Origin of the sequence: Capilliphycus salinus ALCB114379 (assembly GCF_047276495.1) — a bacterium.
Classification (GTDB): Bacteria; Cyanobacteriota; Cyanobacteriia; order Cyanobacteriales; family Microcoleaceae; genus Capilliphycus; species Capilliphycus salinus.
In genome coordinates, this window is record NZ_CP178543.1 from 461,371 (window position 1) to 1,135,000 (window position 673,630).

General features: G+C 43.2%; 556 protein-coding genes, 2 tRNA genes, 2 rRNA genes, 2 other RNA genes and 8 pseudogenes (2 of these 570 running past the window's edge). 290 read left to right on the plus strand and 280 right to left on the minus strand.

Annotation, left to right across the window (positions count from 1 at the left end):
• Positions 1-392, minus strand: partial view of a dynamin family protein gene (locus tag ACL6C3_RS01955; RefSeq protein WP_413164860.1) — the start only. It extends 712 nt beyond the left edge of the window; the window shows 392 of its 1,104 coding nt (coding positions 1-392); its start codon is at positions 390-392; its stop codon lies beyond the left edge, outside the window.
• 223 nt (positions 393-615) lie between these two features.
• Here ACL6C3_RS01955 and ACL6C3_RS01960 point away from each other — a divergent pair, with 223 nt between their 5' ends.
• Complete coding sequence (locus ACL6C3_RS01960) at positions 616-741, plus strand: hypothetical protein (protein WP_413164863.1); 126 nt, start codon at positions 616-618, stop codon at positions 739-741.
• Positions 742-1,890 (plus strand): hypothetical protein, encoded by a 1,149-nt coding sequence (locus ACL6C3_RS01965; RefSeq protein WP_413164866.1) that lies wholly within the window; start codon positions 742-744, stop codon positions 1,888-1,890. It begins immediately after the preceding gene.
• A gap of 344 nt (positions 1,891-2,234) precedes the next feature.
• Here the strand turns inward: ACL6C3_RS01965 and pyrF are convergent, their stop codons facing one another.
• Complete coding sequence (pyrF, locus tag ACL6C3_RS01970) at positions 2,235-2,942, minus strand: orotidine-5'-phosphate decarboxylase (protein ID WP_413164869.1); 708 nt, start codon at positions 2,940-2,942, stop codon at positions 2,235-2,237.
• Positions 2,942-4,195 (minus strand): tyrosine--tRNA ligase, encoded by a 1,254-nt coding sequence (gene tyrS, locus ACL6C3_RS01975; protein WP_413164871.1) that lies wholly within the window; start codon positions 4,193-4,195, stop codon positions 2,942-2,944. Before tyrS ends, pyrF begins: the two co-directional genes overlap by 1 nt.
• 440 nt (positions 4,196-4,635) lie before the next feature.
• Here tyrS and ACL6C3_RS01980 point away from each other — a divergent pair, with 440 nt between their 5' ends.
• The 4 genes from ACL6C3_RS01980 (at position 4,636) to folK (ending at position 9,642) form a co-directional block, all read left to right on the plus strand.
• The gene (locus ACL6C3_RS01980; protein WP_413168236.1) at positions 4,636-6,450 is read left to right on the plus strand and encodes a transglycosylase domain-containing protein; all 1,815 of its coding nucleotides are present in this window, start codon (positions 4,636-4,638) and stop codon (positions 6,448-6,450) included.
• A gap of 247 nt (positions 6,451-6,697) precedes the next feature.
• Positions 6,698-6,928 (plus strand): hypothetical protein, encoded by a 231-nt coding sequence (locus ACL6C3_RS01985; RefSeq protein WP_413164874.1) that lies wholly within the window; start codon positions 6,698-6,700, stop codon positions 6,926-6,928.
• A 317-nt stretch (positions 6,929-7,245) separates the two neighbouring features.
• Positions 7,246-9,093 carry an ATP-binding protein gene (locus ACL6C3_RS01990; protein ID WP_413164877.1) on the plus strand — a complete coding sequence of 616 codons (1,848 nt, stop codon included), beginning with the start codon at positions 7,246-7,248 and terminating at the stop codon, positions 9,091-9,093.
• Positions 9,094-9,117: 24 nt separating this feature from the next.
• Positions 9,118-9,642, plus strand: coding sequence for a 2-amino-4-hydroxy-6-hydroxymethyldihydropteridine diphosphokinase (gene folK / locus ACL6C3_RS01995; protein WP_413164879.1), 525 nt, complete (start codon positions 9,118-9,120; stop codon positions 9,640-9,642).
• A gap of 242 nt (positions 9,643-9,884) precedes the next feature.
• Here the strand turns inward: folK and ACL6C3_RS02000 are convergent, their stop codons facing one another.
• From ACL6C3_RS02000 to cofG, 3 genes are all read right to left on the minus strand, one after another.
• Positions 9,885-12,017: a hypothetical protein gene (locus ACL6C3_RS02000; protein ID WP_413164882.1), complete on the minus strand. Its 2,133-nt coding sequence runs from the start codon at positions 12,015-12,017 to the stop codon at positions 9,885-9,887.
• Positions 12,018-12,539: 522 nt separating this feature from the next.
• Positions 12,540-12,610, minus strand: a tRNA-Cys gene (locus tag ACL6C3_RS02005).
• Between the two features lie 16 nt (positions 12,611-12,626).
• Positions 12,627-13,595: a 7,8-didemethyl-8-hydroxy-5-deazariboflavin synthase subunit CofG gene (cofG, locus tag ACL6C3_RS02010; RefSeq protein ID WP_413164885.1), complete on the minus strand. Its 969-nt coding sequence runs from the start codon at positions 13,593-13,595 to the stop codon at positions 12,627-12,629.
• A gap of 199 nt (positions 13,596-13,794) precedes the next feature.
• Between cofG and psbA (ACL6C3_RS02015) the strand changes: the two genes are divergently transcribed.
• From psbA (ACL6C3_RS02015) to ACL6C3_RS02025, 3 genes are all read left to right on the plus strand, one after another.
• Positions 13,795-14,859 carry a photosystem II q(b) protein gene (gene psbA / locus ACL6C3_RS02015; RefSeq protein ID WP_413164888.1) on the plus strand — a complete coding sequence of 355 codons (1,065 nt, stop codon included), beginning with the start codon at positions 13,795-13,797 and terminating at the stop codon, positions 14,857-14,859.
• Between the two features lie 216 nt (positions 14,860-15,075).
• The gene (gene psbA / locus ACL6C3_RS02020; protein ID WP_413164891.1) at positions 15,076-16,140 is read left to right on the plus strand and encodes a photosystem II q(b) protein; all 1,065 of its coding nucleotides are present in this window, start codon (positions 15,076-15,078) and stop codon (positions 16,138-16,140) included.
• 241 nt (positions 16,141-16,381) lie between these two features.
• Complete coding sequence (locus ACL6C3_RS02025; RefSeq protein ID WP_413164893.1) at positions 16,382-19,021, plus strand: hypothetical protein; 2,640 nt, start codon at positions 16,382-16,384, stop codon at positions 19,019-19,021.
• A gap of 191 nt (positions 19,022-19,212) precedes the next feature.
• On the opposite strand, the gene ACL6C3_RS02030 is transcribed toward ACL6C3_RS02025, so the two are convergent.
• The 4 genes from ACL6C3_RS02030 to ACL6C3_RS02045 all read right to left on the minus strand — a co-directional run bounded on the left by ACL6C3_RS02030 (position 19,213) and on the right by ACL6C3_RS02045 (position 23,305).
• Entirely contained in the window at positions 19,213-19,458 is a 246-nt protein-coding gene (locus ACL6C3_RS02030) for a helix-turn-helix transcriptional regulator (protein WP_413164896.1), read from the minus strand.
• A 242-nt stretch (positions 19,459-19,700) separates the two neighbouring features.
• On the minus strand, positions 19,701-22,109 hold the full coding sequence (locus ACL6C3_RS02035) for a glycoside hydrolase family 65 protein (RefSeq protein WP_413164899.1): 2,409 nt from the start codon (positions 22,107-22,109) through the stop codon (positions 19,701-19,703).
• 70 nt (positions 22,110-22,179) lie between these two features.
• On the minus strand, positions 22,180-22,632 hold the full coding sequence (locus ACL6C3_RS02040) for an RNA-guided endonuclease InsQ/TnpB family protein (protein WP_413168237.1): 453 nt from the start codon (positions 22,630-22,632) through the stop codon (positions 22,180-22,182).
• A complete protein-coding gene (locus ACL6C3_RS02045; protein WP_413164901.1) occupies positions 22,526-23,305 on the minus strand; it encodes an RNA-guided endonuclease InsQ/TnpB family protein in 780 nt (259 codons plus the stop codon). The genes ACL6C3_RS02040 and ACL6C3_RS02045 overlap by 107 nt, the downstream gene beginning before the upstream one ends.
• 27 nt (positions 23,306-23,332) lie before the next feature.
• On the opposite strand from ACL6C3_RS02045, the pseudogene ACL6C3_RS02050 reads away from it, so the two are divergent.
• Positions 23,333-23,416, plus strand: a pseudogene (locus ACL6C3_RS02050) (IS200/IS605 family transposase); the annotation flags it as partial.
• Between the two features lie 201 nt (positions 23,417-23,617).
• Here the strand turns inward: ACL6C3_RS02050 and otsB are convergent.
• The 4 genes from otsB to ACL6C3_RS02070 all read right to left on the minus strand — a co-directional run bounded on the left by otsB (position 23,618) and on the right by ACL6C3_RS02070 (position 28,418).
• Positions 23,618-25,177, minus strand: coding sequence for a trehalose-phosphatase (gene otsB, locus ACL6C3_RS02055; RefSeq protein WP_413164904.1), 1,560 nt, complete (start codon positions 25,175-25,177; stop codon positions 23,618-23,620).
• A gap of 344 nt (positions 25,178-25,521) precedes the next feature.
• Entirely contained in the window at positions 25,522-26,745 is a 1,224-nt protein-coding gene (locus tag ACL6C3_RS02060; RefSeq protein WP_413164907.1) for a cation:proton antiporter, read from the minus strand.
• A gap of 204 nt (positions 26,746-26,949) precedes the next feature.
• Positions 26,950-27,165, minus strand: a complete 216-nt coding sequence (locus tag ACL6C3_RS02065; RefSeq protein WP_413164910.1) for an RNA-binding S4 domain-containing protein — start codon at positions 27,163-27,165, stop codon at positions 26,950-26,952.
• 68 nt (positions 27,166-27,233) lie between these two features.
• Entirely contained in the window at positions 27,234-28,418 is a 1,185-nt protein-coding gene (locus tag ACL6C3_RS02070) for a 1-deoxy-D-xylulose-5-phosphate reductoisomerase (protein WP_413164912.1), read from the minus strand.
• Positions 28,419-28,539: 121 nt separating this feature from the next.
• Between ACL6C3_RS02070 and ACL6C3_RS02075 the strand changes: the two genes are divergently transcribed.
• Positions 28,540-29,163 (plus strand): NUDIX hydrolase, encoded by a 624-nt coding sequence (locus tag ACL6C3_RS02075; RefSeq protein ID WP_413164915.1) that lies wholly within the window; start codon positions 28,540-28,542, stop codon positions 29,161-29,163.
• A 64-nt stretch (positions 29,164-29,227) separates the two neighbouring features.
• On the opposite strand, the gene ACL6C3_RS02080 is transcribed toward ACL6C3_RS02075, so the two are convergent.
• Together ACL6C3_RS02080 and ACL6C3_RS02085 are read right to left on the minus strand one after the other, a co-directional pair.
• Positions 29,228-30,454 (minus strand): CBS domain-containing protein, encoded by a 1,227-nt coding sequence (locus tag ACL6C3_RS02080; protein WP_413164917.1) that lies wholly within the window; start codon positions 30,452-30,454, stop codon positions 29,228-29,230.
• 249 nt (positions 30,455-30,703) lie between these two features.
• On the minus strand, positions 30,704-31,093 hold the full coding sequence (locus tag ACL6C3_RS02085) for a recombinase family protein (RefSeq protein ID WP_413164919.1): 390 nt from the start codon (positions 31,091-31,093) through the stop codon (positions 30,704-30,706).
• A gap of 169 nt (positions 31,094-31,262) precedes the next feature.
• Here ACL6C3_RS02085 and ACL6C3_RS02090 point away from each other — a divergent pair, with 169 nt between their 5' ends.
• Entirely contained in the window at positions 31,263-31,601 is a 339-nt protein-coding gene (locus ACL6C3_RS02090) for a thioredoxin family protein (protein WP_413164921.1), read from the plus strand.
• 148 nt (positions 31,602-31,749) lie between these two features.
• On the opposite strand, the gene ACL6C3_RS02095 is transcribed toward ACL6C3_RS02090, so the two are convergent.
• Positions 31,750-33,801 carry a flavin-dependent dehydrogenase gene (locus ACL6C3_RS02095; RefSeq protein WP_413168238.1) on the minus strand — a complete coding sequence of 684 codons (2,052 nt, stop codon included), beginning with the start codon at positions 33,799-33,801 and terminating at the stop codon, positions 31,750-31,752.
• 141 nt (positions 33,802-33,942) lie between these two features.
• Here ACL6C3_RS02095 and ACL6C3_RS02100 point away from each other — a divergent pair, with 141 nt between their 5' ends.
• The 5 genes from ACL6C3_RS02100 (at position 33,943) to ACL6C3_RS02120 (ending at position 38,997) form a co-directional block, all read left to right on the plus strand.
• The gene (locus ACL6C3_RS02100; RefSeq protein ID WP_413164922.1) at positions 33,943-35,322 is read left to right on the plus strand and encodes an aldehyde dehydrogenase; all 1,380 of its coding nucleotides are present in this window, start codon (positions 33,943-33,945) and stop codon (positions 35,320-35,322) included.
• Between the two features lie 49 nt (positions 35,323-35,371).
• Entirely contained in the window at positions 35,372-35,953 is a 582-nt protein-coding gene (locus ACL6C3_RS02105; RefSeq protein WP_413164924.1) for a LutC/YkgG family protein, read from the plus strand.
• A 33-nt stretch (positions 35,954-35,986) separates the two neighbouring features.
• A complete protein-coding gene (locus ACL6C3_RS02110; protein ID WP_413164926.1) occupies positions 35,987-36,730 on the plus strand; it encodes a (Fe-S)-binding protein in 744 nt (247 codons plus the stop codon).
• Positions 36,727-38,106: a lactate utilization protein B gene (locus ACL6C3_RS02115; protein WP_413164927.1), complete on the plus strand. Its 1,380-nt coding sequence runs from the start codon at positions 36,727-36,729 to the stop codon at positions 38,104-38,106. The genes ACL6C3_RS02110 and ACL6C3_RS02115 overlap by 4 nt, the downstream gene beginning before the upstream one ends.
• Before the next feature lie 162 nt (positions 38,107-38,268).
• Positions 38,269-38,997: a Uma2 family endonuclease gene (locus ACL6C3_RS02120; protein WP_413164928.1), complete on the plus strand. Its 729-nt coding sequence runs from the start codon at positions 38,269-38,271 to the stop codon at positions 38,995-38,997.
• Between the two features lie 145 nt (positions 38,998-39,142).
• On the opposite strand, the gene obgE is transcribed toward ACL6C3_RS02120, so the two are convergent.
• A complete protein-coding gene (obgE, locus tag ACL6C3_RS02125; RefSeq protein ID WP_413164930.1) occupies positions 39,143-40,150 on the minus strand; it encodes a GTPase ObgE in 1,008 nt (335 codons plus the stop codon).
• A gap of 119 nt (positions 40,151-40,269) precedes the next feature.
• Complete coding sequence (psb32, locus tag ACL6C3_RS02130) at positions 40,270-40,989, minus strand: photosystem II repair protein Psb32 (protein WP_413164932.1); 720 nt, start codon at positions 40,987-40,989, stop codon at positions 40,270-40,272.
• A gap of 232 nt (positions 40,990-41,221) precedes the next feature.
• Between psb32 and ACL6C3_RS02135 the strand changes: the two genes are divergently transcribed.
• The 8 genes from ACL6C3_RS02135 to ACL6C3_RS02170 all read left to right on the plus strand — a co-directional run bounded on the left by ACL6C3_RS02135 (position 41,222) and on the right by ACL6C3_RS02170 (position 48,137).
• The gene (locus ACL6C3_RS02135) at positions 41,222-42,799 is read left to right on the plus strand and encodes an NAD(P)H-quinone oxidoreductase subunit N (RefSeq protein WP_413164933.1); all 1,578 of its coding nucleotides are present in this window, start codon (positions 41,222-41,224) and stop codon (positions 42,797-42,799) included.
• 88 nt (positions 42,800-42,887) lie between these two features.
• Complete coding sequence (locus ACL6C3_RS02140) at positions 42,888-44,213, plus strand: APC family permease (protein ID WP_413164934.1); 1,326 nt, start codon at positions 42,888-42,890, stop codon at positions 44,211-44,213.
• A gap of 18 nt (positions 44,214-44,231) precedes the next feature.
• Entirely contained in the window at positions 44,232-44,657 is a 426-nt protein-coding gene (locus tag ACL6C3_RS02145; RefSeq protein ID WP_413164935.1) for a GNAT family N-acetyltransferase, read from the plus strand.
• 136 nt (positions 44,658-44,793) lie between these two features.
• Positions 44,794-45,357 carry a Uma2 family endonuclease gene (locus tag ACL6C3_RS02150; RefSeq protein WP_413168239.1) on the plus strand — a complete coding sequence of 188 codons (564 nt, stop codon included), beginning with the start codon at positions 44,794-44,796 and terminating at the stop codon, positions 45,355-45,357.
• Positions 45,358-45,405: 48 nt separating this feature from the next.
• On the plus strand, positions 45,406-45,609 hold the full coding sequence (locus tag ACL6C3_RS02155) for a type II toxin-antitoxin system HicB family antitoxin (protein WP_413164937.1): 204 nt from the start codon (positions 45,406-45,408) through the stop codon (positions 45,607-45,609).
• 14 nt (positions 45,610-45,623) lie between these two features.
• Entirely contained in the window at positions 45,624-45,830 is a 207-nt protein-coding gene (locus tag ACL6C3_RS02160; RefSeq protein ID WP_413164938.1) for a type II toxin-antitoxin system HicA family toxin, read from the plus strand.
• A gap of 111 nt (positions 45,831-45,941) precedes the next feature.
• The gene (locus tag ACL6C3_RS02165) at positions 45,942-47,546 is read left to right on the plus strand and encodes a glycosyltransferase family 39 protein (RefSeq protein WP_413164940.1); all 1,605 of its coding nucleotides are present in this window, start codon (positions 45,942-45,944) and stop codon (positions 47,544-47,546) included.
• Between the two features lie 285 nt (positions 47,547-47,831).
• Positions 47,832-48,137 carry an RNA recognition motif domain-containing protein gene (locus ACL6C3_RS02170; protein WP_413164942.1) on the plus strand — a complete coding sequence of 102 codons (306 nt, stop codon included), beginning with the start codon at positions 47,832-47,834 and terminating at the stop codon, positions 48,135-48,137.
• Between the two features lie 193 nt (positions 48,138-48,330).
• On the opposite strand, the gene ACL6C3_RS02175 is transcribed toward ACL6C3_RS02170, so the two are convergent.
• Positions 48,331-49,146, minus strand: coding sequence for a calcium-binding protein (locus tag ACL6C3_RS02175; RefSeq protein ID WP_413164944.1), 816 nt, complete (start codon positions 49,144-49,146; stop codon positions 48,331-48,333).
• 262 nt (positions 49,147-49,408) lie between these two features.
• Between ACL6C3_RS02175 and ACL6C3_RS02180 the strand changes: the two genes are divergently transcribed.
• Positions 49,409-53,266, plus strand: a complete 3,858-nt coding sequence (locus tag ACL6C3_RS02180) for a hypothetical protein (RefSeq protein ID WP_413164946.1) — start codon at positions 49,409-49,411, stop codon at positions 53,264-53,266.
• A 6-nt stretch (positions 53,267-53,272) separates the two neighbouring features.
• On the opposite strand, the gene ACL6C3_RS02185 is transcribed toward ACL6C3_RS02180, so the two are convergent.
• Together ACL6C3_RS02185 and dprA are read right to left on the minus strand one after the other, a co-directional pair.
• The gene (locus tag ACL6C3_RS02185) at positions 53,273-53,722 is read right to left on the minus strand and encodes a VOC family protein (protein ID WP_413164948.1); all 450 of its coding nucleotides are present in this window, start codon (positions 53,720-53,722) and stop codon (positions 53,273-53,275) included.
• A gap of 184 nt (positions 53,723-53,906) precedes the next feature.
• Positions 53,907-55,064, minus strand: coding sequence for a DNA-processing protein DprA (gene dprA, locus ACL6C3_RS02190; RefSeq protein WP_413164951.1), 1,158 nt, complete (start codon positions 55,062-55,064; stop codon positions 53,907-53,909).
• Between the two features lie 251 nt (positions 55,065-55,315).
• On the opposite strand from dprA, the gene ACL6C3_RS02195 reads away from it, so the two are divergent.
• Positions 55,316-56,428: a patatin-like phospholipase family protein gene (locus tag ACL6C3_RS02195; protein WP_413164954.1), complete on the plus strand. Its 1,113-nt coding sequence runs from the start codon at positions 55,316-55,318 to the stop codon at positions 56,426-56,428.
• Between the two features lie 276 nt (positions 56,429-56,704).
• Here the strand turns inward: ACL6C3_RS02195 and ACL6C3_RS02200 are convergent, their stop codons facing one another.
• Complete coding sequence (locus ACL6C3_RS02200) at positions 56,705-57,562, minus strand: NAD(P)-dependent oxidoreductase (RefSeq protein WP_413164956.1); 858 nt, start codon at positions 57,560-57,562, stop codon at positions 56,705-56,707.
• A 68-nt stretch (positions 57,563-57,630) separates the two neighbouring features.
• Entirely contained in the window at positions 57,631-57,804 is a 174-nt protein-coding gene (locus ACL6C3_RS02205) for a hypothetical protein (protein ID WP_413164958.1), read from the minus strand.
• A 41-nt stretch (positions 57,805-57,845) separates the two neighbouring features.
• Between ACL6C3_RS02205 and ACL6C3_RS02210 the strand changes: the two genes are divergently transcribed.
• A complete protein-coding gene (locus ACL6C3_RS02210) occupies positions 57,846-58,166 on the plus strand; it encodes a hypothetical protein (RefSeq protein WP_413164960.1) in 321 nt (106 codons plus the stop codon).
• A 632-nt stretch (positions 58,167-58,798) separates the two neighbouring features.
• Here ACL6C3_RS02210 and ACL6C3_RS02215 read toward each other — a convergent pair.
• Positions 58,799-59,566 carry a 16S rRNA (uracil(1498)-N(3))-methyltransferase gene (locus ACL6C3_RS02215; protein ID WP_413164962.1) on the minus strand — a complete coding sequence of 256 codons (768 nt, stop codon included), beginning with the start codon at positions 59,564-59,566 and terminating at the stop codon, positions 58,799-58,801.
• A 69-nt stretch (positions 59,567-59,635) separates the two neighbouring features.
• The gene (sir, locus tag ACL6C3_RS02220) at positions 59,636-61,696 is read right to left on the minus strand and encodes a sulfite reductase, ferredoxin dependent (RefSeq protein ID WP_413164964.1); all 2,061 of its coding nucleotides are present in this window, start codon (positions 61,694-61,696) and stop codon (positions 59,636-59,638) included.
• A 232-nt stretch (positions 61,697-61,928) separates the two neighbouring features.
• On the opposite strand from sir, the gene ACL6C3_RS02225 reads away from it, so the two are divergent.
• Positions 61,929-62,186 (plus strand): chlororespiratory reduction protein 7, encoded by a 258-nt coding sequence (locus ACL6C3_RS02225; protein WP_413164966.1) that lies wholly within the window; start codon positions 61,929-61,931, stop codon positions 62,184-62,186.
• Positions 62,187-62,546: 360 nt separating this feature from the next.
• Here ACL6C3_RS02225 and ACL6C3_RS02230 read toward each other — a convergent pair whose 3' ends face one another.
• Positions 62,547-63,101, minus strand: a complete 555-nt coding sequence (locus tag ACL6C3_RS02230; RefSeq protein WP_413164968.1) for a DUF2854 domain-containing protein — start codon at positions 63,099-63,101, stop codon at positions 62,547-62,549.
• 182 nt (positions 63,102-63,283) lie between these two features.
• On the opposite strand from ACL6C3_RS02230, the gene ACL6C3_RS02235 reads away from it, so the two are divergent.
• From ACL6C3_RS02235 to ACL6C3_RS02255, 5 genes are all read left to right on the plus strand, one after another.
• On the plus strand, positions 63,284-63,544 hold the full coding sequence (locus ACL6C3_RS02235; protein WP_413164970.1) for a hypothetical protein: 261 nt from the start codon (positions 63,284-63,286) through the stop codon (positions 63,542-63,544).
• 158 nt (positions 63,545-63,702) lie between these two features.
• Positions 63,703-63,885 carry a hypothetical protein gene (locus tag ACL6C3_RS02240; RefSeq protein WP_413164972.1) on the plus strand — a complete coding sequence of 61 codons (183 nt, stop codon included), beginning with the start codon at positions 63,703-63,705 and terminating at the stop codon, positions 63,883-63,885.
• 420 nt (positions 63,886-64,305) lie between these two features.
• Positions 64,306-64,587: a DUF3288 family protein gene (locus ACL6C3_RS02245; protein WP_413164974.1), complete on the plus strand. Its 282-nt coding sequence runs from the start codon at positions 64,306-64,308 to the stop codon at positions 64,585-64,587.
• A 319-nt stretch (positions 64,588-64,906) separates the two neighbouring features.
• The gene (cobN, locus tag ACL6C3_RS02250) at positions 64,907-68,686 is read left to right on the plus strand and encodes a cobaltochelatase subunit CobN (protein WP_413164976.1); all 3,780 of its coding nucleotides are present in this window, start codon (positions 64,907-64,909) and stop codon (positions 68,684-68,686) included.
• A 221-nt stretch (positions 68,687-68,907) separates the two neighbouring features.
• Entirely contained in the window at positions 68,908-70,455 is a 1,548-nt protein-coding gene (locus ACL6C3_RS02255) for a hypothetical protein (protein ID WP_413164978.1), read from the plus strand.
• Between the two features lie 388 nt (positions 70,456-70,843).
• Here the strand turns inward: ACL6C3_RS02255 and ACL6C3_RS02260 are convergent, their stop codons facing one another.
• Positions 70,844-71,536 (minus strand): alpha/beta hydrolase, encoded by a 693-nt coding sequence (locus ACL6C3_RS02260; protein WP_413164980.1) that lies wholly within the window; start codon positions 71,534-71,536, stop codon positions 70,844-70,846.
• Between the two features lie 519 nt (positions 71,537-72,055).
• Complete coding sequence (locus tag ACL6C3_RS02265; RefSeq protein WP_413164982.1) at positions 72,056-72,217, minus strand: hypothetical protein; 162 nt, start codon at positions 72,215-72,217, stop codon at positions 72,056-72,058.
• 134 nt (positions 72,218-72,351) lie between these two features.
• On the opposite strand from ACL6C3_RS02265, the gene ACL6C3_RS02270 reads away from it, so the two are divergent.
• Positions 72,352-72,570 (plus strand): DUF2811 domain-containing protein, encoded by a 219-nt coding sequence (locus tag ACL6C3_RS02270; RefSeq protein ID WP_413164984.1) that lies wholly within the window; start codon positions 72,352-72,354, stop codon positions 72,568-72,570.
• A gap of 137 nt (positions 72,571-72,707) precedes the next feature.
• Positions 72,708-74,147, plus strand: coding sequence for a protoporphyrinogen oxidase (gene hemG / locus ACL6C3_RS02275; protein WP_413164986.1), 1,440 nt, complete (start codon positions 72,708-72,710; stop codon positions 74,145-74,147).
• A gap of 31 nt (positions 74,148-74,178) precedes the next feature.
• Here the strand turns inward: hemG and ACL6C3_RS02280 are convergent, their stop codons facing one another.
• Positions 74,179-74,880 carry a response regulator transcription factor gene (locus tag ACL6C3_RS02280; protein ID WP_413164989.1) on the minus strand — a complete coding sequence of 234 codons (702 nt, stop codon included), beginning with the start codon at positions 74,878-74,880 and terminating at the stop codon, positions 74,179-74,181.
• Between the two features lie 105 nt (positions 74,881-74,985).
• A complete protein-coding gene (locus ACL6C3_RS02285) occupies positions 74,986-77,172 on the minus strand; it encodes a tetratricopeptide repeat protein (protein ID WP_413164991.1) in 2,187 nt (728 codons plus the stop codon).
• A gap of 582 nt (positions 77,173-77,754) precedes the next feature.
• Between ACL6C3_RS02285 and ACL6C3_RS02290 the strand changes: the two genes are divergently transcribed.
• Positions 77,755-78,216, plus strand: a complete 462-nt coding sequence (locus ACL6C3_RS02290) for a macro domain-containing protein (RefSeq protein WP_413164993.1) — start codon at positions 77,755-77,757, stop codon at positions 78,214-78,216.
• Positions 78,217-78,504: 288 nt separating this feature from the next.
• On the opposite strand, the gene ACL6C3_RS02295 is transcribed toward ACL6C3_RS02290, so the two are convergent.
• The 5 genes from ACL6C3_RS02295 to hmpF all read right to left on the minus strand — a co-directional run bounded on the left by ACL6C3_RS02295 (position 78,505) and on the right by hmpF (position 85,126).
• Positions 78,505-81,423: a tetratricopeptide repeat protein gene (locus tag ACL6C3_RS02295; protein WP_413164994.1), complete on the minus strand. Its 2,919-nt coding sequence runs from the start codon at positions 81,421-81,423 to the stop codon at positions 78,505-78,507.
• 495 nt (positions 81,424-81,918) lie between these two features.
• Positions 81,919-82,092: a photosystem II assembly protein Psb34 gene (gene psb34, locus ACL6C3_RS02300; RefSeq protein WP_413164996.1), complete on the minus strand. Its 174-nt coding sequence runs from the start codon at positions 82,090-82,092 to the stop codon at positions 81,919-81,921.
• A gap of 111 nt (positions 82,093-82,203) precedes the next feature.
• Positions 82,204-83,031, minus strand: a complete 828-nt coding sequence (locus ACL6C3_RS02305; RefSeq protein ID WP_413164998.1) for a thiazole synthase — start codon at positions 83,029-83,031, stop codon at positions 82,204-82,206.
• Between the two features lie 91 nt (positions 83,032-83,122).
• Entirely contained in the window at positions 83,123-83,371 is a 249-nt protein-coding gene (gene sipA / locus ACL6C3_RS02310; RefSeq protein WP_413165001.1) for a regulatory protein SipA, read from the minus strand.
• A gap of 21 nt (positions 83,372-83,392) precedes the next feature.
• On the minus strand, positions 83,393-85,126 hold the full coding sequence (hmpF, locus tag ACL6C3_RS02315; protein WP_413165004.1) for a pilus motility taxis protein HmpF: 1,734 nt from the start codon (positions 85,124-85,126) through the stop codon (positions 83,393-83,395).
• A gap of 418 nt (positions 85,127-85,544) precedes the next feature.
• On the opposite strand from hmpF, the gene ACL6C3_RS02320 reads away from it, so the two are divergent.
• From ACL6C3_RS02320 to ACL6C3_RS02340, 5 genes and pseudogenes are all read left to right on the plus strand, one after another.
• Entirely contained in the window at positions 85,545-86,774 is a 1,230-nt protein-coding gene (locus ACL6C3_RS02320) for a response regulator (RefSeq protein WP_413165005.1), read from the plus strand.
• Positions 86,775-87,010: 236 nt separating this feature from the next.
• On the plus strand, positions 87,011-87,376 hold the full coding sequence (locus ACL6C3_RS02325) for a response regulator transcription factor (protein WP_413165008.1): 366 nt from the start codon (positions 87,011-87,013) through the stop codon (positions 87,374-87,376).
• A gap of 11 nt (positions 87,377-87,387) precedes the next feature.
• Positions 87,388-87,917 (plus strand): annotated as a pseudogene (locus ACL6C3_RS02330) (chemotaxis protein CheW).
• A 241-nt stretch (positions 87,918-88,158) separates the two neighbouring features.
• Positions 88,159-91,671 (plus strand): methyl-accepting chemotaxis protein, encoded by a 3,513-nt coding sequence (locus ACL6C3_RS02335; protein ID WP_413165010.1) that lies wholly within the window; start codon positions 88,159-88,161, stop codon positions 91,669-91,671.
• A gap of 390 nt (positions 91,672-92,061) precedes the next feature.
• The gene (locus ACL6C3_RS02340) at positions 92,062-96,297 is read left to right on the plus strand and encodes a response regulator (protein WP_413165013.1); all 4,236 of its coding nucleotides are present in this window, start codon (positions 92,062-92,064) and stop codon (positions 96,295-96,297) included.
• Between the two features lie 367 nt (positions 96,298-96,664).
• Here the strand turns inward: ACL6C3_RS02340 and recA are convergent, their stop codons facing one another.
• Both recA and ACL6C3_RS02350 read right to left on the minus strand, forming a co-directional pair.
• A complete protein-coding gene (gene recA / locus ACL6C3_RS02345) occupies positions 96,665-97,759 on the minus strand; it encodes a recombinase RecA (RefSeq protein WP_413165015.1) in 1,095 nt (364 codons plus the stop codon).
• A 225-nt stretch (positions 97,760-97,984) separates the two neighbouring features.
• Positions 97,985-98,554: a Uma2 family endonuclease gene (locus ACL6C3_RS02350; protein ID WP_413165017.1), complete on the minus strand. Its 570-nt coding sequence runs from the start codon at positions 98,552-98,554 to the stop codon at positions 97,985-97,987.
• Between the two features lie 249 nt (positions 98,555-98,803).
• Between ACL6C3_RS02350 and ACL6C3_RS02355 the strand changes: the two genes are divergently transcribed.
• The 4 genes from ACL6C3_RS02355 to ACL6C3_RS02370 all read left to right on the plus strand — a co-directional run bounded on the left by ACL6C3_RS02355 (position 98,804) and on the right by ACL6C3_RS02370 (position 102,133).
• On the plus strand, positions 98,804-99,802 hold the full coding sequence (locus ACL6C3_RS02355) for a multicopper oxidase domain-containing protein (RefSeq protein WP_413165019.1): 999 nt from the start codon (positions 98,804-98,806) through the stop codon (positions 99,800-99,802).
• A gap of 120 nt (positions 99,803-99,922) precedes the next feature.
• Positions 99,923-100,816 (plus strand): hypothetical protein, encoded by an 894-nt coding sequence (locus ACL6C3_RS02360; protein ID WP_413165020.1) that lies wholly within the window; start codon positions 99,923-99,925, stop codon positions 100,814-100,816.
• Positions 100,817-100,969: 153 nt separating this feature from the next.
• Positions 100,970-101,635 (plus strand): Fe2+-dependent dioxygenase, encoded by a 666-nt coding sequence (locus tag ACL6C3_RS02365; RefSeq protein WP_413165022.1) that lies wholly within the window; start codon positions 100,970-100,972, stop codon positions 101,633-101,635.
• 18 nt (positions 101,636-101,653) lie between these two features.
• A complete protein-coding gene (locus tag ACL6C3_RS02370; RefSeq protein ID WP_413165024.1) occupies positions 101,654-102,133 on the plus strand; it encodes a hypothetical protein in 480 nt (159 codons plus the stop codon).
• Here ACL6C3_RS02370 and ACL6C3_RS02375 read toward each other — a convergent pair.
• The 3 genes and pseudogenes from ACL6C3_RS02375 to dnaK all read right to left on the minus strand — a co-directional run bounded on the left by ACL6C3_RS02375 (position 102,130) and on the right by dnaK (position 108,051).
• Positions 102,130-102,522 carry a hypothetical protein gene (locus tag ACL6C3_RS02375; protein WP_413165025.1) on the minus strand — a complete coding sequence of 131 codons (393 nt, stop codon included), beginning with the start codon at positions 102,520-102,522 and terminating at the stop codon, positions 102,130-102,132. The two genes, ACL6C3_RS02370 and ACL6C3_RS02375, sit on opposite strands and share 4 nt — an antisense overlap.
• Positions 102,523-102,815: 293 nt before the next feature.
• Positions 102,816-105,776 carry a DNA polymerase I gene (gene polA, locus ACL6C3_RS02380; protein ID WP_413165027.1) on the minus strand — a complete coding sequence of 987 codons (2,961 nt, stop codon included), beginning with the start codon at positions 105,774-105,776 and terminating at the stop codon, positions 102,816-102,818.
• A gap of 345 nt (positions 105,777-106,121) precedes the next feature.
• Positions 106,122-108,051, minus strand: a pseudogene (gene dnaK, locus ACL6C3_RS02385) (molecular chaperone DnaK).
• Positions 108,052-108,573: 522 nt separating this feature from the next.
• Here dnaK and cobU point away from each other — a divergent pair.
• The gene (gene cobU / locus ACL6C3_RS02390) at positions 108,574-109,131 is read left to right on the plus strand and encodes a bifunctional adenosylcobinamide kinase/adenosylcobinamide-phosphate guanylyltransferase (RefSeq protein WP_413165029.1); all 558 of its coding nucleotides are present in this window, start codon (positions 108,574-108,576) and stop codon (positions 109,129-109,131) included.
• A gap of 118 nt (positions 109,132-109,249) precedes the next feature.
• On the opposite strand, the gene ACL6C3_RS02395 is transcribed toward cobU, so the two are convergent.
• The 3 genes from ACL6C3_RS02395 to ACL6C3_RS02405 all read right to left on the minus strand — a co-directional run bounded on the left by ACL6C3_RS02395 (position 109,250) and on the right by ACL6C3_RS02405 (position 112,962).
• Positions 109,250-110,035: a hypothetical protein gene (locus ACL6C3_RS02395; RefSeq protein WP_413165030.1), complete on the minus strand. Its 786-nt coding sequence runs from the start codon at positions 110,033-110,035 to the stop codon at positions 109,250-109,252.
• A gap of 300 nt (positions 110,036-110,335) precedes the next feature.
• On the minus strand, positions 110,336-112,240 hold the full coding sequence (locus ACL6C3_RS02400) for an FHA domain-containing protein (RefSeq protein WP_413165032.1): 1,905 nt from the start codon (positions 112,238-112,240) through the stop codon (positions 110,336-110,338).
• 191 nt (positions 112,241-112,431) lie between these two features.
• The gene (locus ACL6C3_RS02405) at positions 112,432-112,962 is read right to left on the minus strand and encodes an FHA domain-containing protein (protein WP_413165033.1); all 531 of its coding nucleotides are present in this window, start codon (positions 112,960-112,962) and stop codon (positions 112,432-112,434) included.
• Positions 112,963-113,570: 608 nt separating this feature from the next.
• Here ACL6C3_RS02405 and ACL6C3_RS02410 point away from each other — a divergent pair.
• Entirely contained in the window at positions 113,571-114,446 is an 876-nt protein-coding gene (locus ACL6C3_RS02410; RefSeq protein WP_413165034.1) for an SDR family oxidoreductase, read from the plus strand.
• On the opposite strand, the gene ACL6C3_RS02415 is transcribed toward ACL6C3_RS02410, so the two are convergent.
• From ACL6C3_RS02415 to ACL6C3_RS02425, 3 genes are all read right to left on the minus strand, one after another.
• Positions 114,443-114,868 carry a lysozyme inhibitor LprI family protein gene (locus tag ACL6C3_RS02415; RefSeq protein WP_413165036.1) on the minus strand — a complete coding sequence of 142 codons (426 nt, stop codon included), beginning with the start codon at positions 114,866-114,868 and terminating at the stop codon, positions 114,443-114,445. The genes ACL6C3_RS02410 and ACL6C3_RS02415 overlap by 4 nt on opposite strands.
• Before the next feature lie 328 nt (positions 114,869-115,196).
• Positions 115,197-116,462: an MFS transporter gene (locus ACL6C3_RS02420; RefSeq protein ID WP_413168240.1), complete on the minus strand. Its 1,266-nt coding sequence runs from the start codon at positions 116,460-116,462 to the stop codon at positions 115,197-115,199.
• 419 nt (positions 116,463-116,881) lie between these two features.
• The gene (locus ACL6C3_RS02425; protein ID WP_413165037.1) at positions 116,882-118,153 is read right to left on the minus strand and encodes a glycosyltransferase; all 1,272 of its coding nucleotides are present in this window, start codon (positions 118,151-118,153) and stop codon (positions 116,882-116,884) included.
• A gap of 447 nt (positions 118,154-118,600) precedes the next feature.
• Between ACL6C3_RS02425 and ACL6C3_RS02430 the strand changes: the two genes are divergently transcribed.
• The 3 genes from ACL6C3_RS02430 (at position 118,601) to ACL6C3_RS02440 (ending at position 122,630) form a co-directional block, all read left to right on the plus strand.
• Positions 118,601-120,373 (plus strand): fatty acyl-AMP ligase, encoded by a 1,773-nt coding sequence (locus tag ACL6C3_RS02430; protein ID WP_413165039.1) that lies wholly within the window; start codon positions 118,601-118,603, stop codon positions 120,371-120,373.
• A 202-nt stretch (positions 120,374-120,575) separates the two neighbouring features.
• Complete coding sequence (locus ACL6C3_RS02435) at positions 120,576-121,424, plus strand: aspartyl/asparaginyl beta-hydroxylase domain-containing protein (protein WP_413165040.1); 849 nt, start codon at positions 120,576-120,578, stop codon at positions 121,422-121,424.
• Positions 121,425-121,817: 393 nt separating this feature from the next.
• Positions 121,818-122,630, plus strand: coding sequence for an aspartyl/asparaginyl beta-hydroxylase domain-containing protein (locus ACL6C3_RS02440; protein WP_413165041.1), 813 nt, complete (start codon positions 121,818-121,820; stop codon positions 122,628-122,630).
• Between the two features lie 656 nt (positions 122,631-123,286).
• Here the strand turns inward: ACL6C3_RS02440 and ACL6C3_RS02445 are convergent.
• A complete protein-coding gene (locus ACL6C3_RS02445) occupies positions 123,287-124,297 on the minus strand; it encodes a Rieske 2Fe-2S domain-containing protein (protein ID WP_413165043.1) in 1,011 nt (336 codons plus the stop codon).
• A gap of 258 nt (positions 124,298-124,555) precedes the next feature.
• On the opposite strand from ACL6C3_RS02445, the gene ACL6C3_RS02450 reads away from it, so the two are divergent.
• The 4 genes from ACL6C3_RS02450 (at position 124,556) to ACL6C3_RS02465 (ending at position 130,262) form a co-directional block, all read left to right on the plus strand.
• Entirely contained in the window at positions 124,556-126,325 is a 1,770-nt protein-coding gene (locus tag ACL6C3_RS02450; protein ID WP_413165044.1) for a fatty acyl-AMP ligase, read from the plus strand.
• Positions 126,326-126,629: 304 nt separating this feature from the next.
• Positions 126,630-127,106 (plus strand): acyl carrier protein, encoded by a 477-nt coding sequence (locus ACL6C3_RS02455; protein WP_413165046.1) that lies wholly within the window; start codon positions 126,630-126,632, stop codon positions 127,104-127,106.
• On the plus strand, positions 127,106-128,422 hold the full coding sequence (locus tag ACL6C3_RS02460) for an aminotransferase class I/II-fold pyridoxal phosphate-dependent enzyme (protein ID WP_413165048.1): 1,317 nt from the start codon (positions 127,106-127,108) through the stop codon (positions 128,420-128,422). Before ACL6C3_RS02455 ends, ACL6C3_RS02460 begins: the two co-directional genes overlap by 1 nt.
• Positions 128,423-128,678: 256 nt before the next feature.
• The gene (locus tag ACL6C3_RS02465; protein ID WP_413165049.1) at positions 128,679-130,262 is read left to right on the plus strand and encodes a B12-binding domain-containing radical SAM protein; all 1,584 of its coding nucleotides are present in this window, start codon (positions 128,679-128,681) and stop codon (positions 130,260-130,262) included.
• A 198-nt stretch (positions 130,263-130,460) separates the two neighbouring features.
• Here ACL6C3_RS02465 and ACL6C3_RS02470 read toward each other — a convergent pair whose 3' ends face one another.
• The 3 genes from ACL6C3_RS02470 to ACL6C3_RS02480 all read right to left on the minus strand — a co-directional run bounded on the left by ACL6C3_RS02470 (position 130,461) and on the right by ACL6C3_RS02480 (position 134,393).
• Positions 130,461-131,426, minus strand: coding sequence for an SMP-30/gluconolactonase/LRE family protein (locus ACL6C3_RS02470; RefSeq protein WP_413165051.1), 966 nt, complete (start codon positions 131,424-131,426; stop codon positions 130,461-130,463).
• Positions 131,427-131,516: 90 nt separating this feature from the next.
• A complete protein-coding gene (gene selD, locus ACL6C3_RS02475) occupies positions 131,517-133,775 on the minus strand; it encodes a selenide, water dikinase SelD (RefSeq protein WP_413165053.1) in 2,259 nt (752 codons plus the stop codon).
• Positions 133,776-134,153: 378 nt separating this feature from the next.
• Positions 134,154-134,393, minus strand: coding sequence for a YlcI/YnfO family protein (locus ACL6C3_RS02480; RefSeq protein WP_413165054.1), 240 nt, complete (start codon positions 134,391-134,393; stop codon positions 134,154-134,156).
• A gap of 328 nt (positions 134,394-134,721) precedes the next feature.
• On the opposite strand from ACL6C3_RS02480, the gene rpaB reads away from it, so the two are divergent.
• Positions 134,722-135,483: a response regulator transcription factor RpaB gene (gene rpaB, locus ACL6C3_RS02485; RefSeq protein WP_413165055.1), complete on the plus strand. Its 762-nt coding sequence runs from the start codon at positions 134,722-134,724 to the stop codon at positions 135,481-135,483.
• Positions 135,484-135,805: 322 nt separating this feature from the next.
• Here rpaB and ACL6C3_RS02490 read toward each other — a convergent pair whose 3' ends face one another.
• The 9 genes from ACL6C3_RS02490 to ACL6C3_RS02530 form a co-directional block, all read right to left on the minus strand.
• Complete coding sequence (locus tag ACL6C3_RS02490) at positions 135,806-136,156, minus strand: SH3 domain-containing protein (protein WP_413165057.1); 351 nt, start codon at positions 136,154-136,156, stop codon at positions 135,806-135,808.
• Positions 136,157-136,306: 150 nt separating this feature from the next.
• A complete protein-coding gene (locus tag ACL6C3_RS02495) occupies positions 136,307-137,356 on the minus strand; it encodes an SIS domain-containing protein (protein WP_413165058.1) in 1,050 nt (349 codons plus the stop codon).
• Between the two features lie 81 nt (positions 137,357-137,437).
• Positions 137,438-137,710, minus strand: coding sequence for a hypothetical protein (locus ACL6C3_RS02500; protein ID WP_413165059.1), 273 nt, complete (start codon positions 137,708-137,710; stop codon positions 137,438-137,440).
• A gap of 12 nt (positions 137,711-137,722) precedes the next feature.
• A complete protein-coding gene (locus ACL6C3_RS02505) occupies positions 137,723-138,211 on the minus strand; it encodes a hypothetical protein (RefSeq protein ID WP_413165060.1) in 489 nt (162 codons plus the stop codon).
• Between the two features lie 339 nt (positions 138,212-138,550).
• A complete protein-coding gene (locus ACL6C3_RS02510) occupies positions 138,551-138,790 on the minus strand; it encodes a helix-turn-helix domain-containing protein (RefSeq protein WP_413165062.1) in 240 nt (79 codons plus the stop codon).
• A 175-nt stretch (positions 138,791-138,965) separates the two neighbouring features.
• On the minus strand, positions 138,966-139,508 hold the full coding sequence (locus ACL6C3_RS02515; protein ID WP_413165063.1) for a cyclic nucleotide-binding domain-containing protein: 543 nt from the start codon (positions 139,506-139,508) through the stop codon (positions 138,966-138,968).
• A 45-nt stretch (positions 139,509-139,553) separates the two neighbouring features.
• Positions 139,554-140,372 (minus strand): tetratricopeptide repeat protein, encoded by an 819-nt coding sequence (locus ACL6C3_RS02520; protein ID WP_413165065.1) that lies wholly within the window; start codon positions 140,370-140,372, stop codon positions 139,554-139,556.
• A 60-nt stretch (positions 140,373-140,432) separates the two neighbouring features.
• Positions 140,433-140,900, minus strand: a complete 468-nt coding sequence (gene msrA, locus ACL6C3_RS02525) for a peptide-methionine (S)-S-oxide reductase MsrA (protein ID WP_413165066.1) — start codon at positions 140,898-140,900, stop codon at positions 140,433-140,435.
• A gap of 417 nt (positions 140,901-141,317) precedes the next feature.
• Positions 141,318-141,911 carry a thioredoxin family protein gene (locus ACL6C3_RS02530; protein ID WP_413165068.1) on the minus strand — a complete coding sequence of 198 codons (594 nt, stop codon included), beginning with the start codon at positions 141,909-141,911 and terminating at the stop codon, positions 141,318-141,320.
• 206 nt (positions 141,912-142,117) lie between these two features.
• On the opposite strand from ACL6C3_RS02530, the gene ACL6C3_RS02535 reads away from it, so the two are divergent.
• Entirely contained in the window at positions 142,118-142,399 is a 282-nt protein-coding gene (locus ACL6C3_RS02535) for a YiaA/YiaB family inner membrane protein (protein WP_413168241.1), read from the plus strand.
• 70 nt (positions 142,400-142,469) lie between these two features.
• Here ACL6C3_RS02535 and ACL6C3_RS02540 read toward each other — a convergent pair whose 3' ends face one another.
• From ACL6C3_RS02540 to ACL6C3_RS02555, 4 genes are all read right to left on the minus strand, one after another.
• Positions 142,470-143,264 carry a response regulator transcription factor gene (locus tag ACL6C3_RS02540; RefSeq protein WP_413168242.1) on the minus strand — a complete coding sequence of 265 codons (795 nt, stop codon included), beginning with the start codon at positions 143,262-143,264 and terminating at the stop codon, positions 142,470-142,472.
• A gap of 205 nt (positions 143,265-143,469) precedes the next feature.
• Positions 143,470-143,712: a hypothetical protein gene (locus tag ACL6C3_RS02545; protein ID WP_413165069.1), complete on the minus strand. Its 243-nt coding sequence runs from the start codon at positions 143,710-143,712 to the stop codon at positions 143,470-143,472.
• 85 nt (positions 143,713-143,797) lie between these two features.
• On the minus strand, positions 143,798-144,127 hold the full coding sequence (locus ACL6C3_RS02550; RefSeq protein ID WP_413165071.1) for an ArsR/SmtB family transcription factor: 330 nt from the start codon (positions 144,125-144,127) through the stop codon (positions 143,798-143,800).
• Positions 144,128-144,943: 816 nt separating this feature from the next.
• On the minus strand, positions 144,944-145,633 hold the full coding sequence (locus tag ACL6C3_RS02555; protein ID WP_413165072.1) for a Bax inhibitor-1 family protein: 690 nt from the start codon (positions 145,631-145,633) through the stop codon (positions 144,944-144,946).
• A gap of 258 nt (positions 145,634-145,891) precedes the next feature.
• Here ACL6C3_RS02555 and ACL6C3_RS02560 point away from each other — a divergent pair, with 258 nt between their 5' ends.
• Positions 145,892-146,257, plus strand: coding sequence for a cupin domain-containing protein (locus ACL6C3_RS02560; RefSeq protein ID WP_413165074.1), 366 nt, complete (start codon positions 145,892-145,894; stop codon positions 146,255-146,257).
• A 254-nt stretch (positions 146,258-146,511) separates the two neighbouring features.
• On the opposite strand, the gene ACL6C3_RS02565 is transcribed toward ACL6C3_RS02560, so the two are convergent.
• Positions 146,512-147,183, minus strand: a complete 672-nt coding sequence (locus ACL6C3_RS02565) for a hypothetical protein (RefSeq protein ID WP_413165076.1) — start codon at positions 147,181-147,183, stop codon at positions 146,512-146,514.
• A 239-nt stretch (positions 147,184-147,422) separates the two neighbouring features.
• On the opposite strand from ACL6C3_RS02565, the gene ACL6C3_RS02570 reads away from it, so the two are divergent.
• The 3 genes from ACL6C3_RS02570 (at position 147,423) to ACL6C3_RS02580 (ending at position 150,084) form a co-directional block, all read left to right on the plus strand.
• Complete coding sequence (locus ACL6C3_RS02570; protein ID WP_413165077.1) at positions 147,423-148,265, plus strand: SDR family oxidoreductase; 843 nt, start codon at positions 147,423-147,425, stop codon at positions 148,263-148,265.
• Positions 148,266-148,350: 85 nt separating this feature from the next.
• Positions 148,351-149,535 (plus strand): IS200/IS605 family element RNA-guided endonuclease TnpB, encoded by a 1,185-nt coding sequence (gene tnpB, locus ACL6C3_RS02575; RefSeq protein ID WP_413168243.1) that lies wholly within the window; start codon positions 148,351-148,353, stop codon positions 149,533-149,535.
• Positions 149,536-149,886: 351 nt separating this feature from the next.
• On the plus strand, positions 149,887-150,084 hold the full coding sequence (locus tag ACL6C3_RS02580) for a hypothetical protein (protein ID WP_413165078.1): 198 nt from the start codon (positions 149,887-149,889) through the stop codon (positions 150,082-150,084).
• A gap of 179 nt (positions 150,085-150,263) precedes the next feature.
• On the opposite strand, the gene ACL6C3_RS02585 is transcribed toward ACL6C3_RS02580, so the two are convergent.
• Positions 150,264-150,773 carry an MAPEG family protein gene (locus ACL6C3_RS02585; protein WP_413165079.1) on the minus strand — a complete coding sequence of 170 codons (510 nt, stop codon included), beginning with the start codon at positions 150,771-150,773 and terminating at the stop codon, positions 150,264-150,266.
• Positions 150,774-151,170: 397 nt separating this feature from the next.
• Between ACL6C3_RS02585 and crtO the strand changes: the two genes are divergently transcribed.
• Entirely contained in the window at positions 151,171-152,865 is a 1,695-nt protein-coding gene (gene crtO, locus ACL6C3_RS02590; RefSeq protein ID WP_413165081.1) for a beta-carotene ketolase CrtO, read from the plus strand.
• A 215-nt stretch (positions 152,866-153,080) separates the two neighbouring features.
• Here the strand turns inward: crtO and ACL6C3_RS02595 are convergent, their stop codons facing one another.
• The gene (locus ACL6C3_RS02595; RefSeq protein WP_413168244.1) at positions 153,081-153,980 is read right to left on the minus strand and encodes an ATP adenylyltransferase family protein; all 900 of its coding nucleotides are present in this window, start codon (positions 153,978-153,980) and stop codon (positions 153,081-153,083) included.
• Positions 153,981-154,190: 210 nt separating this feature from the next.
• Between ACL6C3_RS02595 and dusA the strand changes: the two genes are divergently transcribed.
• Positions 154,191-155,195: a tRNA dihydrouridine(20/20a) synthase DusA gene (gene dusA, locus ACL6C3_RS02600; protein WP_413165082.1), complete on the plus strand. Its 1,005-nt coding sequence runs from the start codon at positions 154,191-154,193 to the stop codon at positions 155,193-155,195.
• Between the two features lie 165 nt (positions 155,196-155,360).
• Here dusA and ACL6C3_RS02605 read toward each other — a convergent pair whose 3' ends face one another.
• Together ACL6C3_RS02605 and ACL6C3_RS02610 are read right to left on the minus strand one after the other, a co-directional pair.
• Positions 155,361-155,570 (minus strand): TOBE domain-containing protein, encoded by a 210-nt coding sequence (locus tag ACL6C3_RS02605; RefSeq protein ID WP_413165084.1) that lies wholly within the window; start codon positions 155,568-155,570, stop codon positions 155,361-155,363.
• A 383-nt stretch (positions 155,571-155,953) separates the two neighbouring features.
• Complete coding sequence (locus ACL6C3_RS02610) at positions 155,954-156,910, minus strand: 3'(2'),5'-bisphosphate nucleotidase (RefSeq protein WP_413165086.1); 957 nt, start codon at positions 156,908-156,910, stop codon at positions 155,954-155,956.
• Between the two features lie 282 nt (positions 156,911-157,192).
• On the opposite strand from ACL6C3_RS02610, the gene cpdA reads away from it, so the two are divergent.
• Positions 157,193-158,026: a 3',5'-cyclic-AMP phosphodiesterase gene (cpdA, locus tag ACL6C3_RS02615; protein WP_413165087.1), complete on the plus strand. Its 834-nt coding sequence runs from the start codon at positions 157,193-157,195 to the stop codon at positions 158,024-158,026.
• A gap of 69 nt (positions 158,027-158,095) precedes the next feature.
• On the opposite strand, the gene ACL6C3_RS02620 is transcribed toward cpdA, so the two are convergent.
• Together ACL6C3_RS02620 and ACL6C3_RS02625 are read right to left on the minus strand one after the other, a co-directional pair.
• Positions 158,096-159,181: a class I fructose-bisphosphate aldolase gene (locus ACL6C3_RS02620; RefSeq protein ID WP_413165088.1), complete on the minus strand. Its 1,086-nt coding sequence runs from the start codon at positions 159,179-159,181 to the stop codon at positions 158,096-158,098.
• Positions 159,182-159,352: 171 nt separating this feature from the next.
• Positions 159,353-159,670: a hypothetical protein gene (locus ACL6C3_RS02625; RefSeq protein ID WP_413165089.1), complete on the minus strand. Its 318-nt coding sequence runs from the start codon at positions 159,668-159,670 to the stop codon at positions 159,353-159,355.
• Between the two features lie 770 nt (positions 159,671-160,440).
• Here ACL6C3_RS02625 and ACL6C3_RS02630 point away from each other — a divergent pair.
• The 5 genes from ACL6C3_RS02630 to ACL6C3_RS02650 all read left to right on the plus strand — a co-directional run bounded on the left by ACL6C3_RS02630 (position 160,441) and on the right by ACL6C3_RS02650 (position 163,700).
• The gene (locus ACL6C3_RS02630; protein ID WP_413165091.1) at positions 160,441-161,022 is read left to right on the plus strand and encodes a COP23 domain-containing protein; all 582 of its coding nucleotides are present in this window, start codon (positions 160,441-160,443) and stop codon (positions 161,020-161,022) included.
• 229 nt (positions 161,023-161,251) lie between these two features.
• Positions 161,252-161,494 carry a hypothetical protein gene (locus ACL6C3_RS02635; protein ID WP_413165093.1) on the plus strand — a complete coding sequence of 81 codons (243 nt, stop codon included), beginning with the start codon at positions 161,252-161,254 and terminating at the stop codon, positions 161,492-161,494.
• A 292-nt stretch (positions 161,495-161,786) separates the two neighbouring features.
• Positions 161,787-162,713 carry a response regulator gene (locus ACL6C3_RS02640; RefSeq protein ID WP_413165095.1) on the plus strand — a complete coding sequence of 309 codons (927 nt, stop codon included), beginning with the start codon at positions 161,787-161,789 and terminating at the stop codon, positions 162,711-162,713.
• 56 nt (positions 162,714-162,769) lie between these two features.
• Entirely contained in the window at positions 162,770-162,994 is a 225-nt protein-coding gene (locus ACL6C3_RS02645; protein ID WP_413165096.1) for a hypothetical protein, read from the plus strand.
• 127 nt (positions 162,995-163,121) lie between these two features.
• Complete coding sequence (locus ACL6C3_RS02650; RefSeq protein WP_413165098.1) at positions 163,122-163,700, plus strand: SH3 domain-containing protein; 579 nt, start codon at positions 163,122-163,124, stop codon at positions 163,698-163,700.
• An 86-nt stretch (positions 163,701-163,786) separates the two neighbouring features.
• Here the strand turns inward: ACL6C3_RS02650 and ACL6C3_RS02655 are convergent, their stop codons facing one another.
• From ACL6C3_RS02655 to ACL6C3_RS02695, 9 genes are all read right to left on the minus strand, one after another.
• On the minus strand, positions 163,787-164,629 hold the full coding sequence (locus ACL6C3_RS02655) for a class I SAM-dependent methyltransferase (protein ID WP_413165099.1): 843 nt from the start codon (positions 164,627-164,629) through the stop codon (positions 163,787-163,789).
• Positions 164,630-164,692: 63 nt separating this feature from the next.
• Positions 164,693-165,055, minus strand: coding sequence for a response regulator transcription factor (locus ACL6C3_RS02660; protein ID WP_413165101.1), 363 nt, complete (start codon positions 165,053-165,055; stop codon positions 164,693-164,695).
• A 352-nt stretch (positions 165,056-165,407) separates the two neighbouring features.
• Positions 165,408-166,235 (minus strand): transglutaminase-like domain-containing protein, encoded by an 828-nt coding sequence (locus ACL6C3_RS02665; RefSeq protein WP_413165103.1) that lies wholly within the window; start codon positions 166,233-166,235, stop codon positions 165,408-165,410.
• Positions 166,236-166,653: 418 nt separating this feature from the next.
• Positions 166,654-167,808, minus strand: a complete 1,155-nt coding sequence (locus ACL6C3_RS02670; protein WP_413165104.1) for a hypothetical protein — start codon at positions 167,806-167,808, stop codon at positions 166,654-166,656.
• Positions 167,809-167,877: 69 nt separating this feature from the next.
• Positions 167,878-168,504 carry an HPF/RaiA family ribosome-associated protein gene (locus tag ACL6C3_RS02675; RefSeq protein ID WP_413165105.1) on the minus strand — a complete coding sequence of 209 codons (627 nt, stop codon included), beginning with the start codon at positions 168,502-168,504 and terminating at the stop codon, positions 167,878-167,880.
• Between the two features lie 49 nt (positions 168,505-168,553).
• Complete coding sequence (locus ACL6C3_RS02680; RefSeq protein ID WP_413165106.1) at positions 168,554-169,318, minus strand: hypothetical protein; 765 nt, start codon at positions 169,316-169,318, stop codon at positions 168,554-168,556.
• A 235-nt stretch (positions 169,319-169,553) separates the two neighbouring features.
• Positions 169,554-172,694 (minus strand): MFS transporter, encoded by a 3,141-nt coding sequence (locus tag ACL6C3_RS02685; RefSeq protein WP_413165107.1) that lies wholly within the window; start codon positions 172,692-172,694, stop codon positions 169,554-169,556.
• Between the two features lie 516 nt (positions 172,695-173,210).
• Complete coding sequence (locus tag ACL6C3_RS02690; protein WP_413165109.1) at positions 173,211-174,713, minus strand: TrkH family potassium uptake protein; 1,503 nt, start codon at positions 174,711-174,713, stop codon at positions 173,211-173,213.
• 221 nt (positions 174,714-174,934) lie between these two features.
• The gene (locus ACL6C3_RS02695) at positions 174,935-175,306 is read right to left on the minus strand and encodes a phage holin family protein (protein ID WP_413165111.1); all 372 of its coding nucleotides are present in this window, start codon (positions 175,304-175,306) and stop codon (positions 174,935-174,937) included.
• 241 nt (positions 175,307-175,547) lie between these two features.
• Here ACL6C3_RS02695 and ACL6C3_RS02700 point away from each other — a divergent pair, with 241 nt between their 5' ends.
• Positions 175,548-175,733, plus strand: a complete 186-nt coding sequence (locus ACL6C3_RS02700) for a YqaE/Pmp3 family membrane protein (RefSeq protein WP_413165112.1) — start codon at positions 175,548-175,550, stop codon at positions 175,731-175,733.
• A 72-nt stretch (positions 175,734-175,805) separates the two neighbouring features.
• Here ACL6C3_RS02700 and ACL6C3_RS02705 read toward each other — a convergent pair whose 3' ends face one another.
• From ACL6C3_RS02705 to ACL6C3_RS02715, 3 genes are all read right to left on the minus strand, one after another.
• A complete protein-coding gene (locus ACL6C3_RS02705) occupies positions 175,806-176,648 on the minus strand; it encodes a histidine kinase (RefSeq protein WP_413165114.1) in 843 nt (280 codons plus the stop codon).
• 216 nt (positions 176,649-176,864) lie between these two features.
• Complete coding sequence (locus tag ACL6C3_RS02710; protein WP_413165116.1) at positions 176,865-177,338, minus strand: ankyrin repeat domain-containing protein; 474 nt, start codon at positions 177,336-177,338, stop codon at positions 176,865-176,867.
• Between the two features lie 116 nt (positions 177,339-177,454).
• The gene (locus tag ACL6C3_RS02715) at positions 177,455-177,781 is read right to left on the minus strand and encodes a TMEM14 family protein (RefSeq protein ID WP_413165118.1); all 327 of its coding nucleotides are present in this window, start codon (positions 177,779-177,781) and stop codon (positions 177,455-177,457) included.
• A 208-nt stretch (positions 177,782-177,989) separates the two neighbouring features.
• Here ACL6C3_RS02715 and ACL6C3_RS02720 point away from each other — a divergent pair, with 208 nt between their 5' ends.
• The 4 genes from ACL6C3_RS02720 (at position 177,990) to ACL6C3_RS02735 (ending at position 181,985) form a co-directional block, all read left to right on the plus strand.
• Positions 177,990-179,321, plus strand: coding sequence for an ATP-binding protein (locus ACL6C3_RS02720; RefSeq protein ID WP_413168246.1), 1,332 nt, complete (start codon positions 177,990-177,992; stop codon positions 179,319-179,321).
• Between the two features lie 92 nt (positions 179,322-179,413).
• Positions 179,414-179,839, plus strand: a complete 426-nt coding sequence (locus ACL6C3_RS02725; protein WP_413165120.1) for a tellurite resistance TerB family protein — start codon at positions 179,414-179,416, stop codon at positions 179,837-179,839.
• Positions 179,840-179,953: 114 nt separating this feature from the next.
• Positions 179,954-181,003 (plus strand): hemopexin repeat-containing protein, encoded by a 1,050-nt coding sequence (locus ACL6C3_RS02730; RefSeq protein WP_413165122.1) that lies wholly within the window; start codon positions 179,954-179,956, stop codon positions 181,001-181,003.
• A 37-nt stretch (positions 181,004-181,040) separates the two neighbouring features.
• Positions 181,041-181,985: a putative 2-dehydropantoate 2-reductase gene (locus tag ACL6C3_RS02735; RefSeq protein WP_413165124.1), complete on the plus strand. Its 945-nt coding sequence runs from the start codon at positions 181,041-181,043 to the stop codon at positions 181,983-181,985.
• Positions 181,986-182,040: 55 nt separating this feature from the next.
• On the opposite strand, the gene ACL6C3_RS02740 is transcribed toward ACL6C3_RS02735, so the two are convergent.
• From ACL6C3_RS02740 to ACL6C3_RS02760, 5 genes are all read right to left on the minus strand, one after another.
• Complete coding sequence (locus tag ACL6C3_RS02740; protein WP_413165126.1) at positions 182,041-183,459, minus strand: 2-succinylbenzoate--CoA ligase; 1,419 nt, start codon at positions 183,457-183,459, stop codon at positions 182,041-182,043.
• 512 nt (positions 183,460-183,971) lie between these two features.
• Positions 183,972-184,955, minus strand: a complete 984-nt coding sequence (locus ACL6C3_RS02745) for an o-succinylbenzoate synthase (protein WP_413165128.1) — start codon at positions 184,953-184,955, stop codon at positions 183,972-183,974.
• A complete protein-coding gene (gene menH / locus ACL6C3_RS02750) occupies positions 184,956-185,753 on the minus strand; it encodes a 2-succinyl-6-hydroxy-2,4-cyclohexadiene-1-carboxylate synthase (protein WP_413165130.1) in 798 nt (265 codons plus the stop codon).
• 603 nt (positions 185,754-186,356) lie between these two features.
• The gene (locus ACL6C3_RS02755) at positions 186,357-186,545 is read right to left on the minus strand and encodes a hypothetical protein (protein ID WP_413165132.1); all 189 of its coding nucleotides are present in this window, start codon (positions 186,543-186,545) and stop codon (positions 186,357-186,359) included.
• A gap of 322 nt (positions 186,546-186,867) precedes the next feature.
• On the minus strand, positions 186,868-188,367 hold the full coding sequence (locus ACL6C3_RS02760; protein ID WP_413165134.1) for a type II CAAX prenyl endopeptidase Rce1 family protein: 1,500 nt from the start codon (positions 188,365-188,367) through the stop codon (positions 186,868-186,870).
• Between the two features lie 179 nt (positions 188,368-188,546).
• On the opposite strand from ACL6C3_RS02760, the gene ACL6C3_RS02765 reads away from it, so the two are divergent.
• The gene (locus tag ACL6C3_RS02765) at positions 188,547-188,765 is read left to right on the plus strand and encodes a helix-turn-helix domain-containing protein (RefSeq protein ID WP_413165136.1); all 219 of its coding nucleotides are present in this window, start codon (positions 188,547-188,549) and stop codon (positions 188,763-188,765) included.
• Positions 188,766-188,768: 3 nt separating this feature from the next.
• Here ACL6C3_RS02765 and ACL6C3_RS02770 read toward each other — a convergent pair whose 3' ends face one another.
• Both ACL6C3_RS02770 and ilvD read right to left on the minus strand, forming a co-directional pair.
• On the minus strand, positions 188,769-188,987 hold the full coding sequence (locus tag ACL6C3_RS02770; protein ID WP_413165138.1) for a hypothetical protein: 219 nt from the start codon (positions 188,985-188,987) through the stop codon (positions 188,769-188,771).
• A gap of 76 nt (positions 188,988-189,063) precedes the next feature.
• Positions 189,064-190,746 (minus strand): dihydroxy-acid dehydratase, encoded by a 1,683-nt coding sequence (gene ilvD / locus ACL6C3_RS02775; protein WP_413165139.1) that lies wholly within the window; start codon positions 190,744-190,746, stop codon positions 189,064-189,066.
• Between the two features lie 334 nt (positions 190,747-191,080).
• Between ilvD and ACL6C3_RS02780 the strand changes: the two genes are divergently transcribed.
• The 3 genes from ACL6C3_RS02780 to ACL6C3_RS02790 all read left to right on the plus strand — a co-directional run bounded on the left by ACL6C3_RS02780 (position 191,081) and on the right by ACL6C3_RS02790 (position 193,947).
• Positions 191,081-191,914, plus strand: coding sequence for a pentapeptide repeat-containing protein (locus ACL6C3_RS02780; RefSeq protein WP_413165141.1), 834 nt, complete (start codon positions 191,081-191,083; stop codon positions 191,912-191,914).
• Between the two features lie 83 nt (positions 191,915-191,997).
• On the plus strand, positions 191,998-193,014 hold the full coding sequence (locus ACL6C3_RS02785; RefSeq protein WP_413165143.1) for a pentapeptide repeat-containing protein: 1,017 nt from the start codon (positions 191,998-192,000) through the stop codon (positions 193,012-193,014).
• A 27-nt stretch (positions 193,015-193,041) separates the two neighbouring features.
• The gene (locus ACL6C3_RS02790; RefSeq protein ID WP_413165145.1) at positions 193,042-193,947 is read left to right on the plus strand and encodes a ribonuclease D; all 906 of its coding nucleotides are present in this window, start codon (positions 193,042-193,044) and stop codon (positions 193,945-193,947) included.
• 356 nt (positions 193,948-194,303) lie between these two features.
• Here the strand turns inward: ACL6C3_RS02790 and pgsA are convergent, their stop codons facing one another.
• The 4 genes from pgsA to ACL6C3_RS02810 form a co-directional block, all read right to left on the minus strand.
• Positions 194,304-194,822, minus strand: a complete 519-nt coding sequence (gene pgsA, locus ACL6C3_RS02795; RefSeq protein WP_413165147.1) for a CDP-diacylglycerol--glycerol-3-phosphate 3-phosphatidyltransferase — start codon at positions 194,820-194,822, stop codon at positions 194,304-194,306.
• A gap of 171 nt (positions 194,823-194,993) precedes the next feature.
• Complete coding sequence (locus ACL6C3_RS02800; protein ID WP_413165149.1) at positions 194,994-195,692, minus strand: sugar transferase; 699 nt, start codon at positions 195,690-195,692, stop codon at positions 194,994-194,996.
• A 448-nt stretch (positions 195,693-196,140) separates the two neighbouring features.
• A complete protein-coding gene (locus ACL6C3_RS02805; RefSeq protein ID WP_413165151.1) occupies positions 196,141-197,913 on the minus strand; it encodes a hypothetical protein in 1,773 nt (590 codons plus the stop codon).
• A gap of 2 nt (positions 197,914-197,915) precedes the next feature.
• Positions 197,916-199,562, minus strand: coding sequence for a hypothetical protein (locus ACL6C3_RS02810; RefSeq protein WP_413165152.1), 1,647 nt, complete (start codon positions 199,560-199,562; stop codon positions 197,916-197,918).
• 662 nt (positions 199,563-200,224) lie between these two features.
• On the opposite strand from ACL6C3_RS02810, the gene ACL6C3_RS02815 reads away from it, so the two are divergent.
• From ACL6C3_RS02815 to cobT, 3 genes are all read left to right on the plus strand, one after another.
• Positions 200,225-200,884, plus strand: coding sequence for a Crp/Fnr family transcriptional regulator (locus ACL6C3_RS02815; RefSeq protein WP_413165154.1), 660 nt, complete (start codon positions 200,225-200,227; stop codon positions 200,882-200,884).
• 154 nt (positions 200,885-201,038) lie between these two features.
• Entirely contained in the window at positions 201,039-201,737 is a 699-nt protein-coding gene (locus ACL6C3_RS02820) for a DUF2232 domain-containing protein (RefSeq protein WP_413165156.1), read from the plus strand.
• Between the two features lie 9 nt (positions 201,738-201,746).
• Positions 201,747-202,880 (plus strand): nicotinate mononucleotide-dependent phosphoribosyltransferase CobT, encoded by a 1,134-nt coding sequence (gene cobT, locus ACL6C3_RS02825; protein ID WP_413165157.1) that lies wholly within the window; start codon positions 201,747-201,749, stop codon positions 202,878-202,880.
• A 294-nt stretch (positions 202,881-203,174) separates the two neighbouring features.
• On the opposite strand, the gene ACL6C3_RS02830 is transcribed toward cobT, so the two are convergent.
• Positions 203,175-203,558 carry a hypothetical protein gene (locus tag ACL6C3_RS02830; protein ID WP_413165159.1) on the minus strand — a complete coding sequence of 128 codons (384 nt, stop codon included), beginning with the start codon at positions 203,556-203,558 and terminating at the stop codon, positions 203,175-203,177.
• A gap of 894 nt (positions 203,559-204,452) precedes the next feature.
• On the opposite strand from ACL6C3_RS02830, the gene ACL6C3_RS02835 reads away from it, so the two are divergent.
• Both ACL6C3_RS02835 and ACL6C3_RS02840 read left to right on the plus strand, forming a co-directional pair.
• Positions 204,453-204,992, plus strand: coding sequence for a phycobiliprotein lyase (locus ACL6C3_RS02835; RefSeq protein ID WP_413165160.1), 540 nt, complete (start codon positions 204,453-204,455; stop codon positions 204,990-204,992).
• A 4-nt stretch (positions 204,993-204,996) separates the two neighbouring features.
• Positions 204,997-206,175 carry an extracellular solute-binding protein gene (locus tag ACL6C3_RS02840; protein ID WP_413165162.1) on the plus strand — a complete coding sequence of 393 codons (1,179 nt, stop codon included), beginning with the start codon at positions 204,997-204,999 and terminating at the stop codon, positions 206,173-206,175.
• Positions 206,176-206,199: 24 nt separating this feature from the next.
• Here ACL6C3_RS02840 and ACL6C3_RS02845 read toward each other — a convergent pair whose 3' ends face one another.
• A complete protein-coding gene (locus ACL6C3_RS02845; RefSeq protein ID WP_413165163.1) occupies positions 206,200-209,016 on the minus strand; it encodes an EAL domain-containing protein in 2,817 nt (938 codons plus the stop codon).
• Positions 209,017-209,270: 254 nt separating this feature from the next.
• On the opposite strand from ACL6C3_RS02845, the gene sbcD reads away from it, so the two are divergent.
• The gene (gene sbcD, locus ACL6C3_RS02850; RefSeq protein ID WP_413165165.1) at positions 209,271-210,506 is read left to right on the plus strand and encodes an exonuclease subunit SbcD; all 1,236 of its coding nucleotides are present in this window, start codon (positions 209,271-209,273) and stop codon (positions 210,504-210,506) included.
• On the opposite strand, the gene ACL6C3_RS02855 is transcribed toward sbcD, so the two are convergent.
• Entirely contained in the window at positions 210,503-211,705 is a 1,203-nt protein-coding gene (locus ACL6C3_RS02855; RefSeq protein ID WP_413165166.1) for a chemotaxis protein, read from the minus strand. The genes sbcD and ACL6C3_RS02855 overlap by 4 nt on opposite strands.
• 382 nt (positions 211,706-212,087) lie before the next feature.
• Between ACL6C3_RS02855 and ACL6C3_RS02860 the strand changes: the two genes are divergently transcribed.
• Positions 212,088-213,995: an ATP-binding protein gene (locus tag ACL6C3_RS02860; RefSeq protein ID WP_413165167.1), complete on the plus strand. Its 1,908-nt coding sequence runs from the start codon at positions 212,088-212,090 to the stop codon at positions 213,993-213,995.
• Positions 213,996-214,172: 177 nt separating this feature from the next.
• On the opposite strand, the gene ACL6C3_RS02865 is transcribed toward ACL6C3_RS02860, so the two are convergent.
• The 3 genes from ACL6C3_RS02865 to ACL6C3_RS02875 form a co-directional block, all read right to left on the minus strand.
• On the minus strand, positions 214,173-215,408 hold the full coding sequence (locus ACL6C3_RS02865) for a hypothetical protein (protein ID WP_413165169.1): 1,236 nt from the start codon (positions 215,406-215,408) through the stop codon (positions 214,173-214,175).
• A 453-nt stretch (positions 215,409-215,861) separates the two neighbouring features.
• Complete coding sequence (locus ACL6C3_RS02870) at positions 215,862-219,545, minus strand: NB-ARC domain-containing protein (RefSeq protein WP_413165171.1); 3,684 nt, start codon at positions 219,543-219,545, stop codon at positions 215,862-215,864.
• A gap of 377 nt (positions 219,546-219,922) precedes the next feature.
• Complete coding sequence (locus tag ACL6C3_RS02875) at positions 219,923-220,213, minus strand: DUF2949 domain-containing protein (RefSeq protein ID WP_413165172.1); 291 nt, start codon at positions 220,211-220,213, stop codon at positions 219,923-219,925.
• 314 nt (positions 220,214-220,527) lie between these two features.
• Here ACL6C3_RS02875 and ACL6C3_RS02880 point away from each other — a divergent pair, with 314 nt between their 5' ends.
• Together ACL6C3_RS02880 and ACL6C3_RS02885 are read left to right on the plus strand one after the other, a co-directional pair.
• Positions 220,528-221,319, plus strand: a complete 792-nt coding sequence (locus ACL6C3_RS02880) for a DUF362 domain-containing protein (RefSeq protein ID WP_413165174.1) — start codon at positions 220,528-220,530, stop codon at positions 221,317-221,319.
• Positions 221,316-221,909 carry a hypothetical protein gene (locus ACL6C3_RS02885; protein ID WP_413165175.1) on the plus strand — a complete coding sequence of 198 codons (594 nt, stop codon included), beginning with the start codon at positions 221,316-221,318 and terminating at the stop codon, positions 221,907-221,909. Before ACL6C3_RS02880 ends, ACL6C3_RS02885 begins: the two co-directional genes overlap by 4 nt.
• 22 nt (positions 221,910-221,931) lie before the next feature.
• Here the strand turns inward: ACL6C3_RS02885 and ACL6C3_RS02890 are convergent, their stop codons facing one another.
• On the minus strand, positions 221,932-223,302 hold the full coding sequence (locus ACL6C3_RS02890; RefSeq protein WP_413165177.1) for a GH1 family beta-glucosidase: 1,371 nt from the start codon (positions 223,300-223,302) through the stop codon (positions 221,932-221,934).
• A gap of 101 nt (positions 223,303-223,403) precedes the next feature.
• Here ACL6C3_RS02890 and ACL6C3_RS02895 point away from each other — a divergent pair, with 101 nt between their 5' ends.
• Positions 223,404-223,913: a hypothetical protein gene (locus ACL6C3_RS02895; protein WP_413165178.1), complete on the plus strand. Its 510-nt coding sequence runs from the start codon at positions 223,404-223,406 to the stop codon at positions 223,911-223,913.
• Between the two features lie 107 nt (positions 223,914-224,020).
• On the opposite strand, the gene ACL6C3_RS02900 is transcribed toward ACL6C3_RS02895, so the two are convergent.
• Positions 224,021-224,584: a hypothetical protein gene (locus ACL6C3_RS02900; protein WP_413165180.1), complete on the minus strand. Its 564-nt coding sequence runs from the start codon at positions 224,582-224,584 to the stop codon at positions 224,021-224,023.
• Entirely contained in the window at positions 224,472-224,963 is a 492-nt protein-coding gene (locus ACL6C3_RS02905) for a calcium-binding protein (RefSeq protein ID WP_413165182.1), read from the minus strand. The genes ACL6C3_RS02900 and ACL6C3_RS02905 overlap by 113 nt, the downstream gene beginning before the upstream one ends.
• A gap of 353 nt (positions 224,964-225,316) precedes the next feature.
• Here ACL6C3_RS02905 and ACL6C3_RS02910 point away from each other — a divergent pair, with 353 nt between their 5' ends.
• On the plus strand, positions 225,317-226,066 hold the full coding sequence (locus ACL6C3_RS02910; RefSeq protein ID WP_413165184.1) for a hypothetical protein: 750 nt from the start codon (positions 225,317-225,319) through the stop codon (positions 226,064-226,066).
• A 430-nt stretch (positions 226,067-226,496) separates the two neighbouring features.
• Positions 226,497-226,811 carry a DUF2784 family protein gene (locus ACL6C3_RS02915; protein ID WP_413165186.1) on the plus strand — a complete coding sequence of 105 codons (315 nt, stop codon included), beginning with the start codon at positions 226,497-226,499 and terminating at the stop codon, positions 226,809-226,811.
• A 170-nt stretch (positions 226,812-226,981) separates the two neighbouring features.
• On the opposite strand, the gene ACL6C3_RS02920 is transcribed toward ACL6C3_RS02915, so the two are convergent.
• The 7 genes from ACL6C3_RS02920 to moaC all read right to left on the minus strand — a co-directional run bounded on the left by ACL6C3_RS02920 (position 226,982) and on the right by moaC (position 235,045).
• Positions 226,982-228,547: a hypothetical protein gene (locus ACL6C3_RS02920; protein ID WP_413165188.1), complete on the minus strand. Its 1,566-nt coding sequence runs from the start codon at positions 228,545-228,547 to the stop codon at positions 226,982-226,984.
• Positions 228,548-229,042: 495 nt separating this feature from the next.
• Positions 229,043-231,529, minus strand: coding sequence for a CHAT domain-containing protein (locus ACL6C3_RS02925; protein WP_413165189.1), 2,487 nt, complete (start codon positions 231,527-231,529; stop codon positions 229,043-229,045).
• A gap of 565 nt (positions 231,530-232,094) precedes the next feature.
• Positions 232,095-232,952: a transporter substrate-binding domain-containing protein gene (locus tag ACL6C3_RS02930; protein ID WP_413165191.1), complete on the minus strand. Its 858-nt coding sequence runs from the start codon at positions 232,950-232,952 to the stop codon at positions 232,095-232,097.
• 75 nt (positions 232,953-233,027) lie between these two features.
• On the minus strand, positions 233,028-233,684 hold the full coding sequence (locus ACL6C3_RS02935; protein WP_413165193.1) for a hypothetical protein: 657 nt from the start codon (positions 233,682-233,684) through the stop codon (positions 233,028-233,030).
• An 83-nt stretch (positions 233,685-233,767) separates the two neighbouring features.
• Complete coding sequence (locus ACL6C3_RS02940) at positions 233,768-234,067, minus strand: DUF3181 family protein (RefSeq protein ID WP_413165195.1); 300 nt, start codon at positions 234,065-234,067, stop codon at positions 233,768-233,770.
• A gap of 84 nt (positions 234,068-234,151) precedes the next feature.
• Positions 234,152-234,412 carry a 2TM domain-containing protein gene (locus tag ACL6C3_RS02945; RefSeq protein WP_413165197.1) on the minus strand — a complete coding sequence of 87 codons (261 nt, stop codon included), beginning with the start codon at positions 234,410-234,412 and terminating at the stop codon, positions 234,152-234,154.
• Positions 234,413-234,529: 117 nt separating this feature from the next.
• On the minus strand, positions 234,530-235,045 hold the full coding sequence (gene moaC, locus ACL6C3_RS02950; protein WP_413165199.1) for a cyclic pyranopterin monophosphate synthase MoaC: 516 nt from the start codon (positions 235,043-235,045) through the stop codon (positions 234,530-234,532).
• A gap of 89 nt (positions 235,046-235,134) precedes the next feature.
• Between moaC and ACL6C3_RS02955 the strand changes: the two genes are divergently transcribed.
• A tRNA-Arg gene (locus ACL6C3_RS02955) sits at positions 235,135-235,208 on the plus strand.
• 71 nt (positions 235,209-235,279) lie between these two features.
• On the opposite strand, the gene ACL6C3_RS02960 is transcribed toward ACL6C3_RS02955, so the two are convergent.
• The 4 genes from ACL6C3_RS02960 to ACL6C3_RS02975 form a co-directional block, all read right to left on the minus strand.
• Positions 235,280-235,750: a DUF2141 domain-containing protein gene (locus tag ACL6C3_RS02960; RefSeq protein WP_413165200.1), complete on the minus strand. Its 471-nt coding sequence runs from the start codon at positions 235,748-235,750 to the stop codon at positions 235,280-235,282.
• Between the two features lie 520 nt (positions 235,751-236,270).
• Complete coding sequence (locus ACL6C3_RS02965; protein WP_413165202.1) at positions 236,271-236,633, minus strand: DUF760 domain-containing protein; 363 nt, start codon at positions 236,631-236,633, stop codon at positions 236,271-236,273.
• Positions 236,634-236,777: 144 nt separating this feature from the next.
• Positions 236,778-238,040: an MFS transporter gene (locus ACL6C3_RS02970; protein WP_413165204.1), complete on the minus strand. Its 1,263-nt coding sequence runs from the start codon at positions 238,038-238,040 to the stop codon at positions 236,778-236,780.
• Between the two features lie 418 nt (positions 238,041-238,458).
• The gene (locus ACL6C3_RS02975; protein WP_413165206.1) at positions 238,459-239,901 is read right to left on the minus strand and encodes a carbonic anhydrase family protein; all 1,443 of its coding nucleotides are present in this window, start codon (positions 239,899-239,901) and stop codon (positions 238,459-238,461) included.
• 286 nt (positions 239,902-240,187) lie between these two features.
• Here ACL6C3_RS02975 and tnpA point away from each other — a divergent pair.
• Positions 240,188-240,556 (plus strand): annotated as a pseudogene (gene tnpA, locus ACL6C3_RS02980) (IS200/IS605 family transposase); the annotation flags it as partial.
• 52 nt (positions 240,557-240,608) lie between these two features.
• On the opposite strand, the gene ACL6C3_RS02985 reads toward tnpA, so the two are convergent.
• Positions 240,609-242,003, minus strand: coding sequence for an ABC transporter substrate-binding protein (locus tag ACL6C3_RS02985; protein WP_413165208.1), 1,395 nt, complete (start codon positions 242,001-242,003; stop codon positions 240,609-240,611).
• Between the two features lie 701 nt (positions 242,004-242,704).
• On the opposite strand from ACL6C3_RS02985, the gene ACL6C3_RS02990 reads away from it, so the two are divergent.
• The 12 genes from ACL6C3_RS02990 (at position 242,705) to ACL6C3_RS03045 (ending at position 256,031) form a co-directional block, all read left to right on the plus strand.
• Positions 242,705-243,568: an SDH family Clp fold serine proteinase gene (locus tag ACL6C3_RS02990; protein ID WP_413165210.1), complete on the plus strand. Its 864-nt coding sequence runs from the start codon at positions 242,705-242,707 to the stop codon at positions 243,566-243,568.
• Positions 243,569-243,633: 65 nt separating this feature from the next.
• The gene (locus tag ACL6C3_RS02995) at positions 243,634-245,700 is read left to right on the plus strand and encodes a prolyl oligopeptidase family serine peptidase (protein WP_413165211.1); all 2,067 of its coding nucleotides are present in this window, start codon (positions 243,634-243,636) and stop codon (positions 245,698-245,700) included.
• A 187-nt stretch (positions 245,701-245,887) separates the two neighbouring features.
• Positions 245,888-246,220, plus strand: coding sequence for a hypothetical protein (locus tag ACL6C3_RS03000; protein WP_413165212.1), 333 nt, complete (start codon positions 245,888-245,890; stop codon positions 246,218-246,220).
• A gap of 196 nt (positions 246,221-246,416) precedes the next feature.
• A complete protein-coding gene (locus ACL6C3_RS03005) occupies positions 246,417-246,752 on the plus strand; it encodes a hypothetical protein (protein WP_413165214.1) in 336 nt (111 codons plus the stop codon).
• Positions 246,753-246,988: 236 nt separating this feature from the next.
• On the plus strand, positions 246,989-247,546 hold the full coding sequence (locus ACL6C3_RS03010; RefSeq protein ID WP_413165216.1) for an RNA 2'-phosphotransferase: 558 nt from the start codon (positions 246,989-246,991) through the stop codon (positions 247,544-247,546).
• A 2-nt stretch (positions 247,547-247,548) separates the two neighbouring features.
• Positions 247,549-248,124: an exonuclease domain-containing protein gene (locus tag ACL6C3_RS03015; protein ID WP_413165217.1), complete on the plus strand. Its 576-nt coding sequence runs from the start codon at positions 247,549-247,551 to the stop codon at positions 248,122-248,124.
• 28 nt (positions 248,125-248,152) lie between these two features.
• Positions 248,153-248,995: a GNAT family N-acetyltransferase gene (locus ACL6C3_RS03020; protein WP_413165218.1), complete on the plus strand. Its 843-nt coding sequence runs from the start codon at positions 248,153-248,155 to the stop codon at positions 248,993-248,995.
• Between the two features lie 23 nt (positions 248,996-249,018).
• A complete protein-coding gene (locus ACL6C3_RS03025; protein ID WP_413165219.1) occupies positions 249,019-249,855 on the plus strand; it encodes a hypothetical protein in 837 nt (278 codons plus the stop codon).
• 395 nt (positions 249,856-250,250) lie between these two features.
• Positions 250,251-251,255, plus strand: a complete 1,005-nt coding sequence (locus ACL6C3_RS03030; RefSeq protein ID WP_413165220.1) for a BMP family lipoprotein — start codon at positions 250,251-250,253, stop codon at positions 251,253-251,255.
• Between the two features lie 98 nt (positions 251,256-251,353).
• A complete protein-coding gene (locus ACL6C3_RS03035; RefSeq protein ID WP_413165222.1) occupies positions 251,354-253,978 on the plus strand; it encodes an ATP-binding protein in 2,625 nt (874 codons plus the stop codon).
• Positions 253,975-255,327 carry a response regulator gene (locus ACL6C3_RS03040; RefSeq protein ID WP_413165224.1) on the plus strand — a complete coding sequence of 451 codons (1,353 nt, stop codon included), beginning with the start codon at positions 253,975-253,977 and terminating at the stop codon, positions 255,325-255,327. Before ACL6C3_RS03035 ends, ACL6C3_RS03040 begins: the two co-directional genes overlap by 4 nt.
• A 65-nt stretch (positions 255,328-255,392) precedes the next feature.
• Positions 255,393-256,031 (plus strand): ThiF family adenylyltransferase, encoded by a 639-nt coding sequence (locus ACL6C3_RS03045; protein WP_413165226.1) that lies wholly within the window; start codon positions 255,393-255,395, stop codon positions 256,029-256,031.
• 92 nt (positions 256,032-256,123) lie between these two features.
• On the opposite strand, the gene ACL6C3_RS03050 is transcribed toward ACL6C3_RS03045, so the two are convergent.
• The gene (locus ACL6C3_RS03050) at positions 256,124-256,822 is read right to left on the minus strand and encodes a uracil-DNA glycosylase (RefSeq protein ID WP_413165228.1); all 699 of its coding nucleotides are present in this window, start codon (positions 256,820-256,822) and stop codon (positions 256,124-256,126) included.
• 108 nt (positions 256,823-256,930) lie between these two features.
• On the opposite strand from ACL6C3_RS03050, the gene ACL6C3_RS03055 reads away from it, so the two are divergent.
• Positions 256,931-257,596 carry a phosphoribosyltransferase gene (locus ACL6C3_RS03055; RefSeq protein ID WP_413165230.1) on the plus strand — a complete coding sequence of 222 codons (666 nt, stop codon included), beginning with the start codon at positions 256,931-256,933 and terminating at the stop codon, positions 257,594-257,596.
• An 83-nt stretch (positions 257,597-257,679) separates the two neighbouring features.
• Complete coding sequence (locus ACL6C3_RS03060) at positions 257,680-257,988, plus strand: hypothetical protein (protein ID WP_413165232.1); 309 nt, start codon at positions 257,680-257,682, stop codon at positions 257,986-257,988.
• Here the strand turns inward: ACL6C3_RS03060 and ACL6C3_RS03065 are convergent.
• The gene (locus tag ACL6C3_RS03065) at positions 257,976-258,359 is read right to left on the minus strand and encodes a VOC family protein (protein WP_413165234.1); all 384 of its coding nucleotides are present in this window, start codon (positions 258,357-258,359) and stop codon (positions 257,976-257,978) included. The genes ACL6C3_RS03060 and ACL6C3_RS03065 overlap by 13 nt on opposite strands.
• Before the next feature lie 39 nt (positions 258,360-258,398).
• Here ACL6C3_RS03065 and ACL6C3_RS03070 point away from each other — a divergent pair, with 39 nt between their 5' ends.
• From ACL6C3_RS03070 to ACL6C3_RS03080, 3 genes are all read left to right on the plus strand, one after another.
• A complete protein-coding gene (locus ACL6C3_RS03070; RefSeq protein WP_413165236.1) occupies positions 258,399-259,760 on the plus strand; it encodes an N-acetylmuramoyl-L-alanine amidase in 1,362 nt (453 codons plus the stop codon).
• A 376-nt stretch (positions 259,761-260,136) separates the two neighbouring features.
• The gene (locus tag ACL6C3_RS03075; protein WP_413165238.1) at positions 260,137-261,786 is read left to right on the plus strand and encodes an AAA-like domain-containing protein; all 1,650 of its coding nucleotides are present in this window, start codon (positions 260,137-260,139) and stop codon (positions 261,784-261,786) included.
• Positions 261,779-265,300: an AAA-like domain-containing protein gene (locus ACL6C3_RS03080; RefSeq protein ID WP_413165239.1), complete on the plus strand. Its 3,522-nt coding sequence runs from the start codon at positions 261,779-261,781 to the stop codon at positions 265,298-265,300. Before ACL6C3_RS03075 ends, ACL6C3_RS03080 begins: the two co-directional genes overlap by 8 nt.
• A gap of 207 nt (positions 265,301-265,507) precedes the next feature.
• Here the strand turns inward: ACL6C3_RS03080 and ACL6C3_RS03085 are convergent, their stop codons facing one another.
• Positions 265,508-266,284 (minus strand): hypothetical protein, encoded by a 777-nt coding sequence (locus ACL6C3_RS03085; RefSeq protein WP_413165241.1) that lies wholly within the window; start codon positions 266,282-266,284, stop codon positions 265,508-265,510.
• A 250-nt stretch (positions 266,285-266,534) separates the two neighbouring features.
• Here ACL6C3_RS03085 and cobA point away from each other — a divergent pair, with 250 nt between their 5' ends.
• The 5 genes from cobA to ACL6C3_RS03110 all read left to right on the plus strand — a co-directional run bounded on the left by cobA (position 266,535) and on the right by ACL6C3_RS03110 (position 272,692).
• Entirely contained in the window at positions 266,535-268,097 is a 1,563-nt protein-coding gene (cobA, locus tag ACL6C3_RS03090; RefSeq protein WP_413165242.1) for a uroporphyrinogen-III C-methyltransferase, read from the plus strand.
• Positions 268,098-268,134: 37 nt separating this feature from the next.
• On the plus strand, positions 268,135-269,358 hold the full coding sequence (locus ACL6C3_RS03095) for a trypsin-like peptidase domain-containing protein (RefSeq protein WP_413165244.1): 1,224 nt from the start codon (positions 268,135-268,137) through the stop codon (positions 269,356-269,358).
• A 282-nt stretch (positions 269,359-269,640) separates the two neighbouring features.
• On the plus strand, positions 269,641-271,080 hold the full coding sequence (locus tag ACL6C3_RS03100) for a response regulator (protein WP_413165246.1): 1,440 nt from the start codon (positions 269,641-269,643) through the stop codon (positions 271,078-271,080).
• A gap of 147 nt (positions 271,081-271,227) precedes the next feature.
• Positions 271,228-271,665, plus strand: a complete 438-nt coding sequence (locus ACL6C3_RS03105; protein ID WP_413165247.1) for a response regulator — start codon at positions 271,228-271,230, stop codon at positions 271,663-271,665.
• Complete coding sequence (locus ACL6C3_RS03110) at positions 271,637-272,692, plus strand: diguanylate cyclase domain-containing protein (RefSeq protein ID WP_413165249.1); 1,056 nt, start codon at positions 271,637-271,639, stop codon at positions 272,690-272,692. Before ACL6C3_RS03105 ends, ACL6C3_RS03110 begins: the two co-directional genes overlap by 29 nt.
• Here the strand turns inward: ACL6C3_RS03110 and ACL6C3_RS03115 are convergent.
• The gene (locus tag ACL6C3_RS03115; protein WP_413165251.1) at positions 272,678-273,784 is read right to left on the minus strand and encodes a saccharopine dehydrogenase family protein; all 1,107 of its coding nucleotides are present in this window, start codon (positions 273,782-273,784) and stop codon (positions 272,678-272,680) included. The two genes, ACL6C3_RS03110 and ACL6C3_RS03115, sit on opposite strands and share 15 nt — an antisense overlap.
• A 46-nt stretch (positions 273,785-273,830) precedes the next feature.
• Entirely contained in the window at positions 273,831-274,625 is a 795-nt protein-coding gene (locus ACL6C3_RS03120; protein WP_413165253.1) for a hypothetical protein, read from the minus strand.
• 259 nt (positions 274,626-274,884) lie between these two features.
• Between ACL6C3_RS03120 and cobJ the strand changes: the two genes are divergently transcribed.
• The 3 genes from cobJ to ACL6C3_RS03135 all read left to right on the plus strand — a co-directional run bounded on the left by cobJ (position 274,885) and on the right by ACL6C3_RS03135 (position 281,918).
• Positions 274,885-276,759: a precorrin-3B C(17)-methyltransferase gene (gene cobJ / locus ACL6C3_RS03125; RefSeq protein WP_413165255.1), complete on the plus strand. Its 1,875-nt coding sequence runs from the start codon at positions 274,885-274,887 to the stop codon at positions 276,757-276,759.
• A 149-nt stretch (positions 276,760-276,908) separates the two neighbouring features.
• Positions 276,909-279,962, plus strand: a complete 3,054-nt coding sequence (locus ACL6C3_RS03130) for a GAF domain-containing protein (RefSeq protein WP_413165257.1) — start codon at positions 276,909-276,911, stop codon at positions 279,960-279,962.
• 222 nt (positions 279,963-280,184) lie between these two features.
• Entirely contained in the window at positions 280,185-281,918 is a 1,734-nt protein-coding gene (locus ACL6C3_RS03135; protein WP_413165259.1) for an EAL domain-containing protein, read from the plus strand.
• Positions 281,919-282,009: 91 nt separating this feature from the next.
• Here ACL6C3_RS03135 and ACL6C3_RS03140 read toward each other — a convergent pair whose 3' ends face one another.
• On the minus strand, positions 282,010-282,363 hold the full coding sequence (locus ACL6C3_RS03140) for a phage holin family protein (RefSeq protein ID WP_413165261.1): 354 nt from the start codon (positions 282,361-282,363) through the stop codon (positions 282,010-282,012).
• A gap of 118 nt (positions 282,364-282,481) precedes the next feature.
• Here ACL6C3_RS03140 and ACL6C3_RS03145 point away from each other — a divergent pair, with 118 nt between their 5' ends.
• The gene (locus ACL6C3_RS03145) at positions 282,482-282,970 is read left to right on the plus strand and encodes a pentapeptide repeat-containing protein (RefSeq protein ID WP_413165262.1); all 489 of its coding nucleotides are present in this window, start codon (positions 282,482-282,484) and stop codon (positions 282,968-282,970) included.
• Here ACL6C3_RS03145 and ACL6C3_RS03150 read toward each other — a convergent pair.
• The 10 genes from ACL6C3_RS03150 to ACL6C3_RS03195 form a co-directional block, all read right to left on the minus strand.
• On the minus strand, positions 282,967-284,094 hold the full coding sequence (locus ACL6C3_RS03150; RefSeq protein WP_413165264.1) for a glycosyltransferase family 4 protein: 1,128 nt from the start codon (positions 284,092-284,094) through the stop codon (positions 282,967-282,969). The genes ACL6C3_RS03145 and ACL6C3_RS03150 overlap by 4 nt on opposite strands.
• Before the next feature lie 32 nt (positions 284,095-284,126).
• The gene (locus ACL6C3_RS03155) at positions 284,127-285,293 is read right to left on the minus strand and encodes a glycosyltransferase family 4 protein (protein ID WP_413165266.1); all 1,167 of its coding nucleotides are present in this window, start codon (positions 285,291-285,293) and stop codon (positions 284,127-284,129) included.
• A 41-nt stretch (positions 285,294-285,334) separates the two neighbouring features.
• The gene (locus ACL6C3_RS03160) at positions 285,335-286,606 is read right to left on the minus strand and encodes a glycosyltransferase (RefSeq protein WP_413165268.1); all 1,272 of its coding nucleotides are present in this window, start codon (positions 286,604-286,606) and stop codon (positions 285,335-285,337) included.
• A 42-nt stretch (positions 286,607-286,648) separates the two neighbouring features.
• Positions 286,649-287,563, minus strand: coding sequence for a glycosyltransferase family 2 protein (locus ACL6C3_RS03165; RefSeq protein ID WP_413165270.1), 915 nt, complete (start codon positions 287,561-287,563; stop codon positions 286,649-286,651).
• A 14-nt stretch (positions 287,564-287,577) separates the two neighbouring features.
• Complete coding sequence (locus ACL6C3_RS03170; RefSeq protein ID WP_413165272.1) at positions 287,578-288,306, minus strand: glycosyltransferase; 729 nt, start codon at positions 288,304-288,306, stop codon at positions 287,578-287,580.
• On the minus strand, positions 288,236-288,826 hold the full coding sequence (locus ACL6C3_RS03175) for a glycosyltransferase (RefSeq protein WP_413165274.1): 591 nt from the start codon (positions 288,824-288,826) through the stop codon (positions 288,236-288,238). Before ACL6C3_RS03175 ends, ACL6C3_RS03170 begins: the two co-directional genes overlap by 71 nt.
• Before the next feature lie 29 nt (positions 288,827-288,855).
• Positions 288,856-289,986, minus strand: a complete 1,131-nt coding sequence (locus ACL6C3_RS03180; protein WP_413165276.1) for a hypothetical protein — start codon at positions 289,984-289,986, stop codon at positions 288,856-288,858.
• 19 nt (positions 289,987-290,005) lie between these two features.
• Positions 290,006-290,842, minus strand: coding sequence for a sulfotransferase (locus ACL6C3_RS03185; RefSeq protein ID WP_413165278.1), 837 nt, complete (start codon positions 290,840-290,842; stop codon positions 290,006-290,008).
• Between the two features lie 4 nt (positions 290,843-290,846).
• Positions 290,847-292,385: a lipopolysaccharide biosynthesis protein gene (locus ACL6C3_RS03190; RefSeq protein WP_413165280.1), complete on the minus strand. Its 1,539-nt coding sequence runs from the start codon at positions 292,383-292,385 to the stop codon at positions 290,847-290,849.
• Between the two features lie 178 nt (positions 292,386-292,563).
• Positions 292,564-293,916, minus strand: a complete 1,353-nt coding sequence (locus ACL6C3_RS03195) for an O-antigen ligase family protein (RefSeq protein WP_413165282.1) — start codon at positions 293,914-293,916, stop codon at positions 292,564-292,566.
• 105 nt (positions 293,917-294,021) lie between these two features.
• Between ACL6C3_RS03195 and ACL6C3_RS03200 the strand changes: the two genes are divergently transcribed.
• Together ACL6C3_RS03200 and ACL6C3_RS03205 are read left to right on the plus strand one after the other, a co-directional pair.
• Positions 294,022-295,500 (plus strand): SLBB domain-containing protein, encoded by a 1,479-nt coding sequence (locus tag ACL6C3_RS03200; protein ID WP_413165283.1) that lies wholly within the window; start codon positions 294,022-294,024, stop codon positions 295,498-295,500.
• A 75-nt stretch (positions 295,501-295,575) separates the two neighbouring features.
• Positions 295,576-297,807, plus strand: coding sequence for a GumC family protein (locus tag ACL6C3_RS03205; protein WP_413165284.1), 2,232 nt, complete (start codon positions 295,576-295,578; stop codon positions 297,805-297,807).
• 275 nt (positions 297,808-298,082) lie between these two features.
• Here the strand turns inward: ACL6C3_RS03205 and ACL6C3_RS03210 are convergent, their stop codons facing one another.
• The 6 genes from ACL6C3_RS03210 to ACL6C3_RS03235 form a co-directional block, all read right to left on the minus strand.
• The gene (locus ACL6C3_RS03210; RefSeq protein WP_413165286.1) at positions 298,083-298,829 is read right to left on the minus strand and encodes a 4'-phosphopantetheinyl transferase family protein; all 747 of its coding nucleotides are present in this window, start codon (positions 298,827-298,829) and stop codon (positions 298,083-298,085) included.
• 4 nt (positions 298,830-298,833) lie between these two features.
• Positions 298,834-301,053: a GumC family protein gene (locus ACL6C3_RS03215; RefSeq protein WP_413165287.1), complete on the minus strand. Its 2,220-nt coding sequence runs from the start codon at positions 301,051-301,053 to the stop codon at positions 298,834-298,836.
• A 101-nt stretch (positions 301,054-301,154) separates the two neighbouring features.
• A complete protein-coding gene (locus ACL6C3_RS03220; protein WP_413165288.1) occupies positions 301,155-302,792 on the minus strand; it encodes an SLBB domain-containing protein in 1,638 nt (545 codons plus the stop codon).
• A gap of 243 nt (positions 302,793-303,035) precedes the next feature.
• Entirely contained in the window at positions 303,036-303,842 is an 807-nt protein-coding gene (locus ACL6C3_RS03225) for a cyanoexosortase B system-associated protein (protein ID WP_413165290.1), read from the minus strand.
• 49 nt (positions 303,843-303,891) lie between these two features.
• Entirely contained in the window at positions 303,892-304,767 is an 876-nt protein-coding gene (gene crtB, locus ACL6C3_RS03230) for a cyanoexosortase B (RefSeq protein ID WP_413165292.1), read from the minus strand.
• A gap of 234 nt (positions 304,768-305,001) precedes the next feature.
• Positions 305,002-306,150 (minus strand): DegT/DnrJ/EryC1/StrS family aminotransferase, encoded by a 1,149-nt coding sequence (locus tag ACL6C3_RS03235; protein WP_413165294.1) that lies wholly within the window; start codon positions 306,148-306,150, stop codon positions 305,002-305,004.
• A gap of 369 nt (positions 306,151-306,519) precedes the next feature.
• Here ACL6C3_RS03235 and ACL6C3_RS03240 point away from each other — a divergent pair, with 369 nt between their 5' ends.
• Together ACL6C3_RS03240 and ACL6C3_RS03245 are read left to right on the plus strand one after the other, a co-directional pair.
• Positions 306,520-306,897 (plus strand): rhodanese-like domain-containing protein, encoded by a 378-nt coding sequence (locus tag ACL6C3_RS03240; protein WP_413165295.1) that lies wholly within the window; start codon positions 306,520-306,522, stop codon positions 306,895-306,897.
• 513 nt (positions 306,898-307,410) lie between these two features.
• On the plus strand, positions 307,411-307,884 hold the full coding sequence (locus tag ACL6C3_RS03245) for a peptidoglycan-binding domain-containing protein (RefSeq protein WP_413165297.1): 474 nt from the start codon (positions 307,411-307,413) through the stop codon (positions 307,882-307,884).
• 704 nt (positions 307,885-308,588) lie between these two features.
• Here ACL6C3_RS03245 and ACL6C3_RS03250 read toward each other — a convergent pair.
• The gene (locus ACL6C3_RS03250) at positions 308,589-309,263 is read right to left on the minus strand and encodes an MOSC domain-containing protein (RefSeq protein ID WP_413165298.1); all 675 of its coding nucleotides are present in this window, start codon (positions 309,261-309,263) and stop codon (positions 308,589-308,591) included.
• 79 nt (positions 309,264-309,342) lie between these two features.
• Between ACL6C3_RS03250 and ACL6C3_RS03255 the strand changes: the two genes are divergently transcribed.
• Positions 309,343-309,519 carry a hypothetical protein gene (locus tag ACL6C3_RS03255; protein WP_413165300.1) on the plus strand — a complete coding sequence of 59 codons (177 nt, stop codon included), beginning with the start codon at positions 309,343-309,345 and terminating at the stop codon, positions 309,517-309,519.
• Here the strand turns inward: ACL6C3_RS03255 and ACL6C3_RS03260 are convergent.
• Positions 309,509-310,447, minus strand: coding sequence for a UbiA family prenyltransferase (locus tag ACL6C3_RS03260; protein ID WP_413165302.1), 939 nt, complete (start codon positions 310,445-310,447; stop codon positions 309,509-309,511). The genes ACL6C3_RS03255 and ACL6C3_RS03260 overlap by 11 nt on opposite strands.
• 381 nt (positions 310,448-310,828) lie before the next feature.
• On the minus strand, positions 310,829-311,056 hold the full coding sequence (locus ACL6C3_RS03265) for an NblA/ycf18 family protein (RefSeq protein WP_413165304.1): 228 nt from the start codon (positions 311,054-311,056) through the stop codon (positions 310,829-310,831).
• A 439-nt stretch (positions 311,057-311,495) separates the two neighbouring features.
• Here ACL6C3_RS03265 and ACL6C3_RS03270 point away from each other — a divergent pair, with 439 nt between their 5' ends.
• Complete coding sequence (locus ACL6C3_RS03270; RefSeq protein ID WP_413165305.1) at positions 311,496-313,379, plus strand: metallophosphoesterase family protein; 1,884 nt, start codon at positions 311,496-311,498, stop codon at positions 313,377-313,379.
• Between the two features lie 641 nt (positions 313,380-314,020).
• On the opposite strand, the gene ACL6C3_RS03275 is transcribed toward ACL6C3_RS03270, so the two are convergent.
• Complete coding sequence (locus ACL6C3_RS03275) at positions 314,021-314,935, minus strand: ROK family protein (protein ID WP_413165307.1); 915 nt, start codon at positions 314,933-314,935, stop codon at positions 314,021-314,023.
• Positions 314,936-314,985: 50 nt separating this feature from the next.
• Complete coding sequence (locus ACL6C3_RS03280; protein WP_413165308.1) at positions 314,986-315,252, minus strand: hypothetical protein; 267 nt, start codon at positions 315,250-315,252, stop codon at positions 314,986-314,988.
• Positions 315,253-315,504: 252 nt separating this feature from the next.
• On the opposite strand from ACL6C3_RS03280, the gene carB reads away from it, so the two are divergent.
• Positions 315,505-318,744 carry a carbamoyl-phosphate synthase large subunit gene (gene carB / locus ACL6C3_RS03285; RefSeq protein ID WP_413165310.1) on the plus strand — a complete coding sequence of 1,080 codons (3,240 nt, stop codon included), beginning with the start codon at positions 315,505-315,507 and terminating at the stop codon, positions 318,742-318,744.
• A 301-nt stretch (positions 318,745-319,045) separates the two neighbouring features.
• A complete protein-coding gene (locus ACL6C3_RS03290; protein WP_413165311.1) occupies positions 319,046-320,395 on the plus strand; it encodes an AAA family ATPase in 1,350 nt (449 codons plus the stop codon).
• A gap of 459 nt (positions 320,396-320,854) precedes the next feature.
• Here ACL6C3_RS03290 and ACL6C3_RS03295 read toward each other — a convergent pair whose 3' ends face one another.
• The 4 genes from ACL6C3_RS03295 to gap form a co-directional block, all read right to left on the minus strand.
• A complete protein-coding gene (locus tag ACL6C3_RS03295; protein ID WP_413165313.1) occupies positions 320,855-321,043 on the minus strand; it encodes a type II toxin-antitoxin system HicB family antitoxin in 189 nt (62 codons plus the stop codon).
• A 288-nt stretch (positions 321,044-321,331) separates the two neighbouring features.
• Positions 321,332-323,818 carry an ATP-dependent Clp protease ATP-binding subunit gene (locus ACL6C3_RS03300; protein WP_413165315.1) on the minus strand — a complete coding sequence of 829 codons (2,487 nt, stop codon included), beginning with the start codon at positions 323,816-323,818 and terminating at the stop codon, positions 321,332-321,334.
• A gap of 617 nt (positions 323,819-324,435) precedes the next feature.
• The gene (locus ACL6C3_RS03305; protein WP_413165317.1) at positions 324,436-324,798 is read right to left on the minus strand and encodes a DUF1823 family protein; all 363 of its coding nucleotides are present in this window, start codon (positions 324,796-324,798) and stop codon (positions 324,436-324,438) included.
• Between the two features lie 210 nt (positions 324,799-325,008).
• On the minus strand, positions 325,009-326,031 hold the full coding sequence (gap, locus tag ACL6C3_RS03310; RefSeq protein WP_413165319.1) for a type I glyceraldehyde-3-phosphate dehydrogenase: 1,023 nt from the start codon (positions 326,029-326,031) through the stop codon (positions 325,009-325,011).
• A gap of 386 nt (positions 326,032-326,417) precedes the next feature.
• Between gap and ACL6C3_RS03315 the strand changes: the two genes are divergently transcribed.
• Complete coding sequence (locus ACL6C3_RS03315; RefSeq protein WP_413165320.1) at positions 326,418-327,557, plus strand: ATP-dependent 6-phosphofructokinase; 1,140 nt, start codon at positions 326,418-326,420, stop codon at positions 327,555-327,557.
• A gap of 112 nt (positions 327,558-327,669) precedes the next feature.
• Here ACL6C3_RS03315 and ACL6C3_RS03320 read toward each other — a convergent pair whose 3' ends face one another.
• Positions 327,670-328,242 (minus strand): DUF928 domain-containing protein, encoded by a 573-nt coding sequence (locus ACL6C3_RS03320; RefSeq protein ID WP_413165322.1) that lies wholly within the window; start codon positions 328,240-328,242, stop codon positions 327,670-327,672.
• Positions 328,243-328,633: 391 nt separating this feature from the next.
• Positions 328,634-330,304 (minus strand): calcium-binding protein, encoded by a 1,671-nt coding sequence (locus ACL6C3_RS03325; protein WP_413165323.1) that lies wholly within the window; start codon positions 330,302-330,304, stop codon positions 328,634-328,636.
• 419 nt (positions 330,305-330,723) lie between these two features.
• On the opposite strand from ACL6C3_RS03325, the gene ACL6C3_RS03330 reads away from it, so the two are divergent.
• Positions 330,724-330,921 (plus strand): hypothetical protein, encoded by a 198-nt coding sequence (locus ACL6C3_RS03330; protein ID WP_413165324.1) that lies wholly within the window; start codon positions 330,724-330,726, stop codon positions 330,919-330,921.
• Here ACL6C3_RS03330 and ACL6C3_RS03335 read toward each other — a convergent pair.
• The 3 genes from ACL6C3_RS03335 to ACL6C3_RS03345 all read right to left on the minus strand — a co-directional run bounded on the left by ACL6C3_RS03335 (position 330,911) and on the right by ACL6C3_RS03345 (position 335,895).
• Positions 330,911-333,268 (minus strand): CHASE2 domain-containing protein, encoded by a 2,358-nt coding sequence (locus ACL6C3_RS03335; RefSeq protein ID WP_413165325.1) that lies wholly within the window; start codon positions 333,266-333,268, stop codon positions 330,911-330,913. The genes ACL6C3_RS03330 and ACL6C3_RS03335 overlap by 11 nt on opposite strands.
• A gap of 303 nt (positions 333,269-333,571) precedes the next feature.
• Positions 333,572-334,789: an acetate kinase gene (locus ACL6C3_RS03340; protein WP_413165326.1), complete on the minus strand. Its 1,218-nt coding sequence runs from the start codon at positions 334,787-334,789 to the stop codon at positions 333,572-333,574.
• Positions 334,790-335,256: 467 nt separating this feature from the next.
• On the minus strand, positions 335,257-335,895 hold the full coding sequence (locus tag ACL6C3_RS03345) for a histidine phosphatase family protein (protein ID WP_413165328.1): 639 nt from the start codon (positions 335,893-335,895) through the stop codon (positions 335,257-335,259).
• Positions 335,896-336,264: 369 nt separating this feature from the next.
• Between ACL6C3_RS03345 and ACL6C3_RS03350 the strand changes: the two genes are divergently transcribed.
• The 11 genes from ACL6C3_RS03350 to ACL6C3_RS03400 all read left to right on the plus strand — a co-directional run bounded on the left by ACL6C3_RS03350 (position 336,265) and on the right by ACL6C3_RS03400 (position 354,234).
• A complete protein-coding gene (locus tag ACL6C3_RS03350; protein WP_413165330.1) occupies positions 336,265-338,679 on the plus strand; it encodes a phosphoketolase in 2,415 nt (804 codons plus the stop codon).
• A gap of 310 nt (positions 338,680-338,989) precedes the next feature.
• The gene (gene eno / locus ACL6C3_RS03355; RefSeq protein ID WP_413165332.1) at positions 338,990-340,288 is read left to right on the plus strand and encodes a phosphopyruvate hydratase; all 1,299 of its coding nucleotides are present in this window, start codon (positions 338,990-338,992) and stop codon (positions 340,286-340,288) included.
• Between the two features lie 890 nt (positions 340,289-341,178).
• A complete protein-coding gene (locus ACL6C3_RS03360; RefSeq protein ID WP_413165334.1) occupies positions 341,179-342,240 on the plus strand; it encodes a glucokinase in 1,062 nt (353 codons plus the stop codon).
• Between the two features lie 672 nt (positions 342,241-342,912).
• On the plus strand, positions 342,913-344,088 hold the full coding sequence (locus ACL6C3_RS03365; protein WP_413165336.1) for a transaldolase: 1,176 nt from the start codon (positions 342,913-342,915) through the stop codon (positions 344,086-344,088).
• Positions 344,089-344,334: 246 nt separating this feature from the next.
• Positions 344,335-346,893, plus strand: coding sequence for a glycogen/starch/alpha-glucan phosphorylase (locus ACL6C3_RS03370; protein ID WP_413165338.1), 2,559 nt, complete (start codon positions 344,335-344,337; stop codon positions 346,891-346,893).
• Positions 346,894-347,011: 118 nt separating this feature from the next.
• The gene (locus ACL6C3_RS03375) at positions 347,012-347,383 is read left to right on the plus strand and encodes a Crp/Fnr family transcriptional regulator (RefSeq protein ID WP_413165340.1); all 372 of its coding nucleotides are present in this window, start codon (positions 347,012-347,014) and stop codon (positions 347,381-347,383) included.
• Between the two features lie 370 nt (positions 347,384-347,753).
• A complete protein-coding gene (locus ACL6C3_RS03380; RefSeq protein WP_413165342.1) occupies positions 347,754-348,914 on the plus strand; it encodes a DUF2235 domain-containing protein in 1,161 nt (386 codons plus the stop codon).
• Positions 348,915-349,247: 333 nt separating this feature from the next.
• The gene (locus ACL6C3_RS03385; RefSeq protein ID WP_413165344.1) at positions 349,248-350,228 is read left to right on the plus strand and encodes a hypothetical protein; all 981 of its coding nucleotides are present in this window, start codon (positions 349,248-349,250) and stop codon (positions 350,226-350,228) included.
• A 155-nt stretch (positions 350,229-350,383) separates the two neighbouring features.
• On the plus strand, positions 350,384-351,376 hold the full coding sequence (locus ACL6C3_RS03390) for a DUF1822 family protein (protein ID WP_413165346.1): 993 nt from the start codon (positions 350,384-350,386) through the stop codon (positions 351,374-351,376).
• Between the two features lie 57 nt (positions 351,377-351,433).
• Complete coding sequence (locus ACL6C3_RS03395; protein ID WP_413165348.1) at positions 351,434-353,788, plus strand: CHASE2 domain-containing protein; 2,355 nt, start codon at positions 351,434-351,436, stop codon at positions 353,786-353,788.
• A 230-nt stretch (positions 353,789-354,018) separates the two neighbouring features.
• Positions 354,019-354,234, plus strand: coding sequence for a hypothetical protein (locus ACL6C3_RS03400; protein ID WP_413165350.1), 216 nt, complete (start codon positions 354,019-354,021; stop codon positions 354,232-354,234).
• 134 nt (positions 354,235-354,368) lie between these two features.
• Here ACL6C3_RS03400 and ACL6C3_RS03405 read toward each other — a convergent pair whose 3' ends face one another.
• Together ACL6C3_RS03405 and crtD are read right to left on the minus strand one after the other, a co-directional pair.
• A complete protein-coding gene (locus tag ACL6C3_RS03405; RefSeq protein WP_413165351.1) occupies positions 354,369-358,721 on the minus strand; it encodes a cadherin domain-containing protein in 4,353 nt (1,450 codons plus the stop codon).
• 710 nt (positions 358,722-359,431) lie between these two features.
• The gene (gene crtD / locus ACL6C3_RS03410) at positions 359,432-360,979 is read right to left on the minus strand and encodes a C-3',4' desaturase CrtD (RefSeq protein WP_413165353.1); all 1,548 of its coding nucleotides are present in this window, start codon (positions 360,977-360,979) and stop codon (positions 359,432-359,434) included.
• A gap of 129 nt (positions 360,980-361,108) precedes the next feature.
• On the opposite strand from crtD, the gene ACL6C3_RS03415 reads away from it, so the two are divergent.
• The 5 genes from ACL6C3_RS03415 (at position 361,109) to ACL6C3_RS03435 (ending at position 367,030) form a co-directional block, all read left to right on the plus strand.
• Positions 361,109-361,837 carry a Uma2 family endonuclease gene (locus ACL6C3_RS03415; protein WP_413165354.1) on the plus strand — a complete coding sequence of 243 codons (729 nt, stop codon included), beginning with the start codon at positions 361,109-361,111 and terminating at the stop codon, positions 361,835-361,837.
• 287 nt (positions 361,838-362,124) lie between these two features.
• Entirely contained in the window at positions 362,125-363,429 is a 1,305-nt protein-coding gene (locus ACL6C3_RS03420; protein ID WP_413165356.1) for a M16 family metallopeptidase, read from the plus strand.
• 141 nt (positions 363,430-363,570) lie between these two features.
• Positions 363,571-364,260, plus strand: a complete 690-nt coding sequence (locus ACL6C3_RS03425; protein WP_413165357.1) for a Mo-dependent nitrogenase C-terminal domain-containing protein — start codon at positions 363,571-363,573, stop codon at positions 364,258-364,260.
• A 582-nt stretch (positions 364,261-364,842) separates the two neighbouring features.
• A complete protein-coding gene (gene dapF, locus ACL6C3_RS03430; protein ID WP_413165359.1) occupies positions 364,843-365,700 on the plus strand; it encodes a diaminopimelate epimerase in 858 nt (285 codons plus the stop codon).
• 187 nt (positions 365,701-365,887) lie between these two features.
• Complete coding sequence (locus tag ACL6C3_RS03435) at positions 365,888-367,030, plus strand: hypothetical protein (protein WP_413168247.1); 1,143 nt, start codon at positions 365,888-365,890, stop codon at positions 367,028-367,030.
• A gap of 184 nt (positions 367,031-367,214) precedes the next feature.
• Here ACL6C3_RS03435 and ACL6C3_RS03440 read toward each other — a convergent pair whose 3' ends face one another.
• Complete coding sequence (locus tag ACL6C3_RS03440; protein ID WP_413165360.1) at positions 367,215-368,480, minus strand: HhoA/HhoB/HtrA family serine endopeptidase; 1,266 nt, start codon at positions 368,478-368,480, stop codon at positions 367,215-367,217.
• A gap of 541 nt (positions 368,481-369,021) precedes the next feature.
• On the opposite strand from ACL6C3_RS03440, the pseudogene ACL6C3_RS03445 reads away from it, so the two are divergent.
• Positions 369,022-369,669: pseudogene (locus ACL6C3_RS03445) on the plus strand (class I SAM-dependent methyltransferase); the annotation flags it as partial.
• Positions 369,670-369,711: 42 nt separating this feature from the next.
• On the opposite strand, the gene ACL6C3_RS03450 reads toward ACL6C3_RS03445, so the two are convergent.
• Positions 369,712-370,287 (minus strand): Uma2 family endonuclease, encoded by a 576-nt coding sequence (locus ACL6C3_RS03450; protein WP_413165362.1) that lies wholly within the window; start codon positions 370,285-370,287, stop codon positions 369,712-369,714.
• A gap of 83 nt (positions 370,288-370,370) precedes the next feature.
• Here ACL6C3_RS03450 and ACL6C3_RS03455 point away from each other — a divergent pair, with 83 nt between their 5' ends.
• On the plus strand, positions 370,371-371,009 hold the full coding sequence (locus ACL6C3_RS03455; RefSeq protein WP_413165363.1) for a Uma2 family endonuclease: 639 nt from the start codon (positions 370,371-370,373) through the stop codon (positions 371,007-371,009).
• A 1-nt stretch (position 371,010) separates the two neighbouring features.
• On the opposite strand, the gene ACL6C3_RS03460 is transcribed toward ACL6C3_RS03455, so the two are convergent.
• Together ACL6C3_RS03460 and ACL6C3_RS03465 are read right to left on the minus strand one after the other, a co-directional pair.
• Positions 371,011-372,105, minus strand: a complete 1,095-nt coding sequence (locus ACL6C3_RS03460; protein WP_413165365.1) for a sensor histidine kinase — start codon at positions 372,103-372,105, stop codon at positions 371,011-371,013.
• A gap of 193 nt (positions 372,106-372,298) precedes the next feature.
• A complete protein-coding gene (locus tag ACL6C3_RS03465) occupies positions 372,299-373,012 on the minus strand; it encodes a response regulator transcription factor (protein ID WP_413165367.1) in 714 nt (237 codons plus the stop codon).
• Positions 373,013-373,831: 819 nt separating this feature from the next.
• On the opposite strand from ACL6C3_RS03465, the gene ACL6C3_RS03470 reads away from it, so the two are divergent.
• On the plus strand, positions 373,832-374,182 hold the full coding sequence (locus ACL6C3_RS03470) for a hypothetical protein (RefSeq protein ID WP_413165368.1): 351 nt from the start codon (positions 373,832-373,834) through the stop codon (positions 374,180-374,182).
• Between the two features lie 102 nt (positions 374,183-374,284).
• On the opposite strand, the gene ACL6C3_RS03475 is transcribed toward ACL6C3_RS03470, so the two are convergent.
• A complete protein-coding gene (locus ACL6C3_RS03475) occupies positions 374,285-374,938 on the minus strand; it encodes a pentapeptide repeat-containing protein (RefSeq protein ID WP_413165370.1) in 654 nt (217 codons plus the stop codon).
• A gap of 152 nt (positions 374,939-375,090) precedes the next feature.
• On the opposite strand from ACL6C3_RS03475, the gene ACL6C3_RS03480 reads away from it, so the two are divergent.
• From ACL6C3_RS03480 to ACL6C3_RS03495, 4 genes are all read left to right on the plus strand, one after another.
• Entirely contained in the window at positions 375,091-375,795 is a 705-nt protein-coding gene (locus tag ACL6C3_RS03480) for an MBL fold metallo-hydrolase (protein ID WP_413165372.1), read from the plus strand.
• A gap of 238 nt (positions 375,796-376,033) precedes the next feature.
• Positions 376,034-376,759 (plus strand): HAD family hydrolase, encoded by a 726-nt coding sequence (locus tag ACL6C3_RS03485; RefSeq protein ID WP_413165374.1) that lies wholly within the window; start codon positions 376,034-376,036, stop codon positions 376,757-376,759.
• 207 nt (positions 376,760-376,966) lie between these two features.
• Positions 376,967-377,386, plus strand: coding sequence for a DNA-binding protein (locus tag ACL6C3_RS03490; protein WP_413165376.1), 420 nt, complete (start codon positions 376,967-376,969; stop codon positions 377,384-377,386).
• 70 nt (positions 377,387-377,456) lie between these two features.
• Positions 377,457-378,590, plus strand: a complete 1,134-nt coding sequence (locus ACL6C3_RS03495) for a TIGR03364 family FAD-dependent oxidoreductase (RefSeq protein WP_413165378.1) — start codon at positions 377,457-377,459, stop codon at positions 378,588-378,590.
• A gap of 6 nt (positions 378,591-378,596) precedes the next feature.
• On the opposite strand, the gene clpX is transcribed toward ACL6C3_RS03495, so the two are convergent.
• The 3 genes from clpX to tig all read right to left on the minus strand — a co-directional run bounded on the left by clpX (position 378,597) and on the right by tig (position 382,293).
• Complete coding sequence (gene clpX, locus ACL6C3_RS03500) at positions 378,597-379,937, minus strand: ATP-dependent protease ATP-binding subunit ClpX (RefSeq protein ID WP_413165380.1); 1,341 nt, start codon at positions 379,935-379,937, stop codon at positions 378,597-378,599.
• 12 nt (positions 379,938-379,949) lie between these two features.
• Positions 379,950-380,666 carry an ATP-dependent Clp endopeptidase proteolytic subunit ClpP gene (gene clpP / locus ACL6C3_RS03505; protein WP_413165382.1) on the minus strand — a complete coding sequence of 239 codons (717 nt, stop codon included), beginning with the start codon at positions 380,664-380,666 and terminating at the stop codon, positions 379,950-379,952.
• 202 nt (positions 380,667-380,868) lie between these two features.
• Complete coding sequence (tig, locus tag ACL6C3_RS03510) at positions 380,869-382,293, minus strand: trigger factor (RefSeq protein ID WP_413165384.1); 1,425 nt, start codon at positions 382,291-382,293, stop codon at positions 380,869-380,871.
• A gap of 320 nt (positions 382,294-382,613) precedes the next feature.
• On the opposite strand from tig, the gene ACL6C3_RS03515 reads away from it, so the two are divergent.
• The 3 genes from ACL6C3_RS03515 to ACL6C3_RS03525 all read left to right on the plus strand — a co-directional run bounded on the left by ACL6C3_RS03515 (position 382,614) and on the right by ACL6C3_RS03525 (position 386,706).
• Positions 382,614-383,657: an aspartate-semialdehyde dehydrogenase gene (locus tag ACL6C3_RS03515; protein ID WP_413165386.1), complete on the plus strand. Its 1,044-nt coding sequence runs from the start codon at positions 382,614-382,616 to the stop codon at positions 383,655-383,657.
• Between the two features lie 150 nt (positions 383,658-383,807).
• Positions 383,808-384,698 (plus strand): 4-hydroxy-tetrahydrodipicolinate synthase, encoded by an 891-nt coding sequence (gene dapA / locus ACL6C3_RS03520; protein WP_413165388.1) that lies wholly within the window; start codon positions 383,808-383,810, stop codon positions 384,696-384,698.
• A gap of 157 nt (positions 384,699-384,855) precedes the next feature.
• A complete protein-coding gene (locus ACL6C3_RS03525) occupies positions 384,856-386,706 on the plus strand; it encodes a ribonuclease J (protein WP_413165390.1) in 1,851 nt (616 codons plus the stop codon).
• A 745-nt stretch (positions 386,707-387,451) separates the two neighbouring features.
• Here ACL6C3_RS03525 and ACL6C3_RS03530 read toward each other — a convergent pair.
• A complete protein-coding gene (locus ACL6C3_RS03530; RefSeq protein WP_413165392.1) occupies positions 387,452-390,208 on the minus strand; it encodes a phycobilisome rod-core linker polypeptide in 2,757 nt (918 codons plus the stop codon).
• 417 nt (positions 390,209-390,625) lie between these two features.
• On the opposite strand from ACL6C3_RS03530, the gene ACL6C3_RS03535 reads away from it, so the two are divergent.
• Both ACL6C3_RS03535 and ACL6C3_RS03540 read left to right on the plus strand, forming a co-directional pair.
• Positions 390,626-391,867: a class I SAM-dependent methyltransferase gene (locus ACL6C3_RS03535; RefSeq protein WP_413165394.1), complete on the plus strand. Its 1,242-nt coding sequence runs from the start codon at positions 390,626-390,628 to the stop codon at positions 391,865-391,867.
• A gap of 129 nt (positions 391,868-391,996) precedes the next feature.
• The gene (locus ACL6C3_RS03540; protein WP_413165396.1) at positions 391,997-392,632 is read left to right on the plus strand and encodes a GerMN domain-containing protein; all 636 of its coding nucleotides are present in this window, start codon (positions 391,997-391,999) and stop codon (positions 392,630-392,632) included.
• A gap of 467 nt (positions 392,633-393,099) precedes the next feature.
• On the opposite strand, the gene accB is transcribed toward ACL6C3_RS03540, so the two are convergent.
• On the minus strand, positions 393,100-393,633 hold the full coding sequence (gene accB, locus ACL6C3_RS03545) for an acetyl-CoA carboxylase biotin carboxyl carrier protein (protein ID WP_413165398.1): 534 nt from the start codon (positions 393,631-393,633) through the stop codon (positions 393,100-393,102).
• A 104-nt stretch (positions 393,634-393,737) separates the two neighbouring features.
• Positions 393,738-394,295: an elongation factor P gene (gene efp / locus ACL6C3_RS03550; RefSeq protein WP_413165400.1), complete on the minus strand. Its 558-nt coding sequence runs from the start codon at positions 394,293-394,295 to the stop codon at positions 393,738-393,740.
• A 185-nt stretch (positions 394,296-394,480) separates the two neighbouring features.
• On the opposite strand from efp, the gene ACL6C3_RS03555 reads away from it, so the two are divergent.
• From ACL6C3_RS03555 to ACL6C3_RS03575, 5 genes are all read left to right on the plus strand, one after another.
• On the plus strand, positions 394,481-395,605 hold the full coding sequence (locus ACL6C3_RS03555; protein WP_413168248.1) for a peptidylprolyl isomerase: 1,125 nt from the start codon (positions 394,481-394,483) through the stop codon (positions 395,603-395,605).
• Between the two features lie 40 nt (positions 395,606-395,645).
• Complete coding sequence (locus ACL6C3_RS03560) at positions 395,646-395,783, plus strand: hypothetical protein (RefSeq protein WP_413165402.1); 138 nt, start codon at positions 395,646-395,648, stop codon at positions 395,781-395,783.
• On the plus strand, positions 395,747-396,064 hold the full coding sequence (locus tag ACL6C3_RS03565) for a hypothetical protein (protein ID WP_413165404.1): 318 nt from the start codon (positions 395,747-395,749) through the stop codon (positions 396,062-396,064). The genes ACL6C3_RS03560 and ACL6C3_RS03565 overlap by 37 nt, the downstream gene beginning before the upstream one ends.
• Positions 396,065-396,221: 157 nt before the next feature.
• On the plus strand, positions 396,222-396,575 hold the full coding sequence (locus ACL6C3_RS03570) for a hypothetical protein (RefSeq protein WP_413165406.1): 354 nt from the start codon (positions 396,222-396,224) through the stop codon (positions 396,573-396,575).
• Between the two features lie 171 nt (positions 396,576-396,746).
• Positions 396,747-397,172: a hypothetical protein gene (locus ACL6C3_RS03575; protein ID WP_413165408.1), complete on the plus strand. Its 426-nt coding sequence runs from the start codon at positions 396,747-396,749 to the stop codon at positions 397,170-397,172.
• Between the two features lie 3 nt (positions 397,173-397,175).
• Here the strand turns inward: ACL6C3_RS03575 and ACL6C3_RS03580 are convergent, their stop codons facing one another.
• Both ACL6C3_RS03580 and ACL6C3_RS03585 read right to left on the minus strand, forming a co-directional pair.
• Complete coding sequence (locus ACL6C3_RS03580) at positions 397,176-400,793, minus strand: hypothetical protein (RefSeq protein WP_413165409.1); 3,618 nt, start codon at positions 400,791-400,793, stop codon at positions 397,176-397,178.
• 2 nt (positions 400,794-400,795) lie between these two features.
• Entirely contained in the window at positions 400,796-401,674 is an 879-nt protein-coding gene (locus ACL6C3_RS03585; RefSeq protein WP_413165411.1) for an ABC transporter ATP-binding protein, read from the minus strand.
• 283 nt (positions 401,675-401,957) lie between these two features.
• Here ACL6C3_RS03585 and ACL6C3_RS03590 point away from each other — a divergent pair, with 283 nt between their 5' ends.
• The 3 genes from ACL6C3_RS03590 to ACL6C3_RS03600 all read left to right on the plus strand — a co-directional run bounded on the left by ACL6C3_RS03590 (position 401,958) and on the right by ACL6C3_RS03600 (position 404,922).
• Positions 401,958-403,259: a homoserine dehydrogenase gene (locus tag ACL6C3_RS03590; RefSeq protein ID WP_413165413.1), complete on the plus strand. Its 1,302-nt coding sequence runs from the start codon at positions 401,958-401,960 to the stop codon at positions 403,257-403,259.
• 179 nt (positions 403,260-403,438) lie between these two features.
• Positions 403,439-403,621 (plus strand): CsbD family protein, encoded by a 183-nt coding sequence (locus tag ACL6C3_RS03595; protein ID WP_413165415.1) that lies wholly within the window; start codon positions 403,439-403,441, stop codon positions 403,619-403,621.
• Positions 403,622-403,827: 206 nt separating this feature from the next.
• On the plus strand, positions 403,828-404,922 hold the full coding sequence (locus ACL6C3_RS03600; protein WP_413165417.1) for a hypothetical protein: 1,095 nt from the start codon (positions 403,828-403,830) through the stop codon (positions 404,920-404,922).
• 394 nt (positions 404,923-405,316) lie between these two features.
• On the opposite strand, the gene ACL6C3_RS03605 is transcribed toward ACL6C3_RS03600, so the two are convergent.
• Positions 405,317-405,535, minus strand: a complete 219-nt coding sequence (locus tag ACL6C3_RS03605) for a hypothetical protein (protein WP_413165419.1) — start codon at positions 405,533-405,535, stop codon at positions 405,317-405,319.
• Positions 405,536-405,684: 149 nt separating this feature from the next.
• On the opposite strand from ACL6C3_RS03605, the gene ACL6C3_RS03610 reads away from it, so the two are divergent.
• Complete coding sequence (locus tag ACL6C3_RS03610; RefSeq protein ID WP_413165421.1) at positions 405,685-406,494, plus strand: hypothetical protein; 810 nt, start codon at positions 405,685-405,687, stop codon at positions 406,492-406,494.
• A gap of 623 nt (positions 406,495-407,117) precedes the next feature.
• Positions 407,118-407,927: a hypothetical protein gene (locus ACL6C3_RS03615; protein ID WP_413165423.1), complete on the plus strand. Its 810-nt coding sequence runs from the start codon at positions 407,118-407,120 to the stop codon at positions 407,925-407,927.
• Between the two features lie 184 nt (positions 407,928-408,111).
• Here the strand turns inward: ACL6C3_RS03615 and ACL6C3_RS03620 are convergent, their stop codons facing one another.
• Positions 408,112-408,537: a Fur family transcriptional regulator gene (locus tag ACL6C3_RS03620; protein ID WP_413165425.1), complete on the minus strand. Its 426-nt coding sequence runs from the start codon at positions 408,535-408,537 to the stop codon at positions 408,112-408,114.
• A gap of 168 nt (positions 408,538-408,705) precedes the next feature.
• Between ACL6C3_RS03620 and ACL6C3_RS03625 the strand changes: the two genes are divergently transcribed.
• The 5 genes from ACL6C3_RS03625 to ACL6C3_RS03645 all read left to right on the plus strand — a co-directional run bounded on the left by ACL6C3_RS03625 (position 408,706) and on the right by ACL6C3_RS03645 (position 413,473).
• A complete protein-coding gene (locus ACL6C3_RS03625; RefSeq protein ID WP_413165427.1) occupies positions 408,706-409,407 on the plus strand; it encodes a rubrerythrin family protein in 702 nt (233 codons plus the stop codon).
• Positions 409,408-409,686: 279 nt separating this feature from the next.
• On the plus strand, positions 409,687-410,424 hold the full coding sequence (locus ACL6C3_RS03630; RefSeq protein WP_413165429.1) for a glutathione peroxidase: 738 nt from the start codon (positions 409,687-409,689) through the stop codon (positions 410,422-410,424).
• A gap of 313 nt (positions 410,425-410,737) precedes the next feature.
• Positions 410,738-411,124, plus strand: a complete 387-nt coding sequence (locus tag ACL6C3_RS03635; RefSeq protein ID WP_413165431.1) for a hypothetical protein — start codon at positions 410,738-410,740, stop codon at positions 411,122-411,124.
• Between the two features lie 65 nt (positions 411,125-411,189).
• Entirely contained in the window at positions 411,190-412,335 is a 1,146-nt protein-coding gene (locus ACL6C3_RS03640) for a mechanosensitive ion channel family protein (protein ID WP_413165433.1), read from the plus strand.
• A gap of 1 nt (position 412,336) precedes the next feature.
• The gene (locus ACL6C3_RS03645; protein ID WP_413165435.1) at positions 412,337-413,473 is read left to right on the plus strand and encodes a mechanosensitive ion channel family protein; all 1,137 of its coding nucleotides are present in this window, start codon (positions 412,337-412,339) and stop codon (positions 413,471-413,473) included.
• Positions 413,474-413,485: 12 nt separating this feature from the next.
• Here the strand turns inward: ACL6C3_RS03645 and ACL6C3_RS03650 are convergent, their stop codons facing one another.
• Entirely contained in the window at positions 413,486-413,611 is a 126-nt protein-coding gene (locus ACL6C3_RS03650; RefSeq protein ID WP_413165437.1) for a hypothetical protein, read from the minus strand.
• Positions 413,612-413,990: 379 nt separating this feature from the next.
• Here ACL6C3_RS03650 and ACL6C3_RS03655 point away from each other — a divergent pair, with 379 nt between their 5' ends.
• The 3 genes from ACL6C3_RS03655 (at position 413,991) to ACL6C3_RS03665 (ending at position 417,567) form a co-directional block, all read left to right on the plus strand.
• A complete protein-coding gene (locus tag ACL6C3_RS03655; RefSeq protein ID WP_413165440.1) occupies positions 413,991-415,472 on the plus strand; it encodes a SulP family inorganic anion transporter in 1,482 nt (493 codons plus the stop codon).
• Between the two features lie 407 nt (positions 415,473-415,879).
• Complete coding sequence (locus ACL6C3_RS03660) at positions 415,880-416,050, plus strand: hypothetical protein (protein WP_413165442.1); 171 nt, start codon at positions 415,880-415,882, stop codon at positions 416,048-416,050.
• A gap of 308 nt (positions 416,051-416,358) precedes the next feature.
• Complete coding sequence (locus ACL6C3_RS03665) at positions 416,359-417,567, plus strand: CapA family protein (protein ID WP_413165443.1); 1,209 nt, start codon at positions 416,359-416,361, stop codon at positions 417,565-417,567.
• A 76-nt stretch (positions 417,568-417,643) separates the two neighbouring features.
• Here the strand turns inward: ACL6C3_RS03665 and ACL6C3_RS03670 are convergent, their stop codons facing one another.
• Positions 417,644-419,416, minus strand: coding sequence for a choice-of-anchor I family protein (locus ACL6C3_RS03670; RefSeq protein WP_413165445.1), 1,773 nt, complete (start codon positions 419,414-419,416; stop codon positions 417,644-417,646).
• Positions 419,417-420,095: 679 nt separating this feature from the next.
• Between ACL6C3_RS03670 and ACL6C3_RS03675 the strand changes: the two genes are divergently transcribed.
• Positions 420,096-421,037: a phosphate/phosphite/phosphonate ABC transporter substrate-binding protein gene (locus ACL6C3_RS03675; protein ID WP_413165447.1), complete on the plus strand. Its 942-nt coding sequence runs from the start codon at positions 420,096-420,098 to the stop codon at positions 421,035-421,037.
• 59 nt (positions 421,038-421,096) lie between these two features.
• On the plus strand, positions 421,097-423,028 hold the full coding sequence (locus ACL6C3_RS03680) for an ATP-binding protein (RefSeq protein ID WP_413165449.1): 1,932 nt from the start codon (positions 421,097-421,099) through the stop codon (positions 423,026-423,028).
• Between the two features lie 98 nt (positions 423,029-423,126).
• Here the strand turns inward: ACL6C3_RS03680 and ACL6C3_RS03685 are convergent, their stop codons facing one another.
• Positions 423,127-423,498, minus strand: coding sequence for a winged helix-turn-helix transcriptional regulator (locus ACL6C3_RS03685; protein WP_413165451.1), 372 nt, complete (start codon positions 423,496-423,498; stop codon positions 423,127-423,129).
• 114 nt (positions 423,499-423,612) lie between these two features.
• Here ACL6C3_RS03685 and ACL6C3_RS03690 point away from each other — a divergent pair, with 114 nt between their 5' ends.
• The 6 genes from ACL6C3_RS03690 to argJ all read left to right on the plus strand — a co-directional run bounded on the left by ACL6C3_RS03690 (position 423,613) and on the right by argJ (position 428,548).
• Positions 423,613-424,311: a pirin family protein gene (locus ACL6C3_RS03690; protein WP_413165453.1), complete on the plus strand. Its 699-nt coding sequence runs from the start codon at positions 423,613-423,615 to the stop codon at positions 424,309-424,311.
• Positions 424,312-424,420: 109 nt separating this feature from the next.
• Complete coding sequence (locus tag ACL6C3_RS03695; protein WP_413165455.1) at positions 424,421-424,627, plus strand: hypothetical protein; 207 nt, start codon at positions 424,421-424,423, stop codon at positions 424,625-424,627.
• A 6-nt stretch (positions 424,628-424,633) separates the two neighbouring features.
• Entirely contained in the window at positions 424,634-426,226 is a 1,593-nt protein-coding gene (locus ACL6C3_RS03700) for a glycoside hydrolase family 57 protein (protein WP_413165457.1), read from the plus strand.
• Between the two features lie 327 nt (positions 426,227-426,553).
• Complete coding sequence (locus tag ACL6C3_RS03705) at positions 426,554-426,748, plus strand: hypothetical protein (protein WP_413165459.1); 195 nt, start codon at positions 426,554-426,556, stop codon at positions 426,746-426,748.
• 85 nt (positions 426,749-426,833) lie between these two features.
• Entirely contained in the window at positions 426,834-427,028 is a 195-nt protein-coding gene (locus ACL6C3_RS03710) for a hypothetical protein (protein WP_413165461.1), read from the plus strand.
• A 278-nt stretch (positions 427,029-427,306) separates the two neighbouring features.
• Positions 427,307-428,548 carry a bifunctional ornithine acetyltransferase/N-acetylglutamate synthase gene (gene argJ, locus ACL6C3_RS03715; RefSeq protein ID WP_413165463.1) on the plus strand — a complete coding sequence of 414 codons (1,242 nt, stop codon included), beginning with the start codon at positions 427,307-427,309 and terminating at the stop codon, positions 428,546-428,548.
• Between the two features lie 178 nt (positions 428,549-428,726).
• Here argJ and ACL6C3_RS03720 read toward each other — a convergent pair whose 3' ends face one another.
• Both ACL6C3_RS03720 and ACL6C3_RS03725 read right to left on the minus strand, forming a co-directional pair.
• Complete coding sequence (locus ACL6C3_RS03720; protein ID WP_413165465.1) at positions 428,727-430,982, minus strand: GumC family protein; 2,256 nt, start codon at positions 430,980-430,982, stop codon at positions 428,727-428,729.
• A 175-nt stretch (positions 430,983-431,157) separates the two neighbouring features.
• Positions 431,158-432,585, minus strand: a complete 1,428-nt coding sequence (locus ACL6C3_RS03725; RefSeq protein ID WP_413165467.1) for an SLBB domain-containing protein — start codon at positions 432,583-432,585, stop codon at positions 431,158-431,160.
• Positions 432,586-433,204: 619 nt separating this feature from the next.
• Here ACL6C3_RS03725 and ACL6C3_RS03730 point away from each other — a divergent pair.
• Together ACL6C3_RS03730 and ACL6C3_RS03735 are read left to right on the plus strand one after the other, a co-directional pair.
• Positions 433,205-434,410, plus strand: a complete 1,206-nt coding sequence (locus ACL6C3_RS03730) for a glycosyltransferase family 2 protein (protein WP_413165469.1) — start codon at positions 433,205-433,207, stop codon at positions 434,408-434,410.
• A 135-nt stretch (positions 434,411-434,545) separates the two neighbouring features.
• On the plus strand, positions 434,546-435,754 hold the full coding sequence (locus ACL6C3_RS03735) for a glycosyltransferase (protein ID WP_413165471.1): 1,209 nt from the start codon (positions 434,546-434,548) through the stop codon (positions 435,752-435,754).
• Here the strand turns inward: ACL6C3_RS03735 and ACL6C3_RS03740 are convergent.
• Positions 435,736-436,206, minus strand: a complete 471-nt coding sequence (locus tag ACL6C3_RS03740) for an SAM-dependent methyltransferase (RefSeq protein ID WP_413165473.1) — start codon at positions 436,204-436,206, stop codon at positions 435,736-435,738. The two genes, ACL6C3_RS03735 and ACL6C3_RS03740, sit on opposite strands and share 19 nt — an antisense overlap.
• A gap of 107 nt (positions 436,207-436,313) precedes the next feature.
• Here ACL6C3_RS03740 and ACL6C3_RS03745 point away from each other — a divergent pair, with 107 nt between their 5' ends.
• Both ACL6C3_RS03745 and ACL6C3_RS03750 read left to right on the plus strand, forming a co-directional pair.
• A complete protein-coding gene (locus ACL6C3_RS03745; RefSeq protein WP_413165475.1) occupies positions 436,314-437,468 on the plus strand; it encodes a histidinol-phosphate transaminase in 1,155 nt (384 codons plus the stop codon).
• Positions 437,469-437,498: 30 nt separating this feature from the next.
• Positions 437,499-437,780 carry a hypothetical protein gene (locus ACL6C3_RS03750; RefSeq protein ID WP_413165476.1) on the plus strand — a complete coding sequence of 94 codons (282 nt, stop codon included), beginning with the start codon at positions 437,499-437,501 and terminating at the stop codon, positions 437,778-437,780.
• 64 nt (positions 437,781-437,844) lie between these two features.
• Here the strand turns inward: ACL6C3_RS03750 and ACL6C3_RS03755 are convergent, their stop codons facing one another.
• From ACL6C3_RS03755 to ACL6C3_RS03765, 3 genes are all read right to left on the minus strand, one after another.
• Entirely contained in the window at positions 437,845-438,297 is a 453-nt protein-coding gene (locus ACL6C3_RS03755) for a PIN domain-containing protein (RefSeq protein WP_413165477.1), read from the minus strand.
• Positions 438,294-438,578 (minus strand): hypothetical protein, encoded by a 285-nt coding sequence (locus ACL6C3_RS03760; RefSeq protein ID WP_413165479.1) that lies wholly within the window; start codon positions 438,576-438,578, stop codon positions 438,294-438,296. The genes ACL6C3_RS03755 and ACL6C3_RS03760 overlap by 4 nt, the downstream gene beginning before the upstream one ends.
• A 214-nt stretch (positions 438,579-438,792) precedes the next feature.
• Positions 438,793-440,430, minus strand: a complete 1,638-nt coding sequence (locus tag ACL6C3_RS03765) for a DUF2079 domain-containing protein (RefSeq protein ID WP_413165481.1) — start codon at positions 440,428-440,430, stop codon at positions 438,793-438,795.
• Positions 440,431-440,744: 314 nt separating this feature from the next.
• Between ACL6C3_RS03765 and ACL6C3_RS03770 the strand changes: the two genes are divergently transcribed.
• Complete coding sequence (locus ACL6C3_RS03770; protein ID WP_413165483.1) at positions 440,745-441,929, plus strand: histidine kinase; 1,185 nt, start codon at positions 440,745-440,747, stop codon at positions 441,927-441,929.
• 22 nt (positions 441,930-441,951) lie between these two features.
• On the opposite strand, the gene mutY is transcribed toward ACL6C3_RS03770, so the two are convergent.
• The 3 genes from mutY to ACL6C3_RS03785 all read right to left on the minus strand — a co-directional run bounded on the left by mutY (position 441,952) and on the right by ACL6C3_RS03785 (position 444,671).
• Entirely contained in the window at positions 441,952-443,037 is a 1,086-nt protein-coding gene (mutY, locus tag ACL6C3_RS03775; RefSeq protein WP_413165484.1) for an A/G-specific adenine glycosylase, read from the minus strand.
• A 28-nt stretch (positions 443,038-443,065) separates the two neighbouring features.
• Entirely contained in the window at positions 443,066-443,413 is a 348-nt protein-coding gene (locus tag ACL6C3_RS03780; RefSeq protein WP_413165486.1) for a DUF760 domain-containing protein, read from the minus strand.
• 298 nt (positions 443,414-443,711) lie between these two features.
• Positions 443,712-444,671, minus strand: a complete 960-nt coding sequence (locus tag ACL6C3_RS03785; RefSeq protein ID WP_413165487.1) for an RNA polymerase sigma factor, RpoD/SigA family — start codon at positions 444,669-444,671, stop codon at positions 443,712-443,714.
• A 792-nt stretch (positions 444,672-445,463) separates the two neighbouring features.
• On the opposite strand from ACL6C3_RS03785, the gene ACL6C3_RS03790 reads away from it, so the two are divergent.
• Together ACL6C3_RS03790 and ACL6C3_RS03795 are read left to right on the plus strand one after the other, a co-directional pair.
• A complete protein-coding gene (locus ACL6C3_RS03790) occupies positions 445,464-446,231 on the plus strand; it encodes a peptidase (RefSeq protein WP_413165489.1) in 768 nt (255 codons plus the stop codon).
• Between the two features lie 162 nt (positions 446,232-446,393).
• Positions 446,394-447,071: an HAD-IA family hydrolase gene (locus tag ACL6C3_RS03795; protein WP_413165491.1), complete on the plus strand. Its 678-nt coding sequence runs from the start codon at positions 446,394-446,396 to the stop codon at positions 447,069-447,071.
• On the opposite strand, the gene ACL6C3_RS03800 is transcribed toward ACL6C3_RS03795, so the two are convergent.
• Entirely contained in the window at positions 447,046-447,897 is an 852-nt protein-coding gene (locus tag ACL6C3_RS03800) for an SWIM zinc finger family protein (RefSeq protein WP_413165493.1), read from the minus strand. The two genes, ACL6C3_RS03795 and ACL6C3_RS03800, sit on opposite strands and share 26 nt — an antisense overlap.
• Before the next feature lie 188 nt (positions 447,898-448,085).
• Positions 448,086-451,274 carry a DEAD/DEAH box helicase gene (locus ACL6C3_RS03805; RefSeq protein ID WP_413165494.1) on the minus strand — a complete coding sequence of 1,063 codons (3,189 nt, stop codon included), beginning with the start codon at positions 451,272-451,274 and terminating at the stop codon, positions 448,086-448,088.
• A 686-nt stretch (positions 451,275-451,960) separates the two neighbouring features.
• Between ACL6C3_RS03805 and ACL6C3_RS03810 the strand changes: the two are divergent.
• A pseudogene (locus ACL6C3_RS03810) lies at positions 451,961-454,124 on the plus strand (polyribonucleotide nucleotidyltransferase).
• 127 nt (positions 454,125-454,251) lie between these two features.
• Here ACL6C3_RS03810 and ACL6C3_RS03815 read toward each other — a convergent pair.
• On the minus strand, positions 454,252-458,736 hold the full coding sequence (locus ACL6C3_RS03815; protein WP_413165495.1) for a Calx-beta domain-containing protein: 4,485 nt from the start codon (positions 458,734-458,736) through the stop codon (positions 454,252-454,254).
• A 419-nt stretch (positions 458,737-459,155) separates the two neighbouring features.
• Between ACL6C3_RS03815 and ACL6C3_RS03820 the strand changes: the two genes are divergently transcribed.
• Complete coding sequence (locus ACL6C3_RS03820; RefSeq protein WP_413165497.1) at positions 459,156-459,359, plus strand: hypothetical protein; 204 nt, start codon at positions 459,156-459,158, stop codon at positions 459,357-459,359.
• Between the two features lie 420 nt (positions 459,360-459,779).
• Here the strand turns inward: ACL6C3_RS03820 and ACL6C3_RS03825 are convergent, their stop codons facing one another.
• The 3 genes from ACL6C3_RS03825 to ACL6C3_RS03835 form a co-directional block, all read right to left on the minus strand.
• Entirely contained in the window at positions 459,780-460,733 is a 954-nt protein-coding gene (locus ACL6C3_RS03825) for a GDSL-type esterase/lipase family protein (RefSeq protein WP_413165498.1), read from the minus strand.
• A gap of 166 nt (positions 460,734-460,899) precedes the next feature.
• Positions 460,900-461,089: non-coding RNA, 6S RNA (gene ssrS / locus ACL6C3_RS03830), on the minus strand.
• A 408-nt stretch (positions 461,090-461,497) separates the two neighbouring features.
• Positions 461,498-462,004, minus strand: coding sequence for a hypothetical protein (locus ACL6C3_RS03835; RefSeq protein ID WP_413165499.1), 507 nt, complete (start codon positions 462,002-462,004; stop codon positions 461,498-461,500).
• A gap of 166 nt (positions 462,005-462,170) precedes the next feature.
• Here ACL6C3_RS03835 and ACL6C3_RS03840 point away from each other — a divergent pair, with 166 nt between their 5' ends.
• The 4 genes from ACL6C3_RS03840 to ctpC all read left to right on the plus strand — a co-directional run bounded on the left by ACL6C3_RS03840 (position 462,171) and on the right by ctpC (position 469,427).
• Positions 462,171-464,909 carry a valine--tRNA ligase gene (locus ACL6C3_RS03840; protein ID WP_413165500.1) on the plus strand — a complete coding sequence of 913 codons (2,739 nt, stop codon included), beginning with the start codon at positions 462,171-462,173 and terminating at the stop codon, positions 464,907-464,909.
• A gap of 675 nt (positions 464,910-465,584) precedes the next feature.
• A complete protein-coding gene (locus ACL6C3_RS03845; RefSeq protein ID WP_413165502.1) occupies positions 465,585-466,331 on the plus strand; it encodes a glucose 1-dehydrogenase in 747 nt (248 codons plus the stop codon).
• A gap of 315 nt (positions 466,332-466,646) precedes the next feature.
• Positions 466,647-467,870, plus strand: a complete 1,224-nt coding sequence (gene ispG, locus ACL6C3_RS03850; protein WP_413165503.1) for a (E)-4-hydroxy-3-methylbut-2-enyl-diphosphate synthase — start codon at positions 466,647-466,649, stop codon at positions 467,868-467,870.
• A gap of 273 nt (positions 467,871-468,143) precedes the next feature.
• Positions 468,144-469,427, plus strand: a complete 1,284-nt coding sequence (ctpC, locus tag ACL6C3_RS03855; protein ID WP_413165505.1) for a carboxyl-terminal processing protease CtpC — start codon at positions 468,144-468,146, stop codon at positions 469,425-469,427.
• Positions 469,428-469,431: 4 nt separating this feature from the next.
• Here ctpC and ACL6C3_RS03860 read toward each other — a convergent pair whose 3' ends face one another.
• Genes ACL6C3_RS03860 through ACL6C3_RS03870 form a run of 3 tightly spaced genes read right to left on the minus strand, consistent with a single transcriptional unit; the run spans position 469,432 to position 470,586 of the window.
• Positions 469,432-469,905 (minus strand): NUDIX hydrolase, encoded by a 474-nt coding sequence (locus tag ACL6C3_RS03860; protein WP_413165507.1) that lies wholly within the window; start codon positions 469,903-469,905, stop codon positions 469,432-469,434.
• A gap of 17 nt (positions 469,906-469,922) precedes the next feature.
• Complete coding sequence (locus ACL6C3_RS03865; RefSeq protein ID WP_413165508.1) at positions 469,923-470,111, minus strand: DDE transposase family protein; 189 nt, start codon at positions 470,109-470,111, stop codon at positions 469,923-469,925.
• Positions 470,112-470,133: 22 nt separating this feature from the next.
• Positions 470,134-470,586, minus strand: coding sequence for a hypothetical protein (locus tag ACL6C3_RS03870; protein WP_413165510.1), 453 nt, complete (start codon positions 470,584-470,586; stop codon positions 470,134-470,136).
• Positions 470,587-470,734: 148 nt separating this feature from the next.
• Between ACL6C3_RS03870 and pyrE the strand changes: the two genes are divergently transcribed.
• Entirely contained in the window at positions 470,735-471,352 is a 618-nt protein-coding gene (gene pyrE, locus ACL6C3_RS03875; RefSeq protein ID WP_413165511.1) for an orotate phosphoribosyltransferase, read from the plus strand.
• Positions 471,353-471,679: 327 nt separating this feature from the next.
• On the opposite strand, the gene ACL6C3_RS03880 is transcribed toward pyrE, so the two are convergent.
• Entirely contained in the window at positions 471,680-472,411 is a 732-nt protein-coding gene (locus tag ACL6C3_RS03880; protein WP_413165513.1) for a TIGR04283 family arsenosugar biosynthesis glycosyltransferase, read from the minus strand.
• 261 nt (positions 472,412-472,672) lie between these two features.
• On the opposite strand from ACL6C3_RS03880, the gene ACL6C3_RS03885 reads away from it, so the two are divergent.
• The 6 genes from ACL6C3_RS03885 (at position 472,673) to ACL6C3_RS03910 (ending at position 482,941) form a co-directional block, all read left to right on the plus strand.
• Complete coding sequence (locus tag ACL6C3_RS03885; RefSeq protein WP_413165514.1) at positions 472,673-473,989, plus strand: ABC transporter substrate-binding protein; 1,317 nt, start codon at positions 472,673-472,675, stop codon at positions 473,987-473,989.
• Between the two features lie 155 nt (positions 473,990-474,144).
• Entirely contained in the window at positions 474,145-475,764 is a 1,620-nt protein-coding gene (locus ACL6C3_RS03890; protein WP_413165516.1) for an NB-ARC domain-containing protein, read from the plus strand.
• 11 nt (positions 475,765-475,775) lie between these two features.
• Positions 475,776-477,449, plus strand: coding sequence for a protein kinase domain-containing protein (locus ACL6C3_RS03895; protein WP_413165518.1), 1,674 nt, complete (start codon positions 475,776-475,778; stop codon positions 477,447-477,449).
• Positions 477,449-478,627 (plus strand): tetratricopeptide repeat protein, encoded by a 1,179-nt coding sequence (locus ACL6C3_RS03900; protein ID WP_413165520.1) that lies wholly within the window; start codon positions 477,449-477,451, stop codon positions 478,625-478,627. Before ACL6C3_RS03895 ends, ACL6C3_RS03900 begins: the two co-directional genes overlap by 1 nt.
• Before the next feature lie 3 nt (positions 478,628-478,630).
• The gene (locus tag ACL6C3_RS03905) at positions 478,631-481,168 is read left to right on the plus strand and encodes a CHAT domain-containing protein (RefSeq protein ID WP_413165522.1); all 2,538 of its coding nucleotides are present in this window, start codon (positions 478,631-478,633) and stop codon (positions 481,166-481,168) included.
• A gap of 372 nt (positions 481,169-481,540) precedes the next feature.
• Positions 481,541-482,941, plus strand: a complete 1,401-nt coding sequence (locus tag ACL6C3_RS03910) for a hypothetical protein (protein WP_413165524.1) — start codon at positions 481,541-481,543, stop codon at positions 482,939-482,941.
• Between the two features lie 262 nt (positions 482,942-483,203).
• Here ACL6C3_RS03910 and leuS read toward each other — a convergent pair whose 3' ends face one another.
• Positions 483,204-485,780, minus strand: a complete 2,577-nt coding sequence (gene leuS, locus ACL6C3_RS03915; RefSeq protein WP_413165526.1) for a leucine--tRNA ligase — start codon at positions 485,778-485,780, stop codon at positions 483,204-483,206.
• Positions 485,781-486,933: 1,153 nt separating this feature from the next.
• Between leuS and ACL6C3_RS03920 the strand changes: the two genes are divergently transcribed.
• The 3 genes from ACL6C3_RS03920 (at position 486,934) to ACL6C3_RS03930 (ending at position 489,961) form a co-directional block, all read left to right on the plus strand.
• Positions 486,934-487,662 carry a PEP-CTERM sorting domain-containing protein gene (locus ACL6C3_RS03920; protein ID WP_413165528.1) on the plus strand — a complete coding sequence of 243 codons (729 nt, stop codon included), beginning with the start codon at positions 486,934-486,936 and terminating at the stop codon, positions 487,660-487,662.
• 311 nt (positions 487,663-487,973) lie between these two features.
• The gene (locus tag ACL6C3_RS03925; RefSeq protein WP_413165530.1) at positions 487,974-489,299 is read left to right on the plus strand and encodes a hypothetical protein; all 1,326 of its coding nucleotides are present in this window, start codon (positions 487,974-487,976) and stop codon (positions 489,297-489,299) included.
• 185 nt (positions 489,300-489,484) lie between these two features.
• Positions 489,485-489,961: a peptidoglycan-binding domain-containing protein gene (locus ACL6C3_RS03930; RefSeq protein ID WP_413165532.1), complete on the plus strand. Its 477-nt coding sequence runs from the start codon at positions 489,485-489,487 to the stop codon at positions 489,959-489,961.
• A 230-nt stretch (positions 489,962-490,191) separates the two neighbouring features.
• Here the strand turns inward: ACL6C3_RS03930 and ACL6C3_RS03935 are convergent, their stop codons facing one another.
• On the minus strand, positions 490,192-490,737 hold the full coding sequence (locus tag ACL6C3_RS03935) for a Dps family protein (RefSeq protein WP_413165534.1): 546 nt from the start codon (positions 490,735-490,737) through the stop codon (positions 490,192-490,194).
• 264 nt (positions 490,738-491,001) lie between these two features.
• On the opposite strand from ACL6C3_RS03935, the gene ACL6C3_RS03940 reads away from it, so the two are divergent.
• The 5 genes from ACL6C3_RS03940 to ACL6C3_RS03960 all read left to right on the plus strand — a co-directional run bounded on the left by ACL6C3_RS03940 (position 491,002) and on the right by ACL6C3_RS03960 (position 495,779).
• The gene (locus ACL6C3_RS03940; RefSeq protein WP_413165536.1) at positions 491,002-491,256 is read left to right on the plus strand and encodes an Asr1405/Asl0597 family protein; all 255 of its coding nucleotides are present in this window, start codon (positions 491,002-491,004) and stop codon (positions 491,254-491,256) included.
• 118 nt (positions 491,257-491,374) lie between these two features.
• Complete coding sequence (locus tag ACL6C3_RS03945) at positions 491,375-491,941, plus strand: (2Fe-2S) ferredoxin domain-containing protein (RefSeq protein WP_413165538.1); 567 nt, start codon at positions 491,375-491,377, stop codon at positions 491,939-491,941.
• A 548-nt stretch (positions 491,942-492,489) separates the two neighbouring features.
• Entirely contained in the window at positions 492,490-494,511 is a 2,022-nt protein-coding gene (gene tkt / locus ACL6C3_RS03950) for a transketolase (RefSeq protein ID WP_413165539.1), read from the plus strand.
• 157 nt (positions 494,512-494,668) lie between these two features.
• A complete protein-coding gene (locus ACL6C3_RS03955) occupies positions 494,669-494,884 on the plus strand; it encodes a hypothetical protein (RefSeq protein WP_413168463.1) in 216 nt (71 codons plus the stop codon).
• On the plus strand, positions 494,796-495,779 hold the full coding sequence (locus ACL6C3_RS03960; RefSeq protein ID WP_413165541.1) for a three-Cys-motif partner protein TcmP: 984 nt from the start codon (positions 494,796-494,798) through the stop codon (positions 495,777-495,779). Before ACL6C3_RS03955 ends, ACL6C3_RS03960 begins: the two co-directional genes overlap by 89 nt.
• 15 nt (positions 495,780-495,794) lie before the next feature.
• On the opposite strand, the gene ACL6C3_RS03965 is transcribed toward ACL6C3_RS03960, so the two are convergent.
• Positions 495,795-496,553 (minus strand): DUF5131 family protein, encoded by a 759-nt coding sequence (locus ACL6C3_RS03965; protein ID WP_413165543.1) that lies wholly within the window; start codon positions 496,551-496,553, stop codon positions 495,795-495,797.
• A 318-nt stretch (positions 496,554-496,871) separates the two neighbouring features.
• Here ACL6C3_RS03965 and ACL6C3_RS03970 point away from each other — a divergent pair, with 318 nt between their 5' ends.
• Positions 496,872-497,453, plus strand: coding sequence for a Uma2 family endonuclease (locus ACL6C3_RS03970; protein ID WP_413165545.1), 582 nt, complete (start codon positions 496,872-496,874; stop codon positions 497,451-497,453).
• A gap of 214 nt (positions 497,454-497,667) precedes the next feature.
• On the opposite strand, the gene ACL6C3_RS03975 is transcribed toward ACL6C3_RS03970, so the two are convergent.
• The gene (locus ACL6C3_RS03975) at positions 497,668-498,717 is read right to left on the minus strand and encodes a mannose-1-phosphate guanylyltransferase (protein WP_413165547.1); all 1,050 of its coding nucleotides are present in this window, start codon (positions 498,715-498,717) and stop codon (positions 497,668-497,670) included.
• Positions 498,718-498,969: 252 nt separating this feature from the next.
• Here ACL6C3_RS03975 and ACL6C3_RS03980 point away from each other — a divergent pair, with 252 nt between their 5' ends.
• Positions 498,970-499,194, plus strand: coding sequence for a hypothetical protein (locus ACL6C3_RS03980; RefSeq protein WP_413165548.1), 225 nt, complete (start codon positions 498,970-498,972; stop codon positions 499,192-499,194).
• Positions 499,195-500,233: 1,039 nt separating this feature from the next.
• On the plus strand, positions 500,234-501,895 hold the full coding sequence (locus tag ACL6C3_RS03985; protein WP_413165550.1) for a methyltransferase domain-containing protein: 1,662 nt from the start codon (positions 500,234-500,236) through the stop codon (positions 501,893-501,895).
• 416 nt (positions 501,896-502,311) lie between these two features.
• On the opposite strand, the gene ACL6C3_RS03990 is transcribed toward ACL6C3_RS03985, so the two are convergent.
• The 8 genes from ACL6C3_RS03990 to ACL6C3_RS04025 all read right to left on the minus strand — a co-directional run bounded on the left by ACL6C3_RS03990 (position 502,312) and on the right by ACL6C3_RS04025 (position 509,096).
• On the minus strand, positions 502,312-504,378 hold the full coding sequence (locus ACL6C3_RS03990; RefSeq protein ID WP_413165552.1) for an AAA family ATPase: 2,067 nt from the start codon (positions 504,376-504,378) through the stop codon (positions 502,312-502,314).
• Entirely contained in the window at positions 504,375-504,617 is a 243-nt protein-coding gene (locus tag ACL6C3_RS03995) for a hypothetical protein (RefSeq protein WP_413165554.1), read from the minus strand. Before ACL6C3_RS03995 ends, ACL6C3_RS03990 begins: the two co-directional genes overlap by 4 nt.
• 84 nt (positions 504,618-504,701) lie before the next feature.
• Positions 504,702-506,090, minus strand: coding sequence for a DNA phosphorothioation system restriction enzyme (locus ACL6C3_RS04000; RefSeq protein WP_413165555.1), 1,389 nt, complete (start codon positions 506,088-506,090; stop codon positions 504,702-504,704).
• A 138-nt stretch (positions 506,091-506,228) separates the two neighbouring features.
• Complete coding sequence (locus tag ACL6C3_RS04005; RefSeq protein WP_413165557.1) at positions 506,229-506,639, minus strand: hypothetical protein; 411 nt, start codon at positions 506,637-506,639, stop codon at positions 506,229-506,231.
• 106 nt (positions 506,640-506,745) lie between these two features.
• Complete coding sequence (locus ACL6C3_RS04010) at positions 506,746-507,117, minus strand: phasin family protein (protein ID WP_413165559.1); 372 nt, start codon at positions 507,115-507,117, stop codon at positions 506,746-506,748.
• Between the two features lie 35 nt (positions 507,118-507,152).
• Positions 507,153-507,249: signal recognition particle sRNA small type (gene ffs / locus ACL6C3_RS04015), an RNA gene on the minus strand.
• A 28-nt stretch (positions 507,250-507,277) separates the two neighbouring features.
• Complete coding sequence (locus ACL6C3_RS04020; RefSeq protein ID WP_413165560.1) at positions 507,278-507,544, minus strand: YciI family protein; 267 nt, start codon at positions 507,542-507,544, stop codon at positions 507,278-507,280.
• Positions 507,545-507,737: 193 nt separating this feature from the next.
• Positions 507,738-509,096, minus strand: coding sequence for a DUF3370 domain-containing protein (locus tag ACL6C3_RS04025; RefSeq protein ID WP_413165562.1), 1,359 nt, complete (start codon positions 509,094-509,096; stop codon positions 507,738-507,740).
• A gap of 223 nt (positions 509,097-509,319) precedes the next feature.
• Between ACL6C3_RS04025 and ACL6C3_RS04030 the strand changes: the two genes are divergently transcribed.
• The 3 genes from ACL6C3_RS04030 to ACL6C3_RS04040 all read left to right on the plus strand — a co-directional run bounded on the left by ACL6C3_RS04030 (position 509,320) and on the right by ACL6C3_RS04040 (position 511,772).
• Positions 509,320-510,525, plus strand: coding sequence for a DUF4336 domain-containing protein (locus ACL6C3_RS04030; protein ID WP_413165564.1), 1,206 nt, complete (start codon positions 509,320-509,322; stop codon positions 510,523-510,525).
• A gap of 764 nt (positions 510,526-511,289) precedes the next feature.
• Positions 511,290-511,520, plus strand: coding sequence for a hypothetical protein (locus ACL6C3_RS04035; protein WP_323221116.1), 231 nt, complete (start codon positions 511,290-511,292; stop codon positions 511,518-511,520).
• Positions 511,521-511,601: 81 nt separating this feature from the next.
• The gene (locus tag ACL6C3_RS04040) at positions 511,602-511,772 is read left to right on the plus strand and encodes a type II toxin-antitoxin system RelE family toxin (protein ID WP_413165565.1); all 171 of its coding nucleotides are present in this window, start codon (positions 511,602-511,604) and stop codon (positions 511,770-511,772) included.
• A gap of 249 nt (positions 511,773-512,021) precedes the next feature.
• On the opposite strand, the gene ACL6C3_RS04045 is transcribed toward ACL6C3_RS04040, so the two are convergent.
• Positions 512,022-512,945: an isoaspartyl peptidase/L-asparaginase gene (locus ACL6C3_RS04045; protein WP_413165567.1), complete on the minus strand. Its 924-nt coding sequence runs from the start codon at positions 512,943-512,945 to the stop codon at positions 512,022-512,024.
• 669 nt (positions 512,946-513,614) lie between these two features.
• Between ACL6C3_RS04045 and ACL6C3_RS04050 the strand changes: the two genes are divergently transcribed.
• The 5 genes from ACL6C3_RS04050 to ACL6C3_RS04070 all read left to right on the plus strand — a co-directional run bounded on the left by ACL6C3_RS04050 (position 513,615) and on the right by ACL6C3_RS04070 (position 517,334).
• Complete coding sequence (locus ACL6C3_RS04050; RefSeq protein WP_413165569.1) at positions 513,615-514,271, plus strand: pentapeptide repeat-containing protein; 657 nt, start codon at positions 513,615-513,617, stop codon at positions 514,269-514,271.
• Positions 514,272-514,549: 278 nt separating this feature from the next.
• Positions 514,550-515,188 (plus strand): bifunctional 4-hydroxy-2-oxoglutarate aldolase/2-dehydro-3-deoxy-phosphogluconate aldolase, encoded by a 639-nt coding sequence (locus tag ACL6C3_RS04055; RefSeq protein WP_413165571.1) that lies wholly within the window; start codon positions 514,550-514,552, stop codon positions 515,186-515,188.
• Positions 515,189-515,261: 73 nt separating this feature from the next.
• Entirely contained in the window at positions 515,262-515,774 is a 513-nt protein-coding gene (locus ACL6C3_RS04060; RefSeq protein ID WP_413168249.1) for a L,D-transpeptidase, read from the plus strand.
• Positions 515,767-516,501, plus strand: a complete 735-nt coding sequence (locus ACL6C3_RS04065) for a metallophosphoesterase family protein (protein WP_413165572.1) — start codon at positions 515,767-515,769, stop codon at positions 516,499-516,501. The genes ACL6C3_RS04060 and ACL6C3_RS04065 overlap by 8 nt, the downstream gene beginning before the upstream one ends.
• A 116-nt stretch (positions 516,502-516,617) precedes the next feature.
• The gene (locus ACL6C3_RS04070; RefSeq protein WP_413165574.1) at positions 516,618-517,334 is read left to right on the plus strand and encodes a metallophosphoesterase family protein; all 717 of its coding nucleotides are present in this window, start codon (positions 516,618-516,620) and stop codon (positions 517,332-517,334) included.
• Between the two features lie 174 nt (positions 517,335-517,508).
• On the opposite strand, the gene ACL6C3_RS04075 is transcribed toward ACL6C3_RS04070, so the two are convergent.
• Complete coding sequence (locus tag ACL6C3_RS04075; protein ID WP_413165575.1) at positions 517,509-517,712, minus strand: hypothetical protein; 204 nt, start codon at positions 517,710-517,712, stop codon at positions 517,509-517,511.
• 183 nt (positions 517,713-517,895) lie between these two features.
• Between ACL6C3_RS04075 and ACL6C3_RS04080 the strand changes: the two genes are divergently transcribed.
• Both ACL6C3_RS04080 and ACL6C3_RS04085 read left to right on the plus strand, forming a co-directional pair.
• Positions 517,896-518,162: a hypothetical protein gene (locus tag ACL6C3_RS04080; protein ID WP_413165577.1), complete on the plus strand. Its 267-nt coding sequence runs from the start codon at positions 517,896-517,898 to the stop codon at positions 518,160-518,162.
• Complete coding sequence (locus ACL6C3_RS04085) at positions 518,159-518,371, plus strand: hypothetical protein (protein ID WP_413165578.1); 213 nt, start codon at positions 518,159-518,161, stop codon at positions 518,369-518,371. The genes ACL6C3_RS04080 and ACL6C3_RS04085 overlap by 4 nt, the downstream gene beginning before the upstream one ends.
• 106 nt (positions 518,372-518,477) lie before the next feature.
• Here ACL6C3_RS04085 and lpxA read toward each other — a convergent pair whose 3' ends face one another.
• The 8 genes from lpxA to fraC all read right to left on the minus strand — a co-directional run bounded on the left by lpxA (position 518,478) and on the right by fraC (position 528,222).
• The gene (lpxA, locus tag ACL6C3_RS04090) at positions 518,478-519,296 is read right to left on the minus strand and encodes an acyl-ACP--UDP-N-acetylglucosamine O-acyltransferase (protein WP_413168250.1); all 819 of its coding nucleotides are present in this window, start codon (positions 519,294-519,296) and stop codon (positions 518,478-518,480) included.
• A 74-nt stretch (positions 519,297-519,370) separates the two neighbouring features.
• Positions 519,371-520,624 carry an RNA-guided endonuclease InsQ/TnpB family protein gene (locus tag ACL6C3_RS04095; protein WP_413165579.1) on the minus strand — a complete coding sequence of 418 codons (1,254 nt, stop codon included), beginning with the start codon at positions 520,622-520,624 and terminating at the stop codon, positions 519,371-519,373.
• Positions 520,625-520,768: 144 nt separating this feature from the next.
• A complete protein-coding gene (gene fabZ, locus ACL6C3_RS04100) occupies positions 520,769-521,278 on the minus strand; it encodes a 3-hydroxyacyl-ACP dehydratase FabZ (RefSeq protein ID WP_413165581.1) in 510 nt (169 codons plus the stop codon).
• A gap of 77 nt (positions 521,279-521,355) precedes the next feature.
• On the minus strand, positions 521,356-522,216 hold the full coding sequence (gene lpxC, locus ACL6C3_RS04105) for a UDP-3-O-acyl-N-acetylglucosamine deacetylase (protein WP_413165582.1): 861 nt from the start codon (positions 522,214-522,216) through the stop codon (positions 521,356-521,358).
• A gap of 616 nt (positions 522,217-522,832) precedes the next feature.
• Entirely contained in the window at positions 522,833-525,910 is a 3,078-nt protein-coding gene (locus ACL6C3_RS04110; RefSeq protein ID WP_413165584.1) for a DEAD/DEAH box helicase, read from the minus strand.
• A gap of 307 nt (positions 525,911-526,217) precedes the next feature.
• Positions 526,218-527,042 (minus strand): ATP-dependent sacrificial sulfur transferase LarE, encoded by an 825-nt coding sequence (gene larE / locus ACL6C3_RS04115; RefSeq protein WP_413165586.1) that lies wholly within the window; start codon positions 527,040-527,042, stop codon positions 526,218-526,220.
• Positions 527,043-527,083: 41 nt separating this feature from the next.
• Entirely contained in the window at positions 527,084-527,704 is a 621-nt protein-coding gene (locus ACL6C3_RS04120; RefSeq protein ID WP_413165588.1) for a DUF5357 family protein, read from the minus strand.
• 5 nt (positions 527,705-527,709) lie between these two features.
• Complete coding sequence (gene fraC / locus ACL6C3_RS04125) at positions 527,710-528,222, minus strand: filament integrity protein FraC (protein WP_413165590.1); 513 nt, start codon at positions 528,220-528,222, stop codon at positions 527,710-527,712.
• 422 nt (positions 528,223-528,644) lie between these two features.
• Between fraC and ACL6C3_RS04130 the strand changes: the two genes are divergently transcribed.
• Positions 528,645-528,878: a hypothetical protein gene (locus ACL6C3_RS04130; protein ID WP_413165591.1), complete on the plus strand. Its 234-nt coding sequence runs from the start codon at positions 528,645-528,647 to the stop codon at positions 528,876-528,878.
• A 445-nt stretch (positions 528,879-529,323) separates the two neighbouring features.
• Here the strand turns inward: ACL6C3_RS04130 and ACL6C3_RS04135 are convergent, their stop codons facing one another.
• The 10 genes from ACL6C3_RS04135 to ACL6C3_RS04180 form a co-directional block, all read right to left on the minus strand.
• Positions 529,324-529,554, minus strand: a complete 231-nt coding sequence (locus ACL6C3_RS04135) for a photosystem II protein, Psb35-related (RefSeq protein ID WP_413165592.1) — start codon at positions 529,552-529,554, stop codon at positions 529,324-529,326.
• 304 nt (positions 529,555-529,858) lie between these two features.
• Entirely contained in the window at positions 529,859-530,902 is a 1,044-nt protein-coding gene (locus tag ACL6C3_RS04140) for a Gfo/Idh/MocA family oxidoreductase (RefSeq protein WP_413165594.1), read from the minus strand.
• Positions 530,903-531,117: 215 nt separating this feature from the next.
• Complete coding sequence (locus ACL6C3_RS04145; protein WP_413165595.1) at positions 531,118-531,468, minus strand: phenylpyruvate tautomerase MIF-related protein; 351 nt, start codon at positions 531,466-531,468, stop codon at positions 531,118-531,120.
• Between the two features lie 51 nt (positions 531,469-531,519).
• Positions 531,520-531,999 (minus strand): flavin reductase family protein, encoded by a 480-nt coding sequence (locus ACL6C3_RS04150; protein ID WP_413165597.1) that lies wholly within the window; start codon positions 531,997-531,999, stop codon positions 531,520-531,522.
• A 345-nt stretch (positions 532,000-532,344) separates the two neighbouring features.
• Positions 532,345-533,490, minus strand: a complete 1,146-nt coding sequence (locus tag ACL6C3_RS04155; RefSeq protein WP_413165599.1) for a succinylglutamate desuccinylase/aspartoacylase family protein — start codon at positions 533,488-533,490, stop codon at positions 532,345-532,347.
• Positions 533,491-533,916 carry a hypothetical protein gene (locus ACL6C3_RS04160; protein ID WP_413165600.1) on the minus strand — a complete coding sequence of 142 codons (426 nt, stop codon included), beginning with the start codon at positions 533,914-533,916 and terminating at the stop codon, positions 533,491-533,493.
• 40 nt (positions 533,917-533,956) lie between these two features.
• Complete coding sequence (locus ACL6C3_RS04165) at positions 533,957-534,361, minus strand: NIL domain-containing protein (RefSeq protein WP_413165602.1); 405 nt, start codon at positions 534,359-534,361, stop codon at positions 533,957-533,959.
• 305 nt (positions 534,362-534,666) lie between these two features.
• Complete coding sequence (locus ACL6C3_RS04170; RefSeq protein WP_413168252.1) at positions 534,667-535,626, minus strand: lysylphosphatidylglycerol synthase transmembrane domain-containing protein; 960 nt, start codon at positions 535,624-535,626, stop codon at positions 534,667-534,669.
• Complete coding sequence (locus ACL6C3_RS04175) at positions 535,626-536,615, minus strand: glycosyltransferase family 2 protein (protein WP_413165604.1); 990 nt, start codon at positions 536,613-536,615, stop codon at positions 535,626-535,628. The genes ACL6C3_RS04170 and ACL6C3_RS04175 overlap by 1 nt, the downstream gene beginning before the upstream one ends.
• 59 nt (positions 536,616-536,674) lie before the next feature.
• A complete protein-coding gene (locus ACL6C3_RS04180) occupies positions 536,675-536,893 on the minus strand; it encodes a hypothetical protein (RefSeq protein ID WP_413165605.1) in 219 nt (72 codons plus the stop codon).
• A 428-nt stretch (positions 536,894-537,321) separates the two neighbouring features.
• Here ACL6C3_RS04180 and rfbF point away from each other — a divergent pair, with 428 nt between their 5' ends.
• Genes rfbF through ACL6C3_RS04200 form a run of 4 tightly spaced genes read left to right on the plus strand, consistent with a single transcriptional unit; the run spans position 537,322 to position 541,686 of the window.
• A complete protein-coding gene (gene rfbF, locus ACL6C3_RS04185; RefSeq protein ID WP_413168253.1) occupies positions 537,322-538,095 on the plus strand; it encodes a glucose-1-phosphate cytidylyltransferase in 774 nt (257 codons plus the stop codon).
• Between the two features lie 7 nt (positions 538,096-538,102).
• On the plus strand, positions 538,103-539,149 hold the full coding sequence (locus tag ACL6C3_RS04190; protein WP_413165607.1) for an NAD-dependent epimerase/dehydratase family protein: 1,047 nt from the start codon (positions 538,103-538,105) through the stop codon (positions 539,147-539,149).
• A gap of 14 nt (positions 539,150-539,163) precedes the next feature.
• Positions 539,164-540,396: a methyltransferase domain-containing protein gene (locus tag ACL6C3_RS04195; RefSeq protein ID WP_413165608.1), complete on the plus strand. Its 1,233-nt coding sequence runs from the start codon at positions 539,164-539,166 to the stop codon at positions 540,394-540,396.
• Between the two features lie 57 nt (positions 540,397-540,453).
• Complete coding sequence (locus ACL6C3_RS04200) at positions 540,454-541,686, plus strand: class I SAM-dependent methyltransferase (protein WP_413165609.1); 1,233 nt, start codon at positions 540,454-540,456, stop codon at positions 541,684-541,686.
• Positions 541,687-542,215: 529 nt separating this feature from the next.
• Here ACL6C3_RS04200 and ACL6C3_RS04205 read toward each other — a convergent pair.
• On the minus strand, positions 542,216-543,112 hold the full coding sequence (locus ACL6C3_RS04205) for a carbohydrate ABC transporter permease (RefSeq protein WP_413165610.1): 897 nt from the start codon (positions 543,110-543,112) through the stop codon (positions 542,216-542,218).
• A 40-nt stretch (positions 543,113-543,152) separates the two neighbouring features.
• Between ACL6C3_RS04205 and purN the strand changes: the two genes are divergently transcribed.
• Positions 543,153-543,812: a phosphoribosylglycinamide formyltransferase gene (gene purN, locus ACL6C3_RS04210; RefSeq protein ID WP_413165612.1), complete on the plus strand. Its 660-nt coding sequence runs from the start codon at positions 543,153-543,155 to the stop codon at positions 543,810-543,812.
• 2 nt (positions 543,813-543,814) lie between these two features.
• Here purN and ACL6C3_RS04215 read toward each other — a convergent pair whose 3' ends face one another.
• The 4 genes from ACL6C3_RS04215 to ACL6C3_RS04230 form a co-directional block, all read right to left on the minus strand.
• Complete coding sequence (locus ACL6C3_RS04215) at positions 543,815-543,997, minus strand: hypothetical protein (RefSeq protein ID WP_413165613.1); 183 nt, start codon at positions 543,995-543,997, stop codon at positions 543,815-543,817.
• A gap of 293 nt (positions 543,998-544,290) precedes the next feature.
• Positions 544,291-546,402 carry a TIGR00300 family protein gene (locus ACL6C3_RS04220; protein ID WP_413165615.1) on the minus strand — a complete coding sequence of 704 codons (2,112 nt, stop codon included), beginning with the start codon at positions 546,400-546,402 and terminating at the stop codon, positions 544,291-544,293.
• Between the two features lie 379 nt (positions 546,403-546,781).
• Entirely contained in the window at positions 546,782-548,572 is a 1,791-nt protein-coding gene (locus ACL6C3_RS04225) for an EAL domain-containing protein (protein WP_413165617.1), read from the minus strand.
• A gap of 219 nt (positions 548,573-548,791) precedes the next feature.
• Positions 548,792-550,006 (minus strand): 5-(carboxyamino)imidazole ribonucleotide synthase, encoded by a 1,215-nt coding sequence (locus ACL6C3_RS04230; RefSeq protein WP_413165619.1) that lies wholly within the window; start codon positions 550,004-550,006, stop codon positions 548,792-548,794.
• A gap of 187 nt (positions 550,007-550,193) precedes the next feature.
• Here ACL6C3_RS04230 and ACL6C3_RS04235 point away from each other — a divergent pair, with 187 nt between their 5' ends.
• The 8 genes from ACL6C3_RS04235 (at position 550,194) to ACL6C3_RS04270 (ending at position 554,021) form a co-directional block, all read left to right on the plus strand.
• Positions 550,194-550,772: a pentapeptide repeat-containing protein gene (locus ACL6C3_RS04235; protein ID WP_413165620.1), complete on the plus strand. Its 579-nt coding sequence runs from the start codon at positions 550,194-550,196 to the stop codon at positions 550,770-550,772.
• Between the two features lie 109 nt (positions 550,773-550,881).
• Positions 550,882-551,247, plus strand: coding sequence for a translation initiation factor (locus ACL6C3_RS04240; RefSeq protein ID WP_413165621.1), 366 nt, complete (start codon positions 550,882-550,884; stop codon positions 551,245-551,247).
• A gap of 34 nt (positions 551,248-551,281) precedes the next feature.
• Complete coding sequence (locus tag ACL6C3_RS04245) at positions 551,282-551,896, plus strand: 7-carboxy-7-deazaguanine synthase QueE (protein ID WP_413165622.1); 615 nt, start codon at positions 551,282-551,284, stop codon at positions 551,894-551,896.
• A 6-nt stretch (positions 551,897-551,902) separates the two neighbouring features.
• Positions 551,903-552,349, plus strand: coding sequence for a hypothetical protein (locus ACL6C3_RS04250; RefSeq protein WP_413165624.1), 447 nt, complete (start codon positions 551,903-551,905; stop codon positions 552,347-552,349).
• A gap of 106 nt (positions 552,350-552,455) precedes the next feature.
• Positions 552,456-552,545, plus strand: coding sequence for a cytochrome b6-f complex subunit PetN (gene petN / locus ACL6C3_RS04255; protein ID WP_413165626.1), 90 nt, complete (start codon positions 552,456-552,458; stop codon positions 552,543-552,545).
• A gap of 360 nt (positions 552,546-552,905) precedes the next feature.
• Positions 552,906-553,361: a dTDP-4-dehydrorhamnose 3,5-epimerase gene (locus ACL6C3_RS04260; protein WP_413165628.1), complete on the plus strand. Its 456-nt coding sequence runs from the start codon at positions 552,906-552,908 to the stop codon at positions 553,359-553,361.
• 66 nt (positions 553,362-553,427) lie between these two features.
• A complete protein-coding gene (locus ACL6C3_RS04265) occupies positions 553,428-553,673 on the plus strand; it encodes a DUF167 domain-containing protein (RefSeq protein ID WP_413165630.1) in 246 nt (81 codons plus the stop codon).
• Between the two features lie 111 nt (positions 553,674-553,784).
• Complete coding sequence (locus tag ACL6C3_RS04270) at positions 553,785-554,021, plus strand: hypothetical protein (protein WP_413165632.1); 237 nt, start codon at positions 553,785-553,787, stop codon at positions 554,019-554,021.
• A 90-nt stretch (positions 554,022-554,111) separates the two neighbouring features.
• Here ACL6C3_RS04270 and ACL6C3_RS04275 read toward each other — a convergent pair whose 3' ends face one another.
• Positions 554,112-556,121 carry an adenylate/guanylate cyclase domain-containing protein gene (locus ACL6C3_RS04275; protein ID WP_413165634.1) on the minus strand — a complete coding sequence of 670 codons (2,010 nt, stop codon included), beginning with the start codon at positions 556,119-556,121 and terminating at the stop codon, positions 554,112-554,114.
• A 188-nt stretch (positions 556,122-556,309) separates the two neighbouring features.
• Between ACL6C3_RS04275 and ACL6C3_RS04280 the strand changes: the two genes are divergently transcribed.
• A complete protein-coding gene (locus ACL6C3_RS04280) occupies positions 556,310-556,660 on the plus strand; it encodes a DUF433 domain-containing protein (protein WP_413165636.1) in 351 nt (116 codons plus the stop codon).
• Between the two features lie 2 nt (positions 556,661-556,662).
• The gene (locus ACL6C3_RS04285; protein WP_413165638.1) at positions 556,663-557,001 is read left to right on the plus strand and encodes a DUF5615 family PIN-like protein; all 339 of its coding nucleotides are present in this window, start codon (positions 556,663-556,665) and stop codon (positions 556,999-557,001) included.
• Positions 557,002-557,267: 266 nt separating this feature from the next.
• Here ACL6C3_RS04285 and ACL6C3_RS04290 read toward each other — a convergent pair whose 3' ends face one another.
• Positions 557,268-559,481 (minus strand): phosphoketolase, encoded by a 2,214-nt coding sequence (locus ACL6C3_RS04290; RefSeq protein WP_413165640.1) that lies wholly within the window; start codon positions 559,479-559,481, stop codon positions 557,268-557,270.
• A gap of 273 nt (positions 559,482-559,754) precedes the next feature.
• Between ACL6C3_RS04290 and ACL6C3_RS04295 the strand changes: the two genes are divergently transcribed.
• Positions 559,755-560,360, plus strand: coding sequence for a hypothetical protein (locus ACL6C3_RS04295; protein ID WP_413165642.1), 606 nt, complete (start codon positions 559,755-559,757; stop codon positions 560,358-560,360).
• 19 nt (positions 560,361-560,379) lie between these two features.
• Here ACL6C3_RS04295 and ACL6C3_RS04300 read toward each other — a convergent pair whose 3' ends face one another.
• The 5 genes from ACL6C3_RS04300 to ACL6C3_RS04320 all read right to left on the minus strand — a co-directional run bounded on the left by ACL6C3_RS04300 (position 560,380) and on the right by ACL6C3_RS04320 (position 563,211).
• On the minus strand, positions 560,380-560,733 hold the full coding sequence (locus ACL6C3_RS04300; protein WP_413165644.1) for a XisI protein: 354 nt from the start codon (positions 560,731-560,733) through the stop codon (positions 560,380-560,382).
• Between the two features lie 26 nt (positions 560,734-560,759).
• Complete coding sequence (locus ACL6C3_RS04305; protein ID WP_413165646.1) at positions 560,760-561,707, minus strand: ribonuclease Z; 948 nt, start codon at positions 561,705-561,707, stop codon at positions 560,760-560,762.
• Positions 561,708-561,873: 166 nt separating this feature from the next.
• Positions 561,874-562,509, minus strand: a complete 636-nt coding sequence (locus ACL6C3_RS04310; RefSeq protein ID WP_413165648.1) for a restriction endonuclease subunit R — start codon at positions 562,507-562,509, stop codon at positions 561,874-561,876.
• A 95-nt stretch (positions 562,510-562,604) separates the two neighbouring features.
• Entirely contained in the window at positions 562,605-562,994 is a 390-nt protein-coding gene (locus tag ACL6C3_RS04315; protein WP_413165650.1) for a type II toxin-antitoxin system VapC family toxin, read from the minus strand.
• Positions 562,984-563,211 carry a hypothetical protein gene (locus tag ACL6C3_RS04320; RefSeq protein WP_413165652.1) on the minus strand — a complete coding sequence of 76 codons (228 nt, stop codon included), beginning with the start codon at positions 563,209-563,211 and terminating at the stop codon, positions 562,984-562,986. The genes ACL6C3_RS04315 and ACL6C3_RS04320 overlap by 11 nt, the downstream gene beginning before the upstream one ends.
• Positions 563,212-563,283: 72 nt before the next feature.
• On the opposite strand from ACL6C3_RS04320, the gene ACL6C3_RS04325 reads away from it, so the two are divergent.
• The 4 genes from ACL6C3_RS04325 (at position 563,284) to ACL6C3_RS04340 (ending at position 567,587) form a co-directional block, all read left to right on the plus strand.
• Positions 563,284-563,640 carry a DUF262 domain-containing protein gene (locus ACL6C3_RS04325; protein WP_413165654.1) on the plus strand — a complete coding sequence of 119 codons (357 nt, stop codon included), beginning with the start codon at positions 563,284-563,286 and terminating at the stop codon, positions 563,638-563,640.
• 45 nt (positions 563,641-563,685) lie between these two features.
• Positions 563,686-565,056, plus strand: a complete 1,371-nt coding sequence (locus ACL6C3_RS04330) for a helix-turn-helix domain-containing protein (RefSeq protein ID WP_413165656.1) — start codon at positions 563,686-563,688, stop codon at positions 565,054-565,056.
• A gap of 113 nt (positions 565,057-565,169) precedes the next feature.
• Complete coding sequence (locus ACL6C3_RS04335; protein WP_413168254.1) at positions 565,170-566,327, plus strand: SpoIID/LytB domain-containing protein; 1,158 nt, start codon at positions 565,170-565,172, stop codon at positions 566,325-566,327.
• A 30-nt stretch (positions 566,328-566,357) separates the two neighbouring features.
• Positions 566,358-567,587 (plus strand): protein kinase domain-containing protein, encoded by a 1,230-nt coding sequence (locus tag ACL6C3_RS04340; RefSeq protein ID WP_413168256.1) that lies wholly within the window; start codon positions 566,358-566,360, stop codon positions 567,585-567,587.
• A 110-nt stretch (positions 567,588-567,697) separates the two neighbouring features.
• On the opposite strand, the gene ACL6C3_RS04345 is transcribed toward ACL6C3_RS04340, so the two are convergent.
• Together ACL6C3_RS04345 and ACL6C3_RS04350 are read right to left on the minus strand one after the other, a co-directional pair.
• Positions 567,698-567,916, minus strand: a complete 219-nt coding sequence (locus tag ACL6C3_RS04345; RefSeq protein WP_413165657.1) for a DUF4327 family protein — start codon at positions 567,914-567,916, stop codon at positions 567,698-567,700.
• A gap of 466 nt (positions 567,917-568,382) precedes the next feature.
• Positions 568,383-569,456, minus strand: a complete 1,074-nt coding sequence (locus ACL6C3_RS04350) for an HlyD family secretion protein (RefSeq protein ID WP_413165659.1) — start codon at positions 569,454-569,456, stop codon at positions 568,383-568,385.
• 325 nt (positions 569,457-569,781) lie between these two features.
• Here ACL6C3_RS04350 and ACL6C3_RS04355 point away from each other — a divergent pair, with 325 nt between their 5' ends.
• Together ACL6C3_RS04355 and ACL6C3_RS04360 are read left to right on the plus strand one after the other, a co-directional pair.
• Positions 569,782-569,976 carry a hypothetical protein gene (locus ACL6C3_RS04355; protein ID WP_413165661.1) on the plus strand — a complete coding sequence of 65 codons (195 nt, stop codon included), beginning with the start codon at positions 569,782-569,784 and terminating at the stop codon, positions 569,974-569,976.
• A gap of 190 nt (positions 569,977-570,166) precedes the next feature.
• Entirely contained in the window at positions 570,167-572,311 is a 2,145-nt protein-coding gene (locus ACL6C3_RS04360) for a peptidase domain-containing ABC transporter (RefSeq protein ID WP_413165663.1), read from the plus strand.
• Positions 572,312-572,364: 53 nt separating this feature from the next.
• Here the strand turns inward: ACL6C3_RS04360 and ACL6C3_RS04365 are convergent, their stop codons facing one another.
• Both ACL6C3_RS04365 and ACL6C3_RS04370 read right to left on the minus strand, forming a co-directional pair.
• Positions 572,365-572,826 (minus strand): HNH endonuclease, encoded by a 462-nt coding sequence (locus ACL6C3_RS04365; protein ID WP_413165665.1) that lies wholly within the window; start codon positions 572,824-572,826, stop codon positions 572,365-572,367.
• A complete protein-coding gene (locus tag ACL6C3_RS04370; protein WP_413165667.1) occupies positions 572,823-573,056 on the minus strand; it encodes a hypothetical protein in 234 nt (77 codons plus the stop codon). The genes ACL6C3_RS04365 and ACL6C3_RS04370 overlap by 4 nt, the downstream gene beginning before the upstream one ends.
• A gap of 231 nt (positions 573,057-573,287) precedes the next feature.
• On the opposite strand from ACL6C3_RS04370, the gene ACL6C3_RS04375 reads away from it, so the two are divergent.
• Entirely contained in the window at positions 573,288-574,295 is a 1,008-nt protein-coding gene (locus tag ACL6C3_RS04375; RefSeq protein WP_413165669.1) for a tetratricopeptide repeat protein, read from the plus strand.
• A gap of 66 nt (positions 574,296-574,361) precedes the next feature.
• Here the strand turns inward: ACL6C3_RS04375 and cimA are convergent, their stop codons facing one another.
• The gene (gene cimA, locus ACL6C3_RS04380; protein WP_413165671.1) at positions 574,362-575,984 is read right to left on the minus strand and encodes a citramalate synthase; all 1,623 of its coding nucleotides are present in this window, start codon (positions 575,982-575,984) and stop codon (positions 574,362-574,364) included.
• 300 nt (positions 575,985-576,284) lie between these two features.
• Between cimA and ACL6C3_RS04385 the strand changes: the two genes are divergently transcribed.
• Both ACL6C3_RS04385 and trxA read left to right on the plus strand, forming a co-directional pair.
• Positions 576,285-576,620, plus strand: a complete 336-nt coding sequence (locus ACL6C3_RS04385; RefSeq protein WP_413165673.1) for a 2Fe-2S iron-sulfur cluster-binding protein — start codon at positions 576,285-576,287, stop codon at positions 576,618-576,620.
• Between the two features lie 152 nt (positions 576,621-576,772).
• Positions 576,773-577,096, plus strand: a complete 324-nt coding sequence (trxA, locus tag ACL6C3_RS04390; RefSeq protein WP_413165675.1) for a thioredoxin — start codon at positions 576,773-576,775, stop codon at positions 577,094-577,096.
• Between the two features lie 136 nt (positions 577,097-577,232).
• Here trxA and ACL6C3_RS04395 read toward each other — a convergent pair whose 3' ends face one another.
• Together ACL6C3_RS04395 and ACL6C3_RS04400 are read right to left on the minus strand one after the other, a co-directional pair.
• Positions 577,233-578,831: a serine hydrolase gene (locus tag ACL6C3_RS04395; RefSeq protein WP_413165677.1), complete on the minus strand. Its 1,599-nt coding sequence runs from the start codon at positions 578,829-578,831 to the stop codon at positions 577,233-577,235.
• 272 nt (positions 578,832-579,103) lie between these two features.
• Positions 579,104-580,033, minus strand: coding sequence for an RNA methyltransferase (locus ACL6C3_RS04400; RefSeq protein ID WP_413165679.1), 930 nt, complete (start codon positions 580,031-580,033; stop codon positions 579,104-579,106).
• A 61-nt stretch (positions 580,034-580,094) separates the two neighbouring features.
• On the opposite strand from ACL6C3_RS04400, the gene ACL6C3_RS04405 reads away from it, so the two are divergent.
• The 4 genes from ACL6C3_RS04405 (at position 580,095) to ACL6C3_RS04420 (ending at position 583,063) form a co-directional block, all read left to right on the plus strand.
• Positions 580,095-580,262 (plus strand): DUF2256 domain-containing protein, encoded by a 168-nt coding sequence (locus ACL6C3_RS04405; RefSeq protein ID WP_413165681.1) that lies wholly within the window; start codon positions 580,095-580,097, stop codon positions 580,260-580,262.
• A gap of 482 nt (positions 580,263-580,744) precedes the next feature.
• Positions 580,745-581,257, plus strand: a complete 513-nt coding sequence (fldA, locus tag ACL6C3_RS04410; protein WP_413165683.1) for a flavodoxin FldA — start codon at positions 580,745-580,747, stop codon at positions 581,255-581,257.
• Between the two features lie 144 nt (positions 581,258-581,401).
• A complete protein-coding gene (locus tag ACL6C3_RS04415; RefSeq protein ID WP_413165685.1) occupies positions 581,402-582,166 on the plus strand; it encodes an alpha/beta fold hydrolase in 765 nt (254 codons plus the stop codon).
• A 546-nt stretch (positions 582,167-582,712) separates the two neighbouring features.
• Entirely contained in the window at positions 582,713-583,063 is a 351-nt protein-coding gene (locus tag ACL6C3_RS04420; RefSeq protein WP_413165687.1) for a hypothetical protein, read from the plus strand.
• On the opposite strand, the gene ACL6C3_RS04425 is transcribed toward ACL6C3_RS04420, so the two are convergent.
• Positions 583,003-584,859: a hypothetical protein gene (locus ACL6C3_RS04425; protein WP_413165689.1), complete on the minus strand. Its 1,857-nt coding sequence runs from the start codon at positions 584,857-584,859 to the stop codon at positions 583,003-583,005. The genes ACL6C3_RS04420 and ACL6C3_RS04425 overlap by 61 nt on opposite strands.
• Before the next feature lie 398 nt (positions 584,860-585,257).
• Here ACL6C3_RS04425 and ACL6C3_RS04430 point away from each other — a divergent pair, with 398 nt between their 5' ends.
• The gene (locus tag ACL6C3_RS04430) at positions 585,258-585,542 is read left to right on the plus strand and encodes a hypothetical protein (RefSeq protein WP_413165692.1); all 285 of its coding nucleotides are present in this window, start codon (positions 585,258-585,260) and stop codon (positions 585,540-585,542) included.
• A 130-nt stretch (positions 585,543-585,672) separates the two neighbouring features.
• Here the strand turns inward: ACL6C3_RS04430 and ACL6C3_RS04435 are convergent, their stop codons facing one another.
• The 9 genes and pseudogenes from ACL6C3_RS04435 to ACL6C3_RS04475 all read right to left on the minus strand — a co-directional run bounded on the left by ACL6C3_RS04435 (position 585,673) and on the right by ACL6C3_RS04475 (position 594,203).
• Positions 585,673-586,893 carry a caspase family protein gene (locus ACL6C3_RS04435; protein WP_413165694.1) on the minus strand — a complete coding sequence of 407 codons (1,221 nt, stop codon included), beginning with the start codon at positions 586,891-586,893 and terminating at the stop codon, positions 585,673-585,675.
• A gap of 264 nt (positions 586,894-587,157) precedes the next feature.
• A pseudogene (locus ACL6C3_RS04440) lies at positions 587,158-588,690 on the minus strand (CHAT domain-containing protein).
• A gap of 36 nt (positions 588,691-588,726) precedes the next feature.
• Positions 588,727-591,096: pseudogene (locus tag ACL6C3_RS04445) on the minus strand (tetratricopeptide repeat protein); the annotation flags it as partial.
• A gap of 364 nt (positions 591,097-591,460) precedes the next feature.
• Complete coding sequence (locus ACL6C3_RS04450) at positions 591,461-591,850, minus strand: type II toxin-antitoxin system death-on-curing family toxin (RefSeq protein ID WP_413165696.1); 390 nt, start codon at positions 591,848-591,850, stop codon at positions 591,461-591,463.
• A complete protein-coding gene (locus ACL6C3_RS04455) occupies positions 591,847-592,071 on the minus strand; it encodes a hypothetical protein (protein WP_413165698.1) in 225 nt (74 codons plus the stop codon). The genes ACL6C3_RS04450 and ACL6C3_RS04455 overlap by 4 nt, the downstream gene beginning before the upstream one ends.
• 60 nt (positions 592,072-592,131) lie before the next feature.
• Positions 592,132-592,257, minus strand: a complete 126-nt coding sequence (locus ACL6C3_RS04460) for a hypothetical protein (protein ID WP_413165700.1) — start codon at positions 592,255-592,257, stop codon at positions 592,132-592,134.
• A gap of 130 nt (positions 592,258-592,387) precedes the next feature.
• Positions 592,388-592,591 carry a hypothetical protein gene (locus ACL6C3_RS04465; RefSeq protein WP_413165702.1) on the minus strand — a complete coding sequence of 68 codons (204 nt, stop codon included), beginning with the start codon at positions 592,589-592,591 and terminating at the stop codon, positions 592,388-592,390.
• A gap of 5 nt (positions 592,592-592,596) precedes the next feature.
• A complete protein-coding gene (locus tag ACL6C3_RS04470; RefSeq protein ID WP_413165704.1) occupies positions 592,597-592,830 on the minus strand; it encodes a hypothetical protein in 234 nt (77 codons plus the stop codon).
• 170 nt (positions 592,831-593,000) lie between these two features.
• On the minus strand, positions 593,001-594,203 hold the full coding sequence (locus ACL6C3_RS04475; RefSeq protein ID WP_413165706.1) for a phosphoglycerate kinase: 1,203 nt from the start codon (positions 594,201-594,203) through the stop codon (positions 593,001-593,003).
• Positions 594,204-594,376: 173 nt separating this feature from the next.
• On the opposite strand from ACL6C3_RS04475, the gene ACL6C3_RS04480 reads away from it, so the two are divergent.
• The 4 genes from ACL6C3_RS04480 to ACL6C3_RS04495 all read left to right on the plus strand — a co-directional run bounded on the left by ACL6C3_RS04480 (position 594,377) and on the right by ACL6C3_RS04495 (position 599,861).
• Positions 594,377-594,793, plus strand: coding sequence for a universal stress protein (locus ACL6C3_RS04480; RefSeq protein ID WP_413165708.1), 417 nt, complete (start codon positions 594,377-594,379; stop codon positions 594,791-594,793).
• Positions 594,794-595,109: 316 nt separating this feature from the next.
• Positions 595,110-595,949 carry a ribosome biogenesis GTPase YlqF gene (ylqF, locus tag ACL6C3_RS04485; RefSeq protein ID WP_413168258.1) on the plus strand — a complete coding sequence of 280 codons (840 nt, stop codon included), beginning with the start codon at positions 595,110-595,112 and terminating at the stop codon, positions 595,947-595,949.
• Between the two features lie 335 nt (positions 595,950-596,284).
• Positions 596,285-596,452, plus strand: a complete 168-nt coding sequence (locus tag ACL6C3_RS04490) for a hypothetical protein (protein ID WP_413165709.1) — start codon at positions 596,285-596,287, stop codon at positions 596,450-596,452.
• 226 nt (positions 596,453-596,678) lie between these two features.
• On the plus strand, positions 596,679-599,861 hold the full coding sequence (locus tag ACL6C3_RS04495) for a family 10 glycosylhydrolase (protein ID WP_413165711.1): 3,183 nt from the start codon (positions 596,679-596,681) through the stop codon (positions 599,859-599,861).
• A 471-nt stretch (positions 599,862-600,332) separates the two neighbouring features.
• Here the strand turns inward: ACL6C3_RS04495 and ACL6C3_RS04500 are convergent, their stop codons facing one another.
• The 4 genes from ACL6C3_RS04500 to ACL6C3_RS04515 form a co-directional block, all read right to left on the minus strand.
• Positions 600,333-600,644, minus strand: a complete 312-nt coding sequence (locus tag ACL6C3_RS04500) for an HU family DNA-binding protein (protein WP_413165712.1) — start codon at positions 600,642-600,644, stop codon at positions 600,333-600,335.
• A 491-nt stretch (positions 600,645-601,135) separates the two neighbouring features.
• Positions 601,136-601,450 carry a DUF6464 family protein gene (locus tag ACL6C3_RS04505; protein WP_413165714.1) on the minus strand — a complete coding sequence of 105 codons (315 nt, stop codon included), beginning with the start codon at positions 601,448-601,450 and terminating at the stop codon, positions 601,136-601,138.
• Positions 601,451-601,492: 42 nt separating this feature from the next.
• Positions 601,493-602,812, minus strand: a complete 1,320-nt coding sequence (locus ACL6C3_RS04510; protein WP_413165716.1) for a bifunctional folylpolyglutamate synthase/dihydrofolate synthase — start codon at positions 602,810-602,812, stop codon at positions 601,493-601,495.
• 181 nt (positions 602,813-602,993) lie between these two features.
• Positions 602,994-603,326 carry a hypothetical protein gene (locus ACL6C3_RS04515; protein ID WP_413165718.1) on the minus strand — a complete coding sequence of 111 codons (333 nt, stop codon included), beginning with the start codon at positions 603,324-603,326 and terminating at the stop codon, positions 602,994-602,996.
• 378 nt (positions 603,327-603,704) lie between these two features.
• Here ACL6C3_RS04515 and ACL6C3_RS04520 point away from each other — a divergent pair, with 378 nt between their 5' ends.
• The 5 genes from ACL6C3_RS04520 (at position 603,705) to ACL6C3_RS04540 (ending at position 609,768) form a co-directional block, all read left to right on the plus strand.
• Positions 603,705-604,544 carry a photosystem II manganese-stabilizing polypeptide gene (locus tag ACL6C3_RS04520; protein ID WP_413165720.1) on the plus strand — a complete coding sequence of 280 codons (840 nt, stop codon included), beginning with the start codon at positions 603,705-603,707 and terminating at the stop codon, positions 604,542-604,544.
• Between the two features lie 554 nt (positions 604,545-605,098).
• Positions 605,099-605,878 carry an RNA polymerase sigma factor SigF gene (locus ACL6C3_RS04525; RefSeq protein WP_413165722.1) on the plus strand — a complete coding sequence of 260 codons (780 nt, stop codon included), beginning with the start codon at positions 605,099-605,101 and terminating at the stop codon, positions 605,876-605,878.
• Positions 605,879-606,208: 330 nt separating this feature from the next.
• The gene (locus ACL6C3_RS04530) at positions 606,209-606,535 is read left to right on the plus strand and encodes a hypothetical protein (RefSeq protein ID WP_413165723.1); all 327 of its coding nucleotides are present in this window, start codon (positions 606,209-606,211) and stop codon (positions 606,533-606,535) included.
• A 368-nt stretch (positions 606,536-606,903) separates the two neighbouring features.
• Complete coding sequence (locus tag ACL6C3_RS04535; protein ID WP_413165725.1) at positions 606,904-608,043, plus strand: GTPase; 1,140 nt, start codon at positions 606,904-606,906, stop codon at positions 608,041-608,043.
• Between the two features lie 348 nt (positions 608,044-608,391).
• Positions 608,392-609,768 (plus strand): TldD/PmbA family protein, encoded by a 1,377-nt coding sequence (locus tag ACL6C3_RS04540; RefSeq protein WP_413165727.1) that lies wholly within the window; start codon positions 608,392-608,394, stop codon positions 609,766-609,768.
• Positions 609,769-609,821: 53 nt separating this feature from the next.
• Here ACL6C3_RS04540 and ACL6C3_RS04545 read toward each other — a convergent pair whose 3' ends face one another.
• From ACL6C3_RS04545 to ebsA, 3 genes are all read right to left on the minus strand, one after another.
• The gene (locus tag ACL6C3_RS04545; RefSeq protein ID WP_413165729.1) at positions 609,822-609,977 is read right to left on the minus strand and encodes a hypothetical protein; all 156 of its coding nucleotides are present in this window, start codon (positions 609,975-609,977) and stop codon (positions 609,822-609,824) included.
• A 192-nt stretch (positions 609,978-610,169) separates the two neighbouring features.
• The gene (locus ACL6C3_RS04550) at positions 610,170-611,261 is read right to left on the minus strand and encodes a phosphotransacetylase family protein (protein WP_413165730.1); all 1,092 of its coding nucleotides are present in this window, start codon (positions 611,259-611,261) and stop codon (positions 610,170-610,172) included.
• 686 nt (positions 611,262-611,947) lie between these two features.
• A complete protein-coding gene (gene ebsA / locus ACL6C3_RS04555) occupies positions 611,948-612,337 on the minus strand; it encodes a type IV pilus biogenesis protein EbsA (RefSeq protein WP_413165732.1) in 390 nt (129 codons plus the stop codon).
• 345 nt (positions 612,338-612,682) lie between these two features.
• On the opposite strand from ebsA, the gene purF reads away from it, so the two are divergent.
• Together purF and ACL6C3_RS04565 are read left to right on the plus strand one after the other, a co-directional pair.
• Positions 612,683-614,161: an amidophosphoribosyltransferase gene (gene purF / locus ACL6C3_RS04560; RefSeq protein WP_413165734.1), complete on the plus strand. Its 1,479-nt coding sequence runs from the start codon at positions 612,683-612,685 to the stop codon at positions 614,159-614,161.
• Between the two features lie 377 nt (positions 614,162-614,538).
• Positions 614,539-615,006: a helix-turn-helix domain-containing protein gene (locus ACL6C3_RS04565; RefSeq protein ID WP_413165736.1), complete on the plus strand. Its 468-nt coding sequence runs from the start codon at positions 614,539-614,541 to the stop codon at positions 615,004-615,006.
• 415 nt (positions 615,007-615,421) lie between these two features.
• On the opposite strand, the gene ACL6C3_RS04570 is transcribed toward ACL6C3_RS04565, so the two are convergent.
• Positions 615,422-617,149 carry an ABC transporter ATP-binding protein gene (locus ACL6C3_RS04570; protein ID WP_413168259.1) on the minus strand — a complete coding sequence of 576 codons (1,728 nt, stop codon included), beginning with the start codon at positions 617,147-617,149 and terminating at the stop codon, positions 615,422-615,424.
• An 834-nt stretch (positions 617,150-617,983) separates the two neighbouring features.
• On the opposite strand from ACL6C3_RS04570, the gene ACL6C3_RS04575 reads away from it, so the two are divergent.
• Positions 617,984-619,075 carry an ISAs1 family transposase gene (locus ACL6C3_RS04575; protein ID WP_413160293.1) on the plus strand — a complete coding sequence of 364 codons (1,092 nt, stop codon included), beginning with the start codon at positions 617,984-617,986 and terminating at the stop codon, positions 619,073-619,075.
• A 146-nt stretch (positions 619,076-619,221) separates the two neighbouring features.
• Here ACL6C3_RS04575 and ACL6C3_RS04580 read toward each other — a convergent pair whose 3' ends face one another.
• The 5 genes from ACL6C3_RS04580 to patD all read right to left on the minus strand — a co-directional run bounded on the left by ACL6C3_RS04580 (position 619,222) and on the right by patD (position 623,721).
• Positions 619,222-620,874, minus strand: coding sequence for a dipeptide ABC transporter ATP-binding protein (locus ACL6C3_RS04580; protein WP_413165738.1), 1,653 nt, complete (start codon positions 620,872-620,874; stop codon positions 619,222-619,224).
• 154 nt (positions 620,875-621,028) lie between these two features.
• Positions 621,029-621,427, minus strand: coding sequence for a type II toxin-antitoxin system VapC family toxin (locus tag ACL6C3_RS04585; protein WP_413165739.1), 399 nt, complete (start codon positions 621,425-621,427; stop codon positions 621,029-621,031).
• A 5-nt stretch (positions 621,428-621,432) separates the two neighbouring features.
• Positions 621,433-621,717: a prevent-host-death protein gene (locus ACL6C3_RS04590; protein WP_413165741.1), complete on the minus strand. Its 285-nt coding sequence runs from the start codon at positions 621,715-621,717 to the stop codon at positions 621,433-621,435.
• A 120-nt stretch (positions 621,718-621,837) separates the two neighbouring features.
• On the minus strand, positions 621,838-623,352 hold the full coding sequence (locus ACL6C3_RS04595) for a glycosyltransferase family 39 protein (protein WP_413165743.1): 1,515 nt from the start codon (positions 623,350-623,352) through the stop codon (positions 621,838-621,840).
• Positions 623,353-623,364: 12 nt separating this feature from the next.
• Positions 623,365-623,721 carry a heterocyst frequency control protein PatD gene (gene patD / locus ACL6C3_RS04600; RefSeq protein ID WP_413165745.1) on the minus strand — a complete coding sequence of 119 codons (357 nt, stop codon included), beginning with the start codon at positions 623,719-623,721 and terminating at the stop codon, positions 623,365-623,367.
• A 666-nt stretch (positions 623,722-624,387) separates the two neighbouring features.
• Here patD and ACL6C3_RS04605 point away from each other — a divergent pair.
• Positions 624,388-626,664: a RelA/SpoT family protein gene (locus ACL6C3_RS04605; RefSeq protein WP_413165746.1), complete on the plus strand. Its 2,277-nt coding sequence runs from the start codon at positions 624,388-624,390 to the stop codon at positions 626,662-626,664.
• A gap of 360 nt (positions 626,665-627,024) precedes the next feature.
• Here the strand turns inward: ACL6C3_RS04605 and ACL6C3_RS04610 are convergent, their stop codons facing one another.
• Positions 627,025-627,447 carry a CoA-binding protein gene (locus ACL6C3_RS04610; RefSeq protein ID WP_413165747.1) on the minus strand — a complete coding sequence of 141 codons (423 nt, stop codon included), beginning with the start codon at positions 627,445-627,447 and terminating at the stop codon, positions 627,025-627,027.
• Positions 627,448-627,556: 109 nt separating this feature from the next.
• On the opposite strand from ACL6C3_RS04610, the gene ACL6C3_RS04615 reads away from it, so the two are divergent.
• Together ACL6C3_RS04615 and ACL6C3_RS04620 are read left to right on the plus strand one after the other, a co-directional pair.
• The gene (locus ACL6C3_RS04615) at positions 627,557-628,426 is read left to right on the plus strand and encodes a glycerol acyltransferase (protein ID WP_413165749.1); all 870 of its coding nucleotides are present in this window, start codon (positions 627,557-627,559) and stop codon (positions 628,424-628,426) included.
• A 386-nt stretch (positions 628,427-628,812) separates the two neighbouring features.
• The gene (locus ACL6C3_RS04620) at positions 628,813-629,049 is read left to right on the plus strand and encodes a pyruvate formate lyase-activating protein (protein WP_413165751.1); all 237 of its coding nucleotides are present in this window, start codon (positions 628,813-628,815) and stop codon (positions 629,047-629,049) included.
• A gap of 178 nt (positions 629,050-629,227) precedes the next feature.
• Here the strand turns inward: ACL6C3_RS04620 and ACL6C3_RS04625 are convergent, their stop codons facing one another.
• Positions 629,228-630,334 carry an alkene reductase gene (locus ACL6C3_RS04625; RefSeq protein WP_413165753.1) on the minus strand — a complete coding sequence of 369 codons (1,107 nt, stop codon included), beginning with the start codon at positions 630,332-630,334 and terminating at the stop codon, positions 629,228-629,230.
• A gap of 118 nt (positions 630,335-630,452) precedes the next feature.
• Between ACL6C3_RS04625 and ACL6C3_RS04630 the strand changes: the two genes are divergently transcribed.
• Positions 630,453-631,301 carry a helix-turn-helix domain-containing protein gene (locus tag ACL6C3_RS04630; RefSeq protein WP_413165755.1) on the plus strand — a complete coding sequence of 283 codons (849 nt, stop codon included), beginning with the start codon at positions 630,453-630,455 and terminating at the stop codon, positions 631,299-631,301.
• Here ACL6C3_RS04630 and rlmN read toward each other — a convergent pair.
• On the minus strand, positions 631,298-632,344 hold the full coding sequence (rlmN, locus tag ACL6C3_RS04635) for a 23S rRNA (adenine(2503)-C(2))-methyltransferase RlmN (RefSeq protein ID WP_413165756.1): 1,047 nt from the start codon (positions 632,342-632,344) through the stop codon (positions 631,298-631,300). The genes ACL6C3_RS04630 and rlmN overlap by 4 nt on opposite strands.
• 949 nt (positions 632,345-633,293) lie before the next feature.
• On the opposite strand from rlmN, the gene ACL6C3_RS04640 reads away from it, so the two are divergent.
• Positions 633,294-633,848: an REP-associated tyrosine transposase gene (locus tag ACL6C3_RS04640; protein ID WP_413165758.1), complete on the plus strand. Its 555-nt coding sequence runs from the start codon at positions 633,294-633,296 to the stop codon at positions 633,846-633,848.
• 441 nt (positions 633,849-634,289) lie between these two features.
• Here ACL6C3_RS04640 and ACL6C3_RS04645 read toward each other — a convergent pair whose 3' ends face one another.
• Positions 634,290-634,691: a hypothetical protein gene (locus tag ACL6C3_RS04645; RefSeq protein WP_413165760.1), complete on the minus strand. Its 402-nt coding sequence runs from the start codon at positions 634,689-634,691 to the stop codon at positions 634,290-634,292.
• A 261-nt stretch (positions 634,692-634,952) separates the two neighbouring features.
• On the opposite strand from ACL6C3_RS04645, the gene hslO reads away from it, so the two are divergent.
• The 3 genes from hslO (at position 634,953) to ACL6C3_RS04660 (ending at position 638,840) form a co-directional block, all read left to right on the plus strand.
• The gene (gene hslO, locus ACL6C3_RS04650) at positions 634,953-635,885 is read left to right on the plus strand and encodes an Hsp33 family molecular chaperone HslO (protein WP_413165762.1); all 933 of its coding nucleotides are present in this window, start codon (positions 634,953-634,955) and stop codon (positions 635,883-635,885) included.
• A 253-nt stretch (positions 635,886-636,138) separates the two neighbouring features.
• The gene (locus ACL6C3_RS04655) at positions 636,139-638,481 is read left to right on the plus strand and encodes a hypothetical protein (protein ID WP_413165763.1); all 2,343 of its coding nucleotides are present in this window, start codon (positions 636,139-636,141) and stop codon (positions 638,479-638,481) included.
• Positions 638,482-638,516: 35 nt separating this feature from the next.
• A complete protein-coding gene (locus ACL6C3_RS04660; protein ID WP_413165764.1) occupies positions 638,517-638,840 on the plus strand; it encodes a PepSY domain-containing protein in 324 nt (107 codons plus the stop codon).
• A 4-nt stretch (positions 638,841-638,844) separates the two neighbouring features.
• Here ACL6C3_RS04660 and ACL6C3_RS04665 read toward each other — a convergent pair whose 3' ends face one another.
• Both ACL6C3_RS04665 and ACL6C3_RS04670 read right to left on the minus strand, forming a co-directional pair.
• The gene (locus ACL6C3_RS04665; protein WP_413165765.1) at positions 638,845-639,867 is read right to left on the minus strand and encodes an AI-2E family transporter; all 1,023 of its coding nucleotides are present in this window, start codon (positions 639,865-639,867) and stop codon (positions 638,845-638,847) included.
• Positions 639,868-640,012: 145 nt separating this feature from the next.
• Positions 640,013-642,079, minus strand: coding sequence for a thioredoxin domain-containing protein (locus ACL6C3_RS04670; protein WP_413165767.1), 2,067 nt, complete (start codon positions 642,077-642,079; stop codon positions 640,013-640,015).
• 143 nt (positions 642,080-642,222) lie between these two features.
• Here ACL6C3_RS04670 and ACL6C3_RS04675 point away from each other — a divergent pair, with 143 nt between their 5' ends.
• Positions 642,223-643,794, plus strand: coding sequence for a PQQ-binding-like beta-propeller repeat protein (locus ACL6C3_RS04675; protein WP_413165768.1), 1,572 nt, complete (start codon positions 642,223-642,225; stop codon positions 643,792-643,794).
• 133 nt (positions 643,795-643,927) lie between these two features.
• On the plus strand, positions 643,928-644,425 hold the full coding sequence (locus tag ACL6C3_RS04680) for a 2TM domain-containing protein (protein ID WP_413165770.1): 498 nt from the start codon (positions 643,928-643,930) through the stop codon (positions 644,423-644,425).
• A gap of 289 nt (positions 644,426-644,714) precedes the next feature.
• Here the strand turns inward: ACL6C3_RS04680 and ACL6C3_RS04685 are convergent, their stop codons facing one another.
• Complete coding sequence (locus ACL6C3_RS04685; RefSeq protein ID WP_413165772.1) at positions 644,715-645,905, minus strand: class I SAM-dependent methyltransferase; 1,191 nt, start codon at positions 645,903-645,905, stop codon at positions 644,715-644,717.
• A 323-nt stretch (positions 645,906-646,228) separates the two neighbouring features.
• Between ACL6C3_RS04685 and ACL6C3_RS04690 the strand changes: the two genes are divergently transcribed.
• From ACL6C3_RS04690 to ACL6C3_RS04700, 3 genes are all read left to right on the plus strand, one after another.
• On the plus strand, positions 646,229-647,512 hold the full coding sequence (locus ACL6C3_RS04690) for a M16 family metallopeptidase (RefSeq protein WP_413165774.1): 1,284 nt from the start codon (positions 646,229-646,231) through the stop codon (positions 647,510-647,512).
• A 63-nt stretch (positions 647,513-647,575) separates the two neighbouring features.
• Positions 647,576-648,220, plus strand: coding sequence for a peptidoglycan-binding domain-containing protein (locus tag ACL6C3_RS04695; protein WP_413165776.1), 645 nt, complete (start codon positions 647,576-647,578; stop codon positions 648,218-648,220).
• Between the two features lie 701 nt (positions 648,221-648,921).
• Positions 648,922-649,245 carry a hypothetical protein gene (locus tag ACL6C3_RS04700; protein WP_413165777.1) on the plus strand — a complete coding sequence of 108 codons (324 nt, stop codon included), beginning with the start codon at positions 648,922-648,924 and terminating at the stop codon, positions 649,243-649,245.
• 72 nt (positions 649,246-649,317) lie between these two features.
• Here the strand turns inward: ACL6C3_RS04700 and ACL6C3_RS04705 are convergent, their stop codons facing one another.
• Together ACL6C3_RS04705 and ACL6C3_RS04710 are read right to left on the minus strand one after the other, a co-directional pair.
• Positions 649,318-650,223, minus strand: coding sequence for a peptidoglycan recognition family protein (locus tag ACL6C3_RS04705; RefSeq protein WP_413165779.1), 906 nt, complete (start codon positions 650,221-650,223; stop codon positions 649,318-649,320).
• A gap of 115 nt (positions 650,224-650,338) precedes the next feature.
• A complete protein-coding gene (locus ACL6C3_RS04710) occupies positions 650,339-650,542 on the minus strand; it encodes a hypothetical protein (RefSeq protein WP_413165781.1) in 204 nt (67 codons plus the stop codon).
• 365 nt (positions 650,543-650,907) lie between these two features.
• On the opposite strand from ACL6C3_RS04710, the gene ACL6C3_RS04715 reads away from it, so the two are divergent.
• Both ACL6C3_RS04715 and ACL6C3_RS04720 read left to right on the plus strand, forming a co-directional pair.
• Positions 650,908-651,495, plus strand: coding sequence for a DUF4168 domain-containing protein (locus tag ACL6C3_RS04715; RefSeq protein ID WP_413165783.1), 588 nt, complete (start codon positions 650,908-650,910; stop codon positions 651,493-651,495).
• Positions 651,496-651,909: 414 nt separating this feature from the next.
• A complete protein-coding gene (locus tag ACL6C3_RS04720) occupies positions 651,910-655,098 on the plus strand; it encodes an alkaline phosphatase (RefSeq protein WP_413165785.1) in 3,189 nt (1,062 codons plus the stop codon).
• A 60-nt stretch (positions 655,099-655,158) separates the two neighbouring features.
• Here ACL6C3_RS04720 and ACL6C3_RS04725 read toward each other — a convergent pair whose 3' ends face one another.
• From ACL6C3_RS04725 to ACL6C3_RS04750, 6 genes are all read right to left on the minus strand, one after another.
• Positions 655,159-657,759, minus strand: coding sequence for a PAS domain S-box protein (locus ACL6C3_RS04725; RefSeq protein WP_413165787.1), 2,601 nt, complete (start codon positions 657,757-657,759; stop codon positions 655,159-655,161).
• 153 nt (positions 657,760-657,912) lie between these two features.
• Positions 657,913-660,216 (minus strand): tetratricopeptide repeat protein, encoded by a 2,304-nt coding sequence (locus ACL6C3_RS04730; RefSeq protein ID WP_413165789.1) that lies wholly within the window; start codon positions 660,214-660,216, stop codon positions 657,913-657,915.
• Positions 660,217-660,258: 42 nt separating this feature from the next.
• The gene (locus ACL6C3_RS04735) at positions 660,259-661,209 is read right to left on the minus strand and encodes a HEAT repeat domain-containing protein (RefSeq protein ID WP_413165791.1); all 951 of its coding nucleotides are present in this window, start codon (positions 661,207-661,209) and stop codon (positions 660,259-660,261) included.
• 155 nt (positions 661,210-661,364) lie between these two features.
• Positions 661,365-662,147 (minus strand): calcium-binding protein, encoded by a 783-nt coding sequence (locus ACL6C3_RS04740; protein WP_413165793.1) that lies wholly within the window; start codon positions 662,145-662,147, stop codon positions 661,365-661,367.
• A gap of 136 nt (positions 662,148-662,283) precedes the next feature.
• On the minus strand, positions 662,284-664,278 hold the full coding sequence (locus ACL6C3_RS04745) for a glycosyltransferase family 2 protein (RefSeq protein ID WP_413165795.1): 1,995 nt from the start codon (positions 664,276-664,278) through the stop codon (positions 662,284-662,286).
• A gap of 74 nt (positions 664,279-664,352) precedes the next feature.
• Positions 664,353-665,417 (minus strand): glycoside hydrolase family 10 protein, encoded by a 1,065-nt coding sequence (locus ACL6C3_RS04750; protein ID WP_413165797.1) that lies wholly within the window; start codon positions 665,415-665,417, stop codon positions 664,353-664,355.
• Positions 665,418-665,711: 294 nt separating this feature from the next.
• On the opposite strand from ACL6C3_RS04750, the gene ACL6C3_RS04755 reads away from it, so the two are divergent.
• The 3 genes from ACL6C3_RS04755 (at position 665,712) to speD (ending at position 668,078) form a co-directional block, all read left to right on the plus strand.
• On the plus strand, positions 665,712-666,119 hold the full coding sequence (locus tag ACL6C3_RS04755; RefSeq protein ID WP_413165799.1) for a hypothetical protein: 408 nt from the start codon (positions 665,712-665,714) through the stop codon (positions 666,117-666,119).
• Positions 666,120-666,369: 250 nt separating this feature from the next.
• Positions 666,370-667,425 (plus strand): pentapeptide repeat-containing protein, encoded by a 1,056-nt coding sequence (locus tag ACL6C3_RS04760; RefSeq protein WP_413165801.1) that lies wholly within the window; start codon positions 666,370-666,372, stop codon positions 667,423-667,425.
• A 227-nt stretch (positions 667,426-667,652) separates the two neighbouring features.
• The gene (gene speD, locus ACL6C3_RS04765) at positions 667,653-668,078 is read left to right on the plus strand and encodes an adenosylmethionine decarboxylase (RefSeq protein ID WP_413165803.1); all 426 of its coding nucleotides are present in this window, start codon (positions 667,653-667,655) and stop codon (positions 668,076-668,078) included.
• A gap of 196 nt (positions 668,079-668,274) precedes the next feature.
• Here speD and ACL6C3_RS04770 read toward each other — a convergent pair whose 3' ends face one another.
• Positions 668,275-668,925, minus strand: a complete 651-nt coding sequence (locus tag ACL6C3_RS04770; RefSeq protein WP_413165805.1) for a hypothetical protein — start codon at positions 668,923-668,925, stop codon at positions 668,275-668,277.
• Positions 668,926-669,123: 198 nt separating this feature from the next.
• Here ACL6C3_RS04770 and queF point away from each other — a divergent pair, with 198 nt between their 5' ends.
• The 6 genes from queF to ACL6C3_RS04800 all read left to right on the plus strand — a co-directional run.
• Positions 669,124-669,552: a preQ(1) synthase gene (queF, locus tag ACL6C3_RS04775; RefSeq protein WP_413165807.1), complete on the plus strand. Its 429-nt coding sequence runs from the start codon at positions 669,124-669,126 to the stop codon at positions 669,550-669,552.
• 112 nt (positions 669,553-669,664) lie between these two features.
• Complete coding sequence (gene rpmI / locus ACL6C3_RS04780) at positions 669,665-669,862, plus strand: 50S ribosomal protein L35 (protein WP_413165809.1); 198 nt, start codon at positions 669,665-669,667, stop codon at positions 669,860-669,862.
• A gap of 39 nt (positions 669,863-669,901) precedes the next feature.
• Positions 669,902-670,258 (plus strand): 50S ribosomal protein L20, encoded by a 357-nt coding sequence (gene rplT / locus ACL6C3_RS04785; RefSeq protein ID WP_413165811.1) that lies wholly within the window; start codon positions 669,902-669,904, stop codon positions 670,256-670,258.
• A gap of 124 nt (positions 670,259-670,382) precedes the next feature.
• Positions 670,383-670,928, plus strand: a complete 546-nt coding sequence (locus tag ACL6C3_RS04790; RefSeq protein ID WP_413165813.1) for a tetratricopeptide repeat protein — start codon at positions 670,383-670,385, stop codon at positions 670,926-670,928.
• 575 nt (positions 670,929-671,503) lie between these two features.
• Positions 671,504-672,992 (plus strand): 16S ribosomal RNA (locus ACL6C3_RS04795).
• Positions 672,993-673,238: 246 nt separating this feature from the next.
• A 23S ribosomal RNA gene (locus ACL6C3_RS04800) occupies positions 673,239-673,630 on the plus strand (it continues 2,488 nt past the right edge of the window).
• Together the 16S and 23S rRNA genes form the textbook arrangement of a ribosomal RNA operon.

The following is a 673,630-nucleotide window of genomic DNA, read 5'->3' on the forward strand; positions in this document are numbered from 1 at the left end:
TTTTTCTCTCGTTCATCCATATCTCCATCTGCTGCTGACATTTCATATCCAAAAACAATCATTAACAACTTTTCCGATTCCGAAAAAGAAGCAGTCAGCAACGACCAATCATTAGGATTTTGATAAACCTTTTGTTGACGAACTCCTTTCACCATTAATTTCACCAACTCGCTAACATTTCCCGATGGTGGAAGAAACTGACGCAGAGTAATTTTAAGCCGTTGTATTTCCTCTTGGGTGACTTGTTGATCGACGAATATAACACCCAACAACACGGAGACTAAAGCGGCGAGAAAGACAACGGGAGGGCTGAGATCTTCTTCTTCAAGTTCGTGTCCGGTGATGCGAGATAGTAGATTTACGGTATCGGCGTTAATTAATGACATATCCATGAGTTGTCAATCTCCTATATTTTAGTGATTGATAGGTTTTTATTGAGAACTTCCGTAAAAATACGGAGATGAAAATTCTCTAGCGAAAACTAACTAACAAATCAATTTATTTTGATTCACTACAATTCGAGTTAAAGTAAAATTAGAGTAATGCTTCTACACGAAAATAGTATATCATTCGATTAGAAAGCAGGGTCATTCTTCAATAAAAAAGTTAACCATTATGGAATACATCTTCAGTGCAGGAAGTCAAGCACTTTTAGCCGCAGGTAAACTGGTTCAAGTCACCACAAGTACAGGTCAAGTTTTGCCATTAGTACGAGATCCCGCTACGGGTCGATTTGTATAAATGGCAAAAGGTGCATTCATAAACGACTATCATTTATCACCTTTAATTGGTGGAAATATATTTCAAAATCTCAGGGGTTCTCAACAAATATTAGGACAATTAGACGGTATTAAATCTAGCTTGGGAGTCTTGCAAGCAACAACAGCTTTTATCGGCGTGGGTGTGGCGGCGACGGCTGTACTTTCGGCAGTTAATCTATGGCAAACGTTTAAATTGCGAGAAGACGTTAAACAATTAAAATTAGAACTCCGAGGCGGTTTTCTTGACCTCAAACAAGCCTTAAGAAGCCAGGGCGTTGAAATTGTTCAACATTTGGATCAAGTCGCGGAAGATATCAAATTTGAACAGCATCGCCTGGAATATCTCAAAGCCTATTCGCGGTTTATTCAAGCGACTAAATTAATGAAAACCGCCACGACTATCGAAGATTTAGACGCGAGAAAAGTAGAACTTTCTAACGCCCGTCAAACCCTCGGAGAAGCGTTAGCGATTTATAATAGTCCCCATTTGTTATCAGAAACTTCCGCACCCGGAAAACTGCGAAGACACGAATGTGCTTGGGCGATAGAACAAACAATTTGTCTCACCTATCAACTACAAAATGAACCCAAAGCGTTAAAACAGTCCGTTTCTGATTTACAAGAAAAAATTCGTCAAGATTCCTTAGAAGTGATCGAATGTTGCCAAACCGAAGAAGAATTAGACTTTATATTCCCAGAATTGACCCGCATTCACGACCATGATTTAGCAGCGTTGTCAGCGTGGGAAAATCAAATTGATTGGATAATTAGTTTACCGCCCGAAGATTTAAAACTATTAGCAAGTGCAGATTTTCAAGAGTCCGCCGAAACCCCAGAAACAGAATTAGTTCCTGTTACAGAACCGCCCGAATTCCAATATTATCAGGAGTTAAAACAAAAGTCTCACCCTGCATCTTTACACGATCAACTTTTATTTTTAATGAATCCAGAATTGCGGCGAGAGTCAGAACGTTATGTGAGTGAACACGCAAAAAATGCGGGGTTTAAAACTCTCGTTTCTGCGAATTTACAAAAAGCTTCTCACATGACCGTTGCGAATTTGTATTGGTATTTTAAAGTTCAAGATGAGTCGGAAGATGAACTCAAACCCGCAACCGTTCCCGCTTAATTTTCTTGGGATTGATGCGTTTTGGGGCGGGTTTTGATAGGTTGTCTGTAATAGAAAATCTTCTCGGGGCGGGTTTACGTCAACTGAGATTTCTAACAAATAATATGATATCCGACTCATCAATAATTGTGATGTAGGGGCGGGTTCTGTATTGATTTTGACGACTATTCCGAGGTTGAATTAAACCCGCCCCGCAACCCAAAGAAAATTAATCAACACATTAATAAAAAATCCTCTCGGGGCGGGTTTTGATAAATTGTTTGTAATAGAAAATCCTCTCGGGGCGGGTTTTGATAGGTTGTCTGTGAGATGACATAGATTTAGGCCGAACCCGCCCCTACAATTTAGGATATCTCCTCAAAAATGCGTTGTAAAGCCGCTACGGGGTCCTCTGAGGCGGTGATGGGTCGTCCGATGACCAGGTAATCGGCGCCGGCTTTCAACGCCTGAGACGGGGTAAATGAACGCTGCTGATCGCCTTTTTCCGCCCAAGTCGGACGAACACCCGGACAAACTAACAGAAAATCATCCCCACAAGTTCGCCGCAACTGTTCGACTTCTTGGGGCGAACAAACCGCCCCCGCCAACCCGCTTTCTTGGGCGAGTAACGCCATTTGTAGGGCGTATTCGGGTAACTCCAAGGGGATTTTTAAATCAAAGGCTAATTCGCGAGAATTTAAACTCGTTAATAGGGTAATTGCGATTAAATTTGGCACAGGTTTATCTGCCACTTTTGCCCCATCTTCTAGGGCTTTTTGAGCGGCTTTTAACGCCACTTTTCCGGCTGTTGCGTGAATGGTAATTAAATCCACGCCATACTGAGAAGCCGCCCGACAAGCGCCCGCTACGGTGTTAGGAATATCGTGAAATTTGAGATCGAGAAAAATTCGTTTTTTTCGTTGTTTCAGTTGGGTTAATATTTCCGGTCCGGTACTGACAAACAGTTCTAGACCGACTTTCCAGAAAGAAACTTGGGGCAATTGGTCAATTAAGGCAATCGCTTCTGTAATGGTGGGAACATCGAGGGGAACGATTATTTTTTCTGTATTCATTATCCGACTAACCGCACAAATTTCTTTTTCCCAACTTGCAAAACCCGTCCTTTCAAATCATCTATAGAATCAAAAGTTAGGTTAGCATCGGTGATTTGTTCGCCGTCTAGCCGCACGCCTCCGCCCTGCATTTGTCGTCGGGCTTCGCTGCCACTTTTACACAGTCCGCTGGCGCTGAGAATGTAGAATAATTTTGCCGGAAATTCGATTTCAGCCAGGGAAAATTCGGGAACGGCATCGGCCTGTTTAACGTTACCGCCCGTGAGGTTTAAGGCGGCTTTTTGGGCTTCTAATGCGGCATCTTTGCCGTGATATTGAGAAACCACATCTAAGGCTAATAATTTTTGTCGTTCTCGGGGATTTTCGGGAAGCCCGTCGAGGGGAATTAGGGTGAGGAGTTCAAAATATTGTAGAATTAAATCATCGGGAATTTTTTCCAATTTGGAATACATCGTCAGGGCATCTTCTGACAGTCCGACATAATTTCCCAGAGATTTCGACATTTTCTGAACGCCATCGGTACCGATTAAAATCGGCATTAATAAACCAAATTGAGGTTTTTGTCCGAAATGGCGTTGTAAATCTCGACCGACAGCTAGGTTAAACTTTTGATCGGTGCCTCCGAGTTCGATATCGGCTTCGACGGCAACCGAGTCATAACCTTGCATGAGGGGATAGAGAAATTCGTGTAAATAGATCGGTGCTTCTTTTTCGTAGCGCAACGCAAAGCCTTCTTTGGCTAACATTTGTCCGACCGTCATCGTGGAAAGCAAATCCAAAATTTTAGCCAAATCAAGCCTCGATAGCCATTCGGAATTATAGCGAATTTCTAACCGTCCGGGGGTATCAAAATCGAGGATCGGACGAACTTGATCGAGATAAGTTTGGGCGTTTTGTTGAACTTGTTCGGCGGTGAGTTGTTTGCGAACTTCCGATTTTCCGGTCGGATCGCCAATTCTTGCGGTAAAATCACCAATAATGAGAACAGCGGTGTGTCCGGCATCTTGAAAATCGCGGAGTTTGCGGAAAACAACACTGTGTCCGAGGTGAATATCGGTTCCGGTCGGATCGATCCCGAATTTAACTCGTAAAGGTTGATTGGACTGAGCCAATCGTTGGTTAAAATTGTCATCGGGACTGGTCGAATCGGGTTGTTCGGGAAAAATTTCGCTAACACCTCGTCGCAGTCTCGTCATATTATTATCGAGAGATGCTTCTGTTAATCTCTCTTTCGGAGGTTGACTCAATGCCATAATTTGATGAGGATTTTTATTATTGCAAATATTGGCTAAATTCGGCTAATCTTGATCCGGCGATCTTTCAAGTGTTAATCACTGACTTATATTCATAGAGCATCTTACCATTGTCGGTGTACGATTGGGGAATTCTTGCCAGAGTCGAGACGAACACCAAGCCAGAGAAATAAGTTTTCTGGGTTGGGTTCAACAAAAGTGATCCCACAGCAGCAAAACAATGCTGTATGCTATCACATAGCTAATCGCGATCGCCCTGGCGGAGTGATTCTAACCCGTAACCGATCCCCTGTTGCCTCGTTTTCCTGAAGGGAGTGAAATCTAACGTGTCATCAACTAACGCTATCCACCAAAAACCGGAAGTCAACAACTCAGAAGGTATATTTGACTTCGTGCAGTCGGTTAGCAAGGTCACGGCCGGAACGCTGCTGAGTGTTACCATGTTGGCGAGTTCCGTCGTGGCCGGAGGGCTAGTGGGTTTAGCTGTCAGCTTCCGAAATTTACCGGATGTGCGGGTTCTGCAAAGCTACGCCCCGACAGAAACCACCCACATCTATGATATTCAGGGCAGACCTTTAGCCAGTCTTCACGATGAAGCCAACCGGGAAGTGATCACGCTTGACGAGATCTCACCTCACCTCAAGCGTGCGGTTTTAGCAATTGAAGACAGCAATTTCTACTATCACAAAGGGATTTATCCGACAGGAATTATCCGGGCTTTTGTAGCCAACTTAGAGAGCGGAGAGACGGTAGAGGGGGGTTCAACCCTAACCATGCAGTTGGTGAAAAACCTGTTTCTCTCGCCAAACCGGACGATCAGCCGGAAAGCCGCAGAAGCGGTGATGGCGATTCGTTTAGAACAAATTTTAGCCAAAGACGAGATTTTAGAGCTATATCTCAACCAAGTCTATTGGGGTCATAACCTGTACGGGGTAGAAACCGCTTCTCGGAGTTATTTTAATAAATCGGCTAAAGACCTGACGCTCGCCGAAGCCTCCATGCTGGCGGGTTTAATTCCGGCGCCGGAAGATTTCAGTCCGTTTGTAGACTACAAAAAAGCCAAGCAGAGACAGTCGATCGTTTTGGATCGGATGCGGGAGTTAAAATGGATTACGGCAGAAGAAGAAGCCGAAGCCCGCAAACAGCCGTTGTTGGTGGGAAGAATTACTTCGTTCCGTCAGAGTCAGTTACCCTACGTCACCGAAGCGGTGGTTCAGGAGTTAACCCGCAAGTTTGGCCGGGATGCGGTACTCAAGGGCGGAATGCGGGTACAAACAACCATCGACCTCAACTTCCAACGCATGGCCGAAGATGTGGTGAGCAAATGGCACGAACGCCTGTACTATTGGGGCGTTTACCGCAACTGGAATAACGGTCAAATTGCCCTGGCCGCCGTCGATCCGAGAACCCACTTTGTTAAGGCGATGGTGGGCGGCGCCGACTACAAAACCAGTCAGTACAACCGGGCCATCCAAGCTCAACGTCAACCGGGTTCGGCGTTTAAACCGTTTGTATACTATACCGCCTTTGCGACGGGTAAATATTCCCCCGAATCAACCGTTTATGATACGCCGGTGAGTTATCCCGATGGTTATGGTTACTATTCCCCCCGCAACTACGGGGGCGGCTATTCCGGGGCGGTGAGTGTTCGGGCGGCTTTAGAAAGTTCTCTCAATATTCCGGCGGTGAAATTGGGTCAAGAGGTCGGACTCAATCAAGTGATCGAAGTCTGCCGCATTTTGGGCTTTAAGAGTCCGATGGACCCGGTAATTTCTTTACCCTTGGGTTCGGTGGACGTCACCCCGATGGAAATGGCCGGGGGCTTTGCCACCTTTGCCAATAATGGTTGGCATTCTGACCCGACGTTTATTGTGCAAGTCACCGACAGTCAGGGAAATGTATTGTTGGATAACACGCCCAAACCGAGATTGGTGTTAAATCAGTGGGCGGTGGCTTCCCTCAACAGCGCCATGCAAGGGGTAATCACCGGAGGAACCGGAACCCGAGCGCAAATCGGCCGTCCGGCGGCCGGAAAAACCGGAACCACTTCCTCCGAGCGGGATGTGTGGTTTGTGGGGTATACGCCCCAATTGTCCACCGCCGTCTGGGTCGGGAATGATGATTACACGCCTTTGGCGTCTGGGTCTACCGGAGGAACCACCGTCGCTCCCATTTGGCGAGATTTTATGAGTCGCGCCCTCTCGGGTCAGCCCGCTCAAGGGTTCGATCCTCCCTCCAAGTTTGAACGACCCTAAAAAACTGCCGGTGTTGCGGTTGGGGACGGGCGACGGGTGACAACAACTCAGTTTGGTGGATTGTTGAACCGGCACCGTACAATAGAAATAGGCACGGAATCTGAGGTGGCTCTGTCTTGTTGCGAATAAATGAGGCGCAGTGATCTGGGGTAAAGTTGCCCGCAGTTGCAGGTGCAAATCGCACTCAGCCGTGCTGATTCTCCCTAAAGATTTAGTTAGATTTTGATTGGCTAGGATTTTTGACGTTATGAACCAGCAGAACCCCCTATCTTCCTCCGATGCACCCACGAAAGTTGAAGTTTCAATAAAAATAGACCCAGAGCTACTCGATCAGATTAAGCATCTGACTAACGACCCGAGCAAGGTGATCGAAACCGCTTTGCGTCAGTGGCTTAGAGGTGAACGCCCCGAAGATGAATTGGCTTTGACACTCCAGCGAAATCCTCCGGTTCCCCCTCGGGGTGAGTGGAATGACTAAGCTTTTGAGATGGCTCCCCATTCTATCCGATGGGATAGGGCGGGAAGTCCTGTTTTCTTGGTGTTAGTCACCTCTGTCACCCCATTAACACTCTAAACTGAAGACTAAAAGGAGAGAAGTTTGATTACTAATCAACCCAACAATCGATCCGGGATCGAGAATCAAAAGCTAGAATCAAAGGTTAGTAGTCAAAAGTTCCTCTTTTTTAGCTCAGTTAGTCGGTCTGACGCTCTAAAATGCTCAGATTTTTTGAGTCGGAGGTGCGGCTTAACTTTTCTAAATTGCGTTGAGGTAAAGGTTCCCTGTCGCGAACGCTGATGAACTCCAATACAAACTTTCAGCTTTCAAACTCATTTCCTGCCGACATTTGGCGAGAGTTGGGGGCTGATTTAGTATTTATTCAGGATGCCACCGGTAAGTATTTGTCGTTCTATTGGCAACAGAGCGAATCTTACGATCTTGATGCTGACCAAGTTGTGGGCCTTCACATGGGGGAAACCTTTGGGCCTGCTTTGTTGGAACCTTATCTAGAACGAATTCAACGGGTTCTCGAAAGTTCCATTCCAGAGCGATTTAGTTATCCCTTCGTTTATCAAGATCATTACATACCCTTTGAATTGGTGATCAGTCCGATTTTGACCCCCAAAGGTAAAGCAACTCGGGTGTTGGTGATGGGTCGGGGTCTCGAAGCCAGCGAGATGAATTCCGAGGCTGACCTCGAAGAAATTATTGCTTATCGATCTTTACCTTCTAACTTTGATATCCAGCAAAAAATGCTGGTCCAAATTGCCGGAACTATTTGTCGGACGGTTCCTCCGAGTTCTCAAATTTATCAAACCCTTCTCAGTCAAATTACCCAAAAAATTCGCCGCACCCTCGATCTCAAGCAAATTTGGCAACAAACGGTGACGAGTCTGGGTCAGGTTTTGCGCGTTAACCGCTGTATTATTTGCCCCTACAAACCCGATCAGGCTCATGGTGATGTTCGCTTCCAGCACAGCCAAGTTGTCGCTGAATATCTGCAAGACCCCTATGAAAGTATGTTGGGCTTGGAAACTTCTATTAGTCACGAGTGGGGTTGGAGTCAAGCCCTGGCGACTTTGGAACCCATCGCCCTCGAACGCACTTCAGCAGCAGAAGACCTCTACAGACGTCATTCGGTTTTGGTGGTGGCGACTTCTTACCTCGATCAGCCTAATGGTGTAATTCGCCCCAATGGGTTGATCGCTCTCCACCAATGCGATCGCTTTCGTCAGTGGACGCTCGCTGAAATTGATTTTGTTCGGGAACTGGCGACTCATGTCGGAACCGCGATCGCCCACGCGACTTTATATCAAGAACTTGAAGAAGCCCGAGCGGAAGCCGAAGCCTCTTCGCGTCTCAAAAGTGAATTTTTGGCGAATACTTCTCACGAACTGCGGACCCCGCTCAATGGTATTATTGGCTTTCTCAAACTGGTTATTGATGGGATGGTTGACGACCCCGAAGAAGAACGAGAGTTTGTTCAAGAAGGTCATCGCGCCGCTTTACATTTGCTCAATTTGATTAACGATGTTTTAGATATTGCCAAGATTGAAGCCGGGAAAATGGAAATAGATTTGGCTTTGGTCAAGGTGAATGAACTGTTAAAAGAAGTCGAACAGTTTACTAAAACTCAAGTTCAACAAAAGGGATTGAATTTCTCGATACACGAACATTCTTACTCGAAAAGTTTGATTGTTTATGCCAACTATCAACGCCTGCTTCAAGTGATGCTTAACTTGGTCGGAAATGCAATTAAGTTTACTCACGAAGGGGGTGTGAGTATTAGTTTGGGAGTTCTTTATCAAAAAGTTATTGTTCATAATCAAGAATTTCCGGGTTTTGTAGAATTTCGAGTCACCGATACCGGTATTGGTGTACCTTTAGAAAAGCAAGATCGCCTTTTTAAAGCTTTTTCTCAGGTCGATGCCGGATATACTAAACAATATGGCGGTACCGGTTTGGGATTGGTGATTTCTCAGAAGTTGGTACAAGCGATGGGAGGTTATGTTAAGTTCTACAGTCTGGGGGAAGGTTTGGGTTCAACTGTTACTTTTACGGTTCCTTTGTATCAAGATCCTGGACAGAATAAAGCAGATAATAATCAGCTTTTATTTGATCAAGCCCCTAATTCTACATCTTAATTTATTTGATCTTTAATTGTTAATATGAACTCTGCACAAGTGGCAATTGCTCTCGGGAGTAATTTAGGAGACTCCCTGGCTACTGTTAAAATGGCTTTAGAACTCTTGGATAATCGCCCCGGTATTGCGGTAAAATCTTGTTCGAGTTGGTATCAAACCGCCCCGGTTGGACCGCCTCAGCCCAATTATATTAATGGTTGTGCGATATTAACGGTGGAAAACACCCAAGAAACTCCCGCTCAAACCGCAGAAATGTTCATGCAAATTCTGCTTAATGTAGAAGCCCAATTTGGGCGAGTTCGTCGCGAACGTTGGGGACCCAGAACTTTAGATTTAGATTTGCTGCTTTTTGATGATTTGATTCTGCAAACACCAACCTTAGAAATTCCCCATCCGCGAATGCGAGAGCGGGCTTTTGTGTTGGTTCCCCTCGCTGAAATTGCACCCCATTGGATCGATCCGGTGAGCGGAAAAGATATCTCTCAATTAGTTGAATCTTTAGACTGTTCCGGCGTCTATACCCTGTCTCATTCAATAATTGATAATTAATAATGGATAATGGATAATTACCTCGACCATTACGAAGAGGATTGATAGAGAGGAAATAATGGATAATGGATAAGGAGAGGTCTTCAACCTGATTAATTAATGATCAATTATCAATTTTCAATTATCCATTGATAAATTTTCGATAATTTCCTGAAGTTTTAGGACGAGCATAATTTTACCTGTTAAATTGATTGAGAGTCGGCTAAAAAGCGATCAGTTCCTATTTAAAGATAATCTAATCATCACGAAGTCGAAAAATGAATCATATCTTTTGTATAGGATAAATTATTCGCAAGTTCTAAAGTAATGGGAAGTTTAGTCGCTTGAAAAATATTCACCGAGTAACAGTGAGTTAACCAGTAGATTTCTTCGGTTAATTGTTGGATGTTTTTATTTCCAGATATTTTTTTGATGCGAATGGGTTCGGGTGCGGTATTTTTAGACAAAGATTGATCGTTTGTCACCAGATAAGAAAGATCATCATCTAGAAAAATAGAATGTCCTTCAAAGCTATCCAGATATCTGTCTTTTCCATTTACAGTTGACTTAAAGCCAATTACTGGATTACCACTTTTAACAATTTCAACCAAGTTAAAGTTTGCAACTCCTAATTCTTGTAAAATTGTTTGAACCCGATCTTTTTCAGAAAAAATACCATCTCGATGAAGGGTTAAGTTTAGATTTTCCCGATTGATTTTATTCCGAACCTTTTTCAATAATCCTCGCAGACATTTTTCTAAAACTTCATCTGAAATTTGCTCTTTTAGCCGGAGATGATTTTGACGGTACGAGTCAATAAATAAACCTTGATTATCAACCGCAACAAAAGTGAGTTTAGACTGCTTTTTCTTGCTGTCATGTCCCAAGTCAATACCAATAAAAATATGATCGGTATCCTCCGGGTCTATTTGATCAATTTTCCAGGGGATTGCTTCGCGTTTGCATCCCAAGTTCAGCAAAGCGTTAGCAACGGTAAATTCATCTTGAATCTCATTAATAATTCTAAAAACTATTCTTTCGTCTTTTAACTGTTGTTTCAGTTCTTGATTAACTTTGTTAATTTTTTCGGAGGTTGCAAATGAAAGACGTTTGGCTGAGGGTTTGACTAAAACACACAAATAACAAAGGTCTGGATCGATCTGTTCTAACCCGTTAAAATTGTTATAGTCAAAAATAATTATATCTTTTTTCTCTACTTTGGCAACCGCTTCTTTATACAAAAAATCAAGTCTTTTGTTCACTTGTTCGGCGACCCGATTTAATTGATAGTTTTCCAGAGTATTTTGTGGAATTATGACTCCAACTTGTAAATGAATTGGCTTTTGCAAAACACCCGCATGGTATAAACCTTTTTGTGCGGTGTAAAAGGTTTTTCCCTCCGAACAAACAAACTTTTTATGTCGGTGAATAATCTTTTGACAATATGAAAGATTGTTTAAACTCTCAAAATTAATCGCAGAAGGCTTAAACTTTCCCAGGGTTTTGAGTTCTTCTATTAACTCAACGGTCTGACCGAGATTTGTTTGTTCAAAGTAAAACTTTTCTTGAGAAAATCGGTAGTTATTAAACTGTCGATCTGCGGCTTGGGATGTATTAAAGGTCAAATAACAGTTTTCAATAAAATTAACTTCTGATTTCGTTTTAACCCTCTTAGATAATTGACTTCCGGTAACAATATTCACGATTCGGTTTTGTTTATGATCGATGGGTTCGTTCAGGTCTAAATCTGCAATTGAATGATAACTTCTTGAAAAATGAGTAAATTTGAAATTAACCCAAGTTTGACTTCCATTAGACTCTGTAGAAAACTCAATCCCTTTTTTCACAACCAATTGACATTCATTATCTGAAATTTGTCGATTTTTTAAAATTAGAGACGTTTTATTTTTGAGTTCAATGTTATTTTGTCGGTAAAAGCTATCACGAATTGATTCTGTAATGGCTTGAGAAAGTTCTTCAGTGTTGGGTGCAGCTTGAGAGTTCATAAAGTTTTCTTCAACTAAAGTCGCCGTCATAAAAGGCTGAAACTTAGTCATTGAAGAAAAATTTCCTATATCAATTAATTGACTCCGCTTTCTATTCCCCACATTGAACTGTTTAAACCAAAATTCAAGTTCGGATTGATCGGTTAACGTTTGATAAGGCTGGAGGTATAATCTGTATTTATTTTCTTCTGTACTCTCAACATCGTGAACTAGAAAAAAAGATAAACGTAGATCATTAGAACTTTCTTGTTTCCACACCAGATATCTACAATCATCAATTTGAAAACCGTTGCAGCTAACATACTTTAAATCTACCTTATAAAAGTCTTGAATCTCATAAAAACATTTGGGAACGTAAAGAACCAATTTTTTAGAAGTCAGAAAAAACATGATTTAAAACTCATGGTCATCGGTAATAAGGAGATGAATAGAGAACACAATTTTAAAATCAATCTTATTTTTTTCGCTGGCGTTGGCTTGACTTCTCTTGAATAGCTGGGGAAGTCAGTTAAAAACCGCCAGAGGTCAACGAATGACGGCTTTGGCGAGGAAGTCATTTAAAACTCTACTTGTAAGCTTATACTAATCGCCTCGGAAGGGGAACAGTAGACCTACTGAACTTTTATAATTTTATCTGTATTCCCTCTCCGAGTATTTTCCGTAATTTTACGGTTTAATTAATGCTTGGAAAAGCGATTAAAAAAACGGAGTGAATATAACTTCTACTCCCGAATAAATTGGGGAGAATGATCAATTAACAAACTGAAAAGTGGAAAAGTAGGCGATCGCGATCAAAAGTATGACCAATATTTACAACTTCACACAGATATAGCAGTATCAGAGAATGCGATCACCATTTCCCATAACGACATTAATCTGTTAATGACGACAAATAATGTGTTATTCAACTAAAGGCGGCACCCGGATTTGAACCGGGGGTGGAGATTTTGCAGACCTCTGCCTTACCGCTTGGCTATGCCGCCGTATCACGAATTTTTATTATACCAGAGAGGTGCTTGAACTGGCAACCTCTAAATTCTCAATCGCCCTTTTTAATTTGGCGGGCAACCCCGGAATATACTGAGGATAGACGGGTAAGCGTTTTTGCAGTTGCCAACCCCTAGCTTGGAGAATCTTCGCCAGCGCTTGAACATCCGGGTGAGGATAATCGGGATTAACTTCATCATGGGGACTGATACCGCCCAAATCCCTGGCTCCGGCAGTGATACATTTCATTAATATATCGGGATGAGTGACTAAATTCGGGGGAATTTGTAGGCTAATCTCGTTGGCAAGCAACGAACGGGCGATCGCGACGACTTCGGGGAGTTGATGAAGATTAAACGCTTCACCGGGCGACATTTGCTGAGAACCGGGGCTGTGAGGTTGTAGAATCACTTCTTGAATATGTCCCCAACGCTGGTGAACTCCGGCGATCGCTTCTAAGGTTTCCCGCCAGTCGCTCTCATTTTCCCCAATTCCCAATAACAAACCGGTTGTAAAGGGAATTTGTAACTCTCCGGCCCATTCTAACTGTTGTAACCGCAGTTGAGGAACTTTACTGGGGGCGTGGCGGTGGACGGTTTCGAGGAGTTTGGGGGTCAGTTGTTCCAACATTAACCCCATCGACACATTAACCTGTTTGAGTTGTGCCATTTCATCATAGAGCAATAGCCCGGCGTTGGTGTGGGGTAAAAACCCCATCGACAGGGCGAGTTGACAAAGTTGATCAATGCGTTGAAACCAAGCCGGACGTTGGGGACTGTGAGGGTGAACTTCTCCACTTAAGATTAAAATCTCAATCACCCCCCGATCTTTAAGAGAGTTTAAGATTTGTTCGGCTTGCGTCAAACTCAACCCAGGACGGGTTCCCGGTTCCTCTCGGAAATTACAGTAATGACACCGATTAAAACATTCGTAGGTGGGAACGAGAGTATAAGCCGGACTGTAGGTAATTGTAGAAGACATGGTTCGAGGACTCAACAGACTGCCACATCTACTTTACAACCCCCTCAACCGCAAATCATTAGTTTTGTTTATAACTTAGTTAAGTAAAGTTTCTGAAAAAACCCTTTACAAAACTTCATTGACCGTGCCATACTGTAATCACGGTAGAGAAATCACTACCGACGAACCTTGAAAACCATATAGCAATCATACCTAAGATATGACAACTACCTTACAGCAGCGCGAAAGCGCCAACCTGTGGGATCAGTTCTGTAACTGGGTAACATCCACCAACAACCGGATTTACATCGGTTGGTTCGGTGTACTGATGATCCCGACCCTGTTAACAGCAACTATCTGCTACATCATCGCCTTCGTAGCAGCCCCCCCCGTAGACATCGACGGTATCCGCGAACCCGTAGCCGGTTCTTTAATGTACGGAAACAACATCATCTCTGGTGCTGTTGTACCTTCTTCTAACGCAATCGGTCTGCACTTCTACCCCATCTGGGAAGCTGCTTCCTTAGATGAGTGGTTGTACAACGGTGGCCCTTACCAGTTGGTAATCTTCCACTTCCTGATCGGCGTATTCTGCTACATGGGTCGTGAGTGGGAATTATCCTACCGTTTAGGAATGCGTCCTTGGATCTGTGTTGCATACTCTGCACCCGTTGCAGCAGCAACCGCAGTATTCCTGATCTACCCGATCGGACAAGGAAGCTTCTCTGATGGTATGCCCCTGGGAATCAGCGGAACCTTCAACTTCATGTTGGTATTCCAAGCTGAACACAACATCTTGATGCACCCCTTCCATATGTTGGGTGTAGCAGGTGTATTCGGTGGCGCACTGTTCAGTGCAATGCACGGTTCTTTGGTAACTTCCTCCTTGGTACGTGAAACTACCGAAACCGAATCTCAAAACTACGGTTACAAGTTCGGTCAAGAAGAAGAAACCTACAACATCGTTGCAGCACACGGCTACTTCGGTCGTTTGATCTTCCAATACGCTAGCTTCAACAACTCTCGCGCACTGCACTTCTTCTTAGGTGCATGGCCCGTAGTTGGAATCTGGTTTACTGCTTTAGGTGTATCCACCATGGCATTCAACCTGAACGGATTCAACTTCAACCAATCCGTAATCGATTCTAGCGGTCGCGTAATCAACACTTGGGCTGACGTGATCAACCGCGCTAACCTGGGTATGGAAGTAATGCACGAGCGCAACGCTCACAACTTCCCCTTAGACTTGGCTTCTGTTGAGTCCGCTCCGGTTATCAACGGCTAATTCTTTAGCTTAACCTAAAAAACGCTCTCCAACCGGGGGGCGTTTTTTGTTGGTTGAATATATTAGTTTTATTTATAGTTTAGCTAAGTAAACTTTATAACAATTATAGTAATAGCCTTGACAAGCTATTTAACTATGTAGTTATATATTGATATTAATAAGCAGTAAAACCATCGCTGCTCATAAACCTTAAAAATCACATCGCAATCATAGGATATGACAACAACCTTACAACAGCGCGATCGCGCCAACCTCTGGGATAAGTTCTGCAACTGGGTAACATCCACCAGCAACCGCTTTTACATCGGGTGGTTCGGCGTGTTGATGATCCCTACCCTGTTGACTGCAACCATCTGCTTTATCATCGCTTTCGTCGCCGCTCCCCCCGTTGACATCGACGGTATCCGCGAACCGGTTTCCGGTTCCCTGCTGTACGGAAACAACATTATCAGCGCTGCCGTTGTTCCTTCTTCCAACGCCATCGGTTTGCACTTTTACCCCGTATGGGAAGCCGCTTCTGTGGATGAGTGGCTGTACAACGGTGGCCCCTACCAGTTGATCGTTTTTCACTTTTTGATCGGTATTTTCTGCTATATGGGTCGGGAGTGGGAACTGTCCTACCGTTTAGGAATGCGTCCCTGGATCGCCGTTGCCTACAGCGCTCCCGTGGCTGCTGCGACTGCGGTACTGCTGGTTTATTCCATCGGTCAAGGTTCTTTTTCCGACGGTTTACCCCTGGGAATTTCCGGCACCTTTAACTTTATGTTTGTTCTGCAAGCGGAACACAACGTTTTAATGCACCCCCTGCATATGCTCGGCGTGGTCGGTGTTTTTGGCGGAGCGTTGTTCAGTGCAATGCACGGAAGTTTGGTAACATCTTCTTTAATTCGCGAAACCACCGAAAACGAATCTCAAAACTGCGGTTACAAGTTCGGTCAAGAGGAAGAAACCTATAATATTGTTGCGGCTCACGGTTACTTCGGACGTTTGATTTTCCAATATGCCAGCTTCAACAACTCCCGCGCACTGCACTTCTTCTTGGGTGCGTGGCCTGTAGTTGGCATCTGGTGCGCGTCTCTGGCGGTTGCCTGCTTCGCCTTCAATTTGAACGGTTTCAACTTTAACGAATCTGTTCTTGATGCTAGTGGACGGGTGATTAATACCTGGGCTGATGTGATCAACCATGCCAACTTGGGTATTGAAGCGATGCACGAACGCAATGTTCACAACTTCCCCTTAGATTTGGCTGCTGTTGAATCTGCTCCCGTTATCAAAGGCTAATTCTTAGCTAAATAGTCAAAACGCTCTCCTTTGGGGGGCGTTTTTTTGTGCTTAAGCTGTGCGTCATTTTAACCGATTATCAATCCGAGGGACATCCTTTTAGTAAGACTATTTGTCACTACTTATACTCAATCTAAATGCGTGCATACCTAATCTAAATGTGCGATGGCTTATCATCTTGATCAAATCATATAATCTTGGTATCAACTATTATTGTTTTATTTGATTCTGATGTCTTAAAATGTGCCTAAATTCTTTTTTTACCAAATATTCTAGATTATTCACTTCTGTTGCGGCAAACTCGGCTGTGATTGTTGGGTGTGTTCTCAGTTCAACAGTTGTCTATGCAGAAAATCAAACGCCAAATCAAACGCCAAATCAAACGCCAGATCCAATGCAAGTTTTAGATTACCCAACAAAAGTGGTGTCAAAAGATGATGACTGCTTAATTTTAAATGAAGATCGAAAGGATAAATGGACACCTCAAGAAGAGTCAGTAGGAGGGAAATGGACACCTCCAGAAGAGTCGGTACAAGATAACCCGAATGACTCGAAAAAAAAAGGAAAGTGGACAAAAAAAGGAAAGTGGACAAAATCAGAGAAATCGATGTGGAAAGAAATTTGTGAGAAAGGAGTAGTTGATCTCGATCAAGCCGAAATTAACGGAAAATGGTTGCCAACAAAAGTTAGTGCAGAATTTCTGAGGACAATTTTGTTACGAGAGCCTTTTCGGAGTGCTTTACCAGAAAAGATTGTGATCAAAAATGCTGTCTTTTCAGAAGATATTGATCTAGATTCTGCTTCTATTGATGTAGAACTGCATTTCGAGGGTGCTACCTTTAAGGAAAATGTTAATTTATACAAAACAAATTTTTCTAATTCTTTATATTTAGACCGCTCAACTTTCAAAAAAATACTATCTATAAATCATGCTGTGATAAAAGGAGATTTATTCGTGAGATATGCAAAATTTGATCCTAATATTGACGATTTGATTAATAGGTATAAACAAGAAAAAGAAGAAATTGTAATTTTTAATCTCGACAGTATTAATGTTGATGGTTCTCTTGATTTTAGTAACTCAAGTTTAACTGATTTAACTTCTCAGAAGGATACTCAAAGTAATTCGCAAAAAAAAGCCGAACAAAAAAAAGTCACACTTTTAAAGCTTTTAACTGCAAAAGTTGGAAATTCGATATATTTGACAAACTTTAATTTCTTGGGTAAGAAGAATGGGGAGGAACCGAGTCAGGTTCTGGACTTTACAGCGATTCAAGTCTCTGATGCAATTGTAATTGATGATCAAACCCGATTTCAAGAACTAAATTTAAGCAATGCTCAAATCAAAAGTTTTATAATTAAACTCCCAAGAGAACAGGTAGATAATTTTGAAAAAATTAAATTGTCTAAAGAGTTTTATCGTGGAATTAAGTCACTGATAGGCTCCAAGGGGAAGAGTGATAATGTTCTCACTAATATACCAATTGACACCTGGAGAATAATATTTCAAGATGCAGTTTTACAAAACTTTCAAATTCTAGAAAAACAGATTCAAGAAGATCAATCTTTTTCTAAATGTTTACTTGAAAAAGATCAAGGATGTAAACTAGGTAAATACGAAAAGGAACACACTGGTTTACTTGCACCTGTTAGAAATCCATATAAGAAAGCTGATAGTAATATCTTTAAATTTTACGAAAAGGATCAAGAATACAAATACCAATTAGCACAAAAACCAACTTGTTTACTTGAACTTGATGGACTTCAATATAAAAAAGCTAATGATAATGGCTTTAAATTGTTAGCCATTTGCCTTAAGACTCAATACGAAGAGGCTCTAGCAAAAGACAAAAAAGACAAATCGGAAGACCGAAAGGAAGAAACAAAAGACCAAGAAAAGGAAGAAACAAAAGACCAAGAAAAGGAAGACCCAATAGCAAAATATAATAAATTGTTTCAACCCTTTGAACAAGCGGCATCAATTGCTAGACAAGAAGGAAAATACTCTCTAGAAAAAGAGCTACTTTATAGACGTAAAAAGCTTGAGTATTTTATTGCCAAAAATAGCTCAATGCCAATAGAAACATTCGCCCTTTGGGTTGCAGATATTTTTTATGGATTTGGCTACCAGAGATGGAAAAGTTTTATCATCTTTTTGGGTTTCTGGATAATCGGTTTCTTTGTGACGTTCTTTCATCTAAAGTCTAAACAAAATAAAATCAGTGATCAAGCCTGGATTTTGAGAGAAGAGATCGTAAAAAATCTAGAGAAAGTTCTTGAAGGAAAAACAGAAATTCAAGACCAGAGAACTATTTTGACAAACAAAAAAACGTTGCAAACGATTATATTTAAGGGTAAAATTCAATATAAAGAACGTTGCATTTTTAATGGAAAACTATATTTAATAAGCCCTGACAAAATCAAGAAGTCAATATACTTGATTTTTGAAGATGATACTTATTTTATTTTGAAAGATTTAGACCTTAAAGATAAAGTGAAGCGACAGAGATTTCACACTTGGTTGAACTATCTAGAACTCAATAGTCCTAATCATATCAAGTTGGGATTTTGTCAAAATATATTTCCTAACAAAGGACTGTGGATGGTTGAAGATAAAGGAATAACAGGAAATAAAAACGAATACAAATTCTGTGACCTGTATGAAAACGATTTCTATAATACTTTTTGGAAAAATCTTCGCATCGTCTCCTTTTACAGTCTTGATATACTGTTGCCTATTATTGATCTCGATCCAAAGGTTCAAGCTTTTATTTTTGAAGATGCAAACGGTTGGACTAAAATTTATTTCTTATCTCAAAAGCTTTTGGCGGGTATTTTAGGTGCGATTTTAATTCCAGTTTTGTTTATTACAGGCTTGTAAGCTGCGACCCAAATTTTAACTGATAACAAGTAGAATTTCTCACGCTGATCGGGAAAGGAGAAATTGCCCATGCGCGGGTTCTGACGCAGTAAGCGATTCTGGAACTCGGCGATCGCAAATTCAAGTCAAAATTCAATTCAAAATCGTTAACTTTTTGAGGGCAGGCCTTGCGCCCCACGCTGTTGTTATTTTCAGGGTTGATTTTCGTTGGACTGATTGGGAAAACCAAACTGATCGGGCAATTCCTCAACGGTAATTTCCAGAACTTCCAACAATTTTTTATATTGAACGGGGGTTAACTTCGGAACCGAACGCCCCGCTTCCCAATTTCTAACGGTCGTTTCTGTCACTCCCAGTGCTTCGGCTAACTCCTTCTGAGTCAGAAAACGCTGCACTCTCAGTCGCATCAAGGGCGATCGCTCGGCTTTTTCTCGCATGACGTAAATGTATTGACTTTTAAGGTTAAATTAGCATTAAGCTGTCACGCATTTAGATTGGGTATGAGTAGCGACAAAAGGTCGCACTAAAAGGATTTCCCTCGGATTGATCATCGGTTTAAATGAGGAACAGCTTACAACCGATTGTTTATAAGTTGGGGCGGTTTTGGGCGCATTGCCATGCGCCCCTACGTTGTGGGGTCAATTTTCTACCGATTTTGTTGGTTAATTTTGTCGGAGGACTAACAGGAAAATTCTCGGGTTTCATCGGCGCCTAACTCGTAGACTTGTTGACGAAAACCCAATTTCACCGGATGGGGACAGCCCCGCTCGCAAGATACCAGCAACTTTTCATCGGTCAACCGTAACCACAGCCAATGTCCGCGATAGCGAAGCTGGAGTTCAATATCGGATAACTCGTGGGGTAACAGCGGATCGAACCACAACACATCATCCCGCATTTCCAGCCCCATGTAGCAGCGTTGAACCAAATCAACGGTTCCCGCCATCGCACCGAGATGAATCCCTTCCGGGGTGGTACCGCCTTGAATATCTCCAATATCGCTGTGTAAAGCTTGCTCAAACAGTTCCCAGGCGGTTTTGCGATCGCATCGCGCCAACACCCAGGAATGCACGATCCGGCTGAGGGTGGAACCGTGAGAAGTTCGCGACTTATAGTAATTAATATTATCGGGAATTAGCTCGCGATCAAATTTGTAGCCCATGTGTTCAAATAACTCTTGCAGGGCGTCGCTGGAGAAAAGATAAAACAACATCAACACATCGGCCTGTTTGCTGGCTTGGTAGCGATTAATATCGTCATCTTCGGCTTCTAGAATGCGATCGAGTCGCTGAATATCGTCGTATTTTTCCCGATAACCAGCCCAGTCAAATTCTTTTAAATCTTCGTAGCCCTCAAACTGACTAATAATATTGTTGTCGTGAAAGGGAACAAACATCCTCCGGCTAATTTTATCCCATCGCAATAATTCTTCGTCGTCAATTTCTAGAATTTCTCTCAACTCCTGTCCCCGCTTTTTGCCGACAAAATCCAACACGTTCACCGCACAGCGCAGCACCCAAGCCGCCATCACATTGGTATAAGCATTGTTATTTAATCCGGGATTCTCATTGTCTGGATAACCCGTATGAAATTCATCCGGCCCCATCACGCCCCGGATTTCATAGCGATCGCGATCGCCATTGTAAATCACAATACTCGCCCAAAACCGGGCAATTTCTAGCAATAACTCGGCACCGTAGTAGGCTAAAAATTCCCGGTCGTGGGTTGCCTGATAGTATTGCCAAACGTTGTAGGCGATCGCCGCATTGACATGACGCTGAATGTTAGAATTATCGGGAATCCAACGACCTGACCGAGGATTGAGGTGCAAATCCTGGCTTTCTTCCCGTCCGTTGCTGCCGCTTTGCCAGGGAAACATTGCCCCGTCATAACCGGCCTGTTTTGCCGCATAGCGGGCTTCTGGAAGCCGACGATAACGATACATTAACAGCGAACGGGTTAACTCGGGAATTCGCAAGGTTAGGAAGGGGAAAATAAATAGTTCATCCCAAAGAATATGTCCCCGATAGGCTTCCCCATGCCATCCCCTTGAGGGGACTCCAACATCGCGATCGATTGTATTGGTTGAGGTGGTTTGCAGCAGGTGAAAAATATGGAACCGCAGGATAAACTGAGTGTGACTGTTGCCATCGTGGAGGCTAATATCGGCAAGACTCCACAGATGTCGCCACTTGCGCTCGTGCGATCGCAGCAACTCGTCAAAACAATCGGCCCGACGAACGGCTTTACAGGCGTCTAGGGTCGGTTGGCTAATGCCAAAATCCCGAGAGGTATAGATGGCGACAATCTTCTCGATCCGCAGTTCTTTTTGGGACTGACAGGACACGGTTAAATGCTGCACGGTGCGGTCATTTTCCAGGTGGCGCTCCCGAGTCGTGGAAATGGGTTGTTCTCCCTCAAATACGTGAATTTTTGACGCCTGAGCCATCTCAATATGGGACTGATTGGTGCGAACCGTTAGAAAGGTTGCATCTTCCCCATCCAAACCGCGATCGAGGGTTTCTAAGTGATTTCCGTTAAGCTGGCGGTAACGTTCGACGTTTTGGTTGGTCACTGAACCATCCAAACAAGAGCGAATTTCAATTTCCCCGGACCAGTTGTGAGCGGTTAGTCGCCATTCTATGGCCGCCAGGTGGGGTTTTTCCATATGAACGAACCGACGGCTGATTAACGAAAATTCTCGCTCGTCGCCGAAGCGAAACCGCATTTTTCGCTCCAATACACCCCGATAGATATCCAACCGATAGCTAAATTCGAGAATATCCACCGTATCGGGTTTTAGCCAGTCGCCGCCTTTGGGTCGAAAGGTCAGGGCTAACCAGTTCGGCCAATTCACTAAAGCTTCATTTTCGATAAGATGTCCGGCGATTTCGGTTTCGACGCGATTGTAACCGCCCGCCAAATAAGTACCGGGATAATGACATCCTCCGGCGTTGACTTCTTCAAAGGCGCCGCGTGTGACAATGTAGCCGTTGCCCAAAGCACAGAGCGCTTCCCGCAGGGGTTGCTGTTCGGAATTCCAATCGGTATAAGTTAGTTCCCAATCTGAAATTTTTTCTGGCATCATAATCAAATTTAAGTAAATAGTTGGTTAAAATTGACATACTCCCCGCAATAAATTAGCGGGGATTCTAAGTTCAAACAACAGTTGCAGGAAAAACCTGTCTTACACCGTCTAACTTAAGAGTTGATGCCCCAACTCTCTTGATATTTAAAGAAGCGTTTTCATCACGTCCATTAATGCTTGAACATGACGGACAACGCCATTCTCTAATATCTAATTCCAGTTTTTCTAGAACATGACCACAGTGAAAACAAGTCTTACTTGAGGGATACCACTGGTCAATGAAGACGATTAATTTTCCTTTCTTCACTGCCACCCAATCAAGGATTTCAATAAATTCACCGAAAGCTAAATCACCTATCTTTCGTCCCCAAAGTCTCTGCATTCCTTTGAGTTTTAAAGTCTCGAAGCAAAGAACATCAAATTGGTCGGTGAGTTGATGGGCTAACTTCCAGAACCAATCCCGGCGACGGTTTACAACTTTCTCGTGCTGTCTGACTAGATGCGACGCTCGCTTTTTCCCAATTCTTAGAACCTTTACGCTTTTTAGACAGGTTTCGAGAAGCTTTCTTAACATCATTGATAGCCTGCTTTAAAAACTGTGGGGACTGAACAGAAAAGCCTTCAGAGCAAGTGAGAAATGTTTTTAGTCCAAAATCAAATCCGGCAATTTTACCTGTCTCTGACTTGATTTCGGGTTGACTGCCATTATCGACAACAACTACTAAAAATATTTCACCTAAAGGTGTTCTCTTTATCGTTACAGTTTTAACCTTTCCTTCTCTGGGTCGAGAATTCCAGAACTGATAGACTTTACTACCAATCTTAATTCTGTTGCCACCGAGGAATTTATAGCCCGCTTGTTTTAAGGTGAATGACTTGTACTTTTTAACCTTCTTAAAGCTAGGTGGTCTGACTCCTTTCTTGTTGTGTTTAAAGAACAGTTGATAGGCTTTATCAATGCGCTGACAGATATCTTGAACAGCTTGAGAGCCTACTAATTGCCAGAAATTATTACGTTTCCTTAGTTTAGCAATATGTTTCTGAAGCTTTGCACAGTTTAAGTGTTTTCCCCACATCCGATAGTACCGTTTGTGCAAGGCAACACAGTGATTATAGATAACTCCTGCTGCATTAATAGCGCGCTTGAGGTATCTATTTCGCTTGTGTTGGTAGAGCTTAAACTTTAGTGTATTCATAATGATTTATGATACCATAACCTGTAGACTCACTCTTATATGTTCGATACCACTGGGAAAATAAATAGCAAAAGAATACTTGAATACATCAATGATCCAGATCACGGCTAACTTTTTACTGCCAACTGAAGTTGGCTCCCTCGCAGAGCAATCCCCCGTTTAAAAACAGGGGGCTTTACGCTTCGCCACCGTAAATTCAGGCAATAGGGAACAGGCAAAAGGCAATAGGCAATAGGCAATAGGGAACAGGCAATAGGCAATAGTTTTTTCCTGAACTCCTGAACTTCTGACTTCTCCTGTTCCGGTGTTTATTTATTCAGTGCTACATAATGCTTGAAAGAATTGTTTGACTTCATCGGGATCGCGTAATAAATAATCGGCTTGTGTGGGTTCTTCTGGCAGACCGACGCGAATTCCAATCCCTTTATTTTGATCGTGCAGGGCATGAATTGCGTCTTCGTCTGTGGTATCGTCACCTATATATATAGGTATGACATCGGGTTTATTCAGGTTGAGTCGATCTAACAGCCAAAAAACGGCTTTACCTTTATCCCAATTAATATTCGGTTTGAGTTCAAATATCTTTTTGCCTTTTTGTTTGCTCAGTTGGGGATGTTCTTCGAGTATACTATCAACGATCTGTTCAATTTGTTTAACTGCCGATTCTGTTGCTTGTCGGTAATGGATGGCGATCGCAAAGCGTTTGCGTTCGATATTTACGCCTTCGATAGAGTTGAGGCGATCGCGTAATTTTTGTTCGGCTTCATCGAGTTCGGGTAAGGTAGATTTGGCTTCTTCCTGCTGTTGGTGGGTTCCATCTGCACTCAGGATATCAAATCCGTGACTGCCCGCATAGTGTAAATGATCGAGACTGACCATTTTCCGCACGTCGGCGAGATCCCGTCCGCTAATAATTGCAACTGGGAAGCGTTCGGTCAACTGTGTCAGCAGCGATCGCATTTCGTCGGAGAGAATGGCGTCTTCGGGACGGTTAACGATGGGGGTGAGGGTGCCGTCGTAGTCGATAAATAACGCTAGCTGGCGGTTGCTGAGATGTTTGGCAATCGCATCGAATTTTTCGAGTGCGGAGGGCAAGGAGGAACCGGCAGAGGACGCTGAATGCTGTTTTTCGGGGGAGAAGATATCATCGAGTTCGCCCAGGTCTTGAATCACCACATCGGCGCCCTGTTCTCTCATCGACGGGTTAGCGCCCTCGCGATCAACTCCGACGACCAGGCCGAATTTCCCCGCACGTCCGGCTTGAACTCCGGCAACGGCATCTTCGATCACGATCGCCTGTTTGGGTTCAACGTCAAGCTGACGGGCGGCTTCTAAGAAGACATCGGGGGCGGGTTTGCCTTCAAGATTAAGTTCTTGAGAATCAACCCCGTCTATTTTAACATCAAAAAGGTGGGTTAGTTCTGCGGCTTCTAAAATATTTCCACAGTTGCGACTTGAAGAAATGACTGCGGTTTTAATACCCTGTTCTCGCCACTGACGAACTTGAGAAATGGTATCTTGATAGATATCAACTCCTTCTCGATCCATTAGTTGTAAAAAAAGCTGATTTTTGCGGTTGCCGAGTCCGCAAATGGTTTCGGTTTCGGGGGAGTCATTGGGATCGCCTTTGGGCAAATTAATTCCCCGCGATGTTAGGAAACTTTCGACTCCATCATAACGGGGTTTGCCATCAACGTATTTGCGATAATCGGTATCAATATCAAAGGGTTGGTAATTTTCTGAGTTATTTTGCGATCGCTGTTGCAGATATTTATCGAACATCTGCTTCCAGGCTTTGGCGTGTTGGCGTGCGGTTTGGGTGATGACTCCATCGAGATCCAAAATAGCCGCCTTATACGAATTGTTACTCATCAATCTATCTTTTCTGTGAATAGTAATTTACATCGGGGGTGGCTGAATATAGCTTAGAGTTGAATAGATCCACGCTCTAACGAACGCAAGTTTAGTGCAATGACGAATCTAATCTGTTGCTATTTTAAGTAACAACAATAGATCCACCTGCGTTAAGACGATTGCGATGGGTTAGGGCATTGACTCGAATCAAATAAAATAGTATTTAGATTCAGCTTAAGGATTGCCTCTACTCCTAGCTTCCTCCTAAAGTAAGAAATTTGAGTTCGTCTCCAACTAGATTTTAATGAATTCTTGCTCCTAGCGTTTATTGACAACGGTCAAGACCCAAAGTTAAGAACTGTTTAAGTTTGTTGCTCTATCTGTTTTTCATACCAATTCATCAAAGGGGTGGAACTAATCCCGTGAATAACCACAGAAATAATAACGGTGATGTAAACACTCCAAGCCATTAACTCCGCTACCGAACCTTGTAAACCTTCACCGAGGGCGTAGGTTAAATAGTAGATAGAACCCACTCCTCGAATTCCAAACCAACCGAAAAGTAATCGTTTGAGGGGATGATAACGAGTTCCAATTGTAAACAGCCAAGTTCCCAAAGGTCGAATCACAACCAGGAGTAATCCGGCGATTAAAACCGCAGCAGGAGCAAATCGAATCATGGGTTCAATTCGCAGTAACGTACCTAAGATTAAAATGGTCGCTACTTCTAAAAGTTTCTCGATTCGTTCGATAAATTCTAGTTGAGAAAAAGGCTTTTCTTCCTGTTTATAACTCTGTCGTGTAACAATTCCGGCGACAAATACGGCTAAAAAACCATATCCATTAATAATTTCGGTTAAGGAATAGGCGGCGAGAATAATGCTAATTGCAATAAAATCCTCCATAATTGTATCAGTCGGTCGGATTTTTAGCAGTTGTCTATCTATCCAAACAATGAGTTTAGTCACGAGAATTCCCATGACGATTCCGGCGAAAATTGCCCAAACTAAATCCACAGCAACCCACTGTTTAAACCAATTTTGCCAATTCTCATCTTTTAACCAATGGATGCCAAAATAAACAAAAGGAAAAGCCAGCGCATCATTTAATCCGCCTTCGGAGGTTAAACCAAAACGAAGTTCATCGGGATCGTGGGGATGGTTGAGTTGAACTTCTGAGGCTAAAACGGGATCTGTTGGTGCTAAAATGGCTCCGAATAATATGGCTTCACCCCAACTAAATTTGAGGAGAAAGTGACTAATTGCTGCGACTGCAAAGATCGAAAAAGGCATCAAACCGGCAATTAAACGAACGGTTATATTCCAAGAGGTTAGGTTTAGCCGACGGTTCATTTTGAGTCCGCAGCTAAACAGAGAAATGATTACAACAAGTTCGCTTAAACGTTCTAAAAAATTAGCATTGGGTCTGAGGTTTATTAAATTCAATCCGTAGGGGCTTAAAAGTATTCCTACTCCTAAATAGATGAGAGCGTAGGACAGGGGTAAACGGGAAATCCAACCCGAAGCCCAAGTGACTCCCAGTAAAACTAAACTAATTACAAGTAAAATAAGGATGTAAGTGTCCACAGATTAATTTAAAATAGAGTAAACTACTTACTAAACTATTCTATTTGTGATCGATCATGCTCTCTCATTAGGAAGATTTCGTCAGATAGATTAAATTTACTTTTTGATTGTTATTTGAAAGTTTTAGCAATTACTTTGACAAAATGACTCAACCTATAATAAACTGTGATCAAGTTAATTATTACTTGGATTGATAAGATTAAATTAAGATTGACCCTCGAATTCAACAATATAACTTTTGTCTTCAAAAGTAACGCGATCGCCGTGTACCAATTTACGTCCGCGACGGGTTTCTATTTCATCATTTACCAACACCCAACCGGACTGAATAATCAGTTTAGCTTGTCCTCCCGTTTGGGCGCAACCGACGAATTTAAGGAACTGGTCTAATTTAATAGTAGGTTCATCTGGTGGTGTCATTGTTATCTCCTGTTTTGCCTCCAAAAACCCGGTTTCTCTAAGAAACCGGGTTTTTATTAGCCATTTCTCTAAACGGCAACGGTTTGATTGAGTTTGTTTTGTGCGGCTAACACTTCTTGTCTTGCCCAATTATCAACGGCAATAATATCATCTAAAGAGGGATTTTGACAGTTATCGGTTTGATGGCGATCGCAAACGTATTCGATCATTCTGGGAATATCTAAAAACTCTATTTTCTCATCCAAAAACAACGCGACAGCCTGTTCGTTAGCCGCATTTAAAACGGCCGGCATGGTTCCCCCCGCACGTCCTGCGGCATAGGCTAAAGGCATACAGGGATACTTTTGATTATCGGGTGCTTTGAAGGTTAAATTTCCCGCTTTCACCAAATCTAACTGTTCCCAATTGGTATAAATTCGTTCCGGCCAAGACATGGCATAAAGCAACGGCAAACGCATATCCGGCCAACCCAATTGAGCCAAAACGGAGGTATCTTGCAACTCAATTAACGAGTGAATAATACTCTGGGGATGAATGACAATATCAATATTATCGTAATCCAAACCAAACAGAAAATGAGCTTCAATCACCTCCAATCCTTTATTCATCATTGTGGCAGAATCAACGGTAATTTTACGACCCATTGACCAGTTAGGATGTTTGATCGCGTCAGCCACTTTTACTTCTGCCAATTTCTCAACCGGCCAGTCGCGAAATGCACCCCCGGAAGCGGTTAAAATAATGCGTTTTAAACCCCCTTTGGGAACCCCTTGTAAGCATTGAAAAATTGCCGAATGTTCGGAGTCAGCCGGAAGCAATTTGACGCCGTATTCTTGAATTAAAGGATTGACAACCGGGCCGCCCGCGATTAACGTTTCTTTATTGGCGAGGGCGATATCTTTTCCGGCTTTAATGGCGGCTAAAGTGGGGAGTAAACCGGCACAACCGACGATTCCGGTGACGACGGCTTCCGAGTCTCCGTAGCGGGCGACTTCGACGACTCCCGACTCACCGGCGAGTAGAATGGGTTGGGGATCGAGATCGGCGATCGCGGTTTTTAATTCGGGTAGTAGGGTTTCATCGCAGATGGCGGCAATTTCGGGGCGAAAGGTGCGAATTTGTTGGGCCAGAAGGGTGACGTTGCGACGGGCGGCGAGTCCAACGATTCTAAATTTGTCGGGATGATCGGTGACAATATCGAGGGTTTGCGTGCCGATCGAACCGGTTGAACCTAAAAGAGTGATGGCTTTCATATTATTTTAATAAGTTGTCAATTATTACCATAGTACGATGCTTGATCCCCGAATCGTAAAAATCGGAATTTTGAGTCGAACCGTTGTAGCCTAGAGAAGAATATCAACGGGAGAGAGGTAGATGGAACCCCAATGGATCGAGTGGGCAAAGGCGTTACAGGCGATCGCCCAAACCGGATTACATTTTGTTCAAAGCGAGTATGATGCCGAACGTTATCGGGAAATTCAAGAGATTGCCGCTGATATCTTTGCCCATCATACTAACACAAAAAAAGAGGTGATTGTCGATTTATTTTCTCAAGAATACGGCTATGCTACCCCAAAAGTTGATGTGAGGGGTGCGGTGTTTAAAGAGTCTAAAATATTGTTGGTTCGTGAGGTTTTGGATAATCATCGTTGGACGTTGCCGGGGGGTTGGGCGGATGTGAATGAAACGCCGACAGAAGCTGTTACCCGAGAGGTTTTTGAGGAGTCGGGTTTTGAAACAAAAGTGGTGAAATTATTGGCGGTTTACGACCGTACAAAACAAGGTCATCAGCCGACCATGCCCTATCATGTTTATAAGATGTTTTTTCTGTGTGAAATTGTTGGCGGCGAAGCAAAATCGAGTTATGAAACGAGCGAAGTTGGATTTTTTGCCGAAGATAATATTCCCGAGTTATCTATTTCTCGGGTTCTTCCCCATCAAATACAACGCTTTTTTGAACATTATCGAAATCCCAATTTACCGACGGATTTAGATTAAAGTTATAATTTGCGGGAAAGCTATAAGGATATAAAAAGCATGGGTAAGGGCGGTAATTTGCCGTTTAAGAGCAGTAAAAACTGCTGGAATTTTCTAATAAAAAGTTTGCTTGTTTAAGATTGATCAAAATAGCGTTTAAAGAAGCTTTTTGCATTTCCGGAGAAAGATTGGGTTCGGCGAGCAAATCTTCAACTCTAGTTTGAAGTCTGGACAAAAGATCGGTTAAAGCCAGATCTGAAGCTTTATTTTGTTTCGTTTTCAAAGCGTTTAACAATTCATATAACTGAGTTTTAGGTGTTTTTTCTTCTCCGCTAAAAGGTGAGGACTTCAGAGCATTAGGTTTGTAAATTTCTGGAGATTTTTTTTCAAGATTTTCTAAAGTTTGCTGCAAATTAGCCATAATCGTATTCATTTCAATGGGGTCAAATATTTTCAAGATACGAGTTTGGGTGACTAAACCCAATCCTCTCCCCCAATTCCAAGATACAACTAAGCGGCGAATATGACGTTTTTTCATTTCTTGATGTGCTTTCCACAGAGTATCTTCTGGACTGAGTAAAATCAAAGGTTGACTCATAACGTCTCGAACAATAGTCCGAGAAAAATTGATTTTCAGTAATTGAAATTGGACGATATCCCGTTCGGTGACAATTCCTACAGGAAGATAACGATCATCACTTTCCGGTTGAGTAATAACAACGCAACTCACCCCAAAACCGGACATCAATTGAGCAATATTTTCTAAGGTTGCAGTTGGAGGCGCTTGAATAACACTAGAAGTCATTACTTCCGAAACTCGCCACAATCTTAACAGATGAATGGGTTGTAAAGCTTGGCGAATTTGTTCGGGAGAAATTACCCCAATTAATCGTTCTTGTTCATCGACTATGGGTAAATGACGAATTTTATAACGTCGAAATAAAAACAAAGGAGCAAAGATATCTTTAAATGCGGTTTGGGATAAAGTAATCACAGGTTGGGTCATCACTTCGGCAACGGTTGTGCTTTCAAAATCTATCCCTTGAGCGGTTAGTCGCACAAGATCGCGTTCGGTGATAATTCCCATTAGTTTTTCCCCCGTCATAATCAGAAGACAACTGGACTGAAATCGATTAATTTGAGGGATTTTTACCGGGGTATTCTCATTATTAACTAAACAGCTACTTCCCTGATAAGAGTTCATTTGAACGATGGCATCAATCAATAGAACTTCAGGAGAAATAATCAAAGGATGGCGATCAATTGTATCTGTTAACAAGGGTTCTTTGAGAAAAGAATCTTCAAGTTGCATGGTTTACCAGTCCAAACTCACGACTCATTTCTATGCTAAACGGGAATCAGGAAAGGAGCAAAAGCTTTACAGACTTTAAGTGCTTTCAAGCTAGAAAAAGCAGCAGAAGAGGGATGTTACACCCAATCCCCCTAAATGCCCAACTGAATATTTACATTTGTCGTGTTTCGGTGTAATCTAAGGAATGTAACAGTTGAACACCTGTATAGTCTGTTATTTAGGTAACAAAGCCTGTTTTAGGTTAAAAGCTCACTCTTCCTCGGAGCGAACAGACATCAACTGAGGAGATGTTTCCCCTGAGTCGATGTTCGCACTTTCGGAAGCTGAAGTTTTGTGATAGAGCCTATCCAAAACCCGCTTGACTGAAATTCTTCGCCATAGCTGGCCCCGTTTGGTTTTATAACCTTTTTCATTCAGCCAGTTGGCGATTTGTTGTAGTGATTTCCCGGATTTATGATGACGACGAATTAACTCAATAATTTCCTGTTCTCGGGGTTCTTCTACAAGTTCACCGTTAATAGAACACAAACCAAAGGCAGGAGAACCGTAACCTGCATACCCTCCGCGAGCAGCTTTTGCTTTGCGTCCCTCCTCAAGTCGTTGCCAGCTTGAGAGGTCATCTAATTTCTCGGCAGTCATAACTCTGTTGTAAAGCATAGTCCACGATAATGAATCTATACTATACAAAAATCTCTCTGTTTGTCTATATGATCGAAGTTTAATTAATATTATTCAACCCAAAAATGTATACTATTTTACCTAAAAAATAAAATAAAAATGACCAGAAAATATTTTGAGGATTGAACATTTGAGCCAACATTTTTTTCAGAAAAAAGCCGTATTTATTCGAGATGAAGATTTTGATCGATTGATTGGGGAATATCCTTTAGTTGTCGTCTGTTTTGTGCAATCCCGCTGCGATCTTAGCCGTCGAATCCGTCCCATTCTTAACCAACTGGCTAATGATTATTTTCCTCAAGTAAAAGTCGTAAAAATCGATCTGGCAAAATATAAACAAATAGGAGAAAGATTTCAAATAGATTGTCTTCCCAACATTTTTTATTTTAAAAATGGGCAAAGAATGAATAATTTAGTTGGTTTATTGCCCGATGAAGTGATTCGGAATAAACTTGAAGAACTGCTGTAGTTCAAAAAGTTAAAAAGCCTTGTTTTGAGGTTAAATCAAGTCATGCTGAATTCTTCTACGATTAAAAATTAAAATAAATCAAACATTTCAATCGTAGCGAGAACTTCAGCATTTTGTCAAACTTTGACTCGAAAGTTTTTTTAACCTTTTAAACAGGTGATTTCACCTGAACCAATCGATGTCCCGGCGTTTGAGGTTGTCCCAAACCATCTGTTAAGGCATAACTAAGCGCCAATAGCCACATCCACAGCCCCGGATAACGAGGTTCTAACCAAGGTTGAATCCATCGAGAAAACCGGGGAACCCAACCCAAAAGCCCACTAATTAAGGCTAAAATCGTGAAATTCAAATAACTTACCATCCAACGTATGACTTCGTTAAAAGTAATAAAATCGAGAATCCAAAGTAACAGTTTGGGATTGGTTCGTGCGGCTTTTAACGCCAATCGAGTAAACGTCCACCAATCCGCCCGATCTTTAATAAAAGTGTCCGCAACTGCTGTCGGTTCCGAGGCTAATAATCCAAAAAAGGTATTTAAAATCGAGTTGATTCGTTGCGGGGGTAAATGTTTGTCTGTGGGAACCATCATCCCCTTAGAAAATAGCCACGTTACCGAAATATTGCTTTGATAAGCCCGAATTTGATTGAGGTGTTTGATTTGCAAAAGATCGTGTTTTAAAGCGGTATTGAGTAAATCGGTTAAACGGGATAAATTCCGCACCAAAGAACCAAATCCGGTAAACACTAAAGGAGACTGAAGGGAAGCCGCATCTCCGATAGAAATTAAGCGATCATAAGCCACTTTGCGATCGCGACTTCTGGCGCTAAAATGTCCGGGAATATAACCAAAAGTCGGCTTTTTCCAAACTAATTTATCCAAATCACAGCGACGATATTCGGGTAAAATGGTAAAAAAGTCTTCGTACATTTCTAACAGCGAACCGGGATTTTTTGGGTTAACTTGATGATAGTGAAACAGATAAAATGTTAACTCATTTCCCCCGCCCGGAAACAATTCCCAAATCAGTTGACGTCCGCGAGAAATATCGCCGTGACTGTTGAGAACATCGCCATAGTTTGCATCCCAAACATCCGGTTCAAAACCCCCGTCAATCACCGCCCCAACCGTCGGACAAACGCTATCAAACGCCCGTCCTCCGTTCAATTGCCAAGCAATAGGCGAAGCGGTTCCCATCGCATCGACCAACAGGCGTCCGGTGGCAATTCGTTCGGATTTTGTGGGCAGATGAACGGTTTTAACCTGAACGTTTTGAGGTGCAATATCGGCGCGAATAAATTCGGTTTCATCCCAAATTTCACCCCCCGCCTGACGCAATTTTTCCCCGCAAGCACGCAGTAATTTTTCTGCATCCAAAGCCACATTTAAAACCGTGGGAGTGTGGAGAATTGGGGCTTTGGCAATGGGAGGATTATTGGCATCAAAAAACTTGTGAAATCCGTCTTTATATTCTCGGGCGATTAAACTTTCGACCTCGGCTTTTGAGAATAATCCCAAATCAATTAAACTTTGCAATTCGCTGCGAGAAATATTCCACTCCCGATTCATCCGTCCAAAGGGCAACCGTTCAATTAACAAGACTTGATAGCCCAAACGTGCCATCACTGCGGCATGAATGACGCCCAACGCTCCGCCAACATAAATTAAATCATATTTGGGTTTAGAATTGCTGCTAGAATCTTGGGCAGAAAAAATGACCTGTTTGGGCGTTTTCGGATTTCTCACCCCTTCGCGCCACCGTTTTTCCCACCAATAAACCCGCTGAAGATCGTATTCTCCATTGGGCATTTTTTGAAAGTATTTTGTTGTCAAAGGGTAGTGGGGAGCTAACGCTTCAAAAATCAATTGTTGCGAAAGATCGATTTCTGGAGGTTCGGGATATTGATAAGGAAATTGTTGTCTGAGTTCAGTTTCTAGCTGCTTAATCAATAATTTTTCATCATTTTTCGGCGGATTTCCGACTCTAAAAAGTTTTAAATAAGTCGTGCGTTGAACCGACCAAACGAACACTGAAAATTCGTTCAACTCGTCATTTTTAGCGTTAGTAGACGTAAACTTGAGACGAAAACCATCCGGGGTGATGTGTTTTTCTCCGGTTTCGGGTTTAAACTTATCCTGCAACCAGGTACAAACGCTTTCAGTATTGGGTGTGGGGATTTCCAGATAGAGAATTTCCTTCATGGTCATTTGTGATCAATTTGTACCTCAGTTAGGAATCAAGTGACTCATCCTATCAATAGGGTAGGCTAAAAATAGCATTTTAGAAAGAGTCGAACGCTAAAGGTGTAACATTTATTGATGAACCTTTAGAATCAAGATATCATGGCAGAGTCAGTTCAAGTTGAAAAGTTGATCCAACAGCAGCGAGAATTCTTTGCTACAGGTCAAACGAAGAATGTCAACTTCCGTCGGGAACAACTTCAACGCCTTAAACAAGCAATTATAGACCATCAAGGCGATATTATTGCAGGAGTCAAAGCGGATTTGAACCGACCCGAATTTGAAGCTTATTTTGAAATTGCTTCAGTATCCGAAGTTAATTATGCCATTAAACACCTCAAATCTTGGACGAAACCGAAAAAAGTTCGGACTTCTCTCGATCAATTTCCCGCCACCGCCCAAATTTGTCCAGAACCTTTAGGTGTGGTTCTGATTATTGGGCCTTGGAATTATCCCTTTCAACTGATGATTTCCCCCTTGGTTGGGGCAATTGCTGCGGGAAATTGTGCGATTTTAAAGCCCTCAGAAATTGCGGCAAATACCTCTAAAGTTGTCGCGAATATAATTCAAAAAACCTTCGATCCGGCTTACGTTGCTGCGGTGGAAGGCGGGGTAGAAACCAGTCAGGCTTTACTCGCCCAAAAATTCGATCATATCTTCTTTACTGGCGGCACAAAAATCGGTAAAATTGTTATGGAAGCCGCAGCCAAAAATTTAACTCCTGTGACTTTAGAATTGGGCGGAAAAAGTCCCTGTATTGTTGATAGCGATGTTCAGCTTGATTATGCCGCAAAACGCATCGCCTGGGGTAAATTTATCAATGCGGGACAGACTTGTATTGCACCGGATTATGTGTTGGTGAATCGGGAAGTTAAAGCCAGTCTTTTAGAGAAAATAAAAGAAAACATTCAAGAGTTTTACGGCGAAAATCCCGAAAAAAGCCCCGACTATTGTAGGATTATTAGTCAAGGACATTTTAACCGTTTGGCAGGATTTTTACAAAATGGTAAAGTGATTGTGGGCGGACAAACTAACCCGGAAGATAAATATATTGCGCCGACGGTTTTAGATGGGGTTTCTTGGGACGATCCGGTGATGCAAGACGAAATTTTTGGGCCGATTTTACCCGTTTTAGAATATAATAATTTGGGAGAAGCAATCTCTCAAATTAACGCCCGTCCCAAACCCTTGGCGCTCTATTTCTTTTCCAAAGATAAAGCCAAACAGCAACAAGTTCTTCAAAATACTTCATCGGGTGGGGTATGTTTTAACGATACGGTTATGCAGTTTTCAGGAACTTATCTTCCCTTTGGCGGCGTGGGAGAAAGCGGGATGGGAAGCTATCATGGAAAAGCTAGCTTTGATAGGTTTTCTCATTATAAAAGTGTCTTAAAAAACACGTTTTGGATAGATTTAAAATTGCGTTATGCACCCTACAAAGGAAAAGTTTATTTGATCAAAAAGATTATTGCAGGACTTTAAGAGTTTGAGAGAAACTTAGAATCAATCTGTATAATACCCATAAATTAAAATGAACAGCCGCGATTTGATTTTAAATTCCGTTCGGAAAAATCAACCCAATTCAGACGTTAAACTTCCTGAAATTCCCGTATTTAACAACAACTCGGAACCCCTAATTTATCAATTCAAAACTCATCTCGAACGCATGGGAGGACAATCTTTTGAAGTCTCCAATATCGAGGAAATCAAAACGAAAATAACCAAACTTTATCCCGATGCAAAAATCATCTGTTCAACCCTACCCGAAATAACCGGAAATAAACCCATTCAACCCGAAACTTCTCCCCACGAATTAGCCGATGTTGATGTTGCTATTGTCCGGGGAAAATTTGGAGTTGCAGAAAATGGGGCGGTCTGGTTAACTCACGAAGATTTAGTTGTAAATGCCTTGGGTTTTCTCTCTCAACATTTAATCATTTTACTCGACTCCAAACAGCTAGTTAGAGATATGCACCAAGCCTATCAACGCATTGAATTAACTCAAACCTCCTACGGCGTATTTATGGCTGGACCTTCGGCGACGGGAGATGTGGAAGCGGTGATTATTCGCGGCGCCCAAGGGGTTCGGAGTTTAACCGTTTTTTTGCTGTAAAATTAACTAAAAAAATAACCCAAAAAACCAACAATGAAAGTCGGTCTTTTTATTCCCTGTTATATCGATGCGTTCTTTCCAGAAGTGGGAATAGCAACGCTAGAATTATTAGAAAAACTCGGCGTAGAAGTTGAATATCCCCTCGACCAAACCTGTTGCGGTCAACCGATGGGAACCAACGGCACCCAACAACAAGCAGCCGCGACTGAACGGGTGTTTGTAGACTGTTTTAAAGACTATCAATATATTGTTAGTCCTTCGGCGAGTTGTGTTTATCACGTCCGGGCAAATTTAGACGCCATCCCCCAAACTTATGAGGTGCAAAATGTTCGTAAAAATATCTACGAATTGGTGGAATTTATACACGATATATTGCAAATTAACAGCTTTCCTTGGGCAGAATTTCCCCACAAAGTTGGCTTGCACAACAGTTGTAGTGCTATTCGGAAACTCGGAACTTCTCGACCGTCTGAGTTAATGATCGCCTCTTTTTCTAAAAGTCAAACCCTCTTAGAAAAGGTCAAGGGGATAGAATTTGTAACTTTAGACCGTCCCGACGAATGTTGCGGCTTTGGGGGGACGTTTTGCGTGTTTGAAGAAGCGGTTTCTGCCCAAATGGGGTATGATAAAGTTAACGATCATTTCCGCAACGGTGCCGAATATATTGTATCGGGGGACATGAGTTGCTTACTTCACCAAAAAGGCATCATTGACTATTATAAAATTAACCTAAAAACAATTCATATTGCTCAAATTCTCAACGGTTTTCAACTATGACTAAACCCGTTAACCAAGCCGCCGCAGCCGAACAGTTTTTACAGGACCAAAAACGCGCCCAACAGTACGATAAAATTCTCTGGAATGCCAGACTCAAACGGGATATTGGGGCGGCTTCCGTTCCCGAATGGGAAGAATTGCGCGAAATTGCTTCACAAATAAAAGAACATACGCTTACCCATTTGGCGGACTATTTAGAACAGTTTGAAGCCAACGCCAAACAAAACGGAATACAGGTTCATTGGGCGAAAGATGGGGCGGAACACAATCAAATTGTTCATAATATTCTCGGCAGCCATAACGTTAAATTTTTGATAAAAAGTAAGTCCATGCTGCAAGAAGAATGCGGTATGGTTCCCTTTTTAGAAAGCCAAGGAATTAGCATTACAGAATCGGATTTTGGAGAACGTATTCAACAACTGGATCGAGAACCTCCGAGTCATATTGTGATGCCGGCTATTCACAAAACCCGTCAGGATGTGGCGAAGTTATTTGCAGAAAAAATAGACACCGACCCCAACAATGACGATCCCCATTATCTCAACGAAATGATGCGACAAAATACCAGACCCCGGTTTTTAAAAGCCGATGCGGGGATGACCGGGGTTAATTTTGCGATCGCAGAAACGGGCAGTTTTGTAGTCTGTACCAACGAAGGTAACGCCGATATTGGGGCGAACGTTCCCCCGCTTCATATTGCCAGTATGGGGATTGAAAAATTAATCCCAAAAGTCGAACATTTGGGGGTATTTATTCGGTTGCTGTCCCGGAGTGCTTTGGGTTCTCCGATTACTCAATATACTTCCCATTTTACCAAACCCAAACCGGGCGGTGAAATACATTTAGTGATTGTTGATAATGGCAGAAGCGAACGGTTAGGAATGGCGGATTTTTGGTCATCTTTAAAATGTATTCGCTGCGGCGCTTGTTTGAACACTTGTCCGGTGTACCGTCGCAGTGGAGGATTAAGTTATGGGGCGGTGTATTCGGGGCCGATTGGAATGGTTTTAGACCCAACTTTTGATGCGAAAAAATACAGCAATTTACCCTATTCTTCTACCCTTTGCGGTTCCTGTGGGGATGTTTGTCCGGTGAAAATAGATCTCCCCGAACAAATTTATAAATGGCGTCGGGTGATGGCGGAAAAACACTTACTTTCTTTACCCCGTCGGGAGAGTATGAAAGCGGCGGGGATGGTGTTAGGAAATCCTCTACTTTATCGCTTTGCTGAAAATGTGGTAATTCAGAAAGTAATGAAGTATTTCCCGTTTTTATTTTCGAGTAAAATCTTAAATCCTTGGGTGAGACATCGGGCGTTACCAACGGTTCCCAAACAAACGTTTAAACAGTGGTATATAGAAAACCGTCAAAAGTAGGGTGCATCAAAAGTCAATCTTTTGATTTCCTATGCTTGTGTTGGGTTTCGTTGCCTCAACCCAACCTACAGACTGTCAACTAAAAAGACTCATAAAAACACTCAAAAAAATCCGTAATTTATGATATAATTTAATCATCAAGCCGCAATGTTATCTCACGCTATGGCTGTCACCACTACCAGTCTAAAAGTGACTTGGGAAAAGTTACCGGAAGACTATATTTTACCCGACGATCCGGTGGATAATATTACTCAGCCCCTATTGGCAATGGCATTAACAGATGCTTTAAGCACTGCGGGAAAATTGCCCGAAAATTCCCTCACACCGACGAATTATGGCATCTGTGCGACGGTGAATGACAAAATTGTTGTCAAAGCACCCGACTGGGCGTTTATTCGGGAAATTCGAGTCGATCGCTCAGAAGTTGAACGCAGTTATACGCCCCGTTTGGAAGGGGATATTCCTATCATTGTGATGGAATTTATCTCGGAAACCGAGGGCGATGAATATTCGATAAAACCCACCTATCCGCCCGGAAAATGGTTTTTTTACGAGCAGGTGTTGCAGGTTCCAAACTATGGAATTTTTGAGCCAAAAAATGGGGTTTTAGAACTTTATAAGCCCGATGATTCTGGCCGATATAAGGTACAAAAACCCGATAAAAATGGGCGATATTGGATCGCGGAAATGGAGTTATTTTTGGGTGTTTGGCAAGGTACTCACGACAGACGCACCGGCTATTGGTTGCGGTGGTGGGATGAGGCGGGAAACCTGTTGTTATGGGGTTCTGAGTTGGTTCAACAAGAACGCCAACGCGCAGAACAAGCCGAACTTCGCGCCCAACGCCTTTTAGAACGACTGAAGGCCGAGGGTATTGAACTTGAAGAATAGGGTTTTTTCCGATTTTCTAACGCCCCCAATAATCTCCCCTCGCCCCCCTTACAAAGGGGAGAATAAAATGAAGTTAAAAGTCCCCCTTTTTAAGGGGGATTAGGGGGATCAATACTCTAAATTTTAACGCCGGAATGTTGAATTTTCATCCGAGGGATAATTCATCAAGCGATCGCCAAACTTCCTGCATTAAATCATTGAGTCCAATTTGAGCAACAGCCGAAATTAAAAAGACTTTTGATTGGCTAATTTGCCCAATTTTATCGATGATTTCTTGAATCTCCTCGCTGTCGGTATCGACCGCATCAACCTTATTTAACGCCACAATTTGGGGGCGATCGGTTAAACCCCGGCCGTAGGCTTGTAATTCTTGCAGAATTGTGTGATAATTTTCAACAGGAGTGGGATCGGTAATATCGATTAAATGTAGTAAAATTCGGGTGCGTTCGATGTGGCGTAAAAATTCATGCCCCAAACCCAAACCCGTATGAGCGCCTTCAATTAACCCCGGAATATCTGCAAAAACGGTACCGTCTCCCGTCGGTTTGCGAACCACTCCCAAATTAGGAATTAACGTGGTAAAGGGATAATCGGCAATTTTGGGTTTGGCAGCAGATAACGCCGAAATTAACGTTGATTTTCCCGCATTGGGCAAACCGATAATTCCGACTTCAGCTAACAGTTTTAACTCCAGTCTAAGCTGTCGTTGTTCGCCGGGAAGTCCGGGTAAAGCATAGTCGGGGGCGCGATTTTGGTTGCTGAGAAAGTGTGCATTTCCCAAACCGCCTTTACCGCCTTTGGCAACACAAAATTCTTGGTTGGGATGAACCAGATCAACTAAAAGTTCTTCGGTTTCCAAATCATAAACCGCAGTCCCGCAAGGAACCTCAATAATGCGATCGCTTCCTGCGGCCCCGGTCATATTTTTCGGGCCACCCCGCCGGCCATCTTCGGCGCGAAAACGGTGATTGTACTTAAAATCTAACAAGGTTTGCAGGTGTTCAACCGCAACCAAAATCACGGAACCGCCCCGGCCACCATTCCCACCGGAAGGCCCGCCTGCGGGAACATATTTTTCGCGACGGAAGGCGACGATGCCATCGCCACCTTTACCCGCTTCGACTAAAATTTCAACTTGATCGATAAATTGCATCTCTAGGATTTGTAATTGGGACTGGGAATATCGGACATTTAACTGTGAATTTGAGATTAAAAAGATTCTCAGGTCTGCGATCCCTGCCCCTACATCCTCAAAACTTCCCGCTCAAAACATTAAGAGCGTTGGAAATAGAAATAAGTTGCCATCGGCGCAACAGTTGCCACGACCAACACAATTACAACAATAATTGTAGCGGTTTGATCGTCGGTTTCTTCGGCGGATTTAAACGTACCTTCAATTTGAACCTGCTCGTTCACGCTCGGGGGGCCAGGATCAGGATTTCCCGATAACACCGCCACCAAGCGATCGCTAACCCCTTTGAAGGCTTCATTATACTTATTACCATCCCGCAGGGGAACTTGTAACGTTTCGGTGGCTACACTTTCGGCAATCTCATCGGTCAGCAGCGACTTAGCCCCCTCTCCGCTGCGAATGGCGCTATTATTGGTCAGGACATCGAGAACTAACAGCGTTTGATTTTCACCCGCCTCGGGAGTCGGAAACCACTTGTTAAACAACGCCTCGGTAAAACTATCGGCCGTTTCCCCGTAGTCAAAGCGCCGCAACGTGACCAAACGCACCTCATAACCGGTTTTCTCGGTCAGTTGGGACAATTCTTGATTAATTTGACGTTCGGTGCTAAAACTCAGAACATCCCCATCATCAACGATCCGAGTCGGATCGCCCGAGGTTAAATTCGGCATTTGATAAACCCCGGTCGCCTGGGCAGGCGTTGCCCACAGTTGAGCGATGAAAACGGCGAGAACCGTCGGTAAAATCAACGCAACAAAGCGTTTTTTCCAATTTAAGATTTTGTTAAATAGCTGTATCATTAGAACAGTTAACCCGTGCGATCGTTTTTTCTACTCATCCTACCACTATACAAGTTAAGGTGTCCGCTTCATCGATGTTGTCTGTTTTGTTGAGAATGCAAGTGATATCCTAAGTTCTGATAGGCTTGTCGTCTTGAATCGAGACAGACAGAACGTTTATAGTGTCGAATGTGTTTCACTCATCGCTGGCGTTGAAAAACCAGTTGTGAGGTACTATCCAATATGTGAGCTTATGGATTTTTCGAGTGTTGCAGCCCAGTTAAACGCTGGAACAATTCTACCCGAGGGAATAGTCATTATCACCCTCTTAACGGTTTTAATTACCGATCTGATCGTCGGACGGACGGCTTCTTCTCGCCTGACGCCCTACATTGCGATCGCGGGCCTTTTCGCGGCGATCGTCGCCCTGTACTATCAGTGGAATAGTACCGATACCATTGGATTTTTGGGCAGTTTTAACGGCGACGCCCTCAGCGTGGTGTTTAGGGGCATTATCGCCCTGTCCGCCATTGTCACCATTTTGATGTCGGTTCGCTACGTCGAACAAACCGGAACCTCCTTGGCGGAATTTATCGGCATTTTGTTAACCGCCAGCTTGGGGGGAATGTTCCTGTCGGGGGCGACGGAATTGGTGATGATTTTCGTTTCCCTAGAAACCCTCAGTATCTCATCGTACCTGCTGACCGGCTACACCAAACGCGATCCCCGGTCCAACGAAGCGGCGTTGAAATACCTGTTAATTGGGGCTTCGAGTTCGGCGGTCTTCCTCTACGGGTTATCGCTGCTGTACGGACTCTCGGGCGGCGAAACCGAGCTTAATGCGATCGCCGATTCTTTGGCGACCTCCGGGGCGAGCGCCTCTCTCGGCGTCGTCATCGCCCTGGTGTTCGTCATTGCGGGGATTTCGTTTAAAATTTCTGCGGTTCCCTTCCACCAGTGGACGCCCGACGTTTACGAAGGTTCGCCGACTCCGGTTGTGGCGTTTTTGTCTGTGGGTTCCAAAGCCGCAGGGTTCGCCCTGGCCATTCGGCTGTTAGTCAATGCTTTCCCCATCGTTAGCGATGAATGGCGGTTCGTGTTCACCGCTTTGGCGATTCTCAGCTTGGTCTTGGGAAATGTGGTAGCCCTCGCCCAAACCAGCATGAAGCGGATGTTGGCCTACTCCTCCATCGCCCAAGCGGGGTTTGTGATGATCGGGTTGATCGCCGGAACCGATGCGGGTTACTCCAGCATGATCTTTTATCTGTTGGTGTATTTGTTTATGAACCTGGGCGGTTTTACCTGCGTGATTCTGTTCTCCCTGCGAACCGGAACCGATCAAATTAGCGAATACAGTGGGTTGTATCAAAAAGATCCCCTGCTGACTTTGGGGTTAAGTATTTGCTTACTTTCCCTGGGCGGAATTCCCCCTCTGGCCGGATTTTTTGGGAAAATTTACCTGTTTTGGGCCGGTTGGCAAGCGGGATTATATGGCTTAGTTTTGTTAGGATTAGTCACCACTGTAGTCTCGATTTACTACTACATTCGCGTTGTTAAAATGATGGTTGTTAAAGAACCGCAAGAAATGTCCGATGCGGTGAAAAACTATCCTCAAATTCGCTGGAATTTGCCCGGAATGCGGCTGTTACAAGTCGGATTGGTGGCTTCTTTGGTGGCGACTTCCTTGGCGGGAATTTTATCGAGTCCTTTGTTTAACTTAGCCAACAGTTCGGTGAGTCGGACTCCGATGTTGCAAGCGAACATTGTTCAAACCAAAAAAGTCGCTGCTGTTGACTCCAACTCCAGTTTATCGACTTTCCAACAAAACTAATTTCTGCTTTTGTAAATTAACCGAAAGGGGTGTGCTGAATTCATGCCCCTATTTTTTGAACGTAGCCGAATCAAGGAAAGAAAAAAGTATGTCTGCATCCCAGCATTCTCCCCAACAACTTAAACGCGAATTGGGTTGGTTTGGTGCCACCATTATGGGGTTAGGATCGGTCATTGGTGTCGGAATTTTTGTTAGTTTGGGTTTGGCAGCAGGCTTATCCGGTTACGGGGTCATTGGGGCGTTGGTTGTCGCGGGAATTTTGCAAATTGCCAATAGTTTGAATCTCGCCCAACTCGCCGCCAGTCATCCCGTTAGTGGCGGTATTTATGAATACGGTTACAAGTATCTTAACTCTTGGTTTGGTTTTACCGGAGGGTGGATGTATCTACTCGGAAAAACGGCTGTTGCTGCCACTGCTGCACTCGGTTTTTCCAGTTATTTAATTAAGTCTCTTGGCGTTTCCCAGTCGTTTTTAGTTCCCATTGCCGAACTTGCGGTTTTGGGTTTAACTGCGGTGGTTTTGGGCGGAATGCGACGCTCAAAAGCGGCGACGACGGTGATTCTTTCGATTACGCTATTTGCCCTATTCTTTTTAATTATTGCCGGGGGAGTTGTCTTATCTCAAAAGGGATTTTTACCCGTAGAATTAGCCGAGATTGACTTTAAAATAGGCCTGAAAAACTTCCTCGAATCTGTGGCTTTATTATTTGTTGCTTATAACGGTCCCGCCCGAATTACAATGTTGGGGGAAGAAATTACAGAACCCCGGAAAAATATCCCGAAAGCCGTTCTAATAACGTTGGGAATTACCACGATAATTTACATGGGTGTAGCAATTGTGAGTTTGGGAACCATTGGCGCCGAAGCATTGGGAATAGCCTCCGAAGAAGCCGCACCGTTAGAAATTGTCGCCGCCAGTTTAGGAATTCCCGGTGCAAAAACGCTGTTGGCAATTGGGGCGATTACCGCAACTTTAAGCGTGTTATTGAGTATTATTTTAGGTTTATCTCGGTTATTATTGGCGATGGGAAGACGGGGCGATATGCCGAGATTAATTGCACAGTTAAATTCTGCCGGAACTACACCCTATTGGGCGGTGATTTTTATTAGTATTGCTGTCGGACTTTTGGTTTTAACCGGGGATGTAAAAACCACTTGGTCGTTAAGTGCGTTTGGTTCGTTGTGGCGCTGCGGAATTGTCGGTTTGGCGGCGTTGCGTTTGAGTGATGAACAGCGATTATATCCCGTTTGGATGAGTTTATTTGCCCTATTTTCCGGTTTGTTTTTAGCCTTTTGGATCGAGTGGCAAGTTTGGTTAATTGGGTTAGGATTAATTGGGGTGGGTTTGGTTTGGCATTTTGTCGCCTCCAAACTCAAGGAAAGGGAAAGTTTAGCCCAAACCAGCAGCGACTAATTGAATTGATTTAAACCCATGATTCGCCCTTACCAAGAACAGGATCTCAACCGGTTGTTAGAGGTTTGGTATTCCGCCTCGAAAATAGCCCATTCTTTTTTGGATGAAGCTTTTCTGGAAACCGAACGTCAAAACATACCAAAGGTTTATTTACCCGCAGCAGAAACCTGGGTTTTTGAACGGGATAAGCTGGTGTTGGGGTTTATTTCGCTATTAGATAATCAGGTAGGGGCGATTTTTGTAGACCCTCAATTTCAACGCCAGGGAATTGGGCGGGCTTTAATTGATTGGGCGAAAACATTGCGAAGTCAACTTTTTGTGGAAGTTTTTAAAGAAAATCAAGCGGGGCGGGCTTTTTATCAACAATATGGTTTTATTCCCGTTGACGAACATCTCCATCCAGAAACAGGCTATATGTTATTACGTTTGCGGCTAGAATATTAACTCATTAAAGACTCATTAAATTGTCAAAATCAGCCAAAGGAGGTGATGTCGCCCAAACCATTGATGAATCTATTTTTCCGCAAAAATTTTGCTACAATTAAACAAAACTTGCAACCGAAAAAGGAGGGGATGACCTATCATCGAGATTTCTGAACGTCAACTCACGCTAGAAGAATTTTTGGCATTACCAGAAACGAAACCCGGCGGAGAATATATTGACGGTAAAATTATTCAAAAGCCCATGCCCCAAGGTAAACATAGCACCATCCAAGCAGAATTAATTCTTACTATTAATAGCTTGGTTAGTCGTCAGCGCATTGCCCGTGCTTTTCCCGAACTCCGGTGTACGTTTGGCGGACGTTCAATTGTTCCCGATGTAACAGTGTTCTCCTGGGATAGAATTCCCAGAGATGAAAACGGTAATATTGTTAATGTTTTTGAGACTTATCCCGATTGGACAATTGAAATTTTGTCTCCCAATCAAAGCCCGGGTTTAGTTACCGGAAATATTCTCCACTGTTTGAATCACGGTAGCAGTTTGGGATGGTTAATTTACCCGGAAGAAGAATCAGTTTTAGTGTTTCCTCACCAACAACAACCCCAACTCTTTCAAGCCGCAACCGATGAATTAATTGTTCCTAAATTTATGGGAGAATTTAAGTTAACCGTTGGGGAGATGTTTGGATGGTTAAAGCTGTAAATAGGTATCGCTAATTTTCAACGAAATGCCAACCAAGGAGATAGAAATATGAAATGGCGTGTTGTGCTTGAAACTGATTCGGAAACCGGAGATTGGGCTGTTTGGTGTCCAGAATTGCCCGGTTGTGTGTCCGCAGGAGAAACCGAAGAAGAAGCCTTAGAAAATATTCGCGAAGCGATCGCACTTTATCTTGAACCCGATCCGATTGAATTAAAATCAGGTGCAATTTTACGCGAGGTATCAGTAGGATGACTCGCATCCGACCTATGAATGCAGACCAGGTAGAACGCATCTTGTCGCGATATGGATTCGAGTTGGTCTCTCAAAAAGGGAGTCATCGAAAGTGGCGAAATTGGGAAAGTCAACTTCAGGTAATCGTACCCTATCACAAAGGACGAGATCTTCCTGTTGGCACTCTACGCAATATCATGGTGAACGCCAACGTTCCAGAAACGGAATGGAAAATAGCTTAGAACATCTTTTCTCTTAATACTTTTAAGAACTTTTGCGTTAATTAATCGAAGATTGTAATAATTACTCAAATTCAATGTAAAATCAGTGGGCAAGCCGATCGCTCTCAAAGAATGGAAAAATCAAAATCAACGACCCGATGGTTACAACAATTTGCGGCGCTTCTTCTCATCGTAGGAATTGCCTTTCGGTTTGTTAATTTGGGTTATAAAGTCTATTGGTACGATGAAATTCACACCTCATTAAGAAGTTCGGGTTATCTGCTGGATGATGTGATTCCCCAAGCCTATACCGGTCAACTTATTCGCGCCAAAGATTTAGTTGAAATTTATCAATATCCCACCGCAGAAAAAAGTTTACAGGATGCGTTTACCAGCTTTAAAAAACATCCCGAACATTCTCCTTTGTATTTTTTATTAGCTCGGTTTTGGATGCAAACGTTTAGCCATTCCGTCGCAACCATTAGAAGCTTATCGGCGCTGATTAGTTTGCTCTGTTTTCCGGCGATATATTGGCTGTGTTTGGAGCTTTTTCAGTCGGTAACGGTGGGTTGGGTGGCGATGGGAATTTTGGCGATTTCTCCCTTTCATGTTTTGTACGCTCAAGAAGCTCGCGCCTATAGTTTATGGACGTTTACGATTTTATTTTCAAGCGCCGCACTGTTAAGAGCGTTACGAGTTACCCAAACTGAAAAACCGAGAAAATCCAAACGTTTCGCCTGGGTAATTTATGCCTTTAGTTTAACCTTTGGTTTGTATTCTCATCTCTTTTTCACTTTTGTTTATCTGAGTCATGGAATTTATGTATTTGGCTTAAAACAGTGGCGAAAGTTTGAATATATTTTTCCGGCTTTAGCTGCGGTTTTATTGAGCGTTATTTTGTTTCTTCCCTGGTTAATTATTATTTTTACAAATTTTCCCGATTTAATTGATAATACCAGTTCCCACCGGATAACTCGACCAGGAACAATGTTGTTTTGGGGTTTGAATTTAACCCGGCTTATTTTTGATTTTAATCAAGGGTATAGTTTGCTAAATCCGGTTTTATATCCGATCATTTTTCTAGCCGGATATTCGGTTTATTTTTTAGTTAAAAAAACTTCAATAAAAACTTGGTTTTTTGTGATTGCGTTAATGGGAGTGATGGGAACCGCTCTGATTTTACCGGATCTGTTATTCGGCGGACAGCGTTCAACCATTGCTCGCTATGGAATTCCTTCTTATTTGGGTTTACAAATTTGTTTGGCTTATCTTTTAACCCAAAAAATTAGCGATGATTCGCTCAAAATCAAACAAATAAAACGTTGGAAATACATCTTAATTGCCATTGGAATTAGTGGAATTTTCTCTTGTTTGGCGAGTTCTATTCATCCGGTTTGGTGGCATAAAAGTTATACCCGAAGCCGCTATATTCCTCAGGTTGCTGAGATTGTTAACCTCTCGGATAGTCCTTTGGTAATTAGCGATGCAGAACCCGGTAGAATCCTGCCATTCAGCCATCGACTGAAGCCAAATGTTTACCTACAATTGGTGGTTCAATCTAATATTCCTTTTATTCCCGAACAGGATTTTAGTGATATTTTTCTCTACCGTCCTTCCGAGGTTTTAATAGAAGGAATTGAACGAATTTATCAAGCTAATCTCGAAAAAGTGTATAAGAAAGGATGGCTTTGGCGAGTTGAACTTCCGGCAACCGAGGACTCGAATTCTAGCCGTTAAGAGTGGATACCTGCTTAAGTTCATCACTGAGGGAGAAGGGTATAGACTGGAGGCAAACAGTTAGACCTCGCGATAATACATATAGACAAGTGGATTGGGCGATATCCTGACTGCTAATCGCTCTGTTACCTCTACCTTAAACTAGGCGTGTTACAATATCTCTAAAGAATAGATATCGGTCGCTGTTTTTGCTTTCAGTACAAATAATTTTGTTCTGTTCCATCCCGCAAAGCTAGCCTTCCGAAATATCTGTCTTTTGTATTTGTTTGATTTGGGAATTAACCTATGTCCATTTATGTCGGTAATCTCTCCTATGAGGTTACAGAAGATGAACTCCGATCCGTTTTTGCCGAATACGGTTCCGTCCGACGGATCAGTATCCCAACAGACCGAGAAACGGGTCGTCCTCGGGGGTTTGCATTTGTAGAAATGAAAGAAGAATCTCAAGAAGATGCCGCAATTGAAGCGCTTGATGGTGCAGAATGGATGGGACGCGATCTCAAGGTCAATAAGGCACGACCTCGTGAAAATAAAAGTTCATTTGGTGGGGGAGGACGCGGAGGACGCGATCGCTATTCGGACAATTACTAAATCTGAAGCGTTTATTAAATCTCTCTATTGAAAAACTACGCGCAGTAGATGATTTAGGTTGGGTATTTTTGCACCCAAATGTCCGATTAGAGAGATTGCAAAGCTGATAAAGATTGATAGCTTGACTTTGAGGCGCACGTCTAGAGATTCTGCTAGAACGTGCCTCTTAATTTTTCAAGAATGAAGGAGTAAATTATATAACAAAAATATCGGTTCCTACAGTTAAAGCTGTTGTTAAACCTGGGTTTTGTTCAAGAAAAGCAATCGCCACTTCACCGCCTGAACCGATGTCGCCGTCACGAATATCATAGAGAACAAATCCTGAAGAATTCCCGACAGAAGTTAAGTTACTCACTTCTAGAAAATCCGAGTTTATCCCAAAAATTACGATTTCATCCTCGCCGGAAGTAAAGTCTTGAATGGTATCAACTAAGTTGGGATTATTCGTCGGAGTTTCTAACATTAAATCAATCACAAATTGATCTTCTCCTTCCCCTCCTGTTAACACATCAACCCCTCCATCCCCGTGAATAACATCATTTCCGCGATCGCCAAAAACGCGATCATCTCCCTCTCCTCCGCGTACATAATCATTATCTTGACCCCCAAAAATCGAATCATCTCCCAGTCCGCCATCGAGAACAAAATCATCCCCCAAATTTCCAAAAATGAAATCGTTTCCCTCTCCCCCTAAAATATCATCATTTTCTTGTCCTCCAAAAAGAGTATCTTCGTCGGAACTTCCCGTAATAAAATCGTCACCTTTGTTCCCAACAATGATTAAATTTTGACGGTTATCGGTGAGAGTAGAACCATCAAAAATATCATTTCCATCCCGAAGTAAAATTTCTAATTGACTCGCATCTGCATTTGATTCTACAATATTTCCTCGTTCATCGTAGAGTTGAAGGGGAGGGATAATATTATCATCTTCCTGACTTCCCAGTACCACGAAACGACTTGTATCAATCGAACCTAAAAAATCGACTTGAGTTAAAATATTTACCATTGTTCAATTCTTCTCCTCGTTGCATTCAATCCATGACCGTCGATGTTAGTTTTTGTTCCTGAGTTCCCTTAAAAATGAGGTGAATCGATCAGAAAAAGCCTTTATTCTTAGCAATTTTATACTTTATATTGCCATTTTAAAAGTAGATATGTTATGTTAGCCTCACTTGAAGATCTGGGCTTGAGACAATTCTCAACTCAAGAGCAATCAATCCAGTAGATCGGTATTAATTTGGGTTAACTTTTGCAACGTTTCTCAACTTATGTCTTCCCCTATTGTAAAGTTTATTGAATTTAAACTTCGGATTCGTGCTGATAATCCCCGATTATTAGAGGGTTTAGATGCCTGGTTAAATGTAGGTGTATTGTCCGATGAACAAGTGCGTCAAATCTGTCAAGAATACCTGAGTGAACCGCTTCCCCCTCAACCGACAGTTTTAGATGAAATATCCCCATCTGCAACCTCTGAAGAAAGTTCTAATTTAGACGCCTCTGTTCCCATCCGTCAACCTCAACGAAATAGAAATCTCTCGGGTTTACCAAACCATTTATTCCAATCTCTCAAAGCAGAATTTAGCGTGCGATGGCTGCTGTTTTTGGGATTGTTTATGGTATTGGTTTCTTCGGGGGTCTTGGTTGCGAGTCGATGGCAAGAATTACCCACTCTCGGACAATATGGAGTATTGTTCGCCTATACTTTAGGGTTTGGTGTGGCGACAATTTGGCCCGGATTGAACAGTCGTTTACCTCTGACCTCAGAAACTTTAAAATGGGTAACATTGCTGTTAATTCCTCTAAATTTTTGGGCAATTGATGGATTAGGTTTATTGTATTCTACTCCGGTTATTAGTGCATTTTGTATTTTAATTTTAACTCTAATTACAATTTTAATCAACCCGAGTTTATCTACCAGAGAACCCCAAAGGATATTTCTACAACGCTCGGTTATTCTTAATCAATTGGGACTGAGTTATTTACAACTCGGCTGGAAAATTCCTCACGTTCCTTTAATTGCTCTTTATTTGGGTATTATTGCCACCGGAATTGTCACTTTTTATCGTCGCCAAGATAGCGAACAGATTCGTTTAAATAGCCGAGAAAACTTACCTTTATTCTTTTGTCTCGTTCCCCTTGTTTTTCTTTGGTGGCGAGTGATTTTTGTCCTTAATCTTGATCTTTCTCAATTGGGGTTAGCCTTCGGGTTAACGGGAGGATTATTCTATCTCTATTCATCAGTTTGGTTCCAACGATGCGGTTATCTTATTTTACTTGCAGGTTGGCTGGTTTCTCTCGAAAATCAACCTCAACAAGCCTTAGCCGTTAGTGGGATTGCGTTAGGGATTTTTGGGATAAATTTAAAGCAGTTTTGGCGCAAGCAAGATTTAGCTTTAATTTTTATGACCGGACTACAAACCCACTGGTTAATTTGGCGTTTAATTCCGCTAGAAACTCAACAAAAAATTCTAGAAATATCTCTAAAAATAACTCAATCTCCAGTTCAACCTTGGGTATTATTGGGTTTGGTGGGATTAATTTATCTAGTGTTTATGCTTGCGCTAGCAGATTGGATTTATCAGTCTGAACATCCTAAACTTTCTAAAGTTGGAGAACGACTCACCTTAAACTATGGGGCAATTTTAACATTTATTTCCCTTTTTGATCCGGTCGTGCGAACGCTAAATTTATTAATTTCTACCGTTATTTTAATCGTTTATACAAGCCGTCAACCCCTAAGAGTTTTTCTCGTTTATCTCACCCATCTTACAGGTTTACTAACTTTGGGGAGTTTTATTGAGTTATTTTTCCCTCAACTCCCTTTAGAAACCTGGGGGATTTTATCAATCCTATTCATGCTAACAGAATGGATATTTTACATCATTTTTAGCCGACAACAGCGTTTAACTTTCCCCAATTATATTCTGAACAGCGCTTGGTATCTCGGATTAGGATTAGCAGGTTTAAGTTATCAATTTTTCTACAGTCATTCAACCTATAATTTAGATTATTTCTGTCAAAATTTGACTTGTAAAGGGTTAAGTCAATGGGGAATTATTTGGTTAATTACTCCCGCTGCATTAACAACCATTTCGCGTTTAATTCCTCCCCGCCGACAGTTAGCCGCAAAATTAAGTATTCTTGCAGCAATAATGGTGCAATTGTTAGTATTTAGAATCCCCGGAATTCGGTTAATCAGTTGGGGAGTTGCAACCGGATTAATGGTAGCGAATACATATTATTTACAGAATACACTTGCAGCCATAATAACCGTTGGTTTTGGATTAACGTTTTATGGGTTTTTAGTCTGGGAAACCGTTCCCAATTTAACCTTTGCAGGCGGTTTAGTTGTTCTTGCTATTGCTTTAAACAGTTTATGGATTTTTCAAGCGATATTCTACCGTTTATCGACCTCCCTATCCCGTCTGTATGTGACTGCTATTGAAAGCTGGACACCGATTTTATGGGGCGTTCAAATCTTCGGCCTTACCGGGTATGCAGTCGGGATTTATTGGCAACTTTTGACTCCGAACACTTTAGCAGTATTGGCGACAATACTCTCAATTACTGCTGTGATTATTCGTCTTTTAAATAATCCCCAAACCGAAAACTCACAAGATTCTCAGTCTTCATTGATTTATGTATTGGGTTGGGAAGTTGAACTTTTAATGGCTCATACTTTGAGTTTTACAGAAAATAGTCTGTTTAACTTGTCTATTGCCAATCTTATTTTAGGATTAATGACCCAAATTTTAGGAGAGTATTGGCAACGGCGAAATAGAATTCATCATTTATCAAATCCCTGGCAAATTTTACCCCTATTTTATGGAATTTTTGGTGCGGTTTTACGCTCATCAGCAAGTAGTTTTGATAACTGGACGGGAATCAGTTGGTTAATCTTAGCATTGATTTTTCTGGGAATTGGGCGGCGCCGTCCCCAGTTAAAACCTCTGACTTATATTGGTGTTTTTGGCGTTTCTTTGTCCAGCTATCAACTCTTATTTTACAACTTAGATTCTGTCCCAATTGCCGACCAATTAATCGCCTTTGCGGGGTTGGGAACAACAATCGTTTATGTGTATCGTTTATTATCAACTCAGTTAATCCGTTATCTCCATTTAACTGAGAATGAGATTAAATCAATCGCCCATCTTCATTGGGCGGTCAGTAGCTGCTTTTTGATTATTTCTCAACCTCTGCCTTCCCAGTCTAACCCTTGGTTAAGTTTGGGAATTGGTCTCTTTTTAACCCGATATGCAGTTTTTCAAGCCCGTTATAATTCCAACTCTAAAGAAGCGGAGTTTTGGGTTTATATCGGATGTTTAGAAGCGGCAACAATAGCTTATTTTATTAGTGAAGTTTTGAATTTAGAAGGATTTTTAATTCCTTGGGCGGGTGCAATTGTTTCGATTATTGCTTATTTCCTTTATTTTCTACCCTGGGAAAGTTGGGGTTGGCAGATTCAACCCTGGCGGCGAGTAGCCATTTACATCCCGGCTTTTACGGTGGTTTTAACAACAGTTATCGGTGAGTCTAATCTAGAATTATCTTGGTATATTTCGACTTTAACGGCGTTTATTTTGTATTTGGTATTAGCCCAATTTTCTCGCAAAATTCAACTCACTTATTTTAGCGTTGGATTAATCAATTTTGCTTATTATCACTGGTTGCTTTCCACTCAATATGATTTAAGTGCGTTAGCCGATTCATTTTTACCGGGATTATCTCTATTATATTTTGCCCAGGTTGACCCCTTTTTACAACATCCTCAACAAAAACTCCCGCGTCATTGGATAAGAATTTTAGGAATAGGTACGATTTGTTTCGCCGCATTGTTAACCTCTGAAGGGAGCGGTCTTGTAGCCGGTTTTATTAGTTTAATTGCTATTTTTATTGGCTTGGGATTCAGAATTAGAGCATTTTTGTATGTGGGTACTGCAACATTTTTGGTTAACGCGATTAACCAACTTTTGATTTTGAATTCTATTTATTCTTTCTTTAAGTGGATTGTTGGTTTTATTGTTGGTTTAGTGTTAATTTGGATAGCTGCTAACTTTGAAACTCGACGAGAACAAATGGTAACAGCTTTACAAAATTGGATTAACGAATTAGAAGAATGGCAATAAATCAAGTTAATGGGTTTGAGATTTTGTCTCCGCTGCAAAAATTTGACTTTCGTCTTGAAATGATTTAAACTCTAAAACGTTACCGCTCGGGTCTTTTATAAACAACGTTGCTTGTTCGCCTACTTTTCCTTGAAACCGAATTTGAGGTTTAATCAAAAATTCGACTTCCGCTTTCTGTAAACGTTCGGCGAGTTTATGCCATTCCTCCCATTCTAAAATCGCTCCAAAATGACGAATTGGAACATTCTCACCATCAACAGGATTCGTTGAAATCATATCTTCTTCGGTTGAGTGTAAGTGGGCGGTAATTTGATGTCCAAAAAAGTCAAAATCTACCCATATCTCACAACTTCGCCCTTCTGTACACCCCAATAAATCTTTATAAAAACTGCGAGTTTTCTCCAAATCAAATACCGGAAACGCCAGATGAAATCGAGGAAAAGCAGGGTTGGTCATTTTTGTTTGATTTTTTGTTAACTCTTTCGGGTGCATCAAATCCTAAACTTGTTTGTACAAAAGACAAGCTTCTGCTGTTTGATGTACCCTACTATTATACTCTACTTCTTTGTAGAAAAGACAAGCTTCTGCTGTTTGATGTACCCCAGGATTAGAAAAGACAAGCTTCTGCTGTTTGATAACCCTACGAATTTCTTTGATAACGCATTCCGGGTAACTGAGAAACTAACCCCAAAAGTTCTAACTGTAACAACGAACTTGAGACAATACCCGTATCTAATTCTGCTTTTTGAACAATCACATCAAACGCTGTCGGTTCAGAAGATATCACCTGAAAGACTTGGGCTAAATTGGATTCTAAATTAAGTTCTAAATTGGTTTCAGCACTGGGAACAGAAGATGGAGTTGGAGGAGATTCAAATAACGATAATTGTTCGGGTGCATCCAGTTGAGGAATAGCGCCCAATTGTTCTAATAATTCTTCTAAATTTACCGGAATTAAACCCGCACCGCCATTAATTAACTTTAGACAACCCTGCGACTTTTCATCATCCAAACGCCCCGGTAAAACATAAATATCTCGACAAAAATCATTCGCCACATTCGCCGTAATTAACGCCCCAGATTTCTCTCCCGCTTCCATCACAAATACCGCCCGACTTAACCCCGCAATAATCCGATTTCTACTCGGAAAATGTCGGGCATTTGGCTTAGTTCCGGCTGGATATTCACTCATTACTAAACCCTGTTTAATCACTCTTTCAGACAATTTACGGTTATCTTTTGGATAAATAATATCAACTCCCGTCCCAAAAATTGCCAACGTTCGTCCACCCGCATCCAAACAACTCGAATGGGCTTCGGTGTCAATTCCGGCCGCCATTCCTGATATAATTGTAAAGCCACTTTTTGCTAGAATTGTGCTAATTTTCCGCGTCCAACGTCGCCCATATTCCGAAGGTTCACGGGTTCCAACAATCCCAACAGTGGGTTTAATTCCTTGATTTTCTTCGGGTTCAACCGTTCCCCGATAATACAAAACCGGCGGGGGCGTGGGAATTTCTAAGAGTAAACGGGGATAATTTTCATCCGCAGGAGTCCAAAAATCAGGATTTTTTTCAGCGTGTTTTTTGAGAAATTCAACACAGTCAAATTTAGCCCGCTGTTGTGCCACTTTTTCAACGGTCTGTCGCCCAAAACCCTCTACTTTTTGTAAGTTTTGAGTAGAAGCTTCCCAGGCTGTTTTCAAATTACCAAAATGTTGGCAAAGCCGCTGTAAAGAAATTGGCCCAACTCCTGAAATTTGCGACCAACAGACCCAATAATCTCGTTCGCTTAACACATTTTCATCTCCAACGCCAACTTAAGAAGCTTCTCATTTGAATGAAGTAGAGTAGAAACTAAAAAACCCGGTTTCTTCAAAGGCTTCCTCAAATAGGGGATGTGTATTGTTAAAGAAACCGGGTTTTTTTAACACATTTTCATCTCCAACGCCAACTTAAGAAGCTTCTCATTTGAGTGTAACTCAAAAAAGGGACTATTCAACACCTCACATCGGAAGTTAACTTAGAGTTGTAATGCAGCAGGATTGAAATGATGTCTAAACTCTATTCTATTCTTTCTCTTGATGGTGGCGGTATTCGCGGCTTAGTCACCGCTTTAATTTTAAAAGAATTAGAAGCTAAAATTCAACAACGCAGTCCGGGAAAACAACTTAAATACTGCTTTGATTTAATCGCCGGAACCTCTACGGGGAGTTTGATTGCTTGTGCTTTATCTTCTGGTCTTCCCATCTCTGAAATTGTTGGACTTTATACCCTCGATTCTGGAAAACCCCAACGAATTTTTCCGCCAACTATTCTATCTTATTTTACCGGACTTATTAACCGTTGGCATCTGGGAATTAGTCAACCCCTGTACGATGGAAAAGGGTTGGAAGAAGTTCTTCAGGAAGTCTTTGGTCAGCACAATACTTTTAAAAATTTAGAAATTCAAACGCTGGTCACTAGCTATGACGTTTTTAACGGTCAAGCCGTTGTTTTTAATAGCAGACAAGATGAATGTGAAACTTTGCCAATTTGGGAAGTTTGTAGGGCTTCTGCTGCCGCTCCTGTGGCGTTTCCGTCTCATCTTTTAACGGACAAAATATTTTTGAATTATTGGGAAAAGAAACAAAATTTAAAATTAACCCTTTCTCCCGATAATTATCAAAAATGTATTCCTTTAGTTGATGGAGGAGTTGCCGCAAATAATCCTACATTATGTGCGGTTGCCGAAGCGGTTAAAACCCAGAATAATACTTCGGATTTGTTGGTGGCTTCCTTTGGCTGTGGAAAACAAAAAACTAAATCAATTAGTGCTAAACAATCCCGAGAATGGGGGCCGTTAGAATGGATTAATCCTTTAAAGGATATCCCCATTTCAGAAACACTTTCTGATGGTTCTTCCGATGTTATTGATTATATCTCCAAACAGATTTTATCCCGGAACCATTATCGTTTTCAACCTGTTTTTGAACGGGAACATTCGACTTTTAATGCGAATCCTGATAACCTAAATATCATTACAGAAGATACGTTAAAATATATCGCCTCTAAAGAAATTCAAGCTCAATTAAATAATCTAGCTCAACAACTCACTGCTACTCCTGTCGCCGTTTCCGTTGAACGAGAACAAGAATTAGTGGCTGTTTATAATCTCAATTAATAGTGCTTCACTTCGTTATCGGGTTGGGTTTGATCAGGTCTATTTCAAAAACCCAGTTTCTATTGAGAAACCGGGTTTTTAATCTCACCGTGTCTCTAAAAATTAAAAGAGTTATATGATATCCGACTAATTAATAATTATTCTGTAGGGGCGGGTTTATAATAGTTGTTTATGAGAATTCAAAGGTTAGGGGGCGGGTTTATAATAGTTGTTTATGGGAATTCAAGGTTAATTCAGAACCCGCCCCTACACCAAGCCGCTTCTACAGATAACAGCTTACTGAGGTTTAATTGCTTCAAACAAAGCCGAATAATCATCCTCCGCTTTTCCCAATTTCAGAGCGACTTCTATTAAAGATTTTACCCCTTCTAACGAACTCCCATTTAAACCCAACTCATCAGCTTCTTTGAGAAACAAATTCGTATCTTTCAATAAATGCTTTGTGGGAAAATTCGGGTTGGCATAATCTCCCTCTTGCATTCGCTGTAACTTTTTATCAAAAGTGGGAGCATACAAAGCACTTTCGCGGAGAATTTGCATAAACTTCTCCACATCGGCGCCCTGATTTTCAACAAAACTCAAACTCAATCCAAAAGCGCTCGTTAAAGCAGCAATCAGTTGATTTAACGCTAATTTTGTCGCCGCAGCCGCCCCTACAGAGCCAATTAACACCGGTTCTCCAAACACTTTAAGCAAATCGTACCATTTTTGAAATTGCGCCTCTGTCGCCCCTACCATCACTTGCAGAGTCCCGCTTTTCACTTGAGGAATACTTCCGAGTACCGGCGCTTCTAAATAATCTCCTCCGGCTTCTTTTACCCTTTTGGCAATACTTCGGCTTTCTGCGGGGGCTATCGTTCCCATTTGAATTACTGTTTTCCCGGATAATTCCTGTTGCGATTCCGGCGATAACAATACCGTTTCAATTGCGGACGCATCGGCTAACATTAGAATAATACATTCACTTACCGCAATCAAAGACTGGGGAGCATCTACCACCTGTACACCCGACGCCTTGAGAGGTTCCAGCTTGGACGCCGTGCGGTTGTAAGCCATCACCTCAAAATTGGCTTCTATCAGGCGCAGCGTCATGGGTTGTCCCATCAGTCCGGTTCCCATTAAGCCAACTTTCATTAATTTAAAATTCCTTTGATGTCCGACCCTTTTATGTTAACGGTAAATCGGATCGGACATCTAACGCTTTATTCTTGTGGTGTCGGAACCTTTTTGAGCAGTTCAGAACGAATACATCCGCCCATCCAGGGCCATCCTTCCCGTTCTTCTTTGGGGGCGAAATGAGCCACCACCTGATCGGGAGTGGTTTGGTAGAACTTCTCAATTTCAGCAACCGCCCATTTCCCCCAAGGAGATCTCACCCAAATTTGATCGCCAGGGTTAAACGTTTCACCGGCTGTATTTGTGGCTTGAGGAACTTGATCAAGCTGTTTGGGTTTGGGGCCGAGACGGTCGAGACGGTCTATCCGAAGAAAAAGCAGGTCGGGGGCGACGGCTGGGTTTTTCCGGGGCTGACGGTTTGGATTTCGATTCGGGGTTGGATTCGGGGTTGGATTCTGAGTTGGATTCTGTTTTTGAGTCCGTGTTCGATTCCGTCTTCGCGTCAGCTTTAGCCTCTGACTGCTTGATGTCTTCGGGTTTGGGTCTGTTCGGTCTAACGACGGCGAGAATTTTGTTGGGGTTAGTCATTAATTTACGGGGCTTCTGGTTGCCAAACGACTAATGAAATTTTTACTATTTATATTTTGACACTCCTCGTCCTAAAGGAGCGAGGATTCTTGGGCTGAATCTTGCCTCCACTAACTGACGTTAATCCTGGTCTTACAGTTTCATGTCTAGTTCGACTACACTTTTTCAAGCAAGCCTCTTGACGGAACTACTCCCCAAGCGTAAATTCGGGTATGCCCTACCCTATTTGATTTCTTTATTCTCCCACCTATGCCATATCCTTTATTAGAGGGCAGTGAGGTATGGGGGCAACTCTTTGGAGTTGGTGACACTAGCCTTTATACAGCGTGTGAGTTCGCGTGCCACGACTAATCTCGGTCTCCGCTTGTTTTCAATTCTACCTGAAAGCCGTGCTAAAAGCACGGGGTTTTAGACCCAATTTTTCTGAGAAAACAGTCTTCCGAGTCGATGCCAAGATTAAACTTTTAGTTCCCTTCGTTAAATCTTATACTTATTGGGGCGGGTTGTTGAAATCTGTTTCCTTCTATTTTTCCTGAAAGAGTTGATTTGAAGAAGAAATCGATTCGGATTGCATCTCGATAAATTTGATACCAATTGTTGAAAATTTAGCCGAAAAAATTGGAGTTCCTCTTACAGTGACTCTCGCAGATTTTCCGGTTGAACCCATCAACAATCCGGCGATCGCGCTTTCATTTCCGCAATTGTACTCACACAAGATAAAGCCACCACCGGAGCCGTTACCGCTCGCAAAATCCGCCGGCCCAAACTAACCGCTTGGAAACCGCAAGCTGTTGCCATCTCCACCTCGGCACTCGTCCATCCCCCCTCCGGCCCGGTGAAGATCGCGATCGCATCGCCCCCAGACTGACTCATACAGCCGTATAAATGGGGAAGATCGCCCCGCGCCACACAAATATACTGCTGAGAAGTTGAGGTCAAATTTAAACCCAATCCATCGGCCAAAGCCTTCTCAAACGGGAGCGGATCGAGTAGAGTCGGGATGATTTGACGTTCGGACTGTTCGGCGGCTTCTCGGATAATCCGCCGCCAGCGTTCGACTTTTTGCGAACTGGGTTTTAAAACCGTCCGCTGAGAAATCAGGGGAACAATTTGGGAGACTCCCAATTCTGTACAGTAGCGGACGACCTCATCAAATCCCGTTTTCGGGAGACTCACCCCCAACCGGACCTCGATCGCTAACTCCTGATTTTGTACCGAAATCTCCTCTAAAATTTCCGCCTGGGGAGGAGGTGCAGGAAGCATCACCAATAATTGAGCCAGCCACCAATGGCCAGAACCATCAATTACAATAAAGCGATCGCCCGCCTGCAAGCGTAACACCCGACCCAAGTAATGCTGTTGTTCAGCCGTCAGATCAATGTGTCGGTTAGAAATTTGCGTTTGAGCGATCGCGACTCTTTGAAGTTGAACCATTAAGCGGTCAAAAATTAGGTTACAAAATGCACCTTAAAAGTTGAACAACAAACAAATTAAACGTGTTCTTTAAACTTGTTGTTGAGATTTCATGCGAGTGAGATATTCTTCAATCGCTTGAGTAGCAATCTCCACAACCGGTTTACCCTGACGTTTCGATTCTTCTTTCAAATCCAAATAAGTTTGATGGCGAACACTCACCCGATGTCGAATTTTATTGGGATCGCCCCCATCATCCGAAGACGGTTGAGTTGAAATGGCTGCGTTTTGTTTGTCACTGGGTGCAACCACAGAAGGAGAAACGTCTTGAGAAATTTCAGCATCTGAAGTTACAGCTAGCTCTTGAGTCTGAATGTTCATCGAGGGATTCAATGAGTAGTGGGTTACAAACTGACGGATAGAGTCAAATCCCACACGATGGCAAAAATCCCCAAAACGCTCTGCGGGTTTGCGATCCTGTTTGAAATAAACAAAAATCGGCTCTAAGAACGTTTCTAACTCACCCACCGCCAAGCGATCGATGAAAGGTTCAGCCAGTCGTGTTTGATCCGGACAGCCACCTAACCACACTTGGTAAGCGTTAGGCGAACTTCCTACAAACCCCAACTCCGCCATGTAGGGTCTAGCACATCCATTGGGACATCCTGTCATCCGGACGACAAAATGCTCCTGTTCTAGGCCTACCTTGTCCAACAATAACCGAATCCGTTCCAGGATACTAGGGATAATTCGTTCTGATTCTGTAATGGCCAATCCGCAGGTCGGCAAAGCGGGGCAGGCCATCGCATACCGGACTAACGGATCGATTTGGGTTTCTTTGAGAATCCCATTTTGATCGAGAATGGTTTGAATTTTAGCTTGGTCTTGGGGGGAAATTTCGTAGAGAATGATATTGTGATTGGGACTGAGCAACATCGGCAGTTTGAACTGCTCTACAATTTGTTTTAAAGCCGCTTTGAGCCGGAAGTTTCCCTCGTCTTTGACCCGACCATTTTCAACGGAAATCCCCAAAAATAGCTTGCCGTCGCCCTGTTCGTGCCAGCCCAAATAGTCTTGATATTTCCAAGCCGGTAGAGGTTTGTAGGGTTGTAGGGATTTGCCAAAATATTCTTCAACTTTGACTTTGAATTTCTCAACTCCCCAATCGTGGAGCAGATATTTCATCCGGGCATGACGGCGGTTATTGCGATCGCCATAATCCCGTTGAGTGGCGACAACAGCCTTGACAAAATCATAAATATCTGCTTTGTCAACATACCCCAACTCATCCCCGGTTCGCGCAAAAGTTTCTTCTTTGTTGTGGGTGCGTCCCAAACCGCCACCGACGATCGCGTTAAACCCTTCGAGTTCTCCGGCTTGGTTGGTAATCACAACCAGGCTAACATCTTGGGTGTACAGATCGACGGAATTATCGCCCGGGACCGTTACCGCACATTTGAATTTGCGGGGCATATAATGTTCGCCGTAGATCGGTTCCTCCGACTGGCCGAAAATGGTGCCATTGCCGTTGCGCTGACGGGCGGCTTTGACTTCGGGATTTTCTTCGGCGCTGATTGCTTTTTCGCCATCGAGCCAAATTTCATAGTAGGCGCCGGTTTGGGGGGTGAGTAAGTCGGCGATATGATTGGCGTAGAGGCTGGCGTATTCGTACTCCCGACGGTTTCGATAGGGAGCCGGGGGAGACATCACGTTCCGGTTGAGATCTCCGCAAGCGCCCAAGGTTGAACCCATGCTCTCGATAATGGAAGACAAAACCGTTTTCAGGTTCTTTTTCAAAATCCCATGCAGTTGGAAGCCTTGGCGGGTCGTCACCCGTAAGGTATGATTGCCGTATTCGTCGGCCAAACGGTCTAGGGTGAGGTAGAGTTCGGGCGGAACAAAGCCCCCAGGATTGCGGGTTCGCAACATCATCTGATAGTCTTTTTCCTGACCCTTGGCGCGATTATCCCGATTGTCTTGCTGATAGGAACCGTGAAATTTTAGGATTTGAACGGCATCGCTACTAAAGGAGTTTTCGTCGTTGAGCAGTTCGCTGGCTAAAGGCTCCCGCAGGTAGTTACTGCGTTCTTTAATTCCTTCGAGCTTGGAGACTTTGCGATCTTGTGTCGGTGAGTTTACAGAGGTAGTCATAGAAATAGGTCGTACCAGTTTTAACCAAAATTCGTGAGGCGGGTTGAATCTTGTGTGTGATTGACTTGAATACACTTCAACCCAGATGAATCAGAGAAACTCCGGTAATCCGATCGGGATTGTCAGGAATTAGTTTGATCCTATCACGTTACACTTGGACATTTTCCCCCATTGTCAGGGGAGCAAGCCTAAGTCACAATCAAATATTAAGAGTTCACACAACTACAAAAAAATGCCGGATTCGATCATGTACTCCGAAGACCACTATGTGGTTTTGGAATCTAACCAACCGGAGCAGTTCCTCACAACTGCTGAACTTCAACAGAAACTCGAATCAATTTTGTCGGACAGACAGGAAGACCTACCCCGAGAACTCCAAAAGTTTTCCACCGTCTCCCAACAAGCCCAATATCTGCTCAATACTTGTTGTGACTTCGATCTCGGCCCCGGAAAATACCTTCAGTGGTATGCAGTCAGGTTGGAGAAGTGAAGTACCCCACCCTACTTCGTTGAGGGTGGGGTTTCCTACCCTCAAGAACTAACGCTCTTGATGCACAGTGTTTCAACTGTCTGGTTAGGGGTAGATTCGGACACAACAGCCCTATATACCCGTCAGAAAACTGTAGCAAATTATAAGCAATTTACAGTCACCAGTTTTACAGTCACCACCTCACCCTTCGGGTTCAGCAGTCGCGGAAGTTCGCGCATAGAGCAAAGTTTGCAATCTTAGTCACCAGTGAATAGGCAGGGAACAGGGAACGACGGATCAGGGAACAGGCAGTTATCAGTCACCAATTATCACTAGCATGGTACTGGTCACTGTCCTCTATAGCCTGCTGTTCCCGGTCCTCTATTGCTTGTTCTCTGTTTTAATTAAAGCCAAATCAATCTGTTCTTCTTGAGGTTGGGTGACTTCGGCTCGGATATTGGGGCCGAAGAATTTGCTCAGTTTTTCCTGTTTTTCTTGCCAAGTTTCTAGGCGAACAAATGGGGAATCAAACTCTAAAATTAAAGTATAAGCCCCGTCGATTGCCACTTCTCGAATGCCTTGGAGTTGAGGGTGTTCGTCATCGGTTGCCCCCAGTCCCAAGCGTTCGAGAGCGTCGATCAAATGAGCCGTCTGACCGTAGCGGTAACGGGTAACATCCTTACGAACTTGATTTTGAGTGTCGGTGGCTTGTTGTTCTCGCAAAGCCAACACGTTCTCAGAGGTGGGTTCAGAGAAGGGAACGGGTTCCAACTCCGCCGCCTTTAAAGCCAATCCTCCCAATAAGAGCGGTATACCATAAAAGAAGCCTGCTAAATTTAGGGTGGCGTAATCCTTAAAATAGGCAACAAACCCGACAACAGTGATCAGTCCTCCCAATACTAACCCGACTTGAGCTAAAGAAATTTGACGTAACATATATGTTAAGGTAGTCCGCGTAGATTCACTCTTGATGATATACCCCAACTGCCGTTTGATTGAGGAGATCCCAACTTCGTCTTAACGGCTATTGATGGAGAATCTAAACCCTATGCGCCAATGAGTTTAACCCTTGCGCCGTGTTCGGTTTCCCTCTCTGCCCTCGTTACTCAACCCTCAACATGACTATAGACAATGATCTATCCGCTGCCAACGTTGAGCGTAAGCTCCTAGAGCAGATTGACTCTCTTAAAAAGGAAGACGAACGGTTGTACAATATCCTCGCCATTGATATTTGGGCTTTGGCAAAAACAATGGATGAGTTACAACCGGGTTTTTGGGGTGCGTTTATGAAAAATCGCGAGAAAGCACTGAAACGGTATTTAGCGGAAGTGACCAAAAATAAACGCACAGATAGCAAACGCCCCCCCTTCCTGCGCTAGCTCCTGGTCTGCTTGCTGCAATTGGCAACAATCCTAAAATTACTCAAAAATAGTATCAAGGATTCTTGCTGTTTGGCCGATCTTAGCGATCTCCTTTGCAGCTTCGGTGTGCTTGCCGCTATATATTATAGATTATCAGGTAGCAAAGGAAACAAAAAATGGATTCTAATACAATTAGAGAACGAATTGCTTTGATTGAGAGTAAGCGAGAGTCTCTCGTTAAACTCCTAGAGAAACCGGATTTAGGAACGCTGAGAATTGATGTTAATCAAGCGATTGAAGAAATTGACGAGTTGCTCGAAGAGTTTAAGCGTACTTTTCCAGATGCCGACCAAAATTAACTCTAAAATTAGCTTTCTGTAAATCCGCAATCCTACTTACCTTCGTTCAAATTCAGCCGATTCAATTTCGGCTGATAATTTCTATAGCCTTAAAAAAAATAGGCTATCAAACCGAACTCGTGAGTTCAGGAGTTGAGGAGTCCAAGAGTTCAGTAGGGGCGGGTTCTGGATAAATCTATGTTTCCCAGCAATAACTAATATAAACCCGCCCCGGAATCAAGAGAAGTTAGAAGTCAGAAGTTAGCAATATTGCATGATTGCCTTTTGCCTCTTTACTTTTTCCTGTTCCCTCCTCTGGTGTTTTTTATTCGTGGGATAACTTATTTATCAAAGCCTAGTCCCGCAGAGAAATTGATTCTCAAACTGTGCGCCCGGGATAAATTTTTATCGAGTTTTTCTTGATTTTAACCTCCGTTTAAAATGAGCAATCAAGACCAAAAACATCCTCAATATAAAAGCGATCGCGTTACGGTTGAAAATTTAATTCAAGCCCAACCAACCGAATATAATCTCGCCGAACTCGCTCGTTTAAAAATTCGTTATCGAGGATTTCCCGGCGCTTGGGATATCCAAAATGATTTAGAAAAAATAATGCAAAAATGGCAATTAACCGAAGAAACTCTATTTGAAAAAACCCGTGAAATACACGCCAAAGGAAAAGTTTATAAAGGAGGAAAAGAAGATCAAGAAGATTGGCTTTAATACACTGTAGGGGCGGGTTCAAACAGTCACCAGTCACCAGTGATGTAGGGGCGGGTTCAGCAAAAATGTTGATTTTCACACAAATAACCTTTGTAAACCCGCCCCTACAAAGGGGGTTTATTTCCGTTATCGGTTGGAGGGGGCGGGTTTATTTCAGTTATCTGCGGGGAATGATATATTAATTCAGAACCCGCCCCTACAAAGGGGGTTTATTTCAGTTATCTGCGGGGAATGATATATTAATTCAGAACCCACCCCTACAAAACACCCAATTTTTGCGCTTAAGCGCAACTACAAACTTGATAGGATAATATTGTAAATGCACCGAATTTCTGCAACACCTGGCGGTTGGACTCCTGACACGGAAGGCGTTATTTTTATCGAACAAACACCCGCACCGATTATTTTTTTAACCGCAGCAGACACCGATATTCAAACTCTAGCCAGCGCTATCGATCAACTTCCGACTGATTTTCCATCTTTGCGAGTTGCCAACCTTTTACAACTCCAACAACAGCTAACTATCGATACCTACGCCGAGGATATTTTAAGCCAAGCAAAAGTTATTATTATTCGACTTTTGGGCGGACGTTCCTATTGGAATTATGGCTTAGAAGTCGTTGAGGAAACCGTCGAAAAAACCGGGGCGAAATTAATTATTCTACCCGGAGATGATCGCCCCGACCCGGACTTAATGAGTCATTCAACCGTTTCTCTAAAAACGGTTAATCAACTTTGGCATTATTTCACCGAAGGCGGAATAGAAAACTATAAAAATGCGCTATTATTTCTCGCTAATATTTGTTTAGATAAACACTATAACTATCAACAACCCGTTTCCGTTCCTCGGGTGGGAATTTATCAAAATGACTTTAAAAATAATTCTCAAACTAAAACGGTAACAAAAACAGATAATCCTCAAGTTGGAATCCTTTTTTATCGCGCCCATTATCTCTCGGGAAATCTTCGCCCCATCGATGCACTTTGTCAGGCGTTAAGAGAGATAAACTTAAACCCAATCCCCGTTTTTGTTTCATCTTTGCGCGACCCAGACGTACAAGCAGAAGTTATTACCGAACTTCAAAAAAATAGCAATAATAGGATTGAAATTCTTCTCAATACGACCAGCTTTTCTATTGCTTCTATCTCCGAAGATTCAACCGTAAATTCTCCGCTTTTTAGCTTAGATATTCCCATTTTACAAGTCATTTTCAGCAGTCAAACCGTTCAACAGTGGGAAACAGACTTTCAAGGACTTTCACCCCGAGATGTGGCGATGAACGTCGCTTTACCCGAAGTTGATGGACGCATTATTACCCGTGCGGTGTCTTTTAAAGCGGTAGAAACTTGGAACTCGCAGTTAGAAACGGACGTCATTGGGTATATTCCTGTTGGCGATCGCATCAAATTTGTAGCCGATCTCGCCGCAAATTGGGTAAAATTACGCCGAAAAAAAGCTACAGAAAAACGCATCGCGATCGTTCTCGCCAACTACCCCACCGCAGACGGACGGTTAGCCAATGGAGTGGGGCTTGACACACCCGCCAGTTGTGTGCATATCCTCGAAGCATTGCAACAGCAAGGGTACAATATTCAAAATGTCCCAAAAACGGGAGAAGAATTAATTCAACGCTTGACATCTGGTATTACAAATGATCCGGAAGGGCGGGAACTCAGAACCGTGCAACAGTCTTTAAATTGGGAAGATTTTCAACAGTATTTCTCTCAACTTCCTGACACCATACAAACGGCAATTTGTCAACGTTGGAAGGTTAACTTTGATGACAGTTCTTATCCCGAAATCTTCCCTATTTCTGGGATTCAACTCAATAATATTTTTGTGGGAATTCAACCCAGTCGCGGCTATGATCGCGATCCGAGTTTAAACTATCACGCCCCCGACTTAGAACCCACTCCCGACTATTTAGCCTTCTATTATTGGCTGCGATATCAATTTCAAGCCGATGCCATTGTTCATGTCGGAAAACATGGTAACTTGGAATGGTTGCCGGGAAAAAGTGTCGGTTTATCTCAAAATTGTTACCCCGAAATTGCTTTCGGCGCCATCCCCCATTTATATCCCTTTATCGTTAACGATCCGGGAGAAGGTTCCCAGGCTAAACGTCGTTCCCAAGCGGTAATTTTAGATCATCTCACGCCCCCTCTGACTCGCGCCGAACTCTACGGTTCGTTACAGCAGTTAGAAGGAATAGTTGACGAATATTACGAGGCGCAAAGTTTAGATCCGTCCCGGCTACCGATGATTAAAAATAGGCTGCAAGATTTGATTAAAACCGAAAATTTAAATCAAGATTTGGGCTTGGCTGAAAATAAACTCGATGCACAAACTTTAAATACAATTGACGGCTATTTGTGCGAACTGAAAGAAGCTCAAATTCGGGATGGCTTGCATATTTTTGGGCAGTGTCCGACGGGAAAACAGTTAAGAGATTTAATTGTCTCTATCGCCCGCCATCCAAGCACTCAGCGTTTGGGGATTACACGGGCGATCGCGGAAGATTGGCAGTTAGAATTTGACCCGCTTACAACGGATTTATCCGAGGTTTTTAGTCAAAGTTTAACGTTAGACAATCAAATTTGTAGAACGGTTGGCGATGCAGTTGAGGTGATAGAAAACCACGCAGCCAGTTTAGTTGAAAAAATTATTGCAGGCGAAACCGTCAAAACTGGACAATTAACCCAAAAAGAGTTACAATGGATAGAGAATAAACTCTTACCCAACCTGCAAAAAACCCATCAAGAAATCACTCACTTATTAAAGGGGTTAGAAGGGCGATATATTCCTAGCGGTTCATCCGGTGCGCCAACCAGAGGAAGACCCGATGTTTTGCCAACCGGACGCAATTTTTACTCGGTTGATATTCGGGCTATTCCCACAGAAACAGCCTGGAGAGTCGGTCAACTGGCAGCAGACGCATTAATTGAGCGTTATACTCAGGAAAATGGAGAATATCCGCGAACATTGGGGCTGTCCGTTTGGGGAACTTCTACAATGCGAACCGGAGGCGATGATATTGCGGAGGCGCTGGCGTTATTGGGCGTTCAACCGGTGTGGGATGGTCCTTCTCGTAGGGTGGTTGATTTTGAGATTTTACCGATTTCTATTTTAGGGCGTCCGCGTGTTGATGTAACGTTAAGAATTTCGGGTTTTTTCCGGGATGCGTTTCCCAATTTAATTGATTTATTCGACCAAGCGGTTGTGGCGGTTTCTCAACTCGATGAACCACCAGAATTGAACCCGTTAGCGGCGCAGGTGAAGCAAGAAACGGAAGTTTTAATGAAATCGGGATTGACAAAAGAACAGGCGGAAATGCGCTCTCGTTATCGCGTTTTTGGTTCCAAACCTGGCGCTTACGGTGCGGGTTTACAGGGGTTAATTGCGTCTCAAAATTGGACGGATGAACAGGATTTAGCCAGGGCTTATATTAACTGGAGTAGCTACGCTTATACGAGTCAAACTCATGGAATGAGTCAAAGTAAGTTAGGGGGAATTTCCGCACCGGAAGCGTTTAAAAATCGTCTCCAACAAATGCAGATTGTTCTGCACAATCAAGACAACCGAGAACACGATATATTAGACTCGGATGATTATTATCAATTTCAAGGGGGATTAACGGCGTCTGTTCGCGCCATTACGGGTAAAAATCCCAAAACTTATTTCGGGGATAACGCTCAACCGGAACGCCCAAAAGTGAGACAATTAAAACAGGAAATAGCGAGGGTTTATCGGTCTCGGGTTATTAATCCCAAATGGATAGCGGGAGTGATGCGTCACGGCTACAAAGGCGCGTTTGAAATGGCGGCGACGGTGGATTATTTGTTTGCTTATGATGCGACAGCAAACTGTGTGGAAGATTTTATGTATGAAGGGGTTGCTAAGGCTTATTTGTTGGATGAAACGGTGCAGAAATTTATTCAAGAAAAAAATCCTTGGGCGTTGCGAGATATGGCTGAACGTTTGTTAGAAGCCAACCAACGGGGGTTGTGGAAAGCTTCAAATCAGAAAATCTTGGAGGATTTAAGAACAATTGTACACGAAGCCGAAGGTGCCGTTGAAGCGGTGAACTCGCAAAAATGAGTTGGCATCTATCTCGGTTAAAGTTAATATTATCTACAGATCTAAAATGAGGGATTAGATTAACTATAGTTATGGTACGGCCCCATATAAATTAAAATAATTTGATAAAAATTTATTCTCCAGATCCGATCAATTGAAACAACAGACTCTATAATAAAACATTGGACGCTTAGAGTCTTCACTTTCCTATAAAAAGATGGAATATCCCTTTGGAGGCTTCCATGAATCTATTTCGTCGTTTGAAACAATCAAGTTTTTTGGGTTGGATTGTCGCCGCATTCCTATTTGTGGTAACACTGTTTAATTTTCAACAGAAACAAGTTAACAGCACTCCTTCTGTATCTCTGTTTGCAGAACAAAATACTCAAAACTTAGCCGTTGTCAACCCGGAAAATCCGTCAAATTATGCTGAAAACTCCCAAACTGAAACGATAGCTAAATCAAACGCTTGTACACAACAAAGTCCGTTTGATGAGTCCGTTAGATTTGCACTCAGAGGCTCGAATTTAGCCCAAACCGCAAAAACAAAGCAAGAATGGGATGAAGTCGCCCGAAACTGGGTGCAAGCGGTGGCGTGGATGCAGGCGGTTCCTCCCAATAGTCCCAAACGGGCTTTTGCGGAGAAAAAAGTCGTGGAATATATGCGAAATTTAGCCTATTCCCAACAACAAGCCGCAAAAACTCAAATGACGAGTCAGTTTCCGAGTTTTGATAGCGAACTCCTCGATGAACAATTGCAACTTTATCTGTCTTATCTGAGTACCGTTGGAAAACCCGATATTTTAATTGTCGGAAGTTCTCGGGCTTTACAAGGGGTTGATCCGAGAGCAATGAAACAAGCTTTAGCCGCCAAAGGTTATCAAGGCTTGAAAATTTTTAATTTTGGAGTTAATGGCGCAACCGCCCAAGTTGTAGACTATGTTTTAACAGATTTATTAACACCAAATCAACTCCCGAAAATGATTGTTTGGGCCGATGGAGTGAGAGCGTTAAATAGCGGTCGCATTGACCGCACCTATCAATCAATTATCGCCTCAGAAGGACACAGACGTTTAGCTTCCGGCGTTCGTCCTCAACTCGCTTCAACTTCATCGGATAACACACAAATCTGTTATCAATTGCCCCAATCTTGTAATGCCAGACCCAAATGGAGTTTTCCTCAAGCCAGTAAAAATGAGCAACCGTTAGAAGCGGAATTAGCCGTTAAAACAGCCGAAGTCGAACAGTTCCTTCCCGTTCAATTCAACACCTTAGAAACCCCTCAATTGAACGATTTAGTTTATCGTCGGTCCGAACAACCTTCCGAACAAAATACCGCCACACTCGTTTCTTTAAATCCAACCCTGGATGCCAACGGATTTTTTCCCGCACCCAACCGTTTTAATCCCTATACTTACTATCAACAACGCCCCTATGTAGCGGGTCGCTATGATGGAGATTATCGGGCTTTTAACTTGGGCGGAGAACAAGCGAGGGCATTCAGTTCAGTTATGGGGTTTTTAAACACTCAAAATATTCCGGTTGTTTTTGTTAATTTACCCCTAACCGATGACTATTTAGATTCATTTCGCTGGTGGGCAGAACAAGAATTTAGAGGCAATATGCAGCGACTTTCTCAAGAGTATGGATTCATCTTTATTGACCTCTCAGAAGCCGCTTTAACCCGTTATGAATACTTCGTCGATCCCAGCCATTTAAACCGCTACGGGGCGCGAGTCGTCGCCCAAAAACTCGCCGGACAATCTTCCATTCCCTGGCCGCGACAGTAGGCAAGAGGCAATAGGCAGGTAGGGGCGGGTTGATCTCAATGTGTGAGTAGTCATCAAAGATATTGTAGAACCCGCCCCTACAAACCTAACACCCAACACCCGACACCCGACACCTGTTCACTGAAAACACTCTCTTGCAAACTTTGCTACCGACTATTCCGCCGGGTCGCAAGGAACGCGCTGGTGACTGGTGACAGGTGTTGCAGCGAGGGCTTGCGCGGGTTTCCCCCATGAGCGCGAACTCGCGGCCCGGCGGTTTCCGCCGAGAGCGAAGTTCGCAAGAGAGCGACTGCTGAACCCGAAGGGTGACTGGTGACTGTAATGCCACCGCCCGTTAACAAGCGATGGCATTTTCTCTAGGGAGAATTAATCCGTCGGGATAATCCGATTACCACAGTCCTCGAACCGGAGGCGCGGGCGGCGGTGCTGCCGGTGCGGGTGGTGGGGGAACCGGAGGCGCGGGGGGACGGGGTGGCTGCAACGGTGCAGGCCCCGGCAAACTGATTTCTTGCAAAGAACATCCCGCCTGACTGTAGCGAGAAGCAGTCCTCAGCAATGCTTCTAAATCCGTTGCTATACCCTGGAGTCTTTCGACCGTATCGGGAATGTTGCCGACATCGACATACAAACCCGGAACCGGATACTTCTGAATAAAGTCTAGGAAAGAAATCTTGCCATCATCACTCACGGCATTAATTAAAGCCGCGTGTATGGCTGAGACATTTTCCACCCGGCGATGGGTTCGCAATGTCAAAGCAATATCTTCGACAATCTCCATCCCCGTCGGACTACAAATCAAACAGGAAAAAGGAACCAGATCGAAGCCAATTTCCAGGGTCATTAAACCCCGTAAAGTGTCCTCATCGATGTCGGCGGCGCCAACAATCTGGCCAATTGTTTTCGTTTTTTCCCCCGTCTCCGCAAATTCGACCAGATCTCGAACTCGGACCGGAGCTTGGAACGGGCCGTAGGTTAAAACGACTCGATCCGCAGCATTGGCCGCAGGGCCACTCATCACCACACTCGCGATTGCGCCTAGAACTAATCCCGGACGGAACCGTTTGAAACTTGGTCTTTTCATTGTCAACCGATTCGTTGGAATTGATTGGTATTTGGCTTTCAGCTTAAATGGAGTTGCTCAGTTTCACAAGATCTCACCTAAAAATTTAGGGTTTTGACTCGATTGATTGCCGTTTGTGTTCGGTTTGTTACATTTTTAGAGCTTGCGGGTAATTTTACCCTCAAGTCAATCCATTCAGAAATCGGGACTTCAACTGATTTTTGGCCAGATACTTCTGAACAACTCTGCCTCTCCTACTGCTCTTTACTGTTGCGGTTGACCTCACCCTAGTTCTAGCGAGTCACCCCCAAACCGATCGCACTGAAATCCTCAGTCCCGCTTTCACTTTCCCTGCCTCCTCCGAGCGACTGAATTTTTGCCCGAAAAGTTCCCCAAATTTCAAATCAATTTCAGCCAAAACCCAACTTCAAAATTCTTATCTTTTCCTGGAATTTTCCCCATACATTCCACAGATGTTCCACAAACTTACACCCGGTTTTCCACAGTCTGCCCTACACTTTTCCACAGCCAACAACGATATTAGGCGATCTCGCTGCCCTCTTGGGGATTTTGCGATCGCCGACACCAAACCCCAAAAATTCCCCCGTTTGTGTAAACTTTTGTAACAAAAACCCGGCTCAAAGTCGCATTCTTTCGTGAACAATGGGGAAGAAGTCCCGAGGTTGTAACAGTTCTCAACATTGACAACCCCACCCCCTTCTAGCACACAATATCGACTACCGATTTCTAGATTCGAGAGGGAAACTGTACGGCAGTCCTACCCCCGAAAATCTCAAAAAATTAGGTATTGTGTAAATCACCCTGAGAGTAGACCTATGAATACAAGTGTAAGTATCCTGGCGGAAATTCCTGAAATCTTGCACGAATCCCTCCAGGGCTATCTTGACAGCCATCCCGAGTGGGATCAAGATCGAGTCTTCTGTGCGGCGCTATCGCTGTTTTTATTACAACAGAGCAACGAAAACAGCCCAGAAGCCACCCAAAGCTATCGTCAAGCGGCCCGTATTTACTTAGAAAGCTTATTTCAATCCTGAGGAGAGTACCACCTTGTAAGACAATGGTGATAGGCAGTTTACAGTTTACAGTTTACAGTGACCAGTAGCATGGTACTGCACGGTACTGTTCACTGAAATCACCCCATGCCCTCATTGAAAGAACATTTCCACGCCTTATGACTCACGTCCTCGATAGTTTAATCGTCGGTGCTGGCATTAGCGGCTTGAGTTTAGCTCATGGTCTCCATCAGAACCGGGAACATCCATCATCCCCCAACATTCTGATTTGCGAGCATCAGCGACGAGTAGGAGGAAACATAACCACAGTTTCTCAAGGGGAGTTTCTCTGGGAAGAAGGCCCAAACAGTTTTTCTCCGACACCCGAGTTACTGAAGTTAGCGGTAGAGGTAGGCCTCAAACCTGAGTTAGTCTTCGCCGATCGCAAATTACCCCGGTACGTTTACTGGAATGGTCAATTAATGGCGGTTCCGATGAGTCCCCCGGCTTTAGTAAAGACCAAACTCTTAAGTACCGGCGGCAAACTGCGGGCTTTAATCGGAGCGTTGGGCTTTGTCCGGCCGGCGATGGGAGTTCAACTTAGTCAACAAAACGGGGAAGAAACGATCTCGCAATTTTTTGAGCGCCATCTGGGGTCAGAAGTTCTCCGGCGACTGGTTGAACCCTTCGTTTCCGGCGTTTATGCCGGCGATCCGCAGCAACTTGAGATGAGGTCGGCTTTTGCTCGGGTGGCTCGCATGGCCTACAGTGGCGGGGGGTTAGTGGCCGGAGCCGTTTTATCCCGCCGTCAGACCCAATCCTCTAAACCAGCCGCCGATCCGTCGATTCCCCAAACCAAAGCCGGAGAGTTGGGTTCTTTTCGCCAGGGGATAGGAGCCTTACCCGAAGCGATCGCCCAACAGTTGGGAGACAAATTAAAATTAAATTGGCAACTGACCCGACTCGAACGCACGGAAAATCAAACCTATCGGGCCGAATTTTCCACCCCCGAAGGCGTGCAGCAGGTCGAAGCCCGAACCGTCGTGCTGACGACTCCCGCCTATGTCACGGCTGAAATTCTCAAACCCTTGCAGCCCCAAGTCAGCCAAGCACTGGCCGAAATCCCCTATCCTCCGGTTGCTTGCGTCGTGTTAGCTTATCCGGTTTCGGTCCTGAAGCAAAAATTAACCGGATTCGGCAATTTAGTTCCCCGAGGACAGGGTATTCGCACCTTAGGCACGATTTGGACATCCAGTTTATTTCCCGATCGCGCCCCCCAAGGCTGGCAAGTTCTCAGCAGTTATATTGGCGGGGCTACCGCTCCCGAAATTGGAGACTGGGAAGACGATCAAATTGTTGCTGCGGTTCATCAAGATTTGCGTCGCATCCTACTCAAAGAAGATACCACTCCCAAAGTGCTTGCCGTGCATCTGTGGAAGCGTGCCATCCCCCAATACAATCTCGGACACCAGCAGCGCTTAGAACGAATCAATCAGGGCTTACAGACCTTGCCGGGTCTATATCTGTGTAGCAACTATATTGACGGTGTAGCGTTAGGAGACTGTGTACGCCGTTCTTTGGGGCGAGCCGACGAAATTCGGCGTTTTTTGGATAAATAGGGAATAAATGAGGGTGAAATCCCCTCATTTTTTATCTTTCCTTAACTCGCCGGTCGAACATATAACCGACACCGCGAATCGTTTTGATCAGTACCGGTTTATTGACATCCGGTTCAATCTTTTTGCGAATTTGACCAATATGAACGTCAACGACTCGCTGCTCCCCCTCATAATCGTAATCCCAGACCTCTTGTAAGAGTTCCGATCTCCGCCAAGCGCGACCGGGTTTGCTGGCCAAACAATACAGCAAGTCAAACTCCAACGCACTCAGGGGGATTAACTTATCTTGGATATAGACTTCGCGACGAGCCGGATCGATCAGCAGATCCCCGTACACCAAGCTGCGGGGTTCGCTGTCGGCTACACTGCGCTGACGCTTCAAAATCGCCCGTACACGCGCTCCGAGTTCGGCCAAACCAAAAGGCTTGGTAATATAATCATCGGCTCCTTTATCAAAGCCTTTGATTTTATCGGCTTCACCCGTTAAGCTCGTCAGCATTAAAATAAATACACTGGTACGGCTTTGCATTTCCTGACAGAGGATAAAACCCGTTGTGTCAGGAAGATTAACATCCAGTACCACCAAGTCGGGACTAAATTGATCAAACAGTTCCAGCGCCGTATGGCCATCTTTTGCCGACTCAACTTCGTAGTCTTGCTGGCTCAGATAGCGAGCAATTAAATTTCGGATTGCTGGGTCGTCATCAACCACAAGAATCTTTGCAGAAGCCATAACCACAAGGTTGAGCTGAAGGTAGAGCAAGAATAATCAATCATCTCAATGTTAATGTAAAACTCGGGTTCACACCTAGAGATTTATCGATTTAGTTGCATTGTGTTACAGAGAGCGTAATATTTCTGACAGTAAATGAGCCGGAATTTGGGAAAGCGCCCGGTTTTGTCCGGGTAAACCCGCTTCAGTATAAATCGCCCGCATCGTTCGGATAACGGGAGCCAGATCAATTTGATGCCGTCCTGATTCTACAGCATTTGCAGTCGTTTTCGGCTGAACTTGCTGACAGCCCGCTTGCAAATGATGGCGTAAAGCCGCTTCTAAATGAGCCACACGCTCCGTTTGACTCATCAGCAAATGTCGATCTTTTCCCAATTGATAGTGAGCAAGTCCCAGATTATTGTGAGTGGCTAAGGGGTCAAAATTTAGCTGAGTCGGACTCAACTGTTCGACGAGAGTCAGTGCAATCTCATAAGCTGCGATCGCCTTTTTTAAGAATCTAGCACGAATTTCTGAGTCCTGATCTCGAGAAGCCAAATGCCAATAAGCAATTCCCAGGTTATTCTGAGTTGCAGCACAAGCCGGCGCATCGGTTTTTGGGCTGCGATATTTCAAGGCATTTTGATAGGCTTCAATCGCCAGATGCAACCACTTGTCTTCCGGTTCATGTTGGGCTAAATTCCAATAAGCCGTTCCGATATTGGCTTGAATCATTCCTAACTCTCGCCGATCGCGATCGCCAGAGTAATAACGCTCTGCTTGAGTATAAGCTGATATAGCCGCTTTTAAATGATAACTCGGCTGAGTATATTGAGCCAAATTCCAATAAGCCGTTCCGAGATTATTCAAAGTGGCAGCACAACTCAAGGCGATGGGTTGAGTTGGGGTCTGACTTTGACACTCTAACTCACCGCGATCGCCAATGACAACACCAAACAAGCGAATGGCTTCACCATAAGCATTCACCGACTGTTGCCAATTCTCCACCGGATCGCGAATTCTCGCCAAATCTCCGTAAGCGGCACCTAAATTTTTTTGCAGTCTTGGACAAGAAGCCGCTTGTTGAGCGGGATTGGCGTACATTAACGCTTTTTGATAGAAAATGATACTCTGTTCTAGAAAACAAACAGCACCGCGAGCCGTTTTTGCCGCTTTTTCTTGATGAAAACGCATCCAATACAGCGTGCCAAGATCGTTAAGCCAATCGACAATTTCTGAACGCTTTAAAATCGGACGAGAGGTATTTTCTAACTGTTGCCATCCCGTTTCATAAACCTCGATGGCAAGACAAATTTGTTCGGTCGATCTTAATCCTCCCGCTTGCATTTGTTGGCGGACTCGCTCTATTAAAATCCGGTAAGCGCGTGTTAGTTGTTTGGGAGAAGTTTGTATTTGCTGAAGTCGTTTGACTTTTTGTAGGGTTTGAGTCAAATCCAGCGGCTTTTTTACGCTTTTAGGCGGCGAGGTCTGCGGTTGTGTGGCATTCCTCGTTATCGAGTTTTGATCGGCTACAGAAGCCAATTTAACCGCCTCTGCGGTGATGTTTGCCGGTGGTTTGGTATCGGCAAGGCGATCGCTGTCGTCCGAAACAACGCCTTCAACCCCGGAAAACCGAGTTTGTCCAGTTTCTTCTGACTGACTCAGACGGTTCGGCTTCCCAGTATTGGAAACGGGATTTAGATCAAAATCCTGGCTCTGTTGAATTGTAGCAGTCATTGGTGTCGGATCGCCGGCAAACTCAAACACCCCGGTTCGCCACCGCCAAAATTCCGGCGCCGACTGTTCAATACAGCGCAACCAAGGCGAAGGAATCCACAACAACAGGCTAAACTCTAACTGGGGAAGATGGCTTTCTAAATTCCGCAAATGATGCAAAAAAGACCATTGCATCGCCGCCGGTTGTCGCGTTAGTTGCTCAACCCCTAAAATTTGAAAACCGACCACAGACCCCGAAACTGTAGAATTTACAGAACCGTTTTCCGCGAACCACTGCTCAATTTGAGCGATCAGATTCGGTTCTTCTAAGTTTAACGTTAAAGTCACCCAATTCGTGAAACCGGATGAACGAATATTGATCTTTTTTGGAGTAGTAGCAGAACCTTTTGGAGAATTTTCCCGTTTGGTAAACTCTGTTTGTAAGCGAGCGATCATTCGTTGACGCAATGGCAAATCATCGCAGACGGCAATTAAAATTTGACGTCGTAGATTTAACAGTAACGCTCGTTTTAAGCGCAGATAAACCTGTTGATTCACTCCTGACCCGTTAGAAGACGCAATTGAGAGCGCAGTCATGCGACACTAAAATAATAAAATAAAATCACATCAGTTTTGATCGGAAATTCAAACAAATCATCTATTCTGTTGGCACAGAATCATTCACCCATCAAGATAATAAACCATTCATACTCTTTATTTCCTAGCTAAATTTTGTCGGTCAGGATGAGTTAATTCTGACACGCAATTGACATCCGCCAGGGAAATCCCCTACCTTCGAGGCATCCGGCTAACAGCAAGCATTGATCGCACCCTAATTTCTTAGATCGATAGGCAATCCCTCAGGTACAGAGATCAAAAGATAGTAATCTCAATTGATTTTACTTTACAACTTTGACAGGTCGAGCAACTCTGTTATCATTATTCATAATACAGCCAATCAAAAAAAAATCAAGCCAACTGAGATTTTGTCAACCCAGTTAATCCTTAACTCGGGTAAAATTGATAACGGTCTTTTTTTCGTTAAGTTATAAAGTTAATCAACAGGATAGACAGCAACAGAGAGTATCAAATCAATAACACGACTGTTCGAGTCACCTACGGAGATATTACTCAGATTAAAGCGGATGTACTGGTTAGTTCCGATGATAGCAATTTTCAATGAGTAGCGGAGTTTCTGCGGCTATACTCAAAGCGGGGGGTGAGTCCATCAAAACAGAAGCCCGTCAGCATACCGATTTAAATTTGGGAGATGTTGCTGTTACTTCGGCGGAAAATCTATCAGCAAAGTATATTTTTCATGCGATTACAATTGATGTTGATGAAAATTATCTAATCTATGCTTCTGAAGAAAGTATTCAACGCGCAACTTTGAACTGTCTCGAACTCGCCGATTCGCTGCAAGTTAAAACCATAGTATTTCCGGCGTTAGGTACAGGAGTTGCCAAATTTCCTTTAGAGAAAGCCGCAGAAGTAATGATAGAAACCCTATCCAATTATTTAAAAGGTAAAACTCAAATAGAACGGGTAACAATTACTCTATATCCGAGAGAAGGGATAGAACCCAGCCAACTTAATAACTTTTTTGAACCTGCTGTTAGTCTTCTGGCTAGCAACAGTTAACAGATTAAAAACTCGATTTCGTAAGAGTTAATGGGTTTTTGGGGTAAGCTGTTAATCACTTAAATAACATCAACCATAAGTTTGAAACCTTTGTAGTGCAAGCGTCTCGCTTGCCCGACATCTGCAATCGCGTAGGGGTAATAGTTTATGGGGAAATTATAAAGAAACTAACTGTAAGAAGGGCGGGTTTACAAAGGTTGTTTGTAGGAGATATATATTAAGTATGGAACCCGCCCCTACAACACTGGTCACTGTTCACTGTAAACTATAAAAACCCGCCCCTACAGCTTAAAATTCCATCGGGGTCCAATCTCCAACCGGAATAAACGCCGCCCAAAAATAAGGATGTTGATATTGTTGAGAATTTAACATCTCTAACTGGGTTTGACGTAACGCATCTGACCGTCCTTGATTTTCCAACAACCGCCGATAATATTTTATCATTAAATCCTTCGTTCCTTCATCATTTACCTTCCACAAACTCATTAATTGACTTTCCGCACCCGCCAACGTAAACGCCCGTCTCAACCCATAAACCCCCTCGCCATTTTCAATTTCTCCCAACCCCGTTTCACAAGCCGATAACACCACCAATTTAGTTCCCCTCAGCCTTAAATTTGCAACTTCCAACGCCGTTAACACCCCATCATCCAAACCACTTTCACGGGGATTAAAACCCGCCAAAGCCAACCCGGAACGCACCAAAGGATTTTCTTTAATCGGGGTATTTTTTTGAGAACGTTCAGAGATAAAACCAAAAGAATTATCCGGTTCAACTCGGGGAAGATTGGGAAGAAAAAAGCCGTGAGTTGCAATGTGTAAAATTTGCGGTGCTTCTAACTGTTTAACCGCCGTTTCTGTAGCTTTAGATTGGGTAAATAACGTCACCTCAGACAACAAAGGTGCAATAACCTTTGCTTCTTCAGCCGTTCCCGGTAACGCCCCAAAACTCATCTCAACATCTCTCGAAAGTTGATTAACTCCGCGATAATTTGCAACTGCAACTGTTGTTGTTTCTCCCGGTTTTTCATAATCCGGGTTAGCAACAATAACAGGCGGTTGTTTGTGATAATGTTCCTGTTTTAAACGAATTAAATCCCGTCCCGTCGTGAGATAAGTAATTTTATAAGTTTCTATCAAATACCGATTATTTTCATCAACCAACGCCGCAAAGGGAATCAAATTTAACTGGGCATCCGGTGAGATAATAATATGATTAACATCACCCAACTTTTCCCGAATCGGTTGCATTAACAGTTCATCGAGTTGGCGTGCAGTTTGTTTAACTTTATCTGTATTTCCTTGAAAAGCATCCTTTGAACTTTTCAGGTCTAAATTGAAGCGAAAAAAAGCGGCTTTGTGAATGGGTTCAGCTTCTCCTAAATCAACCCATTGCGGTTCACCCGAAGATTTAAGAATATAAGCCGCATAATGAGGTTTTCCTCCTCGATTTCCTCGTTCAGCTTTGGGATTATAAGGTTTATAAAATACAAATTCTATTAATGCAGCATTTTCAGGAATAGCTTGTTGTATTGCTTCAATAGTAACGGGTTCTGAAATCGTTCTAAATTCTGCACTACGGCGAGATAATTCAGCTTCAAGTTGCTCCAATTTTTCTCTGAATTGAGCAACTTTTTCGTTATATTTTGCCGGAGATAATTCTTCAGGTTTCTTATAAATAAGATCAGAAAGTTGAGTTCTAACCGCAGCTAATTCATCGAGAAAGTATTGATTTTCTGGAGTAATATTTTCTCGTAAAAGTTGTAAATCATTGGCAACGGTATCCAAAATCCGACCTTTTCGCCGTAGAACTGTTGTTAGGGCTAAACGTGCTGCTTCTAAGTTTTCAGGTAGATTTTTTAAATGGAGAGAAACTGTAAAATCAGTGGTACTTGAAATCATTTTCATCGAGTCTTGTTTTTGACGTTCTGAACCCGTTGATAGTAGAATATTGAGGTTTTTTTCTTCAACTTCTAGTCCTCGACTCAAGAAGTTTATCGCACGATAAAAATCACCTTCAGCTAAATAGAGTAATGCTAACCGATTCAAACTGTCTGCAACTTGAGGATGAGAACTTCCTAAGACTTTTTCTCGAATGACCAAAGCTTTTTGAAAAAAAGATTCAGCATTCTCATAGCGTCCTTGTTCAAAATAGAGTTCAGCTAAATTATTGAAACTGATAGCGATATACTGGTGTTCTGTTCCTAATATTTGTTGTTGAATCTTTAACGCACGTTGATAAAGGGGTTCGGCTTTTTCATACTGTTTTTGATCGGTATACAACCAGGCTAAATTATTGAGACTTTGAGCAATATTCAGATGTTCGGTTCCGAAGATTTCTTCTCGAATCTTTAACGAACGTTGATAAAGTTCCTCAGCTTTTTCATACTGTTTTTGTTCCGTATACAGCAAAGCTAAATTATTCAGACCGGTTGCATAGTTTGGATGTTCTATTCCCAAGTTTTTCTCATCAATTTTTAAAGACCGTTGCAATAAAACCTTAGCCTTTTCGTAGCGTCCTTGATTAAAATAAAGCAAGGCTAAATTAGCCAAACTGGTAGCGACATTCGGATGTTCTGTTCCTAAGAACTTTTCATCAATCGCTAAAGAACGTTCATAGAAAAGTTCAGCTTCGTCATAACGTCCTTGGTCTGTATAAAGATTAGCTAAATTATTCAAAACAGCCCCCACATCGGGATGTTCTGTTCCTAAAGCCGTCTCTAAAATGGCTAACGAACGCTGATAAAAAGCTTCAGCTTGGTGATAGTATCCTAGAGTTGTGTAGAGTAACGCCAAACCGTTGAGGCTAACAGCGACATGGGGGTGTTCTTCACCCAAAGTTTTCTCTAAAATTGCAATAGAACGTTGATAAAAGGCTTCAGCTTCTTTGTAGCGTCCCTGGTGGCGATAGAGGGATGCAAGCCAACTGATACTCGCTTCAACATCGGAGTGATTTTCTCCTAAAAGTCTCTCTCGTATTTCTAAAGCTTCTTCCGCTAGGGGTATGGCTTCGTTATATTTTCCTTGTTCATACAGTTGAATAACTTCTTCGTTGAGTTGGTTGGCTTGTTCAATTTCATCTAACTGTTGAACCAACAATAGAGAAGAATTTGTTTGTCCGCTAACTGCTTGAGACGTTGCGGTTAACAGTCCAAAACATCCAACAAAAACGGTTAGCCAAAAGAACGGTTTGAGTGTTCGTTTCATCGGGTCGATGAGTCAACGTCAAGTCCATTATCACTTATGTCTGATGACTGTTGAGTTATGCAGTTTTGACCCCCCTCAGTCCCCCCTAAAAGGACCGAAGAAAATTAACTCCCCTCGCCTTACCCCCCCTTTCAAAGCAGGGCCGTTTCGTTCTAGCCCTAAAACTTGATTTGTGGGGAGGTGGGGAGGTAGGGAGGTAGGGAGATTGGGAGAATTTTTATTAATAAAAAGTTATTTTTCATCAGAAAAAAGACCTCTCCCCACCACCCCATCACCCCATCCCCCCATCCCCCCCGGCAATTTTTAACTGAGAATGAAACAGCCCTGCCTTTCAAAGGGGGGATCAAGGGGGGATAGAGAGGGGTTGGGGGAGAGGTTTTTCTATTTATAAAACAAACCAATTATAAAACAAACCAGGTATCTGAACTTTCAAACACCTGGATAAATTACGAACGCCTAATTTTTAAAGAACGATACTAAAAAATCTTCTTTTTTTTAACCCGAAACAGCAACAGCTACAACCATTAAACCAACAACTAAAGCTGCGCCTAAAGATCCTAAAATGATATAATTGCGGATTTGCTTCTTGCTCGGAGGTTCTGCGGTATAAACTTTTGGTTCAACTGCAAAGTTATTTAGGCGTCCACCCTCTTCGGTCGTATAAGGCATAAATTATTGTCCTCGTTTCATCTTATTTAGTCTAGAGTAACAAAAATTTGCCAATTGTTAAATCACTTTAGGAAGAATAAGGGGTTCCCAAGGGTAGGGAACCTCTAAAACTCAAGAATTAATCGTTCCGGTCACCGGAGAAGAAGCTGTGGCATAATTTTTAATGGGAATCCGTCCGGACAGATAAGCCAAACGACCCGCCTGAGTTGCCATTCCCATCGCTTTCGCCATCATCGCAGGCTGTCCGGCTAGAGCGATAGCCGAATTAATCAGTAACGCATCCGCTCCCATTTCCATTGCTGTAGCGGCTTCGCTGGGCGTACCAATACCCGCATCTACCACAACGGGAACTTTGGCATTATCGATGATAATCTGGATATTGGCGGCGTTTTTGATACCCTGTCCGGAACCGATGGGAGAACCTAAAGGCATCACTGTCGCACAGCCGACTTCTTCTAAACGTTTGGCAAGCAGCGGATCGGCGTTAATATAGGGAAGTACCGCAAACCCTTCTTTCACCAGTTTTTCTGCGGCTTCTAAGGTTCCAATGGGATCGGGTAGCAAATATTTCGGATCGGGAATGACTTCTAACTTGACAAAATTGTTATCTTCCTGTCCTAATAATTTTGCCATCTCGCGCCCCAACCGGGCAACCCGAATGGCGTCTTCTGCATTTTGACAGCCGGCTGTGTTGGGAAGCATCCAAATTTTCTTCCAGTCTATTGCTTCGGCGAGTCCTTCATGTCCGGGGGCTTGGGTTTGTACTCGTCGGACTGCGACCGTGACAATTTCACATCCACAGGCGAGGATGCTTTGTTGCATTTGTTCTAGTGTACGGTATTTGCCCGTTCCGGTCATCAGGCGAGAGTTAAAGCTTTTTCCCGCTATGGTTAACGGTTGATCTATTTCTTGTTGCAGGGGTTTGTCGAGTGTTTGCATTGAAGAGCGTTTCCTTTATTTTTCCAGCAGATGCGGATTTTTCACCTAGTTCTTATTGTAGGAGTTTCGGTCGGCTTACCGTAAGTTTAAATTATTCTTCCTCGGAGGAGTTGAGTGAGGGGGAGTCTACGGCTTCGAGGTATTGACTATCAATTAAAAAAGCGCCTTTTTCACAACGAACGCCCCAATATCCGCCCGGACGTCTATCAAGAATTATGCCTTCTTCTCCGAGTTTAATCACGTTTGGGGGTCGCAAAATCGGCATCGGTTCGGCTGTTTTAACGTAGTCCGGAATTCCAATGATTCTGACTTTTTGATGGATTTCAAACTCTTTTACCATAGTTTTTTACCGGGATTGAGTTTAAGTTAGATTAGAAACTATCTGCTGTAATTGTTCGATTTGTTGAGATTGTTCTTGACGGATTTGATGAAGTTGGTTAAACTCAGTTGTTGTGGTTTCAACTCTTTGTTTGAGTTCGGTCCAGTGATCTTGAATGGGTGGCAGCATTTCTTGATATAAATGTACGCTTCCCCAGAGTTGAGAAACCGCCTGATATTGTGAGCGCCAATTTTGTTCTTCGGCTTCTAACTGTTGACGTTTTTGTTGTTGTTCATTGGCCTGACGGTTAACGGTTTCTTCGAGTTGTTGAATCACCGTTTGCATCTGATCAATTTCGGCTTCGAGATCCTGTAATTTTTGCTGTTGTTCCTGGTGTTGAGTATTCAAACCCGCCAGCACCCGTTCAAAATTAATCGGGCCGTCGGTATAAGCATTGGCAGGCAAACCTTGACGTTTTAATAATACCGCCTGATGCTGAATGAGAATCGCTTCTCGTTCTCTGAGGGTGCGACGCTGACCGCTAATGGTGCGATTTAACATTTCATAAGCATCATTTTCATCGGTCAATTCGCTTTCGATGCGAGAGCGATCGCTGTGGCTAGATCGAACTAATTTTTGTTGAATTTCCTCAATTTCTTCCCGTTTAAATTTTAACTCCTCTTCCTGCTCTTTGACCATCTTAAACCAGCGGTCCCATTCTTGTTGAAGTTTTTCCACTTCCTGCTGAAGTTGGTTCATCGGCATCGCTTCTAAAGCCGCAACATTAACAATCACCCCAACATTGTGAGTATCATCAAACTGAGCCGCCAATTTTTCCAACTGTTCTAACAACGTTTGTCGGCTTTGAATTTGAGTTTCCCAGTTCGCCGCCAATTCTTGTTTAACCGTTAACTGAGTTTGTTGGGCGTGTAATTGAGATCGGCGTTCGGTCAGGGCATCTTGAGCATCATACCATTGTTGCCACTGAGTTTGTAGGGAGCCGCGAGCGGTATCAACTTGCTGCTGTAACTGCTCGGCGTCGGTTTGTTTTTCTTGCAGTTGTTGCCAATGAGCTTGTAAAATCGATTGTCCGGCTTCAAAGCGTTCGGTCGCTTGTTGCAGTTGAGCTTGCAACCCCTCAAGAGCAACCGGAGTCGAGAGTTGAGCCAACAAAGCTTGAAGCTGTTGGGACTGTTCGGCATTGAGAGACGGCGCCGCCTGTAGACCCGCTTGTTTTTCTTCAAGCTGCTGCATTTGTTGTTGGAGTTGTTCGCGAGTTTGGGAAATTTCGGCTTGAGAGCGCTCCAACTCCGAGCGAAGACGTTCGCTTTCTTCGCGAGCGGACTCAATTTCTTGGCGTTGTTGTTCGAGGCGTTCAAACTCATCCTCTAACTGTTCGAGTTGTTCGCGTTGAGCCTCCATTTCCATTTCGCGGCGATTGAGTTCTTGACTTTGGTAAGTTAGAGACTCTTTCCACTGTTCAATTTCCTCTTGTTGAGTTTTGAACTTTTCTTGTAAACGAGAGAAATCTTGGAGAATGCTAACCAACTGGCGGGCGGCATCTTGGATGCGTTGAACGTGCTTGCTGCTGTTGAGGTCAACCAGAACCAAAGCCCCATCTTTGAAGTTGTTGGCATCTTCTGCGGGAATCACCTCATCACCCGTGACCGCACTCCAATTATTCTCGCCTCGCTGACAGGCTAGTAATTTGAGTTCGGCTCGACCGCTACCCAAACCAAAGCTTCTCTGCTTTTGTACTTCCGCTAAATACAGCACGGTGATCGTCCTCGTCAGGTGTTTAAGTAGAATCGACAGACAGAAATTATTCAGTCTCAATCGTGGATCGTGATTAGGTGTCCCTGCTCAATTTTACTCTACCGTTAATAGCCACCAGAAGATTTCTAGAAAATATACATCTTGAAATCTTATCAAATTCCGTGACCCAGGGGGTAGCTCGGCGGAAATCGATCCTAGCTTTGAAGTAATTGTCTCAGCGAGTGGGCATGGAATTGCCTACAATAGTAAAGAAGTTGTCCGGGACCGGTCAGCAAGCTCTAGCTGCGGCGAAAGAGGAAGTCGGCCACCCCCCTTGTGGCTCACCTTAGCAATAGGCAGAGTAGACACCAATTTCTCAAGGGGTTGGTATGAGAGGATGTACATAGAATTCAACGGCGATCAGGAGGCCACTTGCTAGATGCAAGGCTCTTTAAGTGAGATTGATATCCGCAGTATTTTGCAACTGATTGAGCTAGGTCAGCGAACCGGAGAACTCATGGTAGAGGCTTATAGCCCTGCATCCGGCACAACGGGCGCTGTACGTCGTCCTCACTTTGGCCGACCCTGTTGGTTGGTGTTTTGCTTTAATGGTCGCATTATCTATGCGGGTCAGAGCGAGGATAGTTTGTCCCGGTTGCGCGACTACCTGCGTCGTTTTCGAGCCGATACCGCCCTCGACCAGATTGAAGTTCCCTCCATTGCTTCGGTGAATGCTCCCGAGTATGGCTATTTGTGGGCGTTGTTGGAGAAAAATTTGATTACTCCGGCTCAGGCGCGTAGCATTATTCACGGGATGGTTTACGAGACTCTGTTTGATTTGCTGAGTTTGCATCAAGGTTCGTTTATTTTTGAAATGGGGCCGCCCCTTGCCCCCCAGTTAACCACCTTAGAAATTAGTTCTCTCTTGGCAAAAATTATGAAGCAAGTCCAAGAGTGGAAAACTTTTCATCCTCATATCCAATCTCCCAATCAATGCCCCTTAATTCCTGACCCGGAAAAGTTGCAGCGCACCTTGCGTGCGAATGCTTTTGAAACCCTCAATCGTTGGGCGGATGGTCAAACCAGTTTTCGTCAAATTGCCCGCTATTTGAATCGGGATATTGTCACCGTCACCAAAGCGATGTATCCTTTTGTACAGCAGGGGTTGGTACAACTGTTAATGCCGAAATCTAACGGCGAAACTCCGGGTAAAAATCAACTGGCTATCTCTACAAAAGTTCCCCGAATTGTCTGTATTGATGATGATGTTGTCATTCGAGAAACGGTAGAATTAATTCTGAATCAACAGGGTTATGAAGCCACCGCAATCAGTCATCCTCTCAAAGCGCTCAGTTGGGTTTTTCAGCTTAAACCCGACTTAATTTTATGCGATATTGCCATGCCCGAACTCAATGGGTATGAAATTTGTGCAATGTTGCGGAACTCGACCGCTTTTCGGCAAACCCCGATCGTTATGTTAACCGGCATTGATGGATTTATAGATCGGCTGCGAGCCAGAATGGTCAGGGCGACAGACTATCTGACCAAACCCTTCGGGGAAAATGAATTATTGACATTAGTTGAAACCTATGTCGGTCTCGGAGATCCGAATCGACTGCCCTCAGAACGGTTGTTAGCTGATGAAATTGACGATATCTTTGAGCAATAGCAAAAAACGGTCGGGGCTTGAAAGCTTAAAATCCTTAAACGTTTTTGGGTATACTTGAATCAAACAATATTATATTAGAGTATTCTTCGCGTGCAGTTGAAATTAACCGTTTGGTCTGAAACCGGAGTGCCTTCCTCGTGCGAGGGCTGACCTCAACCGATGATCGGATCTACTCTCTCCCGCTTCCCCATGACCGCCCGTTCACCCTAAACCCAGGAATTCAGTCAGACAACAGTATGAGTACAGTTATGGTCGTAGAAGACAGTGTCACACAACGGGAGATGATCTCCAATCTCCTCAAAGACAGTGGCTTACACGTAACGGTAGCAAGCGATGGTGTTGAAGCCTTAGAACAGGTGCAGAAACATTGTCCGGATTTGGTGGTGCTTGACATTGTCATGCCTCGCATGAATGGATATGAACTGTGTCGGCGTTTGAAGTCCGACCCGAAAACCCAAAATATTGCCGTCGTGATGTGTTCGTCTAAAGGGGAAGAGTTCGATCGCTACTGGGGGATGAAGCAAGGGGCTGATGCTTATATCGCTAAACCCTTTCAGCCGACTGAACTCGTCGGTACCGTTAAACAATTACTGCGAGGTTGAATCTTGATCCTATGGTCGGTAATCCTGACTTTTTAACCGGTCAAAGTCCAGACAGCCCGGAGTTCCAAGAACTAGAAACCCCCGAAGGAGAACCCCATTTACGATTTTATCTCCCGTCCGGGATGGAACTGGCATTATCGGCAATTGGTATCAAAGAAGTGCTTTCTCAATCCCCCGATCGCATGACTCCCATCCCCAACGTTTCTCCCTTACTCTTAGGAACCCTCAACATTAGAGGTCGAGTCGTTTGGGTCGCCGATCTGGGTCAGTTTCTCGGCGATCAAATCCCATTGAACACCGATCGCACGGAGATTCCGGTGATTGCCATTGAAGATCAAGATACCATCTTGGGTTTAGCCGTCGAAGCGATCGGTGACATTGTTTGGCTCGATATCGACCAGATGAAAATGCCTACCCAAGTCCCCGATACGATGGCTCCCTTTATCAAAGGAGAATGTCAAATGGGTCAAATGAAAGAACCCCTGCGACTGCTAGATCAAATCGCCGTTGTTCGTTCGGGCCCCGATGGGGAGCGGCTTAATCTGAAAAAAATCCTCAGGCTTTCACCCCCAAAACAGCCCCCGTCCCGACGACAGCCCAATCTCAACGATCTCGGATCGAGTATCACCCCCCTTTGGAATTTAAAATTGAAAATAGGACGGCCTTTGATTGCCAGTCTTCAACTCTAACAACCCGAATACAAGGATTAAATTAAAGATTAAATTTGACAGCAAAAACATTAAGCGATAAAGAACTAAAAAAAACGGAAAGGGGAATAGGCAATGCCAGCAAGTACAGACTTCTTGCAAGAATATCAACAAACAGAAGCCGCTTACACTCAAGGCAATTATGAAGAAGCGGCAGCATTAGTATATCAATTAGTTGAAAATTATCCCGAAGATCCATCGGCTAGGCTGCTCTGCGGCCACATCTATGGCTACGGGTTACAGCAATTTGAGGTGGCGAAAGAACAGTATCTCGCCGTTCTTGAACTCACCGAAGACCCGGAACTGGTGGAACAGGCGACCGATGCCATGTCAGAAGCCGAGCAATATCTAGCCGACTCCGCCGCCTATGCTGTTAGCGGCGATCTCGGTTCACAAGTCGATCTCGATGACGCCGATGACCTCAGCGCCGCCGAAACTCGGCTCGAAGAAGACGAAGATCAATCAGGAATCCCCTTCGCTCAAGGAGACCCAGAAGAAGGATTGGGGGACTCGGAAACTGAATTAATTTCCTCATCGGCTCTCGACGAACTCGAAGAACTATCCAGCTCAGATTTAATGTCTTCCCCCCTCGAAGCCGATGTCGATTTAGATGAAGTTGATCTATCTTCGCCTCAACTCCAAGGAATCGGCATGGAGTCAGCAGAAGACTTAGACTTAGAAAGCCTAGATCTGTTAGAAGAAGACTTGGGTTTAGAAGATCTCCACGAAGATCTAAACATCGATGAATTACCCGACAGCGGCAACCTCGGCACCGAACTGTTAGAGTTTTCCATTGAGGACGAGAGTACCGCCAAAAATCCTTCTCTACAAGTGGAGGAACTCTCACAAAACCCCCTCCTAGAAAACCTGACTCCCGATGAGGATGCGATCGCCACTCAACTCGACGCCGACCCCTTCCAACTCGATGACGAACAACTCTCATCTGTCGGCGAAGATCAATTCCTTCAACCCGACCTGGAGGAAGACTGGTCAGCGAATTTCCTAGAAGAGGAGGACTTATCCTTAAGCCAACAAGAGTTAGAATCGCCGGAAAATTATCCAACCAATCCCCAACTAGAATACTCCGAGGCCGCCTCAGAAGAAGCATTCGATATTGATGATATCATGGCGCTCGGCGATCTCGACGACGAAGGCTCACCGGTTGAAAGCGTTGCCGAACACAACCCCAATTTTCAAACCCCACAAGCCCCAGAAGAAATCGAGCGAGCCGCACCCCCCGCCGTTGAGGAAGACTCGGAAAACCTCGATCTCGACGAATTCAACTCCGATTTAGATGATATCTTCCAATCCCTAGAGCTAACATCCAATTTTACCGACTCTGAAGAAATCGGCGATCGCAACAGCACAAAAAACCCCCCTCCCCCGGCTGAGAGCTTCCACGAAGCCGCCAACGGAAAAAGGCCCATCGATGATCCGCCAGAAGAACCCATTGAAGACGATCTTCCCGGTAATGATGCCGAAGCAGAAACCTTGTTGATGGAGCCTTCGGGAACGACGGAGGATGATTTTCAGTTGGACGAAAATGAGGGATTTTCTCTAGAAGATCTGACTCTAGAAGATCACGATCTCGACGAACAAGAAGACTCCACCTCCCCCGTCGTCAAAAACGCTTCTATTCCTTCAGAGTCCTACAGGCCCAACGGTGCCGCTGTCAACGATGCCGTCTTTGATGTGGGCGAAATTCCCGACAGTTTTGGTTTGGATGCCTTTGATGACGAAAGTTTTGGACAAGAAGAAGAATACTCAGCCAGTAATGGCAGCAGTCGAGCCAAAATGAATCAATTCTCCGACGACATTTCCGCCCCCGAAGATTTTGAGACCGACTCCGAAAACCTCGATGAGGATGATTTTCTCGATAATTTTGATGAGTTTGATGATTTAGGAAATTTGCCCGACTTTGAAGCCAGCCGCATGGAAGAAGCCGCCTTTTTGTCGGACTCCTCCGGCTTCAGTGAAGAAGTCAACAGCGATTTTGTGGCAACCGCCAGCAGCGCCCTCGACCGAGATAATTCTGCCATTAGCAACGATGAACTGTTTAACGTTCCCCTCGATCAAGAAGTCGTCACGACTTTTACTTCCCAAATTGACGATCATCCCGAGGCGGCCGTTACCGTTGAACAGGGACCGTTTGCTTTTTTGGAAAATAAACCCTTTAAAGTCAAGTTTCTCTACACCGCTCTCGGATCGGGGGTGGCGACTCTGATTTTGGTGGCAACAGCGACCAATATTATGACCCAAACCGCCGCTCTCAATCAAGACCGGGAACTGGTCAATTCCCTGCGATCTACAGGGTGGATCGTCACGGCGGTGGCCGGAGTCACCAGCTTTTTGAGCGCTTGGGGAATGGGTAATATTGCCGCCCGACAAATGTCGAAAGCATCGATTGATTTACAGCATCAATTTGATGCGATCGCCCGCAATAATTTAAAAGCCCGGGCGACGGTTTATGCAACCGATGAATTGGGTCAAATGTCGGCGAAATTTAACCAAATGGCGCAGTTTATCGAAACCACCACCGCCGAAGCCCAACGCAAAGCCGAAGAACAGGAAGAAGCCAAAGAAAATCTCCAGCGGCAAGTGATTCGTTTACTCGATGATGTGGAAGGGGCGGCGCGAGGCGACTTAACGGTGACGGCAGAAGTGACGGCAGACGTGTTGGGGGCGGTGGCCGACTCGTTTAACTTGACCATTCAAAACCTGCGAGAAATCGTGGTACAGGTGAAACAGGCGGCCCGTCAGGTGAGTAAAGGGGCAACCGATAGCGCCACCTTTGCTAAAGATGTGGCCGGGGATGCGTTGCGACAAGCCGAGGAATTGGCCGCCACTCTCAATTCGGTACAGGTGCTAACCGATGCCATTCAACGGGTTGCCGATAGCGCCCGAGAAGCCGAAGAAGTGGCGCGAAGTGCGGCGGCGGTGGCGACAAAAGGCGGCGAAGCGGTACAAATGACCGTTGCCGGGATTTTGAAGATTCGCGAAACCGTAGCCGAAACGACCCGGGAAGTGAAGCGCTTGGCCGAGTCATCCCAGGAGATTTCCAAAATTGTCGCCATCATCTCGACGATTGCTTCTCGGACGAATTTGTTGGCCCTCAACGCCAGCATAGAAGCCGCACGCGCCGGGGAATCCGGGCGGGGTTTTGCGATCGTTGCCGATGAAGTCCGACAGTTGGCTGACCGATCGGCAAAATCTCTTAAAGAAATTGAACAAATCGTAATGCAAATTCAGAGTCAGACGAACTCGGTAATGATGGCGATGGAAGAAGGGAACCAACAGGTGATCGATGGGACCCGACTGGCCGAACAAGCCAAGCGATCGCTTGATGATATCATTCAGGTAACGAACCGCATTGATGTTTTGGTGCGATCGATCACTGCCGATACCGTTGAGCAGAACGAAACCGCTCGGGCGGTGGCGCAGGTGATGCAAGCGGTTGAACACAGCGCTCAAGAGACTTCTCAAGAAGCTCACCGAGTTTCTAATGCTTTGAGTAACCTGGTGGGTGTGGCTCGAGATCTACTCACCTCCGTAGAACGGTTCCGAGTCGATCCGTCCGATCGCAAGTAGAAAGAGATACACTCGGACTAAAGGGAGGAAAAGCCGGAAACCAGCAGGAGGTGACGCGCGGTCACTGAGAACGGGTCATCGGCTAGGGGTCAGGTGTTCGCAGTTAACTCGATGATCAGGGTAAAATTATAAATTGGGAAAGGAGAAAAAATTCTGAATGTAGAATGATGAATTCTCCAAGGAACTCCCGGATCGGATCATCAAGATCTCGGTCTTTGGAGAATTAATCCTTTTTAGAATTCACAATCGATCGTTCATAATTTTGTACAACCTTTCCGATAATGAATTGAGAAGTTAGACTAGAGAATTCATCATTGCTGTTGATTAATTATCGACTCGCGAACGTCTGAACGGCTCAATGTATAAATCCTTTATTTTTAATCGCGAACTATGCAAGCCGAACAACAACAACGCATCCTGGGATACTTTATAGAAGAAGCCCAAGATCACCTGGATACCATTGAACAAGGATTACTGAAATTACAGTCTACACTAGAAGATCCTGACCTGCTTTATGAAGTTTATCGGGCGGCTCACTCGGTAAAAGGGGGAGCGGCGATGTTAGGATTAACCAGTATTCAAACCACCGCTCATCGCTTAGAAGATAGCTTTAAAATTCTCGAAAAAATTCAAGCTCAGTCTCGTTTACAAGTCGATCAAGACTTGGAATCTTCCTTTTTAGAAGTTTCTGATACCCTCAAAGCTCTAATTGAAAGTTTATCAAGCCCCTACGGGTTAACCGATGAAGTCGGGACAAGTCTACTTCAAAAAGTAGAACCCACCTTTGATCGGCTCAACTCTCAGCTAGAGTCTTTAGCCGAACAGCATGAAGTCGTGTTGACGGAACTTTCTTTGAGTCCGCCCGCGATGATTTCTACTCCCGTTACCGTTGGAGAAAAAACAGCCGAAATTTCCCCCGTTCAGGCAATTAGACCGCCAGAAAATAGCGCGAAAGAGTTGTTTTTCCGCAGCGATGTTCCCGATCAACTTCGGGAAATGTTACAACTGTTTAGACAAGGGGAAAATCCTTCTAGCCGCAAAGCTTTGATTGAAATTTGTCAGAGTTTGGGTCGAGCCGGAGAAACTTTTGATCTGTCCAATTGGACGAAATTTATTAGCACCGTTGAACGGGTGATCGCCAATCCCGCCAATAGTTATTCTACACTGGCTCCGATTATTATTAAAGCCGTTAAGCAAGCTCAAGAGTTAGTCTTAGAAAATCGAGAAGTGGAAGTTGAGGCAAGCTCGGATTTAAAACATCTTTTACTCCAGCCCGCTTTCGTGGAGCATGGTGGGCGATCGCCAAACGGATCTGCATTTGAACCGCCTAAAAAAAATGAGGTGATGTCTTCTGGAATTGAGGAAAATCAAGAGCGGATCTCCGGCAATTCGATCGCGAAAGTTGACTCTCAATGCACCAGATTAAAAGCCCACATAGAACTTGATGAACCCACGGACGAAGAGATCGAGTCCTTCTTGGATGATTGGTCTGCCGGAGAACCGACAATAGATGCTTCCAAACCGCCATCCAAAGGACCCCAAATCGACTCGGAAGAACTAAAACGCCTTGCCGAACTCTTTGAAGGGGAAAATTTAATCGAACAGGGTTGGCAAGAAGAACACCTGATCCAAGGGTCGGAATTAGATTCACGAGAGGGTCAATCTAATGATAACTCTATCGATCGCGACTTTTTGGATTTGTTTGATGAACAAACACAGGAAGAAAAATTACCCGCATCTTCTCAACACGGGGCATCTGCAACGGTGGGAGGATCGAAACCGGTCTCGAGTGTCGATCGGTCTTCATCGAAGAAAGCAGATGCGCGCGGGGTCTTGGATGCAACCGATTTGCACGATCTGCTCAATATTGGGATGTCAAGTTCGTCTGGGAGTTCTCCATCTCGATTAACTTCTGACGAGCCTAGCCCATCTTTAGACGATTTAGAATTAGAAAACCTCTCTTTTGACGATTTATTTGACGAGGGTTCGAGCGCTCGTCCGGCTGCGATCAATAACTCATCAAAAGCACAATGGGTTGATGAAAGTCAAAATTTGGAGACCTCCGACTGGTTCGATCAGCTAATTCAGGGTGAGTCAAAGACGGATTCCGTCTTGAACGCTCAACAGACCCCCGAGTTGGACTCTCGACCCACATCTACAAAATCTACAACTCAACCGATGGCGTCAGCGTCCCCAGATGCAGAACTGGATTCTGAGGACTGGTTTGAGCATCTGTTTGGTACCGCAGACGAAAAAACCGACAGCCAACAACCGCCTGCGACGGTATCGACGAAAGCCCTCAAAACTTATGGAACTTCAGGGGAGACCGATGATCTGAGCGAATTAGAACAGTTATTGGATTCGACTCCCTCGCCTGAACGTTCAAACAGCGGCTTAATTTCTGCAAAAACTTCAGGAGAATCTCAACCCGACGAGTTATTCTTAGCCGAATTGGATGGACTGGATGCTTTGTTACAAGCGCCAGACGAGATCGACTCACAGGACAAGGATGAGGATCTCGAAGAAGAAGAAGAAGAAGAAGAAAATTATTTTGCCGATCTTGAAAGGTTACTTGGGGGTGATGAAGGCTCCCCCGGAACCGGTGCAACAGCGCTCCGACAACGAGGTACGGCGAAACAGACTCGGGTGTTTGAACCGATCGCCAAAGTTCCGGTCAAGCAACTCGACAACCTCAGCAACTTGATGGGTGAATTGGTTGTTAATCGTAATAGTTTAGAGCAAGACCAAGAGCGGATGCGACAGTTTTTGGATAATTTGCTCGATCAGGTGTCGCTGTTGAGCGATGTCGGACAGCGGATGCAGGATTTTTATGAGCGGAGTCTGTTGGAAATTTCGCTGCTGTCGGGACGCAAACAATCGGTTTGGAATAGTCCAGGTCGTGCAGATGATAAACACTCCAAAAATCGGATTGACGATCCGATCGCTCGCTTGTACGAAGATTTTGAATCAACGGAGTTGGATCGGTTTACGCCTTTTCATACTTTGTCTCAAGAAATTATTGAGTTGGTGGTGCGGGTTCGAGAGTCGGCGGCCGATATTGAGTTTTTGGTCGAAGAAGCCGATCAAGTCACCCGTCAGTTGCGACAGGTGACAACTCAGCTAGAGGAAGGGTTGACAAAGGCGAGAATGGAACCTTTCTCCCAAGAAGCGGATCGGTTGGCGCGTCCGGTGCGGGATATTTCGATTAAGTGTGGCAAACAGGCTCAACTTTATGTTGAGGGTCGAGAGACTTTAATTGATAAGATGCTTTTCGAGAAATTGCACGAGGCACTGGTTCATTTAGTCAATAATGCCATTGCTCACGGGATTGAACTACCAGATGTGCGGCAGGCCGCCGGCAAGTCTCCGAAGGGTCGGATTGCCATCAAAGTTTTCCACCAGGGAAATCAGACGGTCATTGCGGTTTCCGATGATGGGGCCGGAATTGATGTCGAGAAAGTCAAGGAAAAGGCGATTCGGAAACGATTGGTGACACCGGAACAGGCCGCTACGATGTCGAATTTGGATGTTTATGATTTGCTGTTCCATGCCGGCTTTAGTATGAAAGAGCAAGCCGATGAGTTGTCAGGTCGGGGTGTGGGGATGTATGCGGTGAGAACCTGTTTAGACGAGATTCGCGGCACGATCACCACCGATTCGACTTTGGGTAAGGGGACGACGTTTACCATTCGTCTGCCGCTGAATATGAGTATTTCTCGGGCGTTGTGTTGTATTAGCGATCGCGCTCGGATTGCGTTTCCGATGGATGGGGTTGAGGAGATGATTGATGTTCCAGCTGTGCAAATTCGGATGATGGCTGATGGGAAACAGGCGATCGAGTGGCGGGGTTCGTTGCTTCCTTTCCGCCATTTGCGCGAGTTGTTGACTTATAAACGGCATTTGGGACGGGGTAATGTTTATGGGACGAATACCGAGGAGGATATGATTTCGGTGATTGTTTTGCGATCGGCGGGAACTTATCTCGGGGTGATGGTCGATCAGGTGTTGGCGGAACAGGAAATTGTGATCAAGCAACTCGAAGGGCCGGTTCCGAAGCCTGTCGGTATTGCCGGGGCGACGGTTTTGGGGGATGGTCAGATTGTGGCGATCGCGGATGTTCTCGAACTTATTGATTTGGCAATGGGTCGGATTCGCAAGGAACCGAGTCCTTGGCCGACGGGTATTTCTGCGCCGACTGAACCGCAGCAACAGAAGAATCAGCCAACGGTGTTAATTGTAGATGATTCGATTACGGTGCGAAGTCTGTTATCGATTACGTTTGAAAAATCCGGTTATCGGGTCGAAGAAGCACGAGATGGTAAAGAAGCTTGGGAAAAACTTAAGTCCGGTTTACCTTGCGATTTGGTCTTCTGCGACATTGAAATGCCCCGGATGGATGGGTTAGAGTTGTTGTCTCGGATGCAGAAAGATCCGGCTTTGATTGATTTGCCGATCGCGATGTTAACGTCTCGGGGTGCGGATCGACACCGCCAGATGGCTTATCAATTAGGGGCGAGAGGGTATTTTACGAAGCCTTATCTCGAAGAACAGTTACTCGAAGCCGCCGGACGAATGTTGCGCGGAGAAGTGGTTGGGAAGCCGATCGGTATGGCTTTAACGTCGTAGTTGAAATAAAACGGTGGAACTTTGACTTTGAGAGGTTCCACCCGGATTAAACCCCGATCGCTTCAAAGGCGAGAGTAAGTCTCGCTTATGCTGGTGCGAAACCCTCTTTTAAGAAGAGAAAGAAGCAGAAACCACCCATCGTAGGGGCGCATGGCAATGCGCCCTGACAGGAATCCCGCTCATTTAATAAATGAAAAACCCCCTCAACACTATGGCTAAGGGGGTTATATTTTCTATGTTTTAATTTTCAAATATTAGAGTTAAAATCAACAGAAATTAGGGCGTTATCACTTCACAATTGAGGATAATTTATAAACCCTAACTCCTAATTTCTAACTCCTAATTCCCAACCTGAAAAACGTTGACTTTATTCTTCTTCTCCTCCGCCTCCATTCTCATCATAATCGTAATCGGAATCCGAATCCTCAGCGTGTCCGACCGAGTTAGAAGAAACGACCGCACCGCCATCTAATTTTTCGCGAACTAATTTCTCAATTTGAGCGGTAAATTCGGGGTTTTCTTCCATGTAAATAATCGTTTTTTCCCGACCTTGACCAATATTATCGCCGTTGTAGCTGTACCATGAACCCTTGCGTTTGATAATGCCGGTTTCTTCGGCTAAATCAACCAAACAGCCCAAAGTTGAAATGCCTTTTCCGAAGATAATATCAAATTCTGCAATGCGGAAAGGAGGAGCAACTTTATTTTTAGCGACTTTAACTTTGGCGCGAATTCCGTACTCATCCGAGCCTTTTTTCAAGGTTTGAATACGGCGAATATCCAACCGCACCGAACAGTAAAATTTCAGCGCATTTCCGCCCGTTGTGGTTTCGGGGTTTCCGTAAGTAATCCCAATTTTTTGACGCAGTTGGTTGAGGAAAATAACCGTACAACCGGACTTACCAATATTACCGGTAATTTTCCGCAGGGCTTGGCTCATTAAACGCGCCTGTAACCCCATGTGAGCGTCTCCCATTTCCCCTTCTATTTCTGCACGGGGAACCAGAGCGGCTACGGAGTCAATAACAACAATATCAACTGCAACCGAACGCACCAGTTGATCAACGACTTCTAACGCCATTTCTCCGGTATCGGGTTGAGACACCAGCAGGTTCTCGATATCAACGCCTAAAACGGATGCGTAACTGGGATCGAGGGCGTGTTCCGCATCGACAAAGGCGGCGACTCCTCCGGCTCTTTGGACTTCGGCGATCGCGTGTAATGCTAAAGTGGTTTTACCGGAACTTTCTGGCCCATAAATTTCTATGACTCGTCCTTTGGGTATGCCTCCACCGAGGGCGAGATCTAGGGTCAATGCACCGCTGGGAATGGTCTCAACTTTCATCCGGGGAGCATCGCCTAAGCGGACGATCGATCCTTTCCCAAAGTTGCGTTCTATTTGGTTGAGAACCTGACTGAGTGCTTTTTGCTTTTCGGCGTTATCACCAATTTTTGTAGCCATTCGCTTTGATCCCATTGTTACGATTTTAGTAGGGGTTTTTCTATACGGAGCCGGGTCAAACGGATATATGCTCGTATCTTACCAGTTTGACTAGGCTTCTAACTAGCGCAGATTTCATCAACTTAACAAGATGTGATGAGGCGACTGTTTCCACAGACCGCGATCTCTCGACTCGTTTTCACTCACGTTCGATTATTGTAGCGAAGTTTGATGCTTTCATCAATATCAAAATTGAGCTAAATCCAGTTCAAATCCCGGTAACAGGCTTTCTCCCGATAAACGGGCGGGAAGCTGTACAATCTCAACAGGCCGATCGGGGCGATAAATCTCTACTTGTTCCTGTTGCGGGTTAACGAGCCAACCTAATTGTAAACCACTATTAAGATATTCTTGCATTTTCTTTTGGAGCGGTTCGAGGGGGTCTGTACGCGATCGCAATTCGATGATAAAATCTGGGCAAATTGGGGGAAATTCTTCCTGTTGTTCGGTGGTGAGGGTTTCCCAGCGGTCTAAACTGACCCAAGCTGCATCGGGAGAACGACTCCCCCCGTTCGGTAAGCGAAAAATTGTCGAAGAACTAAAGACTTTTCCCCGTCCGGTTTTACGGTTCCATAAATTCAAATCAGTAATTAAGTCGGCTTCTCGGTTTCCGCTAACTCCCCCTACGGGTGACATGATCACAAGTTCTCCTGTCGGTGTACGTTCGAGTTTCCATTCGGGGTTGGCGCGACACAAACGATAAAATTGCTCGTCGCTGAAATTAACTGTATCTAGACTTAAAATCAGTGGGGTCATCTTGGGTTAGCATTAGTTGATAATTGATTGCAAGAACTGGAAATTATGGTAAAGTAATAATTGGGGTAGGGGTTAAAAGTTCAGCCTGTTTGTAGTAGGGCTTTAGCCCAATTAACTTGGTAGTAGGGCTGTCTTGGAAGTCCGTTTATAATTAAATTCTACAAATACCAGATTTAGGGCGGTCGCCCAACAACAAGCTTTTTAAAATTTAAACATAATTATAACACCAACTCTTTTAAGGAGCAATCTGTGTCTAATTTATCTGATTATTTGAATACAAAAAGCTGGACTCGTCGCCAAATTCTTACCTGGGGTTTAACTGGCTTGGGTGTAAGTGCGACAGCAGCAATATTGAATTCTCGTTTTCAGGCTTCTTCGCGGGTACAAATTCCGCCGTTAGAAGAACAGATAGAAGCCACAGATATTAATTTTAATCCGATGGCAATTTTGCGGGATTTTGATACGGGTAAAATTATAAAAGAAAACGGTCAAACGATCCGAGTATTTGAAGTGACTGCTAACAGTTCAACTTTACAATTAAACTCAGCAATTTCTTTTGTAAGTTGGAATTTAAACGGACGAGTTCCCGGCCCAACTTTAAGAGCAAAAGCGGGGGAACGGGTGCGAATTTTGTTTCACAATGAAGATGGAAGTTCCCACAGTATGCACTTTCACGGGACTCATACCGCAGAAATGGATGGGGTTAAACCCGTGCGTCACGGAAAGACAGAAATTTATGACTTTGACGCCGAACCCTACGGAGTTCATCCCTATCACTGTCATATTGCACCCGTAACCCGACACATTAGTAAAGGGTTGTACGGACTGTTTATTGTTGACCCCCCGGAAGGTCGTCCTCCTGCTGATGAAATGGTGATGGTGATGGGGGGTTTTGATATTAATAATGATGAAAAAAATGAACTTTATGCGTTTAATGGCATTCCCAATTATTATCGGGATCATCCCATTCGCATTTATCAAAATCAATTGGTTCGGTTGTATTTGTTGAATATGATTGAGTTCGATCCGGCGCTGACTTTTCATATTCATGCTAATATGTTTCAAGTGTATCGCACCGGACGCACGTTAACCCCCAACGAAGAATCGGATGTGATTACAATGGGAACCGCAGAACGTCATATTTTGGAGTTTTCCTATCCTTATCCGGGTCGATATATGTTTCATCCCCACCAAGATGCCATCGCGGAAATGGGTTGTATGGGTTATTTTGATGTGATTCCTACTTGAGAATTTTTCTTAAAAAATTCTAAATGTTATTAGATTTTATTGACAAATCTTTGCATTTAATTTTACCCTGTAGTCCTGAATTGTTGTAATTGTTGTCAATTGAGAAAACGGGCGGTTCAAATGAAAAAGTCGTTAAAATCTGTAGAATTATTCTTAGCAACGGGGTTGGCGGTCTCTCTGGTGGCCTGTAGCAGTCCGTCAACGACGGTGGAAGGAGGAGAGTCGGGAGATGCGGCTTCTGTTGAAACGGTTACTCAAGGTGGAGAAGGTGGAGAAGGCGGGGAAGGCGGGGAAGGCGGAGAAGGCGGAGAAGGCGGAGAAGGCGGAGAAGGCGGAGAAGGGGGTAGCAGTGGCAATCCTGATGTTGATTATATGACAACTTTGGGATTGATGAAAGGTCATTTGATTGTCGCGAAAGAACTCAGAGAAGCGGGAAATTATGAACAAGCCGAACCCCATATCGGACACCCGGTTGAAGAACTCTATGGCGGTTTAGAAGGTCAACTTGGCGATCGCAATGTGCCTCAGTTTAAGTCTACTTTAACCGAATTGAACGATTTATCCAAGACGGCGCCCGACCAACCCCAAACCGAAGAAAAATTTGAGGAAGCGGTACGGTCAATCGATACTGCAATTGTAGCGATTCCCGAGTCTCAGCGTCAATCTCCCGAATTTATAATGAATGTCATTAATCAAATGTTAGCAACGGCAGCCGAGGAATATCAAGCGGCTATTGCAGACGGTCAAGTGGTTGAACTGGCGGAGTACCAAGACTCTCGGGGGTTTGTGTTGTATTCCGAAGAATTATATCAAAATATTGCCGATGAAATGCAGCAAAATTACCCCGAAGATCATCAAGTTATTATGGAAACAATGGCAGAATTGAAAGCGGCTTGGCCGTCTGTTACTCCCCCGGAAACGCCGGTTAAAACGCCGAGCGAAGTTCAAGGACTGGTTTCTAAGATTGAATTATACAGTTCTCGTTTGGCTTCCTCTCCGTCAACGGGTTCATAGGTTGGAATTTTGCCCGAGTTGATGAGTGAGTTTGTAGAGGCCTACTCCGGTAGGTCTTTACGCGAACCCGATTTGTGGGCTGGGACAATTTACGCCCAATCTTAGCATAAGAGTATTATAAAATAGATTTTGACAAAATACAAGTAATTTGAGATGATTTTTTCAATTCCCGATGTTTTGACGAAAGAACAACTGAATTCTATTAAAACTCGTTTAGAAAAAGCGGAATTTGTCGAAGGGAAATTAACCGCCGGTTGGCACGCTAAACTGGTTAAAAATAATCAACAATTAAAATCGGGAACCGGTTTATTAAAAGAACTTACAAGCGAAGTTGAACGGGTTATTAAACAGAATCCTTTGTTTCAAACCGCAGTCCGTCCCCGGTTTATTCATTCTATTTTATTTAGTCGGTATGAGGAGGGAATGTCTTACGGAACCCATACGGATAATGCGTTGATGGGGAATAGTTTTTTACGTTCGGATGTGTCTTTTACCTTGTTTTTAAATTCTCCCGATGAGTACGAAGGGGGGGAATTGGTTATTGAAAGTGCGGATGATGAAAAAGCCTATAAATTAGAAGCGGGGAGGATGATTGTTTATCCGTCTTCAACGTTACATCGAGTTAATACTGTTACAAAAGGAACTCGAATGGTTGTTGTTGGTTGGGTACAAAGTTTGGTTAGAGATGCGAGTCAACGGGAGATTTTATTTGATTTGGATACAGCGAGACGGTCGATGTTTGCCAGAGAAGGAAAAACCCCAGAATTTGATTTAATTTCTAAAAGTGTAGCTAATTTGTTGAGAAAATGGGCGGAATAAGGAATTTAAGGAGATCAGATGTTATCCATTGAAGATACATTTATATTGGTTGAAGAACGTCTTCCCATTTTGGGATTAAAGTTAGCCAGTGGAGTTCCTTCAGATGTTCGCGGAATTAGCGATGTTGATATTAGTTTAGTTCACCCCGAACCGCAAAATTTACTTCATTTAATGCCTGAAAGAACGCTTCAAAAACACAGGAAAAAATTACCTTATCCCGCTTGGGGATATCAATTTATTCTTGCCAATAGACAGATTAATTTAACGGCTTCAACTTCTATTAAAGTTTATGATGCGGTTAAACATCGAGAGTTAGAACTCGAACTAATTCGCTCTTACCCTAGTTTACAACAAAGCGTGATAGAAATCAAGAAAAATACGACTTGGGGAACAGAAAAATGTTGGTGTCATTTGTTAGGATTAGAGGGGAATGAATATGAGATTATGTTAAATCAAGATTTAGTGTTAGCAACAGGAAAAAAGAAAGTTATCTCTTAATATTGAGAGGAATTTTTGGGAAACCACAGTTCTCCGAGTTTATAAAATAAAACAATTCCCAACAAACTCGCCCCCAAATCGAGTAAACTAAAAGTACGATGGGGTAAAATTTGCTGTAGCATTTCCTCAGCAATAGTAACGAGGGTAAACAAAAAAGGTCCAAACGGAATTGGATATTTAAAAACCACCATCATCCGTCTGTTTGTAGCCCGATGACAGACAAAAGAAGCAATTCCGTACAGAAAAAAATGTCCGATAATGTCATAGTAGGGAATTTTTTCAAGTTGCACTTTGGGGAGTTTTCCCAAGTCGGCGACTAACATTATCGAAAAAATAAGCATCAAATAGAGGATAGTAATAACTATCCAACCCCGCTGATTAATTTTCATGTTGGTAAAGGTGATAGTAGGGTGCGTCAAATTCTGCACAGATTTTTGGTGAGTCTAAAGAGTTAACCTATTGACGCACCAAACCCCAAATTAAACTTGATATAATATCCAATTGATTAATAGGTGTTATGGGGCGGGGGGGTTTATGTAAATCTTTGAGTAGTAGTAAAGATTTTATCGAACCCGCCCCTACGTTTGGGATTATTGATTAATTGGATATCATGTAACCCGTTGACGCACCAATTTTTGTCTATCCCTAACTCCAACAGCGCTTGTGACCATTCCGGAAAGGTTTATTTTGCTTCCATCCAGTTGTCACCCGCGTGTATTTCAACGAGAAGGGGAACTTTTAAACTAAAAGCATTTTCCATCGTTTGTTTAATTTGCGGTTGTAATTCTTCCCATTCTTCCGGGGGAACTTCAAACACTAATTCATCGTGAACTTGTAATAATAATTTCGCCCGGTAATTTTGCAAAACATCCCGCAATTTTACCATCGCTATCTTTATTATATCAGCACTCGAACCCTGAATGGGCGCATTCGCCGCAGCCCGTAAAAATTGCGCGTCATTTTGACCTATTTTTTTGAGTTCATCAAGAGGAATATTTTCTAATGGACTTCCTTTGAGGTCTTTCAAACTGGGACTTTCAAAGTGAAAATAACGGCGACGCCCTAACAAAGTTGTCACATAACCCTGAGAAATAGCCTGTTTCTTTTGTTGTTCTAGATAGTCAAAAAGCTTTTCATACTGTTGGTTAAAGCGTTCGATAAATTCTTTGGCTTTATTGGTGTTGACTTTCATTTCTCGCGAAAATCTTAACGCACCCATTCCGTAAATTACCCCAAAGTTAATCGTTTTTCCAAAGCGTCTTTCTTCGGAGGTTACATCGGTTGGGCTGTCTTTTTCAAACAAAAACTGTGCGGTAACGGTGTGGATATCTCGGTTATTTTGGTAGGCTTCAACCAATATCGGTTCGTCGCTTAAATGGGCGAGAATTCTTAACTCAATTTGCGAATAGTCTGCTGAGACCAATAACCATCCTGGTTCGGGAACAAACGCTTGACGTATTTGACGGGAAAATTCCGTGCGAATGGGAATATTTTGTAAATTTGGGTTGGAAGAAGATAATCTTCCCGTCGCCGTTATCGCTTGGTTAAAGTCGGTGTGAATGCGTTGAGTTTGGGGGTTCACCAACTCGGGTAAAGCATCGACGTAGGTTGATTTTAGCTTGGCTAAAGTTCGGTGTTCTAAAATAATATCAATTATCGGATGGTCGCCTTTGAGTTTTTCTAGAACTTTCGCATCTGTCGAGTAACCGGTTTTGGTTTTGCGGCTTTTTTTCTTGCTGAGTTCTAACTGTTCAAATAACAGTTGGCTGAGTTGTTTGGGCGAACCCAAGTTAAATTCTGTTCCCGCTTCTTGATAAGCCTGTTTTTCGATTTCGTCTAACTGTTTTTCGAGTTGTTCTGAAAGTTTTTTGAGATAATCAACGTTTATTCTAATTCCCTGATACTCCATCTCCGCGAGAACGGCTTCGAGGGGTTGTTCTACTTCCAACAAGAGTTTATGAAGTTCGGGAACTTGTTCTAACTTTTCCCGCAGTTTGGGAACGAGTAAATAGGTTGCATAAACATCCAAACCGCAGTATTCAGCAACGGTTGGTATATCTAAATCTGCAATGGTTTGTTTTTTGGAAAGCGAGAGTTCTTTATAACTTTTGGCGACAATTCCCGAGTCTAAATATTGCCAGGAAAGTTCGGTTAAACTGTGACCGGCTTCCGGGTTTAACACGTAACTCGCCAACATTGTATCGAAGACAACGCCAGCCAAATTAATTCCTTGAACTTTGAAAATTAAGCGGTCAAATTTTGCATTTTGTAAGGCTTTGGGATAGTTTTCGCTTTCTAAAATCGGACGTAAGGCTTCTAAAACTATCTCTTTTTTCAGTTGGTTTCCGGTTTTGTGTTCGAGGGGAATGTAAGCGATATCTGTTTTTTCGCTTCCCCAACAGCAGCCAATTCCGACTAATTTTGCATCTCGCGGTTCTAAAGCGGTGGTTTCCGTATCCCAAGCAACGGGATTATTTTTATCGGTAAAGGTTTCTAGGGTTTTAACTAATTCTTGTAACTGTTTTTCGGTTTGAATAATTTGAGGTTGAATGACTTTTGTTTCTGAAGCTTGTTGAATGGCTTGAGTTTCTTCAAAACTCCAAAAACTGAGTTGTTCATCGTTATCTAATCCTTCGGTTGATGAAGGTTCAAACTCGGAAGGTTCGGACTCGGAAGTTTCTAACTCAGAAGTTTCCGACTCAGACTTAATTGTTTCGTCTTCCGTGCGAGTCGGGAAATCATCAAAGGCTTTTTTGTTTTCAATTTGTTCGACAAAAGACCAAAATTCTAACTCTTTCAGCTTGGGAATAATTTTGCCAAAGTCTAACCGGGTAAAATTACAGTCATTAACAGAAATCGTTAGCGGTACATCTTGAACAATTTTAGCCATCCGTTGGGAATGATAGGCGGCTTCTTTTCCGTCTTCTAACTTTTTGCGAGTCGCGCCTTTAATCTTATCCAAAGAAGCATAAATTTCATCTAGAGAATGGTATTCACTCAAAAGCTGAACGGCTGTTTTTTCCCCAATTCCCCGGACACCGGGAATATTATCCGATTTATCGCCACACAACGCTTTATAATCTATCAGTTGTTCCGGTTTTATTTTTAGCTTCTCAACAACATTTTCCGCCCGAAACTCGGCGGTTTGGTTCCCTTTTCCGGGGGATAAATGCAAGACGCTAATTTTTTCATCCCCATCAATTAACTGAAATAAATCCTGGTCGCCCGAGAGAATTTTAACAGTATATCCCGCTTCCCGTCCCTGCTTTGCCAAAGTTCCGATAACATCATCCGCTTCATAACCCGCAGCCGTAACAATCGGAACATTTAACCCTTCTAAAACCTCTTGTAAATGACCGATATCTTCGATAAAATCTTCGGGAGTTTCCGAACGATTCGCTTTGTAGTTGGCATCAGCTTCGTGACGAAAAGTCGGTTCACCTCTATCAAAAGCAATGGCTAAATAATCCGGTGCGTGGGTGTTAATCGTATTCAGCAGCGAGTTGAGAAACCCAAAAGAAACGCTCGTGGGAATTCCCGTCTGGGTTCGCAGTCCTCCCGTCCGACTTTTCGCAAACGCATAGTAAGCGCGAAACGCCAAAGAATGACCGTCAACTAAAATCAAAACTGGAGTATTTGCCACGTCGAACCCAAAAGAACAGCAACTTATTTATTTTATAACATGGATTAAAAACCCGGTAACTTGTGTGAAACCGGGTTTTTGTGGGGTTTTTGTAGAAACCGGGTTTTTGTGAGGTTTCTGATTTTTGGGGTGTAATATGATATCCGACTAATCGATAATGATTATGTAGGGGCGGGTTCTAAACCATCTCTGACAGCCATTACTAAATTAAAAAAACCCGCCCCGCCCCCACCAACACAATTAATCAATCCGATTAAAAACCGGGTTTTTGGGGGATGAGAGAAAGAAAAGAAAAAGGTGCGTTAGATATCTAACACACCCGACTACATTTAAGAGATTAAACGTTTATTTGGTTTCGGTGAAATCGGCATCAATTACATCATCTGGAGAACCGCCACCCGACGACGAGGAAGCGCCAGCATCTCCATTACCAACGTCCGGACCCGCACCGCCTGCGGCTTCAGCGCCACCGGCTTGTTGATACAAGTTGCTGCTGAGAGTATAAAGCGCCTGTTGTAATTCGGTGGTTAAGGTTTGGATTTTCTCATCGTCTTCTTGAGAAATTGCTTCTCGCAAATCCTTAGTCATCCCTTCAATTTTGGTCTTCTCATCAGCAGGAACCTTATCGCCGAGTTCGTTAATTTGTTTCTCGGCTTGATAAGCTAAAGAGTCAGCTTGGTTTTTGCGGTCAATGCGTTCGCGACGTTCTTTGTCAGTAGAAGCATTTTGTTCGGCTTCGCGAACCATCCGTTCAACTTCAGTATCCGGTAACGTCGAAGCGCCGGTAATACTAATAGACTGTTCTTTACCGGTTCCTTTATCTTTCGCGGTAACGTTGAGAATACCGTTGGCGTCGATATCAAATGTTACCTCAATTTGAGGAACACCGCGAGGCGCCGGCGGAATTCCATCTAAACGGAAAGTTCCCAAACTCTTGTTATCGTTGGACATTTCCCGTTCCCCTTGGAGAACGTGAATTTCAACGTTAGTTTGTCCGTCTACCGCAGTCGAGAAGACTTCCGACTTCTTGGTGGGGATGGTGGTGTTGCGGGGGATAATCTTGGTCATTACGCCGCCGAGGGTTTCCACACCCAGAGACAACGGAGTAACATCAAGTAAGAGAATATCCTTAACTTCCCCGGCGAGTACACCGGCTTGAATCGCGGCACCCATCGCCACAACTTCATCGGGGTTAACGGACTGGTTGGGGTCTTTACCGAGTATCCGTTTTACCAATTCTTGAACCGCTGTAATCCGAGTTGAACCCCCAACTAATACGATTTCGTTAATATCGGACTTGTTCAACTTGGCATCGCGCAGGGCGTTTTCAACCGGAATGCGACAACGGTCAATCAAGTCGGCGCAAATTTCCTCAAATTTTCCTCTGGTTAAGGTTGTATCAAGGTGTTTGGGGCCTTCGGGAGTTGCGGTGATAAACGGCAGGTTAATATCCGTTTGAGTCAGGCTAGACAGTTCTTTTTTCGCTTTTTCTGCGGCTTCTGTCAAGCGTTGTAAAGCCTGCTTGTCTTTGCGGAGGTCAATCCCTTCATCCCGCATGAACTGTTCGGCGAGGTAGTCTACAATTTTTTTATCGAAGTCATCCCCACCTAAGTGAGTGTCTCCAGAAGTAGCCAATACTTCAAACACGCCGTCGCCAACTTCTAGGATGGAAACGTCAAACGTACCGCCCCCAAGGTCAAAGACTAAGATGGTTTCGTTGCTTTTCTTGTCTAAACCGTAAGCCAGAGAAGCAGCCGTCGGTTCGTTGATAATCCGTTTAACTTCAATACCCGCAATTTTACCCGCGTCTTTGGTGGCTTGACGTTGGGAGTCGTTAAAATAAGCCGGAACGGTAATAACTGCTTCTTTAACCGGTTCACCTAGATACTTACTGGCATCTTCAACGAGTTTGCGAAGAACTTGTGCAGAAATTTCTTCGGGGGCAAACTGTTTGTCACGGGGCCGGACAATCGAGTTTAACGTTACCGCTGCTATCGCGGATAACTTTGTAGGATACTTCTGTGGTTTCGTTTGTGACTTCGTTTTGTTTGCGTCCGATAAACCGCTTGACCGAATAGAAGGTATTTTCCGGGTTCATCACGGCTTGACGCTTGGCGATTTGTCCCACCAGTTGGTCGCCGTTTTTCGCATAAGCAACCACAGAGGGGGTCGTCCGTAAACCTTCGGCGTTCGCAATTACAGTGGGTTTACCCCCTTCCATTACAGCTACACAAGAGTTTGTGGTTCCGAGGTCAATTCCAACTACTTTTCCCATAAGGGTTATTTATCTCCAATGACTACATAGAATCTGATACTGTTACCGCCCTGTTGTTTGGGCCGCCCAATACTGCAAGTCAAACCTGCTAGTTCGATTGAGTCGCGAGTCCGGTTTGAATACAGTTTTTAAGATAGATTGCATATTTCTATACTGTGGGCGGTTAGTCCTTTTCTTGAAGGTGGGTTTACCGAACCTCGCCTTTCGGACGGTCAAACATACATCGGTTTTGTTCTTGTATGATTGTGTATTTACTACTGTAGGCAGTGGAATTTAATCCGGCCTTGTGGCAAACCGTATCTTACGGTTGTATTTGCCGCCATTTTACAGTCACCAGTCACCAGTCACCAGTCACCAGTTTTTACAGTTAACAGTTAACAAGTAATCAGTGACCAGTGTTGTAGGGGCGGGTTCCGCCTAGATGTATATTTTCCCCAAAATAACTTTCATAAACCCGCCCCGTCATCGTTCATCATTCATCATCTATAATTCCCAATTCCCAATTCCCAATTCCTAATTTTTATGATTGAACCTTTAACACCGTTATCTCGATTAATTTTAGTCACAGGCCCCGCACGTTCGGGTAAAAGTGAATGGGCCGAACGTTTAGCCAAAAATTCCGGTCTTTCTGTTATTTATATCGCAACTTCTCGACTCGATTCTACAGATGTCGAATGGCAAAATCGCATTCAACAGCATCAAGTTCGCCGTCCGCCCGAATGGAAAACCCTAGAAGTTCCTGTTGATTTGGCGGCTACTTTACAAGCAGTTTATAACCCAAATACCTGCATTTTGGTTGATTCTTTGGGAACTTGGTTGGCGAATCTTTTAGAAGAAGATGATAGTAGCTGGCAAACGATTTTAGGAGATTTAATTATCACTTTAAATAAAGCTTCAGGACTGATTATTTTTGTTGCCGAAGAAACCGGCTGGGGTGTGGTTCCAGCTTATCCTATTGGTCGGAAATTTCGCGACCGCTTAGGAATTTTAGTTCAAAAAATAGGAGCAATCTCTAATCCGGTTTATTTGGTAACAGGGGGTCATGTTTTAAATTTAAGTGAGTTGGGTTCGCCGTTATAATAATACCAAAAAATGATGCCCGGTGCAAAAGTTTCGTAACGGCTATATTGATTTGCTAGTGACTTGAGGGTTATTATAGGGTAAGAATGCGTTTGTTTGAGCTTAATATTTTGATTGATTACTGCTGTTTCACAACAATTTTATCGAAATAATCGTCAATAATAGTTGTTGCAGAATCACAAGATTTTTGCAGACTAAAGGTTAATTCTTCAAGCATTTCTTGTTTTTCGATCTGAAGTTGAGCGTACAGAGACTCAGAAATTTTTTTCACAGCTTCACGAGATTTTAAATCCGAAGATGAGAATAAATTCTTCACCGAAGCTAAAGTCGTACCAGCCAGACTAACACCGGAACTCATCCCCGAAATAACAGCCAACAAAACCAAGCTTGTTAAACTGATAAAAAATCCGGTTAGACTGAAAGAACTTTTAATGATTTTAGAATTGTTTTTGACAGCATCAAAGTTTAAATTTACCGATTTTTTTAGAAATTCTAACTCGTCGGTTAGATTTTTTAGAGACTCTTGAAGTTCATTGTTAAACTGTACAAAGGCTTCCTGATACGCTAAATTTAAACGTTCTTCAAAATTCATCGACTGTAAAAATTGACCCCAATTGAGTTCTATTTCCCAGTCATTTAACTGCCAATATTGTTTGGAAAAAGACGGAACTAAGTTCATCGCAACTTGAAAAATAATCTCGATTTGTTGACGCAAATAATCCGATGCTTTTTGGGCGGCTAATTCAACATTTTTTTCCATCTTCTCTTGCTTTTCGCGAAGCATTTCTGATAAAAATGTATAATCGACGTTGCCGTTAGGTTTTGGAGTTTGTTCCTTCTGCCGTCTCGGTTTTTGAGGGACTATTTTATTTAGGACTAAATTTTTTTGAATCGCTGTACTCACGATGGAATTCCTCCGGAAACTCAAGTAATGACTTAAATTTAAGTTTAAGCTGAAGTGTCTGATTCTGCAAGCGTAGAAACACGGAAAAAATTTTTTATGATTTGTTACTTTTATAAACGGTAATTAAGCGGAAATCTCAACACTTCAAAAAAAACTTGACCATTATATCGGTATAAACACTGAAAAATCTCTGCCATTAATACTATCAAAAAATTTGATGTTACGCACCTTTCGGTTTGACATGAACAACCGAGATTTTTTTCTGTATCAAAAGTAACAATATACAAAAAATTACGACTTTTAAGGAGATTGATTTTTGAGCCATTTTAACCACTGACTCAAGGATCTCAACATTCCCAATTTTTTAACATTAGGAGCGGCGATCGCAGCCAAACTACTCACGGACTGTAACGCCGCATATTGTAACCCTAAAAAACTATCAACCGGCGCATATGGCCCGCCCAAAGTAATCGCACCGGCTGCATACATTCGACCTTTTGGAGTCCCATTTCCTGAAGAAACTACCGCCGTTTTTCCCGTTTGTAAAGCCACCGCTACCGATCGCATTTCCAACAACTCAAAATCATTCGCCACCTGTAAACGACCCAAAGCATTGAGAGGTAAATTATAATGAGTCACCAAATCATCTAATAACGGATTTGTCTGCACTTTAGCCTCCAAACCGGTCGCATCAATAATAAAATCAGCTTCCAATTTTATTTGGGCTTCCAGTCCTTTTTCTCGAATGGTGGTAATCGTGCTATTTTCTGTCAGTTTTTCCACTTTTTCAACCGTACCAAACACAATCCGATACCAGCCTTGAGTCAGTCCTTTATTGACAATTTCTCGCCAGTCTTGACGGCTGGCCGTGGTGGTTCCGCCCCAACTTTCTAATAATTGTATTCGCCGCTCAAAATTGGCAGTTTCTAGCTTTTCTCGCAGTTCCCCGCCCCAACAAGCTTTCGGCCAATTAAAGGGTTGAAATTCAAAATGATTTTCGACCCGACGCCGCGATTTCCCAAACTGATTTCCGACGGCTTTTGGCGATCGCATTAAATGCAGAATTTGAATCTTAGAATTATATTTTCTCGCCTCATAAAGTCGCTGAATAATGCGAGAAGCCACAATTCCCCGCCCTCTTAAAATCACGATACCGCCCTGTTTTTCTAGCTGTTGATAAATGTGTTGATGATCTTCGTAGGCATTAACAACCCTGTTAAAATCTCTGGTCATTTCGCGATAAGCTTGTAAATCGGGGAGAAATTGAATCGCAGGATATCCGGTGGCTAAATGAACATATCGGGCTAAAATAAAGGCTCTTTCTCGTTTATTGGCTTGGGTACGAGAAATGGCGATCACGTAGCGGCCATCATTGGTTTTGCGAATTCCTAAAACTCGTCCGTAGCGATAAATTTGTTGCCAATTAATCCGTTTGGCTTCCCGATCTATGGATGCAAAAACATTTTGCGCGCGCGGCGTGTAGGTTTCAGCCAAAGCCGGTTCAGCAAACACCTGCCATAATAATTTTAATGCAGTTTTAACCCGTCCTTGAGCGATTTCTTGATAGGCTTCTCGCAACGCATAACTCGGCCAACCCCAGATATTATCAGGACAAGAATCTGAATTTGATCGCAAACGTTCGTGAGGGGGAATTTGAGAATTTAGACACAACCGTTGATAACGGGCATAGGGTTTTTCTTCGATTCCCAACGCCATAATTTGGTTAACTTTTACCCCGGAAATTCTCAGCAAATCCACCCAAATAAAACTCCCCAACCCCGCCCCTATTGTTAAATAATCTATCTCCTCAATGGGTAATCCTGTGGCTTTTAAGGTGAGGGGAGAAACAAAAGGGGCGTGTAAAAAATCGGCGGGGGGAAACGTTTGATTAACCGGTGCGATCGGTTTGGGTGTACTTGTTAACGGATCGGGTTGATTGGTTTTTGGGTTAAAAAAGATTTGCGATCGGCCCGGTAAAGTATTAGTATGAGTATGGAGAGAACTTGTAACAAAAGAAACGAGTATTTGATAATTCTCAATTTGTAGGGTATCTCCGTCATTTAAAAGGGTTCGAGCTTGAGGAACTCCGTTGACAAAAGTGCCGTTACGACTGCCAATGTCAGTTAAGATGAGATTTCGATTTTCCCAAGTAATTAAAGTATGAAAGCGAGAAACCCGCTCTCCTTTCAAAACAATCCGCGACACCCGATTTCCATCAATTGTACCGGGGCATCCGATCGAATACTCGTCCGATGGCAATGGGAGGGGTTAATACGGGGGTTCGCCAGTCATTTGTTGTCGGATCTTGCCAACTCAATCGAATTTGCATGGGAAAGAGGAAATCAAGATTAATCAGTTTTTAGATTGTGGCATATTCCTAATTTTCCCCTACTGTTTTAATTGTCTCCTAAAACCACACTAATTGCTGAGGCTAAGGACGTTCCACACCAACGACAACCCAAGTCGATCTGTTCGTAGGGAGTTAGGCGATCGCACTTTGGACATTGTAAACCGTATTGGGGACTTGTGGTTTGAGGTTTTATGGGGTAAACGGGATTAGGGGGAAGTAAAATGGTTGGGGGAATTTCTGGGGTTGGGGTTGAAATAGAAACGACTTCGAGTTCAACTTGTCCCAAACAGAGATGACTACCGGGGTTGAGTGTTGCTTCTGTCGAAGATAACAGTTGACCGTCTATCCGGGGTGGGTTGCTGTCTCGCAAACTGCGGACTCGAAATTGATCGGATGTAGTATCAAAAAAGATTTCGACGTGTAACCCGGAAACGGTGGGATGAGAGAGGACGACATCGCAACGATGGGGATCTCGTCCAATGCGAATTGTACCGGGATGTTTACTGGGTTGTTGAGGGTGTAAAGTTCGGATCTGAAGTTGATTAGCTTCTATCCATTTTAAGGTTAGTTCGTTCACCGGACTGTTTATATTTAATCAAGTTGACTTAATTCAAAATGCTTAATCTTCTCGGTTTAATCTCCCTGGTTTTTGACGGGAGTACAACCCTATGTTTGCTGAATTTAATTCTATTTCGATTCTATCCGCACTATTCGTTAAATGCCAATAGATTTAAGGGGATTTTCTTAAATTTTCCTAAATCCCCCGAAGATCGGCAGGGCTGTTTCATTTTCCCTGCTGATTTTTATTTTTGGGGAGGTGAGGATATCTGTAGGGCGGTCTGTAGGGGCGGGTTCAAGTTAAGCTTGAATTCTCACAGAAAACTGTTGTAAACCCGTCCCGTTTCACCGCCTAAAGTTCTCACAGAAAACTGTTGTAAACCCGTCCCATTTCGGAGGGGCGGGTTTACAGAGGTTATCTCTTGGAATAGATAACTTAAGTCAGAACCCGCCCCTACAGAATAATGATTGATTAGAGGGCTGGTTTATATCAGTTGTCTGTGGTCAAACATGAATTAATTCCTCACCCGCCCCAACATGACGGGTGAGGTGGTAACTGAAAATACCCGCCCCTTTCCTACAAACTTTTGATAAAATAGAAACAAAAATCGGTAAACAGCAGTTTAAATGAAAAAATTATTAGTGACGGGCGCGAGCGGTTTTCTAGGCTGGAATATTTGCCAAGTTGCGATGTCTCAATGGGAAGTTTACGGAACTTTTAGTACAAAGCCTGTGGAACTTCCGGGCGTTAATATTATTCAAATCGACCTGACAAATTATCAAGCGTTAAAAACATTAATTTCTGAAATTAAACCAACCGCAATTGTTCACGCAGCCGCCCAATCAAAACCGAACCATTGCGAACTTAATCCCGAGGAAACTTATCCGATTAATGTAACCGCATCTGTAAATATTGCGGGATTATGTGCGGATCATTCTATTGCTTGTGCTTTCACATCAACGGACTTAGTTTTTAATGGTTTAAACGCGCCTTATCAAGAAACCGATCCCGTTTCTCCGGTTAGCATTTATGGAGAACAAAAAGTCGCAGCCGAACAAGGAATGTTAGCAATAAATCCTGAAATAGCGGTTTGTCGAATGCCGTTAATGTTTGGGAAAGCTTCGCCCCATGCGGGTAGTTTTATTCAAGGATTTATAGAGGCGTTAAAAGCGGGAAAAGAGCTACAAGTTTTTACGGATGAATATCGAACCTCTGTCAGCGGAACAACGGCTGCAAAAGGGTTACTATTGGCTCTAGAAAAAGCAAAAAGCATTTTACATTTGGGCGGAAAAGAGAGAATGTCTCGTTATGATTTTTGTCGGCTGCTAGCAGAAGTATTTAACCTCCCCGCTGACAAGATTAAACCCTGTTTACAGGAAGATGTACAAATGCCTGCTTCTCGTCCGCCCGATGTTTCTTTGGATAGTTCTAAAGCGTTTAATTTGGGTTATCAACCCTTATCTATTCGAGAAGAATTAGAAGCGTTGCGAGGTCAAATTTAACGTTGACTTAAAGCCGACAAATACTGTTTTAATTCAGAAGTTCGGTGAGCAGTTACCCGAGTTAAACAGTTGGTTAATAACAGCCCTTCTAAACTTCCTCCTAGAGCTTCACTGGCTTCATAACTACAGGTTTTATCTCGAAATTGAATCCAAGAGCGTTGGGCGGAAATCAGGCGTTGTTTGCGTTGGTTATCATTGAGGTTTGCCATTAATTTTTGATAGGTTTGATTCAGTTCTTTATCAACCTTGACATATTTATCTTGGGCGCATTTTCTCATTTCTATCATCGAACCATCTTCGCGACATTGCACGGTTTGAGCCATTGTCAGTGAGGGTTCAGCTAAACTGCTCGACATCACGATAGAAAAGCCAGAGAGTGCTATCATTAAACTGAGGGAAACTGTCGTTAATGTTTTCAGCATATTTTTCGGTTTAACCTGTTAATTTAAATCTGTAAAATTAATATTACCTTACTCAACATTACTGAGGATTTTAATTTGAATCAGGCTATTTTTTTATTCAAAAACCCGATTTCTAAAAGAAACCGGGCTTTTATCAATTATTAAATTCCGCAGCCTTTACGGGGCGAGTTTATAATAGTTGTTTGTGGGAATTCTAGGCGGTGAACCGGGGCGGGTTGACAAGGATTTTCTGTGAGAATTCTAGCTGAACTCGAACCCGCCCCTACAGACCGCCCCTACAGACCGCCCCCACAACGCTATTCCCTGCAATTTCGTTGAAAAATAGTATCTACCCCGAAACAACATTAGAAGTAGTGATCGCATCAGGAAGTTCTTTTTCAACACGGCGCAGACGGGGAGTGCGATAAGCAATAATAGAAGCGGTGATATTCATCAAACCCAGTAACACCAATAACAGAGAAATTCCCCGTCCCGGACCGACGCCAATCACTTTCCCGATACTATCAGCCAACAAACCATTTTCAGCCATCATCGGTTCAAAGACCCGATCGACTAACGGCCCAATGGTAACTTGAGTAGAAATCATCGAAAAGCGTTCAATTAAACTTTGCAAGGCAAAAACCCGCCCTTGTAAATTAATCGGAATTTTGCATTGCCAAATGGTTTGGTTGGAACTGATAATAATCGGTTGGGCGAATAAATACCCAAAACCGCCAATTCCAGCGACAATGACAGACGCTTTTAAACCGCCCAAACACAAACACAAACCCTGCAACCCAACAAACAATAAAATACTGTAAACTCGCCGTCCGAGTCGTCCTCCCCATGCGCTAACGGCGATGCTTCCAAACAACATCCCGCAGCCACTAATGGATAAAACAATCCCTAATTCTGAACTGCTACCAAAACTCAAAACTAAGGGCCAGAAGACCACCTGAACGACGCCTTCGGTTAAATAAATCACCCCGGTAAATAGAATTAACCGCAGCAAACCGGCCCGTTGAGCCACGTAATTCCAACCGGAAATTGCTTCATCCCAAACTTGAGCCAGAGAAGCGGTTTTTTCGGCCACCGTTTCTTGAGTGGTTCTCTGAACTGGGGGAAAATTCACCGCCAACAGGGTAATAATTCCTACAGTGTAGGTGCAGAAGTCCAGCAACAGAACGCCGCGAATGCCAATGCTTTGGACTAAAAAGCCGGCAATTGTTGGGCCGAGAATTCGGGCCATCGCTCGGGAGACTTGTACCATCCCGTTGGCTCGACTGAGGTGTTGTTTCGGGACCAATTGAGCGATCGCCGCCGTGTATGCAGGCCATTGGAATCCGGTACATAAGGAACTCAGGGAAACGGCAACGTAGATGTGCCACACCTCAAGTTGATTTGAGGAGGCCAGCAGCATCATCACGACCGCCATGACGCTTTTCGTGAAATCGCTCACGAGCATCACCCATTTTCGATTCCAGCGATCGACCAAGATGCCGGCAAAAGCCGAAACCATCAAGTTTGGTAGGTGCATGAACACCACGGTCATGGCAAATTGGGTGATGGAGCCTGTTTGTTGGTAGACCCATACACCCAGGGCAAAGTCTGTGATATAGGTTCCGAGGACGGAAACAACTTGCCCCTAACCAGATAATAAAAAATGTCTGCATAGGCTGCGATCGGTTGTATCTGTTACAGATGAACTTCAGTGCAATTGACCCGAATTTTACAAGGGTTGTCAATCATTATTTTTCATTGTGTCATTGGCAGTTGTCGAAAGGGAAAAAACACCCTATTCTCTTTTGATTGTTGTGCTGTCGTTTTCGTAAAAAAGGGGAAGTTTTCCGGAAAATTCCGCTGACAGTTTGAATGTTTACCGTGGTCGGGTGCAACTCCTGAAACTGTCACATAGTCTGCACTTGTTGGCTCAACTCCGGGTTAAATCACCCTCTCTATCCCTTGTTTGTATCCGGGTTATTGAGTATTAATTCACTCCTCACCTCCTCGATAAAGTATCAATGACAACTAAACTTAATTTTGAGAAATTTTTAAATGGGATGGATGGGGTTGAATCCGTTTTTTCTCGGCGATTTCAGCTTCCCAAATCTCAACTAAATTCTTCACGGTTCGATCCCAACTGTAATCACCAATACAGCGAAAACCGTTGAAACCCATTTCTTTTCTTAACGTTTCATTCTCAATTAACTGCTTTAATTTCTCAGCAAAATCTTCGCCGTCTTGAGGTGCGTATAAAAACCCATTTTTACCGTCTTGGATATTTTCCACCACACCCCCCGCAGCCGGCGCGATCGCGGGTATTCCCACCGCAAAGGCTTCTAATATCGTTAACCCCCTGGCTTCTTTTTCCGAGGCGGTAACGTGGACATCGCTATTGGCCAGGATAGCCGGAACTTCGGCAGGCGGAACCCGACCAAACAGGTGTACACTGGGGATTAACTGGCTTAAATGCTGTTGAATTTGCGATCGCATCGGCCCATCCCCCGCAATCAAAACGGCAAATCGATCCGGATCTACTATTTTAACCAATCGTTCAAAAGTTCTGAGGGTAAACGCCCACCCTTTATCGGGGGTCAGGCGCCCGAGAAAAATCAGTTTCACTTTGCGATCAAAATCAGTTAGTCCGTAACGCTGTTTAAAAAAGCCTTCAGTCCGTAAATTGGGGTGAAATTGACCCGCATCAAACCCTAACAAATTTGCATATTGAAGATTTTTTATCCCCATTTTCCGCAACTTTTCGACGGTTATTCTGCTGGAAACTAAAGTGCGATCGTAAGCATTATAAATCCCGGCAAATATCTTCCCAACAAGTTTTTGAATTGTCGGAATCATAAAATCAGGTGCCGGTAAAAAATCCTCGGCATATTCAATAAAATTCGTTCTAAAAAAACTCACGCAAGGAATCCCGACTTTCTTCGCATAGTTCAGTCCCGCCAAACGAAAAAACCCAAAAAATAAACGTTCGGGTTCATCAACATGAATCACATCCGGTTGAAATCTTTCCAACTCTCTAACCACCGTTGGGTAAGACTTCCAACTGACATTTCGTTCAAAATCAACCCCAAACATGGGCATACTTTCTAACCCAATTACTCGCACCCCGGGCAGAATATCGCCGACATAATCGCTCCAATTTGGATAAAGATCGGCCAGCGGACTATAATCGGGATAACAAACTAAAACTTCATGTCCCCATTGACTTAGCTTTTGAACTCGATACAGTCCGCTGACACTGACGCCATCTAAAACGGGCGGGAAACCCGAGGTAAGAATTGCAATTTTCATCGATTCATTTGGTGTTTTTTTTGAATCCGAGATCTGTCTTATTCTAATTTGATATATCACCCAGACGGGTTCACTTATGCAGCGATCGCCAGTAAAATCTCTCTCGAGAAAGACTAAACCTCAACGTTCACACAACTTCGGTGGTTGTCCATTCCACCTAAAAGGGGAACCCATCCGGACAAAAAACCTTTAGTTTAACTCCGAATCGGTTGAATATTTGCGAGGAATCAATGTAAACTCTACACCAAGCCCATACCACTCGCCAAGAAATTTTGAAATTTATGGGGAATATGGGTGCATTGGACAGAAAACTTCTACTCAGAGTCGGTTTATACTGAACAGACGTTTGATGTGACACCTGTTCAATAAAGGGATGCTATCTTATTTGAACGGTTCAGGAGAAACGGCCTTGAACAACAATCTACTACGGACAATCTACCAGAGTTGATGAATTACGATTTAACGCTCGTTAGCTTGCTGCGCGACAGGGCGCAAAACCTCCCCAACCAAACCGCTTACACGTTTTTACCCGATGGGGAAACCGAGTCGGGAAGCCTCACCTATCAACAACTCGATCAACAAGCGATCGCGATCGCCACTTACCTACAGTCTATCGGAAAACCCGGTTCTAAAGCGTTAGTTATCTATCCCTACACCGATGGACTCGAATTTATTGCGGCGTTTTTTGGCTGTCTGTATGCGGGGTTTGTCGCCGTTACCAACAACCCCCCCCATTCGGCGAAAGATTTGGCGAAAATCTATCATCGCCTCCAGTCTTCCGAGTCTATTGTCGTTTTAACTACTCAAGGCCTATTATCCCATCTCAAGCAGCAAAGCCGCCAATACCCGGAATTTGAACAACTTTTTGATTGCTTTCCCTGCGTCGCCACCGATACTTTACCCCTAACCGCTTCTGAATGGGTCGAACCCGAATTAACTCCCGATGACCTGGCGTTTCTACAGTATACCTCCGGTTCGACGGGAACTCCAAAAGGCGTGATGGTGACGCACCGCCACGTCATGCACAATTCTGCTTTAATTTATCAAGGCTTTGAACATTCTCCCGAAAGTCGGGGGGTGATGTGGTTGCCATTATTCCACGATATGGGATTAATTGGCGGGGTCATTCAACCGCTTTACGGGGGATTTCCGGTAACATTAATGTCGCCCGTTTCGCTAATTCAAAAGCCAATTGGTTGGTTAAATGCGATCTCTCGCTATCAAGCTACAACCAGCGGGGGACCGAATTTTGCCTATGATTTATTGTGCCGTCAAATTAAACCGGAACAGTTAGAAAATCTGGATTTAAGTCATTGGGAAGTCGCTTTTTCGGGTGCCGAACCGGTTCGCGCCCACACGATAGAATTATTCTCTAAAATTTTTGCAAATTGTGGTTTTCGTCGGGAGGCGTTTTATCCCTGTTATGGGATGGCGGAAACGACGTTATTTATTACCGGAGGACGCAAAAGCCAAGCGCCGATTATCAAATATATTGATGCCAAAGAATTAGAGGAAAATCGGGTAATTGAAGTTTCTCCCGAAAGTTCTAATTCTCGGTCAATTGTTGGCTGCGGTAAACCCAGTTTGGGGGATGAAGTGGTGATTGTAAATCCCCAAAAATTAACCGCTTGTGATGATAGCGAAGTCGGTGAAATTTGGGTGAAAGGTACGGGAATTGGTTTGGGATATTGGAACCAACCCGAAGAAACTGAACAGATGTTTAGGGGTTTTCTGGGCGAAAAAGGGCCGTTTTTACGAACGGGAGATTTGGGATTTCTCAACGATGGGGAACTTTTTATTACGGGTCGCATTAAGGAAATGATGATTCTTTGGGGTCGAAATCGTTATCCGCAAGACCTCGAACAAACGGCTGAAAATAGTCATCCGGCGTTGAGGAAAGGTTGCGGTGCGGCGTTTTCTATTGAGGTGAATGACGAGGAATGTTTGGTGATTGCTTATGAGGTGGAACGGCGTTATTTGAGGTCGCTGAATGTTGAAGAAATTGTTACGGCAATTCGGACGGCGATCGCAGAACAGCATACTGTAGAAGTCTATGGGATTGTGTTGTTAAAAACGGCGAGTCTTCCCAAGACAACGAGCGGTAAAATACAGCGTCGAACCTGTCGTCAGCAATTTTTAAACGGAGAGTTGGCGGTGGTTGGTGAATGGATGCAAAATACTCAAGAGAGTAGTTTACAAGATTTGGCAAATCGGATTTGATTTGAAAGCATATGATGGTGTTTTCAAGGTTTGAAAAATTTCGGATTGCTCAAATGATATTTGTGATTTTTTTAACCAATCGGAGAGGGGATTTATCGGAAAAATTTAATATTGTTTTCCCGATAAAATTCTTTTAAACAATTCACAAATTTCAATTCTAATGCTATGCTTTTTATAGAGATTTTTTGGGAAAATATTCAAGATGAATCCGAGTAGAAACGAAGTGATTAAAAATACAGAAAAACAAAGCTTTTGGCAAAAATATAGAAAAAAAGTTATGGAATTTTTGCTTCTGAAAGTCGGAGCAAATTTGCTTTGGACTATTGAAAAGCTAATTCCTAAATATTCTTTAATTGGCAGTAATCCTTTCTTTGAGCGAGAACAGTTTGACTGGGTTCCTGAGTTGGAAGCCAATTGGGAAGTGATTCGGGACGAAATGTATGAAGTTTTGAAATATCGGGATGATTTACCTTGTTTTCACGAAATTTTGCCCTATCAAAATGACCAAATTAGTGCGGATAATGATTGGAGAACCTATTTTCTGTATGGCTATGGGAATAAAATAGAAAAAAACTGCGATCGCTGTCCCGAAACTATCGCCGCGTTAGAAAAAATTCCCGGTGTAAAAACAGCGTTCTTTTCTATCTTTTTACCCGGAAAACATCTTCCCGACCACCGGGGACCGTACAAAGGTTTGGCTAGGTGTTTATTGGGGTTAAAAGTTCCCGAACCCAAAGAACTTTGTCGCATCCGAGTTGCCGATGAAATTCGTCATTGGGAAGAAGGAAAATGTATGTTATTTGATGATTCTTTCCGCCATGAAGCCTGGAACGAAACCAATGACAATCGTGTGGTATTGTTTATTGATTTTGTCAGACCTTTGCGTTTTCCCTTGAATATTGTCAATAAACTTTTAATTGAAGCTATAGCAATTTCTCCGCTGATTGCTGATGCTAAAGTTAATCAAAAATATTGGGATAAACGGTTAGAAGAAGTGTTTACCCAAAAAGCCAAAAAAGAGGAAGAAAATCAAGTCTTATCTTCAAAATAGGCTAAGTTTTATTCTGATAAAATAGCTTACAAAAAAACCCGGTTTCTTTTATAAACTGGGTTTTTTGCCAATAATATTGAAGTTTTTATCTTAAATTATCTACTTTCTTTTTTCAGGATGTTTAGGGCGGGGGAATCTTGAGCTAAATAGATCGGTCTATCTCATAATTGTAATGAGTTTAATTAATCACCGAGAAAACTTAAGCACGGCTTACCCTCCCGCGAATTCAGGGGATTGATCAAGCCCAATACACGAATTGATCGATCAGTTTATAAAATTTTTATTAAAACGAATTTATAAGCACTTAAAACCCATGATAATATGTCATTGGTGTGATTGTAACAGTTAAGTCATGGAACCCTAATTTAATTAGTGTGAGGAGACGTAAGGTTAATGAATAAAATTTCGTTATCTCTCTTACAAGAGAGAGTCAGATGGCTGATTTTACACGGTATCGGTGCGAAACTGCTTTGGAAGTTTGAAAAAATCATTCCCCGATACTGTTTGCTGGGTGATAAACCGTTCTTTGAACGAGAACAATTCAAGTGGGTGCCGCAGCTAGAAAGCAATTGGGAAATCGTTCGGAAAGAACTCGATGAAATTTTACAATATCGAGATCACCTCCCCAACTTCCAAGATATTTCACCCGATCAAATATACCGAACCAGCAAAGATGATATGTGGAAAACATATTTTCTTTTGGGTTATGGGAAAAAGGCAGAAAATAATTGTAAACTCTGTCCGGAAACTACCCGAATCTTAGAACAAATTCCCGGTGTAAAAACAGCTTTTTTCTCCATATTACTTCCCGGCAAACATATTCCCGAACATCGCGGCCCCTACAAAGGCGTAATTCGCTGTTTATTTGGGTTAAGAGTTCCTGAACCCCGAGAAAAATGTCGAATTCGGGTCGCGAATGAAGTGCGTCATTGGGAAGAAGGAAAGTGCATGATTTTTGACGATTCTTTTCTCCATGAAGCCTGGAACGAAACCGATGGAATTCGGGTTGTCTTATTCATTGATTTTGTTCGGCCCTTGCGTTTCCCGATGAATATTGTGAATAAATTGGTGATTAAAATTATTGCCATGACTCCGTTTGTACAAGATGCAAACCGCAATCAAAAATATTGGGATGAACGTCTAGAAAGAGTCATGTCTCAGCAAGCCAAACAACAGCAACCTGAGAAAGTTTTGACTTCTAAATAGATTCAACCTCCTGATTTTTAAGGGAGGCTGTTTCATTCGTTGTAGGGGCGGGTTCTGACTTGGGTTATCTATTCCCACAGACAACCTCTGTAAACCGGCCCCCTCTGGGAAGTCCTGAGGTGTTGTAGGGGCGGGTTCTAACTTAGGTTATCTATTCCCACAGACAACCTCTGTAAACCAGCCCCCCCTGAAAAGAAGCGGGTGCGCGAACAGTTTTCTGTTGGAATTTAAGCCTATAAAAAGGGCGGGTTTATTATCGTTTTTTGTGGGAATTTTCCGGGTGAGGGGGCGGGTTTAGAATAATTATTTTCTAGGAATTCAAGCTTGACGCAGAACCCGCCCCTACGGAACTCGCCCCCTCTGGGAAGTCCTGAGGTGTTGTAGGGGCGGGTTCTAACTTAGGTTATCTATTCCCACAGACAACCTCTGTAAACCCGCCCCCCCTGAAAAGAAGCGGGTGCGCGAACAGTTTTCTGTTGGAATTTAAGCCTATAAAAAGGGCGGGTTTATTATCGTTTTTTGTGGGAATTTTCCGGGTGAGGGGGCGGGTTTAGAATAATTATTTTCTAGGAATTCAAGGTTGACGCAGAACCCGCCCCTACGGAACCCTTAAAGGGAGAAAGGGGGGATAAACAAAGGTTGATGGGGGTTAAATCTTAATTTTTAACGGCGAAATTTTGATCGCTGTTTTCAGAAGAATAAAACTGACTCGCCCAACGCACACTCGGTTTAATCGGCCCATCTTCTTCAAAAAGAATGGGATGAGTTGGGGAGATGCGGTGTTCTAAAATATCAATATCTTGCTTAAACGTCATTTCAACATCCTGCTTCACAAAAGCAGCAAGAAGTGAATTTAGAGGCGGGGGAAGAACTTTTTTAACACAAGAAAAAATCTGAATATCTAAATAATCTTCATCGATAGGAGTTCCGGTAAAAATCGTAAATAATCCAAACTGAATTAAACCTTTTGTCCAATAATAACTCACATCATATCCGGGGCCGTAATAAGTCGTCGTGACCGAACCGTTGGCTTCTCCGACCAATTTACCGACCAACATCGCCGAGAGGTTATATTTTTGAGTAATTCGATGGGTTAAAGTGGGGCCGTCAATTTCAATCCCATTGCTAACGGCATCATCAAACGTTTGGCGGTGTAAACTGTAGAGATGGGAAACATCAACACTATTTTCTAAATATTGAATCAGGTCAGTTTTCACCTTCCAACGCCGCACCGATTGCAACCGAGTCCAATCTTTAGAATAACATTCGGGAACCTGGGGAATTTCCCAGTTTGGTTCTTGATTTTGATGGTGATAATACATGAAAATCAAGCCATTGAGTTCGCGTATCGGCCAGCTTTTAATTTGAGTTTGGGGAGATTTGTCCGCGTAGGGAACCTTAACACAATGCCCCTGACAATTCCATTGCCAACCGTGAAACGGACAGCGAATGGTGTCGCCCTCAACCGTTCCCCCGTATCCCAGATGAGCGCCCAAATGGGGACAGTGGGCATCAAGTAAATGGGGAGTTCCATCTTCGGCGCGAAAAAGGACAAAATCTCGACCAAAATAGCGCAGGGGTAACACGCCTTTGGCGGGGAGTTCATCGCAGGTGGCAATGCGAAACCAACTATTGGGGAAGGGTGAGCGGGAATGGCTTGAGTTCATGGCAATTGTGCTTAAATAGCTCTATGGTATTGGAAATTTTCTACGCCTAAGCGCGATCGCCCTTGAATCGGCTAGAAGATATAGAGCCGCTAAGTTAGAAAATTGTAAATGTTTCCATCGGTTTCGGCAAGATTTCCGCCCAGAATGGGAAGTCACCCGATAAAGGGAGATAGGAACACGACAAAGAACTGCTGTATAATGCTGACGACTGGGGAGAAACTCTGTATCCTGATTAAGTTAAAAAATTACCCTTTCTGAATGAATTGTTCAGATCATCGTGACATCAACACCCTGGTTGACCTCCTGCGGGAGCGAGCAACCCAAAACCCTTCGCTTGTCGCCTACCGATTTTTGGTAGACGGTGAAACTCAATTCGTCAGTCTCACCTATGGAGCGCTCGATCGACAGTCAAAAGCGATCGCGGCCCATTTACAATCGATCTGTCAGCCGGGAGAACGGGCGTTACTGCTGTATCAACCGGGTTTGGAATACATCAGTGCGTTTTTTGGCTGTTTGTATGCCGGAGTGGTGGCGGTTCCGGCCTATCCCCCCCGACCGAACCGTTCCCTAGAGCGGATAGAAGCAATTTTAGCCGACGCCAAAGCAACGGTTGCCCTAAGCAGTCAGTCGATTTTATCAGTCATTAGCCGACAACTTGAGCAAGTTCCGTCGCTTCAAACGCTGCATTGGGTCGCTACGGATACCCTGGCGGAAACGTTGGCCGACAATTGGCAAGAACCGAGTTTAACTTCCGATACCCTGGCTTTTTTGCAATATACCTCCGGTTCGACGGCAACCCCAAAAGGGGTGATGATTGCTCACGGGAATTTATTACATAATTTAGGGGCAATTCATCGCTGTTTCGGTCATTCTCCCGAGAGTCAGGGGGTGATTTGGCTGCCCCCCTATCACGATATGGGGTTAATTGGCGGGGTGTTGCAGCCGCTTTATGGGGGATTCGGCGTGGTGTTGATGTCGCCGCTGATGTTTTTACAGCGTCCCTTGCGGTGGTTGGAAGCGATTTCTCGTTATGGGGCGACCACGAGCGGGGGGCCGAATTTTGCCTATGATTTGTGCGTGCGGAAGATTCCGCCAAACCAGCGAGAAGGATTAGATTTAAGCCGTTGGGAATTGGCGTTTAATGGGGCCGAACCGATTTACCATGAAGTGATGGAACGGTTTACCGAGGCGTTTGCACCCTATGGGTTTAGACGGGAGGCGTTTTACCCCTGTTATGGTTTGGCGGAAGCCACTTTAATTGTTAGCGGGGGTGAAAAGACCGCTCAACCGGTTTTGAAAACGGTACAAGCCACAGCATTAGAAGAAAATCAGGTCAGTTATGATTTTGTGACCCCCGAAAATCGTCGGACTGTGGTGGGATGCGGTCAAAGTCTGGGGGATCAAAAAATTGTGATTGTTGACCCGCAAACCTTAAAACGGTGTGAAGATAATCAAGTGGGAGAAATTTGGGTTTGTGGGCCAAGTATTGCCCAAGGATATTGGGGAAAAACAAAAGAAACAAAAGAAATTTTTAAGGCTTCTATTATAGAATCCTCACAAGAACCGTTTTTACGAACGGGAGATTTAGGGTTTTTAGCCGAGGGTGAATTGTTTGTCACCGGACGCTTAAAAGATGTAATTATCATTAACGGTCGCAATTATTATCCGCAAGATCTTGAACGCACGGTGGAACAAAGTCATTCTCTAATTCGACCCAATTGTTCAGCAAGCTTTTCAGTTGAGGTCAAAGGAGAAGAACGATTGGTCATTGTTGCCGAGGTTGAACGCCACTATCGGGAAAACCGTTGGGATCAAACCCAATCGGAGAATGGGGCTGCCCAATCCTCTAAGGTGAAAGCGGTGATCCAATCCATCCGCCGAGCCGTGTCACAATACCATGATTTACAAGTGTACGCGATCGCATTGCTCAAACCGGGCGGTATTCCCAAAACATCGAGTGGTAAAATTCAACGCCATCTGTGTCGATCCGGTTTTCTGGCCGGAACCCTGAACACAATTGAAGAATAAGGGGTTAGTCGGTCTGGCTCGGCAGGAACTTTTGACCATAAGGGAGGATTCATCCGGAGGAGAATGCCTTCACACTGGAAAAATAGGCTATCTCAATTTTGCTTTTCGGCGAAATCTAGAGATTTTTTGGTCTATCTTTCTAATTTTATGGCTGTCATGGCAAAATAACCATCATGTCTTGCCCAAATCGAAAATTAGAATTCAGTACGGATAAACACAGGGGACACACAGGGCGAGAAATTTCCCAGGGCTACCCCGTAAACTGGAGTGATGCTAAATTTTTAGCGTGATGGAGGAGTGAATCATGCAACTGTTGAACGAGTCATTGAATGGAAAAACGGCTCCAGAGCCAACGGGGATAATGCTCAATCCACAATCTCCTGTGGACTCCCCTGTATTCTCTCAGGATGCTCAGGCAATTCAAGTATGGTTGATCGCACAACTGGCAGAACGACTGGGACTTGAACCGGATGAAATTGATCTCAATGAGGATTTTGCCAACTATGGTTTAAATTCGATCGAGGCGGTTAACCTGTCTGGGGATTTGGAAAATTTACTGGGGCGAAGGTTGCCTCCGACTATTCTCTGGGATTATCCCAATGTGGCAACATTATCGGAATATTTGGCTGAGGACACTTCACGGGATGCCAGCATTAAACCCTCCAAAAACAACATTCCACCCGAAAAAGCACAGGAACTCCTAGAAAAACTGGATCAACTGTCCGATCAAGAGGTGGATGATCTTTTAAATTCCATGTTGTCAGAAGAGGAAAGTCATTAATGACCCACACATCAGAAAAAATTGCCCATCTTACACCGACTGAAAAGCGATCGCTGTTGGCTGAGTTATTGCGTCAGAAGGCAAAATTAGCGCCCTCCGATGATATCCCTCTTGAATACTACCGCTTTGAGCATTATCCGGAGTATCGCAAGCTCAAGCAACAACAGCAGGAAATAGCGGCCCTGGGAATTAATAATCCGTTCTTTACGCCTCAAGAAGCGATCAACAGCAATACGACGATTGTGGCCGGACGGGAACTGATTAATTATGCCACCTATAACTATGTGGGAATGTCCGGCGATCCGGTGGTCAGCCAAGCGGCTAAAGATGCCATTGATCGCTATGGAACTTCGGTGTCGGCGAGTCGGTTGGTTTCGGGTGAAAAACCCCTTCACCGGGAGTTAGAGCGGGAAATTGCCGATTTTATTGGGGTCGAAGATAGTGTGGTGTTTGTTGGGGGCCATGCTACCAATGTAACAACGGTGGGTCATTTATTTGGACAAAATGATCTGATCGTCCACGATTGTCTCAGTCACAATAGTCTTTTGCAAGGCTGTTTGCTGTCCGGGGCTACTGCTGTCGCCTTTCCCCACAATGACTGGGAGGCGGCCCGTCGCGTTTTACAGGAGCGCCGCCACCGTTACAAGCGGGTTTTGATTATCGTTGAGGGGGTTTATAGCACCGATGGCGATATCCCCAATCTCCCCGAATTTATTGAGATTAAAAAGCGTTATAAAGCGTTTCTAATGGTGGATGAGGCCCACTCAATTGGGGTGTTGGGCGCTCACGGTCGCGGAATTAGCGAATATTTTGGGATTGATGCGCGAGATGTTGATTTGTGGATGGGAACCCTCAGCAAGTCTTTCGCCAGTTGTGGCGGCTATATTGCCGGGGGACGGGCGGTGGTTGAATATCTCAAGTATACCGCTCCCGGTTTTGTGTTTAGCGTGGGGATTTCTCCGCCCAATGCGGCTTCGGTGTTGGCGGCAATTCGTGTGTTAAAAGCCGAACCCGAAAGGGTCGCCCGACTCAAAGAACGATCTAAGCTATTCTTAGCGTTAGCCCAACAAAAAGGACTCAACACCGGAACCAGCAAGGATTCTCCCGTGATTCCGATTATTGTCGGCGATTCCCTCAAGTCGGTACAGTTGTCCCAAAATTTATTTAAACGGGGGATTAATGTACCGTTTATGATTTATCCCTCTGTTCCCCATAATGCGGCCCGTCTCCGCTTTTTTGTCACCTGCAATCACACCGAGGAACAAATTCGTTCAACGGTTGATATTCTGGCTGAAGAAGTGGAGAAAATGCCCTAGCCAAGATCGTTCAAGTAGAGGTTAGTTTTTCCTGAGAAAATGCTAACCTCTTATCTGTTAGTTCCGAGTTGGTAGAATCATAGAAAAATTAAAAAATGATAACAAAACAAAAATCTTCATTCTGTTAAAATTTGACAAAAACATCCTCAATTATTTCGTCAAACCATTTGTTTCTCGTTTCTGATGAGAACGCAACTGTTTCGTTTTCTCAAATCGGAACCTTAAATTGTTCAAGATAGTTAGAATTAGGTAAATCATGCGAGTTTTACTGCTCTACCCCATTTTCCCCCCCAGTTTTTGGTCATTTGAAAGAACATTAGCTTTGATTAAACGCAAAGCATTATTGCCTCCTTTGGGCCTAATTACGGTCGCCGCAATTTTACCCCAAGACTGGGAATTTAAACTCGTTGACCGCAACGTTCGCACCGTAACAGAGGCAGAATGGGACTGGGCGGAATTAGTCATTTTGTCGGGAATGATCGTTCAAAAAGACGACCTACTCGAACAAATTCAAGAAGCCAAACGACGGGGTAAACCCGTAGCAGTTGGCGGCCCTTATTCCACATCTTTACCCCACGAAGTTCAAGAAGTGGGTGCAGATTACCTGATTTTAGATGAGGGCGAAATCACCTTACCGATGTTTGTTGAAGCCCTAGAACGAGGGGAAACCAGTGGAGTTTTTACGGCAAATGGCGAAAAGGCAGATGTTACGAAAACTCCTATTCCTCGCTTTGATTTGCTGGAACGAGATGTTTATGAAACCATTTCAATTCAGTATTCTCGGGGCTGTCCTTTTCAGTGCGAATTTTGCGATATTATTGTTTTATACGGTCGCAAACCCCGCACCAAAACACCCGCCCAACTCATTGCCGAACTTGCTCGTTTGAAAGAACTTGGCTTCAGTCGGGCTGTTTTCTTGGTCGATGATAATTTCATTGGCAACAAACGGAATGTTAAACTGTTGCTGAAAGAATTAAAAGTTTGGCAACATGAAAACGGTTATCCCTTCCGTTTCTTTACCGAAGCTTCCATCGATTTAGCCAACGATGAGGAGTTAATGGAATTGATGGTTGAGGCGAATTTCTACTCGGTCTTTATGGGTATTGAAACCCCCGACGAAGCCAGTTTAACCCTGACTAAAAAGTTCCAAAATACCCGGGAATCTCTGAGTGATTCTGTTGAGAAAATTTCCCGAGCCGGTTTAGATGTGATGGCCGGGTTTATCATTGGTTTTGATGGAGAAAAACCCGGGGCGGGCGAGCGCATTGTTCGCTTTGTGGAAAAAACGGGAATTCCGATGGCAATGTTTAGTATGTTGCAAGCGCTCCCAAATACGGCGTTGTGGCACCGTTTAGAAAAGGAAGGACGGTTATTAAATGCGGGTGGAAATATTAACCAAACCACATTAATGAACTTTGTTCCCACCCGTCCCATTGAAGAAATTGCCCAAGAATATGTAGATGGTTTTTGGCATCTTTATGACCCTCAAACCTATCTAGACCGGCTTCATCGCTACTTCCTAAAAGTGGGCGCACCCCGAAACCCCGTGACTCGCCGCAAACTAACAAATTGGGTAACGTTAAAAGCGTTATTAACGGTCTGTTGGCGTCAGGGCGTACTGCGGAAAACTCGTTGGACGTTCTGGATTTATTTAGTAGATATTCTCCGGAAAAATCCCGCACTTTTTGACCGCTATATTTCTCTGTGCGGTCACTCGGAACATTTCCAAGTTTATCGCCAAATTGTTCGCGACCAAATTGAAGCACAACTCGCCGAATATTTGAAGGAAAAAGCAGCAAAAGAAGCCCAAGAAAAAGAAGTGGAAGAAGTTGTTGCTTAATTCCGTTTATTCACAGGGGCAATTGGGGGCGCAAGCAAGAGCGCCCCTACGGGGTCTATATTTTCGTTGCGAATTCGGATGAAATTAGGATAAATCACATTTGTAGGGGGCTATATTTTCGTTGCGAATTCGGATGAAATTAGGATAAATCACATTTGTAGGGGCGCATGGCAATGCGCCCTATTAATTTATTGACATTCAACTTCCCGGTTTAACGCCTTCCACATTTAATTGTATTCGATATAAACCGTTACTCGCCGTAATATAAAGGGTTTTGTAGTCCGCATCTCCCCAAGCCAAATTAGCCGCAGTTTCTGGCGTTTCAATAATCCCCAATTTCTCCCCAGAGGTTGAGAAAACCCAAACGCCCCCCGGCCCGGTACTGTAAACATTTCCCAAACTATCGACTTTCATACCATCAGGAACCCCTTTTTTATTCGGGTCTTTTTGGGTCGCAAAAATACGCCCGTTGGTTAACGTTCCATCGGGTTTAACGTCGAATACGCGAATATGACCTTCCTGAGAATCATTAACATAAAGTCTCGTTTCATCGGGCGAAAATGCAATCCCATTCGGACGCACAAAATCATCAACCAACAGGGTTAATTCTCCGTTGGGTTCAAGTCGATAAACGCCATAAAATCCCAATTCTTCTTGGTCGGATTTAATTCCATAGGGCGGGTCTGTAAAATAAATGCTTCCATCCGATTTTACCACTAAATCGTTTGGGCTGTTTAGTTTTTTATCTTGATATTCACTAATTAAAGTAACAATTTCGCCGTTGGTTTCGGTGCGAGAAACTCGGCGGTTTGAATGTTCGGCTGTAATTAAACGATTTTCTAAATCTAAGGTGTTTCCGTTGGCGTTTCCCGAGGGTTGACGAAATACTTTAACGGGTTGGTTGGGTTGCCATTGATAAATGGTATTTTCGGGAATATCGCTAAATAATAGAAAACCTTCGGGATGCCAAACTGGACCTTCTACAAATCGAAATCCTTCGGCTATTTTCTCTAAGCTGGAATTGGCGTCTATTATTCCGGGGATTTGATTTGACTGTTGGTTTTGAGTCATAATAAATTCAGAATGAGTTGCTGGAATACAGGCGGTTAACATCGGGGTAAACAATACAATAAAACTCGCAATTTTAACGCTAAATTTATTCATAAATATTGGGGTAAGATGTATTTTAGCATTTCTATTTTAAATTGAAATCGGTAACAGGGCGCATTGCCATCCGCCCCTACGGTTGATGTTTTATAAATGGGAAAGGGTAATGGGTAATTTTCCTGCGGTTTGGGGTTGAACCTCGCCGATAATACAACTATCTAGATATCCTAAATCTTTGAGATGATTTAAGCAAGAGTCGGCTTCTTCTTGGGGAATAGCAGCCAATAATCCCCCGGATGTTTGCGGGTCAAATAATAGGGGATAAAGGAGATGTTTACCGATTTTTTGGTGATTTTGAATTTGATGAGAGAAATGATAATTTTCGGGATAGAGGGAACTAAAAATATTTTTTTCTGTGGTTTCTTTCGCGCCTGGTAAAATCGGAATTTTATCTAAATTCAGTTCAACTGCAACGCCGGAAGCCCGAATCATTTCGAGTAAATGTCCGATTAATCCAAATCCGGTAATATCAGTACAAGCGCTAACTTTATGCTGTTTAAAACAGTCCGCAGCCGCTTGATTTGAGAGTAACATAGATTCGATAGCGCCTTCTATCCAACGTCCTTTTGCTTTCAGTTGCATATCCGCAGCAAATAACGTCCCGATACCAATTGCTTTGGTTAAAATTAACGCTTGGTTGGGTTTCATTCCGCTTTTTCTGAGGAGTTTATCGGGCGCCGCCAACCCATTACAGGTTAAACCCAAAGCTAATTCTTCGCCTTCGGTTGTGTGTCCGCCAATTAACAAGGCTGAAGCCGAATTTAATACGGTTTTGACACCGGATAGCAGATGAAAAAGTGTTTCTTCTTGTTTGCTGGAAATCGCGTAGGGAAGCGTTACTATTGCCAATGCACTTTGAGGAGTCGCCCCCATTGCAAATAAATCGTTTAAACAGTGATTGGCGGTAATTTTTCCAAATACAAACGGGTCATCTAATAACGCTCGAAAATAGTCAACAGTTTGCACCATGACCTGTTGATTTGGAATGGTAATGACTGCGGCATCTTCTGCGTCTTTTAGTCCGATTAATACATCTTCTCGCGTTTCGGGCTGAATCTGATTTAAGACTCGTTCTAAAACCGCACTCCCCACTTTTGAACCGCAACCAGAACACCGCATTTTTGGGGTTTCAACTTGTATTTTTTCGGGTTTAACCGATTTTTCTGACATCGGTTCTAGGTCGGAGAATTGATTCATAAATTTTCGATCAATATGATCTTTCCACCGCCACAATAAAGGATAAGGCCCCAATCCAATTATACCCCGAGAGGCGATTGCTTGTTCGTCTCCGGTGCCAATTAAAATTAAAAATTGTTTCTGAGGAATAAACGCTTTTAGGGGTTTTTCTAATAGCGCCCGTCGCAAATTATTAAACAAAGGTTTACCCTCTCTGACCGCAAAAACTCCGGCTTTTGGACGGGGATGATTAACCATTGTGGCGACATCTCCCGCAGCGAAAATATGGGGATGGGAAAGCGAATGCAATTGTTCGTCAACTCGAATAAATCCATTTTCATCTGTCGCCAATCCCGCTTCTTTTAACCAGGGTGCAGCCGAAGCTTGAGTTACCCAAAATAGCTTATCGCATTTTATTGTTAATCCCGATTCACAACTGATTATTTTATCGTTTCCGTCGGCTTCTACTGCATTTACCGTTTGTTCTAAATGTAAGTTAACCCCCCGTTGTCTGAGAATTTCTTCAACCCGTTTACCCACCCATTCGCTGCGTTCGGGTAAGAGTTTTGCACCCCGTTGAAATAGATGTAATTCTAATTGATTTTTTGAGGAGGTTGTGCTAGAATAAATCTGGGATAAACTTCCTTGAATTGAAAAGATTAATTCGACCCCGCCCGCACCGCCTCCAACCACTGCGATTCGCATTTTTTGATTGGGGTTTTCCAGAACTGTATTTTTAACGTTATCCCAATAATCAATAAATTTAGAAATCGGTTTAACGGGGATGGAATGTTCGGTTGCACCGGGAACGGATAAAGTGGCGGGTGTACTGCCAATATCAATCGATAAAATATCAAAGGAAATGGGGGGATGATTTTGACAAAGAACCTGATTTTTTTCTAAGTCCAAACCTATCGCCCGGTCTAATATCATTCTGGCTTGAGAAAATTGGGTTAACGGACGCAAATCAATATGACATTCGTCGAAATCATACAAACCGGCAACATATCCCGGCAACATTCCCGAATAGGGCGTGTGTGAGACATCTGTAATTAGCGTTAAACGAACTCCAGCGATGGGGTTCATGCCAAATTTTTTCAAAACAATTGCATGGCTGTGTCCGCCACCAATAAGAACTAAATCTTTAACAATAGGTGTTGAGGATTTCATGGTTTACTATCGTTTATTCTGCTTTAATTTTAATTTTCGCACCACACCAAACATCCGAAACCGGGGCGGGTTTATATCAGGGGTCTGTGGGTCACAAACATGATGACAGAACCCGCCCCTACAAACCCGACACCCAAAACCCGACACCCGAAACCGGGGCGGGTTTATGTAAATTGTTTGCGGGGTTCGGAAATTTGGACCGAGGAGCGCCCCTACAACTACGGGTAACTTTAAAAGCGTAGCGCCACAATTGTTAAGTATTACTACAATTTGTGATTAAAGGTCTCCTCAGCTTTCACTTGACAAATTAGCTAAGTTTTGCATAGTTGGCCGAAACCCAATTTTTTTGGCCAAATTTTAGGGGACAGTTAAAGTCATTTAATCCTCCTCAATTTCGTGAGGGTGAGACTCACTACTGAGAGTGTCGAGTCGATGTTCAAGTATCGCCAGGCGACTCTCAAGTTCTGCGATTTTATCGGGTTGATGAGCCATTCCTAAATAAGTTCTCAAAGCTTCTACCACGAGGTCTGACTTCGATTGTCCAGTTGCTTTGACCCGTGCCATCAATGCTTCGTGTAATTCAGGAGGAATCCTAACTCCTAAAAAGGGATTTGGCATGGTTTTAGTTGAGAAACATTTGGACAATCAACTTCAACAATGCCTCGATAATACCAGCCTATTGCTAAATCGTTACCCGTCTCATAGTATTAATTTGTAAAAAGAATAGTCAGCCCTCATTTTTGTGTAAATTTTTATTAAATTTTTTGAGTTATTGCAAAAATTTTAAATATTGGTCACAATATATGATAACAATATGATAACAGTTGTTATCAGAGGCACCCCAGATGGCACAACCGACATCTGAAGTGGCTTGAAACTCCTTGTTAATTGAGAACCGATTCAACCTGCACCGAAAGCCGATCCAAAATTATCTATGGGAGCAGACATGACAACGCAATCACAATCTGAACAAAGACGCAACTCCGGGAAAATCCTAATTGCCGATGACGAATCTGCAATTCGACGTATTCTCACGACTCGTCTTTCGATGGTAGGGTATCAGGTTGTGGCCGCAGCCGATGGTCGGGAAGCCCTGAGTCTGTTTGAAACAGAAAATCCCGATCTGGTGGTCTTAGACGTGATGATGCCGAAACTGAACGGTTATGGAGTGTGCCAAAAAATCCGCACCCAATCCGACGTTCCCATCATCATGTTAACCGCTTTGGGAGATGTCGCCGATCGCATTACCGGCTTAGAATTGGGAGCGGATGACTATCTGACCAAACCCTTTTCACCCAAAGAACTAGAAGCCCGTATCCAAGCGATTTTACGCCGCTTAAAAGAGACAAACGCCAATCGCGATGTTAGTGCAGAGACAATTCAAGTAGACGCCCTGCGTATTGATACGGTCAAGCGACGGGTTTACAAAGGCGAGCAACTGATTCCTCTAACTTACATCGAGTTTAATTTACTCGAACTGCTCTTAAAGCATTCCGGCGAGGCGGTTTCTCGATCTGAAATTCTTCAAGAGTTGTGGGGTTACGCACCCCGACGCATTGCCGATATGCGGGTTGTTGATGTTCATGTGGCTCGTTTGCGAGCAAAAATCGAAGAAGATCAGCGCAATCCCGAGTATATTTTAACTGTCCGGGGAATTGGTTACGCTTCTCAACGCTTGCCGATTGTTGAGGAAGCTATTGGGGCTTAAACCCATCTCTTTTTTATCATTTGGGTTCATAACAAACAAGAAACGCTAAAATTTCATTTTCATCTCAACTTTTGTCTGAAAATTGGATTTGATATTAACTCAAAGTTTAGATTAATGCTCTGAACTTTTAGACCGACAAAACAACTTATGGCGATCGCCTTCAGTGTGTTTTCAAAAATGGACTGAAAGCGCTCGCCTCTGTTTTAGTATCTGTTTTAGTCAATTTCACCCCAGTTTTTTTAAATCAAATCTACAAAGCCGCAAGCCTTGCAGTACAACAGATCCATTCAAACCGTTTCCCGATTTTTAAGGGCTTGTCGAATTAATACCTGTATTTACAACTGGTTAAATAATCATTCCAGACATAACCCTCGATCGGACTGATAATTCTTGTCCAATTCTCACCTTCGCTGCCATCGGTCACACCCAGGGCGACAATTGTACCATTTTCAACAGTACCAACAACATTACCATTGGGTCGAGAACGCACATTTAAAGGTGTGCCGGTTGGGTCGGCAACGGTACAAGACCCTACGGGAGTTTGAGCTAATTGATATTCACCCGAGGTAACAAGATCGGCCGAGTTTGTTAACGCTTGAGCGACTGTGTTCAATCCCAACAAAGAAACAGTTGCACAAGTGGCAGCCATTAAGTATTTTTGCCAATGATTCATCTTGGTTTTCTCAAGAGTATTGAGTATTAAATTAACTCCATCATACTCGCAATTTTGAAAAACCCTAATTTTTTGTCCTCCAATTGTTAATCGCTTTCAAGAACTAAAGGGCGATCGCGTTGCTGAAACAAACCGTTAAAAAAACTATCTCTATTGAGTTTTTGTCACTTTTCTCAATCCTCTGGGCCGATCCACATCGTAACCCCGCATTGTCGCCAAATGGAGGGCAAAAAGTTGTCCGGGAATAATCGCACAAATCGGCGATAACCATTCGGGAATATCATCGGGTAAAGGTAAAGTGGTCTGGGCTTGGCTTAAAATTTGCGGATCGTTTCCGAGGGTAATAATTTCGGCGCCCCGTTCAATTAATAACGGCATTAATTCCTGTTGCATCTCATTTAAAATCGGCCCGTGAACGGCTGTTACCACAATGGGAAAACCCGGTTCAATTAACGCCGAAGGCCCGTGTAAAAAATCGGCGCTGCTGTAGGGTTCAACCAGAGTATAGGTCAACTCTTTTAACTTTAAAGCCAATTCAAAAGCCGTCGCGTAATTATAGCCCCGACCGATAACAATACAACGCCTCATCTGACAGTAGGGCTTAATGGCTTGGTAAATATTGGGGTTGAGTTCAAAAGTTTGTTCGACCCAGTGCGGCACCTGTGCTAACGTGGTCCACATCGAGCGATCGCCGGCCAACTGAGAACTCAACATCGCCAAAGCCAACAATTGGGCGGTGTAGGTTTTGGTGGCGGCGATGGAACGTTCTACACCTGCGCTCAAGTTAATCACATGATCGGCTTGTTCGGCCAGGGGGGAGTCGGAAAGATTGGTAAACGCCGCAGTTAAAGCGCCCTGTTGGCGGGCTTCGGCTAAAACCGTGACCAAATCGGGACTTTCACCGCTTTGGCTAATCCCCAAAACCAGGCTATTTCCCAAGCGGGGAGGGCGCTGGTAAAGGGAGTAGAGGCTCGGTGCGGCTAAAGTTACTAAGAATTGGTTGAGACTTCCAAACAAGTATAGGGCATACCGGGCGGCGTTATCGCTGCTTCCCCGGGCGGCGACCACAATATGGGTGATGTCCCGGCGGCGAATGGCTTCGGCTAGCTGTTCAATAGCGGCGACTTGCGTTTCTAGGAGTTGCCTTAAAACTTGGGGTTGTTCTTGAATTTCTTGTGCCAGATTAGAATTAATCGACATGAGAGTTGCTGATAGAAGTGCTTAACTTTATTGTCTCACCTCCTGCCACTTCGATTCGACTTGAGCGCCGCCAGTTTAGATTTATTTTTTAATGTATTGAATGAGCAGCATGATTAATAAAACTCCTGAAATAATCCCCCCAGAAGGTACCGTAATCAAGCCCAACCAATGAAAGATGGTCATGTTTGTTAACAGTTGACCTAAAAAAGGTTGATCCGCACAAACAATAAAGCCCCCCCGGGACTCACAGCCAAACAGAGCAGCCAACGCCACACCTAAAAAGGCGATCAGTAGGGGAAAAATGGTGTAACTTAGTGCGATCGCCAGTAAAATCAGGTTATTTTTGATGGCCATAAACCCTCAAGATTAATATTTATATATGGCTCCCGTGGGATGGAGATGAACGGTACTTTCCCCTGATAAGTCGGAACTGCGCGTAACGGTAACATTGACCAGATTATTCTCGGTTGTAATCTCGAATTGAACGGGTGTAGAACTCGATTGGGCATTAATAATAATATAAGAATCTTTTTCCAAATCCTCTAACTGGGTATTGCTACCATTGGCTACAGTTCGAGTTCCCAGAGGGCTGGTTGTCAGACTGTATTCTATGGGGATTCCACTCTGGTTAATAATATTAGCTGTTACCGGATTATTCGGGTTAACTCGGGCCACCGGTTGCCAAAAACCGGGTTGATAGGTCGAAGCGGGACTTTGTTGTTGGGCGATCGGTTCGTTGGATGGATTCATAATGGTTTGGGCTTTTATCCCCAGGCTAAAGGTCGCGATCAAATAGATGCCTCCACTGACTAGAGTGAGATTGAATAAATGCAAGAGAATAACCTCCAATCTCATAAGATGGTTGTTATTCTAGACTGAAAATCGCCCGAGAGGTTCCATCTTTTTTCAGTTGAGTAAAACCTCAAATGAAGGTGAATTTCAGAGGAACCCAGATCGCCAATTGGACCTGTATTTCTCCGGATTCACCCCCAATTGACTTAAAGGTTTTACTCGGGTGTTATTTATGCTTAAATTTACCGCTTTGAATCCCCAAATCAATGAATGGAATAAGAGCGGTTATTGATGTAGTAATTTGCTAGAAATTCAAGCGGTTGGATTAACATTGATGCACTCAGATTTTTCTTATAAAAATCAATAGGTAAACCAGTCCCCGTTGGGTTGAATTTTCCGCCTCTAGGGTTGCTTAAAATATTTGTGCAAGAGATCGGAACCTTGTCCCCCCATTTCCGCAAGTTTTTGTTCGATCGCGTTTAAAGCCAACTGAGAGGGTTTGGCGTGTCCTCTTTCCCATCGGTTCACCGTTTGGAAGGAAACACCCAGACTCGCGGCTAGTTTTTCTTGGGATAAGCCTAAGCGTTCGCGGAGGGTGCGAACCAAATTGGGGATGTCTGAAACGGGAGTAGTCACTGTCATTTTTTTTCCTAAACTCTATCTCAAAGTTACGATATAACACCCCTTATATTCAACAGTAGTGCTACGGATATTTGCGCCGATTTGATTGTGTCTTTTTTCCAAACCTTCTCAGAGAAATTACGGAGTAAACTCCTACAAGCCTTTATTAATCGAGAATAGTAGCTCGCGACTCTGCTCAATCAATTCCTCGCAAACGTTTCATAATTAAATCGAACCGAGACAGATTTTCTAAACAGCCATCGTCTGATAACACTTGGATGGGGGGGGAGTGGGAAGAGGTGCGAGTCGATTTGTGAGAATCTTCGCTAAAACGGTTGACTGTATTTCGCAACCGAGACGACAGAAACTTTGTCACCGCTCGATAAAATCGCAAAGCAAACAGCACATCGCGATCGAGTTTTTCGGTTAGTTTTTGTCGGGGAATTGCTAAGACAATTGAATCTTCGACGGCTTTGACGGTCGCCGAGGGTAAACGTCCATCTATAAATGACATTTCCCCGAGAACTTCCCCACAGCCAATTTTGCCTATTTCTTGATTTCCAACTGCGGCGACGGAAACGCTTAGAGTTCCCTCCAAAACGATATAAAGTGCTGAAATCGGCTCCCCTTCATGGATAAGAATGGTATGAGCCGTCACTTTTTCTCGGTTTCCATGCGTCACCATCCAATCAATATCGCGATCGTTTAACTCGCTTAAAATGACTAAAGCTTTATTCATTAGAACCCATAAAAAATGATTTTTGAAGGGAAAATGATCGAATTTTTAATACAACTGTAACATCAGCCGTTTTCGATATTCCTTGGTTAATAAATCTTGGTCGCCAAGCAATTCAAACACCGTCAACATGGCTTTGCGTGCCGCATCATTGTTATAACTTCGATTGGTGGTTACGATGTCTAAAAAGATTTTGAGAGCGGGTTCATAATCCTTTTCCAATGTGAGACGACAGGCTTCTGCATAACGTTGGTCGAGTTCGCCTGTTCCTGGGTTTTGAACGATCGCTTCAAACTCGATTAACTGCCTTAAAGCTTGTGAATAAGAGTAATATTCTCGTTGATCTTCCGAAATCCCCGCTAACAGCTTGCTGGCTTCATCGGTTCGATGCACTTCTATAAAAAATTCCGCCGCTTGTAGACTCAAATCCGGCCGATGAGGATAGTTTTCTAGTAACTGTTTAAACAGGTCGCAGGCCCGGTCAAAATCTTCACTGGCGATCGCGATTTCGATGTTAGCTAACCCCTTTTCAAGTTCGGACTTTAAATTGAGTTGGGCTAACACTTGTCGCAGTTGGTTTTCATTTAATGCACCCACAAATCCGGGTTGAACTTCCCCGCGATCGACAATTCGCACATCGGGAACGCCTTCGATGTTGTAAGTATTAGCCAGATCGGGATTTTTGTCAATATCAACTTTGGCTAAGATAAAATCATATTCTTTGACCAGTTTTTCCAATAAGGGCTTCATCAGTTGACAAGGCCCGCACCAGGTGGCAAAAAAGTCTACGAGGATGATCTGTTCGTTTGACTTTTGCAGAACTTCTGCTGCAAAATTGGCACTGTTGACTTCTATGCTATATCCCATTACGATGTCTCTCTCAGCAAATATTAGTTTAGGCCGAAATTGTTGTTTTATTTGTTGTAATTACCGACTTTTACTAATTCCCTGCTTTTCATAGTATTGTTGATGGTAGGCTTCGGCTAGATAATATTCGCCTGCGGCTTGAATTTGGGTGGTAATCTCTTTTTCGTAGCGTCCCGAGGTCTGAAGTTTATGCTTGGATCGTCTGGCGATTTGTTCCTGTTCGGGAGTATGATAAAAAATTACCGAACGATACTGTTCTCCCCGGTCGGCGCCCTGGCGGTTGTAGGATGTCGGGTCGTGAATACTCCAAAAGACTTCTAACAATTCCTCGTAGGAGACCAAATCGGGATTATACTCGACTTGAACGACTTCCGCGTGACCGGTGATCCGGGCGCAGACGTCTAAGTAGGAAGGGTTGGGAAAATGTCCCCCCATATATCCAACCGATGTCGATGTCACGCCTTTAGCCCGACGAAATGCGGCTTCTACGCCCCAAAAGCAGCCCGCTCCAAATGTTGCAACTTTCATGGTTTTGAACCTTTTGAATAGAACTCTGTTTCAATTGGAAAATCTGCGCTCGGATTTTCTCTTTAATTTTAAGCTTAATTTTATATTCTTTTCCAACTCCGATTTTAGCTGTTTACCTTTGTAAGAGACAAGCCATTGACCAAATCTGGATAAATTGTCTTTACTGAAGCTTTACATCCTCCCCAACTTAAATTTACATTACTGACTATTTTTGAAACAAAAAATCTTGTAGGATAATTAATTAATAAGATACTGCTTTGTAAAATTAGCAGATCCTTTGGACTAGACTAGGCGTTCTATCAGGGGCATCAACAACTCAATCCAAGCTTTGTGTTGAAGTATCAGGGAATTTCTGGTTTTTCCAATTCCCTGATCTTTTTTTAGAAAATCACAGGATTTCCGATAATTTCAATGAATTTAATTGACAATCGTTGAACCGTGAGCGCGAGGATCGCTGTTGCTTTTCTGGGGAGTAACCGCAGGTTGAAAAGCGGACATTTGACCGGTTGCTTGGGCGTAAGGGAGGGGATTACCTGCAATTAAAGCCTCTAAATTTGCGGTCATCACCGCCTGGGGAATTTCTCCAATACTTTCGGCGATCGCGGTGGCTTGTTCATCGAGAAAAACAAAGTGAGGAATACCATCAACCCGATATTTCAAAATCTCAGGCAACCATTTACTATTATCAACATTGAGCATCACAAAATTAAGCTGATTTTCGTATTGATGCTTAATTTCATTAAGTTCCGGTGCCATCGCTTGACAAGTGGTACACCAATTGGCATAAAATTCTAGTAAGGTCGGTTTGCCATTGCTCAAAGCTACCTCAAGCGGAATCGAATCTTCTGCCAATTCAGCAACGGAGGTCGAGGTCGCTTCGGTTTGTAAACCGACAAAAATAGCGGCGCTCAAAATAACAGCCACTAGGGTAATTAACAGGTTTCTCAGACGGGTGGCAAAAGTTGAGGGTTGAGTAGCCGAAGATGTGGGGGTTGAGGACTGATCGTTCATTGATACCGAGTTCTAAAATCATTACATCTTGATTTTAGTTTACAAAAAGTCGCGGTTGGCTTAATAACGGGTGAAGGGACTGACTCCGCCCAGACTGGATAAACATTCATGTACCGTTGGTGAAACTGTCCCATAACTGGGCTGAGATGGCGATCGTTGAACTTATGATTGCCCTAAACCACAATCAAGGTCTGGAGTCTGAAACAATGAGCCAAAAACTCTCGCCAACCAAAGACACATCCGCATGGATCATTCAGGTTTGGGCTTCTTTTATCCTGGCTGTTTCTGCGACAACATTCGGAATTATCTACCTACCTGTAGATAACTGGGTGAAAGGGTTTATGGGGATGGGAATAACTTTTTCGATTGGTTCTTCGTTTACCCTGGCTAAAACCATTCGAGATAACCACGAAGCCAATAGATTAATCTCTCGCGTCGATGAAGCCCGAGTTGAGAAATTACTGGCCGATCACGATCTCCTCAAGTAAACCGCAGACAGTGAACAGGTGACGAGCCAAACCCGCGATTCGGTGTCAACTGTTCACTACCTTTCTATCTCTACTCTCTTTTTTTGACCTTAGAACCCCCATTGGTGGTGACAGACTTCTCTGTAGTGGCTTCGGACTCGTCTTCTTCGTTTTGAACCGAACCGTTACTAGGCAATTCTAAACAATAACCGGCCCCATATACGGTTTTGATATAACGGGGATGGCGGGGATCGGGTTCCATTTTGGTTCTCAGGTGCCGAATGTGGACTCGAATGGTTTCGATGTCATCATCGGGATCGTAACCCCAGACCTCTTTGAGAATTTCACTCGGCGCCACCGTTTGGCCGTGACGCTGAAGCAGACAGTGCAGCAGTTCAAATTCGAGGTGAGTCAGCTTAACGGTTTTGTCAAACCAAATGGCTTCAAACCGCTCGGGAACTAGGGTGAGAACCCCATAGTTGAGGATTTCGCTGTGTTTGGCCGCCTGGGGAATGCGATCAGTTCGACGCAGTAAAGCGCGAACTCTGGCGAGCATTTCTTCGAGTTCAAAGGGTTTGGTCAGATAGTCATCCGCGCCTGAGTTGAAGCCTTCGACTTTGTTTTGAGTTTGTCCCAATGCGGTCAGCATGACGATGGGAATGTCTGCGGTGCGTTCATCTCGTCGTAAACGCTGACAGACCGTGAACCCATCTACTTTGGGCAACATTAAGTCTAGAATGATCAGGTCTGGTAACAACTGTAAGGCTAGGGCTTGTCCTTTGATGCCATCTTCAGCTTGGCTGACTTCATAGCCTGCCATTTCTAGGTTGATAGCTACAAGCTCGGCGATCGCCGGATCATCATCGATAACTAATATCCGAGGCATCATTTATATACAGTGGCTACTATGGGCAGTTGGATAAGCTTATACATTGGTATGAGCGGATGATTTCCCGAGGGAGAAAGAATAGGGAAGTTTGTTACCTTTGTCAAGCATCTATAACTTATTCTAAAGTTTTACTGAGAAGTATGCTGTCATCGTAAAGTCAAGTGTAGCGACTCTACAACAGATTAGCAAGTATTAATACTGCCTAAGTTGCCAAAAAGCGGAAAAGAGTTTCCAAAAATTCAGTTTCCCACTGTTTGGGATGAGTGGAGGAGCCGATACTCGGTCTGGTTCGAGGGGAAATTCTCAGACCAAATGCACAAGCTACCCCATCGCCAATATATCGCTTGACGGCGACATCAATGGGGTAATTAACCTCCAAAATGGAGGCTTGGGGATTCTGTTCTGGGGAACTGCCGGCACCGCTCCCCGAGGGAATGTCAGTCAACTCGGGACAATTTGGGTGTTGTCAGATGTTTCGTCACGGTTTGGGAAGACCCCCCACTGAGTGGGGGGACTTTATAAAGTGGGTTTCACTCGAATGCGGAGTAACGACCCGACAATAACCCTGCTGTACGCCGGCGGTAGTCGGAAAGATATTGTTCGAGCATATTAAATTGACCGAGGTTAACGCTGTAGTAGACCCATCGACCTTCTTGACGCGCCCGGACGAGAGACGCCTCTCTTAACGCTTTCAGGTGAAACGACAGCTTGGACTGGCTAACATGAAGTTGCTCGCACAGTTCACAGACACAGTATTCCTGCTGTTGCAGCAATTCTAAGACTCGAACTCGCAAAGGGTCAGACAGGGCATGAAAGCCGGACGCAACCTCAAAGGGTGAAGTTAGAGAAGTTGTAACCATCAATTTTTTTTTCTGTTAACGTCAAGAGTTTTTCCGAAGCCGAAGTCTAATACTACCGCTTGGAAAATAGACAGGATAGGGAGTTTGCTATAAATGCAATCTCCTACTGTCCGTAGAGTTATACTTGCTAAATTATGGGTTTTGCAACCGCCAAAAGTTAATGACTATTTTTAGTATATATACTTTTGCAAATTTTGAAAATGATTAACCGATTTTTTTTCTGCCGACGGATGAAACGATTACAACTTTTTCACATCTTAAGTTACAAAAAATACACCTGATATGAGAACGCCTGATAATAGGTCTATACAATTTTTCTGTGAATCGGGAAACCTATGTATAAGCGGACAAAAATCGGGCGTAGGCAATCCCTAAAAGGGCTGAAACATCCCCCCAGTGGGGATTTATTTCACAAGATTTTCACATTTGAATCAGATTTAAAAGCCGCATATGGAAGTAAAACGACTAGAATTGGAAAAATCAACTCAACTCTAATGAACATTGCCTCTAGAAGATCTGAGCGATATCCTATAATGATAATTCAGATTGAGTCTATCTGAGCAGATCATCAAGGGAAAGCCCGGTCAAGAAAGAACAATATCAGAGGTAAATGAAGGGTTCAGTGCAGTGTAAGCGGTGATTGTGTAGATGTGAATCTCGGCCCTATTGAGGGTAATAGGACTGAGTTGGCGTGCGGTGGGTGATTAACGATTAATAATATTAGGGATTAAATCCCCAAAAAAAATAAGCACGGGCTAGATTGTGAAATTCCCGTGCTAAATTCAATTGAAGAAGACAAGAAGAAGGAAAAAACCTTTAACGCCGACTGGACACAGACATAACAATCCGCAAAACATACCAGAATAGCAAAGCCACAGAAGCAAACAATTCTAGGGAAGCCGCGACATAGTGTTCAGTCGAGTAGTGACGCATGATTTTCGAGGTATCATACAAAATCGCCGCCGAAGCAAAGACAACCATCACCACCGAGAACAGAAGACCGAGGGTAAAGCCGAAAAGGATGCTACACAAGATTAACCCGAGAGCCACGAAGCCGCCTATTTTGAGAATTCCACCCAAAAAGGTAAAATCGGTTTTCGTGGTCAGAGCCACCGCAGTTAGCCCCGCAAACAGCAACAAAGTTAAAATCGCCGCAGTGGGAAGAACCGTCGCATCGGAAAAATAAGCCGCCATGTAAAGCAGGGGAGCAAAAATCAAGGCTTGGGCGAGGACATAAACCCCCAAGCCCGCATATTGAGTCTCTACAGAATCAGCTTTTGCGGTTAAACTTCTAGAAAACCACCCCAAAAGTGAAAAACCCGCCAAAATCGCGAACCAGCTAAACCGACTCGCCATGACAAAATTAGTCAGCGCTTCGGCTATCCCGGTTTGAAACAACAGAATTGAAACCAAAACGAATGAACCCACCGCACCGGCTAGGTGGATATAAGTTTTCTGAATAAACTTGGCCCGTTCACTGGGTCGCGACTGAGCAACTGTTACCATAAAGTTTTTCCTCAATGAGTGAAAACGTTGCGTTATCTATAATTTTTAGGGTAGCATTTGCCTAAAATTCCTGAAGACGGAGGGTTGAGAAACCGGAGTGTTGGCGGGAATTGCTGTTTTTGACGCGGAGAATGAATCTAGGGGTTAAATAAAGCAATGGATTGAGCATCTTAATAAACTCCAAAAAATTGTTACTTTTGGAAATTCGGGCTTTAAACTTGATGTAATTTTTCTGAATTCTCTTTTTTGTTAATCACTATGCCGATACGAATTGAACAGGCGACCCGGATTGAACCGGCGGGAAATAAACCCAAACAGATTGATGAATATATCGGTCGGGTTAATTCTCAAACGGAAGGCGTCAGTATTGCTCATATGCACTCGCCGAGCGGTTGGATTGAACCGGGTCAGCGTCCGGAGTTTGATGAATTTACCGTTGTTTTAAAAGGGATGTTGCGGGTTGAATTTGAAGGGGGCCAGATGGATATTTATGGGGGACAAGCGGTGATTGTCAATCAAGGGGAATGGGTGCGTTATAGTAGTCCGAGTGAGGAGGGGGCGGAATATATCGCTGTTTGTTTACCTGCATTTTCTCCGAGTTTAGTTCATCGAGATTCTGAATAAATTTTTCGGGGTAAGTGATTACAATTTCACCAGTTTGAGAGAACGGGGAACGGGGAACAGTTAACAGTTAACAGTTAACAGTTAACAGTGACCAGTTAAAAGGCAATCTTGCAATAGAGAATTCGGGATTGCCTAAATCATTGATTGTTAGTAGAACTTGCGGGTCTATTTGATCATCAAAAAAACCCCTATTTTGACTAAATAGGGGTTGCATTAGAGTTGAAATTCAAGTGTAATTTAATTGTTTCGATCAATTATCGAGCCGGAACCCCGATATAATCCGAGTCATTGTTGTACTGACTTCCGGGAGTATTTCTAAATCCATCGTTATTAATCTGATTTCCGGGAGTATTTCTAAATCCATCATTATTAATTTGATTTCCGGGAGTATTTCTAAATCCATCGTTTTCAATCTGATCGCCCGGTGAATTAGTAAATCCATCGTTATTATCAAATTGATCCCCCGGTGAATTTATTGTTGCATCCTCATCAAGCTGATTACCGGGAGAATAAATGCCTCTATTATTCTCAAGTTGATCGCCCGGTGAATTATAATCTCTAGTATCAATATTATTTGTAGGTGATGGATTTATGGGAGTAGCACCGGGATAATTTCTTCGGACACCATTCGGATTTGAGGGAACTTGTACCCCACCCGGGTTGACAGGATTTTGAATGTCTCCGGTATTTGTGGTGGGAATATTTCCGGGAGTTGTTGTAGGAACATTTCCGGGAGTTGTTGTAGGAACATTTCCGGGAGTTGTTACCGCGTCTTGAGAAATTAATATTCTATTGTTAAATGGGTTAGAATTGGATCTATTATTGTTAAATTCTGCCAAAGCAGACTGAGCAATTAATGGGGTAAAACCAGCAACCGCAGCGAAAGCAACAATTTTAGAGTTGAGTAAATTTTTGAGGTTAAACATATGGGTTCTCCTTGCTGACAAGTCGGTTGATAAACAATGTACTTATTATTGTGCTAAAATAGAAAGGTTTGTACATCTACAACAAGAAAGATATCTGTAGACAGATTAAAAGAGTTTCTATTTATACTTGAGATGATTGAATTGGGAAGATAATTTCAACCCTCTCTCTATTGATTGTTATTTTTCCAAAATTGTTCTATTTTCTTGAAAAGAGAAGATTTGCACAGAGACAAACGATTATGACTTCAACAAACTCATCAACAGACCGAGTATTAGTTGCGGGTGCGACGGGTGGCGTCGGTCAGCTTACTGTGGCTAAACTGTTAGAAAAAGGCTATAAGGTTCGGGTTTTAAGTCGCAGCGCCGAAAAAGCGGAGAAAATGTTTAAAAATCAAGTTGAGGTGGCTGTCGGAGATATTCGTAATCCTGATAGTTTACCTCCGGCGGTAGAGGATATCTCTGATATAATTTGTTGTACGGGAACGACGGCTTTTCCCTCAAATAAATGGGATTTTGACACCCTGCAACAGTCAACCGGACAGCAAAGTTGGTTAGAATGGCTAAAAATCTATTTTGATAGTGAGCATCGCCGCAAGAATGCCAACAACAGTCCGGAAGAAGTAGACGCCGAAGGGGTGAGTAACTTGGTCTCGGCGGCACCGAAAACCCTGAAACGGTTTGTGTTCGTGTCTTCCTGCGGCGTCCTGCGAAAAGAACAGTTTCCCTACAGTGTCCTCAATAGTTTTGGGGTGTTGGATGCCAAACACAAAGGCGAAGAAGCGATAATCACATCAGGACTCCCTTACACTATTATTCGACCCGGACGCCTCACTGACGGTCCTTATACCTCCTATGACCTGAACACGTTGATGAAAGCGACGACGGGGGGAAGGTTAGGCGTTGAGGTGGGGGTTGGGGATAAACTGACCGGTCAAACGAGTCGGGTTGATGTGGCGTCGGCTTGTGTGGAGTGTCTGAGTATTCCCGAAACGGAAAATCAAATTTTTGAACTGGTCAACAAGGGCGTTAAACCCGACAACGGGATAAACTGGACGGCGCTGTTATCAAAAAATTGGGTCTAAAACCCCGTCCTTTAGCGTAGCGGAGGACGGCTTGACATTGTTGCCCAGATGATTTACCATAGTTAATATAGTTTGGTAAGCAAAACTGTTAAAAGCATTCAAGTATAGAGTCTATCCGACCAGCGAGCAATCAGTTTTGCTCGCTAAGTCGTTTGGCTGTGCAAGATGGTTTTACAATTACGCCCTGAACTTAACATCTGAAACCTATAAGCAAACTGGAAAAGGGTTAAGTAGAAACGAGATAATTAAGCTTCTACCTTCTCTCAAAAAAGAGTATGAATGGCTAACCGAAGCACCATCACAAGTGTTACAACAAGCCGCCCTGAATCTTTCCAGTGCTTTTCTTAATTTCTTTGAAGGTCGGGCTAAATATCCTAACTTCAAGAAAAAACAAAATAGACAGTCAATTAGATTCCCTCAAGGTTGTAAACTGAAAGATGATGTTTTGGTATTACCTAAAATTGGTAAGGTACACTGCAAAGTCTCACGCCAACCAGAAGGAAGCTTAAAGTCGGTTACGGTTTCAGTTAATCCATCAGGTGAATATTTTGCTTCGGTCCTTTATGATGACGGTAAAGATTTACCACGAAAATCAGCAGAAGGAAAAGCTATAGGGATAGATGTGGGACTAACCCATTTTGCTATCACATCGGATGGCACTAAACATGGCAATCCAAAGTTTTACAGAAAACATGAAAAAAGATTGGCAAGAAAACAAAAACAATTAAGCCGTAAGCTAAAAGGTTCTAACAACCGTAATAAAGCTAGAGTAAAAGTTGCCAAGATTCACGCTAAGATTGTTCGATGCCGAGAAGATTTTCTACACAAGCTAAGTCGTAAATTAGTTGACGAAAACCAAGTCATAATAGTAGAAAATCTAGCAGTTAGAAACATGGTGCAGAATCACAAACTAGCCAAATCAATTAGTGATACTGGTTGGGGTCAATTCTGTACAATGTTGAAATATAAGTCCGAATGGTTTGGGAAAACCTATATTGAAGTTGATAGATTTTTCCCGAGTTCAAAGACCTGTAATAACTGCTTAAATCGTGTAGATAGTCTGAGTTTAGATATTCGTAGCTGGCAATGTCCTAAATGTAGAGAAAACCACGATAGAGACATTAACGCCGCCAAGAATATTCGAGATGAAGGTTTACGAATTTTGACGGTAGGGCATACCGCTACTGCTTCGGGAGGGAGAGTAAGACCAAGTAAAGGCACTGCTTTTACAAGGCATTTCCCCGTGAACGAAGAATCCCCACGCCTTTAGGCTGGGGAGTGTCAACGAACCTCGGTTAAGGGAAAGGCAACAGGCAATCTTGCAAGAGGCAATCTTGCAAGAGCGCGGGTTCGCGGGCGGCGGGCGCCCAATAGTCGAGAGCAAAGTTCGCGATCTTAGGCAAAAGGCAAGAGGCAATTCTAAACTTCTGACTTCTGACCTGACGACTTCTGAGTTGTTCCATCTTCCCTATTGTCTACCGAAAGTGACTTCCATCACTACTGTTTACCTGTTGAGTTCACTCGATTTTTTCCATATTCTCACCGAACACTGACAAGACGAGTCACTTCGCGAAATTTGAAAACAGGGGATTATAAAAACATCGAGTTCAACATTTACCCCATGCCTCAAGTTAACTTACTTCCCGGAGCCATCAACGAAATTATCGCCTCTGTCGCTGACAGCCGAAGCCTCACCCAAACTGACCGTTACGGGTTAATGGCGGCGATGCTTGATGAGTCTTTGAGCGAAGACGAACGTCGCTCTATTGATAGACTGTTACGCTCTGTGGTCAGAGGTCGGGTACAAATTCAAGGTTAAATTGTTGCCACCAACTTAGTCTACTTAACCCCTGCACTATGAACTCGATACTAATAGTGCGGGGGTTATTTTTTTTATTAAAAAATCCTAGTAAATTTCTTTTTACAAAAAAAATTCAGTGTTAGAAACTGGGTTTCTTGCTATTTCGTTGAGTTTTGATGAAGTTAAACCCCGGCATTTTAAACGGTGAAAAAACTCCCGATAACGCCATAATATACGCAAGCGCCCGCACCCAAAAGGTAAACAAACCAAGTCAGGAAAAAACCAATCCCACGACCGACAGAAGGGCCGTAAGTTGCTGTGACTCCCCAAGCATGGGCAATTCGTCCAATGGTTAGTGCAGCACCCAACACCCAAAGTAAAGCACTGGGGGCGGCCATTAACTCCAATGCCAAGATAAATAATAGTGCCAAAGGAACATATTCGATAAAGTTTCCGTGAGCGCGAATTTGGCGTTGTAAAATGCCGTCATCTGCCTCTTTTGTCGCGATTAGTTTTTGGGTAGATTTTTCAATTAATGCAGCCCAGGCGTTAGGATTTTCGAGGTAGTTGGGTTGAGTTTTGACTTCGGATTTTGAGGCTCCATGCCAAATTCGGGTGCGAGTTCGCTCCATCACAACTTGGTAGGAAAGTACAAAAGCAATCAATCCGTGAATACCAATAAATAAAGTTGTAATTGGAACTGACATAAGGAGTAGTTATACTAAGAAAAGGATTTCAGCTTTTAGAATTAAACTTTACCAATCAATGAATAAGCTGTCAACTCAGTTGAATGGGATCTCGTTGATGGTTTTCACAAGATGACCGACCGGGAGAGTATTGGAGTAGCTCGCGTTGATCGTGCTACTGTTAATAAAGTTCGTCATTGGTTGTCCGATCCGAGCGGACTGAATGCAGTCTATCTAAATATAGATCTCAGCCGACCCATTGATTGCTTACAATGCAAGAGATCATTATAGTCGGATGAGATTTGTCCGCTGATAGAATGTCTTGAGCAGAGATGATCGCCAGATCGAAAGATGCTTGAAAGATTATTTTCTGCTACCCTCTCTTACCTTCTAATTCACCTTAATTAATGAAATAAACATGGAAACTTACGATGTAATTATTATCGGTGCCGGTCACAATGGTTTAACCTGTGCGGCTTATTTATTAAAAGCGGGATATAGTGTTCTGCTGTTAGAAAAACGCTCGGTTCCGGGCGGTGCGGCGACGACGGAGGAGGTGTTACCGAAAGAAGCGCCCGGGTTTAAATTTAACCTCTGTGCGATCGACCATGAATTTATTCATCTGAGTCCGGTTATTCAAGAACTTGAACTGCATAAATATGGTTTAGAATATCTATTTTGCGATCCGATTGTCTTTTGTCCTCACCCGGATGGTAAATATTTTTATGCTCACAAATCTGTTGAACAAACCTGTGCAGAAATTGCCCGTTATTCTCCACAAGATGCGGAACGCTATCGAAATTTTGTAGATTTTTGGCACCGGTTTATTAGCGCAGCAGTTCCGATGTTTAACGCGCCGCCAAAATCTATTATTGATATTGCCCGAAATTACGACGGTCACAAGTTTAAAGACTTATGGTCGATCATTAATTCAGTTGAGAAAAGCTTGGACTTTGTTCGCACGATGTTAAGCAGCGCTGAGGATGTTTTAAATGAGTGGTTTGACTCGGAATTTGTGAAAGCACCTCTGGCGCGTTTGGCTTCAGAATTGGGCGCTCCTCCGTCTCAAAAAAATCTGGCTGTCGGTGCGATGATGATGACGATGCGACACGATCCGGGTATGGCTAGACCCAAAGGCGGAACGGGTGCTTTAGTGCAAGCTTTGGTGAATTTAGTTCAAGCGAAAGGGGGTAAAATTTTAACGGAACAATCTGTTAAAAAGGTGTTGGTTGATAATGGCCGTGCGGTCGGTGTTCAGGTGCAAAATGGTACTGAATATCGCGCCACAAAAGGGGTTATTTCTAATATTGATGCCAAACGTTTGTTTCTGCAATGTATGGATGAAGCGGATGTGGATGCTGCCGATCCAAACTTGCGCCAACGCTTAGAACGTCGTATCATTAATAATAACGAAACCATTCTCAAAATTGATTGTGCTTTATCGGAAGCTCCCCGCTTTGAACATCACAATCATCGGGATGAATATTTAATCGGTTCGGTATTGGTTGCGGATTCTTTTAAACAGGTTGAAATTGCCCATCACGACTGTTCTATTGGTAGAATTCCTGATTCCGATCCGTCGATGTATGCGGTTGTTCCAACGATGCTTGATCCGACGATGGCGCCGTCGGGAAAACATACGCTTTGGATCGAATTTTTCGCGCCTTATCAAGTAGAAGGGGCGGAAGGAACGGGTTTAAATGGAACGGGATGGACTGACGATTTGAAAAATAAAGTTGCGGATCGGGTTTTAGATAAATTAGCCGATTATTGTCCGAATCTCAAGCGTTCAATTATCGCCCGACGGGTGGAAAGTCCGGCTGAACTTGGGGAACGTTTGGGCGCTTACAAGGGGAATTACTATCATATTGATATGACCTTGGAACAGATGGTTTTCTTCCGTCCTTTACCCGAATTAGCCAATTATCGCACCCCCATTAAAGGATTATATCTTAGCGGTGCGGGAACTCATCCGGGCGGTTCTATCTCGGGAATGCCGGGTCGAAATTGTGCGCGTGTGTTTATTTCTTCTCAACAACCGTTCTATCACATTTTAACTGAAGCCGGACAGTCTGTTCAATCTTTGACTAAATCGGTTTTAGGAATTATTTAGTTGCAGAAAAACCCGGCTTTTGAACGGTTTATTTCGGGATAAAAACACTGCGTAAAACTTCACCAACATCTTGCAGAAAAACCCGGTTTCTTCGAGAAACAGGGTTTTTGAAGTTTATTTAAAAATACAAACATTGCGTAAAACTTCACAAACATCTTGCAGAAAAACCCGGTTTTTTTGAAAAACCGGGTTTTTGTAGTGGGTTTTTGAACGGTTTATTTCGGGATACAAACATTGCGTAAAACGGTAAACGGAGTAATCTCTTTGAGGTGTTGCAGTTGTTCTTCTGTTTTCACCAACATCGCCCCACAACATCCCAAAGAATTCACTAAAATTCCTTCAAAACTTTCTTGAACTCGCGGAATTAATAGCATCCATTCTCGGGTGATCATCAAATTATAAGCGGCCGATTGTTTGCCCACCATGCCATTTTCTCCGTGTATCCCCACTTTCGCTAACAGATTATAATAATACTCTAAAGTCGTGGCTGCGGCATCTTGGGGAGAACGAACTAAAAGCGGATCGAGGCGAATTAAAGCATGAATAAAAGGCAGTTGGGGACAGTTACCAATAGCGCCCAAAAATTGCGCGGAATTAATCGCGGGTTCGATGGGAACTTTGACACCGTTGGGAACCAGGGGAAGCTGAACCAGTTGGAGATGTTTGTGTCGTTGACTGGCGCCGGCGTCGGCACCGGCATTGTAAAAAACAAATCCATCAATTTCGGCCAAACCCATCCACAAGGCTTCAAAATCTTGCAGGGTTAATAAATTTTCCTGGTGTTCAAATTCCCGCGTTACAATTAATAAATGATGATCGACAACATTATATTTATTCAGCAAACATAAATGGGTTGGCGATAAATCAGCGACAAATAAATCTTTTTCGTAGGGAAGAAACGGATTAAAGGGTTTTCCTGAGGTTTCAGATTTTTGGTTTTGTTGTTGTTTGGCTTTCTCTTTTCGTGCTAAATTGGAAACAATCCGTACAAAGAACAAAATGCCATCCTGTTCGATAAACTGATATTCGGTGGGGATAGACTGAAGCGCACCGCATTCGAGTGCAAATTGGGTTTGTTCCTGAGTCCGTTTCCAGAGTGTACCGGGTTGCAACATCATGGAACTCTTTTCACTAAACGACAAAAATCATACTAAGTCTATTATCGCCTAAAATTGAACCAATCGCAGCAACAGGACTGACCCATAAACCCGGTTTCTGTACATCAATTTAACCGGACCGTTGTACACTCAGAATAAACCGGGTTTTTTCGCCCAAATCTGCGGAAATCAAAACTAACTTTTCTGCTGTCTTTTGATATTGATCCGATGAGTTCAACTTCCCAATTGTTAACGCCAATTTCTCTAAAAAATCAAGTTTATCCGTTGAGTGTTGCGCCGATGATGGATCGCACCGATCGCCATTTTCGGTATTTCATGCGCCAAATCACCCGACGGACTTTATTGTACACCGAAATGGTGACTTCTGCGGCAATTATACACGGCGATCGCTCAAAACTTTTAGGCTTTTCCCCCGAAGAAAAACCCCTGGTTTTACAAATCGGAGGAGATCAACCGGAGGAATTAGCAATTTGTGCGGAAATTGCCGAAGATATGGGTTATGATCAGGTGAATTTGAATGTCGGATGTCCGAGTTCACGGGTACAAAATGGCAATTTTGGCGCTTGTTTGATGGCGCAACCGGAGCGGGTCGCCGAAGCGGTTTCTAAGATGCAAAACCGGGTAAAAATTCCGGTAACAGTTAAACATCGCATCGGAATAGACGATCGCGATCGCTATGAAGATATGGCGAATTTTGTAGAGATTGTTTCCGGATCGGGTTGTCAACAATTTACGGTTCATGCGCGGAAAGCTTGGTTGCAGGGTTTAAGCCCAAAAGACAACCGAAATATTCCCCCGCTACGCTACGAAGATGTGCATCGGTTGAAGCAAGAATTTCCCCATTTGTTGATTGAAATTAATGGGGGGTTGACGAATTTTTCTCAGGTTCACGAACAGTTAAAATCTGTGGATGCGGTCATGATCGGACGCGCAGCTTATGATAATCCTTATTTATTTGCAACAGCCGATCGCGAATTTTATGGGGAAGAAACAACCCCTTTAACCCGTCATCAAGTTGTCGAAGCGATGTTTCCTTATTTGGAATATTGGCTGAGTCGGGGTGTGAAATTAAATAGTATGATGCGCCATGTCTTACAACTGTTTACCGGACAACCGGGAACCAAAGCTTGGAAACGTTATCTAAGTGAAAACGGTTGTTTGGCGGGTGCGGGTGTTGAGGTGGTGCGAGAAGCGTTAACTCAAGTTCCTTAAAATTAGGATTGATGTTAATTTGTAGGATGGGTTGAGAAAACCCAACAGGAAACCGGAGAATTGATATTAATTTGTAGGTTGAGTTGAGAAAACCCAACAAAAACCATCATAAATTGGCTGCAAGTTCCACTTAACCCAACCTACAATTTGATCGCGATCTAACGGCTAGTCAACTGCTAAGATCACATTGCTCGCTTTGATGACTGCATAGGCTTCTTTGCCTTCAGAGATACCTAAACTTGCCGCAGATTCTTTAGTAATGATAGAAACCACTTCAACGCCGGGAGCAACTTCCAGAACGACCTCTGTATTAACAGCGCCTTCGTGTACTGCTTTAACGGTGCCTTTTAGAGAATTTCTTGCACTAATTTTCATGGATTCACCCTCCTTATTTTATAACAGGGGTCTGTTTTTTTTGAATAGCTTAAACAGACCATTACCAAAATAAGACTATAGCATAAATCCAGAAAGATCAAATCTTAAATTTTTGTTGACTCGATGCCTGTGAAATTCTAGACGGTTCGATATTATGTCCGGTTGATTAATTCTGTTTGGGGGTGGGGCGGGTTTAACTCAATCTCGGAGTGGTAGCAAAAATCTCGTAGAACCCGCCCCTACGCTTGGGGTTATTGATTAGTTGAAGATGATATGACTCAAAAAAAAGGGGGAAAGTACCCTTTACTCCCCCCAGTTAAAATGGTCAAATTGTCAAGCGAAAATGTTATGAATTCTCCATGAAAACTTGAGAATAATTCCGACTATTTCAAGGCGGCTAATACCGTATCGTGAATAATGCCATTGCTAACAATTACACCCTGATTATCTAACATCTTCGGCCCGGAGGCAAAATCTAACGGTTTACCATACATATCCGTAACGCGCCCCCCCGCTTCTTCGACCACGATCGCACCTGCGGCATGATCCCAAATATTCTCGCGGTAGTTGGGAGACTTGGGAGAGGGTAGCCGCAAATAAAGCGCCGCCTGTCCTGAGGCCACCGCCCCGTATTTGGCTTGAGAGTCCATCCGCACTGAATCAGCTTTAATTCCCACCGCTTGGGCGATCGCGTTTTGTCGATCCTGATCGCCGTGAGAAGATTCCACGCTTTCGACAAAGCGCATATTTGCGGTATCATCGGCTTTAACGACCCGAATCGGAGTTTCTTCGGCCGTCGCAAAGGGCATCATCATCGCCCCTTCACCCCGAACCGCCATAAACAGCATTCCGGGGGGATGATTCGGGACGGGATAAGCCGGACAAGCCATCACCCCGACTTTCACTTCCCCATCTTCAATTAAGGCCAAGGCGATCGCATATTGATCTTGTCGCAAAAAGCCTTTCGTCCCATCAATGGGATCTAACGTCCAAAAACGCTGGCCCACTTGACCATTTCCCCGATCGATCCAATTGATCACCTGTTCGGATGTCGCGTCTGCAATCTCACCTTTAACATATTCGGTGACTTTTGTCAAGTTATCCGCCATTTCCGGCTTGCGTAATTCCGTCGCGTCTTCTTCCCCGACAATGGGATCGTGAGAAAAGACCTCGCTAATGGCTTTACAAATAATCGCCTGCGAACCCAAATCCGCTACGGTGACGGGGCTTTTATCCCCTTTTTCCATTGCGGGGGGAATATCCTTTCGGACTTGTTCACACAATTTGGCGGCCGATAACGTGGCTTGAATTGCAACTTGTTTTTCGCGATCGTAGGACATATAGACTCCTGCTGCTCTCCATATCGAGTATAGCCGCAGTTTGAGAAAATCATTGAATTTTTATTTTCAACTTCAATATTCATCCGGTTATGAATTCTATAATCCGAGATATAAATTAAACCTTTGCAGAGTGATAAAATCAGCTAAACCACAGATCGGGGTGCGATTGCGACCCAATAAAATTTAAAAAAAATCTGTGTACCTCTCCAACCCTCCGAACAATTTGATACACTCAAGTTTAACACAAATGTGTTTCGAGAGAAAAAGTTATGGTCGAGGTTAATGATGTCTCCAACTCTGCCGTTAAAAGTTGTTCAAATTTCCGATAATCATCTGTTTGCGAATCCCGATGAAAAACTGATGGGTTTAACCACTGCGGAGTCTTTGGCTGCGGTATTGAATAGCATTCGTCAGCTTAAAATTAATCCGGATGTTTTTCTGATTACGGGGGATTTATCCCAAGATGAAACTGCCGAATCTTATGAATATTTGCGAGGGTTAATGACACCTTTTAATATTCCAACCTATTGGATACCGGGAAATCACGATGATGTCTCGCTGGCGGAATCTGTTCTTTGTCAAACCCCGATATCGGCAGAGAAAGATTTGATCATGGTAAATTGGAAGTTGATTTTACTCAATAGTCAATGTCACCGAAAAGTTTATGGTGAGTTAACCTCTGAGTCTTTAAATCATTTAGAGTATCAGTTAAAACAACATCCCGAACAACCGACGTTAATTGCTTTGCATCATCCGCCTTTAGACATTGGATCGCGGTGGATGGATGAAATTAGATTGCGGAATGCTGAGGATTTTTTTGCGGTAATTGATCGCTATTCTCAGGTTAAAATAGTCATGTTTGGGCATATTCATCAACAGTTTGAAACGACTCGGAACGGGGTTGTTTATTTGGGTTGTCCTTCGACTTGTGTACAGTTTAAACCCCAAGAAGCGGAATTGACGCTTGATGAGGTTGCGACGCCTGGGTTTCGGATTTTAACGCTTTTTCCCAATGGGGATTATCAGACCGAAATTCAACGCACAAATTATCAATTACCAACCTATCCCGACCCTGAAGTTCTTCGGGCGATGTTGGCTAAAAGTGTGGCGATGTAAATCAAATTTCAAAAGTCCCGGTTTTTTGAAAAAACAGGGACTCGGTACTGTTTTAATTAAACCAATGAACTAAGCAATGGTGACTTCTGAAGACAGATAAACATCTTGAATGAGATGAAAGAGTTTAACGCCTTCAGAAAAGGGACGCTGAAATGTTTTTCGACCGGAAATTAATCCGCATCCCCCCGCTCTTTTGTTAATCACCGCAGTTCGGACGGCTTCCGCAAAATCACTTTTTCCAGAAGCACCACCGGAGTTAATTAAACCATTACGACCCGCATAGCAATTGAGAACTTGATAGCGAGTTAAATCGATGGGATGATCGCTTGTGAGGTCGGAATAAACTAACTTATGAGTGCGACCATATTTTTCACCGAACGCCTGAGAAACGGCTTCGTAACCGCCATTACATTCGGGTAATTTTTGCTTGATAATATCGGCTTCTAGGGTAACACCCAAATGATTCGCTTGACCGGTTAAATCGGCCGCCAGGTGATAATCTTTATCTTGTTGTTTAAAGGCATTATTGCGAAGATAACACCACAATATTGTTGCCATTCCCAGTTTGTGAGCGTGAGCAAATGCTTGACTGACTTCTCGAATTTGACGGCCAGATTCGGGAGAACCAAAATAAATTGTTGCTCCGACTGCAACGGCGCCTAAATTCCAAGCTTGTTCGACATTTGCAAACATTACTTGGTCATAAACATTCGGATAGGTGAGGAGTTCGTTATGGTTGAGTTTGACGATAAAGGGAATCCGATGAGCGTATTTTCTTGACATCATTCCCAACACGCCTAAGGTGGTTGCAACCGCATTACAACCGCCTTCTATTGCCAGTTTGATAATATTTTCGGGGTCAAAATAGAGGGGGTTGGGTGCAAAAGAAGCACCGCCCGAATGTTCGATTCCTTGGTCAACAGGTAAGATAGAAACATAGCCTGTATTGGCGAGTCTACCTGTTGAATAAAGTTGTTGAAGACTTCGTAAAACTTGCGGATTGCGATCGCTTTGAGCAAAAACTCGCTCGACAAAATCCGGTCCGGGTAAATGTAATTGCTCTTTCGGATATTTGGCTTGGTAAGTCAGTAGGCTTTCGGCTTCATCTCCTAACCAAGATTCAATGGAAGAAGGGTTAGATAGAGTGACAGTCATAATATTAATATTTGATCGGGACTACTCAAGAGCAACTCTTTTCAAGATTTTAGCAATAAACTTGGCAGAATTCAAGTTTATAAGCTTTATTTCAACTTTCGCGAACTCCGGTTCTGCTGCCGACTGAAATAGCAGTCTTTCTATTACAACAGAACCTATTTTATATGCGATTTATCGATAGGGATCGCGACATTGGGTATAAACGACTTCCAGATCTTCTCCTTCTTCTGCCGCTTCTTCTTCTAGACGATCAATGCGTTGACCGCGTGCATTTTTAGCCTCTAAACGAGTGGTTCCACTGGCACTCTCTCGTTCCCATCCAACCTCACCAATTTTATATCTATAATCGCAGATAATCGACTGTTGAGTTGGTGAATCGAGAGCTTCTTGTTGCTCCATCTGCTCCGTTTCTCCGAACTGTGCGAATGCGGGTAAACCCAGATTTAACCCGACAAAAGCAATAGTTAGACCGCTTAAAAAATTTTTCATACTCTTCTTCTCCAGACTCTTTATTTTTAGGTTTTTCATGTTTTTTAACCTTATCTTAAATTTATAGTTAACATCACTATTCTTAATCCTTCTATGGATAGAACAATTCCTCCACCTTTAGATAGAAAAGAAATTTGATATTTTTGGGTTAATAAAAACACTCGGGGAAACCGAAAACACCGAAACCGTAGAATGTCCTAAGCTTTAATTGGAGTAAAATCAAGTCTTTTATATTTGTTTGCTGCATTTTACTAAAATTTTACTAAAAAGGAAAAATTTTCTCTGATTTAACTTTTTTAGATTTTTTTTCTTCTGGGAGAGGAGTAGATTTTGACAGCAGTACATGACTAGAGTTGTGCCAACTGTAAACCACCAAACGGTTGTTTTTGATGGGTTCGGTGAGTGAGTTCGATTAAAAACCCGGTTTATATTGAGAAACGGGGTTTTTAACCATCCTATTCGATCTCCAGGGGAACCGAAGGCCAACAGTCTGACCCGGGAGTGAGAATCTGCGATCGCGTTTCGGAAGGCGGAATGGCTTGACAAGCCGGGTGTTAACCCACAGATCCCGAGGAAAACAAGAACATTCGTCACCTCCGTTATGTGATCCCCCTCACTTTTTGATTACTTTCCCCTTACCTCCAGACCGAGATCACTTTGGAACACATCACTTTGTTCTTACTGACAGGGACTCTGATTCTGCCGTACCTTAAAGAGTATCGCAAAGCCAAATAACTCCTTGCTCTGACATCACCACGAGGTAAACAAACATGAAAAGCACCATCAAAGCATTCGTCGCATCGGCCATCATTACCGCAGGATTAGTCGGTACCATTTCTCAAGTAGAAGCCAAGCCTTCTAATACTTATGTAAGAGATCGGGTCGTTTTTGAAGTTGTAGAAATCAACGCCGAAAAAAACGAATATGGTACCGTTCCTATGGTGGTTCGTGAAACCTATGACTTGGATAATCCCGATCTATTGGGTGACTATCCTGTTATTGATACCCAAGTCGTTCAAGTCGGTTCTGAACCGTTAATTATCTGGAGAGAAACCCTTTCGTCTAGCGATCCTAAAGGTTCTTATACACCAGAACGTCGCGCTCATGCTGTTAGCACTCGCTTAACAAATTTAGCGGAATCTTTAGGAATTGACACTCTAGAAGAGATGTATCAAGCTGGAGTTGTCAATAATGAAGTTGTAATTTTTGCTTCCCAAGAAGCAGGTGAAGCTAACACGGATAATGTAGTCTTCACTTTATCCCCTGGAAACCGCGATCAAGGGGACGTCTTTGTTGAACATATGCAAGAATACGGAAATGGAACGGCAAGTGGTGAGCCGCTCTACAACTAAAATTCAGGTGCTTATTAAATGGGAGTTGTACTCTAGTTTCCGTATTATTTGAGTTCAACAAGCAACTCCCATTTTTTTCTAAACAAAGCCCATGCTTAAGCACAGTTTTAGAGGAGTGAACAATGTTAAGTACAGTCGGCCTATTCAATCCTATTCTTGAAATTGGTAGGTGGTTTCTACAAGCGGTTCAAACGCAAACAATCCGAAGTTATTTAGGAGAAAGGAAACGATGAAAATCACACTCACGGAAATCTTACTCACTGCAACTGCTTTGGTTACTACGATTGGTGTTCATGCTGAGATTGTACCTCAAAAAGCAACAGCTACAGTTGAGTTTGCTTCTCTAAATTCCGCTTCTGAATCTTCGAGTTTGATGGGTTGGTCTCCGATCAAAAATACGACCAAAGACACCTACTTGTGTCAGAGTGCATCGCTGGATTTAAACAAGAGTCTGAAGTCTCCGGGAACATAGGCTAAACTCAGTCGTCAAGTCGAAAACTCCTGGCTGTTTCAATCAACTTCAAGCTAATTTTCGGGCAGCATTCAGCTTGAAATTAAATAGAAATAAAACTTTAAACGAAATTCCATAAAATTAAAAGGTTTAAATTAAAAAAGCGTTAGTAAACGCTTGAAACCGGAAAATAAGTCGATTAGAAAAAAAAGACAATTTGACCGCTCTCACCGCAGAACTCAGGGAAATCAAGAGTTGCATGAGATCAACGGAATACTTGGACTCAGAAACGCTTAAATGTGGAGGCACTCTAATGAAACCCAAAACTCAAGAACTGATTTTAATTGTTGATGATAATCCTACAAATATTAAGGTTTTATCAGATTTCTTGAGAGAGTGTGGCTATAAAATTTTAATTGCTAAAGATGGTGAGAGTTGTCTGAAGCGACTCGAAAAAATTACCCCAGATTTAATTTTACTCGATGTAATGATGCCGGGAATTGATGGATTTGAAACCTGTTGTCGGATTAAAGCTTCAAACGCAACACAATCGATTCCGATCATTTTTATGACCGCTTTAGCGGATGAGGTGAATAAGGTGAAAGGTTTCCAAATTGGAGGGGCAGATTATATCACCAAACCTCTACAATACGAAGAAGCGATCGCCCGCATTAATGCTCAGATTAGACAGAATCGTTTGGTGAGAAAACTTGAGCAAGAAAATCAATTATTACAACAGCAAAATCTAGAATGTCAAAAAGAAATTCGCTGTCGAAGCTCGATAGAAGCCGCCCTGAGTTTGTCTGAAGAAAAGTTTTCAAAAGCCTTTCACTTCAACCCCTACCCGATCGCGATCAGCACGTTGCAGGAGGGACGATATTTGGAAGCCAATCAATGTTTTTGTTGTTTAACAGGTTATCAACAAAATGAAATCATCGGAAAAACCGCAGCAGAACTTAAAATTTGGGTCAATCCCGAAGAACGAGAAACCTTAATTACTCAACTTCAATCTCAACGTCGCCTTTCTAATTATAAGTTTAAATATCGTACCAAATTAGGTGAGGTTGGAACGGCGTTACTGTCAGCAGAAATTTTACAAATCCAAGGAGAAGACTGTCTACTTTCTGTGTCTCAAAATCTTCGCGATCGTCAATCCTCCTCGAGTTATCCAGAGTGGACTAAACTTAAAAAAATCGTCCCCAAAACGCGAAAAATTCATAATCTTTCACCCATGATTTGAAACTTTCCCCTAAAGTTTACCCCTAATCTTTACCTGTATTTTCACCAGTAAATCTTATGAAAACACCTAACTTAATTTCCGAAAACGAACGGCGAATCCGGGAATACCAAAACCACCAACTACCCAAGTTAAAACCCCAAACCAAAGTCCGTCAAGCTCAACTCAAATGGTTACAAGAGCAAAATCTAATGATTACCCAAGAAGAACTAGAAGCGCTCGAAACCTACACCTTGATGATCCGCAACAAATTAAGTATTCTCAAGGAAGTTTACGAAGTTTGAGGACTGCCGATTTGTTCTAGGCGATCGCTCCATCTTCACCGAGTTTATCCCCTCAAAATTGATCGGCTTTGTTCTCACCCCAGTTTTCAATCCCAAACCCATTTTTACTCTTAAAGGAGAGCCAAACATGAAACTATTCTTCGGAAAAGTCGCCGCTGTATTTGCTAGCACCGTAATTGCAGGTTTTTCTGCATTTGGCGCCTTCACCTCCGCTGCTTCTGCCAGTCGAGTTTACTACAGCAACCCCGACTATATTTATCTGAAAAACTCTAGATGTTTGACTTACAATGACTACGGACAATCTGTAGGAACGCTGCAAAACGGTTACTACAAAGTCCGTCGCTACGGAAACTTTAGTAATGGTCAACCCTACGCGGAAGTTTTTGCAGATTTTTCCGCTTCTGGACAAGGTTGGGGAACTGTGAATTTACCCTTTTCTTGTTTAGAAATTAGCAGCAACAGACAGTACAATACAATGGTCGCAGACGATAATTTTATTGTTGCGGGTCGAATTACAACCGATGGTCGTCCCGTTAACCTTCGCACAACACCGAGTTTGGCTTCATCCCTCGGTACCCTTCAACACGGAGAAACGGTAGAAGTGGTTGAAAAAGGTCAAAGTAATGATGGTGCAAATTGGTATTATGTCACCTCAGTAGACGGTTTAACCGGATGGGTACGCTCAGAATATGTTGCTTTTGATTAATTCTGAAAACACTTAAAAATTAACCCGGTTTCTCAACGAAAATAATTAGAAACCGGGTTTTTGTGTGTTATTTTTTTGATTGAATATCAGCGAGGTTTGCGACAGCGAACGTGTAAAAAGTAAGCAACAACTTGTGAATCTTGCATCTGTGGATATTGAGCGGTAATCGCATCACTCGCTTTCGGTTCAACGAATTTTTCCAGAACAAAACCGACATCAATCAGTAAATTCAACCACTCGCTTATGGTTTTATGGTAAACCGGAATCCGAAATTTAGGCCATTTTTGTTGAAGATTTTCCGGGGCGGAACTAAATATCCATTCGGCAATTTGTCCGTCAATTCTATCAAAATATCCTCCGACTTCAATGGCGTAAGTTTTCCCGGTTTCATCTCTTAAATTTTTCCGATGCGGCGTCTCAAAGCAAGGATGAGTAATCGAAAACTGCAAGAAGCCTCCCGGTTTGAGAACTCGAAAAGCTTCTCGCAGTGCGATTTCATGATTCGGCATATCCATAAAACTCATAAACGCCGTTGCCAAGTCAAACCTTTCATCTTGAAAGGGAAGTTCTAACGCACTCGCAACTTTAAACTCAATCCCTAAAGGTTCAATATTTTCTAGAGAAATTGCCTCTTGAATGAAGACTGAGGAAATATCAATTCCCACAATTTTAGCCCCCAAACGGGCTAATTTTCGAGTGTTAGATCCTTCGCCACAACCAATGTCTAAACCTTCTAAACCTTTAATTTCCGGTAGAATTTCCAGAAAAGCCGGAGTATTAACTAAATCTCGATAAACATCATAACCCTGACGAGAAAGTGCCGTCCAAGCCGGAGCATTTTTATCCCACAAACGACCAACTTCGAGATGATCCATCCCATTATATTCAACGCAACCTTTACATTGATAGCAGATTTTTGGCGTTCCCATCAGTCGCTTTTTTGAGTGACCAGAATGGACGGCTTTTGTTCTGCATTGACTCAATGGGTTGATTTAACTGGCTAATAAGTCATCTCCTAACAATTTAGCGGTCATTGCGGCTCGGGTGGTTACATCTAATTTTGCAAAAATTCGGCGCAGATAAGTTGAAACGGTCCATTGACTGATACCGAGTTTTTTCGCGATACATTTGTTTGGTAAACCCTCCGCAACTAATTGAGCGATTTCTTGTTCCCGTTGACTCAGTTGGAGCCAAGGATTTGACTTCGGTTGACAGCGGACGAGATAATAGTGAGTGCCATCAATATCAGACTCGAAAATGACCTGATTACTACTTGATTCTGAGGTAGAAACATTCGATGATGTTGCAGAATTCAGTTGAGCAATCAACGAAGGAAGAATATCTTGAAAAGTCATGGCTTGCTGTAAGTGGATATTGTTAATCTTGTTTTCTGTGATTCGGTTGTCAGTTTATACATCTCGCCCAGAGGATGTGATGCACTTTTCTGACGTTTCGATAACCAGTTTCCTGGCTTATTTGCAATTAAACTTCGATTTAAAAGCACCGAAGCCATTACTGGGTATGTTTCTCAACTGACACTCTCTCATCCGGATATTCGCGGATAAATCAACAAATCTTTAAATATATGCAACCGTAGATTTACGGGGTTGAGGAAGATTTTCCCTTCAACCCCGACCCGGACAGTTAGACAATTGTCACTCGATGGCAGTCCGGGGGACTCGTGACCCCCGGACTGCCGCTTATCCCCTAAACCGACGTAATCGCCCCGACTGTTGCTTGTGGGGGGGCTTCGGTTAAACAATCGACGGAAACCTTGAGATCTTCGAGTTGAGCCGATCCAAAAATGGTAGCAAATGATACATCAGCCGCATCTCGTCCGGTACCAATTCGCACAAATCCTTTTCGGGGAATCAAACGAGTCGCATCAAATAAATACCAACGTGACCCTAAATAAGCTTCAAAAGCCGCATGAAAATCGGGCGGTTCTAAACTATAAGCATAGCCACTGACAAAGCGAGCGGGAATGTTTAAAGCCCGACAAAATGCAATTCCTAAATGAGCAAAATCCCGGCAGACTCCAGCCCGTTGAGTGACGATATCATAGGCGGAAGTCTGAGAGTTACTACTGCCGGATAAGTAAGTAACGTTATCATAAATCCAGTTACAAATTGCCGTTACTCGGGAATAATCAGGCAGAAGATGACCAAATTCAGTTTGTGCTAAACGGATTAATCGATCGGACTCACAGTATCGCGAGGGATAGACATAATTTAATACTCTTAAGGGGAGTTTTTCCGGCGGAATTTCTGGAATCAGTTCGGGATTATCTTCTTCTAAAGAAAGAGCGACAGTTGCTTGATAAGAGACTTGTAATTTTCCGGGGGGTGCTGTCAGTCTCAACAGTCGATTTTTAACGGTTGAGGAAACATATTCTTCAGAATTTACCGCCGGTTCGATCTGAAGATGCTCTTCGAGAACCTGTTGGGAACCATTATTAACAGCACTGATATTAAAAATAAAAGTGCTGGCGGTGGAAAGATCGTATTTTAACTGACATCCCACTTGAAACTTCATTTTTTTGACTTCCTTAAGTTAGTGTGTAAAAACAGAAAAAAATTGATTTTAATTTGTTTTTTGAATAAATTGAATCACAGTCAGAGAAGTTTGTGAATGAGTGATGACGCGATCGCCTCAAATTCTACTTTTATATCCGGTTGGGATGCGGTGATCTTAAATTATTCTATCTCTGTCAATTGAGATGATTCCGTCTCACATCCCCATCCCGTAAGCTTTCTCTTAGGTTCTTTTGGCTAACATTTAACTATAGCATGATTTGTGCTATTTTTCATCTATCTAAAGTCGTATTGTTTTCGGATGCAGAGAAACCCTCTCTACATCTTAACCCTTTTCCCTCTCCCGCTCAGAAACCCGATTAAAAAAAACAAAGAAGAAGAGGAAAATCCCCTTCTTCTGTCTCAATTGTAATTAATTTTTAGTAGCGGAATGTGGCAGCAACTAAAGCGCGATCGGGAAGTTTTTCAGGAACATCGGTATAAACTGCGCCGCCATTGAGGAAAGTATGAATTGTGGCAAAATCTAACAGATCCTCATTTTCCGGTTGATCTTCTCGTTGCAAAGTGATTTCATGGGTTTCGGGATTAAACTTACCCCATTGTTCCTCATCGATAGCAACAAACAGAGATTCAATCCGTTTATCATAAGCCGCTGTAATAATTTCCTTGAGATCGCGAGACGCTTTTTCTGGGTTGTTTGCCATCAATTCTTGATACTTAGTTGCGGCTTTTTCTTGAGACTCTTGAAAATAAGGTAGAACAATTTTCCAAGCCTGTTCGTGTAATTCCTTGGGATTAGCCTTGTCGGGATTTCCCGGAATTCCTTCTGACAAAACAAGCGGATAAATCGTAATTTCTCGATACATACTGATCACATAATCTACCCCGGCTAAGATCATCGGAGCTTGTTGATCTTCAATAATCTCATGTAAACCCCGATCAACCTTTTGTAAAAAACGGCGAATTTGATCTTTATTATCGGTCGTTCCTACACCTTGACCATGAAAAACTAGAGATTGACCTTCAGCGACTTGCGGGTTTCCCGTGTGCATTTGAAGCTGTTCTTCTGGATCATCATATTTCAACGCTTCTGCTAAACTCAAAGGCATATCTTCCAGGGGAACTTCATTAATTTTATAATGACTTCCCTGAAATAAACGCACCTGATTTTGGCTCAAAGCTAACAGATAAAACCGCCCATCGTTCATTAATAAAGGCATTAACGGTTTAAGATGAAAGCGATTACTGATAATCACTTCTTCATCAAAATTGAGCGGAACACGGTAATAACGGAACTCATTCGGAGAAATAAATAAAGCGAGTCCTTCGTCTTGATGTCGCCAAAACTCCCCTTGATCGAGTTGGTGAGCCTGTTCTAAAAGTCGTTTAGCATTGGTATCTCGCCAACCGGCTTCTACTAATTTTTCCTCAGCCAAACTGAGAACATTTTTAAACCGAATTGGATCTTGACGAATTTCCGGCCCGGCGGGATGAGTCGGCATAAAAATTGAAATGCAATTTTCATCCCCATATTCCATTAACTCTTTAATTTCGCTGGTTGATAAAATACTCATTCTTGAATAAATCTCCAATTCACTATTTCTTTGATTCTTGTTCTTTGATTCGAGAAAATTAAACCCGTTTTAGGAGTTCCATCCCAAGGGTGTTTCAACTTCAGTTTCCGAAGTTTTATCGGCACTAACTCCCGGTTTATTGACAATTTGCACGGTTGTTGCTTGCGGCCCTTTTTCACCTTCTTCTTCGACATATCTCACCCCAGTTCCGACTGTTAGCCGCTCAAAATCATCGTGTAAAACACTATTTTTATGGAAATAAATCTCGCGATCTTCATCAACAGTTCGCAAGAAACCATATCCTTCTTTGGGGAAAATTTGGGTAACAATCGCAACCATTTGCTGTTGTGACGGTGAGTTTCTATCCCATTGGCGTTGACGTTCAACTAACTCCACCAGTTGGCGACGTGCCGCATCAAAAGCTTCTCGAATTACTGTTTCTAAGGGTTCATATTGAACACCTCGATCGGGACTGCGATCGACGGCAAGTTCGTGGCCCGGAGGAACAGTAATATCGAGCCGCACCCGATAGGGAGAACCACTTTTTGGATGTTCGTGGGTTTTCTCAATTACGACTCGACAGCTATTCATGTAGTCGCAAAATTGCTCAAGTTTGCCGATTTTTTCTCGAACTAAAGAATCAATCGCTTGATTTTTCTCGATATTATGATAGGAAATTTCGGGTTGAATTTTCATGCTTATTCTCCTTAATTTTTGTTCAAACAATGACTCAGTTAACTAAGTCCTACGGACAATATGCTAAAAAGTTAGCGGCGACATATCCCTCAATCGGAGCAAAAACAGGAACCCAACCATTTTCACCTCTATTTCTGATAGAAATGTCTTGTCCGTCTTCTAAACTTCCGATAATTTCTCCTCCCGGTTGCGCTCGCACATTTAACCGGTTATTCACATCAACTTCCCGACAGTTACTTGTAGACAAAGTGGGGCCAATCGTATCACAATAAGCCAAGTTTGCTGAAGTTACATAACCTTCAACCGGATATTGAACTTGCACCCAACCATTCTCACCTTCATCTTGGATATACACTCTTTCATCTTCTTCTAATGTGCTGATAATTTTCCCTTGAGGTCGATCTCTCAGCGTTACCAATGAGGCGTTAACTTTGCGACAACCATTCACGGGAGGAGTAAATAAAGCCTCTCCATCAGGAACTTGAGATGTGGTATTTTCTCCTGTACAATAGCGGAGATTTTGTGCATTTACATAACCACTGGCGGGGTTTTCTATCGGTACCCAACCGTTTCTTCCTTCATTGGCAATGTAGACATTTTCTCCTTCTTGTAAGCGACCGATTTCATTTCCTCCGGGTTCATCTCTAATAATAATATTAGAGGTTTTTGCTTCCCGACAATTACTTCCGGGGACGGTCGCAGTTTGAGCGTTAACACTTGCGCTTGGAAGGATCAAACTTGTTGCTAATGCACCTAATGCGGTTAATCCCAGGGTTTTTTTTAAAGGGTTTAAGTTTATGTTTTGACTGTCCATAATTTAACCTGTTTTCTTAAAAAATTTATTCTTATTTATCTATTATAGTTATTTGAGCAGTTAATTTAATCTATCTGAAGTTGGAAATCTTTCTCTATGTTTTTAGGAGTTTGATGATTTAATTGAATTCAAAAATAACTGTAAAAAATAGATTCGCTCTAACCTTTGCAGAAAATGAGCAAAAAAAAATCCCCTGAAAACAGGGGAAAATTAAAACAGAATCAACTCAATATTCTTACGTCGTTACACCTAATGCTCCGGCTCCAGCAGCAGCTAAACCCGAAACTAATGCTGTTACAAACAACCACCAAGCAGCAGCGGCGGCGGCTTTTTGAGTTTCTTCAACTTGTTTTTGAGTTTGATGTTTGACTTGTTCAAGTCGCATTTCCGCCTGTTTTTGCAGGCGTTCAGCCTTTTGTAAAACTCGGTTGCGAGTCATTTCAACCTGATCAATAATCCGATTCGCATCCGCTTCAGAAATATCTTTGCGAGAACTCATCAGCGCGACCAAAGTATCGCGATCAAACTGAGATAAACGCTCCCGTAAAGCGTCAAAACCCGCTTGCGGATCGTCAAACAAGGTGCGGAAATCATGGCGAATTCCTTCATAGTTTAGTTCGGGTCGATCTAAACTATTGAGATAGGCGCGAATTTTACTAAAGATGCGATCAACCACCAGTTGAACTTGAGTGTTAATCGCCTGTAATTGATCTAAGAAGCGATCGCGAACCCTTAAAATATCATCAACAATTCGATTCGCGTCTTGTTCGGAAATATCATCTCGCTGAGACAATAAAGCCACCAAGGTTGAACGGTCAAATCGTGATAAACGATCCTGCAAACTTTCCATTCCTAAACGCGGATCGTTGACCAGCAAATTCAGATCCCGTTGAATGCCATCGGGATTGAGTTCTGATTTATCCGTAGACCGCAAATAATCGGTGAACGCACTTTGGAAATCTTGCACTTTTTGTTGAGTGCGACGAGCCAAACGACGGGGGGATTTGGCAATCGTTTGCAGCGTGTTTTGTACCTCGTCAATCACTTGATTAACTTGGTCTTCGCTCAAGTCATCCCGTTGCGCCAATAACTGCACCAAAGTATCGCGATCCATCTCCGCCAAACGTCTTTTAATCGCTCGACTTCCCACCGTTGGATCTTCAAGTAACTGAGCTAAATCTCGTTTAATTCCGTCGGGATTTAATTCGGGTTTACCTGTGCTATATAGATAGTCTGCGACCGCCGATTTTGCTTGTTCATACTGTTGTTGAGCTTGAGCGGTCAGTTGCTTGGGTTTGTAAGTTATCCGAGTCCAATTCCGCTCGACTCGATCCAAAACTCGATTGACTTGTTCTTCGCTCAAATCATTCCGTTGACCGAGCAATTTGACCAAAGTATCGCGATCAAATCGAGACGCTCGCGCTCGTAAAGCTGAAACTCCTGCTTGCGGATCATCAAGTAACAGTTTGAGTTCTCGTTCAATGGCTTGGGGATTCAGTTCAGATTTACCCGTATCTCGCAGATGGGACTGAAGTTTAAGCCATTGTTTTTCGACTTTCGCTTTAGCCGCACTATCGAGTTCACGAGCTTCTTGAAGAACCTGATCGCGAGCAATTTCTAACTCGGTTGTAATCGCTGCAACTTCTACAGGAGTTAACTCAGGACGGTGTAATAAAATTCGTTCAAACGTCAACCGATCTAATTGAGCCAAACGGTTATTGAGATGCTCATAATCCGCATCGGGATCTTTAAGAATCGGTCTAAAATTAAGTTGAATTTTTTCGGGAGTTAATTCTTCTCGGGGAGTAGCCAGTAAGTAGCGTTCAACTTCTGCTAATAAAGCAATCGCTTCTTCCCGTTCTTTGGCGGCTACTGCGGTATTTAAGACCTCTAAACGAATTCCGTTTAAGGTATGAGATATATGCTCAATTTCATCCTGAGTTAGCAGTCCTTTATCTTCTAGATAGTCTACAAAGTCGGTGCGATTAATTTGTTCTAATTGTTCGACAACTTGACCCGGATCGGCTTCGGTATCATAAAGCAAATCGCGGAATTCTCGATGTAAATTGGTGGATTTGAGTTGCCACAGATGAGCGTTCGAGAGATAATTTTCAATATCTGCTCGTAAGGGGTTGTAAGTTGGGCGACTTCCGCTCAATTGAGCCTTAACTTTTTCCGGTTGATCGCTCAAATATTCTTTGAGTTGTTGCAGTTGTCCCATGATTTTTTCGGCGTCGAAGTCGGATAAATCTGTCCGTCCCATCACCATACCAACCAAACTATTAAATCCCATCGTTAACCCATGAGTTAGGGGACTGGGATTTTGAGCATGGCGGCGTTTACGCATTTCTTCAATCACCCCATCTAACTTGTCTGAAAATTCATTACCTAGCAATGATTTTCGGGGCGCAGATTTGAGATAATCAACGAATTGGGAGAAGTTATCTCGACTGGGTAATTGAGAGGATGCTTTATGCCAAGCGCCTTCTAATTGTCGAGCAATGCGATCAACTTCTTGTTGGGATAAATCGGTGCGATTGCTAACGAGATCGACGAAAGTTTGACGGTTAACATGAGATAAATCACCGCTTGCTAAAGCGGTTTGGAATTGTGGATCGCGAAGAATATCTTCAAAGTCAGAGCGAATATTTTTTAGGTCAAGTTGGGGAGGACGTAACGCATCAAAATAATCTTCTACTTTTTCTCGTAAATAAATCGGATCGAGTCCGTCTGTTAGTTCCCGACGGACAGCGGCGGCGGTGGCTTCAGCAGTGGCGACGACTTGTTGAGATGCGGCTTTTGATCCAAAGGCGGCGACTGCGGTTCCAAATAAGGCTTGAAATCCAGAAGTTGCACTATTAACGACCGATCCGACTAGCGATCCAACTGTTGTTGAACTCACCCAAACTAATAGTGAGAAATAGGCACCCCAGATGACTAATCCGACAATCGCTCCGGAACCTGCGGAGACAAATAGGCTGAGTTTTACGGCGAATAAACAGGCAAAAAATAGCGAAATTGTAACGCTGATTAAAGTACCTAAACCTAAGGCGAGTCCGATTTTCCGAATTGTTTTTCCAGCGGATTTTAAAGGATTATGAGAATGATCGTGATGATCGTGATGATCGTGATGGTGTTTTGATGATGACGATGAGCCACCCAGTAGCGAAATACCTGTCGCCACTCCCAAATTGGTCAGTAACATTTGAAAGGCAAATGCTAAGACTACCCCGGTAATTAGAGCGGTAAAAAATTGCGGGCCACTAAAGACCATTGCGGCATCTTCTACGGCTTCGGGTTCAGGTTCAAGGATGACTTGAGCCAGCCAACTCAGGTGAGAAATTAGCTTTAATGTAGTGAGTTCTCCTAGATTCATTTTGTTTTTCTGACTGAATGAGTAGGTTTAAAAGCAATGGGTATAAGATTGCTTGTCTGAATATTGAGCAAATCTTATCAAGATGAAAATAGTATCTCGGATTACCCGGCAAAGATCGTCTGTCTGGAGTGGGAACTTTGCGGATTCGTTCGTTTTTGTCCCTCTGTCGTCTGGAATAGTAAAAAGACTGAACCTGTTTCAGTTCAGTAGTAATAAAAAGAAATACTCTATTGACTTTTGATAATACTTTTTTTCTGAATTGAAATATATAGATAAGGGTACGATAGCAAGAATAGAGAGAAGCTAAACGGTTGCGTTCTCACCCATTGTCACTATCTTTTCCCTTACCAAGCCATGCCTTTTAGGTCGGAAATTGAGCTAAAATACATGGGCATCTATATAATAAACCCTGGAAATTTACCACTGTAAATTATGGGTCTTTGAATTTCAAAAGATATGATTGTAGCATATCATTATCAATTTCAAGACTTCATCTATCCCCAGATAGAGATTGAGCTAAAAGATTTTTTCTAATCGGACTCTCACCCAAGTAAATACAGCAGTGAGCAAGATCACAACCGGAATAACTTCCAGTCGGCCCATCCACATGAGCAGAATTAAAACCAGTTTTCCCGCCCAATGAAGCAAGGGATCGGTAATTCCAGTTGATAAACCGACTCCTCCTAAGGCAGAAGTCACTTCAAAAATCACGTCACTGAGGCTATACAAAGGTTTAGCAAAATGAACTAAAATTATTGTTGCCAAAACAATTAAACTAACCCAAAATACAGCTAAAACGGCCGCGCCTTGCACCCGATGATTGGCTTCTTCTTCTGTTAATTTTTGATTGTCGATTTCATAGTCGAGGGAACCATCGGGTTGATTGTGAATGCGCTGGACTCGCCAGATAATTCCTTTTCCTAAGGACACAACACGACTAAGTTTTAGCCCTCCTACGGTTGAACCTGCGGCGGCGCCTGTGAATAATCCCAGAGTCAGAATTAATTTTGCGGCGGCACTCCAATCGTTTATTTTTACGGTATTAAAACCACAAGTTCCCAAGGCTGAAACCCATTGAAATAGGGTATCTAAAATTAAAATATTTCCTTCAAATTGTCTATTTTCCCAAGCTAAAACCAGGATGCCCAAAAATAAGAATAACCAGAATAAGCGGTGTTGCGAGTCACCCCAAAGAGCCGAAATTCGACGATATTTTATAACTTGTGAATGAACATAAAAGCTAATCGCGCCGGCAATCATAATCGGAATCGTTGCGATTTGGATAATCGGATCGTAACTGCCAATACTGTTATCTTTAATCGAAAAACCGCCCGTAGAAATGCCTGTCATCCCATGATTAATCGCATCCCACCAGGGCATTCCAGCAACTCGTAATAAGATAATACTCGCCACCGTATAAAGTAAATAGATTTTCCAAATCCATCGCACCGTATCGGTGACTGAATCTGCTAAATTTTTATTCCGTCCTTCAACTGAATACAGGCTATAATTATCCATGCTCGGTTCGAGTATAGAAAGGATTAATACAATCATTCCCACGCCCCCGATCCACTCCATAAAAGAGCGCCACCATTGCAAACTATGGGGGAGTTGACTGGGGAAAACAGCCATCGATAACCCCGTACTTGTATAGCCTGAAAACGCCTCAAAAAAAGCATTCCAAGGATTATTAAAACCTAATACTGTTAAGGAAATATCAGGACCCGATTGATAGACCGTTAATAAAAAAGGGATTGCTCCGATAATTGGAATCAATCCCCAACTTAAAGCTACGGTAAGCATAGCTTCTCGAAAATGAGTGTCTGCTTTTTTCCGAAATAAACGATACAATAGTTGACCAATAGCCCCGGAAGTAATAGCGGTTACAAGAAAAGGTACAATACAATAGAACTCTTGAAATATTAAGCAGATGGGTAAAGAGACGAGTGCCATTGCACCGGGAACGTGTACTAATAAACCTGTATTACGAAGAATAGTGTGGGTTTCGGCTTTGATCATTCTTTACTAACGTTGAACTTCTTTTTATGAGAGATTTTAAATCAAGAATAAAATTTACTCATTTCTAGGTGAATCCGACGGCAAGACAAACAAACCGATAACATCTATCCATCTTGAACGTCTTTCTGTAAATTCATCCCAAACAGAAAGCGAGTTTATACCGTCGGAAATCGGAATTTAAACGGGGGTCTGAATTGAATCAGATCAATTGAATCAGAAAACTATTCTAGGTTGGCTTCGGGATATTTTTCGACAAAGTAATTTGTTAACAGGGTATTAACAAAAGACAGGATTACAGGCGCCAAAATAAAAGACAGAATCCCAGTGACTCGGAAACCGGGAACCGCAACGGAAGACAGCCAAAAGCAGAGTCCGTTTACAATTAATGAAAAGCCTCCCAAAGTGACTATATTAATCGGTAAAGATAGAACTTGTACCATTGGTCTAACCGCCCAGTTGACAATTCCGATAGAAGCCGCAGCGATCAAAGCCGCCGGAAAGGTTGCTAAATCAACACCGGGAAAAATAATATCAACAACCAACAAACTCAAAGCTGTTGCTAGTAATGGTAAAAGTGATTTCAAAATCATCATATATTTTGTTCTCCGTTTCTAATGTTTCAAAAATTTTCGATCTTTCTTTATGACTCTTGTTTATTATAAGTTAAACAGTTTCTTGAGTTCTTCCTCATTTTGATAGATTTTCTAAAATTAAGTTTTGTCAAGAAATAGAACGGTAGACTTTCAAGAATATAGCTAAAGATAGAGGTTAAAAGCCTTCAGATCGAAGACAATATAACTAAGTGAAAACATTAAAGAATAGGAATAATAAAAGATGAGACTTTTAAGAATTCTTTTGGGTATTGTACTCCCTCCTCTGGGTGTTTTTCTAACGGAGGGTGTAAGTTCGGCGTTAATCATTAACGTCCTGCTGACGATTTTCGGTTGGCTTCCCGGTTCGATTCATGCGGTTTGGGTGATTACAAAACACGCCGAAAGAGCGGACGAAGGAGCATACTAATTTTATTGGTTTAATTGAGTTTTTTGACCCGGTTCTTGGTGAAAAACCGGGTCATTTTTATGTTTATGACGATTAGACGGATTTATCTTTTCCCTCTAAAGCCGGAGGATTTTGCCCTTCTAAAGATTTAGGACTGCCATCGGAGTGTCGGCTGCTAAACGACTCGGAGATCGAATCCCATAACTCTTTAAGACGGAGTTTAAGTTGACGTTCTTTTTTCGCGATCGCGCTTCCAGTTTCCCCAAGTTTCTGTTCAAAACTGGTGCGGGTTTTGGCGACTTTATCATTGACAACTTCGGGATTATCTTTGGCTTTTTCATACCAAACTTTCGCCTCATCGAGATAGTCTTTGACTTGCTCGTACTGTTCGCCATAACGGGCCGATAAATTGGCTTGAACAATAGCTAATTGGGCTTGGAGTTGAGCGTAACGCTTTTTCATTAAGGCGACTTCTTCACTATTTTTAATCGTTTCAACCGCCGAATCAATTGAAGCCTTGACTTGCTCAGATTTATCTTGACTGGACTCGGCGAGATCGCTTAAAGTGCTGTCAATTTCTGCTTGTAATTCCTGTTCTTCGCTGTCAATTTTTTGTTGAAGTTGTTTGACTTCCGCTTGAGTTTTAGAAATGGCTTGGCGTCGGCTGCGACTAATAGCTTCTATCGCCCCTTCTATGGAAGCTGTTACTTCTTCTTTAAGTTCTCCTCCTTTATCACTCAAACTTTCCACCACCGCAGAAATAGCATCTTTAACCACCGAACGAATTTCACTCGAACCGGCTTTGACTTCTGATGTGCTTTGATAAATGGCTTCTTGAACAATTTCTCGAATTCTTTCCGATCGCAGTTGACCTTCTGTTTTGGCTTTTTGTAAATTAGTTGTAATTTTTTGTTTGACGTTTTCGGATTCAGACATGGTTCATCATTCCCCCAATACAACTCAATCCTAGTTCTACTTCATTTATTTTGACAGAACTCTAGTTTAAGTCGGTCTTCCTCAAGATAGAATCACAGCTAATTTCTGCTAATTTCTATCTGAAGATAGAGGACTCACCCCAGAAATATCACTCGATCATAACGTTTAACCTGATCTCTGGGAAGAATTTTTAAAGAATCTCAAAACAATTTGTTTTTAAGTGCGATCGCGAGCTTGGTTGATCAATTTCACAATATCCGAATACCCTTCTGAGGACGCCCAAATTAAAGCTGTCCAAGTATTATGATCTTTCAAGGTTAAATCCGCATTATGATCCAGTAAAATCTGCACAACCTCCCGATGTCCTTTCCCGGCGGCCGTCATCAAAGCGGTCAGCCCAAAGTCCGTTGTGGCGTTAATTTCAGCCCCCGCATCGAGTAACTGTTGAACCACTTCTCGATGTCCGGCCGCCGCCGCTTCCATTAACGCCGTCCAACCGTCGGGATCGCAACCGTTGACCTCCGCACCTGTATCCAACAATGCCGCCACCACCTCAGTTTTTCCCGTCCCGGCGGCGGCGATCAGCGGGGTTGTCCCTTCCTCATCTCGGGCGTTAACGTCCCCGCCTTTTAATTGGGTCTGAACTTCAGCGAGATCCCCTGTTTTGATCGCTTGAACTAACTCCGTCATGCTGATTTCTCCAGTTTTCTTGATCCGTTTTTTTTCTTCTTTTGATATATTACAATTAGGCTGACCCAAGAAACTCTCAGATCAGCAAAAATCGGATAAAAATTCTTCGAGTGAAATTAAGCCGAAATCGAAAATTGCAGTTGATAAATCATGGCAACTGCTGCGGCAAAACCTGCAACAATCATTAATAGGGCTGGCATTAATTTGCGCGTTTTAATTAGACGGACGATAAAAACAACCACTAATAAAATGGAAATGGCTGTTGCTAAAATTAATCCCCAAGGGATACCCTGCCACTGCAAGACACCGCCTCCGATCAGCAAAATCCCACAAATGCCACCCGAAATCAAGGAAATTTTACTGTTTCCTTTGGTATATCCCAAAATTCCGCCCACTAAAGCTAATAACCCATAGGCGATCGCTGCTACAATACCAATATTCATCTGCGACTGTCTCTGATTTGTACTCTCGAACTCCAGTTATACAACCGATGGTGTTGAACTTGATCGGGGTTCTTTCAGAATTTATCAAAACTTGACATCCGGGTGATATAAAACTTATTAAAATTTTAGAATTGAATCGGGCTATAGTATTCAATAAAATAGAGTCGGATAAAATCTTTTTTTTCTGGTGAACTTTTGAATGTCTCGAATGTCTTCCCTTAATCCTCAACTGATCGCCCAGGTGCATTTTCTTCAACGTCAGGCGGCTTCTTTGCTGGTCTATCAATCTGTACTGACTGAAGCGATGGGGCAAGCCTTTCTAAATTTACTAGCAGTCTTAGAACGGGAAAGCAACCCGTTAGATTGTCTGCGGGCTTATGGCTGTTTGTTTCACCAACAAGCGATTCATCAAAACTGTTGGCCGGATTATTTAATTGCTCAAATTATGCGGGCAAATAACCCCTTTAGCCAACAAGCTCAACAAACCGATTTTCAAGATTTGCCTTCCTCTTTGATTGCTGCGGCTCAATCCGATTTACAATGCTTACAAAGCCTTTATAATTGTAGCGGCGAACAACTTAGTCAATGGATACAGCAGTTGATTCCCTCATCAGAACCCGCCGTGATTTGGCAACAAGAACCGGATCTCGTTGATAAAATAGAAGAATTGCCCCTGCGAACTCAATTGAAAAAGTTGGAAAATTGGGCCGATGCCGTCGAAGGATTGGCGGCTCATTATCGACAGTTTGGTGTCGGTTTATTTGCGGCTTCCCAGGCTTTTCGCTGGCAAAATCGAGAATTAATCAGTATTTCTCATCCCGATCCGGTTCATTTGGGTCAATTGGTCGGTTACGAGTCTCAACGGCAAGTTTTATTAAAAAATACAGAGTTTTTATTGGCTGGATATCCCGCTCAAAATGTGCTATTATATGGAAGTCGGGGATCGGGAAAGTCTTCTTTGATTAAGGCTTTATTGCATCAATATGGCGATCGCGGTTTGCGGTTAATTGAAGTCGCAAAATCCGACCTCAAAGATTTACCGGTCGTGATTGAACTGTTGCGGGGAACTCCCCACAAATTCATTATTTTTGTTGACGATCTTTCTTTTGAGGAAGATGATGATACGTTTAAAGCTTTGAAAGTTGTACTCGAAGGGAATCTCACCGCCCGTCCTCAAAATGTGGTCGTTTATGCCACTTCCAATCGGCGTCATTTGGTGCGAGAATATTTCACAGATCGCCCTCAACCGCGAGATATTGATGAGGTTCAAGCATGGGATACCGTGAGCGAAAAGCTGTCATTTAGCGATCGCTTTGGTTTAACCTTAACCTTTGAACCGGCCAATCAACAAACCTACTTAAAAATGGTGCATCATCTCGCCGCTTTAGCCGGTATTCGCCTCAACCGAGAGGAATTAGAATTTCGCGCCCTGCAATGGGCAACCCGTCACAATGGTCGCTCAGGACGCAGCGCCCGTCAGTTTGTAGACTTCCTCAGCGCTGAACTCGCCCTGTTCCCTGTTCACGGTTCACTTTCTTAACTCTATTGGAAAAAATCGCCATCCTCGTTGAACATCTATTATCGTGAGGACATACTCTAAATTGAAAAATAGTAGCAAGTAGGTCTAGAATTATGTCTACTAGCATGACCAATGCTATCGAACTTACTCCCGCCGAAGCTTTTGCGGCGATCGCCTTAACTGCTGTTGCTGCTGATGGCGTGATTACTGATAGTGAATCACAAATCATCAAAAGTACCTTAAAGCGGATGAATTTGTTTAACGATTATACCGCAGAAACCAAAACGGAAATGATGCAGCGATTGTTAGAACAAATTCAAGAAAAAGGATATGAAGTTGTTATGCAGTCGGCGATCGCGAAATTGCCTGCTAATCTTAAAGATACAGCTTTTGCAGTTGCCACTGATATTATTCTTTCCGATGGCGATCTCGCCGATGAAGAAGAAGAGTTATTGAATGCACTTTACAATGCTCTGGGAATATCCGAAGAAATGGCAACTAAAATTATTGATGTCATGCTGATCAAAAATAAGGGGTAGTTTCCCCCTCGTTTGGCCGGCAAAAATCAGCTACAATTAGGAGATCAAGAAACCCGGTAATTTTCGCGATCGCCGGGTTTCACTCACTTGTTGATCTTCTAATTTTAAGGGATTATGGCTTACATCCGAACCGTTCGCTTTCAAGATACGGATGCTGCCGGAGTCGTCTACTTTGCCAATGTTTTAACCATTTGTCACGAAGCCTATGAAGCCTCCCTAGCAGCCGCTAAAATTAATCTGAAAACCTTTTTCTGTAACCCAGATTTTGCCATTCCAATTGTTCATGCCAGCGTTGACTTTTTCCAACCTATTTTTTGTGGCGATCGCCTCATCATTCATTTACAGCCCCAACAAATTACAGAAAACGCCTTTGAAATCAATTATAAACTTAGTTTATCTGAGTCAGAAAAATGGGTGGCAAAAGCCATTACTAAACACGTTTGTATCGATCCCAATCTCCGCAAAAGACAGCAACTTCCCGATCAAATTCTGCATTGGTTAAACGGAGAAACTATCGAGAGAATTTTAAATAATATTGATGCAGTTGTTCCTTGGAATAATGGGAAAGTCTACTTTTTTAAAGATGATGAATACCTCAGTTATGACCACAATTGGAACTGTATTGATTACGGTTATCCCCAAAAAATAGAACGGGGTAAATGGGCAAGTTTTCCCCCGAGTTTTCGTCAAGGAATTGATGCCGGATTAGTTTGGCACAATGGCAAAGCATACTTTTTTAAAGGAGATGAATATATTTGCTATGATTTGTATAAAGAGCAAGTAGAAGTGGGTTATCCTCAAAAACTCAATAGCGGATTTTGGGTGGGATGGCCGAAGCATTTTTACAGTGGGATTGATACGGCTGCCTTGTGGAATAATGGTAAAGCTTATTTTTTCAAAGGAGATGAATATATTTGCTATGATTTGTATCGAGAAGTCACAGAATTGGGTTATCCGAAGAAAATAGCAAACAGTCAGTGGCGGGGATGGCCGCAACAGTTTACCCGCCGCATTGATGCCGCCGCCGTTTGGAAAAACGGTAAAGCTTATTTTTTTCGAGATGATGAATATATTTGTTATGATATTAATCAAAACAGCACCGATTCGGGTTATCCTAAAAAAATTAAGGACAACTGGTTAAGTTTTTGGTGTCAACTCTTGTAAAAAAATTGAACGTCTAAGTTTAGATGAGTTTAGATCAATGTCAACTCGTAGCTATGCCATTTTAGGAACAGGAGCCATCGGGGGTTTTTACGGAGCAAAACTGCAACAACTGGGAATGGATGTACATTTCCTGCTCCACAGTGATTATGAACAAGTTTGTCGTCAAGGTTTATTAATAGAATCACCGATGGGAAGTTTTACCCTCTCTGCGGTTAAAGCTTACCATCATCCCGAACAAATTCCCGCTTGCGATGTCGTTATCGTCGCCTTAAAAACCACTAAAAATTATCTCTTACCCCAGCTTTTACCCCCCGTTCTCAAAGATGACGGTGTGGTTGTCATCTTACAAAATGGATTAGGAATAGAACCCCAAGTCGCCGAAATTGTCAACTCAAAACGAGTTATTGGGGGATTATGTTTTATCTGTTCTAATAAAGTCGGAAAAGGTCATATTCGTCACCTAGACTATGGTATGATTACGATGGGAGAATATCAAGACGATTATCAACCGGGCGGAATTACTCCCCGAATGCAGCAAATTGCCGAAGACTTTAATAATGCCGGAATTCCTGTAGAATTAAGTGAAAATTTACTTCTGGCTCGGTGGAAAAAGTTAGTTTGGAATATTCCCTACAACGGACTTTCTGTGGTTCTCAATGCCAAAACCGATGAATTAATGAACGCTCCAGACAGTCGAATTTTAGTTGAAGAAATCATGCAGGAAGTCGTCAGGGGAGCAAAAGGAAATCATTGTAAAATTTCCCAACAATTCGTTCAAAAAATGCTCAATCATACCGAGAAAATGAAACCCTATCTCACCAGTATGAAACTCGATTATAATGAAAAACGTCCGTTAGAAATAGAAGCCATTATCGGAAATCCCTTGCGGATGGCAACCGAAAAAGGTATAGATTTACCTCACATTGCCATGCTGTACCGGCAACTTAAATTTCTCGATTATCAAAATCTTAACTTTCATTAAATTGAAAACGTTTGTAGTTGGGCTTCAGCCCTCTTTATTCTGCGCTAAAGCGCAACTACGAACTAATGATAAACTTTTCGGCAATTTTTTCCAACTGTTTAAAGTTGAGTTTTCCTTGAGCATTTCGGGGTAAACTCTCGACAGCAACCCAATATTTAGGCTGTTTAAACTTGCTGAGTTTTTCATGTAATGCTATCTGCAAATTCGAGATAGAAACATCGGGAGAATGGGGAACATAAACCGCAGTTACCACCTGTCCCCAATGATTATCAGCTAAACCGATAACGGCGACATCCCCCACCAAACCCGTTGAACGAATAGCGGCTTCCACTTCCGCAGGATAAACATTTTCACCCCCGGTAATTATTTTATAGCTATTGCGTCCAACAATCGTTAAATAACCCCGCTCATCCAGATAACCCAAATCATCTGATTTGAGCGTTTTCAGGGGAAATTCGGGATTGTACAAACCATAATATCCTAACGCCAAAGAGTTAGCTTTTATCGCGATAATTCCCAGTTTATTAACCCCCAATTCTCGCTCATCTTCATCATAAACTTTAATTTTAGCGTGAGGTAAAACTTGACCGTAGCTGTTATTTCCCGTTAAAAAATCATCCGGTTTTAGGGTGGCAATTTGAGAGGCTGTTTCCGTCATTCCGTAGGTGGGAGCGAGTCGAATTTGATGAATTCTCGCCTGTTGCAATAACTCCAACCAAGCAGGCGCTCCCCCCAACAAAACCGTCTGAAATTGCGATAACCAGCGGGTTGTTTTAGAACAATTTAAAAGGCGTTGAAGTTGGGTAGGAACCAGAGAAATAAAAAATTCAGAAGGATTAATGTTCGGAAATTCTCCCCTTTCCACCGCTTTAAACGGAAAAATTGCCAACTTTCCTCCCGTTGTAAAAGAACGCATAAACTGCATTAATCCGCTAACATGATATAAAGGTAAAGTGCAGAAAGAATTGACCTGTTTTATATTAAAATACTCTTGAAATCCTTGCACCGAAGCCGTTAACGTTTCCCAAGTGTGAATCACAAACCGCAGATTTCCCGATGAACCGCCAGTGGGAATCATAATAGAAGCCCCAGGAGTTGAAATAACAGAATTTGTCTGGATGTATGATGGATAGGATTCGGCTAAACTTCCGAAAATAATATCAGGTTGAACGATTTTAAAAACCTGTTTCCATTCCGCTTTTACCCAGTTGGGATTACACAAAAAAACCGGACATTTGGCGACAACTGCGGCTATAAACGTCGCTAAAAAAGCAATGGGTTCGGGTTCGGCGAGGATAACTTTCGGATAGACTCCCTGAGCGTTAATAAACTCGGTCAGTTCTCGAAACCGACACCGATAGATTTTATTAAACTCCAAGCTATTATATCCGATCAACCAATCATCGGTTCTCAAATTGATATAATTTTTAACATCAGTAGATGGGGAACTGATTTTCACTTGTAAAGATACCACGCTAATTTTTGGCTCTAATCTTCCTGTCTGTAACTTTACCAGAAAAAGGATAAAAAAGTTCGATAAATTTGATGACAATAAATTTAGATAGGTAGGGTGCATCAAACTATGAATTTAGTCAGGATTTAACAAAAATTGGGGATTTGATGCACCCTACTTGTAACTGTTTGTAACTTGATCAGAAAAAGGGAATCAATTCCCCGGCTAATAATTCAACTCGGTTAAAATCGACTAAAATCTTAATTTTTAGTCCTATGCGCGAGGACTTTGGTTATCAGACAGAGATTTTAATCTCTGGCTTGATTTGATAATCTTTGAAATAACCTCTCCCCCAACCCCTCTCCTACGAGGCGAGGGGAGTTATTGAACCTCTCCCCCAACCCCTCTCTATCCCCCCTTTGAAAGGGGGGGTAAGGCGAGGGGAGTTCAAAAGTGGCCTCCTCCTTTTAGGGGGAGGTTGGTGGGGGTAAAAGTCGCCTCCTCCTTTTAGGGGGAGGTTGGTGGGGGTAAAATCACCAATGTTCGACGCCAAAACCAACCGCACGTTTGGGATGAGAAAGTTCGGAAGCCAAATTCAAAGCCGCACGTCTACCTACCGCAGTTTCAAATACCGATGAAAATACCGCATCAATATGATTTTCCCTGCACAACTTTCGCAGTTTTCGCGGAGAACCCACAATACAAGGTTTTATCACAAAAATACCCCGCCAACCCCGTTGATAACAGTCTCGAATTTGGGATAAAGTTGCAACAGATTCATCTAAAGCAATAGAAGTAAAATACTGCTGACTCAATGCCAACATTTCCGCAAACTGTTCGACGGATAAGGGTTGTTCTAGATATTCAATTTTGAGAATATCAGATTTTATTTCATCGCAAACCGATAACCATTTGTTCGCCTCCTCCCAACTTAATCCCCCGTTGGCATCCAACCGCAAATTAACCCATTCCGTCTTATCGGTTTCCGAGATAATTGTTTCTAAAATCAGTTTGGTTAACTGTTTAAACATATCCAGTTCGTCAGAAATTGGATAAACCGCGATTTTCCATTTAAACGTTCTAAAACCTTGCTGAAAAAGCGTTTGAAAAACCTGTAACGCCGCCTTTCCAGAAGGTAACAGTCCGCTAAATTTAAGTTCCCTTAAAAACCCGGTTTCAAACCCCTGGCTTAAAAACCCGGTTTCTTTGAGAAACCGGGTTTTTGGATAGGTCACAGCCGACTCAAACCCAAACTGACAGGCGGGAAAGTTATCGGGAATTTCGAGAATATCTTCTAACGTTAACGTTTGGGGAAGTTTCCGACAAAACTCTAACGCTTCTTGTAACGTTTCCGAACCAAACCAACTCAACGGTGCAATTTCACCCCAACCGTTTTTACCCCGTTCGTCCGCAAGCTGAATAATAATTCCCTCCCGTTTCTCCCAAATTCCGTGATGGGTTTTCAACGGTTGTTTGAACGGACGAGAATAGGGATAAAAATTAAACCGATAAACCATTTAACTCAACAAAAACCCTCGAACAACTTGCACCCACCGTTGTGGATTTTCTACATGAATATTATGACCGCAACCGGGAACAATTTCAAGCCTTGCAGTTGAACAAATATTAGCCATTTCTCGATTAATTTTGATAAACTTTTCGTCCAACTCCCCAACCAACAATAAAAGCGGTATTTCGGACGTTGAGAGTTTATCCCAAAGCGGGGGTTGATTTCCCGTTCCCATCCATCGCAAAGATTTCGCCAACTCGGTTGGATTATTTTGCAGGCGTCGTGCTAAAATAGTCTTATAATCGGGATGTTCTTTGAACGTTTTAAATAGCGGCCTGTCGTACCAACGGGTTAAAAATTCTTCCAACTCTAATTTTTCTAATTCTTCGGCGAGTTGAACATCCGATACATAACGTTCGGTTCGTTCTTTTTCCGTTTTTAATCCCGGAGAAGCTGATTCTAAAATAACTTTTTGAAAATATTGGGGATAGTGTAAAGCGAGATAAAGCGCCAGCCGTCCCCCCATCGAATAACCGACGAGAAAACACCGTTTAATGTTCAATTCTTCCAGCCAACAAATTAAACCGTTAGCCGTATTTTCCAGGCTGTAAAATTCATCTTTTGCGTTAACTTGGGTGTTTCCGTGTCCCGGTAAATCAACCGCCAAACAGTCGAATTTTTCGGATAAAAGGGAAATGATTCTATTAAAATCCTTGACATTTCCCAGAAATCCGTGTAAAAATAATAGAACTGGTAAGTTGGGGTTTCTCGTGCGAACCGAGTGAAAGTTATAAGTTGGTGACATTCGCGCCGAGTTTTGATCTATTTTTCGTTCGTTGTTGGGCTTTAGCCCTTGATCTTAATTCGTTGTTGGGATGAACGCCTTTTTATGGTGCGCTGAAGCGCAACTACTAGCGCAACAACTCGCTTTTTTTCAGTTAGTTCGTTGTTGGGAGGAGCGCCCTTCTCTCGTGCGCTGAAGCGCAACTACTAGCGCAACAACTCGCTTTTTTTCAGTTAGTTCGTTGTTGGGAGGAGCGCCCTTCTCTCGTGCGCTGAAGCGCAACTACTAGCGCAACAACTCGCTTTTTTTCAGTTAGTTCGTTGTTGGGAGGAGCGCCCTTCTCTCGTGCGCTGAAGCGCAACTACTAGCGCAACAACTCGCTTTTTTTCAGTTAGTTCGTTGTTGGGAGGAGCGCCCTTCTCTCGTGCGCTGAAGCGCAACTACTAGCGCAACAACTCGCTTTTTTTCAGTTAGTTCGTTGTTGGGAGGAGCGCCCTTCTCTCGTGCGCTGAAGCGCAACTACTAGCGCAACAACTCGCTTTTTTTCAGTTAGTTCGTGTTGGGAGGAGCGCCCTTCTCTCGTGCGCTGAAGCGCAACTACTAGCGCAACAACGAGCGGAACAATTAATCATAAACCCAGTGCAGGAAAGGAACCGCAGCCGCACAAAACGCCATAAATACGAATAAACCGCCTAACATTCCAAAAAATAGGAATTCTTCGCCCCGTTTTTTCGCCAATCTAACGATAAGAAAGCTATAACCGTAGCAAGCGAGAAAGAAAATAACCGTGAAAGCGGTGAAATAATATTCCATAGGATAGATAACAAAAAACTGATCTGAATGTATAACAAAAGGCAAAAGGGATGAGGCAAAAGGCAAAAGTAAAATCCTTGCTGGAATTGGGTTTTAGCTTTTTAGATTTTCCTCTCCTTGTCAGCTTATTGCTAAGTTTTTCATTCAGTGGGAATTGTTTCGACTCTTTTATTGTAACGAAATTGAACACAAAAGGATGATACAAAAGGTAAATATTGTTAAACTATTATCATTTATTTACAAAAGTTTGTATCTCCCCTTTGTCTCTCGAAAAACCGGAGATTCGCGAGAAAAGCGTCTTCTCCTTTTTTTAAGATTTCTATCAGGCTGAACCGCTTCCGAGAATGTACAAACTCAGCAAAGTCCCGCTATTCCACAAACAATGCAACAACATAGATGATAACAAATTTCGCGATCGCGTATAAACAAACCCCAAAACAATTCCTAACGTCATCAAGGGAATTACTTCCGAGATATTCATGTGAGCGATCGCAAAGAATAAACTACTCAATAGTATAGCACTTCCGAGAGACATATATCGAGTCAAAGAAGGAAGTAAAAACCCGCGAAACATAATTTCTTCAAACACGGGTGCCGCAATAGAAGCCGTCACAAAAAAGATCACCAAAGCAACGGGATCTCGATTTTCCAAAGCAATAGGTAAAAGCGGGTTACTTCCCCCCTGTCCATCCCACAATTGTTGGTTAATTAAAGAGACTAAAATCACCAAAGGAAGTGCGGAAACATAACCGCCTAAACCCCACAAAAACCAGTTTGTCTTCCAATTCACATTAAACCAATCTTTGGGTAAAGGGAAAAAAGACTTCAAAGAAAAATATAAAACCGATAATCCACCCGCCGTCAAAAACCCATAATTTGCCAACACATAAAACGCTTTCCTGCGAACATCAAAATTGGCGGGATTGATATTTAAAACATTAAAAATTAAACCAAAGACCAGGGGAACCGCCAACTGTCCCACCAAAAAGAAACCGAGGATAAACACCTGAAGAATTGTTTCCCAATCCCAAGGCGTTAACCATTCAACACCCGTGTTTTTCGCCAGAATAGATTCTTTTCCTTTGAATAAAAATTGAATCCCCAAAACCAACAACAAAATCACACCCGCAAACAATCCCACCCCCGGAATTGCACTGATAATAGTCAGTTTAACAACCGCTTGTTCGGCTATTTCTTGTTCTTTGGCTTGCAGCGCTTGTAAATCTTGTTGTCGTTCTTGCAGTTGGTAGAGTCGAGATAAAGCCTGATAACTAAACCACCCCTCTAAATTACTTTCAATTGTCGATTCTGCATTCGGTAAAATTCGCGGAGGTTCGCTCCAAAGTCCCCGCAACACTTTAGCAAGTTCTACCTGTTGTTGAGTATTTTCTGATGAATTGGATTCTACAAAACTTTGCCAAGTGTTTAACGCTTCCTCTGTTTTTCCCTGTTCTGTTTGTAAAAGTCCGATGCGGATTTCCAATTCATCCTGCAATTGTTTTAACTGTATAATCGATTGCGAAGCCGGTTCTAAGGTTTGAATTCGTTCGAGATTATCTTGAGCGGCTTCCTGTACATTTTCATATTGTTGTAGGGCAGATTTTGCCGCATTTTCCCCGATAATATTATTTCGCAACGTGTCAAAATCGGGTTTAAATTGCTGCTCGGGTTTCCATTCGGTGGCGTGTAGAATTAAATTGGTTTGATAGAGTTCGAGACGGCTTTGAATTTGCGGTTGGGTGATACTATCAATTAATGAACCGCCCACAAGTAAAATCGTCAGTAAGGTGAGAATTCCTAAAATAATTCGCTTCGGTGTCATCGAGTCTCCCCAGAAGGTTCTAGCTTACAAAGACGTTTATTATAACAAATTATAGGCTTCTTTTTTCTCGGGTCTATTAGATGTCCGACCTACCAATAAACTTCTGTTAATTGAATCTCGTCCCAATTGCTACTTATCGTCTGTAGACAGATAGCGATCGCCCGCAGCATTATTGCTCAATGAACAATCAGCCTAGAAAAAAATTGGGCAACAATATTAGAAAACTTCGTATCCAGCAAGGACTTTCCCAGGAGCAACTGGCAGAAAAAGCCGACTTACATCGAACTTATATTGGTGCAATAGAACGGGGTGAACGAAATGTTAGTTTAGATAATATTGTTGCTATAGCTCACGCTCTCGGTGTCTCTGCAAGCCAACTTTTAGACGGAGTTGATTAATTGCTAATATCTCCAATTCGCCATCCATGCAATATAATCTTCTACAGACAACACCGATTCATATTCTTTACCAATGTTATAAGGAGGAGAAGTTACAGTTAAACCCAAACAATTTTCCGGTAATTGATTCATTAACTGTAAACAATCACCCTGATAAATTAATACATCCTCATCTTCATAAGCAGGATTTCCGAGAAAAGACTTAAATTCCCCTAATTCCATTGGTCATTTGTTAATCATCAAATCAACGCCAGATTAGGTAGGATGCCGGATATGATATCAGCACCCTACCCGTTAATTAACAGTCTAAATCCGTCACCGCCCCAACGCTACTCGAAGAAACCAACTTCGCATATTTCGCCAAAATCCCCTTTTTATAACGGGGTTGGGGAGGTTGCCATTTTTGACGGCGTTCTTCCAATTCCTCATCGGAAATATTCACCTGCAATAACTGGCTAGACGCATCAATCGTAATACTATCGCCCTCTTGAACCAAAGCAATATTACCGCCAACCGCAGCTTCCGGGGCGACATGACCGACAACTAAACCGTAGGTACCGCCGGAAAACCGTCCATCGGTAATCAACCCAACGGAGTCGCCCAACCCCGCCCCAATAATAGCGGAAGTCGGCGCCAACATTTCCCGCATTCCCGGACCACCTTTCGGACCCTCATAACGAACCACAACCACATCACCGGCTTGAATTTGACCGGCTAAAATAGCTTCTAAGCATTCTTCTTCCGAGTCGAACACCCGAGCCGGGCCAGTAATAGTCGGCTTTTTCACCCCGGTAATTTTGGCAACGCTGCCCTCTGCGGCGAGATTACCCTTTAGAATGGCTAAATGCCCTTGCTTGTACATCGGATTATCCCAAGGACGAATCACTTCTTGATCCGCAGACGGTTGAGAGGGAACCTCAGCTAACTGTTCCGCAACAGTTTTTCCGGTAATCGTTAACGCATCGCCGTGAATTAACCCCTGTTCGAGAAGCATTTTCATAATCACGGGAACGCCCCCGGCTTTATGAAAATCGGTGGTCACAAACCGGCCACTGGGTTTAAGATCGCACAGGACCGGCACCCGACGGCGTATGGTTTCAATATCATCAATCGTCAGTTCCACATCGGCCGCGTGGGCGATCGCTAACAAGTGTAACACCGAGTTGGTCGAACCGCCGACAGCCATAATCACGGCGATCGCATTTTCAAACGCCTTGCGGGTGAGAATTTGCCGGGGTAAAATCCGTTGACGAATAGCCTCGCGCAGCACAAACCCGGATTTTTCGGCGCTGTCGGCTTTTTCCGCATCTTCAGCCGCCATCGTCGAGGAATACATCAAACTCATCCCCATCGCTTCAAACGCCGAAGACATGGTATTCGCCGTAAACATACCCCCGCAGGAACCCGAACCCGGACAGGCTTTGCGTTCGACTTGCAGGAGGCGATCGTCGTTAATTTTGCCGGCGCTGTATTCGCCCACCGCTTCAAAGGCGCTAACGACAGTCAGATCGCAACCGTCCAAATTCCCCGGTTTAATCGTACCGCCATAGACAAAAATCGCCGGAATATTCATGCGGGCGATCGCGATCATCGCCCCCGGCATATTTTTATCGCAACCGCCAATCGCGAGAACCCCATCCATACTCTGCCCGTTGCAGGCGGTTTCAATGGCATCGGCGATCACCTCTCGGGAAACCAGAGAATATTTCATCCCCTCCGTTCCCATAGCAATCCCATCGCTGACGGTAATTGTACCAAACATTTGGGGCATGGCGCCGGCCTGTTTGAGAGCCGCTTCCGCCCGCAAAGCCAAATCATTTAATCCAATATTGCAGGGAGTAATGGTACTGTAACCATTAGCAATACCGACAATCGGCTTCTCAAAGTCGCCATCCCCAAAACCCACCGCTCGGAGCATCGCCCGGTTCGGTGTGCGTTTCGCTCCTTGGGTGACGGCTTGACTTCTAAAATTATCTGACATGACTCTCTCCCCTCTCAAGGTTTAATGGTATTGTGATCTTTTGCAACTCAGGCGCGATTCTCCCGTTCATCGTCTGTTGCGACTCTCTGCTGTAGTGGTCTAACCTGATTGTGACCCCGTTTCCTTTCTCTGTTTCTATTGTCGCAGAGTGTGGAGATTTCTCCCATACACAGTTGAGGTTGTTCCTGTGCAGATCAATCACCCTGTCAATCTCCGAGTTAAGATAGCAGTGTTTTCATGGTAAATCCTACTTGAAAATTGGGATCATAAAACAGCTACAGTAATTTGAAATATTAACTCGAACTATAGAAAATAATCAATTGAGGCGAATTCTATGCAAGTTGAAGAACTTTTGGAGCGATATAAAGCAGGCGAACGGATGTTTCGGGCGGTTAACTTAATTGGAGTTGATTTAAGGGGGGTAGACTTAAGCGAAGCCATTCTCGTGCGGGCCAACTTGCAAGATACCAGCTTTATTGATGCGAACCTCACCCAGGTTAATTTCCGCGAAGCCAAACTTATGGGCGTCGATCTCAGCAATGCCAACCTAATGGAAGCCAACCTGATCGGCGCCAACCTCACTCATGCTAAATTTAATTGGGCGGACTTGACCGGATCGAATCTGCGGGGGTCTTCCTCTAAGATGGTCAGTCTGACTCATGCCAATCTCACCGATGCCAACCTCACCGAAGCCAATTTGGTCGAGGCGAACTTTGTCGGCGCCAATTTAACCAATGCTACCCTGATTCGCACCAATTTAATGAAAGCCAACCTCACCGGTGCGGTTCTAGAAGGGGCAAATCTCACCAATGTTATCCTCCGAGAGTCTATCTTAGAAGGGGCAAACTTGGTTAATGCCATTCTCAGCGGTGCCTTGCTGATCGGCGCCAATTTTACCGAAGCTGATATGAGTCGCGTTACCATGATTGGGGCGGATCTGAGCGAAGCCAACTTGAGCGGCGTCAATTTGCGAGCGGCGAACGTCAGTTGGACAACCCTGCGGGGCGCTAACCTCAGTCGATCACGACTTTACCGGACCAAACTCAGTTGGTCAAACCTCAGCGGCGCCAATCTCTGCGAAGCCGTACTTCTTGATACTCGCCTCGATCATGCTAACCTCCGAGATGCAGACATCCGAGGGGCTATTTTACCCGAGCGGCGCGAGTAGATAAGTATTTCAAATCGTAACAAATCTGAGCCATCTCATCGGTATAGCGTGCCACAATTAAAAGAGAACTTGGAGGCTTCCGGATGGAGGTTAAAGAACTGTTACAGCGTTACGCGAGCGGACAACGAAATTTTGAAAAAATTAACCTCATTGGTGCGCGTCTGATTCATGCTAACCTCGAAGGGGTTAATTTTGCTGAAGCCTCCTTTGCCGGAGGCAATCTCAGTCATACAATACTCAATGAAAGTAATCTCAGCAATGCCTTTCTTTACGCCAGCAATCTCAGTTATATCAAACTCGGTAAAGGACGACTGATCGCCGCCGATCTGACCAAAGCCAATCTTGAAGGCGCCTTTTTGGTAAAATCCGATTTGCAAGGGGTTAAACTCAGCGGCGCGATTTTGCGAGGGGTAAACTTGCGATCGGCTAACCTCACCGGTGTAAACTTGTGTGGGGCGAATTTGAGCGGGGTCAATTTGCGATCGGCCAATCTCACTGATGCTAATCTCAGTTGGGCAAATCTTAGTTATGCTCGTTTAAATGATGCTAAACTTGACGGAACTCGTCTGAATGGAGTTGTTCTCCATCACGCTCATTTGGTTGAGGTTAATTTATCTGGGATGGATTTAAACGGGGTTGATTTTTCTCATGCAAACCTCAAAAAAGCAGACCTACAAAATACCGATTTAACCGCAGCCAATTTTCATCAAGCCCAAATGTCTCTCATCAATCTTCAAAAAGCCACTTTACACGGCGCCAACCTAACAGAATCCCTTCTCAAACAAAGCAATCTCACCGAAGCCGTTTTACTCAGAGCCGATTTATCTCAAGCCAATTTAACTAAAGCTGATTTAAGCGGAGCCAATCTCAATTTGTCAACCCTCATCGGTACAAACTTAACCAACGCCAACCTCCAACACGCTTATTTTTGGAAAGCTGATTTACGGGGAGCAAATTTATCCGGCGCCCAGTTACAAGGCGCAAGTTTACGAGGTGCAAATCTTGAAGGCGCAAATTTAGAAGGTGCCAATTTAATCGATACCATTATGCCGGATGGTTCGACTTCTAATTCTACCGAAAATTTGCCTCTTTGCTCCTAATTTTAGTTTCAATACTGGTCAACACGAATGCTTTATTTAACTGCACCTGAACCCATCAAAGCCGTTATCGCTCAACTCTCGGATGCTGAAATCTTATGGCTCGATACCGAAGTTGCAGATTATAAACACAAACCCCGCTTGTCTCTCATTCAAGTGTTGACTCCATCCGACGAGAACAGAGACCCTCACATCTACCTTTTTGATGTTTTAGACCAACCCGAATTAACCGATATATTTATCGATAAAATTATGGCAAATTCCGCCATAGAAAAAGTCTTTCACAATGCTAACTATGACCTAAAACTATTGGGGAAAAAACGAGCGAAAAACGTCACCTGTACCCTAGAAATGGCGAAAAAAATCCCCTATTATTTATTACCCGTTGAAAATTATCAACTCAAAACATTAGCCGCCAAACTCGGCAACTTTACCAACATCGATAAACAAGAACAAAGCAGCGATTGGGGACGGCGACCCCTCACCGAAAAACAGCTAGAATATGCTAAAATGGATCTAGTCTATTTGGCTCATATTCATCAACAGTTGCTCGAACTTCAACCCCTCGCCACACCCGATCCGACAGCAGAAGATCTCGACCAACTCGCCGCCCGCTATCAAGAAATCGTCGAACAATGGCAACTGTTAGACTCGGAAATCACTCACCTTCAAGAGCGTTTAAAACAAGCCATGAAAACTCAAGACGTCGCGGAAACAGACCGCTTTAAATTATCCAGTTCACAACGCAAAACCCTAAAAATTTCTTTTGCTGAACTCTCGGAATTTATTCAAACTCAAAACCTCGATTTTGATTTCCCCGTTACCCTCACTCAAGCCATACAAAAACAACTCGGAGAGACAATTAAACAACTTCCCACCCAAGAAGAAAAAACAACCGTTTGGCGTCTGATTCCTAAATCAACAGAAGACTCGTAGGAGCGGGTTATATATTAATTTACCTTTGTTAGAAATAACATTGCTAAAGGAAGGCGGAGCGGGTTTATATAGGTGATTTCGGGGACACATAAATTTGTTCGGAACCGGCCCCTACAATTCGCTATTAATCATTTTTATACCATTTCTTTCTAATCATGCAACTTTTGACGATTCGTTGATCCCTCCAGGCTTCGCCACCCCCCTTTTTAAGGGGGGATTAAGGGGGGATAAATTAGATGAAGCTTCACAAAGAATTGGTATTAGTAAGCTTTTAAGTCTTTCTATTACAAATAACATTAGTAAACTTGTCCTGACTAACTTTGCGGGTGCATCGCCACAACAAGCCGAACAACAAGTTACATTTCTGTTTCGGGTTTAGCCGGTAATAGATAAATAATTCCCGAAATTAACGTTAAAGCCACAGCCGCCCAAAACGCAACTAAACTGACAATTTCCCACTCAACCGGTAAAGGTGCAATTAATAAACAAATGGCGAAAATTTGCGTAACCGTTTTTAGTTTTCCCCAAATATTCGCCCCCGATATTTTAGTTTGATTCACCCGCCAACCCGCGATCGCCAACTCCCGTGCTAAAATTAAAAATACACCCCAAGCCGGAACTTGTCCCAATTCAATCAAGGCCAAAAGCGGTGCCAAAACCAACAACTTATCAACCAACGGATCGAGAAATTTTCCCAAGTCCGTCACTTGGTTGAGTTTGCGGGCGAGGTAGCCATCCAGCCAGTCCGTAGAAGCGGCGACCAGAAAAACCCCAAAACAAACCCACCGACTCTCTAGGGTCGGTTGATGCAAGCCAACCAGGAGTATGGGAACACCCAGTAACCGAGAAAATGTGATCCAGGTGGGTAGGTTCATCTTTAACTCCTTGCCTTGTATTCGACAAATACCAAAGCCGATCTTCAGCTATCGTATTGATTAGTATACACAAAAGAAAACCTAGCCAGGACTGTCCCAAGCTAGATTTGATCTCGGAGTAGATTGAAAATATTCAAGGTAAAAGTCAGGGTAAAGGATGATTAGGAGTTATTAATAGGCTCCGTGTTTGTTGACAACGGCAGTAATTGTTTTGATAATTAGTAGGATATCGTATAAAATAGACCACTTTTTTTGGTAATTGATATCCATCATCACAATTTCCTCAAAGTCATCAATACTCGAACGACCGTTGGCTTGCCATTCTCCGGTAATTCCCGGTTTCACATCTAACCGTCGCCAGTGATGATCTTGGTAGTTTTCAACTTCATCTGGAGTAGGAGGACGAGTCCCCACAATGCTCATTTCTCCCCGCAAAACATTCCAAAATTGGGGAAATTCATCGAGACTGGTCTTTCTTAAAAATTGACCTAAACGAGTAATACGAGGATCGCGATCGTTTTTGAAAATGTGACCTTTGGCTTGATTTTCAACCAAATGCTTCATCTGGTCGGCATTGACCACCATCGATCTAAATTTCCACATCCGAAAGGGTTTACCTCGAAAACCGCAACGAATTTGACTGTACAAAAGCGGACCCGGATCATCAAAACACATGATGATTTTAATCGGAATAGCAATAATTATTGTAATTGTCAACCCGATTAGGGCTAAAAAGATATCTATCAAACGTTTGAGTTTTGAGCGAACCGAAGGATGGATTTTTTTTCCCAGTTTTAAGCAGTTGGAACGGTATCCTTCGATTAAATACTTTTCGGCTGCATGGATAGACGATTTGGAAATTTCAGTCACAACTTTGTTACCCCGGCTTTATATTTTCAAGTGAATTGAAACTTCAATTTTATTCTAAGTAAACTTTTCATAAATTGGAAGTTCTTTGTTTGAGTTTGACCAAATTTTTACCAAAGCTTTAAAAAAAATCTGCGATTTTCACAATTCCCCTAATTTTGTAAAAATTTACCCCTGATAATTTTTTTGATTACCCTGCGATCGCCTAAAAAAAGGGGGATAAACCCTCAGGATATTCGGTACATTGACAACCTAATAGACTCAACCTCCTTTTGATAGAAATTCAAACCTTTGATCAAATCGATCAAAAAGCAATAATGTAGTTTACAATACAATTTTTTTTGAAAAATAATGTATTATATACTCTGAATACCTATCCATGCCCTTAGTTAGATAGTGATGTTTAAAATCTCCTGGCTTTAGGGCGGGAAAGGATGTCAAAGTGAGGATGTCAAAGTAAAGTCACAGCCGGTTCTTCTAGAGACTGGAGATAACCGGAAAACAGTTGGTTCAAATATTGACGAACGACATCCGCCCGTTCAAGATTGAGGTGATAGAGATGATCCTCATCTTCAACAAACAACTTCCCATCACAGAGGTTTTGATAGTCTGGAGTTTGTCGAGAAGCGGGATGAATCAACACCATTTCAGGGTCTTGGGGGACTAAACCGAGAGGAAACTGATCTTTGAGAATAGAAAGAATTCGTTTTTGACAGGAACGTGTATTAATTCCCCGACTTTCCAACACCTGCATCACCCCATCGACAGAGAGCGATCGCCCATCAAAACAGTTTAACAACTCTTTGAGGAGAAAAGAATCTCGATATTGATGTCGGGAACGATCCAAAACCTGAGGATAAAGCGGTAAAGACGCCAAACCCATTGCAACCTGAAGATGGGATTTTGATCGCGAATCAACCCCATCATTGGTGCTATCATTTTGAGAAATAACCGCATTGGGTAATTTTTGACGCAACCAACGATTTAACGCCGTCCAACCGCCATTTCCCCCCACACAAAAGGCTTGATTAATTCCAATACTGGAAATTCCAGCAATCGCTAAAGTATGATTGAGTTGACCATTTAACCCGTGAATAAACGGAGCCAGAACCAACCGTTCGAGATCGCTGAAATTCAGTTCCCAAGTATAACCCTCAACCTCCAAAGTATACTGTTGCTGTTGGGGAAGAACAATTTTAACAGACTTTGCCGCATCCAGCAACGCCACCCCCAAAGGCTGACTCTGTAACCGTTGGCGAAGACGATAACGAAGTTGTAAGTCGGGAGATCCAGCAACCGGCCAAATCAAATCCTCATCCCCAAACATCTGAGATTGTAACCGTTTTCCCGTTGGCGAATTGAGTAATAATTGACAAATTATATCCAGATCGAGAGCATCTCCGCCATAAGCCCAACTGTGACAGAAAAAATCAGAATTTTGCAAATTGTCAATGTGATCGCTGACTTCCACCAAAGCAATTTCTGTCGTTGTCGCCCCCGCATCGATCGCCAAAACTCCCTCTCCCGACATCGAGATCGTTTCCCCATCGCGAAATTGATCCAAAAAAATCGCGATCGCATTTTCCAGCCAAAAAACTTGTTCGGGACGTTTGACCAGGTTAGCATCAACGATCGCCTTTTCTATATTAAACCGATAAGCCTCCGTCGCCACCGAAGGAAAACCCACAATAACTCCCGCTAACCGTTGCATCGCCCAATGTAATGTTTTCAAGTCTAACCCCACCGCTTCAGCCGTGTAAAATTGGGGTAAAATTAAGCCTTTAAACTGTTTTTGGGGATAAGGGGTTAACGTCGAGAGTAATAGCTGTAAAGCCCGTTGAAATTTTCCTAAAAAAACCGTTTGATTGTCGGATAATTGGATTAACGGTACCGGAACTTGGCTGACTTCCGAAGCGCTATCTTGACTGATGCGAATATAGGGAATGGCAATATTGAGATAAGAGATAAAATTTTTGAATTCCCCCAACCCATTCGGTTTTTTCTGGTCGTTGACTTGAGAGGGTAAACGAAAAGTCACTTCGCGATCGCCAGGAATTTCTTCGCGATCGGATAAAAGGGTTGTTTTGGCTTTCCAAAAAATGGGGTAGAGTTTTTGAGTGTTGCGGTTGAGTAAACAGGCGGATAATCCGGTTCCGAGATCGAGGGCAAGATACCATTGATCTTGGAGGGGAATTCGATCTTCTTCGCTGTATTCTGTGGACATAGTTAAGGTTGCAATTTGTGATTCAAAGCCTCAAAATTGAGATCGTCTAAATCGGAGCGATCTTCGTCGGAGTTGCGAGATTTGACCTCCGAGTTATCAATAGTTGTTAGCAGTTCGTCGAGGGTCATTTCAGACGCATTGGCTTCGGCGAAAGGATTGACCTCAGCCGGGGAAGTTTCCGACCATAACTGCTCAAAACTGTCGATTTCCTTCTGTTTTTTCACCGAAGGAACCGAAGAAGTTTCCGGCTGGTCTTCTTCCTCGTAAAAGTCCGCTATACTGTTGTCTTCGCCGAGAAAAGATTGCTGTTCTAAAATTAACAAATCTTCTTCTAGCTGTTGTCGAATATTTTTACCGACCATCAGATGAGTGTCTACCTGATCGTCGTCTTCTTCTTCGGGTTGAGCGTGGGGTAAAAGATTTTCATGGGGTGAAGCCTGTATATAGTCTTCTGGATCTAACCGTTGGTTGTGCTGATTGGGGGACGTTCCAGGCTGAGTAAACTTAACAGAAGATGAGGGTAACATTTGAGATTCTAATACCGATTCGCTCAAGTCCAACACGCCAAAGACATCGTTGAGATCGTTGGGGCGCGCGCCAGCAATTTCCCAGTGATGTTTCTCAGGGGGAGAGTCAGAATCTAAAGAGATAACCGTTGGGGTGGGTTCTTCTGTGGGGGAAGTCGGCGAAATTTCCCCTTGAGCTTCAATCAACTCGTTTTGAACGGTTTCAAAGCTTGGGGGAGTTTGAGCGGGTTGTTGAGCCTGTGGGGGGGCGGAAATTTCTAATTCCGGTGCGACCGACTCCAACTTTTGGGTTGGGACTTCCGAATCTGAACTTGGGGAAAATTCGACACTCTCTCCGGGGGCGGAAATTGGCTCTTGGGCTTCAATTAAATCGTTTTCAAGGGTTTTATCCAAAGGGAGAATTGGATCGGCTTGTTGAGCCTGTGGGTGGGCGGAAATTTCCAATTCCGGTGCGACCGACTCCAATTCTACCGGACGGGTTAAAGCTTGCAAATCAATTTCAGGTTCTCGATCCGAGTCAACAGAGGCGTTCGGTTCAACAGTGGGCTTTGAAACTGCAATCTGTTGAGAGTCTAACCGCATCGAGGGCGGAATTTCTACCCCCGCATAGGGGAACAATTCCGGGGCTTTTGGGTTCGGTGTCGGATAAATATAGGTTTCTTGGGGGGGAATAAACACCGCCCGTCCCGCCGGTTGAGAAGAAAAACCCGGTTGAGTCTCAGCAGAAGGCTTAGAGGCGGTTTGGGCTTCTTGTCGCTGCTTTCTCAACCAACGCAGTTCCCGGATCAAAACGCGGCGCTCTTGCCGCATCGCCCGAATTTCTGCTTCAATAGTTTGAGTCAACTGACTCTGCCACTGCTGCAACTCTTCCCGAATCAGCAACCGGATAGATTCTTCTAACGATTGCAGTTCGGCATCGGTAACAGCAGCCATGAGATTTGGGCTATCTTGATGCTGACTCGGATCGACAGAGAGCAAATAACTTCGCACCTGTTCTAAAACTTGGCGCGATTGAATAATCGTATCTCCCATCACAACCAAAGGTGGCCGGGGATTCGATAAGCTTAAAGCCTCATCGATTTTCGAGATCAGAGCTTGAATGCGATCCGGTTGAACAGTCACGGCTATAATCGCCCCCTAAACTGATACCATGATAGGCTAGGGAAAGAGCCTACTCAAGTCAAACTAGCCCCTATTTTAGACCCTCTGTGACCATCGCTTAACTGTTGTCCGTTAGAAGTCCTCCGCCTGAATATGCCCCCGTCATCCCTAATCATCGTGGGGGTCGGTGGGGAAAAATCGGCTCATTGCAGTAGAAATGTCTGATAAAATAAGACACTTGCTGGAACGACCGCACTCGGGGGCGAAAACCAACTGTACAGAACAATCAGCAATTGTGAAAATGGCTGTCTTGCTGTGGATGCTGAGTGAGTCCGATCAAACTTCGGTTTTTGGACGGACCGGCACTGGCAACCCCAGAAGCCCACACGATAACCCTGCTGAGTTGGTCAGGGTTGGCTCGTTAAACACCCGCTCCCCGAAGGGAATAGCTGATTAATTCCCGCCTGTGGTGTTTCTCCTGGAGACTGTATGGGCGACTTCGGTTAGACCCCGGTTCAGAGTAAGGAACTGGAGAATACTGACCAACACCTTCGGAGCGCACCTTATAGGCTCCGTCCCCGGTCAAAAGACACGGGGGTTTGCAAACTACCGGATTTTTTTTACATGATACCCTCATGCCAGAATGGAATATGCCCCGGGACACCCAATCTGATATAATTCAGATGATCCTCTCTACATCTTTCTTTCAAGGTCTGCCGAGTGAAGCAATAGATAAAGCTACATCTCACATTGTCGGCCGCCAACACCCTCCCAATCAAGTGATTTTGCTCGAAAATGACTGGGGGAGTTCCGTCTATTTTATTCTCAATGGCTGGGTTAAAATACGCACCTACAATCTAGACGGTAAAGAAGTTACCCTGAATATTTTGGGAAAAGGTGAGATCTTTGGTGAGATGGCCGCCTTAGATGAGGTTCCCCGTTCAACCGATGTGATCACCCTCGCACCGACTTTGATTGGAAATATGCCCGCGACTGATTTTGTTGAGTTAATTAGCAGCGAACCGAAAGCGGGAATTCGACTGGCCCAATTGATGGGAAGGCGGCTGCGTCAAGTTAACCGACGGCTGCGCCTGCGGGAGTCAGACAGTACCTCCCGAGTCGCAGATATATTACTATTTTTAGCAGAAGGACAAGGACAAACCACCGATGAAGGAACCCAAATTCCCAACCTTCCCCACCGAGAGTTGAGCGGCTTAAGTGGACTGGCACGGGAGACAGTTACCCGAGTTCTGAGTAAACTGGAGAAAAAAGGATTAATTCATCGCGATCGCGATGTTCTCAGAATCCCTGATGTTCACGCTTTAGAGCGAATGCTAGTCTAGTTAACAACGAAGATTGTCCCTTCGTTTTTGGCCATCGGTGATTCGCTTGGGGTTAACATCAACGGTTTTGAGTCTCGTCGATCGCCCCTGAGCGTCAAAGATCTACCAACTCCCTCAATTTCTGCCCAAGCTGTTCTAGCGGTGTAAATTTTTTGTGACAAAGACCAAAAAACCTGACAATTCTTCGCCCCCACTCTCTCAACCCTCCAGAAACTCTCCACCTTCTTCTCCGAGTCGTTCTCCCCTGCCGATGGTGGAAACTGCATTTTTAGCCAGTGCCGCGAGTTTAATCTGGTTTGTCAATTATTATTTTCCCATCGGCCCGCTGTTAAGGGTATTTTTCCCTTTACCCATTGCTTTACTCTACTTGCGCTGGGGAAAACGAGAAGCTTGGCTCGGCGCTTTAACTTCCCTGCTATTGTTAACGGTGTTAATGGGACCGACTCGCAGCATTATATTTTTAATCCCCTACGGTTGGATGGGGGTCGTTATGGGCCAATTATGGAAACGGGGCGCCAACTGGTTTGTTTCGATCGGCATTGGTGCGATCATCGGTTCGATCGGCTTCTTTTTTCGCTACTGGCTGTTATCGATTTTACTCGGTCGAGATCTGTGGATCTACGCAACCACTCAAATTACAGAATTGGCCGAATGGATTTTTATCAAGTTGGGGATACTCGCTCCCCCCAGTTTAGCTCTCGTGCAGTTGATCGCGATCGCAATGGTAATTGTCAATAGCGCCGTTTACCTGTTTGTGGTTCATTTGGTGGCGCTGTTGTTGCTTGATCGCCTCAAAAGCCCCATTCCTCGCCCTCCCCATTGGGTGCAAGTCTTACTCGACTATGAAGGTTAGTTCCACACTGTGAGTGTTCGTGTCTATACTCAACCCCAACGGGGAAACCGATGGATCGGGCAATATCAAGGATGTCGGCCGATTTTTGCCTGTGTATTGGGCTTTACAGAAACCGGACTGATTCCCGGTATTTCGGCCGCCGGTGCGACTCCCGAAGCGAGAAAATATACCTGTGTCGCCGATGCTGAATTTCTCTACAACGGCCCCCAACCGACGCCTCAATATCCTTTACCGCCCCTGAGTGCGGGGGCTTCTCCGGTTTTGATTTCCCGCACGGTGGTTAACGATCTCAACATTCCCCTTTTTCTATTCAACGCCGGGTTGCCGATTCTTCCTGCTGTTCCTACGATTGATTTGGGCGGAGTTTCGGCAAAATGCGTCACATCCGGTGAGGCGATCGATTTAATTACTGTTAAACACTTATTTGAACAAGGGTTAGTTTGGGGAGAGCGACTCGCAAACCAAGCAACGGGAAGTTATTTGATTCTCGGAGAATGCGTGGTTGGGGGGACGACAACGGCTTTGGCTGTTTTATTGGGTTTGGGGTTGGCTGCGGAAAATAAGGTCAATAGCAGCCATCGCGATTGTAATCATACTCAAAAGTTGGCGATCGCGCGGAGGGGGCTTGCCCGTATCCCAACCGCAGAAGTGCGGGCGGCGAATTTATTCAACTCAACACCGGTTAAAAATTTAGATCCGCTGATCTTAGTGGCTGCGGTGGGCGATCCGATGCAAGTTGTGGTGGCGGGAATGGCGATCGCCGCCAGTCGGACTGCGGGGGTGTTGCTGGCTGGAGGGACTCAAATGTTAGCGGTTTATGGTCTGTGTCAAGCGATCGCCAACTGTTTTGATTTAAACTGGTGTCCCGAAGAAGTGGTGGTGGGAACGACCCGTTGGGTGGCTGAAGATCCCACCGGGGATACTGTCGGACTGGCCGAAGAAATTGGTTCTGTTCCCCTACTGGCGACTTTACTCAATTTTTCAACTTCCCGCTATCCTCAACTGAGGGCCTACGAGCAAGGTTATGTTAAAGAGGGAGTCGGGGCGGGTGGATGTGCGATCGCCTCTCATTTGTTGGGTTGGGACTCGATGCAACTGTTACAAGCCATTGAAGCTTTAGCCGATCGATACAGCAAAGGATAGACAGTCACCAGTCACCATATGCGGGAACGTCCGTTGCTCCGATACGGAAACCGCCAAGTCCGCACTGCCTCACCAGTCACCCTTCGGGTTCAGCAGTCGCTCTCTTGCGAACTTCGCTCTCGGCGGAAACCGCCGGGCCGCGAGTTCGCGCTCATGGGGGAAACCCCCAAGACCGCGCTGCTTCACCAGTCACCAGTTTTTTCAGGGAACACCGGATCAGGGAACACCGGATCAGGGAACACCGGATCAGGGAATAGGGAATAGGCAAGATCTCCCCATCTCCCCACCTCCCCACTAATGATGGGTTCTTTGGGAGAGTAGACGTTCTTCTAGGGCGGCGATGCGGTTATAAGCTGCGGTGAGTTGGGCGGTGAGTCTTTGAATTTGAATGTCGGCGGTGATACTGGGTTCTTCTCGGTGAATCATTCCTTTAGCGGTGACATAATCATCATCGCTTAAAATATCTTTATGTTCTAATTTCGATTCGAGTGAAAGGGGTTGACGGGTCAAAGACCGATGATCGGAAGCTTCTAGGTTGGGAGTATTTAAAACCTGTGTTTGTGCAGAGGTTTGGGAGGCAATCAGGTCGCTGACTCGATCGTTAACTTGCATTAAGATTTCGTAGAGCCGATCAACTTTGTGGTTCAAAGCGATGACTTGTTGATTAAGGGTATCCATAAAAATTCCTTTACTCTCTTTGTTACCGATTTCTCTCTTCAATCCTAGACAGAGAATTGCTCAACTGGTAAATTACTTCTTATTTATTTAACTTTTACCGTCAAATTCTCATTAAAGAAATTTTAATTCTGTATTTTTGACCCAGACCAGAATTTAGCCCAATCTTCTCTGTTGTTACTTAAGGAGTAGCAAGCTGTTTCATTTCTGGCGGAGGATAAAAGCTAGAACGGTCTTCTGACTTGAGTTAGTAATTCTCTGGTCAAGTTCTGAGAGTTTTGAGAAAATTCTGTTTTCTGAAATTGCCGAGTTTATTTTTAAATTTTGACCGACCGCTCCGAAATTGATTAAAAATTAATTAAGTTATTTATGATAGATAAATCGCCGAAAAATTGAAAGCACTTTGAACGAAAATTAACCCCGTGTTTGCCGGAGTTTCGGTCGATTAGTTGCCTATAAATTCTAAGTTTTTACCGGGGAAGGATGGAAGGTTGTTTTTAATCTAACTCAAGGAAAAATTTGATGACCTCTACCTTTTGCAGGATTTATTGATTGGGATTATAGATTAAAATCTGTGACAAACTGAAACAAATATCTAATCTTTCTCATAAAGATTGAGTAACAATCCGTCTAATCTAAACGGTAAATCAAAGTTTTGTATCAAGGGCAACTGCATTATTATTTTTTAGTCGGATATCCTCTGTTATAAATCAATATCAGCAAATCTCTCTCTTATCCTGAAACTGTTAACCGACTCTTGTAGTTGAAAATCAATCACCTTTGAGATTGCCATGTTGAGGTTTTTGTGTGTATATTAAGAATTGTAACACAATGAGAACCCCGGTACGAAACAAACCGTTTTGTATCTCAGTAGAACCGAGAGGAGGACTTTTCTAAATGACATCACCGATCCAACAAATCAAACTAGAGACTAGATCTCAAATCGAACAATATCTACGTCAATCGTCCGGGATGTGGCATTCCGAACGGCGTTACTACACTCTACCCGATGGCAAACCCCAAGAATGGGTGAGCCGTTTAACGGTAAGATTTTTAGAGCAAGGTAGCCCGGAACTGATTAAACTCGCCGAACTGCATGATCTCGACGATCGCAATGCTTTAGTCTGCGGTTCCTACATCGAATGGGAAAGCACCCGCTCGACAACCGATAAATCCCAATCGGAAGGATCGACCATCTTTGGCGTGTTGGGAGATATTCTCTATCGCGATCGCGGTTTTGCAACGACTGAACCGATCAACGCCAAATATTATCTGCCCAATCCTGACACATTATGCTTGCGAACCGAGTACAATGGTTCTGTATTCGAGGAAGAAATTAAACACATCGGCACAAAGTACCGCACCCGTCAGTCAATTATCACCCGGGCTGGCGAACAGCAAATGATTGGTCAGTATCTAGAAAAACGAATTCAGTAAGACAGTGAAGCGACGGAATTTTCTCCAGGGAACCAGTGTCATTCTATTAGGAAGTCTCGCCTTCGGATGTCGTCCTCAGGCGACACCCATAAAAATCGAACTTTTAAAAGACTCAGTTCCCGTGCAAATGGTGAGTAAGTTCCGTCAGGAATTCTCTAATCCTCAGGCGATCAATTTTATTCCTCAAGCGAGACTCAAAGACTTATACAACCTGCTGCAACGGGAGACGGAAAACCCCGAAGCCGATCAATCCTTACTCCAATACTTATACAACCTGCTGGGATGGGAAAAGGAAAATGCCGCCGATCAATCCCGATCGGATCTGGTGATGATCGGGGATTACTGGCTGACAGAAGCCATTCAACAGGGATTAGTCCAACCTCTCGATCCGAAAGCTTGGGAACGCTGGAATCAACTCCCCCCGCAATGGCAGGCTTTAGTCACCCGTAACCGTCAGGGGAAGTTAGATCCCGAAGGAGAAGTCTGGGGGGCGCCTTATCGTTGGGGAACGACGGTGATCGCCTATCGTCGAGATCAATTTGAATCTTTAGGGTGGACTCCTCAAGATTGGGGCGATTTGTGGCGAGAAGAAATTCGCGATCGCTTTTCTGTCCTCAATAGTCCTCGGGAGACGATCGGTTTAACCTTAAAAAAACTGGGTTCATCTTACAATACCACCAATTTAGATCAGGTTGATGGCTTAGAAGAAGAACTGCGTCAACTCAATCGCCGGGTCAAACTTTATGATTCCGATACCTACCTCAAACCTTTAATTACAGGCGATACTTGGTTGGCGGTGGGTTGGTCTACGGATTTTCCCGAAAAATTTCGCCGTCAACACAATATCGGCGTTGTGGTTCCCGCTTCGGGGACGGCGTTGTGGGCGGATGTGTGGGTACAACCGGCATCGGAAAAACCGGTTTCTGAGATTCCCTTAGCCCAAGCGTGGATTGATTTTTGTTGGCGGCCAGAAATTGCCACTCAAATGTCTTTACTAACGGGTACAACTTCGCCAATTGTGGTTAAAATGAACCCCAAGGATTTACCGGAAACGCTACAAACAAATCCGCTTCTGTTGCCAAAAGCGGAAATTTTAGATCGAAGTGAATTTTTACTGCCGTTGGAAGAATCTACGTTAAAACAATATCAATCACTGTGGCAAGAAATGCGCCAGAAGCGGTAATGGGTGAATCATAATCATATTACCTCAGAAGATGGGATTGCGTTGAATCAAAGCGGTGATTTTTTCCACATCAACGGCTTGAGAAAATAAGTTTCCTTGTCCGTATTCGCAACCAATATTTTGAATTAATTGTTTTTGTTCAACGGTTTCAATTCCTTCGGCAACAATACTAAACCCCAAACTGTGAGCAAAATTAGCAATAGCTTCAACAAACTTTTTAGAATTAGAATTGGGGGAAGTCATAGGCGCCACAAAAGAGCGATCAATTTTAACCGTATCGATGGGAAAACGTTGCAAACGATCCAAAGAAGAATAACCGGTTCCGAAATCATCAATGAGAATTTGAATTCCCATTTGTCGGAGTTGACTCAGACGTCGCGCCACCCATTCCAAATGTTCGCCGATCGCACTTTCGGTAATTTCTAGACGCAAATTCGCCGGAGTTAATCCGGTTTCCTGTAAAATTTGTTGAACGAGATTGACGATTTTCTTTTGAGAAAACTGTTGTCCGGCGACATTCACACTCACGGAAACATTGTCATCGACCCAACCTTGAATTTGCCACTGTCGAAGTTGTTGACAGGCGGCTCTTAATACCCATTCTCCCAGAGGAACAATTAACCCGGTTTCTTCGGCAATGGGAATAAATTCACCGGGAGAAATCAAACCTTTTTTGGGGTTGGGTAAACGGACTAAGGCTTCAAAACTTTTTATTTTACCCGTTTTTAAACAAACAATGGGTTGATAGTAAACCTTTAATTTCGACGACTGAATCGCGGCTCGCAGATCGTTTTCTAAACGCAATCGCATCAGCGTATTCATCTGCATTTTGCTATCAAAAATGGCATAATTTGAGCTACTGTGATGCTTGGCGTGGTACATGGCAAGATCGGCATCTCTGAGAATATCGGTGCTGTGTTTGTAGGAATGATCGGCCGCGTAATAGTGACTGAAGGTAATTCCAATACTGGCGGTGATTGAGACAGTTTGATCGGCAATGATAAACGGTTGTTCCAGGACTGCAAGAATCCGTTCGGCGACGAGAATACTATCAGAAATTCCTTGAATGGGATATAATAAAATCGCAAATTCATCGCCCCCCAAACGGGCGAGAGTGTCGTTTGAATTAATACATTGTTGCAGTTTTTGTCCGACTTGAATCAGCAATTCATCCCCGGCAAAATGTCCCAAACCATCATTGACTAATTTAAAGCGATCTAAATCAATAAATAAAACGGCAAAAAGACGATCGCAATATTGGCGGGCTTGCTCGAGGGCTAAATGGAGTCTATCCATAAAAAAAGCCCGGTTGGGCAATCGAGTCAGATCGTCGTGATAAGCATGATAAAATAACTTGGTTTCGGCTTGTTTTCGTTCGCTGAGATCGGTTTGAGAACCGACCATCCGAATCGGATCGCCCATTTCATTCCAAAGGGCTTGACCCCGATGTAAAACCCATTTGTACTGACCATTTTTACAGCGAATTCGGTATTCGGTAGAGTAACCGGAAGTCTTTCGTTCTAAATGGTCCCAAATGGCTTTGAGAACCCGTTCTCGGTCGTGGGGATGAATTCGTTTTTCCCATTCGGTTAGATGCTGAGTCATTTCATGGTCTTCATAGCCTAACATTTCTTTGGCACGGGGCGAGAAAAAAATTTCATTGGTTTGAATATTCCAATCCCAAATGCCATCGTTGCTTCCTTCTAGTGCGAGTTGCCAGCGATCTTCACTGGTTTTTAGGGCTTGATCGAGTTGTTTTAAACTGTAAGTTCGCTGTTGAATTCGCTGTTCGAGTTGTTGATTAATGCGTTTGAGGGTAACGCTAGCTTCGCGAGATGAATGATAATAATCGGGCGGAATATTTTGGATAAATTTGGATTCGGGTGTGACCAATACAATTAACCAGTGCAAGCCCCGATTGTCTTTAAAGGGAAAAATATCGATTAACTGAATTTGATGATCCCAGATGAATTCAAGCTGATATTGACAATCAATGGCGGCGAGATCGTTAAAATAGGTGTACAAATGAGTCATTACGGCTTGAATTAAAGGATCGCCACTTTGGAGGGCATTTAAACAGGTTGCGGTGCGATCGCAATTGAGATCAAAAGGCCGGGTGAGTGTGGAACTAGCGACTAATGTTCCCGAAGGTTCAAGAATAAAGGTAGTAGATTGATCATTGATATTGAGTGTTTTCAGAAATTGACTGATATCAGATAAAGAGAGACGACATCCCAAAACCCCAAGAAAATGATTTGTCGCATCATAACAGGGAAGAACGGCCATTAAACCCAGTTGAATTTCAACGGTATTCGAGTATTGGTAGATTGAACTCCAAGCGGCACAATGGGCGTCTTGGGCGATTTGATACCAAGCCCGAAAACGGGGGTCGTAGTTGGCAGAAAAACCGATGGGTTCAACGGTAGAATTGCCGGTTGGATCGAAAGTGTAGATGTGTTTATTGTGGCTTGTGTTTTCATTTTTAAGCTCTAGAGTCGGGGTGCGATCGCCGAGTAGGGTTATGGCAATATATTTCCCGGTATTGTCAGCCCAGTTCAAGCCACTGACACTATCAAAAATTTGGAGTTGTTGCCAAAAGTATTGCGGTAAACTGTCGCGGTTGTCAAGGTGGCTGTTACCCCATTTTAGAACATTGGCGTTAATTTGATTAATTTCGTGAGGTTTATCGAGATAGGTTTTGAGGTATGCTGAGATACGAGCCGCAATTTCACGGCGCAATTGAGCGGCTAAATCAAGAACGGCTCGTTGTGTAGTTGTGAGGGATTGTGATTCCATTGTGTGACCTAATGCAGCTTGGCGTAAAGCTTTAGATAAAGGCATAGATAACATTACGAGTTGAAAAATGGTTCTAAGATTCGCAGTAAGAAACTCCCTGATTATCCGGTCACTGACTGATCAGATTAGTTTTTGAATAAGGTTGAGTTTCAAAAGCCCTCCTTTATTGATCGTTTTACCTGAAAAGTCAATTAATCGGTAAACTGATCGGTAGATTCAATCAAATCGTAGCAAAACCTACACATCTAGGATCATTATTTTCCGGATTTTCACTAAAAACTGTTTCATTTCTCACTGTTATGATTAAAATTCTCCATTTGTCTGATATTCATATGGGTAGCGGCTTTACTCACGGACGAACCAACCCAGAAACGGGTTTAAATACTCGTTTAGAAGATTTTGTAACCACCTTGGGACGCTGTATTGATCGGGCGATCGCAGAAGCGGTTGATTTGGTTTTATTTGGGGGAGATGCGTTTCCCGATGCGACTCCGGCGCCGTTTGTTAAACAGGCGTTTGCAAAGGAATTTCGGCGCTTGGTGGATGCTGAAATTCCGACGGTTTTATTGGTGGGGAACCACGATCAACATTCTCAGGGACAGGGGGGAGCGAGTTTGGGAATTTATCGGACTTTGGGAGTACCGGGGTTTGTGGTTGGCGATCGCTTAGAAACTCATACAATTTATACTCAAAATGGTCCGGTTCAGGTGATTACATTACCTTGGTTAACTCGTTCGGCGTTGTTAACTCGTCCCGAGACGGAAGGGTTATCTTTAAGCGAGGTTAATGATTTATTGATTGACCGTTTGAAAGTGGCGATGGAAGGATTAATTCGACGATTAGATCCGGAAATTCCGACGGTTTTGTTGGCGCATTTAATGGCGGATAAAGCGAGTTTGGGGGCGGAACGTTTTTTGGCGGTGGGGAAGGGGTTTAATATTCCCTTGTCGCTGTTAATTCGTCCTTGTTTTGATTATGTGGCGTTGGGACACGTTCACAAACATCAAAATTTGAATAAATCTAACGATCCGCCAATTATTTATCCGGGAAGTATTGAACGGGTTGATTTTAGCGAGGAAAAGGAGGATAAAGGGTTTGTTTTGGTGGAGTTAGAAAAAGGTCGGGTTAAATGGGAGTTTTGTCCTTTACCGGTGCGGTCTTTTTCTACGATAAAGGTGGATGTTTCTGAGGCGGAAGATCCTCAAGGACTGCTGCTAAAAGCGATTGGGAAAAAGAAGATTAATGATCAAGTTGTGCGTTTAATTTATCAGTTGCGTTCGGAACAGATTGATTTGATTGAAAATTCCCGTTTACATGAAGCTTTAAGTGCGGCTCATACTTATAGCATTCAAGCGGAATTGGTGAGTCAATTGGCTCGTCCTCGCATTCCCGAATTAGACCGCCACAGTATCGATCCGCTTGGGGCTTTAAAAACTTATTTAGACAGCCGGGAAGATCTCAAAGAAATTGAGCAGGATTTGATGAAAGCCGCCGAAGAATTGTTAGCGGGTGCAACGGTAGAATCGGAGGTTTAATTTTTTCGATCTTCTGTACATTTTAAGGCCCGTTGTATGGATTGAATGATGTAGGTTGCATCGGAGGAATAATGTTGAATGTTTTTTTGATGAATTAAGGAGGAATTAACTAGGTGTTCTAATTGAATAATTACATTTTCTGCTTGTTCGATATAAGACAGGGTTGAGCAGGAAATTCGGGCGTCTTCGAGAGCGGATTCTCTCAGTTCTTGTAAGTTGAATTTCAGTTGACGAGCAATGCTATTCATTTGGTCGCTAACTTTTGAGGTTTCACTAACCAGGCGATTGATTTCCAAGCCTATTTTACTGAGTCCTTCCGGTTGAGAAGAGTCTAGTTGATAGGTGAAAATAGCGGCTTGTACGGCGAGATGGCGAACTTTTTGGATAATTTCTCCTAACAGTTGTGAGGTGGAATTGACCGCCTCAAGATCCCGGGCCATCGCCTGACTGATTTCAAATAAATGTTCGGTATTTCGATAGGTTAAATTGGTATTGAGAAAGATCGAATGAAAGGCTTTTCGAGTTTCGACTAAAATTCTTTCGCTGACTCTAACAAAATGCTGATTCAGTTGAATGATCGGTTGAGTATATTCGGTCAATTTTGCTTGTTGTTGGCTTAAGTCTTGATTGTATTGTTGATGAATTAAACTGGTTTTTTGCTGAAGGAAGGCTTCATATTTTATCACTTTGCTTTTTTCTGCTTCAAACTTTTTATCGGATTGTTTTAATTTCAACTTTTGTTGTTTGATTTTCTGATAAGAAAAGTTGAGAAGTTGATTTTGAGCTAAAAGCAAGTGATGAATATCTAAAAGCCGATACTGTCCGGGTTCAAATTCAATAACGAGGGGTTCATAAACCAGTTGATTGGGTCGGCTTAAAGCTTCGTTAGCCGCGACTAAAATTTTGCAGTCTTTAGACAGAATTAGGGGCGGAACTCGGATGACATCTAAAAGGAGTTGAATCGGTTGACTTAAGTATAAATTTTTGCGATTGAGATAATTCATTTGTTCTCGAAAATTTGCCCGAGAAATCATCCCGATCACCCGCTCATTATCAACAACAATAACGCCGGGTAATTCGGGATTCTGATGAAATTCTTGGGCAACAACGAGTCCGGGGGTAGTAGAATTGATCTGAAAAGTATGGTAAGCCAAGCTTTCCAGAGTAGAATCAAAGGTGATCTGAGATGAACTGCTCATTCAACTGAACTCGCGCTTAGGGATTGTGGGCTGAACCATTTTCCGATATCATACATAGTGGTCGGGGCAGTCCTATTCTGTCAAGTCAGAAAAAGAACGCCACAACTAAGTTATATATCTAATTCGATCTCAAAGGAATATCGGTATTTCTTTGTTCTATTGTTCAACGGAGATCGTTTCTGTCTCGATGGACCTCTAGCAGTCGGTCACAGCCTGAGTCCCATCCCCATCTTCTTGAGCGGGGAATCTAGGCGGTGGGTATAGCCGAACCTATCAACCCCCTGGGGTAGTTTAGTGTTATCTTGGCAGTAGGACTGGAATTAGAATAAATAGATATAATTCCTTTAAAACCTGCGCGTGCTGTTGATTTTGATACAAACCTGTGGATAAAGCCCTGTATCAACAACTTGAACAAGAGAGACTTTTAAATCAAGTCACCAGCCAGATTCGCCAGAGTCTGGAATTGTCTGTTATTTTGTCAACAGCAGTAGAACGGTTGCAACAATATTTGCAGGTTGATCGGTTGTTGATTTATCAGTTTGACTTTCAATGGTCTGTTCCCCCTGGAGAGTGTAGCTTAGAACCCGGATGGGATGTCGAGGAGCGAGAGTACGAGACCCGACCGACTCGAATGGCGAATTTCTCGGGTGAATTTTTAGCGAGTCAAAAGGGTAACAGAGGATGCGTGACTTATGAAGCTCGTTCTTCGGAAAAAGTTTTGTCGGTTCTGCACTTGAGCGAGGCGGATAGTTGTTTTTTTGAAACTCCAGAAGCCCAAGCTAAATATCAAAAAAGCCACGCTTCTTTAATTATTCAAGATGTGGAGAAAACCTATGCCTATTCTTCTTGTTTTCTCCAGTTTTTGCGCCGAATTCAAGTCAGAGCCAAGGTGGTTTTTTCGATTGTCATTCAGGAAAAATTGTGGGGATTGTTAATTGCTCATCAATGCCATCAACCCCGAGAATGGACGGATAACGAAACGAAATTTATGGCTCAAGTGACGGAGCATTTATCTATTGCTATTTATCAAGCCCAACTTTATACTCAATTACAGCAGCAAAAGCACACCTTAGAGCGCCGAGTCACCGAACGCACTCAAGCGCTTCACGATGCTTTATTGGCGGCTCAATCGGCGAACCGAGCCAAAAGCGAATTTTTGGCGACAATGAGCCATGAATTACGAACGCCGCTCACCTGCGTGATTGGGATTTCCGCCACCCTATTAAGACTCTATTCCAACGGTGCGGGTATCAAACAACTTCCGATAGAAAAACAACAAGAATATCTGAAAAGAATTCACGACAGCGGAGAACATTTATTAGAGTTAATTAATGATATACTGGAACTGTCTCAGGTCGAGTCGGGAAAAACGGTTCTACAAATTAGTGAGTTTTATCTGTCAAAACTGGCTCAACATTGCTTAACTTCTTTTCGAGAAAGAGCGCAAAGTAAAAAGGTTTTGTTGAGTGGCGATATTCAAATACAACCTCATCAAGATCGGTTTATTGCTGACCAACGTCGAGTCAAACAAATTTTGTTCAACCTGTTGAGCAATGCCATTAAGTTTACCCCAGAAACCGGACAAGTCACCCTCAGAATTCGAGTTGATGGAAACACGGCGATTTTTCAAATCCAAGATACCGGAATTGGAATTCCTCAAGAACAACAACCTTTATTATTTGAAAAATTTCAACAACTTGATTCGTCCTATCGCCGTCAGTATGGCGGAACGGGGTTGGGTTTAGCCTTAACAAAACAGTTAGTTGAACTTCATGGCGGAGTGATTAAATTTACCTCTACGGAACGGGTAGGTTCAACGTTTACCGTTCATATTCCCGGTCAACCGCTTCCCTCTCTAAATACTCAGCAACGGGTGAAAAATTCTGCGTTTAAAACCTCTCTACCCACCACCTCAACAAATAATCCTGTGGGTCGATTTATTCTGATTGAAAACGATGAGGAAATTGCTACACTCATCTGTGAAATTCTCACCGCAGCGGGTTATCAAGTGGTTTGGCTTGTGGAAGGATTAACCGCATTAGGACAAATTGAACTCTTACAACCGACTGCGGTTATTGTCGATATGCACTTACCGGGTCAAGATGGCTATGAAATTATTCGTTACCTGAAAAATAACACAGCTACGCAAGATATTAAGATTTTAGCCATCACCAATAACTCTGAATCTATTGACTCTGAAAGTGTTTTAGTCACTGAAGTTGATGACTTTATTACTAAACCAATTCAACCCAATCAGTTACTTAATAAAATCATCAGTTTGGAGTTATAAAACCAACCAAAAATGCTTAGTTGGGGATAGGGCGGGTTTATGTAAGTTATTTCTGGCTAAGATAGGTTTTAGCCGAACCCGCCCCTACGCTTGCTGGTGACTCTCTTGCAAAGTTTGCGATGGGAGCGACTGCTGAACCCCTAAGGGTGAGGAGTGACTGTAAACCTGTTCCCTTTTTTAAAAGGATAATTTTTTGGAACCAAAATTTAAACTAAAAGCAATGTTGACATTTTCGAGGGCTTCGACTAACCAAAAGACTTTATCTTGAGGAAAGCTGGAATAATGACTGAATAAAACGGAGAAACGTCTTTCTAAATCTGCTTTGACTTTTCGACAAACTAAAACTAATTTGAGTAACGCTCCAATCACGGAGGTAGCCCCCAAGTTATTGAGCAAGTCTACAAAGACAAAATGACTGGGTTGTTGTAAACTCTCAATCACCATAAAGTTAAATAATTTGCGACAAGTTCCGGCTAGTAAAGCATCATTGACTTTTTGACCATCGTTGTGATTTAAAGTGTCTTGTAAAACTTGATAGAGACGTTGATTAAATCGATTTCTACCATATTTCGGATCGATAGAACTGCTAATATATTCGTAGAGTTCTTCTTTAAAAGTTCGGTAGGAGCGAGTGTTGCGACTTTGTTGGATAAACTGTTTTGCCAACTCGGGATAGGTATGATGGCCATCAACTTTACTGGTAAAATGATTGACCGCAGAGTGATATTTTTTATCGGGGAGTAGGGTGGGGTTTTGAGTGGGGAGTAGAATGATTCCCTGGTCGCGACTGTAAGTTTGATCGCTCATATATTCATATAAATCGTGATCGAACTTTAATTGGCTGCGATGGCGCATCATCCGAATTTCTTGTCGCTGTTCATCGGTGCTGTCATCGGTGAGGAAAAAATGTTCATATAAGTAGGGATATCGAATAATCAGTGAATCTAGACTTTTGACTTCTTCGCTAGATTCTGTATTTTTCGAGTCTTTAAAGGCTTTTGCTAAACGGCGTAAAGCGTGATATTGTTCCGATTGAATAAACCGTTTAACCAGCGATCGCAGACGGTGGGCGGTCCAACAGTGGGGGAGTTTATTGGGTAGAACTTGAAACAGTTGAACCAATTCATAAATCGCCCATTGGCACTTCCGACGTTTCAACCAACGGTTAATTAAAATATAGCAGCAACGGTTGAGAATATGGGAAAATTCTGGCGGAGAAAAATCCCCATCCACAATCCGACCCAATGCGGCCCAAATCTCCGCATCTTGATACTCAACTTCACCTAAAAATAAGTTCCGAAAACGCTCAATTAATTGTTGAGGTGACTCAGTTTCTACACACTTTTGTAGGTGAGCATAAAGTTTATGCTCATCCAAGGATCGAATTGAGTTGAACCCGATAGAGTTAATCACAGTTAGCCCTCTCACAGTCCAGAGAATAAATTTTAGCTAAGTTTACAAATATTCAGGGGGTTTACCTAGAATTCAAGAGATCAGATCTTAATTCGTGATACTTCATCTCTGTCGCTTTCGGTTCCTAACCCGTTATCCAAAGATGCGCCCTTACTTTACTACAGAATAGGCATTAACTGAAATCACTTTTGTCTCTTCCCTCATTCAAAGCAAGAATGTTTTTAGGAAGCTACAAAACAGGAGATACAGGTTAGTTCAGGCTCAATCCAAGAGGTAGATGTGAACGAGGCGTATATCTATTTGTATATACGTTTATAGTCTAATAGAAAGTCTATAACTTAATTGTAAAGCTTTAATCAAGTTGCCCCCACTAATTGTAAAGATTTGGTAAAGGGACTTGGAAAGATCGGGTAATGTAGGGTAGTAGAGGGCCAAATTAACTGTTGAGTTTCATTAATCGCTGCTATTAAGATTTATTGCTCCCAAAGCCTTCAGTGTTGACTTTTGGGCGGTTGTAATTCCTGTCACTCCGGTAATATTCATCCCGTGATAGGGCTTGTCCGTGCGGAGAACTTGCAAACATTCGCCTGTTTCAATATCCCAGATCCGAATGGCTTGATCGTAGCTACCAGTGGCTAAAATTTGGCCTTGGTGATGGAAATAGACCGACCAAACCGGACTCAATTTATCCCCCAAAATCTTAACACATTTTCCGCTGTCAACATCCCACAATCCCACTTGCGCCTCATCACTTCCACTGGCCCAAAGTTGACCACCAACTCGGAAAATCAAAGCGTGAAGACGCTCACTTTCAGCCAACCAACTTTTTTGACATTTTCCAGTTTTAATATCCCATAATTTCACCGTGCGATCGTAGCTAGCGCTGGCTAAACTTTGGCTATCGAGACTAAACGCTAACAGATGAATTCTTTGCAAATGTCCTTCTAAAGTGTGCAGACACTCACCGGTCGCCAGAGACCACAATTTTACGGTGTGATCGTTACTCCCACTGGCCAGATATTGACCATCCCCACTAAAAGCCACCACTCCCACCCAACGGCTATGTCCGGTGAGGGTCTGCAAACATTCTCCGGTTTGAACCTCCCAAACTCGCACGGTTTGGTCATCACTGGCGCTGGCCAGCATTTTGCCATCGGGACTAAAAACCACCGTCTCAATGCGATCGCCATGACCGTGTAGGGTTTTCAAAACTTCACCGGTGGAAGTATCCCACAATTTCACGCTGCTGTCATAACTCCCACTGGCCAGCAGGCGACCGTCGGGACTAAAAGCCACCGACCAAACCCAGTCGGAATGTCCGCTAAACCGCTTGATACATCGACTGGCGTTGAGATCCCAGAGTCGCACTCGGTTGTCATCGCTGCCGGTGGCCAGAGTCTTCCCATCGGGACTGACAACGAAGGACCAGACTTGATGCTTGTGTCCCCGCAGGGTTCTTAACCGTTGACCTGTAGCCACATCCCAAAGTTGTACCATTTGTTCTTGACTTCCGGTGGCAAGTATTTGATGATCTTGACTAAAAGCCACCGAACAAACTTGACTTTCAAACCCTTTGAGAGTTTTTAAACAAGTCCCGGTTTTGATCTCCCAAAGTCGGACGGTTTGATCGTCGCTACTACTGGCTAAAAGTTCACCATCGGGACTAAATGCCACCGCCCAAACGGAATCTTGATGACCTTCTAAACTGTAGAAACATTGACCGGATTCGACATCCCACAACCGCACAATATTTTCATCGCAACTGCTGGCGATCCAACGAATTTTAGACGGTTTAAATTCGAGGTTTAATGAAGAATGTCCGTTTTCTGTTTGATGATTTTCGGCGATATTTTCAATCCGAGTTACCGTCCAATTCCAGGTAGAATTTCCGATAAAACTCCGCAAACATTCGCCCGTATCTATCGACCATAATCTCACGGTTTGATCGTCGCTACTGCTGGCAATAATCCGATTATCGGGGCTAAAAATTACGCTGCGAATTCCTTCTTTATGTCCCTCAAAAACGTGCAGACATTCGCCCGATCGCACATCCCAAACCCTCACGGTACGGTCATCGCTGCCGCTGGCAAGCATCTGACCATCGGAACTAAAATTCACGCATTTAATACTGTCTAAATGTCCGCCCCACCGATCCAAACATTCTCCGGTACTCACTTTCCAAATTCTCACGGTTTGGTCATCGCTGCCGCTGGCGAGTAAGTCGCCTTCTGGACTAAAAGCGATGGATTTTACTCCGGTTGTTTTTCCCTGAAAAATTAGCAGTTTTTGACCGTTTTCGGTATTCCAAAGTAAAATTTTTCCGTCCGCGTCTCCGGTTGCTAATTTGTTGGCTGGACCCAAGGCAACGGCGAGGGTATTTCCTAAGGTTTCGGCAAAAATAGAACGGGATAAATCCGCTCCCGAAAAGTTAACGTTTTGTAGGTTGGCATCTTGAAGATAGGCTTGCCAGACGGCTAAATTTGAGAAGTCATAATCGGCCAAATCTAATTCGAGTTGATGACAGAGATTGATCAGGTTTCCTCCTGCATATCCCGATTTTTCTTGAACTGGATTTCGCAGTCGGTTGAGCAGGTTTTTAAATTTTTCTTGAAGTTCTTTTCGCAGGGGATAACGTTCTAAAAGGCGTTGAACTAAGGGGTTAAGAATGACCCGGGTTTGACTTTCTCTAATGTAATCTTTGGATTGAGATTTAATCAGGGCGTATCGGTTCAGGAAAGCTATATTTTCTGATTGTATTTCTCGGAAAATGTGTTCAATAAATTGTTCGATGATGTATTCCATGACTACGGGCTGTTGGGTGAAGCCGCGAGAATTTTTTTCGATTAGCGATCGCCGTCTGAGAGATTCTAAAGATTCGATCACTTCTGGAGAAGAAACAACCGAGAGTAAATCTTTTCGCAATTCGGGTAAAGAAACCGGTTCTCGATTAATTCCGAGCCAATACATGATTTCGAGTTCTAATTCCGATAGGCGTCCGAGTTGTTGTTCGAGCAGATCTCGAATATCTCCAAAGACGGCGGTTCCCTGTTGAATTTGTTCGATAAATTCGCCGATTTCACCTCCAAAAACATCGTCGATGGTGGTGGTGACAATTTTGATAGCCAGGGGATTTCCGGCGTATCTGGCGATTAATTGATGCCATTGTTCTGATGAGGCGACGATTCCTTTGGCTTGGATTAAAGCTTGACAGTCTGCGGTTTCTAATCCGGTTAATTGTAATGCGCGAACGTTGAGAATTTCTCCTTCTAAAGCGGCGATTTCTCTCGGTTTTTCTCGGCTGGTTAATAGCAGACAACTTTGGTGGCGGGTTTCTCCCAAGCGTTTAATCAGTTCGCCGTAGTTTTCATAACCTTCACAATAGCGTCCGGCGCGATCGCCGGATTGTAAAATCGACTCGGCGTTATCTAAAATCACCAAGCAACGAAACTGTCGCATTAAGTCGATCAGTTGGGAAATTTGCCGGTGAATATCGGAGGATAAATTAACCTGTTGTTTGTCGGATAAAAATTGAATGATTTCCGCTAAAATTTCCGGTAATGGGGGAGCATTTCTCAGGCTTCGCCAAATCACATATTGAAAGTTTGACTGGATTTTTTGAGCCAATTGTACCGATAAAGAGGTTTTTCCAATTCCTCCCATTCCTAAGATCGCCACCACCCGACATCCTTGGGGAACTATCCATTGTTCGAGTTGAAATAGTTCTTGAGAACGACCATAAAATAAGGACACATCTGTTGCTTCTCCCCAATCAATTTGTTGAGGGGTTTTTTCCACAACTCGGGAAACGGGTAAGTCAAATTGAGAGACTCGGGGAGACTGGGGTCTGGGTACAATGGGATGGGGCTGAATGTCTAAGCCGAGTCGTCGTTCTAGAACGGTTCTAAAGTTGGTTTTACTGACTTTTTCGCCAAATTCGTCGGAGAGCAGACGCCATAACTTCGGGCCAACATCTTGTTTGAGATATTCGGGAGTGCAGCGATAGGTTAAGGCGATTTCGTGATATTTTTGGCGATACCAAGTTCCCTGAACGACAGCCCGTTGAGCATCACTCAGGTGTTTACCCGTCTTTTCAAAAACGACAGCATCCGTTAACTTCAGCGCCTCTTCAAAATTCATAACATCGGTTATGCGTTCAGCCCCACGTTTTAGTTTAACCTAAATATTAATCCCTTTTTTTGGCCGAGCAACCTGATTATATAAGAATTTGGACTGAACCAGCAGGGATTTATGACTGTGATTAATAAATGAATTGTAGAGGGATTAGAGGGGTTTAGACAAATTTTAACTAATGATTTAATCTTATTCTCGCTCTTTGATGGAAAAATTAGCTTCTCTCCAGATTGATTACTAATGATTAATATTTAATTTTTTGATGGGCTTTCTTGTTTTCTCCACGCCAGATGATTGAAAGCTTTTCAAAAAGTTTTAACCGTCTAAACTGTACTTAATCCCTCTAGAATTGAGCAGTTTTGTTAATTTCATCTCACCCAAGATTACCCGACAAAAGAAGCCGAAGTTAGATCGACAGATTCATTGAGGACCCGAGTATCGGGATCGGCATTGTTGAATTTGGGTTTGGTTTCTACAGAAGTTCCAAACCGTTCTAACCAATCAAAGATCCGATCCAACTGTTCTAAGCTAATTAAGCCGTATTGCCACAAAATCATGGGCAGTTGACCATAGTCGTGTTCGGGATGACGCAGGGCCATTGCGATGGACGAGGCAGGGATCGCCAATTCAAAGCGTAAAAACTGAACTAATTGAGCTTGTTTGGTAGATAGCATTTTTATTTCCCCTCAAATCTCTCGCAGAGAATAAGTACATAACCGGATCTAATTTTTTACGATCTCAAGTATTATTGATGCTTCCCGACTCTACAGTGATCTAAAACATCCTCTGCTTGTGATTTAACTCGCTTTTTTTCGTGATCGCTATCACACTTAAGTAGTGGAGATCTATTAATCGGGTTTTTTTTATAGAATTCTCAGGCCGGGCTGATGAAAGTTCTGTATATTCACTGAATAACATCTTGTTAAACAGGCTTTATTCAACCTTTATAATATTTTAATACTTTGTAAATCTTTTGTAAATTTATCCGATGAGATCTCTGGATGTGCAAGTCGCGACCCCCTCAACTTTTGTTTATCAACCGCCCCCAAATGCGCTAACAGCAAAACGCATACTTGTCAAGCCCAATTTGGGCTATCCCGTCGGCCCGCCCGTTACCGTGAGTCGGGGGGTTTTGGGGGCGGTTTTACAAGGACTAAGACAGGCGAACCCCGACGCCGAAATTTTAGTGGTTGAGGGCGTCTGTTCTCCGGTCTCGCTGTCTGAAATTATCGCTCGCAATGGTTTGTCTGATTTATTCACCGATAAAATAAAATTGTTAGACGCCGATAAACTCCCCTTGATGGAATATCCCAACCGTTCCCCGCAACCGGTACGCTTCACCTCGATGCACGCTCCGGCTATCCTTCAAGAAGTAGACTGTCGCATCAGTATCGGCGCCCTCAAACGCACTCACCTTAAAAATGAACCGTTAATTTCTGCTTCTTTAAAAAATCTTTACGGCTTATTTCCTCGCAGCAAATATAAAGCCAGAAGTCCCAACTCTCGCGGACAGTTGCATCGTCCCTCGGTTCCGTTAATTTTGCAGGATGTTTATTTTTGTATTGGATATTTATTTGATGGGGCGGTTGTTGATGGCGATCGCAAATTTATTAGTCCAGACTGGAAACCCGACAAAGGAAAATCTATCGAGTTAGGAAAAGTGTTTTGGGGCGAGGATTTAATTAATGTTGATGCTGAGGCTTGTCGCATCGCCCAGGAACCTATTCCCAATTATCTCGACTGTATTGATCGGTTACGACATCAAAAGAGGATATTATGAGATTCAAGAATTTTCTCAGCGTCTCAAAACGGTTAATAATAACAGCAAGCGTTAGTTTATTAACCCCTGCTTGTTTCCAGCCTGTTCAGTCTCAAACTGCTTTAGCCGGACTAACAGAAAATCAAATTAAACTTTTAAAATCCCTAGACCGAAAAATTGCCGTTCCCGCCTATATTCCCGAAGGATTTCGAGTTGCGGATGTTCAAATCAAAAGCTGTCCTGATGACCCTTCCTCCTGTCGGTTTGGGCCGAGTTATGCGATCGTTTATCGAGGAGAAAATAACTCCTGTTTTGCCATAGAAGCAACGGGAGGCGGAATCGGTGGCCCGGTTTTAGAATATGAACTTCCGATTAATTCTCCTGTATTTGGAAATAGTCGGCTTTATTACGGTCGATTTTATCACGAAATGAGAGAGGGAAACGCCTCCCCGACTATTTTTTCGGACTGGCTTGGAGATGTGGCAAATAACCCCAGTTTGTTATTTGTTCGCTTTGCGGGTTCGGGTGCATCCCAGTCCGTACAAAACTGCAATAATATTAGTCCTGAAGAAGCGGTAAAAGTGACAGAATCCCTGGTTTTTATCAATTGAGAATAATTGCTGTTGGGAACCGTTAAACGACTCGATTTTGACGGATACATTCGGCGTACCAATTAAAACTCATTTTCGGAATGCGGCGTTGGGTGGGATAATCAATATAAACTATACCAAATCGGCGATCATAACCCCAAGCCCATTCAAAATTATCCATCAAACTCCACACAAAATAACCCTTCAAAGGATATCCTTCTGAAATTGCCCGATAAGCGGAATTCAAATGTTGACGCAAATAGAAAATGCGATCGCTATCGATGACTTCTCCTTGCGGGTTTAATTCATCTTGGGCGGCGCATCCATTTTCTGTAATTAATATCGGTAAATTGGGCTGATTTAACGTTTCGCTAACGTGTCGAATTCCCCAATAAATCGATTCGGGGACAATATTTAACCAGGGCATATTCATGCGGGGATAACCTTTGGGCAAGCCTAAAAATTCAAAACCAAATCTGTTATTTGCCGCCCTCACATAAGTTGCAGAATAAACATTAAATCCTAAAAAATCTAACGGTTGATGAATAATTTCTAAATCTCCCGGTTGAATATCCGGCGCATTTTCGCCCAAAAGTTCTAACAAAATCGGACTGTAATTTCCCGTTAACGCCGGAAACAAGATTCCGCCATTTTGTCCGCAAAGATGAAAGGCTTTTTTCGCCGCTAAAATATGTTCGGATGATTCTATAATGGGAACCGTTACCGCCCAATTATCCACCAATGCAACCGAACAAGCAACGGGAGAAGCGGCGCGAATAGCTTGCACCCCTAAACCATGTGCAAGTAACGCATGATGAGAGGTTTGCCAAATGTCTTTGATGCGGCTTACACGAGTTCCTGGCGCGTGAGGCGGATCGCTATTTACCGCATAACCAAGATGGGTAAAACAGGGGATTTCATTAATCGTTATCCAGTTGGTAATGCGATCGCCTAACCGACTCACAACAATACTAACATAATCGGCAAAATCTTGGGCAATTTCTCGACTCTGCCAAGACCCATATAAATCCTCTAATGCTTGAGGACTATCCCAGTGAAATAAAGTTGCATGGGGGGTAATTTCATGTTCGAGTAAACAGTCTACTAAACGTTGATAAAAATCGATTCCAGCTTGATTGATTTCTCCTCGTCCGTTGGGAACAATTCTCGGCCAAGCCATACTAAAGCGATAATGTTTAATCCCCAGTTTTGCCATCAGTTTAATATCGCTTTCATAGCGATGATAATGGTCGCAGGCGATGTCTCCGGTATCTCCGTTTAAAACTCGTCCGGGTGTGGCGCTGAAGGTATCCCAAACACTCGGTAAACGTCCATCTTTTTGGGCTGCGCCTTCTATTTGATAGGATGCGGTTGCAGCACCCCAAATAAAGTTTTCTGGAAATTGAGCGCTCATGGTTGACCTCGGAAATTTTTATCAAATCTGTTCTCATTCTAAGGTACAATATAGAGGGGAAAAAGTAACGGGTTTAATTCTAAAATTTGATGGGGTTGATTATGTTTAAGAGATTATCACGGATTTGGAGTTTAATCTTATTGGTTTTGGGATTATTTTTGTTTTGCGGACAGCCTCCGATTTTAGCGAATTCTTTACCTCAACCGGATGAAACTGGAGATTTTAGCGGGAATTTGAATCATTTATATTGGCAGGTTGTCGATCCCGATCCGAATGGTTTAAACTGTCGAATGGGTGAATTTTCGATTAAACAAGTTTGGAGTCTTGATAATCCGGGTTATCCTGAAATTGGCAGTTGGCCACCTGTAACGACGTTACAAACAGATGAGATTTTTCAAGCTCAACGGACTTATGCGGGGTTTGTGGTCACGTTTGATGAGAATTTAAACCCCTGGATTTTTATTAAGAATAAGAGTGATGGTATGCCTGCAAATTGTTTTGTTAGGGCGAATAATGCTTTTGTTCAACCGATAGCTGAGTCGGAGTTTAAACAAACTGCATCGGTAAACAACTTAGATACAGACATATTTAACGATATTGACGATCTGTAGTCTTTTGACTGTTTGTAGAGTCGAGGAATAAAACTGTATAGTATTCACAATCAACTTGTATTCTGAGCGTGATTCTATATATCAACTCTTGCGATCGCTCTGAGTTATTAAAAATTTATCTCAATAAAATCCTCTGCTGAAATCAGGTCAACAGTCAGCCCGGTTCCATTGCCATTCAGAACGCTTAGAACCTCCCCTGAATTTGCCAACCGAATAACGATATCAACTGGTTCATTTAACCAGAAAGATCCTAGCGCATCCAAAGCGGCTGCATCTTCTCCCACTTGAGCAATATCCAAATCTTCAAACGAGACGCCCACCGGAAGAATCAAACGATCAACACCGTCCTCAAAGTCAGTAATTAGATCAAACCCATCAGTAATTTCTAGAGCAAACAAATCCTGGGCTTGGTCAGGTGAAAAACCGGAGAAATCGTTTCCTGTCAAAATATCAAACCCGGAGCCACCCGTTAAAGTATCGCTTCCGGTTCCGGCTGTTATGTTATCATCTCCCATGTCTCCCCAGAGGCGATCATTTCCATTCTCGCTTGAAATGCCATCATCCCCCTGCCCCCCCATAAAGCCAGTTCTCGTCACCTTCTGTACCACCCCTATCACGAATAATGTCGCCATCCATTCCGCCCAATAGGGTATCGCTTCCGGCTTGACCATCCAATCGTTCTCCACCCGACTCCCCAAATATCAAATCATTACCGGGGCCACCTGCAATGCGCTCCTCTCCCTGACCCCCATAAAGGGTGCTATCTCCATCTCCACCTGTGAATACATCGTCTCCAGCATTACCAAAGACTACAGCCCCCGATCCGGAAATGTAAAAGCTATCTCCATCGTCTAAACCAAATATGGTCTTTGCTCCATCATCAGTCACTACAATTTGATCCAATAGTGGTGTACCAATGAAAATCCCCGACCCTCTTAGCTCTACAGACCTTCCGAATCCTGGTGTTCCATCTGGGTTTATTGATGCTGACCCTCCACCCGGTAAAGGAACTTGAATCTGTCCTGCTGCTATTGGGATGACTTCTAACATTTATTTTTCCATAAGTAAACTCATCAAAGAACAGTTTAACTCAGTTTAGTTACACCAAAAATAAGCGATCGCATCTTAAACTTGCCTTTACAAAAATCACTGAATACCCTTTATACAGCGCTTTGATAATTCAACTAAACTTGATGTTAATGAGATTAAGTTTAGCCTTTTTTTGTTTATTTGTCAACTCTCGAAAGAACAGTTTAACCCAGTTTAGTTACACCAAAAATAAGTAATCAAGCCTTAACCTTAATCTTAAAAAAACTTTCTTTAGATGTATTGCCATTGTGATTTTTTCTGTTATGCTTTTGCTAGTGGAAATTCAACCACGCCATTTCAAGGAGAAAACAACAATGGCGATTTATAACGGTACGTCTAATTACACTGGAAATTCCGGTGCTGATACATTCTTTATTGAAGCCGCAGAGCTTGGAAGAATTGCGGACTTTCACAGGGGCGAAGGCGATCGCGTCAACGATGACAGCCCTCCACCACCATCACCTGCTTCTGCTAGCACTAGCTCTTTTGCATTAAGCAGTAGTGAGATAACAACAGAAAAACCATACATCATTGAATTCGCCCGACAAGGAGATGACCTGTTGTTCAGAACCTCCTGGTGGGAAGAAGGTGAATATGATGTCATGCAAAATGCGGGCGATGAGATTGACAACATTCCGTTGTTCTTAGAGTCTATAGGCTCGTTTATCAGTGCAACTCCAATTGAGCAAGCCGTTGAATCGCCTGAACCAGAGGTAGATATTCTAACTGGTCTTTTAGAGACAAGAGCGTTTTTCCAGGAACAACTGGATAACTACGTTCCTGGAGAGAGTGGTTTCACTGAGCAACTGCTCATAGATATAATTGCCGAGTTCGATGCTCGAATCTCTGGTGACAGTGCTTTTATCCCTGTTGAGGAAGTTGAACCGGATTTCTCACTAATTACAGAACAAGTGTTTTTAATGGAAGCTCCTGCTTCTTCTTCTTTCGCAACACTTTCTGGTTTCAGTGATTCAGCCATGACTGAAGCTGTGACAGCTAATCTTGACCTGCCTGAAGATAGCAAGGTCTTTTTCGTCCCATCGGGATACTTTGATTTTTTATAAAAGTTTCACCTGACAATTGAAAGTTAAAGGGAAAGGGGTTTGGGAGTACATCTGTTTAGCAAAGGTGTTACCTCCAAACTTATATTCAGGGTTAATAAAATAATCTTTATTAATGACTTTTAAGTATTTTATTTTTCAGTATTTTCTATATGATCTCTGCGAAACTTACCAAGCATTATCAAACTTTTCCAGTTCAATTTGAACTTTAATTAACAAAACTGTGAACTCTATCAATTAAGTAGATATAGCAATGTTACCTGATTTGTAAAAAGTGATCGAGATCACCGTATAAACACTGATTTCCTTGTCAAATCTTGCTATAGTAAGTGTAGCATAACTTTAAATGTTCTACTGCGTTAGCGTAACGTTAATATTTTTTCTGATGAATTGGAAAACTCTACTAATTTTTTTAACAAAATGCCTTCATTTTTTGACCTTATTTTTTGTGTTGTTTGGATGGATAATTCCGAGTCAATTTTGGAGAATCATTCATCTGATTTTTGTTCCGGTTATGATTATCCAATGGCAATTTAATCAAGGAACCTGTTTGTTAACGAATCTTGAAAATAAACTGCGGGGCGAAACCTCACAAAAACAACAGCAGCAAGGTCAATTTATTAAAAGTATAGTGGGAAAATGTTTTAATCCTTTACCCTCAGATGACACCCTGAAAAAAGGGGTTTATGGGATTATCTTTACCTCTTGGTTGTCCTCAGCAACGGCTTTATTTTTATTCTCGGTTTAACTCAATAACTAATTCCGAGTTTAGAAAGAATGGCTCTCCCGTATTTCTGATGATAACACCAGATTAAAATATAGCCTTGGTTATCCCCTCGGCTGATAGTTTTTAATCCGTATCCGGGAGAGCCGTATTTCGCACTACATTAATGGGATAATCGCCCCAGGAGTGAAGAACTAGACATATTGAAAGATGTCGTCAGTTAATGACAGTCCTGCAGCGGGTTGATCGATGACAATTCCAACTAACTCTCTACTATTTTGACCGTTGGTATAAAAGATGTGGGCGTGAGAGTTATTCGACAGTTGATAATCTTCAGGACTACCATGAAGTTGAATTTTATCTTCTGAGGGATTGAACTGGAGAATTTGACCATAATCACTCCAACCGGAACTGTTAATATCCCCATCCATATAGTAGGGTGTTGTTGCATCTCCAAGAACGAACAAATCCGAACCTTCTTGTCCATTGAGTGCATCGTTTTCGCCCGTTCCGGGTAGGAGATCATTGGGATTAACACCAATCACTTCGTCATACTCAACATTGGGGTTGTTGTTATCTGCGACAGTACCATCATTAACAACATTATCGCCGGCTGGATTTTCATCTGTCCCAGTCTCATTATTGGTTTCAGTTGTTTCTGAATCAGTTGTTTCTGAATCAGTTGTTTCTGATATGTATGTAAAAATGCCGTCAGTTAATGACAGTTCGGAAGCGGGTTGATTAACGACAATTCCAACTAACTCTCTACTATTTTGACCGTTGGTATAGAAGATGTGGGCGTGAGTGTTATTCGACAGTTGATAATCTTCAGGACTACCATGAAGTTGAATTTTATCTTCTGAAGGATCGAACTGGAGAATTTGACCATAATCACTCCAACCGGAACTGTTAATATCCCCATCCATATAGTAGGGTGTTGTTGCATCTCCCAGAACGAACAAATTTTGTCCGTCATCACCACTGAGCGAATCCTTTTCACCCGTTCCTGGTAAAATATCGTTGGGATTAACTTCAATCACCTCCTGATAGTCTGGGTTGCTGTCATTGGAACTATCGGGTTCAGGAGTCGGTTCAGGAGTCGGTTCGGGAGTCGGTTCGGGAGTCGGTTCGGGAGTCGGTTCAGGAGTCGGTTCAGGAGTCGGTTCAGGAGTGGGTGAGGGACTTGATACCGTTCCCGATTCCAGTGTAATCACTCGCAGAGGGTCAACTGCGTTGCGGATGGTAAAATTAACTTTTAAGATATTGTTATTGTCTCCCAAAATTTGAACGGTATCTTCTGGAAGTCCACCGTTAGGCCCTTCTAAACTATGCTTAGGTGGTAATATCCTCGCCGGATAACCAACAAATTCGTTATTACTATTAAAATTTGAACTTTTGGCATTACCAAACAACCGATCATCAGCCATGAAGCCAATAATTGGATTGTCAAAAGTAAAGGTGGCTGTAAATGATTGGCGTTTGGATGTGTCTGGATTTTTCAAAAAGATAAAATGACTATCAACAACAGTACCCGCCTCAATCGTTCCTAAATTATTGATATCATCCCAATCTTGAGGGTTACTGATTTGGATATCTTTTGAAAGGGTGAAATCTTGAACTTCGTCAAAAAACTGTAAGCTATTGGCAGCCGGCGCCCACCAAGTTGAATATTTATACGCTTCGTCCCCCGTGTCATCATTTAGCCAGAACTCCTCAATATCAATTTGTTTTGCTTGTCCGGTAAAATCAATAATTGCCATTGAAATCTCCTGAGAATAATGAGACAGAGAAAGTAATAATCCGTGAAAATACGCTCCTCATTGGTGTTCTTCAAACCTAACATCTACTTTTCCTCAAAAAAATGTTTTTTGTAAAGACTGAGTAAAGACTATGTAAATCTTCTGTAAAGACAATCCGGTTAAACTTCATAAATTGCTCAAAATACTTGCTCCGTCATCTGAAGATTTTGTAAAATCTAGCAGAGCAAAAGATGGGTATTGATAGCGAATTAGTACGAAATTATTAAATGGGTGCTACAGATGATCGGTGGGGTTGTGGGGAGGATAGGCAAATCTTGCCTTCTGCATAAGGGTCTTGTTTTTTGAATTTGATATAACTCTCTTTTTTTCGTCAAACACTCATCTGAGATCACACCCTGAAAAAAGGGGTTTATGGGATTATCATTACATCGGGGTTGGCTTCAGCAATGGGTTTATTTTGGCTCTAAATTTAACTGAATAACACTCAATTAAACATTAGTTTTGTTGTCGCATCAACAGACGCCAATCTCGAATTATAGCATTAGTCCAGAGCCAATTTTGACTCAACAAATGGGGTTTAAATTCTTCGGGAGCCTCGCTCAAAACTTTATTACAAAATTTCACCGCTTTACTCAAACGAATCGCCTGTTCCGGGGGCGGTAAGTCCGTTGTAGACTTCATCAAAACCAACCCCAACCCGGCATAAGCCGTTAAAATTTGCGGTTTATTCGCATCTTGGAGTTGAGCAAGTTTTTGTTGAACTGTTTGTTCATTCAACGTCAGTTCTTCTAAATCTAAAACTTGCAACCAAGTTTGATAAGCCTGATCGAGTTTTCCTTCAGAATAATAAGCAAATCCCAAAGCATTTCGATATTCCAAAGAATCAGGACGTTGCTGTACAGCCCGTTCCCAATAACGCCGCACATCATCCATCATATAATCGGCGCTACCTTGATTAATCGCTTGCCACATTAACCGACCCCAAAGAAAGTTAATGTCGGGCTTATCGCTATCTTGAACCGGTACCGCAGCTAAAGCGGCTTTAGCTTCATTAATTGCACCCCGATTGAGTAATTCTGTTGTGGCTTCGACTCCGGATAAAAGATTTTCTTGATAAAACTGTTCTACCGCAATTCCCAATACATAATCGGTTTTTGCCGTACTTAAATCAAGCGGTTGTTCTGCGGGTGATTTAACCAGTGTCGTGTTGGGTTTTATCGGTTTAGATAACGCGATTTCTGAGTCAGACTTCCCGAACTGAAAAATACTATTGTAAAACAATCCCAGACCCAAACTGATGGGAATCAACAGCAACGCCAAAGGCAGCCAAGGCTTCAAAGCATTTAATTTGAGCAGCTTTACGGACAGAGAATGAACCGTTTGACGACTGTTCGTTTCAGGAAGTCGAGAACGATAAGGCCGATCAATTTTATCTTGATCAATTTTATCTTGATAAATTTTATGTGGTTTTTCAACTAACTTGACATTGTTATTTCCCCTTCCCGGTGGAGAATAAGGTCGAGAACTTTTAAGCTGACGCAAAGCATCACCAATAAATTCGAGATCTTCATCTTCTTCGCCCAAATCATCCGCATATTCAATCGGTTTATCTTTAAGAAACGGATCGATATCGGCTTTAGAAAAGGCAAATTCAAGGCTTTCAGACTGCTTCTTTTCAACTTGCTTTTCAACCGGAGGAAGACTCGATTCACCCCAATTTTGAGCTAAAATCGGAGCAAACTGAGACTGAGACAACGATTTAGCGCTCTGAGTTTCAACCGCATCAGCAGTCAAATAACCATCAAACTTGGGATGTAAATATAAAATCGGTAAACCCCAATAAAGTTGATGGGAACCATAGGCAGAAACTAAACCTTGTCGCGCCCGACTTAAACTAATATCAATCGGATGACCTTGATTGAGATTGCGGTACAGCAGGCGAGTCAGCGTCAGGGCGACTTCATCGGGAATGCGTTCGGCCATCGCCAATACACCCGGAATTCCGCGTCTGACGAGGCTTTCCGCGAGGTTGAGTTGGGCGGTGTCTTCGTCGGAAAGGGAACCCTGAGCGTAAGCCCCCCGACAGGAGTTTAACACGGCCATTTGCACGCCATTATTAACGAGCAATCCCGCCAAGTCGTCTCCGCTGAGGGTTTCGGTTAATCCGGTGCGACTGCTGACGAGGTACAGTTCACCCCCCGACACCCCCAAATTACTGTGTCCGGCGTAGTGAAAGACTTGATATTGACCTTGTTCGAGGGCTTGGGTCAGTTGGTGGCCGTCGGGTTGAGAGAGAATCGTCAGTTGAATTTCCGGGCCGGAGCGATGGGGGACCGAACTGCGTTGAATATCCCGTTGCAGTTCTTCTTGCAAATGCAGAACTTCTCGCTTCAGTTGCAGATTTTCTTGATCGTTGGGAGCGGAAATGGCGACTAAAATTCTGAGCGGTTGGTTAGAAGTCAGAATGGGGGAATGGTGAGTCGAAATCACACCCGGTTGGTAACGGGAAAATCCGATATCCGGCCCGGTTCCGATGGGGCGATCGCCGGCGTATAACACCTCCCAAGGTAAACTCGCCAGACGCTTTCCCTTGACTCCCAACCGCAGGTGCAGAAACTCCCGTCGATTTTGAGCAATGGCTTGGGCGCAGGTCCAGCTTTCGCGCATGGTCCCTTGAAACAAGCCGTTATACAGTTGGCGTCCGAGTTCGACCAAACTCATAATGCTTGATTCTGGCGATAACGCCGAGTTGGGGGAGGCGGTCGTTGCTCCTCGGGTGCGATATTGAGTGAGGTTTTGTCCCTGTAGAACCCCCAGTAGGGGATCTTGCATTAATTGACGAGTGTGGCCAAGCCAGGTGTCTACTGGCCAGCTAACCTGTTCTTCTGCTAAGGGGACACCGGATGCGACTTCTTCGGTTCGCACCAAGTATTCATTGTTCCCGACAGGGGTAACAGAGATATGGAACTCCTGAGTCATCATGTCCAATCCGCTATTTGTTTTTAAACTGAGGGAGGGGAAGCCAGATTTCGATGCCACGCCGGTTGAGTTGAAAGTTTTGACAAAAGGCAGAAGACAGGATTGACTCCCCTATTCAAGATTAGCGAATTTATCTAATTTATTCCCTAAGTTGCCTCTACACTAAAGGTGTCCTTCATTCAGGAGGAAGTCTTGACAGTCACTCATTACCAGTCACCATATGCGGGTTCCTTGCGACTTGCGGTCGGACCCCCTTCGGGTTCACCAGTTGCTTTAAGTCGGGGAACCCGCCCAACGCACTGGTTCACCGCGCCACCTGCGGGCGAATCGCGAATGCCGACCAAGAGAGGCGGAATGGTCGCGAGCGAAGTTCGCGCATAGAGTTTTTACAGTTTACAGTTTACAGTTGTCAGTTATCAGTAGCTTCACGAGGCGCGGACTCAATCGACTTCTGACTTCTGAGAGGGGGCGGGTTTATACCGATTATTGCTCAGAAACATACATTAATTGTGAACCCGCCCCTACACTGGTTACTGGTTACTGCACGGTACTGATCACTGTTAACTATTTACGGCATACATTTTTTGAGGGCGGCTTGGGTGGTTTCAATATAGGGCGAATCACTGCCGTATAATTGACGGAGGATTTCTACGCTTTCTTGAACTAAAATTAGAGAGTTAATTGTATTGACCCAAGATATATCTCCTTCGGGCAGAATCATTCCGTAAAATTCACAGGTTAGGGGTTCGGAGGGAACTAGAGCATAATCGGTTTGACTCACTTCTGGCTGTCTCAACAGTTCTCCTATTAATAACAGTCCGTCACTGGCAAAGGCGTTAATTTCGCCGCTGAGAACATCTTTAACTGCGGCTTGTCGTCCTTCAGTTCCCGGATACTCTATCGGTTCGGCCAGGGAATATCGACTGGTAATAAATCTTTCGGTTAAAGATGCCGGAAGCACACCGATGGATATATTTTCTAAGGCACCTGATGGATTAATATAACCTTGATTATCCGCTCGGACTAACAGATACACACCTGTAGCTAAAAATTGATCCGAGTAAACGATTTCCGATGGCGGTCTGCGAGTAATGGTGTTCGGGCCGCATTCGACATGAACCCTTTTATCTCTGACGATCTGTTCGCGAGTTTCCAACGTAGACTGTATATATTCTATCTTAATCGGTTCGCTTAAATTCAGTTGGTTTTGCAGTCGGCTTGCGAGCAACTCGATCAGTTCAATACAATATCCTTCCCATTCTCCTGATACCGCACGATAACCAAAAGGGGCCGCATCTTCCCTGACTCCGGCTTTAAGAACTCCTGTGGTTTTGATCTCTTCTAATATCGTAGCTCCCAAACTGGGTAAAGGAAAAAAAATAGATAAAGCTAAACTCAGTGCAATTTGAGCCAGTTTTCTTCTCATTGGATGTCCGATTCAGACCAAGCTAGGTTTTAACCGAGTCTAGCTTACCTTAATTTGATTTCCTGGTGTTAACTTTTACTGGGTCCGTAATTGAAAGGAGTTAAAAAATTGGCTCACATCTTGGGTCGCCGGTCCTCCGTCTTTGGCTTTGCTGACTCCTAAAACATAAACTCGTTGTTGAACCAGATAAACTCTAAATTGGTGATTTTCCCGGAAACTTGATAAATTGATTTCTCGACCCGGATAACGCTGTAGAGCAATATTGCGTTCTCCTACTAATTTTACAGGTCTGCCTTTGATATAACTATCTCGAATTTGGTTAAATAAGGCTTCAGGTTCAACTAAGCGAGTTGAGGTCAACGGAACCGAATAGGCGACGGTAAATTGAGAATCACTCTGACGAGTTGCTAAGACTGTAAATTCTAGTTTTCCGCCTGTTGTATCTAGAATTTCTCGTCGCTCTCCTCGAAATGTTCCCGGCATTGCTACAATGATATTACCGGGAAGTTGAGTAATTTCTGTACTGGGTTTTTGGGCTTGTTCAAAAGAGAGAACCGGTTCCGAATTCTTTACTGAAGGATGATCGAGGCGGTTAATTTCTTGGTTGAGTTGTCGTTCCCCGTCGCTAAAAAAGGTAGGACGATCTGGACGATATTGGGCGGTTGTCGGTGCAATAATACTCAGCAGACTGCCGATTGCAATCAGACTTACAAGTCCTAAGTTTCGTTTCATTTTATTTTTCCTAGCCTGTCTGTAATTTTCTATGAATTTGTACTGTTTAGTCTCATACTTTTGGTAGATATTAAACTCGTCCTTTACATCTGGCGCTGATATTCTTCTAACATTTTGAGTAGATCGCTTTCCACTGAGTTGGGAATTAAATTAGCCAGTGATGTGGTCATTTTACCTCCACCTAAGGAAACCGTAATTCCCTGCAACACTTGATTAATGGAACCAGCTTCTAAATTTCCATTTTCCAGTAAAGGATAAAGCTGTTCGGCTACTTGTGTATGCACGTGAGCATCTGATAGGTAAAGATGCCATTTCGCCACATCAATATATATATTTTCGCCGATTTCAGAAGCGAGTTTTTCGATTTCCTGTGTAGTCGCCATAACGCCAATGAGTGATTGTTACTGCATAATAGGCGGAGTACCTTCCGCTCTTAGTGTTCCCCCTTATTCTAGATAATCGATCTTTTAATTGGGTTGATTGGGTCTAACTGAAGAATAGTCCGCGATCGCAAAAATGTAAATGCCGTGAATTCCGAGGAGCAACAGCCATCCCCCCGTTACCCACCAGGCCCAGGGCCATGTTGCCGCTTGAATTTTCTCAAAAAACCATAATCCGGAATTGCAAGCTGCAAATATTGCTACATGAACAGCAAAATTCATCCGGTCATCCAAGCGCCGATAGGCTGGATCTTTGCGATCGGGTTGTCGAGGCCAACGGGGAGGCATTTTTTTTCACTCCTGAACAGTTCTATCTCTATTTTAGAAGGAGATGTTCTACCGAAACATTTACTGAATTTATTTATTCACAAAAAATAGCTTGTAAATGTTAGCGGAGAACTCTTTTTAGTTTTTTTCGTCGGGCTGAGTGTGATAATCTCCTGACTTTCCCCCGGTTTTACTCACCAGACGAATCGATTCGATTTCGATTGATTTTTCTAAGGCTTTCGCCATGTCATAAAGGGTTAACGCCGCTACAGATACGGCGGTTAACGCTTCCATTTCCACTCCGGTTTCTGCGGTGGTAATCACTTGAGCGCGAATCCGATAACCGGGCAGTTCAGGATCGGGTTGGAGTTCCACATTTATTTTACTTAAAGGTAAGGGATGACACAAGGGAATTAATTGGGCAGTTTGTTTGGCGGCCATAATTCCGGCGAGTTTGGCGGTTGCGATCACATCTCCTTTGGGGGCGTTACCTGCCATCAGGCTTTCTAAAGTCGATAGCAACATCCGCACCCGACCCTCGGCAAGCGCTTCTCGGCGAGTTGCGGCCTTGTCGGAGACATCGACCATATTCACTTCTCCCCTCTGATTCAGGTGGGTTAAGGGTTGTGGCTGTTGCGGCGAATTATTTGTCATTTTGGGTTGCTATTCTAAAAAAATGTGTTATGATGATAACTCAGGCAATGAGTTAGGGTTCAGTGTGACCGCTTGACTCAAAGTCGTCAGGGCTTGTAGCTCAGTGGACTAGAGCACGTGGCTACGGACCACGGTGTCGGGGGTTCGAATCCCTCCTAGCCCGTTGAAAATCCGTAAAAGGTTAATCAAGTTGATTCAGCTAGAGGTAAAACGAATAACCCCTAGCTTTTCAATTTATTGGTTCAAATTCCAAAGATATTGTAACTTAATCTGAATATTATTTTGGGCGGTGGCTACCACAACCGCAGTATCATCAAACTGGGGAGGACCGGCGAAAATAGCGGGGTTGCGAGAAAAACCAAAACCTTCGGTGGGAATACCCAAACTGTTGAGGTTAAGGGTTTGATCGCTATTGGCGTCGTGAAAAACCGCAACCGCATAATTTCCCGGAATCAAATTTTCAAACGTAATTTTCGGACTGTCTTTTCCAAGCCGAACACATTGAGTTTGCAAAGCACTTTCTTTTTGATCGGGGAAGCCTTGACTACTTGAAAATAAACTCAAACACACTTGACCGCCTTGGTTTTTTAAACCGTCGAGTTCAACGGTTAAATTGCTTTGAGAAGTGGCTTCTGCATTCGGTAAACTCAAAAAAATTCCCAAACTAGCAAGCAGAAAAGCACGGACTGAAAATCTATTTTTCATTTTAACCTTTTTAACGAGTAATATTCGCGCCAAGCTAACTTTTTCCGCATCTCCTCAAAAGTTAAAGACCGGAAATTAAGCAAGCTAATATCAGTTCACCTTGAATAATCAATAGAACCGATCAGCATATTTTTAGATACAGAGAAACCCAGACAGAATCAGGTGATTCAGCTAAAAATCCGAGTAACAGAGCAACCGATTGTGCGGAATTGAGGGCAGGTTAATAGAACAATTTACAATTGATTTTGGATTTTGTCAAGATTTATTAATAAAAAGATAAAAATTTTATTAAGGATACAAGAACGCCCGGAAATTCCTGGAAAGTGACCCCGCCGATTTAACGGAGATCCTTAATAGTCAATCATTCTACGGATTTGCAATAAAATCAAGCGCAATAATTAAAAACCCGGTTACAATTCAGTGACCGGGTTTCTAGGATCTGTTATGAATAATTAAAAAAAAACAGAGGGCGCAGATTGCACCCCTAACGGTCATTTAAACAAAAGTTAAACGGGTTAAATTAGGAGTTCTTTTCAACTTCGGAAGAACTCTCTTGACGGCTGAAAGAAACAGGTAAAGAACGCTCTAAATTCATGCGTTGATAAGCACTATGTAAGAAATAACCGTTGAGCATGGCTGCGGCTAAGAGTTGTCCTAAATTTTCCCGACTGGTGGTAATAGTGACGCCAAAATTTTGAGGGGGTAAATTCCCTAAAATCCCATTAAGATGAGACTCCATTAATTGACGAACTTCAGAATTCGGCTTAGACAGTTGAGAAATAAATTCGGGGTCAAGAGATTGAATATACTGATGAAGTACATTTTCATTCCCCGACTCATTATCGAACCCGTGCTGATGAGTAGATTGTGATTGATGATTCATTATATTATTCCTCTAGGACTTTCTGTAAACTTTCTATCTACTTTCTAGTTTAAGATACTCAAGGGTGAGGCTGAGTGAGTGTAACCGAACAATTCTATTTCGGATTTCACAGCCTCTCCGGTTGGGAGAAACATCAATTGAGGATTAGTTTTTAAAGACATAAATATCTTCAGCTTTCCCCAGTGCAAATTTAATCGATTCGGAAAGATTGCGGCTAGACTGAGTGATAAATATAATTAAACCCAACAGTGCTAACCCCCCATCTAAAAGATACATATTCGAGTAACCGACTTGTTCGGCGACCCAACCAAAAACCGGACCTGCGATCGCAATTCCGATATCAAATCCGCCAATACAGAGGGAGAAAAATTGCCCTCGTTCATTAGCCGAACATCGGTCTGTTACCAGGGTAATAACGGTAGGAATAAGAATTCCGGCACCGGCCCCTTCTAAAGCCGCAGCCAGGAGAATTTCGGGGATATTATTGGCCGTTCCCAAAAGCAACATTGAGACTAGATAGAACATCAAAGCAATGGTAATAAAAATACCCCGACCATATCGGTCTGAGGCTCGACCGACAAATAAACGAGCGCTAAAACTGGCGATCGCGGCGGTAGAATAGAAAAAGCCGGCATTTAAGTCTAAATTTGATGCGGCGATATAAAGGGGTAAAAAAGTCACCAAACTGCCAAAAATCAAACCAACAATTGCCATCACAAAAGCGGGAGTTCGCAAAGCGGGACTTGCCAGTAATTTAAAGTAGTCAAACAGTTGATGTAAGCGAACTTTGGGGGTAAGAGTCGGGGTAATATTATCTAAAACCGGTTTGGGGCGAGTCGGTTCCCAAACTTGAGAAATACCGAGTCCGGCGAGAAGTCCAAAGGTTGCACTGGATAAAAACAGAACCTTGTACCCCGCCGAAGCTTGCACGAACCCGCCAAAAGCGGGGCCTAGAGCCATACCAATGGAGGTAACGAGACTCATATAACCAATGACCTCACCTCGGCGGTCAACGGGGGCGATATCGGCGACTAAGGCGCTGTAACCAATGGTAAAGGCGGCAATACTAATCCCGTGAAACGCCCGAATAAAAACCATTGCGGAAATTGAAGTCACCAACAAATAGCCCAAAGGGGCAAACATGACCACAGTTGTCCCAATGAGTAAAACGAGTTTGCGACCTTTGGCGTCGGCCAGCGGGCCAAGTCCAAACCGGGAGGGTAAGAGTCCGATGGCAAAAGCCCCCATGACCAAACCCACTTGTCGGTTTGTGCCGCCGAGCGCTTGAATGTAGAGGGGTAGGGTGGGGAGTAGACTGCTGGTGCTTGACCAAAAACACAAGCCTGCAACAAACAGAAGTAACAGGCTGCGGCGTCGTTTGGGGTCTAGAGTTAAAAAAACGTTCAAAATATCGATTCCTCGGAAGACTCAACGGGATCTGCAATTAAGTTGATCTGATCTAAACATCGGACATGATTTCTATTGTGTAACAATTTATTAAAAATTGGGAGTTAACATCTATCCAATCTTTTTGAGAAGTTTAGATTGGTTCTGATTTTTGTTATAAAAAATAGTTACAGCATTTTGCAACTCTATCAAGTACAGCAATAGAAACCAATTCAATTGTTACATGGCTGCTCTTGTACAAGATTAAGTCGCAAACTGCTATAACTAGGGAAGACCCGTGTATGAGAGTCACTCGTACCCTGCGTTAAAGAATTGTCTGATTCCTGAACTCGAACCGGGAGACATTATTATTGTTGATCGTGCCAGCTTTCATCAGGGAGAGTAGATCAAAGAAATTTTGTTTGGGGATTAGTAGTCCCTAAACAGAAACAAAATTAGACTCAGTAAGAGTAGTTGTATCTACTCCTGTGAGCGTGGCTAAAATTTCTTTAGTGCTATCAACAAGAATACTGTTACCCGCGAAAGAAAGATCGCTAAATGTTAAACCTCCTGACAAACCAATTAAGTCAATTCCATCACCTAATAATGGTAAACTTCCTAACAAACCACCAATTAAGCCATTTCCACTATTAAAATCAGTAATGGTATCTGGTCCCTGTCCAGTAGCTAGGACAAAAATATCATCACCTTGATCACCAGTTAAAACATCGCTTCCTAAACCACCGTTTAGAAGATCATCACCTCGACCGCCGTGCATAGTATCATTACCGTCAAGTCCAACAAGTGTATCTTCACCCCGGCCACCGAAAATCAAATCAAAGCCTCCAGTTCCAGAAATATTGTCATTGTTGACAGTGCCGTTAATCTGATTGACCGGAGTATTCCCAAAATCAAGACCGGTAATGGACTCATCAGCCGTTACCCCTATCTGGTGATTAAGTTCGTTAAATTGCCTTCCATTAACCGGTTGTAAATCGCGATTATTAGATTCTACATCAGCTCTTGCTAAAAAAGCTTCATATACATCCATTTGTTCTGAGGATACTTTGATAGGTTCTTCAAAAACAAACCAATTAACATTTTCGCTAAACGGTGGAGTGGTCAACGAACCATTATAAAACCATCCCGAATAGTCTGGTAACAACTCGGCAATCTCAAGTGATTCGGTAAATTCTATGGTCTCTGGCAGTGGTCCACTGTTTGTTTCTTCTAGCTCCGATTCTATAGTATCGAAAATGGGGGCTAATGTTTCGTTGTCTGTGTTGAATAATAATGATGTGTCCTCTTCAAGAAATACGCCAAGGACTGTCAGTCCTCCAGTTTCGTTGCCATGTACGATGTGCATTTCTAGAGCAGAAAGCTCGCTATTTACAGCGTGTTCGCTTCCTGTATGAAAATGAATGTTAATTAGCTCAAACTCTTCTCCGTTGACATTAACAAAGTTATTGTTTCCCGGTCCATAGATCACTTCAAAACCGGTACCTTTATTTTCAATTTCTATTGCTGCCTGACCATCGTAGCTAGTTTTGACAATCTCGTTGAAATCGGTCGGGGAAGTGTTAACAATATCGACACCAGATTGGAAATTGCCAGCACCAGGCTCAATTGCTGTTGTCTGTGTTGCAAAAGTCGGCGAAGTTTGTACGAAGCTTGACTGACCCACTTGGCGAACTACATAGGGACCCGGGGCTAAATTTGAGAATTCGTAACCCCCAGAGGTATCTGTAGTGTCTGTTGCTACGATATTGCCACTCGAATCAAGCAATTGAACTTGAACACCATTTAATCCGGCTTCTTGTGAATCCCGAACTCCGTCAAAATCAGTATCGCTGAAGATTGTGCCTGCAATTGAAGCTACCATGTTAAAAAAAAATTAAGTTATGTCACGTTATCTTAAGATTCTAGTATAATTTGATTGATTTGTAAACCTGCGCTTAATAAAAAACGCTTAATAAAAAACCAAGCTGATCTAATCGACCCAACTCGACAACAGGAGCTATCGCTTGGGAGAAGTTGAGATCGACAATGATCGGCTTGGGATTGGCCAGCAACAATTGGCCAGCAACAGGACGCTGAGATTGAATATAGAGTTACAAAACGCTGTATTGACATCCTCCCCGTCGTAAACAACGGGGTACCTCGGCAGAAGACCAGTTTTGACGAGCGAAGGCTTGGATATTATTCATCAGTCGTTCAAGCGTGTCGCTGAAAAGATGAATTTTAAATTAATTGAATTCAATGGCGAAGACGATCACGTTCATGTGATCATTGAATATCCACCTAAGCTATCTATATCTCAAATTGTTAACACTTTAAAGGGCGTTTCTAGTCGTCGTTACGGACAAGCTGGATGCAAAAAACCCCATAAAGAAGCTTTATGGAGTCCTAGTTATTTTGCTGTATCTGTTGGAGGTGATCCTTTAGAGCTTTTGAAGGAATACATTAGAAATCAAGAAAAGCCGTCAGTCACGGACGGGGCTGGTATCCCATTTTTTCGGTCATCAGGGATAAATTGATCAAAAATATCCCTTGAGGACTGTTCAAGATGAAAAATTATCAAATTAAGTTCTATCTGTTCGCCTCATTTTCAGTCGATTTTTTCGGCCAACTTTTATTAATATCAATCAAAACCGTATCAAGATCTTGACCATCAATATAATTAAGAATTCCGAGCCAGAAAGCACCAGTACCAACTGTTCCCGGCATAATATCGGAGCCATCAAAACGAATGATATCGGCATTTAACAAAATCTCAGCTTGCTTGCGAGTAACAGTATCGGGATAAATCTCCAAACTCACACCCCGATGGGGAGAAAGATAACCGCCCATTTCAGCCGAAATTTCGTGAGGTTGAACCGAAGCCAAATACTGCATTAATTTCCTCGCGGCCGGAGTATCATTAAACATCGCCACCAGATCGCCCCCAACTAAAATTGGTAAGCCAAATTCTTCATTAATGGGGGGTAAAGGAAAAATATCAACATTTTCACCGAGGACCACACCTTCGGGGAAAAAACTGCTAATAAAACTCGCTTGACGGTGCATATAACATTCAGGCGGATCGGTAAACAAACCGTTAGGAGACAACCCGAAGGGAATGCTAACGATGCCAACGGTACCGCCGACAACATACTTAGGATTGAGGGCAATTTGACCAAACTTTTCAAAAGCGTCTTTAATGGGGGGAGAATTAAAGGGAATTTTGTGTTCAACCCACCGGTCGTAAACTTCCGGGCCAGAAGTTCGCAGAACAATATCTTCGATCCAGTCGGTACCGACCCATCCGGTAGCATCTCCGCTTTCCATACCCAAACACCAGGGAACCCGGCCAGAGGCGACAATTTCTTCGGAGAGGGCGACGAGTTGATCCCAAGTTTGAGGAACGGTGTATCCCGCCGCTTGAAAGGCTTGAGGATTGTACCAAACTAAACTTTTAACAGAGGCTCTATACCAAATCCCGTAGATTTTACCATCAACGGTTGCTAACTTCAGCCAGTCGTCGGAAAAGGCTTGGGTGAGATCTTGTTGATCGATCACGGTTTCAACGGGAACCAGCAGACCTCTCTCGGCAAAATCCCTCATCAAACCCGGTTGGGGAAACAGGGCAATATCGGGGGCATTTCCGGCTTCCACGCGGACGGGGAGAAGGGTGCTAAAGGCTTCTGTTCCCTGATAAATGACTTCAATCCCGGTTTGTTTGACAAACGGGGTGAGTGCAGCTTCTAGCTTTTGCTGCTGGGGGCCTGTCATTGCCCCCAAAATGGTGACAGTTCCCTCGGAGGGCGGGTTACTCTCGATGGTCTGGCTTTGATTTTCTGCGGTTTGGCTGCTGTCACAAGCGACCGTCAAAACCGACAGACTCAACAACAAGCCTGTATAGCTGAATAAGCGACGATAGCGACCCCAATAGCACCAAATTTTGTCAATTTGAATAATCACTCTATAAATTTGAGCTTCCCACATTTTAAATTCCTCCTGACTAGACTTTAGCTATTTAGAAAATAAAGAGCAACACAGCCTTTGTGTGTTAGATGGCTCGATGTTTTCTCAAGTAGAGAGTGCAGATTCAAGCGGACCAGTCGGAGGAACAGTGGGAAAACTATCAGTCTGAGACTTCGATCTCCTTTGTCCGACGATTGCTTATCAAATCAGCTTGATCTCACCGAATTATCTGTTATAAAGTTTATCGCTGTAAAGTTTCGGCTCGATTTTCGGCTTTGACAGGGGATTATTGCTATTTTGACTGATGTTAGGGTTTCAGATCGGTTCGAGGGGAAAAGGGCCGCTAATCTAGAGAAAAAACACCGCTCCTGAAGCGAGAGCGGTGCATAGGGGGTGTTATGGGTGTTACGCATACCAGAGTAGCAAAGTTGAAGCCGGCCTGAGTCGGGCGGTTGTGCTAGTTAAAAAATTGTCACAATATTTTTAGGTTGGCGGGGGGGCGGGCGGGAAATTTGGACAAAAAAACACCGCTCTATCCAGCGATAAGCGGTACATAGGGGGTGTTATGGGTGTTACGGTTCCCAAGCTAACAAACGGTTGACCCGGCGATCGCTTCTGCTGTGCAGGTCAGCCAATTGTCACAGTTGCCGATCGCAGATGTTATAATGCCTCAGACTCAATTAATGGCAAAATGGGGGATCAGATGCCAAAAAAGGGTTGCTATGAATTTTAGTCTTTTCGATCTGTTCTGGGTTTTTCTGCTGATTAGCTCTTTGCAACCTGTTATTCAAAAACGTTCAATTGAGTCGCGCCGGATCAAAGCGCTCCGACAGTTTGAACAACAGCGCAAAAGTCGTGTGATCCTGTTGATTCATCGCCAAGAGTCGATCAGCTTGTTCGGAATTCCGCTGTCTCGTTATATTAGCATTGAGGACTCGGAACAGGTACTCAGAGCGATTCGCCTCACCCCTCCTGATGTTCCGATTGATTTAATTCTGCACACTCCGGGCGGTTTGGTGTTAGCCACCGAACAAATTGCTCGGGCGTTAATTCGCCATCAGGCTAAAGTTACGGTGTTTGTGCCTCATTATGCCATGAGCGGAGGGACGATGTTAGCTTTGGCGTCCGATGAAATTGTTATGGATGAAAATGCGGTATTGGGTCCGGTTGACCCGCAGTTGGGAAATTTTCCGGCCGCGAGTATCTTAAAAGTTCTTGAAGATAAACCGATTGGTGAAATTGACGATCAAACCTTAATTATGGCGGATATTTCTCGCAAAGCAATCCGCCAAGTTCAAGACTTTGTGAGAACGTTACTCGAAGATAGTATTCCCGAACAAAAAATTGATCCCAGTCGTATTGATGGGGTGATTAATGCTTTAACAACAGGTCGCATTACCCATGACTGTCCGATTATGGTAGAACAAGCGGTAGAATTGGGATTACCGGTTACACCCGGATTGCCCAAATCTATTTATCATTTGATGGATTTGTATCCTCAGCCGCGAGGAAACCGTCCGACTGTACAATATATTCCCATGCCCTATACTCGACCTCCCGCCCTACCTGAAGGGGCTGAAAAATAATCAGATAGACGCTAATTTTTTTTGAATAATACTCAACCCAAACGGTTATTGAAAGGACATAAATTATGCTAGACTCACAACCTTCTTTGACTTATCCAAACACCCGCAAAGGCGATCAAGTTGATGATTATCACGGGGTAAAAGTTGCCGATCCCTATCGGTGGTTAGAAGACCCCAACTCTGAGGAAACTAAAGCTTGGATTGAAGCTCAAAATCAGGTTTCGTTTGGTTATCTTCAGCAAATTCCCGCCCGTGAAAAGCTGAAACAACGCCTAACTCAACTTTGGGATTTTGCTAAATATAGCGCTCCTTATAAACAGGGAAATCGCTATTTTTATTATAAAAATGATGGCTTGCAAAATCAAAGTGTTTTGTATGTTTTGCAGGATTTAGAAGGTGAGCCGGAAGTGTTACTTGATCCCAATACGTTATCCGAAGATGGTACGGTGGCGTTATCGGGGGTTTCGATTAGTGAAGATGGAAATTTAATGGCTTATGGTTTATCAACTTCCGGTTCGGACTGGCAAGAATGGAAAGTTCGTGATATTAATACAAAACAAGATCTCGACGATCATTTAAAGTGGGTTAAATTTTCGGGTGCTTCTTGGACTCACGACCACAAAGGCTTTTTCTACAGTCGTTACAACGAACCCAACGAAAACACCAAACTCGAAGATGCTAACTATTATCAAAAACTATTTTATCACCGTTTGGGTACGCCCCAATCTGAGGATATTTTAATCTACGAACGTTCCGATCAAAAGGAATGGGGTTTTAGTGGTTATGTGACCGAAGATGGCAAATATTTGATCGTTTCGGTTTGGCGGGGAAGCGATCCCAAAAATCTGCTTTTTTACAAAGATTTAACTCAACCGGATGCGCCCGTTATTGAACTGATCTCCGAGTTTGAAGCCGAATATAGTTTTATTGATTATCAAGGAAGTCAGTTTTGGGTGCAGACTGATTTGAATGCGCCTAAAGGAAAAGTGATCGCCCTTGATATTCACAGCAAAAATCGCACGGAAATTATTCCCGAAACCGAAGATACTTTGCGGGGAATTAATGTTCTTAATAATCAGTTTGTGGCTTTTTATCTAAAGGATGCTCACACTCAAATTAAAATCTTAAATCTCGATGGTTCTTTTGTGCGAGAGGTAGAATTACCGGGAATCGGTTCGGCTGGAGGATTTAGCGGTAAACGTCAGGACAAGGAAACCTTTTATGTTTATACCAGTTTTACCACGCCAACGACGATTTACCGTTATGATATGGTAACGGGAGAAAGCCGCCTCTACCGCCAGCCGGAAGTTGATTTTAACCCCGAAAATTACGAAACCAAACAGATTTTTTATCAAAGCAAAGATGGGACTTCTGTCCCGATGTTTATTACTCACAAAAAAGGGTTATCTTTGAATGGGAATAACCCGACGATTTTGTATGGGTATGGGGGGTTTAATGCCTCCTTAACGCCGAACTTTTCTATCAGTCGTATGGCCTGGTTAGAAATGGGTGGGGTTTATGCGATTCCCAACCTGCGGGGCGGCGGCGAATACGGGGAAGATTGGCACCAAGCGGGAACAAAAAACAAGAAGCAAAATGTCTTTGATGATTTTATTGCTGCGGCGGAATGGTTGATAGAAAATCAATATACTTGTTCGCAAAAATTAGCGATTTCTGGGGGAAGTAATGGCGGTTTATTGGTGGGGGCTTGTATGACTCAACGCCCCGATTTGTTTGGGGCGACGTTACCCGCAGTTGGGGTGATGGATATGCTACGTTTTCATAAATTTACGATCGGTTGGGCTTGGTGTTCTGAATATGGTTCGCCGGATGATCCGGAGGATTTTAAGGCGATTTATGCCTATTCTCCCTTGCATAATTTGAAACCGGAAACGGCTTATCCGGCGACTTTAATTACAACTGCCGATCACGACGATCGCGTGGTTCCCGCTCACAGTTTTAAGTTTGCAGCCGCCTTACAAGCGGCTCACGTTGGGGAGAATCCGGTGTTAATTCGGATTGAAACCAAAGCCGGACATGGTGCGGGTAAACCGACGGCGAAAATTATTGAGGAATTAGCAGATGAATTTGCATTTTTAGTCAGGGTGTTTGAGATGAATCCCACGTTTTAAGGGATTGAGTTCTATTTAAAGGTGGGGGCGGCTTCTAGCCGATCTGACCTGAAATCCCCCCAACTTTTCTAAAAAAATTAGAAAATTTTGGTTTCTAAAATTTGTATTAAGAAAGCCGCAGGATCGGGGAAAATTGTATTGTAAAATAAGGAGGAAACCACGCCACAGAACACACAGAAAAATGACCATGAGCAATCAAGAAGCTCTAACGATTCTGGAACGAACCGGACTCAGACAAAGACATTTTGCCGATCTGATTCGGGCCGCACAAATCATTTTCGATCCCAGCGGAGGGATTACGGGCCGAGTTGTTAACGCCGATTGGCGAGAATTTGGTATTCCGGTTGAAGTGGAGGAAAATCTTAAAATTTTAGGAGAGAAATATCGTTATGCTTCCCCTCATTTACCAATGGATGAAGTTTGGGAACAATTACTTCCAGAAACTCGAAGTTGGTTCATCGAAAATAAGAATGAATTATGGATGTTAGAAGAAGCATTTCCCGCTCTTGACGAAGACTGAATCATCATGTACTGACTCGATCGGATTTCCCGCCGGACGGCCCGATGGGTCGTCTCGAGTTTCGGGTCAATTATCAAACACTTAAAAAAATTTATGAGATAATAGAAATTAATCTTGACTTTAGTTAAAAAATGTATTATATATGTATTATAATAAAGGTAGTCGTTCCATATGCTGATCTGAGGCAAGTTAAACAGTGAGCAATTTCTCACAGAAGGTCAACCCGAAACCCAATCTTCTCTATAAACGACTAGAGGACGCTCTCCAACAGGGGAATGAAGTGCAGGTCGTTTCATCTTGTGGCAGATTTTTTGGAATTCCCTCTGCTCTCGATGAGGAGTTTTTGGAACTCGTTAATCTCTATATTCCCTCGGAAGAAGAAGGTTGGGAAGATGAGCCATACGAACGGACAGTTTGGTTGATTAAAATTTCTGAGATTGTTGCAGTTGCTTATCCAATTCAATCGTTATCAAAAGCTCAATTAGAGTCTTTGATTAATCCGAGTCAAACCGTCTTTGAACCCGAAGATTAATCAAACCGCTCAACGAGGTGGTTTCCCGCGAATTCAAAACGATCACCCTTGACGATCTTCTGGGATGCTATGAGTTCTAATTGATCGCATAAGATTGATTTCAAGGGATTTCCACCTCGGCTATTTTAAACAGACGATTGTTGAGATTTTAGCTGTCAATTTTTACCAAACTTGAATCAAAAAAAGCCTGAAAAATTTATAAATTGATCTAAAATCAATTTGATTGATAACTTAAGATGAATCCCCAACGTTTGGTAAAAGTTAGCAAATATTTGAGCAAACATTTACGACATCAACCCGAACGTTTGGGACTGAAATTAGCACCGGGAGGTTGGGTTAATGTTGATGAACTCTTAGCCGCTTGTCAACAGCATCAATTCCCTCTCACTCGGGCTGAACTCGAAGAAGTTGTGATCAAAAACGATAAGCAACGATTTTCCTTTGATGAAACAAAAACTCGGATTCGAGCCAATCAAGGTCACAGTATTGAGGTAGATTTACAGTTAAAACCGAGAATTCCGCCCGATCTTCTCTATCACGGAACCGGAGAAGGAACTGTTGAGGCGATTTTACAATTTGGGTTGCTGAAAATGTCTCGCCATCACGTTCATTTATCCACCGATATCGCCACAGCCAAAGCCGTCGGAATGCGAAAAGGTCGCCCCGTTATTTTTCAAGTGAATGCGGCTCAAATGTCTCAAGAAGGTTTCAGCTTTTATTGTTCTGATAATGGCGTTTGGTTGGTCGAACAGGTACCCGCAAAATACTTAACTCGCCTAAATTTAGACCGATAAAAATGAATATTAAACAGTATGATTTTTGCTTGGTGATTGATTTGGAAGCCACCTGTTGCGATCGCCAGACTATTGATCGTTCCGAGATGGAAATTATCGAAATAGGGGCGGTGATGGTTGAGACTAAAAACCTGACTTCGGTTAGCGAATTTCAGACTTTCGTTAAACCCGTTCGCCATCCCATTTTAACCGAATTTTGCCAGCAATTAACCTCTATTACTCAAGCTCAAGTCGATCAAGCTCCTCTCTATCCTGACGCAATTAACAATCTAAAAACTTGGTTATCTCCCTATTCAGATTATGATTTAATTTGGGGGTCTTGGGGAGACTACGACCGCAGACAATTTCAACAAGATAGCGAATTTCATCGCTTGCCTTTTCCTCTGGGTTATTCCCATATTAATCTTAAAAATATGTTTTCAAAAAGTCAAGGCTTAAAAGGACGTTATGGAATGGCAAAGGCTTTAAAATTAGCAAATATTCCCTTAGAAGGAACCCATCACCGAGGAATTGATGATACTCGCAATATTGCCAGATTAAGCCCTTATATTTTTGGATTTAAAAAGTTACAGAATTAAGTCTTAAATTGGGAGTTAAATTTTAACTATGAAAATTCATCATTTTAACGATCCTCAGTTATTTTATCAACAAGCCAAAGATTATTTACTGCGGTATGAAGCCGAACATAATCTGTTGCTCGGAATTAGTCAAACCTTAATCCATTCCCCTCAAAGATACGGCAGCGAACCCTATCTAGCAACGGTAGAGGAAGATGATAAAATTGTCGCCATTGCGATGAGAACTCCTCCTTATAATTTTCTGCTTTCCAAAGTCGAAAATTTTGCCGCCATTGAAATGATCGCTCAAGATTTATATCAAGAGAAAATCTCATTACCGGGAGTTAGCGGTTTAACGACTGAAACGGAAATTTTTACTCAAAAATGGCACAGCTTAACTCATCAGCCTTATCGCATCGAAATGCACCTGAGAATTCATCAACTCAAACAGGTTGAACCCACCCCAAAAGTGAGCGGTTTTTTGCGTCAAGCCACAGAAAGCGATCGGGATTTTATTTTAAATTGGTATGTAGAATTTATGCAAGAAGCTGCACCCTCCGAACCCACAAATATAGAAGAAACCGTTGATTATAATTTATATCAAAATCATATTTATCTTTGGGAAAATGAAGTTCCCGTTTCTCTGGCTTCAGCCAGTAAAGCTACCCAAAATTCAAGCCGAATCGGGCCTGTTTATACGCCTCCAGAGTATCGAAAAAAAGGTTATGCAAGCGCTTGTGTTAGCAGTCTCAGCCAGCTATTACTGGATCGGGGCGGTCGGGCTTGTTATCTTTATACAGATTTAGCCAATCCCACCTCCAATCATATTTATAAAAACATTGGATATCAACCGATTTGTGATTGGAATATTTATCAATTTGAAGCGATTTAGTTGTCAAGGTTTAGGTTAAAATTATGACGGATATCTACAAACTCATTAATCAACTGTCTGAGTCTGAAAATCAGTTAAGTTCAACTCAGTTTATCGCGCCTTGTGTTCGGGGTGGAAAGGTAAAAACCCAAATTTTAGGCTTAGTTTATACCTTTGCTCCTCAACCGAATAATTTTGAAGGATGGGGAATTTTTAAACCCATTAATCAAAAAACGGCTGAAGTCTTAGAAGAAGCAATATTACCCGAAATTGCTGAATATTTGCAGCAGTTTAAATCTTGTCGTTTGCGTCTGGCTTATAAACTTCGATTGAAAACTTGGTTGGCTTATCCAATTAATGAAGGGGATTTTAAACAACGTTTCGGAAGGGTTAAACCTGTCGTTGTTCATTTGGTTACAGAAGGGGTTTCTTTTCAACAAATTACTGTCCGTTGGGATGGGAGTAATTTTTGGTTTGAAGAACTGGATCGCCGGGATGATTTGATCACTGTTGAAAATCTACAAAAGGCTTTAAAAGAACTCGTTGAACCCCAAGCTTTACGGTTTGCTGGACTGACTCCAGAAATGCGAACCGTTTATGATTTGGTAATTCAACAAACTGATGAATTTTCTCAACAATATCGGGATGAACGACGGTTAAAAAAAGCTTTAAAACAGGGAGGAGGTGAACTGCAAACGTTTGAAGATCGGGGCGACTATTGGACGGTTGAATGGACAACTTCTGAGGGCGAATTTCATAGCAGCGCTATTTCTAAATCGGATTTAACTGTACTGGGGGCGGGAATTTGTTTAAGTGGATACGATCGCAACTTCGATCTTCAGTCCTTAGTCGGAGTTGTGGAAGGACGAGAGAATGAATAGAGACATTAAAATTGGCAGACCATGTGTTAGGTTAAATTGAGACTTAGTTAGACCGAAAAAGGTTTAAGGTAGTGGTATTTTCAGGGCAACTGATGAACAGATGGAAGCTGAACAGTCTCCAGTTGTCCGAGAGTTTTATCGGTTTATTGTCTGTCAAGTGACTGGCTGAAGGATTAATATAGCGATCGCTACACTGCAAAATTGATTTGAATATAAATCTTTGCAAAACATACTAACTTTATTTTATAATATTTCCTAGAGACTGACAAGCGTAACATGAATAATTGGGGTGTAAGCTAGACTGAGCGTGAAAATCAAAAATCAGTCGGAGGTTATTCATAGAGTAACCAGGACTTGCATTTGCCATTTAATCCCTCTCAACCCCTCTCACTAAAATGTTGAAACCTTTTAAAATATTACGCTATTTGATTCTAGCTGTACTCACCTTTACGTTAGTAAGCTGTTTAAATACAGGGATTGATTCTGGTTACCCAAGCGAAGTTAATCATTCTTCCGCTTTTAAAGTTGCCATTTTATTATCGGGTTCTAAAGCCGATGGAAATTGGAATCAAGGATGTTATGAAGGACTGCTAAAAATCGAAGAAAAATATAACGCTCAAGTTGCCTATTCTGAATATGTGAATGGCAATGAAGGGGAAGAATTTCTCAGACAATATGCTGAACAAAACTATGATTTTATCATCGCCGCAGGGGGTGGATATCTCGAAGCGATTGAAAAAGTTTCTCTGGAATTTCCCCGCTCTAAATTTGCTGTTATTGCCACTTATCCGGGCAACAATAAAAACTTGGGTGCGCTCTCATTTCGAGCGGGAGAAGTGGGTTATTTATCCGGTGTGATTGCGGGGATGAAAACCCAAACGAATAAAGTTGCTTATGTGGCAGGTCAGGACTATCAGATGCCCGTAGAAGCCGCCAAACTTTATCGGCAAGGTGCGAAAGACGTTAATCCTAATGTAGAAGTTTATACCGAATATTTACAAACCTGGACAGATGGGGAAAAAGCTATAAATGTCACTCAAGATTTAGTTAAAAAAGGCGTTGATATTTTTACGATTAATGCAGATGAAGCGGGAGTTGCAGCGATAAAAGTTCTCAAAAAAACCCCTGACGTTTATATGATTGGCTGGATTAAAGATATGCACGAATTTGCCCCTGATCGCATGATTACCAGTGTTTTACATGATTTTCCGGCTTTATTGCTCAATGCCAGCGCTTTAGTCCAGGAAGGACGTTGGCAAGGAACGCTGTATAAATTTGGTTTAAAAGAAGGAATTTATGATTTTGCACCTTTTCGAGATTTACTGACAGAAGAACAACAACAACGCTTTAGGCAGATTCGCGAAAAAGTAGTCAATGGTGAGATTGATATCACCCCTTAAAAACTTAGGATAAGCTATAAATATTGATCGCTAACTTGATCGCTTGTACTAATTTTTAGTTGAATCATTCCAGCCTGAACGAGTTGTCAAAATGACTTATGAAAACATCTAAACCCTCACAACTCCAGAACTCAAACCGTAACTGTCCCGAGCAATCTTCTATTGCGAAACAACTGCGGTTTAGTATTATTTTTCTGGTCGTTTCTAGCCTATTACTCACTGGAAGTATCCTGATTTATTCCAGTTCCAAAACTCAGCTTAAACAATCTCAACTGTTGCAAGAGGAGCGTTCTGAAATTGCGGCTAATCGCATCGATACCTATATTAACGATTTGCAAGGAAAACTGCTTTATCTGGCTAGAGTCAGGGGGTTAAGTGAAGTTTCTCCAGAATATCAAAGGACTTTACTGGAAGGTTTAAGTAGAAACAATGATGCTTATGAAATTATGGCAGTTCTGAACTCCAAAGGCGATGCGGTTGCGGTTTATTCTCCTTATACTGAGGTGAATTTGGGCAATTTTAAAGACACTCCCCTATTTATCAGAACCTTCAAACAGCAAGAAAACTATGTGGATTTGGTAGAAATTGATCCGGAAACAAACGCCTTAGTTACAACTTTAGCTGTTCCCATTCGCAACCAATCAGATGAAGTCGATGGGGTGTTACTCGCTAAAATTAATTTAAAATTTTTAGATTTTGTTGTCTCTCAAACGGAAGTTGGCAAAACCGGCTATGCTTATGTGATTGATTATCGAGATGTTTTGATTGCTAAAAATCATCGGATCGCCAAGATTGATAGACTAGAAAGCCTTTCAGATTGTGGGTTTATTAAAAAACTTAAAGCCACTCAAGATCAGTCTTTAATTACTTATCAAGGTTTAACTGGACAAAAAGTTCTCGGCGCGATCGCTCCGGTGAGAAATGTGTATTGGAATGTGGTGGTTGAATTGCCAATTTCTGAAGCCTACGCGCCTGTACGTCATTTGATTATTAGCATGATTGGATTGCTAATTCTTGCAATTATTAGTGCAATTGGGGTGAGTTTTTTACTGTCTAAATTATTGGTTGATCCTTTGAAAATCCTCACCCAAGCTGCGGCGAATATTCGCGGGGGAAATTTGAAAGCAAGAGTGAATATTAACTTGGAAAATGAACTCGGTATTTTAGCAGAAGCGTTTAACAAAATGGCGCAACAATTACAAGAATCTTTTGATGAATTAGCGAAAACCAATCAAGAATTAGAAGCCCGGGTCGAACAAAGAACTGGGGAATTAGCCCAAGCCAAAGAAAAAGCGGAAGTCGCCAACCTTGCTAAAAGTGAATTCCTCTCTAATATGAGCCATGAACTGAGAACGCCCCTAAATGGTATTTTAGGTTATGCTCAAATTTTACAACGCGATCGCACCCTTAACCCCCGTCAAATTGAAGGTTTAACGATTATTCTCAACAGTGGTAATCATCTCCTGACTTTAATTAATGATATTCTAGATTTTTCTAAAATAGAAGCTCGCCGATTAGAACTTTATCCGAGTAATATTAACCTCACCAGTTTAATCGATAGCGTGATTGCGATTATTCAAATGCGTGCTGTAGAAAAAGATATTGTTTTTCAATATCAACCCGATGAAAAATTACCTCCAGGGATTCTCGCTGATGAAAAACGCCTCCGACAAATTTTGATCAACTTGCTAGGAAATGCAGTAAAATTTACCGATGAGGGTACTGTGACTTTAAAAGTCAGCGTCTTAGATGAGTTAACTTCTCAATCTACTGTACAATTACGTTTTGAAGTGATAGATACTGGAGTCGGAATGAGTTCCGAGCAACTGGGAAAAATCTTTCAAGCTTTTGAACAAGTGGGAGATGTGAAACGCCGTTCGGAAGGAACAGGTTTGGGGTTGGCGATTTCCCGCCAATTAGTTGAAATGATGGGGGGAAAACTGCAAGTCAAAAGTCAACTGAATCGGGGTTCAACCTTTTGGTTTGATCTGATATTTCCTATCGTTGAAGCTTCCTATTCTCCGTCAATAAAAAGCCTTTGTCATCTGGCTGGATATCGAGGAAAACCTCATCGGATTTTAATTGTTGATGATAAAAAAGCGAATTTATTAGTTTTACAAAATATGCTGGAACCGTTAGGATTTGATTTAATCTTGGCAGAAGACGGTCAACAAGCGGTAGAGAAAGCCCAACAATTTCAGCCCGATCTGATTTTAACTGATTTAGTTATGCCCGTTAAAAGTGGTTTTGAAGCCGTTAAAGAAATTCGAGATGATCCTCAACTTAAAAATACTAAAATTATCGCTGTTTCTGCCAGCGTAATGCAACCGGATCTCAAGCGGAGTGCGATCGCCGGATGTGATGGCTTTATCCCCAAACCTGTAGATGAAAAGCAACTCTTATCTATGATTGCAGAACATTTGCAGCTAGAATGGATTTATGAGCAACCCTCTCCGGTCAATTTGACATCAGACATTTTGGGTGAAACGTTATCCAACACGGATGAGTTTATTGTTCCTGATGTTGAAGAAATGAAAGTGCTTTACGACTTGGCTATGTTGGGTAGCATGAAAAAAATTCAGCAGCAAGCGACTTATTTAGAACAACTTGACCCTAAATATACTCCGTTTGCGAAGAAAATAAATCAATTAGCCAAAGGATTTCAAGAAAAAGCCATAATCAGTTTAATTGAAAAATATTTACCTCTAGGAGAAACCAAATGAAGACTCACGCCGCTCCCAACACTCACAAACTGAACTTACAAGATTACACAATCTTGATTGTTGACGATCATCCCACAAATTTAAGAATTGCGGTTGATTATTTAGAAGATTGTGGTTTAACGGTTCTCGTCTCTCAAGATGGAGAAAGTGCGTTAAAACGGGCGAAATTTGCTCATCCCCATCTAATTTTATTGGATGTATTAATGCCGGGAATTGATGGGTTTGAAACCTGTCGCCGTTTAAAAGCCGATCCTGAAACTGAAGATATTCCCGTGATATTTATGACGGCTTTAGCCAGTGCAGAAGATAAAGTGAAAGGCTTTCAATTTGGGGCGGTTGACTACGTGACAAAACCCATTCAACATGAAGAAGTTTTAGCGAGAGTTTCCACCCATTTACACATACAAACTTTATACCGAAAATTAGAGGAACAAAATCAAAATCTACAGCAAAAAGTGATCGAACGGACTGCTGAATTATCCCAAGCTTTAGCCGATTTACAACAGTCTCAAATTCAGTTAGTTCAAAGTGAAAAAATGTCTGCTTTGGGTCAACTGGTGGCGGGAGTCGCTCACGAAATTAATAATCCTCTCAGTTGTTTAACCGGAAACCTACAACACGCCACAGAATATATTCAAGATTTACTCGAACATTTACACCTTTATCAACAGCAGTTTAAAACTCCCGGAGATCGGATTAAAACTCATGCTGAAGATGTTGATTTAGACTACATCACTGACGATATTCCCAAAGTCATTTTATCCCTACAGGAAGCCACCCAACGCATTCACGATATTAGCAAAAGTCTCTACAGTTTTTCTCACTCCGATACCTCTAAAAAAGTTCCCTTTGACCTTCATCAAGGGATTGAAAGCACTCTCACGATTTTAAAACATCGCTTTAAAACCAATCAATATCGGGCAGATATTGAAATCGTTAAAAACTATGGTAATTTACCTTTAGTTCATTGTTATCCCGGACAAATTAACCAAGTTTTTATGAATTTAATTGCCAATGCTATTGATGCTTTGGATGATAAAAACATCGAAAACTCAGCTTTGAGTCAACCGATTGAACGGCCCATAATTCTTATTAAAACCTGGGAAGATATCAAAAACAAAAAGGCGATGATTTCAATCAAAGATAATGGATCGGGAATGTCTGAACTTCTGCAAGAAAAAATCTTTAGCTATTTATTCACCACCAAACCAATTGGCAAAGGAACCGGATTGGGTTTATCCATTTCTCGTCAAATTATTGTTGAAAAACATGGCGGTAGAATTCACTGTATTTCTGAACTGGGAAAAGGGTCAGAATTTATCATCGAACTGCCAATTTTAACCCCATAAATTAAACGGGATTAATTGCTAAAACTGTCTATTATTCATCAAATAAAACTGATAAAAATCCGATTATGTCTATCTTTTTCCACGAACAACTCTATCGCTCACCAAACACCTTAGAAAAACTTCGCAACTCTCCCCTAACAATTTGTGGAGCGGGGGCTTTGGGCGCCAATTTAACTGAAAATTTGGCTCGATCTGGCTTTGCTAGCCTAAAAATTATCGATCGCGATCGCATAGAAGAACGTAACCTTTCCACACAACCCTATTACCGTTCAGATATTGGCGCTTTTAAAGCCCGTATTTTAGCTAACGCCCTTTATCGAGCCATCGCGGTTAAAATTGTACCGGAAACTCAAGAATTAACCGCCGAAAATTATCATAAACTTTTAAACAATTCCGGGTTAATTATCGATACTTTTGACAATAGCATATCCCGTCAAGTTGTTAAAGATTATAGCGACAAAACTCAATGTCCTTGTCTTCATATTGGACTGGCTGGAGACTATGCAGAAATCATCTGGAATTCCGATTATCGGGTTCCTTCCGATGTGAATGATGATGTTTGCGATTATCCCCTCGCCCGCAACTTAGTTTTGTTAGCCGTCGCCGTCGCCAGCGAATCAATTATCACCTTTATAACTACCGGAGAAACAAACAGTTTTACAGTCACTTTAAAAGATTTAACCGTTCAACCTTTTAGTTTTTAGTCGCAACAAAGGAAGTTTATCTATCATAGGAAAAAACCCAGTGTATCATCACAAACCGGGTTTTTCATCGAAGAAATACAGAACTTTTCAGATTATTTCGACATTAATTCATCGTATTTTTTGCGAACTTCTCGAATATCTTCCCACATTAACCATTTGGGTTTTCCCGGTTCCCGAGAAGGATTTCGCAGTAAATAAGCCGGATGAAAAATGGGCATACATAAGCGCCCTTCCCACTCTCGCCACTGACCCCTAATTTTAGAAATCCCTTGCTTTTCTGCTAATAAACACTTCACCGCAGTCGCTCCCGTTAACAAAATAATTTTCGGATCGACCAAACGAATTTGTTCCAATAAATAGGGTTTACAAGCCTCAATTTCTGAAGCGATTGGGGTGCGATTTTCCGGCGGACGACAACGAATCGCATTAGAAATATAAACCTCTCGTTCGGTACTCAACCCCACAGATTCTAAGATTTTATCTAACAGTTGACCCGATTTTCCAACAAAAGGTAAACCCTGTTCATCTTCATTTTGACCGGGCGCTTCTCCCACAATCATAATTGCAGCTTGAGGATTTCCCCGACCGATGACAGCATGAGTCCGATTATTTCCCAGTACGCAACGATGACATTGATTACAATCAACGGCAATTTCATCTAAATTTTGGTAAGTTCCAGGGGGAATTGGAACCCGAGCATCTGTGGGAATTTTATCCCGATCAAAATAAGATGCAGTTGGAGTAGCACCCGACTCGAAGTCAAATAAATTGAGTTGTTGATCGCCAGACATGAATTAAAAAACTAAAATCAAATTATAGCAACTTTATTAAGTCTAGACTGATTGAGTTGCAACTCTCAAGTTTAACCGTCAAAATAGAAAAGATAATGCTCGCCGATCATGTTTTCAAATCCTCCCTTTCGCGATCGCACACAAGCCGGCTTACAACTCGCTGAGGCCATTGAGCGACAAATGACTCGCCACCCCCCCAAACACGGCGATCGCCCCATCGTCTACGCCCTTCCCCGAGGGGGTTTACCCGTTGCCGAACCGGTCGCCCGTCGTTTAAACTGTCCGCTAGAGGTGATCGTTGCCAAAAAAATCACCCATCCCGACAACCCCGAACTGGCTTTGGGCGCCGTCACCGCAGAAGGTTATGTACTCTGGTCTCCCAAAGGTCGCCCGACTGATTTTGAACTCCAGCAAGCCCTGTTGCATCACGCTCACGGTAAAGCTTTAGATCTGCTCGCCCAACTCGCCCCTGACGGCTCCCAAATGAGCCAAGAGAACGCTTTGGCGATTATTATTGATGATGGGATCGCCACCGGGTTAACAATGGCCGTAGCGGTCAAATCTTTGCGATCTAAAAACCCCAGTGAAATTTGGATCGGCGTACCGGTGGCGCCGTTAGACCTGCGAAAAACCTTAGAAAAATCCTGCGATCGCCTGATAGTTTTAAAATCACCCCGAATATTTTACAGCGTCAGTCGCTTTTATCAAGATTTTCCTCAAGTTGATACCGAAACTGCGATCGCTAAATTACAGCGTCAAAGCCAATGGCGTTAGATCAGTGACCTGTGGGGTGTACGCCCAACTCCCGAACCCGATTTTGTATCATATTTGGTAACGAACTTACGAGCAAACGAACCATGAGACTTTGGCAATATTGCTGGCAAACCCTTGTCTTCTCAACTCAATATAATCAGCCTCAATTGATTGAGGTGATCATGTTAATTTTAGCCATGATTTTACTCGGATTTTGGAGTTTAACCGGAGATTTACCTTATTTGGTGTTGTGTTTGAGTTATGTTCTCGGTTCCTCTATTTCCATGTTAGTCCGAGAAGCGATGATACCCTCAACTGATTTTCACATCACCCAAGTGCTTTCTGTTTTGTTACTGTATATTAGTGTGTTTATATTCATTGAATTGATGCTGACTGTTGCTCAAAGATTTTGACGGGAAGACTGATGTAAAATCAGGCGATTTCCCAGAGGATCATAGGCGTAAATTTCTTGACCGTGAGAAGCACTTAAAATCTCTCCGGGGGGTGGATATCCCAGGCGAGATAACTCCGCGATCGCCGCCTCCAAGTTTGGGACTTCTAAACACAGGCTGATTCCGGTTTTTCCCTCAGGTATAAACTCACCCACCTGAGTGGATTTGGGTTTAAATATGCCCAATTTTAAACCCGGAAGCTGGAATTCTGCATAGATTTCCGGGAGGTAAGGCTGAGGTTCAATTCCCAAAAATTGAGTATAAAACTCCACTATAATCTTAATATCCGTTGCGGCTAGCGTGACAAAGGCTTCAAAGCAGTGTACAACCATAATGGCAAAATTGGTAAATCCAACGGTTAAATTGTAAACATGGGACGAATCTTTTTATCCGCAGGTCATGGTGGCTTTGAAAACGGAGTTCGAGATCCGGGAGTGATCGCAGGAGGGACAACTGAAGCCCAAGAAATGATTTGGATTCGGGATTTGGTGGCGGCTGAATTGCGATCGCTCAATTTTGAAGTGTATGTGGTTCCCGATGATCTGTCTCAAGTTGAAACGGTTGACTGGATTAATTATTATTCTCGTCCGGGTGATGTGGCGTTGGAATTACAAGCGGGAGGTTCATCAAATCCAAATGTTCGGGGTGTCACGGTATTTTATATTGCTCATAATGCCGAACGTCAACAGGATGCACAGCAGGTTTTAATGGCTTTGTTACGGCAAGTTCCTCAATTTCCCAGTCGCGGAACTAAACCCGATACCGCTACGGGATTGGGGCGTTTAATTTTTTGTCGCTGGATTATTATTCCTTCATTATACCTTGAAATTGGTTTTTTGACAAACCCTCAAGATCGGGCTTTAATTCAATCTCGACGAAAGGATATTGCCAAAGGAATTGCTGAGGGAATTATTGCTTGGATTCTCGGAGAAAATATTACCCCTGTGCCGACCGTTCCGCCCAATGTGATCGTTTATGGTTCGATTGGGATTAAAATTAATGGTCAGTTTTATGGGGAAGGGGGAATTTTAATTCAGGGGAATTCTTACATTCCCATTGATTTAGTTGATCGCCTCGGAATTAATTTGGCTCAACTGGCTCGGGTGCGTCGAGTTCGTTATCGAAATATTGTTTATGTGCGGGCTATCGATTTGCGAGATTTTGGGATTTCGGTGACTTGGGATAATCCCAATCGTTCTGTTGTTTTACGGTCTTTTTCCCGAGTTTATGCCGAGAAAATTGACCGAATTATGGGCAATGGTATCACCACAGAAATGCAATTAATTGCCTTTATAAAATTGGAACATCCTACGGCTTTATATCAGTTTCCCGAGTTGGCTCTGATCTACCAAGAAGAAGCCAATATCGAAGGGGTTAATTATGATATTGCTTTTTGTCAGATGTGTTTAGAAACGGAATTTTTGCGATTTGGGGCTGAAGTTAAAGCCGCTCAAAATAATTTTGCCGGACTAGGAACCCTCGGGGGTTCGGCAGAAACCGCTTGTTTTGCAACGCCTAGATTGGGGGTAAGGGCGCATATTCAACACTTAAAAGCTTATGCGAGTACCGAACCGTTAGTTCAAGAAATTATCGATCCCAGATTTCATTTTGTGACCCGAGGAATCGCGCCTTCTGTGTTGCAATTAAGCGGACGTTGGTCAGATGATTTGCAGTATGGTAATCGGATTTTAGCCCTGATGCAACGTCTTTATGAAGTCTCTGGAGTTTTGTAGTTAAAAATGACTTTGACTTTGACATCGGAAAAACAATGTATTAAACATGAAAAAATGCGGGATTGCTTGAAACAAAAATCAATAATATAGTCGGGAATTGCAGCAAAAATTAGAGGCTTGGTTTGGCTTGCTGTTTGAAATTTATCAATTTTCTTTACAGAGTTCAAGATCTGGTATAGAATAGATGGAAGCTCACCAAACGACTAATAACTCTAAATCAATCATCATCTGCAAAATCTGGATGCAAAATTGAATAAAACTTCTGCGAACGCCGATTTTTAAACACATCAGTTTAGATTAACCCTTTACTAGACTCATGCCGCCAATGCAAAATCAGTCACCTCTAATGTGTTCTGTTCACCGAGATTCTCAACCTATGGAACAACCCGGCGGACCAATCCCTGCTTTTTCAACGGTATATATCGAGCGTCCCCCCTTAGAAAAACAAGCCAAAGAAGCCATCGAACAACCGGGGTGTTTACTGCGGATCAAAGGCTCTCGAAAAATGGGAAAAACTTCCCTAATTCTTCAGCTAAAAACTCATGCAATTGGCTTAGGATATCGGGTTGTTCATCTGGATTTTCGCCGAGTTGACTCTAGTATTTTAACAGACTTAAATTCCTTTTTGCGGTGGCTTTGTAAAAGCCTAACTTATCAACTTAAACTCGAAGATGAACTCGATGACTACTGGGACGAAGATATCGGCGGCAAAATCAGTTGCACTTCCTACCTCTACGACAGTATTTTAGAACGGCTTGAAACTCCCCTCATACTGGTTCTCTGCGAAATAGATCGCTTATTTGAGCATCAGCAAATTTACCAAGACTTTTTACCTTTATTGCGGTCTTGGTATGAAGAAGCAAAACAAGAAGAAACCGCTCAAAAACTGAGGTTAGTTTTAACCCATTCTACAGAAATTTATGTTCCTTTAAAAATAAATCAATCCCCCTTTAACGTGGGTTTTGTTCTGAAACTTCCCCCGTTGAATTTAGAACAAACTCAAGCCTTAGTTCGCTGCTATGGGTTTTCCTCGCGATTAACTGAAACCCTTGCCAAACAACTCTACGAATGGGTTAACGGACATCCCTATTTAACCCAACTGGCACTGCATCATCTGGCAAAAGAAATTGAAGCCAACCCAGATAATCCCGAAGACAAACTGGCTCATATTTTAGAAGAATCGGCAACACCGTCGGGAATTTATAGCGATCATTTGCGGGGATGTTTGGCGTATTTGCAACAGAGTCGAGAACTGGCAACGGCGTTTAAATACGTTGTTGAAATCGACGATCCCATTTTGCTCGATCCGATTTTAACGTACCAATTGGAAAGTTTGGGTCTGGTTAAAACTATCAGCAATCAAGTTGTTTGTAGCTGCAAGCTTTATCGCGAATACTTTAAAAACTACGAACTCGACATCCAAAATCAACATCCATTAACGAACTATCTCAGAGCGCTCAGATCCGAAAATCAAACCCTCAAACAGCTTTCGGAAACGGACGAATTAACGGGATTGGCTAATCGCCGCTGGTTCAATCGCACGATCCAAGAAGAATGGCAACGGTTAGGAAATCAAGGCAAATTTATATCACTTATTTTGGTAGATATCGATCATTTTAAACTCTATAACGATCTCTACGGTCATCCAGCAGGAGATGTTTGTCTACAAAAAGTTGCTAAAACTTTAGAAGAATGCGTTAACGGTTCAACAGATTTGGTTTGTCGGTATGGAGGAGAAGAATTTGCAATTTTGCTCCCTCGGAGTAACAATCAGAGTGCAATGCAAGTCGCTCAACGCATTCAAGAACAAATAAAAGCCTTAAAGATCAACGTTGAAAATCCTAAGGTGATTTGCTTTCCAGAGAACATCTTGACTGTTAGTATCGGGGTCGCTACTATTATACCTTCACCACAATTTAATTGGCTAGAACTTATAGAAGCTGCCGATCAAGCTCTCTATAAATCTAAGAAAACAGGACGGAATCGGATTACTGTCAGCGAAGCATTTAACTCGTTAAATGAGTGACCGTTTTTATCAAGTTGGAGGTAGCTTAACAGTTGGCATAGAAACCTATGTCGAACGGCAGGCTGATACTGACCTTTATCACGCTCTAAAAGGGGGAGAATTTTGCTATGTATTTAACGCCCGTCAAATGGGAAAATCTTCCCTTTTATGTCAGACTCGTTACCGACTGAAACAGGAAAATATTCGCTCCTCCTTTCTAGATCTTACCCGAATTGGTAGTAACGATGTTACACCCATTCAATGGTATAAAGGAATGATTTCTGAACTCTGGCGGGGGTTTAATTTGCCCAAACGTGGAACTTTAAAAACTTGGTTGCAAAGTCAAGAGGGTTTATCTGGCTTACAACAACTCAGTCATTTTATTGAAGATATCTTATTGGACAAACTGAGCGAAGAAAAGTTGATTATTTTTGTCGATGAAATTGATAGCATTCTGAGTCTAAATTTTCAGGTTGATGACTTGTTTGCTCTCATTCGTTTTTGCTACAACCAACGGGCTAGTAATCCCGAATATAACCGCCTGACTTTTGCTTTATTTGGAGTCGCCACGCCTTCGGATTTAATTCGGGACAAAACTCGCACCCCATTTAATCTGGGAAAAGCGATTAATTTGGATAATTTGAGTCTGGATAAATCGACCAGTCTCTCCGCAGGATTTCCGGTCGATAAAGCCGAAGCAAAGACAATTTTAGCAAAGGTCTTTTACTGGACAAACGGACAACCCTTTTTAACTCAAAAGTTGTGTTATCTTGTTCAAGAAAAATTAGAAGAAATCTCTATAAAAAAGTCAGAATCAGCCCGAGAAGATATTAGTCCAGAACGCTTGGTCTCGGAAATTGTGCGATCGCAGATTATCGAAAATTGGGAATTTCAAGACGAACCCGAACACCTGAGAACCATTCGCGATCGCCTGCTGTACCGTCACCATCAAGTCGGGCGAATTTTAGGAATTTATCAGCAAATTTTGCGGGGAGAAAATATTAAATCCGATGAAAGCCGCGAACAAATAGAGTTATTGTTATCGGGGTTGGTGATTAAACAAAACGGCAAATTGCAAGTGAGAAATCCGATTTATGCCGAAGTTTTTAACCTCCAATGGGTAAACCAACAGCTTCAGAATTTGCGACCCTATTCGCAAGCGTTTGATGCCTGGATCGCTTCCGAAAAAACCGACGAATCTCGTTTATTGAGCGGACGGGCGTTGCGAGATGCTCAAGCTTGGTCGCAGGGGAAAAGTTTGAGCAGTTTAGATTATCAATTCTTGGCGGCCAGCGAGGAAAGCGATCGGCAAAAAACTCGGCAAGCCTACGAAGCCGAACGCGCTAAAATTATAGAAACCCAACTGAAACAAGAGCGTAAAAATGCCAAGTTACAACGCTATTTGCTCGGTTCAATTAGTATAGGGTTTTTGGTCGCCGTTGGTTCGGGATTGATCGCATTTAATCAACGCCAGCAAGCCGTAAAACGGGAACAGCAAGCCACAGTTCAAGAAATTCAAGCCTTAATTGATTCCTCAGAAGGACTGTTTACCTCTCACAATCGCTTAAAGAGTTTGGTGGCGGCAATCCAAGCAAAACGGCGATTAAAGAATCTCAAAACTATTCCAGATCATCTCGATAAAAATGTGACAGACACATTGCGCCAGGCTATTTTAGGAACGGCAGAATTTAATCGTTTGCTGGGTCATCAGGGTGCAGTTGTCGCCGTCGATACGAGTTCTGACGGTGAAATGATCGCCACTGGAAGCACCGATAGAACTATTAAACTTTGGAATCGTCACGGTCAGTTACTTAATAGTTTAGAACACGATGGAACAGTTTTCACCATAAGTTTTAGTCCCGATAATCAAACCCTTGTTTCCGCGACCCTATCCGGTACAATTTATATTTGGAATCGTCGGGGAAAACTGCTGAGAAAATTCTCGGCTCATCAAGGTGCAATCTGGGAGATCAGCATCAGTCCGGATGGTCAAATGTTCGCCTCAGCCAGCGGGGATAAAACTGTTAAATTGTGGAATTTTGAAGGAGAACTCCTCAATACTTTTATCGGACATCAATCAACGGTTTGGGGAGTCGCCTTTCATCCAGAGGGAAATATGATAGCCTCGGGAAGTATTGATGAAACCGTGAGGCTTTGGAAGCTCAATGATCAACAAGTTATAACTATAAAAGCCCACCAAGCAGCCGTTTGGGATGTGGAATTTGCTTGGATAAAAGATGAAAACGGACAGAAGAATCCGATGATTATTTCCGCGAGTGCGGATAATACGATTAAACTCTGGAAAACTGATGGTAAGTTGGTTAAAACATTAGAAGGTCATCAAGGTGAAGTTTTGGAAGTTGAGATCAGTTCAGATGGAAATAAAATGGCTTCTGTGAGTGCAGATAAAACCGTTCGACTCTGGACAACAGAGGGTACTGAATTGAGAACATTTAAAGGTCATCAATCCACAGTTCGGGCGGTAGCATTTGCTGAATATGATCGAACTTTAATTTCGGCAGGTGACGATCAGAAAATTATATTTTGGAAAAATAAAAATCTTTTTTCTCGGCTTTTTCAAGGACATAAAGGATCGATTTGGCAAGTAAATTTCAGTCATAATGGTGAAATCTTAGCATCGTCAAGTAGTGACAATACGGTTAAATTATGGTCGGATAATGGAATATTAAAAGAAACAATAGAGGGAAGAAGAATTAGTATTCAATCAACTCAAAATTATACTTCGGGTTTAGAATATCTACACGCCATCGGAAAAGTTGACGGTACAATAGAGTTTTGGAGTTCGGGTCAACTGATTAACTCTTTCCCCGCTCATTCCAGTCAAATTTGGGATTTGTCCTGGAGTTATAATAGTCAGATATTAGCATCTAGCAGCGATGATAAAACTGCAAAGTTATGGAATATAGACGGAAGTTTAATTGCAACTTTAGTTGGACACACAGCAAGGGTTTATAGAGTTGATTTGACCCCCGATAATCAGACTGTTGTAACGGTGAGTGAAGATGGAACCGCCAAACTTTGGAAAACAGATGGTACTCTAGTAAAAACCTTAAACGCTCATAAGAATTCAACGTTTGGACTCGATATTAGCCCAGATGGTGAAATCATTGCGACTGCGAGTGTAGATGATGCCGTCAAACTCTGGAACCTCGACGGTACACTCCTACAAACTTTTAAAGGAGAATGTCGGGGAATAACTTCGGTTAATTTTAGTCCCGATGGTCAAACTTTAGCAGTGAGTTGTGGTGACGGTTCCGTGAAAGTCTTAAAAATAGATGGAACCGAAATCGTTAAACTGAAAATTCACGAGAGTAATGTTTGGGATGTTGCTTTCAGTCCCGACGGTCGATTTCTTGCTTCTGCTGGAGACGATGAGACTATTATTTTATGGAATTTAGAGGAAATTTTAAAGCTGGATGAACTCCCTTACGCCTGCAATTTTGTTAAAGATTATCTTCAAAATAGTTCCGAAGTTGAAGACAGCGATCGCTCTTTATGTGATGGGGTAAATTAAAACCTCTCCCCTAATCTTTCTCCTGCGAGGAAATCAGAAAACCTCTCCCCCAATTCCTCTCCTACGAGGAGTTAGCAAAACCTCTCCCCCAACCCCTCTCCTGCGAGGAGAGGGGAGTAATTTTAGATTAAGAATTAATTCCCCCTCGCCTTTTTAAGTAAAAACCTAGAGTAAAAACCCGGTTTCTTTGAGAAACCGGGTTTTTGGTTAAGCCTCTTTAAAAAATCTGACAATTTCTCGAACGTGGCTGAGAACTTCGCTATCGGTTGTCAGTTGAGAAATGGCATTTTCTGCATCTCTCGCTAACCGTTGATGTTCGGCTTGGTTGGTTGATTTGAACTGTTTTAAATCTGCCGATAGATTCTCCAAATCTCTTTCTTGAACTTCCCAACGTCTAATCTGTTGAGAAATAAATGAATTGGGATTATTCGTATCCAGAAAAGCTTCTAATTCTTGCAATTTATACTCAAGGGTTGCAAAGCGATCGCGAAGTTCAAGCACATCCTCTCGCGGATAAGAAAACTCCCGTCGAACCATCGCCAAACGTATTGCTAAATATTGATAAGCGCGAATAGCCGGACGCAAAACGGTTAATAACAATGCCGCACCCGAACCAATATAACCTACCACACTAATTCCGGCCAAAGCTAAAGCATAAAGTCCGACCGTAGAAATGATATGTAATCCAATCGCAACCCACAGCGAACGTCGGGAAACCAGCCGAACATATTGAAGCTGTTTGTCATCAATTTTGATTTCTTTTTTAACCGAATCTTCCGCTTCTGCGAGAACTTCCTTGGCATCAAAGTGAATATTCCAAGGAACCGTTACAATTAACAATAACCACCAAAACGTCGCGCCACCAATTACCCAATCTAAAAAGTTACCCGTCGGAATATTTAACCATTGCAAGATCCCGAAGCAGAGGAGAACAAATAGAAAAAGTCCCACACCAAATCCTGCAAAATTAATGGAGTTTCTCATCGTTGAATTCTAGCCAATTCAGATGATACAATTATCTCTGGCTGAGTTCAGCTTACCGAAAATTATGTGACAGTTCTCTAACTTTCATAATTGTGACCATTTAACAATTGGATGCTAACCTATAAACAATGTAGGGGCGTAAGGCTTGCGCCCAAAGCCAAAAAATTTACAAAACTTTTACAGAAACCCGGTTTCTCCGAGAAACCGGGTTTATAGGGTAGAGTCTGTTATTAAATAGCCGAATTTGCAAATGAAAACCTCAAAACCAGGGAAAGTTTATTTAGTGGGTGCAGGATTGGGAGATATTGCTTACCTAACCGTGCGATCGCATCAACTTTTGACCCAAGCGGAAGTAATTGTTTATGATGCTTTAGTTGATGATTCTATCCTGCAAATCATTCCGAAAAATTGCCTAAAACTCGATGTGGGTAAACGGGGCGGAAAACCAAGCACCCCCCAATCAGAAATTAACAATCTTTTGGTAAAATATTGTCAGGAAGGAAAACAAGTCGTGCGACTCAAAGGCGGCGATCCGTTTATTTTCGGACGGACAACCGGCGAAATTCAAGCCTTAATTGCCGCTAATTGTGACTTTGAAGTGGTTCCCGGTATTTCCTCAGCTTTGGCGGCGCCTTTACTGGCAGGAATTCCCCTCACAGATGCCGTAATGAGCCGTTGTTTTGCCGTATTAACTGCCCACGAACCCGACGCAATTAATTGGAAAAATGTTTCCCAAATTGACACGTTAGTTATTTTAATGGGAAGTCGGAATTTAAAAGAAATTATTCATCAATTACAACGTCACGGGCGATCGCCTCAAACCCCAATCGCCATTATCCGCGAAGGGGGACGACCCCAACAACAGGTTTGGGTGGGAACCATTAGCGATATCATTGAAAAAACGGCAAAATTCTCTCTTTCTCCCTGCGTTATCGTTGTCGGAGAGGTGGTAAACTTGCGCGATTTCCTGCAATCTACCCTATATTCTATGTCTAATTCTCAAAAACCCTTATCTGGAAAAACCATTTTAATCACCCGGGCGGCGGGACAGTCCAGTAAATTTACCGAATTGTTAACCGCAGAAGGCGCAACGGTGATGGAAATGCCCGCTTTGGTGATCGGCCCTCCTTCAAGTTGGGTCGCCCTCGATGAAGCGATCGCCCAATTTGATGGCAGTTCTCAACCTTATTTTAACTGGTTAATTCTCACTTCGGCTAATGGAATTCATTTCTTTTTTGAACGGCTAAAAAAACAGGGGAAAGATACTCGTATTCTCCACAAAACTAAAATAGCAGTTGTCGGGAAAAAAACGGCTTCTAGTTTGCAGAAATACGGACTCGAACCGGATTTTATTCCCCCGGATTTTGTGGCGGATTCTTTAGTGTCTCATTTTCCCGAATCTCTAGCCGGAAAACGGGTATTATTTCCCCGAGTCGAAACCGGGGGGCGAGATGTGTTAGTGATTGAATTGACCCAACAGGGTGCCGAGTTGGTGGAAGTTCCCGCCTACGAGTCTCGCTGTCCCGATGCGATCGCCCCCGATATCTTAGAGGCTTTACAACAGCGTAAAATTGATGTAATTACCTTTGCCAGTTCTAAAACCGTGCAGAATTTCTGTCATCTAACTCAAGGTTTGGGGAAAGATTTCTTGGAGGGCGTTTGTATTGCTTCAATTGGGCCGCAAACTTCGGAAACTTGTCTGCAATTATTGGGTCGGTTAGATTTAGAAGCAAAAGAATATACTTTAGAAGGGTTAACGGAGGCTATTGTCGCCTGGGAATTGGGACAGAGAACCATTCAGGGTAATTCGTAAGACTAAAAGATTGATCTTCTCCCTTGGGGGTATAAATATGACTTTTCAAAGATTTCGACCAAGCCATTTTACACCGGATTTTACACGGATTTTATTGGGGACGGTTACTGTTGCTGCCATTGTTGTGACTCAACAACAGATTGTTGTCGCAAAATCGGCTCAAGAAGTCGCAGAAATAGCCGCACCAATTACCGTACAAATTAATAGTATATTGGGTGATGGTTCAGGGGTGATTGTGGCAAAATCCGGCCAGAAATATACCGTTTTGACGGTGAATCATGTCGTTGAAGATGCCAGTACAGAATACAGTATTCGCACCCATGACGGCGAAAATCATTCGGCGACGGGGGTGACTCGTTTACAAAATGACAACACCGAACCGGATTTAGCCATTGTTGAATTTGAGAGTAATTTAGATTATCCGGTCGCCACTTTAGGAGATTCTGAACAGGCTGTTATTGGCGCTCAAATTTATGTTTATGGGTATCCGGCAACGGGAGGATTAACCGGGGCCGAACGAGAACCGGAACTCTCGCCGGGATTGGTCACCAGTCGCCCGAAAAGTCGCCCGGAAGGGTACAATTTGCGCTATCAAGCGGTGACGTGGAGCGGGATGAGTGGCGGCCCGGTCTTTGATGGGGCGGGGCGTGTGGTCGGTTTACACGGTCAAGGGGAGTTTGGATTTGCTCAGACCAGTTCCGGGGATGTGGCGCCGATTAAAACGGGATTTAATGCCGCAATTCCGATTAATTTGTTTATTGTACAACTCTCAGAAACTCCGTTAAACGTTGAGGATCTTCAGATTGATAATCAGCCCACAACTGCAACCGAACCGACGTTATCTTTGGATAATCCAGAGGATGCGAAAACTTTCTTTTTTCGCGGATTAACGTTGTTAGATCAAGGGTATGCTTGGGAGGCAATTGAGGCTTTGAATCAAGCTTTAAAACGCGATCCGAATTTGCCCGAAGCTCATTTTAATATGGGTTTGGCTCGCACGCTGTTGGCGGCGAATGTTACTCAAGAAATTGGTACCGTTCGCGGCTCAAATCCGATTCCTGATTATACCGAAGCGATCCGTTTGAATCCCGGTTATGCTGATGCTTATTATAATCGGGGATTGGCTTATTTAGAGCAGAAAAAGTTGGATTTGGCGCTCGCCGATTTTAAACAAGCAGCCCAACTTTATCGGCAACTGGGACGGGAAGCTTCTTACCAAGATGCGGTGCAGCGAATTCAAGAACTTGAAACCTCGATGTAGTTGATTTAACAACTAAAGTTGGAAAGATTTAGAATCTCCAGAATCTTCATTTCTGGGGTATTTTGCCATTTTTGGAGTTTTGGTTATAGTAGAATTAGAGAGCGCTGAAGTCTAGTCTGTAAAATTGACAACCGATTAGAGATTTCAGACATTCAGGATGAATTTTAAAAAAAATTCAAAGCCATGCACATCAGTAGACTCTCTTTAATTTTAAGTTGAAATCTTTGATATAAACGCCTTTTTTACTTTATTTCTGGGAACATTCAAACAAGGAAATTTAACATGACTTCAGGGACTACAAAAACAGAAAACATAGACAAAGGAAATATTGTTGTTGTTGATGATACTCCGGATAATTTGCGACTCTTGGGTAATATTCTCAGAAAAGAAGGGTACAAAGTTCGATTAATTCCGAATGGAGAGTTGGCTTTATCGGGTATTGAATTATTACTACCGGATTTGATTTTGCTCGATATAATGATGCCGGATATGAACGGTTATGAAGTCTGTCAACGTTTGAAAGCAAACCAACGCACTCAAGATGTTCCCGTGATTTTTATTAGTGCAATTGATGAGGTTGCAGATAAAGTTAAAGCTTTTGAAGCCGGAGGAGTTGATTATATTACAAAGCCTTTTCAAGTTCAAGAGGTGTTAGCCCGAGTTGAAACCCATTTAAAAATTCATTTTCTCCAAAAAAATTTACTTGAAAAAAATCAAGAGTTAGAAATCACCCTCCAACAACTAAAAACCACTCAAAATCAATTGGTTCAGTCGGAAAAAATGGCCGCTCTCGGACAGTTAGTGGCAGGAATTGCCCATGAAATTAATACTCCTTTGGGTGCGATTCGGTCTTCGATAGAAAATATCATCGCCTTTTTTAATGATAATTTAGGACATCTCCCCGAAATTTTACAAACTTTGAGTTTGGAACAACAGCAAGATTTATTTGATCTCTGTCACCAGTCTTTACAACAAAGAGACTGCTATTCTAATAAAGAAAAACGTCAGGCGAGACGGGCTTTGACCCGTCAACTCGAAGCCGATAATATTGCCAATGCCGATACAATTGCCGATACATTGGTCGATCTGGGAATTCTGGAAACTTCCCCTTCAATTGTATCGCTGTTAAAAACTGAAGACGGCAATAAAATTTTGGATTTGGCTTATCAAATTACCAGTGTTAAAAAGAGTTCTAACACCATTAAAACTGCAACAGACCGGGCGGCTAAAGTTGTGTTTGCCTTGAAAACCTACGCCCGTTACGATCACCGGGGAAATGCGATAGAAGCTAATATAATTGAGGGCATAGAAACGGTGTTAACCCTTTACCAAAATAATATTAAGCAAGGGGTAGAAGTGATCAGAAATTATCCCGATTCGTTCCCCTCGATTTTATGTTATCCTGATGAGTTAAATCAAGTTTGGACGAATCTCATTCATAATGCTTTGCAAGCGATGAATTATCAAGGGACCTTGACAATTACCGTCGGACAGGAGAGCGAAAATTTAGTGATCAAGATTACCGATAATGGTGCGGGAATTCCCCCAGAAATTCAATCGAAAATGTTTCAGCCATTCTTTACCACCAAACCCGCAGGTCAAGGAAGCGGTTTGGGTTTGGATATTGTGCAAAAAATTATCGACAAACATCAAGGTGAAATTCGGGTGAATTCGGTTCCCGGAGAAACGACATTTACCGTCTGTTTACCCATCAACAGTTAACTCGAATCTCTCTATTTATAATTGGATGAGTTGCATGGTATCCTATAACCTGTGATGTGCTTTTCTGAAGGAACTGCTTGCGGTTCCCGCTCAGGAGTTGAGTTCAACTGATAACTGCAAATCCTAATTTTACTGAGGTTAGCCCTAATGTCTAAGCCTGTCATTTTGTGCGTAGATGATGAAGCTGTCGTTTTAGATAGTTTAAAAATTCAACTCAAAAATGCGTTTAGAGATAGTTATGGCTATGAAATGGCTGAAAGTTCTGAAGAAGCTTGGGAGATTTTAGAAGAACTTTCAGAGGAAAATACAGATATTGTAGTGATCGTTTCTGATTGGTTAATGCCGGGGGTTAAAGGGGATGAATTTTTAATAAAAGTTCATCAAAAATTTCCTCATGTTTTAAAAATCATGCTGACGGGACAAGCAGATCTCGAAGCTGTTCAGAAGGTCATAAAACAAGCGAGTTTGTATCGATGTTTGGATAAACCTTGGAACAGTGAAGAACTTATTGCCACCATTCAATCAGGGTTAAAGGACTATCAATCTTCTCACAATTATGAGCAAACCAGTGGTGATTTGTGTTGATGATGAACCAACAATTTTAGAAAGCTTAAAAGTTGAACTGAGAAAAGCGCTGGACAATCAATGTATTATTGAAGTTGCTGAAAGCGGTCAAGAAGCTTTAGAACTTTTAGATGAACTCCAAGAAGAAAACTCGGAGATAGCGGTCGTTTTATCGGACTATTTAATGCCGGGAATCCTGGGAGATGAACTGCTGAGAATCATTCATCAAAGATCCCCTAAAACCTTAAATATACTCCTCACCGGACAGGCGGATTTACCCGCTTTGGGGAACGCGATAAAATATGCAAAACTTTATCGATATATTGCCAAACCCTGGCAACCCGATGATTTAAAATTAACGGTAATCGAAGCGGTTAATAGTTATATTCAAGAGAAAAAAATCCAGGAACAAACCCTCAAACTGCAACAAATGAATGAGGAGTTAAAACGATTGGCGAGCGAATTAAAACTAGCCAATCAAGAACTCCAACGTTTGGCGGTAACAGATAGTTTAACTAAACTGGCCAACCGCCGCCAATTTGATGAATATTTAGTGCATGAATGGCTAAGGATGATGCGAGAACAGCAATTTTTGTCTTTAATTTTGTGTGATGTAGACTTTTTTAAAAACTACAATGATAAATATGGCCATCCCGCCGGCGATAATTGTTTACGAGCCGTTGCTAACGCCATTCGTCAGCAAGTCAAACGTCCCGGAGATTTAGCCGCTCGCTACGGTGGGGAAGAATTTGTGATTATCCTTCCGAACACTCAAGCCGAAGGTGCTGTTAACGTCGCCGAAGGAATTCGCCAACAAATAAAATCCCTAAACCTTCCCCATTCTCAATCGAAAATTGCCGATTGTATTACCGTGAGTTCGGGGGTGGCGAGTGTGGTTCCTCATCCAAATTATTCACCCTCTGACTTAATAGCGGCGGCAGATATTGCGCTTTACGAAGCCAAACAACAGGGACGAGATTGTGTGATTTATAAACCCTTTTCTAACTCGTTTGAAGATGAGAATTTCGAGGGTTTAGACTTGGGCTAAATATTCCGATTCTATAGTTACATGACGTTCCTCAAGGGTTTGTTTAAATAAATCCGTCGGTAAGGCTTGCTCAATCGGCCAAACTCCCGGTTTATTCAGTTGGTTTGTCAGCAGAAGTTGACCCACACTTCCGGTACCAATTCCGGCGGCGATGGCTGTATTTTCATGGGTCAGAGTTGAACAAAATTCAACCGGTTTTTTGCCTTTATAACCTTGAGCCGATGCGCGGACAGCCACCCCAATTCCGCTAAAATAATCGGTAACGGTTGTCATCGCATAACTCACCTGAGAAAGAAACTCAATTACTGCGGTATTTTGTAACCAACTCGGCGGCCATTGATGGGCGACCATTCCAGTTAAATAATTATAAAAATCGGGAAAAGTGCCGAATTTCGTCACCACCGTTTTCACGTCAAAAGATTGAGCCAGAGTATAACATTCCGGCATATCAAACCAGTAGACCCCCAATTTACCGTAGGGTGCGGGAAATGGAATCACTTCGCGATCGCTATAAGGTTTAACCTGTTCCCATTGTCCGTTTTTCCAGACCTGAAAAGGACGCTGCAACCCGAGAAAAGTAGTTCGCATCACGGTAATTCCCGCCCCACCGGAACCGCCAACCACATAACTTAAATGAATGGTTTCAACTTCATCTAACTCCTCAACACCCAAACGAACCAAACTATTAGAAATACCGGGAAAAATCCCCGTATTAATCACGGCGGTAATCCCTTTTTCTTGAGCTAAATTGTGAAGACTCAAAGCCTTTAACGTAAAACTGCGGTTATCACTGACATCAATATAATTCACCCCGGCTTCAATACACATTTTCAGAACCGTTGCATCCCGATAGTGAAACGGCCCCGCACAATGAATCACCAAATCAACCGATTCAATTGCCGATTTTAACTGATTTTCTTCGGCCAACTCCAATTCTAAAAACTGCATTCGCGGATCGGGTGAGGGCAGAGTCGGGGAAGCTTTTCGCCCGGTGACAACAATCTCAACTTCTGGCGTAAAATTGATCAAATCTTCAGCCACACGACTTCCAACTCGACCTCGACCTCCTAAAATTAAAATTCGCTTTTTCATCTTTCTATTGATGGTCTATTGTTTGCAATCAGTTTCAGACTTTAATTCAAGTAAATGCAGATAAAATTGCCCGTGCAGTTTGAATATTGGTGGCACAAATCACCTGATAGGTATCACACAGTCTAAAAATAGCATCTAGAGATGCTCGGTTCGACCGGCGGGCTAAGGGTTCTCTCAAACAAACCACAGCTTTAATGTTGCCTAAGATAATTTGGGCGCCAATGGTATCTGCTCCCCCAACTAAAACAAAAGGATGAATCACCTGTTTAACACTCAGATTCACGTTCTGCTTTAAGCTTTGAGCCACCCATTCCGGTGCTATAATCGGGACATTCGAGAGAATATCTATTTCCTTTTTTACCCAGTTTAGCAAGTCTGACATTTTGCTTTCATCTGCCATGAGAATCATATATTTGCGATGCGCTCTCAAACCATTTTTGTGAAGTCTCTCAACGGCCGATTCCGTAATCCGATGAATTAATTTAACGGCTAAATAAGGATTTTTCAGTTTGAGATTTTCAATATCATCAAAAGTCATAATCGCAATTTGACCATCACTGGCGGCAATAAAATCAGCTTGGCGATAGATTGACTCTAATAATGCCATTTCCCCTAAAAAATCTCCGGCGATGCGACTCGGGTTATCAACACGCTCGTCTATAATACTAATTTCTCCACTGAGAATCACGCCGAAAGAAGTATCACGTCCCGTTTTCGGCATGATTTCTTGCAGGTCAAAAAACTTATGGATCGAAAAATATTGACAGATCACCTCGAGTTCTTCCGAGTAAAAATCCTGAAAACTCTTTAAATTTAGAAATAACTCCGCTTTTTCAGACATAAAGCCAGAACCCCAATGATATATTAGGAGAGAAACGATCGCAGTTGGCTTGCAACAAAATCAGCAAAGCTTAACTTTTAGGGAAATACAAACACTCACAAGTAGAGAGTCAGATGCTTGACCTGACGAAACAGAAGATTTGAGAATTGAAAATTTCCCCACGATGAAGCTGACCCAAATCTGCAATCAAAAATCCTCAATTACAACTTATAATTAAGATCAATATAATAACTGAATCCCGCATCAATTCTCAAATTCGATGAGTCTATCACAACTGATTGCATTTAAGCCCATTGCGGCGATCGCCACAACCCCCAACGCCTGCCAACAACTGCAACCTTTGTGTCAGACTGGCGATGTGACGCTGTACGTCCCCCCCGCTTTGGGCGACATCCCCCATACTGAAATTTATTCCGAGTCTCTGCGAGAATTTTTAGCCGAACAGTGGTCCAGTCACCGGGCGATTATTTTCTGTCTGGCTTTGGGAGCGGTTGTCCGGCTGATTTCCCCTTTATTACAGCACAAATCCAGCGATCCGGCTGTGATTGTGGTTGACGAAACCGGTCAATTTGTGATCAGCGTTTGTAGCGGTCATATTGGCGGCGCCGACCAACTCGCCCAACTGGTGGCCCGTCAACTGGGAGCAACCCCCATTTTAACCGGGTCGGCCAACGCCGACCAACTCCCCGGAATTGATATTTTGGGCGTGCCGTTTGGCTGGAAACGGGGAACCGGAGACTGGACGGGGGTGAGTGCGGCCATTGCCCGACAACAAACGGTGGAAGTTTTACAGTCAGCGGGTTCTACCCTCTGGCAACAGCATCTTCCCGAAAATCATCCTTTTAATTTTACCTCGGTTGCCGCTCCCCAAGCGAAAATTTGGATTGGTCCCAAACAGCAACAATTCTCAACGGAAATTTCCACAGACCGTTTACCGCAAGTTCAGTGGCATCCCCGAGTCCTGTGGGTGGGCGTCGGCTGCGAACGCAATACCCCCAAAGCATTGATTGAAAGGGCGATTTTAGAGGTTTTACAGGCTCATCAACTGGCAGAAGAAGCGGTTGCCGGCATTGCCACCCTTGACCTGAAAGCCGATGAAAGCGGATTGGTGGCGCTTTGTCAAGAGCGGAATTGGCCGTTACGCACCTTTGGGGCGGAAGTTTTGGGTCGGGTAACGGTGCCGACCCCTTCTGAGGTGGTTCGTCAGGAGGTGGGGACGCCCAGTGTTGCCGAAGCCGCAGCCCTCCAAGCCGCAGGGGTTCAAGAGTTATTGGTTTCTAAACAGATTTATCGTTTTCCTCAACTCCAACCCTCGGAAGCGGAAAGAATCGGTCAGGCGGTGACGGTGGCCATTGCCCAAGCCGAGCGAGAATATACGGGTCGAGACGGACAATTACTGCTCGTCGGTACCGGTCCGGGCCAACTCAATCAAATGACTCCGGCCGCCCAAACCGCAGTGACTCAGGCGGATGTGGTGATTGGCTATTCGCTGTATTTGGACTTGATTCGGCCCCTATTGCGTCCGGGCCAAATTGTCGAGTCCTACCCCATTACCCAGGAACGTCAGCGGGCGGAACGGGCGATTTTCTTGGCCGAATGGGGGTTAACGGTGGCGGTGGTGTCTTCGGGGGACTGCGGCATTTACGGCATGGCGGGGCTGGTGTTTGAGGAGCTTCGCGCCCGGGGTTGGCAGGGGAAAACCCCCGCAGTGCAGGTGTTTCCGGGGATTAGCGCCTTGCAAGCTGCGGCTTCTCGGGTGGGGGCGCCGTTGATGCACGATTTTTGTGCCATTAGTTTGAGCGATTTGTTGACGCCTTGGGAGGTGATTGAAAAGCGGTTAAAAGCGGCAGCAATGGCCGATTTTGTATGTGCGTTGTACAATCCGCGATCGCGAACTCGTACAGAACAATTGTATCACGCTCGGGCGATTTTTTTACAGTTTCGTTCTCCTCAAACTCCCGTTGCTCTGGTGCGTTCGGCCTATCGAGAAGATGAACAAATTACGTTAACCACGTTAGAGAAATTAACCGAAGTTGATGTGGATATGTTAACCACCGTTTTGATCGGAAATGAAAGTACAACTTTTCACCAGAATTGGATGATTACACCGAGGGGATATTTGGGGTTTACTTAGAAAGTTGATTCTCATAAATTTGTTGACTCTTCACGACCCGTGAGTTAAAGTTGATAGATAATCAGTTAAAGCGGTGCATAATGAGCTTAAATAGTCTTGACTCGGTTTTGAACCGCAGATCAAAATATTAAAGCCGACGAGCGACTCCCATGGCAGAAAATAACCTTGTGTCTGACGACGTTCCGGCTTTGGAACAGATTCTCAACGAATCTCCGCCAATTGTCGCCCCGGAAACCCCCGTAGCAGATGTTATCAGATTGATGAACTCATCCCGAAGCACTCGGGAAACCGATTGTGTTTTGGTGGTTGAAGCCGGGGAATTGGTCGGAATTTTTACCGCAGGGGATGCGGTCCGATGCGCCGCCGATGGGAATCTAAAAAACATTCCGATTAAAATGGCGATGACCACAGGGGTAATTGCCCTAAATGAGAGGGAATATCGCGATATTTTTCAAGTCTTCTCGCTCCTGAACCGCCATGAAATTCGCCACCTTCCCGTCGTGAACGGGCGGGGAAAACTGCGGGGTTTAATTAGCCAAAGCAGCCTGCTGAAATCTTTCGATCCCGTCGCGTTGTACAATCGGGTTCAAAATTTACAGCAAAAAAACTCCCGGTTAAAGTTAGAAAAGCGGGAAATATTAGCACGGCAAACTCCAAACTTAGAAGCAGAAATTCAAATAAAAATAGCCGTATTGGAGCAACAAATCGAGTCCGATCGCATCTTTAGCCAGATCGCTTATAACATTCGGAACTCCCTCAACTTGGGCGAAATTTTGAACACCACCGTCACCGAAATTCAACAGTTGCTCGGGGTCGATCGCGTGGTAATTTATCGCTTTAATCCCGACTGGAGCGGGGTGATTGTTGCCGAGTCCGTCGTCGCCGGGTGGCGGTCAATTTTGGGCGAATTTATTGACGATCCTTGCTTTGAACGCGACTGGGTTGAACCCTATTGCAAGGGTCGAGTTCGGGCGGTTCCCGATGTGTATGCGGCGATGTCCCCCTGCCACGTTGAGCTACTCGAAAGCCTACAAGTTCGCGCTAAAATTGTGGTTCCGCTCGTACTGAATATCTCCGAAAATTCATCCTCTCAACCCCATTTGTGGGGGTTGCTCATCGTCCACAACTGCGGCGGACCCCGCCAGTGGTGGGAGCATGAAATTGAATTGTTGGAAAAATTGGCCCTGCAAATTGCGATCGCCATTCAACAATCCGAACTTTATCACCAATTGGAAGTTTTGGTGACGAAACGAACCCTTAAATTGACCGAAACCAACCGCCAATTATGCCAAGAAATTCAAGAGCGGAGCCGGGTTGAAAGCGCCCTCATAAAAAGCAACGATATTTTGCAGGCGATCGGCGAAGCCCAATCCCAATTTATCGCCGATCCCGATCCGAGCATTTTATTTGATATTCTCCTCGAAAATCTTTTGAATCTGACCGCAAGCGAATACGGTTTTATTGGCGAGATTCTTTACACCGAAGGGGGAGAACCTTACCTGGATGCAAGCCGGCTCAAAATCAAAGGCAAACCCCATCAGAAAACTCGCGCACTTGCCAACAGTTTAGCCCGGGAAAAAAGCCGCGATTTATCTCAAGAAAGTCTCGAAAGAAACCGAGAATTTAACAATTTCAAAAGCCTCTGGGAAGCGGTGAGGGTAACGGGAAAACCCGTGATTGCTAACGGCACAGAAAATCGCCTCAAAACCGAAGAAAATCCGGGGGAAAATCCCGCCTTGAATGCTTTTTTGGGGATTCCATTTTACGGGGCCGATCAAAAATTGGTGGGAATGGTTGGAGTTGCCAACTGTCTCAAGGGTTACGACCAAGGGTTAATTGAATATTTGCAGCCCTTTTTGGCAACCTGCGCCAATATTATAGAAGCCCACCGCAATAATTGTCGCCGCCAAGAAGCCGAAAAAGGGTTGCGAAAAAGCGAAGTCAGATCCCGCCTGTTTACCGACATCACCCTCAAGATTCGCCAATCTTTGCAACTCGACGACATTTTACAAACGACGGTGACAGAAATTCAGAAAATTTTAGAGGTTGAACGGGTATTAATTTATCAAGTCTTTGCCAGCGGTACCGGTCGGGTTGTTTTCGAGGAAGTTCAGCCGGGATGGACTTCGATTTTGAACGTTGATTTTCCCGAAGATGTTTTTCCCCTCGAGTATCAGAAAACCTATTACAACGGACGGGCAAAAGCCGTTTGCGATGTCACAGAAGCTTACGGAAAACTGACGCCCTGCATGGTTGATTTTTGCCGACAATGGCAGATCAGGGCGAAGTTAATTGTGCCGATATTGCAGGAAAATCATCTCTGGGGATTTATGATCGCCCACCAGTGTTCACAGCCCAGAAATTGGAGGCCGTTTGCCATTGAACTGCTCGAACAAATTGCCATTCAAGTGGGGATCGCCCTCGCCCAAGCCGAACGCCTCAAACGAGAAAAAGAACTCGGCGAACTCAAGTCGCGTTTTATTTCAATAGCGTCTCACGAATTTCGTACCCCTTTAACTTGGATTGCATCTTCGGCTGGAATTTTAGAAGATTACGGCGATCGCCTCGCCCCGGAAAAAACCCAAAAACACCTCTGTCGGATTCAATCTTCGGTTCAATACATGACCGAATTGCTGAACGACGTGCTGATTATCAGTCGGGCGGAAGCTCACCGCTTAGAATGCAATCCCGAGCCGCTAGAACTGATCGATTTGTGTTTGGATTTGGTCGAAGAAGTGCAAAGTTTGAGCGGCAAACATCGGGTTTTGTTTAGGGGTTTTGATGCCCAATTTCCCGAAAAGGAAATCAAAACTGTTTCCGCTTATCTGGATGAAAAACTACTGCGTCAAATGCTGACCAACCTGTTGAGTAACGCCATCAAATACTCGCCGTCAGCCGAGTTGGTTCGCTTCGATCTGGCGGTTAAAGATGAGGAAATTCTCTTCACAATTCAAGATTACGGCATCGGAATTCCCCCGGAAGATCAAGGGAGATTATTTGAATCTTTTCACCGGGCTAAGAATGTGGGGAGCGTTTCCGGGACGGGTTTGGGATTGGCGATCGTCAAGAACTGCGTTCAACTTCTGGGGGGGGAACTGAGCTTTAACAGTCAGCTTGGAGAAGGCACAACCTTTGAAGTCAAGCTTCCCCGAATTTTTCCGGGAAAAAAAGCAGAATACCCGTCAAATTTTCCCCCTAAATAGAATCGGCAAAACTTCTCAATCCGGGGGGAAATATTGCCAGATTTCCCGTTTATTTAAGGCTTTTGACCGGGGTATAAACTCCGGAAATTATCCCCGGATAGAACCACCATGCCTTAAAAAAGTTACGAAAAAAAAATCTAAGTTCAACCCAAAATAACGGCCTTATTCAACTATAATATTAATGGATTGGCGATCTGAAGACTCAACAATCGGAGGTTAACAATGGTGACAATTTTGGTGATCGAAGACGACCGACAGGTGCAAGAAAATATTAAAGAAATTCTAGAACTCGAGGATTTCGATCTGCTGTTGGCTGAAAATGGTCGCCAAGGAATTAAAAAGGCGAAACAATTCTTACCCGATTTGATCGTTTGCGATGTAATGATGCCTCAGATGGATGGATTTGAAGTTTTATCAAGTTTACAATCCATAGAAGTAACGAGTAATATTCCTTTCATTTTTTTAACTGCAAAAGCCGATCGCAATGACTTACGCCAAGGAATGGAATTGGGAGCGGATGATTATTTGACCAAACCTTTTACACCCAAAGAATTGCTGAAGGCTATTAGAATTCGCCTTGATAAAAAAGAAAAAAATGCGCGGCAGTACACCGAAAAAATTAAAACCATTTCAGAAAAACTCGGCCGCAAAGTCTACTTGGATCGGGTCACCAATTTACCCAATAGACTCTCACTCAGAGAACAATTTAACCGGAGAGTCGCCGAAAGCCAAGCCCAAATCACCGAGGGAAAAATATTACCCGTCTTATGTGTAAGCTTAGATCGTTTCAATCAAATTCAAATCAACCTGGGATATAATTGCACCGACCATTTACTCAAGGCATTTGCTGAACGACTCAAAAACAGTTTAGATTCAAAAGTGGGTCTGGCTTATCTCGGTGCCAATGAATTTGCAATTATTTTACCTGTTGTTGAGTATAAGGCATCAGTTATCGATCTGGCCAAGCACATTAAAAGTCAGCTAAGTCAGCCGTTTATAATCAATAAAAAAGAAATTTTTGTTACCGCTAGTATTGGAATTAGTCTCTACGATAAAGACGGGAAGGACATTGAGCAGCTTCTTCAGGAAGCCAAGAAAGCCACCCATAGAGTTCAGGAAAATGGCGGAAATGACTGTGAATTTTACAGTTGGGTTCTTGATGTCGATACTGACCGAAAACAGACGTTAGAAAGAGATCTTCGCCATGCCATTGAGCGGGGAGAACTGTCAGTTCACTATCAACCTCAAGTGAACATAAACACGGGAAAGATCGTGGGCTGCGAAGCTTTTGCTCGCTGGTCACACCCTACTTATAATATGGTTTCACCCGATGTTTTTATTTCAATTGCTGAAGAAATTGGTTTAATTGATGAAATCGGAGAATGGGTTTTAGAACGGGCTTGCAAAGATCTCAAACAGTGGCAGGCTTTGGGATTTACAGATCTGAAAATTGCTGTTAATATTTCGGCCCGTCAGTTAAGTAAAGCCAATTTTCGCCAAAAAGCAATTAATATTTTGTTGGCTCACGATATTTTGCCCAAATTTTTGGAGTTTGAATTAACCGAGGGTTATTTTATTGAAAATGTTTTCATGGCAAAACATAGAATTCAAGCTTTAAAGTCTTTAGATATTGGGATTTCGATTGATGATTTTGGCACGGGTTATTCTTCGTTAAAATCATTGGAAAACATCCCTTTTGATAGTTTAAAAATAGATCGATCTTTCATTTCTAATCTTGACAGTAATTTCAGCAATTCTGCGATGACAAGCAATTTAATTAAAATTGCACATAGTCTGGGTTTAAAAGTCGTTGCCGAAGGGGTAGAAACAGTGGGAGAACTTAACTTTTTAAAACGGCATCAATGCGATGAAATTCAAGGCTTTATATTCAGTCCACCTCTTCCGGCTTCGGAACTGACGAATTTACTCAGGGAAGGAAAATGCTTAAAATTTTAGGAATCATCCCGATAAATTCCTGAAAAAATCTAGATTGAAAAAGAATAAGTCGGGTGTGAGGAGAGTTTTGAGTCGAACAAACCAAAAAGATTTAAACTTCCTGGCTGCGATCGAAGACTTTACCAATCAAGCCCGAAACTAAGGATAAAACAATCGAACCGAATAACGCCGGAAAAAATCCATTCACTGTAAATCCGGGTGTAAAATACCCCACGACTGACAGAGAAATGGCGTTAATCACCAGTAAAAATAAACCCAAGGTGAGCAATGTTAAGGGAAGGGTAAATAAAATTAAAATCGGTTTAACAATCGCATTGACCAACCCCATAACCACGACCCCAATTGCTGCGGCTTGCCAAGTGGCTATGGTTAAGCCCGGTACGATATAAGCGGTAATCCACAGGGAAATAGCTGCAAGTAGCCAAGTTAGAAAGAAATTCAGCATAGCAAAGCTTAACTCTATCAGTACCTTATAATTTTAGCAAATTCACCGTTTTTCGGGTTCTGTATCCGGGAATCGCTATGCTGGAATGAGAGATTCTATTTCAATAGGAGATTTGAGGATGATTCGAGGGTTTATTACTTTTTTGGCGATGCTGTTGTTCTTTTGTTGGCCAATGACGGCGCTGGCGGAGGACAATCCGGCGGGTTTGTTTTTTAATCATAGTCTCTTACAAGGACGGGATTTTTCTAATCAATCTCTCCCTGCGGCTGAGTTTGCCAATTCAAATTTAGAGTCTGCTAACTTTGACAATTCTCAGTTAGTGGGATCGGTTTTTAGCAAAGCAATTATGCAAAAGGTTAATATGCGGGGTGCAGATTTGACCTATGGAATGCTGGATCAAGTCGATTTTAGTGATGCTGATTTGAGTGATTCTATCTTTACAGAGGCTCTATTTTTTGGTTCGACTTTTAAGGATACAAAAATCGCCGGTGCAGATTTTACCGATGCTCTTTTGGATGGCGAACAGCTTCGACAATTGTGTGCAAGAGCGACGGGGGTGAACTCAAAAACCGGGGTTTCGACTCGATATTCTTTGGGTTGTCGTTAAGGTTCGAGCCAGGTTGAATAAAACTCTAAATATTGAGCCATAGCTGTTGATTTGGAGAAGCGAAACTCCTCAGTTATAAGTTGGGGGCGAGGCTGTTTTAAGGCGGTAACAATCGCTTGAGAGAGATGATTAACCGGATTATTATCTAAGTTAAAGTAAAAACAGTCAGACTCCCCAACTTCTCGAAAAATAGAGATATCAGAACAAACAACCCGACAGGAAAAATAGAGGGCTTCTGCGAGCGGCAAACAAAAACCTTCGGTTGAGGAAGGAGAAACCACTAATTGACAATTTTGATAGAGCCAGCACAACTGTTGATCGTCAATAGATGAGGTTAAAAAAACTCGATTAGCCAGTGATTTTTTATGAATGAGTGCGATTAAATTGCCAGTTTCAGGACCCGGACTTCCCACCAAAATCAGTTGAGTTGACGGCTCGATATCATTCTGTTTAAGGAGTTTATCGTAAGCTTGAATGAGTAAATCTAAGTTTTTGTTTTTTCGATGTTGAGCCACACTCAAAATAAAGGGTGTGTTTTTTAGGTCAAGCTGATTTGGGAATTGAGGCTGAGTTTTTTCAAAGTCAACATAGTTATAAACTACACGACTTTTGCCCTTGGCATAAACTTTTGGAAAATAGTATTTAAGTCGGTTTAAAGTATCTTGAGAAACGCAAACAATTCCATCGCTGTTGACGACCGCCATATAGGTAAACAGTTGATTAAATAAATAATTGGGAAATCCAAAGTTCTCCGGTTTTTCGTAGGGGTAAAAGTCGTGAATCGTAGAAACAATTGGGACTGAAAATAAAGGGTTTACAAAAGGAATTGGAAAGGAAAAATGAGCGATATCGGGCTTGAGTTTATTGACCAATTGAGGCAGTTTAAACATAAACCAAAAGTTCCGTTTTAAAGAACTATTTTTGATGTTAATTTCTAAAAGTTTAATTTTCTCAGAATTAAGCTGAAAATCTTCTTCAAAATACCGTCTTTGCCAACTTCCTAAAACAAATGTAATCTGTTCAACTTGTTCGGAAGCCGCCAAACATTTGGCTAAATTAGCCGCACCCCGACAAAGACCCGTTGGTTGAGTAAAGCGACTTAATGCTGAAATGAATACGTGCATAAAATTACCTGTTATTAAGAATAACTGTCTTTTTAATTGAGTTTTTGATCGAAAACAAAGGAAACAATTTGAGCAACAACTTCGGCTGCTTTTTGGGGGGTATATTCAGAAATAAACTCCACTGATTTTTTCCCCATTGTTTCAGTAAGATTGGGATGATTGGTGATAAAATCCCTCATGGCTACTGCTAAATCTTCCGGTTGATTGGGATCGAAAACATAGCCATTTTCTCCCTCTCGAACCAGTTCATAAGCACCCGCCCATTTAGAACACAAAACCGGTTTACCAAAAGCCATCGCTTCGGAAACCACCACCGCCCAAACATCTTCTAAAGTCGGTAAAACAAAAACATCGGATTGCTGAAAATAGGTTCCTAATTGATTATATTTGACTTGACCCACCCACTGCACAATTTGTTCTAATCCGGCTTCTTGACTGTAAGTTTTGAGTTCTTCTTTTTGTTCTCCGTCCCCAACCATCAGCAAAGTATAATTTTGATAGCCTTGTTTTTTCAATAGAATACAAGCATCCAGTAAATTCTTGACTCCTTTTCGGGGGATTACTTGACCAACAAACAAAAAAATAGGAGATTTTAATTGCAGTTGAGTTAACTTTTTATCATAATTTTCACATAACGTCTGAATATCTGCCACTTGATAAGGTTGTATAAAAATACAGCTTTCTTTAACGTTTAAATGATTAACCAGATAGGATTTACCCCCCCGATTATTCGTGAGAAAAGCATCGGTAAAGCGAGACATCAGACGGCGAGAATAAAGCCGAACCTTGGAGTTAACAGCATCGACTGTCGGAGAACTTCCATCATAAAAAATGACAACTTTCCAGTTGCCTACCGGCTTAAATAATAGGGCTAAAAGTGTCCAGATGGAAAAATAACTGCTAAAAACTACATCGGGTTTAAATTTTAGCAAATCTAAAATAATAGCAGGGGAAGCATAAATAAAGCTTGAAGTGTATCCGGTTTCAGAATGTTTTTCACTCAAAATTTGCTGACTTTCCCCAACAATTTTGACCGTGAAACTATCTTGAAATCGTTTTAAAAAACCTGACCAATATCCGGTAAACAGAACCATTTGCGGAAAGAGATTGGTAACTTCTTTAAAAAAAGGTTGCCAATAGTATCCGCCTTTGACTGAAGGAATGAGCCATGCTAATCGAATTTCTTCTCTAGTTTTCATGTTCGGATGCCCTCCACTTAAACGCTTAAAAAGGTTTTAATTTAGAGATTGTTAAAAATAGTTTGAGCAAATTTTTCGGTGGAATTTTCCTCTGCAAATTGTTTCATTTGGGTTTGATCGCACAAAACACTTTCGGGTTCTAAAAGAAAACGAGTTAAACCTTTAGAAATTTCAGTCGGAATCGTAGAATCAACCGCCAAACCCAAACCGTAGCGTTTAACTATTTCTCCCATTAAGCCATAGTTTGAACTCAAAACCGGCTTTTGAGTGGCTGCGGCTAAGACTAGGGTTCCACTCATGCCAATATGTTTTTGATGGGGAGATAAAATTACATCGGATAAATGAAAGTAGCCGTGAACTTCTAATTCCGATATAAACTCAAAATGAGTGACAATTTGGACGGGTTTTGACTCTGATATTGCTGCAATTTTTGCCTTGACTAATTCGCGATCGCTATCTACAATTTTTCCCACTAAAAGCAAGCACAATTTTTCACAAAGAGAATCCGGTAACAATGCAATAGCATCTAAAAGTTGATAAATTCCCCGACGTTCGCCTATACTTCCCAGTAATAAAAATATTTTTCGACCCGATTCTACAGGGAGGTTTTCTTTCAGTTTTTCTAAGTTTAATTCCGAATCACGATAATGTTTGACGGGATCGGGCATATAGACGGATTTCTGACAGTTCCAGCTTTGATTGATGGCGTTAACTGCAAAAGGATCGAGAAAAAATAAGCTTTTCAAATACGGATTTTTTACAACCTGAGAGAAAACAAATTTTTCTCGAAAATGTTGAATTTTCTCTTTCCAAGTCGGTTGATAATTGGGAAAAAGAGTATAATGAAATGAAGTTCTGTAGCAAATCCCTGAAACGGCACAAGAAAAATTTAAACGTTGAAAAATGAGCGGGATTAAATAGCGATCCGCAATCATCATCAAGCAATGATTGACAGCCAAAGACTGGGCGTATCGATGCAAGAGTCGCAACTCCTGAAAATCTCGACTAAAACGATTAAATTTAGAGGAAGTTGGTTTTAAAATTGCTTCTTCTGGCTTAACAACAACAAATTCGATCTTTTTAGATTCGTCGTCGCTTGCTGCTAAATTAACTACATCTTGATGCAGATGAATAAACTCCTCTAAGACGAGAATATAAAGTGTTCCGGGAAGCTTTTGGGCTTGCCAATATTCTATTAAATATTGAAGATAGTTGGCATAGTGTCCATCGGTTACGAGATTAAATAACAAAACTTTTGGGAAAGCGTGACTTGGTTGAGATTTTGAGAATTCAGAAGATATTGTACCGGACATAAGCTCGATTTTGAATGTAAATTTTTTCAATTAAAAAGGAAGTTAAGAAGAAATAATTCGTTTTAATTTGTGTCGAAGTTTAGCCAAAAAACTGCGTGTATAGCGATGATCTTGAGTAATTTGATCCGCTTGCTTATCTTCGATAATTTCTGGAGGATGTTTTAACGGAAACTGCATCGCTTCTATTTCCATATTGGCAAAAGGTATATTTTCAGCTTGGGCGATAGTATTGGATGAATCTGTCAAGCTAAAACCCAGATTGGAAACTAAATTAACATTCGGTCTAATTCCCAAACCCTCCTCCACCCAACAGGATAATAACCAGCGATAAAACCAACTGTTAATTTTTCCCTCATAAGTATCTTGAAACTCTTGCTTCCAAAACTTAACTGCTCGTTTATGGGGTAACTTTTGAGTTAGAAATTCGCCATCTCGTAACTCGGGCCAGTGCTTCATTTCAAAATCAAAATATTGCCACGCTCGTCGCCAAGTTGCCCACCCCCAACAGTCGTGAAAACCTGAGTAATAGTAGCTGTATTCAGTCTGTTTCTGTCCAAATTGAAAGTTTGTTCCCGCAATTGACATCACTCGTTCTTCTTGCTGATAATAGTCTAAAAGTTCTTCACAGTACCGAAAAAACGTCGGATGAGCTAGACAATCATCTTCTAAAATAATTGCTGATTCGACTTGATCAAAAACCCAATTTAAACCGCTAGAAACACGCTTGGCACAGCCTAAATTAACATCAGAATAGTTGGTTAATACCTGACAATTCCAGTCAACACCCTCAATAACTGCGCGAGTTTGTTCACATTTTTGAGCTTCATTGGCTCTGTCCGGGCGGGGGCCATCAGCAATTACAAATAACATTGGCGGTTGGGCTTGACGAATGACCTCAAAGACTTTTGCGGTTAATTCAGGACGGTTGAAAATTAGAAACACAATAGGAGTTTTCATGGTTTTTCTAAAAATTAATGGTTTGACGGTTCAGATGATTTTAATAAGTTTTCATAGATTTTTACCAACCGATCATTGAGTAGATTGATATCGTAGTTCTCCTCAACAAATGCCCGACCTACTCGCCCCATCTCCGGCCATTTTTCGGGATTTGTTATTAAATAACTTATCCTTTCTACCAAGGCTTTCACATCGGTTTCTGGAACTAAAAAGCCCGATTTTCCGTCTAAAACCCCGTCGGGAATTCCGTTATGAATTGTTGATAAAACAGGTAAACCCATAGCTTGAGCTTCTTGTAACACTAAACCCTGACCTTCTTTGTCTCCATCTTGGGCTGTCACGCTCGAAAGAATGAAAAGATGAGAGTCCACATAAAGCTGACGAACCTCTTCTTGAGTCATCCATCCCAAAAGTTTAATTTTTTCAGAAACACCCAATTCTCTAATCAGTTCTTCAAGAGAATTCCGTAAAACTCCATCACCAACAATGCGATAAATTAAGTTAGGATATTGTTTTAAAACTTCAGCAACCGCTCGAATTGAATATTCGATTCCTTTTTTCTCAACCAATCGAGCTACAGTAATAATTTTTATGGGTTCATTGGCTTCTAGATAACGAGCTTTAAACTGATAAAGTGATAAATTTAATCCCATCGGCAATTTAACAATTTTATCAGCCGGACATCCTAAAGCAATCGCTCGTTCGGCCCGTAAAATTTGAATTGACTGTAAATTTTTCGCCAAATTGAAACAGTTTTTTATACGTTCCTCCACCTGAATACCAAACAGGTGAGTTAACATCTGCACCATGAAATGAAGTAATTAATCGTCCTTTTATTGCTCCTATTTTTCTTAAATTAACACCTTTTTGACCCCACTGACCAAAGTGAGAATGAATAATATCATAGGGCTGTTTTCCAAGCGTTGGAATCGCCGCATAAAGTAATCGCAAGGAATAGGCTTCTTTTTGGTATTCAAATACATTTAATGAACGCAACAAAACCATTGGATTTTGTGGAAAATATTGTAGGAATAGTCCTAAACCTTTAAATAAAACTTTTGTGTGAGGATAACTCCAACTCGGTCGATAATAAGTCCGATCCCGCAATTGATATTTTTCTACATCGCCGTGAAATTTATCTAGATCGGGAGAATCGGCATAAATATCAACCTGATGACCCCGGTCAATTAAACCTGTAATTTGATTGAGAATAAAAGTTTCTGATAATAAAGGAAATGTTCCGACTAAAAAGGCAATTCTCATATTTTTACTCCAGACTTAATCATAATCGATTATTTGATCAGATGATCTTTTCCGATGACTTTTAGAAACCGAGTAGCTGTGGGAACAGGACTATAATGTTCAATTGCCCACCTTCGCCCCGCAGTGGAAACTTCGGCTAAAATTTGTGTGTCTTCGATGAGACGTTGAATCGTTTCTTTGACGTTTTTTAAATCAATGCCGATATAGTGTTTCCAGTTGATAGGCATTACGGGTAATACAAAGTTATTCCCATCAAAATCCACATGAAAAGTTGCACATCCAGCCCCTAAAGACTCCCAAAATCTCCAACTATCCCACTGTACAATGATTCGGAGTCTAGAATCGATTTTAGAAATCATTTTTCCGTCTAATATATGATTTAAGATTCGACTCATTAAATGTTTGGGGTTTTGGGGAAAAGCGGGAACAAAGACTCCCCCAAAAGCTGCACAAGCAACTGATGATTTTAGGCGTTGATAATAAGAACGATAATGCCGCCTTCCGCTTTGGCTCCATTGTAGATAATCTTCTGCACAGAAAGAACCTGGATTCGCACTATCAATGGTTTCGTCTAAAGGTAATATTTTGTTAATATCATTTTTAAGTAAGAGAGTTTTAACTGTATCTCGCAGAGAATGTTCCACTCTAAAATTGTAGAGTAATGTTTGGTTTCTCTCCTGAAAATCGGGTTGGTCTTTGGTCGCTTCAATAATCCGATTAGATAATCCAAAAGCCCAAGGATAAAAGTTGTTAGGATATTTTATTTTTCGATTATAATGACATTTAAAGATATAGTCAAATTTTCTAAATTCATCGCGAAAAGATGGGGTTCTCAACCCATCTGAATCATCCAAGTATATTGTTATATATTTTCGTTTGGGATGAAAAAAATTTTCAGGAAAAGGATGACCATAGTCAAACCAACGACCACTAATAACGGCAACCTGACAATCATCTGCTCTAATTTCAGGGTGATGACAAACGAGGTAGCTATCCTCTATAACTGATGTTTTCCAATAGTTAATATTTCCGTAAAACGGAATTCCTAATTGTTGCAGACCTTCCGCTAAACAGATAATAGAATGTTGATAGGCGGCTTGTTCTGGAGAAGCTGGAGAAAGGCAGTAGAAGAAGATTTTTTCTTTATTTTGGGAGTACATTTTCGTTTTAATCCTCAAATCAATAATTTAATTTTTTCATGTTATTATTACAAATCGATTCAATTTTACTTAGGTTTTCTGTTCCAAAAAAATCTGTCCATTTGACCTTACGATCTCCTCGGCTTTGAAACTGAATATTGACTTGATCGGAGATATCATTGCTCGGCTTTAATTCTAACTCTTGAGCCAGTGTTTTGATTTGACCAACCTTGTTTTTTAGAAAATCTTCATAACGAATTAGAATCATTCTGTCCGCGTGATTATCATAAAGATCTGCCATATAATTCCAACGATGAGCCATCCTTTCAATATAGTTTTCTCCCGGCAGATTTAACCCCTGACTCTCTATAATTAACCGCCAAGTTGGACTCATACTTTCCCAGTGTTTGGTGTTAAGTTGGGGAAGGTTTCCCGGAAGCTGTAAACGGTTGAGAATACTTCGGAGATTATCTCGGGGATCGCGAACCACAAACACCACCTGAGATTCGGGAAAATATTCTAATAAATTATCATACAGCAGGGTCAAATTAGGTTCTTTAACAATCTCTCTCGAAAAGTCTAATTTATTTAAACGAACAAATTCTTCAAAAGATAATTTTCCTTGAATGACTTGATGATGTAAGGGGTGATCAATCTCCTTGTATAAATCAATAGTGACCGATAAATTGGTTAGCTTTCCTAATAAAGCAGCAATCACCGAAGTCCCCGATTTTTGATTTCCTAAAACTATAATAGGATGGGGATTTATTTTCGCCCTTTGGGTTTTAATTTCTCGCTCAATGTAGTCCCGAAGTTCTCGAACTTTTGAGTATAAGGGTTGAATCGGAGGGGGAATAAACTGATGGAATTTAGCCATGATTTTAAACCGCTTTTTTGCGTTGAAATCCTAACTCTTTAAACAGTTGCGTAATCTCTCGCATTTTTTGGAAACCCCGAGGTAAAATGCACCAGCAAAACAGATAAAATAGAGTATATAATCCGAAGTCAAGCAAGATTTCTAGAAATGGATTGATACTCACAATCACAGCTTGACGGGTTATCCAAAATAATCCACCAGCACCCAGAGAAGCAATCGTTGGCCTCCACAAAATTTCTAGCAAATATTCAGGTGTTAGTGGCGTAGATTTGAAGCAATAAATAATATTGGGATAACGCAAGCCGCAGAAGGTAATACTCGCCGCGATCGCCACTCCCAATGCACCCCAACGCACCCCAATTAGAAATCCAATTACCGTAATGATTGAAGAAAAAACATTCCAATGAAACTGACGATCCGCCCGACCTAAAGAGATAAATACCCAACCGGTCGCCACGTTAAAAGTGCTGATAAATGCTACGGGTGCGAGCGCTCTAAACAGAATAACCGCACCGCTCCATTGAGAACCGAGTAAGTTGATAATCAACCGATCGGCATCCACCGCCATATAAACGGTGATCGGCATTCCTAGCATTACCATTAATTCAACGGCTTTGCCATAATAAGATCGGTAGCGTTCCGGATCGGATTGTACACTACAAAGGCCGGGTAACGCAACAGTTGTTAAGGGAAAATTAATCTGTTGTAAGGGTAAAACCAACAGTTTATAGGCCTGGGCATAAAGTCCTAATTGATCCGCTCCCCAAAATTTTCCAATCAATAAATTATCGAGGTTGCGAGTAAAATAATTCACAACGGTAAAGCCCGTATTCCACCCGCCAAAAGCCAACATCGGCATCACTTCGGAGTCTAACTTTGGCTTTCCCGGACGCCAACCACAACTCACCCAAACCCCAATAAAATTAATAATGGGCATCGCGAGTTGCATCACCACTAATGCCCAATAACCCTTGCCCAAAATCGCCAAAATTAAACCGATTGCAATGCTAACCAGCATGGCGATTATATCTATAATTGCCAAGGCTGTTAAACGCATTTGTCGCTTCAACAATGCCTGATGTTGAACCGTTAATCCTCCAAAGATAAAACCGCTCGCCAGCGCCAATGTAATCGCCACCAAACGGGGTTCGCCGTAAAACCAACCAATCACCGGCGCCAACACCATTGTTAGCACCATTATCGCCGCACTAATGGCAACATTAATCCAAAATAGGGTACTCACTTGAGCGTGGGTAATTTGTTCCCGTTGCACCGTCGCCATTGACAAGCCCAAGTCCTTGAAAATGGAAATAAAGCCTGTAATAACTGTTACCATTCCAATTAAGCCATAGTCTTCGGGAGTTAAAAGACGAGCAATGACAACCAGCGACCCAAATTGCATGATTAGCTTGCTAATTTGAGCCATCATTGTGATTGCACCCCCCCGAATTGAACGCCTTCTGAGATCGGCTTTTAGGTGTTCGGTACGAAAAAAGCGTTCAGGATCGGTGCGAGCAGGAACTTTCGAGTCGGACTCCGGCACAGTTCTTTTATTCCGCTACTGTTGCTGTCAACACTATATCACGAAATTTGCTGTTGACTTGTTATTTTAACTTCCAGATAATAAATATTATAGGACTTTCCTGGAAAAGTTTGATTAAGTTATTTTACAAGAACAAACAATCCCGACAATCAAGACTCAGAAGATTGAAAATTCTATCCTAATCTTGAAGGTTATGCTCCCTTTTCAGTTCTTCCTGAATATGATTTAATTTGACCGTAAACAAAACGTAATAAAACCAGACAAAATTCACCTCAAGCAGTCGGCTTTCTGTAATATTCTGAAGCAACAAATAGCCCATAAAAATCGTCGGAATAAAAGATTCAAGGCTCTTACTTCTCGTTAACAGCATTGAACCCAAAAGCAGATTTCTGAAAAAGGAAATCACAAATAAAGATAATCCAACATAGCCCAAATCTAAACCCAGTTCAATAAATCCATTATGAGCATGAGGCGGTTTAAAACCAACGGGTGTGATAATATCTGCTGCGGGATTATCCACCCCCCGCCAAGGTTGCCAAAAATTGTGATATCCATAACCTAAAACGGGTCTTTGATTAATTGCATCAATCAACATCGGCCAGAATTCTGTACGTCCGGTCAGCGTCGGATCTTTATTTAAACTGCTCAGTAAAGCCACCCAATTTTCCGTAACTAAAATCATCGCGACAATTCCCAAAACTAAAAACAAAACAATTGCAGTAAACGCCTGTTGAAAGGTCAAACTTTTGAGAATCAGCAACAATCCAATCATCATTAACATTAACAAAGCTGTCACAAAAGAACCGGCAGAATTAGCCATCTGTAAAATCAAAAAAGAGAGAATAACAATTCCCCAAGACAGCCAAGGATATTTGGGTTTATTTAAACCGTTTATAGTCCAGAGTAAAATATTTAAAGCCATCATAATTCCCAGAAAATTGGGATGAATTGCCACCCCTTTCCATCCTTTTTCATGGAGTCCGATACTGGGTTGTGCTAAAGCATAAAACAAACTTAAAACCGCGACCAACGTGTAAGAAATTCGCATCATTAGGGCGATCTTTTGTAAACTGTATCGCCGACCAATATGAGCCGCCAAACTGCTGATAAATAAAATAATTAAAGTCGCCCGCAATGTTTTTTCAGTTTCATAAGCCCACAGCGTTGAACAGACAGCCATGACTAATAAACTGCCCAAAAAGGGATCTTTCGATAAAGACAGCGTATGCTCGATATATTGGCGATAATAAAGATGCAACAGAATAAAAGAAGAACCATAAAAAACAATCAGAATGACTCCGGTTGGCGAAGCCACCACAAATTCTGGATTTGCAAAGAAACTTAAATCAAACTTGTTAAACGGAAAAATCGTCAGTTTGGGAAACAAACAAAACAAAAAAATGGTAAATAAATCCCCCAGTAAAAAACCAAATTTTTTATTGCTTGCCAAATGAAAAGATAACAAAGCATAAACGATAAGAATTGCCAAAATCAAAGGTAAAAATAGAGGATCAAAAAGAATTTCTTTCATAAGATTAAGATTTGTGGGTTTAGAGGAAAAAGTGGGGGCTTTCAGAAAAACTTAGATTAAAATTTAAACCAGAGAGCATGATTAATTCTTTTCTATCTTAGCCCTATGGTTAGTTTTGTTCCTACTCCCACCCTCACCCGCACCATGACTAGCCTCTGTTTGGTGATACTCACAACAATGGGAAGTCATCTCAACGGCTTGGCTCAATCCTCATCACCTTCTAATAATAGAATTTCCCCCTCGGAGAATAATCAACCGTTTTTACAATCTCCCTATCTTTTAGGAACGGGTGATCAAATTTCCGTTGATATTTTTGACTCCGAAGATTTTAGTGGAGAAGCTCAAGTTCTCGCCGATGGAACATTACAATTACCCTACATTAAAAGATTGTACGTTCGAGGGATGACCTTAGAACAAGCCACCGAAATGATTAAAATCGAATATGCGGCTATTCTCAAACATCCCCTAATTACCGTTACCCTCACCCAACTTCGTCCGTTAGAAATCGGAATTTCAGGAGAAGTGCAACGTCCGGGATTTTATACTTTGAATTTATTTGACCCCGAGTCTCGTCTTCCCGAACTGCGTTATCCCACTTTAGCAGATGCGATACAAAAAGCCGGAGGGATAACCCTATCGGCCGATATCCGCCAAATACAGCTTCGCCGCCTGCAACCGGGAGGGGGAGAACAAATTATCCCCATCGATTTTTGGGAGTTTCTGCAAAACGGTAATCCTCGTGTTAATGTCACTTTACGGGATGGAGACACCATTATTATTCCCGCAACCACCAATTTTAATCAAGCCGAAATTCGTCAGGTTGCCAATAGTAATTTAGCCACCTCCCCCGATACCCCTCACAATGTTATCGTTGTCGGACAGGTGAACCGTCCGGGGAACTACGTCCTCGTCGGTGGGGATGCCAATACCGAACGTCCCGGAGGATACGCCACCGTTTCCTGGGCCATTCAACAGGCCGGCGGAATTACCGAAAAAGCCGATATCCGTCAAATTGAACTTCACCGCATCACCCAAGCCGGTACCCAACAAATTATACCCGTCAATTTATGGGAACTGTTGCAAACCGGCGACCTCAGCCATGACCCCTTCTTGCAGGATGGAGACACCATTATTATTCCCCAAGCAACCGCCGTTAATTTAGCCGAAATTACTCCCATCGCTCGCGCCAGTTTTTCCCCTGCTACAATTAAGGTGAGCGTAGTCGGAGAAATTGATAATCCCGGCGCCGGTACTATTGATGTCGCCCCGGATACCACGTTGAACCAAGCCCTACTGAAAGCAGGTGGATTCAATCCCAGAGCTAGTAAAAAGTCTGTGGATTTGATTCGCCTCAACCCCGATGGTACCATTTCTCAGCGAAGGATTGTTGTTGATCTTTCTGCTGGCCCCAACGAACAGACGAATCCTTTACTTCGCAACTCCGACATTATTGTTGTTGAACGTTCCGGTTTGGCGAGATTTTCCGACGCGACCAATTTACTTTTGACTCCGACGGGGAATTTATTCACTCAAACCTTATCTATTTTTAGAGTTTTGGAGGTGATTAATAATTGGGAAAGATAATGAATTTTTGAACATTATAGCTCGGATTTTAGCGAGTTTTAAATTTTAAATAACCGGGTATAAATACAGCAAAAAATGGATACCGAACGAGATTTTCAACGATTTTCAGTTCAAAACTACGGCAAGCTTAATCCCGATGCAAATCCCGGGTTTTCGGGGGGCGCATCAGAAGAAGATGAAGAACGATTAGATATCGGTTGGGTTTTTGCTGTCTTTCGGCGAAGATTGCCAATTATTATTTTAGTTATTGCTACCTTGTCCGGGGGGTTGGGGAGTTTAATTGTTTGGAAATCTCGGCAGGTTATCCCCAAATATCAGGGGGGATTTCAACTGTTAATTGAACCCGTAACGGTAGAAGGTCAATTTGCTCAAAAATACTTATCCGCCCAAATTGGAGGGGTAGATATTAATCGAATTCAAGTTGAGAATAGCTTGGTTGATTATGAAAGTTTGATTCGGGTTTTGAAAAGTCCGAGTTTGATGGAACCGGTTCTCGAAACCATCCAAAATCGCTATCCCGGGCTGAGTCGCCGTTCCTTAATGGAAAACTTAGAAATTGTTCGCATTATGTATGAAAAAGATGCGAAAGAAGAAGGAACAAAATTGGTTAGAGTTACTTATCAAGATGCCGATCCGGAAAAAATACAGTTTGTTTTGGAGCAACTCTCTACCGCTTATTTGAATTATAGTTTACAAGAACGTTTAACCAGTATTAAGCAGGGAATTCAGTTTATCGATCAACAGTTGCCCAGTTTAGAAGCGCGATTTGATGAGATACAGAAACAAATCCAAACCTTTCGCCAAGAAGCTAATATCATCAATCCCGAAAATAAAGATCGAGAACTGGCAATTGCCGCCCGAAACCTGCAAGAACAACTGACGACAACTCAATCTGAACTTGCCCAAAATCGAGTTTTGTCTGAAGTTCTCCAAGGACAATTTGACCAGGGAAACTATGCGGAAATTTTGGGACAAAATGCCGAATCTTATTCTTGGTTAATTCGGCAATATTACGATAGCGAAGCGGAGATTATTCAAGAATCAAAGCGGCTTCGCGAAGATAGTCTTCCCATGCAACTCTTACGAGAAAAACAACAACAAATGCAATCGCTTCTGCAACAAGAAGCCCAAAAAGTTTTAGAGAGTAGTCGGGGAGAAGTTCAAGCCTTAGAAGCCCGAGTTAATGTCTTGCAACAGGCACAAAATCAACTCAATCAACGAATACAAGAACTCCCCGCTTTAGCCAACCGAGAAGCCGAATTACAACAACAACTCAAAGTCGCTTCAGAAACTTTAACCGAATTCCTGGAAAAACGAGAAGCCCTCGGAATTGACGCCGCCCAACAAGAAATTCCCTGGCATCTCGTCGCACCGCCTTCAGTCGCGATGGATGACGAAGGAGTACCCATCTCAGTTACCGTTAATAATACAAAACGTCAACTGGCGATCGCTGTCGTTTTAAGTACCTTACTCGGGATAGGTTTTGGTTTTATTGTAGACGTATTAATTACCGTCTTCCACACCCCCGACGAAATTAAATCCACCACAAAATTACCCATACTCGGCGTAATTCCCCTCTCCAAAAAACTCAAAAAAGTCGCCAAACAACAAACGAAAACCTTTATCCCCATCGGTTCAGTCACCAGTTTAACCCCAGTTCGCGATTCTCGTTCATCCCTTAAAAATGGGCGAGTCTATCAATACCATACCCGTTCGGCCGTTTCCGAAGCCTTTCGATCGCTTTATGCTAATATTTGTTTGCTCACCTCTAGCCAATCCTTACGCAGTTTAACCATTAGTTCTGCCACCTTGGGAGATGGTAAATCAACCGTTGCCATACATCTGGCTCAAACTGCGGCTTTTATGGGTCAGCGTGTGCTGTTGGTTGATGCAGATTTACGCAACCCTCAAATTCATCAAAAACTCGGTTTACCCAATCTCAGAGGCTTTCGAGATGCCATTACCAGCGATCTCAGTTTAAACGATGCCATTCAGCGATCGCCCCAAGATGAGAACTTATTCGTCCTCACCGCCGGACAAATTCCCCCCGATCCCGTACAAGTCCTCTCCTCCAAAAAAAGACAATATTTAATGGAGCAATTTCGAGCCTTTTTCGATCTGGTTATTTACGACACTCCCGCCGTTACCGGGTTAGCCGATACCAGTTTAATCGCCGCTCACACCGATGGAATTATTTTAGTCGTTGGCATCAAAAAAACCAACCGTTCTAGCCTGTTAAAATCTCTCGAAGAACTCAACCTCAGCAATTCTGTTTTGGGCTTAGTCGCCAACCGCATGAGAAGATAATTTACAGATGGGGAGGTGGGGAGACAGTGAACAGTGAACAGTGAACAGTGACCCTCCGGGAACGTCCGTTGCTTCTCGACTATTCCGCCAAGTCAGCACTGCCTCACCAGTTACTAGTGAATAGGGTAAGGGGTAAAGGGTAAGGGGTAAGGGGTAAGAGGCAATTCTGTACGCGCAGCGAGCGCGAACGCGCTTACTCCTGACGACTGACATCACGACGACTGACATCACGACTTCTGACTTCTGCCTATTGCCTGTTGCCTATTGCCTGTTGCCTATTGCCTATTGCCTGTTCCCTGTTGCCTATTGCCATAACAATCAATTTGACAAATATTATAGTCTTTTCCCTCCACTGCGATCGCCGCACAATAGTTTTCACCCAAATCTAGAGATTGCAGCCCCCACTGAAAACCCCTACAATCAACAGTTAAATTCTCAGCAGATTCTAACTCCGATAACGAAATTTCCACCGTTTCCAACCCCGCCAACCCCTCTCCCGTCGCCTTCACATAGGCTTCTTTCGCCGTCCACAACTGAAAAAAAGCCTTTAGTTGTTCCTTCTGTTGCAAACCCCTCAAAAATAAATATTCCGACTCGCGAAAAAACCGCTTCGCCAGTTGCAAAACCTCAATCGATCGTATATACTCCACATCAATTCCCACCCTACGGTTAAGCGCGATCGCCAATAATCCCTTATCCTCAGAATGAGATACATTAAACTCAATCCCCGTCGAATGGGTCTTTAACTGCGGCTTTCCCCGTTCGCTGTAGCTAAACTCGAACTCCGACGGCGACAAACCCAAATAACCGCCTAAAATCATTCTGAGAACCCCTCTGACGACGATATAACGGACGCGATCTTGTTTTTGGCGATATCGGTTGGCTCGTTGTCGCTCATCCGGTGAAAGCACCCGCTCAAATTGTCCGAGTTGTTCGCCCAAAAGCCCAAACTCCACCGACCAAACTTGAACCGAACCGGGCAAAAGAGGATACACTGTCGGCAGATCCAAAATCCAATTCATCAATTTATCGTTTAACTTTCGACGGTAACTGAGCAACTTGATGAGATTGATCGAGGACCGGTTGGGTGTAGGGCGAATTTAGAGGGACTAAATTCTCCTCGGTTGGCTCATCATACCAGTCTACCTCCAGATCGGCTCCATTAATAATCGCACCTAACAGACGAGGACGGTATTTGCTGGCATCTTCGTCTTCATCGACTTCTGTCAACTGATCGGCCAATTCTCCAAGCTGACCGGATAGGGTATAGGAAGGACGAGCCACCAACACCATACCATCGGTTGAGGGTTCTAGGGTCAAAGCATCGTTATTGGCGTTCAGAGACGGAACATCAATAATCACCATATCAAAGCGATAGCGGACTTCACTGAGTAAACGTTTCATCTCGCTCGACTCCAAAACCGTCGCCGCTTGTCGCACAGGTCCCGGACTGGGAATCACATACAAATTCTCGACATCGGGAACCAGGCGGATACAATTATTGGCATCCCCGTAGTAGCGTAACGGTTCAGTTGCACTCAAGGGTTCGGGTGCCAATTTCAATAATTCTACCCGAGACGGCGATCGCAAATCCCCTTCAATTAACAACGTCCGTTTTCCGGCACGGGCGGTGGCAATCGCTAAATTATAAGCACAAAAGGTTTTTCCTTCCAAATCCCCCGCACTGGTAATCAGCACCACTCTGGCCGGTTTTTCCCCGCTGCGCTGTAAATTGCTCCGCACTTTTTCATAATATTCTAAATAGGGAGAATGGGGTTTGAGAATCAGAGGCATCACCGCAGAAGATCCCTCCAATACCATCACATTCGGTAACAGACCCAATACCGGAACCTCTCGTTCTTGCAAAGCGCCTTTGATTTCTTCCCAAGTGTAGAATTTGCCACTGAGCATTCCCAGTACAAAGATTAACACCGCTCCGCCGACAACGCCGGCCAGTCCACCCCCGGCTAAAATCAGAACCATACTGATCGCTTCCGGAACTTCTACATCTCCTGCATAAGCTTCTTGGGCGACTTTTAAACTGCTGGCCGTTTCCGCTTCCGCCGCTTGAGAGTCTACTAACTGAGCCTTCATTTTATCGTACAAGGCTTTTTTGTAGAGAACTTCTTGTTCGAGCCGCTGTTTTTCTAACTGTTTGTTGGGTAAAGTTTGGTAATCTTCTCGTAAAGAAGCTTCAATTCTTTTGAGATTTTCTAATTGTTGTTGTAAGGTTTCTTTTTGCGTTTGTAACGTCATCAAATTTTGCGCCAATTGTTGACGGGCCGGATCGAGAGAAGAATCGACCCGAATTTGATCGGCTTGTCTTAAAGGGGCGGCGATTCCATCTCCTCCTAACACTTCCGACGCCCGTTCTTGTAATTGTCGTTCGGCGGCTTGTTTTTGTTTAATTAAAGCGGCAACTTGGGGATGTTGGTCTCGATAATCTTGACGTAAAAGGGCAAGCTGAGACTCAATTTGATACAGTTGAACCCGTAACTGGGCGATAATCGGATCGGCCGTTAACGCTTGGGAAACATAGGCTTGATCGGCGCTCAATCCCAGTCTGGACTGCAAACTTTGTATTTGTGCGGTAATCGTTTCGATTTGAATTTGTACATCTTGCTGTTGTTTTTGACTGGTAACAATTGCCTCGGGTAAAGCCCCACTTTCGATCGCCAGTAACGTTGCTCCTTCCCGTTTATCGTATTCTTCTAAGGCTTTTTCCGCCTGTCTTAATTCTTGCTCTACCGGCTCCAAACGGGTCGTCACCGTATCAATAATATCCCGCAGATGTTGAGTATTAATCAAGCGACTCTGCTCGATCATCTCCCCCATCATTACATTAACAATTTCTACCGCTCGTTCCCGGTTTCTATCTCGAAAACTGACTTGAATAAAACTCGGGGCCTCCGCTTCATTTTTAACATTTACCTTTAAGTGATCTTTCAACTCTTTGGGAGTCACATTCACAGTCGCCATGACACTTTCAACCACGCGGGGTTGCAGCAACATTCCTTGATCGAGTTGCTGTCCTCTTTCGCGAATACTTTGACCCGTTTGTGAAAAGAGTACGGGGGGATTTTGATAGGTTAAAACCCCGTTAGCGGTGTAGGGGGGAGCCTCTGGCGGTTCTAAAATCATCGTTACCGCTCCCGAAACTCCCAAAGCCAGCATAAAGGTCGAAAGTCCCGCCCATTTATACTGTTCAAAGGCGATCAGATATCGTTTAACAATAGGTAAAGTCATAAGTCAGTTTTTACTCAAAACATTAGGTTAAATTAACAAGGTCAAAAAACAGTTTCTTCTCATAATTTTAACAATCGCTTCTCAAGAAATACAAGATAAAATTATCGATTGCGATTTCCCTCACTGTTGGGGCCGAATAGATCTTCTGCCGCATTACTAATCTCTCTAAAAAACAGCAAAAAGCCGAGAATATCCCGAAACGGCTGAGTAAAGGTATTGAGAAAATAACTAACATCTGCCGCAAAATTGCGATCGATGACAATTACATCTTCATCTTGCAACAAAATATTATCGCTGGGATCGCCTTGTAACACTTCTCTACCATTGAGAGTCCGGGTAATGGCTCTACCTTGTTGCGGATCGAAGCGAATTAAGGTGATTTCATCTAACTTCGCCGTTGCTAACGGAACATTATTCAAAATATCGACAAAGGTACTCCCATTGGGTAAATTCACCGATCCCACCGCTCCGCCTGCATTGCTGAGAATTCGCACGGTAATCTGTTGATTGACCAATGTAGAATTCGCCACCAACTTCCGATTATAATCGCCTTCGTCTTCTGCTGACAGTTGCGGTACAATCACCGAATCCCCATTGGATAGCGCCACATTCGGTAAAGCCGTTGCTTCTTCTAACGGAGAATACAGATCCACCACATCTTGAATGACCCGACCATCAATGGTGACGCGACAGACAATCACCGATCGCAAATCCGCCGTTAAAGTCGCCCCTCCCGCTGCTAAAATCGCCGCAGAGACCCGCCCCAACCCCGCCGGTAAGGTATAAAAGCCCGGTTTGACCACTTGTCCGACAATGGTCACTTCGACGGGTGTAGGCGCTGCGGCTAAACTATAAGACTCGATAATCTCCCGTTCCGGGCCTTGAGTGGGTAGGGTTTCTTGGGTAGGAACGTAGATAATATCTCGGTCTTCTAAACGAATATCAGGGGGCGCTAAACCGGCCAACAAAGGCGTCAATAAATCAATTTCTGCGGCTAAAGTTCGACCGTCGGGTAAATTTCGCCGCAGTTGAACCGAACGTAAATCGGCATTTGAACGGGTTCCCCCGGCCGTTGACAGGGCGATCGCCAGTTGAGGGCTTCCCAACGGATAAAAACCGGGTCGGGCGACTTGTCCGGTGACGGTGACTTGTACGGGCCGCTGGGCTAACAAGGAAACGTTGACTTGGGGATTTTTCACAAACTGATTTAAGCGGGTCTGAATTTCCCGTTCAATATCTTGTAAAAATAATCCTTCTAGTCTGACGGTGCCAATTAAAGGGATAATGGTTGTTCCTTCCGGGCCGACGACCGCATTGGGAATACTTAATTCTGCCGATCGCAAACCGTTAACAAAGATATCAATAAAAATTTGATCTCCAGGCCCCAACCGGTAGCGTTCGATCTGATTTTCGTTCGCCCGTTCAAAATAGGAAATATCGACAGGAATTAAATTGGGTTCGAGCGGTTGTTCTACTTGTCTCGGCGGGCTTCCTGGCCGTTGAAATAATCGTAAAATTTCCGGCGTATATTGGGGTTCTACTTGTTCTAACAGTTCGATTTTGCGATCGACAAACTCTTGAGGTAAAACACATTGATCGGGAATTTCCTGGGCTTTGATTTTGCGAACCAATACAAAGCTATCAACTCCTCCGATCAGTACAGTTAATCCTAAAGTCCAACTTCCCGAGTAAAGACCCGCCACCAATACTGAGATTAACCGATGAATTGAATTAACCATAAAACATTTTTTCTAAGAATAGGCAGTTATCAGTTATCAGCGATCAGTGATCAGTGATCAGTGTTGTAGGGGCGGGTTTTGTAATGATGTATGTTTCCCAGAAATAACCTATATAAACCCGCCCTTTCAGTCAACAGTTTTTTCAGTTGTCAGTTTTCAGTAACCTTAAGACTTCTTTGGTCCCGACACCTGAAACCTGACACCCGACACCTGACACCTGACACCTAACACCTGCAAACCCCTTTATTTGTCACCTGTCACCTTTTCGCTGTTGTTGACGGTGAAAGTTTCTGCTTCCAGTGCGGCTTGAATGCTTTGACTCAGCGAACGGCCAACATCCTCTACTTGTTCTATATTACCTAAAGGTTCAATGGGAATTAACACGTTAACGGCTACCCAAGGCGCCCGTTTTTGGGATAATTGAGCCAAGCGATCGGCCATAAACCAATGGCTGGTTGCGGGACTACCCCCATCGGGCCAAGCGTACCATTGCATGACCGCATAGGTTTGTCTTAAGCGCTGTTTTTGGTAAAGATCGCACAATTGATCGGAGGTACAATCTTTCCACAATAAACTTAATAACGGGTTGGTGGCTTGCGTCCAACTGCGGAAAAATTGAGCGCTAAATTCTGTAGAAGATGATCCGTTTTCCGACGGGTTAACGGTTAAGCGCAAACGGCGAGAAGAATCGGTTTTCCATTGTTGAAACCCGTTGAGATCCATCCATTCTACTTGCGGTCTATCTTTATAATATTTCTGCACGAGCATTAATAAAATTGCCGTTTGATTGTTTTGTTCGACGGTTTGAATTAACCAGTCGTGACCGCGAAGCGTCATCAGTTTGTGGTCGAGGGTTTTCCATCCGGTTAGATCTAAACCCTGTTCTCGAATTTGTTGTAATTGCTCTAAAGTTTGCAGTTGCGGTTGGTCTGCCCAAGTCCATTTTCCGGTGAGATAACCGGGAATTGCTGCGACACTTAACAGCAACAATAAAAACACTAAAGCGATGATTTTAGCCGAGTTTTGCGGAAATTTTGCTTGCACAACCATAGGTCATTTTTAATGTTAATTTTGGATAATTTTAACGGGTTAATGAATCTCAGCTTGCGGATCTCGGTTCAACATGATTTTGCATCCAATTAATTAACACGACTAATAAACCCAACATACAAGCCGAATACAAATCGCCGCCCCAACTGTCATGTAACCAGTGAAATAATCCCGCTTGACCCGTACCGTGAAACAAAGTCAGCAAAGTATTTCTAATAATATTGGCAACCACACTAATGGTTGCGGCACTCAACAAAAACACAATACTTTTGGTGCGGTCGGAAACTACCCCCGTCCAATATAACAGCATCAACCCGACATATAAACTGGTAAATAACATCTTCAGTCCGGCGCAGTGGGGAGCCACTTCAACAATTTGTCCGTTGACAAACAGATAAACTTGTTCAACCGTTACATTAAGATTAAATTGTACCAAAATAAATCCGGCGACTGCGGCAATAAATTTTTGTAAAGGAAATGCCAAAGGTTCGATTAAATAAGGTAAATGAGTCGGGGTGGCTAAGGCGACAAAAATTAACGGCCATTTCTCCAACTTTAAACCCGCAATTCCTTTTAACCACAAACACAATCCCGCTAAGACCAAGGGAAAAGAAAGGTTCACCAAATCGAATAAACCCGACCCATAACATAATCCCCCAACGATCAGCAAAATTGCACCAGCCGGATGGTTAGTATTAGGAAGTTGACTCCATTGGGTGCGTTGCATCCAAGCAATATAAGCCGCAAAGGGTAAACCAATTAAGCCATGACTAAAATATTCGTGTTCAATACTAATACTTTTTTCTAGCCAACCGTGATACCAATAAATTAATACAGGAGCGTACAATAATCCCAAAAGCATCACCAAAGCGGCATTTAACAAATATCGCTCGATAGCAATGGGAATTTTACGTTGAATTTGCATTGTTCTTGCTAACCCTTCAATAAATGTGTCCCGATCAAAAGTTTTCCCAAAAATATATTCTCAGCGATCGCCGCCAACAATTATCAGTAACCAGTGTTAACTGTTAGAAGGGCGGGTTTACAGAGGTTATTTGCGATCAACATAGATCGAGTCAGAACCCGCCCCTACACACTGGTGACGGGTTCTGAGTGACTGTATAAACCCGCCCCTACAGCCCCGTTGACGGTTTCATGTTTACTGATTTATTCCTAACACCGATTTAATAGATGCAACCACATGATGAATTTGATCGCTGCTAAGTCCAGGATACATCGGTAAGGAAAGAATTTGACGACTGAGCATTTCAGCCATCGGAAAATCACCTTCAGAATACCCCAAATGTTTGTAGGCCGGTTGGAGATGACAGGGGATCGGATAGTGAATTCCGCTCTGTACGCCGAATTCAGACAATTTCGCTTGTAGAGTATCGCGATCGATGCTACATTCATCCGTCACTCGAATCACATACAGATGATAAACATGACCGTTTTCACACTCATTTTGAATCGGGGTAATCCCCTGTTGACGCAGGGGTAACAACAAAGTATCATATTGTTCTGCCGCCAAATTGCGATCGCGATTCCAACCTTCCAAATGGGGAAGCTTCACCTTCAGAATCGCCGCTTGGATCGTATCTAAACGGCTATTAGTTCCCAGTTCCATGTGAACATATTTTTTCGGGGCGCCATAATTTCGGAGAGTTTTCATTTTTTGCGCCACGCTTTCGCTGCGAGTAATCAGCATTCCGCCATCTCCAAACGCCCCGAGATTTTTACTCGGATAGAAGCTAAAAGCCGCAGCCAATCCCACCGAACCAGCCCGATAGCCTTCTCGTTCGGCGAGGTGGGCTTGGGCGGCGTCTTCAAAGATCAGCAGGTTATAGGAATTGGCCAACTCCATCAACGCTCGGGGCGAGACCATTTGCCCGTAGAGATGAACAGGAACGATCGCTTTGGTTTTGGGGGTAATCGCTTTTTGGGCGGCTTCTAGGTCAATTAAAGCCGTCTGAGGGTCACAATCAACCAGAATAGGAGTGGCTCCCGAATGAAGCACGCCGATCGCCGTCGCAATAAAAGTATTGGCGGGTAAAATCACTTCATCGCCTTCGCCAATCCCGCAGGCTTGCAAGCCCAAGGCGATCGCATCGGTACCGCAGGCGACGCCGATACCGTACTGCACCCCACTGGCTTGAGCAAAAGCGGTTTCAAATTCTCCCAAAACTTGACCGAGGACAAAATCTCCTTTCTCGATCACGGCGGCGATCGCCTGTTCGATCTGTGTTTGTATGGGTTGCTGCTGTAGCTTGAGATCGACAAAAGGAACGGTCGTTAGTGTGCTAGTCATGGCTGATTTTCGTAATTGGCTGAACATTGGGGGTGGATTCGTTGAAATCACCAGGAACTTGCAACTTGAGATTGTTATAGAGCGATGAGATCAAGCCAGTGCAACACGCATTTTTTTAATTGATCTCGTAACTCGATCGGGGTGACTCAGCGGATCTTTGCATCAATAGCATAGCTCAGGAACACCTCGGGCTTGTGTGATCTCGAATCGTTCGGATTTCTTTAGAAATAGAATCAATAAGTTCTTGCTATATCTTTAGATAGAAATTCATAATTTTAGTCAAGTTTGAGCAACAAAAATTTGCATTTTTTGAAATATTTAGTTACATTTAGAGTAATTATCTGATTGTCAACATTCAATTTTTAGCTGATGAGTATACTTTCTAACTTCATCCCCACCCCGGAACCGATGAAACCCCAATCTCGGGTTCAAGATTTAAAAAGTCGTTTGGACTGGGGTGAACCCGCTTTAACTATCATTGATGTGCGTAGTCTCGAAGCTTTTAACGCCTGTCATATTCTCGGCGCTATTGGTATACCAATGGACAGATTGGTAGAGCGAGTACCGGAAACTTTAGAACCCGCTCGTGATATCTACGTTTATGGCGAAACCGATGAAGAAACAGCACAAGCCGCAGCTAAACTTCGTGAAGCCGGTTATCTTCGTATTGCTGAATTGATCGGTGGTGTTGCCGCATGGCGAGCAGTGGGTTATCCTGTTGAAGCGATCAGTGCGATCGTCACCTAAATTTAACCTTCTTTTGTTGATCACATCAATTCTGAGCAACAATTTTAGTCTTGCAGAAAAAGTTTCTGTGAGGCTTATTTTTTATGATGTTTTTTAGCAAAAAAACACTTATATTCGATTATAAAAAATTCTCTGCTTTGAGCCGAACTCTGAAAATGATCAGTGTTGAGAGACAATCGGCTTCTTCATTAGAATAAATATCAAAAATTTTTTACATTTTAAATAACCTCCAATATTTAATAAAAATTAACGGCTAATTCCTGAAAATATATCATTTGATGATGATAGTGCATCAAGGAATAATTAGGAATGAAACCCGACGCCTTTTTTCGTTTTCACCCTCACTTCAATAGCTTGATTTGCTTAAAATTTAACCCATCAAATCGGATTTTTAAAGTTCAAAAAATTCATCAAAAAACATTTGTGACTCTGGGAATATTATTGATAATATTTTCCAGATTAATTGCGGTTAACGCCGCACTACCACTGCAATTCGGAAACCGAGGCTCACAGGTGATTCAACTTCAAAAAAGATTGCACAAAATCGGTTATTTTAACTGGAAAATAACCGGGTATTATGGTAGTTTAACTGAAAATGCAGTTCGAGAATTTCAAGCCGCCAATGGACTCGAAGTTGATGGAATTGCAGGAAATAAAACCCTAGCCGCACTGGGATTATCCGAAGCAATTACCACGCAAATTTCACCGCCCCCCAGAGTGATGAAATTAGGAAGTAGTGGCTCCAAAGTTATCGAACTTCAACAATATTTACAGGTTTTGGGATATTATAATGAGGCGATTACAGGTTACTACGATCTGTTAACCCGAGAAGCCGTTATCCGATTTCAAACTGATGTAGGACTCACACCGGATGGTATTGTTGGTCCGCTCACTCAGGCGGCAATTGAATCGAAATTCAACGCTCCCCCCCTTTCAACTTCCACCTCAACTCCTTTATCTTTACCAGAGCGGGGAGATCTTCGTTAATCCTCTCTTTTAGGCTGATCTATAATTCACCTTTGTAATTCATTTTCAGTCAAAGATTAAACTGTTAGGCATCATCATTATACGATCGCGGCGGGTTGATGTCAGTTTTTTCTAGGAATTAAAATGGTGACGGGGCGGGTTTACAATACTTGTTTGCTGAGAATTCAAAGTTAACTCGAACCCGCCCCTACAAACCTGACATCCGACAGCCAACACCGATCTCTATCATGCTATTTAAATGGAGAACAGCCGATCAGCTTTTTACCGATTCAACTCAGTCGTTTTACACAACCCAACCGGACTCTTTATGCAAGCTTTAAAAAACAACAACTTGAGTTAACAACAGCGGGGCTAACTTGGGGGCTTTAGATACGGCTTAAAACCCCAGTTAAACATCTCAAACCCCAGGGATTTTTTTAGTAAATTTTCCGGGTTGGATTGGAAAAGTAAGAAATCTTTAATAAATTACGACAACCAACCCAAATCACGCACATGATTACCATGACTATCGCTCTAGCTATTAGCCTTTTCGGATTGAGTTCTACTGTTGCAGTTTCATTGCTATCGGTTTATTTGTTTATCCTAGAAGTAGATCATCCATCGGAGCAATAGCTTCGGCAATTTTATCCTATAATGTTATTTGGGCAGGTGATGAAATTATAGGGGTATAGAGGGTTAATGAAAAGCTGGGTGTAAATGAGTTATTATTTTATAGAATTCAAGAGTTTTTCTTGCCAATTAGCAGATAATAAAGGACAAGTTGCCAGTTTTCTTTTGACATCGGGATCGGTACAACGATTATACATGATGTCATTAGCCTGAGCAACTGTCCACTCGGGAAAAGGGCGGTCGCTTAATATTAATGGTAAACCCGATTGAACATAACCTTCTTTCAAAACTCGAAAATACCAACCTGTACGTCCGGTTTTTTGCACTTCTAAAGCTAAATCATCAATTCCCCAACGGCGAGATAATTTCCAGCAGGGTTTTCGAGGTTGAGACACCTGAATTTTGGCTTCGCCGACTTGATAAATATCACCAATACAAACCGATGTTTCCCTTTGTCCGCCAATGGTAAAATTCTCCCCAAAAGCACCGTAGGGAAAATTAATTTTATCTTGAATTTGATTTAAACTCTTTCTCCAAGTGGGATAGTGTTCCGCAGCATAACCCAAAACAGCTTTATCAACACCCCCGTGATTTTTCAAGTCCGCTTGACCATCACCAACCAAGTTCGTTTTTCCAAGCCAAATTAATCCTTGAATCGGTTCTTTAAAAAATCCGGTAGACCAAGAACCCTCCATCGGGTTAGTTGCTGCTTCTACACCGATTGTTTTAGGTAAACCCACTTGAATAGAACAAAGTTGAGGAATTGACATAAAATCGGTTTGAAAATCCTTTTGACGTTTATTTTATTGTATATTATAACTTCAACGAAGTCCAAATTCGAGGGAAACAATGGGTCGTTTACGTCAAAAAGCTTGTACGCTCTGTCAACAGTTTCAACCCGTACTTTATCGGGTTCAATACGATGAATCCCATCGGTGGGTGTTTGTTTGTCGTTGTTGTTGGGAAAAAATTAGCCAAGATAACCCCAATTATGTTTATGGCGGAACTTGGAAAGCTAAAAAGTAGTTGAAACATTTGGTGTGATTACACCCACGATTAAAGTTAATAAACCCGGTAAAAACAAGTAACCATCCAACACAATGTTATAAACATTTCGGGGGGTTTCGGGCGTTACCGTCCAAATGGCAATCAAGTTTAACAAAATACAAGGAATTACAACAACTGGAGACAAAATCGAAATCGGTTGAGTCCAACTCCAACCCGCAACCAATAGCAGAATTAAATTTAACCCCGTCCAAAAAATACGGGTTCCTCGAATCCCAATAATGAAAGGTAAAGTTCGCACCCCTTTTTCTCGGTCAGATTCTATATCTCGAATATCAAATAAATGGGAATTGGTTCCGACAAATATTAACAAAAAGAACGCAACTAAGGCGGTAAAATAGTTAAAACTCACCCCGGCATAAGCCAAAGGTACAGCAATCAAAGCATAAGTAATCACCCCGCAAACAATCCAAGCCTTAATTCCCGGTATATCTTTAGGGCGATACCAGTTTAAATTTCCCTGTTGTTGGAAAGGGAACAACGGCACCCCATAACTCAAGGGTAAAAGTCCGGCCCAACTTACCCGTTGAACCGATGCAGGCGCCCGATATAATAAGAATACAAAAGTCAAAATTGCAGCCGAGGCTAAAAATAAACTTCCCGGTTTTCTCACAAAATACTGTTCTTTTGAATCGAGACTTTTTTGAACGTAAGAGTCAACAATTCGGTCCAAGTTGTAGGGAATTAAAGCCGCAGCCAAGAGGAAAACAGCAGGATGCCAATCTATCGGGAGATTGAGGGCGGTTTGGACAAAAAAGACCAGAGAAGCGATTCCCGCAGCAACCCAAAGGTTAGAATAAACGATTAAAGATAAAAATTGCTCGTAGAATCCCTTCCCCAGTTGGGATAATTTTTGAAGATTATGAACAGATTGGCTTTCAAGAGACATAAATTTGAGTGTGAAAAAATCCTAACTTGTCAAATCACTACAAAAGCGATTCAACAGCAGAAGAAAAGCCCAAATTAAAACGAGAAGTGTAGCTAAAAGTATCATGGCTATTTCGTGGCGTTTGAGTGGAAAGCAAATTTTTGATAACTTATGAAAACTTATTGCTGTAGAGGAAGTTAACCCCGGATTTCTATCCTGCTTTGAAATAACCTAACTTTCATTCATTGAAAACATCGTGCTACACCGAATAAGTTAGCTGATGAATTTAGGATATGCGATATTTTTACAGGCGATATAACTTTCCTCTACAGCATTGTATCGTGCATCATTCATTCCTCAAAAAATTGAGCGAAAGGTTGAATTTCCTCCGAAAATCAAACCTTAGCCTATTTCCAGAGCTTCTGTGATGTCTTTATCAATACCCCAAGATTCTTTAATAATCTCGCGGAACAGATTTTCACGAATGATGGTACTTTTATATAAATCAACTAAAAGTTGTTTTGCTTCATCCTGAGAAATTGTTTCTACCTTGCGAGCAAAAGACTGTACTTGGAACTCTTGTTCTAAGGAAATATTTGAGTTTTGATTGTTTTGATTTTGGTTATCCATCGTTAAACCTCTGTGAGCAGTTAACTGAACGTCTGAACTGCATTTCCCAGTCAGACAGCCAGGTTTGTCCATTACGTTAACCATTGTAACGAAAATTTTACAAAATATGTCAAACTCTTGAAAAATTACTTCTTTCGTTGTATATCCTAGAGCCTATCGACCCGTACAGATGGGGTATGGCATCTGTTGACTTCCCCTGTATCGGACCGTTTTAGGGTTGCAGCTTCATATTCCCACCTATAAATTAAAATCAATATAAAGCTTTCGTAAAAACATCAATCCTTAGCAAATATTTAACCCCATTTTTACCTTAAAGCCCTAGACTCATCACCGTTGCTATAGGTAAATCGGGGTAGACTGCCCTGTATATCTATAATTCAGCCCTTGAACCCCAGAATTTCCACCCTCAAACCTGTTAACATTACTAACCGTAAAAAAGATGACGCATCTATCCAAAAGAATATTATTCTCTCAAGCGATTTCAGTTATTTCTATCGGAATAGGATTAATGAGTCCGGACCCTACTCATGCCGCAACTTTGCGAGTCAACCCCTACTTACAGCAACCCTCCTCCGATGGGATGTACTTTACCTGGTTTACCGAAGAAAACGTTAGCGGAACCCTCAGCATTAGCGGTCCGGGGTTAACCAGTCCCCTCACCTTAACCAGTACCCCCACCTTTGAACCCCTGCTATCCTACACCGAAGCCGAGAAAAATCAAGAAATTGACGGTTTAGAACCGGGGTCTTGGCTACTCGGCGATACCAACTACAAACACACCGCAGACGTTCGCGGACTCCTCCCCAACAAGACCTACAATTATTCCGTTACCGTCGGCGACAATATCTTCAACTCCACCTTTACAACCGCCCCCACCGCAGACGACTGGAGTAATATTCGGTTTATCGCGTTATCCGACAGCGAAACCGAACCCTTTGGGCGGGTTAACAGCCGGGACTGGCAACAGGGCGCCCTCGCCCCCGGTTCCGCCGAACGTCCCGACCCCGTTAACAGCCAGTGGGCGGAAACCTTCGGGACAACCGGAAGCAGACTGTTATATGCGTTAACCGAAACCGAAGGCTACAGAAACAACCTGGAAGTTATCAACAGCCGCAACCCGAACTTTTTGATGATGCCGGGTGACTTGGTTCAGGGTGGAGGTTATCAACCCGGTTGGGATGAATTTTTCCGCCACAATGCCGGCGAGTTTGATAGCGGACTCTCCCAATATCCGATATTACCCGCCCTCGGCAACTGGGAAAACTTCGGCGCCCTCAACGGGGGTTATGGGTTTGACGCCGACGGACGTTTCGGCCCCAAATTTGCCCGGGACAAGTACCACGTTTACTTCGACGCCCCCGAAAATGGTACACCCGAACATCAAGACAACTATTATCGCGTTGACTACGGCCCCGTTACTATTATTACCCTCGACAGTTCCAACGGCGAACCCGATGACAGTCGCAGCAACTACGGGGGAGAAGGACAACCGCCCCAAATTAGCGGACGGGAATACACGGGTTCGGGTACGGATACTCAGGAGAATATTACGCGGGAAGAATACGAAGCGGTTGGCGGTACCGACTTGGCGGATTTTAATCCCGGAAGTACCCAGTGGAATTGGGCGGAAGCACAGTTAAAAGATGCCCGCGAAAAAGGTCAAATTGTTTTTGTACAGTTTCATCACGTTCCCTATTCTAACGGGACTCACGGACTGCCGATGAACCACGAAAATTCTTCGGGTCAGGGCGGAACTCCGATGCGTCAGTACCATCCTTTATTTGAAAAATATGGCGTTTCTGCGGTTTTCTCGGGTCACAGCGAGATGTTTGAACGCAGTTTTGTTGATGAAGATAATGATGGTATTGGGGTTAATTATTATGATGTTGGTGTTGCGGGGGATGGTTTGCGGGGCGAACGTACAGATGAGAATGGAGAGTTATTAAAGTATAACGAATTTGGTCAATGGTCGGCTGACCAAGATGAACCGGAATTTTGGCAAGAAGTGGATGGGGTTTTACAGTTGGTTGAAGGCGGGAAACATTACGGCCATTTGGAGGTTAATATTGAACGTTTGACCGGAGATGAAAATGCGTTTGCCAAGATTATGTTAACGCCGGTTCAGGTGTTTCCGGTTCTCGATAGCGATTACAATTTAATTAGAACCGAACGCCGAGTTTTGGGCGATGAAATTGTTTTGTTGGCGAGTGGGGATGGTTTGGTTAAGCCTGTTCCCGAACCGGGTTCAATTTTTGGGTTGTTAACCGTTGGTTTGGGTTTGACGGGTTTGAAATTGTTTAAATCTCACAAACCTGCAAAATAAAATAAACGGTTTTTTGACGTTTGGGTTTGGTGACGGGGCGGGTTTATTAACGTTAATTTGGGGTGACAAAAATTTCGTCGAACCCACCCATACATTCAATCCCATCCAATGATTCCCGTGACGGGGCGGGTTTATTAACGTTAATTTGGGGTGACAAAAATCTCATCGAACCCGCCCCTACATTCAATCCCATCCAACCCGTAGGGGCGGGTTCCGCAAAAATTTTCAAATCTCACAAATCACTGTAATAAACCCGCCCCACCCCAACAGATATTTGACCGAACAAAAAACGGTTTTTTGTCATTTTGGGGTAGGGTGGGTGACAGAATTAATCTTGGGGTTTTTTCCGATAATTCTCGAATGTTATCCACCCAACAAATGTTCTCAGGGGTAGGGTGGGTGACAGAATTAATCTTGGGGTTTTTTCCGACAATTCTCGAATGTCACCCACCTTACAAATATTCTCAGTAGATTGGTAGGGTGCATCAGACCCGAGAACTATTAATTACATTATTAACTGAAAAATCTGATGCACCCTACGGTTGTGATAAAAATTAGATTGGTAGGGTGCATCGGACCCGAAACCTCTCAATTAAATTATTAACTGAAAAATCTGATTCACCCTACGGTTGTGATAAAAATTATTGTTTTAAAACAAAAGTATCGAGCGCTAATTTAGCCGCACCAATAGCACCGGCTTGATTGCCTAATTCTGCTATTAACACTTGTAAATCCTGACGGGAACTCGCCAACACTCGCCGTTCAATTTCTGCAATTGTACTCGGTAAAAAAAACTCAGCACCCGCACTAATTCCACCGCCCAAAATAATCGCTTCTGGGGTTAAAATATAAATTAAACTCGCTAAACCTGCGCCCAATCTTTGACCGTACTGTTGCCAATATTCTATCGCGTTTGTATCGCCCGATTTTGCTTTGGCAGCGAGTTCGGCCGGTTCTAAACCCGTTTCTCGACGAATCGCTTGAATGGAGGCATACTGTTCTAAAGAACCCCGATTTCCGCTATTACAAATCGGGCCGTCAAAATTTAACGTAATTAATCCCAATTCTCCCGCAGTTCCATTTCGCCCAACAAATAATTCACCGTTAAGAATAATCGCCCCACCGACACCCGTTCCTAACGTTAACAAAATCAAATCTTTAAACCGACGTCCCGCCCCCAACCAAGCCTCTCCCAACCCCGCACAATTGGCATCATTTGCCATTACTACAGACAAGTTGGTTTTAGCTTCTACCCAATTGGCTAACGGCACATTTTGCCAATTTTTGAGGTTAATGGCAATCTGAGAAATGCGCCCGGAAGCATCCACCGGCCCCGGCAAACCGATGCCAATTCCGCCAACAGACTTGACATTTTCAGTAATTTGTGATAAACCCTCTAACAAAACTGAAAAAACCGCTTCCGGCGTTGCGGGTTGGGGAGTCGGAACCGTTAAAGACTGATGACAATTTCCCAACGCATCGAACCGTCCCAATTTAATCGCCGATCCGCCCAAATCAACGCCAATCACCTGAGTTAAAACTTGTTCGTTGTTCATGGTTTTATGATTATTAATAGCGGATCAAAAACAGCGAATATTGATTGATATTACTCCACTTCATCCCGGTCGATAGAAGTAGTAAAAATCGGTTCAACTCGTATCGCTTTAATACTCGAAGGACGAACAACCATATATTCTTTGTACTCCCCTTGCACCATCTTCAAGGGAACGTTAATAAACTCGTTAGAGTCGTGGTTGGGAATCAAAACCTTGCTGTACCAAACCTGAAACTCCTCAAGCTTGGAAAATTTGATTTCTTCCCGATGTCCCCCTTCCAGCATCAGGTAAACTGCAAATGAACTAGGCTTTGGCATAACCGATCCCCAAACGTGATAGATTCCTTCGTGTAGTCATTTTACCCCGCTCTGGGACTTCCTCGCTCACCGAAACATCAATTATCAATCTTCCCCCCTCCCCCTACACCCCCTGGACTCCATCACCTATTCCCTTCTTCCATTGCCTCAAAAGCTACAGTAAGTGTTAAGCCAAACCATTACCCTGACAATGGCGAGTTATGATTGACAACCAACGAATAACTCGATCTTACTAATCCATCAGGAAAAATTATGCCTCGACGCGACGATCTGCATAAAATCCTACTCTTAGGTTCTGGCCCAATTGTTATCGGACAAGCCTGCGAGTTCGACTACTCTGGAACCCAAGCCTGTAAAGCGCTGCGAGAGGAAGGATACGAAGTGGTGTTGGTCAACTCCAACCCCGCAACCATTATGACCGACCCCGAAACGGCGGAACGAACCTACATCGAACCCCTCGTTCCCGAAATTGTCGAAAAAGTAATCGAAAAAGAACGCCCCGACGCCCTGCTTCCCACGATGGGGGGACAAACTGCACTGAACCTGGCTGTGGCGTTGGCGAAAAATGGAGTTCTTGATAAATACGGCGTTGAGTTAATTGGCGCCAAATTAGAAGCCATTGAAAAAGCCGAAGACAGACAGCTTTTTAAAGAAGCAATGGAACGCATTGGTGTTGCTTGTTGTCCGTCTGGAATTGCCAGTAATATGGAAGAAGCCCGGGCTGTAGCCCACAAAATTGGCTCTTATCCTTTGATTATTCGTCCGGCGTTTACAATGGGCGGAACCGGTGGCGGTATTGCTTACAACCAAGAAGAATACGAAGAACTCGCCAGTGGGGGTTTAGATGCGTCTCCGGTTTCTCAAATTTTGGTTGAACAATCGTTGATTGGTTGGAAAGAATTTGAACTCGAAGTCATGCGAGATCTTGCAGATAATGTGGTGATTATCTGTTCGATTGAAAATATTGACCCGATGGGGGTTCATACGGGAGATTCGATCACCGTTGCACCCGCACAAACTCTCACCGATAAAGAATATCAACGCCTGCGGGATGCCGCAATTAAAATTATTCGAGAAATTGGGGTTGAAACGGGCGGATCTAATATTCAGTTTGCTATTAATCCGGTTAACGGGGATGTAATTGTTATTGAAATGAACCCCCGTGTTTCTCGTTCTTCTGCTTTGGCTTCTAAGGCGACCGGATTTCCCATTGCCAAATTTGCGGCAAAATTATCGGTGGGTTATACGCTTGATGAAATTAAGAACGACATTACCAAAAAAACCCCCGCTTCTTTTGAACCAACGATAGATTATGTCGTCACTAAAATTCCCCGTTTCGCCTTTGAAAAGTTTCCCGGTTCTCAACCCACTTTAACCACTCAAATGAAGTCTGTGGGCGAAGCAATGGCAATAGGGGGAACGTTCTGCGAGTCCTTCCAAAAAGCGCTGCGAAGTCTGGAAACCGGTTTATCGGGTTGGGGATGCGATCGCGCTGAAAAATTACCCAGTTTGGATAATATTGCGGGGTCTTTACGAACGCCTCACCCGGAACGAATTTTGGTGGTTCGACACGCTTTGATGTTGGGAATGTCGGTGGAGGAAATCTACGAACTGACGGGAATTGATCCCTGGTTTTTAGATAAGTTCCAACAGCTTTTAGAAACTGAGAAATTCCTCAAACGGACGCCGTTGAAACAGTTGGATGCGGATCAACTTTTGGCGGTTAAACGTTTGGGATTTAGCGATCGCCAAATTGCTTATGCCACCAAAACCACCGAAGATGAAGTTCGGGCTTACCGTTTACAATTGACGGTTAAACCGATTTACAAAATGGTGGATACCTGCGCGGCGGAATTTGAATCTAGAACGCCTTATTACTATTCTACCTATTGGGAAGAAGATGAGATTTTACCCTCGGAAAAACCGAAAGTAATGATTCTCGGAGGCGGTCCAAATCGCATCGGACAGGGGATCGAATTTGACTATTGTTGTTGTCATGCGTCCTATGCGTTGCGGGCGAATGGCTACGAAACCATCATGGTCAATTCCAACCCGGAAACGGTTTCTACAGACTACGATACCAGCGATCGCCTTTACTTTGAACCGCTGACCAAAGAAGACGTAATCAATATTATAGAGGCGGAAAAACCAGTTGGAATTATCATTCAGTTTGGCGGACAAACGCCCCTAAAATTGGCGGTTCCGCTGCAAAAATATCTCGAAGCCAACGCCGAGAAAAATCCCGATCTGAAAATTTGGGGAACCTCACCCGACTCTATTGACGCCGCAGAAGATCGAGAACGGTTTGAAAAGATTTTGCGGGAATTAAACATTCAACAGGCGCCGAATGGAATTTCTCGCAGTTTTGAAGAATCTTTAGCCGTAGCGAGTCGAATTGGTTATCCGGTTGTTGTGCGTCCTTCTTATGTTTTGGGGGGACGGGCGATGGAAATTGTTTTCTCCGATGAAGACTTGGAACGTTATATGATGTTTGCGGTACAAGTTGAACCGGATCATCCAATTTTGGTCGATAAGTTCTTAGAAAATGCGATCGAAGTTGATGTCGATGCGATCGCCGATCATACCGGAGAAGTCGTCATCGGTGGGATTATGGAACACATCGAACAAGCCGGGGTTCACTCGGGAGATTCGGCCTGTTCTATACCCTATCAAACCCTGCCAAAAAGCGCAATTGAAACCATACGACGCCAAACCATTGAGTTAGCAAAGGCGTTAAAAGTTATCGGTTTGATGAATATTCAGTTTGCGGTACAAGGCGAACAAGTGTTCATTTTAGAAGCGAATCCTCGGGCGTCTCGAACCGTTCCGTTTGTGTCGAAAGCGATCGGAGTTCCGTTGGCAAAAATGGCGTCTTTGGTGATGTCCGGTAAGACGTTAAAAGAGTTGGAATTTACCGAAGAAAAAGTTCCCACCTATGTATCGGTAAAAGAAGCCGTTCTTCCGTTTGCAAAATTCCCCGGAACCGACGTATTATTGGGGCCGGAAATGCGTTCAACCGGGGAAGTCATGGGAATCGATACCGACTTTGGGAAAGCGTTTGCCAAAGCAGAACTTGCGGCGAGTCAACTGTTACCCCTATCGGGAACGGTATTCGTTTCGATGAATGATCGGGATAAAATGGCGGTAGTTCCAATTGTGCGAGATTTTATCGAATTAGGATTTAAAGTCACCGCAACAATGGGAACTCGTCGGGTATTGTGGGAACACGGCGTTAAAGTCGATTTAGAATTAAAACTCCATGAAGGGCGCCCCCACGTGTTGGATGCGATGAAAAATCAAAACGTTCAACTCGCAATTATTACCCCATCCGGGGAAGAAGCAAGGGCGGACGGAATATTAATTCGTCGGACGGCGTTAGCGTACAAAATCCCCATTATTACAACAATAGCGGGGGCGAAAGCAACTATTGCGGCGATCCGTTCGTTGAAGTCGGAGTCCGTGGAAGTTAAAGCCGTTCAAGACTACTACTAAACGTCTAAATAGTAGGGTGGGTCAGACCGTTAAGTTAACGATATTATCAATAACAATTTAACTCTGATGCACCCTACAGGGTGTTCAAAAATAATAAGTAGGGTGGGTCAGACCGTTAACTTAACGATTTTATCAATAATTTGTGAATTCTGACCCACCCTACTACAGGGTGTTCAAAAATAATAAGTAGGGTGGGTCAGACCGTTAACTTAACGATTTTATCAATAATTTGTGAATTCTGACCCACCCTACAATAAATCTAAATTGACCTCTCAATTTATTCAAAAGGAAATGTTAACCGATGAGAGTCAAACAATTAAAAATTACATCATTTCGAGGGATTCGTGATTTAACATTAACCTTTGACGAACAGAATTTAACAGTTTTCATCGGTATTAACGGCGTTGGTAAATCAAGTATTCTTGACTGTATTGCTATTTTGTTATCTTGGTTGTTAGCTTGGATACAGTACGATCCTGATGCCAAATATGTATCAACATTTACAACAGAAAAAAGAAATTTTTCAGAAGGAAGATATTTTGAACCTTCAGACTTTAAAAATGAGTCTCAAAAGACGCGGATCGAAGTTCAATTTTCAATAGAGCAAGAAAAAGATGAGATTAATTGGTTTTTAGAAGAGGGAAAAAAACCTAGAAATACTGGTTCAGTAAGGCGTTCTTTCAGAAGAGATCGGACTACAGATCAAAATGAAGTTAGTGAACAAGATCAGCTAGAAGCAATTGCTCTTCGCATCCGTAACCAGTGGAAAGAAGATCCAAAAGCAAATATTCCTCTTGCAGTTTATTACCCCGTTAACCGAGGTGTGCTTGATATTCCTTTAGACATTGAAGATGGTTACAAATTTAGACAAGTAGAAGCTTATGAACAAGCTTTAACAGGTGTTCAAGTCAGTTTTGATAGCTTTTTTAAGTGGTTTAGAGCATTGGAAGAAACCGAAAACGAAGAACGACGGGATAATATTGAATATCGCGATCGCCAACTAGAAGCTGTTAGACAAGCCATTTATTCTATTCTTGGCGAAGAATTTGATGATTTGAGGGTTCGGCGTAAACCTTACTTGCGAATGACTATTCTAAAACACGGCGAAGAAATCATTGTCGATCGCCTTTCCGATGGTGAAAAAAGTTTGTTAGCAATGGCGGGAGATTTAGCCAGACGTTTGGCAATTAGTCAACCTTCTCGCGCCCTACCCTTAGAAGGAAGTGCGGTAGTTTTAATCGATGAAATTGAACAACATCTTCATCCGAGTTGGCAGCGTAGAATCCTTCAATTATTAACACAAACCTTTCCCAAGTGTCAATTTATTGTTACCACTCATTCCCCTCAGATCGTCAGTCAAGTTCAACCCGAAAGCATTTATATTTTAGAAAAAATGGATGATGATATTATTGCCAAACACCCAGAAAGTTCGTTTGGTCGAGATAGCAATCGAATTTTAGAAGATTTAATGGGAGTTCCAGAACGTCCTTTAGAAATCAAAGAAAAATTGCTGGAATTATTTAGAGTGATTAACGATGGAGATTTAGAAAAAGCCAAAGCAATGCAGCAAGAAATAGCAGCAGAAATTGGCGATGATGAACCCGAATTGGTAAAAGCAAGTGTATCTATTCGTCCTGATAGCAGGATTTAAAACAACGGATAATGAAGGCAAATATACAGAATTTTGTATGGTTTTGGTGTATATTCTGAAGCAATATCTATAAACTTAGTAGGGTGGGTCAGACCGTTAAGTTAACGATTTCATCAACAATTTTGTTAAACTGACCCACCCTACAAGGTGTTCAAAAATAATAAGTAGGGTGGGTCAGACCGTTAAGTTAACGATTTCATCAACAATTTTGTTAAACTGACCCACCCTACAAGGTGTTCAAAAATAATAAGTAGGGTGGGTCAGACCGTTAAGTTAACGATATTATCAAGAATTTGCTAATTCTGACCCACCCTACAAGGTGTTCAAAAATAATAAGTAGGGTGGGTCAGACCGTTAAGTTAACGATATTATCAAGAATTTGCTAATTCTGACCCACCCTACATAGTAAGTTGGTCGGGTGCGTCAAACCGTTAAGTTAATGATTTTATCAATAACAATTTAACTGGGATGCACCTGAGAATTAAACAAGCCATCTTCTTCCAACGCCGCAATATAACCCGCGATCGCTTCTTTAATATTTAATAGTGCTTCCTCTTTGGTTTTTCCCTGACTAACACAACCTTTAAGACTGGGACACTCTACAATCCAATAACCATCTTCATCTCGATATAAAATTACTTGTCTCATATTCAACTTGCTCTTTTAATATTTTATCTAAATTATCCTCAATTTTAGCAACTAAAACTTCGCGCATCTCCTTTCTAGCGATTTCCAAATGTGGAGGAGAGTGTTATGGGGGTGGGGGCGGGTTTATGTAAATTTCGGAGTAGTAGTCAAGACTGCGGTCGAACCCGCCCCTACAGAATAATTATTGATTAGTCGGACATGATATCATATTCGACATCCTAAAAAAAAATAAGCGACACCTGTACAGATGTCGCCTAAAATTAATTCAGATTAATTCAAAATGATGAATTAACGGTGAGTTGAAACGGCGTACTCCGGTGCATCTTCTGGCTTGCGTTCGGCGGGAGAAATTTTAACTTTTCCTTCCTCGTCGATGTCAACAACCGCATGGTGTCCTTCCGTTAAAACGCCGGATAACATCGCTTCGGCGAGCGCATCTTCCAACAGGTTCATCACCGCGCGGCGCATCGGTCTGGCGCCGTAACTCGGATCGTAACCCACTTCAATCAGATGTTCTTTGAATTTCTCGGTCACTTCCAGAGTCATATCTTTTTCGCGCAGACGCTTGAAGACTTCGCGCAACATAATATCGGCAATTTGACGAATTTCTTCCCGTTGTAACTGACGGAAAACAATAATTTCATCCAAACGGTTGAGAAACTCAGGACGGAAATATTGCTTCAATTCTTCATTCACCAAGTTGCGAATGCGATTATACTGCACGTCTTCTCCCGGCGCTGCCATTTCAAACCCAATTCCGCCGCCACCTTTTTCGATCACTTTCGACCCGATATTAGAGGTCATAATAATCAAGGTGTTCTTGAAGCTAACAGTCCGTCCTTTGGCGTCGGTTAACCGTCCGTCTTCGAGAATTTGCAGCAACATATTAAACACGTCGGGATGCGCTTTTTCGATCTCGTCGAACAACACAACCGTGTAAGGACGACGCCGCACCGCTTCGGTTAACTGTCCGCCTTCGTCAAACCCAACGTATCCGGGAGGCGAACCAATTAACTTGGATACCGTGTGACGTTCCATAAATTCGGACATATCCAAGCGGATCATCGCTTCTTCCGAACCGAAGAAATAGGCCGCCAACGCTTTAGTTAACTCGGTTTTCCCAACCCCTGTAGGCCCTGAGAAGACGAAACTGGCGATCGGACGGTTGGGGTTCTTCAAGCCGACTCGCGCCCGTCGAATGGCTCGGGAAACCGCGCTAACGGCTTCATCTTGACCGATGAGGCGCTGGTGCAGGGTGTCTTCCATGTTCAGCAATTTCTGAGACTCGGACTCGGTAAGTTTGCTGACCGGAATACTGGTCCACGCCGCTAAGATTTCGGCGATATCTTCTTCGGTGACCATCAGTTGCAGGGCGGGTTTTTCCGCCTGTTTTTCTTTGGCAACCGCTTCAATTTGGTCTTTGAGTTCGATTTCGCGATCGCGGAGTGAGCCTGCTTTCTCAAAGTCCTGATTTTTGACGGATTCTTCTTTTTGGCGGATAATATCGGACAATTCCCGCTTCAGTTCTTGAGTTTCGGGAGAGGGTTTGGAGTTCATCACCCGCACGCGAGAACCGGCTTCGTCAATTAAATCGATGGCTTTATCGGGTAAGAAGCGATCGCTAATGTAACGGTGGGATAAGGTGGCTGCGGCGTACAGCGCCTGATCGGAAATGGTGAGTCTGTGGTGTTGTTCGTAAGCCGGACGCAACCCAAACAGAATTTCTACCGTATCTTCGACGCTGGGTTCGCCCACCATTACGGGTTGAAAACGACGTTCTAACGCCGCATCCCGTTCGATATGCTTGCGGTATTCATCGAGGGTGGTTGCACCCAAACACTGTAATTCTCCGCGTGCGAGGGCGGGTTTAAGCATATTGGCGGCGTCCATGCTGCCTTCTATCGCCCCGGCGCCGACGATGGTGTGAATTTCGTCGATCACCAGGATAATATTACCGGCTGCGCGCACTTCTTCGACGATTTTTTTCAGTCGTTCTTCAAATTCGCCCCGAAAGCGGGTTCCCGCTACCAACGATCCCATATCCAAGCCGATCACTTGTTTATCGGCCAACAGGTCGGGAACGTCTTCTTTGGCGATGCGTTGGGCCAAACCTTCGGCGATCGCCGTTTTACCGACGCCGGGTTCACCGACCAAGACGGGATTATTTTTGGTGCGGCGTCCGAGAATTTGGATCACCCGTTCAATTTCCCGTTCCCGACCGACGACGGGATCGAGTTTACCTTCTGCGGCTAATTTGGTTAAGTTGGTGCCAAATTCGTCTAGGGTGACGGTGCGTTTGTTTCCTGATGTTCGACCGCCTGCTGAAACCGTTGTCGCATTTTCTTCTCCCAAAGCCCTAATGATATCGGTGCGGAGTTTGGAGCGGTCAATGCTAAAATTTTCCAGAACTTTTGCGGCGACTCCCTCTTCGTCCTGCAATAATCCTAATAAGATGTGTTCGGGACCGATGTAGTTGTTTCCCAGTTGGCGAGCTTCTTGCAGCGAACCTTCAAAAACCCGTTTGGCTCGGGGTGTGAAGGGGATTTCAGCGGGAATAAAACCCGAACCTCGTCCGATAATTGATTCAACTTCTCGCCGTGCGTCTTCGAGGGTTACGCCTCTATCAGACAAGAGTTTAGCGGCGACACTGGTTCCTTCTCCCAGTATGCCTAACAGCAGTTGTTCGGTACCGACAAAATTGTGTCCTAAGCGACGTGCCTCTTCTTGAGACAGCATCACAACTTTAATGGCTTTATCTGAAAAGTATTCAAACATGATGTTTCGGTTCCACCTATAGAGCTTATGGCTTCTCCTGTACGGAGTGGCTAGAGATCAGAGGGGGTTTTTTTTATCTGATCGGTGTAAATTTTTGTGTACTTGTTCGTTATTATTACTGTACCGTTATTTTAAACTACGATACAGTGAGGAGAGCCGTAATCTACCGAACGGTCAAGATTTGATAACAGTTTACAGGTTTCGGGTGTTGGGTTTTGGGTTTCGCGTTTGTAGCGGCGGCTTGGTGCCTAGATTGATCATTTCCTACTCTCAACTGATATAAACCCGCCCCCTGTTGGCTGTGGCTGTAGCGGCGGGTTCTGTAATCGGCGTTTGTTACCCACAAATAACTGATGTAAACTCGCCCCCTGTTGTCTGTCGGTGAGGTGGGGGCGGGTTTAGCTAGGTTGAGTCGGGGAAGACATCCATTAACTCAGAACCCGCCCCTACAGTGTGACTGTATTAGCAATTGGCTGATGTTAGCCACAAATATTACCCACAAATAACTGATGTAAACTCGCCCCCTGTTGGCTGTCGGTGAGGTGGGGGCGGGTTTAGCTAGGTTGAGTCGGGGAAGACATCCATTAACTCAGAACCCGCCCCTACAGTGTGACTATTTAATTTGGTTTCATTTTGGCGAGTAACCAGTTGGCGGCTGTGGCTCGGCGGGCTTGGGCGGGGGTAAATTCGCCGACTTTGTATCCGGTAAACCCCAATTCTTCTTTTAACAATTGCTTGTATTCTTTGGGGATAGAACGGGTTAATTTGACGGTGGCGGGACGACTGTCTATAAAGTCTGGGGGTTCGGGATATTCCTCTTGCCAAGCGGGTTCAACGTTGCTATTATCCCAAGTTTGGGTATCTCCGTTGTAGCGATAACCGAGATGATACCAAAGCAGTTGATTGACGGTCGCATCGTCGAGTTTTTCGTTGAGAATTGCCCAAATGGTATCGGTATTGAGGGGAGGAAGTTCGGACATAGTTTGAGATGAAAAACAATAACAGGATTATTTATAGAGTTTAATGTAATCGGGGGCGATCGCTATTTCTAAATTTGGGAATTTTGATTTGAGTTTAAGAGCGTTTTTAGGAATTGTTCAACTTTTGTAAAACATTGCAAGAGGAAAACGAGAATAAAAATCGGTTTTAGACTCAACTTTTCTATTCTCGATTTCCCCATCTTTTGGTGATTAGAGAAGGCCGTCTTTTTTCGCCATTGCTAACATTAAATCAACGACGCGGCAAGAATAACCCCACTCGTTATCGTACCAAGAAACGACTTTAAAGAAGTTAGAATTTAACTCAATTCCGGCATCCGCATCAAAAATACTGGAGTGAGAATCGGTAATAAAATCGGTGGAAACAACCGGGTCTTCCGTATAACCGAGAATGCCTTTCATCGGCCCTTCAGCCGCTGCTTTCATCGCTGCACAAATGTCTTTGTAGCTGGTAGATTTTTCCGTTTTAAAGGTTAAGTCTACTACAGAAACATCGGGAGTGGGGACGCGGAAAGCCATCCCGGTTAATTTGCCTTTTAATTCCGGTAAAACCAATGTTACCGCTTTCGCCGCACCGGTAGAAGCGGGTATAATATTTTGACCGGCACCCCGTCCGCCGCGAAAATCTTTTTTACTCGGACCGTCAACGGTTGGCTGAGTCGCCGTCGCCGAGTGAACGGTTGTCATCAACCCTTCGGTTAACCCAAAGTTATCCTGAATGACTTTAGCAACCGGTGCCAAACAGTTGGTCGTACAACTGGCGTTAGAAACAATTAAATGTTCTTTCGGGTCAAATTCTTCGTGGTTAACGCCCATTAACAGCGTTTTCACCTTGTCGGGGTCTTTGGTGGGGGCGGAAATAATTACCCGTTTCGCGCCGGCGGTAATATGATTGTAAGCGCCGTTATAATCGGTAAATAATCCGGTAGACTCTACAACATAGTCTATTCCCATATCTTTCCAGGGCAATTCGGCCGGATTTCTCACCGAAGTACAACGAATCACTCGGCCATCAACGACGATGCTATCATCTTTAGCTTCAATTTGGTTTTCGAGTTTACCGTGAGTTGAATCGTACTTGAACAAATAAGCTAAATTTTCCGCAGGTACGAGGTCATTAATGGCAACAAACTCAATATCGGGATTTTTCAGAGATGAACGGACGACCAAACGTCCAATGCGACCAAATCCATTAATCGCGACTTTTATAGCCATAATTGAAAACTCCTCGTTGTCAAATGCTGCGTCTTTGTGACTTGTAAGCGCAATTTTCTGAATAACTGTAACATAATTAATTGTACGTGTCGGCTGTTCTTCGTGATCTTTTAACAAGGCTGTGGGGCGGTTGTAGCTGTCTCAATCTTCGGCGATTCCACTTTTATCCATTCAAAAACCAATAATTTCATTCGGTCGCAAAACAATATCATATTTAATTAATTTTGTCAAATTAGCAATGTTTAAATTTTTTCAAACTTGATTGGGGCGTTTGATTAAATTCTCGTTAAGAAAAGATACAAAAAACAAAGTTAATCCGGTGGTTTAAAGGTTTCAAGGTACTATAGATGTGGTGATGAAATAATCGCTGTTTGCATCATAAAACAATGAATCAACGCAAACGAATTGGCATTCTCACCAGTGGTGGAGATTGCCCGGGGTTAAACGCAGTGATTCGCGCCGTCGTGAGTTACGCGACTACCGAATATAATTGGGAAGTGCGAGGCATTCCCTACGCCACGCAAGGGCTGCTCGAACGCAAAAGCGTAGTTTTGAATCAGTACGGTTTGGAACGACACGGAACCGACCCTTTACTCAGCATGGGAGGGACCATTCTCGGTTCACTCAACAAAGGCAATACCGAAGCGATCGCCGAAGAAATTATCGCCGGATACCACGACTTAGAACTTGATGCGTTAATTGCCATTGGCGGCGATGGCAGTTTAGCCTTACTCCAAAACCTCGCCCAACGGGGAAATTGGAATTTAGTGGCCGTCCCCAAAACCATCGATAACGACGTCGCCCATACCGCCCTCTCCATCGGGTTTAATTCGGCCGTTTCTACCATTTTAGACGCTTTAGATCGCCTCAGCTACACCGCAGCCAGCCACGATCGCGTTATGGTTGTCGAAGTGATGGGACGCACCACCGGACATTTAGCCCTCCATTCCGGTATCGTTGGCGGCGCCGATGCGATTTTAATTCCCGAAATTCCCTACTCTCTCAACAATTTGTGCAAACAAATTCAACACCTGCGAACTTTGTGCGGGCGTAAATTTGCCATTATTGTAGTAGCCGAAGGCGCCAAAACCGCAGAAGGCGAGGGTCGATATTACAAAGACGCCCTCGGAGAAGTCCGACTTCGAGGCATTGGCGAATATATTGCCACAGAAATTGAACAGCGAGTCGGCGTAGAAGCGAGGGTCACGGTTTTGGGTCACGTCCAGCGGGGCGGCGCTCCTTCGGCGTTAGATCGCTTAATTGCAACGGCTTTCGGGAAATCTGCGGTTGATATGGTGGCAGCCGAAAACTACGGTAAAATGGTGGCTTGGCAAAACGAAAGGGTGGTTACGGTTGACCTCGATGATGTTTTTGCTCACAGTCCCCGACTGGTCGATCCTAACGGATTTTGGACCGAAACCGCGCGATCGCTGGGGATTTATATCGGAGAACCGAATCATTCCGTTGAATGTAACGCCAATCCCAAGGAAACAACGGTTGAAAATTTAGTTGATCCTTCACAATAAATCATCGTTTCCGGTTAAGAAACCCAGAAAAAAAGGCGCGTCAACGCCAAATTTAGTTTAGATGAAATCTAAACTAAATTTTCTGTGGTTTGAGTCAAATAGATGGTAGTTTTTATCTTTCCGAACCTGCGGTTAATTCAACTCGTTTAATCGAACCTTCGACATACAAAGCATCCTGCATATCAGCGGCATTTGTGGGATCGCTACAATGTACAATCAATTTCCAAGCATAACTTTTATTAACTTCTAATTCCGTTGAAGTTTGAGGTAAATTAATGTGAAACTCTGGAGAGACTTGATCGGAAGTTAGCTGAGTTTCATAAATCATTTTCGCCTCGGCATTATCTTCCATTAGCCAAAACTCAACCGAGTGAAAGCGGCTTGATTCAAAAGGAATTTGAAACTGAAAACTCGGATAGTTTTCGGCAGTTTGCGAGGGAATATAAGCCAGTAAATCTTTTGAATTAATACCAGAAGAACAACTTCCTCGGCTGGCTTGTCCGGTTTGAAACGTAGGCTGACCTCGATCTGTATAACTGGTTTTCGAGTTGTCAGCTTGAGTCATGGTTTTGATCTCGTCCGGGGGAGAAGGTTCTGCTAAAGTTGAACCGCTAGAAGCGATCAACATTCCCACACCGAGAAAAGCAGAAATTAGATTTCGATACTGAAAACGGCGATAATTCATGGTAGACTCCAAAGCAATGTTTTCTGTTTTGATAGCGAAAGCTTGAGTGTGGTCTTTTCTTTGGTCTTTTAGCAGTATTTCTAGGAAAAAATACCCGTTCGGGAAAGTTGAAACAGAACGTAATCAAGAGTTAGAGTTTTGTAAACCTATCAATTTGAGTTTTCAATTCCAATTTCAAGATTTACTCAACTCCCTTCACCCGATTAACTGTTAATAGGTTGGAGTTTTTCAATTTATGCAGTCAGCAGAAACAACCCAAGCCAGGTTATCCTGAACTTAGGCTGTTTCTTTGGTTTTCTTTGATTGCGATCGCGATCGATGACACCAAACTTCGGAGTGAAAAAACTTAATCAGTCAAAAAGCTTGCAGTTTTTCCCAGTTTATGGTTAAATTATCCTAAGAGTGTAATGCTGGTATCTTCCGGAACAAAATCAGCAGCCGTTAGGTTTGTAACCCCTTGAATGATTCCTAAAAAAGCGTTATCGGGAGCTTGGATTGCTGTTGCCATGACAGACGCACCGCCATCAATTTGTAACTCAACTTGAGTTAACGTTAATTGGGCGAAAGTTGTGCCACCCGTGAGCATAATTTTATCAACACCGGTGACAAAATCCGTCACCAAATCGGCTTCATCGAGGTTATTTGCTGCGGCGTTACCTCCGGTTAAAACAAAGGTATCTTCACCATTTCCAGCGGTGAGAATATCCTGTTCGCGATCGCCAATTAAAAAATCATCCCCATCGCCACCCAATAATACATCATTTCCGCGACCTCCGCGAACAATATCATCACCCAAACCGCCATTAATCGTATCATTATCTTGGTTTCCATTCAACAGGTCATCATCACCTTCACCATTGACCAAATCGGAACCTTGACCGCCTCGTAAGGTATCATCACCACCGCCACCATTCAGCGTATCGGCGCCTCGGTTTCCGACAACATCTTCAGGATTAGTTGTACCCGAAATATTATCATTTCCCGATAAAGCCACAATTTGACGGTCAATTTGATCGACGGGAATTGTAGTGGTATCCGGTTCATTAGAAAGGGTATAAAGTTTGATGTCGTCCGAGATATCAATCTGGCTAAATTCATCAACCGGAACCGGATTTCCGGAAACCGTATTATTAGCAACCGGGGTATTAATAGAAACGGTAACAACTTCTCCAATTCCGCTACTGAGAACCGTATTTCCCGGTAAACCGCTCAGATTTTCAATAAATCCAGTTCCCGCAGTATTGGAAGTTTCATCAGCAAAAAAGTTATTGATAGTTAAATCACTAGCGGGGTCAGCCAAACCATCTCGACTAATATCAACAATCAAATTTTTGCCATTGCGAGCGAGTCCAATTTGAGTCGGACTTGGAGGCGCCGCAACCGGAGAAAGCGGGAGATCAATATTTAAACTATCCGTATTTCCGCCGCTATCTTCGATTTGAGATCCCCCGGAAAAAGCAACATTATTTATCGTATAAGTATCGCTTCCCGAACCTCCTTCTAGAACATCTTTTCCGCCTCCTCCGATGAGTTGATCGCTTCCTCCTCTACCTTCTAAAGTGTCTGCACCTTCACCGCCATTGAGGTTATCATTGAGATCGCCCCCAATTAAAACATTATCTTGATTATCCCCAAATAAACTATTGGTGCTGGTGGTTGAACCGATGACGGCTTCTATATTTTGGAGTGTATCGGAACGGGTAGTCGCGAATCCTGAATTAGTGGCGAGATCGACAAAAACATTGGCTTCATTTTCATAGGAAACATAGTCAAAATCATCTTCACCGTCAATAATGTTGTTTCCCAAACCGCCATCTAAAGTATCGCTTCCATTTCCGCCAGAGAGGTTATCATCGCCATCTCCTGCGTTAATTAAATCATCCCCTTCACCCCCTCCGAGAAGATCATTTCCCAGTTGACCAAAGATTTGATCGTTACCAATAAAAACATTAGCGGGAATGGGAACACCTGCGGGAAAAATATTATCCCCAGAAACAATACCCGTTGTGATTTGATCGGGTGCAATCACGTCATTAGCGTTGGTGCCGTTAAACAGTGCCATGATAATTTTCCTCAATTTAAACTTTTGAGATTTGGAGAAATTATTGATTTAAAGCTACTTGAAGCTAAAACTTTCTCTGCTCTTGTATTAGGAATAATATTGAGAGTTTATGCAAAAGTAAACTCGATTAACTGGATAGGCTTAGAGTAGCTTATTGTGGGCTTAAAAAGCGGATTTTTATAAACATATTTCTGGTAAATGTGCAGTCCTATTTTTAGGTATTACTCAAGTTCTGTAGCACGATTGAGCGAATTGACAAAATGAAACCCGTGTGCAGATTAAAGGTTTAACTAAAGTTGGACAAACTCTGAGTTAAAAATGTTTTTCTCCTCAAGGCAAAATTTTAATTTTTGTAAAAAAAGTGCATAATCTTAAAAATTTAACTCTATCAACCCAATAGGAGAATTTGACTACAGATTATGAAACTCGGTGAAATTTTGTTAAAGAAGAAGCTGATTTCTTCGACTCAACTCGAACAAGCGCTGAACCTTCAGTGTTTGTACTCCGAGAAGTTGGGGGAATTGTTGGTCAGTAAAGGTTGGCTTCAACCCGAAGACCTCCATCAAGCCTTGCGGGAACAATATTGGCGAGAACAAGGCTTTTGGGTTATCGATTAATTTCAGGTTTGAACAGTCGGCGAATTATAATAATCAGGGTAATTGTGGAAATAAATGCAATTGCAGAGGGAACGAAAGGTATCCAACCCCCAAAAATCCACAACATAACGAAGCAACTACTATACATAAAAATCAAACTTCCCACAATTGCAAAAATCAATATCTTGGGTGAGTTTAACTTCCAAACTTCAAACGCCGCTAAACCAGACCAAGCTAAAATCCAAAGCAATTCTATCCATTCAGGCCACCACCAAATTAAAGGGCGTTTATCCTTAACTGCACTAACAATTTGACTGACCATGTGGGCTTGAATAACAACACCCGGAATATCGGGAAAATCCCCTTGACTTAAGGGTGTACGATGGAAATCTTTAAAGGTTTTATCCGTCGTTCCAATCAAAACAATTCGGTCTTTCACCAATTCAGGAGTAAGCCGATTTTCTACTAAAACCTCTGCTAAAGTTAATCGGGGTGCTATCTGCTTTCCTGCGCGATAATTAATCAGAAATTGATAACCTCTCGCATCAATTGAACGGTATCCGCCAGAATTTTGTTCTACGGGCAGAAAAATTGCCTCACCAATTTTAATATTTCCTGATGTTGTGATTTCATCCGTTATCCCTTCATCGCCTAAATAACGCAACGCCAAGCGAAAGTTTAAAGATGTATCCACTTGACATAAAGAATATTGAGGATAAGCTTGACCAATTAATTGACGCCGAACAATATTATCGGGATCAATGGCTGTATTGCTAAATCCTACTCGTTCTCGTAAATTGTCTTTAAGAATTTCTTGGGGGGCTGGAATTCCGGGATTTTCTGCATCGTCTCCTATTTTACAAACTCCGATCAAACGGTCTGAATTTTGCCAAGAATTAATTAAGGTTTTATACTCCGATTCTGTCGGCATTTCTCGATAGATATCCAAGCCAATTACACGGGGTTGATATTCAGTCAGTTTTTCAATTAACTGTTCTAAAGCCCGATTAGAAAGGGAAGTTGCTTGGCGTTCTTTTGGGGGTTGGGCTTGTACATCTGACCCGGTTATTGTTATTAATAATAGCCGCGAATCCATTCCCTCATCCGGACGCGATAGCATGAAATGATCGAAAGCTTTTAGTTCAAAGGGTTGTAAAATTCCTAAAAACCGGATTATAATTACAAATAAACTCGCCGTTAAACTCGCACCTGTAAATAAAATAGTCGGAGATAGATTAACTTTCGGTAGAATTTTTTCGGGTTTAATTCCATCTCGTAATTGTCGCCAATTCGGGGCGATTGTTGCCGGATTTTGACAGATAACAGGCAACCAACCCGCACAGGGAAATTGAGACTCCAAACCTTCTAATTTTTCCCTCGCTTCTCGCACGGAAAGATAAAAAGATTTTCCACTCGCAAAAGTCGGTAAAAAGTGAGTTAAAAAGGCTTGGGCGACCCCATCGGGAACCGATTCTCGCATAACAATTAATTGCGGAATTTGTAAATCAGCCAGTTGACGGGCCAATCCCAAACCATCACAAGAATTAAAAATTGCCAGTTGTAAACCTTGTCTAATTGCCGCTTTTAAGGCATTTTTTAGCTGTTCAATTGCAATTGATTCTTGAGGATTAATTTCCAGTTTTCCCGTCGTATCTCCCGCTTGAGAAAAACTATGTCCCGCAAAAAAGAGAATATCCCAACCCTGTTCATCCCACAGCCAACGATCTAATTCTGAACGTTGAGGTTCGACTAAAAACACCGTTTCTGTTTGGGGAAGTTGTTGTAAAAGTTGGCGATCTGTTTGAATATCAATCCCTTGACTATTCCCTAAAATTGCTAACAGTCGAACTTTCTTTTTTCGTGAACGAGGTTTGGGAATAGGCGGTTGAAATTGTTGAATACTTAACGCTAATTCCGCATCGGGATAATCTAAAAAAAAGTTCCACAAATGCCAAGGAAAACGTCGGAGTTGGGTATCTTCGCTTTGAATAATAATCCGAATTTGTTGATCGGGTGTTAGATAAGTTCGCATTTGGCGTTCAATTCGACCAAAAGAACCCGAGTTCAACCATTGATTTAAACCCGTTCTTAACCGCTGACAAATTGCCTTAAATTCCGCTTCCGAAACTTGAGTAACTTCCTCATCTTCAAACTCAATTTCTGACTGTCGCCACCCGCAAGCATCGTACATCACCGGATACAGCGATCGCCATTTTTGATAAAGTTCTAAAAGGTTTAAAGCCGGTGGTAAACTCCCCGTCCATTGCGTTTTTAGACTGCGATTGTTTTCCCACAATTGAGCAACAACCGTTGAAAAACCGCTTTGACAGCTTCCTTCACTAAAGTTAATAACAACCGATTGATTCACGTTTTTTATCAGGCTTTAATTACTGTTCGCAGGGGGAAAGGCGGGTTTATAGAGAGGAGAAATGTAGGTTGGGTTGAGGAACAAAACCCAACGGATAGAAATGTAGGTTGGGTTGAGGAACAAAACCCAACGGATACTGACCGAATTATACAACCCCTACATCCTTAATTACGTTCGATGTCACAAAAATATGCACATCCCAAAAGTGGGGATTAAAAACCCGGTTTCTCAGAGAAACTGGGTTTTTTGAGGAGTAAGGTTTTTTTAAGGAGTAAGGTTCAAATTTTGTTGAGAAACTGGGCTTTAATTTGACTGTACAATCTGCCAACATTCCGATGCAATCGCCCAATCTTCTTCGGTATGAATAATCAACACTCTCACCGGAGAATCTTCCGTTGAAATATCAGTATCAACCGGAGATTTTGCATCCTTTTCGAGGTCAATTTTTAACCCCAAAAATTCAAACCCTTGACAAGCCGCTTCTCGGACGGGGGCGGAATGTTCTCCAATCCCGGCCGAAAACACCAGCGCATCCAAACGGGTGAGATTTCCTAACATTGCACCGATTCCGGTTTTTAGGTGATGAATAAACATATCAAATGCAAGTTTAGCTCGTTCATCTCCTTTTTCTATGTGTTCTAAGACATAGCGCATATCGCTTGATTTTCCAGTAATGCCTTTTATTCCCGATTCTTTGTTCAATAAATGGTATAATTGTTCAGCATTAAACTTATGCTCCCACATCAAATAAATCAAAATTGCCGGGTCAATCGAACCGCTTCGAGTTCCCATCATCAACCCTTCTAACGGGGTAAATCCCATCGTAGTATCGACACTAATTCCATCCCGAATTGCAGCCAAAGAACAACCATTTCCCAAATGACAAGTAATTAACTGGAGAGATTCTAAGGGTTTTCCGAGTAATTGTGCAGCGCGTTGGGCGCAATATTTATGACTGGTTCCATGAAAACCATACCGACGAATTCCCTTTTCAAACCATTCGTAGGGAATCGGATAAACCGCAGATGAACGAGGCATTTTGTTGTGAAAAGCCGTGTCAAAAACTGCCACTTGGGGAACATCCGGTAACAGCCTTTCAATGGCTTCTATTCCTTCTAAATGAGCCGGATTGTGATTGGGAGCGAGGGTAATTAATTGTTCAATTTTAGCTTTGACTTCCGAAGTAATTCGGGTTGCTTCCGAATAGTCCGAACCGCCATGTACAACCCGATGACCGACGACATCTATTTCTGATAACTCCTCTAAAATTTTCGTGTCTCCTTCGGTCAAAGTCTCCAACACTTTAGAAACACCTTCAACCCGTTTATTTGGGTCTAATTTCATTTCGGTTTTGTTCCCATTGGCTTTAACTTTTAAAGTGCCGAAATCGTTCGATGCAGTCCAGTCAATACTCGCTTCCCAGATGGGTTCGGGGCGTTGCGAAGGAAGTGTATTTCCTTCAACATGATACAAACTACTTTTTTGAGAACTAGAACCTGCATTCAGTACAAGTATTTTCATGGTTCTGTACAATTAAAAACGAATATCGTCAGGTTTGTAGGGGCGGGCTCTGCAATTATTTATCATATCCTACAGACAACTTATATAAACCCGCCCAGGCCCCCGTGTAGGGGCGGGTTCCGCAATTATTTATCATATCCTACAGACAACTTATATAAACCCGCCCCGGTGTAGGGGAAAAACGGTTCAGGGGTAGGGGCGGGTTTAGAAAAATTATTTCTGAGAAATATAGATTTAGGCAGAACCCGCCCCTACAATAATGGGTTTGGATGTCACAGAAAAGGGCCGGGTTTAGAAAAATTATTTCTGAGAAATATAGATTTTTGTAGAACCCGCCCCTACAGTAATGGGTTTGGATGTCACAGAAAATGGCCGGGTTTATAACAGTTATTTCTGGGTAAGATAGATTTAGGCAGAACCCGCCCCTAAAAAACTGGTCACTGTAAACTGTAAACTGTAAACTGATATTACCCTCCGACAACCGAACGCAGATGAGGATCTAGATGAGAACGATCGGCTAAACTGTGCATTAACGGTCCGTGTACTCCCATTTCGATAATACTAACTCCTCCTACAGGCATAGAAATGCGATCGCGAAAACGGCCAATATCGATCCCCAACAAACGACAGATCATAATGCGAATAGTGGCTTTGTGAGAGACAACCAAAACATTCCCGGTTGGGTGTTTTTCTTCAATTTCTTGAATAACAGGCGAAGAACGTCGAGACACATCAATTCCTTTTTCCCCACCAGTGGGAGCATTCCAACCCGGATCGGTTAACCAGCGAACATATTCATCGTGATATTTTTCATTCACCGTTTCTGGATGTTCATCCTCCCATTTTCCATAGTATAATTCTTTTAGTCCGTCTCGTAGTTCCATCTTTAAACCGACAGCATCACACAACGGTTGTGCAGTTGTTACCGTGCGTTTCATCGGGCTAACATAGGCGGCAGTCCAAGGTAAATCCTGGTAAGCTTCAGCAAACTGTTGCGCCATGATTTCACCTTCTGGGGTGAGTTCGGGATTGAGTTCGCCACAGTAACCGCCTGTTTTACTATGAACCGTTTCACCGTGCCGCAAAAAATAGAGCTTTAAAGTCATAAAAATCTCGTATATGTTGAAAAATTGATCTAAACTACTGCGATCGCTTTGGCTGTTGCTCTTTAAGGTAGCAAGATCTGTGCAGTAAAATTTTAAAAGAATATTAAATCAGGGTTAAAAATCTCTAATCTCTTGCTAAAACATAAAAAAAATCAGAAAATCTTGCTATTTGTTACAAATTCAACTTTAATTGAGCCATAGAAGGCGATAAGCCAAAATACAAGTTGATTGAATTCAACCGTCTTAGTGCTGGTGCTGTAGGATATCTGACTTTTAACCGATGAACTACAGAGAACAATTGCATAAAGATATCCTATGACGCCGAAATTTCCTCGATAAGTAACAGATTTACAAAGGAATTAGGACATTATGGTAGCAGCACCAAACATACCCACAGAAATCACCAACCCGCTCAATGATGATGAGCTACGCAAAACCCAGGCTTACTGGAATGCTTGTCATTACTTAGCCTTGGGGATGATCTATCTGATGGATAACCCTCTGCTGAAAGAGCCTCTGCGACCCGAACATACCAAACCCCGCTTATTGGGTCACTGGGGAGCCAGTACCGCTCTCAGCTTTGTATACGTCCATCTGAACCGACTGATCAAAAAATACGATCTCGATGTCATTTTAATGGCAGGCCCCGGTCATGGTGCGCCCGGAATTCTGGCCCCCGCCTACTTAGAAGGAACCTATTCGGAGATCTATCCCGACAAAAGCGAAGACACTGAAGGACTGCAAAAATTCTTCAAACAGTTCTCCTTCCCCGGACATATTGGGAGCCACTGCACCCCCGAAACACCCGGTTCCATTCACGAAGGCGGAGAGTTAGGATATAGCCTGTCCCATGCTTTCGGTGCTGCATTCGATAACCCCGATTTAATTGTCACCGCTGTCGTCGGAGATGGAGAAGCCGAAACCGGACCATTAGCAACCGCTTGGCACTCCAACAAATTCCTCAACCCCATCCGTGACGGTGCCGTTCTCCCCATTCTCAACCTGAACGGATACAAAATCGCCAACCCGACCATTTTGGCTCGCATTTCCCCAGAAGAACTTGAAAGCCTGTTTGTCGGTTACGGTTACACGCCCTACGTCGTCGAACACGTTGAGGGAGACGATGCCAGTGTCACCCATCAGAAGATGGCGGCGACAATGGAACACTGCGTTAACCAAATTCGTTCCATTCAAGAAGAAGCCCGTCGCAGCGGAGAAGCCAAACGTCCCCGCTGGCCGATGATTATTCTCCGCACCCCCAAAGGTTGGACGGCCCCCAAAGAAATTGACGGCCACAAAGTCGAAGGCTTCTGGCGGGCGCACCAAGTTCCGATGTCGGATGTGGGCAAAAATAACGACCATCTGCGGGTGTTAGAAGGGTGGTTACGCAGCTACAAACCCGAAGAACTCTTTGATGAAAACGGCAAACTGAAACCCGAACTCAAAGAACTCGCACCCACCGGAAATCGCCGCATCAGCGCCAACCCCCACGCCAATGGCGGTTTATTGCGGAAAGATCTAAAAATGCCCGATTTCCGCAAATACGGCGTCGATGTTCGCGATCACGGCCGCACCGAAGCCGGAAACACCAGCATTTTGGGCGAATTCCTGCGGGATGTGATGCGAAACAACATGACCAACTTCCGCGTGTTTGGGCCGGACGAAACCGCTTCTAACCGTTTACAAGCCATCTACGAAGTTAGTAAAAAAACTTGGATGGCCGACTTCAAAGAAGAAGACCTCGATGGTAGCCAACTCTCTCCCGATGGTCGCGTCATGGAAATGTTGAGCGAACATACCCTGATCGGTTGGTTAGAAGGCTATATTCTCACCGGACGTCACGGCTTCTTCCATACCTACGAAGCGTTTGCCCACGTGATCGACTCCATGTTCAACCAACACGCCAAATGGTTGGATATTTGTAAAGAGATACCCTGGCGATCGCCGATTTCTTCCTGGAATATTCTGTTATCTTCGACGGTTTGGCGTCAGGATCACAACGGCTTCTCTCACCAAGATCCCGGTTTTGTCGATTTGGTGACGAATAAAAGCGCCAGTGTAACTCGGATTTACTTCCCGCCCGATCTAAACTGTTTGCTGTCCGTTGCCAATCACTGTCTCCGCAGTAAAAATTATGTCAACGTAATAGTGGCGGACAAACAAAAGCACCTGCAATACTTGACAATGGAAGAAGCGATCAAACACTGCACCAAAGGCATTGGCATTTGGGATTGGGCGAGTAACGACGATCGCGGGGTAGAACCGGATATTCCCGATGTTGTCATGGCTAGTTGCGGAGATATTACGACTCGCGAAGCTTTAGCCGCAACCGCTATTATGCGCGAGGAGTTCCCAGAGTTGCGGGTTCGGTTTGTTAACGTTGTGGATCTGTTTAAACTTCAGTCGGAGTCCGAACACCCTCACGGCTTATCTGACCGGGATTTTGATACCCTGTTTACGCCCGACAAACCCGTGATCTTCAATTTTCACGGTTATCCCTGGTTAATTCACAAATTGGCTTATCGTCGCACAAACCAAGAACGGATTCATGTTCGGGGTTACAAAGAAAAGGGGAACATCAACACCCCGTTAGAGTTGGCGATGAGAAACCAAATTGACCGCTTTAGCCTGGTGATTGATGTGATCGATCGCGTTCCCAAACTGGGTTCTGCTGCTGCCCACGTTAAAGAACGGATGAAAAACGCCATTATCGAAAACCTCAACTATGCCGTTGAAAACGGTAAGGACAAGGAAGACGTCGATAACTGGAAGTGGCCTTATTAACAGTCACCAGTCACCAGTCACCAGTCACCAGTTATTAGAGTTGTCAGTTATCAGTAACCTCACGACTCGGTGACTCGGTGACTCGGTGACTCCTGAAAACTGGTGACTGATGACTGTAAAACTGCTCACTGTAAAACTGGTGACTGGTAATGAGTGACTGGTGACTGTAAAGACTGGTGACTGATTTGCTGGGAAACCTTAAAATTGCCTTGCTGAACCGGAGTATTGAGAGTTTCAGCCCTAAAATAAAGCTTCTGAACTGGAAAATTCAACGTCCTTAGTTGTTCTAGATAGAGGAAACAATAAAATTATGGATACGACCATTCAAACCATTCACGGTCGAGAAATTTTAGATTCTCGCGGAAACCCGACGGTTGAAGTTGATGTTACCCTCGCCGATGGCAGCAAAGGTCGGGCTGGTGTACCTTCTGGGGCTTCTACGGGCATTCGAGAAGCGATTGAGTTGCGCGATGGCGATAAAGGTCGTTATGGCGGTAAAGGGGTTCTCAAGGCGGTTGAGAATGTTAATACTACTATCGCCGACGCCCTCAAAGGGATGGATGGATCGGATCAAGCGGCTATTGACAACAAAATGCTTGAACTTGATGGTACCGACAATAAATCCACACTGGGCGCTAATGCCATTTTAGGGGTTTCGATGGCGGTGGCGCGGGCGGCGGCGATCGCGAAAGGACAGCCTCTGTATCAATATTTGGGCGGTGAGGATGCTAATTTGTTACCGGCTCCCTGTTTTAATATTATTAATGGTGGCGCTCACGCCGATAATAGCGTAGACTTTCAAGAGTTTATGATTGTGCCGGTCGGTGCGCCGACTTTCCGCGAATCTTTGCGAATGGGGGCGGAAGTTTATCACGCGCTTAAATCAATTTTGAAGCAAAAAGGCTACAACAGCAATGTTGGCGATGAAGGCGGTTTTGCGCCCAATTTAAAAGCGAATGTTGAAGCGATTGAGGTGATTTTAGCGGGGATTGAAAAAGCCGGATTTAAAGCGGGAGATGAGGTGGCGATCGCTCTCGATCCGGCAACCAGTGAATTGTATCGCGAAGATGGCAGTTATTTGTTCTACAAATCGGATAACAGTAAGAAAAGTTCTACCGAAATGATCGAACTTTGGGAAAGTTGGATTAATCAATTTCCGATTGTTTCGATTGAAGATGGTTTGGGCGAACAGGACTGGTCTGGCTGGCAAGAAATGACCACAAAATTGGGAAGTCGCGTGCAGCTTGTCGGCGATGATGCTTTTGTTACGAACCCGGCGATTATCAAAAAAGCGATTGCTGATGGTGTGGGAAATAGTACCCTGGTGAAAGTGAATCAAATTGGTTCTGTTACCGAAACTTTGCAGGCAATTAAAGATTCTCGTTCGGCGGGTTATACTTATATGATTAGTCACCGTTCGGGAGAAACGCCGGATGATTTTATTGCCGATTTATCGGTGGCTACTTCATCGGGACAGATTAAAACGGGCGCTCCCTGTCGCGGCGAACGTTTGGCAAAATATAACCAATTGCTTCGCATCGAAGAAGAGTTAGGAAGCAAGGCAAAATATGCACAGAGAACCGCTTTTTCTCGTCCGGTAACTGCCTAATTTTTCAGGTTTTTTCTAAGGCTTAAAGTTGTCCGACTACGGGAATTAAGAACCCGGTTTCTATCACCAGAAATCGGGTTTTTGAAATGTATTATTTTATGTATTTCATATCATGTCCGACCAATTAATAATTATTGTGTAGGGGCGGGTTCAGCCCAAATCTTTAACTACTACTGCGAGATTTACATACCCGCCCAACCCCACCAACAAAATTAATCAAACGGATATAATTTGACTGGGAGGGGGCGGGTTTATAAAGGTTATTTGTGAGAAACAGACATTGATTGAGAACCCGCCCCTACAGAATTCTGATTAATTAATCGGAAATTCGATCAGAATCATCTGCGACCAATTAATAATTATCGTGTAGGGGCGGGTTCAGCCCAAATCTTTAACTACTACTGCGAGATTTACATAAACCCGCCCAACCCCACCAACAAAATTAATCAAACGGATATAATTTGACTGGGAGGGGGCGGGTTTATAAAGGTTATTTGTGAGAAACAGACATTGATTGAGAACCCGCCCCTACAGAATTCTGATTAATTAATCGGAAATTCGATCAGAATCATCTGCGACCAATTAATAATTATCGTGTAGGGGCGGGTTCAACCCAAATCTTTAACTACTACTCCGATATTTAGATAAACCCGCCCAACCTCACCAACAGAATTAATCAAACCGATATAATTTGACTGGGAGGGGGCGGGTTTATAAAGGTTATTTGTGAGAAACAGATATTGATTCCGAGGCGCGCCCCTACAAAACGGGTGAGTCCATCTGCGGCGAAACTCAACCCTGCGATACTAGACTAAAACCCCACATATCCCTAGAATCCTGAAACAGTTTGATAAACTAGCCATGTTATACAAAATAGGAGTATTTTAACCATGACCATTCTGCTGGCAGGAGACATTGGCGGCACCAAAACCATTCTACGCCTCGTTAAAGCAGAACCCAGCGACTCTCTCAAAACCCTTCCTTTACTCACAACCCTATACGAAGACAGCTACTCCTCCCAAGCCTATTCTGACCTCATTCCTATCGTTATCGAGTTTTTAAAAAGTGCCGAAACCAGTTTGGGCCAAAAATACAGCCCCGAAAAAGCTTGTTTTGGCATAGCCGGCCCTGTTGTCAATAATACCTGCGAACTCACTAATTTAAGCTGGTTTCTCGATGCCAAAACCCTCGAACAAGAATTAAATCTCTCCAAAGTTCAACTGATTAATGATTTTGCGGCGATTGGTTTTGGGGTTGTGGGTTTAACTGAAGAAGACTTACGCACTTTGCAACCCGGAGAACCCTCACCAACCGCACCCATCGCCGTTATTGGCGCCGGTACCGGACTCGGAGAAGGGTTTGTTATTCCTACTGTTGGCGGTTATTCTGTGTTTTCAACCGAAGGCGGACACGTTGATTTTGCTCCCCGTTCTGAATTAGAATTTCAACTGTTAAGCTACGTGCGAGAACTCCACAGCCTCGAACGAGTTTCGGTTGAACGGATTGTTTCTGGGATGGGAATTGCGGCGATTTATCAGTTTATGCGCGATCGCAATCCTTCTTTAGAAACTCCAGAAATGGCGGAAGTTTTTCAACAGTGGAAACAAGAAATTGGTCAAGCTGAAAAAACGATAGATCTCGGGGCGGAAGTTTCTAAAGGCGCCGTATCTCGAAATGATTATTTGTGCGAACAAACGATGCAAATTTTTGTTGATGCTTACGGAACCGAAGCCGGAAATATGGCGTTAAAATTGTTACCCTATGGCGGTCTTTATATCGCCGGTGGAATTGCGGCTAAAAACCTGACGCTAATGGAAAAAGGCATTTTTATGAAAGCTTTTACTTCTAAAGGTCGGATTAGTCCGTTAATGAAAAAAGTCCCGGTTTATATTGTTCTTAATCCTAAAGTGGGTTTGATTGGGGCGGCGTTGTGTGCGGCTCAACTCTCCTAATTTTTAACCTCAAAAACGCTTTAAATAAGGCGGCTAATTATTCATTCTGCAAACCTGTAGGGGCGGGTTCAGAATAAATTTATGTTTTTCACAAATAACCTTTATAAACCCGCCCCTTCCCAGTCATTTTATATCCGGTTGATGAATTCTGTTGGTGGGGTCGGGCGGGTTTATCTCAATCTCGGAGGAGTAGCAAAGATATTGCAGAACCCGCCCCTACATCACAATCATTTATGAGTCGGACATCATCTAATTTCTCAGATAAATCAATTTTGTTTGGTTCTTTATTCGGGAAACTAAAGGTTTAGAACTCGAAGAAATGTAAAAAATATAAAATTAAGGGTTGAGGGGGAACAGAATCGGAGATAGACTGTGAAAAACTTAATCCAAGTTGGAGTAAGTAATTCTACGCGATCGCTGACAACAATTCCATCGGTTAAACATCTATCTAGAGAAATAAACTTAAAACCAAAAAGCTGTATACACTTGTTAAAAGTTACGGGGATTTCCGAGCTTAGGATCAATTGATACTGCAATCAGGATCTATTTATGCTAAGAAACAAAGTTAAACGTCTTAAATCTCAGAACCTAACGTTTTCTTAACTATCTCTGTCAAGGGTTAATAGTATCATCAGATTGTGCTTTGAAAAATCGACTTCACAGGAGCGAAATATGGCGAAAACGTTGTTAGAGCAGTTACGTGAAGTGACCGTTGTTGTTGCAGATACAGGAGACATCAAAGCGATAGAACTGTTTAAGCCGCGAGATGCGACCACAAACCCGTCTTTAATTACGGCTGCGGCTCAAATGAGCGAATATCAAGAAATTGTCGATGATACGCTCAAAAAGGCACGTCAAGAACTCGGTCAAGAGGCAGAACCATTTGATGTGGCAACTTTGGCGTTTAAACGGCTGGCGGTCGCCTTCGGACTGAAGATTTTAGAAATTATTCCGGGGCGAGTTTCAACCGAAGTTGATGCCCGCTTATCCTACGATACAGATGCGACCATTGCTCAAGGTCGTGAACTGATTTCCCAATACGAAGCGGCGGGAATTTCTCGCGATCGCATTTTAATTAAAATCGCTTCAACTTGGGAAGGAATTAGAGCCGCAGAAGTCCTCGAAAAAGAGGGAATTCACTGCAATTTAACCCTCTTATTTGGTCTTCATCAGGCGATCGCTTGTGCAGAAGCGGGAGTAACGCTCATTTCTCCTTTTGTCGGTCGGATTTTAGACTGGTACAAAAAAGAAACCGGACGAGAATCCTATCCGCCCGAAGAAGACCCCGGTGTCGTTTCCGTGACGACCATTTATAACTACTACAAAAAGTTCGGTTATGAAACCGAAGTCATGGGTGCCAGTTTCCGAAATCTTGGCGAAATTACCGAGTTAGCCGGCTGCGATTTGCTGACGATTTCTCCGAAACTTTTAGAGGAGTTGAGTTCAAAAAGTGCCGAGCTTCCCCGCAAACTCGATCCGGAAGCAGTCGAGGAAATGGAGATCGAAAAAATCTCCATCGACAAAGAAACTTTTGACCGGATGCACAGCGAAGATCGGATGGCGGCCGAAAAGTTAGAAGAAGGGATTAAAGGCTTTTCTAAAGCGTTAGAAGCGTTAGAACAACTGTTAGCTGAAAGACTGACCCGGATTGAAAATGAAAGCCCCGTTTCTCATGCGGCGGCCGAACTTTTCCGCGTCTACGATCTCGATGGCGATGGTTTTATTACTCGGGAAGAATGGTCGGGAACCGATGCCGTTTTTGATGCCCTCGATGAAAACAAAGACGGTCAAATTACCCCGGAAGAAATGGCGGCCGGTTTGGGAGCGGCTTTTCGGTTAGCCTCTTAAATTGGGTTGGATCACAGTCACAATTCTTGCAATTTCTTGACTCAAGAAATGACCATTTGATTGTGAGATGAGATTCTCTTTCCAAGACGCTACGCGATCGGTTATTGGTGAACAGGAAATAGATAAAGAGTTAGCACCTTTTAAAATCAAATTCCTGAAAGCAGCCGATCGCTTTGTTTTTGTGCAGATAATTCTTGAGAATTTTATATCAATTAAATTGACCCCAGAAAACGGAAAAAATTAACGATGAATGACAATCTAACTAACGGAAACCAAATTCAAATTGAAGATGATCGCACGGGAATTGATGTTCAAACCCTAAAACGAGCCTTTTCAGATAATCTTTTTTATGCCTTGGGGAAATTTCCGGAAATTGCCACCAAAAATGATTTTTATATGGCGTTAGCTTATACGGTACGCGATCGCCTGTTGCGACGGTGGTTAAACTCCCAAGAAACCTATCTCAAACAGGATGTTAAAATCGTCTGTTATTTCTCAGCAGAATATCTGATCGGCCCCCAGTTAGGCAAGAATTTAATCAATTTAGCAATAGTCGAACAAGTTCGTCAAGCTGTAGAAGAATGTGGATTAAACTTAGATGATTTAATCGAACAAGAAGAAGAACCAGGTCTGGGAAATGGCGGTTTGGGAAGGCTAGCCGCCTGTTATATGGATTCAATGGCAACCCTAAATATTCCGGCAATTGGTTACGGAATTCGCTATGAATTTGGCATTTTCGATCAGGAAATTTGCGAAGGTTGGCAAGTTGAAATCACCGATAAATGGTTGCGTTATGGTAATCCTTGGGAAATTCCCCGCACAGAAGCCACTGTCGAGGTTGGGTTGGGCGGTTATACCGAATCTTTTTATGATGAAAACAACCGTTATCGAGTGCGTTGGCTTCCCGATCGTACCGTTAAAGGTGTTCCTTATGATACCCCGATTTTAGGCTATAAAACCAACACCGCCAACACCCTGAGATTGTGGAAAGCGGAAGCCCCAGAATCTTTTAATTTTCAAGCCTTTAATGTCGGGGATTACTACGGCGCCGTTAACGAAAAAACCTACTCCGAAAATATTACCAAAGTTCTCTATCCCAACGATGAACCGATCCAAGGAAAACAACTGCGTTTAGAACAACAATTCTTTTTTGTTTCCTGTTCGTTGCAGGATATGATTCGCCTGCATTTAGCAACTCAAGAAAATCTCGATAATTTCGGCGAACTCTTTGCCGCCCAACTCAATGATACTCATCCTTCTATTGGGGTTGCGGAATTAATGCGGTTATTGATGGATGTGCATGATTATGAGTGGGAACAAGCCTGGGAAATTACTCAAAAAACCTTTGCCTACACCAACCATACTTTATTACCCGAAGCCCTAGAAAAATGGTCTTTGGGTTTATTTGGTTCTTTACTTCCCCGCCATCTAGAAATTATCTACGAAATTAATCGTCGTTTCCTCCATGAAATTCGCACTCATTATCCCAACGATGTCAGTAAACTCTCCAACTTTTCTTTAATTGATGAAACCGGGGAAAAATACGTTCGGATGGCTCATTTAGCCTGCGTGGGTTCTCATGCCATTAATGGAGTTGCCGATCTCCATACTCAGTTGTTGAAACAGGATGTATTGCGGGGTTTTTATGAACTTTTTCCCGAAAAATTTACCAACAAAACTAACGGCGTTACCCCCCGTCGTTGGATTGTGTTATCCAACCCGGAATTAACCGAGTTAATCACTTCAAAAATAGGAGACAATTGGATTACCCATTTAGAAGAATTACAACAATTAGAACCTTTTGCGGACGATCCCAATTTTAGAAATGCTTGGCGACAAATGAAGCAACAGGTTAAAACTCGGTTGGCCCGTCGAATTGAAAAACGCTGTGGGATAACGGTTGATCCCAACTATTCTCTGTTTGATATTCACGTTAAACGCATTCACGAATACAAACGCCAACATTTGAATGTTCTGCATATTATCACCCTCTACAACCGAATTAAGAAAAATCCCAACATCGATATTGTTCCCCGCACGTTTATTTTTGGCGGAAAAGCGGCGCCGAGTTACTTTATGGCAAAATTAATCATTAAACTGATTAATTCGGTTGGAGAAGTTGTTAATAATGACCCCGATGTGCGGGGACGTTTAAAAGTCGTTTTTATCCCCGACTACAACGTGACCAACTCTCAACCGGTTTATCCGGCGGCTGATTTATCCGAACAAATTTCGACCGCAGGAAAAGAGGCTTCGGGGACCGGAAATATGAAGTTTTCTCTTAACGGAGCCTTAACCATTGGAACGTTAGATGGGGCGAATGTGGAAATTCGTCAACAGGTTGGGGAAGAAAACTTTTTCCTGTTTGGTTTGAAAGCCGAAGAAGTTTCTCAAATGAAGTCTCAAGGCTATAATCCTTGGGAGTTTTACAGTTCTAATGAGGCGTTGCGAGAGGTTATTGATCAAATTTCATCCGGTTTATTTTCTCCCGAAGAGTCCAACCTGTTCAAACCTCTGGTAGACTCACTGTTATACCACGATGAATATATGTTGTTGGCCGATTATCAGTCTTATATTGACTGTCAAGATCGGGTCAGCGAAGCCTTTCGGGATTGGGACAATTGGACCCGGATGTCTATTCTTAATACCGCTCGCATGGGTATTTTTTCCAGCGATCGCGCTATACGAGAATATTGTCAAGATATTTGGAATGTCCAAGCGGTTCCGGTGAAACTTGAAGACTATGTTCAAGCCAAAGGCTGTTTTAAAGTCGATCCCAATCGATTGCTCACAACCAGTTTTTAAGTCGGGGTTAAGTTAAGTTTAAAAGGCAGATTTAAGGTCGTTTATTAAGACTTTTTACTGTCTTTTTTCCCGAAAAATATCAAAGACAAAAGCTCACAAATTTAAGGACTCTCAACCTATGCTAGAACCCTTACAAACGGTGATGATTTTTAAAAAGAACTGTGAACCTCACACCGTTTCAGCCGGAGAAGTCATCTTCAAACAAGGTGAACCCGGTCATCTGATGTACGGTATTATTGAAGGGGAAGTACAGTTTATGATTGACGGAAAAGAAGCAGAAACTCTGAAAGCTGGCGATGTTTTTGGAGAGGGAGCGCTCGTTAATCCTGAACACGCCCGACGTTCAACTGCTACGGCAAAAACCGATTGTGTTTTGGCGATTTTAGATAAAGAACGGTTTATGTTTGCCGTCCAACAAACGCCGATGTTTGCATTAGAAGTAATGAGAAGTTATTCCAATCGAATCAATGCTTTAAGACATTTAATTTGATGAACAACCCGGTTCTAATCTAGCAAACCGTTTAGAAATTGTGAACGGCATCAGGCGGGAGGTCGGTACTGGGGCTGATTGGCTCCGCAAATTTCACGAATCAGATAGATTGCTATATAGCCATGTAGGTTGGGTTTCCTTCTTCGGCATAACCCAACCTGCACGGAAAAATGTAAATCTTGTGAGAGTTGTAAATCTTGTGATATTATGCTTTTCCATAGCTGAAGTGTGCAGGTAGCGCTGAGAATATTTGCACTCTAACCAGTTACTCATTTTCAATACTTAATTGTTTTCACTAAGCAATCGCTTTTCTAGTCGCTGCTTTAGTTTTGCTGAAAACAATTATTTTTCAGTTAGAGGTTACAATAAGATGAAACGTCTGATTATTTGCTGCGATGGAACTTGGCAAAGTTTAGAAAGTCCCTATCCCACGAATGTTGTTAAAATTGCTTTGGCGGTTAAACCTATTGCCAGTGATGATATTAACCAAGTTGTTTACTATGACGAGGGTATTGGTACGGGAGGCAATATTCTCACCAAAGAAGATTTAATTAATTTTGATATTCCGTTAACAAACCTCAATATTGGTTTGGGACCGGGGAAACTGGAAAAGCTGATTGAAAAAAGTTCCGGGGGTGCATTCGGTAAAGGAATCGATAAAAACATCCAAGATGCTTATCGTTTTCTGTGTATTAACTATTCTCCAGGGGACGAAATCTATCTCTTTGGGTTCAGTCGGGGTGCTTATACGGTTCGTAGCCTTTCGGGAATGCTTTATAGTGTCGGCTTGTTAAAACATCAACAGTTTCGGAGAATCCCAGAAGCCTATGAACTTTATCGCTCCCGAGACGAAGAAAAGCAAGCCAATTTTCGGGAAAAATACTGCTACAGTTCCGATAAATATGGATCTCGGATTCCGGTGACTCTCCTGGGCTGTTGGGACACGGTTGGCTCTTTGGGTATTCCCGATACTATTCCCTTCCTGCCTGGGGAAAAATTAATCAACCAAGACAGATACAAGTTCCACTCTACAGCATTGAGTGAGAATATTGAAAATGCACTGCACGCCGTCGCTATTGATGAGGATCGGGACACTTTTCAGGTGACTCCGATGGTTCTCAACCCACAAGCCCCCGATCAGAAATTATTTCAGGTTTGGTTTCCCGGCGATCACGGCTGCGTCGGAGGGGGAACAAGAGAACATAGCGGTTTGTCGGATGGGGCGTTAGTTTGGATGATGGACTCGGTTGGTAAGCTAGGACTCAAGCTTGAGTTTGACCCCGATCTGATTCCGCCAGAATATCGCATCCATCCCAAGTGCGATATTAACTACAAAGCAAAAGAAACCAGCTTGTTTGGTGCTGTCACGGATAAACTGACAAGTACAATCACGAGGTTGCCGGGAACAAGACTCCGTGAGGTTTCTCAACAGTTTGAGGATCTCCATGAGAGTGTCAAGGAACGCTGGGTGATGCTCCGAGACTATCGACCTAAAAATTTAGAACAGTTTATAGATCGACTCAATTCCTAAAACCACAGGTAAATTCAGACGGTTGGGCTAGACTTTCTAGATGGGTTCTGGTACGATTCTGACAATTGAGACATTTAATTTAATCGTTTTTCTCGGGAAGTGGGGTCGCAGGTTTTTGTCCGATAAAGAATAGTTGTTTTGTTAATCAAAAATTATTCTCATCTTCGCCCGCACCCGACTTCCCCATCCCCACATCGAATCCTCTCTCAACCCAATCAAAAAATTTGATTTCTTCGCGGCTCAAATGTTAAGTTTTGTAACAAAGTGCAGAACATCGGAAAATTTTCCATGAGTTAGCAGTGAAGATTACCATCCGAGGGGTGTTCTACCACAATGGTTGTTGCTCTATTTTCACCAGACACCCTCAATTCTGCCAGTGTCATCAAATTCATGGACGAGCGACTCGAACAGTTAATTAGGCAAGTTCAAGACTGCGGATCGACGGTTGACAGATCTCATCTGTTAGATCTGCTGGTTGATGAAATCTTGCGATCGCGAAGTTGGTGTCGTCCGAGTCGAGGTCAACCGCTATCGGGAATTTATCTAGAAATTTACCAAGCGGTACACAAGCAATTGGCGAGTGAGGTAGACAGACAAATCAATAGTTATAATCCGGAAAAATTACCCGTGAGGGAATGGATTAATGGGTTGCGTTCTCGAGCGCTGCGCTTGATCTTAACTCACGATCGCTTACAAATTATAGCATTAGAAGCGCAGAAAAATCAACCGGATAGCGAATCTCGTCAATATGCCTTAAGAGAATTAGTCGAAGCCATTCGATGTTCGGGAAAATTGTGTCATCCGCATCGGGGGAAATTCTCACCGGATTTTTACAAACTGTTGTATGAAGAAGCGGTGAATCAAACCCTAGTTTATGTGTGCCAAAAAATAGACACCTATGACCCATTCCGGGGCGGAAAATTTATGACATGGGTAAACTTTAGACTCGATAAATTAGTCATAGAATGTTATCGACAATTTAGTTCACCCCAAACTCAATCTTTCGCCTGCGTCGATGATCTCGAACGGGTGTTAGAAAAACAACAACCCTTAACTCCAACTCGGGGTTTATCGATAGAATTGCGAGAAATCTTAGAAGAAGACCCGAATAATTTCTTCAAAAAAGAACATATTCGCGCCCGTCCCGATGCTAATTTTCGCGCCATTGCTTTGGCGGTTCTTTCTGGCAAAAGTTGGAAAGAAATCTCGGTACAATTTGACTTACCTATCGGAACTTTAAGTAGCTTTTTTGGGCGAACCTGTCGCAAACTGGCTCCCACATTTAAAGAGTATCTTTCAGCCGAAACCGCCTAGAAAGAAGATAGAAGTCAATTGAATCCTCCGGTTGTCAAAGCAATCAATTTCTGTCAAACCGCCCTGAGAAAGCTTACTGAATTGGTTCTTCTTTTTTAAGTATCTGTTTCGCTTGTCACCAGCTATAAAAACTGAACTGATCGCCAGAAAATACCATGAATTATCAGACTTTGACTCCGTTAACTTTTAAAGTCTCGCTTTCATTATTGGCTCATTCTCAAGCTCAAAATTTTTCGAGTTATCACGGTCAAACTGCAAAATCTAAACAGGTTTATCTGAATACATTGGCGGTATATGCCGTTAAATTTTATCTAGAATGTTTGGGTTTTGAACTTGATTTAGAAGAAACTTTGTCCGAAGATCCCCTGATGCAAGCCTTGATGGATGTTGCGGATCTAGACGTTAAAAATTATGGAAAATTAGAATGTCGCCCGATTTTGGAAAATGACCCAGTTTGTGAAATTCCGCCCGAAGTTCAGTGCGAACGAATTGCCTATGTTTTTGTGCGGTTAAATTCGGGTTTAAGCGAAGCGGAAATTATCGGATTTGTCAAAGAATTAAACAGCGAAACTCTAGAAGTTAATCAACTTCAATCTTTAGAAGAATTTACAGACTATCTCCAGACAATTCGGCAATCAAAACCCGTAAAATCTGCGGTTAATTTGAGCGAATGGTTGCACAACAAACTTCAAAATACAATCCTAGACGGATGGCAAAGTGTAGAAGCATTACTGGGGTTAGATCGAGCCTTAGCTTTGGGTTATCGTGGGGCAAACTTAAGGAATAAATCAACCGTTGATAGTCCGACTTCATCCTCTCCTCAAGACAGTATTAGAGGTGCAAAATTAATTGATTTGGGAGAAGGAACCGGAGAACCTACAGTTATTTTACTGGTCGCGGTTACTCCAGAAACCGACGCAGAAATGGGGATTAGAGTTCAAATTCATCCGGCTTGTGGGATGAACTATTTGCCGGAAAATATCAAACTCAGTTTATTATCTGAAACCGGGGAAATCTTGCGAGAAATTCCCTCGCGGCGTTTGGATAACTTTATTCAACTGCCCTATTTTCGAGGTTTGGCGGGCGAACAGTTTACCGTAAAAGCTGCCTACAAAAATAATCAAATCACCGAAGATTTTATCATCTAAATTGAGTCCAATAAAAATAAAATTGATTGGGGTTTTCTATTCTATCGGTTGTCAGTGATGAGCAAATTAATTATTTTAAGTTTAGCACAGGGAAGCTTAAAACATGGTTTTCCCGTCGTTACAGCCCAGTTATGGACTGAGGAAAGTTTTGAGAAAATAAACGCACCTTTTTATCGGCGTTATCAACCGTTCAAAACTAACCGATTTTCTCCCTCAACGACAACCCCAAATTCAATGAAATTTTTGGGGAGTTTACCTCCCGCCCCCGACCTAGAACAGCTTTATAAACAATGGCAATTATTATATAACGCCCTCTCTCAACGTTTGGGTTGGTCGGTGCGAATTAAAATTGATAGCGAAGAAATTCTTCAAGTTTCAGAAATCGATTTTCATCGCACTTGTATTGAGTTACAAATTCAGATGAATACTTGGTTAAACTCCCAACCTTTTCGACGCATTGACCAACAACTGAGGCGATATCTTAGCCCCAACGATGAAATTCGGATTATTCTCGAAACCGATAACGATCAGTTGCGAAGACTTCCCTGGCATTTGTGGGATTTTTTTGAAGATTATCCCCATGCAGAAATGGCACTCAGTACCGTTGAATCTGTGGGAATTTATTCCCAAACTCAACCGGGAAAAGTGAGAATTTTAGCCGTTTTAGGGAACAGTGTTGGGGTGGATATCGAAGCCGACCGCCAACTTTTAGAAGCCTTACCCGACGGGGAAATTGTATTTCTTAAAGAACCCCGAAGACGAGAATTAGACGAACATCTTTGGGATAAACAAGGTTGGGATATTTTGTTTTTTGCCGGACACAGCCACACCGACGGAGAGACGGGTTTACTGCATATTAATCAAACCGATACCATTACCGTTTCTCAACTGAAAAACGCCCTGCGAACCAGTATCGCTAGGGGTTTACAATTGGCGATTTTTAACTCTTGTGATGGGTTGGGACTGGCGCGACAGTTGGAAGACTTAAATATGGGGCAAATTATTGTCATGCGCGAACCCGTTTCTGATGCGGTGGCGCAAGCTTTTTTAAGGTATTTTTTAGCAACTTTTGCCCGTCGGGGATGGCATCAAATTCCCCTTCATCAAGCCGTCAAAGAAGCCAGAGAAAAGCTACAACCCCTCGAAGATGAATTTCCCTGTGCGAGTTGGATGCCTGTATTATGTCAAAATCCGGCGACCGAACCCTTAACTTGGCAAAAATTGCGGGGAAGTGACCCCAAACGGCTTCGAGTCGCGCAGGGGGCGAGTGTAGCAACAACGCTGTTAATTATAGCATTGCGATCGCTAGGATGGTTGCAAACTTGGGAATGGCAAACGTTCGATCAATTGATGCGTTTGCGACCCGATGAAACCGTCGATCAACGATTATTAATTGTTGCAGCAACGCCGCAAGATATTAATCAATATGGTTATCCCCTTCCCGAACAAATTTGGGAAAATGTAATTCAAAAATTAAACGTTAGTCAACCCCGTGTTATGGGTTTGGGTTTTTTTAAAAGTCGGGCGGAAGATGAATTTATTAATCAATTGAAAAATTACAAAAATTTGGTCGCTCTCTGTCAGTATCCCGAACCTCAAAACCCGAATAAACCGGGAATTAAACCGCCCCCAGATGTTCCAATTTCTCGTTTGGGGTTTAGCGATGTGGTATTGGATCAAGATCATGTTTTGCGGCGTTATTTGATGTTAATGAAGCCTTATCAGGAGCATGATTGTCATCCAGAAACTGCTTTTAGTTTAAGACTGGCGTTGAATTATTTGGCGGTTGAGGGAATGCAATTTGAAGATCATATTGATTGGATAAAAATCGGTGAAAGGCTATTTTATAACTTATCTTTGCAACCCGGAAGTTATCATCATCAACGAAAGAATTTAGCAGGTTTTCAAACGATACTCAATTATCGGTCTAAAGTGTCGGAAGTGGTGACAGTTTCTCAAGTTTTACAAGGTCAAGTCAGTTCCGAGTTAATTCAAGATAGGATAATTTTAATTGGGATGATGGATGAAACAACAGCTTCTTCAACTTATTATTCTACGCCCTACAGCGCCGGAGAACAACCTTATCGGGAAATGGCTGCTGTTGAAATACACGCTCAAATGGTCAGTCATATTATCAGTACGGTACTCGATAATCGACCTCAAATTCAATTTTGGTCGGGTTGGGGTGAGAATTTATGGCTGTGGAGTGCGTCTGTTTTGGGGGGGTTAATGGGGTGGAAATTTCGTCGAGTTTGGGTCTGGGGAATTGCAACAAGCGGGGCAATTTTTGGTGTCTCTGTGGCTTGTTACAGTCTTTTATTGATTGGGTTTTGGGTGCCGAATCTCTCAGCAGGTTTAGCCGTTTTAATGAGTGGCGGAGTGGTGATGATGTTAACGACAAATCCTGATTAAAATCTATCATAAACCGGGTTGATCTTATCGGGTTTCTGAAACCGGATTTGTTTCAGACATCTGGTTTATAGGGTAGTTTCGGGATCGACGATCGCGAAGTTGTAGTTATGATTTAGTTGGGTTTAAGCAAAATGTTGACGTTTTTTTAGCGAAAAAGTTCCGGATTGTTTTGGGGAGAGTTTGAAGGTTAATTTAAGAACGAGAAAAAGTACAATAAGGGGGAGTTTTCAATGTCAGGTCAATCTAATTTAAACTGGAAAGTCAAACAAATATTATCAGAAATAGAAGACTTTGGTTTTCTAAAAAAAGATAATTCTTCGTTAACTTCTGCAAGTCATAAAGCCAACCTTTTCTCATCAAAATTTGCCGCTCAACTCATGAGTTATCGTTCGCCTGGTAGACGCGGAAATCCTCCAAATCGCGATCCTGGCGCACCTCACGCTTAATATGATTTCCATTATAAACCGGGTTTATTAAGTTATCTCTCGGGGTCAGAAACCGGGTTTCTGAAGCTATCTCTCGGTTGAGAAATAAAGCTTACTCCTAGAAACCCGGTTTATAGATTATTGGAAAATAAAGGTTATCCCACCAACTCAGTTTCTGTTATAAAACTGTCTTCGGTGATAGAAAATGCAGAAACATTGTTTAAAATTGCAATGGGTTGACCGAGTTCCAAAATACCGATAACGGTGGAAGTATCCCGCTGGAAAACCGCTAAGTCTGCAAAACTTAGACCATCCTCAAGCACAATTAAATCTTCCCCAACTTGGAAATCTTCAACGATATCGGTTCCGCTACTAGCAGAGAACACAAAATAATCGACATCTTCTCCACCAGTTAAGATATCATTTCCTTCGTCTCCAGATAACCAATCAACCCCTGCTTTTCCTTTCAAAGTATCGTTATCTTTTCCACCATAAAGACTGTCCTGACCTTCACCTCCACAAAGAATATCTGCTGCTTGATTTCCGCTGATAAAATCATCTCCATTTCCACCAATTAAAGTATCCTGACCGCCAGAAGCGAGTTCATCTTCTGTATCGCCAAACAGGATATCATTTCCATCATTTCCACAGAGTTTGTCATTTCCTAAATCACCAAAAAGAACATCTTCTCCCGTTTCTCCGTAGAGAAAATCATCTTCTTTTCCACCTCGAATGGTGTCGTTTCCTTCACCACCCATCAGGGTATCATTACTACGATTTCCTCCAATAAAATCATCTCCAAAACCTCCCCAAATCATATCTTGTCCTTCGGGTGAGGTGGTGTTGGGGTCATTGGTATCACCAAATAAAGTATCATCGCCTTCATCACCCGAGAGTGTATCATCTCCGAGATCTCCCCAAACCCGATCATTATCTTTTCCGGCGTAGGAAAAATCATTTCCTTTACCACCATAAATTTCGTCTTGTCCGTGACCACCTTGAATTAAATCATCCTCGGTATAACCAAACAAGACATCTTTTTCTCCCGCATCACCAACGGCGTTTTCACTACCATTCGACCCGATAATTGTGTCATTTCCCTCGTCGCCACAGAGGGTATCATTTCCTTCATCTCCAAAGAGGATATCGTTATGTTTTCCACCGTAAATCATATCGTGGGCTTCGTCTCCCATCAGCCGATCTTCTCCCTCATTTCCTGATAGGAAATCGTTCCCCAAACCGCCAAGCATCAAGTCTTTTCCGTTGGTGTCACGGGTTGCGGAATTTTCCGAGTCTCGACCTCCTAAAAGGGTGTCATTTCCACTGTCTCCAAGCAGGGTATCCCCACCGATATCACCGCGAATGCGATCGTCATCTTTACCCCCTTCAAGCCAATCTTCACCTTCCATTCCGTTGAGAATATCTTTTCCACCAAAGCTAAAAAGTGCTTCGTTCTCTAAGGTTCCTGCGAGAAGATCATCCGCTTCGGTTCCGTTAATGGAAATTCCCATTGTTTTCACAAAATTTTCGTTAAGCGTTAGACGCTTCGGTAACGAAATTGCTTCTAATTTAGGAATGGTTGAACATCCACAATTTGAGTTATTTCCTGTTGGGATAGGTGTGGGTAAATTCTCTTCGTTTTCTCCGTCATCGGTTCGGGGAATACTGGTGTCATCTGTGTCTTCTGTTGGAGGAGTAGAAGATGATCTCGGAGGTTTATTTCCACCACCGTTATTTACCGGAGTTTCATTTCCACCACCGTTATTATCGGGAGTTTCATTTCCACCACCGTTATTTACCGGAGTTTCATTTCCACCACCGTTATTTACCGGAGGTTCATTTCCACCACCGTTATTATCGGGAGTTTCATTTCCACCACCGTTATTTACCGGAGGTTCATTTCCACCACCGTTATTATCGGGAGTTTCATTTCCACCACCGTTATTTACCGGAGGTTCATTTCCACCACCGTTATTATCGGGAGTTTCATTTCCACCACCGTTATTATCGGGAGTTTCGTTCTCATTTCCTCCGTTATTATCGGGAGGTTCATTTCCACCACCGTTATCTACCGGAGGTTCATTTCCACCACCGTTATTATCGGGAGTTTCGTTCTCATTTCCTCCGTTATTATCGGGAGTTTCATTTCCACCACCGTTATTATCGGGAGTTTCATTTCCACCACCGTTATTATCGGGAGTTTCATTTCCACCACCGTTATTATCGGGAGTTTCGTTCTCATTTCCTCCGTTATTATCGGGAGTTTCATTTCCACCACCGTTATTATCGGGAGGTTCATTTCCACCACCGTTATTATCGGGAGTTTCGTTCTCATTTCCTCCGTTATTATCGGGAGTTTCATTTCCACCACCGTTATTATCGGGAGGTTCATTTCCACCACCGTTATTATCGGGAGTTTCGTTCTCATTTCCTCCGTTATTATCGGGAGTTTCATTTACACCACCGTTATCTACCGGAGGTTCATTTCCACCACCGTTATTATCGGGAGTTTCGTTCTCATTTCCTCCGTTATTATCGGGAGTTTCGTTCTCATTTCCTCCGTTATTATCGGGAGTTTCGTTCTCATTTCCTCCATTATTATCGGGAGTTTCATTTACACCACCGTTATTATCGGGAGTTTCGTTCTCATTTCCTCCGTTATTATCGGGAGTTTCATTTACACCACCGTTATTATCGGGAGTTTCGTTCTCATTTCCTCCGTTATTATCGGGAGTTTCATTTACACCATCGTTATCTACAGGAGGTTCAACAACTACAGGAGGTTCAACAACTACCGGAGGTTCAACAACTACCGGAGGTTCTACCGGAGGTTCAACAACTACCGGAGGTTCAACAACTACCGGAGGTTCTACCGGAGGTTCTACTACAGGAGGTTCTACCGGAGGTTCAACAACTACAGGAGGTTCAACAACTACCGGAGGTTCAACAACTACCGGAGGTTCTACCGGAGGTTCATTTCCACCATCGTTATCTACAGGAGGTTCTTCAACTACAGGAGGTTCTATAGGAGGTTCAACAACTACCGGAGGTTCAACAACTACAGGAGGTTCAACAACTACAGGAGGTTCTTCAACTACAGGAGGTTCTACCGGAGGTTCAACAACTACAGGAGGTTCAACAACTACAGGAGGTTCAACAACTACAGGAGGTTCTACCGGAGGTTCAACAACTACAGGAGGTTCAACAACTACAGGAGGTTCAACAACTACAGGAGGTTCTTCAACTACCGGAGGTTCGCTATCTTCTACTTCATCTCTAACAGTAATATTGAAGCTTTTAACATCGGTTAAACCATCAGAGTCGGTAACAGTAATTTCAACCTTATAGATGTTATCTTGATCAACATCTGTCGGGTTTTCAAAGTCTGGAGGCTGTTTAAAGTTTAATTCTCCTGTTGTCTGATCGATAGTAAATAAATCCCTATCCTCTCCATTACTGATCTGATAAGTTAAACCTTTGCTTTCAGTATCTTTTTCGTCTATCGCATCAATATCAGTGACTAAGGTTGTATTTTCGGTTATGGAAATCTCCCCGATTTCCACTTCGTCGTTATTGATGATTTTGGGCGGTAATTCTACATCTTTTTGAATAAAGATTCTTCCGGCTGAAATTAAGTCTAAGCTACCAAAAGATCTTTGTTTTGCATCAACTTCTGGTGTATTTTTCGGAAAATCGCTTAAACCAACTAAATCATTACTATCATTAACATCCGGGGGAAAAAGCGAGAACCCATAGAAGGTTTGATCGTTAGTAACTTTGAGATCGGCGTAGGTGATAAAAAGTCCTGCGATCGCTTGTACACTCCCTAAAGCTGCGGTGGAACGTAAATTCGCTTCACCGGGGTCTTGTCGCATCACTTCAGCGAGAATTGAATTGGATGATTTCCCCCAACTATCTGCACTAATATTTTGAAGTTTTCCAAATGCTGTCGGATTCCCTTCTTCATCAATTGCTGTTATCGCTGCAATTTGAAGCGGATCGTTTCCACCTCTTTCTAAAATTAAAAAGCCAATTTTATCTAAGAATTCTTGCGGACTTGATAATCCTTTGCTAGCAACAAAGTCTACCCTTTCAATGTTATTATTGTTGTTATCTGTGTTGCCTTGGTTGGCAAAAATATTATCGGTTCCTCTGTTAATAACCCCACTGTACAAACTCTCCTCCATTGTGGTGACTAGGGAGGGTTTCAATGAAATCTCGCTGTTGGTTCTATTTTCCTGTTCAAACCAAATGATTTGTCGTTCGCCTTTAATGTCATCATTATCAACTCGCTTGATATTGATTTTGTCCACAAAGGACACTAAATCATAGTTTTCACTGGTTTGACTCGTAAAACCTGTAATGGTCAGGTTATTTTGTTCTCCCACCTGAAAGTCGTGGGTAAATGTCTGTTTGGGAGAGTTAACTTCTGGCGCTGTATAGCGATCGTCACTGTTTTCGGGTAGATTATCGTAAACAGCAATTATGTCTCTAATAGGGGTAGTCATCAATTTGCACTCCGGTTTGATTCTAATCTTTCGATTAGAGTTTTTTCAAGGATTAAGGATAAAGAATGGTTGTTATCGGATAATTTCAGACTCAGAAATTTGTGTTTTCTAAGTCTGAAGCAAGAGATGCCCCTGTTAGTTTATTAACATCTCAGTATTTTCTCGGACTTCAGCTATATGTACAGTGTAATTTATTGAAAAACCAATGTCCGTATTTTTCCGGGAACTTTACAGAATTTTTACAAATTTACTGATTTGATAAACATTAGCTAGCTGAAAAAAAATAAAGTTCAAGATTAGATATTATATGTTATACTTTTGTCGAGCTTCATTTCAAGAAAAATCCTTCTATAATGCCAGTTTCAGGGTCAGTTATCTATTTTTAGTTAAACCCAAGTTTTTCACTTTCTCTTTTGGGAGTTCTAGAAGATATTTTCTCCGTATCACTATATTTTTTTGACTCGCTGCTATCCGTAAAAATACGCAAATTTTAGCAATTGTGAAACCTTCTTATTTTTAATACATAGAAACGGGTTCCAATCAACTTTCTTTTATACAGACTCACAAGCTTTAACATCGAGGAGAAATGGAAACTCGATCTAACTACTCAATAGAAATTAACCCGAAATTTCAATAAAAATACCGTCAAGGCTTGAAATACAGACCTTGACGGCGAAATACTCACGATGATTGATAATTTCGACAAATTTCTACAAGCGACTGGCTTCTACTTGTCGGACCACCGTTAACGCCGAATAAGACACCCCCGCCGTTCCTTCTCCCGGATGGGTACAGTCTCCGACTAACCATAACTTGTCAAAAGGGGTGCGGTTGGCAAACCCAAACGGGCCAAAGGTCGGTATTCGTTGACCTATTCCCCCAACTACCCCTTGATCGCGGGCGGTAAAATGTGCGAAAGTGCGAGGTGTAGCGGCTTCTTGGTAAACAAGCGTTTCCGGGGTGAGGTGAAAATAGGAACTCAAGCGGGCGATCGCATCTTTAGTATACTGTTGTTTTAACCCTTGATAATCGTCACAATTCCACCATTGGCGAGTATCGGTAAAACTCGAAGCGGTAATCGTCGCTTTCCCCTCCGGTGCGCGTCCATCGCCGGGATGACTCACCGAAACAAACAGGGAATTATTCTCCCCAATGATGCCATCGTAATCATAGAGAAATTGCAGATGAGGCGGACATCCGGGCGGAATAGCAGATTGCTCCACACCCAAGTATACAACGAAAGCGCCGGAAGCGGAAGGCAATTTATCAACTCGGCGTTTATAACCCTGTTGGAGAAACTCAGAAGGCGTTTGAGGTTGACTTTTCCCCATTCCCGTCAGTTGAACTAAATTTTGAGTCGTCACATTTGCAACCACAAAATCAGCCCTTTCTCGCCAAACTTCCCCGGTTTTTTGATTTTTAACCCGGACTCCGGTTGCTTGACCGTTCTCGGTTTCGATCGCTTCAACAGTATGGCGCATTAACAGTTTACCACCATCGCGTTCCAAAGCTTCCACCAAGCGATCGCTCAACACCTGCATACTGCCTTGTAAATGATACAACCCTTGGGGTTCGGTTGAAACCCCCAAAGCGGTTGCTGCGTACAATAACGCCGTTTCTTCGGTATCAACTTGAGAATAAAGTTTTAGTTGTAAATCTAAAAAGGTTTTTAACCGTAAATTATCATCCAATTTGTACAAACGCAACGCATCGGCTACGGTCATAAACGTAAACGGAAACGTAATGGCCGTATCGGGACGAAGTGCTTTTATCAGTTGCCAAAAATCCCAAATATTGCGGGGAGGTAATACCGGATCGCGTCCTTGAAACCGCCAACTGGCTTGAAATAATCGGTTCATTAATAACCAAAACGGTTCGCTACCCGGAAACTGATTTTGACGTTCTCTTTCCCATTTTTTCGGATCTCTCCAAACACTAATGGGTGAGGTTTCATTGGGGAGAAATACCGCACAAGCCGGGTCGCAAGGCGTGGCTTCAGGGAGTTCAATATTGAGTTCAGAAAAAATTCGATGATGAATTCCTCCCGGTTCGAGTCCGGCGACCTGGGTAGCCCCCACATCAAACGTAAACCCCCGTCGTTTGAAGGTGGAGGCGCATCCTCCGGGGACGATAGCCTGATCGAAGATGAGAACATCATAACCCCGATGGGCTAGTAACGCGCCTGCGGTGAGTCCCCCTATTCCCGCACCAACTACGATAACTCGCGGTTTTGACTGATTTCTGTGAACCCTTGACATGGATTGGCTTAATATTTCTTAACGTATTTTATCATAATTCATCTTCGGCGATCGCGCAGACATCGCCACCAGAAGGAGCCTGAGGTGTTAAACTAATCGTTATTCGGTGTTTTTATAGCCCTATTTTTTATGTCCGTAGCGAAAGATTTGGAAGCTTGGCAAACTCAAAACTCCGAGGAAATTGAAGTTCCTCCGAGTGATTTGTACAGTGAGGAACCGCCTTTGGAAAGTTATCTGCATCTCAAACAAATTTTGTTACTCTTATCGGGTTTGGAATGGTTTTGGCGAGATCGAGATGATTTTTTTGCGGCTGGAAATCTAACAATTTATTATAGTCCCCGCCAGATTAAAACTCAAGATTTTAGAGGTCCCGATTTTTTTGTGGTGTTAGGAACCGAACGCAAACCCCGGAAAAGTTGGGTGGTTTGGGCCGAGGAGGGGAAGTATCCTAATATTATTATTGAATTGCTTTCCGACTCGACAGCCAAGACAGATAGAGGAGAGAAAAAGCTAATTTATCAGAATACCTTCCGCACACCGGACTATTTTTGGTTTGATCCCCATACATTGGAGTTTAAAGGGTTTCATTTGCTCGATGGAGAATATCAAGAGTTGCAACCGAATGAAAAAGGTTTGCTTTGGAGTCAACAACTTCAACTTTGTTTGGGGGTTGAACGGGAACAGTTGCGGTTTTTTACGCCCGAAGGGGAATTAATTTTAACGCCCGAAGAAACCGCAAAAGCCAATCAAGAACAATTAGAAATGGAACGACAACAATTGGAAATAGAACGACAAAAAAATGAAAAATTAGCTGCAAAATTGCGAGAGTTAAATATCGATCCCCAGACTCTCTTGTAGAAAAATTGGCGATCGCAATATCGGGTGTTCTACTCGGCAACTGTAGGAGGATAATCCCGCAAACAATAAAACGTGTAAGTTGAGCAGACCGTAGAAGTTACGCGAAAAACAAGCCTGCAATTGTCTTAGAGTAAGTTAATCTAGACGAAACCGATCGCTTTGGCAGAGTCAAAGGAGAATTTGCTAAAATTATCCGGTAAATTTTGAAGAATGTCTCAAACTGTGCTGAAGATAAAAGGCAAGCGTCTTAAGATAGAAAGAGAAAAAACAATGTGGGATGGCAGCCAATGACCTCAACTTTAATCAAACCCTCTTCTAGTCGTTCGATCAATGCACCAACGGTACATCGGCTATCTAACGGTCTCACGATTGTAGCAGAACAGTTACCCGTCGAAGCGGTGAACCTAAACGTGTGGGTTAATGTGGGTTCGGTCAATGAACCGGATGATATTAACGGTATGGCTCATTTTCTAGAGCATATGGTGTTTAAAGGAACACCCCAGCTGAAAATGGGTGAGTTTGAGCGACTCATCGAAGAACGGGGGGCTGTGACCAACGCAGCCACCAGCCAAGATTACACTCACTATTACATCACAACCGCCCCGAAAGACTTTGCCGAGTTAGCCCCGTTACAACTCGATGTGGTGTTTAATGCTAGTATTCCCGAGGATGCTTTTGAACGGGAACGGTTTGTGGTACTCGAAGAAATACGTCGTGCAGAAGATCATCCCAGCCGGCGATCTTTCCGACGTTCGATGGAAATGGCTTTTGAACGGCTTCCCTACCGACGTCCGGTTTTAGGGCCATCGGAGGTCATTGCTCAAGTCAGCGCTCAACAAATGCGAGATTTTCATCGATCTCACTACCAACCGAGTTCGACAACAGTAGCAGTTGTGGGAAATTTACCGGCTCAAAAGTTGATTGAAATTGTCGAAAATTCCATTAACGAAATTAATCCTCAACCCCAACAAGCAACAACCGTTGAACCGATAACCGCCCATTTAACTCCAGAAACCCGTTTTAACAGCATAGTTCGACAGGAGATCGTCGATCCGAGTTTACAACAAGCCCGACTGATGATGGTTTGGCGGACACCGGGATTGAATCAACTCGATCAAACCTATGCCCTCGATATTTTAGCAACGATTTTAGGTCAGGGACGAACCGCCCGTTTAGTTCAAGATTTGCGAGAAAACCGGGGCTTGGTTTCGTCAATTTCCGTCAGTCACATGACTCAACGCCTACAAGGGGTATTTTATATCTCCGCTCGGCTTCCCGTCGAAAATATAGCCGAAGTAGAAGCCGCTATTGCTCAACATATCGAACGGGTACAAACGGAGTTAATTTCAGAAGCCGAAATTGCTCGCATTCGCACTCAAGTTGCAAATCGTTATATCTTTGGAAATGAGACACCCAGCGATCGCGCCGGACTTTACGGTTATTATCAGTCTGTCGTCGGAGATTTAACCGTAGCTTTCAACTATCCGGCGAGCATTCAAGCGATCGACGCCGAAGATCTGCAAACTGCGGCTCAACAATATCTATCACCGACGGCTTATGGTGTAACTATTCTTAAACCGATGACAGCTTAGGTCTAGAAATTGAGGCGAGAATTTCTCCCCGTTGTCGAGAGGATTAAAGTTGATCGAGATATCGTAGCCCAGTTATCGTAAAAACTGGAGAGTAGCTTTTCTCCAAGTCCCCATTTAATCTCCCGATAGAGATCGTAACCTATGACTAGGACTGCTCAATCACCCTACACCAACGAACAAACCACCGCATGGATACGTGGACTATTGACTCTGGCTTTGGCAGATGGACAATTTGATACAGAAGAACAAGATCTAATTGTTTCTCTGACCCAGCAACAGTTGGGAACAGATACCGATGTATCCACCCTCGAACCCATTTCGCCCCAGGAGTTAGCCGCCTATTTGGGAAAAGGAACCGAAATGGCAGAAAATTTCCTCAGAACTGCCGTAATGGTTGCTTTAGCCGATGGGATTTATTCCGTGTGCGAAGATGACCTCATGCACCAGTTTTGTCAGGCTTTGGATCTCAATGATGAGGTTTTAAAGTCTTTGCGGCATACTTTGGAAGATCTTGAGGCTAAACAAGCTCAAAGCGCTGAGGGTGGAATCGTTAAACCTCCCGAAGGACATCAGCTTGATGTTTTGCATCCGGTTAAACATTGGTTGGATGACTGGGAGGTTCACGATCCGAAAGTGGCTCGTTTTATCTGCAAGATGATTCCTCCCCAATGTCCGTTTGAACGGGATGTTACCCTGTTTGGTCGCAAGATTGTTCATATTCCGCCCATGTGTAAAATTAACCCGCTCTATGAACAGCTTGTTGGTTTGCGTTTTCGGGCGCTTTCCTATTTGGCTGATGATTGTCAAGAAGATGTCTCGAAGTATATATAGCATCATCGAGAATCGGCAATCAATTGTTAAGCAGTTTTCATCATCTGTAGGGGCGGCTTTTCACAGTTTACAGTTTACAGTTACCAGTAGCACGGTACTGTTGACTGTTGACTGTTGACTGTTTAAACCCGCCCCACCCCTCTAGAAAATTTTGGCGATTTGCAGAAAACCCGCACAATTTTGATGAGTAAAGAGTATGTCTACCTTGGATGTTCATGTTGGAATTTGTCCAATTGAGGGATTGGGCAATGATCCAACAGAGTGAACGGAGTTTCAACTAGGGCTATCTTTGGGGATTCTGTAACCGATGAGTCGAAAAATAAAAATTCAGGAATTTGCAGAAAACCCAAAGATTTTATCTGAGTAATAACTGTCTACCCAATGTCTAAACTCTAATCCGGGAGCAACATCTAATTGCTTCTGGATTTTTTTGTCATCGCCACCAATAAACACCCGGCAACTCTAAAAAATTGTCCATCTGTAGATCGGGTTTGTCCCCCCCTGTGTATAATTTTAACAACTAAACACATAAAGCGATCGGCCCTCTGCTAGACTTAATTTTGTGTACTGTGGAGGGATGCAATGGCAATTGAATTTACAAAATACCAGGGTTTGGGTAATGACTTTATCTTGATTGACAATCGTCATCAGTCAGAACCTCTCGTCACTCCAGACCAGGCGATGCAAATGTGCGATCGCAATTTTGGGATCGGCGCTGATGGGGTAATCTTTGCCTTGCCCGGAACCTCCGACACCGATTATACTATGCGGATTTTTAACTCCGATAGTTCCGAACCCCAGATGTGCGGCAATGGGATTCGCTGTTTGGCAAAATTTATCGCCGACTTAGAACGCCGCGACGGTAAAATAAAAGAGCATCCGTCTTCTGTCCGCTACAAAATAAACACTTTGGCAGGTCTGATCGCGCCAGAGATTCTCCCGGATGGACAGGTAAAGGTGGATATGGGAAAACCCCGACTGCTGGCAGGAGAGATTCCCACAACTCTCGCAAAAGCCGATGAGAAAGTGATCAATGTGTCTCTGTCGGTGGCCGAACAGTCCTGGCTCGTTACGGGTGTGAGCATGGGCAATCCTCACTGTATCACCTTTGTTGAAGATGTGGCGGCGATTCCTTTGGCCGAAATTGGCCCCCAATTTGAACATCATCCGGCCTTTCCAGAGCGAACCAATACCGAATTTGTCCAAGTGATTCAACCCGATTATCTGAAAATGCGGGTTTGGGAACGGGGAGCCGGTGCTACCCTCGCTTGTGGAACCGGCGCCTGTGCTGTCGTGGTGGCGGGTGTGTTAACCGGAAACTGCGATCGCTCTGCAACGGTAGAATTACCCGGAGGATGTCTGATGATTGAATGGTCAGCCGATGACGATCGCTTGTACATGAGCGGACCTGCTGAACGGGTATTTACAGGTCAGTGGTAAGAAATTAATTCCTCATCGATACTATAATATTTAAGGCTGATTTCGTCAAAAAATCCAAAACAGGGACAAAAATTGAGACTCTTGCATCATTAAAATCAGTCTTAAAATTGTTGATGGGTTAGTGGGGTGAATCTCAACGCTAGATTTTTAGTAGAAATTTTAAACCAATAAAATTGGCATAATGGCTATGGGTGGAGGTATATATCTGATCCAAGATGACGATCAGCTTGTGGAAATGATGGAGCAAGCTTACGACTCTGAAGATCAGCTTCAAGAATTGTTAGAAACCTATCCGAATTTGTTAGCAGGAGATGAAATAGATCGGGCGACACCCAGACGGTGGTTGCTCATTTCTCGGGAAGTTGCAATTCCCGGAGAAGAAGAACCGAGCGGACGTTGGTCACTGGATCATTTATTTCTCGATCAAGATGCAATTCCAACTTTAGTCGAAATTAAACGCTCTCATAACGCCGACACTCGTCAAAAAATTCTCGGTCAAATGCTCGACTATGCCGCCAATGTTGGCATCTATTGGCCCTTAGAATCGACCATTGCTCAATTTGAATCCAATTGTCGCGAACAAGGTCGCGATCCCGAACAAGTTTTTGAGGACTTTTTGGGTTCAGATTCCGACGAAGAACGGTTTTGGCAAAAGGTCAAAACAAACATTCAAGCCGGAAAAATTCGTCTGATTTTTGTCGCCGATGAAATTCCCGCCCCCTTGCGACGTATTGTTGAATTTCTCAATGAACAAACGGACCCGGTAGAAGTTTGGGCGTTAGAAATTAAACAATATGTTTCTCAAGATGGCTTAAAAACATTGGTCCCCCGCGTGATCGGTCAAACCGCAGAAGCACAGCAGAAAAAATCCAGTGCAACCGGGGAAAGACGCCACTGGGATGAAAATTCTTTCTTTGAAGAACTCAAGGTTAGACGGGGTGTTGATGAGGCGGAAATGGCGGGAAAAATTCACGCTTGGACCCGCAAGCAGTCGGAAACCGATGTGCAGTGGGGAACGGGAGATATTTATGGGGGTTTTGCCGCAATTGTGCATCAAAAGGGTAGAAAACCTCATAAATTATTTAGCGTTGATATTTCCGGGCGCCTAGAAATTTCTTCGATTAAATATGGTTCTCAACCGCCTTTTGATCGCGAAGATAAATGGGTAGAACTTCGAGGAAAATTTAGTTCAATTGGGTTATCCCTTCCCGTCGATCAAACCGAGTTTAGATCCCCCGCAATTCGTTTATCGACTGTTCAAGATGAAGCCGAACTCAAAAAAGTTTTGGAAACATTTGATTGGGTGGTAACGGAGATTAAAAACTCATAATTGATCATCCTCAGACAAAGCTGTAGGGGCGGGTTCTACAACATCTTTACTACTTCTGAGAGATTGAACTAAACCCGCCCAAAACCCATAAGATAATTAATCAACCGGATGATATCATATTAGGGCGCAAGCCGTGCGCCCCTACAAATTCATAGAAAATGGGGTTTGAATTGATTAAATGGGATTAGGATTGACCGGGAGAAAAAGCACCCGCACGGACACTTAAATCTAAAGATTGACCGTTACGGCGCAGTCCTAAATTTAATTGGCTACCCACCTTTTCTCGGTTAACGGCTTGCTGCACTTGATCGGCATCTTTAACGATTTTACCATTAATTTGGGTAATCACATCTCCCGCCCGCAAACCAGAGCGATCGGCGGGAGAATTGGGAACAACCCGAACAATTAAAACGCCTTCATCTTCGTTAACCATGATTCCACTATTGGGATCGCGGTTTAATTCGTTCTTTAACTCCGGCGTTAAAGTTAACATTTGAATCCCCAAAAATGGATGTTCAACTTTACCGTTGGCGACCAATTCATCGGCAATTTCCTGTACAGTATTAATCGGAATTGCAAAACCCAATCCTTGGGCGCCTTGTAAAATTGCCGTATTTACCCCAATCACTTCCCCGTTTTGGTTTAACAACGGGCCGCCGGAATTACCGGGGTTAATTGCCGCATCGGTTTGAATGAATTCGACTCGTTTATCGGGAACTCCAACTTGAGCGCCAGAACGTCCAATTCCACTCACAATTCCGGTGGTAACAGTATTATCTAATCCTAACGGATTTCCAATCGCGATCGCCCAGTCTCCCGGTTGCAATTGTTCGGAATTTCCCAGTTTAACCGTCGGTAAATCTTCCGCTTCAATGTGAATAACCCCCACATCTGTTACCGGATCGGTTCCCACAACTTTCCCTTCAAATTTCCGCCCGTCTTTGAGAGTAACTGTTACTTTATCCGCCCCATCAACAACGTGAGCGTTGGTGATAATTTCGCCTTTGGAGTCAATAATAAAGCCCGAACCGGTACCGGATTGTACTTGTTTGTCGGGAATATTGGGGATTTGATCGCCGAAGAAACGACGGAAAAAGGGATCGTTAAAGGCTTCGGGAATTTGATTTTCTACGGTGCGTTGAGCGTCAATTCTCACCACCGCAGGCCCCACGTCTTGAACGACAGCCGCAACAAAATTAGACGGCATTTTAATAGTATTTCCCGCCGGGGGAATGGTTTCTTCTGATGGAATGATAGAAGATTTGGAGATGGTTTCGGTGCCAGATTGAGCATTAATTAATTGCGTTCCGCCAATGGCTAATCCGGCGCCGAGTGCGATAAATGCCGTTGAACTGAGTAGTTTGTTCACGAGAGAATTCGATGATTTGCGAGTGCGAGATTGAGTGTTAAAATCAGAGGAAAAATCAAAGTCTTTCATGTCTGTGGTCATGGTTAGTGATTTTATATAATGTCGCTGTTTGCTTTTATAAAAGTATTAGGAAAAGTCAGCCCAGGGGTGTGAGGAGCTTGTCGAGGAACGTTTCTGTTTTGGGCTGACAATTCTTAAGATAGGGGATAGATGTGACAGGGGTATGACAGTGAGTTAACAATTTTGTGACATTTGGCTAGGAATTCCTCTAAGCCTTGTGAAATCGACTTTTATCGTTATACATCGAGTCACATTTTCTCCCGGTTTCCTCAGTGTAACGTACCCTACCCCTCTAACTTCTCAGAATTCCTCTCTTGATTGTTGTAAATCTTTGAAACTTCTGATAATATATCTCTATTTTGGATAAAGAATATGGGATATTTTGATTCTCTCCTTGAAAAATTTGAACAATAACCTGAGTTAGAAGCGGCTTTTGGTCAGCATATTCATTGGGGATTTTGGCAAGATCCACAACAAGCTACAGGAGAATTAGAAGACTTTGGTAAAGCCGCAAATAATCTCTCCAAACTGGTGTTAGAATTGGCTCGAATTCCCGAAAGAAGCTCATATCCTAGACGCTGGATGTGGCTTTGGAGGAACGATTAATTTACTGAATCAAACTTACAGCAATTTAAAACTGTTTGGTCTCAATATTGATCCGGTTCAAATTGATAAAGCCAAAGAAAATATTCAGCCGATCAATGGAAATTCTGTGGAGTTTATTCACGGAGATGCTTGTCAGTTTCCTAAGTTTTCCGAGAAGTTTGACATCATCATTGCTTTAGAATGTATTTTTGCTTTTCCTAGTCGAAAACGATTTTTTGCTGAAGCTGATCAGGTTCTTAAACCTGGTGGAAAATTAATTATAGTTGATTTTTTGATTAGTTCTAAATTAGGGTTATTTTGGTCATTTTTTGAAACGCAAGTCCTGAGTCGGATGATTACGGATACCTACGGTTCAAAAGCAACGCAAGTTGTGCAGTTTATCGGACTCGAGAGTTACAAAAAAATCGCTCAAGAAATTGGATTTGACCTTGTTCACAAATTGGATATCACCGAAAATGTACAACCAACATACAAAGCTATTAATCAATTAATTATTGCTAACTTACAAGATGGGTTAACCGCAAAAGGACTAGAATTTTTTAGTTTAGCAAAATTAATCACCTATGAAATTTTAATTTTTAATTCAATAGAGAGCAAAAACTAAATTTTGAAGATTGACACAGTTGAACAATCCTCATTACCCTTCTTAAGACGGAAAACTTAACCAACTGAATAATTGATTAACTGAAAGTTGTAAATCTTTCAACACTTCCAAAACGGGTAAAATTTGTTCAGCTTCGATCACTTCCGGTTGTTGCTGTGGTTTAAAAACTAACACCAATCGTTCTTTTGGGTCAACTAACCAACCCAATTTTGTTCCCTGTTTCAGACAAAACAAGATATTATTAATCACGCGAGTTGTATTTTGACCGGGTGATAAAATCTCGATTGTCCAGTCCGGTGGGATGTTAACATCGTTGCTCATTTCGCCTTCTTCATCGAGGGGAATATTTGCCCACTCAAACACAACAATATCCGCGACAATTGACCGTCCGCCAAACGAACAGCGTAACTCGGGGAAGCTGTAAGCCGTTTTTGTCGGTAAACCAATTTGATTGATTGTTTCGCTCAGACGACCTTGGAGTAAGCTATGTTTTCCTTTTGGCATGGGTTTCTGATAAATTTTGCCGTCGATATACTCGCTGGCGGGTGTCGTTTCCGGTAAGGCTAAAAATTCATCTAAAGACAGGTTTTCGGTTTGAGATTTATCGGAAATTACCATAAGTATTTTCTTGAGAACTTATTCATATTACGACTCGGGAAAATGATAGAATTATTTTAGCATAAATTGAGGTAAAATCAACGATGAGTCAAGTCACATCAAAGCGTCAAATTTTATCAACGCCCAAAGCTTTCACCCTAGAAGAATTTCTAGATTGGTATCCCGATGGCTACGGACGTTTTGAATTGCACGGAGGAACAGTTATCGAAATGCAACCTACAGGAACTCACGAACAAGTCGCAGGTGAAATAGCAGCAGAGTTAACGTTAGAGATACGCCGTCTTAAATTGTCCTATTTAATTCCTCGACAATGTATTCTTAAACCCATTAATTCCGAAAATACCGGTTATAGTCCCGATATTGCGGTAATTGATAAAAACGCTTTAACTGAGGAACCCCTGTGGAAAAAACGCTCAACTTTAACCCGAGGCAAAAGTTTAAAATTAGTTGTAGAAGTGGTGAGTACAAATTGGCAAGATGACTACTCTGTGAAATTGGGAGAATATGAAAAACTGGGAATTGCTGAATATTGGATTATTGATTATTTGGGGTTGGGGGGAAGGCGATATATTGGCAATCCCAAACAACCGACAATTTCTGTTTATCAAATGCTCGAAGGCGAATATATGGTAAAATTATATCGAGGAAGCGAACGCATAGAATCTCTCATTTTCCCAGAGTTAAATTTAACCGCAGAAAACATTTTTCAAGTTGGGCAGTAATTTAAGTTATCGGTAAACAAAAGCGGAATGTACTCCCTTTTCCGAGTTCACTTTCAACCTCTATTTTACCGCCTTGTAGTTCAACTAAACGCTTAGTAATTGCTAATCCTATTCCCGTTCCCCCCCACTGACGCGATCGCGATTTTTCCCCCCGCCAAAACCGCTCAAAAACATGGGGTAAATCCGCCTCAGAAATGCCAACCCCGGTATCAATAATCTCCACCCAAACACAGTTTACATCTTGCCAAACTTTAATTGTAATCGAACCCGTTTCTGTATAACGAATCGCATTTCCTAAAAGATTAACTAAAATCTGTTCAGTGCGGTCTAAATCGGCAAAAACGGTTTGTAAATTAGACGGACAATCCAACTTTAAACTCGGCCCATCTTCCAACAATTGATCGCCAAAACGAGCAACTAAAGACTCTAAAATCGGACGTAAATGCAAAGGTTGAGGATTAATAACCAAATATCCCGCCTCTGCTTTCGAGAGTTCTTGTAAGTCATTTACTAACCGTTCTAAACGGCGAGTTTCTCGAATTAAACGATAATAAAGTTCATCAGAAGGTTCAATTCGACCCTCAGACATTTCCTCTAAATACCCTCGAACCACCGTTAAAGGCGTTCTTAATTCGTGAGTCATATCGCTAATTAATTCCCGACGTCGCTGTTCAATTCCTTCGATACTTTCAGCCATTCGGTTAAAGCTTAAACTCAGTTGATTGAGTTCGGGAATTTCGCTTTTTACCATGCGTTCGTCTAGGTTTCCGGCGGCAAACTTTTGGGTAATTTCTCGCATTTGAGTGAGAGGTTGAGTGATGCGTTTAGCCAGCCAATAACTCAACGCACCCGCCGCAGTTGCACCCACACCAACCGACCATAAGGTACTGCGATTCCAAGTAATTTCAAATCCTCTAACCAGATAGGTTTTAACCGAACGAACATTAAAAAATTGGGTTTGTTCGAGGCGTTCGAGTTGTAAAACAAATAAGCGAGGAGAGTAGACTTTACTCATTAAAATAAAACTCCCGAGTCCGACTCCCATCACTAACAAATGAGATAAAAGTAAACGCGATCGCAAGTTCAATTTAGCCATAATTAATTTTTACCATTGCCACCGAGTCAGGGCGGGTTGGGTTCAGTTTACAGTTTACAGTGAACACCTGATCAGTGATCAGCCAATAGACATCATCGGGGTGGGTTTATGTAGGTTGTTTTTGGGAAGACATAAATCTTTGCGGAACCCGCCCCTACAACCGGGGTGACTGATAACTTTTGCCTATTCATCATCACCTATCTATTGTTGCATCTTCAAATTTATATCCGGTTCCCACAACTGTTTTGATAAACTGAGGATGAGTCGGATCGGGTTCAATTTTTTTTCGCAGTCGGGCGATATGAGTATCGACAACTCGTTCATCGCCAAAAAAGTCATCTCCCCACAGTTTATCTATTAATTGAGTTCGGTTCCAAACCCGACCCGGATAACTCACAAAAGTCACCAGTAAATTAAATTCTAAAGGACTTAAATCTAAAGTTTCTGAAGTTTGAGAGTCTAATTGTCGGTAAGCCAAATGTTGATCGATATCAACGGTAAAATGGGCGGTGCGGTAAACTTGGCTTTGTCCCCCATGACGCAAACTCCGACGCAACAAAGCCCGCACCCTGGCGACCAACTCTCTGGGACTGAAGGGTTTAACCAGATAGTCATCAGCCCCCGTAGACAAACCAATCACCCGATCAATTTCTTCTCCTCTGGCTGTCAGCATCAGGATATAAGGGTCTTTGGCGCCCGGTTGTTGGCGAATACGGGCGCAGACTTCTAAGCCATCAAGACCGGGAAGCATCAGATCAAGCACGATCAGGTCTGGCTGCTGGCTTTGAAACCATTCTAACGCCGCCCAACCGTCTCGGGCGGTTTCGCAGGAAAATCCTTCATTTTCTAATGTTTGTTGGATGAGTTGGGCTATTTCCCCGTCATCCTCCACAATCAGAATTTTCATCAGATTTGTTCAATTGAGAGTTAAAAATATTCTATCCAAAGATAGAGCCATGAGCGTGAAAAACCCTTCAATTCGACGATCGTGATCGGTCTATCCCCCTCAGTAAGTTGAAGTCTAAATCCACTGCGATGATGTTACTGGTTTTTGTAACAACAGAGGCAGTCAAATCAACTATTTTGCTGTAGAGTCCTATTGTCGCCTAGTGTAAATCCCATCAACTGGCTTTCTGGAGATCATTAAGATAAAACTTAACATTTTGGAGGTTGAGATCAATTATTTTCACCCAGGAAGTCGTTCAAATCAAACCCAACAGCTTTACATAACGCCCTCTGATGTAAAGTAATGTTTTCTAGGTAACAATTTTATTGTAAAGATTTCATCAAGCTCCGATCACATGAGTTGCTGTTCCCGAATTTTTTGTATTAATATTTTGTTTGTTCAGTTTCATAATTAGTCTCTCGAATTGAAAAAAACCAGTCATAGAAAACTGGGCAAACTGTAGTTAGCCTAGTAATAGAATGAGAGAATTCTAATCAATTCAGACTTGTTAAAGTCGATTAGCCTCGTGAATTGGATTGAAAGCTTGTTCAATCTAAGTCAATGATGATCCTGATTTTATTAAACTTCAGGAATTGATCATCTCTACGGCGTAGGTTATTAATAATAGATTCTATTGACAGAAAAAATCTTTGTCAAGGAATCTGTGCTTTCAGCCTGAAATTGTCAATTCAATTGAAATCAGAAGTCAGTTGCAGTACGTGCAGCCTGAATGCTTGTTTTTTTCGCGGTCAACATCTACCGAATTCTCAGAATTAACCTATGAAAACTCAGAACATTTATTCTCAACTCGCCGAAACTGTTAAAACCCAATCCGCCTTATCTGCAACTTGGACTACCCTAACAAAAACCGAAGTTAGTTTTTCGTCCAAACTAGATTGGAAAGAACAAGATCATGCTTGTCAAGCCACTTATACCGACGAATTAGGGACAGTTGAACTTCAGATTCAAAAGGAAACTCCAAACAAATTTCAGGGTATTGATTGCTATCGCGTTAGCTATCAATATCGTTCACCTGAAGGCGATTTAATTGCTCAAGGCACTTGGGAACCTTCAGAAACGATTGCTCAAGCCAAACAACTCGCCGAGTACCAGTTGCGACAATTTTTATAATTGAATTTCGCCTGTTATTCGCCCGTCAAAAACTTGACAATTTTCTTCGCAATTTTCTGGGGTTCTACTTTTCTCTATTCAATTGAAGACTCTCAAAATCAACTAAAATTCAATTCGAGGAGGAATAGGAATTGTTACATCCGGTTCTGGGTTTTGATTACCTTCGAGAGGCTCAAAAACTTCATTGAGATACTCTCGGGTATATTCAAACTCCTCCGGTTCTGCTCCTCCCACCGGAAAAGTCAGACGAGAATCTTCAGTCCCAATACTTAACTGCTCCTGCTCTCCGAGTTCTGCGGCCGAACCCATTGGGGACAACTGAGCTTCTGCGAGAGATTGTACCAAAAAGCTTGCACCATTTAGATCCGCTCCGATCAGGTTGGTTCCCTCCAGTTGAGCCTGAATTAAGTTCGCATTTGTTAAATTGGCGAAAGTCAGGTTAGCGTCGTCTAACTCGGCACTATTTAAAAATGCACCCCGCAAATTTGCTTCCTTGAGGTTGGCACCTTTGAGATCGGCTCCCTCTAAATTGGTGTATGCTAGATTCGCCCCCGCCAGATCGGCTTCTCTCAAGTCCGCTCCGATCAAGTGACGTTTGCTCAGATCTGCTCCCCGCAGATCGCATCCCGGACAAGCACCCGTTTGAATTAATTGTTCAACATGAGCCGGGTTTTGGGCTTGAACCGAAGTTGATACACCAACGGAAAATAAAACTGTACTGGCGGCGACCAGTGTGGCTTTGGAGAAGATACTCATTGTTCGATGTCCTCCCGATGTCATCTAAAAATAGAGATGATTTTGATCTCTATCTACTTCTAGAATAAGCGATATTTCGGAAGATGACTTCCTCCAACGGAAGGATATTCTTCGGAAAGATTGATTTTTATCTAGTTTACCTCTAACAAAAGATGCTTTTTCGCCAACTTTTTGACCCCAATTCCAGTACCTACACCTATTTAATTGCCGATCTCACTCTTAAACAAGCCGTCCTGGTTGACCCGGTTTTAGAACGGGTTGAACGAGATTTTAAATTATTACAAGAATTGGACTTGACTTTACAATTTTGTTTGGAAACTCACATTCACGCCGATCATATTACCGGAACCGGTAAACTTCGAGAATTAACCGGGTGTTTGGGTGGAGTTCCCCAAGGGTGTTTGGCCGACTGTGCGGATTTTTATTTATCCGATGGTGACGTTTTATCGGTCGGAAGCCTTAAATTTGAAGCGATATCAACTCCCGGTCATACCAATAGTCATCACGCTTATTTGATTAATAACCAACGGGTTTTAACGGGCGATGCTTTGTTTATTCGCGGCTGCGGACGGACAGATTTGCAAGGCGGCGATCCTGGTTTATTATATGATGGTGTTACCAAAAGATTGTTTATTTTACCCGAGGAAACTTTAGTTTATCCCGCTCACGATTATCAAGGACAAACTGTTTCAACTATTGGCGAAGAAAAGCGTTTTAATTCTCGTTTTGTCGGACGCGATCGCCAAGCATTTATAGAACTAATGACCGAACTTAATCTTCCTTATCCAAAAAAAATGATGGAAGCGGTTCCGGCTAATCAACATTGTGGCAAAATATTATCTAAACTCACTCTATAATCAGAAACCGGGTTTTTCAAATAGACATTATACCCGTCTCCCCAACTGTAGGAGCGGGTTAAAATCAACTTATCTATTTTAGAAATAACTTCCCCAAACCCGCCCCCCAATACCAAAATTATAACCCGTAGCAATTGTTAAAAAAAGCTTTGCATTCGCCAACTTGAGAACAAAATAGACTTTAATTTGATCAAAAGCCTAAAACTGTTAAACTCCGGCTCTAATTTGTGATTGTTCAATGGCGACAATTCAATTGGTTGTTTTTGACATGGCAGGAACAACCGTTAAAGATAACAACGAAGTTCAAGACTGTTTTTTTCAAGCCGCAAAAAGTACGGGCTTAAATACAGACTACGAACGCATCAATTCCATGATGGGATGGTCAAAAAAGTTAGTCTTTCAAACCCTATGGGCTGAACAAATTGGCTCAGAAAATCCCAATTATTCCGAAAAAGTCGAAGGTTCCTATAGCGAATTCAAAAACCTCTTAGAAAATCATTATTTAACTCAGCCCGTTGAACCAACAGAGGGATGTTTAGAATTATTCAACTGGTTAACAAAAAATCAAATAAAAATCGCTTTAAACACCGGATTTTATCGAAAAGTTACCAATATTATATTACAGCGATTGGGTTGGAATAAAGGATTAAACTCTAACTATATTGGCTCAGAAAATTCTATCATTCAAGTTTCAGTAACACCCGATGAAATTTATAATAACGAAGGTCGTCCCGCCCCTTACATGATACAAAAAGCCATGTACAAACTCGGAATAAAAGACTCAAAAAAAGTCGTACATATTGGCGATACGCCCGTTGATTTGCAAGCGGGAATAAATGCCAATTGTTTGTTATCCCTAGCCGTAACCAATGGTAGCCATAGCCGAGAACAATTACAACAATACCTCAACGATGGTTTACTCAACGCTTTAATCGAACTGAAAAACATCATCATTCATTTATAAACTCTCAATAATCAAATCCGGTTCTATAATCAACGAATAACAGACACCTGACCAGTTATCACCTGACCAGTGAACAGGTTTCCGTCGAACCACGCTACTCCGAACACCGAATAGCAGATCCTTGACTATTGATCGGCAGATGATTTATAATTGAGTTATAAAGTTGTCAAAACTATTGCGATTTCCAAATAGTCCAAAAGGAGTCCAATGATTGTAGGTACCACAGAAGCAGCCCAAATTTTAGAAATCTCTACCGCTCGACTGCGAGTTCTCCTGAGCGAAGGCCGAGTCCAAGGTGCTTATAAGACCGGGAAGATGTGGCTAATTCCTCTGGTTAAGGGCAAACCCATTATTAAACGAGGAACAAGAGGCCCCGCTCCCCGTTGGCGCAATCCCAAAAAGCCTGCAACAACCATTATTCACGTTAACTCTCATAGAATTCGGCAAAATCAAAAACAACAGCAACAACTTCCCGTGATTACCGTCAAGAAGGGTCAGACCAATACTTACGGGCATATTGTCGAAATACCGGGAGGATGTCGTGTCGTCTATAGTCCCGATAATCCGCTCGGTTGTGGTGCGAGGGTTTGGATTGAAACCCTAAACAAAGTCAAGATTATCTGTTAGTCAAAATCTCCCGATCACCCCACACTTTTATAATGGGTATTCAACCGGACTTGATATAAACTTTAAAATTATGGCTGAAATTATATCAACAGAAGTGGCAATTGTCGGGGCGGGAATCGTCGGTTTAGCCCATGCTTTAGCCGCAGCCAAACGAGGATTAAACGTTACCGTTTTTGAACGCAATCAACAAGCAGTCGGGGCTTCTATTCGCAATTTTGGTATGATTTGGCCGATCGGTCAACCCCAAGGTTTGCTATTTAATCGAGCGTTAAAATCAAGAGAAATATGGCTAGAAATTGCCCAAAAAGCCGGCTTTCATACGGATAGTTGCGGTTCCCTTCATACGGCTTATCGTCGGGATGAATTAGCAGTTTTAGAAGAATTTATCGCCACAACCGGAAAACAAATTGATTCGGTGGCTTTATTAACTCCAAAACAAGCCAGTCAAAAAAGTTCAGCCCTAAAAACAGAAGGGTTACTCGCGACGTTGTGGAGTACAACCGAAGTTATTGTTGACCCCCGAGAAGCGATCGCCAAAATTCCGGCGTATTTATCGGCCGAATATGGGGTAAAATTTGTATGGGGAACCGCAGTCACCGAGATTAATTCTCCTCAGTTGATCGCGGGAGGAAAAACCTGGAAAGCCGATCAAATTTTTGTCTGTAGCGGGAGAGATTTTGAAACCCTTTATCCCGATATTTATGGCAAAAGTGGGATGACAAAAGTTAAACTACAAATGATGCGAACCCCTCCCCAACCGAATCAATTTAAAATTGGGACTTCCCTGTGCGGAGGGTTAACGTTAACCCATTATTCCGGCTTTTCTCACTGTCAGTCTCTCAGCACTTTAAAAAATAGAATTCAAGCGGAAACGCCCTATTTTCCAAAATGGGGAATTCATGTGATGGTTTCCCAAAATTCTCAAGGGGAATTAACCATTGGAGACTCTCACGAATACGGTTTAACTCCCGATCCCTTTAACAAAGCGGAAATTAATCGCTATATTCTCGACTATCTCCAAACCTTTGTACAAGTTCCCTCATTAGAAATTGCAGAAACTTGGAATGGAGTCTATGCGAAAATCCCCGGAAAAACAGAATTCATCGCCCAACCCGAAACAGGCGTTACTCTGGTTAACGCTTTAAGCGGGGCGGGAATGACCCTTTCTTTTGGTTTGGCCGAGGAAGTCTTTGCTTCGGTTTAAACTCCTTTAAGCCGACTCTGGCTTCGGTAGCGAAGACGGATGAACCAACAACTCCGCCGTCGATCGCTTCTCAACCATTTCTTTTGTCACCTGACATCGTTTTACATCCTTGCGGGAGGGTAACTCGTACATGACATCAAGCATCAATTCCTCAACAATACCCCGCAACGCCCTCGCACCGGTTTTGCGACGAAAAGCTTCTTGGGCGATCGCTTTAATCGCATCTTCCTCAAATTCTAGCTGCACGTTATCCATTCGCAGCAATTTCTGGTATTGTTTAACTAAAGCGCTGCGGGGTTCGGTGAGAATCGCCATCAACGTCTTTTCATCCAACGGATCGAGTACGGCAACCATCGGAATTCGGCCAATTAACTCGGGAATTAACCCAAACTTGACCAAATCATCGGGTTCCATTTTCTTCAAGGTATCAGCCGACTGTTTTTCTTTGGCTTGTTCTTTTTCACCTTGAATAAAGCCCATTGACTTTTTGCCCGTTCTCTGCTCAATAATTCGGTCTAGACCGACAAAAGCACCCCCGCAGACAAACAGAATATTGCTGGTATCAATTTGGATGCAGTCTTGGTAGGGGTGTTTGCGTCCACCCTGGGGCGGAACGTTGGCCACCGTCCCTTCTAGCATTTTCAGCAAAGCCTGTTGAACGCCTTCTCCCGAGACATCTCGGGTAATGGAGGGATTTTCGCTCTTGCGGGCAATTTTATCGATTTCGTCAATATAGACAATTCCCCGTTGGGCTTCTTCGACATCAAAATCGGCAACTTGTAACAATCGCAACAGAATATTTTCCACATCTTCCCCCACATAACCCGCTTCCGTGAGGGTCGTCGCATCCGCCACCGCAAAGGGAACATCCAACATCTTGGCCAGAGTTTCCGCTAACAGGGTTTTGCCGCTTCCGGTTGGCCCAATTAACAAAATATTGGACTTTTGCAACTCAATATTATCTTCTGCGGCTTGGCGGGTTTTCCCTTGAATAAACCCCAGCCGTTTGTAGTGGTTGTAAACCGCCACCGAAAGAACTTTTTTGGCTTCATCTTGACCGATCACATGATTGTCAAGATAGGATTTAATTTCCACCGGTTTGGGAACTTGGTTGAGCGCCACCCGACTGGGACGAGGACGCCGTTTCGGGGGAGGAGCCGCTTGGGGACGGGGTGGAGGCGGGGGAGAGGTAGGATTGGAGTCAAACAACTCCTCATCTAAAATCTCATTGCATAACTCCACGCATTCATCGCAGATATAGACCCCAGGCCCCGCTATCAACTTCCGAACCTGCTCTTGGGATTTTCCGCAAAAGGAACATTTTAGATGGGAGTCGTATTTGGACATAGTTGCCTCGTCTTATGTTGCTGGGACAGATTCTCCAGGAATAGGACGATTCTGTTTAGAAATCACCTGATCTATTAGACCATATTCTTTGGATTCTTCAGCGGACATGAAGAAGTCCCGTTCGGTATCCGCTTCTATGCGATCGATAGGTTGACCGGTATTATCGGCCAGAATTTGGTTCAGAGTCTGCTTGTGATAGAGAATTTCTCGGGCTTGAATTTCAATATCCACCGCTTGTCCCTGAGCGCCCCCTAACGGTTGGTGAATCATAATTCGAGCGTTGGGAAGGGACATCCGTTTTCCTTTGGCCCCCGATGAGAGTAAAAACGCTCCCATACTGGCAGCCAAACCATAACAGATCGTCACCACATCCGGGCGAACCTGCTGCATGGTGTCGTAAATTCCCATTCCGGCTGTTACAGAACCGCCTGGAGAATTAATGTACAGTTGGATATCTTTTTCCGGATCTTCCGCATCGAGAAATAACATCTGGGCGCTGACGGCGTTGGCGATATCATCATCGATCGCGGTTCCCAGAAAAATTATTCTTTCTCTGAGCAAACGGGAGTAAAGGTCAAACGCCCGTTCTCCCATACCCGACTGTTCGACGACCATAGGAATCATCACGTTCGCCGGAGGGGTGGAAAAACGCTCTTTCTGGCTCACGCTAATGACATCGCGATTGTTATAACTCAACATGGGGTGAGGAGAAGACTCAGATGTAATCATGGGATAGATAATCGGTTCTCAACGATATGTTATTAATTAACCTCTAGATTTTTCAACCCAGTGCCTTCTTCACATTAGGCGGTTTTTGAATTCGTCGAACTTTATATCATCTATTATGCCTTAATTCGACTCAAACGGGAGAGGGAGAGACAGTCACTCATTACCAGTTATGAGTGACTGTAAATTCCCTGTCCCCTTAAACTTATTCCTCCTCGCCTGAGGTTTCGGAGGTCATAACTTCAACTTCCACCTCGGAGGATTCTTCAGAAGTTTCGGCTTCTTCCGACTCCTCGGACTCACTCAAAGATCCGGACGGGACCAATTCTACCGTGCAGTTTTCCTCCAACCAACTGTAGGTTTTTTTCCGCAGCAAGTTCTCGCTGACCACTTCCCGCAGGCGATCGGGATCGACCTCTTGGCCTTGCAATTGGGCCATTGTTTTGGCTTCTTCGGCTTGAATGTCCTCGTCCGAAACCGTAATCGATTCTTGCTTGGCAATTTCTTGCAAAGCCAAAGACTGTTTAAGCTGTTCAATGGCTTGGGGGCGAGAACGTTCCCGCATTTGGGGAATCATTTCTTGGGTAAACAGCCGCTTGATATCGACCCCCATCTGACTTAACTGCATGGCTTGCTGAGTCAGAACTTGATCAACTTCTTGTCGAATCATCGTTTCCGGCAATTCAACTTGCAGATCGGCTACAATCGCCTCAATTAACGCTTTATTTTTGTTGGCGGTGGTTTGTTCTTCGGCTTCTTCAGTAAAGCGCTTTTCTAACGACTCTCGCAGTTCGGCCAAGGTTTCAAACTCGCTGACTTCTTGGGCGAAATCATCATCAAGTTCGGGAAGTTCTTTTTCCTTGAGTTCGTTTAAGGTAATGGTAAATTTCGCCGGCTGTCCGGCCAATTCCTCATTGCCATAATCTTCGGGAAATGTAACCTCAAGTTCCTTGGTTTCCCCTGGGGTCATGCCAACCATCCCTTCGGTAAAACCGGGGATAAATTGTCCTTCTACTAACTCAACTTGGAAATTTTCCGCACTTCCCCCCGGAATTTCTCGGGGTTCGCCTTCTTCTGTGGTTTCATTGGCAAAAATACCTTTGAAGTCTACAAACGCCACATCTCCCGTTTGGGCGGGACGGTTTTCGACGGGAACTAACGTCGATAATTTCGCCCGTTCCTGTTCTAACACTTCATCGACCCGGGCCGGATCGAATTTTACTTCTTCGGCTTGTACGGTTAAGCCTTTATACTGGCCGAGTTGGACTTCCGGGGCGACATCAACCGCCGCTTTAATGGTTAAAAGCTGTCCCGGTTCGTACTGGGCGACCAATTGTTCCACATCACCTCGGAGTTCAAAACTGCCAATGGCCGGGATATTTTCTTGTTCAACCGCCTTCGGTAAGCACTGCTGCATCAAATCATCAAGGGCCGCCGCCTTGATCCGGCTGACTCCCAAGCGCTGGACGAGGATATGACGGGGGACTTTCCCTTTCCGGAACCCAGGAATATTGACCGAACGAGCATACTGACGAATCACTTGCTCGTAAGCGTTCTTGGACATTTCCGGAGAGATTTCGATATCTAGCCCAATTTGGCTAGCGGGAAGTTTTTCCTGGGTAACTTTCATAATCGTGGTATTCTGGAATTCAATAACCCCTCAACACATTTTGACTCTGGGGAATTATAATTTGGGTTGAGTTAGGCGATGACTAGATGTGCAATTGTATCTTATCTCGCGATCGCACTGTTGATGGTGAGCCGTAATTGGCCCGCAGAGTTTGATCCCTTGCCCGACCCCAATTGTGATTGAGACCCTGTGGCTGTGAGAGGATGTTTTTATATTAGATACGGATTCCTATTGTAGATTACCGATTTTGTTTGTTATTAATTTTGTTATTGAAATTTCAGGTTTATTTTAGAATTGTCTTTGAGGGAGGGTTCTGAACTTTGTCTAAGTCTTACCGAGTTGCGATTTTAGGAGCGACAGGTGCAGTCGGGACGGAATTGCTAGAGTTATTGGAAAGTCGCAACTTTCCCCTAGCAGATTTGAAACTGTTGGCCTCGCCCCGGTCGGCGGGAACTCAACTGGCGTTTAAAGGCGAAAAACTCCCCGTTGAGGCCGTTGACGAAGGGTCGTTTCACCAAGTCGATTTGGTTCTGGCCTCAGCCGGTGCGGGGACGTCCAAACAGTGGGCCGCCAAAGCCGTAGAAGCCGGGGCGGTGGTGATTGATAACTCCAGCGCCTTTAGAATGGATGCTGAGGTGCCGTTAATTGTCCCGGAAGTGAACCCGGAGGCGGCGGCTTCTCATCGGGGGATTATTGCCAACCCCAACTGTACGACAATTTTAATGGCCGTTGCCGTTTGGCCGTTGTATCAGGTGCAGCCGATCCGCCGAATTGTGGTTTCTACCTATCAGTCGGCCAGCGGTGCCGGAGCTAGGGCAATGGAAGAAATGAAGGCCCAAGCTCAGGCAATTTTAGACGGCAAAACCCCGCAAACGGACATTTTTCCCTATCCCCTGGCGTTTAATTTATTCCCTCACAATTCACCGTTGAATGAGGCGGGATATTGCCAAGAAGAGATGAAAATGGTTAATGAAACTCGGAAAATCTTTGGGGTGGAAGATTTGAGAATTTCCGCAACTTGTGTGCGGGTTCCCGTACTTCGCGCCCATTCCGAAGCGATTAATCTAGAGTTTGACGAACCCTTCAGTGTCGCCAAAGCGCGAGAGGTTCTCTCTCAAGCTCCGGGGGTAGAACTGCGAGAAGACTGGCAGGCCAACTACTTCCCCATGCCCATCGATGCAACGGGTCGCGATCCGGTGTTAGTGGGTCGTATCCGTCAAGATCTTTCCCACCCCTGTGGGTTAGAACTGTGGCTGAGTGGCGATCAAGTTCGTAAAGGGGCCGCATTGAACGCCGTACAGATTGCCGAATTATTGGTGGCCAAGAATCTTTTAGGTCGAGAGTCTCTGGTTGCTAGTCATTAATTGAGCAGGTGTGCAGATAGGACGCCCGAAACGCTTGGGAACGCGATCTCGGGTCTAACCGCACTCCGTACAAGCAGCAAAATGATCGGTTAATAGCCTACGCCTGACGCACGCTAGGCGAATAGAAACAGCACAACTGATAGAACATAGATGGTGAGTTTTGGAAAGGTGATGACGGCGATGATCACGCCGTTTAAGGAGGATGGTAGCGTTAACTATGAAGTGGCAGAAGAATTAGCCGCTCATTTGGTTGACAACGGTACGGATACTCTGGTCGTTTGTGGAACAACTGGGGAATCTCCGACACTCAGTTGGTCGGAGGAGTACGAACTGTTTCGAGTTGTGCAGAAAGCGGTTTCTTCTAAAGCCAAGATTATGGCCGGAACCGGATCGAATTCTACACGAGAAGCGATCGAAGCGACCCAAAAAGCTGCTAAACTAGGATTAGATGGATCACTACAAGTGGTTCCCTATTACAACAAACCTCCCCAAGAAGGGTTGTACCAACATTTTAGGGCGATCGCACAAGCAACCCCCGATCTACCGATGATGCTTTATAACATTCCGGGCCGTACCGGAGTGGGTCTACAACCTGAAACGGTAGCGCATTTAGCAGAAATCTCGAATATTGTCGCGATTAAGGAAGCCAGCGGCAATTTAGACCAAGTTAGTCAAATTCGACGCTTGACACCTCCAGAATTTAAGATCTACTCTGGAGATGACTCTCTAACATTGCCACTATTGGCAGTGGGTGGTAGCGGAGTGGTGAGCGTTGCGAGTCATTTGGTGGGAAATCGATTACAGCACATGATTGAAGCCTTTGAAGCGGGAAACGTGCAGGTCGCCACCGAAACTCATTTACAACTCTTCGGGCTATTTAAGGCACTTTTTTTAATGACAAATCCCATTCCAGTGAAAGCGGCCCTCAAACTGCAAGGCTGGAAAGTCGGTCATACTCGCCCCCCCTTGTGTGACCCTTCTGTTGAAGTTATTGAACAATTACAGCAAGTGTTAAGTGAACTCAAACTGCTCAAATCTTAAAGGCAAAATAAGAAAAACAAAGTTTCAGACAACTGAATATATATGAACATTTAGTCGTTAGTTGATCGAAGTTTTATGATTCGAGTTTTCAACTCAAATTAACGTTCAGCTATCTGAGTTCATTGTTAAACATACACCTTCACACACAAAGGAAAACATGGTTAAAAACGGAACAACACCGATCATTAAAAGTAAAGCATCTGTTCGCAAACCCGTAACCAAAAGCGATGGAAATGGCTTAAAGATTATCCCTTTAGGCGGCTTACACGAAATTGGAAAAAATACCTGCGTCTTTGAATACGGAGATGAAATTATTCTCCTCGATGCGGGACTGGCTTTTCCCACAGACGGAATGCACGGCGTTAATATCGTCCTCCCCGATGTTACTTATTTGCGAGAAAATCGCCATAAAATCAAAGGGATGATCGTTACGCACGGTCACGAAGATCATATTGGCGGTATTCCCTTTCACCTCAAACAATTTGATGTTCCGGTGATTTACGGACCCCGACTGGCGATGGCATTACTTCAGGGTAAATTGGAAGAAGCCGGCGTCTCCGACCGCACCGAATTAAGATCCGTTCGTCCGCGAGAAATTGTTAGAATTGGTAAGAATTTCCTAGTCGAATATATCCGCAATACGCACTCAATCGCCGATAGTTTTACCGTTGCCATTAATACCCCGGTTGGTGTGGTTATTCATACCGGTGACTTTAAAATCGATCACACCCCGGTTGATGGAGAATTCTTTGATTTTCAACGATTAGCAGAATACGGCGAAAAAGGCGTTCAGTGCTTGTTGAGCGATTCGACAAACGCAGAAGTTCCGGGATTTACACCCTCAGAAAGTTCAGTGGCTCCCAACTTAGATCGGGTTTTTGCCCAAGCTGCCGGACGCATTTTGGTGACGACTTTCGCCTCTTCGGTACACCGACTTAATATTATTCTCAATATCGCCGAAAAACAAGGACGTTCGGTGGCGGTTGTCGGTCGTTCGATGCTGAATGTGATTGCTCACGCCCGCAATTTAGGGTATGTTAAATGTCGCGATGATTTATTTATTCCCTTGAATGCGTTGCGAGACACACCGGATGACAAAGTGTTAATTCTCACCACCGGGTCGCAAGGAGAACCGCTTTCAGCTTTAACGCGCATTGCTCACGGCGCTCACCGACAAATTAGCATTAAAAAAGGTGATACCGTTGTCTTTTCTGCGAACCCCATTCCCGGTAATACCATCGCCGTTGTCAATACCATTGATAAATTGATGATGTTGGGTGCGAACGTCATTTATGGTCGCGATAAAGGCATTCACGTTTCGGGTCATGGCTGTCAGGAAGATCAAAAATTAATGCTGGCGTTAACCCGTCCAAAATTCTTTGTTCCGGTACACGGCGAACATCGGATGTTGGTTAAACATTCTCAGACCGCTCAAAGTATGGGAATTCCCCCAGAAAATATGATCATCATCGATAATGGGGATGTGGTTGAACTCACCCAAGATTCTATCGGTGTGATTGATAAAGTTAAAGCCGGAATTGAACCGGTTGATTCTTCCCGGACCGGGGTTGTTAAAGATGATGTCATGCGGGAACGGCGTCAACTGGCTGAAGACGGGGTAATTACCGTAGCGGTGGCGGTTGATTTGAATGGTAAATTAATGGCTAAACCGAAGATTCATTTCCGAGGTGTTGTCACATCGGTAGACCAAACGGTGCTGGATAATTCGATTACTCAAGCGATTGAATTGACTTTAAATGATCGTTGGTCAGAGTTTGTGCGGACGTTTGATGGTCAAAAAGAGATAGACTGGGTTGGGGTAGAAACTCAAGTTGAACGGTCTATTGAGCGCACCCTAAAACGGGAACTTAACAGAAATAATCCGTTAGTGGTGTTGCTGATGAATACTCCCGATGTTGACAATAGTTCGGATGAATCATCCCAACCCCCCGCACCCCAAACAACGGGACGACGACGGACTCGCACTGCGGCGAGAGTGGCGTCTTAAACCGTCAAAATTGTCTAAATAAAACAGAGGGTGGGTTTTCTATTAACCCCACCCCAAACTGTTTTTTAATCAACTGTGACTCTAAAAATTGAAAACCGCTAGAAGCGCTAGGGTTTGAGGTGGAGCGGGGGCGAGTTTAGATTAATTATTGATCGCAAACATAGATTGAGTGCAGAACCCGCCCCTACAATTTTTTTGATCTAATATGAGATCCGACTCATTAATAATTCTAGCGGATATCATATAAAATACCAAAAACAATGCAACACAAAAAACGTAGGGGCGTATGGCATACGCCCCCTAACTTCTAAGTTTTCCGATGCTTTACATCATCAGGTTGACTCCCAACCAGTAAAGCAATAAAACACCAATCACAACAGACCAAGGGAGTAATCGGTTAGCAAAAGGAAATCGAGAATTTGCCATAGAAACTCACCTCTTTGACTAACATCAAAACATCAACTTTGGGTTTAAAAACAGATGGTTATCTGTTCACTTCAAAGGAGATTCTGTAAAGACTCCTCACATGATATTAATTATAGCGGTTTTTTAAATTGGGTGAGGGACAGTGGGGATTAAAAAACCCGGTTTCTAACAGAAAGGGGTTTTGGGGATATACCTCATACATCTGAGGAACGCCAGATTTTAGCGTACCGACAAAAAAATCCCCATTCAGTTGAACGGGGAAAAACAATATTGAGCTAAAATTTAAACAAATTAGCGCTTAACGTTACCCAAAAGTTGATTAACTGCGATCGCTAGCAACCACAGGCTCAAAACTGGGAATCACAATGTCATCATTTTGCTTGGTAAGCTGATTATACAAACGCTCAGTATTGGGGAAATTCGCCGCAGGTAAAGTGGGGAAACGACGGTAAGGAACCGTATCTTCTCCAAACATCTGAATATATTCGGCGCTATTAACCATCGCCCCGATAAACGCTTTCAAGCCTTGAGATGCTAAAATTTGGTTATACTTGCGAATTTCCGCTTGGTTTTGAGGCGCCCGACCCAAGAAATGCTTAGTTCCCAACTCAATCACTTTCGTATTGGGATAAGGGGTGTAGAACTCCCGGATATACAGAGAAGTGCTACCCAACGCCTCAATCATCTCTTTAACGGTAATTTCTCCGTTTCCGAGCTTACTTTCGAGAGCGGTAAACTCATTTTTCGCCACATAGGGGTCAATATCCCGCTCGAAAATTTGACGATAAGCCGCTTGAATTAAAATCTTCAACGCCACTTTATCATCAGTATTCGTCAGCTTGAACACCTTAGTTTGCTGACGTCGCTGACTCACCCCTTGAGAAACCCGATTTTGGACTTCGAGTTGACCCTTCATATTGTCAGGGGTACCGAGTTCCACAAAGCGAGGAGTTGGGGCTTGAGTAACGGTCGTAATTTGGGGCATTTTCTCCGGTAAAGTTCCCGCCCGCATGGTTCGCAGGGAAACACCGCCCGGAGTTAAATAGCGCTCGTAAGGAACCGTATCTTCGCCAAAAGACTCGTTGTATTCTTGAGAGTCGATAATAGAATCGACCAGAGCGTAAAAACCCTTCTTGGCGCAAATATCAAAGTAAGAATTGATTTCCGCACGCCCATAGGTGGGTCGTCCTAACAGACGGCGATGAATATACTCAATCGCTTTACAAATATAAAGGGAAGTCCAGTACATATTGCGGAAAGTATCAGATTTAGCTAAGGCTCTGATAAATTCCCGTACCGTGATGTCGCCGTTTTCGAGTTTAATTTCGGCAACTTTCTGGCCCTGACCTTCGTAAACGTCACGACCAAACACCTGTAAATAGGCCGCTTTGATCACCGCTTGGGTCGAGCTTTCGGAGAACTTAACGCTGTTACCGTTACTGCCTCCTGAACGCTTAAACCGACTGCTAACGTAACCTCCCGGAAGCTGATCGAGCTTGAACACTTTCGGCCCCAAGGAACCCGGATCGTTCGGACGGGCCGCGGGGTTGCTCAGTTGGTTATCAATTCCGGCACCATTGCGAATCAGAATCCGGCGAGTATCCTTGCTAAAGGGTGCGGGACTATTTTTGGGGTTGCGAGTTTCTTTCGGGAAAATTGCCCCAAACTGAATCTCCAGCGGGTCGTTGCCTTGACCGTAAACGTGTTGATCGGGTAAGGGTCGATTGTATGCTGCAAACAGAGTCACAAACTGAGGCACCTTGCGGAAGGGCGCACTGTAGTTAAACAACTCGATTTGCGGCCCCCAGTTGCGGCATTCTTGGGCTTCTTGACCCAATCCCCGCAGGTAAGGGACGGTTTCTTCGCCGAAGTAGTCCGCATACTCCTGAGAGTTTACCATCGCATCGACGAGTTTCGCCAAACCGCCTTCGGAGATGATCGCGAAGTATTTGCTAAATTCTTCGGGAGAGGACAAACCCCGACCCAAGAAGTGACGGGCGGCCAATTCTACAACCCGGCTGTTGACAAACGGTTCATAGAACTGTTTGCGATACAGGGGAGATTTACCCAAGCGACGAATAAACTCTTTCATCGAGATTTCGCCGTTTCTGACTTTGGACTCCAAGTCGGAAATGCCTTGGCTGTAAGCCCGGGTAATGTCGCGCTCAAATACCTGGCGATAAGCGGCTTTGATCACCTCTTCTTTTTCCACCACCGATAAACCCGGCTTCATCACAAATTTTTGACGGCGTTCGGCGGCGTTGAAGTAAATTTGAGGTAATTCTAAGCCCTGCTGATCGCTACTCGGACGCTGACGCAGTTTGTTAGAAGGGGTCGGCCCTTGAAACTCAGAAATCAGGACTTCAAAGTATTGCTTGACAATTTCTTGAGCGTCTGCATTTTGCTTGAAGTAGCCCAGTGACGCCCGCCGCATTTCCTGCAATGCAACCAAAGTCGCCGCACTCGAACAGGCGTTTTCGATGATTTCCCGCAGTCCTCGCACGTTAACGGCGATGATATTCGGATCGCCGGCAACAATTGAATAGGTTAAATAGCGCAGGAACCAGCTTAAATCTCGCAGGGATTTGGTCATGTTACCCGGACCGTAGCGAGAGACGTTAATGGGCTGGAAACCGGGGGGAATAAATACCGCCGGACCTGCACCGCCCGCATCGGCAAACAGCGATCGCAAACCGGAGAAAATTCCGCCACCGCCTTTGTTGTCAATGTAGGAAATGGTTCCTAATTTCATCCCTTCGGCGACGTTCATATCCCCGGCACCGGCTCCCGCCATTGCCATTTCGGGTTCTTGGGGTCTTTCCAGGAAGGCTAAAGGAGAACCGCCTGTAAAAATCCGGTTCGCCGCACGGGATACGATCAGTTCTGAGTTTTGGGTCAGAACCTGAGCTATTTCTAAACGCAGTTTCCCCGAGCTAAAGAAGGTTGCTAGTTCGCTCAGTTCGCCTTTGGCTAAAAAGCGATCTTGTTGCTCGGCTTGAGAAATGGTTGAGATCGGTAGAGTTTGATAGAGTTGGGGACGTGCAACAGAGCTGCCACCACTTGCTTTTACACTCATCTGTATCTAATCTGCTCCCTACAATAGAATCGCTACAGTTTTCAATCTGATGGCTTCCAAATTGCCACCGGGTCGGGTAAGCATTTATACTCGCTGACCTTTGCCCGTTTTGCAATCTGTTTTAGCCAAATCGTTCTTTCAGATTAAAATGATTTGGGTTGATTACTCGGTTTTTGTTAAAAAGCGTATCGAAACTTATTGTATAGATTTGGGAGAAGTTATCTGAGAAAAAAGAATAAGTTTTATTACGGCGATTGTCAACTAAGTGGGCAAAGGATGCGGAACTCGCCGCTCAAACCGTCCAGGCTACTATGACTTCGCGGTTGTAGTCAATGGCTCGGACTGCTGCTACAGTTCTCTGTTGTTCACTCTTATTCTTGAGATCGATCTCCTGCGGTTCGATAAAATTTACAAACTATGGAAGAAATTAGCACTGCGGTTCAACGACTTTACGATACTTACCCTTTTCCCCCCGACCCGTTACTCGACGAACCCCCACCGGGATATAACTGGCGTTGGTGTTGGCGAGCGGCTTATAATTTTTGTACCGGTCGCACTCCCCCCAAAGAAAAGATTCGCATTCTCGATGCCGGTTGCGGAACGGGTTCGAGTACCGAATATTTGATCGGGCTTAACCCCCAAGCGGCTGTTATCGGTATGGATCTCAGCGAGGGGGCGATCCGAGTCGCCAAAGAACGCACTCAACGCTCCGGTATCTCTACACCCGGAACCCCGACGCCGGAATTTCGCTGTTTGAGTTTGTATGATGTTGCTCAACTTCCGGGTCAGTTTGATTTAATTAATTGTGTCGGAGTTCTCCACCATTTACCCGATCCGGTTCGCGGACTGCAAACTTTGGCGTTGAAGTTGGCTCCGGGTGGTTTGATGCACATTTTTGTGTATGCTGAGTTGGGACGCTGGGAAATTCGTCTGATGCAACGGGCGATCGCTTTGATGCAAGGTAAATCCCGCAATAATTACCAAGAAGGGGTTAAGATCGGTCGTGAGATTTTTGAAGCGCTCCCTCCAGATAACCGTTTGGTTCAGTATGAAGCTCAACGTTGGGCGCTAGAAAATCAACGGGATGAGTGTTTTGCAGATATGTATGTTCATCCCCAAGAAATTGATTACAATGTTGAAACGTTGTTTGAGTTAATTGATGCTTCGGGGTTAGAATTTGTCGGCTTTTCTAATCGCAGTTATTGGCAGATTGAGCGTTTATTGGGAAAATCTCCCGAATTAATGGAACGAGTTGAAAAACTTAGCGATCGCGAACGTTATCGTTTAATTGAACTGCTCGATCCCCAAATTACTCACTATGAGTTTTTCCTCGGGCGTTCTCCTTTACCCCGCTCGAATTGGTCAAAAGATGAGACTTTATTGGCTGCTATTCCCGAATTAAGTCCCTGTCTCAATGGCTGGCCGAATCAAACTCTGTTTGATTATGATTACCAACTGGTACAATTGTCTTCTGAGGAGTTTGAATTTATGCGAGCTTGTGAGGTCAATACCGATTTTATCGAGTCGGAACAATCCCAAACCTCCGAGCGTCCTCAAAAAACGGTTCAAGAGATTTTGTCTGAAGTCCAACTCGACTTGGAAGGGGTACGTTCGCTGCGATCGCGACAGCTTATTTTGTTAACTCCGAACCCGTCTTAAGATCGCCTTTTCAACTCAAGTTTTTGAGAAAAATGTCGGAACCCGTCGGGTAACAGACTGTAGATATTTTTAGGATTGTTGCCCGAAAACGAGGCTTATTTTAATCAGAAAATAGCGATGAGAGATCCGATGCAAGAGAATACTAAACCTGTTGGTATTATCGCTGCGATCGCCGCATTATTGATCGCAGTCGGGGGAGGAATAACCTGGTGGACGCTGAGTACCCGTCAAACCGAACAACCGGATGTGGTTTCACCCGTTCCCTCTCCCTCTCCGGGGGAAACCTCACCACCGACACCAGTTCCCCCACCGGGAGCCGAACAACCGGGAACCGTTGAAAAAACCGTTGAAATCTACCGGGTTCAAGATCAAAACGGTGAAATTGCCTGGGTGCCTACGCCCGTTACCGTTGAGGTGAACGAAGATGATCCGGGGGTAGTCTTAGAAGCCGCTTTCAAGCGTTTATTGGCTCAACCCACCGATGAAAATCGATTTAGTGAGATTCCACCCCAAACGCAAGTTCTGAGCGTTCAGGCTGATTCTAATCAGGTCTACGTCGATCTATCACCGGAGTTTACCACAGGGGGCGGCAGTGCTTCGATGATTGGACGTTTGGGACAGGTGATTTATACCGCAAGCAGTCTTAACCCCGATGCGAAGGTTTGGATCTTGGTAGGGGGTCAACCGTTAGAAATACTCGGAGGCGAAGGCTTAGAAGTTCCCCAACCCGCAACCCGCAAAAACTTTGAAGCCGAATTTCAATAGTCAAGAGTCGGGTTGGTAGGGGCTGGTTCTGCGCTCAATGTATGTTTTCCTAGAAATAACTGATATAAACCCGCCCCGGAGTCGGGAAAAGTCGATTGGGTCAGTCGTTATATCATCTCCGACTAATTAATATTCCTAAACGTAGGGGCGGGTTCGACCCCGATGTTGACGACTATTCCGAGATTGACATCAACCCGCCCCACCCCATAACAGGCATTAATCAACCGGATATCTATCATATTAGTTAGAAAAAGGGGCGGGTTTATGTAAGTTATTTGTGGTAAGACATAAATCTTGGCGGAACCCGCCCCTACAAGACTGGTGAGGTGATAACTGGTGAGGTGTTGACAGAAAAGGGGCGGGTTTATGTAAGTTATTTGTGGGAAGATATAAATCTTCGCGGAACCCGCCCCTACAAGTCGGGTGAGGTGATAACTGATAACTGTAAATTCCCTATTCCCCTTTCCCTATTCTGGATTAATTCGCATTAAAGCTTGACCGTACTCGACAGGAGCGCCATTTTCGACTAAAATTTCAACAATTTGACCGGAAACTTCCGATTCAATTTCATTCATCAACTTCATGGCTTCAATAATACAGACCACCTGTCCGACGGTAACGCGATCGCTTTTTTCAACAAAAGGAGGTTCATCGGGAGCAGGAGAACGATAGAACGTTCCCACCATCGGAGAAGTCACCTCAACCCATTTGGTATCGGAAGAAAGAGAAGATGAGGGAACCGATGAAGTCGGACTACCGGAAGATGTGGCTTTTTCAGACAGATGAGTTGGAGATGGGGAAACAACAGGAGACGATGCCAACTCCGAACTCCGAACTCCACCAGTGAGCATAGAATCCATCGGTGACAACGAGCGCTCGCCGAGGGGAATTTCCTTGCGAACAGTCAGTTCAAAATCGTCACTCTTCAGGGTTAGCTCAGAGATATTCGTTTTATCAATGTCAGCCAACAATTCACGAAGCTGGTTGAGATCGAGTTGCACAGTTGGTATGTCTCCCTTGGATTGATATTGGATATTGAATCTTAAATTGAGCCTGTTTCTCCTAATTTTTAACAGAGTATGACACTGCAAAGAGGAGAGGGGGTCTACTCCCGACCCAAATATGTATCGCTGCGAGTATCAATTTTGATACGCTCTCCGATCGAAATGAACAGTGGGACCATCACCGTTGCACCGGTTTCGACGGTAGCGGGTTTTGTACCTCCGGTTGCCGTATCCCCTTTAACGCCAGGATCGGTTTCTGTCACTTCCAAAACAACGGAGTTGGGCAGTTCTACTTCTAAAACTTGGTCATTCCAGCGAACAACGTTGACTTCCATGCCTTCTTTAAGGTACTTTACCCCATCGCCAATTTGATCGGGGTTGAGGGGAGCTTGTTCAAAAGTCTCCATATCCATAAAGACAAACTGCTCACCTTCTTTATAGGTGTATTGCATCACACTTTTTTCTAAGTTCGCTTGAGGAACGGTTTCCCCGGCTCGGAATGTGCGTTCAAGTTTGTTACCGGTCTGCACATTTTTGAGTGTCGTCCGAACAAATGCAGAACCTTTTCCGGGTTTGACGTGGAGGAAGTCCACGACTCGCCAAACTTGCCCGTCTAATTCAATTGTGACACCTGTGCGAAAATCATTACTGGAAATCATGGAGTTTCTGTGGGTGGAGAAACAATCGGCTATTTATTTTACCGCTCAATGGGTACTCATCTGTAGTGTTGTGCTTGAGTTCTTAAGATTCACGCCAGAATTTGCCGTTCAAGGGTCGCGGTTGACCCGTAAGATGAGAAAGTGAATCAAATCGGAGACTTATGCTGCATTGGCCTGATTCTATGATGGAGACTTGCAAACGTTGGTTGAAAACCGGAGTGGTCCTACTCTTGTTGTGTTCACTCTCAATGGGTTTGAGTGGCGCTTGGTGGGATTTTGGCGGGGGGAGTAGTGAACCCAAGCGTGAAAGTGTGTTACCCCAAGGAAATGCGATTACTGATGGTAAAGCGTTATTGCGTTATGCTCTACCCATTGATAACGAACCGGTGCGGAAGATGCAACGCAGTTTAGAAGAAATTGCTACCCGCATTCGGGGACGGCGTTGGAGTCCGATTAGCGGAGATATTGCGATCGCTTCGCGAGTGTTAACGACTCAAGAATCTCAATTGTTGGCGAGTATCCCTCCGGACAAACAAGCTGAAGCTGAAGGGATTATTAATCAACTCCAAGCGGGAATGGAGACTTTGCGGGAAGCGCTCGAAGTCAAAGATGGCGAAAAGTTACTCGAAACCCGAGCCGAACTTCTTCAAGAAATCGGTGAACTTGAGGAGTTAATGGTAACAGAATTTCCCTTTGAAGTTCCTGCCGAATATGCTAATTTACCTCAGCTAAAAGGGCGAGCTACTGTTGAGATTAAAACGAGTCGCGGTGATATTACCCTGGTTGCTGATGGCTACAGCGCCCCACTAACTGCGGGTAATTTTGTGGATTTGGTTGAACGGGGATTTTATGATGGTTTAAAGTTTATTCGCGCCGAAGATTCTTACTATTTACAAGTCGGCGATCCTCCCGGAAAGGCGGAGGGGTTTATTGACCCGAAAACCGACAAAGAGCGCGATATTCCTTTGGAAATTTTAGTTCGCGGAGAAACTGAACCGATTTACGGTTTTACTTTAGAAGAAATCGGTCGTTATCGAGATGAACCGGTTTTACCTTTTTCGGCTTACGGTACTGTTGCTTTAGCCCGTCCTGAACCTTTGCCCAATGGCGGTTCTTCTCAAATTTTCTTTTTCTTGTTTGAACCCGAATTAACTCCGGCTGGATTAAACTTATTAGATGGTCGTTTTGCTGCCTTTGGATATGTAACTAAGGGTAAAAAAGTTTTAGAGAATATTCAGCAAGGAGATGTGATTGAGTCGGCTAAAGTCGTTAAAGGGGCTGAAAATTTAGTTGAACCCCAAGACGCTTAAACTGAAACGTTAACACCCCACCCAATCAATTAAACTGTTAATGGCTAATTCTAAATTGGGGAAATTAGCCGTTAGCAGTAATCCCAGCCAACTCAATCAACATTTAAAATTGAAGTTTGATGTTAATTTTATTCAGAAATTATGGCTTTTATTGAATTATTTTGTGTTGCCGGATTAGGAGTTTTGGTCGGTTTGTTAATGGTTCAACTTGGCGGCAATAAAGAACAAAAACGTCGGCTCGATAACGCATTTTATCAGTTATTAGAAGCCCAAGATAGTCGCATTTCCCTAATTCAACTCGCCGCCACCGCTCAAGTCAGTGCGGAAGTCGCCCAAGAGTATTTAGAACGACAAGCAAAGGTATTTTCGGCGTTACCCGATATTGACGAAGAAGGGAATACATTTTATCAATTTCCCCGCTTGAATTTGCCGAAAAAACTGAATCAACAAGACTGGTAAATTTGAGTTCTCTCTCTAGCGTTTAATTACCTAGAGTTTAGCATTTTTTCACGCCAAACCCGCTTGATTCTTAAAACTATACAGATCTTTTTTACCATAATTTGGTCAAAATCATCAATTTGCGGTTCAATAGAGAATGAAACCATCGTGAAAATCTATGGCATCCTCTTCTTCTAAAACCACTGGATTATTGACCGGATTAAGCTTTGGCTTAGTGATTACCCTTGCCTTTTTTGGGTTGGGGTATCTCTTAAATTTAAGCATTATTTTTGGAGTAATTGCAAGTATCTGCGGTTACTGTCTCGGGAGTTGGTGGCAGATCGATGAAGTTCCCAATTCCTCCGAAAAATCGCCCTTTGAACCTCTAGAAAGAGGGATTACACAGGTTTTAGTGAAAACTAAATTAATTCAGCCGGATACGAAAACCTCTAAAGCCCGTCCGACTCGCGCCCTCTCGGTTTTTGAGTGGGTGTTGAGACCCCATAACGTTCCTCCCAAGTCGAGGAAATAATTGGGGTTGGCCCGAGTCGGTGAAAAAGAAAAACGCCCATGACTTGATGGGCGGTCTAATCAGGGTGCATCTACTATATAAGTAGTATAGACCATGATGGGTGTCACCCCACAAGTAAATTTACAAAACTTTACAATTTGTGAAAAATAGCCCGGATAAATCAAACATTCCATGACTCCAACCCTCTTTGGACGCTGGCAAACCCGTATATTGCTGTTGGCCACCGTCGGTATATTTGTGACTGTCCCCTTCTGGTTGGCCAACTCCGGTCAAGCCCGTTGGGTCTACTTTGCCTTTTTGGGATATATCGCCCTGTTTGGGTTGGCTTGGGATGGCCTGTATATCTACCTGCAAAAATTCCGTTGGGATCGAGATTGGCCCGGAGTCTTTCAACTATTCGGGGGAATTTGGGAAGGGTTATTTGTGGCAGGATTAGCCCAAACCGTCGGTTTACCGGGCATTTCCCCCCAACTTTTTCATCTGGGATTATTTATCTGTCATTACAGTTTGGTCTGGTTAGCGACTTACCTCGCTTCTGTCAGCCTAACGCGAATTTTATTTCCTCGCTGGCGGTTTCGGGGCGGACGTTGGTTTTAATTTCTAATTCCCCAACCTCGGACGAAGGCGCTTAATATTATCCTGTAAAAAAGCGGAGGGCAGCAAATAATTCCCGTCAACAGCAGCATAGGCGGGTCGCTGATTTGTAACTAAATCAATCGTTGCATTTTGGTCGGAAATTTGATATTTCTTGCTGAAAATCTGCTTACCATTTTCATCAGAAAGAGAAATCGTTAGGGGTAAATCTAACGCCTCTGACTCTTGCTTTCCAAGCTGCGTCGTGTATAACTTTTGTGCTTCTACCCGAAGTTTAACTTTATATTTTCCATCGGGTAACGCCTCAAAAACAGCATCCGATAATCCCACCTGATAAGTAATAACATTAGCAAATAATTCGCTAATAATTTCTCGTTGCTCGTTAGAAGATTGAGCTAAAATCGCATCCCGCAAATCAAGAACGGTTGCATAGGGGGCGGGTTGATAACGATACTTTTGGAGAAAACTTTGAATTCCCGAAAGTAAAGCTTCTTTGCCGATTAAATCCTCAATTTGTTCTAAAATCATACCGCCTTTATGACGGGCGATAGGTAACTCATTATACACATCAATGAGCGGGGGTTCTTGGAAGTCAATTTTACCAAGCAGACGAAAGAAATCCCGGAGAAACTGTTGTTTGGCTTGGCGTTGTTCTTCGGGGGTGCGACGAGAACGTTGATAAAGAGAACTCGCATAAGCGCTCAAAGATTCTCGAATAGTCATCCCTCCCGCTACATCTGCGGCGATGATTTGATCTTCCCACCAAGCATAAGCCAAGAGATAACTTACCCAGTCAATTATATGATCTTTTCCCCGACCTTGGGCTTCACTTTTCCAGACCAATACTTCAGGAATACCGATAACTCCGGCTTCCGAAAAAACCATTCCATCATAATAAACAAACTCCACAACCCGCACCTGTTCAAACGGATAGGGGCCGAAAGTTTGCTCATAATATTCTAAAGCTTTGCCCGCGTGTTCGGCAATTAGCTCAACATTTTCTTCGTGTTTGGGATGATAGTAAATTTCAATCGGAACCCGATAATTATTGTTTCTATAAACGGCATAACTGCTGGAATAAATTGTAAACTTACCTCTGTCTTTTGAGGTAGATTTATACTGGAAATAATTGCGATTTCCCTGTTTCCATTGATTGACTAATTTTCCGGTTGTGACAACGGTTTGATCCCCAGAGGTTCCAATGGTAATATCTGTACTACCCCAACTTAAATGAGTTAGCATTAATCCCTGTGATAAACCAATTGGGTTGTTATGACTTCGCATCCGTTCATCTAAAGGGGGTAAATTAAATTGATGACGCATCCAAGCCTTTTTATGTTCAACCATTTTGGTATAACCAACAAAGGGTAAAATAAAAGGACTATATAAATTTGTACCGTTTCCGACGACATCATTCGGATAAATCATGTAAACATCATCGCTATCAACCTGATTTTGAAATCCTCGGGGACGGTTGGTTTTGGTGATAAATTTCAGGGTTTGACGTTCCCCCGGTTTTAACGGGGTTTCCAGGTCATAAATATAATATCCCCATTCGGGATAGGCTTGTTTTAATGTTGCACCGGGATAGTTGATTTCGGCGAGGTTTAAGTTAATAAAACTGAGGAGATGAAGCTGTTTAATGGGGGTATTGGTGCGATTTTCTAACCGATATTCGCCGTTAGCAACGAAGTAACGTTCTTCGGGATATAGTTCTATATTGACTTTGGTGTTGGTGACAACGGGTAGGGGTAGATTTTCGTATTGTTTGAAGCGTTTTTCTATTTCTGCTGCGGTTTCTTCTTTTCCGGGGGGTTGGTATTGGTTGATAATATTCGTATTATAAAAAATCCATCCCCCCACCCCAACAAAAGCAACAATTAACCCGGCTAATGTTTGTTTAACGGTCTGACTGGTTTTTACCCAGGCTTGTTTCCAATGTTTGATTAAACGAAAATTAGAGGTTCCGCGCGGCCAGGTTATATAAGCCAAAACTATCAAAATTGCACCGAACAAAGCCCAATATAAACTGTACCAAAGATGTCCGGTTAATAGATGACCGTAGCCATTCATCAAGGAATATTCAATATCGTTTGTAGCCGCAAAACGATAGAGGTTATGATACCAACCCAGGGCATCTAGAGGGATTTTGGTCAGAGAAATGATTACGACTAACGCCATCCCTGCGTATTTATGACGGGTGATAACTTGGGTAAAAAGGGCGAGTATTGCGATCAGATAAAAATACGGCCCGTGTTCTACAAATAGCATTTGAAAATATAGCGGAAACTCAAAATCGGTGTATCCGTTAACAGCTTGATATCCAACCATTACCGCCATTGCTAACAGTAAATTAAGGGTGATAATGGCAAACAAAGCGGTGAGTTTTGATAAGAGTAAAACGCCATTAGAAACGGATGTAGCATCGATAACGGCTTGCAGACGGAGTTGGCGATCACGCCAAATTAATTCGGCTGAATAAACGATGATAATTGCAAACAGAATATATTCGAGATAGAGGTTGGCGGAATGAATTAAAATATCGGTACTGGGATTAGAATAGTTGTAGGAACGAGTTCCCATTGCGGTGATAATTAGACTGATTAAACCAAAGGCTGTTAACAGTAAAAAAGCCCGTCCTGTTAAAACTTGTTTGATTTCAAAAATACTACGATAAAGCCACTGGTTCAAGAAGGTTTTTAAACCAAAATTTTTAGGAGTTATAGGAATTGGATTGAATCGATAATTTGGATTTACAGTAGCCAATTTTTGAGGTAATTTTGATTTTTTATCTCTCCGAACACGGGATGTATTCAAGAGTTTCATTGAATAAGTTTGATAGCTGAAACTCCACAGCAACAAACCGACTGTTAACCAGAAAATACGGTTTAAAATCTGAAGACCGCTTAACGGTGGCATCAGGGTATTATGTTGATAGACCGTCCAGGATAATGTCTTTTCTTCTAAGGCATAAAACCCAAAGGGATCTAACATTGCCCAAAGGCGATATTGTTCAAAATTAATTACATCTACGCCGACCATAATTAAAGAGGCGAGATAAAGCATAATTAAAACAATTGCCCCCGCATAGGTGACGGCAATACTGCGGGTTTTTGCAGCCAAACAAAAGGCAATTGCCGACACTAAAAATAGATTGGGCAGGATAAACAGAATATAGCTAAAAACGTAAGCATCCGGGCGAAACGGCCCCAAGGCAAAGGGATTGAGTCCGGGCATCATTGTTCCCAAAATCATTCCCGGTAAATAGCTGGAAAAAGCGAAAAGCGTCATCCCAAAGGCGGCGATAAAACGGGTGGCTAGATAATCCCATTTCCGAATGGGTGTCGCTAATATTAACGCTTCCATGCGATAGTTTGTATCTCGCACAAAAGTTTCCGCAACAAAGGCAGAAGCCGCAAGAATTCCAAAAATACTGTACCAAATGGTTGTTTGAAAAATTTGGGAGGGACTATTAACAAAAAAGAAAGCGTTCCCTTCTCCAGCGTTAGAAATACTGTCGGTTAGGCTAATCACAAAAAATAAAATCGCGATCAGCCAAAACGTTGGGCGACGCAAATGGTAAAGGATTTCAAACCGAACAATCTCAAAAAATATAGACTTCATAATTAAGCGGCGATCGCGAAGGATTCTAATCGTAATGCGGTAAAATAAACATCGTTAAGATCGGGTTCAACCGGGTGAAAATGTTGGCCCGGTTGAGTCTCGCTCAACACCCGAACACAGCGTTTTCCCCTCGACATTCGAGCGGTGATTATGGTGCAGTTTTCGGGGAGGTTCGAGGCGTCTAATTCTGAGGTTATCCAAATTTTTCCTTGCAATGTTTCGGTTAAAAATAGGGGACTCCCGGAGCGAATAATTTCACCCCGATTTAGAATTGCCATTTGCTTGCAAAGTTCCGCCACATCTTCTACAATATGGGTGGAAAGGATTAACACCCGATCTTGGCTAATTTCTGCGAGCAAGTTTTGAAACCGAATCCGTTCGACCGGATCGAGGCCTGCGGTGGGTTCATCAACGATTAGCAATTGGGGCGAACCCAGAAGCGCTTGAGCAATACCAAAACGTTGGCGCATTCCACCGGAAAAGGTTCCTAATTTCTGTTTTCTTTGCTCGTAAAGATTGACCAGTTGCAACTGTTGGGCGACAAGTTCGCGGCGCTGTGAGGGGCGAGTAAATCCCTTGAAAACGGCGATTTGATCTAATAAATCCTCAGCCGAAACGTTCGGATAAACCCCAAAATCTTGGGGAAGATAACCCAACCGTTGGCGGGCGATTTGAGGATTTTTCAGCAGATTTAAGCCGTCGAGTTCGATCAATCCAGAATCCGCATCCTGTAACGTGGCGAGGGTTCGCATAAAGCTAGATTTCCCGGCACCGTTGGGACCTAGCAAACCGAAAATCCCGCAACCGATTTCTAAGGAGATTTCTCGCAAAGCTTGAATCCCGTTGGCGTAGGTTTTGCTGAGTTGTTTAATGACAAGCATTGTAGTTAAGCTCCCCCGGTTGTTCGCGTTTTATCCCAGAAAACCGACTTTTGTTTTCTGTAGCTCTTGACACTAAGTTTCATTTTGTCTCACTTTCCCCCACCCAAGCCCGTTTAAACTTCTTGAGAGTCTTTATCATTTGTTAGTCTGATATAAAGTAGCATCTCCTGGCGGTACTCCAGTGATTTTCCAAAAAATTTTAGATTTTGGCGAAGTCCATAAGCCGTTGTGTCAGGTTCAATGTCAAAATAGAGTAATCAGAAATTAGGGACGGATGGGAATTGTGGCTTATAAGATTGGTTTGTTGGGACTCGGAACCGTTGGGACAGGAACCGCACAAATTCTACTGGATACCAACGGACGACATCCCCTATTGCAAGGGTTAAGCCTACATCGGGTTGGGGTGCGATCGCTGTCAAAATCTCGCGGGGTTGAACTCCCGGAAGCCATACTGACAACCGACTTGGAGGAAATTGTCACCGATCCGGAAGTCGATATTGTGGTAGAGTTGATTGGCGGCCTCGAACCCGCGCGATCGCTGATTCTCAAAGCCATTTCTCACGGAAAACACGTCGTTACTGCCAATAAAGCCGTCATCTCTCGCTACGCCGATGAAATCTTCACCGCAGCCAACGAAAAGGGCGTCTATGTGATGTTGGAGGCGGCTGTCGGGGGCGGTATTCCGGTGATTCAACCCTTGAAACAGTCCCTCGGCGCCAACCGCATTCACCGCATTATGGGGATTGTTAACGGCACCACCAACTATATTCTCACCCGAATGCAGCAGGAAGGGGCCGATTTTGCCGAAGTGTTGGCCCAAGCGCAACAGTTGGGGTACGCCGAAGCCGATCCGACTGCGGATGTTGACGGGTTGGATGCTGCTGATAAAATTGCGATTTTGGCGTCTTTGGCGTTTGGTGGACGAATTAAACTTAGTGAGGTTTATTGTGAGGGAATTCGTAATATTAACGCCAGCGATATTTCTTATGCGGAACGTTTGGGATTTGTGATTAAATTACTGGCGATCGCCAGTCGCGATCCTCAAGCCACTTTAGAAAACGATTTACTATCAATTCGAGTTCACCCCACTTTACTCCCAAAAGCGCATCCTTTGGCGAGTATTAATGATGTTTACAATGCCATTTTAATTGAAGGCGAACCCATCGGACAGGTGATGTTTTTTGGTCGGGGTGCCGGTGCTGGACCGACGGCGAGCGCTGTTGTTTCCGATATTTTGAATATTGCGGCGCTTCTCAATACTCCCGTCTCGGGCGAACTTAATCCGTTGATGAGTTGTACCCATCAACATTATTGTAATTTGGCGCCGATGGAAGATTTAATGACTCGTTTTTACGCCCGTTTTGTGACTCAAGATGAACCGGGTGTAATTGGCAAGTTGGGGACTTGTTTTGGCAATCATCAGGTGAGTATTGAATCGATTGTGCAGATTGATACGCACGGAGAATTGGCGGAAATTGTTGTTGTTACCCACGATGTTCGAGAGGGGAATTTTAGACGGGCGCTTGATGAAATTCAAAGCTTTAATGTTGTTAATCGGATTCCTAGTATTTTGCGCGTGTTGTAAGTTTTAGGGATAAAATAGCAATAAAAGAGGTTTTCAACTTGTTCTTAATTTCTATCTAAACTCTTGACGAATTTGGCAACTTTGAGACGGGATTAAGAAAGGTTAAGGTTGCTTGACAAACAGATATCCTCAATCTATTCTCTGTTACATCCCTCTAATGTTTTACTTGGAGTAATAACATGAGTTTAGAAGATAAGATCAAAGCAACCGCTAAGAATATTGAAGGTAAAGTTCAGGAAGCAGTAGGTGAAATTACCGGAGATCCTGAGCAAAAAATGGAAGGAAAAAGGAAGCAAGCCGAAGCTGAAATTCAGCACGGAATTGAAAACTTAAAAGACAAAGCGAAAAAATTGATTGATTAGTTTTCAAAGTTATCTGAATATCAATTCAACTATTCAGAATTGGGAGCGTAGAAATATGCTCTTTTTTTCTGGTCAAGTTTTCCTTGAAAAATCGATAGAAGAATCTCGACTCATGGTAAATTGGTTATGGGTGATTTTCTGTCAAGCTGTCAATCTTGCCCTAGAATCCCTGGTTACAGTTAAATACAGATTTATTACTAACTCAAATGTTTTTCTTTGGTATAGAACACGAAGTTGCTTTCCTCAACTCCAAAGGACACTTTGCGGATTTTTCCCGTACAAAATTTGCAGATTTTCAGCAAATAATAGACCAACTCCCCCTTTACCCCAACGATGAGTTACAATTACGAGTTGGCGATGCGGGAATTAGAAAAAAGCGCTGGTATATCGAAGGATTTGAAAGATTTGATGAATCAGGAAAAGTGATTGATTGTGCGGTAAAAGGGATTGAAATTAGAACAACAATTCATAATGATATTCAAGGGGCAATTGATGAATTAACAACCAGTTTTCAATTATTGCGAGAAATGGCGGCTAATTTTGGGTTTACACCCGTTCTCACCAGTTTTAATCCCTACACTTCCGTTTTTCAACCCGAACCCCCCTTAAACGAATACGAAATTAAACAGTTACAGAGTCATCCCGATGAAAACACCGCTACAATTTACATGGTGACTTATGGACCGGATTTAAACTTATCGTTCGCCGATTTATCCATAGAAAAACTGATTGATGTGGGTCAAAAACTGACTTATTACAGTCCTTATATTGTGCCATTTAGTTATAGTTCTCCCTTTTCTAACGGACAGTTATGGGAAGGTTTATCGGTGAGAACATTTATCCGAACCGGCAGAAGATCGGCTACATTAGTGTTTGTCGCTGAAGAAAAACAATTAATTAAAAGCGTTCCCTCACTCACCAAAGTCGCTAGAATCCCCGCAGAAGTCGGCCGAATAGAATTTAAAGCGTTTGATACTTGTGATGATTTTCGCATCTATGCGGCGCTGTTAGCCTTGTTAAAAGGTTTAATTTTAGATGAAACCTTATCGGGTCGTGCTACCATTCCCGATGCGAATTTACATCAAATTTCTGCCAAGTTGGGTTTTGAACATGAGGAGATTTTCACCAGTGCGACTCAGATTTTAAATGCGGTAGAAATCGCTTTACAAGATGATCCGGATCGGCATTTATTACAACCCCTCAAACAGATGTTAACCGAAGGAAAAACCCGCTCCCATGAATTGATTAAAATTTTTCAAAATGGAAGTTCAATTGAAACCACTTTGAGACAAACTTATTGAGAGTTTATCTGTTTTAGCAGCTTTGAGGATGGACATTTAGACCATCGGGTTTGGGGTTGGGGGTTGGGAAGATCGGTTCCTCCGACCAATTCTCACCCATAACAACTTGAGATGAATTTCCTGACCCTCGGCTCGAACTCCCCATCTCTCCATCTCGGGGATCGGTCGAGATATTCGATTAAAAACTAAGTTTCTTAATAGAAAGCAGATTTTGGGGATGTACCCGATCGCAAATAGCGCTATAAGTTTGATCTTGAGTCGATCTAAATTTACTAAAGCTTTACAAAAAAAGTTGAAATTTTTAAAAAACTATCTTTTTTTCTGGGTACCAATCGGACTAAGCTAATACTAACAAATCCATTACGATAATCCATCCATTAGCTAAGAAGAACACCTAGCTACGGTTTGTTTGGGGTAAAATTGCATCTTTACGGATAGCTAGAACAGTTGAACGTTCCAAAAATTCAGTTTTCAGCTTGTTTTGGGGTAAAAGTGCATCTTTACGGATAGATAAAACAGTTGAAGGTTCCGAAAATTCAGTTTTCAGCTTGTTTTGGGGTAAAAGTGCATCTTTACGGATGGATAAAACAGTTGAACGTTCCAAAAATTCCATCTTCAAAGTCTTCCCTCTATTTGCCTAAGAAGAGAGTGTTGATACTCTCGAAAAATAACGGGGCTAAGAAACCTAAAAAAAATTAGCCTCTCACCGAAAAACCGTTACAACTGTTCAGAAATAATAACAAGACAATCATCAAATTAGTCATGCTAAAACAATTTCAGCAGCGTTTCAATCTACTTTTAGGTTCAATTCCCGTTTTAACAACCTTAACCTTCACGGCTTCACCCAGTATTGCCGCGACTTTTGCTTCTTCATCTGCTGACGCTTTCATCAATAACTTTAGCCATGCTCCCGGAAGTGTTGGCACCTTAACAGATGGAGACGTTTTTACGGTCAGTACCGAGAATGGTTCTGTTGTTGCGAACGCAGATTTTGATGCTTTCTTCGCCCAGATTGAGCCGTTTGCATTTAACTCTTCTTTTGCTCAGGTAGAGGGAAGTGGAATCGAATATGTCGGTAAGGCATACAGCGAAGCTACCGTGATTGGTTATAATTTTTTCATTCCAGCAGGTCAAACATTTTCTTTTGATTTTCTGTCATCTTTGGACCTGGAAACTTCCATCGAAAGACCTCCGGGTGAAGTCGCAATTGCTGAGGCTAATATTTCCTTCTTGCTGTTTGACGAAGCCACCGATAGCCTGCTGGATTACTTCATTGTTTCCGGACAGTTAGAAACTGCTGAGACTAATGACTTCTTTTTCGCCAAAGCCAGCGATAACTTTCACTTTTTATTGGATGATTCCCTACAACATTTTGGGGGAAATCAAGAGTTCATTATTGCGGAATATTTGGGTGAGTTCTCCCGGCCTTTTAGCGAAGATACCTATTTAACTTTGGTGGAAGTTAAAAACACCTACGCGATGGTGAAAGCTCCGGAACCTTCGAGTTTTATCGCTCTATTTGTTTTCGGTGGGGTAACGGGTGTTGCTTTGAAAAAGCGCAAGCAATCCTAACTTAATTTAATATCAAGTGGGTTGATAGGAGTATATGTTCCTCTCAACCCCAGAAACCCGATGCGCGTAAAATACTGGGTTTTGTATTCGCCGCCATCAAAGAGATATTAAGTAGTTTGGGGGAATTAAACGAACAATGCTAAACCTTGTCAGTCCCTTGTTCTAAGGGATACGCGCTTTTCGAGTTGAACGTTTATTGATGATCACCGACTTATGTTGAGTTTTTTTCAATACAGGTTGGACAAGAAATAATTTTATTAAAGCTTTACAAAAAAAGCTGAAAACTTTAAGTTACTATCTTGTTTTCCGAATACCGAGCGGACTAAACTAAAAACACCCAATCCATTAATACGATCTATTCATTGGGAAAGATCGACTAAATATCGGCTAGGATAAACGCCTAGCTGGGGATATTTTATGGGAATATTAAGTGCATCTCTGGGGATGGGTATACAAGTTAAAAATCAGAAAAATTAGAGCTTCGGAGAGCTTTATAAATTACGGTTTTCTGACAGTTTTAGCTCTCTTATAGAAATCAATTGCTAATCTACAATTCATCAATTTAGCCTTTCATCTAAAAACTGTCAGAACTGTTTAGAAATCCAACGATCTTACCATCAGTCATGCTTAAAAAACTTCAACATCCGTTAAATCTAGTTTTAGGTTCAATCTCCGTTTTCGCTACATTAACTCTCACGGCTTCACCTAGTCTTGCATACACTTTTGCTCGTTCAGCTATCCAGGGTTATTTAGATTGGTTTAGTCACGATCCTTTAAGCGTTGAAACCTTCACCGATGAGGATACTTTTACTTTCGCAACCAACGGTTCAGTTGACGCATCAGCAGCAACCATCGCGAACTTCAATATAGAAATTCCTCCTACTTCTGCACGCAACTTTTCTGAGGCAGAAACCTCAGGATTCGGACAGGAATATATCGGTATTGCCAAGACCGAAGCTGCTGTTATTGGGCATGACTTTTTTATTGAAGCCGGTGAAACATTTTCTTTTAGTTTTGCATCGCGGTTTCAACTCGAAGTCGCTAGTAACAGTCCCGTCGGTAAAAACGCCATTGGTGAGGGTGATATATCCGTCTTCCTCTTTGAGAATTCTACCGAAGAAATGATTGATTTCTTCTCGATTTCTGGACGGATAGAAACTGCGGGTAACAATGACTTTTTTGAGATTAACGGCAGCGATAACTTTATCCCTTCAACGGCGTTTACTACCGACCGGGACTATGGGCATAATCTCAAGTTGATGGGTGGGCTTTATTTTGGTGATTTTTCTCGCTACTTTGACGAAGATACCTATTTAACTTTGGTGGAAGTGAAAAACACCTACGCGATGGTGAAAGCGCCCGAACCTTCGAGTTTTATCGCTCTATTTGTTTTTGGTGGGGTAACGGGTGTTGCTTTGAAAAAGCGCAAATAGTTCTAACTGAACAATTGCCATAACTGCACATTGGAAAAACCCGGTTTCTTACGAGTTACCGGGTTTTTAATTGCGAGTTTTAATCCCTAAAATCATAATATTTCTTGAAAGCGGGGCGGGTTTAGTTCAATTTCTGACGAATATTATAGCTCTTGGCTGAACCCGCCCCTACAATAATATTGGTCTAATAATTTGTACAGCGATCGCATTCACCTTTGAGAATCACTTCATAATTTTCTACTTTTATTCCTTCGGGAAGCCGATCTAATTGCAAGCTACTAAAGGTTTCCCAATCAATATCTTGAATTTTTCCACAAGTTTGACAGCAAAAATGGTGATGGGGTTCGACTTTCGCATCATAACGAGTTACCCCTTCTTCTAATAAAACTTCTCGGACTAACCCCACTTCTCGCAACACCGATAAGGCACTATAAACCGTTGCTTTCGACGAAATCGGCAAATCCCGATTAACATCAACCAAAATTTCTTCAACAGTCGGATGATCGAAACGAGAAAGTAGGTTCGCGTAGACTGCAAACCGTTGGGGGGTGATCCTCAGTCCTCTGGCTCGCATTCGGTCTTCAATTTCTTTTGTTGCATTGCTGACCATGATCCTATTTTTGTGGCTAATCTTTCCTACATTATATCACATCTGAGAAAAGATGGGGCAATATCTGAGTTTTAGTTTTTTGCTTGACATTTTCTTAAATCAGAATTATTCTGAGATAGTAACGGATCAATCAAATCATTCAACCTTTTAAGCAACGAGGAGAACACTATGGATCTGTCAAACTCCAACACGGCGAAAAACCTAGAAGCCGCATTTGCAGGGGAATCTATGGCGAACCGCAAATACCTATTTTTTGCCGAAGTCGCCCGCAAATTGGGGATGCCGGATGTGGCGAAACTGTTTCGGGAAACCGCCAACCAAGAAACCGAACACGCCTTTGCTCACTTCCGTCTCATTCACCCGGAATTGGTCGTAGAAGACGCTGACCGCTTGAGCGAAGCCGAGAAAAAAGCGATGATCTCCCGGTGTTTGGAGTTGGCGATCGAGGGCGAAACCTACGAATACACCACCATGTATCCCGAATTTACCGCCCAAGCTCGCCAAGATCGCGATGAAAGCGCCGTTGCGGAGTTTGAAGAGCAAATCGCCGAATCCAAAGAACACGCCGGTATTTTCCGCAAAGCCGCTCAAAACTTTGGTTTCCTCACTTCCATCGAAAACCACCACGCCAACCAATACACCGAAGCGTTAAAGGCGCTCGATGGGGTAGAACCTCTCGCCAAAAGCGCAACTAGCGGAAAATGGATTTGTAAACAATGTTCGATGATTTATGATCCGGTTGCAGGCGATCCGGATTCTGGAATTGCACCCGGAACCGCATTTGAAGACATTCCCGAAGATTGGTCTTGTCCGATTTGTGGGGCGACTAAAAAATCTTTTGTTCCCTACTCCGAAGCGATCGCTGCATAATAGCTGCATAATAACAGTGGCGAAGAATTTGTTCGGGGAAATAATACCATTTCTTTCTAATCATGCAACTTTTGATGATCCCCCCCAACCCCCCAATCCCCCCTTTATCCCCCCTTAAAAAGGGGGGTGGCGAAGCCGGGGGGATCAATTAGATGCAGCTTCATAAAGAATTGGTATAAGCCGATTTTTGTAGAAAAATACCGAGTTTATTTCTCCCGCCAACAATTTTATTTGCCCTAGAAAACTCAACTTGAACATCGTTAATAGGAGAAAATCTCTATGCTAGAAAATCGCGAAGGTCAACGAGTTCCCAATGATGTTACATTCAGAACCCGCAAGGATGGTGAATGGGTTGATATTTCTTCGAGTGAATTATTTTCGGGTAAAACAGTAATTGTATTTGCCCTTCCCGGTGCGTTTACCCCAACTTGTTCTTCGACTCACCTTCCCGGTTACAATGAGTTGGCTCCCGCGTTCAAACAAAGTGGAGTTGATGATATTATTTGTCTTTCCGTCAATGATGCTTTTGTAATGAATGAATGGGCGAAAAATCAAAAGGCGGAAAATATCACCCTGATTCCCGATGGAAATGGGGAATTTAGTGAAAAAATTGGAATGTTAGTCGATAAAGCCGATTTGGGTTTTGGAAAGCGTTCTTGGCGTTATTCTATGCTCGTTAAAGATGGTGTAATCGATAAAATGTTTATCGAACCCGAGGTTCCCGGCGATCCGTTTGAAGTGTCGGATGCCGAAACAATGCTCAATTATATTAATCCGAGCGCCACTAAACCCAAAGCCATTACAATGTTTAGTAAAGTGGGCTGTCCTTACTGTACGAAAGCAAAATCGATGCTGAAAGATCGCGGTTGGGATTTTGAAGAAATTGTCTTGGGTGATGATATTTCGACTCGTTCCATCAAAGCGGCTACAGGTGCCACTTCTACTCCGCAAGTGTTTATTGATGGGAAACTAATTGGCGGTTCTGATAAGTTAGAAGAGTATCTCAAATCTAATTAATCTGTTTGAAATTCCCAGGCGTCTGGGGAATGTCGCTTAAAAGAGGGACTGTTATTATCGGTTGAGAGGGAATAGACTATAAATATAGTTCTTAGGGTGTTGAACTCTCAGAATTCATCGGACAGACAAATCATTGATCTGTTTGTTTGATTCTCTTTTCTCAACCTTGGTAGTCAGATCAGTCACGTTTTCATAGCTCTCTTTATGGTAGAGGAGAAATTCATTGAGTTGGGTTTCTCCATTTTTTTTTGAACGGGTTGATCCTTTTTACGGTAAAATTACCTTAGAGTCAATTCTACTTTCCTCAAACTCAATGAAACGAGGAATTTTTCTGACTGTGGTTTTACTATTGGTCTTGGTCGTCTCTCACCCCGCTCCTACCCTGTGTTTGACGGCGACTTCCGAGCAACAACCGCTTCAACCGGTGAAAACTTACGTTAGAACTATTTTACCCGAAATTCCCGAGCAAGTTATTAAACTTAATCCCCCCGCGACTCAATTGGTGGTTAATATTAAAACAGGAGATGTTGTCGTTCCCTGTGGAAACAAACAGCAGGTTTATACCTGTATGTCGGGGAAACCTGTCAAAATGACTTCTCAACCCGAAACCCCCATCCGTCAACTGTGGATACAAAATCCATACAACCAAATGATACAATTAACTATTAACGTTTACGAACAGTTAGAAATTTATACCTAGACTGAAACCACAGTCAATTTTAATTTAAGAAGTCAATTTAATAACTTGATCACTTGAGTTTTTTTATGATTTTCGTTGCTATGTTCTTCGCTCAGAGTTCAGCTTATTCGTTAGATTTTTTACCCGAAACTTGGCTATCGGTTTTGAGTATGAGAGTCGCTTTTATACTCGGATTGTTCAATATAATCGGATTATTTACCTTTTTAATTCCCCGATTGGTTGGAACGCTAACGGCTCGTTTTGCTTCTCCCGAACTTCAACAAATTTATCAAGAAGTTGTGGTTCCCTTTCAAAATCAATTGGGGTTTGTTCTCCTCATTGCTAGCGTTGATGCGGCGTTTTTAATTGCTCCCCTCCCCGAATGGTTGAAGTTGCTTGAAATTCCTTTGGGTGTTATCGTTACAATCGCCATTGGTTGGCAACTGAATCGATTATTTAAACAGTTTTATCAGGTTTATTGGTTAGATAAAGCGGTTAAAACGCGGCGCAAACTCAACAGCGAAGTTTTAATTGTTATTCAAGCGGTTGCTAATATTCTGATCGTCACTATCGTTGTGTTTATCTTTGCTCAAACTCATCGAATTAATATTATTGGTTTGCTCGCCAGTTTGGGAATTGGCGGGTTAGCCGTAGCATTTGCGGCGCAAAAAACCTTAGAACAATTACTCGGGGGAATTGTTTTATATTTAGATAGACCTTTTGTCATTGATGATTATATTCACTTACCCGAGGGAACCTTTGGGAGAGTTGAATCGATTGGTTGGCGTTCGACTAAAATTAGAACCTCGGGAAAAGGAAGTTTGGTGATTATTCCCAATAATATTCTAACACAAGTCAGCATTGAAAACCTCACCAATGCCAAAAAGATTATCTCGCTGATTCACTTAATGTTTTATCGTTCCCTCTCCGAAGAAGAAAAAGCTTTTATTCGTCAAATAGTCTTGGATAGCACTCAAGATATTTTTGGAATCGATCATCGCATCACCCAAGTTAATTTTAAAGAAATTCTCAGCGATAACGATGAAGATTCTATCTTGGTTCAAGCCCAAGTTACTTTCTTTATTTTGGGTTCCGGCGATGTTTCGATGGAGTTTCGCACTCATCTGTTAGAAATTGCCGAACAAAATATCACCCAAAAATTACAAGATTATGGAATAGAATTTGATATCGAAGAAAAAAGAATAAACGTTACTTCTCCCGTCAATATCTAACATGGATCTGCCAACTATTATTCAAGAAATTTTTCCCTGGGATGAGGAGATTCAAAGATTTCTCATCGGTTTAGGAATTAGGCTTCTGGCTTTTCTATTTTTTGCGATTTTATCCCTAATTGTGGGTCGATATACTCCCGGAGTTATTATCTTTATTAATCAAAAAGTCTCGCCCAAGTTTGGTAATCAAATTAATCAAAATTTTATCATCCCCTTAAAAGGCGGAATTAGAATTACCGGAACTTTAATCTTAATCGGTTTTTGCTTAAACCTCCTCAAACCCTATGAAGAACTTTACGCATTTTTGAGGTTTTGTCTATATTTAAGCATTACCATTAGCGCATCTTGGTTAATTTCTCGCCTATTTCGTCAATTTTTGCGTCTGTACGGAATTGTGATCATTCAAAAAGTTGGCTTAAAACCCGACGAATTTGTAATTATTTTAGAGACGCTATTTAATGTGATTATTGGTTTATTTGCTATTATCTTTTTTGCTAATATCCACGATATTAATTTGGTCGGTTTGGTGGCGGGTTTGGGAATTGGAGGAATTGCCATCGCCTTCGCCGCCCAAAGAGTTTTAGAACAATTAATTGGAACCATTGTTATCTATTTAGATCGTCCTTACATTCCCGGTGAATATGTCCGAGTTAGTTTTAATCCCCATCAAGAAGACATTTATGGACGCATCGAAGCGATTGGTTTGCGTTCAACAAAAATCCGAGTCGCCGCGCGGAATACCCTGTTAATTGTTCCTAATTCTATCATGGCAACCAAAGATATAGAAAATATTACCCGAGGGAAAAAAGTCATGGTTTTACTCTATCTTGACTTTACCCGCCAACTCGCCGAACAAGAAACCGCCCTCATTGATAAAATCGTTAAAGAAAGTACAGACACCCTCTATGGAATCGATCCGGGAAGTACCAAAATCACCTTACTTCAACCCAAAAACAAACCCGGTTCACGGGCGAGAGTTACCTTTTTTATCTTGGGTTCGAGTGAAGATTCAACCCAACTTAGAAAACGTTTGCTAGAACTCGCCAACAAAAAGATATCGCAGAAATTAATGAGTTATGGAATAGAATTTGAGATGAAAGAACCCACCATTTATGTAGATTCTCCCATCCCCATTTAACCGTCTAAATTCTTATCCCAATTGTTCATCATTTTTGCAGAGAAAAACAACCGCTTGACTTCTGAGGTAAAGTCCGGTAAAGTTAGTAATGTGGGGAGATTCATGCAGCAGATTAGATCGGGTTTGATCGAATTTCATCAAAAACTCAATCTCGGACGAACTCCAACGATCCGCCCCGAAAAAATTAAAGTTTCACTGAAAAAATAACAGCCTAGAAGCAGGCGATCGCACGTCTGTAAATATTTATCGTCTCAGCGAGTCTTCACTTCATCGGAGTTAACGCCAGTCTACCCAAACATCAAAATTTTTTTGACAGTATGCTTTCCAAATGTTAAGGGTAGTAAATTGTACTGAATCATTTCCGAAAAGACTTGGTTTTGATTTCGCGATCGCGGATTAGCAAAGAAAACGATATTTCCGATCAAAATATCAAGCGATCTTCATCAAAAGTATTGGCGAATTGGTGTGGAGAGAAACAAAAAATAAACTCAATCTGTCCTTTAACTTGGGGGAGAAAATGAAAAAAATCCTAACTTACCATGAGTGGTTTTCCAACGTCCAAAAAGACATTCTCGCCGGATCGGTAGTGGCTTTAGCCCTGATTCCCGAAGCGATCGCCTTCTCCATTATAGCCGGAGTTGACCCCAAAGTTGGACTCTACGCCTCATTTTGTATCGCCATTATTACCGCCATTCTCGGCGGACGCCCCGGAATGATTTCTGCGGCAACGGGGGCAATGGCATTATTAATGACAACATTAGTCCGAGATTATGGCTTAAACTATCTATTTGCCACCACAATTTTGACCGGTTTTCTACAACTATTGTTTGGATGGATCAAACTCGGAAATCAGATGCGGTTTGTGCCTCGGGCGGTGATGGTTGGCTTTGTAAACGCCCTCGCCATCTTGATTTTTAACGCCCAACTTCCCCAATTTCAAGGGGCATCTTGGCTGGTTTACGTGATGGTTTTTGCCGGACTAGGAATTATTTACGGACTCCCCCGCCTCACCAAAGCCGTCCCGTCGCCGCTGGTTGCCATTGTCGTTTTAACAACTATTGCGATCGCCGGCGGGTTAGACGTTCCAACCGTTGGGGATATGGGAACCTTACCCGATACTTTACCCAGTTTCGCCTTCCCAATTGTACCGCTAAACGTAGAAACTTTAAACATCATTTTTCCCTACGCTTTAGCCTTATCTTTGGTGGGTTTATTGGAGTCATTTTTGACCGCCAATGTTATCGATAACCTCACCGATACTTCCAGTAATAAAAACCAAGAAGCAATGGGTCAGGGAATCGCCAATATTGTCACCGGATTTTTTGGCGGAATGGCGGGTTGTGCTATGATCGGTCAGTCGGTCATTAATATACGTTCCGGCGGACGAACTCGACTTTCTTCGCTGAGTGCAGGCATTTTTCTACTAACTTTTATTCTGTTACTCGGAGATTGGGTCGCCCGAATTCCAATGGCGGCTTTAGTTGCAGTAATGATTATGGTTTCTACCAGTACCTTTAGCTGGAATTCTCTCCGCAATATTCGCCGAATTCCCAAGAATGAAACCGCAGTGATGGTAACAACCGTATTGGTAACAGTCCTCACCCATAACTTAGCCATTGGCGTCATTATTGGGGTGGCATTGAGTACGATTTTCTTCAGTCGCAAGATTGCCGCTTTGATTTTTATAGACTCACTATTAATAGAAGAAAAACGGGAACGAATCTACAGTGTCAACGGTCAAATCTTCTTTGTTTCTGTTGAGAATTTCCTCAATTCTTTTGACTTCCACGAAGATTTAGAAAAAGTAACCATCGACCTCACCCACGCCCACCTTTGGGATCAATCTGCGGTGGATGCGGTTGATAAAGTGGTTTTACGCTTCCGGAAACGGGGAATTCAAGTGTCATTAATTGGGTTAAATCAAGCCAGTGCAACCTTATTAGACCGGTTGGCGACTCACGATAAACCCGATGGGTTAGAAAACTCATCCATGCACTAACTTTGCTTTAACTTCCGGGTACGGCTAATTATTGAAATCACCTCCCCCCAACTCCTCTCGATTAATAAATAGTCCCGTCAGGGACACCTTTTCCCTCTCGACTAATAAATAGTCCCCGACGGGACACCTTTTCCCTCTCCAACTAATAAATAGTCCCTTTGGGACACGATTTTCCCCCTCTCCTTGTAGGAGAGGGCTGGGGAGAGGTGGAGAGGGTAGGGAGAGGTGGCGAGGGGTGTTGTTACAATTTTTTATCTTTTAAATTGGTTATTTTTAATACTTATCCCCTAGCAGATCATATTACAAATTGTCTGTGTTTGTTGTCACAAGCTTAGGTTGATCTGTTTCACAACCGGATTCTAAAAGAAATCACGGTAAATTGTGACGGTTCAAGTCATTATCACAGTATGACCACACAAATGAGCTTTGTCATCTCTCAACACAGCAAGACCATGAAAAATAGCGAAAAACCCTTAAAATCCAATCCGTTCACCACCTATCGCGACCCAGAAACCGGGCGATGGGTTGTGGTGAAAGACCAACAAACTACCGCCTCATCCGAGGAAAAAGCCGCTTGAAAACCCCATCACACAGAAGATCCTTTTCCAGAGCAGTTTGATTGAGGCTGCTCTACTTTAATAGTAGGATCGACTGGGTGCGTTTATGCAATTTCTCCAAGCATTTCTCCTCAATCTCACCCTCAATTTTGAAGCCTTGCACCCCCTCAACAGCATAGGGTAAACTCCCGATGTTGTCCAGTTTTGCTCCCACTCTCTATTCATCTAGCTTTTTTTATAGTTGTTCTATCAACTTTTGCTGTTCGGCTAAAAAGCGTCACTCTCATTCTAAAATGAACAAGTCTGATAGAAACTTGAGGAGTGAACCCATGAAAACAACTCGACAACCGAGCGAATTTTTAACCGGAATTTTAATTTTCGGTCTGGTTTTAATTTCAGGATGCTCTAACTCTAACTCAACCCTTGTCGAACAAACCGCCCCAACGGTTCCCGCCGAACCGCCCCAACCTCAACCCTACACTCGCGAAGCCAAATTAGTCGCAGTCGGGGATATTATGATGCACGGAACTCAGATTAAATCCGGTTATAATTCTAGCACAAAAACCTATAATTATGATAGCTTTTTTACCGAAGTTAAAGAGATAATTTCACAGGGAGATTGGGCAATTGGAAATTTAGAAACCACCTTGGCGGGACCGGAAACCGGCTATACAGGTTATCCTTTATTTAATGCACCCGATACCCTGGCAGATGCGATAAAAAACGCCGGATTTAACGTTTTAACCACCGCCAATAATCATTCTTTAGATCGCCGAGAAGCGGGACTTTTAAAAACCCTAGAAAACGTTAAAAAGCGTGGCTTAGAACCCGTTGGAACTGCCGCATCTGCCGAAGAAGCCGAAGAAATTTTAATTCTCGAAAAAAACGAAATATCAATGGCAATTTTAGCCTATACCTACGGAACAAATGGCATCCCCATTCCCGAAGGAAAAGATTATTTAGTCAATTTAATTAACGAAGCAGAGATCATTCAAGATATCCAAGCCGCAGAAAATTTAGGGGTTGATGTTGTTACCGTTGCGTTGCACTTTGGGAGCGAATATCAACGCCAACCCAACGAACAGCAAAAAAAATTAGTAAAAAATTTAGTAGATGCGGGAGCGGATATTATTTTAGGAAGTCATCCTCACGTCGTTCAACCCTACGAAATCTTTGAACGAACCGATGAGTCGGGAAACAATAAAAAAGCCGTTGCTATTTATTCTATGGGGAACTTTGTCTCGAACCAACGGGGAAATTATAAAGATTTGGGTGTAATTTTTAAAGTCAACATCAAGAAATCTTTCCCCGAAGAAACCATAGAATTTACCGAAATTCAAGCTATCCCCACATGGGTTCATCGTTACTGGGCGAGTAATAAATATAACTTTCGGATTTTACCCTTAGAAAAAACCGTTACCGCCAAAAATGATCCTCTCCTTCCTTCCGGTGAATACTCGGTTTTATCCCGATATTTAGAGGAAATGAACCGTCACATTCACTCGTTAAACCCCTCAAATACAGCCGTTAAAAATTGAACTGCAAAAACCCGGTTTCTCCTGCGAAACCGGGTTTGTCAAAACTTATAAAAAGGGTTTTCTAGGGGTTAAAAACCTAATTTGAACGCTTACGTTTCAGCATCCAACCGCCCAACGCACTGGTCGCTAAAAGACCTAAAATTGTACCGGGTTCGGGAACTCTTTCAACACTATAAATGGTTGTGCTTCCGCTCACCTCATTAGTCGCGATCAACAAGGTTTTTCCGTTGGGGCTATTTTTGGCATCAATAAATAGTAATCCTTCCGGACCTAAATCACCAACTGCGGCTAATTGTTCAGGAGTCGGAGCGGGTTCCCCCTCTTCATCTTCGTCAAATTCTACAGAGAAATCCCGGTTATTATCGTAGCTGACAAAGGAGGGATTATAGGGATCGGTAATATCATAAGTCATAATTCCCCCAATCCGTTCTAAACCGATAAAGGCATAGGTACGACCCCCGAGTTGACCAATGGTTACGCCTTCCGGTTCCGGACCTTTATTGTCGCTGCGGTTATCAAAATTATTTTCGGAGTTATCGGCGTTGAAGTATTCGGGGAACAATTTAGCAGTAATTTTTTCAAATTGATCGCCGCTATCAAAGATAATATTTCCGTTTTCATCCAAAATCGAAAAACTGCGTCCGCCAAAGGTATAAAGTTCTTCAAACTCCCCGTCGCCATCGGTGTCACCCGTAGCATTTGTTACTGTTAAACGGCCGAGTTTGTCTTCATCTAAAATATCTTCGGGAAACGCATCGGGGTCTAGGGTTAAATCTTCGGCCCGAACTTCTTCGTTATACCCATCAAATTCACGACCCGAACCTTCATTGGCGATCACAATGTAGGTTTTACCATTAGCGGTATAAGAGGCAATTTCATCGGGTTGATACATCCCAAATATCGGCCAATTTTTGATATTAATGCCGTCATCGCGATCGCTAACATCTAAACCGTTACCGGGTAAACTGTGATCTTTGTATCCCAGTCCGACAATTTCCGTAAATTCCCGAGTTTCCAAGTCGAGTAAACCAATGGCATTATTTTCTTGGAAGGAAACCCAGGCTTTTTTGCCATCTTCAGAAATCGTGATATACTCCGGTTCGAGATCCTCAGCAACGGTCGCATTCGGTCCAAAAATCCGAATCCCTTCGCCGATGAGTTTATCTGCCTTGGAACCGCCTTCATTGAAGTCCGTTAAGCCAATTTTAGTCTCTGTGGGGGCTAAACCTGCAAACAGATTGTCTAAATCAATGAAACTCACCGAACCTTCCGGATCGATCGTATACTCATCGTTGGCTTCCCCTTCATTGGCCGTCAAAATTTTCTTACCGTCCGGTGTGAAGGCGAACATATCCGGTAACGGGCCTACCATAACCGAGGAATTATCTAAGCTGCCATTAAACAGGCTACCATCGGCGTTGAAAAATAACAGACTGCCGTTGTCTTGACGATTAACGTTTTCGACGCTTACCGCAAATAAACTCTGAGTATCATAGCTAAATGAACGCACATGAAGGACATTCCCAAACAGATCCGGGTTGAGATCGGGAATGATCACCTCACCAATTTTAAAGGGGTTCATGGGGTTGGACAGGTTGAGAATATCAACCGACTGATTGCTACGATTTGTTACAAATAAATTACTTGTAAAGGGATCGAAAGCCGAGATAAAGGCAGCTTCATCATCAAAGACTCCGGTGGAAAAAGTGCCAATCGGTTCGAGTTTAAGAGTAGCGGCCGTTGCCGAAGTTGCCAGAAAACCGAGTAAAAATGTAGACGGGATTGCCGAGAGAAAAAATTGTTTCATTTTGTTAGAATAGATGCTGTTTCCCCGATCAAAGATTTTCATTTCAAGACCTCCTAATTCATGTTTATTGTGTCAAACCATTTGCATAAAAAGTGTCAAAACTTGGATAGAAAATACAAGATCCGAGAAATCCTGATTTTGGCAATTGCTCAGATGCCCTGAACTTCTAACGCTTCTAAGGTTTTGACCCCTGGGTTCCCCCCAACCCCCTTGAAAGCAGATGCAACCCTCTGTTTTTCAAAAACAGATGCCCAGAAGATATAACATTATATATGTATGACTAAGTGTATTGGTAACACTAACGGCGCAATAGCATTTCTGTTCATCCGTAAGTATACAGAATTCTTGCACTTTTAGATGTAAATTGACAAGTATATATCCTAATATTTACTGAATTTTTACTAAATCTTTAAAAAAACCCTCGAAAGATCCGGTTTGAGAACCGCTCTGTAAAGCAAATTATACAGTTGAATCCTCGGTGGAGAGCGACTAGGTTTGCTAAAATCACCCCATGAGCAGGCTATGATTTATTCTGTTGCTTGGTTCAAGATGGGTTGATTGAACTTAATGATTTTTTCACAATTGTTGCTCAGTACCAGGCTCCTAGTTTGCGAAATCACTCTGCATCTACTGGTCTAATTGAAAATAGAGTATCGTTTCACACCAATGTCATACTTGAAGTAAAGACTCTTGTTGACTCACCACTACACAAAAAAACCCAATGCTACGCAACTTCTTTGGAAAAACTTTGCTCGTGGGGATAACAACTCTGTTAGTGAGTTGTACGACTCAAACAACAGCCTCTGACCCCGAAATCAGCAAACCTGCGGAAAACTCTGAGTTAACGGGAACCATTGTCGTTGGAGATGTCACCAGTCAGCCGGCCAAAAAAATTAAGCGTTTTCAACCCTTAGCCGACTATTTGGCCGCAAATCTCGGAGAATTTGGCATCGGGATCGGCGAAGTCAAGGTCGCCCCAGATGTAGAAGCAATGGCAAGCTTACTTAAATCAGGCCAGGTGGATATCTACTTCGATAGTCCGTATCCGGCGATGCTCGTCAGTGAACTCTCCAATGCCCAACCCATTCTCCGGCGTTGGAAAGGCGGTGATGCCGCTTATTATACTGTCATCTTTGCCATGACCGATCGGGGATTTACCAGTTTAAATGATTTAACAGGTTACAAAGTCGCATTTGATGACCCCACCTCGACTTCTGGCTATGTGTTACCGATGGTTCACATGATCGAAGCTGGTTTAAACATGAACAAAAAAGAGTCACCCGATGAAAGCGTACAACCCGATGAAGTTGGTTATGTTTTTAGTCAAGATGACCAAAATAACATTCAATGGGTAATTAGCGGTCGAGTCGATGCGGCGGCGATCGATCATCGCAGTTTTTTGAATATTCCCGCCGAAAGTCGCGAAGCCATGACCGTTTTAGCCGAAACAGAAAAGGTCGCCCGTCACGTCGTTTTAGTTCGAGGTGGACTCGATCCTCAACTGGTTGAACAGATCAAACAAATTCTACTCAATATGGATCAGTCTCCTGAAGGTCGGGAGGTGATGGAGAATTTTGAGGAGACAACAAAATTTGATAATTTCCCCACTGAGGGAGACATCGACAGAATGCGAGAATTGTATGAGAAGGTCAAAAACAGGTGAGTTGGATGCGCCTTTTTGGGATCAGACGGGTGTCGTTAGCAACCAAGTTAACATTGGCCATGACAAGCTTGGTCATCGTTGCTGTGGTCAGCGTTACCTGGCTGTCTCTGCGTCGCGAACAACAAACTTTTCGCAAAGAACTTGAACAACAAGCTGATATTTTATTAGATGCGTTGGCGGTGACAACAGCCGACTCTCTTTATATGCTCAATGCTGATTTCATGGAAGAAATTATGGAGCAACTCGGAGCCGATGAGGTTCTCTCCGCCGGACGCATTTATGAAAAGCAAGGTCGTATTGTCGCCGACGCCTACAGTGATAGTGTCTTGGTTCATCGGGTTGAACCCGATCCCTTTGGTCAAGTCTTAGTCCAAAGCGATCAAACCATTTTTCGTTGGGAAGAACATCAGTTACTCGCCGGAAAAGCCGTTAAAGTCGGACGTCAGCGTTTGGGCGCCGTTAGCGTGGGTTTATCTACCGAGCCTTTGGAAACTAAAATGATTGCCGTTCGCAACCAAGGTTTAATGGTCGCGATCGCCGCCGCTACCGCCGGGACAGCTTTAGCCTTAATTTTGAGCCGATCCATTACCGAACCTCTCCAACAAATGACCGCCGCTACACAGCGTTTAGCCGAGGGAGATTTGACTCAAAAAATTAGAATTCGCACTCAAGATGAATTGGAGTTACTCGCCGATTCTTTTAATAGTATGACCGATCAGTTGCGAGAACTGATTGAAAGTAAAGAAAAGTTGATTCAAAGTTTAGAACATCGCGCCGAAGCTCTCCGCCAAAGTGAAGCTAAAAATCGCGCTTTACTGAATGCTATTCCCGATTTAATGTTTCGCTTCAGTCGGGAAGGAATTTTTCTCGATTTTAAAGCTTCTCGCAATGGATTTTTACTGGAGTCTTTGAGCAAACATCTCAATAAAACGATTTACGATCTTTGGCCGGAACACGTTGCCCAACTCTATATCGATCACGTTCAAGATGCTCTGGAAAGTGACCAAATTCAAATCTTTGAATATGAATCTTTTCTTGAGGGGAAGCGATGCCATTTTGAAGCCCGAATTGTTGTCAGTGGTAAAAATGAGGTTTTGGCGATTGTTCGCGATATTACTGATAGCAAGTTGGCTCAAATTGAATTGGAACAAGCCAAAGAAGCCGCCGAAGCCGCCAACCAAGCTAAAAGTGAATTTTTAGCCAGTATGAGCCACGAGTTACGGACTCCTTTAAATGCTATTATTGGCTACAGCGATTTGCTTCGCGAAGATGCTCAAGATTTTGGCTATACTGATTTTATTCCCGATTTAGAACAGATTAAATCTTCCGGTTTACATTTGCTTTCTCTGATTCAAGATATTTTGGATATTTCCAAATTGGAATCCGGAGAAATGAACCTTTATTTGGAACAGTTTGATATTGCTATTTTGATTGATGAAGTTCAGGCAATTATTCAGCCTTTAGCCAGCAAAAACTACAACCAATTTAAGATCGAATGCGTTAAAACTATCGGTTTTATGTATGCCGATCGCACAAAAGTTAAGCAGGTTTTGTTAAATCTTTTGAGTAATGCTGCTAAATTTACTCAAGAAGGTACGATTACTTTAAAAGTTTTTCGGGTTTCCGCAGAACATCAAGATTTTTGCCACAATCATTGCCCAGAAAGAACAATAAATTCTGATCACAACTCCGAAAGATTTTCATCGGATAATTGGGTAATGTTTTCGGTGATTGATACCGGAATTGGTATGACTCCCGAACAGGTTAAAAAGGTCTTTCAGCCTTTTGTTCAAGCCGATAATTCTACCACTCGCAAATATGGCGGGACGGGTTTGGGTTTATCCATCAGTCAGCGTTTTTGTCAAATGATGATGGGTCAAATTTTCGTTGAAAGTCAACTCAATGTCGGTTCTACTTTTACCATTCAACTTCCCGCTTTTGTTCCCGAACCCCTTCCCAAAGAACAACAAAAAAAGCTTGCTTCTCATTAGGCGCTTCTAGCAATAAGCGCTTCTTGCAATAGGCGCTTCTTGCAATAGTCGGGAGTTGGGAGTCGGGGGAGATGGAGAGATGGGGAGGTGGGGAGAAACTATTTACTGTCAACTGTTATCACTGGTGAACCCGGAGGGTGACTGGTGACTGTAAACTCAATTCCCCATTCGTGCATTTGTTCAATTAAAGGCTGTAAACTCTTTCCGGTTTCAGTTAGCGAATATTCAACTTTTGGGGGAATTTCTGCATAAACTTTTCGATAAACTAAACCATCCGCTTCCATTTCTCGCAGGTGTTGGGTTAACATCTTTTGAGTAATACCCGTTAGACTTCGCTGAAGTTCATTAAACCGCTTCACCCCCGAAAACAACTCCCGCCAAATCAACAATTTCCAGCGTCCACTGATCATCGCTAAAGTCGTCTCAGCCGGACAATGTTCTTTCTTGGGTTGTTCTTGGGGAGCTTGCATAGTTACTTTTTAGATACCGTCTTACATCAAAGTGCCTACTTCCCAGTTTACCCCAATTTGATCTACCCTAAAAATAAATAGAGTTCTCTCAATAAATTCAAGGAGTTTGTCACCATGATTACCCTTCGTAAATCCCTAGAAAGAGGACAAGCAAACTGGGGATGGTTAAACACCTATCATACCTTTTCTTTCGCCAACTATTATGACCCCAAACACATGGGCTTTCGGGCTTTACGAGTCATTAACCAAGATCGAATCGGTCCCGGTGCGGGGTTTGACACTCACGGACATCGAGACATGGAAATTATTACTTATGTCTTAGAAGGCGCCCTCCAACATCAAGATAGCACCGGAACAGGTACAATTATTAAACCCGGAGAACTTCAACGGATGAGCGCCGGGAGAGGTATTCTTCACAGCGAGTTTAACGCCTCCCAAACCGAACCGGTTCACTTGCTGCAAATTTGGATAATTCCCAACCAAACCGGACTCACCCCCAGTTACGAACAAGTATCGTTTAACCTATTAGAAACTCCCGGTCAATTTCAACTCATCGGGTCCGCCAACCCAAAAAACGGAGCGCTAAAAATCCATCAAGATGTTAACCTATTTGCGGCCGTTGTACCGACCGGCGATCGCATTTCCTATTCCCTCCCGAACTCCCGTCACGCTTGGCTGCAAGTCGTTCGGGGTGAACTGCTCCTCGATGATATACTTTTAGCATCCGGGGATGGACTCGCCATCAGCGAACAAAGACAAATCACCCTCAAAGCCAGCAGCGAAGCGGAAATCTTACTGTTCGATCTGGCCTAAATCCCATCTCCAAAGAAAGACTACCATTGAGCAACCAACTAATGATATCCTGAACAATAGCAAATCAAAAACGATGATCCGATCCGCAGTTAGGGGCGGTTTTGACCCAATGTTGACAGATCAAATCAATCGTAAAGCGATCGCCGCTTATTCACCCACACCAATAGAGAGAGATAGCCAACTCAGCAATCAAAAGTCAGGAAAACCCTACGCACCCGAATCATCATCGCCGCTTTGTTCACATTTCGCCGTAGAATCTAAAGATATTGTAAAGTTATCACCAACCCCCTATCTGTTTTCTCTCTACTCAAGTTAAATCACTATGGCTATTGGCTATCTCGCTCTGGTTCTTCATGCTCATCTGCCCTTTGTCCGACATCCAGAGAGCGATTATGTCTTAGAGGAAGAATGGCTATTTGAAGCGATCTCAGAAACCTATGTCCCCCTGATCAAGATGTTTGAAGGGTTGAAACGGGATGGGGTTGATTTTAAAATGACCATGAGTTTGACACCGCCTTTAGTGTCAATGTTACGCGATCCCCTCCTGCAAGAGCGCTTTGACAAGCATCTAACCCAACTTCAGGAACTCATTGAAAAAGAGGCCCAACGCAACAAACATCACGGTCATCTGCGCTACTTAGCCGAACACTACATTCAAGAATTCATAGAAGTTCGAGAAGTCTGGGAACGCTACCAGGGAGACTTAATTGCCGCCTTTAAGCAATTTCAAGATACCAATAACCTAGAGATTATCACCTGCGGGGCTACTCACGGTTATTTACCCTTGATGAAAATGTACCCCCAGGCGGTTTGGGCGCAAATTAAAGTCGCCTGCGAACATTATGAAGAAAATTTTGGCTGTCCCCCTCGGGGAATTTGGCTACCGGAATGCGCCTATTTTGATGGTTTAGACCGACAAATTGCCGATGCGGGTTTGCGCTATTTTCTCACCGATTGTCACGGAATTCTCTACGCCCGTCCTCGTCCCCGCTTTGGCACCTACACCCCCATTTTTACCGAATCTGGCGTTGCTGTATTTGCGCGAGATCACGAATCTTCTCAACAGGTGTGGTCTTCGGAAGTCGGTTATCCGGGAGCGCCCGAATATCGAGAATTTTACAAAGATTTGGGTTGGGAAGCCGAGTACGAATATATTAAACCCTATATCATGCCCAACGGTCAGCGCAAGAATACGGGCATTAAATATCATAAAATTACAGGTCGGGGTGTCGGACTCTCTGAGAAAGAATTATACGATCCCTATTGGGCGCGGGAAAAAACCGCCGAACACGCCGGAAATTTCATGGAAAACCGGGAGTATCAAGTTGAGCATCTCTACAGTATTATGCAGCGTCCTCCGGTGATTGTCTCGCCCTACGACGCCGAACTGTTTGGACATTGGTGGTATGAAGGTCCCTGGTTCTTGGATTATTTATTCCGCAAAACTTGGTTCGATCAAAAAACCTACGGAATGATCCATTTGGCCGATTATCTCAAAAAATACCCCACCAACCAAGTCTGCAAACCCGCCCAGTCCAGTTGGGGTTACAAAGGATTTCACGAATATTGGCTCAATCATACCAACAGTTGGATTTATCCTCACCTTCACAAAGCCGCCGAACGTATGATTACAATGGCTTGTCGAGAACCCACCGATGAACTCGAACGTCGCGCCCTCAACCAAGCCGCACGGGAGTTATTATTGGCTCAATCTTCCGACTGGGCGTTTATTATGAGTACCGGAACGATGGTTCCCTATGCGGTGCGCCGCACTCAATCTCATCTGATGCGCTTTAACAAGCTGTTTGAGGATGTTCTGCAAGGAAAAATCGACTCCGGTTGGTTGCAAAAAGTTGAAGCCATCGACAATATCTTTCCCAATATTGATTATCACGTCTATCGACCCCTGCTCTAAGCAACCTCAACTTCCCCACTTATTTTGGGGGTGGGGGCGGGTTTATCTCAATCTCAGAGTAGTAGTAAATATCTTGACTGAACCCGCCCCTACAGCATGATTATGATTAGTCGGACATAATATTATCCCTCTTTGAAGCTCAAAGGGTGTTTACAGCCAGACCGAAGGAGAGGGTCTTTTTTTTGATCCTAATGTAAAGTTTTGTAAAGATTTGTGATTTAAGCTTATTTTGTAAAATAGACTACAGAATTTTCGTGTATGATAAAAGAGTGAGTCAAAGAAACGGACTCATCCGATAGCACCAAACCACGAAAGAGGAAGACAGATATGGGTACCGAAGATCAAGCACGGGCGTTAATGATGCGCCATCACCACCTGATCAAAAACCGACAGCAGTCGATGTTGAATCGGGCTGCCGCCGAAGTCGGTCTAGAAGCCGGAAACTACTGGAATCACATTCAAGGAAAACCCCACCCCACCTTTAGCCAAAACTACGATCGCAGCAATGCGTCCATGAGCTAAATGTGAGCTAGAGTTCCTCTGAGAATTCATCACAATTGTTTAAGAAAAAATCAAGATTCATTAAAAATTTAGGAGAGCCATCAAAATGTGTACTCAAGATCAAGCCCGTTCTTTAATGATGCGCCATCACATGATGGTTAAAAATCGTCAACAAGCAATGCTCAATCGCGTCGCTGATGAAGTGGGTGTTGAAGTCGGTGATTATCACAGCACGATTCAAGGTAAGCCCAACGAAAGCTTCCGCACCAGCTACGATCGCAGCCACGCTTCCATGAGCTAGTTTGACCTGTAATAAAGGATTGTTTTGTGTAAAAATCACACCTCTTCTTCAGTCACCAGTCACCAGTTTTACAGTCACCCTTCGGGAACGTCCGTTGCGGAAGATCGCGAGCGAAGTTCGCAATCTTCCGCAAAGTTTGCAATCTTAGTCACCAGTTTTTTCAGTTGTCAGTTTTCAGTAACTCCTGAACTTCTGACATCACGACTTCTGACTTGGTATAATATGGGGCTTGAAATGCTAAGTGCCTCTGTTAAAACAGACAGGGGGAAGGGGAAACCATGTCAGATTGGACTGAGATTTCAGGGGGAATCACCGCACCGAGAGGATATAAAGCCTGGGGAATGGCGGCGGGATTAAAACCATCGGGCGCACCGGATTTAGCGTTAATTTTGTCCGATGTCGATGCGATCGCCGCAGGAGTCTTTACCACCTCGCAAGTTAGGGCGGCTTGTGTCGATTATTGTCGTCAGCAACTCCAAGCGAAAGCCAGCGCTAAAGCGATTTTATGTAACGCCGGACAAGCCAACGCCGCAACCGGAGAACAGGGTAACATTGATGCGATCGAAACCGCTCAAGCACTGGCTGAAGCCTTAAATATTGCACCCGAATCGGTCTTACTCGCTTCAACCGGGGTGATCGGTCAACGAATTAAAATGGACGCTCTCAAAGCCGCAATTCCCCAGTTAGTCGCCTCCGCTTCCGAGTCGGGGGGGGAACAAGCCGCCCGTGCGATTATTACCACCGATTTAGTCCCCAAATCGATCGCCCTAGAAACCCTGTTTGGCGATCGCCCGGTTCGCATTGGGGGCATTTCTAAAGGTTCGGGGATGATTCATCCCAATATGGCGACCATGTTGGCGTTTGTCACTTGTGATGCGGTCGTTTCTCCTCCCCTGTGGCAAGAAATGTTGAGTCGGGCTGCCGATCGCAGTTTTAATCAGATTACCGTTGATGGCGATACCAGCACCAATGATACTTTGATAGCCTTGGCAAACGGTCAATCTCGCACTCCCGCCATTACCGGAAAAGGCCCGGAAGCCGATCGCCTCGAAGCCATGCTAACAGCGGTTTGTGAACATTTAGCCAAAGCGATCGCTCGCGACGGTGAAGGGGCAACTTGTTTGATTGAAGTGCAAGTTAGCGGCGCCGCCGATGAAGCAGACGCTCGTCAAGTGGCGAAGACGATAGTCGGATCGTCGCTGGTGAAATCGGCGATTTTTGGCCGCGATCCCAATTGGGGACGAATTGCCGCCGCCGCCGGACGTGCGGGGGTCAAGTTCAAGCAAGAAGATCTGCGAATACAATTGGGAGATTTTCTGTTAATGGAAAAGGGTCAACCTCTACCCTTCGATCGCGCCGCCGCCAGTCAGTATTTAAAGCAAGCCGCCGCCGGGGAATACCTCAAGAGTGATACCGTTTTAATTCAAGTCAATTTGGGGAACGGTTCTGGCGTCGGCAAAGCTTGGGGATGTGACTTGAGTTATGATTATGTGAAAATTAACGCCGAGTATACCACCTAAACCCTCAAGTCTATGTGATGTCAGGAGTTAGAGGATACAAACATCCTCTTAATCTTGTTAAGATGCCACCCCGATCGCCATAATTGAAATCAATGTTTGATTTCAAAGTGATGACTTCCTGGGTCTGTCTCTAGAAAATAGACCGGACTCAAGCAGATGTGACTGGCTCAGGATGAAATTAGATTAACTGCTCAATTTCTTCTGTTTTGCGGACGGAAATGGTTTGTGCTAAGTAGGGAGGATTTTTGCGGTCGGAGTTCCGTTTGGTATGGTTGGCGACCACACCCAAACAGGGAAGATGAAACTTATCAAGTTGAGCCAATACTTTCTCCGTGACCGATTGATGGGTTTTGGCAACTCCCACAACCATAATTAAACCATCGAGATGTCCGGCTAGAAAAACCCCATCGGTATAGTCTCGTAACTGAGGCGTATCGTAAATTACCAGGTCAAAGGTCTTTTGCAGTTCATCGACGATATGCCGCATCTGAGCCGATCCTAACAGTTTAATGGCCGCAGCGGTCGGAGTTCCCGCCGTCAGTGCAAACAGGTTATCGGCCATCGCGGACTGTTGAATGAGAATACTCGGTGCAATGCGGCTATCGGTCAAAAGACTGCTCAATCCTTTTTGGTTGGGTAAGCCCAAACTTTGATGCAGTTGGGGATGACGCAAGTTAGCATCGACAATCAACACTTTTTGGCCCATACTGGCTATCGTTTGAGCCAGGTGTAAAGCGATGGTTGATTTCCCATCTCCAGACTCGGCCGAACAAACCCCCAGCGAACGTATAGAAGTTTCTCCGTAGAGAAAACGAATATTGGCATATAGGGCGTCAAAAGCATCCATAAATTTGGATACCTTCTGTTGAGAACTGCCGAACAAATTTAGAGGGATCTGTCGTTTTTGACGGGGAATTATTCCCAGAATCGGCTGTTTGATACCATCTTTGAGATCGTCTATACCGTAGAAAATATTGTGGAGTTTTTCGATTAAGATTGATAAGGCTAATCCGACTGCCAAACCCCCGGCTATACCCATCAGATTTTTATTGCTACCATCGCTTTCGCCTTCTTCAACTATAGGTTGAGAAATGATTTCCCAAGGGACGTTATCTTGTGCCGAGTCGAGAAGTAGTTTTTCTCGCTGTTCTAACAGTCGCTTCAGGTTTCCGTTGGCTAATTCTAGCTGCTGTTGTAATTCGGCATATCGACGAGAAATGCTCGGAAAAACTTGAGCTTGTCGCTCAAATTGGGATTGAGATTGTTCGAGTCCGGCCAGACGAACTTCCAGCATTTCAATTTGATTGCTCACCTCTACAAGCTGTCCGGTGAGTTGCTGACGAATTGAACTTTGAAATCCTAAAACTGAAGAATTAGCAGAAATATTAGGCGCATTTTGTCCTAACACCCGTTGGGTTTCCTCGGCGAGTAAGCGCTCAATATTAGCTCGCTGTTGCAACAGTAATTGCATCTCCGGTGTATTGGTATTATAAACCGCAGATTGTTTGGCAATTTCGTTTTCAATTTCTGTTAAACTTGCTAATAATTGAGTTCGATTTGGAGCTTCACTTAGTGCCGAAGCTGCCATCGCTTCTTCTGGCGTTAAGTTCAGTTTAGCTTGCAAATTGCTATACTGAGTTCTTAATTCCTGAAGTTGTCTTTGAGTTTCGTTCCGTAAAGTCTCTAGCTGACGGATTTGTTCGTAGAGTTCTTCACCCCGAGCTTGAGGATTAAACAGTTGATAATCTTCTTGAAGATTTTGGAGTTGAGTCTGATACAGATCTACCCTTCTTTCTAAATCCGGAAGTTGAGTATCAATATATTTAATCCCTTCCCGAATCCCGCTGCTGCGCTCTTCTTTACTATATTTTAAGTAGCGTTCGGCAGTTTCTTCTAAAACAAACTGCACCAAATTTGGATCTAACCCTTCATAGGTGATTTGCAGAATTTTGGTTTGATCGAATCTCTTATTTTCTCCCACCAAACGCTCAACAGTTAAGTTCTTTTGAATTTGTTTCAGCGTAAACTCCGGGTATTGAGCTTGAACTTCGTTGACAATCTCATCTAAAACTTCCGGACTTTGCAAAATCTCTAACTGAGTGGGATAATCTAAATTAAATAAGTTCTCATTGGGGTTTCCCTGTGTTCGAGTTAAAGTTAAGGGATCGGTCAGCTTATCGGTTGAAGTGACCGGTTCAACCAGCATCTCAAAATTACCGGTATAACTCGGAGGTGGATCTTCAATATATTTATTGGCTGCAAAGATAGCAATTCCCGTCACCCCAGCAATCAAAAGGATTTTTCGCTGAACTGTCCTTAACAGTGGAGCTAAATTTAACCCCCCCCCAGATGAAGACGCTAACTCCTCTGTCTCATCGGCAAATTGGGAAGTCTTGAGATCGTCTGAGTCGATCGCTACAGTATCACGCTGCATAATTACCTAGAACTTTAAATAGCCTTACTCTATGTTATCAGTTGATATTTCAATGACAGCACTTTTGATGCAGTTTGAATTGATTGAGATTCCCAAAACTCTTGAGGAAATTTTGTCTTGACAGCGGTCTATTCCGAGAAACTCTACACAGGCATTTCCCGATTCTACTTGATGATTAATTTCCACCAAACAATCTTAAAAATGCACTCAGAGTAATAATATCCCGGACCGGTCTAAAAAATTCTGATGTCAGATCTCCAAAACGAGTTAACCCCGTGCGGCTGACCACGACAATATCATTATTTCGTAAAAGCGGATTATTTTGATTGTTAATTCCCTCCGCTAAATCAATGATAATCTTCTCCCGAGTGGCTGTACCATCCGGATTGATGCGAATTAATTCCACCTCTTTTTTGCGAGCGCGAACACTATCAAATCCCCCTGCGGCCAGTATAGCCTGATTCAGAGGTGTATTGGGTGGAACTTCCAAAATACCCGGATCGACCACTTCACCGACGACATTCACATTAATCGTTGCCGGAGCAAAACTGGCTGTCGCCAAAGCTTCGACCTCAGCCGGATTAATCTCAGAAGCCTGCGGTATCACAATTGTATCCCCTTCTTGCAGAAAAGGATCTTGATTAATATCGCCCGATTGCAGCAATTCCCACAAATTAATCTCTGTTGTTTGTAACCCGTTTCTGGTAATCCGACGGACTTCTACATTGCGAATATCAGCCGAGTTGGTAATTCCCCCCGCAATTTGAATCGCTCGGGTCACGGTGGGGGGGTCGGAATTATCATTTTCTGCACTAACCGTATAAACTCCCGGACGAAACACTTCCCCAACAACTACCACTTGTAACGGCTCATTTTCCGGGGAAACCAAACCCGATGAAACAATCTGACGAATTTGAGCCGATTCAATCGTCACCGCCGTTGGAATATAAATACTGTCCCCATCAAGTAAAATCGGATCTTGGTTCAAATTCCCTTCTTCGATCAATTCTTCGAGGTTCAACGTCACGACCGAACCATTGGGCGTCACCCGTCGCAACTGAACCCGGTTTAAATCCGCCGCTTTGGTCAATCCCCCCGCCAACTGAATCGCTTGGGTGACTCGGGGAAGTTGTCCATCGCCCCCTCCGGCTTGACCGGCGACTCCCGCCATCCGATAAGACCCCGGACGGTTCACTTCTCCGGAAATCGCAATCTGTACCGGACGAAATTCAATCAAACTTAGGGTAATCACAGGCTGTTTCAGTAACGCACTGTATCGCTGAGAAATTCTCGCTTGGGCTTGGGGTAAAGTTAGCCCTCTAACCTCAACAGTCCCAATTCCCGGTAAATTCACGGTTCCATCGGTTAAAACCAAATACTCGCCGCTATACTTGTCCACTCCAAACACATCCAGCCGCAAGCGATCGCCCGTACCCAAATTATAGGTGCTATCGAGTTGGGGTAGCGCTCCGCTATTGGGGGTCTGATTGCTTGGGGAAGTCCGAGGTTGATTCTGGGCGAAAACGGGTAACTGAAGATTCAGACTGATCAGGGTCAGTAGCGTGAGGTTGGTGACAGATATCCTAATCGATTGAATTAGCATTGTTCTTTGTTTCAAGAAGAAAGGATTTGAACCCTACACCCTGCTTATCATGGCTGAATCAGGCTTTAACCTGTTGATGCACGGTGGAACAAGTTTTCGGGTTTTTCTCCCCGTTGCAATTGAAATTAGGCTCCGCTCTAACATCTAACACAGACCATCAGGCAGCTTTTTGTTTCAATTTATTTCTATCGAACCAGTATAGTGCTTCTCTGTTGCGATCGTCAGCCCTCGAAGGTTAGATCTCAAAGGGATTTGTTGATTTTATTCCCTCCACCGGGACAATCGCTTCTCGATCCATCGCGAATGCAACCTAACTCACTTGATTATCCCATCTCGCTTTGGACTTCTCCGGGTGACTGTTTGTAAAATCTTTTCGACTTTATTAAAGTTTTTGTAAAGCTCTACTTTTCATCACTTCTAGAGGTAAAATCTAAGTGCTTCTGTTTACGATTCAATCAAGTTATCTTTCCCCCGAAGCCCGCTCTAAAATTTATAACAGTCCTTCTTCTCTCCCGCTCCAATCGATTACCTTTTTGATTTTGATTAGAAAACTCTTATCTTGTCATTGCCGAGCGCGACCTGATAAAATTAACAAAAGATCTGGATCTAGAGGTCAAGCATGAACGGGTTATTAATTGTTATTCTCCTGGGAATAATCCTGGGACTATCAATTCCAATTTTTGTCTTTGTTCTCGAATGTCTTTTGGCAGTATTTCCGAATTTCTCCCAACAGTTAACTCCCGCTTCTAAACAACCCCGAGTCACGATATTAATTCCAGCCCACAACGAAGAATCGGGAATTGCTGCCACAATTGAACCCTTATTATCTCAATTAAAACCCGACGATAAAATTGTCGTTATTGCCGATAATTGCACCGATAAAACCGCCGAAATCGCCCGTCAAACCGGCATCACCGTCTTAGAGCGCCAAAACCCGGAACAGCGGGGAAAAGGCTACGCTCTAGACTACGGTTTACAGTTCCTCCAAGCCGATCCTCCAGATGTTTTAGTGATGGTAGATGCCGACTGTAGAGTGGAACCGGGAACAATCGAAAAAATCACCGAAAAAGCGATCGCCACCCAAAGACCCGTACAAGCTTTATACTTGATGGAAATTCCCGAAAAACCCACACCTAAAGATTCTATCTCGGCACTGGCTTTTTTGGTAAAAAATCAGGTTCGCCCCCAAGGACTCGAACGCCTCAATTTTCCCTGCGCTTTAACCGGAACCGGAATGGCTTTTCCCTGGTCTATTTTGCGGGAAGTTAGCCTCGCCAGCGGTAATATTGTCGAAGATATGCAGCTTGGGGTAGACTTGGCGATCGCAGGCCATGCGCCGCTATACTGCGATCAAGGACGAGTTACCGGTATTCTCCCCCAACAAGAACAAGCCGCCACCAAACAAAGAACCCGTTGGGAACACGGACACCTACAAACCATCCAGACTCAAGTTCCGCGACTGTTAAAAGCCTCTTTAAACCAAAGACGCTTGGACTTATTTGTAATGGCTTTAGACCTGTTTGTACCGCCATTATCCCTCCTGGTAATGCTGTGGTTGGCTGCAACAATCATCGCGACAGTAGCAGGAATTATCGGTTTATCCTGGCAACCGGCTCTCTTAAGTGCGATCGCAGGCGGACTGATGTTAATCGCTATTTTAGCAGCTTGGGGAAAATATGGTCGAGAACGAATTTCGCTATTAACATTGCTGAGTGTACCGCTTTATATTCTCTGGAAAATTCCCCTCTATTTCGGTTTTCTCGTCAAACGTGAAAAAGAATGGGTTAGAACCGAACGAGATCAAGTTGGAGTCAGTTCCAAATAGGGGCTATTTTAGTCACCCGTGTTGTGATTTTTTTTGGAGACCGGGGCGGGTTTATATCAACGGTCTGTGGAACATGATACATCTATTTGGAACCCGCCCCTACAGTGATATCTTATACGCGAAACCTGTAAAAAGATGAAAATTGCCTATCTCGTTAACCAATATCCCAAAGTTAGCCATAGCTTCATTCGTCGGGAAATCTTAGCGGTTGAAGCCACAGGAATAGAAGTGCTGCGGTTTTCGGTTCGGTCCCTCGAAGATGAACTCGTAGACGAAGCCGACAAACAGGAACTCGCCAAAACCAAATTTATCCTAAATGTCGGAGTAATCGGATTATTTTTGAGTTTACTTTGGGCAATTCTAACCCGTCCGTTTCGTTTGTTTTCCGGCTTCAAACTAGCCCTAAAAGTCGGAAAAAAATCCGAACGGGGTATCCTTTATCATTTAATCTATCTGGTCGAAGCCTGCGTGCTGTTGCGGTGGCTTTTAGAGTCGGAAGTTGAACACCTACACGTTCATTTTGGCACCAACTCCACAACGGTAGCAATGCTTTGTAAAGCCTTGGGAGGTCCAACTTACAGCTTTACCGTTCACGGACCCGAAGAATTTGATAAACCCCAAGCCATTAATTTAACCGAAAAAATCAATCACGCCAGTTTTGTTGTCGCTATTAGTTCTTTTGGAAAAAGTCAACTTTATCGCTGGTGCGATTACAAACAATGGTCTAAAATACAGGTGGTTCGCTGTGGAGTTGATCACCTGTTTCTCGAACAGCCTCACGTTCCGGTTCCCGATGAACCCCGGTTTGTTTGTGTGGGTCGTTTGAGCGAACAAAAAGGTCATTTATTATTGGTTGAAGCGGTTAGTCAACTGGCGGCTGAGGGAGTCAAATTTAAGTTGGTTTTTGTCGGAGACGGAGAGTTACGACATCCGATAGAAACTTTGATGAGTCAGCTTAATCTCAAAGATTACATTGAAATTACCGGTTGGGCAACAAATACCCAAGTTCGAGAACAAATTTTAGCCGCCCAAGCCTTAGTTTTACCCAGTTTTGCAGAAGGTTTACCGGTGGTTTTGATGGAAGCCCTCGCTTTGGGACGTCCGGCTTTAACCACTTATATTGCGGGAATACCGGAGTTAGTTGAACCGAATAAAAACGGTTGGTTGGTTCCCGCCGGTTCAATTCCATCGCTCAAAGAAGCCATGAAAGCCGTTTTAAATACCCCTTGCGAACAACTCGAAGAAATGGGAAAATTGGGAGCCGAACAAGTTGCCAAGCAGCATAATATTACCACAGAAGCGACCAAATTAGGCCTATTATTTCGTCAAGTTCGCCAACAGTAAAAGGTTGATTCTTCTTCGACGCCTTGAAGGTGAAATTGTTGGTCGGGTTTCCAGTCTCCCATATCAAAATCTCGGGAAATAATTAAAGTTCCCGGTTGCAGTTGGTTAAACTGGGGTTTGAGTTTGAGGTTGAGGTGAGGTAACAGGTAAAGATAGACAACTGTTGCTTCCCCAATCTCGCTTTCAAATAAATTCTCTAAACGAAATTCTACGCGATCGCCAACGTCGGCAATTTTAGCATTTTCTTCGGCTTCCGAGATGCGTTCCGGGTCGATATCGATACCGACCGCCCTCATCCCATAGCGTTGAACCGCAGCGATCGCCATTCGTCCGTCGCCGCAGCCTAGATCATAAAAAATATCATCCCCGTTTAAGTGCAGTTTGTCAAGCATTTCCGTGACCAATTCCGGCGGGGTGGGAAGATAACCAATATCAAGTTTAAGAGAACCCATGATCGTTTATAATTTGGTGTATATTCAAGTTACTATTTTCTAAGATTTAGACCAACAACGGATATAAACCCGCCCGACTGCTTTTTATTCTTCACCGTTTCTCGCTTATGCTTCCTTTCATCCGTAACGATCTGGCTCAATTTCAAGCTTATGTTCCCCATCTGAGTGGAGAGTCTCAAACTCCAGTTTCATCCGATCTGATTTTAGATCGTTTGGATACCAATGAATGTCCTTACGATCTTCCTGACGAGTTAAAACAAAAGCTGGCTTGGACTTATCAGCATGAAATTGAAACCAATCGTTATCCCGATGGTTTTCATGCTACCTTAAAACAGGCGATAGCTCAATACGTTAACCGAGGAATTCCCGATGCAGAATTTTCTGTTAATTCTGCTAATCTTTCGGTTGGAAATGGTTCCGATGAATTAATTCGAGCGCTTTTAATTGCCACCTGTTTGAATGGAGAAGGTTCGATTTTAGTCGCGAATCCCACGTTTTCTATGTATGCAATTTTGGCGGAAACTTTGGGAATTAAACCCGTTAAAATTGGTCGGAATGAGACTAATTTTGAAATGGATTTAGAGGCGGCTAAAACGGCAATTAAACAAACCCAAAATCCGCCAATTCGAGTTGTTTTTGTGATTCATCCCAATTCCCCAACGGCGAATGCTTTAACGGAAGCGGAAATTAACTGGTTAAAAAGCTTACCCCCAGAGATTTTAGTTGTTATCGATGAAGCCTATTTTGAGTTTAGTCAAACGACTCTTGTTGGCGAACTTTCTCAACATCCCAATTGGGTGATTTTACGAACATTTTCTAAGGCGTTTCGGTTGGCGGGGTTGCGGGTTGGATATGCGATCGCTCATTCCGATTTAATTGGTATTGTAGAGAAAGTTAGACTTCCTTATAATCTCCCCACTTTCTCGCAGTTGGGGGCGGAGTTTGCGTTAAATAATCAGGATGAGTTATTAGCTGTCATTCCCGAAATTCTCGCCCAACGTCAACTGTTGATTGATGCAATTCGTCAACATCCCCAATTAAAAGTATGGGAAAGTAACGCTAACTTTGTTTATGTTCGTCTCAACTCTTTAGACTCGGGAGATTCCGATGTTGATTCTAATAAAATATTACAACAAATCCAGCAAAAATTCAAGTCTCAAGGAACATTAATTCGTCATACGGGAGGCGGGTTACGCATTACCGTTGGCACCCCGGAAGAAAATCAACGAACCATAGAACGAATTAAGTTACTTTCGGTTTAAAGGGAAAATGATTCAAGGAGATTGAAAAACATGGAGACTAGCTTCTTACAGCCTTTTTATGAGATGTTAAACCTGTTTCAATTGGCGTTTACCATAATTTTGCTTGGAATTGGAGTAACCGCAGCATTTTGGATGAGAAGTTTTCTCTTTTCAGTATTAATGGCTATTATTTTGCTAGTAATAGCTAAAGCCGTATCAGTATTTTCGGCTGATATACTTCCTATAGCTTCAACTTATATCTTTGCTTTGGGATTAGGATTTTTGTCCGGAAGTGTTGTAAAGTGGTGTTGGAGTCAAATAACTTTAACTTAAGTGTTCAATGAATTAACAGCCAATAATCATTACTCAATGTATTGATCGTTGGCTTGGGTAGCAACTAATAAATTGAAATGTTTTGCCACAAATCTGCCGATACAAACCGAGATAAATGTCCTACATTGGTTGTCGCAATAACAACATCTGAAACACCAAGAGTCACAGCTTGCGCGACCAAAATCATGTCAGCATCAATCGTTTTGTCTCCTGCTGTTGGTTGTCCTTGTTGACGTGCCTGCGCCCAAAATATTGCCGCTTGGCGCATTGCAGTAGTCGTTATCGGAAGGTATTCTAGTGACTGTGCTAGTTCATCTAGCCGATCAATTCCTCGCGTTTTGTTTGCTCTGAGCAATTCCCGTCGAACTTCATAATCAGCAATCTCTGGAACAATAACCCGAACACCGGATGTTACAATTCCTTGCAGCCATTGAGTACAAGCAACACTCTCAGCAGAACGTTTTGGATTCGTGACTAAGCCAAGTATTCCTGCATCTAAAAGTATGACTCGGTTCACCAACTTACACCTTTCATTTCAACAGGAAATAATTTACGATGGGAGAGACGATCTTCATCCAATGACTGAATTAAATATTCGCCTGTTTCTTTCTGTTCTTGAATATCTTCTTCCTCTAGCCAAGATTGCAGTAAGTTGACGGCTTTAGCTTGTTTTTTTGCTACTAAGATTTGCTCGGTTAACAGTTGTAAAGCGTATGCTTCCACCGAAAGTCCCTGTTGTTCGGCTTTTTGTTTCAGGTATTGCTCTAATTCGGGTGTTAAGTTTAGAGTTAAGGTCATAGTAGGTGTTATTTTGAGTCCTATTAGATATTGTATCTGATTTAATCCTGTTACAGCCGATCATTTGTATTATAGGGTGTATCAGACAGAAGATGAAAACTTGATAAAATTAACTTAAAAATCTGATGCACCCTACTCAAGTAATTTTTGGGCTGCATCAGACAGAAGATGAAAACTTGATAAAATTGACTTAAAAATCTGATGAACCCTACTTTTAATTTTCGGCTAAAATCGGTTCTAATTCTTTTCTGAATTGTTTCCAACTTTCTAACGCTTCTGGATCGGATGTTGCTCCTTTTTGTAATAAAATAACCCCGTCTTCAAACCCAATAACGCCGTATTCATTTGTGGCGGTAAACTGGTCAAGAATGGGAACAATTTCTTTGAGTTGACCCCGTTCCCGTTTAAAGGCTTCTTGGTATTGCTGCATTTGCCACAAATCAAGAAGAATATAGTCCATTTTTACCACTTCTCCGGCATCGTTTCGCAACTCAAATTGAGGAAACCTTAACACTTCCCGACGGCTGGAAAGATGGGGAATAATATAATTTGTTGTCGCGACACTGGCATCGCGTGGAATTTGGGCGAGTAACGGGCGAAATTGGGCGACGTGGGGCCATTGTTTGGTGACGGGAATATAAACCCAAGGTTGAACGGAGTCGGGGATTAAAAAGTAAAGGGTGCGGTTGGGGTTGGACGTTAAAGTAAAGAATAACGATAAACCGATACAAAATAGCCAAAATCGTTTAAATTTGCGGGAAGGAAGTTGTTGTTCTGGATTTTGTTTCTGACGATTTGCCCACCAAATTATGCTACCATAATATAATCCGGGAACAACGGTCATGGCGTAGCGAATGGTAATCGATAAAACCGATTCTCCTTTGGCTAAAAATAGTTTCAGTAATGGAAATCCGGCTATCATCCAAGAAGCGGGTGCAACGGCGGGAACAAACGCTAAGGGCAACCATTGACCGAGCAAATATTTAATTGTACCAAAAAATGGGGTCAAGAGTTCAACAATTAACCGCCAGGGGTTGCTAACAATTCCCCAAATAATTTCTAAGGTAGAGGCTTCTTCTCCTTCGGCGTACTGACCGAACCTTTCCATCATAAACCGTTGGGAAATATCCTCAGAAAACAAGGGCATAATTAGATTTGTCAGTAAAATCATATAGCCGAAACTAAGGATACAAACGCCAATTCCCTGTTTGGGATAACGTCGGCTTAAAATCATATAAACCCCGACGCCAAACAACGCGACGCCCGAATCTTCTCGTACCCCTAAAATACAAACCGCCAACAGCCAAAATAGCCACCATTTGCGTTTTTCCATCGCCAACAGCAAACTAAATACAAATAGGGGAATTTGGGAAACATCGTGGAAATTTGCCAGAGTCGGACCGATAACGGCGTTGGCGGCGTAAAAACTAGCGGCGATCAGGGCAGATAAGGGCGGTTCTAGATGTTCTCTGGCTAAAATATATAAAATCAGACCTGCTGCGGTAACAAAGGTAACTTGTAGGAAAATTAACGTAACCGGGGAGGGAAATAAAGCGTAGATGGGTAGCCAGAGGAGTAAAGCCGGAGTGAAGTGTTGACCGAGGCGGTGGTAAGACACATCGGGATACTGACCCTGATGAACGACATTGGTTGATAGCGCCGAAGACAGAGAACTTTGAAAAAACCGTCCGTGTGCGTTATTCCAGAAGACTTGGTTAAAAATGCCGTGATCGTAAGAGGCGTAAAAGCTGAAATAGCGGTGTAGCAAGAGAACCAAGCAAATGACAAAAAATGCGATCGCGACTTTAACGACGAGTTGGAGTGATGAATTTTTCTGCCAATTTGCCAACATTGCCTGTTCCCCTAAATGTCTCAATCCCCTACTATGCCATAATTTGCGCTCATAAGTTAAACTCAAATAGCGATCGTCTCAGTTCTGTGTAATTGGTAACTGGTAGCCTGTCTTACTGAATCGTCACTGACAAATCGCAGATAACTAACTGTTGAGTGTACGCTTGCCGACTGTAGCTCCTGACTCCTAAAAAAATGGAATCATTAAGGAGATCTTAAATTAAACTATTATGTAATTATCTTTTGCCAATGCTTAACTCTTGTCATCCGAGAGACAGCCTAAACGGTAGATACTCCCTGCTACAAACAGATTTCATGCAGGTATTTCCAGAAAAATCAACGAATCCGGAAGCGTGTCTACAGCTTCTTCTGTTCGCCGACCAGCGTCCTAGCTCTAAGGAACAGATCGGTGAGATCCGCCAATTTCTAGAAAAATTAGACTCTCAAGAGCCTTATGAACTGCAAGTGATCGATGTCGGACAACAGCCTTATCTGGCGGAATATTTTAAACTGGTGGCAACCCCCGCCCTGGTGAAAATCTTCCCGGAACCTCGCCATATCTTGGCGGGTAGCGATCTGGTGATGCAACTCGAACATTGGTGGCCCCGGTGGCAGCGTGCCTTGGAGGAATGCTGTTGTTTGGATCAAAAAACCCACGCGGAAGCCTCTGCTGGTGCCAACAGTGCCAACACGGTGACGTCGGTGGCTTATGTGGCCGAACTGATCAAACTCAGCGACGAAGTGTTTCGTCTCAAGCAGGAAAGAGAGCAACTGCAACAACAACTGAGTTTTAAAGATCGGATTATTGAAATTCTCGCTCACGATCTGCGTAGCCCCTTAACGGCTGCATCTCTGGCGTTAGAAACGTTGCTGGCTTCTCATCAAAATCCTCAAAAGCAAAAAGAGTCCCCTGAGATCGCTAAGGCTTTTAGAGAACGTTTGGTTCAACAAGCCCGCAACCAGATCCGAACCATCGATCGCATGATCACGGATATTTTGCAAACGGCAACTGGCCCGAGTGCTAAATTATTGCTGCAACCGAATAAACTCGATCTGGCGGAATTCTGTCAAGAGATTTTGAGCGAGTTTAGCACTCAGTTACAGGGGAAATCTTTGCAACTGAAAACCGATATACCGAATGACATTCCTCCCGTCTATGCCGATCAAGAACGCATTCGTCAGGTGATTGTCAATTTGTTGGATAATGCGGTCAAATACACGCCCCGAGGCGGAACGTTGCGAGTGTCAATTTTGCACCGGACTACTCAAAAAATCCAGGTGAGTATTTGCGATAGCGGGCCGGGTATTCCCGAAGAAAATCGCGATCGCATTTTTCAAGATCGGTTTAGACTGCAACGGGACGAATCTCAAGATGGCTATGGGATTGGTTTATCGCTGTGCAAACGGATTATTCGCGCCCATTACGGTCAAATTTGGGTAGATTCGTCTCTCAATAAAGGCAGTTGTTTTCATTTCACTTTACCCGTTTATCACTTTTAAAGAAAAATCGATTAACCGGGTGTCAAGATGTTTTCGCCGCGATTATCGCATCGATAATTTTCTCATTGGCTTTGGGAAAGGGATATTGATCGATTTCATCTAATGTCACCCACCGAATTTCATCGCATTCGATCGGTTGAGGTTCTCCACCGATATGGCGACAATGGTAAACATGGAGGGTAACGCGAAAATGAGTGTAGGCGTGTTCGAGGGTGATTAAGTGCGATCCGACTTCGACTTCAATCGCTAATTCTTCGCGAATTTCTCGACGAATACACTCTTCGATCGTTTCGTTGGCTTCGAGTTTACCGCCTGGAAATTCCCACAACCCTCCGAGCAATCCTTTTGCGGGTCGTTTGTCAATTAAAATCTGTCCCGGTTCGTTCCAGATAACAGCAACACCGATAATTTTATGGGGTAAGGGATGATCGGCTTCGCGCATGGGAAGTTGATGTTGTAGGTTAGATAAATAAGCCGGACCGTGAGTTTTCCAAGGACATTGCTGACAGTTGGGCGTTTTCGGTAAACAAACCGTTGCACCGAGATCCATGATCGCCTGGTTAAACGTTCCCGGATGCTTGGGATCGAGTAAAATATCCGACAGTTGCCAGAGGTCTTTTAACGCTTTCGGTGGGGGAACGGTTAACGCCGTCAGCCGAGCCAACACTCGTTTAACATTACCATCTAAAATAGAGATGGGCTGATTAAAAGCGGCGCTGAGGATTCCCCCGACTGTGGTTCGCCCAATTCCGGGTAACTTTAACACCGCTTCGAGTTGGTTGGGGAATTTTCCCTGATACTGTTCGACCACAATTTTGGCGGCTTTGTGCAGGTTCCTCGCCCGGGCGTAGTATCCTAAACCTTGCCACGCTTTGAGAACTTGTTGCAGATCGGCACCGGCCAACGCCTCAACGGTGGGAAATTGACTTAACCAGCGTTGATAATAGGGGATGACGGTTTTGACTTGGGTTTGTTGCAGCATGATTTCTGCGATCCAAATCCCGTAAGCATCGCTACTATCCCGCCAGGGTAAGGTTCGACCCTCCTGTTGATACCAAGCCAATAGCGATCGCCGCAACTGCTTGATTTTCGCCCTTGATAAACTCATCCGATCGGGAGTCACCGAAAAAGGTGAATTAGCGATCGGGATGTCGATCGCTCATTTGTTCGACCGACTGTTCAAAAGCCATCCGCTGTTCGGCATTTCTCAGGAAATAACCGCTAATCATCGCCGAGGCTAACAACCGTCCCAAGTGTTCGCGGCTGGTGGTGATGCTCATGCCAAAATGTTCTGAAGGCAAATTTCCCAACAATCCGATAATATTTCGTTCCATAACTTGAAACACATCGGACGAACTGGGTTTGGATAATTGAGAAATGGTATCGGGACTCATCGCTTGCACGTATTGCCAGAGCAAGTTATGTCCTTCGCCTCCTTCTCCTTCTTCAAAAAATCTTGAGTTGTGATTGGCTTCATTGTTCACCTGTCTACCTCCGCTCGATAAGAATTCCAATTTGAAGCTATTTGGGGATAAGGGTTGGTAATTTTTAGCTTTTGTCTCTTTCTCTACATACTTTAATTTAGCAGGATTACTTGCTGAAACTTGTTGTTACACCGAACTTAATTGAATTCGGAGTCTAAAGTTGACAACCCGGAAGCCAAGTAGAGGATCAACAAGCCGTTTGACTTCTATGACGCTCTCTTTTTCTATCGGATCGGTCAACCGCAGACTCCGAACCCTATATATATGAATGAATTGAAAAATGATTGCTGTGTTTTTTTTAGCTGGCGAGATAGTCTCCCATATCCTGTTTGCGTTTACGCAGTTTGGTTAGGGCTTCCCGTTCGATTTGTCGCACCCGTTCGCGACTGATGTTTAAGCGATCGCCGATTTTCGCCAGAGTCATGGTTTGTCCATCCTCTAAGCCAAATCTCAGGGCTAACACCTGTCGCTGTTGTTCGGTGAGATCGGTCATTAAAACTTCCAAGTCCGAACGCATCGAAGATTGTAAGGCATAATCTTCTGGGGAGGCGCTGGTATCTTCTAAGAGATCTCCCAGTTCGGTATCTTGGTTATCTCCCACTCGCAAATCTAGAGACAGAGGCATTCTCGCCCGTTCGAGATATTCGCGAATTTGTTTGGGAGTTAGATCTAATTCCGAAGCCAATTCGCCAATAGTGGCGGAGCGTCCTAGCTGTTGGGCTAAGGAACGTTGGGCTTTCTTGATTTTGTTAAGCTTTTCTGTTATGTGAATGGGTAAACGAATGGTTCGGCCTTTTTCGGCGATCGCCCGGGTGATCGCTTGACGAATCCACCAATAAGCGTAGGTTGAGAACCGGTAGCCTTTGGTGGGGTCAAATTTTTCGACTCCCCGCTGCATTCCGATGGTGCCTTCTTGGATCAGGTCTAAAAGATCGACATTGCGCTTGATATATTTTTTAGCCACAGATACGACTAATCGCAAATTCGCTTCAACCATCTTGCGCTTCGCATTTTGGCCATCTTCGAGAGCTTGTTTTAACTCGTTGATAGATAGGCCGACGTTTTCCGCCCATTCTGCATAACTGGGTTCGCGACCCAAGCGTTTTGCAAGTTTCTCTTTGCTGTCTTCGAGACTTGTGGTCTGTTGCACCTGTTTACCATAGAGAATCTCTTGCTCATGGGTTAACAGGGGAACGCGACCGATTTCCCGCAGGTAAGCGCGTACTGAATCTGTATCTGTGGGTTTAGCAATTCTCATGGCTCATCTCCCGCTGGATACCTCGAGCTATAGTGGTTTGAAGTTAAGACCCTCCCAGGTTTTCGCTCTTCGCGTGTCGGTTGGCTGGTGCTTCGAGTTGGCTTTCGATGCCGAGTAGGACCGGGCCAACACTAAGCAATGTTGAGCCAATACCGAACCCGTCTGATTTTTGGCTTGGGATCGGGACGTTAACATTACTCAATAATTTGATGTTAAGAATTTTAACATTTCTTAGAACTTCTGCCTATCCCCCCTAAGGTTGAGTCGGCTCCAGGTCCAAACTTAATCTGTAGACACTACCTGTAAACCAACTTCACAATTGCATCACGTTAGACAAAATTTCTTAAATTTTTCTAAAGAATAGGGAATGGGCAGGATGGTAAACGGATGAGTTGACCGCTGGGTTATCAGGGTTAACGCGCGATTGTAACGGATGAGTTGACGGCTGGGTTATCCACGTTAACGCTGTCAAACTGGTAACAGCACGGTACTTGGTCACTGTTTACTGGTCAGGGGGGATGGGGAGATGGGGAGATGGGGAGATGGGGAGATGGGGAGGTAGGGAGATGGGGAGATGGGGGAGAAACTGTTTAGTGCTTACTGTCAACTCTAATAACTGGTGAGGCAGCGCGGTCTTGGGGTCTCCCCAAGTGAAGCGACTGCCGTTCGCGCAGCGTCTCCGAAGGAGATACCCGCATATGGTGACTGATAATTGCCTATTGCCTGTTGCCTTTTGCCTGTTGCCTGTTGCCTGTTGTACGATTGTCGGCATAACTCAAATACAAACGTGATATGACCTATTGTCTTGGCATCATCACAAACTCTGGCCTGGTGATGGCAGCCGACTCGCGCACAAATGCAGGGGTTGATTATATTTCAACCTATCAAAAGCTGTTTGATTTTTCCCACCCCGGAGAACGGGTTATACTGTTGTGTTCGGCGGGAAATTTATCGATCACTCAAGGGATAATTAGCGAACTGGAAAAAGACCTGAAAGTGCAGGAAGAAACGAATCTGCACAATATTACCTGTATGTACGAAATCGCCCGTTATATTGGGGGGAAACTGCGAAAAATTCAAGAGTATGACGAAGCTTGGCTGAAAAAAGATGGGATTGAGGCTCAGTGTAGTCTCATATTAGGCGGTCAAATTCAAAACCAAAATCCCGAGTTATTTTTAATCTACAGTCAGGGAAACTTTATTCATGCCACGCCCGATACTCCGTTTTTACAAATTGGAGAAACCAAGTATGGTAAGCCGATTTTGGATCGGGCTTTAACTTACAACACCAATTTAGAAAGTGCGGCTAAATGCGCTTTACTTTCGATTGATTCTACCATGAAATCTAATATTTCTGTCGGGCCGCCGATTAATTTGGTGATGTACGAAAAAGACAGTTTGGTGATTCAACATCGGTTGCGTTTGCGTTTGGGCGATCCCTATCTGGCTAAAATTCGTAAGCTTTGGGAAGAATCTCTCAAACAGGCTTTTGATTGTATTCCTCATATTAATTGGCAACATCGCGAAGATGACTCGCCGGAAAATATTTTGATTGATTGAATCATCAAATTTTAGGGTTTGAGACTATCCCCTTGTAATTATAACCGAATTGGAGAATTTATTCAATGCGCTTCCTTTGAGGGGGCGCAGTTCGTTTAAGAGATTATAATTGATGCTTAAAGCATGGCTAGCCAAACAATCGTTTTTTAATTATACCCCCCCATGAAACATATCCTGATTTTTGACTTTGATGGAACATTAGCAGATACACTCGATGCGATCGCTCAAATTACAAATCGTCTTTCGGTTGAGTTTGGATATCCACCCGCTAGCCCGGAAGACCTAGATCAACTCAAAGATCTTAGCACTTGGGAAATTATTAGACGTTCTAGAATTTCTATCTTTAAATTACCTTTTTTATTGCGACGAATTCGGAAAGAATTACAAAAAGATATCCAATATGTTCATCTTTTCCCCGGAATTAAAGAAGTTCTACAACAATTAAATTATCAAGGATATTCCCTTTATATTTTAACTTCAAATTCCCGAGAAAATGTTACTGAAGTTCTCCAAAAATATCAAATTTTTCATTTGTTTGATCGGGTTGATTCGGCTTCGACTTTGTTTGGAAAGTCTAGATATATCAAAACCATTCTCAAGCAAGAAAATTTACAACCCGAACAAGCATTTTACATCGGAGATGAAACCCGAGATATAGAAGCAGCAAAAAAAGCTAAAATTAAAATAATTGCTGTGAGTTGGGGGTTTAACTCCCCGGAAATTTTATCCCGACATCATCCCGATGCTTTAATTGATTCTCCTCAGCAACTTGGGGAAGTTCTCAACATCCTAAATGGTCACTCCTCATCCTCCTTTACTGAGTCTCTTCATCCCGACTGAGCGCCATTAAAACGGCTCGTTGGCTAATATTTTTGTAAATAGTATCGAGATACTGCATTACGGTTTCACTGGCTGAAATTGAACGTCCTGGCGTTTGATTTGCGGCTGTTTCTAACGGAATTGAACCCAAAACATTTAAGACATTATCCGAACTTGCTGGCGGTGTAATTACCACTAAAGACGGGTCTAACTGTTCGTTATATTGCCAAAATTGTTCGACTTTTGGAGGATAAGAATTAACGGTTTCAGTTTCCGGTAAAGGTTGCGGTTTGGTTTCGGTTTCTTCTTCGGTTTGACTTCTTAACTGACGCAAATTTGCGATAATTTGTTCTTGGGTACGACCCCGCAACAGAAACAAAACAAACGGATCTTCGCTAAAGCGGTCGCCCAACAAATAATAAATTGCGGCGATATGTTTGCAGGGGTTTGCTTTGTCGGGACAGCTACAATGAGCGTGAACATCATCGAGACTAAAGGGAAACAATCTTAAACCATTGGCTGCAAATACTTCCTCTATATTTTGAGGCATTTCCCCCGCTAATAGTTTAGCAGAAAAAATCGCCCGTTGAGACAGAGTTTCGATGACAAATCCCCATTCTTCATCACTAAATTGATCTAACCACAGTGACACTTCATAGGGTTCGGGTTGGGTTCCTTGTACTTGGGCTTTAACTTTTTGATCTTCAAAATTGATGCTTAATACATTTCCCTGTCTGGCGTAATTTCTCGCCCTTTCCAAGCGTTTTTTAAACCGATATTTATCGAGTAAATCTAACCATTGTTGTGACCACCATTCCCGATCTGTTTGAATGTCATAGTTCGTCATAATTGCTAAATCCGTAGGTTTTCAAGTTTTGTAGGTTGGTGTCGAGCCAGCGAGACCCAACATTTTCCAAATCTACTGGTGTTGGGTTTCGTAACCTCAACCCAACCTACTAAAAGAAAATGGGTTTTGTAGGTTGGTGTCGAGCGAGCGAGACCGAACATTTTCCAAAAATGCTGGTAACTGGTGAATTATTCTTCTTCATCAATGACCGAATTTCGGTCAAGAATGAGTAAATTTCTTAACTGATCGGTATCCAATTCCGTTAACCAATCTTCTCCCGCTCCCACGACTTGTTCAGCCAAGGCTTTTTTACTTTCGATTAAATCATGGATTTTTTCTTCTAACGTTCCCGTTGACACAAATTTATGAACCTGTACATTTCGCGTTTGACCGATTCTAAATACCCGATCTGTCGCCTGATTTTCTACCGCAGGATTCCACCAACGGTCAAAGTGAAAAACATGATTGGCGCGAGTTAAATTTAATCCCACACCTCCCGCTTTTAATGATAAAATAAAAATCGGCGGCCCTTGCGGGTCTTGTTGAAAGCGATCAATCATTTCTTCCCGTTTGTTTTTCCGAGTTGCGCCATACAAGAATAACACTTCTCGGTTTAATTGTTGTTCTAAATAGGGTTGTAAGATTTTTCCCCACTCTGCAAACTGAGTAAACACGATAGCGCGATCGCCTTCGGAAAGCAATTCTTCCAGCATCTCTTTAAACCGTTGTAATTTACCCGAACTTTGAGCGCTTAAACTCTGATTTTCTATTTTGTTTTTTCCGGTTTTTGTAGACTTTCCATTTAATAAAATCGGATGGTTACAAACTTGTTTTAACTTCACCAACAAGCCTAAAATCATCCCCCGACGCTGTATTCCTTCGGCTGAGTCGATTTCCGCTAACGACTGATCGACGATTTTTTGATATAGACTAGCTTGTTCGGTTGAGAGTGAACAAAAGACTGTATTTTCCTGTTTTTCGGGTAAATCTTGGATAATATCTTTATCGCTTTTTAGACGCCGTAAAATAAACGGTTGAACCAAAGAACGCAACGTTTGTAATGAGTCTGTATCGCCGTATTTTTCAATCGGAATGGCAAATCTTCGCTGAAAAAATTGTTTCTGTCCCAAATAACCAGGATTGAGAAAATCCATAATTGACCACAATTCTGATAGGCGGTTTTCTACCGGGGTTCCTGTGAGAGCGATTTTAAAATTCGCCTCTAAATTTCTCGCGGTTTTTGATTGTTTCGCCTCGGGATTTTTAATATTTTGAGCCTCATCCAAAACCAATCCTTTCCAAGTCACGGTTTTTAGTTCTTTCTCATCTCTAAACGTTAACGGGTAACTGGTAATTATTAAATCATATTTTTGGGCGAAGGATGTAAAGGATTTTCCTTTTTTGCGTTTATCGCCGTGATGAACCGTGACTTTTAACGTCGGACTAAACCGTTTAACTTCTCGTTCCCAATTTCCCAAAACCGAAGTCGGACAAACCAGTAAAACGGGAGCGTCTAAGCTTTCTTTTTCCTGCAAATAAAGGAGAAATGCAATTAATTCTATGGTTTTTCCCAACCCCATATCGTCCGCCAAACAAGCGCCCAAACCCCATTCTTCTAAAAAGGCTAACCAACTCACTCCTCGGGCTTGATAGGGGCGTAATTCTCCTTTAAAATTATTGGGAGTTTTAATTTCTGCTAGCGAACGATTATTGGTTAACGTATTGAGAAGTTCCTCTAATTTTCCTCCCGCTTCAAAGTTAACAACGGGTAATTTTTCCACCATTTGCGAGTCACCGGTTGATAAACGTAAAGCATCTTCAAGGGTGAGTGAAAGTTTATCTTTGCGACTCGAAAAGAAGGCTTGAGCGGCTTTAATATCCGACGGACGCAACTCCACCCATTCGCCATTGACCTCAACTAACGGACTTTCTTGGGCGACTAACCGGTTAAATTCGGTTTGGGATAACGTTTGACCCCCGATGGATAATTCCCATTTAAAATTCAACAGACTATTTAATCCTAAACCGCCCTTTTGTTTTGATTTTGATGTCGCCGCTTGAATACTTAATCCTAAACGGTTCGCCCATCCATTTTGACTGGCTAAACTCGGGGGTAAAATCACTCCCAAACCGCTATCGGTAAACCGCCAAGCGACACTTTTAATAAATTCGTAGGCTTGTAAAGGGGTTAATACACAAGAATGAGGGCGAGCATCTTGTAAACTGGGTTCGAGGAGAGGATAAAGTTTTGAGGCTAAACCTAAACCTTTGAGGAGGGTTTCTTGAGGGCGTTTAATGGTGCGTCCCTTATGAACAAAAGCTTCAACGGGATGAGTCCAAATGGTTTGGGCGTCTACTAAAAATTCCGGTTCGTCGATGGCTTGTAAGCAATAGTCGAGCGTCCAGTTTTTCTCGTTTTTTTCGGGGGGAAGAAGGTGAAAACCGGTTCTAAAAAGGTTATGTTCGGCGAGGGTTTGTTGGAGGGGAGCCGTCCAATTTTTGAGGATTTTTTCTAGGGGTTCTAATTCGGAATTTTCGGATTGAACGTGCTGAGAGTCACTGGCTAAGGCGTGTAACCAACTTTGAACGCCGGGTTGAATGGCGGTGAGGTTTGTGATGGCTTTTTTCTCGCTTTCTTGGGCAACTTTTCTAACTTGACTGTCAATAATTTCGGTTAGAAAATCCTCGATTAAGGTTTGGGGATTGGGGGGTAAATCTAGGGCTAAGTAGTTTTTTGTGTTGTTGGGTTGAGAAGTAGAATAAAGTTGATACATCCGACAGGCGGAGGGGATTTGTTTGGAAAAACGAATTAATCGGGCTTGATCTGTGGCGCTATCGAGTAAGGGTTTCCATTGGGCGAAAACGCTATCTTTTGAGGGGTTAGATGTGAGACTGGGTAAAAATTTACTGCGGGCGAGTAAATCTAAACTCCAGCGAGAAAGATGACTCCAAAACTGCAAATCCGAGCCTAAAAATGAGTTTTCGGTCGTTAGGTTTCCCAGAGGAAGGGATTGTAAAAACTCAAAGGCTTCTGTACTGTTGAGACAAATTCCTTCAATTTTCCAGGGATAAAGACAAACCGATTCTAAATGTTTTTCCGAGTCAAGTTGAGGGTTGGACTGAAGGGGATTTAATCCGGTTTTTTGAGAAAGTTCAGTGGGAAGGGCGAGAATTTCGCTAACAACTCGATTGCTTTCTACCGATAACTGTTGTTCCTTTAACCCCTTTTTAAGTTCGGTCGCGCTTAACGCAAAGGGATAATCCAAAATTCCATCAGCCGTCTTAAATTCGTTGGGTGTAATGCGACGCCAGTTTTCAGCCCAAATCAAGAAAGAACTTGTAGATTGCTGGAGCCAACTTCCGTGTAAAATTGCCATTTAAAATTAATCCTCAGACTTCCAACTTCAATCAACTCATCTTGGTTTAAATCACCACTTCATCCATTAATTCATTATTTGATTATTGAGTAAACTTGAGCAACAGATTATCATCGATTGGTTCGGTTCCGGCGCTCGGGCTGTTACCCAAAAGCTTCTATATAATGTATTTAAGCATTCTGTAGGGACAGATTAACCAACGGGTCTGCGATCTAGTATAATGTGCAACTATATTCAATAAACTAGCTCAGAATCTCTGAATTAGCGAACCTTAAACCAGGAACAGTCGAGCATGATCTAGAACCCAAACATCAAACAAGTATCCCAATAAGGAGAATGGATGGCAAGAATACAACTGAGTAGATTATGCCAATCTAGTCCCTTTGGGCAACTCCATGCTAAAAAATCAGTCCACCAAACTTTCGACTGACAGATCAAACGGGTGCAACGCCTCTTACTCGGTATTATACTGATCTCAGGCATTCATTGGCTGTTTTTTCTAAAATGAGAGATGAGGGAATTCTAACCTCCTCTCAATCGGCTCTATCCTCTGTGCTTCGGTGAGAAGCTTACCGCCATTAGAGTATAGAGCAGTACCAAACAGAAAAGCAAAGGTTGTCGAGAATACCAAACTTTTTCTGTTCGTGACCGCAATAGAATAGTGAAAAGAGAAGGAAATAGCATACATGGAAGAAATTGACAAGTCAATATCCTTTGATGGACGGGATATTCGACTGAAAATTGGATTACTGGCGCCTCAGGCAGGTGGAGCGGTATTAATCGAGTCGGGAGATACATCAGTTTTAGTCACTGCAACTCGTGCTGAAGGAAGACCCGGAATCGATTTTCTGCCGTTGTTAGTAGACTATGAAGAACGACTTTACGCAGGGGGTAGAATTCCGGGGGGTTTCCTGCGTCGGGAAGGACGTCCGCCCGATCGGGTCACGCTGACGAGCCGTTTGATCGACCGTCCTCTACGTCCCCTGATACCGGGTTGGATTCGGGATGATATTCAAATAGTCGCCACAACCCTCTCAATGGACGAACAAGTGCCGCCGGATGTGTTGGCGGTAACGGGAGCGTCGGTGGCGGTTGTCTTGGCTGAAATCCCCTTTTACGGGCCGATGGCTGCCGTGCGAGTCGGGTTGTTAGGGGATGATTTTATTATTAATCCTACATACCGAGAAGTCAGAAACGGAGATCTCGATCTGGTGGTCGCCGGTTCCCCCGAGGGAGTGGTGATGGTCGAAGCGGGAGCCAACCAACTCCCGGAACAGGATATCATCGAAGCGATCGATTTTGGTTATGAGGCGGTTTGTGACTTAATTAAAGCCCAACAAGAGATCGCCAAAGAACTCAATCTCGTCATCGGGCCGGGAGAACCGCCCCAAGAAGACCAAACCCTGTTAGAATTTATTCGCGAACGGAGCAGCGAACCGATTAAACAAGTTCTGACTCAGTATCAGTTTACAAAAAGTGAGCGCGATACCAACTTAGACGAAATCAAACTCACTCAAATCGAAGAACCCATCGCCGAAAAACCGGAAGACGATCCGTTAAAAGTTCTCACCACCGAAGACCCCAAAGCGATCAGCCGGATTTTCAAAGACATCACCCGCGAATTGATGCGACAACAGATCCTTCAAGAAGGAGTCCGAGTCGATGGTCGAACCCTCGATCAAGTCCGTCCGGTATCCTGTCGGGTTGGATTTTTGCCGAAACGGGTTCACGGAAGCGGTTTGTTTAACCGGGGGTTAACCCAAGTTTTATCGATCGCGACTCTGGGAACGCCCGGAGACGCCCAAGACTTGGACGACCTGCACCCCCAAGACGAAAAACGCTATATGCACCATTACAACTTCCCGCCCTATTCCGTCGGCGAAACCAAACCGATGCGGGCGCCAGGAAGACGGGAAATCGGTCACGGGGCTTTAGCCGAACGGGCCCTGTTACCGGTGTTACCCGTTAAGGATCAGTTTCCCTACGTGATTCGGGTGGTTTCGGAAGTGTTATCTTCTAACGGTTCCACTTCGATGGGTTCGGTCTGCGGTTCGACGCTTTCGCTGATGGATGCGGGGGTACCCATTTCTAAACCCGTGAGTGGGGCGGCGATGGGTTTAATTAAAGAAGGCGAAGAAGTTCGCATTCTCACCGATATTCAGGGAATTGAGGACTTTTTGGGCGATATGGACTTCAAAGTTGCGGGAACCGATAGCGGAATTACCGCCCTGCAAATGGATATGAAGATCACCGGCTTGTCTATCAAGACAATTGCCGAAGCCATTCATCAAGCCAAACCCGCCCGTCTCCATATTTTAGAAAGTATGCTGGAGGCGATTCAAAAACCCCGTTCCGATTTGTCTCCGTTTGCGCCCCGTCTGTTAACCATGAAGATCGATCCGGATCTGATCGGTTTGGTGATCGGGGCCGGGTGGAAAAACGATTAAAGGGATTACCGAGGAAACCGGCGTTAAAATTGATATCGATGACGATGGGACGGTTACGATTGCCTCGACCGATAGCGATAAAGCGGCCCGGGCTTGTCAGATTATTCAAGGGATGACCCGCAAACTCAACGAAGGCGATGTTTATGTCGGTCGCGTGACTCGGATTATTCCCATTGGGGCGTTTGTGGAGGTGCTTCCCGGTAAGGAAGGGATGATTCACATTTCCCAATTGGCCGATTATCGGGTTCCTCGGGTGGAAGATGAAGTCGCTATTGGCGATGAGGTGATTGTCAAGGTTCGCGAAATTGACAGTAAAGGACGGATTAACCTGACGCGCTTGAATATTCACCCCGATGAAGCGGCGGCGGCTAAGGCTGCTGCTGTCGGAGGTGTTGTTAAGTAAGGTTTGATTTGTTCCTGATTCCCTCTTAATCCCCCCTTAATCCCCCCTTAAAAAGGGGGGTGGGGTGAGGGACTTTTCCTAGACCCCAAAAACCCGGTTTCTCAGAGAAACCGGGTTTTTAGATCGCTTAAACCTGGAATTCAAACGCCCCGATATCGATCACATCAACAATACGATTAAACGGTTCAACCTGACGCTGATCGAAGCCTCCGGGGTTGGTAAACGCTCCCGAAAAGTTGGCATTTCCCGCATCGAGCGCCGGACTTCCTTCTAACAATGCGATCGTCGGAGTCAATCCCCCGTTATCGGCTAATTCACCAATTAATAAAGCGTTAGGATCGACACCGATAATATCACCATTTTGTCCGTTTGTCAAGCCATTCACCCCGGTCGCATCTCCAATTAAGTTATTTCCACCGCTATTGGCCGGAAAATCAGTAGAAGTGGATAAATCGGGTTCGCTTGCATTTGGGTTGGTGGTATCTAAAGTGTTACCCGCAACCAAAGTATTCTTTAAACTAACACTCCCCCCAATATTACGAATTCCCCCGCCTCGGCTATTAGCATTGTTGAGGGCAACGGTGCTATTTGTGAGGGTTAACGAAGCAATTGAATTGAAAATTCCTCCGCCCAAATCGGCCGTATTTCCAGCAATCGTGCTATTAGTAACATTCACAGAACCATCAATCACAACAATACCGCCACCATTAACCCCGATATTATTGCTAATCGTGCTATTGCTAATATTTAATCGGCCCGAATTAGCAATTGCACCGCCATTATTCGCTTGACTTCCGGTGACAACACTATTAGTAATATTGACCGTGCTGCTGCTGGAAGTCACATTAATTGCACCGCCTCGGCTACCGGTTTGAACGTTACCGGAATCATCAAAATTCGTTCCGGGTGCAATTCCATTGGCAATCGTTAAACCTTCAAAGGTGACATTTCCGCCATTAATTGTAAAAATGCGGAAATTAGGAATACCTTCCTCCTGGCTGCGTTGAACGGTGAGTAAATTCGCACCGGGGCCATCAAAAGTAATATTGCTGTTAATATTGGGTAAGGCGGCAACCAAATTAATGGTATTATTAGCGCCAGCACCTTGAGGAGCAAAAGTAATTGTATTGTCACCCTCAAAAGCTTCCGCATTAATTAACGCCTGTCGTAACGAACCTTCAACCGCATTAAAATAAGCCTGTTCATCATTAATTTGATCGCTATCGGTTAACCGGGTAACTTGCGTATCATTTTGCAAAATCGTCACCGTTGCCCGATTATTTTCCGAATCAATTACATATCCAGAATCGTCGATTTCTGCGATTTCTAACGTCAGAGATTCATCGGCTTCGGCTTGCGGATCATCAACCGGAACTAACGCCACATCTACAAACAATTGATCGACCGGAATAGTTACCGTTGCGGTTCCGGTATTCGTTTCTGGATCGACCTCAATCGGAACAGTATTTTGACCAACTTGCAGTGCATAATCTTGCCCATCTAACAACAATTTATTCCCAGAAACCGTTAAATTAACCGTTAAGGGATTAGCCGCTTCTGGCGATCGCTGAATCCGAAATATACCATTTTGAGCCTCAATTTCACGACTGAGATCGGCTTCAATAGCCTGGGGTTGAGTAGCGGTAATTGAAATTGTGGGAGTATCATCATTTTCAATGATTAAAACCGATTCCGGTTGCAAAGTTCCCGCTCGTCCGGCTTCAATTTCCTGACCACTATCACCAATTACAATAAAATTGTCAAAACTCAACTCAAGAGTTTCATCATTTTCGACCAAAACATCCCCTAAAATTTGAATCGGTACGGTTTGAGTGTCTTCATTCGGTCCAAAATTAATTGTAATCGGACCCTCAGTATAATCTCGACCCGGGGCGGCTGTTCCTTCAGTCAAAACCACATCCACCCGAGAAGCATTGCTAATTTCCCCGGAACGTTGAACAACAACCACATTCGTTGTATTCGGACCGTTGCCTTCAACAGCGGTAAAAGTGGGCTGAACAAAATTATAAACCGGAGGCGAATCATTATCTAAAATCACCAAATTCGCAGTCGGGAAAGTGCTACCGGTTTGTCCTTCGGGGGCGAAGTTTTCCAAAGTCAAATTCACCGTTTCGGCTTCTTCTTCGATGGTATCGTCTAGGATATCCAAAGAAATCGTTTGAGAGGTTTCACCGGGAGCAAAGTTAACCGTAATTCGTTCCGGTGTAACATCTTCTCCAGGTATAGCGCCGTTAGCTGCGGCGGCGGTGAGAACCACATCCACTGATGACGCTTCTGTCGCATTTCCACCCCGAAGAACCGTTACAACTTGAGTCGTCCCGTCTTCTTCGCTGGCCGTGTATTGATTGGTGGTAAAATCGTAGGTGGGAATATCATCATCATCAACGATAATTAAATCGGCGACGGGGTTCTCCGTTCCGATATTTTCGCCCTCACCCGGCGCCAGAGACAACCTGACGGTTTTGTTAGGCTGTGCGGTGGTGTTTCCGATAATTTCAATAGGAACCGTTGCAATATTTTGATCGGCTGCAAAATTAATTGTAATCGGGCCATCGGCAAAGTCTACATTCGGTGAAGCATTATTAGTCCCTTGCAAGTTTACCGTCACCGAAGAAGGATCAAGCCGTCCAGAACGAATGATTTCAACGACGTTAACGGTATTTAAAGCATTCCCTTCGGAGGTGGTAAATAACGAGTTGGTAAATTCGTAGGTGGTGGCGCCGTCGTCGTCGTTAATGGTGAGGGTGGCGCTGGGGTTGTTGACGCCGGCTTGTCCCCCTTGAATGAGATTACCATCTTCGGTGATAATCTCGAAGTTCCCAAAGCTGAGATTGAGACTTCTGGCGGGTTGTTCCTCCAGGTTGGGAATCAGATCGACAAAAACGGTTTTTTCGGTTTCTCCCGGTGAAAAGACAACCGGAGTGGGTTGGGGGGGAGTCTCGTAATCGGTTCCTGCAACTGCGGTACCGTCGGTTAATATAACATCAACCCGGGACTGTAAATCCACATCTGCCGATCGCCGAACGACAATTTCAGCCCGTTGAGGATTGTCCGGATCGCCTTCTACGCCAATAAACTGAGCTTCTGTAAAGTCATAAACGGGCGGATCGGGCGGATCATCATCGTTGACAATTGTACCTGTTACCGAGGAATTATTGGGATCGGCTTGGTAGAGCGTTCCGGACTCGGCGACGGTTAATTCAATGGTTTTATCGGCTTCAAAGATATTATTGGCGATGGGGGTTAGGGTGATTTGAGTCGCTGAAGAATTGGGGGAAAGTATCACCCGTCCTGATTCTTCTGAAAAATCCAAAGCCCCGCTTACAGTGTAATCTGTTCCCAACTCGGCATTTCCACCGACGGAAAAGTCAACGATAATCCCTGTCGCCAGAGAACCGCTCGAACGTGTAAACGTATAAACTAAGGGCTGACCTTGATCTTCGGGTACTGCTGTCGGCGATACCGATACCGATACCGTTGAGGGGGTAATGGGAGGAGTCGGAGGAAGGACGGGTAAATCGTCTTCGGGGGTGGGACTGGGCGGCGGTTCCGGCGGTGCGGGGGGTCGGTCGTCGTCTTCTATATTAATAAAAAATTCGTTTTGTCCCCCAATGGCGGCGCCTCCAATCGGATCGATTAACCGCAAACTAATCGATTCGTCTCCCTCAAATTCTTCGTCGTTGTTGATGGGAATGGTGACTCGTTTGAAGGTTTCAAAAGGCGCGAAAACCACCTCTATTCCGGCGGAGGGAAAGTCTAAATCGTCGGATGAAGCGTTGTCTTCTGATAACAATAATGTGGCTCCCACTGTGTTGAAAGGAGAGCCGGTTCGTTGAATGCCTATTTCTATAGAAGCCGAAGTTTGATTTTCTTGGATATTAATAAATTGTTCGCTAAATTCAAGAACTGAAGTGATGGTTTGGATAGATTTTGTAAAGTTCGATTCGACCAGACTATTTCGGGGAATCCCTTCTAAAATCGCAAGTTCTTCTCGGGTTTCCCGCTCAATAATTGTCGTGTTATTTCCGGTTTGTACGAATTCTAAATCTTCAAATTCTAAGTCATCTGTTAAGGCGATCAAATCAAATCCGGCTCGGAAATCGGTAATAATATCGGTTAAACCGCCATTGAGTTGGCGACCAATTACAAATAAGTCCGCTCCGCCTCCTCCGGTGAGGATATTTAACCCCAAACCTGTATAAAGGATATCATTATCGCGATCGCCAAAGAGTTGGTCATCCCCTTCTAAATTGAGAATTGTATCATTCCCTTGACCGCCATAGAAAATATCATTTCCGCCAATATCGCTGAGAAAGTCATCGCCTTCGTTACCGAATAATAAATCATTTCCTTCATCGCCGGCGACGGTATCATTTCCCAACTCTCCAAATACCGAGTCATCTCCCTGACCCCCTTCTAAGAAGTCATTATCTCGACCTCCCAATATGGAATCATTCTCTGAGTTCCCTTGTAGGGTATCGTTACCCAGAAAAGCAATTAGGGTATCATCGCCTTCGAGTCCTTCGATGAGGTCAGCCTCAAGTGTTCCTTCGAGTAGGTCTGGGTTAGCAGTACCAATAAGATTAGCCATAAAAGTGGTGTCAGTAAACAGGTAAACGCTTCAAATGTCAATACTGTGGAACTCGTTGTAAAAATTAACACAATTGGGAGCCGGTCGGATGTCGGAGAAGCCATAAGTCTCGACGTCCCGTCTGACTCAACTCTTGCGTTATTGGGGAAGTCACATCGGTGTGTTTAAAATTGTTCTCAGCATACCCACAATTGGTTTTGCTGTTAACATTTTTTTGACTCCGAATCATTCCCGGGTCTCCCAGTCCTGGCTTTTCGTCTGCTTTCGTCGGCTCAAATGTAACAGAGTATAAATGACTTTGATACTTAGGATTACAGATCGTTAAGCATTTGACGAGAAAGCCAGTTTTGCATGATACTGTCTAGGGGTGTTACCGATTGCAGTTGACCGTTCACGAGGAGAACCCTTTGAATCCACAGATGACACAATATCCATCCTGTTCACTGCGTCACGATGTCAGCGAGTACGTGGCTGACCTCCAACTTCACATGACGTTGCAGGCTCGTAACTTAGTTCCCGCATTGACTCAAGAGGGTCAAGATAGCCGCGAGCAAATGTTACAACAAACTCAGGCTTATTTTGAGAAAATGGCTTCTCGACAAGCCAGTTCGATGTCTGTATAAATTAATCCTTAAAAACTGTTTCAAAACCCAAAAGCCGACTGGAAACCTACAGGCTTCTCAAACTTTAGAGGGCTGATTTTTCAAGAGATAGGTTTCTGGTCTGTTTTTACATTTTTGGAATTGTATGATGTTCGATTGATGAATTGGTGTTATCAGGTGGGGCGGGTTTAAACAGTTTACGGTGAACAGTGAACAGGTATCGTTCAGGTTGCGAGTCAATCTATGTTTTCCTAGAAATAATAGACATAAACCCGCCCTCAACAGTGACCAGTAACCCGCGATAACTGTAAAAACTGATAACTGATAACTGTAAAAACTGGTAACTGATAACTGTATAACTGTAAACTGTAAAAACCCGCCCCTACAGCATGATTATTGATGAGTCGGAAATGAAATGATTTCTTGTGATTATTTTTGGAATTATAGGGTCGGAATTTCTAGGGTTTGATAGTTTTGAACGGACTCGGAATTAAGCTGATTTCGGATTGCAATTAAATCGCAGTAGTCAAATTCGTCTGTTCCAAAAGTTTGGAAAGCAATAGTTTTTAACGTATCTCCCGGTTTAACAGTATAAGAAACCCAACGATAGGATTTTCCATTTAACGTAAATTCGGGGGAAGATTGCAGCCATTTTTGATATTTTTCATCCCGTCCTTTCGTTAACCGAGATTCGCTTTGATTCAGTGCAAATTGCCAAACCTGATAACCCGCAGGAGTCAAATGTAAGCCGTCGGTTGTCAATTCTGAACGCAAATTTCCCGAGTTATCGCTAAAACGAGGATTCAAATCTAAATAGGTTACATTTGATTGTTGAGCCAAGAATTTCAAGTCTTGATTGAGTTGCAAAATTTGAGCGTTGGGAATGGTAAACGATAAAATTGGACTGGGTAGCGATGTCGGAAATAAAGATTGAATGACAATCCGAGAATTGGGATGTTTTTGTTGTAATTCTTGCAAAATGCGTTGATAGTTTGTTAGGATAACGTTGGGGGGAGTTTTCAGTTTTAAATCGTTAACGCCGGCCAAGATATAAATAACATCCGGTTCAACCCCATCCAACGCAAACAACCGTTTTAAAATTCCTCCCGTTGTATCTCCAGAAATTCCTTGATTTAGCCAAAATCTCCCTTCCTGAAGCAAAGCGGTGGGGAACCACATACTCAAAGAATCCCCCAACAAAACCGCCAACCGGGTAGAATAATCTTGAGAAGCCATAACTTCTTTGACCAGTTGGGCTTCATCTTGAAAAACCCGTATCCAGTCTTTAGAAAGGGGAGTAAAACCATTAGAAGGTAAACGGGTGTATAATTGTTTGTTGTAGACGGCGATAACCCGCTGTTGATACATTTCCAAACCCGTTTTTGGGACAGACATAAGAATAAAACATAAAAAAATTTAAGCCAATCTTAGCATTGCACTGGCTTAAATCCTCCCAAAACTTAAAATTTTTAAAAACCTTAAACTGTTCTTGTCCAATTGTAGACTGTTCAGGAGTGAAAAACACCTAAACGGGGTTGTATCGTTCTATTGTAGAGAAATTAGGCTTACCGCAGCGCCGTCTTACCCCAGTTTTTGACCTCAATATGCCTTTTAGGTGGGTACCTTTGTTGAGCTTGAAGTTTCCGGATACTAAGTCCGGTCTACTGCCACTCAAAGTTTCTCTGGTTCCCGGATACTGAGATTTACAGATCAAAAAAACATATAGGCAGTCACCAACGCCGCAGCGGAACCTGTTTCCTATTATAACGATTCTTTTTAAACTGTGGAGAGGTAAATTTACTCATTCACGGATTGGGTGTTGGGAGTTGGGTGTTGGGAGTTGGGTGTCGGGAGTTGGGTGTTGGGTGTCGGGAGTTGGGTGTTGGGAGTTGGGAGTTGGGGAGATGGGGAGGTGGGGAGGTAAGAAGTCAGAAGTCAGAAGTCAGAAGTCAGAAGTTCAGGAGTCGGGAAAAACTGTTAACTGACAACTGAAACAACTGGTGACTGGTGACTGGTGAGGCAGTGCTGACTTGGCGGTTTCCGTCGAGAAGCAACGGACGTTCCCGAAGGGTGACTGGTGACTGTAAATACCCGCCCCTACAACACAGGTGACGGGTGAGGCGGTAATTAGAAAGAAATAGCTGAGGTGTAATTTTTAACTAGCGAGAAACCGAACGCACAAACGTTGCTGTATTGGTAACATCGCTCGGAATATAAATCGTTTTGTAGTCATCAATCACAATTTTAACATCTTTTTCAACCGTTCCCAACGCCTCTAAAACCGCTGGAGAATTATTAAAACAAAACCACATAAACCGTTCATCTCCCTTTAACCGAGGGAGTTGGTTTTCTGTGCGTTTATCAACGTAGAAACAAGGACTCCCCTGTTGACTGTCACCGATTAAAGTATTCGGCTTGTAAGTTCCACTAACCGTTACTTCGCCGTCAAACGTTACCTCCCCAACCCAACGATTTTCACCAAAAGGACGAAGATCAACCTTAACCACATCCAACCCCATAAACCGTTTTTTTTGTTGGATTTCTACCGGATCAAAAATATTAGAATCGGTTTGGTTTTGAGAGTTCGCCCGATGAATGGCAAAACCGCCAAGACTCACAGCCAAACCCACAGAAATAAGCGTAAAAAACGATAATTTTCTAAACATATTAACCCAGACTAAAAAATCATCTGAACATCTCCATCCTCTACAACAGTAAGTAGAAATTTCCGTAAAAGTTGAAAAATTCAAGATAAAGTCTCTCGGTTTTCAAGCTTTGTGGCAAAATGTTAAGAGCAATTCAAAACGTTAACATTGTCTGCGATTATCGCCCATGACCTCAACTATCCCCAACCTCCCAAGCAAATACGACCCGTTCACCACCGAAGCCAAATGGCAAAGTTACTGGGAAGAGAAACAAACCTTCAAAGCTGACCCCAACCATCCCGGTGAACCCTATTGTATTATGATTCCGCCTCCCAACGTTACGGGAAGCCTTCACATGGGTCACGCTTTCAATAATTCCTTGATTGATACCCTGATTCGTTATCATCGCATGAAGGGCTACAATACCCTCTATCTTCCCGGAACCGATCATGCTAGTATTGCGGTTCATAGCGTTATCGAACGACAGCTAAAAGAAGAAGGAAAAACCCGTTTTGACTTGGGACGAGATAAATTTTTAGAACGGGCTTGGGAATGGAAAGAACAATCTAGCGGTACAATTACCGGACAACTGCGACGTTTGGGAATTTCAGCCGACTGGACGCGAGAACGTTTTACCCTCGATGAAGGCTTGGCGAATGCGGTGATTGAAGCCTTTGTTCGGTTGTACGAAGACGGGCTAATTTATCGCGGTCAATATATGGTAAATTGGTGTCCGGCTAGCGAGTCGGCGGTGTCGGATGTTGAGGTCGAAAATAAAGAAGTTAACGGCAATTTGTGGCATTTTCGCTATCCCTTAACCGAAGGGAACGGTTATGTTGAAGTCGCAACAACTCGCCCCGAAACCATGTTGGGAGATACCGCAGTTGCAGTCAATCCCAACGATGAACGCTACAAAAAGTTAATCGGAAAAACGGTAACTTTACCAATTATGAACCGGGAAATTCCGATTGTCGCCGATGAATTTGTTGACCCCGAATTTGGGACGGGTTGCGTAAAAGTTACACCCGCCCACGACCCGAACGATTTTCAAATGGGTCAGCGTCATCAACTGCCGATGATTAATATTTTAAATAAAAATGGTTCGCTGAATGAAAACGCCGGAATGTTTGAGGGACAAGATCGATTTGTCGCCCGAAAAAATGTGGTCAAACAGTTGGAAAAAGAGGGATTTTTAGTTAAAATAGAAGATTATAAACACAGCGTTCCCTACAGCGATCGCGGAAAAGTTCCCATCGAACCGCTATTATCAACTCAGTGGTTTGTTAAAATTCGCCCCCTCGCGGATAAGGCGTTAAATTGTCTCGATAACGAAGATAATCCCGGTTTTGTTCCCGAACGTTGGATGAAGGTTTATCGGGATTGGTTGGTAAAATTAGAAGATTGGTGTATTTCCCGTCAATTGTGGTGGGGACATCAAATTCCGGCTTGGTATGCGGTTAGCGAAACCGACGGAGAAATTACCGATAACACGCCGTTTGTTGTTGCCAAAACCGAAGCAGAAGCCGTTAAAAAAGCCACCGAAAAATTTGGCAAAGACGTTAAACTGCAACAGGAACCCGATGTATTGGATACTTGGTTTTCTTCCGGTTTGTGGCCGTTTTCAACGTTGGGATGGCCGCAAGAAACGGCAGATTTAGCAACTTATTTCCCCACAAATACGTTATCAACGGGTTTTGATATTATCTTCTTTTGGGTCGCCCGAATGACGATGATGGCGGGATATTTTATGAATAAAATGCCGTTTAAAACCGTTTATATTCACGGGTTAATCCTCGATGAAAACGGCAAGAAAATGTCAAAAACTGCCGGAAATGGGATTGATCCGCTATTGCTGATTAATAAATATGGAACGGATGCGGTTCGTTATACACTGATTAAAGAAGTTATCGGGGCGGGTCAGGATATTCGCCTAGAATATGACCGCGAAAAAGATGAATCGGCTTCCGTTGAAGCGTCGCGGAACTTTACCAATAAAATTTGGAATGCTTCCCGGTTTGTAATGATGAATTTGGAGGGAAAAACGCCCCAAGCGTTAGGAAAACCGGATAGCGAAAAGTTAGAATTGTGCGATAAATGGATATTGTCTCGTTTCCATAAAACCGTTAAACAAACCTCTGATTATCTGGAAAGTTACGGGTTGGGAGAAGCAGCCAGAGAACAATATGAGTTCATCTGGGGTGATTTTTGTGACTGGTATATTGAACTGGTTAAACCCCGTTTGCAGGGCGAAAATGCAGAATCAAAACTGGTCGCCCAACAAACTTTAGCCTACGTTTTGGAGGGAATTCTGAAGCTGTTGCATCCGTTTATGCCTCATATCACTGAGGAAATTTGGCATACTTTAACTCAAACGGGGGAAGAAGATTGTTTGGCGGTTCAGTCCTATCCGCAGTTAGAAACGGGTTTAATTAATGATGAACTTGAAACCGAATTTGAGTTGATTTTTGGAACTATTCGGACGTTAAGAAATCTGCGGGCGGATGCGGATATTAAACCCAAAGTAAAAGTTACCGCTATTCTGCAAAGTGAAAGTGCCAAAGAACGGGATATTTTGACTAAAGGTGAGGATTATCTCAAGGATTTGGTGAAGATTGAAACGTTGAAAATTACCGAGAATTTACCCGAAGATTTGGGTCAAACCATAGCGGGTGTTATCGGTACAATTCAAGCGTTAATTCCGTTGGCGGGTGTGGTTGATATTGCCAGTTTACAGCAACGAACCGAGAAGAAATTGGCGAAAGTGGAAAAAGAAATTGAGTCGATTTCTAAGCGGTTAAGCAATAAGAATTTCGTTGATAAAGCTGACCCGGAAGTTGTTCAAGCGGCGAGAGATTCGTTGGCTGAAGCGGAAAAACAAGGGTCAATTTTACGCGAACGTTTACAACAACTTCAGTCCAATTCCTAATTCATCCCGTAGGATGGGTCAAACAAAGCAGTTAATTGTCTAATTCAATAACTGATGAAAATTGACCCATCATCCTCTAGATTGTAATAGAATTATTGTAGGGGCGGGTTCGGCAAGATGTATAATACAAATCAGAAATTGAACTAAACCCGCCCCCACCCCAATATTAGAATTAAAGCCAAAAAAGGGTGTAACGGCGGGTTCGGCAAGATGTATAATACAAATCAGAAATTGAACTAAACCCGCCCCCACCCCAATATTAGAATTAAAGCAAAAAAAGGGCGTAGGGGCGGGTTCTGCAAGATTTATAATACAAATTACAGATTGAACTAAACCCGCCCCTCAATATTAGAATGAAACGACGCATCAGAGGGCGCAAAAAAGGGCGCAAAAAAGGGCGCAAGCCTTGCGCCCCTACACGCCCTTACATAGACTCTGAGAAACCCGGTTTTTATTCCTTTTATTTATTTATTGTAGGGGCGGGTTCGACAAGATCTATAATACAAATCAGAGATTGAACTAAACCCGCCCCCACCCCAATATTAGAATTAAAGCCAAGCCTACATTGATGATTTTTTCGATAAAAAGGTAAGGTTTAAAATTATGTCTTCCGAGGGTAGATAATATTTTAACAATAGTGTAAAAAACGAATAACAGCCAGTAAATTGAATTATTATGAGTTTTAAAAATAAAGTTGCTATTGTTACGGGTGGCGGTCGGGGAATTGGGAAAGCGATCGCCCAACGTCTTCTCAAAGTTGGGGTAAACGTTGTTATTGCAGAAATTGATTCGGAAGCGGGAAACTCCACAGAAACGGAATTGAGTGAGTTGGGAGAAATTAAGTTTATTCAAACCGATATTTCTAACGAAGAATCCGTTAAAACTGCCATCCATCAAACGATAGAATTATTTGGGCGTTTGGATATTTTAGTGAATAATGCGGCAATTTCCGACCCGGAAAACGAACCGATTGAACAGTTAAGTTTAGACAGTTGGCATCAAGTGTTAACGGTTAATCTAACGGGTGCTTTTCTCTGCACAAAATATGCGGTTTCCCATTTACGAAAACATCAAGGTACAATTATCAATATTGCTTCAACTCGGGGTTTAATGTCAGAACCGAATACCGAAATTTATTCAACGGCTAAAGGCGGTTTAGTGGCTTTAACTCACGCTTTAGCGAATAGTTTGGGGCCGAATATTCGAGTTAATTGTGTGAGTCCCGGTTGGATTATCACCTCAGAAGAACAACAATCTCAACTCAGACCCGAAGATCACCAACAGCATCCGGTTGGACGGGTCGGACAGCCGAAAGATATTGCAGCAATGGTGGTGTATTTAGCTTCAGAAGAAGCAACTTTTATCACCGGTATAAACGTTGTCGTTGATGGAGGAATGACCCACAAAATGATTTATGTCTAAAATCAATTTAAGCTACTCCAAAAACTGCTAACTGCTTAGGGGCGGGTTTATAACAGTTTTGCAGGGGAAGATATAGATTTGGACCGAACCCGCCCCTACATCACTGGTGACTGATAACTGTTCCCTCTTCACTGGTGACTGGTGACGGGTGTTGCAGTGCGGTCTTGGTGGTTTCCATCAAGGAGCAACTGCTGAACCCGGAGGGTGACTGGTGACTGTAAAAGACCTCTCCCACAAGCGCCACTTCTGTGGCAACCTAATCAGTAGGAGAAAAAATATTTTGAAATCTCTGCTACAGCAAACGACAACTCAACTATGCAAACTCTACCCCGTCCCACTGAAGATTCAACCCCTTCTCAACCTGCTGTTGATACGATGATTCATCGTCGCAAAACCCGTCCCGTGACAGTCGGAAATGTCACCATTGGCGGCGGTCATCCGGTCGTCGTGCAATCGATGATTAACGAAGATACAATGGATATAGACGGTTCTGTAGCGGCAATTCGTCGTTTACATGAAATCGGCTGCGAAATTGTCCGGGTAACGGTGCCGAGTGTGGGTCACGCCAAAGCGGTCGGAGATATTAAACAAAAACTCGCCCAAACTTATCAACCTGTTCCGTTGGTGGCGGATGTTCATCATAATGGGATGAAAATCGCCCTAGAAGTTGCCAAACACGTTGATAAAGTTCGCATCAATCCGGGGTTATATGTGTTTGAAAAACCCAAATCTGATCGCAGCGAATACACTCAAGCCGAATTTGATGAAATTGGGGATAAAATTCGAGAAACCTTAGAACCGTTGGTGGTTTCCTTGCGGGATCAAGGGAAAGCGATGCGGATTGGAGTCAATCACGGTTCTTTAGCCGAACGAATGCTATTTACATACGGCGATACTCCCGAAGGAATGGTCGAATCGGCGTTAGAATTTATCCGGATTTGTGAATCTTTGGATTTTCAAAATTTGGTGATTTCTTTAAAAGCATCTCGGGTTCCGGTGATGTTAGCAGCCTATCGATTAATGGCGAAACGGATGGATGAATTGGGAATGGATTATCCCTTGCATTTGGGCGTCACCGAAGCGGGAGATGGCGAATACGGTCGCATAAAATCTACCGCAGGTATTGGTACGTTATTAGCCGAAGGAATTGGCGACACGATTCGCGTTTCTTTAACCGAAGCGCCGGAAAAAGAAATCCCCGTTTGTTATAGTATTTTGCAAGCGTTGGGACTGCGAAAAACGATGGTGGAATACGTCGCCTGTCCATCTTGCGGTCGAACATTGTTTAACCTCGAAGATGTGTTACACAAGGTTCGAGAAGCAACCAAACATTTAACCGGTTTGGATATTGCGGTGATGGGTTGTATTGTTAATGGTCCCGGCGAAATGGCAGATGCGGACTACGGTTATGTTGGGAAACAACCGGGTTATATCTCGTTATATCGCGGACGAGAAGAAGTCAAAAAAGTACCAGAAGACAAAGGAGTTGAAGAATTAATTAATTTAATCAAAGCCGATGGACGTTGGATCGATCCCTAGTTAAATTAATTAAAGAGACAGGACAAAGTGATAACCGATCCAATTCTATTCCAGTTATCCGTTATACAGATTGCCCTTAGCCAAGCGGTAAACTGTAGCATATAACTAGAGGGGTCTAGAGATTGGTGTTACTGTTGGCTTGTCTCTTTCTTTGCTATCTGTGATATCCCCTTGCGGTTGTAGATATGTGTACTGACAGTACATGAGATAGCATTGCCTGTGCTAAATTGGGCATAATAAAATTGCAGTCCTTTCCTCCGGTTCAAAAGACAAATGGTTGTATCAAAAAGTGGGCTTGTTGTCAGTGCAACGGCAGTCATGCTAACAGCAGTTGCGGTTGCCGGTGCGGGAATACATCTTTCCAGTCAAGCGTCGTTTCGAGAAAGTCCTAAAGAACTGATTGACGAAGTTTGGCAAATTATAGAAAAAAATTATGTTGATGGAACATTTAATCAAGTTGATTGGACAGCCGTTCGGACTGAGTATCTGAACCGGAATTATACCAGCGATGAACAGGCTTATGAAGCCATCCGGGAGATGCTGGAGAAGCTTGATGATCCCTATACCCGGTTCATGGACCCAGAAGAATTCAAGAATATGCAGATTGATACTTCTGGAGAACTTACCGGCGTCGGGATTCAACTGACTCAGGATGAGGAGTCGAAAAAGCTGATTGTGATCTCTCCCATTGAAGATTCACCGGCTTTTGAAGCGGGAGTTCAGGCGCAGGATATTATTCTGAAAATTGATGACCAAAGTACCAAAGACATGGACATCAACGAGGCGGTGAAACTGATTCGCGGTCCGGTGGGAACTCAGGTGAAGCTGACCATTCAACGGGGAAATGAAGAAATTGTTGTCCCCATTAACCGGGCGAAAATCGAAATTCATCCCGTGCGTTATTCGACTCAAAATGGTTCGATGGGAACGGTGGGTTATATTCGCTTAAATACGTTTAGCGCCAATGCTGCCGATGAAATGCGAGAAGCTATCGTCGAGTTGGAAAAGCAAAATGTGACCGGTTATATTTTAGATTTGCGTTCTAATCCTGGCGGTTTGCTTTATGCGAGTATTGAAATTGCTCGGATGTGGATGGATCAAGGCGATATTGTTTCGACCGTAGACCGTCGGGGTGAACTGGACCGTCAAAAGGCGAATAATCGCGCTTTGACCGATAAACCGTTGGTTGTGTTGATTGATGGCGGTTCGGCGAGTGCCAGTGAAATTCTCTCGGGGGCTTTACAGGACAACGAACGGGCGCTTTTAGTCGGAACCAAGAGTTTTGGTAAAGGCTTGGTGCAGTCGGTTCGGGGTGTGGGTAATGGTTCGGGACTGGCGGTGACGATTGCCAAGTATTTTACCCCAGACGGTCGAGATATTAACCACGAAGGCATTCAACCCGATGTTCAAGTTGAACTGAGCGAAGAACAACGCGAAGAACTCCGCAAAGAACGGGCGAAGATCGGGACAGCCGATGATCCCCAATTTGCCAAGGCCCTCGAAGTTCTCAATCAAGAAATTGCCGCCGCTCAAAAAACTCAAGCTAAAACGAAGTAGGTCTTTATTGACTCAAATACTCACCGATTAAGTCTTGATGGGCTGCAATTAGTTCTCGCTGTTCTGGCCAAAATAAGCTTTGATATTCATCAAAGGCAAGCCAAAACAGTTTGTAAACCTTGTGAGGATCGGTTGGGTTTCCGTCTATTTGTTCGGTGGTAAATAGGAAGTAGTGGGTTTTTTTCCACATGGTTTTAGAATAGCTCAGTCGCTCCTTACTTCCTAATTCTGCTACTTTCTGTAAGTCCGTTAGACCTGCTTCTTCCTCAATTTCCCGACGGGCGGCTTGTTCTGCGGTTTCTCCGGGTTCGATGCGACCTTTGGGTAAAACATATCCGGGTCGGTTGGGACTTTCTTGGACAACGGCAATGTAAATTTGCCCGTCTTGCTGGCGGATAACCACTCCTCCGGCTGAAATCGAGGTTTTTAGCCCCGGAAGGGGTTGATACCAGCTTTCATCGATGACGATTAGATCCACTTACACCTCATTCGATGCTATTGGGGTTGACATTTTCCGGCCCGAATTAAACCGACCCGACGGGCAAGAGCTTCATCGGGGGACTCAAAAGGCCCCCACTGTTCGACAATTTGGCCGTCTTCGGAATTGGGAACAGACTCACCCGAAACGATTTCACAATTTCCCGCCGGACGCTTGACAATATAAAACTTTTGTGCATCAGCCATAACGAGAACCTCGGTATTCAGTTTAGGGTAAAGGTTGTCCGTTAAATGGAACCGCCGGCCGATTAAATTCGGTGTAGATCGGTTGGGTCAAAATCGAGCTATTGTAGGGATTGGGCAGATCGATCACCCGAATCACCGGATCGCTAGAATATTGTTTGAGGAAAGCATCCCGGTACAGTAAAATTAAACCTCGGGTATCTCGCGCTAAGGCTTGTTCGGGAAAGGCTCCGATCGACCCGTTCGGCCAGGGAAAACCCACCCCAAAGATAAATTGAACCTGTCCTAACAAAGATTGCGCCCTAAAAATATCTGCCGAACTGTTGGAAGCCGCCCTGTTAAATTCATCAGCAACCGGGTTAAACGTCGTTCTGGGGGGAACTTCTACTTCAACTTGAGCGATCGCCTGAGTCGCCCACACGGTTGAAAGTGCCGATACCGCCATCACACCACTGAGGAACTTTGAAGTTAGACCCATTATGCTTATCCTCGATAATCTTGTTCAAATTTTAACTCGATTTTCGATTAGGATATAGATCGGCTAATCATTTTTCAAGACTCTCCCGGTGAGTCTTGCCCGAAAAAATTATAGATGATCTGCGAGTCTTCGATATTTTAATTTTCTTATGGATCGATCTCAACTGCAATTTTTATCCGACGATCTGACCGCGGCTTCTCTTGATACGGTGCGCGATCGCCTGCTGGATCTGTTTTGTCAGCTTGCCTATCAAGAGGGAGATTTTGTTCTCTCATCGGGACAGAAAAGTTCTTATTATATTAACGGAAAACAGGTGACTTTGCATCCTTTTGGGGCTTTGGCGATCGGTCGGCTTCTCTGTGGGATGTTACCGTCTGATACCTCTGCGGTTGCCGGTTTAACCTTGGGCGCCGATCCGATTGTATCGGCCGTGAGTGTGGTTTCTGCTTATGAAAACAAACCCGTTTATGCTTTGATTATCCGCAAAGAAGCCAAAGGACATGGCACAATGGCTTATATTGAAGGGCCGCAATTGGAAAAAGGGGCGAAGGTGGTGGTCTTGGAAGATGTGGTCACAACCGGACAGTCGGCTTTAAAAGCGGTGACGCGACTGCAAGAGGCGGGTTATCACGTTGAGGAGATTATATCATTAGTTGATCGCCAACAGGGGGGTGCCGAACTTTACGCGGAAAAGGGGTTAAAATTTCAAGCATTGTTTACCATTGAAGATTTGAAAACTCGCACGTCTCAACTGAAACAAACGTAGGATCGGGTAAAAATTTATTTCTATTTTCATCGAAATAATTGTTAGCAACCCGTTCCTAAAAACCCGAAAATTTGGTAGGGGCGGGTTCTACAATATCTTTAACGACTACTCCGAGATTGAGATCAACCCGCCCCGAAAACCCGGAAAAAAATGTGTGTGGGTTAGAAATAATTTAGATCAACCCGCCCCGAAAACCCGGAAAAAAATGTGTGTGGGTGAGAAAGAATTATTAAAAAACCGCCCGAAAATGTTGAGGGGATGGGGCGGGTTTACAAGGGTTATGGGTGAGAAATAAACATCTTTTCGGAACCCGCCCCTACAAGACTATTATCGAATATCTTGATAAAACTTTTGCAAATAATTTGCGGATACACCCATTCCCCAAAGTAACCCAATATAGAGATAAATTAAAGTTGCTTTGAACGAACCCCAACGGGCAACACGGCGATCGCTACTTTGAACAATCCGGTTAACTAAACGAATTCGTCCAATATAAACCAGTTTACGACATAAATCGGCATCTTCCATAATCGGTAAACTCTCATCAAACCCCTCACAGTCCCAAAACGCCTGACTGCGACAAAATATAACCTGATCACCAAATAATAACCGCAGTCCGCGAAAAAATAAATGGGGACGAAACAATAATGGCGCATAATAAGTTTTCAGGTAGTTGTGTAGGGAAATACCCCAGCGAGTCGTTTGAGGACCCGCCATCAGCGAAATAAAGCCTCCCGCAACAATATTTTTATCGGACAAGGTTTGTGCGATAATAGTCACGAGGTCATCGGGAACTAAAGTATCTGCGTGTAGAAAACAGAGAACTTCTCCGGTTGCTATTTTCGCACCTAAGTTCATTTGAGTTGAACGTCCGCGAGTCGCCGAAGAAATAACCTGAACTCCCGCAGACTCGGCGATAGAAACGGTTTCATCTTCGCTGTGACCATCTACGACAATAATTTCCCAAGCGGGTGGACTCAGTAAATGTAAAGCGTTGAGGGTACGGTTGAGTTGACTCGCTTCATTCAACGTCGGAATAATAATGGAAACACGCAACATTACATTTAGGTTAATCGGTTAATTATGGAGTGTGTTAGGGTAGCTTAACGCACTTTTAATGGTAGGGTGGGTGACATCTATAATTTTATTGTTAATGGTAGGGTGGGTGACATTTAGAACTTGACTGTTAAGTATAGAAAATTTGGGGCTGTCACCCACCCTACTGGGAATAGAAACTTGTGGCTTTCATCTACCACATTTATCTCTAGAAACAAATATCCTCAATTTTCGTCCTGTCTTGCGAGTAAACATTCCCACGCCATGAAACGCCTGAACACTTGGAAACGCTTTGGAATTTTCGCTTTAGTTGGTTTATTGCTGAGTTTTGTTGTCAGTTGTGCAACGGTTAGTTCTGATAATAATCAAAATGATAACCGTCAGGAAATCGAATTCTGGACGATGCAACTTCAACCGCAGTTTACCGATTATTTTAATCAATTAATTGCCAATTTTGAAGCGGAACATCCCGATTTAAAAGTTCGCTGGGTCGATGTACCTTGGTCGGCGATGGAAAGTAAAATATTGGCATCAGTTTCGGCAAAAAATGCGCCGGATGTCGTGAATTTAAACCCCGATTTTGCGGCTTTACTTGCCGGAAGAAATGCTTGGTTAAATTTGGATGAACAAGTTGATGAAAATGTGCGATCGCAGTATTTAGAAAATATCTGGAAAGCCAACAGTGTTGAAAGCTGCGAGGGTGAAAAATGCGGTTTAAAAACCTTTGGGATTCCCTGGTATTTAACGACGCAAATCACGATTTACAATGAAGATTTGTTCAAAAAAGCGGGATTAAAAACCTCGCCAAAAACCTATACAGAATTAGCAGAAGTCGCCCAAACGGTTAAAGAAAAAACGGGAAAATATGCTTTTTTTGTTTCGTTTGTTCCCGAAGATTCTTCTCAAGTTTTGCAGTCTTTGGTTCAAATGGGGGTGCAGTTAGTTGATGACAAAGGTCAAGCCGCATTCAACAGTCCCGAAGGAATAGCAGCCTTTCAATATTGGGTTGATTTATATCAGCAAGATTTGCTTCCTCAAGAAGTTTTAACTCAAGGACACCGACGGGCTGTAGAATTATATCAAGCGGGAGAAATCGCTATTTTAACATCGGGGCCACAGTTTTTTAAAGCCATTGCAGAAAACGCCCCAACTATTGCTAAAGTTTCAACTCCCGCCCCGCAAATTACCGGAGAAACGGGTAAAAAAAGCGTTGCGGTGATGAATTTGGTGATTCCTCGGGAAACAGAAAATCCTGAAAATGCGCTCAAATTTGCCTTGTTTGTTACTAATTCTAGCAATCAATTAGCTTTTGCAAAAAATGCCAATGTATTACCTTCGACGGTTGAAGCTTTAAAAGATAGTTATTTTCGACCGGTTCAAGGGCGAAATACCCAGGAAGATGAAGCCAGAATTATTAGTGCAAAACAGATGGATGAAACGGATATTTTGCTTCCCCCGTTGAAAGATATCAAAAAATTGCAGAAGATTATTTATGATAATTTACAGGCGGCAATGTTGAATCAAAAAACGGTTGAACAGGCAATTTTAGACGCAGAAACGGCTTGGAACCAGCGTTCCTAAATTGACAATTCGATTAATTTTTACACCTCAAAAACCCGGTTTCTTCTGCGAAATCGGGTTTTTTGTATCACTTAAGTGAACCAAACAGCCGGATTCAAGGTATAATCTCACTTAGAATTGGAGATTGCGGTACAATAGATGTAAGATTTTTTACAATGACGGACGGCATGACTTTGATTCCCCCAGACTTTCTCCAAGAGATAGCACAGGAGCATGGTGTCTCTGAGCCAGAACTCGAAGTGCTGTCAAAAGCGTTACTTGAGGGGAAGTCTATTGCTGCTATTTCCAACCAACTGAACTTGAAGCCGGAAACGGTTCGCAAGCGTCTCGGAGAAGCCTACCGCAAATTTGAAATTTCGGGAAAGGGGCCGGGAAAAATGGCAAAGTTGCAGCAATTATTGGTTTCTCGCTATCAACAACAGCAGATTTCATCGGAGTTTACTCCCCCTGCTTCGGTTCAAAAAACAACTTCTCATAAAATAACTTCTTATTATGATTGGGGTTCGGCGCCCGATATTGAGGTTTTTTATGGACGGGAAAAAGAACTTTCTCAACTGAAAAAATGGCTTTTAAATGATCGCTGTCGTTTAATCGCTGTGTTGGGAATGGGGGGCATGGGAAAAACGACATTAGCGGTGAAATTAGCCAAACAATTAACCGAACAATTTGAGTTTATCATTTGGCGGTCGCTCCGTCAAGCCCCTTCTTTAAAGCTGTTATTGGCGGATATTCTGACCGTTTTATCGGGTCAAGAATCGGCGAAGGATTTGTTAACTCAAGACGGCTATTTTTTGATTGCTCAACTGATTGACGCTTTAAAAACTTCTCGGTGTTTGATTATTTTTGACGATGTAGAGATGATTCTCAGTTCTCAGCAACTCGCGGGTTATTATGCTCAAGACTATCAAGAATATGGAACTCTCATTAAGCGAATCGCTGAAGAATCTCATCAAAGTTGCTTGATGTTGGCGAGTTCGGAAAAACTCAAAGATTTAGTTCTGTTAGAAGGTGCAAAAGTCCGTTCTTTAGCCTTAGCAGGTTCAGAAGAAATCTCCGAGAAAATTTTAGCCGAACGGGGATTAACAGTCAGTTCAGAATGGAAAGGTTTAACGGAACGCTATGGGTATAATCCATTAGCGATTAAAATTGTTTCGGCAACAATTCAAGAGTTATATTCGGGTCGGGTTTCAGAATTTATTAAAAATACCCTGTTAATGGGGGATGTTCGCTCGTTATTAGATCAACCTTTTGAACGATTATCAACCGCAGAGAAAGAAATGATGTATTGGTTAGCATTAGAACAGCAACCCTTACAACTTTCTGAAATTCAAGCAAAGATGTTAATTCCGTTATCTGCATCCGAAATCTTGGAAATTATGGGTTCTTTGGGAAGACGTTCACTGATTGAAAAAAGTCAGAAAGAGGGAAAAACTTTGTTTGGTCTTCAACCCGTTGTGATGAAATATGCGCTCGAACAATTTGTTCGTCAAGTTGAAGAAGAAATTATGAGATTAATCCAACATCAAGATTTAGAATCTCTTTGGTTGCTGCAACTTTATCCTTTAGAAACGGAACAAAGTCCTAAAAAATATTATTCGATTCTGGAGATTATCAAAAATAAACTCAGTTCTAGACTGTTAGCAAATCGTCGAGGCTTTAATTTGGCAATTCAGCGACTCGAAGACAGTTTATCCCATTTAAATCAGCAGTTTTTTGGAAGTCAATATACAACTCAAAATATCCAAAAGCTGCTCCAAATTCTACAAGTTGAGTGATAAATGCGAAAATGAGCTATTGTATTAATCCTCAATGTTCAAACCGCCAAAACTCTGATAAACTGGACGTTTGTCAAGCTTGTGGAACCCCTTTATTAATTCAGAAAAGATATCGAATTGTTCGACCGCTAAAGGAACCAAAATCGGGACATCCAACGGATATTTTTGAAGTTGAAGATTGGGGAGCCGGACTGGAAGATTGGGGAAGTTTAAAAGTTTTAAAAGTTTTAAAATATAACAATAATCCCGATTTAGTTCGCCTTTTAAAACAGGAAGCAAGGGTATTAATGTGGTTGCGTCATCCGGGAATTCCGAGAGTAGAACCGGATGATTATTTTACCGTTTATCCCTCTAAAACCAATCAATTGCTTCATTGTTTGGTGATGGAAAAAATAGAGGGACAAAATTTAGAACTTTGGTTAAACGAAAATCAAAAACTCTCTCAAGATGAAGCGCTAGACTGGCTACAACAAATTCTAGAAATTTTAGATCAACTTCACAGTCAAAATTTATTACATCGTGATTTAAAACCTTCTAATTTAATTTTAAGACCAAATGGACAGTTAGCTGTGATTGATTTTGGTACGGTGGGAATTGGGGATTGGGGTTCAACTCAAGTCGGTTCAATGGGTTATTCCGCACCCGAACAAATGAGCGGAAAAGCGGTGTTACAGTCCGATTTTTTTGCATTGGGTCGAACCTTTATTCATTTGCTTACGGGTCAGTCTCCGATGAACTTTCCAACCGAAGAAAAAACGGGTAAAATTCAATGGAAAAATCAAGCTAATCAGATTTCGGATGTATTTGCTGATTTGATTAATGAGTTGATGCAACCTTCCCCTAAAAATAGACCAAAAAATACACGGCTATTGCTTCAGAGGTTGGAAAAAGTTCGGGAAAAAATTACACAGGAACACAAAAATATATCTAAAACCGCTTTATCTCAACTCAAGTTTTTAGGATGGTTTTTGCTGGGAACAATCAGCGTTCGTTTCATTAGTCCTCAGATTCCGATTTTTATTCAAACTTATATTTTACCTCAAATTGATAAAACTTTAACCAATATTGGGTTTGAGCATTATCAAAATTATAACTTAGAACGGGCAGAATTTTATTATCAATTGGCGTTACAGTTTAATCCAGATAATGCGGCTTCCGCTTTGCAACTGGGTTTAATTTGCGAAGATAAACAAAATTTTGGTTGTGCGAGAAGCCAATATCAAGCCGCGATTCAGTCTGCAAAACAGAGCCAAAACTATTATGTTAAAGTCGCCGCCATTAATAATTTATCGCGTTTGCAAATTTGGTTAGATGGAAATAGTACAATAGCAATTGAACAGTTACAACAGGGGTTACAACTGATTCCGACTCTCAAACAACAATATCCCGAACCTTTTACCTTTAAAATGGAATCGGACTTATATAAAAATCTGGGTTGGGCTTACGCTCAACAAACGGAGTATTCTGATGCTTTGGTTTATTTGCAAACCGCCATAGAAATCAATTCAGAAAATGCTCCCGCTCATTGTTTACTGGCTCAGGTACTTGAAGAAATTCCCCAAAAAAAGTTAACCTTACAAAAGGTGAGAAAAAATTGTTTAAACATTGATTCAATTCAAAACCCCGAGACTATCACCTGGAAAAGTCTAGTTCGTCAACGTTTGAAAGCGGAAGGAGAAATTTAATGAAACTCCAGTCTGTTTTAGTGTTTTTACTTACCCTCGCTTTAATTTTAAACTTGGGAAAAGTAAATTTAACGCTAAAAAACCCATCTCAACTTGTTTATAAACCCGTTTATGCAGCCAACAATATTTTACCCGTTGGACGAGTCATTGAAACCAAAGGTGAGGTCTTTATAAAACGGCGAAATTGGTCGGATTATCATCAAGTCTTTGTGGGGACTGAACTCTATGCTGACGATCAAATTAAATCTATATCTTCGTCTGAATTAACGGCAATTTGTTATGCAAACTGGGAAACTTGGAACGCTCCGACCGATAAAATCTCCCAACCAACGGAAGGATGTTTACAAGCAAAAACAGAATGTGTAGAAACTCCCGATGGCTGTGTTTCTCCCGATGCGACTCGCAGCAATAATCAAATTTTTATTAGCGATAAAATTCCCTATGTTATCAGTCCCCGCCATACTTTATTACTGAATAATCAATCCATAGTTTTACGATGGAATCCCGTCACCGGAGTCAGTCGTTATACCGTTGTCCTTAAGAGTCCTTCGGAGTCAATTTGGGAAACAGAAGTTAGTTCAAATCAAGTGGTTTATGAAGGAAATATTTCTTTAAAGCCAGGAGTGCGTTATGTGGTTATTGTTCACGGAGATAATAATGTTTCCTCTCTCGATGAAGAATCCCCTTTTTCACAGCAAGACCCGCTAGGAATCGGATTTTCTATTTTAGAACCCTCAACCGAACAAAACATTACCGCTCAAACCGAGAAACTCGCTCAAAAATTAAAGGGAGAAGCCCAAACTTTAGCTTTGGTTGAGTTCTATCAAAAACAGAAGTTAAATTACGAAGCAATTAATCAATTAGAATCTTTGCTCAAACCGAATCAAAAAAAACCAGCTATCTATTATAAACTGGGCGAAATTTATCAAGAAATACAACTCCCTTTTTTGGCTAAAGATAACTATTTAAAGGCTCTGGAATTTATCCCAGAGGAAGACCTTTCTGGAATTGCAGAAGTTCAAACCGCTTTGGGCGAAATTTATCTCACTTTGAACGAAAAAAAAGAAGCGATAAATTGGCTAATGTTAGCGTACAATCAATATAAGGAGTTAGGAGAACAGCCCCGCCAAACTGAAATCAAGCAGTTAGTTGAAAAAATCAATCAATCACCTCCTTAAATTATGGCGAACAATCCGATTTTAAAAACAATAACTTTGACCCTATTTTTAGGCTTGATTCCGATTTCGAGTTTGGCACAAATCACACCAGCCAACGACGGAACCGGAACAAGAGTCACGCCGACACAACCCCAACAAAATACCCCAACTCGCTTTGATATTCAAGGCGGAAGTCGTTCTCAGGACGGAGGAAATTTATTTCACAGTTTTGAGCAATTTAATTTAGATTCTGGACAAACCGCCAACTTTATTTCTACCCCAGAAACCCGCAATATATTAACTCGAATTGTCGGGGGTGATGTTTCTCGAATTGATGGTATGATTAAAGTTACGGGGAGCAATGCGAATTTATTTTTAATGAATCCTTCTGGGATTGTTTTTGGCGCCAACGCCACTTTAAATGTACCTGCTTCTTTTTTTGCAACCACATCAACCGCTATTGGTTTGGGCGAATTTTCTAACGGTATTCCTCAAACTTGGTTTCAAGCGTTTCAAGCCAATAACTATTCACAACTCAATGGTTCTCCGAGCGCTTTTGTATTATCTAATAATCCGTCGGGTGTGATTATTAATAACGGAAATTTAACGGTTCAAGCCGGAAATACCTTAGGATTAGTCGGTAATATTGTCATAAATCTAGGAACAGTTTCAGCGTCTCAAGGAAATGTCGTGATTGAATCGGTTCCCGGTAATAGCTTAGTGCGGATTTCTCAAACGGGAAATTTATTAAGTTTAGAAGTTCAATCTCAGGCAATTTCCAACCCGTTAGGAACTCCGATAGTCGCACTACCTAAAATGCTAACGGGCGGCATTCAAACCCATGCAACAAATGTTATTATCAACGAGGATAATACCATCACCCTAACCAACGCCAACTCTAACAATTCTGTTGAACGTCGAGATCGAAATCCGGGTTTTGATGAATCTTTACCTGTAGAAATTGCTCCATTTAACCCCTCTTTTCCAACACAAATTACTACTCCGTCGCCGCCAATATCAACACCCGTTCGATCTTTTAATGCTAATAATACAACCGAACAAGCGACATTTGTACCGATCCTTCCGATTGAACCTCCACCCCCAGTTGAAAATCCCAACGCTCCCGAAATTAGTTATCTTGTCGATGAAATTCCCAATGTTGAACTGTTAATTTTGCCCACTATTTCTTCAGATAGCAATCAATTATTTGAAGTGAATGATACTTTGTCAATTGGTTCGGACTTGGTGAGTCCCAATATGGCAACTTTAGAAAACAACATTAACTTACTTCTAGATCAGTCTGTTAATCCAATTATTAATCCTCAATCTTTGCAATCTTTAATTCCCAGTCATCTCAATCCAGATCGCAACTATCAAATCGCCCTACAATCTACTTTTCCCGAAACAAATATTCAAAATATATTGGGTGAAATTGAAGCAAAAACCACCCAAAAACCAGCCGTAATTTATATAAAAACCCACCCCAATCACTCCATCGAACAGATTGACGGTTTAAGAATAAAAACTCAAGACGGACTCAGTTTAATGTTAGTTTTACCCGACGGTCAATCAATTGTAAAAAGTATCCCCGAAGCCGATTTACAAAAACTAAACCGTTTGGCGAGAGAGTTTTATTGGGAAATAAGCGATCCGAAAACTACAGCATGGCCAGCCGCTCGCAAACTCTATGAATGGTTAATTGCACCTCTCGAAGCGGACTTAAAAAAAGCCGGAATTGATACCTTATTATTTTGTTTAGATGAAAGATTGCGATCGCTTCCCCTCGCCGCTTTACACGATGGCCAACAGTTTTTAATTGAAAAATACAACTATAGCTTAATTCCTAGTTTAAACCTGACCGATGTCAGCTATAAAGGACTCAAAGACGCCGAAGTATTAGCAATGGGAATGTCAGAATTTGAAGATCAACCCTCTCTCCCGAGCGTTCCCACAGAAGTCGCCACAATTACTCAAAAACTCTGGCCGGGAGATGCCCTACTTAACCAAGAATTTACCTTAGAAAACCTCCAAAAAAAACGCGAAAAAAAATCCTATGAAATTATCCATCTGGCGACCCATGCCAATTTCATCTCCCAAGAAGATTCTTATATTCAATTTTGGGATGATAAACTTCCCTTAGATCGACTGCGAGACTTAAAATGGTACAAACAACCCCAAGTGGAATTATTAGTTTTAAGCGCCTGTAAAACCGCATTGGGAAACGTAGAAGAAGCGGAAACCGAAATGGGGTTTGCGGGGTTAGCCTATCGAGCCGGAGTTAAGTCCGCTTTGGCCAGTTTGTGGCGAGTCAGCGACGTCGGGACGTTGGGGCTAATGGTTGAATTTTACGCTCACTTAAAGTCCAGTCCCATCAAAGCAGAAGCCCTCAGACAAGCCCAACTCGCGTTATTGCGGGGAGAAGTGCGGATGGAGGGAGACGCACTGCGACAAACCCGAGGAAACACCCCTTTACCTTCGATACTGACGGACTCCCAAACCCCTGAGAACTTATCTCACCCCTATTATTGGGCGGGTTTCACGATGATCGGAAGTCCCTGGTAGTTTTATAACTTAAGTGAGAAAAGCTGAAAGTATTATCTAGAGAGAATTCTAGCCGCTACACTCTCGCGGATATCCAAAAGTTCACTTGACATTTTGTTTTTCTCACTTTAGGATTTATATAACTTAAGTGATAAGCTTGAGGAAATGAGAATCGGGGATTAACGAGTCCGAAGTCGTCCAACCCAAATCTCACGAGAGTCCAATCCATCTGACAGGGTATTATCTAATACCTTGTCAGATTTTTCCCAAACACTAATTAATTTTTCTAGCCTAATCAGTTTTGAGTAAATTACCTTCTTTGAGGGTGCATTTTTGACGTGCTTAATCACCTGAAATTGTCAATTGAGTTGAACAAATATTAGGAAAATGAACATGAATCAGACTACTAATGCAACATTAGATTCCTCAACAGAAACATCAGAAAATACCAACCTTACAAACCGGGGGGATGGAAGACGTGTTCAGGGTGAAGAATCCCAGCTTCCTGAAAACTTCAACTTTTGCGGTACCGTCACTCTCGAAGAATTTTCAGAAGAATCCCAGCTTCCTGAAAACTTCAGCTTTGATGATCTTTTTACGTCTGGGGAATTACCAGAGGATTTCAACCTCGAAAAAATAATCGCTACTATCAGCTATCTTCTGAACTTTTCAGAGGATTCAAACTCGTCAGAAAAATTAGGTTCTGAATTCTTACCTATCTCTATTCAAAGTTCCGATTTTCCAGGCAATTTTAACAGTTCCGATCAACACTCTCGCTTTCCCAAACCCCAAAATTTTAGGAACTTATCCACAGATTTTTTAAATTCAGACACCAACTTCTCTGAATCAATTAATTTCCAAGATTTCATCGAACAATTTTATCAGTTAGAACTCTCTGAAGTTCCGGAATATATCGAATATTTTCCAACAATTATTGACGAAGATTCTATTGTCGATGATCAAGAAGAACTTCCCGACGATCTCGAAGATTCTATTGTCGATGATCAAGAAGAACTTCCCGACGATCTCGAAGATTTTCCAACAATTATTGACGAAGATTCTATTGTCGATGATCAAGAAGAACTTCCCGACGATCTCGAAGATTTTCCAACAATTATTGACGAAGATTCTATTGTCGATGATCAAGAAGAACTTCCCGACGATCTCGAAGATTCTATTGTCGATGATCAAGAAGAACTTCCCGACGATCTCGAAGATTTTCCGACAATTATTGACGATGAAGAATTACCGGAAGGAGAACTTTCTGATAATGCTATTGAATACTTCCCCAATTTTGACGGAGAACCGTTAACCTTTCCCGATGATTTTAGCCCCAGCGAAATTGACGGAGAATTCACCATCCTTCCCTATCCACTTCCCGGATTTGGTGAAGAAATTCCCACTATTTCTGAAGGTGAAATTGACGGAGAATTCACAATCCTTCCTTTCCCACTTCCCGAAACTGGTGAAGAATTTGATTGGTTAACGGGAAGTTCAAATGGTGAAGAACTTTCTATTTCTGAAGGCGAGATAGACGGAGAAGTGACAATTCTTCCCTTCCCACTTCCCGGTGATGAAGAATTTGATCTGTTAATGGGAAGTTCAAATGGGGAAGAATTTCCGACTCTTTCTGAAACCGATAATGACATTATTCAGCTTCCGTTTGAACACAGTTTAACTCCCATTAGCGAAGGTGGAGAATTACCTGAAATTATTCCTTGTTTTGTCGGATATGACCCCATGACTTCCTCTTCTACCCCTCTCACAGAAGAAGATTTAACCCCCGTTATCTAACACAAAATCTCATATGATTTCCGGTTGATTAATTTTTGTTCAGGGGGTGGGGCGAGTTTAATTCAATCTCGAAGTGGTCACCCTCGATCCTGGATGAACCCGCCCCCTACAGCACTTCGGATTGATTAGTCGGAGATGATATCAGTTTTGATGCACCTATTCTCTTTTTTTGTAGCTTCTCTTTTCTTTTTAGCTGAACAATCGTTGTACACGCCAAAAACAAAAACCCGGTAACTCAATAGAAACCGGGTTTTTTCTCAGGTTATTTCGCCTGCGGAACCACAAAATTAACCAACTTACCGGGAACAACAATCACCTTTTTCAACTCTTGATTTTCCAGATAACGTTGGGCAACATCCGAGGTTTTCGCCAATTCTTCTAACGTGGCTTTATCGGCTTGGGCGGGAACTTGAATGGTGCCGCGAGTTTTGCCGTTAATTTGAATCACTAAAGTGATTTCATCGACAACCAAAGCATCGGTATCGACAGCCGGCCAACCTTCAGAATGAATCGAAGTTTTGTAACCCAAACTCCGCCACAACTCCTCAGAAATATGCGGAGAAAACGGCGCCAACAACTTCAATAACGTTTCAATTCCCTCGCGATAAACGGGAGAATTCGTACAACTCGCGTCAGAAATTGCATTACTCAATTTCATCATTTCCGACACCGCAGTATTAAACTGATATTCGCCGTCCAAATCCTCCGTAACTTCCTTAATCGCCGTGTGAATTGCCCGCCTTAAATCCTTTTCCTCCTTACTCAAATCCCCCGCTTTTTTGGAAGACTTAACCGGCGTGTTTTCCGCAAATTCGCTAACCAACCGCCAAACCCGATTTAAGAAGCGAAATTGCCCCTCAACATCGGCATCATCCCATTCCAAATCCTTCTCGGGCGGCGCTTTAAATAGGATAAACATCCTCGCCGTATCCGCCCCATATTTCGCCATCACTTCCAACGGATCGACGCCGTTGTATTTCGACTTCGACATCTTCTCGTAGAAGACTTCCAATTTCTCGCCGGTTTCCGGATCTTTCGGATCGTCCGGGTTCACATTTGCCGAAGGAATATACTTACCCGTCACCGGATTTTTATAGGTCAACCCCTGAACCATTCCCTGAGTCAACAAACGGCTAAACGGTTCATCGCAATTCAACAATCCGCGATCGCGCATTACCTTCGTAAAAAACCGCGAATATAATAAGTGTAAAATCGCGTGTTCGATCCCGCCCACATACTGATCCACCGGCATCCAATCGTTAGCAACTTTCGGATCAAAAACCTGCTGATCGTTCTTGGCATCGGGATACCGCATAAAATACCACGATGAATCGATAAACGTGTCCATCGTGTCCGTTTCCCGCTTCGCCGGCGTCCCGCAGGTCGGACAGGGAACATTAACCCAATCCTCCAACTTCGCCAACGGCGACGCCCCCCGCCCCGAAAACTCGACATTTTCCGGCAATTCGACGGGCAAATCTTCATCGGGAACCGGCACCGCCCCGCAGTTGGGACAGTGAATAATCGGTATCGGCGCCCCCCAGTAACGTTGTCGGGAAATCAACCAATCTCGCAAACGGTACTGTATCCGCCCCTGACCCAAGCCCTCATCTTCGGCGTATTCGATCACCGCCAATTTGCAGCCCTCGGAGGTTTCGCCGTTGCAGGGGCCAGAATTAACCATTACTCCCGGTTCGGTGTAGGCTTCGGTCAACTCCTCATCGGCGTTATCGGCATCATCGGGTACAATTACCGTGATAATCGGCAAATCGTACTGTTTGGCAAAGGCAAAATCTCGGGTATCGTGGGCCGGAACTCCCATCACCGCCCCGGTTCCGTATTCATACAACACATAATCGGCGATCCAGATGGGAACTTCCTTATTATTAAAAGGATTGATCGCTTTTCCGCCGGTGGGAACGCCCCGCTTGGGTTTATTTTCGGCGGTTCGATCCATCTCGCTTTCTTGGGAGACTTCTTCGATAAACGCCTCAACGGTTTCTTTTTGTTCGGGAGTTGTCACCTGTTCAACTAACGGATGTTCCGGCGCCAACACCACGTAGGAGACACCATAAACTGTATCGGGACGGGTGGTAAACACGGCGATGTTTTCGTCATCCATCCCCGCAACCGGAAATTCCAAATAAGCCCCCGTAGACTTGCCGATCCAGTTGGCCTGCATCAGTTTCACCCGTTCGGGCCAGCCGGGGAGTTTTTCCAAGTCGTTTAACAGTTCCTCGGCATATTCGGTAATCTTGAGGAACCACTGACGCAACAGTTTCCGTTCGACTTTTGCCCCGGAACGCCAGGAACGGCCTTCGCTGTCTACCTGTTCGTTTGCCAACACCGTTTGATCGATGGGGTCCCAGTTGACTGCGGCTTCTTTTTGGTAGGCGAGTCCGGCGTTATAAAATTGCAAAAAGATCCACTGCGTCCAGCGATAATAGTCCGGCGAACAGGTTGCAACTTCTTTTTCCCAGTCGAAGGAAATGCCCAAACGTTCCAACTGTTGCTTCATCTGGGCGATATTTTGATAAGTCCACTTCGCCGGATGTACGTTTCGTTCGATCGCCGCATTTTCCGCCGGAAGTCCGAAAGCATCCCACCCCATCGGGTTGAGGACACGATAGCCTTGCATCCGTTTCAGTCGGGCGATCACGTCGGTAATGGTATAGACGCGAACATGACCCATGTGTAAGTTTCCTGAAGGGTAGGGAAACATCGCCAGGGCGTAAAATTTCGGTTTTTGGGCGTCGGTTGGGGTTTTGTAGGAACCACTTTCAGCCCAGGTTTGTTGCCACTTCTGTTCAATGGATGCAGGATTATATCGAGACTCCACAACTCTAACTCCGTGCGGGATGTTTATCGTCTTTCTTTGCTCATTGTTGCATATTACCCGACTCTGGGTCGGGATTGCACATTACTCAGATATTCACATTGTAATACAAATACTACATATTTTCATCTACGATGCCAGTATCCCGGTTCTCGACTACATTCTTCATCCATTCTCTAAGATAGCGATCGCAAAGGGTTTGGATACCGAAACTGAAACCATCACACAAACGTAATAGTTTCTCACTGTGATCTCGCGATCGCAAAGGGTTTGGATACTGAAAGCTAAACCATCACACAAACGTAATAGTTTTTCTCTGTAAGCTCGCGATCGCAAAGGGTTTGGATACCGAAACTGAAACCATCACACAAACGTAATAGTTTTTCTCTGTAAGCTCGCGATCGCAAAGGGTTTGGATACCGAAACTGAAACCATCACACAAACGTAATAGTTTTTCTCTGTGATCTCGCGATCGCAAAGGGTTTGGATACCGAAACTGAAACCATCACACAAACGTAATAGTTTTTCTCTGTGATCTCGCGATCGCAAAGGGTTTGGATACCGAAACTGAAACCATCACACAAACGTAATAGTTTTTCTCTGTAAGCTCGCGATCGCACCGGGTTTGGATGCTGAAAGCGAATCTATAACACAAATACTACAGTCTGTAATCTTGAAAATCTCATCCTAAAGATAGATACACCGGCTCAAGTTTGGCTGTCATCTTATAAATGATTGAGTTGATCGGAAGTTCAATTCACTGCGATCGCCTGTATATCGTTAATCTAGCTTCTGTTATCGTTTCAGCTAATCACAGACTAGAAATTAATAAGTTTTTTCAATAGCTTAACCTTTATCCCCTTCGTTTGTAATTTTTTATACCTAAAGTCTTGATGTTTTCATCAAAACAGGTGGATATAACCTATAACACCAGGTTTGTCAAGATTTTTTAGATAAAGATTAGAACAAATTCATCAAAAAAATTTTAAAGAGTATTTAAAGTAGTTCTTTTCAACCGAAAATATACGGAGAAAAGACACAAGTCGATTTTGAATTATTTAATTTCAGGCTCAGAAACATTACCAATTGTGCGGTTAAAAATTCATTGCCATACTAGGAACAACAAAACAAACACGCACTCAATCAACCCCAAAACATGACAACTAACTTCTTAAAGAAACTCTCCATCGCCACCGTTAGCACCGCAGCTATTAGCCTTTCTTTCCTGGGAGCAAATCCCGCTCAAGCCGCTAATTTAATTAATAACGGTGGTTTTGAAACAGGTAATTTGACCGACTGGTCAGTAACCAATAATGGCTCAGGAGGATGTGATACTGACTGGAACGTTAACTCAACAGGAACAACGGGTTGTTTTGGGCGACAATCAGCTACAGAGGGAACATATGCAGCCTATAACAGCTTTGATGGTGATGGACCTCAAGAATTTCGCTTAGAACAATCATTTAGTATTGCAGAGAATGTTGAATCTGCAATTCTGAGTTGGTCAGATACGGCTGTTACGCAAATTTTTGGAAGCCTAGATCGTCATTTCCGTGTTGATTTATTTACCGATAGCGATGTATTCAACGTATTTGATTTAGCATTTGAAGCTGGTACTGTCGGTGAATATAATTGGACAGCACGTTCTTTTGATGTTACATCTTTCCTCCAAGCAAATATCGGTAAAGAAGTAACTCTTGCTTTCTCCAACCAAATCCCTCAAAGCTTTTCTGGACCTGCTGGCTTTGGCTTAGATAATATTGCACTCAATGTTGAATTCCAAGAATCTCAAGCTGTTCCCGAACCCGGAACCATCGCCGCACTCGGATTAATTGGTTTGGGTGGCTTGTTAACCAAGAAAAAACTGAACGCTTCAGAGAACTAACATCTAGTTTTTAGAAAAAAAATCAAGTGAAATCTGATTGAAAGTCTCAGCTTCGGTTGAGACTCTTTTTGTATTTTTGGAGAGTTAATTTAAGTACCCGGATATTAATAAACCTCTCTGTATGATGCAAGATTAATCAGTGCTGAAACCCTTTAGTGCTGGTTGTCTGTTGCCTATTGCTAGAAGCGGCTGTTCCGGTGTTCCCTCTTTTCTAAAAATCATCCGAAAGGTAGAAAAGAGCAGAGCCAACGGTAATTAGAGGAATATATGAGTAAAATTTGAGTGTTGTTTTCTGAACTCATTCTCAAATAATGTTGGATTTTCAGTTTCAAGTCGCCAAAACTTTTTTAGAGAATAAGAAGATTCTAAATCTTACACCCGCTCAAGTCGCCCAAAGACAACTTAATAAATTCAGAAAGTTGGTTAATTTTGTTGCCGAACGTTCTCCCTATTATCAGAAAATCATCGAAAAGTATAAAATAGACCCGAAAAACTGTCAGCCAACTGATTTTCCAGTATTATACAAAACAGACGTTCTAGAAAACTTCGATGAAATTCTCACCCATCCAGAAATTAGCAAAGAAAAGATTATCGATTTTTTAGCCAATTCTGAAAACCCGAATGATTTATTTTTGAACAAATATTTTGTCACCCATACTTCGGGAACATCTGGAGAAGTTGGTTACTACCTGTATTCACAAACCGAAATGGCTCAAGGACTTGCTTACCTGTTGAACCAAAATCAATCAAAATTTAGCCTTTTTAAAAAAATTGCTTACATTGCAGCATCTCAAGGTCACTTTGCCGGAGTAACCATCGTCAGTGCGTGCGAAAAACTCTATCCGCTATTCCAAGCGACAAAAATTTTAGATATCAATTTGGCTTTTCAGGAAATTCTAGACGCTTTAAACCAGTTTCAACCGACAATTTTATCCGGTTACGCATTTCTAATCAGAAAATTAGGAGAAGCCCAAGCCGAGGGGAAGCTAAAAATTAATCCAAAACTGATCGAAACAGGCGGAGAACCCTTAGTAGAGAAAGACAGAAAGTATATTCAAAGCATTTTTCAAGTACCCATCCTCAATACCTACGCCAGTGCTGAATTTTTATTGTTGGGTTTGTCTAAGCCGGAATTTGACGGAATGTATTTAATGGAAAGTAACCATATCTTCGAGATAGAAGCCGAGAAAATGCGGGTGACAAACTTGTACAATTATACGTTGCCTTTGATTCGATATCACATGGATGATCAATTAGAAACAGTTGAAGATAATAATCAACTCATGCCTTTTACGAAAGTTAGATCGGTTGTCGGTCGAGATGAAGATAGACCTCACTTTCTCAACGAAGAAGGAGAAGAAGATTATATTCATTATACTGCCATCGGTGAGATCAGAGCGAAATTACTAAAAAGATTTCAGATTCAAGTGATCAATCCAGAGAAATTCATTTTTAGAGCCGTTTTGAAAGATAGTTTAGATTCCCAACAACGAGCAGAAGCGCAGAAAGAAATCCGGCATCAGCTAAAAACTGTGTTGGCAAGCAAAAAAATGAATAATGTTGAGTTTGTAGTTGAGGAAGTAGACAGTATTGGTGTCAATCCTAACACGGGAAAATATAACATTGTGGTGAGTTAATTTATCTCTAGAGGTGGGTACAGTCGCACCGATTTCGCTAAGAATAGCGGTTTTTAAACTTAATCTTCAAACTAATGAATGATGATCCTCTTCGCTGATTTTGTCAAAATAGAAAATAAGAAATCGGCGTAGAAAACGCTTTGAAGAATTTTGAAGAACAAAAATATTGAGGAGAAAATTATACTATGATTAAGAGAATTTTAAAATCCGGTATTGCATCTTTGGGTACAATTTCTGTGCTTGCTTTTGCTCCTGTACTTCTTCTGGGAACGCCTGCGCGAGCGCAAGTGGTTGATGGAAGATTGGATGAATACCAAGTCGCAACCGCTCCAACTCTAACTTATGGTGAGGTCGGTCCCGTTGTGGAAGACGTGCAAATTATGCTCGATGAACTGGGATATTATGACAGTAGCGAGGGCATAACCGGAACTTACGACCAGGCAACTCAGCAAGCCGTTGAAGAATTCCAAGAAGATTATAATCTGATCTCAGATGGTATTGTTGGCGATAATACATGGGATACATTTCTAAGTCTGAACGAGGAAGGTATCTTTGAGTCAGATGATAGCTTTGATGAAGATAGAGGCTTCTATTCCGATTATGAAGATGAGTCTTTAGATTACGGAAATGACTATATCGAAGAGGACTCTTATGGGTATTAATCTGACCCACTTCTACCGTCGGTGATCATTTTGTTTAAAATGGCAATAGGCAAAAGACAGGGGTTAGGGTTTAGGGTTTAGCTGATGCGACTCAAAACCACTACCCGCGCACCCCAATCGCCGACACCCGACACCCCACCCAATCATTTACAAAACATAGAAAAGCCGGGAAATTAGGCAATTCCCGACTTTATTTCGTAAACCTTCTTCAATTTGAGCTATTTAACTTGTTATTTGGAACTGTTCATTTGAACTAACGTATCGTTTGCTAAGAAATGATCGATATGGTAAGCACGCTCCTCTGTTTCTAACAGAATTTTCTCGTATAAATAACGAGTTGCGCGATCGCCAAGGCTTTCAGCTTGTCCGGCTTGACGGCGTAACAATTGTAAAATGGCTTGTTCGGCGGCGAGGTCATGTTCGAGCATTTGGCGGGATAGGTAGTATCCATCCGGTTCGGGTTCAAAGCAGCACATTTCCGCCAACTTGCTGAAGCTGGCTACCGGAATACCCCCCAAACCGTTGAGACGCTCACCGAGTTCGTGAACGTGTTCTTGAACTTCGTCGTAGCTTTCTTGGAAAAACTCGTGTAAGGAGTAGAACTCCGCTCCCTCAACCACAAAATGATGTTTTTGATATTGGATGTAAAGTGCCTGAAAGCTTGCTAACAAGGCATTCATACCTTCGCAAATCGGCCCTGTAACGGAATGGTCAAATAAAACTGGGTTGTCACCCATTTCGCCCAACTGACGCACCGGACTTTGAATCTCAGTCATGCCTTGATTTCCTCGCATTAAGTACCGTTATTGCTAATGAACTTAGTTTATAGAATTGTGAATTCACTTGTCAATCTACCTTAAAGCCTGATTCTGCCTGTATTAGAAGGAATTTCGAGCAACCGACTTTTTTCACCGACCCTATTGAGAAATATTTTTACTTAAGATATGCTAGAGATTAAAGACTCAATCGGAAAACTTTTGACGAAGTTCCCGATATGCGGGTCAGGACTAAGTAGAAATTAGTTGCAGTTGGTACAAGTAATGAATTCATCACAGTTACAGCCCGAAAACAGCGAAGTCATCGAGGTCAACTGCTGGACCGATCGGTGGCAAGTGTACAGACGCTTACAAGAGTTAGGAATCCCCTGTTCCTGCGAGGTAGAGCAACCCCTGCGGGTACAGATCACGAACACTAACCATGCCGTTCAACTCTCAAGCGTCCTTAAACAGTTCAGCGCCTCCCGTCAAGATTTACTCGAAAGCTTAGAACGCTGTTGGCAAACTGAGTGTGACTGATCGCGCTTGCGATCGCGATCGACGCTTTCCTCAAAAGATTAAGGCGTTTGATGAGAACGTCTCTAATGGGGAACTTCAACTATCTCAACCCGAATAACTCACGATTACCCTGAAACCAATGTCCAAAACTGATAAACAAATTACGGAATTCAATTTTGCAGGCCAAGTCACCTATGTATTCTTCGATGGCAGCAAACCCAAATATCTACAACTGATGACCTCCGAAGGGCTGCATCTGATCAAACTGTCCAAAGACTCTCGTTCAGTCTGTGAACGTTTATTAATTCCGGGGCGGCAAGTTCAAGTCAGTGGGATGAAAAAATACGATCCCAAAAGCGGCAAAATCAAAATGAAAGCCGAAGAAATCATCGCCCTGAACGCCGAAGGACAGGTCAGCAGTTCACCTTGTTCTTCCAAAAAAGAAGCGAAAAAAACCTGTTCCGCTAAAGCCCAAATCCTCATTTGTGACAAGTCAGATTGTCGCAAAAAGGGCGGAAACCATTTGTGTTCGGCCTTAGAAACGGTTGTCAAAGAACGGGGACTCGAAGAACAAATCACCATCAAGAAAACAGGGTGTCTCAAACGATGTAAAGCCGGCCCCAACGTGGTGGTCATGCCCGACAAAACCCGCTACAGTCGAGTCAACGCCACCGAGGTTCCCGAATTAATCGCCAAGCATTTCTAAAACCTAAAACATTAAATAACTCAAAAGGCAACAGGCAACAGGCAGAAGTTCAGGAGTTTAGAAGTTAGGGATTTAGTGTTGGGGATTGGGACTGGGTTGACTTGCCCACGCACCCTAACCCCACGCACCCACGCACTCTAAACCCCCCTTCTGTCTATTGCCTGTTGCCTATTCCCCATTCCCCATTCCCCCTACACCCCACCTCCCCATCCCCCTATCCCCTGTTCCCTTCAAAAGAAGCTTGCTTGTAACTCCCACAGATGAGAAGATTTAAAGATGTGGCCTCAGGACAATTCTCACTATTGTTGAGGAAACTCGAAACGCGAGCTAGGGAACAGACAAACTGTTAATTCTAGGCTAAATTGCATTCGAGATCGTGTCCGGGGAGTGAGAACGGGTAAAAGGGCTGCGATCGCGAGTCGGGCATGAAAAAGCCTGTTTTCACCCTCGATACAACCCAAACCCGGATGCCACCGAACAGTCTGTTCACGCGGCCTTCGGCAGGGCTTCGCTTACACACGTCCAGAAAATATATAGAAACGATAACTATGGCTGTTGCAACCCAATCACTCGAAGAACTCTGCATTAACTCCATCCGCTTCTTAGCGATTGATGCGGTACAAAAAGCTAACTCAGGCCACCCCGGATTGCCGATGGGTGCAGCGCCGATGGCGTTTGTGTTGTGGGATCGCTTTATGCGGTTTAACCCCAAAAACCCCAAATGGTTCAACCGCGATCGCTTCGTCTTGTCGGCGGGTCATGGTTGTATGTTGCTGTATTCCCTCCTACACCTGACGGGTTTTGACAGTGTTCCCCTCGATGAAATTAAACAATTTCGTCAGTGGGGTTCTAAGACCCCCGGACACCCGGAAAACCACGTTACCGAGGGTATTGAAGTCACCACAGGGCCGTTAGGACAGGGAATTGCCAATGCGGTGGGACTCGCTTTAGCAGAAGCCCATTTAGCTGCAACTTTCAACAAACCGGACTGCACACTGGTCGATCACTACACTTATGTGATCATGGGTGATGGCTGCAACATGGAAGGGATTTCTGGTGAAGCCTGTTCTCTGGCCGGACACTGGGGCCTGGGCAAATTAATCGCCTTCTACGATGACAACCACATCTCTATCGATGGTCACACCGACATCTCCTTTACCGAAGATGTTGCAGCACGCTTTGAAGCCTACGGCTGGCACGTTCAACACGTTCCCGACGGTAACACCAACCTAGATGCGATCGCGGAAGCTATCCAAAAAGCCAAAGAAGTTACCGATAAGCCCTCGCTGATCAAAGTTACCACCATCATTGGTTACGGTTCCCCCAACAAAGCCAACACCCACGACGTTCACGGTGCGGCTTTGGGTAAAGATGAAGTTCAAGCCACCCGCGAACATTTGGGCTGGAACTATCCCGAATTTGAAATTCCCGAAGACGCCCTCAACCACTTCCGCAAAGCCATTGATAAAGGCGCCCAAGCGGAACAGGAATGGAACAAAATTTGGGAAGAATACAAATCCAAGTATGCCCAAGAAGCGGCTACTTTTGAGCGGATGTTGAGCGGGAAACTGCCGGAAAATTGGGCCGATGCGCTGCCGAAATACACCCCCGAAACCAAAGCAGATGCAACCCGCAACCAGTCGGGCGCGACTTTAAATGCGATCGCAAGCGTATTGCCGGAATTAATCGGCGGTTCGGCGGACTTGGCTCCCTCCAACAAAACCTTACTCAAAGGCTTGGGTGACTTCCAAAAAGGCAGCTACCAAAACCGCAACGTTCGCTTCGGGGTTCGCGAACACGGGATGGGCGCTATTTGTAACGGTATCGCCCTGCACGGTTCCGGGTTGATTCCCTACGGTGCAACTTTCTTGGTGTTTACCGATTATATGCGGAACTCCATCCGTTTATCGGCGTTGGCGGAAGCGGGCGTGATTTGGGTAATGACTCACGACTCCGTTGCCCTCGGCGAAGATGGCCCGACTCACCAACCCGTTGAACACGTTGCCTCCCTGCGGGCAATTCCTCAATTGATTGTGATTCGTCCGGCTGATGGAAATGAGACTTCTGGAGCCTATAAGGTGGCCGTAGAGAAGGCAAAATCCGCTCATCCGGCGCCGACCTTGTTGGCGTTATCCCGCCAGAATTTGCCCAATTTAGAGGGCAGTTCCATTGATGTGGTTGCTAAGGGGGCTTATGTCCTCAGCGATAACAGTGATGGTACTCCCGATATTATTTTGATTGGTACGGGCGGCGAAACTTACCTCTGCGTTGATGCTGCGGTGAAACTGCGCGAAGAAGGAAAGAAAGTTCGGGTGGTTTCGATGCCGAGTTGGGAGTTGTTTGAAGAACAGGATGCAGCTTACAAAGAGTCCGTTTTCCCGAAAGCCGTTAAGAAGCGGTTGGCGGTGGAAGCCGGGATTAGCTTCGGTTGGTGCCGTTATGTGACTGATGAAGGCGCAACCATCAGCGTTGATACCTTTGGGGCGTCTGCTCCCGGTGAAGTGGTTCTGGAGAAGTTCGGCTTCACCGTTGACAATGTTGTTGCTAAGGCGAAGGCGTTGTTGGGTTAGAGGTTAATTGTAGGGGCGGGTTCTGCCGAGATTTGTTTTTTCTCAGCAGCAACGGTTATAAACCTGCCCTAACTCAGCGTAATTGTTTAGGTTAGGATGGGGGTGTAACACTGTTGCGCCCCTATAAATTATCTATCATAAGTTTTCAAAAACAGTTATGACTGATAGCTCTTTCTTTGATGAGTCAAAAGAACAATCGATTATCAAGGCTGAAATTGTAGCCAAGTATTTTTGGGCTTGGGCAAAAGTTATCATACCACAGGCTAAAAAATGGGGCAAAAATATTGCATATATCGATCTATTTTCTGGGGCCGGGTCGTTATCAGGATGGTTCTCAGTCAACCCCCTTAAAAATTTTAGAGCGGGCAATTGAAGATCCAGATATGCGAGAACGTCTCGTCACTTTATTCAATGATGTAGATTCTAACAATACTCAATCACTTCAGCAAGCAATTTATTCTATTCCCGCCATAAATAGTTTGAGAAATAAACCGATAATACTCAATACAGAAGTCGGAGAAGAAATTATTCAAAATTTAGAGCGGGTGCGATTCATTCCTACCTTATTTTTCATCGATCCTTGGGGATACAGAGGATTGTCACTTCGGCTGATCGGATCGGTGATTAAAGATTGGGGATGTGATTGTATTTTTTTCTTCAATTATAATCGCATTAATATGGGTTTAAATAATTCCTATGTAGAAAGTCATATGCAGTCTCTATTTGGAAATGAACGGGCAGATTCTCTGAGGAAAGAACTTCAGTCAAAATTACCCCATCAAAGAGAATTAATAATAATTGAAGAACTGTCTCAAGCTTTGAAAGCAATAGGAGGGGAGTATGTTTTACCTTTTTGCTTCAAAAATAGTAAAGGAACAAGAACCAGCCATCATTTGATTTTTGTCTCCAAAAATGTTCGGGGTTATTCAATAATGAAAGAAATTATGGCCGGGGCAAGTTCGAGTACAGAACAGGGTGTTCCCACTTTTGAATATAATCAAGCTACCCAAGAACAGCCCCTATTATTTGAACTTTCTAAACCTCTCGACGAACTTGAAAATCTATTGCTGGATGAATTTGCTGGTCAAACAAAAACGATGGTAGAAATTTATGAACAGCATCATGTTAATAAACGTTATATCAAGAAAAATTATAAAGATGTTCTCCTGAAACTGGAAGCTGAAGGTCAAGTTACTACCGATCCATCCAAACGCAGAAAAGGCACATTTGGAGATACAGTTAAGGTTACATTTCCACCGAAATTATAGAATAAACTCCCTTTGTTAACTGGATTTACGACTCATTATCATATTATCTCTTTGCCATCTTTTTTGATGTTTATACCAAATTTTTGGCATTTCATCCCAAATTTCACCGTCAAGTAGTCTTCCTCCTGCTTTAGAAGTTCTACCTCCCACTTGCTTAAAGAAAAATGGTACTCCTGCAACTTGACACTGTTGACGAATATCTCGCACCCATTCTAATTTTAGAGGACGATGTTTGAATCCCGATTCTCCTCCCACAATTACCCAGTCAATATCTTGTAAATTAAGCTGTAAAGAACTCAATAGGGGTTCACAGGATAAAAACCGTATTTTTGCAGGGACTTGGCGCAAATAATCAATTCGATGAATATAGTTTTGATTCTCAACAGACACACCCATCCAAATATTATCTAGCCATTCAAGTTCGGAAGCGATTTCGAGTAAACGTTCATGTCGCTTTGTTAGAATTTGATAGACGTGCCAAGGTGTTTGACGCATAACTTGAAAAATATCTTGAATAAAATTCAGAGGAATATCTTCGTGAAAAAGATCGCTCATAGAGTTCACAAAAATACGGCTGGGTTTACGCCATTTTAAAGGTTCTGGTAATCTTTCTGGATGTAATGTTAAAGCAAATCCTTGAGGAAAGTTGTGAGTAAAACGTTTAGTTATCCCTTCTGCATAGCAATTTAAACAGCCCGGACTTACTTTATTACAGCCCGTCGTGGGATTCCAAGTTCTATCTGTCCATTCTATACCCGTGTTGATACTAGACATAATTTTAAAAATTTTGATTATCTATTGACTTATTGCAACAAACTCAGTTACAAAACTAATTGTAAATGCTCTTGTTTTTTTACCGGACTTAAATTATAACAAAGATTGAAATAAAATTCAACCTGACTAGCTGATAAATTTTCGATCTTATACAAAAATCAACATAAAGATTAACTATCTTTTAGAATAAATTCTATGGAATTTATCGAAGACATTGTTAGGGAAAAGGCGATCGCAGAAGGGGAAAAAACGGAAAAAGGGTTATCAACTGATAAAATAGCGGTAAAACCCGATTGAAGATTTGGGGATAAAATTAACATGATCGCTCAAACTGAGAAGAAAATCTACACGATTGAAGAATATCTAGAACTAGAACTCACATCCGAAACACGCAACGAATATCGTAATGGTGAAATTATTCCGATGACTGCGGGAACACCTAACCACAATGATATTTCTGGTAATCTCTATATTGCTTTGAGTCTCTTTCTCAAAGGCAAACCTTATGAGAGGTTTCATGTAGACCAACGGCTTTGGATACCCGCAGTTAGTTTGTACACTTACCCCGATGTGATGGTGGTTTCTAAACCGTTAGAACTGCAAACCGGACGCAAAGATACTGTTATGAATCCCCGTTTTATTGCGGAAGTTTTATCGAAATCGACTCAAAATTATGACCGCAGCGAAAAGTTTGAGGCTTATCGTTCTATTCCAACGTTTCAAGAATATCTTTTGATTGACCAATACCGGATACACGTGGAACATGACGTTAAAACCGATGTCAACCAATGGCTATTTACAGAATATAACGAGGGAAATATTACCCTCTCTTTGAGTTGCTTTGAGTTGGAAATTCAGATCGCAGAATTTTACGAAAATGTTGATTTTGCAGAAGCTTAATTTTTTAACGTGTTATCCTCAATATAATCTTTGATAAATCTAACAAGAAAAGTGTCAAATTTTGGCTCAGGGTTTCCCCTGGATGCACCCTCAGAGAGTTATATTTTGGGTATGTAGATTGGTGTGATTGGCTGAAAAGTTTTCAAGAGTTCAGCATTCAATCCAATCAAATATTCCCTGATGATGCTAGAACAAAAATTCAATCGAAATCGATTTACAAGAATTGTTGTAAGTTGGGATTTTCAGCTAACTTCTTCAACAGTTGCTTAATTTCTTGAGTCCGTTCTTTGTGGGCAATTAACGTTACATTTCCTTCCCGGACGACTAACAAATCGTCTACACCCAGAGTCACAATAATGTCGTCTTTATTCTCGCTAAATAATATTGAATTTTTGGTCTCCATTCCCACATGGTGAGCCAATTCAACGTTAGAATCTTTGCTTTCATGCAAGCGCCCTAAAGCATTCCAATCGCCCAAATCATCCCAGGCAAATTCTACCGGAATCACACAGGTTTTTTGTGTCTTTTCCATCAGGGCATAGTCAATGCTAATTTTTGACAATTCAAAATAAGCATCTGCACCTTTTTCTTCTAACGTTTTTACCAAGTCGGGAACATAAGTTCGCAATTCATTAAGCATGACACCCGCCCGAAAAACAAAAATCCCGCCATTCCAGCTAAACTTACCGGTTGAGAGGAACTTTTCGGCTGTTTCTTGATCGGGTTTTTCGGTAAATCGGACAACTTTATAAGCGGGAAAATCATCAAAGACTCCCAACTTTTCACCCTGTTCAATATATCCGTAACCCGTCGCCGGATAACTCGGTTTTACACCCAAAGTTACAATCACATCTTCGGTTGCAGCCAACTCTTTTGCCGCTTTTAAAGTCTTCTCAAAAATCGCCGGTTCACCTATCCAATGGTCCGCCGGAAAAAATCCAATCACAGCGTCTTCTCCGTGACGACGGGCGATTTCTATGGTTGTCCAAGCCACCGCAGGGGCGGTATCGCGACCTTCGGGTTCGGCTAAAATATTTTTTTCGGGTAATTGGGGAAGCTGTTTGTGAACGCCATCGGCTAACAGGGTCGAAGTCACCACCCACAGTCCCTCCCAATTTTCAGCCAGGGAAAGCAGGCGGTTAGCCGTTGTTTGCAGTAAACTCTCACCACTCCCATCTAGGCTTAAAAACTGTTTGGGTCGATGCTTTCGACTCAATGGCCAAAACCGTTCACCTTTACCACCAGCGAGAATAACAGGGATCATTTGTCTTGAGTTTGAGACATCAATGATTCAATCTTAATTTGTATATTGTCCGTTGTCAGTGATTTGCGAAAAATATAGCCTAGATAACGGATTTGTTGTCACCTTGTTTGATTTCAGGGTGAAGGTGTCCCTTTTTTGGGGAGTTTCGGACTGGGAATGTTTTTTTCTGTTAACTTCGCTACATTTTTTCCCCAATCATGGCACAGTGTTATTAGAAATTCTGAATAAATTCATAAGCTGGAGTAATTAACCATGAGTCTACAAGAGCAAGCCCGGGAGTCGCTGGCCAAAGAACGTCAGCATGATGAACATCTCCATGAATCTATGCGAAATCGCGCCCAGGAGGAAGTCGATCGCCATGTTGAAGGAGAAACCAACGAACAAGCCCGGGAATTGACTGCAAAAGAACGTCAACATGAACAGCATTTACACGAGTCTATGTTGGAGCGAAGCAGCGAACAACTTGAGCATTCTTAGTTGGTTGAGTTGCTCGGATAATATTCTCTCTATAATACAGCTTTAGTACCAAGTTCGCTGAATTTTGGTACTATTTTTTTAGATTTTTTCGGATTACTTTAAAGCGCGATTCTCCGGGCGATCCGACCGTTCAAATGTGATCTTTTTTTAAGAGGGGTTCGGTAATGAGTTTAAGAGTTGACTATGGTTTTCCTCTGGTTTATGTTCGCGATCGCGGTGATAATATTCAAGATGAGGGTCTTTATTTTAGTCTTAATTATCGATTTTAAATTTGGGGTTGGGCGAAGAATTTTCGGGGGGTCAATTCTATAGGATTTAATTGCAGCTTCAACCTGTCTGAACCGCTGTTGAGTTGAAAAGTTCGCACCCAAACTTGATCGCCTCTGTCAAAAACTTTTGAATATCCAAACTTAGATCGTAACAAATATTAGTCGCCCCGAGAGATTAATTTTTTTAAAGTTAGAGATAGCTCGATTTAATTTTCTGACATCTGCTGGCACTGAAACGCTTATTATTCAATATTTGCGGTGACTTGTCAACTCAAAAGCCGGGATTTAATGATCAAAATTTTAAAATAAAATCTTTAAACCTATAGTATATTTGTATAAATTTAAAGTTTCTATAAGCAAATCTTAAAATTTTATTAAAAATTTAAAAACCTTCGAGTTAATAAGAGTTAACTTTTCGTCAATTTCTCGCCGAATCGAAAAGAGCTTCATCCTAGATGACAAGAGGGATTCAAGGGTTTTCCGGGTGAATTTTGATTTCGGATCGAATCCTTAAAGATTGACCCGATCATCAAAAATATTTCTTTTGATAGTTTTCAAATTCTGTGGTTGAATGAAAGATGTCTTCTGGTTTGCTGCTGTCAACTCACTTCTAAAAACCCGGTTGGGAAGCCAAGCTCAAACTCAGAAATTTGACCAGATGGCGGTAGCACAAAACTGGAAACCTCAAATATTCTTCTTGAGTAACCACTCAAAATTTAGCAAGGCTTCTTCTTCCCGTACAGAAAGAAAGCATAACTACAAAAATAGCAATGCAAACTGAATACAAAGCACGTTCTCAACAACAAGACTACGGTTCTGACCCCATTGCGGTTCGGGACACCGCTCACTATCAGCGTGAATATATTCAGGATTTTGTGGGTAAATGGGATCAACTGATCAGTTGGGAAGCCCGAGCAAAAAGTGAGGGTAATTTCTTTATTGATATTCTCAAAGAACATGGCGCTCGTAAAATTCTAGACGTCGCCACGGGAACAGGATTTCATTCCATTCGTTTGCGGGAAGCTGGCTTTGAAGTCGTCAGTGCAGATGGAAGTCCAGAAATGCTTTCCAGAGCCTTTGAAAATGGTCGCGATCATGGATTAATTTTACGCACCGTTCAAGCCGACTGGCGTTGGCTTAATCGCGATATTCATGGTAAATTTGACGCGGTTATTTGTCTGGGAAATTCTTTTACTCATCTGTTTTCTGAACGCGATCGCCGAAAAGCCTTAGCGGAATTTTATGCGGCTTTGCGCCACGATGGTCTACTTATTTTAGATCAGCGCAATTATGATGGAATCCTCGATAGCGGCTTTTCTTCCAAGCATATTTATTACTACTGCGGAGAAAATGTTAAAGCCGAACCCGAACACGTTGATGAAGGTTTAGCTCGTTTTCGTTACGAGTTCCCCGACAAATCCGTTTTTCACTTAAATATGTATCCTTTGCGGAAAGATTACACCCGTAAACTGATGCAAGATGTGGGTTTTCAACGGATTAAAACCTACGGCGATTTTCAAGAAACCTATCACCAAGATGACCCGGATTTCTTCATTCATGTTGCTGAGAAGCGATACGAAAGTGAAGAACAAGGACAAAAGAAAATGACCTATTCCAACACGGTGGATACCGCTCGCAACTATTACAATAGTGATAGTGCAGATGCTTTTTATGCCAGCATTTGGGGTGGAGAAGATATCCACGTTGGCATTTACAAAAGCGAAGATGAACCCGTATTTGAGGCGAGTCGCCGCACTGTTGAACAGATTGCTTCTCGCCTGAAACTGAATGAAAATAGCCGAGTTTTAGATATCGGTTCGGGTTATGGCGGCGCCGCTCGTTATCTTGTTAATAAATTTGGCTGTCATGTCACTTGTTTGAATCTCAGCGAAGTTCAAAACGAACGCAATCGTTTGTTAAACCGAGAACAAGGTTTAAGCTCAAAAATTGATGTTGTTGATGGTAGTTTTGAAGATATTCCTTTAGATGATATTAGCTTTGATGTCGTCTGGTCTCAAGATGCCATTTTACACAGTGGAAATCGCTCTTTAGTTCTCAAAGAAGTTTATCGGGTTCTTAAGTCCGGTGGACAGTTTATTTTCACCGATCCCATGCAAAGCGATGACTGTCCCGAAAATGTACTTCAACCCGTTTACGATCGCATTCATTTAGACTCTTTGGGTTCAATGGGATTCTATCGCCAAGTCGCAAAATCAACCGGCTTTCAGGAAGTTGAAATTGCCAATCTTTCTGAACAGTTGGTCAATCATTACAGTCGGATTCTCAAGGCGGTTGATGAAAATTATCAAGAAGCTTTAGAAACCTGCGGCGAAGACTATATTGAACGCATGAAACAGGGTTTAAATCATTGGATCGAATCTGGAAAGAAAGGCTATCTCACCTGGGGAATTTTGCATTTTCGGAAAAAATAATCTTCCGAAATTTCTCTCGGTAAGCCCGTAAAACGTCAGCCCAGGCTTTTATCGCCTGGGAACGGTTAACTTGTTTTTAAAGCCGATTAGACACCGGACAACTGTAGGATAACTGTTCTTACGGTTGTTTTTTTACGCAGTCAATAGGGAATAGGCAATAGGTAATAATAGGTAATAGGCAATAGCCGACACCGGGGCGGGTTTATATCAGTTGTTGGTGGGAAAGTATCAATCAATTCATATCATGTCCGACTAATTAATAATCCTAAACGTAGGGGCGGGTTCTGTATTCATGTTGACGACTACTCCGAGATTGACATAAACCCGCCCCGCCCCATAACACACATTAATCAACCGGATATCATATCAGAACCCGCCCCTAGCCTTGATCATATCATAAGTTAAAATCGGCTTAATTAAAATTCATAAGTTACCTCTAAAATCTCCGTATATTCAAACTCATTCGGGCTGTGTTTAACCAAAGGATAACGAACCCCGCCCAACTCAATAAAGTCTTCATCACAATCGGTTTTTGGGGAATTATAAGACAAAATATATTCTTTTCCAATCCGTTTTTCCATCTCTTGGGCGACTTCTCCCCGCCATTGAGTTTTCGTGACTAAAACAATTAATTGATTGGCAAGTTGAGGAATAATTTTGGCAATTTGACGGCGATAAATTTCATCCAAACTGCCAAACGGAGAATCCATTACAATCGGAAAAGTGCTACTATCCGGACCCATCAGGGTATTTTTTTGACTCCATTCTCGCACCCCTTCAATAATTCCGCCAATAAAAGATAGGCTGAGAATTTGATTTTCTCCCGTAGAAGCGGCGACTTCGGCTTCATCTCCGGCTGTGGTTTCAACCAATCTTAATTCATATTTATCCGTTAGTTTGGGGAGATAAGGTGTAAAAGAAATTTGACTAAAAATATGTTGAACTCGATCTTCTAATTGCGACCGAAATTGTTGATCTAATCGATCTTTGATTTGAGTTAAACGGCTAATTGCATCTTGGGTTTTTTCAATCCGTCTCTGGGCTAAGACTTGTTTCATCTCGTTCATTTTTTGTTTGTCAATCTGTTTTTCTAATTGACTCACCGAATTATTAGCCGTCTCAATTTGTTGTTGATTTGAACCCGTTTCCCGGTTGAGATTATTAATCTTAGTTTCCACTTCATCCAAACGTTTTTGGAGTTGCTGAATATCTTCATCTGGGAAATTTCTCAGCTTCTTTTTCACATCATCCAGTTGGGTTTCTATCCGCGATAATTCGGTTCGATTTTGGTTTAAGTTGGCTTGCTGTTGATCGACTTTTTGCCAAAATTCGGGAACTCGTTTTTCAATTTCATCGACTTGGCTACTCATCCGAATAGCAGTTTCTTCGATATCTGCAACTCCGGCTTTTCCCAACCAACTTTCGACTTTTTCCCGGTTGGGGGTTCCGGGGATTAATTCACTCCCGCAAATACAATTATTTTGATGGAGTAAATCTCGAATAAATTGTTGTGTAATTCCCGTTTGAAGTTCTCCGCTTTCTCTCAACTGTTGAAATTTTTCTCGGAATTTAAGAATAGATTCAGAGAGGAAAACCGTATAACCTCGGGTCGAAATTTCTCGGCGAATGGTTTGATTGGCTTGTTGAAGTTGTTCTCGAATTAATTTGGCTTGTTGTTCGAGTTCATCCCGGAGTTTTTGCAGTTCTCCGGCGCCTTTTAAATCTAACAAACGACTGCTGAGGGTTCTTTTTAATTCATTTTGATGTTCTAATTCTTGTTCGATTTCCGCTTGACGTTTAATCAGGCGTTCTTTTTCTTGTTCGGCTTTTTTCTTATCTTTTATATATTTTTTCGTTTCCGCATCTCCAATTAAACTGAGATCGGTTTCTAAAGACTTTCTCGCTTCTCCCAAATGTTTGATCGCCCGATTTAAAACTTCTACGCCTAATAATTCTTTGGTTGCTTCAGCGATTTCGGCTTTTTTATCATCCCTAACAATTTGTTCAATTCGTTCGCCATCAAAGAAAAAATATTGATGTAAACTGAGCGGTAAAATCCGATTAATAATATCATCAGGATGTTGGGGAGGAATCGTCCAGCGTCCATCATCTCCGGCGACTTGCATATACAATGCACTGGGAGATTGTTCGATATCTTTATTGTTTTTATAGGCGCGACAAACCCGTTTAACTTGGTAGCGTTTGTTGTCATGTTGAAAGACAATTTCCACCCAACACAATACGGGTTTTCCGGGTTCGGATTCCGTGATTGCTCTTTTATTGACCAAATATTCAGAAGCCGCAAACGCCGCACTAAATTTATCGTACAATACCCAGGTAAAAGCATTCATCAATGTGGTTTTTCCCGCCCCATTATTGCCGTGAATAACGGTACTATTTCGTTCTCCCGAAGCCAAAACAATTTCTGGAGTTTGACCGTAGAATTGGCGAAAATTGCACAGACGAATCGAAATCAGTTTCATTGCACCACTTCCTTAATAATTTTGAGGATATCATCATTAATATTGCGGGGATTTTTCATATAGAGTTTATCCCGTTCCGCTTGCAAAACTCTTTCTATTATTTCTTTGACTTCGGGAGACGCATCGGCTAAGGGGTCTTGAAGATTGTTTGAGTCGCTTTCGGTTTGATAAGAAGACTTTTTTTCGGAAAAAACATTAGATATTGTCCGAATTAAACTTTCAGAATATTGTAAACTCATGTTATTGATTAAAATTTTATCTAAATCTTACTGTATCACAGTTGGGATTGTGTTTAAATCATTTTAACCGATCTTGTCGCCCAATCAAAGATCTAACAAATCATATCGCTTTTGTAACTGTAATAATTGCATTCTCGCCTCCCCCGCATTGTCGGCTAAATCGGCAAATTCTAAAAACCGTTTTAACTCTTTTCTCAACAAATTTCGTTCAACTTGTAAAGTATCTCGCCCCAAATCGGGCGGAAGTACAATCATATCAAATAAAGTTGCTCGTTCTTTGTGGGGATGAGGGCGCAAAATTCGCCCCCGACGTTGAACAAATTGACGGGGATTGCTACTACTGGCGAGAATAACTGCATTTTGAATCGCCGGAATATCAACGCCTTCATCCAAACAACGAATCGCCACCAACCCCTGTAATTCTCCACTTTCAAACTGACGACGAAGCTTTTCTCGTTCAATTAAAGGCGTTTGGGCGGTATAAGTATTCACCCGATAACCGAGTTGAGTTCCCAATAATTTTACCGTTGCTTCTAACTGACGAGTCGATGAAAATTCGCTGTTATCCATACTCCCATCGCCGCAATAAAACAAGGTGTGAGTCGTCTGCAAACGATTTTGCATTAACTGACGCAACGCCTGAATTTTATTAGCAGCCGAACCAATTAATCGCGCCCTTTGGATTAATAAAGCCGTAATTGTTTCATTATTTTCGATTTTTTCTTCATCCATCAACGCCCAACCAATTCGAGTCGTTAACCGGGAATAGGCGCGACTTTCGGCTTCGGTTAATTCGACCAAAATTGGATAATATAAATAGTGAACCAAAGCCCCCTGACGAATCGCATCGGCGAGGGTTAATTCCGGTTGCAAAACCGACCCAAAATAGGTTAGAATAGAATCAGTTCCTTCCTCATCATAATGACGTTCGGGTGTGGCGGATAGCCCCAAACGCAGCCCAATATTTCGGGGTAAACTTTCTTCCAAACGGGGCGAACCCAAGTTGTGAACTTCATCGCCAATAATTAACGTTTTTTCGGGAAAATACCGGAGTTGAGACTGAAACCCCTCCGAAATCAAGGTCGCATTGGTGGTAATAACCGTTAAAAACGGTTGAAAACCCGAACCAATATTATAGAGTTGGGCGGAAAGTTGACGTTGCCAGTTGTGAACGCTTTCAAACGCCAATAACGGTTTTAAGCCAAATTTTTCCGCCTCTCTCGCCCACTGCGTCACCAGATGACAGTAGGGACAAATTACCAATAAAACCTGTAGGTTTATCTTTTGGTAAAGTTCGGTTGCAATTGCTAAAGCGGTAATGGTTTTACCACTTCCGGTTGCCATTTTTAAGGTTCCCCGTCCTCGGTTAGCAAACCAACTTTGAACGGCTTTTTTCTGATAAGATCTCAGTTGAATCGATAATGGAAATCTCGGAACTCCGAATAAGGAAGTTTCCTCTAATGGTAGATTCACCGCTTGATAAAGGTCGCCAAAACAGCGAAAATAGAGAATAGGGAATTATTAAAAAAAGACCGGATGTGTTATCTTGATTTGACAAAGGGTTTTATTGGAGTTTTCAACCCCTAAATTAGATGAGCAGAAAAAGGAATTTTATTGAGATTCCCAATCCGGACAAGTCTCATCTTCTACGCCCGAAGGGTGCATTCCACAAACGAGCAAATTCCCCCCGTAAACATGACCGTGATAATGTTGACAACCCCGACAAGCCACATTTTGAGTAGAATTCGGGTGAACGTAGGTGACAAAGGGTTCAAACTCAGTCTCGTCAAATTCTAAGTCTAAATCTAAGTAAATATCAAGAATCGGTTCAACAATTTCATTGAAGTATTCTTCCAACTCGGGAAAAATTTTATTGTGAACTTCTTCGGTAATTTCTTCAGAAAACTTGGTCAGTTCATCAACCATTTGATCCCAGTCTCTAGTTAAATCTGTGAACAACTTTTCGACTTCGTAAACTGCCAATCCGACTGCTTCAAAAAAGCCTTTTGACCAATCTTCCATCAGATCTGCCGCCTGTGTGTTAACGATAATTCAGACAAAGCCGCCCAGAATAGGCTTCATCTGGAAATCCAGTATAACACTGCCTTCTATCTTGATCGGTCAGATTTTACTCTCGCTTAAGACGACGCAATTCTTCTCGTAAGTTTTCGACTTGTTGACGCAATTGTTCGGCGGAGTCGGCGGACTGAGGCTCGTCTTCTTCACCATCAATAATCTCAATTTGGCGGGGTTCCGGCGGATTTTTGGTCGGGGTTTTGGTTTGAGGGGGTTGTTGTTGAGCTTGCTTGAGGGTATCTTCTACAAAACGACGGGCTTCTTCTGCGGTCATCTCGCCCCGCTTGACCAGTTCATCGGCGAGCTTTTGAGCTTCGGTTCGCAACTCGGCCATGTTTTTAGCCGCTTTCTCGCCCGCATAAGCAGCCAAACCGACCCCCAAGTAAACAGCTTTCTGGACGAGATCTCCTAAACCTCGCTGCATAATGCCTCCTATCCTCCTATCTGCCTACAGACAAAAGTGACCCGGAGACTACGCCTACCAAGAGCATCCCGTGTTGCTGCTACCTTCCGGTCCTGACAAGATTTGGGCGTCTTGATCGCGTAGATCCGAGCCACTTATAAAGTTAACACAAATTTTTAATTTATTCAACCACAACACACCATTCGTGTAGTTCATAGGTGACGCAGTGATTTTGGATCAAAGGGTCTTGCTCAACGAGCGCCTCGGCCTCGGCCAGCGAAGCCGCCTCAAAGAGAAGCATTCCTCCGCCTCGTTTCCCCCAGTAACCGGTTTTGGCTTTGTGTCCTTTGTCGATTAAATCTTTGACGTAGGCTACATGAGCCGGAACATACCGATCAAAGACTGGTTTTTCGACAATTCCTTTTTCAATCTTAACAAACCAGGGCATTTGTGTTCACAATAAATAGAGGTTCCAAATTAATTATCCAATGTTTCCGAACTGCTACTGTTGAGATAGATACAGCTTTTGCACTCTCGGGTTGAGACGGGTCAGAAACAGTCTACTTTCTGTAGTTTACTTCCCATTTTAAACCAATCATTTTTGACTCGAGAAAATCTTCACAATCTTTCAATCTTGGCTGTTAGTCTTCCAACGTCTTCACCGTCAAAACTTGAGGCGGTGACGCATCTGGAGGGTAGAGAAAATCAAATTCAACCCGCCTGTGTTGTTGCGGTTCAATTTCTAACTTAACCAAAGGTTCCCCCTGTTGTCCTCGTTTTTGAACTAAATGAACATATCGCATTTGACGCTTTCCCCGATCATCAATATAGCGAAATCTAACCGTTCCCCGAAAAAAAGTCTGGGGCGCAGTCGGTTCTAAAAATCTTAATCCCTTTTCAGATAACTCATCTTCTTTCAAAGGCGTTTGTACCGTTAAAACCACCGTTTGAGTTTGATTAGTCGGATTATAAAGCGGCAAATCTAAACTGTATTGAACCCCATAATTTCCGTGCGCTTGATAAGCCGTATCGGGATAGCGCACTAACATTTCAGCGCTTTGATTTTGATTCGTTCCTAATAATCCTTTCGGTAGCGTACTCATTCCATAAGAAAACGCCCCGCCCGGTTCGGGAATTGTCAAACGAGAACCCCCCGCATTATCAACTAATTTGGCATTCCAAACCGAACCTCTAGACACTCCTGCAACCCGTCCGTAAATAATCTGACTTGTTTCTGTATTTGGAGGCGTTGGAGGACGGTCCCGAGGCGTCGATAATTTTCCCATTTTTAACAAATTTTTCCATTCAGATAGCGAAGGCGAAAATTCGTTTCCATTGCGTCCACTGCGGGCATATTTTGCCAAACTCGCAACATAAACCTCTCCGCTACTTTCCAAACGCATATAGGTTGAACGACCATTTAAAGGCGGTTCTAAACCTCTAACCGGAATCGGCACATTCAATAACATTCGGCTTTCTTCAGGCGGAATTACAATTTGTTTTGGAAAAATATCCTGTCTTTTTCCCCTTAAAATATCGCTCATCACCCGACCACCCGGACCCGCATAAATATTTCCATTTGAATTATCAACAACCGGCGGAACTTCAATAAACGGCGCATCCGGCTGACTCAAATAACTCGCCCCTTCTAAAACCTTCACCGTCACCGGTTTATCATTGGGATTATGAACTAAAATCCCCAAATAAAGCGTTCGTAAATCTCCCGGTTCTTGCGGTTTCGCCACATGATGAGCAAACAGATCAAACCGTCCTTTAAAGGCAAAATTCAAATGCGCTTCAGGATTATTTTTACCCTCGGGTGGAAAGGTTGACAATAAAATTCCTTCTGATAAAATAAGTTCGGGACTGTTGCTATTAAAAACCGGAATATTATCTAACTCACCCGGCAACGGACGAACCTCTTGGGGTCGAACAATTTCTGTAGCGGGAGGTTGAGCTTGGCCGAAAAAAATAGACGTTAACAAAAGAGATAAGATCATCTTGGAAATCAGAAAAACTGATAACAGTTTAGACCGTTCATTTTATCAAAAAGTTTCAGTTTTAGGCGTTCAAGAAAAGTTTATCCTTCAACCCTCTACTTTTCTAAATTCTTAGAGCTAACAAACCGACATGATATCACTTCAGACCTGACAACACCCGTCTTTTGTTGACAAAAATCTGCTAAACTTTTGAGACAGCGATCGCGATCGATAGCCGAAGCCCATGCAACAGTCCATCCGTTCAAAAGACTTTTCGTGGCCCTGGTGGCCAGCAGCACCGCTATATCCCTACGGACAGCGGCGAACCCTGCGGCGAGAAGTCATCAAAGACACCTTATGGACCTTCGATCAACTTCAGGGCATTCTGTACGTGGTTGTTCCCATTCGGATGAGCGTGGTTAAACTCGAAGGCGGTGGCTTGCTCATTTACGCCCCCGTCGCCCCGACGCCCGAATGTATTCGTTTGCTGCGCGAATTAGTCGCCGAACATGGGGATGTCAAATATATTATTTTACCGACAATTTCCGGGATAGAACACAAAGTTTTTGTCGGCCCGTTTGCGCGTCAGTTTCCCCAGGCTGAAGTTTTTGTCGCTCCGAGTCAATGGAGTTTTCCGGTAAATTTACCTTTAAGTTGGTTGGGTTTACCCGCAAAACGCACCCATATTTTACCTGAAGATAGCAGCCAAGCGCCCTTTAGCGATCAGTTCGATTATGCCACATTGGGGCCGATTTATTTGGGGCCGGGACGGTTTTCAGAAGTTGTATTTTTTGATCGGCGATCGCGTACATTATTAGTAACCGATATTGTAGTTTCTGTTCCCGAACGTCCCCCCGAAATTTTACAACTCGATCCCTATCCGTTGCTATTTCACGCCCGAGATAACGCTTTTGAAGATATCATTGATAACGAAACCAACCGTTTGAAAGGATGGCAGCGCATTTGTTTATTTTCCTTTTATTTTCGCCCGAATTCGCTGGATACCGTTCCCTTTCCGAAGGCAATTAAAGAAGCGCCGAAAGCACCAGACCGTTCCTCAAAAAACTATTTTGGTCTATTTCCGTTTCGATGGAAACAGGGCTGGAAACAATCCTTTCAAGCGTTATCGCAAGAAAAACGGCTGTTAGTCGCCCCGATTTTACAAACCCTAATTCTCAATCGCGCCCCGGTAGAAACGTTAATTTGGGCTGACTGGGTAGCCAACTGGCAATTTGAAAGAATTGTAGCTTGTCATTTTGACTCGCCTATTGTTGCCAAACCCGACGAATTTAGAGAAGCGTTTTCTTTTCTGCAAAAACGACTCAACGGCGATAATTTAGAAAAGAATAAAACTTCTTATTTACCCGAAGAAGACTTGGAACTCCTCAGAGAAATCGATAAAAATCTGACCAAACTGAGAATCGTTCCTCCCAGTGTTGAACAGGTTTAAACCGCTAACACCTGAGTTCCTTTTTCCGTTTCCAATCTATCACCAATTTGTTCACCATATAATTATATGATCAGAATTGTGAATTATGAATTGTGACCCTTGTTCCTTGTCCCCTGTTCCTTACACCCTCAAGAACTCAACATACATATTACCAGCTATTTGTCAACTCTAGCCCACAAGGTAAGATTCGCGCATCCTCAAAATTCGTGCGATTGCAGGTCGAGATCAGCGTCAAGATTTCAAGACTTTTTACGATTTTATGGGGTTTTAGGGCTACAAAATTCTATCAAGGTATACGTCCCCCTTGACTATTAGAATACCATAAAGCCTGAAACAACGCAATCTCGTTGCTTATTGCGAATAATTTTCAGCCAAAATTCCCTAAATTTGAGAGTTGTGATTAAAATTTTAAAACTATAAAACATTTAAGATTATATAAGCTTATATTTAATCTCTTCATTCATAATTTATAATTCAGAAGTCTGATCACCACAAGAACCCCATTCATCATTCATCGTATAAAGTTCTATTGACGGAAATAACTATATAATTTGCGATCGCACATAAGCTAAAATATAAAATTAAAGGATAGAGAAAATCTCTACCCTTTTTTTATTGATAACAGTCAGTTGAATTAAACTGGAGTGAAGTCTAACTAATTAAAAAAACGATACACCTGACGGAAGACTACGCGATCGCATAAAAACCATCCCCAAATTGATTCCCACTGATTGTATAATCGGAATAGAGTTGATTAGAACCTGATGAAAACTGAACAGATGCGCGATCAGATAAAAGCATACGCCGAAAAACTATCACCCGATCAGGTTAAATTGGCTTATGAATTCTTAGCAAAGTTGGCAGAGGATGAAAGCGAAGTCGCAACCAACGAATTACTCGCTATTCCTGGCTTGATGAACGCTTTAGAAGAAGCTGACCGCGATATTGTTGAGGGAAATTTAACAGATTGGCGAGAAGTTCGCAACGATGTATAGAGTTCTTTTGACCCAGAAAGCAAAGAAGTTTTATACCTCAGCAAATCGTCCTTTGGCTCAAAAAATTCCCGATGCTTGGAAGTGTTAGAACAAACGCCGCGAAATCATCCGAACATTAAACCACTGAAAGGAAATCTTGCAGGTCGTTATCGCTATCGCATCGGCGACTATCGTGTAATTTATCAAATTGATGATGAAAACAATCAGGTCATTGTTAGTTTAATTATTCATCGTCGTGATGCTTATGAATAAACTGAGAATGTTGCTTTCAGGGTTCGGGTGTATTTTTCATTTCTAAATATCTTCTGGATTAATCCCTTGCGATCGCAATAATTAAGCGAACCGTTCGCCTGGTTGACGTTCCTGTAAGGTTCTATCGAATTCTGGCAGTTGGGTGCGATCGCCAATAGATTAAAATGACATAATTTCAGAACCGTTCAGGATTTCTCGATTATCAAAGAACCATTTTTAGAACGCACCACAACCGCCAGAAACCCCGAATTAAACTACTAACACCTGAGTTCCTTTTTCCATTTCCAAACTATCGCCAATTTTTTCACCATCGTGATAAGCAGCAACAATCACATCGCAGGTTTTACCCAAACCGATCTGACCCGCCGCATCGATCGCGATCGCCCCAAAATCCCGTTTTCGTACAGTGGCTTCTGCAAAAGAGCGATCCAAGGCATCCTTTAACGATAAACCATCGGCGACCCGAACCACCAAACGAGCCGCGAAACATTCATCGATAATATCTTCCCCAATACCCGTACAACTCACCGCAGCTTCCGATGTGGCATAATTACCCGCAGGCATGGGAGAATCGCTCACCCGACCAATTCTTTCAAACCCCTTACCGCCTGTAGAAGTTCCCGCAGCCAGCCTTCCTGCTGTATCCAAAGCCACCACGCCAATAGTACCCATACGAGCAGGTTCAGCGACCACATTCGCCATTTCTCGGGTAAAATTGTGCTGGCGCTCCTCCATCCACTCGTTAAGCCGGCGATCGATTAAAGGATTATAAATCGGAAGTTGCAATTCTCGCGCCAGTTCAGCCGCGCCCTGATCGGATAAAATGCGATCCATAGACTCCTGCAACGCTTGGGCGAGGTCGATGGGATTTTTAACCCGAGAAACGTTAATCACGCCGCTAAAACTTTGGGTGGACCCATTCATCAAACCCGCACTCATGCGAATTTGACCGTCCGACTGAAGCACCGAACCGGTTCCGGCATTGAACAAAGGTTCATCTTCGAGATGCCGACACCCCTCAACAACAATATCGGTCGCGCTGATCCCCTGCTCAAACAGAGGATATACTTTTTCTAAAACCCCATAAAGAGCTTTGCGGACTTGATCAATCCCCCCTTTGCTGTGAATCGAACTTCCCGCTCCCCCGTGAATAATTAATTTAGGTTGCACCATACTGATTTCTGACAATAGATTTTTGAGTTAGTCGCTACAGTATTTTTGCACGTCCGGTTGGACAATTCCAAGGGAATTTTTTATTCAGGCGTCGGGAAACAGTTTATGAGGGAACAGGGAACACCGGATCAGGGAACAGGGAATAGGCTATAGGGAAGGGGGAAGGCGGAAGGGGGAAGGGGTAAAGGGTAAGGGGTAAGGGGCAATTCTGTAGACGAAGCTTCCGATAGCGAACGCGCTTACTCCTGTCTCCTATTCCCTGTTCTTTGTATTCACTGGTGACGGGTTCGCTGCTTGCTGACTTGGCGGAATAGTCGCGAAGCAACGGACGTTCCCGGAGGGTGACTCTAAAGACTGGTGACTGGTTCGGTGGTGACTGGTGACTGTGAAAGACTGGTGACTGGTGACTGGTGAAGCAGCGCGGTCTTGGGGGTTTCCCCCATGAGCGCGAACTCGCGGCCCCGGCGGTTTCCGCCGAGAGCGAAGTTCGCAAGAGAGCGACTGCTGAACCCGAAGGGTGACTGGTGACTGAAAACCCTGTTCCCGATTTCAGTGATCTCTATCACCCGATAGTCCGATGATAATCACACTAAAGCGGGATTCTTCTCATTTCTCGGTTCTTTAAAATAAGGAATAGTAAAGACTATAGAGTTTACCGAGGGTGTGGGAATGAAACTGGTAATAGCAGCCACCGCAATTTTACTGATGAAAGTAGGTTTAGTTAATCCGGCGATCGCCCTCGATCCGGCACATCTCAAGCAGTTGCAGGACACCAACAACTGTCAAGGCTGCGATCTCAGCGATGCTCAACTGACGGGAATGGATTTAAGCGGTGCTAATCTCGAAGGTGCCAACCTGCAAGGTGCAAATTTAAGCGATACAAATCTTAATGAAGCTAATTTAATTCGGGCGAATTTAACCCAAGCGAATTTCAACAATTCAAGCTTAATCGCGGCTAAATTACACGGGGCAAATTTAACCAAAGCGAACTTGAGTGAAGCTAATTTAAGTTTAGCCGGAATGGTGATCGCCAATCTCACCAACGCCGATCTTAGCGGTGCGAATTTGGTGGGTGCTAATCTTGAAAGTGCCGATCTAACCGGTGCAAATCTTCAAGATGCTCGTCAGTCGATTGGAAAATTGGGTCAAATTACTCTGCAAGAAGGCAGTCTCGCGGGGATTGATATTGCCGGAATTAATTTGAGAGGGGCAAATTTAACCGATGCCGATCTAACCGGTGCGAATTTGAGCGCTTCGGATTTGGGAGGTGCCAAGCTAGATAATGCAATTTTGTTTAAAGCAAATCTGGTGAATACTCGACGATAATCTGGGTTAAAAAAGACGGGTCTTATCGGTTAAATTATTTAACATAAATCGCGATGAAAGTCTATTGTTTATGGATTTTTGATTGAATTTTAATGTTGGATTTTTTTAGATTCTGTTTGTTTAAATCGGTTTTAAATTCAGAAAGTCGGCAGTGATGAACTCGGTTCAAATTGTCGGCTTTTGTTTGTTCCAAAAAACTCAGTTTCTTTGAAAAATTAGGTTTTTAGGGTGTATAATAAAAGGTTTGACCAATCGAAACCAAACCAAATCTAGAGCAAATGAAGCCTGAAGACTGGCGAGAATTATTAACGAAAAATCGTGTAATTGCTGTGATTCGTTCTCCAAATCTGGAATTGGGAACCCAAATGGCCGCATCGATCGCCAACGGAGGAATTCGCCTGATAGAAATTACTTGGAATAGCGATCGCCCCACCGAATTAATTTCTAAACTGTGTTCCCAATTACCGAATTGTATCATAGGAGCGGGTACATTATTAACCAAAGAAGACATTAACCAAGCGGTTGATTGTGGAGCCGAGTTTCTGTTTACTCCCCACACCAACCCCGCATTAATAGAACAAGCAAAATCCTTAAAGATTCCGATTATTCCGGGTGCATTTTCTCCAACAGAAATCGTCAACGCTTGGCAAGCCGGAGCCAGTTGTGTGAAAGTATTTCCCATCTCAACACTCGGCGGAGTGGCTTATATTAAAAACTTGCGGGGTCCCCTCGGAGAAATTCCGTTAATTCCAACCGGGGGAGTAACATTAGAAAATGCCCGAGCCTTTATAGAAGCGGGGGCGATTGCCGTCGGACTTTCGAGCCAATTATTTCCGCCGTCACTGCTGAGAGAACAAAACTGGAAAGCGATCGCAGACGGGGCGCAAATCCTCACCCAACATTTGAGAAAAATTTAGGTGAAATTCAACAAAGATCGACTAAAATACTTTCATCTAAAATCCGATGGATGCAAAGAATGTGGAGGAGATTATGCACAAAATGAACAATCGGAAAACATGGCGGAACTTGGGAACTCTCCTGGCGAGTGTTGCATTAAGTTTAAATGTGATTGCGACTGAATCAACCCCTGTTTTAGCCGACGAATATCACAATGCGATCGCCTATCGGATGCTAGAATTACAGGATTCATCCGAACGGTGGATACAGATTGATTTAACCCGACAGAGGTTAATCGCATGGGAAGGGAATAAAGCCGTTTATGCGGTAATTGTTTCAACCGGGAAAGCTTCAACCCCAACCCGCACGGGTACCTATAAAATATATACCAAATATCGAGAAACCCGGATGACAGGCCCCGGCTATGACGTGCCGGACGTTCCCTATACAATGTACTATGATGGCGGTATGGCGATACACGGCGCCTACTGGCACAATCTGTTTGGCACTCCCGTGAGTCACGGTTGCACCAATGTCGCCGTAAACCACGCCAAATGGCTGTTTGAGTGGGCTTCAGTTGGAACTCCTGTGGTAGTGCATGAGTAAAATTCACAAGCCAAGACGAACGCTTGTAATTGGTGATATTCACGGTTGTCTAAATGCGTTTGAGACGCTGATGGCGACTGTGAACCCTCAACAGTGCGATCGGATTATAACGCTTGGGGATTATATCGATCGGGGACCGAACTCAAAAGCAATTCTCGATCGCTTAATAGAACTGCATCGTCGGGGACAACTGGTGGCGTTGCGAGGAAACCACGAACTGATGCTGCTGCGGGCGCGATCGGGCCATCGTTACGAACTCTATCACTGGTTGGCCGCCGGCGGAGAAAGCACCTTAGCATCATACTCGAAAACCGGTTCAAATCGAGGACTCACCAGCATACCCGATGAACACTGGCATTTTTTAGAGAATATTTGTGTTAATTGGTGGGAAACCGCATCCCACTTTTTTGTTCATGCCAATGTTTATCCCAATTTACCCCTAAACCAACAACCCGAACGAATGTTATTTTGGCAAAAATTTACCAATCCTCCGCCCCATTGTTCGGGAAAAATCATGGTTTGCGGTCATACCAGCCAAAAAAGCGGCGAACCCATTAGTATCGGTCACGCCATCTGTATTGATACTTGGGTCTATGGGCGGGGTTGGTTGACCTGTTTGGATGTGGTCAGCGGTCGCATTTGGCAAGCCAATCAAACCGGACAATTAAAAATGGCTTGGATTGATGATTACTATAATAAGCATAATCGGCGTTATTATCGAGCTTGAGAGGAATGCCTGACCCGTTTATCTAATTCTTAATTTTTCCAATTGAGATAACTGGAATACATCACAAATCTGAAAATTTGGATATAATTAACCGGATAGACTGGATTAAGTATTTTATGCGAATACTTGCTATTGGTGATATACATGGCTGTTCTGTGGCGTTTGATACGCTGATGAAAGCAGTTAAACTCCAACCGACCGATCGCATAATTACCCTGGGTGACTATGTAGATCGCGGGCCTGACTCCAAAGGCATTATCGACCGTTTAATCGGACTCCATCAGACCGGACAATTGGTCGCATTGCGGGGAAATCACGAAATAATGATGCTGGATGCTTATTATTATCCTCATCGTTTAGAAGGGTGGTTAGCTTGCGGAGGACGGGAAACCCTCGCTTCCTACGCCACATCCCCCAAGAAAAAGATAAAATTAGACAATATTCCCGACGAACATTTTGATTTTATCGCCAATATTTGTCAGGATTGGTGGGAAACAGAAGAACATTTTTTTGTTCACGGGAATGTGAACCCTCATAAACCTTTATCTCAACAATCCGGTCACGATTTATTTTGGACTCGATTTTATCACGCCCAACCCCATTGTTCCGGTAAAACCATGATTTGTGGTCATACCAGTCAAAAAAGCGGTCAGCCGATTAGTTTTGGGTATGCGGTTTGTATTGATACGTGGGTTTATGGAAAAGGTTGGTTGACCTGTTTTGATGTCAATAGCGGTCAAATTTGGCAAGCCAATCAAAAAGGAGAAAAACGCACCGCTTCCATAGAAGAATTTAGCATTTATTGTCCGACTTCTTCATCCGTCCTCGCTTGAGAAGTTAAAAACTGAATGGGGTTTTGAAGCGGTTATCCATCTAAATTTGATTAAAACCAATCTCTGAAACCTGGAATCTAAAAACCTGAAACGAATTTCCAGAATACAGTTAAAATATAGAACAGCTTAGGGTTGAAAATTGTAGAAAAGCACCCTGAAGGTCTTGGTTTTTCATTAATCAAACAGTTCTAAAACTTGACTAATGATAATCGGTTCCCATTGTCCTAAAGGGCGATCTTCCGGTGAAACAATCAAAAAATCTTCTTCCTGATCGTAACCCATCGGACGCGCATATCGTTCTTCCCCACTTACATCTAGAAATTTTAGTCGGGAAGCCGCGAGAACTTGGTCTTGCGTGAGTTCAGAGTTCATTAGCATAGAGAAATCCCTTACTCAATTTCTTCTTTTTATTATACTCAATCTTCACAGCAAGCGGTTATCTAACTTCCGACAGATAACAGGTGAGCGCATTTGTGATAAAGTTTAAAGTTATGTTTGAGGAAGTGATAAAATAGAAAACTGATCAAATCAAAAAATCAATTCAATTGTTTTTAAAGAATCATGCTCACCGTTAACCTTGACGACGAAGCGGAAAAATATTTAATAGAGATCTTATCTCAAGAGAAAATAACCAGCCAAGAATTAGTGAAAAAACTCTTGCGTAACTATTCTATGAGCTTAAAGCAACCTCAAACGATTTTGGAAAGAATGGGAGGTTATCCAGAAGAGTTACTAGAAAGTGAAACTGATTTATCGGATCGAGATATCCGCCAACAAAAAATTTCCGAATATCTTCAAGCCAGAAATAAAGAACGTGATTCGCTATGACTGCTTATTATTCTTCTATTTTGGTTGATAGTGGTATAATGGTCGCTTTTTATAATCGCCCAGATCGCTATCATCAACAAGTTGTTCAGTTTTTTAGCACTTCTACGAGTCAATTAGTGACAACCGTTTGTTGTGTAACTGAAGTGATGTGGTTGCTTGCTGCAAATATTAGAGTACAAAATCAATTTTTATCTGCATTGGAAAACTGAATTTTTATAGCCGAACATTTAATTGCTGAAGATTTCGATATTTACCGTCGTTATCGCAGTCAACCTTTTGTTCGTGTTTTCTATCCTCAATGATTTATTTATGTTTCTAAAATTCTTCCGAACCACTGGAACTGAGTTTCCCCGGAACTAACCCCCGACGCCCCGAACGGGTTGCCGATCGCATAAAACGACTTAAATGTTGTAAACTGGGATTATCGGGTAACAACTCTAACTGTTCTAACGCTTCTTCGAGTCGATATCCCGAACGATATAAAATCCGAAACGCTTTTTTGAGAAGGGCTAATTCTTCAGGGGTGAAACCTGCGCGTTTTAAGCCAATAGAATTGAGCGATCGCACTTTTGGGGGAGTTCCTTCCACCGTCATAAACGGAGGTACATCCTGAACAATACGGGTCATCCCCGCAATCATCGCCAGTTTACCAATATGAACAAATTGATGCACCCCTAAAACCCCACTAATTCTCGCTTGAGACTCAATATAAACATAACCCGCCAACGCCACGCCGTTCGCAATAATCACTTGATCTTCTATCACACAATTATGAGCCATGTGAGAATAAGCCATCAACAGATTCTGATTGCCTAAAACGGTAGCTTGACCCTCATCAGTCGCCCGGTTAATGGTGACATATTCTCGAATCAAATTATCATCGCCAATTTTGACAAAAGTCTTCGCTCCGGTATATTTTAGATCTTGGGGTTCAGTTCCAATCACCGCACCCGGAAAAATTTGATTGCGATCGCCAATTTCAGTCCACCCCTCAATCACGACATGGGGACCGATAACGGTATCACGACCCACCTTAACATTTTCCCCAATCACAGCATAGGCTCCGACCTTAACGCTGGGATGGAGTTGGGCGTTGGGATGAATAACAGCAGTGGGGTGAATTAAGGTGATCATAGGGATTTGAGAATTCATGTTTCAGAACTTAGGTGATTTCAGAATTTTTAACGGGAAAATTTATTCATTGTGAACTACTTACGCAGACGCTTCGCTTGGGAGCGTAAGCTTCCAGCTTCTTGAACAATCGTGATCGAAGCATCGGTAGATTGTTCATTGATCGGGAGTTGCCGCACAGAAGACTTGCGTCCCTTGCTTGGTCTTACACTCCCTCCACTGGCAGTCGCCTCCGTCCCAGAGGCGATGACTCGCAAACCTTCATCTCGAATATTGATTGCGGCGTTAATATCTCGGTCGTGCTTGGCGTGGCAATGATTGCATTCCCAGTGACGAATATCTAACGGCAAACTTTCAACAACATTCAGACAAACATTGCAAGTCTTTGAGGACGGAAAAAACCGATCTATCTCCAGAAAGGTTTTTCCGTCCCTTTTTGCTTTGTAATCTACAAAGTTCAAGAACATTGCCCATCCACAATCGCTTATTGCTTTAGCTAGATTGTGGTTGCGTACCATGCCTTTTACATTAAGGTTTTCAGCGATTATCACTTGGTTTTCGTTGACAATCTTGCGAGATAGCTTATGCAGAAAGTCCTGTCTCGCGAAGAGGATTTTTTCGTGCGCTCTTGCTACCAATCTTCTGGCTTTGTTCCTGGAATTAGAACCCTTTTTCTTTCGGGATAACTTTTGTTGCTTTCGCTTCAAATTCCGCTCATGTTTTTTGAAGTGACGAGGATTATCATATTTAGATCCATCACTTGTAATCAAAAAATGGGTGAGTCCCAAATCCAAGCCTACAGCTTTACCGTTGTCTGAGATTGGTGGTTCGGTCTCCTTATTTTCAAATAAAATAGAAGCGTAATACTTCTCGGTTTTTGTCTTGGTTATTGTAACTGTTTTGATGTTTCCATCGAAAGTCCTGTGAATATTGGCTTTAACTTTGCCCATCACGGGAAAACTTAAATAACTGTCAACAATTTTGACGTTTTGAGGATATTGAATTGACTGCTTTCCATGACGACTTTTGAATCTAGGGAATTTAGCTCGACCTTCAAAGAAATTAACAAAAGCCCTAGAAAGGTTTAAAACAGACTGTTGTAAACACTGTGAATAGGTTTCCTTTAACCAAGCTGTTTCTTCTTGCTTCTTAAGAATTGGTAGCTGTTTTTTAAGCTGCATTCCTGAGATTCCCTTACCTGTTTCCTTATAGGCTTGGTTATTTAGCGCAAGACAGTAATTCCATACCCAACGAACAGAGCCAAACGCTTTTGCAAGAGCTTGTTTCTGTTCATCCGTCGGATATAATCTGACTTTTGCTACGTTTCTCATTGTGCATCTTTAGAGTAAATTCGTTTTATTCTAACGAAACTAGGTGAATTGAGAAACCCCGTCGGCGATTCATCCCACAGTGACACTGCGTTTTCAGATTTGGGGCTTCTCGCCGTGGAAGCTAAAATCACCCGACAAGGCCAATTAGTCAACCAACGAAAACATCAACTCGCCTTCACAAGCCCGTTTTCCGTCAACCTCTGCAAAGGCTTGCATTTTCGCAAAACGACGGCGTTTGAGAGACAGCAACTCTGTCGTCATCATCAGTTGATCGCCAGGAACCACCGGCCGGCGAAACCTAACTTTATCGATGCCTGCAAACAGGAACAAGTTCCCTTCGAGATCGGGAATTTGGGTTAAAACCACACCGCCAACTTGGGCCATCGCTTCCACGATCAGTACACCCGGCATAATCGGTCTTCCGGGAAAATGCCCTTGAAAATGGGGTTCGTTGAAGGTGACATTTTTAATCCCCACCGCCCGTTTACCGGGTTCATAGTCAATAATGCGATCGACGAGGGCGAAGGGATAACGATGGGGTAACAGCTTGTGAATTTCTTCGATTCCCATCACGGTTTGGACTACCGTTGTCCCGGTACCGTTGGGGGTTTCCACAGGGTTAGAATGTACAGAATTCGATTTCACGTCAGACATTTTTTCCAATTGACAGGTTAGACTTAGCTTCCCATTAAATCAGTCAGCTAGAGCAACAAAATTCAACCACAGAGGCTTCAGAGGGCAGCTAGGGCGGCTTCTTGAATGCGTTGAACCAGTTGGGTGTGTAGGTGATGACCGGCCTTGTAAGCCAAGTAATGAGCTTGGGGAATAATTCCCAGCAAGCTCAAATCCCCTACTAAGTCTAAAATTTTATGACGCACGGGTTCATTTGAAAATCTCAATGGCGGATTTAACCAACGGTCGTCTCCGCAAACCAAAGCGTTATCGAGGCTTCCGCCTTTGATCAATCCCGCTTGTTGCAGGTGTTTGATTTGTTCTTCCAACACAAATGTACGGGCGGGGGCGATCGTTTGGGTAAAATCTTCTCGGTCCGGCGCCCAACTGTGCCACTGTTGAGCGATCGCTAAGTTGTTAAAATCTATGGCGTAGCTAAAGCGAGTTTCGTCTGAGGGAATAGCCGCCACAAAAGCATCGCCCTGACGCACGATGATTTCTTGGGTAATGGGTATCACCGGGGTGGTTTGGGAGGTAATTGCTAGCCCCACTTCGGCGATCGCTTCTGCCCAGATTTTAGCCGATCCGTCCAACAAAGGAACTTCTGGACCGTCAATTTCGATGCGGACGTGATCGACTCCCATTGCTGTTAAGGCGGATAATAAGTGTTCGACGGTACGAATACTGATTTTAAAATGGTTAATTTCCTCGAAAATTGCTAATTCTGTCGAAAGGGTTGTAGAAACAACCGATTGTATTTTAGCGGGAATAATCGGTTTTTCGGGTAAATCAACCCGCACAAAATAGCGTCCTACACCTGAACTTGGTAAAATCCGAACGGTTGTTTTTAAGCCGCTATGTAACCCGATACCGGACTGAATTATTTCGTCGGCTAGGGTGTGCTGAGTGGTTCCAATCATTTGTTATCCTTTGATTCTTCGTTTGTGAATGCTTTTGTTAATCTTGAAATTATAATCTAACTTAACTCTCAGTTCCCTAAAAATCTCATTCGGATAGAACCGGGTTTGAACTAGGATTGATGGAGGCTAAAGAACTCCTCAGATCATATGAGTCGGAGTAATTAATCATAATTCTGTAGGGGCGCGCCTCATTACAGTGACCAGTGATCAGTGATCGGTGATCGGTGTTTTCAGTTTTCAGTTTTCAGTTATCACTTGACCTGACAATAACCTTGACACCTATTGACTGTTCACTGTTCACTGTTTAAACCGCCCCCACCCCTAACAACATTGATCAACCGCAGATCAGATCAATCGCGATCGGGGTGGGTTTATGTTAGTTATTTCTGGTTACGATAGATAATTTGAGAACCCGCCCCTACAATAGGGCTAAGGTGGTTCTCTGAGTCCGGGTAATTAATAATAATTCTGTAGGGGTGGGTTTTTACAGTTTACAGTTTACAGTGATGAGTGTTATCAGTTATCAGTTTTCAGTTATCATTTGACCTGACAATAACCTTGACACCTATTGACTGTTCACTGTTCACTGGTCACTGTTTAAACCCGCTCAAAAGATTTATTCTACATCTTCATTAATCGGATAACGATCTAATAACCGTTTGGCTTCAGATGCTTTATCTTTTAGAATGGGATTCAAATGGGGAACGTGGGGAATTTGCGAGAGAAAATCCAACGTTCTTCTAATCATTCTCACCAAATCTCCCTCATCCAAACTCGTATGTTCAACTAACTGCAACCAATCAATTCCATTCGCCCATTGTTCGATAATTGCGCTCAAATTTTGATGTTCCCAACGTTCCGGTAACACCAAAAACTCCACTTGATAATGACTCTGAATTTTAATCAAATTTTTCCGCAACCCCCAAAGTCGCTCTAAAGCCTCTTGTACGGGTTGAGAAAGTTGATAATCTGCCCAAGTATCCGATCGCGAAACTTCCGTCACCAAAGCCGCACAAGCCGCCGCTAATTCCGAAGGTTCTAAATCATCAAACTCCCCGGACATCAACACAATTCCAAGCCACAATTCATTATCGCCCCTCACTGCCGCGATCGCCTGACCTAAAGGCGTCGGTTGCAATTGATCTAAAGCATCAAACTGCTGTAAAATCAAAATCAAATCTAAAAATTTCTGCCAATAATGACCCCGATTTGCCTCAATTTCCGCCTGTAATAATCGAATTTCCGAATTCAAATCAACCCAACGTTCCCGACGTTTTAACAACTTTTGCGGCTTACCCCATTCGTATAGCGGATGAGTTTCTAACTGTTTTTCAATCTCCTCAACTTGCTGCATTTGTAGTTGAACTTCTGGGGGAATTTCCGGCATCGGTACATCGGGAATTTGTTCGGCGATCGCCAGAGAAACTGCATCTCCCTTGCGTTTTTGACCCAATTTATAAGGAATTTCAGGAATATCCATATAGTCTACTGCGGTCAACCGAGGTAAGTCCCCGTGCAACGCCACCACATCGGACGCCGCCACAATATACCAACGGTTATCTTGACCCAAACAGAGAAAATAAGGCGCCTGACCCGGACTCGGCGTCTGGGCGACCAACACCGCAGCCAGAGGTTGATCTTCGGGGTTTCTCGCCGCAGCAGTAACGTGTTTCCCCCTCAAACTAACAACAGTTCCCAACACCGTTGAAACCAACGCCTGAGACATGGTAGCGCTTCGAGTTTCCTCGGCTTGGTCTTGCAAAACTTTTAACAGGCGTCTTTCTTCCCGCAGACGGGCTTGTAACTTCTCATAATTAACAATAACCGCTTCGAGATCGGCAATATTTTTATCGCCTTCCAAGCCCAAATTTGCTTCAATATCGGCCAATTCTGCTTGAAGTTGTTCCATTTCAAGTTCTTGAGGCTGAAGCGATACCGTAGACAAATATTGACCAAAACTTCGTTCAATTAACGCTTTCGCCTGTTCTAAACTGTGAGTCTGCAATAAATTTAACACCATCCCATAACTCGGCGTAAATTGACTCACCAAAGGATCGGGTTCAGTTGTGGCTAAATAGGCCGCTTCTGTCGCCCCTTCAAAGGGAGTTTGTACGGTGACAACATGACCTAATAAATCCATTCCCCGGCGTCCGGCGCGACCCGCCATTTGCAAAAATTCCGAAGGTTTTAACAGTCGTATTCCTTCATCTGTCCGTTTAGAAAGACTAGAAATAACCGTCGTGCGGGCGGGCATATTAATTCCGGCTGCGAGGGTTTCTGTGGCATAAACAACTTTAATTAAACCGAGGGTAAATAATTCCTCAACCAACATTTTCCAGGTGGGTAAAATGCCGGCGTGGTGGGCGGCTATTCCCAAATACAACGGTTCGATGCTGCGGGTGGGCGAAACGTCGGTATTGTGGGCAAAAAAGATATCTATTTTTTCTCTTAATAGGGCGGCTTCTTCTTCGTTAACCAGGGAAATAAACCCGAGTTCGTGGACGGCATAAAAACATTCTTCAACGGCAATATCGCAGCCCCGACGACTGAAGATAAAATAAATCGCCGGGAGCATTTCTTCTTCTTGCAATTCGTAGAGAACAAACAGGGTTTCGGGAACAAATAAGACTTTTATTAAACCCTGTTGAAAGAGTTGGGCTACAAACATTCTCCAAGCCGGAGGCAGTTCTAAATGATATGTGGCAATTCCCCGGCTGAGGGAGTCTAACGCTTTATATTGTCTTAATTTCGGGTTGGCGTTTAAAAAGCTGTTAATGGCGCTGTTGAGGCTATCTCTTTCGCTAGAATTGACAAAAGAAAGACGTTCTAATTTCGGATCGACAACGGCGCGATCGCAACCTTTGCGACTGGAAATAAAGTAAATGGTCGGAAACATTTCCTGCTTTTGCAATTGCTTGAGGGCGCTTGCCAAGCTTTGACCTTGTTGTTGGGTCGGGAAACGGGAGCGACGGTTATTGTTGTAGCGATTATTGCGCCGTTTTTTGGCTTTCAAATGGCGGTTAAGTTCGTTGCTATTGTCCTCAAGAAGGGGATACAATCCTTGAGTGTTGCAAAAGTGAAATTCTAGGGGAACGGGTCGAAAGTTAGAATAGATCAGTTCTGTTGGTCCGTGAACCTTGCACAACCAGTCTGTGAGTTGATCGCTGTTAGCAATAGTTGCGGACAGCGCCAGGAGTTGAATTTCAGCCGGACAGTAAATAATTGATTCTTCCCAGACGGTCCCCCGCTGGCGATCGTTCATGTAGTGACATTCATCGAGGACAACGGCTTCTACCCCGTCGAGGGAGGTCCCGACTTCGCCAATGGGCGTCCCGTAGAGCATATTCCGAAAAATTTCGGTGGTCATTACCACGACAGCCGCTTCTCGGTTGATGGAAATATCGCCCGTGAGTAAGCCTACGTTGTCTACCCCAAACCGTTCGCGAAAGTCTCGTAATTTTTGATTAGACAGGGCTTTGAGGGGCGTGGTATAAAATACTCGTTTTCCCCGACTGAGGGCGCGATAAATGGCATATTCCCCGATGAGCGTTTTTCCCGAACCTGTTGGGGCGCACACCACAACAGATTTACCCGCATTCAAAGCTGCGATCGCCTCTTGCTGGAAGGGATCGAGTTGAAACGGAAATAGTTTGTCGAGATCGAGCGGTTGGGGGTTCTGGGTAGAGTACGACACTAGGATCTTATTGAAACAATCACAGGACTGAATTATCCTTTTTTACCTGGAGTTAGGTAATAAGGTCTTTCATTAATTCTAAGCTTTTCTTTCAAAGGTGTCGGGGTACGCAGAACGAAGGGCAGGGGAAACGCCCAAAATGGAGGTTTTCTCCGGGGGAATATGGACGGTCATCAAATTGTCACACCTCACCTGAGTCTCCTCCGCAGTTCCCCTGACAATGAAGTTAGCGTTTAACTGTCGCCTGCTCCCTGCCATATCTTCATGGTGGGGTCATTTTGTATATGATGGAGGTTTGGGGACAGTTTTAAGATTGTCCTATGGCTTCTGGCGTTAGGACTTGGTTGAGTTTACCGCTGCGATAGCCTTCTAGGTCTAGGGTGACGTAGATAAACCCAAATTCTTGAAAGGTTTTGACCAATTGGGGTAAGTCGGTTGTTAATACGAATTCTTTGATTTGTTCGGGGGGAAGTTCGATGCGAGCGGTATCTTTTTCTGAACGAACTCGCAAGTTTTGCCACCCGAGTTTTCGTAAGTAAACTTCTGCTCGTCCGACTCGTTGGAGTTTGTTTACGGTGATTTCTTCTCCGTAGGGAAACCGAGAACTTAGACAGGGTTGGGCGGGTTTATTCCATCCCGATAAACTCAGTATTTTTGAGAGTTCTCTGACTTCGGCTTTGCTAACACCCACTTCGGCTAAGGGCGATCGCACTCCCCGCTCTTTGGCGGCTTGAATTCCCGGACGATAATCCCGCAAATCATCGGCATTTACGCCATCGACGATATAGGGATATCCCCATTGTAATGCTAGGGGTTTGAGGGTATCGTGCAGTTCGCTTTTACAAAAGTAGCAGCGATTAACCGGGTTTGATGTATAGTTGGGATTCTCCATTTCATGGGTTTGGATTTCTTGGTGATGAATCCCGATTTCTGCGGCTTGTATTCGAGCTTCTTCTAAGTCTTCGGGGAGCAAAGAGGGGGAAATTGCTGTTACTGCTAATGCGCGATCGCCGAGGACGTCACGGGCGATTTTTGCGACTAAGGTGCTATCGATTCCACCGGAATAGGCGATTAATGCCCGTTCCATCTCAGCAAACATTGTTTGGAGTTTATCTAGTTTTTGGATAACCATTGCCTTCTCTTGTCTCTGCGTGAATTGTCCTAGTTTCTAGTTTAAAATATTTCGGGAAATTGTTCATCCGGCTTGATGAATTGATAATTTTTAGCTTGAATGTAGTTTGAAGGGGATTGTTGAAATGCCGAACGGGGTCGAGTCGTATTGGGGTTGAGTTCGGGATTGTTTTCGATTTGTTGAGCCACCAAAAAATAAATTTCTATCCAACAACTGATCAGCAGATGAATTAAAATTATAATTGTTAAGGTGTTTCGGCTTAAAAGTGGCGGTAGTTTTTCGGGGTTGCGGGTTTTAAACCATTCTAACACTGCAATAAAAATTGCCGCAATAATTGGCCAGGCTTTTAAGGCACCGATCAGATTCGTTTCGTCGTCTGTTATCGGATAGAGCAGCAGGCAGATAAAGGTGGCAATTACCCAAGGACTTAAGGGGATTTTTCCGATAATAAAAGGGGGTAGACTCGTTGCCCAACCTATACTAATGGTGATTAAAATCCAGCCAGCAGCAGCAAGGAATTCTTGACCTCCATCAAAGGCGAGGAAAGATAAAATCCAAATAACGATGCTGAATAAAAGCAGGGTTTTCCAATGAATGAATCGGGGCGGAACTGCGGGACTTACGAAGACTTTTGCCCGATCCATATTTTTTTTCCAGTCCATAATTTTTAGAGGTAAAAGACACGAATTGTAAACAGAGCAAACAGTAAGGTAACAAAGTAACTGATTGTATGAGCCTTGGCTATGGCTTTAAATTGTTCCCCCCATTGGGTTGTTTTTTCTAAATTTGAGGTGGCTGTCTCTCCGTCTGAGGAGGTATTTTCGCTTTCATAAATAAATGTATTGATGAAAAGCAACCCGATCCATTTTACGAACAAAAAGAGTAAAAAATAAAACAAACTCAGAACCAGAACATCGAGGGCGACCTGTTGAAAGTCATCTAAAAACAAGTAAATGATCAGGTGTCGGGAGGGATTGATCGGCGAAGCTGATTGTAAGAAGGTAAACAAAATGGCTCCGAAAATTTCGGCGAATAAATCAATAATGATGGCATATTCTATCCCCCTTTTGGGACTGATTCTAAAAGATTTATGATAAATAAAAGATTCGACGGTAATGGTAATTACAAGGCGTAATAATCTAAATAAAATGGCTCGACCTGCTAAGATAAATGGCGGCATAAATTAAACCTATTCAACGGATGGGATGAAAATTGGCTTTTGGGAAAAGCCCGAAACTGAGAAAGAAATTCGCTAGTGTTCGGTATCCAAACCTCAAGAAATCACTCGGTGTTGAGAATGATGAACAGAAAGAATCATCCAGACTCGACCCGGCGATCGCGATAAAGTTGTAGTTGTGAATTGATCGGATTTTGATCTAGATTAGATGGAAGCATTGTTACTCGATGGCGACTGAAATGAGTCCTGTAAATTGGGTAGAGGCGATCGCCCCAGACACGAACGATTCTGTCTGCTGAAACAGAACAGTCAACCTCTGAGTCTAAATCTATCATGTTGATGTAGACTCTTGGGTTAAAGTTATCTCATTTCATTGACTTTGAGTACAACGCAAGTAACGACCTGGTTGAAATTCCCCTCACACTATGAATTATCCCATTCCGAAAAGTTTGACCGAAATGATGACTCTCAGTCAACAACCTCTGAGCGAAGAACTCGTAGCCTCCGCGATCGCCGGGGTTATACAAATTGCTCGATCTCAACACCAGTCTCTAGAGGATCTCAAAGCCGAAGTTCTCGCCGATGACTGTCTTCTGAGTGTAGAACAACGCTTGTGGTTAAGTGAATTAGTGGTTTTGGCTTGGAACGGTTTCCCCTAAGCCACGCACTATCGCTCAACAGTATTGAAAGTTAACGCAAATAAAAAGCAGCCCGGTTATGAGGCTGCTAAGAGGAGAGTTTAAAAACCGTTGTTGTTTCTAGGAGAGGAGAAGTCTCTATCACGTTGTCGCGAACAAACAAACTTTTAAAAAATAATTAAAATTCAAGATTAAAACTGAAAAATTGTGAGAGAATACCTAACAAGTTTAATGCTCTGAGAGTCCCTAAAAATCGGGTTAACAGGTGTATTGACTTGTGGTAATCTTATATCCAACATAAGTGCGTTCTGCCCGCTTTAGCTGTGACCTGAGTCGAGGTTTGTTGTGATTTCCTACAGACCACCTTTATGAGGGAAATCACAAAACCCGACGGTCTGAGCCTGCTATTCCACCTTTAGCAGGTTCTAAGTGCTGATGGGCAAAATTACACTTTTGGTATTGCATTTTAGAACCTGTTGCTGGTGTAGGCATCTAAAGCGTAGGCGGGAACACGTTCAGTGTAGTTGGTTTGGGTTCCTGTTACCGACTGAGCAATTTGTTCAAAAGAATCGTTATCCCAGTTGCGTTGGTGGATGGGCTTGGTTTGTTCGCCTCGGAAGTAAGCCATTGTACCAATTACGGCAGCAGCAGCCCAACCTGCGATGAATAAGCCTGCTAATGCGATTAAGTAAATCATATGCGCGAACTCCTTAACTTTTGTTAACTTATGTAAATAAATGTAACAAAGTTTTACAAAGACTGTCAAGTTGAGTGGGTGTAGAAAACCGAACAAGCTTTACAGTCACCAGTCACCAGTCACCAGTCACCAGTTTTTTCAGTTGTCAGTAAACAGTTTCTCCCCAACTCCGGTCCTCCCGACTCCCGACTTGTGACCTGACGACTTCTGACTCGGTGACTCGGTGACTCCAATAAAAAAACCCGCTTTCGGTGAGAAAACGGGTTTGGATGTAGCTTAAGCAACTACTTTGAATTTAGGGGGTTTAATGGACTCGAACGGTTGAGGAATTTAAACGATACTCTAATTCTTCTAAATTCCAATCTTGGCTTTCGAGTGCCATTTGTTCAATTAAACTCGCCAAGCGTAAAGCCTTGAGAGCCTGTTCGCCGCCAACCGAGGGTTGATTTCCTCCGCGAACACAGTGAACAAAATGTTCTAACTCCGCGTGTAAAGGTTCAATATTGCTGGTGTGAACTTTCTCAATTAACCCATCCTGACGATAAAGCACCTGACCATAATCTGTTACATAATTCGCCGTTGTTTGACGGTGAATCAAAATTTCATTATTGAGAAAATCAGCTTCAGTCAGAGAATTTTTACAATGGGCGACAATTGAACGCAATTTCCGGTGGGTAACTTTACTGGCAATCAAAGTCGCCACAATTCCGTTCGCAAAGCCCAGTGTTGCGGTAACATAATCTAAATACCCGGAATCGGCCGCCCGACTCCCGCTAGCCGTTAGGCGAACAACGGGAGAAGCCACCAACTCTAACAGCAAGTCGATATCGTGTATCATCAAATCTAAGACGACAGAAACATCGTTAGCCCGGTTAGAGTAGGGACTCATGCGATGGGCTTCTAAAGCGAGCAATTCCTCGGTTTTGAGGACTTTACTCAACTCCCCAAACGCGGGGTTAAAGCGTTCAATGTGGCCGACTTGGAGAATTCGTTGATACTTAGCCGCAGCATTCACCAAAGATTCGGCTTCAGAAATACTGGCGGCTATCGGTTTTTCAATTAAAACGTGAACCCCCGCTTGTAAACAGGTCATTCCCACCGAATAATGTAAACGAGTGGGAACGGCGATACAAACGGCATCGACGTGTTCGAGTAAATCGCGATAATCTTCAAAAAAATGAACTCGATACTTACTAGCAGTATCGATGCCTCTTTCAACATTAATATCAGCCACACCCACCAACTGCACATCCTTGAGTAAACTCAGAACTCGGGTGTGATGTTGTCCCATATTACCAACGCCAATCACCCCAATTCGCAGGGGGTGTGGCTGGCTATGGTTTCCCATACCAGTTAAAAATCCCTCTGACATCCTATTGAGCATCCCTGGACTCTCCTCCACCACAGGCTATAGGCTTGTATTGCCTACTGAATAAGTCGTGCAAATCCATCCAGATAGTATCACAGCCTCTTACTTTGTAAAGAATTTCTAAGCCGGATTGAGGTTCCTTAACCGGAGAAATTTTTGAGTTCACAGAGAATTGGGTTTTTTGATGTCTCGTTTTAGCCGAAGGTTGTTCCATTCCAGCCCCACAGGGTTCCGGGAGCGTTGGCAAATTCGATATAAATGCGGTTGACGGGTATGCCCAGAGTTTTGTTGATTTTCTGACAAAAGTCGGCGCTCATGGTTTTGGTTTTACTCTCGGGTAAGCCTATACTTTTGATTTCCATGTAACAAACCGGGTCTGTTGTGCCGGCGAAGGTCATGGGAACATCGGGTTCAAAGGCTGTCATTACATAGGATTCGGGTTTTCCGAGATGTTGGGCTAAGGAGGCGGACAGGCTTTTGAGTAGGCTTTCGACTTCCGATTTTTCTGGGGTGGGGACTGAGGTTTGAACTTTTATCAAAGGCATGGCTAGAGTTTTTAGAGGTTGAGAATCTTTGAAATCGGGTTTTTGGGGTTTTTAGCCGCCATAGTTCCAGCCTGTGCTGGCGAGTGATAAAATTTCTCCGTCTCGGTGGACGCCTGCGGCAATCACTTCGCCTACAAATACGGTATGGTCGCCTTGGGGTACGCTACCGACTACCCGACATTCGACGTAACCGAGGGAGTCGGAGATAATTGGACAGCCGGTTTCTCCGAGGTAAAATTCGACGTCTTCAAATTTGTTTCCGACTCGACGCTGCGGTTTGAAGAATTTTTGAGCCATTTCTTTTTGGCCGTCTTCTAGAAAGCTGAGGGAAAAGACTCCGCTGGCTTCTATCATCGCGTGGGACTTGGAGTCTTGTTTGACGCAGTTGACGACGAGAGGCGGTTTGAAGGAGGCTTGCATTACCCAACTGGCGGTGAAGCCGTTGACTTCTTCCCCGTCTTTGACTCCGCAAATGTACAGGGCGTGAGGGATTTTGCGGAGGATTGTGGTTTTGGCTTGTTCGTCTAGCAAGGGTCTGTTTATTTTGAGTCGTTTTACAGGTTTTAGTTTATCAATGTTCGGTACCGAATCGCCGAGTTTTTTTCACAGGTCAACTGGTTTCACCCACCGAAAAATACTGATGAGTCGATACGGGAATTTATAGGAGTTCAGAAGTTCAGGAGAAAAGAAGCCATCGAAAAAACTCTTGCCCCTTTCCCCTTTCCCCTTTCCCCTTACCTATTGCCTGTTGCCTGTTCCCTGTTGCCTATTGCCTGTTGCCTGTTGCCTGTTGCCTGTTGCCTTTTGCCTATTGCCTATTGCCTGTTGCCTGTTGCCTTTTGCCTATTGCCTATTGCCTGTTGATGTCAACTATCTTTAGGTTGAGGTTTGTTCCATGATTGCTAATACATAGTCGCATTGATTGACGGTATGATTGGTGGAAACATCAAAAATTATTCCGTCTACTTCGGCTTTGACTTTGATAATTTGGGGTAATTCTTCGGTTTTGTTAAAGCTGAGAATTTCATAGAGGGTTTCTCCGCTTTTGACTAATTTTCCGAGTTCAACTCGATTTTGTATCATTCCCCCTGTGGGTGAGTAATATCGTTTTACCCGGGTTTTTAGGGTTAGTTTTAAGGGATAATTTTGGGTTTCGGGTAAGGGAAAGTTATCGAGTTTTAACAGGTTTTTACTGGCTAAATAGTTTTTGACTCCCCGGATTCCTTTTTCGACGGATTCGGGATTCATTTTCATTCCCGAACCGAGTTCTAATGTCCAGGATTCGATATCAAATTTAACGGGTTTTCCGAGTTGTTCAGAAAGGTGTTTTTCTAGGGCTAACCAGGGTTTGATAAAGGCTTCGTCAAAGGCATCGCCATCGTAGTCGTTCATTAGGATTCCGTAGTCGAGTAAGAAGGCTTTGGCGCTTTCTTCGCGACTTTGAAAACCGTATAAATAATCTATGGCTTGATTGGTTGAACTGTGCAAATCGAGCAGATAATCCGCATCTAAACAGAGGGATTGTAAGAGGGTTCGATAATATTCTGAGTAGGGAATTTGAGCGGGATGTTTACTTTTTTCTCGGAGAGTTTGGAATGATTCTAATATTTGTTTTCGGTAGTTTTGTTGGATTTCTGTTAAAGTTAAATTGCGCTGCGATCGCGCAAATTCTGCGATATCGATATCGGTTTTTTCGTAATCCCAAAAAATGCGATTCCAGTCTTTGCCATCGTAACTATTATAACGCCCCGATGAGAAATGATGGGCGCGTTGGTTGACACCGACGGGATTACATACGGGAACCAGCCAAATTTCACCGATGAGTTGGGTTTCGTCGAGTTTTATTAAATCTGCAATTAACTGATGAATCACGGCGTTTCCGCTAATTTCAGCCCCGTGTAAGTTGGATTGAATATAGGCTTTTTTTCCGGGTTTTGCGCCTTGAAATTTGTAGACTTGCAGAAATAAGCGATCGCCAGAAGCGAGTTGAATGAGTGGAATTTTTGAAATTGTTGGTTGCATTTAGATGGCAATGATTAAATAATGAAATCCCAAACCCAAAGCCAAACCCGAAAAACAAGTGATCAGGAGGATAAAAAAAGCCGACCAACTTCTAATTCCGAGGGTTTGCAATTCAATTCGAGATAATGTTGTCGCCGACAAAATTAAGAGAACTTTGGCAAAAGTGTCTAAATAGGTGGCAATCACCACAATCATAAAAGAAGCAAAAAGCACCGAAATAAAAGTCCCCAAGTCGGTTTTAAACCATTTTACAATCGGCCTTTGTAACTGGTTAATCGGAGTGGTAAACAAGAAACATAATACAACAATACTCCCGAGAATTCCTCCCCAGGCGTAGGGAGTCATCTCCGCAGGAAACAGCGTCCAACCCAAAGCGAGATAGGTTAACATCAACAGGAATAAAGAAAGCCAAGTGACCTTGTTCACGGTTTAAATATCAGAATGCCATTAACAAGATATTTTAGCGTTAAAGGTTGGTTGAAATCGCCTGAACCGGACAGGCGGAAATACACTGTTCGCAGACAATACAACGGGAGCGAGTAAACGTTAAATAAAACGTATCCGAATCAAGGGTTAAGGCTTCGGTGGGACAGACACCGGTACACAAACCACAATCGACACAAATTTCTTCATCAATCAAAATTTCCCGCCGTTCCAATGAAACCTTAATATTTTGAGATTGCAACCAATCAATAGCGGCTTCAAGCTGATCGATATCTCCAGATAATTCTACAACAAGAGTGCCAATCTGATTCGGTGTAACTTGAGCGCGGATAATATTTGAAGCCACATTAAAATCTTTCGCCAAGCGATAGGTGATTGGCATTTGAACGGAGGTGCGGGGAAAGGTGAGCGTGACCCGTTTTTTCATCCAATCAATCGAGGAAACATCACTTTAATGATATCACTGACGCCGTACCGGTTAAACGGTTAACCGGGGGTTGAGTCGGCTTTTGGGGTTGGCAAGCCAAAGAAGCGAAAACATTGTGCTAGGATGGACGAGTATTCATTCACACAACCGTTGCAGTTCAAGTTGGATTCTCCCTAAGTTTAAAGATTCAGGATTCTAGACAATTGAGTTGGCACAATTATAGAAAGTCAAATTAGGAAAAATCGCAAGGAACAGGCTAACTCAACGAAGTCAAAGAATTCAACGATATTAATTAATTGATGGATTTAATCTTGTGAAAGGGTAGAACGTTTGGGCTTGCCAACTGTGGCATATTGTCCTAAAAACGGGAGTCCACCCACTGCGGGGAGGAAATAGCGAGAGGTACAGAGTAACCCTAACGCAGCAGCAGTAGTGGCATCAAAATAGGGTTGATAAAATAAAATTAATGCCGCATCTCGAGTACCGACTCCAGCAAAGGTTAAGGGTAATAATCCGGCTAAAATTGCTAGGGGAGAAAGGGCTAAATTGACCCAAAATGGACTCCAAGCGTTTAAGGCGAGGATAAAAAACCAAATTTGCAGCAAATGAAGAAACCAAATCAAAACAGAAGTTGCAGTAATTTTCAACAATTGAGTTTGATCACCCCAAAAATACTCGTGCATTTCTCCCCAAGAGACTTGCAGGTTTTTGAGTTTTTCTCGGAGGTTTTTGGGGGCTACTTTCCGACCGAGTAAGAAAAAGTAATCGGCAAGTTGACGAGATCCTAAAAGTAACAACCCAACAATCCAGCCCAGACTCACACCCAAGGTCATTGTCCAAAATAAGAGATCTTTTTCAGGATAAACGATCAACCCTAAAACACACCAGAACAAGAGTGATAACAGATCGCAAGTCTTTTCAAATACAACCAGAGATAACGAGAGTGAACCGCTTAAATGTCCCCGTTGCTGCATGAAGTAGGCTTTGGCAATATCCCCCATTTTCGAGGGTAAAATCATGTTTAGCACACTGGCGGCTAAAATTAAACGATTTGCCTCAGCAAACCTCAATCTTCTTCCCTGGGGCATGAGTTGTTGAAGTCGCCAACCGGTAATCATTGTAATCGGAATCACCATTCCCAAACTAATAATCATCCATTGGCGATCGCAATTTTGAAAGATTTCCGCTAAACCAACGAGATCAATTTGGGAATAAAGAATGATTAAAATCCCCAAACTAATCAAAAGAGAAACGATGCGCTTGATCACTGCAATTTATCCGTATTACTTAGGTTTTGTTTTGATTTTGTAAACTTTTCAAATTCCGATCTTCGTAATCGTAACTGCACATCTTCCAAGATTTTTCGGTTGACAGCCATGACATCAGCAACTAAACCCAACATCCACAATTGAAAACCGATGATGATTAAAATTGCCGCTAAAATCAAACTGGGCGCTCTTGCCCGGGTCATATCTTCAAAGAATAACACGAGCCAACGCACACATAATAAAAATCCCATTGTAAAGGGAATAGTCCCGAAAACCGTAAAAAAACGTAACGGTCTGTAGGTCATAAAAATGCGTACAATTGTAAAAATTGACTGTTTAATATAAGAGGGAATACTCTTAACCAAACGAGAAGGTCGTAAATCGGGATTTGTGCGAATGGGAACCGATGTTATGGCAATTCCTTTTTGTCCGGCTTGAATAATGGTTTCTAGGGTATAAGTATACTCATTAAAAACATTAATTTGCATTGCCGCATTGCGACTAAACGCCCGAAAACCGCTAGGTGCATCGGGAATATTTGTGTTGCTGGCTAAACGAACCACCCAACTTCCAAGTTGTTGGAGAAACTTTTTACTGGGGGAAAAATGTTGAATTTGGCGGATGGGTCTGGCGCCGACAACAATTTCGGCATAACCGAGTAGAATTGGCTCAATTAAACGGGGAATATCCTCAGCACAATATTGGTTATCGGCATCGGTATTAACAATAATATCGGCGCCCGCTTTCAGAGAGGCTTCAATTCCCGCCATAAATGCTTTTGCCAAGCCTTGATTGTATTCAAAACTGACAAGATGATCGACGCCACAAGCCCGAGCCACATCAACGGTGCGATCGAGACTTCCATCGTTAATAATTAGCCATTCTACGGTATCAATCCCCGGAATTTGACGCGGAAGTTGGGCGAGAGCAATTTCCAGGGTTTCTTCTTCGTTGTAGCAAGGAATTTGAATAATAAGTTTAGTCATTCCTCGGTGTTCAGGAAGGATTGAGTATCGCAGTTGCAATTGCAATTGCTATGATACTTTTAACCCTCGCCGTGCATTTTGTCTAGATCGGGGTATTCGGTTAACCAAGCCGATAGCTTCCGGTCGATCAAATCTTGCCGATCGAGGATCTGATCGCGGAAATAGGTGTCGGTGAGTTCCGGTCTGAGTTCTTGTGGGAGTTCAGGTTTAACTAAATTTTGGTTTTGAACTGAAGCTTTCAGGCGTCTGGTTGATGCGATCAGGAGAAAGACTTTCACTAAATTTTTAAAGCTTAGGGCAATTTGATAAAAATTTAAAGTGCTACTTTAACAAACCGAATATTTACAAGTGAATTTTGGAGATTTTACACAATCTTTCAAATTTTTTCAAAATGAGAAGAAATTGATTGTCTTAAAATTCCCTGTATTGCCAGCGATCGCCCTTGACGCTTCTCAATCAGCCAAGCAACATTTCAAACTTTTCTTAAAGATTGTGTAAAATTCATTTTCGGCGGTTGAATCGCTCGGCGCCCTGATCCAATTTTTCCAGAACTTAACAACTTTTATTTACATCAACAGAAGCTAAAATGATCGTCAATTGGGTTTTTGTAAAGGTTTAATAAAGAAAGGTCTTGGTCTCTTGACAGTTGTGCCAACAAATGTAACTCTCTATCTTTAGGAAGATGTCAAAATCAATCAATTTTGATATGAAAGTTGGAATATTAGCAGGGGGTTTGGGTACCCGTCTTTCCGAAGAGACGGTAGAAAAACCTAAGCCGATGGTCGAAATTGGGGGAAAGCCCATAATGTGGCACATTATGATGCACTACTCCCAACATAGTTTTAATAATTTCGTGATTGCTTTGGGATACAAGGCGGAAGTCATCAAAAAATACATGGTTGACTACTGTTCGCTCAACAGCAACCTTACCGTCAATCTACTGACGGGTAAAGTCGAGATGCACGAAGGAATCAAACCGGACTGGACGGTAGAATTGATCGATACGGGCTTGTACACCAATACCGGAGGTCGGATCAAGCGTTTGGCGCCGTACATGGGTAACGAAACCTTCATGCTAACTTGGGGGGATGGAGTCTCAGACATCAACTTACACGATCTGCTGGCCTTTCATCGCTCTCATGGTAAGCTGGCAACACTGACGGCCGTTCGTCCCACCGCCCGTTTTGGTCACTTAGAACTTGATGGCGAGCAAATTGTCGAATTTTCAGAAAAACCTCAAACCCGAGAAGGTTGGATCAATGGGGCTTTCTTTGTACTAGAACCCGGAGTATTTGATTACATCGAAGGCGATGATACTCAGTGGGAAAAAGCGCCCCTAGAAAATTTAGCCAAAGATGGTCAATTAATGGCTTACAAATACAGCGGTTTTTGGCAGTGTATGGATACATTGCGCGACAAACGTCGGTTAGAAAGTCTCTGGGAAACGGGTGAAGCCCCTTGGAAATCTTGGAAGGAATAAATAAAAAATGCGCGTTTTACTAACTGGTCACAAAGGATATATCGGCACGATATTAGTTCCTTTACTACTGGAAAAAGGATATGAAGTTGTCGGTTTAGATAGCGATCTTTATCGTCAGAGTACCTTCGGAGAAGGAATTGTTGAAATTCCCGAACTGATCAAAGATGTAAGAGATGTTGAAATTTCCGATTTAGAAGGGTTTGATGCGGTTCTTCATTTGGCCGGACTGTCTAACGATCCGCTGGGAAATCTCAACCCCAATTTAACCTATGACATCAACCATTTGGCGTCTGTTCATCTGGCAAAATTGAGCAAACAAGCGGGTATTCCTCGCTATATTTTCTCGTCTTCTTGCAGCAACTACGGGGCGGGTGGAAGCGACTGGTTAACCGAAGAATCTGCATTCAATCCGGTTACGCCCTACGGCCGTTCTAAAGTGTTAGTTGAACAGGATGTTTCTCAACTGGCCGATGATAATTTTAGCCCCACATTTTTACGCAATGCCACCGCTTATGGCGTTTCTCCTCGTTTGCGGTTTGATTTGGTATTAAATAACTTGGTGGCTTGGGCTTATACAACCGGAAAAGTTTTCATCAAAAGTGATGGCACACCCTGGCGCCCCATCGTTCATATTGAAGACATTTCTCGCGCCTTTATTGCCGTTTTAGAAGCGCCCCGGGAAAAGATTCATAACGAAGCCTTTAACGTCGGACGCAACGAAGACAATTACCAAATTCGAGATATTGCCAATATCGTTAAAGAAACCGTTCCCAACTGTGAAATTGAATACGCCGCAGATGGTGGGCCGGACACCCGTTGTTATCGGGTAGATTGTAGTAAAATTTTACGAGTTTTACCGGAATTTCAGCCCCAGTGGAACACCCGCAAAGGTGCGGTCGAACTCTACAATACCTACAAAAAAATCGGTTTAACGCTCGAAGAATTTGAAGGGCCGAAATATCAGCGAATTGCCCACATTAAAAAGTTACTCGCTGAAGAACGCTTGAATGAAAACTTGCGTTGGAAGACTAATGTTGCTGCGTCTGCTTTATAAGGAGAGTAGAAACCATGCCCGATCAAATGCCGCCTTGCCTTTCCTGTGGTTCGCAAAATCTCAAGTCAATTATTGACTTTGGATATACTCCTTTGGCAGATGGATTGTTAACCAAAGATCAACTCGATCAACCCGAATATACGGCGCCTTTAGAATTGGCTTTTTGTCCGGACTGCGGGTTAGTTCAAATTACGGTTAGTGTTCCCCCTGAGATTCTGTTTTGTCGGGATTATCCCTATTTTTCTTCGGTTTCTCCCTCCTTACTCAAACACTTTGGAGACAGCGCTAAAGCGATTATTCAGTCGAGAAAACTCGATGGGAATAGCTTTGTGATTGAAGCGGCGAGTAACGATGGTTATATGCTGAAAAACTTCGTTGAAGCGGGAATTCCGGTGTTAGGAATTGATCCGGCATCGGGTCCCGTAGAAGCGGCACAAAAAGCGGGAATTCCTTCAACTTGTACGTTTTTTACCCAAGATTTAGCGAAAGAATTGCGATCGCAAGGCAAGCAAGCGGATGTTTTTCTGGCCAATAATGTACTCGCCCACGTTCCTGATTTAAACGGTTTTGTTGAAGGCGTTCATATCCTTTTAAAAGATACGGGAGTTGCGGTCATTGAAGCCCCTTATTTGGTGGATTTGGTCGAACATTGCGAGTTTGATACTATCTATCACCAACATTTGTGTTACTTCTCGGTCACGGCTTTAGATAACCTGTTCAGAAGACATTCTCTCTATCTCAACGACATTCAACGCACGGCAATTCATGGCGGTTCTTTGCGTTTATTTGTAGAACCAAAAGAAGCGGTTAAAGATTCGGTGAAGTCGCTTTTAGAAGCAGAAAAAGAACAAGGCGTTGATCGCATTGACTACTACAAAGACTTCGCGGCTAACGTGGAAGCGGTGAAAAACGGTTTGTTAGAAATCCTTTGGGATTTGAAAAAGCAAGGGAAACGAGTTGTTGGTTATGGCGCCGCTGCAAAAGCCACAACAATGTTGAGTTATGTGGGAATTAATAAAACCCATTTGGACTACATTGTAGACCTGAATAAATTTAAACAGGGTCGGTTTATGGGCGTTAATCATTTGCCGATTTTTCCCCCAAGCAAGCTGTTAGAAGATAAGCCGGATTACGTGTTAATTTTGGCTTGGAACTTTGCCGAAGAAATTATGAAGCAGCAAGAGGCTTACAAACAGCAGGGCGGTAAATTTATCGTTCCCATCCCCAAGCCGAAAATTGTCGATTGAACCCGAGACTTTTCCGACGCACTTGCTATCAGCATAAAATATACCAGGGGTTTAGTTATGAGTTCACAAACAACGTCTGAATTTGCAGTAAATTACACCGTTGAAGAAACATTAGCGGATTGTATTTGTCCGAATTGCGGTCATCAAGGATTATCTCTTTTCTATCAAGTTGATCGCGTACCGGTTCATAGCTGTTTAATGCTTTCCACTCCCGAAGACGCCTTAGATTTTCCGACCGGTGATGTTCTTTTAGGATTTTGCGAGAGTTGCGGCTTTATTACGAATACTAAGTTTGATTCTCATTGGTCTGCTTACGCTCCCAACTACGAAGATCAACAAAGTTTTTCCCCAACTTTTAATAAATTTGCCCTCGATTTAGCCAATCGTTTGATTGAAAAATACGACCTTCGCAATAAAGATATTGTCGAAATTGGTTGTAGCAAAGGAGACTTTTTACTCCTGTTATGCGAGTTGGGAAATAATCGCGGCGTTGGAATCGATCCCAGTGTTGTTCCCGGACGAGTTGAAAGTGAAGCGGCGAACCGGGTGAAATTTATTCAAGAATATTACTCGGAAAAACACGCCGAATATGTGGGGGATTTTATCTGCTGTCGCCACACTTTAGAACATATTCAACCGACTTTTGAGTTTATCCAAACGGTTCGCCGTTCCATTGGCGATCGCACTCATATTCCCGTATTCTTTGAGATTCCCGACACGATTCGAGTTCTAAAAGATTTGGCATTTGAGGATATTTACTACGAGCATTGTTCCTATTTTACTCCCGGTTCATTGGCTCGTTTGTTCCGTTCTTGTGGCTTTGAAATTACCGAACTTTATCGGGATTACGGCGATCAATATTTGATGATCGAAGCTTTGCCGATTGAAATGCCCTCGGAAACCGTTCATCCCTTTGAAGAAACTCTCGATGAATTAAAGCGGGATGTTGAGCATTTTAAAGCGGAAATCAACAACAAATTGGGTCGCTGGAAACAGGATTTAGAACAGTGGCAAGCTGAAGGAAAACGGGTCGTTGTTTGGGGTTCGGGTTCAAAATGCGTTGCGTTTCTAACCACTCTGGATACTATTGATAAAATTCAGTATGTGGTTGATATCAATCCTCACCGTCACGGTAAGTTTATTCCCGGTGTGGGTAAACAAATTATGTCGCCTGAATTTCTGAAAGAATATCAACCCGATCGCGTAATTGTAATGAATGCTATTTACTGCGATGAAATTCAGAAAATGTTAGATGGTATGGGCGTAAAAACGGAGGTTGTTCCCCTTTAATATCCCCCTAAATCCCCCGCCCCCGTGACCCCCAATAATGGGGGTAGAAAGGGGGACTTGATCGCCCCAAATTTCCCTGAAAAAAGGTAATTTTTTTTCGGACTCTTTCCTTTCTAAAATTCTTTGTAGGGGCGGGTTCCGACTTAAGCGATCTATTCCCTGAGATCACCTCTGTAAACCCGCCCTCCCTCTGAGAAGTGTTATGGGTGGGGTCGGGGCGGGTTTAGAACAGTTTTCTGTTAGAATTCAAGGTGAATTTGAACCCGCCCCTACAGAAGCCGCCCTCCCTCTGAGAAGTTGTAAGTTCATATGATATCCGTTCTAAAATTCGTTGTAGGGGCGGGTTCCGACTTAAGCGATCTATTCCCTGAGATCACCTCTGTAAACCCGCCCTCCCTCTGAGAAGTGTTATGGGTGGGGTCGGGGCGGGTTTATAACCGTTTTCTGTTAGAATTCAAGGTAAATTTGAACCCGCCCCTACAAATGATTATTGATTAATCGGATACGATATGAAACGATAGCTCAATTTTTAGGGATTATTTTCACTCTCAAAAACTTGCAATTGGATGTATACTAAAATTAGGGCAACAATCAGCAAAATCGTAGCCGCAGCCGCAGCATAACCAAAGTCAAACTGAGAAAAAGCCTGATCGTAAATATAATAAACTAACAAATTGGTTGAGTTAAGCGGGCCGCCACCAGTGATCACATAAACTTGTTCAAAACTTCGCAAAGTAAAAATAACTGTAGTCACCGTTGCAAATACTAAAGTCGGTCTTAAACCCGGTAAAGTAACGTGCCAAAACTTTTGGAAAAAATTCGCACCATCAAGTTCTGCGGCTTCATAACGGTTGATGGGAATGGCTTGGAGTCCGGCTAAAAATACGACCATATTAAAGCCCAATTGCTTCCAAATACTCAGTAAAATTAACACCGGCATCGCCCAAACCGTACTGCTTAACCAGGGGATCGGATCGAACCCCAAACTGGATAAAAAAGCGTTAATTGGGCCGTCTGTTTGAAACAACCAACGCCACCCCAAACCAACAGCAACTAACGAAGTAATAGAAGGGATAAAATAAGCGGTCCGCAAAATTCCTCGCAACGCCAAAGCTTGATCCAACAAGACCGCCAAAATCAGGGGAATAATTAAGCTCGGAATGACTGTAGCGATGGTAAAATAGAGAGTATTCCCCATCACCTGCCAAAAATCCGGACTCACCAACAGACGCCAATAATTTTTCAATCCGACCCAATACACCCCGGAGATGGTAAAATTACCCTGAGTAAAGCTGAGATAAAATAGGTAAGCGATCGGCCAAAGGACAAAAATAGCCATTAAAACCGCAGCCGGGGCGAGAAAGATCCAAGCGGCGATCGCTTCTTGATCGAGAAGGCTTTGGTTAGAAGTTGGTGAAGATTTCATGATTATAGTAAGATTGAATTTGTAAGGTTTTAACCCATCAATGAGTTCTGATTTAACGTCTGTCGATCCAACACCTAGCTTGATTTCTCCCGAAATTATTCCTTCTGTTTCTTTAACGGGTTCTCCTTTGAAATTGGGAATTTTAGCCTCGGGAAGTGGGAGTAATTTTGAAGCGATCGCGATCGCCATTCGCGATCAAAAACTTAATGCTAAAATTCAGGTTTTAATCTATAATAATCCTAACGCTAAAGTGGTGGAACGGGCGAAAAAGTTCGGTGTAACTACTATTTTACTCAATCACCGCCATTATTCAAAACGGGAAGACCTGGATCGAGATATTGTTAAAACCTTCAACGAATACGATGTAGATTGGGTGGTAATGGCGGGATGGATGCGAATTGTTACCCCGGTTTTAATAGACGCCTTTCCCAAAAAAATTATCAATCTTCACCCCAGTTTATTACCGAGTTTTCCGGGAATTCGTGCCATTGAACAGGCCTTAGAAGCGGGGGTAAAAATAACGGGTTGCACGGTGCATTTAGTCGAATTAAAAGTTGATAGCGGTCCGATTTTAATGCAGGCTGCCGTTCCCGTTTTACCGGATGATACCCCAGACAGCCTTCACGCCCGAATTCAAGTCAAAGAACATCAAATTTTAGTCGGGGCGATCGCCAAAATTCAACGTTCACAACCGGAATAAAATTAGGATTTTTCCTCAGAAGTAACCACCGCTTCGACGCGAACTTTTTGCTGTTCTTCGTCAACATTTGTGATCGCCCACCGCAACGGTTCGCCCCGTTTTTCCAATTCTGCTTCTATTTCTTGGTGCAACTTTTGGGGAGATTCTTGTACATCAATTTCAGCCGTAATAAAATGAGTGGTCATGGTTGACTATTAGATTAGATGATTGGATTTATCCCCTAGTAAACCACAAATTGAGGAAATAGAGCAACCTATTTCAGTTATCTGTTACCAGTTTTTCAGGGAACAGGAAACAGGGAACAGGAAAGATCTTCCTATCACCTGAAACCTATCAACCGAGACCAATTCTTTATGAAGCCCTATCTAATTGATCCCCCCAACCCCCCTTACTAAGGGGGGAAGCCGCAGGCGGGGGGATCGTCAAAAGTTGCATAAGTTGGAAAGAAATGCTAAGACACCTAACACCCGTTCACACTTTAAACTTCCAGATGATAGCGACTGGTCAACTTATCCAACTGCTTGACTAACAAACTCAAAAACAGTCCGACATCCGTCACCACACCAACAGACTCAACCGATCCGCGATCGCTGAGTTTCGTCACCACCGCCGGGTTAATATCGACACAAACCATTTTCACCCCGGCGGCCGTCATATTTCCCACGCCAATCGAATGTAACATGGTGGAAAGCATCAAAATCATCTCCGCACCCTGCAACAACTCGGTATAATGCTGTTGGGCTTTAATCAAATCCATTTGCGTATCGGGAAGCGGTCCGTCATCGCGAATAGAACCCGCCAACGAGAAGGGAACGTGATTCTTGACGCATTCGTACATCACGCCACTGTTGAACAAACCCTTTTCTACCGCATTGGCAATACTTCCACAGCGACGAATGGCATTAATCACCTTCAAATGGTGCCGATGTCCGCCTTTGACTGCGGTTCCCTGCTTCATATCGACGCCCAACGAAGTCCCCATCATCGCCTGTTCGATATCGTGAACGGCGATCGCATTTCCGCCCAACAACGCCTGTACATACCCTTCGCGGATCAACCGGGATAAATGTTCGGCGCCGCCGGTGTGGATAACAACCGGCCCTGCGGTAACAACAACTTTCCCACCGCGATCGCGAATTTGGCGCAATTCCCAGGCGACCTGTTCGACAATTAATTCTACCCGACGTTCGCTAGAAACCCCGGCCGACATGAAGCCAAATTCTTGGGGGGCATTGCGTTGTTCGCGGGATTCGGTTTTGCGAATTGTGCGAATTCCGACCACATCAACCACAACTTTTTCGCCAACTTCGAGATCTCGCAACAGCTTACATTTTGCCACAATTCCTTCAGATGTTTCTGTTACGGCGATCGCCCCATCCATGCGTTGATTTTGAACTCTGATCCACTCTCCGTTTACCCGAATTTCTGTTGGATAAATGGTGGTAACATAAAAATCATCCGGACTGACGCCGGCTTGATTAACGGGTTCTAACTTCGCATCTCGGAGATCTTCTTCTAAAGAAACCGCCCCGATATCAATCAACTGACTGATAATATCTTCCATCACCTGATGGGAAGGAGCGGTAATTTTAATTAAAGCGCTGGATGTACTTTGGCGCTGTTCGCCCAAATTAAACTGTTGAACTTTGAAACTTCCGCCACCTTCGACAATTAAATCTAAGGCTTGGTTAATTAACCCCGCATCGAGTAAGTGTCCTTCCATGCGAACGGTACGGCTTTCAATTTGTACGGTAGCATGGCGATCGGGAATAATGGGTTCGGTGACGCGCAGGGTTAAACATTTGGCGGCGCCTCCCGCTTTGAGAAATTCGCTTAGAGGCGTTTCAATAACGTTAAAACCGGCTTCGGAGAGTCTGGCTTTAAGATTATCGCTAACTTTATTCATCACCACCGTTTCGTTAATATTAACGGCATTACAAGCAAAGTTCACGGCATCGGGTTCTTCGATAGCGATGCGTTTTTCGGGGGGAACCCGCATTTCGATCAGGTGGTTAGAATAGGAGTCAAACGCGGGGGGATAATAGAGGAGATAGCCGCCACTCAACGGACAAAAACAGGTATCGAGGTGATAGAAGCGTTCATCCATCAACCGCAGCGATAAGACTTCTATATTTAACCATTCTGCCAGCAAGGGGTGAGAATCGAGTTCTGAACGAAAGCCGTATCCCGCCCATAAATAGCGTCCTTCGCGATCGAATAACGCATCTCCAGCGCCTTCAAAGGGTAAGTCTTTGGGGAGTTCGTGAACGGTAAAGCCTTGAGACTCAAACCATTCTTTGAAGTGGGGTTCTTCGCCCTGACGTTCTTTGTGGAAGAAGCGACTCAAAACAACGGTTTTATCGAGGACTAAACCCGCATTGGCGGTAAAGACCATATCCGGCCAACCTTTTTGGGGTTTGACCAACTCCACAATTGCATGATCTTTCAGCGTATGATACAACTTTTGCCACTGTTCGACGGAGCGATCGCGCGAAGATTTATGTATATTGCCCTCCATCCAGGGATTGATCACATAGTCCACGTCGTAGTGGTCTGGAGAACACATGAGGAAGCGAATCGAATCAGTCATAATAGGTAAGAACTAGGTAGACGCTAAACAGAGCTATTCACAAACGTTTACACAATTAGCATTCGACCCACTTCTCAGGTTTAAAAGTGGGCAACTTTTCTGTTAATAATGCCAATCTACTATTGTAGCAGCTTGGGGGACGTCGATGTTCGTTCGTCGATCAGATTCTCTCGCCTGTCGTCGGGATCAATTTCTCACGGCTTTTTTCTCTTTTCAAAAGATTAACGGGTTCGATACCCCGTCCAAAAACCTCCCGTCCAAAAACTCGGTTTCTCAAATCAACTGAATTTTTATCACACAGTTTCTTCAAAAACCTGGTTTCTCAAATCAACTGAATTTTTATCACATAAAGTTAACAGGTTTGATACACCCGAAAGATTTACCATTGGGGAGAGGATTCTAACAGTTTGGTTGCATTTTCCACATCCAACGGTTTAGCGAAGAAATAACCCTGACCAAAATCACAATCAAGTTCTTTTAACTGGTTTAATTGTGCTTCGGTTTCAACGCCCTCTGCAACCACATCCATTCCCATATGATGAGCGATATTAATAATAACAGGAACCAACCCCAATTGTTCGGGAGTTCCGTCCAAACGTCCGGTAAAAGATTTATCAATTTTTAAAGTATCAATAGAAAAAGAGTCTAAATAACTCAAAGAAGAATAACCCGTTCCAAAATCATCCAAACAGATTTGAATTTGGCGATCGCGAAATTGTTCTAAAATCTTTTGGGCTTTTTGTTGATTTTCCATGATCGCACTTTCGGTAATCTCAAATTTCAGTGCTTGAGAATTTAGATCGGTTTTTTCTAAAATTTGGTCAATTTGCTCGATCAAATCAACTTGAGAAAATTGTCGGGCGGATAAATTCACATTCACCGTCAGATTTTCATCGGCTAAACCGCTAATTTGCCAAGCTTTTAACTGTTGACAAGCTTCTTCTAAAATCCAATATCCAATCGGAACAATTAAACCCGTTTCTTCGGCGACGGGAATAAATTCATTTGGGGAAATAAAGCCTCGATGGGTATGAATCCAACGGGCTAACGTCTCAAAGCCGATCAGTTTTCCAGTTTTCAAATCAATAATCGGCTGATAATTTAGCTTTAATTCGTTGAGAGAAATTGCTTTTCGTAAATCCGTTTCGATTTGAAAAGTTTGCAGGGCTTTTTGATGTATGGTTTCGTCAAAAACTTGATAGCGATTTCCCTGTTTTTTCGCCCGGTACATCGCCGCATCTGCATCTCGAAGAATATGTTCGGGTTGAGTGTAGCTGCTGTTACTCAAAGCAATACCAATACTTGCGTTAACATACATATCATATTTTTGCAGCTTGAAAGGAGTCGATAAAGTTTCAATCACTTTTTCCGCCACTTGTACTGCGGGAGTCATATCTTGAATATTGGTAACGAGAATGGCAAACTCATCGCCCCCTAACCGTGCTAAAATCTTCACCTGAGAGAGAGCATCAGCCAAACGATGGGCGACAGCAGCCAAAAGCTGATCCCCGACAGAATGACCCAAAGAATCATTGACAACCTTAAAGCGATCACAATCAATATAAAGTAATGCAAACTGATAAGAAGAATCAGCTTGAGCATTTTGCAGCGCTTCTTCCAAACGATTGATAAATAAAGTTCGATTTGGCAGACCTGTTAACTCATCGTGAAATGCCATTTGAGTCAGTTTAGCATTAACCTGTTCCAACTGCTGAGTCCGTTCTTTAACCTGTTGTTCAAGTTCAGCATTCAGTTCGGAAATTTTTTGGTTCATGGCTTGTAAAGCCAGATGATGCTGAACTCGGGCTAAAACTTCTTGAGATTGAAACGGTTTGCTGATATAATCTACAGCACCGACTGTAAACGCTTTGACCTTATCAAAAACATCATCAAGCGCACTCAAAAAAATAACCGGAACTTCAGCGGTTTCGGGATTGGCTTTTAACAGAGAACAGACCTCATAACCATCAAGATCAGGCATCATAATATCTAACATGATCAACTGAGGGATTTTCGCCTGAACCGCTTGTAAAGCCATAGTCCCATTAATTGCTTGACGCACCTCATATCCTTTGCGAGTTAGTAATCTCGATAGTAAACGCAAATTGGCGGGTTGATCGTCAACAATGAGAATATCATAAGTTTCGATGGCTGGTGTTTGTTGATCCATCTCTGGGGTTAATTAAAGTGAGTCGTTGACAACCTAGAACTGAACACATAAAAATACAAATTAAATTTTATAATTGATAGCTTGATAAATTGTATCTCTCTCCCGAATCTACTGAAAAAGTATAACAGTTTAGCCGCGTAGCCTTTCCCGGCGCTCTGAGGACATCAACTGATTTTTGCTCCTCAACCGTCAAAGGTTTTGGCGACTATTGCCCGTAATTTATTGTCTGCTCTCAGTGTACCAAATGGATTCAACTTTTTGAGCGATCGCCTGAGCTTCAATGTAGCGTTGTTCAGGAGATTCACTCTCCAGTAAAACCGTTACATGACCTAATTTTCGTCCGGGACGGGATTCGGTTTTCTCATACCAATGAACAAAAGCACGGGGAATTTCGGCGAGTTGCTGTAGCTTGTCCCCATAGACAGGTCGCGGGGATGTTTGCAGGTCAATTGTAGCCTGTTCATAACCCAATAAATTCACCATAATCGCCCCCGGACAGTGCATCTGAGGACTTCCCAAAGGTAAACCACAGACGGCGCGTAAATGTTGCTCAAACTGAGAAGTTTCACAAGCATCCAGGGTAAAATGACCGGAATTGTGAGTGCGGGGAGCAATTTCATTGAGATAAATTTGACCCGAAGGCGTCAAAAATAACTCGATTCCAAAAACGCCGACCGCCTGTAAACTATTCAATAAAGTCTCCGCGATCGCATTAAGTTGAGCGTTTAAAGTGGGACTAATATTAGCCGGAGCAATCACCCAACGACAAACTTGATTAATCTGATGAGTTTCGACTACAGGATAAACCGCCACCTCACCGCTCACCGAACGGGCCGCGATCGCCGCCAACTCCCGTTCAAAAGGAATAAACTCCTGAAACAATAGGGGAGTATTGCCTAATTTTTCACAAGTTGAACGCAAACTTGCTTCATCGTTAAGAATAAAAGTTCCCTGTCCATCGTAACCGTGACGGCGAGTTTTCAAGACCACCGGAAACCCCCAAGCCTTCTCGATAGTTTCCAAAACTTGATCGTCATCCTCACCTTTAGTAAAAGCTTTAAACTGAGGAATAGGTAATCCTAAATCTTGCAAAAAACAAAGCTGGTCATATTTATCAAGCAACAAACTTAACGCTTCTAAACGGGGGCGAAAACAAACCCCCTGTTGACTGAGGGGAAACAGACTCTCAAGATCAACAAACTCATTTTCAAAGGTAATCACATCACAGCAATTTGCCAACTTCGCTGTGGCTTGAGCATCTTCAATTTCTGCGATAACTGTATCTGTCGCCAACACAACCGCAGGATCTTTGAGGTTGGGGGTTTGCACCGCCACAGAAACCCCCAAAGACTGGGCTGCACCTGCCATCATTGAGGCTAACTGTCCGCCGCCAATGACACCCACTCGCGGTTGAATTTCAAGTTTTTCTGCCATGACTGGCTCTCCGAGACTGAAACTATCCCTTATTTTATCGGTAAACGGCAAACTAACCTGCTCAACTGAACAAATTTTACTCAAAATTACAAACAATTAAGTCTTCACAAACAATTGCTTGATTTTGCTTTTCGGTGAGGACAATTAAAGTATATCGACTTGCAAACACGAAAAACAACGATTAACCATGAATAGTGAAGAACTTTTAAGCCGTTATGCCTCTGGAGAACGCAATTTTCGCGACACAGACTTATTTCGAGCCGAACTGAGTAACGCCAACCTGAGCGGTTCGAGTCTGTTTCGTGCCAACTTATTTCGGGCTAACCTGTTTCGGGCCAACTTGTTGGGGGTAAACCTGTTTAAAGCCGATTTGATGGGAGCCAACTTATACTGTGCCAACCTCAGCGGCGCCAACCTCAGCGGTGCCAACCTCACCCGAGCGGACTTAACCGGAGCGGACTTGAGCGGGGCGGACTTGCACGGAGCGGACTTGAGCGGGGCTATTTTAACCGGTGCCAACCTCAGCTATGCCGATTTGAGTCAAGCAACCCTGTTTAAAGCTGACCTCGTTAATTGTACCCTGACTCATGCCAATCTCAAAGGCGCCAATCTCAAGGGTGCAAATTTGACGGATGCGGTTGTCCATGATGCCGTTTTTGTCAAGGCGATGGGCTTGGCGTTTGAGGTCCTCAGTACCCTAAAACAGCAGGGTGCTATTTTAGAAGAGGCGAATAATAATCGTCGGGTTAACGCGGCAATGTGCTAATGTTAATTCGTTTGATTGTTTCCCCCATTGATTTTTCAAAAATTGTGGGGGATACTCTACACCCAGACTGAGTTTTTTGGGTGAGGTGGAATTAAAAGTTAAAACAATTATGGCATCCAAGCACAATTCGGATTCGGCTAAAAATTCATCGAAAAATCGGGTCATTTATTCGGAATTTGGTCAAAATACTGATTCTGCGGCGCTGGAACGGGGTAAACCGGATTTACCTCCGGCTCAACAAAATTTAACGGTTCAAGCTTCTCGTAAAGGTCGCAAAGGAAAAACTGTGACCGTGATTTCCGGTTTTCAATCTTCTGAGGAAACTTTGCAGAAATTAGTCAAGCAACTGAAAACTCAGTGCGGTTCGGGAGGAACGCTTAAAGACGATACAATTGAAATTCAAGGCGATCATAGCCAAAAGTTAGTTGAGATTCTCACAAAGTTGGGATACAAAGCTAAAATAAGTGGTAGATAGAATAGTCAGTTAGATAAAGGATTGGGCATCGTTGATGAATGAAATTGCCATCCATGAAACGTTTCAAAATACGATTCAAGGTGAAGGGTTTTGGGCGGGAACCCCGGTGGATTTTATTCGGTTAGCGGGGTGTCCGGTTCAATGTCATTATTGCGATACGGGCTATGCAAATGGAGGTGTGGGTTTACCCCGCCAAGTTCGTTCTTTTGAAGCATTAATTGCAGAATTGCGATCGCCAAGAGTCGTGATTTCTGGCGGAGAACCGTTTATTTATCCTCAACTTCCCGAACTGGTCAGCCGTATTGAAAAAACAGATCGCGCCGTTTCGATTGAGACTTCCGGCTCATTTTGGCAACCGATTTCTTCATCGGTTTGGGTAACGTTAAGCCCGAAAGAACATCTGAATTCTCGTTATCCCGTCGTCGAGAAAATGTGGGAACGGGCTTCAGAAATTAAGTTGGTTATTGAAACCGGTTCTGAACTCAAATCTTACCAGCAATATTTACCCCAAAATCCTAAAATTCCCGTATTTTTACAGCCCGAATGGACGCAACGAGATTACACAATTCCTCTCGTTTTAGACTTACTCAAACAATATCCTTACTATCGACTTTCCCTTCAGTTACATAAATATTTGGGTGTAGACTAAATAAAAATGATCGATTCCCGTTGGCACTATCCTTCCCCTCTTAAACGCTCTCCAACTGTTCCCTATCAAGGGATAATTCCGCTTGAAAATCAAGTGCATCATCAAGCCGTTACTTTTAATTATACGATTAAAGCAACTTTACGCCGTCAACATTGTAATCCGCCCATTTGGACGAATTTTCACCTTCATACTTTTGAAATTATTCTCGAACTCGCCGCCACTTGTCAACCCGGAGATTTGTATGGGTTGGATATGGTAGAAATGGAAAATAAACTGTATCTTTGGGCTGAAGATCTTCCCGAAAAAATTAACGAACATCCCTTATGTCCTCACGGGACCACCGAAGAAATGTGTTTGTATTTCGCTCAGATACCCGTTGAACCCCACGTTAAACTGCTGAGTGTCAGCGTTTCTGAGACACCCAACCGAGTCACAACCTTACAGCTTTCCTAGTTTCCCTATCTTCATCTCAACTTCCAAAACGGTTGCGCTGTAGGGTCAATTTCGAGATATGATCGAACCTGAAACATTTTTGTCATCATTACGTTAGTACACTGCTATGGATATTCTCTCATTAGGTTGGGTCGCCGTTTTGGTTGTGTTCACCTTCTCCATTTCGATGGTAGTTTGGGCGCGTAACGGCTTCTAAATCTCTTTTAGTAAGGTGTATCAAATCCCAGAGATTGACTTTTGTACACCCCAGATTTTTTGAGTAGGGTGCATCAAATCCCAGAGATTGACTTTTGTCATCACAAGATGAATGCTTTGATGCACCCTACCCATTCCAAAAACCCGGTAACTGAATAGAAACCGGGTTTTTAATTTCTATTTCTATAATCTTTTATTATTACACAGCTAGCTCTTAACTGTGTAGTTTTTTGTTTTTTTTAATAAATGGTAGCTAAAAATACTAAAATTTATTACATTTCGTTATCTTTTTAACAAAAAATAAAGAAAAAGTAAATTAACTTAAAGTTGGAGGGATGTAGTAAATTTAAAAAGCGTTAAAATGAGTTTAACCAAACAAGTTGAAATCCGTTCTCTAGAATCAATAAAAACGGGAATGATTGAGTTTTATACCCCGCAAACCAGCCACGAAACCCTGCTTGTGCAAGTTGAACCCGGTGCGGTTGAAAACTTATTTGTTCACCACTTTCAAACCGATCAACTTCTCGGAGTGCGAGGAAGTTTTGTAATAGCAGTTTTACAAAATCGTCGATATCATTATATTCCCGTTAGCGATCGCATTCCCGCAGTAATTCAAATTCCCCCCGGTGTTCCTCACGGTGCAATTAATTTAAGTTCAGAACCCTGTTTAGTTGTCAATGCAGTTTTGCGTCACGGAGAACCCCACGAACGAGATTATCGTCCGATGCTACCTCCTTTACCCTACGATTTTGTTGAGGTTGAATCAATTTTGCGATCGCTAAATATTCCTATTACTTTAGGTGCAAGTTTCAATTGAGGGATTAATTTTAACAGCAACCGTGCTAAAATAAGAACCGATCAAATCCAGATCGGGAGAACTATTTTGGCTGTAATAGAAGTGAAAGTCAAACCCAATTCTAAACAACAATCAATTTTGAGAGAAGAACATGGGGGTTTTATCGTTCATCTGAAATCCCCTCCTGTCGATGGTAAAGCCAACCAAGAGTTAATTACCCTGTTAGCCAAACAATTTAATATCCCCAAATCTCAAGTGACCATTAAATCCGGTTTATCCTCCAAAAAAAAGTTAGTCGAGTTGCCAGATTCATGTATGATCGGTGAGGACTAAAGATTTAAGTTTGAGCGGAACTTTTATGATAAAATAGAGTTACTATTTAATCGGGGAAAGTTTTCAAACTAATAATGAGTCCTTATACTCAAAATAAGAGCGTGAATCAACATGGCAACGATTGTTGAACATCAAGAAAGTGGAAAACGTTATATTTTAATGGGAACGGGATTTGGGATTTATAAATCAACCCGTAGCGGTTCCGGTTTGAGTCTGACTGCGGTTGAAGAAGAAAACCATTTTCATTTGGTGGCGGTTTGCGATCGCAAAGGTGAGATTAAATGGTTTTATTCCGATGATTTACTGGTAATTGAAGTAGATGGAGAAAGACCGGGGGATGTACTTTAATCTCAATTCTTGAATGGATATCAATCGGAAATCGTTCTCAATGCTGATAATATTATAACACCTTTGGCATTCCCAGAGCTAGAAATTCCGCTATCTGAACTGTTTCTTTCCCATTAACCAATAGGTTTTCATTTTCCCCCGTCCTTTAACAGAAATTTCGCCTCGGGGTTGCAAATCATAATTATCTTTTAATCGTTGATAAGTTTCTTCTGTAACTTGAATTCTTCCCGGTTCTCCCGATGACTCCATGCGAGACGCAATATTAACCGCATCTCCCCACAAATCATAAATAAACTTTTTAATTCCAATCACCCCCGCAATAACTGAACCCGTGTTAATTCCAATTCTAATTTGAAAAGATTCGCTTTCTTCTAGATCTTCTAAAAACGTTTCTGCTTGAAAATTTTCCATAACGGCTTGCATTTCTAACGCCATATCCGCAATCGCTTCGGCGTGATTTTCTTGGGGAAGGGGTAAACCGCCAACCACCATATAAGCATCACCAATCGTTTTAATTTTTTCGAGTTTATACCGTTCGGCTAAATGGTCAAAACTGGAAAAAAGTTTATTGAGTAAACTCACCAATTTTATCGGGGGAACTTTGGCGGATAAAGGCGTAAAACCGACAACATCTGCAAACAAAATCGTTACTTCTTCCATCGCCGAGGCTATCGTTGTTTCTCCTTGTTTGAGTTGATCGGCAATGGCTTGTGGTAAAATATTTAGTAATAATTGTTCTGATTTTTCTTTTTCATAACGCAACTCATAAGTTCGTTCTTCAACTCTTTGTTCAAGTTCTTCGTTGGTTTTTTCTAACGCCGTAAAGTATTCTTGAAGCTGTTGAGTCATACTGTTAAAAGATGTTGATAAAATCCGCAGTTCTTTAATATTCTCCGGCTGAACAGATTGATTAAAATTGCCGTGAGCGATCGCTTGGCTGGCTTGACTCAAACGACAAATGGGCAAACTAATCAAACGGGCGGTAATTAATCCTAAAATTGTCGTAATAATCAGAGCAATAACACTAAGTAAAAAAGTCGTGCGATTGTTACTATGAATGCGATTCATAAAGTCGGATTCGGGGACGACTAACACAATTAACCAATCCAAACCCCGACCATCTTTAAACGGTAAAACTTCGACAAAGTGACGTTCACCTGCGAGTTGAAAATCAAAGTGTTGAGAACGCCGAATTTTTCTGAGGTTGCCATAATTTTGTTTTAAATATCTGGCCGTTTTATTGACTAAAAAATTGCGGCTATCTGAGGCGTTAAGTGGCATTTGATTTTTAATTCTTAATCGATCATTACCCGAACTGGAAATCAATTTACCCGAACGATCAACAATAAACGCCTCTCCCGAATCCCCAATCTCTAATTTTTGCAAAAATTGACGCAATTCTTCTGATAATAAGACATCAATTCCACAAACTCCAACAAAACTATTGCCATTGGTGCTGTAAGCAGGTAAACTTGCTGTTATGGTGGGAAGTTGACTGGTAAAATCCAAATAAATCTCGCTCCAAGTCGCTTGACCCGAACTTTGAGCGGCTCGATACCAAGGACGAATACGGGGATCATAAGGGTTAAGTTCGCGGATAAAATACATTCGATCCGCTCTCACATCCAAGCGATATCGGTGCATACGATAGTCAGTGGAAGCGTTACTAATTGTTAGTTCAAAAAAATTGACATCAGAGGTACGACCAACGCCGATAAAATTACCCGTTTGTTCTTCTCCGCAATAAACACTATTAACATAAGGTGCTATTTTAATTTGTTGTAAAAACTGGTTCACCCCGTCACCGGAAATAAAATCAATTTCACCTTGAACTATAGCATCTACATTCAGACGATTAATCGAATGAAGTGCGTTAATATAACTTCCAAGCTGTTGATTAATTCTGGCGGTGAGTTCATTTCGCAGTTGAGACGCCAAATCATTAACCGCTTGTTGGGCATTATAATAAGAAAAATAACCGACTAAACCAACAGTTGTGACAACCTGGGTAATAAACGGAACGATCAAAACGGTTCGCAGGGAAACATTAGCTGCTTTATGCTTTAACCATTGTAAAACAGAGGAGGGGCTAACCAACATGAATTTTACTCAACTGTTCGCAAAGCGTACTGTCAGACCAAGCATTACCAGTCTAACTTAATCAGTTCAGAGTTGGCTGAATTTCACCGATCCGACTTTCCGATCATTATATTGTGTTTATTGGCTTCTATAAAGAGAAACAAAGATTAAAATAGAAACAGCAGATAGCCTTCTATATCCATTCACCCATGACATTCACCACTGAAAATCCCGTAACTTGGCAATATCTAGAAATCGACTCGTCTCGCCGTGCGAAAATTGCCAACAGTCGAATTTTTGTCTCTCAATTGATTCAAGAAAAACACGCTCATGGTTGGAGTCCAGAAGAACTTCACTTTCAACACCCTGAAATTTCCTTGGCGGCAATTTATTCGGCTTTAAGCTATTACTATACTTATCAAACTGAAGTTGATGCTCAAATCGAACAAGAACAACAAATGATTAAAACCCTTCAAGCCGAACTCACAGAAATTGGAGTGGGTCATCAGACCTCAAATTTTAAGCAAAGAGTGAGGCAAAAACGAGAAGAAAAATCATAAAAATGGCAATATCCTATTATTTTGATGCTCCAGTTCATCGAGCGATTCAACTGGGCTTACAATTAAGAGGTGTTGATGTGCTAACGGCTCAGGAAGATGATAAAAGTAATGCAGCAGATGAAATTATTCTGGGTCGTTCAGTTCAACTCAATCGCCCGCTTGTGACAACTGACCATGATTTTTTAGTTTTGGCTAAAGATTATCATAACCAGGGTGAAACTTTTATAGGAATCTTCTTTTTAAGCCCTCAAGTTTCTATTGGCTATGCGATTGAGGAGTTAGAATTTTATGCTAAACTAGGAGAACTAGAAGATTTTGCCAATCAAGTCGTTTTTCTTTGAATCTGATCTGATATCATGTCCGGTTGATTAATGGGTGTTCTGGGGGCGGGGCGGGTTTAATTCAATCTGGGAGTGGTCATCAAAATCTGGGATGAACCCGCCCCTACAGTACGATAATTGATTAGTCAGAGATGATATAACTTATAAAGACTTTTTAGACAGAATCTAGATCTCTAGGGTTGGTAACAATCTAATTAAAAACCCGGTAACTCAATAGAAACCGGGTTTTTAGGGTTAATTATTCGAGAAAAATTTTGAGTTGAAACTTAGCCAACCAACTCAACGGACCGTTTAACTAAGGCATCTGCGGTAATATTATTAAACGCCATCAACTGACCCGCACTCGAAGTCGTTTCGCCCCGTTTCCAAGCAAAAGTATCCCGTTTTGCGGTACTGCGTAACATAATCGGTTCTAACATCAAACTCGCGCCGCCCGTTACGCCAATTAACCCATCGCCGCCAAACATTTGTTCAAAGGCTTCATCGCTAATAAACTCGCCATCCGGTTGAGAACAACTCTCCCAAGCAACATCGCTCGGACGGTACAAACGGCGGGGATTAATAACAGAAACAATCTTAGAACCAATCCCTTGAGATTGCAATTGTTCGGCCGCTTCATATACCGGAATTAACGTCATATCGCCAATAACCGCAAATACAACGGTTTTATCGCCCGGTATTTCTTGCAACACAACTCCCCCGTTATCCAACGCTTGACGGGTTTGTTCAAAAGTAGTACGAATGGGTAAAGGTGACTTACTCGCCGTAATCGTAACGCCCTTATTTTTAGTCGTTAACGCCCAGTCATAACAGGCCTGAATGCTGTTAGCATCCGTCGGGAATAAGGGGAAAATATTCCCATTTCGCATCATCGCCGCAAAATAAGCCTCAATTTCCGGGCGTTGGTGCGTCCAACCGTTGCGCCCCTGTTCTAACGCCCCTGCGGTAAATAATGTTATCGTTGAAGGGGTCGGACGGCGCAACTCGGCCATCGCCTGCGTCACCGTTTGCCAGATGGGTAAACCGTTAACGGCGAAGGACTCGTAGGAACACCAGAGAGTGCGAACCCCCATTAACGCCAAACCTGCGGCCAACCCCGCACAAGCATCTTCGCTTAAAGGTTCGTAAACTTGACCCTGTGGCCCTTGATAGTAGGTGTCATCGGTTGTCGGGTGAACAATTTTCAGGGCAATGTTAATATTATTGATACCGGATGCGGCGTTACCGTCGGCGTTGGTGATCACAAATTTGGGATCGTGCTGTCCGACATAGGCGACTAACTCTCCCATTGCGGTGGTTGCGACCTGTTTATCTCCGCCAACCGGAAACTCGTTTAAGGGGAGATCGATCAACTCCGGTAAGGGATATTCAAACTCGGTGACAACGGTTTTGGAAGCCGGTCCACCCGATGCCCGCACCGCATTGGTTCGCACCAGTTGCCAAACTTCAGGGGGAAGGGCGCGTTGTTTTAAAGTCTCGATCATGTGGGGACTGTCGAGGGTATCTTTCGGATAGAGGTTGTGAGACTTGGAACCCCGGGCGTGAACGCCGGCGCCTTTGAGTTGTTTGATAATAAAAATGGTTAGTTTACCGCCCATCGCCAATTTTGCGGCTTGATCCATTCCGGTTAACACGGCCTGGGTAAATTCAAGGCGCTTTTGGAAAGAAAATGCGGTACTATCAACGTAATCCCCCGGTTGGTTTTGATCGTCAAAGTCTTTGGCATTGACTAAGACCACTTCGGCGAAACCGTTGCCTTTCCAGTAGGCGATCATCTCGTCGTTGGTTTTGGTGGAGACCATGCTATGATGCTCCTGGCTGTAGCCATTCCACACCAATACCGGTAAGAAGTTTGTCACTTCTGGGTAGGCGGTGTTAAAGTGGGCAATACTGCTAACCGGGTAGGGTTCGCCCATTCCGCCATCGCCCAAGGTGAAGGGAAACAGCGTGTCTCGGTGTAACATCGCCGCCGCCATCGCAAAGTGTTGTCCCTGTCCGAGGGGGCCTGCGGGGTTGAGCAAGCCGGGAATGTAGCCGGAAAGGTGGCCGAGGAGTCCGTGCATTTCACGGAAGCGATCGCGAAGTTGCTGGACGTTGAAAATGTCCATGTCTTCTAAGGAGCGATCGATGAACATGGCGCTGTAAAATCCGGGTGCGTGATGTCCGACTTCGGTCATAATGTTTTTATGGCCTAACATCACGAGGGCGGCGTAGGCTTCGGCTTGGCTAGCAAAACCGCCCGGGTGTCCTGAGGCTTTACTCGCGGTGACTTGCAGGATCAGGTAACGCAGCGCATCGGCGTATAATAGCGTCTGATAAGCGGCAGCCGGATCGTTGGGATCGCTGATCGATGGACTGCCTTCTGCGATAACGGGGTTTTTGCCGTAGGTGTCAAACTCAGGAAAATTCTCACTAAAATACTGAATTCCTTCGCAAAACTCGGGTGTAGCTGATGTGGGTTTTGAAGCGGCTACTGTCATATTTTATACCCTAACAATTTTACAGTCATTGAATCAATTTAAGGTTTATTTTACAATTAATGGGGACTTAATCCAATTAAATCTGCTTGGGTGAGGAATAATCTCAGATCATTGTTAAATCAAAAAAAGTTTGACCGATGGCGCAGTTGTTGAAGGTTGAGGCAATTTCTGCAAACAGATTTTAACGGTGATTTTCTCCTCTACCGGAGGATCGAAGTCAATGTTTATCGTTTTCACCGACAGGCTTCTAGTGTTATAGCGAGTGATTGATGTATGCCCTATACTCAGTTTAGTCTTGAACAAATTAAGTTAAATTTTGGTATAGAAATTCGCGAAAAATTTGGTATTTTTGCCAATCTTTCAGAGGTTGATTATAGTGATTTTTTGGAGAAAGTTTTAGAAAGATTTGTGCCTTTCGCCTTAGAAATAGACACGCCAAAATCCCGGTCTGAATATATTACCGCCCCGATATTATTTGAACTCAAAAGCCAACTTAAGGAGCAAATTAGTTTATTTTCGGGTAAAGATTTTACCGTAGATATCGAAAAGGGATTGAGCGGCTTTTGTGATTTTTTAATTAGTTATTCTTCCGATCCGCTCAACATTGAAGCCCCTTTTATTGTACTGGTAGAAGCCAAAAAAGATAATATGATCGGCGCTTTGGGTCAATGTATGGCTAAAATGTTGGCCGCCCAACTGTTTAACCAACGTCGCCAGCAGGATATTCAAATTATTTACGGCTGCGTTACCACCGGGACAGACTGGAAGTTTTTGCAATTAATCGATCAGAGAATTGAAATTGATTTGCAAGATTATTCGATCACGAATTTGGGTCAAGTTTTGGGGATTTTGCATTATTGTGTTGACCAAGTTGAATGAATAATGAATTGGGTTGAAATTAAGTTGAAGCAAATTCGGTAAAACCCCTTTTACTCGGGTGATGGAAACCCAACACAATCTGATTTTGAGGGATTCCTTCCGACAGCAAATCATCAACAATACATAAATTTGTTGAGTCTTCTTCTACCCAAACCTTGCCATCTTTAATGCAAATGTAGACAATCATATGCTGGACTTGCTTCTTATCTTCCCATCCAAAGCGAAACCAAAGATATTGATCTCGAATTTCATCAAAAGCAAGGCGATCGCTGACCTCAAATTTCTCGGGAGTCTTGACCTGGGAAACCGTCATCTGATAATATTCTATTAGTATTTTTTTGATAATCTGGCGATAGTTGTCTAGGTTTTCCATTCAACAATTTCGTCTATTGAAGAAGATCAAGCCGCAACCGTTTCTTCAACTTTGGGAATTTCATAACTGAAGAAATCGTAGGCCAAATCCGTATTTGGAAAAATAGCCCTCGCTTCAGTTAACAAATCATCCAATAAAATCGGATTTCCCGGCGCGTAACGGGGGCTAAAATGGGTCATAATTAACTTTTTGACTCCCCCCATCAACGCCACCTGCGCCGCCATTGTAGAGGTCGAATGCAAGCGTTGAAAAGCGAGTTCCGCGTCCTGGTGGGCAAAAGTGGCTTCGTGAACCAAAACATCGGCACCTTTAGCCAGTTCAACCGCACTATCACAAAAAACCGTATCGGTACAATAAACAAATTTACGTCCGGGGATAGGTTGACCACAGAATTGAGAACCGTTAATTTTCTGGCCATCAGGTAACGTTACAACCGCCCCCTGTTTTAGTTTCGCATAAATCGGCCCCGGTGGAATTCCCAACGCCTTAGCTTTATCAACATTAAACCGTCCGGGTTTATCTTTCTCGGTAACGCGATAACCAAACGCCGTGACTCGATGTTTCAAAGGCTGACAACTGACAATATATTCATCATCTTCGTAAACCACCCCGGGGCGAACTTGATGGACTGCAAACGGGTAAGAAATATGAGTTTGAGAATAGCGACAGCAAGCTTGCAGATAGTCTTCGAGTCCCGGCGGCCCGTACAAGTCAATGCGTTTGACATTTCCCGCCAAACCGCAACTCGCCAACAGTCCCGCCAACCCAAACACGTGATCGCCGTGCATATGGGTTACAAAAATGCGGCTAATTTGGCTAACTTTTAGATCGCTGCGGAGAAATTGATGTTGAGTCCCTTCGCCGCAGTCAAACAGCCAAAGTTCCGCCCGTTGGGGTAAACGCAGGGCTATACTAGAAACGTTTCGCGATCGCGTTGGTACACCGGAACTGGTCCCTAAGAAAGTAATCTGCAAAATTAGCGCCTCCCGCCATCTAGCCAACTGTAGTAGAGATCGAAAGTTGATCCTGTTTAGATTTTAGCTTCTACCGTGAGGACAATCGGCGATCGTAACGGTAAAGTGAGTTATCTTTAATTTTAGACCTCAAACTGCGATCGCCATTTCAACAAATTATCGTCTATTATTGAGCGATCGCCATTTTGCATAAAGATTTTAAAATGCGAACCACATCATAAAGTTCATTACCGGGGTTGAGAGTCGCAAATAATTTAGAAGTCGCATATCGAGGAACATCTTCGCGAACCAACTTCACAAATACAAAGGTTTCTCCGGTGGCAATAAGTCCATAATTCGGATGTTCGGGATGGGGATGACTTAACATATAAGCCAAAATTTGAGCCAAACCCGCATAAGTTGAAAATCCGGCTTTTTTAGATTCTATCACCATTACCCAAAGTTCATCTTTTAAGACTAAAGTATCCATCCGTCCTCTAATGATTGTATCTTCATCCTCCAATGCCAGTTCTACTGATTCTTCCGAACGGATATGATAAGGATAAAGAAAAAATCCAGCTATAAATAAAATTGGGTCAATCACCCCCATTTTAACCAAATTTTCTGATAAAGGCGGATAATTCAGCAAATTAATAAATCCCTGTTGAACCTGATCTAACCATTGTTTTTCGGTTGAGTTAAGTTCGTCGGTGTTGTTTTGCCACTCGGGAAAAAATTCAACTTGATTTTGAACCCGTTCTAACTGAAAATGATCGATTAAATACCGGAGATTAATGTCTTGAGCGGAAACCGTTTGAACCATGACTTTGATGAGAATGTTTGTATAGGTAGAATATCGATAGAGTTTACAACTGAATTAAAGCTTTATTGTGTTAATGTTAGCAGAGGCGACAAAACTCACCAGTTTGCAGTTTGCAAGTTCCCAACCTCCAGAAAATGAGCATCCCGTGTCACCAAAATTAGACTATACTGTAACGCAATCGCTGCAATCCAAATGTCATTTTCAGTTAATGGACGACCTTTAAGCCTTAACTTATTTTTGATATCACCGTATTGTCGAGCAGTTTCAACATCGCACAAAAGCACTGTATTGTTAGCAATAAACTCATCAATTTTTGCTAAATTTGCTTGAGATCGTCCTGACTTTCTAGCACCATAATACAACTCACCAATAACAGGGGTTGGAATAAAAACTTCACTGGCTTGAGCAAGATTATTTTTGACGGTCGCTTCGTCTGCAAACAGAGCAATAACAATATTAGTATCTAGTAAGTATCTACCACTCATTAATATCTACCTGTTCACAGTCCTGTTCGATAGCCTCGCGCATTAACTGAAGGTCATCGGGAGGAATAGACCCTGCGAAATGTAGCAATTGTTGTCCCGGAGTCCCTCGAACTTCAAGATTTACCAATGTTCGAGCAAATTCAAGCACCCGCCATTGCAGGTGTTGGGGCATGGCTTTTAACTGTTCAATTACTTCGTCAATAATAGAAATACTCATCTTGTACTTTTAGGATAATCCTATAATAATATTATGAGAAATGTTTTTACTTGGCAATAAGGGAGCAGAAGTATGAGTATCATTCCACGTGGAATTCCAATCAGTCAAGCTTATCGGGATTACCGAAATGGTAACTTATTAGTTAACAGAAAGTATCAAAGAAAATTGATTTGGTCAGTTGCCGAAAAAGAAAAGCTAATTGGAAGTATTTTAAACGGATATCCAATCCCTTTAATTCTGTTGGCTGAACGTCCTCAAGTTCATGGGATTGGAAAGTATGAGATTATAGATGGTATGCAGCGACTTAACGCCATTTGTGATTTTATTGAAAATGGATTTTCATTTCAGGGTAAATACTTCGATCTTAACGAATTCTCTTATGCAAAACAATTGGCTGACGAAAAAAAATTTCAATTTGTAGAAAATTAGGAAAAATTATCCCGAAAAGAATGTGCAGACATTATTGATTATCAATTGGCAGTAACTATCTATACTGCACTGGATGAAAACGACATAACAGAGGTTTTTGGAAGAATAAATTCTGGTGGAAAGCAATTAAGCAATCAAGAGAGACGACAAGCAGGTGTAACAACACAATTTGCAGAAGTAGTTCGTACAATTGCTATGAAACTGCGTGGAGATGATACTCCGAAAACACTTCGCCTATTTGAGATGCCACAGATTAGCATTGATTCTAAAAATACTCAAGGGTATGGGATTAAAGCAGAAGATACTTTGTGGTGCAAGCAAGGCATTCTCAGCATAAATCAACTGCGTGATAGTGAAGATGAAGATATGATTGCAGATCTTGCAGCATCAATCTTACTGTCTGAACCTTTGCCAAGAAGTTCAGAGCGATTAGATGATCTTTATAACGAAGATAGTCAATATTTTCAGCGTATTGAGAACGCTCTGATTACCTATGGAGCAGACAGAATAGAAGAAAATATTGTAAAAACTTTTTCTGTACTTGCAGAAACTATTGAAGCATATAGTTTAGATAATAAGTGTTTGGTTAATATTGTTAACCCTGGTAGTAGTAATTCAATACCACAGGCATTTTATACAATTTTTATGGCTTTTTTTGAGTTGGTTATAGAGTCTGAGCTTCTACCCGCCGATCCTCACGAGATCATGCAAGCACTTGAAAACCTTCAAAAGGACTTAGATCTAAGCCGTCGCTATGCGAAGATAAAAGATCGAAAAAAAAATATTAATAAAACAAAAGGATTGATACAAGGATTTTTTGTGCAAAAAGATACATCATCTTTGGGACAAGGTGCTGAGTTAATACAAGAATTAAAAAATTCCTTACTTCGTTCTCGGATAGAAACTACAAAGTATGAGTGTAAACAAGGTTTGCTTGATCTATCACAGAATAGGAAGCTAAATAATGATTTGCTGCAAAAACTTGTTTACACAATTTGTGGAATTGCAAACTCGAATCCCGAAACTGATGGATATATATTTTTAGGAGTAGCTGATAAAAAGCCAGATGCAGAAAGAATTGAAAAATTAGACAGGATTCACCCTATTGAAATCAATGGCAGGTATATTGTAGGAATTGATAGAGAAGCCTTGTGTTTAAGTAAAAAATTAGAGGATTATGTTGAGTTATTAATTAAGACAATCCGCAAATCTGATTTAACAGAACCTTTAAAAACTCAAGTTCTAGCAAAAATTGATACTATAAATTACAAAGGACACTCTGTTATTAGAATTAATATTCCATCACAAAAAGATGTTTCGTTTGTAGGTGAAAAAGCATTTACCAGAGAGAATTCTTCAACAATAGAAGTAACAGGGCCAAGATTAGTGGCTATTAGTCAACTTTTTCAAAAATAATTTATTCGTCCATGTTAGCTGATGATTGTTCTGGAAGAGGTTAGAATAATTTGGCTGAACGGTTACGCTAGCTGTTGCCGTACCCACAGAATACAACTCTCAGATCTTAGATGATGAACTCTGGATTATTTTTGACTGGTGTTTTCATGTATCCCCTGCGACAGATTAAACAATTCAAACGCTACGCTTGGGTTTCCCTGCTGCTGTGGCTGTTGATGGTGGCACCCGCCCAAGCTGCGGTGTTGTTGCGGGTTGCTGTCACAGAAGAAGCCGAACAGGTGAAAGTGGGAAGTTCAACCCAAGCGGTTGTCCGCAACGCCAACGGTCAAACCTTGGGACAAATTTCCCCTCAAGGCGGGTTGGTGGCAAAACCCAACTCGGGTAATATTGCTTTGGGTGAATGGAAAGGCAGTCAACTCTGGGTCGAACCGACGGGGAACGGCCACGTTTGGATCGGTAATGGCTGGTATCGGGGGCGGGTGTTGTTGGTTCCCGATGATGGCGGCGTCACCGCAGTTAACTATGTCGATCTCGAACAGTACCTTTACAGCGTGTTGGGGGCGGAAATGGATGGCGGTTGGCCCCTCGAAGCCTTGAAAGCCCAAGCCGTCGCCGCCCGAACCTACGCCCTTTACAAGCGGGAACGCAGCAACGGCATTTATGACCTCGGCGATGACCAAATGTGGCAGGTTTACAAGGGGTTAGCTACCGAGTCGGGAGGAACCCAAGCGGCTGTTAACTCGACAGCAGGACAGGTGTTAACCCACAACGGTCAAATTATTTTGGCGGCGTTTCATTCGTCTTCGGGCGGACACACGGAAAATGTCGAGGATGTTTGGGATGATGCTTTACCCTATTTGCGGGGCGTACCGGACTATGACAAGGGTTCGCCCGTCTTTGAATGGACGAGAAGCTTTTCTGTTGCGGAACTGTCTGAACGCATTTCTGGGGTCGGTAAAGTGGTTTCGATGACTCCAGAAAGAACAACTGCCTTTGGAAGTATTTTGACGATGAAAGTCGTCGGTGAAGGTGGCACTCGCACGATGACGGGAGAGGAAATAGCTGCGGCTTTGGGACTGAGAAGCACCCGTTTTCGCGTTAACCGCCAGCCCAATTCTAGTAATTTTACTATTGTTGGCCGGGGTTTTGGGCATGGTGTGGGTTTGAGCCAGTGGGGAGCTTATAATTTGGCTAGGGCAGGATACACTTATTATCAGATTCTCATGCACTATTACCGCAATACGAGTTTGGCAAAAATTCGGGTGCAGTAATTGAGGATGATTCGGCCTGAGTCTTCTAAAATGGCTGATGTACTGACGTTAACGCTACTCGATCCCCAGAATAAGACTCCTCAAAAACAGTGGAAATTTGAGGAACAGTCTGTTATTGAGATCGGACGGGCGGCCGATAATCAGGTTGTAATTGTCGATCCGTTGGTGTCTCGTTACCACCTACAACTTCGTAAAATTAGCGATAATCCCCTAAAATGGATGTTGGTCAATAAGGGGACGAATGGCACTTTTGTGAATGGGGTGCTGACTTCTCAGGCGATCGTTTCGGAGGGGACTTTAATTGAGTTGGCAAAGGGTGGCCCTTTGCTGAAACTCAACTGGCAATTCGCCCGTCCGGTTTCCATGACAAGTCCTTCCGGCTGTAACCACGCCGGAAACCCACCCAACAACTTATTTTGTATTCATTGCGGTAAACCGATCCAGATTGAACGCAGTATCCGCAATTATCACGTTTTAAAGACGTTGGGACAGGGCGGAATGGGAACCACTACCTTGGCTTGGAATAGCGAGTCTAGTTTACCTCAAATTGTCGGTAAGACCAGAATTCCGGCGTTGGTGGTTCTCAAGGAAATGAACGCGGACATGGCACAAATTGCCAAGGCTCAAGAACTGTTTGAACGGGAAGCCCGAACCCTGAAAGCCTTAAACCATGAGGGAATTCCTCAGTTTTACGACTTTTTTGTGGAAGGGGGAAAGAAATATCTGGCGATGGAAATGGTTCACGGTCAAGACTTAGAAAAGATTGTCCAGCAACGGGGGCCGGTTACTCCTCAACAGGCGATCGGTTGGATGATCCAAACCTGCGAGGTGTTGGGCTACCTTCACGTTCAAGATCCGCCCATTATTCATCGCGATATTAAACCCGCTAATTTGCTTTTGCGTTCTCGCGATCAACGGATTATTGTCCTTGATTTTGGGGCGGTTAAGGAGATTGGTACTCCTCCCGGAACCCGCATCGGTGCGGAGGGATACAGCGCCCCAGAACAGGATCGAGGACAGCCTTTAACACTTTCCGATCTCTATGCGATCGGTTCGACGTTGATTTTTTTGTTGACCGGTGAGAGTCCCCTAAACTTTTATGGTAAACGCGGTAGTAGCTATGGCTTCAATCTCGAAAGTGTTCCCACAATTACCCCTCAACTGCGAACCGTCATTGAGCGGGTGACAGAGTATCGACCTCGCGATCGCTATGATGATGCTCAACAGCTTTGTCAAGCTTTACAAGACTGTTTGAATTGACTGATTAATTAACTTAATCATCGTCATCATTTTCCCTGATTAAAAGACTGATAAACATCTCAACTTTCAGCAATATAATGGCGATTAATCGATGTTGAGATGTTCGATCTTTAATCTTCGTCCCAACCTTCTACGGCGAGGAGTTCGCTAATCGGATCTTGCATGGAAAAACCAAACTCTAACAGTTCTTTTTTCCAGTAATTCCACTCGTCGCCATAGAGAAAGGCAATCTTCCAAAGGCGGTCGGTGGGCTTGATTAGATCGGATTTAACGAGGGAATCCACCTGACGTTGTAGTTTCTCCATCTGGTGTATAACCTGTTGGCTCATAATACCTCTTTAGTTGTTTAAATCTTGGTTTTCTTTTTTTGGTCTTCCCAATGCTTTAGTGTGAGTGCTTGAGAGTTTACCTACGCATAAACTGTGGATTTTTTCGGGAAGCTAGCTACTTATTTCATACCATAACATACTTGATTGCAAATTGTGTTATTCTCGGCACAAAAATTCATTTTCACCGGCAACTCTTCCACCTCTGCACAGAAATCCTCTCAGGCTTTTTCACCCCTTTAGCGTTAGAAATTAGATGAAGTTATCAAAAATCTGTTCGGTCGCTCACCTTTCGCCTCGGGGGGTTGTACCGCTTCCAGTCTGACGTTGACTTTCGCCGTTTTCACCCGCCACCAGGTTCTCGAAATTCCGATAATTTCCAGTTCACCCCAAAGGCTGGACTCTACAGAGTTCTCTGTCTCCCTTTCCCTCCCTCCCGTGCGGGGTTGAAGGAATTCTAACTCGGTTTTTAAAAGTTGCTCACCAATTTGGCTTTCTTCAAAATCCAGATCAGGAGACGCTCTTGAGTAACGAGAATTTCAGCCGTTCCCTCCATCCCCGTCTGAATGCTGTACTGGCGATCGCCTTTCACCAAATACGAGCTTTCCGGTTGAATGAGAACTTCGTAAGACGCTTTTGACGTTTGACGAGCAGAGGCTTGAGGGGCAATGCCGTTTAGGGAGATTCTTTTCACCCTTCCTTTTAGCATACCATATTCTCGAAAAGGATACACAGAAATTTTCAAATGAACCGGTTGATCGACTTCCAGGCGGGAAATATCGCTTTCTCTGACCCAAGCTTTAAAGACCAATGGAACTTCAGATCGAACCATCATCGCCACGATCGCATCTGCTTCTACGGTTTGACCGGGGTTCGGGAGATTGAGTTGAATAATCGTTCCCGCCCGGGGGGAGCGAATGGTACTCTGTCCGATCAAAGCTGTAATTTGTTCTAGCTGTCTTTGAGACTCAACGAACTGCTGTTTGACCTCCCATCGTTGTTTGAGAAGCGTTCGCCGTTCTTGAGCCAACGATGCAGCCACTTCTGGAGTTGACTTGGTTAGCTCAACCACTGCTGATTCTACCGTCAAATCCTCCCCCTTTTGACGCGATCGCCGAGGGGTTTTTGATTCTAATGTCGCCAAAATTTGCTCATCGAGGGTGGCGACATAACCATCGACTTGATCGAGTTCTTGTTGCAACTGCGCCAGTCGGTCTTGAAGATTGCGCTTTTGGTTCAACAGTAGAGACTGATCCACATAAGCGATCGCCTCTCCCTGTTCTACGGGTTGGTTTTCCCTGACCACAATCCGCTCTACAATGCCGCTCGTCGCTGCCGGAACCAATTCGATCTCGCCTCCGGGTTCAGCCACCACAGGCGCCCTTACAGTGGGAGTATAGCGAATAAAACCTAACAGCACAATAGACACGCCAAAAGTTCCGAGCAACAACATTCCCCCCCACTGGGTCCAGCGACTAATGGGCGGTAAAAAGTCATCACTATCTAAAGGCTGAAGTTCTATCGGTCGAAAGTTAGAAGCCATAACACATCAGAAACACCTGAAAAGAGCGATCTCAAAAAGTGGTTCTCGCCCCATCGATCAAACAATAATTAGAAGACATCTACACCTAGATTTCTTCTGCTGTCCTTAGATACACCGATCTGGCGCGGGAAAGTTGTCCAAAAATCCGCATTCTGACAAATCTTAACGCGAATTTGACCAAAAAGACTAGAAATCTAAACAGTTACCTGCTAACATAGTCGCAACTTCTCAGACTCAAGTCAATCTTTAGATGAATATCTATCGATTCAGTCCGAGTTGAGTTACATTAAAGCACAGTCGATTTGTTGTTTCGAGGACATTTATCATGGCCGAAAACAAGACCAAGAAACTGTTTACTGACATCTCTAAAGAAGAGTCTTCTACCATCAATGGCGGCTCTCACTGTGACTGCTATTCTTACAAGAAGTCTAGCTATCACTACAAAAAATCTTACGACTACGACTATGACTATCATTACTACCCCGCTTACTACAGCGGTTCTCCCCGTTATTGCTACTAATTTCCTCACCGGGTGCTGCATACCGTAGCCCTTTCGTTTTGATACTTAGTCCTGCCAAAAGCACCCGTCACATTCGGGTGTTTTTTTACAGTGAACAGTTATCAGTTATCAGTGACCAGTTTTTTCAGTTTACAGTCACCAGTGACCAGTGACCAGTTAACAGTTTGCCTGTAGCAAGATTGCCTCTTTTATGAAATATCCCGCTATTTTACAACAAAGTGAAGAAGACTGTGGGGCGGCTTGTCTGGCAACTGTAGCCAAATATTACGGACGCACATTCACCCTTCCCCATTTGCGAGAAGTCTCCGGTACGGGTCAACAAGGAACCACCTTACTCGGACTTCAACAAGCCGCCGAAGCCGTTGGGTTTAACGCTCGACCTGTACGGGCTGACCCCGATATTTTAGACGAAATTGATCAAGTTCCTCTGCCTTTAATTATCCACTGGAAAGGCTATCATTGGGTCGTTTTCTACGGCTACAAACGCCAAAAATATATTGTCGCCGATCCCGCTTTGGGAATACTTAAACTTTCTAAAGAAGAATTAGCTGCCGGATGGAATGACTGGGTTTGTTTATTAATTGAACCCGATCCCGAACGGTTTTTTCTGCAAAAGAGCGATGAAATTACCCATTTCTGGCGATGGATTCAACGGGGTTGGATTTATCGTCAAGTTTTAATGCAAGTTTTTGCGATTAATATTGTTCTGGGTTTGCTGGCTCTGGGTTCTCCTTTTTTAATCCAAATTATTACCGATGAAGTCTTAGTTCGAGAAGATTTACAACTGCTGCGAGCGATTGTTGTAGCAGTAATCATTATGAACCTGTTTAGCAGCGCTTTGGGCTTGGTACAATCTAATTTAATTGTTCACTTTGCTCAACGTTTAGAACTGGGGTTGGTGATGGAATTTGGGCGAAAAATGTTGTATCTTCCCCTCAGTTACTACGAAACCCATCGGGGGGGCGATATTGTTAGCCGTCTCAAAGATATTCAAGAACTCAATCAATTTGTCTCCCAATTTATTGTGAGTTTACCCAGTCAGCTTTTAGTGGCGATTGTTTCCCTCATTGTCATGCTAATTTATAGCATTCCCCTCACTCTCGCCGCTTTAATTATCGGGGGATTAATGGTTTTATCGACTTTTATTTTGCTTCCTCAACTCCGCCAAAAAACACGTCAGTTCTTTGCAGTAGAAGCGGAAACTCAAGGCGTTTTAGTCGAAACCTTTAAAGGCGCATTAACCCTGAAAACCACAAACAGCACCCCGGACTTTTGGGAAGAATTTCAAACTCGTTTTGGACGACAAGCCAACCTCGCCTTTAGAACCACTCAAATTGCAATTATCAACGATGTTTTCTCCGGGTTAGTTAGCGGAGTCGGTGGAGTTGCTTTGCTTTGGTTTGGGAGTCGAATTGTTATCGCAAACAACCTCAGTATCGGTCAACTTCTCGCTTTTCTCGCCCTCCAACGTAATGTTACTGTTTTCGTTAATTCTATTGTTCGGTTTACAGACGACCTGACCCGGGTACAAACCGTCACCCAACGATTGGCAGATGTAATTGATGCCGCCTCCGAAGGCTTAGAAACCGATCAAAAACCCTCGGCTTTCATTCCCCCAAATGCGGATATCGTATGTAATAGTATCACCTTTCATTACGGAGGACAAGTCAATTTACTCGATAAATTTTCCGTTGTCTTTCCCGGCGGTCAAACCATTGCATTAATTGGACGTTCCGGCTGTGGAAAAAGTACCCTCGCCAAACTGATAGCGGGTTTGTATCCCCTACAATCGGGTAATATTAGATTGGGAATGTACAACCAACAGGATTTATCCCGAGACTGTCTGCGCCAACAGGTGGTATTAGTTCCCCAAGATGCCCATTTTTGGAGCCGTTCGATTATCGACAATTTTCGCTTGGGACATCCCGGAATACCGTTTGAAGCCATCGTACACGCCTGTAAAATTGCGGGAGCGGATGAATTTATTAGTCAACTTCCCGAAAAATATCAGACCATTTTAGGGGAATTTGGCGCCAATCTTTCCGGCGGACAGCGACAAAGATTAGCCATTGCAAGAGCGATTGTAACCAATCCTTCTCTCTTAATTTTAGACGAATCAACCGCCAGTTTAGACCCCCTCAGCGAAACAGAAATTCTCTCCCGACTCCTCCAACAAAGACGGGGAAGAACAACCATTTTAATTAGTCACCGACCCCGAGTTATTAACCAAGCGGACTGGATTATTTTGTTAGAAAACGGTCGGCTAAAACTTCAGGGAGAATTATCAAAATTACAATCAGTTCCCGGCGAACACCTCTATTTTTTAACACCTTAATTATCGGAAGGATAGAACATTAGCACCGATGACTTTCCTAGCAACTAAAATGATTATTCTATTGCTGTCTGTCTACTATCTTCTTGAGGAGGATGTTGATTGACTTGTACCCAGAAACGTCGAGTTGAGCGAATTGAATCTTCTTGATTATAGCGGTTATCATTGAGGTCAAGGCGATCACAGGTGGCTCTACCTATCTGAGTAATTCCGATAATATTAGTACCATCTGCTGTCCAGACAAAATGATCTGACCATCGTTGTTGACGAGGGTTGAATAAGGGAACAGTTTCTCCAGTTTCCGAATCAAATCCTGTTGTAAAATTATAACGACGTTCATTGCAGCGACGACAGGCTAAAGCTAGATTTGCGGGTTGATCGGAACCTCCTAAAGAACGGGGAATAATGTGATCGATAGTAAAACGAGATGCGCTAAGTTTTTCGGGAGAATGGCAATATTCACACAGGTAATTTGCTCGTTGTCGAATCAGTTCTCTTGTAGCTTGGTCAATGGTCATTTTTGAGCAGCCAACATTGCATTAATGTGAGTAAAAATCCGATCAAGTTCTCCAATGGCGTCGAGTTCTGTACTTTCTTCAAACGTGAGAGAATCCGCTTTTTTCTTATCAAGAAGTTGTTCCATGCGTTCTTGAAGTTCATCGGTGAACTTGAATAGATTAATCTGATCCGTTTGCTGAATTATAATCTTTCCTAAAAGAGCGGAAGGTTTAACAACAGTAGGAGTCATAGGACAGTTAAAGATATTGAGTGGGTGCAGAGAATAGCTATATTGAAATTTTAAAGGATTTTTGCTAATCCAGCGATCGCATTATTTTTATAAAGTCCCTCCTTTTAGGGTGAACTGAGGGGGGTGAACTTTCTTCGGTCCTTTTCGGGAAGACTGAGGGGGGTCAAAATTGCATAAGTTTAACACCGTTCACAGATAAGAAATTATGAAGTTGATATTGGCATCTACCCGATGAAGCGAACTCTCCGCAACCCCTTTTTCTGGCTAACGGTTTTCGTTGGATGTTTTACACTGTTAACAGCAACACATCAAGCTGCTAGCCGACAGACAAACTCACCCGTGTTATTGGTTCAACAGTCCGATGAATTTGAGGAAGTCAAACGACTCGTTCAACAAGCACGCCAACTCTATGACCAAGGCAAATACAATGATGCCATTCCCCTGGTTGAAAAAGCTTTGACAATTGTCGAGAATGCTTTAGGATCGGAGAATCTTGCCGTTGCTAAATCGCTCGATTTTCTGGGTCAACTGCATAACTATCAAGGACGCTACGATGAAGCCGAACCTCTCTATCTACGTTCCTTGGCTATGCGCGAGAAAATTTTGGGAAAAAACCATCCCGATGTCGCCGCCAGCCTCAACAACTTGGGAGGACTCTACAGTGACCAAGGACGCTACGATGAAGCCGAACCCCTCTATCTACGTTCCTTGGCTATTGTTGAGAAAGCCTTGGGAAAATATCATCCCTTTGTCGGCATCAGCCTGAACAGCTTGGCAACACTCTACCAAAACCAAGGGCGCTACAATGAAGCCGAACCCCTCTATCTACGTTCTTTGGCTATTTCGGAGAAAGCCTTGGGGGAAAACCATCCCGATGTCGGCACCAGCCTGAACAACTTGGCATTACTCTACCAAAACCAACGACGCTACGATGAAGCCGAACCCCTCTATCTACGTTCTTTGGCTATCGGTGAGAAAGCCTTGGGAGAAAACCATCCCCTTGTCGGCACTACCCTCAACAACTTGGCAGAACTCTACCGTTCCCAAAGACGCTACAATGAAGCCGAACCCCTCTATCTACGTTCCTTGGCTATCCGCGAGAAAGCCCTGGGAGAAAACCATCCCGATGTCGCTACCAGCCTCAACAACTTGGCATTACTCTACAAAGAACAAGGACGCTTGGATGAAGCCGAACCCCTGTTTCAACGTTACCGGGAACTGCTGAAAAAGCAAAGGTGATTTTGCACCGTTATTGTCGGCGGGTTTTAACCCCCGGAAAAGCGGGGGCGAGGGGGATAAATCCGTTTAACTCAACTTTACTGAAACGGGATTTTCTTGGGATTGAGTTAATAATAAACCATATTCTAACCCCTCAACAACCGCCTGATAAGACGCATCTAAAATATTCGTCGAAACGCCAACCGTTGTCCACCGTTTCTGACCGTTACTCGACTCAATTAACACCCGAGTTTTGGCAGATGTTCCCTCTCTCCCATCCAATATTCTCACTTTATAATCGGTCAGTTGAAATTGGGCAATACTCGGATAAAAACTCAATAGCGCCTTTCTTAACGCCGAGTCTAACGCCGAAACCGGACCGTTTCCTTCCGCCGAAGCGAGGATTTCTTCTCCATTTACCGTTACTTTTACCGTTGCTAAAGAACTGCTCATGTCTTCGGTTCGTTTGTCACAATGAACCTGAAACCCTTTAATTTCAAACAAGGATTTTCGAGTTGATAAAACTTCTCGCATCAACAACTCAAAACTCGCTTCAGCCGCTTCAAACTGATAGCCTTGATGTTCCAATTCTTTTAACCGTTGCAAAATTTCCCGACAAGTGGGATGATTGCGATCAAGTTCAATGCCAAAACTCCGCGCCTTGACCAAAACATTACTTAAACCCGACTGTTCCGAAATGACAATTCGCCGTTTATTTCCTACCTTTTCCGGTTCAATATGTTCGTAAGTTAACGGGTTTTTCTGGACGGCTGACACATGAATTCCCCCTTTATGAGCAAACGCCGATAACCCCACAAACGGCGCGTGTTCATCGGGTGCCAAATTCACTAATTCGCTCACCAACCGGCTGGTTTCTGTTAGTTTGAAAATTTGGTCTTCCCCGATGCAAGAATAACCGAGTTTGAGTTGTAAATTGGGGATAACCGTACACAAATTGGCATTTCCGCAACGTTCCCCGTAACCATTCATTGTCCCCTGAACCATTCTCGCCCCCGACCGAACCGCCATCAGTGCGTTCGCGACTGCGGTTCCCGAGTCGTTGTGGGTGTGAATCCCGATTTGCGGTATACTGTTTAAGTCCCAACTTGCCACCGCTTCCACGACAATTTGGGTAATTTCCTCAACTTCGTGGGGAAGGGTGCCGCCATTCGTATCGCAGAGAACCAACCATTCCGCACCCGCTCGGGCTGAGGCTTCTAGGGTTTTGAGGGCGTATTCCGGGTTTTGTTTGTAGCCATCAAACCAGTGTTCGGCATCGTAGATGATTCGCCGACCCTGAGCGATCAGAAACTCGATGGAGTCTCCTATCATCGCTAAATTTTCTTCTAAACTGGTCTTTAAACCCTCTATAACGTGTAAATCCCAGGATTTTCCAAAAAGTGTCACCCAACGGGTTCCGGCCGATAAAATCGGTTTAAATGCGGGGTCGGTGGCGGCACTGGTTCCGGGTCTGCGGGTCGAACAAAAAGCCACAATTTCCGCTTGGGTCAGGGGGTCTTCTTGGAGTCGCCAAAAAAACTGCACGTCTTTGGGGTTGGCTCCGGGCCAACCGCCCTCGATAAAGGGGATTCCCAACGCATCCAGACGGTGAGCAATTCTCAGTTTGTCTTCTATCGAGAGGGATATTCCTTCTCGTTGGGCGCCGTCTCGCAGCGTGGTATCGTAAATCCAGCAGGTGGGGTGAGTCATGGTGTTTTGGTGGATGGTTATCTGATGGGTTCGTAGGAACTAACACAGGTTCAACTCGCCCCTAAAATCACCAGTATTGTTTAGAATCTGGGGATGATTCTGTTTGAGGTTTGAATGGGCAGGGTTTGAGTTGTATATTTTTTTTGAGTTGGTTTGAAAGACTCAATTTTTCTATTATCTAATTTTACCCCCCGGTTTTGTCTAGTCTTTTTGGCAACTTTTTTTTGAGGGGGATATTTTTGCTAAAACTTGGTAAAATCTTTAAAAATATCTTTAGCCTCACTTGAGGAGAACACTTTTATGGTAAGTATTCAGGTTCAGGGAAAAACGATTACTTGCGATCGCGGTGAAAATTTGCGTCAAGTGTTACTGAAAAATGGTATCGATCTTTATAATGGTCAGGCTTCTATCATCAATTGTCGGGGAATTGGCACCTGTGGAACTTGTGCGGTGGAAATTGTTGGGGAAGTTTCTGAACTTCAGTGGCGAGAAAAAGCCAGATTATCTCTTCCTCCCCATTCTCCCGAAACCACTCGCCGTCTAGCTTGTCACGTTCAAGTATTGGGCGATATTAAAGTTAAAAAATACGATGGGTTTTGGGGACAGGGTTCGCAATTGGTTTGGACAGAAACGTAGTCAAGAAATTTTCGTTAACTTTTAAGTTGGTTTTGATTTTTGAGGTGCAGATCGCGATAGAGTAACTCCAGAGTATTTAGAACCGATTTGAGATCGGCTAGGGGCTGATTGACCGATCGATCCCAATCATAAACAATTTTGGAGATAAACAAATGGGTACGGCTACATTTATTCAAAATGAAACTGAGTTTGATTCGCTTTTAGCAAATGAGTCCTTATTGGTTGTAGACTGCACGGCTACCTGGTGCGGCCCCTGCAAAATTGTAGCACCTTTAATCGATCAATTGGCTGATGAGTATAGCGATCGCGCCAAAGTGTTCAAGCTGGATCTCGATTCTAATAAACCCCTTGCTAAACGGTTTGGAATTAGAAGTATTCCGGCTATTTTGCTCTTTAAAAACGGTGAATTAGTAGAAACCATAATCGGGGTGAAGCCTTACGAAGACTTCAGCAGCGCCGTTGCACGACTTTTATAGACTTCATAAAATAGTCTAAAATGGTGTATTGGGAGAAGTTTCAACGGATAACATAGCACTCGGACAAGGCGCGATTACTTCCGAACCGATGAACTTCTAAAACCCCTTAGATGCTTTAATTTTGTCCTGATAATTCTTATTCTTCTCCCTCTGTACCGTCTAAATTTTCACCGTCCTCAACTTTGTCTGTTGATTCAGTTTCGGTGGTAGGTGAACGATTGAAACTTTCATAAACCGTTTGAGAAATATTGCGAATCAGAGATTCCGCCGCCGAATCTTCATCATTTCGTTCAACAATAACCGCCAATAAATACCGCTTTCCATTGGGTAAATCAATCAAACCCACATCAGCAGAAACCGACTTTAAATTCCCCGTTTTATGAGCAATAACCGCACCGCGACCTAAACCGCTAGCCAGCAGAGTATTATTTTCGGTTTCCTCCATAATTCTAAAAATGCGATCGCGAGATTTCATCGAAACCAATCCACCCTGATTGAGTTGGGTCAACAAATTCACCAAATCTCTGGCTGTGGTTTTATTCGTTCCTCTTAAATCGGGAAGTACATCTCGAATCACCGTATTTTTCAAGCCCCAATCGAGAAACTTTTGATTGAGAAACTCCGCACCCCCCAAGCGTTCAATTAACATATTGGTAGCCGTATTATCGCTAATCACAATCATTTTAGTCGCCGTTTCCAAAGCCGTGTATTCAGTTCCCGAAGGTTGATACTGCATATCACCCGAACCGCCGGCGATATGCTCATCTTCCATCGTTAACACTTCATCGAGACTAATTTTACCTTCATCAACGGCTTGAAAAAATGCCACTAAAATCGGAACTTTAATCGTACTAGCTGCGGGTAAAGCCGACTCACTATTAATATCAACATAGCCGCCCGTATCCAAATCAACCAATAAAATACCGGGTGTTAAGTCCGTATTTTCTCGCGTTAAACCTAAGATTTGCTGTTGAAGACTTTTGAGTTCTTGGTTGAGTTGAACCGATAAAGGAAGGGTTTCCACACCAACCGGGGTGGGAGTGGCTTCCAATTGCGCCTCAAGACCTAAATTAGCCGTAGACGCCGCAGAAGAACCCAAACGTCCGAGAGAACTTAAGATCGATAATACGGTACCGGAGATCACCCCGATCCCAATTCCCAAAATCAACAAACGCGCCCCATAAATCATCGGTGAAAAGCGACGTTTTGGCCTTTTGGCGACTCGCGGAGGGCGAGAAGACAGCGCAGAGGGCGCAGAAGTCACAACCGACGTCGGGGTGATACCGATAGTTTGACGGTTAGAAGGGGGAGAGGGTAGCTTCTGATTTCTGCGATTACTGACAACCAAAGGCGGTAAAGGCGAACTTGAACTTTGACGTCCGCGCTTACGTTTCGGAGGAGTTTTGGGGCGCTGCTGTTGTCGGGAGCGAGTTTGTTGTTGTTGGCGCAGTTGAGAAACTAACGGTTCTAACGACTCCGGGGAACGAGAGAGCGGGACATTTCCCGAGGAGAAACGAGAGGGTGCATTTGTCGATTTTGAGGATTTGAATCGCGCCAAAGGGTTCATCAACCCCTTGAAAAAGCCCTGAGACTCCGATGAAGCGTTCCGACGAGAACGACGCCGACGCCGCGAAGCCGGAGGTTGAGAGCGACTGCGAGCGGGAGACTCCCGAGAGCGAGAGCCGGAGTTAGAAGAAGAAATGAGCGATAAATGACGGGGAGATCGCTGGGCCACACCAAACACCTAATAAACTGTGATCAACCAAACTAAAATCAAACGGATACGGAGTCGAAAAGCGAAAAGCGCAGGTTTAGGTTTCCCCAAAGCGACTTTTCTCAAAAACGGATTATTTGAATCTTCGCAAGTCTAGATTTTGAATTTCCAGCAAATCGCTTAATCCGTTCTTCGATTGAGATATCTGTTTCTCAGAATAAGTCCACAATTGACAAGGACACAGACAGCAATTGCTGTTAACAGAAGAATCTTTGATTTTAGATCTCTCAACACTACATTGAGCTTTCATTTGAGGATTCGCTCTCTAAAGTTTTAGCTGGCTGTTCAACTGAGGGTGAGCCTTCCCGTAAAGCATTGCTCTGGGGATCGCACGGCCGATCTGCAACCGCATCAGATGACGCTATCAGAGTATCATCAACTGTACCGGATTGTTGAGAGGAGTTTAAGGCCCATTCCATTTGTGAGAGAATTCCCCTGAGCATATCGACTTCGGTTTGAGATAAATTAGCGCGATTAAACAAGCGCCGAAATTTTTCCATGCGACTCGCCGCCGTATGGGGGTAAAGATAACCAATGTTCAGCAAGAGGGTTTCGAGATGTTCGTAAAATCCTTCTAGACGTTCGAGCGGCGCTAGAGATGTCGATCCAACCGGAACTGATCCCCCCTGAGAAACTTCACTCGAAGACAAGTTCGATCGCGAAAGATTCGGGATCGGGTTCGCCAGTTGAGACAGTTCATAACAACAGACGGCCACCGCTTGCGCCAGGTTTAACGACGGATAGGTTGAACTCGACGGAATCCGAACAAATCTTTGAGCATACTTGAGTTCTTCGTTGCTCAGTCCTCGATCTTCCGGGCCGAAAATCAAAGCTCCTGGCGCTTCCAGTAACCATCCTAAAGCATTATGGGGATGTTCTAATCTTCTGTCGAGGGATCGTTCCCGTGCTGTGGTTGCGATCGCCCGTTGACATCCCGATAGGGCTTCTGGGAGCGTTGCGGTTTGGGTTGCGCTTTCGAGGAGATCGGCTGCATGAACGGCCATTTTTTTGGCGTCCTCGCTTCGGGGATCGCATTGGGGATTGACGATTACTAATTGTCGCAATCCCATATTTTTCATAATTCGAGCCACTGAACCGACGTTTAATTCTCCGGCCGGCTCGACTAATATAATCCGTATGTTGGCTAATGCTTCGTCTAACACCGTCTATAACCTGGACAATGGTATGCTAGTTGTTGATCACCTGCAACTCAAATAACTTAACATGGCTCGCCAGCGTTCTAAATCTGACTTGCCAACAAAAATTTGTCCTGTCTGTGGCCGTCCTTTTACCTGGCGAAAAAAGTGGGCTGACTGTTGGGATGAGGTCAAATACTGTTCCGATCGCTGTCGGCGACGAAAAAACCAACAGGCCACTCCAGAATCCCAATAAACTACTGATCGCCTTGGACTTGTTGCTGCGATCTGTTTTTGCTCTTTAATTATAAGACAGCCCCGGACCCTGACAACTCTCCTCCGGGCCGATTTCTCTGCGATCGCTTAGTTGGCTCGGGGTAAAATAATTATTTAATTTATTGAGAGACTATATCAACTCTTTTTCGGGGCTGTCAGGCTGAAAACCCCATCGCGGAACCGTTTTCAGCACCAAAACGGAAATAAATCCAAAATTTTATTGAAAAAGACTTGCAATAGTTGGGCGGGTCTGGTAATTTAGAATTAAGGAGAATTCCAGAAGTCACTGAAAGCAGGGTTTAGCAACCCGGAGAACATTTTTTCCAACAATTGAGAATTTATCCTATTAATACTCAAAAGACTCAGCCCGAGTTGAACAACAGCACCCTTTTCTCTGCTGAAATCTCAACGCTGAGGATTATTTTTGGGGTCTACGTTTATTCTTGAATTCAAGGAGAAATCATGTCAAAAATTGGTTTATTTTTCGGAACAACAACCGGAAAAACAGAAACGGCGGCGGAAATGATTCAAGCCGAATTTGGCGGCGAAGATATTGTCGAAATGTACGATATTGCAGAAGCCGAATTAGAACAATTACAAAACTATGACTGTTTAATTATTGGCTGTCCAACCTGGAATATTGGCGAACTTCAAAGTGATTGGGATGGTTATTTTGAGGAACTGGATAATCTCGATTTTACCGGAAAAAAAGTCGCCTATTTTGGGAATGGGGATCAAATCGGTTATCCCGATAACTTCCAAGATGCGATGGGAATGTTAGAAGAAAAAATTTCCGAGTTAGGCGGAACAACGGTCGGTCATTGGTCTGTTGATGGATACGAACATGAAACCTCAAAAGCGGTTAAAAATGGTAAGTTTGTCGGTTTAGCTTTAGACGAAGATAATCAGTCTGAACTCACCGATAAACGGATAAAAAGTTGGGTAGAACAACTGAAAACAGAATTTGGAATTTAATCTTTAAACCGCGTCAGAGATTCCCCTACAAACATTCACCGATCTCTGACTTTCTAAGTTTTTTTAAAATTGAATATAAAAATAGTCCGAACAAAAACAGTTTGCTGTTTGATCTGTAAATCTATCTCATTTGGAGTCAATCTCATGTCTAATTTAGCGGATGCACTTTGGTTAAATACTAGCTCAAGTTTGCGACACTTTGACCAACAATTAGTAAATCAACTGTCTCAAACCATGAGACTCGCCTATTGGGAATACCGTCAAAGTCCAGACGAACCCAGTTGTATGGAAACCGCAGTAACATTAGTGCATGATTATCTGAAATCCCACAATAAACCCATTCATTTAATCGGTCATAGCACGGGTGGGTTACTGGCATTAATGTACGCCAATAAACATCCCGAAAGAGTCAAATCTTTAACCCTATTATCCGTCGGAGTTCATCCGACCGTAGACTGGAAAGCCCATTATTATGTACAGTTTCAACTGATGCCTTGCAGTCGTCAAGTGCTACTCGAAAAAACCGTTGAAACCTTATTCGGATATCAGAAATTAGCCACCCGTTTACGCTTAATGTCGATGCTAGATCGAGACTTAAAAGAATCCCTCTCCGTTCATTCTTTACTCAAACGAACCAGTTTATCTCCGATTCCCGTTTCAGTACCTTTAATGGTTTGTGGAAGCGAAGATGATGTGATTGTCGATAATCAGGAATTACAAGGCTGGAGAAGTATGTTAAAAACCGGTGATCGCGTTGTTCAAGTTCCCCAAGGCGGTCATTTCTTCCATCACTTTTATCCCCAATTAGTTCAAGACAAAATTCTCAATTTCTGGTCAGAAATGGAGTGGTTTTCGACTCAGGGCGAAGCCAAAACTCCAATTTGTTCAACCCTCAAAGGCTATTTATAAGTCATGTAGGGGCGCTTTGTAGGGGCGGGTTCGAGTTAACCTTTAATTACTAGCAAATAAGTGAAATAAACCCGCCCCTTTTCAGTCACCAGTCACCCTCCGGGTTCAGCAGTTGCTCTCTTGCGAACTTCGCTCTCGACGGAAACCGCCAAGTCGCGAGTTCGCGCTCCGATACGGAAACCGCCAAGTCCGCGCTGCAACACCTGTCACCAGTCACCAGTTAATACCGGACAAAGAAAAAATATTATTGAAATTAATGCTAATTTTCACCCTTAAAAATCAGGTTCCATTTTCTATAGACTCTGGATAATTAAACGGCGATTATTGTCAATAGAGTAAGCTTAAATTAATCGATATACTAGCTGAAAGTCTATAAAAATTATGCGAAAATATAAGATGAAATACTTAAAAAATACCGTCGATGATTTCTAACTTAGATTAACGATCAAAAGCGGAATTGTTTGTATTTCAGAAAAGTCCGAAATCAAAGGTTAGACGTTCTTCAAAGAACCTCTATAAACTATTAATTGTGAGGTCGTAAGTTTAATGATTCAAGTCGTTCTATTAAGTATAACCTTCCATCCCGTGCGCTTGCTTTATTCAATCAGCGCCTTGGGATTAACCGCTTTGTTTATATGGAGTCTACAGCAAGCATTTAGAGATGGAATTCATCATCTTAAACGCCTGCATAGTATTCCTTGTAGTCGCTGTGCGTATTTTACCGGAGATTATCGCCTCAAATGTACAGTTAATCCTAAAATGGCGCTAACAGAAGAAGCCTTAGGATGTAGAGATTATGAATCTTGTGGAGACAAAAAATTACGCTTACAAGAAGCTTACTCCTCCCATTCCGGCGCCGCCAATGTTGTGCGTAATTTCCAACGTCCTTCCGGGTGAATAAGTTCTAAAATACCACCGGATAATTCTTGTTTCAAATAAGGACTCTCCAACACCGCCCAATTTCCTAAAATACGTTCTCGATCATTCACCGTTCCCCGTCCAATACCGCCATTGGGTTCGTAAATCAATTCTAAGCGATCGCCTGTGATCGATTTATAGGATAATTGACCTAAATTCGTCCAGAGGCGATCGTCAACTTCCGTTTGGTCTAAACGGTTTTGTAAAGCTTCCAAATTGGGCGCATCATCGAGAGAAACCACCTCAGTGATCCAAGCCGTATTCACCCCATTTGCAGCTAACACTTGATAATCAGAATCGGTTTCTGAAACTTGCGGTTTCCAGTCTATCGTATCTCCCCAAACCCGAACAGATAACCAAACATTTTCAACTTGCCAAATATACCAATTCTTATATCTTTGAGGTTCACCATAACGAGTCGGAAGCACCAAATGAGAACGCGCAGGAACCCCCGCTTCAAGATCGCGATCGCTTAACCTTAATTGATAAAGAACCGTTCCTTTTTCCTGCAAAAATTGATCGCCCGGAGAATTCCCCGCAGCCATCGGACTGTGATAAATTCCCCCCAAACCGACCACCGCATTACTAACACCTTTGGGGTCGCGAATAACCAGTTTATAGGTCGCGTATTGGGCGTTAATCGTCCCCTGAACCTGATAAGATCGAAACGGAATTAACAGCGTAGATAAACTGTAATCTTCCGTGATATAAAACGTTTCCCAAAATTGATTATCTTGATGATAACTATAATAATTCGGATGACTGGCTTTCAATAAAAACGGGAGTTTGACTTCTTTTTTGGCTAAAGCCGTCATTTCCGCAGGAGGACGGTAGGAACTCAACGCCGCCGGAACCCCCACCCAAGCGTATTTTTGGGGGATACGAGAAGCCGTTTGCGGGTCATCCCCCCACCACACCCAGGCGACCGCAGCCAACTCGCTACCATCCCAAGTCCCGCGATCAAACCCCCGACTTTCGGCGCCCCCTGCGGTTCCCCAACTGAGACGAACCGCCATATTTGCTGCAAACCAGTCGAGAGTCGCTTTGGCGAGTTGTCGGAGTTCGGGAGTTTTGGCAAAATCGTAGATATTCAGCAAACCGGCGATCGCATAACCGTAGTAAGTTGAAGAATGAAACTCGCCCTGACCGATAGTGAGAAATTTATTGAGTTCAGTCCGTAACCACGCTTCATTGGTTGCAGCCACACCGGGCGCCCCATTTGGCCAACCGCTACCATCCATCAAAGCCAGTCCCGATCCCCGCTGCATGAACATATGATTTTCGGTGCCTTGTTCCATCCATTGGGTGACTTCGGGACTTTCTAACATCTGGCGATAGGTGGTTTCGAGGTCGGGGGGAAGTTGATCGCGAAGCAGGAAAAACAGGCGAATATCGTGAATGGCGCGAAAATGGTACAAGTCGGGGCGATCTTTGTCCAAACTGCGTAAAAACGGCCAAAGGGTTTCCGGGTCGTACTGTTCGGGTAGACTCAGACGGGCGAGAATAACGGGAAGCACGTATTTGTGAGGATCGCCCAGTTTAATGCGTCGCCACCACGCATCGAGTTTATTGAGGTCTTCTGAGGCGACTCTTTGACGGATGGCCAGACTGCGCTGTTGAAAACCTTGTTCGCTGTCGTTGTCCCAGGTGCGGGTGGACGTCGAGAAATTTTCTGTCAAATTTTCGGGGGTTTGGTCTGCGGTCAGACTGGAACAACTAAGTGTACTACTGAGTGTAAGGAAAAGTGCCGCAATAGCAAAGGGTTTGAGCTTCATCAGGGGTGTTCTCCGGGTGAGTTTTTCGGGGTGAGAAAAGCGGATTTTTTGCCTCAATGTATCTGTTGTGAGAACAACACCGCTATTTTCTACGTGTTTTCACGTAAGTTGCGGTTCCGATCAAAAAAAAAGATCCGTAATTCATACATTGTGGTGAACCGAGCTTCCTTGATATCTTATTTACAGATGCATAGAGAAACACCCCAGATTGACCCCGTTCCATCAGACGGGGTTTTATTTATGGTAATCGAGTCGGTTTAACAAATGTTGGATCTTGACCCCAAATGGTGAGAACCCAGAAGGGGAAAATGGAACCGTTAAACTTGATAAGTATTGAAGATTCTGAGGATATAATAGGAATCAATTGATTAACTGACTTTTCAAACCAACGATTCGCCATGTTCAAGTACCTGATCGCCGCTTTAACGGCATTGGTTTTAGTCTTGTGGGGTTCAGGCACGTTCACACCCGCTAACGCCACGACAAATACAACTCCAAACGATCCTCAGGTGTACATTTGGGATTATGCTGCGATCGGCAGTAACCAAGTGGTCTGTAAGCAGGTGGGTTTCCATACCGTTTCCCGTCCCCTCCCCAAAGGCGTGGACGTTCAACCCGCTCGTATTTCTACAAAAGTGGTTGATGAAGGCTATTGTGCTAATTTAACCAAACCGAAAGCTTAATTAACAGTCAACCGTTCGCAGAAACCGAGTTAATCGGTAAAATTTAGTCCTCCTAAGTCGTATAAGGGCGGGTTTACCAGGCTAAACCTGCTCTTATATTTGGAGGATTTTATTTAATTTTATAATATTTCTATGACAAAGACAATAACATTCCAATTTGCAGATTTCCCCTTATTGTGGCAATTCCAACCAAACCATTACGAGATTGAAAGATAGCTTTTCCCGATGAATTGGATTGAGAATTGACAACATTTAATAGGGTTCCCGGCTTTAATTGCGCTTTTTGTTCGGTTGTTAATCCTCCCAACCAAATTTGGGCTTGATTTCCTTTTATTTCCATAATCACCGCATTGGCTACCGGACTCGTATTTGGTATAAAATACATCGGGTTATTTTCATATCTGCTATCAATTTTAACTTCATAAAGTGGATTTTGAGCTAATTTTCGCGGAATTTTTTCATTTGTATAGGCGATCGCATTTTCTGGGGTTCCAGTGTTTTGCCAGAGATATTGAGTTAATAAATAACTAAAAATACCCACGTGAAAATCAAGAATTTTGACATCTTTAGCCGTTTGACTGGGTTGGGCGGAAGCGAGAACTACACCCTTAGCAACGCCTTTTTGATATCCTTGTACAAACTCTTCGGGAGACATATCAAGACGGGAAAGCCACTGTTCTTGATAGGCTTTTTCTTTGGGCGAAATTTCTATTTTTTCTCCCCCATCTCGCGAACGAACTTGAAAATCTCTAGTTTTTAATCCCGAAAAACAGCTATCAAGAACTGCGGTAAAATATTCAGTTTTGATTGCGGACATCAACAAAAATAAAGTGTGTCCCATAATATCATCAACGGTGCCGCCAACATTCCGATAACCCGCAGGAAGGGAACTATCAACCGGAACAAAAGTTCCATTCAAACCCGTACCGTCAACAATCGGACTTTTCAGAGGAATGGGATTGGGATCGAGAACACGAGAACCATGTCCAGAATAATGAAAAACTGCAACATCACCCGGTTTTGCTTGTTTAATTAAATGTTCTTCAAACGCTTCTAAAATTCCTTGACGGGTTGCTTGTTTATCGGTTAAAATTAAAATATCTTGGGGATTAAATCCGAAACGGTGAATCAGTAAAAGTTGCTGCATTCTTACATCGTTAACGCAGCCGTTTAACGGGTCATCTTGATATTGGTTAATCCCGACTAACAAAGCCAGTTTCCGAGGGGTACTTTCGGCCAATACTTTACCGTAACGGTCGAATTTGGGAAGCAAATTCACAGAATTGAGTCCGAGAGTTGCAAGGGCTGAACCCGCAAATTCAACGAAACGCCGACGAGAAGTCAAAGACATTTTTAAATGTTGTGTTTAAAGATATAGTTAATCCTTTATAAATGAGTTTAGCATAATATTCGCTTAAACACCTCAAATTTAACAGCTTAAAAACAACGATTCACTCCTACTAATTCTCTGTGAAATTGAATTGCTTTGATCCCTCCGCCTGCGGCACCTCCCTTAAAAAGGGAGGCAAGGAATGTGTTGAAAGTCCCCCTTTTACCCCCATTATCAAAGCCCCCAAAATTGGGGGTTTGGGGGCGGGGGATAATGGGGGATAAATCACCGGGTTGAAAGTCCGGTTTTCCACTCTCCCTGAAACACAAACGGCGCCCAAAAGAAAGGTGCATTATAATTATCAGACTGAATCATTTCTAACTGAACTTCTCGCATCGCTGTGGCGGGATTTGAATCTATTTCTAATATTTTTCGATAATAATTTTGCATAAATTCCGAGGTAGAACCATCCGCAACCGCCCACAAACTAACGACAATTCGTTCCGCGCCGGCATACATAAAACCCCGCGTTAAACTCACCAATCCTTCGCCCCGAATCTCCTGACCAACTCCCGTTTGACACGCACTCAACACCACCAAATCGGCGGAAAGGGTTAAATTAAAGATATCATTTAATTGTAGAAATCAGGGTTTTTCTGTTCCTTGTTCATCGTACAGAGAAAACACCAATCCTGATAATTCCGGTTGGGTTTCATTCAACAGTCCGTGAGTCGCAAAGTGAACGATTTGATATTGAGATAAATTAGAATCGGTTGCGGTTCGACGGTTAGCATTAAAATCTAGTGCTAATCGTTCTAAATTATCAGGAACTAACGCTAAAATTGCTTCTGCTTCTTGGCGAGTGTGTTGTAAACGACCAAAAGATTTACCCAAAAAATCATCTAGAGATTGTCTTAATACAATTTTATTAACATCATTGGTTTCGGTTTTTGTTGACGATGCAATTTGAAAACGGGGGTCATTTTCTTCAAAAACGGGGTCAGCAATAACCGCAACTTTTTTCGGGGCGGGTGTTCGTCCTTGAACTTGTTCTCGGAGAATTGCCAGACTGGAAGCGGAAGGCAATGTGATAATTTCGTTCTGAACAATTAACGGTGTATAACTCGCATTTTGACTTACTTTGATCCCCCCTTCCCCCCTTAAAAAGGGGGGTGAGAAAGGGGTTGGGGGAGAGGTCGAATTACCCCCCTCAGTCCCCCCTAAAAGGAGGGAAGAATTAGGATTTTGACTCCCCTCAGTCCCCCCTAAAAGTCGGGAAGAATTAGGATTTTGACCCCCCTCAATCCCCCCTGAAAGGAGGGAAGAATTATCGGTTTTCTGACTCCCCTGACTTTCGCTTGAGGTCAGTTTAGCCCCCCTAGCCCCCCAAATTTGGGGGGAACTAATCTTTTCAAAGTCCCCCAGAATACCCCCATTACCCCCATTATTGGGGGTCACGGGTGCCGGGGGATTTAGGGGGCGATAAGTCTTTAACTGAGGGTTGATAGCCCCCCTAGCCCCCCAACTTTGGGGGGAATTAACCTTTTTAAAGTTTTCAAAGTCTCCCATCTTTCCAAGTCCCCCATCTATGAAAGCCCCCATTATTGGGGGTTTGGGGGCCGGGGGATTTAGGGGGCGATAAGTCTTTAACTGAGGGTTGATAGCCCCCCTAGCCCCCCAAATTTGGGGGGAACTAATCTTTTCAAAGTTGTTGAAAGTTCCCTCAATATTAGAAGTTACGGATGCTACTTTTACAGTCTGGAGTGAAGATTCAAAGTCCCCCATTTTTCCAAGTCCCCCATCTATGAAAGCCCCCATTATTGGGGGTTTGGGGGCATTTAGTGGGCTAGAAACAGGGCTAGAAATCGGTAACGCCGCAAACGGAACGGTTTGTAAAATCCCATCCCCAACAATAACTAACCGTTTATTTCCCAACTGATTGAGAACGGGAGATAATAAAATTTGACTCAACTTTTCACCCGTTGGCGGGACGACAGCCAAAGATTGAATTTCTTGTAAAAAAGATGTTGCTAACGGTTCTATTTCTGAACGTTTGGGGAGTTGATAACTTTTCACTTCCGTTGTACTCACCAACCATAAAAAACTGCGTACAGTTCCCAACGAATAAACCAACAACACTGTCTCATCGTCGAGAACTTGTTGCTGAATTTCCGAGGCGGTTAACGGTGAGGGATATTGTAAATTAGCATATTGGGGACTATTGCGTTTGATTTCAACTTCTAGGTTTCGGAGTTCGCCGCGAACCGCTTCAATTTCCTGCTTTAATTCATCAATATTTCTTTCTCCCGGATTGAGTTGTCGGGTTTGGTCTAACGCATTGAGTCGTTGCAGTAATTTCTGTTCTTCCGCCAACAATTGCGGGTCAACCCCTTCCTTAATATTCGCCCCCGACTCGGCTAAAATATCTAATAAACTCCTCGCCCGACCCCGTTCGCTGGCGTGTAACGCTTTGGCATCATAGCCTTGATTGGGGTTTTGTTGGTGCAACTCCATCAACAAATCAATATAAAATTCATAATAACCATAAACTGTCGCAAAGTAAGAAGTTCGTAGGTCTTGACTAATAATTTTGGTGCGGAGTTCTTCAATAATATTAATCGCTGATTCTATGTCTGTTAAAGCTTCGGTGAGGTTGCCTTGACTGCGTTTGAGGAAAGCAAAATTAGAGAGAGTGGTGGCTTCCCCCGCTTTATTTCCCACTTGTCGCGTTAAAGGAAGGGATTGGTTGAAGTAATCGAGGGCAAGTTGAGAGTCTCCCAAATTTGAGTAGACACCGCCAATATTGTTGAGAGTGAGTGCTTCCCCCGCCTTATCCCCCACCTGTCGCGATAAAGGAAGGGATTGGTTGAAGAAATCGAGGGCAAGTTGAGAGTCTCCCAAATCTGAGTAGACAAGGCCAATACCAGTGAGAGTGCTCGCTTCCCCCGCCTTATCCCCAACCTGTCGCGATAAAGGAAGGGATTGGTTGAAGAAATCGAGGGCAAGTTGTTTATCTCCCAAAGCATTGTAGACATTGCCAATATTGTTGAGAGTAGTCGCTTCCCCCGCCTTATCCCCAACCTGTCGCGATAAAGGAAGGGATTGGTTGAAGAAATTGAGGGCAAGTTGTTTATCTCCCAAAGCATTGTAGACATTGCCAATATTGTTGAGAGTAGTCGCTTCCTGTGCCTTATCCCCCACCTGTCGCGATAAAGGAAGGGATTGGTTGTAGAAATCGAGGGCAAGTTGTTTATCTCCCAAAGCATTGTAGACATTGCCAATATTGGTGAGAGTAGTCGCTTCCCCCGCTTTATTCCCCACCTGTTGCATTAAAGGAAGGGATTGGTTGTAGTATTCGAGCGCCTGCTGAGAGTCTCCCAAATCTGAGTAGACCAGGCCAATATTGTTGAGAGTAGTCGCTTCCCCCGCTTTATTCCCCACCTGTTGCATTAAAGGAAGGGATTGGTTGTAGAATTCGAGCGCCTGCTGAGAGTCTCCCAAATCAGAGTAGACCAGGCCAATATTGTTGAGAGTAGTCGCTTCCCCTGCTTTATCCCCCACCTGTCGCCTTAAAGGAAGGGATTGGTTGTAGAAATCGAGCGCCTGCTGAGAGTCTCCCAAATCTGAGTAGACACCGCCAATATTGTTGAGAGTCCTCGCTTCCCCCGCCTTATCCCCCACCTGTCGCGATAAAGGAAGGGATTGGTTGAAGTAATCGAGGGCGGTTTGTTTGTCTCCCAAATCATCATAAATTCTACCCAGTCCTAACAAACTAACCGCTTGTCCTTCCAAGTTTCCCGCTTGCTGAAAAAGTTGTAGTGCCTTTTCAAAAACTGGAATTGCCTGTTGATAAGATTCTGCTGTCCCTTGCCGAAACAGTTCAAGTCCCTGCTGTAATAATCTTTCCGCTTCAACATTGGGGTCTGTAGAGTTATTTTTTCCGAGATTTCTAATAAGAGCAAGAGTTCTAGCTTCAGCCGCTTTATTCTCCAGTTGTCGCAAGAGGGGAAGGGATTGGTTGTAGAATAAGAGCGCCCGTTGAGAGTCTCCCAAATCATCATAAATTCTACCCAGTCCTAACAAACTAGCAGCTTGTCCTTCCAAGTTTTCTACTTGCTGATAAAGTTGTAGCGCTTTTTCTAAAACTACAATTGCCTGTTTATAAGATTCTGCCGTCCCTTGTTGAAACAGTTCAAATCCCTGCCTCAATAATATTTCCGCTTCAACATTGGGGTCAGTTTGGGCGATAACTTCTCCGCGATGAAGGGTTGTGGGTAGGGTTAACAAAGGGAAACCCAAGTTCAACAGAAAGATGCTGTTAACGCTGAGAACCGATAGCCACTGTTGGGGTAGACGCATCAATTGGATTTCCTCACCGCAAGAACCACTCATCACAATATATATCTGATGTTCGGGAGGTTATGCAAATGGGGGTGGAGGGCTGTTTTCTCTTGCCCCCTAAATCCCCCGCCCCCGTGACCCCGCCCCCTAAATCCCCCAATTCTGGGGGACTTTTAAAGAGGGGGGCTATTTCCAAAGTTGGGGGCTGGGGGGCTTCACTTTTGTTCGGGAGGTTATGCAAATGCTGTTAGCTTTGCTCAATAGAATTTTCTCTCAACCATTGAGCTAAAGACTCCTGAGTTTCTTGGTCTGTCGCCAACCGTTCTATCATTTGTACAACCTCCATTTCTGGAACATCCAATAAATAACCATTCACCAATAAAAAAGTTGCCATGACGACAAAAGCGATGCGTTTATTTCCGTCAATAAAGGGGTGATTTTTGACCAAACTATAGCCATAAGCAGCAGCCAGTTCAAATAAATTGGGTTGACCATAAACAAATAAATGTCTAGGTCTAGCTAAACTCGCAGCTAGAAGATTTTCATCCCTAACTCCTAAATAACCCCCATGCTGTTGAATTTGATCTTGATGAATTACTCGCACAACTTCTTCAGAAATCCATAGCGGTTCGTTCACTGGGCTAATTCCCGTAAAGCATTTTTATACTTTTTGCTAATCACTCGATATGCTGCTATTGTCTTGTCAAATTCATCCGAGTTAAAATTAGAGGAATCTTCTAAATGTGTTTTCTCGGCTTTTTCGACTAGAGAATGCAAAAGTGTCAAAGCTTCTGGTAAAAGCTCATCCGGTAATTCTCCAACTAACATGGCAATTTCTTGACGGATTGATTGACTCATTGTTTTGACTTGTAGGCTATGTTTTTAAAGCAGTAACAATTATTTAGGCGATTATTTTTTTTATAAGAGCTTCTTTGCTCGTTCGTTGGCGGCGGCTAACTCGGCTTCCGCTAGGGCTTCTAATTCGTTCTGTTCTTCATTTGATAAATGTTGTTGATTGTGTTGACCTTCGTGAAACTTATTCATTTTTACGTTAGATTAACCTCAAAAATTAATTATAACATTTGAAAGCCATGTCAGAGAAAACATGATATTACTCAATTATCCAATCGCTTATGAGTTAATTAGTTAATCGTTGCGTTCGCGTAGCGTGGCGCTAGCTGATCGCTTTTATAATTGCTTCGGAAAGTTCAACAGACATAAAGTAGTTTTGAGGATATAAATAATCTTCTCCAGATTCATCAATGACTCGAATCATGTCATGCAAACTGGCAGACTTATCGGGAATCACTTGATAGATTTTCTTCACTTCCAAAGAAGCTGTGTAATTTTGGTTATTGATGCAAATCACAAATTCCATCAGATTTACTCCAAAATATACTTGATTTTCATTTCTTTTTTACCAAGTCCATGAGCTTCATACCAATGAACTTCTGCTCGACAAACTGTTCCGTCTTCAAGTTGAATTGTAGCAATTACTTTGAGTTTTCGCCACCTTCTAGAACCATAAACTTTTCGCAGTCGTTCTAACTCTCGGATTGAGTTCCCTACTGCAATCGTTTCAATATCATTAATTTCTCCTATAATCCTAAAATTCAAATCAGTTTGCTCCTAAAATACTGATTTATTTTCTTGAAAAGCTGTTTAGCTAATTCATTTGCGGATGTTAACTCTGCTGTTGTTCTAAATCCTTCGACAAAAAACTGATAAAAAAAGGTGCGCCTACGCGATCGCCAACGCACCCAAAAAACGGTAATAGTAATTAGAAATTACGCTTCATCTAAAGCCGCAATACCGGGTAATTCTTTCCCTTCAAGCAACTCCAAACTCGCGCCGCCACCCGTAGAAATGTGGCTCATTTTCTCACCCAAACAAAGCTGTTCAACCGCAGCAACGGAGTCACCACCCCCGATAATGGTAGTGGTTCCAGTTCCGGTAAGATCGGCTAAAGTGCGGGCGATGCCTTCGGTACCTTTGGCGAATTTCTCCATTTCAAACACACCCATCGGACCGTTCCAGATAACCGTTTTGCAGTCGCCCAAAGCCTCTTGGAAGACTTTCACCGACTCCGGACCAATATCCAACCCCATCCAACCGTCGGGAATTTCTTCGACGCTGACGGTTTGAGTATTGGCTTCTGCATCGAACTTATCGGCGACAACAACATCCGTCGGAAGTAACATCGCAACGCCCTTTTCCTTGGCCTTGGCTTCCAAAGACTTGGCCAGTTCGATTTTATCGTCTTCAACCAGAGATTTACCCACACTCAAACCCCGGGCTTTGTAGAACGTGAAAATCATCCCACCGCCCAACAGCAGCTTGTCACACTTGTCGAGTAAGGCTTCAATCACACCAATCTTACTAGACACCTTAGAACCGCCAATAATCGCCGCTAACGGACGTTGGGGATTATCAATAGCACCCTTGAGGAATTGCAGTTCCTTTTCGATCAGAAAACCCGCTACACTGGGGCTGAGGTATTTGGTGACGCCTTCAGTGGAAGCATGGGCGCGGTGGGCGGTTCCGAACGCATCGTTAACGTACATATCCGCAACAGACGCCAATTGTTTGGCAAATTCGGGGTCGTTGTCTTCTTCGCCCGCATAGAAGCGAACGTTCTCCAGAAGCACCACATCGCCATCATTCATCGAGTTAACGACAGAAGCAACTTCATCACCGATGCAATCGTCACATTTTTTAACTTCTTTACCCAACAGTTCCGACAGACGACCCGCAACAGGCGTTAAACGCATGGAGTCAACCACCTTAGCCTTCGGACGACCAAAGTGACTGGTGAGAATCACCTTAGCGCCTTTGGAGGTTAAATCTTGAATCGTCGGCAGGGCAGCGCGAATCCGAGTATCATCAGTAATAGAACCGTTGTCGATTGGCACGTTAAAGTCCGCCCGCACCAGTACCTTTTTCCCGGATAAGTCGGATGCCGATAAATTTGCTACAGTTTTCTTTGTCACAGGATTAACCTCCTAATTGGTTCTTATGATCGAGTTCAAATGGAATCGGGGCGGAGCTACTGACTGATTAACAGCGTTTAAGCGGTCGATCAATCGATATGATGATATCTTTTCATCAATAACCGTTCACCGTAAACATTTTACCGGAGTCCGCGTCTTGGAGCAGACGTGTTATGTTTAAGACTGTTTTACTTCCTGTCGATCAAAGCCGAGAAGCCCGTGAAGCGGCTGATGTGGCTCTTAACATTGTTAAAACTTACCAGGCCAACCTGGTGATCCTGGCCGTCCTCGAACCGGAGGAAGACGAAACCGGCGAACCTCCCCATTCGGAGAAGATGACTTCTGAAGAAGCGGTTCAAAAACTGCTCGCAGAAGCCCAAGCCATGTTTGTTAAGGCCGGAGTTGAGGTGAAAACCCTCGAACGTGAGGGCAAACCCGCTTTTACCATTTGCGATGTCGCCGATGAAATTGAGGCGGATCTCATCGTGATGGGAAGTCGGGGGATGGGTTTGGCCGAAGGGAATGCCGCCGACAGCGTGACCAACCGGGTGATTAATCTTTCTCCCTGTCCCATTTTGGTTGTACCCTAACATTACAACTGTAGGGGCCGGTTCAACCAAGATGTCTGTCTTCCCAGATACAAGTTTTGTCAACCCGCCCTCTCTACCGGGGATGAAATTCCCTCACATTACAACTGTAGGGGCGGGTTCTGCCAAGATGTCTGTCTTCCCAGAAACAACTTTTGTCAACCCGCCCCCTCTACCCGGGATGAAATTCCCTGTATGTCTGAAAACTAACTGGTCGGTGCGAGGGGGCGGGTTCATAAAGATTGTTAGTGAGTAACATACATCAATGGGGAACCCGCCCCTACAAAATTCTTCCCTGATCCGTCGTTCCCTCTGTTTTATGGCTATTCAATGGTATCCCGGTCACATCGCTAAAGCTGAACGCAACCTCAAAGAACAACTCAAACGAGTTGATGTCGTTTTAGAGGTGCGGGATGCGCGTATCCCTGTGTCAACCCATCATCCTCAAGTTCCCGAATGGGTGGGAAGCAAGGCGAAGGTGTTGGTTGTTAACCGCATGGATATGATTTCGCCCGAAGTCAAGCAACAGTGGGAAGATTGGTTTATTGAACAGGGGGAAACACCCTATTTTACCAACGCCCAACAGGGACAGGGGGTGGCGGAAATTGCAAAAGCCGCTCAAAAAGTGGGCGCTGAGGTTAACGAAAAGCGCAAGAGTCGGGGGATGCTTCCTCGTCCCGTGCGAGCGGTTGTGATAGGATTTCCGAATGTGGGAAAATCGGCTTTAATTAATCGGTTATTGAAGCGAAAAGTGGTAGAAAGTGCCAGACGTGCGGGGGTTACGCGATCGCTTCGTTGGGTGAGAATTTCCGATCAAATTGAGTTATTGGATGCGCCGGGTGTGATTCCTTCGCGGATTAAAAGTGAAGAAAAAGCGTTAAAATTGGCTATCTGTGAAGATATCGGCGAGGCGGCTTATGAAAATCAAGAAGTTGCTGCGGCATTGGTCGAATTTTTGCAAGATTTGGGGTTAGAAAGTAAGCTCGGCGATCGCTATAATTTTACTCCCGATCATCTGACAACCGGAGAATTGTATTTACATCAACTCGCGGCGGAATCTTATCAAGACGATATCGAACGCACCGCCTGTCAAATTTTAAATGATTTTCGTAAAGGGTTATTAGGGGCGCTTCCGTTAGAATTACCGCCTAATTCATAGCATTTATTGTCAATTTATTTGCGGCTAACTTTTATATGTTTTAATAATTTATTGGTTGTCAAAACGAAATTAATAGGGATAGTACAATCAGAAATACCGTTAAATTTGGAGAAAGTATAAGGGAATTTATCTGCAATTCACCCCATTTTTAAGTCCTGTCCGTTTCATTTTTCCTCTTGATTTTAATTGCTGTGGAAGACCGGACTTGTGTAGGGGCTTTCCTCAGCCAAAATCTCTATATTCCTAAAAACAATCTATATAAACCCGCCCCCATTTCCGCTTTATGCCAAACCCCACGCCTTGATCCCAGGCAACCGATCTACTATCCTGGAGAATTGGAAGACCTCACTCAACAGCGGCGATCGCATTCAGGTATACCCCCAACGACGACTCGGGTTGAAAGCTGGGGTCAACATTTGGGGTCAAAGATGATCGAGTCGCTATTGGTGATTTGGAGTCTAACGGCTAAAAATTCTCAAAAACTGTCTAATTTAACATTTTGAGTTCAAACCCCAAGGTAAAATATAGGCTCTTTCCCACATAACTTAAATCTTTGTAGAATAGTGAAGATTTATCTACGATTTCCGTGACCGGGGTGTGTTTTGTGGTGTAGTTAACCGAATTCGGTTACTTTTCATCAAATTTGAATTGTCATCCCTTAAAATTGGGGTTGACAAACGTGTAACTGTGAGGCAGGGAACGTCGTCAACGCAATAAATTAATACAGCAATGATTCAGAAGCACTCGCTATCTTTTCTCACACAGGCTTTAGTCGGAACTCTGGCGGGTACATTTATCGGTTGTGGGGTGCTGTTACCCTCATCGACCGCCATAGCGGGTGCAGTGTTGGGAGTGGTTCGCTCTGACAGTGCAACCGATTGGAGCCAGATCGAAAGTCGGCTCAAAGCCAGCCGGGTCAATTATACAACGGTTGATCTGGAGAATATCCGCAGTCTGACGGATTTAGCAGGCATTCAAGTTTTATTTCTACCCAATGTAGAAGTCCTCAGGACAGAACAGGTTAAAATTATACAACAATGGGTTAATCAAGGCGGAAAATTAATCGCAAGCGGTCCCATTGGTCAGAAATCAACGCCTTTAGCCCGTCAACTGTTGAGGACATTATTGGGGTCCTACTGGGCGTTTCCACTCAGTACCCCCGCCCAACCCGAAGCTAAAAGCCATCGCTGTCAAGAACAAATTTGTCGGGAGTTAACCCAATGGTCGCCGACGGTTGAAAGCCAAGGAACGGTTAACGGGGGCGTACTCATTCCCTCCAGCTTAGAAAGCTACACCGCAGGCGTATGGTCCGGAAGCGGCGGATCTCCGTCTGTCATTACCACCCGCAGTGCAACTTACATCGGTTGGCGCTGGGGAAGTAGTGAAGGAGCAGATGTAGATGCCCTGTGGTTACAAGCGGCGGTTAATCGCTACGAAGGGTCTGTAAATCCCGGTTTAGCCCTAAATTCCCCAACTTCGCCTCCGGTTCAACAACCGGTGCAGAATCCGCCGGAAAATCCAGAACCGAATAATACCTCAACTTTGCCTCCGGTTCAACAACCGGTGCAGAATCCGCCGGAAAATCCAGAACCGAATAATACCTCAACTTCGCCTCCGGTTCAACAACCAACCGTTAACAGTAATCGTCGGAATACTTCTCGGGCGAATACAGCCGCCAATCGTAACAGTAATTCTAATCCAACTTCTGCGGCCGGTCATACTTCTCGGGCGAATACAGCCGCCAATCGTAACAGTAATTCTAATCCAACTTCTGCGGCCGGTCATACTTCTCGGGCAAATACAGCCGCCAATCGTAACAGTAATTCTAATCCAACTTCTGCGGCTCCTCCGACACAACCGAGATCGAGAAATCAAGCCAACCGCCGAGAGCGTACAGACAGACAGAACTCCCGTTCACAAGCCGATAACAACAATAACAATAACAATCAGCCGAGCGCGAGAACCCAACCGGTTCAACCCACTCCTGCGGCTTCTGCGGGTCAAAATTCTTCTGTGCTTTCGAGATTATCACCCGGTTCAACCTCTGGGGCTAATAACCGAAGCGTACCGGAAAACTTTGTCGATCCCTCCGATCAAGTCGCACCTGCGGGGTTAAGCGTTACACCCGGAAACGAACCGATCGATGAATACATGGCGATGGGAATGCGCCAAGAGTTGATGAACCTGTTGGGGCGGTTTGAAAATGCTCTGGCTGCTGCCAATTCTAGCAGTACCCCCGTCAGTTTAAAAGTCGCATCGACTCAACTCAACGAAGTCGCCCAAAGTAATACAATCGATAATCAGTCCGCAACAGCAGTGATCGCCTTTGTTGAGCAAGTTCTCAAAGACTTTCCCGAGTTAGTCAACCAACAAAATTGGGCCGTAGCTCGTCAACAATGGTTAGAAGCTCGTCAGAAACTCTGGGAAAATTATCCCATAGATGGACAACGGGCGGGGGCAGAAATTCGCGCCGTTTGGCTCGATCGCGGGACCATTGTTCAAGCCAGAAGTGAAGCGGGACTCGCCAAAATCTTTGACCAACTCGCCCAAGCGGGAATTAATACCGTTTTCTTTGAAACCGTTAACGCCGGTTTTCCCATCTATCCCACAAAAGTCGCACCCCAGCAAAACCCCTCAACTCGCGGCTGGGACCCGTTAGCCAGCGCCGTTAAACTCGCTCACGACCGCGGAATGGAGTTACACGCTTGGTTGTGGACCTTTGCAACCGCCAACCAGCGTCATAATCCCTTAATTGGTCAGCCTAGCACCTATATCGGGCCTGTTTTAACGGCTCATCCCGACTGGGTTAACCGGGATAATCGGGGTCGAATGTGGCATGAAAACGACGGTAAAGCTTATCTCGATCCGGCAAATCGGGAAGTTCGCAGTTATATTTTGCGGCTCGTTGGAGAAATTGTCTACAATTACGATGTTGATGGGATACAGCTTGATTATATTCGCTATCCGTTTCAAGATCCCAATCGCAATTTTAACTTTGGTTACGGTACCGCCGGACGGGAACAGTTTCGCCAGTTAACCGGAGTCGATCCCATCTCGATTAGCCCGAAAGATACTCAATTGTGGCAACAGTGGACGAATTTCCGGGTTGAACAGGTTAATAGCATGGTTCGGGAAGTGTCTCAATTTCTCCGACAGCAATACCCGGATGTGATTTTCTCCGTCGCCGTTTTTCCCCATCCCGAAGCCGATCGCATTCGTAAAATTCAACAACATTGGGAAACTTGGACGCAACAGAATTATGTCGATCTGTTGGTCCCGATGACTTATTCTCTCGATACGAATCGTTTACAGCGGATTACTCAACCCCTGACTGATTCTAACCGTCTGGGAGCCACTTTAATTGTGCCTTCGGTGAAGTTACTGGATATTCCCGAAATTGTCGCGATCGATCAAATACAAGCCTTGCGGGACCTGCCAACGGGCGGATATTCGATTTTTGCCGTCGAAACCATTGGTTATCATTTGCAGGGATTTTTTAACCGCACTCAGGGATGTGGTCGTCAAGGTTGTCCTTCCACTGCGATCCCTTACCGTGAACCGTTTGTGGCGGCGGCTGACCGTTACACGGCTTTGAAACGGGAATGGAGTTTTCTCCTGGCTAATGACCGTTTATGGATTCGCGACAACGAATTAGAAGCCTTGAGTCGTAAAGCAGAGGAGTTGGGCGAAGCGTTAAATGAGTTGGCGGCTAATCCCACCGCTCAAAATTTTAACAATGCTCAACGCCTCCTGAGTGCGTTTCAAGCCCAGTTTCAACGGTCTATGCGTCTGCAAGCCTTAGAAAGACGCTATCAAGTTGAAAGTTGGGAAAATCGCCTCGCCAGTGTCGAAATGTTACTCCGTTACGGCGAACGAGTTGAGTTAAACCCGTCAACCGCAACCCGTCAATAGGTGTCTGGTGTCGGGATATGCGTCTGTAGGGGCGGGTTCGCCGTTGATTGATCGACTCCAGCCGACAACCGATCTAAACCCGCCAATAGACCTCAGATGTCAGCAGATGCGTCTGTAGGGGCGAGTTCGCCGTTGATCGATCAACTCCAGCCGACAACCGATCTAAACCCGCCCCCTCCTCATATGATATCCGCTTGATTAATGGGTCTTATGGGTGCGGGGCGGGTTTAACTCAATCTCGGAGTGATCGCCCTCGTTCAATGCTGAGGCGCGCCCCTACATGACGCTCATTGATTAGTCGGATCTCATATCAGAAGAACTTGTTGCTAGAGACTCAAAAACCCGGTTTCTTTGAGAAACCGGGCTTTTGGGATGTACCCGCTCGCAACAGCCCTATCAAGCCGAAAATTAACGAACCTGACAGGGGAGTGAATTAGGACGCTGAGAATGTTGTTAACCCAATCGATCGCTTTAGGCTACGATTTCATCTGAGTCTTCTTCATCGGGATCTTTGGCAACCTTTTGTTTAAAGGCTTTCCCGGCGGAAAAAGAAGGAGCGGTGGTTGCGGGAATCGTCATCGGTTGGCCTGTGCTTGGGTTTCGACCTTCACGGGCTTTGCGATGTTTGGCTTCAAATGAACCAAACCCAACCAGCGTTACCTTTTCACCCTCTGCAACTGCATCCATGATACATTCACAAATGGCTGAGACAATCGCATCAGCCTGTTTTTTGGTGACTCCTGCTTTGTATGCAGTTTCTTGGACTAACTGTTCTTTGTTCATGCTAAGTGTACCTCCTGAAGCTATTTTCGCCTGTTTTCTCTCCCGTGAGAACTGATGGCTGTTCTAGCATAAACTGCTTTGTAATAGGCAAGTTTATCCTATTGTTCCACTGGCAATTGTAGGATTTTGACCCAAAAGTTGAGTCGATAGGCTCAGTTCAATCCCAATTATCCTCCCAACATTGACCCGCTCAAACCTCCAGTAAACCTAGATTTATTGCGGGTTTGAGCATTTAGACCCCATCGCCTAAACTCCCTCTAGACTGACCCTAAAGGATCTGAAGCTTGAGTACATTTGCGGGTCAATCTTGCTCAAAGCGATCGCGATCGATCTTTGGAAAAATTTAATCCTTAGGAAATCATTTTGATCGCATTTTGTACTTTCTTGACAATTGAGCAACTCAAAATTACCACCTCGATTCCGCCATTGTTACCCCTAGCCCTTGTGAACTCCTGTCGATATCGTCCATGTGATTTTACTCGTTTTGGGGATTAGTTTTCCTCCTGAGAAAGTGATTTTGCCTGATAAAAACGACAATCTTCACAAGGTCCAGAAGGATTTACCGCACAACGAATATAAGACGAACGTGCATTATATTGGCAGGAAAGATCGCCAATCAAATAGCCCACTCCTTCTACATATTGGGCATCGGGGGGTAAGTCCGATCTGCGCCAATGGGTAACGGTCAAACCCGTTCCCACTGTGGAAAGCTGACCGATAACACGGGTTTCAATTCGTTGGCGGAACTGCCAATAAATAATTGCGGGACTAACTCCAAGAATGAGAATAAATAGGGAAATAAACACGACACAATCTTCTCAAAATTATCGGTTTTTGTAGATATTTTGTCAAGAAACAGTCGAATTCTGAAGGCTTAAAAAATAACCCACCAGATAAAGAGAACCACACAAAACCACTAAGTTTGAAGACGCAGATGAGACGGCCGCCTCTAAACCTGCAATCAAATCGGGATAAGCTTGAGATCTGGCTAAACTCGGACAAATCTGGCGACTTAAGGCCGCTAATTGTTCCGGTTCGGCGCTACTATGGTCGGGTACGGGAACCAAATACAATTGATCTCCCGGACGCAGCAAGGCTTCAAAGATATCAGCATGATCTTTTGTAGATAACATTCCCATCACCCAAGTAATCGGCTGTTGGTTCGATGTAGAAGGTGAGTGATTCACCCCGGCATCTTCAACGGATTGAGGGTTGATACTATCAATATATTGACGCAAAACTTGGGCGGCTGCCGGATTGTGAGCGCCATCAACTAACAGTCGCCGATCGCGCCAATTGGTCCATTGTAGCCTTCCCAACCAGCGAGTTTTTGTCATTCCTTGCCAAATCGCTTCCGAGGAAATCTGCCACCGTTGTTGTTGTAATAATTTTATCGCAGCGATCGCGATCGCTGAATTGATCAGTTGCACCTGTCCCAACAGGGGTAAAGGGTACTCAATATCTTGATAAATCGCTATTGTTAATCCTTGTGATGTTTTTTTGTGCGTCGCAGTTGCCGCTTCTACCCAAACTGCCGGACAGTCTAATTCATTAATGCGCTGTTCGACAACTGCTTGAGCGTCCGGGGGCAGTTTACCAATGACCGCCGGACATCCGGCCTTGAGAACCCCCGCTTTTTCTCTAGCGATATGCGCCACAGTCGGGCCTAAACGTTGCCAGTGTTCGCGACTAATGGAAACGATAGCGCTAACTAACGGGCGATCGCAAACATTTGTTGCATCCAGTCGTCCGCCCAAACCGACTTCGATCACGGCAATATCTACCTGTTGTTGGGCAAAATAAAGCCATGCGGCGGCGGTAATGACCTCAAACTGGGTCGGAGAGGGTTGGTTCGGATCGATCGCCGCTTCGACTTCTAACAGGACTCGTTCGAGATCGGTTCGGGAAATGGGCTGTTCGTTGATACAAATCCGTTCTGTCCAGTCTACCAGATGAGGGGAAATGTAGCGTCCGACTCGATAGCCGGCTTGAGTCAAAATTGAGGACAGGTAAGCGCAGACGGAACCCTTGCCATTGGTTCCCGCAACGTGAATAATGGGAACCTGGTGGTGGGGATTGCCCAAACAGGCGAGTAGGTTTTCAATTCGTTCTAAGCCGAGATGAACCCCAAAGCGTTGGAAGCGTTCTAAAATTTGGTCTACTGTCACGATAGATGATTAAAAGATAAAAGTTTAAGTAGGCAATAAGGAATCTTGCAATAGGGGAAAGGGGAAAGGGGAAAGGGGAAAGGGGAATTCTGAACTCCTGAACACAGCAACTCCTCTCCATCTCCTGACCCCAAAAAATTCCCCATTGATGATCTTTGGCAACAATTTAAGTATTCTATTTCTAGGATTCGTTGGAGGAGGGAGAATCTTCTTCTTCGAGATCGAGGGTGAGTTTTTGTAGAAGCGATCGCAAGGAAGCCCGGGGAATATAGGGCCAGCCTCCGTAAGCTTCGATCTCTTTGAGTAAGGCGTAAAGCGCCTGACGGTTATCCGGTAAAGCCTCTCGAAACCAGCTTTCTCGAATTTCTCGATGCAAGACTTCTAAAGTGCGTAGTATCGCCAACAGTGCGACTGTATCTCCTTTAACGTCTTGGCTCATTGAGCGAATCGTCTGGGTTAGCGATTCTAACTGAGACTTAAACGGTTCTGATTGAAAGTTGGTTTCTGATTCCATGATCAATGCAGCTTGCTCTATTGTTTCTCAATTCTCAGCTTTGTCTAGAACATCTGGCAAGTTTGGGCGGCTCGACCCCGAATATACGGGAGTCTACAGTCAATCAGCAGATCTACCTAAGTAGTTTAGCTCAGGTTGCTAGAAATTCATACTCTAGGCAACAAAAAAAGTCACAAGCCATGTACAATTCTCTATTGGGCGATCATTGAAAGTCCCGATTGCACAAGATAAAAAGTCTGCGATCGGATTCCCAATTCTCCGGGAAAAATCGCAAATAGCAGACAATAAGTGTTCGATTTGTGATCGGTCAAGTTCATGGTAACAGAGACCGATCGCTGAAAATATGTCACATATCGATTGGGGATATAGAGGTTAAAAATGAAATATCGTGCTTTAGTGGCTACACTTTTAGCATTATGCTTGAGTGTACTAACGGCTTGCTCATCCGGGCCAGAAACAAAAGATCGAGAATTACTGACCTATGATGACATCGTTAATACCGGTTTAGCGGTTAACTGTCCGAGTTTACCGGAAACCGCTCGGGGTTCCATTGCTCTTGATGCCAACACATCCTATGAAATTTCCGGTCTGTGTTTGCAGCCAACCAATTATTTTGTCAAGGAAGAACCCACCAGCAAACGCAAAGAAGCTGAATTCGTTCCGGGTAGATTGTTAACTCGATTTACTTATAGTCTAGACCAGGTGGGCGGCTCTTTAAAATTTGATCAAAACGGTGTTCTTACCTTTCAAGAAAAATACGGTATAGATTTTCAGCCGATTACTGTTCGGCTTCCCGGTGGCGAACAGGTTCCGTTTTTGTTTACTATCAAAGGTTTGGTCGCTCAAAGTCAACCCGGTTTATCGAGTATTAATACTTCCACTGACCTCGAAGGCGTGTTTGATGTTCCTTCTTATCGCGGTTCTACCTTCCTCGATCCCAAGGGTCGCGGTTTGGCGACTGGTTATGATAACGCTGTTGCTCTCCCGGCAACCGCCGATGAGGAAACCTTTGCTGAAGCTAATATTAAGCTGGCGGATACTCAAGTTGATGCGGGTAAGATTTCTCTGCAAGTGTCTAAGGTTGATGGAGATACAGGCGAAATTGCCGGAATTTTTGAGAGCGAACAACCTTCAGATTCAGATTTAGGTGCGAAAGAGGCTGTTGAAGTCAAGGTTCGCGGTTTATTCTACGCTCGTGTAGAACCTAAGCGCTCTTAGTCGGTTGATTTTTAACAATTTAGGTTGAACTGCTTTATTTTTCCCGGTTTGGGGGTTTAGTGTTCAATCAATGCTTTGGAGGGGCAAGTTGTCCCTCTTTTTGATTGCTGCTTCTTGGCTTTGATTGTCCATCGATACATTTTAAACGATTGTTTCAAAGCAGTCTCATATCATTTTAAGTTTCATAAACTCCGCTTAAATTTTTAATTGAATCAACCCGTTTCACGCTTATTTATTCCCCAATCTGATAAATTTTTAGGATTCAACCCTTAGCGATCGCCCGGTTGATAACCCGAGTTTAACCCTTGCCGTTACAGGATTTTTAGTTTATACTTGGCACTGGAGGAATAAATCGATATCTCCTTTTCTAACAGTTGTATATAAACACTGTATACCTACGTGAATTTATGGATATTTTCTAATCTTTAGAAAGTTCTCTCCGTAAATTTACTGAATTTCAAAAAACAATAGAAAAACAAATCAGTTTCATCCCGAGACTGATATCATCTCAAAACTTTACCAGAAGCCTGCTCTACCAACGAGAGGATTGACCTATGTTAGCCAAAGCCACCAACACCATCAAGTGCGAAACTCTAGAACTACTGCGTCAGTACCAGTGTTCTCCCTCAAAAGAACTCCGGAATCAGCTTGTACAGCTTAATATCGGACTGGTTCGCAAAGAAGTCCATCACTGGATTAACCAATGTACCGAAAGCTATGATGACTTGCAGCAAGTCGGCTGTATTGGACTAATTCGCGCCATTGAACGGTTTGACTTATCTAAGGGTCACGCCTTTAGTTCTTTTGCGATTCCGTATATTCGCGGAGAAATCCAACATTACCTCAGAGATAAAAGTCTCCCCCTACGAGTTCCCCGCCATTGGGTGACTCTCCAACGTCAAGGAATGAAGCTGTCTCAACAATTGCAAGTGGAACTGAAGCGACAGCCGACTGATGCGGAAATAGCCGCCCGCTTAGGTATCTCAGAAACAGAATGGGGTCAGGTGAAACTTGCGGGTTATAATCGCTCTCTGTTGAGTTTAGATGCTCCGGTTCAAGATGAAAACGAAGGGACTACCTGTCTGGGAGAATTGGTTCCCGATACCCGTTACCGCAGCTTTCAACTCGCTCAAGAAGACCAAATTCGTTTACAGCAAGCCTTAGCCAAGTTAGAAGAAGGGACTCGTAAGGTTTTAGAGTTTGTCTTCCTCTACGACTTAACTCAGAAGGAAACAGCCGAACGCATGGGTATTAGCGCTGTTACCGTTTCTCGGCGCGTTAAGAAGGGCCTCAATTCACTTCAGCGAATTATGGTAGGCTCAGAAGACGAATAATTATAAGGTGCGTGACTATCTACCTCGTAGGGTGGGTCAGATAATTAGCCTCACTATTTAACCGATAACTTTCTGGTCTGACCCACCCTACCCTCACCAATTTTCGTAGGGTGGGTCAGATAATTAAGCTTTGGGTTCAACCGATAACTTTTTGGTCTGACCCACCCTACCCTCTACCATGTAAGCTGGGGTGGGTCAGATAATTAACGTTAAAGTTAAACCCATACATTTGTTGTCTGACCCACCCTACCCTCGGACGAACTCTATCCGATTCAATTAAAATTCCCCGGATTAAGCTGATGATCAATTATTCACAGTTGGGTTAATTCTATGAAAATTACAGAACCCGCAATACTTTTATGCTTCTGGATCTTTTTACCGATGGGGTCTGGGGATTTTAATTATTTATTGGCTCAAATATTTTTGTCTGAGATTAAAGCGGCTCATATTGCTAGACGAGCCGAACAAAATCTGAGTTTAGACCCCGATAATAATAGTGAGCAAGCATTTAAAGACTTTCTTTCAGCGCTTTGGTTTGCACCGGGTAATACAACGGCTTATGCTTACTTTGAAGTTATGAATTCTTATTTAGACTTGTTCAATCCTCAGAACGCAAATCTCATCACTAATACTGAATTAACCCCAGAATCCGATTAAAAATCTTACTTTTTAAGGTAAATTTTCTTCAGATATAATTTTAGTTCAATATGAGTTTGTTTCTCAAATAATTATTGAGGAACAAGGAAAATAACCTTTGATATTGACAGTTAAACATTTCTAAGATTTCAGTAATTATTCTCTTGGCTATCAAAGATTTAAAGTCTAATCTTGATAGTAGAGGTAGCAATTAACCTGATGTCATATGATATCCGACTAATCAATAATCCCAAGTGTAGGGGCGGGTTCTGCATTGAGCTTGACGACCACTGCGAGATTGAATTAAACCCGCCCCACCCCCATAAGAAAATTAATCAACCGGAGATCATATCAGTTGCTACCCCATTAGTCGTAGGAGTTACCAAAAAATGAGTGGTTCAGCTTTTGACGGTTTAGACGAGAATAGTTTCTTTGATAGAGTTAAAGCCAAGTTTTCTGAAAAAGTACCCGATTTATCTCAGACGTTAAATATTGCTATTATTGGGAAAGTTAGCTCGGTAAAAAGTTCTTTAATCAATGCTTTATTAAAACTCAGCCGAAGGCAAGCTTTAGAAATAGCAAAAGTAGGGGCGATTTCAGGAGTTACAAAAGGTTTAACCATCTTAAAACTTGATGAAAAAGTCTGTCTGATTGATTCACCAGGACTTGATGATGTGCGTGCGGAAAATAGCGATGTAACTCAAAATTTTCTCAAACATATCGATGTAGGAGTTTTTGTCGTCACAGGATCATCAGATGCTTCTCAGAAAAAAAATCTAGATGATTTGAGAAAACATTGTGATTCAATCTTTGTAGTTCTCAATAAGATTGATGAGTGGGATGACCTCGATCCAACGGTTATTGATGAGGTAATAAATCAGTGGAAAAATGACTTGAAAGTTGATAAAATCTATCCAACTTGTGCAAAAGGTTACGACCCTAAAAGTCGTCTCCCCAAGATGGATATTAGAGGTGTTTATCAGCTTCGTAAGGATATTGAGGAGTTCCTCCAAAAAAAGGGAAAGGACTTATTGCTCGCAAGACACATGGCTGAGAAAACTCCTTATGCTGTTGGAATAATTGTAGCAGCATTAGTAGCAGTAGCGGCTGAAGCATTCCTTCCGGGTAGTGCTGCTTTTATAACAGCAACGCAGGCAGCGGCTATTGGATCTTTGTATTATCTATACACGGGTCAGATTCTCTCTCCAACGGCAGCTATTGCAGTTCTTCCTACATTTTTGTCTCAGACTGTGGGTTTAAGTTTATTTTTGTTTGTCGAGTCGTTTCTTCCCCCAACAGGAATTATTGATGTAGCTGCGGCAAGTGTAGCAGTTGTTATTACTCTGGCTATGTTAGCAACTGTTAATTCTATACTTTCTAAGGGCGCTAAACTTGAACAAAAAGAACTGCTACAGTCAAAATTCAAAACCTATCATAAGCAGGCTAAAACACTTTTTAAGGATTTGGCATTAACCGATATAAATGATTTGCAGAGTTTGACAGGAATAGTTACCAAATTTCTCTCTTAATTTTTGCATAAGTCAGATTAGAATAGTAGGGTGGGTCAGATAATTAACCTTTGAGTTCAACCGATAACTTTTTGGTCTGACCTATCCTACCATGTAAGCTTGGGTGGGTCCGATAATTAACCTAACACTTAAGCCGATAAATTTTTGGTCTGACCCACCCTACCCTCATCAATTTTCGTAGGGTGGGTCAGATAATTAACCTAACAATTTAACCGATAAATTTTTGTCTGACCCACCCTACCATGTAAGCTTGGGTGGGTCCGAAGATTAACCTTTGAGTTGAACCGCTCAATTTTTTCTCTGACGCACCCTACAATGTAAGTGGCACTTTTCCAAGGACTAAAACAGGTGACTACTGCTATTGAAACACAATTGCTCGATCGCATCAAAACTCATCGCGATCGCGTAGACTATCTTGAAATTCGACTCCAACAAAGCGAAACCACATCTATTTCTTTTCGGGGTTCTCGCTTAGACGCCGTGAACCGGAGTTTTTCCCTTGCGGGGGGTATTCGCGCCTGTCACAAAGGGGGTTGGAGTTTTGTCACGTTTAACGGTTTGTCCGAACTTGACGATCGCATTACCGAAGCCATTTCTCAAGCCTATTTAATCGGACATGAAACCACCCAACTGGCTGAAATTGAAGCGATAGAGGATCAGGTTTCGGTGAAATTGGGTCGCGATCCGCGAGGAATTTCCTTGCAAGAAAAACGTCAACTCATCGAAAATTATAACAAACTTCTGTTGGATTTTGACTCTCGCATTCAAACCACAGCCGTAAGTTATACTGACCGTTTTAGCACCACCTATTTTGTCAATTCTCAAGGCAGTTGTATCACTCAAGAACGTCTGGATGTGACGGGTCGTTTTGGAGCAATTGCGACCAATAATGGTACGGTCAGACAAGGTTTTGAATCGATTAATTCTCGCTCTGATTATAATGTTTTAATCGGGATTGAAGATCGGGTTCAAAGTGCAGCCGAACGTGCTATTCGTCAGTTAGAAGCTGAGTCTGTCAAAGGCGGTCAATATACGGTGGTTCTCGATCCTTATTTGGCGGGTGTGTTTATTCACGAAGCGTTTGGTCATCTGTCTGAAGCCGATTTTGTTTATGAAAATCCGCGAATGCAGGAGTTATTACAACTGGGTAAACCGATGGCTATTGAACAGCTTAATGTGATTGATGATGCCACAATTCCTGATTTACCCGGTTCGATTTTATATGATGATGAAGGGGTTCGGGCGCAACGCAAATATTTGATTCAAAATGGAGTTTTAACTCAACGCTTGCATAATCGGGAAACCGCAGGTAAACTGAAAGAATCTCCAACCGGAAATGCTCGCGCTTTGAATGCGACTTATCCCCCCATTGTCCGTATGACTAATACTGCTATCGAAGCCGGCGATCGCTCGTTTGAGGAGATGATTGCTGATATCGATGAAGGGGTTTATGCGGTGCGAATGTTGGGCGGTCAGACGAACGGGGAAATGTTTACCTTTGCGGCGGCAGAAGGCTATATGATTCGTAACGGTCAGATTGCCGAACCGGTCAGCGATGTAACGTTAACTGGGAATGTCTTTCAAACGCTCAAGGATATTGAAGCGATCGGCAATGATTTAACCTATACCAATGGCGGTTGTGGAAAAAGCGGTCAGATGCCTCTCCCGGTGAGTGTCGGCGGACCGCACGTTCGGATGAAGGATGTTGTGGTTGGCGGTCGATAACAGCATTGAAAACATTAAAGCGGGTTTTCCATGAACCCGCCTGCTGTCTGTTGTCAGAGGAGTTGTTGTTTCTCTGCTTCTAGAAGCCGCACTAACTCTTGATCTCCTTTGGCTCTGGCAACTTCGAGACGGTGTTCTAGACGTTTTTGAATGTTGGCCCGATGGGTTTGAGCCAGTTCGTTGGAGTGTTTGTTGGAGTTTTTGTTCATAGTGGACAGTTTTTCTTGTTTTGTTGTGTTTTTCCATTACTTTTAGTATAGCCCTTCTGGTTTGTGATGGGAGGATAGCGGATGAAAAACTTCAGATTTTGTAACTTTAGCTACAGCTTCTAGATATGATTTGTTATAAAAAAAGCCCCCAATTTGTGCGGGGGCGGGTTGAATGTAGACTTGGACTTTTGCTTATAGATTAGAAGGAACAGGGACTTCTAAACCCAAGCGTTTCATAAAGCTTTCGAGATCGAAATGCTCGGCTATCAGTTGGGTGATACACTCAACCTTACTGGGTTCGTGGACTCGGACTTGACCGAAAGCGCGATCGATAATTTCGACTGTGGTTAGGGTATCGAGATCGACACTTAACACCGGGACTTCCAAATCTTCGGCCCGGGTTAACACCATCGGATCGGGGGTGATTTGTCCGGTTAAAATCAAACAGTGGGTTGATTTTTCTAAAGCGGCTAGCTGAATATCGGTGCGATCGCCCCCAGTGACCACGGCCATATTGCGAGTGCGATCGAAGTATTTCATCGCCGCACTGACATTCATCGCCCCAACACTGAGACTTTCAACCATGACATTCAAATGATCGCCGCCGCAAAGCACCTGCGCCTGAAGTTGTTTAACCAGATCTTCAACGGTGACACTTCGCAACAGATCATTTCGAGGTAAAATCCCCAACAGGGGAATACCTTCGCGATCGAGAAAGGGCTGAATAACATTCGTAACGATTTCCTGACGTTCCCCAGGCAAATCATTTACTATAATACCCATCAGCCGATCGCCCAAGTTGGCTTTAGCAACGAGAAAACCATCAATCGCCGCCGAAGACTCGAAACGTTCAACAAGCATGACCGCAGCATCCAATTCTTCAGCCATCTGGGATAAAGATAGATCAAACAAACTGCCCTGTTGTAGCGTTCCCGGCCCTTCTAACAGAATTAAATCACCTTTTAAGGCTTCTACATCCGAAGCGATCGACTGGCGATAGTTGGTTGTATCTTCCCCTTGTAGTCTACTGTGTATGGTGCGTTCTGTGAGCATCACCAAAGGTGAACCGACCTGATCGGCTGATAGTCCCAAGGTCGTCGCCACAAACTGAACATCAGCATCAAAAGGTTCTGCGGCATTACTGATTTCGGTTCCGAGGGGTTTACCGTAAGCCACTTGAAGATTACGCGATCGCAACTGACGCGCTAACCCCAGTGCAATTGCCGATTTACCACTGAAAGGCTGCGTTGACCCAATTAATAGGTACTTGGCGGACTTAGCCACGTCATTGACTCCTCTATACGCTCAATTTCACTTTTCCCTTTGACTCAAGCCTGAGGGAATATCAAAACTTCTGATTGATTAATCTAACTCTTGAGTAAGCTTGAAAAATGCCCCGAATAAATAGGGTTTGGCTGAAAGCTTACTTATCGCTTCATCCCACGATTGAATCATCAAACTGTTACTCCTCGGAGCAAAAGCGATAACACCCAGACTGAGAACTATAGATTTTAGCTTGCTCAAATCAAAGCGCATTGCTTACTCCGGGTCAGTATCTAGGTTTGATTCTCTCGCCATCGGGTCAACTTTGCTGCCGCTGGCAATCAGCCTCACGGGATGTTAAGCCCTGCCCAAATGGGTCTTAGAGTCTTGTGGTTGTTTTGGCTGTTTTTATTGTATTTCATTAGGGAAGACCTCTGCACGACGATTGGCATTGGCGCTCCCGATTACAATCAACGAGGCTCCCACGCTTGAGGATCATTTTCCAGTAATTGAGATTATGATACACCAAACCACCTCACCAGTTTTACAGTCACCAGTCACCCTCCGGGTTCGCCAGTCGCTCTCTTGCAAACTTTGCAAGAGAGCGAAGTTCGCAAGAGAGTTATTAGAGTTGTCAGTGATCAGTTTTTCCCTGACGACTGACATCACGACTCCTGACTCCTGAACTTCTTTGGTTTTGAATTGAGTTAGTCGAGATAATGAAGTAAGCGCTTGTAGAACTCTTGAGAAAAATCAATGGTGCGATTGCGGCCAAAGTTTTGTAGCACGTCGATTAAATAGCGAATAAATTCATAGTTTGACATGGTAACTTCATAACTGAGATCGGCATTACCATCAAACTGAACCCGGCAACGAGTCAGATCGGCCGGTAGGGAAGAAACGTTCCAGGTGGCGACAAAAGGAATATCCTCACCGCTGTCAATTTTACGCGCCCCTTCCAAACTTTTTTCTTTGTAGAGGCTAATCGATAGCGGTAAATATCTGCGGCTTTTCTCGTCGTAATAAGGTTGATAGACAATAACTTCTCGCTTGTCGGCGGGTTTAAGTTGAGTGATGACTGTGGCGGAGTTTGACATTCTCACATTTCCTGCAAAAACCGATCATTTCCAATGTAGCTGACATTTGAGCGCCTGCCATAACTCCCGACTATAAAATTTCTTTCGGTGGGGTGCAACCAACATCCCTGGAGTCTGTATCCCAACAAACCCGAAGCTTAGAGAGACCAAAACCAACCGGAGATCGGTTGACAACACTAAAGGGGGATGAAAACTCAGATGACGTGTGTATTAGTTTACGCTACTGTTTAAATGAGGGATCGCAGATGCAATGACCGCACAGCTAGAAATTTGATCTGGCACTGCACAGCTTTCAAGGAGATTCCAATTCCTGGTTATTCTGACATTAAACACAAGCACCCAACCATGATGCCAAACGATTTGCTTACGACCGACTGCTCCGACTCCAAGCCTCAAAACCCCGATAAACCCGAAGAAGCTTGTGGTGTTTTCGGGATCTATGCACCCGGTCAAGATGTTGCCAAACTGACTTATTTTGGCTTGTACGCCCTTCAACACCGAGGTCAAGAATCAGCAGGAATTGCCACTTTTGAGTCAGAAAAGCTGTATTTGTACAAAGACATGGGGTTAGTGTCCCAAGTCTTTAATGAATCAATCCTCAGTGAATTAAAGGGAAATCTCGCAGTCGGTCACACTCGTTATTCGACGACCGGATCGAGTCGAGTGGTAAATGCTCAACCGGCGATCGCCAATAGCCGTCTGGGATCGGTGGCGGTGGCTCATAATGGTAATCTCGTTAATACTCCTCAATTGCGGGAGGAAATGACCCGACGCCAATATAGTTTTATCACCACTACAGATACAGAGTTAATCGCCCTGGCGATCGCTTCTGAAGTGGATTCGGGTAAAAACTGGGTCGATGGTTGTATCAGTGCTTTTAAAATGTGCGAAGGTGCATTTAGTTTAACGATTGCGACCCCAGTGGGATTAATCGGCACCCGCGATCCTCATGGAATTCGTCCTCTGGTAATTGGGACGTTAGATACCAACCCGACTCGATATGTTTTGGCGTCTGAAACTTGCGGCTTAGATATTATCGGCGCCGAATTTTTACGAGAAGTCAAACCGGGGGAAATGGTTTGGATTACCGAAGACGGGTTACAGTCTATTGAGTGGGAACAACAAGCGTCTCGGAAACTTTGTGTTTTTGAAATGATTTATTTTGCCAGACCCGATAGCATCATGGAAGGGGAAAGTCTCTACAGCTATCGAATGCGAATTGGTCGGGTTTTGGCAAAGGAGTCTTTGGTTGAGGCGGATTTGGTGATTGGGGTTCCTGACTCGGGTATTCCGGCGGCGATTGGGTTTTCCCAACAATCCAATATTCCCTACATGGAAGGATTGATCAAAAACCGGTATGTGGGTCGGACTTTTATCCAACCGACTCAGGGAATGCGAGAAGCGGGGATTCGCATGAAACTTAATCCCTTAAGAGATGTTTTGGAAGGGAAACGGGTGATCATGGTGGATGATTCGATTGTTCGAGGCACGACGAGCGGTAAAATTGTTAAGGCGTTGCGAGATGCAGGTGCGAGCGAAGTACACATGAGAATTTCATCTCCTCCCGTGACTCATCCCTGTTTCTACGGAATTGATACCGATAACCAGGATCAATTAATTGCCGCCAAGAAGTCGGTTGCAGAAATTGCTCAACATATTGGGGTGGACTCTTTGGCTTATCTGAGTTGGGAAGGAATGCTACAAGCGACCCACGAAGACCCTCAAAGCTTCTGTTCGGCTTGTTTTACCGGGAAATATCCGATTGATGTTCCAGAACCCATCAAACGCTCAAAATTGATGTTAGAGGAACCTGCAAAGGTTTAAGACAGTTATCAGTGACCAGTGAACAGGAGTCACCGAGTCAGGAGTCACCGAGTCAGGAGTCACCGAGTCAGGAGTCAGGAGAAACTGATTACTGTTAACTGTAAACACTCTCTTGCAAACTTTGCTACCGACTATTCCGCCGGGTCGCAAGTTTGCGCTGGTGACTGGTGAGCAGCGCGGTCTTGGTGGCTTCCATCAAGGAGCGACTGCGAACCCGGAGGGTGACTGGTGACTGTATACTCCGCCTCCTGTTGCAAAAACCACTAATCAATGATGGTTGTTTGATAAGAATTTTCTATCACTCTCGGATTCACTCCGGAATTCTTTGCAGATCTTGGATAGATCGATTAACGTTCCGGATGTGATGAGAGAGGAGGATGCCACCAAAAGCTCATCTAGAACCCCACTTAACGACTGAAGACCTAAAAGCCCGTTATCGACAGGCTAGGGATACCACCGAAGCTCGTCGATGGCACCTTCTTCAGCTTGTTGCTGGCGGTTGGACTATTAAACGAGCCGCTGAAGTTGTGGGTTTAAACTACGACTATTCTAAGGAAATCATTCGCCGCTATAACCGTGAAGGCCCCGGTTCGGTCAGGAACCGCAGCCGCGATCGCCAACCGCCTGTTGCTCGCTCCTTGTTAACCTTGGCGCAGCAGCAGGAACTTAAGGAGGCGTTACAAGGCCCTGCTCCTGATGGGGGTGCCTGGTCTGGTCCGAAGGTGGCCGAATGGATTGCCCAAAAAACCGGTCGCCAACACGTCTGGCCCCAACGGGGGTGGGACTATCTCAAGCGACTGGGAATCAATTGGAAAGAGCGCAAAAACACCGACAATAATGAGTGAATCTAATTTCCCCAAATTAGGTTTTGATCCACTTAATATTGCATTGGTGCATCTACTTTGCGACTCTTTAATTAGAAGGCAATCATGCAAGAGGCAAGAGGAAGTCAGAAGTCATGTAGGGGCGGGTTCAGCAATAGATTTATCATTTCCCACAGACAACTTATATAAACCCGCCCCGGAGTCGGGAGTCGGGAAAAAACTGTTAACTGAAAACTGTTTTTACTGCACGGTACTTGTTATATTATCTCCGCTTGATTAATACCTGTTATGAGTCCGGGGCGGGTTTAACTCAATCTCGGAGTGGTCCTCAAAATCAATGCGGAACCCGCCCCTACATGACGCTGATTGATTAGTCGGATCTCTTATTAACTGTTACCTGTTACCTGATAACTGTTGACTGTTCACTGTTCACTGGTCACTGGTTACTGTTCACTGTTAATCCAGATTGTACTCGCCACAAACTCGCATAAATTCCGGGGGTTTCTAACAATTTTTCGTGTCGTCCCCGTTCTACTAATTTTCCCCGATCCATAACGTAAATACAGTCAGCGTTACGAACGGTTGAAAGACGATGGGCGATCGCAATAGTTGTCCGATTTTTGGTAATTTGTTCTAGCGATCGCTGAATGGCGGCTTCTGTTTCGTTATCTACGGCAGAGGTCGCTTCATCTAATATTAATATCGGGGGATTTTTTAACACGGCTCTGGCGATCGCGATTCGCTGTCGTTGTCCGCCGGATAATTTTTGACCCCGTTCTCCTACTATTGTATCATATCCTTGGGGTAATTTTTGAATAAAATTATCGGCTTCTGCGACTTGGGCGGCTGCAATGATTTCGGGTAAGGAAGCATCAAAAGTTCCGTAGGAAATATTCTCGGCAACGGTGCCGTGAAACAGAAAAACATCCTGGCTAACCAAACCTATCGCCCGACGCAAATCTTTTAATTTTATGCGATTAATTTCAATTCCATCGAGGGTAATTATTCCCGATTGAATTTCGTAGAGTCGCAGCAAAAGTTTAACTAATGTACTTTTTCCCGAACCGGTCGCCCCAACAATTGCGATAGTTTTTCCGGCGGGAATATGCAGGGATAAATCTTCAACAACATTAACTCGATTATTGTAAGCAAAGGTAATATTTTTAATCTCAATTTCCCCTTTGACTTGATGAACCGGAAGGGGAATATCTCCCGGATGGGTTTCGATGGGTGTATCGAGTAAATTCATCACCCGGTTAACAGAAGCCATCGCCCGTTGATACTGATCGAAAGTTTCTCCGAGTCGCGTTAACGGCCATAATAAACGTTGAGTAATAAACACCAAAACGCTGTAGGTTCCCACCGCCAAACGTCCGTTTATTGCTTGCATTCCCCCCAATAATAATGTAGCAATAAATCCAAAGAAAATCAAGATTCTAATCAGCGGAACAAAGGCAGAAGATAGTTTAATTGCCCCTTTATTACTCTGGCGGTAGGCTTCGCTTTGTTCGGTTATTCGTTGGGTTTCGTAGTCTTCTGCGGTAAAACTTTTAATGGTTGTAATTCCGCTTAAATTATTCGATAACTGTCCGTTTAACCAGCCGACTCTTTCCCTGACTTCTGCATAGCGGGGGGCGAGACGTTTTTGAAAAATTAGCGAACCCCAAATAATAAAAGGCATGGGTAACATGGCAAACCAAGCCACTTCGGGGGCGAGAATAAAAAATCCGCCTCCGATTAAAATTACCGTTGTGATTACTTGGATAATTTCGTTTGCACCGAAGTCTAAAAACCGTTCTAGCTGGTTGATATCATCGTTTAAAATAGACATCAAACTTCCGGTGCTGCGTTCTTCAAAATAGGCTAATTCTAATTCTTGTAAATGGGTGTAAGCATCTAAACGAAGGTCATGTTGAATGGTTTGACCCAAGTTTCGCCACAGGAGTTCGTAGGCGTATTCAAAGCTTGATTCTAATCCCCAAATAATTAAACTTAACAGCGATAATACCCACAGTTGGGCGACTACATTTTCTATTCCCCATTGGGCGATAAATGAGTCTTGTTGGTTAACTACAACGTCAACGGCTGCACCAATTAAAACCGGGGGCGCTAAGTCAAAGAGTTTGTTTAAAATTGAACAAATTGTCGCTTTAATAATTTGCATCCGGTAAGGATGGCTGTAGCGAAGTAGGCGAGTGAGAGGATGGGCGGTTTTTGATGATTTGGGTGACAATTTTTCACCTCCGGTAGATGAGTGAACCCTAACTGTATTTGTGTTTTTTGAGGGTAACTGTACGGATACTTAAAGATGTACTCTCATTGTTATACCATTTTTTTAGAACTTATTTTGACGTCTGCCTAACCCTCTCCACCTCTGGCTAACCCTCTCCACCTCTGGCTAACCCTCTCCTACGAGGAGAGGGAAATTGTGTCCCAAAGGGACTATTTATTAGTTGGAGAGGGAAATTGTGTCCCAAAGGGACTATTTATTAGTTGGAGAGGGAAATTGTGTCCCTTATCGGACTATTTATTAATGGAGAGGGAATAGCCTCCTCCTACCCCCCTTTTTAAGGGGGGATTTAAGGGGGGATTGGGGAGGTTGGTGGGGGTAGAAAATTCCTAAAAACCGGTTTTCTTTAATAAATAGCCTCCTCCTACCCCCTTTTTTAAGGGGGGATTTAAGGGGAGATTGGGGAGGTTGGTGGGGGTAGAAAATTCCTAAAAACCGGTTTTCTTTAATAAATAGCCTCCTCCTACCCCCCTTTTTAAGGCAGGGCTGTTTCATTCTAAAATTTTGCGATCGCGAGGAGCTAAAATTGGAAGCAGTTTCACCCCTTTTTTCTTCAGAACACCTAAAATCTTAGAAAAACATAGCGATCGCCTGACTCAAACGGCTTGTTCCACTCTGATTCTTAAAGGCGGGAATTGAACAATAAAACTGGCGATCGCGCCGGATGTAAAATGATAGCAATCGCCAGTTTTTTCTTAAATTTTATCTATGGATAGTCTAATTAAAGAACTTAAAAAAGTCAAGGACTTTCGCCGCCGCCAGGGCAGAAGGCATCCATTATGGTTGGTGCTATTGATAGTAATTTTGGCAGCGATGCAGGGATACTTAGGGTATAGAGCGATGGGAGATTTTGCCAAAGCCAATCAACAGCTAATTGTTAAAAAATTTAAGATTTCATCCCCAAAAGTTCCATCTTCATCAACCATAAGACGAGTTCTGATGGGAGTAGACTGGTCAAATCTTCAGGACATTTTTAATCAATGGTCTAGTAGTCTATGTGAATCTGATGATTTGAGGGATTGGGTCTGTATTGATGGCAAAAGCTTAGGCAGCACTGTAGACAATTTTGGCAACTCTCATCAAAACTTTGTTTCATTTGTTTCCTTGTACAGTCAAGAATATCAAGTTGTATTGGGATTAAATTGCTTTGAGAACAAACGCTGTTCAGAAATTAAGCAAGTCCAAGAAATCATCGAAGATTTTCCCCTGAAGAATCAAGTATTTACTCTGGATGCTTTGCACTGCCAAAAGCAAACCGTTAAAAAAATTATTGAATCAAAAAATCACTACTTAATCACCGTCAAAAAGAATCAAAAAAAATTGTATCAAGCTCTAGAGTCTGTCGCCCACAATCAAGAGCCTTTGAGTATCAAGATAGAGCAAGATAAAAGTCATGGTCGCCAAATTCAACGCCAAGTAGCTGTCTTCAAGAGTATAGATTCCCTGAAATCTAGTTGGTATGAAATTAAAAGCTTAATCCGAGTTGAAAGATGGGGTAAAAGAGGTAAAAAGGACTATCATCAAGTCGCTTACTACATCAGTAGCGTTTGGGAAAAAGCCGATTATTTTTCTGAAAAAATAAAAGGTCATTGGCAAATTGAAAATCGCTTGCATTGGGTCAAGGATGTGATCTTCAAAGAAGATGATTCTTCTATAGCTCACTTTCAAGCACGAACGAATTTATCGATTCTTCAAACTATTGCAATTAATCTTTTTAGACTTTTAGGCTTTGTGTCAATTACAGAGGGTCAAAGATGGCTTAATAACAGGTGGTCTAGGCTTTGGATTTTGTTAGAATGAAACGGCCCTGCCCTTTTTAAGGGGGGATTTAAGGGGGGATTGGGGAGGTTGGTGGGGGTAGAAAATTCCTAAAAACCGGGTTTCTCTAAGAAACCCGGTTTTTCTGTTATATTTAATGGAACCTGAACATAGGGGTTTTTTAAGGCTTAGGAATTAATGGAACGGGCTAACAACGGTGCCGCACCCAAAAGGGTTTGGGTGTAGGGGTGTTGGGGATGTTTAAAAAGGTCTTCTGTTGAACCGATTTCTACAATTTTTCCGGCGTTCATTACGGCTATTCTATCGCATAAATATCTCGCAACCCAAAGGTCATGGGTGATGAACAAATAGGTTAAATTAAATTCTTCTTTCAGTTCTAACATTAAGGCTAAAACTTGCGATTGAACGCTGGCATCTAACATACTTACCGGTTCATCACAAATCACTAATTGGGGGCGGGTAATTAACGCCCTCGCAATAGCAACTCGCTGCTGTTGTCCGCCCGACAATTCGCCGGGATAACGTTCAAAATAAGTCGATGCCGGTGTTAATCCAACTCGTTCTAACATGGCTAATACTTGCGTTTTTGCGGCTTCTGGGGTTGCCATTTTATGAATAAAAAGCGGGTCGGAAATTGCCTGTCCGATGGTCATCATTGGGTTTAAACAGGCGAGGGGATCTTGAAAAACCATCTGCATTTGGCGGCGATAGGAACGAATTTTTTCAAGAGATAAACTTGTTAATTCTTGACCTCCAAATTCAACGCTTCCGCCCGTTGGACGAACCAACTGTAAAATACTTCGAGATAATGTACTTTTTCCACAGCCGGACTCGCCGACCAGTCCCAAGATTTCGCCGGGATACAGGTCTAAACTTACCCCGTCTACTGCTTTAATGGCTAATTTATTTTTGGTGAAAAACTGTTGAATAAAATTCGATTCTAATGTATAGTGTTGTTGGAGGTTTTTAACACTCAATAACGGTTGGGGTTTTTTCTCTAAATCGGGAGAAGTTTCCGAACTTTCTTCGACGGCTTGGAGGTGTAAAGCGGCATCTAAAAGGGATTGGGTGTATTGGTGTTGGGGCTGTTGTAAAATTTGGGAGGTTGTATTCATTTCGACCATTTTTCCACCGTACATAACCGCCATGCGATCGCAATATTCCCCGACCATTGCCAAATCGTGGGAAATTAATAAAATAGCCGTTCCCCGTTGTTCGCACAATCTCGTTAATTCTTGCAAAATTTGGGCGGAAATGGTAACATCTAAACTGGTTGTCGGTTCGTCGGCTACGATTAATTTCGGGTCGAGAAGTAACGCCAAAGCGATCGCCACCCGTTGACGCATTCCGCCGCTAAATTCGTGGGGATATTGCGACCAACGACTCGCCGGAATTTTCACCGATTCTAATGTTTCAATCGCTTTTTCTTTGGCTTGCAAGCGAGAAAGTTGGGGTTGATGGGCGTTCAAGGTTTCGATACAATGATCGCCAATAGTCATCAAGGGATCAAGACGGGTCATCGGGTCCTGAAACACCAACGCCACCGCTTCGCCGCGAAACTTTCTCAACTGTCCGGGGTTCATTTCAAACACCGACTTTCCCGCAAAGGTGACTCGCCCTTCGATTTTTGTGGGGTCTGGAAGCAACCGCATCGCCGCCCTTCCGAGGGTTGATTTTCCGCAACCGGACTCCCCCACCAACCCCAACTTTTCTCCGGGTTTGAGGGTAAAAGAAACGTCATCAACCGCCCAAGTTACGGTATCGCTGCGACTGGGGTAGGCGACTCGGAGATGTTCGACGCAAAAAAGAGGATCGGACATGGGGAATGGCAGGTTAAAATTCATTTATTGATTTATCACGCTTCGGGGAAAATTGACAATAGGTTCAAAAGAAATAGGATTGAGAAGTTGTCAAAAACTCTTCATTTTAAATAGCCAGCGAACGGGGTACTTTTGATAAAAAGTGAGAAAAAAACTAATCTGTAAATGGATTTAAAAGTTGAATATCGCAATCTTGAAAATCGTGAATATTGCGTGTAGCTAACGTCAATTGATGAACGTTTGCTGTTGCTGCAATTAGCATATCGGCTTGGGTTCTCTGTTGACCTTGAGTTCTGAGTTTTCCTCGCAACTCACCCGCCATTTTTGCAATTTCATCGGTTATGGGTAGAATATCACAATACATTTCTAGAAATTGATCGAACCAAGTTTTAATTCTAGAATTGGGTTTTGAAGCCAAACCGTAATAAATTTCTTCGAGGGTAATCACGCTGAGTTTAATTGAATAAATCTGACGACTCCAGTTCAAAACACCCGGATTGGGTTGGGGTCGCGCAAGTTCACTAATAATGTTTGTATCACAAAGATAACTCATTGAGATCAATGAATAAATGGATCGGGACGATCAAGGCGTTTGGGAGTTTCTAGAGTATAATTTTCTTCAGCACAAATTTGATGGAGAGTTGCAAAAGCATCCCCTACAGATTGTTGTTTTTCTTGTTGATTCCAATTGATAAATTTTTGGAAAGTTTCAATTTCAATAACAGCAGCGACGACTTTTCCTTGATCGTCAGTAATTAGCTGTGGATTTTCACGGACGGCTTGAATAAGTTGAACAAATTTTTTTTGGGCTTCTGTTAGATTCCATGTGGCTGAGTCATTCATAGAAAACGCGGTTGATTTTTGTTGGTTTACATTTAATTTTAGCATGAGTTTAGCACGGATTTAACGGGTGCGGCCTATTTATTTTGGGGTTTGATAAAAAATTGGAGTTCTCGGAAAAATTTATGAACTCAAATCATACAAACTAACGAAAGCGCCTTTTTGTTTGTAGATATCAACTTGGCGACCAATTTGATTGAGATAAGATAATAGGGTTTCTTCTTCGGAGTCATCAACTCTAAAGATTATCCAAACTCGTTTTTGACCTCGGAAGGGTTCAAATTCTTGTTGATATCGTTGCCATTCTGCGGGTAAAATTTCGCCTTCGTCGGGGAGTTCGTAGGTTCCCAAAATATAATCGGTTTGAGAATAGCCGAGTTTTGGCGCATAATATTTCATGTGACTCATACCTTTGAAATAGACATAAATTTTATCGCCCGGTTGTTGATTGGATTTAACATATTCGAGAATCGGTCTAAATTCTTGTTTGAGTTCGGGTTTAAAAATGATAGAGGTTGAATTTGTAATCGGATGAATCAATAACGCAACCAAGACAAATATACCGAATCGTTTTACCCATTTTTTGGGTTGGGTTGTTTGAGGTTGGGTTGTTTGAGAAATTAGAAAAATAACGCCCTCGGCAATTAAAATCAGAAAAAACGGCACCAGGAATAAAATTAAACGTTCTCGAAAGGGATATTTATGGAGATAACTGGCGATTAAAGTGGTAATAACGGGCGCAGTTAAACTCATAAATATAATCCGATTTCGCCGATAACAGGCGACACAACCGACAATAAACGCCAATATCGCCACGCCGTCTATTATTCCGATAAAACCCAATGGTCTATAGAAAAATCGCCCCAACGCATCGAGTAACCAAAGGATATCCAAAATCGATTGAGGATATCTGGCTTTCCAAGAGTCAACGAGATTATCGTTATTTAAGGTATTGCTAATCGTGAGAAAATACAGACAGCCAAAACTAAAAAGCCAAGTTAGATAAATGGGGATTCTGTTGAATAATAGGGCTTTTCGCTGTTGCTTGGGTGTAGTAATTAGATAAGCCAGTTCCAGTCCTCCCAGGGTAAAAATTGCCGGATGAGAAATCCAAATGGCGATTCCTCCAATAACAAAAAAAACTATAATTTGTCGTTTGTTGAGAATTTTATAGCGAACTGGAACGAGTAACAAACTCAGCAATAAAGCAATCATAATATCGCTAGAATATTGCTTAAGTTCAGTGCCATAATAAACGATATAGGGTAAACTGGAAAAAAGAGCGATGGCGATAGGTGCGGCCCATCTGGAGGCGTAACGTTCGGCGAATATAAATAACGCCAACAAAGAGACAATTCCCGCCAAAAAGGGAAACAATCTCAGCGCATATTCGGTATTGCCAAAAACTTGAATGGATAGTTTTTCAATCCACAAAAAACCGGGGGGTGCGGCTTGGTTGTTCTCCAGGGGACTGAGTAACTGGAGATAGGAACGGTTAACGATGTTTAACGCTAAGTTAGCTTCATCAAACCACAAAGAGCGATTATTGAGATATTGAACCAGACGCACCAAGACACCGAAAATAACAAATCCGATAGACAAAGTTGTGGATTTGTTAAAATGGTACAGAGATTTCATTCGTCTATGCTATTATTTGTCTAATAAAGACTTACAATAGCCTATCAGGGTAGCAACACGCGATCGCATTTGAGTTTGCCGAGTTTGCAGGGTTGCAGTCTGACGAGAGGTTTGTAGAAACCGAAAATCCATTTCTAAAAGTCGCATCTGTTTGTGGATTTCTGTTAAATAGGATTGTAGAGGTGAAACCAGCGAGGGAGATACATCCCCATCCCCCAACTGAAGGATATTCTCTAAAAGCTGTTGGGCTTGTCTGAAAGCAGCAGTCAGGGTAACTTTATCCAGATTCGCCTCTGTTAACTGATTTTGTAGGTGTTCGAGGGTCTGTTGCAGTTGAGCGATCGCTTGACGATGCCGTTCAGGTAACATAATGTTAAGAAATTCGTATATACTGTCAATATTAACCAAAGCTTAAAGCTTTAGAATCTTAAGATTAGGCAAATTCCGCTTACAACCCCCCAGAGACGAAAGCCGGATTCGGTAAAGTCTTGAGGGTTGACAATCCCCATCCAACGCTCGATTCGGTGAGTTAGCATCAAGCAAGAACAGTGGTGTGGTTATACCAAGTTCGCGCTACTCAAATCTACTGACTCACCAAAAAAAAGATGAAGAAAGAGTTATCAGTACCACTGAGAGAAATGAAAACTCTCCCAGTTTGTCAGACCGGGGAAACGGGGATACACAGAGTCAATATCAGTCCACTATGGAGAACTGATTAGAGACCGCTGACAACGGGTAACTTCATCCTATCATCACTTCCCTTACCCTCACCGGGTGAGACAGCGATTTGATACTTGTTATGATTCGTAGGGAAAAACTGCTCTAAACTTCAATATTTGCGGATGTTGCTTTGTTCATGCTCGACCCGCAAACCAAAAAGCAACTCAGCTATTGTTGTACTTGAAATTCAACAAATTGCAAGCTCGGAGCAACTGAGTAGAACTTCTACTTCCCTATTATTTTCCCTCAAAAAAGCAAGATAAACGTCGCTTGTCGGCCGTGAATTTTTATCTGTAATTCTTAGGTTTAACTGCCATGAACACTCGCACTCTAACAACCCCAATCAACTACGACTGCAACATTCCCGACTGGTTACAACAGTGTTTGCATCAATATCACAATCATAATACTTGTTCGGATCAATCTTGTCCCGATAGTGAGATTGTTTGCAAAGCGTTTGAATTTGCCTATAAATTACACGAGGGACAGTATCGCAAATCCGGAGAACCTTATATAAATCATCCGATTGCGGTGGCGGGATTATTGCGGTATTTAGGCAGTGAAGGGACGGTAGTTGCTGCCGGATTTTTGCATGATGTGATCGAAGATACGGAAGTTACACCCGACGAACTTGAAAGTCATTTTGGTTCGGAAGTTAGACAGCTTGTAGAAGGGGTAACTAAACTCTCAAAATTCAATTTTTCTAACAAAACCGAACGCCAAGCCGAAAATTTTCGCCGAATGTTTTTGGCAATGGCAAAAGATATCCGGGTGATTGTGGTTAAATTAGCAGACCGACTGCATAATATGAGAACCCTGGAGTTTTTACCCGATCACAAACGTCGGAGTATTGCTCTAGAAACCCGAGAAATTTTTGCCCCTCTAGCCCACCGTTTGGGGATTGGTCGCTTTAAATGGGAGTTAGAAGATTTATCCTTCAAATATTTAGAACCCGAGGCTTATCGAGAGATTCAAACTTTAGTGGCAGATAAGCGAAATATTCGCGAAGAAAAGTTAGCCGAAGTCGCGGATTCATTGAGAACTAGACTCGAACAAGCGGGGATCAAATCCTATGAAGTTTCCGGGCGACCCAAGCATCTTTACGGCATTTATCGTAAAATGCACCACCGTCAAAAGCAATTTCACGAGATTTATGACTTGGCAGCCCTGCGGGTAATTGTGGAAACAAAAGAAGAATGTTATCGCACTTTAGCCATTGTTCACGATGCTTTTCGCCCGATTCCGGGTCGGTTTAAAGATTATATTGGATTGCCCAAACCGAACCGCTATCAATCACTACATACGGGCGTGATCGGCAGTACAGGACGTCCGGTAGAAGTGCAAATTCGCACGGTAGAAATGCACCATATTGCTGAATACGGGATCGCCGCCCATTGGAAGTATAAAGAAACGGGCGGTTCGAGTTATACCAAGATGAGTAATGCGGATGATAAGTTTACTTGGTTGCGGCAATTATTAGAATGGCAAAATGATCTTAAAGATGCCAATGAGTATTTAGAGAGTGTCAAGAATAATTTATTCGATGAAGATGTCTATGTATTTACGCCCGAAGGCGATGTAATTGTACTTTGTCAAGGGGCGACAATGGTGGATTTTGCCTATCGAATACATACCGAAATTGGCAACCATTGCAAAGGGGCGAAAGTTAACGATCGCATTGTTCCTCTCGATACGGTATTGAAGAATGGAGATATTGTTGAAATTCTCACTCAAAAAAGTTCTCATCCGAGTTTAGATTGGCTGAATTTTGTTAAAACTAGCACGGCGAAAAACCGAATTCGTCAGTGGTACAAGCGATCGCATCGGGAAGAAAATATTGACCGAGGTCGCAGTTTACTTGAAAAAGAAATGGGTAAAAATGGCTTTGAGTCTTTGCTAAAATCCGAAGCCATGCAAGCCGTTGTTCAACGATGTAATTATCACAGTGTTGATGATTTATTAGCCGCTATGGGATACGGTGAAGTCACTTTAAATCAAGTGGTTAATCGACTCCGAGATGCGGTTAAAGGGAACAGTCACATTGAGGAAGCGTCTCTAAAAGAATCCCAGACCAATCTTCAACTGGCGAACATGATTCCTCCCACCTGTCCGGCGTCTTCTTTGAGTAAATCGCCGATTGCGGGAGTTGAGGGGTTATTATATGGAATTGCGGGGTGTTGTAGTCCGATTCCCGGCGAACCGATTATTGGGGTGGTAACTCGAACCCGAGGAATTTCTATTCACCGACAGGGTTGTGAAAATGTTAATAAAGCTTCTGGCGATCGCTTAATTCCGGTTAGCTGGAATCCGGTTACAGCGAATGGAACTCGTCCTCAAACTTATCGGGTGAAAATTCAAATCGAAGTGTTCGATCGCGTTGGTGTTTTGAATGATATTTTATCCCGATTAAAAGATAATAACGTCAATGTTTGTAGCGCCCAAGTGAAAACGTTCCGAGATTCACCGGCACTGATCGAATTGGGGATAGAAATTTGCGATCGCGATCAACTCGAACACACCTGTGTTCAGATTAAAAATATCAGCGATGTGTTGAACCTGCGACGTGTGAATAAGGTCTTGAAAAAGGCTTAATTTATCCCCCTATATCCCCCTTAAAAAGTGGGACTTTCAATCCAAAGTTCCTAACCTCCTATCCTGGCTTTTATCCCCCCTAGCCCCCCTTTGTAAGGCAGGGCCGTTTCGTTCTAGCCCTAAAACTTGATTTGTGGGGAGGTGGGGAGGTAGGGAGGTAGGGAGATTGGGAGAATTTTTATTAATAAAAAGTTATTTTTCATCAGAAAAAAGACCTCTCCCCACCACCCCATCCCCCCATCCCCCCATCCCCCCCCGGCAATTTTTAACTGAGAATGAAACAGCCCTGCCCTTTGTAAGGGGGGAAAAGAAGCCGGGATATTATTCTAGAAACCTGGTTTCATAAAAGTTACCGGGTTTCTACTGAATTGGCTTGAGTCTGGTATAGTCAATTTTAATGCAGCGATCCATAATCAAATTTAAGCCGGCATTTTCAGCAATTTGGGCCGCTTTTGCATCGATAACCCCCAATTGTCCCCAAACAGTTTTCGCCTCAACTGCGATCGCTTCCGAGACAATTTCTGATAAAAATTCCGGGCGACGAAACACATTAACAATATCAATTCTTTCCGGTATTTCTGTTAAACTCCGATAACAAGGTTGACCGTCAATTTCCGTTACCGTTGGGTTAACCGGATAAACTCGATAACCGACATTGCGTAAAAACTGGCCAATTTGATAACTGGTTCGCGAGGGTTTATCAGAATGACCTACAACCGCAATCACTTGAGCGTTGCTGAGAATCTCGGCGATGATTTTATCCTCTAGATTGAAGTTTACCATGAGACGGCGCGAGTGGGAAAACTAATCTCTAGTTTATCTTTATCTATTGGCACTTTTTGGAAAACTAGATTATCTTAGGCTTTGGTAATATTTAAAATTCTTAATCGCAGTGTTTGATTCCGCTTATCCCAGTCGCTCTGTTTCTCGTTCTCCCTACGATGGTTGGTCTTTAGATGAACGCGATCCCGATTATATTAACGCTTTAATGCCCGTTTGGGAATGGTTTTATCGGTACTATTTTCGCGTGGAAACAGACGGTTGGCACCATGTCCCCTCAGAGGATAAATTTCTGATCGTCGGTTCCCACAATGGCGGTTTAGCCTCACCGGATATGCACATGAGTTTATATGACTGGTTTCGGCGTTTTGGAACCGATCGCTTATTATATGGGTTGATGCACCCGAATATGTGGAAAGCGGCGCCGGGAGTGGCGAGTCAGGCGATCAAATGCGGTGCCGTGATCGCCCATCCGCGAATGGCGATCGCCGCTTTTAAACGCAATGCAGCAGTCGCCGTTTATCCGGGAGGAGGCGAAGACGTTTTTCGTCCCCATTCCATGCGAAATCAAATTTATTTTGCTGGACGTAAAGGCTTTATCAAACTGGCTTTAAGAGAAGAAGTTCCCATTGTTCCCCTCATTTCTTGGGGCGCCCACGATACTTTAATTGTCTTAGGAGATTTTTACAAACAGGCCAAACAATTGCACGAGTGGGGAATGCCTTGGTTATTGGGTATTGACCCCAAAGTGTTTCCCATTTATCTGGGTCTTCCTTGGGGAATTAGCATCGGGCCGTTGCCGAATTTTCCTCTACCTGCTCAAATTTATACCCGGGTTTGTGCGCCCATTTACTTTGAACGCTATGGCCGGAAAGCCGCTCTAGATCACGATTATGTCGAGACTTGTTATGAGCAGGTTAAAACCCAAATGCAGCAAGAACTTAACGGTTTAGTGGCATCGGTTGAAGCCCGAAACCGTTGATAGTATTAAATTAGTCTTAATGCCCCGTTTTGTCTGATTTGTTTAACTTTTTTTAATCTTTTTTGAGGATTAACCTTAAAGTATCTTCACGAAAAAAATTGCTCGTTTTTGGAGAAACCTGTGATAAGATGCTCTATAAAATCAGGAAAATCTACAGAAGTTATACTCGGGGATCAATGAAATATGCCGAAAGAAGGATTTAAAGGAGATCTCGTTGATGAGAAGCTATAAGGATAAGTAGAACAAGATTTATCCTTCTTTTCTGTGACTCTAGAATTGTAGGAATCATAGGGAGTCACCCCTGGTTACATCTCCACAGCCTGAGATCGGTAATCAATTGAACCTCACTTAAAAACCTCTACTCAATCACACAGTTGGTGTTTAAAATGACTACAAAACAAAAATCAATTCAAACCGTAACTAAACAAGCCGTTCACTGTCCGAATTGTGGCGCTTTGGCTGAACGTTGGCACTATAGCGATCGTACTAAAACAGAATGTTCGGTTTGCGACTATTTGATGGTAACTTGTCCGCAAACGGGAAATGTGATCGAAGCACAAGCACCCGGTCTTTATGCGGGAAAATTACAGCCCGTCAAATCCGTTCTTGTGGGTGTAAAATAGCCTCTGGGCAAGTGACGAAATTATGAATGCTGAATTATGAATTCTGACAAAGGAATCGCGGGAGGATGTCAAAAATCTTTGTACTCCCAGAATTAATTTTCAATTCATAACTTATAATCCATAATTCATAATTCTGTTGACCGAAATTGAGGAGGGATTAACCCTCCTGTTCACTCAATTAAACGTTTAACGGTTCGAGAAACGGATAATCAGTATAACCGTTTTCAGCATTTTTTGCCCCCTGACCATAAAAAGTTCGGGGGTTTGGTTCATTTAAAACCGCGTTGAGTTCAAACCGTTTTACTAAATCAGGATTCGCTAAAAATAACCGACCAAACGACACCGCCTCCGCCATATTTTCACCCAAAACAATATTCGCTGTTTCTTGAGTATAACCGCCATTTGTAACAAGAGTTCCCGAATAAATGGGGCGAAAAATGGGCAAAACCGGATTCAAAACCTCACGATTCGCCAAATCCTGTTCGTTCGGTTCCATCAAATGCAAATAAGCCAAATTAAACCGATTTAATTCTTGGATAACATAACTAAACGTCGCCTTCGGATCGGAATCTTTCATCCCATAAAACGTATTACTCGGAGATAATTTTATCCCCACGCGATCGCCGCCCCAAACCTGCGTTACCGCCTCAACCACCTCCAATAAAAAACGGGCGCGATTTTCCACAGAACCGCCATATTTGTCGTTACGTTGGTTAGAACCATCTTGTAAAAATTGATCGATTAAATAACCAAACGCCCCGTGCAATTCTACCCCATCAAAACCCGCTTCTATCGCATTTTTCGCCCCTTGATGAAACTGTTCAATAATCTTTGAAATTTCATCAATTTCTAAAGCCCGAGGCGTCTCTAGCGGCACCTTCCCAACGGGCGTGTGTAGCTGTCCTTCGCCTGCGATCGCACTGGGGGCGACGGGCTGTTGACCGTCCAACAGCGACGAATGCGCCACCCGTCCACTATGCCACAATTGCAGAAAAATCCGCCCCCCCGCATCGTGAACCGCCTGGGTGACGAGTTTCCAAGCTTCAACTTGCTCGGGCGAATAAATTCCCGGACAATTCATGTAACCATTACTAAGCGGTGAAATCATCGTACATTCGGTTACAATTAATCCAGCATCGGCCCGTTGAGCGTAGTAAGTTCCCATCAGTTGGGTTGGAACCGTTCCATCCGCCCGTAAACGGGTCATCGGTGCCATAATCATTCGGTTAGGCAGGGTATAAGCGCCCAGTTGAACCGGGGAAAAAAGATTAAGGGGAGTATTCATTAACAATTCACTATTTTGTAGAATTAACTTTAGTATTAAGCAAGTCTAAAGTTTTTGTCTTGCGAATTTTTGCGAAACATTTTATATTTTTGCTAAACTCTATTTTTGCTAAACTGCGATGGCAATTATCACCAACCCCAAATCTGTGGCCTACGAAACGCCCGCCCAGATGATTCAACTCTATCGCTGCGACAATAATAGTAGTGAAGATCCGGGACAAACAAGATTAACTCGCCACATGATCGGGTTAACCACAACAGGTCCTTATCGTCTTGCGGTTCGTCATAATAGCGATCGCACACAGGATTTATGCTTATCTCCCGGTGAGTTTTTTATCTTTCCAACGGGTGCGTCTCATTGGGCTGCGTGGAAAAATTGTCATGGGATAATTGCATCGGTTGATCATCAACTCTTTAACCACTACGCCGAACGTTTTTTAGAGGGAAAATGCTTTGAGTTAAACTCGGTATTTCAGCAAAAAGATCCCCTAATTGAACAGCTTTTAATTAGTTTAGCACAAGTTAATGAAAATGCAGAGAGTTCTTCAAATTTGTACAAAGAAAGCCTGTGTATGACGTTTTTGTTGCGTTTAATAGAATGTCATTCTCAAGAAAAACATCCGCTTCCAACGGTTAAAGGCGGACTTTCAAAGCGGAGTTTAAAACAGGTCATTGATTATATTGAAGTTTACTACGGCGAAGCGATTACCATAACAAATTTAGCCCAATTGGTTTGCTTGAGTGAATATCATTTTTTGCGCTGTTTTAAACAAAGTTTGGGGTTAACGCCCTATCAATATATTCTCCAGAAACGCTTAGAAATCGCTCAAAAGTTGCTGATAGAAACTAAACAGTCTATTCTAGAAATTGCGATAAACTGCGGGTTTTCTTCCCAAAGTCACATGACCAACTTATTCAAGCAACGTTTGGGAAAAACCCCCTTACAAATTCGTCAGACTGTGAGTTAGTTTTGAGAATTCTTCACTTGAGAAGCCCGTAACTGTCCGCAAGCCGCATCCGCTTCTAAACCCCGAGAATAACGCACACTCACCGCAATATGTCGTTCTTGTAACGCTTTCATAAAAGTATTCACTTGTTGTGTACTCGGGCGTTGATAATCGACTTCAGAAATGGGATTATAAGGAATCAAGTTCACATGGCTTTGAAAACCCCGCAAATGACTTGCAAGTTCAATCGCGTGTTCCGGTTTATCATTAAAACCCGCCAGAAGAATATATTCAAAACTCACTCGTCTCCCGGTTTGGTTGACATATTCCCGACAATCTGTTAACAGTTTTTCTAGGGGATAATGTTCGGCGCTGGGAATCAGTTTTTCCCGCAATTTTTGGTTAGAAGCGTGCAAACTGACTGCGAGAGTAACTTGCAGTTGATGGTCAGCAAATTGACGAATTTGTTGGGGAATTCCCACCGTTGAAACCGTTATCATTCGCTGTCCGATACCGACATCTTGATTGAGAGATTGTATCGCGTTCACCACGTTTTTAGTATTGAGAAGCGGTTCTCCCATTCCCATAAACACAATATGGCTAACTCGTCGCCCAAAATCTTCTTGAACCGTTAAAACTTGATCGATAATTTCGTGCGTTTCTAAATTGCGAATAAATCCCCCTTTTCCCGTCGCACAAAAATCACAAGCCATCGGACAGCCGACTTGAGAAGAAACACAAACCGTTAAACGTTTTTCGGTCGGAATTCCAACGGTTTCAATAATATGATTATCCGCCAATTTTAGCAGATATTTTACCGTTTCATCGGATGCAACCGAACGATAATGAATGGTTGAACGACCGATAGAAACATCTGCAACTTGTTCTCGCCATTGTTTCGGAAAAACGGTAATTTCGCCCAGAGATTTACTTCCCTTTTGATAAATCCATTGATAGAGTTGTTTTCCGCGATAGGCGGGTTGTCCCTGTTGTTGAACCCAAGCGGTTAATTCTTCTAAAGATAATCCCAAAAGCGGTTTAGAAGCAGACTGAACAGTTACCATATAAAGTTAGAATAGAAATACACAGTACAATAAATTATAACACCAAATTACAACACAATTGACCGTCGGGGCGGGTTCCGCAAAAATTTATAATTCCCATAAATAACCTGTATAAACCCCCCCACCCCACAATAAATATACAATTTACATCCAATTAATCATTAATTTTCGCCTGGGTTCGGGGCGGGTTTACAACAATTTGGGTTGGGTTTTCTAGGTAAACGCGAACCCGCCCCTACAGGCTATACCAACAATAAATATTCAATTAACCATCAACCCGTAGGGGCGGGTTCCGCTACAATTTCCAATTCCAACAAATAACCTGTATAAACCCGCCCCACCCCCACAATAAATATTCAATTAATTCTTAATTTTCGGTTGGGTTCGCGGCGGGTTTACAACAATTTGGGTTGGGTTTTCTAGGTTGACTCGAACCCGCCCCTACAGGTGATAACAACAATAAACAGACAATTAACCATTAATTTAATGATGGGTTCGGGGCGGGTTTACAACAATTTGGGTTGGGTTTTCTAGGTTGACTCGAACCCGCCCCTACAGGTGATAACAACAATAAACATTCAATTAACCATTAATTTAATGATGGGTTCGGGGCGGGTTTACAACAATTTGGGTTGGGTTTTCTAGGTTGACTCGAACCCGCCCCTACAGGTGATAACAACAATAAACATTCAATTAACCATTAATTTAATGATGGGTTCGGGGCGGGTTTACAACAATTTGGGTTGGGTTTTCTAGGTTGACTCGAACCCGCCCCTACAGGTGATAACAACAATAAACAGACAATTAACCATTAATTTTCGGTGGGTTCGGGGCGGGTTTACAACAATTTTTCTTGGTTTTATAGGTTGACGTGAACCCGCCCCTACAGGGTTGGAAAATCTTTAAATTTTGAATATAATTAAAAGATTATAATAACTTTCTGAAAAATATGAAATACAATCCCGATATTCATCATCGCCAATCAATTCGTCTGCGGGGATATGATTACAGCCAACCTGGGGCATATTTTATTACAGTTTGTATTAGTCAACGTGAATGTTTGTTAGGTCAGATTGAAGACGCAAATGTTATTTTAAGTCGTTATGGTGAGGTCGTTCATTTTAATTGGTTTAATCTCACAAAAGTTTATCCAAGTATCGAATTAGATAGTTTTGTGATTATGCCAAATCATATTCATGGAATTATTATTTTAACCAATTCTAGGCATAATTTATCCAAAGTTGTCAGAGGGTTGAAAACATTTTCTGCGCGTCGAATTAATCAATTGCGATCGCTATCAGGAATTCCCGTATGGCAAAGAGGATATTACGAACATATTATTCGGAACGAGAACACATTAACAAAAATTCAAGAATATATTTTAAATAATCCCTACAATTGGGAAACCGATGAAATGCACCCATCACAAAAATTTCCAACTGCTCAAAAAATTAATATAAAATTAAACAACAACATTAAATTACCGATGAATTTATTATCATAATCAACCTGTAGGGGCGGGTTCCGCCCGAATTTAGAATTCTAACAAATAACCTGTATAAACCCGCCCCACCCCCACAATAAATATTCAATTAATTCTTAATTTTCGGTTGGGTTCGCGGCGGGTTTACAACAATTTGGGTTGGGTTTTCTAGGTTGACTCGAACCCGCCCCTACAGGTGATAACAACAATAAACATATAATAAACCATCAACCCGTAGGGGCGGGTTCCGCCCGAATTTAGAATTCTAACAAATAACCTGTATAAACCCGCCCCACCCCCACAATAAATATTCAATTAATTCTTAATTTTCGGTTGTGTTCGCGGCGGGTTTACAACAATTTGGGTTGGTTTTATAGGTAAACGCGAACCCGCCCCTACAGGATATTTAATGATTTTTAGGGCGGGTTTATAACGATAGTTATTAAGTTTTTAGGGTTGACATTAAGAAGCCACTTTTACCTGATTTTGCTCGCTCAAAAACTCTTTAAAACGCATTAAATTAACGGTTTGACCCAAATTCAACGGGAGAACAGAAAAACCTTCAAGTCGGGACTGTATCCAACCTTCGCCCCAATACCATTCGTGAAAACCATCAATTCCACCACTCAACAAAAAACGGAGACAATTCGACTCCGCCACATCAACATAATGGCGAATTGTAACAGGCCCAATAGAACTGGTAAAACTCATCCCGGTGTGAAACTGTTCGGGAAGTCCCGGCGAAAACTGCTGAGGCCACAACCATTTTTGAAGCTGATTTGGACGCAATAAACTTTCGCGAATCGTCACTTCTGACGCTTCGACTTCAATACGAAGATTGCTTTGTTGAAAAGTACCTAACATAATCTTTAAAAGTTATTGTCAGAAGTTTGGAAAAAAGAAGTTGCTGTGTTCAGGAGTTACTGTGTTCAGGAGTTACTGTGTTCAGGAGTTCAGAAGGAAAGAATTGCCTTTTCCCTTTGCCCTTTCCCCTTTCCCCTTTCCTGATAACTGGTCACTGTTCACTGATAACTGTCTTAATGTTAAGCGATCGCGCCCGACCTCAGCAGTCACCCAAGAAAAAACTACAATGAGGGAGGACAGGCAGTGTAAAGAAATGTAAGCATGGCTGATCAACTTATTCGCGCTACGGCGGCCTCGGATGGAATTCGTGCGGTGGGAGTCATTACCACCCGTTTAACCGAAGAAGCCAGACAACGCCACAAACTTTCCCCGGTTGCTACAGCCGCGCTAGGTCGCACTATGGCAGCAGGATTGTTACTTGCTTCGAGTATGAAGCAACCGGAATCGAGAGTCAACATTCAAATCAAAGGAGACGGCCCCCTCGGTCGCATCTTCGTTGACGCGGGGTTAGATGGTACTGTCCGGGGATATGTAGAAAATCCAGATGTCGAACTTCCACCCAACGAAAAAGGAAAACTCGACGTTGGGGGCGCTGTGGGTCGCAACGGCTTTGTTTACGTGGTCCGGGACGAAGGCTATGGCTACCCCTATTCGAGTACCGTTGAATTAATTTCCGGTGAAATTGGCGACGATCTCACTTACTATATTCTCAACTCCGATCAAACCCCTTCTGCTTTAATCTTGGGGGTGTTTGTCGATAGTGATGGCGTACAGGCGGCCGGAGGATTATTATTACAAGTCCTGCCGAAGGCCGCAACCGATGAAGAATTAGTGAAGACCCTAGAATCTCGGGTCGAAACGTTATCGGGGTTTACTCCCCTGTTACGCCAGCGCCAAACCCTACCCGACATTTTCCAACACCTGTTGGGAGATATGGACTTAAAAATTCTACCGACCTCGCAACTGGTACGCTTTGATTGTGGTTGTTCCTTTGAACGAGTCTTAAACGCTCTCAAAATGTTCGGAGAAGCCGAATTGCAGGACATGATCGAACAAGACAACGGCGCCGAGGCCAAGTGTGAATTTTGCGGGGAAGTCTATCAAGCCAATTGCGATGACCTCTCTCAATTGATTGAGGAGTTGCGATCGCGAACCGATTCACCTAAGATTCGGAGAAGATCGATTTTATTTTGATGAAAGCTGGGCTTTTGCTGCACGTTTTTATCGGATCGCGCAGTAACATTAAAACCCCATGCCAAACTAGGGTAGGGAAGTAGGGGACTGTGGGAATCATCGGGTTAAAGTTGTTATACAGCGCTTGGCCGCTATACTCTGAGCTTGAACCTCTCTCCCCTTTTCCCTGGCGGTAGATGCTCCTCCGTGTTTCTACTGTTGGGTCGGGAGTCAGGCCTGTGTGTGGTGAGAGTTGTTTTGGGTTAACATACCTATGAGTGAAAAACACAACAAACAAAGCCGTTGGATCGAACGATTATCCTCGCAACCAAAAAACAATCCTCCATTGTCTCCGCAACCTTCCTCGGTGCGGAAAAGTCGCGCTGAACGACTCAAGGAGTTGCGGGCGCTGTTGGAGTCGGGGATTGAGGAACAATCGACTCAACCGACCAAAATTCAACCAGAATCCCCTCCACCCCCAAACACTGACCCCGAACCGGAGACGGTCGTTCCCCCGACTTTGGCCATTCCTCCGGCCGAACCCATTCCCCAACCTCCGCCCCCCAAACCGAAACTTTCTCAGGGTCAATTGCTGATTAAGTTCGCGCCTCTGTGGTTGGTGTTGATGATTCTGACGCCCGGAGGGGTGGGATATTTGGCCAGTTCGATGCTGTTGCGATCGCCTTCTTTACCCAATTGTCCGAAAATCTTTTGGCCAATTGCTTCGGCTTCTTTACGGCTATATTGTGCAGAAACGGCCGCGAAAAAAGAGACGGTTTCGGATTTATTGGTTGCGATAGAATTGGTTGATAGTTTATCGAAAACTCATCCTCTGCGACCCGAAATTAACCGTCGCATTGAACAATGGTCGCTCGATATCTTACTGCTGAGTGAAAATTTATTTCAAGCGGGGGAACTGAGAAAAGCGATAGAAAATGCTCGCAAAGTTCCTCAAGATACTCCGGCTTTGGCTCAGGTGGAAGGACGAATTAAAGAATGGAATGAACTGTGGAAAGAAGCCGATGGAATTTACCGCAAAGCTGAGGATCATTTGCGCCAAGAACAGACGAATTTAGCTTTTCGAGAAGCAACTCGTTTACTGAATATCGGAAATCAATATTGGGAAACGACAAAATATCAAGAACTTACCGATTTTGTTCAAATTGTTCGCGAAGAAAGCAAAACTTTAGCAGCAGCACGCGGAAAAGCGGAAGAAGGCGGCTTTGATAATCTCATTGCCGGGATTGAAAAAGCTGAGGAAATCGGTTCAGAAAGCTATTTGTATGAGAAAGCCAGCAAAGATATTACAGAATACAGCAAAACGGCGCTGAAATTGGCAGAAGATAACTTAAAATCGGGAGATTGGCAGCGTTCGATTAATATGGCGCAGCAAATCCCCAAACGGGCAAAATTAGACCGGGAAATTGAAGATTTTATCGTCTTGGCTCGCGCTCATATTCCCGCATCTTTGGATACGGTGGAAGGCTTGAAAGATGCGATCGCTCAAGTTAGAAAAATTAATCCGGGTCGCCCTTTTCATAATAAAGCACAACAATATATTCGGGAATGGCAACAGGCGATCGCCGATGTTGCAACTTTAGAAAAAGCTCGAAAATTAGCCCGATCCGGAGCGGTAAAAGATTTAAAAGCGGCTGTGGCTGAACTGAGAAGCATTCCCGTTTCTAATCCTCGGGGCGAAGATGCACAGGTTCAAATGGTGCGTTGGACTCAGAAAATCGAGGAAATTGAAGACCGTCCGCTGTTAGAAAATGCCGATCAATTAGCCAGTTTTGGAGATGTAAAATCTCTCAAAGAAGCCATTTCTCAAGCTAAACAAATTGGCGAAGGACGGGCGCTTTACGATCAAGCTCAAGATCGGATTTCTGAATGGACAGAAAGAAGTCAACGTTTAGAATATCAACCGATTTTAGATCGGGCGCTTCAAATTGCTTCCGATGGAGATTTAGCCCAAGCTATTTCTGTCGCCGAACAAATTAAACCCGGAATTGTGCTTTATCCCGAAGCCAAAATGAAGGTTGATGAATGGAAAGCCGAACTTCAAGATACTAAAAATGTTCAAGATGCCCAAAATATTGCCGCCAGTGGTACAGTAGAAAGTTATGTCAAAGCGATTCAATTGGCATCTGGTGTTTCTCCTTCGAGTTCTTCGCGAGGACTTGCCGATCGGTTGATTTCCGAATGGAGTCAGGAAATGTTAGAAATAGGCTTGGATCAGTCCGTTTATGACTTACCTGCGGCGATCGCCACCTTGAAGAAAATTCCTTACGGAACCAATGCTTACAACGCCGCTCAACCTCAAATTCAAACTTGGGAAGAATGGCTCAACCCTGCACCCGCACCGGCGCCAACACCCGCACCCGAACCCCGACGTTATGACAATTATGACAGTTCTAACGACTACGGGAATTATGATGATGGCTACGATAATTATGATAGTTATCAAGATTATAATAGCCAACCCTATCAACCCGAACCGGAACCCGCACCCGCACCCGTTCCCTCTCCGACTCCCTCTCAACCCTACGATGATTTTTACAATGATTCTGTAGAGTTGAATAAACCGATCATTATTAACAAAGTGTCCGACATTCGATAAACTTAAATAATGGTCATTTTGTCGATAAATCTCCTATGAATCTTCGTACCCTTCGCCAACTCCATCGCCAACTCGCACCGATTATCATTTTGCCCTTTTTAATTACTGCAATTACGGGGGTAGCCTATCGTTTGGGAAAGAGTTGGTTTGGTTTGTCTCGCGATCAAGTTCACTTTTTAATGGTGATTCACGAAGGAGAATATCTCGGAAAGCAACTCGAACCCGTTTATGTTTTATTAAATGGGTTGGGGTTGCTATTTATGTTGATTACGGGAATAGTTATGTGGGGAAATAGCCTCAGTAAAACCACTTGGTTTCGGGCGTTATTTTCCCGTCCGAAAAAAGAAACCCCCGAGTAAAAACTTACGGATTTTTTTCCGATAAAACTTCTGGCTCTGCGGGTTTACTAAACCAACTAATCAACATTCCAGCAATCGGAATCGCGAGAAATACCCCTAAAATTCCAGCAATTTGTTCGCCAACAAATAACGCAAAAAACAAAAACACTGGATTAATATTTAAGTTATCTTTCATCACTTTAGGAGAAATGAGATTATCTTGAATTTGCTGGACAATTGTCCCGGCGATTAACACTTTAATTGCCATCCAACCCCCTTGAGATAAAAACACCAAGACACCAACAACAATTACACATAATGTTCCACCAATACCGGGAATGATGTCAATTAAACCTAAAATAATGCTGAGAAATAAAGCATATTGAACCCCCAAAAGTTTAAAAGCAATAAACCCAGAAGTTGATAAGAATAAAACCAATATAAATTGGGCGCGAAAAAAACCAATAAAACTGTTGTGAACCGTTAAAGAAAAGCGTTCGCGAATTTCTAGAGGTAATATTTTTAAACACGCCGACCAAATTTTACTTCCATCAATCAGCATATAAACACAAATTACCACAATAAAAATTAAACTTAAAAAGTTAGAAAAAGTACCTTGAACAAAACCCAAACCCGTTAAAAGTCCCGCTTGTAAAGCTTCGATAGTTCTTTCAATATTAATCGAATCTAAAAACTTATCGACCGGATTAACATTAGAATCCTGCAAAAAATTAAGTAAACTCGTTACAAATTCCTGTCCTTGGTTAATCACTTCTATCCCGACAACAGTAATTAAAGCAATTAACAACCCAAAGGCGGTTATACAGACAATAGCAATAGAAAAACCTCGGGGAATATAACGAGAAAGCCTTTGAACCGGATAATTTAATAACGCCGCCAATGTCGCCGAAATCGTAAAAATTGTAATAACAGAGTAAAAATAACTAATCAGTTGGACAACCACCCAAGCACAAGCAAACAGTAATAGGAAACGCAGCATGGTTGAACTATTAAGCTGTTTCCAAATCGAGTTTAAATCTTCTGACATTTACCCGATAAATTTAGACTAGATAATACAGTTAATTTAACCACAAATTGACAACTCATTAAAAAAAATACCACTTTTTTAAAGAAACAAAGATTTTGAACAAAAAACCCGGCTTCTCCGAGAAACCAGGTTTTTTAAAAACTATTTATGAACGAGTTTGACTTTCTTCGAGTTGTTGCTGCATTTCCTCAAAAGTATTGGCAGGTTTTTTACACTTCAACCCCTGACAAACCAACCCCGTTACTCCTTCTGGAAGGCTAGAATCGGCTTTAAAAATCGCCACCGGATAATATTGAGAACTCAAAGCTTTAATGTGTTCTACATGGCTGCGAACTAAGGTATTATTTCGATACCAATCGAGCGCCACAAACAAACTCGGACAAGCTTGGGGCGACTTTTCCATTATACTGCTAAACGCTTGAATTCCCGCTTCGGCTTTATCAAGATAATCTAACTGTTCGGTCAGCAAAAATAAACGCACCAAATTCGCCATCGCCACCCCATTCGCCGCCGGGGTTGCATTATCAATATAACTGCGTTCTCGCATTAATAATTCTTCCCCCGCATCCGTGGCAATATTGTAGTAACCGCCCAAGTCTGCACTCCAGAGAAACTCATCAAATTCCTGTTGAACTTGAACCGCTTTTTCTAACCAATATTCTGGCGTTTGAAAGCTTCCCTCTAACAAACTAGCCTGATGCAAATCAATTAACGCTTTAATCAACAACGCATAATCTTCAGACTGGGCTAAAACATCGGGATTTCCATCGTAATTTACCCGATGAAGACGTCCGTCAACCCATTGATTTTCTAAAATAAATTGGGCTGCTGCTGTGGCAATTTTCAGATATTCCGACTGTTCAAAAACCGTCGCCGCCCTCGCCAAACCGGATATCATTAAACTATTCCAAGCCACAATCATTTTTGTATCCGTAACCGGAGGAATACGACCGGGCCAATCTTTTAATTTAGCTTCTTGATTATTGGTAGCGGGAGGAAACGTTTCTAAATCCTGGGGTTGGGAACCATAACGAACAGCAAACAACTTCGCCAACGCCGATTCGATTTGTTCGCTGAGTTCGTTACAATTCCAGCGTTGCAAAACATTTTTACCTTCAAAATTCCCGGCTTTTGTTATCGTAAATTGGGCTTGCATTTCCCCAAATTCCGAAGGCGTTAAAATCTCCTCTAACTGTTGCCAAGTCAACACATAAAACGCCCCTTCTTCCGGTTCAACTTCTTCGGAACTGGTAAAATTATCCGCATCTTGAGAGGCATAAAAATATCCAGCAGGTGCGGTCATTTCTCGTTTTAACCAGCTAACCGTTCCCGAAATCGCCCGTTCAAATGCGGGTTCAGCAACGCCATGACTCCATAAATTCGCCAAATATTCAACAATTTGACCGTTATCATAGAGCATTTTTTCAAAGTGCGGCACCGTCCAAGTTGGGTCAACGGTATAGCGATGAAAACCGCCCGCCACATGGTCATAAATTCCCCCGGAAGCGAGGTCAGTTCCCCGTTGAGTACAAGCTTGTTGACTGTCGTAAGGCGACTCAAAATCAAAGCGAGTTTCATGTAAAGCCGTATCCGCATAGGGAATCATCGGAAAACGCGGCCCGCCAAAATCATTGCGACTAATAACGCCCGTATTTGTGGTTAAACCTTGTTTTAATAACCCCTCATTCAGTTGAGAAGTCGGCAAAATTGTTGATTCAACTAAAGCCTTTCTAACTTCTTCTTTTAGATTTTGTAAGCGAGTTTTTTCGGTATTATAAAACCCTCGAACCCGCCGCAAAACTTCTAAAAATCCCGGCTGTCCGTAGCGAGGTTCAACCGGAAAATAAGTACCGCCCACAAACGGCACCAAGTCATCGGGAGAGAGGAAAATATTCAGCGGCCAACCCCCTTGACCCGTCATCATTTGCAGCGCTTGCATATAAATACTATCAATTTCGGGCCGTTCTTCGCGGTCAACTTTTATGGGGACAAAATTTTCATTCATATATTTAGCAATAGCCCCATCGGAAAACGCTTCACCCTCCATCACCGTACACCAGTGACAACTCGAATAACCAATAGAAAGAAAAATCGGTTTATCCTCTCGTTTGGCTTTTTCGAGGGCTTCATCGCACCAGGGCCACCAGTCGATGGGGTTGTCCGCGTGTTTGCGAAGATAGAGACTTTTGGACTGGGCAAGACGGTTAGCCATAAGAACACCTACTCATACTGAGTCCGTTTATTAGTCTTCTAGTTTAGCGTAAACGACCCCAAAACTCTAGGAAAATAACATTTTCTACCTATCACAGCAATTCGTGGTTTAATAATTTTTTACAACTGACTTGCTAACCGTATATGAACTTATCCAGACGACAGTTTCACAAATATTCCGCCCGATTTTTAATGGGTGGGCTGTTTCCGGGGCTGTTTTTTAATCTTTTTAACCGCAAGTTAACCGAACAAGAAGTTAATGAAAATTTTAATAAAATCATTGGTTATTTAACACCGGGAACCGACTTGTTAGTTCCCACTTTTTTAGGAAATCCTCAGAGAAGGTTTTATGGTCGGGGTGTTCCGGGCGGGTTGAATATTATTCATAAATTTCCTTTGGGAACCGGAGTGACTTATGTGGGGAGTACCCGCAAAGTTTGGAGTGGTGCGGGTTGGACGGGTCAGCCGACAATTACGCGGGATAGAGGTAGAATATATTTGGTGATTGGAAGCTATGACTATCATTTGAGAAAAATCGATTTTGAAACCAACGAAGAAGTTTGGAAATATAAATTTGATGATGTAATTAAAGGGTCTTCGAGTATTTATCTTGATGAAACCGCATCCGAAAACAATCAAATTGTGATTTTACAAGGCAGTCGAACGGGCAGACCGAAAAATGGAATTGCACCCAGTTTTAGAGCGATTTCTTTTAGAACTGGTCAAGAACTCTGGAAATTGGATATTCGTAAAACCGCTTCTTATAGCCGAGATAATGATAGTTCCGCTTTGGATTTGGGAAACGGTGTTATTTTTAATGCGGGAGAAAATGGGGTGGGATATTTTCTAGATTCTCGCACAACAACCGCTCAGAAAAAGTCGGGATTTTTGCAGCCGAAAATTTTATCGGAAGTTAAACTTTATAGTTCTTCAGACTCTAAACGACAAGGGGGAAATATTGTTAGTGAGTCTTCCCCGTCTCGCCTCGATAACCGTTTATTTTTGGCGTCCGGTTCCGGTCATATTTACGGGATTAGTCTCGACGAACGCAAAATTATATGGGATTTTTACACGGGTTCAGATTTGGATGGAACCGTTGCTATTTCCAAACAAAATAAACTCTTTTGTGCGATAGAAAAAGAATTTCTTCCCGGTCAAGGCGGAGTCATTAAACTCAATCCTGAAAAACCGCCTCAAGACAGCGTTGAATGGTTTTTACCCACCGGAAACACCAATGTCGCCAGTTGGAAAGGCGGAATAATTGGTTCGGTGGCTTTGAATGATGAATACAACCCCAATAATTTTCCCGCTTTATTTGCAACCAATGCTATCGATGGTTATCTTTATATTGGTTCTCAAGATAAAATTACCGGAAAAAAAGTCAAAGGACCGTTATTAAAACGAACTTATGATACACCCGTTGTAGTCTTTAAACAAAGAATTGGGGCTTCAATTTCTACGCCGATTTTTACCGAGGGTTATAAATTAGTGACCGCCGGATACGGTGGCGTTTATCTGTTTAATTTGTATTGGGAAGAAGCCAAACCGGACGACACCAACGCCTTAGAAAATGCCCGGGGAGAATATTATCGCCTGAAAGTTGAACAAGTTGGGCGGTTTAAACCTGACGTTTCCTTTGAGTCTACTCCCGTTGTCTGGGATAATAAAATTATCATCTGTGGGCGAGATGGTTGGCTGTACACCTTGGGAAGTTAAACTTATATCCCTCATGGAGATTAACAATATCCGCCCTTGACAGTCGAGAAATCCTCCCTACATCCTCTCCCCAGTTCCCATCAGGATTTGGTAGGATTAAAATCAGAGGAAGTCAGCCTATAGGAAATTTACTATGGAAACATCCGAAAATTCCATTACCCAAACTTATATTCAACAAGATGCACAAGAAATTCTGCGGATTGCTTTTGCAAAAAAAGAAGAAAACGGAGAACTTACCCGCACTCAATTAGTAGAAATTGGGATGGAATTGGGTATTTCTCCCGCAGAATTAGAACTCGCCGAACAAGAATGGCGTCTTTTTCAACAAGATTCTCGGGAAAAATTGATTTTTAACGCCCAACGCCGTCAGAAATTGAGACAAGATTTAATTAAATTTGGGATTGTTAGCGCTTTCCTGATTTTACTTAATATTGTCACCACACACGGGATTAGTTTTGCCCTTTCTATTATGTTAGTTTGGGGGTTATTCCTCGCCTTAGCTGCTTGGAGAACTTATCAAACAGAAGGGGAAGAATATGAGAAAGCCTTTAGCCGATGGAAATTGAAAAAGCAATTGGGACAGTCTTTCAGTACCCTGGCTGAAAAAGTTATGAAAGGATGGCAATCTTAACAGTCACCCTTCGGGTTCAGCAGTCGCTCTCTTGCGAACTGTGCTTCTGACGGAAACCGCGCCCGTCGCAAGGAACGCGCTCATGGGGGAAACCCGCGCAAGCCCTCGCTGCAACACCTGTCACCAGTTAAGAGGGAACAGTTTTTTCAGTTACCAGTATTTACTATTCTCCATTCACATATTACTGGTTACTGTAAACTGTTCACTGGTTACTGTTCACTGGTTACTGCCTATTGCAAGAAGCGCCTATTGCAAGAGCGCCTATTGCCTATTCCCTGTAAACTGTCTTTTAAACTGCCGTTTCTATGATACAATTTGGTAAACCCATATTTTCAAGCATTGTTTGAATTTCATCTCGATAAATGGGGTTCATTACAATCACAACATCCGGTTTATATTGTTTTAAAAAATCCGGCGATACAATTTTCTGACCCGTTCCTGGAACATACATTCCCTGTTTTCGAGGGTTAATATCGACAATATACTCAATATAATTTTGAACGTTTAGAAAATTCAAAAACATCACCCCTTTTGAACCCGCACCCCAATTCACTACCCGTTTACCAGCCTTTTTAAAGCTTTCTAGTTGATTTTTCCAAAAGTCTAGTTTTTGGTGAAATTTAGTTGAAAATTGTATAATAGACTCGGCGAGTTGCTGAACTTTTTCTTTTTTTTCTGGGCTTAACATTTTGACCGTTTCACCCGGATAGGCTGTTAAACCGAGAAATTGTCCGCCAAATTCTTCTACAATACTCTCCACTTTAAAGCCAGAAGATGAAAAAGCGTGAGCAAAAGAAGTCGGCGAAAAATAACAACAGTGTTCGTAGATAATATCCCAAATTTCCAAATTATTGAAAATACCTAAAGCATTGGGAACCTCAAAAAAAATATTGGGTTTTTTACGCTCAATTGTTTGTTGAATTGTGTCTAAAAGTGCTGTGGGTTGGGGAAGATGTTCTAACGTGTGGCGACAACAAATAAAATCCCCTTGATACTCGGCATAGCGTTCGTCATAATAGTCTTGAATAAATTCAACTCGATGCTCAGTTTTTTGATGTTCTTCCAAAGGAATATAACTCGGATCAAAACCAACGCCAGTATTGTTTCCCAGTTGAGAAAGCAACATCAAAAACTCCCCTTTTCCGCTCCCAATTTCTAGAATTTCTTTATTTCGCAAATCGTAACGTTCAATTAAACCCCTTGCTAAAAAAGTCAGATACTCTTGAAAACGAGGAGAAAAATCCAACGCATTTTCGTAAGATTGCGTATAGTCCAAACGTTGGGAATCAAAGGCAATATTACTAATAAAACCACAATCAGAACAAAAAGCCAAATTCACATCTCCCCGATGACAATTTTCCGCCGCTAGTCGTTCGTTCCACAAAAGATTGCACAAAACAGGAACATCCGCTATTTTAAAAAAAACCTTCCACCGAGAAGAACCGCACACAGGACAGTTAGATTGAGATATAGTATTCATAGTTATGCACCTAGATTAGAGAAACCAAAACCCAGATTACAGACTCAATCTGCCAATCTGATTGCAGCAGTATCACCCTTGACCCTCTTAGCCTTCACGGGAAGAATAAGAAGCTCAATGACAACACGACGAATGTAGTCTAAAGAAGTCAGAGATTAAGTCAAATCTCTTGTTGGTATCAAGCCAAACAACGACCTGCTACAAACAATGGTAAAGCCATCAAACCGTATGTGGTGTAAAATCTGTAACTCTAAGTCTATCTGAATTTAAAATCCGATAGATTGACACCCGAATCACTTTCAAACCAAACGAACGGATCAACTGTGACTCAAACGTTAACTCAATCCCTCGACCGCCAGAACATTCATCGAATTGTTCTCAATAATGGTATCGTACTATTAGTCAAAGAAAATCCGACCGCAGACATAATATCAACTCGCCTGTTTCTGAAAACCGGAACCTGTTGGGAAACGCGCACTCAAGCGGGACTGTCTCATCTATTAGCCGCAACCCTAACAAAAGGAACCGAAAACCTCTCCTCTTTAGAAATAGCAGAAAAAGTTGAATCGGTCGGTGCCCGTCTAAGTGCTGATGCGTCAACAGACTATTTTTTGCTCAGTCTGAAAACCGTTTCCGCCGATTTTGAGGAGATCTTAACACTCGCCAGTCAACTGTTGACTTCCCCAACATTTCCCCCCGAAGAAGTCGAGTTAGAACGACGAATTACCATTCAAGGAATACGATCTCAGCAAGAACAACCCTTTTCTGTCGCCTTCGATCAACTGCGTCGGATCATGTATGGGGATCATCCCTACGCTTTTTCGAGTTTAGGCACCGAAGAAACCATTTCTCAAGTCAGCCGTGAAGATCTAGAAGCCTTTCACCAAACCTATTTTCGCCCCGATCGCCTAATTATTTCAATAGCCGGCAATATTACCGTAGACCAAGCAACAGTATTAGTCAATCAGGTGTTTGGAAATTGGGAAACCGATCCCACACCCGTCCCGCCCTTGGTTTTACCCACTTTAAGCTTAAATCCTCAGACGGGGGTGATTCCCCAAGAAACTCAACAGTCTGTAATCATGTTAGGGTATCTCACCTGTTCGGTCAACAGTCCCGATTATCCCGTTTTAAAACTGATTAACACCTATTTGGGAAATGGCCTGTCGAGTCGTTTATTTGTAGAATTGCGAGAAAAACGGGGGTTAGCCTACGATGTATCCGCATTTTATCCCACTCGTTTGGATATATCCCAGTTTGTGACTTATATCGGAACTGCGCCAGAAAATACGGCGATCGCGATCGACGGTTTACGATCCGAAGTCGAACGGTTGCAAAAAGTTCCCCTGACAGAAGCCGAATTACAAGTTGCCAAAAATAAACTCCTGGGTCAATATGCTCTCGGGAAACAAACCAACGGTCAACTCGCCCAAGTCTACGGCTGGTATGAAACCTTGGGGTTGGGAATTGAATTTGATAGCCAATTTCAAGCCGATGTCGCCGAGGTTACAGTTGAGGATATTTATACCGTTGCCAATCGTTATTTTACTCAACCCTATCTTTCTATGGTTGGGCCAAGCGCGTTTGTCGAAGTCTTCAACAAATAGCATTCGCTGTTAATCGCTTCTGTAGATCGAGTATTATCTATCTTGGTGTAGAGGAACAGTGCTGTGAAGTTAGCGCAGAGATCTATTGGGGTTGTCTTCAGTAGTTTGTTAGCCAGTGCTATCTCGGGGGAACTTCTCGCTCCAGTTTCCCCGGTCATGGCTCAAACTCCCGAACAAAAATTGGTTCAACTGAACCTGACTCGACCAACTCTGCAAACCGGAAGCGAAGGTGCAGAAGTGTTGGAGTTACAAGCCGCTCTCAAGTTACTCGGTTATTATACCGGAGAGGTTGATGGGGTTTATGCCGAAAGTACCGCCGAAGCCGTCTCTCAATTTCAACAGGCGGCAAATTTGCCCGTTACAGGGGTGACAAACGCCGCCACCTGGAATCGATTATTTCCCCCAGATGAGACATCTTCCCGGTCAACCTCGACCGCTAACGACTGTGTTTGTGCTTCTGCTGCAACCCCCACCTCTGAGAAAACCTCAACTACAGAAGCCAGTTTTCCCGTGTTGCGGTTGGGAATGCGAGGAGAAGCCGTTGTCGGACTGCAAGAACGTTTGCGGGCCAAGGGGTTTCTCCGAGGTCAAGCCGATGGCGTTTTTGGTCCCCAAACCCAGGCCGCTGTCAAAGCCGCTCAGGAACAATTTAACCTCAAACCCGATGGCGTCGTCGGTTCTCAAACTTGGATCTTGATATTGCGTTGAGTAAGGGAAGGGGAAAGGGGAAAGGGGAAAGGGGGAAGGGGAAAGGGGAAAGGGGAAAGGGGAAAGGCAACCATGCAAGAGGTAATAGGTAATTCTTTCCTCCTGAACACAGCAACTCCCGACTCCTGTCTCCTGTCTCCTGACTCCCATCTCCCTATTGTCTCAGGATGTTAAGCTATGTCAACTTTTTTAGATAGGGGTTTTGCTTGGCGAAAAGCTGTGCTAACTTATTAAGTTAATAGGACACATTGAAAGCAACAAAACGCTATTCAAAACCCGAAGATTAAAGTTGTGTCCCTCTGCTTTAATCAACTGCTGTACAACCCTTGGGTTGACCTCATTAAGCCTATATCTTGTTGACACTGTAGAGGGTAAATTACCCCCCCTGAAATCTCTATAAACTTAGTCGGTTAGACGGTGGAGTTTGGGGTCAGAGTCATAATCAAAGTCTGTATCGACTTAAAAAGAGGCGAGTTCACGAAGACGGTTGTAAGTTGTGTAAACCCTAGTTGTTTTTAAACAATTCTACCTGTATCTAACTTCCTTAAAATCTGCTTGAGTCAACTTAGTACAATGAAATTTAGGGTCTAGTAGCCTTCTACTAGACCTTAAATTTTGGCAATTTAGGGTGAAGGTTCAAATCAACTAAAATAGAGAAAAGGTATGATAGAAAAGCAAGGATTTAATTTGAGGATTTGATCATGGCAAAAGGTTCTTTTGCAACCATGCAAACCAAACCAACCGCTACACAGCTTACATTTTATTATGAAAATGGTCAAGCCGAAACCTTAAGCGTTCCCATCGCCGCAGACCAATTGGGACAACAACTGCAACAGATGTTAAATCAGCCCTGGTTAACCTTTAACCTCGCCGAACAAACCGTTATGATCTCCACTCAAAAAGTCGTTAAAGTCGAAATCAAACCCGCACTCACTCAACTGCAAGGAGAAGGCGTTTTTTCCAATAGTCAGCGGGTAACAGCCCTACAACGGGGCGCTGCGGGTCGTTTGGGAATTACTCCTTAGATTGTAGCGAGGGAGAAGCGTAAGATTGATCCCCGCGATCGCTTCTCAGAGAACTAAACGGTTCAAACCGGCTTATTGATTGACAGAAGGCGCCTGACAGCCGATGACAATTTCTCGGGTTTTGGGATAACGACGCAACAACCCAAAAAATACATCTCGATCAAAACTGCGGGGATCGGACCTTTCTCCAGAGCGATCGACGGCTTGATGAGTGGTAATTCGATCTTCAGATACGCCCGTTTGAGCCACTAACCAAGCCAAAGACTGATATTGTGCCATGGTGTAGCCACTGTGAGACGAGCCGCGACCCAAGCCATCGGGAGGGGTTTCTAAAGAAACATGATAAGCAAAATTATTCACTGAAGGGGGAAATTTGGAATCCGTTTTTACCGCTTCTCCCTGAAACACAGAATTTCCGGCGCCGTAGGCTCTCAAGTCCGGGGGAACAATATAAACCACATCGCCGTTGAGAGTAATCAAAGTGTGATAACTGGCCTGATCGTCTTCGTTGGTGTGATAGGTTTGGAAAAAATTAATCGTACTTTGAGCCGTCGCTGCGGTTTCGTGCAACACTACAATCGGAGCATTGCTGACCGGTTTGCCATTAACATCATAAAGATACCGTTGTCCGTAATTGGTCCGGTTGGCGATCGCTTGATATTCTCGGGGTGCGTTGGCCGAATTGGGTTGAGTATAGTTACCCGTTGCGGCTGAATTTTGCCAGTTCACCGGACGGCGAAATCGATATAAAGAAGCCGGAACTTCTACAACCGGACCCAATTCGGGATTTCCCGTCCGCCCCGCTTGGGGCTGAATTCCGCAGGTTTGCAGCAAACCAATATTTTGATTGGCTACTTCCATCGTCTGGGAAGGAAATTCTTGAGCGATCGCACGATGAGTTTGAGAAACGGTAATCGCGATCACTAGGGTTGCCAAACCCAAAAACAGCAGTAAAATAGGGGTTCGTTGGAGTTTCATAAAAAGTCGGAGCCGCCATCTGTTGAATTTTATTCAAGCATCAGTCTAGCCCAAACTCTATTACTTGTTAATCTCCAATCGGACAAACTTCCCCCCCCACCGGGAAAATCTCAAATCACAGAAGGGCAAAGATGGTGAAAACCACCAGAAAGAAAACCCAAATCCCGCCTCCGTCATTATCCTCTGGCTGATAGTCTTCTACGACGGTCTCAGAAAAATCTCGTTCAAAATCACAGCTTACACATTGATATAAATCACTGTGGCGTTGAATCAGGGTGTGTTTGCTGCATTTAGGACATTCCATCGGTTCACTGATCATGGCAATTGCTCCCTGGTTTTCCATCTCCCCGTTTTAGGGGGTTCATTGATATATACATCGAGCCTTTTTAGACCTATGCAGTTGCAAACGGCGATCCGATCTGAAATGTTTTCAACATTTTTACAGAATTGTTTGAGATTCTCAAGACACATTCTTTCATCGGGTTGGGGAGCGCACAACCTTTAGAATTGAGCTTGTCGGAAATTTAGATAGGTGCTAACGTGAAGGCGTGCGGCCCTTATACTGTGAACTCAGCGATCGCAACTCCCCAGGCAAAATGATTAATTGTTTTTAATTCTGTCGGGGTGATTCAAAAATCTATCTCTAGAATTAGGGATGATGACTGAATAACGGTTAAACTTTTAATGAGTTCTTCGCTTCTGGTAGAAAACCGTCAATACAGCGATCAGGAGAAGGGAGTCAGCCAAACCTGTAACTTTAAGGAAAAAACAATGCTCAAATCACTTCTGTTGAGAAGCCTCGCTACATCTTTTGTTCTTTTAAGTGTGGGTAGTTTTCCCGCGAACAGCCAAACTCTTACTTCGGTTCCTCAGACTGTTCTAGCACAAGCTGCTTCATCGGAAGTGACTCCAGAAGAATTAGCAAAATTTGCTGAAGCATTCAAGCAGTTACGGGCGATTGAGATGGAAGCAGAACAAAGAATGGCTCAAGCTGTTCAAGAGGAGGGCTTGACTCCTCAAAGATTTGTGGAGATCGGACAAAGCCAGCAAGGTGAAGCACCCGCCTCGGCTGCTGGAGTTTCGGCCGAAGAACAGCAGCAGTTTGAAAAAGCATTGGTTAAAGTTCGAGAAATTTTACAAAATACACAAGAGAGAAAATACCAAGCGGTACAAAGTCAAGGATTAGAAGTTGAAAGATTTCAAGAAATTATCGCCGCAGTTCAACAAAATCCCCAATTAAAACAACAAGTTCAACAAATGTTGCAAAACTGATAGAAACCGAACAGTTATCAAGTTCAATTTCGATTCGTCCCCGGATTGAACTGAACTTCACCCTATTAAAATAACAATAAAAATTCAAGTAGAAGGCAGTTTTGCTTTCTACTTTTTTTATGCGGATGTCCGATTTATTGATTATTAATGAATCAGTTTTATTTTGAAAATGGGTTGATTGGCAAGTTTAACCTAAAAATAACTAAAGCATAATTTTTATTTAATCCCATTGAAATAATGTATTTAATGTTTGATTTTTTATAGATTCTGATTCGTTCATCTGGGTGCAACGGTTAGTTGTTATCACAATTTCATCTTCTCAATTGAGCTTTGAAGTCCCAACAAAGTCACTTCAAACTCAGTAGAGTTTTTGCATTCAAAAAATAGTCCGCATCTACCTGGAAAGCGATCAAAATGTCTAATAGCGTTATCTTCATTCATCCCGATGGAACCAGTCCATCTCACTATGCTGCGGGTCGTTTTGTTCAAGAAGGGCCCGACGGCCGCCTCAACTGGGACGAAATGACCAACGCCGGGGTTTATCTCGGACACATGGAAGACCGACTCGTAGGAACCTCCAACGGCGGGGCGGTCGTTCATGCGATGGGGGTCAAACCCTTTGCCGGTTCTTACGGTTTAGACGAAAACGGCGATCCGATCGTTTCCCTCTCTGGCCTCAGCCCCGAACTTGGCGGCCCCGACCTGGGCGTTGAACCCGGAATGACGATCATGGAAGAAGCGATCGTGGCCGGGAAAGCCACCGCCGTGATCAACTCCGGCTTTATCGCCGAACCGGGAACGGGCGTCTTTTTGGCCGATGTGTTCAACCGGGGCGAAACCGAAGAAATCACCGCCGAAATCGTCGAATCCGGTGTTAACGTGATCATGGGCGGAGGCGAAACCGACTATCTCCCCGTCGGAACCGTCGGTTTCTTTGGCGAAGAGGGTACTCGCGAAGATGGTCGCAACTTAATCGAAGAAGCCGAAGACCTCGGTTACACCATCGTTTACACCCTCGAACAACTGCAAAGTTTGCCGGAAGATACCCAAAAAGTTCTGGGGATTTTTGCGGCCGAAGACACCTACAACGACACCACCGAAGAAGCCAACGTCGAGGCGGGTTTGGAAAACTACGGTCAACCCGGAAACGAAAACCCGCCCACCATCGCCCAGATGTTAGAAGCCACTCTGGGGCTAGATCTATTCTCCCCGGAAAACGAGAACGGCTTCTTTATCGTAATGGAAGAAGAAGCCACCGATAACTTCGCCAACAATAACAACGCTCGCGGCACCATCGAAGCGGTTTTACGGGCCGATGACGCCATTGGTGTGGCTCAAGACTACATCGAAAACGTCAAACCCAATACCCTGTTAATTACCGCAGCAGATAGCGACGGGGGCGGTTTAGAAGTCGCAGACCGTCGGGGCGAAACCGTTGGCACCGTTAGCGTTAACCCCACTTTACCCGATCGCTCCGATGCGGTTCAAGTTCCCTACGACGGTGCCAGCGGCCGCGATACCGAACCCTTTGTTTCCGCCCCCGACGCCAACGGTAACGAGTACACCTTCGGCGTCGGTTTTGCCGGAACCCCCGACTTTGCGGGAAGTATTGTTGCCAAAACCTTCGGTTACAATGCCGATCTGTTACCCAGTACAGTGGATAACACCGACATTTACCGGATCATGTACCAAACGCTGTTCGATGTGGAACTGCCCTCGCCCGTTCCCGCCGAAGCACCCAAACCCGCACCGGAACCGACAAAAGACACCGGAAACGTCATCTTTATCCACCCGGACGGGACCAGCCCCTCCCACTTTGCGGCGGCCCGTTTCGTGGAGGAAGGGCCGGATGGTCGCTTAAATTGGGATATGATGAGCAACGCCGGGGTTTATCTCGGACACATGGAAGACCAACTGGTGGGAACCTCCAACTCTGGGGCGGTAACGCACGCCACCGGAACCAAAGCACCCGCACCTTCCTTTGGGTTCGATGAAAACGGCGTTCCCGTAATTTCTCGTTCCGGGGAGCGGGGAATGACGATCATGGAAGAAGCGATCGAAGCCGGAAAAGCTACCGCTATTATTAATTCTGGTATTATCGCCGAACCGGGAACCGGGGCGTTTTTGGCCGATGTGATCAACCGAGGCGAAACCGAAGAAATCACCGCCGAAATTTTAGAATCTGGCGTTGATATTATTTTCGGGGGCGGTGAAATTGATTATCTGCCCGTTGGAACCTTCGGTCGCTTTGGCGAGGAGGGAAGACGCGAAGATGGTCGCAACCTGATCGAAGAAGCCGAGGAAATGGGGTACACGGTCATTTACACCCGCGAAGAACTGCAAAGTCTGCCAGAAGATACCGAAAAGGTTCTGGGGATTTTTGCGGCGACCGACACCTACAACGACACCACCGAAGAAGCGAATTTTGCCGAAGGTTTGGAAAACTACGGCCAACCCGGAAACGAAAATCCGCCCACTATTGCCGAAATGTTAGAAGCTGCATTGCCGATCTTATCTAAAGATCCCGATGGCTTCTTTGTGGTGATGGAAGAAGAAGGTACCGATAACTTCCCCAACAATAATAACGCTCGCGGCTTTGTGGAAGCGATGCAACGGGCCGATGATGCGATCGGCGTGGCGATGGACTTCGTTGACAACCAAGACCCCAACACCTTAATTATTACCGCAGCAGATAGCGATGCGGGCGGTTTGGAAGTTGATGATGTCAGTGGGGAAACGGTTGGTACTGTTGGTGTGAACCCGACAGAAGCGGATCGTTCCGATGCCATTGAAGTTCCCCTCGATGGGGCGGAAGGACGCGACAGCGAACCGTTTATTTCTGCACCCGACGCCAGTGGCGATCAGTTTCCCTTTGGTATTGCTTATGTGGGAACGCCGGACTTTGCGGGTAGTATTGTTTCCAAAACCTACGGTCTCAATGCCGATTTATTGCCGAGTACGGTTGATAATACCGAAATTTACGAGATCATGTACCGGACGCTGTTTGGTGATGTTCTCCCCAATTTGATTGATGGTACGCCCGCCGATGAAACGTTGGTCGGAGACGGCGCCAACGACCTGATCCGGGCGGATATCGGTAACGATGTGGCCGCAGGCGGTTTGGGCGATGATATCATCTACGGCGAAGAAGGCGATGATACTCTCCGAGGTGACGACAATAGCCGTTCTCCGGGTGGTACCGTTGGCGGTGATGATACCCTTTATGGCGGTTTGGGCGATGACCAAATTGGCGGTAAAGCCGGGAATGACCAACTATTTGGCGATGAAGGTAACGATCGCATCTGGGGCGATGATGGGGATGACCTGATCGATGGCGGTTTGGGTAATGATACCTTGACCGGGGATGATTTCTCGGGCGGTCAGGGTTCTGATACCTTTGTTTTGGCCGTTGGTGAAGGGGTTGATACGATTGTTGATTTTGAAGTCGGAGTTGATTTGTTAGGGTTAAAAGGCGATCTCAGTGCCGATCAACTCTCGATTTCTCAAGTCGGAAGTGATACCGAAGTTAGCTTGGGTAGCGAGATTTTAGCGATTTTAATGGATGTGGATGCGGCTGATTTGATGGCTGCTGATCCTTTCTAGTTTAAAAACCCGGTTTCGAGAAAGTTACCGGGTTTTTTGGTAAGAAACGGGGGTTTTCTGCTACTCACTAACAAGAGGAGTTGCTAAATATTCACAACCTATATTCTGCACAATCTGGGGAGGAACTGAAGGAAAAATTCGGTTTCTTCCCAGTTTTTTGGCTCGATATAAAGCAGTATCGGCGACTTCAATCAGTTCGGCGGTTGTCTTTTCAACGCCGGGAATTAAACTCGTCACTCCTAAACTTAATGTTACCAATTGACTGACTTGAGATTGAGCGTGAGGAATACCCAGTTGATGAATTTTTTCTTGAATTTCTTCGGCTACTTTAATGGCTCCGGCTAGGTTTGTATTGGGTAAAATAATTACAAATTCTTCTCCTCCGTAACGGGCGATTAAATCGGCGGGACGTTTGACTGCAAGCTGCATCGCTCGGGCGACTTTAATTAAACAATCATCTCCGGCTGGATGTCCGTAATGATCGTTATATCGTTTAAAATAATCGACATCACATAAAATTAATGATAAAGGTTGTTGTTCTCGCGTCAGTCGTTTCCATTCTTGTTCTAAGTAGTTTTGAAAATAACGACGGTTGGCGACTTGGGTGAGACTGTCTAAGGTGGCTAAACGTTCTAATTCGAGGTTGGCTTTTCTTAGGGCTTCTTCCATTTGTTTCCGTTCGGTAATATCTCGCCCTTCCGGAATTAATAATATTATTTCTCCTTGATTATTCCGAATTGGACGAATAGAAAAATCAATCGTTGCAATTGTATTTTTTCCTAAGACATCGACTTCATAGTGGATAAATTCTCCTTGGGCGGCTTTGGTAATGGCTTCTTTGAGTTGTTGTTGGGTTTGGGGTGAAATCTTCCACCAAGGGGCTTCCCAGAAGGGTTTATTAACAATATCTTCCAGGTTTATTCCTCCAAAATCAAGGGCGGTTTGGTTGGCTTCCAATAAGGTTCCATCCGGTTTAATTAAGCCTATAAACTGAAACACTTGATTAAAAATGGCTCTAAATTTTTCTTCACTTTGACGTAAAGCTTCTGTCCGTTCGGCAACTTTTGCTTCTAAAATTCGATTATAATCTGCTAAGATTTGTTCAACTTGTTGACGTTCGGTAATATCAAAAGAAGCACCGATAATCCCCAAACAGTTTCCTTGTTCGTCAGAAAAAGCATTACCCAAAGCTTCAAAAAATCGACCGTTCACCTCCACTTGAGCGTGATAAGAACTACCTGTCGTTAAGGTTTCATGGATTCCTCTAATAATACTGGGGAAGTCAGCATAAATTTCGTAAGCTGATTTTCCCACAACATCCCCGGCTTGTAAACCCAATCCTTCTAAACCTTTCCCTTCTGATAATGTAAAAATACCGTTGTTGTCTGTCGCCCACAAAATTACCGGAACATTATTAACTACCATTCGTAAATAAGCTTCTCGTTCTTTTAAGGTTTCTTCTGCTTTTTTACGGCTGCTAATATCGATAATAAATCCATCCCAAATTACATCACCATTTGGTTGTTTTTCGGGGATTGAAAAGCCTTCCATCCATCGAATTTCACCGTCGGGTTTAGTAATGCGATATTCCTGAGACCAAGGCTGTAAGGTTTGGCAGGAAATCAGCGTAGAAAAGCGGAGTTTTTCTACATCTTCTGCTACAATAATATTCCAAGAATTTGCAGAATCTTCTAAGATAATTTCTGGCTCAATTCCGTATACTTCTTTAATTCTCGGACTCACATAGATAAATTCATCTTTCCCATCGGGATGCAAAACATATCGATAAATGACACCCGGAATATTCTCGGCTAACCGCCTATATTTGGCTTCGCTTTGTTGTAAAGCGAGTTCCGTTTCTTTCGTCCCCGTAATGTCTGTTATCGTTCCCACATAACCAATTACATTACCATTAATATCGGTTTCGGCGACGGCTTGTCCGTAGACCCAAATAATACTACCATCGGGACGCAAAAAACGATATTCACACTTAAAAGGAACACCGTTTAATGCGAAAGCATACCACTTTTTTTGCACGTCCTCAACGTCATCGGGATGTAAAGTTTTTGTCCATCCTTCTCCCATTGACTCCTCTTGAGATAAGCCGATCATCTCAAAACTGATATCATTACCGTACAAACATTTACCTTGAGTATCTGTTCTAAAAATTCCCACTGGAGCGGCTTTTGCTAGGGTTGCAAACCGATGTTGACTTTCCCAAAGTGCGTTTTCGGCTTTTAACCGTTCCGCTTCTATGCGTTTGTGTTCGGTAATATCTTCAAAGGTTACAACCGCACAAATTACTTTTCCTTGTTCGTCTAAAATCGGAGTTGCTTCTACTTCTAAACAAATGACTTTTGTTTGAATCCGAATTTCTAAATCTTTTGCTTTAATCCTTTTACCCTTTAATGCTTGTACGATGGGTAGTTCTTGATAAGGATAGCGTTCTTCCGTTCCTAAGCGATAAATAGGGTAAGTTTTTAACAGTTCTTTAAGGGAGATGCGGGTGTTCGCTTCTTGTTCAAGCAATGCTCGTCCTTTTTGATTCAAATAGGTGTGACCACTTTCTCGATGAATCACCGCTACTCCAATGGGTAATATCTCTAGAATTTGACTGAGTTGTTCTTCACCAAGAGCAATCGCTGGATTAATATTTTTCATATTCAATACGCTCGATTCGTTGGGTTAACCTTATCTTTTTAAAGTCCGTTCATTTTATATTTTATACTCAAAATTTGTCGTTAGTTAAAAATAATATGTTTTGACGAAATCCGAACTTTTTAATTAATTGATTGATTCGGCGTTCGGCTTTGATTAACTAAACTTTTCAATGGGATTGGCGAGTGCTTTTCGGTAGAAGTCTTCTAAACCTTTAATGCTGTTTTTATCTTCATATAATACCGATTTATTTTCCTTAATTTTGTTAACAATTTCTGAACGAAAAACCGGATCTAATCCCAATTTAACGGCTATTTTGATATAGTCGATTTCATTCTGTGCTATTGTTTCTGTTACTCCGATAAATTTTAGAATTCCCACCGTTTGACGACTTCGCATAAATTCGCCTTCGCAGGTAACAATAGGAAGATTACAGCCTAGACTATCGAGGGTTGTTAAAAATCCTGTAAATTGAATCGTATCTAAGCCAATATCAGCGATTAAGTTCAATTGTAAGTAATTCGACTTTTCCTGTCTGGGTAAAATTATACAGTAGTCTTGGCTGTTTAGACCCCCTTTTGCAAAAGCCCGTTTTAATCGTTGTCTAAACTTTTCAGTAATTGCTGAGTTCCAGTGAGACACAAACACAAATTGAGCGTGAGGAACTTGTTTGGCAATTTCTACAAAAATTCTATCATATTGAGGCAAATATTTAAACACAGACTGACAAGATAGATAAATGACCCGATTGTTTTTTAATCCAAAATCTGAAGGTTGTTTTTCTAACTTTTGACTCTGGTATTTGTCTAAATAAACGCCTAAATTCGGTAAACGAACTAATGTTTCTGAATAATGATTTTGTGCGGTTTTCGGTTCCAGTACCTCTGGAGAGATAAAATAATCAATTGTCGGTAAACCTGTTGTAACCGGATGTCCCCAAGCTGCACATTGAATAGAAGCCAGACGTAAACTCGCAATTTGTGTGGTTAGCGGACACATTCCCAAATCCAAAAAGACTAAAATATCCTGTTTATCCGCATAAATTTTCTGAACACTCTCAACAAATTCACCATTTAATCTATAAAAATCATCGCCATAAAAACGATATAAACTTGTTACATCATCTTCCTCATTTCCGGTATAATAACAAGTCACTTCAAAGGCTTGACGGTTGTACTGCTTCAACCATCCCAAGAAGACAATACCCACAGTATGCCATTGAAAAAAAGACGAAACGTAGCCAATTTTTATTTTATCATTTGGCTGAACAAAGCGGAAATTTATCGGTTTAACCCATTGCGGAAAGCTTGTCGCCATAATTTTATGAACGAATTCTCCGTACTGTTTTTGTAGTTGTAAATCGTCGCAGCCTTGATAAGCCAAGTAAAAATTCGTATGATTTGAAATCGCTTTAAATAAACTCGCTGATGTTTCAGGTAAACTTAAATCAGTTTTCGCAATTAATTGAATTAATAACTCAGAAAACCTCTGACGATATTGTTCAATTTCCGAAGAATTATTATATAAAATCGGAAGTAAGCGTTGGTGGGCGAATTTTAAAGAAAAATCATTGGGAAACAGTTTTAAAGCATTCTCAACTAAATCAATCGCTGCTGCTGTCTCTCCGATTTCTTGTAAAGTATTTATCCAAGCTAAATAAACCTTTATCAAACCGTCTGTTGAGTCTGGTATTTGTTCAACTATCTGTTCAACCGCTTGCTGATAAATACTAACTGCTTGCGAATATTGTTCAATTTTTTGATAACAGTCAGCTAACTTTAAATAAACCTCAACATCTTGATTTTCAATTTTAAGATAATCTTGGTAAAATTGAATCGCTTTTGGATATTCCCCCCGATAATAGGTTGAATTTCCTAAATAAAATGCAGCCAGAGATGTATTTTTTATCGCTATAAACGCCATCCCCAACTGTTCCAAGATAAACGGATTTTCTGGTTCAAATTCTAAGCCCGCTTTGTAAGTTGCAATCGCCGCTTCAATTTCACATTTACCCATCAACAAATTACCCAAATCTACATAAAAACTCGGGTTATTTGAATCAAGATCAATTGCTTTTTTATAGTAAAATTCCGCCCGTTTAATCTCACCAACTTCTAGAAAAACTTCCGCCAATTTATGATAAGTATCAGCCCAATCGGGAGCCATAAAAATAGCTACCTCATAAGCTGAAATAGCTGCGTTGAAATCTTCTGTCGCCGTTAATCCTAACCCCAAATAATAATATTGAATCGCTTGTGATGAATCCAGTTCTAAAGCCGAATAAAAGGCATCGAGGGCTTCCAAATAACGTTCTTGAGAAAAATAAACCATCCCCAACTCTCGCCAAGCATCAGCGTGGGTATTTTCTAAGGCTAAAATCTGCTGATATTTTTCCTCAGCCTCAGACAAATATCCCGCATCATACAACGCTACAGCCTCAGTGTAGAGACGATCCAACATTCAGCTTCCGAGAATAAGTTATAAATAACTAATTATACTCGATCAGCGAGAACCATTCGGGCGAGGGTTGGGGCGAGGGTTGCGGGGAGGGTTGGGGCGAGTGATCGGACTGTTTCCCCCCGGTGCGGGGCGAGTCGTGGGACTATTTCCCCGAGGCGCTGGGCGAGTCGTGGGGCGAGGGTTGGGACGATTCGCCTGAGCGTGGAGCGAGCCAGAAAAGGCGTTTTTAAGGGTTTGACCCCCATTTTGACGAATCTGGCGATCGCTATTTTCTAAAGCCTCTGTGACGCTAGGAACGGCTTCTGCGTTAATTTTTCCGAGAGCAAAAGCGGCTTTCGCCCGAACTTGCATCTGTTCGTCATTCAACGCCGCTGTCAAAGCGGGAACCGCCGCCTGTCCCATGCGTTTGAGGGCGATCGCGGAGGAAATCTGCACGTCTTCGTCGCTATCTCTGAGGGCTGCAATTAAATCAGGAACCGCCTCCGATGCCGAAGGCCCGAGGATTCCCAAGCCAAACGCCGCACCCTGACGAACTTGGGGATTTTCATCCTTCAACGCTTGGGTTAAGTCTGCGATCGCGGAGTTGAGAACCTCGCGAGACGTTGGCCCAATGTGTCGCAACGCTACCGCCGCATCCATCCTAACACTTTGATCCGCATCTTTCAACGCCGAAAGCAAAGCCGGAACCGCTTCTGTGGCGTCTGCACCCATCGCACCCAAGGCGAAAGCCGCATTTTTGCGAATGTTGACATCGGGATCGTTCAAGGCTTCTATCAAGATGGGAACCGCAGGAGAACCGATTTTTTTGAGGGTTTTAACGGCTAATAGTCGGTTTTGTCGGTTGGTGTTGCTGAGTTGCTCAATTTGTGCAATCACTTCTGCGGTTGTCGTGGCTTGAGTTGCGACTTTTCCAATTAACAGAAAACCAACAGATAGACAGAGTAATGCTAATTTCGGCGAATGCAATGATTTTTTTAGGGTGTTCCAATCCATACCCGTTTGTTTCCTGATTGAGTTAGTTTTCTATCCTCAGAGTCATTGTACTCGAAGATAGAGAGTTGCTTTTCAATTATGCGGCTCAACAGGCAAATTGTGTAAGATTGGCAAATTTGTTAACAGTTGCTTGTTTTTTCGATAAACTGCTCCGGCTACACGTTAAAATCAAAGCCATCATTGAAGACAAAATCTACATCTAAAAACAGGCGATTGGGTAAGGTTCCGTCATCAATAATTACTCCCAGATACCGACCATCAAAAAGTTGAATCGCAATGTCGAGATTGTTATCGCCATTCGCATCAAAATTTCGCTCTAATGTTAACGGGTCGATTTGGTTAATAAGTCGGCTAGGAACCGCAATTTTATCTCCTACCAAAGAACTATTTCCCGCTTCAAACCCATTAAAAATGGCATCAACATCTTCAAAATCTCGACTCGCTTCTCCCGGATCAAAAACAAAAGTATCTTCTCCCTCACCCCCGATTAAATCATCAACCCCCGCATCACCATCTAAAATATCATCACCGCGATCGCCAAATAGGGTATCATCTCCTTCATCACCGTTGAGAAAGTCATCATCTTGACCCCCATACATCGCATCGCCATCAAACCCACCTTCTAGGGAATCACTTCCTAAATTTCCGAAGATTTGATCTTGTCCAGAATTGGCAAAAATTCGATCTCCATCAATTCCTCCAAAGACAGTATCTCGGTTAGTTCCCCCCGTTATTGTATCACTTCCTCTATTGCCATTAACAAGCAATGGCTCGTTAACGTTTGGGCCTTGTAAACTGTCGTTTCCTGCTAATAATAAAACTTCGGAATTTGAAGCTTGACCTGGGGATAGAAAAATGGTATCCGCATCGTCTGTTCCGCCTAAAACCGGAAATCCAAAAAAACCAACAAAACCGAGTGGGACTAATGTAAAAGCCATTGTTTATAATTCTCCAAATTGTGTTTACTGGATTCAGTTAAAGCACAACAATTGAGTTTAACACATCCTTCTCTGGTTTGATTCACGTTATAGATAAACTCGTTCTTACTGGATTGAATCTTGATAATATCCGAAACTAAATCCCTCTTTTCATCCAATCCCTAATATCTTTATCTAGCTTTTTTGCTATGAGTATTCTATCGGGATTGAATGAGAATTGAGTAAAATTTGGATACAGCATCAATGCTAAAATTGATCGGGTTGTTTTAAAATTAGTCGATGAATTATCAATTTCATTGACAATAGACTTCACAAACATTTGTTCAGATTCAGTTAAAGGTTCCGCTCTCAAACGTTTATTTCTAAGCAAGATGCGATAGACTGTTTTGAAAGAATTCGAGGGTTTTGTATTAAAGTTTTCTGGGGGAAGTGTTAGCCAAGAGTTGGCTACTTCCTGTCTCAGTTGACGTAAATATTCTAAAAAAGTTCCCGAACTATTCTCGGAGAAATACAGATAAAAATGATTTAAGTTAATTGTATAAATGCAAACCGCGCGATCGCGAACCGATACGGGTAAAAAATCATAAACCGGATCGCAATAAAGTTTGTGATAAAATTTGAGATCGGTTGAAACATTTTCAGCAATATTTTGATAGGTTTTTTGTTGGGTATGAAGCCGAAAATAGGAAAGAACTTGATTAACAAACCCCACTTTATAGCCTCCCAAAATTCTCAGCCATAAATCAAGATCGACTAATTGATTCAGTTGCGGATCGAATCCTCCAATTTTATCCAAGACTTCCCGACGAATTAAAACCGTACTCGGTTCGCCAATTTTGTTAATTGGATGTTTCAAAAGATGCGGATCGCTTAGTAATTCTTCCCCCCGTTGAATGGGTTGTAAACTTGACCACCCTTGATGAATATTTTGAAAATCTTGATAAACCGAAATTAGATCCGGATCGGTTTCGGCGACTTCATCCACAAAACACATCTCGCGGGGAGAAAACACCAAGCCAATTTCCTCATCTTGTTCGGCGATTTTTACCAGTTCTGTGATACAATTGGGAGAAAGAAGATCATCTTGAAATAAAAACTTAATATATTTTCCCTTAGCTTGAGAAATCGCAAAATTACAGTTTTCCGCAAGTCCCAAAGGTTCGTGAGAAAAAATAAAAATCTTAATTGAGGTTTTCTTTCTAAAACTTTCAGCAATTTCTATCGTGTTATCCGTTGAACCATCATCGGATATAATAATTTCTAGCGGGGAATAGGTTTGAGACAAAATACTAGAAATGGCTTCGCAAATAAAGCGAACACCATTAAATGTTGGAATACAAACACTCACCAAAGGATTTTTAGGAATTAAAACCCCGGTTTCTCCAATAAACTGGGGTTGGGGAATGTTGCTGTTATTTGACGTGTAAATTTGTGGATATTTTTGAGAAAGATATTGAACGAGTTGATCTGTCGCTTCCCGATCATTTTCAAAATTGGGTTGTTTGAGAATAACTCTTTGGTTTAATAAAACTTCCGACAGGTGAAAAAATTCCCAATTTTTATCAGCGACACTCAACCAAAACTCCCATTCATACCCCGTTTGAGTCGGAATATTAACATCAAAACCCCCGCAGTCTTCCCAAACTTGTTTTCTAAAAAGAGAACTTAAATTAATAAAATTTTCACGGATAAGCTGAACAACTGAAAAATCAGGTAAAGATTGAATTCGGTTTTTTTCACTTTCTCCAAATAACTTTATATCTCCATAAACCACACCAATTTCCGGTATTTTATCCAAAATTTCTACAGCATCAATTAAATGATTTGAGTCAATTGTATTTTGAGCGAGTAAAGGAAAAATATACTTTCCCGTCGCTTTTTGAATAGAAGAATTAAGAAGATTAGCCAGATTAAAATTATCATCAAACTGACAAATAATATAACCTCTATCGCTTAAATAATTTAAAAATTCTTCTTCGTCAGGGTTGAGAAAAAGAGAAGTCACAATTAGAATTTCATCAACATTTTCCAGACAAGCTTCCACCGAAGCGATCGCATCCCAGAGAAATTCCCATTGATTTTGACAAATAACAATCACAGATAGGTTGATTTCCGTTCGATCTAAATTCATATTGACTTCTCAAAATGATCAACCCGATAACCATTAATTCGATAAAAATGAATTGCAGTCTTTAACGCCTAAAATTACCAGGGAGAAACCCGTTGAGAATAAGGACCCAGGCGCAAAGCATTTCCCAAAGTATTGTTATTTTCCCGCAACCCTTCATAAAAGAAAAATACCTCACCTTGTACACCTCGATAGCGGTTATATTCAATCGCTTTTAAAAGTTCATCCTCGCTAATACGATAAGAACCAATTTTCAACAAAATTCCGGGAGACAACTTAGAAATTTGCGAAGTTTTAAACTGAGTATCAACCAATTGATCCACCAAACTTTTATAACTCCAGAAATTGCGGCGATAAAGCTGAGGATGAATCATATCAACCAAATCTTTATCAATCCAGGCGATATAATCTTGTAAATATTCATTCAATCCCCACCGATAAGGACTCGGTGCCATCGACACCTTAATATGAGGTTTAATCGCTTTCACCTGCTGATAAAGACGGGCTAAAAAACCCGTTAAAATATCAGCCCTCCACTGTAACCATTGCTCATCTTTATGATATAATGGAGGTCGGCGACCATATTGTTGAATATAAAGATCGACCGTTTTAGAATCGTATCCGCCCTCAGAAGGCAGAGCAGGCATTCGATCGTCACCTTGAATCCCATCAACGTCATAATTTTTGACCACTTCTAGAATCAAATCCATGACGAAATTTTGAACTTCAACATCAAAAGCATTCATCCACTCAAACCCATTTTTAATCAAAAGAGTTCCCTGAGCATTGATCGCCGCCCAATGGGGTTTTCTATTGAGAATCCGACCGCCATTTTGTTTATAAGAACAGGCAAAACCATATTCAAACCAGGGAATCACTTTCAACCCAACTTTATGAGCTTCTTCAATCAATTCTCGCAGCGGATCGCGCAGTTGTCCGCGAGTCACATAAAAATCAATTTCCACTCCAAACTGTTGGCTCATCATGGCGGAGCGATAAAGCGTCACCCCCTTATTCCAAACCACAGGAAAGACCACGTTAAATCCTGTTTCCGCCAAAAACTGCATAGCCTCCGCGATCGTCTGTCGAGAATAAAGAACTTGACTATCGGTATTGGTAATCCAGACCCCACGAACTTCCATGTGACCTCCTGCGTCCACTGAACTCAAACTGTATCTTCGATGGTTCTCAGGCGATCCGTCCCCAAATCAGGATACTGACCTATCAATCGCCCTTTTTGTTTGCAAAGCTAGTCCCGCCCAGTTGATTTTTCAGTTATTATCTTTAACTAAGGGGCAATTTTAGCAGTGTATTCAGTTGAACAGATCAGACAACCTGATTTCACTGTCCCCACCGAGAAAAGCTTACCCTGATTGGCAATCATAACCCCTGTCATCAGGGAGGGTTCGAGATTGGGGTAACAGGATGCAAATTCTATGGGAGATCCAAACCACTATAGGTTCGACCAAACTCAGCGAGGGATAGCACCAACTCGCTACGGTTTTGTGCGGGATAAACTTCTGCAAGTCCAACGTCATCAAACCGTGACTCAACCCATCCCCAGTTTAGGGAATCGCTTCCCCTGTATGGGGCTAAATGTCTGTGGTCAGTATCAACCTTTAAATTCTCCCTTTGGCAACAGCAATCGCCCACTCAAGCGGTCAACCGCGTGTCAGTTTGGGGTCAAAATCATAAAAAGTCGAAAATTCCCTTCAGTTGAAATCACCCTTTTATCGCATCAATTTGTTTCGCTGCTGCTGAGTCATCACAAAGATTTACTGAGACTACTCCCCAATCGAATTTCATTGCGACAATACGTTCTCGTCGCTGGCGATACTAGCTGAACCCTGTGCTTTCAATGGCGGGGGTTAGACGGTCAATCCTCCAATTCAACGGTCTAAGGTGAGTGGAATTTAACCATTGACCGACACAGTTTAGTATCGTCCTCTGTTCAATGTTTTATTCAGGGTGAAATTTCAGGTTCACCCCCCAATCCTAATTCACAGGTTCTTAATTGCATGATCAAGAACTTGTCGGCTTCTCATTCCGAGAGGCGATCGCCGACGATAGATTACAGTAAATTATTCATTTTGTATGAAGGCTAGTGAAATTTTCAGCGCGAACAAACTCTTAAAACGATATGCCAAAGGGGAACGTAGCTTTAGCGGAATTAACCTGATGGCGGCTCAATTAAAGGCACTAAATCTCAATCGAGTTAATCTCAGCCAAGCCAATCTGAGCGGAGCAAACTTAAGCCAAACTCGACTGATTTGTGCGAATTTGAGCGGGGCTGATCTGAGTCGAACCGATTTGAGCGGGGCGGTTTTAATTGAAGCAATTTTAAGTGGAGCCAGTCTCACCCGAACCCGACTGGTTCAAGCGGACTTGAGTGGGGCTATTCTCAGTGGAAGTATTTTGTCTCAAGCCGACCTGACCGGTGCCAACTTGACCGGAGCGAGTTTAGTCAGCGCTTCTGTACTCAATGGCTCTAGACTGACCGATGCGATTTTGATTGGTGCCACTCTCTCACGGGCGACTTTGAGCGCTATCGATCTCAGTCGGGTTAACCTCACCAGAGCCATTTTAAGTGAAAGCGAACTCGGTGGCGCGAACTTGAGTTCGGCTTGTCTAATTCGAGCTTATTTGAATCGCTCTAACCTCAGCGGCGCCAATCTCATGGGAGCCGATTTGAGCGAAGCCAGTTTACGCAATGCTAATCTGGGCGTGGCCAATCTAACGGGCGCCGATTTAACCGGCGCCGATTTAGAAGGGGCGAATCTTAATGGCGCCGGGTTGAGCGGGGCCAATTTAAAGAGTACCAATTTGAAAAAAGCCAATCTCAATGGTTTGATTTTGCATGAAGCTGATTTGAGACTGGCTGATTTGAGTCAAGCCAATCTGCGAGGCGCCAACCTCAGCGGGGCGAATTTGGCGGGTGCGAGTTTGCTAGAAGCCGATTTACGAGGAGCGAACTTGAGTCACGCCAATCTGACCGGAGCGGGATTGTTGTTGACTTCTCTGAAAGGGGCTAATCTCCGAGGTGCGAATTTGTGTCAAGCCAATTTGATCGGCGCGAGTTTGAATGTTACCAGTTTGGATGATGTCTTCTTGGATGGTGCGATTTTGCCCAATGGGGCGACTTATGCCTAGAGATCGCAATAGTTAACACGGCGATCGCTATCTGGGAGTCTGAAAAAATCGCTGTTGGTTCCAGAAACTGACAGCGGTTTCAGTTGGCTCAACCGATGCTCTGAAAATCCCTAACAGCCCGGTTCTAAATTTTTCTCCGGTTGATTGAAAATTATCGAATTTTTTGTGATACACTAATAAGGTTTGAGGTTTTAAACCACTATAGGATGGAGGTGAAACCGCGCAGAATGAAAAAATTGGGAACCCACCTGGTTATCGATGCTTGGCATTGTCCCGCTGACTTACTGAACGATCCCGAACGCATTCGTCAGGCTATACTCGATGCAATTACGGCCGGAGGAGCAACGTTAATCGATTTTTGTGTTCATCAGTTCAGTCCTCATGGGGTGACGGCAACCGCAACGTTAGCCGAGTCTCATATTGCGATCCATACTTGGCCTGAATATGGTTATTTTGCTGCCGATGTCTTCTTTTGCGGACGCGGAAATCCCCAGCTTGCTCTTGAATGTTTAGAAGTAGCCCTTCAAGCCAAACAGGTTAAGCAGCGAGAATTTCAGCGCGGTTTTGAACTGGAGACAGATATTTCAGAAGATTCGAGCAGTTGGGAATCCCTGGAGAGTCAGTGGGCTGAAACGACCGTTTTACAGGCTTAATCTCTCTCATCGGTTCGAGCAATTTTTTGGGTTTTTGAGCAACAATCAACGAGCTTCTTTTCCTTGATACTGCCAGTGCAGGTATTGAGAATTGGCTCAAATTGTTCTGACTCAAAAAAAATAGCATGATAATTTCTCCCTCTACAACACATAGGGGGAGATTTTTCGCGTCTTCACACTTGAGATGATTCCGGTTTTAACGTTGCTGTTGCTGCAAAAGTGGACGAACAATCCAATATCCCGCTCCAAAAGCAACGATAATAATTAAGGCAATGGAAACCACCAGCCAAAATCCATTTAACTCGACTCGTTGAGACTCCGAAGTTGGACGTAAGCGACCTTCTGGTTCTTCTGTAAACAGTTGATCGGGGATTTCTCGCTTCAAAGGGGGATGTTCGGGAACACCAGAAGCCGGCGGAGAAACAGGCGGATGGTTGGCTTGGGTTTTGTGCTGCTGTGAACTCCGAGTCACCGTCTTTGTCATCATCGGCAGTTCTACAAAGTTAGCATTGGAAGAAATACCATTGGGTTGGTTGTTGAAATTGGGAATTTCAAGAGTTGAAGTCGGCTGCGGCTTCTGCTGGGGAAAATCAGGCTGGTTCGCCTTTTGAGCGGTGTTGATCGCTTGCTGAAGTTGGATGGCGGCTTGCGTTAGGTTCTCCAATTCTCGACGGAGTTGCTGATTTTGCTGTACAAGCTGCTGGTTTTGGGTTCTCAAAGAGTTGAGTGTCGCTTTGGAGGCTTGTAATTCGGCTGTCACTTCTCGGTAGAGAGAAATGGGGACAGAGGGAGAATAGCCATTTGTTGTTTCTGATGAGTTCGGGCCAGAAACGTTAACATCTTGCATAGGACTTCAATTTGACTAGGAATGTTTGGGGTATGACTAATGATCGCAATTAAGCAGAACCAGGTTCACCTGCTATATTTTAGATTAATTGCCATTAGAACAATCAGAAGACATTTCGTCAAGAAAGTTTAGGTTCTAACTTGGGTTCTAACTTCGGTAAAATTTATTTAGGTTGAAGAATTCTCCATTGGTATCGTTATGAGTAATTTACCCATTGAACAAGAAGTTTTTCAGTCCTCCGAGCCGGAGGCACTTAAGTATGGCGAACGTGAAATTCAGGAGGGACAGTTAATTACTTTTCCTAACCCCCGAGTTGGACGTCGCTATGAGGTGAGTATTTCTTTACCCGAGTTTACCTGTAAATGTCCTTTTTCGGGTTATCCCGATTTTGCTACCCTTCATCTGACTTACGTGCCGCACGAGCGAGTCGTGGAGTTGAAATCTTTGAAACTCTATATCAATAGTTATCGCGATCGCTATATTTCTCACGAAGAATCGATCAATCAAATCTTAGATGATTTTGTCGCCGCCTGCGATCCCGAAGAAGTTAAACTTGTGGGTGATTTTAATCCTCGCGGTAATGTTCATACTTGTGTCGAAGTTCGACATCAGCGGATGACACCCTAATCACCCTTGTCTTAGGATTTGATTTTCGGGCGTTGCTATCCCACCGCTATCCTCGCAGAGAAGCGGTAAAATGTGATATAATAGTAGACTGTGTTGAAATTAGACTAAATCCATGCCTAAACTGAAAACTCGTAAGTCTGCCGCTAGACGTTTTCGAGTCACGGGTAGCGGTAAGTTGGTGCGTCGTAAAGCGTACAAGAGCCACCTCTTACAGCATAAAAAGTCCGATCGCAAGCGTCGTTTGTCGAAAATGGCAGTCGTTAACGAGCGGGACGCTGAAAATGTACGGTTGATGATGCCCTATATGTAGGGATTTCAAAGATATTGAATCAGTTAAGGGAAATTAACGATGACAAGGGTTAAGCGCGGTAACGTTGCTCGCAAACGTCGCAAAAAAATTCTTAAGCTTGCTAAAGGGTTTCGGGGATGTCAATCTACCAATTTCCGGACCGCTAATCAGCGAGTCATGCAAGCTTTGCGGAATTCTTATCGCGATCGTCGCAAGCGCAAGCGGGACTTTCGGAGACTTTGGATTACTCGGATTAATGCGGCGGCTCGTCTCCAGGGGGTGAGTTATAGTCAGCTTATGGGGAGTTTGAAAAAGGCGAATATTCAAATTAATCGTAAAATGCTGGCTCAGTTGGCTGTGATTGATCCGCAAGCTTTTAGCCAAGTGGTAGAACAAGCGGGTCAAGTTCAGGGTTAATTTGTTTGGGTCTAGCCTGGTAAATTGAGTAAAAGTACAAGCAGAATTTAAGATAGGGAATGCAAGCTGAAGACTAATTTTCAGCCGCACTTCGTTTTGAAGATTCTCACAATTACTCAAAGTGATGGATAGTAATTTACCAGTTGTCTACCTGCTGTTGTTGGTGACTCTGCTCTTCGGAGTAGGGTTTTTTGTGTTGCGTCAGATTCTTAAGACCCGCAGGGTTGAAGGTCAACTGTCTCGATTGCAAAAAAAGTTGAGCCAAGAGAAGGGTACGGCTCAGGAGTATTACGAGTTGGGCTGTATCTATAACGATAAGAAGTTATATTCCCAGGCGATCGCTGTACTTCAAAAGGCTTTAAAGACATCGGAGCAGGAGGAGGAATCTCAGAATCTTGCTCTGGTTTACAATGCTTTGGGTTATGCCTATTTTGCCCAAGAACAATATGATATCGCGATTCGACAGTACAAGGAGGCTCTTAAACTTGCTCCTGATTATGTTACGGCATACAACAATTTGGGTTATGCCTACGAGCGGAAAAAGTTAACGGCTCAGGCGTTGGAGGCTTATGAGCAGGCTTTACAGGGTGATCCGAAAAATGCGATCGCTCTTCAAAGAGCGGAATCGTTGCGGAAACGTTTGGGAATTCCCACTTCTTCACCAGAATAGACTGTTTTTGAGTGAGTGTCTTGGGGACTGACTGCGGAGGTTCGCCGAGCAACAGTACCGCTGATTGAGATTGTAATCAACAACTGCCATACTCGATGACGAGATCTAACTTTCTGAATATAGAAGGGCGATCGTCAGGGTGTGGCTCATTTTTTAGGTACAGTTACTCGGGTATTGGGTTTGGGGGTTCTATCTGGGATTGGAAAAACCCGCGCAGCCGGAGGGCAGACCCGGGAGTTTGGGAGTTGAGCCGAAAGCAAAACGTCTGTAATGCCCATAAAATCAGGGTTTTGAAAAATTTCAAAAAAAAATTCCAAAAAGTGTTGACAATCCCAGAAGAGTCCGCTACATTAGTAAATGCGCTCGAGAAACGGAAACGACATCGAAAGCGCCCGAACCTAGAAAACATAAGAGTTTGAAAGCCTAAGCACAGGTCCTTGAAGAAATTCTTTTGAGAGTCTTGGGAAACCAAGAGTTATCGAATCGTAACAAATCAAAGATACTAGCCAGAAGAGGAAGCGCAAGTCATTACTAAGATTGTAATGGAAAAGCGGACTCAACTCAGTGGTGAAATCAACACGGAGAGTTTGATCCTGGCTCAGGATGAACGCTGGCGGTCTGCTTAACACATGCAAGTCGAACGGACTCTTCGGAGTTAGTGGCGGACGGGTGAGTAACGCGTGAGAATCTGCCTCTAGGACGGGGACAACAGAGGGAAACTTCTGCTAATCCCGGATGAGCCGGAAGGTCAAAGATTTATCGCCTAGAGATGAGCTCGCGTCTGATTAGCTAGTTGGTGAGGTAAAGGCTTACCAAGGCGACGATCAGTAGCTGGTCTGAGAGGATGATCAGCCACACTGGGACTGAGACACGGCCCAGACTCCTACGGGAGGCAGCAGTGGGGAATTTTCCGCAATGGGCGAAAGCCTGACGGAGCAAGACCGCGTGGGGGAGGAAAGCCTTTGGGTTGTAAACCCCTTTTCTCAGGGAAGAAGAAAGTGACGGTACCTGAGGAATCAGCCTCGGCTAACTCCGTGCCAGCAGCCGCGGTAATACGGAGGAGGCAAGCGTTATCCGGAATGATTGGGCGTAAAGCGTTCGTAGGTGGCCCTTCAAGTCTGCTGTCAAAGACGGGAGCTCAACTCCTGAAAGGCAGTGGAAACTGAAGAGCTGGAGTGCGGTAGGGGCAGAGGGAATTCCCGGTGTAGCGGTGAAATGCGTAGAGATCGGGAAGAACACCGGTGGCGAAAGCGCTCTGCTGGGCCGCAACTGACACTGAGGGACGAAAGCTAGGGGAGCGAATGGGATTAGATACCCCAGTAGTCCTAGCTGTAAACGATGGAAACTAGGTGTTGCCTGTATCGACCCAGGCAGTGCCGTAGCTAACGCGTTAAGTTTCCCGCCTGGGGAGTACGCACGCAAGTGTGAAACTCAAAGGAATTGACGGGGGCCCGCACAAGCGGTGGAGTATGTGGTTTAATTCGATGCAACGCGAAGAACCTTACCAGGGCTTGACATGTCCGGAACTCTGGGGAAACTCGGAGGTGCCTTCGGGAGCCGGAACACAGGTGGTGCATGGCTGTCGTCAGCTCGTGTCGTGAGATGTTGGGTTAAGTCCCGCAACGAGCGCAACCCTCGTTCTTAGTTGCCATCATTAAGTTGGGCACTCTAGGGAGACTGCCGGTGACAAACCGGAGGAAGGTGGGGATGACGTCAAGTCATCATGCCCCTTACGTCCTGGGCTACACACGTACTACAATGGTAAGGACAGAGGGCAGCCACTTCGCGAGGAGGAGCTAATCCCGAAAACCTTGCCTCAGTTCAGATTGCAGGCTGCAACTCGCCTGCATGAAGGAGGAATCGCTAGTAATCGCAGGTCAGCATACTGCGGTGAATCCGTTCCCGGGCCTTGTACACACCGCCCGTCACACCATGGAAGTTAGCCATGCCCGAAGTCATTACTCTAACCGTTCGCGGAGGAGGGTGCCGAAGGCAGGGCTGATGACTGGGGTGAAGTCGTAACAAGGTAGCCGTACCGGAAGGTGTGGCTGGATCACCTCCTTTTTAGGGAGACCTAACTTTAGTCGAGCCAACCCAAAAACGATTCAGGTTCGCTAAGGTCATCCTAGGTCGGTCAAGGACAACAGCATTAAACAGGCTTTCAAACTCTTGGTTCGGATTTTTCAACTGTACAGCACCTAAAAGTCAGAAATGACGTTAGGATGCTGGACGAAAGTTCAGCCAGAACCTAGAAAACTGCATAGAGAATCAGGAAAAAAGGTAGAACCGTAACAGACGACATTAAAAAGTGGTCAAGCTACAAAGAGCTAACGGTGGATCCCTAGGCACACAGAGGCGAAGAAGGACGTGGCGACCGACGAAACACTCCGGGGAGCTGGAAGCAAGCATTGAGCCGGAGGTCTCCGAATAGGGCAACCTAGAAACTACTCGCTGAATCCATAGGCGAGTGAGAGCGAACCCAGCGAACTGAAACATCTTAGTAGCTGGAGGAAAAGAAAGCAAAAGCGATTTCCTAAGTAGTGGTGAGCGAAAGGGAAACAGCCTAAACCTTCTGTAAATACAGAAGGGGTAGTGGGACAGCATCAAAGGATTGCGGAAGTTAAACGAAGCAGTTGAAAACTGCACCAGAGAAGGTGAAAGTCCTGTAGTTGAAAATCGAAGCAACTGAGCTGAATCCCGAG

Coding starts and splice junctions, on each gene's coding strand:
- ACL6C3_RS04455 (WP_413165698.1), bottom strand. CDS start 592,071: ATGAGTCAATCAATCCGTCAAGAAATTGCCATGTTAGTTGGAGAATTA.
- obgE (WP_413164930.1), bottom strand. CDS start 40,150: ATGCAATTTATCGATCAAGTTGAAATTTTAGTCGAAGCGGGTAAAGGT.
- ACL6C3_RS02805 (WP_413165151.1), bottom strand. CDS start 197,913: ATGTCCACAGAATACAGCGAAGAAGATCGAATTCCCCTCCAAGATCAA.
- ACL6C3_RS02000 (WP_413164882.1), bottom strand. CDS start 12,017: ATGTTTTTTCTGACTTCTAAAAAATTGGTTCTTTACGTTCCCAAATGT.
- ACL6C3_RS03200 (WP_413165283.1), top strand. CDS start 294,022: ATGGTTAGTTTTGTTCCTACTCCCACCCTCACCCGCACCATGACTAGC.
- ACL6C3_RS02375 (WP_413165025.1), bottom strand. CDS start 102,522: ATGAAAATTAATCAGCGGGGTTGGATAGTTATTACTATCCTCTATTTG.
- ACL6C3_RS02365 (WP_413165022.1), top strand. CDS start 100,970: ATGATTTTTTCAATTCCCGATGTTTTGACGAAAGAACAACTGAATTCT.
- ACL6C3_RS02640 (WP_413165095.1), top strand. CDS start 161,787: ATGAAACCCAAAACTCAAGAACTGATTTTAATTGTTGATGATAATCCT.
- ACL6C3_RS04405 (WP_413165681.1), top strand. CDS start 580,095: ATGGCTCGCCAGCGTTCTAAATCTGACTTGCCAACAAAAATTTGTCCT.
- cofG (WP_413164885.1), bottom strand. CDS start 13,595: ATGTCTTCTACAATTACCTACAGTCCGGCTTATACTCTCGTTCCCACC.
- ACL6C3_RS02305 (WP_413164998.1), bottom strand. CDS start 83,031: ATGCAAACACTCGACAAACCCCTGCAACAAGAAATAGATCAACCGTTA.
- ACL6C3_RS03110 (WP_413165249.1), top strand. CDS start 271,637: ATGAGCAAACCAGTGGTGATTTGTGTTGATGATGAACCAACAATTTTA.
- ACL6C3_RS03735 (WP_413165471.1), top strand. CDS start 434,546: ATGAAAATTGCCTATCTCGTTAACCAATATCCCAAAGTTAGCCATAGC.
- ACL6C3_RS02910 (WP_413165184.1), top strand. CDS start 225,317: ATGGCGATTTATAACGGTACGTCTAATTACACTGGAAATTCCGGTGCT.
- ACL6C3_RS03700 (WP_413165457.1), top strand. CDS start 424,634: ATGGCTATTGGCTATCTCGCTCTGGTTCTTCATGCTCATCTGCCCTTT.
- ACL6C3_RS03380 (WP_413165342.1), top strand. CDS start 347,754: ATGAAACGTCTGATTATTTGCTGCGATGGAACTTGGCAAAGTTTAGAA.
- ACL6C3_RS03760 (WP_413165479.1), bottom strand. CDS start 438,578: ATGACCTTAACTCTAAACTTAACACCCGAATTAGAGCAATACCTGAAA.
- ACL6C3_RS04525 (WP_413165722.1), top strand. CDS start 605,099: ATGTTAGCCAAAGCCACCAACACCATCAAGTGCGAAACTCTAGAACTA.
- ACL6C3_RS02975 (WP_413165206.1), bottom strand. CDS start 239,901: ATGGTAGCTTCAATTGCAGGCACAATCTTCAGCGATACTGATTTTGAC.
- ACL6C3_RS04595 (WP_413165743.1), bottom strand. CDS start 623,352: ATGAAATCTCTGTACCATTTTAACAAATCCACAACTTTGTCTATCGGA.
- ACL6C3_RS04310 (WP_413165648.1), bottom strand. CDS start 562,509: ATGGTTCAAACGGTTTCCGCTCAAGACATTAATCTCCGGTATTTAATC.
- ilvD (WP_413165139.1), bottom strand. CDS start 190,746: ATGTCAGATAATTTTAGAAGTCAAGCCGTCACCCAAGGAGCGAAACGC.
- ACL6C3_RS03055 (WP_413165230.1), top strand. CDS start 256,931: ATGTTTTCAAATCCTCCCTTTCGCGATCGCACACAAGCCGGCTTACAA.
- ACL6C3_RS03600 (WP_413165417.1), top strand. CDS start 403,828: ATGTTTTTCTTTGGTATAGAACACGAAGTTGCTTTCCTCAACTCCAAA.
- ACL6C3_RS03175 (WP_413165274.1), bottom strand. CDS start 288,826: ATGAGAATTGCCTTTTTAGTCGGAACATTTCCTTTATTATCAGAAACT.
- sir (WP_413164964.1), bottom strand. CDS start 61,696: ATGACTACCTCTGTAAACTCACCGACACAAGATCGCAAAGTCTCCAAG.
- ACL6C3_RS02665 (WP_413165103.1), bottom strand. CDS start 166,235: ATGAAGTTTCAAGTGGGATGTCAGTTAAAATACGATCTTTCCACCGCC.
- ACL6C3_RS03305 (WP_413165317.1), bottom strand. CDS start 324,798: ATGTCCGAACTTCCTCCCCTCAATACCGATACCATTTGGGCAATTCTC.
- ACL6C3_RS02465 (WP_413165049.1), top strand. CDS start 128,679: ATGCGAGTTTTACTGCTCTACCCCATTTTCCCCCCCAGTTTTTGGTCA.
- ACL6C3_RS02435 (WP_413165040.1), top strand. CDS start 120,576: ATGAATCCGAGTAGAAACGAAGTGATTAAAAATACAGAAAAACAAAGC.
- clpX (WP_413165380.1), bottom strand. CDS start 379,937: ATGTCCAAATACGACTCCCATCTAAAATGTTCCTTTTGCGGAAAATCC.
- ACL6C3_RS03370 (WP_413165338.1), top strand. CDS start 344,335: ATGAATGACAATCTAACTAACGGAAACCAAATTCAAATTGAAGATGAT.
- ACL6C3_RS02495 (WP_413165058.1), bottom strand. CDS start 137,356: ATGTCGATTAATTCTAATCTGGCACAAGAAATTCAAGAACAACCCCAA.
- ACL6C3_RS03815 (WP_413165495.1), bottom strand. CDS start 458,736: ATGGCTAATCTTATTGGTACTGCTAACCCAGACCTACTCGAAGGAACA.
- ACL6C3_RS02730 (WP_413165122.1), top strand. CDS start 179,954: ATGGCTTACATCCGAACCGTTCGCTTTCAAGATACGGATGCTGCCGGA.
- ACL6C3_RS04420 (WP_413165687.1), top strand. CDS start 582,713: ATGATTCAAGTCGTTCTATTAAGTATAACCTTCCATCCCGTGCGCTTG.
- ACL6C3_RS04260 (WP_413165628.1), top strand. CDS start 552,906: ATGAGTTTAACCAAACAAGTTGAAATCCGTTCTCTAGAATCAATAAAA.
- ACL6C3_RS02845 (WP_413165163.1), bottom strand. CDS start 209,016: ATGCCTTTATCTAAAGCTTTACGCCAAGCTGCATTAGGTCACACAATG.
- ACL6C3_RS04340 (WP_413168256.1), top strand. CDS start 566,358: ATGGCTGATGTACTGACGTTAACGCTACTCGATCCCCAGAATAAGACT.
- psb34 (WP_413164996.1), bottom strand. CDS start 82,092: ATGCCTTATACGACCGAAGAGGGTGGACGCCTAAATAACTTTGCAGTT.
- ACL6C3_RS03610 (WP_413165421.1), top strand. CDS start 405,685: ATGCTAAAACAATTTCAGCAGCGTTTCAATCTACTTTTAGGTTCAATT.
- ACL6C3_RS03790 (WP_413165489.1), top strand. CDS start 445,464: ATGACCTATTGTCTTGGCATCATCACAAACTCTGGCCTGGTGATGGCA.
- ACL6C3_RS01965 (WP_413164866.1), top strand. CDS start 742: ATGGCAAAAGGTGCATTCATAAACGACTATCATTTATCACCTTTAATT.
- ACL6C3_RS02680 (WP_413165106.1), bottom strand. CDS start 169,318: ATGGACAGTCAAAACATAAACTTAAACCCTTTAAAAAAAACCCTGGGA.
- ACL6C3_RS02685 (WP_413165107.1), bottom strand. CDS start 172,694: ATGAATCTAGGAGAACTCACTACATTAAAGCTAATTTCTCACCTGAGT.
- ACL6C3_RS04035 (WP_323221116.1), top strand. CDS start 511,290: ATGAAAACTGAACAGATGCGCGATCAGATAAAAGCATACGCCGAAAAA.
- psbA (WP_413164891.1), top strand. CDS start 15,076: ATGACAACAACCTTACAACAGCGCGATCGCGCCAACCTCTGGGATAAG.
- ACL6C3_RS02195 (WP_413164954.1), top strand. CDS start 55,316: ATGATGTCTAAACTCTATTCTATTCTTTCTCTTGATGGTGGCGGTATT.
- ACL6C3_RS04085 (WP_413165578.1), top strand. CDS start 518,159: ATGACTGCTTATTATTCTTCTATTTTGGTTGATAGTGGTATAATGGTC.
- ACL6C3_RS04375 (WP_413165669.1), top strand. CDS start 573,288: ATGAAGCGAACTCTCCGCAACCCCTTTTTCTGGCTAACGGTTTTCGTT.
- ACL6C3_RS02045 (WP_413164901.1), bottom strand. CDS start 23,305: ATGAATACACTAAAGTTTAAGCTCTACCAACACAAGCGAAATAGATAC.
- ACL6C3_RS04790 (WP_413165813.1), top strand. CDS start 670,383: ATGGATAGTAATTTACCAGTTGTCTACCTGCTGTTGTTGGTGACTCTG.
- menH (WP_413165130.1), bottom strand. CDS start 185,753: ATGTCACCAACTTATAACTTTCACTCGGTTCGCACGAGAAACCCCAAC.
- ACL6C3_RS02990 (WP_413165210.1), top strand. CDS start 242,705: ATGAATTTTAGTCTTTTCGATCTGTTCTGGGTTTTTCTGCTGATTAGC.
- ACL6C3_RS04680 (WP_413165770.1), top strand. CDS start 643,928: ATGGAAACATCCGAAAATTCCATTACCCAAACTTATATTCAACAAGAT.
- msrA (WP_413165066.1), bottom strand. CDS start 140,900: ATGAAAGTTGCAACATTTGGAGCGGGCTGCTTTTGGGGCGTAGAAGCC.
- ACL6C3_RS02155 (WP_413164937.1), top strand. CDS start 45,406: ATGAAATGGCGTGTTGTGCTTGAAACTGATTCGGAAACCGGAGATTGG.
- ACL6C3_RS02135 (WP_413164933.1), top strand. CDS start 41,222: ATGGATTTTTCGAGTGTTGCAGCCCAGTTAAACGCTGGAACAATTCTA.
- ACL6C3_RS02540 (WP_413168242.1), bottom strand. CDS start 143,264: ATGCCTCGGATATTAGTTATCGATGATGATCCGGCGATCGCCGAGCTT.
- ACL6C3_RS04050 (WP_413165569.1), top strand. CDS start 513,615: ATGAAACTGGTAATAGCAGCCACCGCAATTTTACTGATGAAAGTAGGT.
- ACL6C3_RS02245 (WP_413164974.1), top strand. CDS start 64,306: ATGAGCAATCAAGACCAAAAACATCCTCAATATAAAAGCGATCGCGTT.
- ACL6C3_RS02370 (WP_413165024.1), top strand. CDS start 101,654: ATGTTATCCATTGAAGATACATTTATATTGGTTGAAGAACGTCTTCCC.
- ACL6C3_RS02225 (WP_413164966.1), top strand. CDS start 61,929: ATGCCGGATTCGATCATGTACTCCGAAGACCACTATGTGGTTTTGGAA.
- lpxC (WP_413165582.1), bottom strand. CDS start 522,216: ATGATTGGAACCACTCAGCACACCCTAGCCGACGAAATAATTCAGTCC.
- ACL6C3_RS02940 (WP_413165195.1), bottom strand. CDS start 234,067: ATGGCGACTACACAGGAAATCGAAAAACTCGCTTCTGAAATCGGCGAA.
- ACL6C3_RS03195 (WP_413165282.1), bottom strand. CDS start 293,916: ATGAAAGAAATTCTTTTTGATCCTCTATTTTTACCTTTGATTTTGGCA.
- ACL6C3_RS03540 (WP_413165396.1), top strand. CDS start 391,997: ATGCAAGAGAATACTAAACCTGTTGGTATTATCGCTGCGATCGCCGCA.
- ACL6C3_RS03115 (WP_413165251.1), bottom strand. CDS start 273,784: ATGAAAAAGCGAATTTTAATTTTAGGAGGTCGAGGTCGAGTTGGAAGT.
- ACL6C3_RS02510 (WP_413165062.1), bottom strand. CDS start 138,790: ATGACAGTGACTACTCCCGTTTCAGACATCCCCAATTTGGTTCGCACC.
- ACL6C3_RS04145 (WP_413165595.1), bottom strand. CDS start 531,468: ATGCCTTTGATAAAAGTTCAAACCTCAGTCCCCACCCCAGAAAAATCG.
- ACL6C3_RS02995 (WP_413165211.1), top strand. CDS start 243,634: ATGCTAGACTCACAACCTTCTTTGACTTATCCAAACACCCGCAAAGGC.
- ACL6C3_RS03555 (WP_413168248.1), top strand. CDS start 394,481: ATGGAGACTTGCAAACGTTGGTTGAAAACCGGAGTGGTCCTACTCTTG.
- rlmN (WP_413165756.1), bottom strand. CDS start 632,344: ATGGTAACTGTTCAGTCTGCTTCTAAACCGCTTTTGGGATTATCTTTA.
- ACL6C3_RS04060 (WP_413168249.1), top strand. CDS start 515,262: ATGCACAAAATGAACAATCGGAAAACATGGCGGAACTTGGGAACTCTC.
- ACL6C3_RS04245 (WP_413165622.1), top strand. CDS start 551,282: ATGAATGAAATTGCCATCCATGAAACGTTTCAAAATACGATTCAAGGT.
- ACL6C3_RS03070 (WP_413165236.1), top strand. CDS start 258,399: ATGGGACGAATCTTTTTATCCGCAGGTCATGGTGGCTTTGAAAACGGA.
- ACL6C3_RS02235 (WP_413164970.1), top strand. CDS start 63,284: ATGACTATAGACAATGATCTATCCGCTGCCAACGTTGAGCGTAAGCTC.
- ACL6C3_RS03585 (WP_413165411.1), bottom strand. CDS start 401,674: ATGCTTGTCATTAAACAACTCAGCAAAACCTACGCCAACGGGATTCAA.
- rpmI (WP_413165809.1), top strand. CDS start 669,665: ATGCCTAAACTGAAAACTCGTAAGTCTGCCGCTAGACGTTTTCGAGTC.
- ACL6C3_RS04460 (WP_413165700.1), bottom strand. CDS start 592,257: ATGAATAAGTTTCACGAAGGTCAACACAATCAACAACATTTATCAAAT.
- ACL6C3_RS04175 (WP_413165604.1), bottom strand. CDS start 536,615: ATGACTAAACTTATTATTCAAATTCCTTGCTACAACGAAGAAGAAACC.
- ACL6C3_RS04735 (WP_413165791.1), bottom strand. CDS start 661,209: ATGGATTGGAACACCCTAAAAAAATCATTGCATTCGCCGAAATTAGCA.
- ACL6C3_RS03575 (WP_413165408.1), top strand. CDS start 396,747: ATGACTCCAACCCTCTTTGGACGCTGGCAAACCCGTATATTGCTGTTG.
- ACL6C3_RS03535 (WP_413165394.1), top strand. CDS start 390,626: ATGGAAGAAATTAGCACTGCGGTTCAACGACTTTACGATACTTACCCT.
- ACL6C3_RS02885 (WP_413165175.1), top strand. CDS start 221,316: ATGAGATTCAAGAATTTTCTCAGCGTCTCAAAACGGTTAATAATAACA.
- ACL6C3_RS03100 (WP_413165246.1), top strand. CDS start 269,641: ATGACTTCAGGGACTACAAAAACAGAAAACATAGACAAAGGAAATATT.
- ACL6C3_RS03465 (WP_413165367.1), bottom strand. CDS start 373,012: ATGAAAATTCTGATTGTGGAGGATGACGGGGAAATAGCCCAACTCATC.
- ACL6C3_RS02145 (WP_413164935.1), top strand. CDS start 44,232: ATGATTCGCCCTTACCAAGAACAGGATCTCAACCGGTTGTTAGAGGTT.
- ACL6C3_RS02655 (WP_413165099.1), bottom strand. CDS start 164,629: ATGGGAACGCCAAAAATCTGCTATCAATGTAAAGGTTGCGTTGAATAT.
- argJ (WP_413165463.1), top strand. CDS start 427,307: ATGTCAGATTGGACTGAGATTTCAGGGGGAATCACCGCACCGAGAGGA.
- ACL6C3_RS01960 (WP_413164863.1), top strand. CDS start 616: ATGGAATACATCTTCAGTGCAGGAAGTCAAGCACTTTTAGCCGCAGGT.
- ACL6C3_RS04025 (WP_413165562.1), bottom strand. CDS start 509,096: ATGATCTTATCTCTTTTGTTAACGTCTATTTTTTTCGGCCAAGCTCAA.
- ACL6C3_RS02185 (WP_413164948.1), bottom strand. CDS start 53,722: ATGACCAACCCTGCTTTTCCTCGATTTCATCTGGCGTTTCCGGTATTT.
- ACL6C3_RS03120 (WP_413165253.1), bottom strand. CDS start 274,625: ATGTCTGAAAAAGCGGAGTTATTTCTAAATTTAAAGAGTTTTCAGGAT.
- ACL6C3_RS02570 (WP_413165077.1), top strand. CDS start 147,423: ATGACTTCAACAAACTCATCAACAGACCGAGTATTAGTTGCGGGTGCG.
- ACL6C3_RS03935 (WP_413165534.1), bottom strand. CDS start 490,737: ATGACTGAGATTCAAAGTCCGGTGCGTCAGTTGGGCGAAATGGGTGAC.
- ACL6C3_RS04140 (WP_413165594.1), bottom strand. CDS start 530,902: ATGGGAAACCATAGCCAGCCACACCCCCTGCGAATTGGGGTGATTGGC.
- ACL6C3_RS04365 (WP_413165665.1), bottom strand. CDS start 572,826: ATGACCATTGACCAAGCTACAAGAGAACTGATTCGACAACGAGCAAAT.
- lpxA (WP_413168250.1), bottom strand. CDS start 519,296: ATGATCACCTTAATTCACCCCACTGCTGTTATTCATCCCAACGCCCAA.
- rpaB (WP_413165055.1), top strand. CDS start 134,722: ATGACAACGCAATCACAATCTGAACAAAGACGCAACTCCGGGAAAATC.
- ACL6C3_RS02900 (WP_413165180.1), bottom strand. CDS start 224,584: ATGGTCAAGCCGGAAGCGATACCCTATTGGGCGGAATGGATGGCGACA.
- ACL6C3_RS02960 (WP_413165200.1), bottom strand. CDS start 235,750: ATGAAAAATAGATTTTCAGTCCGTGCTTTTCTGCTTGCTAGTTTGGGA.
- ACL6C3_RS02295 (WP_413164994.1), bottom strand. CDS start 81,423: ATGAAACGAACACTCAAACCGTTCTTTTGGCTAACCGTTTTTGTTGGA.
- ACL6C3_RS04335 (WP_413168254.1), top strand. CDS start 565,170: ATGAACTCTGGATTATTTTTGACTGGTGTTTTCATGTATCCCCTGCGA.
- tig (WP_413165384.1), bottom strand. CDS start 382,293: ATGAAAGTTACCCAGGAAAAACTTCCCGCTAGCCAAATTGGGCTAGAT.
- pyrF (WP_413164869.1), bottom strand. CDS start 2,942: ATGAATACAGAAAAAATAATCGTTCCCCTCGATGTTCCCACCATTACA.
- ACL6C3_RS03980 (WP_413165548.1), top strand. CDS start 498,970: ATGAGTCTACAAGAGCAAGCCCGGGAGTCGCTGGCCAAAGAACGTCAG.
- ACL6C3_RS02715 (WP_413165118.1), bottom strand. CDS start 177,781: ATGAATATTGGTATTGTAGCAGCGATCGCCTATGGGTTATTAGCTTTA.
- ACL6C3_RS02835 (WP_413165160.1), top strand. CDS start 204,453: ATGACATCACCGATCCAACAAATCAAACTAGAGACTAGATCTCAAATC.
- ACL6C3_RS02100 (WP_413164922.1), top strand. CDS start 33,943: ATGGCAGAGTCAGTTCAAGTTGAAAAGTTGATCCAACAGCAGCGAGAA.
- ACL6C3_RS03885 (WP_413165514.1), top strand. CDS start 472,673: ATGAAACGCCTGAACACTTGGAAACGCTTTGGAATTTTCGCTTTAGTT.
- ACL6C3_RS02985 (WP_413165208.1), bottom strand. CDS start 242,003: ATGTGGGAAGCTCAAATTTATAGAGTGATTATTCAAATTGACAAAATT.
- cimA (WP_413165671.1), bottom strand. CDS start 575,984: ATGACTCACCCCACCTGCTGGATTTACGATACCACGCTGCGAGACGGC.
- ACL6C3_RS03995 (WP_413165554.1), bottom strand. CDS start 504,617: ATGAGTTTACAATATTCTGAAAGTTTAATTCGGACAATATCTAATGTT.
- larE (WP_413165586.1), bottom strand. CDS start 527,042: ATGGTTATCCAAAAACTAGATAAACTCCAAACAATGTTTGCTGAGATG.
- ACL6C3_RS02690 (WP_413165109.1), bottom strand. CDS start 174,713: ATGATCAAAGCCGAAACCCACACTATTCTTCGTAATACAGGTTTATTA.
- ACL6C3_RS03680 (WP_413165449.1), top strand. CDS start 421,097: ATGACAAGCTTGGTCATCGTTGCTGTGGTCAGCGTTACCTGGCTGTCT.
- ACL6C3_RS02350 (WP_413165017.1), bottom strand. CDS start 98,554: ATGACCCCACTGATTTTAAGTCTAGATACAGTTAATTTCAGCGACGAG.
- ACL6C3_RS02470 (WP_413165051.1), bottom strand. CDS start 131,426: ATGAATAAATTTAGCGTTAAAATTGCGAGTTTTATTGTATTGTTTACC.
- ACL6C3_RS02855 (WP_413165166.1), bottom strand. CDS start 211,705: ATGAGCAGTTCATCTCAGATCACCTTTGATTCTACTCTGGAAAGCTTG.
- ACL6C3_RS03900 (WP_413165520.1), top strand. CDS start 477,449: ATGAAACTCCAGTCTGTTTTAGTGTTTTTACTTACCCTCGCTTTAATT.
- ACL6C3_RS03050 (WP_413165228.1), bottom strand. CDS start 256,822: ATGTCTGGCGATCAACAACTCAATTTATTTGACTTCGAGTCGGGTGCT.
- fabZ (WP_413165581.1), bottom strand. CDS start 521,278: ATGTCTGACGTGAAATCGAATTCTGTACATTCTAACCCTGTGGAAACC.
- ACL6C3_RS03570 (WP_413165406.1), top strand. CDS start 396,222: ATGGCATCCTCTTCTTCTAAAACCACTGGATTATTGACCGGATTAAGC.
- ACL6C3_RS04240 (WP_413165621.1), top strand. CDS start 550,882: ATGGCATCCAAGCACAATTCGGATTCGGCTAAAAATTCATCGAAAAAT.
- ACL6C3_RS02785 (WP_413165143.1), top strand. CDS start 191,998: ATGGAGGTTAAAGAACTGTTACAGCGTTACGCGAGCGGACAACGAAAT.
- ACL6C3_RS02745 (WP_413165128.1), bottom strand. CDS start 184,955: ATGGTTTATCGGTTTAATTTTTATCCCTATTCTCGTCCGTTCAAACAA.
- trxA (WP_413165675.1), top strand. CDS start 576,773: ATGGGTACGGCTACATTTATTCAAAATGAAACTGAGTTTGATTCGCTT.
- ACL6C3_RS03805 (WP_413165494.1), bottom strand. CDS start 451,274: ATGGCAATTTTACACGGAAGTTGGCTCCAGCAATCTACAAGTTCTTTC.
- ACL6C3_RS03730 (WP_413165469.1), top strand. CDS start 433,205: ATGAACGGGTTATTAATTGTTATTCTCCTGGGAATAATCCTGGGACTA.
- ACL6C3_RS03625 (WP_413165427.1), top strand. CDS start 408,706: ATGGATCTGTCAAACTCCAACACGGCGAAAAACCTAGAAGCCGCATTT.
- ACL6C3_RS03340 (WP_413165326.1), bottom strand. CDS start 334,789: ATGAAAATACTTGTACTGAATGCAGGTTCTAGTTCTCAAAAAAGTAGT.
- tyrS (WP_413164871.1), bottom strand. CDS start 4,195: ATGGCATTGAGTCAACCTCCGAAAGAGAGATTAACAGAAGCATCTCTC.
- ACL6C3_RS03930 (WP_413165532.1), top strand. CDS start 489,485: ATGATTAAGAGAATTTTAAAATCCGGTATTGCATCTTTGGGTACAATT.
- ACL6C3_RS03965 (WP_413165543.1), bottom strand. CDS start 496,553: ATGTCTAGTATCAACACGGGTATAGAATGGACAGATAGAACTTGGAAT.
- ACL6C3_RS03160 (WP_413165268.1), bottom strand. CDS start 286,606: ATGTCCGGTACAATATCTTCTGAATTCTCAAAATCTCAACCAAGTCAC.
- ACL6C3_RS04190 (WP_413165607.1), top strand. CDS start 538,103: ATGCGCGTTTTACTAACTGGTCACAAAGGATATATCGGCACGATATTA.
- ACL6C3_RS03030 (WP_413165220.1), top strand. CDS start 250,251: ATGTTGAAACCTTTTAAAATATTACGCTATTTGATTCTAGCTGTACTC.
- ACL6C3_RS02285 (WP_413164991.1), bottom strand. CDS start 77,172: ATGACTGCGCTCTCAATTGCGTCTTCTAACGGGTCAGGAGTGAATCAA.
- ACL6C3_RS02085 (WP_413164919.1), bottom strand. CDS start 31,093: ATGACTGCCGAGAAATTAGATGACCTCTCAAGCTGGCAACGACTTGAG.
- crtB (WP_413165292.1), bottom strand. CDS start 304,767: ATGCAAATTCAACGTAAAATTCCCATTGCTATCGAGCGATATTTGTTA.
- ACL6C3_RS03035 (WP_413165222.1), top strand. CDS start 251,354: ATGAAAACATCTAAACCCTCACAACTCCAGAACTCAAACCGTAACTGT.
- ACL6C3_RS04320 (WP_413165652.1), bottom strand. CDS start 563,211: ATGAGTATTTCTATTATTGACGAAGTAATTGAACAGTTAAAAGCCATG.
- ACL6C3_RS03560 (WP_413165402.1), top strand. CDS start 395,646: ATGGCTAATTCTAAATTGGGGAAATTAGCCGTTAGCAGTAATCCCAGC.
- ACL6C3_RS04030 (WP_413165564.1), top strand. CDS start 509,320: ATGCAACAGTCCATCCGTTCAAAAGACTTTTCGTGGCCCTGGTGGCCA.
- ACL6C3_RS03395 (WP_413165348.1), top strand. CDS start 351,434: ATGAGCAAATTAATTATTTTAAGTTTAGCACAGGGAAGCTTAAAACAT.
- ylqF (WP_413168258.1), top strand. CDS start 595,110: ATGGCTATTCAATGGTATCCCGGTCACATCGCTAAAGCTGAACGCAAC.
- ACL6C3_RS03140 (WP_413165261.1), bottom strand. CDS start 282,363: ATGCTGAATTTCTTTCTAACTTGGCTACTTGCAGCTATTTCCCTGTGG.
- ACL6C3_RS02460 (WP_413165048.1), top strand. CDS start 127,106: ATGACCCACACATCAGAAAAAATTGCCCATCTTACACCGACTGAAAAG.
- ACL6C3_RS03275 (WP_413165307.1), bottom strand. CDS start 314,935: ATGAACAACGAACAAGTTTTAACTCAGGTGATTGGCGTTGATTTGGGC.
- ACL6C3_RS02115 (WP_413164927.1), top strand. CDS start 36,727: ATGACTAAACCCGTTAACCAAGCCGCCGCAGCCGAACAGTTTTTACAG.
- ACL6C3_RS03435 (WP_413168247.1), top strand. CDS start 365,888: ATGGGTGGAGGTATATATCTGATCCAAGATGACGATCAGCTTGTGGAA.
- ACL6C3_RS02890 (WP_413165177.1), bottom strand. CDS start 223,302: ATGAGCGCTCAATTTCCAGAAAACTTTATTTGGGGTGCTGCAACCGCA.
- ACL6C3_RS03490 (WP_413165376.1), top strand. CDS start 376,967: ATGATTGTAGGTACCACAGAAGCAGCCCAAATTTTAGAAATCTCTACC.
- ACL6C3_RS04325 (WP_413165654.1), top strand. CDS start 563,284: ATGAGTATCATTCCACGTGGAATTCCAATCAGTCAAGCTTATCGGGAT.
- ACL6C3_RS03320 (WP_413165322.1), bottom strand. CDS start 328,242: ATGAATTATCGCCGTTTTCAGTATCGAAATCTAATTTCTGCTTTTCTC.
- ACL6C3_RS03390 (WP_413165346.1), top strand. CDS start 350,384: ATGAATTATCAGACTTTGACTCCGTTAACTTTTAAAGTCTCGCTTTCA.
- ACL6C3_RS02340 (WP_413165013.1), top strand. CDS start 92,062: ATGCAAGCCGAACAACAACAACGCATCCTGGGATACTTTATAGAAGAA.
- ACL6C3_RS03660 (WP_413165442.1), top strand. CDS start 415,880: ATGACCACACAAATGAGCTTTGTCATCTCTCAACACAGCAAGACCATG.
- ACL6C3_RS03530 (WP_413165392.1), bottom strand. CDS start 390,208: ATGAGTGTAAAAGCAAGTGGTGGCAGCTCTGTTGCACGTCCCCAACTC.
- ACL6C3_RS02520 (WP_413165065.1), bottom strand. CDS start 140,372: ATGGGATATAGCATAGAAGTCAACAGTGCCAATTTTGCAGCAGAAGTT.
- ACL6C3_RS04530 (WP_413165723.1), top strand. CDS start 606,209: ATGAAAATTACAGAACCCGCAATACTTTTATGCTTCTGGATCTTTTTA.
- ACL6C3_RS02935 (WP_413165193.1), bottom strand. CDS start 233,684: ATGAAACGAAACTTAGGACTTGTAAGTCTGATTGCAATCGGCAGTCTG.
- ACL6C3_RS03130 (WP_413165257.1), top strand. CDS start 276,909: ATGGCAGAAAATAACCTTGTGTCTGACGACGTTCCGGCTTTGGAACAG.
- ACL6C3_RS03470 (WP_413165368.1), top strand. CDS start 373,832: ATGAAAACTCAGAACATTTATTCTCAACTCGCCGAAACTGTTAAAACC.
- ACL6C3_RS02215 (WP_413164962.1), bottom strand. CDS start 59,566: ATGGTTCAACTTCAAAGAGTCGCGATCGCTCAAACGCAAATTTCTAAC.
- ACL6C3_RS04610 (WP_413165747.1), bottom strand. CDS start 627,447: ATGGTAAACTTCAATCTAGAGGATAAAATCATCGCCGAGATTCTCAGC.
- ACL6C3_RS02905 (WP_413165182.1), bottom strand. CDS start 224,963: ATGTTAGAAGTCATCCCAATAGCAGCAGGACAGATTCAAGTTCCTTTA.
- ACL6C3_RS04235 (WP_413165620.1), top strand. CDS start 550,194: ATGAATAGTGAAGAACTTTTAAGCCGTTATGCCTCTGGAGAACGCAAT.
- efp (WP_413165400.1), bottom strand. CDS start 394,295: ATGATTTCCAGTAATGATTTTCGCACAGGTGTCACAATTGAATTAGAC.
- ACL6C3_RS03105 (WP_413165247.1), top strand. CDS start 271,228: ATGTCTAAGCCTGTCATTTTGTGCGTAGATGATGAAGCTGTCGTTTTA.
- ACL6C3_RS02815 (WP_413165154.1), top strand. CDS start 200,225: ATGATCCTCTCTACATCTTTCTTTCAAGGTCTGCCGAGTGAAGCAATA.
- ACL6C3_RS04385 (WP_413165673.1), top strand. CDS start 576,285: ATGGTAAGTATTCAGGTTCAGGGAAAAACGATTACTTGCGATCGCGGT.
- ACL6C3_RS02965 (WP_413165202.1), bottom strand. CDS start 236,633: ATGAATCATCAATCACAATCTACTCATCAGCACGGGTTCGATAATGAG.
- ACL6C3_RS02200 (WP_413164956.1), bottom strand. CDS start 57,562: ATGAAAGTTGGCTTAATGGGAACCGGACTGATGGGACAACCCATGACG.
- ACL6C3_RS03615 (WP_413165423.1), top strand. CDS start 407,118: ATGCTTAAAAAACTTCAACATCCGTTAAATCTAGTTTTAGGTTCAATC.
- ACL6C3_RS03260 (WP_413165302.1), bottom strand. CDS start 310,447: ATGTCTCTTGAAAGCCAATCTGTTCATAATCTTCAAAAATTATCCCAA.
- ACL6C3_RS03080 (WP_413165239.1), top strand. CDS start 261,779: ATGAGTGACCGTTTTTATCAAGTTGGAGGTAGCTTAACAGTTGGCATA.
- ACL6C3_RS03265 (WP_413165304.1), bottom strand. CDS start 311,056: ATGGATAACCAAAATCAAAACAATCAAAACTCAAATATTTCCTTAGAA.
- ACL6C3_RS02450 (WP_413165044.1), top strand. CDS start 124,556: ATGAATTGTTCAGATCATCGTGACATCAACACCCTGGTTGACCTCCTG.
- ACL6C3_RS03345 (WP_413165328.1), bottom strand. CDS start 335,895: ATGACTTTAAAGCTCTATTTTTTGCGGCACGGTGAAACGGTTCATAGT.
- ACL6C3_RS04755 (WP_413165799.1), top strand. CDS start 665,712: ATGGGAGATCCAAACCACTATAGGTTCGACCAAACTCAGCGAGGGATA.
- ACL6C3_RS03970 (WP_413165545.1), top strand. CDS start 496,872: ATGATCGCTCAAACTGAGAAGAAAATCTACACGATTGAAGAATATCTA.
- psbA (WP_413164888.1), top strand. CDS start 13,795: ATGACAACTACCTTACAGCAGCGCGAAAGCGCCAACCTGTGGGATCAG.
- ispG (WP_413165503.1), top strand. CDS start 466,647: ATGCAAACTCTACCCCGTCCCACTGAAGATTCAACCCCTTCTCAACCT.
- ACL6C3_RS02270 (WP_413164984.1), top strand. CDS start 72,352: ATGAATACAAGTGTAAGTATCCTGGCGGAAATTCCTGAAATCTTGCAC.
- ACL6C3_RS02550 (WP_413165071.1), bottom strand. CDS start 144,127: ATGGTTACAACTTCTCTAACTTCACCCTTTGAGGTTGCGTCCGGCTTT.
- ACL6C3_RS02625 (WP_413165089.1), bottom strand. CDS start 159,670: ATGAAAAATTTTTTAAGCGGTCTAACTATTGCTTTTGTCGGGTTAAAT.
- ACL6C3_RS04070 (WP_413165574.1), top strand. CDS start 516,618: ATGCGAATACTTGCTATTGGTGATATACATGGCTGTTCTGTGGCGTTT.
- ACL6C3_RS02410 (WP_413165034.1), top strand. CDS start 113,571: ATGAAAAAATTATTAGTGACGGGCGCGAGCGGTTTTCTAGGCTGGAAT.
- ACL6C3_RS03155 (WP_413165266.1), bottom strand. CDS start 285,293: ATGAAAACTAGAGAAGAAATTCGATTAGCATGGCTCATTCCTTCAGTC.
- ACL6C3_RS03845 (WP_413165502.1), top strand. CDS start 465,585: ATGAGTTTTAAAAATAAAGTTGCTATTGTTACGGGTGGCGGTCGGGGA.
- ACL6C3_RS03835 (WP_413165499.1), bottom strand. CDS start 462,004: ATGTTTAGAAAATTATCGTTTTTTACGCTTATTTCTGTGGGTTTGGCT.
- ACL6C3_RS03360 (WP_413165334.1), top strand. CDS start 341,179: ATGACCATTCTGCTGGCAGGAGACATTGGCGGCACCAAAACCATTCTA.
- dapF (WP_413165359.1), top strand. CDS start 364,843: ATGGCAATTGAATTTACAAAATACCAGGGTTTGGGTAATGACTTTATC.
- ACL6C3_RS03440 (WP_413165360.1), bottom strand. CDS start 368,480: ATGACCACAGACATGAAAGACTTTGATTTTTCCTCTGATTTTAACACT.
- pyrE (WP_413165511.1), top strand. CDS start 470,735: ATGGATCGATCTCAACTGCAATTTTTATCCGACGATCTGACCGCGGCT.
- ACL6C3_RS04200 (WP_413165609.1), top strand. CDS start 540,454: ATGAGTTCACAAACAACGTCTGAATTTGCAGTAAATTACACCGTTGAA.
- ACL6C3_RS03580 (WP_413165409.1), bottom strand. CDS start 400,793: ATGAAGTCTATATTTTTTGAGATTGTTCGGTTTGAAATCCTTTACCAT.
- ACL6C3_RS03765 (WP_413165481.1), bottom strand. CDS start 440,430: ATGTTGGCAAATTGGCAGAAAAATTCATCACTCCAACTCGTCGTTAAA.
- ACL6C3_RS03040 (WP_413165224.1), top strand. CDS start 253,975: ATGAAGACTCACGCCGCTCCCAACACTCACAAACTGAACTTACAAGAT.
- ACL6C3_RS03315 (WP_413165320.1), top strand. CDS start 326,418: ATGAATCAACGCAAACGAATTGGCATTCTCACCAGTGGTGGAGATTGC.
- ACL6C3_RS02895 (WP_413165178.1), top strand. CDS start 223,404: ATGTTTAAGAGATTATCACGGATTTGGAGTTTAATCTTATTGGTTTTG.
- ACL6C3_RS03020 (WP_413165218.1), top strand. CDS start 248,153: ATGAAAATTCATCATTTTAACGATCCTCAGTTATTTTATCAACAAGCC.
- ACL6C3_RS02770 (WP_413165138.1), bottom strand. CDS start 188,987: ATGGAATTAGGGGAATTTAAGTCTTTTCTCGGAAATCCTGCTTATGAA.
- ACL6C3_RS04065 (WP_413165572.1), top strand. CDS start 515,767: ATGAGTAAAATTCACAAGCCAAGACGAACGCTTGTAATTGGTGATATT.
- ACL6C3_RS03750 (WP_413165476.1), top strand. CDS start 437,499: ATGGAGACTAGCTTCTTACAGCCTTTTTATGAGATGTTAAACCTGTTT.
- ACL6C3_RS04750 (WP_413165797.1), bottom strand. CDS start 665,417: ATGGAAGTTCGTGGGGTCTGGATTACCAATACCGATAGTCAAGTTCTT.
- ACL6C3_RS03420 (WP_413165356.1), top strand. CDS start 362,125: ATGACCTCAACTTTAATCAAACCCTCTTCTAGTCGTTCGATCAATGCA.
- ACL6C3_RS03300 (WP_413165315.1), bottom strand. CDS start 323,818: ATGTTTGAATACTTTTCAGATAAAGCCATTAAAGTTGTGATGCTGTCT.
- ACL6C3_RS03825 (WP_413165498.1), bottom strand. CDS start 460,733: ATGTCTGTCCCAAAAACGGGTTTGGAAATGTATCAACAGCGGGTTATC.
- ACL6C3_RS03415 (WP_413165354.1), top strand. CDS start 361,109: ATGTCCGTAGCGAAAGATTTGGAAGCTTGGCAAACTCAAAACTCCGAG.
- ACL6C3_RS03330 (WP_413165324.1), top strand. CDS start 330,724: ATGAAACTCGGTGAAATTTTGTTAAAGAAGAAGCTGATTTCTTCGACT.
- ACL6C3_RS04660 (WP_413165764.1), top strand. CDS start 638,517: ATGAATCTTCGTACCCTTCGCCAACTCCATCGCCAACTCGCACCGATT.
- ACL6C3_RS02630 (WP_413165091.1), top strand. CDS start 160,441: ATGAAAAGCACCATCAAAGCATTCGTCGCATCGGCCATCATTACCGCA.
- ACL6C3_RS04355 (WP_413165661.1), top strand. CDS start 569,782: ATGGCCGAAAACAAGACCAAGAAACTGTTTACTGACATCTCTAAAGAA.
- ACL6C3_RS03670 (WP_413165445.1), bottom strand. CDS start 419,416: ATGAAAATCTTTGATCGGGGAAACAGCATCTATTCTAACAAAATGAAA.
- ACL6C3_RS03870 (WP_413165510.1), bottom strand. CDS start 470,586: ATGGGTCTAACTTCAAAGTTCCTCAGTGGTGTGATGGCGGTATCGGCA.
- selD (WP_413165053.1), bottom strand. CDS start 133,775: ATGAAATCCTCAACACCTATTGTTAAAGATTTAGTTCTTATTGGTGGC.
- ACL6C3_RS03485 (WP_413165374.1), top strand. CDS start 376,034: ATGGCGACAATTCAATTGGTTGTTTTTGACATGGCAGGAACAACCGTT.
- ACL6C3_RS03010 (WP_413165216.1), top strand. CDS start 246,989: ATGAATCCCCAACGTTTGGTAAAAGTTAGCAAATATTTGAGCAAACAT.
- ACL6C3_RS04665 (WP_413165765.1), bottom strand. CDS start 639,867: ATGTCAGAAGATTTAAACTCGATTTGGAAACAGCTTAATAGTTCAACC.
- ACL6C3_RS03925 (WP_413165530.1), top strand. CDS start 487,974: ATGTTGGATTTTCAGTTTCAAGTCGCCAAAACTTTTTTAGAGAATAAG.
- dapA (WP_413165388.1), top strand. CDS start 383,808: ATGGTGAGTTTTGGAAAGGTGATGACGGCGATGATCACGCCGTTTAAG.
- ACL6C3_RS02320 (WP_413165005.1), top strand. CDS start 85,545: ATGCAAGGCTCTTTAAGTGAGATTGATATCCGCAGTATTTTGCAACTG.
- ACL6C3_RS03225 (WP_413165290.1), bottom strand. CDS start 303,842: ATGGTTGTGCAAGCAAAATTTCCGCAAAACTCGGCTAAAATCATCGCT.
- ACL6C3_RS04770 (WP_413165805.1), bottom strand. CDS start 668,925: ATGCAAGATGTTAACGTTTCTGGCCCGAACTCATCAGAAACAACAAAT.
- ctpC (WP_413165505.1), top strand. CDS start 468,144: ATGGTTGTATCAAAAAGTGGGCTTGTTGTCAGTGCAACGGCAGTCATG.
- ACL6C3_RS04080 (WP_413165577.1), top strand. CDS start 517,896: ATGCTCACCGTTAACCTTGACGACGAAGCGGAAAAATATTTAATAGAG.
- ACL6C3_RS02780 (WP_413165141.1), top strand. CDS start 191,081: ATGCAAGTTGAAGAACTTTTGGAGCGATATAAAGCAGGCGAACGGATG.
- ACL6C3_RS02260 (WP_413164980.1), bottom strand. CDS start 71,536: ATGAAAAGACCAAGTTTCAAACGGTTCCGTCCGGGATTAGTTCTAGGC.
- ACL6C3_RS03820 (WP_413165497.1), top strand. CDS start 459,156: ATGACACAATATCCATCCTGTTCACTGCGTCACGATGTCAGCGAGTAC.
- ACL6C3_RS04545 (WP_413165729.1), bottom strand. CDS start 609,977: ATGAACAAAAACTCCAACAAACACTCCAACGAACTGGCTCAAACCCAT.
- ACL6C3_RS03000 (WP_413165212.1), top strand. CDS start 245,888: ATGAGCAATCAAGAAGCTCTAACGATTCTGGAACGAACCGGACTCAGA.
- ACL6C3_RS04220 (WP_413165615.1), bottom strand. CDS start 546,402: ATGACTGATTCGATTCGCTTCCTCATGTGTTCTCCAGACCACTACGAC.
- ACL6C3_RS02755 (WP_413165132.1), bottom strand. CDS start 186,545: ATGGAATATTATTTCACCGCTTTCACGGTTATTTTCTTTCTCGCTTGC.
- ACL6C3_RS04155 (WP_413165599.1), bottom strand. CDS start 533,490: ATGCAACCAACAATTTCAAAAATTCCACTCATTCAACTCGCTTCTGGC.
- ACL6C3_RS04055 (WP_413165571.1), top strand. CDS start 514,550: ATGAAGCCTGAAGACTGGCGAGAATTATTAACGAAAAATCGTGTAATT.
- ACL6C3_RS04715 (WP_413165783.1), top strand. CDS start 650,908: ATGAGTTCTTCGCTTCTGGTAGAAAACCGTCAATACAGCGATCAGGAG.
- ACL6C3_RS03635 (WP_413165431.1), top strand. CDS start 410,738: ATGAAACGAGGAATTTTTCTGACTGTGGTTTTACTATTGGTCTTGGTC.
- ACL6C3_RS01985 (WP_413164874.1), top strand. CDS start 6,698: ATGAACCAGCAGAACCCCCTATCTTCCTCCGATGCACCCACGAAAGTT.
- ACL6C3_RS04630 (WP_413165755.1), top strand. CDS start 630,453: ATGGCAATTATCACCAACCCCAAATCTGTGGCCTACGAAACGCCCGCC.
- ACL6C3_RS04120 (WP_413165588.1), bottom strand. CDS start 527,704: ATGGACTGGAAAAAAAATATGGATCGGGCAAAAGTCTTCGTAAGTCCC.
- ACL6C3_RS03205 (WP_413165284.1), top strand. CDS start 295,576: ATGGATACCGAACGAGATTTTCAACGATTTTCAGTTCAAAACTACGGC.
- crtO (WP_413165081.1), top strand. CDS start 151,171: ATGGAAACTTACGATGTAATTATTATCGGTGCCGGTCACAATGGTTTA.
- ACL6C3_RS03460 (WP_413165365.1), bottom strand. CDS start 372,105: ATGGCTAAATTGAACTTGCGATCGCGTTTACTTTTATCTCATTTGTTA.
- ACL6C3_RS02065 (WP_413164910.1), bottom strand. CDS start 27,165: ATGACACCACCAGATGAACCTACTATTAAATTAGACCAGTTCCTTAAA.
- ACL6C3_RS03620 (WP_413165425.1), bottom strand. CDS start 408,537: ATGGTCAGCAATGCAACAAAAGAAATTGAAGACCGAATGCGAGCCAGA.
- ACL6C3_RS04720 (WP_413165785.1), top strand. CDS start 651,910: ATGTCTAATAGCGTTATCTTCATTCATCCCGATGGAACCAGTCCATCT.
- ACL6C3_RS04250 (WP_413165624.1), top strand. CDS start 551,903: ATGATCGATTCCCGTTGGCACTATCCTTCCCCTCTTAAACGCTCTCCA.
- ACL6C3_RS02650 (WP_413165098.1), top strand. CDS start 163,122: ATGAAACTATTCTTCGGAAAAGTCGCCGCTGTATTTGCTAGCACCGTA.
- ACL6C3_RS04620 (WP_413165751.1), top strand. CDS start 628,813: ATGACTACAAAACAAAAATCAATTCAAACCGTAACTAAACAAGCCGTT.
- ACL6C3_RS04640 (WP_413165758.1), top strand. CDS start 633,294: ATGAAATACAATCCCGATATTCATCATCGCCAATCAATTCGTCTGCGG.
- ACL6C3_RS04760 (WP_413165801.1), top strand. CDS start 666,370: ATGAAGGCTAGTGAAATTTTCAGCGCGAACAAACTCTTAAAACGATAT.
- ACL6C3_RS02265 (WP_413164982.1), bottom strand. CDS start 72,217: ATGTTGAGAACTGTTACAACCTCGGGACTTCTTCCCCATTGTTCACGA.
- fraC (WP_413165590.1), bottom strand. CDS start 528,222: ATGCCGCCATTTATCTTAGCAGGTCGAGCCATTTTATTTAGATTATTA.
- ACL6C3_RS02515 (WP_413165063.1), bottom strand. CDS start 139,508: ATGAATAAAGCTTTAGTCATTTTAAGCGAGTTAAACGATCGCGATATT.
- ACL6C3_RS03455 (WP_413165363.1), top strand. CDS start 370,371: ATGAGTCAAGTCACATCAAAGCGTCAAATTTTATCAACGCCCAAAGCT.
- ACL6C3_RS04730 (WP_413165789.1), bottom strand. CDS start 660,216: ATGTTGGATCGTCTCTACACTGAGGCTGTAGCGTTGTATGATGCGGGA.
- ACL6C3_RS03095 (WP_413165244.1), top strand. CDS start 268,135: ATGACTTTTCAAAGATTTCGACCAAGCCATTTTACACCGGATTTTACA.
- ACL6C3_RS03595 (WP_413165415.1), top strand. CDS start 403,439: ATGAGTTTAGAAGATAAGATCAAAGCAACCGCTAAGAATATTGAAGGT.
- ACL6C3_RS02415 (WP_413165036.1), bottom strand. CDS start 114,868: ATGCTGAAAACATTAACGACAGTTTCCCTCAGTTTAATGATAGCACTC.
- ACL6C3_RS03910 (WP_413165524.1), top strand. CDS start 481,541: ATGAATCAGACTACTAATGCAACATTAGATTCCTCAACAGAAACATCA.
- ACL6C3_RS04500 (WP_413165712.1), bottom strand. CDS start 600,644: ATGAACAAAGAACAGTTAGTCCAAGAAACTGCATACAAAGCAGGAGTC.
- ACL6C3_RS02440 (WP_413165041.1), top strand. CDS start 121,818: ATGAATAAAATTTCGTTATCTCTCTTACAAGAGAGAGTCAGATGGCTG.
- hslO (WP_413165762.1), top strand. CDS start 634,953: ATGGCTGATCAACTTATTCGCGCTACGGCGGCCTCGGATGGAATTCGT.
- ACL6C3_RS02585 (WP_413165079.1), bottom strand. CDS start 150,773: ATGTCAGTTCCAATTACAACTTTATTTATTGGTATTCACGGATTGATT.
- ACL6C3_RS03450 (WP_413165362.1), bottom strand. CDS start 370,287: ATGGTAATTTCCGATAAATCTCAAACCGAAAACCTGTCTTTAGATGAA.
- ACL6C3_RS03605 (WP_413165419.1), bottom strand. CDS start 405,535: ATGGAATTTTTGGAACGTTCAACTGTTTTATCCATCCGTAAAGATGCA.
- ACL6C3_RS04480 (WP_413165708.1), top strand. CDS start 594,377: ATGTTTAAGACTGTTTTACTTCCTGTCGATCAAAGCCGAGAAGCCCGT.
- moaC (WP_413165199.1), bottom strand. CDS start 235,045: ATGACAAATAATTCGCCGCAACAGCCACAACCCTTAACCCACCTGAAT.
- ACL6C3_RS03215 (WP_413165287.1), bottom strand. CDS start 301,053: ATGACTTTACCTATTGTTAAACGATATCTGATCGCCTTTGAACAGTAT.
- eno (WP_413165332.1), top strand. CDS start 338,990: ATGGATACGACCATTCAAACCATTCACGGTCGAGAAATTTTAGATTCT.
- ACL6C3_RS03185 (WP_413165278.1), bottom strand. CDS start 290,842: ATGGCTAAATTCCATCAGTTTATTCCCCCTCCGATTCAACCCTTATAC.
- speD (WP_413165803.1), top strand. CDS start 667,653: ATGAAAAAATTGGGAACCCACCTGGTTATCGATGCTTGGCATTGTCCC.
- ACL6C3_RS03235 (WP_413165294.1), bottom strand. CDS start 306,150: ATGACTAGCACACTAACGACCGTTCCTTTTGTCGATCTCAAGCTACAG.
- ACL6C3_RS03905 (WP_413165522.1), top strand. CDS start 478,631: ATGGCGAACAATCCGATTTTAAAAACAATAACTTTGACCCTATTTTTA.
- ACL6C3_RS03495 (WP_413165378.1), top strand. CDS start 377,457: ATGGCTGAAATTATATCAACAGAAGTGGCAATTGTCGGGGCGGGAATC.
- ACL6C3_RS04300 (WP_413165644.1), bottom strand. CDS start 560,733: ATGGAAAACCTAGACAACTATCGCCAGATTATCAAAAAAATACTAATA.
- ACL6C3_RS01990 (WP_413164877.1), top strand. CDS start 7,246: ATGAACTCCAATACAAACTTTCAGCTTTCAAACTCATTTCCTGCCGAC.
- ACL6C3_RS04195 (WP_413165608.1), top strand. CDS start 539,164: ATGCCCGATCAAATGCCGCCTTGCCTTTCCTGTGGTTCGCAAAATCTC.
- ACL6C3_RS03405 (WP_413165351.1), bottom strand. CDS start 358,721: ATGACTACCCCTATTAGAGACATAATTGCTGTTTACGATAATCTACCC.
- ACL6C3_RS03565 (WP_413165404.1), top strand. CDS start 395,747: ATGGCTTTTATTGAATTATTTTGTGTTGCCGGATTAGGAGTTTTGGTC.
- ACL6C3_RS04005 (WP_413165557.1), bottom strand. CDS start 506,639: ATGGAAGATTGGTCAAAAGGCTTTTTTGAAGCAGTCGGATTGGCAGTT.
- ACL6C3_RS04685 (WP_413165772.1), bottom strand. CDS start 645,905: ATGAATACTATATCTCAATCTAACTGTCCTGTGTGCGGTTCTTCTCGG.
- ACL6C3_RS03145 (WP_413165262.1), top strand. CDS start 282,482: ATGATTCGAGGGTTTATTACTTTTTTGGCGATGCTGTTGTTCTTTTGT.
- ACL6C3_RS02765 (WP_413165136.1), top strand. CDS start 188,547: ATGAACAATCAGCCTAGAAAAAAATTGGGCAACAATATTAGAAAACTT.
- ACL6C3_RS04575 (WP_413160293.1), top strand. CDS start 617,984: ATGGATAGTCTAATTAAAGAACTTAAAAAAGTCAAGGACTTTCGCCGC.
- ACL6C3_RS02725 (WP_413165120.1), top strand. CDS start 179,414: ATGTCTACTAGCATGACCAATGCTATCGAACTTACTCCCGCCGAAGCT.
- ACL6C3_RS03060 (WP_413165232.1), top strand. CDS start 257,680: ATGAGACTTTGGCAATATTGCTGGCAAACCCTTGTCTTCTCAACTCAA.
- ACL6C3_RS03880 (WP_413165513.1), bottom strand. CDS start 472,411: ATGTTGCGTGTTTCCATTATTATTCCGACGTTGAATGAAGCGAGTCAA.
- ACL6C3_RS03075 (WP_413165238.1), top strand. CDS start 260,137: ATGGAACAACCCGGCGGACCAATCCCTGCTTTTTCAACGGTATATATC.
- ACL6C3_RS04515 (WP_413165718.1), bottom strand. CDS start 603,326: ATGGAATCAGAAACCAACTTTCAATCAGAACCGTTTAAGTCTCAGTTA.
- ACL6C3_RS02700 (WP_413165112.1), top strand. CDS start 175,548: ATGAGACTTTTAAGAATTCTTTTGGGTATTGTACTCCCTCCTCTGGGT.
- ACL6C3_RS04010 (WP_413165559.1), bottom strand. CDS start 507,117: ATGCAGCGAGGTTTAGGAGATCTCGTCCAGAAAGCTGTTTACTTGGGG.
- ACL6C3_RS04605 (WP_413165746.1), top strand. CDS start 624,388: ATGAACACTCGCACTCTAACAACCCCAATCAACTACGACTGCAACATT.
- ACL6C3_RS04590 (WP_413165741.1), bottom strand. CDS start 621,717: ATGAATGACTCAGCCACATGGAATCTAACAGAAGCCCAAAAAAAATTT.
- ACL6C3_RS03220 (WP_413165288.1), bottom strand. CDS start 302,792: ATGGTTAATTCAATTCATCGGTTAATCTCAGTATTGGTGGCGGGTCTT.
- ACL6C3_RS03295 (WP_413165313.1), bottom strand. CDS start 321,043: ATGAGACAAGTAATTTTATATCGAGATGAAGATGGTTATTGGATTGTA.
- ACL6C3_RS04275 (WP_413165634.1), bottom strand. CDS start 556,121: ATGTTGGTTAGCCCCTCCTCTGTTTTACAATGGTTAAAGCATAAAGCA.
- ACL6C3_RS04215 (WP_413165613.1), bottom strand. CDS start 543,997: ATGACCACTCATTTTATTACGGCTGAAATTGATGTACAAGAATCTCCC.
- ACL6C3_RS03770 (WP_413165483.1), top strand. CDS start 440,745: ATGCAGGTATTTCCAGAAAAATCAACGAATCCGGAAGCGTGTCTACAG.
- ACL6C3_RS02290 (WP_413164993.1), top strand. CDS start 77,755: ATGAGTAGCGGAGTTTCTGCGGCTATACTCAAAGCGGGGGGTGAGTCC.
- cobU (WP_413165029.1), top strand. CDS start 108,574: ATGATTGAACCTTTAACACCGTTATCTCGATTAATTTTAGTCACAGGC.
- ACL6C3_RS03725 (WP_413165467.1), bottom strand. CDS start 432,585: ATGCTAATTCAATCGATTAGGATATCTGTCACCAACCTCACGCTACTG.
- ACL6C3_RS03675 (WP_413165447.1), top strand. CDS start 420,096: ATGCTACGCAACTTCTTTGGAAAAACTTTGCTCGTGGGGATAACAACT.
- ACL6C3_RS02790 (WP_413165145.1), top strand. CDS start 193,042: ATGCTTTATTTAACTGCACCTGAACCCATCAAAGCCGTTATCGCTCAA.
- ACL6C3_RS03425 (WP_413165357.1), top strand. CDS start 363,571: ATGACTAGGACTGCTCAATCACCCTACACCAACGAACAAACCACCGCA.
- ACL6C3_RS04165 (WP_413165602.1), bottom strand. CDS start 534,361: ATGAAAAAACGGGTCACGCTCACCTTTCCCCGCACCTCCGTTCAAATG.
- ebsA (WP_413165732.1), bottom strand. CDS start 612,337: ATGTCAAACTCCGCCACAGTCATCACTCAACTTAAACCCGCCGACAAG.
- ACL6C3_RS02735 (WP_413165124.1), top strand. CDS start 181,041: ATGTCAACTCGTAGCTATGCCATTTTAGGAACAGGAGCCATCGGGGGT.
- ACL6C3_RS03800 (WP_413165493.1), bottom strand. CDS start 447,897: ATGACGAACTATGACATTCAAACAGATCGGGAATGGTGGTCACAACAA.
- purN (WP_413165612.1), top strand. CDS start 543,153: ATGAGTTCTGATTTAACGTCTGTCGATCCAACACCTAGCTTGATTTCT.
- ACL6C3_RS04655 (WP_413165763.1), top strand. CDS start 636,139: ATGAGTGAAAAACACAACAAACAAAGCCGTTGGATCGAACGATTATCC.
- ACL6C3_RS03280 (WP_413165308.1), bottom strand. CDS start 315,252: ATGCCAAAGCCTAGTTCATTTGCAGTTTACCTGATGCTGGAAGGGGGA.
- ACL6C3_RS04495 (WP_413165711.1), top strand. CDS start 596,679: ATGATTCAGAAGCACTCGCTATCTTTTCTCACACAGGCTTTAGTCGGA.
- purF (WP_413165734.1), top strand. CDS start 612,683: ATGATGCCAAACGATTTGCTTACGACCGACTGCTCCGACTCCAAGCCT.
- ACL6C3_RS04710 (WP_413165781.1), bottom strand. CDS start 650,542: ATGATCAGTGAACCGATGGAATGTCCTAAATGCAGCAAACACACCCTG.
- ACL6C3_RS04625 (WP_413165753.1), bottom strand. CDS start 630,334: ATGAATACTCCCCTTAATCTTTTTTCCCCGGTTCAACTGGGCGCTTAT.
- ACL6C3_RS04130 (WP_413165591.1), top strand. CDS start 528,645: ATGAATTATCCCATTCCGAAAAGTTTGACCGAAATGATGACTCTCAGT.
- ACL6C3_RS02120 (WP_413164928.1), top strand. CDS start 38,269: ATGGCTGTCACCACTACCAGTCTAAAAGTGACTTGGGAAAAGTTACCG.
- ACL6C3_RS02660 (WP_413165101.1), bottom strand. CDS start 165,055: ATGACTTTTCAAGATATTCTTCCTTCGTTGATTGCTCAACTGAATTCT.
- ACL6C3_RS04270 (WP_413165632.1), top strand. CDS start 553,785: ATGGCAACGATTGTTGAACATCAAGAAAGTGGAAAACGTTATATTTTA.
- ACL6C3_RS04745 (WP_413165795.1), bottom strand. CDS start 664,278: ATGAATTTAGATCGAACGGAAATCAACCTATCTGTGATTGTTATTTGT.
- ACL6C3_RS03255 (WP_413165300.1), top strand. CDS start 309,343: ATGGGTCGTTTACGTCAAAAAGCTTGTACGCTCTGTCAACAGTTTCAA.
- ACL6C3_RS02140 (WP_413164934.1), top strand. CDS start 42,888: ATGTCTGCATCCCAGCATTCTCCCCAACAACTTAAACGCGAATTGGGT.
- ACL6C3_RS02070 (WP_413164912.1), bottom strand. CDS start 28,418: ATGAAAGCCATCACTCTTTTAGGTTCAACCGGTTCGATCGGCACGCAA.
- ACL6C3_RS03695 (WP_413165455.1), top strand. CDS start 424,421: ATGTTGACAGATCAAATCAATCGTAAAGCGATCGCCGCTTATTCACCC.
- ACL6C3_RS02500 (WP_413165059.1), bottom strand. CDS start 137,710: ATGGCCATCAAAAATAACCTGATTTTACTGGCGATCGCACTAAGTTAC.
- dusA (WP_413165082.1), top strand. CDS start 154,191: ATGAGTTCAACTTCCCAATTGTTAACGCCAATTTCTCTAAAAAATCAA.
- ACL6C3_RS03985 (WP_413165550.1), top strand. CDS start 500,234: ATGCAAACTGAATACAAAGCACGTTCTCAACAACAAGACTACGGTTCT.
- cobJ (WP_413165255.1), top strand. CDS start 274,885: ATGAGTCTATCACAACTGATTGCATTTAAGCCCATTGCGGCGATCGCC.
- ACL6C3_RS02335 (WP_413165010.1), top strand. CDS start 88,159: ATGCCAGCAAGTACAGACTTCTTGCAAGAATATCAACAAACAGAAGCC.
- ACL6C3_RS03955 (WP_413168463.1), top strand. CDS start 494,669: ATGACTGATAGCTCTTTCTTTGATGAGTCAAAAGAACAATCGATTATC.
- ACL6C3_RS02240 (WP_413164972.1), top strand. CDS start 63,703: ATGGATTCTAATACAATTAGAGAACGAATTGCTTTGATTGAGAGTAAG.
- ACL6C3_RS04135 (WP_413165592.1), bottom strand. CDS start 529,554: ATGATTTACTTAATCGCATTAGCAGGCTTATTCATCGCAGGTTGGGCT.
- ACL6C3_RS04075 (WP_413165575.1), bottom strand. CDS start 517,712: ATGCTAATGAACTCTGAACTCACGCAAGACCAAGTTCTCGCGGCTTCC.
- ACL6C3_RS02325 (WP_413165008.1), top strand. CDS start 87,011: ATGAGTACAGTTATGGTCGTAGAAGACAGTGTCACACAACGGGAGATG.
- ACL6C3_RS03365 (WP_413165336.1), top strand. CDS start 342,913: ATGGCGAAAACGTTGTTAGAGCAGTTACGTGAAGTGACCGTTGTTGTT.
- ACL6C3_RS03710 (WP_413165461.1), top strand. CDS start 426,834: ATGTGTACTCAAGATCAAGCCCGTTCTTTAATGATGCGCCATCACATG.
- ACL6C3_RS02180 (WP_413164946.1), top strand. CDS start 49,409: ATGTCTTCCCCTATTGTAAAGTTTATTGAATTTAAACTTCGGATTCGT.
- ACL6C3_RS03940 (WP_413165536.1), top strand. CDS start 491,002: ATGAATTCATCACAGTTACAGCCCGAAAACAGCGAAGTCATCGAGGTC.
- petN (WP_413165626.1), top strand. CDS start 552,456: ATGGATATTCTCTCATTAGGTTGGGTCGCCGTTTTGGTTGTGTTCACC.
- ACL6C3_RS04520 (WP_413165720.1), top strand. CDS start 603,705: ATGAAATATCGTGCTTTAGTGGCTACACTTTTAGCATTATGCTTGAGT.
- ACL6C3_RS03240 (WP_413165295.1), top strand. CDS start 306,520: ATGAGTATACTTTCTAACTTCATCCCCACCCCGGAACCGATGAAACCC.
- ACL6C3_RS02705 (WP_413165114.1), bottom strand. CDS start 176,648: ATGTCTGAATCCGAAAACGTCAAACAAAAAATTACAACTAATTTACAA.
- ACL6C3_RS03085 (WP_413165241.1), bottom strand. CDS start 266,284: ATGAGAAACTCCATTAATTTTGCAGGATTTGGTGTGGGACTTTTTCTA.
- cobN (WP_413164976.1), top strand. CDS start 64,907: ATGCACCGAATTTCTGCAACACCTGGCGGTTGGACTCCTGACACGGAA.
- ACL6C3_RS02445 (WP_413165043.1), bottom strand. CDS start 124,297: ATGAACTCAAGCCATTCCCGCTCACCCTTCCCCAATAGTTGGTTTCGC.
- ACL6C3_RS03650 (WP_413165437.1), bottom strand. CDS start 413,611: ATGAAATTCGATCAAACCCGATCTAATCTGCTGCATGAATCTCCCCAC.
- sipA (WP_413165001.1), bottom strand. CDS start 83,371: ATGGTAAAAGAGTTTGAAATCCATCAAAAAGTCAGAATCATTGGAATT.
- ACL6C3_RS02565 (WP_413165076.1), bottom strand. CDS start 147,183: ATGTTTAACCTCAAAAATTTACTCAACTCTAAAATTGTTGCTTTCGCT.
- fldA (WP_413165683.1), top strand. CDS start 580,745: ATGTCAAAAATTGGTTTATTTTTCGGAACAACAACCGGAAAAACAGAA.
- ACL6C3_RS03785 (WP_413165487.1), bottom strand. CDS start 444,671: ATGAGAATTGCTAAACCCACAGATACAGATTCAGTACGCGCTTACCTG.
- ACL6C3_RS03640 (WP_413165433.1), top strand. CDS start 411,190: ATGATTTTCGTTGCTATGTTCTTCGCTCAGAGTTCAGCTTATTCGTTA.
- mutY (WP_413165484.1), bottom strand. CDS start 443,037: ATGAGTTTATCAAGGGCGAAAATCAAGCAGTTGCGGCGATCGCTATTG.
- ACL6C3_RS03400 (WP_413165350.1), top strand. CDS start 354,019: ATGTCAGGTCAATCTAATTTAAACTGGAAAGTCAAACAAATATTATCA.
- rfbF (WP_413168253.1), top strand. CDS start 537,322: ATGAAAGTTGGAATATTAGCAGGGGGTTTGGGTACCCGTCTTTCCGAA.
- ACL6C3_RS04230 (WP_413165619.1), bottom strand. CDS start 550,006: ATGGCAGAAAAACTTGAAATTCAACCGCGAGTGGGTGTCATTGGCGGC.
- ACL6C3_RS02760 (WP_413165134.1), bottom strand. CDS start 188,367: ATGACACCGAAGCGAATTATTTTAGGAATTCTCACCTTACTGACGATT.
- ACL6C3_RS02920 (WP_413165188.1), bottom strand. CDS start 228,547: ATGGCAATTATTGATTTTACCGGACAAGCAAAACAAATTGATATTGAG.
- ACL6C3_RS02490 (WP_413165057.1), bottom strand. CDS start 136,156: ATGAATCATTGGCAAAAATACTTAATGGCTGCCACTTGTGCAACTGTT.
- ACL6C3_RS02535 (WP_413168241.1), top strand. CDS start 142,118: ATGAGCCAAAAACTCTCGCCAACCAAAGACACATCCGCATGGATCATT.
- ACL6C3_RS03990 (WP_413165552.1), bottom strand. CDS start 504,378: ATGAAACTGATTTCGATTCGTCTGTGCAATTTTCGCCAATTCTACGGT.
- ACL6C3_RS04645 (WP_413165760.1), bottom strand. CDS start 634,691: ATGTTAGGTACTTTTCAACAAAGCAATCTTCGTATTGAAGTCGAAGCG.
- ACL6C3_RS03645 (WP_413165435.1), top strand. CDS start 412,337: ATGGATCTGCCAACTATTATTCAAGAAATTTTTCCCTGGGATGAGGAG.
- ACL6C3_RS04570 (WP_413168259.1), bottom strand. CDS start 617,149: ATGCAAATTATTAAAGCGACAATTTGTTCAATTTTAAACAAACTCTTT.
- ACL6C3_RS04670 (WP_413165767.1), bottom strand. CDS start 642,079: ATGGCTAACCGTCTTGCCCAGTCCAAAAGTCTCTATCTTCGCAAACAC.
- queF (WP_413165807.1), top strand. CDS start 669,124: ATGAGTAATTTACCCATTGAACAAGAAGTTTTTCAGTCCTCCGAGCCG.
- ACL6C3_RS03745 (WP_413165475.1), top strand. CDS start 436,314: ATGCTTCCTTTCATCCGTAACGATCTGGCTCAATTTCAAGCTTATGTT.
- ACL6C3_RS02635 (WP_413165093.1), top strand. CDS start 161,252: ATGAAAATCACACTCACGGAAATCTTACTCACTGCAACTGCTTTGGTT.
- ACL6C3_RS04585 (WP_413165739.1), bottom strand. CDS start 621,427: ATGAGTTATCTTTGTGATACAAACATTATTAGTGAACTTGCGCGACCC.
- ACL6C3_RS02030 (WP_413164896.1), bottom strand. CDS start 19,458: ATGCGAGAAAAAGCCGAGCGATCGCCCTTGATGCGACTGAGAGTGCAG.
- ACL6C3_RS02230 (WP_413164968.1), bottom strand. CDS start 63,101: ATGTTACGTCAAATTTCTTTAGCTCAAGTCGGGTTAGTATTGGGAGGA.
- ACL6C3_RS04285 (WP_413165638.1), top strand. CDS start 556,663: ATGGCAATATCCTATTATTTTGATGCTCCAGTTCATCGAGCGATTCAA.
- ACL6C3_RS04020 (WP_413165560.1), bottom strand. CDS start 507,544: ATGCCCTGGTTTGTTAAGATTGAAAAAGGAATTGTCGAAAAACCAGTC.
- ACL6C3_RS03250 (WP_413165298.1), bottom strand. CDS start 309,263: ATGTCAATTCCTCAACTTTGTTCTATTCAAGTGGGTTTACCTAAAACA.
- ACL6C3_RS02425 (WP_413165037.1), bottom strand. CDS start 118,153: ATGAAAATTGCAATTCTTACCTCGGGTTTCCCGCCCGTTTTAGATGGC.
- ACL6C3_RS04225 (WP_413165617.1), bottom strand. CDS start 548,572: ATGGATCAACAAACACCAGCCATCGAAACTTATGATATTCTCATTGTT.
- ACL6C3_RS03475 (WP_413165370.1), bottom strand. CDS start 374,938: ATGAGTATCTTCTCCAAAGCCACACTGGTCGCCGCCAGTACAGTTTTA.
- gap (WP_413165319.1), bottom strand. CDS start 326,031: ATGGCTATAAAAGTCGCGATTAATGGATTTGGTCGCATTGGACGTTTG.
- ACL6C3_RS04360 (WP_413165663.1), top strand. CDS start 570,167: ATGAAATATCCCGCTATTTTACAACAAAGTGAAGAAGACTGTGGGGCG.
- ACL6C3_RS02105 (WP_413164924.1), top strand. CDS start 35,372: ATGAACAGCCGCGATTTGATTTTAAATTCCGTTCGGAAAAATCAACCC.
- ACL6C3_RS04350 (WP_413165659.1), bottom strand. CDS start 569,456: ATGGCTTCTAACTTTCGACCGATAGAACTTCAGCCTTTAGATAGTGAT.
- ACL6C3_RS03325 (WP_413165323.1), bottom strand. CDS start 330,304: ATGGCACTGTTTAACGGCACCAACGCTAATGACGTGATTGCACCCGAT.
- ACL6C3_RS02175 (WP_413164944.1), bottom strand. CDS start 49,146: ATGGTAAATATTTTAACTCAAGTCGATTTTTTAGGTTCGATTGATACA.
- ACL6C3_RS02080 (WP_413164917.1), bottom strand. CDS start 30,454: ATGCAACTTGAAGATTCTTTTCTCAAAGAACCCTTGTTAACAGATACA.
- ACL6C3_RS02710 (WP_413165116.1), bottom strand. CDS start 177,338: ATGACGGAGTTAGTTCAAGCGATCAAAACAGGGGATCTCGCTGAAGTT.
- ACL6C3_RS02110 (WP_413164926.1), top strand. CDS start 35,987: ATGAAAGTCGGTCTTTTTATTCCCTGTTATATCGATGCGTTCTTTCCA.
- ACL6C3_RS04435 (WP_413165694.1), bottom strand. CDS start 586,893: ATGTCTTTGACTTCTCGTCGGCGTTTCGTTGAATTTGCGGGTTCAGCC.
- ACL6C3_RS04315 (WP_413165650.1), bottom strand. CDS start 562,994: ATGAGTGGTAGATACTTACTAGATACTAATATTGTTATTGCTCTGTTT.
- ACL6C3_RS03375 (WP_413165340.1), top strand. CDS start 347,012: ATGCTAGAACCCTTACAAACGGTGATGATTTTTAAAAAGAACTGTGAA.
- ACL6C3_RS02555 (WP_413165072.1), bottom strand. CDS start 145,633: ATGGTAACAGTTGCTCAGTCGCGACCCAGTGAACGGGCCAAGTTTATT.
- ACL6C3_RS04415 (WP_413165685.1), top strand. CDS start 581,402: ATGTCTAATTTAGCGGATGCACTTTGGTTAAATACTAGCTCAAGTTTG.
- ACL6C3_RS02480 (WP_413165054.1), bottom strand. CDS start 134,393: ATGCCAAATCCCTTTTTAGGAGTTAGGATTCCTCCTGAATTACACGAA.
- ACL6C3_RS03840 (WP_413165500.1), top strand. CDS start 462,171: ATGACCTCAACTATCCCCAACCTCCCAAGCAAATACGACCCGTTCACC.
- ACL6C3_RS02720 (WP_413168246.1), top strand. CDS start 177,990: ATGTCTTCCCTTAATCCTCAACTGATCGCCCAGGTGCATTTTCTTCAA.
- ACL6C3_RS04465 (WP_413165702.1), bottom strand. CDS start 592,591: ATGGAATTTGTGATTTGCATCAATAACCAAAATTACACAGCTTCTTTG.
- ACL6C3_RS03150 (WP_413165264.1), bottom strand. CDS start 284,094: ATGCACGTATTCATTTCAGCATTAAGTCGCTTTACTCAACCAACGGGT.
- ACL6C3_RS04425 (WP_413165689.1), bottom strand. CDS start 584,859: ATGAAGCTCAAACCCTTTGCTATTGCGGCACTTTTCCTTACACTCAGT.
- ACL6C3_RS02160 (WP_413164938.1), top strand. CDS start 45,624: ATGAATGCAGACCAGGTAGAACGCATCTTGTCGCGATATGGATTCGAG.
- ACL6C3_RS04280 (WP_413165636.1), top strand. CDS start 556,310: ATGACATTCACCACTGAAAATCCCGTAACTTGGCAATATCTAGAAATC.
- ACL6C3_RS02595 (WP_413168244.1), bottom strand. CDS start 153,980: ATGTTGCAACCCGGTACACTCTGGAAACGGACTCAGGAACAAACCCAA.
- ACL6C3_RS02875 (WP_413165172.1), bottom strand. CDS start 220,213: ATGCTATCTACCAAACAAGCTCAATTAGTTCAGTTTTTACGCTTTGAA.
- ACL6C3_RS03655 (WP_413165440.1), top strand. CDS start 413,991: ATGAAAAAAATCCTAACTTACCATGAGTGGTTTTCCAACGTCCAAAAA.
- ACL6C3_RS02455 (WP_413165046.1), top strand. CDS start 126,630: ATGCAACTGTTGAACGAGTCATTGAATGGAAAAACGGCTCCAGAGCCA.
- ACL6C3_RS02580 (WP_413165078.1), top strand. CDS start 149,887: ATGCCTCAAGTTAACTTACTTCCCGGAGCCATCAACGAAATTATCGCC.
- otsB (WP_413164904.1), bottom strand. CDS start 25,177: ATGAGTAACAATTCGTATAAGGCGGCTATTTTGGATCTCGATGGAGTC.
- ACL6C3_RS04740 (WP_413165793.1), bottom strand. CDS start 662,147: ATGGCTTTTACATTAGTCCCACTCGGTTTTGTTGGTTTTTTTGGATTT.
- ACL6C3_RS04675 (WP_413165768.1), top strand. CDS start 642,223: ATGAACTTATCCAGACGACAGTTTCACAAATATTCCGCCCGATTTTTA.
- ACL6C3_RS03525 (WP_413165390.1), top strand. CDS start 384,856: ATGGTTAAAAACGGAACAACACCGATCATTAAAAGTAAAGCATCTGTT.
- ACL6C3_RS02605 (WP_413165084.1), bottom strand. CDS start 155,570: ATGAAAATTAGTGCAAGAAATTCTCTAAAAGGCACCGTTAAAGCAGTA.
- ACL6C3_RS03290 (WP_413165311.1), top strand. CDS start 319,046: ATGAGAGTCAAACAATTAAAAATTACATCATTTCGAGGGATTCGTGAT.
- ACL6C3_RS02930 (WP_413165191.1), bottom strand. CDS start 232,952: ATGAGAAGAAAACTGGCTCAAATTGCACTGAGTTTAGCTTTATCTATT.
- ACL6C3_RS03685 (WP_413165451.1), bottom strand. CDS start 423,498: ATGCAAGCTCCCCAAGAACAACCCAAGAAAGAACATTGTCCGGCTGAG.
- ACL6C3_RS02830 (WP_413165159.1), bottom strand. CDS start 203,558: ATGGATACCCTTAATCAACAAGTCATCGCTTTGAACCACAAAGTTGAT.
- ACL6C3_RS02620 (WP_413165088.1), bottom strand. CDS start 159,181: ATGACTGTCACTCTATCTAACCCTTCTTCCATTGAATCTTGGTTAGGA.
- ACL6C3_RS02170 (WP_413164942.1), top strand. CDS start 47,832: ATGTCCATTTATGTCGGTAATCTCTCCTATGAGGTTACAGAAGATGAA.
- ACL6C3_RS04725 (WP_413165787.1), bottom strand. CDS start 657,759: ATGAAAAATATTAATCCAGCGATTGCTCTTGGTGAAGAACAACTCAGT.
- cobA (WP_413165242.1), top strand. CDS start 266,535: ATGAAAACCTCAAAACCAGGGAAAGTTTATTTAGTGGGTGCAGGATTG.
- ACL6C3_RS03895 (WP_413165518.1), top strand. CDS start 475,776: ATGAGCTATTGTATTAATCCTCAATGTTCAAACCGCCAAAACTCTGAT.
- ACL6C3_RS03065 (WP_413165234.1), bottom strand. CDS start 258,359: ATGGTTGTACACTGCTTTGAAGCCTTTGTCACGCTAGCCGCAACGGAT.
- ACL6C3_RS03705 (WP_413165459.1), top strand. CDS start 426,554: ATGGGTACCGAAGATCAAGCACGGGCGTTAATGATGCGCCATCACCAC.
- cpdA (WP_413165087.1), top strand. CDS start 157,193: ATGATGTCTCCAACTCTGCCGTTAAAAGTTGTTCAAATTTCCGATAAT.
- ACL6C3_RS02870 (WP_413165171.1), bottom strand. CDS start 219,545: ATGAATTTTGAAGAGGCGCTGAAGTTAACGGATGCTGTCGTTTTTGAA.
- ACL6C3_RS04535 (WP_413165725.1), top strand. CDS start 606,904: ATGAGTGGTTCAGCTTTTGACGGTTTAGACGAGAATAGTTTCTTTGAT.
- ACL6C3_RS03210 (WP_413165286.1), bottom strand. CDS start 298,829: ATGAATTGGATTTTGGATCTGCCGACAGTGTATCCTCTTTTGCCCGGT.
- ACL6C3_RS02645 (WP_413165096.1), top strand. CDS start 162,770: ATGAAAACACCTAACTTAATTTCCGAAAACGAACGGCGAATCCGGGAA.
- ACL6C3_RS02025 (WP_413164893.1), top strand. CDS start 16,382: ATGTGCCTAAATTCTTTTTTTACCAAATATTCTAGATTATTCACTTCT.
- rplT (WP_413165811.1), top strand. CDS start 669,902: ATGACAAGGGTTAAGCGCGGTAACGTTGCTCGCAAACGTCGCAAAAAA.
- ACL6C3_RS02530 (WP_413165068.1), bottom strand. CDS start 141,911: ATGAACGATCAGTCCTCAACCCCCACATCTTCGGCTACTCAACCCTCA.
- tkt (WP_413165539.1), top strand. CDS start 492,490: ATGGCTGTTGCAACCCAATCACTCGAAGAACTCTGCATTAACTCCATC.
- ACL6C3_RS02505 (WP_413165060.1), bottom strand. CDS start 138,211: ATGAGATTGGAGGTTATTCTCTTGCATTTATTCAATCTCACTCTAGTC.
- ACL6C3_RS04700 (WP_413165777.1), top strand. CDS start 648,922: ATGGCAAAAGGTTCTTTTGCAACCATGCAAACCAAACCAACCGCTACA.
- ACL6C3_RS02360 (WP_413165020.1), top strand. CDS start 99,923: ATGAAAAAGTCGTTAAAATCTGTAGAATTATTCTTAGCAACGGGGTTG.
- hemG (WP_413164986.1), top strand. CDS start 72,708: ATGACTCACGTCCTCGATAGTTTAATCGTCGGTGCTGGCATTAGCGGC.
- ACL6C3_RS03045 (WP_413165226.1), top strand. CDS start 255,393: ATGTCTATCTTTTTCCACGAACAACTCTATCGCTCACCAAACACCTTA.
- ACL6C3_RS03720 (WP_413165465.1), bottom strand. CDS start 430,982: ATGCAGCGTGATACTGTAGCGATCGACTCAGACGATCTCAAGACTTCC.
- ACL6C3_RS03865 (WP_413165508.1), bottom strand. CDS start 470,111: ATGGCTGATGCACAAAAGTTTTATATTGTCAAGCGTCCGGCGGGAAAT.
- ACL6C3_RS03135 (WP_413165259.1), top strand. CDS start 280,185: ATGGTGACAATTTTGGTGATCGAAGACGACCGACAGGTGCAAGAAAAT.
- ACL6C3_RS04565 (WP_413165736.1), top strand. CDS start 614,539: ATGCCACCAAAAGCTCATCTAGAACCCCACTTAACGACTGAAGACCTA.
- ACL6C3_RS04290 (WP_413165640.1), bottom strand. CDS start 559,481: ATGACAGTAGCCGCTTCAAAACCCACATCAGCTACACCCGAGTTTTGC.
- sbcD (WP_413165165.1), top strand. CDS start 209,271: ATGATTAAAATTCTCCATTTGTCTGATATTCATATGGGTAGCGGCTTT.
- ACL6C3_RS03025 (WP_413165219.1), top strand. CDS start 249,019: ATGACGGATATCTACAAACTCATTAATCAACTGTCTGAGTCTGAAAAT.
- ACL6C3_RS04295 (WP_413165642.1), top strand. CDS start 559,755: ATGCCCTATACTCAGTTTAGTCTTGAACAAATTAAGTTAAATTTTGGT.
- ACL6C3_RS03920 (WP_413165528.1), top strand. CDS start 486,934: ATGACAACTAACTTCTTAAAGAAACTCTCCATCGCCACCGTTAGCACC.
- ACL6C3_RS04430 (WP_413165692.1), top strand. CDS start 585,258: ATGTTCAAGTACCTGATCGCCGCTTTAACGGCATTGGTTTTAGTCTTG.
- ACL6C3_RS02560 (WP_413165074.1), top strand. CDS start 145,892: ATGCCGATACGAATTGAACAGGCGACCCGGATTGAACCGGCGGGAAAT.
- ACL6C3_RS03165 (WP_413165270.1), bottom strand. CDS start 287,563: ATGAAAACTCCTATTGTGTTTCTAATTTTCAACCGTCCTGAATTAACC.
- pgsA (WP_413165147.1), bottom strand. CDS start 194,822: ATGAACCTACCCACCTGGATCACATTTTCTCGGTTACTGGGTGTTCCC.
- ACL6C3_RS03740 (WP_413165473.1), bottom strand. CDS start 436,206: ATGGGTTCTCTTAAACTTGATATTGGTTATCTTCCCACCCCGCCGGAA.
- ACL6C3_RS02280 (WP_413164989.1), bottom strand. CDS start 74,880: ATGGCTTCTGCAAAGATTCTTGTGGTTGATGACGACCCAGCAATCCGA.
- ACL6C3_RS03630 (WP_413165429.1), top strand. CDS start 409,687: ATGCTAGAAAATCGCGAAGGTCAACGAGTTCCCAATGATGTTACATTC.
- folK (WP_413164879.1), top strand. CDS start 9,118: ATGAACTCTGCACAAGTGGCAATTGCTCTCGGGAGTAATTTAGGAGAC.
- ACL6C3_RS03665 (WP_413165443.1), top strand. CDS start 416,359: ATGAAAACAACTCGACAACCGAGCGAATTTTTAACCGGAATTTTAATT.
- ACL6C3_RS02095 (WP_413168238.1), bottom strand. CDS start 33,801: ATGAAGGAAATTCTCTATCTGGAAATCCCCACACCCAATACTGAAAGC.
- ACL6C3_RS01980 (WP_413168236.1), top strand. CDS start 4,636: ATGTTGGCGAGTTCCGTCGTGGCCGGAGGGCTAGTGGGTTTAGCTGTC.
- ACL6C3_RS02075 (WP_413164915.1), top strand. CDS start 28,540: ATGGAACCCCAATGGATCGAGTGGGCAAAGGCGTTACAGGCGATCGCC.
- ACL6C3_RS03690 (WP_413165453.1), top strand. CDS start 423,613: ATGATTACCCTTCGTAAATCCCTAGAAAGAGGACAAGCAAACTGGGGA.
- ACL6C3_RS03270 (WP_413165305.1), top strand. CDS start 311,496: ATGACGCATCTATCCAAAAGAATATTATTCTCTCAAGCGATTTCAGTT.
- ACL6C3_RS02255 (WP_413164978.1), top strand. CDS start 68,908: ATGAATCTATTTCGTCGTTTGAAACAATCAAGTTTTTTGGGTTGGATT.
- psb32 (WP_413164932.1), bottom strand. CDS start 40,989: ATGATACAGCTATTTAACAAAATCTTAAATTGGAAAAAACGCTTTGTT.
- ACL6C3_RS03480 (WP_413165372.1), top strand. CDS start 375,091: ATGCTTTTTCGCCAACTTTTTGACCCCAATTCCAGTACCTACACCTAT.
- ACL6C3_RS02945 (WP_413165197.1), bottom strand. CDS start 234,412: ATGCCTCCCCGTTGGCCTCGACAACCCGATCGCAAAGATCCAGCCTAT.
- ACL6C3_RS02670 (WP_413165104.1), bottom strand. CDS start 167,808: ATGAGTATTTTATCAACCAGCGAAATTAAAGAGTTAATGGAATATGGG.
- crtD (WP_413165353.1), bottom strand. CDS start 360,979: ATGTCAAGGGTTCACAGAAATCAGTCAAAACCGCGAGTTATCGTAGTT.
- ACL6C3_RS03350 (WP_413165330.1), top strand. CDS start 336,265: ATGGTAGCAGCACCAAACATACCCACAGAAATCACCAACCCGCTCAAT.
- ACL6C3_RS04370 (WP_413165667.1), bottom strand. CDS start 573,056: ATGACTCCTACTGTTGTTAAACCTTCCGCTCTTTTAGGAAAGATTATA.
- ACL6C3_RS03015 (WP_413165217.1), top strand. CDS start 247,549: ATGAATATTAAACAGTATGATTTTTGCTTGGTGATTGATTTGGAAGCC.
- ACL6C3_RS03795 (WP_413165491.1), top strand. CDS start 446,394: ATGAAACATATCCTGATTTTTGACTTTGATGGAACATTAGCAGATACA.
- ACL6C3_RS02695 (WP_413165111.1), bottom strand. CDS start 175,306: ATGATGATTTTGAAATCACTTTTACCATTACTAGCAACAGCTTTGAGT.
- ACL6C3_RS03945 (WP_413165538.1), top strand. CDS start 491,375: ATGTCCAAAACTGATAAACAAATTACGGAATTCAATTTTGCAGGCCAA.
- ACL6C3_RS02610 (WP_413165086.1), bottom strand. CDS start 156,910: ATGTCCTACGATCGCGAAAAACAAGTTGCAATTCAAGCCACGTTATCG.
- ACL6C3_RS02430 (WP_413165039.1), top strand. CDS start 118,601: ATGAATTACGATTTAACGCTCGTTAGCTTGCTGCGCGACAGGGCGCAA.
- ACL6C3_RS03975 (WP_413165547.1), bottom strand. CDS start 498,717: ATGATCCCTGTTATTCTCGCTGGTGGTAAAGGTGAACGGTTTTGGCCA.
- ACL6C3_RS03890 (WP_413165516.1), top strand. CDS start 474,145: ATGACGGACGGCATGACTTTGATTCCCCCAGACTTTCTCCAAGAGATA.
- ACL6C3_RS04345 (WP_413165657.1), bottom strand. CDS start 567,916: ATGAGCCAACAGGTTATACACCAGATGGAGAAACTACAACGTCAGGTG.
- ACL6C3_RS02925 (WP_413165189.1), bottom strand. CDS start 231,529: ATGATGACTCAGGAGTTCCATATCTCTGTTACCCCTGTCGGGAACAAT.
- clpP (WP_413165382.1), bottom strand. CDS start 380,666: ATGATTACATCTGAGTCTTCTCCTCACCCCATGTTGAGTTATAACAAT.
- ACL6C3_RS02165 (WP_413164940.1), top strand. CDS start 45,942: ATGGAAAAATCAAAATCAACGACCCGATGGTTACAACAATTTGCGGCG.
- ACL6C3_RS02675 (WP_413165105.1), bottom strand. CDS start 168,504: ATGAAAATTCAACCCGAAATTTCCTATCATAATATCGAGAAAAATCAA.
- carB (WP_413165310.1), top strand. CDS start 315,505: ATGCCTCGACGCGACGATCTGCATAAAATCCTACTCTTAGGTTCTGGC.
- patD (WP_413165745.1), bottom strand. CDS start 623,721: ATGTTACCTGAACGGCATCGTCAAGCGATCGCTCAACTGCAACAGACC.
- ACL6C3_RS04205 (WP_413165610.1), bottom strand. CDS start 543,112: ATGAAATCTTCACCAACTTCTAACCAAAGCCTTCTCGATCAAGAAGCG.
- ACL6C3_RS04095 (WP_413165579.1), bottom strand. CDS start 520,624: ATGAGAAACGTAGCAAAAGTCAGATTATATCCGACGGATGAACAGAAA.
- ACL6C3_RS04045 (WP_413165567.1), bottom strand. CDS start 512,945: ATGGTGCAACCTAAATTAATTATTCACGGGGGAGCGGGAAGTTCGATT.
- recA (WP_413165015.1), bottom strand. CDS start 97,759: ATGGCTACAAAAATTGGTGATAACGCCGAAAAGCAAAAAGCACTCAGT.
- ACL6C3_RS04705 (WP_413165779.1), bottom strand. CDS start 650,223: ATGAAACTCCAACGAACCCCTATTTTACTGCTGTTTTTGGGTTTGGCA.
- ACL6C3_RS02880 (WP_413165174.1), top strand. CDS start 220,528: ATGAGATCTCTGGATGTGCAAGTCGCGACCCCCTCAACTTTTGTTTAT.
- ACL6C3_RS03385 (WP_413165344.1), top strand. CDS start 349,248: ATGGTTGTTGCTCTATTTTCACCAGACACCCTCAATTCTGCCAGTGTC.
- ACL6C3_RS02035 (WP_413164899.1), bottom strand. CDS start 22,109: ATGATGCCAGAAAAAATTTCAGATTGGGAACTAACTTATACCGATTGG.
- ACL6C3_RS03180 (WP_413165276.1), bottom strand. CDS start 289,986: ATGTACTCCCAAAATAAAGAAAAAATCTTCTTCTACTGCCTTTCTCCA.
- ACL6C3_RS04580 (WP_413165738.1), bottom strand. CDS start 620,874: ATGTCCGATCCTCTTTTTTGCGTCGAACATCTCCGAGTCGCCTACCCC.